This is a genomic window from Achromobacter sp. MUI-25009338, assembly GCF_057359325.1.
In genome coordinates this window covers 3650236-4554942 of sequence record NZ_CM170627.1, presented here as the reverse complement: position 1 = coordinate 4554942, position 904707 = coordinate 3650236, and the positions used below count along the sequence as shown (strand labels likewise).

822 protein-coding genes, 13 tRNA genes, 3 rRNA genes, 1 other RNA gene, 8 pseudogenes and 4 other annotated features (2 of these 851 cut by a window edge) are annotated in these 904707 nt (G+C 67.2%); of the genes and pseudogenes, 544 read left to right on the top strand and 303 right to left on the bottom strand.

Going from position 1 to position 904707, the window contains the following annotated elements:
* A protein-coding gene (gene fdxA, locus AC1IQ6_RS21535) for a ferredoxin FdxA (protein ID WP_102774394.1) crosses the window boundary here: on the bottom strand, window positions 1-114 show its beginning. 210 nt of this gene lie to the left of the window's left edge; only the first 114 of its 324 coding nucleotides appear in the window; the start codon lies at window positions 112-114; its stop codon lies off the left edge, out of view.
* 156 nt (window positions 115-270) lie between these two features.
* Here fdxA and pncB point away from each other — a divergent pair, with 156 nt between their 5' ends.
* Entirely contained in the window at window positions 271-1446 is a 1176-nt protein-coding gene (gene pncB, locus AC1IQ6_RS21530; protein WP_102774395.1) for a nicotinate phosphoribosyltransferase, read from the top strand.
* A gap of 34 nt (window positions 1447-1480) precedes the next feature.
* Window positions 1481-1831 carry a RidA family protein gene (locus tag AC1IQ6_RS21525; protein WP_102774396.1) on the top strand — a complete coding sequence of 117 codons (351 nt, stop codon included), beginning with the start codon at window positions 1481-1483 and terminating at the stop codon, window positions 1829-1831.
* A gap of 227 nt (window positions 1832-2058) precedes the next feature.
* On the opposite strand, the gene AC1IQ6_RS21520 is transcribed toward AC1IQ6_RS21525, so the two are convergent.
* Window positions 2059-2562 carry an NAD(P)H-dependent oxidoreductase gene (locus tag AC1IQ6_RS21520; protein WP_111826576.1) on the bottom strand — a complete coding sequence of 168 codons (504 nt, stop codon included), beginning with the start codon at window positions 2560-2562 and terminating at the stop codon, window positions 2059-2061.
* On the bottom strand, window positions 2559-3392 hold the full coding sequence (locus tag AC1IQ6_RS21515) for a M90 family metallopeptidase (RefSeq protein WP_111826696.1): 834 nt from the start codon (window positions 3390-3392) through the stop codon (window positions 2559-2561). The genes AC1IQ6_RS21520 and AC1IQ6_RS21515 overlap by 4 nt, the downstream gene beginning before the upstream one ends.
* Before the next feature lie 103 nt (window positions 3393-3495).
* On the opposite strand from AC1IQ6_RS21515, the gene AC1IQ6_RS21510 reads away from it, so the two are divergent.
* The gene (locus AC1IQ6_RS21510; RefSeq protein ID WP_102774555.1) at window positions 3496-5757 is read left to right on the top strand and encodes a RelA/SpoT family protein; all 2262 of its coding nucleotides are present in this window, start codon (window positions 3496-3498) and stop codon (window positions 5755-5757) included.
* A 40-nt stretch (window positions 5758-5797) separates the two neighbouring features.
* On the opposite strand, the gene AC1IQ6_RS21505 is transcribed toward AC1IQ6_RS21510, so the two are convergent.
* Entirely contained in the window at window positions 5798-7111 is a 1314-nt protein-coding gene (locus tag AC1IQ6_RS21505; protein WP_111826577.1) for an MFS transporter, read from the bottom strand.
* Window positions 7112-7249: 138 nt separating this feature from the next.
* Between AC1IQ6_RS21505 and argE the strand changes: the two genes are divergently transcribed.
* From argE to AC1IQ6_RS21470, 7 genes are all read left to right on the top strand, one after another.
* Window positions 7250-8401: an acetylornithine deacetylase gene (argE, locus tag AC1IQ6_RS21500; protein WP_102774399.1), complete on the top strand. Its 1152-nt coding sequence runs from the start codon at window positions 7250-7252 to the stop codon at window positions 8399-8401.
* Between the two features lie 129 nt (window positions 8402-8530).
* Window positions 8531-9730, top strand: coding sequence for a tryptophan synthase subunit beta (gene trpB / locus AC1IQ6_RS21495; protein ID WP_102774400.1), 1200 nt, complete (start codon window positions 8531-8533; stop codon window positions 9728-9730).
* Between the two features lie 11 nt (window positions 9731-9741).
* Window positions 9742-10605 (top strand): tryptophan synthase subunit alpha, encoded by an 864-nt coding sequence (gene trpA, locus AC1IQ6_RS21490; RefSeq protein WP_111826578.1) that lies wholly within the window; start codon window positions 9742-9744, stop codon window positions 10603-10605.
* Window positions 10606-10641: 36 nt separating this feature from the next.
* Entirely contained in the window at window positions 10642-11517 is an 876-nt protein-coding gene (gene accD, locus AC1IQ6_RS21485) for an acetyl-CoA carboxylase, carboxyltransferase subunit beta (protein WP_102774402.1), read from the top strand.
* Window positions 11518-11731: 214 nt separating this feature from the next.
* Window positions 11732-12280: an acyloxyacyl hydrolase gene (locus tag AC1IQ6_RS21480; RefSeq protein WP_102774403.1), complete on the top strand. Its 549-nt coding sequence runs from the start codon at window positions 11732-11734 to the stop codon at window positions 12278-12280.
* Window positions 12281-12464: 184 nt separating this feature from the next.
* Window positions 12465-13472 carry a Bug family tripartite tricarboxylate transporter substrate binding protein gene (locus AC1IQ6_RS21475; RefSeq protein ID WP_485865273.1) on the top strand — a complete coding sequence of 336 codons (1008 nt, stop codon included), beginning with the start codon at window positions 12465-12467 and terminating at the stop codon, window positions 13470-13472.
* A gap of 34 nt (window positions 13473-13506) precedes the next feature.
* Window positions 13507-15054 (top strand): UxaA family hydrolase, encoded by a 1548-nt coding sequence (locus tag AC1IQ6_RS21470; RefSeq protein ID WP_485865272.1) that lies wholly within the window; start codon window positions 13507-13509, stop codon window positions 15052-15054.
* Between the two features lie 40 nt (window positions 15055-15094).
* Here the strand turns inward: AC1IQ6_RS21470 and AC1IQ6_RS21465 are convergent, their stop codons facing one another.
* Complete coding sequence (locus tag AC1IQ6_RS21465) at window positions 15095-16030, bottom strand: dihydrodipicolinate synthase family protein (protein WP_485865271.1); 936 nt, start codon at window positions 16028-16030, stop codon at window positions 15095-15097.
* 171 nt (window positions 16031-16201) lie between these two features.
* On the opposite strand from AC1IQ6_RS21465, the gene AC1IQ6_RS21460 reads away from it, so the two are divergent.
* Complete coding sequence (locus AC1IQ6_RS21460) at window positions 16202-17098, top strand: LysR family transcriptional regulator (RefSeq protein ID WP_102774407.1); 897 nt, start codon at window positions 16202-16204, stop codon at window positions 17096-17098.
* Between the two features lie 68 nt (window positions 17099-17166).
* Here the strand turns inward: AC1IQ6_RS21460 and AC1IQ6_RS21455 are convergent, their stop codons facing one another.
* Entirely contained in the window at window positions 17167-20205 is a 3039-nt protein-coding gene (locus AC1IQ6_RS21455; protein WP_485865270.1) for an Rne/Rng family ribonuclease, read from the bottom strand.
* Between the two features lie 511 nt (window positions 20206-20716).
* On the opposite strand from AC1IQ6_RS21455, the gene AC1IQ6_RS21450 reads away from it, so the two are divergent.
* From AC1IQ6_RS21450 to msrQ, 4 genes are all read left to right on the top strand, one after another.
* The gene (locus AC1IQ6_RS21450; RefSeq protein ID WP_102774409.1) at window positions 20717-21694 is read left to right on the top strand and encodes an RluA family pseudouridine synthase; all 978 of its coding nucleotides are present in this window, start codon (window positions 20717-20719) and stop codon (window positions 21692-21694) included.
* Between the two features lies 1 nt (window position 21695).
* Window positions 21696-22358, top strand: coding sequence for an HAD family hydrolase (locus tag AC1IQ6_RS21445; protein WP_102774410.1), 663 nt, complete (start codon window positions 21696-21698; stop codon window positions 22356-22358).
* A gap of 131 nt (window positions 22359-22489) precedes the next feature.
* Entirely contained in the window at window positions 22490-23452 is a 963-nt protein-coding gene (gene msrP, locus AC1IQ6_RS21440) for a protein-methionine-sulfoxide reductase catalytic subunit MsrP (RefSeq protein WP_485866594.1), read from the top strand.
* Between the two features lie 7 nt (window positions 23453-23459).
* Entirely contained in the window at window positions 23460-24098 is a 639-nt protein-coding gene (gene msrQ, locus AC1IQ6_RS21435) for a protein-methionine-sulfoxide reductase heme-binding subunit MsrQ (RefSeq protein WP_102774412.1), read from the top strand.
* A 192-nt stretch (window positions 24099-24290) separates the two neighbouring features.
* On the opposite strand, the gene AC1IQ6_RS21430 is transcribed toward msrQ, so the two are convergent.
* The 3 genes from AC1IQ6_RS21430 to AC1IQ6_RS21420 are packed head-to-tail and all read right to left on the bottom strand — an operon-like array spanning window position 24291 to window position 26398.
* A complete protein-coding gene (locus tag AC1IQ6_RS21430) occupies window positions 24291-25076 on the bottom strand; it encodes an N-acetylmuramoyl-L-alanine amidase (RefSeq protein ID WP_485865269.1) in 786 nt (261 codons plus the stop codon).
* Window positions 25077-25079: 3 nt separating this feature from the next.
* Window positions 25080-25790 carry an SAM-dependent methyltransferase gene (locus AC1IQ6_RS21425; RefSeq protein WP_102774414.1) on the bottom strand — a complete coding sequence of 237 codons (711 nt, stop codon included), beginning with the start codon at window positions 25788-25790 and terminating at the stop codon, window positions 25080-25082.
* Window positions 25787-26398 carry a Maf family nucleotide pyrophosphatase gene (locus tag AC1IQ6_RS21420; RefSeq protein WP_485865268.1) on the bottom strand — a complete coding sequence of 204 codons (612 nt, stop codon included), beginning with the start codon at window positions 26396-26398 and terminating at the stop codon, window positions 25787-25789. The genes AC1IQ6_RS21425 and AC1IQ6_RS21420 overlap by 4 nt, the downstream gene beginning before the upstream one ends.
* 72 nt (window positions 26399-26470) lie before the next feature.
* Here AC1IQ6_RS21420 and AC1IQ6_RS21415 point away from each other — a divergent pair, with 72 nt between their 5' ends.
* From AC1IQ6_RS21415 to AC1IQ6_RS21325, 19 genes and pseudogenes are all read left to right on the top strand, one after another.
* On the top strand, window positions 26471-27091 hold the full coding sequence (locus AC1IQ6_RS21415; protein ID WP_485865267.1) for a YceD family protein: 621 nt from the start codon (window positions 26471-26473) through the stop codon (window positions 27089-27091).
* Between the two features lie 52 nt (window positions 27092-27143).
* Window positions 27144-27326 (top strand): 50S ribosomal protein L32, encoded by a 183-nt coding sequence (gene rpmF / locus AC1IQ6_RS21410; RefSeq protein ID WP_043543314.1) that lies wholly within the window; start codon window positions 27144-27146, stop codon window positions 27324-27326.
* A gap of 59 nt (window positions 27327-27385) precedes the next feature.
* On the top strand, window positions 27386-28453 hold the full coding sequence (plsX, locus tag AC1IQ6_RS21405; RefSeq protein WP_102774417.1) for a phosphate acyltransferase PlsX: 1068 nt from the start codon (window positions 27386-27388) through the stop codon (window positions 28451-28453).
* Entirely contained in the window at window positions 28453-29439 is a 987-nt protein-coding gene (locus AC1IQ6_RS21400) for a beta-ketoacyl-ACP synthase III (RefSeq protein ID WP_111826591.1), read from the top strand. The genes plsX and AC1IQ6_RS21400 overlap by 1 nt, the downstream gene beginning before the upstream one ends.
* 95 nt (window positions 29440-29534) lie before the next feature.
* Complete coding sequence (gene fabD / locus AC1IQ6_RS21395; RefSeq protein WP_111826592.1) at window positions 29535-30473, top strand: ACP S-malonyltransferase; 939 nt, start codon at window positions 29535-29537, stop codon at window positions 30471-30473.
* 2 nt (window positions 30474-30475) lie between these two features.
* Window positions 30476-31228 carry a 3-oxoacyl-ACP reductase FabG gene (gene fabG, locus AC1IQ6_RS21390; protein WP_102774556.1) on the top strand — a complete coding sequence of 251 codons (753 nt, stop codon included), beginning with the start codon at window positions 30476-30478 and terminating at the stop codon, window positions 31226-31228.
* A 188-nt stretch (window positions 31229-31416) separates the two neighbouring features.
* Window positions 31417-31656 (top strand): acyl carrier protein, encoded by a 240-nt coding sequence (gene acpP / locus AC1IQ6_RS21385; RefSeq protein WP_003813816.1) that lies wholly within the window; start codon window positions 31417-31419, stop codon window positions 31654-31656.
* Window positions 31657-31848: 192 nt separating this feature from the next.
* A complete protein-coding gene (fabF, locus tag AC1IQ6_RS21380; RefSeq protein ID WP_102774420.1) occupies window positions 31849-33078 on the top strand; it encodes a beta-ketoacyl-ACP synthase II in 1230 nt (409 codons plus the stop codon).
* A gap of 37 nt (window positions 33079-33115) precedes the next feature.
* Window positions 33116-33574, top strand: a complete 459-nt coding sequence (locus tag AC1IQ6_RS21375; RefSeq protein ID WP_102774557.1) for a hypothetical protein — start codon at window positions 33116-33118, stop codon at window positions 33572-33574.
* Window positions 33571-34170 carry an RNA polymerase sigma factor RpoE gene (gene rpoE / locus AC1IQ6_RS21370; RefSeq protein ID WP_043543305.1) on the top strand — a complete coding sequence of 200 codons (600 nt, stop codon included), beginning with the start codon at window positions 33571-33573 and terminating at the stop codon, window positions 34168-34170. The genes AC1IQ6_RS21375 and rpoE overlap by 4 nt, the downstream gene beginning before the upstream one ends.
* 12 nt (window positions 34171-34182) lie before the next feature.
* Window positions 34183-34695, top strand: coding sequence for a sigma-E factor negative regulatory protein (locus AC1IQ6_RS21365; protein WP_102774421.1), 513 nt, complete (start codon window positions 34183-34185; stop codon window positions 34693-34695).
* Window positions 34695-35742: pseudogene (locus tag AC1IQ6_RS21360) on the top strand (MucB/RseB C-terminal domain-containing protein). The gene AC1IQ6_RS21365 and the pseudogene AC1IQ6_RS21360 overlap by 1 nt, the downstream one beginning before the upstream one ends.
* Window positions 35743-35776: 34 nt before the next feature.
* Complete coding sequence (locus tag AC1IQ6_RS21355; RefSeq protein WP_485865266.1) at window positions 35777-37249, top strand: DegQ family serine endoprotease; 1473 nt, start codon at window positions 35777-35779, stop codon at window positions 37247-37249.
* Window positions 37250-37481: 232 nt separating this feature from the next.
* Window positions 37482-39275, top strand: coding sequence for a translation elongation factor 4 (gene lepA / locus AC1IQ6_RS21350; protein WP_102774424.1), 1794 nt, complete (start codon window positions 37482-37484; stop codon window positions 39273-39275).
* 23 nt (window positions 39276-39298) lie between these two features.
* The gene (gene lepB / locus AC1IQ6_RS21345; RefSeq protein ID WP_102774425.1) at window positions 39299-40183 is read left to right on the top strand and encodes a signal peptidase I; all 885 of its coding nucleotides are present in this window, start codon (window positions 39299-39301) and stop codon (window positions 40181-40183) included.
* A 2-nt stretch (window positions 40184-40185) separates the two neighbouring features.
* Entirely contained in the window at window positions 40186-40947 is a 762-nt protein-coding gene (gene rnc, locus AC1IQ6_RS21340; protein ID WP_111826596.1) for a ribonuclease III, read from the top strand.
* Entirely contained in the window at window positions 40944-41834 is an 891-nt protein-coding gene (gene era, locus AC1IQ6_RS21335) for a GTPase Era (protein ID WP_102774427.1), read from the top strand. Before rnc ends, era begins: the two co-directional genes overlap by 4 nt.
* Window positions 41827-42414, top strand: coding sequence for a DNA repair protein RecO (gene recO / locus AC1IQ6_RS21330; RefSeq protein WP_102774428.1), 588 nt, complete (start codon window positions 41827-41829; stop codon window positions 42412-42414). Before era ends, recO begins: the two co-directional genes overlap by 8 nt.
* A gap of 5 nt (window positions 42415-42419) precedes the next feature.
* Complete coding sequence (locus AC1IQ6_RS21325) at window positions 42420-43328, top strand: LysR substrate-binding domain-containing protein (RefSeq protein WP_111826598.1); 909 nt, start codon at window positions 42420-42422, stop codon at window positions 43326-43328.
* 152 nt (window positions 43329-43480) lie between these two features.
* Here the strand turns inward: AC1IQ6_RS21325 and AC1IQ6_RS21320 are convergent, their stop codons facing one another.
* From AC1IQ6_RS21320 to AC1IQ6_RS21280, 9 genes are all read right to left on the bottom strand, one after another.
* Complete coding sequence (locus AC1IQ6_RS21320; RefSeq protein WP_209164983.1) at window positions 43481-44578, bottom strand: pyridoxal-phosphate dependent enzyme; 1098 nt, start codon at window positions 44576-44578, stop codon at window positions 43481-43483.
* Between the two features lie 6 nt (window positions 44579-44584).
* Window positions 44585-45565: a M14 family metallopeptidase gene (locus AC1IQ6_RS21315; RefSeq protein WP_479730339.1), complete on the bottom strand. Its 981-nt coding sequence runs from the start codon at window positions 45563-45565 to the stop codon at window positions 44585-44587.
* A gap of 19 nt (window positions 45566-45584) precedes the next feature.
* Complete coding sequence (locus AC1IQ6_RS21310) at window positions 45585-46553, bottom strand: Bug family tripartite tricarboxylate transporter substrate binding protein (protein WP_102774432.1); 969 nt, start codon at window positions 46551-46553, stop codon at window positions 45585-45587.
* A gap of 90 nt (window positions 46554-46643) precedes the next feature.
* Complete coding sequence (locus AC1IQ6_RS21305) at window positions 46644-47915, bottom strand: NTP/NDP exchange transporter (protein WP_485865265.1); 1272 nt, start codon at window positions 47913-47915, stop codon at window positions 46644-46646.
* A 4-nt stretch (window positions 47916-47919) separates the two neighbouring features.
* Entirely contained in the window at window positions 47920-48837 is a 918-nt protein-coding gene (locus AC1IQ6_RS21300) for an aldo/keto reductase (RefSeq protein WP_209164981.1), read from the bottom strand.
* A 73-nt stretch (window positions 48838-48910) separates the two neighbouring features.
* On the bottom strand, window positions 48911-49621 hold the full coding sequence (locus AC1IQ6_RS21295) for a Bax inhibitor-1/YccA family protein (protein ID WP_111826603.1): 711 nt from the start codon (window positions 49619-49621) through the stop codon (window positions 48911-48913).
* A gap of 127 nt (window positions 49622-49748) precedes the next feature.
* Window positions 49749-50051: a hypothetical protein gene (locus tag AC1IQ6_RS21290; RefSeq protein WP_111826604.1), complete on the bottom strand. Its 303-nt coding sequence runs from the start codon at window positions 50049-50051 to the stop codon at window positions 49749-49751.
* A gap of 53 nt (window positions 50052-50104) precedes the next feature.
* Window positions 50105-50569 carry a DNA polymerase III subunit chi gene (locus AC1IQ6_RS21285; protein WP_102774436.1) on the bottom strand — a complete coding sequence of 155 codons (465 nt, stop codon included), beginning with the start codon at window positions 50567-50569 and terminating at the stop codon, window positions 50105-50107.
* A 22-nt stretch (window positions 50570-50591) separates the two neighbouring features.
* A complete protein-coding gene (locus tag AC1IQ6_RS21280) occupies window positions 50592-52100 on the bottom strand; it encodes a leucyl aminopeptidase (RefSeq protein ID WP_209164979.1) in 1509 nt (502 codons plus the stop codon).
* Between the two features lie 57 nt (window positions 52101-52157).
* On the opposite strand from AC1IQ6_RS21280, the gene lptF reads away from it, so the two are divergent.
* Complete coding sequence (lptF, locus tag AC1IQ6_RS21275; RefSeq protein ID WP_485865264.1) at window positions 52158-53261, top strand: LPS export ABC transporter permease LptF; 1104 nt, start codon at window positions 52158-52160, stop codon at window positions 53259-53261.
* A 9-nt stretch (window positions 53262-53270) separates the two neighbouring features.
* On the opposite strand, the gene AC1IQ6_RS21270 is transcribed toward lptF, so the two are convergent.
* Window positions 53271-54191, bottom strand: coding sequence for a LysR family transcriptional regulator (locus AC1IQ6_RS21270; protein ID WP_102774559.1), 921 nt, complete (start codon window positions 54189-54191; stop codon window positions 53271-53273).
* A gap of 201 nt (window positions 54192-54392) precedes the next feature.
* On the opposite strand from AC1IQ6_RS21270, the gene AC1IQ6_RS21265 reads away from it, so the two are divergent.
* From AC1IQ6_RS21265 to AC1IQ6_RS21250, 4 genes are all read left to right on the top strand, one after another.
* Window positions 54393-55610: an ABC transporter substrate-binding protein gene (locus tag AC1IQ6_RS21265; protein ID WP_102774439.1), complete on the top strand. Its 1218-nt coding sequence runs from the start codon at window positions 54393-54395 to the stop codon at window positions 55608-55610.
* Window positions 55611-55699: 89 nt separating this feature from the next.
* The gene (locus tag AC1IQ6_RS21260; protein WP_102774440.1) at window positions 55700-57193 is read left to right on the top strand and encodes a CoA-acylating methylmalonate-semialdehyde dehydrogenase; all 1494 of its coding nucleotides are present in this window, start codon (window positions 55700-55702) and stop codon (window positions 57191-57193) included.
* A gap of 94 nt (window positions 57194-57287) precedes the next feature.
* Window positions 57288-58232 carry a CysB family HTH-type transcriptional regulator gene (locus AC1IQ6_RS21255; RefSeq protein ID WP_102774441.1) on the top strand — a complete coding sequence of 315 codons (945 nt, stop codon included), beginning with the start codon at window positions 57288-57290 and terminating at the stop codon, window positions 58230-58232.
* A gap of 191 nt (window positions 58233-58423) precedes the next feature.
* On the top strand, window positions 58424-58747 hold the full coding sequence (locus AC1IQ6_RS21250; protein WP_102774560.1) for a DUF2325 domain-containing protein: 324 nt from the start codon (window positions 58424-58426) through the stop codon (window positions 58745-58747).
* A gap of 130 nt (window positions 58748-58877) precedes the next feature.
* Here the strand turns inward: AC1IQ6_RS21250 and AC1IQ6_RS21245 are convergent, their stop codons facing one another.
* Entirely contained in the window at window positions 58878-59546 is a 669-nt protein-coding gene (locus AC1IQ6_RS21245; protein ID WP_168202247.1) for a C40 family peptidase, read from the bottom strand.
* A gap of 300 nt (window positions 59547-59846) precedes the next feature.
* On the opposite strand from AC1IQ6_RS21245, the gene AC1IQ6_RS21240 reads away from it, so the two are divergent.
* The 6 genes from AC1IQ6_RS21240 to ltaE all read left to right on the top strand — a co-directional run bounded on the left by AC1IQ6_RS21240 (window position 59847) and on the right by ltaE (window position 67821).
* Complete coding sequence (locus AC1IQ6_RS21240) at window positions 59847-61736, top strand: propionate--CoA ligase (protein WP_102774443.1); 1890 nt, start codon at window positions 59847-59849, stop codon at window positions 61734-61736.
* The gene (locus tag AC1IQ6_RS21235; RefSeq protein WP_102774444.1) at window positions 61733-62140 is read left to right on the top strand and encodes a GlcG/HbpS family heme-binding protein; all 408 of its coding nucleotides are present in this window, start codon (window positions 61733-61735) and stop codon (window positions 62138-62140) included. Before AC1IQ6_RS21240 ends, AC1IQ6_RS21235 begins: the two co-directional genes overlap by 4 nt.
* Window positions 62141-62207: 67 nt before the next feature.
* On the top strand, window positions 62208-63536 hold the full coding sequence (locus AC1IQ6_RS21230) for an MFS transporter (protein ID WP_440130654.1): 1329 nt from the start codon (window positions 62208-62210) through the stop codon (window positions 63534-63536).
* 253 nt (window positions 63537-63789) lie between these two features.
* A complete protein-coding gene (gene acs, locus AC1IQ6_RS21225; RefSeq protein WP_168202248.1) occupies window positions 63790-65769 on the top strand; it encodes an acetate--CoA ligase in 1980 nt (659 codons plus the stop codon).
* A 119-nt stretch (window positions 65770-65888) separates the two neighbouring features.
* Complete coding sequence (locus tag AC1IQ6_RS21220; protein ID WP_102774447.1) at window positions 65889-66776, top strand: DMT family transporter; 888 nt, start codon at window positions 65889-65891, stop codon at window positions 66774-66776.
* Window positions 66777-66810: 34 nt separating this feature from the next.
* Window positions 66811-67821 carry a low-specificity L-threonine aldolase gene (gene ltaE, locus AC1IQ6_RS21215; RefSeq protein WP_111826609.1) on the top strand — a complete coding sequence of 337 codons (1011 nt, stop codon included), beginning with the start codon at window positions 66811-66813 and terminating at the stop codon, window positions 67819-67821.
* A gap of 16 nt (window positions 67822-67837) precedes the next feature.
* Here ltaE and AC1IQ6_RS21210 read toward each other — a convergent pair whose 3' ends face one another.
* The 3 genes from AC1IQ6_RS21210 to AC1IQ6_RS21200 all read right to left on the bottom strand — a co-directional run bounded on the left by AC1IQ6_RS21210 (window position 67838) and on the right by AC1IQ6_RS21200 (window position 70800).
* On the bottom strand, window positions 67838-68182 hold the full coding sequence (locus AC1IQ6_RS21210) for an antibiotic biosynthesis monooxygenase family protein (protein WP_102774449.1): 345 nt from the start codon (window positions 68180-68182) through the stop codon (window positions 67838-67840).
* 77 nt (window positions 68183-68259) lie between these two features.
* Window positions 68260-69111, bottom strand: coding sequence for an NAD-dependent epimerase/dehydratase family protein (locus tag AC1IQ6_RS21205; protein WP_102774450.1), 852 nt, complete (start codon window positions 69109-69111; stop codon window positions 68260-68262).
* A 42-nt stretch (window positions 69112-69153) separates the two neighbouring features.
* On the bottom strand, window positions 69154-70800 hold the full coding sequence (locus AC1IQ6_RS21200) for an electron transfer flavoprotein-ubiquinone oxidoreductase (protein ID WP_168202249.1): 1647 nt from the start codon (window positions 70798-70800) through the stop codon (window positions 69154-69156).
* A 112-nt stretch (window positions 70801-70912) separates the two neighbouring features.
* Between AC1IQ6_RS21200 and AC1IQ6_RS21195 the strand changes: the two genes are divergently transcribed.
* The 3 genes from AC1IQ6_RS21195 (at window position 70913) to AC1IQ6_RS21185 (ending at window position 72875) form a co-directional block, all read left to right on the top strand.
* Window positions 70913-71362, top strand: coding sequence for an acyl-CoA thioesterase (locus AC1IQ6_RS21195; RefSeq protein WP_181391011.1), 450 nt, complete (start codon window positions 70913-70915; stop codon window positions 71360-71362).
* Between the two features lie 152 nt (window positions 71363-71514).
* Entirely contained in the window at window positions 71515-72213 is a 699-nt protein-coding gene (locus AC1IQ6_RS21190; RefSeq protein WP_102774452.1) for a CoA transferase subunit A, read from the top strand.
* An 11-nt stretch (window positions 72214-72224) separates the two neighbouring features.
* Window positions 72225-72875: a CoA transferase subunit B gene (locus AC1IQ6_RS21185; protein WP_111826613.1), complete on the top strand. Its 651-nt coding sequence runs from the start codon at window positions 72225-72227 to the stop codon at window positions 72873-72875.
* Between the two features lie 93 nt (window positions 72876-72968).
* Here AC1IQ6_RS21185 and AC1IQ6_RS21180 read toward each other — a convergent pair whose 3' ends face one another.
* Window positions 72969-73430 carry a GNAT family N-acetyltransferase gene (locus AC1IQ6_RS21180; protein ID WP_485865263.1) on the bottom strand — a complete coding sequence of 154 codons (462 nt, stop codon included), beginning with the start codon at window positions 73428-73430 and terminating at the stop codon, window positions 72969-72971.
* A 182-nt stretch (window positions 73431-73612) separates the two neighbouring features.
* Here AC1IQ6_RS21180 and AC1IQ6_RS21175 point away from each other — a divergent pair, with 182 nt between their 5' ends.
* The 13 genes from AC1IQ6_RS21175 (at window position 73613) to ftsB (ending at window position 88889) form a co-directional block, all read left to right on the top strand.
* Complete coding sequence (locus tag AC1IQ6_RS21175) at window positions 73613-74488, top strand: MurR/RpiR family transcriptional regulator (RefSeq protein WP_102774455.1); 876 nt, start codon at window positions 73613-73615, stop codon at window positions 74486-74488.
* Complete coding sequence (locus AC1IQ6_RS21170; RefSeq protein WP_102774456.1) at window positions 74485-75465, top strand: isoaspartyl peptidase/L-asparaginase family protein; 981 nt, start codon at window positions 74485-74487, stop codon at window positions 75463-75465. Before AC1IQ6_RS21175 ends, AC1IQ6_RS21170 begins: the two co-directional genes overlap by 4 nt.
* A gap of 44 nt (window positions 75466-75509) precedes the next feature.
* On the top strand, window positions 75510-77393 hold the full coding sequence (locus AC1IQ6_RS21165; RefSeq protein ID WP_111826615.1) for a dipeptide ABC transporter ATP-binding protein: 1884 nt from the start codon (window positions 75510-75512) through the stop codon (window positions 77391-77393).
* Window positions 77394-77457: 64 nt separating this feature from the next.
* Window positions 77458-79011, top strand: coding sequence for a glutathione ABC transporter substrate-binding protein GsiB (gene gsiB / locus AC1IQ6_RS21160; protein WP_102774458.1), 1554 nt, complete (start codon window positions 77458-77460; stop codon window positions 79009-79011).
* Window positions 79012-79102: 91 nt separating this feature from the next.
* Complete coding sequence (gene gsiC / locus AC1IQ6_RS21155; protein WP_102774459.1) at window positions 79103-80023, top strand: glutathione ABC transporter permease GsiC; 921 nt, start codon at window positions 79103-79105, stop codon at window positions 80021-80023.
* A 7-nt stretch (window positions 80024-80030) separates the two neighbouring features.
* Complete coding sequence (gene gsiD, locus AC1IQ6_RS21150) at window positions 80031-80930, top strand: glutathione ABC transporter permease GsiD (RefSeq protein ID WP_102774460.1); 900 nt, start codon at window positions 80031-80033, stop codon at window positions 80928-80930.
* Window positions 80931-81033: 103 nt separating this feature from the next.
* Entirely contained in the window at window positions 81034-82128 is a 1095-nt protein-coding gene (locus tag AC1IQ6_RS21145) for a DmpA family aminopeptidase (RefSeq protein WP_485865262.1), read from the top strand.
* 22 nt (window positions 82129-82150) lie between these two features.
* The gene (locus tag AC1IQ6_RS21140) at window positions 82151-82984 is read left to right on the top strand and encodes a M55 family metallopeptidase (protein WP_102774462.1); all 834 of its coding nucleotides are present in this window, start codon (window positions 82151-82153) and stop codon (window positions 82982-82984) included.
* 23 nt (window positions 82985-83007) lie between these two features.
* The gene (locus AC1IQ6_RS21135) at window positions 83008-84798 is read left to right on the top strand and encodes an aminopeptidase P family protein (protein ID WP_485865261.1); all 1791 of its coding nucleotides are present in this window, start codon (window positions 83008-83010) and stop codon (window positions 84796-84798) included.
* A gap of 181 nt (window positions 84799-84979) precedes the next feature.
* Entirely contained in the window at window positions 84980-86632 is a 1653-nt protein-coding gene (gene pyrG, locus AC1IQ6_RS21130; protein ID WP_102774464.1) for a CTP synthase, read from the top strand.
* 203 nt (window positions 86633-86835) lie between these two features.
* Window positions 86836-87120: a DUF1330 domain-containing protein gene (locus tag AC1IQ6_RS21125; protein WP_102774466.1), complete on the top strand. Its 285-nt coding sequence runs from the start codon at window positions 86836-86838 to the stop codon at window positions 87118-87120.
* Between the two features lie 4 nt (window positions 87121-87124).
* Complete coding sequence (gene eno, locus AC1IQ6_RS21120) at window positions 87125-88411, top strand: phosphopyruvate hydratase (RefSeq protein WP_102774467.1); 1287 nt, start codon at window positions 87125-87127, stop codon at window positions 88409-88411.
* 61 nt (window positions 88412-88472) lie between these two features.
* Entirely contained in the window at window positions 88473-88889 is a 417-nt protein-coding gene (gene ftsB / locus AC1IQ6_RS21115) for a cell division protein FtsB (RefSeq protein WP_111826618.1), read from the top strand.
* Window positions 88890-88935: 46 nt separating this feature from the next.
* Here ftsB and AC1IQ6_RS21110 read toward each other — a convergent pair whose 3' ends face one another.
* The 15 genes from AC1IQ6_RS21110 to AC1IQ6_RS21040 all read right to left on the bottom strand — a co-directional run bounded on the left by AC1IQ6_RS21110 (window position 88936) and on the right by AC1IQ6_RS21040 (window position 105051).
* Window positions 88936-89622: a TadE/TadG family type IV pilus assembly protein gene (locus AC1IQ6_RS21110; RefSeq protein ID WP_485865260.1), complete on the bottom strand. Its 687-nt coding sequence runs from the start codon at window positions 89620-89622 to the stop codon at window positions 88936-88938.
* Window positions 89623-89681: 59 nt separating this feature from the next.
* Window positions 89682-90611 (bottom strand): Hsp33 family molecular chaperone HslO, encoded by a 930-nt coding sequence (hslO, locus tag AC1IQ6_RS21105; protein WP_209164972.1) that lies wholly within the window; start codon window positions 90609-90611, stop codon window positions 89682-89684.
* 73 nt (window positions 90612-90684) lie between these two features.
* The gene (locus AC1IQ6_RS21100) at window positions 90685-91206 is read right to left on the bottom strand and encodes a gamma carbonic anhydrase family protein (protein ID WP_111826620.1); all 522 of its coding nucleotides are present in this window, start codon (window positions 91204-91206) and stop codon (window positions 90685-90687) included.
* 22 nt (window positions 91207-91228) lie between these two features.
* Window positions 91229-92923: an acetate--CoA ligase gene (locus AC1IQ6_RS21095; protein ID WP_111826621.1), complete on the bottom strand. Its 1695-nt coding sequence runs from the start codon at window positions 92921-92923 to the stop codon at window positions 91229-91231.
* A gap of 126 nt (window positions 92924-93049) precedes the next feature.
* On the bottom strand, window positions 93050-93892 hold the full coding sequence (locus AC1IQ6_RS21090; RefSeq protein ID WP_102774473.1) for a UDP-2,3-diacylglucosamine diphosphatase: 843 nt from the start codon (window positions 93890-93892) through the stop codon (window positions 93050-93052).
* Between the two features lie 90 nt (window positions 93893-93982).
* Window positions 93983-94498 carry an RDD family protein gene (locus AC1IQ6_RS21085; protein WP_209164971.1) on the bottom strand — a complete coding sequence of 172 codons (516 nt, stop codon included), beginning with the start codon at window positions 94496-94498 and terminating at the stop codon, window positions 93983-93985.
* Window positions 94499-94572: 74 nt separating this feature from the next.
* Window positions 94573-95832, bottom strand: coding sequence for a saccharopine dehydrogenase family protein (locus AC1IQ6_RS21080; RefSeq protein WP_102774475.1), 1260 nt, complete (start codon window positions 95830-95832; stop codon window positions 94573-94575).
* Between the two features lie 38 nt (window positions 95833-95870).
* Window positions 95871-96968 carry a carboxynorspermidine decarboxylase gene (locus AC1IQ6_RS21075; RefSeq protein ID WP_111826624.1) on the bottom strand — a complete coding sequence of 366 codons (1098 nt, stop codon included), beginning with the start codon at window positions 96966-96968 and terminating at the stop codon, window positions 95871-95873.
* A gap of 676 nt (window positions 96969-97644) precedes the next feature.
* The gene (locus AC1IQ6_RS21070; protein ID WP_168202251.1) at window positions 97645-97833 is read right to left on the bottom strand and encodes a hypothetical protein; all 189 of its coding nucleotides are present in this window, start codon (window positions 97831-97833) and stop codon (window positions 97645-97647) included.
* A 199-nt stretch (window positions 97834-98032) separates the two neighbouring features.
* Complete coding sequence (locus tag AC1IQ6_RS21065) at window positions 98033-99604, bottom strand: THUMP domain-containing protein (protein WP_111826625.1); 1572 nt, start codon at window positions 99602-99604, stop codon at window positions 98033-98035.
* A 32-nt stretch (window positions 99605-99636) separates the two neighbouring features.
* Window positions 99637-100059, bottom strand: coding sequence for a CopD family protein (locus AC1IQ6_RS21060; protein WP_102774563.1), 423 nt, complete (start codon window positions 100057-100059; stop codon window positions 99637-99639).
* Between the two features lie 100 nt (window positions 100060-100159).
* On the bottom strand, window positions 100160-101611 hold the full coding sequence (locus AC1IQ6_RS21055) for a bifunctional 2-methylcitrate dehydratase/aconitate hydratase (protein WP_111826626.1): 1452 nt from the start codon (window positions 101609-101611) through the stop codon (window positions 100160-100162).
* Between the two features lie 82 nt (window positions 101612-101693).
* Window positions 101694-102887: a bifunctional 2-methylcitrate synthase/citrate synthase gene (gene prpC, locus AC1IQ6_RS21050; protein ID WP_102774483.1), complete on the bottom strand. Its 1194-nt coding sequence runs from the start codon at window positions 102885-102887 to the stop codon at window positions 101694-101696.
* Between the two features lie 84 nt (window positions 102888-102971).
* On the bottom strand, window positions 102972-103862 hold the full coding sequence (prpB, locus tag AC1IQ6_RS21045; protein WP_102774484.1) for a methylisocitrate lyase: 891 nt from the start codon (window positions 103860-103862) through the stop codon (window positions 102972-102974).
* 199 nt (window positions 103863-104061) lie between these two features.
* Window positions 104062-105051, bottom strand: a complete 990-nt coding sequence (locus tag AC1IQ6_RS21040) for a malate dehydrogenase (RefSeq protein WP_049072248.1) — start codon at window positions 105049-105051, stop codon at window positions 104062-104064.
* A gap of 368 nt (window positions 105052-105419) precedes the next feature.
* Here AC1IQ6_RS21040 and AC1IQ6_RS21035 point away from each other — a divergent pair, with 368 nt between their 5' ends.
* The 8 genes from AC1IQ6_RS21035 (at window position 105420) to AC1IQ6_RS21000 (ending at window position 112563) form a co-directional block, all read left to right on the top strand.
* Window positions 105420-106199 carry a GntR family transcriptional regulator gene (locus AC1IQ6_RS21035; protein ID WP_102774485.1) on the top strand — a complete coding sequence of 260 codons (780 nt, stop codon included), beginning with the start codon at window positions 105420-105422 and terminating at the stop codon, window positions 106197-106199.
* Window positions 106200-106343: 144 nt separating this feature from the next.
* On the top strand, window positions 106344-106757 hold the full coding sequence (gene sdhC, locus AC1IQ6_RS21030) for a succinate dehydrogenase, cytochrome b556 subunit (RefSeq protein WP_102774486.1): 414 nt from the start codon (window positions 106344-106346) through the stop codon (window positions 106755-106757).
* Complete coding sequence (gene sdhD / locus AC1IQ6_RS21025; RefSeq protein ID WP_102774487.1) at window positions 106757-107140, top strand: succinate dehydrogenase, hydrophobic membrane anchor protein; 384 nt, start codon at window positions 106757-106759, stop codon at window positions 107138-107140. The genes sdhC and sdhD overlap by 1 nt, the downstream gene beginning before the upstream one ends.
* Before the next feature lie 3 nt (window positions 107141-107143).
* Window positions 107144-108922, top strand: a complete 1779-nt coding sequence (sdhA, locus tag AC1IQ6_RS21020; protein WP_111826627.1) for a succinate dehydrogenase flavoprotein subunit — start codon at window positions 107144-107146, stop codon at window positions 108920-108922.
* 18 nt (window positions 108923-108940) lie between these two features.
* Window positions 108941-109657, top strand: coding sequence for a succinate dehydrogenase iron-sulfur subunit (locus tag AC1IQ6_RS21015; protein ID WP_102774489.1), 717 nt, complete (start codon window positions 108941-108943; stop codon window positions 109655-109657).
* Window positions 109658-109759: 102 nt separating this feature from the next.
* On the top strand, window positions 109760-110020 hold the full coding sequence (locus tag AC1IQ6_RS21010) for a succinate dehydrogenase assembly factor 2 (RefSeq protein WP_102774564.1): 261 nt from the start codon (window positions 109760-109762) through the stop codon (window positions 110018-110020).
* 20 nt (window positions 110021-110040) lie between these two features.
* Window positions 110041-111351: a citrate synthase gene (locus AC1IQ6_RS21005; protein WP_102774490.1), complete on the top strand. Its 1311-nt coding sequence runs from the start codon at window positions 110041-110043 to the stop codon at window positions 111349-111351.
* Window positions 111352-111453: 102 nt separating this feature from the next.
* A complete protein-coding gene (locus AC1IQ6_RS21000; protein ID WP_485865259.1) occupies window positions 111454-112563 on the top strand; it encodes a hypothetical protein in 1110 nt (369 codons plus the stop codon).
* Window positions 112564-112578: 15 nt separating this feature from the next.
* On the opposite strand, the gene AC1IQ6_RS20995 is transcribed toward AC1IQ6_RS21000, so the two are convergent.
* The 3 genes from AC1IQ6_RS20995 to mdeB all read right to left on the bottom strand — a co-directional run bounded on the left by AC1IQ6_RS20995 (window position 112579) and on the right by mdeB (window position 118341).
* The gene (locus AC1IQ6_RS20995) at window positions 112579-113031 is read right to left on the bottom strand and encodes a DUF2214 family protein (RefSeq protein WP_102774492.1); all 453 of its coding nucleotides are present in this window, start codon (window positions 113029-113031) and stop codon (window positions 112579-112581) included.
* Window positions 113032-113170: 139 nt separating this feature from the next.
* Window positions 113171-115468, bottom strand: a complete 2298-nt coding sequence (locus AC1IQ6_RS20990; protein ID WP_102774493.1) for an NADP-dependent malic enzyme — start codon at window positions 115466-115468, stop codon at window positions 113171-113173.
* A 185-nt stretch (window positions 115469-115653) separates the two neighbouring features.
* Entirely contained in the window at window positions 115654-118341 is a 2688-nt protein-coding gene (gene mdeB / locus AC1IQ6_RS20985; RefSeq protein WP_485866593.1) for an alpha-ketoglutarate dehydrogenase, read from the bottom strand.
* Window positions 118342-118555: 214 nt separating this feature from the next.
* On the opposite strand from mdeB, the gene AC1IQ6_RS20980 reads away from it, so the two are divergent.
* Complete coding sequence (locus tag AC1IQ6_RS20980) at window positions 118556-120604, top strand: OPT family oligopeptide transporter (RefSeq protein ID WP_479730326.1); 2049 nt, start codon at window positions 118556-118558, stop codon at window positions 120602-120604.
* A gap of 149 nt (window positions 120605-120753) precedes the next feature.
* Here the strand turns inward: AC1IQ6_RS20980 and AC1IQ6_RS20975 are convergent, their stop codons facing one another.
* The 4 genes from AC1IQ6_RS20975 to AC1IQ6_RS20960 form a co-directional block, all read right to left on the bottom strand.
* A complete protein-coding gene (locus tag AC1IQ6_RS20975) occupies window positions 120754-121983 on the bottom strand; it encodes a M20 family metallopeptidase (protein WP_485866592.1) in 1230 nt (409 codons plus the stop codon).
* 5 nt (window positions 121984-121988) lie between these two features.
* Window positions 121989-123671 carry a hydantoinase/carbamoylase family amidase gene (locus tag AC1IQ6_RS20970; protein ID WP_485865258.1) on the bottom strand — a complete coding sequence of 561 codons (1683 nt, stop codon included), beginning with the start codon at window positions 123669-123671 and terminating at the stop codon, window positions 121989-121991.
* 11 nt (window positions 123672-123682) lie between these two features.
* Entirely contained in the window at window positions 123683-124624 is a 942-nt protein-coding gene (puuE, locus tag AC1IQ6_RS20965) for an allantoinase PuuE (RefSeq protein ID WP_111826699.1), read from the bottom strand.
* A gap of 256 nt (window positions 124625-124880) precedes the next feature.
* Window positions 124881-125897 (bottom strand): 1-aminocyclopropane-1-carboxylate deaminase, encoded by a 1017-nt coding sequence (locus AC1IQ6_RS20960; RefSeq protein WP_102774497.1) that lies wholly within the window; start codon window positions 125895-125897, stop codon window positions 124881-124883.
* A gap of 192 nt (window positions 125898-126089) precedes the next feature.
* On the opposite strand from AC1IQ6_RS20960, the gene AC1IQ6_RS20955 reads away from it, so the two are divergent.
* The 9 genes from AC1IQ6_RS20955 (at window position 126090) to AC1IQ6_RS20915 (ending at window position 137577) form a co-directional block, all read left to right on the top strand.
* Window positions 126090-126560 carry an Lrp/AsnC family transcriptional regulator gene (locus AC1IQ6_RS20955; protein WP_111826631.1) on the top strand — a complete coding sequence of 157 codons (471 nt, stop codon included), beginning with the start codon at window positions 126090-126092 and terminating at the stop codon, window positions 126558-126560.
* Between the two features lie 328 nt (window positions 126561-126888).
* The gene (locus AC1IQ6_RS20950) at window positions 126889-129756 is read left to right on the top strand and encodes a 2-oxoglutarate dehydrogenase E1 component (RefSeq protein ID WP_102774499.1); all 2868 of its coding nucleotides are present in this window, start codon (window positions 126889-126891) and stop codon (window positions 129754-129756) included.
* Between the two features lie 92 nt (window positions 129757-129848).
* Entirely contained in the window at window positions 129849-131075 is a 1227-nt protein-coding gene (gene odhB, locus AC1IQ6_RS20945) for a 2-oxoglutarate dehydrogenase complex dihydrolipoyllysine-residue succinyltransferase (protein ID WP_111826633.1), read from the top strand.
* A 102-nt stretch (window positions 131076-131177) separates the two neighbouring features.
* Window positions 131178-132605, top strand: coding sequence for a dihydrolipoyl dehydrogenase (gene lpdA, locus AC1IQ6_RS20940; RefSeq protein ID WP_102774501.1), 1428 nt, complete (start codon window positions 131178-131180; stop codon window positions 132603-132605).
* 80 nt (window positions 132606-132685) lie between these two features.
* Entirely contained in the window at window positions 132686-133777 is a 1092-nt protein-coding gene (gene zapE, locus AC1IQ6_RS20935; RefSeq protein ID WP_102774503.1) for a cell division protein ZapE, read from the top strand.
* Window positions 133778-133939: 162 nt separating this feature from the next.
* Window positions 133940-134221, top strand: coding sequence for a DUF3649 domain-containing protein (locus AC1IQ6_RS20930; RefSeq protein ID WP_102774504.1), 282 nt, complete (start codon window positions 133940-133942; stop codon window positions 134219-134221).
* Window positions 134218-135846 (top strand): PepSY-associated TM helix domain-containing protein, encoded by a 1629-nt coding sequence (locus AC1IQ6_RS20925; RefSeq protein ID WP_102774505.1) that lies wholly within the window; start codon window positions 134218-134220, stop codon window positions 135844-135846. Before AC1IQ6_RS20930 ends, AC1IQ6_RS20925 begins: the two co-directional genes overlap by 4 nt.
* A complete protein-coding gene (locus AC1IQ6_RS20920; protein WP_102774506.1) occupies window positions 135843-136166 on the top strand; it encodes a DUF3325 domain-containing protein in 324 nt (107 codons plus the stop codon). Before AC1IQ6_RS20925 ends, AC1IQ6_RS20920 begins: the two co-directional genes overlap by 4 nt.
* Before the next feature lie 67 nt (window positions 136167-136233).
* Window positions 136234-137577 carry a tryptophan--tRNA ligase gene (locus AC1IQ6_RS20915; protein WP_102774507.1) on the top strand — a complete coding sequence of 448 codons (1344 nt, stop codon included), beginning with the start codon at window positions 136234-136236 and terminating at the stop codon, window positions 137575-137577.
* 79 nt (window positions 137578-137656) lie between these two features.
* On the opposite strand, the gene tex is transcribed toward AC1IQ6_RS20915, so the two are convergent.
* The gene (gene tex / locus AC1IQ6_RS20910) at window positions 137657-140029 is read right to left on the bottom strand and encodes an RNA-binding transcriptional accessory protein Tex (protein ID WP_102774508.1); all 2373 of its coding nucleotides are present in this window, start codon (window positions 140027-140029) and stop codon (window positions 137657-137659) included.
* 203 nt (window positions 140030-140232) lie between these two features.
* On the opposite strand from tex, the gene yoaA reads away from it, so the two are divergent.
* A complete protein-coding gene (yoaA, locus tag AC1IQ6_RS20905) occupies window positions 140233-142329 on the top strand; it encodes a DNA repair helicase YoaA (protein WP_102774509.1) in 2097 nt (698 codons plus the stop codon).
* Between the two features lie 33 nt (window positions 142330-142362).
* Here yoaA and AC1IQ6_RS20900 read toward each other — a convergent pair whose 3' ends face one another.
* Complete coding sequence (locus tag AC1IQ6_RS20900; protein ID WP_102774510.1) at window positions 142363-143151, bottom strand: outer membrane protein assembly factor BamD; 789 nt, start codon at window positions 143149-143151, stop codon at window positions 142363-142365.
* Window positions 143152-143258: 107 nt separating this feature from the next.
* Here AC1IQ6_RS20900 and AC1IQ6_RS20895 point away from each other — a divergent pair, with 107 nt between their 5' ends.
* The 12 genes from AC1IQ6_RS20895 to AC1IQ6_RS20840 all read left to right on the top strand — a co-directional run bounded on the left by AC1IQ6_RS20895 (window position 143259) and on the right by AC1IQ6_RS20840 (window position 153362).
* Entirely contained in the window at window positions 143259-144269 is a 1011-nt protein-coding gene (locus AC1IQ6_RS20895) for an RluA family pseudouridine synthase (RefSeq protein WP_485865257.1), read from the top strand.
* Window positions 144257-145024 carry a peptidoglycan editing factor PgeF gene (gene pgeF / locus AC1IQ6_RS20890; protein WP_485865256.1) on the top strand — a complete coding sequence of 256 codons (768 nt, stop codon included), beginning with the start codon at window positions 144257-144259 and terminating at the stop codon, window positions 145022-145024. Before AC1IQ6_RS20895 ends, pgeF begins: the two co-directional genes overlap by 13 nt.
* A gap of 123 nt (window positions 145025-145147) precedes the next feature.
* On the top strand, window positions 145148-146785 hold the full coding sequence (gene phaC / locus AC1IQ6_RS20885) for a class I poly(R)-hydroxyalkanoic acid synthase (RefSeq protein WP_485865255.1): 1638 nt from the start codon (window positions 145148-145150) through the stop codon (window positions 146783-146785).
* 73 nt (window positions 146786-146858) lie between these two features.
* A complete protein-coding gene (phbB, locus tag AC1IQ6_RS20880; protein ID WP_102774514.1) occupies window positions 146859-147596 on the top strand; it encodes an acetoacetyl-CoA reductase in 738 nt (245 codons plus the stop codon).
* A gap of 116 nt (window positions 147597-147712) precedes the next feature.
* Window positions 147713-148279 (top strand): polyhydroxyalkanoate synthesis repressor PhaR, encoded by a 567-nt coding sequence (gene phaR, locus AC1IQ6_RS20875; RefSeq protein WP_042792481.1) that lies wholly within the window; start codon window positions 147713-147715, stop codon window positions 148277-148279.
* A 225-nt stretch (window positions 148280-148504) separates the two neighbouring features.
* A complete protein-coding gene (locus AC1IQ6_RS20870) occupies window positions 148505-149041 on the top strand; it encodes an iron transporter (protein ID WP_102774515.1) in 537 nt (178 codons plus the stop codon).
* Complete coding sequence (locus AC1IQ6_RS20865) at window positions 149038-149397, top strand: cupredoxin domain-containing protein (protein ID WP_440130656.1); 360 nt, start codon at window positions 149038-149040, stop codon at window positions 149395-149397. The genes AC1IQ6_RS20870 and AC1IQ6_RS20865 overlap by 4 nt, the downstream gene beginning before the upstream one ends.
* A gap of 14 nt (window positions 149398-149411) precedes the next feature.
* Window positions 149412-150263 (top strand): FTR1 family iron permease, encoded by an 852-nt coding sequence (locus AC1IQ6_RS20860; RefSeq protein ID WP_485865254.1) that lies wholly within the window; start codon window positions 149412-149414, stop codon window positions 150261-150263.
* Between the two features lie 39 nt (window positions 150264-150302).
* Window positions 150303-151700: a 4Fe-4S binding protein gene (locus AC1IQ6_RS20855; protein ID WP_102774517.1), complete on the top strand. Its 1398-nt coding sequence runs from the start codon at window positions 150303-150305 to the stop codon at window positions 151698-151700.
* A 58-nt stretch (window positions 151701-151758) separates the two neighbouring features.
* On the top strand, window positions 151759-152631 hold the full coding sequence (locus AC1IQ6_RS20850; RefSeq protein WP_479730319.1) for a PhzF family phenazine biosynthesis protein: 873 nt from the start codon (window positions 151759-151761) through the stop codon (window positions 152629-152631).
* A 66-nt stretch (window positions 152632-152697) separates the two neighbouring features.
* A complete protein-coding gene (locus tag AC1IQ6_RS20845; protein ID WP_102774519.1) occupies window positions 152698-152988 on the top strand; it encodes a nucleotidyltransferase family protein in 291 nt (96 codons plus the stop codon).
* Window positions 152985-153362 (top strand): HepT-like ribonuclease domain-containing protein, encoded by a 378-nt coding sequence (locus AC1IQ6_RS20840; protein ID WP_485865253.1) that lies wholly within the window; start codon window positions 152985-152987, stop codon window positions 153360-153362. The genes AC1IQ6_RS20845 and AC1IQ6_RS20840 overlap by 4 nt, the downstream gene beginning before the upstream one ends.
* 127 nt (window positions 153363-153489) lie before the next feature.
* Here the strand turns inward: AC1IQ6_RS20840 and AC1IQ6_RS20835 are convergent, their stop codons facing one another.
* From AC1IQ6_RS20835 to cphA (AC1IQ6_RS20815), 5 genes are all read right to left on the bottom strand, one after another.
* On the bottom strand, window positions 153490-153828 hold the full coding sequence (locus AC1IQ6_RS20835; RefSeq protein ID WP_102774521.1) for a BON domain-containing protein: 339 nt from the start codon (window positions 153826-153828) through the stop codon (window positions 153490-153492).
* A gap of 73 nt (window positions 153829-153901) precedes the next feature.
* Entirely contained in the window at window positions 153902-154066 is a 165-nt protein-coding gene (locus AC1IQ6_RS20830; RefSeq protein WP_006389411.1) for a DUF1328 domain-containing protein, read from the bottom strand.
* A 27-nt stretch (window positions 154067-154093) separates the two neighbouring features.
* A complete protein-coding gene (locus tag AC1IQ6_RS20825; RefSeq protein ID WP_042792487.1) occupies window positions 154094-154294 on the bottom strand; it encodes a CsbD family protein in 201 nt (66 codons plus the stop codon).
* A 565-nt stretch (window positions 154295-154859) separates the two neighbouring features.
* The gene (gene cphA, locus AC1IQ6_RS20820; RefSeq protein WP_209164954.1) at window positions 154860-157430 is read right to left on the bottom strand and encodes a cyanophycin synthetase; all 2571 of its coding nucleotides are present in this window, start codon (window positions 157428-157430) and stop codon (window positions 154860-154862) included.
* A 62-nt stretch (window positions 157431-157492) separates the two neighbouring features.
* Window positions 157493-160108, bottom strand: coding sequence for a cyanophycin synthetase (gene cphA / locus AC1IQ6_RS20815; RefSeq protein WP_111826640.1), 2616 nt, complete (start codon window positions 160106-160108; stop codon window positions 157493-157495).
* A 260-nt stretch (window positions 160109-160368) separates the two neighbouring features.
* Here cphA (AC1IQ6_RS20815) and AC1IQ6_RS20810 point away from each other — a divergent pair, with 260 nt between their 5' ends.
* Window positions 160369-162654, top strand: a complete 2286-nt coding sequence (locus tag AC1IQ6_RS20810) for a cyanophycin metabolism-associated ABC transporter (protein WP_102774524.1) — start codon at window positions 160369-160371, stop codon at window positions 162652-162654.
* Between the two features lie 20 nt (window positions 162655-162674).
* On the top strand, window positions 162675-163145 hold the full coding sequence (locus AC1IQ6_RS20805; protein WP_485866591.1) for a cyanophycin metabolism-associated DUF1854 family protein: 471 nt from the start codon (window positions 162675-162677) through the stop codon (window positions 163143-163145).
* A 352-nt stretch (window positions 163146-163497) separates the two neighbouring features.
* Here the strand turns inward: AC1IQ6_RS20805 and AC1IQ6_RS20800 are convergent, their stop codons facing one another.
* Complete coding sequence (locus tag AC1IQ6_RS20800) at window positions 163498-164628, bottom strand: GNAT family N-acetyltransferase (protein ID WP_485865252.1); 1131 nt, start codon at window positions 164626-164628, stop codon at window positions 163498-163500.
* 87 nt (window positions 164629-164715) lie between these two features.
* On the opposite strand from AC1IQ6_RS20800, the gene AC1IQ6_RS20795 reads away from it, so the two are divergent.
* The 4 genes from AC1IQ6_RS20795 to AC1IQ6_RS20780 all read left to right on the top strand — a co-directional run bounded on the left by AC1IQ6_RS20795 (window position 164716) and on the right by AC1IQ6_RS20780 (window position 168277).
* Window positions 164716-165537 carry a ferritin-like domain-containing protein gene (locus AC1IQ6_RS20795; protein ID WP_485865251.1) on the top strand — a complete coding sequence of 274 codons (822 nt, stop codon included), beginning with the start codon at window positions 164716-164718 and terminating at the stop codon, window positions 165535-165537.
* Between the two features lie 4 nt (window positions 165538-165541).
* Window positions 165542-166759, top strand: a complete 1218-nt coding sequence (locus AC1IQ6_RS20790) for a lytic murein transglycosylase (protein WP_485865250.1) — start codon at window positions 165542-165544, stop codon at window positions 166757-166759.
* Window positions 166760-166871: 112 nt separating this feature from the next.
* Window positions 166872-167288 (top strand): YidB family protein, encoded by a 417-nt coding sequence (locus tag AC1IQ6_RS20785; RefSeq protein ID WP_111826646.1) that lies wholly within the window; start codon window positions 166872-166874, stop codon window positions 167286-167288.
* 50 nt (window positions 167289-167338) lie between these two features.
* Entirely contained in the window at window positions 167339-168277 is a 939-nt protein-coding gene (locus AC1IQ6_RS20780; RefSeq protein WP_485865249.1) for a DUF4434 domain-containing protein, read from the top strand.
* Window positions 168278-168289: 12 nt separating this feature from the next.
* On the opposite strand, the gene AC1IQ6_RS20775 is transcribed toward AC1IQ6_RS20780, so the two are convergent.
* The 5 genes from AC1IQ6_RS20775 to AC1IQ6_RS20755 all read right to left on the bottom strand — a co-directional run bounded on the left by AC1IQ6_RS20775 (window position 168290) and on the right by AC1IQ6_RS20755 (window position 177462).
* Window positions 168290-170581 (bottom strand): NfrA family protein, encoded by a 2292-nt coding sequence (locus AC1IQ6_RS20775; RefSeq protein ID WP_485865248.1) that lies wholly within the window; start codon window positions 170579-170581, stop codon window positions 168290-168292.
* Window positions 170578-172263 (bottom strand): glycosyl transferase family protein, encoded by a 1686-nt coding sequence (locus AC1IQ6_RS20770; RefSeq protein ID WP_485865247.1) that lies wholly within the window; start codon window positions 172261-172263, stop codon window positions 170578-170580. Before AC1IQ6_RS20770 ends, AC1IQ6_RS20775 begins: the two co-directional genes overlap by 4 nt.
* A gap of 15 nt (window positions 172264-172278) precedes the next feature.
* A complete protein-coding gene (locus tag AC1IQ6_RS20765) occupies window positions 172279-174480 on the bottom strand; it encodes a cellulose biosynthesis cyclic di-GMP-binding regulatory protein BcsB (protein ID WP_485865246.1) in 2202 nt (733 codons plus the stop codon).
* A gap of 38 nt (window positions 174481-174518) precedes the next feature.
* On the bottom strand, window positions 174519-175670 hold the full coding sequence (gene wecB / locus AC1IQ6_RS20760; RefSeq protein WP_111826651.1) for a non-hydrolyzing UDP-N-acetylglucosamine 2-epimerase: 1152 nt from the start codon (window positions 175668-175670) through the stop codon (window positions 174519-174521).
* Between the two features lie 253 nt (window positions 175671-175923).
* Window positions 175924-177462 (bottom strand): GGDEF domain-containing protein, encoded by a 1539-nt coding sequence (locus tag AC1IQ6_RS20755; protein WP_485865245.1) that lies wholly within the window; start codon window positions 177460-177462, stop codon window positions 175924-175926.
* 209 nt (window positions 177463-177671) lie between these two features.
* Between AC1IQ6_RS20755 and AC1IQ6_RS20750 the strand changes: the two genes are divergently transcribed.
* From AC1IQ6_RS20750 to AC1IQ6_RS20725, 6 genes are all read left to right on the top strand, one after another.
* Window positions 177672-179699, top strand: coding sequence for an alkyl/aryl-sulfatase (locus AC1IQ6_RS20750; protein ID WP_485866590.1), 2028 nt, complete (start codon window positions 177672-177674; stop codon window positions 179697-179699).
* A gap of 134 nt (window positions 179700-179833) precedes the next feature.
* Entirely contained in the window at window positions 179834-180235 is a 402-nt protein-coding gene (locus AC1IQ6_RS20745; RefSeq protein ID WP_111826654.1) for a DUF2946 family protein, read from the top strand.
* A gap of 157 nt (window positions 180236-180392) precedes the next feature.
* Window positions 180393-182453 (top strand): TonB-dependent copper receptor, encoded by a 2061-nt coding sequence (locus AC1IQ6_RS20740; RefSeq protein ID WP_485865244.1) that lies wholly within the window; start codon window positions 180393-180395, stop codon window positions 182451-182453.
* A 119-nt stretch (window positions 182454-182572) separates the two neighbouring features.
* Entirely contained in the window at window positions 182573-183742 is a 1170-nt protein-coding gene (locus AC1IQ6_RS20735) for an MFS transporter (RefSeq protein ID WP_111826656.1), read from the top strand.
* A 98-nt stretch (window positions 183743-183840) separates the two neighbouring features.
* Window positions 183841-184353 carry an anti-virulence regulator CigR family protein gene (locus tag AC1IQ6_RS20730; RefSeq protein WP_146748016.1) on the top strand — a complete coding sequence of 171 codons (513 nt, stop codon included), beginning with the start codon at window positions 183841-183843 and terminating at the stop codon, window positions 184351-184353.
* A gap of 370 nt (window positions 184354-184723) precedes the next feature.
* A complete protein-coding gene (locus AC1IQ6_RS20725; protein ID WP_111826657.1) occupies window positions 184724-185014 on the top strand; it encodes a DUF4148 domain-containing protein in 291 nt (96 codons plus the stop codon).
* A gap of 2 nt (window positions 185015-185016) precedes the next feature.
* Here the strand turns inward: AC1IQ6_RS20725 and AC1IQ6_RS20720 are convergent, their stop codons facing one another.
* The 7 genes from AC1IQ6_RS20720 to AC1IQ6_RS20690 form a co-directional block, all read right to left on the bottom strand.
* Window positions 185017-185829 (bottom strand): ChbG/HpnK family deacetylase, encoded by an 813-nt coding sequence (locus tag AC1IQ6_RS20720; RefSeq protein WP_485865243.1) that lies wholly within the window; start codon window positions 185827-185829, stop codon window positions 185017-185019.
* Between the two features lie 16 nt (window positions 185830-185845).
* Window positions 185846-187324: an ArnT family glycosyltransferase gene (locus AC1IQ6_RS20715; protein WP_485865242.1), complete on the bottom strand. Its 1479-nt coding sequence runs from the start codon at window positions 187322-187324 to the stop codon at window positions 185846-185848.
* Window positions 187308-188348, bottom strand: a complete 1041-nt coding sequence (locus tag AC1IQ6_RS20710; RefSeq protein ID WP_485865241.1) for a glycosyltransferase family 2 protein — start codon at window positions 188346-188348, stop codon at window positions 187308-187310. The genes AC1IQ6_RS20715 and AC1IQ6_RS20710 overlap by 17 nt, the downstream gene beginning before the upstream one ends.
* A gap of 66 nt (window positions 188349-188414) precedes the next feature.
* The gene (locus tag AC1IQ6_RS20705) at window positions 188415-188768 is read right to left on the bottom strand and encodes a DUF190 domain-containing protein (RefSeq protein ID WP_485865240.1); all 354 of its coding nucleotides are present in this window, start codon (window positions 188766-188768) and stop codon (window positions 188415-188417) included.
* A complete protein-coding gene (locus AC1IQ6_RS20700) occupies window positions 188765-192010 on the bottom strand; it encodes an efflux RND transporter permease subunit (protein WP_485865239.1) in 3246 nt (1081 codons plus the stop codon). Before AC1IQ6_RS20700 ends, AC1IQ6_RS20705 begins: the two co-directional genes overlap by 4 nt.
* Before the next feature lie 3 nt (window positions 192011-192013).
* Window positions 192014-193183 (bottom strand): efflux RND transporter periplasmic adaptor subunit, encoded by a 1170-nt coding sequence (locus AC1IQ6_RS20695; protein ID WP_485865238.1) that lies wholly within the window; start codon window positions 193181-193183, stop codon window positions 192014-192016.
* A 38-nt stretch (window positions 193184-193221) separates the two neighbouring features.
* On the bottom strand, window positions 193222-194418 hold the full coding sequence (locus AC1IQ6_RS20690; RefSeq protein ID WP_246842518.1) for a TolC family protein: 1197 nt from the start codon (window positions 194416-194418) through the stop codon (window positions 193222-193224).
* Window positions 194419-194634: 216 nt separating this feature from the next.
* On the opposite strand from AC1IQ6_RS20690, the gene AC1IQ6_RS20685 reads away from it, so the two are divergent.
* Window positions 194635-195966 carry a heavy metal sensor histidine kinase gene (locus AC1IQ6_RS20685; protein WP_485865237.1) on the top strand — a complete coding sequence of 444 codons (1332 nt, stop codon included), beginning with the start codon at window positions 194635-194637 and terminating at the stop codon, window positions 195964-195966.
* 188 nt (window positions 195967-196154) lie between these two features.
* Window positions 196155-196841 (top strand): heavy metal response regulator transcription factor, encoded by a 687-nt coding sequence (locus AC1IQ6_RS20680; RefSeq protein WP_111826665.1) that lies wholly within the window; start codon window positions 196155-196157, stop codon window positions 196839-196841.
* A 35-nt stretch (window positions 196842-196876) separates the two neighbouring features.
* Here AC1IQ6_RS20680 and AC1IQ6_RS20675 read toward each other — a convergent pair whose 3' ends face one another.
* Complete coding sequence (locus AC1IQ6_RS20675; RefSeq protein ID WP_485865236.1) at window positions 196877-198040, bottom strand: porin; 1164 nt, start codon at window positions 198038-198040, stop codon at window positions 196877-196879.
* A gap of 484 nt (window positions 198041-198524) precedes the next feature.
* On the opposite strand from AC1IQ6_RS20675, the gene AC1IQ6_RS20670 reads away from it, so the two are divergent.
* A complete protein-coding gene (locus AC1IQ6_RS20670; protein WP_111826667.1) occupies window positions 198525-198827 on the top strand; it encodes a DUF4148 domain-containing protein in 303 nt (100 codons plus the stop codon).
* A gap of 76 nt (window positions 198828-198903) precedes the next feature.
* On the opposite strand, the gene AC1IQ6_RS20665 is transcribed toward AC1IQ6_RS20670, so the two are convergent.
* From AC1IQ6_RS20665 to ompA, 7 genes are all read right to left on the bottom strand, one after another.
* Window positions 198904-199218, bottom strand: a complete 315-nt coding sequence (locus tag AC1IQ6_RS20665; RefSeq protein WP_485865235.1) for a type II toxin-antitoxin system RelE family toxin — start codon at window positions 199216-199218, stop codon at window positions 198904-198906.
* Window positions 199219-199470, bottom strand: coding sequence for a type II toxin-antitoxin system prevent-host-death family antitoxin (locus tag AC1IQ6_RS20660; RefSeq protein ID WP_209164935.1), 252 nt, complete (start codon window positions 199468-199470; stop codon window positions 199219-199221).
* Between the two features lie 250 nt (window positions 199471-199720).
* Window positions 199721-200109, bottom strand: a transfer-messenger RNA (tmRNA) gene (gene ssrA, locus AC1IQ6_RS20655).
* Window positions 200110-200189: 80 nt separating this feature from the next.
* The gene (locus AC1IQ6_RS20650) at window positions 200190-201368 is read right to left on the bottom strand and encodes an MFS transporter (RefSeq protein ID WP_485865234.1); all 1179 of its coding nucleotides are present in this window, start codon (window positions 201366-201368) and stop codon (window positions 200190-200192) included.
* A 244-nt stretch (window positions 201369-201612) separates the two neighbouring features.
* The gene (locus AC1IQ6_RS20645) at window positions 201613-202287 is read right to left on the bottom strand and encodes an HAD-IA family hydrolase (RefSeq protein ID WP_102774895.1); all 675 of its coding nucleotides are present in this window, start codon (window positions 202285-202287) and stop codon (window positions 201613-201615) included.
* Entirely contained in the window at window positions 202284-203012 is a 729-nt protein-coding gene (gene ubiG / locus AC1IQ6_RS20640; protein WP_102774894.1) for a bifunctional 2-polyprenyl-6-hydroxyphenol methylase/3-demethylubiquinol 3-O-methyltransferase UbiG, read from the bottom strand. The genes AC1IQ6_RS20645 and ubiG overlap by 4 nt, the downstream gene beginning before the upstream one ends.
* A gap of 150 nt (window positions 203013-203162) precedes the next feature.
* Entirely contained in the window at window positions 203163-203756 is a 594-nt protein-coding gene (gene ompA / locus AC1IQ6_RS20635) for an outer membrane protein OmpA (protein WP_102774893.1), read from the bottom strand.
* 414 nt (window positions 203757-204170) lie between these two features.
* Here ompA and gyrA point away from each other — a divergent pair, with 414 nt between their 5' ends.
* From gyrA to cysM, 15 genes are all read left to right on the top strand, one after another.
* Window positions 204171-206840, top strand: a complete 2670-nt coding sequence (gene gyrA, locus AC1IQ6_RS20630; protein WP_102774892.1) for a DNA gyrase subunit A — start codon at window positions 204171-204173, stop codon at window positions 206838-206840.
* The gene (gene serC / locus AC1IQ6_RS20625; protein ID WP_168202252.1) at window positions 206840-207970 is read left to right on the top strand and encodes a 3-phosphoserine/phosphohydroxythreonine transaminase; all 1131 of its coding nucleotides are present in this window, start codon (window positions 206840-206842) and stop codon (window positions 207968-207970) included. The genes gyrA and serC overlap by 1 nt, the downstream gene beginning before the upstream one ends.
* On the top strand, window positions 207963-209048 hold the full coding sequence (gene pheA / locus AC1IQ6_RS20620) for a prephenate dehydratase (RefSeq protein ID WP_102774890.1): 1086 nt from the start codon (window positions 207963-207965) through the stop codon (window positions 209046-209048). The genes serC and pheA overlap by 8 nt, the downstream gene beginning before the upstream one ends.
* Window positions 209049-209059: 11 nt before the next feature.
* Complete coding sequence (hisC, locus tag AC1IQ6_RS20615; RefSeq protein WP_111826702.1) at window positions 209060-210181, top strand: histidinol-phosphate transaminase; 1122 nt, start codon at window positions 209060-209062, stop codon at window positions 210179-210181.
* Window positions 210178-211080 (top strand): prephenate dehydrogenase, encoded by a 903-nt coding sequence (locus tag AC1IQ6_RS20610; protein WP_111826672.1) that lies wholly within the window; start codon window positions 210178-210180, stop codon window positions 211078-211080. The genes hisC (AC1IQ6_RS20615) and AC1IQ6_RS20610 overlap by 4 nt, the downstream gene beginning before the upstream one ends.
* 5 nt (window positions 211081-211085) lie before the next feature.
* Window positions 211086-212408, top strand: coding sequence for a 3-phosphoshikimate 1-carboxyvinyltransferase (gene aroA, locus AC1IQ6_RS20605; RefSeq protein WP_102774888.1), 1323 nt, complete (start codon window positions 211086-211088; stop codon window positions 212406-212408).
* 13 nt (window positions 212409-212421) lie between these two features.
* On the top strand, window positions 212422-213117 hold the full coding sequence (gene cmk, locus AC1IQ6_RS20600; RefSeq protein WP_102774887.1) for a (d)CMP kinase: 696 nt from the start codon (window positions 212422-212424) through the stop codon (window positions 213115-213117).
* Window positions 213118-213270: 153 nt separating this feature from the next.
* Window positions 213271-214983, top strand: a complete 1713-nt coding sequence (gene rpsA / locus AC1IQ6_RS20595; protein WP_168202253.1) for a 30S ribosomal protein S1 — start codon at window positions 213271-213273, stop codon at window positions 214981-214983.
* Between the two features lie 3 nt (window positions 214984-214986).
* The gene (locus AC1IQ6_RS20590; protein ID WP_013392394.1) at window positions 214987-215346 is read left to right on the top strand and encodes an integration host factor subunit beta; all 360 of its coding nucleotides are present in this window, start codon (window positions 214987-214989) and stop codon (window positions 215344-215346) included.
* 156 nt (window positions 215347-215502) lie between these two features.
* Complete coding sequence (locus tag AC1IQ6_RS20585; RefSeq protein WP_102774885.1) at window positions 215503-215817, top strand: LapA family protein; 315 nt, start codon at window positions 215503-215505, stop codon at window positions 215815-215817.
* 51 nt (window positions 215818-215868) lie between these two features.
* On the top strand, window positions 215869-217083 hold the full coding sequence (lapB, locus tag AC1IQ6_RS20580; protein WP_479730298.1) for a lipopolysaccharide assembly protein LapB: 1215 nt from the start codon (window positions 215869-215871) through the stop codon (window positions 217081-217083).
* Window positions 217080-218021, top strand: coding sequence for a D-glycero-beta-D-manno-heptose-7-phosphate kinase (gene rfaE1, locus AC1IQ6_RS20575; protein WP_102774883.1), 942 nt, complete (start codon window positions 217080-217082; stop codon window positions 218019-218021). Before lapB ends, rfaE1 begins: the two co-directional genes overlap by 4 nt.
* Window positions 218018-219010: an ADP-glyceromanno-heptose 6-epimerase gene (rfaD, locus tag AC1IQ6_RS20570; protein WP_102774882.1), complete on the top strand. Its 993-nt coding sequence runs from the start codon at window positions 218018-218020 to the stop codon at window positions 219008-219010. Before rfaE1 ends, rfaD begins: the two co-directional genes overlap by 4 nt.
* Before the next feature lie 156 nt (window positions 219011-219166).
* Entirely contained in the window at window positions 219167-219613 is a 447-nt protein-coding gene (locus tag AC1IQ6_RS20565; protein ID WP_102774881.1) for a ComEA family DNA-binding protein, read from the top strand.
* An 81-nt stretch (window positions 219614-219694) separates the two neighbouring features.
* Window positions 219695-220603: a cysteine synthase CysM gene (cysM, locus tag AC1IQ6_RS20560; protein ID WP_102774880.1), complete on the top strand. Its 909-nt coding sequence runs from the start codon at window positions 219695-219697 to the stop codon at window positions 220601-220603.
* Between the two features lie 12 nt (window positions 220604-220615).
* Here cysM and AC1IQ6_RS20555 read toward each other — a convergent pair whose 3' ends face one another.
* Both AC1IQ6_RS20555 and AC1IQ6_RS20550 read right to left on the bottom strand, forming a co-directional pair.
* The gene (locus AC1IQ6_RS20555; protein ID WP_209166651.1) at window positions 220616-221596 is read right to left on the bottom strand and encodes a Bug family tripartite tricarboxylate transporter substrate binding protein; all 981 of its coding nucleotides are present in this window, start codon (window positions 221594-221596) and stop codon (window positions 220616-220618) included.
* A complete protein-coding gene (locus tag AC1IQ6_RS20550; RefSeq protein WP_209166652.1) occupies window positions 221593-222369 on the bottom strand; it encodes an IclR family transcriptional regulator in 777 nt (258 codons plus the stop codon). The genes AC1IQ6_RS20555 and AC1IQ6_RS20550 overlap by 4 nt, the downstream gene beginning before the upstream one ends.
* A 64-nt stretch (window positions 222370-222433) precedes the next feature.
* Here AC1IQ6_RS20550 and AC1IQ6_RS20545 point away from each other — a divergent pair, with 64 nt between their 5' ends.
* Window positions 222434-223483, top strand: a complete 1050-nt coding sequence (locus tag AC1IQ6_RS20545) for a cyclase family protein (protein ID WP_209166653.1) — start codon at window positions 222434-222436, stop codon at window positions 223481-223483.
* A gap of 32 nt (window positions 223484-223515) precedes the next feature.
* Here AC1IQ6_RS20545 and mltB read toward each other — a convergent pair whose 3' ends face one another.
* A complete protein-coding gene (gene mltB, locus AC1IQ6_RS20540) occupies window positions 223516-224670 on the bottom strand; it encodes a lytic murein transglycosylase B (protein ID WP_102774879.1) in 1155 nt (384 codons plus the stop codon).
* Window positions 224671-224680: 10 nt separating this feature from the next.
* Here mltB and AC1IQ6_RS20535 point away from each other — a divergent pair, with 10 nt between their 5' ends.
* The 6 genes from AC1IQ6_RS20535 to aspT (AC1IQ6_RS20510) all read left to right on the top strand — a co-directional run bounded on the left by AC1IQ6_RS20535 (window position 224681) and on the right by aspT (AC1IQ6_RS20510) (window position 232966).
* Window positions 224681-225604, top strand: coding sequence for a histone deacetylase family protein (locus tag AC1IQ6_RS20535; protein ID WP_181391036.1), 924 nt, complete (start codon window positions 224681-224683; stop codon window positions 225602-225604).
* A 77-nt stretch (window positions 225605-225681) separates the two neighbouring features.
* Entirely contained in the window at window positions 225682-226431 is a 750-nt protein-coding gene (locus AC1IQ6_RS20530) for an electron transfer flavoprotein subunit beta/FixA family protein (RefSeq protein WP_102774878.1), read from the top strand.
* 2 nt (window positions 226432-226433) lie between these two features.
* A complete protein-coding gene (locus AC1IQ6_RS20525; RefSeq protein ID WP_102774877.1) occupies window positions 226434-227363 on the top strand; it encodes an electron transfer flavoprotein subunit alpha/FixB family protein in 930 nt (309 codons plus the stop codon).
* Between the two features lie 240 nt (window positions 227364-227603).
* Window positions 227604-229295 carry an aspartate-alanine antiporter gene (gene aspT / locus AC1IQ6_RS20520; protein ID WP_485865233.1) on the top strand — a complete coding sequence of 564 codons (1692 nt, stop codon included), beginning with the start codon at window positions 227604-227606 and terminating at the stop codon, window positions 229293-229295.
* A 110-nt stretch (window positions 229296-229405) separates the two neighbouring features.
* Window positions 229406-231232 carry a bifunctional aspartate transaminase/aspartate 4-decarboxylase gene (locus AC1IQ6_RS20515; RefSeq protein ID WP_485865232.1) on the top strand — a complete coding sequence of 609 codons (1827 nt, stop codon included), beginning with the start codon at window positions 229406-229408 and terminating at the stop codon, window positions 231230-231232.
* A gap of 33 nt (window positions 231233-231265) precedes the next feature.
* On the top strand, window positions 231266-232966 hold the full coding sequence (aspT, locus tag AC1IQ6_RS20510) for an aspartate-alanine antiporter (RefSeq protein WP_485865231.1): 1701 nt from the start codon (window positions 231266-231268) through the stop codon (window positions 232964-232966).
* A gap of 3 nt (window positions 232967-232969) precedes the next feature.
* On the opposite strand, the gene AC1IQ6_RS20505 is transcribed toward aspT (AC1IQ6_RS20510), so the two are convergent.
* Window positions 232970-233893 carry a LysR substrate-binding domain-containing protein gene (locus AC1IQ6_RS20505; protein ID WP_111827288.1) on the bottom strand — a complete coding sequence of 308 codons (924 nt, stop codon included), beginning with the start codon at window positions 233891-233893 and terminating at the stop codon, window positions 232970-232972.
* A gap of 98 nt (window positions 233894-233991) precedes the next feature.
* On the opposite strand from AC1IQ6_RS20505, the gene AC1IQ6_RS20500 reads away from it, so the two are divergent.
* The 18 genes from AC1IQ6_RS20500 (at window position 233992) to AC1IQ6_RS20415 (ending at window position 260586) form a co-directional block, all read left to right on the top strand.
* Entirely contained in the window at window positions 233992-235194 is a 1203-nt protein-coding gene (locus AC1IQ6_RS20500) for a CaiB/BaiF CoA transferase family protein (RefSeq protein WP_111827289.1), read from the top strand.
* A complete protein-coding gene (locus tag AC1IQ6_RS20495; protein ID WP_102774871.1) occupies window positions 235191-235958 on the top strand; it encodes an enoyl-CoA hydratase/isomerase family protein in 768 nt (255 codons plus the stop codon). Before AC1IQ6_RS20500 ends, AC1IQ6_RS20495 begins: the two co-directional genes overlap by 4 nt.
* A gap of 65 nt (window positions 235959-236023) precedes the next feature.
* Window positions 236024-237001, top strand: a complete 978-nt coding sequence (locus AC1IQ6_RS20490) for a tripartite tricarboxylate transporter substrate-binding protein (protein WP_102774870.1) — start codon at window positions 236024-236026, stop codon at window positions 236999-237001.
* A gap of 10 nt (window positions 237002-237011) precedes the next feature.
* Complete coding sequence (locus tag AC1IQ6_RS20485; protein WP_485865230.1) at window positions 237012-238838, top strand: acyl-CoA dehydrogenase; 1827 nt, start codon at window positions 237012-237014, stop codon at window positions 238836-238838.
* A gap of 129 nt (window positions 238839-238967) precedes the next feature.
* Window positions 238968-239609: a peroxiredoxin gene (locus AC1IQ6_RS20480; RefSeq protein WP_102774868.1), complete on the top strand. Its 642-nt coding sequence runs from the start codon at window positions 238968-238970 to the stop codon at window positions 239607-239609.
* A 178-nt stretch (window positions 239610-239787) separates the two neighbouring features.
* Entirely contained in the window at window positions 239788-241515 is a 1728-nt protein-coding gene (locus tag AC1IQ6_RS20475; RefSeq protein WP_485865229.1) for a ShlB/FhaC/HecB family hemolysin secretion/activation protein, read from the top strand.
* Window positions 241516-241573: 58 nt separating this feature from the next.
* Complete coding sequence (locus AC1IQ6_RS20470) at window positions 241574-249793, top strand: two-partner secretion domain-containing protein (protein WP_485865228.1); 8220 nt, start codon at window positions 241574-241576, stop codon at window positions 249791-249793.
* 590 nt (window positions 249794-250383) lie between these two features.
* Window positions 250384-250647, top strand: a complete 264-nt coding sequence (locus AC1IQ6_RS20465) for a DUF6990 domain-containing protein (RefSeq protein WP_210405823.1) — start codon at window positions 250384-250386, stop codon at window positions 250645-250647.
* A gap of 299 nt (window positions 250648-250946) precedes the next feature.
* A complete protein-coding gene (locus AC1IQ6_RS20460; protein WP_209166664.1) occupies window positions 250947-251453 on the top strand; it encodes a contact-dependent growth inhibition system immunity protein in 507 nt (168 codons plus the stop codon).
* Window positions 251454-251601: 148 nt separating this feature from the next.
* Window positions 251602-252630, top strand: a complete 1029-nt coding sequence (locus AC1IQ6_RS20455; protein WP_485865226.1) for a sulfate ABC transporter substrate-binding protein — start codon at window positions 251602-251604, stop codon at window positions 252628-252630.
* 22 nt (window positions 252631-252652) lie between these two features.
* Window positions 252653-253543: a sulfate ABC transporter permease subunit CysT gene (cysT, locus tag AC1IQ6_RS20450; RefSeq protein ID WP_102774956.1), complete on the top strand. Its 891-nt coding sequence runs from the start codon at window positions 252653-252655 to the stop codon at window positions 253541-253543.
* Complete coding sequence (gene cysW, locus AC1IQ6_RS20445) at window positions 253540-254439, top strand: sulfate ABC transporter permease subunit CysW (RefSeq protein WP_102774862.1); 900 nt, start codon at window positions 253540-253542, stop codon at window positions 254437-254439. Before cysT ends, cysW begins: the two co-directional genes overlap by 4 nt.
* 26 nt (window positions 254440-254465) lie before the next feature.
* Window positions 254466-255530 (top strand): sulfate/molybdate ABC transporter ATP-binding protein, encoded by a 1065-nt coding sequence (locus AC1IQ6_RS20440; RefSeq protein ID WP_102774861.1) that lies wholly within the window; start codon window positions 254466-254468, stop codon window positions 255528-255530.
* Window positions 255527-256267 (top strand): phosphoadenylyl-sulfate reductase, encoded by a 741-nt coding sequence (locus AC1IQ6_RS20435; RefSeq protein WP_102774860.1) that lies wholly within the window; start codon window positions 255527-255529, stop codon window positions 256265-256267. Before AC1IQ6_RS20440 ends, AC1IQ6_RS20435 begins: the two co-directional genes overlap by 4 nt.
* Window positions 256268-256307: 40 nt before the next feature.
* Window positions 256308-257216 (top strand): sulfate adenylyltransferase subunit CysD, encoded by a 909-nt coding sequence (gene cysD, locus AC1IQ6_RS20430; protein ID WP_102774859.1) that lies wholly within the window; start codon window positions 256308-256310, stop codon window positions 257214-257216.
* 15 nt (window positions 257217-257231) lie between these two features.
* Entirely contained in the window at window positions 257232-258530 is a 1299-nt protein-coding gene (locus AC1IQ6_RS20425) for a sulfate adenylyltransferase subunit 1 (RefSeq protein ID WP_485865225.1), read from the top strand.
* Between the two features lie 214 nt (window positions 258531-258744).
* Window positions 258745-260076: a PA0069 family radical SAM protein gene (locus tag AC1IQ6_RS20420; RefSeq protein ID WP_246842579.1), complete on the top strand. Its 1332-nt coding sequence runs from the start codon at window positions 258745-258747 to the stop codon at window positions 260074-260076.
* A gap of 72 nt (window positions 260077-260148) precedes the next feature.
* Entirely contained in the window at window positions 260149-260586 is a 438-nt protein-coding gene (locus AC1IQ6_RS20415) for a hypothetical protein (protein ID WP_485865224.1), read from the top strand.
* Window positions 260587-260599: 13 nt separating this feature from the next.
* Here AC1IQ6_RS20415 and AC1IQ6_RS20410 read toward each other — a convergent pair whose 3' ends face one another.
* Window positions 260600-261472, bottom strand: a complete 873-nt coding sequence (locus AC1IQ6_RS20410) for a DMT family transporter (protein ID WP_102774855.1) — start codon at window positions 261470-261472, stop codon at window positions 260600-260602.
* Window positions 261473-261759: 287 nt separating this feature from the next.
* On the opposite strand from AC1IQ6_RS20410, the gene rplS reads away from it, so the two are divergent.
* The gene (rplS, locus tag AC1IQ6_RS20405; protein WP_043543023.1) at window positions 261760-262140 is read left to right on the top strand and encodes a 50S ribosomal protein L19; all 381 of its coding nucleotides are present in this window, start codon (window positions 261760-261762) and stop codon (window positions 262138-262140) included.
* Between the two features lie 123 nt (window positions 262141-262263).
* On the top strand, window positions 262264-262995 hold the full coding sequence (locus AC1IQ6_RS20400; protein ID WP_102774854.1) for a CoA pyrophosphatase: 732 nt from the start codon (window positions 262264-262266) through the stop codon (window positions 262993-262995).
* 24 nt (window positions 262996-263019) lie between these two features.
* Here AC1IQ6_RS20400 and rsgA read toward each other — a convergent pair whose 3' ends face one another.
* Both rsgA and AC1IQ6_RS20390 read right to left on the bottom strand, forming a co-directional pair.
* Window positions 263020-263967 carry a ribosome small subunit-dependent GTPase A gene (gene rsgA / locus AC1IQ6_RS20395; protein ID WP_102774853.1) on the bottom strand — a complete coding sequence of 316 codons (948 nt, stop codon included), beginning with the start codon at window positions 263965-263967 and terminating at the stop codon, window positions 263020-263022.
* The gene (locus AC1IQ6_RS20390) at window positions 263964-265214 is read right to left on the bottom strand and encodes a M48 family metallopeptidase (protein WP_485865223.1); all 1251 of its coding nucleotides are present in this window, start codon (window positions 265212-265214) and stop codon (window positions 263964-263966) included. The genes rsgA and AC1IQ6_RS20390 overlap by 4 nt, the downstream gene beginning before the upstream one ends.
* A 130-nt stretch (window positions 265215-265344) precedes the next feature.
* Between AC1IQ6_RS20390 and orn the strand changes: the two genes are divergently transcribed.
* Both orn and AC1IQ6_RS20380 read left to right on the top strand, forming a co-directional pair.
* Window positions 265345-265890, top strand: a complete 546-nt coding sequence (gene orn, locus AC1IQ6_RS20385; RefSeq protein ID WP_049072382.1) for an oligoribonuclease — start codon at window positions 265345-265347, stop codon at window positions 265888-265890.
* A 13-nt stretch (window positions 265891-265903) separates the two neighbouring features.
* The gene (locus tag AC1IQ6_RS20380; RefSeq protein WP_102774851.1) at window positions 265904-266878 is read left to right on the top strand and encodes a sigma-54 interaction domain-containing protein; all 975 of its coding nucleotides are present in this window, start codon (window positions 265904-265906) and stop codon (window positions 266876-266878) included.
* Between the two features lie 18 nt (window positions 266879-266896).
* Here the strand turns inward: AC1IQ6_RS20380 and AC1IQ6_RS20375 are convergent, their stop codons facing one another.
* From AC1IQ6_RS20375 to AC1IQ6_RS20365, 3 genes are all read right to left on the bottom strand, one after another.
* The gene (locus AC1IQ6_RS20375) at window positions 266897-267847 is read right to left on the bottom strand and encodes a tripartite tricarboxylate transporter substrate-binding protein (protein WP_102774850.1); all 951 of its coding nucleotides are present in this window, start codon (window positions 267845-267847) and stop codon (window positions 266897-266899) included.
* 71 nt (window positions 267848-267918) lie between these two features.
* Window positions 267919-268245 carry a DUF4387 domain-containing protein gene (locus tag AC1IQ6_RS20370; protein ID WP_102774849.1) on the bottom strand — a complete coding sequence of 109 codons (327 nt, stop codon included), beginning with the start codon at window positions 268243-268245 and terminating at the stop codon, window positions 267919-267921.
* Between the two features lie 12 nt (window positions 268246-268257).
* Window positions 268258-269619, bottom strand: a complete 1362-nt coding sequence (locus tag AC1IQ6_RS20365; RefSeq protein WP_102774848.1) for an acyclic terpene utilization AtuA family protein — start codon at window positions 269617-269619, stop codon at window positions 268258-268260.
* A gap of 187 nt (window positions 269620-269806) precedes the next feature.
* Here AC1IQ6_RS20365 and AC1IQ6_RS20360 point away from each other — a divergent pair, with 187 nt between their 5' ends.
* On the top strand, window positions 269807-270436 hold the full coding sequence (locus AC1IQ6_RS20360; RefSeq protein WP_111827304.1) for an NAD(P)H-hydrate epimerase: 630 nt from the start codon (window positions 269807-269809) through the stop codon (window positions 270434-270436).
* Between the two features lie 10 nt (window positions 270437-270446).
* Here the strand turns inward: AC1IQ6_RS20360 and paaX are convergent, their stop codons facing one another.
* The gene (gene paaX / locus AC1IQ6_RS20355; RefSeq protein WP_102774846.1) at window positions 270447-271376 is read right to left on the bottom strand and encodes a phenylacetic acid degradation operon negative regulatory protein PaaX; all 930 of its coding nucleotides are present in this window, start codon (window positions 271374-271376) and stop codon (window positions 270447-270449) included.
* A gap of 173 nt (window positions 271377-271549) precedes the next feature.
* Here paaX and paaA point away from each other — a divergent pair, with 173 nt between their 5' ends.
* From paaA to paaK, 9 genes are all read left to right on the top strand, one after another.
* The gene (gene paaA / locus AC1IQ6_RS20350; RefSeq protein WP_102774845.1) at window positions 271550-272539 is read left to right on the top strand and encodes a 1,2-phenylacetyl-CoA epoxidase subunit PaaA; all 990 of its coding nucleotides are present in this window, start codon (window positions 271550-271552) and stop codon (window positions 272537-272539) included.
* Between the two features lie 81 nt (window positions 272540-272620).
* On the top strand, window positions 272621-272905 hold the full coding sequence (paaB, locus tag AC1IQ6_RS20345) for a 1,2-phenylacetyl-CoA epoxidase subunit PaaB (RefSeq protein WP_006388300.1): 285 nt from the start codon (window positions 272621-272623) through the stop codon (window positions 272903-272905).
* Window positions 272906-272920: 15 nt separating this feature from the next.
* The gene (gene paaC / locus AC1IQ6_RS20340) at window positions 272921-273685 is read left to right on the top strand and encodes a 1,2-phenylacetyl-CoA epoxidase subunit PaaC (RefSeq protein ID WP_485865222.1); all 765 of its coding nucleotides are present in this window, start codon (window positions 272921-272923) and stop codon (window positions 273683-273685) included.
* Window positions 273682-274188, top strand: coding sequence for a 1,2-phenylacetyl-CoA epoxidase subunit PaaD (gene paaD, locus AC1IQ6_RS20335; protein ID WP_102774955.1), 507 nt, complete (start codon window positions 273682-273684; stop codon window positions 274186-274188). The genes paaC and paaD overlap by 4 nt, the downstream gene beginning before the upstream one ends.
* Window positions 274189-274201: 13 nt before the next feature.
* Complete coding sequence (gene paaE, locus AC1IQ6_RS20330; RefSeq protein ID WP_102774843.1) at window positions 274202-275290, top strand: 1,2-phenylacetyl-CoA epoxidase subunit PaaE; 1089 nt, start codon at window positions 274202-274204, stop codon at window positions 275288-275290.
* Window positions 275291-275336: 46 nt separating this feature from the next.
* The gene (paaN, locus tag AC1IQ6_RS20325) at window positions 275337-277001 is read left to right on the top strand and encodes a phenylacetic acid degradation protein PaaN (RefSeq protein ID WP_485865221.1); all 1665 of its coding nucleotides are present in this window, start codon (window positions 275337-275339) and stop codon (window positions 276999-277001) included.
* A 112-nt stretch (window positions 277002-277113) separates the two neighbouring features.
* Entirely contained in the window at window positions 277114-277902 is a 789-nt protein-coding gene (gene paaG, locus AC1IQ6_RS20320; RefSeq protein ID WP_102774954.1) for a 2-(1,2-epoxy-1,2-dihydrophenyl)acetyl-CoA isomerase PaaG, read from the top strand.
* On the top strand, window positions 277902-278372 hold the full coding sequence (paaI, locus tag AC1IQ6_RS20315) for a hydroxyphenylacetyl-CoA thioesterase PaaI (protein ID WP_102774841.1): 471 nt from the start codon (window positions 277902-277904) through the stop codon (window positions 278370-278372). Before paaG ends, paaI begins: the two co-directional genes overlap by 1 nt.
* A 110-nt stretch (window positions 278373-278482) precedes the next feature.
* Window positions 278483-279796: a phenylacetate--CoA ligase PaaK gene (paaK, locus tag AC1IQ6_RS20310; protein ID WP_102774840.1), complete on the top strand. Its 1314-nt coding sequence runs from the start codon at window positions 278483-278485 to the stop codon at window positions 279794-279796.
* Window positions 279797-279975: 179 nt separating this feature from the next.
* Here paaK and AC1IQ6_RS20305 read toward each other — a convergent pair whose 3' ends face one another.
* The 6 genes from AC1IQ6_RS20305 to radC form a co-directional block, all read right to left on the bottom strand.
* The gene (locus AC1IQ6_RS20305) at window positions 279976-281376 is read right to left on the bottom strand and encodes an MATE family efflux transporter (RefSeq protein ID WP_102774839.1); all 1401 of its coding nucleotides are present in this window, start codon (window positions 281374-281376) and stop codon (window positions 279976-279978) included.
* Window positions 281373-283103, bottom strand: coding sequence for an ArnT family glycosyltransferase (locus AC1IQ6_RS20300; RefSeq protein ID WP_102774838.1), 1731 nt, complete (start codon window positions 283101-283103; stop codon window positions 281373-281375). Before AC1IQ6_RS20300 ends, AC1IQ6_RS20305 begins: the two co-directional genes overlap by 4 nt.
* Before the next feature lie 125 nt (window positions 283104-283228).
* The gene (locus tag AC1IQ6_RS20295; RefSeq protein WP_006388310.1) at window positions 283229-283495 is read right to left on the bottom strand and encodes a type B 50S ribosomal protein L31; all 267 of its coding nucleotides are present in this window, start codon (window positions 283493-283495) and stop codon (window positions 283229-283231) included.
* Between the two features lie 176 nt (window positions 283496-283671).
* Complete coding sequence (gene kynA / locus AC1IQ6_RS20290; RefSeq protein ID WP_102774837.1) at window positions 283672-284520, bottom strand: tryptophan 2,3-dioxygenase; 849 nt, start codon at window positions 284518-284520, stop codon at window positions 283672-283674.
* 80 nt (window positions 284521-284600) lie between these two features.
* Window positions 284601-285227, bottom strand: coding sequence for an arylformamidase (gene kynB / locus AC1IQ6_RS20285; protein ID WP_102774836.1), 627 nt, complete (start codon window positions 285225-285227; stop codon window positions 284601-284603).
* Window positions 285228-285310: 83 nt separating this feature from the next.
* Entirely contained in the window at window positions 285311-285988 is a 678-nt protein-coding gene (gene radC, locus AC1IQ6_RS20280; RefSeq protein WP_111827307.1) for a RadC family protein, read from the bottom strand.
* 50 nt (window positions 285989-286038) lie between these two features.
* On the opposite strand from radC, the gene AC1IQ6_RS20275 reads away from it, so the two are divergent.
* The 3 genes from AC1IQ6_RS20275 to maiA are packed head-to-tail and all read left to right on the top strand — an operon-like array spanning window position 286039 to window position 288165.
* Window positions 286039-286515 carry an FKBP-type peptidyl-prolyl cis-trans isomerase gene (locus tag AC1IQ6_RS20275; protein ID WP_102774834.1) on the top strand — a complete coding sequence of 159 codons (477 nt, stop codon included), beginning with the start codon at window positions 286039-286041 and terminating at the stop codon, window positions 286513-286515.
* Complete coding sequence (gene ispH / locus AC1IQ6_RS20270; protein ID WP_209165592.1) at window positions 286515-287492, top strand: 4-hydroxy-3-methylbut-2-enyl diphosphate reductase; 978 nt, start codon at window positions 286515-286517, stop codon at window positions 287490-287492. Before AC1IQ6_RS20275 ends, ispH begins: the two co-directional genes overlap by 1 nt.
* Window positions 287493-287520: 28 nt before the next feature.
* Window positions 287521-288165 carry a maleylacetoacetate isomerase gene (maiA, locus tag AC1IQ6_RS20265; protein ID WP_485865220.1) on the top strand — a complete coding sequence of 215 codons (645 nt, stop codon included), beginning with the start codon at window positions 287521-287523 and terminating at the stop codon, window positions 288163-288165.
* 22 nt (window positions 288166-288187) lie between these two features.
* Here the strand turns inward: maiA and AC1IQ6_RS20260 are convergent, their stop codons facing one another.
* The 3 genes from AC1IQ6_RS20260 to AC1IQ6_RS20250 form a co-directional block, all read right to left on the bottom strand.
* On the bottom strand, window positions 288188-289630 hold the full coding sequence (locus AC1IQ6_RS20260) for a DegQ family serine endoprotease (protein WP_111827310.1): 1443 nt from the start codon (window positions 289628-289630) through the stop codon (window positions 288188-288190).
* An 88-nt stretch (window positions 289631-289718) separates the two neighbouring features.
* Entirely contained in the window at window positions 289719-291047 is a 1329-nt protein-coding gene (locus AC1IQ6_RS20255; RefSeq protein WP_111827311.1) for an ATP-binding protein, read from the bottom strand.
* Entirely contained in the window at window positions 291044-291703 is a 660-nt protein-coding gene (locus AC1IQ6_RS20250) for a response regulator (protein ID WP_111827312.1), read from the bottom strand. The genes AC1IQ6_RS20255 and AC1IQ6_RS20250 overlap by 4 nt, the downstream gene beginning before the upstream one ends.
* 280 nt (window positions 291704-291983) lie before the next feature.
* Here AC1IQ6_RS20250 and AC1IQ6_RS20245 point away from each other — a divergent pair, with 280 nt between their 5' ends.
* Complete coding sequence (locus tag AC1IQ6_RS20245; protein WP_102774829.1) at window positions 291984-292955, top strand: Bug family tripartite tricarboxylate transporter substrate binding protein; 972 nt, start codon at window positions 291984-291986, stop codon at window positions 292953-292955.
* The gene (locus tag AC1IQ6_RS20240; RefSeq protein ID WP_485865219.1) at window positions 292952-294151 is read left to right on the top strand and encodes an MFS transporter; all 1200 of its coding nucleotides are present in this window, start codon (window positions 292952-292954) and stop codon (window positions 294149-294151) included. The genes AC1IQ6_RS20245 and AC1IQ6_RS20240 overlap by 4 nt, the downstream gene beginning before the upstream one ends.
* Here AC1IQ6_RS20240 and AC1IQ6_RS20235 read toward each other — a convergent pair.
* The 3 genes from AC1IQ6_RS20235 to AC1IQ6_RS20225 form a co-directional block, all read right to left on the bottom strand.
* The gene (locus AC1IQ6_RS20235) at window positions 294148-294933 is read right to left on the bottom strand and encodes a GntR family transcriptional regulator (RefSeq protein ID WP_102774952.1); all 786 of its coding nucleotides are present in this window, start codon (window positions 294931-294933) and stop codon (window positions 294148-294150) included. The genes AC1IQ6_RS20240 and AC1IQ6_RS20235 overlap by 4 nt on opposite strands.
* 66 nt (window positions 294934-294999) lie before the next feature.
* Window positions 295000-295995: an HpcH/HpaI aldolase/citrate lyase family protein gene (locus AC1IQ6_RS20230; protein WP_485865218.1), complete on the bottom strand. Its 996-nt coding sequence runs from the start codon at window positions 295993-295995 to the stop codon at window positions 295000-295002.
* Window positions 295996-296035: 40 nt separating this feature from the next.
* A complete protein-coding gene (locus tag AC1IQ6_RS20225) occupies window positions 296036-297103 on the bottom strand; it encodes a MaoC family dehydratase (protein ID WP_485865217.1) in 1068 nt (355 codons plus the stop codon).
* A 181-nt stretch (window positions 297104-297284) separates the two neighbouring features.
* Between AC1IQ6_RS20225 and AC1IQ6_RS20220 the strand changes: the two genes are divergently transcribed.
* From AC1IQ6_RS20220 to AC1IQ6_RS20205, 4 genes are all read left to right on the top strand, one after another.
* Complete coding sequence (locus AC1IQ6_RS20220; protein ID WP_102774825.1) at window positions 297285-298451, top strand: acyl-CoA dehydrogenase family protein; 1167 nt, start codon at window positions 297285-297287, stop codon at window positions 298449-298451.
* An 89-nt stretch (window positions 298452-298540) separates the two neighbouring features.
* Window positions 298541-299707: a CaiB/BaiF CoA transferase family protein gene (locus tag AC1IQ6_RS20215; RefSeq protein WP_485866589.1), complete on the top strand. Its 1167-nt coding sequence runs from the start codon at window positions 298541-298543 to the stop codon at window positions 299705-299707.
* Window positions 299708-299754: 47 nt separating this feature from the next.
* Complete coding sequence (locus tag AC1IQ6_RS20210; protein ID WP_102774878.1) at window positions 299755-300504, top strand: electron transfer flavoprotein subunit beta/FixA family protein; 750 nt, start codon at window positions 299755-299757, stop codon at window positions 300502-300504.
* A 2-nt stretch (window positions 300505-300506) separates the two neighbouring features.
* Window positions 300507-301442 (top strand): electron transfer flavoprotein subunit alpha/FixB family protein, encoded by a 936-nt coding sequence (locus AC1IQ6_RS20205; RefSeq protein ID WP_485865216.1) that lies wholly within the window; start codon window positions 300507-300509, stop codon window positions 301440-301442.
* A gap of 82 nt (window positions 301443-301524) precedes the next feature.
* Here AC1IQ6_RS20205 and AC1IQ6_RS20200 read toward each other — a convergent pair.
* A tRNA-Thr gene (locus AC1IQ6_RS20200) sits at window positions 301525-301600 on the bottom strand.
* 162 nt (window positions 301601-301762) lie between these two features.
* On the opposite strand from AC1IQ6_RS20200, the gene AC1IQ6_RS20195 reads away from it, so the two are divergent.
* The 3 genes from AC1IQ6_RS20195 to AC1IQ6_RS20185 all read left to right on the top strand — a co-directional run bounded on the left by AC1IQ6_RS20195 (window position 301763) and on the right by AC1IQ6_RS20185 (window position 303895).
* Window positions 301763-301838: transfer RNA gene (locus tag AC1IQ6_RS20195), tRNA-Asn, on the top strand.
* 28 nt (window positions 301839-301866) lie between these two features.
* Window positions 301867-302913, top strand: a complete 1047-nt coding sequence (locus tag AC1IQ6_RS20190; protein ID WP_485865215.1) for a CobW family GTP-binding protein — start codon at window positions 301867-301869, stop codon at window positions 302911-302913.
* Window positions 302914-302989: 76 nt separating this feature from the next.
* On the top strand, window positions 302990-303895 hold the full coding sequence (locus AC1IQ6_RS20185) for a LysR family transcriptional regulator (RefSeq protein ID WP_102774823.1): 906 nt from the start codon (window positions 302990-302992) through the stop codon (window positions 303893-303895).
* A gap of 555 nt (window positions 303896-304450) precedes the next feature.
* Here AC1IQ6_RS20185 and AC1IQ6_RS20180 read toward each other — a convergent pair.
* A tRNA-Met gene (locus tag AC1IQ6_RS20180) sits at window positions 304451-304527 on the bottom strand.
* A gap of 64 nt (window positions 304528-304591) precedes the next feature.
* Here AC1IQ6_RS20180 and scpB point away from each other — a divergent pair.
* From scpB to typA, 8 genes are all read left to right on the top strand, one after another.
* A complete protein-coding gene (gene scpB, locus AC1IQ6_RS20175) occupies window positions 304592-305722 on the top strand; it encodes an SMC-Scp complex subunit ScpB (RefSeq protein WP_485865214.1) in 1131 nt (376 codons plus the stop codon).
* 35 nt (window positions 305723-305757) lie between these two features.
* Window positions 305758-307530, top strand: coding sequence for a 23S rRNA pseudouridine(2605) synthase RluB (rluB, locus tag AC1IQ6_RS20170; RefSeq protein ID WP_485865213.1), 1773 nt, complete (start codon window positions 305758-305760; stop codon window positions 307528-307530).
* A 407-nt stretch (window positions 307531-307937) separates the two neighbouring features.
* Window positions 307938-308441: a ribosome maturation factor RimP gene (gene rimP, locus AC1IQ6_RS20165; protein ID WP_102774820.1), complete on the top strand. Its 504-nt coding sequence runs from the start codon at window positions 307938-307940 to the stop codon at window positions 308439-308441.
* Window positions 308438-309916, top strand: a complete 1479-nt coding sequence (nusA, locus tag AC1IQ6_RS20160) for a transcription termination factor NusA (RefSeq protein WP_111826991.1) — start codon at window positions 308438-308440, stop codon at window positions 309914-309916. The genes rimP and nusA overlap by 4 nt, the downstream gene beginning before the upstream one ends.
* Window positions 309917-310012: 96 nt before the next feature.
* The gene (gene infB, locus AC1IQ6_RS20155) at window positions 310013-313051 is read left to right on the top strand and encodes a translation initiation factor IF-2 (protein ID WP_111826992.1); all 3039 of its coding nucleotides are present in this window, start codon (window positions 310013-310015) and stop codon (window positions 313049-313051) included.
* A 24-nt stretch (window positions 313052-313075) separates the two neighbouring features.
* On the top strand, window positions 313076-313477 hold the full coding sequence (gene rbfA, locus AC1IQ6_RS20150) for a 30S ribosome-binding factor RbfA (protein WP_102774817.1): 402 nt from the start codon (window positions 313076-313078) through the stop codon (window positions 313475-313477).
* A gap of 37 nt (window positions 313478-313514) precedes the next feature.
* Window positions 313515-314264 carry a tRNA pseudouridine(55) synthase TruB gene (gene truB / locus AC1IQ6_RS20145; RefSeq protein WP_102774816.1) on the top strand — a complete coding sequence of 250 codons (750 nt, stop codon included), beginning with the start codon at window positions 313515-313517 and terminating at the stop codon, window positions 314262-314264.
* A complete protein-coding gene (gene typA, locus AC1IQ6_RS20140) occupies window positions 314261-316084 on the top strand; it encodes a translational GTPase TypA (RefSeq protein ID WP_102774815.1) in 1824 nt (607 codons plus the stop codon). Before truB ends, typA begins: the two co-directional genes overlap by 4 nt.
* A gap of 69 nt (window positions 316085-316153) precedes the next feature.
* On the opposite strand, the gene cynR is transcribed toward typA, so the two are convergent.
* Window positions 316154-317071 (bottom strand): transcriptional regulator CynR, encoded by a 918-nt coding sequence (cynR, locus tag AC1IQ6_RS20135; protein WP_485865212.1) that lies wholly within the window; start codon window positions 317069-317071, stop codon window positions 316154-316156.
* Window positions 317072-317224: 153 nt separating this feature from the next.
* A complete protein-coding gene (locus AC1IQ6_RS20130) occupies window positions 317225-318166 on the bottom strand; it encodes a LysR substrate-binding domain-containing protein (RefSeq protein ID WP_209165586.1) in 942 nt (313 codons plus the stop codon).
* 119 nt (window positions 318167-318285) lie between these two features.
* Here AC1IQ6_RS20130 and AC1IQ6_RS20125 point away from each other — a divergent pair, with 119 nt between their 5' ends.
* Together AC1IQ6_RS20125 and AC1IQ6_RS20120 are read left to right on the top strand one after the other, a co-directional pair.
* Complete coding sequence (locus AC1IQ6_RS20125; RefSeq protein ID WP_485865211.1) at window positions 318286-319269, top strand: Bug family tripartite tricarboxylate transporter substrate binding protein; 984 nt, start codon at window positions 318286-318288, stop codon at window positions 319267-319269.
* A 39-nt stretch (window positions 319270-319308) separates the two neighbouring features.
* Window positions 319309-320733, top strand: a complete 1425-nt coding sequence (locus tag AC1IQ6_RS20120; RefSeq protein ID WP_485865210.1) for a M20 family metallopeptidase — start codon at window positions 319309-319311, stop codon at window positions 320731-320733.
* Window positions 320734-320766: 33 nt separating this feature from the next.
* Here AC1IQ6_RS20120 and AC1IQ6_RS20115 read toward each other — a convergent pair whose 3' ends face one another.
* Complete coding sequence (locus tag AC1IQ6_RS20115; RefSeq protein ID WP_479730264.1) at window positions 320767-321459, bottom strand: LOG family protein; 693 nt, start codon at window positions 321457-321459, stop codon at window positions 320767-320769.
* Here AC1IQ6_RS20115 and polA point away from each other — a divergent pair.
* The 3 genes from polA (at window position 321458) to AC1IQ6_RS20100 (ending at window position 325953) form a co-directional block, all read left to right on the top strand.
* Window positions 321458-324175, top strand: a complete 2718-nt coding sequence (gene polA, locus AC1IQ6_RS20110) for a DNA polymerase I (RefSeq protein WP_111826998.1) — start codon at window positions 321458-321460, stop codon at window positions 324173-324175. The two genes, AC1IQ6_RS20115 and polA, sit on opposite strands and share 2 nt — an antisense overlap.
* 97 nt (window positions 324176-324272) lie before the next feature.
* Entirely contained in the window at window positions 324273-325112 is an 840-nt protein-coding gene (locus tag AC1IQ6_RS20105; RefSeq protein ID WP_102774806.1) for a ZIP family metal transporter, read from the top strand.
* A gap of 49 nt (window positions 325113-325161) precedes the next feature.
* Window positions 325162-325953, top strand: a complete 792-nt coding sequence (locus AC1IQ6_RS20100) for a dienelactone hydrolase family protein (protein WP_485865209.1) — start codon at window positions 325162-325164, stop codon at window positions 325951-325953.
* A 154-nt stretch (window positions 325954-326107) separates the two neighbouring features.
* Here AC1IQ6_RS20100 and AC1IQ6_RS20095 read toward each other — a convergent pair whose 3' ends face one another.
* A complete protein-coding gene (locus AC1IQ6_RS20095) occupies window positions 326108-327769 on the bottom strand; it encodes a Na/Pi cotransporter family protein (protein WP_485865208.1) in 1662 nt (553 codons plus the stop codon).
* Between the two features lie 178 nt (window positions 327770-327947).
* On the opposite strand from AC1IQ6_RS20095, the gene AC1IQ6_RS20090 reads away from it, so the two are divergent.
* Window positions 327948-329339 carry an L-serine ammonia-lyase gene (locus tag AC1IQ6_RS20090; protein ID WP_102774803.1) on the top strand — a complete coding sequence of 464 codons (1392 nt, stop codon included), beginning with the start codon at window positions 327948-327950 and terminating at the stop codon, window positions 329337-329339.
* Between the two features lie 65 nt (window positions 329340-329404).
* Here the strand turns inward: AC1IQ6_RS20090 and htpX are convergent, their stop codons facing one another.
* On the bottom strand, window positions 329405-330286 hold the full coding sequence (gene htpX / locus AC1IQ6_RS20085) for a protease HtpX (protein WP_111827000.1): 882 nt from the start codon (window positions 330284-330286) through the stop codon (window positions 329405-329407).
* A gap of 151 nt (window positions 330287-330437) precedes the next feature.
* On the opposite strand from htpX, the gene AC1IQ6_RS20080 reads away from it, so the two are divergent.
* Window positions 330438-331292 (top strand): DMT family transporter, encoded by an 855-nt coding sequence (locus AC1IQ6_RS20080; RefSeq protein ID WP_102774801.1) that lies wholly within the window; start codon window positions 330438-330440, stop codon window positions 331290-331292.
* Between the two features lie 40 nt (window positions 331293-331332).
* Window positions 331333-332184, top strand: a complete 852-nt coding sequence (locus AC1IQ6_RS20075; RefSeq protein WP_102774800.1) for a sulfurtransferase — start codon at window positions 331333-331335, stop codon at window positions 332182-332184.
* 37 nt (window positions 332185-332221) lie between these two features.
* Here AC1IQ6_RS20075 and AC1IQ6_RS20070 read toward each other — a convergent pair whose 3' ends face one another.
* Together AC1IQ6_RS20070 and AC1IQ6_RS20065 are read right to left on the bottom strand one after the other, a co-directional pair.
* On the bottom strand, window positions 332222-332791 hold the full coding sequence (locus tag AC1IQ6_RS20070; RefSeq protein ID WP_102774799.1) for a phosphonate degradation HD-domain oxygenase: 570 nt from the start codon (window positions 332789-332791) through the stop codon (window positions 332222-332224).
* A 54-nt stretch (window positions 332792-332845) separates the two neighbouring features.
* Window positions 332846-333709, bottom strand: a complete 864-nt coding sequence (locus tag AC1IQ6_RS20065; protein ID WP_102774798.1) for a LysR family transcriptional regulator — start codon at window positions 333707-333709, stop codon at window positions 332846-332848.
* Window positions 333710-333882: 173 nt separating this feature from the next.
* On the opposite strand from AC1IQ6_RS20065, the gene AC1IQ6_RS20060 reads away from it, so the two are divergent.
* From AC1IQ6_RS20060 to AC1IQ6_RS20040, 5 genes are all read left to right on the top strand, one after another.
* Window positions 333883-334956 (top strand): putative 2-aminoethylphosphonate ABC transporter ATP-binding protein, encoded by a 1074-nt coding sequence (locus AC1IQ6_RS20060; protein WP_102774797.1) that lies wholly within the window; start codon window positions 333883-333885, stop codon window positions 334954-334956.
* 7 nt (window positions 334957-334963) lie between these two features.
* Window positions 334964-336715 (top strand): putative 2-aminoethylphosphonate ABC transporter permease subunit, encoded by a 1752-nt coding sequence (locus tag AC1IQ6_RS20055; RefSeq protein ID WP_485865207.1) that lies wholly within the window; start codon window positions 334964-334966, stop codon window positions 336713-336715.
* 25 nt (window positions 336716-336740) lie between these two features.
* The gene (gene phnX / locus AC1IQ6_RS20050) at window positions 336741-337562 is read left to right on the top strand and encodes a phosphonoacetaldehyde hydrolase (RefSeq protein WP_479730261.1); all 822 of its coding nucleotides are present in this window, start codon (window positions 336741-336743) and stop codon (window positions 337560-337562) included.
* A gap of 94 nt (window positions 337563-337656) precedes the next feature.
* Window positions 337657-338679 (top strand): putative 2-aminoethylphosphonate ABC transporter substrate-binding protein, encoded by a 1023-nt coding sequence (locus AC1IQ6_RS20045; protein ID WP_111827006.1) that lies wholly within the window; start codon window positions 337657-337659, stop codon window positions 338677-338679.
* A gap of 57 nt (window positions 338680-338736) precedes the next feature.
* Window positions 338737-339867 carry a TIGR03364 family FAD-dependent oxidoreductase gene (locus AC1IQ6_RS20040; protein WP_111827007.1) on the top strand — a complete coding sequence of 377 codons (1131 nt, stop codon included), beginning with the start codon at window positions 338737-338739 and terminating at the stop codon, window positions 339865-339867.
* Window positions 339868-339943: 76 nt separating this feature from the next.
* Here the strand turns inward: AC1IQ6_RS20040 and AC1IQ6_RS20035 are convergent, their stop codons facing one another.
* From AC1IQ6_RS20035 to AC1IQ6_RS20015, 5 genes and pseudogenes are all read right to left on the bottom strand, one after another.
* Window positions 339944-341092 carry an aromatic ring-hydroxylating oxygenase subunit alpha gene (locus AC1IQ6_RS20035; protein WP_102774792.1) on the bottom strand — a complete coding sequence of 383 codons (1149 nt, stop codon included), beginning with the start codon at window positions 341090-341092 and terminating at the stop codon, window positions 339944-339946.
* A 299-nt stretch (window positions 341093-341391) separates the two neighbouring features.
* Window positions 341392-342402, bottom strand: a complete 1011-nt coding sequence (locus AC1IQ6_RS20030) for an acyltransferase (RefSeq protein WP_102774791.1) — start codon at window positions 342400-342402, stop codon at window positions 341392-341394.
* A 113-nt stretch (window positions 342403-342515) separates the two neighbouring features.
* Window positions 342516-342947: pseudogene (locus tag AC1IQ6_RS20025) on the bottom strand (Bug family tripartite tricarboxylate transporter substrate binding protein); the annotation flags it as partial.
* Between the two features lie 32 nt (window positions 342948-342979).
* Window positions 342980-344214, bottom strand: a protein-coding gene (locus tag AC1IQ6_RS20020) for an IS3 family transposase (RefSeq protein WP_485864893.1) whose coding sequence is annotated in 2 segments (ribosomal slippage) — window positions 342980-343935 and window positions 343935-344214 — 1236 coding nt in all. Because the reading frame shifts where the segments join, the coding sequence is not laid out codon by codon here.
* Window positions 343820-343936: a sequence feature (AL1L pseudoknot), on the bottom strand. It overlaps the preceding gene by 117 nt.
* A 36-nt stretch (window positions 344215-344250) precedes the next feature.
* Window positions 344251-344805 (bottom strand): annotated as a pseudogene (locus AC1IQ6_RS20015) (Bug family tripartite tricarboxylate transporter substrate binding protein); the annotation flags it as partial.
* A 140-nt stretch (window positions 344806-344945) separates the two neighbouring features.
* Between AC1IQ6_RS20015 and AC1IQ6_RS20010 the strand changes: the two are divergent.
* The 12 genes from AC1IQ6_RS20010 (at window position 344946) to AC1IQ6_RS19955 (ending at window position 355002) form a co-directional block, all read left to right on the top strand.
* Entirely contained in the window at window positions 344946-345800 is an 855-nt protein-coding gene (locus AC1IQ6_RS20010; protein WP_102774789.1) for an IclR family transcriptional regulator, read from the top strand.
* 77 nt (window positions 345801-345877) lie between these two features.
* A complete protein-coding gene (locus AC1IQ6_RS20005) occupies window positions 345878-346144 on the top strand; it encodes an exodeoxyribonuclease VII small subunit (RefSeq protein ID WP_102774788.1) in 267 nt (88 codons plus the stop codon).
* Window positions 346145-346150: 6 nt separating this feature from the next.
* Window positions 346151-347062, top strand: a complete 912-nt coding sequence (locus AC1IQ6_RS20000; protein WP_111827008.1) for a polyprenyl synthetase family protein — start codon at window positions 346151-346153, stop codon at window positions 347060-347062.
* Between the two features lie 53 nt (window positions 347063-347115).
* Window positions 347116-348978: a 1-deoxy-D-xylulose-5-phosphate synthase gene (dxs, locus tag AC1IQ6_RS19995; RefSeq protein WP_111827009.1), complete on the top strand. Its 1863-nt coding sequence runs from the start codon at window positions 347116-347118 to the stop codon at window positions 348976-348978.
* 189 nt (window positions 348979-349167) lie between these two features.
* Window positions 349168-349965, top strand: a complete 798-nt coding sequence (folE2, locus tag AC1IQ6_RS19990; RefSeq protein ID WP_102774786.1) for a GTP cyclohydrolase FolE2 — start codon at window positions 349168-349170, stop codon at window positions 349963-349965.
* Between the two features lie 7 nt (window positions 349966-349972).
* A complete protein-coding gene (locus AC1IQ6_RS19985) occupies window positions 349973-350887 on the top strand; it encodes a DUF817 domain-containing protein (RefSeq protein ID WP_102774785.1) in 915 nt (304 codons plus the stop codon).
* A 225-nt stretch (window positions 350888-351112) separates the two neighbouring features.
* Window positions 351113-351487 carry a 30S ribosomal protein S6 gene (gene rpsF / locus AC1IQ6_RS19980; RefSeq protein WP_102774784.1) on the top strand — a complete coding sequence of 125 codons (375 nt, stop codon included), beginning with the start codon at window positions 351113-351115 and terminating at the stop codon, window positions 351485-351487.
* 51 nt (window positions 351488-351538) lie between these two features.
* Window positions 351539-351862, top strand: a complete 324-nt coding sequence (gene priB, locus AC1IQ6_RS19975; RefSeq protein WP_102774783.1) for a primosomal replication protein N — start codon at window positions 351539-351541, stop codon at window positions 351860-351862.
* A gap of 97 nt (window positions 351863-351959) precedes the next feature.
* Window positions 351960-352232, top strand: coding sequence for a 30S ribosomal protein S18 (rpsR, locus tag AC1IQ6_RS19970; RefSeq protein WP_006218308.1), 273 nt, complete (start codon window positions 351960-351962; stop codon window positions 352230-352232).
* A gap of 14 nt (window positions 352233-352246) precedes the next feature.
* Window positions 352247-352702, top strand: coding sequence for a 50S ribosomal protein L9 (gene rplI, locus AC1IQ6_RS19965; protein WP_102774782.1), 456 nt, complete (start codon window positions 352247-352249; stop codon window positions 352700-352702).
* An 81-nt stretch (window positions 352703-352783) separates the two neighbouring features.
* Window positions 352784-353623: a protein kinase family protein gene (locus AC1IQ6_RS19960; protein WP_209166801.1), complete on the top strand. Its 840-nt coding sequence runs from the start codon at window positions 352784-352786 to the stop codon at window positions 353621-353623.
* The gene (locus AC1IQ6_RS19955) at window positions 353620-355002 is read left to right on the top strand and encodes a replicative DNA helicase (RefSeq protein ID WP_006388372.1); all 1383 of its coding nucleotides are present in this window, start codon (window positions 353620-353622) and stop codon (window positions 355000-355002) included. The genes AC1IQ6_RS19960 and AC1IQ6_RS19955 overlap by 4 nt, the downstream gene beginning before the upstream one ends.
* 58 nt (window positions 355003-355060) lie before the next feature.
* Here AC1IQ6_RS19955 and AC1IQ6_RS19950 read toward each other — a convergent pair whose 3' ends face one another.
* The 5 genes from AC1IQ6_RS19950 to AC1IQ6_RS19930 all read right to left on the bottom strand — a co-directional run bounded on the left by AC1IQ6_RS19950 (window position 355061) and on the right by AC1IQ6_RS19930 (window position 358619).
* A complete protein-coding gene (locus AC1IQ6_RS19950; protein ID WP_485865206.1) occupies window positions 355061-356038 on the bottom strand; it encodes a bile acid:sodium symporter family protein in 978 nt (325 codons plus the stop codon).
* A gap of 111 nt (window positions 356039-356149) precedes the next feature.
* Window positions 356150-357130 (bottom strand): 4-hydroxythreonine-4-phosphate dehydrogenase PdxA, encoded by a 981-nt coding sequence (gene pdxA, locus AC1IQ6_RS19945; RefSeq protein ID WP_102774779.1) that lies wholly within the window; start codon window positions 357128-357130, stop codon window positions 356150-356152.
* A 61-nt stretch (window positions 357131-357191) separates the two neighbouring features.
* Window positions 357192-357500 carry a hypothetical protein gene (locus tag AC1IQ6_RS19940; RefSeq protein ID WP_485865205.1) on the bottom strand — a complete coding sequence of 103 codons (309 nt, stop codon included), beginning with the start codon at window positions 357498-357500 and terminating at the stop codon, window positions 357192-357194.
* Window positions 357501-357554: 54 nt separating this feature from the next.
* Window positions 357555-358013, bottom strand: coding sequence for an Lrp/AsnC family transcriptional regulator (locus AC1IQ6_RS19935; RefSeq protein ID WP_102774777.1), 459 nt, complete (start codon window positions 358011-358013; stop codon window positions 357555-357557).
* Window positions 358014-358016: 3 nt separating this feature from the next.
* Window positions 358017-358619: a hypothetical protein gene (locus AC1IQ6_RS19930; RefSeq protein ID WP_102774776.1), complete on the bottom strand. Its 603-nt coding sequence runs from the start codon at window positions 358617-358619 to the stop codon at window positions 358017-358019.
* Window positions 358620-358776: 157 nt separating this feature from the next.
* On the opposite strand from AC1IQ6_RS19930, the gene AC1IQ6_RS19925 reads away from it, so the two are divergent.
* Both AC1IQ6_RS19925 and AC1IQ6_RS19920 read left to right on the top strand, forming a co-directional pair.
* Window positions 358777-359022: a hypothetical protein gene (locus AC1IQ6_RS19925; RefSeq protein WP_102774775.1), complete on the top strand. Its 246-nt coding sequence runs from the start codon at window positions 358777-358779 to the stop codon at window positions 359020-359022.
* Between the two features lie 177 nt (window positions 359023-359199).
* Entirely contained in the window at window positions 359200-359472 is a 273-nt protein-coding gene (locus AC1IQ6_RS19920; protein WP_246842550.1) for a hypothetical protein, read from the top strand.
* Window positions 359473-359485: 13 nt separating this feature from the next.
* Here the strand turns inward: AC1IQ6_RS19920 and AC1IQ6_RS19915 are convergent, their stop codons facing one another.
* Together AC1IQ6_RS19915 and AC1IQ6_RS19910 are read right to left on the bottom strand one after the other, a co-directional pair.
* Window positions 359486-360052: a DedA family protein gene (locus tag AC1IQ6_RS19915; RefSeq protein WP_485865204.1), complete on the bottom strand. Its 567-nt coding sequence runs from the start codon at window positions 360050-360052 to the stop codon at window positions 359486-359488.
* Complete coding sequence (locus AC1IQ6_RS19910; RefSeq protein ID WP_102774773.1) at window positions 360049-361491, bottom strand: aminotransferase-like domain-containing protein; 1443 nt, start codon at window positions 361489-361491, stop codon at window positions 360049-360051. The genes AC1IQ6_RS19915 and AC1IQ6_RS19910 overlap by 4 nt, the downstream gene beginning before the upstream one ends.
* A gap of 169 nt (window positions 361492-361660) precedes the next feature.
* Between AC1IQ6_RS19910 and AC1IQ6_RS19905 the strand changes: the two genes are divergently transcribed.
* Together AC1IQ6_RS19905 and AC1IQ6_RS19900 are read left to right on the top strand one after the other, a co-directional pair.
* The gene (locus AC1IQ6_RS19905) at window positions 361661-362041 is read left to right on the top strand and encodes a hypothetical protein (RefSeq protein ID WP_102774772.1); all 381 of its coding nucleotides are present in this window, start codon (window positions 361661-361663) and stop codon (window positions 362039-362041) included.
* A 20-nt stretch (window positions 362042-362061) separates the two neighbouring features.
* Window positions 362062-362138, top strand: a tRNA-Met gene (locus AC1IQ6_RS19900).
* Window positions 362139-362196: 58 nt separating this feature from the next.
* Here AC1IQ6_RS19900 and araH read toward each other — a convergent pair.
* Genes araH through AC1IQ6_RS19885 form a run of 3 tightly spaced genes read right to left on the bottom strand, consistent with a single transcriptional unit; the run spans window position 362197 to window position 365701 of the window.
* Window positions 362197-363135: an L-arabinose ABC transporter permease AraH gene (araH, locus tag AC1IQ6_RS19895; RefSeq protein WP_485865203.1), complete on the bottom strand. Its 939-nt coding sequence runs from the start codon at window positions 363133-363135 to the stop codon at window positions 362197-362199.
* Window positions 363132-364658, bottom strand: a complete 1527-nt coding sequence (gene araG / locus AC1IQ6_RS19890; protein ID WP_485865202.1) for an L-arabinose ABC transporter ATP-binding protein AraG — start codon at window positions 364656-364658, stop codon at window positions 363132-363134. Before araG ends, araH begins: the two co-directional genes overlap by 4 nt.
* Window positions 364659-364708: 50 nt before the next feature.
* Window positions 364709-365701: an arabinose ABC transporter substrate-binding protein gene (locus AC1IQ6_RS19885; RefSeq protein ID WP_479730251.1), complete on the bottom strand. Its 993-nt coding sequence runs from the start codon at window positions 365699-365701 to the stop codon at window positions 364709-364711.
* Window positions 365702-365874: 173 nt separating this feature from the next.
* Here AC1IQ6_RS19885 and AC1IQ6_RS19880 point away from each other — a divergent pair, with 173 nt between their 5' ends.
* The 3 genes from AC1IQ6_RS19880 (at window position 365875) to AC1IQ6_RS19870 (ending at window position 368781) form a co-directional block, all read left to right on the top strand.
* Window positions 365875-366747, top strand: coding sequence for an SMP-30/gluconolactonase/LRE family protein (locus AC1IQ6_RS19880; protein WP_111827017.1), 873 nt, complete (start codon window positions 365875-365877; stop codon window positions 366745-366747).
* A 136-nt stretch (window positions 366748-366883) separates the two neighbouring features.
* Window positions 366884-367228: a hypothetical protein gene (locus AC1IQ6_RS19875; protein ID WP_102774767.1), complete on the top strand. Its 345-nt coding sequence runs from the start codon at window positions 366884-366886 to the stop codon at window positions 367226-367228.
* A gap of 260 nt (window positions 367229-367488) precedes the next feature.
* Window positions 367489-368781, top strand: coding sequence for a TIGR03862 family flavoprotein (locus AC1IQ6_RS19870; RefSeq protein ID WP_485865201.1), 1293 nt, complete (start codon window positions 367489-367491; stop codon window positions 368779-368781).
* A 3-nt stretch (window positions 368782-368784) separates the two neighbouring features.
* Here the strand turns inward: AC1IQ6_RS19870 and AC1IQ6_RS19865 are convergent, their stop codons facing one another.
* Window positions 368785-369189 (bottom strand): hypothetical protein, encoded by a 405-nt coding sequence (locus AC1IQ6_RS19865; protein ID WP_102774765.1) that lies wholly within the window; start codon window positions 369187-369189, stop codon window positions 368785-368787.
* A gap of 64 nt (window positions 369190-369253) precedes the next feature.
* Window positions 369254-369610 carry a hypothetical protein gene (locus AC1IQ6_RS19860; protein ID WP_102774764.1) on the bottom strand — a complete coding sequence of 119 codons (357 nt, stop codon included), beginning with the start codon at window positions 369608-369610 and terminating at the stop codon, window positions 369254-369256.
* Window positions 369611-369753: 143 nt separating this feature from the next.
* Between AC1IQ6_RS19860 and AC1IQ6_RS19855 the strand changes: the two genes are divergently transcribed.
* The 5 genes from AC1IQ6_RS19855 (at window position 369754) to AC1IQ6_RS19835 (ending at window position 373852) form a co-directional block, all read left to right on the top strand.
* Window positions 369754-369885, top strand: coding sequence for an entericidin A/B family lipoprotein (locus AC1IQ6_RS19855; protein ID WP_485865200.1), 132 nt, complete (start codon window positions 369754-369756; stop codon window positions 369883-369885).
* Between the two features lie 155 nt (window positions 369886-370040).
* Window positions 370041-370463 (top strand): BPTD_2524 family lipoprotein, encoded by a 423-nt coding sequence (locus AC1IQ6_RS19850; RefSeq protein WP_102774763.1) that lies wholly within the window; start codon window positions 370041-370043, stop codon window positions 370461-370463.
* A 6-nt stretch (window positions 370464-370469) separates the two neighbouring features.
* Window positions 370470-370883 carry a hypothetical protein gene (locus tag AC1IQ6_RS19845; protein ID WP_102774762.1) on the top strand — a complete coding sequence of 138 codons (414 nt, stop codon included), beginning with the start codon at window positions 370470-370472 and terminating at the stop codon, window positions 370881-370883.
* 107 nt (window positions 370884-370990) lie between these two features.
* Entirely contained in the window at window positions 370991-372283 is a 1293-nt protein-coding gene (locus AC1IQ6_RS19840; RefSeq protein WP_111827019.1) for an aspartate carbamoyltransferase, read from the top strand.
* Between the two features lie 144 nt (window positions 372284-372427).
* Window positions 372428-373852: a diguanylate cyclase gene (locus AC1IQ6_RS19835; RefSeq protein WP_102774760.1), complete on the top strand. Its 1425-nt coding sequence runs from the start codon at window positions 372428-372430 to the stop codon at window positions 373850-373852.
* An 82-nt stretch (window positions 373853-373934) separates the two neighbouring features.
* Here the strand turns inward: AC1IQ6_RS19835 and AC1IQ6_RS19830 are convergent, their stop codons facing one another.
* On the bottom strand, window positions 373935-374834 hold the full coding sequence (locus tag AC1IQ6_RS19830) for a recombination-associated protein RdgC (protein ID WP_102774759.1): 900 nt from the start codon (window positions 374832-374834) through the stop codon (window positions 373935-373937).
* Between the two features lie 150 nt (window positions 374835-374984).
* Here AC1IQ6_RS19830 and AC1IQ6_RS19825 point away from each other — a divergent pair, with 150 nt between their 5' ends.
* Window positions 374985-375194, top strand: coding sequence for a hypothetical protein (locus AC1IQ6_RS19825; RefSeq protein ID WP_102774758.1), 210 nt, complete (start codon window positions 374985-374987; stop codon window positions 375192-375194).
* Window positions 375195-375574: 380 nt separating this feature from the next.
* Here the strand turns inward: AC1IQ6_RS19825 and AC1IQ6_RS19820 are convergent, their stop codons facing one another.
* The 3 genes from AC1IQ6_RS19820 to AC1IQ6_RS19810 form a co-directional block, all read right to left on the bottom strand.
* Window positions 375575-377236 carry an MFS transporter gene (locus AC1IQ6_RS19820; protein WP_168202309.1) on the bottom strand — a complete coding sequence of 554 codons (1662 nt, stop codon included), beginning with the start codon at window positions 377234-377236 and terminating at the stop codon, window positions 375575-375577.
* A gap of 196 nt (window positions 377237-377432) precedes the next feature.
* Window positions 377433-378809, bottom strand: a complete 1377-nt coding sequence (locus AC1IQ6_RS19815; protein WP_111827080.1) for a sensor histidine kinase — start codon at window positions 378807-378809, stop codon at window positions 377433-377435.
* Between the two features lie 115 nt (window positions 378810-378924).
* Entirely contained in the window at window positions 378925-379614 is a 690-nt protein-coding gene (locus AC1IQ6_RS19810) for a response regulator transcription factor (RefSeq protein WP_006393745.1), read from the bottom strand.
* Window positions 379615-379870: 256 nt separating this feature from the next.
* Between AC1IQ6_RS19810 and recA the strand changes: the two genes are divergently transcribed.
* Window positions 379871-380932, top strand: coding sequence for a recombinase RecA (recA, locus tag AC1IQ6_RS19805; protein WP_102774756.1), 1062 nt, complete (start codon window positions 379871-379873; stop codon window positions 380930-380932).
* 99 nt (window positions 380933-381031) lie between these two features.
* Window positions 381032-381631, top strand: a complete 600-nt coding sequence (gene recX, locus AC1IQ6_RS19800; protein WP_479730246.1) for a recombination regulator RecX — start codon at window positions 381032-381034, stop codon at window positions 381629-381631.
* A 9-nt stretch (window positions 381632-381640) separates the two neighbouring features.
* Here recX and AC1IQ6_RS19795 read toward each other — a convergent pair whose 3' ends face one another.
* Window positions 381641-382558 carry a LysR family transcriptional regulator gene (locus tag AC1IQ6_RS19795; RefSeq protein WP_111827021.1) on the bottom strand — a complete coding sequence of 306 codons (918 nt, stop codon included), beginning with the start codon at window positions 382556-382558 and terminating at the stop codon, window positions 381641-381643.
* Window positions 382559-382698: 140 nt separating this feature from the next.
* Here AC1IQ6_RS19795 and metE point away from each other — a divergent pair, with 140 nt between their 5' ends.
* The 14 genes from metE (at window position 382699) to AC1IQ6_RS19725 (ending at window position 395933) form a co-directional block, all read left to right on the top strand.
* Complete coding sequence (gene metE, locus AC1IQ6_RS19790; protein ID WP_485865199.1) at window positions 382699-384996, top strand: 5-methyltetrahydropteroyltriglutamate--homocysteine S-methyltransferase; 2298 nt, start codon at window positions 382699-382701, stop codon at window positions 384994-384996.
* 161 nt (window positions 384997-385157) lie between these two features.
* On the top strand, window positions 385158-385760 hold the full coding sequence (locus AC1IQ6_RS19785) for a DUF2889 domain-containing protein (RefSeq protein ID WP_102774752.1): 603 nt from the start codon (window positions 385158-385160) through the stop codon (window positions 385758-385760).
* Between the two features lie 10 nt (window positions 385761-385770).
* Entirely contained in the window at window positions 385771-386931 is a 1161-nt protein-coding gene (gene sucC, locus AC1IQ6_RS19780) for an ADP-forming succinate--CoA ligase subunit beta (RefSeq protein WP_102774751.1), read from the top strand.
* A 100-nt stretch (window positions 386932-387031) separates the two neighbouring features.
* Window positions 387032-387913, top strand: coding sequence for a succinate--CoA ligase subunit alpha (gene sucD / locus AC1IQ6_RS19775; RefSeq protein ID WP_111827023.1), 882 nt, complete (start codon window positions 387032-387034; stop codon window positions 387911-387913).
* 249 nt (window positions 387914-388162) lie between these two features.
* On the top strand, window positions 388163-388861 hold the full coding sequence (locus tag AC1IQ6_RS19770; protein WP_102774749.1) for a TerC family protein: 699 nt from the start codon (window positions 388163-388165) through the stop codon (window positions 388859-388861).
* A 111-nt stretch (window positions 388862-388972) separates the two neighbouring features.
* Window positions 388973-389692 (top strand): TerC family protein, encoded by a 720-nt coding sequence (locus tag AC1IQ6_RS19765; RefSeq protein ID WP_102774748.1) that lies wholly within the window; start codon window positions 388973-388975, stop codon window positions 389690-389692.
* Entirely contained in the window at window positions 389679-389801 is a 123-nt protein-coding gene (locus AC1IQ6_RS19760; protein WP_258231509.1) for a hypothetical protein, read from the top strand. Before AC1IQ6_RS19765 ends, AC1IQ6_RS19760 begins: the two co-directional genes overlap by 14 nt.
* A 9-nt stretch (window positions 389802-389810) precedes the next feature.
* Complete coding sequence (hemC, locus tag AC1IQ6_RS19755) at window positions 389811-390758, top strand: hydroxymethylbilane synthase (RefSeq protein ID WP_485865198.1); 948 nt, start codon at window positions 389811-389813, stop codon at window positions 390756-390758.
* Between the two features lie 5 nt (window positions 390759-390763).
* A complete protein-coding gene (locus tag AC1IQ6_RS19750) occupies window positions 390764-391564 on the top strand; it encodes a uroporphyrinogen-III synthase (protein WP_485865197.1) in 801 nt (266 codons plus the stop codon).
* 37 nt (window positions 391565-391601) lie between these two features.
* A complete protein-coding gene (locus AC1IQ6_RS19745; RefSeq protein WP_102774947.1) occupies window positions 391602-392792 on the top strand; it encodes a uroporphyrinogen-III C-methyltransferase in 1191 nt (396 codons plus the stop codon).
* An 8-nt stretch (window positions 392793-392800) separates the two neighbouring features.
* On the top strand, window positions 392801-394423 hold the full coding sequence (locus AC1IQ6_RS19740) for a heme biosynthesis HemY N-terminal domain-containing protein (RefSeq protein ID WP_102774746.1): 1623 nt from the start codon (window positions 392801-392803) through the stop codon (window positions 394421-394423).
* Between the two features lie 32 nt (window positions 394424-394455).
* Window positions 394456-394986, top strand: a complete 531-nt coding sequence (ppa, locus tag AC1IQ6_RS19735) for an inorganic diphosphatase (RefSeq protein WP_102774745.1) — start codon at window positions 394456-394458, stop codon at window positions 394984-394986.
* Between the two features lie 78 nt (window positions 394987-395064).
* Window positions 395065-395760: a fumarylacetoacetate hydrolase family protein gene (locus AC1IQ6_RS19730; protein ID WP_102774744.1), complete on the top strand. Its 696-nt coding sequence runs from the start codon at window positions 395065-395067 to the stop codon at window positions 395758-395760.
* Between the two features lie 41 nt (window positions 395761-395801).
* On the top strand, window positions 395802-395933 hold the full coding sequence (locus AC1IQ6_RS19725; protein WP_006388428.1) for an entericidin A/B family lipoprotein: 132 nt from the start codon (window positions 395802-395804) through the stop codon (window positions 395931-395933).
* Window positions 395934-396013: 80 nt separating this feature from the next.
* Here the strand turns inward: AC1IQ6_RS19725 and AC1IQ6_RS19720 are convergent, their stop codons facing one another.
* From AC1IQ6_RS19720 to AC1IQ6_RS19710, 3 genes are read right to left on the bottom strand one after another with little or no spacing between them, the layout of a single operon-like run.
* Window positions 396014-397711: a PhoH family protein gene (locus AC1IQ6_RS19720; RefSeq protein WP_111827025.1), complete on the bottom strand. Its 1698-nt coding sequence runs from the start codon at window positions 397709-397711 to the stop codon at window positions 396014-396016.
* A 60-nt stretch (window positions 397712-397771) separates the two neighbouring features.
* On the bottom strand, window positions 397772-398236 hold the full coding sequence (locus tag AC1IQ6_RS19715; protein ID WP_102774742.1) for a peroxiredoxin: 465 nt from the start codon (window positions 398234-398236) through the stop codon (window positions 397772-397774).
* A complete protein-coding gene (locus tag AC1IQ6_RS19710) occupies window positions 398236-398700 on the bottom strand; it encodes an Mth938-like domain-containing protein (RefSeq protein WP_102774741.1) in 465 nt (154 codons plus the stop codon). Before AC1IQ6_RS19710 ends, AC1IQ6_RS19715 begins: the two co-directional genes overlap by 1 nt.
* A gap of 283 nt (window positions 398701-398983) precedes the next feature.
* On the opposite strand from AC1IQ6_RS19710, the gene alaC reads away from it, so the two are divergent.
* From alaC to AC1IQ6_RS19690, 4 genes are all read left to right on the top strand, one after another.
* Window positions 398984-400168: an alanine transaminase gene (gene alaC / locus AC1IQ6_RS19705; RefSeq protein ID WP_102774946.1), complete on the top strand. Its 1185-nt coding sequence runs from the start codon at window positions 398984-398986 to the stop codon at window positions 400166-400168.
* Window positions 400169-400329: 161 nt separating this feature from the next.
* On the top strand, window positions 400330-401634 hold the full coding sequence (locus AC1IQ6_RS19700; RefSeq protein WP_102774740.1) for a homoserine dehydrogenase: 1305 nt from the start codon (window positions 400330-400332) through the stop codon (window positions 401632-401634).
* A complete protein-coding gene (thrC, locus tag AC1IQ6_RS19695) occupies window positions 401631-403040 on the top strand; it encodes a threonine synthase (protein ID WP_102774739.1) in 1410 nt (469 codons plus the stop codon). The genes AC1IQ6_RS19700 and thrC overlap by 4 nt, the downstream gene beginning before the upstream one ends.
* Window positions 403041-403254: 214 nt before the next feature.
* A complete protein-coding gene (locus AC1IQ6_RS19690; protein ID WP_102774738.1) occupies window positions 403255-403476 on the top strand; it encodes a YgdI/YgdR family lipoprotein in 222 nt (73 codons plus the stop codon).
* Window positions 403477-403550: 74 nt separating this feature from the next.
* Here AC1IQ6_RS19690 and AC1IQ6_RS19685 read toward each other — a convergent pair whose 3' ends face one another.
* Window positions 403551-404570 (bottom strand): class 1 fructose-bisphosphatase, encoded by a 1020-nt coding sequence (locus tag AC1IQ6_RS19685; RefSeq protein WP_102774737.1) that lies wholly within the window; start codon window positions 404568-404570, stop codon window positions 403551-403553.
* Between the two features lie 10 nt (window positions 404571-404580).
* Window positions 404581-407286: an aminopeptidase N gene (gene pepN / locus AC1IQ6_RS19680; protein ID WP_485865196.1), complete on the bottom strand. Its 2706-nt coding sequence runs from the start codon at window positions 407284-407286 to the stop codon at window positions 404581-404583.
* 147 nt (window positions 407287-407433) lie between these two features.
* On the opposite strand from pepN, the gene AC1IQ6_RS19675 reads away from it, so the two are divergent.
* Complete coding sequence (locus AC1IQ6_RS19675; protein ID WP_111827027.1) at window positions 407434-408075, top strand: DUF4136 domain-containing protein; 642 nt, start codon at window positions 407434-407436, stop codon at window positions 408073-408075.
* Between the two features lie 75 nt (window positions 408076-408150).
* On the opposite strand, the gene AC1IQ6_RS19670 is transcribed toward AC1IQ6_RS19675, so the two are convergent.
* The gene (locus AC1IQ6_RS19670) at window positions 408151-408531 is read right to left on the bottom strand and encodes an H-NS histone family protein (protein ID WP_102774734.1); all 381 of its coding nucleotides are present in this window, start codon (window positions 408529-408531) and stop codon (window positions 408151-408153) included.
* Window positions 408532-409103: 572 nt separating this feature from the next.
* Here AC1IQ6_RS19670 and tldD point away from each other — a divergent pair.
* The 7 genes from tldD (at window position 409104) to glcF (ending at window position 417438) form a co-directional block, all read left to right on the top strand.
* Window positions 409104-410564, top strand: a complete 1461-nt coding sequence (gene tldD, locus AC1IQ6_RS19665; RefSeq protein ID WP_102774733.1) for a metalloprotease TldD — start codon at window positions 409104-409106, stop codon at window positions 410562-410564.
* A gap of 37 nt (window positions 410565-410601) precedes the next feature.
* Window positions 410602-410907, top strand: coding sequence for a hypothetical protein (locus AC1IQ6_RS19660; protein ID WP_485866605.1), 306 nt, complete (start codon window positions 410602-410604; stop codon window positions 410905-410907).
* On the top strand, window positions 410859-411932 hold the full coding sequence (gene aroG / locus AC1IQ6_RS19655; protein ID WP_102774732.1) for a 3-deoxy-7-phosphoheptulonate synthase AroG: 1074 nt from the start codon (window positions 410859-410861) through the stop codon (window positions 411930-411932). Before AC1IQ6_RS19660 ends, aroG begins: the two co-directional genes overlap by 49 nt.
* A gap of 103 nt (window positions 411933-412035) precedes the next feature.
* Complete coding sequence (locus AC1IQ6_RS19650; RefSeq protein WP_485865195.1) at window positions 412036-413451, top strand: FAD-binding oxidoreductase; 1416 nt, start codon at window positions 412036-412038, stop codon at window positions 413449-413451.
* Window positions 413452-413571: 120 nt separating this feature from the next.
* Window positions 413572-415071, top strand: a complete 1500-nt coding sequence (locus AC1IQ6_RS19645; RefSeq protein ID WP_102774730.1) for an FAD-linked oxidase C-terminal domain-containing protein — start codon at window positions 413572-413574, stop codon at window positions 415069-415071.
* Between the two features lie 12 nt (window positions 415072-415083).
* Window positions 415084-416190 (top strand): glycolate oxidase subunit GlcE, encoded by a 1107-nt coding sequence (gene glcE, locus AC1IQ6_RS19640; RefSeq protein ID WP_111827028.1) that lies wholly within the window; start codon window positions 415084-415086, stop codon window positions 416188-416190.
* A 6-nt stretch (window positions 416191-416196) separates the two neighbouring features.
* Window positions 416197-417438: a glycolate oxidase subunit GlcF gene (gene glcF / locus AC1IQ6_RS19635; RefSeq protein WP_102774728.1), complete on the top strand. Its 1242-nt coding sequence runs from the start codon at window positions 416197-416199 to the stop codon at window positions 417436-417438.
* A 25-nt stretch (window positions 417439-417463) separates the two neighbouring features.
* On the opposite strand, the gene AC1IQ6_RS19630 is transcribed toward glcF, so the two are convergent.
* The 5 genes from AC1IQ6_RS19630 to AC1IQ6_RS19610 all read right to left on the bottom strand — a co-directional run bounded on the left by AC1IQ6_RS19630 (window position 417464) and on the right by AC1IQ6_RS19610 (window position 422466).
* Window positions 417464-418903 carry an NAD(P)(+) transhydrogenase (Re/Si-specific) subunit beta gene (locus AC1IQ6_RS19630; protein ID WP_102774727.1) on the bottom strand — a complete coding sequence of 480 codons (1440 nt, stop codon included), beginning with the start codon at window positions 418901-418903 and terminating at the stop codon, window positions 417464-417466.
* The gene (locus AC1IQ6_RS19625; RefSeq protein WP_062684020.1) at window positions 418900-419217 is read right to left on the bottom strand and encodes an NAD(P) transhydrogenase subunit alpha part 2; all 318 of its coding nucleotides are present in this window, start codon (window positions 419215-419217) and stop codon (window positions 418900-418902) included. The genes AC1IQ6_RS19630 and AC1IQ6_RS19625 overlap by 4 nt, the downstream gene beginning before the upstream one ends.
* Window positions 419218-419219: 2 nt before the next feature.
* On the bottom strand, window positions 419220-420338 hold the full coding sequence (locus AC1IQ6_RS19620; protein WP_209166441.1) for a Re/Si-specific NAD(P)(+) transhydrogenase subunit alpha: 1119 nt from the start codon (window positions 420336-420338) through the stop codon (window positions 419220-419222).
* 193 nt (window positions 420339-420531) lie between these two features.
* On the bottom strand, window positions 420532-421407 hold the full coding sequence (locus AC1IQ6_RS19615; RefSeq protein ID WP_102774724.1) for an N-formylglutamate amidohydrolase: 876 nt from the start codon (window positions 421405-421407) through the stop codon (window positions 420532-420534).
* Window positions 421408-421476: 69 nt separating this feature from the next.
* Window positions 421477-422466 (bottom strand): Bug family tripartite tricarboxylate transporter substrate binding protein, encoded by a 990-nt coding sequence (locus tag AC1IQ6_RS19610; protein ID WP_102774723.1) that lies wholly within the window; start codon window positions 422464-422466, stop codon window positions 421477-421479.
* Between the two features lie 154 nt (window positions 422467-422620).
* Here AC1IQ6_RS19610 and gcvA point away from each other — a divergent pair, with 154 nt between their 5' ends.
* From gcvA to AC1IQ6_RS19595, 3 genes are all read left to right on the top strand, one after another.
* Window positions 422621-423547 (top strand): transcriptional regulator GcvA, encoded by a 927-nt coding sequence (gcvA, locus tag AC1IQ6_RS19605; protein ID WP_102774722.1) that lies wholly within the window; start codon window positions 422621-422623, stop codon window positions 423545-423547.
* Window positions 423548-423554: 7 nt separating this feature from the next.
* Window positions 423555-424673, top strand: coding sequence for a tRNA 2-thiouridine(34) synthase MnmA (gene mnmA, locus AC1IQ6_RS19600; RefSeq protein ID WP_102774721.1), 1119 nt, complete (start codon window positions 423555-423557; stop codon window positions 424671-424673).
* 87 nt (window positions 424674-424760) lie between these two features.
* Window positions 424761-425579 carry a sulfite exporter TauE/SafE family protein gene (locus AC1IQ6_RS19595; RefSeq protein ID WP_102774720.1) on the top strand — a complete coding sequence of 273 codons (819 nt, stop codon included), beginning with the start codon at window positions 424761-424763 and terminating at the stop codon, window positions 425577-425579.
* 144 nt (window positions 425580-425723) lie between these two features.
* On the opposite strand, the gene AC1IQ6_RS19590 is transcribed toward AC1IQ6_RS19595, so the two are convergent.
* On the bottom strand, window positions 425724-426332 hold the full coding sequence (locus AC1IQ6_RS19590) for a glutathione S-transferase (protein WP_102774719.1): 609 nt from the start codon (window positions 426330-426332) through the stop codon (window positions 425724-425726).
* Window positions 426333-426495: 163 nt separating this feature from the next.
* On the opposite strand from AC1IQ6_RS19590, the gene purB reads away from it, so the two are divergent.
* The gene (purB, locus tag AC1IQ6_RS19585) at window positions 426496-427872 is read left to right on the top strand and encodes an adenylosuccinate lyase (RefSeq protein ID WP_102774718.1); all 1377 of its coding nucleotides are present in this window, start codon (window positions 426496-426498) and stop codon (window positions 427870-427872) included.
* Window positions 427873-427929: 57 nt separating this feature from the next.
* Complete coding sequence (locus tag AC1IQ6_RS19580; RefSeq protein WP_111827031.1) at window positions 427930-428388, top strand: c-type cytochrome; 459 nt, start codon at window positions 427930-427932, stop codon at window positions 428386-428388.
* Window positions 428389-428467: 79 nt separating this feature from the next.
* On the opposite strand, the gene AC1IQ6_RS19575 is transcribed toward AC1IQ6_RS19580, so the two are convergent.
* The 3 genes from AC1IQ6_RS19575 to AC1IQ6_RS19565 form a co-directional block, all read right to left on the bottom strand.
* Complete coding sequence (locus AC1IQ6_RS19575; protein ID WP_485865194.1) at window positions 428468-429160, bottom strand: cytochrome b/b6 domain-containing protein; 693 nt, start codon at window positions 429158-429160, stop codon at window positions 428468-428470.
* 83 nt (window positions 429161-429243) lie between these two features.
* A complete protein-coding gene (locus AC1IQ6_RS19570; protein WP_102774715.1) occupies window positions 429244-429525 on the bottom strand; it encodes a hypothetical protein in 282 nt (93 codons plus the stop codon).
* Between the two features lie 511 nt (window positions 429526-430036).
* Entirely contained in the window at window positions 430037-430384 is a 348-nt protein-coding gene (locus tag AC1IQ6_RS19565; RefSeq protein ID WP_111827032.1) for a hypothetical protein, read from the bottom strand.
* 84 nt (window positions 430385-430468) lie between these two features.
* Between AC1IQ6_RS19565 and AC1IQ6_RS19560 the strand changes: the two genes are divergently transcribed.
* The 6 genes from AC1IQ6_RS19560 (at window position 430469) to yddG (ending at window position 436002) form a co-directional block, all read left to right on the top strand.
* Window positions 430469-430978: a GNAT family N-acetyltransferase gene (locus AC1IQ6_RS19560; protein WP_485865193.1), complete on the top strand. Its 510-nt coding sequence runs from the start codon at window positions 430469-430471 to the stop codon at window positions 430976-430978.
* A 155-nt stretch (window positions 430979-431133) separates the two neighbouring features.
* Window positions 431134-431847, top strand: a complete 714-nt coding sequence (locus tag AC1IQ6_RS19555) for a DUF3053 family protein (RefSeq protein WP_485865192.1) — start codon at window positions 431134-431136, stop codon at window positions 431845-431847.
* 56 nt (window positions 431848-431903) lie between these two features.
* Window positions 431904-432995, top strand: a complete 1092-nt coding sequence (locus AC1IQ6_RS19550) for an AI-2E family transporter (RefSeq protein WP_111827034.1) — start codon at window positions 431904-431906, stop codon at window positions 432993-432995.
* Between the two features lie 85 nt (window positions 432996-433080).
* On the top strand, window positions 433081-433302 hold the full coding sequence (locus AC1IQ6_RS19545) for a hypothetical protein (RefSeq protein ID WP_102774711.1): 222 nt from the start codon (window positions 433081-433083) through the stop codon (window positions 433300-433302).
* Window positions 433303-433443: 141 nt separating this feature from the next.
* Entirely contained in the window at window positions 433444-435006 is a 1563-nt protein-coding gene (locus tag AC1IQ6_RS19540) for a diguanylate cyclase (RefSeq protein ID WP_485866588.1), read from the top strand.
* A gap of 87 nt (window positions 435007-435093) precedes the next feature.
* Entirely contained in the window at window positions 435094-436002 is a 909-nt protein-coding gene (yddG, locus tag AC1IQ6_RS19535) for an aromatic amino acid DMT transporter YddG (protein WP_485865191.1), read from the top strand.
* Window positions 436003-436041: 39 nt separating this feature from the next.
* On the opposite strand, the gene AC1IQ6_RS19530 is transcribed toward yddG, so the two are convergent.
* Entirely contained in the window at window positions 436042-436227 is a 186-nt protein-coding gene (locus AC1IQ6_RS19530; protein ID WP_102774709.1) for a hypothetical protein, read from the bottom strand.
* 258 nt (window positions 436228-436485) lie between these two features.
* Here AC1IQ6_RS19530 and AC1IQ6_RS19525 point away from each other — a divergent pair, with 258 nt between their 5' ends.
* The 10 genes from AC1IQ6_RS19525 (at window position 436486) to AC1IQ6_RS19480 (ending at window position 443612) form a co-directional block, all read left to right on the top strand.
* Window positions 436486-436734 (top strand): hypothetical protein, encoded by a 249-nt coding sequence (locus tag AC1IQ6_RS19525; RefSeq protein ID WP_479730236.1) that lies wholly within the window; start codon window positions 436486-436488, stop codon window positions 436732-436734.
* Between the two features lie 134 nt (window positions 436735-436868).
* Window positions 436869-437039 carry a hypothetical protein gene (locus AC1IQ6_RS19520; protein WP_485865190.1) on the top strand — a complete coding sequence of 57 codons (171 nt, stop codon included), beginning with the start codon at window positions 436869-436871 and terminating at the stop codon, window positions 437037-437039.
* Between the two features lie 161 nt (window positions 437040-437200).
* Window positions 437201-438115, top strand: coding sequence for a hypothetical protein (locus AC1IQ6_RS19515; RefSeq protein ID WP_479730234.1), 915 nt, complete (start codon window positions 437201-437203; stop codon window positions 438113-438115).
* A 141-nt stretch (window positions 438116-438256) separates the two neighbouring features.
* Window positions 438257-439819 carry a diguanylate cyclase domain-containing protein gene (locus tag AC1IQ6_RS19510; RefSeq protein WP_485865189.1) on the top strand — a complete coding sequence of 521 codons (1563 nt, stop codon included), beginning with the start codon at window positions 438257-438259 and terminating at the stop codon, window positions 439817-439819.
* A 539-nt stretch (window positions 439820-440358) separates the two neighbouring features.
* Entirely contained in the window at window positions 440359-441723 is a 1365-nt protein-coding gene (locus tag AC1IQ6_RS19505; protein WP_241117031.1) for a tyrosine-type recombinase/integrase, read from the top strand.
* Between the two features lie 27 nt (window positions 441724-441750).
* On the top strand, window positions 441751-442056 hold the full coding sequence (locus AC1IQ6_RS19500) for a BrnT family toxin (protein ID WP_241117032.1): 306 nt from the start codon (window positions 441751-441753) through the stop codon (window positions 442054-442056).
* Complete coding sequence (locus AC1IQ6_RS19495) at window positions 442037-442345, top strand: BrnA antitoxin family protein (RefSeq protein WP_241117033.1); 309 nt, start codon at window positions 442037-442039, stop codon at window positions 442343-442345. Before AC1IQ6_RS19500 ends, AC1IQ6_RS19495 begins: the two co-directional genes overlap by 20 nt.
* 68 nt (window positions 442346-442413) lie before the next feature.
* Window positions 442414-442695 carry a hypothetical protein gene (locus AC1IQ6_RS19490; protein ID WP_241117034.1) on the top strand — a complete coding sequence of 94 codons (282 nt, stop codon included), beginning with the start codon at window positions 442414-442416 and terminating at the stop codon, window positions 442693-442695.
* Between the two features lie 6 nt (window positions 442696-442701).
* Window positions 442702-443343: a hypothetical protein gene (locus AC1IQ6_RS19485; protein ID WP_241117035.1), complete on the top strand. Its 642-nt coding sequence runs from the start codon at window positions 442702-442704 to the stop codon at window positions 443341-443343.
* A gap of 44 nt (window positions 443344-443387) precedes the next feature.
* A complete protein-coding gene (locus AC1IQ6_RS19480) occupies window positions 443388-443612 on the top strand; it encodes a DUF2188 domain-containing protein (RefSeq protein WP_241117036.1) in 225 nt (74 codons plus the stop codon).
* 71 nt (window positions 443613-443683) lie between these two features.
* Here AC1IQ6_RS19480 and AC1IQ6_RS19475 read toward each other — a convergent pair whose 3' ends face one another.
* Window positions 443684-444454, bottom strand: a complete 771-nt coding sequence (locus tag AC1IQ6_RS19475) for an ATP-binding protein (protein ID WP_485865188.1) — start codon at window positions 444452-444454, stop codon at window positions 443684-443686.
* Window positions 444455-444496: 42 nt separating this feature from the next.
* Between AC1IQ6_RS19475 and AC1IQ6_RS19470 the strand changes: the two genes are divergently transcribed.
* Window positions 444497-445731, top strand: a protein-coding gene (locus tag AC1IQ6_RS19470; protein WP_485864893.1) for an IS3 family transposase whose coding sequence is annotated in 2 segments (ribosomal slippage) — window positions 444497-444776 and window positions 444776-445731 — 1236 coding nt in all. Because the reading frame shifts where the segments join, the coding sequence is not laid out codon by codon here.
* Window positions 444775-444891, top strand: a sequence feature (AL1L pseudoknot). Its footprint overlaps the gene before it by 117 nt.
* Here AC1IQ6_RS19470 and AC1IQ6_RS19465 read toward each other — a convergent pair.
* A complete protein-coding gene (locus AC1IQ6_RS19465) occupies window positions 445728-446027 on the bottom strand; it encodes a hypothetical protein (protein ID WP_485865187.1) in 300 nt (99 codons plus the stop codon). The genes AC1IQ6_RS19470 and AC1IQ6_RS19465 overlap by 4 nt on opposite strands.
* 99 nt (window positions 446028-446126) lie before the next feature.
* Between AC1IQ6_RS19465 and AC1IQ6_RS19460 the strand changes: the two are divergent.
* Window positions 446127-447076: pseudogene (locus AC1IQ6_RS19460) on the top strand (IS3 family transposase); the annotation flags it as partial.
* Window positions 447077-447109: 33 nt separating this feature from the next.
* Here the strand turns inward: AC1IQ6_RS19460 and AC1IQ6_RS19455 are convergent.
* A protein-coding gene (locus AC1IQ6_RS19455; protein ID WP_485864893.1) for an IS3 family transposase occupies window positions 447110-448344 on the bottom strand; the annotation gives its coding sequence in 2 pieces (ribosomal slippage) (window positions 447110-448065 and window positions 448065-448344; 1236 coding nt in all).
* Window positions 447950-448066 (bottom strand) — a sequence feature (AL1L pseudoknot). It overlaps the preceding gene by 117 nt.
* Window positions 448345-448394: 50 nt before the next feature.
* Here AC1IQ6_RS19455 and AC1IQ6_RS19450 point away from each other — a divergent pair.
* A pseudogene (locus tag AC1IQ6_RS19450) lies at window positions 448395-448610 on the top strand (IS3 family transposase); the annotation flags it as partial.
* On the opposite strand, the gene AC1IQ6_RS19445 reads toward AC1IQ6_RS19450, so the two are convergent.
* Window positions 448607-448834, bottom strand: coding sequence for a hypothetical protein (locus AC1IQ6_RS19445; RefSeq protein ID WP_485865186.1), 228 nt, complete (start codon window positions 448832-448834; stop codon window positions 448607-448609). The pseudogene AC1IQ6_RS19450 and the gene AC1IQ6_RS19445 sit on opposite strands and share 4 nt — an antisense overlap.
* On the bottom strand, window positions 448831-450060 hold the full coding sequence (locus AC1IQ6_RS19440) for an SIR2 family protein (RefSeq protein ID WP_241117038.1): 1230 nt from the start codon (window positions 450058-450060) through the stop codon (window positions 448831-448833). The genes AC1IQ6_RS19445 and AC1IQ6_RS19440 overlap by 4 nt, the downstream gene beginning before the upstream one ends.
* A gap of 529 nt (window positions 450061-450589) precedes the next feature.
* Here AC1IQ6_RS19440 and AC1IQ6_RS19435 point away from each other — a divergent pair.
* Both AC1IQ6_RS19435 and AC1IQ6_RS19430 read left to right on the top strand, forming a co-directional pair.
* Entirely contained in the window at window positions 450590-451417 is an 828-nt protein-coding gene (locus AC1IQ6_RS19435; RefSeq protein WP_241117039.1) for a DUF932 domain-containing protein, read from the top strand.
* Between the two features lie 84 nt (window positions 451418-451501).
* The gene (locus AC1IQ6_RS19430) at window positions 451502-453571 is read left to right on the top strand and encodes a ParB/RepB/Spo0J family partition protein (RefSeq protein WP_241118525.1); all 2070 of its coding nucleotides are present in this window, start codon (window positions 451502-451504) and stop codon (window positions 453569-453571) included.
* 302 nt (window positions 453572-453873) lie between these two features.
* Here the strand turns inward: AC1IQ6_RS19430 and AC1IQ6_RS19425 are convergent, their stop codons facing one another.
* Window positions 453874-454281 (bottom strand): hypothetical protein, encoded by a 408-nt coding sequence (locus AC1IQ6_RS19425; protein WP_241117097.1) that lies wholly within the window; start codon window positions 454279-454281, stop codon window positions 453874-453876.
* Window positions 454282-454979: 698 nt separating this feature from the next.
* On the opposite strand from AC1IQ6_RS19425, the gene AC1IQ6_RS19420 reads away from it, so the two are divergent.
* A complete protein-coding gene (locus AC1IQ6_RS19420) occupies window positions 454980-455294 on the top strand; it encodes a DUF736 domain-containing protein (RefSeq protein WP_241117096.1) in 315 nt (104 codons plus the stop codon).
* A 128-nt stretch (window positions 455295-455422) separates the two neighbouring features.
* On the opposite strand, the gene AC1IQ6_RS19415 is transcribed toward AC1IQ6_RS19420, so the two are convergent.
* The 3 genes from AC1IQ6_RS19415 to AC1IQ6_RS19405 all read right to left on the bottom strand — a co-directional run bounded on the left by AC1IQ6_RS19415 (window position 455423) and on the right by AC1IQ6_RS19405 (window position 457543).
* Entirely contained in the window at window positions 455423-456304 is an 882-nt protein-coding gene (locus AC1IQ6_RS19415; protein ID WP_241117095.1) for a TIR domain-containing protein, read from the bottom strand.
* 42 nt (window positions 456305-456346) lie between these two features.
* Window positions 456347-457171 (bottom strand): PD-(D/E)XK nuclease domain-containing protein, encoded by an 825-nt coding sequence (locus AC1IQ6_RS19410; protein ID WP_241117094.1) that lies wholly within the window; start codon window positions 457169-457171, stop codon window positions 456347-456349.
* Window positions 457172-457252: 81 nt separating this feature from the next.
* Window positions 457253-457543: a helix-turn-helix domain-containing protein gene (locus tag AC1IQ6_RS19405; protein ID WP_241117093.1), complete on the bottom strand. Its 291-nt coding sequence runs from the start codon at window positions 457541-457543 to the stop codon at window positions 457253-457255.
* Between the two features lie 396 nt (window positions 457544-457939).
* On the opposite strand from AC1IQ6_RS19405, the gene AC1IQ6_RS19400 reads away from it, so the two are divergent.
* From AC1IQ6_RS19400 to AC1IQ6_RS19250, 31 genes are all read left to right on the top strand, one after another.
* Window positions 457940-458290, top strand: coding sequence for a DUF2958 domain-containing protein (locus AC1IQ6_RS19400; protein WP_241117092.1), 351 nt, complete (start codon window positions 457940-457942; stop codon window positions 458288-458290).
* 160 nt (window positions 458291-458450) lie between these two features.
* Window positions 458451-458798 carry a DUF2958 domain-containing protein gene (locus tag AC1IQ6_RS19395; RefSeq protein WP_241117091.1) on the top strand — a complete coding sequence of 116 codons (348 nt, stop codon included), beginning with the start codon at window positions 458451-458453 and terminating at the stop codon, window positions 458796-458798.
* A gap of 127 nt (window positions 458799-458925) precedes the next feature.
* The gene (locus tag AC1IQ6_RS19390) at window positions 458926-459729 is read left to right on the top strand and encodes a DUF2285 domain-containing protein (protein WP_241117090.1); all 804 of its coding nucleotides are present in this window, start codon (window positions 458926-458928) and stop codon (window positions 459727-459729) included.
* 138 nt (window positions 459730-459867) lie between these two features.
* On the top strand, window positions 459868-460152 hold the full coding sequence (locus AC1IQ6_RS19385; RefSeq protein WP_241117089.1) for a helix-turn-helix domain-containing protein: 285 nt from the start codon (window positions 459868-459870) through the stop codon (window positions 460150-460152).
* A 26-nt stretch (window positions 460153-460178) separates the two neighbouring features.
* Window positions 460179-461024 carry a replication initiator protein A gene (locus tag AC1IQ6_RS19380; RefSeq protein ID WP_241117088.1) on the top strand — a complete coding sequence of 282 codons (846 nt, stop codon included), beginning with the start codon at window positions 460179-460181 and terminating at the stop codon, window positions 461022-461024.
* Between the two features lie 324 nt (window positions 461025-461348).
* Window positions 461349-462002 (top strand): ParA family partition ATPase, encoded by a 654-nt coding sequence (parA, locus tag AC1IQ6_RS19375; RefSeq protein ID WP_241117087.1) that lies wholly within the window; start codon window positions 461349-461351, stop codon window positions 462000-462002.
* Window positions 461999-462307: a ribbon-helix-helix domain-containing protein gene (locus AC1IQ6_RS19370; protein ID WP_241118030.1), complete on the top strand. Its 309-nt coding sequence runs from the start codon at window positions 461999-462001 to the stop codon at window positions 462305-462307. Before parA ends, AC1IQ6_RS19370 begins: the two co-directional genes overlap by 4 nt.
* Entirely contained in the window at window positions 462304-462798 is a 495-nt protein-coding gene (locus AC1IQ6_RS19365) for a DUF2840 domain-containing protein (RefSeq protein ID WP_241117674.1), read from the top strand. The genes AC1IQ6_RS19370 and AC1IQ6_RS19365 overlap by 4 nt, the downstream gene beginning before the upstream one ends.
* Window positions 462791-463387: a S26 family signal peptidase gene (locus AC1IQ6_RS19360; protein ID WP_241118029.1), complete on the top strand. Its 597-nt coding sequence runs from the start codon at window positions 462791-462793 to the stop codon at window positions 463385-463387. Before AC1IQ6_RS19365 ends, AC1IQ6_RS19360 begins: the two co-directional genes overlap by 8 nt.
* 456 nt (window positions 463388-463843) lie before the next feature.
* Window positions 463844-465772, top strand: coding sequence for a DUF3363 domain-containing protein (locus AC1IQ6_RS19355; RefSeq protein WP_241118028.1), 1929 nt, complete (start codon window positions 463844-463846; stop codon window positions 465770-465772).
* Window positions 465773-466038: 266 nt separating this feature from the next.
* Window positions 466039-466695, top strand: a complete 657-nt coding sequence (locus AC1IQ6_RS19350) for a TonB family protein (protein WP_241116582.1) — start codon at window positions 466039-466041, stop codon at window positions 466693-466695.
* On the top strand, window positions 466692-467198 hold the full coding sequence (locus AC1IQ6_RS19345; protein ID WP_485865185.1) for an RNA polymerase sigma factor: 507 nt from the start codon (window positions 466692-466694) through the stop codon (window positions 467196-467198). Before AC1IQ6_RS19350 ends, AC1IQ6_RS19345 begins: the two co-directional genes overlap by 4 nt.
* A 79-nt stretch (window positions 467199-467277) precedes the next feature.
* Window positions 467278-468273: a FecR family protein gene (locus AC1IQ6_RS19340; RefSeq protein ID WP_241116584.1), complete on the top strand. Its 996-nt coding sequence runs from the start codon at window positions 467278-467280 to the stop codon at window positions 468271-468273.
* A 201-nt stretch (window positions 468274-468474) separates the two neighbouring features.
* Window positions 468475-481077, top strand: a complete 12603-nt coding sequence (locus AC1IQ6_RS19335; protein WP_485865184.1) for a filamentous hemagglutinin family protein — start codon at window positions 468475-468477, stop codon at window positions 481075-481077.
* A gap of 101 nt (window positions 481078-481178) precedes the next feature.
* Window positions 481179-481805 carry an RNA polymerase sigma factor gene (locus AC1IQ6_RS19330; protein WP_241116586.1) on the top strand — a complete coding sequence of 209 codons (627 nt, stop codon included), beginning with the start codon at window positions 481179-481181 and terminating at the stop codon, window positions 481803-481805.
* Window positions 481806-481818: 13 nt separating this feature from the next.
* A complete protein-coding gene (locus tag AC1IQ6_RS19325; protein WP_241116587.1) occupies window positions 481819-482703 on the top strand; it encodes a LysR family transcriptional regulator in 885 nt (294 codons plus the stop codon).
* 348 nt (window positions 482704-483051) lie between these two features.
* Entirely contained in the window at window positions 483052-485052 is a 2001-nt protein-coding gene (locus AC1IQ6_RS19320) for a conjugal transfer protein TraG (protein WP_241116588.1), read from the top strand.
* A complete protein-coding gene (locus AC1IQ6_RS19315; RefSeq protein WP_241116589.1) occupies window positions 485049-485543 on the top strand; it encodes a CopG family transcriptional regulator in 495 nt (164 codons plus the stop codon). Before AC1IQ6_RS19320 ends, AC1IQ6_RS19315 begins: the two co-directional genes overlap by 4 nt.
* Window positions 485536-486522, top strand: a complete 987-nt coding sequence (gene trbB / locus AC1IQ6_RS19310; protein ID WP_241116590.1) for a P-type conjugative transfer ATPase TrbB — start codon at window positions 485536-485538, stop codon at window positions 486520-486522. Before AC1IQ6_RS19315 ends, trbB begins: the two co-directional genes overlap by 8 nt.
* A gap of 89 nt (window positions 486523-486611) precedes the next feature.
* Entirely contained in the window at window positions 486612-486911 is a 300-nt protein-coding gene (locus tag AC1IQ6_RS19305) for a TrbC/VirB2 family type IV secretion system protein (protein ID WP_082402843.1), read from the top strand.
* A complete protein-coding gene (locus AC1IQ6_RS19300) occupies window positions 486908-487180 on the top strand; it encodes a VirB3 family type IV secretion system protein (protein WP_209156678.1) in 273 nt (90 codons plus the stop codon). The genes AC1IQ6_RS19305 and AC1IQ6_RS19300 overlap by 4 nt, the downstream gene beginning before the upstream one ends.
* Window positions 487181-487187: 7 nt before the next feature.
* Window positions 487188-489638, top strand: coding sequence for a conjugal transfer protein TrbE (gene trbE, locus AC1IQ6_RS19295; RefSeq protein WP_241116591.1), 2451 nt, complete (start codon window positions 487188-487190; stop codon window positions 489636-489638).
* Window positions 489635-490363: a P-type conjugative transfer protein TrbJ gene (gene trbJ / locus AC1IQ6_RS19290; protein ID WP_241116592.1), complete on the top strand. Its 729-nt coding sequence runs from the start codon at window positions 489635-489637 to the stop codon at window positions 490361-490363. Before trbE ends, trbJ begins: the two co-directional genes overlap by 4 nt.
* A gap of 12 nt (window positions 490364-490375) precedes the next feature.
* On the top strand, window positions 490376-490594 hold the full coding sequence (locus AC1IQ6_RS19285; protein ID WP_241116593.1) for a hypothetical protein: 219 nt from the start codon (window positions 490376-490378) through the stop codon (window positions 490592-490594).
* Between the two features lie 14 nt (window positions 490595-490608).
* Window positions 490609-491868, top strand: coding sequence for a P-type conjugative transfer protein TrbL (gene trbL / locus AC1IQ6_RS19280; protein WP_241118404.1), 1260 nt, complete (start codon window positions 490609-490611; stop codon window positions 491866-491868).
* A gap of 23 nt (window positions 491869-491891) precedes the next feature.
* Window positions 491892-492605 (top strand): conjugal transfer protein TrbF, encoded by a 714-nt coding sequence (gene trbF, locus AC1IQ6_RS19275; RefSeq protein ID WP_054440513.1) that lies wholly within the window; start codon window positions 491892-491894, stop codon window positions 492603-492605.
* On the top strand, window positions 492602-493810 hold the full coding sequence (gene trbG / locus AC1IQ6_RS19270) for a P-type conjugative transfer protein TrbG (protein ID WP_485865183.1): 1209 nt from the start codon (window positions 492602-492604) through the stop codon (window positions 493808-493810). Before trbF ends, trbG begins: the two co-directional genes overlap by 4 nt.
* 62 nt (window positions 493811-493872) lie before the next feature.
* A complete protein-coding gene (locus AC1IQ6_RS19265) occupies window positions 493873-495117 on the top strand; it encodes a TraB/TrbI/VirB10 family type IV secretion system protein (RefSeq protein ID WP_481586342.1) in 1245 nt (414 codons plus the stop codon).
* 4 nt (window positions 495118-495121) lie between these two features.
* Window positions 495122-495328 carry a DUF2274 domain-containing protein gene (locus AC1IQ6_RS19260; RefSeq protein ID WP_241116880.1) on the top strand — a complete coding sequence of 69 codons (207 nt, stop codon included), beginning with the start codon at window positions 495122-495124 and terminating at the stop codon, window positions 495326-495328.
* 98 nt (window positions 495329-495426) lie between these two features.
* Complete coding sequence (locus AC1IQ6_RS19255; protein ID WP_131728733.1) at window positions 495427-495720, top strand: hypothetical protein; 294 nt, start codon at window positions 495427-495429, stop codon at window positions 495718-495720.
* Between the two features lie 105 nt (window positions 495721-495825).
* Window positions 495826-496200 (top strand): helix-turn-helix transcriptional regulator, encoded by a 375-nt coding sequence (locus tag AC1IQ6_RS19250; protein WP_338404896.1) that lies wholly within the window; start codon window positions 495826-495828, stop codon window positions 496198-496200.
* 6 nt (window positions 496201-496206) lie between these two features.
* On the opposite strand, the gene AC1IQ6_RS19245 is transcribed toward AC1IQ6_RS19250, so the two are convergent.
* The 3 genes from AC1IQ6_RS19245 to egtD form a co-directional block, all read right to left on the bottom strand.
* Window positions 496207-496283: transfer RNA gene (locus AC1IQ6_RS19245), tRNA-Met, on the bottom strand.
* 90 nt (window positions 496284-496373) lie between these two features.
* Complete coding sequence (egtB, locus tag AC1IQ6_RS19240; protein ID WP_111827040.1) at window positions 496374-497690, bottom strand: ergothioneine biosynthesis protein EgtB; 1317 nt, start codon at window positions 497688-497690, stop codon at window positions 496374-496376.
* 37 nt (window positions 497691-497727) lie between these two features.
* Complete coding sequence (egtD, locus tag AC1IQ6_RS19235) at window positions 497728-498705, bottom strand: L-histidine N(alpha)-methyltransferase (protein WP_485865182.1); 978 nt, start codon at window positions 498703-498705, stop codon at window positions 497728-497730.
* 286 nt (window positions 498706-498991) lie between these two features.
* Between egtD and AC1IQ6_RS19230 the strand changes: the two genes are divergently transcribed.
* Window positions 498992-499324: an ElaB/YgaM/YqjD family protein gene (locus tag AC1IQ6_RS19230; protein WP_102774701.1), complete on the top strand. Its 333-nt coding sequence runs from the start codon at window positions 498992-498994 to the stop codon at window positions 499322-499324.
* 15 nt (window positions 499325-499339) lie between these two features.
* Window positions 499340-500749, top strand: a complete 1410-nt coding sequence (gene cls / locus AC1IQ6_RS19225) for a cardiolipin synthase (protein WP_485865181.1) — start codon at window positions 499340-499342, stop codon at window positions 500747-500749.
* 19 nt (window positions 500750-500768) lie between these two features.
* Here cls and AC1IQ6_RS19220 read toward each other — a convergent pair whose 3' ends face one another.
* The 5 genes from AC1IQ6_RS19220 to AC1IQ6_RS19200 form a co-directional block, all read right to left on the bottom strand.
* Window positions 500769-502439, bottom strand: a complete 1671-nt coding sequence (locus AC1IQ6_RS19220; RefSeq protein WP_102774699.1) for an FMN-binding glutamate synthase family protein — start codon at window positions 502437-502439, stop codon at window positions 500769-500771.
* Window positions 502440-502519: 80 nt separating this feature from the next.
* The gene (locus AC1IQ6_RS19215) at window positions 502520-503746 is read right to left on the bottom strand and encodes a YeeE/YedE family protein (RefSeq protein ID WP_102774698.1); all 1227 of its coding nucleotides are present in this window, start codon (window positions 503744-503746) and stop codon (window positions 502520-502522) included.
* 145 nt (window positions 503747-503891) lie between these two features.
* Window positions 503892-505172, bottom strand: coding sequence for an arsenic transporter (locus AC1IQ6_RS19210; RefSeq protein WP_102774697.1), 1281 nt, complete (start codon window positions 505170-505172; stop codon window positions 503892-503894).
* A gap of 14 nt (window positions 505173-505186) precedes the next feature.
* A complete protein-coding gene (locus AC1IQ6_RS19205; RefSeq protein ID WP_485865180.1) occupies window positions 505187-506131 on the bottom strand; it encodes an AEC family transporter in 945 nt (314 codons plus the stop codon).
* 27 nt (window positions 506132-506158) lie between these two features.
* Window positions 506159-507052 carry a DMT family transporter gene (locus AC1IQ6_RS19200; RefSeq protein WP_102774942.1) on the bottom strand — a complete coding sequence of 298 codons (894 nt, stop codon included), beginning with the start codon at window positions 507050-507052 and terminating at the stop codon, window positions 506159-506161.
* Between the two features lie 108 nt (window positions 507053-507160).
* On the opposite strand from AC1IQ6_RS19200, the gene AC1IQ6_RS19195 reads away from it, so the two are divergent.
* Window positions 507161-507610 carry a GNAT family N-acetyltransferase gene (locus AC1IQ6_RS19195; protein ID WP_440130658.1) on the top strand — a complete coding sequence of 150 codons (450 nt, stop codon included), beginning with the start codon at window positions 507161-507163 and terminating at the stop codon, window positions 507608-507610.
* Between the two features lie 133 nt (window positions 507611-507743).
* Here the strand turns inward: AC1IQ6_RS19195 and AC1IQ6_RS19190 are convergent.
* Window positions 507744-507828: transfer RNA gene (locus AC1IQ6_RS19190), tRNA-Leu, on the bottom strand.
* Window positions 507829-507999: 171 nt separating this feature from the next.
* On the opposite strand from AC1IQ6_RS19190, the gene AC1IQ6_RS19185 reads away from it, so the two are divergent.
* Window positions 508000-508611, top strand: a complete 612-nt coding sequence (locus AC1IQ6_RS19185) for a tRNA-uridine aminocarboxypropyltransferase (protein WP_485865179.1) — start codon at window positions 508000-508002, stop codon at window positions 508609-508611.
* Between the two features lie 116 nt (window positions 508612-508727).
* Here AC1IQ6_RS19185 and AC1IQ6_RS19180 read toward each other — a convergent pair.
* A tRNA-Leu gene (locus AC1IQ6_RS19180) sits at window positions 508728-508812 on the bottom strand.
* 228 nt (window positions 508813-509040) lie between these two features.
* Here AC1IQ6_RS19180 and rnr point away from each other — a divergent pair.
* The 12 genes from rnr to AC1IQ6_RS19120 all read left to right on the top strand — a co-directional run bounded on the left by rnr (window position 509041) and on the right by AC1IQ6_RS19120 (window position 521646).
* Window positions 509041-511506, top strand: coding sequence for a ribonuclease R (rnr, locus tag AC1IQ6_RS19175; RefSeq protein WP_485865178.1), 2466 nt, complete (start codon window positions 509041-509043; stop codon window positions 511504-511506).
* 132 nt (window positions 511507-511638) lie between these two features.
* On the top strand, window positions 511639-512376 hold the full coding sequence (gene rlmB, locus AC1IQ6_RS19170; protein WP_102774693.1) for a 23S rRNA (guanosine(2251)-2'-O)-methyltransferase RlmB: 738 nt from the start codon (window positions 511639-511641) through the stop codon (window positions 512374-512376).
* Window positions 512377-512426: 50 nt separating this feature from the next.
* A complete protein-coding gene (locus AC1IQ6_RS19165) occupies window positions 512427-513671 on the top strand; it encodes a cystathionine gamma-synthase family protein (protein ID WP_111827044.1) in 1245 nt (414 codons plus the stop codon).
* 58 nt (window positions 513672-513729) lie between these two features.
* On the top strand, window positions 513730-514410 hold the full coding sequence (locus AC1IQ6_RS19160; protein WP_102774691.1) for a Fe2+-dependent dioxygenase: 681 nt from the start codon (window positions 513730-513732) through the stop codon (window positions 514408-514410).
* A gap of 352 nt (window positions 514411-514762) precedes the next feature.
* Window positions 514763-515035 carry an HU family DNA-binding protein gene (locus AC1IQ6_RS19155; RefSeq protein ID WP_003812968.1) on the top strand — a complete coding sequence of 91 codons (273 nt, stop codon included), beginning with the start codon at window positions 514763-514765 and terminating at the stop codon, window positions 515033-515035.
* A gap of 155 nt (window positions 515036-515190) precedes the next feature.
* Window positions 515191-515266 (top strand) — tRNA-Val (locus AC1IQ6_RS19150).
* A 294-nt stretch (window positions 515267-515560) separates the two neighbouring features.
* Entirely contained in the window at window positions 515561-516376 is an 816-nt protein-coding gene (locus AC1IQ6_RS19145; RefSeq protein WP_485865177.1) for an energy transducer TonB, read from the top strand.
* A gap of 1 nt (window position 516377) precedes the next feature.
* Window positions 516378-517337 carry a MotA/TolQ/ExbB proton channel family protein gene (locus AC1IQ6_RS19140; RefSeq protein WP_102774626.1) on the top strand — a complete coding sequence of 320 codons (960 nt, stop codon included), beginning with the start codon at window positions 516378-516380 and terminating at the stop codon, window positions 517335-517337.
* Complete coding sequence (locus tag AC1IQ6_RS19135; RefSeq protein ID WP_102774625.1) at window positions 517337-517807, top strand: ExbD/TolR family protein; 471 nt, start codon at window positions 517337-517339, stop codon at window positions 517805-517807. The genes AC1IQ6_RS19140 and AC1IQ6_RS19135 overlap by 1 nt, the downstream gene beginning before the upstream one ends.
* A 65-nt stretch (window positions 517808-517872) precedes the next feature.
* Entirely contained in the window at window positions 517873-518544 is a 672-nt protein-coding gene (locus AC1IQ6_RS19130) for a response regulator transcription factor (RefSeq protein ID WP_102774624.1), read from the top strand.
* A 61-nt stretch (window positions 518545-518605) separates the two neighbouring features.
* Entirely contained in the window at window positions 518606-519721 is a 1116-nt protein-coding gene (locus AC1IQ6_RS19125; RefSeq protein WP_111827046.1) for a sensor histidine kinase, read from the top strand.
* Window positions 519718-521646, top strand: a complete 1929-nt coding sequence (locus AC1IQ6_RS19120) for a potassium transporter Kup (protein WP_209166463.1) — start codon at window positions 519718-519720, stop codon at window positions 521644-521646. Before AC1IQ6_RS19125 ends, AC1IQ6_RS19120 begins: the two co-directional genes overlap by 4 nt.
* 94 nt (window positions 521647-521740) lie before the next feature.
* Here AC1IQ6_RS19120 and argG read toward each other — a convergent pair whose 3' ends face one another.
* Both argG and AC1IQ6_RS19110 read right to left on the bottom strand, forming a co-directional pair.
* Entirely contained in the window at window positions 521741-523078 is a 1338-nt protein-coding gene (gene argG / locus AC1IQ6_RS19115; protein ID WP_102774621.1) for an argininosuccinate synthase, read from the bottom strand.
* An 89-nt stretch (window positions 523079-523167) separates the two neighbouring features.
* Window positions 523168-524091, bottom strand: a complete 924-nt coding sequence (locus AC1IQ6_RS19110; RefSeq protein ID WP_485865176.1) for a LysR family transcriptional regulator — start codon at window positions 524089-524091, stop codon at window positions 523168-523170.
* A 96-nt stretch (window positions 524092-524187) separates the two neighbouring features.
* On the opposite strand from AC1IQ6_RS19110, the gene AC1IQ6_RS19105 reads away from it, so the two are divergent.
* Genes AC1IQ6_RS19105 through AC1IQ6_RS19090 form a run of 4 tightly spaced genes read left to right on the top strand, consistent with a single transcriptional unit; the run spans window position 524188 to window position 527159 of the window.
* Entirely contained in the window at window positions 524188-525069 is an 882-nt protein-coding gene (locus tag AC1IQ6_RS19105) for an amidohydrolase family protein (RefSeq protein ID WP_102774619.1), read from the top strand.
* A gap of 24 nt (window positions 525070-525093) precedes the next feature.
* Window positions 525094-526047, top strand: a complete 954-nt coding sequence (locus tag AC1IQ6_RS19100; protein WP_485865175.1) for a Bug family tripartite tricarboxylate transporter substrate binding protein — start codon at window positions 525094-525096, stop codon at window positions 526045-526047.
* A gap of 4 nt (window positions 526048-526051) precedes the next feature.
* On the top strand, window positions 526052-526582 hold the full coding sequence (locus AC1IQ6_RS19095; RefSeq protein ID WP_485865174.1) for a carboxymuconolactone decarboxylase family protein: 531 nt from the start codon (window positions 526052-526054) through the stop codon (window positions 526580-526582).
* 13 nt (window positions 526583-526595) lie between these two features.
* Entirely contained in the window at window positions 526596-527159 is a 564-nt protein-coding gene (locus AC1IQ6_RS19090) for a hypothetical protein (protein ID WP_485865173.1), read from the top strand.
* An 84-nt stretch (window positions 527160-527243) separates the two neighbouring features.
* On the opposite strand, the gene argF is transcribed toward AC1IQ6_RS19090, so the two are convergent.
* Complete coding sequence (gene argF / locus AC1IQ6_RS19085) at window positions 527244-528185, bottom strand: ornithine carbamoyltransferase (protein WP_102774936.1); 942 nt, start codon at window positions 528183-528185, stop codon at window positions 527244-527246.
* Window positions 528186-528239: 54 nt separating this feature from the next.
* Window positions 528240-529421: an acetylornithine transaminase gene (locus AC1IQ6_RS19080; protein ID WP_485865172.1), complete on the bottom strand. Its 1182-nt coding sequence runs from the start codon at window positions 529419-529421 to the stop codon at window positions 528240-528242.
* A gap of 229 nt (window positions 529422-529650) precedes the next feature.
* On the opposite strand from AC1IQ6_RS19080, the gene AC1IQ6_RS19075 reads away from it, so the two are divergent.
* On the top strand, window positions 529651-529941 hold the full coding sequence (locus AC1IQ6_RS19075; protein WP_102774614.1) for a DUF3579 domain-containing protein: 291 nt from the start codon (window positions 529651-529653) through the stop codon (window positions 529939-529941).
* 57 nt (window positions 529942-529998) lie between these two features.
* Here the strand turns inward: AC1IQ6_RS19075 and AC1IQ6_RS19070 are convergent, their stop codons facing one another.
* Window positions 529999-530637 (bottom strand): GntR family transcriptional regulator, encoded by a 639-nt coding sequence (locus AC1IQ6_RS19070; RefSeq protein WP_479730216.1) that lies wholly within the window; start codon window positions 530635-530637, stop codon window positions 529999-530001.
* Between the two features lie 217 nt (window positions 530638-530854).
* Between AC1IQ6_RS19070 and AC1IQ6_RS19065 the strand changes: the two genes are divergently transcribed.
* Window positions 530855-531565, top strand: coding sequence for an aspartate/glutamate racemase family protein (locus tag AC1IQ6_RS19065; protein WP_485865171.1), 711 nt, complete (start codon window positions 530855-530857; stop codon window positions 531563-531565).
* 4 nt (window positions 531566-531569) lie between these two features.
* Window positions 531570-532763 carry an amidohydrolase family protein gene (locus AC1IQ6_RS19060; RefSeq protein ID WP_111827053.1) on the top strand — a complete coding sequence of 398 codons (1194 nt, stop codon included), beginning with the start codon at window positions 531570-531572 and terminating at the stop codon, window positions 532761-532763.
* A 446-nt stretch (window positions 532764-533209) separates the two neighbouring features.
* Here the strand turns inward: AC1IQ6_RS19060 and AC1IQ6_RS19055 are convergent, their stop codons facing one another.
* The 3 genes from AC1IQ6_RS19055 to AC1IQ6_RS19045 all read right to left on the bottom strand — a co-directional run bounded on the left by AC1IQ6_RS19055 (window position 533210) and on the right by AC1IQ6_RS19045 (window position 536111).
* Entirely contained in the window at window positions 533210-534487 is a 1278-nt protein-coding gene (locus AC1IQ6_RS19055) for a TRAP transporter large permease (RefSeq protein WP_102774610.1), read from the bottom strand.
* A 32-nt stretch (window positions 534488-534519) separates the two neighbouring features.
* Complete coding sequence (locus AC1IQ6_RS19050; RefSeq protein WP_102774609.1) at window positions 534520-535020, bottom strand: TRAP transporter small permease; 501 nt, start codon at window positions 535018-535020, stop codon at window positions 534520-534522.
* A gap of 116 nt (window positions 535021-535136) precedes the next feature.
* Window positions 535137-536111 (bottom strand): TRAP transporter substrate-binding protein, encoded by a 975-nt coding sequence (locus tag AC1IQ6_RS19045; RefSeq protein WP_111827054.1) that lies wholly within the window; start codon window positions 536109-536111, stop codon window positions 535137-535139.
* Between the two features lie 113 nt (window positions 536112-536224).
* Between AC1IQ6_RS19045 and AC1IQ6_RS19040 the strand changes: the two genes are divergently transcribed.
* The 9 genes from AC1IQ6_RS19040 to AC1IQ6_RS19000 all read left to right on the top strand — a co-directional run bounded on the left by AC1IQ6_RS19040 (window position 536225) and on the right by AC1IQ6_RS19000 (window position 545042).
* The gene (locus AC1IQ6_RS19040) at window positions 536225-538756 is read left to right on the top strand and encodes an ABC transporter permease (protein WP_485865170.1); all 2532 of its coding nucleotides are present in this window, start codon (window positions 536225-536227) and stop codon (window positions 538754-538756) included.
* Entirely contained in the window at window positions 538756-539181 is a 426-nt protein-coding gene (locus AC1IQ6_RS19035; protein WP_168202307.1) for a group II truncated hemoglobin, read from the top strand. Before AC1IQ6_RS19040 ends, AC1IQ6_RS19035 begins: the two co-directional genes overlap by 1 nt.
* The gene (locus tag AC1IQ6_RS19030) at window positions 539171-539896 is read left to right on the top strand and encodes a 3-deoxy-D-manno-octulosonic acid kinase (protein ID WP_479730212.1); all 726 of its coding nucleotides are present in this window, start codon (window positions 539171-539173) and stop codon (window positions 539894-539896) included. Before AC1IQ6_RS19035 ends, AC1IQ6_RS19030 begins: the two co-directional genes overlap by 11 nt.
* A 111-nt stretch (window positions 539897-540007) precedes the next feature.
* Window positions 540008-541111: a polyamine ABC transporter substrate-binding protein gene (locus tag AC1IQ6_RS19025; protein ID WP_111827057.1), complete on the top strand. Its 1104-nt coding sequence runs from the start codon at window positions 540008-540010 to the stop codon at window positions 541109-541111.
* Window positions 541112-541117: 6 nt separating this feature from the next.
* Window positions 541118-542245 carry an ABC transporter ATP-binding protein gene (locus tag AC1IQ6_RS19020; RefSeq protein WP_102774604.1) on the top strand — a complete coding sequence of 376 codons (1128 nt, stop codon included), beginning with the start codon at window positions 541118-541120 and terminating at the stop codon, window positions 542243-542245.
* Window positions 542242-543162 (top strand): ABC transporter permease subunit, encoded by a 921-nt coding sequence (locus AC1IQ6_RS19015; protein WP_102774603.1) that lies wholly within the window; start codon window positions 542242-542244, stop codon window positions 543160-543162. The genes AC1IQ6_RS19020 and AC1IQ6_RS19015 overlap by 4 nt, the downstream gene beginning before the upstream one ends.
* Window positions 543159-543968 carry an ABC transporter permease subunit gene (locus AC1IQ6_RS19010; protein ID WP_485865169.1) on the top strand — a complete coding sequence of 270 codons (810 nt, stop codon included), beginning with the start codon at window positions 543159-543161 and terminating at the stop codon, window positions 543966-543968. The genes AC1IQ6_RS19015 and AC1IQ6_RS19010 overlap by 4 nt, the downstream gene beginning before the upstream one ends.
* On the top strand, window positions 543965-544321 hold the full coding sequence (locus tag AC1IQ6_RS19005) for an arsenate reductase (RefSeq protein ID WP_102774601.1): 357 nt from the start codon (window positions 543965-543967) through the stop codon (window positions 544319-544321). The genes AC1IQ6_RS19010 and AC1IQ6_RS19005 overlap by 4 nt, the downstream gene beginning before the upstream one ends.
* 31 nt (window positions 544322-544352) lie before the next feature.
* The gene (locus AC1IQ6_RS19000; protein ID WP_181391039.1) at window positions 544353-545042 is read left to right on the top strand and encodes a DNA-3-methyladenine glycosylase; all 690 of its coding nucleotides are present in this window, start codon (window positions 544353-544355) and stop codon (window positions 545040-545042) included.
* A 192-nt stretch (window positions 545043-545234) separates the two neighbouring features.
* Here the strand turns inward: AC1IQ6_RS19000 and AC1IQ6_RS18995 are convergent, their stop codons facing one another.
* Window positions 545235-545894, bottom strand: coding sequence for a PhoP regulatory network YrbL family protein (locus tag AC1IQ6_RS18995; protein ID WP_102774599.1), 660 nt, complete (start codon window positions 545892-545894; stop codon window positions 545235-545237).
* Between the two features lie 142 nt (window positions 545895-546036).
* On the opposite strand from AC1IQ6_RS18995, the gene AC1IQ6_RS18990 reads away from it, so the two are divergent.
* From AC1IQ6_RS18990 to phoU, 5 genes are all read left to right on the top strand, one after another.
* Window positions 546037-547389, top strand: a complete 1353-nt coding sequence (locus AC1IQ6_RS18990) for a DNA recombination protein RmuC (RefSeq protein WP_102774598.1) — start codon at window positions 546037-546039, stop codon at window positions 547387-547389.
* 102 nt (window positions 547390-547491) lie between these two features.
* Window positions 547492-549021: an amidase gene (locus AC1IQ6_RS18985; protein WP_102774597.1), complete on the top strand. Its 1530-nt coding sequence runs from the start codon at window positions 547492-547494 to the stop codon at window positions 549019-549021.
* 48 nt (window positions 549022-549069) lie between these two features.
* A complete protein-coding gene (locus tag AC1IQ6_RS18980) occupies window positions 549070-550731 on the top strand; it encodes an isovaleryl-CoA dehydrogenase (protein WP_102774596.1) in 1662 nt (553 codons plus the stop codon).
* Window positions 550732-550769: 38 nt separating this feature from the next.
* A complete protein-coding gene (gene rpiA, locus AC1IQ6_RS18975) occupies window positions 550770-551450 on the top strand; it encodes a ribose-5-phosphate isomerase RpiA (protein WP_102774595.1) in 681 nt (226 codons plus the stop codon).
* A gap of 175 nt (window positions 551451-551625) precedes the next feature.
* On the top strand, window positions 551626-552357 hold the full coding sequence (gene phoU, locus AC1IQ6_RS18970; protein ID WP_111827063.1) for a phosphate signaling complex protein PhoU: 732 nt from the start codon (window positions 551626-551628) through the stop codon (window positions 552355-552357).
* 6 nt (window positions 552358-552363) lie between these two features.
* Here the strand turns inward: phoU and AC1IQ6_RS18965 are convergent, their stop codons facing one another.
* From AC1IQ6_RS18965 to argA, 3 genes are all read right to left on the bottom strand, one after another.
* Window positions 552364-554307: a phosphocholine-specific phospholipase C gene (locus AC1IQ6_RS18965; protein WP_485865168.1), complete on the bottom strand. Its 1944-nt coding sequence runs from the start codon at window positions 554305-554307 to the stop codon at window positions 552364-552366.
* Between the two features lie 130 nt (window positions 554308-554437).
* On the bottom strand, window positions 554438-554710 hold the full coding sequence (locus AC1IQ6_RS18960) for an oxidative damage protection protein (protein WP_102774592.1): 273 nt from the start codon (window positions 554708-554710) through the stop codon (window positions 554438-554440).
* A gap of 100 nt (window positions 554711-554810) precedes the next feature.
* Window positions 554811-556169, bottom strand: a complete 1359-nt coding sequence (gene argA / locus AC1IQ6_RS18955) for an amino-acid N-acetyltransferase (protein WP_102774591.1) — start codon at window positions 556167-556169, stop codon at window positions 554811-554813.
* Window positions 556170-556366: 197 nt separating this feature from the next.
* Between argA and hrpA the strand changes: the two genes are divergently transcribed.
* Complete coding sequence (hrpA, locus tag AC1IQ6_RS18950) at window positions 556367-560263, top strand: ATP-dependent RNA helicase HrpA (RefSeq protein WP_485865167.1); 3897 nt, start codon at window positions 556367-556369, stop codon at window positions 560261-560263.
* Between the two features lie 45 nt (window positions 560264-560308).
* Here hrpA and lpxO read toward each other — a convergent pair whose 3' ends face one another.
* Complete coding sequence (gene lpxO / locus AC1IQ6_RS18945; RefSeq protein WP_111827066.1) at window positions 560309-561208, bottom strand: lipid A hydroxylase LpxO; 900 nt, start codon at window positions 561206-561208, stop codon at window positions 560309-560311.
* 119 nt (window positions 561209-561327) lie between these two features.
* Between lpxO and dnaE the strand changes: the two genes are divergently transcribed.
* From dnaE to AC1IQ6_RS18910, 7 genes are all read left to right on the top strand, one after another.
* Entirely contained in the window at window positions 561328-564819 is a 3492-nt protein-coding gene (gene dnaE, locus AC1IQ6_RS18940; protein ID WP_102774588.1) for a DNA polymerase III subunit alpha, read from the top strand.
* Window positions 564816-565916, top strand: a complete 1101-nt coding sequence (locus tag AC1IQ6_RS18935) for a glycosyltransferase family 4 protein (RefSeq protein ID WP_102774934.1) — start codon at window positions 564816-564818, stop codon at window positions 565914-565916. Before dnaE ends, AC1IQ6_RS18935 begins: the two co-directional genes overlap by 4 nt.
* Window positions 565913-566761, top strand: coding sequence for a polysaccharide deacetylase family protein (locus AC1IQ6_RS18930; RefSeq protein ID WP_209166497.1), 849 nt, complete (start codon window positions 565913-565915; stop codon window positions 566759-566761). Before AC1IQ6_RS18935 ends, AC1IQ6_RS18930 begins: the two co-directional genes overlap by 4 nt.
* Window positions 566758-567510 carry a glycosyltransferase family 2 protein gene (locus tag AC1IQ6_RS18925; protein WP_485865166.1) on the top strand — a complete coding sequence of 251 codons (753 nt, stop codon included), beginning with the start codon at window positions 566758-566760 and terminating at the stop codon, window positions 567508-567510. Before AC1IQ6_RS18930 ends, AC1IQ6_RS18925 begins: the two co-directional genes overlap by 4 nt.
* Complete coding sequence (locus tag AC1IQ6_RS18920) at window positions 567507-568616, top strand: glycosyltransferase (RefSeq protein ID WP_485865165.1); 1110 nt, start codon at window positions 567507-567509, stop codon at window positions 568614-568616. The genes AC1IQ6_RS18925 and AC1IQ6_RS18920 overlap by 4 nt, the downstream gene beginning before the upstream one ends.
* 66 nt (window positions 568617-568682) lie before the next feature.
* Window positions 568683-569408, top strand: a complete 726-nt coding sequence (locus tag AC1IQ6_RS18915; RefSeq protein WP_102774584.1) for a polysaccharide deacetylase family protein — start codon at window positions 568683-568685, stop codon at window positions 569406-569408.
* Window positions 569383-570531 (top strand): glycosyltransferase family 4 protein, encoded by a 1149-nt coding sequence (locus AC1IQ6_RS18910; RefSeq protein ID WP_485865164.1) that lies wholly within the window; start codon window positions 569383-569385, stop codon window positions 570529-570531. Before AC1IQ6_RS18915 ends, AC1IQ6_RS18910 begins: the two co-directional genes overlap by 26 nt.
* A gap of 14 nt (window positions 570532-570545) precedes the next feature.
* Here the strand turns inward: AC1IQ6_RS18910 and AC1IQ6_RS18905 are convergent, their stop codons facing one another.
* From AC1IQ6_RS18905 to AC1IQ6_RS18895, 3 genes are all read right to left on the bottom strand, one after another.
* Window positions 570546-570968: a hypothetical protein gene (locus tag AC1IQ6_RS18905; protein ID WP_485865163.1), complete on the bottom strand. Its 423-nt coding sequence runs from the start codon at window positions 570966-570968 to the stop codon at window positions 570546-570548.
* Window positions 570969-571074: 106 nt separating this feature from the next.
* Window positions 571075-572592: a tripartite tricarboxylate transporter permease gene (locus tag AC1IQ6_RS18900; protein WP_102774582.1), complete on the bottom strand. Its 1518-nt coding sequence runs from the start codon at window positions 572590-572592 to the stop codon at window positions 571075-571077.
* A 3-nt stretch (window positions 572593-572595) separates the two neighbouring features.
* On the bottom strand, window positions 572596-573081 hold the full coding sequence (locus tag AC1IQ6_RS18895; protein ID WP_246842553.1) for a tripartite tricarboxylate transporter TctB family protein: 486 nt from the start codon (window positions 573079-573081) through the stop codon (window positions 572596-572598).
* Between the two features lie 344 nt (window positions 573082-573425).
* Here AC1IQ6_RS18895 and AC1IQ6_RS18890 point away from each other — a divergent pair, with 344 nt between their 5' ends.
* Window positions 573426-574817 carry an ATP-binding protein gene (locus tag AC1IQ6_RS18890; RefSeq protein ID WP_485865162.1) on the top strand — a complete coding sequence of 464 codons (1392 nt, stop codon included), beginning with the start codon at window positions 573426-573428 and terminating at the stop codon, window positions 574815-574817.
* On the top strand, window positions 574810-576132 hold the full coding sequence (locus tag AC1IQ6_RS18885) for a sigma-54-dependent transcriptional regulator (RefSeq protein WP_485865161.1): 1323 nt from the start codon (window positions 574810-574812) through the stop codon (window positions 576130-576132). The genes AC1IQ6_RS18890 and AC1IQ6_RS18885 overlap by 8 nt, the downstream gene beginning before the upstream one ends.
* Before the next feature lie 58 nt (window positions 576133-576190).
* On the opposite strand, the gene AC1IQ6_RS18880 is transcribed toward AC1IQ6_RS18885, so the two are convergent.
* From AC1IQ6_RS18880 to AC1IQ6_RS18870, 3 genes are read right to left on the bottom strand one after another with little or no spacing between them, the layout of a single operon-like run.
* The gene (locus AC1IQ6_RS18880) at window positions 576191-576472 is read right to left on the bottom strand and encodes a YkgJ family cysteine cluster protein (protein ID WP_485865160.1); all 282 of its coding nucleotides are present in this window, start codon (window positions 576470-576472) and stop codon (window positions 576191-576193) included.
* The gene (locus AC1IQ6_RS18875; protein ID WP_102774577.1) at window positions 576463-577227 is read right to left on the bottom strand and encodes a YdcF family protein; all 765 of its coding nucleotides are present in this window, start codon (window positions 577225-577227) and stop codon (window positions 576463-576465) included. The genes AC1IQ6_RS18880 and AC1IQ6_RS18875 overlap by 10 nt, the downstream gene beginning before the upstream one ends.
* Window positions 577228-577242: 15 nt before the next feature.
* Window positions 577243-578211 (bottom strand): glycosyltransferase family 9 protein, encoded by a 969-nt coding sequence (locus AC1IQ6_RS18870; RefSeq protein WP_102774576.1) that lies wholly within the window; start codon window positions 578209-578211, stop codon window positions 577243-577245.
* A 105-nt stretch (window positions 578212-578316) separates the two neighbouring features.
* On the opposite strand from AC1IQ6_RS18870, the gene msbA reads away from it, so the two are divergent.
* From msbA to AC1IQ6_RS18850, 4 genes are all read left to right on the top strand, one after another.
* Window positions 578317-580092 carry a lipid A export permease/ATP-binding protein MsbA gene (msbA, locus tag AC1IQ6_RS18865; protein WP_102774575.1) on the top strand — a complete coding sequence of 592 codons (1776 nt, stop codon included), beginning with the start codon at window positions 578317-578319 and terminating at the stop codon, window positions 580090-580092.
* A gap of 94 nt (window positions 580093-580186) precedes the next feature.
* Window positions 580187-581992 carry a monovalent cation:proton antiporter-2 (CPA2) family protein gene (locus AC1IQ6_RS18860; RefSeq protein WP_102774574.1) on the top strand — a complete coding sequence of 602 codons (1806 nt, stop codon included), beginning with the start codon at window positions 580187-580189 and terminating at the stop codon, window positions 581990-581992.
* Window positions 581993-582113: 121 nt separating this feature from the next.
* Window positions 582114-582344, top strand: a complete 231-nt coding sequence (locus AC1IQ6_RS18855; protein WP_102774573.1) for a hypothetical protein — start codon at window positions 582114-582116, stop codon at window positions 582342-582344.
* A gap of 136 nt (window positions 582345-582480) precedes the next feature.
* Window positions 582481-583959 carry a GGDEF domain-containing protein gene (locus tag AC1IQ6_RS18850; protein ID WP_485865159.1) on the top strand — a complete coding sequence of 493 codons (1479 nt, stop codon included), beginning with the start codon at window positions 582481-582483 and terminating at the stop codon, window positions 583957-583959.
* Here AC1IQ6_RS18850 and AC1IQ6_RS18845 read toward each other — a convergent pair.
* Window positions 583956-584657, bottom strand: coding sequence for a DUF3053 domain-containing protein (locus AC1IQ6_RS18845; RefSeq protein ID WP_102774571.1), 702 nt, complete (start codon window positions 584655-584657; stop codon window positions 583956-583958). The two genes, AC1IQ6_RS18850 and AC1IQ6_RS18845, sit on opposite strands and share 4 nt — an antisense overlap.
* 180 nt (window positions 584658-584837) lie before the next feature.
* Window positions 584838-586301, bottom strand: coding sequence for a ribonuclease G (rng, locus tag AC1IQ6_RS18840; RefSeq protein WP_485866587.1), 1464 nt, complete (start codon window positions 586299-586301; stop codon window positions 584838-584840).
* A gap of 744 nt (window positions 586302-587045) precedes the next feature.
* Here rng and AC1IQ6_RS18835 point away from each other — a divergent pair.
* The 5 genes from AC1IQ6_RS18835 (at window position 587046) to rrf (ending at window position 592368) form a co-directional block, all read left to right on the top strand.
* Window positions 587046-588576 (top strand): 16S ribosomal RNA (locus AC1IQ6_RS18835).
* 133 nt (window positions 588577-588709) lie between these two features.
* Window positions 588710-588786, top strand: a tRNA-Ile gene (locus tag AC1IQ6_RS18830).
* A gap of 22 nt (window positions 588787-588808) precedes the next feature.
* Window positions 588809-588884: transfer RNA gene (locus AC1IQ6_RS18825), tRNA-Ala, on the top strand.
* Window positions 588885-589178: 294 nt separating this feature from the next.
* Window positions 589179-592061: ribosomal RNA gene (locus AC1IQ6_RS18820) — 23S ribosomal RNA — on the top strand.
* 194 nt (window positions 592062-592255) lie between these two features.
* A 5S ribosomal RNA gene (rrf, locus tag AC1IQ6_RS18815) occupies window positions 592256-592368 on the top strand.
* The 16S, 23S and 5S rRNA genes sit together here with 2 tRNA genes alongside, the layout of an rRNA operon.
* A gap of 120 nt (window positions 592369-592488) precedes the next feature.
* Here rrf and AC1IQ6_RS18810 read toward each other — a convergent pair.
* Window positions 592489-593853 carry a sigma-54-dependent transcriptional regulator gene (locus tag AC1IQ6_RS18810; RefSeq protein WP_485865158.1) on the bottom strand — a complete coding sequence of 455 codons (1365 nt, stop codon included), beginning with the start codon at window positions 593851-593853 and terminating at the stop codon, window positions 592489-592491.
* Window positions 593837-595771 carry a sensor histidine kinase gene (locus tag AC1IQ6_RS18805; RefSeq protein ID WP_485865157.1) on the bottom strand — a complete coding sequence of 645 codons (1935 nt, stop codon included), beginning with the start codon at window positions 595769-595771 and terminating at the stop codon, window positions 593837-593839. Before AC1IQ6_RS18805 ends, AC1IQ6_RS18810 begins: the two co-directional genes overlap by 17 nt.
* 292 nt (window positions 595772-596063) lie before the next feature.
* On the opposite strand from AC1IQ6_RS18805, the gene AC1IQ6_RS18800 reads away from it, so the two are divergent.
* On the top strand, window positions 596064-597422 hold the full coding sequence (locus tag AC1IQ6_RS18800) for a dicarboxylate/amino acid:cation symporter (RefSeq protein WP_485865156.1): 1359 nt from the start codon (window positions 596064-596066) through the stop codon (window positions 597420-597422).
* 30 nt (window positions 597423-597452) lie between these two features.
* On the opposite strand, the gene AC1IQ6_RS18795 is transcribed toward AC1IQ6_RS18800, so the two are convergent.
* The gene (locus AC1IQ6_RS18795) at window positions 597453-598202 is read right to left on the bottom strand and encodes a TetR/AcrR family transcriptional regulator (protein WP_485865155.1); all 750 of its coding nucleotides are present in this window, start codon (window positions 598200-598202) and stop codon (window positions 597453-597455) included.
* 177 nt (window positions 598203-598379) lie between these two features.
* Between AC1IQ6_RS18795 and AC1IQ6_RS18790 the strand changes: the two genes are divergently transcribed.
* From AC1IQ6_RS18790 to AC1IQ6_RS18780, 3 genes are read left to right on the top strand one after another with little or no spacing between them, the layout of a single operon-like run.
* Window positions 598380-599408, top strand: a complete 1029-nt coding sequence (locus tag AC1IQ6_RS18790; RefSeq protein ID WP_168202328.1) for a zinc-binding dehydrogenase — start codon at window positions 598380-598382, stop codon at window positions 599406-599408.
* A 30-nt stretch (window positions 599409-599438) separates the two neighbouring features.
* A complete protein-coding gene (locus AC1IQ6_RS18785; RefSeq protein WP_485865154.1) occupies window positions 599439-601370 on the top strand; it encodes an alkyl/aryl-sulfatase in 1932 nt (643 codons plus the stop codon).
* Window positions 601371-601401: 31 nt separating this feature from the next.
* A complete protein-coding gene (locus tag AC1IQ6_RS18780) occupies window positions 601402-602397 on the top strand; it encodes a Bug family tripartite tricarboxylate transporter substrate binding protein (RefSeq protein ID WP_111827213.1) in 996 nt (331 codons plus the stop codon).
* Window positions 602398-602429: 32 nt separating this feature from the next.
* On the opposite strand, the gene AC1IQ6_RS18775 is transcribed toward AC1IQ6_RS18780, so the two are convergent.
* The 7 genes from AC1IQ6_RS18775 to AC1IQ6_RS18745 form a co-directional block, all read right to left on the bottom strand.
* Window positions 602430-603047 (bottom strand): Maf family protein, encoded by a 618-nt coding sequence (locus tag AC1IQ6_RS18775; protein ID WP_111827214.1) that lies wholly within the window; start codon window positions 603045-603047, stop codon window positions 602430-602432.
* A gap of 22 nt (window positions 603048-603069) precedes the next feature.
* A complete protein-coding gene (rlmH, locus tag AC1IQ6_RS18770; protein ID WP_102771789.1) occupies window positions 603070-603540 on the bottom strand; it encodes a 23S rRNA (pseudouridine(1915)-N(3))-methyltransferase RlmH in 471 nt (156 codons plus the stop codon).
* A gap of 7 nt (window positions 603541-603547) precedes the next feature.
* Complete coding sequence (gene rsfS, locus AC1IQ6_RS18765; protein WP_102771788.1) at window positions 603548-603952, bottom strand: ribosome silencing factor; 405 nt, start codon at window positions 603950-603952, stop codon at window positions 603548-603550.
* A gap of 74 nt (window positions 603953-604026) precedes the next feature.
* Window positions 604027-604614: a nicotinate (nicotinamide) nucleotide adenylyltransferase gene (gene nadD / locus AC1IQ6_RS18760; protein ID WP_102771787.1), complete on the bottom strand. Its 588-nt coding sequence runs from the start codon at window positions 604612-604614 to the stop codon at window positions 604027-604029.
* On the bottom strand, window positions 604611-605522 hold the full coding sequence (gene hemF / locus AC1IQ6_RS18755; protein ID WP_485865153.1) for an oxygen-dependent coproporphyrinogen oxidase: 912 nt from the start codon (window positions 605520-605522) through the stop codon (window positions 604611-604613). Before hemF ends, nadD begins: the two co-directional genes overlap by 4 nt.
* A 13-nt stretch (window positions 605523-605535) precedes the next feature.
* A complete protein-coding gene (purD, locus tag AC1IQ6_RS18750; protein WP_168202329.1) occupies window positions 605536-606843 on the bottom strand; it encodes a phosphoribosylamine--glycine ligase in 1308 nt (435 codons plus the stop codon).
* Between the two features lie 89 nt (window positions 606844-606932).
* Complete coding sequence (locus tag AC1IQ6_RS18745) at window positions 606933-607664, bottom strand: YebC/PmpR family DNA-binding transcriptional regulator (protein WP_102771784.1); 732 nt, start codon at window positions 607662-607664, stop codon at window positions 606933-606935.
* A gap of 172 nt (window positions 607665-607836) precedes the next feature.
* Between AC1IQ6_RS18745 and AC1IQ6_RS18740 the strand changes: the two genes are divergently transcribed.
* From AC1IQ6_RS18740 to AC1IQ6_RS18730, 3 genes are all read left to right on the top strand, one after another.
* The gene (locus AC1IQ6_RS18740) at window positions 607837-609360 is read left to right on the top strand and encodes a helicase HerA-like C-terminal domain-containing protein (protein ID WP_485865152.1); all 1524 of its coding nucleotides are present in this window, start codon (window positions 607837-607839) and stop codon (window positions 609358-609360) included.
* A 192-nt stretch (window positions 609361-609552) separates the two neighbouring features.
* Window positions 609553-610620, top strand: a complete 1068-nt coding sequence (locus AC1IQ6_RS18735) for a tartrate dehydrogenase (RefSeq protein WP_102771782.1) — start codon at window positions 609553-609555, stop codon at window positions 610618-610620.
* A 33-nt stretch (window positions 610621-610653) separates the two neighbouring features.
* Window positions 610654-611613 carry a hypothetical protein gene (locus tag AC1IQ6_RS18730; RefSeq protein ID WP_111827217.1) on the top strand — a complete coding sequence of 320 codons (960 nt, stop codon included), beginning with the start codon at window positions 610654-610656 and terminating at the stop codon, window positions 611611-611613.
* A 113-nt stretch (window positions 611614-611726) separates the two neighbouring features.
* On the opposite strand, the gene AC1IQ6_RS18725 is transcribed toward AC1IQ6_RS18730, so the two are convergent.
* The 5 genes from AC1IQ6_RS18725 to AC1IQ6_RS18705 form a co-directional block, all read right to left on the bottom strand.
* Complete coding sequence (locus AC1IQ6_RS18725) at window positions 611727-613340, bottom strand: DHA2 family efflux MFS transporter permease subunit (RefSeq protein ID WP_111827218.1); 1614 nt, start codon at window positions 613338-613340, stop codon at window positions 611727-611729.
* Window positions 613337-614530 (bottom strand): HlyD/EmrA/EmrK family protein, encoded by a 1194-nt coding sequence (locus AC1IQ6_RS18720; RefSeq protein WP_111827219.1) that lies wholly within the window; start codon window positions 614528-614530, stop codon window positions 613337-613339. Before AC1IQ6_RS18720 ends, AC1IQ6_RS18725 begins: the two co-directional genes overlap by 4 nt.
* A 22-nt stretch (window positions 614531-614552) precedes the next feature.
* Window positions 614553-615977 (bottom strand): efflux transporter outer membrane subunit, encoded by a 1425-nt coding sequence (locus AC1IQ6_RS18715; protein WP_485865151.1) that lies wholly within the window; start codon window positions 615975-615977, stop codon window positions 614553-614555.
* A 106-nt stretch (window positions 615978-616083) separates the two neighbouring features.
* Window positions 616084-616572 (bottom strand): MarR family winged helix-turn-helix transcriptional regulator, encoded by a 489-nt coding sequence (locus tag AC1IQ6_RS18710; RefSeq protein ID WP_479730197.1) that lies wholly within the window; start codon window positions 616570-616572, stop codon window positions 616084-616086.
* A 31-nt stretch (window positions 616573-616603) separates the two neighbouring features.
* On the bottom strand, window positions 616604-617500 hold the full coding sequence (locus AC1IQ6_RS18705; RefSeq protein WP_485865150.1) for a DMT family transporter: 897 nt from the start codon (window positions 617498-617500) through the stop codon (window positions 616604-616606).
* A gap of 97 nt (window positions 617501-617597) precedes the next feature.
* On the opposite strand from AC1IQ6_RS18705, the gene AC1IQ6_RS18700 reads away from it, so the two are divergent.
* The 10 genes from AC1IQ6_RS18700 (at window position 617598) to AC1IQ6_RS18655 (ending at window position 626776) form a co-directional block, all read left to right on the top strand.
* The gene (locus AC1IQ6_RS18700) at window positions 617598-618563 is read left to right on the top strand and encodes a DMT family transporter (RefSeq protein ID WP_102771774.1); all 966 of its coding nucleotides are present in this window, start codon (window positions 617598-617600) and stop codon (window positions 618561-618563) included.
* A gap of 51 nt (window positions 618564-618614) precedes the next feature.
* Entirely contained in the window at window positions 618615-619604 is a 990-nt protein-coding gene (locus AC1IQ6_RS18695; RefSeq protein ID WP_102771773.1) for a quinone oxidoreductase family protein, read from the top strand.
* 187 nt (window positions 619605-619791) lie between these two features.
* Entirely contained in the window at window positions 619792-621297 is a 1506-nt protein-coding gene (gene styD, locus AC1IQ6_RS18690; protein WP_111827220.1) for a phenylacetaldehyde dehydrogenase StyD, read from the top strand.
* A gap of 67 nt (window positions 621298-621364) precedes the next feature.
* Window positions 621365-622246 (top strand): transporter, encoded by an 882-nt coding sequence (locus AC1IQ6_RS18685; protein ID WP_485865149.1) that lies wholly within the window; start codon window positions 621365-621367, stop codon window positions 622244-622246.
* A gap of 70 nt (window positions 622247-622316) precedes the next feature.
* Window positions 622317-623507 (top strand): amine dehydrogenase large subunit, encoded by a 1191-nt coding sequence (locus tag AC1IQ6_RS18680; RefSeq protein ID WP_485865148.1) that lies wholly within the window; start codon window positions 622317-622319, stop codon window positions 623505-623507.
* On the top strand, window positions 623504-624061 hold the full coding sequence (locus AC1IQ6_RS18675) for a MauE/DoxX family redox-associated membrane protein (RefSeq protein ID WP_102771769.1): 558 nt from the start codon (window positions 623504-623506) through the stop codon (window positions 624059-624061). The genes AC1IQ6_RS18680 and AC1IQ6_RS18675 overlap by 4 nt, the downstream gene beginning before the upstream one ends.
* Before the next feature lie 11 nt (window positions 624062-624072).
* Window positions 624073-624711 carry a methylamine dehydrogenase accessory protein MauD gene (gene mauD / locus AC1IQ6_RS18670; protein WP_102771768.1) on the top strand — a complete coding sequence of 213 codons (639 nt, stop codon included), beginning with the start codon at window positions 624073-624075 and terminating at the stop codon, window positions 624709-624711.
* Window positions 624695-625216 carry a methylamine dehydrogenase light chain gene (locus AC1IQ6_RS18665; protein ID WP_111827223.1) on the top strand — a complete coding sequence of 174 codons (522 nt, stop codon included), beginning with the start codon at window positions 624695-624697 and terminating at the stop codon, window positions 625214-625216. The genes mauD and AC1IQ6_RS18665 overlap by 17 nt, the downstream gene beginning before the upstream one ends.
* Window positions 625213-625740 (top strand): c-type cytochrome, encoded by a 528-nt coding sequence (locus tag AC1IQ6_RS18660; RefSeq protein WP_485865147.1) that lies wholly within the window; start codon window positions 625213-625215, stop codon window positions 625738-625740. The genes AC1IQ6_RS18665 and AC1IQ6_RS18660 overlap by 4 nt, the downstream gene beginning before the upstream one ends.
* Window positions 625741-625822: 82 nt before the next feature.
* Window positions 625823-626776, top strand: a complete 954-nt coding sequence (locus AC1IQ6_RS18655; protein ID WP_102771765.1) for an AraC-like ligand-binding domain-containing protein — start codon at window positions 625823-625825, stop codon at window positions 626774-626776.
* 12 nt (window positions 626777-626788) lie between these two features.
* Here AC1IQ6_RS18655 and AC1IQ6_RS18650 read toward each other — a convergent pair whose 3' ends face one another.
* Window positions 626789-627463, bottom strand: coding sequence for an epoxyqueuosine reductase QueH (locus tag AC1IQ6_RS18650; protein WP_102771764.1), 675 nt, complete (start codon window positions 627461-627463; stop codon window positions 626789-626791).
* A 72-nt stretch (window positions 627464-627535) separates the two neighbouring features.
* On the bottom strand, window positions 627536-630316 hold the full coding sequence (gene glnE / locus AC1IQ6_RS18645; RefSeq protein ID WP_485865146.1) for a bifunctional [glutamate--ammonia ligase]-adenylyl-L-tyrosine phosphorylase/[glutamate--ammonia-ligase] adenylyltransferase: 2781 nt from the start codon (window positions 630314-630316) through the stop codon (window positions 627536-627538).
* 174 nt (window positions 630317-630490) lie between these two features.
* On the opposite strand from glnE, the gene AC1IQ6_RS18640 reads away from it, so the two are divergent.
* The gene (locus tag AC1IQ6_RS18640) at window positions 630491-634147 is read left to right on the top strand and encodes a YhdP family protein (protein ID WP_485866586.1); all 3657 of its coding nucleotides are present in this window, start codon (window positions 630491-630493) and stop codon (window positions 634145-634147) included.
* Window positions 634148-634326: 179 nt separating this feature from the next.
* Here AC1IQ6_RS18640 and rho read toward each other — a convergent pair whose 3' ends face one another.
* The gene (rho, locus tag AC1IQ6_RS18635; RefSeq protein ID WP_043541410.1) at window positions 634327-635586 is read right to left on the bottom strand and encodes a transcription termination factor Rho; all 1260 of its coding nucleotides are present in this window, start codon (window positions 635584-635586) and stop codon (window positions 634327-634329) included.
* Window positions 635587-635703: 117 nt separating this feature from the next.
* Window positions 635704-636030, bottom strand: coding sequence for a thioredoxin TrxA (gene trxA / locus AC1IQ6_RS18630; protein WP_129240598.1), 327 nt, complete (start codon window positions 636028-636030; stop codon window positions 635704-635706).
* A gap of 355 nt (window positions 636031-636385) precedes the next feature.
* Here trxA and parE point away from each other — a divergent pair, with 355 nt between their 5' ends.
* The 3 genes from parE to parC are packed head-to-tail and all read left to right on the top strand — an operon-like array spanning window position 636386 to window position 641306.
* Window positions 636386-638347: a DNA topoisomerase IV subunit B gene (parE, locus tag AC1IQ6_RS18625; protein WP_168202330.1), complete on the top strand. Its 1962-nt coding sequence runs from the start codon at window positions 636386-636388 to the stop codon at window positions 638345-638347.
* Window positions 638348-638370: 23 nt separating this feature from the next.
* Window positions 638371-638946 (top strand): YcxB family protein, encoded by a 576-nt coding sequence (locus AC1IQ6_RS18620; RefSeq protein ID WP_440130616.1) that lies wholly within the window; start codon window positions 638371-638373, stop codon window positions 638944-638946.
* A 35-nt stretch (window positions 638947-638981) separates the two neighbouring features.
* On the top strand, window positions 638982-641306 hold the full coding sequence (parC, locus tag AC1IQ6_RS18615) for a DNA topoisomerase IV subunit A (RefSeq protein WP_111827225.1): 2325 nt from the start codon (window positions 638982-638984) through the stop codon (window positions 641304-641306).
* A 190-nt stretch (window positions 641307-641496) separates the two neighbouring features.
* On the opposite strand, the gene AC1IQ6_RS18610 is transcribed toward parC, so the two are convergent.
* From AC1IQ6_RS18610 to AC1IQ6_RS18595, 4 genes are all read right to left on the bottom strand, one after another.
* Window positions 641497-644112, bottom strand: coding sequence for a TRAP transporter permease (locus AC1IQ6_RS18610; RefSeq protein ID WP_485865145.1), 2616 nt, complete (start codon window positions 644110-644112; stop codon window positions 641497-641499).
* A gap of 131 nt (window positions 644113-644243) precedes the next feature.
* Window positions 644244-645248, bottom strand: coding sequence for a TAXI family TRAP transporter solute-binding subunit (locus AC1IQ6_RS18605; protein WP_111827226.1), 1005 nt, complete (start codon window positions 645246-645248; stop codon window positions 644244-644246).
* Window positions 645249-645376: 128 nt separating this feature from the next.
* On the bottom strand, window positions 645377-646714 hold the full coding sequence (locus AC1IQ6_RS18600) for an aspartate aminotransferase family protein (RefSeq protein ID WP_485865144.1): 1338 nt from the start codon (window positions 646712-646714) through the stop codon (window positions 645377-645379).
* A gap of 46 nt (window positions 646715-646760) precedes the next feature.
* Window positions 646761-647693: a MurR/RpiR family transcriptional regulator gene (locus tag AC1IQ6_RS18595; RefSeq protein ID WP_111827227.1), complete on the bottom strand. Its 933-nt coding sequence runs from the start codon at window positions 647691-647693 to the stop codon at window positions 646761-646763.
* Window positions 647694-647953: 260 nt separating this feature from the next.
* Here AC1IQ6_RS18595 and AC1IQ6_RS18590 point away from each other — a divergent pair, with 260 nt between their 5' ends.
* The 6 genes from AC1IQ6_RS18590 (at window position 647954) to AC1IQ6_RS18565 (ending at window position 652807) form a co-directional block, all read left to right on the top strand.
* Window positions 647954-648502 carry a MarR family winged helix-turn-helix transcriptional regulator gene (locus tag AC1IQ6_RS18590; protein WP_102771757.1) on the top strand — a complete coding sequence of 183 codons (549 nt, stop codon included), beginning with the start codon at window positions 647954-647956 and terminating at the stop codon, window positions 648500-648502.
* Window positions 648499-649059 (top strand): diaminobutyrate acetyltransferase, encoded by a 561-nt coding sequence (ectA, locus tag AC1IQ6_RS18585; RefSeq protein ID WP_102771756.1) that lies wholly within the window; start codon window positions 648499-648501, stop codon window positions 649057-649059. Before AC1IQ6_RS18590 ends, ectA begins: the two co-directional genes overlap by 4 nt.
* Before the next feature lie 122 nt (window positions 649060-649181).
* Window positions 649182-650489 (top strand): diaminobutyrate--2-oxoglutarate transaminase, encoded by a 1308-nt coding sequence (gene ectB, locus AC1IQ6_RS18580; protein WP_102771755.1) that lies wholly within the window; start codon window positions 649182-649184, stop codon window positions 650487-650489.
* Window positions 650486-650893, top strand: coding sequence for an ectoine synthase (locus AC1IQ6_RS18575; RefSeq protein WP_102771754.1), 408 nt, complete (start codon window positions 650486-650488; stop codon window positions 650891-650893). Before ectB ends, AC1IQ6_RS18575 begins: the two co-directional genes overlap by 4 nt.
* A gap of 15 nt (window positions 650894-650908) precedes the next feature.
* Window positions 650909-651835, top strand: coding sequence for an ectoine hydroxylase (gene thpD, locus AC1IQ6_RS18570; protein ID WP_102771753.1), 927 nt, complete (start codon window positions 650909-650911; stop codon window positions 651833-651835).
* A 102-nt stretch (window positions 651836-651937) separates the two neighbouring features.
* Window positions 651938-652807 carry an MOSC domain-containing protein gene (locus AC1IQ6_RS18565; RefSeq protein WP_209164766.1) on the top strand — a complete coding sequence of 290 codons (870 nt, stop codon included), beginning with the start codon at window positions 651938-651940 and terminating at the stop codon, window positions 652805-652807.
* 16 nt (window positions 652808-652823) lie between these two features.
* On the opposite strand, the gene sugE is transcribed toward AC1IQ6_RS18565, so the two are convergent.
* Window positions 652824-653141 (bottom strand): quaternary ammonium compound efflux SMR transporter SugE, encoded by a 318-nt coding sequence (sugE, locus tag AC1IQ6_RS18560; RefSeq protein WP_102771751.1) that lies wholly within the window; start codon window positions 653139-653141, stop codon window positions 652824-652826.
* A 188-nt stretch (window positions 653142-653329) separates the two neighbouring features.
* Between sugE and panD the strand changes: the two genes are divergently transcribed.
* The 15 genes from panD (at window position 653330) to AC1IQ6_RS18485 (ending at window position 669379) form a co-directional block, all read left to right on the top strand.
* A complete protein-coding gene (gene panD, locus AC1IQ6_RS18555) occupies window positions 653330-653698 on the top strand; it encodes an aspartate 1-decarboxylase (protein WP_043541431.1) in 369 nt (122 codons plus the stop codon).
* 64 nt (window positions 653699-653762) lie between these two features.
* Complete coding sequence (locus tag AC1IQ6_RS18550; protein WP_102771750.1) at window positions 653763-654809, top strand: CDP-6-deoxy-delta-3,4-glucoseen reductase; 1047 nt, start codon at window positions 653763-653765, stop codon at window positions 654807-654809.
* Window positions 654810-654990: 181 nt separating this feature from the next.
* Window positions 654991-656247, top strand: a complete 1257-nt coding sequence (locus tag AC1IQ6_RS18545; RefSeq protein WP_102771749.1) for a D-amino acid dehydrogenase — start codon at window positions 654991-654993, stop codon at window positions 656245-656247.
* Window positions 656248-656251: 4 nt separating this feature from the next.
* Window positions 656252-657592 carry an extracellular solute-binding protein gene (locus AC1IQ6_RS18540; protein WP_111827230.1) on the top strand — a complete coding sequence of 447 codons (1341 nt, stop codon included), beginning with the start codon at window positions 656252-656254 and terminating at the stop codon, window positions 657590-657592.
* Window positions 657593-657787: 195 nt separating this feature from the next.
* Window positions 657788-658588, top strand: coding sequence for a TrbG/VirB9 family P-type conjugative transfer protein (locus tag AC1IQ6_RS18535; protein WP_111827231.1), 801 nt, complete (start codon window positions 657788-657790; stop codon window positions 658586-658588).
* Entirely contained in the window at window positions 658585-660162 is a 1578-nt protein-coding gene (locus tag AC1IQ6_RS18530; RefSeq protein ID WP_485865143.1) for a hypothetical protein, read from the top strand. The genes AC1IQ6_RS18535 and AC1IQ6_RS18530 overlap by 4 nt, the downstream gene beginning before the upstream one ends.
* Window positions 660163-660164: 2 nt before the next feature.
* Window positions 660165-661454, top strand: coding sequence for a hypothetical protein (locus AC1IQ6_RS18525; protein ID WP_485865142.1), 1290 nt, complete (start codon window positions 660165-660167; stop codon window positions 661452-661454).
* Window positions 661441-661944 carry a hypothetical protein gene (locus AC1IQ6_RS18520; RefSeq protein ID WP_485865141.1) on the top strand — a complete coding sequence of 168 codons (504 nt, stop codon included), beginning with the start codon at window positions 661441-661443 and terminating at the stop codon, window positions 661942-661944. Before AC1IQ6_RS18525 ends, AC1IQ6_RS18520 begins: the two co-directional genes overlap by 14 nt.
* Window positions 661941-663602 carry an ATPase, T2SS/T4P/T4SS family gene (locus tag AC1IQ6_RS18515; protein WP_485865140.1) on the top strand — a complete coding sequence of 554 codons (1662 nt, stop codon included), beginning with the start codon at window positions 661941-661943 and terminating at the stop codon, window positions 663600-663602. Before AC1IQ6_RS18520 ends, AC1IQ6_RS18515 begins: the two co-directional genes overlap by 4 nt.
* Window positions 663599-664720, top strand: coding sequence for a type II secretion system F family protein (locus AC1IQ6_RS18510; RefSeq protein ID WP_209164772.1), 1122 nt, complete (start codon window positions 663599-663601; stop codon window positions 664718-664720). Before AC1IQ6_RS18515 ends, AC1IQ6_RS18510 begins: the two co-directional genes overlap by 4 nt.
* Before the next feature lie 35 nt (window positions 664721-664755).
* Window positions 664756-665373, top strand: a complete 618-nt coding sequence (locus AC1IQ6_RS18505) for a type 4 pilus major pilin (RefSeq protein WP_102771742.1) — start codon at window positions 664756-664758, stop codon at window positions 665371-665373.
* Complete coding sequence (locus tag AC1IQ6_RS18500) at window positions 665370-665798, top strand: hypothetical protein (RefSeq protein ID WP_485865139.1); 429 nt, start codon at window positions 665370-665372, stop codon at window positions 665796-665798. Before AC1IQ6_RS18505 ends, AC1IQ6_RS18500 begins: the two co-directional genes overlap by 4 nt.
* A 39-nt stretch (window positions 665799-665837) precedes the next feature.
* Complete coding sequence (locus tag AC1IQ6_RS18495; RefSeq protein ID WP_485865138.1) at window positions 665838-666416, top strand: hypothetical protein; 579 nt, start codon at window positions 665838-665840, stop codon at window positions 666414-666416.
* 81 nt (window positions 666417-666497) lie between these two features.
* Window positions 666498-669122 carry an alanine--tRNA ligase gene (gene alaS / locus AC1IQ6_RS18490; protein ID WP_111827237.1) on the top strand — a complete coding sequence of 875 codons (2625 nt, stop codon included), beginning with the start codon at window positions 666498-666500 and terminating at the stop codon, window positions 669120-669122.
* A complete protein-coding gene (locus AC1IQ6_RS18485) occupies window positions 669122-669379 on the top strand; it encodes a sulfurtransferase TusA family protein (protein WP_102771739.1) in 258 nt (85 codons plus the stop codon). The genes alaS and AC1IQ6_RS18485 overlap by 1 nt, the downstream gene beginning before the upstream one ends.
* Window positions 669380-669445: 66 nt before the next feature.
* Here the strand turns inward: AC1IQ6_RS18485 and AC1IQ6_RS18480 are convergent, their stop codons facing one another.
* Window positions 669446-670027, bottom strand: coding sequence for a hypothetical protein (locus AC1IQ6_RS18480; protein WP_485865137.1), 582 nt, complete (start codon window positions 670025-670027; stop codon window positions 669446-669448).
* Window positions 670028-670453: 426 nt separating this feature from the next.
* On the opposite strand from AC1IQ6_RS18480, the gene rpsP reads away from it, so the two are divergent.
* From rpsP to trmD, 3 genes are all read left to right on the top strand, one after another.
* Window positions 670454-670714 carry a 30S ribosomal protein S16 gene (gene rpsP, locus AC1IQ6_RS18475; protein ID WP_043541446.1) on the top strand — a complete coding sequence of 87 codons (261 nt, stop codon included), beginning with the start codon at window positions 670454-670456 and terminating at the stop codon, window positions 670712-670714.
* 77 nt (window positions 670715-670791) lie between these two features.
* Window positions 670792-671409 carry a ribosome maturation factor RimM gene (gene rimM, locus AC1IQ6_RS18470; protein ID WP_111827238.1) on the top strand — a complete coding sequence of 206 codons (618 nt, stop codon included), beginning with the start codon at window positions 670792-670794 and terminating at the stop codon, window positions 671407-671409.
* Entirely contained in the window at window positions 671409-672212 is an 804-nt protein-coding gene (trmD, locus tag AC1IQ6_RS18465) for a tRNA (guanosine(37)-N1)-methyltransferase TrmD (protein ID WP_102771736.1), read from the top strand. Before rimM ends, trmD begins: the two co-directional genes overlap by 1 nt.
* A gap of 66 nt (window positions 672213-672278) precedes the next feature.
* Here the strand turns inward: trmD and AC1IQ6_RS18460 are convergent, their stop codons facing one another.
* The gene (locus AC1IQ6_RS18460) at window positions 672279-675185 is read right to left on the bottom strand and encodes a valine--tRNA ligase (RefSeq protein WP_111827240.1); all 2907 of its coding nucleotides are present in this window, start codon (window positions 675183-675185) and stop codon (window positions 672279-672281) included.
* A gap of 321 nt (window positions 675186-675506) precedes the next feature.
* On the opposite strand from AC1IQ6_RS18460, the gene ndk reads away from it, so the two are divergent.
* From ndk to AC1IQ6_RS18360, 20 genes are all read left to right on the top strand, one after another.
* Entirely contained in the window at window positions 675507-675932 is a 426-nt protein-coding gene (gene ndk, locus AC1IQ6_RS18455; RefSeq protein ID WP_102771734.1) for a nucleoside-diphosphate kinase, read from the top strand.
* A 41-nt stretch (window positions 675933-675973) separates the two neighbouring features.
* On the top strand, window positions 675974-677128 hold the full coding sequence (gene rlmN / locus AC1IQ6_RS18450) for a dual-specificity RNA methyltransferase RlmN (RefSeq protein ID WP_102771733.1): 1155 nt from the start codon (window positions 675974-675976) through the stop codon (window positions 677126-677128).
* Window positions 677125-677619, top strand: coding sequence for a helix-turn-helix domain-containing protein (locus AC1IQ6_RS18445; RefSeq protein WP_102771732.1), 495 nt, complete (start codon window positions 677125-677127; stop codon window positions 677617-677619). The genes rlmN and AC1IQ6_RS18445 overlap by 4 nt, the downstream gene beginning before the upstream one ends.
* Before the next feature lie 13 nt (window positions 677620-677632).
* Window positions 677633-678919, top strand: a complete 1287-nt coding sequence (ispG, locus tag AC1IQ6_RS18440; protein ID WP_102771731.1) for a flavodoxin-dependent (E)-4-hydroxy-3-methylbut-2-enyl-diphosphate synthase — start codon at window positions 677633-677635, stop codon at window positions 678917-678919.
* Window positions 678920-678973: 54 nt separating this feature from the next.
* Window positions 678974-680260: a histidine--tRNA ligase gene (gene hisS / locus AC1IQ6_RS18435; protein WP_102771882.1), complete on the top strand. Its 1287-nt coding sequence runs from the start codon at window positions 678974-678976 to the stop codon at window positions 680258-680260.
* 3 nt (window positions 680261-680263) lie between these two features.
* Window positions 680264-680902, top strand: coding sequence for a YfgM family protein (locus AC1IQ6_RS18430; protein WP_102771730.1), 639 nt, complete (start codon window positions 680264-680266; stop codon window positions 680900-680902).
* Between the two features lie 5 nt (window positions 680903-680907).
* Window positions 680908-682065: an outer membrane protein assembly factor BamB gene (gene bamB / locus AC1IQ6_RS18425; RefSeq protein WP_111827242.1), complete on the top strand. Its 1158-nt coding sequence runs from the start codon at window positions 680908-680910 to the stop codon at window positions 682063-682065.
* A 22-nt stretch (window positions 682066-682087) separates the two neighbouring features.
* Window positions 682088-683440, top strand: a complete 1353-nt coding sequence (gene der, locus AC1IQ6_RS18420; RefSeq protein ID WP_102771728.1) for a ribosome biogenesis GTPase Der — start codon at window positions 682088-682090, stop codon at window positions 683438-683440.
* A 3-nt stretch (window positions 683441-683443) separates the two neighbouring features.
* Window positions 683444-684517 carry a histidinol-phosphate transaminase gene (hisC, locus tag AC1IQ6_RS18415; RefSeq protein WP_111827243.1) on the top strand — a complete coding sequence of 358 codons (1074 nt, stop codon included), beginning with the start codon at window positions 683444-683446 and terminating at the stop codon, window positions 684515-684517.
* A 164-nt stretch (window positions 684518-684681) separates the two neighbouring features.
* The gene (gene hfq, locus AC1IQ6_RS18410) at window positions 684682-684918 is read left to right on the top strand and encodes an RNA chaperone Hfq (protein ID WP_006218585.1); all 237 of its coding nucleotides are present in this window, start codon (window positions 684682-684684) and stop codon (window positions 684916-684918) included.
* 84 nt (window positions 684919-685002) lie between these two features.
* A complete protein-coding gene (hflX, locus tag AC1IQ6_RS18405; RefSeq protein ID WP_102771726.1) occupies window positions 685003-686109 on the top strand; it encodes a GTPase HflX in 1107 nt (368 codons plus the stop codon).
* Entirely contained in the window at window positions 686075-687376 is a 1302-nt protein-coding gene (gene hflK / locus AC1IQ6_RS18400) for an FtsH protease activity modulator HflK (protein WP_111827244.1), read from the top strand. Before hflX ends, hflK begins: the two co-directional genes overlap by 35 nt.
* Before the next feature lie 18 nt (window positions 687377-687394).
* The gene (hflC, locus tag AC1IQ6_RS18395; RefSeq protein WP_102771724.1) at window positions 687395-688297 is read left to right on the top strand and encodes a protease modulator HflC; all 903 of its coding nucleotides are present in this window, start codon (window positions 687395-687397) and stop codon (window positions 688295-688297) included.
* Window positions 688298-688557: 260 nt separating this feature from the next.
* Complete coding sequence (locus AC1IQ6_RS18390; protein ID WP_102771721.1) at window positions 688558-689715, top strand: ATP phosphoribosyltransferase regulatory subunit; 1158 nt, start codon at window positions 688558-688560, stop codon at window positions 689713-689715.
* Between the two features lie 76 nt (window positions 689716-689791).
* Window positions 689792-691087, top strand: coding sequence for an adenylosuccinate synthase (locus tag AC1IQ6_RS18385; RefSeq protein ID WP_168202332.1), 1296 nt, complete (start codon window positions 689792-689794; stop codon window positions 691085-691087).
* 94 nt (window positions 691088-691181) lie between these two features.
* A complete protein-coding gene (locus AC1IQ6_RS18380) occupies window positions 691182-691724 on the top strand; it encodes a phosphoribosyltransferase (protein WP_111827245.1) in 543 nt (180 codons plus the stop codon).
* A 284-nt stretch (window positions 691725-692008) separates the two neighbouring features.
* Window positions 692009-692221: a 30S ribosomal protein S21 gene (gene rpsU / locus AC1IQ6_RS18375; RefSeq protein WP_006218592.1), complete on the top strand. Its 213-nt coding sequence runs from the start codon at window positions 692009-692011 to the stop codon at window positions 692219-692221.
* Between the two features lie 20 nt (window positions 692222-692241).
* Entirely contained in the window at window positions 692242-694299 is a 2058-nt protein-coding gene (gene dnaG / locus AC1IQ6_RS18370; protein ID WP_209164778.1) for a DNA primase, read from the top strand.
* A gap of 613 nt (window positions 694300-694912) precedes the next feature.
* The gene (gene rpoD, locus AC1IQ6_RS18365) at window positions 694913-697180 is read left to right on the top strand and encodes an RNA polymerase sigma factor RpoD (RefSeq protein WP_102771717.1); all 2268 of its coding nucleotides are present in this window, start codon (window positions 694913-694915) and stop codon (window positions 697178-697180) included.
* A 10-nt stretch (window positions 697181-697190) separates the two neighbouring features.
* Window positions 697191-697269 (top strand) — tRNA-Ile (locus AC1IQ6_RS18360).
* A 548-nt stretch (window positions 697270-697817) separates the two neighbouring features.
* On the opposite strand, the gene AC1IQ6_RS18355 is transcribed toward AC1IQ6_RS18360, so the two are convergent.
* The gene (locus AC1IQ6_RS18355; RefSeq protein WP_485865136.1) at window positions 697818-698033 is read right to left on the bottom strand and encodes a helix-turn-helix domain-containing protein; all 216 of its coding nucleotides are present in this window, start codon (window positions 698031-698033) and stop codon (window positions 697818-697820) included.
* Between the two features lie 162 nt (window positions 698034-698195).
* Here AC1IQ6_RS18355 and AC1IQ6_RS18350 point away from each other — a divergent pair, with 162 nt between their 5' ends.
* The gene (locus tag AC1IQ6_RS18350) at window positions 698196-698450 is read left to right on the top strand and encodes a hypothetical protein (RefSeq protein WP_485865135.1); all 255 of its coding nucleotides are present in this window, start codon (window positions 698196-698198) and stop codon (window positions 698448-698450) included.
* Complete coding sequence (locus AC1IQ6_RS18345; RefSeq protein ID WP_485865134.1) at window positions 698435-698944, top strand: hypothetical protein; 510 nt, start codon at window positions 698435-698437, stop codon at window positions 698942-698944. The genes AC1IQ6_RS18350 and AC1IQ6_RS18345 overlap by 16 nt, the downstream gene beginning before the upstream one ends.
* Here AC1IQ6_RS18345 and AC1IQ6_RS18340 read toward each other — a convergent pair.
* From AC1IQ6_RS18340 to AC1IQ6_RS18275, 14 genes and pseudogenes are all read right to left on the bottom strand, one after another.
* Window positions 698941-699645, bottom strand: a complete 705-nt coding sequence (locus AC1IQ6_RS18340) for a hypothetical protein (protein WP_485865133.1) — start codon at window positions 699643-699645, stop codon at window positions 698941-698943. The genes AC1IQ6_RS18345 and AC1IQ6_RS18340 overlap by 4 nt on opposite strands.
* The gene (locus AC1IQ6_RS18335) at window positions 699642-699998 is read right to left on the bottom strand and encodes a hypothetical protein (protein WP_485865132.1); all 357 of its coding nucleotides are present in this window, start codon (window positions 699996-699998) and stop codon (window positions 699642-699644) included. Before AC1IQ6_RS18335 ends, AC1IQ6_RS18340 begins: the two co-directional genes overlap by 4 nt.
* A complete protein-coding gene (locus AC1IQ6_RS18330) occupies window positions 699988-700590 on the bottom strand; it encodes a hypothetical protein (protein ID WP_485865131.1) in 603 nt (200 codons plus the stop codon). Before AC1IQ6_RS18330 ends, AC1IQ6_RS18335 begins: the two co-directional genes overlap by 11 nt.
* A gap of 688 nt (window positions 700591-701278) precedes the next feature.
* Window positions 701279-704059 carry a hypothetical protein gene (locus tag AC1IQ6_RS18325; protein ID WP_485865130.1) on the bottom strand — a complete coding sequence of 927 codons (2781 nt, stop codon included), beginning with the start codon at window positions 704057-704059 and terminating at the stop codon, window positions 701279-701281.
* A 178-nt stretch (window positions 704060-704237) separates the two neighbouring features.
* A complete protein-coding gene (locus tag AC1IQ6_RS18320; RefSeq protein ID WP_485865129.1) occupies window positions 704238-704606 on the bottom strand; it encodes a hypothetical protein in 369 nt (122 codons plus the stop codon).
* On the bottom strand, window positions 704603-705157 hold the full coding sequence (locus tag AC1IQ6_RS18315; RefSeq protein ID WP_485865128.1) for a hypothetical protein: 555 nt from the start codon (window positions 705155-705157) through the stop codon (window positions 704603-704605). The genes AC1IQ6_RS18320 and AC1IQ6_RS18315 overlap by 4 nt, the downstream gene beginning before the upstream one ends.
* Window position 705158: 1 nt before the next feature.
* The gene (locus AC1IQ6_RS18310; protein ID WP_485865127.1) at window positions 705159-705515 is read right to left on the bottom strand and encodes a hypothetical protein; all 357 of its coding nucleotides are present in this window, start codon (window positions 705513-705515) and stop codon (window positions 705159-705161) included.
* Complete coding sequence (locus AC1IQ6_RS18305; protein WP_485865126.1) at window positions 705512-705739, bottom strand: helix-turn-helix transcriptional regulator; 228 nt, start codon at window positions 705737-705739, stop codon at window positions 705512-705514. Before AC1IQ6_RS18305 ends, AC1IQ6_RS18310 begins: the two co-directional genes overlap by 4 nt.
* 168 nt (window positions 705740-705907) lie before the next feature.
* Complete coding sequence (locus tag AC1IQ6_RS18300) at window positions 705908-707197, bottom strand: tyrosine-type recombinase/integrase (RefSeq protein ID WP_485865125.1); 1290 nt, start codon at window positions 707195-707197, stop codon at window positions 705908-705910.
* A gap of 203 nt (window positions 707198-707400) precedes the next feature.
* Window positions 707401-707775 (bottom strand): annotated as a pseudogene (locus AC1IQ6_RS18295) (tyrosine-type recombinase/integrase); the annotation flags it as partial.
* Window positions 707774-708157: a hypothetical protein gene (locus tag AC1IQ6_RS18290; protein ID WP_485865124.1), complete on the bottom strand. Its 384-nt coding sequence runs from the start codon at window positions 708155-708157 to the stop codon at window positions 707774-707776. The pseudogene AC1IQ6_RS18295 and the gene AC1IQ6_RS18290, both read right to left, overlap by 2 nt.
* 188 nt (window positions 708158-708345) lie before the next feature.
* Window positions 708346-708681, bottom strand: a complete 336-nt coding sequence (locus AC1IQ6_RS18285) for a helix-turn-helix domain-containing protein (protein WP_485866585.1) — start codon at window positions 708679-708681, stop codon at window positions 708346-708348.
* A gap of 438 nt (window positions 708682-709119) precedes the next feature.
* Complete coding sequence (locus AC1IQ6_RS18280) at window positions 709120-709446, bottom strand: helix-turn-helix domain-containing protein (protein WP_485865123.1); 327 nt, start codon at window positions 709444-709446, stop codon at window positions 709120-709122.
* Window positions 709430-709684 carry a type II toxin-antitoxin system RelE family toxin gene (locus AC1IQ6_RS18275; RefSeq protein ID WP_102771715.1) on the bottom strand — a complete coding sequence of 85 codons (255 nt, stop codon included), beginning with the start codon at window positions 709682-709684 and terminating at the stop codon, window positions 709430-709432. Before AC1IQ6_RS18275 ends, AC1IQ6_RS18280 begins: the two co-directional genes overlap by 17 nt.
* 447 nt (window positions 709685-710131) lie before the next feature.
* Here AC1IQ6_RS18275 and AC1IQ6_RS18270 point away from each other — a divergent pair, with 447 nt between their 5' ends.
* On the top strand, window positions 710132-712453 hold the full coding sequence (locus AC1IQ6_RS18270; protein WP_485865122.1) for a molybdopterin-dependent oxidoreductase: 2322 nt from the start codon (window positions 710132-710134) through the stop codon (window positions 712451-712453).
* Window positions 712454-712512: 59 nt separating this feature from the next.
* On the opposite strand, the gene AC1IQ6_RS18265 is transcribed toward AC1IQ6_RS18270, so the two are convergent.
* The 4 genes from AC1IQ6_RS18265 to AC1IQ6_RS18250 all read right to left on the bottom strand — a co-directional run bounded on the left by AC1IQ6_RS18265 (window position 712513) and on the right by AC1IQ6_RS18250 (window position 716496).
* Window positions 712513-713496, bottom strand: a complete 984-nt coding sequence (locus AC1IQ6_RS18265; protein WP_485865121.1) for a Bug family tripartite tricarboxylate transporter substrate binding protein — start codon at window positions 713494-713496, stop codon at window positions 712513-712515.
* 89 nt (window positions 713497-713585) lie between these two features.
* A complete protein-coding gene (locus AC1IQ6_RS18260) occupies window positions 713586-714365 on the bottom strand; it encodes an SDR family oxidoreductase (RefSeq protein WP_485865120.1) in 780 nt (259 codons plus the stop codon).
* A gap of 25 nt (window positions 714366-714390) precedes the next feature.
* A complete protein-coding gene (locus AC1IQ6_RS18255; protein WP_479730177.1) occupies window positions 714391-715326 on the bottom strand; it encodes a 4-hydroxy-tetrahydrodipicolinate synthase family protein in 936 nt (311 codons plus the stop codon).
* Window positions 715327-715536: 210 nt separating this feature from the next.
* A complete protein-coding gene (locus AC1IQ6_RS18250) occupies window positions 715537-716496 on the bottom strand; it encodes a LysR family transcriptional regulator (RefSeq protein WP_485865119.1) in 960 nt (319 codons plus the stop codon).
* A 132-nt stretch (window positions 716497-716628) separates the two neighbouring features.
* On the opposite strand from AC1IQ6_RS18250, the gene AC1IQ6_RS18245 reads away from it, so the two are divergent.
* Window positions 716629-717087 (top strand): Lrp/AsnC family transcriptional regulator, encoded by a 459-nt coding sequence (locus AC1IQ6_RS18245; RefSeq protein ID WP_102771709.1) that lies wholly within the window; start codon window positions 716629-716631, stop codon window positions 717085-717087.
* A gap of 12 nt (window positions 717088-717099) precedes the next feature.
* Here AC1IQ6_RS18245 and AC1IQ6_RS18240 read toward each other — a convergent pair whose 3' ends face one another.
* Entirely contained in the window at window positions 717100-719787 is a 2688-nt protein-coding gene (locus tag AC1IQ6_RS18240; protein WP_485865118.1) for a winged helix-turn-helix domain-containing protein, read from the bottom strand.
* Window positions 719788-720072: 285 nt separating this feature from the next.
* On the opposite strand from AC1IQ6_RS18240, the gene AC1IQ6_RS18235 reads away from it, so the two are divergent.
* Entirely contained in the window at window positions 720073-721182 is a 1110-nt protein-coding gene (locus AC1IQ6_RS18235; protein ID WP_102771707.1) for a 2,5-dihydroxypyridine 5,6-dioxygenase NicX family protein, read from the top strand.
* A 62-nt stretch (window positions 721183-721244) separates the two neighbouring features.
* Here AC1IQ6_RS18235 and AC1IQ6_RS18230 read toward each other — a convergent pair whose 3' ends face one another.
* Window positions 721245-722711, bottom strand: a complete 1467-nt coding sequence (locus tag AC1IQ6_RS18230; protein WP_479730175.1) for an aldehyde dehydrogenase family protein — start codon at window positions 722709-722711, stop codon at window positions 721245-721247.
* Window positions 722712-722930: 219 nt separating this feature from the next.
* Here AC1IQ6_RS18230 and AC1IQ6_RS18225 point away from each other — a divergent pair, with 219 nt between their 5' ends.
* Complete coding sequence (locus AC1IQ6_RS18225; protein WP_485865117.1) at window positions 722931-724553, top strand: carboxylesterase/lipase family protein; 1623 nt, start codon at window positions 722931-722933, stop codon at window positions 724551-724553.
* 11 nt (window positions 724554-724564) lie between these two features.
* The gene (locus AC1IQ6_RS18220; protein WP_102771705.1) at window positions 724565-725299 is read left to right on the top strand and encodes an alpha/beta fold hydrolase; all 735 of its coding nucleotides are present in this window, start codon (window positions 724565-724567) and stop codon (window positions 725297-725299) included.
* Between the two features lie 9 nt (window positions 725300-725308).
* Here AC1IQ6_RS18220 and AC1IQ6_RS18215 read toward each other — a convergent pair whose 3' ends face one another.
* Window positions 725309-725995: an alpha/beta hydrolase gene (locus AC1IQ6_RS18215; RefSeq protein WP_102771704.1), complete on the bottom strand. Its 687-nt coding sequence runs from the start codon at window positions 725993-725995 to the stop codon at window positions 725309-725311.
* 110 nt (window positions 725996-726105) lie between these two features.
* The gene (locus AC1IQ6_RS18210; protein ID WP_168202334.1) at window positions 726106-726972 is read right to left on the bottom strand and encodes a helix-turn-helix domain-containing protein; all 867 of its coding nucleotides are present in this window, start codon (window positions 726970-726972) and stop codon (window positions 726106-726108) included.
* Between the two features lie 225 nt (window positions 726973-727197).
* On the opposite strand from AC1IQ6_RS18210, the gene AC1IQ6_RS18205 reads away from it, so the two are divergent.
* From AC1IQ6_RS18205 to AC1IQ6_RS18150, 12 genes and pseudogenes are all read left to right on the top strand, one after another.
* Entirely contained in the window at window positions 727198-727473 is a 276-nt protein-coding gene (locus AC1IQ6_RS18205; RefSeq protein ID WP_146748022.1) for a hypothetical protein, read from the top strand.
* Window positions 727474-727864: 391 nt separating this feature from the next.
* Entirely contained in the window at window positions 727865-728101 is a 237-nt protein-coding gene (locus AC1IQ6_RS18200; RefSeq protein WP_111827259.1) for a hypothetical protein, read from the top strand.
* Window positions 728102-728449: 348 nt separating this feature from the next.
* Window positions 728450-728716 (top strand): hypothetical protein, encoded by a 267-nt coding sequence (locus tag AC1IQ6_RS18195; RefSeq protein ID WP_111827260.1) that lies wholly within the window; start codon window positions 728450-728452, stop codon window positions 728714-728716.
* Window positions 728713-730116, top strand: a complete 1404-nt coding sequence (locus AC1IQ6_RS18190) for a hypothetical protein (protein ID WP_485865116.1) — start codon at window positions 728713-728715, stop codon at window positions 730114-730116. Before AC1IQ6_RS18195 ends, AC1IQ6_RS18190 begins: the two co-directional genes overlap by 4 nt.
* Window positions 730113-730715: a pilus assembly protein gene (locus AC1IQ6_RS18185; protein ID WP_485865115.1), complete on the top strand. Its 603-nt coding sequence runs from the start codon at window positions 730113-730115 to the stop codon at window positions 730713-730715. Before AC1IQ6_RS18190 ends, AC1IQ6_RS18185 begins: the two co-directional genes overlap by 4 nt.
* Window positions 730712-731389, top strand: a complete 678-nt coding sequence (locus AC1IQ6_RS18180) for a hypothetical protein (RefSeq protein WP_485865114.1) — start codon at window positions 730712-730714, stop codon at window positions 731387-731389. Before AC1IQ6_RS18185 ends, AC1IQ6_RS18180 begins: the two co-directional genes overlap by 4 nt.
* Window positions 731386-732249 carry a Flp pilus assembly protein CpaB gene (cpaB, locus tag AC1IQ6_RS18175; RefSeq protein ID WP_485865113.1) on the top strand — a complete coding sequence of 288 codons (864 nt, stop codon included), beginning with the start codon at window positions 731386-731388 and terminating at the stop codon, window positions 732247-732249. The genes AC1IQ6_RS18180 and cpaB overlap by 4 nt, the downstream gene beginning before the upstream one ends.
* A 5-nt stretch (window positions 732250-732254) precedes the next feature.
* Entirely contained in the window at window positions 732255-733589 is a 1335-nt protein-coding gene (locus AC1IQ6_RS18170) for a type II and III secretion system protein family protein (RefSeq protein ID WP_485866584.1), read from the top strand.
* A gap of 4 nt (window positions 733590-733593) precedes the next feature.
* Complete coding sequence (locus tag AC1IQ6_RS18165) at window positions 733594-735243, top strand: TadA family conjugal transfer-associated ATPase (RefSeq protein WP_111827265.1); 1650 nt, start codon at window positions 733594-733596, stop codon at window positions 735241-735243.
* Window positions 735240-736082 carry a type II secretion system F family protein gene (locus tag AC1IQ6_RS18160; protein ID WP_485865112.1) on the top strand — a complete coding sequence of 281 codons (843 nt, stop codon included), beginning with the start codon at window positions 735240-735242 and terminating at the stop codon, window positions 736080-736082. Before AC1IQ6_RS18165 ends, AC1IQ6_RS18160 begins: the two co-directional genes overlap by 4 nt.
* A gap of 12 nt (window positions 736083-736094) precedes the next feature.
* Window positions 736095-736967, top strand: a complete 873-nt coding sequence (locus AC1IQ6_RS18155; protein WP_102771694.1) for a type II secretion system F family protein — start codon at window positions 736095-736097, stop codon at window positions 736965-736967.
* Window positions 736964-737194, top strand: a pseudogene (locus AC1IQ6_RS18150) (DUF192 domain-containing protein); the annotation flags it as partial. The gene AC1IQ6_RS18155 and the pseudogene AC1IQ6_RS18150, both read left to right, overlap by 4 nt.
* Before the next feature lie 9 nt (window positions 737195-737203).
* Here the strand turns inward: AC1IQ6_RS18150 and AC1IQ6_RS18145 are convergent.
* Window positions 737204-738007, bottom strand: a complete 804-nt coding sequence (locus AC1IQ6_RS18145; RefSeq protein ID WP_246842574.1) for a BPSS1780 family membrane protein — start codon at window positions 738005-738007, stop codon at window positions 737204-737206.
* Window positions 738008-738070: 63 nt separating this feature from the next.
* Window positions 738071-739039 carry a homoserine kinase gene (locus AC1IQ6_RS18140; protein WP_111827270.1) on the bottom strand — a complete coding sequence of 323 codons (969 nt, stop codon included), beginning with the start codon at window positions 739037-739039 and terminating at the stop codon, window positions 738071-738073.
* A gap of 214 nt (window positions 739040-739253) precedes the next feature.
* Here AC1IQ6_RS18140 and dusA point away from each other — a divergent pair, with 214 nt between their 5' ends.
* The gene (gene dusA / locus AC1IQ6_RS18135; protein WP_485866583.1) at window positions 739254-740234 is read left to right on the top strand and encodes a tRNA dihydrouridine(20/20a) synthase DusA; all 981 of its coding nucleotides are present in this window, start codon (window positions 739254-739256) and stop codon (window positions 740232-740234) included.
* A 25-nt stretch (window positions 740235-740259) separates the two neighbouring features.
* Here dusA and AC1IQ6_RS18130 read toward each other — a convergent pair whose 3' ends face one another.
* Together AC1IQ6_RS18130 and AC1IQ6_RS18125 are read right to left on the bottom strand one after the other, a co-directional pair.
* Window positions 740260-740721, bottom strand: a complete 462-nt coding sequence (locus AC1IQ6_RS18130; protein ID WP_102771690.1) for a CBS domain-containing protein — start codon at window positions 740719-740721, stop codon at window positions 740260-740262.
* Window positions 740722-740759: 38 nt separating this feature from the next.
* Entirely contained in the window at window positions 740760-742073 is a 1314-nt protein-coding gene (locus AC1IQ6_RS18125) for a YihY family inner membrane protein (RefSeq protein ID WP_485865111.1), read from the bottom strand.
* Between the two features lie 17 nt (window positions 742074-742090).
* Between AC1IQ6_RS18125 and AC1IQ6_RS18120 the strand changes: the two genes are divergently transcribed.
* The 3 genes from AC1IQ6_RS18120 (at window position 742091) to AC1IQ6_RS18110 (ending at window position 744863) form a co-directional block, all read left to right on the top strand.
* A complete protein-coding gene (locus tag AC1IQ6_RS18120) occupies window positions 742091-742462 on the top strand; it encodes a DUF2069 domain-containing protein (protein WP_102771688.1) in 372 nt (123 codons plus the stop codon).
* A complete protein-coding gene (locus tag AC1IQ6_RS18115) occupies window positions 742459-743946 on the top strand; it encodes a protein adenylyltransferase SelO (protein WP_485865110.1) in 1488 nt (495 codons plus the stop codon). The genes AC1IQ6_RS18120 and AC1IQ6_RS18115 overlap by 4 nt, the downstream gene beginning before the upstream one ends.
* A 197-nt stretch (window positions 743947-744143) precedes the next feature.
* Complete coding sequence (locus tag AC1IQ6_RS18110) at window positions 744144-744863, top strand: response regulator transcription factor (protein WP_479730108.1); 720 nt, start codon at window positions 744144-744146, stop codon at window positions 744861-744863.
* Here the strand turns inward: AC1IQ6_RS18110 and AC1IQ6_RS18105 are convergent.
* Together AC1IQ6_RS18105 and AC1IQ6_RS18100 are read right to left on the bottom strand one after the other, a co-directional pair.
* Complete coding sequence (locus AC1IQ6_RS18105) at window positions 744845-746368, bottom strand: sensor histidine kinase (RefSeq protein ID WP_485865109.1); 1524 nt, start codon at window positions 746366-746368, stop codon at window positions 744845-744847. The two genes, AC1IQ6_RS18110 and AC1IQ6_RS18105, sit on opposite strands and share 19 nt — an antisense overlap.
* The gene (locus AC1IQ6_RS18100) at window positions 746365-748293 is read right to left on the bottom strand and encodes an EAL domain-containing protein (protein ID WP_485865108.1); all 1929 of its coding nucleotides are present in this window, start codon (window positions 748291-748293) and stop codon (window positions 746365-746367) included. The genes AC1IQ6_RS18105 and AC1IQ6_RS18100 overlap by 4 nt, the downstream gene beginning before the upstream one ends.
* A 459-nt stretch (window positions 748294-748752) precedes the next feature.
* Between AC1IQ6_RS18100 and AC1IQ6_RS18095 the strand changes: the two genes are divergently transcribed.
* From AC1IQ6_RS18095 to AC1IQ6_RS18085, 3 genes are read left to right on the top strand one after another with little or no spacing between them, the layout of a single operon-like run.
* Entirely contained in the window at window positions 748753-750129 is a 1377-nt protein-coding gene (locus tag AC1IQ6_RS18095; protein WP_111827275.1) for a putative bifunctional diguanylate cyclase/phosphodiesterase, read from the top strand.
* A 36-nt stretch (window positions 750130-750165) separates the two neighbouring features.
* On the top strand, window positions 750166-751233 hold the full coding sequence (gene aroC / locus AC1IQ6_RS18090; RefSeq protein ID WP_102771683.1) for a chorismate synthase: 1068 nt from the start codon (window positions 750166-750168) through the stop codon (window positions 751231-751233).
* 48 nt (window positions 751234-751281) lie between these two features.
* Complete coding sequence (locus tag AC1IQ6_RS18085; protein ID WP_485865107.1) at window positions 751282-752133, top strand: M48 family metallopeptidase; 852 nt, start codon at window positions 751282-751284, stop codon at window positions 752131-752133.
* A 24-nt stretch (window positions 752134-752157) separates the two neighbouring features.
* On the opposite strand, the gene AC1IQ6_RS18080 is transcribed toward AC1IQ6_RS18085, so the two are convergent.
* From AC1IQ6_RS18080 to AC1IQ6_RS18040, 9 genes are all read right to left on the bottom strand, one after another.
* Entirely contained in the window at window positions 752158-754122 is a 1965-nt protein-coding gene (locus tag AC1IQ6_RS18080; protein WP_485865106.1) for a bifunctional diguanylate cyclase/phosphodiesterase, read from the bottom strand.
* 18 nt (window positions 754123-754140) lie between these two features.
* Window positions 754141-754824, bottom strand: a complete 684-nt coding sequence (locus AC1IQ6_RS18075) for a transglutaminase-like cysteine peptidase (protein WP_181390886.1) — start codon at window positions 754822-754824, stop codon at window positions 754141-754143.
* Window positions 754825-754923: 99 nt separating this feature from the next.
* Window positions 754924-766305, bottom strand: a complete 11382-nt coding sequence (locus tag AC1IQ6_RS18070) for a retention module-containing protein (RefSeq protein WP_485865105.1) — start codon at window positions 766303-766305, stop codon at window positions 754924-754926.
* 244 nt (window positions 766306-766549) lie between these two features.
* The gene (locus AC1IQ6_RS18065) at window positions 766550-780967 is read right to left on the bottom strand and encodes a retention module-containing protein (protein ID WP_485865104.1); all 14418 of its coding nucleotides are present in this window, start codon (window positions 780965-780967) and stop codon (window positions 766550-766552) included.
* 84 nt (window positions 780968-781051) lie between these two features.
* Entirely contained in the window at window positions 781052-781708 is a 657-nt protein-coding gene (locus tag AC1IQ6_RS18060; protein ID WP_102771675.1) for a response regulator transcription factor, read from the bottom strand.
* A 19-nt stretch (window positions 781709-781727) separates the two neighbouring features.
* A complete protein-coding gene (locus tag AC1IQ6_RS18055) occupies window positions 781728-783149 on the bottom strand; it encodes an HlyD family type I secretion periplasmic adaptor subunit (RefSeq protein ID WP_102771674.1) in 1422 nt (473 codons plus the stop codon).
* A 7-nt stretch (window positions 783150-783156) separates the two neighbouring features.
* The gene (locus AC1IQ6_RS18050) at window positions 783157-785322 is read right to left on the bottom strand and encodes a type I secretion system permease/ATPase (protein WP_479730100.1); all 2166 of its coding nucleotides are present in this window, start codon (window positions 785320-785322) and stop codon (window positions 783157-783159) included.
* Complete coding sequence (locus AC1IQ6_RS18045) at window positions 785306-785518, bottom strand: hypothetical protein (protein WP_043542665.1); 213 nt, start codon at window positions 785516-785518, stop codon at window positions 785306-785308. Before AC1IQ6_RS18045 ends, AC1IQ6_RS18050 begins: the two co-directional genes overlap by 17 nt.
* A gap of 25 nt (window positions 785519-785543) precedes the next feature.
* Window positions 785544-787037, bottom strand: a complete 1494-nt coding sequence (locus AC1IQ6_RS18040) for a TolC family outer membrane protein (protein ID WP_111825508.1) — start codon at window positions 787035-787037, stop codon at window positions 785544-785546.
* 524 nt (window positions 787038-787561) lie between these two features.
* Between AC1IQ6_RS18040 and leuC the strand changes: the two genes are divergently transcribed.
* The 9 genes from leuC to AC1IQ6_RS17995 all read left to right on the top strand — a co-directional run bounded on the left by leuC (window position 787562) and on the right by AC1IQ6_RS17995 (window position 797218).
* A complete protein-coding gene (leuC, locus tag AC1IQ6_RS18035; RefSeq protein WP_102771672.1) occupies window positions 787562-788965 on the top strand; it encodes a 3-isopropylmalate dehydratase large subunit in 1404 nt (467 codons plus the stop codon).
* 24 nt (window positions 788966-788989) lie between these two features.
* Window positions 788990-789640, top strand: a complete 651-nt coding sequence (leuD, locus tag AC1IQ6_RS18030) for a 3-isopropylmalate dehydratase small subunit (RefSeq protein WP_102771671.1) — start codon at window positions 788990-788992, stop codon at window positions 789638-789640.
* 35 nt (window positions 789641-789675) lie between these two features.
* Window positions 789676-790752 carry a 3-isopropylmalate dehydrogenase gene (gene leuB, locus AC1IQ6_RS18025; RefSeq protein WP_111825506.1) on the top strand — a complete coding sequence of 359 codons (1077 nt, stop codon included), beginning with the start codon at window positions 789676-789678 and terminating at the stop codon, window positions 790750-790752.
* A 218-nt stretch (window positions 790753-790970) separates the two neighbouring features.
* Window positions 790971-792101 (top strand): aspartate-semialdehyde dehydrogenase, encoded by a 1131-nt coding sequence (gene asd / locus AC1IQ6_RS18020; RefSeq protein ID WP_102771669.1) that lies wholly within the window; start codon window positions 790971-790973, stop codon window positions 792099-792101.
* Window positions 792102-792360: 259 nt separating this feature from the next.
* The gene (locus tag AC1IQ6_RS18015) at window positions 792361-794295 is read left to right on the top strand and encodes a type IV pilus assembly protein FimV (protein WP_485865103.1); all 1935 of its coding nucleotides are present in this window, start codon (window positions 792361-792363) and stop codon (window positions 794293-794295) included.
* A gap of 3 nt (window positions 794296-794298) precedes the next feature.
* Entirely contained in the window at window positions 794299-795108 is an 810-nt protein-coding gene (gene truA / locus AC1IQ6_RS18010; RefSeq protein WP_479730098.1) for a tRNA pseudouridine(38-40) synthase TruA, read from the top strand.
* Between the two features lie 53 nt (window positions 795109-795161).
* Window positions 795162-796259: a TRAP transporter substrate-binding protein gene (locus AC1IQ6_RS18005; protein WP_111825503.1), complete on the top strand. Its 1098-nt coding sequence runs from the start codon at window positions 795162-795164 to the stop codon at window positions 796257-796259.
* A gap of 71 nt (window positions 796260-796330) precedes the next feature.
* Window positions 796331-797017, top strand: a complete 687-nt coding sequence (locus AC1IQ6_RS18000; protein ID WP_111825502.1) for a phosphoribosylanthranilate isomerase — start codon at window positions 796331-796333, stop codon at window positions 797015-797017.
* A gap of 124 nt (window positions 797018-797141) precedes the next feature.
* Window positions 797142-797218, top strand: a tRNA-Val gene (locus AC1IQ6_RS17995).
* A gap of 139 nt (window positions 797219-797357) precedes the next feature.
* On the opposite strand, the gene AC1IQ6_RS17990 is transcribed toward AC1IQ6_RS17995, so the two are convergent.
* The 20 genes and pseudogenes from AC1IQ6_RS17990 to AC1IQ6_RS17895 all read right to left on the bottom strand — a co-directional run bounded on the left by AC1IQ6_RS17990 (window position 797358) and on the right by AC1IQ6_RS17895 (window position 809922).
* A complete protein-coding gene (locus tag AC1IQ6_RS17990; protein ID WP_485865102.1) occupies window positions 797358-798614 on the bottom strand; it encodes a tyrosine-type recombinase/integrase in 1257 nt (418 codons plus the stop codon).
* Window positions 798615-798618: 4 nt separating this feature from the next.
* Window positions 798619-798903, bottom strand: coding sequence for a hypothetical protein (locus tag AC1IQ6_RS17985; protein WP_485865101.1), 285 nt, complete (start codon window positions 798901-798903; stop codon window positions 798619-798621).
* 4 nt (window positions 798904-798907) lie between these two features.
* Window positions 798908-799756 carry a hypothetical protein gene (locus AC1IQ6_RS17980; RefSeq protein ID WP_485865100.1) on the bottom strand — a complete coding sequence of 283 codons (849 nt, stop codon included), beginning with the start codon at window positions 799754-799756 and terminating at the stop codon, window positions 798908-798910.
* Window positions 799749-800537, bottom strand: a complete 789-nt coding sequence (locus tag AC1IQ6_RS17975; RefSeq protein ID WP_485865099.1) for a hypothetical protein — start codon at window positions 800535-800537, stop codon at window positions 799749-799751. The genes AC1IQ6_RS17980 and AC1IQ6_RS17975 overlap by 8 nt, the downstream gene beginning before the upstream one ends.
* Entirely contained in the window at window positions 800534-800899 is a 366-nt protein-coding gene (locus tag AC1IQ6_RS17970; protein WP_485865098.1) for a hypothetical protein, read from the bottom strand. The genes AC1IQ6_RS17975 and AC1IQ6_RS17970 overlap by 4 nt, the downstream gene beginning before the upstream one ends.
* Window positions 800896-802677, bottom strand: a complete 1782-nt coding sequence (locus AC1IQ6_RS17965) for an AAA family ATPase (protein WP_485865097.1) — start codon at window positions 802675-802677, stop codon at window positions 800896-800898. The genes AC1IQ6_RS17970 and AC1IQ6_RS17965 overlap by 4 nt, the downstream gene beginning before the upstream one ends.
* A gap of 9 nt (window positions 802678-802686) precedes the next feature.
* The gene (locus AC1IQ6_RS17960) at window positions 802687-802842 is read right to left on the bottom strand and encodes a DNA translocase FtsK (RefSeq protein ID WP_485866582.1); all 156 of its coding nucleotides are present in this window, start codon (window positions 802840-802842) and stop codon (window positions 802687-802689) included.
* 84 nt (window positions 802843-802926) lie between these two features.
* Window positions 802927-803823 (bottom strand): annotated as a pseudogene (locus tag AC1IQ6_RS17955) (recombination-associated protein RdgC); the annotation flags it as partial.
* 9 nt (window positions 803824-803832) lie between these two features.
* Window positions 803833-805002, bottom strand: a complete 1170-nt coding sequence (locus tag AC1IQ6_RS17950) for a hypothetical protein (RefSeq protein WP_485865096.1) — start codon at window positions 805000-805002, stop codon at window positions 803833-803835.
* Window positions 805003-805056: 54 nt separating this feature from the next.
* Complete coding sequence (locus tag AC1IQ6_RS17945; protein ID WP_485866581.1) at window positions 805057-805857, bottom strand: RecB family exonuclease; 801 nt, start codon at window positions 805855-805857, stop codon at window positions 805057-805059.
* 16 nt (window positions 805858-805873) lie between these two features.
* Entirely contained in the window at window positions 805874-806029 is a 156-nt protein-coding gene (locus AC1IQ6_RS17940; RefSeq protein WP_485865095.1) for a hypothetical protein, read from the bottom strand.
* Window positions 806026-806325, bottom strand: coding sequence for a hypothetical protein (locus tag AC1IQ6_RS17935; protein ID WP_485865094.1), 300 nt, complete (start codon window positions 806323-806325; stop codon window positions 806026-806028). The genes AC1IQ6_RS17940 and AC1IQ6_RS17935 overlap by 4 nt, the downstream gene beginning before the upstream one ends.
* A complete protein-coding gene (locus tag AC1IQ6_RS17930) occupies window positions 806322-806606 on the bottom strand; it encodes a DUF3846 domain-containing protein (protein ID WP_485865093.1) in 285 nt (94 codons plus the stop codon). Before AC1IQ6_RS17930 ends, AC1IQ6_RS17935 begins: the two co-directional genes overlap by 4 nt.
* Window positions 806603-806959 (bottom strand): hypothetical protein, encoded by a 357-nt coding sequence (locus AC1IQ6_RS17925; RefSeq protein ID WP_485865092.1) that lies wholly within the window; start codon window positions 806957-806959, stop codon window positions 806603-806605. The genes AC1IQ6_RS17930 and AC1IQ6_RS17925 overlap by 4 nt, the downstream gene beginning before the upstream one ends.
* Entirely contained in the window at window positions 806956-807168 is a 213-nt protein-coding gene (locus AC1IQ6_RS17920) for a hypothetical protein (protein ID WP_485865091.1), read from the bottom strand. Before AC1IQ6_RS17920 ends, AC1IQ6_RS17925 begins: the two co-directional genes overlap by 4 nt.
* A 186-nt stretch (window positions 807169-807354) precedes the next feature.
* Complete coding sequence (locus AC1IQ6_RS17915) at window positions 807355-807732, bottom strand: hypothetical protein (RefSeq protein ID WP_485865090.1); 378 nt, start codon at window positions 807730-807732, stop codon at window positions 807355-807357.
* A gap of 168 nt (window positions 807733-807900) precedes the next feature.
* A complete protein-coding gene (locus AC1IQ6_RS17910; protein ID WP_485865089.1) occupies window positions 807901-808281 on the bottom strand; it encodes a hypothetical protein in 381 nt (126 codons plus the stop codon).
* Window positions 808282-808385: 104 nt separating this feature from the next.
* The gene (locus AC1IQ6_RS17905) at window positions 808386-808832 is read right to left on the bottom strand and encodes a helix-turn-helix domain-containing protein (RefSeq protein WP_485865088.1); all 447 of its coding nucleotides are present in this window, start codon (window positions 808830-808832) and stop codon (window positions 808386-808388) included.
* Window positions 808833-809191: 359 nt separating this feature from the next.
* Entirely contained in the window at window positions 809192-809677 is a 486-nt protein-coding gene (locus tag AC1IQ6_RS17900; RefSeq protein WP_485865087.1) for a hypothetical protein, read from the bottom strand.
* 89 nt (window positions 809678-809766) lie between these two features.
* Entirely contained in the window at window positions 809767-809922 is a 156-nt protein-coding gene (locus AC1IQ6_RS17895; RefSeq protein ID WP_485865086.1) for a hypothetical protein, read from the bottom strand.
* A gap of 99 nt (window positions 809923-810021) precedes the next feature.
* Between AC1IQ6_RS17895 and AC1IQ6_RS17890 the strand changes: the two genes are divergently transcribed.
* Window positions 810022-810621, top strand: coding sequence for a toxin YdaT family protein (locus tag AC1IQ6_RS17890; RefSeq protein ID WP_485865085.1), 600 nt, complete (start codon window positions 810022-810024; stop codon window positions 810619-810621).
* Between the two features lie 5 nt (window positions 810622-810626).
* Here AC1IQ6_RS17890 and AC1IQ6_RS17885 read toward each other — a convergent pair whose 3' ends face one another.
* Entirely contained in the window at window positions 810627-811277 is a 651-nt protein-coding gene (locus AC1IQ6_RS17885) for a hypothetical protein (RefSeq protein ID WP_485865084.1), read from the bottom strand.
* Window positions 811278-811339: 62 nt separating this feature from the next.
* On the opposite strand from AC1IQ6_RS17885, the gene AC1IQ6_RS17880 reads away from it, so the two are divergent.
* Genes AC1IQ6_RS17880 through AC1IQ6_RS17860 form a run of 5 tightly spaced genes read left to right on the top strand, consistent with a single transcriptional unit; the run spans window position 811340 to window position 814661 of the window.
* Entirely contained in the window at window positions 811340-812164 is an 825-nt protein-coding gene (locus tag AC1IQ6_RS17880; protein WP_485865083.1) for a DNA adenine methylase, read from the top strand.
* Entirely contained in the window at window positions 812161-813327 is a 1167-nt protein-coding gene (locus AC1IQ6_RS17875) for a DUF1376 domain-containing protein (RefSeq protein ID WP_485865082.1), read from the top strand. Before AC1IQ6_RS17880 ends, AC1IQ6_RS17875 begins: the two co-directional genes overlap by 4 nt.
* Window positions 813324-813548 (top strand): hypothetical protein, encoded by a 225-nt coding sequence (locus tag AC1IQ6_RS17870; protein WP_485865081.1) that lies wholly within the window; start codon window positions 813324-813326, stop codon window positions 813546-813548. The genes AC1IQ6_RS17875 and AC1IQ6_RS17870 overlap by 4 nt, the downstream gene beginning before the upstream one ends.
* Window positions 813545-814042, top strand: coding sequence for a RusA family crossover junction endodeoxyribonuclease (locus AC1IQ6_RS17865; RefSeq protein ID WP_485865080.1), 498 nt, complete (start codon window positions 813545-813547; stop codon window positions 814040-814042). Before AC1IQ6_RS17870 ends, AC1IQ6_RS17865 begins: the two co-directional genes overlap by 4 nt.
* Window positions 814032-814661: a hypothetical protein gene (locus AC1IQ6_RS17860; protein WP_485865079.1), complete on the top strand. Its 630-nt coding sequence runs from the start codon at window positions 814032-814034 to the stop codon at window positions 814659-814661. Before AC1IQ6_RS17865 ends, AC1IQ6_RS17860 begins: the two co-directional genes overlap by 11 nt.
* Window positions 814662-814692: 31 nt before the next feature.
* Here the strand turns inward: AC1IQ6_RS17860 and AC1IQ6_RS17855 are convergent, their stop codons facing one another.
* On the bottom strand, window positions 814693-814938 hold the full coding sequence (locus AC1IQ6_RS17855) for a hypothetical protein (RefSeq protein ID WP_485865078.1): 246 nt from the start codon (window positions 814936-814938) through the stop codon (window positions 814693-814695).
* A 162-nt stretch (window positions 814939-815100) separates the two neighbouring features.
* Here AC1IQ6_RS17855 and AC1IQ6_RS17850 point away from each other — a divergent pair, with 162 nt between their 5' ends.
* Window positions 815101-815892, top strand: coding sequence for a DNA adenine methylase (locus AC1IQ6_RS17850; RefSeq protein ID WP_485865077.1), 792 nt, complete (start codon window positions 815101-815103; stop codon window positions 815890-815892).
* A 63-nt stretch (window positions 815893-815955) separates the two neighbouring features.
* On the opposite strand, the gene AC1IQ6_RS17845 is transcribed toward AC1IQ6_RS17850, so the two are convergent.
* Entirely contained in the window at window positions 815956-816717 is a 762-nt protein-coding gene (locus tag AC1IQ6_RS17845) for a hypothetical protein (protein ID WP_485865076.1), read from the bottom strand.
* 66 nt (window positions 816718-816783) lie between these two features.
* Here AC1IQ6_RS17845 and AC1IQ6_RS17840 point away from each other — a divergent pair, with 66 nt between their 5' ends.
* The 30 genes from AC1IQ6_RS17840 to AC1IQ6_RS17695 all read left to right on the top strand — a co-directional run bounded on the left by AC1IQ6_RS17840 (window position 816784) and on the right by AC1IQ6_RS17695 (window position 840424).
* Window positions 816784-817257, top strand: a complete 474-nt coding sequence (locus AC1IQ6_RS17840) for a DUF2280 domain-containing protein (RefSeq protein ID WP_485865075.1) — start codon at window positions 816784-816786, stop codon at window positions 817255-817257.
* On the top strand, window positions 817208-818791 hold the full coding sequence (gene terL / locus AC1IQ6_RS17835; RefSeq protein ID WP_485865074.1) for a phage terminase large subunit: 1584 nt from the start codon (window positions 817208-817210) through the stop codon (window positions 818789-818791). The genes AC1IQ6_RS17840 and terL overlap by 50 nt, the downstream gene beginning before the upstream one ends.
* Window positions 818788-820071 (top strand): phage portal protein, encoded by a 1284-nt coding sequence (locus AC1IQ6_RS17830; RefSeq protein WP_485865073.1) that lies wholly within the window; start codon window positions 818788-818790, stop codon window positions 820069-820071. The genes terL and AC1IQ6_RS17830 overlap by 4 nt, the downstream gene beginning before the upstream one ends.
* Window positions 820072-820117: 46 nt before the next feature.
* Complete coding sequence (locus tag AC1IQ6_RS17825; protein ID WP_485865072.1) at window positions 820118-820852, top strand: phage head morphogenesis protein; 735 nt, start codon at window positions 820118-820120, stop codon at window positions 820850-820852.
* Window positions 820853-820862: 10 nt separating this feature from the next.
* Window positions 820863-821945 (top strand): DUF2213 domain-containing protein, encoded by a 1083-nt coding sequence (locus AC1IQ6_RS17820; protein WP_485865071.1) that lies wholly within the window; start codon window positions 820863-820865, stop codon window positions 821943-821945.
* On the top strand, window positions 821945-822400 hold the full coding sequence (locus AC1IQ6_RS17815) for a structural cement protein Gp24 (protein ID WP_485865070.1): 456 nt from the start codon (window positions 821945-821947) through the stop codon (window positions 822398-822400). Before AC1IQ6_RS17820 ends, AC1IQ6_RS17815 begins: the two co-directional genes overlap by 1 nt.
* A 61-nt stretch (window positions 822401-822461) precedes the next feature.
* Window positions 822462-823421 (top strand): DUF2184 domain-containing protein, encoded by a 960-nt coding sequence (locus AC1IQ6_RS17810; RefSeq protein ID WP_485865069.1) that lies wholly within the window; start codon window positions 822462-822464, stop codon window positions 823419-823421.
* On the top strand, window positions 823421-823801 hold the full coding sequence (locus tag AC1IQ6_RS17805; RefSeq protein WP_485865068.1) for a hypothetical protein: 381 nt from the start codon (window positions 823421-823423) through the stop codon (window positions 823799-823801). The genes AC1IQ6_RS17810 and AC1IQ6_RS17805 overlap by 1 nt, the downstream gene beginning before the upstream one ends.
* A 2-nt stretch (window positions 823802-823803) precedes the next feature.
* Window positions 823804-824178 carry a DUF4054 domain-containing protein gene (locus AC1IQ6_RS17800; protein ID WP_485865067.1) on the top strand — a complete coding sequence of 125 codons (375 nt, stop codon included), beginning with the start codon at window positions 823804-823806 and terminating at the stop codon, window positions 824176-824178.
* Complete coding sequence (locus AC1IQ6_RS17795) at window positions 824168-824620, top strand: hypothetical protein (RefSeq protein WP_485865066.1); 453 nt, start codon at window positions 824168-824170, stop codon at window positions 824618-824620. Before AC1IQ6_RS17800 ends, AC1IQ6_RS17795 begins: the two co-directional genes overlap by 11 nt.
* A 3-nt stretch (window positions 824621-824623) precedes the next feature.
* The gene (locus tag AC1IQ6_RS17790; protein WP_485865065.1) at window positions 824624-824992 is read left to right on the top strand and encodes a hypothetical protein; all 369 of its coding nucleotides are present in this window, start codon (window positions 824624-824626) and stop codon (window positions 824990-824992) included.
* Between the two features lie 173 nt (window positions 824993-825165).
* Entirely contained in the window at window positions 825166-825690 is a 525-nt protein-coding gene (locus AC1IQ6_RS17785; RefSeq protein WP_485865064.1) for a phage neck terminator protein, read from the top strand.
* Between the two features lie 63 nt (window positions 825691-825753).
* Window positions 825754-827112, top strand: a complete 1359-nt coding sequence (locus AC1IQ6_RS17780) for a DUF3383 family protein (RefSeq protein WP_485865063.1) — start codon at window positions 825754-825756, stop codon at window positions 827110-827112.
* Between the two features lie 15 nt (window positions 827113-827127).
* A complete protein-coding gene (locus AC1IQ6_RS17775; protein WP_485865062.1) occupies window positions 827128-827550 on the top strand; it encodes a phage structural protein in 423 nt (140 codons plus the stop codon).
* The gene (locus AC1IQ6_RS17770) at window positions 827550-828035 is read left to right on the top strand and encodes a phage tail assembly chaperone (protein WP_485865061.1); all 486 of its coding nucleotides are present in this window, start codon (window positions 827550-827552) and stop codon (window positions 828033-828035) included. The genes AC1IQ6_RS17775 and AC1IQ6_RS17770 overlap by 1 nt, the downstream gene beginning before the upstream one ends.
* 625 nt (window positions 828036-828660) lie before the next feature.
* Complete coding sequence (locus AC1IQ6_RS17765; RefSeq protein ID WP_485865060.1) at window positions 828661-830889, top strand: tape measure protein; 2229 nt, start codon at window positions 828661-828663, stop codon at window positions 830887-830889.
* Window positions 830890-830898: 9 nt separating this feature from the next.
* Window positions 830899-831528, top strand: a complete 630-nt coding sequence (locus AC1IQ6_RS17760) for a phage baseplate protein (RefSeq protein ID WP_485865059.1) — start codon at window positions 830899-830901, stop codon at window positions 831526-831528.
* Entirely contained in the window at window positions 831525-831857 is a 333-nt protein-coding gene (locus tag AC1IQ6_RS17755; RefSeq protein ID WP_485865058.1) for a phage baseplate plug family protein, read from the top strand. The genes AC1IQ6_RS17760 and AC1IQ6_RS17755 overlap by 4 nt, the downstream gene beginning before the upstream one ends.
* Window positions 831844-832767: a phage protein gene (locus AC1IQ6_RS17750; protein WP_485865057.1), complete on the top strand. Its 924-nt coding sequence runs from the start codon at window positions 831844-831846 to the stop codon at window positions 832765-832767. The genes AC1IQ6_RS17755 and AC1IQ6_RS17750 overlap by 14 nt, the downstream gene beginning before the upstream one ends.
* A complete protein-coding gene (locus tag AC1IQ6_RS17745; RefSeq protein ID WP_485865056.1) occupies window positions 832764-833462 on the top strand; it encodes a Gp138 family membrane-puncturing spike protein in 699 nt (232 codons plus the stop codon). The genes AC1IQ6_RS17750 and AC1IQ6_RS17745 overlap by 4 nt, the downstream gene beginning before the upstream one ends.
* Window positions 833462-833827 (top strand): contractile injection system sheath initiator, encoded by a 366-nt coding sequence (locus AC1IQ6_RS17740; protein WP_485865055.1) that lies wholly within the window; start codon window positions 833462-833464, stop codon window positions 833825-833827. The genes AC1IQ6_RS17745 and AC1IQ6_RS17740 overlap by 1 nt, the downstream gene beginning before the upstream one ends.
* Window positions 833828-833853: 26 nt before the next feature.
* Window positions 833854-835305 carry a hypothetical protein gene (locus AC1IQ6_RS17735; protein WP_485865054.1) on the top strand — a complete coding sequence of 484 codons (1452 nt, stop codon included), beginning with the start codon at window positions 833854-833856 and terminating at the stop codon, window positions 835303-835305.
* Complete coding sequence (locus tag AC1IQ6_RS17730) at window positions 835305-835970, top strand: baseplate wedge 1 family protein (RefSeq protein ID WP_485865053.1); 666 nt, start codon at window positions 835305-835307, stop codon at window positions 835968-835970. The genes AC1IQ6_RS17735 and AC1IQ6_RS17730 overlap by 1 nt, the downstream gene beginning before the upstream one ends.
* Window positions 835970-838342: a gp53-like domain-containing protein gene (locus tag AC1IQ6_RS17725; protein WP_485865052.1), complete on the top strand. Its 2373-nt coding sequence runs from the start codon at window positions 835970-835972 to the stop codon at window positions 838340-838342. Before AC1IQ6_RS17730 ends, AC1IQ6_RS17725 begins: the two co-directional genes overlap by 1 nt.
* 3 nt (window positions 838343-838345) lie before the next feature.
* Entirely contained in the window at window positions 838346-838825 is a 480-nt protein-coding gene (locus tag AC1IQ6_RS17720) for a hypothetical protein (RefSeq protein WP_485865051.1), read from the top strand.
* A gap of 66 nt (window positions 838826-838891) precedes the next feature.
* On the top strand, window positions 838892-839200 hold the full coding sequence (locus tag AC1IQ6_RS17715) for a hypothetical protein (protein ID WP_485865050.1): 309 nt from the start codon (window positions 838892-838894) through the stop codon (window positions 839198-839200).
* A gap of 1 nt (window position 839201) precedes the next feature.
* A complete protein-coding gene (locus AC1IQ6_RS17710) occupies window positions 839202-839480 on the top strand; it encodes a hypothetical protein (RefSeq protein WP_485865049.1) in 279 nt (92 codons plus the stop codon).
* Window positions 839477-839887 carry a M15 family metallopeptidase gene (locus AC1IQ6_RS17705; protein WP_485865048.1) on the top strand — a complete coding sequence of 137 codons (411 nt, stop codon included), beginning with the start codon at window positions 839477-839479 and terminating at the stop codon, window positions 839885-839887. Before AC1IQ6_RS17710 ends, AC1IQ6_RS17705 begins: the two co-directional genes overlap by 4 nt.
* Window positions 839884-840270 (top strand): hypothetical protein, encoded by a 387-nt coding sequence (locus AC1IQ6_RS17700; protein WP_485865047.1) that lies wholly within the window; start codon window positions 839884-839886, stop codon window positions 840268-840270. Before AC1IQ6_RS17705 ends, AC1IQ6_RS17700 begins: the two co-directional genes overlap by 4 nt.
* Window positions 840254-840424, top strand: a complete 171-nt coding sequence (locus tag AC1IQ6_RS17695) for a hypothetical protein (RefSeq protein WP_485865046.1) — start codon at window positions 840254-840256, stop codon at window positions 840422-840424. Before AC1IQ6_RS17700 ends, AC1IQ6_RS17695 begins: the two co-directional genes overlap by 17 nt.
* Before the next feature lie 422 nt (window positions 840425-840846).
* On the opposite strand, the gene AC1IQ6_RS17690 is transcribed toward AC1IQ6_RS17695, so the two are convergent.
* The 3 genes from AC1IQ6_RS17690 to AC1IQ6_RS17680 all read right to left on the bottom strand — a co-directional run bounded on the left by AC1IQ6_RS17690 (window position 840847) and on the right by AC1IQ6_RS17680 (window position 842456).
* Window positions 840847-841068 carry a CrpP-related protein gene (locus AC1IQ6_RS17690; RefSeq protein WP_485865045.1) on the bottom strand — a complete coding sequence of 74 codons (222 nt, stop codon included), beginning with the start codon at window positions 841066-841068 and terminating at the stop codon, window positions 840847-840849.
* A 441-nt stretch (window positions 841069-841509) separates the two neighbouring features.
* A complete protein-coding gene (locus AC1IQ6_RS17685; protein ID WP_485865044.1) occupies window positions 841510-841947 on the bottom strand; it encodes a hypothetical protein in 438 nt (145 codons plus the stop codon).
* Between the two features lie 95 nt (window positions 841948-842042).
* Complete coding sequence (locus AC1IQ6_RS17680) at window positions 842043-842456, bottom strand: hypothetical protein (RefSeq protein ID WP_485865043.1); 414 nt, start codon at window positions 842454-842456, stop codon at window positions 842043-842045.
* A 42-nt stretch (window positions 842457-842498) separates the two neighbouring features.
* On the opposite strand from AC1IQ6_RS17680, the gene AC1IQ6_RS17675 reads away from it, so the two are divergent.
* Window positions 842499-843733 (top strand): IS3 family transposase gene (locus AC1IQ6_RS17675; protein ID WP_485864893.1). Its coding sequence is split into 2 segments (ribosomal slippage): window positions 842499-842778 and window positions 842778-843733, totalling 1236 coding nucleotides; the frame shifts between segments, so codons are not numbered across the junction.
* Window positions 842777-842893: a sequence feature (AL1L pseudoknot), on the top strand. It overlaps the preceding gene by 117 nt.
* 30 nt (window positions 843734-843763) lie before the next feature.
* On the opposite strand, the gene AC1IQ6_RS17670 is transcribed toward AC1IQ6_RS17675, so the two are convergent.
* Together AC1IQ6_RS17670 and AC1IQ6_RS17665 are read right to left on the bottom strand one after the other, a co-directional pair.
* Window positions 843764-844387, bottom strand: coding sequence for a hypothetical protein (locus AC1IQ6_RS17670; protein WP_485865042.1), 624 nt, complete (start codon window positions 844385-844387; stop codon window positions 843764-843766).
* A 64-nt stretch (window positions 844388-844451) separates the two neighbouring features.
* Entirely contained in the window at window positions 844452-844766 is a 315-nt protein-coding gene (locus AC1IQ6_RS17665; protein WP_485865041.1) for a hypothetical protein, read from the bottom strand.
* A 92-nt stretch (window positions 844767-844858) separates the two neighbouring features.
* Between AC1IQ6_RS17665 and AC1IQ6_RS17660 the strand changes: the two genes are divergently transcribed.
* Complete coding sequence (locus AC1IQ6_RS17660) at window positions 844859-845053, top strand: hypothetical protein (protein WP_485865040.1); 195 nt, start codon at window positions 844859-844861, stop codon at window positions 845051-845053.
* Here AC1IQ6_RS17660 and AC1IQ6_RS17655 read toward each other — a convergent pair.
* Window positions 845050-845721, bottom strand: coding sequence for an SOS response-associated peptidase (locus tag AC1IQ6_RS17655; protein WP_485865039.1), 672 nt, complete (start codon window positions 845719-845721; stop codon window positions 845050-845052). The genes AC1IQ6_RS17660 and AC1IQ6_RS17655 overlap by 4 nt on opposite strands.
* A 689-nt stretch (window positions 845722-846410) precedes the next feature.
* On the opposite strand from AC1IQ6_RS17655, the gene AC1IQ6_RS17650 reads away from it, so the two are divergent.
* A complete protein-coding gene (locus AC1IQ6_RS17650; RefSeq protein WP_102771664.1) occupies window positions 846411-846605 on the top strand; it encodes a hypothetical protein in 195 nt (64 codons plus the stop codon).
* 39 nt (window positions 846606-846644) lie between these two features.
* On the opposite strand, the gene AC1IQ6_RS17645 is transcribed toward AC1IQ6_RS17650, so the two are convergent.
* Window positions 846645-847082 (bottom strand): hypothetical protein, encoded by a 438-nt coding sequence (locus AC1IQ6_RS17645; RefSeq protein ID WP_102771663.1) that lies wholly within the window; start codon window positions 847080-847082, stop codon window positions 846645-846647.
* Between the two features lie 319 nt (window positions 847083-847401).
* Between AC1IQ6_RS17645 and AC1IQ6_RS17640 the strand changes: the two genes are divergently transcribed.
* Window positions 847402-848952: a GGDEF domain-containing protein gene (locus tag AC1IQ6_RS17640; RefSeq protein WP_485866580.1), complete on the top strand. Its 1551-nt coding sequence runs from the start codon at window positions 847402-847404 to the stop codon at window positions 848950-848952.
* Window positions 848953-848970: 18 nt separating this feature from the next.
* Here the strand turns inward: AC1IQ6_RS17640 and AC1IQ6_RS17635 are convergent, their stop codons facing one another.
* From AC1IQ6_RS17635 to AC1IQ6_RS17625, 3 genes are all read right to left on the bottom strand, one after another.
* On the bottom strand, window positions 848971-849192 hold the full coding sequence (locus AC1IQ6_RS17635; RefSeq protein WP_102771662.1) for a CrpP-related protein: 222 nt from the start codon (window positions 849190-849192) through the stop codon (window positions 848971-848973).
* A gap of 163 nt (window positions 849193-849355) precedes the next feature.
* Window positions 849356-849583, bottom strand: a complete 228-nt coding sequence (locus AC1IQ6_RS17630) for a hypothetical protein (RefSeq protein ID WP_102771661.1) — start codon at window positions 849581-849583, stop codon at window positions 849356-849358.
* Window positions 849584-849663: 80 nt separating this feature from the next.
* On the bottom strand, window positions 849664-850017 hold the full coding sequence (locus AC1IQ6_RS17625; RefSeq protein ID WP_102771660.1) for a hypothetical protein: 354 nt from the start codon (window positions 850015-850017) through the stop codon (window positions 849664-849666).
* A 277-nt stretch (window positions 850018-850294) separates the two neighbouring features.
* On the opposite strand from AC1IQ6_RS17625, the gene AC1IQ6_RS17620 reads away from it, so the two are divergent.
* On the top strand, window positions 850295-850528 hold the full coding sequence (locus AC1IQ6_RS17620) for a hypothetical protein (RefSeq protein WP_485865038.1): 234 nt from the start codon (window positions 850295-850297) through the stop codon (window positions 850526-850528).
* A gap of 37 nt (window positions 850529-850565) precedes the next feature.
* A complete protein-coding gene (locus tag AC1IQ6_RS17615; RefSeq protein ID WP_102771658.1) occupies window positions 850566-850799 on the top strand; it encodes a hypothetical protein in 234 nt (77 codons plus the stop codon).
* A gap of 41 nt (window positions 850800-850840) precedes the next feature.
* Here the strand turns inward: AC1IQ6_RS17615 and AC1IQ6_RS17610 are convergent, their stop codons facing one another.
* Entirely contained in the window at window positions 850841-851062 is a 222-nt protein-coding gene (locus tag AC1IQ6_RS17610; protein ID WP_102771657.1) for a hypothetical protein, read from the bottom strand.
* 55 nt (window positions 851063-851117) lie between these two features.
* Complete coding sequence (locus AC1IQ6_RS17605) at window positions 851118-851360, bottom strand: CrpP-related protein (RefSeq protein WP_102771656.1); 243 nt, start codon at window positions 851358-851360, stop codon at window positions 851118-851120.
* Window positions 851361-851577: 217 nt separating this feature from the next.
* On the opposite strand from AC1IQ6_RS17605, the gene AC1IQ6_RS17600 reads away from it, so the two are divergent.
* Window positions 851578-851973 (top strand): YbaN family protein, encoded by a 396-nt coding sequence (locus tag AC1IQ6_RS17600; RefSeq protein WP_479730095.1) that lies wholly within the window; start codon window positions 851578-851580, stop codon window positions 851971-851973.
* Window positions 851974-851982: 9 nt separating this feature from the next.
* On the opposite strand, the gene AC1IQ6_RS17595 is transcribed toward AC1IQ6_RS17600, so the two are convergent.
* From AC1IQ6_RS17595 to AC1IQ6_RS17580, 4 genes are read right to left on the bottom strand one after another with little or no spacing between them, the layout of a single operon-like run.
* Complete coding sequence (locus AC1IQ6_RS17595; RefSeq protein WP_102771871.1) at window positions 851983-853764, bottom strand: IlvD/Edd family dehydratase; 1782 nt, start codon at window positions 853762-853764, stop codon at window positions 851983-851985.
* 60 nt (window positions 853765-853824) lie between these two features.
* Window positions 853825-854838, bottom strand: a complete 1014-nt coding sequence (locus AC1IQ6_RS17590; protein WP_111825497.1) for a TRAP transporter substrate-binding protein — start codon at window positions 854836-854838, stop codon at window positions 853825-853827.
* Between the two features lie 21 nt (window positions 854839-854859).
* Window positions 854860-856140 carry a TRAP transporter large permease gene (locus AC1IQ6_RS17585; RefSeq protein ID WP_102771653.1) on the bottom strand — a complete coding sequence of 427 codons (1281 nt, stop codon included), beginning with the start codon at window positions 856138-856140 and terminating at the stop codon, window positions 854860-854862.
* Entirely contained in the window at window positions 856137-856679 is a 543-nt protein-coding gene (locus tag AC1IQ6_RS17580) for a TRAP transporter small permease (RefSeq protein WP_485865037.1), read from the bottom strand. The genes AC1IQ6_RS17585 and AC1IQ6_RS17580 overlap by 4 nt, the downstream gene beginning before the upstream one ends.
* A 131-nt stretch (window positions 856680-856810) precedes the next feature.
* On the opposite strand from AC1IQ6_RS17580, the gene gntR reads away from it, so the two are divergent.
* Window positions 856811-857836: an HTH-type transcriptional regulator GntR gene (gene gntR, locus AC1IQ6_RS17575; RefSeq protein ID WP_111825495.1), complete on the top strand. Its 1026-nt coding sequence runs from the start codon at window positions 856811-856813 to the stop codon at window positions 857834-857836.
* Between the two features lie 10 nt (window positions 857837-857846).
* Here gntR and AC1IQ6_RS17570 read toward each other — a convergent pair whose 3' ends face one another.
* Window positions 857847-858110 carry a hypothetical protein gene (locus AC1IQ6_RS17570; protein ID WP_102771650.1) on the bottom strand — a complete coding sequence of 88 codons (264 nt, stop codon included), beginning with the start codon at window positions 858108-858110 and terminating at the stop codon, window positions 857847-857849.
* Between the two features lie 99 nt (window positions 858111-858209).
* Here AC1IQ6_RS17570 and hemN point away from each other — a divergent pair, with 99 nt between their 5' ends.
* Entirely contained in the window at window positions 858210-859640 is a 1431-nt protein-coding gene (gene hemN, locus AC1IQ6_RS17565) for an oxygen-independent coproporphyrinogen III oxidase (RefSeq protein ID WP_209164811.1), read from the top strand.
* Window positions 859641-859670: 30 nt separating this feature from the next.
* On the opposite strand, the gene AC1IQ6_RS17560 is transcribed toward hemN, so the two are convergent.
* Window positions 859671-860414: a response regulator gene (locus tag AC1IQ6_RS17560; protein ID WP_102771648.1), complete on the bottom strand. Its 744-nt coding sequence runs from the start codon at window positions 860412-860414 to the stop codon at window positions 859671-859673.
* A 603-nt stretch (window positions 860415-861017) separates the two neighbouring features.
* On the opposite strand from AC1IQ6_RS17560, the gene thrS reads away from it, so the two are divergent.
* From thrS to ptsP, 6 genes are all read left to right on the top strand, one after another.
* Complete coding sequence (gene thrS, locus AC1IQ6_RS17555) at window positions 861018-862970, top strand: threonine--tRNA ligase (protein ID WP_111825493.1); 1953 nt, start codon at window positions 861018-861020, stop codon at window positions 862968-862970.
* A gap of 20 nt (window positions 862971-862990) precedes the next feature.
* Window positions 862991-863539, top strand: coding sequence for a translation initiation factor IF-3 (gene infC, locus AC1IQ6_RS17550; RefSeq protein WP_102771646.1), 549 nt, complete (start codon window positions 862991-862993; stop codon window positions 863537-863539).
* A gap of 168 nt (window positions 863540-863707) precedes the next feature.
* Window positions 863708-864676, top strand: coding sequence for a glutathione synthase (gshB, locus tag AC1IQ6_RS17545; protein WP_102771645.1), 969 nt, complete (start codon window positions 863708-863710; stop codon window positions 864674-864676).
* A gap of 14 nt (window positions 864677-864690) precedes the next feature.
* Window positions 864691-865092 (top strand): PTS sugar transporter subunit IIA, encoded by a 402-nt coding sequence (locus AC1IQ6_RS17540; protein WP_102771644.1) that lies wholly within the window; start codon window positions 864691-864693, stop codon window positions 865090-865092.
* A gap of 108 nt (window positions 865093-865200) precedes the next feature.
* Window positions 865201-865470: an HPr family phosphocarrier protein gene (locus AC1IQ6_RS17535; protein WP_102771643.1), complete on the top strand. Its 270-nt coding sequence runs from the start codon at window positions 865201-865203 to the stop codon at window positions 865468-865470.
* 58 nt (window positions 865471-865528) lie between these two features.
* Window positions 865529-867283: a phosphoenolpyruvate--protein phosphotransferase gene (ptsP, locus tag AC1IQ6_RS17530; RefSeq protein ID WP_111825492.1), complete on the top strand. Its 1755-nt coding sequence runs from the start codon at window positions 865529-865531 to the stop codon at window positions 867281-867283.
* A gap of 171 nt (window positions 867284-867454) precedes the next feature.
* Here ptsP and amt read toward each other — a convergent pair whose 3' ends face one another.
* Together amt and AC1IQ6_RS17520 are read right to left on the bottom strand one after the other, a co-directional pair.
* Window positions 867455-868693 (bottom strand): ammonium transporter, encoded by a 1239-nt coding sequence (amt, locus tag AC1IQ6_RS17525; protein ID WP_102771641.1) that lies wholly within the window; start codon window positions 868691-868693, stop codon window positions 867455-867457.
* Window positions 868694-868729: 36 nt separating this feature from the next.
* Complete coding sequence (locus AC1IQ6_RS17520) at window positions 868730-869068, bottom strand: P-II family nitrogen regulator (protein ID WP_102771640.1); 339 nt, start codon at window positions 869066-869068, stop codon at window positions 868730-868732.
* Window positions 869069-869725: 657 nt separating this feature from the next.
* Here AC1IQ6_RS17520 and AC1IQ6_RS17515 point away from each other — a divergent pair.
* The 9 genes from AC1IQ6_RS17515 (at window position 869726) to AC1IQ6_RS17475 (ending at window position 877154) form a co-directional block, all read left to right on the top strand.
* The gene (locus AC1IQ6_RS17515; RefSeq protein WP_102771639.1) at window positions 869726-869977 is read left to right on the top strand and encodes an accessory factor UbiK family protein; all 252 of its coding nucleotides are present in this window, start codon (window positions 869726-869728) and stop codon (window positions 869975-869977) included.
* A 141-nt stretch (window positions 869978-870118) separates the two neighbouring features.
* A complete protein-coding gene (locus tag AC1IQ6_RS17510) occupies window positions 870119-871642 on the top strand; it encodes a YifB family Mg chelatase-like AAA ATPase (protein WP_485865036.1) in 1524 nt (507 codons plus the stop codon).
* Window positions 871643-871965: 323 nt separating this feature from the next.
* The gene (gene rpmI / locus AC1IQ6_RS17505; RefSeq protein WP_102771638.1) at window positions 871966-872163 is read left to right on the top strand and encodes a 50S ribosomal protein L35; all 198 of its coding nucleotides are present in this window, start codon (window positions 871966-871968) and stop codon (window positions 872161-872163) included.
* Window positions 872164-872182: 19 nt separating this feature from the next.
* A complete protein-coding gene (rplT, locus tag AC1IQ6_RS17500; RefSeq protein ID WP_006218741.1) occupies window positions 872183-872542 on the top strand; it encodes a 50S ribosomal protein L20 in 360 nt (119 codons plus the stop codon).
* Between the two features lie 77 nt (window positions 872543-872619).
* The gene (gene pheS / locus AC1IQ6_RS17495) at window positions 872620-873642 is read left to right on the top strand and encodes a phenylalanine--tRNA ligase subunit alpha (protein WP_102771637.1); all 1023 of its coding nucleotides are present in this window, start codon (window positions 872620-872622) and stop codon (window positions 873640-873642) included.
* A 13-nt stretch (window positions 873643-873655) separates the two neighbouring features.
* Window positions 873656-876070, top strand: a complete 2415-nt coding sequence (gene pheT, locus AC1IQ6_RS17490; protein WP_485865035.1) for a phenylalanine--tRNA ligase subunit beta — start codon at window positions 873656-873658, stop codon at window positions 876068-876070.
* Window positions 876071-876073: 3 nt separating this feature from the next.
* On the top strand, window positions 876074-876415 hold the full coding sequence (locus AC1IQ6_RS17485) for an integration host factor subunit alpha (RefSeq protein ID WP_102771635.1): 342 nt from the start codon (window positions 876074-876076) through the stop codon (window positions 876413-876415).
* Window positions 876416-876472: 57 nt separating this feature from the next.
* Window positions 876473-876901 carry a MerR family transcriptional regulator gene (locus tag AC1IQ6_RS17480; protein WP_111825490.1) on the top strand — a complete coding sequence of 143 codons (429 nt, stop codon included), beginning with the start codon at window positions 876473-876475 and terminating at the stop codon, window positions 876899-876901.
* 176 nt (window positions 876902-877077) lie between these two features.
* A tRNA-Pro gene (locus AC1IQ6_RS17475) sits at window positions 877078-877154 on the top strand.
* Between the two features lie 149 nt (window positions 877155-877303).
* Here AC1IQ6_RS17475 and AC1IQ6_RS17470 read toward each other — a convergent pair.
* Window positions 877304-878488 carry an MFS transporter gene (locus AC1IQ6_RS17470; protein ID WP_485865034.1) on the bottom strand — a complete coding sequence of 395 codons (1185 nt, stop codon included), beginning with the start codon at window positions 878486-878488 and terminating at the stop codon, window positions 877304-877306.
* A gap of 254 nt (window positions 878489-878742) precedes the next feature.
* On the opposite strand from AC1IQ6_RS17470, the gene AC1IQ6_RS17465 reads away from it, so the two are divergent.
* Complete coding sequence (locus AC1IQ6_RS17465; RefSeq protein ID WP_485865033.1) at window positions 878743-880020, top strand: rhomboid family intramembrane serine protease; 1278 nt, start codon at window positions 878743-878745, stop codon at window positions 880018-880020.
* A 4-nt stretch (window positions 880021-880024) separates the two neighbouring features.
* Here AC1IQ6_RS17465 and AC1IQ6_RS17460 read toward each other — a convergent pair whose 3' ends face one another.
* Entirely contained in the window at window positions 880025-880666 is a 642-nt protein-coding gene (locus AC1IQ6_RS17460) for a hypothetical protein (protein WP_485865032.1), read from the bottom strand.
* 327 nt (window positions 880667-880993) lie between these two features.
* On the opposite strand from AC1IQ6_RS17460, the gene AC1IQ6_RS17455 reads away from it, so the two are divergent.
* The 8 genes from AC1IQ6_RS17455 to AC1IQ6_RS17420 all read left to right on the top strand — a co-directional run bounded on the left by AC1IQ6_RS17455 (window position 880994) and on the right by AC1IQ6_RS17420 (window position 887481).
* Window positions 880994-881668, top strand: coding sequence for a FadR/GntR family transcriptional regulator (locus tag AC1IQ6_RS17455; protein ID WP_485865031.1), 675 nt, complete (start codon window positions 880994-880996; stop codon window positions 881666-881668).
* A 37-nt stretch (window positions 881669-881705) separates the two neighbouring features.
* Window positions 881706-883067, top strand: a complete 1362-nt coding sequence (locus AC1IQ6_RS17450; RefSeq protein WP_111825485.1) for an aromatic ring-hydroxylating oxygenase subunit alpha — start codon at window positions 881706-881708, stop codon at window positions 883065-883067.
* On the top strand, window positions 883064-883633 hold the full coding sequence (locus tag AC1IQ6_RS17445) for a 3-phenylpropionate/cinnamic acid dioxygenase subunit beta (RefSeq protein ID WP_485865030.1): 570 nt from the start codon (window positions 883064-883066) through the stop codon (window positions 883631-883633). Before AC1IQ6_RS17450 ends, AC1IQ6_RS17445 begins: the two co-directional genes overlap by 4 nt.
* Before the next feature lie 103 nt (window positions 883634-883736).
* Window positions 883737-884729, top strand: coding sequence for a Bug family tripartite tricarboxylate transporter substrate binding protein (locus tag AC1IQ6_RS17440; protein WP_485865029.1), 993 nt, complete (start codon window positions 883737-883739; stop codon window positions 884727-884729).
* A gap of 5 nt (window positions 884730-884734) precedes the next feature.
* Entirely contained in the window at window positions 884735-885919 is a 1185-nt protein-coding gene (locus AC1IQ6_RS17435) for an NAD(P)/FAD-dependent oxidoreductase (protein WP_485865028.1), read from the top strand.
* 12 nt (window positions 885920-885931) lie between these two features.
* Window positions 885932-886258, top strand: coding sequence for a 2Fe-2S iron-sulfur cluster-binding protein (locus AC1IQ6_RS17430; protein WP_102771626.1), 327 nt, complete (start codon window positions 885932-885934; stop codon window positions 886256-886258).
* 19 nt (window positions 886259-886277) lie between these two features.
* The gene (locus tag AC1IQ6_RS17425; RefSeq protein ID WP_102771625.1) at window positions 886278-886487 is read left to right on the top strand and encodes a hypothetical protein; all 210 of its coding nucleotides are present in this window, start codon (window positions 886278-886280) and stop codon (window positions 886485-886487) included.
* 16 nt (window positions 886488-886503) lie between these two features.
* Window positions 886504-887481 (top strand): 2-hydroxyacid dehydrogenase, encoded by a 978-nt coding sequence (locus tag AC1IQ6_RS17420; protein ID WP_102771624.1) that lies wholly within the window; start codon window positions 886504-886506, stop codon window positions 887479-887481.
* A gap of 51 nt (window positions 887482-887532) precedes the next feature.
* Here the strand turns inward: AC1IQ6_RS17420 and AC1IQ6_RS17415 are convergent, their stop codons facing one another.
* Window positions 887533-888525, bottom strand: a complete 993-nt coding sequence (locus AC1IQ6_RS17415; protein WP_246842404.1) for a Bug family tripartite tricarboxylate transporter substrate binding protein — start codon at window positions 888523-888525, stop codon at window positions 887533-887535.
* Window positions 888526-888962: 437 nt separating this feature from the next.
* Between AC1IQ6_RS17415 and AC1IQ6_RS17410 the strand changes: the two genes are divergently transcribed.
* On the top strand, window positions 888963-889397 hold the full coding sequence (locus AC1IQ6_RS17410) for a GNAT family acetyltransferase (RefSeq protein WP_102771622.1): 435 nt from the start codon (window positions 888963-888965) through the stop codon (window positions 889395-889397).
* Between the two features lie 25 nt (window positions 889398-889422).
* On the opposite strand, the gene AC1IQ6_RS17405 is transcribed toward AC1IQ6_RS17410, so the two are convergent.
* Window positions 889423-890376 carry a M14 family metallopeptidase gene (locus AC1IQ6_RS17405; protein WP_485865027.1) on the bottom strand — a complete coding sequence of 318 codons (954 nt, stop codon included), beginning with the start codon at window positions 890374-890376 and terminating at the stop codon, window positions 889423-889425.
* A gap of 271 nt (window positions 890377-890647) precedes the next feature.
* Here AC1IQ6_RS17405 and AC1IQ6_RS17400 point away from each other — a divergent pair, with 271 nt between their 5' ends.
* Window positions 890648-890863 (top strand): hypothetical protein, encoded by a 216-nt coding sequence (locus AC1IQ6_RS17400; protein ID WP_246842403.1) that lies wholly within the window; start codon window positions 890648-890650, stop codon window positions 890861-890863.
* Between the two features lie 124 nt (window positions 890864-890987).
* A complete protein-coding gene (locus tag AC1IQ6_RS17395) occupies window positions 890988-891578 on the top strand; it encodes a BPSL1445 family SYLF domain-containing lipoprotein (RefSeq protein ID WP_102771619.1) in 591 nt (196 codons plus the stop codon).
* 64 nt (window positions 891579-891642) lie between these two features.
* Here the strand turns inward: AC1IQ6_RS17395 and AC1IQ6_RS17390 are convergent, their stop codons facing one another.
* Both AC1IQ6_RS17390 and AC1IQ6_RS17385 read right to left on the bottom strand, forming a co-directional pair.
* On the bottom strand, window positions 891643-891876 hold the full coding sequence (locus AC1IQ6_RS17390) for a hypothetical protein (RefSeq protein WP_102771618.1): 234 nt from the start codon (window positions 891874-891876) through the stop codon (window positions 891643-891645).
* A 120-nt stretch (window positions 891877-891996) separates the two neighbouring features.
* Window positions 891997-892467, bottom strand: coding sequence for an Lrp/AsnC family transcriptional regulator (locus AC1IQ6_RS17385; RefSeq protein ID WP_102771617.1), 471 nt, complete (start codon window positions 892465-892467; stop codon window positions 891997-891999).
* Between the two features lie 195 nt (window positions 892468-892662).
* Between AC1IQ6_RS17385 and AC1IQ6_RS17380 the strand changes: the two genes are divergently transcribed.
* The 5 genes from AC1IQ6_RS17380 to AC1IQ6_RS17360 all read left to right on the top strand — a co-directional run bounded on the left by AC1IQ6_RS17380 (window position 892663) and on the right by AC1IQ6_RS17360 (window position 895973).
* A complete protein-coding gene (locus tag AC1IQ6_RS17380; RefSeq protein ID WP_485865026.1) occupies window positions 892663-893409 on the top strand; it encodes a sulfite exporter TauE/SafE family protein in 747 nt (248 codons plus the stop codon).
* A gap of 200 nt (window positions 893410-893609) precedes the next feature.
* The gene (locus tag AC1IQ6_RS17375; RefSeq protein ID WP_102771615.1) at window positions 893610-893834 is read left to right on the top strand and encodes a hypothetical protein; all 225 of its coding nucleotides are present in this window, start codon (window positions 893610-893612) and stop codon (window positions 893832-893834) included.
* 353 nt (window positions 893835-894187) lie between these two features.
* Complete coding sequence (locus AC1IQ6_RS17370; RefSeq protein ID WP_102771614.1) at window positions 894188-894400, top strand: hypothetical protein; 213 nt, start codon at window positions 894188-894190, stop codon at window positions 894398-894400.
* Between the two features lie 148 nt (window positions 894401-894548).
* Entirely contained in the window at window positions 894549-895655 is a 1107-nt protein-coding gene (locus tag AC1IQ6_RS17365; protein WP_479730076.1) for an AGE family epimerase/isomerase, read from the top strand.
* Between the two features lie 102 nt (window positions 895656-895757).
* Window positions 895758-895973 carry a hypothetical protein gene (locus tag AC1IQ6_RS17360; protein WP_102771612.1) on the top strand — a complete coding sequence of 72 codons (216 nt, stop codon included), beginning with the start codon at window positions 895758-895760 and terminating at the stop codon, window positions 895971-895973.
* Window positions 895974-896081: 108 nt separating this feature from the next.
* Here AC1IQ6_RS17360 and AC1IQ6_RS17355 read toward each other — a convergent pair whose 3' ends face one another.
* Window positions 896082-897017, bottom strand: coding sequence for a LysR substrate-binding domain-containing protein (locus tag AC1IQ6_RS17355; RefSeq protein ID WP_111825479.1), 936 nt, complete (start codon window positions 897015-897017; stop codon window positions 896082-896084).
* A 112-nt stretch (window positions 897018-897129) separates the two neighbouring features.
* Between AC1IQ6_RS17355 and AC1IQ6_RS17350 the strand changes: the two genes are divergently transcribed.
* Genes AC1IQ6_RS17350 through AC1IQ6_RS17340 form a run of 3 tightly spaced genes read left to right on the top strand, consistent with a single transcriptional unit; the run spans window position 897130 to window position 899324 of the window.
* The gene (locus AC1IQ6_RS17350) at window positions 897130-898122 is read left to right on the top strand and encodes a Bug family tripartite tricarboxylate transporter substrate binding protein (RefSeq protein ID WP_111825478.1); all 993 of its coding nucleotides are present in this window, start codon (window positions 897130-897132) and stop codon (window positions 898120-898122) included.
* 2 nt (window positions 898123-898124) lie between these two features.
* Window positions 898125-898994, top strand: coding sequence for an N-formylglutamate amidohydrolase (locus AC1IQ6_RS17345; protein ID WP_111825477.1), 870 nt, complete (start codon window positions 898125-898127; stop codon window positions 898992-898994).
* Between the two features lie 60 nt (window positions 898995-899054).
* Window positions 899055-899324 (top strand): hypothetical protein, encoded by a 270-nt coding sequence (locus AC1IQ6_RS17340; RefSeq protein ID WP_485865025.1) that lies wholly within the window; start codon window positions 899055-899057, stop codon window positions 899322-899324.
* An 11-nt stretch (window positions 899325-899335) separates the two neighbouring features.
* Here AC1IQ6_RS17340 and AC1IQ6_RS17335 read toward each other — a convergent pair whose 3' ends face one another.
* Entirely contained in the window at window positions 899336-900178 is an 843-nt protein-coding gene (locus tag AC1IQ6_RS17335) for a LysR family transcriptional regulator (RefSeq protein WP_102771868.1), read from the bottom strand.
* Window positions 900179-900281: 103 nt separating this feature from the next.
* On the opposite strand from AC1IQ6_RS17335, the gene AC1IQ6_RS17330 reads away from it, so the two are divergent.
* Window positions 900282-901292 carry a bile acid:sodium symporter family protein gene (locus AC1IQ6_RS17330; RefSeq protein WP_485865024.1) on the top strand — a complete coding sequence of 337 codons (1011 nt, stop codon included), beginning with the start codon at window positions 900282-900284 and terminating at the stop codon, window positions 901290-901292.
* On the opposite strand, the gene AC1IQ6_RS17325 is transcribed toward AC1IQ6_RS17330, so the two are convergent.
* Both AC1IQ6_RS17325 and AC1IQ6_RS17320 read right to left on the bottom strand, forming a co-directional pair.
* Complete coding sequence (locus AC1IQ6_RS17325) at window positions 901241-901630, bottom strand: Rieske (2Fe-2S) protein (RefSeq protein ID WP_102771606.1); 390 nt, start codon at window positions 901628-901630, stop codon at window positions 901241-901243. The genes AC1IQ6_RS17330 and AC1IQ6_RS17325 overlap by 52 nt on opposite strands.
* A 52-nt stretch (window positions 901631-901682) precedes the next feature.
* On the bottom strand, window positions 901683-903476 hold the full coding sequence (locus AC1IQ6_RS17320) for an ABCB family ABC transporter ATP-binding protein/permease (RefSeq protein ID WP_485865023.1): 1794 nt from the start codon (window positions 903474-903476) through the stop codon (window positions 901683-901685).
* A 149-nt stretch (window positions 903477-903625) separates the two neighbouring features.
* Between AC1IQ6_RS17320 and AC1IQ6_RS17315 the strand changes: the two genes are divergently transcribed.
* The gene (locus AC1IQ6_RS17315; protein WP_485865022.1) at window positions 903626-904465 is read left to right on the top strand and encodes an aldo/keto reductase; all 840 of its coding nucleotides are present in this window, start codon (window positions 903626-903628) and stop codon (window positions 904463-904465) included.
* Window positions 904466-904469: 4 nt separating this feature from the next.
* On the opposite strand, the gene AC1IQ6_RS17310 is transcribed toward AC1IQ6_RS17315, so the two are convergent.
* Complete coding sequence (locus tag AC1IQ6_RS17310; protein WP_102771604.1) at window positions 904470-904652, bottom strand: hypothetical protein; 183 nt, start codon at window positions 904650-904652, stop codon at window positions 904470-904472.
* Window positions 904649-904707: the end of a PepSY-associated TM helix domain-containing protein gene (locus AC1IQ6_RS17305; RefSeq protein WP_111825472.1), read on the bottom strand. The gene runs 1117 nt beyond the window's last position; 59 of the gene's 1176 nt are visible here — the last part of the coding sequence; its start codon lies off the right edge, out of view; it ends in the stop codon at window positions 904649-904651. Before AC1IQ6_RS17305 ends, AC1IQ6_RS17310 begins: the two co-directional genes overlap by 4 nt.

The window sequence follows — 904707 nt, the reverse complement described above, 5'->3', positions numbered from 1 at the left end:
GTCGGGATCGATCACCAGGAAGTTCGGACCCTCGCGAAAACAGTCCACCGGGCAGACGTCTACGCAGTCGGTGTACTTGCACTTGATACAGTTTTCGGTGACAACGTGGGTCATTAAGGAACTCCGGGATTCGGCGGCTTTGTGTCTTGTTGCGTCGATTTTACCCAATGCCGTGCCGGTGTGCCGGTAATACCCGTATTGACATCGTGGCCCATGGGCCCTTGCCCCGCGCGCTCTATGCTATGGTGTCGCGAAACGAAACGCGCAATCATGATAATCACCTCGCTGCTCGACACCGACCTGTATAAATTCAGCATGATGCAGGTGGTTCTGCACCACTTTCCGGCTGCCCAGGTCGAGTACCGTTACAAATGCCGCACGCCAGGGGTCGACCTGCGTCCCTATCTGGACGAAATCCGCGAGGAAGTGCACCAGCTGTGCCAGCTCCGGTTCACCGAAGACGAACTTAAATATCTCGGCGGCTTGCGCTTTATCAAAAGCGACTTCGTTGATTTCCTCGGCCTGTTCCACATGCCCGAGCGCTGCATCTTCATCGGCGAGGGCGAGGCGCCCGGCGAAATCAGCATCGAGGTCAAGGGCCCGTGGCTGCACACCATCCTGTTCGAGATCCCGGTGCTGGCCATCGTCAACGAGGTCTATTTCCGCAACACGCGCAAGAATCCCAACTGGGAAGAGGGCCGCAAGCGCCTGCAGTCCAAGATGCACCTGGTGCTGGACGATCCCGCGCTGGCGGACTTCCGCGTGGCCGAATACGGCACGCGCCGCCGCTTCTCCAAGGTCTGGCACGAGGAAATCGTGTCCACCATGAAGGCGCAGATGGGGCAGCATTTCGCCGGCACCAGCAACGTGCTGCTGGCCAAGCAGCACGAGGTCCTGCCGCTGGGCACCATGGGCCATGAATACCTGCAGGCCTGCCAGGCGCTGGGCCCGCGGCTGCGCGATTCGCAGGTGTTCGCGCTGGAGGTCTGGGCCAAGGAATACCGCGGCGACCTGGGCATCGCGCTGTCCGACGTCTACGGCATGGATGCCTTCCTGCGCGATTTCGACATGTATTTCTGCAAGCTGTTCGACGGCGCGCGCCACGACTCGGGCGACCCCTTCGTCTGGGGCGAGCGCCTGCTCGAACACTACCGCAAGAACCGCGTGGACCCGCGCGCCAAGACGCTGGTGTTCTCGGATTCGCTGACCTTCCCGCGCGCCATCGAGCTGGCCCGCCAGTTCTCGGGCCGCTGCAAGGTGTCCTTCGGAATCGGCACCAACCTGACCAACGACCTGGGCCACGAGCCCCTGCAGATCGTCATGAAGATGGTCCGCTGCAACGGCCAGCCCGTGGCCAAGGTGTCCGACGCGCCGGAAAAGACCATGTGCGACGATCCGGCCTACCTGGCTTATCTGCGGCAGGTGTTCCAGTTGCCTCCCGCCTAGTTTTTTGACCCAACCACTTCCTAGGGGAATATTCATGAGCAGCATCAAGCGCTTCAACGTCGACAAGCGCCTGTCGGACATGGCCGTGTACAACGGCGTCGCGTACCTGGCCGGCCAGGTGCCCGACGATGCGACGCTGGACATCACCGGCCAGACCGCCCAGGTGCTGGCCACCATCGACCGCCTGCTGGCCGAGGCCGGCACCGACAAGACCAAGATCCTGATGGCCCAGATCTACGTGGCCAACATGAAGGAATTCGACGGCATGAACAAGGCCTGGGACGCCTGGGTCGCCGCGGGCAATTCGCCCCCCCGCGCCACGGTCGAAGCCCGCCTGGCCAACCCCGACTACAAGGTCGAGATCGTCGTCACGGCGGCGCTGTAGGCGCCGTAGGATGGGTGCAGCGCGCGGATGCCCGAGCCAAGCGCTCCGCCATCAAGCGCGCGAAACCCATCAGGCGGCGCAAGCCGCCGTTTTTCTTGGCACGAAAAAATGCCGGCTTGCGCCGGCTGATGGGTTACGCGCGTTCGGCGGTTGAGTTTTTGCGCACGCATCCGCGCGCTACACCCATCCTACGTCCAACACCCCCAACACCCCCAACACCCCCCCACTCATAACAACAGCGTCCCCGCCAGCAATCCCCCCAGTTCCTCGCATTTCGCCAGTTCCGCCGGCGCCACCGTCTTGGGCGCGAGGATCTGCTGCGCCGTCTGCGCGCCCATGTTGACGATGAGCGGCGGCGCCACGGGGTTGAGCCGCCAGCCGGTGCAGATGCGTTCGGCCTGGCGGGCGGCGCCCGAGCCGTCGCTGCCGGCGCTGATCGCGCAGGCATAGGGCAGCCCCTGTATCCGGTCCAGCACCGCGTAGTAGTTGCGGTCGAAGAACTCCTTCATTTCGCCGCTCAGGCCCGCCAGGTTCTCGGGGGCGCAGAACAGATAGCCGTCGCTGGCCAGCAGCTCGTCGGCCTGCACGTCGGCCGCCCGCCGCAGCGCGACGCGCAGATCGTTCTGCTGCGCCATTTCGGCGGCGGCGGACCGCGCGCCGCGGGCGGCCGCCTCGGCCATCTGCCGGGCCGCGCCGGTGCGCGAATGCCACACGATCAGCAGCTGTTTCATGCGTAGCGTTCCAGTGGGTCCTGCCTATAGTAGGCCTTCAGCAGCGCATACCATTGCGGCAGCGCCTGCTGCATGGGGTAGGGGTCGACGAAGAAATGCTCGGAGCTGACGGCGAAGAATTCGGCCTCGTCGGTGGCGGCATACGGGTCCATCGGCAAGCGGGCGTACCAGGCGTCGGCTTCCTCGCTTTCGGGATCGACGTGCGGCGGGATGGCGGCTTCCACCGCGTCCAGGGCGGCGATGAAGCGGTCCAGGCTGTCGTCCAGCACGCGGCGCCAGGCGCGCGGCTGCAGTTCGGGGTGGGCCGCCAGCGACGGCATGCCGTCGGCGAAACCCGAGCGCAGGTCCAGCTTGTGGGCGAATTCGTGGATGACCACGTTGAAGCCGCCATCCGAGAGCTGCGTGTCTTCCCAGGACAGGACCAGCGGCCCGCCTTCCCAGGCCTCGCCGGCCGCGTCCTCGATGTATTCGTGCACCACGCCGTCCTCGTCCTGGCGCGAGCGGGGAATGCGAAAGCCCGCCGGATACACGATGATCTCGTCCCAGCCCTCGTACAGTTCCGGCGCCAGGTTCAGGATGGGCAGGCTGGCCTGGGCCGCGATCGACAGGCGCATGAAGTCGGACACCTCCAGCCCCTGCGCGCCGTTGATGTTCTTGCTGGCCAGCAGCCACGCCGAGCGCGCCAGCAGCTGGGCCGATTCGTCGGCGTTCAATACCGCCAGGAACGGGTGGGCGTCGAGCACCTCGCGCCATAGATCCGGCGCGATGCGGGCCTGCATTTCGGCGACCGCGGAGGGGCGGGCGCCGCGTCCCTTCAGCCAGCGCAACATGAGTTCGGGTTCCTTCCATATGCCGCGCGCGGCGGCGTTTTCCAGTGTCTGCAAACCCTAGTGTAGAGTGTCGGAATATCAACCTCTATCACCCATGTCCGTCATGTCCGCCCCGCCCGTATCCGACGCGCCTACGCCTTTCGACGCCGCCTGGCGCAAGGAGGCGGGAGCCGGCCTGGACGCCGACGGCCTGGCCCTGCTCGACCGGGCCGTGGCCTGGGCCGAACCGCGCTTCGAAGGCCAGCACGCGCTGACCGGCGAGCCCCTGGCCGGCCACGGCGCCGGCGTGGTGCGGGTGCTGGCGGCGCTGCAGACCGACGCCGCGACCCGCGCGGCGGCCTTGCTGGCCGCCTTGCCCACGGACCTGATGGCGCCCGCGCCGTCCCTGCGCAACGATCCGATCGCGGCCGCCTTCGGCGCCGAGGTCGCGCGGCTGGTGCAGGGCGCCTGGGCCTTGCTGCGGCTGGGCGTGGTGGCCCGCCAGGCCAGCGACGCGGCGGCCGAGAGCGGCTCGCAGAAAGAGATGCAGCGCAAGATGCTGCTGGCCATGGCGGCCGACCTGCGCATCGTGTTGATGCGGCTGGCCTCCAGGCTGCGTTCGCTGCGCTGGCACGCGGAAAGCAAAACGCCGTGCTCGACCGCGTTCGCGCGTGAAACCCTCGACCTGTACGCGCCGCTGGCCAACCGCCTGGGCATCTGGCAGATCAAGTGGGAAATGGAAGACCTGGCGTTCCGCTTCCTGGAGCCGGAGAAGTACAAGCAGATCGCCCGCCTGCTCGAAGAAAAGCGGGTCGAGCGCGAGGCCTTCATCGCCGGCGCCATCGAGCGCCTGCAGGCGGCGCTGGCCAAGAGCGGCGTGCAGGCCGAGGTCAGCGGCCGGCCCAAGCACATCTACAGCATCTGGAACAAGATGCGCATCAAGCGCCTGGACTTTTCCCAGATGTACGACCTGCGCGCGCTGCGCATCATCGTCGACGACGTGCGCGCCTGTTATACGGCGCTGGGCATGGTGCACGAGATGTGGACGCCGATCTCCGAGGAGTTCGACGACTACATTTCGCGGCCCAAGCCCAACGGCTACCGCTCGCTGCACACGGTGGTGGCCGATGACGACGGCCGCCCGTTCGAGGTGCAGATCCGCACCCGCGAGATGCACCAGTTCGCCGAATACGGCATGGCCGCGCACTGGCGCTACAAAGAAGCCGGCGCCAAGGGCGGCCAGGTGGCGGCCTCCAGCGAATACGACCGCCAGCTGGCGTGGATGCGCCAACTGCTGGCCTGGAACGCCGACGTCGAGGGCGGCGAGCCGGCCGCGCCGGCGGCCAAGCCCGCCTCGGGCAAGGGCCGCCACGCGGCGGCGGCGCCCGCGCATACCGACGAGCGCATCTACGTGTTGACGCCGCAGGCCCGCGTGATCGAACTGCCCGCCGGGGCCACGCCGGTGGATTTCGCCTATCACCTGCACACCGACCTGGGCCATCGCTGCCGCGGCGCGCGGGTGGACGGGCAGATGGTGCCGCTGCAGACGCGGCTGTCCACCGGCCAGACCGTGGAAATCATTTCCGCCAAGTCCGGCGGCCCGTCGCGCGACTGGCTCAATCCCCAGCTGGGGTTCCTGGCCAGCCCGCGCGCCCGCGCCAAGGTGCGGATGTGGTTCAACGCCATCGAGCTGCAGCAGCGCATCACCCAGGGCCAGGCGCTGGTCGAAAAGGAACTGCAGCGGCTGGGCAAGACCGCCGTCAACCTCGAACAGTTGGCGCAGAACCTGGGCTTCGCCCGCGCCGACGACCTGTACGTGGCGGCTGCCAAGGAAGAGTTCAGCCTGCGCCAGATCGACACGCTGTTCCAGCAGCCTGCGCCCGCGGCCGAGCCGCAGCCCGCCGCATTGCGCCACGCCAGCGCGGGCAGCGCCGAGAAAAGCGGCAAGAGCGGGGTGCTGGTGGTGGGCGTGGGATCGCTGCTGACCCAGCTTGCGCGCTGCTGCCGCCCGGCGCCGCCGGACGCCATCGCCGGCTTCGTCACGCGCGGGCGCGGCGTGTCCATCCACCGCTGCGACTGCCACAGCTACCAGGCCCTGGCCGCGCGCGAGCCCGAGCGCGTCATCGAAGTGGCGTGGGGCGAGACCTCCGACACCTTCTATCCGGTGGACATCAGCGTGCGCGCGCACGACCGTTCCGGCCTGCTGCGCGACCTGTCCGAAGTCTTCGCCCGCCTGCGCCTGAACGTGGTGGGCGTGAACACGCAGAGCCGGCAGTCGCTGGCCCATATGGTGTTCACGGTGGAGGTGCGCGGCGGGGAATCGCTGTCGCGCGCGCTGGACGCGCTGGCCGAAGTGCCCGGGGTGTCCTCGGCCGTGCGCCGCTAGCGGCCCGCGGCGCGCGACGCCGCGGGCTGGCGGGGCCGCTTCAGTGGTCGAGCGCGTCGTGGGCGCGTTCGCGCATGTAGAACGCGGCGACCAGGCCCAGGGCCACGCCGAACATGACGTAGTAGGCCGGCGCCATCGGCGAGCCGGTGGTCTTGATCAGCCAGGTCACGATGAACTGGGCGAAGCCGCCGAAGATCATCACGGCCACGTTATAGGCCAGCGACAGGCCCACCGAACGCACGCGCGCCGGGAACAGCTCGGCCATGACCGTGCTGAACACGCCGAAGAAGGCCGACACGAACAGGCAGACCACCACCTGCACGGTCAGCAGGCGCGCGATCGAGGGCGCGTCCGACAGCCAGTGGTACAGCGGATACAGCACCAGCAGGTAGCCGATCAGCGAGCCGAGCACGATGGGACGGCGGCCGACGCGGTCGGACCAGGCGCCCATGAACGGCGTGAGCAGCACCATCAGCGCCGCGCCCGCCATCTGCACCAGGAAGGTCTGGTTCAGCGGCAGTTTCAGGATCTGGGTGGAGTAGGTCACCAGGTAGGTGAAGGTGATGTAGATGGAAACCGTGGCGGTCACCACCAGGCCCACGCCGATCAGGGTTTCGCGGGTATGCGTCTTCAGCATCTGGCCCAGGGTCAGGCGCTGCACGTCGCCGCGCGCGGCGGCCTGGCGCTCTTCTTCCTTGATCTGCTTGAAGGCGTCGGTTTCGTCGACGTTGCGGCGGATATAGATGGCGATCGGCACGATGACCAGGCCGAAGGCGAAGGGCAGGCGCCAGGCCCAGTCGGCGATCTGCTCGGGCGTGAAGAACTCGGTGATGAGCGTGCCGCAGGCCGCGCCGATCAGCAGCGCCAGCATCTGGCCGGCCATCTGCCACGAGCCGTAGAAGCCGCGGCGGCCGTTGGGCGCCATTTCGATCAGCAGCGCCGTAGACGTGCCGAACTCGCCGCCCGCCGAGAAGCCCTGCAGCAGGCGCGCGATCAGGATGAAGATCGGCGCCAGGATGCCGGCGGCATGGTAGGTGGGGGCGACGGTGATCAGCGCGATGGACACGGCCATCAGCGAGGTGACCAGCACCATGGCCGCCTTGCGGCCCTTTTTGTCGCCGTACAGGCCCAGGATGATGCCGCCCACCGGACGCATGAAGAAACCGACGCCGAAAATGGCCGTGGTCATCAGGATGGCGTTGAGCTCGCTGCCGGGCACGCTCGGGTCGGTGGGGAAAAAGAGCTTCGATATGATCGGCGTCATGAAGGCGAACACCAGGAAGTCATACCATTCCAGGGCGTTGCCGATTACCGCCGCCACGATGTTGCGCGTGGGAACTGCCTTGTGCTGCACGATGTCTCCTCAGGGGGATGTTTGCTGATTCCGGGCGACATTCTAGTGCCCTGTCCGGCCGGCGCCTCCGGACGGGGGGCCGAGACGCGCGCGCCGGCTGGCTTTACACTTCTCTTTTTCCCCCACGAGAGTAGTGACATGAACGCGCGCACCTGGCTGGAAACGCTGGTCGGTTTCGACACCACCAGCCGCAATTCCAATCTTGCCCTGATCGAAACCGTCCGCGATTGGCTCAAGGGCCAGGGCGTCGACGCGTGGCTGGCGCACAATCCGGAGCGCACCAAGGCCAACCTGTTCGCCACCCTGCCGGCGCAGGACGGCGGCCAGCAGGGCGGCATCGTGCTGTCGGGCCACACCGACGTGGTGCCGGTCGACGGCCAGGACTGGAGCACCGATCCGTTCAAGCTGGTGGAAAAGGACGGCCTGCTGTATGGCCGCGGCGCCTGCGACATGAAGGGCTTCATCGCCGGCTCGCTGGCGCTGGTGCCGGAATTCCTGGCCATGCCGCGCAAGAAGCCGATCCACCTGGCCTTTTCCTATGACGAGGAAGTCGGCTGCGCGGGCGCGCCCTACATGCTGGCCGACCTGCACGACCGCGGCATCCGGCCGGAAGGCTGCGTGGTGGGCGAGCCCACCGGCATGCAGGTGGTGGTGGCGCACAAGGGCATCAACCTGTTTCGCTGCAAGGTGCACGGCAAGGCGGCGCACTCGTCGCTGACCCCGCGCGGCTGTAACGCCATCGAATACGCCGCCCGCCTGATCTGCCGCATCCGCGACCTGGCCGACAGCTTCAAGGCCCAGGGTCCGTACGACCAGTTCTACGACGTGCCGTTCTCCACCATGACCACCAACCAGATCCAGGGCGGCATCGCGGTCAACACCATTCCCGAATCCTGCGAGTTCAGCTATGAATTCCGCAACCTGCCGGGCATGCAGCCGGACGCCATCCAGGCCGAGGTCGAGAAGTACGTGCGCGAGGAACTGCTGCCGCGCATGAAGGCCGAGTTCGAGGGCGCCAGCATCGAGATCGAGACCGGCGCGGCCGCCCCGGCGCTGGAAGCCTCGGAAGAGGCCGCCATCACCCAGCTGGTGCGCGCCCTGACCGAAGACCGCGCCACGCGCAAGGTGGCCTACGGCACCGAGGCCGGCCTGTTCCAGGGCATCGGCATCCCGACGGTGGTCTGCGGCCCCGGCCACATCGAACAGGCCCACAAGCCCGACGAATACGTGGCGCTGGACCAGCTCGCGTCCTGCGAAACCTTCCTGCGCCGCCTCGGGCAGTCGCTCTGACGCCGCCGCGGCGGTTTCCAGGCCCGGGCGCGGCCGCGCCCGGGCGGCTGCCGCGTCAGGTAAAATGCCGGGTTGCAAACTGGATTTGCGGCCGGTAATGGCCTGCCGCGATGCCGGGGGAGATGCTAGTTGAAACCTTACGACTTTCCGGATGCCCAGGGCCATTTCGGCCCCTACGGCGGCGTTTTCGTGGCGGAAACGCTGATGCACGCGCTCGACGAGCTGCGCGCGGCCTACGACCGTTATCGTGTCGACCCCGCCTTCCTGGAAGAGTTCAATTATGAACTCAAGCATTTCGTCGGCCGGCCCAGCCCGGTCTACCATGCCCGCCGCTGGTCCGAACAGCTGGGCGGCGCCCAGATCTGGTTCAAGCGCGAAGACCTGAACCACACCGGCGCCCACAAGGTGAACAACTGCATCGGCCAGGCCCTGCTGGCCAAGCGCATGGGCAAGCCGCGCGTCATCGCCGAGACCGGCGCCGGCCAGCACGGCGTGGCCACCGCCACGGTGGCGGCCCGCTACGGCATGGAATGCGTGGTCTACATGGGCAGCGAAGACGTGCGCCGCCAGGCCTCCAACGTCTACCGCATGAAGCTGCTGGGCGCCACGGTGGTGCCGGTCACGTCGGGCTCGCGCACCCTCAAGGACGCGCTCAACGAAGCCATGCGCGACTGGGTCACCAACATCGAGAACACGTTCTACATCATCGGCACGGTGGCCGGGCCCGACCCGTACCCCCGCATGGTGCGCGATTTCCAGACCGTGATCGGCAACGAATGCCTGACCCAGATGCCCGAAGCCATCGGCCGCCAGCCCGACTACGTCGTGGCGGCGGTGGGCGGCGGCTCCAACGCCATGGGCATCTTCCATCCCTACATCCCGTACGAAAACGTGCGCCTGATCGGCGTCGAGGCGGCCGGCGAGGGCATGGACACCGGGCGCCACGCCGCCTCGCTGGCGGCCGGCCACGTGGGCGTGCTGCACGGCAACCGCACCTACGTCATGCAGGACGCAGACGGCCAGGTGCAGGAAACCCATTCCGTCTCGGCCGGCCTGGACTATCCCGGCGTCGGCCCCGAGCATGCCTGGCTGAAGGACTCCGGCCGCGCCGAATACGTGGGCATCACCGACGACGAGGCCCTCAAGGCTTTCCACGACTGCTGCCGGATCGAAGGCATCATGCCGGCGCTGGAGTCCTCGCACGCCATCGCCCAGGCGGTGAAAATGGCGCCCACGCTGGGCCGTGACGCCGTCATCCTGGTCAATTTGTCGGGCCGTGGCGACAAAGACATGCATACCGTCGCCGAGAAGGCCGGTATCGAGCTGTAAGGGTTCCGACCATGGCAACTCGCAACGACCGCATCGCCGCCGCCTTCGCGCGCACCGCCGAATCCGGCCGCGCCGCGGCGCTGATCCCGTACATCGCCGCGGGCGATCCCTCGCCGGCGGCCACGGTGCCCCTGATGCACGCGCTGGTCGAGGCCGGCGCCGACGTCATCGAGCTGGGCGTGCCGTTCTCGGACCCCATGGCCGACGGCCCCGTCATCCAGCGCGCCGCCGACCGTGCCATCGCGCAGGGCGTGGGCCTGGCCCGCGTGCTGGAAATGGTGGCCGAGTTCCGCCAGCGCGACGCCGACACCCCGGTGGTGCTGATGGGCTACGCCAACCCGATCGAACGCATGGGCCAGGACCGCTTCGCGCAGGACGCCGCCCGCGCCGGCGTGGACGGCGTGCTGGTGGTGGACTATCCGCCCGAGGAAGTGGTGGAGTTCGCCGCCACGCTGGGGCAGCAGGGCATCGCGCCGATCTTCCTGCTGGCGCCCACCTCCACCGAGGAACGCATCAAGGCCGTGGCCCAGGTGGCCCGCGGCTACGTCTATTACGTGTCGCTCAAGGGCGTGACCGGCGCCGGCTCGCTCAACACCGATGACGTGGCCGAGCGCGTGGCCCTGATCCGCCGCCACGTGCGCGACATCCCGGTCGGCGTGGGCTTCGGCATCCGCGACGCCGAGAGCGCCCAGCGCGTGGCGCGCGCCGCCGACGCGGTGGTCATCGGCAGCAAACTGATAGAAACCATGGAGCAGGCGGCGGCGGATGCCCCGGCTGCGCAAAAGAACGATGCCGCCGTCGCCGCCGCCAGCGGCTGGCTGCGCACGATCCGGCAGGCGCTGGATCAAGTGAAACGAGCAAACGCGTCGGCCTGACAGCGCGGGCGCGACCTCATACGGGATGAAAAATCAATGAGCTGGATCGAAAAACTCCTGCCTCCTCGCATCAATAAAACCAGCGACAGCGGCGCCCGCCGCGTTCCCGAAGGCCTATGGGTGAAATGCCCGTCGTGCGAGTCGGTGCTGTACAGCGAAGACCTGGCGGCCAACCTGCACGTCTGCCCCAAGTGCGACCATCACATGCGCATCGGGGCCCGCGCCCGCATCGATTCGCTGCTCGACGTGGAAGGCCGGGTCGAGATCGGCCAGACCACGCGTTCGGTCGACTCGCTGAAGTTCAAGGACACGCGCAAGTATCCCGAGCGCCTCCAGGAAGCGGTCAAGCAGACCGGCGAAAGCGACGCGCTGGTGGTCATGAGCGGCTCGATCCGCGGCGTGCCGGCGACGCTGGCCTGCTTCGAATTCGAATTCATGGGAGGCTCGATGGGCTCGGTGGTGGGCGAGCGCTTCGCGCGCGGCGCCCAGGCCGCCCTGGACAACAAGACCTCCTTCATCTGCGTGGCCGCCTCGGGCGGCGCGCGCATGCAGGAAAGCCTGCTGTCGCTGATGCAAATGGCCAAGACCAACGCCATGCTGACCCGCCTGTCGGCGGCCGGGCTGCCCTTCATCAGCGTGCTGACCGACCCCACCATGGGCGGCGTGTCGGCCAGTTTCGCCTTCATGGGCGACGTGGTCATCGCCGAACCCAAGGCGCTGATCGGCTTTGCCGGCCCGCGCGTGATCGAGCAGACCGTGCGCGAAAAACTGCCGGAAGGCTTCCAGCGCGCCGAATTCCTGCTGCAGAAGGGCGCCATCGACATGGTCGTGGACCGCCGCCAGCTGCGCGAGGAAATCGCGCGCCTGCTGGCGCTGCTGACCAACCAGCCGGCCGACGTGGTCACCGCCTGAAGCGCGCGAGCGCTCAAGCCAGATGCCGCCGGCGCCCCAGGGCGCCGGCGGCTTTTTGCATTCAGGACGGGCACGCCGCTTGCTGAGCGGCTAGCCGTTTTTGCGGAACAGTGTTTTCCATTCGCGATGTTGCCGCCGAGCGACAAAAATTACACGGTTTGGTCTGGTTTTTGCTATGTTGCAACCTAGAGTTGAAATAGACGGAGTTATTCCAATGCAGTCCACCAAGAACAAGATGCTTGCAGGCCTGGCCGGACTGGCCCTGGCGGCCACCGCGACCTTCGCGAATGCTCAATCGTCCGAAGGCACCCAGGGCGGAGTGAGCATGCATTACGGCATTGGAGACCATTACCAGCGCCTGACCCTCAACTACGAAACGCCTTCGGTCTGGACCCACCAGTTCGGCGGCAACTGGGGCCGCCTGGACCTGACGCCGGAATTCGGCGCCTCGTACTGGTGGGCCGACGGCTCGCGCTCGCCGGGCCACGTGTGGCAGTTCAACGCCATCCCGATGTTCCGCTGGTGGACCGGCGAACGCTTCTACATCGAAGCCGGCATCGGCGCCACGCTGTTTTCCAGCACCCGCTTCGCCGACGAGAACATCAGCACGGCCTTCCAGTTCGGCGACCACGTCGGCCTGGGCTTCCTGCTGACGCCGAACAACCGCATCGGCCTGCGCTATTCGCACTTCTCGAACGCCAGCATCAAGCGCCCGAACCCGGGCCTGGACGTGGTGCAGCTGACCTACACCTACCAGTTCTGAGCGGTAAGCGCTTCTCGAAAAATCCACCCGGCCGGGTGGATTTTTTTTTGCCTGCGCGCGGCGCTGAAACCATAAAAATATTGTGCTTTGAAGGCGCATCCAGATGCTTGTACCGATGGGGTGCGATGGCCACAATGGCCTGGCATCGCCCGCCTCGACGCGGGCGGCCAACGGAGACAAAACCATGAAAAAACCCTGTACGACCGCGCGCCGGATGGCGCGCGGGCTCGGCGTCGTCGGCCTGGCCGCGGCGCTGCTGGGCGCCTCGGGCGCCGCGCTGGCCGAGGCGTTTCCCAGCAAGCCCTTGCGGATGGTGGTGGGCTTCGCGCCCGGCGGCGGCGCCGACATCGTGGCGCGCCTGATCGGCGCCAAAATGGCCGAGAACCTCGGGCAGCAGGTGGTGGTGGAGAACCGCGCCGGCGCCACCGGCACCATCGCCGCCGACAACGTGGCGCGTTCGCCGGCCGACGGCTATTCGCTGTTCCTGGGTTCGCAGTCCACCATGGTGGTCGCGCCCTCGCTGTTTCCGACGCTGCCGTTCAAGCCCGAGAAAGACTTCGCGCCGGTGTCGCAGGTGGTGACCATGCCCCTGATCCTGGTGGTCAATCCGGCCCTGGTCGACGTCGGCACGGCGCAGGAACTGGCCGACTACATCCGCAAGCGCGGCGACGCGGCGGTCAGCTACGCCTCGTCCGGCCAGGGCGGCCCGCAGCACATCGCCGGCGAGCTGTACGCGCACATGGTGGGCGCCAAGGTGACCCACGTGCCGTACAAGGGCGAATCGGCGGCCATCGCCGACGTGCTGGGCGGGCACGTGCCGTACATGTTCGCCAACCTGCCCGTGGCGCTGCCCCATATCGCCTCGGGCAAGCTGCGCCCGCTGGCCATCACCAGCCTGAAACGCGATCCCAAGGCCCCCGGCATCCCGACGCTGGCCGAGTCCGGCTTCAAGGACTTCGAGGTCTCGACCTGGTACGGCGTGTTCGCGCCGGCCGCCACGCCGCGGCCCGTGGTCGACAGGCTGTCGCAATCCATCCGCGCCGCGCTGGACCAGGGCGACACGCAGGCCCGGCTGAGCGAACAGGGCTTCACCGTGGTGGGCAGCGACGCCGAGGCCTTCAGCCGCTTCGTGGGCGGGGAACTGCCGCGCTGGTCCGTGGTGATCCGCGACATCGGCATCAAGCCGGAATAGCCGCCTGCAACCTTCCTCCATCCGAGACGACGACATGATAGAAATGAATGAAAAGCGCGCCGCGGGGCCGGTGATACGGCTGCACTCCGGCGACAACATCGTGGTGGCGCGCGTGCCCATCGCCATTGGCATGGCCGTGCCCTCCGAGGGCATCGTCAGCCGCAGCCAGATTCCGGCCGGGCACAAGATCGCGGCGCGCGACCTGCGCGCCGGCGAGCCCATTCTCAAGTACAACGTCTGCATCGGCTTCGCCGCGGCCGACATCTCGGCCGGCACCTACGTGCATGCCCACAACATGGCGTTCCAGGAGTTCGACCGCGACTACGCGCACGCGCGCGACTACGTGCCCACACCGGTGCTGCCGGAGTCCGAACAGGCGACCTTCCAGGGCATCGTGCGCGCCAACGGCCAGGTGGCCACGCGCAACTTCATCGGGGTGATGGCGACGGTCAACTGCTCGGCCACGGTGGTGCATCGCATCGCCGAGGCCTTCACGCCCGAGCTGATGGCGGCCTATCCGAACGTGGACGGCGTGGTGGCGCTGAGCCACGGCATGGGCTGCGGCATGGAGATGTCGGGCGAGCCCATGGACCTGCTCAGGCGCACGATGGGCGGCTATGCCTGCCACGCCAACTTCGCGGCCGTGCTGATCGTGGGCCTGGGCTGCGAGCGCAACCAGCTCGACGCGCTGCTCAAGGACCAGGGGCTGGAGGCGGGCGCGCGCCTGAAGACCTTCATCATGCAGGAGACCGGCGGCACCCGCAAAACCATCGAGGCCGGCGTGGCCGCGGTGCGGGCCATGCTGCCCGAGGCCAACGCGGTCGAGCGCCGGCCGGTGCCGGCGCGCCACCTGAAGGTGGGCCTGCAGTGCGGCGGATCGGACGGGTTTTCGTCGATCACCGCCAACCCGGCGCTGGGCGCGGCCATGGACATCCTGGTGCGCCACGGCGGCACCGCCATCCTGTCCGAAACGCCGGAGATCTATGGCGTGGAGCACACGCTGACCTCGCGCGCGCGCAGCCGCGAAGTCGGCGAGAAACTGGTGCAGCGCATCCGCTGGTGGAAGGAGGAATACTCGCCGGGGCGCGACGTGCAGATCAACGGCAAGGTCAGCCCCGGCAACCAGATGGGCGGGCTGGCCAACATCTTCGAGAAATCGCTGGGCTCCTCGATGAAGGGCGGCACCACCGGCCTGATGGAGGTGTACCGCTACGCCGAGCCGGTGCGCGAGCCGGGCATGGTGTTCATGGACACGCCGGGATTCGATCCGGTCTCGGCCACCGGCCAGATCGCGGGCGGGGCCAACATGATCTGCTTCACCACCGGCCGCGGTTCGATGTTCGGCGCCAAGCCCGTGCCGTCCATCAAGCTGGCCACCAACACGCCGATGTATGAACGGCTAACCGAAGACATGGACGTCAATTGCGGCGAAATCCTGGACGGCGCGGCCAGCATGCAAGAGATGGGCCAGCGCATCTTCGAGGAGATCCTGCGGGTGGCCTCGGGCGCGCGCAGCAAGAGCGAGCTGCTGGGGCTGGGCGACCACGAGTTCGTGCCCTGGAACATCGGCGTGGTCAGCTGAACGGGCGGGCGATCCGGCGGGAATCGCCCGCGGCCGGCGTTCAGGCGTCGGCCAGCGCGGCGGCGCCCGGCATGTCGAAGCCGTTTTCGTCCAGGGCGGCGCGCAGCGCCGCGGCCTGGCCGGCGTTCAGCTCCACCAGGGGCGGGCGCACCGTGGCCCAGGCGCCGTCGCCGGATTTCCAGGCGATGGCGGCCTTCATGGCGGGAATCATGGGGAATTGCTGGAACACGTTGCGGGTGGCGTTCAGCCCGGCCTGGCGCGCGTCGGCGTCGGCCTCCTGCCAGCGCTGCTGCAGCGCCACGATGGGGCCGGGATTGACGTTGCCGGTGGCCGTGATGCAGCCCACGCCGCCGGCGCGCAGGGTCTGCAGCAGAAAGGCCTCGCTGCCCGCATAGACCTGGAAGCCGCGCGGCGCGAAGCGCTCGATCATGGCCGCGGTGTTGTTCCAGTCGCCGCCGCTGTCCTTCACGCCGGCGACGATGCCCGGATAACGCGCCAGCAGGCGGTCGATCAGGTCCAGGCTCAGCGGCACCTGGCTCACGGGCGGGATGTGGTACAGGTACATGCGCAGCCTGTCGTCGCCCACGCCCTCGATCAGCTCGGCGTAATAGCGGAACAGGCCCTCGTCGCTCACGCCCTTGTAGTAGAAGGGCGGCAGCACCAGCACGCCCATGCTGCCGCTGCGCACCGCGTGCCGGGTCAGCTCGACCGCGTCGGGCAGGGCGCAGGCGCCGGTGCCGGGCATCAGGGCCTGCGGCTCCACGCCGGCATCCAGCAGCGTGTCCAGCAGCTCGTGTTTTTCCGCCAGCGACAGCGAGTTCGCCTCCGAATTGGTGCCGAAAATCGCCAGCCCGACCGATTGCTCGCGCAACCAGCGGCAGTGCTTCACATAGCGGCCCAGGGCCGGCCGGTAGCGTTCGTCGAACGGCGTCAGGACCGGAGAGAAAACGCCGGGAATGCGGGCTTGGGTCGTCATGGTCTGTACTCGTAGTCGGGGTTCGGGAATGGCGCGCCGCGGCGGCGCGCCAGCAACACCTGATTCTGGCACCGATCCGGCCCATGAACATCTGCTGTTTAATTGCTTCAATCCATAAAATTGTTATGGTTTGCCGTAACGCAAACCGGCGGCCGGAAAAAGGGGGAGACCGTGGATACGCGATATGTGCAGAGCTTTGTGACGGTGGTCGAAAGCGGCTCGCTGGCCGAGGCGGCGCGGCGCCTGGACTTGACCCCGGCCGCCATCGCCGCGCGCGTGCGCACGCTGGAGGAGGAGCTGGGCGCGACGCTGATCAAGCGCGTGGGCCGCAGCGTCAAGGCGACCGAGGCGGGCCTGAAGGCGCTGGAGCGGGCCCGCGCCGTGCTGCGCGAGGTGCGCGACCTGCGCGCCAGCGCCGGCGACGACGCGCCGCTGGGCGAATTGCGCCTGGGCGTGTCGGCCTCGGCCCTGACCGGCACCATGCCCATCGTGCTGGCGCGCCTGTACCGGCGCATGCCGAAACTGGCCGTGTTCATGGAGCCGGGCACCTCCAAGCACCTGTACCACCGGGTGGTCAACGGCGACCTGGACGCCGCCTTCATCGTCAAGCCGCAGTTCAACCTGTCCAAGGGCTACGCGTGGCGGCTGGTCACCGAGGAGCCGCTGGTGGTGCTGGCGCCGCCGGACACCGCCAGCGACGACGCCCACGAACTGATGCGGACCCAGCCCTTCATCCGCTACGACCGCAATGTCTGGGGCGGCCGGCTGGCCGACCAGTACCTGCGCCAGCACGGCATCGCCCCGCGCGAGCGCCTGGAGGTCGACGGCCTGATGGGCATCGCCTGCATGGTCTCGGAAGGGCTGGGCGTGTCGCTGGTGCCCGACTGGGCGCCGGACTGGCTCGACAGCCGGCGCGTCAAGCGCGTGCCGCTGCCCGGACGCGCGCCGCTGCGCCGCATGGGCATTCTGTGGGCGCGCCACATGCCGCACTCGGCCCTGGCCGAAGCCTTCGTGGAAGAGGCCGCGCTGGCCCTGAACCTGCCTGACAGCGCGCCAGGGGAAGACTGAGCGGCACGCCAAATGAAAACGCCCCGGAAACTTGAATCTCCGGGGCGTTTGGCTGGGAGCCGGACGGCTTAGTGGCGCGTCTCGACCTGGACCAGCGGTTCGTTGGACACGGGCGCGACCGGCTTGCGCTCGCGGCCCAGGCGGACCGGCTTGTGCGCGGCCGCGATGCGCAGCTGCGTCTGGGCGTGGCGGTCCGGGTCGGTCTCGATCCATTGCAGGCCGGCGGCGTTGACCACTTCATGCAGGGCCTGGGCCTTGGCCGACGGCGCCGAGGCCGGCACCACGATGGGCTGCTGCGCGCCGGCTGCCGCCGCCGGGGCGGCTTCGGCCGGGGCCGGGGCTGCCGCGACCACCGGTTCGACGGCGGCGGCTTCCTCGGGCGCGGCGGGCGCCGCGGGCGCGGACACCACGCTGGCGGGCTGCACCGTCACCGGTTGCGTGGCCTGGACCGGTTCCTCGGCTTGCGGGGCGGTTTCGGCGGGCGCGGGGGCGGCGACTTCGGCGGCGACTTCCGTGGTCGCTTCGGCGGTCACTTCCGTGGTCGCTTCAGCGGTCACCTCGGTGCTTACCTCGGCAGCGGCTTCGGCGACCGGGGCTTGCGCCTGGACCTGCGCCGGAGCCGGCTGGGCGGCCGGTTCGGACTCGACGGCGGATTCGACGGCGGCGGCTTGCGGCTGTTCGCCGGCTTCCTCGTCGGCGCCTTCCTCGAGCTGCTCGTCGCCGGCGCTCACGCCAGCTTCTTCCTGGCTGCGGCGGCCGCGACGGCTGCGGCGGCGGCGGCGCTTGCGCTCCGGATCGGCCGCGCCTTCGGCGCCTTCGGCGGCCGGCGCCGCGTCAGCGGCCTGCTCGGCCGTGGCGTCGGCGGCGGCTTCCTCGGCGGCCTGGACGGCCTGGGCCGCGGGCTGGCGGGTGTCGGGCAGGGCGGTGGCGACCGTCTGGGCCAGCGCGGCGACCATGCTTTCCTGTTCGCTCATCGGGGCGTCGGACTGGCCTTCCTCGCGGCGGTTGCGGCCGCGGCCGCGACGGCGGTTGCGGCCGGCGCCGGCGTCTTCACCGGCGGCCTGGTCGGCCTGCTCGGGGCGGCTGGAGGCCAGGGCCGCCTGCGTGGCCTGGGTGTCGCGCTCGGCGCGGGCTTCGTTGCGCTGGTGGCGCTCGCCGCGTTCCTGGCGCTCGCCCTCGGCGCGACGGCCGCCGCGCACGTGGTGACGGCCGCCTTCGCCGCCCTCGGCGCCTTCGCCGCGCGCTTCATTGCGGCGGTTGCGGTTGCGGTCCGAACCGTGGCGCTCGCCGCGGCGTTCCTGGCCGTCATGGGCCGAGCGGCCCTTGCCGCGGCCGGAGGCGGCGCGCTTGGCGCTGTCTTCCTGGACGGCGGGGGCGGGCTTGGCGGTTTCGGCGTTGCCGGTCAGCCAGCCGACCAGGCGCTTGAACAGGCCGCCCAGGCCGCCGCCGGCGGGAGCGGGCGCGGCAGCGGCGGGCGCCGGAGCCGGGGTCGAAACGGGAGCGGGCTGCGAGGGCGTGATGCCCTTGACCAGCGCTTCCGGACGCGACTTGACTTCGTGCTCGCGCGGCTGCCAGGGGGCGTCCGTGGCCGGGGCCTCCACCAGCTCGAAGCTGGTCTTGAGCTCTTCCAGGCGCGGATCGTCGTGGCGCAGGCGCTCGATGTGGTGGTGCGGGGTCTCCAGGTGCTTGTTGGGGATCAGCAACAGGTTGACCTTGAGGCGGGCTTCCATCTTGGTGATGTCGGCGCGCTTTTCGTTCAGCAGGTAGGTGGCCACGTCCACCGGCACTTGCGCGTGCACGGCGGCGGTGTTTTCCTTCATGGCCTCTTCCTGCAGCAGGCGCAGCACGTGCAGGGCGCTGGATTCCGCGTCGCGGATCACGCCGGTGCCGTTGCAGCGCGGGCAGGTGATGTGCGAGCCTTCGTTCAGGGCCGGGCGCAGGCGCTGGCGCGACAGTTCCATCAGGCCGAAGCGCGAAATCTTGCCCATCTGGACGCGGGCGCGGTCGAAATGGAGCGCGTCGCGCAGGCGCTGTTCGACGGCGCGCTGGTTCTTGCTGTCCTCCATGTCGATGAAGTCGATGACGATCAGGCCGCCCAGGTCGCGCAGGCGCAGCTGGCGGGCCACTTCGTCGGCCGCTTCCGAGTTGGTGCGCAGCGCGGTTTCCTCGATGTCGGCGCCGCGGGTGGAGCGGGCCGAGTTGACGTCCACCGACACCAGCGCCTCGGTGTGGTCGATGACGATGGCGCCGCCCGAGGGCAGCTGCACCGTGCGCGAGTACGCCGTCTCGATCTGGTGTTCGATCTGGAAGCGGGAGAACAGCGGGATGTCGTCGCGGTAGCGTTTGACGCGCTGGACGTTGTCAGGCATCACCACGCTCATGAAGGCGGTGGCCTGGTCGGCGATCTCGTCGGTATCGATGAGGATTTCGCCGATTTCGGGGGAGAAGTAGTCGCGGATGGCCCGGATGACCAGGCTGGACTCGAGGTAGATCAGGATGGGCGCGGAGTTGTCGCGCGCGGCGCCGTCGATGGCGGTCCAGAGCTGCAACAGGTAGGACAAGTCCCACTGGAGTTCTTCGACGCTGCGGCCGATGCCGGCGGTGCGGGCGATGATGCTCATGCCCTGGGGCAGTTCGAGCTGCTCCATGGTGTCGCGCAGTTCCTGGCGGTCCTCGCCCTCGACGCGGCGCGAAACGCCGCCGCCGCGGGGGTTGTTGGGCATCAGGACCAGGTAGCGGCCGGCCAGCGAGATGAACGTGGTCAGGGCCGCGCCCTTGTTGCCGCGCTCTTCCTTCTCGACCTGGACGATCAGTTCCTGGCCTTCGCGCAGGGCGTCCTGGATGCGGGCGCTGCGCACGTCCACGCCTTCCTTGAAGTAGCTGCGGGCCACTTCCTTGAAGGGCAGGAAACCGTGACGGTCTTCACCGTAGTTGACGAAGCAGGCTTCGAGGCCGGGTTCGATCCGGGTAATGACACCTTTGTAGATATTGCCTTTGCGTTGTTCGCGGCCGGCAGTCTCGATGTCGAGGTCGATGAGTTTCTGCCCATCGACGATAGCGACGCGTAATTCTTCCTGGTGCGTCGCATTGAACAGCATGCGCTTCATGAGAGGGGTTCTCCGTTGTCATGACGCGCCGATATCGGCGCGTGACCTCGGGTCACTCGGGCTGCGGACTGAAGCGGGCAAGAAAGAATGCGGACCGTACCTGGGCGGCGCCCAGGCGTATCCGCCGCGGGTCAGGCGGGCACGTCGTGCCGTGGGGCACGGGGTTCTGTCAGCAGGAGGGTCAGCTTCACTGAATGTGGTTTGACGGAAAGATTGCTGTGAACGGCAGTTGCGGCAGGAGTGGTTGCCGGCACGCAACTGGTGCTTTAAATATGCGACGATTCTTGCAGTGCTTCAGAGCCGCTTGCGGCATGCAACGGACCTGCTGGGACAGCGGGCAAAATGAATGCCACACCACTGTTCCGCAGGGCGCGGTTGCGCCGGCGACCAAGAGACCCAGAGGCTGAAATGAGCAGGCAGTACAATGGCGGCCCACGCGCTCGACGGAGTTGCGCACTTTGCATCTCTACGTCAGGCGGCTAGTTCAGCCCCTTCAGGCTGTCCCGATTATATGTCGCTTTCCGCAATGCGCAAAGAAACTTCCTCCCCCGTCTCCCCCTCTAAAGCCGCTCCCGCCGTCCGCATGGTCGAGGTGGGCGCCGAGCATGCCGGCCAGCGCCTGGACAACTACCTGGTGCGGCTGTGCAAGGGCGTGCCCAAGACGCATATCTATAAAGCCATCCGGGGCGGCGAGGTGCGGGTAAACAAGGGACGTATCTCGGCCGATTACCGCGTGGCCGAAGGCGACATGGTCCGCATCCCGCCGCTGCGCCTGCCCGACCCGGGCGCGCCGCGCCCGGTGCCCGGCGCCGAGTTCCCGGTGGTGTTCGAGGACGACTCCCTGCTGGTGGTGGACAAGCCCGCCGGCGTGGCGGTCCACGGCGGCAGCGGTGTGTCCTTCGGCGTGATCGAGCAGCTGCGCGCCGCGCGGCCCGACGCCAAGTTCCTGGAACTGGTGCACCGGCTGGACCGCGAGACCTCCGGGCTGCTCATGGTAGCCAAGAAGCGCAGCGCGCTGCTGGCGCTGCATGCCATGCTGCGCGAAGGAAAAGGGGACAAGCACTACCTGGCCCTGGTCGAGGGCGATTGGGTCAACGACCGCCAGCACATCAAGCTGGGCCTTTCCAAGTGGACCACGCAGTCGGGCGAACGCCGCGTCAAGGTGGACCCGGACGGCCAGTCGGCCCACACCATCGTCACCCTCAAGCGCCGTTTCGGCGATTACAGCCTGGTCGACGCAGAATTGCGCACCGGGCGCACCCACCAGATCCGGGTGCACCTGGCGGCCAGCGGCTTTCCCATCGTGGGCGACGACAAATACGGCCACGACGAAGTGCGGGCGCACTTCGCGCGCCTGGGCTTCGGCCGGATGTTCCTGCACGCCCACCAGCTGACCCTGAACCACCCCGTCACGGGCGAGCCGCTGACGCTGACGGCCGAGCTGCCCCCGGCCTGCCTGAAAATACTGAAACAACTGGAGTCTGCCTGATATGTCGTATTCGCTGGTCGTGTTTGACTGGGATGGCACCCTGATGGATTCCACGCACAGCATCGTGGCCGCCATCCAGGGCGCCTGCCGCGACCTGGAACTGGCGGTGCCGTCGGCTTCCGACGCCAGCTGGGTGATCGGCCTGTCCCTGGAAAGCGCGCTGCGGCGGGCGGTGCCCGAACTGACCCAGGCCATGCTGCCGCGCTTCCTGGAGCGCTACCGCACCCATTACCTGCTGCGCGACCCGGAACTGCGCCTGTTCGACGGCGTGCGCGAACTGCTGACCGAACTGGCCGGGCACAACGTGCGCCTGGCGGTGGCCACCGGCAAGAGCCGCGTCGGCCTGACCCGCGCCCTGGCCGCCACCGGCCTGGGCCCGCTGTTCGACGCCACCCGCACCGCCGACGAAACCTTCAGCAAGCCGCACCCGGCGATGCTGCACGAATTGATGCAGGAGTTGGACGTGGCGCCCGAGCGCGTGGTGATGATCGGCGACACCTCGCACGACCTGCAGATGGCGGCCAACGCCGGCGTGCATGGGCTGGGCGTCACTTATGGCGCGCACACCCTGAAGGAGCTTGAGGGTTGCGGCCCCCAGGCGGTGCTCGACAGCGTGCCCGGCGTGCGCGAGTGGCTGCTGGCCCGTACGGCGGCCGCGCAGTAACGCAGCAATACCGGACGCGGAACGTCCGGGCGGCGCGCGGGTCTATAACCAAATACCGCCAGCGCCGCGGAATATCATGGGGTCCTGTGCCGTCCATGGGTTATGCGAGGCGCCGCCATACGGAGACCATGATGCTGATACGCAAGCCCGACGATATTCTTTCCTCCGAGATCACCCCCGAGGCCGTGTGGCGCTCGCGCCGCGAGCTGATGCTGCGGGCCGGGCTGGTGGCCGCCGCGGCAGGGCTGCCGGGCTGGGCGGCGCGCAGCGCGTTCGCGCAGGATGCCGGCGCGTTGCCGGGCAAGCCCAACCCGGCCTTCAGCGTGATGGACAAGCAGACCCCCTTGTCCGACATCACGTCGTACAACAACTTCTACGAATTCGGCCTGGACAAGAGCGATCCCGCCGCCAACGCCGGCAAACTCCAGACGCGCCCCTGGACCGTCAGCGTCGAGGGCGAGGTTGGCAAGCCGCGCACCTTCTCCATCGAGGAACTGCTCAAGCTGGCGCCCATGGAAGAGCGGGTCTACCGGCTGCGCTGCGTCGAGGGCTGGTCCATGGTCATCCCGTGGATGGGCTATTCGCTGGCCGAGCTGCTCAAGCAGGTCGAGCCCACCGGCAACGCCAAGTACGTGGAGTTCGTGACCGTGGTCCAGCGCGAGAACATGCGCGGCGTGCGCAGCGGGGTGCTGGACTGGCCCTATGTCGAGGGGCTGCGCATCGACGAGGCGATGAATCCGCTGTCCATGCTGGTCTTCGGCGTCTACGGCAAGCTGCTGCCGGGCCAGAACGGCGCGCCGGTCAGGCTGGCGGTGCCGTGGAAATACGGCTTCAAGTCGGCCAAGTCCCTGGTCAAGATCCGCCTGGTCGAAAAACCGCCCGTCTCCTCGTGGATGAAGGCCGCGCCGCAGGAATACGGCTTCTACGCCAACGTGAATCCCAACGTCCCGCACCCGCGCTGGAGCCAGGCGACCGAGCGCCGCATCGGCGAGGACGGCCTGTTCTCGCCCAAGCGCAAGACCCTGATGTTCAACGGCTACGGCGAGCAGGTCGCCTCGCTCTACCAGGGCATGGACCTGAAGGCCAATTACTGAGGCGCGCATGGAAGCAGGCATTTCGCAGGCGCCGCCGCGCAGGACGCAGCTTTCCGCCAAGACCGTCGGGCGCTTCAAGCCCGTGCTATTCCTGCTGGGGCTGGCGCCGTTCCTGCGCTGGTTCTGGCTGGGCGCCAACGACGGCCTGACCGCCAATCCGGTCGAATTCCTGACCCGCTCTTCCGGCACCTGGACGCTGGTGTGCCTGCTGGTCACGCTGGCCATCACGCCGCTGCGCCGGCTGACCGGCCAGCCGGCCCTGGTGCGGCTGCGGCGCATGTGCGGGCTGTTCGCGTTCTTCTATGGCGCCATGCATTTCATGGCCTGGGTCTGGTGGGACCGCGGCTTCGACCCCGCGGCCATGCTGCGCGACATCGGCGAACGGCCCTTCATCACGGTGGGATTCGCGGCCTTCGTGCTGATGACCGCGCTGGCGGCCACGTCCACCCAGTGGGCCATGCGCCGGCTGGGCAAGCGCTGGCAAAGCCTGCATCGCGCCGTCTATGCCATCGGGCTGCTGGCCATCCTGCACTACTGGTGGCACAAGGCGGGCAAGAACGACTTCGAAGCGCCGCTGATCTATGCGGCCGTGCTGGCGCTGCTGCTGGGATGGCGGGTGGTGGAGCGGTGGCGGCGGAATGCCTGACGGGTTTCGCGCGTTCGATGCTCGTGTTCTTGCCTGGAGAATCTCGCGCTGCACCCATCCTACGACGGTCGGAAACCGTACGGCGAGGAATCGTACGGCAATCCGGAATCGTAGGATGGGTGCAGCGCGAGACCCCCTGAACAAAAACGCAGATATCGAACGCGCGAAACCCATCGGGCGGCGAAGGCCGCCTCACAACATCGCCAGCATGATGGCCGCCGTCTCGGCGTCCGGCTGCCCGTCGTACAGCGCCGGCCGGTAATGCATCTGGAACGCCGCCAGCGTGTTGATGGTGGCCTTGTCCAGCACGCCGTCCTGCGGGCAGGCGTAGCCCAGGCGCTGCAGCTGCTGCTGGAACCACGCCACGTCGGGAACGCCCTGCGCCTGCAGCCGGGCCAGGTGCGCGGCCGCGCCGGCCTCGTCGTACCAGCGCCCGATGCCGGCCTCGGCCAGCGTCTTCCATGGAAAGAGCGGTCCCGGATCGACCTTGCGCTGCGGCGCGATGTCGCTATGGCCCACCACGTTCTCGGGCGCGATGCCGTGGCGCTGGATGACGTCGCGCAGCAGCACGGTCAGCGCGCGCAGCTGGCGTTCGCCGTAGGGGTGCCATAGCGGCTTGCCGTCGGGACCGTCGGTCCAGCCGGGATTCACGATCTCGATGCCGATCGAGGTGCTGTTCATGGCGATGTTGCCGTACCAGGCGCTGGCGCCGGCGTGCCAGGCCGCCCGGTTTTCATCGACCAGGCGGTAGGTGCGGCCGGACTCGGTCACGAGGTAGTGGGCGCTGACCTTGCCGCGCGACAGCAGCTGCAGCGAGCGGGCGTCGTCGACCGAGGTGTAGTGCAGCACCACGGCGCGCACCCGGCTGGCCTGGCCGACCGCCGTGACGGAGGTGTCCAGTTCCAGGCCGGCGGGGCCGCGCGCGGCGCATCCGGCCAGGGCCGCGGCGGCCAGCAGCGCAAGAGCGGGGCGCAGCATGGCTCAGCGGGCCAGGTAGAGGAACAGGGTGGGCAGCTTGTCCAGCTGCGGCGCCGGCTGCTGTTTCCAGTCGGCCACGCTGCGGGTCTGGATCCATTCGTCGGCGGTGGTGACCGAGCGGGCCACGCACAGCCGGGTATCGCCCTTCAGGCTGGCCAGCAGCGTGGCGAACATGGCGGCGTTGCGGTAGGGCGTCTCGATCAGCAGCTGGGTCTGGTTGTGCCGGGCCGAATGCTGCTCCCAGGCGCGCAGCTGCCTGGCGCGCTCGGCGGGGTCGACCGGCGCGTAGCCGTGGAACGCGAAGCGCTGGCCGTCCAGTCCGCTGGCCATCAGGGCCAGCAGGATGGAGGACGGACCGACCCAGGGCCTGACGGTCAGGCCCTGCCGGTGGGCGGCCTCCACCACCTTGGCGCCCGGGTCCGCCACGGCGGGGCAGCCGGCCTCGGAGACCAGGCCGATCTCGGCGCCGCCGGCGATGGGCGCCAGCCAGGCCTTGATCTGCGCGGCGTCCACCCGGTCGTTCAGCGTGTGGACGGTGATTTCCTGCAGCGGCCGGACCGTGCCGATCAGCTTGAGGAAGGCGCGCGCGGTCTTGGCGTTCTCGGCGATGTAGGTGTCGAGCCGCCCGGCCAGGGCGCGCACTTCGGCGGGCAGCCAGCGCTCGGGCGGGGCCTCGCCCAGGCCCACGGGAATCAGGTGCAGCGCGCCGCTCATGCGGGCGCTCCGGGCACTCCGGGCGCGTCCAGCGGATTTAGCCCGAAGCGCATCAGCATGCTAGTCAGCGCGATCAGCGGCAGGCCGATGATGGCGGTGGGGTCGTCGCTCTGGATGCTTTCCATCAGTGCGATACCCAGGCTTTCCGCCTTGGCGCTGCCTGCGGTATCGTAGGGCTCTTCGGCGCGCAGATAGGCCACGATCGCCACGTCGCTCAGCTGGCGGAAGCGGCAGCGCGTGACGACGTCGGCCTTTTCCACCCGGCGGCCGTCGGTGACGGCCAGCGCGCTGTGGAATTCCACCTCCCGGCCCGACAGCGCCTGCAATTGCGCCATCGCGCGCGGGAGGTCGCCCGGCTTGCCGATGGGCTGCCCGTCCACGGTGGCCACCTGGTCGGAACCGATGACGATGCAGCCGGGGTGCTTCGCCGCCACCGCCATGGCCTTGGCCACGGACAGGCGCAGGGCCAGCGCTTCGGGCGTTTCGCCGGCGTGTGGCGTTTCGTCCACATCGGGCGAAATGGCGGTGAACGGCATGCACAGGCGGGACAACAATTCTTTGCGGTAGCGCGAGCTGGAGGCGAGGATGAGGTCAGGCTTCAAGGGCATACGATATTTGACGCTGATACGTAAGTCACAGTATTATCTAACGTTTTGCGGCATTTTTGCAGGAACACCGAAGTGACTGATACTGGCGTGAATGCAAAAAGCATCGACGCGTTTGCTTTTGCCCGTCTGGGCAAGGAAGCGCAAGGCAGCGTGCCGCTGGCGAGGCTTACGCGATTGGTCGACGGGCTGCCCGAGCAGCCCGCGGGCGAGGCGGGCCTGGCGCACTGGTCCGTGCGCGGAGAAGTGAGCAAGTCCGGCCTTCTTGCCGGGCAGCCGCTCTTGCATCTTCATGTGCGGGCGAATCCGCTGGTCGTGTGCCAGCGGTGCAACGCGCCGTTCGCCTACCCGGTCGACAGCGAAGTCGTGCTGCAGCTGGTCAAGTCCGAAGACGAACTCGATGACGGTTCTGGCTCTGGAGAACACTCCGGAGGCTACGCCGGCGAGGACGAGGACGACGAGGACGAAGAAGGAAAAGGTTTTGTGTCCAACCTGCCTGAAAGGGTGGTGGGTTCACATCATTTCGATCTGCTGGCCCAGATCGAAGATGAGCTCATTCTGAGCGTTCCGTATGTGCCCAAGCATGATGTATGCCCGGGCGCGCAGGCCAATGCCGGCGAGGCTGCTCCCGAGGAGCCCGCCGTCAAGCGTCCGTCGCCGTTTGCGGTGCTGGAACAACTGAAGCACAAAGATTGAGATCAACATCGGGCCGCATCGCGTACAATGCGCCCCGTTTCTAGGAGTCATCATGGCCGTTCAACAAAACAAGAAGTCCCCGTCCAAGCGCGGTATGCACCGCTCGCACGATTTTCTGGTGAACCCGCCGACCGCGATCGAGCCCACCACGGGCGAAGCGCATCTGCGTCACCACATCAGCCCCAACGGCTTCTACCGCGGCCGCAAGGTCCTGAAGACCAAGGCCGACGAATAAGGCCCCCGGGCCGAACTCGTACTCGGACCATTTCGGCTGAGCGCTGATACCTGGCACCCGTGATACGCATCGCCATAGACTGTATGGGCGGAGACTTCGGTCTGCCCGTCACGATTCCGGCTGCGATCGAGTTCGCCCGGCAATTTCCGGATACCCGGCTGTTGCTGGTCGGGCTTCCCGACGCTATCGAAGCGGCGCTCTCCGAGCACCGCGGCGTGGCGCGCGATCGTCTTGAGATCGTGGCGGCTTCCGAAGTCGTCACCATGGACGACCCGGTCGAGGTCGCCCTGCGCCGCAAAAAAGACTCCTCCATGCGCCTGGCCGCCCAGTCCGTCAAGGACGGGCGCGCCGACGCCTGCGTCTCCGCAGGCAATACCGGCGCGTGGATGGCCATTTCACGCTACGTGCTCAAAACGCTGGACGGCATAGACCGCCCGGCCATCGCCACGTCCATTCCGAACCAGACGGGCCGCGCCACCACGGTGCTGGACCTGGGTGCGAACGTGGACTGTACGGCCGAGCACCTTCTGCAATTCGCCATCATGGGCGCCGCGCTGTCGCAGGCGGTCGACCATCGCGAGCGGCCTTCGGTGGGCCTGCTCAACATCGGCGAAGAAGTCATCAAGGGCAACGAAGTCGTCAAGGAAGCCGCCGAACTGCTGCGCGGCAGCCCGCTGAACTTCTACGGCAACGTGGAAGGCAACGACATCTTCAAGGGCACGGTCGACGTGGTCGTCTGCGACGGCTTCGTCGGCAACGTCGTGCTCAAGTCCGTCGAAGGCCTGGCCAAGATGCTCTCCAGCGTCATACGCGAAGAGTTCAAACGCAACCTGATCACGCTGCTGGCCGGCGCGGTGGCCAAGCCGGTGCTCAACCGCCTGCGCACCCGCGTCGACAACCGGCGCTACAACGGCGCCGCGCTGCTGGGCCTGCGCGGCGTGGTCATCAAGAGCCACGGCTCCGCCGACGTCTACGCCTACGGATTCGCCTTGCAGCGAGCCCGCGAAGCCGTAGTGAGTAAACTGCTGGAGCGCACCGCCGAGACGGTCGCTCAGATTACCAAGCGCGTTCAATCCGGCGATGCCGCTACGGCGCCGCCGCAAGACGTGGCTGGGGACACCGCTTGATGGATACCGCAATGAAATATTCCGTGATCGCGGGCACCGGCAGCTTCCTGCCGGAACGCGTGGTTTCGAATGACGAGCTGGCTGCGGAACTGGCGACGCGCAACATCGCCACCTCCGACGAATGGATCGTCGAGCGCACTGGCATCCGGCAGCGCCATCTGGCCGAGCGCGGCGTCACCACCAGCCAGCTGGCGACCGAGGCCTCGCGCCGCGCGCTGGCCGACGCGGGCGTGGACGCCTCCGACATCGACCTCATCATCCTGGCCACTTCGACGCCCGACTTCGTGTTCCCGAGCACCGCCTGCATCGTGCAGGCCAACCTCGGCTCCAAAGGCTCGGCGGCGTTCGACGTGCAGGCCGTGTGCAGCGGCTTCGTCTACGCGCTGACCACCGCCGACAGCTTCATCCGCGCCGGCCGCGCGCGCTGCGCGCTGGTCATCGGCGCCGAAGTGTTCTCGCGCATCCTGGACTGGAACGACCGCAGCACCTGCGTGCTTTTCGGCGACGGCGCCGGCGCCGTGGTGCTGAAGGCTTCCGACAAGCCCGGCATCATGGCCGCGCAGCTGCATGCCGACGGCAGCCAGAGCAAGATCCTGAACGCGGCGGGCAACGTGGCCTATGGCGACGTGACCGGCGATCCGTTCCTGCGCATGGACGGCCAGGCCGTGTTCAAGCAGGCCGTCACCGTGCTGGACCGCTCCGCGCGCGACACCTGCGCCGAAGCCGGCGTGGACGTCGCCGACGTGGACTGGATGATCCCGCACCAGGCCAACGTGCGCATCCTGAATTTCCTGGCGCGCAAGCTGTCCGTGCCGGTCGAGAAGGTCGTCATCACCGTCGACAGCCACGCCAACACTTCCGCAGCCAGCGTGCCGCTGGCCCTGGACGCCGCGCGCCGCGACGGCCGCGTCAAGCCGGGCCAGCTGGTCCTGATGCAGGGCGTGGGCGGCGGGTTCACCTGGGGCTCGGTACTGGCCCGCATGTAGGGGCGGGCCGGGCGGCAGGCGGCGCGCGCCGCGGCCGCCGGGCAGGCGCACCCGACATTCCTCACAGACACTGAATCTCATCCTAACGGTCAACCATGAAAATCGCTTTTGTCTTTCCTGGTCAGGGTTCTCAAGCTGTCGGCATGCTGGACGCCTGGTCGGGCGTTTCCGCGGTCGCCGATACGGTGGCGCGCGCGTCGCAGGCCCTGGGCCAGGACCTGGGCGCGCTGATCGCGCAAGGCCCGGCCGAGCAGCTCAACCTCACCACCAACACCCAGCCCGCGATGCTGACCGCCGGCGCCGCGCTGTACGCGGCCTGGTGCGCCGCGGGCGGCCGCAAGCCGGACGTGGTCGCCGGCCATAGCCTGGGCGAGTACGCCGCGCTGACCGCGGCCGGTTCGCTCGCGCTCGAAGACGCCGTCCGCCTGGTGCGCGTGCGCGCCGACGCCATGCAGGCCGCCGTGCCGGTCGGCACCGGCGCCATGGCCGCCATCCTGGGCCTGGACGACGACGCCGTGCGCGCCGCCTGCGCCGCCGCCGCGCAGGGCGAAGTGGTCGAGGCCGTGAACTTCAACGCGCCCGCCCAGGTCGTGATCGCCGGCCACAAGGCCGCCGTCGAACGCGCCTGCGAACAGGCCAAGGCCGCGGGCGCCAAGCGCGCGCTGCTGCTGCCGGTGTCCGCGCCGTTCCACTCCAGCCTGCTCAAGCCCGCCGCCGAGGTGCTGGCCGGCGCGCTGGCCGGCGTGACGGTGTCGGCCCCGCAGATCCAGGTCATCAACAACGTCGACGTGGCTTCCCCGGCCGATCCTGGGGCTATCCGCGATGCGCTGGTGCGCCAGGCATGGCATCCTGTGCGCTGGGTCGAAACCCTGCGCGCGATGAAGGCGCAAGGCGTCACGCACGTGATCGAATGCGGCCCCGGCAAGGTGCTCGCCGGCCTGACCAAGCGCATCGATCCCGAACTCACGGGCATGGCCATCACCGATCCGGCTTCCCTCGAAGCCGCGCTGGCCGCCGTCAACGGAAACCAATGAACATGGACAACCCCTCGATCGAACTGCAAGGCAAGATCGCGCTGGTGACCGGCGCCACGCGCGGCATCGGCCGCGCCATCGCGCTGGAACTGGCCGCGCGCGGCGCCACCGTCGTCGGCACCGCCACCTCCGAATCGGGCGCGGCCGCCATCACCGAAGCGCTGGCCCCCTCGGGCGGACGCGGCGTGGTGCTGGACGTGACCGACGCGGCGGCCTGCGACGCGCTCATCGACGCGCTGGGCAAGGAAGGCGGCGGCCCGCACATCCTCGTCAATAACGCCGGCATCACGCGTGATACGCTGGCGATGCGCATGAAGGACGAAGACTGGTCGGCCGTCATCGACACCAACCTGGCGTCGGTGTTCCGCCTGTCGCGCGCGGTGCTGCGCAGCATGATGAAGGCCCGCTGGGGACGCATCATCAACGTGACCTCGGTGGTCGGCTCCAGCGGCAACCCCGGCCAGGCCAACTACGCGGCCGCCAAGGCCGGCGTGGCCGGCATGTCGCGCGCCCTGGCGCGCGAACTGGGCAGCCGCAACATCACGGTCAACTGCGTGGCCCCCGGCTTCATCGATACCGACATGACGCGCGCCCTTGGCGAAAATCAGACCGCGGCTTTGCTGCAGCAGATTCCGCTGGGCCGCCTGGGAGCGCCCGAGGACATCGCGCACGCGGTGGCATTTTTGTCCGGGCCGCAGGCGGGTTACATTACCGGCACCACCCTGCACGTCAACGGCGGGATGTACATGCAATAAATCACGAACCGCGCGCAGGCCGCTCCGCACGGGGCGATGCGCGGTTCAACCGGAAACGCCGCACACGGGTTTCCTGCGCCATTCCCGGCGACAGATCAAGTGCGCGGTGTTATTTTTGTCACGGCCAGGCGTCGCAAAACTCCGCGCTTGGCTATAATTCGCGGGATTTTTCCCAATTGGAGATCTGCATGGAAAGCATCGAACAGCGCGTCAAGAAGATCGTCGCTGAACAACTTGGCGTCAACGAAGCCGAGATCAAGAACGAATCCTCCTTCCTTGACGACCTCGGTGCCGATTCGCTCGACATGGTCGAACTGGTCATGGCGCTCGAAGACGAATTCGAGACCGAGATCCCCGACGAAGAGGCCGAAAAGATCACGACCGTGCAACAAGCGATTGACTACATCAATTCGCACGGCAAGCAGTAAGCTGGGCTTACTCCCTTCCGGCGGTCCGAGGACGGACTTCGGGGCCAGCCGGAAAATCGGGGCGGTTTCAGGAGTTGCCTTTGCGGTGCGCATGCGGGAAGGGCGTGAAAACGCCTGACCCGCTTTTGTGTGTACCGCAAGCGCAGCGCATCCCGAAAACCGCCTTTCTTTTGTCTGTTTGAGGAGTCATCCGTGAAGCGACGTGTCGTCATCACCGGCCTGGGTATCGTTTCCCCCGTGGGGAACGACGTGACCACGGCTTGGGACAATATCGTCAACGGACGTTCTGGCATCAGCCGCATCACCCGTTTCGATCCCTCGGCCATCACCACCCATATCGCCGGCGAAGTCAAAGACTTCGACATCAGCGCCTATATCTCGGCCAAGGAAGCCCGCCAGATGGATACCTTCATCCATTACGGCCTGGCTGCCGGGATGCAGGCCTGGCGCGACAGCGGCCTGGAAGTCACCGAAGCCAACGCCGAACGCATCGGCGTGATCGTCGGCTCGGGTATCGGCGGCCTGCCGCGCATCGAAGAAACCCAGGTCGAATACCTGTCCAAGGGCCCGCGCCGCATTTCGCCGTTCTTCGTGCCGGGTTCGCTGATCAACCTGATCTCCGGCCACCTGTCTATCGCCTACGGCATGAAGGGCCCGAGCTACGCCGTCGTGTCGGCCTGCACCACCGGCCTGCACTGCATCGGCGATGCCGCCCGCCTGATCGAGTACGGCGATGCCGACGTCATGCTGGCCGGCGGCGCCGAGTCGACCGTGTCGCCGCTGGGCATTGGCGGTTTCGCCGCCATGCGCGCCCTGTCGACCCGCAACGACGATCCTCAGACGGCTTCGCGTCCCTGGGATCGCGACCGCGACGGATTCGTGCTGGGCGAGGGCGCCGGCGTGCTGGTGCTGGAAGAATACGAACACGCCAAGAAGCGCGGCGCGCGCATCTACGGCGAATTCGTGGGCTACGGCATGAGCTCCGACGCGCACCACATCACGGCGCCGGACAAGGACGGCCCGCGCCGCGGCATCGTCAACGCGCTGCGCAACGGCGGCGTCAACCTCGAAGACGTCCAGTACGTCAACGCGCACGGCACCTCCACGCCGCTGGGCGACAAGAACGAGACCGACGCGCTGAAGCTGGCCTTCGGCGACCACGCCAAGAAGCTGGTGGTCAACTCGACCAAGTCCATGACCGGGCACCTGCTCGGCGCGGCCGGCGGCATCGAGGCGGTGTTCACCACGCTGGCCGTCTACAACCAGGTCTCGCCCCCGACGATCAACATCTTCAATCAGGATCCGGAATGCGATCTGGATTACTGCGCCAACGAAGCGCGGCAGATGAAGATCGACGTGGGCCTGTCCAACTCGTTCGGCTTCGGCGGCACCAACGGCTCGATGGCCGTTCGCCGGGTCTGATTTGGCAGGCCCGGTCGGGGAGCGCTGGTCGTTTCGCGTGCCCGTCGTGCGTCCGGGCAGCGTCCAGGCGGTTTACGGCCTGGCGCTGGCCCTGGCCGCGGGCAGCGCGCTGACGGCCGCCTCCTGGCATGGCCCGGCCGCGCTCGCGGGGGCGGCGCTTGCGCTGCTGCTCGGGCTCGGCGGGCTGTTACACTCGGCACGGAGCGGCCCGTCCCCGGTATCCGCGTTACGTACGGCGGCCGGGGCAGGGCATTGGCAGCTGCGGCTGCCGCAGGGCTGGCGCGACGCAAGTCTGCTGGACCGGCGGCGCGGCCCGCGCTGGCTCACGCTCACCTTGCAGCCTTTGCCCACCGGGAGTACCGCCTTTACCCCTAGCACCATCACCCTCACCGTCTGGCAGCGGACGCTGCGACCCGAGTCCTGGCGGCGCCTGTGCCTGCTGACGGGCACGGCGCGGCGCACGCCGCCGGCGGCCGGCCCCCAGGAGGCGTCATGAGCGAGCGCGAAGTCGACGCCGAGCTTGTCGCGCGCGTCCAGCGGGGCGACAAGAAAGCCTTCGACCTGCTGGTGCTCAAGTACCAGCGCAAGATCCTCCGCCTGCTGGCCCGGATGATCCGCGACCCCGCGGAAATCGAAGACGTGGCCCAGGAAGCCTTCATCAAGGCCTACCGCGCCCTGCCCCAGTTCCGGGGGGAGAGCGCCTTCTACACCTGGCTGTATCGCATCGCGATCAACACCGCGCGCAACTGGCTGGCCTCCCAGGGCCGGCGTCCGAGCGCGCCCAATGCGATAGAAACGGAAGACGGTGAAACTTTTAACGAAACCGACAACCTAACCGATATAAGCACGCCGGAATCCATGGTCGCCAGCCGCGAAATCGCCGAAACGGTGAACGCGGCCATCGAGGAATTGCCTGAAGAGTTGCGCACCGCAATCGTCCTGCGTGAAATCGAAGGTATGAGTTACGAAGACATCGCCCAGAGCATGGACTGCCCGATCGGTACGGTGCGCTCCCGCATTTTTCGTGCGCGTGAAGCCATCGCCACCAAGTTGCGCCCATTGCTAGGCACCGATGACGAGCGTCGCTGGTAAGGAGTGGCAGTCATGCAAACAGCAGCCAAATCCGTCGAGATATCCGAGTCCTCCTGGGAGGAGTCGCTCTCCGCCTGGATGGACGGAGAGGAATCCGACGATATTTTTCCCGGCTTGTTGTCCCGCGAGGGACGCCAGACCTGGGACACCTATCACTTGATCGGTGATTCCCTGCGCAACGCCGACCTGGCGCTGACCCCCAGTTCGGCCTTCCAGGCCCGGCTGGCGCGCGCCCTGGACGCGGAATTGCCCATTGTCGCGGCGCCTCGGCGCCGCTCGCCTTTGCGCGTGGGCCTGTCCGGCCTGGCGGTGGTGGCGGCCGTGGCGACCGTCGCCTGGGTGGCCCAGCCCTACCTGACCGGCGAATCCGGCGGGGAAGTGCGGGTGCTGGCCGACGCCAGCGCGCCGTCGTCGGCCTCGGCCGCGGACGATTCCGGCCTGCGCGACTACCTCGAGGCGCATCGCCAGATGGCCGGCCCCAGCGCCGTGCGGCAGGTGTCGTTCGAGATGGGAGCGGGGCGCTGATGGCGTTGGTGATTCCATCGCGCTGGCCGGTGCTGGGTCTGGGACGAACCGCTACCTTGCAGGCCCATCGCGCCGCCTGGCTTGCCGTAACGCTGTTCACCGTTTTCCTGGCGGCGCAGGAGCCGGCCCGCGCCGCCCGCCGAGGACGTGGTGCAGCTGCTCACCAGCATCCAGCAGGCGGCCCGCAAGCAGGACTACGCCGGCGTGTTCATGTATCAGCAGGGCGAGACCATGCAGTCCTCGCGCCTGGTGCACGTCCTGGACGGCACCGGCGAGCGCGAGCGCCTCGAGATCCTCGACGGCCAGCCGCGCGAATACCTGCGCCACAACGACGACGTGCAGTGCCTGATCCCCGAGCGCAAGACGGTGCTGCTGGAGCGCCGCCGCGGCGACCGCTTCCCCGGCCTGCTGCTGGGCGAGGCCGCCGGCCTGTCCGAGAACTACACGATCCGCACCGAGCCCAAGCTCTATCGCGTCGCCGGCCGCGAGTGCCGCCTGATCACCATAGAGCCGCTGGACAAGCTGCGCTACGGCTACCGGCTGTGCGCCGACGTCGAGACCAATCTGCTGCTCAAGGCCCAGACCCTGAACGCCGCGCGCGGCGTGGTCGAACAGGTGGCCTTTACCTCGCTGCGCCTGGGCGCCGAGGTCGATCCCCAGCTGCTGACTTCCCGCTGGAGCACGCGCGACTGGAAGGTGATGGAAGCCGCCATGAAGCCGGTGGACCTGGCCGCCCAGGGCTGGCGCATTCCGGCCCCCAAGGGCTTCAAGACCGTCATGCAGGTGACCCGGGCCATGGGCCGCGGCGCCACGGTCAGCCAGATGGTATTGTCTGACGGGTTGGCGGCCATTTCCGTGTTCATCGAGCCCTACGACAGCCAGCGCGGACACCGTCCGCCCCATGGCGCGGCGCAGCGCGGTTCGATTACCGTATATGGCACGCGCATCGCCGATTTCTGGCTGACGGCCGTGGGCGAGGTGCCCGTGGCCACGCTGGAACAGCTGGCCGAGTCCACAGAATACGTGCCCGCCGCCGGGTCCCGCTGATCCGGGGCGGCAAGCAGCAATTTCGGAGAAGTCTATGAATGCAATGACAGTGTCGAACGGGTATTTCCGACGCTTTCTGGCGGCCGCCGCGCTGGGCGTGGTGATGTCCGTCGGCCAGGCGCCGGCGGCGCTGGCCCAGGCGCCGACGGTCGCTTTGCCTGATTTCACCAGCATCGTCGAAAAGGCCGACCCCGCGGTCGTGAACATCCGCACCACGGCCACCGTGCCGGTGCGCGGCATGGGACCGGGCGGCGGCAACGACCCCTACGAGCTGTTCCGCTGGTTCTTCGGCCCCGAATTCCAGCCGCCGGGCGCGCCGCCGTCGCCGCGCCAGCGTCCCCAGCCCCAGCCCGAAGAGCGCACCGTGCCGCGCGGCGTGGGCTCGGGCTTCTTCATTTCCGAAGACGGCTACATCCTGACCAACAACCACGTGGTCGTGGACGCCACCGACATCTACGTCACCCTGACCGACGGCCGCGAATTCAAGGCCAAGGTCATCGGCACCGACGAGCGCACCGACGTGGCCCTGATCAAGATCGAGGCCAAGGACATGACGCCGCTGGTCATCGGCGATCCCAAGAAGCTCAAGAAGGGCCAGTGGGTGCTGGCGATCGGCTCGCCGTTCGGCCTGGATTCCACCGTGACCTCGGGCATCGTCAGCGCCATCGGCCGCGACACCGGCGAATACCTGCCCTTCATCCAGACGGACGTGGCGGTCAACCCCGGCAACTCGGGCGGCCCGCTGATCAACCTGGAAGGCGAGGTGGTGGGCATCAATTCCCAGATCATTTCGCGCAGCGGCGGCTTCATGGGCATTTCGCTGGCCATCCCCATCGACGAGGCCATGCGCGTCGTCGACCAGCTGCGCACCACCGGCAAGGTCACGCGCGGACGCGTCGGCGTGCAGATCGGCGAAGTCGGCAAGGACGTGGCCGAGGCCATCGGCCTGCCCAAGGCCGAAGGCGCGCTGGTCAGCAGCGTCGAGCCCGAAGGCCCGGCCGAGCAGGCCGGCGTGCAGCCGGGCGACGTGATCCTGAAGTTCAACAACGAACCCATCAAGCGCTGGTCCGACCTGCCGCGCATCGTCGGCGAAACCAAGCCGGGCACCCGCGCCGACATGCAGGTGTGGCGCAAGGGCAAGACCGTGACGCTGACCGTCAAGGTGGGCGAGATCCCGACCGAGAAGAGCCCGGCCGCCGGCAAGCAGGGCGCGGCGCCCGTGCCCGAGGCCACCAACGCGCTGGGCCTGGGCGTGGCCGACGTGCCGGCCGACGTGCAGAAGAAGCTGCGCATCAAGGGCGGCGTCCAGGTCAAGATCGCCGAGGGCGCGGCCGCCAAGGCCGGCCTGCAGGAAGGCGACATCGTGCTGGCCCTGAACGACACCGACGTCACCAGCGCCAAGCAGTTCGGCGAACTGGTCTCCAAGCTCGACAAGGGCAGGGCGGCCGGCCTGCTGGTGCGCCGCGGCGACCAGACCCAATGGGTGGCGGTTCCCGCCAGCAAGTGATGCTTTACGGCGACGCCCCTGAAAAGGGGCGTTTTTTGCCGTCGCGGGCCTGGCGGCAAAAAAATGGTTCAAGACCGGCTAAAATGGCTGGTTGCCGCAAGAGGGGGCGCATGGCGCCCCCTCGTTTTGCCCGGGCTATGCCCACAGGCACCCCTCTCGTCAGCCGTGCGTACTCCGGCGGCGGTGTCTTCCGGCCTTGTGCCGAGTGTTCCGTCCCCTTATAACTTCAAGCATGCAGCATATCCGCAACTTCTCCATCATTGCCCACATCGATCATGGCAAATCGACCCTGGCCGATCGCCTGATCCAGCGCTGCGGCGGATTGGCGGACCGCGAAATGTCGGCGCAGGTGCTCGACTCGATGGAAATCGAGCGCGAGCGCGGCATCACCATCAAGGCGCAGACGGCCGCCCTGCACTACAAGGCGCAGGACGGCAAGGTCTACAACCTGAACCTGATCGATACCCCGGGGCACGTGGACTTCTCCTACGAAGTCAGCCGCTCGCTGTCGGCCTGCGAAGGCGCGCTGCTGGTGGTCGACGCCTCGCAGGGCGTCGAGGCCCAGACCGTGGCCAACTGCTACACCGCCATCGAGCTGGGCGTGGAAGTCGTGCCGGTGCTCAACAAGATGGACCTGCCCCAGGCCGATCCCGAAGGCGCGCGCCAGGAAGTCGAGGACGTGATCGGCATCGACGCCTCGCAGGCCGTGCTGGCCAGCGCCAAGACCGGCATGGGCATCGACGAAATCCTCGAGGCCATCGTCGCCCGCGTGCCGGCGCCCCAGGGCGATCCCGACGCGCCGCTGCAGGCGCTCATCATCGACTCGTGGTTCGACAACTACGTGGGCGTGGTGATGCTGGTGCGCATCATCAACGGCGTGCTCAAGCCCAAGGACAAGATCCTGCTGATGGCCTCCGGCGCCACCCACCTTTGCGAGCAGACCGGCGTGTTCACGCCCAAGTCGCAGCAGCGCCCGCACCTGTCGGCCGGCGAAGTGGGTTTCGTCATCGCCGGCATCAAGCAGCTTGCCGACGCCAAGGTGGGCGACACCATCACGCTGGCCGGCAAGCCGGCCGCCGCGCCGCTGCCGGGCTTCAAGGAAGTCAAGCCGCAGGTGTTCGCCGGCCTGTACCCGGTGGAAAGCTCCGAGTACGACCAGCTGCGCGACTCGCTGGAAAAGCTCAAGCTCAACGACGCGGCGCTCATGTTCGAGCCGGAAGTCTCGCAGGCGCTGGGCTTCGGTTTCCGCTGCGGCTTCCTGGGCCTCCTGCACATGGAAATCGTGCAGGAGCGCCTGGAGCGCGAGTTCGACATGGACATCATCACCACGGCGCCGTCCGTGGTGTACGAGGTCGAGCAGCGCGACGGCTCCATCATCACGGTCGAAAGCCCGTCGCGCATGCCGGAGATCGGCAAGATCGCCGACATCCGCGAGCCCATCGTCAAGGTCACGCTGTTCATGCCGCAGGACTACGTCGGTCCGGTCATGACGCTGTGCAATAACAAGCGCGGCGTGCAGATCAACATGAGCTACCACGGCCGCCAGGTGCACCTGGTCTACGAGATCCCGCTGGCCGAGATCGTGCTGGACTTCTTCGACAAGCTGAAGTCGGTCTCGCGCGGCTACGCCTCGATGGACTACGAGTTCCAGGAATACCGCTCGGCCGACGTGGTGCGCGTGGACCTGCTGATCAACAACGACCGCGTCGACGCGCTGGCCATGATCGTCCACCGCAGCAACGCGCGCCACCGCGGCCGCGACGTGGTGACCCGGATGCGCGGGCTGATCCCGCGCCAGATGTTCGACATCGTGATCCAGGCCGCCATCGGCGCCGAAATCATCGCGCGCGAAAACGTGAAGGCCCTGCGCAAGAACGTGCTGGCCAAGTGCTACGGCGGCGACATTTCGCGCAAGAAGAAACTGCTGGAAAAGCAGAAGGCCGGCAAGAAGCGCATGAAGCAGGTGGGTAGCGTGGAAATCCCGCAGGAGGCGTTCCTCGCCATCCTGCAGGTGGAAGACAAATAGAACCAAAAGAAGGCGGTTAGCTGATGAGTTGGAACTTTGCCCTGATCCTGTTTGTATTGCTGGTGGTGACCGGCATTATCTGGGTGCTCGATCTGGCGGTGCTGCGGCGGGGCCGGGAACGCCGGGCCCAGGCGGCGATGGCGCAATACGACGCGGCCCTGGTCGGAGACGCCCAGGAAGCCGAGCGCCTGCGCCGCGAGGCCGGCGACGCGGCGCGCCGCGTGCCGTGGTGGGTGGAGTACGCGGTCAGCTTCTTCCCCGTGATTCTGTTCGTGTTCCTGCTGCGCTCGTTCGTGGTCGAGCCGTTTCGCATCCCGTCGGGCTCCATGCTGCCCACGCTGCAATCGGGCGACCTGATCCTGGTGAACAAGTTCAGCTATGGCCTGCGCCTGCCGGTCATCGACAAGAAGGTGATCGAGGTGGGCGAGCCCAAGCGCGGCGACGTGTTCGTGTTCCGCTATCCCGTGGACCCGGACGTCGATTACATCAAGCGCGTGGTCGGCCTGCCGGGCGACGAGATCGCCTACCTGGACAAAAAACTGTATATCAACGGCGAACTGGTGCCGCACGTGCGCGACGGGGATTATTTCGAACCCGACCGTGTCTCGTATATTGCGCAATATAAAGAGAAGTTGGGCGAAGTTGAGCACCAGATCCTGCTGGATGAAGGCAAACCGCAGGAATACGGGCCGATGTGGCAATTTCCCAACCGTCAGAACTGCCAATACAGCCGCAATGGGGTACGCTGCAAAGTACCCGAAGGCCAATTTTTCGCTATGGGCGATAATCGGGACAACAGCGCGGACAGCCGATACTGGGGCTTCGTACCCGAATCCAATATCGTCGGACGCGCGTTCTTCATCTGGATGAATTTCAGCGACCTCAGCCGCATCGGCCGGTTCAACTGATTATGTCGCTAGCCACGCTAGAAAACCGCCTGGAGCACCACTTCGGTGATCCGGCATTGCTCGAACAGGCGCTGACGCATCGCAGTCACGGTTCGCGCCATAACGAGCGCCTGGAATTCCTCGGGGATTCCGTGCTGAACTTCGTCGTCGCCGCGATGCTGTTCGAGCGCTATTCCAAGATCGACGAGGGCGACCTCTCGCGCCTGCGGGCCAACCTGGTCAAGCAGGCCTCGCTGGCCGACATCGCCCAGCGGCTGGAGCTGTCGCAATACCTGCGCCTGGGCGAGGGCGAACTCAAGAGCGGCGGTTTCCGCCGCCCCTCGATCCTGGCCGACACGGTCGAGGCGCTGTTCGGCGCCGTGTTCCTGGACGCCGGCTTCGACGCCGCGCGCCGCGTGATCGTGCGCCAGTACCAGCCGGTGCTGGCCTCGGTCGATCCCAAGACCCTGGGCAAGGACGCCAAGACGCTGCTGCAGGAATTCCTGCAGGGCCGCAAGCTGGCGCTGCCGCAGTACACGGTGGTGGCCACGCACGGCGCGGCCCACAGCCAGCAGTTCGAGGTCGAATGCGCCATCCCGGCGCTGGAGATCAAGGTCATGGCCGCGGGCGCCAGCCGCCGCGCGGCCGAGCAGTCGGCGGCCAAAGTGGCGCTGGAGGCCGCGTTGGCCGTCAGCCCGGCTTCCAAGGCTGCCCGCAAGTCGGGCAAGGCGCGCAAGACCGCGCAATTGTCGCTGCCGGTGGCAGTGGCTCAAGAGACTAAATGAGCGATACCCCTTTCCGTACCGGCTTCGTTGCCATCGTCGGCCGTCCCAACGTCGGCAAATCCACGCTGACCAACGCCCTGATCGGCTCGAAGATTTCGATCGTCTCGCGCAAGGCGCAGACCACGCGCCACCGCATCCACGGGGTGCTGACGCGCGAGCACGAACAGTTCGTGTTCGTCGACACGCCGGGCTTCCAGACGCGCCACGGCGGCGCCATGAACCGCATGATGAACCGCGTGGTCACGCAGGCGCTGGCCGACGTGGACGTGGTGGTGCACGTGGTCGAGGCGGGCAAGTGGTCCGAGGGCGACGCCAAGCTGCTGCCGCTCTTGCCCGCGCCGGAGCGCACCATCCTGGCCATCTCCAAGATCGACGCGCTCAAGAACCGCGACGATCTGTTCGCCTTCGTCTCCAAGATCATGGCGCTGCATCCGTTCGGCGCGGTCGTGCCGGTCAGCGCCACCAGGAACCAGCAGCTCGACCAGCTGCTGCAGGAAATCGCCGCGCGCCTGCCCGAAGGCGAGCCGATGTTCGAAGAGGACACGCTGACCGACCGGCCCATGCGCTTCATCGCCGCCGAGCTGGTGCGCGAGAAGATCTTCCGCCTGGTGGGCGACGAACTGCCCTACGGCTGTACGGTCGTGATCGAGCAATGGGAAGAGAACGACAAGGGCGCGCGCATCGCCGCCTGTGTGGTGGTCGAGCGCGACAGCCACAAGCCCATCCTGCTGGGCGCGGGCGGCATGCACATGAAGCGCATCGCTACGGAGGCGCGGCAGGACATCGCCAAGCTGCTGGACAAGCCGGTGCACCTGGAGGTCTACATCAAGGTGCGCAAGGGCTGGTCCGACCGCGAGGGTGCGCTGCGCGACCTGGGCTATGAGTAGAAGGGCGCCTCGCGTCCAGGACCGACCCGGCTATATGCTGCACGCCACCGCGTGGCGTGAGACGTCCCTCATCGTTCAGACTTTCTCGCGCGACCACGGCTGTGTGGCCATGGTCGCCAAGGGCGCCAAGCGCCCGTATTCCGTGCTGCGGCCCGTGCTGTCCGCGTTCCAGCCGCTGCTGCTGTCCTGGACCGGCAACGGCGAGGTCAAGACGCTCACGCGCGCCGAGATCGCCGGCATCCGGCCGCTGACCGGCACCGCGCTGATGTCGGCCTGGTACATGAACGAGCTGCTGCTGCGGCTGCTGCCGCGCGAAGACGCCCACCCCCTGCTGTTCGACGCCTACGATTTCGCCCTGCAGCAGCTTTCGGGCGGCACGCGCGCGGCCGGCGCGCTGCGCCGCTTCGAATGGACGCTGCTGCGCGAGACCGGCTATGGCGTTGACGAGGCGCCGCCCGATTTCGACGATCCGGCGATCGAGCCGGCCCTGCGCCGCGACCTGCGCGAACGCCTGGCCGAAATCCTCGCCGGCCGGCCTTTGTCCACGCGCCGCGTGCTGCTGGACCTGCAGCGCATCTGAGCGCCATGACCTTCACGCTCAAACAGGTCGAGACCTTCCGCACCGTCTACGAGACGGAAAGCGTGACCGCCGCCGCCCGGCGGCTGGACGTGTCGCCGGCCACCGTCAGCGCGACCCTGGCCGCGCTGGAAGCCAGCATCGAGCTGCGCCTGTTCGAGCGCGTGCGCCAGCGCATGCAGCGCACCCCCGAGGCGACGCTGCTGTACGAGGAAATCCGGCGCCTGAACGTCGGCCTGGAGAGCCTGGGCCGCAAGATCCGCGCGATCCGCGGCGCCGCGCAGCCGCGGCTGCGCGTGGGCTGCATCCACGCCTACAGCGGCGCCATCATCAGCGACACCATCGCGCGCTTTCGCGCCCGCTATCCGGACACCGCGCTGTACCTGCAGATCCGGGATTCCAACACCTTGCGCGACATGGTGGTGTCGGGCGAGCTGGACCTGGCCGCCGTGGCCGACGAGTCCGAACTGGAAGGCCTGCGCGGCCACCGGCTCGCCAGCCTGCGGGCCGTGGCGGTCTTTCCGCGCAACCATCCGCTGGCGCGGCTGGAGTGCGTGGAGTTCTCGCACCTGGCCGGCGCCGACGTGATCGCGCTCAACGCCGAGGACGGTTCGCGCAAGCGCCTGGACGCCTTGCTGGCGCAGGCCGGGCAGCATCTGAAGGTGGCGATCGAAACGCCGTATTCCAGCACCGTGTGCCAGCTGGCGCTGGCCGGCCACGGCGTGGGCATCGCCAATCCGGCGACCGCGCTCGGCATGGAAGCGGCCGGCCTGGGGCACCGGCCGCTGGCCGCGTCCGTGCATTTCGAATGCCACATGATCCTGCACGGCAGCCGCCCCTTGTCGGAGGCGGGAAAGTTCTGGGCGACCTGTTTGCGCGCGGCCTTGGCGCCGCTGGTGGAGCGGTATGGGGTTTAGGTTTCGGGCGGGGTGATGGGTTTCGCGCGTTTGGCCCCTGGTTGCTTGGGTCGGGGGGCTCGCGCTGCACCCATCCTACATTCCAAACGTAGGATGGGTGCAGCGCGAAGAACCCCTGAGCAAGAACACGAACATCAAACGCGCGAAACCCATCACCCCCGCCGCCCATCCGAAGTCAACACCAGCACGACCGACGATTCCGCGTCCAGCAGCCCCGACCGCCGCAGCCGCGACACCGCCGCCAGCGCCGCGGCCGACGACAGTTCGGTGGCCAGCCCGGTGCGCTCCAGGCGCTGCTGCGCCTGCGCCGCGGCGGCGTCGGACACTTCCACGGGCGAGCCGCCCGAGCGCGCCAGCGCTTCCAGCGACTGCAGCGTGCTGGTGCTGCCGGCGATCGAGTACTGGTCCGTCACGCCCTCCCAGTTGCCGCGCGCATCGCCCGTGGCGCGCGCCCGCGACAGCCGGGCATAGGGCTCGACCGCGTGCATGCGGGGCAGGCGGTCGATGCGGCCGCTTTCCCGCAGATGCTGCCAGCCCAGGTAAATGCCCCACAGCAGGTCGCCGCGCGCGGTGGGCACCACGATATCGGTGGGCACGCCGCAGGCTTCGAAGATCTCCAGCGCGATGGGCTTGTAGCCTTCCACGCCATAGGCATGGGTGCCCACCGGCGGATTCAGATAGTTGGTGCCGGCGAACGCGCCGTGGTCGCGGCACAGGTCCGCGACATAGGGCCAGCGGCTCAGGCTGTCGTCGAAGGCGCGCAGGCGCGCGCCGAAGCGCTGCATGGCGTCGCGCTGCAGCGGCGGGCAGTCGCGCGTGATGGCGATGTCGGCCTCCAGGCGCGCCGCGGCGCAATAGGCGGCCAGCGATACGCCGGCGTTGCCGCTGGAGGCCGCCGCCACGCGGGTGGCGCCGGCCAGGCGCGCGCGCGAGACCAGCTGGGCCGCCATGCGGTCCTTGTGGCTGCCGGTGGGATTGGCGCTTTCGCACTTGAGCCACATCCGGCCGACGCCCTCGGCCTGCGCCAGCGCCGGCGCGGCCAGGCAGGGCGTGGCGCCTTCGCCCAGCGTCACCGGGTCCAGCACCGGCAGCGGCATGGCCGCATCCCCGCCGGGCTCGTAGCGGCATTCCAGCGAGGCGGGGTGGCCGGCCTCCAGGCAGCCGGGGCAGCCTTCGGGATAGTCGGCGACGGGCCACAGGCGTTCGCAGCGGATGCAACGCAGGCCGGACAATCTGGGGTTCATCTGCATGGTTCTTCAGTACCTCGAAGGAAGCGTATCCAGGGGAAGGGCGGGCGCGATCTGGAACAGGCAGTCGCCCTCGCCGCTGCGGGCGATGGCGCGCAGGCACACCACGGTGCCGCTTTGCGGGCTGACCAGCGCGCGCGGCGCAAGCTCGGGGCGGGCGGGTTCTATCAGCTGGCCGATGCGCTGGCGCGCCGTGACCGCCTGCCCCAGCTCCACGCCGGGGACGAACACGCCCGCTTCGCGCGCGCGCAGCGTGGCGGCCGGCGCGTCCAGGTCGTAGAGCCGGACCTCAGGGTTGCGCGGCAGCGGGCGGCCGGGCAGCAGGCCCAGCTCGGTCAGGCAGCCCAGCAGCCCGTCGCGGCAGCGTTCGACCAGGGCGGCGCTGGTTTCGCGGCCGCCGCCGATCTCCGCGCTCAGGCGCAGCACGCCGTGGCGGCTGGCGGCGGCCGGCATGGACCCGGCTTCGACGCCGCGGAAGAACACGCATTGCGGCAGCCCGAAGGCGCGCGCCAGGTCCGCCAGGCGCGGATCGTAGGCGTCCTCGCCGTACCGGGTGATCACCGACGAAGGCAGGTAGCGCAGCGAGGCGCCGCCACTGTGCACGTCCACCAGCGCCTGGATGCGCGGCAGCAGCCGGGCCTCCAGCGCGGCGGCCACGCTTTCGGTGTAGCCGCGCGCCGGCGCGCCCAGGAAAGCACGGTTCAGGTTGCCGCCGTCGGAAGGCGAGAGCCGGGTGCCGGCCAGCGAGGCCTCGACATTGGCCGCCGGCAGCAGGTAGACCGTGCCGCGCTGGAGCATGCCGGGCAGGCTGTGCCACAGGTCCAGGATGGCCGCCTGGCCTTCCCATTCGTCGCCGTGCACGCCGGCCATCAGCGCGACGGCCGGCCCGGGGCCGGCGTCGATCCTGAGCACCGGCACCGTGACCCGGCGGTAGGCCGATTCGTTGGTGGCGGCGGCGCAGGAAAAATCCTCGCGGCTTACCGTGGCCATGCGCGCGCTCCTGCCTGGCTCAATCCAGCGTGGTGCCGGCGGCCTTGATGATGCCTTCCCATTTGGGCAGCTCCTTGCGAATCTGGGTCTGTACGTCCTGCGGCGTGCCGCCCAGCGGTTCCTGGGAGCGGCTGCGCAATTCCTTGCTGACATTGTCCGAGCGCAGCGCCTGGTTCATGGCCTCGTTGAGCCGGGCGATGACGGCGGGCGGCGTGCCGGCCGGCGCGACCAGCGCGCTCCAGGCCGACTGCTCGTAGTCGGGGTAGCCCTGCTCGGCCACGGTGGGCACGTCGGGGTTGGAGGCGGCGCGTCCGCGCGTGGTGACGGCCAGCGCGCGCAGGCGGCCGTCCTTCAGGTTGCCGATCAGCGGCGGCAGGTTTTCCATCATCGAATCCACGTGGCCGCCCAGCAGGTCGGACAGCTGCGCGGCCGTGGCCTTGTACGGAATCTGGCGCACCTCGGCGCCGGTCTGGGCGATGAACAGCTTGACGCCGACCTCGCTGGTGGTGCCGGGGTCGGCCGAGGTCATGGTCAGGCGCTGCGGCTGGGCGCGGCTGGCTTCGATGAAACCCTTCAGGTCGCGATAGGGCGAGGCCGCGTTCACCACGATGACGTTGGGCGTTTCGGCCACCAGGCCGATGGGCGCGATGTCGCGGTCCAGGTCGTACAGCTGCTGCTTGAACAGGTAGCGGTGCAGCACCAGCGTGCCCACGTGGGCGTAGCCGATGGTGTAGCCGTCGGGCGCGGCGCGCACCACGGCCTGGGTGCCGATGCGCCCGCCCGCGCCGACGCGGTTCTCCACCACCACCGGCTGGCCCAGCTGGCGGCTCATTTCCTGCCCGATGAGGCGGGCGGTGATGTCGGCGTTGCCGCCGGCGGCGGCCGGCACGATCAGCGTGATCGCGCGTTCCGGGTAGTCGGCCAGCGCGGCAGGCGCGGCCAGGCAAAGCGACAGGGCGGCAAGACAGGCGATGGCGTTGCGGTTCATGGCGGTTCCCGAGGCATTGAAAGCGCTGCCATTGTGCGGCGGCGGCCCCCGGAATCCGTTTGGGCCAATGATATGCATGTTCAGTAAAACCTAATTGCCGTCGGCGCGCCGCCCCAGCGCGTAACCCACGGCCGCCGCGCCCAGCGCGAAGGCGGCGCCCAGCAGCGCGACCAGGGCCGCGCCGTGGCCCAGCATGTCCACGCCCGCCTTGACCCAGCCGCTGGCCGCGTCGCCGGCGCGGTAGACCACCGTGTCGATCACGTTCTTGGTCTTGTACTTGTCCTCGGGCGGGACCGTGGTGAACAGCATTTCGCGCCCGGGCCGGATGAGCGCGTATTCGCCCACGCGGCGCGCGATCATGACCGCCGCCAGCACGCCGAAGACCGGATACGCCGCCAGGACCAGGAACCCGGCCGCCATCGCCAGCGGCACCGCGGCCAGCAGGAAGCGCAGCCCCAGCCGCGCGGCCACGCGCCCGGTGACGAACACCTGCGACAGCAGCGAAAGCGACTGGACCGCGAAATCCAGCATGCTGAAGACCCGGATGCGCTGCGCCGTGTCGGGAAAGGCGTCGGCCACCAGCCGCGCCTGCTCCATGTAGAGAAAGGTGTTGAGCGTGGCCAGCAGGATCACCAGCAGCGAGATTCCCATCAGGTAGCGCGAGCGGAACACGCCCGACAGGCCGGCCAGGATCGAGCCTTCGATGGGACGCCGCATGTCGTCATTGGCCGTCTCCTGGCGGTCGGCGGCGCGCCAGCGCAGCAGCCGGGCCTTGAGCGGCAGCGTCGCCGCCAGCAGCAGCGCCGACAGCAGCAACAGGCCGGCCGGGCCCAGCGCGCCGGCCAGCAGCCCGCCCAGCAGCGGGCCGCACAGCCCGCCCGCGCTGGCGCCGGCGGCGATCAGGGCGAACAGGCGCTTGGCCGATTCCATGCGGAACACGTCGGCCATCAGGCTCCAGGCGATGGAGACCACGAACAGGTTGAACACAGACAGCCACACGTAGAACACGCGCGCGGCCCAGGCGCTGCCGGGCAGCAGGTGCAGCACCGCGCCGAAGCCCGCCATGGCCAGGGCGAACACGGCGTAGACCCAGCTCACCAATGTGGCGCGCGGCACCCGCGCCGACAGCCAGCCGAACAGCGGCGCCACCGCCAGCATGGCCACGAAGGTGGCGGTGAACAGCCATTGCAGCTGGTCCACGCCGGCCTGTATGCCCATGGTTTCGCGGATCGGGCGCAGCATGAAATAGCCGCAGAACAGGAAGAAGAAAAAGGCAAAGCCGCAGGCCGCCGGGCCCAGTTCGTCCTCGCGTATGCCCAGCGCCAGCGCCGCTCGGCCCCGCAGGGTGGCTGGGGGCGCCATGCCGTCAGGCCAGCAGGGCGGCGATGCGTTCGCGCAGCGCGGCGTCGGGCTGCTGGCCGAACCCCGCGCGGGCGTTGTCCGCCATGTTGGCCGGCTTGGAGGTGGCGGGGATCACCGCCGTCACGGCGGGATGGCCGATGATGAATTTCAGGAACAGCTGCGCCCAGGAGGTGCAGCCCAGCTCCGCGGCCAGCGGCGGCAGCGCCATGCCGCGCACCTGGCGAAACAGCGCCCCGTCCTGGAACGGCCGGTTCACCAGCACCGCCACGCCCCGCGCCTGGCAGGCCGGCAGCAGGCGCTTTTCGGCGTTGCGCGCGCCCACCGACAGGTTGACCTGCACGAAGTCGGGCCGCTCGCGCTCGACCAGCGCGGTCAGTTCGTCATGCGCATGGTCGGCGTAATGCGTGATGCCGAAATAGCGGATCACGCCCTGGCGTTTGAGGTCGCGCAGCAGCGCCAGCTGGTTGGCGGTGTCTATCAGGTTGTGCACCTGGACCAGGTCCAGCTTGTCGCTGCCCAGCGCCTTTTGCGACTGGCGCAGCTGGCGCATGGCCGACTCGTGCCCCTGCGTGCTGATCTTGGTGGCCAGGAAGGCCTGCGACCACAGGCCGCCGTTGCGGGCCAGCAGCGCGCCGGTCACGGCTTCGGCGTGGCCGTAGCTCGGGGCCGTGTCGATCAGCGAGCCGCCCGCCTGCAGCAGCGTGTCCAGCACCTGGGCCAGCGGCGCCAGGGCGGCGGCGTCGCCGGGCGGAACGTTGAAGGTGTCGGCCGTGCCCAGCCCTATCACCGGCAGCGCCTCGCCGGTGGCGGGGATGGCGCGCGTCAGCATGGGCGCCTGCCGGCTGAGCGCGCGGGCGGTCCAGGACGGGCCGAGCAGGGCGGCGCCGGCGGCGGTCTGGATGAAGCGGCGGCGGTTCGGCATGGCGCGGGTTTCCCGAATGAAAAAAGGGCCTACATGGAAATGTAGGCCCTTTGGACTGGCAGGCGGACGGCGATTACTCGCGGTTACCGCCGAAGATGCCCAGCAGCATCAGCAGGTTGGAGAAGACGTTGTACACGTCCAGGTAGATCGCCAGCGTGGCGGACACGTAGTTGGTTTCGCCGCCGTTGACCACGCGCTGCAGGTCCACCAGCATGAAGGCCGAGAAGATCACGATGGCCAGGACCGAGATGGTCAGCATCAGCGCCGGCAGCTGCAGGAAGATGTTGGCCAGGGCCGCCACCAGGATCACCACCGCGCCGATGAACAGGAACTTCTGCAGCCCCGAGAGATCGCGCTTGATGGTGGTGGCCAGCGTGGCCATGGTGCCGAACACGACGGCCGTGCCGCCGAAGGCCGTCATGACCAGCTGGGCGCCGTTGCCCATGCCCAGCACGAAGCCGAGCAGGCGCGACAGCATGATGCCCATGAAGAAGGTGAAGGCCAGCAGCAGGGCGACGCCCAGCGAGTTGTTCTTGTTTTTCTCGATGGCGAACATCATCCCGAACGCGCCCACCAGGAACACGATCGCGGACAGGCCGGGGCTGGCGCCCATGACGGTGTTGATGCCGGTGTACAGGCCCACGGCGGCGCCCAGCACGGTGGGGATGAGCGACAGCGCCAGGAGCCAATAGGTGTTGCGCAGGACCTTGTTGCGCGCGACCTCGCCCGGCGCGCCGGCCAGCGCGCCGGAACGGTTAAAAGGGGACGGACGATATTCGTTCATGGAGAACTCCTGTGTGCGGCGAAATGACGATTGCCTGGAATTAGATGCGAAGGATACCTTACAGTTCCCTGAAGAATCCAGTTTCGTCAGGAATTAGACCAGACGCCGGGCGAAGGTTCCAGGCGGATCAACCCGGGCGCACGTCGCGCAGCACGCGGGCCACGATGACGGGCAGCTCGGCGTCCATGCGGGCCTGGATCTGTTCGACGGCGTCGGCCAGCGCCTGCTGCATGAGCTGTTCCACCTCGGCCTGCAGGCGGGCGCTGAGCACCGCCGGGTCGGGCAGGGGGACGGATCTGGCCGGCGCGGGCTGCGCCACTTCGGTCAGCACCGGAAACGCCTCGTCGGCGTCGTCCGCGCCCGGGGGTAGCGCGGGTTCGGCCCGCTGGGTCAGGGTGGGGATGCCGGGGTCGTAGCGGCGAGAGGGCATGTTGGCTCCCGAAAATCGATGGGGCGGCGGCGCGCGGAGCGCCGGCTGCCGGTTCAGCCGCCGGCGGACTGGCGGCTGAGGTCGTGGCTGTGCGGCGTATGGCCGGCGCCCTGGTAGGCGCGCCAGCGCTGGCGCGCGGCCTGCTTGTCCTCGGGGTCGTCGGAGACGATTTCGAGCAGCCTTTCGAAGGCCTCGAAGCCGGGCGGGCAGTCGTTGTCCAGGTTCAGCAGCCAGGCGGGGGGCGGCTGTTCGCCTTGGCCCGCGGCCGCCGCGGCCTGCTGCGGATCGCCCGCCGTCAGCACCACCGGGGTGTCGGCCGCCAGCGGGTCGTTGGCCAGCACGTGCGGCACGAAAGACGTGTCGTCGAACGCCCACAGCATGCGGTCGAACGCGGCCAGGCGGCTGCCGTCTTTACAGTACACCACCAGCCGCTGGCCTGCCAGGTAGCGCTTGCGCACGACCTGGCAGGCCATGCGCAGGCGGTCCGGCGCGCCGAAGGCGAAATCGATGCGCGTCATGCCGGATACCGTCGCAGGCGCTTCAAGCCTGGTCCAGCAGGTACTGCATCAGCAGCGGCACGGGGCGGCCGGTGGCGCCCTTGTCCTTGCCGCCGCGCCAGGCGGTGCCGGCGATGTCCAGGTGCGCCCACGGATAGGCCGTGGCGAAGCGCGACAGGAAGCAGGCCGCCGTGACCGCGCCGGCCGGGGGGCCGCCAATGTTGGCCAGGTCGGCGAAGTTGGACTTCAGCTGTTCCTGGTAGGCCTCGTCCATGGGCATGCGCCAGGCCGTGTCCAGCGAGGCGCGGCCGGCGGCGGCCAGCGCCTCGGCCAGCGCGTCGTCCTTCGAGAACAGGCCGCTGTTGACGTTGCCCAGGGCGACCACGCAGGCGCCGGTGAGGGTGGCGATGTCGATGACGGCCGAGGGCTTGAAGCGCTCGGCGTAGGTCAGCGCGTCGCACAGCACCAGGCGGCCTTCGGCGTCGGTGTTGAGGATTTCGATGGTCAGGCCGGACATGCTGGTGACCACGTCGCCCGGCTTGTTGGCCTTGCCGCTGGGCAGGTTTTCGCAGGCCGGGATCAGGCCGACCACGTCCAGCGGCAGCTCCAGCTCGGCCAGGGCGCGGAACGAGCCCAGTACGCTGGCGGCGCCGCACATGTCGTACTTCATTTCGTCCATGGTGGCGGCGGGCTTGAGCGAGATGCCGCCGGCGTCGAAGGTGATGCCCTTGCCGACCAGCACGATGGGGCCGGGGGCGTTCTTCGCGGTCTTCTTGGCGGTCTTGCTGCCGGCGTGGCGCAGCACGATGAAGCGCAGCGCCTCGTCGGAGCCGCGCGCCACCGACAGGAACGAGCCCATGCCCAGCGCCTCGACCTGCTTCTTGTCCAGCACTTCGACCTTGAGCGACTTGAATTCGCGCGCCAGGCGCTTGGCGGTTTCGCCCAGGTAGGTGGGGGTGCAGATATTGCCGGGCAGGTTGCCCAGCGTGCGCGTCAGTTCCATGCCGTTGGCGATGGCGGCGCCTTCGCGCAGGCCTTTCTGGGCCTGGGCGGCGTCGGCGCGCTCGACGACCTGCACGATCTTCTTGAGCTTGGGACGGGCGTCGCGGTCGGGCTTGCCGAAGCTCGCGTCGTAATGATAGGTGGCGTTGCCGGCGGCGATGGCGGCGCTGCGCGCGCGGGCCGCGACGGCCACGTCGGCGATGGGGTTGGCGACCAGCGTGGACACGCCTTCGGCGAGCTGGGCGGCCACGCAGGCCGCGGCGAAGGCCTGCTCGGCCGAGGCGTGGGCGCGGGCCGAGTATTCCTCCTGCTTGCCCAGGCCCACCAGCACCACGCGCTGCGCGGTCACGCCGGGCAGGTTGCGCAGCGTCAGGGTCGAGCCGGCGCGGCCGCGGAACTCGGCCTTGACCACCGCGCGCACGGCGCCGTTGGAGGCGCGGTCGATGAGGTCGGCGGCCGGGCTCAGCACGCCTTCCGCATAGACGCCGACGGCCAGGGCGGCGGTTTTCACCTGGTGCAGGGAAGCAGTGGTCTGTGTGCTAAATTCCATGAGGGTTTCCCGTGTACGTCTGTGTATGATGCGGTCGATTATCCCGCATATTCTCCCATGTCTCTATTCAAACGATCGGTCGTCAGCGAGATCACCAGTCACGCTGTCGTTGTCTTCTCCACTCTGCTCGTCGTGTGGCTCAGCGTGTTGCTCGTGCGCCTGCTCGGCGAAGCCGCGGGAGGCAACATCGGGGCCGACGTGGTGCTGGTGCTGGCCGCGCTGTCGACCATCACGGCCCTGCCGACTGTGCTCGCGGTCTCCGTCTTCATCGCGGTCCTGACCACGGTCACGCGCAAGTACCGCGAATCCGAAATGGTGGTGTGGTTCGCCAGCGGCCTGTCGCTGGCCGACTGGCTCAAGCCCGTGCTGCGCGTGGCCATTCCGGTGGCGCTGGCGGTGGCCGGGCTGACGCTGGTGGCCGCGCCGTGGGCCTATCGCCAGATCGGCGAATACCACGAACGCTTCGAGCAGCGCTCCGACCTGGCCAAGGTCACGGCCGGCCAGTTCGCCGAATCCTCCGGCGGCAGCCGCGTGTTCTTCGCCGAAGATCCGCTCGACGCCAGCGACGAGCTCGGCACCGTGTTCGCGCGCGAAACCGGTCCCGAATGGCTGAGCGTCCTGACCGCCAGCAGCGCGCACAGCGAAACGCAGCCCAACGGCGACCGCTTCCTGGTGCTGGGCGAAGGCCACCGCTACGATCTCAAGCCGGGCACGCCGGAACTGCGCCTGGTGCACTTCGAGAAATACGGGCTGCGCCTGGAAAGCAAGGCGGGCGCCGATCCGGTGGCCGAGGCCCGCGCCGCCGCCGAGCGCTCGTCCAAGGCGCGCACCACCATGCAGCTCATGGAAGACAACACCGACAGCAGCTGGTCGCAGGTCATGTGGCGCATCTCGCTGCCGCTGGCGGCGCTGAACCTGGCGCTGCTGGCGATTCCGCTCGGGGCGGTCAACCCGCGCCTGGGCCGCTCGGGCGACCTGCTCATCGCGGGCCTGGTGGGCCTGCTCTATATGAACCTGATCAACCTGTCGCGCGCCTGGATCTCGGGCGGCAAGCTCAGCTTCGGCGTGGGCGTGTGGGCCATCCACGGCGTGGTGGCCCTGTTGACGGTGTTCCTGCTGATGCGCCGCCTGCGCGTGAAGGCGCCGCGCAACAACGCCTGAGCCCGGCCGTCACGGCAGGTATTTCATGGTGCCGCGGCGGCCGGCCAGCAGGTCGGCGTTCTTCAATATCGACCTGCGGATGAACTCCCACAAGACCGTCACGCGCTTGAGCTTGCGCAGGTCTTCGTGGCAGTACATCCAGAACGAGCGGGTGATGGCCACCTCGTCCTCCAGCACCGGCTTGAGCCGCGGGTCCTGCGCGGCGATGAAGCAGGGCAGGATCGCCAGCGACTGGCCCTGCAGCGTGGCGTGGTATTGCGCCACCACGCTGGTGCTGCGCAGCACCACCTTGCTGGCCGGCAGCAGGTCTTCCAGATAACGCAGGCGTTCGCTGAACAGCAGCTCGTCCACATAGCCGATGAAGGAATGGCCGGCCAGGTCCGCGCGCGACGTGATCGGCGGGTGCCGGGCCAGGTAGCCCGGCGTGCCATACAGGCGCAGCGTGTAGTCGCACAGCTTGCTGCATACGTAAGGGCCGCGCTGCGGGCGTTCGATGGTGATGGCCAGGTCGGCCTCGCGCTTGGACAGGCTGACGAAGCGCGGCACCGGCAGGATGTCCAGCGTGATGTGCGGATAGCGCCGCTGGAAGTCGGCGGCCAGCGGCGTCAGCACATAGCTGCCGAAGCCCTCGGTGGCGCCGATGCGCAGATGCCCGGACAGCGCCTGGCCGATGCCCGACAGGTTCTCGCGCGCGGAGTGCACCGCGCTTTCCATCTGTTCGGCGTGGACGAAGAGGCGCTGGCCGTCGTCGGTCAGCATGAAGCCGGCGCTGCGCGATTTCTCGAACAGCAGCGTGTCCAGCTCCGCCTCCAGCGCGCGGATGCGCCGCGACACCGTGGTGTGTTCGACCCCGAGCTTGCGCGCGGCCGCGCTGACCCGCTGCGTGCGGGCCACTTCCAGGAAATACCGCAGACTGTCCCAATCAAGCACGATCCGGCGCTCCGCGCCCGCGCCGCCATGGCGGCGGCGGGCATCCATCCTATTGTTCATTCATGCACAAGGAATGTGCATTTCTGGCCTTGCTTGTTGATTTTCACACATCTACACTGGGTTGGCAGGTCCAGGGGGAAACCCCGGGGCCGCAGGCCGCAAAGACGGCGCAACAACGCATAAAACTCAGGAGACAAATCCATGAAATTGCACGCACGCGGGCTGGCCGCAGGGCTGTGTCTGGGCGCCGCCCTGGTCGCCCAGGCCCATGCGGCGGATAAGCCGCCGGTGAAGATCGGGATTCTGACCGATATGTCGGGCACCTACGCCGCCATGGGGGGCGCGGGATCGGTGGCTGCGGCCCAGTTGGCGATCGACGATTGCCTGGCCGCGGAGTGCAAGGGCATGAAGATCGAGCTGGTGTCCGCGGACAACCAGAACAAGGCGGACGTGGGCGCGGCCAAGGCGCGCGAATGGTTCGACCGCGACGGCGTCACCGCCATCGCCGACCTGACCAACTCCGCCGTGGCGCTGGCGGTGCAGGGCATCGCGCGCGAAAAGAACAAGGTCGTGATGTTCTCCGGCCCGGCCACCACGGCCCTGACCAACAAGGAATGCTCGCCGGTCGGCTTCCACTGGATGTTCGACACCTATTCGCAATCGGCCGGCGGCGCCAAGGCCACGGTGCGCGCGGGCGGCAAGTCCTGGTTCTTCATCACCGTGGACTACGCCTTCGGCCACTCGCTGGAAGCCGACACCGCCAAGGCCGTGCAGGCCCTGGGCGGCACGGTCGCCGGCAGCGTGCGGCATCCGCTGAACGCGCCCGACTTCGCTTCCTACCTGCTGCAGGCGCAAAGCTCCAAGGCGCAGGTGGTGGCGCTGGCCAACGGCGGCCAGGACACCGTCAACGCCGTCAAGCAGGCGCGCGAATTCGGCATCGTGGCGGGCGGCCAGCGCCTGGTGTCGCTGCTGATCTTCCTGTCCGACCTGCGGGCGCTGGGCCTGGAGAACGCCCAGGGGCTGTCGTACGTCGACGGCTTCTACTGGGACTACGACGACAACACCCGCCAATGGTCCGGACGCTTCGAAAAGGCCTTCCGCGGCCTCAAGCCCACCATGACCCAGGCCGGCGTGTATTCCAGCGTGCTGCACTACCTGCGCGCGGTGGCGGCTACCGGCAGCACCGACGGCAAGGTGGTGGCCGACAAGATGCGCGAGCTGCCCATCAAGGACCCGATCATGCGCAATGCCTCGATCCGTCCCGATGGCCGCGTGATCCACGATATGTACCTGTACGAAGTGAAGAAGCCCGCGGAATCCAAGGGCGGCTGGGACTATTCCAAGCTGGTGGCCACCATCCCGGCCGCCGAGGCCTTCCAGCCCCTGTCCGATTCCACGTGCCCGCTGGTGAAGAAATAAGGCAATGCGGGCGCCGCCCCTGCGGCGTCCGCTGAATCCATGAACGCGGAGTCCGCTCCGCATCGACTAGGCAGTGTGAGGAGCATCAAATGAGTGAAGTCCCGCGCGTTCCGCTATTGATCGGCGGCAAGCTAGTGCAGTCCAAAACCACCGAATGGCGAGACGTGATCAATCCCGCTACCCAGGAGGTCGTCGCCAAGGTTCCCTTCGCCACCCGCGAGGAACTGGACCTGGCCGTCTCCAACGCCAAGGAGGCCTTCAAGACCTGGCGCAACAGCGGGCAGGGCTTGCGCATGCGCGTCATGCTGAAGTTCCAGGAGCTGCTGCGCGCCAACACCGGCAAGCTGGCCGAGATGATCACCCGCGAGCACGGCAAGACCCTGCCGGACGCCGAGGGCGAAGTCGGCCGCGGCCTGGAAGTGGTCGAACATGCTTGTTCCATCGCCAACCTGCAATTGGGCGAATACGCCGAGAACGCCGCCACCGGCATCGACGTCTACACCCTGATCCAGCCGCTGGGCGTGTGCGCGGGCATCACCGCGTTCAACTTCCCGGTGATGCTGCCGTGCTTCATGTTCCCGATCGCCGTGGCTTGCGGCAACACCTTCGTGCTCAAGCCCTCCGAGCAGGACCCGACGTCCTCGCTGTTCCTGGCCCAGCTGGCGCTGGAAGCCGGCCTGCCGCCGGGCGTGCTCAACGTCGTGCATGGCGGCCCCGACATCGCCAACGGCCTGTGCGAGCATCCCGACATCAAGGCGGTCTCGTTCATCGGCTCGACCCGCGTGGGCACCGAGATCTACAACCGCGCCTCGGCCGCCGGCAAGCGCTGCCAGTCCATGATGGGCGCCAAGAACCACTGCGTGGTGCTGCCCGACGCCGATCCCGAAGTCGCGCTGAACCAGCTGCTGGGCGCCGCCTTCGGCGCGGCCGGCCAGCGCTGCATGGCCTCGTCCGTGGCCGTGCTGGTCGGAGAAGCGCGCAACTGGCTGCCCGACTTCGTCGAGCGCGCCAAGAAGCTCAAGGTCAACGCCGGCACCGACCGCGCCGCCGACCTCGGCCCGCTGGTCTCGCCCAACGCCAAGAAGCGCGTCGAAAGCCTGATCCAGAAGGGCGTGGACGAAGGCGCCAAGCTGCTGCTCGACGGCCGCGAACTGAAGGTGGCCGGCTTCGAGCAGGGCAACTTCGTGGGCCCGACCATCTTCGAAGGCGTCACCGAGAACATGACCATCTACACCGAAGAAATCTTCGGCCCGGTCCTGTGCGTGGTGGGCGTTGAAACCCTCGAAGAAGCGGTGGAGTTCATCAACCGCAACCCCAATGGCAACGGCGTGGCGCTGTTCACCCAGGACGGCGGCGCGGCCCGCTACTTCCAGAACAACATCGACGTTGGCCAGGTCGGCATCAACGTGCCGATCCCGGTGCCGGTGGCCTGGTTCAGCTTCACCGGCTCGCGCGCCTCCAAGCTGGGCGACCTGGGTCCCAATGGCAAGCAGGCGGTGCAGTTCTGGACGCAGACCAAGACCGTCACCGCGCGCTGGTCGGCCCATGCCAAGAGCGTGAACACCACGATCACGATGCGCTGAAAGCGGGACGCCTTGCGCCTAAGCATATACAAATAAGTCATATAGCAAGGCGTCCTTATTACTTATAATTGGCCCGTCTAACAGGGGCCAATTCATGAACCTGCAGCAATTTCGTTTCGTGCGGGAAACCATCCGGCGCGACTTCAACCTCACCGAAGCCGCCCGGATGCTCTATACCTCGCAGCCGGGGGTATCCAAGGCGATCATCGAGTTCGAGGACGAACTCGGCATCAAGATCTTCGAACGCCACGGAAAACGCATCAAGGGGCTGACCAAGCCCGGCCTGGCGGTGTCGCAGGTCATCGACCGCATCATGCGGGAAGTGGACAACCTCAAGAAGGTCAGCGACGAGTTCGCGCGCCGCGACGAGGGCGGCCTGGTCATCGCCTGCACCCACACCCAGGCGCGCTACCTGCTGCCCAGGGTCATTCCGGCGTTTCGCAAGCAATTCCCCAAGGTCCACCTGTCGCTGGCCGAAGGCAGCCCCGCCCAGCTGGCGGAAATGGTGCTGCACGAGCAGGCCGACCTGGCGCTGGCCACCGAATCGCTGGCCCTGACGCCCGGCCTGGCCACGCTGCCGGTCTACGCCTGGGAGCACACGGTGGTTGTGCGCCCGGACCATCCCCTGGCCGAACTGACCTCCAGCGCCGCCAAGCGGCTGACGCTGGCGCAGCTGGCCGAATATCCCATCGTCACCTATGACCGCGCCTTCACCGGCCGTACCACCATAGACGAGATCTTCGCCAACCAGGGCATACACCCGGACATCGTCCTGGAAGCCATCGACGCCGACGTGATCAAGACGTACGTCGACGTAGGATTGGGCATAGGCATCATCGCCGGCGTGGCCTACGACCCGCGGCGCGATTCCAACCTGGTCGGGCTGGCCGTGGGCCACCTGTTCGGCACGCATACCACCCGTGTGGGCGTCAAAGCGGGCGTGTTCCTGCGGGACTACGTCTACACGTTCCTGGAAATGCTGGCGCCGTCCTTGACCCGCGCGGTGGTGACCGAAGCCGTGCAGGGAAGCCCCAAGTAGGCTTGGCATGCCTTCGCGGGCCACCCGCACGGCGCCTTCGGGCGCCATTTTTTTTGTCGATCCGGGGATCTCGCTATCCCCGTTCAGGGGCTCATAAAAATAATTAAATAAGAACCGATCTCATTTGGGTTGACTAAAAAATGGGAATCATTATCATTACTACCAGTCTCAACGACCCAGCGAGGTTCATCATGACCGCAGGACTCAGTGCAGTGATAGTGGGCGCCGACCGCCTCGGCAACATTCCCGACCTACTCAAGGGGCACAACATTTCGATCACGCACCACATCAGCGGGCGCGATCCTTCGCACCAGAAAAAAACCTTGCAGCTGCCCTCGGGCACCCAGCTCGTCATCCTGCTGACCGACTTCCTCGGCCACAACGTCATGAAGACCTTCCGCAACGCGGCGCAACGCGGCGGCATCCGGGTCGTCGCTTGTCGCCGCTCGGTATGCAGCATGCAGCAGGCGCTGCAGCAATGCGGCCTGTGCGCGCACGCAGGCACGGTGCACTAGGCAGGTCCTGCCGCCGGGGCAAGCTGGGTAGACCCGCTGCCGGCAGGCCGCAAGATCAAGGCAAAACGCCGCCGGACTTCGCAGTCCGGCGGCGTTTTGCTTATGCGTTATCCGGGGGGGGGCGGGCGGATCAGTTGGCCGCGCGGGCCGAGGCGATCAGGCTGTTGTCCAGGCGGCGGGCGCCGTTATAGCGCTTGGCCCAGTAGGTCATGGTCATGTTCTCGACGCGGACCACGCCGCCGGAACTGGGCGAGTGCACGAAGCGGTCGTCGCCAAGATAGATGCCGACGTGCGAATAGCGGCGGCCCAGCGTGTTGAAGAAGACCAGGTCGCCGGCCTTCAGTTCGCTCTTGTCGATGACGGTGCCCTGGCGCGCCATTTCGGCGGCGTTGCGCGGCAGTTTCAGGCCCAGCGAGCGTTCGGCCGTGTAGGTGACCAGGCCGCTGCAATCGAAACCGGTGTCGGGAGAACTGCCGCCGAAGCGGTAGCGGATGCCGAGGTAGTTCAGCGCTTCGCTGACCATGGCGTTGTCGCTGTCGACGCCGGTGTGGGGCTTCTGGCGCTCGCGCTTGAATTTCTGCGCCACCAGCATGCCGATGGGGTCGTAGCTGGCGGTCAGCGCGCCGGATTCGTAGGGATCGATTTCCGACGTATAGGCGGTAGACTTTTGACTTGTGCCGGCACAGCCGGCCAGAACCACGCACGCCGCCAGCGCCAGCAATTGCAGACTGCGAGGCAGACCGCGGCTTGCTTGGCCCGGGGATGAATTCAGTCGCGCGCGTGTGGAGTGTCGATGCATTCGCCTGGGGAAGATCCGCTGATGACGGCAGAAAACACGGCGATCACCGTGAATCTGGCCAAGATGTCAGCAAAATCAACATTTTTGTACAACTTTGCGGGGATTCTACCAAACTTTCAAGTCCGGTTTGTGACGTTTGTGTCACTTTAAGGACTTTAATGTCCATGCAGCGTGGACGTCGGGCAGAATGTTTTGACTTGCGGCAAGCCTCGTGCAAGGTTCGCCTACCAAAATGTGGCTGAAAGATTCCAGAAAAAAGCAATCAGCCCAAAGGCGGAAGAAAGATAACAGGAGACATAAATGCAAAAAACCCGGGATTTCCATTACCGCTCGGTACATGACCGCGACGCGTTCTGGCGCGAACAGGCCGACCGCGTGCATTGGGAGACGCCGTTCGAGTCCGTGCTGGACTTTTCGCGCCCGCCGTTCGCCAAGTGGTTCACGGGCGGACGCACCAATCTCTGCTACAACGCGGTCGACCGCTGGCTGCCGACCCAGGCCGATAAGCCGGCCCTGATCTGGGTCTCCACGGAAGTGGACCGCGAGCGCGTCTATACCCGCCAGGAGGTCTATGACGAGGTCAACGCGGCCGCCGCCATGCTCAAGGAACTGGGCGTGGGGCGGGGCGACCGGGTGCTGCTTTACATGCCGATGGTGCCGGAAGCCGTGTTCACCATGCTGGCCTGTGCCCGTATCGGCGCGGTGCATTCGGTGGTGTTCGGCGGTTTCGCCTCGGTCAACCTGGCGCAGCGCATCGACGATGCGGCGCCCAAGGTGGTGGTCTGCACCGACGGCGGTTCGCGCGCCGGCAAAGTGGTGCCGTACAAGCCGCTGCTGGACCGCGCGCTGGCCCTGGCCAAGTCGCCGCCGGCCTCGGTCGTGGTGTTCGACCGCGGCCTGGCGCCGTTCGAGCCGGTGGCCGGGCGCGACCTGGACTACGCCACGCTGCGCCAGCGCCACCAGGGCGCGCGGGTGCCGGTCGAATGGCTGGAGTCGTCCGAGCCCAGCTATATCCTCTACACCTCCGGCACGACCGGCAGGCCCAAGGGCGTGCAGCGCGACACCGGCGGCTACGCCGTGGCGCTGGCCTCGTCCATGGAATACCTGTTCAACGGCAAGGCCGGCGACACCTTCTTCTGCACCAGCGACATCGGCTGGGTGGTGGGCCATTCCTATATCGTCTACGGCCCGCTGATCGGCGGGCAGGCCACGGTGCTGTACGAAGGCACGCCGGTGCGTCCGGACGGCGCGATCCTGTGGAAGCTGGTCGAGCAGTTCGGCGTCAACACGCTGTTCTCGGCCCCGACCGCGGTGCGCGTGCTCAAGCGCCAGGACCCCGAACTGCTCAAGCGCCACGACCTGTCCTCGCTGCGCGCGGTCTACCTGGCGGGCGAACCGCTGGACGAGCCCACGGCGCAATGGATCTCCAGCGGCCTGGGCAAGCCCATCATCGACAATTACTGGCAGACGGAGTCGGGCTGGCCCATCCTGTCGGCGCAGCCGGGCGTGGAAAAGGTGCCCACCCGCTATGGCAGCCCGTCGTTCCCGGTGTACGGTTTCGACGCGCGCATCGTCAGCGAATCCACCGGCGAGGACCTCGGGCCCGACCAGAAGGGCGTGGTGGCCATCGTGCCGCCGCTGCCGCCCGGCGCCATGTCCACCATCTGGGGCGACGACGAACGCTTCGTGCAGACCTACTTCACGTCCATCCCGGGTCGCCAGGTGTATTCGACCTTCGACTGGGGCCTGGTCGACGCCGACGGCTACTGGTTCATCCTGGGCCGCACCGACGACGTGATCAACGTGGCCGGCCACCGGCTGGGTACGCGCGAGATCGAGGAATCGGTCAACAGCCACAGCGCCATCGCCGAATGCGCGGTGGTGGGCGTGGCCGACTCGCTCAAGGGGCAGGTGGCGATGGCCTTCGCCGTGCTCAAGAATCCCGCCGGCGCCGAGACGCCGGAGGCGGCAAAGCAGCTGGAAGGCGATATCATGCGGCTGGTGGAAGATCAGCTGGGAGCGGTGGCCCGACCCGCCAGGATCAGGTTCGTGGGCGCGTTGCCCAAGACCCGCTCCGGCAAGGTCCTGCGCCGCGCGATCGTCGCGGTATGCGAAGGACGCGATCCCGGAGATCTGACCACCATAGAAGATCCAACCGCCCTGGAACAGATAAAGGAGTCGCTGCAATGAATACCAAGCCCGTGCTGAGCGCCGAAGACGTCAAGAAGATCCTGGCCGCGGCCGAAGCACACGCCCTGCAGAACAAGTGGGCCGTCACGATCTCCGTGGTCGATGACGGCGGCCACCTGCTGGGCATGCTGCGCCTGGACGGCGCGGCTCCGATCTCGGCGCACATCGCTCCGGCCAAGGCCAAGACCGCGGCGCTCGGCCGCCGCGAGTCGCGCGTCTACGAAGAGATGATCAACAACGGCCGCTACTCGTTCCTGTCGGCCCCTTCGCTCGACGGCCTGCTCGAAGGCGGCGTGCCGGTCGTGGCCGATGGCCACGTGGTCGGCGCGGTCGGCGTGTCCGGCGTGAAATCGAGCGAGGACGTGCTGATCGCTCAGGCAGGCATCGCCGCGCTGGGCCTATGAGCCGCCGGGCCGCCCCAATGGCGAATACCGGAGTGCGCAGCACGAAGGCTGCCCTATGAGCGATGGCATGCCGCCGCAGGCGCCGTCCGGCGCTTGCGCGAAAAACGCCGGGGCAGGCGACGACAGTCCCCTGAACCCCGGCGTGGCCAGGCGCGAAGTCTGGGCCTGGGCCATGTACGACTTCGCCAATTCCGGCTACACCACCGTGATCCTCACGGCGGTGTTCAGCACTTATTTCGTCGGCGTGGTGGGCGGGCGCGCCCCGTGGGCCACGCTGGCATGGACCGCGGCGCTGTCGCTGTCCTATCTGCTCATCATGCTGACCATGCCCAGCCTGGGCGCCCGCGCCGACGCGCGCGCCGGCAAGCGCCGCCTGCTCTACGCGAGCACGGTGGGCTGCGTCGCGGCCACGCTGATGCTGACCCAGGCGGGTCCGGGCGATGTCTGGCTGGCGCTGGCCGCCATCGTCGTCTCCAACTACTGCTATTGCGTGGGCGAGTCGGTGGTCGCGGCCTTCCTGCCCGAACTCGCCAGGCCCTCGGCGCTAGGGCGGGTCTCGGGCTGGGGCTGGAGCTTCGGCTATTTCGGCGGCATGCTGACGCTGGGCCTGTCGCTGCTGGTCGTGACGCAGGCCGAGGCGCGCGGCGCGGGCGCCGAGCAATTCGTGCCCTGGGTCGTCGTCGTCACCTGTACGGTGTTCGCGCTGGCGGCGCTGCCGTCTTTTTTCATGCTGCGCGAGCGCGCCCGGCCGCAGCCCGGCCAGACCCAGGCGCTGCACATGCTCAAGCGCCTGGCCTACGCCTGGCGCGAGACCGGACAGCACTTTCCCGAGTTCCGCCGGCTGCTGATGTGCATCGCCTGCTACCAGGCCGGCATCTCGGTGGTGATCACGCTGGCGGCCGTCTACGCCTCGGAAGTCATGGGCTTCACCACGCCCCAGATCATGCTGCTGGTGTTCACCGTGAACATCGGCGCGGCGGCGGGCGCGTTCTCGTTCGGCTACGTGCAGGACCGCATCGGCCACAAGCCGGCGCTGGCCATCACGCTGGCCGGCTGGATCGCGATGGTGCTGGTGGCCTACGCCGCCGTGACCGCGCCGGTGTTCTGGGTGGCCGCCACGCTGGCCGGGCTGTGCATGGGCACGACCCAGAGCGCGGGCCGGGCCATGACGGGCGCGCTCGCGCCCGCGGGCCGGCTGGCAGAGTTCTATTCGCTGTGGACCTTCGCGGTGCAGCTCGCCGCCGTGATCGGTCCGCTGACCTATGGCCTGGTGACCTGGGCCACGCACGGCAACCATCGCCTGGCGATCCTGGTGACCGGCCTGTTCTTCGTCGGCGGCCTCATCCTGCTGGCGCGCGTGGACGTGCGCAGCGGCCTGGCGCGGCGGGGCGCCTGACTCGCGAAAGCGCCGCCGCGGCTGCTATCCTTATGGTCTGCCCAGCGGCGCCGCCGCCATGCGGCGCCGATGCGCCAATGGCTTGTGCGGGCCGCCAGGCCTATGCCCTGCGATCCCGGCGCTCCAGGCGCCTGCGCACGCGGACTCCGGCCCGCATTTTGCGTAAGGTGCCCGTAAGAGCGTGGCGATACGGTTGCAGGTAGGTCTGAAAAAGCGGCACAAACAACAGAATCACCGATTGGAGACAAAAATCATGTCGAACGCTATTGAGTCCGTACTGGTGGAAACCCGCGTATTCCCGCCGCCCGAGCGCGCGGCGCAGGGCGCCGCGATTCCCAGCATGGACGCCTACAACGCGCTGTGCGCCCAGGTCGAGAACGATTTCGACGGCTTCTGGGCCGGCCAGGCGCGCGACAACCTGCAATGGACCAAGCCCTTCACGCAGGTCCTCGACGAATCCGACGCGCCGTTCTACCGCTGGTTCGGCGACGGCGAACTCAACGTTTCGGCCAACTGCCTGGACGTGCACCTCACCAACGGCAACGCCGACAAGACCGCCATCATCTTCGAATCCGACGACGGCAAGGTCGACAAGATCACGTACCGCGAACTGCTGGCGCGCGTGTGCCGCTTCGCCAACGGCATCGCCGCGCTGGGCTACAAGAAGGGCGACCGCGCCATCATCTACATGCCGATGTCGATCGAAGCCGTGGTCGCCATGCAGGCCTGCGCGCGCCTGGGCGTGACGCACTCGGTGGTGTTCGGCGGCTTCTCGGCCAAGAGCCTGCAGGAGCGCATCGTGGACGTGGGCGCCACGCTGGTCATCACGGCCGACGAGCAGGTGCGCGGCGGCAAGACCATCCCGCTCAAGCCGGCGGTCGAGGAAGCCTTCGCCATGGGCGGCTGCGAAGCCGTCTCCAAGGTCATCGTGTACCGCCGCACCGGCGGCAAGGTGCAGTGGAACGAAGGCCGCGACCTCTGGATGCATGACGTGGAGGCCGGCCAGGCCGACACCTGCGAACCGGTGCCGGTCAACGCCGAGCACCCGCTGTTCATCCTCTACACCTCCGGCTCCACCGGCAAGCCCAAGGGCGTGCAGCACTCGTCGGCGGGCTACCTGCTGTGGGCGCTGCTGACCGTGAAGTGGACCTTCGACGCGCGCAAGGACGACGTCTACTGGTGCACGGCCGACGTGGGCTGGGTCACCGGCCACACCTACATCACCTACGGCCCGCTGGCCGCCGGCCTGACGCAGGTGGTGTTCGAGGGCGTGCCCACCTACCCGAACGCCGGCCGCTTCTGGGACATGATCGCGCGCCACAAGGTCAACACCTTCTACACCGCGCCCACGGCGATCCGCTCGCTGATCAAGGCGGCCGAGGCCACGCCCGAAGCGCATCCCGGCAACTACGATCTCGACAGCCTGCGCATCATCGGCACGGTGGGCGAGCCCATCAACCCCGAAGCCTGGATGTGGTATCACAAGAACGTGGGCCGCGAGCGTTGCCCCATCGTGGACACCTGGTGGCAGACCGAGACCGGCGGGCACATGATCACCCCGCTGCCCGGCGCCACGCCGACCAAGCCGGGTTCCTGCACCTTGCCTCTGCCTGGCATCGCGGCGGCCATCGTCGACGAGACCGGCGCCGACGTCGAGCAGGGCAACGGCGGCTTCCTGGTGGTCAAGCGTCCGTGGCCGGCCATGATCCGCAACATCTGGGGCGACCCGGAGCGCTTCAAGAAAAGCTATTTCCCGTCCGAGCTTCGCGGCTACTACCTGGCCGGCGACGGCGCGCAGCGCGACGCTGACGGCTATTTCTGGATCATGGGCCGCATCGACGACGTGCTGAACGTCTCCGGCCACCGCCTGGGCACGATGGAAGTCGAATCGGCCCTGGTGGCCCACGAAATGGTGGCCGAGGCCGCGGTGGTGGGCCGTCCGGACGATACGACGGGCGAGGCCGTGGTGGCCTTCGTGGTGCTCAAGCGCGCCCGCCCCGAAGGCGACGAGGCGCAGGCCATCGCCAAGACGCTGCGCGACTGGGTGGCCAGGGAAATCGGCCCCATCGCCAAGCCCAAGGACATCCGCTTCGGCGACAACCTGCCCAAGACGCGTTCGGGCAAGATCATGCGCCGCCTGCTGCGCGTGGTCGCCAAGGGCGAGGAAGTCACGCAGGACGTCTCCACGCTGGAGAACCCCGCCATCCTGGAACAGCTGTCCAAGCCGCTGTGAGCGGGCCCGGCCGGCGCCGTCCGGCCGCGCGCTGCGCGACAGGCGCATAATGTGAGGCGCCCGTGCTCTTTCCGGCACGGGCGCCTTCTTTTTTTCTCGAACAACACGGAGTCGAAGACGTGAGCCGCAGCAGTTTCGATCGCGCAGGGCTGGCCCTGATGCTCAGCACCATCCTGGTCTGGGCGGGTAGCTGGATCGCGATGAAGCTGATCGTGCCCTACATCGGCCCGTTCGATTTCGTCGCGCTGCGCTACGTATCGGGCAGCCTGGTGCTGTTCGCGCTGGCCATCGCGACCCGCCGGCCGCTGGCCATGCCGCCGTGGAAGCTGACGCTGCTGATCGGCCTGACCCAGACCGCGGGCTTCCAGGGCTTCGTGCAGACCGCGCTGGTGACGGGCGGGGTCGGCAAGGTCTCGCTCATGGCCTACACCATGCCGTTCTGGGTGATCCTGTTCGCATGGTGGCTGCTGCGCGAACGGCCCACCGCCACGCACGCGCTGGGCATCGGCCTGGCCGCCGTCGGCCTGGTGTGCTTCGTCGAGCCCTGGAACGGCCTGGGCGACATCCGGCCGGTGCTGCTGGGGCTGGGCAGCGGCCTGAGCTGGGGCGTGGGCACCGTGCTGTCCAAGCGCATGTTCGAGCGTCACGCGCCGGACGTGATGACGTTCACCGCGTGGCAGATGCTGTTCGGCGGCCTGGTGATGGTGCCGGTGGCCTGGCTCATGCCGCAGATGCCGGCGCAATGGGGCTGGCAGCTCTGGGCCGGCATGGTCTATATCGTGCTGATCGCCACCGCCGCGGGCTGGCTGCTGTGGCTGCAGGTCGTGCGCCGGGTGCCGGCCTCCATCGCCGGCCTGTCCAGCCTGGGCGTGCCGGTGGTGGCCATGCTGCTGGCCTGGCTGCTGCTGTCCGAGCGGCCCACTGCCGTGGAACTGGGCGGCATGGCGCTGATCCTGGCCGGCATCTGGGTGGTGAGCCGCGCCGCGCCGGCCCAGCGCGCCGACTGACCGGACTCCCCATCCCATTTATCGAGGACTAATCATGATCGATCTGCGCAGCGACACCGTCACCCGACCCTCGGCGGCCATGCTGCAGGCCATGGTCGCCGCGCCGCTGGGCGATGACGTGATGGGCGACGATCCCACCGTGATCCGGCTGCAGGAAGCGGTGGCCGCGCGCGCCGGCAAGGAGGCGGGCCTGTTCTTCCCGTCCGGCACGCAGAGCAACCTGGGCGCGCTGATGGCGCATTGCGGGCGCGGCGACGAATACCTGGTGGGCCAGCTGGCCCATACCTACAAGTACGAAGGGGGCGGGGCGGCCGTGCTGGGCAGCATCCAGCCGCAGCCGATCGAGCACGCCGAAGACGGCACGCTGCCGCTGGAAAAACTGGCGGCGGCGCTCAAGCCGGCCGACGACGCGCACTTCGCGCGCACCCGTTTGCTGGCGCTGGAGAACACCTTCCACGGCAAGCTGATCCCGGCCGCCTACGTGCAGGCCGCCACCGACTGGGCGCGCCGCCACGGCCTGGCCACGCATCTGGACGGCGCGCGCGTGTTCAACGCGTCCGTGGCCAGCGGCCTGCCGTTGGCGCAGCTGTGCCAACCCTTCGATACGGTGTCGATCTGTTTTTCCAAGGGCCTGGGCGCGCCGGTGGGCTCGGTCCTGGCGGGCAGCGCCGAACTGATCGCGCGCGCCCACCGCTGGCGCAAGATGCTGGGCGGCGGCCTGCGCCAGGCCGGCGTACTGGCCGCGGCCTGCCTGTACGCGCTGGAACACAACGTCGAGCGCCTGGCCGAAGACCATTCCAATGCGCGCCTGTTGGCCGAGGGCTTGCGCGGCATCGCCGGCGTCAGGGTGCTGAGCCAGGACACCAACATGGTGTTCGCCGAATTCGAGCCCGCGCGCTGCGAGGCGCTGACCGCCGCGCTAGGCGCCGAGGGCATTCTGATGCGCGCCGTCTATGGCGGCCCGACGCGCCTGGTCACGCACCTGGACGTGTCCGCCGACGACGTGCGCCGGGTGGTCCAGGCCGTGGCGCGGCACCTGGCCTGAGGCCGCGGGCGCAGCCTCAGCCGTGCCGTTCGCGGCTGTCGGCCGGGGCCTGTTCGCGCTCGTGCATGCCGTAGTCGCGCAGCACCTGTGCGACCCGCAGCCGGTAGCCGGCGAACACGCCGCCGCGCCCGGCTTCCTGCGCGCGGCGGTGCGATTCCAGCGAGCGCCAGCGCCGCACGGCGTCTTCATCGCGCCAGAACGATAGCGACAGCAGCTTGCCCGGCTGACTCAGGCTCTGGAAGCGTTCGACGGAAATAAAGCCGTCGACGGCCCGCAGTTCCTCGACCAGTCCCGCGGCGATGGCCAGATAGGGCTCGGGGTTGCCGTCGGCCGGCTCGACTTCGAATATCACGGCGATCATGGGGTGTGGTCCTTGGCAGTGTCGGGATGGCGCCAGTATCCGGCGCGTGCGCGGCCCACGCTTCGGCGCGCGGCGAACTATGCCTGCGGCGGCCGGGCCTCGGCCAGCAGCGCGGCGTAGCCCAGGCGCGAGTCGGGCCACTGCAGCGTGAAGCCGCTGGCGCGCAGACGGGCGTTGCTGAGTTTCTTGCTGCCGACGTTGGCCGGGGCGGGCGCGGTGCGCGGCGCGGGCGCGCCGGCCAGCCTGGCCAGCTCGGCGTACAGCGTATGCAGGGGCAGCGGCGTGTCGTCGCAGCCGATGTACACCGGCGCGGCCTCGGGCAGCAGCGCCAGATGCGCCACGGCCGCGGCGGCGTCGTCGATATGGATGCGGTTGGCCCAGTGTTCGGGCTGGCGCGGCGCGCCGGCCGCGCCGCTGCGCAGGCGTTCGATCAGCTGCAGCCGGCCCGGGCCGTACAGGCCCGCCAGCCGCAGCGCCGTGGCGGGCAGGCCGCGCGCCGCCAGCGCGGCCTCGGCCTGCAGCAATATGCGGCCATTCTCGCCCAGGGGAGCAGGGGGCGTGTCTTCGGTGACCCAGTCGCCGTCGTGCTCGCCATAGACGGCGCTGGAGGACACGAACACGATCCGCGCCAGCCGCGAGGCGTCCAGCGCGTCCAGCACCCGCGCCAGGCCGTCGATGAATACGCCGCGATAGGCCGCGGCGTCGCGCGCGCCGGGCGCAGGCAGGTGGATCAGGCGCGTGACGCCTTGCGGCAGCGCGCCGATTCCGCCGGGCGCGGCGATGTCGCCGCGCAGCCAGCGGATGCCCGAAGGGCCGTCGGCCGGCGGATGGCGGCGCAGGGCATGGACCTCGTCGCCGCGCGCCAGGAAGCGCCGGGCGACCCGCAGGCCCAGGTCGCCGCAGCCGATGAGCAGCACGCGTTCGGTCATGGGATTCGCGCCATTGCGCGCCGCCCCGCGGGGCGGCGCCGCTTACATGCCGCTGTAGACCGGACCTTCGCCGCCTTGCGGCGCCACCCAGACGATGTTCTGGGTCGGGTCCTTGATGTCGCAGGTCTTGCAGTGCACACAGTTCTGCGCGTTGATCTGCAAGCGGTCCTCGCCGTGGTCGTCCTTGACGAACTCATAGACGCCCGCGGGACAGTAGCGCGCTTCGGGCCCGCCGTACTTGGCCAGGTTGATCCGCACCGGAACGGTGGGGTCCTTCAGCGTCAGGTGGATGGGCTCGTTCTCTTCGTGGTTGGTGTTCGAGATGAACACCGAACTGAGCTTGTCGAAGGTGAGCTTGCCGTCCGGCTTGGGATAGTCGATGCGCGCGCATTGCGAGGCCGGCTGCAGGCAGGCGTGATCGGGCTTGTTGTGGCGCAGGGTCCAGGGCATCTTGCCCTTGAACACCAGCTGCTCGATGCCGGTCATCAGCGTGGCGATCGTGCGGCCCTTCTTGAACCACTGCTTGAAGTTGCGCGCCTTGTTCAGCTCGGCGTGCAGCCACGAGGCTTCGAAGGCCTGCGGATAGGCGGACAGCTCGTCCTGGCGGCGATCCGCGACCAGGGCGTCGAAGGCCGCTTCGGCGGCCAGCTTGCCGGACTTGATGGCGGCGTGGCTGCCCTTGATGCGCGAGGCGTTGAGGAAGCCCGCTTCGCAGCCGACCAGCACGCCGCCCGGGAAGGTCAGCTTGGGCAGCGCCAGCAGGCCGCCGGCCGTGATGGCGCGCGCGCCGTAGGCGATGCGCTTGCCGCCTTCGAAGGTGCCGCGGATGGCCGGGTGCGTCTTGTAGCGCTGGAATTCGTCGAACGGCGACAGCCACGGGTTGGCGTAGTCCAGGCCCACGATCATGCCGACGGCCACCAGGTTGTTGTCCAGGTGGTAGAGGAACGAGCCGCCGTAGGTGTCGGAATCCAGCGGCCAGCCGGCCGTGTGGATGACCAGGCCCGGCTTGGACTGGGCCGGATCGACTTCCCACATTTCCTTGATGCCGATGCCGTAGGACTGCGGGTTGCGGCCTTCGTCGAGCTTGTAGCGTTCGATCAGCTGGCGGCCGAGCTGGCCGCGCGCGCCTTCGGCGAACACTGTGTAGCGGGCATGCAGCTCCATGCCGGGCTGGTAGTGGTCGGTGTGGCTGCCGTCGCGCGCCACGCCCATGTCGCCCGTGGCCACGCCGCGCACCGCGCCCTTGTCGTCATACAGGACTTCCACCGCGGCGAAGCCGGGGAAGATGTCCACGCCCAGCGCCTCGGCCTGTTCGCCCAGCCATTTCACCACGTCGCCGAGGCGCACGATGTAATTGCCTTCGTTGTGGAAACAGGGCGGCAGCAGCCAGTTGGGGGTCGCGCGCGCGCCGTTCTCCGACAGGAACAGGAACTTGTCCTGCGTGACGGGCACGTTCAGCGGCGCGCCTTTTTCTTTCCAGTCGGGGATCAGCTCGGTCAGCGCCAGCGGGTCCATGACGGCGCCGGACAGGATGTGCGCGCCGAGTTCAGCGCCTTTTTCAAGTACGCAGACGCCGATCTCCTGGTTCTTTTCAGCGGCCAACTGCTTCAGACGGATAGCAGTGGCCAGGCCGGCGGGTCCACCGCCGACCACGACCACGTCATATTCCATCGACTCGCGTTCAGACATTTGCAAAGCTCCCCGTATGTATTCCATATTTGGCTGGAAGTATTATCGGCGATTGTATTGCAGGCGGAGCCATGCCTGCCTTCGTATTTCATTCAGCCATCAGGAGTTATTGGTGAACCCGGACAATCTGTCTGCACGGATTCTTGCGGTGGGCGATACCCACCAGACGGAATTGCCTTTGCGTTGGGGCGATTCCGACGCTTTGAACCATCTCAACAACACGCTGTATTTTCGGCTCATGGAAGAGGCGCGGATGCAGATCCTCTATGGCGCCGGCTTCAAGCTGCCCTCAGAGACGGGCCTGATCCTGGCTCACGCATCCTGCGATTTCCTGCGTTCCTTCACCTATCCCGCGGACGTGCTCGTCAAGCACACGGTCACGCGCATCGGCCGTTCCAGCGCCGAATTCGAGCTGACCCTGGAGAAGGCCGGCGACCCGAGCGGCCCCTATGCGCGCGGGCGCAACGTGCTAGTCTGGATGGACTACGTGGCCAACGTGTCCGCCCCGTGGCCGCAGCAGGTGCTGGCGCAACTGGGCGCCATGTTCACGCCGGCCGCCTGAGGGACGCGCCGCGACTGCGGCAAAATGGCGATGGCGCCGGCCGGTCATGCCGGTAAAATCGAACGCAAAGCACAATAGCAACAGGAAAAACAGGGTCCGTTGCGGCGCGGGACGGGCTCTCTACGGTTTTACCTTAACTAGGAGTTGGAGCGATGGACAAGGTTTATGCAAGCGCGCAGGAGGCGCTGGCAGGCATCGTCAAGGACGGCCAGATGATTGCCGTCGGCGGTTTCGGCCTTTGCGGCATTCCGGAGGCGCTGATCGCCGCGTTGCGCGATTCGGGCGTCAAGGATCTCACCTGCGTGAGCAATAACGCGGGCGTCGACGGCTTCGGCCTCGGCCAGCTGCTCAACACGCGGCAGGTGCGCAAGATGATCGCCTCGTACGTGGGCGAGAACAAGGAATTCGAACGCCAGTACCTGTCGGGCGAGCTCGAACTCGAATTCACGCCGCAGGGCACGCTGGCCGAGAAGCTGCGCGCCGGCGGCGCCGGCATCCCGGCCTTCTTCACCCGCACCGGCGTGGGCACCATCGTCGCCGACGGCAAGGAAATCCGCGAATTCGACGGCCATCAGTACGTGATGGAGCGTTCGCTGGTGCCGGACGTGTCGCTGGTCAAGGCCTACATCGCCGACCGTAGCGGCAACCTGGTGTTCCGCAAGACCGCGCGCAACTTCAACCCCAACGTCGCCATGGCCGGCAAGCTGACCGTGGTCGAGGTCGAGAAAATCGTTGACACCGGCAGCCTGGACCCCGACCAGATCCATCTGCCCGGCATCTATGTGCAACGGATCGTGCTCAACGCCACGCCCGAAAAGCGCATCGAACAACGCACCACTCGCCCGGCCTAAGGAGAACAGACATGGCATGGTCCCGCGATGAAATGGCGGCTCGCGCCGCGCGCGAACTGCAAGACGGTTTTTACGTGAACCTGGGCATCGGCTTGCCGACCCTGGTGGCCAACCACGTGCCCAAGGGCGTGGAAGTGTGGCTGCAATCCGAGAACGGCCTGCTGGGCATCGGCCCGTTCCCCACCGACGACGAGGTCGACGCCGACCTCATCAACGCCGGCAAGCAGACGGTGACGACGCTGCCGGGCTCTTCGATCTTCTCCTCGGCCGATTCGTTCGCGATGATCCGCGGCGGCAAAATCAACCTGGCCATCCTCGGCGCCATGCAGGTCTCCGAAAAGGGCGACCTGGCGAACTGGATGATCCCGGGCAAGATGGTCAAGGGCATGGGCGGCGCCATGGACCTGGTGGCCGGCGTGGGCCGCGTCGTGGTCCTGATGGAGCACGTGGCCAAGAAGAAGGACGGCACCGAGGACATCAAGCTGCTGCCCGAATGCACGCTGCCCCTGACGGGCGTGGGCGTGGTCGACCTGATCATCACCGACCTGGGCGTGATGGAAGTCACCGAAAACGGCCTGAAGCTGCTGGAACTGGCTCCGGGCGTGACGGCCGACGAAATCCAGTCCAAGACCCAGGCCAAGCTCGACGTGTCCGGCGTGTGATGCCGGGCCGTTGACCGGCCGAGTCTTTCGACGCCCCGCGAGGGGCGTTTTTGTTTTTTGCGGAAAGGACGGGCGGCTGGAGCCGTCCTTCGATCAAGCCCCGCCCGCTTCCAACAACATCCCCACATGCGGGATGCCATCCTCCATATATTCCTCGGTGACCGCCACGAACCCGTGTCCGCCGTAGTACCCGCGCAGCCGCGCCTGCGCGCCCAGGTACACCGGCTGGCCGGGCCACAGGCGTTCGACCTCGGCCTTGGCGCGGCGCATCAGTTCGTGGCCCAGGCCGGCGCCGCGCGCGGCCGGCGCGGTGATCACGCGGCCGATGACGGCGCGGCCGTCGTTCAGGGCCGGTTCCAGCAGGCGGCAATAGGCCAGCAGCGCGCCGTCCTGCCAGGCCATCAGGTGTTCGGTCGCGCCGTTCAGGTCCTTGCCGTCCATGTCGAGGAAGACGCAGTTCTGTTCCACCACGAAGATTTCGGAGCGCAGGCGCAGGATGGCGTAGAGCTCGGCGGTGGTCAGGGCGGCGTGCGGTTTGCAGGTCCAGACGGGCATGGGGGCGTGCGGCAGGAGAGGGAGGGGCGGATAGGGTACCGCATGCCGGCGCCGCTTTTCAGGCCGCTCCGTTACATTTTTACGCGGGTATACCCCTAGTATGAAAATCTATTTTCTTATCTAAAATTTGCATGTAAACAGATTTACATAGATCTCCGCTACACATTCCCCCCGCTTTCCCGATGACCAAGGCCGCACTCACGATCGCTGATCGGATCGCCCGGGCCCAGCCCGCGTTGAGCCGCACCCAGCACAAGATGGCCGACTACGTGCTGGCGCACCAGTTCCGGGTCGCCACCATGACCATCGACGAATTCGCCGCGGCGGTCGGGGTGTCCGTGGCCACGGCGAACCGTTTCGCGCGCGCCCTGGACCTGCCGGGCTATCCGCAATTCCGCGCCGAACTGGCGCGCGGCTTCGAGGCCGCGCTGGAGCCGGTCGAAAAGCTGCGCACCGAGCTGGCCCATTCGGCCAGCGCCGTGCAGATCTTCGCCGCCACGCTGGAAGAGGACGTGCGCAACGCGCAGCGCAACCTGCAGTCGCTGGACGCGGCCGCCTGCGAGCAGGCGGTGCAGGCCATCCTGGCGGCCGAACGCGTGTTCATCATCGGTTTCGGCGCCAGCGGTTTCCTGGCGGGGCTGCTGCAGCGCGGCCTGTGCATGCACCTGCATTCGGTCGAATCGCTGGCCGGACCCGGCGGCGTTTCGCACGCGGCGCGCCAGATGTCGCGCATGACTTCCCAGGACCTGGTGATCGCCATCGGCTTTCCGCGCTACCTGGCCGACACCGTGACCCTGGCCGGCGCGGCCCGCCAGGCCGGCGTGCCGGTGCTGGTGCTGACCGACAAGCCCACGTCGCCGCTGGCGCCCACGGCCTCCGTGGTGTTGTACGCGTATTCCGCGCGCCAGCTCAGTCCCAATTCCGAAACCGCCGCGCTCGGGCTGATCGAAGCCCTGTCGGCGGCGGTGGCCTATCGGGCCAAGAATTCCGTCGCGGCCGCCGCTGGGGTGACCCAGTCCGTCATGCCGTGGCTCATCCATGGAGTAGGTAAACGATGATTCAACCCGTGATCGCGATCCACGGCGGCGCCGGCGCGATGTCCCGCGCGGCCATGTCGCCGGAGAAAGAACAGGAATACCTCGACGCGCTGGAATCCATCCTGGCCGCCGGCCAGGCGGTGCTGGCCCAGGGCGGCAGCGCGCTGGACGCCGTGACCGAAGCGGTCCGCCTGCTGGAAGACTGCCCGCTGTTCAACGCCGGCCACGGCGCCGTGTTCACCAGCGCCGGCACCCATGAGCTGGACGCCGCCATCATGGACGGCGCCACGCTGCGCTCGGGCGCCATCGCCGGCGTGCACCGCGTGCGCAACCCGGTGTTCGCCGCGCGCAAGGTCATGGAAAACAGCAAGCACGTGTTCTTCGTGGGCGAGGGCGCCGAAGCCTACGCCAAGGAAGAGGGCCTGGAGCTGGTCGATCCGTCGTACTTCTCCACCGAAGCCCGCCGCGAGCAGCTGCTGCGCGTGCAGCGCGAGACGCCGGAAGCGGCGGTGCTGGACCACGACGGCCAGGCCCTGGTCGCGCGCGGCCAGCCCGCGCCGGCCGACCCGCTGGACGCCGACAAGAAATTCGGCACGGTGGGCGCGGTGGCGGTGGACGCCCAGGGCAACCTGGCGGCGGCCACGTCCACCGGCGGCATCACCAACAAGCAGGTCGGCCGCGTCGGCGACGCGCCGCTGATCGGCGCCGGCACCTACGCCAGCAACAAGACCTGCGCGGTGTCCACCACGGGCACCGGCGAGATGTTTATCCGCATGGTCGCCGCCTATGACGTGGCGGCGCAGATGGAGTACTGCGGCGCCACGCTGGAAGCGGCGGCGGACCGCGTCGTGCATGAAAAGCTGCCCACCATCGGCGGCAAGGGCGGCCTGGTGGCCGTGGACGCGCAGGGCAACGTGGCCCTGCCGTTCAACACGGAAGGCATGTACCGGGGCTACGCCCGGGTCGGCGAAAAGCCGGTCACCGCGATCTATCGATAAGCGGCGGCAGGTTCATTTTTTCAGTATTTGGGGAATCAAAAAAGATGGTTGATCGCGCAAACAGCCTGGCGCTGCCGGATAACCGCGTGGTCCAGGTCGACGACCTGACGGTGCGCTTCGTGGGTTCCGAGCGCACGGTCGAAGCCGTGCGCAATCTGTCGTTCCATGTGGACCGGGGCGAAACCCTGGCCATCGTGGGCGAATCGGGTTCGGGCAAGTCGGTGACGTCGCTGGCGCTCATGCGGCTGGTCGAGCACGGCGGCGGACGCATCGCCCAGGGCAGCATGGCGCTGCGCCGGCGCAACGGCTCCGTGATCGACCTGGCCGGCTCCAGCCAGCGCGTCATGCGCAATGTGCGCGGCGCGGACATGGCCATGATTTTCCAGGAGCCGATGACCTCGCTGAACCCGGTGTTCACGGCCGGCGACCAGATCGCCGAATCGATCCGCCAGCACCAGGGCAAGGACGCGGCCTCGGCCCGCGCCGAAGCCCTGCGCATGCTGGAGCAGGTGCGCATCCCGGAAGCCAGGTCGGTGCTGGACCGCTACCCGCACCAGCTCTCGGGCGGCATGCGCCAGCGCGTCATGATCGCGATGGCGCTGGCCTGCAAGCCGGCGCTGCTGATCGCCGACGAACCCACCACCGCGCTGGACGTCACCATCCAGGCGCAGATCCTGCAGCTGATCCGCCAGCTCCAGGAAGAAATGCACATGGGCGTGGTGTTCATCACCCACGACATGGGCGTGGTCGCCGAAGTGGCCGACCGCGTGCTGGTCATGTACCGCGGCGACAAGGTCGAGGAAGGCCCGTCCGACCGGGTGTTCGCCGCGCCCCAGCACCGCTATACCAAGGCGCTGCTGTCGGCCGTGCCGAAGCTGGGCGCCATGCAGGGCACCGACCTGCCGGCGCGTTTCCCGCTGCTGCAGGTCGACGGCCAGGCCCAGCCCGAGGAAGCGCCCGCCGTCAGCGCGCCGCAGGCCGGCGAGGCCAAGCGCGAGCCCATCCTGAGCGTGCGCGACCTGGTCACCCGCTTCGACCTGCGCGGCGGCATCCTGAGCCGCGTGCAGCGCCGCGTGCACGCCGTGGAGCGCGTCAGCTTCGACCTGTACCCCGGCGAAACCCTGTCGCTGGTGGGCGAGTCGGGCTGCGGCAAGTCCACCACCGGCCGCTCGCTGCTGCGCCTGGTCGACAGCCAGGGCGGCGAGATCCGCTTCGGCGGGCGCGACATCGTGCGCCTGAAGAACAACGAGCTGCAGTCCCTGCGCCGCGACATCCAGTTCGTGTTCCAGGACCCGTTCGCCTCGCTCGACCCGCGCGTGACCGTGGGCTTCTCCATCATGGAGCCGCTGCTGGTGCATGGCGTGGCAAAGGGCCGCGACGCCGAACGCCGCGTGGCCGAGCTGCTGGAGCGCGTCGGCCTGCCGGCCGAGATGGCGCAGCGCTATCCGCACGAATTCTCCGGCGGCCAGCGCCAGCGCATCTGCATCGCGCGCGCCCTGGCCCTGAACCCCAAGGTGGTGATCGCCGACGAATCCGTGTCGGCGCTGGACGTCTCGATCCAGGCGCAGATCGTGAACCTGCTGATCGACCTGCAGCGCGACATGGGCATTTCGTTCCTGTTCATCTCGCACGACATGGCCGTGGTCGAACGCGTCAGCCACCGCGTGGCGGTGATGTACCTGGGCCAGATCGTCGAGATCGGCCCGCGCCGCGCCATTTTCGAGAACCCGCAGCACCCGTACACCAAGAAGCTGATGTCGGCCGTGCCGATCGCCGATCCGGCGCGCCGCCACCTCAAGCGCGCGTTGCTGTCCGATGAAATCCCAAGCCCGATCCGCAAACTGGGCGACGAGCCGGTGGTGCAGCCGCTGGTGCAGGTCGGAACGGATCACTTCGTCGCCCGCCATGCGGTCGGCGGAGCGTATTGAGTCTTTGCCGTACTTGTTTTTCTTCCACCAAACCCCCTAATTCCTCACGGAACCAGGAGTTGCAATGATGAAAGTTCTGCGCCCCACCAAGCTGATGGCCGCCGCCGCCGTGGCCTTCGGCATGCTCAGCGCGCCGCTGGCGCACGCCTCGAAGGACGTGACGTTCGCCGTCCAGATTGCGCTGGAAACGCTCGATCCGTACAACACCAACAGCACGCTGAACCAGGCTGCCGGCAAGGCCTATTACGAGGGCCTGTTCGAGTTCGACAAGGACCTGAAGATCCAGAAAGTGCTGGCCACCGACTACTCGGTCAGCGAAGACGGCCTGGTCTACACCTTCAAGCTGCGTCCCGGCGTGAAGTTCCATGACGGCACCGATTTCAACGCCGAAGCCGTCAAGGTCAACTTCGACCGTCCGTCCAACCCGGACAACCGCCTGTCGCGCTACATCCAGTTCAGCGTCATCGAAAAGACCGAAGTGGTCGATCCGATGACCGTCAAGATCACGCTGAAGAAGCCGTTCTCGGCCTTCATCAACGCGCTGGCCCATCCGGCCGCCATGATGATCTCGCCGGCCGCCCTGGCCAAGTACGGCAAGGAAATCGGCTTCCACCCGGTGGGCACCGGCCCGTTCGAATTCGTCGAATGGAAACCGGCCGAATACCTGAAGGTCAAGAAGTTTGACGGCTACTGGAAGAAGGGCTATCCCAAGATCGACACCCTGACGTTCCGCACCGTCACCGACAACAACACCCGCGCCGCCGTGGTGCAGACGGGCGAGGCGCAGTTCGCCTTCCCGGTGCCCTACGAGCAGGCCGCCGTGCTGAAGAAGAACGACAAGCTGGACGTGGTCGACAACAAGAACTCGATCATGGCCCGCTACATCGCCATGAACACGCAGCAAAAGCCGTTCGACAACGTCAAGGTGCGTGAAGCCATCAACTACGCCATCAACAAGGAAGCCCTGGCCAAGGTCGCTTTCTCGGGCTACGCCAGCGTGGTCGACGGCGTGGTGCCGGCCGGCGTGGACTTCGCCCACAAGACGGGTCCGTGGCCGTACGACATCAAGAAGGCCAAGGCCCTGCTGGCCGAAGCCGGCTACCCCAACGGCTTCGAAAGCACGCTGTGGTCCGCCTATAACGACGGCACCTCGGTGAAGGTCGTGCAGTTCCTGCAGCAGCAGCTGGCCCAGGTCGGTATCAAGGTCTCGGTCGAGGTGCTGGAATCCGGCCAGCGCGTGCAGCGCGTGCAGCAGGTGCAGAAGCCCGAAGACGCCAAGGTCCGCATGTACTACGCCGGCTGGTCGTCCTCGACCGGCGAGGCCGACTGGGGCCTGCGTCCGCTGCTGACCACCGCCGCGTTCCCGCCGGTGCTCAACAACGTGTCGTACTACTCGAACAAGTCGGTCGACGAAGGCATCCAGCAGGCCCTGGCCACGACGGATCGCGCCAAGAAGGCGGAAATCTACAAGAACGTCCAGGAAACCATCTGGAAGGACGCTCCGTGGGCCTTCCTGGTGACCGCCAGCAACCTGTACGTCAAGTCCAAGAACCTGTCGGGCGTGTACGTGGAGCCGGACACCTCGTTCTGGTTCGGCGACATCGACCTGAAGCAGTAACCCTAGCAGCAACCCCCGGGGCCGCCAGGCCCCACAGTAAGGCCGCATACGGCGGGGACGCGGTGTCCCCGCCGATGTCGCAGGAATTTCAATGCTGACCTACATCGTCAAACGTCTTTTGGGCATGATCCCCACGCTGCTACTGGTGGCCGTGGTCGTGTTCCTGTTCGTGCACATGCTTCCGGGCGATCCGGCTCGACTGGCCGCCGGCCAGGACGCCGACCAGGCGACCGTCGAACTCGTGCGCCAGGAGCTCGGGCTGGACCTGCCCCTGCCGCAGCAGTTCGTGCGCTACTTCAGCCACATGCTGCAAGGCGACCTCGGCACCTCGCTGCGCACCAAGCGCCCGGTGTCGACGGAAATCGCGGACCGCTTCATGCCCACACTGTGGCTCACCATCGCCAGCATGGTCTGGTCGGTGGCGTTCGGCATGGTCATCGGGATCGTGTCCGCCGTGTGGCGCAACCGCTGGCCCGACCGCCTCGGCATGACGCTGGCGGTGTCGGGCATCTCGTTCCCCGCGTTCGCGCTGGGCATGATGCTGATGGAGATCTTCTCGGTCAAGCTCGGCTGGCTGCCGACCGTGGGCGCCTCCACCTGGCAACACTACATACTGCCGTCCATCACGCTGGGCGCCGCCGTCGCCGCGGTGATGGCCCGCTTCACCCGCGCCTCCTTCGTGGAAGTCATCCAGGAAGACTTCGTGCGCACCGCCCGCGCCAAGGGCCTGACCGAGAAGCGCGTGGTCATCAAGCATGCGCTGCGCAACGCGCTGATCCCGGTGGTCACCATGATGGGCCTGCAGTTCGGCTTCCTGCTGGGCGGCTCCATCGTGGTCGAGACCGTGTTCAACTGGCCCGGCCTCGGCCGCCTGCTGGTGGACGCCGTGACCCAGCGCGACTATCCGGTGATCCAGGGCCTGGTGCTGCTGTTTTCGCTGGAATTCATCCTGATCAACCTGATTGTCGACGTGCTCTACGGCGTCATCAATCCCAGCATCCGTTACAAGTGAGGCGGCCATGAGCAATACCACCCCCGCCGCGACCCTCGCCGCCGCGCCCAAGAACGACGTGCGCACCCCCGCCACCGAGTTCTGGCGCAAGTTCAAGAAGCAGAAGCTCGCCGTCGGCGCCGGCATCTTCGTCCTGCTGCTGGTCGCCGTCGCGGTCTTCGCGCCGTGGATCGTGCCGTTCGACGCGGAAAACTACTTCGACTACGACGCGCTCAACGCCGGGCCCTCGGCCGCGCACTGGATGGGCGTGGACTCGCTGGGCCGCGACATCTTCAGCCGCATCATCATGGGCGCGCGCATCTCGCTGGCCGCTGGCTTCCTGTCGGTCGCCATGGGCGCCGTCGTCGGCACCTTCATGGGCCTGATGGCCGGCTACTACCAGGGCTGGTGGGAGCGCATCACCATGCGCATCTCCGACGTGCTGCTGGCGTTCCCCGGCATGCTGCTGGCCATCGGCGTGGTCGCCATCCTGGGCTCCAGCATGGTCAACGTGATCGTCGCCGTGGCGGTGTTCAGCGTGCCGGCCTTCGCCCGCCTGGTGCGCGGCAACACGCTGTCGATCAAGCAGATGACCTACGTCGAAGCCGTCAAGAGCGTGGGCGCGTCCGACTGGACCATCATCATGCGCCACATCCTGCCCGGCACGATCTCGCCGATCGTGGTGTACGGCACGATGCGCATCGGCACCTCGATCATCACCGCCGCCAGCCTGTCCTTCCTGGGCATGGGCGCGCAGCCGCCCACGCCCGAGTGGGGCGCGATGCTCAACGAGGCCCGCGCCGACATGGTGATCGCGCCGCACGTGGCGATCTTCCCGGCCCTGGCGATCTTCCTGACCGTGCTGGCGTTCAACCTGCTGGGCGACGGCCTGCGCGACGCGCTCGATCCCAAGATCGACCGCAAGTAATCCTTCGCCGCCGTTCTTCGTCGCGCAACGCGCGCGCTGGCGCGCGCCGGCGGCGAAGACCGGCGGTGTTTTGCATTCTGGAGCGTGGCGACACGCAGCAAGCATGGAAAAACAAGTGCTGGAAATTCCCCGCATCGGGCGCCTGCCCGCGGGTCCGCTGGATTCGATCTGCGACGTGGGCGACGTGACCGTCGGCCACTGCACGCTGTCGGAAGGCGCGCTGCAGACCGGCGTGACCGTGGTGCGTGCGCACGGCGGCGATCCCTATCTGGACAAGACGCCCGCGGCCGCGACCGTGCTGAACGGTTTCGGCAAGAGCACGGGCCTGGTCCAGGTGCAGGAACTGGGCGTGCTGGAAACCCCGATCGGCCTGACCAACACCTTCGGCGTGGGCACCGTGGCCAATGCCCAGATCCGCGCCGCCGTGGCCGCCAACCCCGAGATCGGGCGCGGCATGGCCACCGTCAATCCGCTGGTCTTCGAGTGCAACGACGGCTACCTGAACGACATCCAGGCGCTGGCGGTGCAGGAAGCGCACTACGCGCAGGCGCTGGCCGCGGCCGGCAAGCGCTTCGAGCAGGGCGCCGTGGGCGCCGGCCGGGGCATGTCCTGTTTTTCCTTCAAGGGCGGCATCGGTTCGGCGTCGCGAGTGGCCGCCATCGAAGGAGAGCGGGCCTATACGGTGGGCGCGCTGGTGCTGGCGAACTTCGGCCGGCTGCCCAACCTGACCGTGGCCGGCCGGCCGTTCGGCCGCCGGCTGGTCCAGCAAGTCGCCGGCGGGCAGGCGGGCGTGGCGGAGAACGCCGCCATCGCGCCGGAGAAAGGCTCCATCATCCTGCTGCTGGCCACCGACGCGCCGCTGGATTCGCGCCAGTTGCGCCGCCTGTCGCTGCGCGCGGGCGCGGGCCTGGCGCGCACCGGCTCGGTGTTCGGCCACGGCAGCGGCGACATCGCGCTGGCGTTTTCCACCGCCTACACCGTGCCGCAGCGGCCCGACCGGCCCATGCCCGCGCTCGCCATGCTGCACGAGGCGCGCATCGATCCGCTGTTCGAGGCGGCCGCCGAGGCCTGCGAGCAGGCCATCATCGCCGCGCTGTGGCGCGCCGAGGCCGTGACCGGCCGCGACGGCCATCGGCGCGCGGCCATCCGCGAGGCCGCGCCGCACTGGCGCCAGTGGCTGGCCGACACGGAATTCTGAACCTCCACCCAAGGCACTCCCCATGAAGATCCTCATCTCCACCGATATCGAAGGCGTCGCCGGCGTCTTCCATTCCGAGCAGGTCCGCGCCGGCAACGGCGAATACGAGCGCGCCCGCGCCTGGATGACCGCCGAGGCCAACGCGGCCGTGCTGGGGGCGATCGCCGGAGGCGCGGAAGAAATCCTGGTCAACGATTCGCATGGCGGGTTCCGCAACCTGTTGCCCGACGGCCTGGACGAGCGCGCCCGCCTGGTGCTGGGCAAGCCGCGCTACCTGGGCATGATGGGCGGGCTGGAAGAGGGCTGCGACGCCGTCGTCATGATCGGCTACCACTCGCGCTCGCAGGGCCGCGGCATCCTGGCCCACACCATCAACAGCTTCGCCTTCGCGCGCGTGTTCATCAACGGCATGGAGCTGGGCGAGGCCGGCCTGTACGGCGCGCTGGCCGGGGAGATGGGCGTGCCGGTGATCCTGGGTTCGGGCGACGACGTGTTCATCGAGGAAACCCGCGATCTCTTCCCCGGCGCCGAATGGGTGCAGACCAAGACGGCGCATGGCCAGGGCAGCGGCGTGACCCTGTCGCCGGCCGCCTCGCGCCGCGCGATCGCCGCGGCCGCCGAGACCGCGGTGCGCAAACTGAAGGCGGGCGGCGCCGGCAAGGCCGTTCCTTTCCGCATTCCCGCCCCTATAGAATGCCGGTTGCAGACGCAAAGCGCCGCCCTGGCCGACCTGTTCTGCATGTGGCCCAGCCTGGAGCGGGTCGATGGCGCGACCCTGCGGTTCACTACCGACAGCATGCAGTCCGCCATCCGCACGCTCAACAGCCTGGCGGCCATGTCCTTCATGTTGCGCTAGGGCCCACAGCCTTCGAGGATTCCATGCCAAGCACCGACGCCCGTATCGCCCAATTGCGGCAGGCCATGAGCCGCCGCGGCCTGTCCGCCTATATCGTCCCGTCTTCGGACCCGCATCTGTCCGAGTATCTTCCGGAGCGCTGGCAGGGGCGGCGCTGGTTGTCCGGTTTCACGGGGTCCGTCGGCACGCTGGTGGTCACCGCCGATTTCGCCGGCCTGTGGGTCGACAGCCGCTACTGGGTGCAGGCCGAGGCGCAGCTGGCCGGGACCTGCGTGCAGCTGATGAAGATCGCGCTGGCGTCCACGCCCGGCCACGTCGACTGGCTGGCCGCCAACACCGGCCCGGGCGACGTGATCGGGGTGGACGGCCAGGTACTGGGGCTGGGCGCGTTCCGCGCGCTGTCGGCGGCCGCGGCGTCTTGCGGCGCCGCGCTGGAGATCCGGCTGGACCTGCTCGACGAGATCTGGCCCGGCCGCGCCGGCCTGCCGACCGCGCCGATCTACGACCACGTGGCGCCCGAGGCCTGCGTCACGCGCGCCGACAAGCTCGCGCAGGTGCGCGAAGCCATGCGCGCACACGGCGCGGACGTGCATTTCCTGTGCACGCTGGATGACATCGCCTGGCTCTTCAACCTGCGCGGCGCGGACGTGGACTACAACCCGGTGTTCGTCGGCCATGCGCTGGTCGGCCTGGACCACGCCACGCTGTTCGTGGCCGAGGGCAAGATCGACGCCGCCCTGCGCGCGCTGCTGGCGCGCGACGGCGTGGAGGTGGCCGACTACGCCCAGGCGGCCGATGCGCTGGCCTCGCTGGAACTGGACCAGAAACTCCTGATCGATCCGGCGCGCGTGACCTGCGGCGTGTTCCATGCGATGGACCCGGCCGTGCCGCGGGTCGAGGCCATCAATCCGTCGACGCTGCTGAAATCGCGCAAGACCGACGCCGAACTGGCCCAGGTGCGCCAGGCCATGGCGCAGGACGGCGCGGCGCTGTGCGAATTCTTCGCCTGGTTCGAAGGCGCGCAGGGCGGGCAGACCATCACCGAACTGACCATAGACGAGCAGATCACCGCGGCCCGCGCGCGCCGGCCCGGCTACGTCTGCCCGAGCTTCGCCACCATCGCCGGATTCAACGCCAACGGCGCGATGCCGCATTACCGCGCCACGCCCGAGTCGCACGCCGTGATCGAAGGCGACGGGCTCTTGCTGATCGATTCGGGCGGCCAGTACCTGGGCGGCACCACCGACATCACCCGCGTGGTCGCGGTGGGCGAGCCCAGCGCCGACCAGAAGGTCGATTTCACGCTGGTGCTCAAGGGCATGATCGCGCTGTCGCGCGCTTCGTTTCCGCGCGGCACGCCGTCGCCCATGCTCGACGCCATCGCGCGCGCGCCGATCTGGGAAGGCGGAGCCGAGTACGGCCACGGCACGGGACATGGCGTGGGCTATTTCCTGAACGTGCACGAAGGGCCGCAGGTCATTTCGTACCGCGCCGCGCCGGGTCCGCACACGGCGATGGAGCCGGGCATGATCACCTCCAACGAACCCGGCATCTACCGCCCGGGGCGCTGGGGCGTGCGCATCGAGAACCTGGTGGCCAACCGCGCCTGGCTGACTTCCGAGCTGGGCGAGTTCCTGTGCTTCGAGACGTTGACGCTGTGCCCGATCGACACGCGCTGCATCGAGCCCTCGCTGATGCGCCCCGACGAGATCGCCTGGCTCAACGACTATCACCGCACGGTGTACGACCGCCTGTCGCCGCTGGTCCAGGGCGAGGCGCTGGCCTGGCTGGAACGCCGCACGGCGGCGATCTGAACGGCCGCGGCCCGGCGGCGCGCCGGGTCGCGATAAAACAGGGACGCAGCACACGCGCGACAGCGCGGGAGTGCTGCCAAATGTTACGCCTGTTCGCTAAGGGAAAACCCAAACAAGTTCCGCCTCCCGGCTATAATCCAAATTTCCCGCACGCGCCCGTTCGTCCCGGGTGCTCATTACGATGACCAAATACGTATTTGTCACCGGCGGTGTGGTGTCTTCCCTGGGCAAGGGCATCGCCGCCGCGTCGCTTGCCGCCATCCTCGAGTCGCGTGGCCTGCAAGTCACCATGCTGAAGCTCGATCCGTACATCAACGTCGACCCGGGCACCATGAGCCCGTTCCAGCATGGCGAGGTTTTCGTCACCGAAGACGGCGCCGAGACCGACCTGGACCTGGGCCACTACGAGCGCTTCATTTCCGCTCGCATGCACAAGGTGAACAACTTCACCACCGGCCAGATCTATGAATCCGTGCTGCGCAAAGAGCGCCGCGGCGACTATCTGGGCAAGACCGTGCAGGTCATTCCCCACATCACCAACGAAATCCAGGACTTCATCGCCCGTGGCGCCGAAGCCGCCTGGAACGGCAACACCGACGTCGCCATCGTCGAGATCGGCGGCACCGTGGGCGACATCGAGTCCCTGCCGTTCCTGGAAGCCGCGCGCCAGATGAGCCTGCGCATGGGCCGCAACAACGCGGCCTTCGTGCACCTGACGCTGGTGCCGTTCATCGCCTCGGCCGGCGAACTCAAGACCAAGCCCACCCAGCATTCGGTGCAGAAGCTGCGCGAAATCGGCATCTACCCGAACGCGCTGCTGTGCCGCGCCGACCGCCGCATCCCGGACGACGAGCGCGCCAAGATCTCGATGTTCTCCAACGTGCCGCTGGACGCGGTGGTGTCGGTGTGGGACGCCGATTCGATCTACAAGATTCCGGCCATGCTGCACAAGCAGGGCGTGGACAACATCGTCTGCGAAGCGCTGGGCCTGACCCCGCCGCCGGCCGACCTGTCCATGTGGGACAACCTGGTCGAAGCGCTGGAAAACCCCCAGCACGAGCTCACCATCGGCATGGTCGGCAAGTACGTCGACCTGACCGAATCGTACAAGTCGCTGACCGAGGCCCTGGTCCACGCCGGCATCCACACGCGCTCGAAGATCAACATCGAGTACATCGATTCCGAAGACATCGAGACCCGCGGCACCGACCAGCTCAAGCACCTGGACGCCATCCTGGTGCCGGGCGGCTTCGGCAAGCGCGGCACCGAGGGCAAGATCGCCGCCATCCGCTACGCCCGTGAAAACGGCGTTCCCTACCTGGGCATCTGCCTGGGCATGCAGCTGGCCGTCATCGAGTTCGCCCGCCACGTCGCCGGCCTGGGCGGCGCCAACAGCACCGAGTTCGATCCGTCCGCCCCGCATCCGGTGGTGGCCCTGATCACCGAATGGATGGACCGCGAAGGCAAGGTCGAAAAGCGCGACCACTCATCCGACCTGGGCGGCACCATGCGCAAGGGCGCGCAGCGCGTGCCGATCAAGCCGGGCACCCGCGCGCAGGCCATCTACGGCGACGAAGTCAACGAGCGCCACCGCCACCGCTACGAAGTCAACAACGTCTACGTGCCCCGCCTCGAAGAGGCCGGCATGGTGATCAGCGCGCGCACGCCCACCGAGAACCTGCCCGAAATGATGGAACTGCCCAACCACCCGTGGTTCGTGGGCGTGCAGTTCCACCCGGAGTTCACGTCCACGCCGCGCGACGGCCACCCCTTGTTCTCCAGCTATATCCGCGCCGCCATCGAGCAGAAGGCTCGCCGCGGCCAGGAAGCGTAATGCGCGGCTGCGGTCTCGAGTTCCGCGTGCGGATCTCCGGGACCGCGGCCCCGCGTAGCGGCGCCGCCCTGTACGGCGGCGCTGCTTTCGGATACAACCAATTAGCATCGGATATGCGTCGCCAGGCCGCCTTGCGCGACACTGGCGGCGTCGCCGCATCCGGCGTCACACCGAAACCAACGCAACTGTCCTGAAGGAACCCCATGAGTGCTTACCTCATCGCCGACGTCACAGTGACCAAGCCCGCGCAATACGAGGACTACAAGCGTCTGTCCACGCTCGCCATGCGCGCGTACGATGCAAAGGTTCTGGTGCGCGGCGGCGAGTCCAAGCACCTCGAGGGCCGTAAGCCTGGCCGCACCGTCGTCATGGAGTTTCCCTCCCTGGCCGCGGCCCAGGCCTTCTACGACTCCTGGCAGTACCGCCGCGCCCGCAATGCCCGCGAAGGCGCGGCCGTCATGAATATGTTTATCGTTCAGGGAATGTAAAGTCATGAGTGCAATCGTCGACATCATCGGCCGCGAGATTCTGGATTCGCGCGGCAACCCCACCGTGGAATGCGATGTGCTGCTGGAATCCGGCGCCATGGGCCGCGCGGCCGTGCCGTCGGGCGCCTCCACCGGCGCGCGCGAAGCCATCGAACTGCGCGACGGCGACAAGAGCCGCTACCTGGGCAAGGGCGTGCTGCGCGCCGTCGAGAATCTGAATACGGAAATCTCGGAAGCCCTGATGGGCCTGGACGCCCAGGAACAGACCTTCGTCGATCGCACCCTGATCGAGCTGGACGGCACCGAATCCAAGGAACGCCTGGGCGCCAACGCCATCCTGGCCGCTTCCATGGCCGTGGCCCGCGCGGCGGCCGACGAATCCGGCCTGTCGCTGTACCGCTATTTCGGCGGCAGCGGCCCCATGAGCATGCCCGTGCCGATGATGAACGTCATCAACGGCGGCGCGCACGCCAACAACACCCTCGACCTGCAGGAACTGATGATCCTGCCGGTGGGCGCCGGCAGCTTCCGTGAAGCCCTGCGCTGGGGCGCCGAAGTCTTCCACATGCTCAAGAAGCTGATCCACGGCCAGGGCATGTCCACGGCGGTGGGCGACGAGGGCGGTTTCGCGCCCAACGTGGCCAGCCACGAAGCCGCGATCCAGCTGATCCTGAAGGCCATCACCGAAGCCGGCTACGAGCCGGGTTCGCAGATCGCCCTGGGCCTGGACTGCGCCAGCTCCGAGTTCTACCGCGACGGCAAGTACACGCTGGCCGGCGAAGGCGGCATTTCGCTGTCCTCGCAGGAATTCGCCAACCTGCTGGCGACCTGGTGCGACAAATACCCGATCATCTCGATCGAAGACGGCATGGCCGAAAACGACTGGGAAGGCTGGAAGCTGCTGACCGACCAGCTCGGCAAGAAGGTGCAGCTGGTGGGCGACGACCTGTTCGTCACCAACACCAAGATCCTGCGCGAAGGCATCCAGAAGGGCGTGGCCAACTCGATCCTCATCAAGATCAACCAGATCGGCACGCTGACCGAAACCTTCGCCGCCATCGAAATGGCCAAACGCGCCGGCTACACCGCCGTCGTGTCGCACCGTTCGGGCGAAACCGAGGATTCCACCATCGCCGACATCGCCGTGGCCACCAACGCCATGCAGATCAAGACCGGCTCGCTGTCGCGTTCGGACCGCATGGCCAAGTACAACCAGCTGCTGCGCATCGAGGAAGAACTGGCCGAAGTGGCGTCGTATCCCGGCCTGGAAGCCTTCTACAACCTGCGTTGATGAAAAACGCGGCCCGCAACCCGGGCCGCGCAAACGCCGCGACTGCTGAGGGTTCTCGCGTATGCGCCTGTTGTTCCTGGTGCTGTTCGTGCTGCTAGGCCTGATCCAATACCCGCTGTGGCTGGGCAAGGGAGGCTGGTTCAAGGTCTGGGATCTGCAACGCCAGGTGGCGGAGCAGCGCGAGACCAACGAAGGCCTGCGCGCGCGCAATGCCGCGCTCGAAGCCGAAGTGCGCGACCTGGAGGGCGGCTCCGGCGCCATCGAGGAGCGCGCCCGCGGCGAGCTGGGCATGATGCGCGAGGGCGAGGTCTTTGTGCACATCCTGCCCCAGAACACCCAGCCGCCGGCAGGCGGCGCCTCGCTGGCGGCCGAACCGGCCGCGGCGCCGGCCAAGCCTGCCAAACCCGCCGCCGGCACGCCCGCGCGCGCCAGCGCCCAGGCGCCCAAGCCCGCCAATCCGGCGCCGGCGCGCCACTGAGGGGCCGCCGCAGGCGCGGCGCTCCATTCCCCATTCGCGTTTCCGTTCAGCCGCAGCGCAGCCTGCGGCATTCGCCGTACACGATGCCGGCGGGCGGTGGCGCGCCGCGCGCCCAGTCCGCCGGGTGCGAGTGCATTTCCGTTTCCAGTTCGACCCGGATGGGCAGCAGGCCTGCGCGCAGCGCATTGCCGGCATAGCCGGCGCGGCCGCGGCTCAGCAGCGCCAGCAGGCCGCGCACGGGCGGCAGCAGCGGCCGGTGCAGATAGGTCAGGCGCAGTCGCAGCGTATTGGCCTGGAAGATGCTCTGGCCGCCCGGGCGCGGCGGGCGGCGCGCGTGCTGCAGGTCCTGGTAGTCGTTGTCGATGGCGCGCAGCCCGGGGCCGGCGCGCAGGCCGGGCCGGGCATGTTCGCGAAACGATTGCGCGTCGGGCAGCAGCACTTCGATGCGCCACGGATGCGCGCCGGCGATGGCCGCGAGGTCGGCCCGGCCCGGGCGCGGCGGCAGGGCCTGCAGGAAGGCCGCGCGCATGCGCGCCGGATCGCCGTGCGCGGTGGCGCCGGCGCGCGCGGCTTCCATCAGCGCCAGGTGGGCCAGCTGGCGCGCGCCCTGCCAGTGGGCGGCCTCGATGGCCAGCAGGCCCAGCAGCAGCACGATGGCCGCCGCGACGGCGAACTCGACGGCGGCGGCGCCGCGCTGCGGGCGGCGGGGCGGGACAATGAAAAAGGCGGTCATGGCAGCGCAGTCTGGCGCCGGCATGACCGCCTGTCGATGCGGACTATCCGAGGGGTGGCTCAGTGCACGGTGGGGGGCGTGTCGCCCGCGGCCGGCTGGTTGGGCGAGAACAGGGCGGCGCAATCGACCGCGTCGAACTTGTAAGGCTTGCCGCAGAAATCGCAGGACACGTCCACCTCGCCGCGTTCGGCCAGGATGTCCTGGATCTCGGCCTCGCCCAGCGAGCGCAGCATGTTGGCCACGCGTTCCCGGGTGCAGGGGCAGTGCCAGCGCACCTCCAGCGGGTCGAAGCCCACCAGGGTCTCTTCCCAGAACAGGCGATGCACCAGGGTATCGATTTCGGTGGCCAGCAGTTCGTCGCGCTTGAGGGTGCCGGCCAGGGCGCAGATGCGGTCCCAGGTTTCGGCGGCGTCCTGGTCGGTCAGGACCGGCGCGTCCGTGCCGCCGTTGTGCGGCAGGCGCTGGATGAGCATGCCCGCGGCGTGTTCGGCGTCGGCCGCCAGCCACAGCCGGGTGTCCAGCTGTTCGGAGGCTTTCATGTAGTGCTGCAGCGCTTCGGCCACGGTCTCGCCTTCCAGCGGCACGACGCCCTGGTAGGCCTGCTGGCCGGGCAGCTTGCGCTGCGGGTCCAGCACCACGATGAAACGGCCGTTGCCGCCGGGATTCAGCAGGCTTTGCATATCGCCTTCGGCGGGGACCTCGTGGCCTTCGCGTATCTTGACGGTGGCGCGCAGGCTCAGGTCGTGGCGGCATTCCACCACCAGCAGGGCGATGGGGCCGTCGCCCTGGATCTGCAGCACCAGGGAGCCGTCGAACTTGATGTTGGCGGCCAGCAGCGTGGACGCGGCCACCAGCTCGCCGAGCAGGTTGGTGATGGCGGGCGGGTAGTCGTGGTTGGCCTGCACGGCCTTCCAGGTCGCTTCCAGGCGCACGGCCTGGATGCGGCCGCTACGGTCTTCGGTAAGGTATTTTTTAAGCTGATCGGTCATGGGGGAATGTTAGCCGATCGGACCGGCCAAATTCCCCTGTTGCCGGCAGGGGCAGGGGCGCCGCGGGCGGGCCTCAGCCGATCCGCTTCAAGGCCGTCTTGTAGTGTTGGCCCCGCGCCACGTAGTGGGCGGTGTTCTTGTGCAGATTGGCGATTTCCTCGTCGGAGAGCTCGCGCACGATCTTGCCGATCCCGATGACCAGGGAGTTGTCGGGGATGACGCGGTCCTCGGGAATGATGGCGCCGGCGCCGATCAGGCAGTTGCGGCCGATGACCGCGTTGTTCAGCACGATGGCCTGCATGCCGACCAGCGCGCCTTCGTGGATGGTGCAGCCGTGCAGCATGGCCTGGTGGCCCACGGTGACGTTGGGGCCGATGGTCATGGGGCAGCCGGCGTCCACGTGCAGCACGCTGCCTTCCTGGATATTGGTGCCCTGGCGGATCAGAATGGCGTCGTTGTCGCCGCGGATCGAGACGTTCGACCAGATGCTGACGCCGGCCTCCAGGGTCACATTGCCGATGATGTCGGCGCTGTCGGCCACGTAGGCGGCCGCGTCGATGCGCGGAATCAGGTCGTCGAGCTGGTAGATGGGCATGCCTGGGGTCTCCTGTGCGGCCTCAGGCCTTGGAGGCCGGCGGCGCGTCTGTCGTGGCTGCGGCCAGGCGCGCGAGGTCTTCTTCGCGCTGGCGCAGGATGCGACGTTGGATTTTACCGGTGGTGGTCATGGGCAGCTCGTCGACGAACTCGATCTCCTTCGGATATTCGTAGGGGGCCAGGCGCTCGCGCACGTGTTCCTGCAGGCTTTCGACGAGTTCGCCGCGCTCGCGCTGGGCGAATTCCGGGGTCAGGACCACATAGGCCTTCACCAGCGCGCCGCGCTCGGGGTCGGGCTTGGGCACCACCGCCGCGTTGGCCACGGCCGGATGCCCGACCAGGCAGCTTTCGATTTCCCCGGGACCGATGCGGTAGCCGGCGGACTTGAAGACGTCGTCGGCGCGGCCGGCATACCAGAGGTAGCCGTCGGCATCCACGGTGGCCAGGTCGCCGGTCAGGCACCAGTCGCCCTTGAACTTGGCCTGGGTGGCGGCTTCGTTGCGCCAGTAGCCCAGGAACATCACCGGGTCGGGGTAGCCGTGGATGTCGAGCCGGTTGACGGCGATCTCGCCGGTGCCGCCGGGGGCCACCGGCTTGCCTTCGTCGTCCAGCACGGCGACGTTGTGGCCGGGATAGGGGCGGCCCATGCTGCCGGGCTTGGCGGGCCAGCGCTTGTGGCTGTTGCCCACCACGTAGTTCATTTCGGTCTGGCCGAACATCTCGTTGGGCGTCACGCCCAGCGCCGAGCGGCACCATTCGAACACGCTTTCGCCCACGCTTTCGCCGGCGCTCATGACCGAGCGCAGCGCCAGCTGGTAGCGGTTGCGCGGCTCGGGCACGGCCTTCATCATCATCTTGAGGGCGGTGGGGAAGAGGAAGGTGTTGGTGACCTGGTAGCGCTCCATCAGCTCGAACGCGCGCTCGACGGAAAAGCGCCCGCGCGTGCCGACGATGGCGTGGCCGAAGTAGAGCGTGGGCAGCAGCGCGTCCATCATGCCGCCGGTCCAGGCCCAGTCTGCGGGTGACCAGAAGACGTCGCCGGGCTTGGGGAACCAGTCCTGCGAGGCCACGAAGCCCGGCAGGTTGCCGATCAGCACGCTGTGCGGCAATAGCGCGCCCTTGGGCGCGCCGGTGGTGCCGGAGGTATAGAGCAGGATGGCCGGGTCGGAGGAGCGGGTCGGGACGGCCTTGAATTCGCTGGGCTGGCGGGCCAGCAGGCTGCGCCAGGGCAGCACGCGTTCGTCGGCGAAGCCGATGCCGATGATCTGCTGCAGCGCGGGACAGTCGTCGCTGATGGACAGCAGGTTGGCGCTGGAGGCGTAGTCCACGATCGCGACGCGGGCCTCGGCGTCGCGCAGGCGGCTCTCCAGGGCTTCCGGGCCGAACAGGGCGGATAAGGGCAGGACCACGGCGCCGACGCTGTAGATGGCCATGTGCGCCACCACGGTCTCGGGACGTTGCCCCAAAACCACACCGACCCGGTCGCCGCGGCCCACGCCCATCTTGATCAGGCCGTTGGCCAGCTGGTTGGCGGCTTCCGCCAGGCGCGCATAGGTCCAGACCTCGCGGTTGCCGGATTCGTCTTCGTAGTAGATGGCGATGCGCCGCGCATCCGGACTGCTGGATGCCCAGCGGTGGCAGCACGCTTCCGCGATGTTGAACTGGGTGGGTACCAGCCAGCGGAATGTTTGGTAGAGCGCCTGATATTGGTCGTTCATGGCCCTATGTTGTGAGCATGTTGCAGCGTGAACGGGTCAGATCGCCCGTCGCCCCAGGTGCAAGCATGACCTAGAGGGCCGTGAACTGCAACATCCCCGTTGCGTAACGGGGACGCATAAGGGTTATCACGGGTGTTTGCTTTGGCGGCGCAGCGCCGAAGGCAGGGCGGGCAGGGTCAGCGAGCGCTGGCGGGGGCCGGGCTGGGTGCGCCGTTCGGCCTGCATGGCGGCCCAGTCCAGCAGCTGGAGCTGGCCTTCGTGGGTTTCGCCCAGGGCCGACAGGCTTTCGACCCAGTCTCCATCGTTGCAATAGAGTATGCCGTTCACGTCGCGCAGCTCGGCCTTGTGGATGTGGCCGCAGACCACGCCGTCCAGGCCGCGGCGGCGGGCCTCGCCCGCCAGCGCTTCCTCGAAGTCGGTGATGAACGACACGGCGTTCTTGACCTTGTGCTTGAGGTATTGGGACAGTGACCAGTAATGCAGCCCCAGCCGGTGGCGCAGCCGGTTGAAGTGATGGTTGACCCACAGCGCCAGCTGGTAGAGGCCGTCGCCCAGGTGGGCCAGCCAGCGGCTGTGCTGGACCACCCCGTCGAACTGGTCGCCATGCAGCACCAGCAGCTGCAGGCCCTTGGCGGTGACGTGCACGTCCTCGTCGAGGATTTCGATGTCGCCGAAGGCGTAGCCGGCGAATTCGCGCGCGAACTCGTCATGGTTGCCGGGAATGAACACCACCCGGGTGCCGTTGCGCGCCTTGCGCAGGATGCGCTGGATCACGTCGTTGTGGGCGCGCGGCCAGTGCCAGTGCTTGCGCAGCTGCCAGCCGTCGACGATGTCGCCCACCAGGTACAGCGTGTCGGAATCGTTGTGGTCCAGGAAGTCCAGCAGGAACTCCGCCTTGCACCCGGCGGTGCCCAAGTGAATATCGGAGATCCAGAGGGTGCGCCAGTGTGCAGGCTGGATGTCGTTCACGGTCGCGTCCCCAAGGGCTGTGGTTGTTCATGGCAATGAAACCACCCCGCGATGACGGGACCGTGAAACCTTTATGACGCTGTTGTGACGCTAGCGCGCCTTTTTGTGCGGCGGCGCGTTGCGCAGCCGCGTGCCCAGGATGCGGTCATGCAGGAACTGGCCGTCGGGATCGAACCACGACCAGATGAAGATGGTGAAGGGCGCGGCCACGATGAACATGTCCATCGACGGCCAGCCGGTGGCCTGGGCGGCCGCCCAGACCAGGCCGGCGCCGGCCAGCACCAGCGGCCAGGCCAGGACGTAGCGCAGGATCAGGCGGGGGGTGGACGGAATGCTGCCGTCCTGCTCGACCAGGCGGATGTTCCAGGTCTTCATGGGCAGCGTCTGGCCGCGGCGGCGCCAGCACAGCACGAAATAGGCGCCGATCGCGACGAACAGCCAGGCCTGGCGGGCGCTGCGCAGGTCCAGCGCGTTCCGGCTCTGGGTCAGCGTGTCCATCAGGTAGCCGGCCAGGAACACCACGCCGAACAGCAGCACGGCTTCGTACATCATGCAGGCGAATCGGCGCAGCCGATTGGGGGTCTGGTCGAGATGGGCGTCGGTCATGGACGCGTATTATGCCCGGAATGCCGGCGCCGGCATTCCGGCCTGTGCGTGGATCCTTTTAGTGTGAACAGGCCCTAGGCGTCGACCGAATCTTCCAGCGTCGACAGCGGCAGGTCGCGGCCGTCCTCGCGCACCCGGGTCTCCAGGCCCATGGCGGCCAGCAGCGACAGGAAGGGGCGGGGCGGCAACTGCTCGATGTTGGCCATGCGGCGCACGTCCCAGGTGCCGTCGGCGATCAGCAGGGCGGCCGCCGCCGCGGGCACGCCCGCCGTATAGGAGATGGCCTGGCTGCCGATCTCGCGATAGCTTTCCTCGTGGTCGCAGACGTTGTAGATGAAGATCTCGTGCGCCTTGCCGTCCTTTTCGCCGCGCACCAGATTGCCGATGCAGGTCTTGCCGGTATAGGTGGGCGCGAGCGAGGCCGGGTCGGGCAGCACGGCCTTGAGCACCTTCAAGGGCACCACTTCCAGGCCCTCGGCCGTGCGCACCGGCTTCTCGGACAGCATGCCCAGGTTCTTCAGCACGGTGAACACGTTGATGTAGTGCTCGCCGAAGCCCATCCAGAAGCGGATGTCGGGCACGTCCAGATGCTGCGAGAGCGAATGCAGCTCGTCGTGGCCGGTCAGGTAGGCGGTCTGGCGGCCCACCACCGGCAGGTCCCATTCCTTGCGGTACTGGAACATCTGGGCGGAGGTCCACTGGCCGCCCTGCCAGGACCAGACCGTGCCGGTGAATTCGCGGAAGTTCACCTCGGGATCGAAGTTGGTGGCGAAGTAGCGGCCGTGCCTGCCCGCGTTGATGTCCACGATGTCGATCGACTCGACGCGGTCGAAGTAGTCGTCGCAGGCCAGGCGCGCATAGGCGTTGACCACGCCGGGGTCGAAGCCCGCGCCCAGGATGGCGGTGACGCCGGCGGCCTGGCAGGCCTCGCGCCGCTTCCATTCGTGGTTGGCGTACCAGGGGGGCGCTTCGCAGACCTGGTCGGGCTGTTCGTGGATGGCCGTGTCGAGGTAGGCGGCGCCGGTGCGCAGGCAGGCCTCCAGCACCGACATGTTGAGAAAGGCCGAGCCCACGTTGATGACGATGCGGGCGGCGGTCTTCCTGATCAGCGCTTCGGTGGCGCCGATGTCCATCGCGTCCAGGCGGTGCGCGCGCAGCAGGCCGGGCTGGCGCAGGCTGCCCTTGGCGTGCACGGACTCCAGGATGGCCTGGCATTTTTCCAGGGTGCGCGAGGCGATGTGGATTTCGCCCAGGCGGTCGTTGTGCTGGGCGCACTTGTGCGCGACCACGTGCGCCACGCCGCCAGCGCCGATGATGAGGATATTGGGCTTCATCTGGACAACTCCTTGTTGTGGATGGCCTGGCCGGACGCTCAGGACAGACTGTCGACGTAATCGCGGTAGCCGAACTGGCGCACCACGCGTTCGGTGCCATCCAGGTCGCGCACGACGATGGCGGGCATGGTCAGGCCGTTGAACCAGTTTTTCTTGACCATGGTGTAGCCGGCGGCGTCGCGGATCGACAGCCGCTGTCCCACGGCCAGCGGCTGCGGGAAATCGAATTCGCCAAAGATGTCGCCGGCCAGGCAGGACTTGCCGTAGACCAGGCAGCGGTGCGGCCCGGCATCGGGCTCCACGCGCGCCTGCAGGCGGTAGATCAGCAGGTCCAGCATGTGGGCCTCGATGGAGGCGTCCACCACGGCCAGCTGCTTGCCGTTGTACGAAGTGTCCAGCACCGTCACTTCCAGGCTGGCGCTGTCGGTGATGGCGGCCTCGCCGGGCTCCAGGTAGACCTGCACCCCGTACTTCTCGGAGAAGGCGCGCAGGCGCGCGCAGAAATCGTCCAGCGCATAGCCTTCGCCGGTGAAATGGATGCCGCCGCCCAGGCTCACCCATTGCACCCGCGCCAGCAGCTCGCCGTAGCGCGCCTCGACCTCGCCCAGCAAGGCGTCGAAGCGCGCGAAATCGCGGTTCTCGCAGTTGTTGTGGATCATGAAGCCGCTGACGCGGTCCAGCACGGCCGCGATGCGCGCCGGATCGCTTTCGCCCAGGCGGCTGAACGGGCGCGCCGGGTCGGCCAGGTCGAAGCCCGAACTGCTCACGCCCGGGTTCAGGCGCAGGCCCACCGGCAGCCCGGCCGCGCGCGCGCCGTAGCGTTCCAGCTGGCCCAGGCTGTTGAAAATGATCTTGTCGGCGTACGAGACCACTTCGTCGATTTCATGGTCGGCGTAGGCCACGCTGTAGGCATGGGTCTCGCCGCCGAACTTCTCGCGGCCCAGCCGCACTTCGTACAGCGACGAGGACGTGGTGCCGTCCATGTATTCGCGCATCAGGTCGAATACCGACCAGGTGGCGAAGCATTTGAGGGCGAGCAGCACCTTGGCGCCGGAATGCCGGCGCACGTGGTCGATGCGCCGCATGTTCTCCATGAGGCGCGAGCTGTCGATGAGGTAGTAGGGCGTCTGGATCACGATGTCCCTTGTACGTAAGCGCAGGCCCGGCGGGGCGCGCGCAATGACGGAACCTGTCCGGCTTGCGGCCGGGCGGGCGCGGGGCGGGCAGCAAAAGCGGCCCTCGGTATCCGGGCTAGATGCTCGGGAAGTGCTCGGGATGAGGCCGGCCACGGCCGACGGCCAGGCGAGCGCGGGAATATTCCCGGCTATCTGGGGTTTCCGGGGTTTCCGGGTTTTCCGGGGTTTCCGTTAGGGAGGTGTTCAGACGGACTGAGACGATCCCCAATTGGAACAGGGCGTCTGGCGACATGGCGTCCTCTCCAACCAGCAGATGTGGTTCCGGCGCAAGGCCGGGCGTAACCGATTATTCTAATTCAGTACGCGCGCAAGCACAAAAGCGGCGCGGCGCGATTGGCCGCATTTCGGACCAGATGACCGCATCATGGCCGCAATTCGCGCCATGCGATCGATGCGCAGACGATCTGGACGGCGCCGCCCGCCAGCGAGTACACGCTGCCGGGCGCGACTGGCTGCGCCGCGGTCCCGCCTCGCGCGTCGCGACGGTCACGCCGCGCCGCTACGCGGCCTAGTCTGCGCCGCGGCGAAAAAAAACCCGCCGGTAAGGGCGGGTCTTAAAAGGGGCTGTGCAGCCCCCAAGGGGAAAATCGTCGGGGCCTTGCGGCCCGGGCCATGCTCAGGCGGCGGAGTGCGCGTCTTTGGCGCTCGTCTTGCCGGCCAGGGCACGGACGCCGTGGGCCAGCTTACGCAGGCCGGCGGCCAGCGCCCGCATCGGGTGCGGACGGAATTGTTCTTCAATAGCCTGGAGCATCAGTTGGCGCTCGAGTTCGTCGGTCAGGCGGATGGTGTTGTTCGGGTTGATCACGTTAGCCTCCACGGGCTTGCACAGTTGTTTCGCTACTAGGGATAACCCGAATTATAGGGGTTAACCCTGAACTTGTGCAAGAGGCTGGTGCATATCGGCAACACCACCGTCCGATGATGCACCAAAACGGCACGGCGCAGCACCATAAGCAAAGATAGATGCACTATGTTGCTGCGCGTTGACAGGCAGGCGAGGGGATTCAGGCGTCCCGATAGCCGGCCGCGACCAGTTCGAAGCCGAACAGTCGGCAGTCCAGCGAGCCGTTGTGCAGCGGCACCCGACGCTTGGGCTTGAGGCGCATCTGGTTGGGCAGGGTCAGGTCGCTGGTGATGGCGTGCAGCTGCCAGCCGGCGAAGTTGCGCTTCAGGCAGGCCGCCCAGTCGCGCCACAGGTCCGGGTCCTGTTCCGTCCCCATGCGTTCGCCGTAGGGCGGGTTAGTGACGATCCAGCCGTGGTCGGCGGGCGCCGTGATGTGGCGGGCGTCGCCGACTTCGAAGCGGATCGAGTCCGCCGTCAGCCAGGCGCGCTCGGCGTTGTTACGGGCAAACTCGATGGCTTGCGGGTCCAGGTCGTAGCCGACCAGCGGCGCTTCCAGTTGCGGCAGGATGCGCGAGCGGGCGTCTTCCTTGAGGTCGCGCCAGCGGTAGGGATCGTGGCCGCGCAGGCGCTCGAAGCCGAAGGGACGCGAGATGCCCGGCGGCACGCCCAGGGCGATCCAGGCGCCCTCGATGAGAATGGTGCCGGAGCCGCAGAACGGGTCGAGCAGCGGCGCGGCCGGGTCCCAGCCCGCCAGCGCCAGCATGCCGGCGGCCAGGTTCTCGCGCAGCGGCGCCTCGCCCTTGTCCAGGCGCCAGCCGCGCTTGAACAGGGATTCGCCGGACGTGTCCAGGTACAACGTGGCGGTGTGGCCGGTCAGGAACAGGTGCACGCGCGCGTCCGGGCGCACCGTGTCGATGCTGGGACGTTCGCCTTCGCGTTCGCGCAGGCGGTCGCAGATGCCGTCCTTGGCGCGCAGGTTGCAGTATTGCAGGCTTTGCACCGGGCTCTTGATGGCCGAGGTGTCCACGCGCAGCGTCTGCTCGGCGCCGAACCAGCGTTCCCAGGGCGTATCGCGCGCCAGGTCCAGGATGTCGTCCTCGTGCGAGATCTCGGCGTGCGCGACCTGCACCAGGATGCGGGTCGCCAGGCGCGAATACAGGTTGGCGCGCTGCACGCCCGACCAGTCTGCGCTGAACGAGCAGCCGGCCCGGCCGATGCGGGCGTCGTCGAAGCCCAGCGCCTGCATTTCCGCCGTCAGCGCTTCTTCCAGCCCCTGGGGGCAGGGCGCGAAGACCGGGAACACCTCGGCCTGGCGCGGTTCGCGCGGGCGGCGGGGGCGGACTTCGACGGCGGGTTCGTGGCGCTGCGGCGCGTCGTCGGGCTCGGATTGCTCCAGGTAGCCGGGCGGCGGGGCGTCGTCCTCGAACGGGTCGTAAAAGCGCCCGGCCGGCGTGGCCGGGGCGATGTACTGGTCGTCGCGTTCGCGCGGGGCGCGGCGCGGACCGCCGGCGCGCTTGCGTGCCGGGCCGCCGGCCTCGTCCTGCTTGGACCGTGGCGCGGGCGCCGGATTCTTCTGCCGCTCGGCGGCTTCGCGGGCGCGTTCGTTCTGCGCCACCAGCCGGGCGCGGGCGCCGCTGCGGGTGCGCTTGCGGCTGTCTTCGGCGTGCGCGTCGCGCGCGGTTTTCTTGATGGTCAGCGTCTTGCGCGGACGGTCCTGGTCATCTGAGGACATACGAATCCTGGCGAATGCAGAGGTAGGGGGAATCAGAAGGGTTTGACGACGACCAGCGCCACCACCACCAAGAGCAGCAAGACGGGAACTTCGTTGAACCAGCGATAGAACTTGTGCGTACGGGTGTTTTCGCCCCGTTCGAATTTGCGCAGCATCGAGCCACAGGCGTGATGGTAGCCGATCACGAGCAGGACGAAAAAGAGCTTGGCGTGCATCCAGCCGTTGCCGGGCCCCATGCCGATGCCGTAGCCGATGTACAGCCACAGGCCGAGCAGCACGGCGACCACGGCGAGGATGCTGGTGAAGCGGTACAGGCGGCGCGCCATGCCCAGCAGCGTGGCCTGGACGGTGGGGTCCGATTGTTGCGCCAGGTTCACGTAGATGCGCGGCAGGTAGAACAAGCCGGCGAACCAGGAGGCGATGAAGACTATGTGAAAGGTCTTGACCCAAAGCATGGCCATGGCGCGATCCGTCCGAGGAAAGCCGCATTGTAAGCTGCGCGGCCACGGCAGGCCCGCGTTCGCGCGGGCCCGCGGCCAGCCTTCGGATCAAGGTTCAGATCACATACAGATCCACGTACTCGTGCACCGGCATGGCCTCCAGCGCGCCCTGGTCCAGCGAGGCCTGCAGGATGCGCGCCTGCTGGCGCGGCGGGAACATGCGCGCCAGGTTGGTGCGGAATTTTTCCTCCAGCAGCGGGATGCCTTCGGCGCGGCGGCGCTTGTGGCCGATGGGATATTCGCAGACCACTTCGTCCAGGCGGGCGCCGTCATTGAATTCCACCGTCAGCGCGTTGGCGATGGAGCGCTTGTCGGGATCGTGGTAGTCGCGGGTGTAGGCCGGGTCCTCGACGCAGACGATGCGGTCGCGCAGCGCGTCGATGCGCGGATCGCGGGCCACCGAGTCCTCGTAGTCGGCCGCGGTCAGGCGCCCGAACAGGATGGGCACGGCCACCATGTACTGGATGCAGTGGTCGCGGTCGGCCGGATTGGCGAGCGGGCCTTTCTTGTCGATGATGCGGATGCACGCCTCGTGCGTGCGGATCGTGATCTTCGCGATGTCCTCGGGACGCTTGCCCGCCGCGGCGAGCCGGCGATGGATGTCCATGGCGCATTCGACGGCGGTCTGCGCATGGAATTCGGCCGGGAACGAGATCTTGAACAGCACGTTTTCCATGACGTAGCTGCCGTAGGGGCGCTGGAAGCGCAGCGGCTGGCCCTTGAACAGCACGTCGTAGAAGCCCCAGGTGGGAGCCGTCAGCACCGAGGGATAGCCCATTTCGCCGGTGCGGGCGATCAGGGCCAGGCGCACCGCGCGGCTGGTGGCGTCGCCGGCGGCCCAGCTCTTGCGGCTGCCGGTGTTGGGCGCGTGCCGGTAGGTGCGCAGGCTTTGTCCGTCGACCCAGGCCAGCGAGACGGCGTTGATCACTTCGTCGCGGCTCAGGCCCAGCATCTGCGCCACCACGGCGGTGGAAGCGACCTTCACCAGCACCACGTGGTCCAGGCCGACCTTGTTGAAGGAATTCTCCAGCGCGATGCAGCCCTGGATTTCATGCGCCTTGATCATGCCGGTCAGCACGTCGCGCATGGACAGCGGCGGCTTGCCGGCGGCCACGGCGGTGCGCGAGAGCCAGTCGGCGGTGGCCAGGATGCCGCCCAGGTTGTCGGACGGGTGGCCCCATTCGGCGGCCAGCCAGGTGTCGTTGAAGTCCAGCCAGCGGATCATCGCGCCGATGTTGAACGCGGCCTGGACCGGGTCGAGCTGGAACTGGGTGCCGGGGACCTTGGCGCCGTGGGGAACGGCGGTGCCGGGCACGATCGGGCCCAGCAGCTTTCTGCACGCCGGATATTCCAGCGCTTCCAGGCCGCAGCCCAGGGTGTCGATGAGGCAGTTGCGGGCGGTCTCGTAGGCCAGGCCGCTGTTGATTTCGTAGTTCAGTACGTAGTCGGCGATGTCGACCAGGACCTGGTCGGGATCGGGACGCACGTTGGATATCGGGGCAGACATGTCGGAACCTCTCCTGAGTGAGTACAGGAGGCCCGGGGCCCGCGCGGCGCTGCCGGTTTCATGCGCGGGCCCATGGGTCGCCTTACTTGCGCTTTTCGATCGGCACGAACTTCTGATCTTCCGGACCCACGTAGTTGGCGGTGGGGCGGATGATCTTGTTGTCGATGCGCTGTTCGATGATGTGGGCCGACCAGCCCGCGGTGCGCGCGATGACGAACAGCGGGGTGAACATGGCGGTGGGCACGCCCATCATGTGGTAGCTGACGGCCGAGAACCAGTCCAGGTTGGGGAACATCTTCTTGATGTCCCACATCACGGTTTCCAGGCGCTCGGCGATGTCGAACATCTTGGTGCTGCCGGCCTTCTTGGACAGCTTCTTGGCCACGTCCTTGATGACCTTGTTGCGCGGGTCGGACACGGTGTAGACCGGGTGGCCGAAGCCGATCACGACTTCCTTGGCTTCGACGCGGCGGCGGATGTCGGCCTCGGCCTCGTCCGGGGTCTCGTAGCGCTTCTGCACTTCGAAGGCGACTTCGTTGGCGCCGCCGTGCTTGGGACCGCGCAGCGCGCCGATGGCGCCGGTGATGGCCGAGTACATGTCCGAGCCGGTGCCGGCGATGACGCGCGAGGTGAACGTGGACGCGTTGAACTCATGCTCGGCGTACAGGTTCAGCGAGATGTGCATGGCCTTGACCCAGTCCTCGCTGGGCTTCTCGCCGTGCAGCAGGTGCAGGAAGTGGCCGCCGATGCTGTCGTCGTCGGTCTGCACGTCGATGATGCGGCCGTTGTGGCTGTAGTGGTACCAGTACAGCAGCGCCGAGCCCAGGTTGGCCATCAGGCGGTCGGCGATGTCGCGCGCGCCGGGGATGTTGTGGTCGTCCTTCTCGGGCAGCACGCAGCCCAGCACCGACACGGCGGTGCGCATCACGTCCATGGGGTGGCTGGCGGCGGGCAGGGCTTCCAGCGCGGCTTGCAGCTGGGCGGGCAGGCCGCGCAGGCTGCGCAGCTTTTCCTTGTAGGCCTTCAGTTCGGCCTTGTTGGGCAGCTTGCCGTGCACGAGCAGGTGGGCGACTTCCTCGAACTCGCTGGCGTCGGCCAGGTCCAGGATGTCATAGCCACGGTAGTGCAGGTCGTTGCCGCTTCGGCCGACCGTACACAGCGCGGTGTTGCCGGCGACCACGCCGGACAGCGCCACCGACTTCTTGGGTTTGAAGCCGGCCTTTTCTTCCGGCTTGGCGTCGGTCTTCGCTTCCTGCTTCTTGGGAGCCATGCTCATGTCTCTACTCCTTTCCTTTCGCGGGGGTCGATGCAATGGGTGGGTTTGCATGGCGCCGGGCCGTGGCCGCGGCGCCGGTTATCGTCAGGCCTTGCCCTTCTGGAACAGCGCGTCCAGTTTCGATTCGAATTCGTGGTAGCCGATGCGGTCGTACAGTTCCTCGCGCGTCTGCATCAGGTCGACCACGTTCTTCTGGTGGCCGTCGCGGCGGATGGCGGTGTAGACGGCTTCGGCGGCCTTGTTCATGGCGCGGAAGGCCGACAGCGGGTAGAGCACCATGCCCACGCCCACGCTCTTGAGCTCTTCAACCGAGAACAGCGGGGTCTTGCCGAATTCGGTGATGTTGGCCAGCACCGGCACCTTGACGGCCTTGACGAAGCGGTCGTAGGTGGGCAGGTCGTAGGCGGCCTCGGCGAAGATGGCGTCGGCGCCGGCTTCCACGCAGGCCAGCGCGCGCTCGATCGCGGCGTCCACGCCGTGCGAGGCGATCGCGTCGGTGCGGGCGATGAGGTAGAAGTCGCTGTCGGTGCGGGCGTCGGCCGCGGCCTTGACGCGGTCGGCCATTTCCTCGGTCGAGACGATTTCCTTGCCCGGACGGTGGCCGCAGCGCTTGGCGCCGACCTGGTCCTCGATGTGGCAGGCGGCGGCGCCGAACTTGATCAGGCTCTTGACGGTGCGGGCGATGTTGAACGCCGACGGGCCGAAGCCGGTGTCGATGTCCACCAGCAGCGGCACGTCGCAGACGTCGGTGATGCGGCGCACGTCGGTCAGGACGTCGTCCATCGTGTTGATGCCCAGGTCGGGCAGGCCCAGCGAGCCGGCCGCCACGCCGCCGCCCGACAGGTAGATGGCGCGGTAGCCGGCGCGCTTGGCCAGCAGCGCGTGGTTGGCGTTGATGGCGCCGATGATCTGCAGCGGGCTTTCTTCGGCGAGCGCGCGGCGGAAGAGGGCGCCGGCGGATTCGGGTTTGGACATGGGTGGTCTCCGTATGGGTATGTATATGAGGCCCGGATGTTCTTGGAAGCCCCGGATGGCACGATGGGGAAGCGGGCTGCGGGCCCGGAACATAAAGCTGTCCCCTTCGCGCGGGCAAAGGGACAGGTTTATGCCGCGCATGCGCGGGCAGCTAGGAATTGGGCCCGAAAACGGGCCCAATCCTTTCATCCTGCGCTGCTTACTTCAGCAGGTCCTTGACGCCGTCGCGCTCTTCGAGGAGCTCTTTCAGCGTGAAGTCCAGGCGCTCGCGCGAGAAGGCGTCGATTTCCAGGCCTTCGACGCGCTTGTATTCGCCGTTTTCGGTCGTGACCGGCACGCCGTAGATGATGCCTTCGGGGATGCCGTAGGAGCCGTCCGACGGGATGCCCATCGTGACCCACTTGCCGTTGCTGCCCAGGACCCAGTCACGGACGTGGTCGATGGCGGCGTTGGCGGCCGAGGCGGCCGAGGACAGGCCGCGGGCTTCGATGATGGCGGCGCCGCGCTTGCCCACGGTGGGGATGAACGTGTCGCGGTTCCAGGCGTCGTCGTTGATCAGCTTGGCCAGCGATTCGCCGCCGACGGTGGCGAAGCGGTAGTCGGGGTACATGGTGGGCGAGTGGTTGCCCCACACGACCAGCTTCTCGATGTCGGCCACGGCCTTGCCGGACTTGGCGGCCAGTTGCGACAGAGCGCGGTTGTGGTCCAGGCGCAGCATGGCGGTGAAGTTCTTGGCGGGCAGGTCCGGCGCCGACTTCATGGCGATGTAGGCGTTGGTGTTGGCGGGGTTGCCCACGACCAGCACCTTGACATTGCGGCTGGCCACGTCGTTCAGGGCCTTGCCCTGCGCCGTGAAGATCTGGGCGTTGACCGACAGCAGGTCCTTGCGCTCCATGCCGGGGCCGCGCGGGCGGGCGCCGACCAGCAGGGCCACGTCGGCGTCCTTGAAGGCGGTGCGCGGGTCGCTGTGGGCGGTGACTTCCTGCAGCAGCGGGAAGGCGCAGTCATCCAGTTCCATGATGACGCCCTTCAGGGCCTTTTGCGCCTTCTCGTCGGGGATTTCCAGCAGTTGCAGGATGACGGGTTGATCTTTACCCAGCATTTCGCCCGAGGCGATGCGGAATAGCAGTGCGTAACCGATTTGGCCGGCGGCGCCGGTGACGGCGACACGCAAGGCAGGCTTGGACATGGACGTTCTCCGTAATGGTTTGGCGAGAAAAAAATCTCACCAATCAGTGTAATCGCTGGGCCGTTGAAACCGGCGCGCGCGCAGCGCGCGACCTGGCGCCCGGATAGCGCTGAATCCTAGATTGATTTTACGTATGCGTCAATTGCTCTTCTATCTTATATAAGACATAAGACGTTGGACAGCGCCAGCCGCGATATGCCACAATAGAGCGTTTATTCGAATGCGCCGCAGCCTCGACGGGCCACGCGCCTGTATCGAGCCGGCACGCTGCACCGACAGCGCGCGGCGGCAGCGCATTGCGGATGGGTTCGCGTCCCTTGCGCCGCCTTCCCATTCTCCGGATAAACATGACACAACCAAAAAGATCCATGGCAGAGTCCCGGCCCGAAACCTCCCTACGCAATCGCGCCGCCCGTCCGGCGGGCGAGGGGGCCGCTTTCAGTCCGCTGTACCGCCAGATCAAGGACCTGCTGGTCCAGAGCCTCGAACGCGGCGAATGGAAGCCGGGCGAGCTCATCCCCAGCGAGATCGACCTCGCCGCCCGTTTCCAGGTGAGCCAGGGCACGGTGCGCAAGGCGGTCGACGAACTGGCCGCCGAGCACATGCTGCTGCGCCGCCAGGGCAAGGGCACCTTCGTCGCCACCCACCACGAAGCGCGCGTGCGCTACCGCTTCCTGCGCCTGGCCCCCGACGACGAGACCGAGGCCGGCCGCGCCGAAAGCCGCATCCTCGAATGCCGCCGCCTGCGGGCGCCGGCCGAGATCGCGCGCGCCCTGGACCTGCGCGCCGGCGAAACCGTCGTGATGATCCGCCGCCTGTTGTCCCTGGGGCATGCGCCCACCGTGGTCGACGACATCTGGCTGCCGGGTTCCATTTTCCGCGGACTGACCCTGGAACTGCTGACCGCCAACAAGGCGCCGCTCTATGGTCTGTTCGAATCCGAATTCGGCGTGAGCATGGTGCGCGCGGACGAGAAGCTGCGCGCGGTCGTCGCGCCGGCCGAGGTCTGTGCGCTGCTTAATGTCCCCGCCGGGACGCCGTTGTTGCAGGTGGATCGGGTGTCCTACACCTACGGTGACCGCCCCATGGAAATACGTCGGGGCTTGTACTTGACCGATCGATACCATTACCGCAATAGTTTGAATTGATGAGCTTTTTGACTACGATTTGATACCAACCCTGTCTCTGGGCGAAAATACCGTGATTTCCCGCCAGGGTCCCCGCAAGGGGCTCGAAATGGGCACGGCGTTCTTGCCGTAACGATTCCCTAGTTCCGAAACACCGAGGCCGTCATGTCCGACACCGCTGCCAAGCCACGTCCGCAGTTTCGCAATATTGGCATTGCGCAACTCGCCAGCTATCGCCTGCCCCTGGCCGGCAAACTGTCCATCCTGCACCGCGTCAGCGGCGCGCTGCTGTTCCTCTGTCTTCCCTTGGTCATCCTGCCGCTGTTCGCGGCCAGCGTGGCCGCGCCGCAGACGTTCGCCGCCGTGGCCGTGTACGCCGGCAACCCGATAGTCAAGCTCGTGTTCCTGGTCCTCGTCTGGGGTTATCTGCACCACTTCTGCGCCGGTATCCGCTACCTGCTGCTGGACCTGCATCTCGGCATCGACAAGCTGTCGGCCAAGAAGAGCGCCGGCGTGGTTTTCGGGGTGAGCCTCGCGCTGACCCTCGTGTTCGCCCTCAAACTGTTCGGAGTGCTGTAATGGCCGACGTCAAAAACTACGGACCCAAGCGTCTGGTCGTGGGCGCCCATTACGGCGTCATGGATTTCATCATTCAGCGCGTCACCGCGGTCATCATGGCCGTGTACACGCTGGTGCTGCTCATCGGCATCCTGATGATGCCGGCCTTCACGTACGAACACTGGACCGCGCTGTTCAATTTCTACGTGGGCGTTCTTCCGGTCGGCCAGATCCTGGCCACCCTGGCATTCGTTGCGCTGGCCTGGCACGCCTGGATTGGCGTGCGCGACATCTGGATGGACTACGTCAAGTCGGCGGGCCTGCGCCTGCTGCTGCAAGTGCTGACGATCCTCTGGCTGGTCGGTTCGGTCGTTTACTTTGCGCAAATCCTCTGGAGCATTTAAGCCGTGGTCTCTGTCCTGAAATCCCTGCCGCGCCGCCAGTTTGATGTGGTGGTCGTCGGTGCCGGTGGAGCCGGCATGCGTTGTTCGCTGCAACTGTCCCAAGCGGGCCTGTCCGTTGCGGTGCTGTCCAAAGTGTTCCCCACGCGTTCGCACACGGTTGCCGCCCAGGGCGGCGTGAGCGCCTCGCTGGGCAACATGAGCGAAGACAACTGGTACTGGCACATGTACGACACCGTCAAGGGGTCGGACTGGCTGGGCGACCAGGATGCCATCGAATTCATGTGCCGCGAAGCCCCGAACGCCGTGTACGAGCTCGAGCACTTCGGCATGCCCTTCGACCGCAACCCCGACGGCACGATCTACCAGCGCCCGTTCGGCGGCCACACCGCCAACTTCGGCGAGAAGCCGGTCCAGCGCGCCTGTGCCGCGGCCGACCGCACCGGCCACGCGCTGCTGCACACCCTCTACCAGCGCAACGTCGCCGCGCGCACCCAGTTCTTCGTCGAATGGATGGCGCTGGACCTGCTGCGCAACGAGGCCGGCGACGTCGTGGGCGTGACCGCCCTCGAAATGGAAACGGGCGAAATCTACATCCTGGAAGCCAAGACCACGGTGCTGGCCACCGGCGGCGCCGGCCGCATCTGGGCCGCTTCCACCAACGCCTTCATCAATACCGGTGACGGCCTGGGCATGGCCGCCCGCGCGGGCATCCCGCTGCAGGACATGGAATTCTGGCAATTCCACCCGACCGGCGTGGCCGGCGCCGGCGTGCTGATCACCGAAGGCGTGCGCGGCGAAGGCGGCATCCTGCTGAACAAGGATGGCGAGCGCTTCATGGAGCGCTATGCGCCCACGCTGAAGGACCTGGCCCCGCGCGACTTCGTCTCGCGCTCGATGGACCAGGAAATCAAGGAAGGCCGCGGCTGCGGTCCGGACGGCAGCTACGTGGTCCTGAAGCTCGACCACCTGGGCGCCGACGTGATCAACAAGCGCCTGCCCTCGATCCGCGAAATCGCCATCAAGTTCGGCAACGTCGACCCGATCAAGGAACCGATCCCCGTCGTCCCGACCATCCACTACCAGATGGGCGGCATCCCGGCCAACTACCACGGCCAGGTGCTGACGCGCGAAAACGGCGAGAACAAGATCGTCAACGGCCTGTACGCCATCGGCGAATGCGCCGCGGTGTCGGTGCACGGCGCCAACCGCCTGGGCACCAACTCGCTGCTCGACCTGATCGTGTTCGGCCGCGCCACCGGCAACCACATCGTGAATTCGCACCCCGAGCGCCAGCACTCGCACCAGCCGGTGCCGCAGCAGGCCGTCGAGTTCTCGCTGGACCGCATCAACCGCCTCGAATCGCGCACCTCGGGCGAGAAGCCCCAGGACATCGGCAACGCCATCCGCTTCTCGATGCAGCGCCACTGCGGCGTGTTCCGCACGCTGGACCTGCTCAACGAAGGCGTCGAGCAGATCGAAGACCTGGCCAAGCAGGCCCAGGACATCTACTTCAAGGACAAGTCCAAGGTGTTCAACACCGCGCGCGTCGAAGCGCTGGAAATCGCCAACATGACCGAAGTGGCCCGCGCCACGATCAAGTCGGCGGCCAACCGCACCGAAAGCCGCGGCGCCCACGCGCTGGATGACCACCCGAACCGCGACGACGAGAACTGGCTCAAACACACGCTGTGGTACTCCGAAGGCAGCCGCCTGGAGTACAAGCCCGTGCAGATGAAGCCGCTGACGGTCGAGTCCTTCCCGCCCAAGGCACGTACCTTCTAAGTCCGGATAGAGCCTATTATGAGCACCAAGAGAATCGTCAAGTTCGAAATCTACCGCTACGATCCGGACAAGGACGAGCGCCCTTACATGCAGAAGCTGGAAGTCGAACTCCAGCCCACCGACAAGATGCTGCTCGATGCGCTGGTGCGCATCAAGAACGACGTGGATGACAGCCTGGCCCTGCGCCGCTCGTGCCGTGAAGGCGTGTGCGGTTCGGACGCCATGAACATCAACGGCAAGAACGGCCTGGCCTGCATCACCAACCTGCGCGAACTGAAGGAACCCATCGTCCTGCGTCCGCTGCCGGGCCTGCCCGTGATCCGCGACCTGATCGTGGACATGACGCACTTCTTCAACCAGTACCACTCGATCCGCCCGTACCTCATCAACGACACGCCGCCGCCCGAAAAAGAGCGCCTGCAGTCGCCCGAGGCCCGCGAAGAGCTCGACGGCCTGTACGAGTGCATCCTGTGCGCGTGCTGTTCCACTTCCTGCCCGTCGTTCTGGTGGAATCCGGACAAGTTCGTCGGCCCGGCCGGCCTGCTGCAAGCCTACCGCTTCATCGCCGACAGCCGCGACGAAGCCACCGGCTCGCGCCTGGACAACCTGGACGATCCGTACCGCCTGTTCCGCTGCCACACCATCATGAACTGTGTCGACGTCTGCCCCAAGGGCCTGAACCCGACCAAGGCGATCGGCAAGATCAAGGAACTGCTGGTCCGTCGCACGGTCTAGTGTTTACGGTCTGTATGTAATGCCGGGCCATGTCCCCTGTAAAACGGGGACGGCCAGCCTGCCTGGCGGGCCCGGCGCAGGACTTTTTATTAAGGTGTAATGATGAGCAGGCTTACTGAACTACAGCGGGCGCGTCTGCGTTGGCGGGCACGCCGTGGTCTGCTCGAAAACGACTTGATCATCACCCGGTATCTCGATGCCCACGAGGCCGAGCTGACCGATGATGACGTAGCCGCATTGACGCAGTTGTTCGAGCTGGGAGACAACGATCTGCTCGACCTGCTGCTGGCCCGCAAAGAGCTGGAAGGCGAGCTGGACACGCCCAGGCTGCGGAGCATTATTGGCCAGATGCGCGCGCTCTGATTAATTGAGAGGAAAAAAGCATGAACCTGTCTGACAAAAAAGCCACGCTATCCTTTTCGGATGGCAGCGCCCCCATCGAGTTCCCTGTGTACAAGGGCACGGTCGGTCCGGATGTGATCGACATCCGCAAGCTTTACGGCCAGACGGGCATGTTCACGTTTGACCCGGGCTTCATGTCCACCGCCGCCTGCGAATCGGGCATCACGTACATCGACGGCGACAAGGGCGAACTGCTGTACCGCGGCTACCCCATCGAACAGCTGGCCGTGAACTGCGACTTCATGGACATCTGCTACCTGATCCTGAACGGCGAACTGCCCAACAAGGACCAGAAGGCCGATTTCGACTCGCAGGTGACCCATCACACGATGGTCAACGAGCAGCTGCATTTCTTCCTGCGCGGCTTCCGCCGCGACGCGCATCCGATGGCCGTCCTGACGGGCCTGGTCGGCGCGCTGTCGGCGTTCTACCACGACTCCACCGACATCACGAACCCGCAGCACCGCCACATCTCGGCCATCCGCCTGATCGCCAAGATGCCGACGCTGGTCGCGATGGCCTACAAGTACTCGCAAGGCCAGCCCTTCATCTACCCGCAGAACGACCTGTCCTACACGGGCAACTTCCTGCGCATGATGTTCGCCACCCCGTGCGAAGAGTACAAGGTCAATGAAGTGGTCGAGCGCGCGCTGGACCGCATCTTCATCCTGCACGCCGACCACGAACAGAACGCCTCCACCTCGACCGTGCGCCTGTGCGGTTCGTCGGGGACCAACCCCTTCGCCGCCATCTCGGCCGGCGTGGCCTGCCTGTGGGGTCCGGCCCACGGCGGCGCCAACGAAGCCTGCCTGCAGATGCTGGAAGACCTGCAAGCCAACGGCGGCATCGCCAAGGTCGGCGAGTTCATGGAGAAGGTCAAGGACAAGAACTCGGGCGTGCGCCTGATGGGCTTTGGCCACCGCGTCTACAAGAACTACGACCCGCGCGCCAAGCTGATGCAGGAAACCTGCAAGGAAGTGCTCTCGGCCCTGGGCCTGGAAAACGACCCGCTGTTCAAGCTGGCCATGGAACTGGAACGCATCGCCCTGGAAGATCCGTACTTCGTGCAGCGCAAGCTGTACCCGAACGTCGACTTCTACTCGGGCATCGTGCAGCGCGCCATCGGCATCCCGACCTCGCTGTTCACGGCCATCTTCGCGCTGGCCCGCACGGTGGGCTGGATCGCCCAGTGGAACGAAATGCTGTCCGATCCCGACTACAAGATCGGCCGTCCGCGCCAGCTGTTCACCGGTTCGGTCACGCGCGACGTGCCCCCGATGGACAAGCGTTGATACGCTTTCCGGCTTGAACGATAAACCGCCTTCGGGCGGTTTTTTGTTGCCGGGCCGGCCCGCGCGGCGGGCAGGCGCCCGTAGGCGAATATCATCCTGCCCATGATTCCGATCGCACTGCCTTCCGCCGGCTTCTATATCTTTGTTTCCCTCGGTTTTCTTGCCGGCCTCGTGCTGCTCGGCTGGGCGCTGGTCCTGGTCGCCAGCGCGGGCGCGCGCCGCACGGTGCGCAGGTACTGGAAGACCTCTACCCTGATATTCGCGGTGCTGGCCGTACCTTTCGCTTTCTATGCCTGGGTCCAGATGGCGATCTGGCAGGTGGAGAAGGAAAGCGCGCGCGCCCAGGCCGCGCGCAAGGTGACCTTGCAGCAGGAGACCACGGTGGGCGGCGTCGCCATGCCGGCCGGCACGCGCCTGGAGCTGCAGGACGAAGCGCAGCTGGAAACCTATCTCGAAGCGCAGTTCCCGCGGCCGGTGGCCATGTATGGCGTTCAGGCCACGAGCGCGCGCCGCTACCTGGATTCCGACTACGACCGCGAGACCTACGCCTTGCTGGGCCGCCATCCGCGCAACGTCATCCTGCGCGGCGAGGGCAGCCAGACGGTGCTGGGCTGGCGATGCGACGCCACCCAGGATATCGAGTTCGACGTGGCGCCCGACGGCGCCATGAAGGCGCTGGATAAGTGCGTGCTGGGTCCGGGCAACCGGGCCGGGGACCTGGCGCTTGCGCCGGGTTCGGTGGTCTATGGCTCGGACGGTTCGGTCTACACCGATGGCTCGCGCGATCCCGACCGCTGGCGCATCGAGGTCAAGAATCCGGTGGCGCTGCGCATTTACGGACTGCCCCTGAGCGAGCCCACGCTATACCTGGACGAAGCGCGGCGCCTGCTGCGGGTCGACGACGCGGAACTGGCCTGCGCGGCGCGCCTGGGCGGGATGAGCTATGCCGCCGGCACCCGGGTCAAGACGACGCGGCGCGGCCGCGGCGACCGGCGCGAGCCGTTTCCGGGCGTGCTGGTGTTGAGCCCCTGGAACGGCCAGGCCGCGCAGCGCGATGGCGCGGCCGACGTACCCGAGGGCATGTCGGTGATGCAGACGCTGGCCGGCGAGGTCGTGGAGGTGGTGAAGAACGACGCGGTGGGCGTTTTCCATTTCGCCACCATCACCGTGGGCGACCAGGAGCCGCAGCAGAGCAGGGCGTCCTGCCCCTGAGCGGCGGCGCGCGTCCTACGCGCCGATGCCGCGCGCCATCAGCACGGCGAACAGCGGCAGGAAGATGAACAGGTGCGATTCGATCATGACCCAGCGGCGGGCGCGCTTGATGTCGGCCGCCGCCGGCAGGAATTCCGGCTGCTGGCGCGACTGCCTGGCCCAGCGCAGGAAGGTCATGGTGGGCGGGATCGAACACAGCGCGATGATGACGAACAGCGTGATCTTGGCGTGGAACCAGGGATTGGCCATGTAAAAGGCGGCGCCCTTGATGCCCAGCGTCAGGCGCAGCACGCCGGTGATGAGCACGACCACGGCGCTGGCCAGATAGAGGCGGTCGTAGATGACCAGGCGCTTGAGGCCATTGACGGTGAGCTCGGGACGCAGCAGCACCGCTTCGGCCGTCAGGACCACCACGAGCAGGAAAATCGCCAGGTAGTGAAACCAGGCATACAGGGCATCGGCCAGCATGTTGACTCCATAAGCAAGGGCAACACCGGTTTTACCATCAGCACAGGCAGGCGGGCCAGCGCGATGGCCTGGCCGCCTGCAAAGAAAAAGGGCGCCGCCGCGAACGGCGGGCGCCCCTTGCCTTAGCGGCCGTCGGGAATCAACGGCGCTTCTTGGCGGCCTCGGCGGCTTCCTGCTGCGCGTCCACCACGGCCAGCGCCGTCATGTTGACGATGCGGCGCACGGTGGCGCTGGTGGTCAGGATGTGCACCGGGCGCGCCGCGCCCAGCAGGATCGGACCCATGGCGATGCCGTTGCTGCCGGTCATCTTCAGCATGTTGTACGTGATGTTGCCGGTGTCCAGGTTGGGCATGACCAGCAGGTTGGCGCGGCCCTTCAACGTGCTGTCCGGGTAGGCCAGCATGCGGATCTTCTCCGACAGGGCGGCGTCGGCGTGCATTTCGCCGTCGACTTCCAGGTCGGGGGCGCGGTCGCGCACCAGCTGGTTGGCCTGCGCCATCTTGCGCGAGGAGTCGGTCGCGCGGCTGCCGAAGTTGGAGTGCGACAGCAGCGCGATCTTGGGCACCACGCCGAAGCGCACCATCTCGTCGGCGGCCTGGATCGTGATGTTCGCCACTTCTTCGGCCGTCGGGTTTTCGTTGACGTGCGTGTCGGTGACGAACAGCGTCTGGTCGGGCAGCATCAGCACGTTCAGGGCGGCGTAGGTCTGGCCTTCCTTCCGGCCGATGATCTCGTCCACGTACTTGAGCTGGTTGTCGTACTTGCTGGCCACGCCGCACAGCAGCGCGTCGGCGTCGCCGCGGCGCAGCAGCATCGCGCCGATCAGCGTGTTGTGCTTGCGGATCATCGCCTTGGCGATGGCCGGGGTCACGCCTTCGCGGCCCTTGAGCTGGTAGTACGCGTTCCAGGTTTCGTTGAAGCGGCTGTCGTCTTCGGGATCGACGATCTCGAAGTCCTTGCCGGCGAGCAGGCGCAGGCCGAACTTCTTGATGCGCATCTCGATGACGGAGGGGCGGCCGACCAGGATCGGGAAGGCCAGCTTCTCGTCGCTGACGGTCTGCACCGCGCGCAGCACGCGCTCGTCTTCGCCGTCGGCGTAGATGACGCGCTTGGGCGCCTTCTTGGCCTGGGCGAACAGCGGACGCATCAGCTGGCCGGAGTGGTAGACGAAGCCCATCAGCTTCTGGCGGTAGGCCTCGATGTCCTCGATGGGACGGGCGGCCACGCCCGAGTCGGCGGCGGCCTGGGCCACGGCCGGCGCGATCTGGACGATCAGGCGCGGGTCGAAGGGCTTGGGAATGATGTAGTCGGGGCCGAACGACAGCTCCTGGCCGGCGTAGGCGCGGGCCACTTCGTCGTTCTGCTCGGCCTGGGCCAGTTCGGCGATGGCCTTGACGCAGGCCAGCTTCATTTCTTCCGTGATGCGCGAGGCGCCGGCGTCCATGGCGCCGCGGAAGATGAAGGGGAAGCACAGCACGTTGTTGACCTGGTTCGGGTAGTCCGAACGGCCGGTGGCGATGATGCAGTCGGGGCGCGCGGCCTTGGCGACTTCCGGACGGATTTCCGGTTCCGGGTTGGCCAGCGCCAGGATCAGCGGGCTGGCGGCCATGGTCTTGACCATGTCGGCGGTCAGCACGCCGGCGGTCGAGCAGCCCAGGAACACGTCGGCGCCGTTGACCACGTCGGCCAGCGTGCGCGCGTCGGTCTTCTGCGCGTAGCGCTTCTTGTTGGCCTCCATGTTCTCGTCGCGGCCTTCCCAGATCACGCCGCGGGAGTCCACCACGTAGATGTTCTCGCGCTTGACGCCCAGGTTGACCAGCAGGTCCAGGCAGGCGATGGCGGCGGCGCCGGCGCCCGAGCAGGCGAGCTTGACCGAGCCGAGATCCTTGCCCACGACCTTCAGGCCGTTGAGGATGGCGGCCGACGAGATGATGGCGGTGCCGTGCTGGTCGTCGTGGAAGACGGGGATCTTCATGCGCTCGCGCAGCTTCTTCTCGATGTAGAAGCACTCGGGCGCCTTGATGTCCTCGAGGTTGACGCCGCCCAGCGTGGGTTCGAGCGCCGCGATGATGTCGACCAGCTTGTCGGGGTCGTTTTCGGCCAGTTCGATGTCGAACACGTCGATGCCGGCGAACTTCTTGAACAGGCAGCCCTTGCCTTCCATGACCGGCTTGGCGGCCAGCGGGCCGATATTGCCCAGGCCCAGCACGGCCGTGCCGTTGGTGATCACGCCCACCAGGTTGCCGCGCGAGGTGTACTTGGACGCGGCGTCGTCGCCCTGGTCGAAGATGGCCATGCACGCGGCCGCCACGCCGGGGGAATAGGCCAGGGACAGGTCGTCCTGGTTGGCCAGCGTCTTGGTCGGGGTGACCGAGATTTTGCCGGGGGTGGGGTAGGCGTGGTAGTCCAGCGCCAGTTTGGTGAGAGTTTCGTCCATGGGTACAAGCCTTAGAGGCGTAAAACGGAAGAGAAAACGGACTGCAAAAAGCGGGCTCGCGGCCCGCCGTATTGGTTTGGCAATGCTTGGGAACACCCGTATTTCAACAGAAAGCGGGGCGACTTGGTTGTTGCGGTGCAGCGAACGTTGACGGCGAGGCGCCTCGTCCGCCCGTCTTGCGGCCGTTACAGCTCCCAGGGCGGGGTCTGGCGGCCCGCCGCGTTCAGCCGGGCGCGCACGGCCTGGGCGTCGTCCTGCCGGCCCAGGCTGTCGAGGGCGTAGAGCACGATCCAGTCGGCGCTGACTTCGAAGAAATCGCGCAGCTGGGCGCGGGTGTCGCTGCGGCCGAAGCCGTCGGTGCCCAGCGTGCGATAGGGCGCGGGCACCCAGGCGCGGATCTGTTCGGGCACGGCGCGCACGTAGTCGGTGGCAGCGACGACCGGCGCGTCGCTGCCACCCAGGCAGGCTTGCACCCAGTCGGCGGCCGCGCCGGATTCCAGGCCCAGCACGCGGGCGCGCTCGGCCTGGCGGCCGGCGCGGGCCAGTTCGGAAAAGCTGGTCACGCTCCAGACTTCGGCGTCCACGCCGTGGTCGGCCAGCAGCCGCTCGGCGGCCATTTCGGCCTCGCGCAGCATGGGGCCGGCGCCCAGCAGGCGCACCTGGGCCTGGCCGCGGGCCGGACGCAGGCGGTACATGCCGCGCAGAATGCCCTCGCGCGCCTGCGGGTCCGAGGGCATGTCGGGCTGCGCCAGGTTCTCGTTGGTGACGGTCAGGTAGTAGAACTCGTCGTGCTGCTCGTCGAGCATGCGGCGCATGCCGTGCTCGACGATCACGGCGACCTCGTAGGCATAGGCCGGATCGTAGGCGCGGCAGTTGGGCACCGCCGCCGCCATGATGTGGCTGGAGCCGTCCTGGTGCTGCAGGCCTTCGCCGCCCAGCGTGGTGCGCCCCGACGTGGCGCCGACCAGGAAGCCGCGCGTGCGCTGGTCGGCGGCCGCCCAGATCAGGTCGCCGATGCGCTGGAAGCCGAACATCGAGTAGTAGATATAGAACGGCAGCATCGGCAGGCCGTTGACCGAGTAGCTGGTGCCGGCGGCGGTCCAGGAGGAAATCGCGCCGGCCTCGGTAATGCCTTCTTCCAGGATCTGGCCGTCGCGGGCCTCGCGGTAGTACAGCACCGAGCCGATGTCCTCGGGCTCGTACAGCTGGCCCTGCGCCGAATAGATGCCGATCTGCCGGAACAGGTTGGCCATGCCGAAGGTGCGGGCCTCGTCGGCGACGATGGGCACGATGCGCGGGCCCACGGTGGCGTCCTTGAGCAGCGCGGTCAGCATGCGCACGATGGCCATGGTGGAAGACATTTCCTTGCCGTCGGCGGCCAGCGCGAAGCGCGCCCATTGCTCGGCGGCCGGCGGCGCGAGGCGCGGCGCCTGCGTGCCGCGCCGCGGCAGGTGCCCGCCCAGCGCCTCGCGGCGCGCCTGCAGGTGGCGCAGTTCGGCGCTGTCCTCGGCGGGGCGGTAGAACTTCAGCGCCAGGCAGTCGGCGTCGGAGATCGGCAGCGCGAAGCGGTCGCGGAAGGCCAGCAGGGCCTCGTCGTCCAGCTTCTTCTGCTGGTGGGTGGTCATCTTGCCCTGGCCGGCCGCGCCCATGCCGAAGCCCTTCTTGGTCTGCGCCAGGATGACGGTGGGCTGGCCGCGGTGGTTCGCCGCGCGGTGATAGGCGGCGTAGATCTTCACCATGTCGTGGCCGCCGCGGTGCAGGCGGTCGATGGCTTCGTCGGTCCAGTCGGCCACCAGCGCGGCCAGCTCGGGATTCTGGTTGAAGAAATGGGCGCGGTTGAAGGCGCCGTCGTTGGCGGCGAAGGTCTGGAACTGACCGTCCACGGTATTGGAGAACGCGCGCGCCAGCGCGCCGCCGGTGTCGCGGCGCAGCAGCGCGTCCCAGTCGCTGCCCCAGACCAGCTTGATGACGTTCCAGCCGGCGCCGGCGTACAGCGTTTCCAGCTCGTCGATGATGCGGCCGTTGCCGCGCACCGGGCCGTCGAGGCGCTGCAGGTTGCAATTGACCACGAACACCAGGTTGTCGAGCTTTTCGCGCGCGGCCAGCGTCAGCGCGGCGATGGATTCGGGCTCGTCCATTTCGCCGTCGCCGAAAATGCCCCAGACCTTGCGGTCGCCGCCGGGCATCAGCGAGCGGTGTTCGAGATAGCGCATGAAGCGCGCCTGGTAGATCGCGTTGATCGGGCCGATCCCCATCGAGCCGGTGGGAAACTGCCAGAAATCGGGCATCAGCCACGGGTGCGGGTAGGAAGACAGGCCGCGCAGGCCGCGTCCGGTGGCGGTGATTTCCTGGCGGAAATGCGCCAGGTCGTCCTCGCTCAGAAAACCTTCCAGGTAGGCGCGGGCGTACACGCCGGGCGCCGAGTGCGGCTGCATGTAGACCAGGTCGCCCGGTCCCTGCGGCGTGCGCGCGCGGAAGAAATGATTGAAGCCCACCTCGAACAGGTCGGCGGCCGAGGCGTAGCTGGCGATGTGCCCGCCCAGCTCGCCGTGCGCCTGGTTGGCGCGCACCACCATCGCCAGCGCGTTCCAGCGGTTGATGCGGGCGATGCGCTCTTCGACGGCCAGATTGCCCGGAAACGCCGGTTCCTGGTCGGCGGGGATGGTGTTCAGGTAGGCCGTGCGCGTCTGGCGCCGGGCGCGCAGGCCCAGCGTGGCGGCATGGCCCAGCAGATTGTCCAGCACGTAGGCCGCGCGCACGGGGCCTTCGGCCTGCGCCAGCGACTGCAGGGCGTCGCGCCATTCGGCGGTTTCGTCGGGGTCGATATCGTGGTCCGGGTCCTGCCCCGAACGCAGGGAACTGGCGTCGCGCATGGTGGTGTTGTCTCCTGGTTTAATGTTCATGCTAGACCCCAACCCCTGGCATGGGTGATTGAAATTCCGACGCAATTCCCGCGGTTTCAGCATAATCTTTTGCAGGGTGGGCTGCCTGCAGCAGCTTATGCCGCCGATTCGCCCGATCGCCACCTTCCCGGACCGATGCCTGCGAGGCGCTAGAATTCGCGGCTAGAAATTAAGGAAGATTTCCATGACCCAACCCAACAGCGTCCCCGCAGAGGTCACGCTGCCGGAGCTGACGTTCCGCGGCATCCTGCTGGGCGCCCTGATCACCATCATTTTTACCGCCTCCAACGTGTTTCTGGGGCTGAAGGTGGGCCTGACGTTCTCGTCGGCCATCCCGGCGGCGGTGATTTCGATGTCCGTGCTGCGCCTGTTCAAGGACGCCAATATCCTCGAGAACAACATGGTGCAGACCCAGGCCTCGGCGGCCGGCACCCTGTCCTCGATCATCTTCATCCTGCCGGCGCTCGTCATGATGGGCCACTGGCAGGGCTTTCCGTTCTGGCAGACGCTGGGCATCTGCGCCGCCGGCGGGATGCTGGGCGTCATGTTCACGATTCCGCTGCGCCACGTGATGGTGGTGCAGAGCGACCTGCCGTACCCCGAAGGCGTGGCGGCGGCCGAGATCCTGCGCGTGGGCAGCGCCGAGCGCAGCCAGGACGAGGCGGCCGACGCCGGGCAGGCGCCGGCCAGGACCGCCACCGGCATGGGCGACATCGTGGCCGGCGGCCTGGCCGCCGCCGCCGTCAGCTTCGCGGCCAGCGGCCTGCGGGTGCTGGGCGACAGCGTCAGCGGCTGGTTCTCGCTGGGCGGGGCGGTGTTCCGCCTGCCCATGGGCTTTTCGCTGGCGCTGCTGGGCGCCGGCTACCTCATCGGCATCGTCGCCGGCCTGGCCATGCTGACCGGGCTGGTCATTTCGTGGGGCATCGCGGTGCCGATCCTGAGCGCGATGGGCGACATGCCCGCCGGCCAGACGATCGCGCAATACGCCAACGGCCTGTGGGCCACGCAGGTGCGCTTCATCGGCGCCGGCGTGATCGGCGTGGGCGCCATCTGGACGCTGGCCACGCTGTTCATGCCGATGGCGCGCGGCGTGAAAGCCTCGTTCGCGGCCCTGACCAAGGCCGGCGCGGCCCGCGCCGGCCGCGCCCCGCGCACCGAGCGCGACCTGTCGGCGGGCTGGATCTCGGTGGTGACGCTGGCGCTGGTGGTGGTGCTGGTCGTGACCTTCCAGGTGTTCCTGTCGGGCGCGCCGCTGTCGGCCGGCGCGATCTGGAAGCTGGTGGCCTACGCCGTGCTGTTCGCCTTCGTGTTCGGCTTCCTGGTGGCGGCCGCCTGCGGCTACATGGCCGGCCTGGTGGGGTCGTCGACCAGCCCGATCTCGGGCGTGGGCATCGTGGCCATCGTGCTGGTGTCGCTGCTGATGCTGACCTTGGGCGGCGAGCTGCTGGGCGCCGAGAACGGCGTGCAGATGGCGATCGCGCTGTCGATCTTCAGCACCTCGGCGGTGGTGGCCGTGGCCTCGATCTCCAACGACAACCTGCAGGACCTGAAGACCGGCTGGCTGGTGGGCGCGACCCCGTGGCGCCAGCAGGTGGCCCTGCTGATCGGCTGCGTGGCCGGCGCGGCGGTGATTTCGCCGGTGCTGGAGCTGCTGTACAACGCCTACGGTTTCGCCGATTCCATGCCGCGCGAAGGCATGGACCCGGCGCAGGCCCTGTCGGCGCCCCAGGCCACGCTGATGCTGGCCATCGCCCGCGGCATCTTCACGCACCAGCTCAATTGGACCATGATCGTCATCGGCATGCTGGTCGGCCTGGGCCTGATCCTGGTGGACCAGGTGCTCAAGCGCACCTGCCGCGTGGCCCGCATGCCGGTGCTGGCGGTCGGCATCGGCATCTACCTGCCGCCGACCGTGGCCGCGCCCATCGTGGCCGGCGCGGTCCTCGCCTGGCTGCTCGAGCGCGCGCTGCGCCGCCGCGCCGCCGCGGCCGGCCAGCCCTACGAGCAGTTCGCCGACGCGGCCAACCGCCGTGGCGTGCTGATCGCCTCCGGCCTGATCGTGGGCGAAAGCCTGGTCGGCGTGCTGATGGCCGCCGTCATCGGCGCGGCCGGCACCGAGGCCCCGCTGGCGATTGCCGGCGCGGGTTTCGAGCACATCGCGTCCTACCTGGGACTGGCGGTGTTCGTGCTAGTGGCGGTGTTGTTCTGGCGCAGGGTGTTGAGGTTGGCGTAGGCGCCGACCGATGGGTTCCGCGCGGTCGGCGGTGGCGTTTTTGCCGAGGGTTTGCCGCGCTGCACCCATCCTACGGCATGGTGTCGTAGGATGGGTGCAGCGCGAGATGCCTTAAAACAAGAAAACGAATATCAAGCGCGCGGAACCTATCACTCTCCCAGCAAATCGCACAGCGTGCGCGCGATCACCTTGGTGGCGCGCCGCAGATCCTCCAGCGCGACGCGCTCGTCGTTGCGCTTGGCGTGCGATTCCAGCACGGTTCTCGGCCCCGCGCCGTAGATCACGCCGGGGACGCCGGCTTCGGCATACAGGCGCACGTCGGTGTAGAGCGGCGTGCCCATGGCCGGTATCGGTTCGCCGAACAGTTCCTGCCCGTGTTTCTGGATGGCCTGCACCAGCGGCTGATTGCCGGGCAGGGGGCGCATGGCGTTGGCCAGCAGCAGGCGCCGGATCTCCACCGTGATGCCGGGCTGGGCGGCGGCGGCCTCGGCGATGATGCGGCGGATGTCGGCCTCGACTTCGGCGGCGTTTTCCTCGGGGATCATGCGCCGGTCCAGCTTGAACACCACCTTGCCGGGCACCACGTTGGTGTTGGTGCCGCCTTCGATGCGGCCGATGTTCAGGTAGGGGTGGGTGATGCCGGGCACCTGCGAGCGGATCTCGCGGTAGCGCGCATTCTGCGCGTACAGCGCGCCCAGTATCGCGACGGCGGCCTGCAGCGCGTCCACGCCGGTGCCGGGAACGGCGGCGTGGGCCATCTTGCCGTGCACGGTCACTTCCATCTGCAAACAGCCGTTGTGCGCGGTCACGACCTCGTAGCTGAAGCCCGCCGCGATCAGCAGGTCGGGCCGGGTCAGCCCCTGCGACAGCAGCCAGCCGGGCCCCAGCAGGCCGCCGAATTCCTCGTCGTAGGTGAAGTGCAGTTCGACCGCGCCGCGGCCGGGACGGGCCACGGCCTCGAGCGCGCGCAGCGCGAAGGTGTAGCTGGCGAAGTCGCTCTTGCTGACGGCGGCGGCGCGGCCGTAGAGGCAGCCGTCCTCGATTTCGCCGCCGTAGGGATCGTGGCGCCAGCCCTCGCCGGGCGGCACCACGTCGCCGTGGGCGTTGAGCGCGATGCGCGGCCCGCCGGCGCCGTATTCGCGCCGCACGATCAGGTTGGTGATGGATTGCAGCCCGTAGTCGCGGACCTGAGCGGCCGGCACCGGATGGGCCTCGGCCTGCAGGCCGAAGCCTTGCAGCAGCTCGGCGGTGCGCTCGGCGTGCGGGGCGTTGTTGCCGGGCGGCGTGTCGGTGGGCACGCGCACCAGCTCCTGCAGGAAGCGGACCTCTTCGTCGAAGTGGGCGTCGATCCAGGCGTCGAGTCGGGCGTAGTCGGTCATGGCGGTCATGGTGTTTCGTGGGCGAGGTTGTCGAGCAGGTTGAGCATGGCCTGCGCGGCGAGCTGGATGTCGTCGCTGGTGGTGGATTCGCGCGGGTTGTGGCTGATGCCGGCATTCTGGCCGCGCACGAACAGCATGGCCTGCGGCATGATTTCGTGCAGCTTCATGGCGTCGTGGCCGGCGCCGCTGGGCATGCGGTGCACCGGCAGCCCGAGCGCGTCCACGGCCCGTTCCCAGCGCTGCTGCCAGGCGGGATCGCTGGGGGCGGCGGCGGCGCGCATGGTTTCCTCCAGCGCGTAGCGCAGGCCGCGGCGGCGGCACACGGCTTCCAGCTCGGCCAGCACGTCGCGGGCCAGCGCATCGCGCTGCGCGTCGCTGGGCGCGCGCAGGTCGAGGCTGAAGCGGCACTCGCCGGGCACCACGTTGATCGAGCCGCCGGGCACTTCCAGCATGCCTACTGTGCCGACCGAATCGCCGTCGAGCGCGGCGCGCCGCTCCACGTACAGCACCATCTCGGCGGCCGCGGCGGCGGCGTCGCGGCGCCGGTCCATCGGCGTGGTGCCGGCGTGGCAGGCCAGGCCCGAAACCTGGACCTGGTAGCGCAGGCAGCCGTTGATGGACGTGACCACGGCCAGCGGCAGCCCCATCTCGTAGAGCACGGGACCCTGTTCGATATGGATTTCGACGAAGCCCAGGTAGCGCGCCGGATCGCGGCGCAGCGCCGGGATGTCCTCGGGGCGCAGGCCGGCGCGCGCCATGGCCTCGCGCATGCTGACGCCGTCGGCGTCCTGCTGCGCCAGCCATTCCTCGCGAAAACCGCCGATCAGCGCGCCCGAGCCCAGGAAGGTGGCGCGGTAGCGCTGGCCTTCCTCTTCGGCGAAACCGATCACTTCCAGGTGATAGGGCAGGCGCCGGCCGGCGCGGCTCAGTTCGCGCACGCAGGCCATGGGCACGAAGATGCCCAGGCGGCCGTCGTACTTGCCGGCGTTGCGCACCGTGTCGTAGTGGCTGCCGGTCATCAGCGTGGGCGCGTCGGCGCGGTCGGCCAGGTAGCGGCCCACCACGTTGCCGACGGCGTCGATGCCGACCTCGTCGAAGCCGCAGTCGCGCATCCATTGCGACAGCAGCCCGGCGCAGGCGCGGTGCGCGTCGGTCAGGTAGGTGACGGTCAGCTGGCCTTTTTCCGCATAGCCCGGATCGCTGTGCGCGGCGAGCCGTTCGCCCCAGTCCCAGATGTCGTTGCCGATGGCCGGCGCCTCGGCGAAGCGGTCCTGCAGGCGGATCTCGGCGACGCGGTGCAACTGGTGCAGCGCCTCCTGCAGCTCGACCTCGGGCGGGTTGCCCTCGCGGCGCGCGAATTCGTCGGCGATTTCCTGGCGCGTCAGATCCGTGCCGCGCGGGCCCTGCGGGGCCAGCACGAAGGGAAAGCCGAAGCGCTCGCGGTAGGCGGCGCCGGGTTCGGGCAGGTGCGCAGGCTCGGGATGGGCGCGCACCAGCGCCAGGCGCGTTTCGGCGTCGGCCTCGTCGACCGCCTGTCGCATGCGCTGGCGCAGCTCGGCCAGCGAGCGGAACGGACGCGAGCGCAGCGCGCTTTCGGCGATCCAGGGGGCTTGTTCGTAGAGGCCCTCGAGCATCGCGGCGGCGGCCGCGGGCGGGGCTGAATTGAGTTGGGCTAGGGTGTGGGCCATGGCCGTCCTGTTCAGGGCTGAGGGGTGTAGGGATGCGCCGCTCTCCAGTGGCGCGCGATGTCGATCCGGCGGCAGACCCAGACGCGGTCGTGGCGGGCGATGTGGTCCAGGAAGCGCTGCAGCGCGACGATGCGTCCGGGGCGGCCCAGCAGCCGGCAGTGCATGCCTATGCTCATCATCCTGGGCGTCTCGTCGCCTTCGGCGTAGAGCGCGTCGAAACTGTCTTTCAGGTATTGCAGGAACGGGTCGGCGTGCGAAAAGCCCTGCGGCAGCGCGAAGCGCATGTCGTTGCAGTCCAGCGTATAGGGCACGATGAGCTGCGGCGCGCTGCCGCCGTCGGTCTTGCGCACCAGCATCCAGAAGGGCAGGTCGTCGCCGTAGTAGTCGCTGTCGTACTCGAAGCCGCCGTAGTCGGCCACCAGCCTGCGGGTGCGCGGGCTGTCGCGGCCGGTGTACCAGCCCAGCGGGCGCGTGCCGGTCAGCTGCGTGATGGCCTGCATGCCCAGGCGCATGTGTTCGCGCTCGGTGGCTTCGTCCACGTCCTGGTAATGGATCCAGCGCCAGCCGTGGCAGGCGATCTCATGGCCCAGCTCGACGCAGGCGCTGGCCACCTCGGGGTGGCGCTGCAAGGCCATGCCGACGCCGAACACGGTCAGCGGCAACTGCCGCTTTTCGAATTCGCGCAGGATGCGCCACACCCCGACCCGCGAGCCGTACTCGTAGATGCTTTCCATGCTGAGGTGGCGCTCGGGATAGCTCGCGGGATTGAACATCTCGGACAGGAACTGTTCCGAACCGGCGTCGCCGTGCAGCACGCTGTTCTCGCCGCCTTCCTCGTAATTCAGCACGAACTGCACGGCGATGCGAGCCTGTCCCGGCCAGCCGGCATGCGGCGGGTTGCGGCCGTAGCCGATCAGGTCGCGTGGGTAGGGGCGGGTGGCGTCGTAAGTCATGGCGGGCGAAGAGTGGGAATGCGAACCGGCGATGACCGGCACCATAGCCGGAAATCGCAGTTTTGTATACAAATTATGTACATCATCTGGACGGTCAAGCCGGCGCCGGATACAGAACGCCCCGCTCGGGGACACTCCCGGCGGGGCGCGGGCCCATGGCCATCATGGGCGCGGAAGGGGCGGGCTGGCAAGTCCGGGCGGGCCCGGCGTTCAGCGCAGGTCGCCGCAAGGCCAGCCCAGCGGGCCGTAGGCGCTCTTATCCGTTGCGGTACAGAAAGCTGTAGGCGTTGATCGCCGGCACCCCTCCCAGGTGCGCATACAGTACGCGGGAGCCGGCGGGGATGTCGCCGCGGCGCACCAGGTCCATCATGCCCTGCATCGATTTGCCCTCGTACACCGGGTCGGTCATCATGCCTTCGAGCCGGGCGCACAGGCGGATGGCCTCGTTGGTCTCGGCCGAGGGCAAGCCGTAGGCGGGGTAGGCGTAGCGCGTGTCCAGCACCACGTCGCGGTCTTCGATGGCCCGGCCCAGCCCCACCATGTCGGCGGTGCGCCGCGCGATGCGCAGGATCTGCGCGCGGGTCTGGTCCGGCGTGGCCGAGGCGTCGATGCCGATGACGCGGTCCGCGCGCCCGTCGGCGGCGAAGCCCACGACCATGCCGGCCTGCGTGCTGCCGGTGACGGCGCAGACCACGATGTAGTCGAACTTGAAGCCCAGCTCGGCCTCCTGGCGCCGCACTTCCTCGGCAAAGCCCACATAACCCAGGCCGCCCAGTTCGTGATCGGAGGCGCCGGCCGGAATGGCGTAGGGCTTGCCGCCGCGCCGCCGCACCTCTTCCAGCGCTTCCTCCCAGCTCGGGCGCAGGCCGATGTCGAAGCCCTGGTCCACCAGGCGCACGTCGGCGCCCATCAGGCGGCTCATCATGATGTTGCCGACGCGGTCATACACCGCATCCGAATAATCCACCCAGTTCTCCTGCACCAGCACGCAGCCCAGTCCCAGCTTGGCCGCGACCGCGGCGACCATGCGGGTGTGGTTGGACTGGATGCCGCCTATCGTGACCAGCGTGTCGCAGCCCTGTTCCAGGGCCTGCGGAATGAGGTACTCCAGCTTGCGCAGCTTGTTGCCGCCGAAGGCCAGGCCGCTGTTGCAGTCCTCGCGCTTGGCGTAGATCTCGACCTTGCCGCCCAGGTGCGCGGACAGGCGGTCGAGCTTTTCGATCGGGGTATCGCCGAAGGTCAGGCGATGACGGGGAAAGCGTTGCAGATCCATGCGGGCTCCTGTGGGGTCTGGACGTGTCGGCCGGGATGGCTCGCACGGAAAAATCATAGGAATCGCACGAATATTTGGTCAATTGCGTATTTTTTTGATTTATCGTTTTTTAAAACAGGTAATTATCCAGATATGGATTTATTATTTGGCAGATAAAAATAATGGCGAAATTTAATTTTTAGGGACGTATTAATGGCAGCCATTTCCGGCCTGGACCGCATCGACCGCCAGATCCTGCGCGTGCTGCAGGAGGACGCCCAGATCACCAACCTGGAACTGAGCGCGCGCGTGCACCTCAGCCCGGCCGCCTGTCTGCGCCGGGTCGAAAAGCTCAAGGCCGAGGGCATCATCCGCAAGACCGTCGCGCTGCTCGAACCGGCCGAGGTCGACATGGCCACGCTGGTCATCGTGGGGGTGGTGCTGGACCGCTCCACGCCCGAATCCTTCACCGACTTCGAAGCCGCCGCGCGCGGCATCAGCGGCTGCCTGGAATGCCACCTGGTGGCCGGCGAGTTCGACTACTTCCTGATGCTGCGCATCCGCGACCTGGAACGGTTCAATAAACTGCACGCGGGCGAGATCATCAAACTGCCCGGCGTGCGCCAGATCCGCACGTTTTTCGTGCTCAAAGAGATCCTGTCCACCACCGAGTTGCCGGTCTGATCGCGGCGAACACGCAACACTCGCCTTGCGTCCGATCAAAAATGACGCGCCGCCGCATTTTGGAATGACGGTTTTTGAGGGCGCGTAGACGGCTCGATAGAAGGGGTTCGCCGGACATTCCAATACCGCATGCAGCCATTCCCCATGCGCTTTTGCGGCACGCAATCGCAGGCAGACGCCCGTAAACTCAAAGGGTTATACTTTCGGGCATACGGCTTTCAAGGCTTGTACGCGCCTTCTGCCCCTGCTATCCGCTAACCGGGAAGCCCGTGTCGCGGAAGGTTTTCCTGCATCGTGTCGAGTGAAGCACTCGTAAAGGTGAAGCGATATGTCTTCGGAATTGGAATCTCTATCCACGTCTTATCTATTCGGGGGTAATGCCCCGTATGTCGAGGAGCTTTACGAAGCCTACCTCGATAACCCCGGTTCGGTGCCCGACAACTGGCGCGAATATTTCGACCAGCTGCAGCACGCTCCCGCCACCGACGGCCAGGAGTCCACCCGCGATCAGGCCCACGCGCCCATCGTCGAATCGTTCGCTCAACGCGCCCGCGCCAACGCCTTCGTGCAGCGCTCGGCCGAGCCCGACCTCAGCGTCGCCAGCAAGCAGGTTTCCGTTCAGTCGCTGATCGCCGCCTACCGCTCCCTGGGTTCGCGCTGGGCCGACCTGGACCCGCTCAAGCGCCAGGAACGTCCGCCCATCCCCGAGCTCGATCCCGCCTTCTACGGCCTGACCGAAGCCGACCTCGACCAGACCTACTCGGCCACCAACACCTACTTCACGACCGCCAGCACCATGACGCTGCGCGACATCCTGAAGGCGCTGCGCGACACCTACTGCCGCAGCATCGGTGCCGAATTCACGCACATCTCCGACCCCGCCGCCAAGCGCTGGATCCAGGAACGCCTGGAAGCCACGCTGGGCGCGCCCACCTACACGGCCGAAGAAAAGCGCCACATCCTGCAGCAGCTGACCGAGTCCGAAGGCCTCGAGCGCTTCCTGCACACCAAGTACGTCGGCCAGAAGCGCTTCTCGCTGGAAGGCGGCGAAAGCTTCATCGCCTCGATGGACGAAGTGGTGAACCACGCCGGTGAAAACGGCGTCCAGGAAATCGTGGTCGGCATGGCCCACCGCGGCCGCCTGAACCTGCTCGTGAACATCATGGGCAAGATGCCCGGCGACCTGTTCGCCGAATTCGAGGGCAAGCACGCCGAAGGCCTGACCGACGGCGACGTGAAGTACCACAACGGTTTCTCGAGCGACCTGTCCACCCGCGGCGGCCCGGTCCACCTGTCGCTGGCCTTCAACCCCTCCCACCTGGAAATCGTCAACCCGGTGGTCGAGGGCAGCGCCCGCGCCCGCCAGGAACGCCGCGGCGACGCCGAAGGCAAGCAAGTGCTGCCGGTGCTGGTGCACGGCGACGCGGCATTCGCCGGCCAGGGCGTGGTCATGGAAACGCTGAACCTGGCGCAGACCCGCGGCTACGGCACGGGCGGCACGCTGCACATCGTCATCAACAACCAGATCGGCTTCACCACCTCCGACCCGCGCGACTCGCGTTCGACGCTGTATTGCACGGACGTGGTCAAGATGATCGAAGCCCCGGTCTTCCACGTCAACGGCGACGATCCCGAAGCCGTGGTGTTCGTCACCAAGCTGGCGCTGGACTACCGCCTGCAGTTCCGCCACGACGTGGTCGTGGACATCGTCTGCTTCCGCAAGCTGGGCCACAACGAGCAGGACACCCCCTCGCTGACGCAGCCCCTGATGTACAAGCGCATCGGCCATCACCCCGGCACGCGCAAGCTGTACGCCGACAAGCTGACCACGCAGGGCGTGCTGGCCGAAGGCGAAGCCGACCAGCTGGTCAAGGACTACCGCCAGCTGATGGAAGACGGCCAGCGCACCATCGAGCCGGTGCTGACCGACTACAAGAGCAAGTACGCCATCGACTGGTCGCCGTTCCTGGGCGCCAAGTGGACCGACCAGGCCGACACCGCCGTGCCGCTGGCCGAGCTCAAGCGTATCGGCGAACGCATCACCACGGTGCCGGAAGGCTTCACCGTGCACCCGCTGGTCGCCAAGCTGCTGAACGACCGCCGCACCATGGCCAAGGGCGAAATGAACCTGGACTGGGGCATGGGCGAGCACCTGGCCTTCGCCACGCTGGTGGCTTCGGGCTACGCCATCCGCATCACCGGCCAGGACTCGGGCCGCGGCACGTTCACGCACCGCCACGCCGTGCTGCACGACCAGAACCGCGAACGCTGGAACGACGGCACCTACATTCCGCTGCAGAACGTCTCGGAAGGCCAGGCTCCGTTCACCGTGATCGACTCGGTGCTGTCAGAAGAGGCGGTGCTGGGCTTTGAATACGGCTACTCCAGCGCCGAGCCCAACACGCTGACCATCTGGGAAGGCCAGTTCGGCGACTTCGTCAACGGCGCCCAGGTCGTGATCGACCAGTTCATCAGCTCCGGCGAAGCCAAGTGGGGCCGCCAGTCGGGCCTGACCCTGATGCTGCCGCACGGCTACGAAGGCCAGGGTCCCGAGCACTCGTCGGGCCGCATCGAGCGCTTCCTGCAGCTTTGCGCCGACAACAACATGCAGGTGATCCAGCCGACCTCCGCGTCGCAGATCTTCCACGTGCTGCGTCGTCAGATGATCCGCCCGTTCCGCAAGCCGCTGGTGCTGTTCACGCCCAAGTCGCTGCTGCGCAACAAGGACGCCGGCTCGCCCCTGACCGAACTGGCCGGCGGCAGCTTCCGCCCGGTCATCGGCGAGGTCGACGAGGCCATCGACGCCGCCAAGGTCAAGCGCGTGCTGGCCTGCTCGGGCAAGGTCTACTACGACCTGGTCAACGCCCGCCGCGAGCGTGGCGCCGACAACGTCGCCATCATCCGCGTCGAGCAGCTGTACCCGTTCGCGCACAAGTCCTTCGAGGCCGAACTGCGCAAGTACCCGAAGGCCACCGAAGTCATCTGGGTCCAGGACGAGCCCCAGAATCAGGGCCCGTGGTTCTACATCCAACATCACGTGTACGAGAATATGGCCGAAGGCCAGAAGCTGGGTTACGCGGGCCGCGCCGCGTCGGCATCGCCGGCCGTGGGCTACCTGGCCAAGCACCAGGAGCAGCAGAAGGCGCTGATCGAAGCGGCTTTCGCTCCCAAGTTCAAGGTCATGTTGACGAAGTAACCATCGCTAGCTGCGCGCGTGGCGCGCGGCAGGTTTGCTGAAAGCCTGCCGCGCCTCGCGGTCAGAACTCAAACCTCTACGGAATAAACAAAATGGCTATCACCGACGTCGTCGTCCCCCAACTTTCCGAATCCGTCTCCGAAGCGACGCTGCTGACCTGGAAGAAGCAGCCGGGCGCTGCCGTCGAAGCGGACGAAATCCTGATCGAAGTCGAAACCGACAAGGTCGTCCTGGAAGTGCCGGCTCCCGCCTCGGGCGTGCTGGCTGAAATCGTCAAGGGCGACGGCAGCACCGTCACCTCCGGCGAAGTGCTGGCCCGCATCGACACCGCCGGCAAGGCCGCCGCCGCCGCGACCGCCCCGGCCGAAGCGCCCAAGGCCGCCGAGCAGGCCGCTGCCGCCGCCGCGCCGGCCGCCGCCGCCCCGGCCTCGACCTCGGCCGCCGGCGTGGCTTCGCCCGCCGCCTCCAAGATCCTCGCCGAGAAGGGCGTGGACGCCGCCAGCGTCGCCGGCACCGGCCGCGACGGCCGCGTGACCAAGGGCGACGCCCTGGCCGCCAGCGCGCCCGCCAAGGCCGCGCCCGCCGCCGCCCCGGCCCCGACCACGCTGTCGCTGGACGGCCGTCCGGAACAGCGCGTGCCCATGAGCCGCCTGCGCGCCCGCATCGCCGAGCGCCTGCTGCAGTCGCAGCAGGAAAACGCCATCCTGACCACCTTCAACGAAGTGAACATGCAGGCCGTCATCGACCTGCGCGCCAAGTACAAGGACAAGTTCGAGAAAGAGCACGGCATCAAGCTGGGCTTCATGTCGTTCTTCGTCAAGGCCGCCGTCGCCGCGCTGAAGAAGTTCCCGCTGATCAACGCCTCGATCGACGGCAAGGACATCATCTACCACGGCTACTTCGACATCGGCATCGCCGTGGGCAGCCCGCGCGGCCTGGTCGTGCCGATCCTGCGCAACGCCGACCAGCTGTCGATCGCCGACATCGAAAAGGCCATCGCCGACTTCGGCCGCCGCGCCGCCGACGGCAAGCTGGGCATCGAAGAGATGACCGGCGGCACGTTCTCGATCTCCAACGGCGGCGTGTTCGGCTCGATGCTGTCCACCCCCATCATCAACCCGCCGCAATCGGCCATCCTGGGCGTGCACGCCACCAAGGAACGCCCGGTGGTGGAAAACGGCCAGATCGTCATCCGCCCGATGAACTACCTGGCGCTGTCCTACGACCACCGCATCATCGACGGCCGCGAAGCCGTGCTGGGCCTGGTCGCCATGAAGGACGCCCTGGAAGATCCGCAGCGTCTGTTGCTGGACCTGTAATCTCGACGCCCCGGCCCGGCGCCCGCGCGGCGCCCGGGCCCGGCTTGCAGCCGGCCCGCAGGGCGGGGCGTGTTTCACTCCCTTCCTCACCGCGAGAACACTATGTCCCAACAATTTGACGTCGTCGTGATCGGCGCCGGCCCCGGCGGCTACATCGCCGCCATCCGCGCGGCCCAACTCGGCATGTCGGTGGCCTGCATCGACGCCTGGCAGAACGGCCAGGGCGGCCCGGCTCCCGGCGGCACCTGCACCAACGTCGGCTGCATCCCCTCCAAGGCGCTGCTGCAGTCGTCCGAGCACTTCGAACAGGCCAACCACCACTTCGCCGAACACGGCATCGAGCTCAAGGGCGTCAGCCTCAAGCTCGACACGCTGATCGGCCGCAAGAACACGGTGGTCAAGCAGAACAACGACGGCATCCTGTACCTGTTCAAGAAGAACAAGGTCACCTTCTTCCACGGCAAGGGCGCCTTCGCCGGCCAGGTCGACGGCGGCTGGTCGATCAAGGTCACCGGCACCACCGAGGCCGACCTGGTCGCCAAGCACGTCGTGGTCGCCACCGGCTCCTCGGCGCGCGAGCTGCCGGGCCTGCCGTTCGACGAAAAGGTCGTGCTGTCCAACGACGGCGCGCTGGCCATCGGCGCCGTGCCCAAGACGCTGGGCGTGATCGGCGCCGGCGTGATCGGCCTCGAAATGGGCAGCGTGTGGCGCCGCCTGGGCTCCGAAGTCACCATCCTGGAAGCGATGCCGGAATTCCTGGCCGCCGCCGACCAGCAAGTGGCCAAGGAAGCCCTCAAGGCCTTCACCAAGCAGGGCCTGAACATCCAGATGGGCGTCAAGATCGGCGAGATCAAGGCCACCGCCAAGTCGGTGACCGTGCCCTACGTCGACGCCAAGGGCGCCGAGCAGAAGCTGGTGGTCGACAAGCTGATCGTCTCGATCGGCCGCGTGCCGTACACCGGTGGCCTGAACGCCGAAGCCGTGGGCCTGAAGCTCGACGAGCGCGGCTTCGTCGCCGTCGACGGCGACTGCAAGACCAACCTGCCCAACGTCTGGGCGGTGGGCGACGTGGTGCGCGGCCCGATGCTGGCGCACAAGGCCGAAGAAGAAGGCGTGGCGGTTGCCGAGCGCATCGCCGGCCAGCACGGCCACGTCAACTTCGACACCGTGCCGTGGGTGATCTACACCTCGCCGGAAATCGCCTGGGTCGGCAAGACCGAGCAGCAGCTCAAGAAGGAAGGCCGCGAGTACAAGGCCGGCAGCTTCCCGTTCCTGGCCAACGGCCGCGCCCGCGCGCTGGGCGACACCACCGGCTTCGCCAAGGTGATCGCCGACGCCAAGACCGATGAGGTCCTGGGCGTGCACATCGTCGGCCCGATGGCCTCGGAACTGATCTCGGAAGCCGTGACCATCATGGAATTCCGCGGCGCCGCCGAAGACATCGCGCGCATCTGCCACGCGCACCCGACGCTGTCGGAAGCCGTCAAGGAAGCCGCCCTGGCGGTGGACAAGCGCGCGCTGAACTTCTGATCGGCGCGCAGCCGATGCAAGACGAGGGCGGGTTCTCGGATCCGCCCTTTTTTCATGTTGCTTCTTAACCGCTTTCCCACATGAACGTCAGCGAATACTACGAACACGCCCTGGCCGAGCGCGGCTACAAGCCCGACGCCGCCCAGAAGAAGGCGATCGACCGGCTGCAGCGCTATTACGACGACTGGGTCAGGTTCAAGTCGATGCGCTCGAACGCGCTGAAGAAACTGCTGAACCGGCCGGACGTGCCGCGCGGCGTCTACCTGTGGGGCGGAGTGGGGCGGGGCAAGAGCTTCCTGATGGACGCCTTCTACGCCACCGTTCCGGTGGTGCGCAAGACCCGCCTGCACTTCCACGAATTCATGCGCGGCGTGCACCGCGAGCTGGAAGAAGTCAAAGGCATGCAGGACCCGCTCGACGAAGTGGCCCGCCGCCTGGCCAAGCGCTACCGCCTCATCTGCTTCGACGAGTTCCACGTCTCCGACGTGGCCGACGCGATGATCCTGTACCGCCTGCTGCTCAAGCTGTTCGAGTACGGCACCTCGTTCGTGATGACGTCCAACTACGAACCGTCCACGCTGTACCCCGACGGCCTGCATCGCGACCGCATACTGCCCGCCATCGCGCTGATCGAATCGCGCATGGACGTGCTGAACGTGGACGCCGGCATCGACTACCGCCGCCGTTCGCTGGAGCAGGTGCAGTGCTACCACACGCCGCTGGACGAACACGCCCGGCAGGCGCTGCAAAAGGCCTTCGACACGCTGGCCGACACGCCGCCGCAGGAACCGGTGCTGCACATCGAGCACCGCGAGATCCGCGCGCTGGCGCTGGCCGGCACCGTGGTGTGGTTCGACTTCGCCACGCTCTGCGGCGGCCCGCGCTCGCAGAACGACTACCTCGAACTGGCCAACCGCTTCCACGCGGTGATCCTGTCCGGCGTGCCCAAGATGGGGCCGCGCCAGGCCTCCGAGGCGCGCCGCTTCACCTGGCTGATCGACGTGTTCTATGACCACCGGGTCAAGCTCATTATGTCCGCCGAATGCGAGCCCGAGGAGATCTACACCGAAGGCGCGCTGGCCAACGAATTCCATCGCACGGTCTCGCGCATCCTCGAAATGCAGTCGCGCGAATATCTGGAATCGGAGCGCCGGTTGACGGTGTCGCTCTAGGGGAGGGCGGGGGGCGCCGCCTGACGGGTTTCCCAACGCCACATCGTAGTGAGAATGGTTATAATTCACGGCTCTGATTGAGCAAACCCGGCCTGGCCGGTCGTGAATCAAACCCATCTTGGCGTCCATACCCCAGTGAAAGCTCCCGCTGCCGGCGCAGGCATGATGCGCTACCGATTTGCCGTATTGTCCCGGGCCGCGGCCGCCATCCTGGGCGGTTATCTGCTGGCCTCGGCCGCGGCGGCCTGCCTGGCCGTGTGGCTGCCGCTGCAGCGCGCCGACGCCGTGGTCACGGCCCAGATGCTGTCTTTCGTGTTCTACACCTGCGGCGTGATCTGGGTTTTCGCCACGCGCAATGCGTGGCGCGCCTGGGCGGGCCTGCTGGCGCCGGCCGCGCTGCTCGGCGCGCTATTCCTGGCCGGGCGCGCGATGGGGGCGGCATGAAGGCGGCCAAGGCGCCGGGCCAGGAGGGCCTGCGCCAGGCCATGTCGTGGCTGCACACCTGGTCGGGGCTGATCTTCGGCTGGGCGCTGTTCGCGATGTTCCTGACCGGCACCCTGGCGTTCTTCCGCCCCGAGATCACGCGCTGGATGCAGCCCGAGATCGACGCGCAGCCGGTGCCGGCGGTCCAGGCGGTGGCCCTGGGGCAGCGCTACCTCGAGCAGCACGCGCCCGACGCCACGCGCTGGTTCATCACGCCGCCGTCGCGGCGCGAGCCGACGGTCCAGCTGCTGTACCAGCAGCCCAAGCCCAAGCCGGGCACGCGCGGTTTCGTGCGCGTCAAGCTTGACCCGGCCACCGGGCAGGCGGTGAGCGCGCGCGAGACGCGCGGCGGGGATTTCTTCTACCGCTTTCATTTCGAACTCGAAATGGCGTTTCCGTGGGGGCGCTGGCTGGCCAGCATCGCCGGCATGTTCATGCTGGTGGCCATCATCAGCGGCATCATCACCCACAAGAAGATCTTCGCCGATTTCTTCACCTTCCGGCCGCGCAAGGGCGGCCAGCGCGCCTGGATGGACGGGCACAACGCGCTGTCGGTGCTGGGGCTGCCGTTTCACCTGATGATCACCTTCAGCGGCCTGGTGCTGTTCATGACCATGCTGATGCCGGCCGGCATCCAGGCCGTCTACGAAAACCCGCGCCAGTACACCGACGAAGTCTTCAAGTCGTTCAAGATCACGCCGGCGCGCAATGCGCCCGCGCCGCTGGCCGAACTGGCGCCGCTGGTCGAGCAGGCCCAGCGCCATTGGCAGGGCCGGGTCGGCCGCGTGATCGTCAATCACCCCGGCGACGCCGGCGCGACCATCACGCTGGTGCGCGACGCCGCCGACGGCGTGTCGTTCGGCCGGCTGGCGCCCTATGTGCGGCTCGACGGCGTGAGCGGCCAGCGGCTCGAAGGCGAGGACGACCTCAGCGCCGCGGTGCGCACCGCGGGCGTGGTGACCGGCCTGCACCTGGGCCTTTTCGCCGAGCCTCTGCTGCGCTGGCTTTACTTCCTGGTCAGCCTGGCCGGCACCGGCATGGTCGGTTCGGGCCTGGTGCTGTGGATCGCCAAGCGCCGCCAGAAGGCGCGTCCCGGCGCGCGCGAGGCGTTTTCGCTGCGGCTGGTGGACGCGCTCAACGCCGGCACCGTCGCCGGCCTGTTCCTGGCGGTCGCGGCCTTCTTCTGGGCCAACCGCCTGCTGCCCGCCGACCTGCCCGGCCGCCAGCTCTGGGAAGTGCGCGCCTTCTTCGCCGGCTGGGGCCTGTCGCTGGCCTATGCCTTCCTGCTGCCGCGGCGCAAGTGGCGCGACCTGCTGGCCGCCGCCGCCACCGCGCTGGCGCTGGTGCCGGTGCTCAACGCGCTGACGACCTCGCGCCACCTGGGCGCGTCGCTGCCCGCCGGCGACTGGGTCATGGCGGGGTTCGACCTGACCTGCCTGGCCGCAGCCCTGCTGCTGGCCTGGATGGCCCGCAGAGCGGCCCGCGCCGGCGCGGCGCAGTCCGCCAGGCGCGCTCCGGCGCCGGCCGCTCCGACCCAACAGGCGCCGGCCCTCGGCGCCTACGAAGCAAGAGGTGATACGCCATGACGCTAGCCGCCTTCTGCCTGGCCTACGCCGGATTCTCCGCCTTGTGCCTGGGCATGGACCGCCACTACGAAGACCTCTTCAACCGCGCGCTGACGCGGCGCCATCGCGTGCCGCTGCGGCTGTTCGGCTGGGCCGCGCTGGCCCTGTCGCTGTGCGCGTCTGCGGCGGTCTGGGGCTGGAGCTACGGTACGGTCGAATGGATAGGCATACTCAGCATCGCCGGCCTGCTGCTGATCTGGTTCCTCACCTTCCGTCCGCGCGCCGCGCTGACCGCCGGCGGCCTGTGCGCGCTGGCCGCGCCGGTGCTGGCCGTACTGTAGCGGCGGCGGGCGCGGCGCCCGTCCGGCACGTTACACTGGGCGTTTTCCCCCAACGCCTTTTCGCCTCATGAATACCCGCGTCCTCACCGGCATCACCACCTCTGGAACTCCCCACCTCGGCAATTACGCGGGCGCGATCCGTCCCGCCGTCCAGGCCAGCACCCAGCCCGGCGTGGACGCATTCTTCTTCATGGCGGACTACCACGCGCTGATCAAGTGCGACGATCCCGTCCGCGTGGCGCGTTCGCGCCTGGAGATCGCCGCCACCTGGCTGGCGGTGGGGCTGGACCACGAGCGCGTGACCTTCTACCGCCAGTCCGACATCCCCGAGATTCCCGAGCTGACCTGGATGCTCAACTGCGTCACGGCCAAGGGCCTGATGAACCGGGCGCACGCCTACAAGGCCGCGGTGGACCAGAACGAGGCCAAGGGCGTGGAGCCGGATGACGGCGTCACGATGGGGCTGTTCTCGTATCCGGTGCTGATGGCCGCGGACATCGTCATGTTCAACGCCAACAAGGTGCCGGTGGGCCGCGACCAGATCCAGCACCTGGAGATGGCGCGCGACATCGCGCAGCGCTTCAACCATCTGTACGGCCGCGATTACTTCACGCTGCCGGAAGTGGTGATCGAGGAAGAAGTGGCGACGCTGCCGGGCCTGGACGGCCGCAAGATGTCCAAGAGCTACAACAACACGATTCCGCTGTTCGAGGGCGGCGCCAGCGCGCTGCGCGCCTCGGTGATGCGCATCGTGACCGATTCGCGCCAGCCCGGCGAGCCCAAGGACGCCGAGAACTCGCACCTCTACACCATCTACCGCGCCTTCGCCACGCCGCAGCAGTCCGCCGCCTTCCGCAAGCAGCTCGAAGAAGGAATGGGCTGGGGCGACGCCAAGCAGGCGCTCTACGACCATCTGGAGAACCTGCTCGCGCCCATGCGCGAGAAGTACTTCGATCTGATGGCCAACCCCGGCCGCATCGAAGACATCCTGCAGGCCGGCGCCGCCAAGGCGCGCAAGCTGTCCACGCCGTTCATGCAGGAACTGCGCCAGGCCGTGGGCCTGCGCAACCTGCAGGTGGCCAGCGCCGCGCAGGGCGCGCCGGCCAAGAAGGAAAAGGGCAAGGGCGCGCGCTTCGTCAGCTTCCGCGACGAGGATGGCGGCTTCCGCTTCCGCCTGCTGGCCGCCGACGGCGAGGAACTGCTGCTGTCGCAGCGCTTCGCCGATCCGAAGGAAGCCGGCGCCTTGATGCGCCGCCTGCAATCGGAGCCGGCCGACGCGGTGCTGCAGGCCGACGGGCAGGGCTATGCCGCCGTGATCGACGGCGTGGCCGTGGCGGCCGCGCCGGCCGGCGCGCAGGCCGAAGCGCTCGAGCGCGCACGCGCGGCGCTGGCTTCGATGGCCCAGGAATAGGCGATGGCCGGCAGGTCCGGCCCACGAATAAAAAATCGGCGCGATTGCGCCGATTTTTTTTGCAGGCCGGGAACGGGACTCAGCGCTTGAGCTTGGCGAAGGCGTCGGCCATGGCGCTGTTCATCATGCCGCCGCCGGCGCCGCCACGACCGCCATCGCCTTGCGGACGGCGGCCGGCGCCGGCGCCCTTGGGCGCATCGCCGCTGCGGCGGGCAGGGGCCGCGGTGTCGTTCAGGCGCATCGTCAGCGCGACCCGCTTGCGCGCCACGTCCACTTCCAGCACCTTAACGCTGACCGTCTGGCCCACGCGCACCACGTCGCGCGGGTCCTTCACGAACTTCTCGGCCAGGGCCGAGATGTGGACCAGGCCGTCCTGATGCACGCCGATGTCGACGAAGGCGCCGAAGTTGGCGACGTTGGTCACCACGCCTTCCAGGATCATGCCCGGATACAGGTCGTTCAGGGTTTCCACGCCTTCCTTGAACTGCGCGGTCTTGAACTCGGGACGCGGGTCGCGGCCGGGCTTTTCCAGTTCGGCGAAGATGTCGCGCACCGTCGGCAGGCCGAAGCGCTCGTCGGTGAAGTCCGAAGGCGACACGCCCTTGAGCGCGTCGCGCTGGCCGATGATCTGTTTGACCTCTGCCTTGATCTTGGCGACGATGCGCTCGACCACCGGATAGGCTTCCGGGTGCACCGACGAGGCGTCCAGCGGGTTCTCGCCGTTCGGGATGCGCAGGAAGCCGGCGGCCTGCTCGAATGCCTTGTCGCCGAAGCGCGGCACCTTGCGCAGCACTTCGCGGGTGGGGAAGGCGCCGTTCTCGTTGCGCCAGGCCACGATGTTCTTGGCCAGCAGCGAGTTCAGCCCGGACACGCGCGCCAGCAGCGCGGCCGACGCGGTGTTCACGTCCACGCCCACGGCGTTCACGCAGTCCTCGACCACGGCGTCCAGCGAGCGCGCCAGCTCGCGCTGGTTGACGTCGTGCTGGTACTGGCCCACGCCGATGGCCTTGGGATCGATCTTGACCAGCTCGGCCAGCGGGTCCTGCAGGCGGCGCGCGATCGACACGGCGCCGCGCAGCGTCACGTCGAGGTCGGGGAATTCCTGCGCCGCGGTTTCCGAGGCGGAATAGACCGACGCGCCGGCCTCGGAGACCACCACGCGGGTGACCTTGAGGTCGGGGAAGCGTTCCATCATGTCGCCGACCAGCTTTTCGCTCTCGCGCGAGGCGGTGCCGTTGCCGATGGCGATCAGGTCGACCTTGTGGCGCGCGACCAGCGCGGCCAGCGTGTTGATGGTGCCGTCGCGGTCGCGGCGCGGCTCGAACGGGTAGACGGTGGTGGTGTCCACGACCTTGCCGGTGACGTCGATGACCGCGACCTTGCAGCCGGTGCGGATGCCGGGGTCCAGGCCCAGCACGGCCTTGGGGCCGGCCGGCGCGGCCAGCAGCAGGTCCTTGAGGTTGGCGGCGAACACGCGGATGGCCTCGGCTTCGGCGCTTTCGCGCAGGCGGCCGATCAGCTCGCTTTCGAACGCCGTCAGCAGCTTGACGCGCCAGGTCCAGCGGCAGACTTCGCCCAGCCAGCGCGCGCGCGGCGAGGCGTCCAGCGCGAACAGGCCGTTGCCCAGCTTGAGAAAGCCGGCGATGCGGGCCACGCAGGGATGCGGCAGCTGCGCTTCGAGTTCGGCTTCCAGGCCCAGGCGCAGTTCCAGCACGCCTTGCTGGCGGCCGCGCAGCAGCGCCAGGATGCGGTGCGAGGGCAGGGTGCGCAGCGGTTCGCTGAAGTCGAACCAGTCGCGGAAATTGGCGCCCTCGGCTTCCTTGCCTTCGACCATCTTGGAATAGAGCAGGCCGGTGGACCACAGGTGTTCGCGCAGGTCGGCCAGCAGGTCTGCGTTTTCCGCGTAGCGCTCGGCCAGGATGTCGCGCGCGCCGTCGAGCGCGGCCTTGGCGTCGTTGATCGAGGCCTCGGGGTTCAGGTATTGGGCGGCCAGCGCGGCGGGATCGCAGGCCGGATCGGCCAGGATGGCGTCGGCCAGCGGTTCCAGGCCGGCTTCGCGCGCGATCTGGGCGCGGGTGCGGCGCTTGGGCTTGTACGGCGCGTACAGGTCTTCCAGGCGCTGCTTGGTGTCGGCGGCGCTGATTTCCTGCTGCAGTTCGGGCGTGAGCTTGCCCTGCTGCGAAATCGATTCGAGGATCGCGCCGCGGCGCTCTTCGAGTTCGCGCAGATATCCCAGGCGGACTTCCAGGTTGCGCAGCACGGTATCGTCCAGGCCGCCGGTGGCTTCCTTGCGGTAGCGGGCGATGAAGGGCACGGTGGCGCCGTCGTCCAGCAATTCCACCGCCGCGGCGATCTGGGAGGCGCGCGCGCCGAGTTCGGTGGCGAGTTGCGCGACGATGCGGGCGTTGTCGACGCCGGCGGCGACGTTCGTGATAGTGGAAGTTTCAGACATCTCTATACGACGACAAAAAGGGAAAACAAGGGGCGGATTGTGCCATAAGCCGCTGTTACAAAACGTGCCAGAGCGGACCGATATGTCCCTCTTGCGGCGCGCCGAAGTCCGGAAGCGGATGCGGCAGCAGGTATCATTTGGTCCTTTCCCACATAAAGTTGTCTGGCGCCCGAACCGCAACCGGCACCGGCGAGACTGTTCTGATGCTGGACCTGGATATTTCCGAATTCTTCGACGAGGACGGCCCTCTGGCCACGGCCTTGCCCGGCTACAAGCCGCGCCCCGCGCAAGTGGAGCTGTCCCAGGCCATCGGCCAGGCCATCCAGGACCGCGCCACGCTGGTGGCCGAGGCCGGCACCGGCATCGGCAAGACCTGGGCCTACCTTGTACCCGCCTTCATCCAGGGCGGCAAGGTGCTGATCTCCACCGGCACCCGCACCCTGCAGGACCAGCTTTTCTCGCGCGACCTGCCGCGCGTGCGCGCCGCGCTGGCCGCGCCGGTGACGGCCGCGCTGCTCAAGGGCCGCGGCAACTACGTCTGCCATTACCACCTCGACCGCCTGCAGGGCGACGAGCGCGCGCTCAAGTCGCGCAGCGAAATCCAGCAGCTGCGCCAGATCCAGGTGTTCGCCGGCATCTCCAAGACCGGCGATCGCAGCGACCTGGCGCAGGTGCCCGAAGACGCCGACATCTGGCAGCGCGTCACCTCCACGCGCGAGAACTGCCTGGGCCAGGAATGCCCGCGCATCCGCGACTGCTTCGTGGTCAAGGCCCGCCGCCAGGCGCAGGAAGCCGACGTCGTGGTCGTCAACCACGCGCTGTTCATGGCCGACCTGGTGCTGCGCGAAGAGGGCGTGACCGACCTGCTGCCCGAAGCCGACACCGTCATCTTCGACGAAGCGCATCAGTTGCCCGACACCGCCACGCGTTTTCTGGGCAGCAGCGTGTCCACCCACCAGCTGATGGACTTCGGCCGCGCCATGGAGGCCGCGGGCCTGGCCTACGCGCGCGAAGCGGCCAAATGGAGCGACGTCAGCCGCCACCTGGAGACGGCCGCGCGCGAGCTGCGCCTGGTCTGCGCGCCGCTGGACCGCATGCCCGGGCGCAAGGCCACCTTCGAGGCCATTCCCAATGCCGACGAGTTCGACGCCGCGCTGCACGTGCTGCGCGAGGCCGTCGACGGCGCGGCGCAGGCCCTGGCCGCGGTGTCCGAAAAACATCCCGACCTGATGGCCGCGGCCCGCAGCGGCGCCGAGATTTCCGCGCGCCTCAAGCGCTGGGCCACGCCCGGCCGCACGGGCGCGGAGCCGGCCGACGAAGGCTGGGGCCGCGACGACCAGGCGCCCGAACCGGTGGCGCAATCCGTGGCCGGAGACGGCCTGCCCACGCCGGCCGCCATCCTGGCCGGGGCCGCGGCCGCCGCGCAGCAATGGACCGGCCCGGCCGTGCGCTGGGTCGAGCACGGGCAGCACCATGTGCGCCTGCATTCCGCGCCCTTGTCGGTGGCGCAGGCCTTCTCCAAGTACCGCAAGCCCGGCCAGGCCTGGATCATGACGTCGGCCACCTTGTCGGTGAACGGCGAGTTCACGCACTTCACCAGCCAGCTGGGCCTGGACCAGGCGCGCACCGGCAAATGGGAATCGCCGTTCAACTATCCCGAGCAGGCCTTGCTGTTCGTGCCCCGCGGCATGCCCGAGCCGCAGTCCCCGCAGTTCCTGGACCGTTTCGTGCAGACGCTGATGCCGCTTCTGGAGGCCAGCCCGGGCGGCACGCTGGTGCTGTGCACGACGCTGCGCGCGGTGGACAAGGTCGCGAACCTGCTGGCCGATGAATTCGACGACGCCGGCCACGACTGGCCCCTGCTCAAGCAGGGCGACGGCACGCGCCGCGACCTGCTGGACCGCTTCTGCCGGCTCCAGCATCCGGTGCTGGTGGGCAGCGCCAGCTTCTGGGAAGGCATCGACCTGCCCGGCGATGTGCTGACCCTGGTGGCGATCGACAAGCTGCCGTTCGCCCCGCCCGACGATCCGGTGATCGAGGCGCGGCTGCGCGCCTGCCGCGCGCAGGGCGGCAATCCGTTCTCGGAATACCAGTTGCCCGAGGCCGCGATCTCGCTCAAGCAGGGCGCGGGCCGGCTGATCCGTACCGAATCGGATTGGGGGGTGTTGATGGTGGGCGACGGCCGTCTGGTCGAAAAACCCTACGGCAAGCGTCTGTGGCGCGGGTTGCCGCCGTTTGCGCGGACCCGGGAATTGGAAGAGGTGCTGGCGTTTTATCGGCGCAAGGCCGAGGGCGGGTAGCGCGCGGCCCATCGGCCGCGCGCAGAAATCAGATCAATCGAACGGATTCCACCAGCTCCGGTCCGCCTTCAGGCCCTTGGTGCGGAACTCGCTGTTGGGGAAGTTCTTTTCGTAGACGCGCTGCGAGTCGTTCTTCAGTTCGGTCATGCCGAGCTTGTCGTAGGACTCGACCATCAGGTAGAGCGCTTCCTCGGTGGCCGGCACGCCTTCGAAGTCGGTGATGACGGTCTGTGCGCGGTTGGCCGCGGCCACGTAGGCGCCGCGCTCGTAGTAGTAGCGCGCGACGTGCACTTCGTTCATGGCGATGGTGTTGACCAGCCAGGCCACGCGCTTTTCCGCGTCCACCGTGTACTTGCTGTCCGGATAGCGCTTGATCAGTTCGTTGAAGGCGTCATAGGACGCGCGCAGGCCCTTGGGGTCGCGCTCGGACGGGTCCTGGCCGGTGATGTTGCTCATGAAGGCGCTGGCCGGCGTGAAGTTGATCAGGCCTTTCAGGTACAGCGCGTAGTCGGTGCCCGGATGGTTGGGATAGAGCTGCTGGAAGCGGTCGATGGCGGCCAGGGCCTGTTCGTTTTCGCCGTCCTTCCAGTTGACGTAGGCCAGCTCCAGCAGGGCCTGCTGGGCATAGACGCCGAAGGGGTAGCGGCTTTCGATGGCGGTCAGGCGTTCGCGGGCTTCTTTCCAGCCGCCCGAGGACATTTCGGCCTTGGCGTCGGCGTAGAGCTGCTCGGCGCTCCAGTTTGCGGTCTTGTCGTACTTGCTGTTGGACGAGCCGCAACCGGCGATCGCGATGACGGCAACCAGCGCGATGACCACGCGCAAGATCGGCCCGCTGCGGGAGGCGGGGTTCGAGGGAGCTGCGGAGTGGTGAATCACGAGAATCCTATCCTTGGTGTTAGCATGGCAGGCTGATTATATGATTTGTCTCCATGTCTGATACAGCCGCCGGCGCCGATCTCGTTTCCGACGATGACTTCCTGGGTATTCCGGACGGAAATCCGGAGCAGAATTCCAGGGGAGAACCGCAACTTGTAACCGTGCCTGACGGCACGCGGGCCGACCGGCTCGACAAGGTGCTGGCGGGGCTGATGCCCGATCATTCCCGCAGCCGGCTGCAGGGCTGGATCGAAGCCGGCAACGTCCACGTCAACGGCGCGCCCGGCAAGGTCCGGCAGACGGTCGGCCCGGGCGACGAGATCGCCGTGTGGCCGCAGCCCGCGCCCGAGGCGCTGGCCTTCTCGCCCGAACCGGTGGAATTCGGCGTGGTCGCCGAAAGCCCGGACTGGATCGTGGTGAACAAGCCCGCGGGGCTGGTCACGCATCCCGGCGCGGGCAACTGGAGCGGCACCCTGCTCAACGGCCTGCTGCACCGCTATCCCGAACTGGCACAGGTGGCGCGCGCCGGCATCGTGCACCGGCTGGACAAGGACACCTCCGGCCTGATGGTCGTGGCCCGCAACGAAACCGCGCAAACCCATCTGGTGCGCCAGCTGCAGGCGCGCAGCATGGGCCGCGAATACGTGGCGCTGGCGCATGGCTGGCTGGCCGCGGCCGGCAAGGTCGATCGCCCGATCGGGCGCGATGCGCGCGTGCCGGTGCGCATGAGCGTGGAGCGGCCGGTGGCGCCCAAGCCCGCCGTGACCCATTATGCGCCGGCGCGCCGCGGGCAGGTCGAGCCCGGCGGGCGCGTCACCGAAGTGGTGTGCCGCCTGGAAACCGGCCGCACCCACCAGATCCGGGTGCACCTGGCCAGCCTGGGGCACCCGCTGCTGGCCGATACCATTTACGGCGGCAAGCTCATCGCGGGCGCGCAGCGGCAGATGCTGCATGCGCGCGCGCTGCATTTCGAAGATCCGGGCGGCCGCGGCGAAGTCGAATTCACCGCCGCGGCGCCCGCCGACATGACCCAGGTACAGGAAAGCATCGCATGGAACGCGTAGTGGCAGGCCTGCCGGTGGTGACCGGCCCGCAGTGGGCGGGCGTGAACTATTTCTGCACGACGCGCGCCGGCGGCGCCGGCGTTGCGCCGCACGACACGCTGAACCTGGGCCGGCGCGCCGGCGACGATCCCGACACCGTCGCGGAGAACCGGCGCCGGGTGCGCGCGGCCGTGCCGGACGAACCGCTGTGGCTGCGCCAGGTCCACGGCAGCGAGGTGGTGGATGCGGATCGCGCCGACCTGACCGAGGAGCCGGCGGTCGACGCCAGCGTCACCGCGCGTCCCGGCCGGGTGCTGGCCGTCATGGTGGCCGACTGCCTGCCCGTGGTGATCGCCGACGCGCAGGGCACGGTGCTGGGCGCGGCGCATGCCGGCTGGCGCGGCCTGTCGGGCGGCGTGCTCGAAAACACGCTGGCGGCCATGCGCGCCAAGGCGCCGCAGGCCGCCGGCTGGCGCGCCTGGGTGGGGCCGGGCATCGGCCCGCAGGCGTTCGAAGTGGGCCAGGACGTGCTGGACGCCTTCGTCGCGCAGGCCGAGGACGCGCGGCGCTACTTCATGCCGCGGCCCGAGCGGCCGGGAAAATGGCTGGCTGACCTCGCCGGTCTGGCCGATTTCCGCCTGCGCCGCGCCGGTGTAGAAGAAGTGCACCTGAGCGGCCTGTGCACCGTGGCTCAAGCGGACCGGTTCTTTTCCTACCGGCGCGATGGAGAAACCGGCAGAATGGCCTTGTTGGCCTGGCTCCAGCGGAATTCTTGATCTTTCGCAAGAAGACCGTTTGGGTTTGCGGTCTGCGCGGCAGCTCTCCTTGTATACCCGCATTGACAGGCCCTGACCCGGAATGCAACATCAATCGCGTAGTTTCGATAACAAGGTGTCGAAGTGAATGCCAATCTCTCCGCCGCAGGGCCCATTCCGGTGAGCGTGGCACCGGAAGCACTGGCCGACATACAGGCCGAATTCTCTCGCGAATGGCAACGCCTTTGCGATGATGCACGCCGCGGCGCGCTCGCCCCGCCGCCGGACCGCCGTTTCGCGGGCCAGGCCTGGGCCGCCAATCACTCGCACCTGCTGCTGGCGCACACCTATCTGTTGTCGGCTCGCGCCATGTCGCGCATGGTCGACGCCGCGCAGGTCAGCGAACCCTTGCGCGAGCGGCTGCGCTTTTCCATCATGCAGTGGGTCGACGCGCTGTCGCCGTCGAACTTCCTGGCGCTGAATCCGGACGCGCAGCAATCCATCGTCGAAAGCGCCGGCCGCGCGTTGAACGAAGGCCTGGCCAATCTGCTGGGCGACGTCAAGAAAGGCCGCATCACGCAGACCGACGAGACCAAGTTCGAGATCGGCCGCAACGTGGCGGTGACGCCCGGCGAGGTCGTGTACGAGAATCCGCTCTTCCAGCTGATCCAGTACGCGCCGTCCACCGCCACCGTGCACGAGCGCCCGCTGGTCATCGTGCCGCCCAACATCAACAAGTTCTATATCCTCGACCTGCAGCCCGAGAACTCCTTCGTGCGGCATGCCGTGGACCAGGGTTTCACCGTCTTCCTGATCTCGTGGCGCAATCCGGTCGCCAGCGACACCGACGGCGTGGACCGCGCCACCTGGTCCGACTACCTGGACAACGCGGTGCTGCAGGCGCTGCGGGTGGCCAGCGACATCACCGGCCAGCCGCAGGTCAACGCACTGGGTTTCTGCGTGGGCGGCACGATGCTGGCCTCGGCGCTGGCGCTGGCCGAAGCGCGCGGCGAACATCCGGTGGCCTCGCTGACGCTGCTGACGTCGCTGCTGGACTTCCACAACACGGGCGTGCTGAACGTGTTCGTCGACGAGGCCCACGCGCTTTTGCGCGACCATCAGCTGGGCAAGGGCGGGCTGATGCCGGGGCGCGAGCTGGCCACCACCTTCTCGTTCCTGCGGCCCAACGAACTGGTCTGGAACTACGTGGTCGGCAACTATCTGAAGGGCCAGACGCCGCCGGCCTTCGACCTGCTGTTCTGGAACGGCGACAGCACCAATCTGCCCGGTCCCTTCTTCTCCTGGTACTTCCGCAACACCTACCTCGAAAACAATCTGAAGGTGCCCGGCGGCGCGCAGGCCGCGGGCCTGCCGCTGGACCTGACGCGCCTGCAGATGCCGGCATACATCTTCGGCTCGCGCGAGGACCACATCGTGCCCTGGGTCTCGGCCTATGCGTCCACCCAGGTGCTGCGCGGTCCGCAGCGTTTCGTGCTGGGGGCTTCCGGGCATATCGCCGGCGTGGTCAATCCGCCGGCCAAGAAACGCCGCAGCTACTGGGTGGCGGACGAACTCGAACAACCGGGCCATTACCTGCCCGGCGATCCCAACGCCTGGCTGGCGCAGGCGGTGGAGCAGCCCGGCAGCTGGTGGCCGGACTGGACCCATTGGCTGGCCGGCCATTCCGGCAAGCAGGTCAAGGCGCGAACCAAGTTGGGCAACGCCAGGCACCGGCCGATCGAACCGGCGCCTGGCAGGTATGTGAAGGTCCGGGCAGCCTGAAACCGCGGATTGCGGTAGGCCCGGGGCAGTAAATCAATCAACGAGGCGTCCGTCGCACACAGGAGGAAATCCAATGAGCGGAAAACTGGCTTACGTTACAGGCGGGATGGGCGGGATCGGCACCTCAATTTGCCAGCGCCTGGCCAAAGATGGCTTTCGCGTGGTGGCAGGCTGCGGCCCCAGCCGCAATTACCAGCAGTGGCTGGACGAACAGGCCGCGCAGGGCTATACGTTCTACGCGTCCGTGGGCAATGTGTCCGACTGGGACTCCACGGTGGAGGCCTTCGAGCGGGTCAAGCGCGACCTCGGTCCGGTCGACGTGCTGGTCAACAACGCCGGCATCACGCGCGACGGCTTGTTCCGCAAGATGAGCGCCGACGACTGGCGCGCCGTCATCGACACCAACCTCAACAGTCTTTTCAACGTGACCAAGCAGGTGATCGACGACATGGTCGAGCGCCAGTGGGGCCGTATCGTCAACATCAGCTCGGTCAACGGCCAGAAGGGGCAGTTCGGCCAGACCAACTATTCCACGGCCAAGGCCGGCATCCACGGCTTCACCATGGCGCTGGCGCAGGAAGTGGCCAGCAAGGGCGTCACGGTGAACACCGTGTCGCCCGGCTACATCGGCACCGACATGGTCCGCGCCATCCGTCCCGACGTGCTGGAAAAGATCGTCGCCACCATTCCGGTGCGCCGCCTCGGCACCCCGGAGGAAATCGCGTCGATCACGTCGTGGCTGGCCTCGGATGAGTCGGGCTTCTCGACCGGAGCGGACTTCTCGCTCAACGGCGGCCTGCATATGGGCTGACGCACACGGGCCGCCGGCAGGCGGCCCCTGGCGCCGGACGGTCTCGGGGAGAGGGCCGTCCGGCATTACACTAACCTTATTCTAAGTCTTAGAGATCGCCCGATCCGGGGACAACCATGACGCAAGCACAAACCGGCGCCAGCCTGCGCCTGATTAAAAAGTACCCCAACCGTCGCCTGTACGACACCCGGACCAGCACCTACATCACGCTCGCCGATGTCAAGCAACTGGTCCTGGCCAACGAGGAGTTCCAGGTCGTCGACGCCAAGAGCAGCGAAGACCTGACCCGCTCCATCCTGCTGCAGATCATTCTCGAAGAGGAAAGCGGCGGCATGCCCATGTTTTCCTCGAACATGCTGTCGCAGATCATCCGTTTCTACGGCCACGCCATGCAGGGCATCATGGGTTCGTACCTGGAGAAGAACATCCAGGCCTTCATGGAAATCCAGCAGCGCATGGCCGAGCAGTCCAAGGGCCTGTACGGCAGCCAGTTCGGACCCGAGGCCTGGGCCCAGTTCATGAACGTGCAGACGCCCATGCTGCAGAACATGATGAACAACTACATCGACCAGAGCAAAAACCTGTTCGTGCAAATGCAGGACCAGATGCAGGACCAGACGCGCGCAATGTTCTCGACCTTCCCGTTCACGCCGGGCGGTACGCAGGGCCCGGGCCGCAAGTAGCCGCGCCGTCGCGCCACACCTTGAATGTGCACGCCCCTGCGGGGGCGTTTTGTTTTGCCGGCCGCCGCGCCGGGCCGCGAAGCGCGCTTGATCAAACGCAACGATCTCGGAATTTTCCCAGGCGCAGGTTCAGGGATATGTCAGTTGTTTTGGTTACATTAATGAAAACGGTTCTTGTTTATGTTTTTGAGCCGCCACTTCATTCGTGTCTCGAGGATTATGCACATGTTCAAGAAAGCCTTGGCCCTGGCCATCGTCGCGCTGAGTGCTTCCGCCGCGCATGCGGCCGAATACCCCATCGGCAAGCCGGTGGAGAAGGGCGGCATGGAAATCGGCGCCGTGTACCTGCAGCCGATCGAAATGGACCCGCCCGGAATGATGCGTCCGGCGAAGGATTCGGACGTCCACCTCGAGGCCGACATCCACGCCACCGCCGGCAACAAGACCGGTTTTCCCGAGGGCGAGTGGGTGCCTTACCTGGTCGTGAAGTACGAGATCCAGAAGGTCGGCAGCGACAAGATCCAGAAGGGCACCTTCATGCCCATGGTCGCCAACGACGGTCCGCACTATGGCGAAAACATCAAGCTGGAAGGTCCGGGCAAGTACAAGCTGAAGTACTCGATCCTGCCGCCGACGGCAGACAAGATGAGCCACTTCGGCCGCCACATCGACAAGGAAACCGGCGTGGGTCCGTGGTTCGAGCCGTTCGACCTGGAATATGAATTCGTCTTTGCCGGCACCGGCAAGAAGGGCGGCTACTGATCGTGAAACGCCTGCTCCGCGTCGCCGCCGCATTGCTGATCGGCCTGGCCGGCCTGGCCGGCACGGCGCCCGCGCGGGCGGCCGACCTGCCCACCTTCACCCTGAAGTTCAAGCCCGACGGCACGTTCGAGCCCGCCACGCTGGAAGTGCCGGCGGGCCGTTTCAAGATCGAACTCATCAACGAAAGCAACGAGCCGGTGGAATTCGAAAGCATTCCGCTGCGCAAGGAAAAAGTCCTGGGCCCGGGGGTGAAATCCTTCGTGGTGATCACCATTTCGCGCCCGGGCGAATATCCGTTCTTTGACGACTTTCACCAGAGCGTGAAAGGCACCCTGGTCGTCAAACCCAAGGAATAACGCGGTACCTATACATGGAACAGGTTCTATTCATCGTCTGGCGTGAAAGCGTCGAAGCCATGCTGGTGGTGGGCATTCTGTACACCTGGCTGCGCTCCACGCCGGAAGGCAAGCGCGGGCTGAACTACCTGTGGGGCGGCGTGGCCGGCGGCCTGGCCCTGGCCGTGGCGCTGGCGCTGGTGCTGCTGGGCGTGTCGTCCTGGCTCAGCGACGAAGGCCAGGAATGGTTCCAGGCCATCATGTCGCTGGCCGCCTGCGCGCTGGTGGTGCAGATGGTGGTGTGGATGAAGAAGCACGGCCGCACGCTCAAGGGCGAACTCGAAGGCGGCGCGCGGGCGTCCATCGCCAACGACAACTGGTGGGGTCTGTTCGTGCTGGTGGCCATCGCCGTGGCCCGCGAAGGCAGCGAAACCGTGGTGTTCCTGTACGGCACCGTGTCGGCCGGCAGCGACGGCAGCAGCATGCTGATGCTGGCGCTGGCCGGCATCGCCGGCTTCGCGATGGCGCTGCTGACCTTCTGGCTGCTGCAGCTGGGCGGCAAGCTCATCACGTGGCGCCGCTTTTTCCGCGTGACCGAAATCCTGCTGCTGCTGCTGGCCGGCTCGCTGCTGGTCGGCGGCCTGGACCACCTGATTTCCCTGGACGTGCTGCCCACGCTGGTCGATCCGGTCTGGGACAGCTCCTGGCTGCTGGACGACAGCACCGGCCTGGGCAAGGTGCTGGCCGACTTCGCCGGCTACCGCGCCTATCCCGCCCTGATCTCGGTGCTGTTGTGGGCGGCGTACTGGCTCGCCGTCTGGGCGCTGCTGCGCTGGGCCGATGCAAAGCCCGGCCGGGCGGCGTCCGCGGCCCGCAGCGCGTCCTGACCCGGAGCCGCACCGGACCGAACACTCGAAGGCTAGACCATGGCTGCTGCACTCGGGAGGGCGACCTCCCGTATCGCCGATTTCCTCCGCGACCATGCCCCGCTGCTGCGCAAACTGCAGTGGGGCATCGTCGCGATATACGCATTCCTGCTGATCGTGCCCGTGCTGCTGCCGCTGCCGGACAACGCGTCATCGGTGTTCAACAACCTGACCATCGTCGCGCAGTTCGCGTTCTGGGGCGTGTGGTGGCCGTTCGTGCTCATCTCCATGCCGATCCTCGGCCGCGCCTGGTGCGGTTGGCTGTGCCCCGAGGGCATGCTGACCGAATGGGCCAGCGAACGCGGCAAGGGGCTGGCGATTCCCAAATGGATACGCTGGGGCGGCTGGCCGTTCGTGGCGTTCGCGCTGACCACCATCTACGGCCAGCTCGTCAGCGTGTACCAGTATCCGCTGGCGGTGCTGGCGGTGCTGGGCGGTTCCACGGCGGCCGCCATGGTGGTCGGCTGGCGCTATGGCCGCAGCAAGCGGGTCTGGTGCAAATACCTGTGCCCGGTCAACGGCGTGTTCAACCTGCTGGCCAAGCTGGCGCCGTGGCACTTCAAGGTCGATGAAGAAAAATGGCGCCATCCCGTCATCCGCATCGAACCCATCAACTGCGCGCCGCTGGTGCCGCTGCGCCACATGAAGGGCGCGGGCGATTGCCATGTCTGTGGACGCTGCAGCGGCTACCGCGGCGCGATCCAGCTGACCCCGCGTTCGCCCGAAGAGGAAATCGTCCGCGTCGCCTCGGGCGATCCCTGGCAGACGGCGCTGCTGTGCTTCGGCATGATGGGCATCGCCATGGGCGCCTTCCTCTGGACCGCCAGCCCCTGGTACGTGACCGCCAAGCAATGGGCGGCCACGTGGCTGGTCGAGCACGACATCATGTGGCCGCTGCTGGACAACGCGCCCTGGTTCATCCTGACCCATTACCCCGAAGTCAACGACAGCTTTTCGTGGCTGGACGGCGCGGGCATCTTGCTGTTCGTCTTCGGCGCCGCGATCAGCGTCGGCGGCGCGGCCTTCCTGTCGCTGTGGATCGCCGACCGCCTGGCCCCGGCCGCGCCCGAGCCGGGCGAAACCGCGGGGCGCTGGGGCCGTCCGGGCCTGCACAAGCTGGCCCAGGCCCTGATCCCGTCGGCCGGCATCGGCGTGTTCCTGGGCCTGTCGGCCACCACCATCAACCTGCTCAAGCACGAAGGCGTGGAGGCCGCGTGGGCCGCGCCGGTGCGCTTCACGCTGTTGAGCCTGGCGGTGCTGTGGACGCTGCGCCTGTATGCGCGCCTGCTCAAGCCGCGCGCGGCCAGCGCCTGGCGCAAGGGCCTGGCCTGGCTGACGCTGGCGGCCGGGCTGGCGCCGTTCTGCATCGCCTGGGTGCTGTTCTTCGCGATCTGGTAGCCGGTCCCGGGGGGCTGCGATAAAGTGGAGGGCCGCTTCCACGACATCGCCTGCTCCCATGGCTTCATACGCTTTCCGCCTGCTCAATGTTTTTGCCGCCACCACGTTCGGCGGCAACCAGTTGTGCGTCTTCGAAGACGCGCGCGGCATGGACGACGCCACCATGCTCAATCTGGCGGCGCAATTCAACCTGTCCGAAACCACGTTCATCCTGCCGTCGCAGCGCGCCGACGCGCGCGTGCGCATCTTCACGCCGGGCTACGAAATGAAATTCGCCGGCCATCCCACCATCGGCACTTCGCAAGTGGTGCGCGACCTGTTCAAGACCGGCGATGCGCTGACACTGGAATTCACGGCCGGCGTCGTGCCGGTGACCGCGCAAGGCGACGCCTGGACCTTCACCGCGCCTTGCCCCGACGGCGTGCGCACCGCGCCGCCGACGCTGGGCCGGGCAGAGATCGCCGGCCTGGCCGGGCTGGACGAGTCGGACCTGCTGGACGACCCGATCTGGGTGGACACCGGCGCGGACCAGCTGCTGGCGCCGCTGGCCAGCGTGGACGCGGTGCGCCGCGCCGCGCCCGACGCCTCGCGGCTCGAGCGCTGGCAGGCCAACAGCCTGGATCGCAAGATCCTGTACGTGTTCGCCTTCGACGGAGACCGCAGGCAGGACGGCCGGCAGGTCGTGGTGGCCCGCTACTTCTACGCCAAGCCCGGCGGCGGCGTGAACGAGGACGCCGGCACCGGCTCGGCCTGCGCCAACCTGGGCGGCTGGCTGCGCCATCGCGGCCATGCCTTGCCCGCCAGCATCCTGGTGGAGCAGGGCGACCAGATGGGCCGCCCATGCCGGCTGCTGCTGGACGTCCAGGCCGACGGCCGCATCCAGGTGGGCGGGCGCGCGCTGGAGATCGGGCGGGGTGTCGTGGATATCTGATCGCGCTGTTGTCTTCCAGCGCCGGTTGCACTACCGTGAAACCAGACCATGTAGGGAGACCGCCCGATGAAACCGTCTGAAGCCCTGGACTCGAACCGCATCGTGATCCGGCGTGTGGTCGAATCCCATCGAGCCCGCAATGCCAGGGTTTTCGGTTCCGTGCTGTACGGCCTGGATACCGAAGGCAGTGATTTGGACATACTCGTCGACCCGACAGCGGAAACGACGCTGATGGACGTGGCCGCCATTCAAGTGGAATTGCAACGTCTGCTCGGCGTGTCGGTCGACGTGCTGACTCCCAAGGCTTTGCCCGATGCGTTTCGCAACCGGATTCTCTCCGAAGCCGTGCCGGTATGACGCAAGCGCAGCGCATCCCCGACTACCTCGCGCATATTCTGGAGGAGATCGCTCGCATCCATCGTTATACGTCCGACATGGATGAAGCCTCGTTCCTGGCCAATGAGCTGGTGCAGGACGCTGCCATTCGCAATATTGAGATCATCGGCGAAGCGTCGAACAAGATCCAGCGCACGGCGCCGGCATTTGCAGCGCGGCATGACGGCGTTCCTTGGCTCGTCATGTACACGATGCGAAATCGTGTCTCGCACGCTTATCACAATGTGGATTTGGAAATCGTCTGGAAGACGATTCAGAGCGACTTACCCGCCTTGCGCAAGCAGATCCATGGCGTGCAGGCCGATATCGCTCGCAACCCAGGCATGGAGTCCTGACGAAGCATTCACTGATCCGGGGCCCAAAGGCTTTGGGGCCGCGCATGGAACCGCAATAAAAAACGGCGCCCGCATATCGATGCAGGCGCCGTTTGCCGCTTCGGGCGCAGCCCGAAGCCATCTTGCCTTAACGCTTGTTCTTGGCAGGGTCGACCTTGACGTTGTTCATCACCTGCTTGACGCCTTCGACTCCGCGCGTGACGGTGGCGGCGTGATCGGCTTCGGCGGCGGTGCCGACGGTGCCGGTCAGGGTGACGACGCCGTTATTCGTTTCCACGGCGATGTCGAGCGCGCTCAGCTGCTTGTCGGCCACGAAGGCTGCCTTGACCTTGGTGGTCACGGTGGCGTCGGACGCATATTCACCCACGGACTGTTTCGGCTTGCCGTCGTCGGCGGCAAAGGCGATGGAAGTGAAGGCGGCGCCCGTGCCCAGTGCGGCGGCGGCGATCAGCTTGCGTAGTTCCATAGTCGTGCTCCTTGTTGATATGGTTGGGCGCGTTCGAGGCGCAACAGTGGTCGGAATGCCTTGGGTACGGGTTCTATTTCTTGCGGAATGCGCCGCCCAGGATGGACAGCAGCGCCAGTACCAGGAAGACGAAGAACAGGATCTTGGCGATGCCCGCGGCGCCGGCGGCGATGCCGCCGAAACCCAGGACAGCCGCGATGATGGCGATGACGAAGAAAACGACGGCGTAGTGCAACATGTCAGCTTCTCCTGGTGGGGTGAGGGATCAGGGATTGCGGTCGAAGAAGTCGCGGACTTCCTTCTCGGCTTCTTCCCGGGTCTTGCCGTAGCGCTCCTGGATCAGGCCCGCCAGGCGTTCGGCGTTGCCTTCGGTGCGGGTCAGCTCGTCATCGGTGAGTTCGCCCCAGGCCGCTTTCGCCTTGCCCGTCAGTTGTTTCCATTTGCCCGCGATGATGTCGTTATTCATGGTGACCTCTCCGTTTGCATGCGGCGGCGGGGTTTGCGGCCTACAAACCTTGCCCCCGCGGTTGAGTGGGACACTGATCAGTCGGCCTGTCTGGCGGATGCCGCCGGCGCAGGCCATGTGTTCAACGTACGGGGGGCCGGCAAGCGCTGTCAAACGCGGCTGTGGGCAAATGTAACAGCGCCGCGAGGGCGGCTTCGCGGAATTTCCGGCGGCAGGGGTTGCAGGCGCACTAGGGGCGCACGTTACATTCTGGCAACGTCTTGTCCGCTTTTGTGGGGAGGCTGGTAACGGGATCTACGGGCGGAGCCGGGCGCCGCGGCAGGGTATAGTCGTGGCGGAACCCGCGCGGGCGGAATGAAAGAGGAGCAGGGATGACGCAACGACTTTGCAGTGCGATCTTGTTGGCGCTGGCCGCGATGGCGGCGACGGGATGCGCGCAGGTGACGGACCGCTACCAGGCCAATGCGCCGGCGGCGGCCGCCGCCGGCTGAGCCGGGCCGCAAGCGGCCATGCATGAAAAAGGGGCGCCCGCGGGCGCCCCGTTGCATTGCGCCGACGCGCCGCTTCAGGCTTGCGCGATGCGGCCGGCGATATGCGCCAGCGCCTCTTCCACCTGGTCCACCAGGATCAGGCACAGGTCGCCCGGCGTCAGGCGCGCGAGCGCGGTGTCGATAGCCAGGAACTCGCCGTAGATCTCATCGACGCGCTTGCTGCGCGTGGCGTTGGCCAGGCCCTGCTGCAGCAGCGCCAGCACCTCGCCGTCGGCGCGGCCGCGCTGGCACTGGTCCTGATAGAGCACCACCTCGTCGAAGGCCTCGCCCAGGATCTCGGTCTGCATGCGGATGTCTTCGTCGCGCCGGTCGCCGGCGCCGCTGATGACGACCGAGCGGCGCTTGGCCGGCATGGCGTCCACCGCGCGCACCAGCGCCAGGATGGCGTCGGGGTTGTGGCCGTAGTCCGCGATCACCGTGGCGCCGCGGTAGTCGAACACGTTGAAGCGTCCGGGCGCGGTCTGGGCGTCGTTGACGAAGCTGGCCAGGCCGCGGCGGATCACGTCCTCGCTCAGGCCCAGCGCCCAGGCCGCGGCGACCGAGGCCATGGCGTTCTCGACCTGGAAGCTGATCGTGCCGTTGCGCGTGAGCGGAATCGCCGCCAGCGGATAGCGCGTCTCCGCCGCGCCCTGCGCGGCCACGATCGCGTCGCCGTCGCGGTACACGGCGCGCAGGCCCTGCGCGCGGTGCGTGGCCATCACCGGATGGTTGCGGTCCTCGGCGAAGTAGGTGATGGAGCCCGGGCAACTCGCGGCCATTTCGGCCACGATGGGGTCGGCCGCGTTCAGCACGGCGGTGCCGTCGGGATGCACGTGCTGCACGATCACGCGCTTGACCACGGCCAGGTCCTCGACGGTGCTGATGTAGCCCAGGCCCAGGTGGTCGCCCATGCCGATGTTGGTGACCACGGCGACGTTGCAGCGGTCGAAGGCCAGGCCTTCGCGCAGGATGCCGCCGCGCGCGGTCTCGAACACGGCCGCGTCCACGTCGGGATGCATCAGCACGCTGCGGGCGCTGCGCGGGCCGCTGCAGTCGCCGGTGTCGATGCGCAGATTGTCCACGTAGACGCCGTCGGAATTGGTCATGCCGACCCGGTTGCCGGCCACGCCCAGGATGTGCGCGGTCAGGCGCACCGTGGTGGTCTTGCCGTTGGTGCCGGCCACCGCCACCACCGGGATGCGGCCGTCGTCGCCGTCGGCGTACATGTTCGCGATGATGGCCTCGCCCACCGCGCGGCCCTTGCCGAACGAGGGGTTCAGGTGCATGCGCAGGCCGGGCGCGGCGTTGACTTCGACCACGCCGCCGTGCTGGTCCTCGAGCGGATACAGCACGCTTTCGGCCACCACGTCCACGCCGCAGATGTCCAGCCCGATCATGCGGGCCGCGGACACCGCGCGCGCCGCCATCTCGGGATGCACTTCGTCGGTCACGTCCGTGGCCGTGCCGCCGGTGCTCAGGTTGGCGTTGTTGCGCAGCAGGATCAGGGTGCCGGCCGGCGGCACGGAATCGGCCTCGAAGCCCTGCTTCTTCAGCGTGGCCAGGGCGATGTCGTCGAAGCGGATCTTGGTCAGCGAGGTCGCGTGGCCGTCGCCGCGCAGCGGGTCGGCGTTGACCTGGTCGACCAGCTGGCGAATGGTGTGCTGGCCGTCGCCGGTGACCTGCGGCGGGTCGCGGCGCGAGGCCGCCACCAGCGAGCCGCCCACCACCAGCAGGCGGAAGTCATGGCCCGGGATGTAGCGTTCGACGATGACCTCGGCGCTGATCTCCTCGGCCGCCTCGAACGCCTGGATCACGCGCTCGCGGGTCTCGATATTGACCGCCACGCCGCGTCCCTGGCTGCCGTCGCGCGGCTTGACCACGACCGGGCCGCCCAGCTCCTGCGCCGCGGCCCAGGCGTCTTCGGCGGTGGTGACCGAGCGTCCCATCGGCACCGGCACGCCGGCGGCGTCCAGCAGCATCTTGGTCAGGTCCTTGTCCTGCGCGATGGATTCGGAGATGGCGCTGGTCCTGTCGGTTTCCGCGGCCTGGATGCGGCGCTGTTTGCTGCCCCAGCCGAACTGCACCATGCTGCCCTGCGTCAGGCGGCGGTAGGGAATATTGCGCGCGACCGCGGCGTTGACGATGGAGCCGGTGCTGGGGCCCAGGCGCACGTCTTCGTCCAGCTCGCGCAGGCGCCCGAGGGCGTCGGCCAGGTCGAACGGCGCGTCGTCCAGCGCGGCGCGCACCAGCGTCTGCGCCAGCTCCATGGCCAGCCGGCCGACTTCCTCCTCGCTGTATTCCACCACCACCTGGAACACGCCGGGCTCGATGGTGGAGGCGACGCGGCCGAACGTGACTGGGCAGCCGGCGTGGGCCTGCAGCGTCAGCGCGACGATCTGCAGCACGTGGGCGATGGACACCGCGCCCTGGTGGCCTTCGGGGCGCAGCACCCCGGTCTGCGGCAGCCGCGCGCGCAGGCGCGCTTCGAACTCGGGCAGGTTGTCGATGGAGCACTCGGCGTCGGCGCAGGAGACGATGGCCTCGATCGCCGTGTTCTTGCTCCACAGATTGGGACCGCGCAAGGCTCGGATACGGGAAACTTCCATGGCAGGTATTCCTGTCTAGCTCGCGCGCGCCCGCGCGATGCGCAGGGCGCGCGCGGATATTGTCAGTATTGCTGAATCCAGCGGCGGACCAGGTCGATGGTGGGGCCGGAGAACGCCTCGTCCGATTGCAGCAGGATGAAGTCGCCCGCGACGATGCCCTTGAGCAGGCTGTCGATCGCCTTGCCGTGGTCGGGCTCGTCCAGCACTTCCTGCACCCGCGAACCCTGCGCCAGGCCCTGGCGCAGCAGCGCGCGCGCCTGGCCCGGCGGGCGCTTGCTCCGCACCGTGAGGTCGTCGTAGAGCACCACGCGGTCGAAGGCGTCGCCCAGCAGCCTGCCTTGTTCGACCAGGTCCTGGTCGCGCCGGTCGGCGCCGGCCGAATAGGCGGCGGCGCGGCGCGCCGACGGGAACTGGTCGATGGCGGCGATCAGCGGGCGCAGGGCCGAGGCGTTGTGCACGTCGTCGACCACCACGGTGCTGCCGTTGCGTTCGAACAGCGTGAACTGCCAGGGCGCGTCGGCCTGGTCGATGTCGAAGGTCTCGATGCCGGCGCGGATCAGTTCGACCGGAATGTCCAGCGCCCAGGCCGCGCCGACCGCGGCCAGCACGTTCTCGACCTGGAAGGCCACGCGCCCGCCGTGGGTCAGCGGAATGGCGGCCACGGCGGCCAGCTTTTCCTCGCGCGCGCCTTGCGCCAGCACGATGGCGCCGTCGCGCACGAACACGGCGCGGCCATCCTGGGCCAGGTGCGCGGCGATGGCGGGCAGGGCGGGGTCGATGCCGAAGAAGATCACCGCGCCGTCGCACAGCTCGGCCATCTCCACCACTTGCGGATCGCGCGCGTTGAGCACCGCCGCGCCGCCGGGCAGCACCACGTCGACCTGGGTGCGGAACACATTGAACATGCGCTCCGTGTCGTTGATGTCGAAGTCGCCCAGGTGGTCGGCGTCGTCGATATTGGTGACCACGCCGACCTGGCAGCGGTCGTAGGAAAGGCCCTGGCCCAGGATCACGCCGCTGTCGTTCTCGATGACGGCGGCGTCCAGGTTGCGGTTCATCAGCAGGCGCGTGCCGGAATCGAAATCGGCGCGGTCGCCTTTCTGCACCAGGCGGCGGTCGAGGTACAGGCCCTCGCTGCAGGCCAGGCCGGTGCGCTTGCCCGACAGGTGCAGCAGTCGCGCCACCAGGCGCGCCACCACGGTCTTGCCGTTGGTGCCGGTCACGCCCACGATGGGGATGCGGCCGCTGTCGCCCTCGGGGAACAGGTGGTCGACGATGGCGCGGCCCACCGGGCGCGGCGCGCCGTCGGCCGGCTTCAGGTGCATCAGCAGGCCGGGGCCGGCATTGACCTCGACGATGGCGCCGCGCTGCTCGTCCAGCGGGCGCGAGATGTCTTCGGCCACCAGGTCCACGCCGGCGATGTCCAGGCCGACGATGCGCGCGGCCAGGGTCACGGTGGCGGCGACGCTGGGATGCACGCGGTCGGTCACGTCGAAGGCGACGTTGCCGCTGCGCTGCACCAGCACGCGCTGGCCTTCGGCCGGCACGCCGTCCTCGGACAGGCCCTGGCGCGCGATCTCCAGGCGCGCCGCCGAATCCAGGCGCACCGGATTCAGCGGGTGGTTTTCGGTGCGGCCGCGGCGCGGGTCGGTATTGATCTGGCTGTCGATCAGCTCGGCGATGGTGGACTTGCCGTCGCCCGTCACCCAGGCCGGCTCGCCGGCGGCGGCGGCCACCATGCGGTCGCCGACCACCAGCAGGCGGTGCTCGTTGCCCAGCACGAAGCGTTCGACGATCACGCCGCTGCCTTCGTCCACCGCCACGCGGTAGGCCGATTCCACTTCCTCGCGCGTGACCAGGTTGGTGAATACGCCGCGGCCGTGGTTGCCGTCATAGGGTTTCACGACCACCGGCAGGCCGATGTCCTCGGCCGCCGCCCAGGCGTCTTCCGCGCTGTCGACCAGGCGGCCTTCGGGCACCGGCACGCCGCAGGTGGACAGCAGCTCCTTGGTCAGGTCCTTGTCGCGCGAGATGCCTTCGGCGATGGCGCCGGTGCGGTCGGTCTCGGCCGTCCAGATGCGGCGCTGCGCCGAGCCGTAGCCGAACTGCACCAGGTTGCCCTCGAACAGGCGGATGTACGGGATGTCGCGGTCGTCGGCCGCGTCCACGATACAGGCGGTGCTGGGACCCAGGCAGTGCTGGTCGATCAGGCCGCGCAGCTTGGAGACGGCGGCGGGCACGTCGTAGGGGCGGTCTTCGATGGCGGCCATGACCAGGTCGCGCGCCTCTTGCAGCGCGGCGCGGGTGACCTGTTCCTGCCAGGCGCGCACGACCACCTTGTAGACGCCGCGGGTGGAGGTTTCGCGGGCCTTGCCGAAGCCGCCGCGCAGCCCCGCGAGGTTCTGCAGCTCCAGCGTCACGTGCTCCAGGATGTGGCCCGGCCAGGTGCCTTCGCGCACGCGGGACAGGAACCCGCCCCGCACGCCCGGGCTGCAGCGGTGCTCGATCAGCGTGGGCAGCCATGCGGTCAGGCGTTCGTAGAAGCCGGGAATCGTGTTGGAGGGATAGTCCTCCAACTCTCCGATATCCACCCATGCTTCCAGAACCGGGCGATACGTCCAAATGTTCGGGCCGCGCAAAGCCACGACATCGAGAAATTCAATGTCTTTCTTTTTCATGTTTTAATTTGCTGAAGAAGCAGGTTGGCACGCGCGGACGCCCCTATGCTAGACCGCGAATTTATTGGGGTTGCGCCTTTAGAATAATGCCAACGAGTCGGGGGATCCCAGATATTCCTAATTAGAAAAATCGGCTGATACTATACGACGCCTTCAGGGCGTTAACTCGTTGTGTTGTAAGGAAGGGACACGTTTCCCGCCCCTCCCGGTGGCGAACCGGTGGCCTCGTAGGGCAGAGTCCTGGCCCGGTATGCGCTTCAATGAAAAAAACACACCTGTTTTCCGGCTTGGCCGCTGCCGTTCCTGCCCGCTGGCAGGATGAAATCCGCGCCGAACTGGCCGATGGCGAGAGCCTGCTCGCCTGGGTCGAGACCGATCTGGACGCCCGTCTGCAATTCCGGCCCGGCCTGGTCGCCGCCACCGACCGACGCCTGCTGGCCCGTCGCGCCGACGACGCCGGCTGGGAATCCTGGGCCTATGGCCCCGGGCTGAAGCTGGGCCTGAGCGACCACGCCGGCGCCGCGCTGCTGGAGCTGCACGACGACGCCGCCCGCCTGGGCGCGTGGCGCTTCACCCTGGCCCGCAACCCGGCCGCGCTGCGCCTGCTGGCGCAGTTCGAGGCCCAGCAGGCCATCCGCCTGTCCGGCCGCCCCGCCGAGGAGCCGGCCGAACGCACCTGTACGATCTGCAACAACGCCATTCCCGCGGGGGCGCAGGAGTGCCCCACGTGCAAGCAGGAACAGGCGGCGCCGTCCTCCACCTGGGCGCTGCTGCGCCTGTGGCGTTTCGCGCGGCCCTACCGCGGCCCGCTGCTGGCCGGTTTCCTGCTGACGCTGATGGGCACGGCGGCCACCCTGGTGCCGCCGTACCTGACCATGCCGCTGATGGACGACGTGCTGATCCCGTTCCAGAACGGCGCGCCCATCGACTACGCCAAGGTCCGCCTGTACCTGGGCGGCCTGCTGGCGTCGGCCTTCCTGGCCTGGGGGCTGGGCTGGGCCCGCACCTACATCCTGGCCTGGGTCAGCGAGCGCATCGGCGCCGACCTGCGCACCACCACCTACGAACACCTGCAGCAGCTTTCGCTGGAATACTTCGGCGGCAAGCGCACCGGCGACCTGATCTCGCGCATCGGCAGCGAGACCGACCGGATCTGCGTGTTCCTGTCGCTGCACCTGCTGGACTTCGCCACCGACATTCTGATGATCGTCATGACGGCGGTGATCCTGGTGTCGATCAATCCCTGGCTGGCGCTGGTCACGCTGGTGCCGCTGCCCTTCATCATCTGGATGATCCACGCGGTGCGCGACCGGCTGCGCCACGGCTTCGAGAAGGTCGACCGCATCTGGTCGGAAATCACCAACGTGCTGGCCGACACCATACCCGGCATCCGCGTGGTCAAGGCCTTCGCCCAGGAAAAGCGCGAGGTCGCGCGTTTCCGCGAGGCCAACAACCGCAACCTGGAAGTCAACGACCGGGTCAACACCACCTGGTCGCTGTTCTCGCCCACGGTCACGCTGCTGACCGAAGTCGGCCTGCTGGTGGTGTGGATCTTCGGCATCTGGCAGGTGTCGCAAAAGCAGATCACCGTCGGCGTGCTGGCCGCGTTCCTCGCGTACATCGGCCGCTTCTACACGCGCCTGGATTCGATGAGCCGCATCGTGTCGGTCACGCAGAAGGCGGCCGCCGGCGCCAAGCGCATCTTCGACATCCTGGACCACGTCTCCAGCGTTCCGGAGCCGCAGAATCCGGCCCGGCTGCCGCACATCGACGGCCGCATCGAACTGCGCGACGTGGGCTTTCGCTACGGCAACCGCCAGGTCATCCGCGGCCTGAACCTGAACATCGAGCCGGGCGAGATGATAGGCCTGGTCGGCCACAGCGGTTCGGGCAAGAGCACGCTGATCAACCTGATCTGCCGCTTCTACGACGTGTCGGAAGGCGCGGTGCTGGTCGACGGCGCCGACATCCGTTCGGTGCGCGTGGCCGACTACCGGCGCAACATCGGCCTGGTGCTGCAGGAGCCTTTCCTGTTCTTCGGCACCATCGCCGAGAACATCGCCTACGGCAAGCCCGAGGCCACGCGCGACGAGATCGTGGCCGCGGCGCGGGCCGCGCACGCGCACGAGTTCATCCTGCGGCTGCCGCACGGCTACGACTCGCTGGTGGGCGAGCGCGGCCAGGCGCTGTCGGGCGGCGAGCGCCAGCGCATCTCGATCGCGCGCGCGCTGCTGATCGACCCGCGCATCCTGATCCTGGACGAGGCCACCTCGTCGGTCGACACCACCACCGAAAAGGAAATCCAGAAGGCGCTCGACAACCTGGTGCGCGGACGCACCACGATCGCCATCGCCCACCGCCTGAGCACGCTGCGCAAGGCCGACCGGCTGGTGGTGCTGGACCGCGGCCAGATCGTGGAGCAGGGGCCGCACGAGGAACTCATGGCGCGCGAGGGCGCCTACTACCGGCTCTATCAGGCGCAGGCGCGCCAGGCCGAGGCCGACGCCCAGGCGTCGGGCAGTGAAGACATGGCCGCCGTGGCCTGACGCCAACCGGGATGACCGCCATGACCCTGCCGCCGTTTCAATTGCGCCGCAACGCCTTCGGGCGCCTGGAGTTCCAGTCCGCCGAGGGCGACGTCCACGAGGGCGTCATCCCGGTGCGCGCCTTCCCGATCAGCGAGGCCGGCCGCGGCCTGTCGCTGGTGACCGGCGAAGGCCGCGAACTGCTCTGGATCGAACAGCTGTCCGATCTGCCCGCCTCCGCGCGCGCGCTGGTCGAAGAAGAGTTGCAGCGCCGGGAATTCATGCCCGAGATCCGCAAGCTGGCCAGCGTGTCCAGCTTCGCCACGCCCAGCGTCTGGAAGGTCGAAACCGACCGCGGGCCGACCTCGTTCACGCTGCGCGGCGAAGAGGACATCCGGCGCCTGAGCCCGCAGACCCTGCTGATCGCCGACAGCCACGGCATCTTCTATCTGGTGCGCGACATCCAGTCGCTGGACAAGCACAGCCGCAAGCTGCTGGACCGGTTTCTGTAGGATGGGTGCAGCGCGAGAATTCTTGAGCAAGAACTCCAACATCCAACGCGCGAAACCCATCAGGCGGCGCAGCCGCCGCCTTTCGCGGCAGACGCAAATACCGGCTGCCACCGGCCGATGGGTTACGCGCGTTCGATGATCGGGTTCTTGCCCAGGAACTGCCGCGCTGCACCCATCCTACGTGCCTTGGCCTGCACGCCTGCGTCCGCGCCGACGTGGGCGTGTAGGATGGGTGCAGCGCGAGAGCCCTTAAGCAAGAACACCGATCGCGAGCGCGCGAAACCCATCAGGCGGCGCAGCCGCCGGCTTCCGCGGCAAGATCCAAGCGCCGGCTCCCGCCACGCCATCCACCTCAACCCACCCGCTTGAACGGCGTGTGCGTTTCCAGTTCTCCAAGATAATCCGCCACCGCAACCGTCTCTTCGTCCAGAAAGCCCCGTATCGCGTCGGCGAAGCCGGGGTGGGCGACCCAGTGGGCCGACCAGGTGGGGGTGGGCAGCAGGCCGCGCGCCATCTTGTGCTCGCCCTGCGCGCCGCCCTCGAAGCGGGCGATGCCGTTCGCGATGCAATAGGCGATCGACTGCATGTAACAGGTCTCGAAATGTAGCCCCGGCACGTGCTCGGTCGCGCCCCAGTAGCGGCCGTAGAGCGCGTCGCCGCCGGCCAGGTTGAGCGCGGCCGCCACCGGTACGCCGTCGCGCTGGGCCAGGATCAGCACGAAGGCCTCGGGCTGTTCGCGATGCGCGCGTTCGAAGAATTCGCGGCTCAGGTAGGGCGGGTTGCCGTGGCTGAAGTAGGTGCGGCAGTAGCACTCGTAGAAAAAGCCGAGTTCGGCCGCGCCGATCTGCTCGCCGCGCAGCCAGCGGTAGTCCAGGCCGGCGGCGGCGACCTTCTTGCGGTCCTGCCGGATTTTCTTGCGCTTGTCGTGGCTCATCGCGGCCAGGAAGGCCTCGAAGTCCGCATAGCCCGGGTTGGTCCAGTGGAACTGCACGCTTTCGCGCACCATGAAGCCGGCCGCGCGCAGCGCGCGCAGGTCGGCGTCGTCCGGAAACAGCAGGTGCAGCGAGGACACGCCGATTTCTTCGGCGAAGGCGACCAGCCCGCGCACCAGCGTGTCGCGGTCCTCGTCGGTGCGCGCCAGCAGCCGCGGGCCGGTCACCGGCGTGAACGGAATGGCCGACAGCAGCTTGGGGTAGTAGCGCATGCCGTGGCGCTGGAAGGCGTCGGCCCAGGCGTAGTCGAACACGTACTCGCCGCGGGAATGCGATTTGAGGTAGAGCGGCGCGGCCGCGGCCAGCGCGTCGTCCCGCCACAGCGCCAGGTAGTGGGGCGCCCAGCCGGTTTGGGGCGCGGCGCAGCCGGTCTCGTGCAGCGCGTGCAGGAAGGCGTGGCGCAGGAAGGGCTGGTCGCCCGCCAGGGCATCCCACTGTCCGGCGTCGATGCGGGCCAGGTCGGTTTCTATGGTCAGGCGCAGGGAATCCATAGGCGGATGATAAAGTCTCCGTGCTTGCACGGCGTTGAAGCCGTGGCGTTTTTTGGCGAGGCGCCGTTTTCCGGCGCGGGATGGAGTATGGATATCAAGACGGCGCCGCCGGCTGGCGGCAATGGGCGCGATTGCCTGCGCGGACAGGCCCTGGCGGCGCTGGCCGCCACGGCGTGGCAGGACAAGCTGGCCGCGGTGCGCGCCATTTCGGACGCCGCAACGCTGGACTGCGACGCGGTGTTCACGCCCGACGCCGCGCTGCCGGGCCGCCCGGCGCGGCCGCCGCTGGTGGCGCCGTCCGAAGTCCGGCAGCGTTCCATGGCCACGCAGGAAGGGCGCGCGGCGCTGCTGCACGCCCTGGCCCATATCGAGTTCAACGCGATCAACCTGGCGCTGGACATCATGTGGCGCTTCGAAGGCATGCCCGAGGCCTTCTATCGCGACTGGCTGCGCGTGGCGCGCGAAGAGGCGTATCACTTCGACCTGCTCAGGCAGCGCCTGGAGGCCCTGGGCCACGCCTACGGCGATTTCCCCGCCCACAACGGCCTGTGGGAAATGGCGGAGCGCACGCGCGACGATCTGCTGGCGCGCCTGGCGCTGGTGCCGCGCACGCTGGAGGCGCGCGGCCTGGACGCCTCGCCGCAGATCCGCGACAAGCTGGCCGGGGCCGGCGACCGCGAAAGCGCGGCCATCGTCGACATCATCCTGGCCGACGAGATCGGCCACGTCGCCATCGGCAACGCCTGGTACAAGCGCCTGTGCGAACAATCTGGCCAGGACCCCGTCGCCTGTTACGCGGAACTGGCCAGGCGCCACGGCGCGCCGCGCCTGCGCGGGCCGTTCAACCTGGAGGCGCGCCGCGCCGCCGGCTTCGACGACGCCGAGCTCGCGGCGCTGCAGGAGGGCTGAACCCATGCGCAAGCGTATCCCTGCCCACGCCTTGCTGGCCTGCGCCGCGCTGGCGCTGCCGGCTTTCGCGGCCCAGGCCGCCGAGCCCTTCGCGGCCTGCCTGGCGCAGCTGCGCGGGCCGGCCCTCAAGGCCGGCGTGTCGGGCGCGACCTTCGACACCCATACCGCGGGCCTGGCGCCCGACATGGCGGTGATCGGCCTGCTCGACGCGCAGCCCGAATTCAAGACGCCCATCTGGGACTACATGGCCGGACTGGTCGACGACGAACGCGTGGCCGACGGCCAGGCGGCGATGGCGCGCTGGCAGGCCGAGCTGCAGCGGGCCGCCTCGCGCTATGGCGTGGACCCGGCCACCGTGGCCGCCGTCTGGGGCGTGGAAAGCAATTACGGCCGCACGCTGGGCGGACGGCCGCTGCTGGTCTCGCTGTCGACGCTGTCCTGCTTCGGCCGCCGCCAGGCCTATTTCCGCGGCGAGTTCTATGCCACCCTGAAAATCATCCAGGACGAGGGCATGGCGCCGGAACGCCTGACGGGGTCCTGGGCCGGCGCCTTCGGCCAGACCCAGTTCATGCCGTCCACCTACCTGCGGCTGGCGGTGGATTTCGACGGCGACGGCCGCCGCGACCTGGTCGACAGCGTGCCGGACGCGCTGGCCTCGACCGCCAATTTCCTCAAGCGCGCGGGCTGGAACCCGGCCCTGGACTGGGGCTACGAGGTCCGGCTGCCCGCCGGCCTGGACGCCGGCGTGTCCGGCCGCAAGAACAAGCGCCCGATGTCCTATTGGGCGCAGCGCGGCGTGGCGCGCGCGGACGGCCGGCCCTTGCCGGCGGGCGACGCGCCGGCCGGCCTGCTGCTGCCGGCGGGACGCAACGGTCCGGCCTTTCTGGTCACGCGCAATTTCGACGCCCTGTATTCCTACAACGCCGCCGAAAGCTACGCGCTCGCCATCGCCCATTTGTCGGACCGGCTGCGCGGCGGCGGGCCGCTGGTCCAGGCCTGGCCGACCGACGACCCGGGCCTGTCGCGGGCCCAGCGCCGCGAACTGCAGCGCCTGCTGATCGCGCGGGGCCATGACGTGGGCGAGCCCGACGGCATGATAGGCGCGCGCACCCGGGCCGCCTTGCAGGCGGCGCAGCGCGAGCTGGGCCTGCCCGCGGACGGGCGCGCCGGCCTGAAGTCGCTGCAGGCGCTGCGGGCGGCCCAGCCCAAGGCGGCCGACTGAAACGGCCGGCAACGACAAGCTTTGCAAAGATCTGCAACCGCGAGCGCCGGATGACGCCCGCCGCGCCGGACTCGGGCCTATACTGGTTTTCCGATTTTTCTGGAGCACGATGATGAGCCTATTGGATACCTTGGCCTCGATGGCCGGCGGCAATCAGCAAGGGGGCTCGGCGTCGCTGTTGCCCGCGCTGATCGAGCAGTTGAACAACTACCCGGGCGGACTGGCGGGACTGATCGCCGCCTTCCAGAAGGGCGGCCTGAGCGAGATCGTTTCCTCCTGGGTAAGCACCGGCCAGAACCTGCCGGTCAGCGCCGACCAGCTGGGCTCGGTGCTGGACCCCGGCGTGGTCAATGAGCTGGCCGCCAAGACCGGCCAGGACACGAATTCGGTGCTGGGCTCGCTGGCCTCGCTGCTGCCGCAGCTGGTGGACCAGGCCACGCCCGACGGCGCGGTGCCGGCCAGCCCGCAGTTCAACCCGGCCGACCTGCTGGCCTCGCTGTCGGGCATGTTCGGCAACCGCGCGGGCTGATTCCCATCGCCCGGCAGTCCCAGCCTGCATCTTCCGGCCGGCGGCGCCTGTTGTGCGGCCTGGGCCTGGCGGCGGCCGCCGCCGGCCTGCCCGCATGCGCGCCCGCCTGGTCGCCGCAAAGCACGTTCTGGCAGTTGTGGCCCAGCCACCTGGACCTGGCGCCGCAGGCATGGCGCGAACGCATCGCCGCCATGCACGGGCTGGGTTTCCGCGAGATCGTCATCCAATGGGTGGGCGCCAGCGGCGGACCCCGGCCGTGGCAGCTGCCGGCCGCCACGCTGGGGTTGATCTTCGACGAGGCCGAGCGCCTGGGCATGGGCCTGCAGCTGGGCCTGCCCTACGACGAGCGCTGGTGGCGGCAGCTGGGCGATCCCGACGACGCGGCGCTGGCCGCATTCCTGCAGGCGGCGGGCGCGGCCGCGCTGGACTATGCCGGCTCCTCGCCCTGGCCGCGGCGCGCGGCGTTTCGCGGCTGGTACATCCCTTACGAAATCGAGCAGCACAGCTGGGCCGCGCCGCAGCGCCGCCAGCGCCTGCGCGAATGGCTGGCCGGCCTGTGCGCGCCGCTGGCGCAGCAGGCCGGCGCGGCCCTGCCGATCTCCACCTATCACAGCAAGCTGCCCGGGCCGTTGAGCCTGGCCGACCTGTGGAGCGAGCTGCTGGACGCGGCGCCGCTGCATCCCATGCTGCAGGACGGGGTGGGCGTGGCGGGCATGGCCGCCTACGATGCGCTGGAGCCGCTGCACCGCATGCTGCTGGCGCGGCGCGCGCCGTTCGACCTGATCGTGGAACTGTTCGAGGAACTGCCCTCGGAACGGCAGGACGGCACCACCTTCCGCGCGCGCTCGGCCGAGGCCGCGCGCGTCCGCAGGCAGCTGCGCATCGCGCGCGGCTATCGCGCGCAGCGCGTGGTCGCCTTCGCCGCCGATCCCTGGCTCATCGGACCCACGCCCGAGGCCGAGCGCCTCAGGCGGCAATGGCCGCCGTAGCGCCGCGGCGCGTCAATACGACAGCGTCATGTTCATGAACCAGCCCTTGGCGCGGTCGCTCGCGCCGCCGCCGATGCTGGCCCGGTACTGCACGCCCAGGTCCAGGTAGGAGCGGGGCGCGTTGTAGTGGTCTTCGCGGAACCAGTAGCGCACGTTGAAGCCCGGGCCCACGCCCAGCGACCAGGAACTGTCGTGATTGGACAGGACCACGGACTGGCTGCCATAGAGCGGCATGTCGTCCAGTTTGGCTACGTCTTTCTGCCACAGCCAGTCCGCGCCCACCACCGCGTAGGGGAACAGCACCAGCTTGTCGCTGATGGCGGTCGCGCGGAAGCTGCGGCCCACGCGCAGCTCGCCGGACAGGAAAGCCTGCTCGCGCTTGAGGCGGCCGGAGGCGCTGCCCAGTTCCTGCTGGCGGTTGCCGCGCGAGTCCACCGAATAGGCGGTATAGCGCGCGCTGTTGTCGTCCCAGGCATAGCCGGCCTGCGCGTAGCCCTCGATGGTGAGCCAGCTGGGCGTGTCCACGCGCAGTTCGCGGCCCTGGTAATAGCCATAGGTGACGTAGGTCATCCATCCGCCGGCGTTGCCGTTGAGCTTGTAGCGCGCCACCGCGCTCTGGTCGTCCAGGCCGGGGTATTGCTGGTGGAAGGCCTTTTGCGCATTGCACTGGACCGAGCTGGATTCGGGATAGGCATAGCCCTGGCGCGTGGCCGAACCCAGGTAGAAGCGGCGTTCGATGCCGAAGGTCACGCCGGTGTCGGCCAGCAGGTAGCGCAGGCCCAGCGCGCCGATAGTGCTGGGGATGCCCGAGGCCGTGCGGTTGTCGCGGAAGCGCTCTTCGTCGTCGCGTTCGTCCGGCGTGCGTTCGCCGGTGCAGGGGTCGACGTTCTGGCGCGATTCGTAGGTGCTGCCGCTGTCGTGCAGCGTGTTGGAGCTGCGCGCATAGGCTTCCAGCATGCCCCAGCGGTTGTTCAGTTCGGGCGGGCGCCAGAAGATCTCGGCGGTGCTGAACACCACGTCGCCGGGCGTGTTGATGGCGGCCCCGCCCAGGCTGGAGCTGGCCGGCCGCGCGCCGCGGTACGAGGCTGAGAACGACGCGCCCCATTCGCGCGACAGGTTGGCGATGGCGCTGCGCGTGTTGTAGCGCTCCAGCGGGTTCAGCCCCAGCAGGCCGGCGTCGTCCTGGTCTATCGCCTGCTTGAGGGTATCGGTGGCGGCGCGGTTGTCTCCCATCGCCGATTGCGCATAGGCCTGGTCCAGGATGAGGCGGGGCGGGGCCTTGCCGGTGGCGCGCGCGGCGGCGAAATCGTCCGCCGCGCCGGCCGGCTGGCCCAGGCGCTGGCGCACGTAGCCGCGTTGCGCCAGCAGTTCGGCCGAATCCGGCTGGCGGGCGATCTCGTCGTCCAGCAGGGCGCGCGCCTCGGCGGCCTGGGCCGGATTGCCCGCGGCCAGCGTGGTCGTCAGCAGACGGGCGTAATCCGGATTGCCGGGCGCCTGCGCCACGGCCTCGCGGGCCTGCGCGATGGCCTGCTGGTATTCGCCACGGTCGTAGGCGGCATAGGCGCCGGCGGCGGCCTCGCTGCCCGGGGCGGGAGCCGGCGGCATCCGGCTGGCGGCGATCTGCCGCTGCAAGTCCTGCTTGCGCGCGCGCAGCGCGGCCTTGTTGGGCGCGCCCAGCGCCAGCGCGCTGTCGACGGCGCGGCCGGCGGCTTCGAACTGCTGCTGCGCGCCCAGCGATTCCACCCACAGCAACGCCCATTCTCCCTGCGACGGCACGGCGCGGAAGGCGCGCTCGGCGCCGGCGGCGGCCGCAGCGTAATCGTGGCGCGCATAGTCCGCGTAGGCGCGCGCAGCCACGGGATAGGCGCGCTGGTAGGCGGTCCTGGGGGCGGGGCGGGCGGCGGTCCTGGGCGCCGGTTGCGCGGGCTGCTGCGCGGATTGCGGCGCGGGCGTGCGCACGGCGGCGGCCGGCGCGGCCCGCAGGCCGGCCAGGGCCTGGCGCAGTTCGGGCGTGCCCAGGCCGTCGGCGATCGCGCGGTCGGCGGCGCGCGCCGCCTCCTGGCGCTTGCCCTGTTTCTCCAGCGCGTAGACCAGGAGCAGCCGCAGCCGCGCCACGTCGGGCCGCAGCCGGATGGCGTTCTCCGCCATGACCTGGGCGGTTTCGTAGTGGCCGGCGTCGTACTGTTTGTAGGCCTGGTCGGCGAGCTGGTAGGCGTCGCCGTCGAGCGGCCGTTCGGCGGCGCCGGCCGCCGCCGCGCACGTCAGCAGGGCGGCGATCGCCAGCGAGCGGGAAAGAATAGTCATGGCGAAGACGGCTTGTGGGAGGGCGGGTCGGCCGGGGCGCCTTGCTGGAACGAGAGCGCTTCGTGCAAGGTATGCGGGTCCAGCGAGCCCTGTTCCATCAGGATCTCGCCGAGCGGGCGTTTCTCGCGCGACTGGATCTCCAGCGCGCGTTCCAGCGCGGCGTGGTCGATGGCCTGCCACGACAGCAGCAGGTCGCCCAGGCGCTGGCGCTGCTGGCTCAGCTGGTCGGTGGACGGGAAGTCGTGCATGGTCTTGTCCCACGCCAGGCGCTTGCCGGTGATCAGATGGCCGATGAACAGCCGCCACGCGCGCGCCGCCGCCATGGCGTTGATGAAGTTGCCCACGATCATCCGCGGCATGGAAAGCAGGGCGTGCTCCCAGCCGTACATGCGGTTGACGAAATAGGCACGCTGCACGACCCGCAGCAGCAGTGCGACGGCGTTGACCCACATCAGCGTGACCAGCCAGCCGTCCGGCCGGAAGTACGAGGGGTAATACACCGTCCACCAGCCGTAGCGGTCGGCCAGGTAGAACAGGAAGAAGTTGGCCAGCAGCAGGTAGGCCAGGATCGCGATGAACGAGGTGACCAGCCCCTTGCGGTCGCGAAACAGCAGGTACTTGGTGGCCAGCGTGCCGGTCCAGCCCACCTGCTGCCAGCCCTGCAGCCCGATGCCCAGCGTCCAGCGCGCCTTCTGCCGGTAGGCGGTGCGGAAGGTGTTGGGGAAATACTCGCGCACGCCCAGCGGCATCGAGATGGCCGAGACTTTCTCGGGCCCCAGGCCGAACCACGAGCGCCGGCGGGCGACGTACTCCACTTCGAACTTGCCGAAAATCTGGCGCATGCCGCGCTGCGCCAGGCGCGCGCCGATGTCGTAGTCCTCGGTCAGCGTGTCGGTGTTGAAGGGCTGGTTCTGGGTTTCCGCCGCCAGTTCGGTCAGGGCCCGGCGCGAAAAGCAGGTGCCCACGCCGGTCGAGGGCACCATCTTCGATAGGCTTTCGCGCACCACCAGGTCCTTGGTGTGCCATTCCGCGAATTCGTCCATGTAGGTGCCGGCGACCAGCTCGTACCAGTGCCGTTCCAGCGAGGTGACCGGCAGCTGGATGAAGTCGATGCGCGGCAGCAGGTAGTTGTAGTACTTCAGTTCCAGCGGGTGCAGCACGTCCTCGCTGTCGTGCAGGATCACGCCGGCGAAGGGCACAGGCTGGCGGCCGTCCTGCGCGAAGATCGCCTGCACGATCCAGTTCAGGCAGTCGGCCTTGCAGGTCGGGCCGTCGTGCGGCACTTCCACCCGTATCAGCTGGCGGTAGCGGCGCCGCATGCGCTCGACTTCCTTGATGGTGCGCTCGTCGTTCTGGTAAGTGCCGGCGAAGATCATGTAGTTCTTGTATTCCAGCGTGGAAACCATGGTCTCCAGCATGGACGCGATCACGTCGTACTCCAGCCATGCCGGCACCATGATGGCCAGCGGCTGCTCGGGCTTGGCGCGCAGCTGTTCGGCGGTCAGCGGCGCGTAGCGGCGCTTGACCGTCAGCGCGCGGCGCGCCTGCCGCAGCCAGTACCAGGCGTCGATGAACAGGTCGTCCAGGCTCGACAGCAGGATGATCACGCCGACCGCCGCGGTCACGATTTCCAGGCCGCGGTAGTAGTCGGCGATGAGGTAGGGCCAGTAAAGCGAGGACATGGCGCCGCCTCCGGATTACTTGGGGCCCTTGTTCCTGCGATTGATCCGCATCGCGGCGATCAGGATCAGCAGCAGCACCAGCAGCCCGACGCTCAGCGCCGGCACGCCCCACGACAGATAGCGGCGCCATTCGAAGAACGCGCTGTCGCCCGCGCCCGGCGCCTGGCCTGCGCCGGGATTGGCGCTGTCGATCCAGGCCAGCGGGCCGGCTGCGCCGATGATGGCGATGTCGCCGCGGTTGAGCACGAAAGGCGTATCCAGGCCCGGCTCCTGGCCCAGCGCGTGCCACAGCACGCCGTCCTGGCCGCCCGCGCTCACGACCTCGGCGGTGCTGAGCTTGTCCAGGCCCGAGATGTCCAGCCAGGTCGCGCGCTTGCCGGCGACCGTGAGCTGCTTGCGGTCGGCGACCTTGACCTGCGGCTGGGCGCCGTCCAGCGCCACTTCCATCGCCACGAAGGGACGCCCCGGCCTGGCGGCCTGGCCGGCCGGCGCGACCGACAGCGCCGCGCGCGAGGCCGACAGCCCGCTGGCCGCGGCGATGCCGATCACGCGCTTGAGGCTCGCGGGGGCGTCGGCCAGATAGGCGTCGGGCACGATCAGTTCGGGATGGCCCGCCAGCAGCGGCAGCAGGCCGATGAAGCTGCCGTCGGGCCGGGCGCGGCCGGGCTTCACATGGCTGGTGGGCAGCACGTTGACGGGATAGCCCTGCGGCGTCTCGTTGCAGTCCACCGAGACAGGCTGGCGCTGGAACGTCACGCGCACGGTGTTGGCCACGCCCAGCGCATAGCCGGGCACGCGCGCCGTCAGGCGTTCGGGCTTGCCGTCGGCGTCCATCTGCCTGGCGCCCAGCAGGATGCCGTTCCAGAACACCGAGGCCACCGGCCGGGTGGACGAAGCGCCGGGCGCGGCGGCCAGGTCCAGCACCAGTTCTTCGGGCATGCCGCCGTCGGCCGACACGGCGGCCAGCGGAAAGCTGAGGTTCCAGTCTCCGCGCGCCACCACGTCGAAGCTGGCCGACGAGCCGCCCAGCGTGCTCAGACGCAGGCCGCCGTGGTCCAGCGCCTGCGGCGGCGTGGCCGCCTGCACCTGGACCTGGCGGGTCACCAGGATGCGGCGCCAGGCGTTGTCGAACGCGCCCGCGCCTTGTGCGCCGGCATCGGCGGCCACCGCGATGGCGGGCTGGCGTCCCAGCGGCAGCACGCGGATCTCGCGGGATTGCAGCGCCTGGTCGGCCAGCGGCATGCGCCGCGCGCGCCACGTCTTGTAGGCCTGGGCCGCGTCGGCGTCCGAGTCGAACTGCGCCTGCAAGGCGTCGAGCGCCTCTTTGTAGCGGGCGCGCAAGGCGGCGTCGGCGATCACCACGTCGCCGCTGACCGCGGGCGCGCCCATCACCAGCAGCGCGCCGATTTCGGCGGGGTTGGCGAGCTTGTGCTTGTCGCCGCCGGCCAGCGCGGCGAAGGCCGCGACCTGCCCCAGCCCGGCCGGGACCTGCAGGCCGCGCGTGTCGACCTCGTCTCCCACTGACGGGAAGCCGCGGACCGCCACGCGCTTGCCGCTGCGTTCCATCGCCACGCCCAGGCGCCAGGCGCTGTCGAACGCCTGCTGCTCCAGCCGCGCGCCCGACACCATCAGCACCGGCCGGGCGGGCAGCATGCCCCAGGCTTCGTCCAGGCTGTCGATGGCCGAAGCGTCGTAGCGGTAGCTCAGCCGCGTGCGCGGCGAGATCGTCAGGGCGTTGGCGGTGGCGCGGTTGCTCTCGCACTGGCGCAGGCCGATGTCCGATTGCCAGTCCACGCTCAACCGCAGAAAGCCGGTCTCGCGGCTGCGGCGCTCCACCTTCAGGCTGCGCGCGGCCGAGCCTTCCCCGTCGGCGATGCGCTGCGCGGTCTGCGGCACGCCGTCCACCCACAACACCATGCTGGCGCGGCCCGGCTCGCCCTTGGCGTAGCGCGCGTCGAATTCGAGCGCGGCGTCGGCGATGGGCGCGCTGCGCGGCACCGGCAGATAGAACTCCTGGCGCGCGTCGCTGTTGCTGAGCACCACCGGCTCGCGTATGCCCAGATCCTCCAGGCTGACCTCCCGCGCGACCCAGTCGTCGGCCTGGCGCCGCAAGGCGTCGCCGGCGGGACTGGCCAGGGCGCCCAGGGGAAGCAGCAGCCCGGCGGCCATCAGGGCGCGGCGGAGAAGGCGGGCGGAGGAGTGCGGGGCGTGAGACATGAGGGCTCCGGGCAGGGGAGGTATCGCGGGAACAGGGACTAGCCGGCGGCCGGGCCGTAGGGATCGAATTCGGCGACGGCGCGGCCGCACAGCGCATCGACGATGCGCCGGCTCGCGCGGCCGTCGCCATAGGGATTGATGCGGCGCGAGTAGGCCGCGTGCAGCTCGGGATCGTCGAGCAGCCGGCTCACTTCGGCGAGGATGCGCTGCGTGTCGGTGCCGACCAGCGCCACCGTGCCCGCGCGCACCGCTTCCGGACGTTCGGTGACCTCGCGCATCACCAGCACCGGCTTGCCCAGGTAGGGCGCCTCTTCCTGCACGCCGCCGGAATCGGTCAGGATCAGATAGGCGCGCTGCATGAACCACACGAAATCCAGGTAGTCCAGCGGTTCGATCAGATGCACGTTCCCCAGGCCGCCGAGTTCTTTCATGACCACGTTGCGCACCTGCGGATTCAGGTGCACCGGATAGACGATCTGCAGGTCGTCGCGCCGCGCCAATCCCGCCAGCGCCGCGCAGATGTTGCGAAAGCCCTCGCCAAAGCTCTCGCGCCGATGGCCGGTGACCAGCAGCAGGCGGCGCGACGGGTCGAGCCAGGCGTAGCGCGCGGCCAGCTCGCGCGCCAGCGGCCCGGGCGCGGCCAGCTTGGCGCAGGTCGCGGCCAGCGCGTCGATGACGGTATTGCCGGTCACGGTGATCCGCCCCGCCAGGTTTTCGCGCAGCAGATTGCCGCGCGATTCGGCGGTGGGGGCGAACAGCCAGTCGCCGACCGCGTCGACCACGCGCCGGTTCATTTCCTCGGGGAAGGGCAGCGCCAGGTTGCCGGTGCGCAGGCCCGCTTCGACGTGGCCGATGCGCGCGCGCCGGTGGAAGGCGGCCAGCGCGCAGGCCGAGGCCGTGCTGGTGTCGCCATGGACCAGCACGCAGTCCGGCCGTTCGGCCTCGAGCACGCCGTCGACGCGGCTGATCAGGCGCGCATACAGTCCGTTGAGCGTCTGGTTCGGCACCATGATGTCCAGGTCGTGCTGCGCATGCAGCTCGAACAGCGCCAGCACCTGGTCCAGCATCTCGCGGTGCTGGCCGGTCACGCAGACGACGCTGTCGATCCGGGGTTCGCTTTGCAGCGCCGCGACCAGCGGCGCCATCTTGATCGCCTCGGGGCGCGTGCCGAATATGGACAGGACTTTCATCGCGGGCGGCCCCCCATCCGGTGGCATTTACTCGCGAGAATTATCGATTGAAAGCATTGGTAATACGTGACGGAATATTTCCTTTCGATAAACACGCAAGGAAATATGTCGTCACATTCGCGACGCCGCCGGGCGGCGAACGGGGGATGGCACGAGGGAACAGGGCGATCCCCGCACGGGAAAGCGCGTCCGCCGGGGCACTACCGCCTGTTACGTTGTCGTCCGTCCGCAACAGCCGCGAGGCGCGGCCGGCTCACGATGCGCGCCACAGCGTGACGCGATTACGCCCGTCCTGCTTGGATGCATACAGCGCCTGGTCGGCGCGTTCGATCACGGCCTGCGGCGCGGCGCCGTCGCGGGGCCACAGGGCCACGCCGATCGACACGGTCACCGCGCCCACGCCTTCGGGCATGGGCCGGGCGGCGACCGCGGCGCGCAGGCGTTCGGCGACTTCCGCGGCCTGTTCGGGCCGGTCGGTGGGCAGCAGGGCGATGAACTCTTCGCCGCCGGTGCGAAACGGCCGGTCAGGGCCGCGCAGTCCCTCGCGCATCGCCTGCGCCAGCGCGATCAGCACCTGGTCGCCGACCGCGTGGCCATGGGTGTCGTTGATGCGCTTGAAGTGATCCAGGTCCAGCGCGATGACGGCGAACGGCTCCTGCTTGTCCTCGTAGTCCGCCAGCGCCTCGTCCAGCGCGCGGCGGTTCATCAGGCCGGTCATCGGATCGGTCAGGGTTTCGCGGTTGAGGCGACCCACCTCGCGCCGGTGCTGGGCCAGCGTGGTCTTGACGGCTTCGCGCAGCGTGTCGGCTTCGGCGTACCAGGCCGGCAGCCGGTCCAGGTCGCGGCCCGCGTCCTGGCCGCGCACCAGCGCGCGGCTCAGGCGCGACAGCGGCGACGCCACCGCGTAGGCCAGCGCGCACACCAGCGCCAGCGTCAGCACGAAGGCCGGCACCGCGAAGCGCAACGATTCCGCCAGCAGGGCGCGCAGCGGCGAAAGCACGTGGTCCAGCGTGCGCTGCGTGACGATGGCCCAGCGTCCTTGCGCCAGCGGCGCGTAGCCGGTCAGCACCGTCTCGCCGGCCGCGTCCTGCAGCGGCGCGGCGCCGGCCTCGCGTATGGGCGCCAGCCGGGCCAGCACCAGCGCGCTGCGGGCGCTTTGACGGCGATACAGCACGTCGCCCGCCTGGTTGACCAGGAACACCGAGGTGCCGTCGGCCGGCACCTGGCCGCTGATCACGCGGTCCATGCCGCTGCCTGCGTCGAGCGCCACCGCCATGGCCACATAGCCGGCCGCGCCGCCGCCGCGCATCACCGGCTCCGCCACGACCAGCGCCGCGCCGGCCGGACGCAGCCATATCCATTGGCCCGCGCGCAATTCGTCCACGCCCAGCTCGGCCAGGCGCCGCACGCCGCCGGCGGTGCCGTCGATGACGCGGCCTTCGGCGTCGGCCAGCCAGACCGCGTGCACGGCGTCGGCCTGGCTGGCCAGGCGCTGCAGTTCGGCGCGCGCGGCGGGCGCATCGTTTTCCAGAAGCGCTAGCTGGCGCGCGCCCGCGCGCAGCTGCAGATGCACGGCGTCGACATAGACGTCGATGACCTGCGCGAGCTTTTCGGCATAGACGCGGTTGGACGCCAGCGAGTTCGCCAGCACCTGCGCCTTCTGCACCTGGTACCCGGAATACAGCGCGTTGCCGAAGCCCACGCACACGCCCAGGACCGCCAGCAAGGTGAGCACGGCCAGCAGGCCGATCTTGCGCTTGCCGCCGGATGCCGCGCCACGCCGTTCGATCATCGTCGCTCCCGCACAGAATGTGCTTCGTGGAAAGAAAGGGGCGCGGCCATCGCGCGGCGCCGTTGCATTTGTAGCATTGGCCGTTGTATTACGCGAAATCTTGTGTACGATTTATGCAAACAACGCACACATTTGCACGACCTCATTGCCTGACTGATCCCGCGTTACCGCGCGGCCATCCATTCCACACGTCTGGAGCGCATGTCATGATGAAGTTAGACCGCGGTGCAGCTGTTTTTCCCGATCTCCAAACACGTTCCCGCGCGCCCAAGAGGCGGCTGGCGCAGGCGGCGTTGACCGCGCTGGCGTTTTCGCTGGCCGGCGGCGCGTGGTCGGCCGAGCAGGCCAAGCCCGCGGAGGCCGCGACCAGGGACGCCAACGCGGCCCTGCTCAAGGAACTGCCGTTCGACGACAAGACCTCGTTCGATCTGGCGCACAAGGGTTTCATCGCGCCGCTGCCGGCCACCGTCATCAAGGGCGAGCAGGGCAACCTGATATGGGACCCGGCCAAGTACGACTTCATCAAGGAAGGCGCGCCGGCGCCGGACACCGTCAATCCCAGCCTGTGGCGCCAGTCCCAGTTGCTGAACATCTCGGGCCTGTTCCAGGTCACCGACGGCATCTACCAGGTGCGCAACTACGACCTGTCGAACATGACGATCGTCGAGGGCAAGGAAGGCCTGACGATCATGGACCCGCTCATTTCGGCGGAAACCGCCAAGGCCGCCCTGGACCTCTATTACCAGCACCGTCCCAGGAAGCCCGTGGTGGCGGTGATCTACACCCATAGCCACGTCGACCACTATGGCGGCGTGCGCGGCGTGGTGGACGAGGCCGACGTCAAGGCCGGCAAGGTCAAGATCTATGCGCCGCTGGGCTTTCTGGAACACGCCGTCGCCGAGAACGTGATGGCCGGCAACGCCATGAGCCGCCGCGCTTCCTATATGTACGGCAACCTGTTGGCGCCCAGCGCCACCGGACAGGTCGGCGCGGGCCTGGGCACGACCACCTCGGCCGGGACCGTCACGCTGATTCCGCCTACGGACATCATCGAAAAGACCGGCGAGACGCGCACCATCGACGGCCTGACTTACGAATTCCTCTATGCGCCCGGCAGCGAAGCGCCGGCCGAGATGCTCTACTACATCAAGGAAAAGAAGGCGCTGAATACGGCCGAGGATTCCACCCATACGCTGCACAACACGTATTCGCTGCGCGGCGCCAAGATCCGCGATCCGCTGGCCTGGTCCAAGTACCTGAACCAGGCGCTCGCGCTGTGGGGCGACGACGTCGAAGTCATGTACGCCATGCACCACTGGCCGGTGTGGGGCAAGAAGGAAGTCCAGGAACAGCTCGGCATGCAGCGCGATATGTACCGCTACATCAACGACGAGACCTTGCGCCTGGCCAACATGGGCTACAACAAGGAAGAAATCGCCGAGAAGGTCAAGCTGCCCGAGTCCATCGCCACCAAGTTCTCGAACCGCGGCTACTACGGCTCCGTGAACCATGACGTGCGCGCCACCTACGTGCTGTATCTCGGCTGGTTCAACGGCAATCCCGCCACGCTGCACACCCTGCCCATCGAAGAGTCTTCCAAGCGCTACGTCGACATGATGGGCGGCGTGCCGGCCATCCTGAAGAAGGCGCGCGAGTACTACAAGCGCGGCGACTACCGCTGGGTGGCCGAAGTCGTGAACTACGCGGTCTTCGCCGATCCGAACAACCAGGAGGCCAGGAACCTGCAGGCCGACGCGCTCGAACAGATGGGCTACCAGGCCGAGAGCGGGCCGTGGCGCAACTTCTACCTGACCGGCGCCAAGGAACTGCGCGAAGGCGTGCAGAAGCTGCCGACGCCGGACACCGCCAGCGCGGACACGGTGCGCGCGATGACGCTGGACATGCTGTTCGACTATTTCGCGGTGCGCCTGAACCGTGACAAGGCGGCGGGCAAGCACGTGGTGCTGAACCTGGACTTCACCGACACCAGGCAGAAGTACACGCTGGAGATGGTCAACAGCGTGCTCAACCATACCGAGGGCAAGCAGGCCAAGGAGCCCACGGCCAGCATGACGCTCAGCCGCGACACGCTCAACCGCATGATGCTCAAGGAAACCACGCTCAAGGACGCCATCGCCAAGGGCGACGTGCAGGTCAGCGGCGACCAGCAGAAGATCACCGACATGTTCGCCGCGCTCGACAACTTCGAGTTCTGGTTCAACATCGTCACGCCGTGACGCGCTGAAGCGCCCGGCGCCGCCGCATCCGCGCGGCGGCGCCGGTTCTTGTTCCAGATCATATCGGCCCGGATTTCCCCGGGGCGTCTGCTACGCCCCTGCGTGATACCATCTGCGCTCATCGGGAAATACGAATGCATACAGCTATCAACGCCAACAGACGGTGGGTCGCGCTTGCGGCAGCGCTGCTGTTCGTGTTCCAGGCGTTGATCGCATCTTCCTCGATGGCCTCGCCGGGCCCCGCGCCAGGCAAGACCGCCACCACCATCGTCTGCACGGCCAGCGGGCCGCGCGTCGTCTCCCTCGATATCTCCGGCGCCACCCAGGACGCCAGCCAGCACAGCGGCTCCCTGCCGCATTGCTGCGTCGCCGGCTGCGCCATGCTGTCCGGCGCCACGCTGCCCGAGCTTTTCGTGCTGGCATGGCTGCTGCCCGAGGCCGCGCCCGTCCTGCCGCGCCCGAGCGTCGCGGTCCATTTCTCCAGCGCGCTGGCGCGGCTGCCGCAGAAATCGCGCGCCCCGCCGCCGTCCGCCTGACCGTCTTCCTGCGCCTTCGATGCGTTGCGTGCGCGGCCGCCGGCCGCGCGCGCAGGCACGCACGCGCGCCGACCTGATTCCCGACACTGCGCAGCGGCGCCGCTTTGGCGAGGCCGTCGCACGCGGGTGTCCGACAAGAATTCCGATAGAGCCCGACATGTACAAGAAAGACGAACTCCTGCGCACGGCCGGCCTGGCCGCCGCGCTGGCCGCCCTGTTCCCGGCAGGCGCGCAGGCCGCCGACGCCAACGCCGCTCCCACCATGGACACGGTGGTCATCACCGGCGTGGCGCCCAGCGCGCCGCTGACCTTCACCACCGATCCGAAAATCCCGCGCCAGCCGCTGCCGGCCAGCGACGGCACCGACTATCTCAAGACCATTCCCGGCTTCTCGGCCATACGCAACGGCGGGACCAACGGCGATCCGGTGCTGCGCGGCATGTTCGGCTCGCGCCTGAACCTGCTGACCAACGGCGCCTCCATGCCCGGCGCCTGCCCCGCCCGCATGGACGCGCCCAGCTCCTATATCTCTCCGGAGAACTTCGACCAGCTCACCGTCATCAAGGGACCGCAGACGGTGCTGTGGGGGCCGGGCGCGTCGGCCGGCACCATCAAGTTCGACCGCGACACGCCGCGCTTCACCGGCGCCGGCGTGCGATTCGACGGCAGCCTGCTGGGCGGGTCGTTCGGCCGCAACGACCAGGCGGCCGACCTGACCGTGGGCAACGAAAAGGTCTACACCCGCTTCACGGCCAACCATTCCCACTCGCAGGACTACAAGGACGGCGACGGCAATACGGTGCCGTCGCGCTGGGACAAATGGAACGCCGACGTCACGCTGGGCTTCACGCCCGACGCCGACACGCTGTATGAACTGACCGCCGGCACCGGCGACGGCGAGGCGCGCTATGCCGGGCGCGGCATGGACGGCGCGCAGTTCAAGCGCGAGACCTTCGGCCTGCGCTTCGAGAAGCGCAACATTGGGACCGTGCTGGATCGGGTCGAGGCGCAGCTCTACTACAACTACGCCGACCACGTGATGGATAACTACACGCTGCGCTCGCCCGACCCGATGAGTTCGATGCCCATGCGCATGGCTTCCGACGTGGACCGCGCCACCTGGGGCGGGCGCTTCGCCGGCACCTGGAACCTGTCCGCCGACGTGGAGCTGGTGACCGGCATGGATTTCCAGCAGAGCCGCCATCGCTACCGCAACGGCATGGGCGCGATGTCGTACCGCAGCCAGTCGTGGATCAAGGACGCGGACTTCTCCAATACCGGGCTGTTCGGCGAACTGACCTGGCGCGCCGCGCCCGGCAGCCGCGTCATCGGCGGCGCGCGCGTGGACTGGGCCTCGGCCAAGGACTTCCGCCAGACCACGGGTTCGATGATGCCCATGCCCAATCCCACCGCGGACGAGCGCCGCCGCGACACGCTGCCCAGCGGTTTCCTGCGCTACGAGCATGACCTCGAAGCCGTGCCCGCCACCCTCTACGTAGGCCTGGGACACGTGGAGCGCTTCCCCGACTACTGGGAGCTGTTCTCGCCCAACCGCGGGCCGGCCGGTTCCGTCAACGCCTTCGACGGCGTGCGGCCCGAGAAGACGACGCAGCTGGACTTCGGCGCGCAATACCGTACCGATGACCTGGACGCCTGGGTGTCGGGCTATGCGGGCTATGTCGACGACTTCATCCTGTTCAACTACACCTCGGGCGGCATGATGGGGCCGTCGTCCCAGGCCACCAACGTGAACGCCAGGATCGCCGGCGGCGAGCTGGGCGCGTCCTACCGGGTCGCGCCCAGCTGGAAACTCGGCGCCACGCTGGCCTATGCCTGGGGGCAGAACCGCAGCGACGGCAGGCCGCTGCCGCAGATGCCGCCGCTGGAAGCCCGGCTCAGCGCCGCCTATGACGACGGCACCTGGTCGGCCGGCGCGCTGTGGCGCATCGTGGCGGCGCAGAAGCGCTACGCCTTGAACGAAGGCAACGTGGTTGGCAAGGACTTCGGCCCCAGCGCGGGTTTCGGCGTGCTGTCCATCAATGGCGGCTACGCGGTCAACAAGCAGGTGCAGTTGTCGGTGGGCGTGGACAATCTGTTCGACAAGACCTATAGCGAGCACCTGAACCTGGCCGGCAACGCCGGTTTCGGCTATGCCGCCAACACGGCGGTCAACGAGCCGGGCCGCACGTTCTGGGCGCGCCTGAGCTTCAAGTACTGAGGCCCGCGGGCCCGTGTCGTCGCCGCGCCAGCTGGAAAAGTTGCTACGATACGGGCTCATTGCCGCAACGGACGGCGCAGCGCGTTCAGACCGTCAAAACGTCGTGGGGAGTATCCGCCTTGCCCGCCGTTCCTGCCCGCATCCTGCCGACCATCGTCCTGTCGCAATTCGCCGCCACCTCGCTGTGGTTCGCCGGCAATGCGGTAATGCCCGACCTCAGCCGCAGCGCTGGCCTGCCGGAATCGGCGGTCGGCGACGTCACCATCGCCGTGCAGCTCGGTTTCATCGCCGGTACCCTGGTCTTCGCCTGGCTGGCGCTTGCCGACCGCTATTCGCCGCGCAGGCTGTTCTTTCTGTCCACGCTTGCCGGCGCGGCGGCCAACGCCGCGACGCTGGCCGCCGGCGGCGAATTGCTGCCGCTGCTGGCGGCGCGCTTCGCCACCGGCTTTTTCCTGGCGGGCATGTATCCGGTGGGCATGAAGATCGCTTCGGGCTGGTACGACCGCGACCTCGGGCTGGCGCTGGGCTGGCTGGTCGGCGCGCTGGTGCTGGGCACGGCGCTGCCCCACCTGATCCGCGGCCTGGGCGGCGACCTGCCGTGGCAGGGCGTCATCCTGTCGGTGTCGGCGATCGCCGTGGCCGGCGGCCTGGCGATCCTGCTGCTGGTGCCCGACGGTCCGCATCTGCGCGCCGGCGCGAAATTCGACCCGGCCGCCTTCGTCGAGATCTTCCGATCGCCGGACTTCCGCGCCTCGGCCTTCGGCTATTTCGGCCACATGTGGGAGCTGTACGCGTTCTACGCCTTTCTGCCGGTGCTGCTGGCCGCGCGCCTGGGCGGCGACGGCGCGGCGGTATCGGTATGGAGCTTTGCGGCCATCGGCGCGGGCTTCCTCGGCTGTACGCTGGGCGGCTATCTGTCGCGCCGGATCGGCAGCGCGCGCGTCGCGTTCATGCAGCTGGGGGCGTCCGGCCTGTGCTGCCTGGTCTCGCCGCTGGCCTTCGCGGCGCCGCTGCCGGTGTTCCTCGGATTCCTGTTGTTCTGGGGCGTGGTCATCGTCGGCGATTCGCCGCAGTTCTCGACGCTGAATGCGCGTTTCGCCCCGCCGGCGCTGGTCGGGTCGGCGCTGACCATCGCCAACTGCATCGGCTTTTCGATCACCATCGCCGCCATCGCACTGCTGGCCCGCCTGATAGATGCCGTCGGCCCGCAGTATGTCTTCCTGATCCTGGCGCCCGGGCCGGCGCTGGGACTGGCGGCGTTGAAACGGCTGGCCGTCCGGCCGGCGTGAAGCGCATTCTGCTTACATATTTATCGGTTTTGCCTCTACGCCAAAAGATTGGACCCGCTCTAGAATCGGTGCAGTCTTTCGGCTGAGAGGAGCCATCCATGAAACGTCGTCCCGCACTCAAGCATGTTGCCGCCGCCATTCTGTGCTGCGCCTTCGCGGCCGGCCAGGTCCTGGCCGCGCCGCCCGACGGCAAGGGCAAGCCGGACAACGCCGGGCAAGGGCAGGGCAAAGGCAATAGCGGCAAGGGCAATAACGGCAAGGGCAATAGCGGCAAGGACAATAACGGCCACGGCAATTCGTCGGGAGGCGGAAACAAGGGCGGCGGCGACGTCACGCTGCGCCACGCCGGCATCACGATCACCACCGCCCGCGGGTACGCACAGGAATACGGGCTGTCCGGCTACAGTTCGCTGCCGCCGGGCGTGCGCAAGAATCTGGCTCGCGGCAAACCGCTGCCTCCGGGAATCGCCAAGAAAATGGTGCCCGGACCGATGCTGGCGCGCCTGCCGGTTTATCCCGGCTATGAATGGCGGGTGGCCGGTTCCGACCTGATTCTGGTGGCCGTGGCCACCGCCATCGTGGCCGACGTGCTGTTCGACGTTTTCGACTGAATTCGACATTCCGGATACTAAAAAGTAATCAAGCTGTCCGGATTCTGTCGGGAGGACATCCGTAGAATCTGCAATGACGGTTCCGGAATGCCGATGCGGCTGTTGTCGAGTTCAACCGCGTCGGCATTTGCGGGAATCGTTCAGGGCGTGACCTCCATCCTCCGCGAAGGGATGAGGCATTCCGGCCGCGCATACCATGCAGGATCATGGTATGCGCGGTTTTTTTACGGCCGCGCGCGGCGCCAAGCCGGTTTATCGGAAACCTGCGCAGCGATGACCAAAAAGTAATTTCCCGGTCGACATTTAGCCAGAACCCGATATTTAGAATTTGTTTTACCCCTTGGTTGAACGCCCACTGATGGAGTAAAGCATGAAGACGACTACCAAATATCTGGCCGCCGCACTGGCTTTGATCGCCGCGCAGTCCGTATATGCCGGCGCCGCCAATTCCGACAAAACCTTTGCGCAGAAAGGCGAACTTACCCGCGCCGAGGTGCTGGCCGATCTGGCGATATGGAAGCGCGCGGGCATGGATAAATTCTGGCGCGGAAACAATACGCCGGATATTTACAGCCGCGAATATCGCACCGCTCAGGCCGAGTATCTGCGCATGCGCAGCGGCCCCGAATACCAGCAGGAACTGCAGCGGCGCACGCAGTAACTTCAATACCGGCCCAGCCGCGCGCAACGTAGGCCGTTGCGCCGCAGCCATTCGGCCATTTCCGGCCGCCTCCATACCTCGAATTCCGCCTGGCGCTGGGCCGCCCGCGCATCCTGCGCGCCCGGCCCGGCCGGGTGGCAGACCAGCAGGTCGCCGTCGCAGGCATTGTCCAGCCAGCGCTGCAGCAGTCCCGCATAGCGGCGCGCGCCGCCGCGCATGTCATAAATGCCGTGCATGCGACGGTTGATCGGCCAGTTTTCCCGGCGCGCGGCGCGTTCGACGCCGCGGGCGCCAAGCGCGCCGATCAGCCGGGCCCTGGCGCAATCCGCCATCGGGATGCCGTGTTGCGATCCAGCTGCGGTGTGGCGCAGCCAGGGCCTGGGGCCGTTCCCATAGTGCCGGCGCAGCGCGCCCAGCAGCGCCGGCAGCACGGCCGGCAGTTGGTGGACCTGCCGGTAGCCGCCGATATGGTCCGGCGCGCGGCCCAGCACCCGCTCGAAAGTTTCCAGCTGCGCCCGCAGCTGCCGCTCGATCCAGGCGGAATCCAGGCGGCCCGCGCAGGCCCGCGCCAGCAGTTTTTCCGGCGCCAGCACCTCGGGCTGGGCGGTCGATCCGAAGCGCTCCGTGAGATTGAAGTGCAGCCCGACGTCCAGGCCGGCGTCGCGCAGCGCCGGCCCGTGGGCGGCGAAGGAGGGGCCATGCGCCAGGCAGCTGACCGCGCTGAGCCGGTTCAGCCCCGCCAGTTCCAATATGCCGGCATCGACGCCGGCGTTCAGGCCGAAGTCGTCGCCGCAGAATACGATGCGCCGCTGCATGGTGGCACGGTCCGCTTCAATCGGCGCCGGACGCCGGCTGCCGGGCGGCGGCGCCCGTCAACTCGTACAGCGTGAAACGGCGGCTGGAATAGCGCGCCTGCGCGCTTATGCCGGGCTGCTGCAGCAACGGCCAGGACTTGCCGCGCGGCACGGCCACCAGCATGCGGCGCGCAGGCCCGGGCGCGGCGATTGCCGCGCCCTGCCAGGAAAGAAGCCGCGTGGCGCCGCGCGAATAGAAGCGGGCGGAGAACGGCTCCGAGCCGACGAAGTAAAGCGTCTCGCCCGGCGCGAGAATCCGGCCGGCCGCCGCGATCAGGCCTTTTTCGGACTTGAACCGCTGCTCGTCGTAGATACCCAGCACGCCCAGCGTGACGGCCGCCGCCGGAATCAGCAGCAGGGCCGCCGTCAGCGCATGGCCGGCCAGCCGCGCGCGCCCCGCGGGCTGGACGCGCGCCAGCCAGAGGCCCAGGCCCAGCGCCGCGGCGGGCAGGCTGGGCAGCACATAGGTCCACAGGATATTGCCCGAAAGCGTGAACAGCCCGGGCGCGGCCAGCGCCCACAGGATCAGCAGCTTGACCGCCGGTTCGCGCAGGCGGTTCGTTGCGGCCTGGCGCGCGCGGCGGCTGAAGGCCAACGCGGCGATGGCGGCCACGCACAGCAGGCTCCAGGGCGCGCCGGCCGCCAGCCAGTCCAGCCAGATCGCGCCCCACGGGCGGGCATGCGCCGAACCGTAGCGGTCGCCCGCCCAGCCCGAATCCACGAAGCGCATGAAGTGTTCGCCCACCAGGAAGTAGTTCAGGAAACCCGGCGTCTTCAGTTCGGCCGCGACGTACCAGGGCAGGCTCAGGGCCAGCATCAAGCCCAGCCCGCCCAGCCAGGGCAGGGCGGCCAGCCTGGCGCGCGCCTCGCGCGACCAGAGCGCCCAGGCGGCGCACACGCCGCCGACCAGCGCCAGCGCGAGCGGGCCCTTGGCCAGCAGCCCGATGGCCAGCCCCACGAAGAAGCCATAGCGCCAGAATGCGTTCAGGCGCGGCGGCGGCACCAGCAGCGCCAGCATCGGCAGCGCCACGCCCAGCGCCAGGAACGGATCGGTCAGCACGGCGCCGGCGCTGAGTAGCGGCAGCAGCATCGTCGCCAGCACCAGGGTGGACCAGCGCGCCGTCTGGCGGCCGAAGCCGGCGAGGGCGGCGGCGTAGACCAGGCCGGCCACCAGCGCCATGACCGCGAACGTGGGCAGCCGCAGCGCGAACTCGCTCAGGCCGAACAGCTCGATGCTCAGGGCCTGGGCCCAGAAGGCCAGCGGCGGCTTGCCCCAGAACGGCACGCCCGGCTCGAACCATGGCGTGATCCAGTCGTCCGAAGCCGCCATCAGGCGCGCGATCTCCGCGTAGCGCGGCTCCGAGGTGTCGGCCAGCGGAATCGCGGCCATCGCGAACAGGCGGGCCACGATGACGAGACCCAGGACGATCAGGAAGCGCTTATTGCCGATGGGCATCGAGGATCTCCACGTTGGCGCGCATGCTGCCGGACGCCGCGGCGGGTTCGACCACCTCGCGCACCAGATAGACGGGGCGCTGCTTGGATTCCATGTACGTCTTGCCCAGGTACTCGCCCAGCAGGCCGATGGTCAGCAGCTGGATGCCGCTGAGCACGGTGATCATGGCCATCAGCGAGGGATAGCCCGGCACCGTGTCGCCGTACAGCAGCGTCTTCAGGACGATGGCCACGCCGAAGCCGCCGCCCAGCAGCGCGATCACCGCGCCGATGGCCGTGGCCCAGCGCAGCGGCGTGGTCGAGAAAGAGGTAATGCCCTCCATCGCCAGGCCGAACAGGGAAAAGTAATTCCACTTGGTGGCGCCGGCCGCGCGCGGGGCGCGGTCGTAGTCGATCACCGTGGTGGGCATGCCGACCCATGCGTACAGGCCCTTCATGTAGCGGCAGCGCTCCGGCAGGCTCAGCAGGGCGTCGACGGCGCGCCGGCTCATCAGGCGGAAGTCGCCGGTGTCGGCGGGAATCGTGGAACGGCTCAGGCGGCTCAACAACCGGTAAAAGGCATAGGCCGAGAGCCGTTTGAGCAGGCCTTCTCCCTGCCGCGAGCGGCGCCGCATGGACACCACGTCGGCGCCCGCGCGCCAGGCTTCCATCATTGCCGGGATGAGCTCGGGCGGGTCCTGCAGATCGGCGTCGAGCACGATCACCGCGGCGCCGCGCGCATGCGCCAGGCCGGCCGACATGGCGGCCTCCTTGCCGAAGTTGCGGCTCAGGCGCACGATGCGCAGCGTCGGATCGTGGCGCGCCGCCGCCGTCAGCAGGGCGACGCTGGCGTCGGTGCTGCCGTCGTCCACGAAAACGAGTTCATACGGATACCCCTGGTCCTGCAGCAGGGGCCGCAGGCGTTCCAGGCACAACGGCAGCACTTCCTGCTCATTGAGAAACGGAATCACGACGGACAGGCAGATCGCGTCGGAGGCGGTGGCGGATCGCGCCGGCGCCGGCGCTTCGGAAAACAATGCGTGCATGGGAGCAATCGATAATGCGATGCACCACTCTAATCGGCCGCCCGCGACAACATACGGTCCGCAAAATTACATTTCTGTCTGGTTCGAGACGCGCGCGCCCCAGGCCTTTCCGCCCAGCACTTCCACCGCCTCGAGCGTCATGAGGCCGATGTCCGTGACCTGCTCCAGCGAGGCGGCGAAGGCGCGCAGCTTCGCCTCGGTGTCGACGATCTCCACCACCACCGCGCGGTCGTTTTCCAGCACGTGTCTGCGGTGGATCTGCGCGGCATGGCCGAAGCCCAGCAGGGCTTCCAGCACGGTCACGCCGCCCAGCTTGGCGTCGCGCGCGGCCGAGGCGATGTATTCGAACACCCGCCGGTCGCCCACGTAGGCGGATTCGTCGGTGTAGATGCGCAGCAGTTTCATGTCGGATGCGTTCACAGCGCTTCTCCCGGTTGCGGCCGGGCCGTGCCGGCGGGCCCGCCTTCCTCTTCCTTCTTCGATCCCAGCACCACCCTGGCGATGGCCGGCAGCACCAGCAGCGTCAGGATCGTCGCGGCGATCAGGCCGCCGATCACCGTCGTCGCCAGCGGCTTCTGCACTTCCGCCCCGGTGCCCATCGCCAGCGCCATAGGCACGAAGCCGATGGCCGGCACGAAGCCCGTCATGATCACCGCGCGCATTTTCTCCTTCATGCTTTCGCGGATGGCGTCGGCCAGCGGCAGCCCGGCTTCGGTGTGGGTGCGCACGGCCGACATGACGACCAGGCCGTTGAGCACCGCCACGCCGGCCAGGCAGATGAAGCCCACCGCCGCGGAGACCGAGAAATTGATGCCCGTCAGCGCCAGGGTGTAGACCCCGCCGGCCAGGCCCAGCGGCACGGCCAGGAACACGGCCAGCGCGCGGCCCAGCCCGCCCAGGGCCATGTAGAGCAGTCCGAAGATGGCCAGGAAACATATCGGCACCACGATGGACAGCCGCTGCGAGGCCGCCTGCAGGCTTTCGAACTGGCCGCCCCATTCCAGGTAATAGCCGGCGGGCAGCTGCAGCTGCGCGATCTTGGACTGCGCTTCCTGCACGAAAGAACCGGCGTCGCGGCCCGCCAGGTTCACCTGCACCACCACGCGCCGCTTGCCGTTCTCGCGGCGAATCTCGTTCAGGCCCTCGGTCAGGCGGATCTGCGCGACCCGGGCCAGCGGCACCTGGCGGCGCAACTGGCCTTCGGTTTCGGGCAGCAGGATGGGCAGCGACTGGATGTCGTCCAGGTTCTTGCGGGTCGCCTCGGGCACGCGGACCGTGATGTTGAAGCGCCGGTCCCCTTCGTACAGCAGGCCGGACGGACGTCCGCCCAGGGCAGCGGCGATGGTGTCCGAGACCTCCTGGATGGTCAGGCCGTAGCGCGCGATCTCCGCGCGGTCGAGCTTGATGTCCAGCGTCGGCGCGCCGCCCACCTGGTCGGCCTTGACGCTGCCCGCGCCGGGAATGTCCTGCAGCACGCGCACCATGTCATTGGCGGTCTGCTGCATCTTGTCCAGATCGTCGCCGTAGAGCTTGATCGCGATGTCGCCGCGGACCCCCGCGATCAGCTCGTTGAAGCGCAGTTCGATGGGCTGGCTGACTTCGTACAGATTGCCCAGCTGGCCGCTGGCGGCCTTCTCGATGCGCTCGATCACCTGCGCCTTGGTGGTGACGCCGTCGGGCCAGGCTTCCTTGGGCTTGAGGATCACGAACGCGTCGGAGACGTTGGGCGGCATCGGGTCGGTCGCGACTTCGGCCGTGCCGGTCTTGGAGAACATCAGTTCCACCTCCGGCAGCTGCTTGATCGCCGTCTCCACCTTGCGCTGCATGGCGAGCGACTGCTCCAGGCTTACCGACGGCACGCGGGTCGAGGCCAGGGCCAGGTTCTTCTCGTCGAGCTTGGGGATGAACTCTGAACCCAGCAGGCCGAAGGCGGGTATGGCCGCCAGGAAGAACGCCAGCCCGGCGAAGATGAACGGCCAGGGGCGCGCGATGGCCCGGTCCAGCAGCGGCAGATAGCGCGCCTTGGATTTGGCGATGAGCCAGACTTCCTTTTCCGCCACGCGGCCGCGGATCAGGATCGCGACCAGCGCGGGAACCAGCGTGATCGACAGGATGAACGCCGCGATCAGCGCCAGCATGATGGTGATCGCCATCGGGGAGAACGTCTTGCCCTCGACCCCGGTGAACATGAGCAGCGGCGCGAAGGTCAGCAGGATGATGAGCTGCCCGAACACCGTCGGTTTGATCATCTCCTGGGCCGCGCGCATGGTCTCTTCCAGGCGCTCGCGCAGGTACAGCAGCCTGCCTTCCTGCTCCTGCCTGTGCGCCAGCCTGGCCAGGCTGTTCTCGATGATGATGACCGCACCGTCGACGATCAGGCCGAAGTCCAGCGCGCCCAGGCTCATCAGGTTGCCGGGCACCCTGAACGCGTTCATGCCCATCGCCATCATCAGGAACGAGAACGGGATCACCAGCACCGCGATCAGCGCGGCCCGCCAGTTGCCCAGCAGCAGGAACAGCGAGGCCGCGACCAGGATCGCGCCTTCGGTCAGATTGCGCTCCACGGTGGCGACGGTGGCCGACACCAGCTTGGCGCGGTCCAGCACGATTTTCACCTCGACGCCGGGCGGCAGGCTCTTGGCGATCTGGTCGAGCTTGGCCGAGACGTCCTCGGCCACCACGCGGCTGTTCTCGCCGATCAGCATGAGCACCGTGCCGATGACCGCTTCTTCGCCGTTCATGCTGCCGGCGCCGGTGCGCAGGTCGCCGCCGATCTTCACGTCGGCGATCTGCCCGACCGTGATCGGCACGCCGCCGCGCGTGGCGGCCACGGCGCTGCGGATCTGGTCCACCGAACGCACGCGCGCATCGACGCGCACCAGATAGGCTTCGCCGCCGCGGTTGTAGTAGTTGGCGCCCACCGCCAGGTTGGCCCGTTCCAGCGCCTCGCCCAGCTCGCTGTACGAGATGCCGTAGCTGGCGAGCCGGGTCGGATCGGGCTCGACCACGAAGGTCTTGGCGTAGCCGCCGATGGAGTCCACGCTGGCCACGCCGGGCACCGCCTTGAGCTGCGGGCCGACGATCCAGTCCTGCACGGTGCGCAGATACCCGGCCTGGCCGACCTCGTCGGTCAGCAGATCGCCCTCGGGCGTCAGATATGCGCCGCCGGGCTGCCATCCGGGCTTGCCCGCCACCGCCTCGGCGCCGGCGCCGTCGGGATTGCTGTAGCCGACGGTGTACATGATGACTTCGCCCAGGCCCGTCGTGACGGGCCCGATCTGCGGCTGCACGCCATCGGGCAGGCTTTCCTGCGCCTTGATCAGGCGTTCGCCGACCTGCTGGCGGGCGAAGTACAGATCGGTTTTCTCGCTGAAGATCGCGGTCACCTGGCTGAAGCCGTTGCGCGAGATCGAGCGGGTCGATTCCAGGCCCGGTATGCCGGCCAGCGAAATCTCGACCGGATAAGTCACCAGCTTTTCGATCTCCACCGGCGACAGGCGCGGGTCCACGGTGTTGATCTGAACCTGGTTGTTGGTGATGTCCGGCACCGCGTCGATGGGCAGCTTGATCAGCTGCCAGACGCCGAGCGCGCCGATGGCGATGAAGATGAACAGGACCGCCCAGCGCGCGCGTACCGATAGGGCCATGAGGCGTGCAATCATGCTTTATTCCTCCTCGCCCGCGCCCTTGGCGAGTTCGGCCTTGAGCAGGAACGCCTGGCCGGTGGCGATGGTCTCGCCGGCGGACAGCCCCTTGGCGACTTCGATGCGGCCGGCGCTGCGCGGCCCGATCGTGACGAAGCGGGCCTTGAAGCCTTCGGCGGTGCGGATGAACACCGCGTCCTTGCCTTCCAGCGTCTGCACCGCCTCCTCGGGAATGACGATGCCGGCGGAAGCCGCCTTCTTTTCTGGAAAGATGCGCACGCGCACCGCCAGTCCGGGCTGCAGCGAGCCGGCCGCGACGTCGATGACGGCGGTCGCCTGGCGGGTGGCGCTGTTGAGCGATGGCGTGACCGAGCGGACCTGCGCCTCCAGCGTGGCGTTGCCGGGCAGTTCGACGACGGCGCGGTCGCCGGCGGCGATGCGTGCGGCGTCGCCGGGCAGGATGGCGGCCTCGACCTGGATTTTCCGGGGGTCGGCGATCCGGAACAGTTCGGCGTCGGGCTGTACGTAGGCGCCCAGGCTCGCGCTTTGCGCGGTGATGCGGCCGTCGATCGGGCTGGCCACGGCCACGCCCTGGCCGTCCTTGGTGACGTTGGCCACTTCGGCTTCGACCTGCGCGCGGCGCGCATCGGCGGCGGCGGCGCGCGCTTCGGCCTGTGCCTGCTCCAGGTCGACCCGCGCCGAGACCTGCTGCTTGTAGAGATACTGCTCGCGCGCCAGATTCTTGCGCGCCAGTTCGGCGCGCGCGTTGGCGGCGGTGCGCGCGGCGGCCAGCTGGGCGGCATCGCGGCTGGCGACCACCGCCAGCGCCTCGCCGGCCTGCACCGGATCGCCCAGCCGCTTGAGCACCTGCGTCACCGCGCCCGCGGCGCGGGCGGTGACGACGGCCTCGCCGCCGGGCTGCGGCGCGACGATGGCCTGCGCATTGATCTCCGATTGCAGGCCGCCGGCGCGCAGCACTTCCGTGGTGATGCCGGCCTCGCGTATCGCTTCCTCGCTCATCGCCAGGCTGTCGGCGGGGGCCGGTTCGGCGGCCGCCGCCGCAGCAGCCGGCGCGCTGCCGGCGACGGCTGCGGCGGGCGCCGTATAGCGGGCGAGGGCGAAGCCGCCGGCGCCGGCCAGCAGCACGGCGCCGATCACGCTGCGGATCAGGCGCTTGTCATATGGATTCATTTCCGGTCTCCGAAACAGTTGTGCAGCGGGCGCCATGCTCAGCGGCCGATGATGCGGTCGATCTCCGCGCGGGCGAGAAAGGCCTCGCCCAGCACGTTCAAGTAGGAGATGTTTCCCTGCGTCAGGGTGCGCTGCGCGTCCAGCACTTCCAGGTAGTTCATCTTTCCCGCGGCGAAACCGGTCCGGGCGGCCTCGTACGCTTTCTGCGCGCCGGGCAGCACGGCGTCCCGGTACTCCCTGGCGGACGCCGCGGCCAGGTCGTAGCGCGAGGCCGCCTGCAGCAGCGCCGTGCCCAGGCGCGCCTGGGTGTCGCGGTAGAGATCCTGGGCCTTGTAGGACCGCATCGAGGCGGCGTAGACGTTGCCCTGGTTGCGGTCGAACAGCGGCAGCGGAATGGAGACGCCGAACTGCCCGCGGTTGCGCCCCATCTGGTTGTCGCGCGCCACGCCCACGCCCACGGTCACGTTGGGAAAGCGCTTGGTCTTTTCCACTTCCAGCTCGGCCCGGCTGAGTTCGACCGACGCGCGGCCGGCCTCCATGCGCGGAGACTGGCCCAGCGAGGCCTGCAGCTCGTCGAGCGACGGCCGGGGCGGCAGGCTGTCCAGGCTGGCCGAGACGCGCTCGAAGTCGGGCGCGCTGTCGCCCCAGTTCAGGGCAAGCGCGCGGCGCGCGTTCTCCCAGTCGTTGCGCGCCTTCTTTTCCGCCAGGCGCGCATTGCTCAGCTCGACCTGCGCGCGGGTTTTTTCCAGCGGCGCGCCCTTGCCGGATTCGACCCGCGCGGCGGCGATGCGCAGCGCGTTCTCGGCGATCTGCCGGGTTTCGTCGGCCACGCGCATATTCTCCTGGGCCACGGCCACCTCAAAAAATGCCGTCGCCACCGCGGCGCGCAGATCGGATTGCGCGGCCTGCACGTCCAGCCTGGACATGTCGCGGGCGAGGCTGGCGGCCTTCACCCGCGCGCCGCGCTTGCCGCCGGTTTCTATCGGAATGTTCAGCATCGTCGTGGTGGTGCGCGTCGCGCGCTTCTGGTCGTCCACGTTGATGTCGATGCTGGGGTTGGGTATGAGCCCGGCCTGCGTCACCAGCCCGTCGGCGGCGCGCGATTCATTGCGCGCGGCGGCCAGCATGGGATTGCGTTCCAGGGCCCGGTCCATCGCCTGTTGCAGCGTGATGGCGCCGCCCTGATCCGCCGCCGCGGCCGCGGCTGAAAGCGCGCAAAAAACGGCGCCCGTCATGAATTTCCTGATACGTGGGGAAAGCATAGTTACGTTCCGCTGGAACTGCAGACCGCTGGTACTGTATCGAAGCGTTCCCGTCAGAATGTCGACGTCAGCATGACAAATTTGTCGGACGTTCGTGGCCCTGGCGGACGCTGACCGATTTGTAATCTGGCGGAACGGCGCCTGACGCGATTGCGTCTGTAAGATGTCGGCAATCGATGAGGACTGTTCATGATTCATCCCCGCCGATCGTTGCGGCGTTGGCTTTCGCGCTGGCTGGTGTTGCAGACTTTCGCCGCGCTGGGGCTGGTGTGCGCGGTGGTCTATATCTCCGTCGACCTCAACCTGATGTCGCGCCAGAGAATCCACCTCGAAGAAAGAAAAGAGGTGATCGTCCACCTGGTCCAGGAATTCGATTCCTACGGCGACCTGTCCAGCCTGAAGCACAAGCTGGAGGATTTCTTCTATGGCAAATCCGAACTCAGCCTGCGGCTGAACGTCAATGGCGAACTCGTCACTTACGGCCCGGACGTGTCGTTGCTGGACGCCGGGGATCTCAAGCTGACCCGCTTCACGCTGGCCATGCCCGGCCGGCCCGACATGCGCATGGAGGCGCAACTGCTGCTGGACGCGTCATCCGACCGCCATCTGCTATCGATGCTGGCATGGACGCTGTTCGCCTGCGCGCTGGGCGGCGCCCTGATCGTGTCGGTGATCGCCGACGTGCTGGTGCGCCGCGCCCTGGACCCGCTGCGCGACGTGGGCCGCCAGGCCGAACAGCTGTCGCCCGACCGCATAGGCGAACGGCTGGACGAGAGCGGCCTGGCCGAGGAGCTGCAGCCGCTGGTGCGGCAGTTCAACCAGGTGCTGCAGCGCCTGGAACGCGCCTACGTGCAGATGGAAGGCTTCAACGCGGACGTGGCGCACGAGCTGCGCACGCCGCTGGCGACGCTGGTGGGCCAGACCGAACTCGCGCTGTCGGCGCCGCGCTCCAGCGAAACGCTGCGCGAGATGCTGGGCTCCAACCTCGAAGAACTGCAGCGCATGTCCGGCATCATCAACGACATGCTGTTCCTGGCGCAGGCCGACGGCGGTGCGACGGCGCGCTCGCGTCAGCCGGCGGACCTGCGCGAACTGGTGCGGGAAGTGCTGGCCTACCACGAGGCCGAAGCGCTCGACGCCGGCGTGAGTTTCGCCATCGTGGGCGACCGGAGCGCGGAGGTCGACCGGACCCTGTTCCAGCGCGCGGTCTCGAACCTGGTGTCGAACGCCGTGCGCTACGCCTATCCCGACACGCAGGTCGAAGTCCATATCCAGGACATCGGCGACAGCCAGGTCCGCATCGCGGTGAGGAACATCGGCGATCCGATAGACGCCGAGCATCTGCCGCGGCTGTTCCACCGTTTCTATCGCCTGGACTCGTCCAGGGCCAGCGATACCGTGCATCACGGGCTGGGCCTGGCGATCGTGGCGGCCATCGCCCGCATGCACGGCGGCCAGTCGTATGCGGCGAGCGACGCCGCCGGCACCACCATCGGCTTCAGCGTCGACCTCGGGCGCTAGCGGACGGCACAGTCCGAACCTTGCAGCGACATTACATTTTTCGCGGCGCAGCGTGTCATATTCGTAATGCATCTGTCTGCCTTTTGACGCTGGCGCGGGAATAAAGTTTTCAGTACCGACTATCGGCGTGGGCGCGCATCGCGCCGGCGCCGGCGTCGCGCCATTTCGGAACTATTCAGGCCGACCGGATGAAAATACTGATAATCGACGACGAGAAAAAACTAGCGGACATAGTAAGACGCAGCCTGATGGAGAACGGCTACCTCGCCGATATCGCGCTCGATGGCACCAGCGGCCTGCAGCTGGCGTATGAAGTGCAGTACGATCTGATCATCCTGGACATCAATCTTCCCGACATGGAGGGGTTTGAAGTCCTGCAGCGCATCCGCCAGAACGATGCCGTGATGGTCATGATGCTGACCGCGCGATCCAGCCTGGAGGACCGCGTGCGGGGGCTGGAGCAGGGCGCCGACGATTACCTGCCCAAGCCGTTCGCGCTGTCCGAACTGCAGGCCCGCGTGCTGGCCCTGCGCCGCCGCGGCGCCAGCGTGGAGAACGGGCGCGGCCCCAACGTGCTGCGCGTGGCCGACCTGGAGCTGGACCTGCTGCGGCGGCGCGTGATGCGCGCCAACGCGCGCATCGACCTGACGGCAAAGGAGTTCTGTCTGCTCACCATACTCATGCGGCGCCAGGGCGAAGTGGTGTCGCGGCTGGTGCTGGCCGAGCAGGTCTGGGACATGAATTTCAGCAGCAACACCAACGTCGTGGAGGTGGCGGTGCGGCGCCTGCGCTCCAAGATCGACGATCCCTTCGACACGCGGCTGCTGCATACGGTGCGCGGCATGGGCTACACGCTCGAACACCGCTCGGACTGAACGGGAGCGGCGCGAGGCCGCTCCCGGTTTGCTGCTTAGAACGAGTGGCGCATGCCCACCAGCGCTTCGGTGGCCTTGGCGTCGCTCAGGAACGCGAAGTTCTTGGTGTACGAACCCACGGCATACAGGCTGGTGCGCTTGGACAGGCTGTAGGTATAGCCCAGCGCGAACGTATTCGACGTGGAGTCGCCGCCGGTCAGGTCGCGGCCGTTCGGATCCACGCGCTGCCACGACGCGAACATGCCGCTGGAGGCGCCGGTGGGAACCGACACGGCGAGCAGGTACGAGTTGGTGTTGAAGTTGTTGAGGAAAGCGTTCGACGGGGTTCCGCGGAAGCCGTTGATGGCGGCCCCGGACGGCAGCCCCTTGCCGGCGAACCAGCCGTCGGTCGCGCGTTCATAGGCCGCGGCGATTTTCAGCGCCTCGAAGTCATAGGACGCGCCCACGGTGTACGCGCGCGGCGTGGCGCTGGTCTTGGCCGAACTCAGCTTGTTGGAGGGATTGAGCTGCTCGTACGAAACGAACGCCATCAGCGGGCCGTTGTTGTAGCTCAGGCCGCTGGTGATCGCGCGGGTATTGTCGGCGGTGGCGAATCCGGTCTGGGCCGCGGTCTGGTCGTTGGCGTTGAAGGCATAGCCGGCGGAGAAGCGGAAACCGCCGCCGAAGCTCGAGGACTCATACAGGGCCAGGTTGTCGTAGCGGACCCAGTACGAACTGCTGAAACCCAGCCCGCCGCCGGTATTCAGCTGGGTGAACCCGCCGCCGAAGTTCGAGCCGAACATGCCGGCCATCATGCGCGTGGCCACGTTGTACTGGCGGCCGAGGCGGAATTCGCCCCAGTCGGCGCTGCCCAGGCCGATCGTGGCGTTACGGCCGAACAGGCGGCCGCCCTGCGACGAACTGCCGTTGGTCGAATCGAAGCCCGACTCCAGCTGGAACGAGGCATACAGGCCGCCGCCCAGGTCTTCCTTACCGCGCAGGCCCCAGCGCGAACCGGCGGTCTGGCCGGTGGTGGCGCCGAAGCGGCTGGCCTTGAAGTCGCTGCTCACCCCGGTGACCGGGTTGGTGTACGAACCGTCCACCTTGGCGAAGCCGATACCGGTATCGATCTTGCCGTAAAGCGTGACCGACGTTTCCGCGTGCGCCGCCGCGGTCGAGAGCGTGGCCGCCGTAGCGGCCAACAGGATGGTCTTTTTCACGATTGCTCCTTGATAGATTTGGGCTGCTTGCTTGCGCCAGGCCGGCAGAAGGAGCGTCGGGAAAAAGAAGAGCTGTCATTCACGATGCAACTGCCCGATCCACCGGCCTTGGCTTTTGCCAGTGTGGGTAGCGGCATTCGTCAATCAGCCGACATGGGAATTACATATTTGTTCCGATATGGTTATCTTGGCCGCGGAGCATATCCGACGCCATCGTCTAAGTCCTTGTTTTTGCAGGGGGGGCAGGCGACCCGTCGGGAATGGGCGCGAGCGTCCGATATTCAAGCCGCTGTAAGAGCAGGGCAGTTTTACTGTCGCAAATCCACCACGAACAAATAATCCCGCGCGGCCCGATCATGACCAAAAAGTAATTTCCCCGTCGGGATTTTGGCAGAACCGGATAGGTAGACTTTTTCCTACGCGCTGTCGTCGGCCTGATATCGGGACCGATGACGGATGATGAAACTGCCTACAGGAATGCCCTATGAAAAACTCTCTGAATATGCTGCTGGCCATTATCGCGATCGCAGCCGCGCCGCAAGCCATGGCCCAGTCCGCGCCCCGCGCCGTGGTTCAGGATGCCGCCCGCTCCGCGCCCCAGCGCGAACTCTCCCGCGCCGAAGTCCAGGCCGACCTCGCCCTCTGGAAACGCGCCGGCGTGGCGGACTTCTGGAACCGCGAGCTGACGCCCGATATCTATAGCAGCGAATACCGGGCGGCTTATGCGGAGTACCTGCGACTGCGTTATGGGCCGGCATATCAGGAAGAATTGCAGCGGCTGCAGTAATGCATTCTGATTGAGTGAATGAAAAAGGGCGGACCGGTTATGCGGTCCGCCCTTTTTTAAATCTCAGGAGTGAATATTATTCGTCCAGCTTGCGAGCCGATTCCAGCGCTCCCGCCGCGGCCTCATAAATTCCACCGTCACGGCGGCCCACGACCAGGACGACTATGTCCGGCGGGATTGCATTATCCCTCACCAGATATACCAATCTATAGCCGACGCCGCGCAGCTTGATTTTGTAGCAATCAACCAAGGGCGGATGAAGTTGCGACCCAGGTAACCGGGGAGTGTCCAGCCGTTTCTTCAGAGCCGCTTTGAACAGGGTTTTGATGGAGCCATCCAACGCGTCCCATTCCCGCCTTGCCTCTGGAACAAAGAAAAGCCTGTATGCCACTTACAGCTCGTCAAGGCTGACTTCGACGGCCCGATCGACCGATTTCAGGCGCGAGCGAACCAGCGATTCGAGCTGGCGCTCATCGTACAGCTCAGCCATCTGCGCCATGAGCTCCGGTGAAACAGTGTAGAAGGCCGGACGATTGTGGTTGAGCACCGCCACCGGCTGCCCCTGGGCATCTTCGACCACCTTGCCAGGGTTCTGCTTGAACTCGGAGATACTGACGGTCAGCAAGCTATGGATGCGTTCCATACGTCACCTAAATAGGGCTAAATTTAGACCTATTTTGGCTGAAGAAGCGTTTAATGTCGAGCATGAGAGGGGCAGGCATGGGAGTGGCAGCGTGTATTGATCCTGCGGGCTGACGTGCCCCCGGAATGTCCGTACAGATACCAAAACGTCGGTTGCGCCATGTGGCGACAACTGAGACAGTTTTAGACAGAAAAGGGCGGATCGGTTAACCCGTCCGCCCCTGTCCTGTACTGTCTAATGCTTGCTAATTTGGTGGAGCCGGGGGGAATTGAACCCCCGTCCGCAAGCCCTCCGCAACCAGTTCTACATGCGTAGTCGATCTATTTGGTTTTAACCCTGGACTTAGCCAACCGACAGGCCGGACCAGAGCGATTCACGTAATTTAAATTTGAACCGTGTGACCCCAGTTCAAACCGATTCCTTGTGAATGTCGCTGCTGCGGTTCGAGGGTTGCCCCCCTAGGAAGTTGCCTTCCTCCGCCTGACCCAAGGACAGATCAGTGCAGCGGCTCACCGCTTAAGCGGCGAGAGCGAAACGCTCGTCGTTGGCGTTTGTAGTGTTCCAGTGGATTAACGAGCGAACTGGTGCTCGGCATGCCCTGAGTTGTTTCGCGACCCACGTCGAATCCGGATCGGCCCCAAGTAAGACCTATTGTACTGGGAAATCCCATAGCCTGCACGGTTTCCCGTGCAGGCGTGGCCCGGGGGAGACAGCGCCGGTCAGGCCGGGTTCGGGCAGGCGGCCTTGGCCGCCGGGCGGGCGCGGGAGGCGGCCATCAGCAGCAAAGCCAGACCGACCGAAAGGCCGACGATGGCGGCGGCGGCCCAGCCCAGGGCGCCCAGGCCGTACTGGTCGATGACGTGGCCGCCGACCACGGCGCCCAGGCCGATGCCGATGTTGGCGCCCGAGATATTCAGGGACGCGGCAAACGCCGGCGCTTCGGGGGCGGATTTCATCAGCCGCACGTGGCAGACGATGAAGAGCGCCGCCTGCGCGATGCCCCAGACGCCCAGCGCCACGGCCAGCAGGCCGTGCGAGGCCATGACCGGCGCCAGCGCGGCCAGGCCGGCGGCCATCAGGCTGGAGAAGAGGGCGGTAGCGCCCAGCGGGCTGCGGTCCACCAGGCGGCCGCCCAGGGTGTTGCCGACCAGGCCGACCGCGCCGAACGCCATCATGGTCCAGCCCACGATCTGGCCGTTGAAGCCGGCCAGCCGCTCCAGCATGTCGGCCAGGTAGGTGTAGGCGGTGAACATGCCGGTGAAGACCAGCAGCGAAAGCAGCACGTGGCCGACCACGATGGGGCGGCGCAGGATGCGCAGCTGCGTAATGAGCCGGACGCCGTCGCCGTGGACCCGGATGCTGGGAAAGGCGAAAAGCAGCAGCACGGCCTTGGCGAAGGCGACGGCCGACAGCACGGCGAAGGCGGCGCGCCAGCCGAAGGCGTCGGAGATGAGCACGCCGATGGGAATGCCGAACACCGTGGCGGCCACGATGCCGAAGGTCACCGTGGAAATGGCGCGTCCGGCGCGGGCCGGGCCGACCAGCTCGACCGCCGTGGCGCTGGCCAGGGACCAGAACACGGGCAGGGCCAGCGCCGGGACGAAGCGGGCGACGGCCATGACCCAGATGTTGGGGGCGACCGCCGCCAGCGCGTTGGACAGGCCGAAAAGCAGCAGCACGCCGATGAACAGCCGCTTGCGCTCGATGTTCGCCATGAGCGCGGTCAGCAGCGGCCCGGTCGCGGCCACGGTGAAGGCGAACAGCGAGACCAGCAGGCCGGCCTGGGACACGGTGACGTCCAGGTCGCGGGCCAGTCCCGGCAGCAGTCCGACGATCAGGAATTCCGTCGTCAGGATGGTGAAGCCGGCGGCGGAAAGCAGCAGGATGGGCAATAGCATGGGCGTTCTCGGGCGCGACGCACCGCGGCGCGCGGACAGGCGATGGTGAAGGGAGGGCGGCGCCGCGGCGGAGATTGCGGCGAAGGCTTCGGGTAGACCCTGATGCCGTGCATGGGTCACACTTTAAGTGACCGGGCTATCAGGATAAAGATGGCGATCGCGGAAAGATTATTCCGTCTATCAGACTAATTCGCCTGGCCGGCGCCGGGACCGGGACGGGAGCGGCCCGTCCCTTCGGGCGGCCCTAGCGCAGGTCGCTGGGCAGCAGGGGCTCGATGGCCGGCCACAGCTCCGCGGGGGAGTGGGCGCAGGTCTCGGCTTCCCAGGTCGTGATGTTGTCGTCTTCGCCGACGTAGCCGTAGGCCGCGGCGACGGCGGGCATGCCGGCGGCGTGCGCGGCCTGGATGTCGCGCAGGTCGTCGCCGACGTAGACGCAGCGGTCCACGGCAAAGCCGGCCTCGCGCGCGGCGTGCTGCAGCGGCAGGGGATGGGGCTTGGCGTGCGCCGTGGTGTCGCCGCAGACCAGCACGGCGCTGTCGCGCGTCAGGTCCAGGTGTTCGACGATGGGCAGGGTCAGGTAGGTGACCTTGTTGGTGACGATGCCCCAGGACAGGCCGCGGCGGCGGATATCGGCCAGCAGCTCGCCGATGCCGGGGAACAGCTTGCTGTGGACGGTGGAGCCGGCCGCGTAGTCTTCCAGGAACTGCAGGCGGGTGGGCTCGTAGTCGGGATCTCCGGGCTTGAGGCCCAGCGCCACGCGCAGCAGGCCGCGCGCGCCCTGCGAGGCCACCGGACGCAGCAGTTCGTAGGCCATCGGTTCCAGGCCCTTGCGGGTGCGTTGGCGGTTGGCCGCGGCGGCGAGGTCGGGGGCGGTGTCGGCCAGCGTGCCGTCGAAGTCGAACAGGATCAGGGCGCTCATTTGCGGGTAGCCATCAGGTAGTTGACCGAAGTATCGGATGACAGGGAGTAGATCTGGGTGATCGGGTTGTATTCCATGCCGCGCATGCCGACCGGCTCCAGGCCGGCGCCGCGCGCCGCCGCCGACAGCTCGCTGGGCTTGATGAACTGCTCGTAGCTATGGGTGCCGCGCGGCAGCAGGCGCAGCACGTATTCCGCGCCCACGATGGCGAACAGAAAGGATTTGGGGTTGCGGTTCAGGGTGGAGAAGAACACCCAGCCGCCCGGTTTGACCAGGGTCGAGCACGCGCGCACGATGGAGGCCGGGTCCGGCACGTGTTCCAGCATTTCCATGCAGGTGACCACGTCGTAGTGGCCGGGCCGTTCGGCCGCCAGCTCTTCGACCGGGACCTTGCGGTATTCCACTTGCACACCGGATTCCAGGCCGTGCAGGCGCGCCACCTTCAGGGACTTGTCGGCCAGGTCGATGCCGGTGACCGCCGCGCCGCTTTTGGCCATGGATTCGGACAGGATGCCGCCGCCGCAGCCCACGTCCAGCACGGTCTTGCCGGCCAGGCTGCCCGCGCACTCCTGGATCCATTCGAGCCGCAGCGGATTGATGGCGTGCAGCGGCTTGAACTCGCTTTCGGGGTCCCACCAGCGGCTGGCCAGGGCGCCGAACTTGTCCAGTTCGGCCTGGTCGGCGTTGACGGCGGGGCGGGCGGTGTCGTGGGTTTGCGTGGTCATGGGCAGTCCAGCGTAAGGCGACGCTATATATAGAGGGGCTCCTGCGCGCCTGGCGAGGAGGGGCGCCGCACCGCTGCACCAAAAGGGTGCGCAGGCGACGAAAAAAAGGCCTCGCTATGCGAGGCCCCTTTATTGTAGCTAGTCCGGCAATTACTTGCGGCTACCCACGATTTCGATCTCAACGCGACGGTTCTGGGCGCGGCCTTCCTTCGTCTTGTTGGAAGCGATCGGGTTCAGCTCGCCCTTGCCTTCCGTGTAGATACGGTTGGGGTCGATACCCTTGCTGACCAGGTAGCTCTTGACCGAAGCGGCACGACGCTCGGACAGCTTCTGGTTGTAGGCTTCGGTGCCGATCGAGTCGGTGTGGCCCACAGCGATGATGGTTTCGAGGTCGATGCCGTTGGCTTGCTGGGCGACTTGGTCCAGCAGCTGGCGGCCTTCGGGCTTCAGGGTCGACTTGTCGAAGTCGAAGAACGTGTCGGCGTTGAACACGACCTTGGCCGCCATCGGGGCGGGCTTCGGCTTCTGTTGCGCAACCGGAACGCCGTCGCAGCCGGGGATGCCGGTGGCCGGGGTCCAGAACGCATCGCGCCAGCACAGTTCGTTCGTGCCGTTCTTCCAAACGTCACCGAACGGATTGCGCCAGTTGTCCACCGTGTCGGGATAGGTCTGGGCCGAGGCTACACCCGAGGCCGTGACGGCGGCGAAGGCGAGCGCCAGAGCGAATTTGGAGGGTTTGTTCATGTTTCTCCTCGTTGAGCTTGAAGCTGGATAAGTGACTCGCAGCGAACCCCCGCCGCATATCAGGAAAACGGGGCCAGTATAGCAACGCCAAGAGCTGGTTCAAAGGAATAGCTACTGGGTTTCCTGCGTGCTGGAAACAATCTTAAGGCATTTGGGGGGCTTTGGCTTCCCTGGACAGGCGCATTGACGCTGGATATGACGTTTTCGGCGCTCCATCGGTTTTCCATGTTGGTTTTTGACAACAGGCCCGCAGGGCGCGGGCGGACGCGCCGGCGGCCGGGTCTGGATGTCGTCCGGCCGGGCCCGCCGGCGAGCGTCCCGGGGCGCTCCTTCTGACCGCTCGGTGAATCGAATGATAGAATTTCCTGTTTACCCGGCCCGGGTTCCTCCTTACACGATTCTGTCGTTATATATATGGATTCCTTTGCCAAGGAGACGCTTCCGGTATCGCTGGAAGAAGAGATGCGCCGCAGTTACCTCGATTACGCGATGAGCGTGATCGTGGGTCGGGCGCTACCGGATGTGCGGGACGGCCTCAAGCCCGTCCACCGGCGCGTGCTCTACGCGATGCACGAACTGAACAACGACTGGAACCGCGCCTACAAGAAGTCGGCGCGTATCGTCGGGGACGTCATCGGTAAGTACCACCCCCACGGCGACCAGTCCGTCTACGACACCATCGTCCGCATGGCGCAGGATTTCTCCATGCGCTACATGCTGGTGGACGGCCAGGGCAACTTCGGCTCGATCGACGGCGACAACGCCGCGGCGATGCGTTACACCGAAATCCGCCTGGCCAAGATCGCCCACGAGCTGCTGGCCGACATCGACCAGGAAACGGTGGACTTCGGCCCCAACTACGACGGCAGCGAACAGGAACCGCTGCTGCTGCCGTCGCGCCTGCCCAACCTGCTGGTCAACGGCAGCTCGGGCATCGCGGTGGGCATGGCCACCAACATTCCGCCCCACAATCTGCAGGAAGTGGTCGACGGCTGCCTGTACTGCCTGCGCAATCCGGCGTGTTCGGTCGACGAGCTCATGGAGCTCATCCCGGCGCCCGATTTCCCCACCGGCGGCGTCATCTACGGCATGTCGGGCGTGCGCGAAGGCTACCGCACCGGCCGCGGCCGCGTGGTCATGCGCGCCAAGACCCACTTCGAGGACATGGAGAAGGGCAACCGCCAGGCCATCGTGGTCGACGCGATTCCCTACCAGGTCAACAAGAAGACGCTGCAGGAGCGCATCGCCGAGCTGGTCAACGACAAGAAGATCGAAGGCATCTCCGACATCCGCGACGAGTCCGACAAGGACGGCATGCGCCTGGTCATCGAGCTCAAGCGCGGCGAGGTTCCCGAGGTCGTCCTGAACAACCTCTACAAGAACACGCAGCTGCAGGACACCTTCGGGATGAACCTGGTGGCGCTGGTCGACGGCCAGCCGCGCCTGCTCAACCTGAAGCAGATGATCGACTACTTCCTGCAGCACCGCCGGGAAGTGGTCACGCGCCGCACGGTGTTCCAGCTGCGCAAGGCCCGCGAACGCGGCCACGTGCTGGAAGGCCTGGCCGTGGCGCTGGCCAACATCGACGACTTCATCGCCATCATCAAGGCTGCGCCGACCCCGCCGGTCGCGCGCCAGGAACTGATGGCGCGTTCCTGGGATTCGTCGCTGGTGCGCGAGATGCTGTCGCGCGCCGACGGCGACACGCCGGGAGGCCGCGCGGCCTTCCGCCCGGACGACCTGGGCGCCGAATTCGGCCTGCAGGGCGACGGCCTGTACCGCCTGAGCGATACGCAGGCGCAGGAAATCCTGAACATGCGCCTGCAGCGCCTGACCGGGCTGGAGCAGGACAAGATCGTCGGCGAATACAAGGACATCATGTCCACCATCGCCGACCTGCTCGACATCCTGGCGCGCCCCGAGCGCATCACCACCATCATCGGCGAGGAACTGCAGGCCATCAAGGCCGAGTTCTCGACCGGCGCCAAGGACTCGCGCCGCTCGGAAATCGAGCTCAACGCAACCGAACTCGACACCGAAGACCTGATCACGCCGACCGACATGGTCGTGACCCTGTCGCACGGCGGCTACATCAAGAGCCAGCCGCTGTCCGAATACCGCTCGCAAAAACGCGGCGGACGCGGCAAGCAGGCCACGGCCATGAAGGAAAACGACTGGATCGACCAGCTCTTCATCGCCAACACGCACGACTTCCTGCTGTGCTTCTCCAACCGCGGCCGGGTGTACTGGCTGAAGGTCTGGGAAGTGCCGCAGGGCACGCGCAATTCGCGCGGCAAGCCCATCGTCAACATGTTCCCGCTGGCCGACGGCGAGAAGATCACGGTGGTGCTGCCGGTCAAGGAATTCAGCGAAGACCACTACGTGTTCATGGCGACCTCGCGCGGCACGGTCAAGAAGACGCCGCTGTCGGACTTCTCCAATCCGCGCAAGGCCGGCATCATCGCCGTGGACCTGGACGACGGCGACTACCTGATCGGCGCCGACCTGACCGACGGCAAGCACGACGTCATGCTGTTCTCCGACGCCGGCAAGGCCGTGCGCTTCGACGAGAACGACGTGCGCCCGATGGGCCGCAACGCCCGCGGCGTGCGCGGCATGATGCTGGAAGACACCCAGACCGTGATCGCGCTGCTGGTCGCGGGCGACGAAACCCAGAGCGTGCTGACCGCCACCGAGAACGGCTACGGCAAGCGCACCCCGATCACCGAGTACACGCGCCACGGCCGCGGCACCAAGGGCATGATCGCCATCCAGACCAGCTCGCGCAACGGCAAGGTGGTGGGTGCGGTGCTGGTCATGCCTTCGGACGAGATCATGCTGATCACGACCGGCGGCGTGCTGGTGCGCACGCGCGTCTCGGAAATCCGTGAAATGGGCCGCGCCACGCAGGGCGTCACCCTCATCAACGTCGACGACGGCAGCTCGCTGTCGGGCGTGCGCCGGGTCGTGGAAAGCGACGCGGACGATGACGGCGACCTCGACGAGGACGGCCAGGGCACGGATGGCGGCGACGGCAACGGCGCAGCCGACACGACGGATTCGACCGAACCTACGGAGCAATAATGGCCCGCCCCTGGAACTTCTCGGCAGGCCCCTCGGCCTTGCCCGAGGTGGTGCTGCAGCAAGCCGCTGCGGAAATGCTGGACTGGCACGGCAGCGGCATGTCCGTGATGGAAATGAGCCATCGCGGCAAGCACTTCGTGCAGATCTGCGATGAAGCCGAATCGGACCTGCGCGACCTGCTGCAACTGCCGGCGGACTACGCCGTCATGTTCATGCAGGGCGGGGGTTCCGGGGAAAACGCCATCGTGCCCATGAACCTCATGGGGCGCCGCGGCACGCCGGCGGCCGACTTCGTGGTCACGGGCCACTGGTCCAAGCGTTCCTACAAGGAAGCCGGCCGCTACGGCAGCACGCAGCTTGCGGCCAGCAGCGAGCAGGCCGTCGAGCTCGACGGCCGCGAGCAGGCCCCGCTGACCTGGGTGCCGCCGGTCGAGACCTGGCAGGTGCGCAAGGATTCCGCCTATCTGCACCTGTGCAGCAACGAGACCATCGGCGGCGTCGAATTCATGGACTGGCCGGACACCGCCGCGCTGGGCGCGCCCGACGTGCCGCTGGTGGTCGACGCCTCTTCGCATTTCCTGTCGCGTCCCATGGACGTGACGCGCTGCGGCCTGCTGTATGCGGGCGCGCAGAAGAACGCCGGTCCGGCGGGCGTGACCGTCGTCATCGCGCGCCGCGACCTGATCGGCCATGCCCTGCCGATCTGTCCGTCCGCGTTCGACTACGCCAACGTGGCCGCCGAGCACTCGCGCTACAACACGCCGCCCACTTTCGCGATCTACGTCGCGGGCCTGGTGTTCAAGTGGGTCAAGGCCAACGGCGGCGTGGCCGGCATGGAAGCCGCCAACAAGGCCAAGGCCGACCTGCTGTACGGCTACCTGGACAGCACCTCGTTCTACCGCAATCCTGTACACGCGCCGGTGCGTTCGCGCATGAACGTGCCGTTCGTGCTGCGCGACGAATCGCTCAACGAGGCCTTCCTGCAAGGCGCGGACGCCGCCGGCCTGACGCAGCTGAAGGGCCACAAGAGCGTGGGCGGGATGCGCGCCTCCATCTACAACGCCGTGCCCCTGGCCGCCGTGCAGGCGCTGGTCGAGTATCTGAAGGAATTCGAGCGCCGCTATGGATGATGAACTGCAAAGCAAGCTGCTCCCGCTGCGCCAACGCATCGACGCGCTGGACGCGCAGATCCTCGAATTGCTGACGCAGCGCGCGCGCGCCGCGCTCGAAGTGGGCGAGGCCAAGCACGCCGCGCACGCCGACGGCCCGGTGCTGCGCCCCGAGCGCGAGGCCGACGTCATCCGGCGCCTGCAGCAGACCAACCCCGGCCCGTTCCCGAACGCGGGCGTGGCGGCCGTGTGGACCGAGATCATCTCGGCCTGCCGCGGCCTGGAACGCGGCATGACGGTCGCCTTCCTGGGGCCGCAGGGCTCGTTTTCCGAACAGGCGGCGATGGAGCATTTCGGCCATGCCGTGCAGCAGCTGCCGTGCGCGTCCTTCGATGAAGTGTTCCGCGCCGTCGAGGCCGGCCAGGCCGACGTGGGCATGGTGCCGGTGGAGAACTCCACCGAAGGCGCCGTCAACCGCAGCCTGGACCTGCTGCTGAACACGCCGCTCAAGATCCTGGGCGAGCGTTCGCTGGTGATCCGCCATTGCCTGATGTCGCAGTCCGGCAGCATGGACGGCATCAAGACCATTTCCGCGCATCCGCAGGCGCTGGCCCAGTGCCAGGGCTGGCTGACGCGCCACTATCCCGGCGTGCCCCGCGTGGCCGCGTCCAGCAATTCCGAGGCCGCGCGCGCGGCCGCGTCCGACCCCTCCATCGCCGCGATCGCGGGCGAGGTGGCCGCGCCCGCCTGGAACCTGAAGATCGCCGCCGCCGGCATCCAGGACGACCCGCAGAACCGCACCCGGTTCCTGGCCATCGGCAATATCGAGCCGCTGGTCAGCGGCCGCGACAAGACCAGCCTGATCCTGGCCGTGCCCAACCGCGCCGGCGCGGTCTACGAAATGCTGGCCCCGCTGGCGGCCAACGGCGTGTCGATGACGCGTTTCGAATCGCGTCCGGCCCGCACCGGCCAGTGGGAATACTATTTCTACGTCGACGTGCTGGGCCACCGCAACGATCCGAACGTCGAACGCGCGCTTGCCGCCCTGCAGGCGCAGGTCGCCTACCTGAAAGTGCTGGGTTCCTACCCGGCGTCGTGAGCCTCCACAACATGACCACCGCATCCAAGCCCCTCGCCGCCCCGGCGCACGTCAGCGCCATCGCCCCCTACCAGGCGGGCAAGCCCATCGAAGAACTGGCCCGCGAGTTCGGGCTGGATCCGGCCGGCATCGTCAAGCTGGCGTCCAACGAAAATCCGCTGGGCATGCCCGGCTCGGCGCGCGAGGCCATGCTGGCCGCGGCCGAATCGCTGGCGCGCTACCCCGATCCCAACGGCTTCGACCTGAAGGCCGCGCTGGCCGAGCGCTACGGCGTGCCGATGAACTGGATCACGCTGGGCAACGGCTCCAACGACATCCTGGAAATCGCCGCGCTGGCGCTGCTGGAGCCGGGCGCTTCCGCCGTGTACGCGCAGCACTCGTTCGCGGTGTACCGCCTGGCCACGCAGGCGCGCGGCGCGCGCCACATCGTGGTGCCGGCCAGGGACTACGGCCACGACCTGGACGCGATGTTCGACGCCATCGCCGACGACACCCGCCTGGTGTTCATCGCCAACCCGAACAACCCCACCGGCACTTTCGTGCCGGGCGAGCAGGTCGCGGCCTTCCTCGAACGCGTGCACGCCGCCCACGGCGAGCGCGTCACGGTGGTGCTGGACGAGGCCTATAACGAATACCTCGATCCCGAGTTCCGTTTCGACAGCACCGAGCTGGTGCGCCGCTATCCCAACCTGATCGTCTCGCGCACCTTCTCCAAGGCCTACGGCCTGGCCGGCCTGCGCGTGGGCTTCGCGGTGGCGCAGCCGGCCCTGACCGACCTGCTCAACCGCGTGCGCCAGCCGTTCAACGTCAACACGCTGGCGCAGGCCGCCGCCGTGGCCGCGCTGGGCGACGCCGCCTATCTGCAGCAGGCCTACTCCCTGAACAAGGCCGGCAAGGCGCAGCTGTGCGCCGCGTTCGAGGCCCTGAAGCTGCGCTACGTGCCCAGCTACGGCAACTTCGTGCTGGTGCACGTGGGCGATGCGCCGCGCATCAACCTCGAACTGCTCAAGCGCGGCGTGATCGTGCGCCCGGTGGCCGGAGACGGCCTGCCCGAGTGGCTGCGCGTGTCCATCGGCCTGCCCGAAGAGAACCAGCGTTTCATCGACGCGCTGGGCGCCATCCTGTCAGCATGAACGACGCTGCACTGTCTTCCGATCAGGGGGCCGCTGGCCCCCTGATTCCTGTATTGGCCGTCGTCGGCGTGGGCCTGATCGGCGGTTCGTTCGCCGCGGCGCTGCGCAGCGCCGGGCAGGTCGGCGTGGTGCTAGGGGCGGGACGCAATCCGCAGTCGCTGGCGCGCGCGCGCGAACTGGGCCTGATCGACGAGGCCGTGTCGCTCGAAGAGGCGGCCGCGCGCGCCGACCTGATCCTGCTGGCCACGCCGGTGGGCGGCCTGGCCGACGCCTTGTCGCGCATGCGCGCGCACCTGCGCGCCGGCGCCGTGCTCACCGACGCCGGCAGCACCAAGGCCGAGGTGGCCGCCGCGGCGCGCGCCGCGCTGGGCGAGCGGGCTGCGCAGTTCGTGCCCGGCCATCCGATCGCCGGCGCCGAACGCACCGGACCGGAAGCCGCGCAGGCCGACCTCTATCGCGATCGCACCGTCATCCTGACGCCGCTGCCCGGGAATTCCGCGGCCAGCGTCGATCTGGTGCGCCGCGCCTGGCTGGCCTGCGGCTCGCAAGTGATCGACATGGACGCCGACGCGCACGACCGGCTGCTGGCCTCGGTCAGCCATCTGCCGCACCTGCTGTCGGCGGTCTACATGAACCAGGTGGCCACGGCCGCCGACGCCGCCACCCGCCTGGATCTGGCGGGCAGCGGCTTTCGCGATTTCACGCGCATCGCGGCGGGTTCGCCGGAGATGTGGCGCGATATTTTCCTGTCCAACCGCGACGCGATGCTGGCCGAGCTGGCCGAGGTCCGCGCGGTGCTGGACCGGGCCGAGCACGCCATCGCCGCGGGCGACGGCGCGGCCTTGTCGACGCTGCTGGAGACGGCAGCGCGGGCGCGCCGCAACTGGCGCAAGGAGTAGCTGACATGGGCGCTTTGCCTTATCTGGATCTGCCCCGGGTGCGCCAGGCGCGGGGCGAAGTGGCCCTGCCGGGCTCCAAGAGCATTTCCAACCGCGTGCTACTGCTGGCCGCGATCGCCGAAGGCGGCACGGCCATTACCGGGCTGCTGGATTCGGACGACACCCGCGTGATGCTGGCCGCCCTGCGCCAGCTGGGCGTGCAGGTCTCGGACCTGGACGCCGGCCGCGTCACGGTGCAGGGCGTGCCGCGCTTTCCGGTCGAAAGCGCCGACCTTTTCATGGGCAACGCCGGCACCGCCATCCGTCCGCTGACCGCGGCGTTGGCGCTGATGGGCGGCGACTACCGGCTCTCGGGCGTGCCGCGCATGCACGAGCGTCCCATCGGCGACCTGGTCGACGCCTTGAACGCGCTGGGCGCGCGCATCGATTACCTGGGCCAGCCGGGCTATCCGCCGCTGCGCATCGGCCGCGGCGAAATCGCCGGCGACGCGGTGGCGCGGGTGCAGGGGTCGGTCTCCAGCCAGTTCCTGACGGCGCTGCTGATGGCCGCGCCGCTGCAGGCGCGCGCCAGCGGCAAGCCGGTGGCGATCGAGGTCATCGGCGAGCTGATCTCCAAGCCCTATATCGAAATCACGCTGAACCTGATGGCGCGCTTCGGCGTGCAGGTGCGGCGCGAGGGCTGGAGCCGCTTCGTCATCGAGGCCGGCGCGTCCTACCGCAGCCCCGGGCAGATCGCGGTCGAGGGCGACGCGTCCACGGCGTCCTACTTCATGGCGCTGGGCGCGATCGGCGGCGGTCCGCTGCGCGTGACCGGCGTGGGCGCCGACAGCATCCAGGGCGACGTCGCGTTCGCCGACACCCTGGCCGGAATGGGCGCCCAGGTCAGCTACGGCCCCGGCTGGATCGAAGTGTCCGGCGCGCGCGTGGCCCAGGGCGAGCGCCTGAAGGCCTTCGACACCGATTTCAACCTGATCCCCGACGCCGCCATGACCGCGGCCGCGCTGGCGCTGTACGCCGACGGCCCGTGCCGGCTGCGCAACATCGGCAGCTGGCGCGTCAAGGAAACCGACCGCATTCACGCCATGCAGACCGAGCTGGCCAAGCTGGGCGCGCAGGTGGAATCGGGGCCGGATTGGCTGCGGGTCACGCCGCCGGCCGCCGATGGCTGGCGCGACGCGCACATCGGCACCTGGGACGACCACCGCATGGCGATGTGCTTCTCGCTGGCGGCGTTCGGCCCCGCGGCCGTACGTATTCTCGACCCCGGCTGCGTCAGCAAGACCTTCCCGGGTTACTTTGATGTCTACGCGGGCCTGGTTGCGGCCTAGCGACAATTACTCCATGACTTCGACTTCCTCCGAACTCTCCACCGCCGTTCCCGTCATCACGATCGACGGCCCCACCGCGTCCGGCAAGGGCACCGTGGCCCACCGGGTCGCCAAGGCCCTGGGCTGGGAAGTGCTGGACAGCGGCGCGCTGTATCGCCTGACCGCCCTGGCCGCGATCGAGCGCGGCCTGTCGGCCGACGACGAGCCCGCCGTGGCGCGCGCGGCCGAGACGCTGGACGTGCGTTTCGACGGCCCCCATATCTACCTGGAGGGCAGGGAGGTCGGCCACGACATCCGCCGCGAGGAAGTCGGCAATTTCGCCTCGCGCGTGGCGGCGTTCCCCGGCGTGCGCCAGGCGCTGCTCGAGCGCCAGCGCGCCTTTCGCCGGGCGCCCGGCCTGGTGGCCGACGGGCGCGACATGGGCACGGTGGTGTTTCCCGACGCGCCGCTGAAAGTGTTCCTGGTCGCCGACGTGGTCGCGCGGGCGCAGAGGCGCTGTAAGCAGTTGATCGAAAAGGGAATTTCTGCTAATCTAGACGACCTTTTGCGGGATATGCGCGAGCGCGACGCACGGGATACCGGGCGGGCGGCCGCGCCATTGGCTCCCGCAGCGGATGCACACGTACTGGATTCGTCGAATCTGACGATTGCGGAAACGGTGCAGGCAATACTGGATTTCTGGGGCGCCACGGCGTCCGGATCCGAATAGATTTGTTTTTTAGGCCCTGCTCAAGCCAGGCGACACCCCCACGGGCCACCCCGCAAGGGTAAGCCAGCAGGCAGGTATTTTGACTCCACTGTGGCGGGCAATCCGCTGCGGTGTGTTTTTAACGGCCATTGCGGCCCAATGGATTTCAACCCCATGTCTTCCGTTTCCACTACCGCCACCGGCGGCGAAAGCTTCGCCGACCTTTTCGCACAAAGCCTCAAGAGCCAGGACATGAAGTCCGGCGAGGTCATCAGCGCCGAAGTCGTGCGCGTCGACCACAACTTCGTCGTCGTCAACGCCGGCCTGAAGTCCGAAGCGCTGATCCCCCTGGAAGAGTTCCTGAACGACCAGGGCGAACTCGAAGTGCAGCCCGGCGATTTCGTCTCGGTGGCCATCGATTCCCTGGAAAACGGCTACGGCGACACCATCCTGTCGCGTGACCGCGCCAAGCGCCTGTCGGCCTGGCTGCAACTGGAAAAGGCCCTGGAGAACGGCGAACTGGTCACCGGCACCATCACCGGCAAGGTGAAGGGCGGCCTGACCGTCATGACCAACGGCATCCGCGCATTCCTGCCGGGTTCGCTGGTGGATCTGCGCCCGGTCAAGGACACCACCCCGTACGAAGGCAAGACCCTCGAATTCAAGGTCATCAAGCTCGACCGCAAGCGCAACAACGTCGTGCTGTCGCGTCGCCAGGTGCTGGAAGCCAGCATGGGCGAAGAGCGCCAGAAGCTGCTCGAAACCCTGCACGAAGGTGCCGTGGTCAAGGGCGTGGTCAAGAACATCACCGACTACGGCGCGTTCGTGGACCTGGGCGGCATCGACGGCCTGCTGCACATCACCGACATGGCCTGGCGCCGTGTGCGTCACCCGTCCGAAGTCCTGCAAGTGGGTCAGGAAGTCGAAGCCAAGGTCCTCAAGTTCGACCAGGAAAAGAGCCGCGTCTCGCTGGGCGTCAAGCAGCTGGGCGAAGATCCGTGGGTCGGCCTCGCTCGCCGCTACCCGCAAGGCACCCGCCTGTTCGGCAAGGTCACCAACCTGACCGACTACGGCGCGTTCGTTGAAGTCGAAGCCGGCATCGAAGGCCTGGTGCACGTCTCCGAAATGGACTGGACCAACAAGAACGTCGATCCGCGCAAGGTCGTGACCCTGGGCGAAGAAGTCGAAGTCATGGTCCTGGAAATCGACGAAGACCGTCGCCGCATTTCGCTGGGCATGAAGCAGTGCCGCCAGAACCCGTGGGAAGAGTTCGCCACCAACTTCAAGCGTGGTGACAAGGTCCGCGGCGCCATCAAGTCGATCACCGACTTCGGCGTGTTCGTCGGCCTGCCCGGCGGCATCGACGGCCTGGTCCACCTGTCCGACCTGTCGTGGACGGAAGCTGGCGAAGAAGCCGTGCGCAACTTCAAGAAGGGCGACGAGATCGAAGCCGTGGTCCTGGGCATCGACACCGACAAGGAACGCATCTCGCTGGGCATCAAGCAGCTGGAAGGCGACCCGTTCAACAACTTCGTCGCCACTTTCGACAAGGGCGCCGTGGTTCCGGGCACCATCAAGTCGGTCGAAGCCAAGGGCGCCGTCGTGACGCTGTCCGTGGACGTCGAAGGCTACCTGCGCGCTTCCGAGATCTCCTCGGGCCGCGTCGAAGATGCCACCACTGTCCTGAGCGTCGGCGAAAACATCGAAGCCATGATCGTCAACATCGACCGCAAGACGCGTTCGATCCAGCTGTCGATCAAGGCCCGCGACAACGCCGAGACCGCCGAAACGATCCAGCGTATGTCCGATGCCAGCGCCTCGTCCGGCACCACCAACCTCGGCGCGCTGCTGAAGGCCAAGCTGGACCAACAGCGCAACGACGGTTAATTCGTGACCAAGTCGGAGCTGATCGCCGCCTTGGCGGCCCGCTATCCTCAGCTGGCCGCCCGCGACACCGATTACGCGGTCAAGACCGTGCTCGATGCGATGACCCAGGCCCTGGCCTCGGGCCAGCGCATCGAGATCCGCGGTTTTGGCAGCTTCTCGCTGTCGCAGCGGTCTCCCCGAATCGGGCGCAACCCGAAATCCGGCGAACAGGTGCTGGTGCCTGGCAAACAGGTGCCGCACTTCAAGGCGGGCAAGGAATTGCGCGAGCGGGTGGACTTGGCCGGCGGCAACGATGAGGACGCTCAATCCTCCGGATCGAGTGAACCGATGCCGTCGATGGTGAGTCTGCACGCCATGCATTGACGGCACGGCTGAAAGGCTGCCTTCGGGCGGATCGGACCGCGAACCAGGCCCCTTGAGCAATCAAGGGGCTTTGTTTTTGCGGGTCGGGTTTTTTCTCGCGGCGGGCGGGAGACGTCGCTTACAATTGAAAGTCTCGATTTCTAAGGAGCATGCGCCATGCGCTACCTCGTCTGGGCCCTGCGATTGCTCGTGTTCGTTGCGGTATTGATGTTCGCCTTGAAAAACACCGATCCGGTCGCCGTGAAGTTCTACGCCGACTACGTGGTGCAGGACGTCCCGCTCATCGTCGTGATGCTGGTGGTTTTCGTGCTGGGCGCCTTGTTCGGCCTGCTGCTGACCGTGCCCGCCGCCGTGCGCCGCCGCCGCGAGGCCATGCGCCTGCGCCGCGAGCTCGACCGCGTCCAGGCCGCCGTCAACGGCACCACGCCGGCCGTGCCGCCCGAAGCCGTCGCGCCGATGTCGCCGCTGTAATGCCGTTGCCCATCTCGTTTTCCGTACCGACCTGCCGCAAGGGCCTGAACAGTGGATTTTGAACCTTGGTGGTTGATTTTCGTGCCGGTGCTGTTCGCGCTGGGCTGGCTGGCCGCGCGCTTCGACATCCGGCAAATGCTGCGGGAAACCCGCAGCCTGCCCGACTCCTATTTCCGCGGCTTGAACTTCCTGCTCAATGAAGAGCCGGACCGCGCCATCGACGCCTTCGTCGAAGTCGCCAAGCTCGACCCCGAAACCACCGAGCTGCACTTCGCGCTGGGCAGCCTGTTCCGCCGCCGCGGCGAGATGGAACGCGCCATCCGCGTGCACCAGAGCCTGCTCAACCGCTCCGACCTGCCGGCCGCCGAGCGCGAACACGCCCAGCACGAACTGGCGCAGGATTTCCTCAAGGCCGGCATGCTGGATCGCGCCGAAAGCGGCTTCGAGCTGCTCAAGGACACCCGCTACGCCTTGCCGGCGCTGCGCTCGCTGATCCGCATCTACGAATCCGAGCACGACTGGCCGCGCGCCATCGAGGCCGTCAAGACGCTGCAAGGCCTGGTCGACGAGCCGGTGCCGCAGATCGTGCACTACTACTGCGAGCAGGCGCAGTCCGCGCTGGCGGCCAAGCCGGCCGACATCGACGCCGCCCACAAGGCGCTGGACGCGGCCGACCATGCGCTGTCGGGCATAGACGCCGCCTCCAGCCGCGGCGCCATGGTGCGCACCGCGATGCTGCGCGCGCGCCTGGCCCTGACCGAACAGGACCCCAAGCGCGAGCGCCTGTACCTGGAATCGGTCATGAACGACGCCCCCGAATACGCGGGCCTGGTCGCCGAGCAGGTGCTGGCCAACTACCGCGCCGCCCACCAGGAACAGGCCGGGCTGGACGTGCTGCTCAAGCAGTACGCGCGCCATGCCTCGCTGGACCTGTTCAACGTGCTGTTCCGCGAGCTGCGCGTGCAGCAGGGAGCTACGCCGGCCTGGACGTTCGCGCGCGGCGCGCTGCGCAGCCATCCGTCCCTGCTGGGCCTGGACCGCCTGCTCGAGGCCGAACTGGCCAATGGCGAGGGCGACGCCGACCACGGCCCGGTGCCGGGCGCCGACCTGACGCTGCTGCGCAGCCTGATCCACAAGCATACGCAGCGGCTCGACCGCTACGCATGCCGCAGTTGCGGTTTTCAGGCGCGTCGTTTTTACTGGCAATGTCCCGGCTGCAACGCCTGGGAGACCTACGCGCCGCGCCGCCTGGAAGAACTCGAATGAAATCTTTTCCCGCCGAAGCCATCTCGCACAGCCGCGTGCTCGTGGTGGGCGACGTGATGCTGGACCGGTACTGGTTCGGCGAGGTCGAACGCATCTCGCCGGAAGCGCCGGTGCCGGTGGTGCGCGTGGCGCGCCGCGAAGACCGCCTGGGCGGCGCCGCCAACGTCGCGCGCAACGTCGCGGCGCTGGGCGGCCACGTGACCCTGGTGGGCGTGCTGGGCGCCGACGAAGCCGGCGACAGCGTGCGCCGCCTGTCGACCGAGGCCGGCATCCAGGCCGACCTGATCGCCGACCCGTCGCTGCACACCACCTTGAAGATGCGCGTGCTGGGCCGTCAGCAGCAGCTGCTGCGGGTGGACTTCGAACAGCACCCCGAACAGGCCGCGCTCGACAGCGTGGACGCCGCGCTGGCCCGGCACCTGGCCAACCACGACATCATCGTGCTGTCCGACTACGCCAAGGGCGTGCTCACCCGGGTCGAGTCGCTCATCGCGCTGGCGCGGGCCGCGGGCATCCCGGTGCTGGTGGACCCCAAGGGCGACGACTACAGCCGCTATCGCGGCGCCACCCTGGTTACGCCCAACCGCTCGGAAATGCAGCAGGCCGTGGGCCGCTGGAATTCCGAGGCCGAACTCACCGATCGCGCGCAGCGGCTGCGCGCCGATCTGGACCTGGAAGCCCTGCTCGTGACGCGCTCCGAGCAGGGCATGACTTTGTTTACCGATGCGGGACGCGACCACATCGACGCGCAGGCGCACGAGGTGTTCGACGTGTCCGGCGCGGGCGACACCGTGCTGGCCACGCTGGCCGTGTCGCGCGCCATCGGCCTGCCGTGGGCCGATGCCATGGGCTGGGCCAACCGCGCCGGCGGCATCGCCGTGGGCAAGCTGGGCACGTCCGTCGTCACCGCCGCCGAACTGGCTGGAGAATCCTCATGATCGTCGTTACCGGAGCCGCGGGCTTCATAGGCAGCAACCTGGTGCGCGGGCTCAACCGCCGGGGCATCGAAGACATCATCGCCGTCGACGACCTCACCGAAGGCGACAAGTTCGTCAACCTGGTCGACTGCAAGATCGCCGACTACCTGGACAAGGACGACTTCCGCCGCCGCGTGGCCGACGGCAGCATCGGCGAGGTCCGCGCGGTCCTGCACCAGGGCGCCTGCTCGGACACCACCGAGCGCAACGGCCGCTACATGCTGGACAACAACTACCGCGTCACGCTGGAACTGTTCGAGTTCTGCCAGGCGCGCCGCATTCCCTTCCTGTACGCCTCGTCGGCCGCGGTCTATGGCGGCTCTTCGGTCTACGTGGAAGACCCCGCCAACGAAGGCCCGCTGAACGTCTACGGCTATTCCAAGCTGCTGTTCGACCAAGTCCTGCGCCGGCGCATGGACAGCCTGACGGCCCAGGTGGTGGGCCTGCGCTACTTCAACGTCTACGGCCCGCACGAGCAGCACAAGGGCCGCATGGCCTCGGTGGCCTTCCACAACATGAACCAGTTCCTGGAACACGGCCACGTGCGCCTGTTCGCGGGCTGGGACGGCTACCCCGACGGCGGCCAGAGCCGCGACTTCATTTCCGTCGAGGACGTGGTGGCGGTGAACCTGCACTTCCTGGACCATCCGGAGCAGTCGGGCATCTTCAACTGCGGCACCGGCCGGGCGCAACCGTTCAACGACGTGGCCGCCGGCGTGGTCAACGCGCTGCGCGCCGAACGCGGCGAGGCCGAACTGCCGCTGGCGCAGCTGGTCGAGCAGGGCCTGATCCGCTACATCCCGTTCCCCGACGACCTCAAGGGCCGCTACCAGAGCTACACCCAGGCCGACGTCTCGCGCCTGCGCGCGGCCGGTTTCCAGGCGCCCATGCGCGACGTGCGCACCGGCGTGTCGGAGTACGTGCGGTACTGGCGCAACCTGACGCGCTAGCGCCCGGGCGCGGGGCATCGCCCCACGCAGACCACATCCACCCGCGGGTTTCCGGGGTGGACGTTTTCATTCACGGCGAACTCCTGGCGACGGGCCGCGCGGCATGATCGCTGCGTGGCTCGACAACCGTCGCGCCCGGTCCTTCAGGAGACTCGCATGAACCCGTTCCTACATTCCGTCACGGCGCGGCCGTCGCCGTCCACGCAATGGCGCAGCGCCGCCCGGCCCGGGCGCCAGCGCCAGGCCGGCGGCCAGCCGTGCGCCGCGCAGCCGCGCCCGTTGCGGCAGGCGCTGGGCGCGCTGCTGCTGACCGCGGGGCTGGGCCTGGCGGCCTCGCCGGCGCAGGCGGTGGACGTGAACCAGGCCAGCGTGCAGCAGCTCGAAGGCGTGCGCGGCATCGGCCCGCGCACCGCCGAAATCATCGTCCAGGAACGCGAGCGCGGCGGCAAGTTCGAATCGCTCGACGACCTGGCCGAACGCGTGCGCGGCATCGGCGCGAAAAAGGCGCAGGCCCTGGAGGCCGCGGGCCTGCAGGTGGGCAAGGCGGCCGCGGCGCCGAAGCCCGCCGCCGCAAGGCCGGCGCCGGCCCGCGCCAAACCCTGACGCCGGCGTCCGCGCCGGTGGCCCTGGCGGCAGCGCGGATTTAGCCGCCGCGCGCCGCCGGGCGGAGTTATTATCAGCCGCATGACTACTACCTATCCCACTATCGAGCAAACCGTCGGCAACACGCCGCTGGTGCGCCTGCAGCGCATCCCCGGAGCCGCGGGCGCCGCGCGGGGCAACGTCATCCTGGCCAAGCTGGAAGGCAACAACCCCGCCGGTTCCGTCAAGGACCGTCCCGCGCTGTCTATGATCAAGCACGCGGAAGAGCGCGGCGACATCAAGCCGGGCGACACCCTTATCGAAGCCACCAGCGGCAATACCGGCATCGCGCTGGCCATGGCGGCCGCCATGCGCGGCTACCGCATGATCCTCATCATGCCGGACAACCTGTCGTTGGAGCGCCGCGCGGCGATGACCGCCTATGGCGCAGAGCTGATCCTGACGCCGGCCGACAAGGGCGGCATGGAATACGCCCGCGACCTGGCCACCGAAATGCAGGCCGACGGCCGCGGCCTGGTCCTGGACCAGTTCGCCAATCCGGACAACCCCCGCGCCCACATCGAAACCACCGGCCCCGAAATCTGGAACCAGACCGAAGGCCGGGTCACGCATTTCGTCAGCGCCATGGGCACCACCGGCACCATCATGGGCGTGTCCACCTACCTCAAGTCGCGCAATCCCGCCGTGCAGGTCGTGGGCGCCCAGCCGGCCGAAGGCTCGTCCATTCCCGGCATCCGCAAATGGCCCGAGGCCTATCTGCCGAAGATCTTCGATCGCAGCCGGGTGGACGCCTACGAATCCATCGCGCAAACGGAAGCCGAGGTCATGGCCCGCCGCCTGGCCGCCGAAGAAGGCATCTTCGGCGGCATCTCGTCGGCCGGCGCCCTGGTCGCCGCGCTGCGCGTGGCCGAGCGCGTCAACGACGCCACCATCGTGTTCATCGTCTGCGACCGCGGCGACCGCTACCTGTCCACCGGCGTTTTCAACTGATCTTTCCCGGGCTTATTCGGGCTGGATGCCGGCGTCCTGCATCACCTTGATCCAACGCTTGCTTTCGGCGAGGTTGAAGGCTTCGGCTTCCTGATAGCTCATGGCGCTGGGCAGCGTGCCCTGCGACTTCAAGGCTTCGATCACCTTGGGCGACTGCGAGGCTTCGATCATGACCTGATTGAGCTTGGCGATGATCGGTTCCGGCGTGTCCTTCGGCGCCCACATGCCGTACCAGGTGACGATGTCGAAGCCGGGCAGCACGGTTTCCGCGATGGTCGGCACCTCGGGCAATTCGGCCAGGCGCGTCTTGGTCGTGACGGCGATCGGGCGCACCTTGCCGCTCTGGATGAGCGGCAGGGCCGGCGCCAGCGGCGCGTACATCAGATCCACATGGCCGCCCGCGACGTCGGTCAGCGCCGGGCTGCTGCCGCGATAGCCGACGTGGGTGATCTTGGCCTTGGTGGAAGTATTGATCAGTTCGCCCGCCAGGTGGGGCAGGGTGGCGACGCCGGGCGAGGCGAAGCTCAGCGAGCCGGGCTGGGCCTGGGCCTGCTTGATCAGATCGCCGAAGGTCTTGAATCTGGAATCGGGCGGAACCACGGCCACCATCGGCACCGTGCCCAGCACGCCCACCATCCGGAAGTCCTGGATCGGGTCAAAGGACAGGTTCTTGAACTGGGCCGGGTAGATGCCCTGGACGGACGGGTTCATCAGCAGGGTGTAGCCGTCGGCGGGGGCCTTGGCCACCTGGGCCGTGCCGATGGTGCCGCTGGCCCCGGCGCGGGTTTCGATCACCAGCGGTTGCCCCAGGATTTCACCCATCTGGACTGCGATCAAACGGCCGACGACGTCGGTGGGGCCGCCCGCCGCCCACGGCATGATCACGCGTATCGGCTTGTCCGGATAAGCAGCCTGCGCATAGGCGTTTGCAACCGGCAGGGACGCCATGACGGCCGCCGAGCATGCCGCGGCCAGGAAAGTGCGTTTGTTCATCTACTGTCTTCTCCTACAAAAGTGAGATTGGCCGAGGGCAGGGCCGCGCGCAGCAGCGTCTTTACCTCGGTCAGCCGTTGACCCGTGATGGCTTCGTTCTTTTGCATCCTGCCCAGCGGGCCGGCCACCACGATTGCAAACGGTTGTTCGTATGCCCGGAATCCGAGCGAAATGGACATGACGTCCTCGACGTTTTCGCCGACGGAGCGCTGCCAGCCGCGGGCGATGCCGGCTTCCAGGTCGCGGTCGAAGGCCTCCCGGCTGGTCAGCGTGCTGTCGGTATAGGCGGCAAAACCGCTATAGGTCTTGAACCATTTCTGCCGCTCGTCGGCGGACAGCACCGATAGCAGGGCCTTGCCGGAACTGGTGGCGTGCACCGCCTTGAAACCGCCGGGTTGATGGGAAAAGCGGATCGTCTGCTTGGATTCGGCGACGATCAGGTAAACGACCTTGTCGTCGGCGAGCTTGGCCAGCAGCGCCGTCTCTCCCGTGATGTCGCGCACCTGGGCCAGCACCGGCTCGATCACCGCGTTCAACGGGTCGCTCTGGCAGATCAGGGTCGCCACGTGGATGAGCTTCTGCGTCGGGTAATAGCCATGCTTTTTGCCGATTTCATACAGATAGCCGCGCGCCACCATGGTCTTCAGCAGACCGTGGCAACTCGAGAGCGGAATCCCCATCTGCGTAGCGATCTCGCTGTACAGCAAGGGCTTCTGCGCTTCGGCGAACAGATTCAAGACATCCAGCACACGGCCAGCAGTTTTCACATCCATGATGGTATTATCCTATACGTGATAAATTTATGTCAAATTGCTAATTGCCAAGGAGGTGCGACGCATGAGGTGGAAGAACCGTCCCGAAGGATCAAACTGGGGAGATTTCGGGCCTGACGACCAGCGAGGCTGCCTGAATTACATCACTCGCGAGAACGTGCTGAGCGGCATGCGCGAAGTCCGCGAGGGCCTGAGCTTCTGCCTGTCGCTGCCGCTGGATTACCCGGGCGGCAATGGCGTGAACGTGCGCCGCCATCCGCCCAAGCTGCGTCCGACCGAAAGAGATGGCGACCAGTATCTGAACTTCCCGCTGGGGCGCCTGCGCCCGGGCTGCGTCGACGTGCTCAGCGACGATATCGTCGAGATGAGCCTGCAGTATTCGACGCAATGGGATTCGCTGGCGCACGTGGGCGCGCTGTTCGACGCCAATGGCGACGGACTGCCCGAGCGCGTCTACTACAACGGCTACCGGCCCAATGAACACGTGGTGGGGCCGGTGGACTACGACGTCGATAACGGTTTCGCCAAAATCGATCTGGGTCAGGGAACGGCCTCCAACGCCAAGAAACTGGACATCACCCAGCTTGCCGAATCATGCGTGCAGAGCCGCGGCGTGATGGTGGACCTGGCGCGCCACTACGGCCGCGAGCAGAAATCCGTGGGCTATGACGAGCTGATGCGGATACTGGACGCCGACCGGATCGAAATCGAGCGCGGCGACATCGTGCTGTTCCACACGGAATTCGGCGACGCCCTGCTGGAAAAGCGCCGCGAGCCCGATCCGCATACGCTGCATGAAATATGCGCGGGCCTGGACGGCAGCGACGAGAAGCTGTTGCAGTGGATCACCGACTCGAAGGTGGCGGCCATGGCGTCGGACAACCATGCGCTGGAAATCTATCCCACCAAAAAACCCAACGCCTGCTGCGCGGCGCTGCCGCTGCATCACCATTGCATTTTCAAGCTCGGCATGCCCATAGGCGAGATGTGGTATCTGGGCGAGCTGGCGCGCTGGCTCGCCGCCAACGGCCGCAATCGTTTCCTGCTGACGGCGCCGCCGCTGAACCTGCCGGGCGCCGTGGGTTCGCCCGTCACGCCGGTCGCGACGGTCTAGGAGAGGGGCCGCGCGATCGCGGCCCCCGCTCATCATCGCCCCACGCGCGCCTCGATCTCGTCGGCCAGGTCGGCCACCGAGGTGGCGTAGAAATAGCTGCGGTTGTACTTGGTCAGCGCAAAGAAGTTGGGCGTGCCCACGCGGTACTGCGCGGTGCCGCGGGCTTCTTCCACCAGGTCGACCACGCCCAGCGGCTGGCTGGTCCAGCCGTCGGCGGAGGCGCCGGGGCGCAGGCGCGCGCCGGCGGCGGTCAGCGAGTTCCAGCTTTGCTTGGGTTCGAGGCCGCCGTCGACCAGCGGCGCGGGATCGACCGGCAGGATCACGGGCGCGAACACCGGCAGGCCGCGCTGCCAGCCGTGCTGGGACAGGAAGCTGCCCACCGACATGATCGCGTCGCGGGTGTTGTTGCTCAGGTCGATATGGCCGTTGTCGTCGCCGTCCACGGCGTAATGCATCACGCTGGTGGGCATGAACTGCGGCATGCCGATGGCGCCCGCGTACGAGCCGCGGGTTTCCAGATCGAGCTTGTCCTGCATGGCCAGCGTGAGGAAGTCGGCCAGCTGCCCGCGGAACATGGTGGCGCGTTCGGGCTTGGCCGGATCGGGATAATCGAAAGCCAGCGTGGTCAGGGCGTCCAGCACGCGGAAATTGCCCATATTGCGCCCGTACAGCGTTTCCACGCCGATGATGGATGCGATGATGGGCGCAGGTACGCCGAAGCGCTGCGCGGCCTGGTTGAGCAGGTCGCGGTTTTCGTTATAGAAGTCCACGCCCCAGCCGATGCGCTTGGGTTCCACGAAGCGCGAGCGGTACGTCAGCCAGCTGCGCCAGATTTTCTTGCCCGGGGGCGACGGCGCAATCAGGCGCGCCACCGTGGCGTTATAGCGCGAGCCCTCCAGCGCGGCGACCATGGGCGCCAGCGGCAGCTGGCGCTCGGCGGCCAGGCTTTCCACGAATGAACGGACTTCCGGGCGCAGCGCGCCGTTGGCGCCGAGGGCGGCGGGGCCGTCGTCGGCCAGTCCGGAGCCTGGAGTCGGCGCACTGGGTCCGATGCGGATGGGAGCGGGAGAGGACGAGGCCGCGGCGGATGGCGAGGCCGGGGCGGTAGCGGTGGGGGCGGTGGTGGTACAGCCCGCCAGCAAGGCGCAAAGGGTTCCGAGTTGCAGTATTCGCCGACAGATGAACATAATCTTCCTTATGGAGACCATGTATCTTACCCACCCGGCATGCCGCTTGCATGAAATGGGCAGTTGGCATCCCGAAAGCCCGCAGAGGCTGGACGCCATTTCCGACCAGCTGCTTGCGAGCGGATTGATGCCTTACCTGGACGACCGCCAGGCCCCGCAGGCGTCGCGTCACGACGTGCTGCGCGTGCATACCGTCCAGTACCTGAACAGTCTGCGCGAAAACACGCCCGAACAAGGGTATTTCCCGATAGATCCCGACACGCTGATGAATCCGCACACCTACGAGGCCGCGCTTTACGCCGCGGGCGCGGGGGTGGCGGCGGTGGATGCGGTGATGGGCGGCGAAGCCCGCACGGCGTTCTGCGCGGTCAGGCCGCCCGGCCACCATGCCTGCCGTTCGCAGGCCATGGGATTCTGCTTTCTCAACAACGTCGCCATTGCGGCGCAGCATGCGCTGGAATTCCACGGCCTGGCGCGCGTGGCCATCGTCGATTTCGACGTCCACCACGGCAACGGCACCGAAGAAGTCTTTGCCGGCGACGAGCGCGTCCTGATGTGCAGTTTCTTCCAGCATCCGTTCTTTCCGAACAGCGGCGCGGAACACCCGGCCGCGAACATGCTGAACGTGCCCGTGCCCGCGTACACGGCGGGCGCCGCCGTGCGGGCCATCGTCAGCGACTCCTGGCTGCCCAGGCTGGAGGCGCACCGGCCCGAACTGATCCTGGTATCGGCCGGCTTCGATGCGCACCGCGAGGACGACATGGGCCAGATGGGCCTGGTCGAAGCCGACTACGCGTGGATCACCGACAGGCTGGTCGAAGTGGCCGAGCGCCACTGCCAGGGGCGGATCGTCAGCACGCTGGAAGGCGGTTACAACTTGTCAGCTTTGGGGCGCAGCGTCGTCGCGCACATACGAGCCCTGGCTAAGCTGTAGAATCAGGAAAAAATTGTGCACTGCAATCCCGGCGCAAGCCGGGGCAACTATTTCATTTTCATTTTGGAGACAGCGGGATGAAGGTATTGGTACCTGTCAAGCGCGTGGTTGACTACAACGTCAAGGTGCGCGTCAAGTCTGATCAAACCGGCGTGGACATCGCCAACGTGAAGATGTCCATGAATCCGTTCGATGAGATCGCCGTCGAGGAAGCGACGCGCCTGAAGGAAAAGGGCGCGGCGGCCGAGGTGGTGGCGGTGTCTTGCGGCGTTGCGCAATGCCAGGAGACGCTGCGCACGGCCATGGCCATCGGCGCCGACCGCGGCGTGCTGGTGCAGACCGACGCGGAGCTGCAGCCGCTGGCGGTGGCCAAGCTGCTGCGCGCGCTGGTCGACAAGGAGCAGCCGCAGCTGGTGATCCTGGGCAAGCAGGCCATCGACGACGACGCCAACCAGACTGGCCAGATGCTGGCCGCGCTGCTGGACTGGCCGCAGGCCACGTTCGCCAGCAAGGTGGAGCTGGCCGACGGCAAGGCGACGGTGACGCGCGAAGTTGACGGCGGGCTGGAGACGGTGACGCTGAAGCTGCCGGCCATCATCACGACGGACCTGCGCCTGAACGAGCCGCGCTACGTGACGCTGCCCAACATCATGAAGGCCAAGAAGAAGCAGCTGGACACGGTCACGCCTGAAGAGCTGGGCGTGGACCCGGCGCCGCGGTTGAAGACGCTGAAGGTCAGCGAGCCGCCCGCGCGCAAGGCCGGCATCAAGGTGGCCGACGTTGCGGCCCTGGTGGACAAACTCAAGAACGAAGCGAAGGTGGTTTGAACATGACGACGCTGGTTATTGCAGAACACGATAACGCCCAGCTGAAGGGCGCAACCCTGAACACCATCGCCGCGGCCGCCAAGATCGGCGGCGACGTGCATGTGCTGGTGGCCGGCGCCAACGCGCGCGCCGTGGCCGAGCAGGCCGCCGCCGCCGCCGGCGTGTCCAAGGTGCTGCTGGCCGACGCCGCGCAGCTGGCCGACGGGCTGGCCGAGAACCTGGCCGCGCAGGTGCTGGCGGTGGCCTCGGGCTACAGCCACATCCTGTTCCCGGCGACGGCCTCGGGCAAGAACGTGGCTCCGCGCGTGGCGGCCAAGCTGGACGTGGCGCAGATCTCCGACATCATCGGCGTGGAATCGGCCGATACGTTCCAGCGCCCGATCTACGCGGGCAACGCGATCGCCACGGTGCAGTCGGGCGACGCGGTCAAGGTGATCACGGTGCGCACGACCGGCTTTGACGCCGTCGCCGCGCAAGGCGGTTCGGCCGCGATCGAAGAGGTGGCGGCGGTGGCCGATTCGGGCCTGTCGAGCTTCGTGGGCCGCGAAGTGGCCAAGAGCGACCGTCCGGAACTGGCTGGCGCGCGCGTGGTGGTGTCGGGCGGCCGCGGCCTGGGCAGCGCCGAGAACTTCAAGATCCTGGACCCGCTGGCCGACAAGCTGGGCGCGGCGCTGGGCGCGTCGCGCGCGGCGGTCGACGCCGGCTATGCGCCCAACGACTGGCAGGTCGGCCAGACCGGCAAGATCGTGGCCCCGCAGCTGTACGTGGCGGTGGGCATCTCGGGCGCCATCCAGCACCTGGCCGGCATGAAGGACTCCAAGGTCATCGTGGCCATCAACAAGGACCCGGAAGCGCCGATTTTCGGCGTGGCCGATTACGGCCTGGTCGGCGACCTGTTCCAGGTCGTGCCCGAACTGACCAGCGCGCTGTAATGGTTTAGATCCGGGTTTGAAACCGGTGCGCATCCGGTTTGAATCCGGTTTAATCCCGCGTTATCCAAAACCCGCCGGCGTGCGCGCCGGCGGGTTTTCTGTTTTTGGAGACACCGGTTCACCGCTATTTAATCGGAACGCTATAAATCTTTTGCTTTATTGCAAGATTCTGATAATGTTTCCGGCGCGCAGCAAGATTCGCGCAAGTGCTTGGCCTGTACAGAACGAAGGAGATTCGGGATGGAATGGTTTTTTGACACTTTGCGGAAATATCCGGAGCTCGCGATATTCCTGACCTTGGGCCTGGGTTACTGGATAGGCGCCAAGAAGATATTCGGGTTTAATCTCGGCGCGGTCACCGGAACGCTGCTGGTGGGCGTGCTGGTCGGGCAGCTCGATATCACTATCGCTCCCATCGTCAAGCAGGTTTTCTTCCTGCTTTTTCTTTTCGGGCTGGGCTATGGCGTCGGCCCGCAATTCTTCCGCGGCATGAAAAGCGATGGCCTGCCCCAGGTCATATTCGCGGTCGTCATTTGCGTCGTCTGCCTGCTGGTCACCTGGGGCACCGCGGTGGCTTTCGGTTTTGACGCCGGCACCGGCGCGGGCCTGCTGTCGGGCGCGCAGACGATCTCGGCGGTCATGGGCGTGGCCACCGACACCATCAACGGCCTGAACGTGGACGCCGCGACCAAGAAGCAATGGATCGACAGCATCCCCGTGGCCTACGCGGTCTGCTACATCTTCGGCACCGTGGGCAGCGCCTGGATACTGGCCTCGCTGGGCCCCAAGCTGATGCGCGTGGACATCGTGAAAGAATGCAAGGAGTACGAGGCCAAGATGTCCGGCGGCGCCGATTCCATGGAGCTGTCGGGCTACCGCAAGTTCACGGCGCGCGCCTACAGGCTGGAGCGCGAGGATTGCGTGGGCAAGACGGTGGGCGAGCTGGAGTCGCGCTTCGTCGATGCGCGCGTGTTCGTCGAGCGCATCCGCCGCGGCGACCAGATCCTGGATTGCGATTCCAAGACCGTGCTGCAGGCCGGCGACGTGCTCGGCGTGACCGGCAGGCATGATGCGCTGGTGCAGCAGGCGCCGGGCATCATCGGCGGCGAGGTCGAGGACCGGGACGTGATCAACCTGCCCGCCGAGATCGTCGAGGTGGTGCTGACCAACAAGAACCTGGCCGGCAAGACGGTGCAGGAAATCGCCGAGCACGACGCCGTGCGCGAACTGGGACGCGGCGTGTTCCTGCGCAAGGTGGTGCGCGGCGGCCACGAGATGCCGGTCAACTGGGGCCTGAAGCTGGACCGCGGCGACCGGCTGTTCCTGCTGGGCGCCAAGCGCGACGTCGAACGCGTGGTCGGCAAGGTCGGCTACGTGGATCGCGCCACCGACCAGACCGACATGGTGTTCGTGGGCTTCGGCATTCTGCTGGGCGGCCTGTTCGGCTCGCTGGTGCTGACCGTCAAGGGGATACCCATCACGCTGTCGACCTCGGGCGGCTCGCTGATCGCCGGCCTGGTCTTCGGCTACCTGCGCTCGGTGCATCCGACCTTCGGCCGGGTGCCGGAACCGGTGCACTGGTTCCTTACCTCCGTGGGGTTGACGACCTTCGTGGCGGTGGTCGGCATCTCGTCCGGACCGGGCTTCGTCCTGGGCTTCCAGCAACTGGGCGCCAAACTCTTCGTCGCCGGCGTGATCGCCACCAGCGTGCCCATGATCCTGGGCGTGCTCATCGCCCGCCACATCTTCAAGTTCCACCCGGCCATCGCGCTGGGCGTCTGCGCCGGCGCCCGGACCACGACGGCTGCCATCGGGCAGATCACCGAAACGGCCAAGAGCCAGGTGCCCGCCCTCGGCTATACGGTGCCCTACGCGATCGGCAACACGCTGCTGATCATCTGGGGGATCGTCATCGTCATGCTCATGACCTAGCGGCTCGTCCGCGGGCCGCCAGGCCCGCGGACCGCTGTCCAAGGCTGGCGGGCGCAACGGCCCGCCACGCAGCCAACGCCCGTCACCACGCAAACCAGGAGTACTGAACCATGGCTTCCACCGCGCCTCTCACCGTCAGTCTGGCCTCGGCACTGAAAACCACCCGCTCGCACCAGCGCGACCTCGAACAGCTTTCGCCGTTCGAACTGAAGGACTACCTGATCACGCTGGCCAAGGACAGCCAGCAGCTGTCGGCGGCGACCATGCTGAACGCCGGCCGCGGCAATCCGAACTGGATCGCCACCGAGCCGCGCGACGCCTTCTTCCTGCTGGGCCGGTTCGCGATGAAAGAGGCGCGCCGGGTGCGCGACGAAGGCATCCTGGCGGGCATGCCGGACAAGCAGGGCTGCGCCGGCCGGCTGCGCAAGTTCCTGTCCAAGCACAAGGGCGAGGACGGCCGCGACTTCCTGGCGGGCGTGCTGGAATACGGCGTGAAGGTCAAGGGCTTCGATGCGGACGAATGGGTCCACGAGCTCACCGACAGCATCATCGGCGACCACTACCCGGTGCCGCCGCGCGCGCTGGTGCACATCGAGCAGATCGTGCACGACTACCTGATCAAGGAAATGTGCGACGGCCGCCCGCCCAAGGGCAAGTTCGACCTGTTCCCGGTCGAGGGCGGCACGGCGGCGATGTGCTACATCTTCGATTCGCTGCTGCAGAACGGGCTGCTCAAGCAGGGCGACACCATCGCGCTGTTCCTGCCCACGTTCACGCCCTATATCGAAATCGCGCACCTGGAGCGCTTCCAGTTCAAGATCGTGCCCATCAACGCCAGCAGCATGCGGGCCGACGGCACGCATGACTGGCATTACCCGCCCGAGGAAATCGCCAAGCTGGAGAACCCCAAGATCAAGCTGGCGGTCACGGTCAATCCCAGCAACCCGCCGTCGGTGGCCTTCAGCCCGGTCGAAATGAAGCAGATCGTGCGCCTGATCCGCAAGAACCCCGACCTGGTGCTGGTCACCGACGACGTGTACGGCACCTTCGTGCCGAACTTCCGCTCGCTGATGGCCGAGGTGCCGCACAACACGATCTGCGTGTATTCGTTTTCCAAGAACTTCGGCTGCACCGGCTGGCGCCTGGGCGTGATCGCGACCCACGAAACCAACATCATGGACCGCCGCATCGCCGAACTGCCGGCGTCGTGGAAAAAGCGCCTGCACAAGCGCTACAGCGCCATGACGATGGAGCCGGAGAAGCTCAAGTTCATCGACCGCATGGTCGCCGACAGCCGCAACGTGGCGCTGAACCACACGGCCGGCCTGTCCCTGCCGCAGCAGGTCCAGATGGGCTTTTTCGCGTTGTCCCACCTGCTCGACCTGAAGGACGCCTACAAGCACTTGACGATGGAAATCGTGCGCAAGCGGCGCGACGCGCTGTGGCAGGGCCTGGGCATTCCCATGCCGCCGGAAGATCCGACGCGCGCCTGGTATTACGTGGAACTGGACTTCATGGTCTGGGCCAAGGTGATGTACGGCGACGGCTTCTGCAAGTACATGGTCAACAATTACGAGCCGGTGGACTTCCTGTTCCGCCTGGCCGAGAAAACCGGCGTGGTGCTGATGGACGGCGGCGGCTTCGGCGGCCCGCCCTGGTCGATCCGGATCTCCCTGGCCAACCTCGACGACGGCGACTACGCCAAGATCGGCAAGCACATGGTGGCGGCCGCGACCGAATACGTCGACGCGTGGAAGGCCTCCGAGCTGGTGCGTTCGGGTCCGACCGCGGGCAAGGGCCAGAAGGTCAAGGCCGCGGCCGGCAAGAAGGCGGCCGGCAAGAAGGCCGGCGCGGCCGGGGCGCGCAAGGCGGTCAAGCAGGCGGTGCAGCGCGCGGATACGGCGGCCAAGTCGGCCAGGAAGGGCGCCGGCAAGTAGGCGGCCACGGCAACCCCAGGGTGATATGAACATATGACTTGCAGCGTCGGGTTTTTCAATAGCGTCCCCATCGCAGTGCTGTTCGTGACGGTGGGTTTGGGATACCTGGTCGGCAAGCTCCGGATCGGCCCGATCCAGCTGGGCGGGGTGTGCGGAACGCTCATCGTCGCCCTGCTGATCGGGCAGACCGGCTGCCAGATCCGCGGCGACCTGAAGGAAGTCGCGTTCGCGCTGTTCATCTTCGCCATGGGGTACTCGGGCGGTCCGCAGTTCTTCGCCAACCTGAACCGCTCCAGCCTGCGCTTCATCGCGCTGCCGCTCATCGAGGCCGTGCTGGTGCTGACCATCGTGCTGGCGGCGGTGCCGCTGTTCGGCCTGGACGCCGGCACGGCGGCCGGGCTGGCGGCCGGCGCGGCCACCGAATCGGCCGTGGTCGGCACGGCCGCCGAGGCGCTCAAGCACCTGGGCCTGGCCGACGCGGAGGTCCAGCGCATGGAAGCCAACATCGCCACCGCCTACACGCTGACCTATCTGGTGGGCCTCATCAGCATTGTGTTCTTCACCAGCCAGGTCGCGCCGGCGCTGCTGCGCATCAATCTGCGCGAAGCGTCCAAGGCGATGGAGGAAAAGCTGGGCGTGGCCGCCGGCGACGGCGAGGACGCCAATATGCCCACGCTGCCGCGGCTGGTGGGCCGCGCGCACGTGGTCAAGGACGCCGGCGGCATGAGCGTGGCCGAGGTGGAGGCCAGGCTGGGCGGGCGCACCGCCGTCAGCCGCATCCTGCGCGACGGGGCGGCGGTGGACGCCTCGCCCGAGGACGTGCTGGCGGTGGGAGACATCGTGGTGGTGCTGGGCATGCGGCGCTTCGTGCTGGGCGCCGGCGGCGTGATCGGCCCCGAGATCCAGCTGCCCGAGGCGCATGCCGACGACCTGCAGCTCAGCGAACTGGCGGTCATCGTCAACAAGAAGGCGGTGAACGGACATACCGTGGGCGAGCTGGCCCGGCGGCCGCGCGCGCAGCGGGCGCGCGGCGTGTTCCTGCAGTCCATCGTGCGCTCCGGCCATTCCCTGCCGATCACGCCGTCCACCGTGGTGCAGTATGGCGACCTGATCACGCTGGTGGGCGCCGAACCCGAACTGTCGGCGGCCGGCGCGGCGCTGGGCAACGAACTGCGCCGCAGCGGCGTGACCGATCTGGTGTTCCTGGCTTTCGGCATACTCGCGGGCCTGCTGATCGGCAGCCTCAGCGCAAACCTGTGGGGCATTCCGGTATCGCTGGGCAGCGGCGGCGGGGCGCTGGTCAGCGGTCTGGTCTGCGGCTGGATCAACGCCAAGCGGCCGGCGCTGGGCCACATGCCGGACCACGCGGTGCAATTGCTCAAGGACCTGGGGCTGGCGATCTTCGTGGCCTGCGTCGGCCTGTCGGCCGGGCCGGAGGCGGTGAAGCTGATCCGCGAGCACGGCGCGGTGCTGCCCGTGATCGGCCTCCTGGTGTCGCTGGGACCGGCATGCCTGTCGCTGTGGGTGGGCCACAAGATCCTGAAGATCGAAGGGCCGCTGCTGGTGGGGGCCATCGCCGGTCAGCACGTCAGCACGCCGGCCATCAGCGCCATCCTGAATTCCAGCGGCAGCGCGGTGCCGCTCCTGGGCTACACCGTGACTTACGCCATCGCCAACGTGCTGCTGCCGGTGCTGGGGCCCATCATCGTGTCGCTGGCCCACCACCTGGGCTAGCCGCTACCGCAGCAAGGTGCAGCCCTGCCACGCCTGATCCTCGATCAGGCGTTTTATTTCGTCCTGGCACAGCTCGATGACCCGGTTGACCGCGGGCGAGGGCGGCAGGCTTGCGCTGGCGCACAGCACCAGTTCGCGCGACAGCGCCCGGTCGAGCGCGTGCGCGACGATGGAGCCTTCCGCGATCTCGGGCTGCGCGGCCGAGCTGGGCAGGATGGTGGCCGCCATCGCCTCGCGCACGGCGGGGATCAGGATGGCCGAGGTGCTGGCCTCGGCGAACAGGTTGCAGGTCAGGCCGGCGGTCAGGAAGGCGTGGTCCAGCCGCGCGCGCAGCGTGTTGGGCAGGCTGGGCAGCACCAGCGGCAGCGCGGCGAAGTCCTCGATGGCCAGGGTGCGGCGCGGCAGCGCCACGCTGGCGTGCGCCAGCAGGAACAGGCGTTCGCGCAATAGCGGCGTGCGCAGGAGGCCCTGCATGGGCTGCTGGTCCGGCGACAGCGAAAAGTCGATGCGTCCTTGCAGCACCAGCTTGGTCAGGTCGGCGCTGGGCACGTCGACGATCTCCAGCACCACCGAGGGCAGCTCCGCCTTGACCCGGCGCATCAGCGGCAGGGCCAGCATGCGCGCCGTGCTGGAGGCCAGCCCGATCGAGACCGTGCCGGTGATCTGGTCGGCGGTCCGCGACAGCAGGCTGCGCGTGCTGTCGACCTGGCGCAGGATGATCTGCGCGTGGCGGTACAGCAGCAGGCCTTCGGCCGTGGGCTGCACGCCCTTGGCGCCGCGCACCAGCAGCGCCACGCCCAGGTTCTCTTCGAGCAGCGACATCTGCTGGCTTAGCGCGGGCTGCGCCACGTGCAGGCTTTCGGCGGCCCGCGTCATGTTCTGCAGTTCCACCACGCGGACGAAATACTTCAGCTGACGCAGATTCATGGAATAAGAAAAACTTATGGATGGATCGGAAAATAGTATTTTCTATGCCTCTGCGGCGCTGCCTAGAATGGGCCTCACATCAGAGGAGGACGACCGACATGAGTCTGCCATTGGCCGGGCTGAAGGTGCTGGATCTGACCCGGGCGCTTTCCGGGCCTTTCTGCACAATGATTCTTGGAGACCTGGGCGCCGAGGTCATCAAGGTGGAACCCATGCCGGCGGGCGAGATGGCGCGCCAGTGGGGGCCTTTCGATGATGACATAAGTGTTTATTATCTTAGCGCCAACCGCAGCAAGCAAGGGATAGGCGTGGACTTCCGCAAGCCCGAGGGGCTGGCGCTGCTGCGCAAGCTGGCCCTGGCCTCCGACATCGTGGTCGAAAACTTCAAGGTTGGCACCATGGACGCGATGGGCCTGGGCTATGACGCGCTGGCCGAGGAGCATCCCGGCCTGATCATGGCGTCGATCTCCGGCTTCGGCAGCAAGGGCCCGGCGCGCGACTGGGCCGGTTTCGACCAGGTGGCGCAGGGCTATTCCGGCTTCATGAGCCTGACCGGCACGCCCGAGTCCGGCCCGATGCGGGTCGGCGTCGCCATCGGCGACCTGACCGCGGGCATGTGGCTGGTCATCGGCATCCTGTCGGCCGTGGCGCAGCGCGCCGCCACCGGGCGCGGACAGCACGTCCAAACCTCGCTGCTGGCGGGGCTGATGGCGCTGCTCAGCGTGCAGGGCCAGCGTTATCTCAGCAAGGAGGAGGTGCCGCAGCCCTGCGGCAACGTGCATCCCGTCATCGCGCCCTACGGCACTTTCGAGACCGCCGACGGTCCGCTCAACCTGGCGCCGGCCACCCAGGCCATGTGGGTCAAGCTCTGCGCCATCCTGGACCTGTCCCATCTGACGTCCGACCCGCGCTTTCTCACCAACGCCGAACGCATGCAGCACCGCTACGAGCTGAAGCTGGAACTGGAGGCCGGGCTCAAGCGCAAGACGCGCATGGAATGGACCGCGCTGATGATAGACGCCGGCATTCCGGCCGGCCCGATCAATACCCTGGAGGACGTGTTCGCGGACCCGCAGGTGCAGGCTTGCGGATTGGTGCGCACGCTGGCGCATCCGGTGCTGGGCGAACTGCGGCAGGTAGGCCTGCCGCTGGAGCTGGGCGGCGCGCAGGCCGCCGCCGACCGCGCGCCGCCCGTGTTCGGCCAGCACACGCGCGACGTGTTCGCGCGCTATGGCATGGACGGCGCCGAAATCGACAGGCTGCTGGCCGATGGCGTGGCCTACCAGGCGGAGGCGGCATGAACGCGCCCGGCGAGACGCCCAGCCTGTCGGTGGACGGGCACGTCGCCACGCTGCGCCTGCGCCGGCCCGGCCACGCCAACCGGCTGTCCCCGCGCGACCTGGAGGTGCTGAGAGACCATCTGGCGACCGTGAACGCCGACGACGCCGTCCGCGTGCTGCGCATCCAGTCCGACGGCAAGTACTTCTGCAGCGGCTACGACATTGCTTCCCTGGCCTCGGACAGCGCGCCCAGCTCGCTGTACTTCGGGCAGACCATGGACCTGATCGAAGCGGCCCGGCCCGTCACCATCGCCGCGGTGCAGGGCGGGGCGTATGGCGGCGGCACCGACCTGTGCCTGGCCTGCGATTTCCGCATCGGCACGCCGCAGGCCGACATGTTCATGCCGGCCACGCGGCTGGGCCTGCATTTCTATCCCGGCGGCATGTCGCGCTACGTCACGCGCCTGGGCCTGGACCAGGCCAAGCGCCTGTTCCTGACCGCCGAGCGCATCCAGGCCGACGAAATGCTGCGCATCGGCTTTCTGACCGAGCTGGTCGACGAGGACCGCCTGCAGCAGCGCCTGGACGCGCTGAGCGCGCAGATCGCCGAGATGGCGCCGATACCGCTGTTCGGCGTCAAAGCCCAGCTCAACCGGATCGCGCGCGGCGAGATCGACGTGGCCGCCATCGAGGAGGCGGTGCTGCAGTCCGAGCGCTCGCGCGACCTGGCCGAAGGCGCGCTGGCCTGGCGCGAAAAGCGCAAGCCGCGCTTCACCGGCCGCTGAAGCGGCCGGCGCATCAACAGAGGGCCGCAAGACAAGCGGCTCCGACATCCACAAAGGAGACTTCGATGAAACCCGCCATCACCGCCTGCGGCGCCTTGCTTGCCGCCGTTGTTTCGTTGTCCGCCATGCCGCAGGCCGCGCAGGCCGCCGCGCCGTATCCGTCCAAGCCGCTGACCCTGGTGATCGGATTCCCGCCCGGCGGCGGGGCCGACCAGGTGGGGCGCGTCTACGCGAACGCGCTGGCCCGCCAGCTCAAGCAGCCCGTCGTCATCGAAAACCGTCCGGGCGCCGGCTCGACCATCGGCGCCAGCCTGGCCGCGCGCGCCGCCGCCGACGGCTATACCCTGTACCTGGGCAATTCCAGCGTCATGGGCAGCGACAGCGCGCTGTACAAAGTGGATTACACGCCCGACGACTTCGTGCCCGTGGCGCAGCTCACCACCGGCCCCATGGTGCTGATCGCCAACGCCAAGCTGGGCTTCAAGAGCGTGCAGGACCTGATCGACCGCGCCAAAAGCAAGCCGGGAACCATCAACGTGGCCTCGTCCGGCAACGGCGTCATCACCCATCTGGCCGCGGTCGAATTCATGTCGCTGACGGGCGTGAAGCTGATGCACATTCCGTTCAAGGGCGGCGCGGCCGCGGCGCAGTCGGTGGCCGCGGGCGACACCGACGTCTCCTTCGCCACGGCGCCCTCGGCCAAGGCCGTGATCGACAGCGGCAAGGTGGTGGCGCTGGCGGTGACGTCGGGCCAGCCCTCGCGCCTGCTGCCCTATCCGCCGATCGCCGCGACCGTGCCCGGTTACGAGCTGTCCAACTGGTGGGGCGTGTTCGCGCCCAAGGGCACGCCGCCGCAAGTCCTGGAAACGCTGTTCAAGGCCAGCAACGAAGTGCTGGCGCTGGCCGAGGTGCAGCAGGGCATGGCGGCCGGCTACGAGGAAGTCACGCCGTCGGCCTCGCTGGAAGCCTTCGGCGCCTTCGCCCGCAAGGAGGGAAGCAAGGGTTTAAGATTGGCCAAACAAAGCTTGGACAGCGCCAATTGATGGAGACACCATGCCCTACGCAACCCCATTGCAGGACTTCCGTTTCGCCCTGCGCGAACTGGCCGGACTTGAAGAGGTCCTGAAACTGCCCGGCTTCGAAGAGGTCACGCCCGATCTGGTCGACGCCATCCTCGAAGAGAACGGCCGTTTCGTGGAACAGGCGATCGCGCCGCTGAACGTGCCGGGCGACACCCGCCCGCCGGTCTGGCAGGACGGCCACGTCGCCGCCACGCCGGGCTATGCGCAGGGCTTCAAGGATTACGCGGCCGGCGGCTGGCAGGGTCTGCAGCATCCGGCGGCCTGGGGCGGGCAGGGGCTGCCCAAGCTGGTGGCGGCGGCGCCGGGCGAGAACATCCAGGCGGCCAGCCTGGCGTTCTCGCTGTGCCCGATGCTGACCGACGGCGTCATCGAAGCCCTGCTGACCGTGGGTTCGGAGGCGCAGCGCCAGCAGTACGTGCCCAACCTGATCGGCGGCAAGTGGACCGGCACCATGAACCTGACCGAGCCGCAGGCCGGCTCGGACCTGGCCCAGGTCGCCACCCGTGCGGTGCCGCAGCAGGACGGCAGCTACCGGCTCAGTGGCCAGAAGATCTTCATCACCTACGGCGAGCACGATCTGGCCGAGAACATCATCCACCTGGTGCTGGCGCGCATGCCGGACGCGCCGGCCGGGGTGAAGGGCATTTCGCTCTTCATCGTGCCCAAGTTCCTGGTCGAGTCCGACGGCTCGCCCGGCAAGCGCAACGACGTGTGGTGCGCCTCGCTGGAGCACAAGCTCGGCATCCACGGCAGCCCCACCGCCGTGCTGCTGTACGGCTCGGGCAAGGGCGACGTGGGCGAGGGCGCGATCGGCTACCTGGTCGGCGAGCCCAACCGCGGCCTGGAATACATGTTCATCATGATGAATGCCGCCCGCTATTCGGTGGGGCAGCAGGGCATCGGCGTGTCCGAGCGCGCCTACCAGCACGCCCTGGCCTATGCGCGCGAGCGCGTGCAGGGCCGCGCCGTCGAAGGCTCGCCCGGTCCGGTCGCCATCGTGCGCCATCCCGACGTGCAGCGCATGCTGATGACCATGAAGGCGCTGACCGAGGCGGCCCGCGCCATCTCTTACGTGGCCGCCGCGGCGCACGACAAGGGCACGCATCATCCCGACCCGGAGCAGCGCGCGCGCAACCGCGCCTTCTACGAATACCTGGTTCCCATCGTCAAGGGCTTCTCCACCGAGAACGCGGTCGAGATCGCGTCGCTGGGCATCCAGGTGCATGGCGGCATGGGCTACATCGAAGAGACCGGGGCCGCGCAGTTCTACCGGGACGCGCGCATCCTGCCGATCTACGAGGGCACGACCGCGATCCAGGCCAACGACCTGGTCGGACGCAAGACGCAGCGCGACGGCGGCGCCGCCGCGCATGCCGCCATCGCGGCGATGCGCGAGACGTTGCGCGCGCTCAGCGCCGAGGCCGCGTCGGCCGCGGCGCAGGACCGCGCCGGCCTGGGCCTGCTGCGCGATAACTTCGACGCCGCGATCCAGGCGTACGAGGCCGGCGTCGCCTTCATCCTGGAGCAGTCCGCGGCCAATGTGCGGGCGGCCTATTCCAGCAGCGTGCCCTACCTGATGCTGGCCGGCGTCACGCACGGCGGATGGCAGATGGCGCGCGCCGTGCTGGCCTGCCGCCGGCATCTGGCCGGCGGCTCCACCGACCCGTTCCATGCCTCGAAAATCGCCACCGGCCTGTTCTACGGCGCGCATATCCTGCCGCGCGCGCTGGCATTGTCGGCGGCGGTGCGCGCCGGGGTCGTGGCCGACGCCTGTGGCGCCAGCCTGAATATTGCATAAGGTTATATGTCTTGCGTATTTCCCCGACTGCGGGTTTGATGGAAGAATCGTCTTCCGGGAGACGATCAGCCTGCGCCGCCCGTTTCGGCGGGCGGCCAGCCCCCACTGAATCCGCATACAGGAGATATCATGAGTCAACTACGCCTGGGCGATACCGCCCCCGATTTCGAACAGGAATCCTCGGTCGGCCCGATCCGCTTCCATGAGTATCTGGGCAACAGCTGGGGCGTCCTGTTTTCGCATCCGGCCGACTTCACGCCGGTCTGCACCACCGAGCTGGGCTACACCGCCAAGCTGGCCGATGAATTCGCCAAGCGCAACGTCAAAGTGCTGGCCCTGTCGGTGGACGACACCGACTCGCACACGCGCTGGATCGAAGACATCAACGATACCCAGTCCACCACGGTCAACTTCCCGATCCTGTCGGACAAGGACCGCAAGGTATCCGAGCTCTACGACATGATCCACCCGAACGCCAACGCCACCCTGACCGTGCGTTCGGTGTTCATCATCGACCCCAACAAGAAGGTGCGCCTGATCATCACGTATCCGGCCAGCACCGGCCGCAACTTCAATGAGATCCTGCGTGTCATCGATTCGCTGCAGCTGACCGACAGCCACAGCGTGGCCACGCCGGTGAACTGGGAAAACGGCGACGACGTGATCATCGTGCCGTCGCTGCAGGACGAGGCCGTGATCAAGCAGAAATTCCCCAAGGGCTACAAGGCCGTGCGTCCCTACCTGCGCATCACGCCCCAGCCGGACAAGTAATTCCGGGTTTCATGCCCGGCGCGAACCGCCGCCTTCTCCTTGTGGAAGGCGGCGGTTTTTTCTATGCACGCCGCATGCGCGCAGACATATAGGACGCAATAAAGACGACGGTGCCAGCAAAACGAACTAGCGTTTCTTCGCAGAGATTCATCGAAGCGCTTTTCAATCAAGGGCATCCGTGCGCACCAATAATCCGAAGCGGACGCGCGTCCGGCACGAGGGTTGGCGCAAGGCGCTGTCGGCGGCACTGACGGCGCTGTGCGTTTCCTCCGCGGCCGCGCAGCAGGCCCCGGCCGAGGCCGGCATCGACGCCACCGGCATCCAGCGCCGCCAGCAACAGGAGCTGGATGTCCAGCGCGCCCGCGCGCAGCAGCGTCCCGACGTGCTCTCGGCGCCCGGAGAAGGGCGCGCGCAGCCGCTGGTATTGCCGCGCGAGACTCCCTGCTTCCTGTTGCGCCAGGTCGCCTGGGACGGCCCCGAGCCGCCGTCGCAACTGCGCCGGCTGGCCGCCGCCGTCATCGGCGCCTGCGTGGGCGGGCAGGGCCTGAAGGCGCTGCAAGAGCACCTGCATGCGCGCCTCGTCGAACAAGGCCTGGTCACGGCCCGGGTGCTGCTGCCCGAACAATCGCTGGCTGGCGGCACGCTGACCCTGCGCTACCTGCGCGGGCGCATCGCCGCGGTCCGCAGCGAGGGCGCCGTGGGCTGGTGGCGCACCGCCATGCCCACCGGACCCGGCGGGCCGTTCAACCAGCGCGACCTGGACCAGGCGCTGGAGAACATCCGGCGCCTGCAGGGCCAGGCCGACGCCGTCATCGACGTGGCGCCCGGCGCCGAGCCGGGCGATTCCGACGTCCTCATCAAACCGGGCAGCGGCAAGCGCTGGCACGCCTACCTGGGCGGCGACAACGCCGGCATGGAATCCACCGGCAAGAACCAGATCAACGCCGGCCTGACGCTGGATTCGCCGCTGTTCCTGTACGACCGCCTGTCCGTCTCATGGAACGGCAACGCAGGCCTGCGCCGCGACGACGCGCTGACGCGCGCGGCCTCCATCGACTACAGCGTGCCTTTCGGCTACTGGGCCTTCTCCATCGCGGCCAGCCGCTCGCGCTATCGCCAGACCGTGGCGGGTTTCGACGCACCCATCGTCTACGGCGGCAGCACCCAACGGCTGGACTTCGGCGTGTCGGTGGTGGCCTATCGCAGCAGCCGCTACAAGGGCACCGCGGCGCTGAAGCTGCTGCGCAAACGGGTCGGCAGCCGCGTCAACGACGTCGACATCGCGGTGCAACGCCGCGACGTCGCGGGCTACGAGTTCAGCTACGGACACCGCCAGTACCTGGGCCGCGCCGTGCTTGACGTGGGCGCCGGCGTGCGCGGCACGCTGCCCCGATTTTCCAGGCAGCCCGGCCAGGTCTACGGCGATCCCGCCTGGAACGGCCGCAGCGCCGTTCTCAGCGCCAGCGCCGGCCTGTATCTGCCCTTCGACGCGGCGGGCCGGCAGTGGGTCTACCAGCTCAACTGGCAGATCCAGCATGCCAGGACGGCGCTGGTCCCCGCCGACTATTTCACTATCGGCAACCGCTATGCCGTGCGCGGCTTCGACGGCGAGTCGATGCTGGCCGCCGAAGATGGCTGGAGCCTGCGCAATGACCTTTCGCTGCAGCCCGGCGGCGCCTGGCCGCAGCTGTACGCCGGCCTGGACGCCGGCCGCGTGGGCGGCCCGTCCGCCGCGTCCCTGTCCGGCCGCACCCTGGTAGGCGCCGTCGCCGGCCTGCGCGGACGCTTCGCCATGCCTTACCTGAAAGCCAGCTACGACCTGTCGGCGGGCTGGCCGCTGAAGAAGCCCGCAAACCTCAAGACGCGCCGCACCGTGCTGGCGGCCTCGCTGATGCTGGAGTTCTAGCACAGGGCGAGGCCGCGCCGGCCGTGGGGTTGCATCGATCATCGGGAGTCGCCGCAACATGTCCAAGCTCCGTCGCGCCATCGTCTGGCTGATCCTCTACACGCAGGTCTGGACGCCTGTGCTGGCGCAGGCCCTGCCCATCGCCGTGGACCGCGGCGCGCCGGGTCCGCGCCCCGTGATCGGCGTCAGCCGGGGCGTACCGGTGGTGCAGATCGCGCCGCCGTCCGCAGGCGGCGTATCGGACAACCGCTACACGCAGTTCAACGTCGGCGCCTCCGGCGCCGTGCTGAACAACAGCGGCGGCGCCAGCAGCACGCAATTGGCCGGGCAGATCGGCGGCAACCCCATGCTGGGCAACCGCCACGCGGCCACCATCCTGAACCAGGTCACCGCGCCCAATCCCTCGCAACTGCTGGGCACGCTGGAAGTCGCCGGCCGGCGCGCCAATGTCATCGTCGCCAACCCGGCCGGCATCACCTGCAAGGGCTGCGGCTTTCTGAACGCCGGGCGCGCCACGCTGGCCACTGGCAGGCCGACGGTCGGCCCGGACGGCGGCATCGGCCTGGACGTGGCGTCCGGCACGCTGCGCGTCGAAGGCGAGGGCCTGCTCGGGTCCAACCTGGAACAGCTCGACCTGATGGCGCGGTCGCTGGAGGTCCGCGCGGGCATCTGGGCCGGGCAGCTGAACGTCACGGCGGGCGCGGCGCGCGTGGACTACGGCACGGGCGCGGTCACGGCGCGTCCGGGCGAGGGTCCCGCGCCGGCCCTGGCGGTGGACACGGCGGCGCTGGGCGGCATGTACGCCAACAGCATCCGGCTGATCGGCACCGAGGCCGGCGTGGGCGTGAACGTGGGCGGCAATCTGGTGGCGCTCACGGGCCCGCTGGAACTGAACGCGGCCGGCGACGTAACGATCGCATCCGGCGGCACGCTGCAGTCCGCGCGCGAGCTGCGCGTGACGGCCGCGGGCGACCTGTCGGTCGAAGGCCGCGCGCAGGCCAAGGCGTCGGCGACGCTGCGTGCGGGCGGCAAGGCCTCGGTATTGGGCGAGGCCTGGAGCGATGCGGACCTGGACATCCAGGTCGCGGGCGACCTCCGTCTGGACGGCAGCGCGCTGGCCGACGGCGGCGCCTTGCGCCTGGCCAGCGGCGGCGACCTGTGGCTGGCCGAAGGCAGCCGGGTCTGGGGGCGCGGCGTCCAGGCCACCGCCGGCCGCGGCCTGAGCGCCGACGGCAGCATCGGCGCGGCCGGCAGGCTCGACCTGTCCGCGGGAGGCGACGCGCGCATCGGCGCGGCGGGCGCGCTCGACGCGATGGACACGGCCCGCCTGCGCGCCGATGGCGACGTGACCGTCGCCGGTCAGCTGCGCGCCAATGGTGGCGCCGACGTCAATGCGGGCGGCGCGCTGCGCGTGCAGGGCCTGATCGGCTCGGCGCAGGGAACGCTGAACCTCGCGGCCGGCCAGGACCTGAAGCTGGGCGAACGCAGCCACGTCTGGGCCGATGGCGCGCTCGTCGCGCGCGCCGGCAATGACATCGAAACAGGCGGCACGCTGGCCGCGGGCGCCGCGATGACGCTGGCGGCCGGCCGCGACCTGCGGCTGGGCGGCACCGTCGCCGCGCTCGGCAAGCGCGGCCCCGGCAAGCTGGCCGCCTCCAGCGGGCGGGATCTGCGCGTCAGGCAGGACGCGCAGGTGCAGGCCGCGGACACGATGGATCTTGCCGCCGGCCGCGACCTGGCCGTTGCCGGCACGGTGACCTCGATCAAGGCGCTGATGCTGGCCGCGGCGCGCAATGCGCGCGTGGACGGTACGGCGGCCAGCGATGCGGCCTTGATGCTGACGGCCCGCGGCATCACGGTCGGCGGCCAAGGGCGCATGCTGGCGGGCGAATCGCTAGGGCTGGATGCGGGCAAGGCGCTCGTCAACAACGGCCTGCTCGCTTCCAACGGCCGCGCTGTCCTGAACGCCGGCGCCACGCTGACCAATACCGGCACGGCGATGGCCGGCGGCGATCTCGACGCCCGTGCAGGGCAGGCACTGGACAACGCCGGCCGCCTGGTCGCCGGCGTGGACGCCAAGGGCAAGCTGAGCCGGCCGGGCAGCGTGACGCTATCGGCGCAGACCATCGCGCATGCCGGCGTCACGCTGGCCGGCAAGGACGTGAAGGTGGCTGCCAAGGCGCTGAAGCTGGCGGGCGAACTCAGCGCCACCGGCGACGCCAGCGTTGAAGTGGACGACGAACTGGACAACGCCGGCGGCCTGATCGAGGCCGGCGGCAAGCTGGCCGTGTCGGCGGCCAAGCTGATCAATCGCGCCGCACCGCCTGCCACCGACGCGCCGGCGCGCGGCCTGCAAGGCAAGGCGGTCGAGATACAGGCCGACGAGGTCGACAACCGGGGCGGCCTCATCCACGCCGCCCAGGACCTGAAGCTGCGGGTCCGCAAGCTCGACAACCGGGCCGACGGCGAACTGCTGGCCGGGCGCAACAACAGCCTCGACGTTTCCGGCGCGCTGACCAACGACGGCCTGATCGACGGCGCCGCAACGGACATCACGGCGCCAGAGCTCATCAACCGCGGCCGCATCTACGGCGACGCCGTGTCGATCGGCGCGAAGAGCCTGCTCAACGACGCCACGGCCGTCATCGCCTCGCGCACCGACCTGGACCTGGGCGTCACCGAGCTGACCAATCGCGAGCACGCGCTGATCTACGCGGCCAGGGACCTGCGCATCGGCGGCGCGCGCGACGCCAAGGGCCGCGCCACGGGCCAGGCGCAATCGCTGCTGAACGCCTCGGCCACCATCGAGGCGGCGCGCGACGCCGATATCTCGGCCGTGCAGCTGCGCAACCGCAACGACCGCTACGCCAGCGAGACGGTGACCGTGTCGTCTACGCCCAAGGTGTATTACTCGCCGGCCGGCACGACCGACATGTACGACGCGCAGGACCACTGGCTGTGCGACGACGTCACACCCATGTGCGGCAGAGACCCGGTCTGGCTCAACGACGATCCCGGACGCCAGTTCCTGCTGCCGTCCGAGCGGTATCCCGCCGACCGCTACGGCCCGCCCTTTTTCCACGAGGAGGGGATGAAGGACAAGTCACGTCGGAACGTGCCGATCTGGCTGTCCCAAATCACGGGCGACGAAGGTTGCCCCGATGAAGACGAGGCGAGTTGCTGGCCGCGCCCCAAACAGTACCGTTATGCCAGGGACGACCGCATCTGGGGCATATTCGGGGTGACGCCGCCCGACCCGCTGCCCAAATGGTACGAACCCGGGTACGAGGCCGCCTACATCGAATACAAGACCCGGCACCTGGAGCTGGACAAGCACATCTGGGCCTTCAACCGCGACTACGCCCGGCGGCTGGTTCCTCACTTCACCTACTACCGGGTCACCGAGACCGTCACCGAAACGCGCACCACCTCGTCCGATCCGGCCCGGATACTGGCCGGCGGCGCGATGCGGCTGAACGGCGAGGTCATCAACGATAAAAGCCGGATCGCCGCCGACGGCGATCTGGCGGTGGAAGGACCGGCGGTCCGCAACATCGGCGCCAGCGGCCAGCGAGTCATCACCCGCGAGGGCACCGCCACCTATACCCAGGCGCGCCGGAGCCACCGCCGGGAAACCACGGTCCCCTATGTCGCCACCCTGGCCAGCGATTCCGCGGAGGTGCCGGTGGGCACGGTCGGCGGCCACGCCCAGGTCGATCTGCGCGGCCGTGCGCCCGCGCCGGTCGAGGTGGTCGGCGTGGGCCTGCCCGGCGGCAGCGAGGTGCGCAGCGTCTCGGGCTCGGCCGGCATCCCCGACAGCCAGCTGTTCACCGTGGACGGCCGCCCCGACGCGCCTTACCTCGTGGCCACCGACAAGCGATTCGCGGGCCGGGACCCGGCCGTGTCCAGCGACTATCTGCTGGAGCTGCTGCGCGGGGCCGGCGCAGCGGGGCCGGACGCGCGCTTCCTCACGCCCTCGGGCCAGCCGCGGCGCCTGGGCGACGGCCTGCATGAACAGCAGGCCGTGTCCGACCAGATCCTGGCCACCACCGGCCAGCGCTTCCTGGAGAACTACGGCAGCCAGGACGCGCAGTACAAGGCCCTGCTTGCCGCCGGCGCCCGGTTCGGGCGCGAACACGGACTCAAGCTCGGCGTCGCGCTGACCGAGGCGCAGCAGCGCCAGTTGACGACCGACCTGGTCTGGCTGGTCGAACAGACCGTGACACTGCCCGACGGCACCACCCGCACGGTGCTGGCGCCAAAGGTCTACCTGCTGGTGCGCGAGGGCGACCTCAAGGGCGACGGCACGCTCATGGCGGGCCGTACGGTCCGTATCGCCGCGGACGGCGAGGTCGCCAACAGCGGCACGCTCGCCGCGCGCGAGGCCACCGTCATCGGCGCCGGCCGCATCGTCAACCAGGCCGGCGGCACGATACAGGGCCGCCGCGTCGACCTCGACGCGCGCACGGACCTGAGCAACGTGGCCGCGCGCATCCTGGCCGGCACGGCGACGCTTCGCGCCGGGCGCGACCTCGCCCTGACTTCGACGGCAGAATCCGAGCAGCACGGCAACATCTGGGGCACGCATGTCAGCGGCGTGGCGCGGGTGGACGCCGACCGCCTGGCCATGCAGGCCGGGCGCGACCTGAGCCTGACCGCCGCGCAGGTGCGCGTGCAGGACGACGCGCGCCTGGAGGCCGGGCGCGACATCCGGTTCGACACGCTCACCGAGCGCCACGGCGAACGCATCGTCGCCGACAGGCGCAACCGCCACGACCTCGACACCCGCAAGGAGGTCGGCACGACACTGGCTGCCGGCGGCAACCTGACGGCGGTCGCCGGTCGCGACATCGACGCCCGCGCCGCCGACGTCACCGCCGGCAAGCATCTGGGCGTGGGCGCGCAGCGCGACATCAACCTGCGCGCGGGCGAACAGGCGGGCTCCGCGCGCGACGAAAGCTACTACAAGACCAGCGGCTTCTTCTCGTCCAAGACCACGCACACCATCCAGTCGACCGACTGGACCCGCGCCCAGGGCACGACCTTCACGGGCGAAACCGCCTCGCTGCTGGCCGGCCGCGACCTGAAGCTCGCCGGCGCCAACGCCGGTGCGCAGCAGGACCTGCTCCTGTTCGGCGGGCGCGACGTCGACATCGCCGCGGCTCGCAACACCCAGGACGACTACGACTACAGGATGGTCAAGAAGTCCGGCTTCGGCGCGCTGGGCGGCCTGAGCATCGGCACGCGCAGGCAGACCGACGCCATCGACAGCAAGACGGCCTTGTCGGCCGCCAGCACCGTGGGCAGCGTCGAAGGCGACACCCGGATCGCCGCCGGCGACCGGCTCGACATCGTCGCCAGCAAGGTGCTGGCGCCCCAGGGCAGCGTCAGCCTGAGCGGCAAACAGGTAAATATCGGCGCCGCGCTGGACACGTCCCGCGAACGCGAGGTCCATGAGATCAAGCAGTCGGGCCTGTCCATCACGGCCAGCAACCCCGTGATCGGCGCGGTGCAGACCGGCCGGCGCATGACGGAGGCCGCCGGCAAGGTCGACAACCCGGTGATGCAGGGCCTGGCCGGCGCCACCACGGGCCTGGCCGCCGTCAATGCCTACGACGCCCTGCAACAGGCGCGCGGCGCGCCCGACGCCAGCGCGCTGCAGCAGGCCGGCGGCGTGAGCATCCAGCTAAGCCTGGGCACGAGCCAAAGCCGCAGCACCACCGACCGCACCACGACCCGCGCGGCCGGCTCGCGCATCGAGGCCGACCGGGACGTGCGCGTCATCGCGCAAGGCGCGGGCCGTGACGCCGACATCACGGTCACCGGCTCGACCCTGTCGGCCGGCGGCAACGCCATGCTCCAGGCCGAAGGCGACGTCCTGCTGCAGGCCGCGAGCAACACCGTCGAACAGAAGACCGACAGCCGCAGCAGCAGCGCCAGCATCGGCCTGGGGCTGGGCCTGGGCGCCGTCAACAGCGGCGTCACGCTGGAGCTGGGCGCTTCCGCGAGCCGGGGCCGCGCCAATGGACGCGACCAGCGCGCCACCCCCAGCCGCGTCACCGCCGGCGACACGCTGGCGCTGCAGTCCGGCGGCGACACCACGCTGCACGGCGCATCCGGCGCCGCGCAACGCATCGTCGTCTCGGCCGGCGACGAGCTGCTGCTGCAAAGCCCGCAGGACAGCAGCCAGTACCAGGCGCAGAACCGGAGCGCGGGCATCGGCGCCTCGATCTGCCTGACCGGAACCTGCGTCAGCAGCATCAGCGCCAACGCCGGCGCGGGCCGGATGCAAAGCGACTTCCAGGCCGTCTCCGAGCAGACGGGGCTGCGGGCCGGCGACGGCGGCTTCCAGATCGTGGTCAAGCGCGGCGCCACGCTGATCGGCAGCGTCATCGCCAGCGGCGACCAGGCCGTGGCCGACGCGCTGAACCAGCTGAACACCGGCACGCTGGTCGCGCAGGACCTGGAGAACCGAGCCGACTACAACGCCAGCCAGGTCGCGCTAGGAGGAGGCGTCGCCCTGGGCGACGGCAAGGCCGGCATCAATGCGCCGGTGGCGCTGGGCGCCCAAGGCAGCGCCAGCTCGACCACGCAAAGCGCGATCGGCGCCGGCCGCATCGTCATCCGCGACGCGGCCGCGCAGCAGGAGCTGACCGGCATGACGCCGTCGCAGACGATCGCGTCGCTGAACCGCGACACGGCCGGCGCGCACAACGCGCTGCAGCCGATCTTCGACAAGGAAAAGATCGAGGCGGGTTTCGAGATCGCCTCGGAAGCCAGCCGGCAGGTGGGGCAGTTGCTGGCGAATCGGGCGCAGGAGGCCGATGCGCTCAAGAAGGCGATCGATGTCGAAACGAATGCCGAACGCAAGAGGCAGTTGGAACTTCAGTACGACGCGGCCGCCAAGTGGGGGCCAGGAGGCGCCTATCGGCAAGGATTGACGGCCGTGACTATGGCGGCAGGGGGAAATGTCACCGGACCCGCAGGCGAGTTTGTGCAGGCGGCGGCGGTGAACTACCTGCAAGGTTTGGGCGCAGCCAAGATCAAGGAACTCTCCCCATTGCTGGGCGGCGAGGGTTCGCCCGGCCAGATCGCGTTGCACGCGCTCTTGGGGTGCGCCGGCACTGCGGCGAAAAGCAACGGGTGCGCGCAAGGCGTTGCAGGCGCATCGGCTGGCATCGTCCTCAACCAACTCATCGATCAGGCGTTCGGGAAACCTGCGGCGAAGCTGGACTCCGCTGAGCGCGAGGCGCGGATCAATGCAGTGACTAGCATTGTCGCCGGCTTGACGGCAACGCTGGACCCGAAAGCCGTAGCCTCGGTCAATGAGGCGGCGCGGTTGGAACTGGAAAACAACACGCTGAAAGACCCCGCCGCAGTGCACACGGAGCGGTTCAAAGAAAAGCTCGACCGGCTAGCGGGTTGTGTGAGTGAGGACAGTTGCCAGGACGCAATACGTTTCCTGAGCGCATCCATCGATGTCATCGACAACAAGAATGTCCCCGCCTGCAATGGCGACAAGACTTGCCTGCAAGACAGGGCGCTTGAACGCCGGCGGTATCTGGAAGCGTATCAAGAAGCGGCCACCCGGCTAAGCGACCGAACCATCGCAGGCATGCAGTACCTGGAGTCGCTGGAAGAGTCCAGGCAATACCGCCCGCATGAGTTGAAAGCAGCTCTTGAACGGCTGCAGCAGAATCAGTCGGATCCGAGCCGGGCTGTCGACCGGTATGTGATTGAAACCTTGGTCAAAGCGCCGGCCGTCTTTGCGGCGGTCAAGGGCGTAAGCCCGATAGACAGTGACGGAGGTGGTGCGGGAGGGATACCCAAAGGCAGTGCTCCCAAGGGGAAGCAGGGGCAAGAAGCGAGCGGCAAGGTGATCCCTCCTAAAATGGATCGCCCGTTCCGGCCGGTCAATCCTGATTTTCCTCCTAATGAAGCAGTTGTTAATGCAATGCAGCGGCCAGAAATAAGAAAGATGGCGGAAAACTGCCACAACGTAGATTGCTCTGAATTGGCGGGGGAGTTGCTGAAAAGATCTGGAGGAGTTGGAAAAATAATCGAAGTGAGACCCAAGATAAAATACGGATTGAATGTTCTTGAAAATGGATATATCGAGAGAAATCTCGGCTATCATCAGATTTATACTGACGGACGATATGTCTATGATCCTCGGCTGTCCCTCGAGCCTGTGCCTAAGGGTGATTGGGAAGCGTATATGAAGAAACTAAACCCGGGAGGGTTTATCATTTCCGACGAATTGCGGGGGTTGAAATGAAAATTCCAATTCCAAAAGATGAATGCCGTCAGCTTGTGGATTTTATAGAATCGCTGGGTCCAACTGAATGGCGAAAATCGACGGCGAGTGAGTATGTTATTCGGTCAGCCGTGGGGTGGGAGATTGGAAGTCAAATTGAATGCCCTCCGGAAATATTGTTTCGGTTCGAACAGGATAAGCCAGAAGTCATATCCCTGCTCCGGGGGGCTATTTTAAGTTATAGAGGAATGGTAAGTTGGGTTCTGCAGGACTTCGACCGTGGGTCCGGGAGGCGTTCGAACTGGGTAATAATGCCCCGTCGCCTTTTGGAGGTTGAGCAGAAGGCGCAGGATCTAGAGATTTCTCCAAGAAAGTACATGACGAGGTATGAACCAGAGTTTGGAGCTATTGCATATCGGGATATGGCTGGATTGACTGAACATGTGCTCAATTTTTTCGAGCACCTAGACTCCAAGAAACCAGAAAGTTGAACAGGCCGGAGAAGAAAACTTTATGGTCAATGAGAAATTTCGAGCATAGCCGCCGATAAATCAAATCAACGGGTGGTTGTTGCCGAAGGTTTTTGGCTTACGAGCATTTCTGCAGAGGACGTGCAGGGACTTTCCGACGGAGCCATATCCTGGGCTCAATCCCAGGACCTAGGCGCTGGATTGTCGGCCTATAGAAATTTGCCGACTGACGCTAAAGGTGAAATGCCCCTTCGTCATCTCGCTGCCTTGGCGATCGCCGGTGATGTCGAACGCCTGAACAGCTACAAGAACAGTTTTGAAAAGGGCGACAGACTCGGATTCGTGCCCTACATCACTGTAGACATGATCGATCGAGCGATCCTGATCGCTCAAAAAAAAACGTGAAATCATCGAAGAATAGCCAGGATTCAATCTGATTCCTGCGTGAGACTGTGGCAGTCAAGCGGATAAGCTAAAAAGGCAGTGCGAGACGGACGGCTTAGCGGATGCAAAGGCAGGTTGCCAACGCTCATGATCGGTCCGCACATCACTCAGAAATTCCCGCAAGCAAACGACGGTAATTCGATCCCAAGCAGAGAGCTCGTTCAGAAATTCGGTCTTATTCCCGACGATTCGCCGAGAGGGTAGGGCTATTCTGAAGGCATTCATATCGATGCCTAACCATTCTTGAATCAATTCTTGAAATGAACGGGACCATTCAAAAGCTGTGGGCGGAGGTCAAGGCGAATAGGGATTTCATTTTCGTGCAGACCCTATCGGGACATGTCATTGCGCTTCCCGATCCCAAGGGAAGGAGTTTCTTTCTGTCGCGCGTATCCCCCGATAATGAATTGGGAGCGAGCCTGCTGCAGGCCCTGGCTGCAAGCCGAATGATCGACCCGGAGGACGAGCCAGGGTTTTTCGATGTCAAAGGCCGTGCCACGGAAAAATACAACGAGTGGGTGGCCGCGACGATGGCAAGGTTTTCCTATAAAAGAAAGTCGGATCTCTTTGATCGGATGAAATTCTGCTTCGTGGACGTCGTGGAGGGCGTCCTGACCATATATCCCAGCCACCGCGACAGAAGGGGAGCGTGGACCAGCAAGGGGATAACGAAGGAACACCACGTCACGCTTGCCTATAACAGTTATCCCGATGCGGTCGGCGCAGCGCTTCGTCTGGCCCTGGAACGTTGCAAGGGAAAGGTGTAGCCGGCGTGGCGGGTGCGTCGCCGGCCAGTCCGTCTCGCCGGCCCATCCTATATGCCTCAAAGCGATGAGCAACCAAATAATGATTCGTTCCGTTCAGATCGGCTAGCCCGCAAACTTGCTTCCACGTTGCTAGACACAGGGAGCAGGGATGTCTTTCAGGAAAGCCGGTTGGCTGGCCGCCGTGGCCGCCGTTACGTTGTCGTTCGCCGCCATCGCGCCCGTCCAGGCGCAGCAGAAGCAGACGCTGCTCAATGTCTCGTATGACCCGACCCGCGAGCTGTATCGCGCCATCGATACCGCGTTCGCCGATCAGTACAAGGAACAGGCCGGCGTCGAGCTGACCATACGCCAGTCGCACGGCGGCTCGGGCCGCCAGGCGCGCTCGGTCATCGACGGGCTGGAGGCCGACGTGGTGACGCTGGCCCTGGCCTATGACATCGACGCCATCGCGGACCGCGGGCTGCTGCCCGCCGACTGGCAGGCGCGCCTGCCGCAGAACAGTTCCCCCTATACCTCGACCATCGTTTTCCTGGTGCGCAAGGGCAATCCCAAGCAGATCAAGGACTGGGACGACCTGGTCAAGGACGGGGTGCAGGTGATTACGCCCAATCCCAAGACCTCGGGCGGGGCGCGCTGGAATTATCTGGCGGCCTGGGCCTATGCGCTGGATAAGAACGGCGGCAGCGAGGAGCGCGCCCGGGCTTTCGTCGGCGATCTGCTGCGGCACGTGCCGGTGCTCGATACCGGCGCGCGCGGCGCCACCACCACCTTTGTGGAGCGCGGCGTGGGCGACGTGCTGCTGGCGTGGGAGAACGAGGCTTTTCTGGCGCTCGAGGAGCTGGGGCCGGACAAGTTCGACATCGTGGTGCCGTCCCTGTCGATCCTGGCCGAGCCGCCGGTCGCCGTGGTCGACAAGGTGGTGGACAGGAAGGGCACGCGCAAGGCGGCCCAGGCCTATCTGGAGTTCCTCTATACGCCGGCGGCCCAGGAAATCATCGCGAAGAATTACTACCGGCCCATCGATCCGGCCGTGGCGGCGAAATACGCGGACAAGTTTCCCAAGGTCAAGCTCGTGAACATCGACGACAAGATCTTCGGCGGCTGGCGCAAGGCGCAGAAGGACCACTTCAGCGACGGCGGCACGTTCGACCAGATTTACCTGCCGCAGAAGAAATAGGCGCATCGACCGGACCATGGCCATGACTTCTGCCGCCACTCATACGGCCAGCGCTGCGCCGGCCTTGTTCGCCGCGCGCCGGCGCAGCCCGGGCGTGCTGCCCGGCTTCGGCATCTCGATGGGCTATGCCGTGCTGTACCTCAGCGTGCTGGTGCTCATCCCGCTGGCGGCGCTGCCCATCCGCAGCGCGGCGCTGGGCTGGCAGGGGTTCTGGGACACGGTGGCCGCGCCGCGGGTGGTGGCCTCGTACCAGCTGACGTTCGGGGCTTCGCTGGTCGCGGCGCTGGTGAACCTGGTGTTCGGCACCATCGTGGCCTGGGTGCTGGTGCGCTACCGTTTTCCGGGCAAGAAGATCCTGGACGCGCTGGTGGACCTGCCGTTCGCGCTGCCCACGGCGGTGGCCGGTATCGCGCTGACCGCGCTGTATTCCGAGAAGGGCTGGCTGGGCGCGCCGCTGGCCGAATGGTTCGGCTGGAAAGTGGCGTTCACGCCGCTGGGCATCGTGGTGGCGCTGATTTTCATCGGCGTGCCGTTCGTGGTGCGCACGGTGCAGCCGGTGCTGGAGGACGTGGAGCGCGAGATCGAGGAAGCCGCCGCCAGCCTGGGCGCGAGCCGTTGGCAGACCATCCGCCGGGTGTTGTTTCCGATCCTGCTGCCCGCCCTGATGACGGGTTTCGCGCTGGCCTTCGCGCGCGCCATCGGGGAGTACGGATCGGTGGTGTTCATCGCCGGCAACATGCCCATGGTGTCGGAGATCACGCCGCTGCTCATCATCGCCAAGCTGGAGGAGTTCGACTACGCAGGCGCGGCCGCCATCGCGACCGTGATGCTGCTGCTGTCGTTCGCGCTGCTGCTGGTGATCAACCTGCTGCAAGGCTGGCAGTCGCGCCGCAATCTGGGGAGGCTGGCATGAGCGCATCGGACCGTCCCGCCCACCTGACCGAGCCGCGCTGGGCGCGCGGCCTGCTGCTGACCGTCGCGCTGGCGTTCCTGGCGCTGTTCCTGATCGTGCCCTTGGCGGCGGTGTTCGCCGAGGCCTTCAAGAAGGGCTGGGAGCTGTACCTGGCCGCCATCGTCGAGCCGGACGCGCTGGCCGCGATCCGCCTGACGCTGCTGGTGGCGGCGATCGCGCTGCCGCTGAACCTGGTGTTCGGGGTCGCGGCGGCGTGGGCGGTCACCAAGTTCCAGTTCCGGGGCAAGCAGTTCCTGATCACCCTGATCGATCTGCCGTTTTCGGTGTCGCCGGTGGTGGCCGGCCTGGTGTTCGTGCTGCTGTTCGGCTCGCAGGGCTGGTTCGGCGGCTGGCTGCAGGCGCATGACATCAAGATCGTCTACGCCGTGCCCGGCATCGTCCTGGCCTCGCTGTTCGTGACCTTTCCGTTCGTCGCGCGCGAGCTGATACCGCTGATGCAGGCGCAGGGCAGCGAGGAAGAACAGGCCGCGCTGACGCTGGGCGCCAGCGGCTGGCAGATCTTCTGGCGCGTGACGCTGCCGAACATCAAATGGGGCCTGCTGTATGGCGCCATCCTGTGCAACGCGCGCGCCATGGGCGAGTTCGGCGCGGTCTCGGTGGTGTCCGGGCAGATCCGGGGGCTGACCAACACCATGACCCTGCACGTCGAGATTCTGTACAACGAATACCAGTACGCGGCGGCGTTCGCGGTGGCCTCGCTGCTGGCCTTGCTGGCGCTGGTGACGCTGGTGGCCAAGAACCTGGTCGAGTGGCGCAATGCGCGCCTGCTGCAGCCCGCCGGCCAGCCGGCCGAGCATCCCGGCCAGACGGCCCCCATCCAGCCGGCCGCCGCCTGAGACTGGCGGCCCACACGGAGACCAGAATGAGTATCGAAGTCCGCAACCTGTCCAAGCGCTTCGGCGAATTCCGCGCCTTGAACGACGTATCGCTGCACATCGAGACGGGCGAGCTGGTGGCGCTGCTGGGGCCTTCGGGCTGCGGCAAGACGACGCTGCTGCGCATCATCGCGGGGCTGGAGTCGGCCGACGCCGGCAGCGTGCTGTTCGCGGGCGAGGACGCCACGGCGGTGGACGTGCGCCGCCGCCAAGTCGGTTTCGTGTTCCAGCACTACGCGCTCTTCAAGCACATGACGGTGTTCGAGAACGTGGCTTTCGGGCTGCGCGTCAAGCACCGGTCGCAGCGTCCGCCCGAGGACCAGATCCGGCGCAAGGTGCACGACCTGCTGGGCCTGGTGCAGCTGGACTGGCTGGCCGACCGCTATCCGGCGCAGCTGTCCGGCGGCCAGCGCCAGCGCATCGCGCTGGCCCGCGCGCTGGCCGTGGAGCCCAGGGTGCTGCTGCTGGACGAACCTTTCGGCGCGCTGGACGCCAAGGTGCGCAAGGAACTGCGGCGCTGGCTGCGGCGGCTGCACGACGAGCTGCACGTGGCCAGCGTGTTCGTGACCCATGACCAGGAAGAAGCGCTGGAGGTGTCCGACCGCGTGGTGCTGATGAACGCCGGCCGCATCGAACAGGTGGGCACGCCGCGCGAGGTCTGGGAAGCGCCGGCCACGCCGTTCGTGTATGGCTTTCTGGGAGACGTGAATTCGCTGCAGGGCGTGGCCACGCGCGGGGTCTGGAGCGGCGCTGGCCTGTCGCTGCCCGCGCCCGAACTGGCCCAGGCCGAGAGCCAGCGCGCCACCGCCTACGTGCGGCCGCACGAATTCGACATCGAACGCTACCGCGCCGGCGCCGAGGGCATCGCGGTGCGCCTGTCGCACGCCTATCTGGCCGGGCCCAGCGCCTACCTGGAACTGGCGCGCGAGGACTCGGCGGCGCTGATCGAGGCCGAGGTGCCCGAGTCGCGATACCGCGAGCTGGGCCTGCGCGACGGCGAAATCCTTCTGGCGCGTCCGCGGCGGGCGCGCATTTTTGCGGTGCCGGCATGACGACTGAATTTTTTCCCCAACTGGAAGACGGGCTGGCCGCGCGCTGGCGCGAACTGAACCTGACCCTGGCCGACATCCGGCGCCGCTACCCCGATGCGGCGCTGGCCTCGTCGCTGGCCGCCGAGGACATGGTGCTGACGCACGCGCTGTACGCCGCCGGCTCGGACCTGGAAGTCTTTACGCTGGACACGGGCCGGCTGCATGCCGAAACGCTGGGCGTGCTGGACGCGGTGCGCGAGCGCTACGGACGCGAGGTGACCGTGTACCGTCCCGACGCCGAGGCCGTGGCGCGGCACGTGGCCGAGCACGGCGCCTATGCGTTCTACGAGAGTGTGGAACTGCGCAAAGCCTGTTGCGGCATTCGCAAGGTCGAACCGCTCAAGCGCGCGCTGGCCGGACGCGGCGCCTGGATCACGGGGCAGCGGCGCGCGCAGTCCACCACCCGCGGCGAACTGCCGCTGGAAGAGCGCGACGAGACCTTCGGCCTCTACAAGTTCAACCCGCTGGCCGAGTGGAGCGAGGAGGAGGTCTGGTCCCTCATCCGCGCTTTCGGCATTCCCTATAACCCGCTGCACGACCAGGGCTACCCGTCCATCGGCTGCGAGCCCTGTACGCGCGCCGTGCGGCCGGGCGAGGACCTGCGCGCCGGACGCTGGTGGTGGGAGTCATCGGACTCCAAGGAATGCGGCCTGCATGCGGGCAACCGGGTCATCTCCGTCGTGGCGCGCGCCGAATGACGCCGCCCCTGAATTCGAAATCTGTTTTAGTGGAGTAGTCATGTCTGCCGTCATCCAACGCAGCCACCTGGATTGGCTGGAATCGGAAGCGATATTCATCCTGCGCGAGGTCGCCGCGGAAAGCGAAAAGCCGGTGCTGCTGTTTTCGGGCGGCAAGGATTCCGTGGTGCTGCTGCGCCTGGCGGAAAAGGCCTTCAGGCCCGGCCGCTTTCCGTTTCCCCTGATGCATATCGACACCGGGCACAACTTCGACGAGGTGATCGCTTTCCGCGACGCGCGCGCGGCCGAGCTGGGCGAGACCCTGATCGTGCGCAGCGTGGAGGACTCGATCGCGCGCGGCAGCGTGGTGCTGCGCCGCGAGACCGATTCGCGCAACGCGGCGCAGGCCGTGACGCTGCTGGAGGCGATCGAGGAATTCGGCTTCGACGCCTGCATCGGCGGGGCGCGGCGCGACGAGGAGAAGGCGCGCGCCAAGGAACGCATTTTTTCGTTCCGTGACGAATTCGGCCAATGGGACCCCAAGGCCCAGCGTCCCGAGCTGTGGAACCTGTTCAACACCCGCGTGCACCGCGGCGAGAACATGCGCGTGTTCCCGATCTCGAACTGGACCGAGCTGGACGTCTGGCAGTACATCCAGCGCGAACGGCTGGCGCTGCCTTCCATCTATTACAGCCACGAGCGCGAAGTGGTGCGCCGCAAGGGCCTCTTGGTGCCGGTCACGCGGCTGACGCCGCCGCAGGAAGGCGAGCAGGTCGAGCGCCTGCCGGTGCGCTTTCGCACCGTGGGCGATATCTCCTGCACCTGCCCGGTGGCTTCCGAGGCAGCCGATCCGCTGGCCATCATCGCCGAGACCGCGGTGACCGACATCACCGAGCGCGGCGCCACCCGCATGGACGACCAGACTTCCGAGGCCTCGATGGAGCGCCGCAAGAAGGAAGGCTATTTCTGATCGCAAAGGACGCACATGAACGCACTGAACGAATCCTTTCTTTTTGGCGCCGACGCGGGCGTGCTGCGCCTGATCACCGCCGGGTCGGTGGACGACGGCAAGTCCACCCTGATCGGCCGCCTGCTGTACGACAGCAAGGGCGTGTTCGCCGACCAGCTCGACGCGATCTCGCGCTCCAAGCACAAGCGCGTGGCGGGCGACGGCATCGACTTCTCGCTGCTGACCGACGGCCTGGAGGCCGAGCGCGAGCAGGGCATCACCATCGACGTGGCCTACCGCTATTTCTCCACGCCGACCCGCAAATTCATCATCGCCGACGCGCCGGGCCACGAGCAGTACACGCGCAACATGGTGACCGGGGCGTCGACGGCGGACGTGGCCGTGATCCTGATCGACGCCACCCGCGCGGCCGACGGCCAGCTGCTGCCGCAGACCAAGCGCCACAGCACCATCGCGCGCCTGCTGGGCATCCGTCACATCGTGGTGGCGGTCAACAAGATGGACCTGGTGGACTGGGATCGCGCCGTGTTCGAACGCATCCGCGATGCCTATGCGGCGCTGGCCGCCAAGCTGGGCATCGCGCATTTCGACGCGCTGCCGCTGTCGGCGCTCAACGGCGACAACGTGGTCACGCTGTCTGCCAACACGCCATGGTACGAAGGGCAGCCCCTGCTGGCGCTGCTGGAATCGCTGGACCTGGCGGCCGACGGGCGCGCCGCGCCGCTGCGCCTGCCGGTGCAATGGGTCGCGCGTCATGACGGCGACCGCAAGGAAGACTTCCGCGGCTACGCCGGCCGCGTGGCCAGCGGCGTGCTGCGCCCGGGCGACGAGATCGCGGTGCAGCCTTCGGGCGTGACCGCCAGGGTGCGCGAGCTGCGCGCCTTCGACCGCCTGCTTGACGAGGCGGTGGCCGGCGATTCGATCACGCTGGTGCTGGACCGTGACGTGGACGTGTCGCGCGGCGACGTCATCGTGCACGCCGCGGCGCCCGCCACGGTTGCGCGCGAGTTCGAGGCCGAGCTGTGCTGGCTCGACGCGCAGGCCTTGAACCCGGCGCGCAAGTATCTGCTGAAGTCGGGCACGCGGCTGACGTCGGCGAAGATCCGCGCGGTGCTGTCGCATCGCGATATCCATGAGCTGCAGGAAGTGGAGAACACCGAAGGCACGCTGCGCATGAACGATATCGGCAGGGTCAGCTTCACCACGCGCGACGCGCTGGCGGTCGATCGTTATGCCGACGTGCCGGCGACCGGGGCGTTCATCCTGATCGACGAAGCCACGCACCAGACCGCTGCGGCGGGCATGCTGCGTTAGGCGGCGGGAGCGGCCGCTCGGCGGCGGCCCCCCCGGCCCCATCCGCGCTGTTGTTTTTGTGCTAAACCTAGCATTGGCGCGGGTTTGCGGGCGATATCGCCTGATGAAATCGATTTGTCCTCCCGGCGCGGGCGTCTTGCGGTAAAGTGGGGTTGTCTTACGAAAAGGCTTTTGGTGCTTGTCAAAACCACTGTGTTTTTGTACAGTAGTTTTCATGGCACGCACCGATCATTCTTTTCCCGCCGGTTCTGGGTCCCCGGCTGCCGCCCCCGCCGCCTTGCGCGGTCGGGGTGCGGTTACTAATGTTCGGCATCGCTTTCAGCGCGATGACCGCGTGCAGGTCGACGACGGCTGGTCCGCCTCCGGATTACCGGCCGATTTCGTAGACGCTGTCCCCGATAATTATTCCGACGCAGCCTCCACGGAAGCGCCTTCCCGGGTCATCCCCATCCTGCCCGACACGCGCCATGCGCCGGCCGCGCCCAAGACCACGGTCACGGCGGAACAGGCCCGCAAGATGCTGTCGCGCAACGATTCGCCCGACATTCCCTTCGACGCCGCGATCAACCCCTACCGCGGCTGCGAGCACGGCTGCGTGTATTGCTACGCCCGGCCCACGCATTCCTACCTGGGCTATTCGCCCGGGCTGGATTTCGAAACCCGGCTGGTGGCCAAGGCCAATGCGGTCCAGGCCCTGCGCGCCGAACTCAGCCGCCCCGGTTACAAGCCGTCGCCCATCAATATCGGGTCGGCCACCGATCCGTACCAGCCCATCGAGCGCGAGTGGCGCCTGACGCGCGGCCTGCTCGAACTCATGCTGGAAACCCGGCATCCACTCACCATCGTCACCAAGAACGGCCTGGTCGCCCGCGACCTGGACCTGCTGGCGGCCCTGGCCGAACAAAAACTGGTGGTGGTCTACATGAGCATCACCACACTGGACGCCGCCATGGCCCGCACGCTGGAGCCCCGCGCCGCCGCGCCCTGGCGCCGCCTGGAGGCCGTGCGCAGCCTGACCGACGCCGGCGTGCCCGTGGGGGTGCTGGTGGCGCCGGTCATTCCGTTCATCAACGACGAATCCATGGAGCACATCCTCCAGGAGTCCAAGGCGGCCGGCGCCCATTACGCCAGCTACACCGTCCTGCGCCTGCCGTGGGAGGTCAAGACCCTGTTCGAGGACTGGCTCAACGTCCATTTTCCCGACCGCGCCCAGCGTGTGCTGCACCGCGTCGAAGACCTGCGCAACGGCCGCCGCAACGATCCCAATTTTGGTTCGCGCATGCGCGGAACCGGCGTCTGGGCCGACCTGCTGCGCCAGCGTTTCGCCGTGGCCACGCGCAAGCTGGGCCTGAACCGGCACCGGCTGGCCCTGGATTGCAGCCGCTTCCTGCGCCCGGCCGGCGCGCAGGCGGGCGCAGATTTCCCTCTATCCCCGGCTGGCGCGCAAGCGTCTTCAGGGGTCCCCGTTTCCCACGTATCGCCCCGTCGCGGTTCGCCCCGTCACGTATCGCCCGCGGCCGCAGGCCAGTTGTCATTGTTCGATTGACCGCGGGCTGTCGCCGCGGAGGGTTGCCCGGGCGCCTGCCCAGGCGCTGGATCGTCTTTTCAAGGAGTTCACATGAACACCGCCGATATTTCCGTCCTGCCGGACGAGCTTGCCGTCTCGCTGAATCCGCTGCGCCGTGGCGCGCAGCGCGCCCGCATGGTCTGCGCCCGGCTGGCGGGCCTGGCCTCGCCCTGGGACCCGTCCCTGTCGGAAGGCGGCGCGCGCCGGCGTGCGCGTCCCGGTTCCATGCCGGCTCGCTGGCCGTTCCCGCCGGCGCCGGCCGAAGCGGGCGTGCAGACGCCGCCGGCCGCGCCTGCCGCGGCCCCCACGCCCGTCGGCCGTCCCGCCGCAGCCCCGGCCGCGCGCGATCACAGCCTGGGCAACGCCACGGTCGAGCCCGTCACGGCGCGGGTCACCCGCAAGCAGATGGTGGTGGACGTGATCATGGTGCTGGCCTGGGGCGCCATCATTCCCGGGCTGATGTGGCTGGGCGCGGCCGCCGGCTTCTGACCGGCCCGGCGGCTCAGGTGGAACCCAGCAGCACCACGCCCACCAGTATGGACAAACAGCCGGCCAGGCGGCCCGGCCCGACTTTTTCGCGCAGCAGGAACATGCCCGCCAGGGTGCCCAGCATCATGGACATTTCCCGCGCAGGCGCCACCAGGCTCAGCGGCGCGCCGTTGCGCAAGGCGTACAGCACCAGAATGTAGCCCAGCGGCGACAGCAGGCCCACCGCCAGCGCCAGGTGCCAATGGCCGCGCATGGAATCCCAGGCCTGGGCCCGGCGGCTCAGCATATGGGGCGTCATCATGGCCGTGCGGGTCACGCAGGTGAACCAGTCGAACAGCACCGGGCTGATCAGCAGCACCTTTACGCCGTAGGCGTCCACCACGGTATAGGCCGCGATGAAAAGGCCGATCACCATGCCCCAGCGCACGCCGATCCAGGCCTGGGCCTGCTTGAAGATGGCCAGCCGGCCCTGGGTGGCGATCAGCAGCACGCCGATCACCACGCACAGCATGCCGGCGATGCCGGTGCCGGTGGCGGGTTCGCCCAGCAGCAGGAAGGCGCCGGTGGTCGACAGCAGCGGGCCGGTGCCCCGGGCGATCGGATACACCACCGACAGGTCCGCCACCTGATAGCCGCGCTGCAGGCACAGGCTGTAGCCCAGGTGCAACAGGCTCGAAGTCAGGATGGCGCCTACCACGGGCCAGGTCCAGGTCATGCCGTCGTGCATCAGCACCCAGGCCACCCACGGCGCGTACAGCACCGAAGCGCACAGCCCGTAGGCGAACACGAAGGGCGCGCCCACCATGGCCGCGCGCTTGGCGAGCAGATTCCACGTTGCGTGGGCCATCGCCGCCAGGACGACCAAAAGCAGGGACGAATACGACATGTGGGGAGCCGCGCCGTGTGACGTGTTTGTTACAGAGAGTGGAAGCGTACAGCAAAGCTGCGGCGCACGCATATTCTACCCAGCGTGTTTTGGGATTTTTGGTGTAGAATCATTGGTTTGCCAAATCTCATCCTCTGCTTGCGGCAAGAGTGGGGCGGGGCCACAGGCCCGGGCTCACAGGCACGCGGCTTCTTTCGAGCGTCTTTTTTGCATCGTCAGGAGCCCGCGCGCAAACAATATCGGACGGCAAATTCAGTCCGCAATGACACGATGATCTAGGAGTTCTCATGAACCTTATCGCTATCCTGGAACAGGAAGAAATCGCCCGCCTGACCGGCGGTGTGGCCAAGCCTGAATTTGCTCCCGGTGACACCGTCATCGTGAGCGTGAACGTCGTTGAAGGCACCCGCAAGCGCGTGCAGGCCTTCGAAGGCGTCGTCATCGCCAAGCGCAACCGCGGCCTGAACTCCGCGTTCACCGTGCGCAAGATTTCGTCGGGTGAAGCCGTGGAACGTACGTTCCAGCTGTACTCGCCGCAAATCGCCGGCATCGAAGTCAAGCGCCGCGGCGACGTGCGCCGCGCCAAGCTGTACTACCTGCGCAACCGCTCGGGCAAGTCGGCGCGTATCAAGGAAAAGCTGGTCAGCAAGCAAGCCTCGGCGGCTTGATCGCTTATCGGCACACGGCCCTACCAGTGTCGGACGCTCACGCCCTCCCGCGTTTTCGTCCGGCACGGGTTTCCGGGTTAAAAAGGCACCTGCGAGGGTGCCTTTTTCTTTTCAAAAAGCCGTATGTCTGATTCCTCGTCTTCTCCGCGGCCACGCCGGCCGTTGGCGCGTCCCGGCTTCGATCCGGCGACGCAACCGTGGGTGACGGCCAACGAGGCCCTGCCCGCCGTGCCCGCCAGTCTGCTGACGCCCGACCGCTTGCGCGGCACGCTCAGCCAGCCGTCGACCTGGACGCTGGAACTGTCGCGCGATACCGACCTGCGCTATCCGGGCCGCGAAGGCGTGCCGGTGCCGGCCGCGGTGCTGATTCCGCTGGTGGCCCGCGACAACGGCGTGTCCATCATGCTCACGCAGCGCGCCGCCCACCTGCACGACCATGCCGGCCAGATCAGTTTTCCGGGCGGGCGCATCGAACTCAGCGACGCCACGCCGCAGGCCGCCGCGCTGCGCGAGGCCGAAGAAGAAACCGGCCTGCCGGCCAGCCACGTGGAAGTGCTGGGCAGCATGCCGCCTTATCTGACGGCCACCGGTTTTTCCATCATTCCCGTGGTGTCGCTGGTGCGCCCGGGCTTCGATCTGGCGCCCGACGCCTTCGAGGTGGCCGAGGTGTTCGAAGTGCCGCTGCCATTCCTGATGGACCCGGCCAACCACCGCCTGTACCAGGCCCGGCTGGACGACGGCCGGGTGCGCCAGTACTACGGCATGCCCTATGGCAAGCATTTCATCTGGGGCGCCACCGCCGGCATGCTGCGCAACCTGTATCACCTGGTGCGCCACGGCTTCGAGCCGCGCTGACGGGACGCCGGGGCGCCGGCAAGGCTAATAGCGCTGCTGGCCCGCCAGGTTTTCTTCGAGGATGCGCTGGTACAGAGCGTAGCGCGAGGGATCGATGGCGCCGGCCTGCAAGGCGGCGACCACGCCGCAGCCCGGCTCGTGCCGGTGGGTGCAGTTGTAGAAGCGGCACTGCTCGATGGGGCCGGTGAATTCCGGGAACCCGCGGATGATGTCCTCGCGGCTCAGGTGCTGCAGGCCGAAGGCCTGGAATCCCGGCGAATCGATCAGGTCGCCACCCGGCGCGGGCAGGTGGTAGAGCCGCGTGCTGGTGGTGGTGTGCTTGCCCATGTCCAGCGCGGTGGAGTGTTCGCGGGTGGGCGCGGCCGCGTCCGGCACCAGCGCGTTCAGCAGCGTCGATTTGCCCATGCCGCTTTGCCCCAGCAGCAGGCTGGTGTGCCCGGCCAGGCGCGGCGCGAGCAGGGTGTGCACCTTGTCGGGTTCCAGCGCGCTCAGTTCGATGATGTCCACCCCCAGCGCCGCGATGGGCGCCAGGCGCGCGCGCGCCGCCGGCAGTTCGTCGGCCAGATCGGTCTTGTTCAGCACGATGATGGGGGCGATGCCGGCGCTCCAGGCCCCGGCCAGGGCGCGGCCGGTCAGGTCGTCCGAGAACGTGGGCTGCACCGCGACCACGATCAGCAGCTGGTCCACGTTGGAGGCGAACTGCTTGGAGCGCATCTCGTCGGACCGGTAGAGCAGATTGCGCCGCGGCAGGATGGCGTCGATCGCGCCTTCGTCCTTGCCCTGGGGCGTGATGCGCACGCGGTCGCCGACGGCGGCGCCGGCCTTCTTGCCGCGCGGAAAGCATTTGCGCAGCGTGCCGTCGGCCAGCTCGACCGTGTAGTGGCGGCCGTGGGCCGCGATGATGCGGCCTTCGTTCGGCCCGGGGGCCGGCTCTGCGTGGTTTACGCCCTTGGGGCGGCCCGGGCCGCTCATGCAGCGGCCGCCGTCAGGTGGCGGATGCGCACGGCGGCGGGGGGGTGGCTGTCGTAGAAGGCGGAATGCACGGGATCGGGCGTCAGGGTGGCGGCGTTGTCGTCGTAGAGTTTGACCAGCGCGGAGACCAGGCGTTCGGCCGAACTCTGTTCGGCCGCGTAGCGGTCCGCCTCGAATTCGTCGCGCCGCGAGTACCAGCTGGCCAGCGGGGTAAGCATGAAGGTGAACACGGGGATCACCAGGAAAAACAGCAGCAGCGCCATCGCGTCGTTGCGTCCGCCCAGCTGCGGCAGCACGCCCAGCCCGACGTAGAACCAGGGCTGCTGGGAGACCCAGCCCAGGATGGCGAAGAACACCAGCGCCGCGGCGAAACTGAACAGCACGCGCTTGATGATGTGGCGCTTGGCGAAATGGCCCAGCTCGTGGGCCAGCACGGCCTCGATTTCGTCGCCGTTCAGGCGCGCCAGCAGGGTGTCGAAGAACACGATGCGGCGCGAGCGCCCGAAGCCCGTGAAATAGGCGTTGCCATGGGCCGAGCGGCGCGAGCCGTCCATCACGAACAGCCCGTTGAGCGCGAAGCCGCAGCGCTGCGCCAGGCGCTGGATGCGCCCGGCCAGCTCCGGATCGGACAGCGGGGTGAATTTGTTGAAGAGCGGAGCGATGAACATCGGGTAGATGACCAGCAGCGCCAGGTTGAACGCCGTCCAGAGCGCCCAGGCCCAGATCCACCAGTACCCGCCCGCGCTGCCCATCAGCCACAGCACCGCGGCCGCCAGCGGCAGGCCCAGCACCGCGGCCACGGCCAGCCCCTTGATGGCGTCGGCCGCGAACAGCCGCGGCGTCATGCGATTGAAGCCGAAGCGGGCCTCCAGCCGGAACTGCCGCCACAGGGTGAAGGGCAGCCCCAGCAGGCCCAGCAGCAGGGCAACCGCAACCAACAACAGCATCTGCCTGACGAAGTCGTTGCTGGTAAGCTGGGCCATCGCCAGGTCGATGAACTGCAGCCCGCCCATCAGGGTCAGGCACACCAGCAGGATGGCGTCGTAAGTGCGTTCCAGCATGCCCAGCTTGACCCGCGCCACGGTGTAGTCGGCCGCGCGCTGGTGGCTGGCCAGCCCGATCCGGTGGGAAAACTCGGACGGCACCTGGTCGCGGTTGCGCGCGACGTGACGGATCTGCCGCGACGCCAGCCACAGGCGCACGGCGATATCGGTCAGCAGGAAGGCAACGAACAGCAGAGTGAACATGGATATTGCGGTGGACTCAGAAATGTATGTGAGAAAATCGCGTGTTTTTACCGGCGGGCCGTCCCGAGGTAAAAAACCGCCCCGTTTGCCGAAGGCGCTGCGCGGGGGCATTCTCTTATAGGCAAATTATATGGCTGTGAACGAAAACCGCCTGGTCTGGCTGGACATGGAAATGACCGGCCTGGACCCTGAAAAAGAACGCATCATCGAGGTGGCCGTGGTGGTGACCGAGGCCGACCTGACGGTCGTGGCCGAAGGCCCCGTGCTGGTGGTGCATCAGCCCGACAGCCTGCTCGACGCCATGGACAACTGGAACAAGTCCACCCACGGCAAGAGCGGCCTGATCGACAAGGTCCGCGCGTCCACCATTTCCGAGGCCCAGGCAGAGGATACGCTGTTGGCATTTCTTGCGCAGCACGTGCCGGCCGGCAAGTCGCCGCTGTGCGGCAACACCATCAGCCAGGACCGCCGCTTCATGTTCGCCTACATGCCGCGCCTGGAGCAGTTCTTCCACTACCGCAACCTGGACGTCAGCACCCTGAAGGAGCTGGCGCGCCGCTGGGCGCCGGCGGTCTACAAGGGCTTCGAGAAGAAAAGCCGCCACGAGGCGCTGGCGGACATCTACGAGTCGATCGACGAGCTCAAGTATTACCGCGAGCATTTCCTGAAAGTGTAAGGGGTACGTCCCCATGCCCGCCGCCCCGTCCGCCTGCGAGCCGCTCATCGGGGACCACCCATCGATGGCGGCCTTGCGCGACCTGGTCGGCCGGGTCGCGCGCAGCAAGGCCAGCATCGTCCTCATCTACGGGGAAACCGGCACCGGCAAGGGGCTGGTCGCGCGCAACTTGCACGCGCAATCGGCGCGCGCGGCCAAGGGCTATACCGAGATCAACTGCGCCGCCATCCCGGGCAATCTGCTCGAATCCGAGCTGTTCGGCCACGAACGCGGCGCCTTCACCGGCGCCGTGGCGCGCAAGGCCGGGCTGCTGGAAGCCGCCAACGGCGGCAGCGTGTTCCTGGACGAGATCCGCGAACTGGACCCGGTCATGCAGGCCAAGATCCTGACCTTGCTGGACAGCCGCCGCTTCAGGCGCATCGGCTCGGTGCAGGAGGTCTCGGTCGACGCCCGCTTCATCGCCGCAACCAACAAGATCCTGCTGGGCGAAGTGCAGGCCGGGCGGTTCCGCGACGATCTCTATTACCGGCTGCAGGTCGTATCCATCAACCTGCCGCCTTTGCGCGAGCGGGGCGACGACGTCATCGTGCTGGCGCAGCGCTTCCTGGAACGTTATAACGCCACCCACGGCAGCCGCTTCACCGCCATCGATCCGGAAGTGCGGCGCATCTTCAAGGCCTACGCCTGGCCGGGCAACGTGCGCGAACTGGGCAATCTGCTGGAGCGGATCTGCATCCTGGAGGATGGCGACACCGTGCTGGCGCGCCATCTGCCGCAGCGCATCCTGCGCGAAGCGGGCAAGCCCGCGCCCGCGGCGCCGTCCCCGGGAGGGGGCAGCTATGCCGAACAGACCGCGCAGTTCCAGCGCGGCCTGATCCGCGCGGCGCTGCAGGCCCAGGGCGGCAACCTGGGCCGCGCCGCCGATTCCCTGGGCCTGACGCGCCACGCCCTGCGCCACCAGATGCTCAAGCTGGGGCTGGACGGCTGACGCGGCCCCGGGCGCGCACTATTGCGCGCTGATGTTGTGCTTGCGCGCGATTCCCTGCCATAGCGCCAGGTCCTCGCGCACGCGCGCGCCGAACGCGGCGCTGTCCATGCGGGCCGGCACGGTGCCGTCCAGGTCCAGCAGAGCGCGCATCTCGGAAGAGGCGGAGATTTCATTGAGCGCGGCGTTGACCTTGTCTATATAAGGCTGCGGCGTGCCCGCCGGCGCGAACACGCCCACCCAGATCTGCACCGAGTAGCCGGGCAGCGACTGCGCCGCCGGCGACAGGCCGGGGAAGGCCGGCGAGGCCGCCTGCGCGGTGGTGGCCAGCAGCTTGACCTTCTTGCCCTGCACCACGGGCGCCAGCGTGCTGTAGTTGGACAGCATGACGTCGATCAGGCCGCCCGCCAGGTCGGAGGCGGCGTTGGCCGCGCCCTTGTAGGGCACGTGCGTCATCCGGGTGCCTGCGGCGTCGTCCAGCATGACCGTGGCCAGGTGGGCCAGCGAGCCGATGCCGGCGCTGCCGTAGTTCAGGGCGCCCGGCCTGGCGCGCGCGGCGTCCAGCAGCTCTTTGAGCGAGCCGTACGGCGTTTGCGCCGAGGCGGCGATGACCAGCGGGCCCTGGCCGATCATCGCCACCGGCGCGAACTGCTTGAGGGCGTCGTAGGGCAGGTGGGGCTGGGTGGCGGCGGTGGTGAGGAAGGTCGACGAGGTCAGCAGCAGCACCGAACCGTCCTTGGCCGAACGCGCGACGTACTCGGAACCGATCGCGCCGGCCGCGCCGCCGCGGTTTTCGACGATCACCGTATTGCCGAAGCGGGCGGCCAGCTGCGGCGCGATCACGCGGGCGATCGCGTCGTTGCTGGCCCCGGCGGTGAACGGCACCACGATCTTGATCTGCTTGGGCACTTCCGGCTGGGCGGCGGCCGCGCCGGCCAGCAGGGACGCCGCCAGGAACAACGTTGTTTGCATTAGCGCTTTCATGCTCGATTCTCCAGGAGGGCGGAGGGGATGGCGGGCGCCGGACCCGGCGCCCGCGGCGTTCAGTCCGGCATGGGGACGGCGACGTCCAGCAGCGGCGCATACTGCTGCGCGCCGAAGATGTCGCCGTCGCCCGCCGACCCGCTGGGAACCAGCCGGTAGATCGTGAACTTGATGGCCAGGCCGGGATCGTAATGCACGAAGTCGGAGATGCGGGCGTCGTCGATCCGGTACAGGGCCGCCACGCTGGCGCGCGTCAACGCGCCGGAGCGCTTGACCGCCTCGTAGGTCGCCGGCTCGCGGAAGATGATGTCGAAGGTGATCTTGTTCACGCCCGCGTTCTTGCTGCGGATGGTCTTGGCCAGGCTGCTGAGTTTCTGGGTGCTCATGGTCTTGCCGGCTCAGGCGCCGGCCTCGGTGAGGTGGATCGGGAAGAGTTCGCCGGCGTCCTGCACCGGCAGCGTGTGGTTCAGGGTCCAGCGGTAGGCGGCGCTGGTGCGCACCACCTCGTCCAGCGGGAAAGACACCGAGCCTGCCGTGCCCTTCACGTCGGGCAGGCGGGCGTAGAACATCTGGCGCAGGCCCGTGAGCGTCAGTTCCTCGGCCATCTCGGCCGTGGGCGCGACGCCCTGGACCATTACACAGAGTTCATGGCCGGGCTGGTCGCGCAGCGGCTCCAGCTCGCCCATGACGCCGTCGCGCCCGTAGACCTTGTAGTGCAGCTCGTAGCCCGTGTCGCCGAAACGCTCGCGCACCTTGTCGCGCGCCCAGGCGATGACGCGGTCCACGTTTTCGATGGTGTAGGGGTCGCGTATGCCGCAAAGCCCCATGTAGCGCTCGCCGACCTTGCCCGAGCCCTCCAGCTTCACGCGCACCTGGGCGGCGGGTTCGAAGCGCGAGCCAGTGATGCGGGTGGTTTTCTCGCTGAGCTGTTCGTAGCGGCATTCGGACATGTCGAGCCGCCCGCCGGCGAAGAATTCTTCGTAGGGGTTGGAGCGCTCGTACATGGCGTGGCCGGCCACCGAGGCGATGGTGCAGCGCTGGTCCGGATGCATGGCGGTGACGCGCACGTCTTCCTTCGAGATTTCGCCCATCACCGTTTCCTTGCCGCCATAGGGTTCGGCGCAGAACGAGGCGCACTCCAGCACCTTGCCCAGGTAATAGGCCTTGTCCGCGTCATAGCCTTTGTGCAGGGCCGGGGCGGCGAATACGGCGGCGTCGGAGCTGCGCCCGCCGATGATCACGTCCGCGCCCGCTTCCAGTAGCTTGATGTAGGGGTGCACGCCGGCCACCGCGACGATGCGGTCGCTGGCGTCCAGCTCGGCTTCGGTCAGGTCGGCGTAGCCGTCCAGGCCGGCCACCTGCTGGCCGTCGCGCAGCGCGCGGCGCACGCGTTCCTTGTCGACTTCCGAATAGAAATAGCCCAGCTTGAACGGCGCCAGCTTGTGCTGTGCGGCGATTTCCTTGATGAGGCTCACGTACAGGTCCACGCGGCTGTTCGCGCCGGTGTCGCCGGCCGATCCGATGATCATGGGCACGCCCAGCTTGCGCGCGGCCAGCAGCATCTGCTCCAGGTCGTGGCGCTGCCAGGCTTGCGGGCTGGTGGAGGTGTCGGAGCCCAGCGGCACGGGACCCACGTCGTCGCTGCCCGAATCGGCGGCGATGAAGTCCGGCCTGGCGGCGACGCCGAGCTGGAAGCTCTCGGTGCGCAGGGGGGCGAATCCTAAATGCCCGTTCGGGCAGATGATGCTCATGGAACGCATTGGTGTAGTCTCTTTCAGTTGGGTCGTCCGGTCCGGCTCGTCCCGGCGATGACTACAACGCAAAATGCATGCCAATCGGCCGACGCCCCGCGCCCCGCGTGTTTGCTGGGAGTCCGGGGCGGCATCTTCCAATTTGTTGGTGGAATTTCACGCAATGCGTGAAATTCACGCATAGGAGGCTATCGCCATGCCGACTTTCCTGCCCGTAGCCCGGATCCGTGACGCCGAACGCCGGGCGCTGGCCGAGGGCCGGCGGCTGATGCCGCTGGCGGGGGCGGCCGCGGCGCGTTTCGTCGCCGCGCGCGTGCCGCCGGGCACGGCGCTGCTGGCCCTGGCCGGTCCCGGCAACAACGGCGGCGACGCCCTGGAGGCGGCGACCTTGCTGCGGGCCATGGGCCACGACGTGCGCGTGCTGCTGCCGTCGGGCGCGCGCAACCTGCCTGCCGACGCCGCCCGCGCCCATGCCGGCTGGCTGGCGGCGGGCGGTCAGACCTGGTCCGCCCTCGAATCGGGCTTCACGCCGGGACTGGTCATCGACGGCCTGTTCGGCATCGGGCTGAACCGTCCGCTGGGCGCGGACTGGCAGGCGCTGGCGGACCAGGCCAATGCCTGGAGCGTGCCGGTGCTGGCGCTGGACGTGCCCAGCGGCATAGATGCCGATACCGGCGCGGCGCTGGGCCGGCCGGTGCGGGCGCGCTGGACCCTGTGTTTCATTGCGCGTGCGCGCGGGCTGGCGCAGGGCGCCGGCGCCGACGCCGCCGGCGAAATCCACCTGGACACGCTGGGCGTGACGCTGCCGCCTGCCGGCGGCGGCTGATCGGGCGGCCTCAGGCGGGGCGGCCGCCGAAGCGCGATTCGACCTCGCCGGTCAGCGGCGTATAGCGTTCGTTGTCGCGCCCGGCCAGGGCGTCCAGGTGCGCTTCCGAGGCGTCGAACACCTGCCAGTAGATGCGTCCGCAGATCTCGCGGGCGGCGTGGCCGGGCCAGTCGTCGGGCAGCATGGGGCCCGGCAGCTGGGGGTCGTGCAGCACGATCCGGCGCCAATTGTGCAGCAGCATGACGCGGATGATGAAGGCCTCGGCGGGCGAGGGCGGGGCGTCGAGCAGCTTTTCCAGCGGCCCGAAATTGCGGGTGAACTGCCGGTACTGTTCGGCCAGGTCTTCCAGGTTCCAGCAGAGCGAGGCCAGGCTGGCTATGGGCAGGCCGCCGGCGCCGGCCAGGTCGCGCGCCGACAGCACCAGCGCGCGGTCGGGGATGCCCAGCTTTTCCAGGATGTCGTGCGCCGCGCTCGCCTCGGTGTGCGGATGGGCGAAGAGGCCCGGCGCGATCATGCCGAACCCTTCCCAGACCAGTTCGCGGCGCAGTTCCGCGCGCTCGGCCAGGCCGTTGCCGGTGCGCGGCAGCGCCACCAGCGTCCATTCCCCGTTCCATTCCTGCGGCGCGCCTTCGTAGATGCGCTGGGAGGCGTGCGCGGTGTGGCGCAGGCCCTGTTCGGAAATCAGGTACAGGCTGCGCCGGCCGTGGCGTTCGGATTGCAGCCAGTTCTGCGCGACCAGCCGGAACACGCTGGTGCGCAGCAGGCGCTCGTTGATGCCCAGGGGCGCCAGCAGTTCGATCAGGTCGCCCAGCCAGATGGCGCCGCCGTGCGGGGCCAGGGCGTCTCCCAGCAGGCTGACGCAGAGCGATTTCGCGCGCGGCGGATCGTTCTTGATCAGACGGGAAAGAAAGCGCTCCAGGGACGACTGAGGGTTTGCCATTAGAGGGGGCCGCGGGCGGCCGATATCGGTATCCGCAATATGATACATAAATCCAATGTGATACAGATTTGAGTTTGACAATGGATTTTTTGTATTAAATAATCCGCCTATGACATGACGGCATTGCGCAACGTTTGCTTTGCGTTTTCGCAAACTGCCTCAAGGAGACAAACATGTACGCACAACTCGTCGAAACCGGCGTCAAGCAGGTCAAGACCGCGGACCAGCTCGAAGGCCAGGAACAAGCGTTCCAGCGCCGCATCGACGACGGCATCCGCATCGAGGCCAAGGACTGGATGCCCGAGGCCTACCGCAAGACCCTGGTGCGCCAGATTTCCCAGCACGCGCATTCCGAAATCGTGGGCATGCTGCCCGAAGGCAACTGGATCACCCGCGCGCCTTCGCTCAAGCGCAAGGCCATCCTGCTGGCCAAGGTCCAGGACGAAGCCGGCCACGGCCTCTATCTGTACAGCGCCGCCGAAACCCTGGGCGTGTCGCGCGACGACCTGGTCGACGACCTGCACGCCGGCCGCGCCAAGTACTCCAGCATCTTCAACTACCCCACGCTCAGCTGGGCCGACATCGGCATGATCGGCTGGCTGGTCGACGGCTCGGCCATCATCAACCAGATCCCGCTGTGCCGCTGTTCCTACGGCCCGTACGCGCGCGCCATGGTGCGCGTCTGCAAGGAGGAATCCTTCCACCAGCGCCAGGGCTACGACCTGCTGATGCAGATGTGCCTGCACGGCACGCCGGAACAGAAGGCGATGGTGCAGGATTCGCTCAACCGCTGGTGGTGGCCGGCGCTGATGATGTTCGGCCCTTCCGATGCCGACTCTCCCAACAGCGCCCAGTCCATGGCCTGGAAGATCAAGCTCTTCTCCAACGACGAGCTGCGCCAGAAGATGGTGGACCAGACCGTGCCGCAGGCCGAGTACCTGGGCCTGACCATCCCCGATCCCGAGCTGAAGTGGAACGCCGAGCGCGGCCACTACGACTTCGGCGAAATCGACTGGGCCGAGTTCTACGCGGTGCTCAAGGGCAACGGCCCGTGCAACCGCGAACGCCTGGCCGCGCGCGTCAAGGCGCACGAGGACGGCGCCTGGGTGCGCGAAGCCCTGGTTGCCTACGCCGACAAGCAGGCCGAGCGCAAGGCCGCCTAGGCCGTCTCGCGGCCGCGACTCTCTCACCATCATTGCAGACCGGTGCGCGCGGGGCGCGCCCGGCATTCGAGGATATCCATCATGAGCAAAGACTGGCCTTTGTGGGAAGTGTTCATCCGCAGCCAGCACGGCCTGGCGCACAAGCACGTCGGCAGCCTGCACGCGCCCGACGCCGAAATGGCGATCAACCACGCCCGCGACGTTTACACCCGCCGCAACGAAGGGCTGAGCATCTGGGTGGTGCGCGCCAGCGACATCTCGGCCAGCAGCCCGGGCGACAAGGACCCCTTGTTCGAACCGGCCAACAGCAAGGTCTACCGGCATCCCACGTTCTTCCCGATGCCCGAAGAAATCAAGCACATGTAAGGCGGCGGGGCAGACATGGACAAGACGCTGTTTGAATACCTGCTGCGGCTGGGCGATTCCTCGCTCATCCTGTCGCAGCGCCTGGGCGCCTGGACCGGCCACGGCCCGATCCTGGAAGAAGACCTGGCGCTGACCAATACCGCGCTGGACCTGCTGGGCCAGGCCCGCATGTGGCTGACGCTGGCCGGCGAGGTCGAAGGCGCCGGGCGCGACGAAGACGCGCTGGCCTACCTGCGCGACGCCCACCAGTTCCACAACGTGCTGCTGGTGGAGCGCCCCAACGGCAATTACGCCGACACCATGGCGCGCCAGTTCCTGTTCGACGTCTGGCACTACTTCCTGCTGCAGCGCCTGGAGCAGTCGAGCGACGAGCGCGTCGCCGGCATCGCGGCCAAGTCCATCAAGGAAGTGACCTACCACGTGCGCCGCTCGTCGGACATGGTGGTGCGCCTGGGCGACGGCACGGCGGAAAGCCATGCCAAGATGCAGGCGGCCATCGACGACGCCTGGCGTTTCACCGGCGAGCTGTTCACCGACGACGCCGTCGACCAGGACGTGGCGGCCCGCGGCATCGGCTGTGAGCTGGCCTCGCTGCGCCAGCCCTGGCTGGCGCACGTGCGCGAAGTGCTGGAAGAAGCCACCCTGACCGTGCCCGACGAAGCCGCCGCCGGCCATCCGGCGCGCCGCGGCGGACGCCAGGGCAAGCACACCGAGGAACTGGGCTACGTGCTGGCCGAAATGCAGTTCCTGCCGCGCGCCTATCCGGGAGCCAAGTGGTGAACGCGCTGGCGCCCGTTTCCGCCGACCAGGTCTACGCCTGGCTGCAGGAGGTCCCCGATCCGGAGATCCCCGTGCTGTCCGTGGTGGATCTGGGCGTGGTGCGCGAGGTGTCCTGGGACGGCGACGCCTGTGTCGTGGTCATCACGCCCACGTATTCCGGCTGTCCGGCCATGCGCGAGATCACCCAGGACATCGAACGGACGCTGGCGCGCCACGGCATCGCCGAGGTGCGGGTGCAGACCCGCCTGGCGCCGGCCTGGACCACCGACTGGATGAGCGAGAAGGGGCGCCAGGCGCTCAAGGGCTACGGCATCGCCGCGCCGGCCGAACGCGCCGTCGACATCTCCGGCATCAGCCGCCGCGCGGCCGGCCCGGCGATCGCCTGCCCGCGCTGCGGGTCGCGCGATACGCGCCTGGTGAGCAATTTCGGCTCCACGTCGTGCAAGGCGCTGTATCGCTGCGTCTCCTGCCGCGAGCCCTTCGATTATTTCAAGACTCACTAAGAGCGGTTTCGAAATGAGCCAGAATCAATTCCATTCCCTGAAGGTGGCGTCGGTGGCGCGCAACACGCGCGACGCGGTCGTCGTGACCTTCGACCTGCCCGAGGCGCTGGCGGACGAATTCGCCTTCCTGCCGGGCCAGTACCTGACCCTGCGCACGCAGCTCAACGGCGAGGAACAGCGCCGCTCCTATTCCATCTGTTCGGCCCCGCACGACAAGCTGCTGCGCGTGGCGATCAAAAAGGTGGACGAGGGCGTATTTTCCAGCTGGGCCAACCACGAACTGCAGCCCGGCCAGACCCTGGACGTGATGGCCCCGGCCGGCAACTTCACCGTCGACTTCGCGCCCGAAAACCGCCGCCACTATGTGGCCTTCGCCGTGGGCAGCGGCATCACGCCGGTGTTTTCGCTGGTCAAGACCGCGCTGTCGACCGAGCCCCACAGCAAGTTCACGCTGTTCTTCGGCAACCGCGCCTCGTCGGCGGTGCTGTTTCGCGAAGAGATCGAAGACCTGAAGAACCTCTATATGGAGCGCTTCTCGCTGGTCTACATCATGAGCCGCGAAACCCAGGACATCGAGCTCTTCAACGGCCGCCTGGACGGCGACAAGGTCGACCAGCTGATGTCGGCCTGGATGAGCCCCGAGGATATCGATTACGCTTTTGTGTGCGGTCCGCAGACCATGACCGAAAGCGTGGTCGAGCGGCTGCAGGCCCGCGGCATTCCGAAGTCGAACATCAAGTTCGAACTGTTCGGCGCGCCCAAGGGGCCGCGCGCGCTGCGCACCGGCCACGACGCCCGCCAGGCGCCGGGCAAGGGGCAGTGCGAGGTGACGGTGGTGCAGGACGGCCACAGCCGCATGTTCGTCATCGACAAGAACAAAGACAGCGTGCTGGATTCGGCGCTGGCGCAGGGCATCGAGCTGCCGTATTCGTGCAAGGGCGGGGTGTGTTCCACCTGCCGCTGCAAGGTGATCGAAGGCGAGGTCGACATGGACGCCAACTTCGCCCTGGAAGACTACGAAGTGGCGCGCGGCTTCATCCTGAGCTGCCAGAGCTTTCCGGTCAGCGACCGCCTGGTGATCGACTTCGACCAGGAAACCTGACCCGGCCCGCGCCAGGCAGAAAAACCTACTTATCTGGAGAGACGCAGTGTCCCAACAATTCTTCGAACGCCATCAGCCCCTGCTGGAACAGGCACTGGCCGCGGCCGCGCTGCGCGGCTACTGGAGCCCGTTTGCCGAGTCGCCCAGCCCCCGCAACTATGGCGAGACCGCCAACGACGAGGGCCGCGCCGCCTTCGAAGCGTTGCAGGGCAAGCCTTTCCCGCTGAACCTGCATGACGCCGACGGCGTCGTGGGCGGCGAAAAATCGCCTTACGGCTTCGACCTGGGCATCACCTATCCGCGCGTGCCCGCCGACAAGCTCATCGCCGCCTCCAAGCGCGCGCTCGAGGACTGGCGCCGCGCCGGCCCGCGCGCCTGGGTCGGCGTGTCGCTGGAAATCCTGGCCCGCCTGAACAAGCTCAGCTTCCAGATCGCCTACGCGGTCCAGCACACCACCGGCCAGGGCTTCATGATGGCCTTCCAGGCCGGCGGCCCGCACGCGCAGGACCGCGGCTTCGAAGCCGTGACCTACGCCTGGCAGGAAATGTCGCGCATCCCCGGCGTGGCCGTCTGGGAAAAGCCGCAGGGCAAGAACGAACCGATCCGCATGGAAAAGCAGTTCACCGTGGTGCCGCGCGGCGTCGCGCTGGTGATCGGCTGCTCCACCTTCCCGACCTGGAACGGCTACCCCGGCATGTTCGCCAGCCTGGCCACCGGCAACACCGTGATCGTCAAGCCGCACCCCGGCGCGATCCTGCCGCTGGCCATCACCGTCAAGGTGGCGCGCGAAGTGCTGCAGGAAGCGGGCTTCGATCCCGACGTGGTGCAACTGGCCGCGCATGAAGCCGGCGACGACACCGCGCAGAAGCTGGCGCTGGACCCGGCCGTCAAGATCGTGGACTTCACCGGCAGCACCGCCAACGGCGACTGGCTCGAGAACAACGCCCGCCAGGCGCTGGTCTACACCGAGAAGGCCGGCGTCAACCAGGTCATCATCGACTCCACCGACGACCTCAAGGGCGTGGCCCGCAACCTGGCGTTCTCGCTGGCCCTGTATTCGGGCCAGATGTGCACCGCGCCGCAGAACATCTACGTGCCGCGCGACGGCATCCAGACGCCGGAAGGCCGCGTCAGCTTCGACGACGTCGCGGCCGCCCTGGGCGCCGCGGTCGAGAAGCTGGGCGCCGATCCGGCCAAGGCCGTCGAGCTGACCGGCGCGATCCAGAACGAAGGCATCGTCGAGCGCATCGAAAAGGCGCGCGCGCTGGGCCTGCCCGTGGTGGCCGACAGCAAGGCGCTGACGCACCCGCAGTTCGAGAACGCCCGCGTGCGCACGCCGCTGCTGCTGCGCACGGAAGCCGGCAACGCCGCCATCAGTCAGGAATGGTTCGGCCCGATCGCCTTCGTGGTGGCCACCGATTCCACTGCCCACAGCATCCAGCTGGCGCGTGACAGCGTCATCCAGCACGGCGCGCTGTCGCTGTCGGCCTACACCATCAGCGACGCCGTCGCCGAGCAGGTGCAGGACGCGGCCGAGGTCTCGGGCGTGTCGCTGTCGCTGAACCTGACGGGCGCGGTGTTCGTGAACCAGACGGCCGCGTTCAGCGATTTCCATGGCACCGGCGCCAACCCGGCGGCCAATGCGGCGCTGTCCGATACGGCTTTCGTGTCCAACCGGTTCCGGGTCGTGCAGACGAGAAAACACATCTAATCTCCCCTCCCCCCCCGGAGCGCTACGCGCTTCCCCCCTGGGGGGCACCGCCTCGTTATTCGTTAGTGTTTCGTATTTGGATGCTATTGGCGTGCGCGCCATGGATACCGACATGAGCTACCAAGATATCCAGTTCGACCTGTCAGGCGGCATCGCGCGCCTGACGCTGAATCGTCCCGACAAACTCAACAGCTTCACCGCCAACATGCACGGCGAAGTGGCCGACGCGCTGGCGCGCGTGGAAGCGGAAGGCGCGCGCGTGCTGGTGCTGACCGGCGCCGGCCGCGGCTTTTGCGCCGGGCAGGACCTGAGCGAGCGCCGGCCCGCCGCCGACGGCACGCCGCCCGACCTGGGCGAGACCGTCGACAAGTACTACGCGCCGCTGGTGCGCCGCATCAATGCCCTGCCCATGCCGGTGGTGGTGGGCGTGAACGGCGTGGCGGCGGGGGCGGGCGCGAACCTGGCTTTCGCCGGCGACATCGTCATCGCCAAGGCCTCGGCCAGTTTCATCCAGTCGTTCTGCCGCCTGGGCCTGATCCCGGACACCGGCGGCACCTTCGTGCTGCCGCGCCTGGTCGGCCGCGCCCGCGCCATGGGGCTGGCCATGCTGGGCGACAAGCTCAGCGCGCAGCAGGCGCAGGACTGGGGCCTGATCTGGCAATGCGTGCCGGACGAGGAATTCGACGCCGCGCTGGAACGCCTGGCGCAGCACTTTTCCAAGGCCCCGACCAAGGGGCTGGCATACACCAAGCGGGCCATCCAGGCCAGCCTGGCCAACGATCTTTCGACCCAGCTGGACCTGGAGCGCGACCTGATGCGCGAACTCGGGCGCAGCGCCGATTACGCGGAGGGCGTGGACGCCTTCCTGAACAAGCGCGAACCGCAATTCAAGGGGCAATGATGAACGCACACGTACCCGCCGTCGAGGCGCCCACCGATCCGCAGGAGCTTGCGCAGGCCGTCGGCGCCGTGATGTACGCCGGCGACGCCGCCTCGCAGGGCCTGGACATGAAGGTCGAAGAAATGGCGCCGGGTTACGCGCGGCTGAGCATGCGAGTGCGCGCCGACATGCTCAACGGGCACAAGACCTGCCACGGCGGCTTCATCTTCGCCCTGGCCGACAGCGCCTTCGCGTTCTCCTGCAATTCGCGCAACGTCAGCACCGTGGCCTCGGGCTGCACCATCGACTACCTGGCCCCGGGTTTCGAAGGCGACCTGCTGACCGCGGTGGCGCAGGAGCGCTCGCTGGCAGGGCGCACCGGCGTCTATGACGTGACCGTCACCAACCAGGAGGGACGCAACGTGGCCTTGTTCCGCGGCCGCTCTTATCGAATCAAAGGCCAGATCGTCGGCGCTCCCGCGGACGCCTGAGGCCGTCATCCAACCAAAGACGAGGCCGCCGGCCCGGCCGCACGCGCGCTTGCGTATCCGCGCGCATGCGGCCGGGCCGGCGTAGTGAGAATTTCAGGAGAGAGATAACCATGTCCAACACCATGAGCAAGCCGGGACTGGACCCCATCGAACATGCCAGCGAGGACGAGCTGCGCGCCTTGCAGCTGCAGCGGCTGAAGTGGTCGCTCAAGCACGCCTACGAGAACGTGCCGCACTACAAGAAGGCCTTCGACGAGGCCGGCGTGCATCCGGACGACCTCAAGCAGCTGTCCGATATTTCCAAGTTCCCCTTCACCACCAAGAAGGAACTGCGCGAGAACTATCCCTTCGGCATGTTCGCCGTGCCGCGCGAGCGCGTCTCGCGCATCCACGCTTCCAGCGGCACCACCGGCAAGCCGACGGTGGTGGGCTACACCAAGGGCGACCTGGACAACTGGGCCAACCTGGTGGCGCGCTCGATCCGCGCCGCCGGCGGCAAGCCCGGCGACACCGTGCACGTGGCCTACGGCTATGGCCTGTTCACCGGCGGCCTGGGCGCGCACTATGGCGCCGAACGCCTGGGCTGCACCGTCATCCCGATGTCCGGCGGCCAGACCGAAAAGCAGGTGCAGCTGATCAATGATTTCCGTCCGGACATCATCATGGTCACGCCCTCGTACTTCTGCAATATCCTCGAAGAGCAGCGCCGCCAGGGCATCGACCCGCGCCAGAGCTCGCTGCGCATCGGCATCTTCGGCGCCGAGCCCTGGACCGGCCAGATGCGCGCCGACATCGAAACCGAGGCCGGCATCGACGCGGTGGACATCTACGGCCTGTCCGAAGTGATGGGCCCCGGCGTGGCGAGCGAATGCGTCGAGACCAAGGATGGCCCCGTGGTCTGGGAAGACCATTTCTACGCCGAGATCATCAATCCGGATACGGGCGAGCCCGTGGCCGACGGCGAGCCGGGCGAACTGGTGTTCACCTCGCTCACCAAGGAAGCGATGCCCATCATCCGCTACCGCACGCGCGATCTCACCCGCCTGCTGCCGCCGACGGCGCGCAGCATGCGCCGCATCGGCAAGATCACCGGCCGCAGCGACGACATGCTGATCGTGCGCGGCGTGAACATGTTCCCCACGCAGGTCGAGGAACTGGTGCTCAAGATCGCCCAGCTGGCGCCGCACTACCAGCTGGTGCTGTCGCGCACCGGCAACCTGGACGAGCTCGAGATCCTGACCGAACTGCGGGCCGAGTTCTCGACCCTGTCCGACGCCGAGCGCGCCAACCTGGGCAAGCAGCTGCAGCACGCCGTCAAGACCCACATCGGGGTCAGCGCGCGCATCCAGGTGTCGGACGCCGGCCACGTGGAACGCACCCTGACCGGCAAGGCCCGCCGCGTCATCGACAAACGCCCGAAGTAGGATGGGTGGAGCGCGAGAGTCTTTAAGCAAGAACACGAATACCCAGCGCGCGAAACCCATCAGGCGGCGCCAGCCGCCGCCTTTCGTGGCACGAGACAAACGCCGGCTGTCGCCGGCCGATGGGTTACGCGCGCTCGATGGTTGAGTTCTTGCCCAAGAACTCTCGCGCTGCACCCATCCTACCCCCGCACCTGCCGCACGATCCGCCGATACCAGAAGTGCAGCAGCGCCGCCGACAGCCCCAGGCCGGCCATGGCCATGAGCCACATGCTGCCGGCGCCCTGGGGCGAACCGGGCACCAGCACGGCGCGGATGCCGTCCAGGCCGCCGCGGCCCGGACCGAAACCGAACCACCAGCCGCCGGCCAGGCCCACGCCGGCCAGCGCGACCGTCTGCAGGATCAGCGGCACCACCGCCACCTTGTAGGCGCGCAGCAGGTACGAGTTGATGCATTGCATCGAGTCGAACAGGTGGAATAGCGGCAGCACGGCAAGCAGGGTGGTGGCGACGGCGGCCACGCCGGCATTGTCGGTGTAGGCCGCCAGGATCAGCGGACGACCGGCCAGCAGCACGGCGGCGGTCAGCAGCGCGCCCAGCAGGCCCAGCGCCAGGCCGGCCATGCCGGTGCGGTGCGCGTGCTCCAGATTGCCGGCGCCGATGGCCTGGGCCGTCAGCGCGGCGGTGGCCACGCCCAGCGCCATGGGCATCATGTAGCACAGCGCGGCCAGGTTCGACATGATCTGGTGGCCGCCGGTCACGAAAGTGCCTTCGCGCGCCACCAGCAGGGCCATGAAGGTGAAGGCCGAGACCTCGACCAGATACGACCCGCCCATCGGCAGGCCCAGGCGCAGCAGCTCCTTGAGCGTCTTCCAGTCGGGCCTGCCCACGCGCAGCTGGAAGCGCCGGTAATAGCGGTCGTGGGTGATGACCCACAGCCCCAGGCCCAGGCTGATCCAGGAAACCAGCGCCGTCGCCAGCCCGGCCCCGGCCGCGCCCATGGCCGGCAGCCCCAGGTTGCCGTAGATCAGCAGCCAGTTGAAAAAGGCCTTGAAGCCGATGGCGGTCAGGTTGATCGCCATGACCAGCTTGGGGCGCGAGACCGCCGTGCCCAGCGCGTAGATCGTGCGGAACACCAGCGCGGCGGGCAGGGCCAATACCAGCGCCCGGAGATAGGCGGCGATGCGCTCGCGCACCGCCGGATCGACGTCGCCCGACAGGGACAGCCACATGTCCGGGAACAGCATCAGCGCGGCGCCGGCCACGGACAGGCCCAGCGCCAGCCACACGCCCTGGCCCCAGCTGCGGCCGACTTCGGCGTTCTGGCCGGCGCCGAAATGCTGCGCCAGGATGGGGATGAGCGCATGCACGACGCCCATCAGCCCGACGAAGATGGTGATGTAGATGGACGCGGACAAGGCCATGGCCGCCAGGTCGCTGGCGCTGGAATGGCCCGTCATGGCCGTGTCCAGCACCCCGAAGGAGATGCCGGCCCATTGGCTGACCAGCACCGGCCAGGCCTGCCTGGCGATGCCGCGCAGGGTGGCGCCGAAAGTCATCGGCGCGGCGGTCGGCGGCGTCATCGGTTCGAACCGATGCGCAGCAGGCGGAACACCTCCTGGCGGTCCGCGCGCCGGCCGCCCTGCCACAGCACGTCGGCGCCCTCGCTATAGGCGGCGGTGTTGTCCCGCAGGCTCTGGTTGTTGGTCTGCTGCAGGATCACCGTGCACTTGGCGTCGAAAGTGAAGGTGAGGTTGTTGAAGATCAGGAACGAGGCGCGCTGGCCGCTGCCCAGGCTCAGCCCGCGCACGCATTCGCCGGGGCGCAGGTTCTGCTCCAGCGCCTGGGCCAGCTGGCCGGAGACGGTGCGGTAGCTGCGCGCGTAGTCCACCGCCGGCTGCCACAGCAGCACCAGCAGGATCCAGGTCACGGTCAGCCCGCCGGCCGACAGCACGGTGCCGCGCCACAGCGCCTGCGGCTTGACGCGCAGGCGCCACACCACCAGCGCGATCCAGGCCAGCGTGAACGCCACGCCCAGCGCGAAGGCGATCCAGGAGATGACCGGCTCGTAGCCGGTGGTCTGGCGGGCGATGTTGCGCGAGATCTGCGCGGGCCAGTGGAAGTGCAGGGCGACCCAGCCCAGCCAGACGGTGGCCGCGGTCAGCGAAAAGCACATCACGGCGAACCAGTCCAGCGTGTTGACCACGCCGCGGCGCAGCGTCGGCAGCGAAAACGCGCCCAGCACCGCGCAGGGGACGGCGAGCAGCACGTATTCGGAGTCGGTGGCCTCTTCCAGGCCGAACAGCACCAGCGTCGCGCAGGCCAGCAGCGTCAGCGGCAGCCAGATGTGCGGCGCGTAGATCCACGAACGCCAGCGCCAGATCGCCACCAGGGCCAGCGGCCAGGTCGGCCACAGATACCAGGGCAGGTCGCGCAGCGTGCGGCCGATGTCGTGCCAGGACGGCGGCGCGAAGGACGCCAGGTTCCAGGTCTTCCAGTTGCGGATCCAGTATTCGCTGCCCTGGCTGGCCGGAATCCACCAGGCCAGGATCAGCACGGCGGTCACCAGCGCCGCCCAGGGCAGCCAGCGCCGGCTTTGCCACAGCAGGCTGCGCGGGTAGAAGGCCAGCAGCGCGCCGATCATGATAGGGACCGCGCCCACCCAGCCGCGGGTCAGGAAGCTGGCGGCCAGCGCGAAGCCCAGCGTGGTGCAGCCCGTGAAAGGACGGTCCACGCTGCGCGCCAGCGAATAGAAGGCCAGCGCCTGCCAGGCCATGATGGCCGGCACCACGGTGGTTTCGTGGGTACGCTGCAGAATGCCCACCGTGGCCAGCAACAGCAGCAGGGCGGCGTCGGCCAGCATGCGGCCGTAGTCGCGCGGCTCGGGTTCGCCGCCGAAGGGCAGCGCCAGCGGCTGGGCTTCGGCGCGCCGGCCGAGCAGATAGGTGCCGTACCACACGCTGGTGGTGGTGATGGCGAACCACAGCAGGTTGGGCAGGCGGCCGGCCGTGATGTCGCCGATGAACGGGCCGAACAGCCAGATGCAGATCGCGCCCACCCAGGTGATCAGCGGACCTTCCTCGGCGTGGGCCAGCAGCCCCACCTGCGGCAGCAGCCAGGTCAGCCCGCCCTCGCGGATCGCCGTGATCATGGTCGCCAGTCCGACCGCATCGTCCGTTTTCCAGGGGTCGCGCATGAACAGGCCGGCCACGATATAGGCCAGCAGCAGCCCCAGCAGGATCAGGCGGGGCAATTTCGCGGTGGCCACGGACGTCAGCCGGGCCGGGGTGGAAAGGGAGATTGGGGACACGGGCGTTAATGTAACCGAGTGGTCGGGTTGCGCTAGCCCCCCAGCAGAAGAATAGGTCGCTAGGGAGGAAAAAAAAGCAGCCCGAAGGCTGCCTTTTTGCTGTGGCTCCTGCGGGAGCGACAGGATCAGGAAGCGGACTTGACCGTGCCGGCCGTACGGGCGAAGCGGGCGCGGAACTTTTCCACGCGGCCGGTTTCGACGATGCGGGTCTGGGCGCCCGTGTAGAACGGGTGCGATTCGGAGGTCACGTCGCACTTGAAGAGCGGGTACGTCTTGCCGTCGAGCTCGATGGTTTCGCGCGTTTGCACGGTCGAACGGGTGATGAACTTGCTGCCCGTTTGCAGGTCGGCGAAGACGACTTCGCGGTATTCGGGGTGAATGCCTTCTTTCATGGTGCTTTCCTAGGGCTCGTTCGAGCCTCTCTCGGTTGTTAGGGTCGCCAGCCGGGGGCCATAGAGGCATGTATCCTCTTCCTTACCCAGCAACGTATCCAAAAAGTAACCCTGAATTCTAGCATGGAGATTCCGGCCCGGCCAAGGGGCGAAGGCAAGGCGGGGCCGAATCGCCGTCAGAGATCGGTGCGCAGCTTCCAGATTTCCGGGAACAGCACCACTTCCAGCATGCGCCGCAGATAGGCCACGCCCGAGGTGCCGCCGGTTCCGCGCTTGAAGCCGATGACGCGCTCGACCGTGGTGACGTGGCGGAATCGCCACAGCCGGAAGGCGTCTTCCAGGTCGGTGAGCTTTTCGCCCAGCTGATACAGGTCCCAGTAGCGCTCGGGCTGGCGGTAGACCTCCAGCCAGGCCGCCTCGACCCCGGCCGAGGCCTGGTAGGGCTGGGTCCAGTCGCGTTCGAGATGGTCGGCCGGCACGTCCAGGCCCTGGCGCGCCAGCAGCCGTAGGGCTTCGTCGTACAGCGAGGGGGCCTCGTAGGCGCTCTGCACCTGGGCCAGCAGGTCGGCGCGGTGTTCGTGCGGCTTGAGCATGGCGGCGTTCTTGTTGCCCAGCAGGAATTCGATCTGCCGGTACTGGTAGCTCTGGAATCCGCTGGAGCGGGCCAGGTAGGGGCGCAGGGCGGAATATTCGGGCGGGGTCATGGTCGCCAGCACGTCCCAGGCGTGGACCAGCTGTTCCATGATCTTGCTGACCCGGGCCAGCATCTTGAAGGCCGGCGGCAGGCGGTCGGCCGCCACGTTGGCGATGGCGCCGCGCAGCTCGTGCAGCATCAGCTTCATCCACAGCTCGCTGGTCTGGTGCTGGATGATGAAGAGCATCTCATTGTGCTCGGGCGACAGCGGGTGCTGCGCGCCCAGCAGGGCGTCCAGGTGCAGGTAGTCGCCGTAGGTCATGTCGCGCGCGAAGTCCAGCTGCGCTTTTTCCTCGCGGACGATGTCTTCGGGGCGTTGGGTGTCGGTCATGGGGGCTTCCTGAATCGCGGCGGCGGGATGTCGTCCCGCCGCCCTGAAGTTCGGACCGGCCCGGGCCCTGGCGGCAGGGCCTACAGTTCGCGCAGGACCGCGCGGACCGGGCTGGCGTCAGCCTGGACCAGCGCCAACGGCAGCGCGATCAGCTCGTAATCGCCTTCCGGCACGGCATCGAGCACCAGGTTTTCCAATACCCGCATGTCGTGCCGCAAGATCGCGTGGTGGCTGTCCAGGGTCTTGCTGGAGGCGGGGTCGATGCTGGCTGTGTCCAGCCCGATCAGCATGACGCCGCGCTCGGCCAGCCATTCGATGGTCTGGGGCGCGTAGGCGGAGAAATCGTCGGTCCACCAGTCTTGCGCGGCATGCTTGGCGGTGCGCACCAGCACGCGCGGCGGCAGGTTCAGCGCGGCGTGGGCGATGTGCTCGACCGTGATCAGCGGCCCGCAGTCGATGGCGTGGATGACGCGGCACGGGCCCAGGAAGGGTTCCAGCGGGACGGCGCCGATGGCGGCGGCGTCATTCTGGTAATGCAGCGGCGCGTCGGCATGGGCGCCGATGTGCGGCGACAGCGTGATCTCGCTGACATTGACCGGACAGCCGGGCGCAAGCGACCACTTCCATTGCTGGCGGTAGGGCGTGTCGCCGGGAAAGACCGGCGAAGCGGCGGAGACGGGCGGGGAAATATCCCACAGGCGCTTCATGTCGGGCGTAGAGACTGGAATTACGTTAAGCCTAAAGCAATCGCGGGCGGTAGTCTAACGAATTCCGGCGCGCCGCGCAGCGCTCAGAGGCAGCCCCGTTCCGCCAGGGAAACCACCGTGTCGCCGGCCACGATCAGGTGGTCGACCAGCTTGATGTCGACCAGCGCCAGCGCCTGCTTCAGGTGGCGGGTGAAGCCCTGGTCGGCGGCGCTGGGCTCGGCCATGCCGGAAGGGTGGTTGTGGGCGACGATGAGGGCGGCCGCATGGTGGCGCAGGGCCTCGCGCACGACTTCGCGCGGGTAGACGGAAGCCTGCGACAGCGTGCCGCGCGCCAGCTCGCCGGTGGCGATCAGGCGCAGCTGGTTGTCCAGGTAGAGCGCGATGCAGTGCTCCACCCGGCGATGGCTCAGCGCCAGCTTGCAATATTGTTTCACTTGCAGGGGACGGTTCAGGCTGTCGGCCTGGGGCAGGCCTTCTTCGACGGCGCGGCGCGCCAGCTCCAGCAGGGCGGCCAGCATGCAGGCCTTGGCCGAGCCCAGGCCGGGGACCGCCATCAGCTCCTCGGGCGCGGCGCCCAGCAGACCCCGCAGGCCGCCGAATTGCTGCAACAGGCGGTTGCCCAGGGTCGTGACGTGCACCCCGGGCAGGCCCGTGCGCAGGGCGATGGCGAGCAGTTCCGCGTCCTGCAGCGCGCAGGCGCCGTGGCGCAGCAGGCGCTCGCGGGGGCGCTCGTGTTTGGGCATCTGGACGGACAATTTCATAAGAGGCTCTAAAATCAAGGTTGATTCAATTGCCTATACGGTGGCAGATCGTGAGTACCGCCTCTAATGAAGTGAACGTTTTGGTCCGTCCGGATTCCTACCTGACGCTGCACTACCGGATTACGCTGGCGTCCGGCCCGGGCAAGGATTCGGTGTTCGCCGATACCTTCGACGGCCGCCCCGGCACCCTGCAGATGGGCAGCGGCCAATGGGCGCCCGGCCTGGAGGCGGCGCTGGTCGGCCATGCCGAAGGCGAGCGCTTCAGCGTCACGGTCGCGCCGGCCGACGCCTACGGCGAACGCAACCCCGAACTGATCCAGCGCGTCACGCGCGCGATGCTGGCCGAGCACGCCGGCGCCGACGCCACGTTCGAGCCGGGCGACCTGGTCGAGTTCTCCGCGCCCAACGGCGCGCGCTACTCGGGCATCCTCAAGGAAATCAACGACGAAACCGCGCTGTTCGATTTCAACCACCCGCTCGCCGGCGTCAGCCTGCGGGTCGACGTGGCGCTGCTGGGGATACTCTGATGAGCCAGGCCGTCACCGCTCCCGGCGCCGAGGTCCTGCTGGCGCAGCCGCGCGGCTTCTGTGCCGGCGTGGACCGCGCCATCGACATCGTCGAACGCGCGCTCGAACTGCATGGCGCGCCCATTTACGTGCGCCACGAAATCGTCCACAACCGCTACGTGGTGGAAGACCTGCGCGCCAAGGGCGCGGTCTTCATCGACGAACTGGAGGACGCGCCCGCCGGCTCCATCGTGGTGTTTTCCGCCCACGGCGTGTCCAAGGCGGTTCGCGTGCAAGCGCAGGAACGAGGCCTGCAGGTCTTCGACGCCACCTGCCCGCTGGTCACCAAGGTCCACATCGAAGTGGCGCGCATGCGCGCGGCCGGCCGCGAGATCATCATGATCGGCCACAAGGGCCACCCGGAGGTCGAGGGCACGCTGGGCCAGGCCCAGGGCGGCATGTACCTGGTCGAGACCGTGGAAGACGTCGCCGGCCTGCAGGTGCAGGACCCCGAGAACCTGGCCTACGTCACCCAGACCACGCTGTCGGTCGACGACGCCGCGGCGGTGTCGCAGGCCCTGAAGGCGCGCTTTCCCAACATCGCCGAACCCAAGAAAAGCGATATCTGCTACGCCACCCAGAACCGCCAGGACGCGGTCAAGGTGATGGCGCCGGAATGCGACCTGGTGCTGGTGGTGGGCAGCCCCAACAGCTCCAACTCGAACCGTCTGCGCGAGGTGGCCGAACGCAAGGGCGTGGCCTCCTACCTGATCGACGGAGCGCAGTCCATCGACCCGGCCTGGCTGGCCGGGCGCACCCGGGTGGGCGTGACCGCCGGCGCCTCGGCGCCCGAGATCCTGGTGCAGCAAGTGATCGAGCGCGTCAAGGAACTGGGCGCGGTGTCGGTGCGCACCATGGCGGGGCTGGAAGAAAACGTGGCGTTCCCGCTGCCCAAGGGCCTGTCGCGCAAGTCGGCGCAGACGGAATCGCTGGAATAGGCCCGGACAAGAAAACCAAGGAGACTTCATGCAGTTGTACAGCTACTTTCGCAGTTCGGCCGCCTACCGCGTGCGCATCGCCCTGAATCTGAAGGGCCTGTCCTACGAGTACCTGCCGGTGCACATGCTCAAGGACGGCGGCCAGCAGCTGACGCCCGAATACCGCAAGGTGAATCCCACGGCGCTGGTGCCCACGCTGGTCGACGGCGACGCCGTCATCGGCCAGTCCCTGGCCATCATCGAATACCTCGACGAAACGCATCCCGAGCCGCCGCTGCTGCCGGCCGACGCGCTGGGCCGCGCGCGCGTGCGGGACCTGGCGTTGGGCATCGCCTGCGACACCCATCCGCTGAACAACCTGCGCGTGCTGAAGTACCTGAAGCACACGCTGGGCGTGGACGAGGACGCCAAGAACGCCTGGTACCGCCACTGGGTGCAGCAGGGCCTGGGCGCCCTGGAGGCGCAGCTGGCGGCGTCCAGCACCACCGGCCGCTTCTGCCACGGCGACACGCCGACCATCGCCGACCTGTGCCTGGTGCCCCAGGTCTTCAATGCGCAGCGCTTCGGCTGCGACCTGTCGGCCATGCCGAACGTGCTGCGCATCGACGCCGCCTGCCGCGAACTGCCGGCCTTCGACGCGGCCGCGCCGGGCAAGCAGCCCGACGCGGAGTAATCCGGCCGCGGGCACGCGCCCGTCAGCCGACCTGCACCGGCACGAAGATCTTGTCCTCGCCGCGCTGCACCAGCAGCGCGACCGTCTTGCCGGCCTTGGACAAGGCTTCCCGCACCTGCCCGACGCTGTGCACGGGCACGCCGTTCAAGGACAGCAGCACATCGCCGGGCTCGATGCCGGCGCGCGCGGCCGGCCCCACCGAACGCTCGATCAGCAGGCCCTCGGCGCCCGCCGCCTGCTGTTCCTGCGGGCTCAGCGGCCGCAGCGCCAGGCCGAGCTGGCCGCGCTGCACGTCCTGGTCGCCCGCCGACGCCTGGGTCTTGTCGGTCGGAACGCTGCCCAGCGTGGCGGTCAGCTGCTTGTGCGCGCCGTTGCGCCAGATGTCCAGCTTGATCTTCTCTCCCGGCGAGGCCAGCGTGATGGTCGAGGCCAGGTCGCCCGACGACAGGATGGTCTTGCCGTCGATCTCGCGCACCACGTCGCCGGGCTGCAGACCCGCCTTGGCCGCGGCGCTGCCTTTCTCCACGCTGGACACCAGCGCGCCCGAGGGCGTATCCAGCTTGAAGGAATCGGCCAGGTCCTGATTCACTTCCTGCACCGTCACGCCGAGCCTGGCGTGCTGCACCTTGCCGTGCTCCAGGATCTGATCCTTGATCTTGTAGGCCACGTCGATCGGGATCGAGAACGACAGGCCCTGGAAGCCGCCGGTGCGGCTGTAGATCTGGGAGTTGATGCCCACCACTTCGCCGCGGTCATTGAACAGCGGGCCGCCGGAGTTGCCCGGGTTGACGGCCACGTCGGTCTGGATGAACGGCACCGAGGTGTCGTCGGGCAGCGAGCGGCCCTTGGCGCTGACGATGCCCGCGGTGGCGGTGTTCTCCAGGCCGTAGGGCGAGCCGATGGCCAGCACCCATTCGCCGACCTGCAGCTGGTTGACGTCGCCCACCTTGACGGTAGGCAGGTTCCTGGCGTCGATCTTCAGCACCGCCACGTCGGTCTGCGGGTCCGAGCCCAGCACCTTGGCCTTGTATTCGCGCCGGTCGGTCAGCTTCACCGTGACTTCCTTGGCGTCCTGAACCACGTGCGCATTGGTCAGGATGATGCCGTCGGCGCTGACGATGAAACCGGAACCCTCGCCGCGCATGGGCACCTCGCGCGACGGCATCTGGCCGCGCGCGCCGGGGAACTGGCCGAAGAACTGGGCGAACGGGTCGCCATCGCCCAGGGACACCTTGCGGGTGCCGCTGACGCTGATGTTGACCACGGCCGGCCCGTAGTCGCGCGTGATCTGCGCGAAGTTGGGCGGGGTGGACGGATTGATCGCCTGCAAGGGGGCGGATACGGCCGGCGCGCCGGCCGCCATCGAAACGCCGCCGATGACGGCGGTGGCGCCGGCGCCGCCGATGGCGCCTGCGGCCAGCAGCGCCATCACCAGGCGCGAGGGCTTCATTTGGGAGGTCTTCATGTCGGCTCCTGCGTTCATGTTGAAGGACATGGCGCTATCTTCGGGCCCGACACTTAGGGGAATCTTAAATCCGGCCATCCGCGGCGCATCAGGCCGGGAACACCACCTTCACGCGCAGGCCCTGGCCGGACGGCGCGTCCTGCAGCGCGATCGTGGCGCCGTGGCGGGCGGCGATGGCGCGCGCGATGGCCAGTCCCAGGCCGCTGCCGGGTTCGGCGTTGCCTTCCACGCGGTAGAAGCGGTCGAACACGCGCTCGCGTTCGGCCGGCGCGATGCCCGGCCCCTCGTCGTCGATCAGCAGTATGGCCTGGCCGGGCGCCTGCTCCAGCCGCAGGCGCACGCGCTTGCCGGCCGGCGTGTACTTGACCGCGTTGTCCAGCAGGTTGCGCGCCAGCAGCGCCAGCGCATCCCGGTGGCCCTGCACCCAAAGTTGCGGCGCGCCGTCCAGCTCCACGTCGATCGACTTCGCATTGGCCAGCGGCAGGGTTTCGGACAAGGCCTGGCGCAGCACGTCGGCCAGGTCCACGGCCTCGGCCGGCGCCTGCTCGGCCGCGCCTTCGTGCCGCGCCATCGACAGCAGCTGTTCCACCAGGCGCGTGGCGCGGTCGATGCCGGCGGCCAGGCGCTGCTCGGCCAGCCGGCGGGCGTCCGCGTCGCCGGCACGCTGCAAGGCCTGCAGCTGCAGGCGCAGCGCCGCCAGCGGCGAGCGCAGCTCGTGCGCGGCGTCGCCCACGAACTGCTTCTGCTGCGCGAAGGCGCCGCGCATGCGTTCCAGCAGCAGGTTCAGCTCCTGCACCAGCGGCCGGATCTCGTCGGGCAGGCCCTGCACGCTGACCGCCGAGAGATCCTCCGGCTGGCGCGCCGCCACCTGGGCCCGCGCGCGCTTGACCGGCCGCAGCGACCAGCTCACCACGCACCATACGATCAGCATCAGCAGCGGCGCGGCCGCCGCGATAGGTGCCACCGTGCGCAGCGCCAGCGCCCGCGCCATGTCCCGGCGCACTTCCATGTCCTGCGCGACCTGGATGACCTGGAACGGCGTGGCCAGCGAATACACGCGATAGGTGCTGCCTTCCATGCGGGCGTCGGAAAAGCCCAGCACGATCTGGTCGGGCAGCGGACGGCGCGAGCGCGAATTGAAGACCCGCACGCCGTCGGGCGTCCAGATCTGGATGATGAGATCGTCGGCCATGGGCGACGCCGCGCCGCGCGCCTGGTGCGGGCCGGTGCTGAGCAGTCCGTCGCCGGTGCCCAGCGACAGGGCGGTGCGCTGCAACAGCGAATCGAAGATGTCGTCGGCCTGCGCCAGCGTGCTGCGATAGGCGATCGCGCCCTGCACCAGCGCGCCGATCACGATGGCGGCCAGCAGAAAAAACAGCAGACGGGCCCGCAGCGAATAGCTAAGCGGAATGCTCATGTTTTGGGGATGACATAGCCGACGCCTCGGACGTTCTGGATCAGGTTGGAGCCCAGTTTCTTGCGCAGGCCATGAATATAAACCTCAACCGCGTTGCTGCTGATGCTGTCCTTCCAGCTGTAGAGTTTTTCTTCGAGCTGGGCGCGCGAGAAGATCATGCCGGGACGTGCGATCAGCGGCTCGAGCACCGCCCATTCGCGCGCCGTCAGCGCCACCGGCGCGCCGTCGACCATGGCGGCATGGGATTGCGGATCGATGGTCACGCCTTCGTGCTCGAAAACCGGTTCGGCCCGGCCCGCGCTGCGCCGGATCAGCGCGCGCATGCGGGCCAGCAGTTCGTCCACGTCATAGGGCTTGACGATGTAGTCGTCGGCGCCGGCGTCCAGCCCGGCGATGCGGTCGCTGACCGCGTCGCGGGCGGTGGCGATCAGCACCGGCGTGCGGTCCTTGCGCGCGCGCAGCTCGCGCAGCAGCGCCAGCCCGTCGCGCTTGGGCAGGCCCAGGTCCAGCAGGATCAGGTCGTAGGTGTCGGTGTGCAGCGCCAGGTCGGCGGCATTGCCGTCCTTGACCCAGTCGACGGCATAGCGCTCGGCGCGCAGGAAGTCCAGCACGCTCTCGCCGATCATGAGGTCGTCTTCGACTAGCAGGATGCGCATGGCGGTGTCCGCGGTTATGGTCCGAAAAGTTGGACGCCGCGGGGAGGGCGGGAGTTCCCTTCGTGGCGTGGCTTGGTGGCGTTGTTCGGTTTAATGTTCGTACATAATGAGCCGCCTGATTCTTGTTGTCGCTCCGAAATATCAACAGCATTGGCCATGATTGCCGAATAATTTGGTTTTTCTGGCAGGTTTTCGCGTACTATGTACGTACCTAGTTTCAAATAAAGCTGGGATGCACGAAAAAACCAGGCGCCAGATGCGCCGATACGGAGGTGACAACATGGACTTTGCTGGACTGGCGTCGCGCCTGCTGCTGGCGGCATGCGCGCTGTGGGCGGGCGCGGCGGGCGCCCAATACCCGGAGAAGGCGGTGCGCATGCTGGTGGGGTTTCCCGCCGGACAGACCACCGACGTGATCGCGCGCATGCTGGCGCAGGAATTGACGAGCGACCTGGGGCAGACTTTTTTCGTCGAGAACAAACCCGGGGTGGGCGCGGGCCTGGCGGCCGAGGAAGTGGCGCGGTCGCGGCCCGACGGCTATACGCTGCTGGCCACTTCGAGCGGCCCGCTGGCGGTCAACGGCTGGATCTACAAGAACCTGCGCTACGACAGCCGGTCGGACTTCCAGCCGCTGGCGATGATAGGCATCTTTCCGCTGGTGCTGGTCGTCAACCCGGCCTCCCGCTTCAATAGCGTGGCCGACCTGGTCGAGTACGCCAGGCAGCATCCGGGGGCGGTCAACTATGCCTCTGGCGGCAATGGCGTGACCAATCACCTGGTGATGGAAATGTTCCAGCAGCGCGCCGGCGTGAAGCTCAACCATATTCCGTACAAGGGCGGCGTGGCGGCCATGACCGACGTGGTGGGCGGGCAGGTGGACGTGATGTTCGAAGTCGCCTCGATCGCCGAGCCGCTGGTGCGCAGCGGCAAGCTCAGGGCGCTGGCCGTGGCTAGCGAGCATCGCGTGGCGACGCTGGCGAACGTGCCGACCATCGCCGAGTCGGGGTACGCCGGATTCCGCGGCGACCCCTGGATAGGCGTGGTGGGCCCGAAGGATCTGCCGCAGCCCGTCGTCGACAAGCTGGCCGGGGAGATCGTACGCATCGCCCGCAAGCCGCAATGGACCAGGCGGATGGCGGAGCTGGGCGCGATTCCCCAGGTGATGGAGCCGGCGCAATTCGGCGCCTTCATCGGCGCCGAGGTCGAGCGCTGGGGCGAGGCGGTGAAAGCGGCCAACGCGAAAGCGGAATGAGGTCGTCCGGGCCGCGCCGCCGGCAGGCGGCGATACTGGTCTGCACGCTGGCGATCCAGGCCGTCGGCACGGCCGCCACGCTGGCGTTCGCCGTGCTGGCGCCGCTGATCCCCGGCGCGCGCACCGCCGAGGTGGGCCTGTTCCTGGCCCTGGTCTATGGCGGGGCGATGGTGGGCAGCGCGCTCAGCAGCGCCTTGATCGGACGGCTGGGCGCGGTGCGCGTGTCGCAGGCGGCGCTGCTGCTCCAGGGCGCGGGCCTGGCGCTGCTGACGGCCGACGCCGGACTCGCGCAGACCGGCGCCGCGCTGCTGTGCGGCCTGGGCTACGGCACCATCACGCCGGCCAGCTCCCATATTCTCGCGCGCACGACCGCGCCGCAGCGGATGTACACCGTGTTCTCGCTCAAGCAGACCGGCGTGCCGCTGGGCGGCATGCTGGGCGGGGCCATGCTGCCGGTGCTGGCGGCGTGGTCGTCGTGGCGCACGGCCCTGCTTCTGCTGGCCGGGCTGGCGCTGGCGGTCGCGCTGGCCAGCGGCTGGCTGCGCGCGCAGCTGGACGAGCCCGCGGCGCCGCGCACGGCCGGGATGGGGCAATGGCGGCAGCCCGTCGTCGAGGTATGGCGCAACGCGCAGCTGCGCGCCATGGCGGCCGTCTCCCTGCTGTTCTCGGCTTGCCAGCTTTCGGTCAGCGGCTACCTGATGGTGTTCCTGTTGCGCGAACTCCAGATGGGCGCGGCGCGCGCCGCGCTGATCTACGCCGTGTCCCAGGCGGCGGGCGTGCTGGGACGCATCGTATGGGGGCGGATCGCCGACCGCACGCGCGCTCCGCGCGGCGTGATGATGCTGATCGGCGTGCTGATGGCGCTTGCAGCCCTGGGGCTGGCCTTGCTGCCGGCGCATCCCGATCCGGTCGTGCTGGCAGTGCTGGCGGCTGTGCTGGGCGCGACCGCGATAGGCTGGAACGGCGTTTTTCTGGGCGAACTGGCGCGGCTGGCGCCCGCCGGCAAGGTGGCGTCGGTGACCGGCGGCGCGATGTTCTTTACCTATATCGGCGTGGTGCTCGGCCCGCCTGCGTTCGGCTATCTGGCCGAGCGCGCCAGCCTGGGCGCGGCCTATGGCGCGCTGGCCGCGCTGCCGCTGATCGCGCTGCTGCTGCTCGGCCTGCGCGGGCGCGGGCCGGCCGCCCGAGCCGGCTAGGAGGACAGGCCGGGTTTGAGGCCGCGCTTGAGCTGGAAGGCCACGGTCACCCGGTCGGCCGGATAGGTCGTGTCGGTGATTTCCAGGATTCTGCCGGTGGCGTCCTTGTAGTGCCGGATGAGCCGCAGGCCGGCGCTGCCCGCCTGCACGCCCAGGCGTTCGGCCAGCGGCGCATCGATCAGGGTTGCCGTGACCATCTGGCGGATTTCGTCGATGGCGACGGCATATTCGCGTTCGATCAGCGAGCTGATCAGGGTCTGCGGCTGGCGGCGGATGGTGTCGACCAGTCCGGCAAGCGAGGCGTCGATATAGATGTCGGCCTGCGCCACGGGCGTGCCGGCCTTCCTGGCGTCCTCGCGCGTGCCGCTCAGCAGGACCCACGCGCTGCCCACCGGCGCCTCCAGCCGCCGCGCCTTGTTCCGGTCCAGCGTGACGTGGCGCACGGCTTCGATGGCGCGCACCTCGGTGGCCGCGACGCGGACCAGGTCTTCGGGCGTGCCGAAGGACTGCACGAACGCGGTATCCGGATTGGCGCTTTCGACCAGTGTGCCCACCGCCTTCTTGCGCGAGATATAGCCCAGGTCTTCCAGCTTCTTCAGGGAGGCGCGCACCGTATGCCGGCTGACGCCGTACTGCTCGGCCAGTTCATGCTCGGTGGGCAGCAGGCTGCCCACCACGTGACGGCCTTCCTGGATGTCCCGCACCAGCGTGTTGGCCAGCTCCACGTATCGCGGTTGCGCGCCGGCGGATTCCTGCGGGGACTTCTTGCGGATGGCTGTCATGGACATGTCGGACGGGGGGGCATGGACTTGCGGCGTATTGTAAGGCGGCCCGTCCGGCCGCGCGGTTCAGTCGGCGAAGAATCGGCGCCGCGCCTCGTCCGGCAGCGGCATGCCGGTGATCTTCGCTTTTTGCAGGACTTCCCAGAAGTAGCGGTAGGTTGCGCGGTCGTGGAGTTCGCCGCGGTATTGGATGGGCCCCCAGTCCTTGTCCTGCGCGGCCAGCAGGATATTGGCGGCGTCCTCGACTTCGTCGAAATCGGGCTGCATGGCCTGCACGATGGGCTGGATCTGCACCGGATAGATGCTCCACATGCGCAGAAAGCCGAACTCCCGGCGCGCGCGGCCGGCGTCGTCGGCGATGACGGCGGGGTCCTTCAGATTGAGGCAGACGTTGTGGGACGGAACGACGCCATGGGCCAGCGCCGCGGCCGCCACCTCGGCCTTGGCCCGCACCAGCAGCGCGTGTTCGAACTGGCCCGGGCTGCGCATGGCGCTGGCCGCGATGGCGCCGTGGTGGCCGCTGACGAAATCCATGAGGCCGAAATCCAGCACCTCGACGCCGGGCAGGGCGGCGATCGCGAACGCGTCGCGCAGCGCGCCGTGGGTCTCCACCAGCACGTGCGCCGGTATCTGCCTGTCCAGTCCGGCCTTGTCCGCGGCCTCGCCGATATAGGCGATGACTTCGGCGGCCTGCTGCCAACTGGTGGCCTTGGGAATGGTGATGTACGCCAGGCGGCGGCCGGCCTGGCCCACGATGATGTCCACGTCCTGGCGCCAGGCCGGATGGGATGGATCGTGGATGCGCGCGCCGGCGCGGTCGTGGCGGTTGCGCGCCGAGTCGATCATGCGCGCCACCATTTCGGCGTGGCCGCGTTCCTGGCCCGCCGCCGCGCCGTCCTCGCAGTCGCAGGTGATGTCGAAGATGGGGCCGTAGTCGGCCTGCAGGTCCATGGCCTTGCCGATCAGCTTCTCGCTGCCGGCGAAATGTTCGCAGGCCGGCAGGATGGGGAAGGGCTTTTCGCCGCTGAAAAGCGCGTCGCGGGGATGGGAGGCGGTGGTCATGTGGGGGGCTCGTGGAGTGAAGTGAAGAAACGGGGCGGCGTCAGGCCTGGCGCCGCGGCATGGCGATGGTGTAGTCCAGGTCCAGCACGACCTGCGCGGGATGTGCTGCGCGGCCTGCGCCGGTATCGGGAAAGACGATGGACGTCGCGTCGGCGTTCTTGACTCCTATGGTGCGCAGGCGCAGCGCGCCGACTTGCGACGGTCCCAGGTCGATGCGTTGCAGCACTTGCGTGGCGCAGGCGATGGTGTCGCCGGCATGGGTGGGATTGACGTGGCTGCCGCCGTTGATGGCCAGGATCGAAAGGCTGTTCTCCAGGCCGTCGTAGGCCAGGGCGCGGCACAGCGAGATGACGTGCCCGCCATAGACCAGCCGCTGGCCGCCTTGCGCCGCCATGGCGCGGCCATCGAAATGCGCTCGGGCGGTGTTCTGGTACAGGCGTGTCGCGATGCTGTGGTCGCTGTCGTTGACGGTCATGGCGCCGGGGTGATCGATGCGCTGGCCCTCGGCGTAGTCTTCCCATAGCTCGTCGGCGCCCGTCACTTCGGTGATGCGCCGTACCGAGGGCTTGTATCCGTGGCGGGCCAGTTGCGCGGCCTCGATGGCCGGCAGCGTCGACGGCGCCAGGCTTTCGGCGCAGACCGCCTGCGGGTCGCGCTTATGCACCATGACCCAGCGCACCCATTGCAGGATCTCTTCCTGGCGCTGGTTGCGGGCGGTGGAGCGCACGTAGACGACGCCGGTCCTGCGGCTGGAGTTCTCTTTCAGGCCGATTACTTCGGACTCGACCGCAAGCGTGTCGCCGGGGTACATGGGCGCGATGAAGCGCAGCTCGGCATAGCCCAGGTTGGCGACCGCGTTCAGCGAAATGTCCGGCACCGTCTTGCCGAAGGCGGTGTTGAACACCAGCAGGTCCTCCAGAGGCCAGCCGTCGCAGCCCAGCAGCTCCGCATTGCTGCGGGCCGTGAACAACGCGCTGCGGCTGCCGGTCAGGCCGATGTAGAGGCTGCGGTCGGCGTCGGTGAGGGTGCGCGGCGTGGCATGCCGCAGCTTCATGCCCAGCCGGAAGTCCTCGAAATAGTTGCCCTTGCGGTCTCTGCTCAATCCCACTTTGGCTCTCCTGTGTGCCTTAATGTTCGTACATAGTGCATATCAAATTCGCCTATGTCAAATAGTCGGTCGAAAAAAAAATCGGCTGTTTTAAGCGTAAATTTTCCGATCTCCACTTGTGCTTTCGGAATTTTCAGTTCTATTATGTACGTACATTGAAAGTTCTAGATGCGAGGAAAGCATGCAGGGACAAAGCGAAGAGCGACGCATGATCCAGGAGGCGGCGCGGCAGTTCACGATGGAGCGCGTGCTGCCCGTGGCCAACCGGCTGGACCCCGACAAAGGCAAGATTCCCCGCGAACTGATCGAGGAAATGGCCGAGCTCGGTTTCTTCGGCATCCTGATCCCCGAGGAGTACGGCGGATTGGGGCTGGGCGCCTACGAGTACTGCCTGGTGGCCGAGCAGCTCTCGCGCGGATGGATGAGCGTGGGCAGTCTGATTGCGCGCGGCAACGGCCTGATCGGCGCGCTCAAGGGCCTGACGCCGCAGCAGAAGGCGCATTACCTGCCGCGCATGGCGCGCGGCGAATTCCTGGGCGCGTTCTCCCTTTCCGAACCCAATGCCGGATCGGACGTGGCCAATATTTCCTGCCGTGCCGTGCGCGATGGCGACGGCTGGCTCATCACCGGCAGCAAGTACTGGTGCACCTTCGCCGACGATGCGGACTTCATCCTCGTGATCTGCCGCAGCGACCCGGTCGTGGACCCGAAGGCACGTCACAAGGGGCTTTCCGCCTTCATGATCGAGAAGCCGCGCGGCGAGCTGCCGCCGGGCGTCAAGGGCAGCGTCATTCCCAAGATCGGCTATCACGGCTGGACCACCTGGGAGCTTGCGTTCGACGGCTGCCGCGTGCCGCATTCGTCCCTGGTCGGCGAAGAGGGCAAGGCTTTCTACCTGGCCTGCGCCGGCCTGGAGACGGCGCGCGCGCATACCGCGGCGCGCTCCATCGGCCTGGCGCAGGGCAGCCTGGAGGATTCCATCCAATATGCCAGGGAGCGCGCGCAGTTCGGCGCGCCGATCGCGAATTTCCAGGCCATCCGGTTCAAGATCGCGGACATGGCGACGCAGATCGAGGCCGCGCGAGCCTTGCTTTATTCCGTGTGCGAAAAGATCGACAGCGGCGTGCGCGCCGACACCGAGGCCTCGATGGTGAAGCTGCTGGCCAGCGAAATGAGCGAACGCGTGACCAGCGAGGGCCTGCAGATCCATGGCGGCGCCGGCTACACCACGCATTTCGCCGCCGAACGCTACTGGCGCGATGCGCGCCTGACGAAGATCTTCGAAGGCACGTCCGAGATCCAGATGCGCATCATCTCCGACGCGCTATTGGGAAAGGTGCCGACGTGAGCGATTCGATCCGGCAAGACAATGGCGGCACAGCGGCCGCGGACCGGGCGGGCTCGCTCGCCGGATTGCGGGTCATCGACCTCACCCAGATGCTGGCGGGCCCGTTCTGCACCCAGATCCTGGCCGATCATGGCGCGGACGTCATCAAGGTCGAGACGATGGCCGGCGACGGCACCCGGGTGACCGGGCCGTTCCTGTCCGAGGACCAGGCCAGGGACTACGGCGGCTATTTCCAGAGCATCAACCGCAACAAGCGCTCCATCGTCATCGATCTGAAGCGCGAGGAGGGGCGGGACGTCCTGCGCAGGCTGATCGACGGGGCGGATATCGTCATCGAGAATTTCCGCGCCGGCGTGATGGAGCGGCTGGGGCTTTCGTACGAGACGCTGCGGCAGACTAATCCCAGGCTCATCTATGGCGCCGTGCGCGGCTTCGGCGATCCGCGCAGCGGGGTCAGTCCGTACGCCGACTGGCCCGCCTACGATGTCGTGTCGCAGGCGATGGGCGGCATGATGGGCATCACCGGACCGGATGCGCAGACGCCCACCAAGGTGGGTCCGGGCGTGGGCGATACGGTGCCGGCGCTGATGCTGTGCGTGGGCGTGCTGGCGGCCGTGCATCACATGCACCGGACCGGACGCGGGCAATTTGTCGATGTGGCCATGACCGACGCCGTGCTGGCCTTGTGCGAGCGCATCGTCTACCAGTATTCGTATACCGGCCAGGCGCCGCAGGCGCAGGGCAACCGGCATCCCTTGCTGTGTCCGTTCGGGCTGTTCCGGGCGCGCGACGGCCACGTGTCCATCGCCTGCGCGACTGACGCGTTCTGGGAAGCGCTGGCGGGTTTAATCGGGCGTCCCGACATGGCGCGGGACCCGGCATTCGCCACCAATGCGGCGCGCGTGCAGCGCCAGCAGCAGGTCATCGACGCGGTGGAGGCGTTCACGTCGGTGCGCACCAAGGACGAGATCGCCGCGGTGCTGGGCGGCAGAGTGCCGTTCGGTCCGGTCTACACGGCCGCGGAGATTTTCCAGGATGAACACTATGCGCGACGGCAAATGCTGGTGGAGGTGGAGCAGCCCGGCGCTTGCGCCGCCGTGCAGATCGTGGGCGTTCCGATCAAGCTGAGCGAGTCGCCGGGCGCGGTGCGCCGGCGCGCGCCGCTGCTGGGCGAGCACACGGGCGAAGTCCTGCGCGCGGCGGGCTATGACGAAGACGGCGTGGCGCGCCTGCGCGCGGCAGGCGTGGTCCGCTGATGCGTGGGCATTGGCGGTGATGGGGTTATGTAATGGGAGGTGGTTCGATGAAAGTGCTGGTGCCTGTCAAGCGCGTGGTTGACTACAACGTCAAGGTGCGCGTCAAGTCTGATCAAACCGGCGTGGACATCGCCAACGTGAAGATGTCCATGAATCCGTTCGATGAGATCGCCGTCGAGGAAGCGACGCGCCTGAAGGAAAAGGGCGCGGCGGCCGAGGTGGTGGCGGTGTCTTGCGGCGTTGCGCAATGCCAGGAGACGCTGCGCACGGCCATGGCCATCGGCGCCGACCGCGGCGTGCTGGTGCAGACCGACGCGGAGCTGCAGCCGCTGGCGGTGGCCAAGCTGCTGCGCGCGCTGGTCGACAAGGAGCAGCCGCAGCTGGTGATCCTGGGCAAGCAGGCCATCGACGACGACGCCAACCAGACTGGCCAGATGCTGGCCGCGCTGCTGGACTGGCCGCAGGCCACGTTCGCCAGCAAGGTGGAGCTGGCCGACGGCAAGGCGACGGTGACGCGCGAAGTCGACGGCGGGCTGGAGACGGTGACGCTGAAGCTGCCGGCCATCATCACGACGGACCTGCGCCTGAACGAGCCGCGTTACGTGACGCTGCCCAACATCATGAAGGCCAAGAAGAAGCAGCTGGACACGGTCACGCCTGAAGAGCTGGGCGTGGACCCGGCGCCGCGGTTGAAGACGCTGAAGGTCAGCGAGCCGCCCGCGCGCAAAGCCGGCATCAAGGTGGCCGACGTTGCGGCCCTGGTGGACAAACTCAAGAACGAAGCGAAGGTGGTTTGAACATGACGACGCTGGTTATTGCAGAACACGATAACGCCCAGCTGAAGGGCGCAACCCTGAACACCATCGCCGCGGCCGCCAAGATCGGCGGCGACGTGCATGTGCTGGTGGCCGGCGCCAACGCGCGCGCCGTGGCCGAGCAGGCCGCTGCCGCCGCCGGCGTGTCCAAGGTGCTGCTGGCCGACGCCGCGCAGCTGGCCGACGGGCTGGCCGAGAACCTGGCCGCGCAGGTGCTGGCGGTGGCCTCGGGCTACAGCCACATCCTGTTCCCGGCGACGGCCTCGGGCAAGAACGTGGCTCCGCGCGTGGCGGCCAAGCTGGACGTGGCGCAGATCTCCGACATCATCGGCGTGGAATCGGCCGATACGTTCCAGCGCCCGATCTACGCGGGCAACGCGATCGCCACGGTGCAGTCGGGCGACGCGGTCAAGGTGATTACGGTGCGCACGACCGGCTTTGACGCCGTCGCCGCGCAAGGCGGTTCGGCCGCGATCGAAGAGGTGGCGGCGGTGGCCGATTCGGGCCTGTCGAGCTTCGTGGGCCGCGAAGTGGCCAAGAGCGACCGTCCGGAACTGGCCGGGGCGCGCGTGGTGGTGTCGGGCGGCCGCGGCCTGGGCAGCGCCGAGAACTTCAAGATCCTGGACCCGCTGGCCGACAAGCTGGGCGCGGCGCTGGGCGCGTCGCGCGCGGCGGTCGACGCCGGCTATGCGCCCAACGACTGGCAGGTCGGCCAGACCGGCAAGATCGTGGCCCCGCAGCTGTACGTGGCGGTGGGCATCTCGGGCGCCATCCAGCACCTGGCCGGCATGAAGGACTCCAAGGTCATCGTGGCCATCAACAAGGACCCGGAAGCGCCGATTTTCGGTGTGGCCGATTACGGCCTGGTCGGCGACCTGTTCCAGGTCGTGCCCGAGCTGGCCGGCGCGATCGCCGCATGACCGCCGAAGTCATATGCTGGCGCCGTATTGCGCCAAAATGAAAACGCCCGCCGGGTCGAGGACCTGGCGGGCGTTTGAATTCTGGTGCCGGCAATAGGAGTCGAACCTACGACCTTCGCATTACGAATGCGCTGCTCTACCAACTGAGCTATGCCGGCTAAACCACTTCCAGCGCCTGCCCCTTGAAAGGGCCGGATCTGGAAAGACCGAGATAATATCAGAGATTCTGGCCGGTGGGAAACCGGGCGGGCGAAAAAGGCAAAAAAAGCGCCGACTTGCACACGCCGGAATTTTCGGTCATAATCTCTCTTCTTAGCAGTTCCCCGATAGCTCAGTCGGTAGAGCGACGGACTGTTAATCCGCAGGTCGCTGGTTCGAGCCCAGCTCGGGGAGCCAAGGAATTCAGGGTCATTCACGCAAGTGAATGGCCCTTTTGGCTTTTGGTCCCCAGCCTGGTGGAGGCGGTGTGGAAAACAGCGACAGCCGCATCGGCGTTACGGTGATTTCGGGCTTTCTCGGCAGCGGCAAGACCACGCTGCTCAATCGCCTGCTGCGCGACCCGGCCTTTGCGGACGCGGTCGTCATCGTCAATGAATACGGTGAAGTGGGCGTGGACCATCATCTGGTGCGCCAGGCTCGCGACAATGTGGTCCTGGTCGAGGGCGGGTGCCTGTGCTGCGCGGTCAGCGGCGCGGTGGTCGACGCCTTGCGCGATCTGTTCATGATGGCGCTGGGCCGGCGCATCAAGCCGTTTCGCCGCGTGCTGATCGAAACCAGCGGTCTGGCCGATCCGGCGCCCATACTCTTCACGCTCAAACACGACAGGTTTCTCGCGGAACGCTATGCCTATCAGGGCGCCATCGTGCTGGTGGACGCACTGCACGGCGCGCAACAGCTGGCCGGGCAGCCGGAGGCCGCGCGCCAGCTCGCGCTGGCCGACGCCGTGGTGCTGAGCAAGGCGGATCTGGCGGACGCGGCGCAGCTGCGCCGTACCGAGCAGGCGGTGGCGGCGGTCAATCCGGGCGCGCAGCGCTGCGTGCAGCGGCCCGACGCGCCGCTGGCCGAGGTGCTGCGGCATGGGCCGCTGGCGCATGCCGGGCGCGACGGCGTCGCGCTGGCGAACTGGTTGAGGCCGTTCTCCGGGGCGGTCGCGGGCGGGCATGGCCAGATCGCCAGTGTCGCGCTGATCCTGTCGGCGCCGGTGACCCGCGCGGCTTTTCTTGCCGGGATCTCGCGGGTCCAGGAGCGCTATGGCGAGGGCATCCTGCGCCTGAAGGGGTTGGTCTGTTTCGACGGGGAGCCTGCGCCCAGCGAAGTGCACGGGGTGCATGGCGAGCTGTATCCGCTGCGCCGGCTGGATGGGTGGCCGGACCACGACCGCCGTTCGCGGCTGGTCTGTATCGCGCGCGGCCTGGATGGCGGCGAGTTGCGCGACGCCGTGGCGCAGGCCCTGGGCCAGCCGTCGGCCTGAACCTGGCCGGCGCGGGTTTTTGTGTCGGACGGAGTACGGTATAACCGTCAAGTCTGATGCAGAAACCGAGACAATCATGGATCGTCTGAAGGCCATGCAGGTGTTTGTGGAAGTCGCCGACCGGGGCAGCCTGTCGGCGGCGGCCGTGCATCTGGACATGTCGCGCGCGATGGTGTCGCGCTATCTGGCGGAAATGGAGCAATGGGTGGGCGTGCGCCTGCTGCATCGCACGACGCGCCGCCTCAGCCTCACGCCCGCGGGCGCCGAGACCTTGCCGCGCTGCCGGCAGATGCTGGATATGGTGGGCGACCTGCACCATGCGGTCGCGACTCCGGACGATACGCCGCGCGGCCTGTTGCGCGTGACCACCAGCATGTCTTTCGGGTCGCGCCACCTGGCCAGCGCGGTGACCGAATACGTCAAGCGGCATCCGGGCGCCTCGGTCGACCTGATGCTGGTCGACCGCGCCGTCAATCTGGTGGAGGAGCGCGTCGATCTGGCCGTGCGGATCACCAATGACCTGGACCCCAACCTGATCGCCCGCAAGCTCGCGGTGTGCCGTTCGGTGGTCTGCGCCTCGCCGCAATACCTGCAGCAGGAGGGCGTGCCGGCGCGCATCGAGGACCTGTCCCTGCGCAATTGCCTGACCCATTCGTATTTCGGCAAGAGCCTGTGGCGTTTCGAGCGCGACGGCGAGCCGGTGGACGTTCCGGTCAGCGGCAATATCAGCGCCAACGAGGTCTCGGTGCTGGCCCAGGCGGCGCTGGAAGGCGCGGGCATCGCCATGCTGCCGACCTACTATGCGTCCGAATATCTGGCCGATGGCCGCCTGCGCGCCATTCTGACCCATTGCAAACCGCAAGAGCTGGGCATTTACGGCATTTACGCGTCACGCCGCCAGATGCCCTTGATTCTGCGCTCGATGCTGGATTTTCTGGTCGAGCGGCTGGAATCCACGCCTTGGGACAAGCCGGCCGCTTGAGGGCAGGGGAGTTGACGGTATAATTTGGCGACGGCTTGAACGCCCTGGCGCCTGGTGCGGCGGGCAGTGCAAGCCGCCATATATGTGGTCTTGGAAAAATATCTAAGAATCGTAGCTCGGCTCGGGGAAGTGCCGCAGCGCCACGGAATGGATTTCCGGGCGCATAAAAAGGGGGGCATATCGGCCTTGCGGAAGCTGGCGGTCCAGCCGTCGCGCCGCGAAGTTCGATGCCTGGCGATTCAGGTCTTGATATCGATTGCCGCGGAAAATGGCGGCGCCGGGTGGCCGGCGTGCTTTGTGGTCGTGTTTCCGCAGCCCAGCCGGCGATTTATGCCGGCTTATCCAGAAATTGCTTAGTGTTTGCCGCGCAGAGCCGCGGCGGGCGTTCTGCCAGGCCCGACAGGCGCGATCGTTTGGTCTGCCCATGCGGTCGGTGGCGGACGCGGCGTAAATACAGGAATCCAGTGAAAACTACGCAAACCCATGCTGTCTGCAGCCGGCCATACCGAAAAACCAAAGAAAAAGGCCCGGCAAATGCGCCAGGCCTTGATCAATTGGTTGCGGGGGCAGGATTTGAACCTACGACCTTCGGGTTATGAGCCCGACGAGCTGCCAGACTGCTCCACCCCGCGTCTGAGAGATGAATCATAGCCTTATTTTTAACCTGGCGCAAGTTTCGAGCCTTTTTGAATTTGAATGTCGATGAACGATAGCGAGGCAATAGTCGTGCTGGAAACCGCGCTCTTGTGCGCGGCGCAGCCCATGCAACTGTCCGAAATGCGCAAGCTGTTCGGGGACGATGAGCAATTCGACAACAGCGCGTTGCGCGGGCTGCTGGAGACACTGCAGAACAACTGGGCCGACGGCGGCCTGGAGCTGGTGCAGCTGGCGAGCGGGTGGCGCTTCCAGAGCCGTCCCAGCATGCAGCGCTACCTGGAAAGGCTCAATCCCGAGAAGCCGCCCAAGTACTCCCGCGCCGTGATGGAAACGCTGGCCATCGTGGCCTGGCGCCAGCCGGTGACCCGGGGCGACATCGAGGACATACGCGGCGTGACCGTGTCTTCCCAGATCGTGAAGGCCCTGGAGGACCGCGGATGGATCGAGGTCATCGGCCATCGCGACGCGCCCGGACGCCCGGCGCTGTTCGGCACCACGCGGCAGTTTCTCGACGACCTCGGCCTGCGCGCGCTGGACGAACTGCCGGCGCTGGAATCGGCCCAGGCCGCAGCCGCGCTGGCCGGCCTGGACCTGGGCGAAGTGCAGCAGGTGATGGGCGAGGGCGGCCCGGAAGAGGGCGCCCAGGAAGAAAAACAAGAAGATTCCGAAGCCGCCGCCGACGCCGCCGCGGTTATCCCGGTTGCGGAATTGTCTGTTTCGGAACAGGATGTACCCATAGGGCCGGTCGATAGCGTAGAATTCCCGCTTTCGCGCACAGAAGAAAGCGCGGAACCCGCCGACGAATCCACCGTCCGGGAGCAAGCCGAAGGCTTGTCCGATACGCCAGCCATGCCCGGTTTTCCCGGGAGCGCGGCTGGCAGCGACATTTCCGATATGGCCGCCGACGCCCCTGAGGCCGGTGCTGCAAAGGAAAGCGTCGAGAACGCAAAACACGCGGAACCGACCGACCCGATTGACGAGACCGATCACGCGGCGCCAGCCGCTGCCGGGCATGAGCCCGCTTCCGGTCTTGCCGATCCTGTTCGGCCTGGCCCGGACGCCGCCTCGCCGGAATCGGACGAGGCAGATCTCCGGCGGCCCGAGGCCGACCAAGAGCCGGTGTCCCCAGATGATGACGAGCCTGCCCCCGGCAGGCCTACCCAAGTTTGAAATTCGGAGCTGTCCCAGTGACAACGAATACAACAATGCAGGATGACAATCCCCGTTCAGATGACGCCGTTACCGGCGGCCAGCCGGAAGCCGCCACGGCGCGCGAGCCGGCGGCCGAGGGCGAAGCCGGCGCGCGCGGCCGCGGCCGCAAGCTGAGGACGCCGTTCCGCCGCCGCCGCGGCGACGCGTCGGCCGAGCCGGCCGCCGCCGGCGAAGCCCAGCCCGCAGCGGCCGAGTCCGCCGCCCCGGTCGAGTCCGCGGACTCCCGCGGCGCCGAGCAGGAAGCCGAGCAGGCGCTGGCCTACCTGGAGACGGCCGACCGCATGGAGCAGCGTCTCGGCAAGTACCTCAACAGCGAAGCGGTCATGCCCAAGCTGCACAAGGTGCTGGCGGACGCGGGCATCGGCTCGCGCCGCGAAATGGAAGAACTCATCGTGGCCGGCCGCGTGTCGGTCAACGGCGAGCCGGCGCACATCGGCCAGCGCGTGGCCCCCAACGACCAGGTGCGCGTCAACGGCAAGCCCATCGTGCGCGCCAACACCAAGAAGCCGCCGCGCGTCATTCTCTACCACAAGCCCGCCGGCGAGATCGTCAGCCATGACGACCCGGGCGGGCGCGCCAGCGTTTTCGCGCGCCTGCCCAAGCTGCGCACCGGCAAGTGGCTGTCGGTCGGCCGCCTGGACCTGAACACCGAAGGCCTGCTGATCTTCACGACCTCCGGCGATATGGCCAACCGCATCATGCATCCGCGCTACGGCACGGAGCGCGAGTACGCGGTGCGCGTGCTGGGCGAGATGGACGAGGCGCAGCGCCAGTCCCTGGTCGACGGCATCGAACTCGACGATGGCCTGGCCGCGTTCGGTTCGCTGGACTACCTGGGCGGCGACGGCAGCAACCGCTGGTATCGCGTCACGCTGCAGGAAGGCCGCAACCGTGAAGTGCGCCGCATGTTCGAGGCGGTGGGCGTCACCGTCAGCCGCCTGATCCGCACGCGCTTCGGCGACATCGTGCTGCCGCGCACGCTGCGCCGCGGCCGCTGGGACGAGCTGGATTCCTCGCTGGTCACCGCGCTGATGGTCCAGCTGGGCCTGTTGCGCGAGGACGACGACGCGGGCGGCAACCGCCGCCGCTCCAAGCAGCCGCAATCGCACGACAGCGCCTTGCCGCCGGGATTCGGCACCATGGATCGCAACGGCATGAACGGCGCGCGCATCGGCCGCCGCGGCAAGCTGCAGGGCGGCGGCAAGGGCAGCGCCGGCCAGACGCTGGCTTGTCCGTCCGATCCGTTCGGCACCGGTCTGATGTTCGCCGGCGGCTACGCCAACGGCCATCCGCTGGGCGGCGACACGGGCAACCGCAAGGGCGGCAAGTCCGGCGGCGGGCGCGGCGCGGCCGCGGGCGGCAAGGGCGGCGGCAAGCCGGGTTCCAAGTCCGGCAAGCCGGGCGGCAACAAGGGCCGTGGCGTGCGCGCCGCGGCGGCCGGCGGCCAGCCGGGCAACGTCGCAGCCGGCAATGTGGCCGAGGCGCCGGCCGGCGCCGGCCGCAAGTCCGGCAAACCGGGCGGCGGCAAGCCGGCAGGCGCGCGCGGCGGCAATGCTGCGCGCGGCGGCAAGCCGGCGGCCGGCGGCCGGGGCGGCAACAAGACCGAGGGCGCGCGTTCCGGCGGCAACAAGGGCCCGGGCGCTGGCGGCAAGCCGCGCGCGGCGCGCAACGCCGCGCCGCGCGGCGACGACTGGCAACCCCGTGGCGCTTCGGCGCACGAATCCCGCCTGGGCATGATGGGCGGGCGCAGCCACCGGGGCCGTTGATGGCCGCGACCCGGCGCGCTGGCTACGCCGCCGGGTGAGATATGTCCCAGATAAACGTGGGTCTGGACGTAAGCCCGTGACGAATCAGGCGTTTTTTCAGTTTATCTGGTAAAATCAATGGTTTTCATGGCTTCGCGTCTTTGCTTTTGCCTGGATGTTTTGCCGGGACGCGTTCGGTGCTGTGTTGCAAACCCGGTGTTGTAAACACTATTGCAACCACGCTTGAACGGCGCCGGCAATAACGGCAGCATAGAAAGCGATTACGGGTCCGGGGCGCCCGGCGCCAAGCCAAATATTAGGTCGCAATATAGGGCACCGCCCGGCATTGCTCCTTACGTGCAGTAGGGTAGCGGCTGGGCGCTGTGCAATACGGTGGGCTGGGCGTGCAGCCCATTTTTTTTGAGTATATGGCTGATTTATTCGCATTGACCAAAGAGGCTCTGGCCGGCATGGACGTCGAACTCGTGGACGTCGAGCGTGCCGCCCTGGGCCTTTTGCGCGTCACGATCGACCGGGTCGGCGGTGTGCGCATCGAAGACTGCGAGCAGGTATCCCGCCAGCTGTCGCGGGTGTTTGAAGTCGAGAACATCGACTACAAGCGGCTGGAAGTCGGTTCGCCGGGCGTGGACCGCCCGCTGCGCAACGAGGCCGATTTCCGCCGGTTCGCAGGCGAGCGCATCGAAATCAAGCTGCGCGAGGCATTGGACGGACGCAAGGTCTTTTCCGGCACGTTGACCGTGCCCGAAGAAGACGCCGCGGCCTCGGATGCGGCTGCTGGAGTGCAAAAGACCGTGTTCGGTCTCGAATTTGAGGCAAAAAAGAACGAAGTCCAGGTGTTGAATTTCACGGTCGAAGATATCGAACGTGCAAAACTGGATCCCGTTCTGGATTTCAAGGGCAAAAAGCGATGAGTCGCGAAATTCTTCTGTTGGTCGATGCCTTGGCGCGTGAAAAGAACGTCACGCGCGACGTCGTGTTCGGCGCGCTCGAAAGCGCGCTGGCCTCGGCAATGAAAAAGCGCTTCAAAGATGATGCGGACATCCGTGTCGCCATCGATCGGGAAACCGGCGATCACGAAGGCTTCCGCCGCTGGCTGGTCGTGCCCGACGAGGCGGGCCTGCAGGAACCCGACAAGCAGGAAATGCTGTCGGACGCGCAGGAAATCGTCCCCGGCATCAAGGAAGGCGAATACATCGAAGAGCCGCTCGAACCCATCGAGTTCGGCCGCATCGGCGCGCAGGCCGCCAAGCAGGCCATCCTGCAGAAGATCCGCGACGCCGAGCGCGAACAGGTGCTGAACGACTTCCTGGAGCGCGGCGAGACCATCGTGTCCGGCACGATCAAGCGCATGGACAAGGGCGACGCCATCATCGAGACCGGCAAGATCGAGGCGCGCCTGCCGCGCTCCGAGATGATCCCGAAGGAAAACCTGCGCGTGGCAGACCGCGTCCGCGCCTTTGTGTTGCGCGTCGACCACGCCGCGCGCGGCCAGCAGGTGATCCTGTCGCGCACCTCGCCGGAGTTCATCCGCCAGCTGTTCGAGAATGAAGTGCCCGAGATCGAGCAGGGCCTGCTCGAGATCAAGGCCGCGGCCCGCGACGCCGGCGTGCGTGCGAAGATCGCCGTGGTGGCATACGATAAGCGTATCGATCCGATCGGTACGTGCGTGGGCATGCGCGGTTCGCGCGTGACCGCGGTGCGCAACGAGCTGGGCGGCGAGCAGGTCGACATCGTGCTGTGGTCGGAAGATCCGGCGCAGTTCGTCATCGGCGCGCTGGCGCCGGCCAACGTCGAATCCATCGTCGTGGACGAAGACAAGCACGCCATGGACGTCGTGGTGGACGAGGAAAACCTGCCCAAGGCCATCGGCGCCAAGGGCCAGAACGTCCGCCTGGCTTCCGAGCTGACCGGCTGGCAGATCAACATCATGACGCCGGAAGAAAGCCTGAATCGCCAGGAAGTCGAGCGTTCGGGCCTGCGCAGCACGTTCATGAGCAAGCTGGACGTCGACGAAGAGGTGGCCGACATCCTGATCGACGAAGGTTTCACCGGTATCGAGGAAATCGCCTACGTCCCGCTGCAGGAGCTGCTGGAGATCGAGGCGTTTGACGAAGACACCATCAATGAATTGCGTGCCCGCGCCCGCAATGCGCTGCTGACCGAGGCGATCGCCCAGGAAGAGCGCCTTGAGACCGCGCAGGATTTGCTTGAACTCGAAGGCATGACGCCCGAACTGGCCGCCAAGCTGGCCGAGCGTCAAGTGCATACGCGTGACGATCTGGCTGAACTGGCCACGGACGAACTGGCGGAGATTTCCGGCCTGTCCGAACAGGAATCCAGCGACCTCATCATGCGTGCCCGCGCCCATTGGTTCGACGAAGAATAACCAAAAGGACACGGGTCTGCGGCGGATGGACGCCATCCGTCCCCGCCGCAAGTTCACGTTGTTTGTAATAGCTGCATATAGGGAAGAGAGAGCCTAATGTCGAGTAACACCGTCGCCCAGTTCGCTACCGAGCTGAAAATGCCTGCCAATGTGCTGCTGGAACAGCTGCGCTCGGCCGGCGTTGACCTCAAATCGGTGGACGATGCCGTCACCGACAGCGACAAGGCGAAATTGCTCGAATCGCTGCGCCGCGCCCACGGCGCGACCGAAGGCAAGAAGATCACCCTGACGCGACGCCAGACGTCCGAGATCCGCCAGGCAGACGCCACCGGCCGGTCGCGCACGATCCAGGTCGAAGTGCGCAAGAAGCGCGTGTTCGTCAAGCGTGATCCCTCCGAAATCGCCCTGGAGCAGGCGGCTGCCGCACGCGCCGAAGAGGAAACCGCCGCCGAAGAGGCGCAGCAGGTGTCCGCGCCGGCGGCTCCCGAGGCGCCGGCCGTGGCCGCGCCCCGCGAGGCGGCTCCCGTGCAGGCCGAGGCCGAGGCCCCGGCCAAGAAGGCGGAAGAGCCCGCCGCCGTAGAAGCGCCCGCGCCGGAACAAGCGCCCGCGCCCGTTGAACCCGTCGCGGCCGAAGCGCCCGCCCCCGTCGAGGCGAAGCCCGCCGAAGTCCCGGCCCAGCCTGAGCCCGAACCGACGCCGGCGCCTGCTCCTGCCGAGCCCGTGGCCCAAGAGGCCAAGCCCGAAGTCAAGACTGAATCCACCGAGCCCAAGGCTGAAGAAGCCAAGCCGGAACCCGTTGTGCTAGCTAATAAGTCCGAACCATCTTCCTCCCAGGCCTCGATGCCTGCCGCCCAGGCCCAGCCTGCCGCGAAGTCCGAACCCGCCAAGGCCGCCGCGCCGCAGCCGGCCGCGTCCCAGCCCGCCGCCAAGGCCGGCAACCGCCGCGCCGCGCCGCCGCTGGCCGCTTCCGCTTCCTCGACGGCCCGCGACGAAGCCCGCCGCGCCGCCGAGGCCGAAGCCGCCGCCCTGCGCGAAATGCTGAACCGTCCGCGCAAGGTGCTGCGCGCCCCCGAGCCGGAGGCGCCCGCCGCCGCGCCGATTTCGGGCACGCTGCACAAGCCGGCCGGCAAGCCCGGCGCCGCGCCCGGCGCCAAGAAGGACGCCAAGCCCGCCGCGCCCGGCAACAAGAAGACCATCAAGACGGCCGAAGTCGCTTCGACCTGGTCCGAGGACGCCTCGCGCAAGAAGCCTGCCGACAAGGCGGCCGCGCCGGCCAGCCGCGACGGCTGGCGCGCCGGCGGCAAGGGCGGCAAGGGCGGCGGCCGTGGCGGCCGCAACCAGCAGAACGATCGCCGCAACGAGCCGGCGCCGCAGGAATTCATCGCGCGTGAAGTCCACGTGCCGGAAACCATCAGCGTGGCCGACCTGGCCCACAAGATGTCCGTCAAGGCTGCCGAGGTCATCAAGCAATTGATGAAGCTGGGCCAGATGGTCACCATCAACCAGGTGCTGGACCAGGAAACCGCCATGATCGTGGTCGAGGAACTGGGCCACGTCGCCATCGCCGCCAAGCTGGACGATCCGGAAGCGTTCCTGGACGAATCGGCCGCCGGCACCGAAGCGGAAATGCTGCCGCGCGCCCCGGTCGTGACCGTCATGGGCCACGTCGACCACGGCAAGACCTCGCTGCTGGACTACATCCGCCGCGCCAAGGTCGCCGCGGGCGAAGCCGGCGGCATTACGCAGCACATCGGCGCCTACCACGTCCAGACCGAGCGCGGCATGGTCACGTTCCTGGACACCCCGGGTCACGAGGCGTTCACCGCCATGCGTGCGCGCGGCGCCAAGGCCACCGACATCGTCATCCTGGTCTGCGCGGCCGACGACGGCGTGATGCCGCAGACCCGCGAAGCCATCCACCACGCGAAGGCCGCCGGCGTTCCGATGGTCGTGGCCATGACCAAGATCGACAAGCCCACCGCCAACCCCGACCGCGTCAAGCAGGAGCTGGTCGCCGAGGAAGTGGTGCCGGAAGAATACGGCGGCGACGTGCCGTTCGTGTCCGTGTCGGCCAAGACCGGGGAGGGCATCGACGACCTGCTCGAAAACGTGCTGCTGCAGGCCGAAGTGCTGGAGCTGAAGGCTCCGGTCGACGCGCCCGCCAAGGGCATCGTGATCGAAGCCCGCCTGGACAAGGGCCGCGGCCCGGTCGCCACCATCCTGGTGCAAAGCGGCACCCTGCATCGCGGCGACGTGGTGCTGGCCGGCGCGAGCTTCGGCCGCGTGCGCGCCATGCTGGACGAGAACGGCAAGCCCATCCAGGAAGCCGGCCCGTCCATCCCCGTCGAGATCCAGGGCCTGACCGAAGTGCCGGCCGCCGGCGACGAGCTGATGGTGCTGGCCGACGAGCGCAAGGCGCGCGAAATCGCGCTGTTCCGCCAGGGCAAGTTCCGCGACGTCAAGCTGGCACGCCAGCAGGCCGCCAAGCTGGAGTCCATGTTCGACAACCTGGGCGAAGGCACCCAGACCCTGGCGCTCATCGTCAAGACCGACGTGCAGGGTTCGCAGGAAGCGTTGGTGCAGTCGCTGGTCAAGCTGTCGACCGACGAAGTGCGCGTACAGGTCGTGCACGCGGCCGTGGGCGGCATCTCGGAAAGCGACATCAACCTGGCGATCGCCTCCAACGCCGTGGTCATCGGCTTCAACGTCCGCGCCGAAGCCAGCGCCAAGAAGCTGGCCGAGACCAACGGCATCGACGTGCGCTACTACAACATCATCTACGACGCCGTGGACGAGGTGAAGGCGGCCATGTCGGGCATGCTGGCGCCCGAGAAGAAAGAAGAGGTCATCGGCCTGGTCGAGATCCGCGAGGTCTACAGCATCTCGCGCATCGGCAACATCGCCGGCTGCATGGTGCTCGACGGCATCGTGCGTCGCGATTCGCAGGTCCGCCTGCTGCGCAACAACGTGGTCCACTGGACCGGCCAGCTCGATTCGCTGCGCCGCTTCAAGGACGACGTCAAGGAAGTCAAGTCGGGCTTCGACTGCGGCCTTACGCTGCGCGGCAACAACGACATCCAGGTGGGCGACCAGCTGGAAGTCTTTGAAATCAAGGAAATCGCGCGTACGCTGTAAAGCGCACGCCAGGCATTGCTTCCAATGAGCCGTCACAAGTCCAAAGCCATCCCCGGCCGCAATCTGCGGCTGGCCGACCAGATCCAGAAGGATCTGGCCGGGATCATCCAGCGCGAGATCGACACGACCCGCGCTGGCTTGATCACGCTGTCCGGCGTGGAGCTGTCGACCGACTACGCGCATGCCAAGGTGTATTTCACGGTCCTGGGCGCCGAGCCCGAGGCCGCGACCGCCTTGCTGAACGAGAAGGCCGGCTGGCTGCACTCCCAGCTTTACAAGCTGCTGCACATTCATACTGTCCCCACTTTGCGTTTCATCCACGACGAGCAGATTGCCCGTGGCATCGAAATGTCGATTCTGATCGACCGCGCAAACCGGCCCGGCCCGCACTCGGGCGTGCCCGACGAACCTGAAGACCAGTCCTGATCGGGCTGTCGTCACTGCTTTAAACCGGATTCCGACGATGGCTAAACGACGCGGGCTTGCGCTCGACGGTGTGCTGTTGCTCGACAAACCCGTGGGTTTGTCCAGCAACCACGCCCTGCAGCGGGCCAAACGTGCCATGGACGCGGCGAAAGCCGGCCATACCGGCACCCTCGACCCCTTCGCCACCGGCCTGCTGGTGTGCTGCATGGGGCGGGCAACAAAAATTTCCGGCGCCATGCTCGACGCCGACAAGGCATATCGCGCTACGCTGCAATTTGGGTCGGAAACCGACTCGGGCGACCTGACCGGCAACGTGGTGGCCACGGCCGAACCGGGCTACGCGGTGGACGAGGCGGCGCTGCGCGCAGCGCTGTCACGTTTCTCGGGCACGATCGAGCAGATTCCGCCCATGTATTCGGCGCTCAAGCGCGACGGCAAGCCGCTGTACGAGTACGCGCGCGCCGGCATCGAACTGGAGCGCCCGCCGCGCCAGGTCACGATTTACCGCATCGAGCTGCTGTCCCTGAACGGGACGCAGGCAGAAATCGATGTGGCTTGCAGTAAAGGCACATACATCCGGACGCTGGCCCAGGACATCGGGCGCGTGCTGGGCTGTTATGCCCACCTGACGGCGTTGCGGCGCACGCACGTCGGGCCGTTTTCGCTGGAACGCGCCGTCGCGCTGGAAGCCTTGCAGGCCATGCCAGATCCCAAGCAGGCATTGCTTGCACTGAACGAATTGCCGGCGGGCTTGCTGCCCGCCACCACCATAAAGGACTCGCTATGACTCGCGCCTTGCGCAACGTCGCCATCATCGCCCACGTCGACCACGGTAAAACCACGCTGGTCGACCAGCTGCTGCGCCAATCCGGCACCTTCCGCGAAAACCAGGCGCTGACCGAACGGGTCATGGACTCGAACGACCTGGAAAAGGAACGCGGCATCACCATTCTGGCCAAGAACTGTGCCGTCGAATACCAGGGCACGCACATCAACATCATCGACACCCCGGGACACGCGGACTTCGGCGGCGAAGTCGAGCGCGTGCTGTCCATGGTCGACGGCGTGCTGCTGCTGGTCGACGCGGTCGAAGGCCCGATGCCCCAGACCATCTTCGTGACCCGCAAGGCGCTGGCCCTGGGCCTGAAGCCCATCGTCGTGGTCAACAAGGTGGACCGCCCGGGCGCGCGCACCGACTACGTCATCAACGCCACTTTCGACCTGTTCGACAAGCTGGGCGCCACCGACGAGCAGCTCGACTTCCCGGTGGTGTACGCCTCCGGCCTGTCGGGCTACGCCGGCCTGGAGCCCGACGTGCGCGAAGGCGACATGCGCCCGCTGTTCGAAGCCATTCTCGAACACGTGCCGCAGCGCGACGACGACCCCAACGGCCCGCTGCAGATGCAGATCATCTCGCTGGACTACAACAGCTACGTCGGCAAGATCGGCGTGGGCCGCATCAACCGCGGCCGCATGCGTCCCGGCATGGAAGTGGCCTACAAGTTCGGCCCCGACGGCCAGGGCGGCCGCGGCCGCATCAACCAGGTGCTGAAGTTCCACGGCCTGGAGCGCATCGTGGTCGATGAAGCCGAAGCCGGCGACATCGTGCTGATCAACGGCATCGAAGACCTGGGCATCGGCTGCACCGTGACCGACCCGGTCACGCAGGAAGCGCTGCCCATGCTGCGCATCGACGAGCCCACGCTGACCATGAACTTCATGGTCAACACCTCGCCGCTGGCCGGCCGCGAAGGCAAGTTCGTCACCAGCCGCCAGCTGCGCGACCGCCTGGACCGCGAACTGAAGTCCAACGTGGCGCTGCGCGTGCGCGACACGGGCGACGACACCGTGTTCGAAGTGTCGGGCCGCGGCGAACTGCACCTGACCATCCTGCTGGAAACGATGCGCCGCGAAGGCTACGAGCTGGCCGTGTCGCGTCCGCGCGTGGTGTTCAAGGAAATCGACGGCGTGAAGTGCGAGCCGTTCGAATCGCTGACCATCGACGTCGAAGACGCCCACCAGGGCGGCGTGATGGAAGAGCTGGGCCGCCGCAAGGGCGACCTGCAGGACATGCAGCCGGACGGCCGTGGCCGCACCCGCCTGGAATACCTGATCCCGGCCCGCGGCCTGATCGGCTTCCAGAACGAGTTCCTGACGCTGACGCGCGGCACCGGCCTGATGAGCCACATCTTCCATGAATACGCGCCCGTCAAGGAAGGCTCCATCGGCGAGCGCCGCAACGGCGTGCTGATCAGCCAGGACAACGGCGACGCCGTGGCCTACGCCCTGTGGAAGCTGCAGGACCGCGGCCGCATGTTCGTCAGCCCCGGCGAAGCGCTGTACGAAGGCATGATCATCGGCATCCACAGCCGCGACAACGACCTGGTCGTGAACCCGATCAAGGGCAAGCAGCTGACCAACGTGCGCGCCTCGGGCACCGACGAAGCCGTGCGCCTGGTTCCGCCGATCCAGATGTCGCTGGAATACGCCGTGGAATTCATCGACGACGACGAGCTGGTGGAAATCACCCCCAAGTCGATCCGCCTGCGCAAGCGCCACCTGCTGGAAAACGAGCGCAAGCGCGCCGCCCGCGAAGCCGCGATGTAAAGCGCGGCGGGGGCTTGAAACCCTTGCATGCAGGACCAAGCCGCGCGCCTTCGGGCGCGCGTTTTTTTTTCAGCGGGGGCCGGGATCCAACGAGCGCGCCTTGACCGCGTCCAGCAGCCTGGCGGCGAATTCCTGGGCTGCGCGGCTGCGCGAGGCGTCCTTGCGCCACAGGATGGCGGCGCGCCGGACGGTGGCGGGGTCTGTCAGCGCGATGCTCGCCAGGCCGGACCCCGGCGCGCCGGCGGCCTGCCGGGCCGCGTGCTCGGCGGCGATGGTGGCCAGTTCGCCAGGCCGGCACAGGTGGATCAGCGCGTCCACCGATTCCATTTCGACCCGCACGGCCGGCCTCAGCCTGGCCGCGGCGCAGGCCGCGTCTATCATCCGGCGGGTGGCGAAGCTGCGCGGCAAGAGCGCCAGCGGCACGCCGGCCAGGTCGCGCACGCGCAGATGGCGCCGCGCGGCCAGCGGGTGCTGCTCGCCCACCACCACGTGCAGGCGTTCCTCGAACAGGGGCTGGGCCTCGATTTCCCCGCGCGCCGGCGGATGGAAGGAAATGCCGAAATCCAGCCTTCCGGCGATCAGCAGGTCTTCGATGGGGCCGGCGCGCAGGTCGCGCACGTGCACCTGGACCCGGGGAAAGGCCAGGCTGAATTCGGCCACCGCGTCGGGCACGAAATGGGTCAGGAAGGTAGGGATGACGCCCAGGGTCAGCGAGCCCGATTGCAGGCCGGCCATGTCCGCCAGCGCCATTTTCCCGGCCTCGACTTCCTGCAGCGCCCGGCTGGCGTGGCCGCGCAGCACGCGGCCGGCCTGCGACAGCCGCAGTCCGCGGCCGATGCGGTCGAACAGCGGCATGCCCAGCTCGTCCTCCAGCTGGCGCAGCCCGTGCGACAGCGTGGATTGCGTGACGTGCAGCGCATCCGCCGAACGGGTCAGATGTTCTGTCTCGGCCACGCTGAGAAAGTACCGGAGCTGGCGCATTTCCATGGGAACTCCTTTGCCGGCCGGGCGAAATCCGAAATGGCCGTCGATGGCAGTGTCGCCATTGTTCGATCCTGTCGAAGGCAAGGTACTAAACAAAGCATCGCGCGCGCATTGGAGCGCGTCCTAATCTTGCCCGGCGTCGTCCACGGCAGGACGTTATGACCGCGCCGGTCCGGCCGCCAGCAGCCAGTCCAGGAACTCCCGGCCCGGGCCATCGCCGCGGACGATGGCGCCGATGGGCTGGAACGAGCCCGCCGCCTCGATCCGCACCCGTTCGAAATGCCCGTGCTGCAGGTACCAGCTGGCCAGTGTCTGCGGCACCATCGCCAGGGCCTGCTGGGCCTGCATGATGGCGATCAGCAGCGGCATGGGCGGCGCGGCGCTGGCCAGCCGGCAGACCCGGGGCACCACGCCGGCGCGCTCGAAGAACGCGCGGAACACGGCGTGGATGGCCAGCTCGGGGCGCGGCTCGATCCAGCACTGGGCGGCCACCTGGGCCAGCGTGGGCGCGGCGCCGGCGGCGAGCAGGGGATGGCCGGCCGCGGCCACGATCAGGGCCGCGTCCTGCTGCAGCGGCACGAATTCCAGGCCGGCCGGCACCGCTTCCGGGCGCCGGCACAGCAGCATGTCCAGGCTGCCGCCGGCCGCCTGCGGCAGCAGCTGCTCGCGGCTGCCTTCCAGCACCTCCACCTGCAGGCCGGGATGCGCCTGCATGTAGGCGGGCAGGCGCTCGGCCAGCAGGCCGCCGCTGGCCGCCGGGATGGCGCCCAGGCGCAGGCTGCCGGTGGCGCCCTGGCGCAGCGCGGCGACCGAGTCGGTGGTGGCGCGCAGCGTGGTCAGCATGGCGCGGGCGCATTCGGCCATGAGCTGGCCGCTGCGGGTGGTGCGCATGCCGCGCGCATGGCGCTCGAACAGCCGCACTCCCAGCAGCGTTTCGATGTCGGCCAGCGCGTGGGTGGCGGCGGGCTGGCTCAGGCCGATCTGGCTGGCCGCCTGCTGGATGCTGCCGAGGTCGGCGATGTTGGCCAGCAGCTGCAGGTGGCGCAGCCGGCCCTTGGCCAGCAGGCGCGACAGCAGGGTGGCGGGCGCGACGTCCATGGGCATTCCAGGTATTCAAAATTCGAATATATCCAGGCATTAATGTATTTGAAATAAGGATATGCCCTGGCCACAATGCAGCGATTCCGTTCATCGCTTCCGTCAGGAGTGGCTGGTCCATGAAGTTCCGCTTGCTGCATGCCCTCGTCTGCGCCGCCGCCGTCGGCGCTTCCGCCTGCGCGGCCGCGCAAGGCGCATATCCGTCCCAGCCCGTGCGCCTGATCGTGCCGTTCGCGCCCGGCGGGTCCACCGACGTGCTGGCGCGCGCGGTGGCCGAGGGCATGCGCAAGGAGCTGGGCCAGAGCGTGGTAGTGGAAAACCGCGCGGGCGCCGGCGGGCTGCTCGGCACCGAGGCAGTGGCGCGGGCCGAGCCCGACGGCTATACGCTGGGCATGGCCACGGTCAGCACCATGGCCGTCAATCCCTTGCTGTACGGCACCAGGCGCGTGGACCCGGCGACCCAGTTGAAGCCGGTGGCGCAGGTGGCGACGGTGCCGGTCGTGTGGATGGTGAACCCGTCCTTCCCGGCCCGGGACTTTGCGCAGTTCCTGGCCGAGCTGCGCGCCAACCCGGGCAAGTATTCCTACGGTTCGCCGGGCGTGGGCTCGCTGGGGCACCTGAACCTGGCGGCCATGAACGCCAGCCTGAAAGTGGAGGTGCTGCACGTGCCGTACCGCGGCATGGGGCCGGCGCTGACCGCCGCGGTGGGCGGCGAGGTGCAGGTGCAGCAGGACCAGTACGCCTCGGCGCAATCGCTCATCAAGGCCGGCAAGCTGCGCGCCATCGCCGTGTCGGCGCCCGCGCGGCTGGCCGGCATGCCGGAGCTGCCGACCATGCAGGAGCTGGGCTATCCGCAGCTCAATGCGCTGGGCCAGACCTGGTTCGGACTGGTTGCGCCGGCCGGGACGCCGGACGCCGTGGTGCAGCAACTGAACCAGGCGGTGGCGCGGGCGCTGGCCGACCCGGGGCTGGTGCAGCGCCTGGCCACGCTGGGCGCGCAGCCCGACACCGGCAGCCCGCAGGCGTTCGCCGAGCGCATCGCGGGCACGCTGGCCGCCAACCGGAAAATCATCGAAACTGCCGGGATCAAGCTCGACGAGTGACGTGACCGGTTCACAGGCCATTCCGCCACTGGAGACACTATGGGTGCCATCGACAAACTCGTGCCGTTCATCGACGCGCGCAGCGAGCGCTACGCGGAGCTGAGCGACCGCATCTGGAGCCTGGCCGAACTGCGCTACGACGAGCACAAGTCGGCCGAACTGCATATCGCCATGCTGGAGCAGGCGGGGTTTCGCGTCACGCGCGACGCCGCCGGCATTCCGACCGCGTTCGTGGCCGAGGCCGGCAGCGGCGGCCCGGTGATCGGCATCCTGGGCGAGTACGACGCGCTGTCCGGCCTGAGCCAGGAAAGCGGCGCCTACGCCTGCCAGCCCTCGCCGGAAACGCCCAACGGCAACGGCCACGGCTGCGGCCACCATCTGCTGGGCACGGCCGCGCACTTCGCGGCGGTGGCGGTCAAAGAGTTCCTGGAAGCCAACGGGCTGCCCGGCACCATCCGCTTCTACGGCTGTCCCGCGGAAGAGGGCGGCTCGGGCAAGACCTTCATGGCGCGCGCCGGCCTGTTCGACGACCTGGACGCGGCGCTGACCTGGCATCCGGCCTCGCATACCGGCATCTTCCACCAGTCGTCTCTGGCCAACATCCAGGCCTATTTCCGCTTCCGCGGCATCGCGGCGCATGCGGCGAACTCGCCGCACCTGGGTCGCAGCGCGCTGGACGCGGTGGAACTGATGAACGTGGGCGTGAACTATCTGCGCGAGCACATGGTGCCGGACGCGCGCGTGCATTACGCCGTGACCAACAGCGGCGGCATTTCGCCCAACGTGGTGCAGGCCCGCGCCGAAGTGCTTTACCTGGTGCGCGCGCCCATCAACTCGCAGGCGGCGGAACTGTACGAGCGCGTGCAGAACGTGGCGCGCGGCGCCGCGCTGATGACGGGCTGCGAGCTGGAAATCGTATTCGACAAGGCCTGTTCGAACTACATCCCCAACAGCGTGCTCAACCGCATCATGTACGCCAATATGCAAGCCTTGCAGGGGCCGGCCTATACCGAGGGCGAACAGCAGGCCGCGCGCCGCATGTGGGACGCGATCTCCGAAGACGATATCGACAACGCCGGCAAGAACCTGGGCGCGGTGCTGCGCAATCCCACGCCGCTCTTTGCCGGCGTGGCGCCGTACGATCCGGACAAGACCGAACTCACCTACGGCTCGACCGACGTGGGCGACGTGAGCTGGGTCGCCCCGACCGCGCAATGCTGGGGCGCCTGCTATGCCTACGGCACGCCGTTCCATTCGTGGCAGATGGTGGCCCAGGGCAAGATGTCCATGGCGCACAAGGGCATGGTGCACGCCGCCAAGATCATCGCGGCGACCGCCGCCGATCTGTATGTCCAGCCCGAGGTGCTGGCGCGCGCCAGGGAGGAACTGCTGCAGGCGCGGCGCGGGCAGCCTTATGTCTGCCCGATCCCGGCCGACGTGCTGCCCTCGTTCATGCGAGGATAAGAACTCCCCACGCCGCGCCTGCCCGGTGTGGGATCAGGCGGGCAGGGACGGCGCGTATTGCGCGTCGGAATTGACCTTGGCGTGGAATTCCACCACCTTGCGCACGACCTTGACGGGATCGTCTTCGATGATGAAGAGATCCAGGTCGTGTGCGCCTATCATGCCATTGCCCAGCACCTGGTCGCCCAGCCATTCCACCAGGCCGGACCAGTATTCGCTGCCCACCAGGACGATGGGAGCGGGCGGCACTTTGCCCGTCTGGATGAGCGTCAGCGCTTCGAAGAGCTCGTCCAGCGTGCCGAAACCGCCGGGCATCGCCACGTAGGCGAAGCTGTGCATGAAAAACGTGGCCTTGCGCGAGAAAAAATACTCGAACGACAGGCTGATGGTCTGGTATTCGTTGTTGTGCGCTTCGTGCGGCAGGCTGATGTTCAGCCCGATGCTGGTGCCGCCGGCTTCGAATGCGCCCTTGTTGGCTGCCTCCATGATGCCGGGACCGCCGCCGGCGATGACTGCGAAACCTGCGTCGGCCAGAGCGGCCGCGATCGCGACGGTGGTCTCATAGTGAGGGGAATTGCGGCTGACCCGAGCACTGCCGAAGACGCTGACGGCGGGCCCGATGTGCGCGAGCTTGTCTGCCGCCGTCCGTATCTCTGACATAATCAGCGGAATTTGTTTGTTGGCGGGTGTTTCCGCAGCGATTGCCATATCTGCCTTTGTAACCATGAAAAAAACCTTATTACTGGTCGACGGTTCAAGTTACTTGTACCGCGCTTTCCACGCTATGCCTGATTTGCGCAATGCGCAAGGCGAACCTACGGGTGCGCTCTACGGCGTGGTGAATATGCTGCGCAAACTGGTATCTGATCATAAGGCAGAGTATGCCGCATGTATTTTCGACGCCCGGGGTAAGACGTTCCGGGATGACATCTACCCGGAATACAAGTCGCACCGCCCGCCCATGCCCGAAGACCTGGCCGCGCAGATCGAGCCCATCCACCGCGCCGTGCGCGCGCTGGGCTGGCCGGTGCTGGCCATCGAAGGGGTGGAAGCCGACGATGTGATCGGCACCCTGGCCAGGCGCGCCGCCGAACTCGACGTGCACACCATCGTGTCCACCGGCGACAAGGACCTGGCGCAACTGGTCAACAGCCATGTCACGCTGGTCAACACCATGAGCGGCGAAACCCTGGACGAGGCCGGCGTGCTGAACAAGTTCGGCGTGCCGCCGGACCGCATCGTCGATTACCTGATGCTGGTGGGCGATACCGTCGACAACGTCCCGGGCGTGACCAAGGTCGGCCCGAAGACGGCAGCCAAATGGATTACGGAATTCGGCTCCATCGAAAAGCTGATAGCAGGCGCCGAAGGCATCAAGGGCGTGGCGGGCAATAACCTGCGCGACGCGATTCCGCGCTTTCCGCTCACGCGCCAGCTGCTGACCGTGAAGTACGACTGCGACCTGGCCGGCCACGTCGACCACATCGACGACCTGACGCCGCGCCCGCGCGATATCGAGGCCCTGACCGAACTCTACGAACGCTACGGTTTCCGCACCTGGCTGCGCGAGCTGACCGGCGACGCCGAGCGCGTGCCCACGGGCGATGCGCGCATCGCCCACGACGCGCCGGCCGCGCCCACCGAGCTGGATTACCGCATCATTTCCGATTGGGCCGCCTTCGACGACTGGATGACGCTGATGGACGGCGCGCAGCTGGTCGCGCTGGACACCGAGACCACCTCGCTGGACGAAATGCAGGCCCGCCTGGTGGGCCTGTCGCTGTCGGTGGCGCCCGGCGTGGCCTGCTACATCCCGGTGGCGCACCGCGGCCCGGACGGCGCGGCCCAGCTGCCCAAGGACGAGGTGCTGGCGCGCCTGAAGCCGTGGCTGGAGGACGCATCGCGCGCCAAGCTGCTGCATCACGCCAAGTACGACACGCACGTGTTCGCCAACGAAGGCATCCGCCTGGGCGGCGTGGCCGAAGACACCATGCTGCAGGCCTATGTGCTGGAGTCGCACCGCGGCGTGGGCCTGAACGATCTGGCCCAGCGCTACCTGGGCCGCAGCGGCGTGTCCTACGAAGACCTGTGCGGCAAGGGCGCCAAGCAGATCGGATTTGACGAAGTGGCGGTCGACAAGGCCGGCCACTATGCCGCCGAGGACGCCGACTTCACCTTGCAGCTGCACCGGGTGCTGCGTCCGATGGTGGCCGCCGATGCCGGCCTGGAGCGCATCTACCGGCTGGAGATGCAGGTGTCGGCGGTGCTGACCACGATCGAGCGCAACGGCGTCAAGGTCGACGCCGCCGAGCTCGGCCGGCAAAGCCACAAGCTGGGCCAGGAAATGCTGCAGCTGGAGCAGAAGGCCTATGAACTGGCGGGCCAGCCGTTCAACCTGAATTCCCCCAAGCAGCTGGGCGAGATCCTGTTCGGCCGCATGGAGCTGCCGGTGGTGCGCAAGACCGCCAGCGGCGCGCCTTCGACCGACGAGGAAGTGCTGAGCAAGCTGGCGCAGGACTATCCGCTGCCGCAGGTGCTGCTGGAATACCGCGGCCTGTCCAAGCTGAAGTCCACCTACACCGACAAGCTGCCGCGCATGATCAATCCGGACACCGGACGGGTGCATACGCACTACTCGCAGGCCGCGGTGATCACCGGCCGGCTGGCCTCGTCCGATCCCAACCTGCAGAACATCCCGGTACGCACCGAGGCGGGCCGCCGTGTGCGCGAAGCCTTCGTGGCCGAGCAGGGCATGCTGCTGTCGGCCGACTATTCGCAGATCGAGCTGCGCATCATGGCCCACGTCTCGGACGACGCCAACCTGCAGCGCGCCTTCGCCGCGGGCGAGGACATCCACCGCGCCACGGCCTCGGAGGTGTTCGGCGTGCCGCTGGCCGAGGTGTCCTCGGAGCAGCGCCGCGCCGCCAAGGCCATCAACTTCGGCCTGATCTACGGCATGGGAGTGTTCGGCCTGGCGTCCAACCTGGGCATCACGCGCGACGCCGCGCAGGCCTACATCGACCGCTACTTCGCCCGCTATCCCGGCGTGGCCATGTACATGGACGACACCCGCCGCCGCGCGCGCGAGCAGGGCTATGTGGAAACCGTCTTCGGCCGCCGCCTGCAGCTGCCGGAGATCCGCGGCGGCTCCGGCCCGCGCCGCCAGGCCGCCGAACGCGCGGCCATCAACGCGCCCATGCAGGGCACGGCGGCCGACCTGATCAAGATGGCCATGGTGGCGGTGCAGGACTGGCTGGACGCCGAAAAGCTGCAGACGCGCATGATCATGCAGGTGCACGACGAACTCGTGCTGGAAGCGCCCGACGCCGAGCTGGAGCTGGTGCGCAGCACGCTGCCCGGCCTGATGTGCGACGTGGCCAGCCTGCGGGTGCCGCTGGTGGCCGAGGTCGGCGTCGGCAGGAACTGGGAACAGGCGCACTAGGACGGGGCTGGCCCCAATGGGCCAGCCCATTTCCCGTTTTGGGCTTGCAACGATATAATGTTGCGCCTTCCCGCCCACCTACTACACACTCCCCAACATGCTACTGCTCTGGGTTCTGCTCGCCACCATCACCGGCGGGCTCATCGCGGTACTCATCGCGAGCTGGCTGGCCTACAAGGTCTTCGCCAAATACCTGCACCACATGGTGAGCCTGTCGGTGGGGGTGCTGCTGTCGGTGGCGCTGCTGCACCTGCTGCCCGAAGCCTTCGAGGCCGGCGTGGCCGACGCCCATGTGCTGTTCGCGCTGATGCTGGCCTCGCTGATCGGATTTTTCGTGCTGGAGAAGATCGCGCTCCTGCGCCACAGCCATCATCACGAGGGCGACGGCCATCACCACCACAAGGGCCATGACCGCCACGAGGCCGGCCGCGGCGGCGTGCTGATCCTGATCGGCAGCTCGCTGCACAACCTGGCCGACGGCGTGCTGGTGGCGGCGGCCTTCCTGACCGATCCGCTGCTGGGCGTGCTGACCGCCGCGTCCATCATCATCCACGAAGTGCCGCACAAGCTTGGCGATTTCGTGGTGCTGCTCAACGCCGGGCTGGCGCGCCGGCGCGCGTTCGCGCTGATCCTGTTCACCAGCTTGTGTTCAGCCGTGGGCGGCATAATAGGGTTCTTCGTGCTGCAGCAGGCGCAGGGCTGGGTGCCGTATATTCTGGTGGTGGCGGCCAGCAGCTTCCTCTACATCTCGGTGGCGGATCTGATGCCGCAAATGCACGAAAGGGTATCCCTGGCCGACGCCGTCCCGCAGTTGCTGCTGGTCGGGGTGGGCGTGGCGCTGATCTACAGCGTGACCTCGCTGATGCACCACGGGCACGACCATGGCGCCGAGGCCGGCCATGGCGCGCCGCAGGTCGAACACGTCCACCGCCACTAGGCGGGCCGCCGGGAACCCAGGCTTCGTCGACCCTACACAGGAGGTTCCCATGAGTTTTTCCGCAGCAGCCGGCAACGTCGCTCCCACGGTGATCCATACCGACGCGCAGGGGCTGGCCCACGGCGATTTCAAGCTGCCGGTGGCCGACGGCTCGATCGACGCCTACTACGCCGCCCCCGAGGGCGCGCGCGACCTGCCCATCGTGCTGGTGGTGCAGGAAATCTTCGGCGTGCACGAACACATCAAGGACCTGTGCCGCCGCGTCGCCAAGGCCGGCTATCTGGCCGTGGCCGCCAACCTGTACGAACGCCAGGGCGACGCCTCCGCCTATACCGACATTCCCAAGCTCATTTCGGAACTGGTCAGCAAGGTGCCGGACGAACAGGTCTACGCCGACCTGGACGCCAGCGTGGCCTGGGCCGCGGCGCACGGCGGCGACGCCACGCGGGTCGCGGTCACCGGATTCTGCTGGGGCGGCCGCCTGACCTGGATGTACGCGGCGCACAACCCGGACGTCAAGGCCGCGGTGGCCTGGTACGGCAAGCTCAGCGTGGGCCACGGCCCGCTGATCAAGCGCGTGGCCTTCGACGTGGTGGACGAACTGCACGCGCCGGTGCTGGGCCTGTACGGCGGCAAGGACGCCAGCATCCCCCTGGCCGACGTCGAAACCATGAAGGGAAAGCTGGCCGCCTCCGGCAATGAAAACGCCCGGCGTTCCGAGTTCGTGGTGTACCCGCAGGCCGACCACGCTTTCATGGCGGACTACCGCGCCAGCTACCAGGCCGAGGCGGCCAAGGACGGCTGGGGGCGGATGCTGGATTGGTTCAAGCGGTATTTGTGAGGTTTTTGCGGATGATGGGTTTCGCGCGCTCGCGCTGCACCCATCCTACGGCATTCGTCGCGTCCCGTAGGATGGGTGCAGCGCGAGAGCCCTTAAGCAAGAACACCGATCGCGAGCGCGCGAAACCCATCAGGCGCCACCACCCGCCATCCGTTCAATTCCCCGCTTCCCGCAGCCGGCTCGGCAGCAACTCCCCGTGCCGCGCCAGCAGCGGGTAGGCGGCGGCGCCCACCAGGTGCGAATTGATGCCCTTCATGTCGCGCAGGATATCCAGGTAGAGCGCGCCGACTTCGGCCGCGTCGACCTCGCCGGCCTTGATCTTCTGCAGGTGCGTGTCCGCGGCGGCCGTCTCTATGGTGCGAAAGCGCGCCTTTTCCTCCGCCAGCGAACGCGCCTGGCGCAGGTCGTCGTTGACGAACAGGGCGGCGGCGGTGCGCTGGTTGGCGATCAGCTGGCCCAGCGTCTCGTCCAGGCTGGCGCGCTGTTCCGGCGAGAAGGTCCAGCCCTGCTTGCGCAGCTTGGCGATGTGGCCGAGCAGGCCGTGGTGGGCGATGTCGCCGGCATGGCCGACGTTGCTGATGAAGGCCAGGATGTCGTCCAGGCGCTGCAGGTCTTCGCGCGTCATGTTCTCCTGGTCCAGCGTGGCCAGGTAGGTGGTGATGGCGTTCTCCAGCTTGTCCAGCGCGCTGTCGAGCTGGCGCGCCTGCACCATGCGGTGGCGGTTGTCGCGCTTGAAGCCGGCGCGCGCATACAGCAGCAGCGTCTGCAGCATGTCGGCCATGCGCAGGCCTTCGCGCGCGGCGTTGCCCAGCGCCACGGCCGGCACGTCGTGGGCCCATTCGTCCAGGTACTGGGGACGCGACGGGTCGTTCGGGTCGGCGCGCTTGGGCAGCCAGCGGGTGAGCAGGGCGGCGTAGGGCGTCAGCAGCGGCAGGAACACCAAGGCGATGACGGCGTTGAACAGCGTGTGGAAGTTGGCCACGGCGCGGGCCGGGTCGTCGGCCAGCTCGCTCATCATCGGCTGCAGGTAAGGCAGCAGCATCAACCCGGCCAGCACGCCGATCACGCGGGTCAGCAGGTTGCCCAGCGGCAGGCGGCGCGCGGCGGGGTCGTCGCCGGTCACGCCCTCGATCATGGGATTGATGGCGGTGCCCAGGTTGGCGCCCAGCACCAGCGCGAACGCCACGTGCGGCGCCACCATGTGGTGGGTGGCCAGCGACATCACCAGCACCACCACGGCCACGCTGGAATGCGCCGCCCAGGTGAAGGCGGCCGACAGCAGCACGGCGGCCACCGGCTGGGTCGCCAGCGCGTCCAGGATCAGGCCCAGCATGGGCGCGGTCTGGAACGGCTGGAACAGCTGCACCAGCTGGTGCAACGACAGCAGCAGCAGTCCCAGGCCGATGAAGACGCGGCCCAGGTCGCGGGTGCGGCCCGGCGGGTAGCGGCGGAACATCCAGACCCCGGCCAGGATCAGGATGGGGGCGAGCGAGGTCAGGTCGAACGACAGCAGCTGGACGATGAGGGTGGTGCCGACGTTGGCGCCCAGCATGGCGGCCAGGGCCGGCGCCAGGCTCACGACCCCGCCGGCGGCGAAGCCGGTGATCATCAGGCCGGTGGCGGTGCTGCTCTGCAGCGCGGCGGTGATGCCCAGGCCGGCGGCGAAGGCCCGCAGCCGGGTTCCGAGAGCGCGGCCCAGCGCCGCGCCCAGGGCCGCGCCGAAGGCGCGTTGCACGCCGGTCTGGACCATGTGCACGCCCCACAGGAGGAGGGCGACGTAGCCCGCAAAATCAAGCAGCGTGATGAGTCCGGACATCCTGGGGTGTTTCCATTCTTTTTATGACAAGAAATAATTCTGTAATGATCGCATGCGCGGGCCAGGCTGGGGAGCCTGTCCCCACAATACAGCATACGCCTGTCGGGGCCTTTGCTGCGCGCCGCGGGGGCAACGCGTATCATTGCCTCACCATTCGTCAGATGCACTGGAGTTTTGCGTGGCGGTTTCCGTTTTCGATCTGTTCAAGATAGGCATAGGCCCGTCCAGTTCCCACACCGTGGGACCCATGCGGGCGGCCCTGCTGTTCGCCCAGGGGCTGGAGCGCGACGGCCTGATGCCGCGCGTGGCGTCCGTGCGCGCCGAACTGTACGGATCGCTGGGCGCCACCGGCAAGGGCCACGGCACCGACAAGGGCGTGCTGCTGGGCCTGATGGGCGAGGCCCCCGACACCGTGGATCCCGCGGCCATCGCCGGCATGATCGCCTCGGTGCGGGCCAGCCGCCAGCTGCCCCTGCTGGGGCGCTACCCGGTGGCCTTCGTGGAAAAGGAACACATGCTGTTCTACCGCCGCGAAGCCATGGCCGAACATCCCAACGGCATGAAATTCCACGCCTTCGACGCCGAGGGCGAGCGGCTGCGCGAAGCGCGCTACCTGTCGGTCGGCGGCGGTTTCGTCGTGACCGCGGGGGCCTCCAACAGCCAGGTCATCGCCGCGCATGACCAGCTGCCGTATCCTTTCCGCATGGGCCGCGAGCTGCTGTCCATGTGCCGCGACAGCGGCCTGTCGGTGGCCCAGCTCATGATGAAGAACGAGCTGACCTGGCGCGACGAGGCCGAGGTGCACGCCGGGCTGGACCGCATCTGGCAGGTCATGCAGGACTGCGTTTCGCGCGGCTGCGGCATCAACTACCCCGAGGCCGACGGCGAGCTGCCCGGCCCCTTGCGCGTGCGCCGCCGCGCGCCCGAGATGTACCGCAACCTGACGCAGCGCGCCGAGCGCACGCTATCCGACCCGCTGTCCGTGATGGACTGGGTCAACCTGTACGCCATGGCGGTCAACGAGGAAAACGCCGCCGGCGGCCGGGTGGTCACGGCGCCGACCAACGGCGCGGCAGGCATCATCCCGGCCGTGCTGCACTATTACGACCGTTTCGTGCCCGGCTCCAACCGCGACGGCGTGCGCGATTTCCTGCTGACGGCGGCGGCCGTGGGCCTGCTCTACAAGTACAACGCCTCGCTCTCGGGCGCCGAGGTCGGCTGCCAGGGCGAAGTCGGCGTGGCCTGCTCGATGGCCGCCGGCGGCCTGGCCGCGGCGCTGGGCGGCACGGTGGAGCAGGTCGAGAACGCCGCCGAGATCGGCATGGAGCACAACCTGGGCCTGACCTGCGACCCGGTCGGCGGCCTGGTGCAGATCCCCTGTATCGAGCGCAACGCGATGGCCTCGATCAAGGCCGTGAACGCGGCGCGCATGGCGCTGCGCGGCGACGGCCAGCACTACGTGTCGCTGGATTCGGTCATCAAGACCATGCGCGAGACCGGCGCCGACATGAAGACCAAGTACAAGGAAACGGCGCGCGGCGGCCTGGCGGTCAACATCGTCGAATGCTGAGCGCGCAATGAAAAAAGCCGCCAGGCCCCTGCGGGCCTGGCGGCTTTTTGCTGCCTTCGGCGGCGTCAGATCACGCGGGCGTTCTGCAGCGCGGCGATGCGGGCCGGAATCGGCGGGTGCGAGGCGAACATGGCCGCGATGCCACCGCGGCCGGTGATGCCCGAGGCCTCGAAGGACTTGGGCAGGTCGCCGGGCTCCAGCCCACCCAGGCGGGCCAGGGCGCGGATCATCGGCTCGCGCGCGCCCATCAGGTGGGCGGAGCCGGCGTCGGCGCGGTACTCGCGCTGGCGCGAGAACCAGGCCACGATGATCGAGGCCAGCACGCCGAAGATGATTTCACAGACCAGCACCGTGATGTAGTAGCCGGGCCCCACGCCGCGTTCGTTCTTGAACACCGCGCGGTCGATGAAGTAGCCGACGACCCGGGCCAGGAACACCACGAAGGTGTTGACCACGCCCTGGATCAGGGTCAGCGTGACCATGTCGCCGTTGGCGATGTGGGCCACTTCGTGGGCCAGCACGGCGGCGACTTCCTCTTCGCTCATGCTTTCCAGCAGGCCGGTCGAGACGGCCACCAGCGAATCGTTCTTGAACGCGCCGGTGGCGAAGGCGTTGGGCGCGCCTTCGTAGATGGCGACCTCGGGGCGGCCGATGCCGGCGCGGTCGGCCAGCTGGTGCACGGTGTCGACCAGCCAGGCCTCGCGCTGGTTGCGCGGCGAATTCGGGTCCAGCACCTGGGCGCCGGTGCTCCACTTGGCCATGGGCTTGCTGATCAGCAGCGAAATGATGGCGCCGGTGAAGCCGACCACCAGCGAGAAGATCAGCAGGGCGTTCAGGTTCAGGCCATTGGCGGTGATGTAGCGGTCTACGCCCAGGATGCGCAGCGTGGCCGACAGCACCAGCATGACGGCCAGGTTGGTGACGACGAATAGGATGATGCGTTTCATGTTTTTTTGTTTCCTCTGCGAGCGGGAATTGCCCGAATTCGACCCGGCGGCGGCCCGCCAGTTCCCCGAGCCGGCGGCGCCTCCGCGGTGACGAAGAGTATAGTATCGCTTTCCCTTAGTCCTACTCACCTTTCCCTTAGCGCAGATCCCCATGCAGGCTCTCTGGATGTTAGTGGCGTCCGCCATGTTCGCCGCCATGGGATCGTTCGTGAAGCTGGCCACCGAGCATGGCGCATCGCTGCCGCAGGTCGTGCTGTTTCGCGGGCTGCCCTCCGTAATCCTGCTGCTGATCTGGGCGCGCGCCGGACGCCAGTCCATCGTCCCGAGTAGCTGGAAGCTGCACCTGTGGCGCAACCTGTCGGGCGTCACCTCGATGTGGCTGGGTTTTTTCGCCATTTCCCACCTGCCGCTGGCCACCGCCACCAGCCTGAACTACACGGCCCCGCTGTTCATCGCCTGTTGGATGCTGGGCTGGGGCGGCGCGCAGCGCGACGCCGTGCGCATTATCGCGGTCGCGCTGGGCTTTCTGGGGGTGATCGCCGTGCTGCGCCCCAGCATCAATGAGGACCAGTGGCTGGCCGCCCTGCTGGGCATGGGGGCGGGCGCCATGTCGGCCATCGCCATGCTGCAGATCCGCCAGCTGGGCCGCATCGGCGAACCGGAATGGCGCACCGTGCTGTTCTTCTCGGTGGGGGTGTGTCTGTCGAGTATCGGCGGAATTGCGTATGAAGGCTGGGGCCAGGCCGACTGGAGCGGTTATCTTTCACTGGTCGGCGTGGGCGTGGCGGGCCTGTTCGGCCAATTGGCCATGACGCGCGCGTTCGGCGTGGGTTCGGCGCTGCTGACGGCGGCGCTGCAGTACAGCACCATTATTTTCGCGGCGCTCCTGGGCATGGGCCTGTGGGGCGACCGGCTCGACGCCCTGGCCTGGGCCGGCATGGGCCTGATCATATTCGCCGGCCTGCTGTCGGTGTGGCGCACCATGCGCGACCCCAAGGCGGCATGAGCCCGGCGGGCCGTCTCTATCTCTTACAGGAGCACAGCGCATGACGATGACACTGATTTCCGCCGCCGACCTGGCCAAGCGCCTCGATTCGCCCGACGTCCGCGTATTCGACGTGCGCCACGACCTGACCAACCATGCGGCCGGCCGCCAGGCCTACGAGGCCGGCCACATCCCCGGCGCCCGCTACCTGGACCACGAAACCGAACTGGCGGCGCCGCGCACCGGCGCCAACGGGCGCCATCCGCTGCCTTCGCGCGCGGACTTCGGCGCGCTGATGGCGGCCCACGGCGTCACGCCGCAGACCCTGGTGGTGGCCTACGACGCCAGCGGCGGCATGTATGCCGCCCACCTGTGGTGGATGCTGCGCTGGCTGGGCCACGACCAGGTGGCGGTATTGGACGGCGGCTGGCAGGCCTGGACCGCGGCCGGGCTGCCGACCACGACCGAGGCGGCCCCCGCCGTGCAGGCCGGCCAGCCGGTGGAACCGGGGCCGTCGCTGGCCGCCACGGTGGACGCCCGGACGGTGCTGGACAATATCTCCCGCCCCGCATTCACTGTGATCGACGCGCGCGCGGCCAACCGCTACCGCGGCGAGGTCGAGCCCATGGACCCGGTGGCCGGCCACATTCCGGGCGCCCTGAACCGCCCCAACGGCGAGAACCTGCAGGCCGACGGCCGCTTCAAGCCGGCCGCGCAGCTGCGCGAGGAATTCGCCGGCCTGCTGGCCGGCCGCGATCCCGCCGCCATCGTGCACCAGTGCGGCTCGGGCATCACCGCCTGCCACAACCTCCTGGCCATGGAGATCGCCGGCCTGTCGGGCTCGCGCCTGTATCCGGGGTCCTGGAGCGAGTGGTGCAGCGACCCGTCGCGTCCGGTGGCCAAGGGCGCTTAGGCGTGCCCGCCAGTCGGGCATGGCTTGCCAGCCAGCCCTACCACGCGGCCGTCAGCTTGACCCGTTCCGAGGCGGCCTCGGCGATTTCCAGGAAGTGATCCAGGGGCGGCGTCGCCAGCCCCGGCACCTTGGCCTGGTCGTCCCAGCGCCTCAGGCGGATCGCGTCCGGCGCGCCCCGCAGGCTGGCGAAATCCACCGCCTGGCCCGCATCGAAGCTACCGCCCTGTAGCGCCAGGCTGCGTCTGGAATCCTCCGACAGCGACGCTTCATAGTGCGGTTCCACATAGCAGAGGTAGCGCTTGGCCTCGACGTGCAGCCGGATCGGCTCCAGCACGGGCGGGCCGAACAGGCCGCGCAGAAAGGGCAGCACGAAGTACTGGTGCTTGTCGTCGATGCCGCGCAGGGTCGGCGTGCCGGGCCGGTCGGCGATGAGGTGGCCCAGGTCGTGCAGCAGGCAGGCCGTGATCAGGTGCGGGCCGGCGCCGTTGCGCTCGGCCAGCGCCGCGGTCTGCAGCGCGTGCCGCAGGTGGCTGACGGACTCGCCGTCATAGGAGCGGTGTCCGCGCTCCAGGAAGATCTGTTCGATGTCTTGCAGGGTCAAGGCCATGGTTGTCTCCGGATTGGCCGCAAGGGGGAGGGGGCGCAGCGGGGCTGCGGGCGGTCAGCCGGCGGCCGGCGCCATCTCCAGGAAGCGCGCGATGAGCTGCACCGGTTGGCGCTCGCGCAGGCAGTACAGGTATTCGTGCATCAGGATGTCGGCGCCCTGGATATTCAGCGCCGCCAGGTCCGGGTGCGACGGGATCTCGCGCGAGGGAATCAGGCTGACCCCCAGCCCGCACAGAATGGCCTGGCGGATCGATTCCCGGCTGCCGATCTCCAGCGTGCGCCGCACGGTCACGCCGGCCTGCTGCAGCGCGTCTTCGGTCAGCTGGCGCGTCATGGAGCCGGGCTCGCGCACCAGCAGCGCGTGGTCGGCCAGCTCGGCCAGGCGCACCTCGCTGCGGCGGGCCAGCGGGTGGTCGCGATGCGTGACCACCCGGATGGGGTCGGCGGCGATCATGCGCCGGTACAGGTGCTTGTCATCCATCAGCAAGGACGATGTGGCAATCTCGATGCGGTAATCGTGCAGCGCCTGCAGCATGCTTTGCGAATTGCCGATGGTGAGGGTCAGGTCGATGCCGGGATAGCGCTGGTTGTAGGTGCGCACCGTGTCCATGATGTAGTAGGGGCCGGTGGCGCCGATGCGCAGATTGCCTTCGCGCAGGTCGCTGGCGTCGCGCAGGCGGAAGTCGATCTCGGTTTCCTGCTGGACCAGTTTCTCGACCATGGGCATCAGGCTGTGGCCGGCGTCCGACAGCCGCATGCCGCGGCCCTGGCGGTGGAACAGTTCGACGCCGTAACGCGATTCCAGCTGGCGCAGTTGCCCCGTGACCGTGGGCTGGCTGACGCCCAATTGGGCGGCGGCCTTGGTGACGGTGCCGCAGCGGGCGACGGCATAGAAGGATTTGAGTTCGGCGACGAGCACGGGGCAGGGGGGGGCGGTAAATGGGGGCGGCATTGGGCGCGGCAGGGGCCCAATGCACGAGACCGCCAGTACACCAAAATAATTTGATGTTTTTATTACTGCATTTGCGCGAAGTGTCATAAACACTCAATACGCGCCTTCCATACTGCGAGCGTTCCCATACCGGAGGCCCCATGGCCGAACGCGACAACGCATTTCTCTCTGTCAGGCATCTCGTGAAGCGCTTCGGCAGCCACACCGCGCTGTCGGACGTCTCGCTGGACATCCGCGCCGGAGAGCTGGTGTGCCTGCTGGGCCCGTCGGGCTGCGGCAAGACCACCCTGCTGCGCGCCATCGCGGGCCTGGAGCGCCAGGACAGCGGCGCCATCGTGCTGTCCGGCCGCGACATCTCCCACGCCGAGCCGCAGGCGCGCGACTACGGCATCCTGTTCCAGTCCTACGCCCTGTTTCCCAACCTGACCGTGGCCCAGAACGTGGCCTACGGGCTGAGCGGCAAGCGCGCCCACCGCAACCACGTCGCCAACCGCGTCGAGGAAATGCTCACGCTGGTGGGCCTGGCGGGCGCGGCCGACAAATACCCCGGGCAGATCTCCGGCGGCCAGCAGCAGCGCGTGGCCCTGGCGCGCGCGCTGGCGCCTTCGCCGTCGCTGCTGCTGCTGGACGAACCCATGTCCGCGCTGGACGCCCGCGTGCGCGAACACCTGCGCATCGAACTGCGCGCGCTGCAAAAGCGCCTGTCCATCACCACGCTGATGGTGACGCACGACCAGGAAGAGGCCATGGTGATGGCCGACCGCATCGCCGTCATGAACGGCGGCGTCATCGAACAGTACGGCACCCCCACCGAGCTCTACCGCCAGCCCCGCTCGGCCTTCATCGCCGACTTCGTGGGCGAGGCGAACTGGCTGCCGTTCGAGCGCCTGGACGCCCACCGCGCCCGCGTCGGCCGCCAGGAACTGGCCGTGGACGAGGCGCTGGACGCCGCCAGCGGCCGGCTCTTCGTGCGTCCGGAGGCGGTGCGCGTGAGCACCGCCCGCCCGGAGCAGCCCAACGCCATGCTGGCCGACGTGCTCGACGGCGTGTTCCTGGGCCGCGGCTACCGCCTGGCCCTGCGCCTCGAAGGCGTGCCCGGCGCCACCGTGCATTCCGTCGTATCCCCCGAAATCGGAGACGCCCTGCTGGGCCCTCACGCCGCCAGCCGCTGCTGGGTGGAGCTGCCGCGCCATGCGATACGCGCCTACGCTTGATCCGGCGATGACCCGTTCCGCTTCCCCCGCGCCGGCGGTCTGCGCCGCGCCCGCGCCGTCCCTGGGCCGGCGTCCCTTGCCCGCCTGGGTCGGCGCCGCCGGCCTGGCCGGCGGGCAGGGCGCGCTGGCGCTGTGCCTGCTCTTGTTCCTGGCGCTGCCGCTGGCGGCGATCCTGGTCAAGTCCGTGACCGACGGCGACGGCGCCTGGGCCGGGCTGTCGGTGGTCGCCGGCATCATCGGCGGCGAAGGCTTCCTGGGCATGGTCGGGCGCAGCCTGGCGGTCGGCGCGGTGACCATGCTGCTGGTCGTGCCCTGCGCCTACGGATTCGCCTACGGCCTGACGCGCACGCGCCTGCCGGGCAAGGGGCTGCTGCGCACCGTCGCGCTGCTGCCGCTGCTGGCGCCGTCGCTGCTGCCCGGCATCGCGCTGGTGTACCTGCTGGGCAACCAGGGCCTGCTCAAGGACCTGTTCGGCGGCGCCACCATCTACGGCTTCTGGGGCATCGTGGCGGGCGAGGCGTTCTATACCTTCCCGCACGCCCTGATGATCCTGCTGACCGGCCTGACGCTGGCCGACGGCCGTCTCTACGACGCCGCCCGTGCCATGGGCGCCGGCCCCTGGCGCACCTTCCTCACCGTCACCCTGCCGGGCACCCGCTACGCCGTGTTCTCGGCGTGCTGCGTGGTGTTCACCCTGACCGTCACCGATTTCGGCGTGCCCAAGGTCGTGGGCGGCGACTACAACGTGCTGGCGATGGAGGCCTACAAGGCCGTGGTGGGGCAGCAGAACTTCCCCAAGGGGGCGGCCATCGGCATCCTGCTGCTCCTGCCCGCGGTCCTGACCTTCGCGCTGGACCGGCGGCTGCGCGCCCGCCAGGGCGCCCAGATGAGCGGCCGGGCCCAGCCCTACGCCGCCGGCCCCGACCGCCGCCGCGACGCCGCGTTCCTGGCGCTGGCCGGCGCGGTGGCCGCGTTCCTGCTGCTCATCATCGGCGTGGCGGTATGGGCCTCGTTCGTCAAGATGTGGCCGTACAACCTGTCGCTGTCGCTGCGTTCCTACGACTTCGACAACATGGACGGCGGCGGCTGGCTGGCCTGGCGCAACAGCCTGCAGCTGGCGTTCTGCACCGCCGTGGCCGGCACCGCCGTGGTCTTCACCGGCGCCTGGATGGTCGAAAAAGTGCCGGCCCGCGGCGCGCTGGCCCGTGGCCTGCGCGGCATGGTGGGCATGCTGGCGCTGGTGCCGATGGCGGTGCCGGGCCTGGTGCTGGGCCTGGGCTACATCTTCTTCTTCAACAGCCCGCTCAATCCGCTGAACGTGCTGTACGGCACCATGCCGCTGCTGGTGCTGTGCACGGTGGTGCACTTCTACACCAGCGCGCACCTGACGGCGGCCACGGCGCTCAATGCGCTGGACCCGGAGTTCGAAGCCGCTTCCGCGTCGCTGAAGGTGCCGCGCCTGACCACCTTCCTGCGCGTGACGCTGCCGATGTGCCTGCCGGCCGCCCTGGACGTGGCCCGCTACCTATTCGTTTCCGCCATGACGACGGTGTCCGCCGTGGTGTTCCTGTACAGCCCCTCCACGGTGCTGGCCGCGGTGGCCGTGCTGAACATGGACGACGCCGGCTTTATCGGCCCGGCCGCCGCCATGTGCACCGTGATCATGGCCAGCTCGGCCGTGGCGGCCCTGGCCCTGCATCTGGCGAGCCGCGCGCTGGTGGCGCGCAGCCAGGCCTGGCGCCGCCCGGCGGCCCATTGACCGATTGTTCTCAAGGATGACCCCCATGACAGTTTCCCCTTTGCCCGTCCGCCTGGAAGCGGTGATCTTCGACTGGGCCGGAACGTTGGTCGATTTCGGTTCCTTCGCGCCCACCAAGGTTTTCGTCGATGCGTTCTCCCAGTTCGGCATGGACGTGTCGCTGGAGCAGGCCCGCGGCCCCATGGGCATGGGCAAGTGGGACCACATCCGCACGCTCTGCAACGAGCCCGCCATCGCCAGCCAGTACCAGGAACGCTTCGGCCGCCTGCCCACCGACGACGACGTGACCGCCATCTACGAGCGCTTCCTGCCCATGCAGCTGGAGAAGGTCGCCCAGTATTCCGCGGCCATACCCGGCGCGGCCGAACTGCTGCGCGCGCTGCGCCAGCGCGGCCTGAAGATCGGTTCGTGCTCGGGCTACCCCGACAGCGTCATGCGCCGCGTGGTCGAGCGCGCCGCCGCCGAGGGCCTGGAACCCGATTGCATCGTGGCCAGCGACGACGTGCCGCGCGCCCGTCCGGCGCCCGCCATGGCGCTGAAGAACGTGGTCGAGCTGGGCCTGTCGGACGTGGCCGCCTGCATCAAGGTCGACGACACCGCGCCCGGCATCGAAGAGGGCCGCCGCGCCGGCATGTGGACCGTGGGCCTGCTGCTTTCCGGCAATGCCGCCGGCCTGACCCTGGAGCAGTACCTGAGCCTGGACGAGGCCGGGCGCCAGCAGGTGCGGGCCAGGGCCAGCGCCGAGCTTTCCCCGGCCGCGCCGCACTACCTGATCGACACCGTCGCCGACCTGCCCGGCGTGATCGCCGATATCGAATCCCGCTTGTCGGCAGGCAAGCGTCCCTGACCCTTCACCGCCCCGCGTTCGCTGCACACGGGACCGGCTTGCGCCGGCCCCGCGGGGTTTTGCAGCCTTTTTCCGCCTACCAACGGAGTACTCCATGAATCGCTACAAGCTGCTTGCACTGGCCGCCGCCCTGACGGGCGTGATGGGCGCCGCTTCCGCCGAGACCACCCTGACCGTCTACACGGCGCTGGAAGCCGACCAGATCAAGGCCTACCAGGCCGCCTTCGAAAAGGCCCATCCCGACATCAAGATCCAGTGGGTGCGCGATTCCACGGGCATCATCGCCGCCAAGCTGCTGGCCGAGAAAAGCAATCCCAAGGCCGACGTGATCTGGGGCCTGGCCGGTACGGCCCTGGGCCTGATGGACAAGGAAGGCATGCTGCTGCCGTACGCGCCCAAGGGCCTGGACCAGATCGCGCCCAACATGCGCGACGCCAAGGCCGAGCCCTCGTGGGTCGGCATGGACGGCTACGCCGCCGCCATCTGCTTCAACACCATCGAAGCCGAAAAGCAGAAGCTGCCCAAGCCCACCTCGTGGCAGGACCTGACCAAGCCGGTCTACGCCGGCAAGATCGTGATGCCCAACCCGGCCTCCTCGGGCACGGGCTTCCTGGACGTGAGCGCCTGGCTGCAGATCTTCGGTGAAGAAAAGGGCTGGGCCTATATGGACGCGCTGCACAAGAACATCGGTTCGTACACGCATTCCGGCTCCAAGCCTTGCAACCTGGCCGCCGCCGGCGAATTCCCGATCGGCGTGTCGTTCGACTACCGCGCCGCCAAGCTGAAGGCCGACGGCGCGCCGGTCGAGGCCGTGTTCCCGTCGGAAGGCCTGGGCTGGGAAGTCGAGGCCACCGCCATCGTCAAGGGCACCAAGCACCTCGAGGCCGCCCGCAAGCTGGCCGACTTCTCGGCCAGCCGCGAAGCCAACGAGCTGTACAAGGCCAACTTCGCGGTGCTGGCGATTCCCTCGGTGGCGACCGTCAACCCCAACCTGCCGTCCGACCTGACCAAGCGCATGATCAAGAACGACTTCGTGTGGGCCGCCACGAACCGCGAACGCATCATCGCGGAATGGACCAAGCGCTACGACGGCAAGTCCGAGCCGAAGAAGAAGTAAGCAGCGTTATCGGGGCCGCCGCAAGGGTGGCCCCCAATTCTTTCCAGTGGTCCAGAAATGAAGAACTTTGACGTAATCGTGGTGGGCGCGGGCATGCTGGGCATCGCCCACGCCTGGGCGGCCGCCAAGCGCGGCCTGTCGGTGGCCGTGATCGAGCGCAGCCGCCAGGCGCATGGCGCCACGGTCCGCAATTTCGGCCAGGTGATCGTGACCGGCCAGGCGCCGGGCACGATGCTGTCGCACGCCCAGCAGGCGCGCGAGCTGTGGCTGGACCTGGCGGGCAAGGCGGGCTTCCACGTGCGGGCCAACGGCGCGCTGGTGCTGGCGCGCAACGCCGACGAGGCGGACGTGCTGCAGGAATTCGCCGAAACCCGCATGCGCCAGGAAGGCTATCGCGCCGAACTGCTGTCGGGCCGCGAGGTCGCGCGCCTGTACGGCGGGCGGCTGGCGCATCACTGCGCCGCGCTGCAAGGCCATGACGACCTGCAGATCTATTCGCGCGAGGCGCTGCCGGCGATCACGCGCTACCTGGCCGAGTCGCTGGGCGTCACCTTCATCACCGGCACGCTGGCGCGCGCCGTCGAAGGCGGCCGGGTCTGCACGTCGGCCGGCGAATTCCAGGGCGGGCACGTGTTCGTCTGCCCCGGCCACGATTACCTGACCCTGCTGCCGGAGCTGTTCGCGCCGCTGAACCTGGAGGTCACGCGCCTGCAAATGCTGCGCGCCGCGTTCGAGGCCGATCCCATCGCGCTCGACCGGCCCCTGCTCACTGGCCTATCCTGCGTGCATTACGGCGCGTTCTCCGACCTGCCGTCGGCGCTGGCGCTGCGCGAAGTGATCCAGGCGCGCACGCCCATGCTGCTGGAAAACGGCATCCACCTGCTGATCAGCCCCACGCCCTACGGCGAACTGATCATCGGCGATTCGCACCGCTACGGCCAGGATGCCCCACCGTTCAACGACGAGGCCGTGGACGACGCGATGCTGGACCTGGCGTCGCAGGCCCTGGGCGCGCGGCTGCGGGTGCTGGAGCGCTGGCAGGGCGTGTACGGCGCGCACGGCCCGGCGCCGTTCTCGGTGATGGCCGTGGATGCGGCCACGACCGTCGCGGTGATGCACTCGGGCGTGGGCATGACGGTGGGGCTGGCCATCGGCGAGCGCGCCGTGGCCGGGACGCTCGGCCGCTGATCCGCGCAGCCCGGCCCACCGTCGAAAAAAAAAGCCTTGCGGGCAAGCAAGGCTTTTTTGTTTGCACGGCAGGGCCTCAGACCCGGTCCTGCATGATGCGGCGATACCATTCGTGGAAGTGCTGCATGCCGTCTTCCATGGGCGACTGGTAGGGGCCGGTTTCGTTGACGCCGCGCTGCATCAGGGCCTTGCGGCCGGCGTCCATGCGTTCGGCGATCTCGTCGTCCTCGATGGCCGTCTCCATGTAGGCGGCGCGCTGCGCCTCGACGAATTCGCGCTCGAAGGCGGCGATTTCCTCGGGGTAGTAGAACTCGACCACGTTCACGGTTTCCTGCGGGCTCTTGGGATACAGCGTGGAGAGCACCAGCACGTGCGGATACAGCTCGATCATGTGGGTCGGGAAATACGTGACCCAGACCGCGCCGAAATCGGGCGCGTCGCCTTCGCGGAACGCCAGCAGGCGGTCATGCCACTGCTTGTAGACCTCCGAGCCCGGCTGCGCCAGCGCGTTGTGCACGCCGACGCGCTGCAGGCTGTACCAGTCGTTGAACTCCCAGCTCAGGTCGTCGCAGGTGACGAAGCGGCCCAGGCCGGGGTGGAACGGACCGACGTGGTAGTCCTCGAGGTAGACCTCGATGAAGGTCTTCCAGTTGTAGTTGCACTGGTGCACCTCGACGTGGTCCAGCACGTAGTCGCCGAAGTCGAACTCGGGCCGCGCGAACAGCGGCGCCATGTCGGCGGCCGGGTCGCGCGGGCCTTCGAACAGCAGGCCGTGGCAGTCGCGCAGGCGGAACTTCTGCAGGTTCATGCAGGGCGTGGTGTCGAACTGGGGCGCGCCCAGCAACTCGCCTTTGTTGTTGTACGTCCAACGGTGCAGCGGGCACACGATGTTGCCGCCGGTCGCCTTCAGGTTGCCCTTGGTATTGCAGTTGCCGGCCACGTTGCCGGCTTCGCCGCCAAGCATCAATGCCTGCCGGTGGCGGCAGACATTTGAGATGAGTTCGACGCCTTGCTGGTTGCGGACCAGCAGGCGACCTCCGTTTTCCTGGACCAGCGTGCGCCAGTCCCCGACCTCGGGCACCAATTTCTGGTGGCCGACGTATTGCGAGGATTGCTTGAAAATGAGTTCTTGCTCGCGGGCAAAGAGGGCTTCGTCAAAATATGCGCTGACGGGTAGCTGGGTGCGAGCTGGCACTACATGTGCCATCCGACCGATGTCGGTCATGATTCCCTCCGCTCGGATAAAAAAGCCAGGACGGTTGAGCTGTCGCCGAGCAGCTTTGCCTGGTGGCTCGCCCGGCGTGCGCGGCAATCTCGTCCGGCCGGGCCTGATGGCCTGGCCAAATCCGCCGCCTGAATTCCGCTGGGCAAGTCCGCCAAGTGAAATCCGCTGGGTGAATTCCGTTCTGGCGCGAAGAAAAATCGGTGTCTGGCCGATCAAATAAGCCGTGAATTGTACCCCAAGGGCCAGACCCGCGCCCGCGATGATACGCAAGCACGGACGAAGTCCTGGCGCCGCAGAATTCAGACCAGTCTGCGGGTGGCTGGATGCCTCCTCAGCAGCCAGCTGCTGGCCGCCGACAATGCGAATACGGCGGCCGCCAGCAGCGGCACCGCCCACGCGTCGCTGCGCGCGCCCGTGATCGCGCCGGCCCGGCGCGCCACGTCCAGAAACAGCGGATGGATCAGGTAGACCCCGAAGGTCAGCGGGGCCAGCGAGGCCAGCCGCGGCAGGCGCGGCGACGACACGATGCACTGGAAGGCCGCCAGCGACATGAACGGGACGGTCAGGCTGAAATAGTCATAGAAATACGTGTCCAGCGTGCGGCTGTTGGACATGGCATACACGCCCAGCGCGGTCGCGGCCACGCTGGCCGCCAGCATCAGGCGCGGACGCGGCACCCGCATCTGGCCGTCGAAGATCAGGCGGCCGGCCACGAAATAGCCCAGATACGGCAGGAACCAGGTCAGGAAGAAGCCGGCGGGCGCGCCCAGCGCGCGGCGGTACAGGGAGTCCAGGATCGCCACGCCCAGGATGCCGACCACCCACAGCGCGCGCGCCCGCGGCGTGCTGCGCGCATACAGCAGGCGGATCAGGGGCGCGAACAGGTACAGCCCCACGATCATGTACAGGTACCACAGGTGGTAATAGGGCTCGCCTTGGGCGACCTTGCGCGGCCAGAACGAAAAATCGATGCGGCCGTCGTCCCACCAGTCCAGCCCGGTGCGCCAGGCCAGGTAGAACAGCGTCCAGAACAGCAGCGGCGCGCAGATCCGCGCCATGCGCCGGCTGTAGAACTGGCGCGCGTCCTGGGGCTTGTCGGGGTCCAGCAGCAGGGCGCCGCTGACCATGACGAAGACGGGCACGCACCAGCGCGCCGCCGAATCGTACAGGTTGGCGGCCAGCCACGCGCCGCCGCCATAGGCGGCGGGATTGCTGACGATCATGGCTGCGCTGTGCAGCAGGACGACGGCCAGGGCCGCCAGCCAGCGCGCAGCGTCCAGCCGTGCATATCTTTCTTCGAGGTACGGCATCGGGCATTCGCTATGGGGTTTGTTTCACCATAGCAGCCGGGCCGGCGGGGCCGGTGTATCCAGGCGTTAGGGCCTGGTAACAGGGGCTGACAACAAGGGTCCGCCCCGTGTATTTACTGCGGCGCCATGTTGGCCTGCTTGACCAGCTGCGCGACGATGGGCTGTTCGCTCGCGATCTGGCGGTCCAGTTCGGCCGGCGTGCCCGAGCGCGGGTCTATGCCCATTTCAAGCATGCGCTTTTTGATCGCCTCGTCCTGCAGCGTCTCGGCCAGGGCCTGGCGCAGCTTGTCCATGGCGGGGGCGGGCGTGCCCTTGGGCGCCACGAAGCTGAACCAGGCGGTCAGGTCGAAATCCGGATAGCCCTGTTCGGCCATGGTGGCCAGTTTGGGCTGGGTGGGCAGGCGCGTGGGGCTGGTGATGGCGAAGACCTTGACCTTGCCCGCGTCGGCCTGCGGCATGCCGGTGGCCACCATGTCGAAGAACAGGTCCACTTCGCCGCTGATGAGCGCCGGCAGGGCCTGGGTGGCGCCCTTGAAAGGCACGTTGAATCACACCGGGAATCGCGGAGGCTGTTTGATTAAAGTAAAACAGGTTCCGCAGCCGGTGCTGCAAGTTGTCGATAGTAACGCGCTTCGGCCTCGGCCGGCGGGATGTCGCCGATCGATCCTAGCAAGCGTTGGTGGTTGAACCAAGACACCCATTCCAACGTGGCGAGCTCCACAGCGGCCTTGGTTTTCCAGGGTGTCCTGCGGTGAATCACTTCCGTTTTGTAGAGACCATTGATCGTCTCGGCCAGCGCGTTGTCGTATGCACTTCCAGTGTTGCCGACAGACGGATTGATGCCGGCTTCACCCAGGCGCTCGGAATAGCGAATGGACACGTATTGCGACCCGCGATCCGAATGATGAATAAGGCCGTCTGCCTGACTGGGGCGACGGTCGTACACAGCTTGCTCAAGCGCATCCAAAACGAAGTCCGTCGTCATGCTGCTGGAGGCGCGCCAGCCGACAATCCGTTTGGCATAAGCGTCGATAATAAAGGCCACATACAGCCATCCTTGCCAAGTGGAAACGTAGGTGAAATCCGCTACCCAGAGCCGGTTCGGACGGTCCGCCTCGAATTGGCGTCGGACCAGATCTTGCGGGCAAGCCGCTGCGCTATCGGGCACCGTCGTGCGAACCCGCTTGCCACGACGCACCCCTTCAATGCCCAGGTCGCCCATCAGGCGTTCGACCGTACATCGTGCCACGCGAATGCTCTCGCGATTCATCTGCTTCCAGACCTTCCGAGCACCGTAGACGCGAAAGTTCTGCTCCCAGACCCTATAGATCTGAGGGCGCAGTTGTTCGTCCTTCTGGGCGCGCTGACTACGCAGCTGCGGCTGCCGACACCGGGCGGCGTAGCGCCTGTAGGCTGACGGGGCGACCTGCAACACCTTGCAGATCGGCTCGACCCCGTATCGATCCCGGTGTTGATCGAGATAGGCGTTTACTTCTTCAGTTCGCGGTCGAGCGCCGCCTGGGCGAAAAAAGCGCTCGCCGACTTCAGAATCTCGTTGGCTCGGCGCAATTCGCGGTTCTCCTTCTCTAACGCCTTGAGACGTTCGCGCTCTTCTGTCGTTACGCCGGGGCGGGTCCCGTTGTTGACTTCCGATCGCTTAATCCAATCCAGTAGGGTCGTCGGTGTGCAGCCGATCTTCGGTGCAATAGACTCGACAGCCGCCCACAGCGACCGGTACTCATCACGATGCTCCTGGACCAGGCGCACCGCGCGTTCACGTACCTCAGGGGAAAACTTGTTGTTCTTGCTCATGGCTCCATTCTCTCAAGAAATGAAGCCTCCTCAAAACCCGGTGTGATTCACGTGCAGGATGTCGATGCCGGCGCGCTTCTTGAACAGCTCGCCGGCCAGGTGCGACGAGGTGCCGGGCCCGAACGTGGCGAAGGTCAGTTTGCCCGGGTGCTGCTTGGCGTAGGCCACCACGTCCTGCGTGCTGGCGAAGGGCCGCTTCGGGCTGGACAGTAGCACCAGCGGCCCCACGCCCACCATGCCGATGCGGGCGAAGCTGTCGGGATCGTAGGGCAGGTCCTTGTACAGGTAGCGGTTGGTCACCAGCGTGGAGTTGGTGGCCATCAGGATGGTGTAGCCGTCGGGCGCCTCGCGCGCCACGAACGCCGCGCCGATGGAGGTGCCGGCGCCGGCCTTGTTCTCGACGATCATGGGCTGGCCCAGCGTCTTGGCCATGCGCTCGGCCAGCACCCGGGTCAGCACGTCGGTGGCGCCGCCGGCCGGGAAGGGCGAGATGACCTTGATGGGGCGGGACGGATAGGTGTCGGCCTGGGCGCTCAGTGCGGCGGCGCCGAGGACCAGGGTAGCCAGCAATTTGAAGCTCGTGCGCATCATGTGTTTCCCCTTGGTTCGCGTACGGGTGTGGATGGCCGGCCGCGGGCCCGCTTGTCATCCGGGCCGGCATGCTTTAAATTCCGAACTATGGAATTTTATTTTGTTATTCGAAATAAACTATAAAAACGAAGCGAATAGAAATGCAATCTTTTTCTGACGCCAGGCGCATCGCGCATCCCGCCGCCAAACCCGACGGCAAGGTCGAGCTCAGCCTGCCCGCGCGCCGCAAGCGCGCCGCCGGCGCAGGAGAGGGCGCCAATTCGCCGGACTTCATCACCGCCCTGGCGCGCGGGCTGGAGGTGCTGCGCTGCTTCCGCCACGGCGTGACCGCGCTGGGCAACCTAGACCTGGCGCGGCTGACCGGCCTGCCCAAGCCCACCATCAGCCGCATCACCTACACGCTGACCGAGCTGGGCTATCTGCGCTATCACCCCGACACGGGCAAGTACTCGCCCGGCTACGGCGTGCTGGCGCTGGGCTTCGGCCTGCTGGCCGGCCTGGAGGTGCGCGAACTGGCCAAGGCCTCCATGACGGAGCTGGCCCGCGCCACGGGCGCGGCCGTCGCCCTGGGTGCCTTCGACGGCGACGCCATGACCTACGTCGAGGCCATCCACGGCTCGTCCGCGCTCTATCTGCGCCTGCCGGTCGGCTACCGGGCCAGCCTGGACAGCGCCATGGGGCGGGCCTACCTGGCCAGCCTGCCGGCGCCGGCCTGCGACGAAGCGCTGGCGCGGCTGGGCGAGGCCGCGCCGCCGGCCGCCGCCATCGAGCGCGCCCGCGCGGAACTGCGCGAGTCGGGCTGCTGCTACGCCATCGGCGAGTGGCAGTCGGGCATCCACGCGGCCGCGGTGCCGTTCGCCTCGGTCACGGGCGAGGGCGTGTTCGTCATGAGCTGCGGCGGCCCGGCCGGCCTGCTGCCCGAGGCGCAGCTGCGCACGCAGGTGGCGCCCCTGCTGCGCGCCGCCGTCGCGGGGCTGGCCGGAACCCCCGCCTGAAATGCGTGCCGCGACAGGGTTTGGGTATCTCGTACAATTCACGGATTGATCCACCCCTAGCGTCCTCGGAGACCCGTTTGGCCCACTCCCCACAAGCCGACCCGCAGGTCGATGACTCCTCCTTGCCCCAGGATTTCGAAACGGCGCTGGCCGAACTCGAAGCGCTGGTCGCGGCCATGGAAGACGGGTCGTTGCCGCTCGAGCAATCGCTGGCCGCCTACAAGCGCGGCGTGGCGCTCACGCGGGTCTGCCAGGAGCGTCTGGCGCAGGCCGAGCAGCAGGTGAAGGTCCTGGAGGGCGACCTGCTGCGCCCGCTGGACCCGGCGGCGCTGGATGACGAATAAGAACCGATGAAGCAAATACAACTCCCCTTCCCGGAGTGGCTGCAGGGGCGCGTGCGGCACGTCGAAGACGTGCTGGACGATCTGCTGCCGCCCGCGGACGCGCTGCCGGCGCGCCTGCACGAAGCCATGCGCTACGCCGTCCTCGGCGGCGGCAAGCGGGTGCGGGCCGCGCTGGTCTATGCGGCGGGGCAGGCCTGCCCGGTCAGCGGCAGCGTCCTCGCCATCGAGGCTTCGCTGGACCGCGCCGCCGCGGCGGTCGAACTGATCCACGCCTATTCGCTGGTGCACGACGACCTGCCCTGCATGGACGACGACACGCTGCGCCGCGGCCGGCCCACCACCCACGTGCAGTTCGACGAGGCCACCGCCATGCTGGCCGGCGACGCGCTGCAGCCGCTGGCGTTCGACCTGCTGGCTTCCATGCCGATCGCGCCGGCGCTCATCGTGCAGGCGACCCAGTCGCTGGCGCGCGCCGCCGGCAGCCAGGGCATGGCGGGCGGCCAGGCCATCGACCTGTTCAGCGTCGGGCGCGCGCTGTCGCGCGACGAGCTCCAGACCATGCACAGCATGAAAACGGGCGCCATGCTCGCGTGCAGCGTGGCGCTGGGCGGCATCGTGGCGGGCGCCAGTTCGGCCACGCGCCAGGCGCTGGACGCCTATGCGCAGGCCGTGGGCCTGGCGTTCCAGGTGGTCGACGACATCCTCGACGTCACCGCCGACAGCGCCAGCCTGGGCAAGACGCCGGGCAAGGACGCGGCCGAGAACAAGCCCACCTACGTATCGCTGCTCGGGCTTGACGAGGCGCGGGCATTTGCTGAAGCATTGCGCGAGGACGCGCTGGCCGCGCTGGCGCCGCTGGGCGAGGGAGGCAAGCGCCTGGCCGAGCTGGCCGACTTCATCGTCCTTCGGGACCGCTGAGCCGAGACTAGCCCGGACGGCAGGCAGTCCGGGCCAACGAACCGAATAAAAGCATGACGACAGATTTACTGGACCGCATTCAATCCCCGGCAGACCTCAAGCGCCTGGATCGCCGCGAGCTGAAAAAGCTTGCCGACGAGCTGCGGGGCTTCGTGCTGGAATCGGTATCCAAAACGGGCGGACACCTGTCGTCCAACCTGGGCACCGTCGAGCTCACGCTGGCGCTGCATCAGGTGTTCGACACGCCCCATGACCGCATCGTCTGGGACGTGGGCCACCAGTCCTATCCCCACAAGATCCTGACCGGCCGCCGCGCCGGCATGGCCCGCCTGCGCCAGCAGGGCGGCATCTCGGGCTTTCCCAAGCGCAGCGAGTCCGAGTACGACGCCTTCGGCACCGCGCACTCGTCGACCTCCATCTCGGCCGCGCTGGGCATGGCGGTGGCCTCGCGCAACGCCGGCGTGCAGCGCCAGCACATCGCCGTCATCGGCGACGGCGCGATGTCGGCCGGCATGGCCTTCGAAGCCATGAACAACGCCGGCGTCACGCCCAACATCAACCTGCTGGTGATCCTGAACGACAACGACATGTCGATCTCGCCGCCGGTCGGGGCGCTGAACCGCTACCTGGCCCGCCTGATGTCGGGCCGCTTCTACGCGGCGGCCAAGAACGTCGGCCGCGCGGTGCTGCAGCACGTGCCGCCGGTTCTTGAGCTGGCGCGCCGCTTCGAGGAGCACGCCAAGGGCATGGTCACGCCGGCCACGCTGTTCGAGGAATTCGGCTTCAACTACGTCGGCCCCATCGACGGCCACGACCTGGACGCGCTGGTGCCGACCCTGCAGAACCTCAAGGCCCTGCAAGGCCTGCAGTTCCTGCACGTGGTGACGCGCAAGGGGCAGGGCTACAAGCTGGCCGAGGCCGACCCGGTGCTGTATCACGGCCCGGGCAAGTTCGACCCGGCCGTCGGCATCCAGCAGTCCAAGGCGCCCGGCAAGCGCACCTTCACCCAGGTGTTCGGCCAGTGGCTGTGCGACATGGCCGAGCAGGACACCCGCCTGGTCGCCATCACGCCGGCCATGCGCGAAGGCAGCGGGCTGGTGGAATTCGAAAAGCGCTTCCCGCAGCGCTATTTCGACGTCGGCATCGCCGAGCAGCACGCCGTGACCTTCGCCGCCGGCATCGCCTGTGAAGGCCAGAAGCCGGTGGTCGCGATCTACTCCACCTTCCTGCAGCGCGGCTACGACCAGTTCATCCACGACGTCGCCCTGCAGAACCTGGACGTCACCTTCGCGCTGGACCGCGCCGGCATCGTCGGCGCCGACGGCGCCACCCATGCCGGCAACTACGACATCGCGTTCCTGCGCTGCGTGCCGAACATGGTGGTGGCCACGCCTTCGGACGAAAACGAAACGCGCCTGCTGCTGTCGACCTGTTACCAGTATCCCGGCCCAGCATCGGTGCGCTATCCGCGCGGCGCGGGCTGCGGCGCCGAGCCCGCGCCCGGCCTGGACACCGTCGAGCTGGGCCGCGGCGTGGTGCGCCGCGAGGGCGCCCGCATCGCCATCCTGGGTTTCGGCACGCTGGTGCAGGCCGCGCTGGGCGCGGCCGAGAAACTGGACGCGACCGTCGCCGACATGCGCTTCGTCAAGCCCATCGACCGCGACCTGGTGCTGGACCTGGCGGCTCGCCACGATGCATTGGTCACGATCGAGGACGCCTCCGTCATGGGCGGGGCCGGCAGCGCGGTGCTGGAAACGCTGAGCGCCGCCGGGGTGCAGATTCCGGTGCTGCAGCTGGGCCTGCCCGACGAATTCATCGACCACGGCGAGCAGTCGGCGCTGCTGGCCGGCATCGGCCTGGACGCGGCCGGCATCGAACGCTCGATCCGCGCGCGCTACGCCGACCTGCTGGGCTGAGGCCCGGTCCGCGGACCGGGGCGGCATGCCCGGGTCCGCGGATGAAACACTCTGTTCCGGCCCCGTCAACCTACCCGGCAAAGGGTTTTCACTGGCGAATGCGGCCTTATGGGCGATAATGGCCCCCTTCATCTAGATTCCCAGGCTCCCAGCATATTGACGGCTGTACGCCTGGACAGGTAAGCCGAAATGAATTCTCCGATCGACCCCGCCATCGTGATGCCCGACGTCCAGAGCTCGGCGGACACCCGGCACATCCCGATCCAGCGCGTGGGTATCCGTGGCGTGCGCCACCCCATGCTGATCCAGGGCGGCGATGGCGCGCCCCAGGGCACCGTGGCCAACTGGACCCTGACCGTGGCGCTGCCCGCCGAAGAAAAGGGGACGCACATGTCCCGCTTCGTGGCGCTGCTGGAAAAATACCGCAGCACCCCCATGACGCCGGCCCTGTTCCGCGCCATGGCGGCCGACATGCTGCCGCTGCTGCACGCCGAGCGCGGCGACATCACGGCGGCCTTCCCGTACTTCATCAACAAGTCCGCCCCGATCTCCGGCGTGCAGAGCCTGCTGGACTACGAAGTCCAGTGGATCGCCCGCGCCCAGGGCGCGGAGGTCGAGTTCGAACTGGTCGTGCAGGTGCCCGTCACCAGCCTCTGTCCGTGCTCCAAGGCCATTTCCGAATACGGGGCGCACAACCAGCGCTCGCACGTCACCGTCTCGGCCATCCTGGACGGCGACCTGAGCATGGACAGCGTCATCCGCCTGATCGAAGAAGAGGGCTCGTGCGAACTGTGGGGCCTGCTCAAGCGGCCCGACGAGAAGTTCGTCACCGAACGCGCCTACGACAATCCCAAGTTCGTCGAGGACCTGGTGCGCGACGTGGCGGCCCGCCTGAACGCCCATCCCGGCATCGCGCGCTACCGCGTCGAGGCCGAGAACTTCGAATCGATCCACAACCACTCGGCCTACGCCGTCGTCGAAGGCTGAGCCTGCCGTGCGCCATCCGGCGGCCCACGACTGGCCGCTCATTGCGCGGCTGCAGGGCTGGGAATCGCGACTGGCCGGCAACCTGGCCGGCCGCGGCCGTTTCGGCGTCGCGCTCTACGAGTTCTTCCGCTTCGGCGTGAAACAGGCCTGGGCCTGCCTGTTCGGCGGCCTGATGTGCGCGCTGCTCCTGGCGACCTACTGGTGGTACCCCAAGGACGTCTGGCTGGCCCGCTACGACTTCCTGACCCTGGCCGCGCTGGGCATCCAGGCGGCGCTGCTCGCGCTGCGCCTGGAAACCTGGAGCGAGGCCCGCGTGATCCTGATGTTCCATGTGGTGGGCACGGCGATGGAACTGTTCAAGACCGCGGCCGGCTCCTGGATCTATCCCGAGGCCAGCGTGCTGCGCATCGGCGGCGTGCCGCTGTTCACGGGCTTCATGTACGCGGCCGTCGGCAGCTATCTGGCGCGGGTCTGGCGCCTGTTCGACTTCCGCTTCCGGGCGCATCCGCCGCTGCCGGCCACGCTGGCGCTGTCGACGCTGATCTACGTGAACTTCTTCGCCCACCATTTCATCGCCGACTTCAGGCTGCTGTTGTTCGCACTGACGGCGGTGCTGTTCGCCCGCTGCTGGGTGTACTTCCGGATCTGGCGCGACTACCGCCGCATGCCGCTGCTGCTGGGATTCACGCTGGTGGCGCTGTTCATCTGGCTCGCCGAGAACATCGGCACCTTCGCCCATGCCTGGCGCTACCCGAACCAGGCGGCCGGCTGGGAGTGGGTGTCCATCGCCAAGCTGGGCTCGTGGTTTCTGCTCATGATCATCAGCTACGTGATGGTCAGCGTGGTCAACCGGCCGCGGGAAATCGAGGCGGCCGACGCCGGTCCGGCCGCCGCCGCTGTCGGTGAAATGGCCCGTCCCTGATTGTTCACAGCAGGGCGGCTTGATTCCAGCCGCCCAATCGGCGATAATCGAGAGCTTTCTTGCTCGACCGCTGGGTTGGTTTTAAAAAACCCCCTGGCAGCGGGCTGCCCCTTGCGGGCCGGCATATCCCTTTTTTTGAAAGAAAAAAAGCCTTCGTGGTGGAAAGCGCGGAGGTGCGGAAGTGGGGGTTACCGGCCAGCGAGACATCCTCAAGGAGTTTTACTCATGCGTCACTACGAAGTAGTGTTTATCGTTCACCCCGACCAGAGCGAGCAAGTGCCCGCCATGGTCGAGCGTTACCAAACGCTGGTCACGGGTCAAGGCGGCACCGTCCACCGCCTGGAAGACTGGGGTCGCCGTCAACTGGCCTACCCGATCCAGAAGCTCGTCAAGGCTCACTATGTCTGCCTGAACATCGAGTGCGGCCAAGCCACGCTGGATGAGCTGGAACACTCGTTCCGCTACAACGACGCCGTGCTGCGCCACCTGGTCATCAAGACCAAGAAGGCCCAGACCGCTCCCTCGATCATGATGAAGTCGGTCGAGCGCGAAGAAGCCCGCAAGGCTTCGGCGGAAGCGGCCGCGGCTCAGGCCGAGTAAGCAGGGCTCACGCAGAGCTCGTTCCATCTGGTCCCCCCGGTGCCTGGCAGGATGAACAAGCTGGAACTCAGCGCCCGCGTTCTCGAATGCGAGCCTTTGCGCCACACTCCCGCCGGATTGCCAGCGCTGGAAATGCTGCTGGCGCACGAGTCCGAAGTCATCGAAGCCGGCCTTGCGCGCCGTGTGGAACTGACGATCGCGGCCGTGGCGTTGGGCGATCTGGCGCTGCTGTTGAAGGACACCGCCTTAGGGTCCGAATTGCTGGTGCAGGGGTTTCTGGCCCCCGTGCGCAAGGACTCGGTGAAACTCAAGCTGCATCTGCAGCAGGCGCGCAGGATAGCCGGCAGTGCAGGGCGCGACCCGCTGGTGGCCTGAAGGGAATGAGCAAGGGGCGCGATGAGCGCCTTCTGAAAACGGATAGGTTATGGGGATGCGGGCAAGGCCCGGCCCCTCAAACAAAGAGGCACATATCATGGCTTTCTTCGGAAAACGCAAGGAAAAACGCAAATTCACGCAGCAGAACCCGCTCTTCAAGCGCCGCAAGTTCTGCCGCTTCACCGCCGCCGGCGTGGAAGAGATCGACTACAAGGATCTGGACACCCTGCGCGACTTCGTGCAAGAAAACGGCAAGATCATCCCGGCTCGCCTGACCGGCACCAAGGCAATCTACCAGCGCCAGCTGGACACCGCCATCAAGCGCGCGCGCTTCCTGGCCCTGTTGCCTTACACCGATAACCACAACTAATCCGGGGCACTGAAATGCAAGTTATTCTGCTCGAAAAAGTCGTCAACCTGGGTAACCTCGGCGAAGTCGTGCGCGTGCGCGATGGCTACGCCCGTAACTTCCTGATCCCCCAGAAGAAGGCCCGTCGCGCAACCGACGCCGCCATGAAGGAATTCGAAGCCCGCCGCGCCGAGCTGGAAAAGGCCCAGGCTGAAAAGCTGGCCGCCGCTCAAGCCCTGGGCGAGCGCCTGTCCGGCTTCCAGCTGAAGGTCGTCCAGAAGGCCGGCGTCGACGGCCGCCTGTTCGGCTCGGTCACCAACGCCGACGTCGCCGACGGCCTGCGCAAGGCTGGCTTCGACGCCGTCGAAAAGGCCCAGGTCCGCATGCCCAACGGCCAGCTGAAGTCGGTCGGCGAGTTCCCGGCCCAGATCGCCCTGCACGCCGACGTGCTGGTCGACGTGACGGTTCTGGTCGAAGGCGAACTGTCCTAAGCCGGTACCGCAGTGACAAAAAGCCGGCCCGCGCGCCGGCTTTTTTTTTCCCGGCGCGAACCTTTCCTCAGAGGCCTTTTTTTGACCCAGCCACCCGTTCACCAGAACGCCCCTGCCGGCCTGCGAGCCTGGCTCGACAGCGTGGATGCATCGCGTGAACCGTCGGTGCGGGACGTGACCATAGACGGCGTGCGCTGCATCATCAAGCGCCGCCGTCCCAGCCTGGGCCGGGGCCTGGGCTACGTGGCGCGCTATGTCCGCGCCCTGTTCCTGGGTGTGGGCTGCAAGCTGTTCCTGGGGGAGTTTCCGCGCCCCGGCGTGCTGCTGCGCAACGGCCTGGCGCACGAGTCGCAGCGGCTTGCGCAGCTGCTGCAGGCCGGCTGCCGGGTGCCCGAAGTGTGGTGGCAGGAGCAGGATCTGCTCGTGCTGGAATACGTGGGCGAGGACCTGGCCGACCTGATCCGCAACGAGGATTCGACCGCGCGGCTGTGGCTGGCGCGCGCGGCGGCGGCCGACCTGGCCGCGTTCCATGTGCGCGGCATGTGGCACGGCGGCGCGCAGATCCGCAACGTGACGTTGCGCGACGGCGAGCTGTGGCGCATCGATTTCGAAGAAAACATAGGCTCGACCCTGTCGCGCCCGCTGGCCCAGGCCTATGATCTGTTCCAGATGCTGGCTTCGCTGGCGTCGCTGCGCAAGCTGCCGGACGACGACGCCCGCACGCTGGGTAAACTGGCGCTCCAGGTCTACTTCGAACACAATCCGGACCCCGAAGTCAGGGCCCGCCTGACGCGGCTGGCGCGGCTTCTGTGCAGCATCGCCGCGCCCCTGCGCGCCGTGCTGGCGCGCCTGCCCTCGCGCGATGTACAAGGGTTCTTCCGCGTCGCGGACATCCTGCAGCCGTTACTATTGAAGCCATGAACACACCCGCCGATTCCCAGCTCGAATACCTGCGCGTTCCTCCCCACTCCATCGAGGCGGAACAATCGGTCCTGGGCGGCCTGCTGCTGGACAACGCGGCCTGGGACCGCATCGCCGACGTGCTGGTCGAAGAAGACTTCTACCGCCACGATCACCGGCTGATCTGGCACCACATCGCCCGCCTGATCGGGCTGGCGCGCCCGGCCGACGTCATCACCGTGCACGAGTCGCTGGTCAGCGCCGGCAAGGCCGAGGACGCCGGCGGCCTGGCCTACCTGAACGCGCTGGCGCACAACACGCCGTCGGCCGCCAACATCCGCCGCTACGGCGAAATCGTGCGCGAGCGCGCCATGCTGCGCAAGCTGGTGTCGATCGCCGACGAAATCTCCTCGGCCGCCATGAACCCGCAGGGCAAGGAAGCGCGCCAGCTGCTGGACGAGGCCGAGTCCAAGGTATTCCAGATCGCCCAGGAAGGCGCGCGCGGCGCCGCCGGCTTCCAGGAGATCCAGCCGCTGCTGACCCAGGTGGTCGAGCGCATCGACGAGCTCTACCACCGCGAAAGCACGTCCGACGTGACCGGCGTGCCCACCGGCTTCACCGACCTGGACAAGATGACCTCGGGCATGCAGGGCGGCGACCTCATCATCGTGGCCGGCCGCCCGTCCATGGGCAAGACCTCGTTCTCCATGAACATCGGCGAGCACGTGGCCATCGAGGAAGGGCTGCCGGTGGCGGTGTTCTCCATGGAAATGGGCGCGGTGCAGCTGGCGATGCGTATGCTGGGTTCGGTCGGCCTGCTCGACCAGCACCGCATGCGTACCGGCAAGCTCATCGCCGAGGACTGGCCGCGCGTGACCCACGCGGTCCAGCTCATGCAGGACGCCCAGGTCTACATCGACGAGTCCCCCGCGCTCAGCCCCATGGAAGTGCGGGCGCGCGCGCGCCGCCTGGCGCGCCAGTGCGGCCAGCTCGGCCTCATCATCATCGACTACCTGCAGCTCATGTCGGGCAACGGCTCGGGCGAGAACCGGGCCACCGAAGTGTCGGAAATCAGCCGTTCGCTCAAGGGCCTGGCCAAGGAGCTCAACTGTCCGCTGATCGCGCTGTCGCAGTTGAACCGCAGCCTGGAACAGCGTCCCAACAAGCGTCCCGTGATGAGCGACCTGCGCGAATCCGGCGCCATCGAACAGGACGCGGACGTGATCCTGTTCATCTACCGCGACGAGGTCTACAACCCCGATTCGCCGGACAAGGGCACGGCCGAGATCATCATCGGCAAGCAGCGTAACGGCCCCATCGGCACGGTGCGCCTGACCTTCCAGGGATCGAGCACGCGCTTCTTGAACTTCTCCGGCGCGCAGCCGCGCGACATGTACTGATCCTCCGCACCAACAAAAAACGCGCCTCGGGCGCGTTTTTGTTGGGCTGCCGCGGCGTTCAGTCCTTGCCTTCGGGCCGCTTGCCGAAGCGCGCGGCCAGCACGCCGCAGACCATCAGCTGGATCTGGTGGAACAGCATCAGCGGCAGCACGATCGCGCCCACGGCGTGGCCGGCGAACAGCACCTGCGCCATCGGGATGCCGCTGGCCAGGCTTTTCTTGGAGCCGCAGAACAGCAGCGTGATGCGGTCCTCGACGTTGAAGCCCAGCACCTTGCCGGCCAGGGCCGACAGGCCCAGCGCCAGGGCCAGGATCACCGCGCAGCACACCAGCAGGCCGAGCAGGGCCGGAATCGGCGTGGCGCTCCACAGGCCTTCGTTGATGGCCTCGGAGAAGGCCGTATAGACCACCAGCAGGATCGAGCCCTGGTCGACGAACTTCAGCATGGCCTTGCGCTTGTGGACCCAGGCGCCGATCCAGCGGCGCGCGAACTGGCCCAGCACGAAGGGCAGCAGCAGCTGCAGCATGATCTTGCCGACGGCGTCGAACGAGATCGGCGCGCTGCCGGCGTTGGCCACCACCGCGCCCACCAGCAGCGGCGTCAGGAAGATGCCCAGCAGGCTGGAGGCCGAGGCGCTGCACACCGCGGCTGGCACGTTGCCGCGCGCCATCGAGGTGAAGGCGATGGCCGACTGCACCGTGGCCGGCAGGCAGCACAGGAACAGGATGCCGAGGTACAGCTCGGGCGTGACCAGCGGCTCCAGCACCGGCTTGAGCGCCAGGCCTAGCAGCGGAAACATCAGGAAGGTCGCCGAAAAGATGGTCAGGTGCAGCTTCCAGTGCGTCAGCCCCGCGATGACGGCCTCGCGCGACAGGCGCGCGCCGTGCAGGAAAAACAGCAGGCCCACCGCGATATTCGTGATCCAGCCGAACACCTCCACGCCCTGGCCGTGGGCGGGCGCGATGCTGGCGATGATGACGGTGCAGATCAGGTAGAGCGTGAAGCGGTCGGGAAACAGGCGTGCGAGGCGTGACATGAGGGGGATGGGAAGACGGACGAAAAGCGCCGCGGGGGCGCTGGAAACGGGGCGTATTGTAGTCCCGGGCCGTCCGGCTTTCCTGACAGCCAGGTGTCGGCCCGGCGCGCCTCAGGGCGTCATCGCCAGCGCCAGGTCGAATGCCGCCACCAGCGAGGCCTGGTCGGCCACGCCCTTGCCGGCGATGTCGAAGGCCGTGCCGTGGTCCACGCTGGTGCGCACGAAGGGCAGGCCCACCGTCACGTTGACGCCGTGGTCCAGCCCCAGGTATTTCACCGGGATCAGGCCCTGGTCGTGGTATTGCGCCACCACGATGTCGAACTCGCCGCGGCGCGCGCGCATGAATATCGTGTCGCCGGGCCAGGGGCCGCTGGCGTCTATGCCTTCGGCGCGCGCGGCGGCGATCGCCGGCTCGATGATGTCGACGTCCTCGCGGCCGAACTTGCCGCCTTCGCCGGCATGCGGGTTCAGGCCCGCGACCGCCACCCGCGGATGGGCGATGCCCATCTGCCGGCAGGCCCGGTCGGCCAGGCGCATGGCCCGCAGCTCCGCTTGCGGCGTGATGCGCGCGATCACGTCGGCCAGCGCCACGTGTATGGTCACCAGCAGCACGCGCAGCTCGTCGTTGGCCAGCATCATCGCGAAGTCGCGCGTGGCGGAACGGTCGGCCAGGATCTCCGTGTGGCCCGGATAGTCGATGCCGGCGGCGTGCATGGATTTCTTGTTCAGCGGCGCGGTGACGATGGCGCGGATGCGGCCGGCCTGCGCATCGTCGATGGCCGCGCAGACGTAGTCGTAGGCGCCGCGCCCGGCGGCCGCATGGACCTGGCCCAGCGGCAGGTCGGCGGGCAGGGCGGGGCTGCATGCGATGACGTCGATGTGTCCGGCCGCGGCGCTGGCCTGGCCGACCTCGGCGATTTCCTTGATCGTCAGCCTGGCGCCCAGCTGGGCCGCGGCGCGGCGCAACTGGGCCGCGTCGCCATACACCACGCAGGGCGCGCCCAGGCCCTGCGCGCAGGCCTTGACGACGATTTCGGGGCCGATGCCGGCGGCATCGCCCATGGTGATGCCCACGGGCAGGGAGGGGTTCACGGTGCTGGGAATGGGATTGCGTTGCGGATAATGCTACACCCGTTCGCGGGCGCGGCCGGGCTTACTGCTTGCCGTTTTTCGGCGGCTCGATGACGCCGCATTCGAAGGCGACCGTGGCGCGCTTGGAGCCCAGGCCGGTGGCGTGGTTGGAGGTGATCTCCGGCTTGAGCAGCTTGCGTCCCATGGATTCGCAATGCTGCTCGGCGCGCTGCAGCGCCTGGTTCTTCAGCTCCACCCAGGTCAGCAGCTGGCTGCCGGAGCTGTAGGTGACGCTGTAGGTGTCCTTGTCGACCTGCTTGACCTCGCTCATGCTGGAGCAGGCTGCCAGGACGGCGAGCAGGGCGGCGGCGGGGACTAGGCGTACGAGCATGGAAAATCCTGAAATCGGGGCAATCGTCGGAGCAATCGTCATTACACCATTATTTCAGGGCGCGGCGACGGCGCTGCGCCGGTCCAGCTTGCGGCTCAGGACGATGGACGTCTGCGTCTGCTTGACGCCGTCGATCAGGCCGATGCGGTCCAGCAGCTCGTCCAGCTGCTCATGGGTTTCGCAGCGCAAAAAGATCAGGTAGTCGTAGGGGCCGCTGACCGAGGAGACCTCCTCGACCTCGGGCATTTTCTCGAGTTCGCGGATCACGGCGGCAGGGGTCTTGGGCAGCACGCTGATGAAGCAGTAGGCGCGCACCGCGGCCTCTTCCAGCAGGCGTCCCAGGCGCACGCCGTAGCCGCTCACGATGTGCTCGCGCTCCAGCCTTGCGATGCGCGCCACCACGGTGGTGCGGGCCAGTCCCAGCTTGCGCGCCAGGATCGCCGCGGGTTCGCGCGCGTTGGCTTGCAGCAGGCTCAGCAGTTTGCGGTCGATGTCATCCAGTCTCTGGTTCATGGCCTAACCGTCCGACTCCGGCGGAATGCCGCCCTGATAGATGCGCCCGTCGAATTCGAAGCGCGTGATGGTCTTGCGCGCCGCGTCGAAAATGCGGTCGCGGCTGGCGGCGTCCAGGTCGTCGTGGTCGGCGAAGCTGAAACGGCAGAGGTCGATGTCGCTGTCATAGAAGGCGGAGTGCACGTGGCGGCTGACGCCGAGTTCGTGCGCGAAATGCGCGAACTCGCGCAGCTGCTCCATTTCGTGGAAGGCGCCGTTGCGGCTGACCAGCAGCATGCCGAACTTGCGTTCTTCGTCGGCCACCGGTTCGGGGGCCGGCTGCGCGGCGCCGGCGGGTTCGGCGTAGTCGAAGCCCGCGCCCAGCTCGGCCATGCAATCCAGCACGCGCTGCCAGGCCGCTTCGTCCAGGGCCAGGCGCGCGGCCACGAAGAACAGCCGCTGGCGGCCCAGCGCACGCGGCTCGGGCCCGCCGACATAGCTGGACCAGGGCGCGGCCGCATCCAGGCCGGCCAGTTCGGTCATGCGCGCGTCGCTGTATCCCAGCCTGTCCTGCAGGCGCTGCAGGGACTGGGCCGGCGGGGGAACGTAGTTCTGAATGGTCTTCATGAGCGCGCTCCGTTTTGCTCCAGGCGCCGCGCACGCGCGGCCTGCGCCGATTGGGACTACGCTTCATGCTAGCGTGCCGCGCCTGGCTTGCCTAGCGCCAGGGCGCGAGGGGCCATGCTAGGATTTGCGCCGACTTTTTTCGCCAGGAGGCTTACCCATGGATGTCCAGGAACAAATCGCCGTTATCGTCCACACCATCTCGCACCAGGGCGGCCGCATCGACGCGCTGAACGCGACCCTGATGTCGATGCTGCACCTGGCCAAGGCTTCGCCCGGCCTGCGCGAAGCCATCGAGGCGCAGCTGGAGCAGAACTATTCCAGCCTGCTGGCCCGTTCCGAGAACCCGCAATACGTGGCCGGCTTCGAGAGCGTGCGCGACATGGTCAACGCCGCCCTCAAGTAAGGGCCGCGCGCCGGCGCAGTTACCCACAACTTCTGTGGACAAGCCTTGGGATAGCGCGCGCATAGCTGCGCAAATTCCTTTGATTACAAGGGCTTGCCCGCAGCGGTCAAAAGCCGCTCCAGCCGCGTGGCGGCGCCGCAACGCGGCGATCGTCCAAGCCGGGTAATATGCGCCCCCATGCGGAATCAGTATTCATCGGAACGCCGGAGCGCGGCCATTGCGCAGCGCGTCTCGGAAGCGGCAAAACTGGCGGCGTTCGACCCCGGCAAACTCTCGCCCGAAGCGCGCGAGAGCTGGGAACGCATGGGGCATGGCTTCAAGGCCTGGCACGACTTCGACCAGCGCCATCCCATCCTGCGCCGCCTGGCGCGCCTGCCGCTGGTGGGCGCCTGGTATCGCAAGGCGCGCCGCCGCCACGTGCTGCGCGCCAGCGGCCAACTGGTGTTCTGAGCCACGCGCCGCGCTACTTGCGCCGCCGCCTGGCGTACAGGTGGTAGGCCAGCGCGATCAGCGCGCCGATGGCGAGGGCCACCGCCAGCTTGGTCTCGGCGCCGTGCAGCCGCCCCAGCATCGACTCGATGGTCTGCCCGAACGCATAGCCCAGCACGCTGAAGCACAGCGCCCAGATCGCGGCGCCCACCGCGTTGAGCACCAGGAACCGCAGCGCCGGCACCTGCGACACGCCCAGCGCCACCGGTCCCACCGTGCGCAGGCCATACAGAAAGCGCAGCGTCAGGATGAAGCCGTGGGGATAGCGCTCGACCAGGTCCAGCGCCTTGCCGAAGGCCGGCTGCGCGCGGACCCGCGCCACGTAGCGGTGCTCCCGGTAGCGCCGTCCCAGATAGAACAGCAGCTGGTCGGCGGCGAACGAGCCGGCGAACGCGCACAGCATCACGTCGGGCAGGCGCAGCAGGCGCTGGTGCGCCAGAAAGCCCGCCAGCACCACCACGCTCTCGCCTTCCAGAAAGGTGCCGGCCAGCACCGCCCACAGGCCGTAGTCGGCGATGAGCTGATGCAGCGTCGGGTTCATTTGCGCGGCCGCTCGGCCACGATGCGCGCCAGGGTCTGCAGCGCGCGCGTGATCTCGGGCGTGGTGCGCTGCCCGCAACTGATGCGCAGGAAATGCTCGTAGCGCGTGCTGTTGGAGAACATGGCGCCCGGCGCGACCCGTATGCCCTGGCGCAGCGCGCTCTCGAAAACCTCCATGCCGCTGCGCCCGTCCGGCATCTCGACCCACAGCAGCATGCCGCCGCGCGGCATGCTCAGGCGGGTGCCGGCCGGAAAGTGCGCGGCGATGGTCTCGGCGGTCTGGTCGCGCTGGGCCTTGAGATGCCGGCGCAGCCTGGACAGGTGGCGGTCGTAGGCGCGCGAGCCCATGAACTCGGCCGCGGCCATCTGCGCCAGCGGCTCGTTGGGGCGGCTCTGCGCGAACTTGAGCATGGCGATGCGGGCCTTCCAGCGCCCGCCGATCAGCCAGCCCAGGCGCATGCCCGGCGCCAGCGTCTTGTGCATGGACGAGCAATAGATGACGTTGCCGGTCGCGTCCCAGGACTTGGCCGCCGGCAGCGGCGTGTCGTCGTCGGTCAGCGCGCCGTAGGTGTCGTCCTCGATCAGCGGCACCTGCTGGCGCTCGCACAGCGCCACCAGCCGGGCTTTCTCGGCCTCGGGCATGACGCAGCCCAGCGGGTTCTGGAAATTCGGCACCACCACCACCGCGCGGATGTTGCCGTGCGTCTGGAAGGCCAGGTCCAGCGCCTCGATGGACAGGCCGTGCTGCGGGCTGGTGGGAATCTCCAGCGCCCGCATGCCCAGGCTCTCCAGCACCTGCAGCAGGCCGAAGTAGGCCGGCGATTCGACCGCGATGGTGTCGCCCGGCCTGGCCACGGCGCGCAGCGCCAGGTTCAGGGCCTCGATGCAGCCATGCGTGACGATGACGTCGTCGGGCGTCGCATTGATGCCATTGGCCAGCGCCCGCCGCGCCAGCACCGCGCGCAGCGCCGGATGTCCCTGCGGCGGGACCGGATCGACCAGCGCGCGCGGCGACTGGCGCAGCGCGCGCATCATGGCCTGCTTCAAGGCTTCCATGGGATAGGCCTCGGGCACCGCCGCGGCCAGCGCGAAATTGGCGCTGACCGGGTGGGCCTCGCACTTGGCCACGAAGTCCGAGACGCGGTCGTGGATGCCCACGTATTGCGCGGTTCCCAGCGTCTGGCGGATATCCGGCTCGTCCACCGGCGGCATGCTCGCGCGGCGCGGCTTCAGCACGAAATAGCCGGAACGCGGCCGGGCCTCGATCAGGCCGTCGTCCTCCAGCTGGCGGCAGGCCTGCAACGCGGTGGAAAGGCTGACGTGATGGGTGCGCACCAGCGTGCGCACCGAGGGCATGCGCTGCGCCGGGGCCAGTACGCCGGTCTGGATGGCGCGCCGGTAGTGGTCGGCCAGGCGTAGATAGAGCGGTTGCGGGTCCATGCGCCGATCATGCTCCCCGAGGTCGGATGGTAGGTAGGCACAGATTCGCCAAAAGTACACCATAACAGTGGCAAAATCGAGGATCTGCTTCGATACAGAAACCCGGGATGTGTGGCTGTTGCGCATAGCAGCGGGCGCGTAGCCTGTCGTGGTGTCACAGGAGATGCCCATGACCCCGAATTCCGTTGCGGATATCCAGGCCAGCCGCTGGTCGCTGGCCGCCGGCGCGAGCCGCCAGGTGGTGCTGCGCGCCTGCGCCACCGTGGTCTGCGTAAGCGGCAGCGTGCGCGTGGACGAGCCGGTCACCGGCCCGCAGGCCCCGGACGGCCTGCCTCTGGCCATGTCGGCCAGGCTCCACGCCGGCGAGGGCCACGGCCTGGCCTATGGCGGCGTGGCGCGCATCACCGCCATCGACGCGGCCGAAGTGATCTGCCTGGATCGCCCCGGCCTGGCGGCCCGGCTATGGCGGCTGGCGAGCGCGTTTTTGGGGTCGCGGATGGCGCAAAAGCAAAAAAATTCGCTGGGTGCGCTGCACAAGATTTCAAAATGATGTATGATTCACACATCAGACGCGGGGTGGAGCAGTCTGGCAGCTCGTCGGGCTCATAACCCGAAGGTCGTAGGTTCAAATCCTGCCCCCGCAACCAGTTTCAACAAGAAAGCCGCACTCGAAAGAGCTGCGGCTTTTTTGTTTTTGCGCCCGCTTCAGCGCCGCCCCAGCGCGCGCGAGCGCAGATTGTCCAGGAACACCGCCAGCAGCAATATCACGCCGCGCACGATGTACTGGTAGAAGGCCGGGATGTTCAGCAGGTTCATCGCGTTTTCGGCGATGCCCATGATCATCACCCCCACGATCACCCCGGTCATCGTCGCCCGGCCGCCGGCCAGCGAGACGCCGCCCAGCACGCAGGCCGAAATCACCGCCAGTTCCAGCCCCACCGCGGCGTTGGGTTGCCCCGAGGTGATGCGCGACGCCAGCAGGATGCCGGCGATGGCGCAGACCAGCCCCTGCAGCGCGAAGATGCAGATGCGGCTGCGATCGACCCTGACGCCGGCCAGCCGCGACGCTTCCGGGTTGCCGCCGATGGCGAGCACGTTCTTGCCGAACACGCTGCGATTCAGTACGAAGCCGAAGATCGCGAACAGCGCCGCCATCGCCCAGATCGGGGTCGGGATGGTCAGGAACCTGGACAGCGCGATGTTGAAGAAGGCCGGGTCGTTGATGCCCACCGCCCGGCCTTCCGAAGCGATCAGCGCCAGGCCGCGCACGATCTGCATGGTCGCCAGCGTCGTGATGAGCGCATTGATGTGGAACTTCGCGATCACCAGGCCGTTGAGCCAGCCGACAATGGCGCCGCAGGCCAGCGCGGCCGCCGCGCCCAGCAGGATGGAGCCGCTGCCGTTCGAGACCATTACCGCGACCATGCCGGTGAAGGCCACGATGGAGCCCACCGACAGGTCGAAGTCCCGAGCCGCCAGGCACAGCATCATGGTGCAGGCGACGATGCCCACCGTCACCACGGATTGCAACAACCCGAGCATGTTGCGCCCGGTCAGGAAGTTCGGCACGAAAATCGCCACCAGGACGAAAGCCAATACGAAGATGACCAGCAAGCCCTGTTCGCCCAACAGCAGTTTTTTCATCGGGGGAGTTCGCCACGAGTAGGAAGCGGCGGCCCGGCCCGGTCGGGCAGGGCCGCGGCAAGAATCCGGCGCTCGAGGAAATCGCCGCGCGTCAGCTCGGCGTCGATGCGGCCTTCGCACATCACCATCAGCCGGTCGCAGATGCCCATCACCTCGGGCAGTTCCGACGAGACGACGACGATCGCCATGCCATCCTCGGCCAGTTGGTAGAGCAGTTCGTAGATTTCGGATTTGGCGCCCACGTCTATGCCGCGCGTGGGTTCGTCGATGATGAGCACGCGGATGCCCTGTTCCGACAGCCAGCGCCCCAGGATGACCTTTTGCTGGTTGCCGCCCGACAGGTTGACGATGTCCTGGTGGCGCGAAGGCGTGCGCACGCGCAGCTTGCGGATATGGGTTTCGGCGGCCTCGGCCTCCCTGGCGCGGTCGAGCACGCCGAAGCGCGCGCTGTGCCGCCGCGACGAGATGTTGATGTTCTCGGCGATCGAACGGCCCTGAATGATGCCGTCATGCTTGCGGTCCTCGGTGCACAGCGCCAGGCCGGCGCGGATCATGCCGTGCGGCGTATCGGCCTCGACCGGCGTCCCGTCCAGCGCGATGCTGCCGCCGTGGCGCGCATCGGCGCCGTAGATCAGGCGCATGAGTTCGGAGCGGCCGGCGCCGATCAGGCCGAAGAAGCCGAGGATTTCGCCGGCGCGCACCTCGAAGCTGGCCGGCGCCTTGAGCCGCTCGCCCGACAGGCCCTGCACCCGCAGCCGGACGGCGCCCTGCGCGCGCGGCCGGTAGCCCCAGATGTCGCTGATCTCGCGTCCCACCATTTCGGCCACGATCCGCTCGCGCGTCAGCCCTTCCATGTCGGGATGGTGGGCGGCGAGCCGGCCGTCGCGCAGCACGGTCATGCTGCTGCACAGCCGGAAGATCTCGTCCATCCGGTGCGAGACATAGAGAATCGCCTTGCCCTGCGCGCGCAGGCTCTCGATCATCGCGAACAGCACCTCGCTTTCGCGCGAGGACAGCGAGGAAGTGGGTTCGTCCAGCGCGATCACGCGGGCGTCCAGCATGACCGCCTTGGCGATCTCGACCATCTGGCGCTCGCCGATGGACAGCTGCTTGATCCGGCGGCGCGGATCGATGTCGATGCCGGCGGATTCGAGCCGGGCCGCGACCGTGTCGATCATGCGCCGCCGCGAGATCACGCCAGCCCTTGCCGGAAACCGCCCCAGCGTGAGGTTCTCGGCCACGGTCAGTTCGGGAACCAGCTGCAGTTCCTGGTGGATGACGATCACGCCGTTGTCGAAGGCGTCGCCGGTCGAGGCGTATTGCTGCGCTTTCCCGTCGATGGCGATGCCGCCCGCGTCAGCCTGCAGATCGCCCGACAGGATCTTGATGAGCGTGGACTTGCCGGCCCCGTTCTCGCCCATCAGGCCGTGCACCGCGCCTTTTTCGACGCCGAAGCTCACGTCCGACAGCGCCGTGACGCCCGGATAGCTTTTGCTGACGCCGGTGAATTCGAGATAGGCCATGGCTGCTCCCGGATGCGGGCGATGCCGGCTCACCGCCCCGGCCGGCAGGATCATTCGATCCCCAGGTTCTTGCGGACCTGCTGGTAATCGTTGCGGGCCGCCAGCGTGCCCGAGGTCAGGATCAGCGGCTCGGGGGCGGCGCCGCTGGCGATCCATTCGTACATGTTCAGCGCCGTTTCGTAGCCGTGGCGCCGCGGCGAGATGATGACCGTGCCGGCGAAGCCGGTGGGCTTGGGCTTCTTGAATTCGTTGATCGCCGATTCCGCGCCGCCGATGCCCACGGCGATGACGTTTTCCGGCGGGATGCCCACGCTTTCGGTGGCGCGCACGGCGCCCAGCGCGGCCTCGTCGTTCAGGCCGAAGGCGACCCAGCGCTTGATGCCGGGATGGGCGTTGAGCACCGTGGTGGCGGCGTTGAGCGCCGCTTCGGTGTCGGTCTTGGCCTGCGGCGCGTCGAAGATGGACGCCTGGGGGAAGCCGCCGGCCTTCAGGATCGAGATGGCGCCCTCGACGCGGTCGGTGGCGGTGGGCAGCTGGTCGTAGGACACGCGGATGGCGCCGGCCTGGGCGATGTCCCAGCCGCGCCGCTTGATCTCGGCCATGATCGCGTGGCCGACGGTCTCGCCGATCCGGGTGGCCGAGATGCCCATGTGCGGCACCGATGCGAGCGGCGCGCCCGCGGCGTCGACCAGCCGGTCATCGACCGTCATCATCTTCATCTCGTTGGCCCGCGCCTTGGCGACCAGGCCCGGGCCCAGCTTCACGTCCGGGGTGCAGACGATGAAGCCCTGCACGCCCTGCGCGCCGAGGTTGTCGATCGCGGCCATGAGCTTCTCGCCGTCGGCGGCGCCGATCTTGACCAGTTCGAAGCCTTTTTCGGCGGCCGCCTGGTCGGCGAATTTCCATTCGTCCTGGAACCACGGTTCCTCGGGCTGCTTGACGATGAACCCGATCTTCACGTTGCCGGCCTGGGCCGCGCCGACTCCCGCCAGGGGAACGAGCGCCAGCGCGGCGACCAGCAGCGCCTGCTTCAGGAAACGCATGATTTTTCTCCTTCCGTGCTGGACTGCTCGCAGGCCGTCCTGTATGAAAACCGGGTGGATTCATCATATAAATCAAGGCAATAGACATGATGAACGGACTGCGATTCATTAGAGGCAGCAGGGCTTGCAGTGTCAAAGCAATCGGTCCGAAATAGGAGCAGGCAGGAGGCGCAATGACCGTACTGGACGACTACCGCCTGGAACTGGGCGAAGGGCCGGGCTACGACCCGGCCAGCGGACTGGCCTGGTGGTTCGACATCGTGGGCCGCAGGCTGTATACGCGCGCTGACGCCGGCCGGGGCTGCGGCGGGGCCACGCAGGTGGCCGGGCTGCCGCTGGCGGCCAGCGCCATGGCCATCACCGAGGACGGCGCCCGCCAGCTGCTGCTGGCCGAGAACGGGCTGTACCTGCGCGATCCGGTTTCCGGCGCGCTGGACCTGCATCTGCCGCTGGAGGCCGACAACCCCGCCACCCGCTCGAACGATGCGCGCGTGCACCCCTGCGGGGCCTTCTGGATCAGTACCATGGGCTGGCAGGCGGAACCCGGCGCCGGCAGCATCTACCACTACTACCGGGGGCGGGTGCAACGGCTGCGCGACGGGGTGACGATCCCCAACGCCATCTGCTTTGCGCCGGACGGGCGCATCGCCTATTTCGCCGACACCGCGCGCGGCGTCGTCTTCCGGGTCGCGACCGATCCCGCCACCGGCCTGCCGCAGGGCGCGCCGGAACCGTTTCTGAGCGGGCTGGACGGCGGCCCAGACGGCGCCGTGACCGACGCCGCCGGCGCCATCTGGATCGCTCTGTGGGGCGCCGGCCGGGTCGCCGGCTTCGCGCCCGACGGCCGGCCGGTGGGCAGCATCGAGCTGGGCGCGGCCCAGGTCAGCTGCCCCGCCTTCATCGGCGCCGACGCGCGCAGGATGCTGGTCACCAGCGCCCGCGCCGGGCTGGACGATGCGCAGCTGCGGGCCTCGCCCGAGGCGGGCGCGACCTTCTGCGTGGACCTCGGCTTCGCCGGCAGATTCGATCCCAGGGTGGCGCTGTAGGTCCGGCCCGCGGACTTGTCCGGCGTCAAGGTTTGCGCCGGCCCGGGCTTTCCCGGATGCGCCGGGGCCGCACACCGGGGCGGCCCTGCGCTACGATGGGTCACGCGTGCTAGGTTGCCGCATTCGAGGAGGGTCCATGGGAACCGCGAAATACGATCATCCCGGCTACGTCGCCGACACCGGCGCCGAAGGCAAGTACCACGTGGGAATCTGGTGCCCCCACGGCTATCCCGCCCATATCCACATCGGCCGTCCGGCCGAAAGCGGCGATCCCCAGGCGCTGCTGCGGCTGCGCATCCCGGACGGCGTGTTCCAGTCGCTGCCGGACGATCCCGAAACCCTGTGCCGGCGTGCGCTGGGCCAGGCGCTGGACGCCGGGCTGCTGCCGTCGGTCTCGGTGGACGGCGAGTACCAGGAGCTGCGCTTCCAGCTCGACGCCGAACCCTGGCCGGGACCGATGCTGGCGGCCGTCCGCAACTAGCTCTTGGCAGGGCAGGGCGGCGAAGTTGCCCACAATGATTGTGGACAAGCCTTGGGATAGCCCTTGTGCATGTCGGCTTTTCCCTGCCATTACAACGACTTGGCGCTTGCGCTCAATAAACGCCCTGAGGGGCGTTTATTGCGTCCGGGCAGGGCTGTGCGACAATCCTGGCCCGCGGCGCGCGCCGCATTCTCTTCCGGTTTCTCTCCCATGCACCGTGCCATGCCCGTCCGTTTCGCCGGCCTGAAGGCGCTTGCGCCATGAGCGCGCCGCACACGGACGATCCGGCGGCGCCGGCCGCCCGGCGCGTCGCCGTCATCGGCGGCGGTCCGGCGGGCCTGATGGCCGCCGAACGCTTGAGCGCGCACGCGGTGCAGGTGGACGTGTTCGACGCGATGCCCTCGGTCGGGCGCAAGTTCCTGATGGCCGGGCGCGGCGGCCTGAACCTGACCCATAGCGAGGCGGCCGGCCCGTTCCTGGCCCGCTACGGCGCGCGCGCGCAACAGGTGGCGCCGTGGCTGGCGGCGCTGGACGCCGACGGCCTGCGCGACTGGGCCCTCGGGCTCGGCATCCAGACTTTCGTGGGTTCGTCGGGCCGTGTTTTTCCAGAGGAAATGAAAGCGGCGCCGCTGCTGAGGGCCTGGCTCGCGCGGCTGCGCGCCAGCGGGGTGCGGCTGCACATGCGGCACCGCTGGCTGGGCTGGCCGCCCGGCGCGTCGCCGTCGGCCGGCGCGCTGCGCTTCGATACGCCCGCCGGCGAGCAGGCCTATGCCGCCGACGCCGTGGTGCTGGCGCTGGGCGGCGGCAGCTGGGCCAGGCTGGGATCGGACGGCGCGTGGATGGCGGGGCTGCAGGCCCACGGCGTGCAGACCGCGCCGCTGCGGCCGGCCAACTGCGGCTTCGATGTGGCGTGGTCGGATCACTTCCGCGAGCGCAACGCCGGCCAGCCCGTCAAATCCGTGGCCATGGCCTGCGAGACGGCGACCGGCCGCGGCCCGTTCCGGCAGGGCGAATTCGTCATTTCCGAGACCGGCATCGAAGGCAGCCTGGTCTACGCCTTGTCGGCGCCCCTGCGGGACCGTATCGAGGCCGGGGGCGAGGCCCGCGCCATCCTCGACCTGCTGCCCGACTGGCCGCAGGAAAAAGTGACGGCCGCGGTGACGCATCCGCGCGGCGCGCGGTCCATGTCCAGCCACCTGCAGAGCCGGCTCGGGCTCAAGGGCGTCAAGGCGGGCCTGCTGCGCGAATGCGCGGCGGCCGAGGACTTCCGCGATCCGGCCCGGCTCGCCCTGCGCATCAAGGCCTTGCCGCTGCGGCTGGCGCGCGCCCGTCCCATCGACGAGGCCATCAGCACCGCCGGCGGCGTGGCGTTCGAGGCGCTGACGCCCGCGCTGATGCTGCGGGCGGCGCCCGGCGTGTTCTGCGCGGGCGAGATGCTGGATTGGGAAGCGCCCACCGGCGGCTATCTGCTGACGGCGTGCATGGCCAGCGGCGCCGTCGCGGCGGACGGCGTCGTGGCGTATCTGGAGGAAACCCGGCCCGCGGCCGGCTGAGGATCAGGACCGGGAGGGCGAGGACGCCATGCCGGCCGGCGCGCGCGGCGCGAGGTCGCCGACCACGTGGCCCACCACGGGCGGGCCGCCCTCGGGCTGCGTGATGATGCCGATCACCCGGGTGACGGACTGGGTCTGAATGCGGCTGCCCTGGGCAGGGTCCTGCACCAGTTGCCAGATGGCGGCGTCGTCGCTCTCGGATTCGGCATCGTCGTGTTGCGGAACGCCCAGGCAGTTGCGAGCAAAACAGGACCAGTCTTCCGCGCTGCACGGCAGGCCATGCGCAGTGGCCAGGCGGGCCAGCGCCTGGGGGGCGTCGGCCTGGCTGGCGGCGTGCTGGGCGGCGGCGCCCAGCGTCACATCCAGCGACAGCAGCCGGAGAAACTCTACGACATTGTCCGTGTTCATTCTGCGTCTCCTGCCTGCTACGGCTGTTTTGATTCTGAGCCTGCCTGGACCGGCGTGCGGGCGTTCATCCCGCCTGTCCCAGCATGGATACCAATGATTGTTTCAGGCGTGCCGAAAAAATAGGTACCGTATGGGATACCCCGTTGCGGTCCACGCCTTCCTTGAGTTCGACAGTCTGTCCGAGAAAAATATCCGGCGCCGCGCCGATTTCGTTGTACCGGACCAGCAGTTCGTCCACGTCGCGCTGGGCGTCGTCCAGCGTGCCGCTGGAAGCGAGCTTGCCGGCGGCGTGAGCCTGCAGGATCCGGTGCAGATCGTCGATGAACAGCGCCAAAGCCGCCTGTCCACGGCATTCGGGCTGTTCCCAGCCCCAGCCTTGCGGGGAGGAACCGGGACGCTGCGATACATGTTTCTTGATCATTTGCGAATGCTAATCCATTGCCGGCAATTTCGCGACAGGCGCGGCGTTGCGCCCGCGCAAAGCGGCCCGTCCACAAGGTGATGCGCAAATTGGGGACTTTGCGGTATGCTGATTTCGCCTTCCAAGCCCGACAGGAGATGTTCATGAAAAACAAAGTCTTTCTCGTCATGCTGCTTTCGATCGCCGCGCTATCGGCGGGCTGCAACACGGTCGCGGGCGCTGGCAAGGACATCCAGCGCGGCGGCGAAAAGATCGAAGGCGCCGGTACCAAGTAGCGCCGCCAGCGTCAGCCGCGCTTTGGCCAGAGGCCGTGCGTGAAATGCCCAGCATTTCACGCGCGGTTTTTTTTTCGCCGCCGGGCGGGCCCTGGAAGCGGGAATGGCTGGGGCATAATCTTGCAATCCGAATCTATCTCTGAGCGGGAAGTGTCATGCGCAAGTCTGTGTGGGTGGGAGTGGCGGTCGCGGCCTTGTTGGCCGGCTGCGCAAGCAGGGGGGTCTACGAGTCCGATGCCGTATTGAAGGAGACCTTCGTCGTCAATACCAACTACGAGGCGGCGTTTCGCCGCGCCGGCGAATACGTGCGCGTCTGCCACGTCCAGGTGCAGCACGCCTACAACGTCGCCTATGCCTGGCGCAGCGTGAAGGGCGAAAAGGGCGCGCCGGACGAGGTGCAGCTCTATAAGGTGACGGAGCCGGCCAAGGTGCTGGAGCTGATCACCGCCGAGACCGACACGCCTTCCACCTCCAAGGTGACCGTCACCGTGCTGGGCGAGGACCGCTGGGACCAGGCGGAGCTTGCCGCCGCCAAGGCCTCGATCCAGAGCGCGACGCCCGTCTGCCGCCAACGCTGAGCGACCATGGACGCCCGTTCCCAGCAGATCCGCGCAAGCGCCATGTCGTTCTCCCTGCTGGCGGGGGCGTTCCGCTTCCTGGGCTGGCTCAACGGCGGGGCGGCGCTGGTGGTGACGGCCTTTCTGCTGGGCATCGTGGGCGGCGAGGTCGCCGCGCCCGACCTGCAGCTGCCGCTGGAACTGCTGCTCGGCGGCCTGCTGGCCAGTTGCCTGGGCCTGTTGTTCGCCTACCTCGCGCAGGTCAGCCTGTTGCGCCAAGGCTACACCGGACATCTGACGCGGGCTCATCTGCCCGCGCAGCTTCTGGCCATGTTCTGCTACCTGCTCAGCGCGCTGGCCTTCTGCGCCGCGTGCTGGGTGGCGGCCGCGCAGGCGGTGGTGGACCCTCCGCAGATGACGGCGGCGCTGAGCCCGCGCTGAGCCGACTGCCTCGGGGTTTACCCGTGTGCGCAAAAGTGTTGGACTTGAGTTTGTGTTGAGAATAATATGCGCGTTGCGTATATAAATCCTCTGTCTCGGGGCCCGTCATGACCATTTCCCAGCAAGCCTTCCTGCGTGACGCCATGCGGCGCCTGAACCTCACGCGCGACGTTTTCGCCACCCGCATCGGCGTCAAGCGCCGCGCCCTGGATACCTGGCTGCTGCCAGAGGGCTCGCAGGAATTCCGCGCCATGCCGGAAGTGGTGCAGCGCTTCGTCACGGAAATCGTGCAGAACGGCGTTTTGCTGGAAAAATATACGCAAAGCGTACAAGAAGGGCCTCTGCGTGACCGTATCGCGGTGGAAGGCAAGCACCAGCTGCTGTCGGTGGACCAGTTCACCCGCGAATCGGTCGAAGACCTGTTCCGCGTGGCCGACATGATGCAGCCCATCGCGCGTCGCCAGAAAGTCTCGCGCGTGCTCGAGGGCGCCGTGCTGGGCAACCTGTTCTTCGAGGCCAGCACGCGCACCCGCGTCAGCTTCGGTTCGGCGTTCTGCCGCCTGGGCGGTTCGGTGTGCGACACCACCGGCTTCACCTTCTCGTCCATGGCCAAGGGCGAATCCATTTACGACACCAGCCGCGTCATGAGCGGCTACGTCGACGCGATGGTCATCCGCCATCCGGAGCAGGGCTCGGTCGCCGAGTTCGCGCGCGCCACCAACATTCCGGTGGTCAACGGCGGCGACGGCCCGGGCGAACACCCCAGCCAGGCCCTGCTCGACCTGTACACGATCCTCACCGAGTTCTCGCGCCTGGGCAAGCTGCTCGACGGCGCCCACATCGCGATGGTCGGCGACCTGAAGTACGGCCGCACCGTGCATTCGCTGATCAAGCTGATGGCGCTGTACAAGAACGTGAAGTTCTCGCTGGTCTCGCCCAAGGGCCTGGAAATGCCGGCCTACATCATCGAGCAGGCCAGCCGCAACGGCAACATGATCGAGCAGAAGAGCTCGCTGGCCGAAGGCCTGGCCGGCGCCGACGTGATCTACGCGACGCGCGTGCAGAAAGAGCGCTTCGCCAACGAAGAGAACGAAGGCTACACGCCCGACTTCCAGATCAACCGCGCCATCATCGACGCCTATTGCAGCCCCGAGACCATCGTCATGCACCCGCTGCCGCGCGACAGCCGCCCGGGCGCCAACGACCTGAGCGTGGACCTTAACCACGATCCGCGCCTGGCGATCTTCCGCCAGACCGACAACGGCATTCCCATCCGCATGGCGATCTTCGCGGTGCTGCTGGGCGTGGAAGGCCTGGTGCAGCACTCGATGCGCGACGTGACGTGGCGCCATCCCTCGCACGTCGGGCCGGACGATTCGGCTTTCCACGGCCTGGATTGATCCCCGACCGGTGAAATAGTCCTGCGGCACGGTCGGGCAGTCGGCCGGGCCGCCGCGATTTGAAGCATAATCCGCGCTGGTTTTTGTCTGCCGCGTGTCGCATTCTGCTCCCGGGGCACGCCTTAGCCCTCGGGGGGATTATTCATGTCTATCAGCAGCTTCGGCATTCCGTCTTCTCCGGATCGATCCGAGGCCATGCCTGCCCAGGCCTGCTACCTCAGCGCGTCGCACGAAGCGGCCTGGGTGGCGGTCTACCAGTCGGTCGACGCCTATACCCGTGGCCAGGTCGCCGCGGTGGTGGGCGACAGCCTGCCGCAACTGGTCGATACCTTCTATTCCGTGCTGCTGGCCGACGCCGAAGCCGGCCCGCGCCTGTCCCATGACATCGTGGCCACGCGCCTGCACAGCGGCATGACGCACTGGCTCAAGGGCCTGCTGTGCGTGCGCGGGCAGGGCGACATCGGCGCCCTGATGGCCACGCAGAAGAAGGTGGGCGAGGTGCACGCCCGCGTCCACATTCCCATGCACCTGGTGATGGTGGGCGCGCGCATCCTCAAGAACGAGATCGCGCAGCGCCTGCGCGCCAGCGACCTGGACGGCCTGGCGGCCTCCGTGGCCACGCAATACGTATGCAATCTGTTCGACCTGGCGGTCGAGCAGATGAGCCGCGCGTTCATGCGCGACGTCAGCCGCGGCGCGCGCAACGACGAAGCCTACCGGCTGTTCGCGCTGGGGCAGAACATTTCCACCGAACGCGAACGCCAGCGCGCCGCGCTGCTGGAATGGAGCCAGGCCGTGCTGATCGGCCTGCACTATCGCGCGCCGGGCCAGGCGCTGCCGCGCCTGGCCGCTTCCGAATTCGGGCTGTGGCTGCAGCACAAGGGCGCGGCGATGTTCGAAAGCGCGCCGGCCCTGCAGCAGATCACCGAGGCCGTCGCGCAACTGGATCGCGACGTGCTGCCGCGGCTGATGGACGGCGCGGCCGCGTCGATGACGGACCACGTGCGTGAACTGCAGGAACTGGTGGCGCGCATCAAGCACCTGCTCAACGGCCTGTTCGACATGGTGGCCGAGATCGAGAGCGGCAGCGACCCGCTGACCAACGTGCTCAACCGGCGTTTCCTGCCTTCGGTGGTCAGCCGCGAAATCTCGATCGCGCAGCGCCAGCGCACCGAGTTCTCGGTGCTGCTTTTGGATATCGACCATTTCAAGGCCATCAACGACCAGCACGGCCACGCCGGGGGCGACCAGGTGCTGCGCCAGTTCGCCCAGGTGCTGCACCAGTCGTGCCGCTCCAGCGACTTCGTGTTCCGCTATGGCGGCGAGGAATTCCTCATCGTGCTGGTGGACGCGGGGCGCGAAGCCGCGCTGGCCACGGCGCAGAAACTGGGCGCGGAGGTCCGCCGCCAGGAATTCAGCGTGGCCGAGGCCGGCCCGCTGCGGATCACGGCCAGCATCGGCGTGGCCACGTTCGATGGCCACCCCGATTACGCGTATCTGATCGATCGCGCCGACAAGGCGCTGTACCGGGCCAAGCAGGCCGGGCGGGACCGCAGCGAGGCTGCGTAGGACGGGTGTAGCGCGAGAATTCTTGAGCTAGATCTCAAACGTCAAGCGCGCGGAACCCATCAGGCAGCGCCAACCGCGGCCTTCAGACCTTCTTTTCGCCGCCCAGCGCGTCGACCAGCTCGGCCATCATCTTGGCCAGTTCGCCCGTCATCAGCATCATGTCGGAATCGAACTTCTCGTCGTCGTTGGCGGCCATGCCTTCGTTGCCTTCCTTCAGCACGTCCAGCGGCGCGACGCGCTTGATGTCCAGGCCTTCGGTCAGCACGAAGGAGATGCGGTCGGCCCAGGTCATGGCCAGGCGGGTGCACTGCTTGCCGGACTGGATGTGGCGGCGCACGTCGTCGGCGTCGATGGAGTGCTTGACGTAGCGGATGGCCGCGCCGCTTTCGCCCGAGGAGCGCAGTTCGGTGTCCTGGTCGATGGAGAAATTGACGGGGGCTTCGTCTTCGGCCAGCCAGCCGGTCATGGCCGAGGCGGGCGACTGGGCCACGTACAGGTTCTCCAGCGGGAACGGATCGACGGTCTTGGCGAGCAGGCCGATGACTTCGTCGGCCTTGGCCGAGGCCGCGGCGTCGATCACCAGCCAATGGTTCTGCGTGTCGATCCACACGCGGGTGTCGCGGTATACGCTGAAGGCGCGCGGCAGAAGCTCGTCGGTGACGCGCTCCTTGATTTCCTTCATCTGCTTGCGGCCCGGCTTGTAGCCTTGCTGCTCTTCGATTTCCTGGGCGCGGGCCTTGGCGACCTGGTTGACCACGGTGCCGGGCAGCAGCTTCTTTTCGGCGCGCAGGCTGAGCAGGATCTGGCCGTTGACCACGTGGGCCAGGCCGCCGTTTTCACGCGGAGGCACCCAGCCCAGGCTTTGCATTTCCAGGTTGTTGCCGCTCTGGTAGGCGTGCCGCGCCAGCGTTTCTTCAAGCGGCTCGCCGATCAGCGTCCACGGCGAGGAGAGGCGATAAATCTTGAGATTCTTGAACCACATGAGCGTCGGCCAAAAGGGGTGATTCTATACGACGCGCAGGCTTTGCCGAAGCGCTGCAATACGGAAGCGCGATGCGACACCTTCTGTCACTGACAGCCGCCGGCCTATGCGCTAATGTCCGCGGCAGCAACGTCGCACTGGAGATAACAAATGAAGATCGTTGGCGTCATCCTGATCGCCCTGGGCATCGCCGCCCTGGCTTACAAGGGCTTCAATTACAAATCCGAAGAGACCGTGCTGCAGATCGGATCGGTCAAGGCCACGGCCGAGACCGAGAAGTCGGTGCCGATCCCCGCCTGGGCCGGCATCGCCGCCATCGTGGCGGGCGTGGTGGCGCTCGGCGTGGGCATGCGCCGCTGATTCCAGCAGGCGCGGGCGGCCGGCATGCCGGCCTCGAAATGGCGGCCCCTTGCGGGCCGCCATTGTCGCTTGCGTACGCCCGGAACAAAAAAAGCGGCCCGGCTCAATAAAGGCCGGGCCGGTACGGGAGCACACGATGCCGCGTCATAAAAGGCTCGCGGGGAACGCGGCATCGGTGTCAGAACACTGGCCCTGCAATCGCCCGACAGGGGGATCAATCGTCGGTCGATCTTGCGCAAGACCGTAATCTGAGCGCCCAGTCTAATGGCGCGGGTCTGACATGGTCCTGAATCTGCGGCCAAAAAAAAAGCTCCCTGTTAAGGAGGAGCTTCTAAAGGCCGGGCGGGCGCAGCAGTCCCGTCCGGCGGGGGATGGAAGGTTCAGGCGTTGATGTCGTTATCCTTGGTTTCGCGGATGAACAGGGTGCCGATGACCAGCGTCATGACGGCGATGATGATCGGGTACCACAGGCCGTCATAGATATTGCCGGTCGCCGCGACCACCGCGAAGGCCACCGGGGGCAGGAAGCCGCCGAACCAGCCGTTGCCGATGTGGTAGGGCAGGCTCATCGAGGTGTAGCGGATGCGGGTCGGGAACATCTCCACCAGCATCGCGGCGATCGGGCCGTACACCATGGTCACGTAGATCACCAGGATGGTCAGCAGCACCACGACCATGACCTTGTTGGTCTGGGCCGGATCGGCCTTGGCCGGATAGCCGTGGTCGCGGATCGCGGTGGTCAGCGCCTTGTCGAGTTCGGCGACCTTGGCCTTGAATTCGGCCGGCGGCAGGGACTTGCCGTCGAACGAAGCGAACTCGTCATTGCCGATCTTGACCTTGGCGACCGAGCCGGCCGGCGCGGACTGGTTCTCGTAGTTCACGGAGTTGCGGGCCATGAACGACTTGACCACGTCGCACGAGCTGGTGAAGGACGAAGTGCCCACCGGGTTGAACTGGAACGAGCACGTGGCCGGATCGGCGATCACGGTGACCGGGGCCGAGGCCTGGGCCTTTTCCAGCGCGGGGTTGGCGAAGTGGGTCAGGCCCTGGAAGATCGGGAAGTAGGTGACGGCGGCGATCAGGCAGCCGGCCATGATGATGGGCTTGCGGCCGATCCTGTCCGACAGCGCGCCGAAGATCACGAAGAACGGCGTGGCGATCAGCAGCGCGATCGCGATCATGATGTTGGCCGTGTTGGCGTCGATCTTCAGGGTCTGCGTCAGGAAGAACAGGGCGTAGAACTGGCCGGTGTACCAGACCACGGCCTGGCCGGCGGTCAGGCCCAGCAGCGCCAGGATCACGACCTTCAGGTTCTTCCATTGGCCGAACGATTCGGCGATCGGCGCCTTGGAACCCTTGCCTTCTTCCTTCATGCGCTTGAAGGTCGGCGATTCGTTGAGCTGCAGGCGGATCCACACCGAGATGCCCAGCAGGATCACCGAGATCAGGAACGGAATGCGCCAGCCCCAGGCCTTGAAATCGTCTTCGCCCATGAACGTGCGGATGCCCAGGATGACCAGCAGCGACAGGAACAGGCCCAGCGTCGCGGTGGTCTGGATCCACGAGGTGTAGAAACCGCGGCGGCCGTGCGGCGCGTGTTCGGCGACATAGGTCGCCGCGCCGCCGTACTCGCCGCCCAGCGCCAGGCCCTGCAGCAGGCGCAGGCCGATCAGGATGGCCGGGGCGGCGATGCCGATGCTGGCGTAGCTGGGCAGCACGCCGACCAGGAAGGTCGACAGGCCCATGATCACGATGGTGACCAGAAAGGTGTATTTACGTCCGACCAGGTCGCCCAGGCGGCCGAACACCAGCGCGCCGAAAGGCCGCACGGCGAAACCCGCCGCGAAGGCCAGCAGCGCGAAGATGAAGCCCGCGGTGGGGTTCACGCCGGAGAAGAAGTGCTGCGCGATGATGGCCGCCAGCGAGCCGTACAGGTAGAAGTCGTACCACTCGAAAACCGTGCCCAGCGACGACGCAAAGATGACGCGGCGCTCATCCTTGGTCATTGGGCGCGGACCCGCGGAAGGGCCGCGGCCTGCCATGGTTGTTGTGCTCATGATGTCTCCTCGTTTTGTTGCCGGCGGTGGTCCGCCGTGCATTGCCCTCCGCCGGCGGCACCGACATCGAGAGCTATGTGCAACATTGGGGGGCAAGGCTGACGGGGTTCTGACGGAACCCTTACTTGGATCTTAAAATTGAAACAAAATGATTCTGCCGCGGGGGGCGCTAGGGATACTCCTAGCTGTCCAGCGGCTCCGGCGAGTCGTCATAGGACGGGAAAATCACGCGCACGCGCATGCCGGGCAGGGAAGAATGCGCCGTCGGATGGTCATGGATCTCGACGCTGGCCTGGTGCTTCTGCGCGATCTCGCGCACGATGGCCAGGCCCAGGCCGCTGCCGTCGGACAGGGTGCCCAGCACGCGGTAGAAGCGGTCGAACACGCGCTCGCGTTCCTCGGGCGGGATGCCGGGGCCGGAGTCCTCCACCTCCAGCACGGCATGGCCGCGCAGCGACCGCACCCGCACCGTGATGTGGCCGCCGCGCGGCGTGTAGCGCAGCGCGTTGTCCACCAGGTTGTTGAGCAGCTCGGCCAGCAGCAGGGGATTGCCGTTGATTTCGACCGGCGCGTCGGCGCCTTCGAAACCCAGGTCGGTGCTGAGCGACAGCGCCTGCGGCACCCAGTGCATGGCCTGCTCGTAGGCGATGGCGTTGAGGTCGGTGCGCGCCATGCCGATGGCGCTGGGATTCTCGGCGCGGGCCAGCAGCAGCAACTGGTTCACCAGGCGGGTGGCGCGTTCCGAACCGGTCACCAGCTGGCGCAGGCTGGACTGCATTTCTTCCGGGCTGGCGTCGCGCAGGGCCAGTTCCGCCTGCGTGCGCAGGCCGGCCAGCGGCGTCTTCAACTGGTGCGCGGCGTCGGCGACGAAGCGGCGCTGCGCCTGCACGTTGGACGAGAGCCGGTCCAGCAGGTCGTTCATGGCCGCCACCAGGGGCGCGATCTCGGACGGCGCGGCGCGCTCGTCGATGGGGGAAAGATCGTCCGGCCGGCGCGCGCGCAGCCGCTGCTGCAGCGCGTTCAGCGGGGCCACGCCGCGCGACAGCCCGAACCACACCAGCAGCACCGCCACCGGCAGCACCACGAACTGCGGAATGATCACGCCCTTGATGATGTCGTTGGCCAGCTGGGTGCGCTTTTCGACGGTCTCGGCGGCGATCAGCAGCGCCGGCTGCGTATTCGGCAGATGCAGGTCCACCCAGGTGAACGCCAGCCGGATGCCGAAGCCGCGCAGGGTGGCGTCCTCGTATTGCACCTGGCCGGGCTGGGGCTGGCCCACGCTGGACGGCAGGGGCAGGGCGCGGTCGCCGCCCAGGTATTCGCCGCGGCTGCCCAGGGCCAGCCAGAACACGCTTTCGGTCTCGTCGGCGTGCAGCACTTCGCGCGCGGCGTCCGACATGCGCAGCACGGCGCGCCCGTCCTGCGCATGGACCTGCCGGGTCAGCACGTAGAGATTGTTGGCCAGCGCGCGGTCGTAGGGCACGTTGGCGATGTTCTGCGCCACCACGTAGGTGATCGCCACGCTCATCGGCCACAGCAGGAAGAGCGGCGCCAGCATCCAGTCCAGGATCTCGCCCAGCAGCGAGCGCTGGGGCGGCGCGAAGCTCGGGCCCTTGGACCCGGCCTGCATGACATCCAGTGCTTCCTGATTGAGCGCTTCCGGATGCGCGGGATCAGCTTGCGAGGTAGGCCGCACCCTGGTCCCGCTCAAGACAATAGCCCAGCCCGCGCACGGTCACGATCTTCACGCCGCTGGGCTCGAGCTTCTTGCGCAGGCGGTGCACATAGACCTCGATGGCGTTGGTGCTGACTTCTTCGCCCCATTCGCAGAGATGGTCGACGAGCTGGGTCTTGCTGACCATGCGGCCGCTGCGGGTCAGCAGGATTTCGAGCAGGCTGACTTCGCGCGCCGACAGGTCCAGCGTCTGGTCGTCCACCATGGCCACGCGGCCGGTCTGGTCGAACACCAGCCGGCCGTGCTTGAGCAGCGTGGCGCCGCCGCCGGCGCCGCGGCGGGTCAGCGCGCGCACGCGGGCCTCGAGCTCGGACAGCGCGAAGGGCTTGGCCATGTAGTCGTCGGCGCCCAGGTCCAGGCCCTTGACGCGCTGCTCGATGCTGTCGGCGGCGGTCAGGATGAGCACGGGCAGGGCGGAGTTGCGGGCGCGCAGCCGGCGCAGCACTTCCAGCCCGGCCAGCTGCGGCAGGCCGAGATCCAGGATGAGCAGGTCGAAAGCCTGGGCCGCCAGCGCCGAATCGGCCGCCAGCCCGTCGCGCACGGCATCCACGGCGTAGCCGTTGTGGCGCAGCGAGCGGGACAGGCCGTCGGCCAGGATGCTGTCGTCTTCGGCGATCAGGATACGCATGGGCTACAGTAGAAGAAACACGGTCCGGCGCTGCGGGGACGAAACGCCGGGCTCGCCTGGGATTCTGGCATATGGCTTGCGGCTTGCCACTCAGGGTATACGTGCAAAACAGTGGCACACTGTTTTTTTGTACAGTACAATCCGATGCCATAATCTAGCTCCGCGGCAAAACCCGCAATCCCGCCGAACCAGCATCACCCCGCTACAACATACGTTACAGACCACGTCACAGACGGGACTACAGACAGGACTTTACATGGACGACAAAACCACCAAGGCCGCCGCTTCGGAAAAGGCCAAGGCGCTTGCCGCCGCGCTTTCGCAGATCGAAAAGCAGTTCGGCAAGGGCTCGATCATGCGCTACGGCGACAACGAGGTATCGCACGACATCCAGGTGGTTTCCACGGGGTCGCTCGGGCTGGACATCGCGCTGGGCGTCGGCGGCCTGCCGCGCGGGCGCGTGGTCGAGATCTACGGTCCGGAATCCTCCGGCAAGACCACGCTGACGCTGCAGGTCGTGGCTGAAATGCAGAAGCTCGGCGGCACCTGCGCCTTCGTCGACGCCGAGCACGCGCTCGACGTGCAGTACGCCGCCAAGCTGGGCGTGAACCTGTCCGACCTGCTGATCTCGCAGCCGGACACCGGCGAACAGGCGCTGGAAATCACCGACGCGCTGGTGCGCTCGGGTTCGGTCGACCTCATCGTCGTCGACTCGGTGGCGGCCCTGGTGCCCAAGGCCGAAATCGAAGGCGAAATGGGCGATTCGCTGCCCGGCCTGCAGGCGCGCCTGATGAGCCAGGCGCTGCGCAAGCTGACCGCCACCATCAAGAAGACCAACTGCATGGTCATCTTCATCAACCAGATCCGCATGAAGATCGGCGTGATGTTCGGCAACCCCGAAACCACCACCGGCGGCAACGCGCTCAAGTTCTACTCCTCGGTGCGCCTGGACATCCGCCGCATCGGCTCGATCAAGAAGGGCGACGAAGTCGTCGGCAACGAAACCCGCGTCAAGGTCGTCAAGAACAAGGTCGCGCCGCCGTTCAAGCAGGCCGAGTTCGACATCATGTACGGCGCGGGCATCTCGCGCGAGGGCGAAATCATCGACCTGGGCGTGGCCGCCAACGTGGTGGACAAGTCCGGCGCCTGGTACAGCTACAACGGCAACCGCATCGGCCAGGGCAAGGACAACGTCCGCGAATACCTGAAAGAGCACAAGGAACTGGCCATCGAGATCGAGAACCGCGTGCGCGAGAACCAGGGCATCGTGAGCCGCGCGGCCGAATTCGTGCCCACGGCCGAAGACACGGCCGAGTAAGCCGTCGGTCGGCGGGTCCTGCCCGCCGCCGATCCGGCCCACAGACTCGCGGCAGGCGCCAGCACGGGCCTGCCGTCATTCATGGCAAGCAGGAAACGCATGAGCTGGAAACCGCCGCCCACCTCAGCCGACCGCCTACGCGCCAGGCTCGATGACGAATTCGAAACCGTCGCCAGGCCCGAGGGCCTGCGCCGGACTTCGGACGCCCGGCGGGAGCAGGCGCAGGATGCCGAAGACGACGCCAAGCCGGCCGCCCGCAAGGGGCCGTCGCTGAAGATGCGCGCCGTGGGCTATCTGTCGCGGCGCGAGCACGCGCGCGGCGAACTGGCCCGCAAGCTGGCCGCCCATGCCGAGGACCCGGCCGAGGTCGAGGCCGTGCTCGACTCCCTCGAAAAAGAAGGCTGGCTGTCCAACGAACGCTTTGCGCAGGGCCTGGTCCACCGGCGCGCGGCGCGCCAGGGCACGGCGCGCATCGTCCAGGAACTGCGCCAGCATGGGGTGGACGACAACCAGGTCGCCGAACTGCGCGACCAGCTGCGCGCCACCGAATACGAGCGCGCCCTGGAAGTCTGGAAAAAGCGTTTCCAGGCCCGGCCGCAAGACCGCGCGGCCTACGCCAAGCAGGCGCGTTTCCTGGCCAGCCGCGGCTTCGCGCACGACGTGATCCGCCGCATCCTCGGCGAAGGCGACGAGGACTGAGCCGGCCGGCTATTTCGCCGACTTGATCCCGGACAGCGTCCTGAAGCACACGTCGCGCGTGATGGTCAGGAATTCATCGATGTACGACGCGTCCGTGTCCTCGCTGCGCACCGTGGCGTAGAGCGTGCGCCATACGCCTTGCGGCCCCAGCCGGCACAGGCGCAGCCACCCCTGGTTCATGTATTCCGTCAGCGCCCAGTTGGGCAGGGCGGCCACGCCGCGGTTGCTGGCCACCAGTTGCGCGATGATGGGCGTCAGCTCCGCCTTGCGCACGGCCGCGGGCTCCACGTCGGCCGGGTCGAGAAAGGCCGTGAAGACGTCCAGGCGTTGCCGGTCCACCGGATAGGTGATGAGGGTCTGGTCGGCCAGCTGCTCGGGCAGCACGAACTTGCTGCCCGACAACGGATTGGAGTCCGAGACCGCCAGCACCAGCTCGTACTTGAACAGCGGCAGGTATTGCACGGCTTCCAGCGGCTGCGGGTCCGAGGTGATGACCAGGTCGAGGTCGCCGCGCACCAGCGCGGGCAGCGGCGCGAACGAAAACGCGGCCGACAGATCCAGCGCCACGTCCGGCCACTGCACGCGGAACGCGTCCAGCGCCGGCATCAGCCACTGAAAGCAGGAATGGCAGTCGATGGCCAGGTGCAGCCGCCCGCTGCGGCCGGCCGCCAGCCGCTGCAGCTCGCGCTCGGTGGCGCGGATGCGGGGCAGCACCTCGTCGGCCAGCGCCAGCACCCGCAGCCCGGCCGTGGTCAGCCGGGCCGGCCGGGTGCGGCGGTTCAACAGCGGCGTGCCCAGCCGGGTTTCGAGGTCGCGCAACTGGTGCGACAGGGCCGATTGGGTCAGGTGCAGGCGTTCGGCGGCCTCTTGCAGGCTGCCGCCTTCGCGGATGGCCGTCAGCGTTTCCAGGTGGCGGATTTCGAGCATGGGAATACGGGCAAATGGAATAAGCGCATATTCTATGAGATTTCCTCATGTTATGAATGTAGAGATTGATTTTGACTCATATTGGTTTGGCCTCAGAATAACCGTCACTTGAACAAAATTTGTTATCCGACGGTATTGCCATGACTATCATTCATAATCTGGGGTTCCCCCGCATCGGCGCCCAGCGCGAACTCAAACGCGCCGTCGAGGCCTATTGGGCGGGCAAGCAAAGCGCCGCCGAACTCGAGCAGACCGGCCGCGAGCTGCGCGCCCGCCACTGGCAGCTGCAGGCCGACAGCGGCCTGGCCTTCCTGCCCGTGGGCGATTTCGCCTGGTACGACCAGATCCTGGAATGGACCGCGCTGCTGGGCGCCGTGCCCGCGCGCTTCGGCCAGAAGGACGGTGAACCGGTTTCGCTGGACACGCTGTTCCGCATGGGCCGCGGACGCGCGCCGTCGGGCAAGCCCGCCGCCGCATGCGAAATGACCAAGTGGTTCGACACCAACTACCACTACATCGTGCCGGAACTGGTCCCCGGCCAGACCTTCCGCATCGCCCGCGAATCGCTGTTCGAGCAGATCCGGGAAGCCCAGGCGCTGGGCCATGCCGTCAAGCCGGTGATCCCGGGCCCGCTGACCTGGCTGTACCTGGGCAAGGGCGACGCCTACGCCGAAGGCGCGGCCGACGAGCGCAAGCTGCAGCTGCTGGCCGCGCTGCTGCCCGTCTACCAGGAGGTGCTGGCGCGCTTCGCCCGGCTGGGCGTGCAATGGGTGCAGATCGACGAGCCCATCCTGGCGCTGGACTTGCCGCCAGCCTGGCGCGACGCTTTCGGCGCGGCCTACGCGGCGCTGTCGGCCAGCCCGGTCAAGCTGCTCGCCGCCACCTATTTCGACGGCCTGAAAGACAATCTCGCCACCGCGCTGGGCCTGCCCGTGGCCGGCCTGCACGTGGACCTGGTGCGCGCGCCCGAACAGCTGGTGCAAGTGGCCGCCGGCCTGCGCGGCGACCAGGTGCTGTCGGCCGGCGTCATCAACGGCCGCAACATCTGGCGCACCGACCTGGACGCCGCCATCGCCGCGCTGGCGCCGGTCAGGCGGCAGCTGGGCGAACGGCTGTGGCTGGCGCCGTCGTGCTCGCTGCTGCACGTGCCGGTGGATCTGGCGCACGAAACCGAACTGGACGCCGAACTCAAGAGCTGGCTGTCCTTCGCCGCCCAGAAACTGGACGAGCTGAGCCTGCTGGGCCGTGCGTTGGACGGCGGCGAAGCCGCGGCCGTGCAGGAAGCCCTGGCCAGCCAGCGCGCCGCGCTGGCCGCGCGGCGCTCCTCGGCCCGCATCCACAACCCGGCGGTCGCCCGGCGCATGGCCGCCGCCGCCGAGGTGTCGCGCGAGCGCGCGCCGTTCGCCGGCCGCATCGCCCGCCAGCAGGAACAACTGGGCCTGCCGGCCTATCCGACCACGACCATCGGCTCGTTCCCGCAGACCGCCGAAATCCGCGCCCTGCGGCGCGACTGGAAGGCCGGCGCGCTGACCGACTCGGCCTACGAAAACGCCATCCGCAAGGAGATCGAGGAAGTCATCCGCTTCCAGGAAAAAGTGGGCCTGGACGTGCTGGTGCACGGCGAGCCCGAGCGCAACGACATGGTGGAATACTTCGGCGAACTGCTGGCCGGCTTCGCGTTCACCAGGAACGGCTGGGTCCAAAGCTACGGCTCGCGCTGCGTCAAGCCGCCCATCATCTTCGGCGACGTGGCCCGCCCGGCGCCCATGACCGTGGGCTGGTCGTCGTACGCGCAGTCGCTGACCGACAAGCCGGTCAAGGGCATGCTGACCGGCCCGGTCACCATCCTGCAATGGTCCTTCGTGCGCGACGACCAGCCGCGCGAGCAGACCTGCCGCCAGCTGGCGCTGGCGCTGCGCGACGAAGTGGTCGACCTGGAGGCCGCCGGCATCAGCGTGATCCAGATCGACGAGCCCGCCATCCGTGAAGGCCTGCCGCTGCGCCGCGCCGACTGGCAGGCCTACCTGGACTGGGCGGTGGACTGCTTCCGCCTGTCCACCGCCGGCGTGCGCGACGAAACCCAGATCCACACCCACATGTGCTATTCGGAGTTCAACGACATCATCGAATCCATCGCCGCGATGGACGCCGACGTCATCACCATCGAGACCTCGCGCTCCAACATGGAACTGCTCAAGGCCTTCGAGGACTTCCGCTATCCGAACGACATCGGCCCGGGCGTGTACGACATCCATTCGCCCAACGTGCCCGAGGTGGACTGGATGGTCGGCCTGATGGAGAAGGCCGCGGCGCGCCTGCCCAAGGAACGCCTGTGGGTCAATCCGGACTGCGGCCTGAAGACGCGCGCCTGGCCCGAAACCGAGGCCGCGCTCATCGGCATGGTGCAGGCCGCGCGCGCGCTGCGCCAGGCGGCCTGACCGCACCAGCGTCCCCTATTTTCGGGAGCGTCGGACCGCCCGGCGGGGGCAACCCTGCCGGGCGGCTGGTTTCTGGGGGAGTCATAGCCGCCTGCGCTATACTTTCAAGGTTTTGTTGCCGCGCACCATGCGCAGGCCATTTTTGCCTCGCAGGCCCCAGCATGCCCTTGCCACCGCCGGATTACCCTCGCCAGCCCCTGCACACGCGTTCCATACGCGTGCAGTCGTACGCGCGCGACGACGGTCTGTGGGATCTGGAAGCCGAACTGATCGACGTCAAGGCGTACGATTTCCCCAAGCGCGACGGCGAGATGTTCAAGGCCGGGCAGCCCATCCACCACATGCACCTGCGCATCACCATCGACGCGAATTTCGAGATCGTGGCCGCGCAGGCCGTCTATGACGCCGCGCCTTACGGCGCGCATTGCATGGCCATCGAACCGGCTTACACTGATTTGGTCGGCATGAACCTGCTCAAGGGGTTTCGCCGACAGGTCAAGGAGCGGTTCGGGCACGTGGAGGGCTGTACTCACATGACCGAGCTGTCGCAGGTGCTTCCCACCGCGGCGGTCCAGACCATGGCCAACCGCCGGCGGCAGGAAAACAACCCGAACCGGCGTCCATTCCAACTGGACGGCTGCCATGCGCTCAGCACCGGCGGCCCGGTCGTGGCTGAGCACTATCCCAAGTGGTACACCGGGGGTAGCGCTGAGGCATCGGCCGATTCGGCTACCGATTCACCCTCTCTTACTCATACGTCCTGACAGGTAACACATGAAAATCCACGAGTATCAAGGCAAGGAACTGCTGAAGCAATTTGGCGTCCCGGTGCCGCGCGGGATCCCCGCTCTTTCCGTCGACGAGGCCGTGGCTGCCGCTGAAAAGCTGGGTGGACCGGTGTGGGTCGTCAAGGCGCAAATTCACGCGGGCGGCCGCGGCAAGGGCGGCGGCGTGAAGCTGGCCCGCTCGATCGAGGACGTGCGCAAGCTGGCCTCCGAAATCCTGGGCATGCAGCTGGTCACGCACCAGACCGGTCCGGAAGGCCAGAAGGTCCGCCGCCTGTACATCGAAGAAGGCGCGGACATCCAGAAGGAATACTACGTGTCGCTGGTCACCGACCGCGCCACCCAGAAGGTCGCCTTCATCGCCTCCAGCGAAGGCGGCATGGACATCGAGGAAGTGGCCCACTCCACCCCCGAGAAGATCATCACCGAATACATCGATCCGCTGACCGGCCTGTCGGCCGAACAGGCCACCAAGATCGCCAACGCGATCGGCCTGCCCGCCGACTCCACCGCCCAGGCCGTGGACGTGTTCCAGAAGCTGTACCAGTGCTACATGGACACCGACGCCTCGCTGGTCGAGATCAACCCCCTGAACCGCGACAGCAAGGGCAACATCATCGCCCTGGACGCCAAGTTCAACTTCGACTCCAACGCCCTGTTCCGCCACCCGGAAATCGTCGCCTACCGCGACCTGGACGAAGAAGATCCCGCTGAAATCGAAGCCAGCAAGTTCGACCTGGCCTACATCCAGCTCGACGGCAACATCGGCTGCCTGGTCAACGGCGCCGGCCTGGCCATGGCCACCATGGACACCATCAAGCTGTTCGGCGGCGAGCCGGCCAACTTCCTGGACGTGGGCGGCGGCGCCACCGCCGAGAAGGTCACCGAAGCCTTCAAGATCATGCTCAAGAACAAGGGCGTGAAGGCCATCCTGGTCAACATCTTCGGCGGCATCATGCGCTGCGACGTCATCGCCGAAGGCGTGATCGCCGCATGTAAGGCTGTCAACCTGAACGTTCCGCTGGTCGTCCGCATGAAGGGAACCAACGAAGAACTCGGCAAGAAGATGCTGGCCGACTCCGGTCTGCCGATCATCAGCGCCGACACGATGGCTGAAGCCGCCACCCGCGTCGTAGCCGCCGTCAAGTAAATATGCCCCCACGCCGCGCCCTTCGGCTTGCTGCCCCCCAAGGGGGCGTCCTGCACCTTGGGGCGGCCCGGCGGTACAAAGAAAATCCAAGGATTCACAAATGTCGATTCTGATCAACAAGGACACCAAGGTCATCACCCAGGGCATCACGGGCAAGACGGGCCAGTTCCACACCCGCATGTGCCGTGAGTACGCCAACGGCAAAGCCGCCTTCGTGGCCGGCGTGAACCCCAAGAAGGCCGGCGAGGACTTCGAAGGCGTGCCCATCTTCGCTTCGGTCAAGGAAGCCAAGGCTGACACCGGCGCGACCGTCTCCGTCATCTACGTGCCGCCGGCTGGCGCCGCCGCCGCCATCTGGGAAGCCGTCGAAGCCGAGCTGGACCTGGTCATCTGCATCACCGAAGGCATTCCCGTCCGCGACATGCTGGACGTCAAGAACCGCATGAAGGCCAAGGGCAGCAAGACCCTGCTGCTGGGCCCGAACTGCCCCGGCCTGATCACCCCCGACGAAATCAAGATCGGCATCATGCCGGGCCACATCCACCGCAAGGGCCGCATCGGCATCGTCAGCCGCTCGGGCACCCTGACGTACGAAGCCGTGGCGCAAGTCACCGAGCTGGGCCTGGGTCAATCCAGCGCCGTCGGCATCGGCGGCGACCCGATCAACGGCCTGAAGCACGTCGACGTGCTGAAGATGTTCAATGACGATCCCGACACCGACGCCGTCATCATGATCGGCGAAATCGGCGGTCCGGACGAAGTCAACGCCGCGCAGTGGGCCAAGGACAACATGAAGAAGCCGGTGGTCGGCTTCATCGCCGGCGTCACCGCCCCTCCCGGAAAGCGCATGGGCCACGCCGGCGCGCTGATCTCCGGCGGCGCCGACACCGCCGACGCCAAGCTGGAAGTCATGGAAGCTTGCGGCATCCGCACCACGCGCAACCCCTCCGAAATGGGCAAGCTGCTCAAGTCGGTGCTGTAAGCTTTTCGGCTGCGCACAAAAAAGCGCCCCTCGGGGCGCTTTTTTTTCGTGGTCTTAGGGAAATCCCGTGTCCACGTCACGGCCGGGCAACCATACGGAAAGCTGAACGAAACTATAATGAAAGAAAATCCAGCGCGTACCAAGCAAGAATGCCGTCGAGCTCGCAACCAGGCGGTCAGTACGTTTCAACTTTAAATTCACCCATTCATTTGGTTCGTCCTAGGGGGATCACACCTAGGAAAGAGAGGCATGGAACTCAGTTCAGCGGCATTCTGGATCGCATTGCTCCAGATCATTTGGGTCAACATACTGCTATCCGGCGACAACGCCGTGGTCATTGCGCTGGCGGCGCGCTCGCTACCGCCGACCCAACAAAAGAAAGCGATCGTGATCGGCTCGGCCGCTGCGATCATCATGCGTATCGTGCTGACGCTGGTCGCGGCCAAGCTGCTGCTGCTGCCCTGGCTCAAGCTCATCGGCGCGCTGCTCCTGGTCTATATCGGCGTCACGCTGCTGCTGCCGGAAGGTGAGGAAGACGGCGCGGGCAAGAATCACGGCAATCTGCTGACCGCCATCCGCACCATCATGATCGCCGACCTGGTCATGAGCCTGGACAACGTGGTGGCCGTGGCCGCCGCCGCGATGGGCGATACGACCTTGCTGGTCGTGGGCCTGGCCATTAGTATTCCGCTGGTCATTTTCGGCAGCACGCTGCTGCTCAAGGTCATCGAGCGCTTCCCGGTTATCGTCTGGGTGGGCGCGGCGCTGTTGGGCTTCATCGCCGGCGAACTGCTGGTGGGCGACCCGGCGCTGCAGGAACCGGTGGCGCGCATCGACGCGGCGCTGGGCATGACGCAGCACAACTTCGCGCTGATGACCGGCGCGCTGGGCGCGCTGCTGGTATTGGCGATCGGCAAAGTTTTGCTGATGCGCCAGAAAGCTGACTGAAAGCTGAATTATAATAGTTTGTTGTACTGAATAACCCCGCCGCGCCTGGCGCGGCGGGCTGGCCGGCTCGGGACCGGCCATTCTTTTCATAATGCTCTCCGGGGGTTCATAGTGCTTGAGTTTTTCCAGACGCTGAGTTGGGCAGCGGTATTCCAGATCATCCTCATCGATATCCTGCTCGGCGGCGACAATGCGGTCGTGATCGCGCTTGCCTGCCGCAACCTCGCGCCCAAGCAGCGCATGCAAGGCATTCTGTGGGGCACCGCCGGCGCCATCCTGTTGCGCGTCGTGCTGATCGCCTTTGCCCTGACGCTCCTGTCGATTCCGTTCCTGAAGGTCGTCGGCGGCATCCTGCTGCTGTGGATCGGCATCAAGCTCCTGATCCCCGAAGAGGACGCGCACGGCAACGTGAAGGGCGGCACCTCCATCGCCGCCGCCATCAAGACCATCATCATCGCTGACTTCGTGATGAGCCTGGACAACGTGATCGCCATCGCCGGCGCGGCCCAGAATGCCCACGCCGACCACCAGATCGGCCTGGTCGCCTTCGGCCTGATCGTCAGCGTGCCCATCATCATCTGGGGCAGCACCCTGGTGCTCAAGCTGATCGACCGCTATCCGCTGGTCGTCACCTTCGGCGCCGCGCTGCTGGGCTGGATCGCGGGCGGCATGCTGGTCACCGACGTTGTTGTCGAGCGTCAATTCGGCGTTCAGCCGGCTGCGGTTAAAATCGGCGCAGAAATCATTGGCGCCTTGCTCGTTGTTGTCATTGGACGGTGGCTGGCAAGCCGCAAAAACGCCTCCAAGGAATCAGCACATGAGTCTGCGTAGATCCACCGATCCCCAGCAATCCGAATCGGGCCTGAGCCTGCTTCAAGGCCTGTTCGTGCTGGCCATACTCGGTGTCATTGCGACGGTCGTCGTCTCCAACTTCGTTTGATGACGCCTCGTGTCTCTACCGCAACGCCTGGTCATCGCGACCCGCGCCAGCCGGCTTGCCCTGTGGCAGGCCGAGCATGTGCGCGACCGGCTGCGCACGCTGTACCCGGCGTGCGCGGTTGAACTTCTCACCCTGACGACCCGAGGCGACCAGATCCTCGACCGCACCCTGTCCAAGGTGGGCGGCAAGGGTCTGTTCGTCAAGGAGCTCGAAAACGCGCTGCTCGACGGGCGCGCCGATCTCGCCGTCCACTCCCTGAAGGACGTGCCGGTGGATCTGCAGGCCCCGTTCGAGCTCTGCGCCGTCCTCGATCGCGCCGATCCGCGCGACGCCTTCGTCTCCAACCGCTACGCCTCGCTGGCCGACCTGCCGGCGGGCGCGGTGGTGGGCACCTCCAGCCTGCGGCGCGAATCGCAGATCCGCGCGCGCCATCCGGCGCTGACGGTCAAGCCGCTGCGCGGCAACCTCGACACGCGCCTGGGCAAGCTCGATCGCGGCGAGTACGACGCCATCGTGCTGGCCGCCGCCGGGCTGGAGCGCCTGGGCCTGGCCTCGCGCATCCGCGGCCTGCTCGAACCGGCCGACAGCCTGCCGGCGGCCGGGCAGGGCGCGCTGGGCATCGAAATCCGCGACGACCGCGACGACATGCGCGCCTGGCTGGCCCCGCTGGCCAGCGCCGACACCACCGCCTGCGTGGTGGCCGAGCGCGCCGTATCGCGCAAGCTGGGCGGCTCCTGTCAGGTGCCGCTGGCGGCCTACGCCGAGATCGAGGCGGGCACCCTGTCGCTGCGCGCGCTGGTGGCCTCGCCCGACGGCACGCGCATGGTTCGCGCCGTGCGCAGCGGCCCGGTGGCCGATGCGCAGTCCATCGGCGAGGCGGCGGCGCAGGAATTGCTCGACGCGGGCGCGCAGGACATTCTGCGCGAACTGCTGCAAGACGAAGCCCGGCCGGACTGATGGCCATGACGAGCGCCCCGCGCATCGCCGTGCTGACGCGGCCCGCGGGCCGCAACGAGACGCTCGCCGAGCGCCTGCGCGCCGCGGGCTGGACACCCTGCATCCTGCCCGCGCTGGAAATCGAGGCGCTGCCGGCCGAGCCCGGCGCGCTGCCGCGCCCGTCGGACTACGACATGGTCGTGTTCGTCAGCGGCAACGCCGCCAGGCTGTACCTGGAGCAGTGGTTCGAAGCCGACGGCGCGTCGGCCTGGCCGGCCGGCGTGATCGCCGCCACGGTCGGTCCGGCCAGCGCCCGGGCGCTCCGCGAGTCGCCCGCTTTTGGCGCGAATACAACAGTTTTGCATCCATCCGAAAACGCGCCCAGCCATGATTCCGAGGCCCTCTGGGAAGTCCTGCAAGGGCTGCCCGCGCTGCCTCGGCGCGTGCTGCTCGTGCGTGGCACGCAGGGCAGGGACTGGCTGGCCGACAGGCTGCAGGCGCACGGCGCGGCCGTGACGCGCTTTGCGACCTACCTGCGCCGCCCGGCCCGCTGGGACGCCGATCGGCTCTCCCAGCTGCGGCAATGGGCCGCGCAGGGCCTGCGGGCCACCTGGCTGATCACCAGCGGGGAGGGCGCCGACGCGGTGCGCGCGCGCCTGGACGAGGCCGGCCTGGCGCCCTGGTGGGCGCGTTGCGGTTTCGTGCTGACGCATCCCTCGCTGGCGCGGCGCGTGCCGCCGGCCGCGCAAGACGCCGCGGACCGGTCAATGGTAAAAATCTGCTTGCCCAACGACGAGTCGATATTCCAGGCCTTTGTTGCTGCTTGATTCGTTGCTTCGGACCGACACCGAATACAATCGCGTCATGACAGACAAGACTCCCGCTACCGATCCGGTCGTTCCGACGGCCGCCCCGGGCGCAAGCGCGCCCGCATCGGCCCCGGCCGATCCCGTCAAGGCCCGTCCGGCCAAACGCGGCAGTGGCTCCCTGGTCACTGCCCTGGTCATCGTCATCCTGCTGGCTGCCGGCCTGGGCTATGCCCTGTGGAAGCAGCGCACGCAGTTCGTCTCCGCCGGGCGCGAGGTCGCATCGCGGCTCGACACCCTGGCCGCCGACGCGGCCCAGGCCCGCAAGGACACCCGCGAGGCCCTGGCCCTGGCGCAGGCCCAGGCCGGCCGCGTGGCCGAGCTCGAAGCCACCGTGCGCGAAACGCAAAGCCAGTACAACGCGCTGCAGCTGGCCTGGCAGAACTTCAACGACAGCGCCAGCGACGAACTGCTGGCCAACGACATCGAGCGCCTGCTGACCATCGCCAACCAGCAGCTGCGCCTGGCCGGCAACGTCTCCAACGCCATCGTCGCGCTCGAGACCGCGCAGTCGCGCCTGGCGCGCGCCGACCGTCCGCGCTTCTCCACGCTGCAGCAATCCATCAACGGCGACCTGGACCGGCTGCGCGCCGTGTCCACCGTGGATATTCCCGCCCAGTCGGCCCGCATCGAGCGCCTGGTGGCGCTGATCGGCAAGGCGCCGCTGCTGGTGCCCGACGCCGCCGCCCCGGGCGTCGCGCCCGCCGGCGAGGCCCGCCCGGCCGTGGCGGCGCCCTCGGTAGACCCGCAGGCCGGCCTGCCGGCCGACGCGCCCTGGTGGCAGCGCTGGCGCGCCGAGATGGCCTCCTGGCCCGGCCGCGCCGGTTCCGCGCTGGCGCATGAACTCGGCGGCCTGATCACGATCCAGCGCGTCGACGAGCCCGCGGCCCTGCTGCTGTCGCCCGAACAGGCCGACCTCGTACGCGGCTCGCTGCGCCAGCGCCTGCTGACGGCCCAGCTCGCCATGCTGATGCGCCAGCCCTCGGTCTGGAAGAGCGAACTCGACAACGTCGGCACCACGCTGGCCAAGTACTTCGACTCCCGTTCGCCCGACACCGTCGCCGCCCAGGCGCTGGCCCGCGAACTGGCCCAGACCGACATCGCCGTGCGCCTGCCCGACGTGGCCGACAGCCAGGCCGCCGTGGCCGCGCTGCGCGCGGCCGGCTTCAAGACCGGCGAGCAGGACTGAGGCGGCCTATGCGTACCTGGTTCTGGACCCTGCTGCTGGCCGTAGTCGCCGTCGCCCTGGCGGTGGTGCTGCGTTCGCATTCCGGCAACGTGCTGTTGCTGATCTGGCCGTGGCGCATCGAGATGTCGCTGACGCTGGCCGTGCTGCTGATCGTGGCGGCCTTCATCGTGCTGTACGTGGGCCTGCGCCTGCTGGCCTGGCTGCTGGCCATCCCCGACCGCGTGCGGGCCTGGCGCGGCAAGCGCGCGCAGGCGCGCGACCACGAATTGCTGGAGCGCGGCTGGATCGGCCTGCTCGAAGGCCGCTACACCACCGCCGAAAAAGACCTCACCAAGCTGCTGGACCAGACCAAGGTCCGCACCCGCCGCGTGCTCGCCGCCCTGTCGGCCGCCCGCGCCGCGCATGGCCTGGGCGAGTTCGACCGCCGCGACCGCCTGCTGGCGACCGCGCAGGAACAGGCCGGCGCCGAGCCGGGCCTGATCGAGGCCACCGCCACGGTCTCGGCCGACATGCTGCTCGACCAGGGCCGCGCCGAGCGCGCGCTGGCCGTGCTCGAACCGCTGGCCGACGGCGGCGCGCGCCACCTGCACACGATGCGCCTGCTGCTGCGCGCCCACGCCGCGCTGCATCACGACGAAGAGGTCTTCTCGCTGGCCCGCGGCCTGGTGCGCCGCAACGCCATGGCCCGCCCCGAGGCCGACCACCTGATCGACGCCTCCGGCTCGGCGCGCCTGCGCGCCGCCGCGGGCACCGAGAGCTGGCGCGCCATCTGGAAGGACCTGAAGGCCGAAGAGCGCCTGCTGCCCGAAATCGCGCTGGCCGGCGCGGCGGGCTTCGAGGCCGCCGGCGAGGCCAACGAGGCGGCCCGCGTGCTCGAAGCCGCCATCGCCGTGAAGTTCAATCCCGCCCTGGTGGCGGCCTACGCCCGCTGCGAGGCCGAACAGGTCTCGCGCCGCCTGGCGCGCGCCGAAACCTGGCTGCAGCAGCGTCCCACCGATCCCGACCTGCTCACGGCGCTGGGCATGCTGTGCCTGAACGGCCAGCTGTGGGGCCAGGCCGAACGCTATCTGCTGCGCGCCATCAGCCGCCGCAGCGACGCGCAGACCCACGCGCTGCTGGGCAGCCTGTACGACCGCCTCGACCGTCCGGCCGACGCCGTGCGCCACTGGCGCCTGGCGACCGCCGCCAGCATGGCGCTGCCGGTGCTGGCCTCGGACGCCGCGCTGCCGGCCGCGGACACCGGCTCGGACCCGTACCGCGTGGACGCCGAAGGCGGCTATGCGGTGGGCCTGTCCGATGCCGACGGCGACGCCGACGTCGGCGGCGACTATCCCGCGCTGCCGCCGGCGGTGGCGGCCTCCGCCTCCGACTACGTGCTGGACCCCGACGCCCGCGTCAACAAGGAACAGCGCGAGCGCGCGCTCGCGCCGGAAGATGCGCCGCTGGCAGGCGGCAACACCTCCGACATCGACGAGTACTTCGACAGCGCCCCGATCCCGGCGGCCGCTTTCGACGAGCCCGTGCCCACCTACGCGCCGGCCACGCCCGCCGCGCCCAAACCCAAGCCCGCGCCGGCCCCCGCCGGCGTGCCGGCGACCAAGCCGCCGTTCAAGGACGACGGCTCGGTTTGAATATTCCTTCAGACACACAACAAGGTTGAACCATGAGCCTCGATCGCGTCTCCCCCGGCAAGAAGCTGCCGGAAGACTTCAACGTCATCATCGAAATCCCCATGAACGCCGACCCGGTCAAGTACGAGGTCGACAAGGACTCGGGCGCGATTTTCGTTGACCGCTTCATGCTGACCGCCATGCACTACCCGTGCAACTATGGCTACATCCCGCAGACCCTGTCCGAAGACGGCGACCCCGCCGACGTGCTGGTGCTGACGCCGTTCCCGATCCAGATCGGCGCCGTCGTGCGCTGCCGCGCCATCGGCGTGCTGGAAATGGACGACGAGTCGGGCGGCGACGCCAAGCTGCTGGCCGTGCCGATCGAAAAGCTGTACCCCCCGTACCGCAACATCAAGACCTACGAAGACCTGCCGGCCGAGGACATCGCCCGCATCCAGCACTTCTTCGAGCACTACAAAGACCTGGAGAAGGGCAAGTGGGTCAAGGTCAAGGGCTGGAAGGGCCTGGACGCCGCGCACGAGGAAATCGTCCGCAGCGCCGAGCGCTACGCCAAGGGCTGACCGGTTTCCGGGCCGCCGCCGCGGCGGCCCGCGCCTGCGCCGGTTTCCGGCCACGTATTCATCATAGGTTGATTGGACATGGACTACGTATTGCCCCCCCAGCCGCCTGTCGCGGTTCCCGTTGCCGGCAGCGCCGCGTTGTTTCCGGTGCGCCGCGTCTATTGCGTCGGCCGCAACTACGCCGAACACGCCAAGGAAATGGGCTTCACCGGCCGTGAAGATCCGTTCTTCTTCTGCAAGCCCGCCGACGCGGTGCTGAGCGTGGCCGACGGCGAAACCGCCAAGATGCCGTACCCGCCCAAGACCTCCAACCTGCACTACGAGATGGAACTCGTCGTGGTGCTGGGCAAGGGCGGGCGCGACATTCCGGTCGAGCAGGCCAACGAATGCGTGTGGGGCTACGCGCTGGGCCTGGACATGACCCGCCGCGACCTGCAGGGCGAAATGAAGAAGCAGGGGCGTCCCTGGGAAGTGGGCAAGGCGTTCGACCTGTCCGCGCCGCTGGGCCCCATCCATCCGCGCAGCGTCGTGGGCACCCTGGACAAGGGCGCCATCTGGCTGGACGTCAACGGCCAGCGCAAGCAGTCCAGCGACATCTCGCAGATGCTGTGGAACATCCCTGAAAGCATCTCGTACCTGTCCGGCCTGTTCGAACTGCAGCCCGGCGACCTGATCTTCACCGGCACGCCCGAGGGCGTGGGCGCCGTGCTGCAAGGCGACGTCATCACCGGCGGCGTCGAAGGTCTGGGCGAACTGCGCGTCGAAATCGTCTAAATTACGGTCCGAAACCGTTTCACCACCATAGGAGCGCCAGCATGCGCAGCAAGATCGTGCTGACTGCCTTTGTCGTGTTCGGCTTTGTCCTCGCCGGTTGCAACACCGTCGCGGGCATGGGCAAGGACATGTCCAGGGCCGGCAACGCCATCACCAACGCCGCCGACAAGTAATCGGCGGAAGCAGGAAAAAAGCGCCTGGCTTATCGCAAGCCAGGCGCTTTTTTTGTCGGCGGGAGAGGGATTGCGCCGTTTTACAGCACATCCCCCGCATAATCGGCCAGGCGCGAACGCTCGCCGCGTTGCAGGGTGACGTGGCCGGAGTGGGGCCAGCCCTTGAAGCGGTCGACCACGAAGGTCAGGCCCGAGCTGCCCTCGGTCAGGTAGGGCGTGTCGATCTGGGCGATGTTGCCCAGGCAGATCACCTTGGTGCCCGGACCCGCGCGCGTGACCAGCGTCTTCATCTGCTTGGGCGTGAGGTTCTGCGCCTCGTCGATGATGAGGTACTTGTTCAGGAAGGTGCGCCCGCGCATGAAGTTCAGCGACTTGACCTTGATGCGCGAGCGGATCAGGTCCATGGTGGCCGCGCGGCCCCAGTCGCCGTTGCCTTCGCCGTCGCCCATGTTGAGCACGTCGAGGTTGTCTTCCAGCGCGCCCATCCAGGGCAGCATCTTTTCTTCCTCGGTGCCGGGCAGGAAACCGATGTCTTCACCGACCGGCACCGTGACGCGGGTCATGATGATTTCGGTGTAGCGCTTGGTCTCCAGCACCTGCGTGATGCCGGCCGCCAGCGCAAGCAGGGTCTTGCCGGTGCCCGCCTGGCCCAGCAGCGACACGAAGTCGCATTCGGGATTCATCAGCAGGTTCATGGCGAAGTTCTGTTCGCGGTTGCGCGCGGTAATGCCCCAGACGTTGTTCTTGCCATGGGTGTAGTCGCGCAGCGTGGCCAGCACCGCCATCTTGCCGCTGACCTCGCGCACCTGCGCGTACAGCGGCATCTGGCCTTCGAAGTAGACGAACTGGTTGACCACGAACTGCGAACACAGCGGCCCGTGGATGCGGTAGAAGGTGGTGCCGCCCTGCTGCCACGATTCCACGTCCTTGCCGTGCTTGTTCCAGAAGTCCTCGGGCAGCTGCATGACGCCCGAATACATCAGGTCCGAGTCTTCCAGGACGTGGTCGTTGAAGTAGTCCTCGGCGTCCATGCCCAGCGCGCGCGCCTTCAGGCGCATGTTGATGTCCTTGGACACCAGCACGACTTCGCGCTGCGGGTACTTTTCCTGCAGCGCGCGGACCACGCCCAGGATCTGGTTGTCGGCCTTGCCCATGGGCAGGTCCGAGGGCAGGGTGCTGTGGATCGCGGTGGTCTGGAACATCAGGCGCCCGGTGGCGTCCTTGTTGCCCAGCTTGGCCAGCTCCAGGCCCTCGTCGAGCTGGGTGGCGTCCTGCACCAGCGCGTCCAGCGAACGGCTGACCTGGCGCGCGTTGCGCGCCACTTCCGACATGCCTTTCTTCTGGTGGTCCAGCTCTTCGAGCGTCATCATCGGCAGGAAGATGTCGTGCTCTTCGAAGCGGAACAGCGAGCTGGGATCGTGCAGCAGCACGTTCGTGTCCAGCACGAACAGCTTGCGCGGCTCGTTCTGGGCGCGCGGCTTGGCGCGCTTGGCGGGCGTGGCCGCGGGCTTGGCCTGGCGCTGCGCGCGCACGGCAGGCGCCGCCGGAGGAGGCGTCTGGCGAGCGGGCGCGGGAGCCTGCGCCTTGCGGGCGGGGGCAGCCATGCCTTCGAGTTGCGGTTGGACGGCCAGGGCCTCGTCGTCGGTGTCTTCGAGGGCTGGCTGGGCGTTGGACCGCGCAGCGGCGGTCTTGGTGCTGCGGGCCTGCGCCCGGGCGGGCTCGCCCGAGGGGAAGGTCAGGATGGCTGCGGGGCGGGTGGGCAACTTCGGAAGCGGCATATGTGTCACTCTCCTGTGTGGGCCGGCAATAGCGCCTGACGGATCTATCTGTGCTTGCGGCTAGCCGATGCTCTTGGCGGCCTGCAGGACTTCCTTGGCGTGGCCCGGGACCTTCACCCCGCGCCACTCCTGCACCAGCACGCCATAGGCATCGATCAAGAAGGTGCTGCGCTCGATGCCGCGCACCTGCTTGCCATACATGTTCTTCTGCTTGATGACGCCGTACAGGTTGCAGACGGTTTCGTCGGCGTCGGAGATGAGCGGGAAAGGAAGTTCGTATTTGTTCTTGAAGTTCTCGTGCGACTTCAGCGAATCGCGCGAGATGCCGATGACCACGGCGCTGGCCGACAGGAACTCGGCGTGCAGGTCGCGGAAGTCCTGGCTTTCGGTGGTGCAGCCGGGCGTATTGTCCTTGGGATAGAAATACAGGATCACGGCGCGGCCCTGGCATTGTTCGAGGCTGATGGGACCGATGGTGCTTTCAGCGGTGAACAGCGGGGCGGGCTTGCCTATGGTCGGCGTCATTACTGGGATTCTCCGTTGGGAGGGATGAGGGCCACGACGACGCGCCGGCCCTCCGCCATCAGGATGTTGTAGGTGCGCGAGGCGGCGTGGGTGTCCATGGTCTCGACCCCGATGCCCATCGCCAGCAGCGGGCGCAGCACGTCGGGGCGCAGGAACTGCTGCCGGGCGCCGGTGCCCACCAGCAGCACTTCGGGCGCGTTGGCGGGGCGTCCGGGCGCGGACTGGGCTTCGGGCTCGTCCAGGAACGCCATGGGGTCGCGCACGGGCTGGGACAGGCCAGCCGCCTGGAACAAGAGGGTGGAGGTGATGTCGGCCGGGGACTCGACGGGCCATTGGGACACTTCGCCCTCGGGGCCGAACGCGACCGACGAGGAAAAACGTACCTGGTTGACCTCGATATAGCCATCACCGTAGGCGGTGACGGTGTTCAGAGCGGCCGTCGCAGGATCGGTATGCAGCTTCAATAAAAACTCCAGCTTTATGTGCCTGATAATAGCGCATGCGCATTCAACCATGTTGTAGAAAGCGCACGGCCCCCGCCGCGCTTGCGCGCCTTCCGCCGGCAAGGGTTTCGCCTCGGGCCGGCCCCGTTTTTTTCCAATTTGCCGCCTACGCTTCCTTGCGCTAGATTACAGGGTTTTGCTGCGCTGCAAATTCCATGGGCGGCGCGGCATTCTGGCCCTTTTCCCCCACGCGCGACCGCGCCCTGGTTTTTTTGCCCTTTTTCCGCCCCTAAGGATTCCCATCATGAGGAAGTTCTCCCGCATCGAGCGTCTGCCCCCGTACGTTTTCAACATTACCGGCGAGCTCAAGATGGCGGCGCGTAGGCGCGGCGAAGACATCATCGACATGTCGATGGGCAACCCGGACGGCGCGACCCCCAAGCACATCGTCGACAAGATGGTCGAGGCCACCACGCGCCCGACCACGCACGGCTATTCGGTGTCCAAGGGCATCCCGCGCCTGCGCAAGGCCATCTGTGACTGGTACCAGCGCCGCTACGCGGTCGAGTTCGATCCGGATTCCGAGGCCATCGTCACCATCGGCTCCAAGGAAGGCCTGGCCCACCTGATGCTGGCCACGCTGGACCGCGGCGACACCGTGCTGGTGCCCAATCCCAGCTACCCGATCCACATCTACGGCGCGGTCATCGCCGGCGCCAACATCCGTTCCGTGCGCATGACGCCGGGCGTGGACTTCTTCGAGGAACTGGAACGCGCCGTGCGCGAATCGATCCCGAAGCCCAAGATGATGGTGCTGGGCTTTCCCAGCAACCCGACCGCGCAATGCGTGGACCTGTCGTTCTTCGAACGCGTGGTCGCGCTGGCCAAGGAGCACGACATCCTGGTCGTGCACGACCTGGCCTACGCCGACATCACCTTCGACGGCTACGTGGCGCCGTCCATCATGCAAGTGCCCGGCGCGCGCGACGTCGCCGTCGAGTTCTTCACGATGAGCAAGAGCTACAACATGGCCGGCTGGCGCATCGGCTACATGGTCGGCAACCGCGAGCTGGTCAATGCGCTGGCGCGCATCAAGAGTTATCACGACTACGGCACGTTCACGCCGATCCAGGTGGCTTCCATCGCCGCGCTGGACGGTCCGCAGGATTGCGTGAACGAGATCGTGGCGCAGTACCAGAGCCGCCGCGACGTGCTCGCGCGCGGCTTGCATGAAGCAGGTTGGAATGTGGAGATTCCGAAGGCGTCCATGTACATCTGGGCGCAAATCCCCGAACCCTACAGGGCGATGGGCTCTTTGGAATTCGCCAAGCGCGTCCTGTCGGACGCGAAAGTGGCCGTGTCCCCCGGGATCGGCTTCGGCGAGTACGGCGACGAATACGTGCGCTTCGCCCTGATCGAAAACGAGCAGCGCACCCGCCAGGCGGTGCGCGGCATCAAGGATATGTTCCGCAAGGACGGAGGGCTGTAGGCCCACCACCGAAGCGCCTGCGGCGCTTCCCCCTCTAGGGGGCATGCCTGCGGACCGGCGGAGCCGGATCCGCGGCATCCCGATCTCGGAGGGCACCCGTTCCGCATTATGGAGAACTGAAGATGAATTCCCCTCAACGTCCGCCTGCTGAGGGCGCGGCGATGAATCCGATGAAAGTCGGCCTGCTGGGCCTGGGCGTGGTGGGTGGCGGCACGTGGTCCGTGCTGTCGCGCAACGCTGAAGAAATCGCGCGCCGCGCGGGCCGGCGGATCGAAGTGACGCGCGCCGCCGTGCGCGACGTGGCCAAGGCGCGCACGCGCGTGGGCGACGCGCTGCTGGTCGATACCGACGTGCACGCGCTGGTGCGCGATCCGGAAATCGACATCGTGGTCGAACTCATCGGCGGCGACACGCTGGCGCGCGAGCTGGTGCTCGAAGCCATCGCCAACGGCAAGCACGTGGTGACGGCCAACAAGGCGTTGCTGGCCAAGCATGGCAACGAGATCTTCGCCGCGGCGCACGAGCGCGGCGTGATGGTGACGTTCGAAGCCGCCGTGGCCGGCGGCATTCCCATCATCAAGGCGATCCGCGAGGGCCTGACCGCCAACCGCATCCAGTGGGTGGCCGGCATCATCAACGGCACCACCAATTTCATCCTGTCGGAAATGCGCTCGCGCGGCCTGCCGTTCGCCGACGTGCTGGCCGAGGCGCAGCGCCTGGGCTACGCCGAGGCCGATCCCACTTTCGACGTGGAAGGCGTGGACGCCGCGCACAAGCTGACGCTGCTGGCCTCGCTGGCCTTCGGCGTGCCGGTGCAGTTCGACCGCGCCTACATCGAAGGCATCTCGCAGCTGGCCGCCGAGGACATCGAGCATGCCGAGCGCCTGGGCTACCGCATCAAGCTGCTGGGCGTGACCAAGCGCCGCCCCGACGGCATCGAGCTGCGCGTGCATCCGGCGCTGGTGCCGTCCGAGCGCCTGCTGGCCAACGTCGAGGGCGCCATGAACGCCGTGCTGGTCAAGGGCGACGCCGTCGGCCCCACGCTGTACTACGGCCAGGGCGCGGGCGAAGAGCCCACCGCCTCGGCGGTCGTGGCCGACCTGGTCGACGTGACCCGCCTGCACACCGCCGACCCCGGCAACCGCGTGCCGCACCTGGCGTTCCAGCCGGACGCCATGTCGGACACGCCGATCCTGCCCATCGAGCAGGTCAGCACTTCGTACTACCTGCGCCTGCGCGTGGACGACCAGCCCGGCGTGCTGGCCGACATCGCGCGCATCCTGGCCGACCGCTCCATTTCGATCGGGTCGATGATCCAGCAGCCCTCGCACATCGGCGGCGCGGATATCATTTTCCTGACGCACGAAGCGGTCGAAGGCAATGTCAACCAGGCGATCGAACGCATCGAGGCGCTGCCGTTCGTGCGCTCCAAAGTTACGCGCCTGCGCGTGGAACACCTCGTATGAAATACATCTCCACCCGCGGCGGCATGAAGCCGCTGGAATTCTCCGACATCCTGCTCGAAGGCCTGGCGCCCGACGGCGGCCTGGCGGTGCCCGAGCAGTTGCCCCAGGTTTCGGCCGAGACGCTGGAATCCTGGCGCGGCCTGTCGTACGCGGACCTGGCGTATGAAGTGCTGTCGCGCTTCGCCACCGACATTCCCGCCGACGATCTGCGCCGCCTGACCCGCGCCGCGTACACGCAGGAGATCTTCAACAGCGAAGACATCGTCCCGCTGCGCCCGCTCGACGGTGGCCTGTCGCTGCTGGGCCTGTCCGAAGGGCCGACGCTGGCCTTCAAGGACATGGCCATGCAGTTCCTGGGCCAGGTGTTCGAATACGTGCTGGACAAGCGCGGCACCACGCTGAACATCGTGGGCGCCACGTCGGGCGACACCGGCTCGGCGGCCGAGTACGCGCTGCGCGGCAAGCGCGGCGTGGCGGTGTTCATGCTGTCGCCGCACGGCCGCATGAGCGCCTTCCAGCGCGCGCAGATGTATTCGCTGCAGGACGAGAACATCCACAACATCGCGGTGCGCGGCGTGTTCGACGAGGCCCAGGACATCGTCAAGTCGCTGGCCGGCGACCTGGCGTTCAAGACCAAGTACCGCCTGGGCGCGGTCAATTCCATCAACTGGGCGCGCATCGCGGCCCAGGTGGTGTACTACTTCCACGGCTGGCTGCGCGCTTCTGATAAGCCTGGCCAGCAGGTCTCGTTCGCCGTGCCCTCGGGCAACTTCGGCAACATCCTGTCGGGCCACATCGCGCGCGGCATGGGCCTGCCGATCCGCCGCCTGGTGCTGGCCACCAACGAGAACAACGTGCTGGAGGAGTTCTTCCGCACCGGCGTGTACCGCCCGCGGCCCGCGGAACAGACCTACGCCACGTCCAGCCCCTCGATGGACATCTCGCGCGCCTCGAATTTCGAGCGCTTCGTGTTCGACTTGGTCGGCCGCGACGCCGGCCGCGTCCAGGCCTTGTGGCAGGCGCTGGCGCGCGACGGCTCGTTCGACCTCTCCGACCTGCTGCCGCAGTTCGAGTCGCGCTATGGCTTCGTGTCGGGCGCCAGCACCCACGAGGACCGGCTGGCCACGATCCGCTCGGTCTACGACGCCACCGGCGTGCTGGTCGATCCGCACACGGCCGACGGCGTCAAGGTCGCGCGCGACTTCGTCGAGCCGGGCGTGCCCATGCTCGTGCTGGAAACCGCGCTGCCGGCGAAGTTCTCGGAAACCATCGAAGCGGCGCTGGGCCGCCCGGCCACGCCGCCGGGCAATCTGGCCGACCTGGAATCGCTGCCGCAGCGCGTGGCCGTCATGGACTGCGACCCGGCCGAGGTGCGCCGCTATATCGAGGCCCACGCCAAGGTGTAAAGGCCGCTTGCCGCTTGTGTGAGTGTGCAACCCCTCGCTGGCCCGGCCGGCGAGGGGTTTTTCGTTTGCGCGGCGGCGATCGCCCAGGGCGCAGCGGGAAATGAAATCGGGGCCGGGTGGATTACTTTCTCATGCATTTGGACCACAACCCGTCACGTATGCGGCCGGGGCGTCAGATACAGTAAATCCACATTCATACTCGGAGAACACGCCCATGAATCTGAAGACCATGACGCTGGCCCTGGCTGTGAGCGGATTTGGAGTATTGGCCGGATGCTCGTCTCCCTCGGTCATTCAGCAGCGGGACGGCAGCTCGACCGTGACCCCCGACGAGCCCAGCTACGACAAAGATACCGGCATGTACGAATACGACAAGGACGGCAAGAAGGTCCAGATCAACAAGGATGACGTGAAGTCGATCGAACAGGTGAAGTGACCTTCCGCCGTCCGCGGTAAAGACAAAGCCCCGGCCTGGTGACAGGCCGGGGCTTTGTCATGGGGGGGCGGGAATCAGCCCGCCGCGTCCTCGGCGTGGTAGCGGCCCACGCGCTCGACTTCGTTCTTCGAACCCAGGATCACGCTGACGCGCTGGTGCAGCTTTTCGGGCTGGATGTCCATGATGCGCTGCACGCCGTTGATCGCCGCGCCGCCGGCCTGTTCGACCAGGAAGCTCATCGGGTTGGCTTCGTACATCAGGCGCAGCTTGCCGGCCTTGCCCGGCTCGCGCGCGTCCCAGGGGTACATGAAGATGCCGCCGCGGGTCAGGATGCGATGCACGTCGGCCACCATCGAGGCGATCCAGCGCATGTTGTAGTCCTTGCCCAGCGGGCCGGTGGAACCGGCCAGACAGTCGTCGATGTAGCGCTTGACCGGGGGAGCCCAGTGGCGCATGTTGGACATGTTGATGGCGAATTCCTTGGTGTCCTCGGGCACGCGGATGTCCTCGTGGGTCAGCACCCACGAGCCCATTTCGCGGTCCAGCGTAAAGCCCACCACGCCGTTGCCGATGGTCAGCACCAGCATGGTCTGGGGGCCGTACACCGCGTAGCCCGCCACGACCTGCTTGTTGCCGGGCTGCAGGAAATCCTGCTCGCACACCGGCGCGCCGGAGACGTTGTGGGGGGCGTGCAGCACCGAGAAGATGGTGCCGATGGAAACGTTGACGTCGATGTTCGACGAGCCGTCCAGCGGATCGAACAGCAGCAGGTATTCGCCCTTGGGATAGCGGTTCGGGATCAGATGGATGGTTTCCATTTCCTCCGAGGCCATGGCCGCGAGGTGGCCGCCCCATTCATTGGCTTCGAGCAGGATTTCGTTGGACAGCACGTCCAGCTTCTTCTGCACTTCGCCCTGGACGTTCTCGCTTTCCAGGCTGCCGAGCACGCCGCCGAGCGCGCCCTTGCTGACGGCATGGCTGATGGCCTTGCAGGCGCGCGCCACGACTTCGATGAGCAGCCGCACTTCCGGCGCCAGGGCTTGGGCGGAGCGTTGCTGCTCCACCAGGTATTGGGTCAGTGTTTTACGTTTCAAAAGAATCTCCCTATGCGGCGAATTCTAACGCCTTCGATACGATTTCCTGCACGTTGCGCGACAGGCCCTCATGCGCCCGCACGCGCTGCAGCGCGGCCTGCATGGGCGCGCGCAGGGCGGGCACGAAGCGCGACCAGTTGTCCAGCGCGCGGGCCAGCCGGGCGGCGATCTCCGGGTTGAGCGCGTCCAGCGCCAGCACCTGCTCGGCCCAGAACGCGTAGCCCGAACCGTCCGGATGGTGCATGCCGCGGGCGTTGTTCAGGCAGAACTGGAAAATCAGCGCGCGGGCGCGGTTCGGGTTGCGCAGCGTGAACGCGGGATGCTGCATCAGCTCGCGCGCCGTCTGCACGGTAGTCGAACGCGCGCTGGCCTGCAGCGCGAACCATTTGTCCACCACCAGCGGGTTGTCGCGCCATTTGTCGTAGAAGGCGGCCAGCGCCTGCTGCGGAAACTCGCCCTGGCCGAAATTGATCAGGGCCGACAGCGCCGCCATGCTGTCGGTCATGTTGCCGGCCTGGCCATAGAGCTGTTCGGCCAGGCGCTGGGCATCGGTCTCGCCGGCGGCCATGAGGTGGCTGAGCGCCAGATTCTTCAGCGCGCGCCGCCCGGCCGGGACCGGGGCCGGGCTGTACTCGCCCGGCGTCTGGTTGGCCTCGAAGGCCTGCCGGAATTCGGCGGCCAGCTGGCGGCCCAGTTCGGCGCGCAGGAAGTCGCGGGCCACGGCCAGGGCCGGCGGGTCTACCTGGCGCATGCGTTCGGCCAGCGTCTTTTCCGAGGGCAGCGCCAGGGCGCGGGCGCGGTAGGCGGCGTCGAGCGCCGGATCGGTCAGCAGCGCGCGCCAGGTGTCGATGAAGGCCGGGTCGGCCTGCAGCGTGCGGCCGGCCTGGCGGGCCTCGGCCAGGGCCAGGATCTGGCGCGTGGCGAACTCCTGGCCCGCTTCCCAGCGCGCGAACGGATTGCCGTCATGCGCCGACAGCAGGGCCAGCTCTTCGTTGGTCCAGCCGTATTCCACGATCACCGGGGCCGAGAAGTCGCGCAGCAGCGACGGCACCGGACGTTCGGCGATGTCCTCGAAGACCCATTGCTGGCTTTGCTCGGTCAGTTCCAGCAGGGCGGTTTCGGTGGTGTTGCCTTCGTGGCGCAGCGGCAGGGCGCGGCCCTGGCGGTCCAGCAGGCCGATGGCGAACGGAATGTGGAAGGGCGCCTTGACGTAGTCGGCGCCGGCTTTCTTCTCGACGCCTACCGGCGGGCAGGCCTGGGTCAGCGTCACGGTGCAGCGGCGCGCGGCGGCGTCGTGGTCGAGCTTGACCGTCACGCGCGGCGTGCCGGCCTGGCGATACCAGCGGCGGAATACGGACAGGTCGCGCCCCGGGTGCTGGCGCACGTACACGGACTCCATCGCGGCGACGAAGTCGTCGCAGGTCACGGCCTGGCCGTCGTGGCGGCGGAAGTATTCGTCCATGCCGGCGCGAAAGCCCGCCTCGCCCAGCAGCGTGTGCTGCATGCGGATGACCTCGGCGCCTTTCTCGTACACGGTGGCGGTGTAGAAATTGCCGATCTCCTGGTAGCTTTCCGGGCGGATCGGGTGGGCCATGGGCCCGGCGTCTTCCGGGAACTGCGCGGCGCGCAGCGCCACCACGTCGTCGATGCGCTTGACGGCGCGGGCGCTGGCGGCGGCCGCGGCCTCCATGCCGTCGGCCATCATGTCGGCGCTGAATTCCTGGTCGCGGAAGACGGTCAGGCCTTCTTTCAGGCTCAGCTGGAACCAGTCGCGGCAGGTCACGCGGTTGCCGGTCCAGTTGTGGAAGTATTCATGGCCGATGACGGATTCGATGCCTTCGTAATTGGCGTCGGTGGCGGTGTCGGCGTCGGCCAGCACGTAGGCGGCGTTGAAAATGTTCAAGCCCTTGTTTTCCATCGCGCCCATATTGAAATCATGGACGGCCACGACCATGAAGCGGTCCAGGTCCAGCTCCAGGCCGAAACGGTTTTCGTCCCAGCGCAGCGCGCGCACCAGCGAGTCCAGCGCCCATTCGGTCTTGGTCTCGGAGCCGGGATCGCTGTAGACCTGCAGCAGCACGTCGCGGCCGCTGGCGGTCTTGACCGTGGTTTCGCGATGCGTGAGCTTGCCGGCCACCAGGGCGAACAGATAGCAGGGCTTGGGGAACGGGTCTTCCCATTCGACTTCGTTGCGCCCGTCGGGCAGCTGGCGCGAGGCGACCAGGTTGCCGTTGGACAGCAGCACCGGATAATCGGGCAGGGCGCGCAGGGTGACGCGGTAGCGCGACATCACGTCGGGCCGGTCGGCGAACCAGGTGATGCGGCGGAATCCCTCGGCCTCGCACTGCGTGAAGAAATTGCCGCCGGACACGTACAGGCCCATCAGCGTGGAATTGGCCGAAGGCTTGCAGCGGCTGACGATTTCCACCGTGGCGCTGGCAGGCAGCCCCAGCAGTTCGAGGCGGCGCTCGGAAAGGCGGTAGCGTTCGGCCGGCAACGCCGCGCCATCCACCGCTACCGAGACGAGTTCCAGCTCTTCGCCGTCGAGGACCAGCGCCGCGTCGGCGCCGGCGTCGGGCTTGCGGCGCACCTGCATGGCGCAGCGCACTTCGGTCGCGTCGGGCGCGAGGTCGAAGGCGAGCGCGACTTCGGGAATATCGTAGGGGTAGGGCTGGTAATCCTTGCGATAAACGGTTACGGGCGTGTCGGTGCGCATGGGATTTCAGTCCTGTTATGAACGAGGGCCCTATTGTAGTGGCTGGACCCGCCGGGCCGCCTGAACCTTATGGATTACCGTAAACTTTTCAGGTGCGGACCGGTCAAACCGCAGTAAATGGCGCCGCCGTGCGGAAGGAGTAGCAGAATGTCCAAGTCATCCATGTTCAATGCGGGCCGCTGGGCCGGCGTGCTCGCCGTGGCGGGGGCGCTTGCGTTGACGGGCTGCGCCGCTCCCACGGTATCGGCGCGGGTGACGTCATTTCAACAATGGCCCGCGGGCGTGGAAGGGCAGACCTACCGCTTCGTGCCGGCCGATGCCTCGCAAAACAATAATCTCGAATATCAGTCGTACCAGGACATGGTGCGCGCCGGCATCGGCGCAACCGGCCTGGTCGAGGCGCAGCACGGCGCCAAGAGCCGTTTCGATGTCTCGTTCCGTTACGGAACCACGCAGACCCAGGTAATGGTGCGGCGTGCGTATGACCCGTATTTCTACGGCGGCTACGGCTATGGCGGCTACGGCGGTTTCTACGGCCCCGGCCCCTGGGGCCCGGGCTTCTGGGGTCCCGACTGGGTGGACGTGCCGATGGTGGTCCAGCGCAATTCGCTCACGCTGCAGATCTACGATACCCAGCGCGGCGGCGCCGAGGTATACCGTTCGACCGCATACATATTGAGCGAGCGCGACGATTTCACGCGCACCATGCCGTATCTGGTGCGTGCAATATTTGATAATTTCCCTGGAAATAATGGCGCCGAGCGCGAGATCAAATTTCCCACGCAATGAGTCGCGCTCCGAGCATAAATAAAATCGGCGCACCATAATGGTGCGCCGATTTTATTTCTTACTGCCGGATAGGTTTTATTCTTTGATAAGAAAACTATCGCGGGTGGCGCCGGCGGCTTCTTCGGCGGCCAGCCAGCGCGGCGCCTTGCCGCGGCCGCTCCAGGTTTCGCCGGTTTGCGGATGGCGGTACTTGGGCGCGACGGCGCGCTTGGCGGCGGTGGCGGGGCGCGCAGCGGCGCCAGCCTTGCGGCGGCCGCCGGCGGCGCGGCCGGGCTTGGCGGCGCCATAGGCTGCAATGATCTCCTCGGGCGTGATGTCGTACTCGCGCATCGAGGTGATGATCGAGTTGATCACGGGCTTGCGACGTTTGGTTTGGAGGATTTCAGCCTTCTTCTGGAGCTTGTTGATCTCTTTTTCGATCTTTGCTTGCAGTGCTGCGTAGGTTTCTCGGGCCATGGTTTATTCCTGATTATGGAACTGCTTTTAATCGCCGGCGAAGTTATGTGTAATTGTTGTGCCTCGCATAATACATAAATTGCGTCCTGATTTCCTTGTTTTAGGACTAATTACTTTGTATCAAAAGGGTCGGGCGATCTTTAAACTTATCCATATCGCCGCGGCGGACGCCGGCGGGAATGAATATTCGCAGATATGGGACAACTTGAAACATATGGAGTTCCACTACGTGGACACTGAATGACGCCACATATTTGCACAAGTAGTCAGATGACTTGTCATGATAGTTACCGTTTAATCGCCGGCGAGGGTGAATCCGCTGGGGCGCGCGCCGGGCATAATGGCGTCGCGCACGGCGATTTCATTTTCATGTCAAGTTGTACGATGAGCTGGCGTAATCCATCCAAACCCACAAATTTGCTTAACTTGATAGTTAATGTCCCGCCCCCATATGGGATGGGCGGATAATCCTTGCGGCGGCCGCGACGCCGGGGCCGAGTCGGCGGTACGATACGGTCTTGAGCGCCATTGCAGGCGCGCGTCTCCACGCCGCCGTCCCTGAACAGAGTCCCATGAAAATCATCGATCCCGCCATTGCTTCCCTCGCCACCGCCAAATCGCTGCTGCTCGACCCCTGGGGGCTGACCGAGGCCGATATGGCGCGTGCGCTGGGTGAAATCTTCACCCACAAGGTCGACTACGCCGACCTGTATTTCCAATACACGCGCAGCGAAGGCTGGAGCCTGGAAGAGGGCATCGTCAAGACCGGCAGTTTCTCGATCAGCCAGGGCGTCGGCGTGCGCGCCGTGAGCGGCGAGAAAACCGCTTTCGCCTATTCCGATTCGCTCTCGCCCGAAGCGCTGCTGTCGTCGGCGCAGGCCGTGCGCGGCATCGCGCGGCGCGGCGCGGGCAAGGTGAAAGTGGCGGCCCAGGTCGAAGCCGAAACCGGCCGCAGCCTGTATTCCGACATCGACCCCGTGGCCTCGCTCAGCGCGCCCGAGAAAGTCGCCCTGCTCGAACGCGTCGAGCGCATGGCGCGTGCGCGCGACCCGCACGTGATCCAGGTCATGGCCGGCCTGGGCGCCGAATACGACGTGGTGCTGGTGGCCGGCAGCGACGGCCGCCTGGCCGCCGACGTGCGCCCGCTGGTGCGCCTGTCCCTGACCGTGATCGCCGAGCGCAACGGCCGCCGCGAAATGGGCCATGCCGGCGGCGGCGGGCGCCTGGGCCTGGCTTATTTCACCGACGACATGCTGCAGGGCTACGTCGAGCGCGCCGTGCACGAAGCCCTGGTCAACCTCGAGGCGCGACCGGCGCCGGCCGGCGAAATGACCGTGGTGCTGGGTTCGGGCTGGCCCGGCATCCTGCTGCACGAGGCGGTCGGCCACGGCCTGGAAGGCGACTTCAACCGCAAGGGCTCCAGCGTGTTCTCGGGCCGCATCGGCGAGCGCGTGGCTTCCAAGGGCGTGACGGTGGTCGACGACGGCACGATCCCGGACCGCCGTGGCTCGCTCAACATCGACGACGAGGGCAACGCCACCCAGCGCAACGTGCTGATCGAAGACGGCATTCTGCGCGGCTACATGCAGGACACGCTCAACGCGCGCCTCATGAAAACCGCCGCCACCGGCAACGGCCGCCGCGAATCCTTCGCCCACCTGCCGATGCCGCGCATGACCAACACCTACATGCTGGCCGGCGACAAGCCGGCCGAGGAAATCATCTCCTCGGTCAAGCGCGGCCTGTACGCGGTCAATTTCGGCGGCGGCCAGGTCGACATCACCAACGGCAAGTTCGTGTTCTCGGCCTCCGAGGCCTACATGATCGAAAACGGCAAGGTGACCTACCCGGTCAAGGGCGCCACCCTCATCGGCAACGGCCCGGACGCCATGAACCGCGTCACCATGATCGGCAACGACCTGCAGCTGGACTCCGGCGTGGGCACCTGCGGCAAGGACGGCCAGAGCGTGCCGGTCGGCGTCGGCATGCCGACGGTGCGCATGGAGGGTTTGACCGTAGGCGGCACCGCTTGACGGTGCGGACGGGTGCAAGCATCCGGCGAAAACCCGCGTGACGCACGAAAAAATCTGTGCTAGAGTCATTCCCCATGAAATTCGCGTCCCCCGCTTTTTACTTTTACTTTTATGGTTTTCTGAAGCCGCTGGCGGAGGAAGGGACGCGCTCAATCTGAAGTTTGGAAAGAATCCCCCCAAAAAAGCCGCCAGCGAACTGGCGGCTTTTTTTGCGCCGCCGGTTGAGGAACCCCCGGAGGAGTCTCCGGGAGCCTCGGGAACCTTCCCCGCGGCGGGCAACCCAGGAGCAGTACCGTGTCACACAATACCGATGACCTTCGCATTCGAGAAATCAAAGAGCTGAACCCGCCCGCGCACGTCATGCGTGAGTTCGCCTGCACCAAGGAGGCGTCGGACACCGTGTTCGCCGCCCGCCAGGCGATGCACCGCATCCTGCACGGCATGGACGACCGCATGATCGTCGTGATCGGTCCCTGCTCGATTCACGATACGCGCGCGGCCATCGAGTATGCGAAACGCCTGAAACCGGTCCGCGACCGCCTGAGCGCCGACCTGGAAATCGTGATGCGGGTGTATTTCGAGAAGCCGCGCACGACGGTGGGCTGGAAGGGCCTGATCAACGATCCCGACCTGGACGGCAGCTTCGACATCAACAAGGGCGTGCGCGTGGCGCGCGAACTGCTGCTGGACATCAACAGCCTGGGGCTGCCGGCGGGCTGCGAGTTCCTGGACATGATTACGCCGCAGTACATCGCGGATCTGGTCTCCTGGGGGGCGATCGGGGCGCGCACGACGGAAAGCCAGGTGCACCGCGAACTGGCTTCCGGACTGTCGTGTCCGGTGGGATTCAAGAACGGCACGGACGGCAATGTGAAGATCGCGGTCGACGCCATCAAGGCCGCGTCGCAGCCGCATCACTTCCTGTCGGTGACCAAGGGCGGGCATTCGGCCATCGTGTCGACCGCCGGCAACGAGGACTGCCACGTCATCCTGCGCGGCGGCAAGACGCCGAACTACGACGCGCAAAGCGTGGACGCGGCCTGCGCGGACATGGCCAAGGCCGGCCTGGCGCAGCGCGTGATGGTCGACGCCAGCCACGCCAACAGCAGCAAGAAGCCCGAGAACCAGCCGCTCGTCATCGAAGACGTGGCGCGCCAGATGGAAGCGGGCGATGCGCGCCTGGTGGGCGTGATGGTGGAAAGCCATCTGCTGGGCGGACGCCAGGACATGGTGCCGGGCACGCCGCTGGTCTACGGCCAGAGCATCACCGACGGCTGCATCGACTGGGACGCCTCGGTCGCGGTGCTCGAACGCCTGGCCCATGCCGTGCGTGAACGCCGCCGCGTCGCGCTGACCTCGGGCAAGTAAATACGCAACCCGCGCCGCGCGCCGCCCGCCAGCGGCGGTGTGCAGCGCAGCACGCGCGGCGGCGTAGAATATTCGGATTATCGAACCCGAATCCACGCTGACCATGAACGCTTCCCTGCCCGCTGAAACATTGCGCCGTCCGGTGCCGCCCGCCTGTCTGGACGCCCTGCGCGCGCGCTTCGGCGATCGCTTCTCCGAGTCCGCCGCGGTGCGCGAGCACCACGGCCGCGACGAATCCCCTTATGCGGCCATGCCGCCGGATGCGGTGGTGTTCGCGCACACCACCGAGGAAGTGGCCGAGGTCGCCAGGCTGTGCAACGAGCACCGCGTGCCGCTGATTCCGTATGGCGCCGGCTCCTCGCTGGAAGGCCACATCCTGGCGATCCAGGGCGGCGTCTGCCTCGACCTGTCGCAGATGAACAAGGTGCTGGCGGTCAACGCCGAAGACCTGACCGCCACGGTGCAGGCCGGCGTGCTGCGCAAGCAGCTCAACGAAGAGATCCGCGACACCGGCCTGTTCTTCCCGATCGACCCCGGCGCCGACGCCAGCCTGGGCGGCATGGCCGCCACGCGCGCCTCCGGCACCAACGCCGTGCGCTACGGCACCATGCGCGAGAACGTCATGTCGCTGACCGTGGTGACGGCCGACGGGCGCATCGTGCGCACGGCCGGGCGCGCCCGCAAGTCCTCGGCCGGCTACGACCTGACGCGCATCTTCGTCGGCAGCGAAGGCACGCTGGGCATCATCACCGAAGTCACGGTGCGCCTGTATCCGCAGCCCGAGGCGGTGTCCGCCGCGGTCTGCAACTTCCCCACGCTGGACGCCGCCGTGCAGAGCGTGATCGAGATCATCCAGATGGGCGTGCCGGTCGCCCGCGTCGAATTCATGGACGCGGCCAGCGTGCGCGCCGTCAACCTGCACAGCAAGCTGAGCCTGCGCGAAACCCCGCTGCTGGTGTTCGAGTTCCACGGCAGTCCGGCCGGCGTGCAGGAGCAGGCCGAGACCGTGCAGGCCATCACCGCCGAGCACGGCGGCATGGACTTCGAATGGGCCGAGCGTCCCGAAGACCGCAGCCGCCTCTGGACCGCGCGCCACAACGCCTATTTCGCCGGCCTGCAGCTGCGTCCCGGCTGCCGCGCCAGCACCACCGACGTCTGCGTGCCGATTTCGCGCCTGGCCGATTGCGTGCGCGACACCGTCGAGGAACTGGACCGCGCCAGCTTCCCGTACACCATCGTGGGCCACGTCGGCGACGGCAACTTCCACGTGCTGATGCTGCTGGACGCCGACAGCGCCGAAGAATGGCAGGAGTCCGAGGCCATCAACCACAACCTGGTGCGCCGCGCGATCGCCGCCGACGGCACCTGCACCGGCGAGCATGGCGTGGGCCTGCACAAGATGCAGTTCATGGCCGAGGAGCATGGCGAAGACGCGCTGGCGCTGATGCGCAGCCTCAAGCATGCGTTCGACCCGAACAACATCCTGAACCCGGGCAAAATCGTTTCCTGGCAGGGCTGAGGAAACGCAGTTCCGGCGGTCGCGCCTTTACGGCTGGTTACTTCTGAGCCCGCGGAAGACCGCCGGATGCGGGTAAATCCCGGCCTGCTTATGGCCGGCGCTCGCGCTATTGTTGCGCTCATGAATTCATTGGTCGAAACCGGCCTGGCACAAGTGCAGGCGCCTTACTCTTTGCAGCAGCTCATCGAGGCCCTGTCGGCGGCGTTGCCCGCGCACTGCGTGTTGTTCCGCGAAGAGGACACCCGCCCTTACGAGTGCGACGGCCTATCCCTTTATCGCGCGCTGCCGGCGGTCGTGGCCCTGCCCGAAACCGAGGAGCAGGTGCAGGCGGTCATGCGCATCTGCAAGCGCCTGAACGCGCCGCTGGTGGCGCGCGGCGCCGGCACCGGCCTGTCCGGCGGCGCCATGCCGCACAGCCGCGGCGTGCTGCTGGGGCTGTCCAAGTTCAACCGCATCAAGCACATCGACCTGGCCAGCGCGACCGCCGTGGTCCAGCCCGGCGTGCGCAACCTCGCCATCTCGGAAGCGGCTGCGCCGTATGGGCTGTACTACGCGCCCGATCCGTCCAGCCAGATCGCCTGCTCCATCGGCGGCAACGTGGCCGAGAACTCGGGCGGCGTGCACTGCCTGAAGTACGGCCTGACCGTGCACAACGTGCTGCGCGTGCGCGTGGTGACCATAGACGGCGACATCGTGGAGCTGGGCTCGGAGGCGCCGGACGCGCCCGGCCTGGATCTGCTGTCGGTCTTCATCGGCTCCGAAGGCATGCTGGGCGTGGTCACCGAGGTCACCGTCAAGCTGATTCCCAAGCCGGCCTGCGCGCAGGTCGTGATGGCCAGTTTTTCCAGCGTCGAGGCGGCCGGCAACGCGGTCACCCAGGTCATTGCCGCGGGCATGATACCCGCCGGCCTGGAGATGATGGACCGGCGCGCCACGCACATGGTCGAGCCCTTCGTGCGCGCCGGCTACGACCTGGACGCGCAGGCCATCCTGCTGTGCGAGTCCGACGGTACGCCCGAAGAGGTGGCGCACGAGATCGAGCGCATGGAAACGGTGTTCCGCCTTGCCGGCTCCACGCGCTGCCAGGTGTCGACGTCCGAGGCCGAACGCCTCAAGTTCTGGGCCGGGCGCAAGAACGCGTTTCCGGCCGCCGGGCGCGTGTCGCCCGACTATTACTGCATGGACGGCACGATACCGCGCCGCCATCTGGCGCGCGTGCTGGGCGCCATCGAACAGATGGAAGACGAGTTCGGGCTGCGCTGCGCCAACGTATTTCACGCGGGAGACGGCAATCTGCATCCGTTGATCCTGTTCGATTCGAACAAGCCGGACGAAGTGGAGCGCGCCGAGAAATTCGGCGCCGCCATACTGGAGCTGTGCGTGCAGGTAGGAGGAACCGTGACCGGAGAGCACGGGGTGGGAATGGAGAAGATAAATCAAATGTGCGTGCAATTCTCTCGCGAAGAACTCGACGCCTTCCTGGCGGTGAAGCGGGCTTTCGATCCGCCTTGCCTGCTCAATCCCGAAAAAGTCATCCCCACGCTGGCCCGCTGCGCCGAATACGGCAAGATGCACGTCCATGCGGGCGAATTGCGCTTCCCCGATCTCGCCCGTTTCTAGGACGCATCCCCTATGGATTTCGTCCTGTCGGAATTGTGCGACCAGGTCATGACGGCCCGCGCCGGCCACAAGCCTTTGTTCGTGATGGGCGGCGGCAGCAAGGCGTTCTATGGCAACTACCGTCCGGTGACGCCGCAGGACGGGCATTGCCTGCTGGATATGACGCCTTATCGCGGCATCGTCAGCTATCACCCCTCTGAATTGGTCGTGACCGTGCGCGCGGGCACGCCGCTTGCGGAACTGGAAGCCGCGCTGGCCGAGCACGGGCAGATGCTGGCGTTCGAGCCGCCGCATTATTCGCCGTCGGCCACGGTGGGCGGCTGCGTGGCGGCGGGCCTGTCGGGGCCGCGCCGCATGAGCGCCGGCGCGCTGAAGGATTTCGTGCTGGGCACGCAGCTGCTGGATTCGGAAGGGCGCATCCTGTCGTTCGGCGGCGAGGTCATGAAGAACGTGGCGGGCTACGACGTGTCGCGCCTGCTGGCCGGCTCGCACGGCATCTTCGGCGCGATACTGGAAGTGTCGCTGAAGGTCGCGCCGCGGCCGATGGAAGAACTCACGCTGGTGCTGCCGGCCACGCAGGCGCAGGCGCTGTCCAGTTTCGCGCTGTGGCGCGGCAAGCCCCTGCCGATCTCGGCCACCAGCTGGAGCGGCGACGACGACCAGGCCGAAGGCGCGATGCGCGTGCGCCTGTCCGGCGCGCCGCCGGCGATCGCCAGCGCGCGCCAGCAGATCGGCGGCGAGCCGATGGCGCCCGACGCGGCGGCGGGCTGGTGGCAGTCGCTGCGCGAGCAGACGCATCCGTTTTTCGCGCCGGGCCAGCCGTTGTGGCGCCTGGCGCTGCCGCCCACGGCCGCCGCGCTCGGGTTGGGGCCGACCCTGATCGAGTGGGGCGGGGGCCAGCGCTGGCTGTCCGGCGCGCACGACGCGGCCATGTTGCGCGAAACCGCGGCCCGGCTGGGCGGCCATGCGACGCTGTTTCGCGCCGGTCACGCCAAGCCGCCGGCCGACGGCGTCTTCCATCCGCTGGCGCCGGGAATCGCGGCGATCACGCGCCGGCTCAAACAAGAGCTCGATCCGGCCGGCTTGTTCAACCCCGGCCGCCTGGTCCTGGAGCTATAAGGCATCATGCAAACCAAGCTGGCATCCTGGGCCCGCGACACCGATCTGGGCAACGAGGCCGACGCCATCCTGCGGCGTTGCGTCCATTGCGGCTTCTGCACGGCGACCTGCCCGACCTATCAGGTGCTGGGCGACGAGCTCGACAGCCCGCGCGGCCGCATCTACCTGATCAAGCAGGTGCTCGAAGGCGCCGAGCCCACGCAGTCCACGCAGCAGCATCTGGACCGCTGCCTGACCTGCCGCAATTGCGAAACCACCTGCCCCTCGGGCGTGGAGTACGGGCACCTGGTGGACATCGGCCGCAAGATCGTCGAGGAACGCGTGCCGCGCTCCTGGGGCGACAGGACCAAGCGCACCGTGCTGCGCAAGGCCATGATGTCGCCCTTGTTCGGCCCCGCGATGCGGCTGGGACAGGCCGTGCGCGGGCTGCTGCCCGAATCGATCCGGCGCAAGGTGCCGGAGCGCCGTGCCGCGGGCGCGCTGCCGCAGGTGGCCGGGCACGCGCGCCAGGTGCTGATGCTGGCCGGCTGTGTGCAGCCCGCCATGATGCCGACCATAGACGCGGCCACCATCCGGGTGCTGGACGCCGTGGGCATCGGCGCGCGCATCGCGCCGGGCGCCGGCTGTTGCGGCGCGGCCAGTTTCCACCTGGACGCGCAGGAAGCCGCGCTGGCGCAGATGCGCGCCAACATCGACGCCTGGTGGCCGCTGGTGCAGGACGGCAAGGCCGAGGCCATCGTCATGAACGCCTCGGGCTGCGGCGCGATGGTGAAGGAATACGCCCATCATCTGCGGCACGATCCGGCCTATGCGCAAAAGGCCGCCGACATCGTGGCGCTGGTCAAGGACGTGGCCGAGATCGTGGCGCCGCACGCCGCGCAGCTGCGCGCGCGCCTGCCGGCGGGCACGCGCGCGGCGTTCCATCCGCCATGCACGCTGCAGCACTGGCAGGGCCTGCGGCCGCTGTCCGAGCAATTGCTTGCCGATCTGGGTTTCGAATTGCTGCCGTTCGCCGACAAGCACCTGTGCTGCGGCTCGGCGGGGGCCTACTCGGTGCTCAATCCGGAGATCGCGCTGGCGCTGCGCGACCGCAAGCTGGGCGCGATTGCGGCCGGCGGCCCGGACGTGATCCTGTCGGCCAACATCGGCTGCATCGGCCACCTGCAAAGCGGCACCGACACGCCGGTGCGGCACTGGGTCGAGGTGGTGGACGAACAGCTGCGCCGCCAGGCGGGCGCGCCGGCCTGAGACCGGCGGCGCCCGCGCAGGCGGTTTACTCCACCGCCTTGACCATGTCTTCCAGCACCTTCTTCGCGTCGCCGAAGACCATCATGGTGCGGTCCATGTAGAACAGCTCGTTGTCCAGGCCGGCGTAGCCGGAGGCCATCGAGCGCTTGTTCACGATCACGGTGCGCGCCTTGTAGGCTTCCAGGATGGGCATGCCGGCGATGGGCGACTTGGGATCGTTCTTGGCCGCCGGGTTGACCACGTCGTTGGCGCCCAGCACCAGCACCACGTCGGTCTGGCCGAACTCGCTGTTGATGTCTTCCATTTCGAAGACCTGGTCGTACGGCACCTCGGCCTCGGCCAGCAGCACGTTCATGTGGCCCGGCATGCGTCCGGCCACCGGGTGGATGGCGTACTTCACGGTCACGCCGCGCTCGGTGAGCTTTTCCGCCAGTTCCTTCAGCGCGTGCTGCGCGCGCGCCACCGCCAGGCCGTAGCCGGGCACGATGGTCACGCTCTCGGCGTTGGTCATCAGGAAGGCGGCGTCGTCCGGGCTGCCCGACTTGACGCTGCGCTGCTGGGCCTCGCCGGCCGCCGCGCCGCCGCCGGCCTGGCCGCCGAAGCCGCCCAGGATCACGTTGAAGAACGAGCGGTTCATCGCCTTGCACATGATGTAGGACAGGATGGCGCCCGACGAGCCCACCAGCGAGCCGGCGATGATCAGCATCGGATTGTTCAGCGAGAAGCCGATGCCGGCCGCGGCCCAGCCCGAGTAGCTGTTCAGCATGGACACCACCACCGGCATGTCGGCGCCGCCGATCGGGATGATGATGAGCACGCCCAGCACGAAGGCGATGGCGGTCATGATGACGAAGGGCGTCCATTCCTGCGTCAGCATGAACCAGATGCCGCAGGCCAGCATCAGCAGCGCCAGCGCCAGGTTCAGCAGGTGCTGGCCGGCGAACACCACCGGCGCGCCCTGGAACAGCCGGAACTTGTACTTGCCCGACAGCTTGCCGAAGGCGATGACCGAGCCCGAGAAGGTGATCGCGCCCACGAAGGTGCCGATGAAGAGCTCGAAGCGGTTGCCGGTGGGAATGGGCATGCCGGCCGGCGCGATGCCGAAGGCATGCGGCTCGGCCACCACGGCCACGGCGATGGCCACCGCGGCCAGGCCGATCATGCTGTGCATGAAGGCGACCAGCTCGGGCATCTTGGTCATTTCGACGCGCTTGGCCATCAGGGTGCCGATGGAGCCGCCGACCAGCAGGCCCAGCACCACCCATCCCAGCCCGATGGTGGCGCCGCCGTCGCGCGCTAGGCCGATGATGAGCGCGGCCGTGGTGAGCACGGCGATGGCCATGCCGGCCATGCCGAACACGTTGCCCAGGCGCGAGGTGGTGGGATGCGACAGGCCCTTGAGCGCTTGGATGAAGCAGACGGAAGCCACCAGGTACAGCAGCGTGACCAGGTTCAGCGAGATCATTGCGCGCCCTCCTTGCCCGGCTTCTTGTCCTTCTTCTTGAACATCTCCAGCATGCGCCGGGTGACGAGGAAGCCGCCGAACACGTTGACCGCGGCCAGCGCCACGGCGAACACGCCCATGCCGCGCGCCAGCCCGCCTTCGGTCAGCGCCGCGGCCAGCATGGCGCCGACGATGATGATGGCGGAAATGGCGTTGGTCACGGCCATCAGCGGCGTGTGCAGGGCAGGGGTGACGTTCCAGACCACGTGGTAGCCGACATAGACGGCGAGCACGAAGATGATGAGGTTCATCAGGGTGGGGTTGATCGCTTCCATGTTCAGGTCCTCCGCGTCACGTTGCCGCCTTCGCACACCAGGCAGGCCGCCACGATCTCGTCGTCGCGCCGGATCGCCAGCGCGCCTTCGGCATCGGTGATGAGTTTCAGGAAATCCAGGATGTTGCGGGCGTACAGCGCCGACGCGTCGGTCGCCACCAGGCCGGGCAGGTTGGTCAGCCCGATGAGGGTCACGCCATGCTTTTCCACGATCTGCCCTTTTTCGGACAGCGGGCAGTTGCCGCCGCGCTCGACGGCCAGGTCCACCAGCACCGAGCCGGGCTTCATGGCCGCGATGGTTTCGGCCGAGACCAGCGTGGGCGCGGGGCGGCCGGGAATCAGCGCGGTCGTGATGACGATGTCCGCCTGCTTGCAGCGCTCGGCCACCAGCACGGCCTGGCGCGCCATCCATGCCGGCGGCATGGGGCGGGCGTAGCCGCCCGTGCCCTGCGCGATCTCGCGTTCCTCGTCGGTCTCGAAGGGCACGTCGATGAACTTGGCGCCCAGGGACTCCACCTGTTCGCGCGCCGCGGGCCGCACGTCCGAGGCCTCGACCACGGCGCCCAGCCGCTTGGCGGTGGCGATGGCCTGCAGGCCGGCCACGCCGGTGCCCAGCACCACGACGCGGGCGGCCTTGAGCGTGCCCGCGGCGGTCATCATCATGGGAATCAGGCGGCCGTAGTGGTGCGCGGCCAGCAGCACGGCCTTGTAGCCGGCGAGGTTGGCCTGCGAGGACAGCACGTCCAGGCTTTGCGCGCGCGTGATGCGCGGCGCGGCTTCCAGGGCGAATCCGACCAGTCCGGCCGCCGCCATCCGCTGCAGGCCTTCGGCGTCGAAGGGGTCGAGCATGCCGACCACGACCGTGCCCGCTTTCATGTGCGCCAGTTCGGCGGCGTCCGGCGCGCGAACCTTCATGACGAGTCCGGCGCCCAGCGCATCCTGGGCGGTGCCCAGCGTGGCGCCGGCGGCTTCATAGGCGTCATCCGGATAGCGGGCGGCGCTGCCGGCCCCGCGCTCCACGACGACGGTGTGCTTGCCGCCTACGTACTTCTTGACGGTCTCTGGTGTTGCTGCGACACGGGTTTCCCCGTCTCGGGTTTCTTTTGGTATCCCGATGTGCATCTACGCCTCTCCTCAGAAGGTTCGCCGTAGTTATACACGGAATGGGGGTACGTACGCGCCCCTCCGTAAAGGAGGGGGCGGCCGCGCGGCCGAAAAAAAGCCCCATGGCGAACCATGGGGCAGGGGTTTTGCAACCCGGTTTGCGGCCGGACGGGTCGCCCCGCCGGCCGCCACTGCGCGCAAACGTCCGGCGTCAAGCCGTTTGCGCGCGAGTCCATGCGATCAGCGCGGCGGTGAGGTCGCGCAGGTCGGCTTTGAGGCGGGCATAGTTCTCGGACGGGCGCAGAGTGACCTCGTCCATGTAGAGCTTGCGGTTGATTTCGATCTGCAGGCTGTGGCGTCCTTCGTCGGGACGGCCGAAGGCGCGCACCAACTCCACGCCCTTGTAGGGATCGTTCACGCTGACGTCGTAGCCGCGTTCGCGCAGCCAGGCCGCGACGAATTCGCGGAAGGCCGGGTCGCTGGTGCTGCCGTCGCGGTCGCCCAGCACGAAGTCCGGGTGCACCAGGCCGGGGCGGTCGGTGGCGAAGGCGCCGGCCACGCTGGGCATGGAGTGGCAGTTGATGTGCCAGACCTTGCCGAACCTGCGGTGGGCGTCGTCCAGCACGCGGGCCAGGGCCTCGTGGTAGGGCTTCCAGCAGGCGTCGATGCGGTGGCGGACTTCGGCGACCGTCAGCTTGCGGTCGTACAGCGGCGTGCCGTCGTCGAGCATGCGCCAGATCAGGCCCTTGCCCAGCTTGACCTTGGGCGAGGCGTTCAGCGCGTCGGGCCAGGGCTGGTCCAGCAGCAGTTCGTCGATCTCGTCGGGCGCGCGGTTGGCGTCGATGTAGGCGCGCGGGAAAGCGGCCGCGATCATGGGCACGCCCATGTCGATGGCGTCGCCCCACAGGTCGTCAACCCAGGTGTCCTCGGCGGTGCGCAGTGCGCCATAGTCCACCGCGGCGGCGAAATCGGGAGGGTAGGCGGTGCCGCTGTGCGGGGAGTCCAGCACGAGCGGGGCCGAGGAGTCCGAGTCCGGATATTGCTGCGGAAGGTCGAGCCGGTAAGACAGGGGTTGGGTGATTCGCATATGGGGGGGGTGCGTTCGTCTATCGGAGGCCTGCGCGCCCCGCGGCGGGGGCGGCAGGCCGAAGATCGATCAGTCGATCTTCACGTTGGCTTCTTTGGCGATGCGCTTGTTCTTGGCGATTTCCGCCGCGATCTGCGCACTGAATTCAGCCGGGGTGTTGGCCGCGGGCGCGGCGCCCAGCGCTTCCAGGCGCGACTTGACGTCGGCTTCGGCGCTGACCTTCTGGACCGCGGCGTTGAGCTTGGCCAGGACCGGCGCCGGCAGCTTGGCCGGGGCCACCAGGCCGAACCAGGAGGCGTCGTTCACGGCGGGCAGACCGGCTTCGGCGAAGGTCGGCACGTCGGGCAGGGCGGCGACGCGCTTGGGCGCGGCCACGGCCATGGCGACCAGGCGGCCCGACTGCACGTGCGGCAGCGACGAGGGCAGGTTGTCATACATGACGTCGACCTGGCCGGCCAGCGCGTCGTTCAGCGCCGGACCCACGCCGCGGTACGGCACGTGCATCAGGTTGGTGCCCGAGGACATCTTGAACAGCTCGCCCATCATGTGCGAGACCGAGCCGTTGCCGGCCGACGCGTAGGTCAGCTTGCCCGGTTCGCTCTTGGCCAGCTTGATCAGGTCGGCGATGTTCTTGGCCGCAACCTTGGGGTTGACGGTCATGATGTTCGGCACGGCGGCCAGGTTCGAGATGGGCGTGAAGTCCTTCTCGCCGTCGAACGGCAGGTTCGGGTAGATGGCCGGGTTGATGCCGTGCGTGCTGACGGTGGCGATGCCCAGGACGTAGCCGTCGGGCGCGCTGCTGGCGACGAAGGCGCTGCCGATCGAACCGCCGGCGCCGCCGCGGTTTTCGACCACCACGGTCTGGCCCAGTTCCTTGCTCAGCTTGTCGGCGAACAGGCGGCCGACGATGTCGGTCGTGCCTCCGGGCGGGAACGGAACGATCAGGCGGATGGGCTTGGACGGATACGCGTCTTCTGCGTGCGCGATACCCGAGGCGAGCGGCGTGGCCAGGGTCGCGGCGGCGACGCACAGGCCCAGGACAACTTTACGGCGTTGCATGGATTCCCCTATTGAATGGAAAGCGGATGCGCAAAGGCAGACGCAAACGCAACGATTCTTTCCCGCCAGCCCCGTTTGCGCAAACGAAAGTTTCTCCGTAAGCTATGACTTTTTTTCATACCTCATTTTGGCGGCAGCCGGGGAAGCGAAAGCAATGCGGCGTTTCTGTCCCTCTTTGACCGACCTCCAGGCGTTCGAGGTGGCCGCGCGGCACAGCAGCTTCACGCGCGCGGCCCAGGAGCTGTGCGTCACGCAGGGCGCGGTCAGTAAGCAGGTCAAGCACCTGGAGGAATTCGTCGGGGTCGAACTATTCCTGCGGATCAGGCAAGGCCTGGTCCTGACCGAGGCTGGGCGCAGCTATCTGGCCAAGGTCCAGGCCGGCCTGGGCCAGATCGAGGCGGCCACCGTCGAACTGATCGCCCACCAGGGGCAGGGCGGCACGCTCAACCTGACCTGTATGCCGACCTTCGGCGCGCGCTGGCTGATCCCGCGCCTGACCGCCTTCATGCGCCTGCGGCCGGACATCCACGTGGAATTCCTGCCGCACCGCCAGGGCTACGATTTTTCCACGCCCGAGCTGGACGCCGCCGTGCGCTTCGGCGAAGGCCTGTGGCCGGGCAGTGGGGCCGACTACATCGTCGGCCGCGAAATCCTGCCGGTGTGCAGCCCGCGCCTGATCCCGGGCGGCTGTAGCTCGCCGGCGGACCTGCTGGCGTACCCGCTTCTGCATCACACCTCGGCGCTGGACGGCTGGCGCGACTGGTTCGAGCAGGCCGGCTGCGACACCCGCCGCAGCCTGGAGGGGGCGCGCTTCGACCAGTACGCGCTGTTGTCGCAGGCCGCGGCGGCCGGCTTCGGCGTGGCCCTGATCCCGCGCTGCCTGATCGAGGACGAACTGCGCGACGGCAAGCTGGCCGTGGCCATCCAGCTGCCCATCCGGGCGCGCATGGGCTACTACCTGTGCTATCCGGAACAGAAGGCCAACCTGCCCACGCTGCAGGCCTTCCGCACCTGGCTGATGGAGGTCTCGCGCGCCGCCGAGCCGCAGCCCGAGGACGCGGCCCAGTCCGATCTAAAATAGCGTCATCATGAGTCAAACACACACCAAGAAGGGCCGCGTCGTCGTCGGTATGTCCGGCGGAGTCGACTCTTCGGTCACCGCCTGGCTGCTCAAGCAGCAGGGCTACGAGGTCGTCGGCCTGTTCATGAAGAACTGGGAAGACGATGACGATTCCGAATACTGCTCCACGCGCCAGGACCTGCTGGACGCAGCCAGCGTCGCCGACCGGGTCGGCGTGGAATTCGAATTCGTCAATTTCGCCGCCGAATACAAGGACCGCGTGTTCGCGGAGTTCCTGCGCGAATACTCCGCGGGCCGCACGCCTAATCCCGACGTGCTGTGCAACGCCGAGATCAAGTTCAAGGCGTTTCTCGACCACGCCATGGCGCTGGGCGCCGAGCGCATCGCCACCGGCCATTACGCGCGCGTGCGCGAAGTGCCGGCGCAGGGCGGCGGCACCGAATTCCAGCTGCTCAAGGCGCTGGACGGCTCCAAGGACCAGAGCTACTTCCTGCACCGCCTGAACCAGGCGCAGCTGTCGCGCACCCTGTTTCCGCTGGGCGAGATCCACAAGACCGAGGTGCGCCGCATCGCCCACGAGATCGGGCTGCACAACGCCGCCAAAAAGGATTCCACCGGCATCTGCTTCATCGGCGAGCGGCCGTTCCGGGAGTTCCTGAACCGCTACCTGCCCACCGAACCCGGCCCCATCAAGACGCCGGAAGGGCAGACGGTGGGCCGCCACGAGGGCCTGTCGTTCTATACGCTGGGCCAGCGCAAGGGCCTGGGCGTGGGCGGCGTGAAAGGCCGCCAGCGCGAGGACGGCACCGCCGAGGCCTGGTACGTGGCGCGCAAGGACCTGGAGCGCAACGTGCTCTACGTGGTGCAGGGGCACGACCATCCCTGGCTGCTCTCGCAAGGGCTGCGGGCGCAGGACGCCAGCTGGATCGCCGGCCGTGCGCCGCAAGCGGGCGCCTACGGCGCCAAGACGCGCTACCGCCAGGCCGACGCGGCCTGCCGGCTGGACGCCGCGGCGCAGGATACTTTCGCGCTCGATTTCACCGAGCCGCAATGGGCGGTGACGCCCGGGCAGTCCGCCGTGCTTTACGATGGCGAGGTTTGCCTGGGCGGCGGCATCATCGTGTAGGCGTCGCGCCGGAACGCCAGTTTCGAGGGCCCCTGGGGCTGAAGCTCCAGGGGCCTTGTTCATGACCAAGAAAAAGAGGAGACCGTTGTGGATGTAACGATGTTGATTTGCCTGCTGGCGCTCGGTGCGGTGGTGGGCTTTGCCGCGGGCCTGCTGGGCATCGGCGGCGGCATGCTGCTGGTGCCGTTCCTGACCATGCTGTTCACCTGGAAGGGCATGCCCGCCGACCTGGTGGTGCACGCGGCGATCGCCACGTCCATGACCTCCATCCTGTTCACGTCGATATCCAGCGTGCGCGCCCACCAGCAGCGCAAAACGATCAAATGGAACATCGTCTGGGCCATGGCGCCCGGCATCATCATCGGCGGCCTGCTGTCGGGCGGCGCCGTGTTCGCCGCGCTCAGCACCCTGTGGCTGTCGCTGTTCTTCGCGCTGTTCGTCGGCTACTCCGGCTGGAGCATGCTGCGCAATAAAAAGCCCAAGCCCAGCCGCCAGATGCCGGGCGTGGTCGGCACCAGCGCGGCCGGGGCCGGCATCGGCTTTCTGTCAGGCCTGGTGGGCGCGGGCGGCGGCTTCCTGTCGGTGCCGTTCATGGTCTGGTGCAACGTGGCCCTGCACAACGCCGTCTCGACCTCGGCCGCGCTCGGCTTCCCGATAGCGCTGGCCAACAGCGTGGGCTACGTCGTGTCCGGCCTGAATGAAGGCGCCTCGCGCCCCGGCATGCTGGGCTACATCTACTGGCCCGCGCTGCTGGCCCTGGTCTGCACCAGCGTGCTCACGGCCCCCCTGGGCGCGCGCATGGCGCACCGCCTGCCCGTCCAGACCCTGAAGCGCGTATTCGCCGCCCTGCTGTTCGCCCTGGCCGCCTACATGCTCTTCAAGGCCTGGCAGACCTTCAGCGCCTAGCGCCGGAACGGAAGAAGAAGCACGGCGCGCGCCCCTCTCACGTGGCAGCCACGAAGCATGAAGAGCGGGGCGGCGCGGATCCGGCTCCGCCGGTCCGCAGCCGCGCCCCCCTGGGGGGGAGGCGCGGTAGCGCCTCGGGGGGGATCAGACCACCGGTACGGTGTCGATGAAGGATTGGCGCTGCGACAGCTTCTCGTACAGCCGGGCCAGGTTGGGCTGGCTCGTGCGCCAGTCGAGATCGGCGAAGCGCAGGTCCAGGTAGCCCAGCGCACAGCCGACGGCGATGTCGGCCAGGCTGTAATTGATGCCCATGCAGTGGGCGTTGTCGCCCAGGCTCTTGTTCATCGCGTCCAGGCTGGCGTGGATCTTGGAGTACTGGCGCTGGATCCACTCGGGGCTGCGCTGGGCCTCGGGACGCTGGTTTTCCTTGACGATGGTCACGCAGGCGTCGAGCAGGCCGTCGGCGATGGCTTCCCAGCACTTCACGGCGGCGCGGTCGCGTCCCGGCTGCGGGATCAGGCGGGCGACGGGAGACAGGGTGTCCAGGTATTCGACGATGACGCGCGAATCGAACAGGGCGCCGCCGTCTTCCATGACCAGGCAGGGAACCTTGCCCAGCGGATTGTACGTTTGGATCTGCGTGTCGGCGGACCAGACGTTTTCGAGTTCAAGCCGGTAGTCCAGCTTTTTCTCGGCCATGACGATACGCACTTTGCGCACGTAAGGACTGGTAAGCGAGCCGATCAGTTTCATGGAGTCACAAGCGGAGTCGGAAAGCGGCCGAAGTATAGCAGGCCGCATGACGGGGTTGCCGTCCGCGGGGCGGAATCTTCGCCAGTTTGCCACAATGTTGCAGGCTACCGGATGATAAAATCGGCCGATTCGCTCATTCCCTGTTTTTTTCCTCCCTCAGACCATGCAAATCGCCGACCAGCTCAGCCAACTCAACGCCCTTTCGCCACTGGATGGCCGCTACGCTACGCGGGGCGATGCGCTGCGCGGCCTGCTGTCGGAGGCGGGCTTCATGGCGCACCGCGTCGAAGTCGAGGTGGCCTGGCTGATCGCGCTGTCCGACGCCGGCCTGCCGGAACTGCCGGCCTTCTCGGAATCGGCGCGTGCGCGCCTGCAGCAACTGGTGCGCGATTTCTCCGAATCGGACGCCGCCCGGATCAAGGACATCGAACGCGTCACCAACCATGACGTCAAGGCGGTCGAATACTGGCTGAAGGAAAAAGTGGCCGACGACGCCGAACTGGCCCGCGCCGCCGAGTTCATCCATTTCGCCTGCACTTCCGAAGACATCAACAACACCTCGCATGCGCTGATGCTGACCCGCGCGCGCAACGAGGTGGTGGTGCCGCGCCTGCGCGAGCTGGCCGCCAAGCTGAACGAGATGGCCATCGCCCATGCCGACCAGCCCATGCTGTCGCGCACGCATGGCCAGCCCGCCAGCCCGACCACGCTGGGCAAGGAGTTCGCCAACGTGGCCGCGCGCCTGAACCGCGCCATCGCCGCCATCGAGGCGGTCGAGCCGCTGGCCAAGCTCAACGGCGCCACCGGCAACTACAACGCCCACCTGTCGGCCTACCCCGAGATCGACTGGCCCGCGTTCAGCCAGCGCGTGCTGGCCGGCCTGGGCCTGACCCAGAACCGCCACACCATCCAGATCGAACCGCACGACTGGATGGCGGCGCTGTTCGACGCCGTCACGCGCGCCAACATCATCGTGCTGGACTTGGACCGCGACATCTGGGGCTACGTGGCGCTGGGCTACTTCAAGCAGCGCCTGAAGGAAGGCGAGGTCGGCTCGTCCACCATGCCGCACAAGGTCAACCCGATCGACTTCGAGAACTCCGAAGGCAACCTGGGCCTGGCCAACGCCGTGCTGCGCCATCTCGCCGACAAGCTGCCGGTCTCGCGCTGGCAGCGCGACCTGACCGACTCCACCGTGCTGCGCAACCTGGGCGTGGGCCTGGGCTACTGCCTGGTGGCGTGGGACGCCTGCATGCGCGGCCTGGGCAAGCTCGAGGTCAATGCCGCCGCCATCGACGCCGACATCGACGCGTGCTGGGAAGTGCTGGCCGAGCCGGTGCAGACCGTGATGCGCCGCTATGGCCTGCCGCAGCCCTACGAGCAGCTCAAGGCCTTGACGCGGGGCAAGGGCATCACCGAGGAAGGTCTGCGAGAATTCATCCAGGGCCTGGAACTGCCTGCCGAACCCAAGGCCCGCCTGCTGGCGATGACGCCGCGCTCCTACATCGGGCTGGCCGCGGCCTTGGCCCGGGCGGTCTAATCGTCTTGCCGCGCGCCGGGGCGCGCGGCCTCTTGTTCGACCTCACCGGAGATAGCAATGAAGAAGTTGTCCACGCTCGTCGCAATGGCCTGTATCACGGTTGGGCCGTTGTTGGCGACGAACGCCTCCGCCCAGTTCGCCAAGCCCGAGGACGCGGTCAAGTACCGCCAGTCGGCCCTGACGCTGATGGCTTCGCACTTCGGCCGCATGGCGCCGGTGGTCAAGGGCCAGGCGCCCTATGACGCGGCCCAGATCAAGGCCAACGTCGAAGTGCTGAAGACGCTGTCGGCGCTGCCCTGGGCGGCGTTCGGTCCGGGCACCGAAGGCGGCGACGCGCTGCCGAAAATCTGGAGCGATGCCGCCGGCTTCAAGCAGAAGCAGCAGGCGTTCCAGGACAACATCGTCAAGCTGTCGGCGGCCGCCGACGCCGGCGACCTGGACAAGCTGCGCGCGGCGTTCGGCGACGTGGGCGCCAGCTGCAAGGCCTGCCACGATTCGTACCGCAAGAAGAAATAAGCCTTTGGCCGTCCTCGGACGGTCCGACGAAAAAAGCCTGGCAATGCCAGGCTTTTTCGTTTTTTCGTTCGTGCGCGGATCAGGAAAAAGACATGTCCGCGGCCACCTCCAGCGAGCGTATCCACAGCACCAGGCCGGTCACGCAGGCGCCCAGCACCAGGGCGCGCAGCCAGACGGCGAAGCCGTCCTGCGCGGGCGGCGTGCCGGCGGGCACGTCCTTGGCGTCGACCTTGCCCGTGATGATGGCGCGCACCAGGCGCTTGCGGCGCACCACCGCGTACCAGGCCACGGCCAGCAGGTGCAGCGCCACCAGGGCGATGATGACCCACTCGTTGAGCTTGTGCCAGGACGTCATGGCGCCGGAGAGGCCTTCGCTGACGTGGCCGAACAGCGGCCCCTGCGTCATGATGTCGTCGGTGGCGAACAGGCCGCTGACGGCCTGGAAACCGATGACCAGCAGCAGCGCCATGACCGACAGCGCGCCCAGCGGATTGTGGCCGGCCGGCGCGGCGGCGCCCTTGAGGTAGCGGGCCACGGCCGCGGGGCCGCGCAGGAACTGCGAAAACCGGGCGTAGCGCGGGCCGAAGAAGCCCCACAGCAGGCGGAACAGGATCAGGCCCAGGGTGGTACAGCCGAAGCGGACGTGCCAGTCCATGTACAGCCCGCCCAGCTTGACGCTGACGAAGGCGCCGACGATACAGACGACGAGCGCCCAGTGGAACAGGCGGGTAGGGAGGTCCCAGATGTGGATCGCTTGGCGGTTGTTCTGCATGTCGGGATTGCAAAGACCTGATTGCCGGAAACTTTATCACGCGCCATCCGCCCGGCCGGGCGGGCAGGGCGAGGCGCGCGGGTTCAGCGGGCGGCGCGGCGCACCGGCTCGATGCGATGCACGTGCTCGTGGCGGAAGCGGATGCGCTGGCCCGGGGCCTTTTGCGCCGCCGCGCCGCAGGGCACGACTTCGGTCGTGTAGGTGGTCATGCCGTCGATCGGCGCGTTGAAAATGACTTCCGCGCGGATGGCGGGGCCGTCGACCGGTTGCAGGTAAACGATGTCGCCGATGTGGATCGGCATGTTGTCCAGCTTGGTGTGGGCGGGACGACGGATCAGGTCCGTGGTGGTGAAGTGAGTGTTCATGGTGTCTGTTCTCTTCTTGGTTTCTAGTTATGGGAAAAGCCGGCAGCTTCATGGCCCGTAGGCCAGTCATGACACTACCGCACAATTGCTGCAGGTTTCTTGCGCATTCTCATACGCGCGCCGGTTTGCGGCGTGCGTGCGCAAGCGTGTTCCGGCGCCAGGGCGCGCCTGGTTGCAGGAATGCTGCTGGATGTGCAGGTGCCCAAGGGGGCGAGCTACTGCCAGTCTTGCTCAGGCCGCACGCCGTTTGTTTTCAAATGAAGTGGCGTGGATGGCGAGAGCGCCGCCGCGTTGCCGGTTGTCTATGCTGGGGCCTATTTCAGGCTCCATACCGATGCCATGTTGGGTAAGCATCGCCCGACGTGGCGCAGTCGTGTTCGTCGGGAGTATTTCAGGCCGCCGGTATTTCAAGCCGCCAAGACTATGTAGTGTTTATACTTCGCGTGTCTGGCGGCCAACAAAGAATACTAATCGAAGTTGGCCGATTTTGCAAGCTTTTTGTGCAAGCGCTTCAATGCGCCGAGGAATGGGCCTGGCGCTGCGCCTCGATGATCAGCCCTTCCAGCCGCGGCGACATGCGCAGCGCCACCTGTGCGCCGACCTGGCCGTCCGGCCCGGTCGCGGTTTCCAGCGCCAGCCCGATGCTTTCGTTGTCGAAGGCCTCGGGAGCCGCCTTGATTTCCACGTAGCGCGCGAGCAGTGCGTCGACCGCCTTCTGCGCATCGGCCAGGGCCTCTTCGGACAGCTGCCCGTGGCCCAGGTATTGGTTGACCACGCGCGCGAGGTCGTCCATGAAAAACAGCAGCGCGGCCGCGCCGCGGCAGTCGGGATGGGCGAAGCCCCAGGCGTTTTGAGTCATATGGCAAGTCTGCGTTACGGACAGCCCGTCCGGGCCGAAAACGCCATTTTAGAGGAGCCCGGCTTGCGGCATACTGCGAGGCCTATGATCAGACTCGCACGACCTTCCGACCTGGCCGGCCTGGCCGCCATAGAACATTCCGCCGGCCAGCGCTTTTTGGGCACCGCCATGGCCTGGGCCGCCGACGACGATCCGGTGCCGCTGGCCGAGCTGGAGCAGGCCTGCGCCGCCGGCCTGCTGTGGATCGCCGAAGGGCAGGACGGCCAGCCCGCCGGATTCGCGCTGACGCGGCCCATGGACCGCGATCTCTACCTGGCCGAAATGGCCGTGGCGCTGCCCAGCCAGGGCCGCGGGCTGGGCAGGGCGCTGCTGCAGGCGGTGCGCGCCCATGCGCGCGCCGCCGGCTATCGCTCGGTGCTGCTGACCACCGACCGCGAGCTGTCCTGGAACGCGCCTTTCTATCGCCGCAACGGTTTTTCCGAGCTGGCGCCCGGGCAATTGCCCGCGCCGCTCGCGGCGCGCCTGCGGCTGGAAGCGCAGGCCGGCTTCGATCCGGCGCGGCGCTGCGCGATGGCCTGCCCGGCGGCGGCATGATGCTTGCGGGCCGCCCTGTGTCAACACGCTTCGATGGCAACAAAATCCGCCTGCCGGCGGCGCCGGCCCGGCGCTTCGGGATAATCTGGCGGGGAGCGGCGGTCCTGTGGCCGGGCCGCTCCGCCACCGCACAACCGCATGCAAGGAGGATGCGCATGGCATGGCTGCGAGCTTGCCTGCTGGGACTGGCGACGGCATCGCTGCTGCCGCTCGCGGCCTGCGTCAACAAAGAGCCGCAGGAACGCGCGGCGTTCATCCAACTGCTGCAATCCCGCATCGACAGCGCCGCGCTGCTGCCGCTGCCCGTGCTCAGCGAACCGGAGCAGGAGGCGGTGGGCGACTACGCCGACGCCTATGAGGTGATGGGCGAATTCCAGCAGGCCATGGCCCGCGCCGCCGCGCCCATGCGCGACGTGCTGGCGCTGGAAACCCTGCGCTCGGTGGGCGAGATCGTCGAGCGCAGGCCGCGCTTCGAGGCCGCGCGCAAGACGCTGGCCGAGCAGGCCGCCAAGCTGGGGCAGGCGCGGGCCGAGGCCGACAAGGCGCGCACGGCCCTGGCGCTGCCGCCCGATCTCGCGCCCATCTACGACGGCGTCTACGACGAAGCGGTCAGCGCCCCGGCCGCCGAGCTGATCGAGGCGGCGTCGAAGATGGACGCGGTCGCGCGCGACGCGCTGGGCGTGGCCGACTTCGTGGCCGCGCACGAGGACGAATTCCAGTTCGTGGACGGCCAGACCCTGGTCACGGCGCCGACCCTGCAGCAGGAGCTGAACCTGCGCCTGCAGGGACTGAACGCGCAGTCCGAGGGCCTGGAGCGGGCCCGCGCCACCCTGGCGCAGGCGGCGGGCCTGGCGCGCGGAGAGCGCTGAAACAGGCGCTTTGTACAATGCGGGTCTCGCGGCGCTTGCCGTGCCTGGGACGGAACATGAGTCAATCTTCCAGCGTGCACTACCGAACCTTTCTGCTCCTGCTGGTAGCGGTTTCCATCGCGTTCGGGTGGTTGTTGTGGCCTTTCTACGGGGCCGTTTTCTGGGGCACCATCCTCGCCATCATTTTTGCTCCCCTGCAGCGCCGCCTGGTGCCGCGCATCGGAGGCCGGCGCAACCTCGCCGCGCTGATCACGCTGTTGCTGGTGCTGCTGCTGGTGATCCTGCCGCTGGTCGTCATCAGCGGATCGCTGGTGCGCGAAGGCGCGAATCTCTATCAAAGCATCAAGTCCGGGCAGATCAATTTCGGCGCCTACTTCCAGCAGGCCATGGCGGCGCTGCCGCCGTCGGTGCACGATTTGCTGGCCCGCTTCGACCTGGCCGACATTCCGAGCCTGCAGGAAAAACTGAGCGCCGGCGCGATGCAGGCCAGCCAGTTCCTGGCCACGCAGGCGCTGAGCATCGGACAGGACACGTTCCAGTTCGTGATCAGCTTCGGCATCATGCTGTACCTGCTGTTCTTCCTGCTGCGCGACGGCCCGCAGCTCTCGGCGCGGCTCAAGCGCGCCATGCCGCTGAGCGACGTGCACAAGCAGCACCTGTTCCGCAAGTTCACCACCGTCGTGCGCGCCACCGTCAAGGGCAATGTCGCGGTCGCCGCGGTTCAGGGGGCGCTGGGCGGCATCATCTTCTCGATCCTGTCGATCCAGGGCGCGCTGCTCTGGGGCGTCATCATGGGATTTCTGTCGCTGCTGCCAGCGGTGGGCGCCGGCCTGATCTGGGCGCCGGTGGCGCTGTACTTCCTGCTGACCGGCGCCACGCTCAAGGGCGTCGCGCTGATCCTGTTCGGCGTGCTGGTCATCGGCATGGTGGACAACGTGCTGCGTCCCATTCTGGTGGGCAAGGACACCAAGATGCCGGACTACGTGGTGCTGATCTCCACGCTGGGCGGCATGGCCTTGTTCGGCTTGAACGGCTTCGTGATCGGCCCGCTGATCGCGGCCCTGTTCATGGCCAGCTGGGACCTGTTCGCGCCCTTGCCCGAGAGCGCGCCCGGCATCGCCGACCAACGCCCGCCCGCCAGGAAATAGGCGCGCGGTGTATGGTGTAGTGGCGCCCGGCCTTTAGGGGGCCGGGCATTTCGTGTGGACTTCGCCTATCAGGAGCGTGTTGCATATGGAATGGAAACTGCATCGGTCCGGCTGGATCGAAGAGCGCAACTTCGATATTGAATTCGCCGAGGTGCCGGAGGGCTTTCGCACCCGCGTGCGCGTCTTCGGCTTTCCCACGCTGGAAGACACCAAGCACGTGTTTCCCAACGAGGCGCTGGCGGAAAAGGGCGCCTTGACCCTGCTCAAGAGCCAGTTCGCCGGCACACCCGACCTGGAAGAGCCGTAGCGCCGGGCGGTTGCCTCCCGTGGTCCGGCGAGCGCTTTCGGGGTAAATTGGGGACACGAAAGTTTTAGCCACACTATCGCCGCGTATTTTGTTGCGAATTGTGTGGCAGCTGGCGGACCCCGCGGGAGGCGCATGAGTGCAATGGTGTCGGTGCAATCGCAGCAGCGCAAGCCGCGCCGCTACTCCATGCGGACCGGCTTGCTGGCGCTGGTCGTGGCCTGTATTTCGCCGGCGCTGATCGTGGCGTCGATCGCCGTCTACGAAAGCTACGTCATCCAGAAAGAACGGATTTTCCGCGACACCATATTCCTGGCGCGCAATCTCACCGCCATTCTCGACCGTGAATTGACCGGCGTCGAAGCCGGGCTGCGCATGCTGGCGTCGTCCCCCGACGCGGTGGCGGGCAATCTGCAGGGCCTCTACGAGCGCGCCCGCGAAGCGGTGGGCTTCCATATCGCCGAACACTACGTGCTGTCGGACCGCGACGGCCGCCAGCTCATCAACACCCTGGTGCCTTACGGCGAAGCGCTGCCCACGTCCAGTACCTCCCCGGAACTGGCGCGCGTGTTCCAGACCGGCGCGCCGGTGCTCACGGGACTGTTCACCGGCGGCGTCAGCCGCGCTCCGTCCATCGCGCTGGGCGCGCCGGTGATGCGCGGCGGGCAGGTGGTCTACACCCTGAGCGCGGGCATTCCACCCGAGCGCATCGGCCAGGTGCTGAGCCGGCGCGCCTTGCCGGACGGCTGGATCGCGGTGGTGCTGGACGGCTCGGGCACCATCGTCGCGCGCACGCGCGACTCGGCCAGGCTCGTCGGCCAGAAGGCCGTGCCCACGCTGACCCGCGCCGCCCTGCAGGAAAGCGAGGGCTCGCTGGAAACGGTCACGAGAGAGGGCGTGCCCGTCTATACGGCCTTCAGCCGCTCGTCGCTGTCGGGCTGGACCGTCGCCGCCGGCGCGCCCATGTCCCTGGTCACGACCGACCTGTACCGTTCCATCGCCTGGATCGCCCTGGGCACCCTGGCCGCCTTCGGCCTGGGCCTGTGGCTGGCGTTGCGGCTGGCCAACCGGCTGACCTCTTCGGTGCAGGGCCTGGTCGCGCCGGCGCTGGCGCTGGGCACCGGCCGCGCGGTGGAGCTGCCGGGCACGCGCGTCAAGGAAGTGGCGGAGGTGGGCGGCGCCATGCTGCAGGCCTCGCGCATGCTGGCGCACGCGCAGCGCCTGGCGCACTACGATCCGCTGACCGGCCTGTGCAACCGGGTTCTGTTCAGCGAACTGGTGCAGCGCGAACTGGCGGTGGCGCAGCGCAGCGGCGACTCCTTCGCCATCCTGGCGATCGACCTGGACGGCTTCAAGGCCGTCAACGACATGCACGGCCACGCCGCCGGCGACGAGGTCCTGCGGGACGTGGCCGAGCGCATGGTCGAGGCGGTGCGGGTCTCGGACGTGGCGGCCCGCCTTGGCGGCGACGAATTCGCGGTGCTGCTGCTGGGGGTCACCGGGGACAACGCGCGGCTGGTCGCCGAAGCGCTGGTCGAGCGCCTGTCGCAGCCTTACCCGGACATCCAGCCGACCGTGTCGGCCAGCGTGGGCGTGGCCATGTTCCCGCAGTCCGGCGCGGAGCTGCAGCAGCTCATGGAGCGCGCCGACGTGGCGCTCTACAAGGCCAAGGGGCTGGGCAAGCGGCGGGTGGTGCTGGATGGCTGACGCCACCCGGGCGTTGCCCGCCCGGCGTTTTCGCTACACTGCGCGGTTCGACGCCGCGCGCGACGCGGCGCACCATCGGAAGCGGAAATGCAATTCACCATCGGCAGGAACATGGCCACGACTTCGGGTTTGCTGGCGGTGCTGCTGTGGGGCACGGTCGTCGGCCTGATCCGCAGCGTCAGCGAAAACTTCGGCCCCGTCGGCGGGGCGGCGCTGATCTATACGGCGGGCTCCATTTTCCTGGTGCTTTTGCTGGGCTTTCCCAGGCTGCGCGCGTTCCCCCGTTCCTATCTCATCGTCGGCAGCCTGCTCTTCGTCGCCTACGAGATCTGCCTTTCGCTCTCGCTGGGCTACGCCGCCGACCGCGCGCAGGCGATCGAACTGGGCATCGTCAACTACCTGTGGCCCTGCTTCACGGTGGTGCTGGCCATGCTCATCAACGGCCAGCGCGCCAGCGCCTGGGTGGCGCCCGGCATCCTGCTGTCGCTGGGCGGCATCGTCTGGGTCGTCGGCGGCTCGGGCGGGCTGTCCTGGGAACGCACCGTGGCCAACGTCTCCAGCAATCCCCTGAGCTACGGGCTGGCGTTCAGCGGCGCCGTCATCTGGGCCTTGTATTGCAACGTGACGCGCCGCTACGCCGGCGGCAAGAACGGCGTCGCGCTGTTTTTCATGCTGACCGCGGCGGCCCTGTGGACCAAATACCTGCTGGGCGCGGAGCCCGCGCTGGCGTTCACGTGGCCCGCCACGCTGGAGCTTGGCGTGACCGGCGGGGCCATGGCGGCCGGCTACGCGCTGTGGAACGTGGGCATACTCAAGGGCAACCTGACCTTGCTCGCCACCGCCTCGTATTTCACGCCGGTGTTCTCCACCTTTTTCGCCGCCGTGTGGCTGTCGACGCGCCTGGGCGCGCCGTTCTGGCAAGGGGTGGCCATGGTCACCGCCGGGTCGCTGATCTGCTGGGCGGCGACGCGCAACAGGCCGGCCCGGGGCGTGTAGCCCCAGGCCGGGCCGTCATGTCGAAGAAGAATCGCTCGGTCAGAGCACGGATTGCGCGACCGCGTATCCCAGCGGGATCAGCAGCAGCGAAGCGAACAGGGAACTGACGATCGCCGCCGATATTTTCAGCAAGGGCTCGGGCCCTGCGGTTTGAATCGTTTGAATCACCAACGCGACGATACCCATAACCATCAAACAGCTGATAACCACTGCTACGTGAGTCATGTTGTCTCCGTCCTCGCCTGATTAAAGGGATTCGGCGCCGCTGAGCGGTCTAGATGTTTGTATTGATTGTGCGCCTGTATTCGGGCGGCGGGCCCTAGGGTTTTCCTGACGGCGCGCGCGGTTTGTGGCGTATTAGCCGCGCACCCTGCAGCATGAAATCCATGTGCGCATGCAGCATTCGGGACGGCGTTCAAAGCGGCGATGCGCCGCCGGTTTGCGCTACGATGGCGGCATCGAATCCCATCAAGAGGCCGCCATATGCCGCAGAAATTGCGTCCGGGCACGCGCGCCACATTGCAGGTCAGGCAGCTGATGCCGGGCGAATTCGCCTGGATCATCACCTTGTTCGACCCGGAAAGCGGCAATGTGCGCAGCACCAATTATTCCGAAAAGCGCTACGGCAGCCAGGACGAGGCGTCGGCCGCGGGCAAGGCCGCGGTGGTGGAATTCCTGGGCAGCGATCCGCAAAGCCCCGAGCCGGGCAAGGACGGCCGCTCCAGGTCCTGAACCGGCCCGCCTCATTCTTCTTCTTTTCCAAGCCCTCGCCAGAGGGCTTTTTGCTGCCCGCGCGGGCACGCGGATTGCTGGAGGGCGCGTGCGCATCCTGCGCCGATCGAGGAGATTCCGCCATGTCCCAGTCCATGCATAGAGAACCCGGCCAGCCCGACGATCTGCCGCCGGACGATCCCACGATACCCGGCAGCCTGCCGCCCGATGGCTCCGTGCCGCCGCCCGACCACCCCGGCGAGGAAGTCCCGCCGGACCCGCGCCGGCCCGACCCCAGCGACCCGCGCACGATAGACCTGGCCTGAGCGCCGCATCCCGCGCTATGCGCAATCCAAGCAAGGAGGCTTACTCATGCGATCGATCCTGTTGTGGCTGCTGGGCGTGCCCATCCCCATCATCATCCTGCTCGCGCTTTTCTGGCATTGACCTACGCCGCAGCCTACCCGCAATGAACGAGGAATAGTCCATGGAAAACGCATCGATGTTGAACCAACCCTATACCGGCGGCGCGCTGCCACGGGAATCCGCGGCCTCCGCGGTCTCGTGGGCGGCCGTGTTCGCCGGCGCGGTCATCGCGGCCGCGCTGTCGCTGGCCCTGTTCGCCGGCGGCGCCGGCCTGGGCTTTCTCTCGGTCTCCCCATGGGGAGACGAGGGCCTCTCGGCGCCCGCGGCCGGCATCGGCGTCATCGCCTGGATGCTGTTCACGCAGATCGTCGCCTACGGCATCGCCGGCTATGTCACCGGCCGCCTGCGCACCAAATGGGCCGACGTGCACACCGATGAGATCTACTTCCGCGACACCGCGCACGGCTTTCTGGTGTGGGCGCTGAGCGCCGTCGTCAGCGCCGCGCTGGTGGGAGCCTCCATCGTCTCGCTGGCCACGGGCGTGGCCAAGACCGGCGCCTCGATGGCGGGCGCCGGCGCCACGGTCGCCGCGTCGGCGGCGGGCGGCGCCGCGGCATCGGGCGCGGGCTCGGGCGGCATGGCGCAGACCGGCGATTACCTGGCCGACCTGCTGCTGCGCGCCGAACGGCCCGACGCCACAGGCGACCGCGCCAGCGCGCGCGCCGAAGTCGGGCGCATCGTGGCCGTCAGCCTGGCGCGCGGCGACATGACGCCGGCGGACCGCGACTACGTAGCGAAAGTGGTGGCGGCGCAGGCCGGCATCGAGCCGGACGCGGCGCAGCGCCGCGTCGAACAGGCGATCCAGGATGCCCGCAAAACGGCCGACGAAGCCAAGCAGAAGGCCAAGGAGGCCGCGGACGCCGCGCGCAAGGCGGCCGCCGCATTGGCGCTGTGGGGCTTCGCCTCGATGCTGATCGGCGCCTTCGTGGCAAGCCTGGCGGCGACCTGGGGCGGACGGCGCCGGGACCTGCCTTAGTCTGGTTTTTCTCGCCGCTCAAACAGCGTATGCCGCGGGCTGGGCAGGCCCGTGGCCGCCAATTTCGGCCCGATGTGTATTTCGCCGCGAGATGGTAGAAATCGGATTCGTATCCGCAAGCGCAGGCGAAGGGGGGATTGGTTGAGAAAGCCGAGAATCACGCTGCTACTGCTTATCGTCGCGCTGGGGGTGCTGACGGCGATGATCGCGTTCGTCAACGCCCTGGCCGCGGCCCAGATCGTCCAGAAGGAGCAATTGATCGCCCGGTCCCTCGAGGCCAACCGGGCGTATGCCGCCAAGCTCGCCGCCACCGTGGACCTGTACATCGGGTCCGTGCAGCGGCAGCTGGAGGTCAGCGCCAGCCGTCTGCCGGCGCTGCTGTCCTCGCCCCAAGCCCTGGCCGCCGAGGCCGCCAGGGTCGCCCGGCAGTCCGACGGCGTGGTCGCGGCTTTCGTCGCCGACCGCGACAACAGAGTCATCGCATTCGAATCGCTGGCGCCCGAACTCACCCAGAAGCCGGCGATGCTGAGCCGTGTCGAAATCGACCAGCGCGAAGTCGCCGGCCATGTCTCGGCCGTCTATTTGTCCGCCGACGGCTTTCCGATAGTCCTATTTTCACAACCGATCCGCGACGCCGAGGGCAGCTATCTGGGCCTGCTCGGCGCGGTGATCTTCCTGCAGCAGGACAACGAACTCGACCGCCTGGTCAGCGTCCATTTCCACCACGACGGCTCCAACGTCTATGTCGTCGATTCCGGCGGCAAGGTCCTGGTGCACCAGGACAAATCCCTGATCGGAACGAACGAAAGCGGCAACGTGGTGGTCGATGCGCTCGGGCGGGGCGAGGCCGGCGCGGTGGCCGTCACTGGCACGCGCGGCAAGCGTTACTTCGCCGGCTACGCGCCCATGCGCAGCGGCAAGTGGGGCGTGGTGGTGCAGACCCCGGAAGCGGTTACGCTGGAGCCGCAGCGCGACCTGCTGCGCCGCGCGCTGCTGTATTCCGTGCCGGCCGCGGCGCTGACGCTGCTGCTGATCTACGTGCTGGCCCGCGGCATCGCGCACCCGCTGTCCCAATTGGCCCAGGCCATGCGGCGCGACGACGACGGCAGGGACGAGAAGCCCTTGCGCGGCCTGCGGCCGTGGTACTACGAGGCGCAGCAGCTGCGCGAAGCCGTATGCGTGACGCTGGCGCAGCACCGGCGCCGGATCACCCAGCTCAACACCGAAACGCACACCGATCCCATGACCCGCCTCATGAACCGGCGCGGCATGGAAGGCGCGATCGAACGGCTGATGGCCTCGCATCAGCCGTTCTCGGTGCTGGCCCTGGACATCGACCGCTTCAAGCGCGTCAACGACACCTACGGCCATGCCGCCGGCGACAAGGTGCTGATGGCGCTGGCCGACCTGCTGCGCGCCGTCATCCGCGCGGGCGACCTGCCGTGCCGCATCGGCGGCGAGGAATTCCTGGTGCTGATGCCGGCAGGCAACCCCCGCGTCGCGCAACTGGTGGCCGCACGCATCCGCGCAGCCGTCGCCAACACCCATATGCCGGACGGCGTGGGCTGCATCACCATCTCCATCGGCGTCGCCCGCTGGCCCGACGACAACGAAGACGTCTGCGAAGTCCTGAAATTCGCCGACCAGGCGCTGTACGCGGCCAAGAAAGCGGGGGGCGACAGGGTGGTGGTGTATCCGTTCTAGGCAGGGAGCGATATGTCCCGCTTGCGGCGCAGGCAGGTGGGCTCAGGCCGCGATTTTCGGTAAGTTGCTTCTGGAAAGCGTTTGCCGGTCAGGCAATCCCGATAGGGATCCCGCCATGATGAAGCTGGTTCGCGAAGGCAGGTACGACTGACTATGCCGGCCGAGGTATGGCTCTGCTTGGAGAATCGAAGGGCTTCTGGATAAACACAGGGGCCCTTGTTCCATTCCTGGTGCAAGAGGCGCAAAACAAAAGGCCCGCAATCGCTTGCGGGCCTTGAAATTCTTGGTGGCGCATCCCTGATTCGAACAGGGGACCTGCGGATTATGATTTCTAAAAAACCGGGGTTTAGCGATACTTCATGAGATGGTGAGAGACTAAAAAATTTTATTGAAATCAATTAGTTATTGACCTGTTTTGTTTTTTGAGGTCTCATTGAGTGGCACTCTATCTTCGGATTTTTCGGACACAGTTCGGACGCGAAAGACCTTGACCGAGCCCCCGGCATCGTTGGCGTCCGGCCCCGACCGGAACGTTAGCCATGCCACTTCTGACCTACCGCGCCATCGAGTCTCACAAGCCCAAGGCAACCCCGTACAAGATCACAATTGATCGCGGCATACAGTTACGCATCGCCCCGGACGGCCTGCGTACCGTCCTTGTCCGCTACACGGTCAAAGGCACTAAGGGAGAGCAGCAGTACACCCTGCCCCAGGAGTACGGGGATGCGCCGGGCCAGATCAAGCTGGCCGACGCCTGCGCCGAAGGTCAGCGCATCCGCGCCTTGGCGCGTTCAGGGATTGACTGGCCGGCCGAAGAAGCTGCCCGGCTGCAGGCCGAAGCTGAAGCCAACCAACGGGCCTCCGTCGATGCGCTGACTCTTGAGGAAGGTGTCAAAGAGTACGTCGAGAGAAAGCGCCGGACCAAGGACGGCCTGCCGCTCAAGGCGCGCACCAAGTCGGAGTACCTGGACATGGTGACGCCTGGCAAGGTTGGCAAGAACGGCAGAAAATTCGCCGATGGTGAACTGATGCCCCTGGCGCACACGGTCATGGCAAAAATTACAGCCAAAGCTATATGGGCCACCTACAACGATCTGTCGAAACGCTCGAAGCGCCGGGCGGACTACGCCATGCAGGTTCTGCGCGCGGTGCTACGCTGGCATGGCGTTCAGATTCCCAATAGCCCGCTAAGCCAGACTACCGCTGGGCGCGATCGCATTGCCATTGCCCCGCCGCGTGGTGACCCTACACCGATTCCAGCCGAAAAACTCGGCGCCTGGTGGCGAGCGGCCTGCGCCTGCCCGCGCCGTGTCGCGGCGAATTACTACCGCTTCCAACTGCTCACGGGCTGCCGGGGCGTTGAGATCCACGGCGAGAAGAAGTACGACTATGAGCCCATCAAAGTCGGCGACGTGAACCTTGAAGCGGGCAGCATCCTGCTGATCGACACCAAGAACCGCAGCAACCACCGGCTGTTGCTGTCGCGCCAGGCCCTGGCGATCGTCAAGGAAGCCTGCGAAGGCCGCGAACCCGATAAGCCGCTGTTCCCCATCGTCGATGCCCGTAAGACGTTGGCGTGGATTAACAAACAGGCGGGCACGGCCGTCCAGGGGCATGATCTGCGCGCCACCTTCACGACTATCGCCGAAGAACTGGTCTCGGGCGGGGTGCTCAAGCGGATGGTCAACCACGCCGCCAACAACGACGTGACGTTGGGCCACTACGTCGGTAAGGGCGAGGCGCAATTGCGGGCCGGCTGGCAGACCGTGGCCGACTTCGTCGAAAGCGCGGCCGCACAGACGGACCGTCCTTCGGCGCCGGTCGATGCGCCCTTGCCGGATGAGTCCGAGGATGCGCCAACCAAAGTGCTTGAACCCCATGAACTGGAAGGAGCTATTGCGTGAAATACGATTTTGTAGTAACTTTTTTGTATGTTGGCGCGGTTTGAATGGGACGCCGCAAAGGCGGCGACGAATCTGCGTAAACATGGTGTGAGCTTCGAGGTCGCAGTACGGGCGTTTGCCGACCCATTCGCGTTGACCGGGCCGGAGCGTGTCGAGCATGGCGAGCAGCGCTGGCAGACGCTCGGTATGGTGGATGGATATCTCCTGCTTCTGGTGGCTCATACCGTTCTTGAACTGAAGGCGGACAACCAAGTCATCGAGGTTATCCGCATCATCTCGGCTAGGCCGGCCGACAGGAAAGAAAGGCGACGTTATGAGCAAGAAATCCGTTAAGCATGAGGTGGATTTGGCGAAGCTGCCTCCCCTGAGCGACAAGCAAAAAGCCGAACTGGCCGCGCTGGCGGCACGTACCGATGGAGATGTCGATTACAGCGATATCCCTCCGCTGACAGAAGAGTTCTGGAAGAACGCCGAGCGTGGCAAGTTCTATAAACCGACCAAGACTTCGACCACCGTACGAATCGACTCGGATGTCCTGGCTTGGCTGCGATCGCAGGGCAAGGGCTATCAATCCCGCATCAATGCGATTCTGCGACGGGAAATGCTGTCTTCGATAAAGTAGTAGCGTCTCTTTGGATGATGGAAGTTTTATAATGGCGAAGTCCTCAGCCATGTGCTATGGAGATTGTCATGTCCACGAAAGCCCCCAAGGGCACCAAACCTATCGCGGCAAAAGGCACGGGCAAGCGCGCTGGTGTTAAAGCCGGCACGCTGATTTCCGTCGCAGGTGGGGCAATGAAAGTTGGTTCTGCTCCTGCCAAGTCAAAAAACGTACCTTCAAAAGGCAATTGGAGCCCGCTGTCAGATATTGTTCGTCAGATCAAGCAGAATCCTTCGCTCGGCGAGAAGATTGCCAAAGACGCTGGCATTACCACCAAGGCGGGTCGGCTTACCAAAACCTACGCTGGCTAACCTCGCATGACGGCCGAGAATAGACACTCACGCTCCTTGGTGCTGGGTTTTCACGGGTGTGATGAAGCGCTCGGACGTCGGTTGATTTCGGGTGACATCCCGCACCTCACCCCAAGCAAAAATCCCTACGATTGGATTGGCGACGGCATCTATTTTTTTGAGAATGACCCGGAGCGTGCCTTGCACTTCGCAACGACGGCGGCTGAGCATCCTGAGCGTCAGTTGACAAGAGGACGTATCGAATCCCCCTTCGTGATTGGCGCTGTTATCGATTTGCGCAACTGTCTGGACTTGTCTCATCAGCAAGGAATTCGAGAAGCCAGTGAAGCGCTTGAGGGGTTGCGCGTCTCTCGTCAAGGTAGAGAGCTGCCCAAAAACAAGAAAGCCAATGACGACGATGACGATTACATCGTGCGCAACCTTGACCGGGCCATTATCAATTATCTGCACTCATTACGCCGCCTGGCCAAACTTGTGCCTTACGACACCGTGCGCAGTCCGTTTGCTCAAGGACAACCGCTTGCGGACACGTCATTTTTTCGACAATATTCTCATGTCCAGATTGCAGTGCGAAATGCAGATTGCATCCTCGGTTATTTTCTGCCCCAAACCCCTATGAAGTCGCCATTTCAAGGACTTGAGAGTTAGGGGCGTGGGTAGGTGATATTGTTAACGACCATAGGGACTAAAAAATGGACAATTATCACGTCACCAAGGATGGCGACAAGTGGAAACTCACCAAACAAGGGAACGAACGTGCTTCAAAAGTCGCCGAGACCAAGCAGGAGATCTTGAAGGCGACCAGGGACTACATGCAAGATAAGGTCGGGTCCGTCAAGATTCATAAGGCAGGCGGAGGGATTCAAGAAGAACGAACCTACCCACGCGCTGCCGACCCAAAGAAGACACGAGGCTGATACTTCGATATGGAGTTGCTTTCGGGATATGGGCGGTCTTGCTAAACTCCTGCAATTTAAGTTTAATCCGCTCACAGGTCTTCCGGTAGCGCCCAGAGCTTCTCAAGATCCACGTCGTCACTGCTGGGCCGGTGCTCCTTCAGGAGTGGATCAATCCTTAGGATCATGGGTAGGTCGAATGCCGTCCCTGTGACCACGCAGCAGCCTTTGGCTAGGGTCGGAATGAGATTTTTGGAGCTGGAGTCCAAGGTGCTGATGGTGTTGTCCAGCAACATCAGGTCGCGCTCGTTCACCAGCCGGTGAATGAAAAAGTTATGGATCTGGGAAACGATGGTGGGCGAAATGTCAGCCGGCCGCTGACTGGAGAGCGTCAGGTAAACGCCGTACTTGCGCCCTTCCTTGATGATCTCTTCGAAGAGTTCCAGCCGATAGTCCTTCCAGATTTCATGCTCACGGGTAGACTGCTCTGACAGGATGTTATGAGCCTCATCAATGATAAGGTGGAGGGTTCTGCTTGGGGGACTCTTTAGATTCTCCAAGTCCTTGTGGTTCGTGTAGAAGTTCTTGGCGATTAGCAGCGGCAAGATTTTCTTGATCTCGTTCTTGCACTTCTTCAAAGAGATGACATGCAATAGATGTTGTCCCGGCTGCTCATCTATGATTTCAAGGACATTGCGAAGAGCAGTAATGGATGATTTGGCTCTGGCAAGCACTGGTTGGATGTGTTCGTATTGAGCATAGCCTAGTACCACGTCTGAACACAATTGCAGGTAGCACCTTAAAATCAGCTCGGTAAACTGATCAAGATCATCCACATCCACGTGATTGTCTAGCTGAATCACACCGGGTTTTGAGGAGGCTTCATTTCTTGAGAGAATGGAGCCATGAGCAAGAACAACAAGTTTTCCCCTGAGGTACGTGAACGCGCGGTGCGCCTGGTCCAGGAGCATCGTGATGAGTACCGGTCGCTGTGGGCGGCTGTCGAGTCTATTGCACCGAAGATCGGCTGCACACCGACGACCCTACTGGATTGGATTAAGCGATCGGAAGTCAACAACGGGACCCGCCCCGGCGTAACGACAGAAGAGCGCGAACGTCTCAAGGCGTTAGAGAAGGAGAACCGCGAATTGCGCCGAGCCAACGAGATTCTGAAGTCGGCGAGCGCTTTTTTCGCCCAGGCGGCGCTCGACCGCGAACTGAAGAAGTAAACGCCTATCTCGATCAACACCGGGATCGATACGGGGTCGAGCCGATCTGCAAGGTGTTGCAGGTCGCCCCGTCAGCCTACAGGCGCTACGCCGCCCGGTGTCGGCAGCCGCAGCTGCGTAGTCAGCGCGCCCAGAAGGACGAACAACTGCGCCCTCAGATCTATAGGGTCTGGGAGCAGAACTTTCGCGTCTACGGTGCTCGGAAGGTCTGGAAGCAGATGAATCGCGAGAGCATTCGCGTGGCACGATGTACGGTCGAACGCCTGATGGGCGACCTGGGCATTGAAGGGGTGCGTCGTGGCAAGCGGGTTCGCACGACGGTGCCCGATAGCGCAGCGGCTTGCCCGCAAGATCTGGTCCGACGCCAATTCGAGGCGGACCGTCCGAACCGGCTCTGGGTAGCGGATTTCACCTACGTTTCCACTTGGCAAGGATGGCTGTATGTGGCCTTTATTATCGACGCTTATGCCAAACGGATTGTCGGCTGGCGCGCCTCCAGCAGCATGACGACGGACTTCGTTTTGGATGCGCTTGAGCAAGCTGTGTACGACCGTCGCCCCAGTCAGGCAGACGGCCTTATTCATCATTCGGATCGCGGGTCGCAATACGTGTCCATTCGCTATTCCGAGCGCCTGGGTGAAGCCGGCATCAATCCGTCTGTCGGCAACACTGGAAGTGCATACGACAACGCGCTGGCCGAGACGATCAATGGTCTCTACAAAACGGAAGTGATTCACCGCAGGACACCCTGGAAAACCAAGGCCGCTGTGGAGCTCGCCACGTTGGAATGGGTGTCTTGGTTCAACCACCAACGCTTGCTAGGATCGATCGGCGACATCCCGCCGGCCGAGGCCGAAGCGCGTTACTATCGACAACTTGCAGCACCGGCTGCGGAACCTGTTTTACTTTAATCAAACAGCCTCCGCGATTCCCGGTGTGATTCAAGCAGTGGCTTCATGAAAGTTTCAAAGCTGCCGCTATCAGAATCATAGTAGTGGCCTTCGGAAGCTCGGAAATACTTGTTCCTTCCGTTATAAGTAATACCTCTAAGATGCTCCTGCAATTCCTCGCAACCTATGATTCTAGCGATCTCTCGGGCAAGTTCTAGGGCATCAGGTTTGGGCTCGCTTGCGCTGAAGGCTTTCTCAAAGGTCTTTTCGATGTAACGCTCAAGTGGCACATCCTTGAACCTGTCTTTTCCAGTCACCACTCTCCTCAAAAATGGCTGCTGTGTATTGGTGGTTGAATCGCCCCGGGTTTCCTAGACACCCAGTTGCCTCACAATTGAGGCGATATGGAGGTGTGTATGGAAGGCAAGGCATCGCGGCAGCGATTCTCAGAAGAGTTCAAGGTGCAGGCTGTAAAGCAAGTCACCGAGCGGGGGCACAAGGTCAGCGACGTAGCGACACGATTGGGCGTGAGCACGCACAGCCTGTATGCGTGGCTCAAGCGGTATTCGGGTAGCCCTGAACAGCGTGCACAGCAAGATGGCCAGAGCGCAGAGGTCCGTCGGCTTAAGGCTGAGCTTAAGCGGGTGAGCGAGGAGCGCGACATCCTAAAAAAGGCCGCCGCGTACTTTGCCAAGCAGTCCGGGTGAAGTACGCGTTTATCAAGGCCCATGAAGAGCAACACGCTGTGCGTCGCCTGTGCGCAGTTTTGGGGGTGCATCCCAGCGGCTATTACGCCTGGAAGGTGCAGCCTGTGAGTGCGCGTGGGGTACAGGATAAGCGCGTCAGCGCGCTCATAGAGCAATGCTGGGAAGACAGTGGCCGGATCTACGGCTACCGTAAGATCAGCAGTGACCTGAACGATATGGGAGAGCTGTGTGGCAAGCACCGCGTGGCCCGTTTGATGCGTCAGGCTGGCTTGCGATCGCACACCGGATACGGTCGTCGTCCAGGAGGCCGAGGCACGCGTCCCAGCGTTGTTGCCCCGAATCATCTACAACGCCAATTCCGGGTCGATGCCCCCAACCAGGTCTGGGTGACGGACATCACCTACATCCGAACACACGAAGGCTGGCTCTATCTTGCCGCCGTATTGGATCTGTTCTCGCGGCAGATCGTGGGTTGGTCAATGGGCGACCGGATGACCCGAGAACTCGCCATCAACGCATTGCTGGCTGCGGTCTGGCGTCGCAAACCAGAGGCGGAAGTGCTCGTGCACTCAGATCAAGGAAGCCAGTTCAGTAGTCATGACTGGCAAGACTTCCTGAAGGCCCATCGGTTACGCCCCAGCATGAGCAGGCGAGGAAACTGAATCACACCGGGAATCGCGGAGGCTGTTTGATTAAAGTAAAACAGGTTCCGCAGCCGGTGCTGCAAGTTGTCGATAGTAACGCGCTTCGGCCTCGGCCGGCGGGATGTCGCCGATCGATCCTAGCAAGCGTTGGTGGTTGAACCAAGACACCCATTCCAACGTGGCGAGCTCCACAGCGGCCTTGGTTTTCCAGGGTGTCCTGCGGTGAATCACTTCCGTTTTGTAGAGACCATTGATCGTCTCGGCCAGCGCGTTGTCGTATGCACTTCCAGTGTTGCCGACAGACGGATTGATGCCGGCTTCACCCAGGCGCTCGGAATAGCGAATGGACACGTATTGCGACCCGCGATCCGAATGATGAATAAGGCCGTCTGCCTGACTGGGGCGACGGTCGTACACAGCTTGCTCAAGCGCATCCAAAACGAAGTCCGTCGTCATGCTGCTGGAGGCGCGCCAGCCGACAATCCGTTTGGCATAAGCGTCGATAATAAAGGCCACATACAGCCATCCTTGCCAAGTGGAAACGTAGGTGAAATCCGCTACCCAGAGCCGGTTCGGACGGTCCGCCTCGAATTGGCGTCGGACCAGATCTTGCGGGCAAGCCGCTGCGCTATCGGGCACCGTCGTGCGAACCCGCTTGCCACGACGCACCCCTTCAATGCCCAGGTCGCCCATCAGGCGTTCGACCGTACATCGTGCCACGCGAATGCTCTCGCGATTCATCTGCTTCCAGACCTTCCGAGCACCGTAGACGCGAAAGTTCTGCTCCCAGACCCTATAGATCTGAGGGCGCAGTTGTTCGTCCTTCTGGGCGCGCTGACTACGCAGCTGCGGCTGCCGACACCGGGCGGCGTAGCGCCTGTAGGCTGACGGGGCGACCTGCAACACCTTGCAGATCGGCTCGACCCCGTATCGATCCCGGTGTTGATCGAGATAGGCGTTTACTTCTTCAGTTCGCGGTCGAGCGCCGCCTGGGCGAAAAAAGCGCTCGCCGACTTCAGAATCTCGTTGGCTCGGCGCAATTCGCGGTTCTCCTTCTCTAACGCCTTGAGACGTTCGCGCTCTTCTGTCGTTACGCCGGGGCGGGTCCCGTTGTTGACTTCCGATCGCTTAATCCAATCCAGTAGGGTCGTCGGTGTGCAGCCGATCTTCGGTGCAATAGACTCGACAGCCGCCCACAGCGACCGGTACTCATCACGATGCTCCTGGACCAGGCGCACCGCGCGTTCACGTACCTCAGGGGAAAACTTGTTGTTCTTGCTCATGGCTCCATTCTCTCAAGAAATGAAGCCTCCTCAAAACCCGGTGTGATTCAAACTGCCATGACAACGCCGTTGCCGAGAGCTTCTTCCAGTTGCTCAAACGTGAAAGGATCCGGCGCAAGATCTATTCCACCCGCGATCAGGCTCGCGCCGATGTGTTTGACTATATCGAGTTGTTCTATAACCCACGACGGCGCCACAGCTATATCGGTCAGGTTTCTCCGGTAGAGTTCGAACGACGCTACTTTTTGATGAACGGGACTGTCTAAGAAACCCGGGGCGATTCATCCAGCTTTCTTTCGTCCAGAAACTCGCCTTCAACAAGGCAGACAATGTCTATGAAGCCTCGCTGGATGGAGACATGCTCTCTGAGTGAAACACCCCTGTACTTCACACCTCCATAGAAGATGGTTTCTTGGCTGGAGTCTTCAAAAATGCGAAGGGAGATGCGCACCCCGCTGACTGCGATGACTTCGCCTACGATGATGCTCATAGGGCCTCCTCGTCTTCAGCCGGTGGCACGTATTCTTCCGCTTTGAGAGAGAACACATATCTGTTGAAGTTCGTGAAATTCATCTTCACGCCATCAGGCGGCCCAATGACCTTGACGTTCTTCCAAAGTTTGAACTCTTCCCGCATGCTGGTCGCGCTGCCATCGCTGTAGCAACAAATGAAGGTTTGAAGTTGCGGGTTGGAAAGTGAGCGTTGGACAAGCCTCAGGATGTGCTCATCGGCAAATGAAAAGCCGAATGTGATGAGTATGGAGTTTGGCTTCTCAAGCTCGTAGCTTAATAGCCTGAGCATCTGATAGTAGTGCTCTTCAAAGACGGTCTCGTGAAACTTCCACTTGGTAGGATTCACGATGGGAAGCTTATTGTAATCGTCCCAGAAAGTGCCCATCTGTTTTTTGCTGAAGGCCAACGTGGGGATATCTTCGGTCTTGTTGTCCTTGCTGCTAAGGAAAGCTGAATAGCTTTCTAGCTTGCCGATGGTATGTTTGGTCAAAATATTCTTGAAGTCATTGCGGTACTTGACTTCAATCTTTTCACCGTTCTTGGTCCAGTAGACAGAGCCGTGAAGGTGGATGATGTTGATCTGTGGAATGCCGTAATTGCTGCGTTCAAATATCCCCGTTTGACATTGGAATGTGTTGAAGTTTTTGGGGTGCAAATGCTTCCTGTGAAAGCCTGAGGTGCCATCATTTACCACAAAATCATGTGAACCCTTCATCAGGATACTGTCGGCCGTGTGAGCCAAGCATCCATCATAGTTGGTGGTAAAGATGTTGATCTTGCGATTGAGATCTTTCCTTCGGTCTAGTAGACCCAAAAGCGTCGTCAAGAAAATTTCATAATTCTCAAGATTTGCTTTTCCCTCATCTGACACGACTACATTGGCATTGAATGTCTGTACAGGGAATATGCACGTGTTGTAGTAGTGCATGAACAAGGCTGTCCGCTTCTCAGGAAGATTTTCAAACTTAGTGGCAAGTGTCTCAATCGTTTCCCCGTTCCCCTTGGCGTCCTTAATGGCGAGTGCAAGCGTCGGAAACAAGTCTGCTGAAGCTCCTGAGCCGATCAATATGTTGATGTTTTTGTTGTATGTATCCAGTGGCTCAATCGGTTCAAACATTCTTGATCCTCTCATTAACTTCGCAAAAGAAGGCGTCCAGCCTGGTAATTGGCCGCTCCATCCCAGATTTTCATAACGACGGCTCATGGCTATAAGCGGCCAATCTATACAAAAAGATAATAAGCGAAATATTTGTTTGCGTCTCCGCTTCGCGGACCGCGCTGCTCCACGTTCGCTATCCGCTCATCCCTGACGGGACTGGCTGTCGCCAGCCTTGCGCATCCCTGACGCCTACGGCCCGGCTTCCAGATCCGGGCCTGCGCGCTTCGCTTGCCGTGCGGTCCAGCACACAAGGGCCGGCCTGCCATGTCCAGCCGTCTTTCCTGACCTCATCACCTTGTCCGCGACTGTAGCCCGTGGCCGCGGGCCGTCAAGGCGCGCCAGGCCGTGTCCTCGCTGCGCTGCGGGCCGCACCAACCTGGCGCTTGTTTCCTTGACGGCTCCGCGTCCGTGGGCTCCTGACCGTCGCGGGCGACGAACTCAGGAAAGACGGTGGCAACAGGGCCGACCGGGTTCCTCGTGCCAACCGCACAGAACAGCCACAACGGCTGGGCTCCGAATCTTGGAATCCGGTGTGCGGTGAACAGCAAACCCTTTCTTTGTCAGGAGAAATGCCATGCAACTCGCATCCCGTTTCGCGCACCATGCCCCGACCCTGCGCAGCGACTACCCCCTGTCCGATGACCAGATTCACCGCGTGGCCCCGTCCATCTTCGCGGACGCGCCGCATGAGAGCCGTTCGCAGCGGTACAGCTACATCCCCACCGCCGCCGTGCTGGCGGAACTGCGCAAGGAAGGGTTTCAGCCCTTCATGGTGGCGCAAACCCGCGTACGCCACGAAGACCGGCGCGACTACACCAAGCACATGATTCGCCTGCGCCATGCCAGCCAGATCAACGGCGCGGAAGCCAACGAAATCATCCTGTTGAACTCGCACGATGGCACCAGCAGCTATCAGATGCTGGCCGGCATGTTCCGTTTCGTGTGCAGCAATGGCCTGGTATGCGGCGACACCGTGGCCGATGTGCGCGTACCGCATAAAGGCGATGTGGCCGGGCAAGTGATCGAAGGCGCATACGAAGTCCTGCGCGGCTTTGAGCGCGTAAAGGAAAACCGCGATGCCATGCGCGCCGTCACGCTCGACGAAGGCGAAGCCGAAGTATTCGCCCGCGCCGCGCTGGCCTTGAAGTACGACGACCCCAACAAGCCCGCGCCCATCACCGAATCGCAAATCCTGATGCCGCGCCGCTTCGATGACCGCCGCCCCGACCTGTGGAGCGTGTTCAACCGCACCCAGGAAAACCTGACCAAAGGCAATTTGCCGGGACGCAGCGCCAACGGACGCCGCCAGCGCACCCGCCCCGTGCAGGGCATTGATGCCGATGTGCGCCTGAATCGCGCCCTGTGGCTGCTGGCCGATGGCATGCGCCAGTTGAAAGCCTGAACCCTTGCTGCCCCGGCAAGGGCAGGCAGCGGCCCTTGCCGGTTCTTCCTGTGCTGCATCCCCGAACCCATAGGAGTCATCACCATGAACGCCATTACCCAACCCGAAGCCCGCGCCGTCCACGCCCCGACGCTGGAAGCCGCCGACCCGACCAAGAACCTGATTCTGGTTCCCCTGTCGCGGCTGGTGTCGCGCCCAACTGGCCGCAACGTGCGCAAGACCCCGCGCCTGTCCATCCCCGAACTGGCCGCAAGCATTCAGCGTGTCGGCCTGCTGCAAAACCTCATCGTTACCGCGATTGATGACGGCGAGCATTACGAAGTTGTCGCCGGTGGCCGTCGCCTCGCCGCCCTCAAGCTGCTGGCGAAAAAGCGCCGCATCAGCAAGGAATGGGAAGTGCCTTGCCTGCTCGTGGCCGATGGCACCGCCCGCACGGCCAGCCTCACCGAGAACGTGCAGCGCGAAGCCATGCACCCGGCAGACCAGTTCGAGGCATTCGCCGCGCTGGTGGCCGAAGGCCGACCCATCGAGGACATTGCAGCGGATTTTTCCGTCACGCCGCTGGTGGTGCAGCGCCGCCTGAAGCTGGCGAACGTGTCGCCGCGCCTGATGGCCGACTATCGTGCCGATGCCGTCACGCTCGATCAGTTGATGGCCCTTGCCATCACCGACGACCACGCCGCACAGGAACACGCTTTCTATGATGCACCGACATGGCAGCGGCACCCGTCCCACTTGCGCGAACGCCTCACCGAGCGCGAGATTGACGCCTACCGGCATCCGCTGGTGCGCTTCGTCGGCCTGGACACCTACGAAGCCGCAGGCGGCGGCATCCGCCGCGACCTGTTCGCGGAAGGTGACGCGGGCGTGTATCTGACCGATGCCGCGCTGCTGGAACGACTGGCGCAAGACAAGCTGGCAGGCATCGCCGCCGAGGTGAAGGCCGAAGGCTGGGCATGGGTGGATGCCACGCCCGCCGTGACGCATGCCGACCTGCACGCTTTTCAACGCGCCCCGCAGCAACGCCGTGAACCCACCAAGCGCGAAGCCGCCCGCATCGAGAAGCTGCAAGCCAAGCTGCACCAACTGGCCGAAGCCGTGGATGCCGCGCTGGATGCCGACGACGAGGAAAAGGCCGACGCCTTGCAAGAGGAAGGCGAAGCCCTGGGCGAACAATTGCAGGCCATCGAGGACGGTTTGCAGGAGTACAGCCCGAACGTGAAGGCCGCAGCCGGTGCCATCGTCACCATCGAGCGCAGCGGCGAAGCCGTGATTCATCGCGGCCTGATGCGCGAAGCCGAAGCCCGCGCGCTGCGCACGCTGGAGCGCTTGCGGCAGGGTTTCGGCAGCGAAGGCGACGCCGCGAATGACGACGAAGGCGAGGAAGCCGCCGGCGCACGCAAGACCGCCGCCATGTCCGACCGGCTGGCGCAGCGCTTGAGCGCCCACCGCACGGCGGCGCTGCAAATCGAAGTGGCCCGCCATCCGCAAGTTGCGCTGGCTGCCGTGGTGCATGGCATGGTGCAGACGGTCTTGCAGGAAAGCCACTACGGGCATGACCTGCCGCTCTGCGTGAGCCTGAAGGTGCAAGACCGCCTTCACAGCCTGGCCCCGGACATACCCGAGTCGCCCGCCGCCGTCGCGCTGCGCGAACTGCAACAGGCATGGGCTGGCAAGCTGCCCGAGGACAGCGCCGACCTGTTCGCCGCGCTGCTGGCGATGGAGCAAGGCGAACTGGTCAAGCTGCTGGCCGTGTGCGTTGCGCCCGCCCTGGACATGGTGACGCCCCGCGCCACGCCTGAGCAACCCGGCGCGGAACTGGCGCAGGCCGTCGGGCTGGACATGGCCGCATGGTGGCAGCCGACCGCCGAAAGCTACTTCAAGCACGTGTCCAAGGCCGTGATCTTGGATGCCGTTGGCCAGTACGCGCCGGCGCACGTCAACCGGCTGGCGAAACTGAAGAAGGCCGACATTGCCAGCGAAGCCGAAAGGCTGGCCAGCGGCACCGGCTGGATGCCCGCCATCTTCCGTGCCGAAGACCTGCGGCAGCAGGCCGAGCAGATCGCGCAGGACACGGCGACCGAGACTAACGCCCAAGCGCCGGAGGATGCCGACGCCGTGGCCGATGAACCGGCTCCGCCGCTGGCTGCCTGACCTTGCACCGATAGGCGTCCCGGTTTCGGCCGGGACGCCGGGCGCAGCGGATACAAAATCAGCACCGCGCCCAGGCCATGCCCGGCCTGGGCGCGGTGACGGAAAAAATCCGGGCGCGGCAGTGGCCGCGCCCGGTGTCCAAACCCAAGCGAGATGGCCCCGGCGAGCAGGTCTCGCCTGGGTCATTGCCAAGCGCCCGCTGTTTCCGGCCTTGCTGGGCCGTCAACGGCGGGCGGTCTTTTAAACCCCGACGGCGGGCCTGCCCATCGAGGCCCAACCCCGCAGCGTGGCCGCCTGGGCCGCTAGCTGCGCGGCGGCTCGGGCGCTGCGGCAAACCGCTTGCCCACCGCACCCATCACACACCAGATGATGATGGCCTGCACCGCGCAGGCCATCATCATGACACCCCACAGCGGCGCGCCTGCCCAGGCCGGTACGCCGGCCGCGTGGGCCGAGAGGGCCCACAGCGCATACAACACACCGGCGATACCGCCCATGCCCAGAAAGGCCGCGCGCCGCTCCGATGGCGTGAAGTACCGGTCGTTCCTGCGGCCGAACCATAGACACGCGGCCGACACCGAGACCATGAGTACGGCGATGCCGATGCCGGAGTTGCTGGCAACGCCCAGCGCGGCCAGCGCCGCCGACGCCAGGAACAGCCCGGCTGCGTGGATCAGGCCGAAGCGTACAAGACAGCCCAATACGGACATGGCGCGGATTTCCCTCGAAGTCAGATCGTTATTTATTCGGGCCGCTGGACGAACGCGGCGCTGTGCAGGATGTTGGCACGCGGATGCGCGCGCAGGCAACCGCTACGCAGACCCCGCAATACGGACGATCGGCACGCCCGGCCAGCCAGGCACGTGGGCGAACACTACGCTGGACTGCGCCCACGCAGGTTGGCGAAAGCCACCGCATCTTCGACGCTGGCACCGACGGCGTGCCGCGGGCGACACGTCGAGACCGAAGGGCCGAGGCGGGCGCACCTGCCACGCCGCACCAGCACATTGACCGCGCTGACGCGCCAGGGCCTTGCCGCAGATATCGGAGGGAGCGAGACCTTGCCATGCGACAGCGAACCGTACCGCAGCCTCCCGTCACGGCGATGAACGCGCACGCCAAGGCGCTCCTTGGCACCGGTGGCGTCCGTCCCATTGCGGCCTTGTTTTGTGAATCCTGGCTCCGGCACGGCGGCCCGGGGCCGCCTCGGGCTGGTGCGGCGCAACCGTCCGGCACAACGATTTTCCCCTGCGCGTGCCGCGCATTCCTCGCGGCGACAAAATCGCCGTGCCTGCCGGTCGTCCACGCTGTTCCCGCCCCTTGCGGGGTGCGCCGCGCCCGGCCTGCGCCTGATCGGAATCACCAAGGACGCGATGGGCGCGGACTTGAAACCTCAAGGAGCTTTCTCATGGCTAACATCGGCACCTTCACCGCTCAAGACAACGGCTACAACGGCACGGTTCGCACCCTGACGATCAACGCCAAGGTCAAGATCGTTCCCGCCGACAAGGGCGACAACGGCAAGTCCCCGGACTTCCGCATCCTGGCGGGCAACGTGGAAATCGGCGCGGCGTGGAAAAAGATCGCCAACAACACCGACCGGCCCTATCTCTCGATCACGCTCGATGACCCGAGCTTCCCGGCCACCATCTACGCCAGGCTGATCGAGAACGAGGCGGGCGACTTTGACCTGATCTGGTCGCGTCCGACCAAGGCGAACTGAGTTCGCCCGCACGCCCGGCTGGCCGGGCGTGCCACCATCATCGGTCAGCTGTGGCGCATCGCGCACTAACCGCGTACCAACCGAGCAGTTCTTGTATCGCTGGCGTAAAAAGGATTAGCGTGCGCGGGCTAGGCTGCCGACGGCGGCAGGTTGTTCAAGCGGACACGTTCTACGATCATGCGTGCGATTTCGGTAGGTGTGTATTCGTCAAGGTCCACGTAGCCGTCGATAGGGAACGACCCACTGATATCGGCCCGGTCAAACCGCATGAACATGATGGCATGATCATTCTTGTTCTTAATGATCGTTCTGATTGCGCGCCACTCAAGGCCGCACCATTCCTTTTGCTCATACTCCGCACAGAGAAACACCACGACGAGATCGGAATTGTTGAGGTATATCTTCTGTAAAAGCGTATCGAGATTGGGGCGGGCGAGCTGCGCTGTGAAATCCTTGTCATAGAACACTGCATCGCGTCCCAATCGCTTTTTCAGTTCTGCGGCAACGTCTGCAACGTAAGGCCGCTTCTCCCCAGGGAAGGACAGAGCAACCTGAAATCGCATCTCTTCAACACGGCCGGCCGGACGACCCTCCCCCACGTAGCTGGCATCCACCAGGCCGGCTTGGGCAAGAATCTCGAACAGATTTTCATCTTTTACCGCCCAATGGGTGCGCGTCATCTCGCCGCCCTGAATATCAAGCCTGATGCGAACAGGTCGCAATTGGGAGAAGGTGAACGGCGGAATATTTTCATCCAGATCGTATTCGATGAGTATGCTGCGGCCGCGCTCTCGAATCCTTCTCAGATATCCGACACGGACCACTTCTTCATCGCCTTCGTAGGTAAAGAGGGTAGGAAGCGACTTCAGTTTTTCTATCGCGGCCGCATCTAACTTGCCAAACTCGGCCTTCAGGCTGTCGGTCGTGTATTCAAGGAACCGGGTCCTATCATATTCGTAGGCGGGAAGTTCCCAGGCATCTTCGGCGATGGTAACCAGTAGGTTGTACATGCGGACTCGCTGATTGGAGGAAAGGTAAACGGGGCTCGACCGTCACGTCGCCTTGGGAAGAATGGAGACGCGCACCTCAATACCGTGGCGATCATTGTTCAGATCGGCTTCGATGCCTGCCGGGTTGGCAATGCGCCCATCGGGATCATAGACGAAGCAATATAGACGCTTGCATTGAGGATGCTTCTGATAGTGCGCAATGTCGATGATAAGCTGATCGCCCACGGCCTTGGCGCTAAGGCCGGGCCGGGTTTTCTTGACCTCTACCATCGTATCGATTTGTGGAAGTAGGAAATCCGTTCGAGACGCCGAGCCTGCATAGCTCGGCACCCATTCTTCTGGTCGTACATCGTCAAAATGCAGGCGCAAGAGCGCGTGCATCAGATCTTGGACATCATATTCATCGTGGATATCCAAGGTCGGCCGATCTTCACGTCGCCGTCGAAGTTGCTGCGCGACGGCATGGAACCGCAGCATGATGCGGTCCAACTCATCGAGCAGCCGCTTTAGGTCCGTATCCATCGAAACCGGGCCGGCAGCATTGTCGAACAAGCCCTTGTTCCGAAGGATGCGTGTGATGACGGCTTGCACCACAGCCCGGATTTCCTCAACGCAGGCATACGAGGCCGAACCGAACATATTGCTGACGCCTTCGTTGTACGACGAGGCAATCAAGTCCATATGCTGCACCGACCCTGGAATGTGGTCGCGCAGCAGATCCAGCAGCTCCGTGACGATGGTCCTCAGACGGTAGTTGTCCTGAGCGTCGATGTGCCATCCGTTACGCGTGCGTGAAAACCGTCCCAGTACATCGGACAGTTCAGTGTTGTAGGCTTCGAGGGCTTCAAGAATTGCGTCGGGGGACATAAGGGACAGGCCTTGGCATGAGAAATGTCGGGAGCACACAGTTTTCTGGCGATCAGACTCGTTCAGCCGCGGTGTTGGCTTTCAACGGTCCGTATTGTCAGCCAGGATGATTTCCAGCTCCCGCTGTACCTGCGCTTGCACCTGTTTGATCTGATGACGGTTTTCCGCATAGGCCAGCGTGAGCAGTGTTAGCGGATGAATGCCCATGACCCCGCACAGTTCGTCCATCTTCTTAAGCGTCGGGCTTTTCAGCCCGCGCTCCAGCGAACTCAGATAAGTACGACTCGATACGTCGCTGAACGCTTCCTGGCTCAACCCTCGCGCCTTGCGCGTCATCCTCAATGCCTGAGCCAATCCATCTTTTGCCGTCATCCTGTGGAGTCCCCAAAAGATAGAATGACAGCCCATTGCGCTCTATAGAGCTACAATCTATAGTGTTCGTTTCTTGGGGTGGGGAAATATCCTTGCGCTGACCGCTGAGGGCGGGTGTTCCCGGTCAAGCCAGCCTCCCGAGCTACGCCGGCTCCACGCTTGCGCGGACCGGGCGGCGGCATGGAGATCGGCGTAATTCCGCATGCGTGGGTATCCGCTGAACCGTCAAACCGATTTCACGATTCTGCGTCATCGTGTGTTTATGGGCTTACGTCGCGGCGGATTTACGTATTTCTGGGCAAGCGGCAATCCGGGGCTACGCCGTTGCGCGCTTCCGTCATCGAACGGTGGCCCGCCTATGGACAATCCGTCCGACATCCCGATAAGGAGCCGACCATGACGCTTCCCGCCTTCCTGACCGACGAACTGCACATGCGCCTGTTGGCCAATGGCCGCATTGCCCAAACTGCGACTTTTGACGCCTATCCCGTCGTCAAGCTGTTCGCGCCCGATGGCAGGGCAATATGGCTGTTGAATGCGCTCGACCCGGATAACCCGGACATGGCCTATGGGCTGTGCGATCTGGGAACGGGCGATCCCAAGCCGGGCAAGGTGAGCCTGGCCGAGTTGCAGGCGCTGCGCGGCGCCCAGGGACTGCCCGTCGCACGCGACCCGGATTTCCGGGCAGAAGGCCCCTTGAGCGAGTACGTCCGGCTGGCGCGCGAAGAGGGCCGCATCGTCGCCTGATAAGCCGCGATGAACCGCAAGCGATGCCGTTCCGTGCCGGATGCAAGGCCTTGCCGGCATACCCTGGCCCACCCCAAGGCTTGCGGGGCTGCGCTCACTCATGCGATCCTTGGCGCGTATCCGCCCGGCCTGCCTTCACCCTCACGTCCCGGAGGTTGCCATGCCGCTACTCACCGCCACGCAGCAGGCGCAGTTGCTCGCGCAGGGCGCGCAGCGCGCCCGCGACCCGGATTTCGACCCTCTGCCCGTGGTCAAGCTCTATACGCCAGATGCGCGCGCGGTGTGGCTGCTGGCTGCCGCCTATCCCGATGACCCGCGCCGGGTCTACGGCCTGTGCGACGCCGGCACGGGCTTTCCGCAGCTCATGGACGTCCGTTTGGACGATCTGCAAACCCTGCGCGGGCCGAACGATTACCCTCTCGCCGTGGACCCGCATTTCGCGGCGCATGGCCCGCTGTCGGCCTATGCCGCCCGGGCGATTGCCCAAGGCGCCTACACCGAGGATTGATGGCCGCAGGCCCCAGCGCCTGGCCCTGACCCACACGCGCCCCGCGGCCGCCTGAGTTTGGCCGCAGCGGCATTGTTCCCCGGCTTTCGCCGGGGTCGGGGGTGCGTTGTGTTCAGGGGAGACGCCCATGCGGACATCTGCCGAGAACGCCGCGCCCTGGCAGGCGACGGCGGCCTACCTCTATCTGCTGCGGCTCGATGTGGCGAGCCTGGCCTGGGAGTACCTGCGCCGCTACCCGGCCTACCTGACGGCCTGGCTGCGCGACGGCCGCCACGGCGGCGCGTCGGCCGCGCGCGCCTGGGGCCTCATCCAGCTCGAAGATCCCGGCCTGGATGCGCGCAAGGCGCATCCGCTCTGGGACGACAGCCTGCCGGCGCTGCTGCATGTCGAAGCGGCCGAGGCAGCGGCCGGTGGTGCCACGGGCGCCGGCCTGCTGTTGTGGCGCCTGCCCGGCCAGAAAGACCTTGTCGCGCTGCCCAACGGCGCCGCCTTGCAGGTGCGCGACGGTGCCCGCCTGCTGCGCATGCGCCTGGGGCGGGGAGTACTCGACGGCCATGCGGCACGCTGCGCAGTGCCGCTCGATGCGCGCCTGCATGCGCAGGCCGCCTTGCTTGGCGCGCACGCGGCTCACCTTGCGCCCCGGCGCCGCGCCCAAACCCGGCCAGCGGGCGAGCACGCCGCCGCGCAACGTGTTTCCCTGGCGGCGCGGCATCATCTGCACGCCCTGCAGGCGCTCGATGGCCAGTTCGCCGGCGCCTCGCACCGCCAGATCGCCGAAGTGCTGTACGGCCGCGAGCGGGTACGCGCCGCCTGGCACACCGACAGCGCGTTGCGGGCGCAACTGCGCCACAGCCTGGCGCGCGGCTACGCCTTGATGCGCGGCGGCTACCGGGCGCTGGCCGGGCTGCGCCCGCCCCAGCCCGGCCCATAGCCCGCGCGTTCGCGCCCAAGGGGGGAGAAAAACCCACCCCCCCTGAACATTCTCCCTTCCGTACACGCGGCCTCCTGCCGAGACTGTCTCCAGCCCGCGGCGCTTCGTCCGCTGGCGCACCGCTTTGCAGGAGGCATCATGGCTGCGTCCCACGTTTCCCTGTCCAGTCCTTGCGCGCCCGTGTACGCCGCGCGCGCGGCCACCCCGGCGCCACGCTACCTGACCAACGCCGAGGCGGCCGATTACCTGCGGCTGTCGCCGCGCACCCTGGAAAAGCTGCGCGTACAAGGCGGCGGCCCCAGGTTTCGCAAGTTCGGCCGGCGCGTGCTCTACGCCGTGACCGACTTGGAGGCCTGGGCCGATGGCCGCAGCTACGGCATGACCTCCGACCCCGAATACCTGGACCGCCGCGCGGGCCGCTGACGGCCTGGCGCGCAGGAGTCCCCAGCATGGCCGCCCGGCGCCTCTCTGGCGAGCGCGAACAGCTCACGCTGTTTCGTGCGCTGCCAGGCGACATGCGCCCGCGCGATGCGCGCGACCTGATGAGCTATCCGTTTTTCTCGCTTTCCAAGCAGCGGCGCATCGCGCCCATCGACTTCGCGGCCGGCGCGGTGCGCATTCGCGTGGAAGGCGTGCCGGAACACGGCATTGCCACGATCTGGGATGCCGACGTGCTGGTGTGGGCCGCCAGCCAGCTTGTCGCCGCGCGCGACCGGGGCGTGCCGACCTCGCGGCTGATCTGCGCCACGCCCCATGAAATCCTCACCTATACCGGACGCGGCACCTCGCTGCGCGCCTATCAGCGCCTGCGCGCGGCGCTGGACCGGCTGCAATCGACCACGGTGGCCACCACCTTGCACCAGGGCGACAACCGCAGGATGCACCGTTTCTCGTGGATCAACGAATGGAAGGAATCCGTCCACCCAGGCGGGCGCGCCGCCGGCCTGGAGCTGATTCTGCCGGACTGGTTCTATTCAGGCGTTCTGTCCGACGCCCTGGTGCTGGGCATCGACCCGGCTTACTTCCGGCTCACGGGCGGCATCGAACGCTGGCTGTACCGGCTGGTGCGCCGGCATGGCGGCACCCAGCGCATGGGCTGGATCTTCGAGCTGCGTCACCTGTACGCCAAGTCCGGCAGCCAAGCGCGCTATGCCGACTTTGCGCTGGACGTGCGCCGGCTGGCGCAGCGCCAGACGCTGCCAGGCTACCGCCTGCGGGTCGCCCGCGCGGGCGGCGCCGAGCGGCTGTTCTTTCATCCCCACCCCGAGCGTCCTTCCTCGACGCCGGCCCCGTGACACCCAGTGGAGGCCTCGGCCATGTGGATAACTTGTGGACAAAGCTGTGGATTTCCTGTGGATGGCTTCGTGCTATCAGGCGCACGGCATTCGTGCTATCAGGCGCAGAATCTTCGTGCCTTTAGGCGCAGCGACGCCTGGAAACCCGCGCCAGCATTGGCTTTGCGGGGCGCTTCTAACTTACTAACTATAAGACTAACTAAGATTGATGATGGGAGGCCGCTGGCTTCGGCCCAGGGTAGCGGCCCGCGCGAGGCCGTTAACAGCGGTCGGCAACCCAGCCCGTGGCCTGCCATCACGCCCGTTCCTGGCGCCGGGCTTGCCTTGCCGCGAACCGGCCAGGTCATCGCGCTGGTCAACCAGAAAGGCGGTGCGGGCAAGACCACGCTTGCCACGCACCTGGCCGGCGAGCTGGCATTTGCCGGCCATCGCGTGGTGCTGATCGACGCCGATGCGCAAGGGTCGTCCTCGGACTGGGCCGAACGGCGCGCGCAGAGTGGCCAGAAACGCCTGTACGGCGTCTACGGCCTGGCCCGTGAGTCCTTGCATGTCGAGATGCCGCAGATCGCGCAAAGCGCCGATTACGTCATCATCGACGGGCCGCCCAGGGCGGCGGCCATCACGCGCTCGGCGCTGCTGGCCTGCGACCTGGCGCTGATTCCGGTGCAGCCGTCCGCGTATGACATCTGGGCCAGCAGCGACATGGTCCGCCTGATCGACGAAGCGCGCCTGTACAAGCCGCAATTGCGGGCCGCGTTCGTGGTCAATCGCCGCGTGGTCGGCACGGTGATCGGCCGCGAGGCGCGCGCGGCGCTGGCCGAGCAGCGCTTGCCGGTGCTGGCGGCCGACATCTCGCAGCGCATCGCCTTTGCCGACAGCGTGGCGGCGGGCGTGCTGGTGCGCGAGTGCGATGCGCGCTGCCCGGCCGCCCGCGAGATCGCGCGGCTGGCCGGGCAGGTGCGGGAGTGCCTGGCATGACGAACGAAACGCGCCACCCCACTGGCAACCACCCCGGCAACCACCACGGCAACAGCGACGGCAGCGGCGCACGAGGCGGCGCGCCGGGACGCGTGCCGATCGGCTCGCGCCCGGCGCCCACGGCGGCCACCGCCTGGGTGCGCCAGGGCAGCAACGCGCCGTCGATCTATACCGCGCGTCTGACGGTGGACGTCACGCCGGCGCTGCGCGGGCGCATCAAGATTGCCGCGTACCGACGGGGCGTGACCGCCGCGGCCATGCTGCGCGAGCTGCTGGAGCGCGAATACCCGGAGCGCGCGCCATGACGCCGGTAACGCCAAGCGTGCCTCTCATGCGCGTGACGCTCGCCGCCTACGGCCGGCGCCTGCGCGTGCGGCTGCGCTTTGGCGCGCCGCTGCTCATCGTGCGGCGCGACGACTGGCGACGCGTGGCGCTGTTCGCGCCGGGCGCGGTCTGCTGCCGCTTGAGCTGGGTCGCCAACGCCTACGGCACGGTGGCCTGGACGGTCATCGTGATGCAGGCGGCCATGCCGTTCGACGCCGCGCAGCGCATCGCGGGCGTCGCTCCTGGTGCGTGCCTGCTGCTGTGCGCCGACGGCAAGCCGCGCGTCAAGACCGTGCTGGCGCTCATTGACGCCATCGAGGCGGCCGGCATCGCGCCCGTGGTGGTTTCGCCCGATTACTGGCGCACGGTCGCCAACCGGCTCGCGGCGCGGCTGCCGCCGCCAGCCTACACGCCCGAGCGGCACGCGGCCTGGCTGGCGCGCCGCGCCTTGCAGGAGCTGCGCCATGCGTAAGACCATCCCGCTTGCCGTGCCGTCCCATCGGTCACGCCATTGCACCTGGCGCGCACGCGCCGCGGTGCTGGCCGCCATGTCCCTCGGAGTGGCGGCCATCTTTGCCCCCGGTTTGCTGCGTGCGGTGGCGCTGGACGGCCGCGGCGGCGTCCACGCGCCGCGCCTGGTCTACAACGCCAGCGCCAGCATGCCGCGCGGCTTCTATGCCGTCGCCGCGCAGCCGGCGCGCATCGGCGACGCCATCCTGACGCGCCTGCCCGCCGACGCCGCACGGCTGGCCGCCGAGCGCGGCTATCTGCCGGCCGGCGTGCCGCTCATCAAGCCCATCGCCGCCGCGGGCGGCGACCATGTTTGTGTCCGCCACGGCACGGTGCGCGTCAACGGCCGCGTCGTCGCGCTGACGCTGACCCACGACAGCCAGGGCCGCCCGCTCGCGGCCTGGCCTGGCTGCCGGCGGCTCGCGGCGCACGAATGGTTCCTGCTCGGCACCGAACACGCGGCGTCGTTCGACAGCCGCTACTTCGGTCCCGTCCCGCGCACGGCCGCCTACGGCGTAGCCGTGCCTGTCTGGACCTGGGGTGTGCGATGAACGTCACGTTCCTTTGCTTGGGGCTTGTTCTGGGCGTTGCGCATCCTGTGCATCCGTCGATGCGCGGCGGCTGCGCGATGCAATGCAGCGCCAATGCGGTGTCCGCGGCCCGCCGCCTGCGCCGTCCCGTGCAGGTGTCTTGCCCGCGTCCCGGCTCGCCGTCCGCGCCGCGCCCGCCCGGCCTTCGGCCATCGCGTTGGCGCAGCGCGTCCGGCATCGGCCGGGCCGGCAGTTGGTTCCCGCCGCCAGGTCGGCGGGAAGATGCGCCGGGAAAAAGCGAGGGCAAGATAAAAGGGCCAGCACGGGGGTGGCCGCAAAGCCTGGTCTGCACGGGTGGGGGGACGGCACGGCGCACCGAGGTGCGCGTGCCGGTGTGTGGCGCTTTGGCGCATCGGCGCGGCTTGGCATGCGTGCCATTTACGTCCGTGTGCGCCAATCTTACCGGGAGCGCGACGCGTGAATCAGCCTGACGACGACCGTTTCCGGCCCCGCCCAGGACCGCCCCGGCAGCGCGGCGGCGACGGCCAACGCTTCGTGTCCCTGGTGCGGCGCGAAGTGTCCAAAGCCGGCCAGTCGGGCCGCGGGCGCGGCCGAGGCCAATTCGGCCGGGGCCGGGTCGCCGCCCGCCTGCGCGCCGCCCCATCGCCGCGCAGCCGCCGCGTCGTCATCAAGTCGCGCTTTGTCAAGATGCAGGCCGGCTCTGATGCCGTGGGCGCGCATCTGCGCTACATCGAGCGCGATGGCGTCACCCGCGACGGCCAGCCCGGCCGTGCCTATGGCGCCGATACCGACGAGGCCGATACGCGCGCCTTTGCGGCACGTTGCGAAGGCGACCGCCACCAGTTCCGCTTCATCGTCTCCAGCGAGGATGCCGCCGAGCTGGGCGATCTGCGCGCCTTCACCCGCACGCTGATGCGGCGCATGGAAGTCGATCTGCAAACGCGCCTGGACTGGGTGGCCGTGGACCATCACGACACCGACAACCCGCATACCCATATCGTGCTGCGCGGGCGAGCCGACAACGGCCAGGATCTGGTGATTGCGCCCGACTACATGGCTCACGGCATGCGCGAGCGCGCCGCCGAGATCGCCACCGAATGGCTCGGCCCGCGCACCGAGCGCGAGATTGCCGACAGCTTGCAGCGGGAAGTCCAGCTGGCCCGCTTCACCACGCTGGACCGCAGCCTACTGCGCCAGGCCGGCGACGGCCTGGAGGTCATGGGCCTGCGCGGCGACGCGGCCTATCAGCGGATGCTGGGCGCGCGCCTGCAAGTCCTGGCAGAGATGGGCCTGGCCCGCCAGATCGAGCCCGGCCACTGGCGGCTTGACGGCCAGATGGAGGCAACCTTGCGCCGCCTTGGCGAGCGCGGCGACATCTTGCGCGCGATGCACCGGGCGATGCGCGGCGAGCCGCGCGAGTTCGCCATTGAGACGGGCCGGGAGATCACACAGCCCATCGTCGGCCGCATTGCCGGCAAGGGCCTGGCCAACGAACTGTATGACCAGGGCTATCTGGTCATCGACGGCGTGGACGGCCGGGCGCACTACCTGGCGCTGCCGCCCGGCACGGCGCTGCCCGACTACCCCGTGGGCGGCATCGTGGAAGTCCGGCCGCTGCCCGAAAGCCAGGCCGATCAGAACATCGCGCGCCTGGCCCAAGACGGTATCTACCGCACGGCCGACCACTTGGCCGAGCTGGAGAAATCCAAGGCCAAGGACCGCGACAGCAGCCCCGAAGCCATCGTGCGCTCGCACGAACTGCGGCTCGAAGGCCTGCGGCGCGCCGGCATCGTCGAGCGGCTGGACGATGGCGTCTGGAAGGTGCCGGCCGACCTGCTGGCACGCGGACGCGCGCACGACCTGACGCTGCGCCACGGCATCGAGGCGATCATGCGCTTGGACCTACCGCTGGCGCGGCAGACTCACGCGACCGGGGCGACCTGGCTGGACCGCCAGTTGATCGACGGCGGCAAAGATATCGTGCCCAACGGCTTTGGGGCCGAGGTTCGCGACGCCATGCAGGCGCGTCTCTCGCACTTGGAGCTCGATGGGCTCGCGCAGCGCCGAGACGGGCACGTCGTGCTGGCCCGTGGCCTGTTGCGCACCTTACGGGCACGGGAACTGGCCGCAGCCGCCCAGACCCTTGCCGCCGAGACCGGCCTGGAATATCGCCCGCTGGGCGAGAATGGCCAGGCCAGTGGCGTTTACCGGCGCTCGGTGATGCTCGCAAGCGGCCGCTTCGCGATGCTGGACGATGGCCTGGGCTTCACCCTGGTGCCCTGGCGCCCAGTGGTCGAGCAGCGCTTGGGCCAATCGGTGTCGGCGACCGTCCAGGCTGGACGCGTCACCTGGGAATTCGGGCGCGCGCGGGGCTTGGGACGCTAAAGGGCAGGATGCGGCGCCAAGCGCATGCAGTTGTCATCCATCTGTCATTTACATGTCATTTGGTCTCGGTACGATGCAGGCTACCCTTTTTTGGCTTGTCACGTGCTGCATTCCGTTCCCCCTTTCTGCCGACCATCCGCTGGACGCGCCGTCTCGGAGCGCAAGGGGATGCGCTTGCCATGTGGCGCTGGACAGATGGGACCGGGATGCGATTCGTGGTGCCTCGCCTAGCCGGCACCCCTGCCGGCCGCACGGCCGGATGGCTGGTGATCCTGGCGCTGTGGGCGGCGATGGCGGCTGCGGCTGCCGCCAGCCTGCCCTCGGATGGCGCACTCGACTTCGATATTCCTGCCCAGCCGCTAAGCGAAGCGCTTAACCGCTATGGTGAGACTGCCCGCATTTCGGCGCTGTATCCCAGCGACTTGCCTGCAGGATTGCGCTCGTCGCCGGTACACGGCCGCTATTCCCCCGAAGAAGCCCTGCGTCGCCTGCTGCGCGGTACGGGCCTGGCGCTGACCAAGGCGGTTACGCCACATGGCGACGTGTTTCGCCTGACGCGGCCGGCCTCGGCGACCGCGCCGGGCACCGGACCAGCACGCGCCAACCCGGCTGCGGCCGGATATCTGCTCCGGTTGCAGACCGCCGTGATGCAAGCCCTGTGCGGCGATAGCCGCACCCAACCCGGCGGCTACGGCGCGATGCTAGAAGTGGCCGTGGATGAGACCGGCCGCGTCGCCCTCGCAACAGTCATAAGTCCTTCGGGCGATGCTCGCCGGGACGCGGCGCTGCTGGCGGGCTTGCGTCAGGTTCGTACCAGTGCACCGCCTCCGGCGTCCGCACATGTGCCGTACCTGTTTTCGTTGCAGCCAACGCCGCCCGGTGCCGAGCCCCCGTGTCGGTCCACGGCAGGAGGCGCGCGATGACGCACCCGCGGCCGACCGTGCTGGACTACCTCACGCAACGCTACGCTAGCCTGAAAACCCTGCTGACCCGCCGGCTGGGCAATCCTGATCTGGCCAGCGACGCGCTGCACGACACCTATCTGCGTCTGCAAGGCATGGACGAACTGCCCGAGCGGGAGCGGCCAGGGGCTTTTCTGGTACGGGTGGCGACCAACATCGCGCTGGACATGCAGCGCAAGGACAATCATACCGTCGCCGGCGAGGCGGTCGAACTGGTGCTGAACCAGATGGCCGCCCCTGGCCCAGGCCCGGAGCAAGCGGCGCTCGCGCGCATCGATCTGGAGAGTCTGACCGAGTTGGTCGATCGCATGCCCGAGCGGCGCCGCGTCATCATGGTCATGGTGCATTGGGAGGGCATCCCGCGCAACGAGGTCGCCAAGCGCCTGGGGATATCGCGGCGCACGCTGGAGACCGAATTGCAGCGTGCGCACGAGCGGCTGACCGAGTATTTCCGTGACCCCTGAAAAATAATCTGCATAGCAAGAGCCCCTCATACGTGTATAAAAATATGGCACCCCAACGCGTCGCGTATGGCGCTTCCTCATGACGAAGGTTTCTCACGCTCAAGACAAGGACGTGGCGCCAGCCGAAACGCTGGAGCGCCAAGCCATGGCTTGGCTGCGCCGGCTGACCTCCAACGAGGCGACAGCCGCTGAACTGCGCGAATTCGAGCAGTGGGTAGGCGCGCACCCTGCGCACCGGGCCGCGTACCGCAAAGCCAAGGCCATCTGGGATGCCCTGAAACCTTCCACCGGCCAAGTGGCGCAGGCGCATCCGGGGCTGGTTGCCCGCTACGAACGCGCGCAGCGCAGTCGGCTGCGCACGCGTCGCGCCATGCTGGGCCTGGGTGCGGTGACAGCAGCCAGTGCGGGCTTGGCCGTCGTGTATCCGCCTCTGGGGTTGTGGCCATCGCCCGCCGAATGGGGCGCCGACTATCGGACCGAAGCGGGCGAGCAGCGTACGCTGGCCCTGGCCCAAGGCCTGGATGTCACGCTGAACACGCGCACCAGTGTGCGCCAAGAAACGATGGACGGGCGGCTCGTCGGCCTGGACCTGCTGGCGGGCGAGACTGCGATCGACGTGGCGGGTAACCATCGTTTCTCGGTGCGCGCGGGCGTGGGACGTAGCATGATCGATTCCGGCCGGCTTGAAGTGCGGTACCTGGACGGCATGGTGTGCGTCACCTGCTTGGCCGGTGCCGTCAAGGTCGAGCACCCCACCGCCTCCCAGCAACTGGCCGCGGGCGAACAAACCCGCTACGACGACCGGGCCATCGGCGGCATTGCGCAAGTCGATCCGAAGGTGGTGTCTGCTTGGCGCCGGGGCTTGCTGATTTTTAACCAGACGCGGCTGGCCGATGCCATTGCCGAGATCAATCGCTACCGGCCTGGCCGTGTGGTGCTGGCCAATGACGCGATGCGCGATCAGCGTGTCAGCGGCAACTTCTACACCTCGGCGCCCGACCAGGCTATCGCGCAACTCCAATATATGTTCCGCCTGCGTGCCCGGCCCTTGGGCAACGTGCTGATCTTGATCTGATCGGTGACACGGTTGCGCACCGTGTCGGCGGAAACAGATTTGTCAAAAAAAAAGCTGCATAGCTTTGCCTGCTCAAACGTGTATCTATATCTGAAGGCTATCGAGCGCGGCTGAAAGCTGCTTGTGCTCACAAGTCTGAGGGCCAGGTGTGGCCGTTCACGGACGGTCTCGGGGATATGCGTGACAATGGGAAGGATAGTGATGAGCAAGCAGGGGCGGGGATCGCAAGCAAAGCAGCGTAACAAGACCAATGCCAGGCGCCTTGCCCTCGCGCCGGTGGCGCAAGCCGTCGCCCTGGTGCTCGCCGCTGGCGGCGTGGCGGATCAGGCACACGCGCAAAAGGCATTCGGCGGCGCCTGGTTCGCGGCCAAGGGCGCGGCCCAGCAAGCTGCGATGCAGGCCAGGCAGTCTGGCGCTGCGGCGGCGCTGGCCAATCGCAATAGTCCGTCTGCCCAATCCAACGCGGCCCGGCAGAAACTGCAAACCTCGATCGGCAACCTGAACCGAACCGCCCAGGCCATCGCCGCGCAGCAGGCGGCCCAACGCGCCGCGCGCGCATCGGCCAACGGGGCGTCGGTGCCCGACGGCCTGGCCGAAGGCGGCCTGAAGGTCGATACCAACTCGCTCACCGCCGGCTGGCTCAATGCCAAGGCGCCGACGCAATCCACCGCCAACGGCCGTACCCAGGTCAAGATCGAGCAGACCGCCGACAAGGCCATCCTAAACTGGGAGACCTTCAACGTCGGCAGGAACACCACCGTGCAGTTCCAGCAGGACCGCAACTGGGCGGTGCTCAACCGTGTCAACGATCCCAAGGCGCGGCCTAGCCAGATTCAGGGCCAGATCAAGGCCGGCGGCACGGTCATGATCGTCAACCGCAACGGCGTGGTGTTCGACGGCAGCAGCCAGGTCAACGTGCGCAACCTGGTGGCCGCGGCGGCCACAATCACCGATGAGCAGTTCCGCAACCGCGGCCTGTATGTCGATACCAACGGTTCGCAGCCGACCTTCACAGATGCGCTGGGCAAGGTTGAAGTGCGCGCCGGCGCGCAGATCGCCACGGATGCACCAGCCTCGTCCACCGCCGGCGGTGGCTACGTGCTGCTACTCGGCAACGAAGTGCACAACGCGGGCGAGATCACGACACCCAAGGGACAAGCCGCATTGACGGCGGGCGACAGTTTCTATATCCGCAAGGGCATGGGCACAGATGGGAATCTGAATTCGACCACGGCCGGCAATGAAATTTCCACCGCGCGGGCCAAAGGCAGCACCACGGGTACGGTCATCAACACCGGGATCATCACCGCCGCCACGGGCGACATCACGATGACGGGCCACGACGTCACGCAAGCTGGCGTAGCCGTTGTCACGACGTCGACCAGCCAGCGCGGCACCATCCACCTGTCCACGCGCGCCAGCGACGCCACGGGCACGGTCACGCTGACCGAGGACAGCACCACAGCCGCGTTGCTGGATACAGCGGATACCACGGCCCTCGACAGCCAGCGCGATGCGGCCCTGGAGCGGCTGGATGGCACGATCCCGACCAACAACGTTACGGGCGTCTTTGACAACCTGAGCACGGTTGCCGACCGGCGTGACTTGTCGCGCATCGAGATCGTCAGCGGCAATACCGTGGACTTCCAGGGCGATTCAATGACGCTGGCGAGCGGAGGCGAGATTGCCGTGTCGGCCGTTCGCCGTACGCTGGTCGATGCGGGCGCGACGTTGGATGTCTCCGGCGCGGTCGGCGTGCAGGTGGCAATGGCGGCCAACAACCTCCAGATCAATATCCAGGGTAACGAACAGCGCGATGCGCCGGTCAACCGCGACAGCGGTAACCTGAACAGTCTGGACGTATGGGTTGACCGGCGCAGCCTGGTCTTCGTGCCGGATGGCACCAACGGCTATGAAGGGGACCGCTGGTACACGGCCGGGGGCTTGCTGGAAGTCAGCGGCTACCTTGCCACCAGCCCGCACAGCACGGGCGAATGGATGGCGCAGGGCGGCACGATTACCGTCACGGGCAACGATCTGGTGACGCGGGGCGGCTCCAGCATCAACCTGTCGGGCGGTACGCTGGACGTGGCCACCGGCTACATCAATCAGAGCTGGCTCAAGGGCGCGGACGGGCGACTATACGAAGTGTCCAGTGCGCCGGCCGATATCCTGTACACAGGCTTCTATCGCGGCTACGAGCGGACTAGCGAACGCTGGGGCGTGACGGAATACTTCCACAGCCCGCTGATCGGCCCGTCGCGGCGTCTGGAAAACGGTTATACGGTGGGGCGCGACGCCGGCAGGCTAGTCGTCGCCACCAGCAATGCCGTACTGGAAGGGGGTATCGCCAGCGACGTGTACCAAGGCCCGCGCCAGATCCAGGCCGCGCAGGCGGGGCTGGAGGGGTATTACCAGTCGCAGCGGGCGGTGGCGCGGCCTGGGCAACTGATCGTAGGAAGGTACAACCCGATCTATGACGCAGATGCCGGGCTATTACAATTTGGACTGACGCCCGTGCTTGATAGTGTAAAGCTGGCAGAGGTGGAAGAGCGCATTGCGGATGGCTTGCAGTTGAACGATGTGGTGACGCAGGTCCGCCAGGGAAAGCTGGTGCTGGATGCCGGCACGCTGAACGACAGCGGGCTGGGTGCGGTGCGTATCGCCGCCAAGGAAAGCGTTTCCGTTGAGCGCGCATTGACGGTGGCGCCAGGCGGCGAGATCTTGATGTACGCGCCGATAGTGGACGTGACAGCGGACCTCACGGCGCGCAGCGGCACGATCCGATTGGGAAATGTATTGGCACAACCGTACGTGGCGGTGTCGGCAGACGGCATAACGTATGGGCTCAGAGATGAGATCGTGCCCGTGCCCACTGGCGCCCGGGGCGGCGTGCTGGTGGGAGAAGGTGCCGTACTGGACGCTAGGGGCCTGATGACGGACCTGCGTGGCGGTGTCGGCGGCGACGGCAACTCAGCCCATGTTGATGGCGGCATGGTGGCCATTCGTTCAAGCGAGGGCGCGGTGCTCGCAGCGGGATCGCTGATCGATGTTTCATCGGGCGTGACCCTGCGAGCCGATGGCAGCATAGCCGGAGGAACGGGGGGGGATTTGATGCTGGCGGTTGAAACCGGGTCGACGGCTGCAGACGCTCGGTTGCAACTGGAGGGAGCGTTGGCCGGATACGGCGTCGTTGACGCCGGTACGTTGACCATCCAGGCGCCACGCGTGAGCATCGGCGCGCAATCACGGGACAATGCCCTGGTGTTGTCAGAGGATTTCTTCGAGAAGGGTTTCGCCAACTACCGGGTGATCGGGGAACAGGGGCTGGCAGTCGCTGAAGGTGCCGAGGTGAAGGTACAACGCCCGCTGTACCGTTTCCATGAAGATGTCCTCCGTACGGCCAGCGGAATTCCCCGGCAGCTCGTGCTGGAGCCCTGGCTGGCGTCGTTGTACGAGGAACGGCCGCTTAGCGGCGAATTGATGAAGCGTCCCGGTGCGAGCCTGTTTCTGCAGGCCGGCACACGCCAGACCGGCGCCGGACAAGAAACCAGCATCGTGCTCGACATCGGCCGCGGGAGCCTGCTGGAGGTCGACCCCGGGCAGCGCATCGAGTTGCGCAGCGTCGGCCAGTTGAACGTAGACGGACGGTTGAATGCCTGGGGCGGTTCGATCGAACTGGGCAGCGTGGTGTTGCCCGATCCGGTGCGCGACCAGGTCGAGAGCATCGGCCACCAGCGCGCCATCCGCGTTGGCGAGCAGGGCGTACTCGATGTCGCGGCGCGCGCCGTGACTGCGCTGGACTTCCGGGGACGACGCTACGGTCTCGTGGCCGATGGCGGCAGCATTGTCATCGGGGGCTCGGTCGAGCATGCCATCGGCAAGGCCGACGCCGCCGAACTGTTCGTCGACCTGCGGCCGGGAAGCCTCCTGGATGCTTCCGGTGCCCAGGCGCAATTGGATGTGCCTGGCGTCGGGCAAACCCTGGTCAATAGCGCCGGCGGCAGTATTTCCCTCGCTTCGGCCAACGGACTCTACCTGGACGGCGACCTGCGCGCCTTCGCAGGAGGCGAGGGTGCAGCTGCTGGCAGCCTGACGGTGGCGCTGACCACGCCCAATTATCTGGCCAACCTTGCGACCGATCAGGTGCTGCGGCCACGTGAACTGATCGTGGGCCAGCAGCGCGAGGTCGTCGAGGGCGGCCAGGATTCTTATGTCTATGGCCATGGCCGCCTGGCGGCCAGCCAAGTGAAGGGCGGCGGCTTCGGTGACCTCACCCTTTTCAGCGACGGCCTGCTGAGTTTCGCCGGCGACCTGGACTTGAACCTTGGACAGCGTCTGCGCCTTTACAGCGGCGCGTTGGGGTTGAGCGAAGATGCCGCTGGCAACAGCCGGATCAGATTGTCTGCGCCTTCCTTGCTTCTGGCGGGAGCGTTCCCCAATGACGACATTACGGAGAACAACGAAACACGGCCGCTGCCGACCAGCTTGTTCCAGGTTTCCAGGCAGCCCAGCGAGGCGCTCTTCGAAGCCAGCGGGCGGGTACTGGATATCCGCGACAGCCTGGTCTTCGGTTCGCGTGGTAGTTTCCGCGACGCCAGTGGCGGGACGCAGGCATTCGACCGGCGCGGCTTCGACCGGGTCGAACTGTCCAGCACGGGCGACATGCGCTTGCTGGCGGGGAACGCGACGCCCGTCGAGCGCATCAACACCCAGGTGCTCAGCGGCGGCGATCTGCACATCCGCGCGGCGCAGCTCTATCCGGGCACCGGGGCGGGTGCGCGGATTCTCGCCGGCTACGGCTACCAGCCCGATGGCGCCGCTGCGGCGTTCGACCCGGCGCGCAGCCTACGTATCGAGCGCAGCGACGCGACCACGCCGGAGCAGCCCCTGGCGGTCTTCGGGCGCCTGTCGCTGGGGGCGGCGAGCGTCATTCAGGGCGGTGTCGTGCGCGCCCCGTTGGGCTATCTGGAAATCGGCCAGAACGCCGACAAGGTCGAGTTGTTGGCGGGCAGCCTGACCTCGGTTAGCGGCGCCGGCCTGACCTTGCCCTACGGCGGCACGGTAGACGGTCAGGTCTGGCGCTATGCCGGAAAGGAAATCGCCCTGACCGGCGTCGGCGGTAGCTTCAACGACAGGGGGATAATGGAAACCGGGGTTGACCTCGGTGGCCGCTCCGTGCGGGTGGCGTCCGGAGCGACGCTGGATCTTTCCGGTGGCGGCGAACTGCTCGGCGCCGGTTTCGTTTCCGGCCGCGGTGGATCCACCGATGCGCGCTACAACCCTCTGGTGCGTTTCGACGAGGATGGCCGCTTCCACCTGCCGGGACTGGCCGACAATCCGATCTACGCCATCGTGCCCGGCGTCCAGCGCATCGCGCCGGTGGCCGCCGAAGGCGGTGCCGTCGACCCGCTGGTCGGCCAGCAGATCAGCATCGGCGGCGGCGTGCCCGGCCTGCCGGCCGGGACCTACACCCTGCTGCCGTCGACCTACGCCCTGCTGCCCGGCGCGTACCGGGTCGAACTCAACGGCCAGGCTGGGCTGGGCCGGGCGGTACCCACCCAGCTCATGCGCAGCGGCTCCTGGTCGCTGGCCGGGCAGTTGTCCCTCGCCGGCACCGGGGTGCACGATGAACTGTTCCGCCAGGTGCTGCTGACCCCAGCGGATGTGCTGCGACGCCATTCGCAGTACAACGAAACGAGCTACAGCGACTTTGCCAAGGCCGATGCTGCCCGCCGCGGCATCCCACGGCCGATGCTGCCTGTGGATGCGCGCAGCCTGCGTCTCGACTTAAGCGCCGGTGGTGGCGCCGATGCACTGGTGTTCGATGGCAATGGGCTGTTCCAGGCCGCCAGTGGCGGCTATGGCGGTAGCCTGGTGGTATTGGGCAACGACCAGCGGATCGAGATCGTCGGTGCCGGCGCGCAGGCCAGCGAGGGTTTCCAGGGCGTGACGCTGCGGGCCGAAGATCTCAACGCCTTCGGTGCGGCGCGCATGGTGATCGGCTCGACGCCAGCGGTTCTCTACGGGCAAGGCGGCAACTACGTCACCTTCGACATCACCGATAGCGCGCAAAGCATCGTCCTGCGCAATGGCGCCCAACTGGCCGCACCCGAGGTGTTCCTCCTGGCGAACAGGCCGGGAGAGGCGATCAGCCTCGAGCAAGGGGCCGCCATCGTTACCCTGGGGCGGGGGGCTGCAGCCTACGATGCACGGGATGGCTTCCTGTATGCGCCGGGAGGGCGTTCCATGCTCGCCCTGTCGAACGGCATGCTGAACGTCTTGCCGCCGGAAGCCGGAACGCCGGATCGTGGTCCCGGCGATATCCTGCTCGGCGTTCCCGCTGCCGATGGCGTGGCTGGCGAAACCAGGCTGTATTCCGAAGGCAGTCTGGTCGCGGCCACCGACAAGCGCTTCGTGCTCGACGACAGTGTGCGCTACGGCACCCGCAACCTGACCCTGGCGGCGGGCGGCTTCAATGTCGGCGAGCAGGCACTGCTGACCGAGCTGGCCGAGCGTGGTGTGCTGCCGACGGGGCTGGCGCTCGACCAGCAAGTGCTCGACCGCCTGCTGCAGGGCGATACCTCGGCGGGTGCGCCGGCTCTGGAGACGCTGGTGCTGAACGCCCGCGACGCGCTCAACTTCTACGGCGACGTCAGCCTCGACTCCTACGATCCGGGCACCGGTCGCTCCCGCTTGTCGCGCCTGGTGCTGGGCACCCCGGCGATCTATGGCTACGGCGACAGCGACAGTGTCGCCTCGATCCGCACCTCCAACCTGATCTGGAACGGTGCGCAGACGCCGGCCGCCGGGGTCATCGCCGGCGGCGCCGGCAGTGGCCAGGGCACGCTGGACATCCGCAGCGAACGCCTCGAGTTCGGTTACGGTCCCTTCAGCCAGCCCGGCTCCATCGACAGCTACCAGCGTCTGGCGCTGGGCTTCGCCACGGTCAACCTGGCAGCCAGCGAGCGGATCACCGCCAACCATAAGGGCAGCCTCGCGGTCTACCAGAGCCAGGGCGAGTACCGGCCTGGCAGCGGCTATGCATACAGCGGCGGCGATCTCAACCTGATCACCCCCTTGCTCACCGGCGAGGCCGGCTCGCGCAACAGCCTGCTGGCGGGCGGTGCGTTGCGGGTCAGCGCGGGGGGCGGCGGCGCGGCATCCACCCCGGTCGAGTTGGCCAATGGCGCACTGGGCGCCGAACTGGCTCTGGAGGGTGCCAGCCTGCTGCTGGACACCCGCGTCGGCCTGGCCAGCGGCAAGTTGAGCCTGGCCGCGCAGGAGGATCTGGAACTGGGCGCCGACGCCCAACTCGACCTGGCCGGGCGCGCGTTGCGTTTCGACGACGTGATCCGCTACAGCTGGGGCGGCGAAGTCAACCTGCTGAGCCGCGGCGGCAATATCCGCCAGGCCGCCGCTTCCCGCATCGACTTGTCGGCGAGCAACAACCATGCCGGCAGCCTGAAGGCAGTGGCGCTGGACAGCGGGGCCGGCGTGGTCGATCTGCAGGGGCAGATCCTGGCGGCGAGCAGCGGCGAATACGACGCCGGCGGTTCCCTGGTGCCGTACGCGTCGGGCAGCGTCGAGATCCGTGCCCAGGGGCTGGGCGAGGACGGTACGCTTGACAGCCGGTTCGCCGCTCTCAACCAGCGCCTGAATGCCGGCCAGGTGTACGGCGCCCGCAGTTTCCAGATCAAGCAGGGCGACCTGAACATCGGCAGTGACGTCAAGGCCTCGATGATCGAGGTGTCCCTGGATGGCGGCCATCTGAGCGTGAACGGCGTCCTCAACGCCAGCGGCGAGCAGGTCGGCAGTATCCGCCTGGCCGCCAAGCAGGGCCTGAGTATCGGTAGCGGGGCGCTGCTCGATGCCCATGGGCGGCGGCTGCGGGTGGACAGCTACGGCAAGATCATCGATTCGCCGAACCGTGCACTGATCGAACTGCACGCCGGAGACGGGCTGCTCAGCCTCGCTGCCGGCGCCCGTATCGATCTGCGTCACGGCACCGAGGCGGCGTCGGGAAGCGCATACGGACAGAACGACGGCATCGCCCGCGGCACCCTCGACCTGTACGCGCCGCGGCTGGGTGGAGCGACGGCGGGCGATATCGCCATCGATGCCAGCGGGCCGCTGCACATAATCGGTGCCCGCGCCATCAACGTCAATGCGGTACAGCGCTACGACGACGCGCCGGTCGCCGCGCAGCCGGCGGCCAACGGCCGGCCGTACCAGGAGATCACCCAGGCCTACCTGGATGGCAAGCACCAGCAGAGCGAACTGTTCATGCAGGCGGCGTTGGCCAATAGCGCGTTGCTCGACAGCAAGCTGGCCGGCTTGAACAATGCGGCTTACGCGCAAGCTTTCCACCTGCGTCCAGGGGTGGAGATCGTCAGCGCCACGGCCGATGGCGATCTGGTGTTGCAGGGCGACCTGGACCTGTCGGACCATCGCTACGCCAGCCTCAACCCGCATACGGCGAAAACCTCGGTCTACGGCTCCGGCGAGGCCGGTTCGCTGGCGATCCGCGCCGGCGGCGACCTGAACATCTACGGCAGTGTCACCGACGGATTCGCCCCGCCGCCGGAAACCGACGACGATCAGGGCTGGTTGCTGCTAGCCGGCCAGGATCGCCTGGGCGGCGATCGGGTGGTGCCGACGGCTGGGGTGCGTCTGGACGACGACAGCTTCTTCCCGGCCGGCAAGACGCTCAATTTCGAACTGCCTATCAAGGCCATGACCCTGGCCGCCGGTACCCGGCTGCCGGTCGAGGCGGTGCTCAGCCAGCCGTTGCAACTGCCGGCGGGGACAGTGCTCGAGGGGGCATTGCTGGATGCCGCCGGCAACCTGCTCCGGCCGGCCGGCAGCCAGCTCGGCGAGGCGCTGGACCTGCCCGCCGGCACTCGCCTCGGCGCCGGCAGCCGTCTGCCGCTGGCGACGCCCGTGACGGGGATGACCTGGCCGGGCGGCGTGCCGCTGCCTGGCCGGGCGATGCTGGCCAACGGCGAAGTCGACGGCGTGCGCCTGGCTGGCGGGCTGGCCTTGCGCGCCGGGGCCTTCCTACCGGCCGGCAGCGACATCCGCCTGCCCGATGGCGCCGCCTCGGTGGACGTACGCCCGGCCGGCGCGGTGTCGCGCAACTGGGCCATCGCGCCGATGCTGGCGGCCGGTTCGCAGTCCTGGAGCCTGCGCCTGGTGGCTGGCGCCGACCTGCAGGCGGCCGATCCGCGGCTGACCGATCCGCGCTCCAGCGGACAGATGCGCCTCGCCGATACGCACTACGGCATGCGGCGCATACCTGCGGCCGGTGGTGGGCTGGTATGGACCCAGGAAGGGGTGGATGAATGGGGCGATCCCAGCATCAAGCCTGGTGACCCACTGGACCCGGAGGCTTTGGGCTACCCGACCATCTGCGACGATTTCCCGACCTGGTGCGCAGCGAGCTCGGGCGGCATGGTGTGGACCGAGGAAGGGGTGAATGAATGGGGCGATCCCAGCATCAAGCCCGGTGACCCACTGGACCCGGAGGCTTTGGGCTATCCGACCATCTGCGACGATTTCCCGACCTGGTGCGCTGCGTCCAGTGACGACTACGCGCTGGAAGCCGAACCCTACGCTTCGCGCTTCAGCGTGCTGCGCACCGGCACCGGCGATCTCGATCTGTTCGCCGCCGGCAACCTGCGCATGGACTCTCCGTTCGGGGTCTACACCGCCGGTACCGCGAGCATCGTCGACGCCAGGTACAACCTGCCACGCGCAAGGGATGGCGGCAGCGTTCTGCGCGATCCGGCGCTGGGCGGCTACGAGCAATGGGTGGACGGCGGCGAACAGAGTCTCTACAGCGCCTGGTATCCCACCCAGGGTGGCAATCTGACGCTGGCGGTCGGTGGCGATCTGAGCGGCGACATACTGGGGCGGCTGTCTGGCGCCGTGCCCAACACCGGCTACGATTCGGCCACTGTCGGCAACTGGCTCTGGCGCCAGGGCAGCGCCTCGACCGCCGGTACGGCCGATGCCACCGCCTGGTGGGTCAATTTCGGTACCTATGCGCGGCGGCCGGGCAGCGAAGGGGCTGCTGCCGCCACGCAGCAGGTGGGCTTCACCGGCATCGGCACCCTGGGCGGTGGCGACCTGAGCGTGAAGGTCGCGGGCGATGCGGGCGTCATCGAGGCGGGCACGTCCAGCATTCGCAGCCAGGGGCTGGTGCTGGCGGTGGGAGGCAGCGGCCGGGTAGGCGCCGATGGCCAGTTGACCTTGAGCGGCGGCGGCGATATGGACGTACGTATCGGCGGCGCTCTCAACCCGTTGACGCCCTTCGATCAGAACAGTTCGCTGTACGGCGCGATGGTCAACCTGCGCGGCAATACCCAGGTCCGGGCGACGAGCCTGGGTGGTATCGATCTGATCTATGGTCGTCTGGATGGCCTTCAGGTCCCGGGCGAACGGCGCGCCTACGATCCCTTCGTCTCGACTCTCGGCCTGGCCAACGGCGGGCCGACGCTGGTGCCGGGCGACGCCACCTTCAGCCTGAACAGCCTGGGTGACCTGGTGCTGCAGGGGGTGGTCGATCCTGGCCGGACGCCGTTGATGAACGGCACCCCCTATACCAGCGCCAGCGGGGTCGAGGGTTACGGCGTGAGCGGCTTCTCGTTGTGGACCGAACGCACGGCGATCGACCTGACGTCGGCGGGAGGCAACCTGACCCCGGTTTCCTTGGGCAGGACGGAGCAGATGACCGATTCCGCATTGGTCTATCCCGCGAAACTGTCCGCCGTGGCGTTGGCGGGCAGCCTCTACTATGGCAATGCGACACGCCAGAGCCATACTCGCAGCAACATGACCGCACTGACCCTGGCGCCGTCGAGCCAGGGCCGTCTCGATCTGCTGGCTGGCGATTCCATCTATGCCGGCGGCTACAGCATCAGCCGTTCCGGCGCCAGCGCCGGCAGCCTGGCCACGCCGTTGAATCCGAGCTATCAGGGCTATACCGGTATCACGCGGCAGGTAGACAATCTGTCCAGCGATGGCAGCCGCGCCAGCCCCGAACTGTTCCCGTTGTTCGCCTTCGGCGCCAACAGCGTTTCCGGCGGATGGGCAGCGGGTCCCGAACCGTCGCGCTTCTATGCCCTCACGGGGGATCTGGTCGGCGTCGACAGTGGGCGGCTGCTGCACTACACCGCGACGAGCGATATGCGTTTCGGCCAAATGCGCTATGAAGGCTACGGCGCGGTGCGCATGATCGCCGGCCGTGACATCGTCAGCAGCGGCACCGGGTTGGGCGTCGAGCGGGCGTTCACGGACAATGCGACGGGGAGCTACGCCAGTAGCGGCAACCTGTTCGTCAACATCTCGGCTACCGACGTGTCGCTGGTACAGGCGGGGCGCGACATCCTCTACGGCAACTTCAACGTCGCCGGGCCGGGCAGCCTGGAAATCAGCGCCGGACGCAATCTGCTGATGGACGACGAGGTGGCGGTCACCAGCCTGGGGGCGGTCGCCCCGGGCGACGCTCGCTCCGGCGCCAGCGTAGTCCTGCAGGCAGGCGCCAACCAGGCGGACTTCTCCGGCTTCCTCCAGCGCTACCTGGATACCGACAGCCTGGCGCTGGCGGGAACGCCCCTGGCCGAGCAGCCCGGCAAGGTGGTGCGAACCTATGAAAGCGAACTGGTCGAATGGCTGGCTGGGCGTTACGGCTTCAGCGGCGACGGCCGGCAGGCGCGGGAATTCCTTGCCGATTTGCCGCCCGAGCAGCAGCGGATCTTTGCCCGCGAGGTGTACTTCGCCGAGCTCAAGGCCGGTGGCCGCGAATATAACGAGGTTGGCGGGGTGCGCCAGGGCAGCTACCTGCGCGGGCGCAACGCTATCGCTGCGCTGTTCCCCGAGCACGATGCGGCGGGTAATCCAATCCGCTACAGCGGCGACATCATCATGTATGGCGGCGCCGGCGTGCATACCCACTTCGGCGGCGATATCCAATTGCTTACTCCGGGTGGCCAACAGGTGTTCGGCATCGAGGGCAAGGCGCCGCCCTCCACGGCTGGTGTCATCACCCAGGGACAAGGCAACATTCAACTCTATGCATTGGGTAGCATCCTGCTGGGCCAGAGCCGCATCATGACGACCTTCGGCGGCGACATCCTGGCCTGGTCGGCAACCGGCGACATCAACGCGGGCCGAGGCAGCAAGACCACGGTGGTCTACACCCCGCCGCGCCGTGTCTACGACGCCTGGGGCAATGTGACGATCTCGCCGGACGTGCCCAGCACCGGCGCGGGCATCGCCACGCTCAATCCCATCCCCGAGGTGGCGCCGGGCGACGTCGACCTGATCGCGCCGCTGGGCACGATCGATGCGGGCGAGGCGGGTATCCGGTCCTCGGGCTCCGTAAACGTGGCGGCCTTGCAGGTGGTCAATGCGGCCAACATCCAGGCCGGGGGCGATACCGTGGGGGTGCCGGTGATGGCAGCAGTGAACGTGGGAGCGCTGACCAGCGCCAGCGCGGCGGCGTCCTCAGCGGCGACAGCGGCTCAGGACACAGTGGCGCGTGCCCGGGCGGAAGCACGCCAGAACCTGCCGTCGATCATCACGGTGCGGGTCATCGGCTTCGGCAACGAAGCCTTGCAGGAAGACGGCAGCTTCAAGCCCGATCCCAACTCGCCCGTCTCCCCCGGTATGCGGCAAAGCAGCTTGCCTGGCACTTCGCCAAGTGTGCTGCAAGTTGTCGGTGAACAGCGGCAGCTCTACCCGGAGGCAGCGCGCTACGTGCCAGAGAACCAGCGGCGCGACTTGCAGCAGGCCGAGTAGCCACCCTTCCTATCAGTTCACCCTGCCCGCTCCCGTCAAGGAGCAGGCAGGGACGGTTTACGCCGAGCGATCGGCGGCGCCAGCACAGACGAGGTATCCACATGGATATGAGCGTTCCGTTCTATGTCGAGTTTGCCGTCGAGGCAGGCTACGCCGTCGGCGCGGCTGACGACGACAACGCCGTGGCCATGCTGCGCTGTCATCTGGAACAACACTACGACACCTTGCAACGTCGGCTGGCCAAGCGCGTGGGCTGTGCCGACCTGGCCAGCGAGTGCCTGCACGATGCCTGGCTGCGGCTGGGCGAGCGAGTGTTGCCCAGGGTCATCCGAGACCCCGGCGCCTTCGTGTACCGGGTGGCCTGCAACGCGGCGCTGGATCGGCTGCGCGGCGAGCGCCGCACGGTCTCGCTCGCCGACATGGGCGATGTCGCCGACCTGGGCGATGAGCTGGACCTGCCTGACCCGCAGCCAGGCCCAGATCGAATCATCGACGGGCGGTGGAGGCTGGCCTTATTGGAGCAGGCGCTGGACACCCTGCCGTTTCGTCATCGCTGCGTGCTGTTCGACCTGTACGCGGCTGGCGAATCGCGGGCTCAGGTGGCACGGACCTATGGGCTGTCCCTTGGCACGCTCGATACGTTGGTGCGCCAGGCGCGGGAACGCTACATCGACGTGATGGCCGCACCTAAGCCGCGGACGCACCGGCATCGCGCGCTGGCCGCCTGAATGGGAGGCCGGCATGGACATTCGCCACTTACGCTACTTCCTGGCGCTGGCCGAGGAACTGCACTTTGGCCGGGCGGCCGAACGCGCGCACATCGAGCAGTCGCCGCTGTCGCGCACGATCTCGCAACTGGAGGATGAACTGGGCGTGCCGCTTTTTATCCGCTCGCGTCAGGGCACGACGCTGACGCCCGCAGGCGAAGCCCTGCGGGAACCCGCGCGCGAGATACTGACCGCCATCGAGCAGGCCCGCCGCAAGGTGGCGGCGGTGGGTGGCTTGCCGGCCGTGCTGCGCATCGGCCTGTCCGACGGACTGGTGCAGCCGCGCCTGTCGGTGCTGTTTCGTCGCTGGCAAGAGCAATCGGCGGTGCGGCTGGATATCCGCGAGCTGCCATCAGGTGGACAGGAAGCCGCGCTGCGCACCGAGCAATTGGACATCGGCCTGTCCTTTGGTGTGCCGCCATCGGAACACCTGTTGGCCGAGCCGGTATGGCGTGATCCGCTGGTCGCCGCCGTGCCGCGCGATCATGCCCTGGCGCAGGCGCCCGCTCTCGCGCTCGATGCGATCGCCTCCCATCCGCTGGTCCTGTGCCATCCGCGCTACAAGCCGGGCTGGTACGCGCAGGTCGACGCGCTGCTGCAAGCCGCGGGCATCGCGCCGGCCTCGGTCGATCTGGTGGAGTCGCTGGCCGGCATGATCGTCAAGGTGGGCGCGGGTTGCGGGCTGGGCTTTATCGATGCGGCTCATGCCCAGACCCTGTCGCGGCCGGATGTGGTGATGGTGCCGCTGGCGGATGCGGCAGCGCAGGTCACGACCTACGCGCTGCGCAAGGCTGGCCGTCAGGATGACCTGATCGAGACGATGGAGCAGTTCCTGGCGCTCGCGCGCCGCATCGCCTGAATGCGTTTGTGCCAAATTCGGCATGATCGCCTTGCCGATTTTGATTTGACCTGCCTGCTGTGCCTGCCGATGCTGATGACAAAACTATGACGCGGCACGCGGGACTGCACTGCATCACGCTCCCGTAAGACAGGCTACGGCCGGCAGATGCCGGCCTGACGTTAGCCGTTGCGCCGCGCCTTCGGAGACACCTAGGCCCGGCCGCTGGCGTACTACGCCCGAGTGCGCCCAGCCTGGTTTGCAGGATGCGCCTTCGCTTGCAGACTGGCGGCACGTTCTCGCGTGCCGCGCTTGACACCCTGATGTGCCGAGAAGGCGCCGCCGGAACGAACTCTGGAAGGAGAGCGTATGCAGGCGCCAATGTCCACGGGCGTGTCGTTCAGTCAGATCGCGATGGTGCTGGGCACCGCACTCGCATGCCTGTGGGCCGCCACGCAATGGACGGCGGCGGCCTTGGGCTATCAGCCCGCGCTCGGCACGCCGTGGTTCGTGGTGGCCGGCGTGCCGTGCTATCCGCCGTGGGCGCTCTTTGTCTGGTGGTATGCGTTTGACGCCTACGCGCCCGAGGTATTCGCGCGCGGCGGCATGATCGCCGCCAGCGCCGGTGTGCTGCCCCTTGGCGTGGCGATCGCGCTGTCCGTGGCGCGCGCGCGCCAAGCGCGGCGGGTCACGACCTTCGGGTCGGCGCGCTGGGCCCAAGCCGAGGACATCGACCGCGCGGGCCTGCTGCGCCCGGCCGGCGTGTTTCTCGGCCAGATGCCGGGCAAGGCCCCCGCCTATCTGCGCCATGATGGCCCCGAACACGTCATGGCAATCGCCCCGACCCGTTCGGGCAAGGGCGTGGGGCTGGTCGTACCCACGCTGCTGTCCTGGCCGGGCTCGTGCGTGGTGCATGACATCAAGGGCGAAAACTGGCAGCTCACCGCTGGCTGGCGCTCGCGCTTCTCGCATTGCCTGCTGTTCAATCCGACCGACCCGCGCTCGGCCGCCAATAACCCGCTGCTGGAAGTGCGCCGGGGCACGCATGAAGTGCGCGATGCCCAGAACATCGCCGACATCCTGGTGGACCCGGACGGGGCCTTGGAGCGGCGCAACCATTGGGAAAAGACTTCGCACGCGCTGCTGGTGGGCGCCATCCTGCACGTGCTGTACGCCGAAGCGGACAAGACCTTGCGCGGCGTGGCGGCCTTTCTGTCGGACCCGGCGCGCACGTTCGACGCCACGCTGCGCGCGATGATGACGATGCGCCATCTGGACGATGGGCCGCACCCGGTGGTGGCATCGGCCGCGCGCGAGGTACTGAACAAGTCCGAGAACGAGCGCTCCGGGGTCTTGAGCACCGCCATGTCGTTCCTGGGCCTGTACCGCGATCCGACCGTGGCGGCGGTGACGCAGCGCTGCGACTGGCGCATTGCCGACCTGATCGATGCCGAACACCCGGTGTCGCTCTACCTGGTGGTGCCGCCCTCGGACATCAATCGCACCAAGCCCTTGATTCGCCTGTTGCTTAACCAGATCGGCCGGCGGCTGACCGAATCCCTGGATGGCGCGGACGGCATCGCGCGCCGGCACAAGCTGCTCTTGATGCTCGACGAATTCGCCGCGCTGGGCCGCCTGGATTTTTTCGAGTCCGCCCTGGCCTTCATCGCCGGCTATGGCCTGCGCGCCTACCTGATCGCTCAATCGCTGAATCAGATCGAAAAAGCCTACGGGCCGAGCAACTCGATACTGGACAACTGCCATGTGCGCGTCGTGTTCTCGTCCAACGACGAGCGCACCGCCAAACGTATCTCGGATGCCCTGGGCACGGCCACGGAACAGCGCGCGCAGCGCAACTACGCCGGCCATCGTCTCTCCCCGTGGCTGGGCCACTTGATGGTCTCGCGCCAGGAGACCGCGCGGCCGCTGCGCACGCCCGGCGAGATCATGCAGATGCCGGCCGACGACGAGATCGTGATGGTCTCGGGCCTGCCGCCCATTCAGGCCAAGAAGCTGCGCTACTACGAGGATGGCAACTTCCGGCGGCGCGTGCTGCCCCCGCCGCTGCTGCACCCAGGGCGGTATGCCGACCGGCCTGCCGCGCGGCCCGACGACTGGACCGGACTGGCCCTGCCGGCTGCCGCCCCAGCGCCGGCCGGTGCGACGCCCGCGGGATGGGCCGAAGAAGGCGGGCTGGAGATCCGGCCGGAACTGGCGATGGACGACGTGGCGGTGGCGCACGATGCGCAGGCCGATCTGGTCATGCCCGACGAGGACGACGACCTGGCGCTGCCGATCGAACCCGACCGGCGCCTGCAGCGCGCCGCGCGCCTGGCGGCGCTGGACCCTGACGACGGGATACCGCTATGAGCCGCGCGCGACTGAACCTCTTCATCGAACCCGATCATGCCCGCCGCCTGGACGACCTGGCCGCGTATCGCGGCGTCTCCAAGTCCTCCATCGTGGCGGCGGCCCTGGCGGCCTTCCTGTCGCCCGATGCCGCCGACCAGCGCGAGGCGGCGCTGGCGCGGCGCCTGGACCGGCTGTCGCGGCAACTGGACAAGCTCGACCGCGACCAGCACATCCTGATCGAGACGGTGGCGCTCTACCTGCGGGTGTTTCTGACGGTTTCGCCGCCCGTGCCCGACGGCCAGCAGGACGCCCTGCGCGCCCAGGGCAAGCTGCGCTACGGCCAGTTCGTCGATCAACTGGCGCGCCACCTGCAGCGCGGCCGCAGCCTGGTGCGCGAGGTGCATGAGGAAATCTATCCCGACCCGTATGGGCTGCCGCCCGAAGGCCTGGGCCGGGCCGCAGCCGGCGCGGCGCCGCCGGGTACCGAGCAGGAGGCCGCCGATGACTGAGTCCGATCCCACCCGCGACGCCGCGCACACGCGCAGCGTGCAGATGCTGCGCACGGCGCTGGGGCCGGCGATCACCGAGGCGCTGGACGACCCGGGCGTGGCTGAAGTGATGCTCAATCCCGATGGCCGCCTGTGGCTGGACCGGCTCGACGGCGGCCGCGCGCCCACCGGCGTGTCGGTGTCGGCGGCCGATGCCGAGCGCATCATCCGGCTGGTCGCCGCCTGCGTGCGCGCCGAGGTCCACCGCGAACGTCCCTTGCTCTCGGCCCGGCTGCCGCTGCGCGGCGAACGCTTCGAAGGCGTGCTGCCGCCCGTCACGTATGCACCGGCCTTCAGCATTCGCAAGCATGCGGTGGGTATCTTCACGCTGGACGACTACGTGCGCGACGGCATCCTGGCGCCGGCCCACGCCGCCTTTCTGCGCGCGGCCGTGCGCGAACGCATGAACGTGGTCGTGGCCGGCGGCACCAGTTCGGGCAAGACGACGTTTGCCAATGCGCTGCTCGATCTCATTGCCGACAGCGGCGACCGCATCCTGATTCTGGAGGACACGCCCGAGTTGCAATGCCGCAATGAGGACCGCGTGCTGCTTTGCACGCTGCCCGGCGTCGCCTCGATGGCCGATCTCGTGCGCTCGACGCTGCGCCAGCGGCCCGACCGCATCATCGTAGGCGAAGTACGGGGCGCCGAAGCCCTGGACCTGCTCAAGGCCTGGGGCACGGGCCACCCAGGCGGCATTGCCACGCTGCACGCCAACTCCGCCGTGGGCGCCTTGCTGCGCCTGGAACAACTCACGCTCGAAGCGGCCAGCGTGCCGCCGCGCGCGCTGATCGCCGAAGCCGTCAACGTCATCGTGTTCCTGTCCGGCCGCGGCCAAAGCCGCCGGGTCAAGGAGATCGTCGGCGTGACGGGACTGGACGGCGAGACCTATCGGCTGACGCCTATTTCCACTTCCCCTGCCACCGGAGGCACACCATGACCACGCTCTCGGTTTCTCACGCCCCTGTGCGGCATCCCTTGCCGCATCCGCTGCCGCCGCCGACCTTTCAGGAACAGGCCCTGGCCTTCATGAACCGGCACGGCTGGCTGGTGCTGCTGGCCATCATGATGCTGATGCGCGCCGATGCGGCCGGCTCCAGCATGCCCTGGGAAGCGCCGCTGCAGGCCGTGCTCGATTCGGTGCAAGGGCCGGTCGCCCGGATTGTCGCGGTCATCATCATCGTCGTCACGGGCCTGACGCTGGCCTTTGGCGATACGAGCGGGGGCTTTCGGCGGCTGATTCAGATCGTGTTCGGGTTGTCGATTGCGTTTGCCGCCTCGTCGTTTTTCCTTAGCTTCTTTGCGTTCTCGGGCGGAGCGCTGGTATGAGTGCGGGCATCTCCCTGCCGCAGGGGTTCGAGGTGCCGCTGCATCGGGCGCTGACCGAGCCGATCCTGCTGGGCGGCGCGCCGCGCACCGTGGCCATTGCCAACGGCACGCTGGCGGCCGCCATCGGCCTGGGCCTGCAACTGTGGCTGCCCGGCGTGGCCTGCTGGTTCGTCGGCCACATGCTGGCCGTCTGGGGCGCGAAAGCCGATGTGCAGTTCATGCCGGTCTTTGCGCGCCATGTGAAGCACCCGGCGCTCTTGGACGTGTGAGGCGGCGATGCTGAACCTGGCCGAATACCGCAAGCGGCCGGCGCAACTGGCCGACTGGCTGCCGTGGGCCGCGCTGGTGGGAGACGGCATCGTCTTGAACAAGGACGGTGCGTTTCAGCGCACGCTGCGGTTTCGCGGGCCGGACCTGGACAGCGCCACCGAATCGGAACTGGTGGCCGTCACCGCGCGGCTGAACAATGCGCTCAAACGCTTCGGCTCGGGCTGGGCGCTCTTTGTGGAGGCCGAACGGTGCGAAGCGGGCGCCTACCCCGCGTCCGCCTTTCCCGAGGGCTTGTCCTGGCTCATCGACGAGGAGCGCCGCGCCGCCTTCGAGGAAGCCGGTTCCCACTTCGAGAGCGTCTATTACCTGACGCTGTTGTGGCTGCCGCCCGAGGACAGCCGTGCGCGGGCGGGACGGCTGTTGTACGAGAACGCCGCGCGCCAGGGTGTGGATTGGCGGGAACGCCTGGCCGGCTTTCATGCCGAGACGCTGCGGTTTTCCGGCCTGCTCGAAGGGGTGATGCCCGAGGTGCGCTGGCTCGACAGCGCCCAGACGCTGACCTACCTGCACGGCACGATCTCCACGCGCCGTCATCCGGTGCGGGTGCCCGACGTGCCGTGCCATCTGGATGCGCTGCTGGCCGACAGTGCCCTGGCCGGGGGCGTGGCGCCCAGGCTGGGCGGCGAACACCTGCGGGTGTTGTCGGTGCGCGGCTTTCCGACCACGACCTGGCCCGCGATGCTCGACGAGCTGAACCGGCTGGGTTTTGCGTACCGCTGGGTGACGCGCTATGTCTGTCTGGACAAGCGCGAAGCGGAAAGCGAACTGGTGCGGCTGCGCCGCCAGTGGTTCGCCAAGCGGAAAAGCGTGCTGGTGCTGTTGCGCGAAACCCTCTCGCAACAAGAAAGCCCGCTGGTCGATAGCGATGCCGACAACAAATCCGCCGACGCGGATGCGGCGCTGCAGGAGCTGGGCGCGGACGACGTGGCCTACGGGTATCTCACCGCCACGGTGGTGGTGCGCGATAGGGAGGCGGCGCTGGCCGACGAGAAGCTGCGCCTGGCCGCCCGCGCCATCGAGGCGCGCGGCTTTGTGGCCGTGCCCGAGACCTTGAATGCCGTCGAAGCATGGCTGTCCTCGCTGCCCGGCCACGTCTACGCCAACGTGCGCCAGTGGCTGGTGTCCACGCTGAATCTGGCGCACCTGATGCCGGCCTCGGCGGTCTGGGCCGGGCAGGAGCGCAACGCCCACCTGGACGGCCCGCCGCTCATCGTCACGCGCACCGATGGCGCCACACCCTTCAGGCTGGTCACGCATATTGGCGACGTCGGCCATACGCTGGTGGTTGGCCCGACCGGCGCCGGCAAGTCGGTGCTGCTGGCCATGCTGGCGCTGCAATTTCGGCGCTATGCCGGCAGCCGGGTCTTTGTGTTCGAGATGGGGCGTTCGCTGCGCGCAACGCTGCTGGGCCTGGGCGGCGAGTATCACGACCTGGGCCTGGAGGACGAGGCGGCCTTCCAGCCGCTGGCGCGCGTGGACGAGGTGGCCTACCGGAGCTGGGCCACGGAATGGATCGAAGGCCGGCTGGCGATGGAGGGCGTGGCGGTCGGCCCGGACGAAAAGGCGGCGGTCTGGTCGGCGCTGGGCAGCCTGGCCAGCGCCCCTATCGCGCAGCGCACGATGACGGGCCTGTCGGCGCTCTTGCAATCAAACCGGCTGCGCCAGGCGCTCGCGCCCTATGTGCTGGGCGGCGCGCACGGCCGGCTGCTCGATGCCGACCATGACCGGCTCGGCAGCGCCGACGTGCAGGGCTTCGAGATGGAAGACCTGATGCCGGCTAAGGCTGCGGCCAATGCCGTCATCCGCTATCTCTTTGCGCGGCTGGAAGAACGCTTCGACGGCGCGCCGACCTTGCTGGTGCTCGATGAGGCCTGGCTGTTTCTGGATGACCCGGTCTTTGCGGCCCGGCTGCGCGAATGGCTCAAGACCTTGCGCAAGAAACAGGTGTCGGTCGTGTTCGCCACACAGTCGCTGGCCGACATCCGCGATTCCAGCATCGCACCGGCCATCATCGAAAGCTGCGCGAGCCGCATCTTCCTGGCCAACCCGCAAGCGATGGAGCCGCAGATACGCGGCATCTACGAGGGATTTGGGCTCAACGCGCGGCAGATTCAGCTTGTCGCGCATGCGCAACCCAAGCGCGACTACTACTACCAGTCCCGCCTGGGCAATCGCGTGTTCGACCTGGGCCTGGGGCCGGCCGCGCTGGCCTTTGCCGGGGCGTCCACGCCCGAGGACCAACGCGCCATCGACGCGGTGCTGGGCGAGCACGGGCGCGCGGGCTTCGCGGCCGGCTGGCTGCGCCACCGCGCGCTGGACTGGGCCGCCGAGCTGATCGGCGCCTTTCACGCGCCGGCCGCCACGGGCGGCGCATCCACCAAGGAGGCTTCACCATGAAAACGTCCCTGTCTCTCATCCTGGCCGCCGCGCTGGCCGCGACCGCCGCGCCTGCGCACGCCTGGCGCACGGTGTTCGACCCGTCGAACTACACGCAGAATGTGATGACGGCCGCGCGCACGCTGGAGCAGATCAACAACCAGATCCAGCAATTGCAGAACGAAGCGCAGATGCTGATCAATCAGGGTCGCAACCTGGCGAGCCTGAACTTCGACAGCGTCAACCGGCTGCGCTCGGCGCTGGCCACCACGACGCGCCTGGTCGATGAGGCGCGCGGCCTGGCCTTCGACGTCTCGCGCCTGGACGCGGATTTTGCGCGGCTCTATCCCGAGCAGTTCGGTGCGGCGATGAGCCGCGACGACATGCTGCGCGATGCCCGCGAGCGCTGGACGCAATCGCTCGAATCGCTGCGCACGACCGTGCGCGTGCAGGCCCAGGCCGTGCAGAACCTGCGCGTCGACGAAGGCGTGCTGGCCGACATCGTGGCGCACAGCCAGTCGGCGGTCGGCGCCTTGCAGGCGCAGCAGGCGACGAACCAGTTGCTGGCCCTGCACGCCAAGCAGGCGATCCAGCAACAGCAGTTGCAGATCGCCCAAGACCGCGCCGTGGCGCTGGACCAGGCCCAGGCCGTGGCCGAAGAAGCCCAGGCGCGCGAGGTGCGCCGACGCTTTGCCGGCAGCGGCACGAGCCGCTATACGCCGCAGTCCGTCAACTTCTACCGCTAAGCCGAGGCTGCCATGCCCAAACCCTTATTTGCGCTGCTGGTGCTGGGGTCGCTGGCCGCCTGCGGCGATGCGGGCGAGGACGCGGGACGGCGCGAGCCGTCCACGGCCGCGCCCGCCGATGCGCCAGGTTCGGACGCTGCGCAAATGCAGCGCGACGCCGACGAGAACCGCCGCCGCTTTCTTGGCGACGGCAAGGGCCAATACACGCCGCGGCCGGTGCGTGGCTTCTGACCGGAAGGCAAGCCATGAACGATCTGGCCGTCATCGACCGCTTCACGGATGTGTTCTCCCGCTACATCGACAGCGGCTTTGGCCTGCTGGGCGGCGAGATCGCGTTTCTGACCGCCACGCTTGTCGTCATCGACATGACGCTGGCGGGCCTGTGGTGGGCGATGGGTAGCGGCCAGAACGAGGTCATCGCCCGCCTCATCAAGAAAGTCCTGTACGTGGGCGCGTTCGCCTACCTCCTCGGCAACTTCAACATGCTGGCCGGCATCCTGTTTCGCTCGTTCTCCGGCCTGGGGCTGCTCGCCTCGGGCTCGACCGTGAGCGCCGCCGAGTTCCTGCAGCCGGGGCGGCTTGCGCAGGTCGGCGTCGATACCGCCGCGCCGCTCTTGGCCCGGGTGGGCGAGCTGGCCGGGTTTCCCCGTGTGTTTGCCAACCTTGAGACGATCGTCGTGCTGCTGCTTGCCTGGGCGGTGGTCGTCCTGAGTTTCTTCGTGGTGTCCATCCAGCTATTCGTGACCTTGATCGAGTTCAAGCTGATGACGCTGGCCGGGTTCGTGCTGGTGCCGTTTGCGCTCTGGGGCAAGACCGCCTTCATGGCCGAGAAGGTGCTGGGCGGCGTCATTTCCTCGGGCATCAAGGTGTTGGTGCTGGCTGTCATCGTGGGCATCAGCACGCTGGTGTTCAACGATTTTCGTACCGGCATCAGCGCCGAGCCGACGCTGGACGAGGCGGCGGCCGTGATGCTGGCGTCGCTGGCGATGCTCGGCCTGGGCATTTTCGGCCCGGGTATTGCGACGGGGTTGGTGTCCGGTGCGCCGCAACTGGGCGCGGGCGCGGTGGCGGGCACCGCGCTGGGCGCGGCGGGCGTGGCCGCTGCCGGGGTGGCCGTGGCGGGCGGCGCGGCGCGCCTGGCGGGCGGTGGCACGCGGGCGGCCGTTTCGATGGCCGCCGGCGCGCGCAAAGCCTATGTCGAAGGCGCGAGTTTTTCCGGCGAGACCGGCTGGAAAGCGGCCGCCGCGGGCATGAAGGACGTGGCCCGCGCCGGCGCCTCGGCCGTGGGCAACCGCGTCAAGGCGCAATTCCAGAGCAGCGGGACAGGGCCTGCCGCATCGTCCGGTGCCTCGGCCGGGGCGCCGTCCGAGCCGCCCACATGGGCCAAGCGCGCGCAGGCCCGCCAGCGCGCCGCGCAAGGGGCCACCCTGGCCGCGCACGCCGTGCGCTCTGGCGACGGCGGCGGCAGCGGCCCCAGCCCCAGCCTGCGCGACCCTTCTGACTGACTGCAAAGAACGGAGACTCCCCCATGCGCTTTCGGCGACCTTCGGTGAAGTACGCGGCCACCCCCGAGCCTGTGACGCCGTATCAACGCGCGGCGCAGGCCTGGGACGATCGGCTGGGCAGCGCCCGCGTGCAGGCGCGCAATTGGCGACTGATGGCCTTTGGATGCCTGTTGCTGGCAGTGGGCGCCACGGCTGCCTATGTCTGGCGTTCCACGCAGGCGCTGGTCACGCCCTATGTCGTGGAAGTCGCCCGCAGCGGCGAGGTGCGCGCCATCGGCGAGGCCGCCACGCCCTACCGCCCCGATGATGCACAGATCGCCTTTCACCTGGCGCGCTTCATCGAAAACGTGCGGGCCGTTTCGGTCGATCCCATCGTCGTGAGAAAGCAATGGCTCGATGCCTACGCCTATACGACCGACCGGGGCGCGGCGTTCCTGAACGAGTACGCACGCCAGCACGATCCCTTCGCGCAGGTCGGCAAGCGCTCCGTGACGGTGGAGGTGCCCAGCATCGTACGCGCCAGCGATCGTTCCTTCCAGATCCAGTGGGAGGAAAAGGCCTATGTCAATGGTGCGGCTGCCGGCACCGAGCGGTGGACCGCCATTCTGACGATCGTGCTGCAACCTCCAAACACGGCCGCCAAGCTGCGCGCCAACCCCTTGGGCATCTACGTGGACGGCATCAGCTGGAGCCGCCAGTTGTCCGCCAATCCTGCTTCTGGAGACGCTACGCCATGACGAACCCCACTTCGATCGATCGTGCGCCCCAGGCGCTGTGCGACGTGCCGCCGTGCCCAGGTGCGGCGGGCCATCATGCGCGCGCCCCTTGGCGCCGGCGCGGACGCGCTGCCCCCTCCCGCCGGGGCTCGGGCCGGCTTGCCCGCCAAGCGGCTGCCGGCGGACCGCACACTTGGCCTTTTACCCGTTCGCGGCGCGGCGCGCGGCTACCCTGGCCGTGCGGCGTGCTGGCGCTTGCGGGCCTGGCCGTGGCGCTGGCCGGGTGCGCGACGCGCGGCACGCCGCCGCCCGAGATCAGTCTGGATGACCCGCCCGTGGCAGTGAGCCAGCCCGTCGTGGTGCCCGAGCCGCCCAAGCCGGTCGAGATCGTGCCGATGCCGCAGCCCTTGCCGCTGCCGGGGCAATTGAAGTCCATCGAGGACAAACCCGCCTCCGAGCCGGCCGCGCCGGAAGCGCGGGTCAATCGCGCCAACCACGAAGCGCGCATGGCGCCCACGCGCGACGGCTTCATCAATGCCATTCAGGTCTGGCCGTACACGGAAGGCGCCTTGTACCAGATCTATGCCAGTCCGGGGCGCGTGACGCTGGTGCAGTTGCAGGCCGGCGAAAAGCTGATCGACGTGTCCGCTGGCGACACGGTGCGCTGGATTGTGGGGGACTCCACCAGCGGCAGCGGCGCCTCCTTGCGCCCCAATCTGCAAATCAAGCCGGTGCGCTCGGGCCTGAAAACCAATCTTGTCGTGACGACCGACCGGCGCATCTACCTGCTGGAGCTGGCGTCCACTGAATCGGCCTGGATGGCCTCCGTCTCGTGGGACTATCCGCAAGACCGGCTTGCCGAGCTGAAACAGCGCAACGAAGCCGCCGCCCAAGCCACGCCGCTGGCGACGGGTGTTGCCGTGGACCAATTGCGCTTCCGGTACGCCATCACGGGCGACACGCCGCCCTGGCGCCCGCTGCGGGCCTTTGATGATGGCCAGAAGGTCTACATCCAGTTCCCGGCCGGCATCGCCCAGGGCGAATTGCCGCCGCTGTTCCTGGTCGGGCCGGATGGCGACCTGCAACTGGTGAACTACCAGTATCGGCCGCCGTATTACGTGGTGGACCGCCTCTTCGGGGCGGTGGAGCTGCGCCTGGGGGGCGACGATGCCAAGATCGTGCGCATTGAGCGCAACGACGTGGCCAGCGCGCGAGGTGGGTCATGAGCGAACCGGACAGTCAGACTGGCGTATCGCCGCCAGCGGATGCCGCGTCCCGTCCGCCGCCCATCGCCCCGGCGGACTTGCCACCGGACGTTTCTGCCAAGCGGCTGCCCGAATCGGTCGAGCTGCGCGCCGCGCCGCAGCCTGTTACCCGGCTTAATCGCCGCACGCTGGCCGTCGGTATCGGCGCGGTGTCGTTCGCCGTGCTGGGCGTCACGCTATGGTCGTTGCAACCGCGCTCGCGCCAGGCCGACACGGGGCCGGAGCTGTACAACGTTGATCGGATATCCCGCGCCGAAGGGCTGGAGACCCTGCCGAAAGACTACAGCCAGTTGCCGCCGCCAGCGCAGCCGGCGCCACCCGAGCTGGGCCGGCCGCTGCCGGGCGACCTGGGCGGGCCGATCCTGCGTGCCGAGCGCGAAGCGGGCGTGTATGCGCCCGCGAACGTGGACCCGGCTGATGCCGGGCGCCAGGCGCGCCTGAAGGAAGCGCAGGACGCGGCCCGCGCGCCGCTGTTCTACAAATCCGGCAACCGCGGCGGTAGCGCGGCGGGCGGCGCGCCGTCTATGGCCGACGCCGGACCCGCCGGCTTGCCCCTGGCCGAAGGCAGTCCGCCCGTCGATGCCGTGCAGACGCAGAACATGCAGGACAACAAGACAGCCTTCGCAAGCCAGGGCCGTACCGCCACGCAAAGCGCCCATCGCATGGATGCGCCACGCGGCCCCGACACGATCATGGCCGGCACCGTCATTTCGGCCGCGCTGGTCACGGGTATCAAATCGGATATGCCGGGCGACATCATTGCAACCGTGACCGAGCCCGTTTACGACAGCGCTACCCGAAGCAACATCCTGATTCCCCAGGGCGCGCGCCTGATGGGCCGCCACAACAGCCAGGTGGCCTACGGACAAAGCCGGGCGCAAGCCGTCTGGGACCGCATCGTCATGCCTGATACCTCATCCATCGTGCTCGACAACCTGGCCGCCGCCGACCCCGCCGGCTACGCGGGCCTGGAAGATGACGTGGACTGGCATTGGGACCGGATACTGGCGGGTGCTGCGCTCACGACCTTGCTGGGCGTGGGCGCCGAACTGGCCGCGCCGCAGAACCAGGGCGGCGGCGACGGCCGCGTGGTCATTGCCGCGCGCGATGGCATGCAGGACACCGTGAACCAGGTAGGCCAGGAGATCACGCGGCGCAACCTGAACATCCAGCCCACGATCACCATCCGGCCCGGCATGCCGGTGCGCATCGTCGTGAACCGCGACATCACGCTGCGGCCGTACCGGCCGCTGTTCATCAACAGGTGAAGCAATGGCAACGAAACTGCGCTTAGGCCCGCTACCGCGCCAAGATGTCACGAAATTGACGATCAGCCTGTCGATGGAACTGAAGGCCGATCTCGACCGGTATGCGGCCATGCATAGTCAGCTTTACGGCGAGCAGGTCGATGCGGCCGCGTTGGTGCCGCATATGCTGGCGTGGTTCCTTCGCAATGACAGGGGCTTCCGGCGATCGTAGCGCTGCCAGAGGTGAACAAGGGGCGAGCCGGACAAATTGCGTGATGGCCCAATTAACTGTATAAATATACAGTATTTCATTTGTTTGTCTGTACGCTCATGTCCCACGCCTATACCGTCACCTTGCACCATCCCAATCTGTCGCCCGTGCAGCGTCAAGTGGTGGAGGCGCAGTACCGCCAGGCGCTAGAGCAGACACTGGGCGGAGCCGACGCCGTGCTGCGGGCATGGCGAGCTTGGCAGGAAGCCGAGCACAAGCTAGGCAGCCTGTCGGAAGACACGTGGAAGGTCGCCCGGCAGTGGCTGATCGCTGCGGAGCAGGCGCGCCGAACAGCACTCTTGGAACCTGATGCCTCGGAAGTCTACTTCGAGGTGCAGAGCCTTCAATACTGACTGGCTAATGGTCTGCGAATCACCAGTGATGCGCTGGACTACGCTCTTGCTGGTTTGGATTTGAGATGGTCTGACGCATCCTGATGCCATGTCCGCTTATAGGAGATGGCCATGCCCAACGAGCACGATGTTGCCAAGCCTGCGCCTGCTTTTTATCGCCTGGCAGACGTAGTACGCATCACGGCACTTAGCCGCGCCACGATCTATCGACGCATCGCAGAGGGCCGTTTCCCTCGGCCTGTCCATTTGGGCGGCCGCGCATGTGGCTGGACCCCGGCCGCCTTGCAGGCATGGATTGATAATCCCCAGGAGTACCGGGCAGGATCGCCGGCAGCGGCTGTGGCCGCACCGTTGCAGCGTCGCCACAACACCGACCGTCTCAAACTATCTCGCTTTTCGCGCCGGAAATTTCGGACACAGTTCGGACACGAAGGTGCCAGAAGTAGAAAAGGACTTAGCGATCGCTCGCTAAGTCCTTGATATCTTTGGTGGCGCATCCCTGATTCGAACAGGGGACCTGCGGATTATGATTCCGTCGCTCTAACCGGCTGAGCTAATGCGCCACGTCTTCGTTAATTACTAGTAGCGATCAACGAAGAACGAAATTCTAGCACAGAATTTTTTCCATGCGCAAGCAGTCAGCCATCATTTTTTCAGGCGTCTCGCGCCAGGCGGATGCCGGAGAACTGCCAGCGGGCGTCGGGCGGGAAGAAGTTGCGGTAGCTCGGGCGGATGTGGTCCCTGGGGGTGGCGCAGGAGCCGCCGCGCAGCACGTACTGGCTGCACATGAATTTGCCGTTGTATTCGCCGACGGCGCCGGCGTCGGGGCGGAAGCCGGGGTAGGCGTCGTAGGCGCTACAGGTCCACTCCCAGGCGTCGCCGAAGAGCTGCACCGGCCCGCCCGAACCGTTGCGGGCGGGGGCGGGGCGCGGGTCGAGGTGGCCGTTTTCCAGCATGTTGGCGCGGCCCGACAGGGCGCCCTCGGGCAACTGGCGGGCGGCGTGTTCCCATTCGGCTTCGCGCGGCAGGCGCACGCGGGCCCAACGGGCGTAGGCGTCGGCCTCGAAGTAGCTGACGTGCGTGACCGGGGCCTGCAGTTCCAGCTCCTGCATGCCGCGTAGCGTGAACAGGCGCCAGCCGTCGCGCTGCCGTTCCCAGTAGAGCGGCGCCTGCCAGCCTTGCGCGCAGACCTGGTCCCAGCCCAGGGACAGCCACAGCTCGGGCCGCTTGTAGCCGCCGTCCTGGATGAAAGCCAGGTATTCGTGCTGGGTCACGAGGCGGTCGGCGAGGTGGAAGGGGGCCAGCAGCACGTCGTGCGCCGGGCCCTCGTTGTCGAAGCCGAAGCCGCGTCCGTCGTGGCCGATACGCGTGATGCCGCCGGCGTAGCGGGTCCAGCCGGCGGGCGTGGCCGGGGGCAGGGCGGTTGCGCCGGGCGCCACGTAGGCCGGGCGCAGCGGATTGGCCGAGAGCATGTGCTTCAGGTCGGTGAGGATCAGTTCCTGGTGCTGCTGCTCATGGTTCAGGCCCAGTTCCAGCAGGGCGTCGAACTCCGCGTCGTTGCCGCCCAGGCGCGAGATCAGTTCGTGCATGGCGCCGTCCACGTGCTGGCGGTATTGCTGCACTTCGCCCAGCGAGGGGCGCGACAGCAGGCCGCGCTGCGGGCGCGGATGCTTGGCGCCGATGGCGTTGTAGTAGGAATTGAAGAGCATGCGGTACTGCGGGTGGAATACCGCGTAGGACGGGTGAAAGCGGCCCAGCAGAAAGGTCTCGAAGAACCAGGTGGTGTGCGCGAGGTGCCATTTGACGGGGCTGCAGTCCGGCATGGACTGGACCTGGCAATCCTCCGGGCTGAGCGGCGCGGCGAGGGCCGCCGTCGTCAGGCGCACCGCGTCGTAGCGGTCGTGCTGGCCGGCCTGGCCGGCCGCGTACGGTCCGGTGGCGGGGTGGGTCAGCAGGCACGCAGGTTCCATGGCGATCCTCCAGTGGCGTTTAGTGTCTTGCCCGGCATCAGGCGCGGGCGCTGAAAACCGAAAACCAGCCGCGGGAATCCGACCAGTGCGCGACGTCGCGATAGCCGGCGCTGCCGAGCAGGGCGGCAAAGGACTGCGGGGTGAATTTGTAGGAGTTCTCGGTGTGGATGCGTTCGCCGGCGCCGAATTCGCGCTGGCCGCCGGGCCAGGCGACCCGCACGGCGCGCAGCGCCTCCAGGTGCATCTCGATGCGCGAGCGCGCGCTGTCGAAGCGCGCCACATGGCGCCAGTCGGCCACGTCGAAATCGGCGTCCAGCAGGCGGTTCACGTGCCGCAGCAGGTTCAGGTTGAAGGCCGCGGTCAGGTGCAGCGCGTCGTCGTAGGCGGGCTCGAGCACCTGCGCCGGCTTGACGCGGTCCACGCCGACCAGCAGGCCGCCGCCTTCGCACTGGCCGCGGATACGCCGCAGCATGGTGAGCGCGTCTTCGGGGCTGAGGTTGCCGATGCTGGAGCCGGGATAGAAGAACAGCCGCTGGGCAGCGGGGATGTCGGCGGGCAGCGCCAGCGCGTGGGTGTAGTCCTGCCCCAGCGCGGTGATCTGCAGTTCGGGATACGAGAGCCGCAGCCGCCGCACCGCCGATTGCAGGTAGTCGGCGGAGATGTCGATGGGCACGTAATGGCGCGGGCGCAGGCTGGCGAACAGGCGCTCCGCCTTGACGCAGTCGCCCGCGCCCAGGTCTATCATGGCTTGCACCGGGCCGACATGGCGGGCAATGGCTGCGCCGTGGCGCTGGAAGATCTCCGCTTCGCAGCGCGTGGGGTAGTACTCCGGCAGCTGGGTGATGGCGGTGAACAGCGCCGAGCCGAGCGCGTCGTACAGGAACTTGGGATCGACGTGGGCCGGCTGGTCCAGCAGCCCGTCGCGCAATTCGACCTGCTCCGGACTGGGCTGCTGCGGGTGCCGGTCGATGAATTCGGTGGCGGCGGGGGCGAACAGGGTGGAGGGAGAAACCATGCGTTCAGTTCCTTTTTGAGAGCTTGAAGCGCATTGCAAAGGTCTATTGTCGTGGGGATGGGGGCCGGGGTGTCAAGCTTAAGCCGATGAATGCAATGGACTTTTACTAAATCGGAGCCGGGCCGTGAGCCGGCCTGCGGCGGCTGAAATATCGAATTACGGCTGGTTGCCAAAGCTCGGGCGCCGCGCCCCGGCGGGCGTCACAATAGGCACCATGGCCTGACGCAGCCCGCCGCGGTGGGCGCAGGCAGGCCCGACTCCCTTCAAATAATCACAAGGAGCGACCATGAACCGAAAGCACCAACGCGCCGAAATGGCTTTGCACCGCGAACGGGTGAGCGACAGCTTCCATGAACTGCTGGCGGGCACCGAAGACCTGCTGCGTTCGACGGCTTCGTATACGGGCTCCGAGATCGAGGCGGCGCGGGCGCGCCTGCGCCGCCAGCTGGCCGACGCGCGCGAATCCGCCGGCCAGTGGGAGGGCGCGGCGCGCGAACGCGCGCGGCAGGCCTCCGTCTATGCCGACGAGTACGTGCACGAGCACGCCTGGAAATCGGTGGGCGTGGCCGCGCTGGTCGGCGCCTTGCTGGGCTGCCTGCTGGCGAGCGGCCGGCGCTAGTCCCGTTTCTCCATCATGAGGCCGTCTGCGGCCTGCGCCCGGCCGTGGGCGCGCGCCCTGGCGCTGGCCTGCGCCATGCTGCTGGCCGGCTGCGCCAGCGTGCCGGATTCCGCCGAGCGCGAGGCGCGCGCCGCGCAGGCCAGCCAGTCGGCCGACGCGGCGCTCGACAGCTATCGCCGCAGCCAGGGCATCAGCGCCGACCCGCGCACGCCCAAGGACGATTTCCTGGCGCGCCACCTCGCCGTCGAACAGGCGGTCAGCGGCGCGCCGCTGGTGCCGGGCAATCGTGTCCGGCTGCTGGCCGACGGGCCCAGTACCTATCGGGCCATGCTGCAATCCATCGGCCAGGCGCGCCGCTACGTGCACATGGAGACCTACATCTTCGATGACGACACCGAGGGCTCGCGCTTCGCCGATGCGCTGATCGCGGCGCGCGCGCGCGGCGCCGAGGTGTCGCTGATGGTCGATGCGATCGGAACGATCAAGACGCCCGACGCGCTGTTCGACCGCCTGCGCGACGCGGGCGTGCAGGTGGCGGTCTTCAATCCGGTCAATCCGGCGCTGGCGCGCGCCGGCTGGTCGCCGAACCAGCGCAATCACCGCAAGGTGCTGGTGGTCGACGGCAAGGTGGGCTATCTGGGCGGGCTGAACGTCAGCAGCGTGTACGAGTCCTCGCCGGGGTCGAGTTCGGGATCGGGCAAGTCCGACGCCGACGCGGCCGGCGACGCGCGGACCGCGCCCTGGCGCGACACGCATCTGCGCATCGAGGGGCCGGCGGTGGCCGAGCTGGAGGCCGTCATCCGGACCGGCTGGGAGTCGCAGACCAAGGAACCGCTGAAAGGCGGCGACGCCTACGTCGCGCCGGCCGCGGGCGACACCAGCGTGCGGATACTGGCCAACCAGCCGGACCGCAGCGATGGCTACACGGTGTACCTGACGCTGATGTCGGCGTTCGAAAGCGCGCAGAAATACATACACATCACGATGGCGTACTTCGTGCCGGACCCGGCCTTCATCGACGTGCTGACGGCGGCCGCGCGGCGCGGGGTCGACGTGGTGCTGGTGCTGCCGGGCTTCAGCGATTCGTCGCTGGTGTTCCATGCCGGGCGCTCGCATTACGCCGACCTGCTGGAGGCCGGCGTCAAGCTCTATGAACGGCGCGACGCCTTGCTGCACGCCAAGACCGCGGTGGTCGACGGGGTCTGGTCCACCGTGGGGTCCAGCAATATGGACTGGCGCAGTTTCGCGCTGAACTACGAAATCAACGCGGTGGTGCTGGGGCCTGACTTCGCCGGCGAAATGGAGGCGCTGTTCCAGCGCGACGTCGTCGATTCGGTGCGCATCACGCCCGAGGCCTGGCAGGCCCGGGGCGTGAAAGACCGTTCCATGGAGTTTTTCTCGCGCATGTTCGAGCGCTGGCTCTAGCGGCTCAGGCGCGGCCGGCTCAGGCGCGGCCGGGGGCCGGCGCCGCCTGCATCGCGCGCGCCAGTTCCAGGGCCGTGGGGATGTCGTGGGTCGGCTGGAACGAATGGGCCTGCGCCATGGCCCAGCCGGCGCGAAACACCTGGTGGCGGAATTCGCCGCGCAGCAGCTCGCCCGGGGTCAGCTCGGGAAACAGCGCCGACAGCAGCCGGATCTCGCTGGACGAAATGCGCCGCGCGATGTGGTGGGGGCGCAGCTGGCCCGGATGCGTCAGGCCGGCCGCGGCCAGCAGCTCCGCCAGCGCATGCAGCGTGTTGCGATGGAAGTTGGCCACGCGCTGCGCCTTGTCGGGCACCACCAGCGCGCGCTGGCGCAGCGGGTCCTGGGTGGTGACGCCGGTGGGGCATTTGCCGGTATGGCAGGCCTGGGCCTGGATGCAGCCGACGGCGAACATGAAGCCGCGCGCGGCGTTGCACCAGTCGGCGCCCATCGCCATGACGCGCGCCATGTCGAAGGCGGTGATGATCTTGCCCGAGGCGCCCAGCTTGATGCGGTCGCGCAGGTTCACGCCGATCAGGGTGTTGTGCACCAGGCGCAGCGCTTCGCGCAGCGGCGTGCCGACGTGGTCCACGAATTCGACGGGCGCCGCGCCGGTGCCGCCTTCGGCGCCGTCGACCACGATGAAGTCGGGCGTGATGCCGGTCTCCAGCATGGCCTTGACGATGGCGAACCATTCCCAGGGATGGCCCACGCAGAACTTGAAGCCCACCGGCTTGCCGCCGGACAGCTCGCGCAGGCGCGCCACGAATTTCATCAGGCCGATGGGCGAGTCGAAGGCCGAGTGGGTGGCCGGCGAATTGCAGTCCTGCCACGGCGCCACGCCGCGGGCCTCGGCGATCTCGGGCGTGACCTTGCCCGCCGGCAGGATGCCGCCGTGGCCGGGCTTGGCGCCCTGCGACAGCTTGATCTCGATCATCTTGACCTGCGGCGTACAGGCGTTCTTGACGAAGGCTTCTTCCGAGAACGCGCCCTGCGCGTCGCGGCAGCCGAAGTAGCCCGAGCCGATGTTCCACACCAGGCTGCCGCCGGGCTGGCGGTGGTAGCGGCTGATGCCGCCTTCGCCGGTGTCGTGCGCGAAGTCGCCCTGGCGCGCGCCTTCGTTCAGCGCCAGCACGGCGTTGGCCGACAGCGCGCCGAAGCTCATGGCCGAGATGTTGAACACCGACATGGAATAGGGCTGCTTGCATTCCGGGCCGCCCACGGTGACGCGGAAGTCGGTGTCGTCGATGCGCGAGGGCGACATGGAATGGTTGATCCATTCGTACTGGTCGCCGTAGACGTCCTGCTGGGTGCCGAAGGGACGCTTGTCGATCTCGCGCTTGGCGCGCTGGTAGACGATGGAGCGCTGCGCCCGCGAGAAGGGCGCGGCCTGGGTGTCGTCTTCGAGGAAGTACTGGCGGATTTCCGGCCGGATGAATTCGAACAGGAAGCGCAGATTGCCCAGCACCGGATAGTTGCGCCGGATGGCGTGGCGGGTCTGGATCAGGTCATAGACGCCGAGCGCGCCCAGCAGCGCCAGCGGCACGGCGATCCACAGCCACCAGGCCGAGCTCGCGTAGGCCAGCGCGGCGGTGACCGCCGCGCCCGCCAGGGTCAACAGAAAAGCCGTGTAGCGGCCGAAAATCCAGCTCATGTCCATCTCCGTATTTCGGGATGGAGCAACCATACACCAGCCTCGGCGCCCCTAGCGGGCGAAAACCGGAATACTGTTTCTCAGCAGCTGGATGCCGACGGCGTCTTTTCCACGGCCAGGCCGAAGGCCGGGCGCAGCCGCACGCCCAGGGCGCTGCCGGCGAAGGCGGCGGGCAGCCACAGCCAGGCGTGCAGGCTGCCCGACAGGATGCCGCTGAAGTAGGCGCCGATGTTGCAGCCGAAGGCCAGGCGCGCGCCGTAGCCCAGCAGCAGGCCGCCGATCACCGCGCCGGCCAGCGAACGGGCCGGCACCTTCCAGACGGGCGCGAACTTGCCGGCGGCGCTGGCCGCGGCCAGCGCGCCCAGCATCAGGCCGATGTCCATGACCGTGGTGACGTCCTGGCGCAGCGGCGCGCCCAGCGATGGCTGCTTGGCCCAGTAGGCCCAGGTCGCCACGTCGCCGCCGGCGGCGTCCAGGGCCTTGGCGCCCCACAGCGCGAAGGCCGAGGTGATGCCCCAGGGGCGGCCGGCCAGCGCCAGCGTGGCGAAGTTCAGCGCCACCAGGGCCACGCCGCCCCAGATCAGCGGCCACGGCCCCTGCAGCAGCGAGCCCGGACGGGCGGTGCGCGCGGCGAAGGAAATGACGTGGCCGTGGCGGCGCTTTTCCAGCGCCGTGACGGCCCAGGCGATCAGCGCGAATACGGCCAGGTTGGCCAGGAGCGCCGGGGCCAGCCCCCAGGTCTTGATCAGCGAGGTGGGCGCCAGCGCGGGCAGATTGGACCACCAGCCGAAGTGGGCGGTCGCGATGACCGAACCGACGATGAAGAACAGCAGCGTGACCAGCATGCGGGTATTGCCGCCGCCGACGGCGAACAGCGTGCCCGAGGCGCAGCCGCCGCCCAGCTGCATGCCGATGCCGAACAGGAAAGCGCCCAGCACCACCGACACGCCCGGCGGCGAGACGAAGCCGCTGACCGGCTGGCCGAACAGCGAACCCGCGGCCAGGAACGGGAAGAACAGCAGCACGCCCGCGGCCAGCATCAGCATCTGCGCGCGCAGCCCGGCGCCGCGGCGGTCCGAGACGAAGACGCGCCAGGCCTGGGTGAAACCGAAGGAGGCGTGGTACAGGGTCACGCCCAGCAGGGCGCCGACGATCCACAGCGCGCCCTGGCGCCAGCTCACGGTCTGGTTCAGGTACAGGGCGCCGGCCAGCACCAGCAGCAGGGCGATCCACAGCGGCTTGCGGTTGATGCGGATCGGCGGCAGGGCCGCTGGGGGCAGGGGTAGGGTCGAGGCGTTGCTGCTCATGGGCGAGTCCCGGGATAAACGTAGAAATGCAAACGGGCGCGTGGACGCACCCGTGGGATGGTTGAAAGTCTAAGGGGGCGCATTAATATCTCAAACCATCAATTAATGCGTTCCAAATAACTAAAAATAATAAAACGGGCGGGGCCTATTGCAGCCGCCAGACCAGCGCGGCCAGCGTCAGCAGCAGCACCGGCACGGTCAGCACGATGCCGACGCGGAAGTAATAGCCCCAGGTGATGCGCAGGCCCTTGCGCGCCAGCACGTGCAGCCATAGCAGCGTCGCCAGGCTGCCGATGGGCGTGATCTTGGGGCCCAGGTCGCTGCCGATGATGTTGGCGTAGATCATGGCGTCGCGCACCGGGCCGGTGGCGCTGGTGTCGGCGATCGACAGCGCGCCCACCAGCACCGTGGGCAGGTTGTTCATGATGGACGACAGAAAGGCCGTGATGAGGCCGGTGCCCAGCGCCGCGCCCCACAGGCCATGCTGGGCGCAGCGCTCCAGCACCTGAGCCAGGTAGTCGGTCAGGCCGGCGTTGCGCAGCCCGTAGACCACCAGGTACATGCCCAGCGAAAAGACCACGATGTGCCAGGGCGCTTCGCGCATGATGCGCCGCGTGCCCACGATATGCTGGCGGCCCGCGATCAGCAGCAGTCCCAGCGCGCCCGCGGCGGCGATGGCGCTGACCGGGATGCCCATGGGCTCCAGCACGAAAAAGCCCGTCAGCAGCAGTCCCAGCACCACCCAGCCGGCGCGGAACGTGGTCAGGTCGCGGATGGCGCTGGCCGGCGCCGGCAGCTGGGCCACGTCGTAGCGCGGCGGAATGCTTTTGCGGAAGTACAGCAGCAGCACGGCCAGGGTCGAGGCCACCGCCATCAGGTTGACCGGCAGCATCACCGAGGCGTACTGGCCGAAGCCGATGCCGAAGAAATCGGCCGACACGATATTGACCAGGTTGGACACGATCAGCGCGATGCTGCCGGTGTCGGCGATGAAGCCCGCGGCCATCACGAAGGCCAGCGAGGCGCCGGGGCCGAAGCCCAGCGCCAGCAGCATTTCCATGACGATGGGGGTGAGGATCAGGGCCGCGCCGTCGTTGGCGAACAGCGCCGAGACGGCCGCGCCGAGCAGCACGATGAGCACGAACAGCAGCCGGCCGCGGCCGCCGCCCCAGCGCGCCACGTGCAGCGCCGACCATTCGAAGAAGCCGGCCTCGTCCAGGATCAGGCTGGTGACGATGATGGCGATGAAGGTCGCGGTGGCGTTCCAGACGATGCGCCAGACTTCGCCGATGTCGGCGAACTGGACCACGCCGGTGGCCAGCGCCAGCGCCGCGCCCAGCAATGCGCTCCAGCCGATGGACAGGCCCCGGGGCTGCCAGATGACGAGCGTGATGGTGAGGATGAAGATCGCGGCGGCGGCAAGCATCGAAGGGGCGGACGTCACAGTAAGGGATGGGTGCTGATCCAGGCGACCAGCAGGCTGACGGTCAGCACCGAGGCGACGGTGCTGACCAGGATGGCGCGCGAGGTCACGCGCGCGTCGCGGCCGTACATGGCGGCCAGCATGAAAGGGCCGGTGCCGATGGGCAGGGCGCTCATCAGCACGGCGGTCCAGGCCCACATGGGCGGCATGGTGAACACGTAGAAAGCCAGCAGCGCGGTCACGGCGGGCTGCAGCAGCAGCTTGCCGCAGACCAGGCGCAGCACGCCGGGGCCGGAACTGGCGGTCTCGGTCTGCGCCAGGAACAGGCCTATCGTGACCAGCGCGCAGGGGCTGGCCGAGGCGCCCAGCAGCGCGACGTAGCGGTCCAGGCCTTCGGGCAGCGGCTGGCCGGTATAGGCCCAGGCCAGGCCCAGCATCGGCGCGGCCAGCAGCGGGTTGCGCATCAGCGCGCGCCCGACCTTCAGCAGCGTGGCGCCTATGCCGGGAGCCTGCTGGCGGTCGAACTCGATCAGCGCGATGGCGAAGCCGAACAGCGCGCTGGCGGTGAGCAGCGTGGTGAAGGTGGCGGGCGCCAGGCTCTCGGCGCCGAACAGCGCCAGGCATAGCGGTATGCCCATGTAGCCGGCGTTGGCGTAGGAGGCGGCCAGGCCCTGGATGCTGCGGTCGGTCAGCGCGGGCTGGCTGCGGCGCGCGCCCAGGAACGAAGCGAGGAAGGTGACGGCGATGCCGCCGGCGAAGGCGGCGGCGAAATCCCAGTGCGCGGCCTGGGCCAGGTCCACCTGCGTCATGGCGCGAAACAGCAGCGCCGGCAGCGACAGGTAGACGACGTAGCGGTTCAGCGCGTCGGTGGCGGCCGGACCCAGGATGCGCCAGCGGGCGGCCAGCCAGCCGGTCAGGATCAGGGCGAAAACCGGCAGGGCGGCGGTAATGACGGCGTTCATGAGCAGGCTAGCGGGAGGGCGCTCATTCTAGCGCGGACCCGCCTTGCGGGCGCGCGTCACCAGCAGGATGCCCAGCGCGGCCAGGGCCATGCCGGGCCAGGCCAGCGCCGGGATGGCTTCGTCCAGCACCGCCAGCGCGATGAGCGCGGTGCACGGCGGGACCAGGAAGAACAGCGCCGACACGCGCGAGGCCTCGCCATGCCGGATCATGGTCAGCAGCAGGGTGATGGCCACCAGCGAATTGCACAGCACCAGATAGACCAGCGAGGCCCACAGCGCGCCGGTCCACTCGATGCGCATCGGCTCCAGCCAGAAGGCCAGCGGCGCGGTCACGGCCAGGCCGACCGCGTACTGCACCATATTCGAGACGGCCGGATGGGTTTCGGCGCCGTAGCGTTTTTCATACAGCGTGCCGCCGGTGATGGACAGCAGGGCGCCGATGGCGAACAGCAGGCCCAGCGGCGAGAGCACGTCGACCGAGGCCTTGGCCACGATCACCAGCGCTGCGCCCGACACGCCCAGGCCCAGGCCGGCCCAGCGCCGCGCGTCGACGCGCTCGTGGGCGATGGCCGGGGCCAGCAGGCCGATCAGGATGGGCTGCAGCGAAGCGATCAGCGCCAGCCCGCCGGCCGACATGCCTTGCTTGAGCGACAGGTAGGTGAAGCAGAAATAGCCTGCCTGCAGCAGCAGGCCGACCATCGCCAGATGGCCCCAGGCCGCCGCCGCGCGCGGCAGCGGCGGGCGCGCGAACAGCAGGAAGGGGGCCAGGATCAGCACCACGCAGGCGTAGCGCAGCGCCAGGAACGTCATGGGATCGGCGTAGGCCAGCCCGACCTTGAGCACGACGAAGCCGCTGGACCACAGGAGCAGGAAAAGCGCGGGCGCGGCTTTCAGCCAGGCGGGGGGAGCGGCAGGCGGCATGTCGGGGCGCGGAGGCGGGAGCAAGCTGCGATCGTACCCCTTTTGGGGAATCTTCATCCCTGAGAGAATCGGCGTAGGATTCTTTTATTCATAGGCAGCACGCGAGGGATGGACATGTCGACCAATAAAAAAGCTACGGTGCGCATTGCGCTGGGAACCTGGGACCGCTTGCGCGAGGACGCTTATTCTGTGCGCCACGAGGTTTTCGTGGTCGAACAGAAAGTGCCGCCCGAAGTCGAAATGGACGACGACGACGCGGTCTCGGTGCATGCCGTGGCCTACGGGCCGGACGGCACGCCGATGGGCACCGGGCGGCTGTTGCCCGACGGCCACATCGGCCGCATGGCGGTCCACAAGCGGGCCCGCGGCATGGGCGTGGGCGGCCAGTTGCTCGACGCCCTGATCGAACAGGGCCACGGCGACGGCCACCGCATGCTGGTGCTGCACGCGCAGACGCATGCCGCCGGCTTCTACGAAGCGCACGGGTTCCGCATCGAAGGCGAGGAGTTCGTCGAGGCCGGCATTCCGCACGTCGTCATGACGCGCACGTTGAAGTAGGGCGGCCCGGCGGCTCCGTCGGAGCCGCCGAATATCGAAGGGGCAAAGAAGAAGACAAGCAAATAAAAACCCCGGACGCTTACGCGTTCGGGGTTTTTTGGCGCATCACGCAGGTACCTCGTGATGTAATAATTGGTGCCCAGGAGAGGACTCGAACCTCCACACCTTGCGGCACATGGACCTGAACCATGCGCGTCTACCAATTCCGCCACCTGGGCGCTGTCGCTTCACATTTCACTTCGCTCTCGCGTTGTTTCGTGTTCAGCAGCAGAGAAAAGAATTATGCATGTTTTTTTAGAAGTGTGCAAGTCGTGCCGGCTTTTTTTCACTTTTTCGTGGAATTTTTTTGGCGCGTTGGGCGGCTGCAACTTTAGATATAGTGTCGCCCCATGCCACGCCCACTTTGCACGCGCTGCCTGCGCCCCTTGTCGCACTGCCTGTGCGCGCTGATTCCCTCGCTTGAATGCCGCACGCGCCTGGTGGTGCTGCAGCATCCGAGCGAGGCGCGCCATGCATTGAACACGGCGCGGCTGGCCGTGCTCGGCTTGGCCGGCGCACGCCGCGTGGTGGGCGAATATTTCTCGGAACAGGACTGGACGCAGCCCGGCTACGCGCCGCGCCTGCTGTTTCCGGGCGAGAGCGCCGAGGTGCTGACGCCGGGCTACGGCCGCGAGCTGGGCATGCCCGTACAGTTGATCGTGCCCGACGGCACCTGGGGCCATGCGCGCAAGCTGCTGCACATCAATCCGCGGCTGGCGGCGCTGCCGCGCGTGATGCTGCCCGCCGGGCTGTCGACGCGCTATCGCGTGCGCCATGCCGACATGCCGGGCGCGCTGTCCACCATCGAGGCCGTGACCCATGCCTTGAACGCCATCGAGGCGCCGCGCAATTTCGACGCCTTGCTGCGGCCGTTCGAAGCCTTGATCGACGGGCAGATCGCCGGCATGGGCGCCGACCTCTACGCGAAGCATCACCTGAACCGCAAAGTGCCTTGGCGCTGAGGGCGGGATGGCGGGGCAGGCCGGGCACAAAGCAAAAGCCCCGAAAACCTTGCGATTTTCGGGGCTTTTCAGCTCTTGCTGTCGAGACCTCGATCGAGGTTCCGACTGGAATTCCGTGGTGCCCAGGAGAGGACTCGAACCTCCACACCTTGCGGCACATGGACCTGAACCATGCGCGTCTACCAATTCCGCCACCTGGGCACTGAGAGATACTGTCAGATTGTTGTGCTACGCTGCGGCCTGTTGCGCATCTGGTACAAGAGTTAGTTAACTATTAATCAACTAAATCCGCATTCAGAAGTGCAGCAGGTCGTAGTTGGTTTTACAATCGGGCTTTGGATTATTCATCCCGCCCTCTGACCTTTCTGCTTCAGTGTTCAGCCTTGGGCGAACCACAGAAGCTGCGCATTATATACGGAAAATTTAGCTTTGGCAAAACGATCGAATAACGAATCGAATAACAACAGATCAACACCCTTGCCCGAAGCGCCGCCGGACTTCGATCCCGATGTTCCGTCTCGTGAAGCCATCCTGAAAGCGTTGCGCGCCGCGGGCTCGCCGCTGTCTCCGGTGGAGCTGGCCGAGCGCATGGGCATCGAGCGCGCCGCGACCATGGTGGGGTTTGAACGCCGCCTGGGCGCCATGGAGCGCGACGGCCAGCTGATGCCCAATCGCAAGGGCGTGCTGCTGCTGGCCACCAAACTGGATTTCATCGCCGGCAAGGTGCTGGGCCATCGCGACGGCTTCGGCTTCCTGCTGCGCGACGACGGCGGGCCGGACCTGTTCCTGTCGCCGCGCGAAATGCTCAAGGTGCTGCACGGCGACCGCGTGCTGGTCAAGCCCACGGGCGAATACCGCGGCAAGCCGGAAGGCACCATCGTCGAAGTCATCGAGCGCCGCACCAACAAGCTGGTCGGACGCTTCCTGCACGAGCACGGGCTGTCCATCGTGGTCCCCGAGGACCAGCGCATCAAGCACGACATCCTGATCCCGCCCAGCGACACCAACGGCGCCCAGCACGGGCAGGTGGTCGCGGTCGAGATCATGGCGCAGCCCACCCGCCACACGCAGCCGCTGGGCCGCGTGGCCGAGGTGCTGGGCGAGATCGACGATCCGGGCATGGAAATCGAGATCGCGGTGCGCAAGTTCGACGTGCCCGTCGAATTCTCGGAGGCCGCCCGCAAGCAGGCCGCGCGCCTGCCGGACGTGGTCCGCAAGGCCGACCTCAAGGACCGCGTGGATCTGCGCGACGTGCCGCTCATCACCATCGACGGCGAGGACGCGCGCGACTTCGACGACGCGGTCTATTGCGAACCGGTGGAACTGGGCTCGGGCCAGCGCAAGCGTCCGGGCTGGCGCCTGCTGGTGGCCATCGCCGACGTGAGCCATTACGTGCGCCCGGGCGACGCGCTCGACGAAGACGCGCTCGACCGCGGCACCAGCGTGTATTTCCCGCGCCGGGTCATCCCGATGCTGCCGGAGTCGCTGTCCAATGGCCTGTGTTCGCTGAACCCGGAGGTCGACCGCCTGGTGCTGGTCTGCGACATGGTCATTCCGGCCAGCGGCGCCAAGGTCGGCACGGTCACCGCCTACCAGTTCTACAACGCCGTCATGCATTCGCATGCGCGCACCACCTATACCAATATATGGGCGGCCCTGCAGCAGCCCGGCGGCCCGGCCGCGCACGCCATGCGCAGCGTCATGCCGCAGGTCCAGCACCTGTACGAGCTGTTCCAGCTGCTGTCGCAAGGGCGCAAGAAGCGCGGCGCGATCGACTTCGACACCGTCGAGACCAAGATTGTCTGCAATGAACTGGGCCGCATCGAGCAGATCGTGCCCTCGGTGCGCAACGACGCGCACAAGCTGATCGAAGAGTGCATGCTGGCCGCCAACACCTGCGCGGCCGACTTCATGACCCGCAGCAAGCATCCGGGCCTGTACCGCATCCACGAAGGGCCCACGCCGGAGCGCCTGCAGTCGCTGCGCGAATTCCTGCGCACCATGGGCCTGACGCTGGGCGGCGGCGAAACGCCCACCGCCAAGGACTACGGCGACTTCCTGGATCTGGTGCGCGGCCGCCCCGACTACCAGCTGTTGCAGACCATGTGCCTGCGCTCCATGCAGCAGGCCGTCTACAGCCCGGACAACATGGGCCACTTCGGCCTGGCCTATCCGGGCTACAGCCACTTCACCTCGCCGATCCGCCGCTATCCCGACCTGCTCACGCACCGGGTGATCAAGGCCCTGCTGGCCGGGCAGCGCTACGTGCCCAGCCTGGACGACCAGCCGGTCGTCATCGGCCGCACCCAGCGCGAGCACGAACACGCCATCTGGGAAAAGCTGGGGCTGGTGCTGTCGGCCAGCGAGCGCCGCGCCGACGAGGCCTCGCGCGACGTCGAGGCCTGGCTCAAGTGCTGGTTCGTCAAGGAACGCGTGGGCGAGGATTTCAGCGGCACGGTCACCGGCGTGGCCAGCTTCGGCATCTTCGTCACGCTGGACACCTTGCACGTCGAAGGCCTGGTTCACGTCTCGGAGCTGGGCGGCGAGTATTTCCAGTTCAACGACGCGCTGCATGAGCTGCGCGGCGAACGCACCGGCATGCGCTACCGCCTGACCGACAAGGTCCAGGTGCAGGTTTCGCGCGTGGACCTCGAAGCCCGCCGCATCGAGTTCCGGCTGGTGCAGGGCACCAGCTTCGACGCGCTGCGTAAGGCGGCCGCGCGCGGGCCGGACGAGCCGTCGCGCCGCGTGAAGAAGGCGGCCGCGCCCAAGCCGGCCGCGCTGAAGGGCCAGACCGCCAAGGAACGTCGCGCCGAGGCCAAGAAGGCCGGCAAGCCGTCCAAGGCGTCCAAACGCGCCGCGCCCGCCAAGAAGGCGACGCACAAGCGCCATTGACGCCGGTTGCCGGGCCGGTGCGCGCCGGCCATGGCGCGCGCCATAAGGGGTAACATTGCGTCTATGGCCGGTTCTTCCGGCGGCCCGCCCCGCTCTGGGGCGGGTGTCCGTTTATCTAAAGGTATTGCATTTATGGCGTCGACCCAAGTTCTGGCCGGGTTTCACGCGGTGGTCGCGCGGCTGCGCCACGCGCCCGATTCGATCAGGGAAATCTATGTAGAGGCGTCGCGCCGCGACAAGCGCATGCAGGCTTTCATCGAGCAGGCCGAGAAAGCGGGCCGCCGCCTGCATCCGGTGCCGATGGAGCGCCTGGACGGCCTGGCCCGCGGCACGCGGCACCAGGGCGTGGTGGCGCTGGCCGACGAGCGCCAGCTGGCGGTGGACGTGGACGAAGTGCTGGACGTGATCGAAGGCCCGCCGCTGCTGCTGATCCTGGACGGCGTGACCGACCCGCACAACCTGGGCGCCTGCCTGCGCACCGCCGATGCGGCGGGCGTGCACGCGGTGATCGCGCCGCGCGACCGCGCCGTGGGCCTGAACGCCACGGTGCAGCGCGTGGCCTGCGGCGCGGCCGACACCGTGCCTTACCTGATGGTCACCAACCTGGCGCGCACCATGCGCAGCCTGAAGGACCGTGGCGTCTGGCTGGTCGGCACTGACGACCAGGCCGCCGACAGCATGCACCAGGTCGACGCCCGCCAGCCGATGGCCTGGGTCATGGGCGCCGAAGGCGAGGGCATGCGCCGCCTGACCCGCGAAACCTGCGACCAGCTGGTCAACATCCCGATGCTGGGTTCGGTCGAAAGCCTGAACGTCAGCGTCGCCAGCGCCGTCTGCCTGTACGAAACCGTGCGCCAGCGCCGGTCCTGATCCGCCCGCCGCTTACGCAGTCGATCCCTTTTCTATCGCGTCACGCCATCATGCACGAGAACGGCTTTACCACCACGATCCTCCATTCCGACCGCAAGCAGTCCGCCGAGCACGGCGCCGTGCACAAGCCGATGCACCCGTCCTCGGAGTTCGCCTACGACGACGCGCGCGAACTCGCCGCGGTGTTCCAGGGCAAGGCCGGCTTCACCTACGCGCGCCAGGGCACGCCCACCACCACCGCGCTGGAAGCCAAGGTCAGCCAGATGGAAGCGGGCAAGGGCACGGTCAGCTTCGCCACCGGCATGGCCGCGCTGGCCGCCATCTTCACCACGCTGCTGCGCCGTGGCGATCATCTGGTGTCCAGCCAGTTCGTGTTCGGCAACACCAACAGCCTGTTCGGCACGCTGCAGGAACTCGGCGTCGAAATCACGTTCGTGGACGCGACCGACTCCTCGCAAGTGCGCGCCGCCATCCGGCCCGAGACGCGCATGGTCTTCACCGAGACCATCGCCAATCCGGGCACGCAGGTCGCCGACCTGGCCGTGATCGGCGAGATCTGCCGCGAGCATGGCCTGGTCTACGTGGTCGACAACACGCTGAGTTCGCCGTGGATGTTCCGCCCGTCCAGTGTGGGCGCGTCGCTGGTGATGAACTCGCTGTCCAAGTACATCGGCGGCCACGGCAACGCGCTGGGCGGCGCGGTGACCGACACCGGCCTGTATGACTGGTCGAACTACGCGAACATCTACGAGGCCTACCGCAAGGGGCCGGCCACCGGCTGGGGCCTGACCCAGATCAAGAAGAAGGGCCTGCGCGACATGGGCGGCACGCTGGCCGCCGAACCGGCGCACCGCATCGCCGTGGGCGCCGAGACCCTGGCCCTGCGCATGGCCAAGCACTGCTCCAACGCGCTGGCGCTGGCGCGCTTCCTGGAAGAGCATCCCGGCGTGGCCAAGGTGCATTACCCCGGCCTGGCCAGCCACCCGCAGCACGCGCGCGCGGCCGCGCTGTTCGGTTCGCGTTTCGGCGGCCTGCTGGGCGTGGAGCTGGCCGACGGCGTGGACTGCTTCGACTTCCTGAATCGCCTGCGCGTGGTGCTGATGGCGACCCACCTGGGCGACACGCGCAGCCTGGCGCTGCCGGCCGCGCACACCATCTATTACGAGATGGGCGCCGAGCGCCGCAAGCAGATGGGCATCGCCGACAGCCTGATCCGCGTGTCGGTGGGCATCGAGGACGAGGCCGATCTGCTGTTTGATTTCGATCAGGCGCTCAACGCCTGCCTGAAGGGATAATGCGGCGAGCGCGCGCCGTTGCGGCCGCGCGCCCGAGTACGCAAACGGGGCAAGGCCCATGCTTATACAGATAGCAGAAATTTTCACGCCCGAAGAAGCCGCCGAGATCCGGCGGCGCCTGGACGCGGCCGACTGGGTCGACGGCAAGGTGACGGCGGGCTACCAGTCCGCCGAAGTCAAACACAACCGCCAGCTGCCCGAGCAGCATCCGCTGGCGCAGGAACTGGGCAGCCTGATCCTGCAGCGCCTGGCGGCCAACAACCTGTTCATGTCGGCGGCGCTGCCGCGCAAGATCTTTCCGCCGCTCTTCAACCGCTACGAGGGCGGCGAGGCTTTTGGCTATCACGTGGACAACGCCGTGCGCGGCATCGCCGGCACCGCCGAGCGCGTGCGCACGGACCTGTCGGCCACGCTGTTCTTCTCCGAGCCCGATTCCTACGATGGCGGCGAACTCGTCATCGACGACACCTACGGCCCGCGCGCGGTCAAGCTGCCCGCCGGGCACATGGTGCTGTATCCCGGCACCAGCCTGCACAAGGTCAACCCGGTCACGCGCGGCGCGCGCGTGTCCTCGTTCTTCTGGATGCAGAGCCTGGTGCGCGAAGACAGCCAGCGCGCCTTGCTGCTGGACATGGACGTGGCCATCCAGCGCCTGAACCAGGACGCGGCGGGGCATCCTTCCATCGTGCAGCTGACCGGCATTTACCACAACCTGCTGCGTCGTTGGGCAGACGTTTGAAGCCCGGGCAAGCGCTCGCGGCGCAGTGTCGCGCAAACGCAAATTTGCGTGTTTCTGTTTATTGCGAAAACGGCTAAAAGCTAGTATTGGCGCGGGTTGTGGTGAGGTTTTCGCTTGACAGCCGCCCTACGCCAAGGCCTAATACACGTCTGCGTCGCTGACGGTTCGAAGGCCATTGCCATTGAATCCTAAGCGGCGCAGCACTTTAAAAGTTGTGCTTTGCAGCGCAAGAAAAAGTTTATCCACTGTCTGTTCGTCGTTTGTCGGGTCTTGCGTCTTTCGTGGCGTCCAATCATGACGGCCAGGGACTGCACCTCCGGCAGACTCCACACCTTGTGAGGGGTACACCTGCATGAACAAAACCGAACTCATCGATCATATCGCCAGCAAGGCCGACATCTCCAAGGCTGCTGCCGGCCGTTCGCTCGACGCCCTGATCGGTGCCGTCAAGACCACCCTGAAGAAGGGCGGTACGGTTACGTTGGTTGGCTTTGGCACGTTCGCCGTGTCGGCGCGCGCCGCCCGCACCGGCCGTAACCCGCGCACGGGCGAAACCATCAAGATCAAGAAGGCCAAGGTGCCGAAGTTCCGTCCGGGCAAGGCCCTGAAGGACGCCGTCAACTAATGGACGGCCGGCGGTCGCAAGGCCTGGCGCCATGCGATTTGCCGACATGTGCGCGGTCCGGTATACTCCGGCCCGCGTAATGCTTTTGAGTGCCCCGGTTGGCAGTTGCTTGTACGGATTTTTCGCGAATTTCGTCTTGAGGCTGCATCAGAAAAGGGTGCTTAGCTCAGTTGGTAGAGCGGCGCCCTTACAAGGCGTAGGTCACAGGTTCGACCCCTGTAGCACCCACCACCGAAAGCAAACCGCGTCGCTGCAAATCCCGCAAATCCGGATTGCAGTAACCATAGAAAACCCGCACACATCGCCGTGGCGGGTTTTTTGTTTTTGCGGTGGTTGTTTTGTGCGGATTGTTTGCGCGCAATCATTGCGCGGCGCAGGTCCAGACGAAATAGGACGTGCGAATCATTCGCATTTAAGATATTATTATGGGCTTGTACCGGCCTGCCGGCGCCGCTTAAGTGTGCGTGTCGTTTCTGGCGGGCCGGAGAAGTCAATGCCATCTGGCTCATGCACCCCGGCTGATTCATGCCTAGTCTTCAACGCGGTTGGAATTCATCTTCCCGGCCTTCATACGGTATACGCACGGGCGCCGGCCTGGCTGTTCTTGCGCTTCATGCAGCGGTCGTCGGCGCCATCTTCCTGATGCCCGAGGACGCTCCCAAACTGGAGGAGTCTGAGGCGATCATGGTGAGCGTGGTGGAAGCGCCCGTTCCGCAGATGGCCAAGGCCGAGCCGGCGCCCGAGGTGCCGCAACCGGTGGTCGAAACGCCCTCCGAACCGGAGCCCGAGGTCGAACCCGAACCCGAGCCTGAACCCGAGCTCAAGCCCGAGCCGGAACCCGAACCGGAGCCCGAGCCGGTGGTCGAAAAGCCGGTCGTCCCGGCGCCCAAACCCAAGCCCAAACCCAAACCGAAGCCCAAGCCCAAGCAAGAGGTCAAGCCCGAGGTCAAGCAGCAGCCCAAGCCGGAAACCCCGCCGCAGCAGACGCCGCCCAGCGGCCTGCCGGAAGGCACCCAGGCGCCGCAGGGGCCGCAGCAAGGGCCTCCGCCGGATCAGCCGGTGCTGGTTTCCAGCATCGAGTTCCGGGGCTCGCGCCAGATCCCCAACTACCCCATGATGTCGCGCCGCATGCGCGAAGAGGGGCGGGCGGTGGTGCTGGTGGAGATCAATACCCAGGGCCTGGTCGAGCGCGTCAGCCTCGACAAGTCTTCGGGCCATCCGCGCCTGGACGAGTCGGCGCTGGCAGCCGCCCGCAAGGAGCGTTTCAAGCCTTATACCCGCAATGGCGTGGCCTATCCCGCCAAAGCCAAGATTCCGTACGATTTCGTCATGAGGAACTGAGATGTCCAACGCACTGCATAGCGCCACGCTGGTGGCTCAGGCGACCACCAGCCCGGCTGCAGCGCCGGCTGCCGCCGCGCCCGCCGCCGCCGCGGCTCCCCAGGCCGCTCCGGCCGTCGGCGAAGCGGTCCAGCAGGCCGCCGGCGCGCTCCAGCAGTCGGCCGACGCGCTGCACGGCGCCGCGGCCGCGCTGCCCACCCCGCCGGCGCCGATCGCCACGCCCGATATGGGCTTTCTGCACTTCGTCGCGCAAAGCGACTTCGTCGGCAAGAGCCTGTTCATCATCCTGATCCTGATGTCGCTGGTGACCTGGTACCTGATCCTGGTCAAGGCCGCCAGCAACGTCGCCATGCGCAAGCGCGCGGCCGATTTCCTGAACAAGTTCTGGAACGCCAGCTCGCTGGAGCAGGTCGAAAACGAAATCGTCACGCACGGCGCGCGCGATCCGTTCTCGCACCTGGCCAGCCACGCCATGCATGCGCAGGCGCATCACAACAAGTTCGGCGCGACCAAGCTGGAAGAATCCGGCAGCAACTCCGACTTCGTCACCCGCACCATGCGCAAGGTGATCGACGAGGAAACCGCCAAGCTGGAAAACGGCCTGACCGTGCTGGCCTCGGTGGGCTCGACGGCGCCTTTCGTCGGCCTGTTCGGCACCGTCTGGGGCGTGTACCACGCGCTGGTCGGCATCGGCCTGTCCGACGGCGTGACCATCAACCGCATCGCCGGTCCGGTGGGCGAGGCGCTCATCATGACCGGCCTGGGCCTGGCCGTTGCGATTCCCGCGGTGCTGGCGTACAACACCTTCGTGCGCAACAACCGCGTGTTCCTGTCGCGCCTGGATGCCTTTGCGCATGACCTGTTCGCGTTCCTCACCACCGGCCAGCAAGTCGAGCTGTCCGACGGCAAGGTGCGCGCCCTGCGCCGCCAGAGCGGCGGCGCCCAACGCGGGAGCGAATAATGGCCTTTGGCAGCTTCGAGGGCAAAGGGTCCGGAAGCCACACGGTTTCCGAGATCAACATGGTGCCCCTGATCGACGTCATGCTGGTGCTGCTGGTGATCTTCATCATCACCGCGCCGCTGCTGGCGCACTCGATCAAGATCAACATGCCCCAGGTGGCCGCCGAGCAGATCGAAGAGGAGCCCAAGACCGTGGACCTGGCCATCGACGCCGGCGGCGCGCTGTTCTGGGATGAAAAGCCGGTCAACATCGACGACCTGCCCAACCGCTTCAAGGCGATCGCCGGCACCAAGCCGCAACCCGAGATCCGCATCCGCGCCGACCAGAACACGCGCTACGAAGTCCTGGCCAAGGTCATGGCTTCGGCGCGCCGTTCGGGCATGTCGCGCATCGGGTTCGTCACCACCCCGCCGTCGGGCGGCGCGGCGCCGGCCGCGGCCGAGGGCGCTCCGGCGCCGTCCGCGCCCTGAACGCATTCCGGCCCGGGGGCGCAGCCGGCGCCCCCTTCGCGCCGGGATCGCGCTAGAATCGCGGCATGCGAGTTCTGGTAATCGAAGACGACACCACCCTGGGCCACGCGCTCCAGGAATTTCTGGCCGACCAGGGGTATGCGGTCGACTGGCTGACCGATGGCGACCGTGTCCTGGGCGCCCTGGCGGGCCAGCCGTATGACCTCCTATTGCTCGACCTCAATCTCCCGGGCATGAGCGGGCTGGACGTGCTGCGCCAGCTGCGCCAGGACGGCAACCAGGTTCCCGTGCTGATCCTCACCGCCCGCGACGGCCTCGACGACCGCGTCGCCGGCCTGGACGCCGGCGCTGACGATTACGTTACCAAGCCTTTCGAACTGCCCGAGCTGGCCGCGCGCGTGCGCGCCTTCGGCCGGCGCCGCGCCGGGCAGGCGCAGCCGCTGATCGAGGTCGGTCCGCTGGTGTTCGACACCGTCGGGCGCGAAGTCCGCGCCAACGGCCAGCGCCTGTCGCTGTCGGTGCGCGAACTCTCGGTGCTGGAAATGCTCATGGCCCGCGTCGGCCGCGTCGTGACCAAGCGCCAGATCGTGAATTCGCTTTCCGCCTGGGACGCCGATTTCAGCGAGAACGCCGTCGAAGTCTATGTGTACCGCCTGCGCAAGCGCCTCGAAGGCACCGGCGCCAGCATCCAGACGGTGCGCGGCTTTGGCTACATGCTGGATGTCGAAACGGTCTGAAGGCCCCGCGGCCCGGCATGCCTGCCGAGCGCATTCCGCCGCCTGAGCAAAGGCACCGCGCATGACGCAGGAACGTCCTCCCAACGCCGCCCCGCCCCCACGCCCCTTGCTTCCCTCGCGTTCGCTGGCGCGGCATCTGGTCATCCGGCTGATGCCGCCGATCCTGCTGCTGGTGCTGCTGGACCTGGCGGCGACCTGGGTCATCACCCACAAGATCGACATGTCGCTATGGATGCTGGAAGATTTCTTCTGGCTGATGGTGGTGGGGCAGATCGCGCTGATCGCCCTGTTCACCTGGGTGGTGGTGCAGGGCGTGCGTTCGGGGCTGCGCTCGGTGAACCACCTGTCCGAAGAAATCCGGCAGCGCTCCATCGACGATATGCAGCCGCTGGAAGTGGGCGGCGTGCCGGTGGAGATCGAACCGCTGGTCACCCATACCAACGACCTGCTGCTGCGCCTGGACGCCTCGCTGGCGGCGCAGCGGCGCTTCATCGGCCATGCCGCGCACCAGCTTCGCACCCCCTTGTCCGGCCTGCGGCTGGAATCCGAACTGATGCTGGCGCGGCCGCTGCCCGACGACGTGCGCGCCCGCGCCGAGCGCATCAAGGCCGTCAGCGACCGCATGATCCGGCTGGGCCAGCAGCTGCTGGTGCTGGCCCGCGCCGACCCCAATGCCCGCCCGCAGGACAGCTTCGTGCGCATCGACCTGTGCGAATGGGTGCGGGCGCACGGCGCCGAATGGTTTCCGCGGGTGCGCGAGGCGCACTATGAACTGGACCTGGTGGCGCCCGACGCGCCCATCTGGATCGACGCCGATCCTTTGCTGCTGGCCGAACTGCTGGGCAACCTGATCGACAACGCCCTGCGCTACGGCAACGCCACCGGCCGCATCACGCTGATCGTCGGCGCCAACCCGCCGTCGCTGACCGTCGAGGACGACGGTCCGGGCATACCGCCCGAGGAGCGCGACCGCGTGTTCGAGGCCTTCTACCGCTCGCCGACCGCCACGGCCGGCGGCTCCGGCCTGGGTCTGGCCATCGTGCGCGAGATCGCGCACGCGCACGGCGCCTGGTGGAAGCTCACCAGCCGCCCCGATTTTTCCGGCACGCGGCTGTCCGTCGTGTTTCCCGGCCCCCGCAAAGGGGCCCAACTCACTCGTCAAGAACCTACATCATGAGCCAGGATTCCGTCGGCGCAACCGCTCCCAATGGCGCACATCCCGGCGGCGCGCATGCGCCATCGTCGCGGGCCGCGCTGATCCTCGGCGCGCTGGGCGTGGTGTACGGCGACATCGGCACCAGCCCGCTGTACACGCTGCGCGCCTGTCTCACGGGGTTGAGCGTGCATACCGACCTGGAGCCGGCGCACCTGCTGGGCGTGCTGTCCATCCTGTTCTGGATGCTGATGGTGGTGGTGTCGTTCAAGTACGTGACGCTGGTGCTGCGCGCCGACAACCGCGGCGAGGGCGGCACGCTGGCGCTGCTGGAGCTGGCGGTGCGGGCGCGCGAGGGCAAGCTGCGCTGGGTGCTGATCGTGCTGGGGATCTTCGGCGCCGCGCTGTTCTACGGCGACAGCATGATCACGCCCGCCATCTCGGTGCTGTCGGCGCTGGAGGGCATCGGCATCGTGTCGCACCAGCTCGACGACTGGGTCGTGCCGCTGGCGCTGGTGGTGCTGGTGGCGCTGTTCGTGATCCAGTCGCACGGCACCGGCGCGATGGGCAAGCTGTTCGGGCCGGTGATGCTGCTGTGGTTCGGCACGCTGGCCGCGCTGGGCGGCTGGCAGGTGTGGCAGACGCCCGAGGTGCTGGCCGCGCTCAACCCCATGTGGGGCCTGCGCTTCATCGTCGAATTCCCCTGGATCAGCTTCGTGCTGCTGGGCGCGGTGGTGCTGGCGCTGACCGGCGCCGAGGCGCTGTACGCCGACATGGGCCATTTCGGCCGCCCGGCGATCCGCCGCGCCTGGTTCAGCATGGTGCTGCCCGCGCTGACGCTGTGCTATTTCGGCCAGGGGGCGCTGCTGCTGCGCGATCCCACGGCGATTCGCAACCCGTTCTTCATGATGGCGCCGGACTGGGGCCTGGCGCCGCTGGTGGCGCTGGCGACGGTCGCCACCATCGTCGCCTCGCAGGCGGTGATCTCCGGCGCCTATTCCGTGACCCGCCAGGCGGTGCAGCTCGGCTTCTGGCCGCGCATGCAGATCCTGCACACCTCGGCGGTCGAGAAAGGCCAGATCTACCTGCCGCAGGTCAACGCGTTGCTGCTGTGCGCGGTGCTGGTGCTGGTGCTGCTGTTCCAGAACTCTGACAACCTGGCCGCGGCCTACGGCTTTGCGGTGACCGGCACCATGCTGACCACGTCGGTGCTGGCCTTCGCGGTGCTGCCGCGCGGCAGCACGGGGCTCAAGCGCATGCTGTGGTTCACGGTGCTGGGCCTGCTGCTGCTGTTCGACGTGCTGCTGTTCTCGGCCAACGTGTTCAAGATCCACGAGGGCGGCTGGCTGCCGCTGGTGGTGGCCATCGTGGTGTTCACGCTGATGATGACCTGGCGCCGCGGCCGCCGGCTGCTGGCGGATATGCAGCAGCGCGACCGCCAGCCGCTCAAGGAGTTCATGGCCCAGCTCGAGGAATACCCGCCGTCGCGCGTGCCCGGCACCGCGATTTTCATGACCATGAATTCCGGCAACGTGCCGCCGGCGCTCTTGCACAACCTCAAGCACAACAAGGTGCTGCACGACCACGTGCTGTTCCTGACCATCCTGGTGGCCGACGTGCCCTACGTGTCGCAGGAAGAGCGCCTGAGCGTGCAGAAGATCAGCGCCTCCAGCTGGCAGGCCACCATCACCTACGGCTTCAAGGAAGATCCCGACGTGCCGGAAGGGCTGCGGCTGGTGGCCGAAGCCTATCCGGAGATCGACCTGGAGCCGATGCGCACCTCGTTCTTCCTGTCTCGCCAGACCGTGGTGGCGGCCAAGAAGCCGGCCCTGTGGCGCTGGCGCCGCGCGGTGTTCTCCTTCATGGCGCGCAATTCCACGCGCAGCACCAAGTTCTTCAAGATCCCCGCCAACCGCGTGGTGGAGATGGGGATGCAGGTGGAGTTGTAGACCGGGATGCGCGCGGAACCCGCCCGCCGCCGCCGGACCAAAAAAAACCCTCCGAAAAGTTCGGAGGGTTTTTTGTTTTGCCGGCAGGCGCCGATTACTTCTTCTTGGCGTCCTTCAGCTGGGGCAAGGAGGTGCCCGACGAGGCCAGCAGGCCGGTCTTCACGTAGGTGAACAGCTTCTCGCGCGTGTCGACGATGTCGAGGTTGCGCATGGTGAGCTGGCCGATGCGGTCGGCCGGGGTGAAGGGGGCGTTTTCCACCTTCTCCATGGACAGGCGCTCGGGCGCGTAGGTCAGGTTGGGCGATTCCGTGTTCAGCAGCGAGTAGTCGTTGCCGCGGCGCAGTTCGATGGTGACTTCGCCGGTGATGGCGCGCGCCACCCAGCGCTGGGCGGTTTCGCGCAGCATGATGGCTTGCGGGTCGAACCAGCGGCCCTGGTACAGCAGGCGGCCCAGCTTGCGGCCGCTTTCGCGGTACTGTTCGATGGTGTCTTCGTTGTGGATGCCGGTGACCAGGCGCTCGTAGGCGATGAAGAGCAGGGCCAGGCCCGGGGCCTCGTAGATGCCGCGGCTCTTGGCCTCGATGATGCGGTTTTCGATCTGGTCGCTCATGCCCAGGCCGTGGCGCCCGCCGATGCGGTTGGCTTCGAGCATCAGCTCGACCGGGTCGGCGTACTCCACGCCATTGAGGGCGACGGGCTGGCCTTCCTCGAAGCGCACCGTGACTTCCTCGGCCTTGACGGCCACGTCGTCGCGCCAGAAGGCCACGCCCATGATGGGCTTGACGATGCGGATGCCGGAGTTCAGATGCTCCAGGTCCTTGGCTTCGTGGGTCGCGCCCAGCAGGTTGGAGTCGGTGGAATAGGCTTTCTCGGCCGACATCTTGTAGTCGAAACCGGCCTGGCGCATGTACTCCGACATTTCCGAACGGCCGCCGAGCTCGTCGATGAAGCGCTGGTCGAGCCAGGGCTTGTAGATCTTGAGGTCGGGGTTGGTCAGCAGGCCGTAGCGGTAGAAGCGCTCGATGTCGTTGCCCTTGAAGGTGCTGCCGTCGCCCCAGATGTTGACGTCGTCTTCCTTCATGGCGGCCACCAGCATGGTGCCGGTGACGGCGCGGCCGATGGGCGTGGTGTTGAAGTAGGTGATGCCGGCCGTCGAGATGTGGAACGCGCCCGATTGCAGGGCGGCGATGCCTTCGGCCACCAGCTGCGCGCGGCAGTCGATCAGGCGGGCCTTTTCGGCGCCGTAGGCCATGGCCTTGCGCGGGATTTCATCGTAGTCGGACTCATCGGGCTGGCCCAGGTTCGCCGTGTAGGCGTAGGGAACGACGCCGTTGTTGCGCATCCACAGGAGCGCTGCGCTGGTGTCGAGGCCGCCGGAAAAGGCGATGCCGACCTTCTGGCCGGTCGGAAGGTTCGGGAGGATAGTAGTCATTGTTCGAGATGAGACGCCAACAGGACTTGGACAGGCTTGGGCCGCAGCCGGCCGCCAGACAGAAGAATCTGGCGGCTAGTTTAACTCTTTTAACTCTTTTGGCCTGGCGCGCGCGGCGCGAACAGCGCCGCCACCCCGAGCTGGCGGATCAGCTGCGCGGTGGCGGCGGCCAGGCGCGTGGCCGGCCGGTGGCGGGCGCTGGCCAGCACCAGGTCGTTGGTGATCGTGGGACTGTGGATGTCGCACAGCGACAGCGCGTGCTCGGCGGCCGGGCCGCTTGCGGCCGAACGCGGCAGGATGGCGTAGGCGTCGCCCTGGGCGGCCAGCTCGACGATGGTCTGCACGGCGTCGACCTCGACGGCGATCGTCAGGCGCACGCCCTGGGCGCGGCACACGCTCTCGACCAGCGTGCGGATGGCGTTGGGCAGGCTGGGCACCACCAGCGGATAGTCGCCCAGCTGCGCCACGGCCACGCGCGCCGGCAGGGGCGGGCGGTGGCCGGCCGCGGCCACCAGCACCAGGTCTTCGCGAAACAGCGATTCGTAGCCCAGCTGGGGCGAGGCGGCCGGATCGTAGAGCAGGGCCAGGTCGACCCGCCCGGCCAGCAGCCATTCGCGCACCTGGGCGCTCAGGCCTTCGGCCACGGCGATGGAGGCGTCGGGAAAATCGCGGCGGAAGGCCTGCACCAGCGGCGGCGTCAGCACCCGCGCGATGCGCGGCGGCAGGCCCACCACCACCTTGCCGGTGGGCGTTTCGCGCAGGCCTTGCAGGTCTTCCTTGGCGCGTTCGGCCAGGGTCAGCAGGGCGCGGGCGTGTTCCAGGAAGCGCAGCCCGGCCTCGGTGGGCTCGGCGCCGCGGCCGTTGCGATACAGCAGATGCTGGCCCAGCTCCAGTTCCAGCAGGCGGACCTGGCGGCTGAGCGTGGGCTGCGCCACGTCCAGCATTTCGGCGGCGCGCGAGAAGCTGCGCCTTTCGGCCACGCGCAGGAAGTACTCGATCTGCTTGAGATCCATGGATATGCCAAAAATCTATATCTGAAATCAAAGATATAGCATTGTTTGGCGGCCGGCAATTCACCACCATGAGGCTTTCCCACACAGGAAGCCGCCGTGCCCGATTGCCGTCCTCCGCTCGCCTCGCCGTCCCGCCCAAGCCATGCGCTGCCGCCGGGGGCCTGCGACGCGCATTGCCACGTGTTCGGGCCGGCCGCGGTGTTTCCGTATGCCGAGGGCCGTTCCTATACGCCGCCGGACGCGCCTTACGAGGCGATGGCGGCGCTGCATGCGCGCCTGGGCGTGGAGCGGGCGGTGCTGGTGCAGGCCAATTGCCACGGCGCGGACCACGGCGCGCTGCTGGACGCGCTGGCCCGCAGCGGCGGACGCTATCGCGGCGTCGCGCTGCTGGGCGCGCACGCCACCGGCGAGGAGGTGGCACGCCTGCACGCGGCGGGCGTGCGCGCCGCCCGCTTCAACTTCGTGCCGCACCTGGGCGGCGCGCCCGACCCTGCCGTCTTCGACCATGTCGTGAAGCTGATCGCGCCGTTGGGCTGGCATCTCTGCCTGCATCTGGACGGGGCCATGCTGCCCGGCCTGCTGCCGCGCCTGACCGCGCTGCCGCTGCCCTTCGTGATCGACCACATGGGCCGGCTGAAGGCGGCCGACGGACTGGCGTCGCCGGCGATGCGGGCCATGCTGGCGCTGGCCGAGGTGCCGCAGGCCTGGGTCAAGGTGTCGGGCATAGACCGCATCGCCTCGGGCCGGCGGCCGTACGCCGAGGGCCTGCCCTTCGTGCGCGCGCTGGCCGAGGCCTTGCCCGATCGCTGCCTGTGGGGCACCGACTGGCCGCATCCCAACGTGGCCGGCGACATGCCCGACGACGGCGAGCTGGTGGACCTGCTGTTCCAGGCCTGCCCCGACGCGGCCTTGCGCCGGCGCATCCTGGTGGACAACCCGGCGCGGCTGTACGGATTCGAGCCGCCGCGCGAACGATAAGAAAATTCGACTCAAGGAGACATCATGTTCAAGAAAATACTGTGCGCGGGCCTGCTGGGCCTGGCGGCGCTGAGCGCGGCCCGGGCCGAGGGGCCGGTGCGCCTGGTCGTCGCGTTTCCGCCGGGCGGGCCGGTCGATCTGGTGGGCCGGGTGCTGGCCGAGCAGCTGGGCAAGGAGCTGGGCCAGCCGGTCATCGTGGAAAACCGCGCCGGCGCCAACGGCAATATCGCGGCGGCCTATGTGGCCAAGGCGCCGGCCGACGGCTCGGTGCTGTTCCTGACCAGCGTGGGCGCGGTCGCCATCAGCCCGGCGCTCTACAAGGACCTGCCGTACGACCCGGCGCGCGATTTCGCGCCGGTGTCCAAGGTGGTCAACAACGCCACCGTGTTCGTGGTGAACCCGTCCAATCCGGCGACCGACGCGGCCGATTTCGTCAAGCGGTCGCAGGCCGCGACGCAGGCCGTGGCGATCGGCTCCTCGGGCATCGGCAGCATTCCGCACCTGACGCTGGAGATGTTCGCCGACGCCAGCCGCGCAAACGTCCTGCACGTGCCGTACAAAGGCGCCGCGCCGGTCATCAACGACGTGATGGGCAACCAGGTGGCGGGCTTCTTCGGCGACGTGCCCGGCCTGATCGGGCATATCCAGGGCGGCAAGCTCAAGGCGCTGGGAATTGCGGCGCCGACGCGCCATCCGCTGTTGCCGCAGGTCAGGACGCTGGCCGAGCAGGGCATCGCCGGGGTGGAGTCCAACAACTGGTATGGCCTGGTCGCGCCGGCCGCCACGCCGCCGGCCGTCATCGAGCGGCTGAACCAGGCCGTGCGCGCCGCGCTGGCGACGGAGAGCGTGCGCGCCCGGCTGGAGAAGTTCGGCGCCCAGCCCGCGCCCGGCACCCCGCAGGAACTGGCCGCGCTGATCGCGTCCGACCGCGAGAAATGGACCGCGCTGATCCAGCGCAAGAACATCCGTCCGGAGTGAAGCCATGAGCGCAAGCCGAGTCGCGCCCGTGGCGCCGGGCGCCCGTCCCGAACTGGCCGCGCTGGAGGCGCGCATCGCCGCCGCGCGCGGCCGCATTTCGCCGCTGTACCAGGTGCTGCTGAACAGCCCCGCCGTGGTCGAGGGCTGGGAGGCCATGCTGACGGCCATCCGCCAGAAGACCGCGCTGCCGCCGCGGCTGCGTGAGCTGATCATCCTGCGCGTGGCGACCCTGAACGGCGCGCCCTACGAGTTCGAGGCGCACGTGCCGCACGCGCTGGCCGCGGGCATGCCCCAGGCCCTGATCGACGCATTGCGCGACGGGCCCGCGCCGGCCGGACTGCGCGGCCTGGAGCCGGGCGAGGCCGAGGTGCTGGCGCTGACCGACGCCATGACCCGCGATATCGAAGTGCCGGACGCCGTGTTCGCGCCGCTGCGCGCGCGCTGCGACGATACGCAGCTGGTCGAGCTGACGGCGACCGTCGCCGCCTACAACATGGTGTCGCGCTTTCTGGTGGCGCTACACGTCGGACATTGAAAAGGAGAGCAAGGTGCAGGAACAGGTGATTCTAGTCTCGCTGGGCGCGCGCAGCGACGAGCCGCGCGCGCGCGAATTCGTGCGCACGCTGACGCGGGGCCTGGCAGGCGTGCACGCCCGCGGCTATGCCGCCGTGGAAGAGGACGAGACCTACATCTATCTGCGCGGGCCGGCCGCCGTGCTGACCGAGGTCCGCGCCCGGCTGGCCGAACATTTCCCGGCGTTGCGCGTCCGCGTGCTGAATCGGACGCTGGAATTGGCCGGGGCGTCGGCGGGGCAGGACGCCCCGTGGCACTACATCGTCGAGACCGACGTGCGGCCCGAGGCCGAAGCGGACCTGAACGCCTGGTACGACCAGGAGCATCTGCCGGGCCTGGCGGCGGTGCCGGGCACCGTGCGCGCGGTGCGCTACGAATGCCGCGACCAGCCCCCGCGCTATCTGGCCTGCTACGACCTGCACACGCGCGAGACCTTCGGCAGCCCGCCGTGGCTGGCCGTGCGCGCCAGCGACTGGAGCAGCCGCGTGCGGCCGTCGTTCGTCAACACGCGCCGCACGATGTTCCGCAGGATTTTGTAGGATGGGTGCAGCGCGGCAGTTCCTGGGCAAGAACTCAAGTTCCCAGCGCGCGTAACCCATCGGCCGGCGCGAGCCGGCGCCCGATTACTCCACCTGCCCCAGCAGCAGGAACTCCATCAGCGCCTTCTGCACGTGCATGCGGTTTTCCGCTTCGTCCCAGACCACGCTTTGCGGGCCGTCGATGACTTCGCCGGTGACTTCCTCGCCGCGGTGGGCGGGCAGGCAGTGCATGAACACGGCCTGGGGATCGGCCACCGCCATCATGTCGGTGTCCACGCACCAGTCGGCGAAGGCGGCGCGGCGCTCTTCGTTTTCGGCTTCATAGCCCATGCTGGTCCACACGTCGGTGGTGACGAGGTGGGCGCCCTTGCAGGCTTCCATGGGGTCCTTGAACTGGCGCAGCACCGTGGCCGGCGGCGTGCCGATGCGGGCGGCTTCGAGCTCGTAGCCGGCCGGCGTGGACACGTGCAGCGTGAAGCCCAGCATTTCGGCGGCCTGCAGCCAGGTGTAGGCCATGTTGTTGGCGTCGCCCACCCAGGCCACGGTCTTGCCGGCGATCGAGCCGCGGTGCTCGATGTAGGTGAAGATGTCGGCCAGGATCTGGCAGGGATGGAATTCGTTGGTCAGGCCGTTGATCACGGGCACGCGCGAGTGCGAGGCGAAGCGCTCGATGCGGGTCTGCTCGAACGTGCGGATCATGACGATGTCGACCATGCGCGAAATCACGCGCGCGGTGTCCTCGATGGGCTCGGAGCGGCCCAGCTGCGAGTCGTTGGAGGTCAGGTTGATGACCGAGCCGCCCATCTGGTACATGCCGGCCTCGAAGGACACGCGGGTGCGCGTGCTGGCCTTTTCGAACACCATGGCCAGCGTGCGGTCGTGCAGCGGCATGTGGGGTTCGTAGCGCTTGAACTTGTCCTTGATCAGCCGCGCGCGTTCCAGCACGTAGGCGATTTCGGCGGACGAGAAGTCCTTGAACTGCAGGAAGTGCCGCAGGGGGCCGTTTTGGGTCGTGGGAGGAGTCATGGTGATGTCGCAGGTCATTGGGCCCGGCCGGGCAAGGCCCGGGCGGGGCGTTGATTATGATTGTTCGGCCAGGAAATCCCGGATGAGGGGAACCAGGATGGCGACGATGCGGTCGGCCTCGTCCTGGTTGAGGATCAGCGGCGGCAGCATGCGGATGACGCGGTCGCGCGTGACGTTGATGAGCAGCCCGGCCTGCATGGCGCGCATGGCCAGCACGCCACAGGGGCGGGCCAGTTCGATGCCCAGCATCAGGCCGCGGCCGCGGATTTCGGTGACGCCGGGCGTGCCGGCAAGCTCGCGGCCCAGGGCGTCTTTCAGGTGGGCGCCCACGGCGTGGGCGTTTTCCAGCAGATTTTCGGATTCCAGGGCGTCCAGCACCGCCAGCCCGGCCGCGCACACCAGCGGGCCGCCGCCGAAAGTCGTGCCGTGGGTGCCCGGGGTGAGCACGCCGGCGGCGGGCCCGGCGGCCAGCATGGCGCCGATCGGCACCCCGCCGGCCAGGCCCTTGGCCAGGGTCATCACGTCGGGCCGGATGTCGGCCCACTGGTGGGCGAACCACTTGCCGGTGCGGCCGATGCCGGACTGGACTTCGTCGATCATCAGCAGCCAGCCGCGCTCCGTGCACAGGCGGCGCAATGCCTGCAGGTAGGCGATGTCGGACGGGCGGATGCCGCCTTCGCCCTGCAGCACTTCCAGCAGCACCGCCACCGTGCGCGGTTCGGCGTCGCCGGCGGCGCGCACCGCGTCGAGCTGGTTGTACGGCACCTGGATGAAGCCTTCGGGCAGGGGGCCGAAACCCTTGCGCGCCTTGTCGCTGCCGGTGGCCGCCAGTGTGCCCAGCGTGCGCCCGTGCCAGGACGAGTCCATGGTGATGATGTGGGCATGCGAGTTGCCGCGCTGGTAGGCGTAGTAGCGGGCCAGCTTGATCGCGGCCTCGTTGGCCTCGGAGCCGCTGTTGTTGAAGGCCACTTCCTGCATGCCGGACAGTTCGGCCAGGCGGGCCGCCAGCGCGGTCTGCTGCGGGATTTCGTAGATATTCGAGATATGGATGAGGCGGGCGGCCTGCCCGGCGATCGCGGCCACCAGCGCGGGGTGGGCATGGCCCAGGCAGGACACGCCGATCCCGGCCAGCGCATCCAGGTACTTGCGGCCCTCGGCGTCCCACAGCCAGACGCCCTGGCCGTGCGTGAACGATACCGGCAGCCGGGCATAGATGTTGGCCAGAGGCGAGGTCATTGCGGATCCTCCTGGGTAAGGCGGGGCGATTCGAGGGGCAGGTGGGCGCAAGTCGGGGTCGACTCGCGACCGGGCTTGCGGCCGGCCTTCCAAAACCCGCCTTTCTCCTGGGAAATCGGCGTTTTAAGGAGGGCAAAGGATCAATCATATACAATTCGCGGCGCAGGGCGCATGTTTGATCACGCCGAAGATCCGGCTTTCGTGAAGGGCGCGCTGTAGTGAAGAACTCATGGCAACTCGCGTCAGACAATTCGTAATTCATGGCGTTACCGAAAGCGGTAGCCGCTTCCGCCCCAGCGACTGGGCGGAACGGCTCGCCGGCGTAATGGCACAATTCCGCCCCGCCGGCTGTGCCGGTAACCACCTCACTTATTCGCCCTATGTGCTGCCGGTCGTGATCGACGGCGTGCGCGGGATCGTGGTCGACCAGCGGCTGCGCGACCTGGAGCCGCTGGCGTACAAGTTCGTGGTGGATTTCGCCCACGACAACAAGCTCAAGACCGAAGAACGCGAAATCTAGGTTTCCACACCAAAAAAGCGCCCCAGACCGGGCGCTTTTTCATTGGGCCGCCCGCGTTCAGGCGCCGTAGCGGTCGAGGATCTTGCGGATATCGCGCTCTTCCGGGGCCGCGCTCAGCAGCGCGCGGGCGGTGACGGCTTCCAGGTGGTGCTCCAGCAGGCGCAGCACCCGCCGTTCGTCGCGCGCGCGCAGGCCGGCCACGATTTCGCGGTGCTCGCTCACCGCGCATTCGCTCGAATGCGGCCGGCCGTAGAGGGCCAGGATCAGCGAGCAGCGCGACACGGTCTCGTTGACGTAGCGCGCAAATACGGCATTGCCCGACAGCTCGGCCATCAGGATGTGGAATTCGCCCGAGAGGCGGATCGATTCGTTGACGCTGCGCCCGCGGGCTGCTTCTTCCAGCGCCAGGTGGCGCTCCAGCCGCGCCAGGCCGGCCTCGTCGATGTGTTGCAGCAGCCGGCGGGCGACGTCGCGCTCCAGGCAGCGGCGCGCCTCGAAGATGTCGTGCGCCTCTTCCAGGCTGGGGCGCGCCACCGCGGCCCCGCGGTTGGGGCGCAGGTCCACCAGCCCTTCGCTGAACAGGCGCGTCAGCACGCCGCGCACGATGGTCCGGCTGACGCCGTAACGTTCGCCGATGATGTCCTCGGGCAGCTTGTCGCCCGGCAGCAGCGCCTGCTCGATAATGGCCCGGCGCAAATTTTTGTATACGATTTCGTTGCGATTGGCGGGGGCGTCTGCCGGCGCGGGGGAGGTCATGGTGGGGTCGGCTCCTGGGCCGGCAACGCGGGCCGGCCCGGAAAGAATACTACAACGGCGGATCAGGGTTAGCGATAGCTGGCTGCGGCAGTGCCAGGCTATACATCGCCGTCCAAAAATCGTATACATTTATTTATACAAAAATTCAGGCCCGATCATGTCCGCAGCCCCCGATACCGCCACCCCGCCAGCCGCCGCGCCCCGCCGGCTGCTGGTGGTCAACGGCAACACCACCGCCGACCTCACCGCCAGCCTGGCCGGCCAGGCCCGCGCCTTCCTGGGCGAGGCCGCCCAGGTCCACGCCGTCACGGTCGGATTCGGCCCCGCCTACATCGCCAGCCGGGCCGAGGCGGCCATCTCCGCCCACGCCGTGCTCGAAACCGTGGAACGCCAGTTCGCCCAGGCCGCGCAGCCGTTCCATGCCTGCGTGCTCGCCTGTTTCGGCGAACCCGGCATCGGCGCGGTGCGCGAGCGCGTGGACGTGCCCGTGGTGGGCATGGCCGAGGCCTCCATCATGAGCGCCATGCAGCGCGGCGACCGCTACGCCATCGTGACGGTGGGCCAGCGCTGGCCCGCCATGCTGCGCGAACAGATCCGCCAGCTGGGCGTGGAGGCGCGCTGCGCGGGCATCCTGGCCCTGCCGGGCCATGCCCTGGATTACGCGTCGCGCACGCCGCAGTCGGCGCAGCGGGTCAGCCAGGCGCTGGACGCCGCGGTGGAGCAGGGCGCCGACGTGGTCATCGTGGCCGGCGCCGCGCTGGCCGGCTACCTGCCCGGCCTGCCGCGCCAGCCGCAAATCCCCATCATCGACTCCTACCGCGCCGCGCTGGCGCAGGCGCTGGCCCTGGCGTCCCTGGAACGGAAGTAGAACCATGCAGAACGCCACCCTGTTTACCCGCGTCCGCCCCGCCGGCGGCGAGATGACTTCCGTGCTGGTGCGCGACGGCCGCATCCACGCCCTGGGCGGCCCCGCCCCGCAGGGCGTGCCCGTCGTCGATGGCGGCGGCGCGCTGCTGCTGCCCGGCCTGATCGACGCCCACGCGCACCTGGACAAGACCCTGTACGGCATGCCCTGGTACCGCAACGAGGTGGGGCCGCGCCTGATCGACCGCATCGAAAACGAACGCGCCGCAAGGCGCGAACTGGGCCTGGACCCTTGCCGCCAGGCCGCCCGCCAGATCGTGATGTCGATCGCCGACGGCACCAGCCATATCCGCTCGCACGTGGACGTGGACACCGACCTCGGGCTGGCCGCCATCGAAGGCGTGATGCGCGCCCGCGAGCAGTACCGCGACGCCATCGACGTGGAAATCGTCGCCTTCCCGCAAAGCGGCCTGCTGATCCGCCCCGGCACGCTGGAGCTCATGGACGAGGCGCTGCGCATGGGCGCCGAGGTGGTGGGCGGGCTGGACCCCGCAGGCATGGACCGCGACCCCAAAGGCCATCTGGATGCGCTCTTCGGCCTGGCCGAAAGGCACGGCAAACCCATAGACATCCACCTGCACGAAGCCGCCGAACTCGGCGCCTTCACCATGCAGCTGACCATAGACCGCGTGCTGGCGCTGGGCATGCAAGGCAAGGTCACGCTGTCGCACGCCTTCTGCCTGGGCATGCCCGACACCCAGGCCGTGCAGGCCCTGGCCAACGGCCTGCTGGAAGCCGGCATCCGCATCGTCACCACCGGCTCGGCCTCGCGCCCCGTCCCCAGCGTCGCCCGCCTGCACGCCGCCGGCGTCACGGTAGGCACCGGCAACGACGGCATGCGCGACACCTGGGGCCCCTACGGCAAGCCCGACATGCTGGAACGCGCCATGCTCCTGGGCCTGCGCAACAACTTCCGCCGCGACGACGAACTCGAACTGGCCCTGCACACCGCCACCTACGGCAACGCCCGCGTGATGGGGCTGAAAGACTACGGCCTGGCCCCGGGCTGCCACGCCGATTTCGTGCTGGTGGACGCCGAAACCGTACCCGAAGCCATCGTCGCCCGCCCACAACGCAAACTGGTCGTAAAGCGCGGCCAAATCGTCGCCCGAGACGGCCAGGCGCTAGCCAAGGCGCCGTAGCACCCGACCATCAGTTCAACCCCATCACCACCCCCCAAAAACACGCCGAGCCCCCGCAAGCGCGAAGCGTACACACGCCCCACGCCACGACCACGTATGCTGCCCGTGGCCGCCCGGGCGGCCACGGGCAGCGGGCACACAGAGATTCGTGGCCAGCCACAAACCCAGCAGCGCCTCAATCCAAGACACAGGTAGCGCCTCGGGGCGGGCGCCTGGGTTGCGAGCAACCTCGATGCGCCCGACGGAATCCGAAGGGAGCCGAAGGCGGACGAGGATGAGGAAGGGGAAGTCCGGGGCGAAGGCCCCGGACCGCAATCGTGGGCGCGAGCAGCCCAGGCGCCCGTCCCGAGGCGCGGCCTATAAACAAAAAGGCCGGCCCACATAAAAGGCCGGCCTACAAAGCACACGTTAGTGATTAAATAAACTACATAAGTGATTAATGCCTGTCACTTGGCGTACACCAGATCCCGTAAGCCCAGCGACAGCCCCGGCCAGTAAGTAATCACGAGCAGGCAGACCACCACCACCCCCACGAACGGAATCAACGGCTTGATCAACCGTTCGAGAGGCAGCTTGGCCACCGCGCACGCCGCAAACAGATTCACCCCGAACGGCGGGGTAATCATCCCCAGCGCCAGGTTCACCACCATGATCACCCCGAAGTGCACCGGCTCCACCCCGAACTTCAGCGCCACCGGCAGCAAGAGCGGCGCCAGCACCACGATGGACGCCGAGGTCTCGATGAACATGCCGATCAGGAACAGCGCCGCATTCATGCCCATCAGGAACGTGAACTTGGTGTCGAAGATCTGCGCCAGCCACACGCCCAGCGCGTCCGGGATCCCGGCGCGATTCAGCAGGAAGCTGAAGACGCCCGCATTGGCGATCACGAACATGATCACCGCCGTCGACACCACCGACTTGTGCAGCGTCTGCGACAACTGCCTGAAAGTCAGCCGGCGGTAGATGAACTTGCCCACCACCACCGCGTACATCACCGCCACCACCGACGCCTCCGTCGGCGTGAAGATCCCGCCGTAGATGCCGCCCAGGATGATGACCGGCATCAGCAGCGCCAGCCACGCGTTCTTGAACGCCGGCCACAGCGGCAGGCGGCCTTCGCCGTCGCGCTTGCCCAGGCCGTTGCGCTTGGCGTAGAGCCACACGTAGAGCATCAGCGCCGCGCCGATCAGCACGCCCGGCATCACGCCCGCGATGAACAGCTCGCCGGTCGAGGTGTCGGTGGACACCGCGAACAGAATCATCGGAATCGACGGCGGAATGATCACGCCCAGCTCGGCCGCGCTGGCCTGCAGCGACGCGGCGAAGGGCGCGGGATAGCCGTGCCGGATCATGGCCGGAATCAGGATCGCGCCGACGGCGAAGGTGGTGGCCACGCTGGAGCCGGCCACGGCGGCGAAGATCATGCAGGTCAGCACGCAGGTGCAGGCCAGCCCGCCCTGGATGCCGCCCACCACGCTCTTGGCGAACTCCACCATGCGTTCGGAAATGCCGCCGGCTTCCATCAGGTTGCCGGCCAGGATGAAGAAGGGGATCGCGACGAGCGGGTACTTGTCCAGCGCGGCGAACAATTGCTGGGCCACCACCAGCCAGGGCAGGTTGGCGGCGCCGACTCCCGCCAGGCTGGCCAGGCCGATCGACACGGCGACCGGCACGGACAGCCCGAAGAAAATCAGCATCGAGACAATCATGAGTTGGGACATAACGATATCTGCGCTTGTGTTCTATGGAGGGCTCAGCCTTGGGCGTCGTTGCGCACCGGCACGTCGTCTTCCTCGCCGGCGCACCAGCGGGCGAGCACGGCGATGGCGGCGAGCGTCGCGCCCACCGGAATGGCCAGGTAGATCCAGGAGATCGAAATGTCCAGGCTGGGTACGGTCTGGAAGCGCACGCGGTAGGTCATGTTGCCGCCGATCCAGGCCAGAAAGCCCAGGAAGCCGGCGCAGATCAGGCCGATGACCGCTTCGAGCGCGCGGCGGCGGGCGCCGCCCAGCATGTTGCGCAGCAGTTCCACGCTGATCATGGCGCCGTGGCGGAAGGCCAGCGCCACGCCCAGCAGCACGGTCCAGATCAGAAGGGCGCGGGTCAGCACCTCGCTCCAGTCGGCGGGCGATTGCAGCACGAAGCGGGCGATCACTTGATAGAAGGCGGCGGCCGCGGCGGCCACCAGCAGAAGTTGGGCGAAGACCGAGACCAGCTTGAACAGGCCGCGGTCGAGAGCGCGAAGCAAACGCATGATGTATCCCGTTGGCGAGGTACGCGAAGGGTGGGGGACGAAAAACGGCGGGACCGCGATCCCGCCGCCTGGGACGAAACGCCCCGGGTAGGGGCGGGTCCCGATCTTCCTACTGATTACTTGGTGTCGCGGATCGCTTCGATCAGCTTCTTGTCGAACTTCTTGTAGTACTCGGGGTAGGCCGGCTCGACGGCGGCGGCGAAGGCGGCGCGGTCGACCTCGCTGACCTGCATGCCTTCCTTCTTCAGCTGCTCCACGCCGGTCTTCTCGATGTTGTCGACGTAGGCGCGCATGGCCTGGGCCGATTCCTTGCCGGCGCGGTCGAAATTGGCCTTGTCGGCGGCCGACAGGCCTTCATAGACGTTGGCCGACATCAGCACCAGGGCCGGGCCGTACACGTGGCCGGTCAGCGACAGGTACTTCTGCATCTGCGACAGCTTGGCCGAGGTGATCACCGACAGCGGGTTCTCCTGGCCGTCGATGGTGCCCTGCTGCAGGGCGGTGGCCACTTCGGGCCAGGCCATGGGCGTGGGCAGGATGCCGATCTGGCGGAAGGCCGTGATGTGGATCGGGTTCTCGGTGGTGCGGATCTTCAGGCCCTTGGCGTCGGCCGGGGTCTTGACCGGGCGCACGTTGTTGGTCAGGTGGCGAAAGCCCTGCTCGCCCCAGGCCAGGGCGATGATGCCGCGGCCGGGGAACTTTGCCAGCATGTCCTGGCCTATCTTGCTGTCGAGCACTTTACGGGCGTGGTCCAGGTCGCGCAGCAGGAAGGGAATGTCGAAGACCCCGGTTTCGGGCACGAAATTCAGGGTGGCCCCCGTCGAAACGATGGCCAGGTCGATCGTGCCGATCTGCAGGCCTTCGATGACTTCGCGTTCGCCGCCCAGCGCGCTGTTGGCGAACTGCTGCACCTTGAACTTGCCGTTGGTGGACGCCTCGATGGACTTGGCCATGGCGTCGGCGCCGGCGCCGTAGTGCGACGACGTGGACAGCGCATAGGCCATCTTCAGGGTGGTCTGGGCCACGGAGGGCAGGGAGGTGGCGGCCGCGCAGGCGGCCAGAATCGTGGCGGCAAGCCAGGATTTACGCATAATCTTCTCCAGGGGTGAGACTTTGATCTTTGTATTTTGGGGGCGGCACAGCTCCCGCCCCGGGATGATATCGGGATTCGGCCCCGATCTTGGCCGTTGGTTAACATTGCGGAATGATGGATTTCCCTGATATGTCGCGGGCCGGGCGCCCGGGTTTCTGGTCCACCCTGCGCCTGGGCGCCCGCATGATGATGCGCGACGCCCGGGCCGGCGAGCTGCGCCTGCTGGTGCTGGCGCTGGTCGTGGCGGTGGCCGCGGTGACCAGCGTGGGCTTCCTGGCAGACCGGGTCGGCCGCGCGCTGGAGCGCGATGCGGGGCAGATGCTGGGCGCCGACCTGGTGCTGGACGCCGACGAGCCGGTGCCGCCCGCCTTCCTGGAGGAGGCCCGCGGGCGCGGCCTGGCGGTCTCCAGCACCTGGCAGTTCCCGTCCATGGTGGGCGCCGGCGACGGCGCGCAGCTGGCCGCGCTCAAGGCGGTCGAGCCGGGCTATCCGCTGCGCGGGGCGCTGCGGGTGGCCGATGCGCCGTTCGCGCCCGACGCGACCACGCGCGAGATCCCGCCCGAAGGCGCGGTGTGGGTCGACGCGCAGCTGCTGGCCCTGCTGGACCTGAAAGTGGGCGACAGCCTGAACGTGGGCGACGCCCGGCTGCGCGTGGACCGCGTGATCACCTATGAACCCGACCGCGGCATGCAGTTCGTGAACGTGGCGCCGCGGGTGCTGCTGCGGGCCAGCGACCTGCCGGCCACCGGCCTGATCGCGCCGGGCAGCCGCATCGGCTATGCCTTGCTGGTCGCCGGCCAGCCCGACGCCGTGGCCGGCTATTCGGCCTGGCTCAAGCAGAACCTCAAGCGCGGCCAGAAGCTGGCCACGCTGGAATCCGGCCGTCCGGAAGTGCGCCGCACGCTGGACCGGGCGCAGCGCTTCCTGTCGCTGGTGGCGCTCCTGGCGGTGCTGATCTCGGCGGTGGCCGTGGCGCTGGCGGCCGGGCGCTATATGGCGCGCCATCGCGACGGCGTGGCGGTGATGCGCTGCCTGGGCGCGCAGCAGTCGCAGGTCGCGCGCATGCTGACGCTGGAGTTCACCCTGGTGGGCCTGTTCTCGTCGGCGGCGGGCTGTCTGCTGGGCTTCGCGGTGCACCAGGTGCTGGTCGTGCTGCTGGGATCGCTGATCGACACGGCCTTGCCGGCGCCCTCGGCGATTCCGGCGCTGCAGGGGCTGTTGACCGGCCTGCTGCTGTTGCTGGGCTTCGCCTTGCCCGCGCTGGCCCAGTTGCGCCACGTGCCGCCGGCCCGCGTGCTGCGGCGCGACGCCGACGCGCTCAGCGCGCGCAGCGCCCTGGGCTACGTGCTCGGCGCCGCCGGCTTCGCGCTGCTGATCTGGTGGTTCGCCGGCGACGCCAAGCTGGGCGCGGTGGTGGCCGGGGGCTTTCTGGGCGCGTTCGCGGTGTTCGCGCTGGTGGCCTGGCTCTGCATCCTGGGCCTGGCGCGGGTGCGCCGGCTGGCCGCCGGCCTGCCGGCGCTGCGTTTCGCGCTGGCCGGAGTGGTGCGGCGGCGCGCCGCCACCATCACCCAGGTGTGCGCGCTGGCGGTGGGCCTGATGGCGCTCCTGCTCCTGACCATGACGCGCACCGACCTGATCCTGGGCTGGCAGCGGACCCTGCCGCCCGACGCGCCCAACCGCTTCCTGATCAACGTGCAGCCCGACCAGCGCCAGGCCGTGACGGACGCGCTCACGCGCGCGGGGCTGGGCCGCATCGCGCTGGCGCCCATGGTGCGCGGCCGGCTCATCGCCATCAACGGCAAGCCGGTCGGTCCGGACGACTACGAGGAACCGCGCGCCAAGCGGCTGGTGGACCGCGAGTTCAATCTTTCCTATGGCGAGACGCTGCCCGCGTCCAACCGGATCGAGGCCGGCCGCTGGCTGGCGCCCGGCTCGGCCGAGGTCTCGCTCGAATCCGGGCTGGCCAGGACGCTGGGCATCGCGCTGGGCGACAAGATGACCTTCGACGTGGCCGGCCAGCAGGTCGAAGTGGACGTCTCCAGCATCCGCCGGGTGGACTGGGATACGATGCGGGTGAATTTCTTCGCCATCCTGACCCCCGCCGCGCTGGCCGACATGCCCCAAAGCTGGATCACTTCTTTCTACCTGCCGCCCGAAAAGGCCTCGGTGCTGCCCGAGCTGGTGAAGGAATTCCCCAACCTGACGGTGTTCGACGTGGGCGCCATCCTGCAGCAATTGCAGTCCGTGCTGAACGAAGTGGGCCGCGCGGTGCAGCTGCTGTTCCTGTTCACGCTGGCCGCGGGCGTGCTGGTGCTGTCGGCGGCGCTGACCGCCACGCGCGACGAGCGCATGCGCGAGGCCGCGGTGCTGCGCGCGCTGGGCGCCACCCGCAGCCAGCTGGCGCGCTCGCAGCGCATCGAATTGTGGGCCGTGGGCGGCCTGGCCGGCCTGCTGGCCGCCGCCGGCGCCACGGCCATCGCTTGGGCTTTGTCAACCCAGGTATTCGATTTCACGATTACGCTTAGCCTCTGGCCGTGGCTGGCGGGCATCGTCGCGGGCATGCTCGGCGCCTGGGCGGGCGGCGCGCTTGCCCTGCGCGGCGTCCTGCGCACGCCGCCCCTGGTCACCCTCCGAGAAACCTGATGACGTCTTCCGTCCAATCCATTACCGAACCCGTGGAAAACTCTTCCCACAGCATTTTCGACCTGCTAGGCGGCGAGGCCGGCGTGCGCGCCCTCGTCGATCGTTTCTATGACCTGATGGACATGGAACCCGACCTGAAGGAACTGCGCGCCGCTCACGGCCCCAGCCTGGACAGCGCGCGCGACAAACTGTTCTGGTTTCTTTGCGGCTACTTCGGCGGCCCGGACCACTACATCGAGCGCTTCGGCCATCCGCGGCTGCGCGCCCGCCACCTGCCGTTCTCGATCGGCGAGGCCGAGCGCGATCAGTGGGTGACCTGCATCGGCCGCGCCATGCAGGACCGCGACATCGAGCCCGCCCTGGTGGACCGGCTGCTGCAGTCGTTCTACGGCGTGGCCGACTGGATGCGCAACCGTGAAGGCTGAGGCCGCCGCCCGCCGCCAGTCCTGGCCCGGCCCGCTGGCCGGCGCCATGCTGTCCGACGCCGCGCGCCTGCCGGACGCCGGTCCGGAGCTGTTCAACCCCGGCCATTACGGCGAACAGGCCCGCCCGGTCGACGCCGGCGGACGCCAGGCGGCCTGGTTCGTCCAGGGCCCGGGCTGGCAGGGCGTGCTGCGGCGCTACCGCCGCGGCGGCATGATCGCCCGCATCAGCCGCGACGCCTATCTGTGGAACGGCGAGGACCGCACCCGCAGTTTCCGCGAATTCCGCCTGCTGGCCGCCATGCGCGCCCAGGGCCTGGCGGTGCCGGCGCCGCTGGCCGCCGCGTATTGGCGGCAGGGCCCGATCTACCGCGCCGCCATCGTGGTCGAGCGCATACCCGGCGTGCGGCCGCTGGCCCAGGCGCTGGCCGAACCCCTGTGGCAGCCGGCGGCCGAGGCCATCGTGCGCATGCACCGGGCCGGCGTCTGGCACGCCGATCTCAACGCCTTCAACATCCTGGTGGGCAGCGACGGCCAGGTCTGGCTGATCGATTTCGATCGCGGCACGCAGGGCACGCTGTCGGAGCGGCAGCGCCAGGGCAACCTGGAGCGCCTGCGCCGCTCGCTGCGCAAAGTCGCGGGCGAGGACGGCGAACGCTTCTGGCTGCGCCTGCGCGACAGCTACTGGACCGCTTGGGGCGTGGGCATCCAGCCCTGAGGCCGCCGGGCCGATCACCCGGCAAAGTTGGGCAGGCGATCGCTAAAAAGCTTTATCATTTCGCCTTTTAGGACTCCTGTCACATACACGGCATAACGCAAGGGGCTGGTAATGAAACTACGGGCGGGCATGCGCTGGGCGCTGGGAACGATGTTGGCTGCCGCGGCGACATCGGCGGCGGTCGCGCAGAACAAGGTCGTCAACGTCTACAACTGGGCCGAATACACGGCGCCGGACACGATTCCGGGTTTCGAGAAGGAAACCGGCATCAAGGTCCGCTATGACGTCTACGACAGCAACGACACCCTGCAGGCCAAGCTGCTGGCCGGCAAATCGGGCTATGACGTCGTTGTCCCGTCCACGCACTACGCCTCGCGCCAGATCGAGGCCGGCCTGTTCCAGAAGCTGGACAAGTCCAAGATCCCCAACTGGAAGAACCTCGACCCCGAGGTCATGGCGCTGGTCGCCTCGGTCGATCCGGGCAACGAGTACGCCATTCCGTGGGGCTACGGCACCAACGGCCTGGGCTACAACGTCACCAAGGTCAAGCAGATCATGGGCGACGGCGTCGACCTGGCCAGCTGGGACATGATCTTCAAGCCCGAGAACGCCGCCAAGCTGAAGGAATGCGGCATCTCCATGCTGGACGAGGCCGCCCAGGTGTTCCCCGCCGTGCTCAAGTACCTGGGCAAGGACCCCAACAGCACCAGCGCCGACGACTACAAGGCCGCACTGGACGTGCTGATGAAGATCCGCCCGTACATCCGCCAGTTCAGCTCCTCGGGCTACATCGACGAGCTCGCCGTGGGCGACCTGTGCATGGTCTACGGCTTTTCCGGCGACGTGATGATCGCCCGCAAGCGCGCCCAGGACGCCAAGAAGCCCTACGAAGTGAACTACTTCATTCCCAAGGGCGGCGCGCCGGCGTGGTTCGACCTGATGGTCATCCCCAAGGACGCCCCGCATCCCGAGGAAGCCCACGCGTTCATCAACTACATCGAAACGCCCAAGGTCCACGCCGCCATCACCAACACCATGTTCTACCCGAACGCCAACAAAGAGGCGCGGCAGTACGTGGTCAAGGACGTGGCCGAGAACCCCATGATCTACCCGCCGGCCGAGGTCTCCAAGACCCTCTACGTGATCAAGGCGCTGCCCTTGAACATCCAGCGCCTGCAAAACCGGATGTGGTCCGAGCTGAAGTCGGGAAGATAAGTCATCATGAGCGAAAGCCGTTACTCGGCGCAGCACTCGACCGATCCGGACGAGTTCGTCCGGATCTCCGATGTCGTAAAGATTTTCGGCGACGTGGTCGCCGTCCGTTCCGTCAACCTGTCGGTCAAGCGCAACGAGATCTTCGCCCTGCTGGGCAGCTCGGGCAGCGGCAAGTCCACGCTGCTGCGCATGCTGGCGGGCTTCGAAGAAGCCACCTCGGGCCAGATCCTGCTCGACGGCGAGGACATCACCCACGTGCCGCCGTACCGCCGGCCCGTGAACATGATGTTCCAGTCCTACGCGCTGTTCCCGCACATGACGGTCGAGGCCAACGTGGCCTTCGGCCTGAAGCAGGAAGGCGTGGACCGCGCCGAGATCCATGACCGCGTGTTCGAGGCCCTGGACCTGGTGCAGATGGCCGGCTATTCGCGCCGCAAGCCCAGCCAGCTTTCGGGCGGCCAGCAGCAGCGCGTGGCCCTGGCGCGCAGCCTGGTCAAGCGTCCCAAGCTGCTGCTGCTCGACGAGCCCATGTCGGCGCTGGACAAGCAGATCCGCCAGAAGACCCAGATCGAGCTGGTCAAGATCCTGGAGCAGGTCGGCGTGACCTGCATCATGGTCACGCACGACCAGGAAGAGGCCATGACCATGGCCCACCGCCTGGCCGTCATGACCGAAGGCCAGATCGTCCAGTGCGGCTCGCCCCAGGACGTCTACGCGTTTCCGAACTCGCGCTTCGTGGCCAGCTTCATCGGCTCGACCAATATGTTCACCGGCACCATCGTGGTCGACGAACCCGACCACGTCGCCATCGAGTGCGGCGAGCTGACCCGTCCGCTCTTCGTCAACCACGGCGTGAGCGAACCGCTGGGCATGGAGGTCCACGTCTCCATCCGTCCTGAGCGCCTGGTGGTCTCGCGCGAGCAGCCCGAAGGCGAATACAACTGGGCCCACGGCATGGTCAGCCACATGGCCTGGATGGGCAGTTACGCGCTCTATCAAATCCGCCTCGATTCGGGCAAGACGGTCGAGGCCAGCGTACCCAGCCAGCTGCTCGCCCAGATGGACGCGCCCGGCATCGACGAAGAGATCTTCGTCAGCTGGGACGCCGACAGCGCGACGGTGCTGGCGTCATGATGCGCTTCTCGCCCCGCGACTGGCTGCCCTCGGGCCGCGCGCTGGCGGTGGTGCCGCCGTACGCCTGGCTGGTGCTGTTCCTGCTGGTGCCGTTCCTGCTGGTCTTCAAGATCAGCTTCGCCGAGCTGAAGTTCGGCATTCCGCCCTATACCTCGCTGGCGGAATTCAAGGACGAGGCGGTACAGTTCAGCCTGCACCTGCGCGGCTACATCCTGCTGTTCACCGACAGCCTGTACTTCGCCACCTACCTGAACTCGGTCAAGATCGCCGCCGTCACCACGCTCATCTGCGTGCTGATCGGCTATCCCATCGCGTACTACATCGCGCGCTCCTCGCCGTCGGTGCGCAACCTGCTGCTGCTGGGCGTGATCCTGCCGTTCTGGACCTCGCTGCTGCTGCGCGTCTACGCCTGGGTGGGCATCCTGCGCAACGACGGCCTGCTCAACAACCTGCTGCAGGGCCTGGGCATCATCTCCAGCCCGCTCGAAATCTACCGCACCGACGTCGCGGTCTATATCGGCATGGTCTACGCCTATCTGCCGTTCTTCATCCTGCCGCTGTACGCCACGCTGGTGAAGATGGACCTGCGCCTGCTGGAAGCGGCCTACGACCTGGGCGCCAGGCCCTGGCAGGCGTTCTGGCAGATCACCGTGCCGCTGTCGCGCCAGGGCGTGATCGCCGGCGCCATGCTGGTGTTCATCCCGTCCGTCGGCGAATACGTGATCCCGGAAATGCTGGGCGGGGCCAACACGCTGATGATGGGCCGGGTCATGTGGAACGAGTTCTTCAACAACGCCGACTGGCCCATGGCCTCGGCCGTGACCTGCGTGATGGTGCTGCTGCTGCTCGTGCCGCTGGTGGTCTTCCAGTACAACCAGGTCAGGCAGCAGGAGCAGGCCGCCGGAGGCCGCAAATGAACGGACCCAACAAGACTTTGCGCGGCATCGTGCTGGGGCTGGGGTACTTCTTCCTGTACGTGCCCATCATCAGCCTGATGGTGTTCTCGTTCAACGAGTCGCCCACCGTCACGTCCTGGACCGGGCTGTCGTTCCGCTGGTATGAGTCGCTCTTTAACGACGACGCGCTCTTGCGCGCGGCCTGGCTGTCGTTTCGCATCGCCGCCCTGACCGCCACCGCCGCCGTCATCATCGGCACCTGGGCCGGCTACGTGCTCGGGCGCATGGGGCGTTTCCGCGGTTTCGCGCTGTACGTGGGCATGCTGAGCGCGCCGCTCGTCATCCCCGAGGTGGTGCTAGGCATTTCGCTCTTGCTGATGTTCGTGGAGCTGCGCGGCACGCTGGGCTGGCCGGCCGAGAACGGCATGTTCACGATCTGGGTGGGCCACGTGACCCTGTGCATGGCCTTCGTGGCGGTCATCATCCAGACCCGCATCCGCGACCTGGACCGTTCGCTCGAAGAAGCCGCGCTGGACCTGGGCGCCACGCCCATCACCGTGTTCTTCCGGATCACGCTGCCGCTGATCGCGCCGGCGCTGGCCTCGGCCTGGCTGCTGTCCTTCACCCTGTCGCTGGACGACGTGGTGCTGGCTTCGTTCCTGTCCGGCCCCAGCTCCAGCACGCTGCCCATGGAAGTCTTTTCGCGGGTGCGCCTGGGTCTCAAGCCCGAGATCAACGCGCTGGCCACCCTGTTCATCCTGGCGGTGGGCACCTGCGTGATCCTGGCCAACCGCATGCAATGGCGCAAGGAGTCCGAACCCAAATGAAGCAAACCACCCTGTATGGCCTGACCAAGTGCAGCACCTGCGTCAAGGCGCGCGACTGGCTGACCGAACATGGCGTAGAACACGAATTCGTGGACTACCGCGACCATCCCGTGCCCGCCGCCACCCTCAAGGCCTGGGCCGGCAAGGTCGGCGGATGGGAAAAGCTGGTCAACCGCGCTTCCATGACCTGGCGCAACCTGCCCGAAGCGCGCAAGACGGCGCACACCGACGCGCAATGGAGCGAACTGATCGCGGACTTCCCGGCGCTGGTGCGCCGGCCGGTCACGGTCACGCCGGACGGCGAGGTCAGCGTTGGCTTCAGCGAAAAGCGCTACGGCGAACGCTTCGCCTGAGGCGGCCGGCTCAGGCGCGGGCGCGCGCAAGCTGCCCGACGCGTTCTTCGACCGCGACGCGGCGCAGCTGGCGCGCGAGCTGCTGGGCAAGGTGATCCGGCATCGCGTCGGCGACCTGTGGCTGGCGGCGCGCATCATCGAGACCGAGGCCTACTACCTGGAAGAGAAGGGCAGCCACGCCTCGCTCGGCTACACCCACAAGCGCCGCGCGCTCTTCATGGACGGCGGCACGGTCTACATGTATTACGCCCGCGGCGGGGATTCGCTGAACTTCAGCGCGGGCGGTCCCGGCAACGCCGTGCTGATCAAGTCCGGCTATCCCTATACCGACGCGCTGTCCGGTCCGCGTTCGCTGGCCCGCATGCAGGAACTGAACCCGGACGCGCAGGGCCGGCCGCGGCCGCCGGGACGCCTGTGCGCCGGCCAGACGCTGCTGTGCCGGGCGCTGGGGCTGAAGGTGCCGGACTGGGACGCGCGCCGCTTCGACGCTCGCGGCCTTTACGTGGAAGACGTCGGCGAGGCGCCGGCGGCGCTGATCTGCACCACGCGGCTGGGCATACCGCAAGGCCGCGACGAACACCTGAGCTACCGTTTCGTGGACCCGGCTTATGCCGCCTTCTGCACCCGCAATCCGCTGCGGCGCGGCCAGCGCGCCGGCCACGACTATGTGTGGGTGGACCGCCAGGGCGTCGTGCTGGAGCGGGCGCCTGACGCGGTTTGATGGGGGAATGCGGGCTTTCGCCAGCCGATGGGTTCCGCGCGTTTGACGGTTTCGTTCTTGCGGATGGCATCTCGCGCTGCACCCATCCTACGGCATGTCGCGGGTGGTCGTAGGATGGGTGCAGCGCGGCAAGCCCCGCCAAAAAAATCGGATGCTCAACGCGCGGAACCCATCGGGCGTCCCAATCCGCCCCTAACCCAGGCGCGCCTGCAGGCGCGCGCGCATGGACGTGGACTTGCGCTCGATGCGGCGGCGGTTCAGGCGCTTGCTCCAGGCGTATACCGGGATCAGCGGCAGCCCGCCGAAGCCGTCGATCAGGTACAGGCCGGGCTTGCCGTCGGCGTTCAGGCCGCAGGCGATGTTGCTGGCGGAAATGTCGTGCAGCACCACGTGGGCGTCGGCCAGGTCTTCGAAGAACTCGTCGAGCTGCGCGTTCAGCGCCGCGTCCAGCTTGCCCTGGTAGGCCAGGTCGGCGACGGTGGGGGCGATGTTGCCCTCGGCGTCGCAGATCTTCTCGACCAGCAGGCCCAGGCCGAGCGTGGTCTGGGCCACGCCCAGGATGCGGGCCATGGGCACCTGCCACACGCCCGAAGGCCGGGTGGTGGTGGTGACGTATTCGGAGATCTCGTTCAGGTAGACGCGGTAGGCGCTTTCGCGCTGATACTGCTTGTACCAGCGCTTGAACGGGCGCGTCTCCAGGTACACGGCGCGGGCGCGCATGTCCATGACCTTGACGAGCAGGGACGGCATGTGCGGATGCTGGAAGATATGCCGGTCGTGACCGGTGGCGAGCGGCGTTGCGGCGTCCAGATCCAGCGGGCCGAAAACCGACTGGAACGAAGCCGCGGACATACAGGAGAAAGGATCGGCGGGATTCAAGGCTGAGACCTGTTTGGTTGGTCCTGAGTGTAATCCCGTTGGCGGCCAAAAGCAGTCGGGCAACTCCGGATCGGGCGGCGCCGGCCCTACAATCCTGGCTTTGGAGACGCATGCTTTGAACGATATTCTGCTTTGGGTCGCCGCCGGCGGCGCGGTGCTGGCTTTTCTGGCGGCCTTGCTGGCCTGGCTGCGGCCGCCCGCCCGGGACGCGCGCCTGGACGCGCTGCTCGACGGGCTGGAACGGACCGAGCGCGCGCTGCGCGCCGAAATCGCGGAAGGCCAGCGCGGGCTGCGCAGCGAATTCGCCGAAGGCCAGCGCGCGCTGCGCGCCGAAGCCGCCCAGTCGCAGGACGAACTGCGCGCGGGCCTGGCGCGCGACGCCCAGGCCGCCCGCGCCGAGTCGGCGCAATCGCTGGCGCGCTTCGCCACGGGCTTCTCGGAACAGCTGCAAGGCCTCATCCAGATCAACGAGCGCCGCCTGATGGAAGTGCGCGCCACCGTCGACCAGCGCCTGCAGGCGTTGCAAACCGACAACAGCGCCAAGCTCGAGGAAATGCGCCGCACCGTGGACGAGAAGCTGCACGCCACGCTGGAGCAGCGCCTGGGCGAATCCTTCAAGCTGGTGTCGGACCGGCTCGAAGCGGTGCACAAGGGATTGGGCGAAATGCAGGCCCTGGCCGCCGGCGTGGGCGACCTCAAGCGCGTGCTGACCAACGTCAAGTCGCGCGGCACCTGGGGCGAAGTGCAGCTCGCCCGGCTGATCGAAGACAACATGACGCCGGACCAGTACGCCAGCAACATCAAGCCCGTGCCGGGCAGCGACGCGGTGGTGGAATTCGCCATCCGCCTGCCGGGCCGGGGCGAGGGCGCGGGCCCGGTCTGGCTGCCCATCGACGCCAAATTCCCCAAGGAAGAATACGAGCGCCTCATGGACGCGCAGGACGCCGCCGACGCCGAAGGCGTGAAGACCGCCGGCGCCGCGCTGGGCCGCGCGGTCGAGCTGCAGGCGCGCGCCATCGCCGCCAAATACGTGGCGCCGCCGCACACCACCGACTTCGCCATCATGTTCCTGCCCACGGAAAGCCTGTATGCCGAAGTGCTGCGCCGTCCGGGCCTGCTCGACCGGCTGCACGATCTGCGGGTCAACGTGGCCGGCCCCAGCAATCTGGCGGCGCTGCTCAACAGCCTGCAAATGGGGTTCCGCACGCTGGCGATCGAACAGCGTTCGTCCGAAGTCTGGCAGGTGCTGCGCGCGGTCAAGACCGAATTCGGCAAGTTCGGCGACGCGCTGGCCAGCGTGAAGAAAACGCTGGACACCGCCAGCAACAAGATCGGCCAGACCGAGGTGCGCACGCGCGCCATGCTGCGCAACCTGAAAGACGTGGAGGCGCTGCCCGAGGCCGACGCGCGGCTGCTGCTGGGCGAAGCCGGCGACGAGCCGGAGCCGGACGAACCCGGGCCGCGCTGAGCCCTCGGTCCGGGGCTGGCGGGCATGCCCTTGTTGCCCGCTGCTTGTGCCGATATCCTGGGGGCTACGGCAATTCGCCGTCGATACCAGGAGCATCGCAGCATGAGCACCGCCGAACGCCATGATTCCTCCCCCCTCGACGCGACGGCGCTGGGCGCCGACATCGCGCTGGGGGTCACGACCGCGCAAGCCGCCATGCAGCAGGCGCTGGACCGGGTGGCGGCCCGCAACCCCGCGATCAACGCGGCCTGCGGCGTGCAGGCCGAGACCGGCCTGCACCTGGCGAAACTGCTGGACGACGAACTGGCCGCGATGCCCGCCGGCCAGCGGCAGGCGCAATTGCAGCGGCGTCCGTTCCTGGGCGTGCCCACCTTGCTCAAGGATCTCGGCACCGCCGCGCTGGGCCTGCCCAGCGCCATGGGCTCGGTGCTGTACGGCCAGGTCGAATGGAACGTCGACGCCGAACTCGTCAAGCGCTACCGCCGCGCCGGCCTGATCCCCTTCGGCCGCAGCACCAGCGCGGAACTGGGCCTGAGCCCCACCACCGAATCGCCCGTCTACGGCCCGGCCACGCAGAATCCCTGGAAGGCCGGCCACAGCGCCGGCGGCTCCAGCGGCGGCGCGGGCGCGGCGCTGGCCAGCGGCATGGTGCGCATCGCGCACGGCAGCGACGGCGGCGGCTCGATCCGCATCCCGTCCTCGTGCTGCGGCGTACTGGGCCTGAAGCCCTCGCGCGGGCTGATGCCGCTGGGTCCGCTCAAGGGCGAGGGCTGGGGCGGCCTGGCCACCGAACACATGATGACGCTGTCGGTGCGCGACTGCGCCGCCGCGCTGGACATCAGCGCCGGCGCCGACGTGGGCGCGCCGTACGCCGCGCCGGCCCAGCCGCCCGAGTCCTACCGCACCGTCGTGGCGCGGGTGGCGGCCGATCCGTACGCGGCCGCGCGCCGCCGCATCGCGTTCGTCACCACCACCTACGAAGGCGAGGCCATCCATCCCGAAGTCGCGGCCGTGGTGGACGAGGCCGCCCGTTTCTTCGCCGGGCTGGGCCATGAGCTGGCGCCGGCCGCGCCGCCGGTCGGCTCCGAAGAGGTGCTCTCGCCCATGCTGCCCCTGATCGCCAGCGCCGCGGCCAACGCCATCGACGCTTTCGTCGGCGCGCGCGGCAAGCGGCTGGCCGCCGACGAGCTGCAGCCCACCACGCTAGGCGCGCGCGAATACGCGCGCGCCATCTCCGGCGCGCAATACGTGGCCTGCGTGGACACCTGCCACGAGATCACCCGCCGGGTCGGGCGCTTCCTGGCGCGCGAAGGCGCGCAGGGCTACGACCTGTTCCTCAGCCCGGTGCTGGCGCAGCCGCCGGCGCCCATCGGCCGCTATGCCATGGACAACGCCGACTATCTGGCCTACCGTCTGGGCAAGAAGGGCGTGATCGGCTATTCGCCGTTTGCGCCGCTGGCCAACCTGACCGGCATGCCCGCCATCTCCATTCCCTACGGCATGTCGTCCGACGGCCTGCCCATCGGCATCCAGCTGATGGGGCCGTTGGGCAGCGAGGCCCTGCTGCTGGAGCTGGCCGCGCAGGTCGAGGCGCTGCGGCCCTGGGCCCTGGTGGCGCCCATGGCCCGCTGAGGCCGGCGCGCCGCGCGGACCCGCGGCAAGACACACGGAGGCTCGCCCATGCCATCGTTCGAGACGCACATCGTGTTCAATCAGGTCCCGCCCCTGGAGGACTATTCGCTGTACGAGACCGACCCGGCGCTGCGCGCAGCGGTAAGCCGCGAGGGCGCGCAGGCCTGGGCCGGCGAGCTGGCCGAGCACGGCGCCTGGCTGGGCCGCGCGCAGACGCTGGAAGCCGGCGCCCAGGCCAACCGCCATAAGCCGCAGCTGCACAGCTACGACCGCAGCGGCCACCGCATCGACCACATCGAATTCCATCCGTCATGGAACCTGCTGATGAGCGGCATCATGGCGCGCGGCCTGCACAGCCGGGCCTGGCAGCATCCCGAGCCGGGCGCGCAGGTGGCGCGCGCGGCGGCCTACCTGATGCAGGGCCAGGTCGAGGCCGGCACGCTGTGCCCCACCACCATGACCTTCGCCGCGGTGCCGCTGCTGCAGCGCGAGCCGGCCGGCGCCGTGGACTTCGGCGGCCTGTGGCTCAACGCCCTGTACGCGCGCGAATTCGACGGCGCCGACGCGCCGCTGGCGGCCAAGCGCAGCGCCCTGATCGGCATGGGCCTGACCGAGAAGCAGGGCGGCTCCGACCTGCGCGCCGTGACCACGCGCGCCGCGCCGCTGGGCGCGCCGGGCCGCGGCAGCCCCTACCGGCTGGTGGGGCACAAATGGTTTTTCTCGGTGCCGCAGGCCGATGCGCATCTGGTGCTTGCGCAGACCGACGAAGGGCTGGGCTGCTTTTTCGTGCCGCGCTGGATACCCGACGGCCCGCGCAACGCCGTGCGCGTGCGGCGCCTGAAGGACAAGCTGGGCAATTGCAGCAGCGCCAGCGCCGAGGTCGAGTTCGAAGACGCCTGGGGCGTGCTGCTGGGCGAACCGGGCCGCGGCCTGGTCGCGCTGCTCGAAATGGCCGCCACCACGCGGCTGGACTGCGTGCTGGGCAGCAGCGCGCTGCTGCGGCAGGCGCTGGTGCAGGGCGTCCATCATGCGCGCCACCGCCACGCTTTCGGCAAGCCCCTGCTCGAACAGCCGCTGATGCGCAATGTGCTGGCCGACCTGGCGCTGGAAAGCGAGGCCGCCACGGCGCTGGCCTTGCGGCTGGCGCGCGCCGTGGATGAACGCGCCGACGCCGGGGCCCGCGCCCTGGTCCGCGTGGGCACGCCCGCCGCCAAGCTCTGGGTCTGCAAGCGCGCCGTCGCCGCGGTGGCCGAATGCATGGAAGTCTGGGGCGGCAACGGCTACGTCGAAGACGGCCCCATGCCCAGGCTCTACCGCGAAACGCCGGTCAATTCCATCTGGGAGGGCTCGGCCAACGTGATGGCGCTGGACGTGTTGCGCGCCCTGCAGCGCGAGGAAGAGGCGCTGCCGGCGCTGGAGCGCGAACTGGCCGCGGCGCGGGGGCAGAACCGGGACTTCGACGAAGCCCTGGCGCGCTGGCGCGCGCTCTTGGCCGATCCGGCCCAGGCGCCGTTCCAGGCGCGGCGCATCGCCGCCGGCCTGGCGCGCCTGTGGCAGGCCGCCTTGCTGATCCAGCACGCCCCGGACGCCGTCGCCCAGGCCTTCGCCGCCAGCCGCTTGCGTCCCGATGGCGGCATCTTCGGCGAACTCGACGCGGGGACGGATACCCGGGCGATCCTGGCGCGCGCCTGGCCCGCCGCCGCGTGCTAAATTTCCCGGCTCGACAACCCTTTGCGCATTTTTTCGCCATGCTCACCCAGCAAGAACTCAAGCAGCAAGCCGCCGACGCGGCCCTGGAACTCGTTGAACAAGTCGCCGGCCCGGACGTCGTCATCGGCGTGGGCACCGGCTCCACCGCCGACCTGTTCATCGACGGCCTGGCCCGCTTCAAGGACCGCATCGGCGGCACGGTGGCCAGCTCGGAGCGCAGCGCCGCCCGGCTCGCCGGCCACGGCCTGAAAGTGCTGGATCTGAACGACGTCGCCGGCATGCCGATCTACGTGGACGGCGCCGACGAGATCGACGCCAACCTGCACATGATCAAGGGCGGCGGCGGGGCCCTGACGCGCGAGAAAATCGTGGCTTCGGTGGCCGACCGCTACATCTGTATCGCCGACGAATCCAAGCTGGTGCAGACCATGGGCAAGTTCCCGCTGCCCGTCGAAGTCATCCCCATGGCCCGCGAATCCGTGGCCCGCGCCCTGGCGGCCCTGGGCGGCCAGCCCAGGCTGCGCGAAGGCTTCGTCACCGACAACGGCAACATCATCCTCGACGTCGCCGGCCTGTCCATCACCGACGCCCCGGGCCTCGAAGCCCGCCTGAACAACCTGCCCGGCGTGGTCACCTGCGGCCTGTTCGCGCTGGCCGGCGCCGACGTGGCGCTGCTGGCCACCCAGACCGGCATCCGCCGCCTGGACCGCAAGGCCTGAGCCGCCGCCCGTCCGGGCGCCGCAAACCCCGAACCGCCACGCCTTGCGGGCGGTCCGGGGGCGATTCATAATCCTGTCACACTTGGGTCATAACCTTGCCGGCTGTGCAAGCCCAGCTCATAACACCTTTCAATGTCGGGGCAGTGCAATGAGATCAACCACGCAGGGAGCCCGGATGTCGGAGCACACTAACAAGCAGTTCGACGCGGATCTGGAAAGCGTCCGTTCGCAGTTCTTGCAAATGGGCGGCTTGGTGGAAGCCATGATCCAGGAGGCCATCGACGCGCTGGCCAGCGGCGACCTGTCGCTCGTCGAAAAAGTCCGCGAGCGTGAAAAGGAAGTCAATCGCCACGAAGTGGAGATCGACGAAAGCATCAGCCGCATCCTCGCCCGCCACCAGCCCACCGCCATCGACCTGCGCATGCTGATGGCCGTGTCCAAGATGCTGACCGACATGGAACGCTCCGGCGACGAAGCCGAGAAAGTCGCCACCGTCGCCCGCCGCATCCACGAGGGCGAGCTGCGCCACATCCCCGTCATCGAACTGCGCCACATGGCCGCCGCCGTGCGCACCATGCTGCACCAGGCCCTGGACGCCTTCGCCCGCCTCGACCCCATCCAGGCCGCCGCCGTCGTGCGCAGCGACAAGGAAGTGGACAAGGAATGGAAGGGCGCGCTGCGCCACCTGATCACCTACATGATCGAAGACCCGCGCACCATCTCGCGCGCCATCGACATGATCTTCGTCGCCCGCGCGCTGGAGCGCATCGGCGATCACGCCAAGAACATGTCCGAACGCGTCATCTACATGGTCAAGGGCGCCGACGTACGCCACACCGGCGTCAAGAACACCGAACGCCTGGCCCGCGGCGACGAAGACACGCCCGAAGACCAAAAGCCCGAGTAGGCCGGGTCACCCAAGCGCCAACACCGTTGCAGCCGAAAGCCGGGGATCGGCCACCCCGGCTCGGCGCCCATCCACTCGCCCGGCCATCCGCCGTCCGAACCCCGGCAGCGCCGGCGCAGCAATCTCCACGTCATACCAGCCCGATACGTGGGGGCAATCAAGCGCCACCTCGCCCGCGCCAGGCAAGCGAACCGCGGTTTTCCATCCATCGCCCATCCGCGAAGCGAGCTCCACCTCCATCGCCGCTTCCCCGCGATTCGCCAGCCGGACCCGTATGCCGCCGGCATCCCCGCGAACCGGCCGAGCCTCCAGAAGCGCCGAATTCCCGCGGAACCGCCGATGAAACCCATCCGGCCCCAGCACCCACAAATCGTAGGCTCCGTCCGCATCCACCGCCCAGCCATCCTCCAGGCGCGCTCCCGCGCCCAGCGTGTACCGCCGCGGCGCCCGGTCCAGCGCCAGCCGGTCATACACATGCAGCACGGCGGCCGCCGTCCCCACATTGCGCAAGGTCAGCCGGTAATGCCTGCCGTCGCCGGCCATCGTCCCCTCGACCTCCAGCGCATACGGCAGCGGGCATGAACGGCGTCCGCCGCCGGCCGCAACCGGTCCGCGGTCGCCGGCGAAATCGAAAGCCGCCGTCAGGTCCCCCGTCACCGCCCGTCGCCAGGCGCTGATGTTGGGCTCGGCCACCCCGAACCTGGCCTCCAGGAAACGGATCACCGAAGTATGGTCGTACACCTGCGAATCGACCCAGCCGCCGCGGCTCCACGGTGAAATCGCCAGCATCGGCACCCGCGGACCCAGGCCGAACCCGCGTCCGTGCAATCCTGGTGGGTCGTCCGGCGTGCCCGCGCTGGGGCCGACCCGCGCGTCGTGGTACTCCCCGTCCAGCTCCACCGTGGACAGGCCGCCCGACGAACCGTCGAGGGGGCGCGCCGGCGGCGCCGGCGGCGGCATGTGGTCGAAGAAGCAATCGTTTTCGTCGTACGTGACGAAGAACACGCAGCCGCTCCAGACCTCGGGGTTGCGGGTCAGGATGTCCAGCACGCGCTCCGTATACGCGCCGCCCCGGCGCGGCGACGACACTTCCGGGTGCTCGGAATCGGCCGTGGGCGCGATGATCCACGACACCTGCGGCAGCGTGCCCCGGGCCACGTCGCGGGCCAGGTCGTCGAGCGTGCGGGTCGTCAGCCCGCGTTCGCGCAGCGGCGCCTCGGCCGCGCCGCTCTCGTGTTCGCGGCGGTACTGTCTGAAGCCCGCCAGCGGGTTGTCGTGATAGTTGTCCGCCATGTCCTGGTAAATGCGCCAGTCCACCCCCGCGGCCTGCAGGCGCTCGGGGTAGGTGGTCCAGGCATAGCCTTCGCCGGCCGGCCCCAGCCGGTCGAAGGTGTTGACCAGCGCCGGGCCGCCGGCCAGCCCGGCCGGGTCGTTGGTGCCGGTCCACAGGAACAGCCGGTTCGGATTGGTGCCGGCGTGTATCGAGCAGTGATAGGCGTCGCACAGCGTGAAGGCCTCGGCCAGCGCGGTCTGGAAGGGCACGTCGGCGGCCTCGTAGGCGCCCATGCCCAGCCGGCTCTTGGCCGGCAGCCACTGGTCCATGCGGCCGTCGTTCCAGGCGCGCTGGGCGTCGTCCCAGGTATGCGGCGTGATGTAGCCCACCGGCGTGTCGGCCGCGTACTGCGCGCGCAGCGCATAGGGCCGCACGCGCGCCGCGCCGTCGGCCTGGGTCAGCACGTCGCCCGCGGCCGTGGGCGCGGGCAGCGGATCGGCAAAGCCGCGCACCCCGGGCAGGGCGCCGAAATAATGGTCGAACGAGCGGTTCTCCTGCATCAGGATCACCACGTGGCGCACGTCCCGCAGCGTGCCGCTGCGGCGGTCGGGGGCGATTTCCAGGGCGCGTGCGATCGAGGCAAACGTGGCGGCGGTGGCGGACAAGGTGTTTTCCATGGGAGCGGCGGACGATAAGGCTATCTTAAGCTGCGGCGCGGCCGAAGCCGAAAGCGCGAAGCCCCTCGCGCTGCGAGGGGCTTCGGGGGCGGCGCCTGCCTGGCGGGCGCCGCGGGCCGGTGGGCCGGATTCAGGCCGAAGGCGGAACGTAGCCCTGGGCTTCGACGTTGCCGTCTTCGAACAGGAAGCGCTCCATCTGCTGCTGCAGGTATTTGCGCGCCCGGGCGTCGGCCAGGTTCAGGCGGTTTTCATTGACCAGGCGCGTCTGGATGGCTTTCCATTCTTCCCAGGCTTCCTTGGAGATGCTTTGCCAGATGCGGGTGCCGAGTTCGCCGGGGTAGGGCGGGAAATCCAGCCCTTCGGCTTCACGCTTCAATTTCACACAGTTGATGATACGAGCCATGATTACGCTGCCGGAAAAATAAATAAGGCCTCATTTTAGCGGGCTTGGCGGTCCCTGACCGCCAAGCCCCTTCGGGCTCTGCGGTCAGGGACCGCGCCGCCTACAGTTTCTTGATGAAGACCAGGCTGTTGCGCGAACGGTTGTAGTTGTTCTGCTTTTCGCGCGGCAGGTCGGCGATGCCGCCCTGCACGAAGCCGCGCTTCATGAACCAGTGCGAGGTCCGGGTGGTCAGCACGAAGAGCCGCTTGGCGCCCGCGGCGCGCGCCCGCGATTCCATGTGGCGCAGCAGGATCTCGCCTTCGCCGGAGCCCTGCCATTCCGGGTGCACGATCAGGCAGGCCATTTCCGCCATCTGTTCCTCGGGGAAATTGTGCAGGGTGGCGCAGCCGTAGATCACGGCGTCGTGCTCCAGCACCGTGAAGTTCTCCACGTCGCGCTCGACCACGCTGCGCGGGCGCGGCACCAGCGTGCCGTCGGCCTCCAGCGGCTCGATCAGGCTGAGAATGGCGCCCACGTCGTCGATGGTGGCCGGGCGCAGATCGTCCAGCGTGTCCTCGACCACCATGGTGCCCACGCCGTCGTGGGTGAAGATCTCCAGCAGCACGCTGCCGTCCAGCGTGAAGGGCAGCAGGTGCGCGCGGGCCACGCCGCGCTTGACCGCCAGGGAGGCGCATTGCAGGAAGGCGTGGGTTTCCTCGTCCAGCGTGCCTGCGGCCAGCAGCGCGTCGGCGTCCACGCGCGCCAGTTCGGTGTCCAGCGTGCCGTCGTCGTTCATCACGCCCGGCGAGCCGGACAGGAAGATGAGCTTCTCGGCGCGCAGCGCCACCGCCACGCTGGTGGCCAGGTCTTCCATCGCCAGGTTGAAGGCGTCGCCCGTGGGCGAGAAGCCCAGCGGCGACAGCAGCACCACGGACGAGGCTTTCTCGATGGCGAACTTGAGCGCGTCGATGTCGATCTTGCGGACCTGGCCGGTGTGCTTGTAGTCGACGCCGTCGATCACGCCGGCCGGGCGCGCGGTGACGAAATTGCCGGAGATCACGCGGATGTGCGAATGCGACATGGGCGTGTTCGGCAGCCCCTGGCTGAAGGCGGCCTCGATGTCCAGGCGGATTTCGCCGGCGGCTTCCTTGGCGCATTCCAGCGCGGCGGCGTCGGTGGGCGACATGCCGCGGTCGAACTGCTGGGTGAACCCCTTCAGGCGCAGCTGCTCATTGACCTGCGGACGCGAGCCGTGCACCAGCACCAGGCGGATGCCCAGCGAGGACAGCAGCGACAGGTCCTGCACCAGCGCGTTGAGCGCGCCGGCCTGCACCAGCTCGCCGCCGAACGCCACCACGAACGTCTTGCCTCGGAACGCATGCACGTGCGGCGCCACGTCGCGGAACCATCGGACGAACTGGGCGGGCGCGAATTCTGGGGCTTCGAGGGCGGAAACGGTGTCTGGTTCCAGGTCGGGCATGATGGTGGGAGGGATTCCTGAGAGTCGTCGAGAACGCGGCCTCATGCCGCGTCATGGCGCCGTCGCGCGGACGGCGTGGCGAAATTATATGACCGCCGGGGCCTGTCCCGCAGGCCCCATCCGCGACGCGCCGCGGCCGGCCGGGGGCAGGCGGGCGCGCGAAAATTTATAATGGCGGGCTAACCGGACTATCGTACATGCCTGAATCCTCCAGCCCGCGGGCGCCCAGGGCCGCCGTGGCAAACGCGCCCCGGGCGCCGCGTCCCAAGCGGCCCATCCCCGCGGTGACCTATCCCGAAGACCTGCCCGTCAGCGCGCGGCGCCAGGAGATCGCGCGCGCCATCGCCGGCCACCAGGTGGTGATCGTCAGCGGCGAGACCGGCTCGGGCAAGACCACGCAGCTGCCCAAGATCTGCCTGGAACTCGGCCGCGGCCGCCAGAAGATGATCGGCCATACCCAGCCGCGCCGCCTGGCGGCGACCTCGGTGGCCAAGCGCATCGCCGAGGAGCTGAATACGCCCATGGGCGAGGTGGTGGGCTACCAGGTGCGCTTCAACGACCGCACCGGCCCGAACGCTTCCATCAAGCTGATGACCGACGGCATCCTGCTGGCGGAGTCGCAGCGCGACCCGCTCTTGCGCCGCTACGACACCATCATCATCGACGAGGCGCACGAACGCAGCCTGAACATCGATTTCCTGCTGGGCTACCTCAAGCAGCTGCTGCCGCGCCGCCCGGACCTGAAGCTCATCATCACCTCGGCCACCATCGACGCCGAGCGCTTCGCCCGCCACTTCGCGGCGTCCGAAGACCGGCCGGCGCCGGTCATCGAAGTCTCCGGCCGCCTGTATCCGGTCGAGGTCCGCTACCGTCCCGTGCGTGAAGAGCCGGCCGAAGGCGAGGCGCCGGCCGCCGGCAAGCCCGGGCGCGAGCGCATGTCGGGCGACGAGGAGCGCGACCTGATCGACGCCATCGTGGACGCCGTGGACGAATGCGCGCGCCACGGCCCGGGCGACGTGCTGGTGTTCCTGCCCGGCGAGCGCGAAATCCGCGAATCGGCCGAGGCGTTGCGCAAGCGCCATCCGGCCGGCACCGAGGTGCTGCCGCTGTACGCCCGGCTGTCGCAGGCCGAGCAGGAGCAGATCTTCCATCCGCGCACCAATGCGCGGCGCATCGTGCTGGCCACCAACGTGGCGGAAACCTCGCTGACCGTACCCGGCATCCGCTTCGTGGTCGACAGCGGGCTGGCGCGCGTCAAGCGCTATTCGTGGCGCAACAAGGTCGAGCAGCTGCGCATCGAGCCGGTCAGCCGCGCCTCGGCCAACCAGCGCGCCGGCCGTTGCGGCCGGGTGGGGCCGGGCGTCTGCATCCGCCTCTACGACGAGCAGGACTTCAATAACCGCGCCGCGTTCACCGATCCGGAAGTGCTGCGCTCGTCGCTGGCCTCGGTCATCCTGCGGATGAAGTCGCTGAAGCTGGACGATATCGAGCAGTTCCCGTTCGTGGAGGCGCCACCGGGGCGCGCGGTGGCCGACGGCTACCACCTGCTGCAGGAGCTGGGCGCCATCGAACTGGCCGCCGCCGCGAACGAGGACGCCGACGGCGCGCGCACCGGCGCGGCCTTCGCCCTGACCCGCACCGGCCACGAACTGGCCAAGCTGCCCGTGGACCCGCGCATCGGCCGCATGATCCTGGCCGCGCGCGAACACCAGTGCCTGGCGGAAATGCTGATCATCGCCTCGGCCCTGTCGGTGCAGGACCCGCGCGACCGTCCCATGCAGGAGCGCGAGGCGGCCGAGGCCGCGCACGCCAAGTTCGCCGACGACAAGTCGGAGTTCATCTCCTTCCTGAAGCTGTGGCGCTGGTACGGCGAACAGGTGCAGCACAAGGCCTCGCAGCGCAAGCTGGTGGCCCTGCTGCGCCAGAATTTCCTGTCGCCCATCCGGCTGCGCGAATGGCACGACGTGCACACCCAGCTTGCCGCCCTGGTGGGCGAGCAGGGCTGGCGCGTCAACCAGACCGAAGCCACGTACGAACAACTGCACCTGGCGCTGCTGTCGGGCCTGCTGGGCAATATCGGCTTCAAGAGCGACGAGGGCGGCCACTACCAGGGCGCGCGCGAGATCCGCTTCCACATCCATCCGGGCTCGCGGCTGGTGAAGAAGGCGGGGCGCTGGATCGTCGCCGCCGAACTGGTGGAGACCACCCGGCTGTATGCCCGCTGCGTGGCGCGCATCGATCCGGCCTGGCTGGAGAAGGTCGCCGCGCACCTGATCCGCCGGAACTGGTCGGACCCGCGCTGGGAGAAAAAGGCCGGCCAGGTCGTGGCCAACGAACGCGCCACGCTGTACGGGCTGGTGGTCTATTCGGGCCGGCGCATCCATTACGGCCGCGTCAATCCGGCGCACGCGCGCGAACTGTTCATCCGCCAGGCCCTGGTGCCGGGCGAGATCGACACGCGCCTGCCTTTCGTGGCGCACAACCGCAAGCTGATCGCCGGCATCGAGAAGCTGGAGCACCAGACCCGCCGTCCCGACATCCTGGTCGACGACGAGCTGATCTACGCCTTCTACGACCGCCAGCTGCCCGAAGGCATTTCGCAGACCGCCACGCTGGAGAAGTGGGTGGCGGGCCTGGACAAGGAAACGGCCGCCAAGCTGCTGCTGACGCGCGACGAGCTGATGCGGCACGAAGCGGCCGGCGTCACCACCGAGGTGTTTCCCAAGAAGGTGGAATGGCAGGGCGTGTCCATGGCCCTGGACTACCACTTCGAGCCCGGCTCGCCGCGCGACGGGGTGACGCTGTCGGTGCCGCTGTTCGCGCTCAACCAGATCGACCCGGCGCGCTGCGAATGGCTGGTGCCCGGCATGCTCAAGGAAAAGGTGCATCTGCTGCTGAAGTCGCTGCCGCAGAAGCTGCGCCGCCATTGCGTGCCGCTGCCGGATTACGCCGCCGGGTTCTACGAGCGCTGGTTCGAGCGCCTGGGCGATCCGCAGCAGGGGCTGGTGGAGGCCATCATCGCCGACATGTGGGACCAGGTGCAGGTCCGCCCGGCGGTGGGGGATTTCAAGCTGGAAACCCTGCCGGCGCACCTGTTCATGAACTTCCGCGTGGTCGACGAGCACGGCCGCATGCTGGCCGCCGGCCGCAACCTGGCGCAGCTGCGCGCCGAGTTCGGCAAGCAGGCGCAGGCCACCTTCCAGCAGCTGGCGGCCAGCGACACCCAGGTCGCGCAGGCGCTGGCGCACGAGAACCTGACTTCCTGGTCCTTCGGCCCGCTGCCGGAGATCATGGAGATCAAGCGGCGCGGCCAGTCGGTCATCGGCTATCCGGCGCTGGTCGACCGCGGCGCGCACTGCGACCTGGACGTGTTCGACGATCCGGACGAGGCCCGCAAGCACCATCGCGCCGGCCTGCTCAGGCTGTTCCGGCTGGGCCTGCGCGAACAGGTCAAGTTCCTGGAAAAGAACCTGACCGACCTGACCCGCATCAGCATGCTCTACATGACGCTGGGCACGCAGGAAGAGCTGCGCGACCAGATCATCGACTGCGCGCTGGGGCAGGCCTGCCTGGCCGAACCCTGGCCGGTCGACGCGCAGCAGTTCGAGGCGCGCCGCGCCGAGGGCAAGGGCCGGCTCGGCCTGCTGGCCCAGGAAGTGGCGCGGCTGGCGGGGGCGGTGCTGACCGAGTACGCCGCGGTGCTGCGCAAGCTGCCCCAGGCCAAGCCGCACACCGCCGCCTACGCCGACCTGCAGGCGCAGCTGGGCGCGCTGATGCCGAAATGGTTCATCCGCGACACGCCCTATGCGCAGCTGGCGCACTTCCCGCGCTACCTGAAGGCGGTGCAGGCGCGTATCGACAAGCTGCGCGCCGACCCGGCGCGCGACGCCAGGCTGGTGGGCGAGATGGCGCCGCTGCTGACGCAATACCAGCGCGCGCGGGCGGCGCTCAAGGGCGCGCCCGATCCGCGCCTGGACGAGTTCCGCTGGCTGCTGGAGGAGTTGAGGGTGGCGCTGTACGCGCAGGAGCTGCGCACGCCGATGCCGGTTTCGGTGAAACGGCTGATGAAGAGCTGGGAATCGTTGCAGCGCTAGCGCCGGCCGCGGGCGCCGGGGAGTTCCGGCGCCCGCGGGCGATTACTACAGCGCCAGGAAGCCCACGATGACCAGGGCGATCAAGCCGAACTTGGTGGCCTTGTAGACCGTGCGGTTCCAGGCCTTGAAGGCCTTGCGCTTCTGGTCGATGACCCAGTGCGCGTGCGTCAGCTTGTTGATTGCGCCGGTCTGGTCGCCGCCGTCGTTGGGCGAGCTGGCCGCCGACATCACGACCCGGCCGAACCAGCGGTTGAAGGCTTCGGCCCAGCGCCACTTCAGCGGACGCTCCACGTCGCAGAACAGGATGATGCGGTTCTGTTCGCTGCGGTTGTAAGCCTCGTGCACATAGGTTTCGTCGAACACCACGCTTTCGCCGTCGCGCCAGCTGTAGGGCTCGCCGTCGACGATGATGTGGCAGCGGTCGTCGTTGGGCGTGACCAGGCCCAGGTGGTAGCGCAGCGAGCCGGCGAACGGGTCGCGGTGGCGGTTGAGCTGGCCGCCGGGCGGCAGTTCCGCGAACATGGCGGCCTTGACCTTGGGCAGGGTCTTCAGGATGGCGACCGTCTTGGGGCAGAGCTCCTCGGCCGAGGGGTGGCGCGCGTCATACCACTTCAGGTAGAAGCGCTTCCAGCCGTATTTGAAGAAGGAATTGAAGCCGATGTCGTTGTGCGCGTCGGCGGCCTTGATGCGGCGCAGCTCGGCCATCTGCATAGCTTCCTCGCGGATGGTCTCCCAGTTGTCGTCCAGCACCTTGAGCTCGGCGATCTCGCTGGTGGTCAGGTAGGGGGTGGGCGGCACGCGCGAGGCCAGCACCATGAAGGCGTTGACCGGGGCCAGCAGGACGGAGTGATCGAGCATCTGCCGGCCCAGCGGCAGCCTGACGCGGCCGCGGAAGTGCGCAAACAGGATGGCGGCCAGCCATATCCCGGGAATTAGCCATTTCATACGTGAATCTCGTGCAGCAATCGGTGGAGCGGGGACAGGGGCTATTGTTACACAGGCGGCCGCCGACGCCCCGTTTCGCGGCGCCCGGCGCAGGGGCTTTGACCGGTACAATTCCGCCTATGTCCGAAGCCGTAACAAACCCGTCCCCATTTGTTCATCTGCGCGTTCACTCCGAGTTCTCGGTCGTGGACGGCATCGTGCGCATCCCCGACCTCATCAAGCGCGTGGCCAAGCTGGGCCAGCCCGCCGTCGCCCTGACCGATCTGTCGAACCTGTTCGGCCTGATCAAGTTCTACAAGGGCGCGCGCGGCGCGGGCGTCAAGCCCATCGCGGGCTGCGACGTGTGGCTGTCCAACGACGACGATCCCGCCAAGCCTTTCCGCCTGCTGCTGCTGGTGCGCAACCACAAGGGTTATCTCAACCTCTGCGAACTGCTCACCAAGGCCTTCCTGACCAACCAGGGCAAGGGCCGCGCGGAAATCCGGCGCGAATGGCTGCAGGGCCAGGAAGGGCTGATCGCCCTGTCGGGCGGGCGCGCGGGCGACGTGGGCCAGGCGCTGGAGGCCGGCAACGCGGTCTCGGCGCTGGCGCTGGCGCGCCAGTGGGCGCACCTGTTCCCGGGCAGCTATTACATCGAACTGCAGCGCGCCGGCATGGACGGCGACGAGGCCTATACCCAGGCCGCAATGCGGCTTGCCTCCGAGGCCGGCCTGCCGGTGGTGGCCACGCATCCGGTGCAGTTCCTGGATGCATCCGAATTCCAGGCGCACGAGGCCCGGGTCTGTATCGCCGAAGGCGAGATCCTGGCCAATCCGCGCCGCGTGCGCCGCTTCAGCAAAGAGCAGTACCTGCTCAGCTCCGAGGAAATGGCGCGGCGCTTCGCCGACGTGCCCTCGGCGCTGGCCAACACGGTGGAAATCGCCAAGCGCTGCAACCTCAGCCTGGTGCTGGGCAAGCCGCGCCTGCCCAATTTCCCCACGCCCGAAGGCGTGTCGCTGGACGACTACCTGGTGCAGTTGTCGGAAGAGGGCCTGGAAAAGCGCCTGCGCTTCCTGTTCCCCGACGACGCCGAACGCGAGTCCAAGCGCGAGCAGTACTACGAACGCCTGCGCTGGGAGTGCAAGACCATCATCCAGATGGGCTTTCCCGGCTACTTCCTGATCGTGCAGGACTTCATCAACTGGGGCAAGAACAACGGCGTGCCGGTGGGGCCGGGGCGGGGCTCGGGCGCCGGCTCGCTGGTGGCCTACGCGCTGGGCATCACCGACCTGGACCCGATCCGCTATGACCTGCTGTTCGAGCGCTTCCTGAATCCCGAGCGGGTCTCCATGCCCGACTTCGATATCGACTTCTGCCAGGACAACCGCGAACGGGTCATCGACTACGTCAAGGAAAAATACGGCCGCGCCGCCGTCAGCCAGATCGCCACGTTCGGCACGCTGGGCGCCAAGGCCGTGGTGCGCGACGCGGGCCGCGTGCTGGACATGCCCTATATGTTCTGCGACGGCCTGTCCAAGCTGATCCCGTTCAACCCGATGGACCCCTGGTCGCTCGAACGCACCCTGAAGGAAGAGCCCGCCTTCAAGGACCGCTACGACCAGGAAGAGGAAGTGCGCGCGCTGGTCGACCTGGCCCAGCCGCTCGAAGGCCTGACCCGCAACATCGGCATGCACGCCGGCGGTGTGCTGATCGCGCCCGGCAAGCTCACCGACTTCTGCCCGCTGTACTGCCAGCCGGGCCAGGAGAACAGCGCCGTCTCGCAGTTCGACAAGGACGACGTCGAGGCCGCCGGCCTGGTGAAGTTCGACTTCCTGGGCCTGCGCAACCTGACCATCCTGGACTGGGCCGTGCGCTACGTGCGCCAGTTCAACGAGGACAAGCGCGACTTCGACGTGATGGCGCTGGCGCTGGACGATCCGGCGGCCTACAAGATCCTGTGCGACGCCAACACCACCGCCGTGTTCCAGCTGGAATCGCGCGGCATGAAGGAGCTGCTCAAGAAGCTGCGGCCCAACACCTTCGAAGACATCATCGCCATGCTGGCCCTGTACCGTCCGGGGCCGCTCGAATCCGGCATGGTGGACGACTTCGTCAACCGCAAGCACGGCCGCGCGGCCGTGGACTATTTCCACCCGGACCTGGAAGCGACCCTCAAGAGCACCTACGGGGTCATCGTCTACCAGGAACAGGTGATGCTGATCTCGCAGATCATCGGCGGCTATTCGCTGGGCGGCGCCGACCTGCTGCGCCGCGCCATGGGCAAGAAAAAGCCCGAGGAAATGGCCAAGCACCGCGAACTGTTCGAGAAAGGCGCCAAGGAAAAAGGCCACGATCCGGACCTGGCGGTCAAGCTGTTCGACCTGATGGAGAAGTTCGCGGGCTACGGCTTCAACAAGTCGCACTCGGCCGCGTACGCGCTGATTTCCTACCAGACGGCCTGGCTCAAGGCCTACCATCCCACCGAGTTCCTGGCCGCCACCATGTCCTCCGACATGGACGACACCGACAAGGTCCAGACCTTCTGCCGCGACGCCCAGGAAAACGGCGTCGAAGTGCTGCCGCCGGACGTCAACTTCTCGGGCTACCGCTTCGAGCCGGTGGCCGACAAGCACACCAAGAACGGCAAGCCGCCGCGCACCATGCGCTACGGCCTGGGGGCGGTCAAGGGCACCGGGCAGGGCGCGGTCGAGGACATCCTGCGCGCGCGCAAGGAAGGCGGCCCGTTCCAGAACCTGTTCGACTTCTGCCGCCGCGTCAGCAAGCACGCGGTCAACCGGCGCACCATCGAAGCGCTGATCAAGGCCGGCGCGTTCGACACCATCGAGCCCAACCGCGCGGCCATGCTGGCCTCGGTGCCCACCGCCATGGAGGCGGCCGAGCAGGCCGCGCGCAGCGCCAACCAGGCCTCGCTCTTCGGCGACGACAGCAGCGACGTGGTGGCCGGCGAACTGGCCAAGGTCGCGCCCTGGGACCTGCACAAGAAGCTCACCGAGGAAAAGACCGCGCTGGGCTACTACTACAGCGGCCACCTGTTCGATCACTGGCGCGACGAAGTGCGCCGCATCGTGCCGATGCAGCTGGCCCGCGTCGAGCCGCAGCGCGACCTGCAATGGATGTGCGGCGTGCTGGCCAGCGTGCGCGTCATGATGACGCGGCGCGGCAAGATGGTGTTCGCCGTGCTCGACGACGGCACCGCGCAGGTCGAGATCTCGGTCTTCAACGAACTCTACGAAAAGCACCGCAACCGCCTGCGCGAAGACCAGCTCGTCATCGTGCAGGGCAAGGTCAGCAACGACGATTACTCCGGCGGCATGCGCATCGTTGCCGAGCAGCTCTACGACCTGCAGCTGGCCCGCGAGGCCCGCGCCAAGTCGTTGCGCGTCAAGCTCAACGGCAGCGCCGACGCCGCGCGCCTGCGCCAGATGCTGAACCCGTTCCGCGCCGAGCCCGAGAACGGCATTCCCGGCGTGCCGGTGGACATCGTCTACTCCAAGAACAATTTCCTGTGCACGGTCCGGCTGGGCGAAGAATGGCGCGTCCGCATGGCCGACACCTTGCTGGCGAACCTCAACGAATGGACCAAGCCCGACGGGGTGGAGGTGACCTACTGATGCCCCTGCGTATTGTTCACTCGGAGGCCGCCACCAGCTTCGGCGGCCAGGAAGGGCGGATCTTCAAGGAAATGACCGCCATGCGCGCGCGCGGCCACCACATGGAGGCCATCTGCCAGCCCCAGGCGCTGCTGGCCGAACGCCTGTCGGAAGCGGGCTTCGCCGTGCACACGCTGGAAATGGACGGCGTGGCCAACTACATCAAGGGCGTGGCCACCATCCGCGGCATCCTGCGCGAGGGCCGGTTCGACGTGCTCAACACGCACAGCCGGCGCGACACGGTGATCGCCGCGGCCGCGGCCCGGCTGGCCGGCACCCCGCTCATCGTGCGCACCCGCCACTTGTCCAACAAGGTCGGCTCGCTGTGGTCCTATACCCGCCTGCCGCACCGCGTCACCACGGTCAGCGACCACGTGCGCCAGCACCTCATCGAGCGCGGCGTGCCCGCCGAGAAAGTGGCCACGGTCTATTCGCCCATCGTGCTGCCGCCGCCGGTCGAGCGTTCCACGCTGCGCGAGGAGCTGGGCCTGGCCGATGACGACATCGTGGTCGGCTGTGTGGCCGTGATGCGCGCCACCAAGGGCCACAAGGACCTGATCGACGCGATCGCGCCGCTGATGGCCAGCCGCCCCAAGCTGCACCTGGTGTTCGTCGGCGGCGGCTCGCCCGTGTTCGAGCAGACCCAGGCCTATGTGGTGGAACTGGGGCTGCAGGACCGCATCCACCTGATGGGCATGCGGCGCGACGTGCCCAACCTGCTGGCCGGCTTCGACCTGTTCGCGCTGGCCACCCAGCAGGAAGCGTCCGGCACGGTGTACGTCGAGGCGCAGGCCAGCGGCCTGCCCGTCATCGGCACCGACGTCGGCGGCGTGTCCGAGATGTTCCGCGACGGCGAGACCGGCATTCTGGTGCCGCCCAAGGACCCCGAGGCCCTGAGCGCCGCGCTGGTGCGCCTGATCGACGACGCCGGCCTGCGCCGCCGCATGGGCGAGGCCGGACGCAGAATGGTCTGGGACGAGGGCGTGTTCTCGCCCGCGCGCCTGGCCGAAACCACCGAGGCCGTCTACACCCGATGGCTGGCGGAGCGCGCCGGATGAACGCGCCCAACGTTCCGGTGCTGATGTACCACCACGTCACGCCGGCCGGCGGCATGATCGCGGCGACGCCCGACGTATTCGAGGCGCAGATCGCGCGCCTGGCGCGCGCCGGCTACCAGTCGCTGTCGGCCGCGCAGTTCGCGGCCTACCTGGCCGGCGGCGAGGCGCCCGAGCGGTCGGTGCTCATCACCTTCGACGACGGCTACCTGAACAACTGGGTGCATGCGCATCCGGTGCTGGCGCGCCACGGCATGCGCGCGCTGCTCTTCACCATCACGGGCTGGATCGGCGACGGCCCGGTGCGCCCGCACGCCGGGCAGGGCGGCCCCTTGCCCGCCACCCCGGATCACGACGCCTGCAAGCAGCTGGTGGCGGCGGGGCGGGCCGACGAAGCCATGCTGCGCTGGAGCGAGATCGAGGCCATGCAGGCCGCCGGCACCTTCGAATTCCATTCGCATACCCACACCCACACCCGCTGGGACAAGGTCTGCGGCGCGGACATCGAGGCCAAGCGCGCGCGCATCGCCCAGGAACTGCAGGACTCGCGCGACACGCTGATGCGCCGGCTGGGCTCGGTCAGCGACCACCTCTGCTGGCCGCAAGGCTATTTCGACGACGACTACGTGGCCGCGGCCCGCCAGGCCGGATTCCGCCACCTGTACACTACCGACCCTTTCGGCCAGAACGCGCCCGGCGCAGACCCCGAGCACATCTACCGTTTCGCGGTGCGCAACCAGGGCGGAAGCTGGCTGAACCGGCGCATCTGGCTGTCGCGCGACCCTTTCTGGGGGCCGCGCTTCCATGCCTGGAAGGCCTGGAAAAAGCGTCTTAGGAATCGCCGATGAAGCTATCCGTCATCATCATCACCAAGAACGAAGCGGCCAATATCGCCGCCTGCCTCAAGTCCGTGGCCTTCGCCGACGAGTTCATCGTGGTCGACTCGGGCAGCACCGACGGCACCGTGGAACTGGCGCAGGCGCTGGGCGCGCGCGTGGAAATCACGTCGGACTGGCCGGGTTTTGGGCCCCAGAAGAACCGCGCGCTGGACCTGGCGACGGGGGATTGGATACTGTCCATCGACGCCGACGAACGCGTGACGCCGGAGCTGGGCCGGGAAATCCAGGAAGCGCTGCGCGCCCCGCGGGCCGACGCCTACGAGATCGCGCGCCTGTCGAATTTCTGCGGCCGCGACATCCGCCACAGCGGCTGGTGGCCCGACTACGTGCTGCGGCTGTTCAAGCGCGGCACGGCGCGCTTCACGGACGCCGCCGTCCACGAGCGGGTGGTGCCGGCTCAGGGCCAGCCCCTGCGGATGCGCGGCTATTTCCAGCACTATCCGTACGACAACCTGGAGGCCCTCATCACCAAGGTCAACCGCTACTCGTCGGACGCCGCCGCCATGATGTACGCCAAGGGCAAGCGCACGTCGGTCTTCGGCGCGCTGGGGCACGGCTTCTGGACCTTCGTGCGGATCTACCTGATCCGGCGCGGGTTTCTCGACGGCAAGCACGGCCTGGTGCTGGCCGTCACCGCGGCCGCGGGCAGCTTCTTCCGCTATTCGAAGCTGATGTTCCTGGCCGAAAAGCAAAAGTGAAGATCCTCTACACCAACTTCCACGGCCGCAACGGCGGCGGCCACGTGACCTACATCATCAACCTGGCCCGCGCGCTGGCGGGCAGCCACCAGATCACGGTCGCCACGCCCGAGGGCAGCCGGCTCTACCGCCAGGCCCGCGCCATCGCCGGCGTGACGGCGGTGCCGATGCAATATACGTCCCGTCCGGCCGCGCTCTTCGGCGAGCGCGCGCAGCTGCGGCGCCTGATCCGCGAAGGCGGTTTCGACCTCATCCACTGCAACGGCTCGGCCGACCACAAGCAGGTCATGTTCGCCACGCTGGCCCTGCCGCGGCGCCCGCGCATCGTCTTCACCAAGCACAACGACCACCCGGTGACCAGCCTGGGCAACTGGCTGCGCGCTCGCCTGGCCACCGACCACAGCATCGCGGTCAGCGACTACGTGCACGGCCTGATGTCGCGCTCGCCCTACCGCAGGCATCCCATCACCACGATCCGCCACGGCATCGACACCGACTATTTCGCCCCGCCCGAGCCGGCCGGCCTGGACGAACTGCGCGACCGCATCTTCGGGCCGGGCTGGCAGGGCAAGCTGCTGCTGGGCAGTTCCGGCGGCACCGATTACGACAAGGGCTGGCTGGACCTGGTGGCCGCGGCCGCGGCGCTGCCGCCGGCCGACCGCGCGCGGGTGCTGCTGATGGTGGCCGGCGATCCGCCCTCCGAGGCCAAGCTCGCGCGGGTGCGGGAGCTGGGCATGATCGACCAGGTCCGCTTTCCGGGCCTGCTCGACGACGTGCGGCCGGCGCTGGCGGCCTGCGACGCCGGCTTCGTGCTGTCCTACCGCGAGGCGCTGTCCTTCGCCTGCCGCGAAATCATGGGCCTGGGTCTGCCGGCCCTGATCAGCGACGTCGGCGGCCTGCCCGAGAACGTCACCGACGGCGAGGACGGCTGGATCGTGCCGGTGCGCGACGTCCCGGCCATGACCGCGCGCCTGCGCTTCATGCTGGACAACCCGCAAGCCGTGCGCGCCATGGGCGCCCGGGCGCGCGAGACTGCCGTGCGCGATTTCAACCTGGCGCGTTTCGCCGACGCAACACTGGATGTTTACCGGCGCGCCTTGGGGTAAAACAGGACCAGGCAGCCGGCGCTGCCCCGTCCTCTTTCCCGTGGTGTCCCCGTATAATTCCGGGCTATGTCTATCCCCATACTCATGTACCACCAGATCGGCGAGCCCAACCCCAAGGGCACGCCGTATCGCGGGCTGACGGTACACCCCGCCAGCTTCGCCCGCCAGATGCGCTGGATGCGCCGGCTGGGCTATCGCGGCCTGTCGATGCGGGACGTCATGCCCTACGTGCGCGGCGAGCGCCAGGGCAAGGTATTCGGCATCACCTTCGACGACGGCTACCGCAACGTGCATCACAACGCGATGCCGGTGCTGAGCGAGCTGGGCTTTACCGCCACCAACTATTTCGTGGCGCACCAGTTCGACGGCGGCAACGTATGGGACCTGCAAAAAGGCATTCCGTTTTCGGCCCTCATGACCGTCAACGAAATGCGGGAATGGGCGCAGGCCGGCAACGAGGTCGGCTCGCACACGCTGGACCACGTGCATCTGCCCGAAATGTCGCCCGACGAGGCGCGGCGCCAGATCGTCCAGTCCAAGGAAGAACTGGAACAGGCGCTGGGCGCGCCGGTCACCGCCTTCTGCTATCCCTACGGCGATCACGGCCCGGAACACCGGGCCATGGTGCGCGAGGCCGGCTACGACAACGCCACGCTCACGCAGCGCGGCCTGGCGGCGGCCAGCGACGATCCCTACGGCCTGCCGCGGGTGACGGTGGCGCGGTCCACCAACATCGTTCGATTCCTGCAGAAGTGTCTGACCCGGTATGAAGACACCCGCCGGCGCCGCTGAGCGGCGGCTACGCATCGCGCTGCTGGTCGACCGCTTCGGCAATCGCTTCGGAGGCGCGGAAGCCTATGGCGTGGAGCTGATGCGGGTGCTCGGCCAGCGCCACGACGTCTCCGTGGTGGCGCGCGACTTCGATAGCGACCTGCCGTTTTCCTTCCTGCCGGTGCGCTTTCCGGTCTGGCTGCCCAGCTGGATGCGGGTGCTGTATTTCGCCTGGCGCGCCGACCGGCTGACCCGCGGGCGCTACGACATCGTGCATTCGCACATGAACGGCTGGGCGGGCGAGATCCAGGTCATGCACGTCACGCCCGTGCGCTACAACCGCCTGACCCGCGCCCGGCCGCTGCAGCGCGTGGCCGCCTGGCTCAGCCCGCGCCTGGCCACCTATCTGCTGCTGGAAAAACTGCGCGTGCGCAGGGCGCCGGCGCGCCGCGTGGTCGCGGTGTCCGGCCTCATCATGGAGCAGCTGCACCGCAGCTACGGTCCGCAGCTGCCGGTGGACATCATCGCGCCGGGCGTCAAGCTGCCCACGGCCGAGCAAAAGCAGGGGCGCGACGACACCCGCGCCAGCCTGGGCTGGGACGCCGACACCATCGGCTGCCTGCTGGTGGCGCGCAATCCGCTGCGCAAGGGGCTGCCGGCGCTGCTCGACGCGCTGCGCCAGCTGCCGCCGCGCTACCGGCTGCTGGTGGTGGGCGCCGACCAGCCCACCCGCGACCGCGTGCGCGCCGCCGGCGCCATCGCAGGCCGCGTCACGCTCATCGATCCCACGCCCGACGTGGCGCGCTATTTCAGCGCGGCCGACATCTACGCCCATCCCACGCTGAACGACAGCTACGGCATGGCGCCGCTGGAAGCCATGTCGCACGGCCTGCCCGTGGTGGTCAGTTCGCCGGCGTACTGCGGCTTCGCGCAGTACCTGTCGGCCGGCAAGGACGCGCTCATCCTGCAGGACCCGCGCGACGGCGCGCAACTGGCGCAGGCGCTGGAGCGCCTGGGTTCCGAACCCGAGCTGCGCGCGGCGCTGGCCGAGCGCGGCCTGGCGATCGCCTGCGAGCAGAGCTGGGAAGCGGTGGCGGCGCGCTACGAGGCGCTGTATCGGAAAGTGCTGGTCGAGCGCGGGTGAACGGGCCGGCCCGGCTACACCCGGGCCACTTCGATCCACAGCCGCGTCATGACGACGTGGCGCACCAGGTCGTACAGATGCGCGGGCGCGGCGGCCGGGACCAGCACGCGGCGGATCAGGGCGCTCAGGTCCACGCGTATGCAGGGCGGCCTGGCGGCGGCGGAACGATGCCGGGCGATCGCGCGCAGGCGGATGCGGCCGCGCGCCGGGCTGTCGATATGGATTTCCGCGGCCTCAGGGCTCAGCACCGCATCGCGCAGGGCCTCCAGCGTGCTGCAGACATAGATGCCGGAGGTGTCGCCGGCGTCGTGCTGCGGACCGTTGCGCCATTCCAGCGTGCCGAGCAGCGCGGCGCCCGCGGCGGGCTCGGGCGGCTCGAACCGCAGATGGCTGAATTCGAGCAGCTCCATGAACTCGATGAATGGCAATCTGCGCATCAGGACCTGTTCGCGCGGCCTTGCGATGGCGGAAATCCCCACGACTTTCTCCCGAGAACAAGGCGCGCAAGCGCCGGGCAGGCCCTTGCGCGCCGGCCTGCCGAGGCTAGCGGGCCTGCGCCGCCTCCAGCGCGCGCACCCGCTTCTTGTCGCGCACGGCCGAAAAGATCAGCCAGACCGCGAGCGCGCCGATGGCATAGATGAAGCCCGCGCTGATGGGGCGGTCCACGAAAATGGCCATGTCCCCGCGCGACAGCAGCAGCGCCCGGCGGAAATTCTCCTCGACCATCGGCCCGAGCACGAAGCCCAGCAGCAGGGGGGCAGGGGAGAAGCGCAGCTTGAGGAACAGATAGCCGACCAGGCCCAGGGCAAGCACCATGCCCACGTCGAAGAGCGCGTTGTTGGTGCTGTACACCCCGACGCACACGAAGAACAGCGCCGACGGAAACAGGTACTTGTACGGCACCTTCAACAGGCGCGCCCACATGCCGATCAGCGGCAGGTTCATGACCACCAGCAGCACGTTGCCGATCCAGAAGCTGGCGATCAGGCCCCAGAACAGGTCGGCGTGCTCGGTCACCATCTGCGGGCCGGGCTGTATGCCGTGGATGATCAGCGCGCCCAGCATCAGCGCCATGACGGAGTCGCCCGGAATCCCCAGGCTCATGGTGGGAATGAAGCTGGTCTGCGCGGCCGAGTTGTTCGCCGCTTCCGGTCCCGCGATCCCTTCGATGGCGCCGTTGCCGAAGCGCTGCGGCGTCTTGGACACGCGCTTCTCGATGGCGTAGGACATGAACGAGGCGATGGTCGCGCCGGTGCCGGGAAGTATGCCCAGCACGGCGCCGATGGCGCTGCCGCGCACCACCGGCATGGCCGATTGCCGGATGTCGCCCGGTTCGGGCCGCACCGACATCTTGACCTGGGTGCCCACGGTGGTCGCCTTGCCGATGCGGTTGACGTTGGCGAAGAAGTCCGCCAGGCCGAACAGCCCCATCGCCAGCGCCACCAGCTGTATGCCGTCGCTGAGTTCGATCACGTTGAAAGCGTAGCGGATGGTGCCGGTGTTGACGTCGGTGCCCACCACGCCCAGCAGCAGGCCCAGGAACACCATGGCCACGCCCTTGACCGCGGACCCCTTGGCCAGCGTCGCGCCGGCGAACAGGCCCAGCATCATCATCGAGAAATACTCGGCCGGCCCGAACTTGAAAGCCACTTCGACCAGCAGCGGCGAGAACAGGATCATGACCATGATGCCGGCGCTGGCGCCGACGAAGGAAGCCATGACCAGCATGAACAGGGCCGATCCCGATTTGCCCTTGCGCGCCAGCGGGTTGCCGTCCAGACAGGTGACGGCGTGCGAAGGCGTGCCCGGCAGGTTCAGCAGTATGCAGGTGATGCCGCCGCCGTACTGCGCGCCGTAATAGATGCCGGCCAGCATCATGAGCGCCGCGACCGGCGTCATGGCGTAAGTGAGCGGCAGCAGGATGGAAATGGCGGCGAGCACGCCCATGCCCGGCAGCACGCCGATCATGTTGCCCATGAACACGCCGAACAGGGACCACAGCAGGTTGTTCCACTGAAAGGCGACGGAAAACCCTTGCAATACGTTGTCGAATAGATCCATGGCTCAACCCCAGCGCAGCATCGGGAACTGCAGCTGCAGCCCCCAGGAAAACACGATGGCGCCGAAGACCGTCATCGCCGTGGCCAGTATGGCGGCCGATTTGACCGAGTTCGACGTGTCTCCCATCGCCGAGACGAACACCAGCGCGAACGTGGCCGGCAGAAAGCCCAGGTAGCTGCCCAGCACGATGAACAGCGCGATGCCGGCGGCGATGCATGCCATGCCGCGGATACGGTCGCGCCGCGCAGGCTGCGGCAGATGGTCGTTGACCAGGTCTTCCTGGAGCTCGTCGGGATCGGGCGCGAGCGGAATCAGCAAGCCCAGCGCGACCAGGAAACATCCCACCAGGAATGGAAAGTATCCCGGCCCCATGCGGGCCAGTTCGCCGATGCTGTATGAAGTGGCTTCGAGTATGGTCAGCGCGCCGCAGAGCGCGATGAACGCGCCTCCCCACAGATCGCGCTTTCTGGAAAATATGGTGCTGCCCACGGCGTGCTCCCCTTTTTTGTTGACGACATGCTCCGGCGTGCAGCCGCGCATGCCCGAGTAGTCGGCACTTTAGGAAGACCGGCTTCCAATTCGCTTTCAGCAAACAGACGGAAAAATCCGGGATAACCATGAATGGGAAAGCGGGGCGCGACGCCGTGTTGCCGCCCGTGAACATCGTGAACATCGCGATGTTCACGAAAGTGAACAAGCGCGGGCCGCGCAAGGGCCGGCGCCGCTGCTGGCACGGGATTTGCCGGGCGCCGTCCCGCTTGCCAAAACTTGCATGTCCAAGGGCCATTGCGGGCGCGGCATAATCCCTGTTTCGTCGTTCGCCGCCGCCCGCCATGCTTCGCCTGCCGCTCACCACCAGAATTCCGCTCGCGGTCTCGCTGCTTTTTCTCGTGATCTCGGCCGCGCTCATCTCGCTGGCCCTGCACGGCCTGTCGCGCCAGTTCGACCGCCAGATCGACAATCTCGGCCAGGTGTATCTGGACGGACTCTCGGCGGCGGTCCTGCCGGCGGTGCTGGCCAATGACGCGGACCAGATGGTGGAGGTGCTCCACCGCGCGCTGGACACGCACCTGGGCGTGGTCGACAGGACGCTCGCCGTCGTGGCCCCCGGCCAGCGCGTGCTTGCCCACGTCGCCCGCTATCCGGAAGTCGAGCCGGTGCCGCTGGCCTCGATCGCGCAGCCCGCGGGCGCCTTGCTCGGCGCCGGCGCCAATGGCGTGTGGACCTGGCGGCTGCTCGACGCCGAACGGCCGCAGCTCGGCAGCCTCGTCGCCAACCTGGACGTCGGCGACTTCCAGCGGCAGCGCGCCGAGCTGGCCCTGGAGCTGGTGCTGGTCGGCCTGGTCGTCAGCCTGCTCGGCGCGCTGGTCTGCTACGGCATGGCGCGGCGCCTGCAGCGGCCCATCACCTCGCTGACCCAGGCGCTGCGCGCCGCGCGCGCGGACCGGCCGCAGACCATGGCCTTGCGCACCACGGACCCGGAGCTGGCCGAACTCATCGCGGCCTACAACTGGATGGCGCAGAGCGCGCGCGAGCGCGAAGCGCTGGCGCAAAGGCAGGCGCGCCTGGAACGCGAAGCCGTGCTTGGCCGCATGTCGGCGGCGCTGGCGCACGAAGTGCGCAATCCGCTGGGCGGCCTGCGCACCGCGGTCCAGACGCTCAGGCAGTTCGGCGAACGCCGCGAGGTGCGCGACGAGTCGCTGGATTTCATCGAGCGCGGCGTGCAGGCCCTGCAGGCCGTGGTCGACGCGAGCCTGCGCACCTTCCGCCCCGGCGAAGCGCTGCTGCGCGCCGAGGACATCGCCGACATACGCCTGCTGGTCAGCGCGCAGGCGGACAATCGCGGCGTCGGCGTCGCGCTGCATTGCGACGGGATGGACGCGGCGGCGACCTTGCCGCTGCCCGCCGCGACCGTGCGCCAGCTGCTGCTCAACCTGGTGCTGAACGCCATCGCGGCCTCGCCCGCGGGTGCGCAGGTGCGGGTCTGCGCGCGGGCGCGCGGCCAGGCGCTCGCGCTGCACGTTTGCGACGGCGGCGCCGGCCTGCCCGCCTGCGCCATGCAGGCCTTGCGGGGCGGCCAGGCCGGCGGCGACGGCATCGGCCTTCGGGTGTCCGCCGATCTCATCAAAACCATGCAGGCGCGCCTGCGCGTGACGCGGCATCGCGCCGGCACGCGCATTTCGGTGCGCCTTCCCTTTCTACCGCCGGAGGCCCGTGGTGAATGACATCCAGGTTCTGCTGATCGAGGACGACATGGTGCTGGGCGGCGCCTTGCTGCAGCGCCTGCGGCTCGAAGGCATCGCCGCCCAGTGGGTGCAGAGCTGCGCGCAGGCCGTGGAGATTTTCCGCCGCACGCGCATCCGGCCGGCGTTCGTGCTGGCCGACATCCGCCTGCCGGACGGCTCGGGCGAGGACCTGTACCGCCGCCTGATTCCGTACCTGGCGCAGACCACCGTGGTGTTCGCGACCGCCTATGGCGATATCGCCCAGGCCGTGCGCCTGGTCGCGGCCGGCGCCAACGATTACCTGACCAAGCCGTACGACGCCGACACGCTGATCGCGCGCATCCGCGCGGTGCTGGCCGCGCAGCCCGACAGCGCCGGCGCGCAGGTATTGGAGAACCCGTTCGCCCTGGACCATTCGACCGCGGCGCTGGCGCAGGAACTCGAACGCCTGGCCCCGAGCGCGCTGCCGATACTGTTCGAAGGCGAAACCGGCGCCGGCAAGGACCGCGCGGCCCGCTATTGCCACTGGCGCTCCGCGCAGGCCGCGGGGCCGTTCGTCGCCGTCAATTGCGCCGCCCTGGCCTCCGACCTGGTCGAAAGCGAGCTGTTCGGCCATGCCAGAGGCGCGTTCAGCGGCGCCAGCGCGGCCCGCGAGGGCCTGTTTTCGCAGGCCTCGGGCGGCACGCTGTATCTGGACGAGATCGCCGAACTCAGCCCCAAGGCGCAGGCCGTCCTGCTGCGGGTGCTGGAAAACGGGGAATACCGGCCGCTGGGCGAATCCGGCAGCCGCCGGGCCGACTGCCGCATCCTGGCCAGCACCTGCAGCGATCTCGACGCGGCGCTGGCGCAGGGCGCCATGCGCGCCGACCTGTTCTACCGGCTGGCCGTCGCCCGAGTCGCGCTGCCGCCGCTGAGAAACCGTCCGGGCGCGCTCGCCGCGCTGGCCCAGGCCATCCTGGGCGAACAGAACGCCGCCGACGTCCGGCTCGCCGACGACGCGCTCGCCGCCCTGGCCGCCCACGACTGGCCCGGCAACATCCGCGAAATGCGCAACCGTATCGCCCGCGCCATCGTCATGGCCGACCGCCGCACGCTGTCGGCCAGCGACCTGTTTCCCGAAAGAAAACTCAATGACGAGAGCCCGGTGCTGGCCGTCACCCGCCTGGACGCCGAACAGCGCGCCATCCAGCAGGCCATCTCCGAGTCGGGCGGGCATATGGGCCTGGCGGCGAAACGGCTGGGAATATCCAGAACCACGCTCTGGAAGAAACTCCGCACGCGAGCGTCCCGGGACGCGGAAACGGAGGAACCGTAGGCTGGGTGCAGCGCGAGATTTCCTGAACAAGAACCCACTGTTCAGCGCGCGAAACCCATCACCCCCCCGGCCGGGTCGCCCGCTCCAACTCCCCCAGCCAACGGATCGCATGCCCCCGATCGGCGCCGCACATCTCCGCCTGGGGCTGCAGGCCGCCGCAGAAATCCGGGCGCGACGGCAGGCCGAAGATGGCGCAGCGCATGTCCGGCAGCAGCTGGACGCAGGGCACGCCGGCCGGCTTGCCCTGGGGCATGCCGGGAATCGGGCGGGTGATGGACGGCGCGATGCAGCAGGCGCCGCAGCCGGGCCGGCAGTCCAGCGGGGCCGCGCTCAGACCCATCCGCGCAGCCAGTAGACGAACAGGCCCGCGTATTCCTTGATGATGGAGCGGCTGGCGTCGAACGTGCGCTGGTCGGGCAGCCACAGCGGCAGCGAGCCGTCGGCCGGCGCCACGATCTGCGGCGGGGTGGGGGCGGCGATGGCCTGCACGCCCTGCTTGGAGAAGGCCGCCATGGCGCGCGGCATGTGCAGCGCCGAGGTCACCAGCAGGATCTTGCCGATGCCGCGGGCCTTGAGCTTGTCTTCGGTGAGCGCGGCGTTCTCGTAGGTGGTGCGGCTGGAGTTCTCCAGGATCAGCGCCGATTCCGGCACGCCCTGCTGGCGGATGTTGTGGGCCATGCCGCGGGCTTCGCTCACGTCGCCCTCGAGCGCGCCGCCGGACAGCAGCACCTTGGGCGCGCGGCCGGCCAGATAGAGTTCGGCGGCCGTGTCGATGCGCACGATGGCCGTGCTTTTGTCGTAGGGCAGGAACCAGTTGGCGCGGCCGTTGGCGGTGTTGCCGCCCAGCACCACGATGGCGTCGGCGGTGGGGGATTGCTCGGGCGGCAGGTGGGGGTAGCGGGATTCCAGCGCGCCGCCCAGCCATAGCGAGGTCGCCGGCAGCGACCAGGCCAGCGCCCACAGCAGGCCGGCCGCGATCAGCGCGCCGCCGGTCTTGCGCAGCCGGAACAGGCCCAGCACCAGGCCCACGGCGACCAGGGCCATGCACAGGTTGGCGGGGATGATCAGATTCGCGAGATAACTCGAAAGAGGCATTTACAGTCCTGATTACTACGTCTCGTGCAGCAGGCTTGTGGCTTGCTGCACGGCTTGCTCGACCGACGGCCAGGCGTTGTCCGTGCCGAGGCAGACCGCCCGCGGCGACCACGGGCCGGTGCGTCCCGGCCGGGTCACGCCGAACAGGGTCAGCTCCCGCGCGGCGGCGGCCGCGGCGACGTGGGACACGCCCGAATCGTTGCAAATCACCAACGCCGCGCTGGCCGTCAGCGCCGCGAAGGCGCCCAGGGAAAGCGGCGGCAGCAATTGCGCCGTCGGGGCATTGCGCCGGGCCTCCTCGGTTTCGGCCGGAGGGGGGCACATTACCACGGTATGGCCCTCGGCCTGGAGGGCGCGGGTAAGTGTATCGAATCCCGGCCAGACCTTGATCCTGCCCTTGTGCAGGCCGGTGGCGGTGGGCGCGATCAGGACGAAGCGGCGGCCGGCCAGCCCGGCGGCTTCCAGGGCCTGGGCGGCGGCCTCGCGGTGCGCGGCGGTCAGGGGCAGGTCCAGGGTCGGGCCGGGATCGGCCGGGCCGGCGGGCAGGCCCCAGCGCTTCAGGGCCTCGCGGGTCAGGTAATGCCAGGACTGGACCGCGTGCAGGGAGTCGTCGGGCTTGGTCACCGGCCAGCGCAGCAGGAAGCTGCGGCCGTCGTCGCGGTAGCCCGCCGAGGGCAGGCCGGCCAGCCGGAACACCAGGGCGCTGGACAGCGAATCCGGCAGCAGCAGGCCGCGGGCATGCCGGCCCTGGGCGCCCAGGGCGCGCCGGTGGGCGCTGACGGCGGCGCGGTCGGGGCCGACCTTGCCCCGCATCGGGATGAAATCCTGCTTGGCCACCCCGTCGAGCAGGTCGCGCGCCCACGGGCGGGCGCAGATCACCAGGGGCAGCCCGCTGGCGTGCAGGGCGCGCAGGCTGGGCAGGCTCATGCAGACATCGCCCACCCAATTGGGCAGCCGGACGTACAAACAACTGATATCGGACATGGAGGGGCGCAGGGCGCGTTAGGGCTAAGCGGGGCGCAACCGGCGGCGCGTGTGCGCGCAGCCGGTACAATTCTCGCCACAATTGTATAAAAGCGAGTGATCCCTTTGAATTCTGCCGCACGCCATGCGCCCGCGGGCTCCCAGCCTGTCAAAGCCGAACTCTGGAGGCGGATCTACAGCCGCGTGGGCTCTTACTGGAAGGGCTTGCTGCTGGCCATCCTGCTGATGGCGGGCGCGGCCGCCACCCAGCCCGTCCTGGCCGTCATCATGAAGCCCTTGCTCGACGGCGGCTTTTCGGGGGCCAAGCCCTACTACGTCTGGGCGCTGCCGCTGGCGGTGATCGGCCTGATCCTGCTGCGCGGCATCTGCAACTTCTTCAGCGACTACCTGCTGGCGTGGGTCGCCAACAACGTGCTGCTGGGCATGCGGCGCGACATGTTCGAGCGCCTGCTGGGCCTGCCGGACGCCGATTTCAAGCAGGGCGACACCGGCCGCCTGCTCAACCGCTTCACCATCGACGCCGGCAACGTCACCGGCTACGCCACCGACGTCATCACGGTGCTGGTGCGCGAGACCCTGGTGGTGGTCGCGCTGATCTGCGTGCTGCTGTACATGTCCTGGGTGCTGACGCTCATCATCCTGATCATGCTGCCCGTCTCGGTGCTGATCTCGCGCTTCTTCATCCAGCGCCTGCGCCGCATCAACCGCGAAACCGTCAACATGAACGCCGAGCTGACCCGCGTGGTCGGCGAGGGCATCGACGGCCAGCGCGTCATCAAGCTGTTCGACGGCTACGAGGTCGAGCGCGGACGCTTCGACTTCGTCAACCGCCGCCTGCGCCGCTTCGCCATGCGCACCGCCACGGCCGACGCCGCGCTGACGCCGCTGACCCAGGTCTGCATTTCGATCTCGGTCGGCGCGGTCATCGCGGTGGCGCTGAGCCAGGCCAACAGCGGCGCGCTCACCGTGGGCAGCTTCGCGTCGTTCATGGCCGCGCTGGCCCAGATCTTCGACCCCATCAAGCGCCTGACCAACGTGGCCGCGCGCATGCAGAAGATGCTGGTGTCGGCCGAAAGCGTGTTCACCCTGATCGACCAGACGCCCGAAGGCGATACCGGCACCCGCACCCTGGCCGAGCCGGTGCGCGGCAAGGTCGAGTTCCGCGCCGTGTCGCACCGCTTTCCGGACGCCGACCGCGACACCGTCAACGACGTGTCGTTCGTGGTCGAACCCGGCCAGACCGTGGCCCTGGTGGGGCGCTCGGGCAGCGGCAAGACCACGCTGGTCAACATGCTGCCGCGCTTCGTGCTGGCCGACAGCGGCCAGATCCTGGTCGACGACGTGCCCATCGGCGAGCTGACGCTGCGCAGCCTGCGTTCGCACCTGTCGCTGGTCAGCCAGGACGTGGTGCTGTTCGACGACTCCATCGCCGCCAACGTCGGCTACGGCGCGTTGGGCAACTCCAGCGAACAGAAGGTGCGCGACGCCCTGGCGGCCGCCAACCTGCTGGAGTTCGTCGAGGGCCTGCCGCAGGGCCTGAACACGCCGGTGGGCGAGAACGCCGCGCGCCTGTCGGGCGGCCAGCGCCAGCGCCTGGCGATCGCCCGGGCGCTGATCAAGAACGCGCCCATCCTGATCCTGGACGAGGCCACCTCCGCCCTCGACAACGAATCCGAGCGCCAGGTCCAGGCTTCGCTGGAGCGCCTCATGAAGGGCCGCACCACGCTGGTCATCGCCCACCGCCTGTCGACGGTGCAGAACGCCGACCGCATCATCGTGCTGGACGCCGGCAAGATCGTGGAGCAGGGCGCGCATGCCGAGCTGCTGGCGGCCAACGGCCTGTACGCCTCGCTCTACAAGATGCAGTTCCGGGAAGACTGAAGCGGCAGGGGGCGTTCGCTTCCTGTCGCATTTCCGGATTGCCAATCCGCGGGATAGCCGGAAAATTGCCGCTAGGTACACCCAGGAGCGCTCCATGTCCCTGCCTTCCGACGGCAATCAGCTCGTCAACGTCGTCGTCCTGTTGGGGGCTGCCGTGGTGGCGGTTCCCTTGTTCAAACGGCTGGGCCTGGGCTCCGTCCTGGGCTACCTGGCCGCCGGCCTGGTGATCGGCCCGTTCGGGCTGGGCTTTTTCTCCGATCCCAAATCCATCCTCCACGTCGCCGAACTCGGCGTGGTCATGTTCCTCTTCATCATCGGGCTGGAAATGCAGCCCTCGCGCCTGTGGAAGCTGCGCGGCGAAATCTTCGGCCTGGGCGTGGCGCAGGTGCTGGCCTGCGGCGCGCTGCTGACCGGCGTCGGCCTGCTGGCCGGGCTGTCCGGGCCGGCCGCCTTCATGGCGGCGATGGGCTTCGTGCTGTCGTCCACCGCCATCGTCATGCAGATCCTGGGCGAGCGCGGCGAGACCGCCAGCGCGCAGGGCCAGCGCATCGTGTCCATCCTGCTGCTCGAAGACCTGGCCATCGTGCCGCTGCTGGCCCTGGCCAGCCTGCTGGCGCCGGCCGGCGGCGCCGAGCAGGGCGACCCGTGGCTGCAGGCGGCCATCGCCATGGGCTGCATCCTGGCGCTGCTGGCGGCGGGCCGCTGGCTGCTCAATCCGCTGTTCCGCCTGCTGGCGGCCGCGCACGCGCGCGAAGTCATGACCGCGGCCGCGCTCCTGGTGGTGCTGGGGGCGGCGCTGCTCATGGAACTGGGCGGGCTGTCCATGGCCATGGGCGCCTTCCTGGCCGGGGTGCTGCTCTCGGAATCCACCTTCCGCCACCAGCTCGAGGCCGAGATCGAGCCGTTCCGCGGCATTCTGCTGGGGCTGTTCTTCCTGGGCGTGGGCATGTCGCTGGACCTGGCCGCCGTGGCGCGCGAATGGCCCCTGATCCTGGCGGCGGTGGCGGTCTTCATGCTGGTGAAGTCGCTGGGCGTGTACGCGGTGGCGCGGGCCCTGCGCGCCAGCCACGCCGAGGCGGTCACCCGCAGCGCCCTGCTGGCCCAGGGCGGCGAATTCGCCTTCGTGCTGTACGGGGCGGCGGCCGCGGCCGGCATCTTCGACGCGCATACCGGTGCCGTGCTGACGGCGGTCGTCATCATCTCCATGGCCTTGACGCCCTTGTGCGTGCTGGCGCTGCGCTGGCTGCTGCCCAAGCCGGCGCCGTCCATGGAAGGCGTGGACGTGGCCAAGGACCTGGACGGCTGCGTGCTGATCGTGGGTTTCGGGCGCTTCGGCCAGATCGTGACCCAGGCCATGCTGGCGCGCGGCCTCAAGGTGTCCATCCTGGACACCGACACCGACGCCATCCGGGCGGCCGCCAAATGGGGCGTCAAGGTGTACTACGGCGACGGCACCCGGGTCGACATGCTGCGCACCGCGGGCGCGGAGAACGCCCAGGTCATCCTGATCTGCATCGACAACCCGGTCTCGATCAGCCACATGGTCAAGCTGGTCAAGGCGGAATTCCCGCTGGTGAAGGTGGTGGTGCGCGCCTACGACCGTATCCATTCGCTGGCGCTGGCCAAGGAGGGGGTGGATTACCAGGTGCGCGAGACCCTGGAATCGGCGCTGGTCTTCGGCGAGGCCGCGCTGCGGGCGGTCGGGGTGCCGCCCGACGAGGCCGCCGAGGTGGTCCAGGACGTGCGCAGGCGCGACACCGACCGCTTCGAGCTGGAAGTGGCCGGCGGCCTGTTCGCCGGCCGCTCGCTGCTGTACGGCAACATGAGCGCGCCGGCCGACGGCCGCAACGACAAACCCGACCGCGAAACCGGCGCCGCCCCGTCCACGCCCACGGCATGAATCACTATTTCCTTTTATATGCGTTACGTTACGCATCATTTCATGCGCAAGCGCGGGCGAGTGCGGTAGATTAATCCGCACAGACGCTTCGATCATGAAGCGCGTTTGCCAGGGGAATGCCATGCTGCAATCGGATCGGATTTCCACGACGCCGCACGCCGTCGGCGTAGAACTGGCGCGCCGCCAGGCGCTGGCCTTGCATTGCGGGTTTTCCGCCGGATCGATGCGCCGTCTGCTGTCGCAGACCGGCGGCGCCGGGCCCGCGTGGTCGATCGGCGCGCACCGCGAGACCGACAGGGCGCGGGGCGCCAAGGCATTTCCGTTCCGCATCGGCGCGCCGGCGGCGTCCTGACGATTGCATGTGCTGCGTCCCTTTTTTACGGCCGGGATCTTGCGTCCCGGGCCGGGTGTCGGCATCATCGGCGGCGTGAGTCGCCCGTGCGCATGAGCTGCGACATCCCGACCTCCCTTGCGTAGGAGCGCCGTATTTGAAGTCACGCAGGTTTCTACATCGCGCGCTGTACGCCCTGGCGGTGCTGCTCGCGGCCGGAATCTGCGCCGCGTCCGTGGCGCTGCTCTGGATCGACCGGCGCGACACCTGGGAGGCCGCGCGCGTGTCGGCGCGCAACATCACCGGCGTGCTGTCGGCCGACATCAGCCGCACGGTGCAGTTCTACGACCTGTCGCTGCAAGGCGTGATGGAGCGCCTGGCCGAACCCGGCCTGGAGAACCTTGCGCGGGCCACGCGCCAACGCTTCCTGTTCGACCGCTCGTCCACGGCCGAGTACCTGGGCGCCATCGTGGTGACCGACAAGGACGGCAATATCCGCTACCACTCCGGTTCCCTCGAGCCGCCGACGCTGAACTTCGCGGACCGGGACTTCTTCCAGGTGCATCGCGACGCCGGCGACGTCGGTCTCTATGTCAGCAAGCCCTATCACAGCCGCCTGCGCGAAGGCGACGAAAGCATCACCATCAGCCGGCGCCTGTCCAATCCGGACGGCAGCTTCGCCGGCATCGTGGGCGGTTCGCTGCGCCTGGCCTATTTCCGCGACCGGCTGGCGGCGCTGTCGATCGGCGAGGGCGACGAGATCACCATCTTCCGCAACGACGGCGTGGTGCTGCTGCGCAATCCCTATTCCCTGTCCGACCTGGGCAGCAATATCGGCATGTCGCCGGATTTCCAGCAGTTCCTGGTCCGCCGCGAAGGCTCGTTCGTGGGCGTGCTGTCGCCGGACGGCATCAATCGCCTCTATATCTTCGACGCCATCGAGGACACGCCGCTGATCCTCGACGTGGCCATGGACGTGGACGAAGTATTCGAGCCCTGGACGCGCCGCGCCGTGCTGGTGGTGGCGGTCACCGCCGCGCTGTTCCTGTCGGTGATGGCGTTGATCGCGCTGTTTCGCCGCGAGATGCGCCTGCGGCAGGCGGTCGAGGCGCAGCTGGCGGCGCAGGCGCAGACGGACGGATTGACCGGCATGCCCAACCGCCGCGCCTTCGACGAGGCCCTGGCGCGCGAATGGCGCGACGCGCGCCGCGAGCAGACGCCGCTGTCGCTGCTGTTCCTGGATGCGGACCACTTCAAGCGCTACAACGACCGCTATGGCCATCCGGAAGGCGATGAACTGCTGAAGGTGATGGCGCTGGCGCTCAAGCAGAAAGCGCGGCGGCCGCGCGATCTGGCGGCGCGTTACGGCGGCGAGGAATTCGTGGTGCTGCTGCCCGACACCGGCCGCGAGCGCGCCGCGGCCGTCGCCGAAAGCATCCGGCAGACCATCGCCGGGCTGCGCGTGCCGCACGAGGCGAGCGAGGCCGGCATCGTCACGGTCAGCGTGGGAGTGGCCACCGCCATCCCGCGGGCGGACGAATCGGCGGCCGGCCTGGCGGCGGCGGCCGACGCCGCCCTCTACCAGGCCAAGCACGCGGGCCGCAATCGCGTGGCGGTGGCGGGCGAAGCCGCTTAGCGGCCGATCATCACGGCCTGCATGCGCGTCTGCGCCTGCTGCACGTTCTTGGCCTGCGCGTTCAGGTCCTGCAGCAGCTTGTTCAGCTCGGCCTGCACGGCGGGGTCCTGCACCTTGACCACCGGGCCGGACATATCGATCTGCTTGGCGTGCGCGGCCACGTAGTCGGCGATCTTCAGGCTGGCGTCGAAGGTCGCGTTCAGCTGCGGCAGCGTGTCGCGGAAGGTGTCGGCCGGCAGGCTCACGGTCTTCTCATAGGCCTTGTCGTAGACGGCCTTCAGGTCCTCGGGCTGCTTGAGCTTCGCATGCGCGGCGTCGGCCTTGGCCTGTTCCGCCTGCAGCGCCGTGCCCATGTCGTTGAGCGAGGCCTGCACCGACTTCAGGTCGTCGCGGCGCGCCACGATATCGTTGAGCGAGCGCACCGAGCCCTTCTGCATGATGCCCGACAGCGGCTTGACCGAGGCGTCCATGCCGGCGTTGAAGTCGGTGATGACGGCGTAGTGGGCGGCGTAATCGCCAAAGGACTTCTTCTCCTCGTCCGTCAGCTGCGGCACGCGCACGCCGGGCTTGTCCACGATGCGAGTCTGCAGGAACTGCGTGAACGCGGCACGCTGTTCAGGCTCCTTGTCGCCGCAGGCGGCCAACACCAGCGGCAGCGCGGCGGCCAGCACCAGGAACGGACGGAATAGGGACTTCATCGAATAGACCTCCGAAAGCAAAAGAAAGGGCGCGAGGCGGGTTCTGCCCCGCAAAGCGCCCGCAGCTTATCGGCTGGAGGTCCTCGTCGCCATTGGTTTCAAACTTCATTTCAAAAGAAGCCTTAAGAAACATAATTCATACACAATGACGTGAATTCCTGCGGCTAACCTGTTAACGGTCTAGACCAAAATGATGTCGTACTGCTCCTGCGTGTAGCGGCTTTCCACTTCCAGCGACACGCGCTTGCCCACGAAATCGCCCAGCATCGCCAGGTGCTGGCTTTCTTCTTCCAGAAACAGGTCTATCACGTCCTGCGAGGCCAGGATGCGGAATTCCTTGGGGTTGAACTGCCGCGCCTCGCGCAGGATTTCGCGCAGGATCTCATAGCACACGGTGCGCGGCGTGCGCACGTTGCCGCGCGCCTCGCACATGGGGCAGGGCTCGCACAGCTGGTGCGCCAGCGAATCGCGGGTGCGCTTGCGGGTCATCTCCACCAGGCCCAATTGCGTGAAGCCATTGACCGTCATGCGCGTGCGGTCGCGCGACAGCGCCTTCTTCAGTTCGGCCAGTACGGTGTCGCGATGGTCCTGGTCTTCCATATCGATGAAGTCCAGGATCACGATGCCGCCCAGGTTGCGCAGGCGCAACTGCCGCGCAATCGCCTGCGCGGCTTCCAGGTTGGTCTTGAAGATGGTGTCGTCGAAATTGCGCCCGCCCACGAAGCCGCCGGTATTGACGTCCACGGTGGTCAGCGCCTCGGTCTGGTCGATGATGAGATAGCCGCCCGATTTCAGGTCGACCCGGCGCGACAGCGCGCGGGCGATCTCCTCGTCCACGTTGGCCGTGTCGAACAGCGGCCGCTCGCCGCTGTAGTGCTGGATGCGGCCGACCACCGAAGGCGTGTAGATGCGCGCCCATTCGAGCATGGCGGCGCTGGTGGTGCGGGAATCGACCAGGATGGAACCGGTCGCCGGCCCCACCATATCGCGCAGCACCCGCTGCGCCAGCGTGAGGTCCTGGTGCAGCAGGGCGGGGGCGGGTTGGCTGCGGGCGGCGGCCTGCACGCTGGTCCACAGCTTGCGCATGTACTCCAGGTCCGCCGTCAGTTCGTCGTCGTTGGCGCCTTCGGCCTGGGTGCGCACGATGAATCCGCCTTTCTCGTCGGCGGGCATCAGGGCCTGCAGCCGTTCGCGCAGCTGGATGCGTTCGGATTCGTCATCGATCTTCTGGGAAATGCCGATGTGCGGGTCATGGGGCAGATACACCAGCATCCGGCCCGCCATGCTGATCTGGGTCGACAGGCGCGCGCCCTTGGTGCCCAAGGGGTCCTTGACCACCTGCACCATGATGGTCTGTCCCTCGAACAGCAGCTTCTCGATGGGCGTGGGCGTCAGGCCCTGGCTGCGTTCGCCGCGGTTTTCGCGCAGGTCGGCGATATGGATGAAGGCGGCGCGCTCCAGCCCGATATCGACGAACGCGCTCTGCATGCCCGGCAGCACCCGGACCACCCGCCCCAGATAGATATTGCCCACGTGGCCGCGCTGGATGCTGCGTTCCACATGGAGTTCCTGCACCGACCCTTGTTCCACCAGCGCAACGCGGGTCTCGAAAGGCGTGACATTGATCAGAATATCTTCGCTCATGGCGATGGCGGGGGGCATGGGGGAATCGTCTCCAATTTTGGATGCAGCGTACATGGCGAATAGTAAACGTACCTATTTCCCAGGCAAGCTCGAAATGGAACCTGGTTCCGCATGCCTATATATAGGGGGGTGAACGCAATCCCTGCGTCGGGCGAGGGCTTGCCACACGGGTTCAAAAGTTGTGCTATAGTCTCGCTCCTTCGCAGTTCGGGCAGTTTTTCGAACGGCGGGGCCAGGCAAGCATCATTGCATGGATCGCGCAAATCAGGCAGAAGTCAGTTGCGCAATTCGAAAATAATGTGCTATAGTCTTGGGCTTGGCAGTTACCGAAACGCTAGGGTTTACCCTGATATTTCGATAGCTGCCAAAGAGGAAAGGGGCTGAAGAGGCCGCGGCAGGAAAGCAAAGCGATAAGCGACGCTGACTTGACAAGCGATAAAAACTTCTTCATAATCTCGTTTCTCTGCTGACACAGCGACCGGCGCGAAAGCGAAGTTGCTGAGAGGCAGGCAGTAAAGAATTTAGCAGTACCGCTCTTTAACAATTGAACAACCGATAAGTGTGGGCGCTTGATGCGAGTGCAGTGGTTGGGCTTAGGCCTGGCTACAAGCACAAGAAATCAAGTGCTCACTGAAGTGAAGTACCTTAGATGTCAAGTCTAAGCACATACCTCACTTCCTTTGAGCAGCGACGTATGACTCGGTTCTCCGGAACCAAGGAAATACGAAACAAAACACAGAGATTGAACTGAAGAGTTTGATCCTGGCTCAGATTGAACGCTAGCGGGATGCCTTACACATGCAAGTCGAACGGCAGCACGGACTTCGGTCTGGTGGCGAGTGGCGAACGGGTGAGTAATGTATCGGAACGTGCCCAGTAGCGGGGGATAACTACGCGAAAGCGTAGCTAATACCGCATACGCCCTACGGGGGAAAGCAGGGGATCTTCGGACCTTGCACTATTGGAGCGGCCGATATCGGATTAGCTAGTTGGTGGGGTAACGGCCTACCAAGGCGACGATCCGTAGCTGGTTTGAGAGGACGACCAGCCACACTGGGACTGAGACACGGCCCAGACTCCTACGGGAGGCAGCAGTGGGGAATTTTGGACAATGGGGGAAACCCTGATCCAGCCATCCCGCGTGTGCGATGAAGGCCTTCGGGTTGTAAAGCACTTTTGGCAGGAAAGAAACGTCGCGGGCTAATACCTCGCGAAACTGACGGTACCTGCAGAATAAGCACCGGCTAACTACGTGCCAGCAGCCGCGGTAATACGTAGGGTGCAAGCGTTAATCGGAATTACTGGGCGTAAAGCGTGCGCAGGCGGTTCGGAAAGAAAGATGTGAAATCCCAGAGCTTAACTTTGGAACTGCATTTTTAACTACCGGGCTAGAGTGTGTCAGAGGGAGGTGGAATTCCGCGTGTAGCAGTGAAATGCGTAGATATGCGGAGGAACACCGATGGCGAAGGCAGCCTCCTGGGATAACACTGACGCTCATGCACGAAAGCGTGGGGAGCAAACAGGATTAGATACCCTGGTAGTCCACGCCCTAAACGATGTCAACTAGCTGTTGGGGTCTTCGGACCTTGGTAGCGCAGCTAACGCGTGAAGTTGACCGCCTGGGGAGTACGGTCGCAAGATTAAAACTCAAAGGAATTGACGGGGACCCGCACAAGCGGTGGATGATGTGGATTAATTCGATGCAACGCGAAAAACCTTACCTACCCTTGACATGTCTGGAATGCCGAAGAGATTTGGCAGTGCTCGCAAGAGAACCGGAACACAGGTGCTGCATGGCTGTCGTCAGCTCGTGTCGTGAGATGTTGGGTTAAGTCCCGCAACGAGCGCAACCCTTGTCATTAGTTGCTACGAAAGGGCACTCTAATGAGACTGCCGGTGACAAACCGGAGGAAGGTGGGGATGACGTCAAGTCCTCATGGCCCTTATGGGTAGGGCTTCACACGTCATACAATGGTCGGGACAGAGGGTCGCCAACCCGCGAGGGGGAGCTAATCCCAGAAACCCGATCGTAGTCCGGATCGCAGTCTGCAACTCGACTGCGTGAAGTCGGAATCGCTAGTAATCGCGGATCAGCATGTCGCGGTGAATACGTTCCCGGGTCTTGTACACACCGCCCGTCACACCATGGGAGTGGGTTTTACCAGAAGTAGTTAGCCTAACCGCAAGGAGGGCGATTACCACGGTAGGATTCATGACTGGGGTGAAGTCGTAACAAGGTAGCCGTATCGGAAGGTGCGGCTGGATCACCTCCTTTCAGAGCTTAGTGCTCGTGTTAAGCGTCCACTCTTATCGGTTGTTTGATATATAGCTGGGATCGGTTGTAGGCTTGGGTCGAGGGAATCTTCCCTGGGTCTTCAGCCACCTGACTGCTGATCCGAAAAGGTTTTGGGTCTGTAGCTCAGTCGGTTAGAGCACCGTCTTGATAAGGCGGGGGTCGTTGGTTCGAATCCAACCAGACCCACCAAGTATTCTGCCAGGCAGGATATGGGGGTGTAGCTCAGCTGGGAGAGCGCCTGCTTTGCAAGCAGGATGTCATCGGTTCGATCCCGTTCACCTCCACCACCGGTTCTTAGGATCCTGGGTGCAGCGTAGAGGCCAACTCATAGTGTCGTGCTCCACGATGTTATGAGTTGGGTTTTACCCAACAGCTATATTCGTTCTTTAACAATCTGGAAGAAGCACAACGAAATGTGCTCATCGAGTAATCGGCGTTTGCTGATGAAGATGGGTACGGGTTGTGATTGCATTAATTTTGTTCCAAGTTCTCAAGACTGGGGTGAATAACCTCAGACTGCTTTGAAACTTATGAACGGCACAAACGCGAATACTCAGGTCCTATAGCCTACAGCGTTATAGGATCAAGCGACTAAGTGCATATGGTGGATGCCTTGGCGATCACAGGCGATGAAGGACGTAGTAGCCTGCGAAAAGCTGCGGGGAGCTGGCAAACAAGCTTTGATCCGCAGATGTCCGAATGGGGAAACCCACTGCGCAAGCAGTATCCCTGGCTGAATACATAGGCCAGTGGAGGCGAACCGGGTGAACTGAAACATCTCAGTAGCTCGAGGAAAAGAAATCAACCGAGATTCCGAAAGTAGTGGCGAGCGAAATCGGAAAAGCCTTTACGTTTTAGCATTCAGGATAGTCGAACGGGATGGAAAGCCCGGCCGTAGCAGGTGATAGCCCTGTAGACGAAATTCTGAGTGTGGAACTAAGCGTAAGAAAAGTAGGGCGGGACACGTGAAATCCTGTTTGAAGATGGGGGGACCATCCTCCAAGGCTAAATACTCGTGATCGACCGATAGTGAACCAGTACCGTGAGGGAAAGGCGAAAAGAACCCCGGAAGGGGAGTGAAATAGATCCTGAAACCGTATGCATACAAACAGTAGGAGCCTCCTTGTGGGGTGACTGCGTACCTTTTGTATAATGGGTCAGCGACTTACATTCAGTGGCGAGGTTAACCGAATAGGGAAGCCGTAGCGAAAGCGAGTCCGAACAGGGCGATTCAGTCGCTGGGTGTAGACCCGAAACCAGATGATCTATCCATGGCCAGGTTGAAGGCACGGTAACACGTGCTGGAGGACCGAACCCACTAATGTTGAAAAATTAGGGGATGAGCTGTGGATAGGGGTGAAAGGCTAAACAAATCTGGAAATAGCTGGTTCTCTCCGAAAACTATTTAGGTAGTGCCTCAAGTATTACTGCGGGGGGTAGAGCACTGTTATAGCTAGGGGGTCATGGCGACTTACCAAACTATGGCAAACTCCGAATACCCGCAAGTACAGCTTGGGAGACAGAGCACCGGGTGCTAACGTCCGGACTCAAGAGGGAAACAACCCAGACCGCCAGCTAAGGTCCCAAATTATCGCTAAGTGGGAAACGAAGTGGGAAGGCATAGACAGTCAGGAGGTTGGCTTAGAAGCAGCCATCCTTTAAAGAAAGCGTAATAGCTCACTGATCGAGTCGTCCTGCGCGGAAGATGTAACGGGGCTAAGCGATAAACCGAAGCTGCGGGTGTGCACTTTTAGTGCACGCGGTAGGAGAGCGTTCTGTAAGCCTGCGAAGGTGGCTTGTAAAGGCTGCTGGAGGTATCAGAAGTGCGAATGCTGACATGAGTAGCGATAAAGAGGGTGAAAAGCCCTCTCGCCGTAAGTCCAAGGTTTCCTGCGCAACGTTCATCGGCGCAGGGTGAGTCGGCCCCTAAGGCGAGGCAGAGATGCGTAGCTGATGGGAAGCTGGTTAATATTCCAGCACCGTCGTACAGTGCGATGGGGGGACGGATTGCGGAAGATCATCAGGGTGTTGGATGTCCCTGTTGACGTATCGAAGATGGCGCTTAGGCAAATCCGGGCGCGTAAATCAAGGGTACGGCACGAGCGAGCATTGCTTGCGAAGTGATTGGAAGTGGTTCCAAGAAAAGCCTCTAAGCTTCAGCTGTACGAGACCGTACCGCAAACCGACACAGGTGGACGGGATGAATATTCCAAGGCGCTTGAGAGAACTCAGGAGAAGGAACTCGGCAAATTGATACCGTAACTTCGGGAGAAGGTATACCCCGGTAGTGTGAAGCGCCTGCGCGCTTAGCATGATGGGGTCGCAGAGAATCGGTGGCTGCGACTGTTTATTAAAAACACAGCACTCTGCAAAGACGAAAGTCGACGTATAGGGTGTGACGCCTGCCCGGTGCCGGAAGGTTAAGTGATGGGGTGCAAGCTCTTGATCGAAGCCCCGGTAAACGGCGGCCGTAACTATAACGGTCCTAAGGTAGCGAAATTCCTTGTCGGGTAAGTTCCGACCTGCACGAATGGCGTAACGATGGCCACACTGTCTCCTCCTGAGACTCAGCGAAGTTGAAGTGTTTGTGATGATGCAATCTACCCGCGGCTAGACGGAAAGACCCCATGAACCTTTACTGTAGCTTTGCATTGATCTGTGAACCGGCCTGTGTAGGATAGGTGGGAGGCTTTGAAGCGTAGTCGCCAGATTACGTGGAGCCATCCTTGAAATACCACCCTGGTTTGTTTGCGGTTCTAACCTTGGTCCGTTATCCGGATCGGGGACAGTGCATGGTGGGCAGTTTGACTGGGGCGGTCTCCTCCCAAAGTGTAACGGAGGAGTTCGAAGGTACGCTAGGTACGGTCGGAAATCGTGCTGATAGTGCAATGGCATAAGCGTGCTTGACTGTGAGACTGACAAGTCGAACAGGTGCGAAAGCAGGACATAGTGATCCGGTGGTTCTGAATGGAAGGGCCATCGCTCAACGGATAAAAGGTACTCTGGGGATAACAGGCTGATACCGCCCAAGAGTTCATATCGACGGCGGTGTTTGGCACCTCGATGTCGGCTCATCTCATCCTGGGGCTGTAGCCGGTCCCAAGGGTATGGCTGTTCGCCATTTAAAGAGGTACGTGAGCTGGGTTTAAAACGTCGTGAGACAGTTTGGTCCCTATCTGCCGTGGGCGTTGGATACTTGACGGAGCCTGCTCCTAGTACGAGAGGACCGGAGTGGACGTACCTCTGGTGTACCGGTTGTCATGCCAATGGCATTGCCGGGTAGCTAAGTACGGAAGAGATAACCGCTGAAGGCATCTAAGCGGGAAACTCGTCTGAAGATTAGGTATCCCGGGGACTTGATCCCCCTGAAGGGTCGTTCGAGACCAGGACGTTGATAGGTCGGGTGTGGAAGCGCAGTAATGCGTTAAGCTAACCGATACTAATTGCCCGTGAGGCTTGATCCTATAACACTGATGGTTATGACCTGGTTATAGCGTTCCAAGTGTCGTTCAATACAAAATCTGGCTGCACCGTCGGCAGCCAGCCAACATCGCATCCCATCGTGCGCGATCATCGAGCTCGACTCTGATCGCCACGCGTTGTGTTTCTTCCCAGATTGGAGCTGTTGCGCCTAGCCGCAGCCGCTCAACCAGTTACGCCTGACGACCATAGCGAGTTGGTCCCACTCCTTCCCATCCCGAACAGGACAGTGAAACGACTTTGCGCCGATGATAGTGGACGGACGTCTGTGAAAGTAGGTCATCGTCAGGCTTTTATTCCTCAAAACCCCACAGGTAAATCCTGTGGGGTTTTGTTTTTGTGCCTGTACAAAACGAAAACCCTCGCCGATATTGCGGCGAGGGTTTTTTGTTTTGGGGCGTCGCCGCGGATTTACCGTGGCATGTACTGCTGGCGTTCGATGCCGTGGCGCTGCAGCTTGTCGTAGAAGGTCTTGCGCGGAATGCCCAGCGCTTCCAGCGTCGCCTTGATGTCGCCCTGGTGCGTGGCCAGGGCTTCGCGGATGAGCTGGGCCTCGAAGCGTTCCATCCGTTCCGGCAGACTGAGCGCGCCTGCGGCGGCGGCCGGCGCCGCCGTGGGCGGGGCGTTCAGCACGCCCAGCACCACGCGTTCGGCGAAATGCGCCAGTTCGCGCACGTTGCCGGGCCAGTCGTGCGTGAGCACGTGCTGCTTGATGGACGCGGGCATTTCGGGGATGTCGCGGTGGAAGCGGCGCGAGGCATGCCCGAGATAGTGGGCGAACAGCAGCGGGATGTCCTCGCGGCGCTCGCGCAGCGGCGGAATCCGTATCGTGACCACGTTGAGGCGGTAGAACAGGTCCTCGCGGAACTTGTCGCGGATCGCGGGGCTGCCCAGGTCTTCCTTGGTGGCCGCGACCACGCGCAGGTCCAGGCTGCGCACTTCGTTGCTGCCCAGGGGCGTGATCTGGCGGGATTCGAGCACGCGCAGCAGCTTGACCTGGATGGCCAGCGGCATGCTTTCGATTTCATCCAGGAACAGCGTGCCGCCGCTGGCGTGTTCGATGCGTCCGATGCGTTTTTTCTGGGCGCCGGTGAACGCGCCGGCCTCGTGGCCGAACAATTCGCTTTCGATCACGCTTTCGGGCAGCGCGCCGCAGTTGATCGCCACCAGCGGGCGGTCGCGGCGGCGGCTCAGGCGGTGCAGCGCGGTGGCCACCACTTCCTTGCCGGTGCCGGTTTCGCCTTCGACCAGCACATCCACGTCGGCGTCCGCGATATGGCGCAGCGTCTGCTTGATGCGCTGCATGGCCGGCGCGGTGCCGATGAAGGGCACCTCGTCGGCCTCCACGGCGAAGGCGGCTTCGCGCAGGCGGCGGTTCTCCAGCACCAGGCGGCGTTTTTCGGCGGCGTGCGCGATCGCGGTGACCAGCCGTTCGGCCGCATAGGGCTTGGCCAGGAAGTCATAGGCGCCGTCGTGCATGCATTGCACGGCGGTGGCGATGTCGCCGTGCCCGGTGATCAGGATGACCGGAATGTCGGGATCGATGTCGCGCACCCGGCGAAACAGCTGCAGGCCGTCGATGTCGGGCATGCGGATGTCGGTCACCACCACGCCGTCGAATTCACGGGTCAGCGCGGCCAGCGCGGGACGCGCGCCGGCGTGGGCGTCCACGGACATGCCGTGCAGCCTGAGTGTCTGGGCATTGGCGCGGCGCAGCTCGTCGTCGTCGTCGATGAAGAGGACGTGCGGGGACGCGGATTCAGGGACTGGTTTCATGGGCAGGATTCGCGGCAAGGTCCTGGCCGGACGCCTTGCGCAGGCTCAGGACGAAGAGGGCGCCACCGTCGGCCGGGTCCGCGACGTCCAGCTGGCCGCCGAATTCGGCGACCAGATCGCGGCAGATGACCAGGCCCAGGCCCAGCCCTTCCGGCTTGGTGGTGTGGAAAGGCGTGAAGAGGCGGGCGCGCGCCTGCGCCGACAGGCCGGGGCCGTTGTCGCCGACCTCGACCTGCACGCATTCGCCGAGGTCCCGCAACGTCACGACGATGCGGCCGTCGGCCTGCCCGTCCAGCGCCTCCAGGGCGTTCTGCAGCAGATTGACCAGGACCTGTTCGAGCCGGATGCGGTTGGCTTGCACCTGGTAGTTCTGGCCTTCGGGCGGGCGCTGCAGGGCCACCGACTGGCGCCGCGCGCGCGGGCCGACCAGCAGCAGCGCGCCTTCGAGGCAATCCTTGAGGCTGGTGGGCCCGACCGCGGTGCCGGCCTTGCGCGAGAAGGCGCGCAGCTCGCCGGTGATGTGGCCGATGCGCTCGGTCAGGGAGGCGATGGTGTGCAGGTTCTCGCGCGCCGAGCCCTCGTCATGCCGGCGCAGGAATTCGGCGGCGTTGTCGGCGTAGGCGCGTATCGCGGCCACGGGCTGGTTGATCTCGTGCGCGACGCCGGCGGCGACCTGGCCCAGCAGCGCCAGCTTGCTGGCCTGGACCAGTTCTTCCTGCATGGTGTGCAGACGGGCGTCGGTGCGCTGGCGCTGGTCCATTTCTTCGATGAGCTGCTCGTTCACTTCCAGCAGCTGCGCGGTGCGCTCGTCGACCAGGGCGGCGAGCTGTTCATGGATGACGGCCTGCTGCTGCGCGCGCTCGCGCTGGCGATGGCGGCGCAGCAGGACGATGCCGACGATGGCGGCCAGCGCGCTTTGCGCGAGCAGCGCGCCCAGCTGCGCGTTGGCAGTGGCCTGGTTGATGGAAGACTGCACCGGCGAGAGCAGGTGCAGGGTCCAGCCCGGCGATTCCGCGATGGGCAGCGTCGTATGCAATAGCGGCGCGCCGGCCGGGATCTGGGGCAGCGCGGCGTCGGTGCGCACCAGTTGGCCGTTGCTGGCGGCCAGCAGCGCGGGCCGCAAGGGCAGCGGCTGGAAGCGGGCGTCGCCGAACTGCAGGCTGGTGCGCAGCCTCTGCGCCAGATCGGACGCCAGCGGCGCCAGCACCTTGAAGCGCCAGTCGGAGACGCTGCCCAGCAATACCACGCCGTGTTCGTCGGTGACGAAGATCGGCGCGTTGGACTGGCGCCAGTCGGCCTCCAGTTCGCGGAAATCCACTTTCAGCACGACCACGCCCAGCAGCCTGCCGCCGACGCCGTCCACGCGCCGCGCCAGGTACAGGCCGGCCTCATGGCTGATGGTGCCCAGCGCGAAATGCTCGGCCGAGCCCTGCGCCACCGAACCCTGGAAATAAGGCCGGAACTGGTAGTCCACGCCGACGAAGGTGGCGGGCTCGCGCCAGTTGCTGGCGGCGATCGCCAGCCCTTTGCGGTCCAGCACGTAGATGGCCGAGGCGCCCACGCCGCGGCTGAGCGAGTCGAGCTTTTCGTCCAGCGGCACGACCTGGCCCGGCGCGGGGTTTTCGAGCGCGGCGCGCACGTCCACGTCGCGGGTCAGCACGAAGGGCAGGGCGCGGAATTTGTCGAGATTGTTGCGCAGCAGGGCCGCGTTGACCTGGGCCGCGCCGCGCGCCTGCGCCGCGGCGTTCGTCAGGGCCTCGTCGCGGGCCCAGAGCGTGGCGGCGTGCAGCACGCCGAACACCAGCGCGACGGCCAGCACGATGCCGCCGGCGCGCCAGAGCCAGGCGAACTTGCGCCGCCTGGCGCCCGGTCGGGGCGGCAGCGCCGGGGCGGCGGGGGTGGAGGCGGGGCGGGACATGATGTGTGCGGGTTTTCGCACATTCTATATCTTTTTTGTGTGGAATCTCGCCAGAATGCCAGGTTCCGCTTTCCGGAAAGTAGAAAAAATTCCTTTTCGATCAATGGCTTGTGTATGGGCGGACGCACGCCGTCGGGCTGGCATGGCGATTGCATAAGTCGGGGCAAGCCGCGCTCCGACGCGCGGTGACATGGGCCCGGAAGCAGTGCGCCGGGCCACAAAACAGATAACGCCCCGTCGCCCGCCGCGCAACGCCGTCCGGAGCAAGGGGCTTTGGTGGGGACAAATCCCAATGATCGACGTGGATCAAGTCGCGCCCGCGCGCAAGCTCAAGTTCTATCAAATCCTTTATGTGCAGGTGATCTTCGCCATCGTGGTCGGGGTGCTGCTGGGCGCATTCAAGCCCGAGCTCGGCCAGCAGATGCAGCCGCTGGGCGACGCCTTCATCAAGCTGGTCAAGATGATCATCGCTCCCGTGATCTTCCTGACCGTGGCCACCGGCATCGCCGCCATGAGCGACCTCAAGAAGGTCGGCCGGGTCGCCGGCAAGGCCATGCTGTACTTCCTGTGCTTTTCCACGCTGGCGCTGATCGTGGGCATGATCGTCAGCCACGTGGTGCAGCCCGGCGCGGGCATGCACATCGACCCGAGCACGCTGGACCAGAAGGCGGTGTCGGGCTATGTGGCCAAGGCGCATGATTCCACCGTCACCGGCTTTCTGATGAACGTGATCCCCACGACCATCTTCAGCCCGTTCGTGGGCGGCGACATCCTGCAGGTGCTGTTCGTGGCGGTGCTGTTCGGCATTTCGCTGGCCATGGTCGGCGAGCGCGGCAAGCCGATACTGTCGTTCATGACCGCATTGGCCCAGCCGGTGTTCCGGCTGGTGGCCATCCTGATGAAGGCCGCTCCCATCGGCGCGTTCGGCGCCATGGCGTTCACCATCGGCAAGTACGGCATCAAGTCCATCGTCAACCTGGCGATGCTGGTGGGCACGTTCTACGCGACCTCGGTGCTGTTCGTGGTCGTGGTGCTGGGACTGGTGGCGCGTTACAACGGCTTTTCGATCCTGAAGCTGGTGCGCTACATCCGCGAGGAACTGCTGCTGGTGCTGGGCACCAGCTCGTCGGAAGCGGCGCTGCCCACCCTGATGCAGAAGATGGAACGCGCCGGCTGCTCGAAGTCGGTGGTCGGCCTGGTGGTGCCCACCGGCTACTCGTTCAACCTGGACGGAACCAACATCTACATGACGATGGCCGCGCTGTTCATCGCGCAGGCCTGCGATATCCCGCTGTCGCTGGGCGACCAGATCCTGCTGCTGCTGGTGGCGATGCTGAGCTCCAAGGGCGCCGCGGGCGTGACCGGCGCGGGCTTCATCACGCTGGCCGCGACCCTGTCGGTGGTGCCCACGGTGCCGGTCGCCGGCATGGCGCTGATCCTGGGCGTGGACCGCTTCATGTCCGAATGCCGCGCGCTGACCAACCTGGTCGGCAACGCGACCGCCACCGTCGTGGTCGCGCGCTGGGAGGGCGAACTGGACAAGGAGCGGCTGGACGCCGCGCTGGCCGGCGATCCGCAGCCGCTGCCCGCCGTGGCTCGGACGGCCGCCGAGCCGCAGCCCATGCTCGGCGAGCCGATCAGCCAGGCCTGAGCCGGCTTACCCTTGCCGCCCCGACCCGGGTTACGTCCCGGACTCTTCAGGGGCGGCTTCCACCGCAGCCGCGGAGCGTTGCAGCACCTGCTCCGAAACCGGGGCCGCCAGCGCGCCGGTCAGCATGTCGATCAGGTTCTCGATGGCCCGTTGGATGTCGAATGCCCGCTCCGACTTGCTGCGCCGGGCGCTAATCCGCTCATAGTCGGCCAACGCGAACAGCATGAAGCTGATGCTGGCGAGCCAGCGTTGCTGCATCACCGAGGCAGGGATCTGGGGCAGCGCGCTTTCGACGAGTTCATAGAGACGCCGGAAGCCGCGGTCCGTGTCGCCCGGGCTGGGCCGCAGATTGATATCCGGATGGATCTGGCTCGCGGCCAGAAAACGGTTGTAGGTATTGCGCTTTTTGGTCTGCAGCTTTGCCGCCAGCGGCCATACCAGCGCCTCGACCAGGGCACGCAGTTCCGTGTGCCTGCGGGTCGCGAACAGCCGGTCGATGTGGTCGTTGCGCAGCACGTTCACCTCTCGCATTCCCGCATCCAGTATCGCTTGCAGCAGAGCCTCCTTGGTGCCGAAGTGGTACTGGAGCGCCGAGTTGTTGCGGTGACCGGCCTCGCGCGAGATCTCGCGCATGGATACGGCGTCTATGCCGCGCTCGGCGAACAGGCGTTGTGCAGTCTCGAGCAGCGCATCGACGTTCTCCGTGCCCGCTTGCGCGCTGCCGCGGGGAGAGCGCTTCGGCTTGAGGGAGGCGGATGGGGAGGAGGGAGGCATCAGCATGCGTCGATAGTCGAGGTTCGTCTATTGTAGGGTCAATCAAAATTAAGTCAGTTGATTGACAAATATAAGTCGACTGTCTTAATGTGGCCACTGTTGCGCCGCTGCCGCGGCAGCTATGACGGAGGCTACATGCTCAGCTATGACGTAACGGAACATGGAAAATCCTTGCAGGCCCGCTTGCGCGAAACTCCGGAGCCCAAGGGTTCCGAGGTGGTCATGCGCATCACGCATTGCGGCGTCTGCCACTCCGACGTGCATCTCTGGCACGGTTTTTTTGACCTGGGCGCAGGCAGGAAGGCATACCTGAAGGACCGGGGCCTGGCGCCACCGCTCACGCTCGGGCATGAGCCGCTGGGCGTGGTGGAGGCGGTCGGGCCGGACGTGAAGGACGTCAGGGCGGGCGACAAGCGGGTGGTCTATCCCTGGATCGGCTGCGGGACCTGCTGGGCCTGCGACGAGGGCCTGTCCACGCTGTGCGCGGCGCCCCGCAATATCGGCATTGCGCTGCCGGGCGCCTTTGCGACGCATTTGCTGGTGCCGGATTCCCGCTACCTGGTCGACGCGTCCGGCATCGACGACGCATTCGCCGCCACCCTGGCCTGCTCGGGCACGACCTGTTATTCGGCGATAGCGAAGATCTCCCCGCAGCTGCGGGCGGCCGACTGGGTGGCGGTGCTCGGCTGCGGCGGCCTGGGCCTGTTGGCCATCGCCATGCTCAAGGGCATGGGATACGACAAGATCGTCGCCTGCGATGTGGAGGACGGCAAGCTCGAGGCGGCCAGGGCGCAGGGCGCGGCCCGCGTGGTGCGCAGCGACCGACCGGACGCCCAGCAGGCGCTCGCCGAAGCCACCGCAGGGCGTCTGGCCGCGGCCATCGACTTCGTGGGCATGCCGTCGACGTTCGATCTGCCGTACGCCGTGCTGCGCAAGGGCGGGACTTATGTCCTGGTCGGCCTGCACGGCGGTGAGCTGGCGCTGCCCTTGCCGCCCATCGCGCAGCGCTCCATCGCAATCATCGGCTCGTTCGTCGGGACGCTGGCGGACCTGCATGGCGTGGTCGAGCTGGCCCGCAGCGGCAAGCTGCAGGCGCCGCCCATCGCCATGAAGCCGCCCGGCGAGCTCGGCGACATTCTGCGGGCGCTGGATGAGCGCCGCGCAATGGGCAGGACCGTGCTCGATTTCTCCAGCGTCCAAGCACGCATCTGATTCCTTCAACTCCTCTCGCGATCTCATCCCATGACCAGCGACATGATTCCCGCGGCGGCGGCCGCTCAGCGCAAGAACGCCCACGCGCACACGATAGCCTTGCAGCAAGGCCTGGCCTCGGCGCTGGAATTTTCCGACACCAGCGATTTCGACGACGCCAACCGGGGCTTCATCGGCACCATCGAGGATGCCGTCATCCGCGATGCAGACGGCAACGTCGTCTGGAGCCAGAAGGAATACGATTTTCTCGAAGACAGGTATGCGCCGTTCACCGTCAATCCCAGCCTGTGGCGGATGGCGCAGCTCAACCGCATCCACGGACTGTTCAAGGTATGCGATCGCATCTATCAGGTCCGGGGCTTCGATCTGGCGAACATCACTTTCATCGAAGGAGACACCGGCCTGATCGTCATCGATCCGCTGACCTTCGAGGAGGCCGCAAGCGCGGCGCTGCAGTTGTATGAAAAACACCTGGGCCCGCGCAAGATCGTGGCGGTCATATACAGCCACAGCCATCGGGACCATTACGGCGGCGTCAAGGGCGTGGTCAGCGAAGAGGACGTGGCGGCCGGCCGCACGCAGATCATTGCTCCGCAAGGCTTCATGGAGGAAGTCATGTCGGAGTCGCTGCTGGCGGGCATTCCTTCGCGCCGGCGCGCCGAGTTCCAGTTCGGCACGTATCTGGAGCCGGGGCCGCAATCGCACGTCGACAGTGGCCTGGGCAAAGGCCTGGGCAAGGGCACGTCCGGGCTGATCGCGCCGACCTGCCTGATCGGGAAGACCGGCGAGCGCATGGTCATCGACGGCGTGGAGATGGTGTTTCAGATGACGCCCGGCACCGAGGCGCCGGCTGAAATGAATTTTTATTTTCCGGCCATGCGCGCGCTGAACATGGCGGAAAACGCCTGCCACACGATGCACAATCTTTGTCCAATCCGCGGCGCCAAGGTGCGCGACGCACTGGCCTGGGCCAGCTATCTGGACGAAAGCGTCGATCTGTATGCAGGCCAGGCCGACGTCTGCCTGGCGCAGCACCATTGGCCGGTGTGGGGCACGGACAGGGTGCTGGCCTTCCTGACCGAGCAGCGCGATCTCTATCGCTACCTGCACGACCAGACGCTGCGGCTGATGAGCCACGGGCTGACCCCCCGGGAAATCTCCGAGCAGTTGATGGTGCCCAATGAGTTGTCCCGGCGCTGGCATACGCGCGGCTACTACGGCGCCATGGTGCATAACGTGCAGGCGATCTACACGTTCTACATGGGGCCGTACGAAGGCAATCCGGCGCATCTGAATCCTTTGCCGCCGAGCGACGCCGCCGGCAAGTACATGGACTACATCGGCGGGATCGACAAGGCGGTCGCCCAGGCGCGAGTCGACTTCGAGCGCGGCGAATTCCGCTGGGTGGCGCAGATCATGAACCAGGCGGTTTTCGCCGATCCGTCCAACCAGAGCGCCCGGCAGCTGTGCGCGGACGCGTTCGAGCAGCTGGGATACCAGGCCGAATCGGCCACGTGGCGTAACTCGTACCTGCTGGGCGCGCGCGAGCTGCGCGAAGGGATGCGGCCCCGCGCCAAGGATGGCAACGCAATCAGCATCGGCGTGGTGGCCCGGCTGCCGATGCCGCTGTTCTTCGATTTCATCGCCATCCGCGTGGTCGGCGACAGGGTCAAGGGCAAGGCGCTGCGCTTCGATTGGCGCATGACCGACGAAGGCAGCTGCCACAAGCTGACGCTCAGCCATGGCGCGCTGAGCCATCGCCCGGGGTCGTTCGGCGATGCCGCCGACGCGGTGTTCAGCACTACTCGGGCGGGCCTGCTCAAGGTCCTGCTGCCGCAGGGCGGATTACGCGCGGCGCTGGAGAGCGGCGAGGCGCAGATCAGCGGCCAGGCGCAGCCGGTGATCGAGCTGCTCGAAGGACTGGACACGTTCAATCCGCTCTTCAACATCGTCGAACCCTGAGCCGAAAACCGGCCCCAGCAAGGAGACCAGCATGTCGAGACGCAGTTTTCTGATGAAAATGGGCGCGGGAGTTGCAGCCGCGCGGGTGGCCGGTTTCGGCGCGGCGATGAGCGGCGCCGGCAGTGTCCGCGCGCAGTCGAGGAAGCCCATCACCTTGATGGTGGGTTTTCCACCTGGCGGTGGCCCCGACCTCGTCGCCCGCGCGGTCGCCGAGCCGGCCCGCCGCGATCTCGGGCAGGCGATGGTGATCGAGAATCGGACCGGCGCGGGCGGGCGCATCGCGCTGGATTGGCTGCGCAACGCGCAGGCCGACGGATCGAACTTCGCGCTCACGCCGGCCTCGATGCTCACCGCCTACCCGCACGTCTACAAGCGGCTGCCGTACAGCCTTGCGGAGTTCGCTCCGGTCTGCAAACTGTGCATCTACCACTTGTCGGTCGTGGCGCCCGCCGATGCGCCGTATTCCACGCTGCAGGAGTTCGTGGCCTGGGCCAGGTCGACCAAGGAGGCGACGTTCGGCGTGCCCGGGTTGGGCAACGCCACCGAGTTCGTGGGCCGGTTGCTGGCACAGGCCGAGAATCTGTCGCTCGAACCCATCAGCTATCGCGGCGGGCCGCAGTTGACCCAGGCGGTGGTCGCGGGCGAAGTCAGTCTGGCGGTGAATCTGTCCAGCAACTTCATCGAGCTGGTGAAAGCGGGGCGCCTCAAAGTCCTGGCGGTCACGTCGGCGGTCCGCTCCCCGTTTTCCCCGGACGTGCCCACGCTGGCGGAGCTGGGCTACCCGGATATCGTGTTCGAGGAATTTATCGGCATCGTCGCCCGCCAGGGGACGCCCGAGCCGGACATCGCCCGGCTGCAAGACGCCATGCGGTCGGCGCTTCAGGACGCGACCGTGCGCGACACGCTGGCCAGGTCGGAATACCTGCCTGACTTCAAGCCGGCGCAGCTGCTGGGCGCCGAGTTGACCGCCTCGACCGAGCGCTGGCGGACGCTGGTCCGGAAAATCGGCTTCAAGCCCATCGAGTGAGCGCTGGTCGCCCGTCATCGCGGGCGAACGTCTCAGGGCGTGCGGATGCCGGCGGCGCGCAGCAGGTTGGCGGTTTCGAACACCGGCAGGCCCATCACGCCGGTGTAGCTGCCCGAGATATGCGAGATGAACGTGCCGGCCAGGCCCTGGATGCCGTAGGCGCCGGCCTTGCCGTAGGGTTCGCCGCTGTCGCAGTAGCGGCCGATTTCGTCGTCCGTCAGGTCGCGCATGCGGACTTCGGTGATGGAAACCGCCTCCAGCAGTTGCTCGCCGGTCCAGACCGCGACGGCGGTGCGCACTTCGTGGGCGGCGCCCGACAGCGCGCGCAGGATGCGCTGGGCGTCGGCGCGGTCCGCGGGCTTGCCCAGGACCTGGCCGTCCAGGATCACGGTGGTGTCGGCGGCCAGCAACGGCAGGCGCGGCAGACGGTTTTCATGCATCCAGTCGCGTCCGCGCAGCGCCTTGTCGCGCGCGGTGCGCTGGACGTAGTCGGCGGCGCTTTCGCCGGGATGCTGGGGTTCGTCCTCGCCCGGCGGAGCCGGCACCCGCAGCACTTCGTGGGGCAGGCCGATCTGCGTCAGCAGTTCGCGCCGCCTGGGGCTGGCCGAGGCGAGGTAGAGGCGGGCGGTCGAGGTGGTTGTGTCGGTCATTGCTACGGCGAGGCCGGGCCGTTCAGGCGCGATGATAGGGATGGTTGGTCATGATGGCCCAGGCCCGGTAGAGCTGCTCGGCCAGCACCACGCGCACCATGGGGTGCGGCAGCGTCAGCGAAGACAGCCGCAACTGGCCGCTGCAGGCGGCTTTCAGTTCGGGGTCCAGGCCGTCCGGGCCGCCGACCAGGAAGGCCACGTCCTGGCCGCCGGCGCGCCATTGCTCCAGCTTTTGGGACAGGGCCATGGTGGTGAGGTCGCGGCCGCGTTCGTCCAGCGCCAGGCGCAGGACGCCGGCGGGCAGGGCGGCGTCGATCCGCTTGGCCTCGGCCGCCATCATCTGGGCCGGCGTCTTGCCGCTGTTGCGGGGTTCGGGCTTGATCTCGCGCAGTTCCAGCGCGCAATCGGCGGGCAGGCGCTTGGCGTAGTCGTCCCAGGCGGTCTGCACCCAGTCCGGCATGCGCGTGCCCACGGCCACGACGATGAGCTTCACGGCGCGCTCAGTAGTCGGTGCCGTCGTAGGCGCTGTCGCCGGCGATGGGCGCGGGACGGGTGGATTCCGGCAGCAGCTTGACGCGCACCGGCTTGCCGCCCCAGATTTCTTCCAGGTTGTAGTACTGGCGGATGGCCGGCTGCATGATGTGCACGACCACGTCGCCCAGGTCGACCACGACCCATTCGCCGGTGTCTTCGCCTTCGATGGTGATGCCGGACAGGCCGAGCGCGCGGCCGCGGTCGGATACGCTGGAGGCCAGCGCGCGGGTCTGGCGGTTGGAGGTGGCGCTTGCAATCACGACGCGATCGAACAGGCTGGTCAGATGCGTGGTGTTGAAAACCTTGATGTCTTGCGCCTTGACGTCTTCGAGGGCGTCGATGACGGCGCGTTGGAGTTTTTGTATATCCATAACTGTAAATATAACCCGCGCAGGGTCAGCGAGAGGCTGGCTTTGGGACGTTTGGAACGCCCGGCGGGTGGGGTTTATCGGTAGAGATGGTGCGCCGCAATATACGCGGCGACGGGCGGCGCGAGCAGGCCTTCGGTGGATGCGCCGCGCGCCAGGCGCTGGCGGATGTCGGAGGCCGATACCGGCATGGGCGCGAACGGCAGTTCCTGCAATTCGCGGCCCAGGGCGCCGAGGTGCCGGGCCAGTTCCGGCGGTGCGGCCAGCGGCGTGCCGGGACGGGTGGCCACGGCCAGGTCCACCAAGCTGGCGATGTCCTGCCAGTTGCGCCAGGTGCAGAAATTGGCGAGTTGGTCGGCGCCCAACAGCCAGACGTAGCGCGCCCCGCCAGGCAGGGCGCGCAGGGTGTCGAGGGTGTAGGTGGCGCCGCCCCGTTCGATTTCGATCGGGTTGACGGCCAGCCCGGCATGGCCGGCGATCGCCAGTTCCAGCATGTCCAGGCGCTGGCGGCCGGTGGCGTGCAGCGCGGCGCGCTGCCAGGGGTTGGCCGCCGGGATGAGCTGCACTTCCGCCAGGCCCAGCGCCTGCAGCGCGGTCTGGGCGAGCGCGATGTGCGCGACGTGGACGGGGTCGAAACTGCCGCCCAGGAGACCGATGCGCTTCAAACCCAGTCCCGCGGCTTGAGGTAGGCGGCCAGTTCGGCCTCGGGCGTGCCGGCCTGCGGCTGCCAGTCGTAGCGCCACTGCGCCAGCGGCGGCATGGACAGCAGGATGGATTCGGTGCGTCCGCCCGATTGCAGGCCGAACAGCGTGCCGCGGTCGAACACCAGGTTGAATTCCACGTAGCGGCCGCGGCGGTAGGCCTGGAAGTCGCGTTCGCGCTCGCCGTAGGCCAGGGCGCGGCGGCGTTCCACGATGGGCATGTAGGCCGGCAGGAAGGCGTCGCCGACCGAGCGGGTCAGGGCGAAGGAGGCGTCGAAGCCCGGGGCGTTCAGGTCGTCGAAGAAGATGCCGCCGATTCCGCGGGTTTCGTTGCGGTGCTTGAGGAAGAAGTATTCGTCGCACCAGCGCTTGTAGCGTGGGTAGTAGTCGGCGCCGTGGCCGGCCAGCGCGTCGCGGCATACGGCGTGGAAGTGGCGCGCGTCTTCCTCGAACGGATAGTACGGGGTCAGGTCCAGGCCGCCGCCGAACCAGAAAACGTCGGCTTCGTCGTGGCCGGGGCGCGCGGCCGCCGTGAACATGCGCACGTTCATGTGCGTGGTGGGCACGTGCGGATTGCGCGGGTGCAGCACCATGGACACGCCCATCGCCTCCCAGGAGCGGCCGGCGAGTTCCGGCCGGTGCGCGCTGGCCGAGGGCGGCAGCTTGGAACCCTGGACATGGCTGAACAGCACGCCGGCCCGTTCGAACAGCTGGCCGCCTTCGAGCAGGCGCGACAGGCCGCCGCCGCCTTCGGGACGCTGCCATTCATCGGCGCGGAAGGCGGCGCCTTCCGCTTCTTCCAGGGCGCCGACGATGCGGGCCTGCAAGCCGGTGAGGTAGTCCCGCACGGCGGAGACGGGCAAGGCGTTCATCGGCGGGCTCCGGTCAGGCGTTGGACTTGGACTTCTGCTGCGAGGGCTTGAGCGCGCGCCAGCCGATGTCGCTGCGGTACTGGCGGCCGTCGAAGTGCACGCCGTCTATGGTTTCGTAGACGCGGTCGCGGGCCATCTTGACCGAGTCGCCCAGGGCCGTGACGCACAGCACGCGGCCGCCGGTGGTCTTGATCTCGCCGTCCTCGATCCGGGTGGCGGCGTGGAACACCATGCAGTCCTCGGCGTCGGCCGGCAGGCCGCGGATGGCGTCGCCGGTGCGCGGCGTGCCCGGGTAGTTGTGCGCGGCCAGCACGGCGCCCAGCGCGGTGCGGCGGTCCCAGACGATGTCGGCCTGGTCCAGCGTGCCCTCGACGGCATGTTCCAGGGCGTCGAGCAGGTCGCTCTTGACCCGCATCATGATGGGCTGGGTTTCCGGGTCGCCCATGCGGCAGTTGAATTCCAGCGTCTTGATGGCGCGGTCGGGGTCGTCGCCGGGGGCGATCATCAGGCCGGCGTACAGGAAGCCGGTGTACGGAATGCCGTCGCGCGCCATGCCCTGCACGGTCGGCAGGATGATTTCGCGCATGATGCGGTGGTGCAGTTCGGGGGTGACGATGGGCGCGGGCGAATAGGCGCCCATGCCGCCGGTGTTGGGACCCTGGTCGCCGTCGAGCAGGCGCTTGTGGTCCTGGCTGGTGGCCAGGGCTAGCACGTTGCGGCCGTCGCACATGACGATGAAGCTGGCTTCCTCGCCCACCAGGCATTCCTCGATGACCACGCGCGCGCCGGCCTCGCCCATGGAGCCGTCGCCCAGCATGGCGTCGATGGCGGCGTGCGCCTCTTCGAGCGTGGCGGCGACCACCACGCCCTTGCCCGCGGCCAGGCCGTCGGCCTTGATCACGATGGGGGCGCCTTCCTGGTCGATGTAGGCATGCGCCTGGGCCGGGTCGGTGAAGGTCTGGTAGCGGGCGGTGGGGATGTTGTGCCGCACCATGAAGGCCTTGGCGTAATCCTTGGAGCTCTCCAGCTGGGCGGCGGCCTTGGTCGGGCCGAAGATTTTCAGGCCGCGGGCGCGGAACACGTCCACGACGCCGGCGGCCAGCGGCGCTTCGGGGCCGACCACGGTGAGGGCCACGCCTTCGCGCTGCACGAAATCGGCCAGTTCCTCGGCATTGGTGAGCGGGATGTTCTCCATCTGCTCGGCCCGTTGCGTGCCGCCGTTGCCCGGGGCGACGTACACCTTGTGTACGCGCGGGGAGCGGGCCAGCCGCCAGGCGAGGGCATGTTCGCGGCCGCCCGAGCCAATAACCAGGAGTTTCATGTTGGGGTGAGTCTGAAGATAGCCATTCGGGGCCGGGATGGCCCGGCCCCGATTAACACCCCCGCGACGCAGCGCAGGGGAGGGAGGATTTACTGCGCTTCGTCGAAAACGACGGTGGTATAGACTTCCTGCACGTCGTCCAGGCCTTCCAGGGCGTCGAGCAGTTTCTGCATCTTGACGGCGTCTTCGCCGGCCAGTTCGGTTTCGTTCAGGGCCTTCATGACGATGCCGTCGACTTCGGCCTTCAGGCCGGCCTCGTCGAAGGCGCGGCGCACGGCGGCGTAGTCGGCCGGCGCGCAGACCACTTCGATCACGCCTTCCTCGTCGGTGGTCACGTCTTCGGCGCCGGCCTCGAGGGCGGCTTCCATGACCTTGTCTTCAGAGGTACCGGGCGCGAACACGAACTGGCCGCAATGCTTGAACATGAAGGCCACCGAGCCTTCCTGGCCCAGGTTGCCGCCGTTCTTGGCGAAGGCGTGGCGCACTTCGGCGACGGTGCGGGTGCGGTTGTCGGTCATGCAGTCGACGATCACCGCCGCGCCGCCGATGCCGTAGCCTTCGTAGCGCACTTCCTCGTAGGCGTCGCCGTCGGCGCCGCCCGCCCCGCGCTGGATGGCGCGCTGGATGTTGTCCTTGGGCATGTTGGCGTCGGTGGCCTTGTCCCAGGCCATGCGCAGACGCGGATTGCTGTCGGGGTCGGGGCCGCCGGCGCGCGCCGCCACGGTGATTTCACGAATGATCTTGGTCCAGAGCTTGCCGCGCTTGGCGTCTTGGCGCCCTTTGCGGTGCTGAATATTGGCCCATTTGCTGTGTCCGGCCATGGCTTCCCAGGATAAATTGTCTGCAAAAATGGCATTTTACCGTGACGGCGGGCCGCGCGCCCGGGGGCCGGCCGCAAGCCCGCCCGCCTGTACCCTTATTGCCACGCGCACAAGCCGCGCGCGAGGCTCTACACTTGGGCATCCCTCAGTTTCCTGGTCCGGAGAGCCGTCCATGCCCAACCCCATCGTCATCGCCAAGAACGCCCAGGCCGAGCTGGCGCTGCTGCCCGCCCTGGCCAACCGGCACGGCTGCATCACCGGCGCCACGGGCACCGGCAAGACGGTGACGCTGCAGGTGCTGGCCGAGTCCTTTTCCCGCATCGGCACGCCGGTGTTCATGGCCGACGTCAAGGGCGACCTGACCGGTATTTCGCAGGCCGGCACGGCCAGCCCCAAGCTCATGGAACGCCTCAAGAACCTGGGCCTGGACGAGCCGGCCTGGGGCGCCAGCCCGGTGACGCTCTGGGACGTGTTCGGCGAGCAGGGGCTGCCGGTGCGCGCCACCGTGTCCGACATGGGGCCGCTGCTGCTGTCGCGCATCCTGGAGCTGAACGACACCCAGGAAGGCGTGCTGACGCTGGTGTTCAAGGTGGCCGACGACGAAGGGCAACTGCTGCTGGACCTGAAAGACCTGCGCGCCATGCTCCAGGACGTGGCCGACCGCGCGGCGCAGCTCAAGACGCGCTACGGCAACGTGTCCTCGGCCAGCATCGGCGCCATCCAGCGCGGTCTCTTGGCCCTGGAGTCCCAGGGGGCGGAGCGCTTCTTCGGCGAGCCGATGCTGGACGTGGCCGACCTGATGCGCACCGACGCCCAGGGCCGCGGCATGGTCAACGTGCTGGCCGCCGACAAGCTGATGCAGGCGCCGCGCCTGTACGCGATTTTCCTGCTGTGGCTGCTGGCCGACCTGTACGAAAAGCTGCCCGAGGTGGGCGACATGGACCAGCCCAAGCTGGTGTTCTTCTTCGACGAGGCGCACCTGCTGTTCAACGACGCCCCGGCCGCGCTGCTGAACAAGATCGAGCAGGTGGTGCGGCTGGTCCGCTCCAAGGGCGTGGGCGTCTATTTCGTGACGCAGAACCCGCTGGACATTCCCGATACGGTGCTGGGCCAGCTCGGCAACCGCGTGCAGCATGCGCTGCGCGCCTTCACGCCGCGCGACCAGAAGGCGGTGAAGACGGCGGCGCAGACCATGCGGCCCAATCCCGGCCTGGACATCGAGGCGGCCATCACCGAACTGGGCGTGGGCGAGGCCCTGGTGTCGCTGCTGGACGCCAAGGGCCGCCCCATGCCCACCGAGCGCGCCTATATCGTGCCGCCGGCGAGCCGCATCGGCCCGGCCACCGACGCCGAGCGCCAGGCGCTGCGCCAGGGCAGCACGCTGGCCGCCAAGTACGAAAAAGCCATCGACCGCGAATCGGCCTACGAGGTGCTGGCCAGACGCGCGGCCAAGCCGGCCGAGGCGGCGCCGGGCGCGCAGCCCGAGGCCGGGCAGGGCGCCGGCCAGGCGCCGGCCGATGCCGGCGGCGGGCTGATGGACAGCCTGAACGACGTGCTGTTCGGCTCGACCGGGCCGCGCGGCGGCAAGCGCGACGGCATCGTCCAGAGCGTGGCCAAGAGCACCATGCGCTCGATCGCGCGCGAGCTGACCCGCGGCATACTCGGGTCCCTGCTGGGCTCCAAGGGCCGGCGCTGAGGCGGATCGGGTAGCGGCTCGAAACGGGTTTTTTGTAAAAGGGCGGGCTGTCGCAGCGGCTGCGGTAAGCGAGGGTGTTGCGCCGTGCCCGTTTGTGTCTATCATTTCGGGCGGGGCATTCCCCAGGGTCTGCGCAAGGCTTTCCGTAGCCTTTTCCACAGGCGGACCCGGTAAAAAACAGAGGAAGACGCGGTGTCAAAGAAACACAAGATTGCAGTAATCCCCGGAGACGGAATCGGCAAGGAAGTCGTGCCCGAAGGCCTGAAAGTGCTGGACGCGGTGGCCACGCGCTTCGGCATCGATTTCCAGTGGGACCATTTCGACTGGAGCTGCGACTATTACGCCAAGCACGGCGCCATGATGCCGGACGACTGGCAAGCCCGTATCGGCCAGCACGAAGCCATTTTCTTCGGCGCCATCGGCTGGCCCGCCACCGTGCCCGACCACGAGGCGCTGTGGGGTTCGCTGTTCAAGTTCCGCCGCGAATTCGACCAGTACATCAACCTGCGCCCGGTGCGCCTGATGCCCGGCGTGCCGTCGCCGCTCAAGGACCGCAAGCCCGGCGAGATCGATTTCTACATCGTGCGCGAGAACACCGAGGGTGAGTACTCCAACAGCGGCGGCCGCCTGTTCGCCGGCACCGAGCGCGAAGTCGTCATCCAGGAAAGCGTGTTCACCCGCGTGGGCGCCGACCGCGTCCTGAAGTTCGCGTTCGAGCTGGCGCAAAAGCGCGGCAAGCACCTGACCGCGGCCACCAAGTCCAACGGCATTTCGATTTCCATGCCGTGGTGGGACGAGCGCGTGGCCGACGTGGCGCAGAGCTATCCCGACGTGCGCTGGGACAAATACCACATCGACATCCTGTGCGCGCACTTCGTGCAGCACCCCGACTGGTTCGACGTGGTGGTGGCCTCCAACCTGTTCGGCGACATCCTGTCCGACCTGGGGCCGGCCTGCACCGGGACCATCGGTATCGCGCCGTCGGCCAACCTGAATCCCGACCGCAAGTTCCCGTCCCTGTTCGAGCCGGTGCACGGTTCGGCGCCGGACATTTATGGCAAGGGCATCGCCAATCCGATCGGCCAGATCTGGAGCGGGGCGCTGATGCTCGATTTCCTGGGTTACCCCGAGGCTTCGGCCGCCGTCGTCAAGGCGATCGAAACGGTATTGGCCGAAGGCCCGCGCACGCGGGACATGCAGGGCAATGCCTCGACCGCCGAGGTCGGCAGCGCGATCGCGTCGCTGATCGCGGCCGGCTGAGGGCGGCCCGCGCTCAGGGCTTTAGGCTAGTAGATGGAAGATTCGGCTTTTTCCTCCCCCGCCGTCCATGTGGGCGGCGGGCGGGCTGACCGGTTCGTGCGCAAGCTTTTCCGCTTGCTGCGCTCGCGCACGCAGCGGCACAACCAGCACTTGTGGCCCTTCGTCCGGATCTGGCGCGACCGCGCCGGCGCGATTTGCGGGTTCCGCGCCTTCGGGCGCTCGCTGCCGGTCACGCCGCTGCGGCAGGGATACGACCCCGCCGACGTCACCATGCATCTGATCCTGAGCGGCCCCTCGGTCGCCCAGATCCCCTACGACCGCCTCGACATCCGCGCCGCCATGGGCGTCAACGGCGCCATCGCGCTGGCGCGCAAGTTCGACCTGCCGTTCAAGTACTACTGCATCATCGACCAGAATTTCGTCAGGGACCGCATCGACCTGGTGCGTGAAATCGTCTCGCGCGACCTGACGCTTTACGTCCTGCCCGAGGTGCTGCGCTACATCATGCAGGGCATCCCGCAGGAATCCATCCGCTGCCGCGTCTGCATCATCGAGTTGATTTCCGAGCGCGCCTACCAGCGCAGCGCCGCGCCGTCCGTCCTCAAGCGCATGGCCGCGGTCACGCCCGACGTGCAGCTGCTGGACGCCAAGCAGGGGCTGGGCTACAGCTTCGACGCGGCGCTCGGCGTCTTCGACGCCGACACCGTGGCCTATGCGGCCCTGCAGGTGCTGATCTCGGGCGGCGCCCGCCAGATCTATGTGCACGGGCTGGACCTGACGCTGCAGAACGGGCTGCGTTTCTACGACGAGGGGCAGACGCCCCAGGCCAGCCGGCTGGCGCGCAATTTCGCCCAGCTGATCGAGCCGTCCTTCCGCTTCGCGTCCGCGCAATGGCGCGCCCGGGGCGTCTCGGTGTTCAACCTGTCGCCCATCAGCGCGCTGTCGGCCGACATCATCGAACGCCTAGACTGGCAGACCTTGCTAAAGGAATAACCCTCGCCGGCAAACACCGCCGCCCGATCGGGGGCACAGCGGATCCGGCTCCGCCGGTCCGCCAGTGCCGCCCCCTGGGGGGCCCGCGTCAGCGGGTAGGGGGGGGGACCCAATCAATGTGCTCCGGCTGCCGCCTCGGCTGCGCCGCCGCCGCCGCCCTGGGCCGAGCGCGGGCGCGCGAACCATACCAGTCCGGTCAACGCCAGGAAGATGATCGCCGACGCGTAGAACACGTCCAGCGCCGACATGGTGAAGGCCTGGCCGTTGATCATGCCGTCTATCATGCTGAGCGCCTGCTGGTGCGACACGCCCAGGCTGTTCTGCAGCGTGTTCAGCGTATGGTCGAAGGCCGGCTCGCCGGGGCGGGCGGCTTCGGTCAGCTGGGCGTGGTGCATGGTGGCGCGGTTTTCCCACAGCGTGGTGGAGATCGAGGTGCCGAACGCGCCGGCGGTCAGGCGCAGGAAGTTCGACAGGCCCGAGGCCGCGGGAATGCGCCATGGCTCGATGCTGGTGAGCGTGATCGCGGTCAGCGGCACGAAGAAGGCCGCCATCGCCGCGCCCTGGATGATGGTCGGCGTCATCAGGGTGCGCACGTCGGTCTGCGTATTGAAGCCCGAGCGCATGAAGCACACCAGCGCGAAGATCAGGAAGGCCACCGTCACGATCTGGCGCGGGTCGCGCGTGGCCAGCATCCGGCCGACGATGGGCGTGAGCAGGATGGCCAGCAGGCCCACCGGCGCGGTCACCAGGCCGGCGTAGGTGGCCGTATAGCCCATATTGCTTTGCAGCCATAGCGGCAGCAGCACCACGTTGCCGAAGAACACGCCGTAGGCCACCGCCAGCGTCAGCGCGCCGACCGTGAAGTTGCGGATCTTGAAGAGCCGCAGGTCCACCACGGGGTGGGCGTCGGTCAGTTCCCAGATCAGGAAGAAAACGAAGGCCACGAAGGCGATCGCGGCCAGCGCGATGATGGTGGAGCTGGCGAACCAGTCCAGTTCCTTGCCCTTGTCCAGCATGATCTGCAGCGCGCCCACCCAGACCACCAGCAGCGCCAGGCCGACCTTGTCGATCGGCAGCTTGCGGGTCTGCGATTCGCGGTTGCCGTAGATGCGCCAGCTGATCCAGGCGGCCAGCAGGCCCACCGGCACGTTGATGTAGAAGATCCACGGCCAGGTGTAGTTGTCGGAGATCCAGCCGCCCAGCAGCGGCCCGGCCACGGGCGCGACCAGCGTGGTCATGGACCAGACCGCCAGCGCCATGCCCGACTTGGACTTGGGGAAGCTGGCCAGCATCAGCGCCTGCGACAGCGGGATCATGGGGCCGGCGACCGCGCCCTGCAGCACGCGGAACGCGATCAGCGCCTCCAGCGACGGCGAGAAGCCGCAAAGCCACGAGGCCAGCACGAACAGCAGCGTCGAGATCAGGAACAGGCGCACCTGGCCGAAGCGCTGCGTCAGCCAGCCGGTCAGCGGCACCGTGATGGCGTTGGCGACGGCAAACGAGGTGATGACCCAGGTGCCCTGGCTGGTGCTGACGCCCAGGTCGCCCGAGATGGTGGGGATGGACACGTTCGCGATCGAGGTGTCCAGCACGTTCATGAACACCGCGGTCGACAGCGCGATCGAACCGATGATGCGGGTCGCGCCTTCGAGCGGCGGATGGGCGCCCGGCGGCCGGGCGGGCTGGGGGGCGGCTGCCGCGCCCGCGGGCTGGGCGGTGGCGTTCATGATGCGAGGTTGGCCTTGATGATTCTGGCGATCATGGCGTCGACTTCGTCATGGGCCGGCTCGAAGGCGCGGGTCGACCAGACCGGCTCCTTGCGTTCGGCCTGCGTCAGCGGCTCGCCTTCCTGCTTGCCCACGTCGACTTCCACGTCCATCGACAGGCCCACGCGCAGCGGGTGCTTTTTCAGGTCTTCCGGGTCCAGCGCGATGCGCACGGGCACGCGCTGCACCACCTTGATCCAGTTGCCGGTGGCGTTCTGGGCCGGCAGCAGCGCGAAGGCGCTGCCGGTGCCGGCGTCCAGGCCGGCGACGGTGCCGTGATAGGTCACCGAGCTGCCGTACAGGTCGGCCACCAGCTTGGCCGGCTGTCCGATGCGCATCTTGCGCAGCTGGCCTTCCTTGAAATTCGCTTCCACCCAGACCTGGTCCAGCGGCACCACCGTCATCAGCGCCGAGCCGGGGGCGACCCGCTGGCCGACCTGCACGCTGCGCCGGGCAACGATGCCGGCCACCGGGGCGGGCAGCACGGTGCGCGACTGCGCCAGCCAGGCGTTGCGCAGGCCGGCCTCGGCCTGGCGCACGTCGGGATGCTCGGCCACCGTGGTGCCCTGGGTCAGGGCCTGGTTGGTCTCCAGCTTGGCGCGCGAGGCCGCCAGCGCGGCGCGCGCCTGGGCCAGGCCGGACTGGGCCGACTTCAGCGCGACTTCGGCGTGCAGGATTTCCTCGCCGCTGACGCCGCCGGACTTGGCCAGCAGCTGGCGGCGCTTGACGTCGCTCTGGGCGCGGTTGAGTTCAGCCTCGGCGCGCAGGATGTCGGCGCGGCGCAGATCCACGTCGGCGGCCAGCGCGTCGTTCTGGACATAGATGGTGCGCACCTGGCGCACGGTCTGCGCGAGCTTGGCCTGGGCCTGTTGCAGGGCCACGTCGGTGTCGGCGGGGTCCAGCCGCACCAGCGGCTGGCCGGCGGCGACGGTTTCCGTGTCGTCGGCCTCGATGGCCACGACCGTGCCAGGCACCTGGGGCGTGATCTGCACCAGGTTGCCGTGCACGTAGGCGTCGTCGGTGCTTTCGAAGTGGGCGCCGAACAGCACCCACCAGATGCCGTAGGCGATCGCGACGAGTATGAAGGCCCCGGTGGCCAGCAGCAGCAGGCGTTTACGGGCGGGATTGGCGGCGGGAGTGGCAGCGGTCATGACGTCTGAATCCGGGGAGCGTTCAATGAGTGGAAGACGTGGCGGGTTCGGACCCGGCGGCGGGGACGTAGCCTCCGCCCAGGGCATTGGCCAGGTTGGCGTCGAGCTGGTAGGCGCGGATGCGCAGATCGGTTTCCAGGCGCGCCTGGGTCAGCACGCCGGTCTGCGCGATGAGCACGGAGATGTAGTTGCCCATGCCGGCCTTGTAGCGCTTGACGGCCAGGTCGTAGGCCGCGTCGATGGCTTCGCGGGCCTGGCGCTGCTCGGCCTTTTCGCGGTCCAGCAGGCGCAGGGCGTCGAGCGCGTCGGCCACCTGGCGCACCGCGTCCAGCACGGTCTGGTTGTAGTCCGAGACGGCCAGGTCGGCGTCGGCGCGGCGGCCGGCCAGATTGGCGTTGAGTTCGCCGCCGTGGAAGATCGGCAGCGTGACCGCCGGGCCGAACCCGGCCATGCGGGCGTCGGCGCCCAGCAGGTTGCCGGTGCCCATGGCCTGGAAGCCGGCGAAGGCCACCAGGTTCACGTTGGGATAGAACTCGGCCTTGGCGCTGTCGATGGCGTGGCGGGCGGCTTCGGCGCGCCACTTGGCGGCGGCGACGTCGGGACGATGGCCCAGCAGGTCCAGCGGCACGCTGGCCGGTACGCCGCCGGCCGGCGCGGTCAGCGCGACCGGCGTCAGGGACTGTCCGCGCTGCGGTCCGGCGCCAGCCAGCGCCGCGACCTGGTTGCGCAGTTGGGCCAGCGTGGTTTCGGTCTGGGTCAGCTCGACCTTGCCGGCGGCCAGCGAGGATTCCGCCTGTTTGACCTCCACCTGCGTGTCCAGCCCGGCGCCGTAGCGGCCCTGGGTCAGTTCCAGCACTTCGGCGCGCTGCGCCAGCACGCGCTGGAGCACGTCGCGCTGGGCGAAGGCGTTCTGCAGGTTCAGGTAGGCCCGCACCGTGGCGCTGGCCAGCAGGTTGCGCGCCGCCTGGGCGTCGGCCGCGGCGGCCTGCTGTTCCGAGACCGCCGCCTTCAGGCGCGAGCGGTTCTTGCCCCAGAAGTCCAGCTCGTAGCTGAAGTCCAGCGCCAGCCGGTTGTCGCTGACCACCGAGCCGCCCATCGGCGCCGGGTAGATGTAGTCCTTGGACAGGTGCTCGCGCGTCAGGGCGTAGTTGGCGTCCACGCGCGGCAGCAGCGGCGCGCGCGCCGAACTGACGGCGGCGTTGGCCCGCGCCAGGCGCGCCTGGGCCGCGCTCATCGAAGGGTTGTTTGCCAGCGCCTCGTCCAGCAGGGCGTCGAGCTGCGGATCGCCGTAGCGCTGCCACCAGCGGTCGGTGGGCCAGTCGGCGTCCTGGGCGGTGAGCCCCAGCTTGGCCGCGTCCAGCGCCGCCACGGGTTCGGGCCCGGGCTCGATCAGCGCGCAGCCGCCGAGGGCCAGCACCAATACAGCAGTAGAGAAAAGGCGTTTCATCCTGACGGTAAGCTGAAAATGATTGATTGATCTGTATTTGCCTAGGCAGGCATTATGCCAAAAAAGGCCCCTGCGATGCAGGGGGGGCGTGCCTGCCCCGGCGGTCTCAGGCCGAGCCGTTGGCCAGCATGCGGCGCAGGTAATGCATGAGCTGGGAGACTTCGTCGGCCGAAAATCCGCGCAGGTGATGGTTGAGCGAGCGGGCGATGTTGGCCGGGATCTCGCGCGCCTTGGCCTCTCCCAGTTCGGTGAGTTCGATCTTGACCACGCGGCGGTCTTCCTGGCTGCGCGTGCGCCGCAGCAGGCCCTTGGCCTCGAGGCGGTCCAGCGCGCGGGTCATGGCGCCGGTGTCCATGCCGTTGAGCCGGGCCAGCTCAGCCGGCGTGTCGGCGCGGCCCAGGTACACCAGCGCGATGGGGCGCCATTGCATGGCGGTGAGATCCAGCGGCGCCATTTCCTGGTCCAGCATGCGGTTCAGGGAATGGTGGACCTGCTTGATCAGGAAGCCGGCGTTTTCCTCCATCATGCAGCGGGTATCGCTGCGGTAGTGGACGGGGGTATCGGGCGTGGAAGAAGGAGGCGGCGCGGCATTCATGCGCCGAATTTTACTGCCTAGTCAGTTATTGTCAAGGTTGTGCCTTCATGGCAGCCTCTGCCTGCGCGCCTGCCGGGGCCTGCTTGCGCAGGCCCGACCAGACGATGGCCGCCACGATCAGCGCGGCCCCGGCCATCATGCGCGGCGTGGGCTGCTGGCTGAACAGCGCCCAGGCGAAGGCGATGGCGTAGACCGGCTCCAGCGCGATGACCAGCCCGGCGCTGCGGGCGTTGAGCCGCGTCAGGCTGGAGACGAACAGGTAGTGCGACAGCCCGGTGCAGAAGACGCCCAGCAGCGCCAGCCAGAACAGGTCCAGGGCCGGCAGCGCGGGCAGCTGGCCGGCGGCGAACGGCAGCAGCACCAGCGCCACGACCAGGTTCTGCCAGCAGGCCACCTGCATCGGGTCCATGCCCGAGGCCGAGCGGCGGTTGCTCAGCGCCAGCAGCGCGAAGCTCAGGCCCGACAGCAGGCCCCAGGCCAGGCCGATGGTGCCCTGGTCGGCCAGGTCGAACGAGGGCGTGACCAGCACCAGGCCGGCGGTCACCAGGCCCAGCAGCAGCCATTCGGCCAGCCGGATGCGTTCGCGAAACAGCAGGCCTTCGAACAGCGTGATGAAGGCCGGAAAACTGGCGAAGCCCAGCGTCGCGATGGCGATGCCGCCGACCTTGACCGAAATGAAGAACGTGACCCAGTGCACCGCCAGCAGCACGCCCGCCACCACCAGCACGAACAGCTGCGCCGGGGTCAGCGCGCCCAGCAGGGGTTTGCGCCGCATGCGGGCGAAACCGCCCAGCGCGAGCACCGCGAACACGGCGCGTCCCAGCGTGATGACGGCGGCGCTGGCCTGGATCAGTTCGCCGAAGACGCCGGTCAGGCCGAAGAGCACGGCGGCGATGTGGATGTAGGTCAGGGCGCGGTGTCTGGTCATGCGAGGCAGGTTGGAATGCATGGAAGCGGGGCGCCGGCACGAGAAAAGTATGGCGCCGAACGTGCATTTATTTTTGCACTGAACATAAAATCATCGCATGAATCGCCTTGCCGAGTTTTCGCCGTTTTCCCGTCCCTCCAGCCGCGCGGCCGGATTCATCATGGCAACCCTGGGCGCGGTGCTGTTTTCGGCCAAGGCCATCGTCGTCAAATTCACCTATCGCTACGGCATCGACGCGGTCACGCTCATCGCGTTTCGCATGCTGTTCGCCATGCCGTTCTTCGCGGCCGTGGCCTGGGCCCAGTCGCGCCGCGCCGCGCGCGGCGAGATCGTGCGCCTGACGCCCAAAGAGCGCCTGCAGGTCTGCGTGCTGGGGCTGCTGGGTTATTACCTGTCGAGCTTCCTGGACTTCCTGGGGCTGCGCTACGTCACGGCCAGCCTGGAGCGGTTGATCCTGTTTCTCTCGCCCTCGCTGGTGGTGCTGCTGTCGGCCTTCTGGTTCAAGCGCCCGATCGAGCGCCGCCAGTGGATGGCCATGGTGCTGTCCTACGCCGGCGTGGTGCTGGTGTTCGCGCACGACCTGTCCTTCGGCGGAAGCGAGGTCTTCCTGGGGTCTTTATTCGTTTTCGGGTCGGCCGCAAGCTATTCTGTGTACCTGATCTGTTCGGGGGAACTGGTCAAGCGGATCGGCGCGACGCGGCTGGTGGCCTATGCCATGACGGTCTCGTGCGTGGCCTGCATCGTTCAGTTCTTCGCCGTGCATCCGCCGTCCATGCTGATCCAGCCGGCGGGGGTCTACGGCTATTCCGTGATCCACGCCACGCTCAACACCGTGGTGCCGGTGTTCATGCTGATGTGGGCGGTGGCGCTGATCGGCGCGCCCACCGCCTCGCTGCTGGGCATGGTGGGGCCGGTGTCGGTGCTGTTCCTGGCCTCATGGTTCCTGCACGAGCCGATCACGGTGTGGCAGATGGCAGGCACGGTCCTGGTGCTGGCCGGCGTGTTCGCCTTGATGGGGCGCGCGGCGCCCGCCAAGCGGGGCGAGGCGCGGCCAGAGCGTTGAATCCGGTTTTTGTCGCTTAGTTCGCATTATTTCCATTGAAAGGAGGCCCGCATGGCCAGCAATCTCGTCAAGGCAATTCGTATCGAGCAGCACGGTGGTCCCGAAGTCCTGAAGCTGGCCGAGGTGGAGGTTCCGCCGCCCGCCGCCAACGAAGTCACCATCCGGCAGCACGCCGCCGGCCTGAACTTCATCGATATCTATTACCGCACGGGCTTGTATCCGCACCCGCTGCCCCACGGGCTGGGCTTCGAGGGCGCGGGCGAGGTGACCGCGGTGGGCGCCGACGTCAAGCACCTGAAGAAGGGCGACCGCGTCGCCTATGGCCAAAGCCCCATCGGCGCCTACGCCGAGGCGCGCAACGTGCCCGCCGCCCAGGTCGTCAAGGTGCCCAAGGGCATCGGTTTCGACGAGGCCGCCGCGCTGATGCTCAAGGGCCTGACCGTGCAGTACCTGTTCCGCCAGACCTACCGCCTGCAGGGCGGCGAAACCATTCTGTTCCACGCCGCCGCCGGCGGGGTGGGCCTGATCGCCTGCCAATGGGCCCGCGCGCTGGGCGTGAAGCTGATCGGCACGGTCTCCAGCCCCGAGAAGGCCGAACTGGCCCGCGCCAACGGCGCCTGGGAAACCATCGACTACTCGCGCGAAAACGTGGTCGAGCGCGTGCTGGAACTGACCGGCGGCAAGAAGGTGCCGGTGGTCTATGACGGCGTGGGCAAGGACACCTGGGAAACCTCGCTGGACTGCATCGAGCCGCGCGGCCTGATGGTCAGCTTCGGCAACGCCTCCGGCCCGGTGTCGGGCGTCAACCTGGCGACGCTGAACCAGAAGGGCAGCCTGTACGTGACCCGGCCCTCGCTGGGCATCCACGTCAACACGCTGGCCAAGCTGCAGGCCGCTTCCGAAGAACTGTTCGACCTGGTCCTGAAGAAGAAGATCAAGGTCCGCATCGACCAGCGCTACACGCTGGAACAGGCGGGTGAAGCGCAGACGGCGCTGGCCGGGCGCAAGACCACGGGCGCGACGGTGCTGATGCTGGATTGAGGCGGGGATGACGGCGCGCGGCCCCGGGCAGGGGCCGCGCGGGACCGGCAGGGGCGCGACTCCGCGTTCCTGCCGGTTTTTTTTCGCGCCGGCCGTGCGCAGAATGACAAATCGCCATGCACGGCCCGACAAGCCAGCCGCAGACACCGTTGCTATTCTGGCTCCGACCTGTTCGCTGGAGTTCCGAATGCCTGCTGCAAGCGTTTCCTCTGCCGTTCCCGCCGATCGCCCGGAACTGGGCGCCATCAGAGAGTCCATGCTGATCGACGGCGAGCCCGTGCGCGAAGGGCAGGGCCAGCCCATCGCCGTGCACGATCCCGCCACTGGCCAGGTGATCGCGCACCAGCCGGACGCCGGTCCCGCCCAGATCGACCAGGCGGTGCAGGCCGCCAGGCGCGCATTCGACGCCGGGCCCTGGCGCGATATGCTGCCCGCCGGCCGCGAACGCCTGCTGCTGAAGCTGGCGGACCTCGTCGAGCAGCATGGCGACGAGCTGGCCCGCCTGGAAACGCTCAACAATGGCAAGTTGCTGGGCGTGGCGCAGGCGCTGGAAGTCGGGTCCGGCGCGCAGTGGCTGCGCTACATGGCGGGCTGGGCCACCAAGATCACCGGCGATACGCTGTCGCTGTCCATTCCGTTTCCGCCGGGCGTCCGGTACAGCGCCCAGACCTTGCCGCAGCCCGTGGGCGTGGTCGGCGCGATCATTCCCTGGAATTTCCCGCTGCTGATGGCGATCTGGAAGATCGCGCCGGCGTTGGCGGCCGGCTGCACCGTGGTGCTCAAGCCCGCCGAGGAAACCCCGCTGACCGCGCTGCGTCTGGCCGAACTGGTGCTGGAAGCGGGTTTCCCGCCCGGCGTGGTCAATGTCGTGACGGGCCGCGGTGAAACGGCGGGCGCGGCGCTGGTCGCCCATCCCGGCGTCGACAAGATCGCGTTCACCGGCTCCACCGAGGTGGGCAAGCTGATCGGCCGCGCCGCGATGGACGACATGAAGCGGGTGTCGCTGGAGCTGGGCGGCAAGTCCCCGGTGATCGTGCTGGACGATTGCGACGTCGACCGCGCCGTGCAGGGCGCCGCCGCCGCCATTTTCTTCAACCAGGGCCAGGTGTGCACGGCCGGCTCGCGGCTCTACGTGCAGAAGGGCTTGTACGCCAAGGTCGTGCAGGGGCTGGCCGACCTGGCCGCCGGTATGAAGCTGGGCTCGGGCTTCGATCCGGCCACGCAGATCGGTCCGCTGGTTTCGGCGCGCCACCAGCGGCGCGTCATGGACTACATCGGTCTCGGGCGCGCCGAAGGCGGCCAGGTGCTGGCGGGGGGCGCGGCCGGCGAGGGCCAAGGCTATTTCGTGCAGCCCACCGTCTTTGCCGGCCTGCGATCCGACGCAAGAATCGCGCGCGAAGAGATTTTCGGGCCCGTGGTCGTGGCGCAGCCCTTCGACAGCCTGGACGACGCCGTGCGGCTGGCCAACGACAGCGCCTTCGGCCTGGGCGCGAGCCTGTGGAGCAATGACCTCGGCCGCGTCCAAAGCCTGATCCCGCGCATCGACGCCGGCACCATCTGGGTGAACACCCACAACATGCTGGACCCGAACATGCCTTTCGGCGGGTTCAAGCAATCCGGCATTGGCCGCGAGCACGGCCGCGCCGTGCTGGATCTGTACCTGGAGAAGAAGTCGGTCTGCATGGCGTACTAACAACGGCGGCGCGGCCCAAACCGGGAGATACCGGTGGCCGCGCCGTCACGGAACCAAGGGGAAATACATGGCAGGCAGCAGGCTTTGCCGGACCCGCGCGCGCGCCGCGCTGCTGTTGGCCTGCGCGGGGGCGTCGCAGGCGGCATGGGCTGGAGATCCCAGCGCGCGCGATTGGATACCCGCGCCGGTGGGCACCAATCTCGTCGCAGGCTATCTGGCGGGGCTGCGCTCGTCCGGGCTGTACGCCGAAGGCAAGCGGGTGGGAGGCGCCTCGGTGGACGTTAACGCGCTGGTGTATCGCCAGATGCATTACCGGGAGTTTTACGGCAAGACGGTGCAGCTCGAATTCATCGTGCCGATGTACCGCACGTCGATGGAGCTGCCGGGCGCGCCGGGCGACCACCAGACAGGCATAGGCGACCTGACGCTGGGGTCGGCGATCTGGTTCTACAACAATGAGCAGACCAGAACCTGGTTCGCCTGGGAGCCGTTCATCGTTGCGCCGGTGGGCCGCTACGACGGCTCGCGGCCCGATGTCTCGCCCGGGAAGAACCGCTGGTCGACCATCCAGGATTTTTCCTTCGTGAAGGGGGTAGGCGAATCCACCTACCTCGAAGCCATCGCGGAAGTGGAGATCTATGGCCGCAACACCGACTGGTATGGGCAGACGCTGAAGAAAGATCCTTCGTTCCGCTTTTTCGCCCTGGCGTCGACTAACCTGACGCCCGACACCTATACCGGGGTGCGCTATCGCTACGAAACCGGCGGGCGGGAGACCTCCTCGGGCGAAACCGTGGCCACCAGCGCCCGCAACCACCAGTTGGCCGTCGAGCTCACGCACCAGATCAACGACGCCAACCAGATTCAGATGCAGTACATCCACGACCTGAAGGTCGAGAACGGGCCGCGCATGCGCGGTGTGCAGCTGCGCTATGTCTACGCGTTTTAAGGCCTGTGCGTGGCTGCTTTCAGCGTCGGCAGGCCCAGGGAGATCCGATCATGAGACGAGGAGAATATCGATGAATGCGCTACGCGCCAGATCATGCGCATCGCGGGCGGGACAGTGGGCGCTGTGCGCCGCCCTGGCCGCCGCGGCCGGGCTCGCCCGGGCGGACCTGCCGGTGGAGGAGCTCAAGGGCGGCGCCCGCCTGCCGCCTGCCACGCCTCACCGGCTGTATGTGATGGATGCCGTCTTCAATCACCTGGTGGACAGCCGGATCAACATCTACGACGGCGACACCCGCAAATTCCTGGGGCTGGTGCCCACCTCGTTCAACGGTCACATGACCGTGTCCGCGGACGGCAAGGACATCTACGTGATGACGACCTACTACGAACGGCTCAACCGCGGCAAGCGGACCGACCTGATCGAAGCCTGGGACGCCGAGACGCTGACGCCCAGGTTCGAGGTGCCCATCCCGCAGAAGCGCGCGCAGGCGCTGAACTACCGCAACTACCTGCGCCAGAGCACCGACGGCGGGCTGCTGTTCGTGCAGAACGCCACGCCGGCGTCCTCGGTCACGGTGGTGGATTTGAAGACGCGCCAGTTCACCGACGAAATCACGGCCGCCGCGGGATGCTGGAGCATCATCGTCCTGCCGTCCCGCCCGCGCAGCTTCGCCAGCATCTGCGGCGACGGCGCGCTGCTGACCGTCGACCTGGACGCGGCCGGCAAGCCGGCGGGCCAGCAGCGCAGCCAGCCGATGTTCGATCCGGAAAAGGACCCGGTCTTCACGCATACCGAGAACCTCGGCAACACGTTCTATTTCGTCTCCTACAACGGCAACGTGTACAGCGCGGATTTCAGCGGCCAGGACGCCGTCTTCGGCAAACCGTGGTCCCTGCTGGACGCGTCGGGCAAGGACCAGGGCTGGCGACCCGGCGGCTACAACCTGCTGGCCGTGAACCAGGCAAGCAAGCGGCTCTACGTCGGCATGCATCCGAACGGCGCCGAAGGCTCGCACAAGACGCCCGCCTCCGAGATCTGGGTCTACGACCTGTCCACGCACAAGCGGGTGGCGCGGGTGCCGGGCAGGAATGCACTGTCCATGTCGGTATCGCAGGACGAGGCGCCGCGCCTCTACACGCTGGACGGCGGCAACGTGAACGTCTACGACGCAGCGCCGTCCGCGCCCGTTCTCAAGGGAACGATCGAGGGCGCGGGCGAGACTGCGCTGCAGGTCGAGCCGCAACCCTGGAGGGCGCCATGAACGATCCCGTACTGCTCTATGCCGCGAGCGCGGCGCTGGCCTGCGTGCTGCTTCTGGGCGCGCTGGAAAAACTGCGGGACATGGCGCGCTTCTCCGCGGCGGTGTCGGCCTACCGAATCCTGCCCGAAAGCTGGAGCGGTGCGTTCGCATGGGCCTATGCGCTGGCCGAGGCCGTGGCCGGCGTCCTGTTGCTGGCGCCGCCGCGCCAGGCGGCGGGGGCGCAACTGGCGCTGCTGGTGCTGGCGACGGCCACCGCGGCGCTGGCGTTCAACTTGCTGCGCGGCCATCGCGACATCGATTGCGGCTGCGGCGGTCCGGCCAGCGGCACGGGACGGGGCGGGCAGGGCGGCGCGGGGCTGTCCTGGTGGCTGGTCCTGCGCAACGCGGTCCTGGCGTCGTGGACGGCGCCCGCGCTCCACGCCGCGGCGGGTGGCTCTCGCGGCCTGCAATGGGTGGACGCCGCCGCCGTCTTCGGCCTCGCGATCTCCGCGGTGGCCCTTTACTACACCGCCAATCACCTCTTGGCCTCGCATCTCAAGCTGCGGAACCTTTGAAGGAGTTTCACATGGATGCCTTGATCATTTCCAATTTCCTGCTGTGGGGCGTGGTGCTTTGCCTGGTGCTGGTCATCCTGGCCCTGTCGCGGCAGATCGGCGTGCTGTACGAACGCGTGGCGCCGATGGGCGCGCTCACGATGGACAAGGGCCCCGGCGTCGGCGAACCGGCGCCGCGCTTCGAACTTGCCGACCTGCTGGGCCGGCGCATCGTCGTGGGCGAACGCGGGCAGCACAGCCAACTGCTGTTCTTTCTGTCGCCGACCTGCCCGGTGTGCAAGAAGCTGCTGCCGATCCTGAAATCGGTGGCCGCCACCGAAAGCGCCTGGCTGCGCATCGTGCTGGCCAGCGACGGCGAAATGCCCGAGCATCTGGCGTTCTACAAGCAGGCGGGACTGGAGCGTTTTCCGTACCTGCTGTCGACCGAACTGGGCATGAAGTTCCAGATCAGTAAGCTGCCCTACGCCGTGCTGATCGACGAAACCGGAACGCTGCGAGCGAAGGGCCTGATCAATTCCCGCGAACAGCTCGAAAGCCTGTTCACGGCCAAGGAACTGGGCGTGGCGTCGGTGCAGGAGTTCCTGGCCGCCGGCGCGCTGGAAGAAACCCGGATTTCCCGCAAGGAGAGCGGCAATGCACTGGCTGGATAAACTCGGAGAGCGCGCCACGCGCTCGGTCGCGCACGCCACGTCCCGGCGCAGCGTGCTCAACCGCATCGGCAAGGCGCTGGTGGGAACGGCTTTCCTGATGCCGGTGCTGCCCGTGGCGCGCTCGGCGCCGGCGGACCCCAAGAAGCCGCAGATGGACGACACCGCCTGCGACTACTGGCGCTATTGCGCGGTGGACGGCTTTCTGTGTTCCTGCTGCGGCGGCAGCATGACCTCGTGCCCGCCGGGCACTTCGCCTTCAGCCGTGTCGTGGGTGGGAACCTGCCACAATCCGCTGGACGGCAAGGACTACCTCATCAGCTACAACGACTGCTGCGGCAAGGCGGCTTGCGGGAAGTGCATGTGCGCTTCCGCCGAGCGCGAGCGCCCCGGCTACCAGATGTTCCTGCACAACGACGTGAACTGGTGCATGTCCAACGAATCGTCCATCTTCCACTGCACCACCTCCGTGATCGTGGGACTGGCCAAGACGAAGCCGAAGCCATGAGCCGGGGGCTGGAGCGGCGGGGGGCGGGATGGCGGCGGCATTGCGTCGCCGCCGTCCTGTTGTGCGCGGCGCGGGCCGTGGTCGCGCAAGGCGTCGCTCCCGACGGTTCCGCGGCGGCGCAGTTGCGCCAGGACGCGCGGGCCGATTACGTCCTGCAGTGCGCGGGCTGCCATCGCGTGGACGGCCGCGGCAGCAGCCGCCACGGCATTCCCGATTTCCGGGGTTCCGTCGGCGCTTTCGTGCACTTGCCGGCGGGCCGCGAATACCTGATCCGGGTGCCGGGCGCCGCGCAATCCCAGTTGAGCGACGCCGAACTCGCGGCGGTGCTGAACTGGCTGCTGGAAAGTTTCAGCGCCGCGCAACTGCCCGCGGATTTCCGTCCCTACACCGAACAGGAAGTGGCGGCGGCGCGGCGGCGCCGCTACGAGGACGTGGTGCCGGTGCGCCACGGGCTGGCGCAGGCCTTGTCGAAGCAGGGTTTCGACCTGGCCGAATATTCCTACGGGAGCGACAGAAAACCCTAGCGGGGCGGCTGTCTTAGGGGTTGTTACCGATGTTCCCGTCCCGCCGCCCGATGCTAGAAAGAGGCAGCATTCCGGAGTCGCCATGTCCCAATCCCTTTTGCGCAGCGCGCCCAGGCACTTCCTGGATTGCGCCAGCTGGCAGGAAAGTGTCAGCGATACCTTTGTTCCCCTGGAAGTATCCGCCGTGTTCCCAGCGCGTTTCCGCAACAGCGTGGCGGTGGACTCACTGGGCTGGATGCAGGTCAGCGAGCTGCGCAGCAGCGCGCAGCGCGTGCGCCGCAGCAAGCTGCTGGCCGACCAGTCGGTCGCGGCCGGCTACAAAGTGACGCTGCAATTGTCCGGCCGCAGCGAAATCCACCAAGCCCGGCGCAGCGCCTTGCTGACCCCGGGCGAATGGGGCATCTACGACACCACCCGCCCATACGAGATCGAGGTGGACGACGGCGCGCATTTCCTGGTGATGCAAGTGCCCGGCAAGCATGTCGAGGCCTGGGAGCCTTTCATGCGCAATGCCGTGGCGCGCCGCTTCAGCGCCCGCCAGGGCTGCGGCCGGATGGCCATGGACCTGCTGCGGGTGGCGTTGAACGAGCACGCCAACCTGTCGGAGAGCGCGTCGCGCGACGCCGCCAATGCGATCTTGCAGATGATGGGCCTGAACATCAGCGAACAGGCCGGCGCGCTGGCCGAGCAGGACCAGGTCGAACTGCGCCAGGCGCAACTGCGCCGCGTGCAGCAGCACATACTCGAAAACCTGCATGATCCGGCCTTGTCTCCGGCCAGCGCGGCGGCGGCCTTCCGGGTGTCGCGGCGGTATCTGTACAAGCTCTTCGCGCAAGCGTCCACCACGCCCGCCGATTTCATCCTCAGCGCGCGGCTGGAGCGCTGCCGCGACACGCTTTGCGACGCAGCGCAGTCCGCCCGGCCGATCGGGGACATCGCCTATCGCTATGGGTTTTCGGACGCCGCGCGCTTCAGCCACGCGTTTCGCAAACGCTACGGCGTGTCGCCGTCGGAATACCGGCGCCAGGAACGCTAGCGCCGCGGCCGCTCAGAGCGACTCTTCGTTGATCAGCTCTTCCTTGCCGTAGAACTTCACGCCGATGTGGATGCGGTCGCGGCCTTGCGAGCGGCGGTGGCGGTTGGTGTCGCGCAGCGAATAGACGCAGCCGCAGTATTCCTGCTGGTAGAAGTTCTCGCGCTTGCTGATTTCGATCATGCGCGACGAGCCGCCGCCCTTGCGCCAGTTGTAGGTCCAGTAGATCAGGTCGTCGTAGCGGGCCGCGGCGCGTTCGCCGCAGCCGTTGATCTGGTTCATGTCCTTCCAGCGCGAGATGCCCAGCGAGCTGGTGATGGTGTCGAAACCGTGCTCGTGCGCGTACAGCGCGGTGCGCTCGAAGCGCATGTCGAAACAGACCGTGCAGCGTTCGCCGCGCTCGGGCGCGTCTTCCAGGCCCTTGACCCGTTCGAACCAGTTGTCCATGTCGTAGTCGGCGTCGATGAATTCGATGCCGTGCTGTTCGGCGAAGCGGATGTTCTCCTGCTTGCGGATTTCGTACTCTTTGACCGGATGGATGTTCGGGTTGTAGAAGTAGATCGCGTAATCGATGCCCGAGGCGGTCATGGCCTCCATGACTTCGCCGGAGCAGGGCGCGCAGCACGAGTGCAGCAGCACCTTGCGGCGGCCGGCGGGCAGATCGAGTTTGGGGCGCACGAGGTCGGACATGGCTGGCAAACGGAAAAATGCGGAAAAGTCCTTATTTTACGACGAGTTGCCGCCAGCCGCGCCCGCACGGGTTCATCCGAGCACGGCCGCCCACAGTTCGCGCACGGCGGCGCGTTCTTCCTGCAGCTGCTCGGGCGGCACGCGGGCCTTTTCCACGCCCTGCAGCCGCAGCTGATGCTGGACGCGGCGCAGGGTGCGATAGGCGTCGCCGGCGCGGGCGGCCAGCGCCGGCTCGATCAGGCCGGCCTCGCCGGCCAGGCGCAGCAGCGCGATATTGCCCAGGTTGCGCACCAGCTGCGGATGCGTGCCTGAGTGGCACAGCACCAGGTACTGGGTGACGAATTCCACGTCGACCATGCCGCCGCGGTCATGCTTGAGGTCGAACAGCGGGCCGGTGTTGGGATGGCCGGCGTTGATCTTCTCGCGCATCGCCAGCACTTCGTCGCGTAGCGCCGCGGCGTCGCGCGGCATCACCAGGATGTCCTCGCGGATGCGTTCGAAGCGCTCGCCGATGCCGGTGTCGCCGGCGGCATGCCGCGCGCGGGTCAGCGCCTGGTGCTCCCAGGCCCAGGCGTGCTTGTGCTGGTACTGCTCGAAGGCCTCGACCGATACGGCCAGCAGGCCGGCGTCGCCGTCCGGGCGCAGGCGCAGGTCGACCTCGTACAGCCGGCCCGAGGACGTCATGGTCGAGAGCCAGGAGGTCATGCGCCGGCCCAGCTTGGCGTAGACCTCGGCGGCGTCCTCGCGCGTGTCGTCGAACAGGAACACCAGGTCCAGGTCGGAGGCGTAGCCCAGCTCCTTGCCGCCCAGCTTGCCGTAGGCGATGACGGCGAAGCGCGGTTCGGCCCCCGGCACCCGGTTCACCAGCGGCCAGGCGCGGCGGATGGTTTCATTGAGCAGCACGTCGGCCAGCGCGGACAGCTGGTCGGCCAGCTTTTCCACGGTGAGCTCGCCCTCCAGGTCCTGCGCCAGCAGCTGGAAGCTGGCCTGGCGCTGCACGTCGCGCATGAGGTTCATCTGGCGTTCGATATCGGGCTCGCCGTCGGGCAGGCGGCAGGCGTCCAGGTCCGCGCCGAGCTGGCGCGCGATCTGGGCGAAGTCCAGCGGCTCGAACAGCGTGCGCCAGTCGATCAGGCTGTCGAGCAGCAGCGGATGCTGGGTCAGGTACTGGGCGGCCCAGGGGCTGGCGGCGACCATGCGGGCCACGCGGGCCAGGGTGTCGGGATACTCGGCCAGCAGGGCCAGGTAGGCGCTGCGCTGCGCGATTTTTTCGATCAGGTCGAACAGGCGCACCGTGGCCTCCAGCGGCGCAGGCGTCTGCAGCGCGGCGCGCAGCGCCGAGGGCAGCAGGATGTCCATGCGCTTGCGGCTGCTCTCGGGCAGGCTGCGGATGCGGTGGCTGTTGAGCAGGGTCTCGGTGCGGCGCAGCAGGTCCTGCGCGGAATCGCCGAAGGCCTGGCGGATCTGTTCGCCCAGCTCGCAATTGCCGTCCGGCGTTTCCAGGCAGCCGGCGGGTTCGGCGGCGCCGGGCGCGGGCGCCGGCTCCTCGGTCTCGCCCATGCCCATGATGCGGAACACATTGCGGAAGGTCTGCGAGACGAACTCGCGGTGCGCCGCCAGCGTGGTTTCGAAGTCCTGCGGGCTCATGCCCAGGGCGGCGGCCAGCTCGGCGCGCTGGGCGGGATCGCCGGGCAGCAGGTGGGTCTGCGCGTCTTCGCGGTATTGCAGGGCGTGCTCGGTGCGCCGCAGATAGCGGTAGGCCTGCTCCAGGCGCCGGACGTCGTCCTCGGGCATCAGGCCGGCCGCGCGTTCGGCCTCTAGCGCTTCGAGCAGGCCGCGCTTTTGCAGCGCCGGCATGCGGCCGCCGCGGATCAGCTGGGCCACCTGCACCACGAATTCGATCTCGCGGATGCCGCCGTCGCCCAGCTTGATGTTGTTGGCGCTGTCGATGCCGCTGCGCGCGTGGGCGCGGCGCTGCCAGTCCTGGCGGATGCGCTCGCGCAGCGCGCGCAGGGCGGCGAGGGCGTCGAAATCGAAATACTTGCGGTACACGAAGGGCACGCGCAGGCTTTCGAGCTGGCGCGCCTGCGCGGCGCTGTCACTGCCATCGAAGGCCTGGGCCGGAATCAGCCGCGCCTTGAGCCAGGCATAGCGCTCCCATTCGCGGCCCTGGCCGATCAGGTAGTGCTCCAGCGCGTCCAGGCTCCAGGCCAGCGGGCCGGAGTCGCCGTCGGGACGCAGCCGCAGGTCGGTGCGGAACACCTGCCCGTTGGCGTCGACCTCGGACAGCACCGGCATCATGCGCCGCGTCAGGCGGCCGTAGAACTCGTGGTGGCTGATGCGGCGCGGCCCGTCGGTTTCGCCTTCTTCGCCATACAGCATGATGAGGTCGATGTCGGAGGACACGTTCAGTTCGCAGCCGCCGAGCTTGCCCATGCCCATGATCAGCATTTCCTGCGGCTTGCCGGTGGCCGGGTCGCGCGGCACGCCATGCACGGCCGCGAGTTCGGCCGCCACGCTGCGGTAGGCGGCGGCCACCGCCAGGTCGGCCAGGGCGGTCATGGCGCCCACCACCTCTTCGAGCGGCGCCTGCCCGGCCAGGTCGCGCACGATCAGCACGTTGAAGACGCGTTCGCGCAGCTTGCGCAGCACCATGCGGCAGGATTCCACCGGCAGCGTGTCCGGCGCGTCCGGGCCGGCCAGCTCGGTTTGCCATGCTTTGATGCGGGCGGGCGTGAGCGGCTGCTGCACGGCCTCGGCAAGCCAGGCGGCCAGGTCGGGATGGGCATCGAGGCGGCGGCGCAGGTGGCCGGACCAGGCGAGGGCGGGGTCGAGCAAAACGGGCGTGGACATGGCGAAATTGGCGGCGAAATGGGCGCGTTTCAGGTATAAGTGGGGACGATACCGCAAGACCATTATCCTGCCCACCGATCCGTGTCAGCTTCGAAAAATTCCCCCACGCCGGACCCGCAATCGGGGCCTGCCGCCGGCCGCGCGTCCTGGTGGGGCGGCGCGGCGGCCAAGAAACTGCTGTGCGCCCTGTTCTGGGTGACGCTGGCCGTCTATGGCGTCGCCGCGCTGGGCGCGCTGGGCGTGCGCTACTGGGTGCTTCCCAGGATAGACCAATGGCGTCCGCAGATCGAGGCCTACGCCAGCCGGGCGCTGGGCTCGCGCGTGGAGATCGGCGCCATCGAAGCGGACTGGCAGGGGCTCAATCCGCGGCTGGACCTGAAGGCCGTGCAGGTCTACGACGACGAGCCGGACCCCGTGCTGGCCCTGCCGTCCGTCTCCGCCGTGCTGGGCTGGCGCAGCATTCTGGCCTTGTCGCCCAAGCTGGTGAGCCTGCAGGTCGAGCGGCCCGAAATCACGCTGCGCCGCGACGCCGACAATCATCTATGGGTGGCCGGCCAGGACATCGACCTCAACACCAGCGACCACCGTTCGGACCTGGATCATCCCGCGTTGCGCTGGCTGGCCGCGCAGCGCGAACTGCGCGTGCGCGGGGCCACGGTGCGCTGGATCGACGGGCTGCGCCAGGCGCCCGAACTGACGCTCGAAGGCGTGGACTTCCTGGCGCGCAACGGCAGCCTGTCGCACCGCTTCGTGCTGCGGGCCGCGGCCGGCGACGCGCTGGCGCGCAAGATCGAACTGCGCGGCGAGTTCAACCGCAGCCTGCTGGCGCTGGGCGGCGCCAATGCCGGCGGCTGGAGCGGGCAGCTCTATGCCCAGGTGGACGACGCCGAGCCGCTGGCCTGGGCGCCCTGGATCGAACCGCCGGAGATCGCGGGGCGCATCAGCGCGCGCGCCTGGCTGCAGCTGGAAAAAGGCAAGTTCACCGCGCTGACCGCGGACGCCGCGGTGCGCGGCCTGCGCTGGTCGGCCGCGGCCGACGGCCCCGGGTTCGCGGCGCACTACGCGCAGGCGCGCGTGCAGGGCCTGCCGGGCGACTTCGTACAGATCGAGGGCGTGCCGCTGGCGCGCAGCCCGGGCGCGGCCGCCGTGTCGGTCGACGGCCGCGCCGAGCAGCTGGCCGTGACCCTGCCCGGCGTGTTCGCCGAGCCCACGCTGAAGGCGCGCGACGTCGCGCTCCAGGCCAGCACCAAGGGGCCGGACGCCGAGCACTGGTTCGTCGACATCGCGCAGCTGCGGCTGGCCAATGACGACATCGACGCGCGTTTCCAGGGACAGTGGCAGCCCGAGGGCAAGACGGCGGCCGGCAGCGTGGACCTGCGCGGCACGATGGTGCGCGGCTCCATGCCGGCCATCCACCGCTACCTGCCGCTGGAGGTCAACGCGGACGCGCGCGAATGGCTGGCCACCGGCCTGCCGGCCGGCGAGATGCAGTCGGCCTCCATCACGCTCAAGGGCGACCTGGACGATTTTCCCTACGGCAGCCCCGGGGCCCAGGGCGAATTCGTCATCGCCGGCGCCTACACCGGCGCCAAGGTCGACTACGCGCCGGCGCGCGGCCACCGCAAGGGATGGCCGGTGCTGGAGAACCTGGCGGGCAACTTCCGCATCGACAAGGTCAGCCTGACGCTGGACAGCGCCGGCGGTGCGCTGGCCCACGTGGGGCCAGGCCAGACCGTGGCGCTGGGCGCGGTCTCCGCCACCATTCCCAACATGGAGGAGAACTCCGAACTGCTGCTGGACGGCGAGACCTCCGGCTCGGTGCCGGCCTATCTGGCGCTGGCGGCGAATTCGCCGCTGGGCGAACTGCTGGACGGCGCGCTGGAAGAGGCGCGCGGCAGCGGCGACTGGCGCGTGGGCCTCAAGCTCAAGGTGCCGCTGCTCAATACCGACGACACGCAGGTGCAGGGGCGCATCCAGTTCGCCGACAACAGCTTCACCTTCATGCCGGAAATGCCGCTGCTCAGCCAGATGCGCGGCGAGCTGGCGTTCTCGGAAAAAGGCGTGGAGACCAAGGAAGTGCGGGCCCAGTTCCTGGGCGGTCCGGCGCGGATTTCCGGCCGCCTGGCCAAGGGGTCGGACGCGCTGCGGTTCGAAGGCACGCTGGCCGGCTCGGCGCTGACCCAGCTGAGCAACACGCCGTCCATGTCGCGCTTTTCGGGCAAGGCGGCCTACAAGGGCAAGGTGGGCTATCAGCGCGGCGGGGCGGTGGATATTTCCGTGGAGTCCGACCTGGTCGGCATGGCGATCGACATGCCCGCGCCGGTGGGCAAGCCTGCCCAGAGCGCGCAGACGCTGAAGGTAGAGTGGTCGCCCGCGCAGGACCGCGGCGCCTCGAACCGGCGCTGGCTGACGGCCAGCCTGGGCGACGGCGTCAACGCGCTATTCGAGCGCGCGCCGTCCGAGGGCGAGCGTTCCTATTTCACGCGCGGCGCGCTGGGCATCGGCCGCCCGGCCAGCCTGCCGGAGCGGGGGCTGAGCCTGAACGCGACGCTGCCGGAACTGGACATGGACGCCTGGGAAGACGTGGCCGACGGGTTCAGCCCGGCCGCCGGCAAGAGCGCAGGCAAGAGCCGCGCCGCCTCGCGCCCGATGCTGCCGCAGCCCGAGCGCATCAGCCTGGCCGCCGGCAAGCTGCGCACCGGCGGTTTTACCCTCAACGACCTGACGCTGTATGCGACCCGCCCCGGCCCGGCGCAGTGGCGCGTGGACCTGCAATCGCGCCAGGCCGCCGGCACGCTGGAGTGGCGCGAGGCCTCCGGCGCCATCGCCGGGCAGATCACGGCGCGCCTGAAGCACCTAGCGCTGGGCGGCGAAGGCGATGACAACGACGCCGACGAGGCCCTGTCCTCGGGCAGCGACCTGTCGGACATCCCGGCGATCGACCTGCAGGCGCAGGAATTCCGGCTGTACGGCAAGAATCTGGGCGCGCTGCAGGTCCAGGGCGCCAATCTGGAGCGCGGCCGCCAATGGCGGCTGGACAAGCTCTCCATCACCAATCCGGCGGCCTCGCTGAACGCCACCGGCAACTGGCGGCTGCAGGGCGCGGATCGCGGGCTGACGGTGGACGCTTCGGTGAAGTACGAGGACGTGGGCAAGTTCCTCGACAGCATCGGCTTCGAGAAAGTGGTGTCGGGCGGGCAGGGCACCATGAAGGGCCAGGCCACCTGGCGCGACCTGCCCTGGACCCACAAGATCGAAAACCTGACCGGCGAGGTCGACGTCAGCCTGGACAAGGGCCGCTTCATGCACGTCAATTCGCGCACCGCGCGGCTGCTGGAGCTGTTGTCGCTGCAATCGCTGCAGCGGCTGGCGCGGCTGGACGTGAACCCGACCAACCTGCTGCGCGACGGCTTTCCCTTCGACACCATCCGCGGCCGGGTCAAGGTGGCCGAGGGCGTGGCGTCCACCGAAGGCTACAAGATCAACGGGCCGGTCGCCGCCATCGTGCTGGCCGGCGGCGTCAACATCATCCGCGAACGCTGGGACCTGAAGGCGGTGGTGATCCCCAACCTGGACGCCAGCGGCGCGGCCATGGTGACGGCGCTGGCGGTCAACCCGCTGATCGGCCTGGGGGCCTTCGTCACGCAATGGCTGCTCAAGCAGCCGCTGGCGCGCGCCATGACCATGGAATACGCCGTCACCGGCGACTGGGACGACCCCAAGATCGAGCCGATCGAAACGTCCGCCAAGCCGCTGGCGGACAAGCCGGCCAAGCCCGGCAAGCAGCCCGAGACGCCGGGCCTGCTGGAGGAATTCCTGGGCGGCAACTAGGCCGCCGCAATGGAAAGGGGCCCCCAAAGAAACGGGGGCCCCAAAAGAAACGGGGGCCCCAAAAGAAACGGGGCCCCAAAAGAAACGGGTGTCTCAAGACCCGGGCCGCACGGATCCGGCTCCGCCGGTCCGTAGCGGCGCCCCCCTGGGGGGGAAGCGCGCAGCGCTTCGGGGGGAGATTATTTCTTTTTCATCATGTCGAAGAATTCGGCGTTCGTCTTCGTGGCGCGCATCTTGTCCAGGATGAATTCCATGGACTGGACTTCGTCCATGTCGTGGATGAACTTGCGCAGCACCCAGACCTTCTGCAGCAGGTCCGGCGCGATCAGCAGTTCTTCGCGGCGGGTGCCCGACTTGTTCAGGTTGATCGAGGGGTAGACGCGCTTTTCGGCCAGGCGGCGTTCGAGGTGGACTTCGGAGTTGCCGGTGCCCTTGAACTCTTCATAGATGACTTCGTCCATGCGGCTGCCGGTTTCGATCAGCGCCGTGCCCAGGATGGTCAGCGAACCGCCTTCCTCGAGGTTGCGGGCCGCGCCGAAGAAGCGCTTGGGACGTTGCAGCGCGTTGGCGTCCACGCCGCCGGTCAGCACCTTGCCGGAGGCCGGCACCACGGTGTTGTAGGCGCGCGCCAGGCGGGTGATGGAGTCCAGCAGGATCACCACGTCCTTCTTCATTTCGACCAGGCGCTTGGCCTTTTCGATGACCATTTCGGCGACCTGCACGTGGCGCGTGGCCGGTTCGTCGAAGGTCGAGGCCACCACTTCGCCGCGCACGGTGCGCTGCATTTCGGTCACTTCCTCGGGGCGTTCGTCGACCAGCAGGACGATCATGACCGCGTCGGGGTAGTTGGTGGTGATGGCGTGCGCGATGTGCTGCATCATCACCGTCTTGCCGGACTTGGGGCTGGCGACGATCAGGCCGCGCTGGCCCATGCCGATGGGCGCGAAGACGTCGAGAATCCGGCCGGTGAGGTTTTCTTCGCTCTTGATGTCGCGTTCGAGGCGGATGACGCGGTTCGGGTGCAGCGGCGTCAGGTTCTCGAACATGATGCGATGCTTGATCGCCTCGGGCGCCACGCCGTTGACCTTGTCCACCTTCACCAGCGCGAAATAGCGCTCGCCGTCCTTGGGCGTGCGCACTTCGCCTTCGATCGAGTCGCCGGTGTGCAGGTTGAAGCGGCGGATCTGCGAAGGCGAGATGTAGATGTCGTCGGTGCTGGCCAGGTACGAGGTCTCGGGCGAGCGCAGGAAGCCGAAGCCGTCGGGCAGGACTTCCAGCACGCCGTCGCCGAAGATCTGCTCGCCCTGCTTGGCGCGCCGTTTCATGATGGCGAACATCAGTTCCTGCTTGCGCAGGCGGTTGGCGTTCTCGATTTCCAGGCCGGCGGCCATTTCCAGCAGCTGCGAGACATGCAGCGCCTTCAGTTCGTTGAGGTGCATCGCGGTGAGTGGTGGGGGAAAAGTAAAGAAGGGTTCTGGCGGCGCGCCACGGACGGGCTCGCGCGGTATTGAATGAGCGCCGCCACCGGGGCGGCGCCTTCGTTCACAGCACGCAGTTTACAACGCGCCGTCCAGGAATGCGGTGAGTTGCGACTTGGACAGCGCGCCGACCTTGGTGGCGGCGGCCTGGCCGTCCTTAAAGAGCATGAGGGTGGGAATGCCACGGATGCCGTACTTGGCGGCGGTGCCCTGGTTTTCGTCCACGTTCAGCTTGGCGACCGTCAGGCGGCCGGCGTATTCGGTGGCGACTTCTTCCAGGATGGGGGCGATCATCTTGCAGGGGCCGCACCAGGCAGCCCAGTAATCCACCAGCACAGGCTGGCCGGACTTCAACACATCGGCATCGAAGCTTGCGTCACTGACGTTCTTGATTTGGTCGCTCATGATGGTGATTCTCGGGTTCGGCAGCAAAGGGCGCGTAAAACAGGGTCCGGAAGGAAAAAGGGTCCGAAGAGATGCGCCTTGCGGTTGTTCTTGTTTGTGGCAATGGACTAAAGCATACCACTGTCAATAACAACAGGCATACCACTGGAGATAACAACAGGGTTTGCCGGATTTGTGTAGGATGTTGCGGCGCAGTTGTCGCGATCCGGGCCGAGGGCCCCGATGCGCCGGTTGCCACTGTCATCATCCTACCGAATTCGGAGGTGGTCAGGTCGTGCGCATCCTACCGGGAGCCGCGCAGAACCTGGGCTTATCCGTAAAATGTCGGTTTTTTTCCACAGATGTTGGGGATAACTTGGCCACTCCACGTTACACCGAGGCGTCCATTCGCGTCCTGAAGGGGCTGGAGCCCGTGCGCCAGCGCCCGGGCATGTACACCCGAACCGAAAACCCGCTGCACGTCGTGCAGGAGGTCATTGATAACGCCGCAGACGAGGCATTGGCCGGCTACGGCAAGCAGATCCAGGTCACGCTGCACGCGGACGGCAGCGTTTCCGTCGAGGACGACGGGCGCGGCATTCCCGTCGGCCTGCATCCCGAAGAGAACGCGCCCGTGGTCGAGCTGGTGTTCACGCGCCTGCACGCCGGCGGCAAGTTCGACAAGGCCGGCGGCGGCGCCTACGCCTTCTCCGGCGGCCTGCACGGCGTGGGCGTGTCGGTCACCAACGCCCTGGCCACGCGGCTGGAGGTGGTGGTGTGGCGCGACGGCGCCGTCAACCGCCTGGTCTTCAAGGGCGGCGACGTGGCCGAGCCCCTGGCGCCCTACGACCAGGGCGGGCGCAAGAAGTCCGGCACCCGCGTGCGCGTCTGGCCGGACCCCAAGTATTTCGACAGCCCCAATATCCCGCCGGGCGAGCTGACGCACCTGCTGCGCAGCAAGGCCGTGCTGCTGCCCGGGGTCAAGGTCACGCTGGTCAACGAAAAGACCGGCGACACCAAGACCTGGCAGTACCAGGACGGCCTGCGCGGCTACCTGTCCGAGGCGCTGGCCGGGGCCGAGCTGATGGTGCCGTTCTTCGAAGGCCAGCAGTACGCCGGCGCCGACCACGAGAACTTCGCCGAAGGCGAGGGCGCCCAGTGGGTGGTGGCCTGGACCGAAGACGGCAACGCCGTGCGCGAGTCCTATGTCAACCTGATTCCCACGCCGGCCGGCGGCACCCACGAATCCGGCCTGCGCGAAGGCCTGTTCGGCGCGGTCAAGGGCTTTGCCGAACTGCACAGCCTGCTGCCCAAGGGCGTGAAGCTGCTGCCCGAGGACGTGTTCGCGCGCGCCAGCTTCGTGCTGTCGGCCAAGGTGCTGGACCCGCAGTTCCAGGGCCAGATCAAGGAGCGCCTGAACAGCCGCGACGCGGTGCGCCTGGTGGGCGGTTTTTCCAAGAGTGCGCTGGACCTGTGGCTGCACAGCAATGTCGAATACGGCAAGAAGCTGGCCGAGCTGGCCATCCGCCAGGCCCAGGCGCGCCAGCGCTCGGCGCAGAAGGTGGAAAAGCGCAAGAGTTCGGGCGTGGCCGTGCTGCCGGGCAAGCTGACCGATTGCGAATCCAGCGACGCCTCGCGCACCGAAGTGTTCCTGGTCGAGGGCGACTCGGCCGGCGGCTCGGCCAAGATGGGCCGCGACAAGGAGTTCCAGGCCATCCTGCCGCTGCGCGGCAAGGTGCTGAATTCCTGGGAAGTGGACCGCGACCGCCTGTTCGCCAACAACGAGATCCATGACATCTCGGTGGCCATCGGCGTGGACCCGCACGGTCCGGGCGACACGCCCGACCTGTCCGGCCTGCGCTACGGCCGCATCTGCATCCTGTCGGACGCGGACGTCGACGGCTCGCACATCCAGGTGCTGCTGTTGACGCTGTTCTACCGGCACTTCCCCAAGCTGGTCGAGGCCGGCCACGTCTTCGTGGCCAAGCCGCCGCTGTTCCGCCTGGACGTGCCGGCCCAGGGCAAGCGTCCGGCGCGCAAGATCTACTGCCTGGACGAAGGCGAACTCGAGGCCGCGCAGGACAAGCTGCGCAAGGAAGGCGTGCGCGAAGGCGCCTGGGCCGTGAGCCGCTTCAAGGGCCTTGGCGAAATGAATCCCGAGCAGCTGTGGGAAACCACCATGAACCCGGACACGCGCCGGCTGCTGCCGGTGGGCTACGGCGACCAGACCCCCGAAGACACCACCCGCATGTTCGACATGCTGATGGGCAAGGGCGAGTCCTCGCAGCGCCGCGCCTGGATCGAGGAAAAGGGCAACCTGGCGGAGCTGGACATCTGATGGCCGCATCCGGAGCTGCCCGCATGGACGTCGACCTGACGGCCGACGACTACGCCGACTTCGCCGTCTACGTGTACAAGCGGCCCGAGCTGCGCCGCCGCCGCTACCGCTCGCACCTGCGCTTCGCGATCCTGATGATCGTGGCGCTGCTGGCCTATCTGGTCTGGCAGACCTGGGACGGCAAGGGGCCCGACTGGGCCCGCATCCTACCCGTGTATTTCGAGGGGCTGGCGGTGGGGCTGGGCATTCTCGCGGTGCTGGCGCTGGCCTATGAATACGTGCTGCCGGCGCTGGTGCGCAAGAACACCCGGCGCATGCTGGCGCGGCAGCCCGACGAGCTGTTCCTGGGCCGCCACCGGCTGGAGTTCGGCCCCGACGGCGTCTCGGATTCCACCGCCGCCGCCTCCGGGCGCATGGCGTGGTCCGATGTGCGGCGGGTCGAGGAAACCCCGGACCATCTCTATGTCATTCTCGGCACCTTGCAAGGCGTGATCATCCCCAAGCGCGGACAGGACGCCGCCACGCTGGAGGCGGTGCGCGCGCAGCTGCGCGCGCACGTGGCCGACACGCAACTGATGCCGTCCGCGCCGGCGCGCTGACGCCGTTTCGATGAATTTGTCTACCTGAAACCATCATGACCGACAGCAATCAACCCGGCCTGTTCGACGCCACCCCGCCCGACGGCGAGGGCGACGCCGCCATCACCCTGGCGCGCTACGCGGAACAAGCCTATCTAGACTATGCCGTATCCGTGGTGCGCGGCCGCGCCCTGCCGGACGTGGGCGACGGCCAGAAACCCGTGCAGCGCCGCATCCTGTACGCCATGCAGGCGATGGGGCTGGGCGCCGGCGCCAAGCCGGTGAAGTCCGCGCGCGTCGTCGGCGACGTGCTGGGCAAATACCACCCGCACGGCGACCAGGCCGCCTACGACGCCATGGTGCGCATGGCGCAGGACTTCTCGCTGCGCTATCCGCTGATCGACGGCCAGGGCAACTTCGGCTCGCGCGACGGAGACAACGCCGCCGCCATGCGCTACACCGAAGCGCGCCTGACGCCCATCGCCAAGCTGCTGCTCGACGAGCTGGACGAGGGCACCGTGGATTTCGTGCCCAACTACGACGGCAGCCAGCAGGAGCCGCAGATGCTGCCGGCGCGCCTGCCGGTGATGCTGCTCAACGGCGCCTCGGGCATCGCGGTCGGCATGGCCACCGAGATCCCGCCGCACAACCTGCGCGAAGTGGCGCAGGCCTGCGTGGCGCTCATCAAGCATCCGCAACTGCCCGACGCCGAGCTGCACGCGCTGGTGCCCGGGCCGGACTTCGCCGGCGGCGGCCAGATCATCACCCCGCCCGAGGACATCGCCCAGATCTACGCGTCCGGCCGCGGCTCGCTGAAGGTGCGCGCCCGCTGGCAGTTCGAGGAAATGGCGCGCGGCCAGTGGCAGCTGGTGGTCCACGAGCTGCCGCCCGGCACCTCGTGCCAGAAGGTGCTCGAAGAGATCGAGGAAATCACCAATCCCAAGGTCAAGACCGGCAAGAAGAGCCTGACGCCCGAGCAGACGCAGGCCAAGGCGGTCATGCTGAACCTGCTGGACGCGGTGCGCGACGAGTCGGGCAAGGACGCCGCCGTGCGCCTGGTTTTCGAACCCAAGACTTCGCGCGTGGACCGCGACGAATTCGTCAACACGCTGCTGGCGCAGACCAGCATGGAAAGCAGCGCCTCGGTCAACCTGGTGTGCATCGGCACCGACGGCCGGCCGCGCCAGAAGGGCCTGCGCGACATCCTGGTCGAATGGCTGGCGTTCCGCACCAATACCGTGGTGCGCCGCACGCGCTTCCGCCTGGACAAGGTGATCGACCGCATCCACGTGCTGGAAGGCCGCATGGTCGTCTACCTGAACGTGGACGAAGTGATCCAGACGATCCGCGAATCCGACGAGCCGCGCGCCGCGCTGATGGAGCGCTTCAATCTGTCGGAGCGGCAGGCCGAGGACATCCTCGAAATGCGCCTGCGCCAGCTGGCCCGCCTGGAAGGCTTCAAGATCGAGCAGGAACTGGCCGACAAGCGCGAGGAACAGCTGCGCCTGCAGGAGCTGCTGGACAATCCCGCCGCGCTCAAGCGCCTGCTGGTCAAGGAAATCGAGGCCGACGCCAAGCAGTACGGCGACGATCGCCGCACGCTGATCGAGACCGCCGAGCGCGCCGTGCTGGAGACCAAGGTGCTGGACGAGCCGGTCACCGTGATCGTGTCGCAGAAGGGCTGGCTGCGCGCCCGCCAGGGCCACGGCCACGACGCCGCGCAATTCGGCTTCAAGCAGGGCGACGATCTCTACGGCGCCTTCGAATGCCGCACCACCGACACGCTGATCGCGATGGGCGACAACGGGCGCGTCTATTCGGTGCCCGTCTCGGCGCTGCCCTCGGCGCGCGGCGATGGCCAGCCGGTGACCACCATGATCGACCTGGGGCCGGGCACGCGCATCGTGCACACCATCGCGGCGTCTCCCGACAGCCGCTGGCTGCTGGCCACGCGCGGCGGCTACGGCTTCGCGGCCAAGCTGTCCGACATGGTCAGCCGCCAGCGCGCCGGCAAGCAGTTCATCACGCTGGAAGAGGGCGACGCGCTGCTGCGCCCGGTGCCGCTGTTCAAGGGCGCCACCCAGCTTGCGCTGCTGTCGCACAAGGGCAAGTTCCTGGTCTTCGGCCTGGACGAGGTCAAGACCCTGTCGGGCGGCGGACGCGGCACCATCCTGATGGGCCTGGACGCCTCCGACAAGCTGGACCAGACCGTGCCCATCGGCGCGGGCGGCCTGCGCGCCGCCGGCATCTACCGCAACAAGCACACCGAGGACATCCTGGCCGGCGAGGCGCTGGCGGTCTACGTCGGCAAGCGCGCCCGCAAGGGACGCGCGCTGGACGTGCGGCCCAAGCAGCCGGTGCTGTCGCCGGTGCTGGGCTGATTTTGAGTGGGGGGCGTTCGGCGCCCGATGGGTTCCGCGCGCTTGGTATTCGAGTTTTTTCCAAGAGCTCTCGCGCTGCACCCATCCTACGATGGTGAAACCGTAGGATGGGTGCAGCGCGGGAAACACTGCGCAAGAAAGAAAATCTCAAGCGCGCGGAACCCATCGGGCGCCGAACGCCGCCATCCCGTCAAACCGCCGTGGCGCGCAACCTTCCCACGGCGGCGCCGCCGTCGCGCCGGCCCTGGCGCGCCCACATGCCCGCCAGCAGCAACAGCGCCGGCACGTAAACCCAGAAGTCGGACCAGCGCTGCGGGTTGGGCGCCTTCACTTCCAGCACGTCCCAGCCTTGCTCCCAGCCGGCGCGTTCGGCGCGGCTGCCGAAGCGCAGGCCGCCGATCTGCGTCTGGCCGCCCAGGCTCATCAGCGTCACCCCGGCCTCGGCCAGGCGCTTGCGGCCCGCGTCCTGCGCGCCCGCGTCTTCCAGCGCGGGCAGGGCGACCGCCACGGTCTTGGTCAGCTCGACGCCCTCCAGGTTGATGCCGCGCAGCACCACGGTCAGGCGGCCGTTGTCCGGCAGCGCCGCGGCGATGGCCTGCATTTCGGCGGCCGGACGGCTTTCGTGGCGCGCGGCGAAATGGTCCATGAACCAATCCGGCCGGAACAGCATGAAGGTCACCAGCAGCAGCAGGCAGACCTCCAGCCGGGTACAGCGCGTGCGGAACCACCCCATGGTGGCCGCGGCGAAGGTCAGCGAGGCCAGGGTGGCGCCGGCCACCACCAGCGCCAGTTCCCAGCCGTAGCTGACGTCGATCAGCAGCAGCATGGGGTTGAACACGAACATGAACGGCAGGATGGCCGTGCGGGCCGCGTAGGTGACGCCCTGTATGCCCGTCTTGATCGGGTCTTCGCCGGAGATCGCGGCGGCCGCGAAAGTGGCCAGGCCCACCGGCGGCGTGATGTCGGCCATGATGCCGTAATAGAACACGAACATGTGCACGGCGATCAGCGGAATCACCAGCCCGTTCTGCGCGCCCAGCTCCACCACCACGGGGGCCATCAGCGTGGCCATCAGGATGTAGTTGGCGGTCGTGGGCATGCCCAGGCCCAGAATCAGGCACACCACCGCCGTGAAGATCAGCATCAGCAGCACGTTGCCCATCGACACCAGTTCGACGAAGGCGGTCATGCGCAGGCCCAGGCCGGTCAGCGTGATCGCGCCCACGATCAGCCCCGCGGTGCCGCAGGCGATGGCGATGCCTATCATGTTGCGCGCGCCTTCCTCCAGGCCGCCTATGGCCTCGCGCCAGCCCAGGCGCCAGGCCGGTCCGGTCGGCTGCTTGCGGAACCAGGCGATCAGCGGACGCTGCGTGACCATCTGGAACAGCATCCCCACGGCCGCCCAGAACGCGGACAGGCCGGCCGAGAGTTCCTCCACGCTCAGGCACCACACCAGGATGCCGATTGGGATCAGGAAATACAGCCCGGCGCGCACCGTGGGCCAGGGCTGGGGGCGCACCGGATGGTTGATGTCTATGTCCTGCGGCAGGTCGGGGTGGCGCGCCGCGATGCGCAGCAGCCACAGGTACAGCGCCGCCAGGATGGCCAGCAGCACCCAGGTGGCGGCCGCGCCGGCCACCGCCTGGATGCCGGTGCCGATCCAGTAGACCGCGCCCATCACCACCAGCGTGCCGCTGATGCCCATGCCCCAGCCGGCCAGCTTCTGCAGCGGCGTGCGGGTCGGGCCCGAGGCCATCATGGGCTGGATGCCCAGCTTCAGCGCTTCCAGGTGCACGATGTAGAACAGCGCGATGTACGAGATCGAGGCCGGCAGGATCGCGTGGCGGATAATGTCGGTATAGGGGATGCCCACGTATTCGATCATCAGGAAGGCGGCCGCGCCCATCACCGGCGGCATGATCTGGCCGTTGACCGAAGAGGCGGTCTCGATCGCGCCGGCGCGCACGCCGCCGTAGCCGGCTTTTTTCATCAGCGGAATGGTGAAGATGCCGCCGGTCACCACGTTGGCCACCGAGGACGCCGACACCAGTCCGTTGACCGCGGACGACACCACGGCCACCTTGGCCGGGCCGCCGCGCAGATGGCCCAGCAGCGCGAACGACACCTGCATCATGTAGTTGCCGGCGCCGCACTTGTCCAGCAGCGAGCCCAGCAGCACGAAGATGAAGATGTACGACACCGACACGCCCAGCGCCACGCCGTACACGCCTTCGGTGGTGAGCCACATGTGCGACATCAGGCGTTCCAGCGAGGCGCCGCGGTGCGCCAGCACGTCGGGCAGCCAGGGGCCGGCCAGCGCGTAGGCCACGAACACCAGGCCCAGCACCGTCATGGGCAGGCCCAGCGCGCGCCGCGTCACTTCCAGCAGCAGCGCCAGGCCGATGGCGGCCGTGGCCACGTCCATGGTGGTGGGCTGGCCGGGGCGGCCGGCGAGCTCGTTATAGAAGATGTACAGATAGGCGCCGCAGAAGCCGGCCATCAGCGCCAGCGCCCAGTCGTACCAGGGCATGCGGTCGCGCGCCGAGCGTTTGCTGGCGGGATAGGCGAGGTAGCCCAGGAACATGGCCACGCCCAGATGCAGGGCGCGCGCCTCGGTGTCGTTGAAAATGCCCCAGTTCAGCGCGAACGGCAGCGGCGAGGCATACCAGAGCTGGAAGACGGACCAGATCAGCGCGCCGGCAGCCAGCGTGGCGCCCGCGATGCCGCCGGCATTGCGGCCTCCGCGGTCGGCGTCGGCGACCAGTTGATCCAGGTCCGGGGCCGGCGTGTGCGGCTCTTTTGTCATGAAATTCCCCTACGTTTCAGGACGCGCGCCGGCAAGCAGCGCGCGCGTGGCCCCTGCGCCCGTCGGGGCGCGAGGGCGCCAGCCGGCGGGCCGCGCATGGCGGCTCCGGCTGGCCGGTCGGTCCCGCGGCCTTAGAGCAGGCCCTTTTCCTTGAAGTACTTCTCGGCGCCCGGATGCAGCGGCGCCGACAGCCCATTCTTCACCATGTCGGCGGCCTTCAGGTTGGCGAAGGCCGGGTGCAGCTTCTTGAAGTCGTCGAAGTTGTCGAACACGGCCTTGACCACGGTGTACACGGTGGCCTCGGGCACGTCGGCCGAGGTGACGAACGTGGCCGTGACGCCGTAGGTCTTGGTCTCTTCGGGGTTGTTGGGATAGAGCCCGGCCGGAATCGTGGCGTGGGCGTAGTAGGGATACTTTTCGACCAGCTTGTCCACCGCGGGGCCGGTCAGCGAAACCAGCTTGGCGCCGCAGCTGGTGGTGGGGTCCTGGATATTGGCCGAGGGGTGGCCGACGCCATAGAAAAAGCCGTCGATCTTGCCGTCGCACAGCGCCGAGCCGTGTTCGTCGGGGCGCAGTTCGGAGGCCAGCGAGAAGTCCTTCAGCGTCCAGCCCATGGTGGCCAGCAGCTCTTCCATCGAGGCCCGCGTGCCCGACCCGGGATTGCCGACGTTGAAGCGCTTGCCCTTCAGGTCCTCGAAGCGCTTGATGTTGGCTTCTTTGCGCGTGACCACGGTGAACGGCTCGGGATGGATGGAGAACACCGAGCGCAGCTTGGTGTAGGGACCGGCCTGCTTGAATTGGCCCTCGCCTTTGTAGGCGTTGAAGCCGACGTCGGACTGCACCACGCCCAGGTCCAGCTCGCCGGCCTTGATGGTGTTGGCGTTGAAGACCGAGCCGCCGGTCGATTCGACCGAACAGCGGATGCCGTGGGTGGCGCGGTCCTTGTTGACCAGGCGGCAGATGGCGCCGCCGGCGGCGTAATAGACGCCGGTGACGCCGCCGGTGCCGATGCTGACGAACTTCTGCTGGGCGGCGGCGGGCGCCGGCGCCGCCGACAGCAAAGCCGTGGCCAGGCCCGACGCGGCGAGCGTCCAGGCGGTGCGTTGGCCCAAGGTGTGTTTGACGGACGTGGTCATGCAAACTCCTTTTGGGGTTTTTCCCCGTGAGATTGCCGGTCTTTGCCGGCGGTCGGCGTTGCCCGTGAGCCGCGCAACGCCCTGTGCTTATCTACACGTGCCCCTTGCGGGGGCGGACGCAGGCGCGTTCAGCGCGCCTGCGCGATACCGGCGTCGATGGCGCCGGCCAGGCGTTCGGTCAGCTGGTCGAGTTCGTCGTCCGTGATGATGAAGGGCGGGGCCAGCAGCACGTGGTCGCCGTGGCGGCCGTCGATGGTGCCGCCCATCGGGTAGACCATCAGCCCGCGCGCCATGGCTTCGCGCTTGATGCGCGCATGCAGCGACAGCGCCGGATCGAAGGTCTGCTTGCTGGCGCGGTCCTGCACCAGTTCGACGCCCATGAAAAGGCCGCGGCCCCGGATGTCGCCGACGTGCGGGTGCGCGCCCAGCGCCTGTTCGAGGCGGGCGCGCAGGCCGGCGCCCTGCGCCTGCACGCGCGCCAGCAGGCCGTCGCGCCGGATGGTTTCCTGCACCGCCAGCGAGGCGGCGCAGGCCACCGCGTGGCCCAGATAGGTGTGGCCGTGCTGGAAAAAGCCGCTGCCCTGCTGCATGGCGTCGACGATGCGCTGCTGCGCCATGACCGCGCCGATGGGCTGGTAGCCGCCGCCCAGGCCCTTGGCGATGGTGATCAGGTCGGGCGTCACGCCTTCCTGCTCCACCGCGTACAGCGTGCCGGTGCGGCCCATGCCGCACATCACCTCGTCGGCGATCAGCAGCACGCCGTGGCGGTCGCATACCTCGCGCACGCGGCGGAAGTAGCCGGGCACGGCCGTCACCGCGCCGGCGGTGGCGCCGACCACGGGCTCGGCCACGAACGCCATCACGCTGCCCGGGCCCAGCCGCTCGAAAGCCTGTTCCAGCTCGGCGGCCAGGCGTTCGCCGTACTGTTCGGCGCTTTCGCCTTCGCGCTGGTCGCGGTAGGCGTAGCAGGGCGAGACGTGCTCCACCTCGATCAGCAGCGGCGCGAATTGCGCGCGGCGCCAGGCGTTGCCGCCCACGGCCAGCGCGCCCAGCGTGTTGCCGTGGTAGCTCTGGCGTCGCGCCACGATGTGGCGGCGCTCGGGCTGGCCGATTTCCACGAAATACTGGCGCGCCATCTTCAGCGCGGCCTCGACCGCCTCCGAGCCGCCCGACACGAAATAGGCGTGCGAGATGCCGGCCGGCGCGTCGGCCACCAGCCGGTCGGCCAGGCGCTCGGCCACTTCGGTGGTGAAGAAGCTGGTGTGCGCATAGGCCAGCGCGTCGATCTGCGCGTGCATGGCGGCCTGGATGTCGGGGTGGTTGTGGCCCAGGCAGGAAACGGCGGCGCCGCCCGATCCGTCGAGATAGGCGTGGCCGGCGCTGTCATAGACCCAGACGCCCTGGCCGCGTACGGCGACCGGTGGCGTCTGGCGCAGGGAACGATGCAGGACATGGGTTTGGTTCATGGGGCGATTCCGCAATACAGGGGTTGAAGGCGCATCCAGCGGGAGGTCAGGCCGGACGGCGGGGCTGGCCGCCGTTCCAGTAGATGTTGTCGTTGAGCAGGCGTTGTTCCACTTCGGTCAGGCGGCTCAGCACCGCGTCGCCGCCGCGCGCGGTCAGGCGCGCGATCAGGTGCTCGGCCAGGCCCAGCAGGCCGGAGGTGGTGTGGAAGAAAGAACCGGGGCCCTGGCGCGCGGGGCGGGCCTGCACGCCGGCGCGGTCGGGCGGGGCGAAGCGCAGCGTATGGCGCGCCTCCACGGCCAGCGGCGACAGCGGGTCGTCGGTCAGCGCGATCAGCGCCACGCCGCGCTGCGCCGTCTGGCGCGCCAGCTGCACGGTGGCGGTGGGATAGGGCGCCTGGGAAATCACGATCAGCGCGTCGCCGGGGCCGAGATTGTCGGCCTGTTCGGCGGGCGCGCCGCCCAGCCCGTCGATCAGCACGCTGTTGCGGCGCACGAGCTGATACGCATAACGCATCTGGAAGGCGATGCCGAAGGCCGAGCGCGTGCCCAGGAAGCCGACCTGGCCGGCTTCCAGCAGCGTCTGCACCGCGGCGTCGAAGGCGGCCGGCGGATTCAGCGCGCACACCGAGCCCACGGCCTGGATCTGGTATTCGGTCAGTACGTCGTGCCCGCCCGGCGCGGGCTCGCCGGCGGCGGCCTGCAAGGCGGCGGCGCGCTCGCGCAGCCCGGGCTGGTTGGCCGCGGCCAGCGCCCGCTGGAAGGGCTGGCGGAACACCTCATAGCTGTCGAACCCCAGCGCGCGCGCCAGCCGCAGCATGGTGGCGGGGGCCACGCCCAGGGCCTGGGCCTGGCGCCGCATCGACCACATGCCCACTTCGGCCGGATGCGCCGCGACCCAGCGCGCCGCCCGTTGCAGCTCGGGCGGGAGGTGCTCCAGTTTTTCCTGGAGGGTGGAGAGCAGGTCCGAGGGCAGCGACATGACAGGTAACGAATCGGAAAAAACACATGATAAATCTCTGTTCAATAAAAAAACATATGTTTCTCTAGGGGTTTCCGCCTAGCCCGCCGAGGGACAGCCGGGCTTGCCCCGCCCGGTGCGCAAGTCCCGCAATCCTGCTGCGATCCGCCGCAAATTCGTATTCATTTAATTACATCGTGCCGGGGTATTTTTGTTTGACTCGAATAGATCGTGCGCATATCATTCGTATAGAAATGAATTTTCACCCAGCCCCTCTTTCCATGACTGACGCAGCGAAATCCGATCCCTCACAGCAGTACGACCTGCGCATTTTGCGGGCCTTGCGCCGCATCACGCGTTCGATTGCGCTGCATTCGCGCCAGCTTTCCGCCGTCAGTCACATCACTGCGCCGCAGCTCATGTGTCTGCGCACCGTGATCGGCAACGGCCCCATGACGGCCACCGCCATCAGTCGCGAGATGCACGTCAGCCCCAGCACGGTGGTGGGCATTCTCGACCGCCTGGAAGACAAGGGCCTGATCCGCCGCGAACGCGGCCGCGAAGATCGCCGCATCGTGTTCGTCACGGCCACCCAGGCCGGCCGCGAACTGGCGCAGGGCGCGCCTTCGCCGCTGCAGAAACACCTGGCCGACGCGCTCAACGCGTTGCCGGAACTGGAACAGGCCACCATCACGCTGTCCCTGGAGCGCATCGTGGCGCTCATGGAGCAGGATGGCCAGGCCGCCGTCGACACGCATGGCGATGTGTCGTCGCCCATCCTTGAAGTGCCTACGGGCGGGGCACCCCCAGAATCGGGAATCGTCGCATGAAGAAAAACGAACTGGATCACACTACCCTCTCAAGTGCCGTGGCGCCGGCGGTCAGCGAGCAGACTCACACCATGCGTCTGCCCGACCGCAAAGACGGCGCCGCCATCCACCGCCTCATTGCCGAGTGCCCGCCACTCGATCTGAATTCCCTCTATGCGTATCTGCTCCTGGCCGAGCATTTCCGCGACACCTGCGTCCTGGCCGAAAGCTCCGGCGGACGTATCGACGGTTTTATCTCCGCTTACGTGATCCCGACCCGGCCCGACGTCCTGTTCGTCTGGCAGGTCGCGGTGCACACCCGCGCACGCGGCCATCGGTTGGGCCGCGCCATGCTACGCGAGCTCTTGCGGCGCAAGGGTCTCGAGCATGTCCGCTATCTCGAAACCACGGTGGGGCCTGACAACCAGGCATCGCGTCGCAGTTTCGCCGGCCTGGCCGGCGAACTCGGCGCCCACGTCTCCGAACAGCCGTTCTTCGACCGGCAACTGTTCGGCGGCGCGGACCACGACGACGAGATGTTGTTGAGGATAGGTCCGTTCGCCTTGCCGGCGCCCTAGCGGGCGGCGCAAGCCCAGCGGGCTTATCGACTACCGGGATGGTTGGCCGATCCGGGCGCGAATACGCCCCCGGAGGGCGCTGGCCGTCTGTCAACTTATGAGATGAAGGGAGGATTAATCATATGGACTTGAAAATCTTTGACCGGATGGAGTCGGAGGTGCGGGGCTACATCCGGTCGTTCCCCGTGATCTTCAATCAGGCCAGGGGTTCGACGCTGATCGATGAGGAAGGCACCGAGTACATCGACTTCTTCAGTGGCGCCGGCACCCTGAACTACGGCCACAACAATCCTGTTCTCAAGGAAAAGCTGCTGGAGTATGTGCAGTCGGACGGCGTCGTCCACGGCCTGGACATGGCCACCAGCGCGAAGAAGCGTTTCCTGGAGACGGTGGATCGCGTGCTGCTCAAGCCGCGCAACTGGCGCTACACCTTGCAGTTCACCGGTCCCACCGGCACCAACGCGGTCGAGGCCGCGCTGAAGATCGCGCGCCAGGTCAAGGGCCGCTCCAACGTCATCTCGTTCACGCACGGCTTTCACGGCGTGAGCGGCGGCTCGCTGGCGGTCACCGCCAACATGAAGTTCCGCGAAGCCTCCGGCTACGCGCTGGGCAACACCTCGTTCATGCCCTACGACGGATACTTCGGTCCGGACGTGGACACCATGGCCTACCTGGAGCGCATGCTCGAGGACCCCAGCAGCGGCATGGACAAGCCGGCCGCCGTCATCGTGGAAACGGTGCAGGGCGAAGGCGGCGTCAACGTCGCCACGCTGCGCTGGCTGAAGGAACTGGAAAAGCTGTGCCAGCGCCACGACATGCTGCTCATCGTGGACGACATCCAGGTCGGCTGCGGCCGTACCGGCACGTTCTTCAGCTTCGAGGCCGCCGGCATCCGCCCCGACATCATCACCCTGTCGAAGTCGCTGTCCGGCTTCGGCCTGCCGATGTCGCTGGTGCTGATGAAGCCCGAGCTGGACGTCTGGAAACCGGGCGCCCACAGCGGCACCTTCCGCGGCAACAACCTGGCCTTCGTCACCGCGACGCAGGCGCTGGAGACCTACTGGACCAACAGCGCCTTCGCCGCCGAGATCCAGCGCAAGGAACGCCAGGTCCGCGACTGGCTGGAGAACCTGGTGCACAGCTATCCCAACGCCGGCCTGTCGGTGCGCGGCCGCGGCCTGATCCAGGGGCTGGTGTGCAACGCCACGCCCGCGCTGGCCAACCGCATCGCGCAGAACGCCTTCAAGAAGGGCGTCGTGATCGAGACCTCGGGGGCGCAGGACGAAGTGCTCAAGCTGCTGCCCGCGCTCACGATCGAGGAAGAGCTGCTCGGCAAGGGCCTGGAAGTCATCGAGGCCAGCGTCGCCGAAGCGCTCGCCGAAGAAGGGCAGTCCGCCCGCATTCTGAAATTTGGAGGAAAACGTCAATGATCGTACGCAATGTCAAAGATGTGATCGGCACCGCCGACGAAGTCCGCACCGACACCTGGGTCAGCCGCCGCGTGCTGCTGAAGAAGGACGGGATGGGGTTTTCCTTCCATGAAACCACCATCTTCCCGGGCGGGCGCACCCATATCCACTACAAGAACCATCTTGAAGCGGTGTGGTGCATCGAGGGTGACGGCTCCATCGAAACCATTGCCGACGGCAAGAAGTACGACCTGGGCCCCGGCGTGGTCTACGCCCTGAACGAACACGACGAGCACTGGCTGTGCGGCGGCAAGGAGCCGCTGCGCGTCATCTGTGTCTTCAATCCGCCGCTGACCGGCCAGGAAGTGCATGACAAGGAAGGCGTCTACGCACTGCCCGAGGCCGAGGCCCAGGCCGCGGCCTGATACAAGGAGGTTTGCATGATCTCACCTGCACAGGATCCGTACGCCTCGCGTACGGATCGAAGTTCCGCCATCATCGCCCGCCAGGACCCGGTGGTCTACGAGAACGGCCAGTACGCCAACGCCCTCGACGCCGAGCAGATCGGCGCTTACGAGCGCGACGGCTTCCTGCTGCTGGAAAACCTGTTCTCCGACGACGAGGTCCGGGCGCTGTCGTCCGAGGTCGAGCGCATGACGCGCGATCCCTCGATCATCCGCCGCGAAGAGTCCATCACCGAGCCGGGCAGCAACGCGGTGCGCTCCATCTTCATGGTGCACGTGCTCAACCCCGTGCTGGCGCGCCTGATGCGCGATCCGCGGCTGGTCAACGTGGCGCGCCAGATCCTCGGCTCCGAGGTCTACATCCACCAGTCCCGCGCCAACATGAAGCCGGGCTTCAAGGGCAAGGAGTTCTACTGGCACTCCGACTTTGAAACCTGGCACGTCGAAGACGGCATGCCGGCCATGCGCGCGCTGAGCTGCTCGGTGCTGCTGACCGACAACAACGAGTGCAACGGCCCGCTGATGCTGGTGCCGGGCTCGCACCGCCAGTTCATCTCGTGCGTGGGCGAGACGCCCAACGAGCACTACAAGCAGTCGCTGAAGAAACAGGAATACGGCGTGCCGGACCCGGTCAGCCTGCAGCTGCTGGTGGAGCAGGGCGGCATCCGCACCATGACGGCCAAGGCCGGCTCGGTGGTGTTCTTCGACTGCAACACGATGCACGGCTCGAACAGCAACATCTCGCCGTGGCCGCGCGCCAACGTGTTCACCGTCTACAACAGCATGGAGAACACCTTGAATCCGCCCAAGTACGGGCTCACGCCGCGTCCCGAGCACATCGCGACGCGCAAGGCGTTCAAGGCGGTCACCCCGCTGGACACCCTGAAACTGGTCGGCGGCTGAGCCGCCGCCACGCAATAGCCCGGGCCCGTCCCGGGCTATTGTTTTTGGCGCGCCGCTTTTTGCTATTCTGGCGCATTCCGCCACCCAGGAATCCGGTACGCCATGTCCGCCCGCATCCTCAGCCTGCACATCTACCCGCTCAAATCCTGCGCGGGCATCGATCTGAACGAATCCCCCATCGACCGCGCCGGCCTGGCGTGGGACCGCCGCTGGATGCTGATCGGCGCGGACGGCTTCATGACCCAGCGCCAGTGGCCGGCCATGGCCCTGATCCGCCCGGCGCTCACGGCCGGCGCGCTGCGCCTGTCCGCGCCCGGCATGCCGGACCTGGACGTGCCGCTGGACGGTTCCGGCCTGGCGTCCGAGGTGGAACAGGTCGGCGTCTGGAAGGACACGATCGCGGCCCGCCGCGAAAGCGAGGAGGCCGCGCGCTGGTTCTCCGAATTCCTCGATACGCCTTGCCGCCTGTACAAGGTCGACACGGCCGCCAGCCGGCCGGCCAAGCTGGATTGGGTGGGGCGCTGGCTCGAGGCCCATCCCGAACTGGCCGACAGCTTCGCAGGCGATCACTATTTCGGCTTTGCCGACGGCTTTCCGCTGCTGGTGGCCAACCAGGCCTCGCTGGACGACCTCAACGCCCGCCTGCAGGCCAAGGGCGCGGCCGCGGTGCCGATGGACCGCTTCCGGCCGAATATCGTCGTGCAGGGGGAATGGGAGGCCTACGAGGAAGACCATACCGCCATGATCGAGACGGCCGGCGTGAAGATGGCGTTCGTCAAGCCCTGCACGCGCTGCTCCATTCCCGACATCGACCAGCGCACCGCCCAGCGCAACGAAGAGCCGGGCCGCACGCTGTCGGCCTACCGCAATCTGGAGCTGGGCGTGGTGTTCGGCCAGAACGCCATCGTCGACGCGCCCGCGGGGGCGCGCCTGAAAGTGGGCGACGGCGTGGAGATCGAACTGGATTTCTGAGCCGCCGCGCCGGGCCTCAGGCCGAGGACAGCTTCAGCCCCACCAGGCCGAGCACGATGAAGATCACGCTGGCGATGCGCATCCAGCTGGTGGATTCGCCGAACAGCACGATGCCGGCCACGAAGGCGCCTATCGTGCCGATGCCCACCCAGACCGCGTAGGCGGTGCCCAGCGGCAGCGTCTTCATGGCCACGGCCAGCAGCCAGAAGCTGATGATCATGCCGCCTACGGTAAGCAGCGACGGCCACAGACGGGTGAACCCGTGGGTGTACTTCAGGCCCACGGCCCAGACGATTTCAAAAAGGCCTGCAAGCACCAGGATGATCCAGGTCATGTACGACTCCGATTGCAGGGGCCGTCCCCGGAAGAAGGGCGCGCCGGCCCTGTGCGGCCGCACGCGGCAGCGGGCCGTCCCGCTGCGGCAAAAATTATAGAATACCGGCTTGCAGCGGCAAAACCGGATGCCGGGCATCACTCTTGCAACACCTCGCGTTCCGGGCGCGAAACCAGGATATTTCCATCATGCAACGCATCATGCTGCGGGCAAAGCTGCACCGCGTCACCGTCACTGAAGCCGACCTTCACTACGAAGGCTCGTGCGGCATCGACGAAGACCTGCTGGACGCTGCCGGCATGCGCGAGTTCGAACGCATCGAACTCTATAACGTCACCAACGGCGAACGCTTCGACACCTACATCATCAAGGCGGCCCGCGGCAGCGGCGCCATCTCGCTGAACGGCGCGGCCGCGCGCCGCGCCCAGGTCGGCGACCTGCTGATCATCTGCACCTACGGCCCGATGTCCGAGGCCGATTCGGCCGTGCACAAGCCCCAGGTCGTGCTGGTGGACGACGCCAACCGCGTCAAGGAAATCCGCAAGTTCCCGGCCTGACGCCGGGCCGCCCGCGGCGCCCGCCCCGAGGGGCGGCGCCGCGCCAACCCTGAACCGTTTCATCATGAGCTTCCAGGTCATCATCCAACCCAGCCAGCATCAATTTCCGGTCGAGCCCGGCCAGACCGTGCTCGACGCCGCCCTGGCCGCCGGCATCGTCCTGCCCTACAGCTGCCGCAACGGCGCCTGCTCCACCTGCAAGGGCCGCGTGGTTTCCGGGGAGTTCGATGCCGGTCAGTATCCGGCGCAGATCCTCTCGCCCGAGGAACTGGCCAACGGCTACACGCTGTTCTGCCAGGCCCGGCCCGCCTCCGACATGGTGGTCGAGTCCACCGAGGTCCGGCTGGCCAGCGACATCCAGATCCGCAAGCTGCCCTCGCGCGTGCAGGCGCTGGAGCGCGTGGCGCCGGACGTCACGGTGATCAGGCTGCAGCTGCCGGCCTCGGAACAGTTCCGCTATTACGCCGGGCAGTACATCGAGGTCATCCTCAAGGACGGCCGCCGCCGCAGCTATTCCATGGCCGGCGCGCCGCACACCGGCAGCCCGCTGGAGCTGCACATCCGCCACATGCCCGGCGGCGTCTTCACCGACCACGTGTTCGGCGCGGGCGAAACCCAGATGAAAGAGCGCGAGATCCTGCGCCTGGAGGGGCCGTTCGGCTCCTTCTTCCTGCGCGAAGACAGCGACAAACCGGTCGTGCTGCTGGCCAGCGGCACCGGGTTCGCCCCGGTCAAGGCCATCGTCGAGCACATGATCCACGAGAACATCCGCCGCCCGGTGGCGCTGTACTGGGGCGGACGCCGTCCGCGCGACCTGTACATGCACGAGCTGGCGCAATCGTGGGCGGCGCAGCTGCCCGACTTCCGCTACGTGCCGGTGGTCTCCAACGCGCTGCAGGAAGACGAGTGGGGCGGGCGCACCGGCTTTGTCCACGAAGCCGTCATGCACGACATCCCCGACCTGTCGGGCCACCAGGTGTACGCCTGCGGCACGCCGCTGATGGTGGACGCGGCCCGGCGCGAGTTCAGCGCCCAGAACGGACTGCCGCCGGAGGAGTTCTACGCCGACGCCTTCACGTCCGAAGCCGACCTGGCGAAAGCCGCTTCCTGAGTAACAGGGCATTAATGGAAAGGGGCGGAACGCACAGGCCTGGAATGGTTTGTGACTTCCGCCCCTTTTTATTCCGTAGGCGAGGGCAAAACAGCAAGGTAAACTGCCGTGGCAGCAGCTTGCCAGGGATTGCGGACATCGGGTCCGCGGGCCGAGCTGGCACGCAAGGAGCAATGCGGGCATGAAAGTAGCGGTATTGGGTGGCGGCATCATCGGAATCTCCAGCGCCTGGTGGCTGAACCAGGCCGGCCATGATGTCGTGGTCATCGACCGCTGCACCGGGCCCGCCCAGGAAACCAGCCTGGCCAACGGCGCGCAGATCTCGGTCTCGTACGCCGAACCCTGGGCCAATCCGCAGGCGCCGCTCAAGCTGCTCAAATGGATGTTCCAGGACAACGCGCCGCTGCTGTTCCGCCCGCAGCTCGACTGGCGGCAATGGATGTGGGGCCTGGCGTTCCTGCGCGAATGCCTGCCCGGGCGCCTGGCGCCCAACATCCGCGCCATGGTCCGCATGGCCGAATATAGCCGCGCCACGCTGCGCGCCATGCGCGCCGAACTCGGCATCCAGTACGACCATCTCGAACGCGGCATCCTGAATTTCTACCGCGACCAGCACGAATTCGAAAGCTCCCAGCGCGCCGCCGGCCTGATGCGCGACTTCGGCGTGGAGCGCCGCGTCATCTCGGCCGACGAGGTCATCGCCATCGAGCCGGCCCTGGCGCCGCACCGCCAGACCATCGTCGGCGGCGACTACACGCCCGAGGACGAAAGCGGCGACGTGCACCTGTTCACCGTGGCCCTGGCCGAACGCTGCGCGCGCGCCGGCGTCGAGTTCCGCTACAGCACCCGCGCGACGCGCCTGCTGACCACCGGCGGCACCGCCCAGGGCGTCGAGATCATCGGCCCCGACGGCCGCTACGGCACCCTGGCGGCCGACGCCTACGTCGTGGCCATGGGCAGCTTCAGCCCGTCTTTGCTGCGCCCGCTGGGCATCCCCTGCAACGTCTACCCGGCCAAGGGCTATTCGGCCACCTTCCCGGTGATCAAGCCCGAAGCCGCGCCCATGGTCAGCCTGACCGACAGCAGCCACAAAGTCGTTTTCTCGCGCCTGGGCGACCGCCTGCGCATGGCGGGCACCGCCGAACTGTCGGGCTATTCGCGCGGCCTGAACACCGGCCGCTGCGAAGCCATGACGCGGCTGGCGCGCGAACTGTTTCCCGACGCGCTCGATTTCGAGCGCGTCAGCTACTGGTCGGGCCTGCGCCCGTCCACTCCCTCGAACGTGCCCATCATAGGCCGCAGCCGTATCCCCAACCTGTATATCAATACGGGGCACGGTACGCTCGGCTGGACGATGGGCGTTGGCTCGGGCCGGGCTCTGGCCGACCTGCTCAGCGGGCGGCGGCCGGAACCGGAATTCCCTTTTCTTGGTCTGTGAACCTATGAAGAATCTGCAACTGGCGGGCATTGCCCGCGCGATGTTCGCCAACCGGCGCGCATGGGTGTTCGGCGCCGCCATGGCGATGGCCGGAGCGGCAAACGCCGCGGCGGTGGAAATACAGGTCTGGCACACCCTGACCGACGCAAACAAGGCCGAGTTCGAAAAACTCGCCAAGCAATACAACAAAGAGCAGGATGAGGTCCGCGTCACGCTGCGCGGCTTCGCCTCGCCCGCCGCGCTGCAGCAGGAAGCCGTGGCCGCGGTAAAGGCCAAGAAGGGCCCGAACCTGCTGCAGCTGACCGACAACCACTCGCCCGAAGTCGTGGCCGAGCACAAGGCCGTGCTGCCGCTGTACGAACTGCTGGCCAAGTATCCGATCAAGGACCTCAACTGGTTCGTGCCGGCCACCAGCAGCTTCACCCGCGACAGCAAGGGCCGCCTGCTGGCCTTCCCCTGGATGGCCGAAGTGCCGGTGATGTTCTACAACACCGCCGCCTACAAGAAGGCCGGGCTGGACCCCAACAAGCCGGCCCGCACCTGGACCACGCTGCAGGGCGAACTGCTCAAGCTGCGCGACGTGGCCAATTTCGACTGTCCCTATGCCACCAGCGAACAGGTCACGGTCCACCTGGAGAACCTGGCCCCGGTCAACAACCAGCCGTTCACCAGCAACAACAACGGCCTGGGCGCCGTTAGCAAGAAGGCCGCCGCGCCGGCCATGCAGTTCGACACGCTCTACATGCGCCACATCTCGCTGATGGTGAGCTGGAAGCGTTCGCTGCTGTTCGTGGCGCACTCCGGCGACAATGCCAGCGACAAGCTGTTCGCCAAGGGCGAATGCGCGGTGCTGACCTCCAACAGCGGCGCCTTCGGCCAGTTCGTCAACACCAAGTCGCTGTCCTTCGGCGTGGCGCCGCTGCCTTACTACGACCAGGTCACCAAGGACGGCGGCAAGCCGTTCGTGAGCGGCTCGGCGCTGTGGGCGCTCGACGGCCATCCCAAGGCCGAGGAAAAAGCCACCGCCCAGTTCCTGGCCTGGCTGTCCAAGCCCGTGATCGCGGCGCAGTGGCACCAGCGCACCGGCTATCTGCCGCTGACCGAAGCCGCCTTCCGCGCATCCGACGTCTCGTTCTACGAGCGCATCCCCGGCGTGCAGGCGCTGATCGCCTCCATGAGCAGCCAGCCCACGACCAACAGCCGCGGTTTCCGCATGGCCAACTACGAACGCATCGAGCCGGTTTTCAACACCCAGCTCAATGAAGCCTTCGAAGGCAAGGTGCCGCCGGTCGCGGCCCTGAACAACGCCGCCAACCAGGCGCGCAGCATCGCCGCGCAACGCTGACCGCGTTTGCGCGCAGCCAGCCCGGCCAGTCGTACTGGCCGGGTTTTTTTATGCGCCCGCGCGCCGCTTGATCCTTCCGGGACCGGCGCGACCATTCCATCCCTGCGTACATGCCAGTCTGGCGGCGCATGGACCGCTCATCCACCATGCCGTCATGCGCACGCTTCCGATGCGCGCTAACGCTGGCGGACTGGCATGGTTCGATTCTTCCGACTCTTTCTCATCGCGGCGGGCCTGTCCTGCCTGGCGGCCTGCACAAGGCCCGCGCGGGACGCGGCTGTCTCGTCCTGGTTGGCGGCGCGGCCGGCCGAACAAGGCTTTCGCTTTGATTGGCAATTGTCCGGCGACCCGGCGGTGGCGCCCATGCAGGTGTTCGACGACGGCCGCGAAACCTGGCTGCACTTCGCGCCCGGCCAGCCGCTGCCGGCGATCTTCGGCGTCGGTCCCGACGGCGAACGCGCGCTGCCATATTCCCGGCGCGACCCCTATGTAGTGCTGAACGGCGCCTGGACCAGCCTGTCGTTCCGTGGCGGGCGGCTGGCGGCGCGGGCGCAGCGCGCCCAGGCCATGCCCGCGCCGCTCGCGCAGCCCGTCGAAACCGCGCCCGTGAGCGCCGCGCCTGAAGCTGCGCTCGCCAGCGCACAACCCATGGACAAGGCCGGGGCCGGGGCCAAGCCGCAACAGCCGCAGGAGCCGGCCGCACGCTACCGCGCCGGCCCGCCCGACGCCACGCTGCGCGCCGTGCTGGCGCGCTGGGCCGGCAGCGCCGGATGGACCTTCCAGCCGCAGCACTGGGCGGTGGACGTGGACATTCCGCTGTCGGCCACGGCCGAATTCTCGGGCGACTTCAAATCCGCCGTGCGCCAGCTGCTGGGCGCCACCGAACTCGCCGAGAAACCGCTGCAGCCCTGCTTCTACGGCAACAAGGTGCTGCGCGTCGTGCCGCTGGCGCAGTCTTGCACGCGCACGGCGGCGCCGGGCGGGGCCGCGGCATGAGGCGCGCCTGGCCAACGGTTCTGCTGCTGGCGGCGCTGGGCGGCTGCGCGATATCGCAGCGCGCCCTGGACCAGGGGCAGGCGGCCGGCGCGCGCCAGGCCGGCGTCGCCGCCCGCCAGCAGGCATTCGCCCACGGCCTGTCGGACCCGGCGGCGCGCCTGGCCGCGCAGGAGGTCGCCGCGCCGTGGCTGGCCGGCAAGCCCCAGCCCCTGGCGCGCGAAGTATCGCTGCCGCCGGCCCTGCGCGAAAACGTGCGCACCACGCTGATGCTGGCCGACGACGCCGACCTGCCCGCCGTGGCGCAACGCCTGACCGCCGCGACCGGCATCGCGGTGCGGGTGCAGCCCGACGCCTTGCTGCCGCTCGCGCTGTTCCTGCCGCGCCTGGCCGTCAACGGCGCGCTGGCGGTGGCCGCGCCCGCCCGCCTCGAAGTGCGCGCGGGCGGGCAGGCGCTGGCCGACCTGCTCGATGCGCTGGCCGCGCGCTATTCCGTGCACTGGCGCTACGCGCGCAACGCGCTGGAGTTCTATCGCACCGAGAGCCGCGTCTTCGACGTGCGCGCGCTGTCGCTGGCCAGCAAGGTCGACATCCGCCTGGGACGCGCCGGCCGCGCCGAAGGCGCGGGCTTCGCCAGCGCATCCAACACCACGCTGTCGGCCGGCGAGCACGACGCGCTGGCCATCCTGCGCGCCAACATCCTGCCGCTGCTGACCCGCTCGGGCGTGGTGGCCGAGGCCGTGGAGGGCGCAACCACCATCGTCGTCACCGACACGCCCGAAGCGCTGGAGCGCGTCGCCCGCTACCTGGAGCGCGAGAACAAGGCCTTGACGCGCCGGGTCCGCCTGCTGTTCGAGGAAATCACCGTCACCGCCAACGATACGGCGGCCGGCGGCATCGACTGGAATGCCGTCTATGCCGCGGCCGGCGCCAGCTTGCGCCTGGCGCTGCCGGGCGGCGGCGACGGCGCGCTGACGGCAAGCTCGGGCAGGGGGCCGTTCCAGGGATCGCAGGCCATCGTCTCCGCGCTCAGCGCCGTCGGCGCCGTCGTGCGGCACACCAAGGTCCCGGTGCTGACCCTGAATCGCCGGCCCGTCACCCATGCGGTCAGGACCACTTTCTCCTACATAGACCGGGTGCAGAGCACCGCGGTTTCCGGCCCCGCGTCGGGCGGCGGCGCCAGCACGCTGCCGGCCGTCTCCATCAGCCAGAAGGAAGAAACGGTAGGCTCGTTCCTGACGCTGCTGCCCGACATCCAGGAGGACGGCCAGATCCTGCTGTCGCTGGCCTACGACAACGCGGTCGCGCAGCCCCTGAAGACCGTCAGCTTCGGCGAGCGCGGCAACCAGGTCCAGGTGCAGCAGATCACCGTGGACGGCAACGGCACCGTGCAGCAGATCGAACTGCGCCCTGGCCAGCCCATCATCGTGTCCGGCTTCGACCGCAGCCAGGACGAACACGAGCGCCGCCGGCTCGCGCCCGGCGCGCCGCTGCTGGCCGGCGGCCAGGACAGCGCCGCGTCGGCGCGCACCACCACGCTGGTGCTGGTGACGGCCCAGGTCGAAGAGGGCTACTAGGCATGGACGGCAACACGCCCACGCTGCTGCTTGTCTGCCCCGGGTCCGGGCGGATGCTGGCGTTCGGCCTGCGCTGGTTCGCGCTGATCGGCTCCAACACGCCGGCGCTGGCGCGCTCACGCGGACGGCGGCTGAGGGCCAGCCACTACGTCGTGGGCGGCGCGCCCGCCGCCATGGCCGGGTACGGCCGCTTGAAGCCGCCGCGGCAAGGCGGCTGGCGCGCCAGCCGCGCGCCGGTGCACGCCGCCGCGCAGCTTTTCGCCTTGCTGTATCCCGACGGCGGGCACTGCGTGGTGCCGCTGCCCAACGGCGCCCATTGGCTGGTGGCGGCCCAGCGCGGCACCGTGCTGTCGCAGACCGACCGGGTGTACGCGTCGCGGGACGAGGCCTTGAGCGAGCAGCAACAACTGCTGGCGCAGCGTCCCGCTTTGCCTGCGCGCCAGGCCGACGCCGTCTGGGCGGCCCTGCAGCAGGCGGCGGACCCCGCTTCCCGGCTGAACGCGCTGCCCAGCCGCTGGGCCGAACTGCCGCTGGCGCTGCGGCTGTTCCTGGCCTGCGCCGGGCTGGCGGGCGCGGCGCCGCCGCTGTGGAACGCCTTGCAGGCGCAAGGGTCCGCGCTGTTCGCCGCCGCGGACGACGCGGCCGAAGACGCAGCGGCTCTGCAAGATCCCGTCCTCGCGCTGCTGCAGACCACGGCGGCCCATCGTCCTTCCGAACTCGCCCGCCTGCTGGCCAGTGTGGGCAGGCTGCCCATCCAGGTCCGGGGCTGGGCGCTGACGCGCGCGCAGTGCCTGGCGCAGCCGCAGCGCTGGGCATGTTCGGCGTCCTACGTCCGCATCCATGCCTACGCTACCAACCAGGCGCTGCATGCGTCGCGGCCGGCCGGCTGGGATCTGTCGTTCCAGCCCATGGAGGCGGCCACGCTGTCCTGGCGGCTGGCGTCCAGGCCGGTATGGCTGGCCGACTTGCCGCTGCCCACCGGCGAGCAGGTCGATACCCAACTGGTCACGGCCTTGCAGCGCCTGCTGCCGGCATTTTCGGCCGTCGTCCTGGCCGCGCCTGCGGCGCTGCCGCTGTCCGCGCCGGCCGCCGCCGCGCCGCCAGGGCGGGCCGTCCGCCATCGGACGCTGGTCTTGCGCGGGCCGTTGCGTTCGCTGGCGCTGCTGCCCGACACGATTTCGACGGCGCGCTGGTCGCGCCTGGCGCTGGAAATCCAGCCGCAGCCGCGTCCCGCGCTGGCCGCCAGCACGCTCGTCGCCGAATTGCACGGAGAACTCTATGAACAGGATTAGGGCGGACCGCAAGCCCGCGCCGCGGCTGCTTTACGGCGTCACGGCGGCAACCGCGCTGGCAATCTCGCTGGCGCCATGCGCGCGCGCCGAGCCGCCGCCGGCCGCCGAACCGCAGGCCTGGCCGGAAGCGGAAACCGTGCGCATGTTGCTGCGCGCGGAGACCGCGGCCGCGCTGGCGGATTGCAGCGTGCCGGGCCGCTGCCCGGCGGGCGCGGACCAGGCGCCGGCGGCCCCTACGGCCGCGCCCGCCGTCCGGGCCGACGACGATATCCGGGTGCTGGCCATCTACGGCACCGCGCGCCGCCTGCGCGTGGATCTCGACGTCAACGGCGCGGTGCTGCGCTACCAGGCCGGCCGCGGCGCGCCCGTCGCGGGCGCCGCCGTGGCCGGCGCCTATCGCCTGCTGGCCATCGAGGACGCCTGCGTGCGGCTGCGCCGCGACGGCCTCGAACGCACCGCCTGCCTGGACCTGGGCCGGAGCCTGCCATGAAGCCCGTTCCCTTGTTCCCCGCGGGGCCGGCGGATCGCGCGCCGGCGCTGCAGACGCCGGAAGACATCGCCCGCATGACGCCGGCGTTCGTGCGCGCGCTGGGGCGCGAATTCGACCTGGCCGCGCTGTCCGGCCGCTTGTGCCCGGTGCTGCTGGCCAACGGCGAGGTCGCCGTGTTCGCGGTGAAAGACTACCTGCTGGGCGACCAGATCGACGAAATCGAACGCATGGTCCGGGCGCGGGGATACCGGCAGGCGCAGGTGCCGCGCTATCGGCTGCCGGCCCCGCTGCTCCTGATGGTGGCCCGCGGGCAGCTTACGGTGCCCGGCCTGGCCCGGGACGGGGTGCAGCAGCAGGCGCGCGTCTCGGCGCTGGCGGCGCTGTTCCTGGACATCGTGCGCTGGGGCGTGGCGCAGGGGGCGAGCGACGTGCACATCAACGTCGACCGGCGCCGCGAGGCCTGCGAGATCCGCTACACCATAGGCGGCGAGTACGTCGCCGCCGGGCGCTATGCCGGCCTGTCGAACGCGACCCTGCTGGAGGTGCTGGCCGTGGCGTGGATGGATGTCAGGGGCGGCAACGGCGCGGTGTTCGACCCCGCGCTGGAACAGCAGGGCCGCATCGCGCTGGACGTGGACGGCACGCCCATCATGCTGCGCTGGGCCTCGCTGGCCACCGACGCCGGGCCGTCGGTCTGCCTGCGCATCCTGCGTCCGGACGCGACCGCCGCCGGCGACCTGCAGGCGCTGGGCTACCTGCCGGACCAGGTGCGGACCCTGGAGCGCGCCCGCGAACGCGAGGGCGGCGCCATCGTGCTGGCCGGCGTGGTCGGCTCCGGCAAGTCCACCACGATCGCCGCGCTGATGCGCGGCATCGCGCCGGCCCGCAAGGTCATCACGCTCGAAGATCCGGTGGAATACCTCATCGGCAACGCGCTGCAGAACACGCTGGGCGGGGCGCTGGACCAGTCCGCGTGGCCGGCGTTCGAGGCCAAGCTCAAGACCGTCAAGCGCTGCGCGATGAACGATCTGCTCATCGGCGAAATCCGCGACCTCGACACCGGCCGGGCCTTCATGGACCTGGCCGGCTCCGGCGCCAGCCTGTACACCACGACCCATGCGGGCAGCGCCGCCATGATTCCCGAACGCCTGGCCTCGGCGGCGATCGGCGTGTCGCGCGATTTCCTGGCCACGCCCGGCATCCTCAAGCTGCTGGTCTACCAGACCCTGCTGCCGCGCCTGTGCGACCGCTGCGCGTTGCCGGCCGACAGCCTGTGGACGGCAGGCGATGCGGCCGGCGCCGACAGCCGGGCCTGGATGGCGCGGATCGCCGCTGCGTTCCAGCTCGACCCCGGCGCGCTGCGCGTGCGCAACGCCGCCGGCTGCGCCGATTGCCGGCGTGCCGATCTGCCCGAACTGAACGGCATCGCGGGCCGCTGCGTCGCCGCCGAAATGATCGAACCGGAGCGCATGGAGGGATTCCTCGAATGCGTGCGCACGCGCGACAACCTCGGCCTGAAACAGGCCACGCGGGGCGCGCAGGCGCTGCACAGCGCCCTGTACCGGGTCAACCTGGGGGAAATCGATCCGCGCGCGCTGCCGCGCCGCTTCGACCTGGACGCGGCCATGCGGCAGGCGGATGCCGGGGAGGGCGCATGAACGCCCAGGCCTGGGGCTGGCCGGCTGTCCGCGCGTGGCTGCTGCGCCTGGACGCCGCGCGCTTTCGCCCCCGCCGCGCAGACTACTACGAGTACCTGGCCGACCTGGTCGAGGGCACGCAGGGCCGCAAGAGCCTGCGCGACATCTTCGAAGACGACGCGCGCCGGCATGGCCAGGATTCGGTGCGCGGCCGCTTGTCGGCGTATTGGGCGAGCGCCTATCAGGAGGCCGGCGGCGACCTGGGTGCGGCCTGGTCGGACACGCTGCCGGCCAGCGAATGCCTGCTGCTCGCCTGCGTGCAGGACGAGGGCGGCGATCTGCCGGCCGCATTGCGCGACCTGGCGAGCGCCCTGCGGCTGGCCGCGGACGCGTGGCTGGCGCTGGCGTCCACCGCCGCGGCCGGCGTGGCGGCGGCCGGCGTGGCTTTCGCCATGCTGTGCGCGATTCCGTTTTTCAGCGTGCCGCAGCTGCAGCACGTGTTCCAGACCGTGCCGGCCGAGGACTACCCCGGTCTGACCCGCGCCCTGTTCGCATTCGCCCAAGGCCTGCGGACCTGGCTGGCGCTGTGGCTGGTGCTGGTGTTCGGGCTGGCGGCGCTGAGCCTGTGGTCGCTGCCGAACCTGACCGGGCCGCTGCGGGCGCGGCTGGACCGCTGGCTGATCTGGCGGCTCTACCGCGATTTCCAGGCCATCCGCTTTCTGTCGCTGCTGGCCGTGCTGATCCGGCAGCACGGCGCCGCCGACACGCGCCTGCGGCGCGCCCTGGCCGTCCAGACGCGCGACGCGCCGCCCTGGCTGCACGCGCATCTGCTGGACATGCTGGGCCGGATAGACGCCGGCCTGGCCGGCGCGGAGATATTCGGCACCGGCCTGCTGGAGGCGGACGCCTGGTGGTATCTGGCCGACATGATCGACGCCCTGGGCATGGAGGCGGGGCTGGCGCGCGCGCGCCGGCGCGTGGAGCAGCGCCTGCTCGCGCGCGTGCGCCGCCAGGCGCAGGCGCTGCGCTGGATGCTGCTGATCTCGTCGGTGGCGGCCGTGCTGGGCATCACGCTATGGCACTACGGCGCGATCGACGAACTGCGGCAGGCGCTGACCAATTTCTATGCCGGCCGCTAGGGGCGCCGGCGCTTCATCCCATCCAGGAGACCAGCATGCGGCTTTTCCGTGAATTCCCTTCCAGCCCGGTGCGGCAGCGCGGCTTTTCGCTGATGGAGGTGTCCATCGCCACCGCCATCGTGCTGCTGATCGCCATCGTCGGCATTCCGGCCATCGGCGCCTACGTCATCGAGAACAAGGTGCCCAAGGTGGGCCAGGAACTGCAGCGCTTCATCGCCAGCGTGAAGATCAACGGGCTGGGAAGCGGCGTGGCGCCGTATGCGGGCCTGGACACCGGCGCCATGGCCAACGCGTTGCGCGATTCCAGCGTCCTGTCGGTGGAGGGTTCGGGCAGCGGGGCGCGCATCGTGCATGGCCTGGGCGGCAGCGGCCAGGGCGCGAACGGCGTGGTCCGGGTGGCGGCGGTCGCGGCCGGCAGTCCGCAGCCGGGGTCGGCGTTTTCCATCACGCTGACCAACGTCAGCCACGCGGCATGCCCGGCGCTGGCTTCGGTGCTGCAGCGCATGTCCGAAATCATCTCTATCGGCGGCAAGGGCGGCATGCGGGTGGTCAAGGACTCGCTGGCCACGCCCGCCATCCCCTACCGGGCGGCGCAGGCCCAGGCGCAGTGCAGCCCGGGCGACGTCAACACCTTCGTGTTCACCGCCAGATGACGCGGAGCGCGCATTCCGGCGGCAGGCAGCGCGGATTCTCGCTGCCGGGCCTGGCGCTGGCGCTGGCCCTGGGCGCGATGGCGGCGATCTGGGCCTCCAACCGGCAGGTCCAGCGGATCGAGGACGCGGCGGCGCGCGCCACCGGGGTCTGGCTCACCCAGGTCAGGCTGGCGCTGGCGCAGGCGCTGTCGCGCCACTTCGACGCCCTGGTCCAGGGCAAGCCGCCGCGCAGCCCGCAGGGCGCGCCGCTGTTCGCCAGGCCCCTGGCTCCCACGCTGGGCGAACTGCAGGCGGCCGGATTCCTGCCCGCCGGTTTTCCGGCGCGCTCGGCCCTGGGATTCGGCGTGCGCCTGCGCATCGTGCGCAGCCCGGGCTGCCCGAAAGCGCCATGCCGACCGGATCGGGCGCTTGCGTGCCTTTCTTGAACAAAGGCCGTGCGCTGTAGACCAGCCCGTCCAGCCGGCATGGCGGCCGTCATCGAGGCCGCGGGCGGCTATGGCGGCGCGGTATGGCCCGACACCCCGGGACGGCTGCGCGGGGCGGCCTTCAATTTCGCCAATCCGCCGGCTCCCGGCGCGCCGGCCCACGCGCCCGGCACCCTGGCGCTGTGGGCGGGGGAGGGGCCGCAGGCCGCCCAGCCCGACCTGGACCGCTACGTGCGCATCGGCGACACCCGCGACCCCATGCTGCAAGGGCATCTGAGCGTGGCCAATTCGGCCGTGGTCAACGGCTACCTGACCCTGCGGTCGCGGGCCGAAGAAGGGCAGTATTGCGACGTCGCCGTCGGCACCATGGCCAATTCGGGGCGGGGCGATCTGCTGACCTGCCAATCCAATGTCTGGCGGCCGGCCAGCGGCGGCTTCGGCGGGGCCTACAGCACGAACTACCCGCTGGGCTGCCGCCATTACACGGGCGTGTCCACGGCCAATCCGCGCACCGGCGCCTGCTCCTGCCCGGCGGGCTACCATGGGGTCATCGTGTCCGCGGGCGGCAAATGGACCGAAACGGAGGGCTGGACCACCGGCTACGTCTGCGTGCGCTGACGCCGTGGCCGTCGCCTGGCGCTCATCCTGGCCGCCAACCCTCTATAATCAAAAATTCGCCTAAATCCTGCTTCATCCACGATGAAATCCTCCGAGATTCGCCAGCAGTTCCTGCAATTCTTCAAGTCCAAGGGACACACCATCGTCCCTTCGTCGTCGCTCGTCCCTGGCAACGACCCGACTTTGCTCTTCACCAACTCGGGCATGGTCCAGTTCAAGGACGTCTTCACGGGCAAGGAATCGCGGTCCTATACGCGCGCCACCTCGTCGCAGCGCAGCGTGCGCGCCGGCGGCAAGCACAATGACCTGGAGAACGTGGGCTACACCGCCCGCCACCATACGTTCTTCGAAATGCTGGGCAATTTCAGCTTTGGCGACTACTTCAAGCGCGACGCCATTCAGTACGCCTGGGAACTGCTGACCCAGGTCTACAAGCTGCCGGCCGAGAAGCTCTGGGTCACCGTGTACCAGGAAGACGACGAGGCCTATGACATCTGGGCCAAGGAAGTCGGCGTGCCGGCCGAGCGCATCATCCGCATCGGTGACAACAAGGGCGCGCGCTACGCGTCGGACAACTTCTGGCAGATGGCCGACACCGGCCCCTGCGGCCCGTGCTCGGAAATCTTCTACGACCACGGCCCCGAGATCTGGGGCGGCCCCCCGGGATCGCCCGAGGAAGACGGCGACCGCTACATCGAGATCTGGAACCTGGTGTTCATGCAGTTCGAGCGCGACGCCGCCGGCAACATGCCGCGCCTGCCGCGCCCCTGTGTCGATACCGGCATGGGCCTGGAGCGCATCGCCGCCGTGCTGCAAGGCGTGCATTCCAACTACGAAATCGACCTGTTCCAGCATCTGATCGCCGCCGCCGCGCGCGAAACCGGCGTCAAGAACCTGGAAGACAACTCGCTGAAGGTCATCGCCGACCATATCCGCGCCTGCTCGTTCCTGATCGTCGACGGCGTGATTCCCAGCAACGAAGGCCGCGGCTACGTGCTGCGCCGCATCGTCCGGCGCGCGCTGCGCCACGGCTACAAGCTGGGCCAGACCAAGCCGTTCTTCCACCGCCTGGTGCCGGACCTGGTCGCCGAGATGGGCGAGGCCTATCCCGAACTGGCCGCCACCGCCGAGCGCGTGGCGCAGGTGCTCAAGCAGGAAGAAGAGCGTTTCGGCGAGACCCTGGAACACGGCATGCGCATCCTGGACGCCGCCCTGGCCAACGTGCCCAAGGGCGGCCAGCTGGACGGCACCACGCTGTTCACCCTGTACGACACCTACGGCTTCCCGGTGGACCTGACCGCCGACATCTGCCGCGAGCGCGAAGTCGACGTGGACATGGCCGGCTTCGAAGTCGCCATGGAGCGCCAGCGCGACCAGGCGCGCGCCGCCGGCAAGTTCAAGATGGCCGAAGGCCTGAGCTACGAAGGCGCCGATACGCGCTTCGAAGGCTATGAAAAGCTCGAACTCGACAACGTCAAGGTTACGGCCCTGTACGTCGACGGCACCCAGGTGCAGCAGGTCCAGGCCGGCCAGAACGCGGTCGTGGTGCTGGACGCGACGCCGTTCTACGCCGAGTCCGGCGGCCAGGTGGGCGACACAGGCCTGCTGGAGGCCGACGGCGTGCGTTTCGCCGTCGCCGACACCCTGAAGATCCAGTCCGGCGTGTTCGGCCATCACGGCACGCTGGAGTCGGGCAGCCTGTCGGTAGGCGACACGCTGCTGGCGCGCGTGGACGCGGTGCGCCGCGCCCGCACGGTGCGCAACCACTCCGCCACCCACCTGATGCACAAGGCCCTGCGCCAGGTGCTGGGCGCCCACGTGCAGCAGCGCGGCTCGCTGGTCGACCCGGACAAGACCCGTTTCGACTTCGCCCAGGACGCGCCGCTGACGGCCGAGCAGATCGCCCGCGTCGAAGCCATCGTCAACGCCGAAATCCTCGCCAACCAGCCCACGGTGGCGCAGGTCATGGGCTATGACGAGGCCGTCAAGGGCGGCGCCATGGCGCTGTTCGGCGAAAAATACGGCGACACCGTCCGCGTGCTCGACATCGGCTTCTCGCGCGAACTGTGCGGCGGCACCCATGTCAGCCGCACCGGCGACATCGGCCTGTTCAAGATCATTTCCGAAGGCGGCGTGGCCGCGGGCGTGCGCCGCGTCGAGGCCATCACCGGCGACAACGCGCTGGCCTGGGTCCAGAACCAGAACGCGCTGCTGACGCAGATCTCCGGCATGCTGCGCGCCACCCCGGCCGACCTGCCGGCGCGCATCGCGCAGGTGCAGGACCAGGTCAAGGCGCTGGAAAAGGATCTGGAGCAATCGCGCAGCAAGCTCGCCGCCAGCGCGGGCAACGACCTGGCCTCCAGCGCCGCGGTCGAGGTCAAGGGCGTCAAGGTCCTGGCGGCCAGCATCGCCGACGTGGACCCCAAGGCCCTGCGCGGCATGGTCGACAACCTGAAGGATCGCCTCAAGCCGGCCGTGGTGCTGCTGGCCACGGGCGCGGCCGACGGCAAGATCAGCGTGGTGGGCGGCGTCACCGCCGACCTGACCGGCCGCGTCAAGGCCGGAGACCTGGTCGGCTTCGTGGCGGCGCAGGTGGGCGGCAAGGGCGGCGGCCGCCCCGACATGGCCATGGGCGGCGGCTCCGACATCAACGCCTTGCCCGCGGCCATCGCCAGCGTGCAGAAGTGGGTCGAAGAGCGTCTGTAATGAGCGAGCCCGATACCGGCGCGCAAACGCCATCCTTCGAGCACGAGGTCGACGCCAGCGGCCTGAACTGCCCCTTGCCCATCCTGCGCGCCAAGAAGGCCCTGGCGCAGATGGCCAGCGGCGAGGTGCTGCGCGTCATCACCACGGACCGCAACGCGATCCGTGACTTCCAGGCCTTCGCCCGCCAGACCGGCAATACGCTGGTCGCGCAGCAGGAGGTCGACGGCCGCGGCGTGCATTTCCTGCGCCGCCGCTGAACCGGCCGCCCAAAAAAAACCGGGCCCGCCTTCGCAGCGGGCCCGGTTTTTTTTAATGCGCCGACGCTACCTGCGCACGGCGGCGGCGACCGCCTGGGTGATCGTGAAGTCCACCAGATCGCCTTCCTTGAGCTGCTGCAGCCGCTGCTGCAGGGCGGGGTCGCGCACCTGGATCGTGCGCATGCCGCCTTGCGGGCCTTTCAGCGTCACCAGGTTGGCGCTCTTGTTGATGTGCCAGATCTCGGCCGTGATGGTGGTCTGGCGGCCGGCAGCGCCGGCGGGCATGGCGCCCTTGGCGCTGCGGTTGGACGCCGTTTCCGTCACGACTTCGGGCGCACCCGAGCCCGCCGGGCGCACCGCCACCGCCACCGATTCGTAGTAGTCGAGCGTCAGCGTGTCGCCGGGCTTGATCTGCTTGAAGTTGCGGATGTTGGGGCCGGCCTGGATGTTCACCGTATTGCCGTTCTCGCCTTGCAGCGTGATGGTCCGGGTGGCGGGATCGACGGCCGTGACCTTGCCCGTGGCGGTGGTCAGGGCGGCGCCGATCATCTGGGCCGAGGCCGCAAGCGGCATGGCCAGCGCACCGGCCAGCAGGCCAGTCAGGGCCAGGCGCGCGAGGGGAGTGAACACGGATTTCTGGTTCTTCATGATGTTGCACCCTTCGAATGGAGGAAGTTGGGGGAAACGCAGGGACGAGCAAAGGCGAGGGGGCGGGAAGCCCGCCCTCAGGAGAACGGCTGGTCTGGCATGCGGGAATGGCGCCGAATGGCGGCTGGGAGGGGCAAAGCGCGGGATCTTGCGTACGAACACATAAAACCGATCTCCACCGGGTTTTTTGCAAACGCACTGACGTTGAAACGCACTAAGATGGGCGCTGGCCACAGACACAAGCGCGGCCGGGCGGCTACACTTGGGACGGCGGCAGGTTCCGGCCCGTTTTTGTAGAATACATGGATGTGGTGTTTTAGGATACAAATCCCGCCGCTATGCAAGATTCCCGCACTTCCATTTGCCACCTGGCTCGGTTAAGTGCTAGAATTTCCCGTTTTTCACAACTAATTCAAGGGATTACCTATGGTGGTGATTCGCCTGGCCCGCGGTGGGTCCAAGAAGCGTCCGTTTTACAACCTGGTGGCCACCGATTCGCGTAACCGTCGCGATGGCCGTTTCATCGAGCGCGTGGGTTTTTACAACCCCGTGGCCAGCGAAGGCACGGAAAACCTGCGCATCGCGCTGGATCGCGTGCAGCACTGGACCAGCAACGGCGCCCAACTGTCGCCCGCTGTCGAGCGTCTGGTCAAAGACTACTCGGCCAAGGTTTCCGCCGCGGCTTGATTGCCCGCGTCGCCAAACCTTTGCCCGGCGCTCCATTAGCGCTACTGCCATCCAACTACCATTCATAACTGCGATACATGTCTGATGCCGCTAACTCCAACGCGGCGCCGACGGATTTGATCGAGCTGGGCCGCATCAGTGCAGCCTACGGTGTGAAAGGCTGGGTTAAGGTGCAGCCGCATTCGGCCAACGCCGAAGTGCTGCGCTCGGCATCTCAATGGTGGTTGACTCGCCCTGTGCCTGAATTGGCGCGGGGCGCTGTCGCGTCTGCGCCCGTCGCATACAAGGTCGTGCAAGCCCGTTCGCAGGGAGCCACCGTGGTGGCCCAGCTGGCTGGCGTCACCGACCGCGACCAGGCCGAAGCCCTGCGCGGCTGCGCCGTGCGGGCGCCGCGGGGCGCTTTTCCCGCGCCCGAGGAAGACGAATACTACTGGGTCGACCTGATCGGCTGCGCGCTGTATTCCAGCGCCGGCGGCGAGCCCGCATTGCTGGGCACGGTCGACGAGGTGCTGGACAACGGCGCCCATGCCGTCCTGAAGGTCCTGCGCCAGACGGCCGGGGCCGGCGGGCCCGAACCCGTGCTGGACGCCAAGGGGCGTCCCGCCGAAATGCTCGTTCCGTTCGTGCGCGCGCACATCCAGGCGGTCGATCTGGCGGCACGCCGCATCGACAGCGACTGGCCCGCGGATTTCTGATGCGATTCGACGTCGTTACGCTCTTTCCCGAGATGTTCGGGGTGGTGCGCGACCTGGGCGTCACCGGCCGGGCGCATGCCCAGGGCCGGTGGTCTCTGCACGCCTGGAATCCGCGCGACTTCACGCAGGACGTGCACCGCACCGTGGACGACCGCCCCTATGGCGGCGGCCCGGGCATGGTGATGATGGCCGGCCCGCTGGAGGCCGCCGTCAACGCCGCCCAGCAGGCGCGCGCCGAACAGGGCCTGGGCCCCGCGCCGGTGGCCCTGCTGGCCCCGGTCGGCCGGCGCTACGACCAGGCCGGCGCCGAGGCGCTGGCCGCGGGCGACGGCATCATCCTCATCTGCGGCCGCTACGAGGGCGTCGACCAGCGCTTCATCGACCGCTGCGTCACGCAGGAAATCTCGCTCGGCGACTTCGTGCTGTCCGGCGGCGAAATCGCCGCGCTGGCGGTGATAGACGCCGCCGTGCGGCTGCTGCCCGGCGTGCTTAACGACGGCGATTCGGCGCTGCAGGACTCCTTCAACGACACGCTGTCCGGCCTGCTGGACAGTCCGCATTACACGCGTCCCGAGGTGTACGAAGGGACATCGGTGCCCGCCGAACTGCTCAGCGGCCACCATGCCAATATCGCCCGCTGGCGGCGCGAGCGCTCGCTCGCCCTGACCGCGGCGCGCCGGCCCGAACTGATCGAATCCGCCCGCGCCAAGGGTTGGCTCGACAAGAACGACGAACGTTACCTGGCCCAGCTGGCCGGTACCTGGGACCCCTCGACGGAAAAGCCCAGGCGCCGGCGCAAGTAGGCCCGGTTCCAGGAGTCCAAAAAAATGCCGGCTTTCGCCGGCAATTTTTTTATCGCGGAATTACTGTCAGTCGCCCAGCTTGGCGCGCTGTTCGCGCACCTTCTGCAGGGTTTCGCCGAACTGCGCCAGGCGCGACTTTTCCTGTTCGACCACGGCCGCCGGGGCGCGTTCGACGAAGCTGGCGTTCGACAGCTTGCCGTTGGCCTTGGCCATTTCGCCTTCCAGGCGCGCGATCTCCTTGTCCAGGCGCACGCGCTCGGCGGCCACGTCGATCTCGACGTGCAGCATCAGGCGGCTGGTGCCCACGACCTGCACCGGCGCGCCGGCGTCGGGCAGGGCGTCCAGGACCTCGACTTCGCTCAGCTTGGCCAGCGCCGCCAGGTAGGGGGCGTTGCGCTTGAGCGTCGGGGCGTCGCCCTGGGCGCACAGCGGCACCTTCTGGGCCGGCGACAGGTTCATCTCGCCGCGCAGCGCGCGCACCGCCTCGACCTGGGCCTTCAGCTCGGCCACGTCGGCCTCGGCCGCGGTATCGACGGCGTCGGGATTGGCCTGCGGGTAGGGCTGCACGCTGACGCTGGCGGCTTCGCCGGGCTTACGCTTGCCGGCCGCCACCGACACCTTCTGCCACAGCTCTTCGGTGATGAAGGGAATGATGGGGTGGGCCAGGCGCAGCACGCCTTCCAGCACGCGGATCAGGGTGCGGCGCGTGCCCAGCTGCTGGGCCGGGGTGCCGGTCTGGATCTGCACCTTGGCCAGTTCCAGGTACCAGTCGCAGTATTCGTCCCACACGTAGCGGTAGAGCGCGTTGGCGACGTTGTCGAAGCGGTAGTCGGCGAAGCCGCGCGCCACGTCGGCTTCCAGCGTCTGCAGCTGGCTGACGATCCAGCGGTCCACGAAGGACAGTTCGCCGGCGTCGGCGCCCGTCAGGTCGTGGCCTTCGGTGTTCATGAGCACGAAGCGCGTGGCGTTCCAGAGCTTGTTGCAGAAGTTGCGGTAGCCCTCGCAGCGCTTCAGGTCGAAGTTGATGTTGCGGCCCAGCGTGGCGTAGGCGGCCATGGTGAAGCGCAGCGCGTCGGTGCCGAAGGCGGGGATGCCGTCCGGGTACTGGCGGCGCGTGGCTTTCTCGATGGCGCCGGCCTGCTTGGGATTCATCAGCCCGAAGGTGCGCTTGGCCACCAGGCCGTCGAGGTCGATGCCGTCGATCAGGTCGACCGGGTCCAGGGTGTTGCCCTTGGACTTGCTCATCTTCTGGCCGTCGGCGTCGCGGATCAGGCCGTGAACGTAGACGTGCTTGAACGGGATCTGGCCGGTCAGGTGCGTGGTCAGCATGACCATGCGCGCGACCCAGAAGAAGATGATGTCGAAGCCCGTGACCAGCACGCTGGAGGGCAGGTAGCGCTGCAGGTCCGGGGTGTTTTCCGGCCAGCCCAGGGTGGTGAAGGGCACCAGGCCGGACGAGAACCAGGTGTCGAGCACGTCCGGGTCGCGCGTGAGCTCGCCGGTCACGCCGGCGGCGCGGGCCTGCGCGGTGGCTTCGGCCTCGTCGTGCGCCACGAACACCTGGCCGTCTTCCGAGTACCAGGCCGGGATCTGGTGGCCCCACCAGAGCTGGCGCGAGATGCACCAGTCCTGGATGTTGTTGAGCCACTGGTTGTAGATGGTGGTCCAGTTGTCCGGGTAGAACTGGATGCGGCCGTCGGCCACGACTTCCAGCGCGACCTCGGTAATGCTCTTGCCGGGGTTCAGCGTGCCTTCGGGCGCCGGCTTGCTCATGGCCACGAACCACTGGTCGGTCAGCATGGGCTCCAGCACCACGCCGGTGCGGTCGCCCTTGGGCTGCATCATCTTGTGCGGCTCGACCTTGACCAGATAGTTTTCGGCCTCCAGCTGCGCCACCACGGCCTTGCGCGCCTCGTAGCGCTCCAGGCCCTGGAACTGCTTGGGTCCGTTTTCGTTGATGTGGGCGTCCAGCGTGAAGATCACGATCAGCGGCAGGTTGTGCCGCATCGCGCAGGCGTAGTCGTTGAAGTCGTGCGCGCCGGTGATCTTGACGCAGCCCGTGCCGAATTCAGGGTCGACGAAGTCGTCGGCGATGATGGGGATGTTGCGGTCGCACAGCGGCAGTTCGACTTCCTTGCCGACCAGGTGCTTGTAGCGCGGGTCGTCGGGGTGCACGCACAGCGCGCCGTCGGCCAGCATGGTTTCCGGGCGCGTGGTGGCGATGGTCAGGCCGCGCAGCGTGACGCTCTGGCCGTCCTTGTCGACGATGGTCTGCGGGCCGTCGACGAAGGGGTAGAGGATGTGCCACATGTGGCCGTCGGTCTCTTCGGACTGGACTTCCAGGTCGGACACGGCGGTCAGCAGCTTGGGGTCCCAGTTGACCAGGCGCTTGCCGCGGTAGATCAGTCCCTGTTTGTGCAGGCGCACGAAGGTCTCGACCACGCCGCGCGACATGCGCTCGTCCATGGTGAAGTACTCGCGCGGCCAGTCGGCCGAGGCGCCCAGGCGGCGGACCTGCCCGGTGATGGCGTTGCCGGACTGTTCCTTCCATTCCCAGACCTTTTCCACGAATTTCTCGCGACCCAGGTCGTGGCGCGAAACCTTTTGGGCGTCGAGCTGTCTTTCAACCACGATCTGCGTGGCGATGCCGGCGTGGTCGGTGCCGGGGATGAAAACGGTGTCGTTGCCCAGCATGCGGTGGTAGCGGATCAGGCCATCCATGATGGTCTGGTTGAACGCATGGCCCATGTGCAGCGTGCCCGTCACGTTCGGCGGCGGGAACTGGATGACGTAGGGCTGGCTTTCCGTCCCGGTTTTTACGTGCTGGCCCGCCTGGAAATAGCCGCGGCGTTCCCACTCGGCGTACCAGCGGGATTCCAGTTCGGCGGGTTCGAAGCTCTTGGCGAGTTCCTGGGTTTGTTCCGGGACGGCGTTCGCGGGCGTCGCGGCGTTCGGGGGAGCAGCTTGAGTCATTACAGGGTTCCGGCAGACAGGGTCGCCCGGCCTGAGGGGCGGGCAGCAAACCGCTCATTTTAAGATGTAATGCGGTCTTATCAGCGTGTTAGAATACCGGGTTACTGTAAACCTTTTAGAAGTCCCTGAATTCATTGAGGATTCCTTCGGAAACGCGCGATTGAAAACCGCCTATCCGGAGCCCCCGATGCCAATCCGGGGCCGGTCCGACAGGTCGGCAGTGTCGAATCCCTGCCTGTGCGCCAGCAGCGCGATGTGCTTCGCAGCGCCGCGCAGGCAATTGATTAGAAACCAGTCAGAAATCAGCATTCGGAGTTCTTTATGTCCATTCAACGCACTCTCTCGATCATCAAGCCCGACGCCGTCGCCAAGAACGTCATCGGCCAGATCGTCAGCCGCTTCGAGCAAGCCGGCCTGAAGGTCATCGCCGCCCGCCTGGCCCAGCTGTCGCGCGCCGACGCCGAGCGTTTCTACGCCGTGCACAAAGAGCGCCCCTTCTTCAAGGACCTGGTCGACTTCATGGTCTCGGGCCCGGTCTTCGTGCAAGTGCTCGAAGGCGAAGACGCCATCCAGAAGAACCGCGACCTGATGGGCGCCACGGACCCCAAGAAGGCTGCTCCCGGCACCATCCGCGCCGACTTCGCCGACAGCATCGACGCCAACGCCGTGCACGGCTCGGACGCGCCGGAAACGGCCGCTGTCGAAGTCGCCTTCTTCTTCCCCGAAATGAACATCCACAGCCGTTGATTTCGGCTGCGCCGTTCTAGCTTTTGAGTTTTACCCAGGTCATGGAATCCGCCGAACGAATCAATCTGCTGGGGCTGGACGGCTCCGCCCTGTCCGAACTCGTCGGGCAGTGGGGCGGCAAGCCGTTTCGCGCCCGCCAGCTGCAGCGCTGGATGCACCAGCGCGGCGCCGATTCGTTCGACGCCATGACCGACCTGGCCCGCGAGTTCCGGGGCCAGCTCGCCACGCACTGCCGCATCGAGGCCTTGCCCGTCAATACCGAGCAGCGCTCGTCCGACGGCACCCGCAAGTGGCTGTTCGACGTGGGGCAGGGCAACGCCATCGAAACCGTCTTCATCCCCGAGGACGACCGCGGCACGCTGTGCATTTCCAGCCAGGCCGGATGCGTGGTGAATTGCCGTTTCTGCTCGACCGGCCACCAGGGCTTCAACCGCAACCTCAAGACCAGCGAGATCATCGGCCAGCTGTGGTGGGCCAAGCGCGTGCTGGAAGCCGACATCGGCACCGCCCGCCTGGAAAGCGCCCGCGCCACCGAAGACACGCGCGTCATCAGCAACGTGGTCATGATGGGCATGGGCGAACCCCTGCTCAACTACGATCAGGTCGTGCCGGCCCTGCGCCTGATGCTCGACGACAACGCCTACGGGCTGTCGCGCCGCCGCGTCACGGTCTCGACCTCCGGCGTGGTCCCCATGATGGACCGGCTGTCGCAGGACTGCCCCGTGGCCCTGGCGGTATCGCTGCACGCGCCCAACGACGCGCTGCGCGACGAACTGGTGCCGCTGAACAAGAAGTACCCCCTGAAGGAGCTGCTGGCCGCTTGCGAACGCTACCTGGCGTACGCCCCGCGCGACTTCATCACGTTTGAATACTGCATGCTGGACGGCATCAACGATACCGACCAGCACGCCAGGGAACTGATCCAGATTGCGCGCCAGCTGCGCTGCAAGCTCAATCTGATTCCCTTCAATCCTTTCCCCGAGTCCGGCCTGAAGCGCTCGAACTCGGCGCGCGTGAAGGTGTTCGCCCAGCGCCTGATGGACGCAGGCATCATCACCACCGTGCGCAAGACCCGCGGCGACGACATCGACGCGGCTTGCGGCCAGCTGGCCGGAGAAGTGCGCGACCGCACCCGGATCACCGAGCGCAACGCCGCACAGCGCCAGACCATACCAATAAAACAGGTGCATGCATGACGCAGGATATCGCTTCTGCAGTTCCAGCGACGGCCGCCGACGCCGCCGGCGGCGTGGGCTCGGCTTTGCGCGCGTTGCGCCAGTCCAAGGGCTGGTCGCTCGATGAAGTGTCCAGCCGCATCAAGTTTTCCCCCAAGCAGATCGAGGCCCTCGAAAACGAAGAGTGGGCGATGCTGCCCACCGGCGTTTCGCTGCGCGGCCTGGTGCGCAACTACGCGCGCCTGCTGGGCGCGGATTCGCAGGCCATCGTCGATTCGCTGGACCCCAAGGCCCGCGTCACCGGCCCGGTGAAGCTCAGCCCCGGCTCCCTGCATACGGCGCACGCCATCCCGCAGTCCGGCGGCGACGACGACCGTTCGTCCTCGACCTCATGGGGCTGGCTGTTCGCCATCGTGCTGGTGCTGGCCGCCGGCGTGGCGTACGCGTTCTGGCAAGGCTGGCTGCCGCAGGACTGGCTGCCGGCCGGCTGGTTGCCCAAACCGATCAAGTAACCCGGTTCCATCGATGCAAGATTCTTCTCTGCCTTGCCAGGATGCGCCGCCTCCCTCCGTGGGGGCCGCAGCGCGCCGCGCCACGCGTTCGGTGGCGGTGAAGTGGGGCGATCGCGTCGTCAGGGTGGGCGGCGACGCCCCGGTCGTGGTGCAGTCCATGACCAACACCGACACGGCCGACGCCATCGCCACGGCGATCCAGATCAAGGAGCTGGCCCAGGCCGGCTCCGAGCTCGTGCGGATCACGGTGAACACGCCCGAGGCCGCGCGCGAAGTCGCCGCCATCCGCGAGCAGCTCGACCGCATGGGCGTGGACGTGCCGCTGGTGGGCGACTTCCACTACAACGGCCACAAGCTGCTGACGCAGTTTCCCGAATGCGCGCAGGCCCTGTCCAAGTACCGGATCAACCCGGGCAACATGGGCGGGGGCAAGCGCCGCGACGACAACTTCGCGCAGATGATCGAAGTGGCCTGCCGCCACGACAAGCCGGTGCGCATCGGCGTGAACTGGGGCAGCCTCGACCACGAACTGATGGCGCGCAAGATGGACGAAAACAGCCGCCGCGCGCAGCCCTGGGAAGCCCAGGCGGTGATGCGCGACGCGCTGGTGGTCTCGGCCATCAGCAACGCGCAGCGCGCCGAAGAGCTCGGCCTGCGCCGCGACGCCATCGTCCTGTCCTGCAAGGTCAGCCACGTGCAGGACCTGATCGCCGTCTACCGCGACCTGTCGGCCCGCTGCGACTATCCGCTGCACCTGGGCCTGACCGAGGCCGGCATGGGCAGCAAGGGCATCGTGGCCTCGACCGCCGCGCTGGCCGTGCTGCTGCAGCAGGGCATCGGCGACACCATCCGCATTTCGCTCACGCCGGAACCCGGCGGCGACCGCAGCCGCGAAGCCATCGTGGCCCAGGAAATCCTGCAGACCATGGGCCTGCGCGCCTTCACGCCCATGGTCGTGGCGTGCCCCGGCTGCGGGCGCACCAGCAGCACCTTCTTCCAGGAACTGGCCGACAGCATCCAGGGCTATCTGCGCCGCCAGATGCCGGTCTGGCGCGCCCGGTACCCCGGCGTCGAAAGCATGAACGTCGCGGTGATGGGCTGTGTGGTCAACGGGCCGGGTGAAAGCCGCCATGCCGACATCGGCATCAGCCTGCCGGGCACCGGCGAAGTGCCGGCCGCGCCGGTGTTCGTCGACGGCGAACGCACGGTCACGCTCAAGGGCGACCATATTGCCGAAGAGTTCCAGGCCATCGTTGAAGACTACGTCGCGCGCCGCTACGGCGCGTCCGCCTCTCACTAAAGTAAGGGTGTAGCCGCCGGCGCGCTTTCGGGCGCGCGTTGCGGCATGATGAAGATGACTCAAGCTTTCCAGAAAGTCGCCGCCATACGCGGCATGAACGACCTGCTGCCGGGGGCGAGCGCCCGCTGGGAGCAATTCGAGGAAATCGTGCGCGGCTGGCTGCGCAGCTACGGCTACCGCAACGTGCGTACGCCCGTGCTTGAGCATACGCGCCTGTTCGCGCGCGGCATCGGCGAAGTGACCGACATCGTCGAAAAAGAGATGTACACCTTCAACGATGCGCTCAACGGCGAATCGCTGACCATGCGCCCCGAAATGACGGCCGGCATCGTGCGCGCCTCGATCGAGCACAACCTGCTCTACGACCGTCCGCAGCGCGTCTACAGCATCGGCCCCGTGTTCCGCCACGAGCGCCCGCAGCGCGGCCGCTACCGCCAGTTCCACCAGATCGACGTCGAGGCGCTGGGCTACGCCGGCCCGGACGTGGACGCCGAACTCATCGTCATGCTGGCCCGCCTGTGGAAGCTGCTCGGCCTGACCGACGTGCGCCTGGAGCTGAACTCGCTGGGCCAGCCGGCCGAGCGCGCCGCCCACCGCGCCGCGCTGATCGAGCACCTGGAAAAGCACCGCGACATCCTCGACGAAGACGGCCAGCGCCGCATGTACAGCAACCCGCTGCGCGTGCTGGACACCAAGAACCCCGCCATGCAGGCAATGGCCGACAGCGCGCCGCGCCTGTTCGACTTCCTGGGCGAGGAATCGCGCGCCCACTTCGACGGCGTGTGCCGCCTGCTGGCCGACGCCGGCATCGAATACCGCCTCAATCCGCGCCTGGTGCGCGGCCTGGACTACTACAACCTCACCGTGTTCGAGTGGGTCACCGACAGGCTGGGCGCGCAGGGCACGGTCTGCGGCGGCGGCCGCTACGACGGCCTGATCGAACTGCTGGGCGGCAAGCCCGCGCCGGCCGTGGGCTTCGCCATCGGCATGGAGCGCCTGCTGGACCTGTGGGAGCAGAGCGTGCAGATGCCCGCGCCGGCCGAATGCGAGGTCTACATCGTGCACCAGGGCGAAGACGCCCAGCGCCTGGCCGCCCGCGTCGGCGAAGACCTGCGCGACGCCGGCCTGTCGGTCGTGGTGCACGCCGGTCCCGGCAACTTTAAGTCCCAATTCAAACGCGCCGACGCCAGCGGCGCCCGGGTTGCGGTTATTCTTGGCGCCGACGAAGTGGCCGCCCAGGCCGCCAGCGTCAAGTTCCTGCGCGCCGAAGAGCAGGGCGAGAACGCGCAGCAGCGGGTCCCGTTGGCGCAACTGGCCGACGTATTGAACATCAAGGGTTAATGCATGGCATACGATCTGGAAGAACAGGAAAAACTCGACGCGATCAAGGCCTGGTGGGCCCGCTACGGCACGCTGGTCGTCTCGCTGGCCGTGGCGGTGGCGCTGGCCTGGGGCGGCTGGTGGGGCTGGAAGGCCTACCAGGCGCACCGCGCCAACCAGGCCATGGGCTACTTCGAAGCGCTCGAAGACGCGGCCCGGCTGGGCGGCGCCGACTCGGCGGTGCGCATCAAGACGGCCGCCGCGACCCTGCGCGAAGACTATCCGGCCACCGGCTACGCCGCGCGCGGCGCGCTGGTGGCGGCCCAGGCCCTGCAGGCCCTGAAGGACGACGCCGGCGCGCGCCAGCAGCTCGAATGGCTGGCCGCCCAGGGCAAGAACCCGTCCATGCAGGCCGTGGCGCGCCTGCGCCTGGCCGGCATGATGCTGGACCAGAAACAGTACGATGGCGCGCTGGCGCAGCTCAATAATCCGCCGCCGGCCTTCGCCGCCTTGTACGCCGACCGCCGCGGCGATATTCTCGCTGCGCAGGGCAAGCGCGACGAGGCCCGCGCGGCGTGGCAGAGCGCCATCGACGGGCTGGGCGCGGGCAATCCCCTGACCCAGGTCGTGCAACTCAAACTCGATGCCCTGAGCGGAGCGTGACTGTAATGCGTAAATTTGCACCCGGCCGCAAGTGGCGCGGCGCCGTTTTGCTGGCAAGCCTGCTCGCCCTGGGCGGCTGCGGCATGTTTTCCCATGACGACGGCCGCTACGATCCCGCGCCCCTGACCGAATACAAGGCCGGCATGTCCGTGCGCCAGGTCTGGTCCGCCTCGATCGGCAGCGGCTCCGGCCTGGGCTTCGCGCCCACGGTGCTGGGCGACGCCATCTACGCCGCCACGCCGGACGGCTCGGTCGGCAAGTTCGATCTGCAAAGCGGCCGGGTCATCTGGAAGGCCAGCGTCGACGGCAAGCTGTCGGCCGGCGCCGGCAGCGACGGCACCACCACCGCGGTGGCCTCGCCCGACGGCGACGTGATCGCCTTCGACGACACCGGCAAGGTCAAATGGAAGGTCCGCGCCACCAGCGACGTCAGCATCCCGCCGGTGGTGGGTTACGGCATCGTCGTGGTGCGCAGCGGCGACTACCGCATCCAGGCCTTCGACGCCAACAGCGGCGAGCGCGTCTGGAACGTGCAGCGTCCCGGCCCGGCGCTGGCCCTGCGCAGCGTGTCGCAGATGGTCCTGGCCGAAGGCCTGGTCATCACCGGCCTGCCCGGCGGCAAGCTGATGGCCATCGCCTCCAACAGCGGCAACGTGCAATGGGAAGGCACCGTCGCCACGCCGCGCGGCGCCAGCGACCTCGAACGCCTGACCGACGTGGTCGGCGCGCCGCGCATCGCCGGCAACCTGCTTTGCGGCGTGGCCTACCAGGGCCGCGTCGTCTGCTTCGACGTGACCGCCGGCGGCCGTCCCATGTGGGCCAAGGACTTCTCCAGCGTCAGCGGCCTCACGCTGGACGACCGCTTCGCCTACGTGCCGGACCAGAACAGCGTGGTCAACGCCTTCGCGCTGGACAACGGCGGCAACGTCTGGAAGCAGGCCGCCCTGAAGAACCGCCAGCTCACCGCCCCGGCCCTGCTGGGCGGCGCGCTCGCCGTCGGCGACCTGGACGGCTACGTGCATTTCCTGTCGCGCAGCGACGGCAGCCTGATGGCCCGCCTGTCCGTGGGCGGCGGCGCGATCGTATCGCCGCCGCAAACCACCTCCCAAGGCGTGCTGGTCCAGACGGGCAATGGCAACCTCGTCCTGATCGGCGCCAACTAATCCTATAGAAAAGCCTTACACCGTGTCCTTCAAGCCTGTCGTCGCCCTGGTCGGCCGCCCCAATGTGGGCAAGTCGACCCTCTTCAACCGCCTGACGCGATCGCGCGCCGCGCTGGTGGCCGATTATTCCGGCCTCACCCGCGATCGCCACTATGGCGAGGGCAGGGTGGGCGATACCCCCTTCATCGTCATCGATACGGGCGGCTTCGAACCCGTCGCCAAGGACGGCATTCTGCTCGAGATGGCCCGCCAGACGCGCCAGGCCATCGCCGAAGCCGACGTGGTGGTGTTCCTGGTCGACGCCCGCGCCGGCATCAACGCCCATGACCACGAGATCGCGCAGCTGCTGCGCAAATCCGGCCAGCAGCGCGTGCTGCTGGCGGTCAACAAGGCCGAAGGCATGGGCGCCGGCGCCGCCGTCTCCGAATTCCACGAGCTCGGGCTGGGCCAGCCCTATCCGATCTCGGCGGCGCACGGCGACGGCATCGTCGACCTGATCGAGCTGGCCCTGGCCGACCTGGCCGGCCCGCCCGCCGAGGAACCCGCGCAGGAAGAGGGCGAGCACGACCACCGCATCAAGCTGGCCATCGTGGGCCGCCCCAACGTGGGCAAGTCCACGCTCATCAACACCCTGATGGGCGAAGAGCGCGTGATCGCGTTCGACATGCCCGGCACCACCCGCGACGCCATCGAGATCGACTTCGAGCGCGACGGCCGCCGCTACACGCTGATCGACACCGCGGGCCTGCGCAAGCGCGGCAAGGTGTTCGAGGCGGTCGAGAAGTTCTCCGTCATCAAGACGCTGCAGGCCATCGAGGCCAGCAACGTCGTGCTGCTGATGCTCGACGCCCAGACCGAGATCTCCGAGCAGGACGCGCACATCGCCGGCTTCGTGCTGGAGACCGGGCGCGCCGTGGTGGTGGCGATCAACAAATGGGACGGCCTGGACGGCGAGGCCAAGGAGCGCATCGAGCGCGAATTCCAGCGCAAGCTGCGCTTCCTGTCGTTCGCGCGCATGCACACCATTTCGGCGCTGCGCGGGCAGGGCGTCAAGCCGCTGCTGAAGTCCATCAACGCGGCCCACGCCGCGGCCTTCGCCAAGCTGTCCACGCCCAAGCTCACGCGCGAACTGCAGGCCGCCGTCGAGCAGCAGCCGCCGCCCCGCAAGGGCATTTTCCGTCCCAAGATGCGCTATGCGCACCAGGGCGGGCAGAACCCGCCGCTGGTCGTCATCCACGGCAACGCGCTGGACGCCGTGCCGGATTCCTACCGTCGCTACCTCGAAGCGCGTTTCCGCAACGCGTTCGACCTGGCGGGCACGCCGCTGCGCATCGAATTCAAGTCCTCGCACAACCCCTACACGCAGGAAAGCTGATCCATGAGCCGTTTCTGGAGTCCCGTGGTCGGGACGCTCAGTCCGTATGTCCCGGGCGAGCAGCCCAAGCTTCAGAACCTGGTCAAGCTCAATACCAACGAGCACCCCTACGGCCCGTCGCCCAAGGTGCTCGATGCGATCCGCGCGGCCTGCGACGATGCGCTCAAGCTGTATCCGGACCCCTCGTCGGACCGGCTGCGCCAGGCCATCGCCGCGACCGTCGGCGTGCAGCCCGGCCAGGTGTTCGTGGGCAACGGTTCCGACGAAGTGCTGGCGCACGTTTTCCTGGCGCTGCTCAAGCATGACCGTCCGCTGCGCTTTCCCGACATCACCTACAGCTTCTATCCAGTCTACTGCGGCCTGTATGGCATCCAGTACGAAACGGTGCCGCTGACCGCCGACTTCCGCATCGACGTCGAGGACTACCTGCCGGCGCGCAGCGGCCCGGCGGGCGCCATCATCTTCCCCAACCCCAACGCGCCCACCGGCCGCGCGCTGACGGCCGCCGAGGTCGAGCGCATCGTGGCCGGCAATCCCGACGCCGTGGTGGTGGTGGACGAGGCCTATGTGGATTTCGGCGGCGAATCCGTCATTGCGCTGACCTCGCGCTACGACAACCTGCTGGTGGTGCAGACCCTGTCCAAGTCGCGTTCGCTGGCCGGCCTGCGGGTCGGCTTCGCGGTGGGCGGCGCCGCGCTCATCGAAGGATTGGAGCGGGTAAAAAACAGTTTCAACTCCTATCCGATCGACCGCCTGGCCTCGGCCGGCGCGGTGGCGGCGCTGGAGGATACGGAGTACTTTGAACGCACCCGGCAGGCCGTGATCGAATCGCGGTCGCGCATGACCGCCGGCCTGCAGGCGCTGGGCTTCGAGGTGCTGCCGTCGTCGGCGAATTTCGTGTTCGCCCGGCACCCGTCGCGGGACGCCGCCGGCCTGGCCGCCGCGCTGCGCGAACGCAGCATCATCGTGCGCCATTTCCGCCAGCCGCGCATCGACCAGTTCCTGCGCATCAGCGTGGGCACCGAGGCCGAATGCGGGCTGCTGCTGGGCGCGTTGGCCGAGATTCTGCGGGGTTGAAGAGGCGGCGCCCAGGGCCTTCCAGCCGGAAAACTCTGGTGTCACTTTTTGCATGCCGGCCAAGTAGCACGGGCCGGGAAAACCCTGTAGAGTATGCGTTTCGGCGTACCCCACCAGTACAGAAGTACGCCATCATTCAATAACAAACAAATGGAGCCTGGCCAATGAGCAATAAAGGGCAAACTCTGCAAGATCCGTTCCTGAACACGCTGCGCAAGGACCATGTGCCCGTGTCGATCTACCTGGTGAACGGCATCAAGCTTCAAGGGCAAATCGAATCCTTCGACCAGTACGTTGTGCTGCTGCGCAATACGGTCACGCAAATGGTCTACAAGCACGCCATCTCCACGGTCGTCCCCGCGCGCGCCGTCAACTTTCAGGTGGAAGTCCCTGCTGAGTAATCTCGCTCCAGCTGTACCTTTTTTTGCCCGCCGGACGGTCGACGTCGGCGGGCATTTTCGCTTTGGCTCCAATAGGTTGCATGTATGCGCGCTTTGATCATCAGCGTGGATCTGGGAGATCCGGACTTCACCGCCCATGCCGAGGAATTCGCCATGCTGGCCAAGGGCGCCGGCGCGGAAATCGTCGGCACCCTGACCGCGCGTCGCGACCGGCCCGACGCCAAGTACTTCATCGGTTCGGGCAAGGCCGATGAGGGCGTCGCCATGGCCAAGGCGTTGCTGGCCGATATCGTCCTGTTCGACCAGCCCCTGTCGCCGGCCCAGCAGCGCAACCTGGAGCGCGCCTTCAACCTGCGGGTGGTGGACCGCGTCGCGCTGATCCTGGACATCTTCGCGCTGCGCGCCAAGAGCCACGAAGGCAAGCTGCAGGTCGAACTGGCCCAGCTCCAGCATCTGGCCACGCGCCTGACCCGCATGTGGTCCCACCTGGAGCGCCAGCGCGGCGGCATCGGCATGCGCGGCCCGGGCGAATCGCAGCTCGAAATGGACCGGCGCATGATCGGCGCCAAGGTCAAGGTGCTGCGCGAGCGGCTGGACAAGGTCGAGCGCCAGCGCGTGACCCAGCGCCGCGCGCGCGCCCGCGGCGGCGCGCTGTCGGTGTCGCTGGTCGGCTATACCAACGCCGGCAAGTCCACGCTCTTCAATGCGCTGACCCGCGCCGACAGCTACGCGGCCGACCAGCTCTTCGCCACGCTGGACACCACCACGCGCCGGATCTGGATAGAAGGGGCGGGCTCGGTCGTGGTGTCGGACACGGTCGGCTTCATCCGCGACCTGCCGCACGGCCTGATCGCGGCCTTCCGCGCCACCCTGGAGGAAACCGTGCATGCCGACCTGCTGCTGCACGTGGTCGACGCCGCCAGTCCGCAGCGCGACGAGCAGATCTTCGAGGTCAACAAGGTCCTGGCGGAAATCGGCGCCGCGGCCATTCCCACCATTCTCGTATACAACAAGATCGACCGGGCAGGACTGGAACCCAGGGTGGAGCGCGATGCACATGGTACGATTGCGCGAGTATTTGTAAGCGCCACCGAGCGCGCCGGTCTGGACGCGTTGCGCGGGGCAATTGCGGAGATCGGACAGATTGTGGGAAACAATGCCGCGAATTATCAAACTCTTCAATCTGAATGACCCCGGCTGGGGTCGTGGGAACAACAACGGCTCCGAGCCGCCGCCCAAGCGGCCGCAAGGCAATGGAGACGGCCCTCCCGATCTCGACGAGGTCTGGCGCGATTTCAATAATCGCATCGGATCGCTGTTCGGGCGCAAGGGCGGCGGCGGCAACAACCGTCCGGGCAACCGGGGCGGCATGACGCCGCCTTCGCCGCGCGGCGCGCGCATCGGCCTGGGCGTGGTCGCCCTGGTGGCGGCCGGCATCTGGCTGGCCAGCGGCTTCTACATCGTGCAGGAAGGCCAGGTCGCGGTCGTGACCCAGTTCGGCAAATACAAGAGCACGTCGCAAGCCGGCTTCCAGTGGCGCCTGCCGTATCCCATCCAGAGCCACGAGATGGTCAACGTCTCGCAGCTGCGCACCTTCGAAGTCGGTTTCCGCGGCGGCGCGCGCAACAAGGTCCTGCCCGAAGCGCTGATGCTCACGACGGACGAGAACATCGTCGACATGCAGTTCGTCGTCCAGTACCGCCTGCGCGCCGACGGCGCGCCCGACTACCTCTTCATGACCCGCGACCCCGACGAATCGGTGCGCCAGGCCTCGGAAACGGCCATGCGCGAAGTCGTGGGCAAGCAGACCATGGACTTCGTGCTGTACGAGGGCCGCACCACGGTCGCTTCGCAGGTGCAGGCGCTGATGCAGCAGATCCTCGACCGCTACCAGACCGGCGTGCAGGTCAGCACCGTCGCCATCCAGAACGTGCAGCCGCCCGAGCAGGTGCAGGCCGCGTTCGACGACGCCGTCAAGGCGGGCCAGGACCGCGAGCGCCAGATCAACGAAGGCCAGGCCTACGCCAACCAGGTCGTGCCGCTGGCCAGCGGCCAGGCCTCGCGCATGCTGGAGCAGGCCGAGGGCTACAAGGCCAAGGTCGTCGGCGACGCCCAGGGTAATACCTCGCGCTTCACCAGCATCCTCGGCGAATACGAAAAGGCCCCGGCGGTCATGCGCCAGCGCATGTACCTCGACAGCATGCAGGAGATCTTCACCCGCGCCAGCAAGGTCATGGTCGACACCAAGAGCAACAACAACATGCTGTACCTGCCCTTGGACAAGATCATGCATCTGGCGGCCCAGGACGCCAGCAAGTCCGCCGCCGGCAGCGCCGGTTCGTCGGGCTTGTCCAGCCAGCCGGCCCAGCCGCCGCTGCGCGGCAGCGCCGTGCCGCAGGCCCCGTCTTCCGGCAGCAGCACCAGCAACGCGCTGCCCCGCGACCGTACGTCGCGCTAACCCGGAGGAGTCCTGATCATGCAACGTCTCATGCCTGTCCTGGTCGGCCTGCTCATCGTGCTGGCCGCCCTTTCTTCCTGCGTCTTCGTCGTGCGCGAGCGCGACTACGCCCTGGTGTTCTCGCTGGGTGAAGTGCGCAAGACCATCAACGAACCCGGCCTGTACTTCAAGGCCCCGCCGCCGTTCCAGAATGTCGTGACCCTCGACAAGCGCATTCTGACCATCGAAACCAACGAAGCCGAACGCATCCAGACTTCCGAAAAGAAGAACCTGCTGATCGATTCCTACGTCAAGTGGCGCATCCTCGATCCCCGCCAGTACTACGTCTCGACGGGCGGCAACGAACGCGTGGCCCAGGAGCGCCTGCAGGCGCTGATCCGCGACGCGCTCAACGCCTCGGTCAACGTGCGCACGGTGCGCGACGTGGTCTCGACCGAGCGCGACAAGATCATGGCCGAGATCCTGACCAACGTGGCCAAGCGCGCCGAACCGCTGGGCGTGCAGATCGTCGACGTGCGCCTGCGCCGCATCGAGTTCGCGCCCGAGATCTCGGAATCGGTGTATCGCCGCATGGAGGCCGAGCGTACCCGCGTGGCCAACGAGCTGCGTTCCATCGGCGCCGCCGAAGGCGAGAAGATCCGCGCCGAAGCCGACCGCCAGCGCGAAGTGATCGTGGCCCAGGCCTACGCCAAGGCCCAGGGCATCATGGGCGAGGGCGATGCCGCCGCGGCGTCGATCTACGCGCAGGCCTACGGCAAGAACCCGCAGTTCTACACGTACTACAAGAGCCTGGAAGCCTACCGCGCTTCGTTCTCGAAGCCGGGCGACGTGCTGGTGGTCGACCCCAGCTCCAGCTTCTTCCAGTTCATGAAGGACCCGTCGGGCGCCGCCCTGGCTCCGGTCACCGTGCCGGCCAAGTGATGCGAAACCGCTAGCGCCATCGCCAAAGCCCCTTGGATTCCCAAGGGGCTTTTCGTTTGCGGGGCTGCCGGCATAATGGGGACAGCCTTACGCGGCCGATCCGCGCCCGGGAAGTTCCGGCTGGCGCTGGCCGCCGAACCATGTACAATACCGCGTAAGCTAGAAAACATTCCGCAGCGGCTGAGCGGGCTTACGCCCCTCAGCCGCTTTTCGTTTGGGCGACGCCCACGCATCACTTGGCGTTATTCAGGTAAACATTCATGGGTAACTGGCTGCTGCCCGAGAGCCTCGCCGATGTCCTTCCGGCCGAGGCCCGGCGCATCGAGGAACTGCGCCGCGAACTTCTCGATCTGTACCGCACGTACGGTTTCGAGCTGGTCGCGCCGCCCCTGGTCGAATACATCGATTCATTGCTGTCGGGCACCGGCAGCGATCTGGACCTGCGCACCTGCAAGCTGGTCGATCAGCTGTCCGGCCGCACCCTGGGCGTGCGCGCCGACATGACCCCGCAGGTCACGCGCATCGACGCGCACTTGCTCAACCGCGCCGGCGTCACCCGCCTGTGCTACTGCGGCAACGTGCTGCATGCCCGTCCGGCCGACCTGCTGGCCAGCCGCGAGCTGCTGCAGATCGGCGCCGAAATCTACGGCCATGCCGGTTTCGAGGCGGACCTCGAAATCATCCAGCTGGTGCTGGAAACCGTCGCGATCGCCGGCGTGCGCAATCCCCGGCTGGACCTCTGCCATCCCGGCGTGCTGCGCGCCATCCTCGAATCAGACCCGGCCCTGGCCGCGCTGTCGCAGGAAGTCATCCTGCTGATGCGCGAAAAAGACGTGCCCGGCCTGGTCGAGCTGTCGGCGCGCGCGCCGGGCCTGCGCCACGAGACGCTGCAGGCCCTGAAGCTGCTGCCCAATCTGTATGGCGGCCCCGAAGTGCTGAAGCAGGCCCGTCGCGAACTGCCCTTGCTGCCCGGCGTGGCCGCCGCGCTGGATGCGCTGCAGGTCGTGGTGGACGCCATGCCCGACGTCGCGTTCGGCGTCGACCTGGCCGACGTGGGCGGCTATGGCTACCATTCCGGCGTGAAGTTCGCGCTCTATGCCGAAGGCTGGCGCGACGCGCTGGTCAGCGGCGGCCGCTACGACGACGTGAGCCGCGCCTTCGGCCGCGCGCGTCCGGCCACGGGCTTCAGCCTCGATTTACGCAAGCTGGCGGCGGGTTTGGCGCCGGCGGAACGGGCGCGTGCGGTACGCGCGCCCTGGGGGCAAGCCCCCGCCCTGACCGAGGCGGTGCGCCGCCTGCGCCGGTCGGGGGAAATCGTCGTTCAGGTATTGCCCGGTCACGAGCAGGATCAGGACGAATTCGTTTGCGATCGCGAGCTGGCGCTGCAGGATGGCGCCTGGACGGTCAGAACGCTGTGACTAACTCCCTCCCGGCAACGGGAGGGCCGCGGGGAGATTTCCGGATTTCCCGAGAAACTCGATATTGATTCGTAACATGAGCAAGAACGTAGTCGTAATCGGCACCCAGTGGGGTGACGAGGGCAAGGGCAAAATCGTCGACTGGCTGGCGGAATCCGTCCAGGGCGTGGTCCGCTTCCAAGGCGGTCACAATGCCGGCCATACGCTGTGGATCAACGGCAAGAAGACGATTCTGCGCCTGATCCCGTCGGGCATCATGCACCCCGGCGTCACCTGCTTCATCGGCAACGGCGTCGTGCTGTCGCCCGAAGCCCTGCTCAAGGAAATCGAAGAGCTTGAAGCCGCCGGCCTGGACGTCCGTTCGCGCCTGCAGATTTCCGAAATCTGCCCGCTGATCCTGCCGTACCACGTCGCCATCGACAAGGCGCGCGAAGCGCGCAAGGGCGAGGGCAAGATCGGCACGACCGGCCGCGGCATCGGCCCCGCCTACGAAGACAAGGTCGCCCGCCGCGCCATCCGCGTGCAGGACCTGTTCAACCCCGAGCTGTTCGACGAGAAGCTCGCCGAAGTGCTGGATTACCACAACTTCGTGCTGACCAAGTACCTGGGCGCCGAGGCGGTTTCCGCCAACGAAGTGCGCGACCAGGCCATGGCGCTGGCGCCGGCCATCGCCCCGATGGTCAAGGACGTCTCCAGCAACCTGTACGCCATGCAGCAGGCCGGCCAGCGCCTGCTGTTCGAAGGCGCGCAGGGCGCGCTGCTGGACGTCGACCACGGCACCTATCCGTTCGTCACCAGCAGCAACTGCATCGCGGGCGCGGCCTCGGCCGGCGCCGGCGTCGGCCCGCAGCAGCTCGACTACGTCCTGGGCATCACCAAGGCCTACACGACGCGCGTCGGTTCGGGCCCGTTCCCCACGGAACTGGTCGACGAGATCGGCACGCGCCTGGCCACCATCGGCAAGGAATTCGGTTCGGTCACGGGCCGTCCGCGCCGCTGCGGCTGGTTCGACGGCGCCGCGCTCAAGCGCTCGGTACGCCTGAACGGCATTTCCGGCCTGTGCATCACCAAGCTGGACGTGCTCGACGGTCTCGAGACCATCCAGCTGGGCGTCGGCTACCGCGTCAACGGCGAATTCCGCGACGTGCTGCCCTATGGCGCGCACGCGGTCGCCCAGGCCCAGCCCGTGCTGGAAGAGCTGCCCGGCTGGAGCGAATCCACCGTCGGCATCACCGAGTACGACAAGCTGCCCCAGGCGGCCCGCCGCTACCTGGAGCGCGTGGCCGAAGTCTGCGGCGTGCCCATCGACCTGGTGTCCACCGGTCCCGACCGCAACGAAACCATTGTGCTGCGTCATCCGCTCAAGGGCTGACAGCGCGTTATTTCGGGTTATTATTCGCAAGGCCGCCGCCGGTCTCACACCGGCGGCGGCCTTTTCGTATTTATTAAGCAGGAGATGCTTGCCTATGAACACGCCGACCAATGATGACAGCCATCTGTGGGTGACGTGGGACCACTACAACCGGCTGATCGAACGCCTGTCCTTGCAGGTGCATCAATCGGGTTGGGAGTTCGACAAGATTCTTTGCCTGGCGCGCGGCGGAGTGCGCGTCGGCGATGTTATGTCCCGTATTTTCGACGTACCGCTGGGCATCCTGGCCACCAGCAGCTACCGCGAAGCCGCCGGCACCAAGCAGGGCGACATGGATATCGCCCAGTTCATCACCATCACGCGCGGCACCCTGTCCGGGCGAGTGTTGCTGGTGGACGACATGGTCGATACCGGCAAGACCTTCACCAAGGTCTACGATCACCTCAAGGCCCAGTTCCCCGACATCACCGAATTGCGCAGCGCCGTGCTGTGGTGGAAGGGGCATTCCCTGGCCACGCCCGACTACTACGTCGACAAGCTCCCGACCAATCCCTGGATCCACCAGCCCTTCGAAGATTACGACAGCCTGCGTCCGCACCAGCTCGAAGCCTGGATCCGCAAGGGTTCGCAAAGTTGAGCGCACAGCCATGCCGGGTGGGGCGTCAGGCTTCGGATCGCCGCTGCCTGTAGTCAAACCAGGCATGACCATGCTAGAATCGCTGGTTATCGCTAAACCGAACTTGGCTTGTTACTCTTTGGGTAGTCTTTGGGTAACGGAAACAGCCAGCGGAAACAGCCAGCAGAAATACTCCTGGTAGCAGGATTCACTGCGAATTTACTGCGGATATGCTGCGGGTTTGCTGGTAAGCAAGCCAGGTTTGTCATCAACTTTTGTTACCCTACAAGCAGGCCAATTACTTTATGCCTATCGTTCGACTGAAGGAAAACGAACCGTTTGAAGCCGCTCTGCGTCGCTTCAAGCGCACCATCGAAAAGACCGGTTTGCTCACCGAGCTGCGTTCGCGCGAGTTCTATGAGAAGCCCACGGCCGAGCGCAAGCGCAAGCACGCCGCCGCCGTGAAGCGCCACTACAAGCGCATCCGTAGCCAACAACTGCCCCCGCGCCTGTATTGATTTTTTGATTCCCGAATCTATTGATTCCAGAGTCATTCATCCAGGATTTGCTCGCCCGAGTCGACGTCGTCGACATAGTCGGGCGATACGTGCAGTTGAGAAAGGGTGGGGCCAACTTGCTTGGCCTGTGCCCCTTTCATAACGAAAAAAGCCCGTCGTTCACCGTCAGCCCCACCAAGCAGTTCTATCACTGCTTCGGTTGCGGCGCGCACGGCAGCGCCATCACCTTCCTGATGGAGCACACGGGCGCCAGTTTCCCCGAGGCCGTGCGCACGCTCGCCGGCTCGGTGGGAATGACGGTTCCCGAAGAAAACCGCAGCCCCCGCCAGCAGCAGGAATCCGCGCGCCGCAAGGCCGAGGAATCCCGCCACACGCAGGTGCTCGACGCCGCCCAGGCGCATTACCTCAAGCAGTTGCGGGCCTCGCCCGCGGCGATCCGCTACCTGAAGCAGCGCGGCCTGACCGGCGAAATCGCGGCGCATTTCGGCCTGGGCTGGTCCGGCACGGACCGCCACGGTCTGTCGCATGTGTTTCCCAGCTACGAAGATCCGGTTCTGGTGGAATCGGGCCTGGTCATCGAGTCCGAGGACGGCCGCCGCTACGACCGGTTCCGGGAACGCATCATGTTCCCGATCCGCAACGCGCGCGGCAGCCTGATCGGCTTCGGCGGCCGCATCATCGGCAAGGGCGAGCCCAAGTACCTGAACTCGCCGGAAACCCCGCTGTTCTCGAAGGGCCTGGAGCTCTACGGGCTGTGGGAGGCGCGCCAGGCCATCCGCCAGGAAGGGCAGGTGATCGTGGTCGAGGGCTACATGGACGTCGTCGGCCTGGCGCAGCAGGGCATCGCCAACGCCGTGGCCACGCTGGGCACGGCCACCACGCCGGACCACGTCAAGAAGCTGCTGCGCGCCAGCGACAAGGTGATCTTCAGTTTCGACGGCGACGGCGCCGGGCGGCGCGCCGCCTGGCGTGCGCTGCAGGCCTGCCTGCCGGTGCTGCGCGACGACATCGCGATCCGTTTCCTGTTCCTGCCGTCCGAGCACGACCCCGATTCGTACGTGCGCGAACTGGGCGCCGAAGCCTTCCGCGCCTGCCTGGGAGACGCGGTCGCGCTGTCGCGCTTCCTGCTCGACGAACTCGCCTCGCGCCACAACATGGACGAGGCCGAAGGGCGGGCAAGCTGCCTGCACGAAGCCAAGCCTCTGCTGGCCGCCATCCCGGAATGCGCGCTGCGCGTGCAGATCGAGCGCGAGATGGCCAAGCTGGTGCAGCTCACGCCGGAGGAAATGGCGCAAGTGCTGGCGCAGCAGCCGGCCAAGCCTTTCGCGCCCGGCCCCCGGGCGGCCGAAGGTGCGCAGCCGGCCGGCCAGGGGCAGGGCCAGGACGGCGGGCCGCCGGACCCGGGCTACGACTTCGGCGGCCACGATTTCCACGACATTCCTGCCGAAGAGTCCGATTATGCGGACTACGGCCATTTTCCGTCTCCGGACGGAGAATCCGCCGCCGGCGGCGCGCCGGGCGGCCGGCAGCAGTGGCAGGGCAAGCGCGACTGGAAAGGCAAGGGCGATTGGAAAGGCAAGAGCGACTGGAAGGGCGGCAAGGGCTGGAAGGGCCGGCGCGACGATGACGTCGGCGGCTTCGAGGGACGCCGCACCATGCCTTCGCTGGCCAAGCGCCTGCTGAGCCTGCTGCTGGCCCACCCCGAACTGGTGGACTCCATGGGCGACCAGCAGCTTGAAGTCATCGACCACGGCCCCCATCTAGGTCTTGTAAGAGACCTGATCATGCTGGCGCAATCCAGCGGCGCCCGCCACGTCGGCGCGCTGCTGGAGGCCGCGGAGCCCGATTCGGACCTGGCCACGGTGCTCAAGGGCCTGCGGGCGGACATCCTTTCCCAGGAAGACTTGCCGGACCCGCAGACCGAATGGGACGACGCGCTGCGCCGCATCGAGTTCGACTCCGCCCGGGCCGAAATGGCCAAGCTGGCGGCCGCCGGTCTGGGGACGGAAGAGGCGCGCAAGCGCTATCTGGAACTTTCCAGCCGCATGACCGTACTGAAGGGTGCCGGCCTACGCTAAATGCGCTAAAATCAAGGGTTTTCCGCCGCCGGGAACGCAGCCGAGGGCTGATGGCGGAAAAGAGGTTGTGACACAGGGAACGTGACACAGGGAACGTGACACAGGAAATGTGACCCAGAGAATGTTTCATGATTCGGCAGACGGAATCTATTGCGCTTGCCGGAATCTAATCAGTGTAGGGGTTTGACGCAGGGCCGGCATGAAAAGACGGGCACGTGCGTCAAATTCGTTACATAGTTAATTAATATAGCGGTGGATCAGGCAGTTCAGCGGCGGTGAGTTCCGCGTAGCGTTAGTGGTTTGGGTGCTGTGTCTACTCAGCTGCTTGGGGCAAGGGCCCGATAAGCAAGCAACGCCTATTTATAGGCAGACAGTCCCCCCGGCGCCCGGAACCCGCCGATGAATGAGGCCAGGCACGCCAGAGCGCCCCGACGGTATTGCACCGCACGGCGCAAGGCGGGCTCGCAAGAGCTGGCGCTGCGAACAACGCAGCCGCAGGGTTCTCGGCCGATTCACCAGATTTACCCGTAGTGCCGCCGCGCTGGACAGCCGTCCAGGACGGCTAATGCGGTGCAACATGCCCAATCGGGTTGCGACGACCACGGAAGCGACTATGACCAAAACCACCGGCAAATCCTCCTCTGCAATGAATGCGGCCGACACCGAGGCCAAGACGGCCAAGCGTACGGTAAGCATGGCGGCGGAAAAAGCGCCCGCCAAGACGGCGGTGAAGGTCGCCAAACCCGCTGCCAAGACGGCCGCCAAGAAGGCGGCCAAGACTGCTGCCGGCGCCGACAAGCCCGAGAAGGTGACCAAGGCCCGCGCCAAGAAGGCCGAAGACAAGCTGGCCGACCTGGTGAGCAGCGCGCGTCCGGCGCCCAGCGGCCGCCGCCCGGGCCGCCCGGCCAAGAACGCCAACAACGATTCCGACGGTTTCGACGATCCGATGGACGGCGAAGGCGAAGTCCTGCCCGACCTGAAGCCGCCCAAGCGCGGCGGCAAGCGCGGCAAGGCCGATCCCAAGGACCTGATCGCCCGCGGCCCCGTCAGCCCCGAAGAGTACGAAGCCCGCCGCAACCGCCTCAAGCAGCTCATCAAGCTGGGCAAGGACCGCGGCTACCTGACCTACGGCGAAATCAACGACCACCTGCCCGACGACCTGGTCGACGCCGAGGCGATCGACGGCATCATCAGCACCTTCAGCGACATGGGCATCGCGGTCTACGACCAGGCCCCCGACGCCGAAACCCTGCTGATGAGCGAGAACGCGCCGGTCGCGTCCAACGACGATGACGTCGAAGACGAAGCCGAAGCCGCGCTGACCACGGTGGACTCCGATTTCGGCCGCACCACGGACCCGGTCCGCATGTACATGCGTGAAATGGGCTCGGTGGAACTGCTGACCCGCGAAGGCGAAATCGAAATCGCCAAGCGCATCGAAGACGGCCTGAAGCACATGGTCATGGCCATCTCGGCCTGCCCGACCACGATCAACGAGATCCTGGCCCACATCCTGCGCGTGCGCGAAGGCCAGGCCCAGATCGACGAAGTGGTCGACGGCCTGGTCGATCCGGAAGACGGCGAGGAATACGCCGGCGCCGGCGTCACCGCCGACGAAGACGAAAGCGACGACGGTCCGGCCGGCGGCATGTCCAGCAAGCAGCTGGAAGACCTGCGCGTCAAGGCGCTGGCCAAGTTCGACGAGGTCGCCAGGCAGTTCGAGAAAATGCGCCAGTCCTACGAAAAGGACGGCTACAAGTCCGACGTCTACGTGCGCGCCCAGGAGTCCATCCAGAACGAACTGATGGGCATCCGCTTCACCGCCAAGATGGTCGAGAAGCTCGCCGACACGCTGCGCCAGCAAGTCGAGGAAGTGCGCCAGCTCGAGCGCGCGGTCCTGCACACGTGTGTGGACCGTGCCGGCATGCCGCGCACGCACTTCATCAAGGTCTTCCCCGGCAACGAAACCAACCTGCAGTGGGTCGTCGACGAAGTGGCCGCCGGCCATCCGTACGCCGAAACGCTGGAGCGCCAGATTCCGGCCGTGCAGGAACTGCAGCAGAAGCTCATCGACCTGCAGACGCGCGTCGTGCTGCCGCTGAAGGACCTGAAGGACGTCAACAAGCGCATGGCCACCGGCGAAGCCAAGGCCCGCAAGGCCAAGCGCGAAATGACCGAGGCCAACCTGCGCCTGGTGATCTCCATCGCCAAGAAGTACACGAACCGCGGCCTGCAGTTCCTGGACCTGATCCAGGAAGGCAACATCGGCCTGATGAAGGCCGTGGACAAGTTCGAGTACCGCCGCGGCTACAAGTTCTCGACCTACGCGACCTGGTGGATCCGCCAGGCCATCACGCGCTCCATCGCCGACCAGGCGCGCACCATCCGCATCCCGGTCCACATGATCGAAACGATCAACAAGATGAACCGGATCAGCCGCCAGATCCTGCAGGAAACCGGCGCCGAGCCGGATCCCGCGACCCTGGCGCAGAAGATGGACATGCCCGAGGACAAGATCCGCAAGATCCTGAAGATCGCCAAGGAGCCGATCTCCATGGAAACGCCCATCGGCGACGACGACGACTCGCACCTGGGCGATTTCATCGAAGACACCTCCACGCTGGCGCCTTCGGATGCGGCTTTGCACGGTTCGATGCGCGATGTGGTCAAGGAAGTGCTAGACTCTCTCACCCCGCGTGAAGCCAAGGTCCTGCGCATGCGTTTCGGCATCGAAATGAGCACCGACCAGACCCTGGAAGAAGTGGGCAAGCAATTCGACGTCACGCGCGAACGCATCCGCCAAATAGAGGCGAAGGCGCTGCGCAAACTGCGTCACCCCAGCCGGGCCGACAAGCTGAAGAGCTTCCTGGAAGGGCAGTAATAAGTTATCTGGGCCTCTAGCTCATGCCTGGTTAGAGCAGCGGACTCATAATCCGTTGGTGCCGAGTTCGACTCTCGGGGGGCCTACCAATGAAATCAAGGGGTTACGCCAGTTGGGCGTAGCCCCTTGTTGTTTGTGGTGCGTACATGGTGCGCACAGTTGCACGAATCCGACATCTGTACATTTTGCTTTCGCCCCCGCGCTGGTCTGCCCCGCGCTGGTCTGCCCCGCGCTGGTCGGCCTGCGCTGGTCGGCCTGTGCTGGTCGGCCTGTGCTGGGAGGCATGTTGTTTGTTGATCGCGCCAGCGACAGCAGCGCGACGCAAGGACAGCGGCGCACCGCGCGCGGCAGCGCACACGACGGCGGACACAGCGCGGGGGCGCGCCAGCCACGCGCGAGCGAGCGCGGCGCCAGCAGAGCGTGTATACCCCCCGGTACTGGTACGCAGAGGCCATTACCGTTAAAGATAAAGGGCCTCGTCTTTTTAAATTTTTTCCTGGCCAGAGCGCACACCCGCGCGCCAGAGGGGTACCCTTGTTGCACAGCGGGTCCCGCCGGAGGGGTACCCTTCTGCCACAGCGCTGGGGGTCTACCCTTCCACCACCGCGCCAAGGGGGTACCCTTGCTACAGCAGCCCCTATAGGCCCTCGAACAGAACCGCCACCGGTACCTTGAGCGCGTGGGCCAGCACGTCAATGGCATCTAGGGAAACGTTGGCGCCACCCGTTTCTATCCGGCTCATGTAGGTGCGCGCATAGCCACAACGATCCGCGAACGCTTCCTGCGTAAAGCCGCTGGCTTGCCGGAGTTTCCGAATCCTTGTTCCAAATCGCTGTCTGAGTGTCTCTTGCATTCTCAGACTATCAATTAATGTTAACTATTTGGAACACACACTAATCGTGACATACACTCATTGCTACATTTCTGGACGGAGAATGATGTGGCTAGATGCTCATTGATCGGCGTATTGTTGCTTGCGACTTCTGTGTCTGTGGATGCCCAGGGAATCGACTTCATGGCTATCCAACGAGGGCGGCAGCAAGCACAGCAAGAGAACTATGTCGACCAGTTGCGCCAATACGATCCTGGCGCAGCTATGCGCGAAGAGCAGATGTGGCAGCAGCAAGAGTATCAACGCCAGATGCTGGAACAACAGCGATTGCAGAACGAGCTATTGCAACAGCAGTTGCGGCAACAGCAGTACGGTTCCACCACGACTACGAATTGCTACCGCGATGGGTGGGGCGGGATTCGATGCACGACGCAGTGACCGCCCCCGCGCGGAACTTCAAGCGGCTGGTCCTCGCGTTCGATTCGGGGATGGTCGAATTCCCCTACAGCTACCGGCTGGACATCGACGCCCACGCCCGCGCGCAATGGCGCGCCGGGGGCGCGGTCGACACTGCGTCAAAGGTGTGGCGCCTGCCGGCGATTGATGAAGTCGGCAGGATCGCAGCGCGCGTGGTGGGGCAGCCTTCCGACAGCGCCACCGTCCTGGACGCGCCCTGTGTGCAGCTGACCGTCCGCTTTACCGATGGCACGACCTTCAGCGGCCGCCACTACCGCGGCGTGTCGGAGACCCCACCCGCGTGGGTGGACCTCGCCAGCATGATCGAAGAGGCCGCGGGGGTTGATGAACTCGTGCGCCCCATGTGGAAGCGGCTGGCCGATCAGGCGCGACACCTGAGCGACGCAGACCGCGCGCGGCTCATCACCCGGCTGCGCGAGCAGCCCGACCTGCCTGCGTTCTTGAAGTGCGCCTAGCCGAACATCGCGCGTGCTTCTGCCGCCAAGTCCATCGCGTCCAGGTCCAGCGCCTCGCGCTCGTCGCGCGGCTCGAAGGTCTGCCAGGCGTCGGCCAGATGGCGGGATAACGTTTCGAGCGAGTAGCCGGCCCGCGCGTAGACTGCCGCCGTCTGGCTCATGAGGCCGCGGCCCACCGCGACCGCTTGAAGCCGGCGTTGATAGTTGGTGTCGGTGCGCGCCTGGTATTCGGCGAACGCGATCTGACGGCCCAGCACACGCGCGGATGCGATGGCCTGCCCTCGCGCCATCATCAGGTCTTGTACGCGCTTCTCGGTGGCGCTGGTGGCGTAGCGCGGCGCGTCGCAGCGGACGCGGCGCATCTGCTCGGCGAACCCGGCCGCGACGGTAGAGGACAGCCGCCCGCCGTAACGCCGGCCCATCGTCTCGACGGCTTCTATTGGTTCAGGCCTTCCGTGCTCGGCCAGGAATTCAACCTCGCGCGGGTTGTAGGTGTCCTGCGCGTGGCGGCGCACGTCCTCTGCGATCTTGAGCGAGCGGCTTGATAGGTCGCGCTGCTGCTTGTAGTTCTTAAGCGCCTGGGCGGCGTTGTCGATTGCGATCAGTGTGGCCGCAGCCTTGCGCAGCGCGGCCGCCTCTTTGACCGCATCCCGCAATTCTACTTGGGCTGCGAGGTAGCCGTCATCATTCAGGCAGGTCATCTAAGTCTCTCCAGCAGTTGCGCGTTGTCCATCTTGTGCGGCAGCACATACCCCCGCGCGTCGCGGTGCAGCGCCAGCATCGTTTCGAGTTCGTCCGCGTCCAGGTGCGACCAAGGCCGAGGGCGGCGGCCGGTGAGCAGGGCGTGCATCAGCCCCGCCGCCTGCGCGCCGTCGATCATGCGCGCGGGGCGTTCAATCGGTTTGGCCAGCGGCGGGCACAGGTGCCGCAGCGCCGATTGAATCAACTCATCGTAGTTAACCGCCCCGCGCGCGGCATAGCCCAGCGCTGCGACGGCGAGGTCGGCGCGGCGGGTCCGCGATAGGACCATCTTGAACACCAGCTCAGGACGCACGCGCAGCGGCCTCCACAGCCGCGGGAAGGAACCGGTAGTACCCAAGGGACCGCCCGTGCTTGCGGACGCGGTAGGCGCGGTTTGCGCGGTCCCAGCTCACGCCCGCGGGGAGGTTGAGCCGGGGCCAGTGGTGCGTCAACGTCTCGCCGCTCCACGCGCCGTGAGCCTTGACGCGGATGCGCTTGAACCACCGCCCGGACAGAATGCGGTACGCGATTTGGATAGGTGAGCGGGGCTGGCCATCCAACACGATGCGACGCGACGCGGGCATGGCTTGCAGCTCGGCCAGTGTGTAGTCGTCAGCACGGGCGGCAGCAGGAGGGGCCGGGGGCAATGCCGCGCGCAGGATGGCGCGCACGTCTTCCGATGACGCGCCCCCGCGGCGCAGACTAAGCGCAAGCATCGTCCAGGCCGGCGAGAGGCGAAGCAAGGCACACTCGAAGCGGATCGCGGTGAGCCGGTGGCCGGGCACGTCGGCGAAGGTGTGGCGTGTGCCGGTCGCGGCATGGTATCGGCGGGTGAGGGTCTGCCCATCGGCAGTGGCGGACGGCTCGGCGTCAAGGTGCAGCAGCAGGAATTCGTCAGGCGTCATCTGATTTCTACCCGGATAGAACTGATGGCTTATTGTAAACCCTATAGTTACTACGTGGTTTTCAAAATCTCCGCAAAATCTCCAGACACGGAGATTTTGACACCGGCCGGAAACCCGCATGAATACTGGCTCTACGTCTTCTCTCTCTTCAAAATCTCCAAATCTCCGCTACTAAGGATGTCTCTGTAGCAAAAATGATAGGCAACACAGGACCACACCCACCGCGTGGCCTTGCTACCCCTCTTTTCCATTTCCTCTGCAAACGTGAGCTAGGTAGCGGAGATTTGGAGATTTTGGTTTTTTTGGCCCATGCATCCAGCATTCATGCGGGTTAGCGGGTTATTCCAAAATCTCCACAAGGATTCATGCGGGTTTCCAGAGATTGCCACCCTGCAAGCCTTTGTTTCTGCGGATGTGGAAAGTGGGTGCGAAATCTCCACAATGTTTATGCGGTTCTCCAGGCACCGATCCTCGGAGAGCCAACATTCATGCGGCTCCCCGGCGCGTGGGTCGGCCGAGATTTTCGCCCGATTTTCACAAACTCAATCGGCACACCAAGATTAAACAGGTGTTGAGGTGACAACGTCAGGTGTCCGGATGAAAAATGGGGAGCCAGGCTCCCCAAAATTAAACAACTCTGTTGGCGAACTTTGCCGATATCTCGGCGTGACGCACCAGATTAAACAGGTCAGAAATCTGTGTTGCGCTTTACCCGGACCTTCGCATGGCCGGTGGCGGGGACGGCGTACCCCACCGCCCGCAGCGCGCGGACCATCGAGTCGCGGTCAGCCATGAACGCCCGGTGGTTCGGTTTGAGTTCGGGCAGCCCGTTTGCCGCGCGCCACTCCCGCGTAAGCTCGACGGCCGACACGTCCTCGTCGCCCTCGGTGGCATCGACATCAAACGTGATCGTCAGCCACTCGCGCTGCGTTGTGCTGGCGCCCTTGTAGACCAGCTTGCGCGCCAGTTCGCCCGTCCAGCCATACACGGGCAGCGCGGGGGCGAACGCGCCAGTCTTCCAGCACTCGGCATGCAGCACCGCGACGAACATGCCGAGCGCCGCGCCGACCTCGGCTTTCAGCTTGGCTGGCAATTCCGGGTCTTCGTTGCCTGCGCTGCTGGTGCTGGCCAGGATCGGATAGATGCGGTTGCACAGCGCGCGGATTTGCTCGTCGTCGCCGTAGGGCGTCAGCCCGTTTGACGCAAGCACCAGCGTCAGCCGGCTATGCACCTGTGCGAACTTCTCGTTTTTATCGGCTGCGCCAAGGACCGTGCCCGTCAGGGCGCATGCCTTCGCGGCGTCGATCTTTGTCACCTCATCGGCAAACAGGATGTGCGCGTGCAGCGCGCCTGCCAGCACAGTATCGTTCCCCGCGCCTGTGCGGTCTGAGGCCATGTAGCCGCTACCAGCTGGGCGCAACAGGCGGCCACCAAGCAGGTGCCCGATAGCTTCCAGCATCTTTGTCTTGCCCGAGCGCGAGGCCCCCGTGAAAGTCACGATCTTGTCTGTGCCGGCGCTTGGCAGAGCCGCCAATGCCAGAGCAGCCGCAGCCGCGTAAATCTGCTCCTGCTCGAAGTTCTCGTAGTGGCTCATCTGGTCGGCACCAGACACCATGGTTTCCAGCACATGCGCCCAGGTCGGCGCGACCATGCGCAGGTCTTCGATGAGTGTGCCCACGGTCGGAGCACGCGCGGGCAAAACGACGGCGTGGTCGGTCACAACGGTTGCGAAGTCATCCTTTGTGGTGCGCCTGAGTGTGATGTCTTTGCCGGTGATATCGAGCATCACAGCACCGCCGTCTTCACCCTTCATGGCCAGTTTCCACAACGAGCCGCTGGCGTCGGCCGGCAGCCGCTTCACGCTGGATTCAACCACGCTCAGGAACATAGAGCGCAGGCCGGTGAAGGTCCGGTAGTTGGCGTACTGCGCAATCGGGTTGGCGCGGGGGCGGCCCTTGGCGTCCAGTTCCACGCGCGTGGAATAGAAGTCGTATGCCGCATCAATGAAGCGGTGCAAGCGGTCGTCCAGAATGCCGCCTGTATCATCTGCCTCCCACAGCCCGCGGGCCTCTGACCACCAGTACAAGCGCCCCGTGCCGCCTTGCTTGGCCTTGTGCCCAGCGATGCGCAGGTCATTGGCGAGCGCTTTTGCGGCGGCCCTTGCCAGCGATTTGTCCGACACTGCACCGATCTTTTCGAGGATGGCCCCGAGCGAGCAAGCAGGCGCACCTTCAACGATTGGGAAGTCGTCGGCCGAAGCAACGTCCATCTGCGCCAACTGCCGCAACATACCGATGCCGACAGGGCTGGCGACCGTTGCTTGCTCGCGCTCGATGAGGTCGTCGAAGCGATAGCGGCGGATGGTCTCGTCGGCCACGCCCGCCAGCTTGCCCCACAGGTGCGCGCGGCTCACGCCCTCATAGCGCGCCGCCATGATCGCAGCCTTGATTGTCTCGCGTGCTGCCCCGCTGTCTTGGGTCCCCAGGATGTCGGCGAAGTCCAGCCGGCCCAGGCACTCGATGGCGGCCACCGCGCGCGGGTGCGTGTCGCCGCCGTCGTCGGCTGCCGGGTTGAACTCGCGCGCGGTCACGGTCTGGCCTTCGTACTCCACCGCTGCCGGCGTGCCGCCCCACGTCTCGATGTGCGCGCCTTGCGCTGGCAGGAAGCACAGCTGACCGCCTGCCTGCTGCGACTGGTCGAAGAACACCCGCGCCCCCGGTGCGTCGCTCTTGTCGCTGCCGTACTCGATGCGCACGCCGGGCATGAGCGCGCCCAGGCGCGTGAGCAGCGCGCGGGCTGCGGCCTTGGCATTCAGCTTGTCCACGGGGGCGGCCATCCACACCAGGACCTTGCGGCGTGGTGCGGCGTCGGTGCTCGACAGGCTGGCCCAGGCCAGGCCTGGCCCGAGGCGTTTGCACGCGGCGATCAGCGCGTCCGGCGATACGCCGTTCATAGCGTCGGCGTCGAGCAAAATGTACGGCACATCAACGGCGTTCGCGCCCCCGCGTGTCTTGCCCTGATAGGACGGGCCGAAGGCGGGCATGGCCTTCTTGGCTGCGTCGTATCCTTCATCGCCAGGGCGTGCCGTGAACGGCTTCGCTACGCGGCGCATCCAGGCCGCCAGCTCTTCAGGCCCTGCGAAAGCGCCGGCGTTTGCCGGGCGGTTATCGCGCGCGCTTGCTGCGATTGAGATTGCGGCAGGCGGCAGGCTGGCCGAGGGATCGACGTAGCCATCGACGACGATGTACTCGCCCTCGCACGGCGCCAGCGTGTGAGGCTTGCCGGCCAAGGTGAAGCACGGCTGCGCGGTGCCGGGCGTGGCTGATACGCCGATCAGCGAGAGGCCGTTCGTCTCGTCGCCCGGCGCGGGGTATTCCAAGGTGAGGCGCGCGGCTTCGATGAGCGCGTCAAAGTCCGCGTAAGGATGGCGGCCGCTGAGGTTGAATGGGGTGTAGAATGTGTTGACCATTTGCTGTTCCCGACCCCCATGCGCCACTGGTAGGCCTTGGGGGTCACTTCATTTAAGCCGTGGGTTTCTGCTTCGCCCACCAGAGCAATTGGCTTGATCGCTCGGCGTGGTCGTGGCGCGGCAGGTTGAAAGGGACCGATACTAAAACAAGGTGAGAACCGGTGCAGGTACATTCAGCTCACGGCAGCACTTCAATCTGCAAGCGATGCACCCGCGTGCGTTCGATGTCGATGCGCTGCTGTTCGTAGGGCTGGCACCGCTGCGGGTCAGCGAGCGCGGCGAACGCGTCACATTGCGGACCTGTAGGCTGGGCGGCCACCGCGTGGGGGCGCTGCCATACGATCTGCACAGGCCGCCCCGTCCACACGGGCCAGCTACTGCCTTGCCGCTGGGCAACCTCTATGCATGCGACCTGCGACACGCCAGCGGCGTAGGCGGTCTGCGCAACCGCGCGCGCTGCGCGCAGGCAGGCCGCCTCATCAGCGGCCGGCGCTGTCTGCAAGGCACCGGCCAGCGTCATCACGCCGAGTATGTACGTTGTGCTCATGACGGCCTCCCGCGCCTGATGCCGCCGCGCGTGATCGTGCGGGGCGTGTGGATGTCTGCGTCGATGGTGCGCTCCAGGGCGTAGATGGCGGCGCTGTGCCCGCGCAGCGCATGGCGCACCTGCTGCACTGCGTCTGCTGGCTTGTCGCACCAGCCGCACGCAGCCTCACTGCCGGCGGCCAGCACGGCAGAAGCCATGCAAGCCACGTCTTCATACTGCGCATCATTGCCAACGGTCACGGCCCAAAAGTCGTCATCGCTCGCGCGCGGCAGAATGTGAACCGTCACGCGTTCGACGCGCGCCACCAGAAGCATTGCCGCCACCACCCGCGCCGCGTAGCCAATGGCCAGATAGCGATGAGGGAAGGCGCGCGTTGATTCGCAGGCGTAGGCATCTTGAAGCATCTTCGATGTCTTCTCGACCTCGCCATTCATGCGAGCGGTTTCTGCCGCTGATTGCAGGCCGGCGGCTGCACGGCGCGCGTCTTCGATTGCGTTCATCGTGGCGGCCGAGCCATCCGTGCCGCGGTCGCGTCGTTTGCGGAGCGCCATATCAACTGCCCTCCCGGTTCCAGCCTTCTGATACCTGGATGATTTCCAGGCCGTCGAACTGCACGTAGCTCATGCACCAAACGCTATGCGTGCGGGCGCTCACATCAACGCGCAGGTCTTCGAGGCAGCTTTGCGCGTCGGGCATGCCGATGCTTGCCAGGCGGTTTTCGTTTTCGTCCAGCGCCACCTGACGCACCACGGCGCGCGGCACGGGCCGGCCGTCGCAGGTGGCGAACCCGCGCCCGGCCTGGTACTGCGCCTGCGCTGCAACCACGCAATCGCGCATCGAGAAGTGCTCGGACTCTACGACGTGGCCGCCGATGGTCATGGCGGCGGCAAGGATGACGGCGGCGCTCATGCGAAGGCCTCCGTGCTGGTGGGGGTCTCGTCAAGCTGCTGCGCTTGCGCATCGGCCCAGGCGCGCAGCTCGCCGGCGCACCAGACTGTCACACGCGTGGACAGGCAACGCTTGCGGGGGAATGTCGCGTCTTCGCGCGCCCAGCGCCAGATGGTCGGCACCGAAACGCCGAGCAGCCGCGCCGCTTCCGGCGCGCGTACAAATTGCTTTTGGGTGGTATCCATTCGCGGATGCTCCAAGGAGACATCCCCGGCCTGTGGGTCACAGGCAATTCCTTGGACGCTTGCGCCGACTTCGGGTCTGCTGGATTGCAGGGGGCGAATCGTGGCGGGCGTGCCGGCCGGTGGCCGGCTCCAGGTATTGCGCCTGGTCCTTTAGTTGACGCAATCCTATCACGTCCTTGCGCGCAATGTCAGTACAGATGCTGGCTGGCTGTTGCAAAGGTGCAGCAGCGTTTCGAGCGCGGCGCGCTTTTCATCCAGGTAGCTGTGCCGGTCGTAGTGGCGCTGCTGCACGCCGGACAGGCCATGGCTTTGCAGCTGCGCGCGCGTGGACTCGGGCACGCCAGCAGCCGCAAGGCGCGTCTCCACCGTGCGTCGCAGGTCGCCCAGCGTGAATGCTTCGCTCGCCTCACCAGCGGCCAGCATCGCCGCAACGATGGGCTTCAGTAGATCGTCGATCGCCTTGTATGACGCCCCCAGGCGGCCGGCCGACACCGAGAACACGAAGCCGCCACCAGGGCACATGGCGTCAATGGCCGCGAGCGCTTCGGCCAGCAGCGGCACCGCGTGAACGCGCGCGGTCTCGCGTCGGCCCTTCGGATCGCGCAGCACCATCATCATGCTGGTGCGGTCGAGGTCTGTCGTGGTGACTCGGGCCAGTTGCTCTACGCGCTGGCCACCGCTCAAAAGGTGCAGCAGCAATTGCGGCACATCCTGGATGCGGTGCCAGTACGCGCGCAGTTCGGCCAGCGACAGCGCACGCTCGCCCGGCTTGCCCTGGCCGCCACGCAGCGCGGCAATGTTGGCCGCTGGGTTGTCGCTCAGACCCAGCGCGGCGAGAGCCGGCAGACCATCTGCGCGCTGACGCGCAGCGATGGCGGCGGTGTATGCCGCGCGCAGGTGTGATCGGACCTTGGCCGCTTCGCGCACATGCCCACCATCAACCACGCGGCGCACGATCATGAGGCAATCGTCCAGCGTCACCGCCCGCGCGGGCTTGGCAGCCAGGCCAGGATGCGGCGCCAGGATGTGCCGCGCAATGCAAGTCTCTACCTCGCGCACCCTGATGCGCCCGCGCGCCTTCAAGTCCTCGACGTAGGCCGCCAGCAGCGCAGCGAGGGTGGCTTGCCCTTCGGCCTGGACCTGCGCGTCGCGCTGCGCATCATCGGCGTCGAGCATCCCGCGCAGATCGTTCACCCGTGCGAGGTCGGGATACCGGGGGCGCAGCGCCTCAATGCGGGCGCACAGGTCGGCGTGCCGCTCCCGGGCCTCGGCCAGCGTCAGGGTCGCAGACGCCGCAATCGCAATGCGGTGCGTGCGGCGTTGGCTGCTGTACGTCAGGTACCAGGACAGGCCGCCGCTCGCCAGCCGGCGCACGGCCAGGCCTGACTGCCCCCGCGGGCTGGGGTCGGTGGCGGACTCGCCGGGCTTGAGGCCTTTGATTTTTCTGTCGGTCAACATGCGGTGCGTACTCCGTGCGTACTCATACGTGAGATTGCATGATACGACGCGATGTTATTAGACACAATAAACATGCGGCTTACAGAGGGGGCGGGAAGGTGAGCGCGCTCAAGTTGAATTACCTGATATCAACATGGAACGGCCTCATAATCCGTTGGTGCCGAGTTCGACTCTCGGGGGGCCTACCAAGAAATCCTGTTGATTCAGGTACCTGCAGCCGCCAGTAATGGCGGCTGTTTTTTCCAGTGTCTGCTGTGACCAAAACGCGACCGTTTCGGCGTGCGCGGCGAGGTGCGTCGATGCCAGGAGGCGTACTTCCGGACCATCTCGACACGCTCCCAACCGCTCAGTTCTTTCAGGACCATCAGCGGAGTACCTGCCTGGACGTGCCACGACGCCCGGGTATGGCGAAGGTCGTGAAAATGGAAGTCCTCGACGCCGATGGCGCGGCATGCCCGTTCGAACATGCGTGCGTCGATCTGGCTGATCCTGGCGACATCCCGGCCTGCGCGAGCCGCACGTGTGAAGATCAAACTATCGTGAATTCCGCGCCGGCGTTCCAAGACGGCCAAGGCGTCAGCATTGAGCGGAACCGCACGTGCGCGCTTGGACTTGGCCCGTCCGGTGGCTACGCGCCGTGTCGACCTGCGTCCAGGTCAGGGACAGTATCTCGTCTGCACGCATGCCAGTGGCCACGGCAAATAGAGCCACCTCCGTAAGCCAGTCCATGGCGATCGCCTGGATGAGGGCGGTTATCACCGGTCGAGGTTCCCAGCACACGCGCACGTCGGGTTCTTCGATTTGCGTGATTTTCGGCAGCTTGGCTATCCAGTTCCATTCAACGCATAGGGACAGGATGCGACGGATAGTCGCCAGATATCGATTCTTCGTCGCAGGCTTGATCGCCAGCGTGGCGGGGTGCTTATACGCGCGATAGGTCGGGAGCGCATCAGCGATCACGCCCGCGGTTAGTCCTCCCAGCGGAGAGCCAGGAGCCGGCGAGCGTTCCAGTCGTTCGCCTCAAACCCTTCGGGTGCGTAGTTCAAGACTAGCGCATAGCCGTCAGGAAGGGGCAGGCCCAGCCAAGGGTAATAATCGTCGTCCGTGCCGTCGTCAACGTCTACGGCCGGGTGCGCCAAGGCACAATGTCAGCGGCCCCCCTTTGCGCCAACACGCGACGAGCGTCGCATGAGGACTGCTTCGGGTCGGGGGAGGCTTTCAAGAGCATAAGGGTCCGTACCATATAGCGCCATGTACAGGAATGGCTCAGTGAAGTAGAGATGTTTTTCTGCCAGTTTCTTTGGGGCTACGCGAATCGCTTCCGCCCACCGATGGAGTTCCCCGGGAGGGAGGGCAGACGCGCCGCGCTCTATCTGACTTATCGTCGTCGGATAGGCGTAATCGAGCAGTATCGCTAAGTCCAACTGCGTCAATCCAGCGGCTTCGCGGGATTCCTTCAGCCATGCGCCGAAGCGCTTGCGCATGATCTTCGCGGTGTTAGAGACGGGTACGGACATAGTGGAACCTTATGTGAGTTAGTCGGGCGCACGTAGGCAACCTGTGTAATAGCATAACAAAAAATAATCAACTCACGCTATAAAGAAGCGGACTACGAGCGCAAAACCTTGCTCCCTGCGGGTGCGACTAGCAGGCCCCAGGTTCATGCGCCCGCAGCGGCGTCGTATTGGGTACCTGAGGGGAAGAGGTGGATGGCGAGACCGGAATCCCGAGCTTCACCTGTGGGCTATCGCCAGCGGAATTGCGCCTTCAGAGCACTCAGTTGAGCCTCGGGTAGTCCGCGGATCCGGACCTCGCCATGCATATAGGCTTCTGGTGCCCAAGTATTGGCGGCTGTTTCTTTTTCGGCGGCCGGTACCGCCTGAAGTGTGTCCTGCACATGTCGGTGGAACCGCACCGATGCCTCAGAAGTCCAGCTGTGCGGCCTCGATGCATAGTGCCGCTGCAATCCGTTCGCGGCTGCTCTTGCGCAGCCGGTTGCTGTTCTCCTGCTGGGCATAGGCGGACTGGCTGATGCCCAACCGCCCGGCCATGTCGTCCTGGGTCAGGCCCAGGTGTTCGCGCCAGGCGCGCACCGGCGTGGCGCCCTCCACGGTACGGCTGATCACTTCGTGGGGAATCAGATCCTTTTCCGAGTTGCGAGAGGCCACGTACTCTGCGTACGGAATGACAACGTAGGCGGGCTGTCCGTCAGGGCCGTTGATGATCTGGATGTTAGTAGGTACGTTCATCGCGTTTTCTCACTTCCTGGATTTCGACGATCCTGATTGCCCCGTCCCAATTGAACATCACGCGGTAGTTTCCAACGCGCAGGCGGTAGCCGTACAGATGAGTCGTCAAGGCCCTGACGTTCCGGCACGCCGGCATTGCCTTCAGCGTCTCCACGCCATCTCGAATCGTTGCTTGTTGTTGACGACCCAGCTTGCGTAATTGCCTGGCCGCTTTCAGGGTCCAGTGAATCGAATTCATCGATAAACCATTATAAGAAAAAAATAAGTTTTCTATGGAAATAGAAGTTTTTGGAGGTCGAAAATCCTGCTGCCTGGGATGCGGCCTGTGTCGGACGACACCGGCGTCCCAGTGCCGCCGCAATCTTGGCTAATGGCAGGTGCGTCCACAATTGGGGCTACACGCAACTGCGGGACCCGACATATCGGGCAGCGCGGCTGCCGTCCACGGCGGTTTCAGCGCCGATCACACTCGGCGGCAGCCTGATGCGCCTACCGGTTTGCAATGTAAATTTCGTTCCCGAGTACGGTCTGCCACAGAGAAATTTATTTCTATGTTCCGCCGGCCCGCCTGGCGAATGGGAAAAAAATTCACCGCCCGCCTTGATAGCATGGATGAATAACCGATATCCCACGCGGCCCGGTTTTCGCGGCTGCGCGGACCTCGGGGCTACAACCTGGTCGAATCATGACTGAACAGATCCGCCGCTATCCCTCGCTCTCCCACTGGGGCGCCTATACCGCGGTCGTCGAAGGCGGCCGCCTGATCGCGTGCGAGCCCTTCGAGCGCGACAGCGCGCCTTCGGGCATTCTGCGGTCCATGCCCGCCATGGTGCATTCGCCACTGCGCGTGGATCGTCCGGCGGTGCGCAAGGGCTGGTTGCGCGACCGGCACCTGTCCGACGGCGGCGAACGCGGGCGCGACGGCTATGTCGAGGTCAGCTGGGACGAGGCGCTGGCGCTGGTGCATTCGGAACTCCAGCGAGTGCGCGCCGAGCACGGCAGCGAGGCGATTTTCGGCGGCTCGTACGGCTGGTCTTCGGCCGGCCGGCTGCATCACGCGCGCACCCAGACGCACCGGTTCCTGAACGCCGGCGGCGGCTGCACCAACCAGGCCGGAAACTACAGCTGGGGCACGGCGCAGTTTCTGCTGCCGCACGTGATAGGTAGCTACACGCCGGTGACCGGCCGCGTGACGGACTGGAACAGCGTGGCCGGGCACACGCGCCTGCTGATCGCCTTCGGCGGCATGCCGCTGCGCAATACCCAGATCACCTCGGGCGGGGCGGGGGACCATCCGGCGGGCGGGCAGATCGCGCGGGCCAGGGCGGCGGGCGTGGAGTTCGTGGTCATCAGCCCGACCCGCGGCGACGTGCCGCCCGGTTCGCAGGCGCGCTGGATTCCGATACGACCCAACACGGATACGGCCTTGATGCTGGCGATGATGCAGGCGCTGATCGCCGACGGCATCCAGGACGAGGCTTTCCTGCAGACCCATTGCGTGGGGTATGCGGCCTTGCGCGATTACCTCATGGGCGAGGCCGACGGCAGGCCCAAGACGCCGGAGTGGGCGCAGGCGATCTGCGACGTGCCTGCCGCCACGATCCGCGAACTGGCGCGCCAGGCGCGCCAGACGCGCTCGCTGCTGACCTGCGCATGGTCGCTGCAGCGCGCCCATCATGGCGAGCAGCCGTATTGGGCGTGCGTGGCGCTGGCCGCCGCGCTGGGGCATGTGGGGCTGCCGGGCGGCGGCTTCGCCTTCGGCCATGCCTCCATGAACGGGGTGGGCAATCCGCGCATGGAGCTGGCCGGGCCGGCGATGGGTTCGGGGCGCAATCCCACCGGCTCGGCGATACCGGTGGCGCGCTTCACCGACATGCTGCTGCAGCCGGGCCAGGCCTACGAATTCAACGGGCGCGAGAGCGTCTATCCGGATATCAGGATGGTGTACTGGGCGGGCGGCAATCCGTTCCATCACCAGCAGGACCTCAATCGCCTCGAACGGGCATGGCGCCGGCCGCAGACCATCGTGGCGCACGAGATCTGGTGGACGCCGATGGCGCGCCGTTCGGACATCGTGCTGCCGGCCACGACCACGCTGGAGAGAAACGATATCGGCGGCTCGACGCGCGACCGCTACGTGTTCGCCATGCACCAGGCGCTGGCGCCGGTGGGATCGAGCCGCAACGATTTCGATATCTACAGGGAACTGGCCGCGCTGGGCGGATATGAGCAGGCCTTCACCGAAGGCCGCGACGAGATGGCGTGGGTGCGGCACATCTATGAATCCATGGCGCAGAAATGGCGCGACCGCGGCCACGCCGCGCCCGGGTTCGAGGCGTTCTGGCGCCGGAGTTATGCGGAGATTCCCGAGCCTGCCCGGCCCTTCGTGCTGTTCGAGGAATTCCGGCGCGATCCCCAGGCCAATCCGCTGCGCACGCCGTCCGGCCGCATCGAACTGTATTCGGAGAAGATCGCCGGCTTCGGCTATGCGGATTGCCCGCCGCATCCCGCGTGGCTGGCGCCGGCGGAATGGCTGGGCGCTTCCGCGGCCGCCCGCTGGCCGCTGCATCTGCTGACGCCGCAGCCGGCGGGCAAGCTGCATTCGCAGATGGACGGGGGCCGCGCATCGGTGGAGCTCAAGATCCAGGGCCGCGAAGCCCTGCGCATCTCGCCGGCGGACGCCGCCAGCCGGGGCATAGGCCAGCATGACCTGGTCAAGGTCTACAACGAGCGCGGCGCATGTCTGGCGGTCGCGCTCATCGATGCCGATCTCAAGCCCGGCGTGGTGGCCCTGCCCACGGGCGCGTGGTTCGATCCTGCCGGCGAGGAGCTGGAGCTGCACGGCAATCCCAACGTGCTGACGATGGACGCGGGCACGTCGCGGCTGACGCAGGGCAGCAGCGCCCAGTCCGCGCTGGTGGAAGTGGCGCGCTGGCATGAGGCCGCGCCGGCGGTTCGCGCGCTGGCGCTGCCGGCCATCGACAGGCTGGATGGCGGCCGCGCCTGAATGGCCGAAACAACAAGGGCAGCGTTCGCACGCTGCCCTTCGGCCCGCTTGAGCGCGCTTTATTCCGCGGTGATGTGCGCCTGTTCGATGATGGTGCTGTAGCGCGCCGTTTCCGCCTGGATGTACTGCGCGAAGTCCGCGCCGTTGCGGTATGCGCTTTCGAATCCGAGGCCGCTGAGCTGTTCTTTCATGCTGGCCGAGGTCATGACCTTCTGCGTGGCGGCGTCCAGCTTCTTCTGGATCGCGTCCGGCAGTTTGGCCGGCGCCCACAGGCCGTACCAGGAATAGAACTCGAAATTCTTCAGGCCCGCTTCCTGCATGGTCGGCACGTCCGGCAGCAGCGGGCTGCGCTTGGCGCCGGTGACCGCCAGGGCGCGTATCTTGTCGGTCTTGACCATGGGCAGCGAAGACAGCATGGGGTCGATGAGCCCGTGCACCTGGCCGCCGATCAGGTCGGTCAGGGCCGGGCCGCCGCCGCGGTACAGCACGATGGGGATGTCCAGGCTGGACAGGCCGGCCTCATACGCGAACTGCGCGATGGCGAGGTGGCCGGCGGAGCCGAAGCCGGTGGTCGCGAAGCTGTATTTGCCGGGATCGGCCTTCAGGACCTTGACGAATTCCTGCACGGTCCTGGCCGGCACGTTGTTGTTCACGCTGAATATCAAGGCGCCCTGGGCCAGTCCGCTGATGGGGGTGAAATCCTTCACCGCGTCGAAGGTCATCTTCTTCTTGTAGAGCAGCGGATTGATGTTGTGGATCGAGGCGTTCAGGTACAGCGTGTAGCCGTCCGGGGTCGAGCGCGCGACCACGCCCGCGCCCACCATGCCGGACGCGCCGGCGCGGTTGTCGATGATGACCGACTGCTTCAGTTCCTCGCCGAGCTTGACGGCGAACATGCGGGCCAGGCTGTCGACGGAGCCGCCGGGCGGGTGCGGCACCACGATGGTGACCGGCCGGTTGGGATAGGCGGCGTCGGCGTTCGCCTGGGCCTGTGCCGAGCCCAGCAGCGCCAGGCCGCTGACGGCCATCGCAATGCCTTTCATGCAGCTTCGGCGTGTACGGAAAGAGGGTTTACGCATAGCGGTCTCGCTGAAATTGATAAGCACGGAACCCCGGGGCGGGCCTGCGGCGGTCAGTAGGTGCCCGGATAGGCGCCGCCGTCTATGAGAATGTTCTGGCCGCAGACGTAGCCGGACTGGGCGGCGCAGATATACGCGCACAGCGCGCCCATTTCTTCCGGTTCGCCGTAGCGTCCGGCCGGGTTGTTCGATCCGCGTTCGGCCCAGAGCTGGTCGAAGGTCTTGCCGCCCGGCTCCAGCATGCCTTCGATGTGATGCCGCTGGGCGTCGGTGGCGAATACGCCGGGCAGCAGATTGTTGATGGTGACGTTGTAGCGCACCGTCTGCCGCGCCAGGCCCGCGACGAAGCCCACCAGGCAGGAGCGCGCGCCGTTGGACAGGCCCAGCTCCAGCTGCGGCGTCTTGACGCTGCGCGAGACGATGTTGACGATGCGGCCGTAGCGCCGTTGCATCATCCCGTCCACCACGCGCCGGATCATGTCGATCGGACCGAGCGCCATGGAATCCAGGGCCTTGCGCCAGTCGTCCTGGGTCCACAGGCGGAAGTCGCCGGGCGGCGCGCCGTCCGCGTTGTTCACCAGGATGTCGGGCGCGGGGCAGGCCGAGAGCGCCGCCTCCCGTCCGGCATCCGTGGTGATGTCGGCGACCGCGAATCGGACCGGGGTTCCGGTGGCCTGCGCGATCTCGCGCGCCGCCTGGGCCAGCGTGCTTTCCGTGCGCGCGGCGATGGTCACGTCGACGCCTTCGCTGGCCAACTGCTGGGCGCAGGCGCGGCCCATTCCCTTGCTGCCGCCGAAGACTAGTGCGTGGCGGCCTCGAATCCCCAAATCCATTGCTCTGGCTCCTGGTGTCGCCCGGTCAGGCGGCCTTCAGTTCCGGCGAGTTCCAGCCGTACTTTTCGTGCAGTCCCAGCTCCTTGATGACGCGCAGGCCCTTGAGCAGCGGCTCGCCTTCCAGGCCGCGCAGCGGCTTGCGCAGTTCGCCGGCCGGCAGGCCGACGGCCTTCATCAGCGACTTGATGGCCACGGGATTGATCGCCGAGTACGAGTAGTGCAGCAGTTGCAGGTTGTCCAGATAGGCCTCGCGGAAGCTGGTGCTGACTTCGGGCTTGGTCCAGGGGCGCGAAATCCTGGCCAGCTCGGCCGGCGCGATGTTGCCGGTCATGTTGGCCGTGCCGTGGCCGCCCAGGCTCATGGTCGGCACGACCAGGCCCAGGTTGGGCGAGTCGCAGCACATCACCGACACGTCGGGCGCGCCGCGCAGCACCTGCGCCACCTGGCCCACGCGGGTCGTGGATTCCTTGTGCACGACGTAGTTGGGGTGCTTGAAGATGCGCAGCAGCTGGTCCCAGTGCAGGTCGCTTTTGACGCGCGGCGGGTTGTTGTAGATGCCCAGCGGCAGGTCGGTGGCGTCGGCCACTTCGAGGAAGTAGCTTTCGATGTCCGCTTCCGATGCGCAGATGTAGGCGGGCGCGGCCAGGATGGCGCCGTCGGCCCCGTTGGCCCGGGCGAAGCGCAGATAGTCCTTGGTCGCCTCGGTGTTGTTGCCGGTGCAGCCGTAGAAGAGCTTCATCTTGCCGGTCTTCATCTTGGCGGTCTCGACGATGATCTCCTGGCGCTCCTGCGGCGACAGCATGGAGACTTCGCCGGTCGAGCCCATGATGAGCACGGCGCTGGTGCCGTTGTCTTCCTGGAACTTCAGCAGTTCGCGAAAGGCCGGGTAGTCGGGGCTGCCGTCCTTGTTGAACGGGGTAATCAGGGCGACGAACGACCCTTCGATCTTCATTTTGCTCATTTCCATATCCTCGGGTGACGGTGTGGCGGTGATGGATCAAGCCGGGCAGGCGGCCTGTGTGTGGGAGGGGGCGACCGCCGGGGATGTAATGAAGTCTATGGGGACGGCTGGTGAAAACTTTTCGATTATTTGCCGCTTCCGGGGGCAAAAAGAGAAAAAAAATCACCGCAGGCGTGTCCAGCTGACGTGGGCCGCGCCGCGGGCCCGGGGTCAGGCCGCCGCGCGGCGCGCGGCGCGCCTGGGCCGGGGTGTCTTGACGGCGCTCCAGCGGTTCGCGCGTTCTTCGACGGTGGTGGGGAATATTTCCTGGCACAGCTTGTGCAGCGTGCGGACGAAGGGGTTCGACTTCAGGAACATGGCTTCGCCGAAGTAGATCGGAATCCGCGGCGCGTTGGGCAGCGCCACGCAGTTCAGGTGGCTGTCCGACTCGTCTATGCACCAGGTGGGCAGCAGCGCGAAGCCCAGCCCTTCCTCGACGCAGCGTTTCACGCTCATGCTGGTGGAGGTCGATACCGAGATCCTGGGCGGCTCGTTGTCCACCGACAGGTAGTCGAGCGCGATGTTGCGCAAGAGCTGCCCGGGCTCGTAGGTCACCAGCGGCCGGTCCCGCGCCCAATGAGGCACCGCGCTCTCGTCGGCCGGAGCAGGCCAGTCCGACGGAAACACGAGCGCGGGCCGATAGTCGCAGATCACGCGCTGCGGGATCACGGTGTCGCCGAAATAGCGCTCGCTCAGGCAGACGTCCAGCGAGCCGTTGCGGATCAACTCCGGCAGCGACACGTCTTTTTCATAGCCGACGATCTCGACGGCGGGGTACTTCTTGCGGAATTTCGCCAGCACCGGCGGCAACAGGTGGAAGAAGATCGCTTGCGGCATGCCGATGCGCACGACCGGGCGCTGCTTGTCGATCAGGCTGCCCAGGCGGGTCAGCATCACGTCGAATTCCGGGGCCAGCAGGCGATAGAGGCTGGTGCCGCGCGCGGTGAGCTTGATGGACTTGGCGCCGCGCCGGGCCACCACCAGCTTCTCGCCCACGCGCTGTTCCAGGCGGCGGATGTGATTGGCCACCGATTGGTAGGTGATGTTGAGCCTGCGCGCCGCCGCCGAGTAGGTGCCTTCCTGCGCCACGAAGAAAAAGGTCTGCGTCAGCGTGATGTCCACCTCTTTCATGGCGCCTCCGGCCGGCCGGACCCGACGGGTCAAATACAAATTTGCTTGTAGGTTAGAGTCAATGAATTGTATCGCTGCGATCCGGACCGGTCTATAAGATGGACCTTCAAGAGCAGGAAGCAGGTCAAGGCAATGGACAAGAAGGATCGATGCATACTCGCGCTGCTGCAGGCGGATGCGCGCCTGTCGAACAATGAAATCGCCGAGCGGGTGCATCTCTCGCCGACCGCGTGCTGGAAACGCATCCAGCAGCTGCAGCGCTCGGGCCTGATCCGGCGCCAGGTCTGCCTGCTGGACAACCACAAGGTCGGGCTGGGCGTGACGGTGTTCGTGTCGATCAAGACGAACCGTCACGACCTCAACTGGCTGGAAAAATTCGCGCTCGGCGTCAAGGACATGCCCGAGGTGATGGAGTTCTACCGCATGACCGGCGAGACCGACTATCTGCTGAAGGTGGTGGTGCCCGATATCGCCGGGTTCGACCTGGTCTACAAGAAGCTGATCCAGGTGGCGGAGCTGTTCGATGTCAGTTCCAGCTTTGCGATGGAAGAACTCAAATACACCACGGCCTTGCCGCTGGATTATCTCTGAACGCGGCGGCGCTCAGCCGACCAGCCCCAGCGCGCGGGCGGCGTCGATGGCCTGGCGGCGGCCGCGCACGCCCAGCTTGTCGAATATGCGCTGCATGTACCACTTCACCGTGCCTTCGGTGATGCCCAGGCGCAGCCCGACGAAGCGGCCGGTAATGCCCTGGCTCACCAGCGCCAGGATCTCCAGTTCCCGGTTGTTCAGCGGACTGCTGCGCGCCGGGTCCAGCCTTTGCGGAATGTCGATCTCCGCAGGGTCGGCATGGCCGCCCATTTGGCTCAGCAAGACCCGTGTGTAGATCTTGTCCTCGACCGCCAAGGGGCCGTCGGTTTCGTAAAGCCTGAGCAGCAGGGTGCGGGCCGGCGCGCCCTCGTCTATCCAGGTGCGCACGAAGCCGAACCTGGCGCTGAGCCTGACGGCCGGCGCCAGCAGGCGCATCGCCGCGCCGGTATCGCGCGCCAGCCATTTGCCGCGCGCCGCCAGTACCGCGAACAGCACCGCCTGGCGGTGGCATTTGCGCGCCATGCAGTGCTCCATCCAGCGCTGCATGGCCGTGGCCGCGCTGCGGGACTGCCCCGAGGCCAGCGCGATACGGCCCCACGTCATCGCCATGTTGGCCTCGCGCAGCGTCGCGCCTTCGGCCGGCAGGCGCGGCGCATCCGGCCGCAGGCCCAGGCGCGCGCCGATGTCGCGCGCCTGGTCGATGCCGCCGGCGGCCAGCAGCTGGCGCACGCGCTCGACCTCGAAGGCCTGCGCGATGTGCGGCAGCGCATAGCTGGCGGCGAAGTCCATGCCCTGCTCCAGGATAGCCAGGGCCTGCTCGGCCGAGCCGCTGGCGGCGGCGAGCCGGCTGCGCGTCATGAAATAGGCGACGATGTACTCGATCAGGCCGCCGGGCTGGCCGGCCTCGGGCGTGGCGTCGATCAGCTGCCGCGCCCGGTCGAGCGCGTTGCGTTCGTAAAGCACGTGGGCCGTCAGGACGGCGGGCATGGCCAGCACGCCGGCGGGCGCGCCGACCAGGCTGCCGGCCTGCGCCGCGGCCTGCGTATAGGCCTGCAGCGCCTCGTCGATCTCGCCGCGGCTTTCGTGGGTGAGGCCGAGTATGCAGTTGTGCCAGACCATCGCGTTGTGCAGTCCGCTGCCCTGGTACAGGTCCAGCGCCTTTCCCGAAGCGGCCGCCAGCCCGGGGTTGTCCATCTGCAGCGCGCGCACGAACATCCGCACGCTGTAGGCCGTGCCGCTGATGAAAGGCTCGGCGCAGGGATAGCGCGCAAGCCACTGCTCGCATAGCCGGGCGGCGTCCACGCTGTCGCCGCAATGGAAAGCCAGCACCATGCGCCGGTGCAGCAGCAGTTCGCCGAAATCGGAGCCGGGGTCGGCGCGGGCCGTCATGTGGGCCTGCGCCAGTTCGAGCAGATGGTGGGCCTGCGCGAAATTCCAGCGCATCGTTTCCATCCAGGCCCGTTCCAGCGCCAGGCGGGGAAACGCGCTCAGCGCGGCCGGCGGCAACGCGCGCGCGGCCGTCTGGAATGCGCTGTGGTTGCCCACATAGGCCAGCGTATTGCTGGTGGCTTCCAGGGTCTGCGCGATGAACGGCATGTCTTCCGTGGCGCGGGCCAGCGCCAGCGCTTCCTCGGCGCAGCCGTGCTCGCGGAACCACAGGCTGGCGCTGCGGCGCAGCGTCGCGCACTCGTCCGGATATTCCACTTCCAGCCGCTGTTGCAGGAATTCCTGGAAGAGCGGGTGGTAGCGGAACCAGCGGTCTTCGCCTTCCAGGCGCGCCAGGAACAGGCCGGCCTGGACCAGCACGTCCAGCATCCGGGCGCTGCGCGCGTGTCCCAGCAGCGCGTCGCAGTTGCGCGCGCACAGCCGGTCCAGGATCGACGTCTTGAGCAGGAATTCGCGCACCTCATCGGGCTGCTCGTCGAGCACGTGATGCAGCAGGTAGCCGCCGATCTCCGGATTGCCGCCGCGGTGGCGTTGCGCCGCGGCGCGGTAATCGCCGGTCTGCGCCAGCGCCGTGCGCGCCAGTTGCAGGCCCATGGCCCAGCCTTCCGTGGCCCGCAGCAGCGCGGCCGCTTGCGCAGGTTCCAGCCGGCATGGTGCGCAGTCGCGGAAATAGGCATCGGCCTCGCCGGCGTCGAAGGCCAGCTCGGCCGCACCGATGACGGCCAGGCGGTTCTCGGCGCGCAGGCGCCACAGGGGCAGGCGCCGCGCATCGCGCGCCGACAGCACGAAACGCATGGTGGGCGGGGCATAGCGGACCAGCGCCTCCAGGAAATCGGGCAGGGCGCAGGCGGCATGGTGCACGTCGTCCAGAAACAGCGTCAGCGGCGCATCGATGGCGGCCAGCTCGGCGAGCGCGGTGTCCAGGTAAATGCCCGCGTCGGCGCCGGCCAGCCCGAAGAATCGCCGCCCCGCGCCGGGACAGGCCTGGCGCGCAGCCGCCATCAGGTAGCGCAGGAAGTCCACCGGCGCGGCGTCGTGCCGGTCGCAGCTGACCCATCCGATCCGTTCTCCCTGCGCCGCCAGTTGCGCGTATGCCTGGCTCATCAGCGTGGTCTTGCCGTAGCCGGCGGGGGCGCAGATGAGCACGGCGCGCGGGCCGGCGCCGGTCAGCGCGCGGACCAGCCGCGGGCGCGCCAGCCAGGGGCCGGCCTGGGCGGCCGGCGCGAGCTTGGTCGGGATCAGCGTGGGTTGCATGGTGGGCGTCGAAGGGGGCGGATGTAACGGTGCCGGGCTCTCGTACCTTATCCGATACGCCGCGGCGCCTGAACCCCGGCTGGCTTGGGGATAACCCGTTGCCGGCCCGGCACTGATCGAATCGGATAGGCGCGGGCGAGGCCGGCCTATCTGATCCGGGGGGTGTGCCGGCGCGCGCGGGTGCGTAGTCTCGAATCGCCCGGCACGCCGCCTGCGGGCCGGGCCGTGCGGGGCAGCCGGCCGGGAAACGTCCGGCCCGTCATTCATACAAACCGTGAGGCAGACATGAGAAATGGAGCAGTACGCGCGCAAGAGCTGAACAACGCCCGTATCCCGTCGCTGTTCAAAAAGCAGCTGGAGAAATGCAAGGTCAAGGCCGGTGAAACCGTGGTGGTGCTGAGCGACCTCACCGTGCGCGACGACTACATCAATGCGGCCATCGTCGCGTCCGAGGAACTCGGCGCGGACGCTTACGAGATCCGCCTGGGCGCGGTGCCTAGCTGGGTGCGCATGGGGGTGGACATCATCAGCCGATGCAAGGGCGCCATGGACGCCCTGTGCAAGGCCGACGTGATCGTGCTGTTCCACATCCCCATCTGGGCCGAATGGATGCAACGGGTGGTCAAGGCCGGCGGACGCATCCTGCTGATCCACGATTCGCCGGACGACCTGGAGGAACTGATGGCGCCGGAAGGCCTGAAGGAGGCCGTGCAGTATTCCGACAACATCCTCAAGAAGGCGCGAGAAGGCCACATGACCCGCAAGGACGGAACCGATCTGCGCTGGAAGGGCGGCCAGTACGGCACCATGGCCTTGTGGGGCGCGGCGGACGACAAAGGCCACTGGGACCTGTGGGGCGGCGGCTTCGTGCAGATGTTCCCCAACGACGGCAGCGCCAACGGCCGGGTGATCCTGCAGCCGGGCGACATCATCATCCTGCCGTATTGCCGCTACGTGTCCGATGCGGTCGATATGCAGATCAAGGACGGCATCATCACGTCCATCGATGGGGGGCTGGACGCCAAGCTGATCAAGGATTGGCTGGAAGACAACCAGACCTCGCCGGACGACACCGATCCGTTCGCCGTCTCGCACCTGGGCTGGGGCCTCAATCCGCAGGCGCGCTGGTACTGGAGCGGTCTGTATGGCGACGTGCCCGAGCGCAATCGGGCCAACGCGCGCGTGATCGCGGGCAACTTCCTGTTCTCGACCGGGCCGAACACCCTGGGCGGAGGCACGCGTGAAACCATGGGCCACTGCGATATCCCGATGCGGGACTGCACCCTCACCATCGACGGCAAGCTGATTCTCGATGAGGGCCGTCTCGTCGACCCCAAGATGATCGTCCCGCGCGAAATCCGCAGTCAGGAGCCGGCGCCGTCGCTGCGCAGGTAAGCGGGCACCGCAGGCCAGCGGCGAGCCATTGGCCTGCTTTCGCGCAACATCGTCGGCGCGTATCACAGATACCAGGGAGCCGGCACCTCCGTCGACAGGGCGACCGTTTTCAGGTGGCTGTACATGTGCAGCGTTTCGCGGCAGACCTCGCGGCCGATGCCGCTGTCCTTGTTGCCGCCGAACGGCGCGCCGCTCATCAGGTTGGCGTACTGGTTGATCCAGACCGAGCCCACGTCGAGCGCCTTCGCGGTGCGCAGGGCGTGCTTCAGGTTGCTGGTGTAGATGCCGGCGGCCAGGCCGTAGCGCACGTCGTTGGCCTCGTGGATCATGCGGTCGAAGTCGTTCCAGCGGATCACCGACAGGACCGGCCCGAAGATCTCTTCCTGCGCGATGCGCATGTCGTTGGTCGCCTCGAACAGCGTGGGCGCGATGAAATAGCCATGCCCGTGCTCCGGCACCTCCACCCGCCGCCCGCCGGCCAGCAGCCGGGCGCCCTCGCGGCGGCCGACGTCGATGTAGTCCAGCACGCGCTGGCCCTGCTTGGCCGAAACCAGGCAACCGAGCTGGGTGTCGGCGGCCACGGGCGATCCGACCCGCAGCTGCGAGAATCCCGCGGCCAGCTTGTCGACGAAGGTCGCGTAGATGTCGTCGTGCACGAACAGGCGGGTGCCGGCCAGGCACGACTGTCCGTTGCAGAACGTCGCCGCGAAAGCGGCATTGTCGACCACGGCGTCCAGGTCCTCGATGTCCGGAAACACGATGTTCGGGCTCTTGCCGCCCAGTTCCAGCGACACCGGCACCAGGCGCTGCGCGCCCGCCGTGGCGACCACGCGGCCGATTTCGCTGCTGCCGGTGAAGGCGATCTTGGCGATATGCGGATGCGCGGTCAGCGCCGCGCCGGCTTCCTCGCCGAAACCCGGCACCACGTTAACCACGCCGGGCGGGAAGATATCGGCCAGCTTCTGCGCCAGCACCAGCGTGGACAGCGACGCGTTCTCGTCGGGCTTGAGCACCACCGTGTTGCCGGCGGCCAGGGCGGGCGCCAGCTTGAAGGCCGTCATAATGGCCGGCACGTTCCACGGAATGATCTGGCCGCACACTCCGATGGGCTCGCGCATGGCGATGAAATGCCCGTTCGGCGTGGGGCCGCCGAAGTCTTCCATCGTGACCACGGCCGCCGCGAAATAGCGGTACTGGCTGATGGCGAACTGGTGATCCATGCGCGTCTCGGCGAGACGGCGGCCGATGTCGCGCGCGTCGATTTCGGCCAGCCTGTCGATGTCGGCGGCGATGGCGTCGGCCAGCCGCAGCAGGCATTGCGCGCGTTCGGCCGCGGGCGTGGCGCGCCAGCCGGGCAGGGCCTCGCGCGCCGCGCGCGCCGCGGCGTCGATCTCGTCGGCGCCGCAGCGCGCGATCTTCGCCAGATGCGCGCCGGTGGCGGGATCGATCGCGTCGAACCAGGCGTCCGAGCGCGCCTGGAAGCTGCCGCCGATCAACGGCAGGTAGCGCTCGTCGAGCTGCATAGTCATGTGAATCTCCGTACTGGATGAAGGGAGGAAATCGCCCGGCCGCGCCGCGACCGATTGCGGCGGCCAACTTGACATCCCGCCCCGGGCGCGTCACCCCGCCGATTCGATAGGCCGCGTGCCGCCTATCCATCGAGGCAGGTGCCTTGCGCCATGCCGGACGCTACTGTCGACGGCTACAGGGCCGCCGGCGTCCGGCGCCCGCCAGGGCAGGGGAGAGCCATGAACACACATGCCGACGGCGCGCGGACCCGCGTGCAGGACACGCCCTCGGGCAGGCTGGCCGGGCGTCGCGCCGGCGGCGTCGACCGTTTCCTGAACATTCCTTATGCCGAGCCGCCCACCGGCGCCGGCCGCTTCCGCTCGCCGCGGCCCGAGCGGCCCTGGGCCGGCGTGCGCGAGGCGGGGCTGGCCGGCGCGGCGCCGCCGCAGACCGTCGCGGGCATCGTCAACTGGATCTATCCGGCGCCCGAGCGCACCGACGAGGATTGCCTGGGCATCAACGTCTGGACGCCCGAAGGGGCTGGCGCCAATGGCGGCGGGCGCAGGCGTCCGGTCCTGCTGTGGCTGTACGGCGGCGCTTTCGTCACGGGCAGCAACGGGCTGCCGCTGGCCGACGGCGCGCGGCTGGCGGCCGAGGGCGATATCGTCGTGGTCGCGCCCAACTACCGGCTCGGCATGCTGGGCTTCGCCGCCCATCCCGCCCTGCGCGATCCGCTGACGGGCGCGCAGGCGAACTGGGGGCTGCAGGACCAGGCCCGCGCGCTCGAATGGGTGCATGCCAACATCGAGGCGTTCGGCGGCGATCCCGACCGCATCACGGTCATGGGCCAGTCGGCGGGCGCCGTCAGCGCCTGCCTGCTGGCGCAGCATCCGGACACGGCCCCGCGCTTCGCCCGGCTCGTGCTGGCCAGCGTGCCGCATATCGCGCCGCCCGACGTGGCCACGGCCGAGGATCTTGCCGTGTACGTGGAAGACCTGGCCGCGCATTTCGGCACGACCGTGCCGGGGCTGCGGCATCTGTCCGCGCGCGACCTGACGCAGGGCGAGGCGGCCTTTTTCGCGGGCTACGAGGTGCGCACGCGCACCGGCCACGGACGCCGCTGGCCCGCGCTGGACGGCAGCGTCGTGGCCGCCTGGCCCGGCGCCCGCGCGCTGGCCGACAAGCCCATGCTCATCGGCAATACGCGTACCGAAAGCAGCTTTACGCTGGACCTGTACGACCCGCTGCAGGACGGCCAGCTGACGCCGCCGCTTCCGGACGGCAAGGCCGCGCTGCATGCCGCCGTGGACCGGCTGCTGCGCCAGCGGTTCGCGGGCGGCGCGCCGCGCATCGACGCGGCGCAGTTGCTGGCCGCCTTCGACCCGCAGGGCCGCGCGGCGCGTTCGCCCGGCGAGGTGCTGATCGCGCTCCAGAGCGACGCCGCGTACCGCTATCCGACCTGGCGCATCGCGCAGGCGGCCGCCGCCGCGGGCAACGGCTCGGTCTACTACTACGAGTTCGCCCAGCCCCTGGCCGCGCCGGCCCGGGGTACGCCGCACAATGCCGACGTGCCGTTCTGGTTCGGCACGCACGGCCATCCGTTCTACCGGCCGAAGCTGGGCGCGGGGGCGCAGGTGGAACGCCTGTCGCTGGCGATGCGGACCATGCTCATCAACTTCGTGCGCGCGGGCGAGCCGTCCGGCGCGGGCCTGCCCGCCTGGCCGGCGCTGCCGCCGGCGCCCGGCCTGGCCGCGCCGCGCATCATGCGCTTCGGCGCGAACGCGGACGGCGAATGCGCCAGCGTCGGCGAGATGCCGGATGTCGAACGCTTCGAGGCGCTGGCGCCGCTGCAGACCTTCTGACTGGAGTCACCATGAACGACAGCTACACCTTCGTGCTGATTCACGGCGCCTGGCACGACGGCGGCCTGTGGGCGCCGGTGGCCGAGCATCTGCGGCTGGCCGGGCACCGCGTGCACACGCCTACCGTCGCCGGACACGGCGCCCATGCCGACAGGCAGGTATCGCACGCCGACGGCGTGCGCTCCATTGTGGACTACCTCCGCCAGCACGAGCTGCGCGACATCGTGCTGGTGGGGCACAGCTTCGGCGGAAGCATCGTCTCTCGCGTCGCCGAAGAAGTGCCGCAGCGCCTGCGCCGGCTGGTCTACTGGAACGCCTTCGTGCTGCGCGACGGCGAGAGCATCGCCGACGTCTCGCCGCCGGCCTACAACCGCATGATGGATGAAATCGCCGCGCGCAGCCCGGACAACACCGTGACGCTGCCGTTCCACGTCTGGCGCGACAGTTTCATCGGCGACGCCGGCCTGGCCGTGGCCCGGCATACCTACGGCCTGCTCAGTCCGGAGCCGTACCGCATGCTGACCGACAAGGTGCCGTTGAAGACCTTCGAGCAGCTGGAGGTGCCCAGGACTTACTTGAACGCGCAGGCCGACGTGGCCATGCCGCCCGGCCGGTACGCCTGGTTTCCGCGTTTCGCCGAGCGGCTTTTCCCGTGCCGGGTGGTGCACATGCCCGGCAGCCACCAGGTCATGTTCTCCGATCCGGCAGGCCTGGCCCGCAAGCTGTGGGAAGCGGGGCGCGACTGAAGCGGCGGGCTATGCCGACGCCGCCCTGTCGATCAGCGCGGCCACGTCCTCGGCTTTCGATGCCAGCGAGGCGTGGCTGGCTTCCAGCGTCACCACTTCGCGGGCGTCCAGCCGGCCGGACATCCAGACCTGGTTCTCGGGCGCGATCATGCGGTCCTGGCTGGACACCTGGTACCAGGACGGCTTGTGCTTCCATGCCGGGTCGGAGACGTTATTGCCGAAGGTCGAGGCCAGCGGCGCCTTCTGGGTCACCGCCATCACCAGCGCCTCGTCGGCGGACAGGTCCTGGCAGAAGCTTTCATGGAATTTGTCGGCGCGCAGCCACAGATAGCCGTCGCTGTCGGGCGCCAGGTTGGGCGCGGCCGCCGGCAGATGCCGCTGCGTGATGCCGCCGGGACTTTCGCCGGCGTCCGGCGCGAAGGCGGCGATATAGACCAGCCCGGCCACGTTCGGCTGGTTGCCCGCCTCGGTGATGACGGCGCCGCCGTAAGAATGGCCCACCAGCAGCACGGGGCCTGTCTGCTGCGCAATCATCTTGCGCGTGCGCTCGGCGTCGTCGGCCAGCGAGGTGAGCGGCATTTCGACGGCGTGCAGATCGCGGTAGCCCTTGCGCGAAAGCGCGAGTATGACCTTGCTCCAGTGGGCCGCGCCGCCCCAGAAACCGTGGACAAGAATGATGGCGGGTTTGTCGTTCATGTTGCTCCTCCGGGATTCCGATAAGCGGTCTGAGGACAAACTGAACACAGGCGGTTCAGTATCGGGCCAATTCTCCGGTTGCGGCAAGAAAAATGATCGCCGCCGGGGCGCTATCCCGCGCGCAGCCGCTTTCTCGCCTGGGACGGCGTCAAGCCCCACGCCTTGCGGATCGACGCCGACATGTGGCTGTGGTTGGCGAACCCGGCCAGCCGCGCCACTTCGCCCAGGGAGGAGCGGGTGGACTGCATCAGGTTCCTGGCCGCCATCAATCTCATCTGCAGGACATACTGGTGCGGAGGCAGCCCCGTGGTCTGCCTGAATGCCCGGGCGAAATGACTGGGCGAAAGATGGACGAGTTCCGCCATCGATTCCAGGGTCAGGCGTTGCGCGAGATTCGCCTGGATGTAGTCATTGATCATTTTCCATTTTCTCTGCGGCAATCCTCCGGTCGGCCGGCCGGCGCCATCGTGGGCGCGGGACGTGTAGCGGCGCAGCATATGCACCAGATACAGCGTGCAAAGCGCGTCCAGGCACTCTCCATGGCCGAGATCGGTGCTTTGCGCCTCGCGCAGCATGCTGCGCGAAATCTGATTGGCATACTCGTCCACATGTCCGATGCCCGGCGCCGCGAATTCCACGGCGTCATCGAGTTCTTCTTTCCAGGCAAGCGATCGCAGGTGCTCGTCCGGCACGGCGATGAACACGCACTCTTTGTATGCGCCCCACTGAGAGGAATAGTCCGAGCCTTGCGGGATTATCTCCAGGCATCCGGCGCGGGTGAAGCCGAATTCCGCTCGATCGGAATTCAATGCCAGCGCCCGCTGCGGCACCGGTGTCAGGAAATTCATGAAATAGTGGGAACTCGCGGTCGAGCGGTGTTCATTCGGATGAATCGAGGCGTGCACCAATGCGCCCCTGCCCAGCAAGTACGAAGGGCCCCAGGCCTGCGGAAATTCTTCCAGTATGTTTTTGTTCATGTGCAATATCTGAACGACGATAGCGACAGGCGTGAAACTACCGACTTCCGCCCAGTGGCGGACCATGAGCTTAATATGATCCGCAGGCGCGCTCAATCATCCAGCGTGCAAATTAACTCCATGAAACGCGATGCCTCCGAACCGCGATTCATGGCAGTTGGAGGTATCGAAATACAGCATGGGTAAAGCCCCGTCCGCAATGGCTCGGTATTGCGGAACGGGGTAATGCGGCGCGTAGCGTTACTTCTTCGCGGTGCTGGCCGCTTGCGCCTGCTTGGCGTGGTGCTCGGCCTTCTGCTGGTGATGCTGCACCTGCTGATGGTGGTGCGCAGCCTGTTGATGATGATGCGCAGCCTGCTGGCTGTGATGGGCAGCCTGCTGCTGGTGGTGGCTTGCCAATTCATTGTGCGTGGCGGCCGGTTCCTGCGCAAACGCGCTACCGGCGGAGAAAGCTGCGATTACCGCAACGCTTGCAAAAAACTTGCGAACCATTTCAGATGACTCCTATTGACAGAGCAGAATGCTCGATTTTCATACCCTTGAACCGGGCGAATCAATAATACGGTAGGGTCTCGCGGCAATTTGCCCCGCCGTAAGGAGCGCATCGCAATTTCGATCGTTTTCTGCTAACTCGCCAATAAGTGTCAATACTGAAAAATAGCGGGCAATTATTATTTTATGAGTTCATCCGCCAAGCATTCTTCTTTTCCGGCGCACTGTCGAAATCATGCTGTTTGACGGATTCTTGAGCGGCCAGCATTGCGGACACATAGTTGTGTGACAATCGGCCCAGGTTCCAAGGGATACCCTGGATTCCCGACAAGCGCATGCGCAACGGCGCTGTCGCGGGTGAACCGTTCTTATTTTTCAACGGAAAAAGGGAGAAATCAGAATGATGGCGTTGGCTTCGCGCATTAAATTGCTGCCGGGTTTTCTCGTCGCAGGCTCACTGCTTGCCGGATGCACTGCGCTCGATGAGATGGAAGCCGAAAACTACAGGCGCAAATGCGATTCCCTCGGAATCTCCAGATCCAGCCCGGCGTACGACAACTGCATACTCCAGCAGCAGAAACTCGAAGAAGAAGGCATCCAGCACTCCATGGACCGGCAGTCGCACAGCCACAAATAATCCATTCTGGAAGCAATGCAGCGGGGCGCCTGCCCGGGCGCCCCGTCTGTTTCCGGTCCCGGGGCCGGAAATGGAAGAGCGCCCCAGCTCATGGTGAGTCTGGAGCGCTCCTGCCCGGTTTCGCACGCGATGGGTGTCAGACAACCGGGCAATTCCAATCTACTGCCGCCCGGATGGTCGGGCAATAGGGAAAACCCTTGAATATTAAAGGGTTACAACATCGTCCGGCGGGCGCTGCCGAGCCGTCAAGCCGCCGGTGACGCTTTTGCCCGCCTCGGTATCCGCGAATTGTCGCCTCCGGTCCGCAAACCGACACTGAAGCCTACTTTCACGTGCCGGAGAACGGATATGTCGGGATATCGAAAGCGTCAATTGGGCCAGGGCATGACCGAATACATCGTGGTCGTGGCCCTGGTCGCCGTGGCGGCGATTGCGGTGTACCAGTATTTCGGCCAGGTCGTGCGCTCGCAGACGGCGGCCATGGCGCGCGAGCTCGCGGGCGAAAACGGCGGCACGGAATCGCGCGCGGCGCGGCAGGCGGCGAAGAAAGCGGCTGCGCAGACCAAGGCGCGTTCCTTGAAGTCCTTTACCGGCAACGCCGCGGACGCCAAATGACCCGGCCCGGCCGCGCGCGTTTGCCTGGCCAGCAAGGCCAGGCCCTGGTGTTGGGGCTGCTGGTGGCGGGGTTGGGCGCGGCTGCTCTCGTGGCCCTGTACAACCTCGGGCAGACCGTGGAGGCGCGGGCCCGGCTCACGCACGCCGCCGACGCCGCGGCATACAGCGGCGCGCTGCAACAGGCGCGCACCCTGAACGCGCTGGCCTACGCCAACCGCACGCAGATCGCCCATCAGGTGGCGATGGCGCATCTGGTCACGCTGGCGGCCTCGGCCCGGTATGCCCGCAAGATGCAGGCGCAGCGCCTGCGCGCCAATCCGCCGGCCGGCCTGATCGCCATGCTGTTCGGCCCCGACCTGGGGCTGGCCTATGGCGCGGCCCGGGCCGTGCCGGGGGCCGAAGAGCGGCTTGCCGACGCATTCGGCCGGCACGACCGCATCGTCCGGCAGGTGCTGGAGGCCGCGGCCGCCACGGCCGTGGCCGAGCTGCCCCGTTCCCGCGAGCGCATCATGCGCAAGGTGCTGTCCGCGAACTTTCCGCAGGCCGCCGCGGCGGATGCCGCGCCGACCCTGTCGCTGCGCCTGCTGTCCGACGGCTGGCCGGGTTATGTCGAACGCCGACTGGCCACGCGCCGGTCCGGCCTGCGGCCGGCGGTCGAACAGGCCGTGGCGCGCTACCGTTTCCTCGACAGCCGCAGCGCCACGCGCCGCAATCCGTGGGTGGTCAGTCCGCGCTGCCCCTTGCATCGGCACGAACTGCGGCGCCGCGGATTTACCTGGCTCAGCCCCGACGGACGCTGGGGCGCCCTCGACACCCAGTCCTACCACGCGCTGCGGTCGAACCGCTGGATCGGCTGCTATTACCGGGAATACGCAATGGGTTGGGCGACGGCGCAGGGCGACAAGAGCCGCGCGCCCGAGGGCCTGGAATACGTGGACGAACCGCCGCCGGATTTTTCCCAACAGGACTTCTGGCGCTGGGTCGAACTCTCCACGTCCTGGAATATCTTCGAGGGCGCGACCAATCCCTTGGCCAACTCATACGCCATGGCCGACGCCCAGCGCTGGGGCGCCACGGGGCTGCCGGCCTACCGCGAAGTCGCCGCCGCCCGCGGCCGCGCGCCGCTGCGTTTCGCGGTGTCGGTCAGGCTGGCGGGCTCCGCCCTGAAAACCACGGACGCGGGCAGCTCGGTCGCCGCGCCCGTGGGCCGGTTCGCCTACGCCGCCTTGGGCCGGGCCGGGGCGGTCTCCGTCACCTCGGCCGCCGAAACCTATTTCGTCCGCCCGCAGGCACGGGCCGACGGGCGCGGCGAACTCGCCACGCTATTCCGGCCGTACTGGCAGGCGCGGCTGTCCGCCGTCACCGCCCAGGAAGCGGCCGGCGCAAGGCAGGCGCCATGAAGCCGCGCCAGCACCGGCAACACGGCCAGGCCATGATCGAAGCGCTGCTGATGCTGCCGCTGCTGGCCGTCTTGGCATGGGCCGTCACGCGCATCGGCGGGCTGCAATACGCGGCGCAGGAAATGGCCCAGGCCAGCCGCCAGGCCGTCATGGCCGCCGCGCGGGGCCAACCCCTGGCAGGCGTGGATGGCGCCGCGGCGCGCGCGAATCTCTCCGGCGCGGCCGAGACCCTGGACGGCGTCGCTGCGCCGCGCCTTGCCGGTTTGCAACAGGCCTGGTTCGAGGCCGGCCTGCAATTGCTGAGCGTGCAGGCCCAGGCCGGGCCGCAAGCGCTGCCGGTCTCCCGCCGCACGCATGTGGCAAGCGGCGCCGGCTACGCCTGGGGCGACGCCGACGCGCAGCGCCGCATCGGGCAGGCGCCGCAATCGTGGCGGCGCGCGCAAGCGGCCTCGCTGGTCCAGGCCCGGCGGCTGTCCGGCCTCGTCGAGCGCATGGACGGTCCCTGGGGGCGGCCGCGGCTGTCGCTGGACTGGCTGTCCGGCTGGGCCGACGTGGTGCCGGCCGATCGGCTCGGCGCGCGCCGGAAGGGCAGGCCATGAACGCGGCGCCTTCGATCGTCCTGCGTCTGGCGCTGGCGGGCGCGCTGGCTTGCGCGGCGGGCATGTGGCCGCCGCCGGCCGCGGGCGCGGGCCCGGCGGCGCTGGAGGCGCTGCGCCTGCCGGCCGGGTCCCGCCGCGAACCGCTGGCCGATGCGATGTGGCTGCATGGCATGCCGGCGCGGGTGCAGGTGTTCGACGCGCCGCTGGGCGTTTCCGATCTGGTCCGTTTCCTGTCGGGACAACAGCCCGCCCTGGCCGATCTGCGCGTGCTGCCCGGGCAGGCGATCCTGTCCGGGCGCATCGGGCATGAGCAATGGATCGTCCAGATGGAAGGCCTGGGGCCGCGGCGGACCGTAGGCAGCATTTCGGCGGCGGACACGCGCGCCGTGGCCGGCCCGCCCAGCCCGCAATGGCTGCCGGCCGGCGGCAGGCTGCGGCTGGACATCGCGGTGCGCGACGGCGGCGTCCTGGTCACCGAGCGCATCTGGCAGTACGGCGAGCCGCCGGCGCGGCTGGCCCGGCGCGTGGCCCAGGGCCTGAAGCGCGCCGGCTGGCGTCCGCTGCCTGCCGCGGGCGCGCCGCAATGGTGGACCAAGGGGGCGGCGCGGCTGCGCATTTCGCTGGCGCCGCTGGCCGCCGGCAGCGGGCTGCTGACCAGCGGGTGGACGCCATGAAAAGCTGGCTCATCCAGGCGCGGCAGCGGCTGCGCCGCGGCGGCGTGTATGCGCTGGCGCTGGGCGCGGGGCTGGTATCGGCCTGGGCGGTGCGTGAACACGTGCAGCAACGCATCCAGGTGCTGGAGGCCGAAGCGCGCGTGCCCCTGGTCAGCCGGCTGGTCGCGGCCCATGACCTGCAGGCGGGCACGCGGCTCGACGAATCCCATCTGGCCGTGCGCGACATTCCGGAGCAATGGGCGTCAAGCGCCAGCATCGACCCGCTGGACCTCGACGGCATACTCGGCGCCACCTTGCAGTCCGACGTCGCCCGCGGCGAATCGCTGCTGCGCGCCTATCTCAGCTTCGATGCGCCGGCGCCCGCGCTGGCGTCGCGGCTGCGGGCCGGGCAACGCGCCCTGAGCGTGGCCGCCGCGGACCTGGGCGGGCTGGCGCAGATGCTGCGCGCCGGCGATGCGATCGACATCTACGTCAGCTTCACGCACCGGCAGCGCGAGCTGACCGTGCCCGTCCTGCAAGGCATGCGCGTGCTTGCCGTGGGCAGCCAGGGCGAGGACGACGGCGATGGCGGCAGCCCGGGCAACGTCACGCTGGCGGCCAGCCCCGAGGAAGCCATGCGGTTCGTGGCGGCGCGCCAGGCCGGCGCCCTGACGGCCCTGCTGCGCCATCGCGACGACGCGGCCCGGGTGGCCCGCAGCCCGCAAAGCGACCTGGCCGCCCTGATCGGACTCGACCCCGCGCCCAAGGCCGCGCCGGGCGTGGCCATCCTCTACGGCGACCGGCTCGACGCGCAGGCCGACGGGTTCCTGCGGGACGCGGCGGCCGGCATCGCAACGGACACGCGGGAGGAGCGGCCATGACGCGCATGCTCGCGGCGCTGGCCGCGCTGGCGATGTGCCTGGCCTGCGCGGCGGCGCGTGCGCAGGCCGAAGTGCTGGAGTTGCAGGTGGGGGAAACGCGGGTGCTGTCGCACCCCGGCGTGCGGCGGGTGGCCATCGGCAACGGCCAGGTGGTCGGGGCGGTCGCGGCCGAGGGACGCGAAGTGGTGGTGTTCGCGCGCGCCGAAGGCGTGTCGTCCATGCACGTCTGGACGGGCAGGGGGCAGCCCCGGGCCTACGAACTGCGGGTCGTCGCGGCGGGGGCGCCGCAGTTGCGGGCCGAGGTGCGCGAGCTGCTGGGGCGTATTCCCGGTGCGCGCAGTTCGGACGTGGGCGGGCGCATCGTGATCGAAGGCGACGACCTCTCCGACGACGACCGCGCGCGCATCGCCGCCCTGGCCGAGCGCTATCCCGCGGTGCTGGACTTCACCGGGCAGGTGGGCTGGGACCGCATGGTGCTGCTGGACGTGCAAGTGGTCGAGATCCCCACGTCCAGGCTGAGGGAAATGGGCGTGCGCTGGGCCGGCGTGAGCCAGGGCGGTCTCAACGCCGCCCTGGCGTGGGACGCGGGTTCGCTGGGGCGCATGAGCCGCCCGGGAGAGGCCGTGGTCGCCACCGCCGGCGCGGCCACGGCGGCCGCCGGGTATTTCGGCGTCAATGCGCTGCTGTCGGCCCGCCTGGCCGCCCTGGCGCAAAGCGGCGAGGCCGTCATGCTGGCGCAGCCCCAGCTGCTCGCGCGCAGCGGCGCCAGCGCGACCTTTCTGGCCGGCGGCGAAGTCCCTTACGCATCGACGGATGCGCGCGGCAATTCCACCACGCTGTTCAAGCCGTATGGCGTTTCGCTGCGGATCACGCCGCGCATCGATCGCAACGGCGTGATCCGGTCCCTCATCGAGGTGGAGGCCAGTTCGGTGGACGCCTCGCTCAGCGTGCCGGGCGGGCCCGCGCTGCGCACGCGCCGCGCCTCCACCGAATTCAACGTCCGTTCCGGTAGCACGCTGGTCATCGGCGGCTTTCTGTCGCGCGAACGCGCCAGCGAGGTCAGCGGCCTGCCCGGACTGCAGGACATTCCCATCCTCGGCGCGCTGTTCGCGTCGCGCCGCTACCAGCTGCGCGAAACAGAGCTGGCGATATTCGTCACGCCCAAAATCATTTCGCAGAACGAGCCGGCCATGGCCGACCGCGTGCGCCGCGGCCGCGATGCGCTCGATGCGGCGTTTCCCGAGCCGCCCCGGCTCGGAACCGCGGCGCCGGCCGCCGCCGCCGGCTGGGACCCCTATACGGGCGCCGGCTCCCAATGGGTGGGGCAGAAGAAGGAGTGACACCATGCTTGCCATAGAACTGACGTTCGAGGATGCGGCCGTGCGCAGGCTGCAGGCGGCCGCGCCGCTGCTGATCGGCCGGGGCGCGCATTGCGGCCTGCGCATCGCGAACTGGCGCGTGGGGCGCCAGCATGCGCGGCTGCTGCGCGAAGACGCGGCCATCGTGCTGGAGGACCTGGGCACGCTGGGCGGCACCATGGTCAATGGCGCGCGGATCGTGCGCCATGCGCCGGTGCTGCCCGGCGACGAGATCCTGATCGGCCCGTGCCGGTTGCGCGTGTCGCTGGCCTCGCCGCCGCAGGCCGCGCCGGCCGCCTGCGCGTCCGAGCCGCCGCGTCGCGCGCAGGCCGACCCCTTGCCCGGGCCGCCGCAGCACCTGCTGCACGAACGCCGGCGCCTGCATGCGGCGCTGCTGGAAGCGCTGGACCTGCGGCGGCGCGACGTGGCGGGCATGAGCGACGCCATGCTGCGCGCCGAGGCCGAGCGGCTGCTCACGCAGATCGTCGCGGATGACCTGGACCTCGCCGCCGGCACGGACCGCGCGGCGCTGTGCCGCGAGGTGCTGGACGAGGCCGTCGGCCTGGGGCCGCTGGAGCCCCTGCTGGCCGCCGGCGATATCACCGAGATCATGGTCAACCGCCACGACGAAATCTACGTGGAGCGCGGCGGCCGGCTGTCGCGCCATCCGGCCGCCTTCACCAGCGAGCAGTCGGTGCGCTGGGCCATCGAGCGGATCGTGACGCCGCTGGGGCGGCGCATCGACGAAAGCTCTCCCATGGTGGATGCGCGCCTGTCCGACGGCTCGCGGGTCCACGCCATCATTCCGCCCGTGGCGATGAAGGGCGCCAGCCTGACCATACGCAAGTTTCCGCGGCAGCGCCCGCGCATGCCCGACCTGATCGCGGCCGGGTCCCTGAGCGACGCGATGGCGCAGTTCCTGGGGCTGTGCGTGCGCACGCGCAAGAACCTGGTCGTCTCCGGCGGCACGGGTTCGGGCAAGACCACCTTGCTCAATATTCTGTCCAACGAGATTCCGCAAGGCGAGCGCATCGTCACCATCGAGGACGCCGCCGAGCTGTGCCTGAACCACGAGCATCTGGTCGCGCTGGAGGCGCGGCCCGCCAACCAGGAAGGGCGCGGGCGCATCGATATCCGCGAACTCGTGCGCAACGCGCTGCGCATGCGGCCGGACCGGATCGTCGTGGGCGAGTGCCGCGGGCCGGAGGCCTTCGACATGCTGACCGCAATGAATACGGGGCACGAGGGCTCGTTGACCACGCTGCACGCCAACTCGGCCCGCGACGCCCTGGGGCGGCTGGAATCCATGATCCTGATGGCCGGGCTCGACCTGCCGCTGTCGGCCGTGCGCGAACACATCGCGGCCAGCGTGGACGTCGTGGTGCAGCAGGCAAGGCTGGCCGACGGGCAGCGGGCGGTGATGTCCATCACCGAAGTGACCGGCATGGAAAGCGGGCGCATACAGTTGCAGGAATTGTTCCGCTACGACCGCCGCCACGGCTTCGCCGGCTGCGGCGCCATGCCCGGCTTTGCGCGCGAATGGAGTGAAAGCGCAGCCGGCTTCGATCCCGGCTGGTTCTCCGACGCGGCGGGGCGCGAGGCCGGCGCATCGGCCTATCCGCAGGTCCTGCCGTGATCTGGCTGGCCGCGGCGGGCGCAATGATCTGCGCCATCGTGCTGGCCTGGCGCGCGCAGGGCTGGTTCGCGCCCGCGCTGCGGCGCTACCGCGAGGTCTACACCCAGGAGGCCGGGCTGAAGCTGAGCGAAGTATTCCTGTTCATCGATCCGGCCCAGCTGTGGGCCGGGGCGATGGTGTGCGCGGCCCTGGCCGCCGCCCTGGTGCTGCCGCTGACGGGCAGCGCCGTCGCGGCCGCGCTGGCCGCGGCGCTGGCTTCGCGCATGCCGCGCGCGCTCATCGACGCGCTGCGGCGCAGGCGGGCGCGCCGCTTCGAGCAGCAATTGCCCATGGCCCTGCTGATGCTGGCCTCGGCGCTGCGGGCCGGGGTCGCGCTGGGCACGGGCCTGCGCCACGTCGTCGAGCAAAGCAGCGCGCCGCTGGCCCAGGAATTCGGACTGATGCTGCGCGAACAGCGCATGGGCGTGCCCTGGGACACGGCCCTGGAAAACCTGCTCGGCCGCATGCCCGCCGAAGCGACTTCGCTGGTGGTGGCGGCCATGCGCATCGCCGCGCAGACGGGGGGCAATCTGGCCGAGGCGCTGGAGAGCATCGCCCATACGCTGCGCGCCAGGCTGCAACTGCAGGCCAAGCTGGTGGCGCTGACCTCGCAGGGCCGGCTGCAGGCCTGGATCGTGGGCGCGCTGCCCATGCTGCTGGCCGTGCTCGACCGCCTGGAACCTGACGTCATGGGCTTGCTGTGGCGCACGCCGATGGGTTGGGCCGTGCTGGCCGTGGTGGCGGTGCTGGAGACCGCCGGCGTGCTGCTGATCCGGCGCATCATCCGCATCGATATCTGAAGGGAGGCCAGGGTGTGGCTATATCTCGGACTATTCACGGCGGGCAGTTGCGCGGCGTGGCTGGCGTGGGCCTTGCTGCAGCCGCTGCTGCGCCAGGGCCTTGCGGCGGTAGCGACGCTGCCCTGGTGGTGGCGGGCGGCCTGGCCGTGGATCTCGGCCACGGCGCCGCTGGCGGGGCGCCTGTGCACCTGGCGCTGGCGCCTGCGCCTGATGCGCGCCATCGACCGGGCCGCGCTGCCGGCCGGCGTAGGCTACGCCCACATGGCCGCGCTGTGCTGGAGCGCGGCGGTGGCCGCGGGAACGACGGTGTTGGCCGGCATGGCCGCCCTGACGCAGGCGGGGCCCTGGGCATGGGCCGCCTGGACGGCCGCGGCCGCGCTGGCGGCCGGCGCCGCGCCCTGGCTCTGGCTGCTCGACCTGGGCCGCAAGCGGCGTCGCAGCATCGAACGGGACCTGCCGTTCGTGTTCGACATGATGACCCTGTGCGTGGAGGCCGGATTGAGCGTGCAGGGGGCTTTGCAGCTGGCGGCGCGCAGCGGGCCGCCGGGCGCCTTGCGCGATGCGCTGGCCGACGCCCTGGCGGAGATGCGGGCCGGCGTGTCCCGCAGCGCCGCGATCAAGGCCCTGGCGCAGCGCTGCGACAGCCCGCTGGCGCGCAACTGGGCCGCGGCGGTGGCCCAGGCCGAGGCTTTGGGGATCAGTCTGGGGCCGGTGCTGCGGGCGCAGGCGGCGCAGTGCCGCAGCGACCGCCATCTGCGCGCCGAGCAACTGGCCATGCAGGCGCCGGTGAAAATGCTGCTGCCGCTGATCGCCTGCATTTTTCCGTGCACCTTCATCGTGCTGGCGTTTCCGATCGCGGTCCAGTTGCTGCAGGGCGTGCAATGAGCAGGCCCACGCCCTTGCCGCGGGGCCGCCTCAGGTTGCTGAAAGTCACGCGCTGGAGCGCCCGCCTGCGGGGGCTGTTGGGCCGCCGGCCGCCCGGGCCGCGCTGCGGCATCCTGCTGGCGCCCTGCGCGGGCGTGCATACCTTCGGCATGCGCTACGCGATCGACGTGGCGTTCGTGGCGCCGGATGGAAGGGTGCTGCGGGCACGCCGGGCGCTGGCGCCCTGGCGCGTGGCCTTATGCCTGGGCGCCGTTGCCGTCGTTGAGATGCGCGCCGGCGTTCTCGATGCCGAATACGGAGGTATAGGCGGGGTAGAAGCTGCAATACAGCACGCCGCCGGCGGCGATATTGAAGGGGATCTGCAGCGTGCCCGCAAACTGCGGCGATAGCCCGATGGCCACCAGCAGGCCGGCGCAGAGGTCGATGAACAGGAAGATCAGGACCCAGGTGGCGCCGTACACCAGGAACGGCAGTTTGTTGCGCCAGCAGGCGATGCCCGAGAAGAACAGCGCCTGGACCAGGCGCAGCCCGTGCCAGGCCACCAGCACCGGCGCGTGCCAGAAGAGCGCGGCGATCACGACGTAGACGATGGCGAACAACGACAGCGGCAGGGCCATCGCCGACAGGATGGGCTCCATGCTTTTCTCGACGGAGGCGATGCGCATGCCTTCGACCATCGCATCCGTGAAGGGCAGGAAAATCACCAGGCCGGCCACCATGCACAGCGCGGCATACAGCAATCCCATCAGGAACAGCTTCCTGAAGACCCCCGGTTGTTTCAGCGGCTTGCCCCACATCGAGGGCAGCATGACCCGGTCGGCCTCGACATGCTTGCATGCGGAAAGCGTCATCAGGGTGATGATGGGCATCAGCGCAACGACCAGAATGGGACCGATAGGCGGCGTTGCGGTGGCGAAAACGACCAGGAGACTGATGGCCATGGCCCAGGTGAACATGGCCAGGGGTTGCTTGCGGAACAGGCGGAAGCCGTCTCGAACCCATTGCCAGCCGGACGCCGCGGGGAGGAATGCTGCTTGCATGGCTCTCTAGAAGGGGAATCTCTCAAAAAGGGACGCTATACGTCATTATGGGGGCCATGACCGTTACGGCAATATGGGCAGCCCCGGCCGGTGGCGCGCCTGCAACACTCTTTCGAAGTGCCGCGGATCGTGCGGTTTGAGGGTCTGCGCCGGCCGCGGCAGGAAAAAGTCGTACAGCCGCGATATCCAGAAACGCAGCGCGGCGGCGCGCAACATCAGCGGCCAGGCCTCGCGTTCGGCGTCCGTGAACGGCCGCTCGGCGGCATAGGCGCCCAGCCAGGATGCTACCAATTCGGGGACGAACTCGCCCGTGTCGCGCTCGATGCACCAGTCGTTGACGCTGACCGCCACGTCGAACAGCCAGGTGTCGCAGCCGGCGAAATAGAAATCGATGATGCCGCCCATGAGCGGGTCTTCGAAGGTGCCGGCGAACAGCACGTTGTCGCGGAACAGGTCGCAGTGGGCCGGACCGCCGGGCAGCGACTGCCAGGCGGGCGTTGCGGCGGCGGCCTGCTGGGCGGCAAGCTCGGCCTGCAGCAGATCGGCCTGGGCGGGCTCCAGGAAGGGCAGGACCTTGGGCGCGGTTTCCAGCCACCACGACAGCCCGCGCAGGTTGGGCTGCTGCAGGGGGAAGTCGCGGCCGGCCAGATGGGCGCGCGCCAGCGTGGCGCCGGCCAGCGCGCAGTGCGCGACGCCGGGCGCCGGCTCGTAGCCACCGGGCAGGCGCGAAACAATCGCGCAGGGCTTGCCGTGCAGGGTGGTCAGGCGTGTGCCGTCGCGCAGGGTCTGCGGGCGCGGCACCGGGATGCCGCGCTCGGCCAGGTGGTACATCAGTTCGATATAGAACGGAAGCTGGGCCTGCGTCAGCACCTCGAACAGCGTCAGGACGTACTCGCCGCGGCTCGTGTACAGGAAGTAGTTGGTGTTCTCGATGCCCGCCGTGATCCCCCGCAGCGAAATGAACTCGCCCAGGTCGAAATGCGCCAGGAGGCTGCGCGCGTCGTCGTCGGATACGGGAGTGAATACGGCCATTGATATGCGGGAGTCAGGGGTTAACGGAAGGCCAGGACATGCCTGTGCGGCGGCGCAATTTTAGACCACCCGCCGCATCGGCCCGGCCGTGGGCGTCCGGGAGCCGCAAGCCGCTTGCCGGACACAATCCGGCCAAGCACCGTAAAATACCGCATCCCCTTGTTTTGCAGAGTGATTCTTGGACTCCCCCGACTGGCGGCTGTGCGTCGCCCCCATGATCGATGTGACCGACCGCCACTGCCGTTTTTTCCATCGGCTGCTGGCGCCGCGCGCGCGCCTGTACACGGAAATGATCACCACCGGCGCGCTGCTGTACGGCAATGTCGAACGCCACCTGGATTTCGACGAGGCCGAGCATCCCGTGGCCTTGCAACTGGGCGGCAGCGAGCCGGACGCCCTGGCCCAGTCGGCCCGGCTGGGCCGCAAATGGGGCTACGACGAAATCAACCTGAACTGCGGCTGCCCGTCGGAGCGCGTGCAGAAGGGCGCTTTCGGCGCCTGCCTGATGGCTGAGCCGGCGCTGGTGGCCGACTGCATGAAGGCCATGCAGGACGCGGTGGACATTCCCGTCACCGTCAAGCACAGGCTCGGGCTGGATTACGACGAATCCTATGAATTCGTTCGGGATTTCGTCGGCAAGATCTACGACACCGGGTGCCGGGTGTTCATCGCCCATGCCCGCAACGCGGTGCTCAAGGGCCTGTCGCCCAAGGACAACCGCGAGATCCCGCCGCTGCGCTACGACGTGGTGCGCCAGCTCAAGCGCGACTTTCCGGATTGCACTTTCGTGCTCAACGGCGGCCTGGCCGACGCCGAGCAATCGGTGCGCGCCGCCGGCGATTTCGATGGGGTCATGCTGGGCCGCGCCGCCTGGCATACGCCGCGCGTGCTGTCCGAGATTTCCCTGCAGCTGTGGCCGTTCCTGCGGCTGCCCAGCGATGCGCAGGTGGTCGACGCCATGACCGAATACGCCGCGCGCCAGGTCGCGCGCGGCGTGCCGCTGCGCGTGATGACGCGGCCCATGCTGGGCCTGGTGAACGGGCAATCGGGGGCGCGCCGGTGGCGGCGCATGCTGTCGGACCCGGCCTTGCTGGCGGAAAACCGGCCGGAACTCATATACGAGGCCTGGCGCAGCCAGCGGCATGCGCCGGATATGCGCGGCGCCGCGAGCGTCGCGGCGCCGGCGGGAGCCTGACCGGCGGCGGGCGCCGCCGGTGCAATCAGGACTTGGCCGGTTCGGCGCTTTCGGTGGGCCAGTCGCGGATGTAGGCCTTGAGCATGTTGTTTTCGAACTGCTGGGCCGCCACGATGGCCTGGGCCATGTCGTAGAAAGAAATCACGCCCATCAGGGTGGGACCGTCCATGACCGGGATGTAGCGCGCGTGCTTTTCCAGCATCAGGCGCTGCACTTCCTCGGCGCTGGTATTGGGCGAGACGCTGACCGGCGCGTCGTCCATGATGGAGCGGATGGTGGTTTCCCCGGCGTTGCCGCCATGCGCGTGCATGTGGCGGATGATCTCGCGGAACGTGAGCATGCCGGTCAGGGTGCCGAACTCCATGATGACGAGCGAGCCGATGTCCTGCTCGCTCATCGTTTGCACGGCCTGGGACACAGGCATGTCGGGCGACGCCGTATAGAGCGTATCGCCCTTGACGCGCAAAATCTCGCTGACCTTCAACATCGGTTCCTCCTGGGCGGACTACGCCCGAATACTGATTACTAATTCTTTTTCGCTTCCAGCTGCAATACCGGAGCGATTCCATTTTCAGTATTTTGCGCTTCTCCGCAGACTTCTTCCAGCGTGGGCGTATTTTGTTCGGAAAACACGGCGGCCGCGACCCGCAGTATTTCCGGGTCGTTGCGCACCCTGGACTGGTTGCGGTCGAGCAGAAAATGGTCCACCACAGGCGCCATCGAGGTCTGGCGGGCGTCGCAGGTCAGCACCCAGTTGTCCTCGGGCGTGCGCGTGGCCAGCCCCATGCCGCTCAGCGTTTCCAGCACTTCGTTGAGCTCGTCCTGGTGCAGCCGCAGCTGCGAGGCCAGCACGCTGGCCGGCAGGCCGCGCTGCTGCGCGCCGACCTGCGCCTTGCGCAGCGCGCGCAGCGCGTCCAGGGCGTCGACGAAGGTGGCGCCGGCATAGCGGTTGATCTTGCGGCGGCCCAGGCGGACCAGCGGCGCGCTGGAGGCCAGCGTGGCGCCCAGCAGCACGGCCAGCCAAGACAGGTAGATCCAGAGCAGGAAGATGGGCAGGGTGGCGAAGGCGCCGTAGATGACGGTGTAGGTCGGAAAGCGCGTCAGGTAGTAGGCGAAGGCCGATTTCATGATTTCCAGCGCGATCGCGGTCACGCAGCCGCCCAGCAGCGCGTCGCGCCACAGGACTTCGCGGTTCGGCACCACCACGAACAGCGCGGCGAATCCCAGCGCGGTCAGGACCAGCGGGATGAAGGAAATGGCCACGCTGACGATTTCCGGCACGTCGCGCACCAGCCCCAGCGACTCGCGCGCCACGAAGGAGGTGGCCCACAGGCTGGCGCCGGCCACCACCGGCCCCAGCGTGATGAGCGCCCAGTAGACCAGCGCGCGCTGGCGCAGCGGACGCTGGCGCGTGACGTGCCAGATGTCGTTGAGCGCCTTGTCGATGGTCATGATCAGCAGCAGCGACGTGATCAGCAGGAACACGCCGCCGATGGCGGTCAGGCGCGAGGCCTGGCGCGCGAACTGGTTCAGGTAGTCCATGATGTTGTCCGAAACGGACGGCGGCATCAGGCTGTTGGTCAGGAAGTCCTCGAGCGCGAGGCGGAAATCCTGGAACACGGGAAACGCGGTGAACAGCGACAGCACCACGGCCAGCATCGGCACGATGGCCAGCACGGTGGTGAAGGTGAGGCTGGAGGTGACCTGGAGCAGTTTTTCTTCGCCGGCGCGTTCAAAGGTGAAGCGGACGATGCGCCAGGCTCTCGCGCCCCATGAAGAGCGCGATGTCGGGGATCTGGAGGCCGCCGGCGCGGCGGCAGGCTCGGCGGGGCGATTCATCAGGCGATAATAGCAGCATGAACCCTGAACTCAACCCCCGCCTGCGCCTGCTCGCCTCGGTTTCGCTGTTTGCCCTGATAGTGCTTTGCGTGACCTGGGAGACCGTGGTGGCGCCGGTGCGGCCCGGAGGGTCCTGGATGCTGCTGAAGGCCTTGCCGCTGGCGTTTCCGCTGCGCGGCATCCTGCGCGGCAATCTCTATACCTACCAATGGGCGTCGATGCTGTCGCTGCTGTACCTGATGGAAGGGGTGGTGCGGGCCATGTCCGACCCGGCCGCGCTGTCGGTGGCGATGGCGTGGGGGGAGATCCTGCTCTCGACGGTTTTCTTCCTGAGCGCCATTTTCTACGTGCGGCCCGCCAAGCGGGCCGCCAGGAGGCAACGCGCATGAGCGCCCATACGCTGGCCGAGCTACGTACGGTCAATTCCTTCGCCGCCTTGCCGCCGGCTTTCTATACGCGTCTTGCGCCGCGCCCGCTGAACCAGCCGCGGCTGCTGCACGTCAATCCCGACGCCGCGCGCCTGATCGGCCTGGACCCGGCGGTGCTGGATACGCCCGAGTTCCTGAGCGTGTTTTCGGGGGCGCAGCCGCTGCCCGGCGGCGATACCCTGGCGGCCGTCTACAGCGGCCACCAGTTCGGCGTCTGGGCCGGCCAGCTGGGCGACGGGCGCGCCCACCTGCTGGGCGAGGTCGAAGGGCCGCAGGGCGCCTGGGAGCTGCAGCTCAAGGGCTCGGGCATGACGCCTTATTCGCGCATGGGCGACGGCCGCGCCGTATTGCGCTCGTCGGTGCGCGAATACCTGGCCAGCGAAGCCATGCACGGCCTGGGCGTGCCCACCACGCGCGCGCTGGCGCTGGTGGTTTCCGACGACCCGGTCATGCGCGAAACCGTCGAGACCGCCGCCATCGTGACGCGCATGTCGCCCAGCTTCGTGCGCTTCGGCTCGTTCGAGCACTGGTCCTCGCGGCGCCAGCCGGAACCGCTCAAGACCCTGGCGGACTACGTCATCGACCGCTATTACCCGCAGTGCCGCGAAATGCCGGGCGGCGCGCCGCGGGACGACGGCGTGGCCGTGCTGAACCTGCTGCGCGAGGTCACGCGGCGCACGGCGCGGCTGATGGCCGACTGGCAGGCGGTCGGGTTCTGCCACGGGGTGATGAACACCGACAATATGTCCATCCTGGGGCTTACGCTGGATTACGGCCCCTACGGTTTCATGGACGGCTTCCGGCTGGGGCATGTCTGTAACCACTCGGATACCGAAGGACGTTATTCCTGGAACCGGCAGCCGTCGGTGGCGCTATGGAACCTGTACCGCCTGGGCGGCAGCCTGCATGCGCTGGTGCCCGACGTCGACGGCCTGCGCGCGGCGCTGGACGAATTCGAGCCGGTGTTCACCCGCGCGTTCCACGAACGGATGGCCGCCAAGCTGGGCCTGGCCGCGTGGCAGGTGGAAGACGAGCCGCTGCTGGACGATCTGCTCAAGTTGATGGACGCCAACCAGGCCGACTTCACCCTGAGCTTCCGGCGCCTGGCCGATGCGCTCGCGGGCCAGCGCAGCGCATTCGAAGACCTGTTCATCGACCGCCCGGCCGCGGGCGCCTGGCTGGACCGTCTGCTGGCGCGCCATGCGCAGGACGCGCGCCCGGTGCCCGAGGTGGCGGCCGGCATGAACCGCGTCAATCCGCTGTACGTGCTGCGCAATCACCTGGCCGAGGAGGCGATCCGCGCCGCCAAGACGGGCGACGCCGGCGAAATCGATACGCTGCTCAAACTGTTGCGTAATCCCTACGAGGCGCAGCCCGGTTATGAGCGGTACGCGGGATTGCCGCCCGACTGGGCCGGCAGCATCGAAGTCAGCTGCTCGTCCTGAATATACCGAGCCGCCGTAAACTGATTTTGAAAGGACTTAGGCGAAAATACCTATTTGGAAATGGAATATCGCAGTTTTTTTCACTGCAATCATTCGTTTCCATTGTAAAAGTCGTAAGATTGTCGCCAACGGGACACTCCGGGGGCCAGCGTCCGCGGGGCATTTGTCGATACTCTTCAATATAAAGCACTCTAAATATGGCTGGCGCAGATGGTTTGCTGTGTATCGGTCTGCTTGAGGATGACGCCGATTTCCGGGAGGAACTGGCGTTAGGCTTGGGTGGCTATGGTTTTCGGGTGGCATTCGCCTGTGATAATGCGGCGGCGTTTTATCGCCGGTTGCAGGAGCAGCCGTGCGACATCGTCATACTCGATGCGCACCTGCCGGGCGAAGACGGTTTTTCCGTGGCGACCCGCCTGCGCGCCCTGAGCCCCGTCGGCATCGTCATGCTGACCGGCCGCAGTGCGCTGGAAGACCGGGTGCGCGGCCTGGAAGGCGGCGCCGATGTCTACATGACCAAGCCCGTGGACCTGCTGGAGCTCAGCTCGGTCATACGTAGCCTGGCCCGCCGGATGCGCCTGGCCAAGGCGCCGAATCCCACCGCCGCGGAAACCCGCGCCCCGGCCGACAGTTCATGGTCGCTGCAGGACGGCGGCTGGATACTGGTGGCGCCGGACGGCGCTTCCCTGCATCTCAGCGCGCAGGAGCGTACCTTCCTGATCGCGCTGATGGACGCGGCCGGCAGCGCGGTCAGCCGCCAGGTGCTGGCCGAACTGTTCCTGCCCGACAGCCCGGGCGGTTTCGAATTGCGCCGCATCGACGTGCTGGTCAGCCGCCTGCGCGCCAAGGCGCAAAGCGCCGGCCTCAAGCTGCCGGTGCTGTCCGTGCGCGGCCAGGGCTACGTGTTCGCCGCCTGAGCCGGCGGCGGGTTGGACGGCAGCGTCACGACGAAACGCGTGCCCACGCCCACCGTGCTTTGCATGGTCAGCGAGCCGCCCTGGTTCTGGCAGATGCGCCGGGCCAGGTACAGGCCTATCCCCAGGCCTTGCGTTTCCCGATGCGCGGCGCGCCGGAAATGCGCCTCGAAAATCCGCGCCTGTTCCTCTTCCCCGATGCCCGGGCCGCGGTCGGTGACCGCCACCCAGGCCATCGGCACGTCGCCCGCGCGGCTTAGGCCGGTCTCGATGCGCACCGGCTGGTTGGCCGGCGAATACTTGATGGCGTTGTGGATCAGGTTGCGCACCACGACGCAGGTCAGCGGCCGGTCGCAATAGACGGGCAGGGGGCTTTCGGCCTCCAGGATCAGCGCATGCGCGGTATCGGGCTGCATCGAGGCGACCACGTCGCGCGCCAGCGCCGCCAGGTCCGCCGACTCGCCTCGGGGCGTCCAGGCCTGCTCGCCGAGCCGGTCCTGGTTCAGCAGCTGGTCCATGAGTTCGGTCATCCGCGAGACCGAACGATGGATGCGCGCAAGGCGGCTGCCGGTGGCGTCGCCGCCGTCGGCGAGAATCATGTCCAGGGATTGGGCGGCCGCGCTGATGGTGGCCAGCGGCGCGCGCAGCTCATGCGAGATCAGCGCGTTCATCTGGCGTTGCGTATCGAGCGCGCCGGCCAGTTCCGCCAGCCGCAGTTCGCCCTGGGCGAGCTGGTCCGTGCCGGCGGCGGGCGCCGGGCCGGTGGCTGCGGGCGCGGGGGCGGGGGCGGATGCGGCGGCGGCCCGCTCGCCCATGGCGTACAGCAGCAGCGCGCCCGTCACCAGCAGCAGCCGCAGCAGTTCCCAGCCCAGATGCGCGCCGGCGGCGGTGCCGGGCCGCCCGGCGTCGCTGGCCAGCACCCAGGCCGAGACGGCATAGGCCAGCGCCATGGCCAGCATCGCCGCGTTCGCACTGGAGCCCCGCAGCGCGCGCCACAGGAACCAGGCAGCCAGCAGCACGCTGGTAATCGAGCAGGCGCCGGCTATCGTGGTGTGGACGGCGCTATTGCCGGGCCCGTAGGCAAGCACCAGCCTCAATGCGGCCAGGGTGGCCAGTGTGGTGCTGACCCAACGGCAGACCGTCGCCAGCCTGCCGGCGCCGGGCGTCTGCACCAGCGCCGGCACGGTAAGCGCGAGCAGGGCGGCGTAGGAGCCGGCTTGCAGCGCGCCGGGCGGCAGCAGCGCGGGCGTGGCGCGGTACACGCCCTCGACCAGCATGAACGCCAGGCCGGCGCCGTGCATGGCGTTGCGGGTGGAGGCCCAGGCCAGCGCGCAGGCCGCGGCGCAGGCGATCGCGACGCCGGCGGTCAGGCCCAGGCTGATGTCCGCATAGGCGGCGCTCGGCGCATGGGTTTGCGCGGCCGCGGGAAAGCACAGCGCATACAACAGCAGGCCCAGGATGGCCGGCAGGACGGGCCCGCGGATACGAAGAGGCGATACTGGCGTCAACTAGAAACCCATGGATGTTCGGCCGGGAGGTCGTGCGCTTGGGGCGAGTGTACGCGAGCGCCGCGGATCGCGTGGACGCCCAGCCCATCCAGGATGTTCTGGGTCGCGATGTCGGGCACGTCCTCCGCATAGACCTGCATGTGCAGCGTGATGGCCGTGGCGACCACGGTGGCGGCCAAGTGGCGGTTGCCGGGGCTGTGCTGCAGGCCGGCGATGAAGCTGCCGCTCAGCTTCACGTAGGACAGCGGAAACTCGTGCAGGCGTTCCATGGCGCCGAAGTGCTGCGGCAGCCGCGCCACGCCGATCCGGCCGCCGGCGTCCGTGGCGATGCGGCAGAGCTGGTGCAGGTCCGCTTCCTGTTCCACCAGCGCGGCCGCGTCGACTTCGAGGATGAGGCGCTGGGCCAGCGCCGGCCGGTCGTCCAGCATGCGTTGCAATCGGGATAGGAACGAGGGCTGGGCGAGCGAGGCCAGCGCCACGGGCACGGACAAGGCGCCCCGGCCGGCATACAGCCAGTCCAGCGCCAGCCGCACGGCCTGCACGTCGCAATCGGCCGATAGCCCGAGCCGGACCGCGGGCGGCATGAAGATGGAGGCCGGCACCGGGTCGGCGTCGGCGGTGTCGTGCAGGGTCAGGCTGGCCTCCTGGTGCAGCAGGGCGCCTGCCAGGTCGTGCAGCGGCTGCACCGTCAGCGAGAAGCGATGCTGCTCCAGCGCCGTGACCAGCGCGTCGTGCCAGCTGTATTCGCCGATGGGCGTGCTGTCGGGCGCGCGGTTGGCCGGCGTGACCTGATCGTCGTCGGCGCTCTCGGCGCACATCAGCGCGTGGTCCAGGCGGGCCAGGGTTTCGCTCATGTTGTCGTCCGGCCCGTAGGCGGCCAGCGCCATGGCCCAGCGGCACCAGCCGTGCTTGTCCATCGGCACGCGCAGCGAGCGCAGTTCGCGCCGCACGCGTTCGGCCAGCAGGCCGGCCTGCGGCGCCGACGAACGCGGCAGCAGCAGGGCGAAATCGGAGCCGCTCAGGCGGGCCAGCAGCGCGGTCTGCTGGCCGAACTCGGCCACCAGCTTGAGCAGCCGGTCCGACGAGGAGCGCAGCCACTGGTCGGCGAAGGCGCGCGACAGGTGGCGGTTGATCTGCGCCAGGTCCCGCTGGCGGAACATCAGCAGATGGCCGCCGGCCTCCGGCGCCTTGTCGGCCAGCGCCAGCCGGAACTGTTCGATGAAATAGCGGCGGTTGTGCAGGCGCGTGATGGGGTCCAGGTAGACCTCGCTCTGCAGCGATTCGATGCGGGCGTTCTGTTCCTGCACGGCGGCGGCCACCAGGCGCTGCGCGTCGGCCAGCGCCCGGTCCGTTTCGGCCGCGGCGGGCGCGCCGTCCGCCGGAGCAGCGGCCTGCGTCTGCATGCGCCGCGCCAGGTTCAGGGCGACCAGTATCCACAGCACGGCGGCGGCCACCACCAGGCCGAGGATGCGCACGCCGCTTTGCCAGAGGGTGTCGCGCGCCTGCCGCGAATCGGCCTGGACCGTGACCGTGCCCTGGGCGGCGCCGTCGGCCGTGACGAAGGCGCGCGACACGGCGGGCGCCTCTATGCCCAGCCAGGCGTTGCGCCAGTCGTATTCGCGGCCCGCGGCCTCGTCCGGCCTGGCGCGCCTTTCCAGCGTCGAGCCGTTCTTTTCATCGGTGATGCGTATCAGCGCGTATTGGCCCTGCGCATACAGCTCGTCGGCCAGTGCGGCGCGTTGGCCGGCGTCGCTGACGGAATGCGACAAGACCCAGGCCAGCATGGCCGCGCCTTTTTCACTGCGCTGCGCCAGCTGCGAGTCGAGATACCGATGCGCAGCCGCCACACCCAGCGCCTGGGCGCCGAGCAGGGCCAAACCGATCAGGATGGCGGCGATGAAAAGTACCCGGCGGAAAGTGGGCATGTGGTTGAAGTTTCTCTGGCTGCCCGGCTCCGGCCAGGACGCCTGGATAGGAAACGTGACACGCGTTGCTAGCACAATGACGCAGGTCTTTGTACAGTAATTCTGCATGTCACATACCGTACAGAATATTACTAAATATGCGCCACCACCGGGCAAGCTGTGCAATTATTTCGGTGCTGCGGCCAAACGCCGGCAACTATCGGGCTCTTGCGTATTAATTTTCCGGTGTTGGCTGTCGTAGTACCAGGGAGGATGCATGCCGCGGGCCGGGAGAAGCCGCTCGGGGCCATCTTTCCCGCGGCGCTAGATCAAAGTACTGTAGGAATACAAGGAAAAAGAGGTGCGTTGCCTCTGATATGTGGCGTTTTTTTGCGAAACCAATGCATAACTTAAAAAATGTTACAGCCCTTGGGTTCCTTGCCGAACCGCAACGCCAGGGGCATATGGATAGGGGGCTCCGTGCGTGAGAGTTACCTGCTCGCACTGTGCCTGGTGCTGGCAGCCGCCCTTGTGGCGATATGCCTGATCTTTGTACGCAGGGAGCGCGCGCTACGGCGCCGCCTGCGGTTCGATGAACTGACCGGCCTGCTCAGCCAGCAGGAATTGCAGCGGCGCGCGCGCGGCTGGTTCGACGGCGGCCGTTCGTGGCGCGGCGCCTTCTTCCTCGTCGGTTTCGAGCAGTATGCCGAGATCAGCGCCATGTTGCGCGCCGGAGAAGACCAGGCCCTGCTGGCGCAGGTGGCCGGCCGGCTCGGCCTGATCGCGCGCACGCTCGGGGGCGTGGCGGCGCGCACGGGGGCGGCCAGCTTCACGGTCTGCGTGCCCGACGTGGACGAGCAGGGGGCGGCGCAGGTGTCGGCCAAGCTGCTGGACGACCTGAGCGCGCCCCTGGAACTGGGCGGCCGTACCCTGGTGGTGGTATTCCGGGTCGGCGCCGCGCTTTATCCCGAACACGGACGCAGCGTCGAGGAACTGCAACGTTGCGTCCAGGTGGCGATGGTGCCGCTGAAGGCGCGCGGCGGCCCGGGCTGGAGCCTCTTCGATTTCCGCATGCTGGCCCACCAGCGCGACCAGCAGGGCCTGGAAAACGATCTGCGCCTGGCCCTGACCACGCCGGCCATGGAACAGTTCGAGCTGTATTACCAGCCGGTCTGGGACAGCAGCACGGGCGTGGTGCAGGGATGCGAGGCGTTGTTGCGCTGGCATCATCCCGTGCTGGGCAGCGTGTCGCCGGCCGTGACCATCGAACTGGCCGAGCGCAGCGGGCTGATCGTGCCGCTGGGGGCCTGGATTCTGGAACGCGCCTGCACCCAGGCGGCGCAATGGCCGGCGGCATGGCGCGTGCACGTGAACCTGTCGGTCAGGCAGATGAACGAAGGCGGCCTGGTGGACCTGGTCTCCAGGGCGCTGGCCGGCGCCCGGCTGGAGCCGCGCAAGCTGGTACTGGAGATCACGGAATCGCTGTTCATCCTGCACTACGAGCAGCACGTGAAGGTCTTGAACGCGCTGCGCGCCATGGGCGTGGGCATGGCGCTGGACGACTTCGGCTGCGGCTATTCCAGCCTGAACCACCTGCGCTCGCTGCCGATAGACTGGGTCAAGATCGACCGCAGCTTCATTTCCGCGCTGGAGTCGGACGCCGGCAGCCGCGAGGTCGTGTCCGCGCTGTTCGGCCTGTGCCAGGCGATGCACCTGCCGGTGGTGGCCGAAGGCGTCGAAACCGAGGGCCAGCGCGAGATCCTCAAGTCGCTGGGATGCCGGGTCATGCAGGGCTACCTGCTGGGACGGCCCGCGCCGGCCTCGGAAATCCAGGCTTTGGCCTCCGCGGTGTCATAATCGGGGTTGCTTGCAAACCGACTCCGCTGACTCCTTATGCCCGGCAACACCTTAGGTACTCTCTTTACCGTCACCAATTTCGGCGAATCCCACGGCCCCGCCATCGGCTGCGTCGTCGACGGCTGCCCGCCCGGATTGCCCCTGGAGGCCTCCGACATCCAGCTGGAACTGGACCGCCGCCGTCCCGGCACCTCGCGCCACGTCACGCAGCGCCAGGAAGCCGACCAGGTCGAGATTCTGTCGGGCGTGTACGAAGGGGTGACGACGGGCACGCCGATCGGCCTGCTGATCCGCAACACGGACGCGCGCAGCAAAGACTACTCGAACATCGCCGACACCTTCCGGCCCGGCCATGCCGACTACACCTACTGGCGCAAGTTCGGCGTGCGCGATCCGCGCGGCGGCGGACGCTCGTCGGCGCGCCTGACCGCGCCCACCGTGGCCGCGGGCGCCATCGCCAAGAAGTGGCTGGCGCAGCAGTACGGGGTGCAGGTGCGCGGCTACATGAGCCAGCTGGGCCCGATCTCCATTCCTTTCGTGTCCTGGGACGAAGTCCCCAACAATCCGTTCTATGCGCCCAATGCCGGGATCGTGCCCGAGCTCGAAGCCTACATGGACCAGCTGCGCCGCGACGGCGACTCCATCGGCGCGCGCATCGAGGTGGTGGCCGAGAACCTGCCGGCGGGCTGGGGCGAACCCATTTACGACCGACTGGACGCCGACATCGCGCACGTGATGATGGGCCTGAACGCGGTCAAGGGCGTCTCGATCGGCGCCGGCTTCGACAGCATCGCCCAGCGCGGCTCCGAACACGGCGACGAGATCACGCCCGATGGTTTCCTGAGCAACCACGCGGGCGGCGTGCTGGGCGGCATTTCCACCGGCCAGCCGGTGACCGTGTCGCTCGCAATCAAGCCGACCTCCAGCATCCGGGTCGAGCGCAAGTCGGTGAACCGCGCCAACGAACCGGTCCAGGTGCAGACCCTGGGCCGCCACGATCCTTGCGTCGGCATCCGCGCCACGCCCATCGCCGAGGCGATGCTGGCGCTGGTGCTGATCGACCACGCCCTGCGCCATCGCGCGCAATGCGGCGATCCGGTCTGATACGCTGGCGTTCCCCGCAATACGTACTTCGAATACCTGGAGGCCGACATGATCCGGAAACGTTTCCCGCTGCGCCAGGCGGGCGCGGCGCTTGCGCTGGCCGCCCTGGCCGCCCTGGCCGGCTGCACGGGCATGAACACCACCCAGTCCGGCGCCATCGGCGTCAACCGGACCCAGTACATGTCCAGCATGGTGCCTTCGCAGGCGCTGGACCAGGAAGCCAGCCAGCAATATGCCGACATCGTCAAGCAGGCCAAGGCCAAGGGCCAGCTGGACCGCGACGCCCAGCAGCTCGCGCGCGTGCGTGCGATTTCGCAACGGCTGATCGCGCAGACGCCGGTGTTCCGGCCGGACGCCGCAAGCTGGAACTGGGAAGTGCACGTGCTGTCCAGCGACGAAATCAACGCCTGGTGCATGCCGGGCGGCAAGATCGCCGTCTACACCGGCCTGATCTCCAAGATCAAGCCCACGGACGACGAGCTGGCGGCGGTGATGGGCCATGAAATCGCCCACGCGCTGCGCGAACATGCCCGCGAGCGGGTGTCGCAGCAGATGGCGACGAGCCTGGGATTATCGGTGCTGTCCATCGCGACGGGCTCCAGCGTGGCTTCCGACCTGGGCGGCCAGCTTACCAACGTGATGTTCACGCTGCCCAACAGCCGCACCCACGAAACCGAGGCCGACCGCATGGGCGTGGAACTGGCGGCCCGCGCCGGCTTCGACCCGCGGGCCGCCGTGACGCTGTGGCAGAAGATGGGCGCGGCCGACCAGGGCAGCGCCCCGCCCGAGATCCTGTCGACCCACCCGTCGGCAGCCTCGCGCATCGCCGACCTGCAGGCCGCGGCGCAGCAGGTGCTGCCGCTGTACGAACAGTCCAAGGGCAAGGCCGCCGCGCGCTGAGCGCGGCCGGCGCCGCGGGCCGCTTCAGGCCCGGCCCGCGGCGATCCTGACGCCGGGGCCGCGCATGATGCCTATGCCCAGCTCGGCCAGGATGCGCTGCGTTTCGGCGTCGGGTACATCCTCGGCATAGACCGCGATATTCAGCCTGCGCGCCGTTTCCAGTACCGACGCGGTCAGCTGCTGGCTGCCGGGGCTTTGCGACATGCCGCCGACGAAACCGCCGCCCAGCTTCACGTAGGACAAGGGCAGGGTGTGCAACTGCGCCACCGCGCCGAACTGCTGCGCCAGGCGGCGCACGCCGATATGCGCGCCGAACTCCGAGGTCACCCGCGCCAGCGTGGCGATCTGTTCGTGGCATTCCACCAGGCCGTGGGCGTCGATTTCCAGGTACAGCCGGCTCGCCAACGGCCGGTGCTCGGTCAGCATCAGGGCCAGCTGGCGGAAGAATTTCTGGCCGCGCAGCGAGGGCAGGGCGACCCGCACGGCCAGTTCGCCGGGATTGGCGGCCAGCCAGTCCAGGCCCAGGCTTACCGCTTCCAGGTCGCAATCCGCCACCAGGTCCAGCCGCACCGCCGGCGGGATGAACAGCGTCGCCGGGATCGGTTCCTGGTCGGCGGCGGTGCGCAGCATCAGCATGGCCTCCACGCGCACCGGGCTGCCGTCGGTGGCCTTCAGGGTTTCCGGGGCCAGCTCGAAACGATGTTCCTCCAGGGCGCACAGAATCGCGTCCTTCCAGGCGCGTTCGCCGGATTCGGAAGGCGTGTGCATGTCGGTCGCGCCCGCGATCACGACCTGGTCGTTGCCGGCGCTTTCGGCCCGCATCAGCCCGAAATCCAGCCGCGCCAGCACCGGCCCGGCCTGATGGCCGTGGCCGTAGTCGGTGATGGCCTGGGCCCAGCGGCACAGGTGGCCTTCGCCGACCGGGATGCGCGAGGCATGCAGGTCGGCGCGCACCTGTTCGGCGATCATCATCGCCTGCGGCGCCGCGCAGCCGGGCAGCAGCAGCGCGAAATCCGATCCGTTCAAGCGCGCCAGCAGCGGCGTGGCCACGTGCATGCGCCGCAGCGTGCCGCCGATGCGCTCGCAGGTCGTGCGCAGCCACTGGTCGATGAATTCGCGCGGCATGTGGCGGTTCAGGTCGGCCAGGTCGCGCTGGCGGAACACCAGGATATGGCCGCCATCGACGGCGCGTCCGGCCACGGCCTGCGGCATTTCCAGCGCGCGGCGGAATTCGTTGACGAAGTACTTGCGGTTGGGCAGGCCGGTGACCGGGTCCTGGTTCAGTTCGACCTGCAACGATTCGATGCGGGCGTTCTGTTCTTCGACGCTGGCATAGACACGCTCGCGCGTCTGGTTCAGGGCCTGCACCACGCCGGACAGCTCGGGCACGCGCGCCTGCACCTGGCCGGCCGGCGATTCCTGGCCGATGCGGCGCACGTGGTCGCTGATCTCGCGCAGCAGCCGATTCTTGATCCAGCCCACCAGCAGAAAGGCGAACACGGCCCACAGAATGCCCGCGCCCACCACCAGGGCGATCATCTTCAGGCTGCTGCGCCACAGGGCTTCCCAGGCGTAGGCGTCGTTGGCCACCAGCGTGACCTCGCCGATCTGGCGCCAGCCGTCGCTGACCGCATGCGTGGCCGGCTCCGCGTTCAACGGGGCCAGCGCCCGGAACCAGGCTGGCACCGAGGCCGCGGTGGCGGTCGACTGGCGTTCGATCAGGACCTTGCCTTCGGGATCGGACAGGCGCACCAGCGAAAAATGGCCGCCGTCATATAGCGCCGACACCAGCAGTTCCTGCACCACGGGATCGTTGTTGGCCGGCTGCGACAGCGACAAGGCCAGCGAGACGGCCGCATCGGTGCTCTGCACCTTCAACTGGCCGGAGAGGTATTCGCGGGCCGAGTTGACGCTTAGCGCCAGCGTGCCCAGCAGGATGACGCCGATTGCGAGAGTGACGCTGAGAAGTAGCTGTCTAAGTATGGACATGGTCTTATTTTCCGTACATCACGGGCGCAAACCTTCCCGTTGCATGCGTTGTAGTAGATCACGCCAGCGGCTGAGGCGGTCAACCGGGGCGGCGGGTTTGCCGTCGACATACACGCCGTCGGCATTGAAACTGAACACCGGCGTCAGATCGCGGCGTTGCGTGGCCGGCAGGATGGTCGAGACCAGGCTGTCCAGCACCAGCGGCACGGCGTTGGGGGTCTCGTAGTAGCCAAGCACCATGTGGGCGATCTGGCTGCTGCTCGCGGGTCCGCCGATGCGCGCCCGCACGTAGATGAAGCGCAGCTTGTTGGCCGGCACGCCCAGCTTGAGCAGCGTGAAGTACTTGCCGATGACGTAGTCTTCACAGTCGCCGGCTCCCTTGCCCAGCGATTCCAGCGGCGTGGCCCAGTAGTCGGTCTGACGCCAGATGACACTGTCTTCGCCCGAGAGCAGGCTGCGGTTCCAGAAATCGTTGGCCATCGCGAGCGCGTCGCGCGCCTGGGCCGGCGGCGGGCTGCGCAGCAAGGCCAGCCACGAATCCACCGCGCGCGCGCCCTTGGCGCCATAGCGGCTGGCCGACAGGCTTTGCAGCTTGCCTGCGTCGATCTCCAGGGCGGAACTGCCGCTCCAGGTGCAGGCCAGACACAACAAAGCCCATCGACACAATTTCAGCGCGGGGCGGAAACGGGGAGACGACGGCATGCAGCGGATTTTCACATGTTTCCGAACATTTCAGGTGAAATGGACGAAAAAATGTGCCGTTGGCGGCAGAGCCGCCGCGCGTCCCCGCGCCGCATGGATTCAGGCGTGATCGACGATCAGCTTGTCCTTGCGCAACAGGTCGTTGATGATGGCCTGGTTATTCAGGATCTGACCGTTGGCTCCGTGCGTGAGATCGACGTTCTCCAGCACGATCTTCTGGTCGGCGCCCTGGCTGGCGAGCTGGCCCCGGGTATTGATCTCGATGAGCGTGCCGCCGCCGGCGTCGGCTGGATTCTGCCTGAAGCTCAGGTACTGGGTCAGGGTTGCGTCGCTTTCCCCGACCAGCAGATCCTTCAGGTCCAGGACGTCGCCGCCCTCGGCGGGTTTCAGGATCGAGAAGTCCTTGACCGTATCCACGGCAGGCGCGGCGGTGCTGCCCTGGTCGCCCAGTTCCCACTTGAAGGTGTCGCAGCCCGGGCCGCCCACAAGCGTGTCGTCGCCGCGCCCGCCATGCAGCACGTCGTCGCCGACGCCGCCGTACAGGAAGTCGTCGCCAGAACCGCCGGCCAGCGTATCGTCGCCGGCCGAGCCGTAGCTCACGGCGTCCACGCGTATCGTGATGTCGCTGCTGCGTTGATAGGTGTAGGCGCTGCCGCCGTCGTCGTGGCCCTGGATCGTCATGCTCACTTCCAGGTCGAGCGCCCCGGAAAAGCCCTCGGCCGGTTTCAGCGTCAGCGTGGCCAGGTTCCAGCCCTTGACCTCCACCGAACCCTGGCCTTCCGTGGCAGTGAAACTGTGGCCCTGGCCATCGCTCAGCACGAACCCGGCCAGCAGGTTGCCGATCGCGATGCCGGCGATCCGCTCGCCGCCGGCCAGCGGCAGACGAACGGAATCGGTCTGGATCTGCGACAGCCTGATCGTGGAATTCACCGGGGCTTCGTTATAGCCGTAGACCTTGTAGTGGCCGGCGCCCTCGGTGCCGATCAGGCGGCCCACCGTGAAGCCGGAATCCTCGGCGGCCAATTGTTTCCTGGCGGCCTCGAAACTCGGGAAGAACTTCAGGGCCTTGCCCGGATTGCTGCTGTTTTCCACCCAGACATTGAACATGCCCGGGCCGTTCTGGTTATGCAGGAACATGTCCAGCGTATACAGGCCGCTCTCCGTCGGGGTAAAGGTGAAGGCCTTGACCGTGGCATGGTCGCTGCCCCAGCGCAGGTCCACCACCTGGCCGCCCATGTTGCGGTCGCCCAGCACCACGCGCAGGCTGTCGTCGCCCTGGGCATGCACGGTATAGGTGTCGCCGGCGCGCAGGTAGATCACTCCTTGCGCGTGCACGGCGGTGCCGCCCTGCACATTTCTCCAATCCGAGGCGCCGTCCGCGTTCGGGTCCTTGGCCATCAGATCCTGGACCAGATACTCGCTCGTTTCGGGATGATCTCCCACGAAATAAATGCTTCCATACTTGTGGCCGCGGCCGAAGCCTATCGGATTGCTGGAACGGTATCCATTGCCGTCCGGATCGACGGCCATCAGGCGCTTGATCATGGCTTCCAGCTCGTTGGACGGCGCGCCGTCGCCTTCTTCAGGGCTGCTGTTTTTCAGGCGGTCCAGGATCTCGTTGACCGTCTTGTCCGACTCGGAGAGATCGCGGTCTTTGACTGCCCACACCTTCAGGTTCAGGCCCTCGTTGCTCAACGCCGGCCGCGGCGCATACAGCGGCAGGTCGTCATCATGGACGACGACGCTAGCCGGTCTGGCGTCCGCGCCCACGCCGCCGCGCAGGGCCGGGCTTGCGCTGGCCTCGCCCAGCGACAGGATCAGGTCCTTGTTGCCCTCGACCACGCGATCGTCGGCCAGGGCGGCCGTCACAGTGGCGCTGGACCGGCCTGCTTCGATCGTGACGAAGCGGGGCAGACTGCCGGTATCGCCATCGTTTGCGGCCGCGCCGCTCCAGTTCAGGGCCACCGTGACGGAGTGCCCTTCAGGCACCTTGGCCGCGTTACCGTGCCTGTCGACCAGCGAAACCGTGTAGGAAACCGATCCGTCTGCCTCGCTCACATGGGCCTGGTCGGACTCGACCTTCACCTGCAGAGGGGGCGCGCCGTTATCGTAGCCGTTCAGCTCGATGGTGATATGGCCCTGCTGGCGATCGCCGTCGGCGTCGGTGACGGTGTAGGGGTAAGTCAGCTGCTTGCGTCCGACCTGAAATTCGTTATAGGCCTGGCGGCTCATCTCGAAAACGTAATGGCCGTTGGAGGCGACGATCAGCCGGCCGTATTCATTCAGGATGACCGTCGAGCCGTCGGAGCGCCTGACGCCTTTGTCCCATTGCACGGAGCCCGCGCCATCGCCGCCGTAATGCCAGCCCGGGGTGCCGGCATCGAACAGATTTCCTTCGACCGTGGGCAACGGGTCGGTCGAAGACACGGAGACGAACAACTCGAATGCGTTGCCCTTGTTTTCCTTTGTATTGAACGTAGTCACCGGATTGCCGTTCCTGTCCTTGAATCCCAGGATGTCCAGTACATAGGTCCGGTCGCCGACCTGGAACGTCTGTTGGCGGGTGGCGTTGGATATCCAGACGATATCGTCGACATATCCGCTGCCCCCGCCCGCGTTATTCAGGGTTTCCGCGTGATGCAGCTTGATGGTGTGGCGGATCACCTGCTCGGCCCCATCGATGGTCAGCCGCAAGGCAATATCCAGATCCACCGATGTAAGGTTGCCGGTTCCCTGGTTCACGACGACGGAGTTGCTGTGAGCAAAGGTTCCGATCCGGATGGGCGCGCCCAGCGGATCGATCGAACCGCGTAGCGCTTCGTTATCGAAGAAGGAGTAGCCGGACCGGTAGATGTTGGCCGGCGTACCCCAGGTAATGACGTCTATCCCCGGGTCCGAGTCATTTTGCACCTGGTCCTGGATCGTTCCGTTCGTCAGCCTCCAATTGCTGAATCCGGTTTCCAGGCCGCCGATGCCGACATGGCTGACCGGTACGTCCAGGGTGGTGGCACGAACGGGATTGCCGGCCGGCATGTCGTCTTCGATATTGACCGTGATCTTGCCGGTGCTGCTGGCGCCCTGGGTGTCGGTAACCTTGACGCCGACGTCAAACGACAGCACGTCCTCGGCGCCCGGATTCCGGTGGTCCACCGGGGCCTGCAGCGCCACCGCATACTTGCCCTGGTTGTCGACGGTGACGCTGATGACCGTCTTGCCGTCGGCCGCACCGGTCAAGGTCTGGCCGTCCTCGGCCAGCGTCCAGGCCACGGGCCTGCCGCCGGAGACCAGAACCCCGTCGGCCGGCGCGACCAGCGAGACGCCATAGCCGGCCGCGGCGCCTTGGCCGCTGATCGACAACTGGCCGGTCGCGGTGCGCGCATCGGTGGTATCCGGCGTGCCCTGGTCATCCGCAATGCCGCCGGCCAGGCCTTCCTCGGACACGGATGCGCTTGCATCCTGGACTGCGGGGGGCTGGTAGGCATCCACGATGACGGCGCGGCCGGTGTCTGCGATGCCTTGAGGCAGGTCGGTTCCGCTGCCGGTCTTGCCTCTCAGCTCGGCCTCCAGCACCAGAGTCTCGCGGCCCTCGGAGACGCGGTCGGCCACGGTCTCGACGCTGATCGTGATGCCGCCCTGGACGCCGGCCGGGATGGTGAGGCTGTAGCTGCCGCCGGTATGGGACTTCACGTCGGCGGCGGCGCCGGCGACGGTGGCGGAAATCCTGCCCAGGTCCTTGGCGTCGGCGTCGCCGGCCAGCTTGAAGCTCAGTACGGTATCGGCGTCAACCGCCTTGTCCAGCTTGATCTCGAAGACCGCGCTTTCGCCTTCCTTGATGTCACCCGCGTCGGATACCGTGAGCGTGGGCAGATCTGCGCCCGGGCCTCGGTCGTCGACGATCACGGCGCGACCAGTGCCGGCGATGCCGGCCGGCAGCGTGCCGCTGGAGGTTTCGCCGGTGAGCGTGGCCGTCAGCGTCATCGGTTCGCGTCCCTCGAAGACGGCGTCGTCCACGGTTGGAACCGCGACCACGATGCCGCTCATGGCGCCGGCGGGAAGCGTGAAGCGATAGGCGCCGTCGGCGTTGGCGGTCACCTTGACGGCGACGCCGCCGATGGTGACGACGGGCGTGCCGTGATCTGCCGTTTCGGTCCGGCCATCCAGTTTGAGCGTGATCGTGGTGTCCTTGTCCAGATCGCCCGTATTGCCCAGGCTGATATGGAAGACGGCATCGGCGCCTTCGTTGACTTCTCCGGGGTCGGATACCGTGATGGTAGGCAGGTCCAGCACCGGGGTGACGGTGATGTTGAGGGTCGATCGGACGATGCTGCCTCGGTTATCGGTGACCAGGACGGTGACCTGGTCGGAACCGTTGTAATCGGGAGCGGGAGTGTATGTGTACTCTCCGGTCTGAGAATCGAGGTCGAGCGTGCCGTGTTTTGGAGGCTTGTCGAACCAATAGGTCAGCGTGTCGCCTTCCACATCGGTAGCAACGATCTTGCCCTTCAAGGGTTGGTCTTCGGCAGTCGTGAGATCGTAATCGGATACGACAGGAGAATCGTTGACGGCCGTGATGGTGACGTTGACGGTAGACGGCGTCGTGCCGCCTTGCCCATCGTCGACGAAGACGGTGAACCGGTCGGTGCCGTTGTAGTCGAGAGCCGGAGTGTAGGTGTATTGGCCCGTCTGCGAATCGAGGTCGAGCGTGCCGTGCTCCGGCGGCTGGTTGACCGTATAGCTCAGCGTGTCGCCATCCACATCGGTTGCAATGACCTTTCCCTTGACCGGCGAATCTTCGAAAGTCCGGAGGTCGTGGCCTTTAACGACAGGAACGTCATTGACGGGGGCGATGGTGATGCTGAGGGTCGATCGGACGATGCTGCCTCGGTTATCGGTGACCAGGACGGTGACCTGGTCGGAACCGTTGTAATCGGGGGCGGGAGTGTAGGTGTACTCTCCGGTCTGAGAATCGAGGTCGAGCGTGCCGTGTTTTGGAGGCTTGTCGAACCAATAGCTCAGCTTGTCGCCGTCCACATCGGTTGCAACGATCCTGCCCTTGAAGGGTTGGTCCTCGGCAGTCGTGAGATCGTAATCGGACACGACAGGAGGATCATTGACGGCAGTGACGACGATATTGACGGTCGAGGATGTCTTTCCTCCGTGGTCGTCATCGACGATGACGGTGAACCTGTCAGAACCGTTGTAATCGAGGGCGGGAGTGTAGGTGTACTGGCCCGTCTCCGAATCGATATCGAGCTGGCCGTGCTTCGGAAATTCGATGACCGTATAGCGCAGCGTATCGCCGTCCGCATCGCTTGCAATGATCTTTCCGTTGGCGGGTAGATCTTCGTAAGTCCTGAGGTCATGGCTTTCAACGACAGGAACGTCATTGACGGGGGTGACGGAGATATCGATGGTCGACTTCGTTACGCTGCCTCGGCGATCGTAGACGAAGACGGTGACCTGATCGGAGCCGTTGTAGTCGCGAGCGGGAGTGTAGGTGTACTCGCCCGTCAGATAATCGAGTTTGAACTTGCCATGCTTCGGAGGTTCGTAGAACCGATAGTGCAGCGTGTCGCCGTCCACATCGGTCGCAACGATCTTGCCATTGATGGGCTGATCTTCGAGCGTCGTGAGATCCAGGCTTTCCACGATGGGGGCATGGTTGACGGCGGAGACGGTGACGTTGACGGTCAACGGCGTCTTGCCGCCGTGGTCGTCATCGACGAGAACAGTGAACTGGTCGGCGCCGCTGTAATCGGCATCCGGCGTGTAGATGTACTCGCCCGTCAGCCGATTCAGGTCGAGCTTGCCGTGATTCGGACGTTCGGAAGCCAAATAGCTCAGCGTATCGCCGTCCACATCGCGTGCAATGATTTTTCCCTTGGCCGGCAGACCTTCGTGAGTCCTGAGATCGTGGTTTTCAACAACAGGCGCGTCGTTGACGGGGGTGATGGTGATGTCGGCGGTAGACACCACCAGGCTGCCTCGGCGATCATCGACGAAGACAGTGAAGCGGTCGGAGCCGTTGTAATCAGGCGCGGGAGCGTAGGTGTACTCACCTGTCTGCGAATCGAGGTCGAGCTTGCCGTGCTTCGGAGCCTCCTTGACCGTATAGATCAGCGCGTCGCCATCCGCGTCGGTTGCAACAATTTTTCCTTTGAGGGGCTGATCTTCGAGCGTCGTGAGATCCAGGGTTTCAACGATGGGGGCATGGTTGACGGCGGAGACGGTGACGTTGACGGTCAACGGCGTCTTGCCGCCGTGGTCGTCATCGACGAGAACAGTGAACTGGTCGGCGCCGCTGTAATCGGCATCCGGCGTGTAGATGTACTCGCCCGTCAGCCGATTCAGGTCGAGCTTGCCGTGATTCGGACGTTCGGTAACCAAGTAGCTAAGCGTATCGCCGTCCACATCGCGTGCAATGATTTTCCCCTTGGCCGGCAGACCTTCGTGAGTCCTGAGATCGTGGCTTTCAACGACAGGCGCGTCGTTGACGGGGGTGATGGTGATGTCGGCGGTCGACACCGCCAGGCCGGCGTGGCCGTCGTTGACGAAGACGGTGAACCGGTCGGCGCCGTTGTAATTGGGCGCGGGAGCGTAGGTGTACTCGCCCGTCTGTGAATCGAGGTCGAGCTTGCCGTGCTTCGGAGGCTCTTTGATCGTATAGAGCAGTGTGTCGCCGTCCACGTCGGTTGCAACAATTCTGCCGTTGAGGGTCTGATCTTCGGCTGTCGTGAGCTCGTAATCGGGAACGACGGGACGATCGTTGATGGTGCCGATGATGATGTTGAAGGTCGACGGCGTCTTGCCGCCGTGGCCATCGTCGACGAGGATGGAGAATCGGTCGGTACCGTAGTAATTGAGGGCGGGCGTATAGGTGTACTCGCCCGTCAGCCGATTCAGGTCGAGCTTGCCGTGCTTAGGAGCGTCGGTAGTCAAGTAGCTCAGCGTATCGCCGTCCACATCGCTTGCAATGATTTTTCCCGTGATGGGCAGGTCTTCGAAAGTTGTGAGCTCGCGTTGTTTGACAACGGGAGCGTCATTGACGGGAGTGATGGTGATGTCGGCGGCCGATACCACCAGGCCGCCTCGGCGATCATCGACGAAGACAGTAAACCGGTCGGAGCCGTTGTAGTCGGGAGCGGGAGTGTAGGTGTACTCGCCCGTCCGCGAATCGAGGTCGAGCTTGCCGTGCTTCGGATCCTCCTTGACCGAATAGATCAGCGTGTCGCCGTCCACGTCGGTTGCAACAATTCTGCCCTTGATGGGTTGATCTTCGGCAGTCGTGAGATCGTAATCGGACACGACAGGACGATCATTGGTGGCGCCGATGATGACATTGACGGTCGACGGCGTTTTGCCGCCGTGGTCATCGTCGACGAAGATGGTGAATTGGTCGGTGCCGTAGTAGTCGAGAGCGGGCGTATAGGTGTACTCGCCCGTCAGCCGATCCAGGTCGAGCGTGCCGTGTTTAGGAGGGGCGTCGATCGTATAGCGCAGCGTATCGCCGTCCACGTCTGTCGCAACGATCTTGCGCATGACGGGCTGATCTTCGTGAGTCCTGATATCGAGTTGTTTGACAACGGGAGCGTCATTGACGGGAGTGATGGCGATGTTGACGGTCGATGGGGTCTTGCCGCCGTGGTCGTCATCGACGAGGACGGTGAATTGGTCAGAACCGTTGTAGTCGGGACTTGGGGTGTAGGTGTACTCGCCGGTGGCCAGGTCGAGGTCGAGTTTTCCGTTTTTTGGCGGCTCAGCGATCGTATAGCTCAGCGTATCGCCGTCCGCGTCGGTCGCGATGATCTTGCCCTTGACGGGCTGGTCTTCGTCGATCGTGATGTCGACGCCTTCGACGACCGGCGCGTCGTTGACGGCGGTGACGGTGACGTTGATGGTCGATGTTGTCTTGCCGCCGTGATCGTCATCGACGAGAACGGTGAACTGGTCCGGGCCGTTGTAGTCCGGTTTTGGGGTGTAGGTGTACTCGCCGGTGGTCAGATCGAGCTCGAGTTTTCCATTTTTTGGAGGCTCGGCGATCGTATAGCTCAGCGTATCGCCGTCCGCGTCGGTCGCGATGATCTTGCCTTTGATGGGCTGGTCTTCGTCGATCGTGATGTCGACGCCTTCGACTACCGGCGCGTCATTGACGGCGGTGATGGTGATATTGACGGTGGATGTCGTCTTGCCGCCGTGATCGTCATCGACGAGAACGGTGAACCGGTCAGGACCGTTGTAGTCCGGATTGGGGGTGTAGGTGTACTCGCCGGTGGTCAGATCGAGCTCGAGTTTTCCATTTTTTGGAGGCTCGGCGGTCGTATAGCTCAGCGTATCGCCGTCCGCGTCGGTCGCGATGATCTTGCCCTTGACGGGCTGGTCTTCGTCGATCGTGATGTCTACGCCTTCGACGACCGGCGCGTCATTGACGGTGTTGATGGTGATATTGACGGTGGATGAGGTCTTGCCGCCGTGATCGTCATCGACGAGAACGGTGAACTGGTCTGGGCCGTTGTAGTTTGGTTTTGGGGTGTAGGTGTACTCGCCGGTGGTCAGATCGAGCTCGAGTTTTCCGTTTTTTGGAGGTTCGCCGATCGTATAGCGCAACGTGTCGCCGTCCGCATCGGTCGCAACGATCTTGCCCTTGAAAGGCTGGTCTTCGGTAACCGTCAGCTCCGCGCCTTCGATGACCGGTGCGTCATTGACGGCGGTGATAGTGATATTGACGGTGGATGAGGTCTTGCCGCCGTTGCCGTCATCGACAAGGACGGTGAACTGGTCTGGGCCGTTGTAGTCCGGATTTGGGGTGTAGGTGTACTCGCCGGTGACCAGATCGAGTGTGAGATCTCCATTCTTTGGAGGCTCGCTGACCGTATAGCGCAACGTATCGCCTTCCGCGTCGGTCGCAACAACCTTACCCTTGAAGGGCTGGTCCTCGGTAACCGTCAGGTCCGCGCCCTCGATGACCGGTGCGTCATTGACGGCGGTGATGGCGATATTGACGGTGGAGGAGGTCTTGCCGCCGTTGCCGTCATCGACGAGAACGGTGAACTGGTCAGGGCCGTTGTAGTCCGGATTGGGGGTGTAGGTGTACTCGCCGGTGGCCAGATCGAGCTCGAGGCTTCCATTTTTTGGGGGTTCGGCGATCGTATAGCGCAACGTATCGCCATCCGCGTCGGTTGCAACAACCTTGCCCTTGATGGGCTGGTCTTCGTCGATCGTGATGTCAACGCCTTCGACGACCGGCGCGTCGTTGACGGCGGTGACGGTGACGTTGACGATCGATGTTGTTTTGCCGCCGTGATCGTCATCGACGAGGACGGTGAACCGGTCAGGGCCGTTGTAGTCCGGATTGGGGGTGTAGGTGTACTCGCCGGTGACCAGGTCGAGGTTGAGTTTTCCATTTTTCGGAGACTCGCCGATCGTATAGCGCAACGTGTCGCCGTCCGCATCGCTCGCGATGATTTTGCCTTTGATGGGCTCATCCTCGGCAATCGTGATATTGGCGCCTTCGACCACCGGCGCGTCATTGACGGCGGTGATGGTGATGTTGACGGTGGACGAGGTCTTGCCCCCGTGATCGTCATCGACAAGAACGGTGAACCGGTCCGGGCCGTTGTAGTCCGGATTGGGGGTGTAGGTGTATGCGCCGGTGGTCAGATCGAGCTCGAGGTTTCCATTTTTCGGCGGTTCGCCGATCGTGTAGCGCAACGTGTCGCCATCCACGTCGGTCGCAACGATCTTGCCCTTGATGGGCTCATCCTCGGCAATCGTGATATCGACGCCGTCGACCACCGGCGCGTCGTTGACGGCGGTGACGGTGACGTTGACGGTCGATGTCGTCTTGCCGCCGTGCTCGTCATCGACAAGGACGGTGAATTGATCGGGACCGTTGTAGTCCAGGGAAGGGGTGTAGACATATGTCCCGGTGAGCGGATCGAGATCAACGTTGCCGTGCTTCGGATCTTCGGCAACCGTATAGCGCAGCGTATCGCCATCCGGATCGGTCGCAACAATCCTGCCCTTGAAGGGCTGGTCTTCGGCAACCGTCAGGTCCGCGCCTTCGACGATCGGCACGTCATTGACGGCGGTGATGGCGATATTGACGGTGGATGAAGTCTTGCCGCCGTTGCCGTCATCGACGAGAACGGTGAACTGGTCAGGACCGTTGTAGTCCGGATTTGGGGTGTACGTGTATTCGCCGGTGACCCGATCGAGTGTGAGATCTCCATTCTTTGGAGGCTCGCTGACCGTATAGCTCAACGTATCGCCTTCTGCGTCGGTTGCGACGATCTTGCCCTTGAAGGGCTGGTCTTCGTCGACCGTGACGTCGACGCCTTCGATGACCGGCGGGTCATTGACGGCCGTGACTGTGATATTGACGGTGGAGGAAGCCTTGCCGCCCTTGCCGTCATCGACGAGAACCGTGAACTGGTCCGGGCCGTTGTAGTCCCGGTTCGGGACGTAGGTGTACGTGCCGGTAAGCAGGTCCACTTCGACCTTGCCGTGTTCCGGCGGCTGGCCGATGGTGTAGCTCAGCGTGTCCTGGTCGGCGTCGGTGGCGACGATTGTGCCGCTGAGGGGCTGGTCTTCTGCGATGGTGAGCGTGTAGTCGGAAACTTCCGGCAGGTCGTTGGCGCCGGTGACGGTTACAGTGAGCGAGGCGGTCGAGGTGGCCTGCGACGGGTCGGCGATCGTGTACGAGATCGAGCTGACGGCGGTCTGGCCGGCGCCCAGGGGCTTGAAGTCGCCGCGCGGGTCGAATTCGTAGGATCCATCGGGACGGATGGCGAAGGCGCCGCCGTGGGAGCCGGGGACGGTGAGGCCGTTGGCTCCCATCGGCAGGCCGTTGATGGAGGCAAGCGTCAGCGGGTCGCCGTCGGGATCGCTGTCGTTGGCGAGCAGGTTGCCGCGGATGCGTTCGTCCTGCGAGCCGCTGGCGCTGTCGTCGAGCGCGATCGGCGCCGAATTGGGCGGGCCGGTTTCATCGCCGGCTCCGGCGCCGGCGCCAGGCTGGCGGGGCAGCGCGTCATTGGCGCGGGCCGGATTGGGGTAGGCCAGGTCCAGCGGGGTGGTGGTTTCGAGGATGCGGGCCAGGCGCACGATGCTGGTGCCGCCGCCTTCGCCGCCGCCGGCCAGCACGGCCGCGGCGGGGTCGAGCTGATCGAACGGGTCGCGGCCTTCGCGCAGCGCCGCCAGCAGGCGCTCGGTTTCGCGTCCGACCGGGGGAACGATCGCCGCCTCGGAGATGTCGGCCAGGGGCGAGTCGATTTCCGGGGACATTGCGACGTCGCGGCTTTCGCCGATCACGATCGGCATGCCGTTGCCGGTCTGGAGGGTGACCGTGGCGCCGGCGGCCGTGACGATGTCGCTGCCGATGGGAACCTTGCTGCCCTGGCGCAGCTCCGTCAAGGAGCCATCGCTATTGCGTATCCAGGCGCGGCCGGTGATTTCGTTGACGACGGCGAGGAGGGGAGTAGCCATGATGGTTCCGTTCCAGGAGTGATCCACATGGCCAGATGTTAGGGGCGATGTTCTGGGGCCAGCCCCTGTTCGCAGACGATGTCAGGGGTGAATTCGTCCGGTTGTCCTGAATGAAACCTGGTAAAGAAGAACGCCCGGCGCCTGCCTGAGTACTCAGGCAGGAAGGCCGGGCGCCAACGGATGGTCCGCGCTTGTGGATCATCCGAGGGAAGCGGCCGCGGGCCGCTTCCCGGGTGGGTGCAGCTTAGTGGTCGTTGACGTTCAGCTTCCCCTTCTGGATCAGGTCGTTGATGATGGTCTGGTTGTCCAGGAGCTGGCCGTTGGTGCCATGCATCAGGTCGACGTTCTCGAGCACGATCTTCTGGTCGGGACCCTGGCCGATTTCGCCCTTGGTGTTGATCTCGATCACCGTGTTCTTGGCGTTGTCCGGGTCCTGCTTGAAGTTCAGGTACTGGCTCAGCGTCGACTGCTTTTCGCCGACCAGCAGATCCCTCAGGTCCAGGATGTCGCCGCCGTCGGCGGGCTTGAGGATCGAGAAGTCCTTGATCGTGTCGACAGCCGGCGCGCCGACCGTGCCCTGGTCGTTCAGCTCCCACTTGAACGTGTCGCTGCCTTCTCCGCCGATCAGGGTGTCGTTGCCCTTGCCGCCGTGCAGGACGTCGTTGCCGTCGCCGCCGTACAGCGTGTCGTGCCCGTCCCCGCCGCGCAGCACGTCATTGCCCGCGCCGCCGTAGAGGAAGTCGTCGCCGGTGCCGCCGGTCAGGGTGTCGGCGCCCGACGTGCCATAGGTCACGGCATCGACGCGGATCGTGAGGTCGCTGTCACGGTTGTAGGTGTAGGCGCTGCCATCCTGATCGTGGCCCTGGATCGTGATGTCGATATTCAGGTCCAGCGCGCCGGTAAAGCCGGCGGACGGCTTGAGCGTCAGCGTGTCGAGGTTCCAGCCCTTGACGTCCACCGAGCCGTTGGCGTCCGTGGCCGTGAAGCTGTGGCCCTGGCCGTCGCTCAGCACGAAGCCGGCCAGCAGGTTCTCGACCATGATGCCGACGACATGCTCGCCGCTGGCCAGCGGCAGGTTGGCCGGGTCGACCTGGATCTGCGACAGCTTGATCTCGGCGTTCACCGGGGCTTCGTTGTAGCCGTAGACCTTGTAGTGGCCATAGCCTTCGGTGCCGATCAGGCTGCCGACCTTGAAGCCGGAGTCCTTGGCGGCCAGCTGTTCCTTGGCGGCTTCGAAGCTCGGGAAGAAGGTCAGCGCCTTGCCCGGATCGCTGCTGTTCTCGATCCAGACGTTGAACATGCCCGGGCCGTTCTGGTTATGCAGGAACATATCCAGGGTGTACAGGCCGCTCTCCGTCGGGGTGAAGGTGAAGGTCTTGACCGTGGCATGGTCGCTGCCCCAGCGCAGGTCCACTACCTGGCCGCCCATGTTGCGGTCGCCCAGCACCACGCGCAGGCTGTCGTCGCCCTGGGCGTGCACGGTGTAGGTTTCGCCGGCCTTCAGGTAGATCACGCCGTTGGCGTGGATCGCCGTATTGCCGTTGACGTTGCCCCATTGCGAACGGGCGTCGCCTTGCGGGTCCTTGCCCATCAGGTCCTGGACCTTGTACTGCCCCTCGCCGCTGTAACGGCCAACGAAGCTGGCGTCCCCGTACTTGTGGCCGCGGCCTGGGCCGATGGGGTCCCTTGAGCGGAAGCCGTTGCCGTTCGAGTCGATTTCCATCAACTGCTTGATCAGGGCTTCGAGGTCGTTGGAGTAGGCGCCGTTGCCCTCGGTGCCGCCGCTCTTGTCGAGCTTGGTCAGCACGTCGTTCACTTCCTTGTCGGTCCCCCGCGCTCCGCTCTTGGTCGCCCACACCGTCAGGTTAAGGCCCTCGTTGGTCAGGGTCGGCTGCGGCGTCTTCACCGTCACGTCATCGTCGTGAATGGTCGTGGTCGCCGGGTTCTTGTCCGCCAGAATGCCGCGGTCGAAGGCGTTGCCTCCGGTCACGTTGCCCAGCGAGAGCGACAGGCCCTTGTTGCCCTCGACCGCATGGTCGTTGACCACGCCCACGGTCACGGTGGCGCTGGACTGGCCGCCGCCGATCGTGACGGAGCCGGGCAGGTTGCCGGTGTCCGTATTGCCGGTGGCGTCGCCTTCCCACTGCAGCGCGGCGGTGATGGACTTGCCGTCCGGCACCTTGACTTCGTTGCCGTCCTTGTCGACCAGCATGACGGTGTAGGAGACCGATCCGTCGGCCTCGCTGACGTGGGCCGAGTCGGCCACGACCTTCAGGAAGACGGCCGGCCCGTTGTCGTAGCCATTCAGGTTGATGGTGATATGGCCTTGCTGGCTGTCGCCGTCGGCGTCGGTGACGGTATAGGTGTAGGTCAGCGCCTTGTTGCCGATTTCGAAGTTGTCGTAGGCCGTACGGCTCATTTCGAACGTGTAGTGGCCGTTGGCGTCGATCGTCAGCTTGCCGTACTCGTTCTCGATGACCGTCGAGCCATCGGCCCGGGTGACGCCGCCGGTCCAGGCCACCGAGCCGGCGCCGTCGGCGCCGTACTGCCAGCCTGCGACGCCACCGCCTTCGGTGCTGAACAGGTCGCCTTCGACCTTGGGCAGCGGGTCGGTGGACGATACCGTGGCATACAGTTCGAAGGAGTTGGCCTGGCCTTCCTTGGTGTGGATTTCCGTGACCAGCTTGCCGTTGGCGTCCTTGAAGCCCGGGATGTTCAGCACATAGGTGCGGTCGCCGACCTGGAAGGTCTGCTGCAGCGAGGAGTCGGAGATCCGGACGATGTCGTCATCGCGGGAATCGCCATAGTTGTTCGGCGTTTCCGTATGTTCCAGCGTGATCGTGTGGTTGACGACGTGCTCGACGCCATCGATGGTGACGCGCAGCACCACGTTCAGTTCGACCGACTTCAGCGAATTTCCGGTCATCGGGAAGTTGTTGTGCGTGAACGTGCCGATCTTGAAGGTGGTGTCCAGCAGGTCGGTGGCGTTGCTGCGCAGTCCCTCGTTGTCCACGAAGGCATAGCCGGAGTACTTCGAGCCCCAGTTGGACGGCTTGCCCCAGGTGATTGCGTCGATTCCGGGATCGCTGTCGTTGTTGGTCTGGCTATTCAGCGAGCCGTTGTTTTCCAGCTTCCAGTTGCTGAAGCCGGATTGCAGGCCGCCGACGCCGATTTCGCTGACCGGCACGCCGACGCTGGACGTCGGGTTCGGGTTGTTGGCCGGCATATCGTCTTCGACGTTGACGGTGATCGTGGCGGTGCTGCTGGCGCCCAGCGCGTCGGTCACCTTCACGCCGATGCCGAACGACTGCACGTCCTCGACGCCCTTGTTCGGGTGGTCGACCGGCGCGTCCAGCTTGACGCTGTAGTTGCCCTGGTTGTCGACGGTGACGGTGATCACGGTCTTGCCGTCGACCGTGCCGGTCAGGGTCTGGTTGCCGTCGGCCAGCGTCCAGGTCACGGGCTTGCCGCCCGACACCAGGACGCCGTCGGCCGGAGCCTGCAGGCTGACCGACAGGCCCTGGTTGCCGTTGGCGTCGGAGATCTGCAGCACGCCCGAGTAGGACGTTTCGTTCGACTGGTCGACCGTGCCGTTGGAGTCCTTGATGCCGCCGGCCAGGCCTTCCTCGGAAACCGATACGTGGGCGTCGTGGATCTCGGGAGCGCTGTTCTCCGTGGCGTTGGAGGTCACGGTGAACTCGCCCGTCACCTTGTCGCCGTCGCCATCGGTGCCGGTCACGCCGACGGTGAAGTCCATCGGGCCGGCCGGGATGTTCTCCGTATAGGAACCGGTCGTGAGGAACGACATCTTGACGCCGCCGCCCGCGGTGAACTGGATCGCGTCGAAATGAGACAGCGAGGGGGTGCCGCTTTCCAGCATGTCCTTCGTGATGTGGAGGCTGCCAGTCGAGCCGTTCACGTTCAACGAGAAGGTCCTGGACTCGTTGCCGCTCCAGACCGTGACCTGGACCGTGCCCGATCCCTTGACTTCGGCCACGTTCAGGCTGAAGTCCGACAGCGCCTGCTTGAAGTCCATGCGGAAGCTCTCGCCCGCATCGAAGGAGGTGTTGCCGATGCCGAACGAGTTGCCGCTGCCGAACGAATTGGCGTTGAACGTCTTGCCGCCGCCGGCGGTCAGCGTGGCGTAGCCCAGGTCGTAGCTGGTCTGCGGGTTGTTGGTGATGCTGGAGGCCAGGTCGATCGATTCGGTCGTTCCCGGGCGGGCTTCGTGCTGGGTGACCGTATAGCCGCCGGCCGGATTCACCGTGACCGTGAAAATCTTGCTGCCGTCGGGCGAGAAGATGTCGACCGAGGATTGGCCCAGCGTGCTGGTGGTCCAGCCTTCGGGCAGCTTCCCGATGGAGGAGACGACCAGCGTGGCGCCGACGGAATCGGCGCCGGTATTGAACTCCAGCGTGCCTTGCACCGTGGAGCTGGTGTTGTCCATGGTGGTGTTGGTGATGGTGCCGAACTCGGGGCTGTCATCCTCGATATTGACCGTGATGCTGCCGCCGGAGGTGGTGTGGCCGTCGCTGACCACCACGCCGACACCCAGCTGCAGCACGTCCTCGACCGAATTCGTCGGATGATCCACCTGGCCGGACAGGGTGACCGTGTAGTCGCCCGTGTTCGTCACCGTCATGGTGATGACGGGCTTGCCCAGGTAGTCGGTGCCGACCAGGGTGTGGCCGTCGCCGGACAGGGACCAGACGACCGGCCGTCCTTGCGAGTACAGCGCCGTGTCGGCCGGCTTGACCAGCGTCACGGTATGGGCGTCGCCCGAGTCCACGTCGGCAATGATCAGCTTGCCGGAGTAGGTCGCGGCGTCCGTCGTATCGGCAACGCCCTTGTCGTCCTCCAGGCCGAGCGGCAGTCCCTCTTCGGAGATGCTGAGGATGGCGCTGGTGATCGTGGGCGCGTCGTTGGCGCCGTTGATGCTCAGGCTGAGCGTGGCGCTGGATTCATCGCCATCCGCGTCGGTGATGGTGTAGTCCAGCGTGAAGTCCAGCTTGGTGTTCGCGCCCAGCGCCTGGACGGCCGGCTTGCTGTTGTCCAGCGTGAACCGCCAGGTGCCGTCGTTGTTCAGGGTCAGCGTGCCGTACTGCTCGATCTCGGCGCGCTGCGCGTCGGAGACGTTCCAGGTCACGTCCTTGATGGCGTCGGCGCCCTTGGTGTCGTTGTCCACGACGTTGCCGCCCAGAGTGTTGACGGTGGCGTCTTCGGTGACGCTGCCGCCGTCGTCGTCGTTGGCCGTGGGTTCGGTGTCGATGATCTGGATGACGAGGTCGCCCGTGGTGGTCTTGCCCGCCACGTCGGTGACGGCGACCTGGAACTCGTCACGCACCTTGTCGTCCCCCGCGCTGTGATCGTCGGCGCCGCCCGTCTCCTGGTAGGAGTAGGTGATCTTGCCGGTGGCCGCATCGTAACCGGTGATGGTCAGGATGCCCTTGTCGGTGGTGATAACCACCGGCGTGTTGTTGGCGCCAGTAACGTCCTGGCCGCCGACGGTCACGCCACGGATGCCGGCCTCGGCCGAGACCGTGACGGAGCCGGTGACGATGTCGCCCGTGCCTTCGATCACGCTGTTGTGCGCACCGGTGACGGTGCCGTCGCTGTCCTCGGGGGTGATGACAGGCGGGCCGTCGGTCTGGCCGTTGATCGTGATGGTGATCACGGCCTCGGCGATGTCGCCATCGGCGTCGGTGATCGTGTAGCGGATGGTCTCGGTCAGCGTGTCGCCGTCGTTCAGGGCCTGGACAGCTTCCAGGCCGTTGTTCAACTGATACGACCAGGTGCCGTCGCCGTTGTCGATCAGCGTGCCGTACTTGGCATCTGCCGTGTTGATGACGGTGGTGCTGGCGTCCGCGCCCAACGTGTCGTTGGCCAGCACGTTGCCGGTGATCGGGGCGGTGGCGTCTTCCGTGACGGAAGCGACGTCGTCCTCGGCCTTGGGCTCGGTGTCGATGATCTGGACGACGAGGTCGCCCGTGGTGGTCTTGCCGGCCACGTCGGTGACTGCGACCTGGAACAGGTCGCGCACGGCGTTGTCACCGTCGCTGTGGTCGTCGGCTCCACCCGTCTCCTGGTAGGAGTAGGTGATCTTTCCGGTGGCCGCATCGTAGCCGGTGATGGTCAGGACACCCTTGTCGGTGGTGATGACCACCGGCGTGTTGTTGGCGCCGGTGACGTCCTGGCCGCCGACGGTCACGCCACGGATGCCGGCCTCGGCCGAGACCGTGACGGAACCGGTGACGATGTCGCCCGTGCCTTCGACCACGCTGTTGTGCGCACCGGTGACGGTGCCGTCGCTGTCCTCGGGGGTGATGACAGGCGGACCGTCGGTCTGGCCGTTGATCGTGATGGTGATCACGGCCTCGGCGATGTCGCCATCGGCGTCGGTGATGGTGTAGCGGATGGTCTCGGTCAGCGTGTCGCCATCGTTCAGGGCCTGGACAGCTTCCAGGCCGTTGTTCAGCTGATACGACCAGGTGCCGTCGCCGTTGTCGATCAGCGTGCCGTACTTGGCGTCGGCCGTGTTGATGACGGTGGTGCTGGCATCGGCGCCCAGCGTGTCGTTGGCCAGCACGTTGCCGGTGATCGGGGCGGTGGTGTCTTCCGTGACGGAAGCGACGTCGTCCTCGGCCGTGGGCTCGGTGTCGATGATCTGGATGACGAGGTCGCCCGTGGTGGTCTTGCCGGCCACGTCGGTGACTGCGACCTGGAACAGGTCGCGCACGGCGTTGTCGCCGTCGCTGTGGTCGTCCGCGCCACCCGTCTCCTGGTAGGAGTAGGTGATCTTGCCGGTGGCCGCATCGTAACCGGTGATGGTCAGGATGCCCTTGTCGGTGGTGATGACGACGGGGGTGTTGTTGGCGCCCGTGACGTCCTGGCCGCCGACGGTCACGCCACGGATGCCGGCTTCGGCCGACACAGTGACCGAACCGGTGACGATGTCGCCCGTGCCTTCGATCACGCTGTTGTGCGCACCGGTGACGGTGCCGTCGCTGTCTTCAGGCGTAATGACCGGCGGGCCATCGGTCTGGCCGTTGATGGTGATGGTGATCACCGCCTCGGCGATGTCGCCATCGGCGTCGGTGATGGTGTAGCGGATGGTCTCGGTCAGCGTGTCGCCATCGTTCAGGGCCTGGACAGCTTCCAGGCCGTTGTTCAGCTGATACGACCAGGTGCCGTCGCCGTTGTCGATCAGCGTGCCGTACTTGGCGTCGGCTGTGTTGATGACGGTGGTGCTGGCATCGGCGCCCAACGTGTCGTTGGCCAGCACGTTGCCGGTGATCGGGGCGGTGGCGTCTTCCGTGACGGAAGCAACGTCGTCCTCGGCCTTGGGCTCGGTGTCGATGATCTGGATGACGAGGTTGTTATCACGGCTGACGTTGGCCACGTCGGTGACCACGATTTGGAACTCATCACGCACGCTATCGTTGCCTGCACGGTGATCGTCCGCGCCGCCCGTTTCCTCGTAGGAGTACGTGATCTTGCCGGTGGCGGCATCGTAACCGGTGATGGTCAGGATGCCCTTGTCGGTGGTGATGACCACTGGCGTGGTGTTGGCGCCGGTGACGTCCTGGCCGCCGACGGTCACGCCACGGATGCCGGCCTCGGCCGAGACCGTCACCGAACCGGTGACGATGTCGCCCGTGCCTTCGATCACGCTGTTGTGTGCGCCGGTGACGGTGCCGTCGGTGTCTTCAGGCGTGATGACGGGCGGGCCGTCGGTCTGGCCGTTGATGGTGATGGTGATCACCGCCTCGGCGATGTCGCCATCGGCGTCGGTGATCGTGTAGCGGATGGTCTCGGTCAGCGTATCGCCGTCATTGAGCGCCTGCACAGCCTCCAGGCCGTTGTTCAGCTGATACGACCAGGTGCCGTCGCCGTTGTCGATCAGCGTGCCGTACTTGGCGTCAGCCGTGTTGATGACGGTGGTGCTGGCGTCCGCGCCCAGCGTGTCGTTGGCCAGCACGTTGCCGGTGATCGGGGCGGTGGCATCTTCCGTGACGGAAGCCGTGTCGTCCTCGGCCTTGGGCTCGGTGTCGATGATCTGGATGACGAGGTCGCCGGTGGTGGTCTTGCCTGCCACGTCGGTGACTGCGACCTGGAACAGGTCGCGCACGGCATTGTCGCCGTCGCTGTGGTCGTCCGCGCCACCCGTCTCCTGGTAGGAGTAGGTGATCTTGCCGGTGGCGGCGTCGTAACCGGTGATGGTCAGGATGCCCTTGTCGGTGGTGATGACGACGGGGGTGTTGTTGGCGCCCGTGACGTCCTGGCCACCGACGGTCACGCCGCGGATGCCGGCCTCGGCCGAGACGGTCACCGAACCGGTGACGATGTCGCCGCTGGCTTCGATCACGCTGTTGTGCGCACCGGTGACGGTGCCGTCGCTGTCCTCGGGGGTGATGACAGGCGGGCCGTCGGTCTGGCCGTTGATCGTGATGGTGATCACGGCCTCGGCGATGTCGCCATCGGCGTCGGTGATCGTGTAGCGGATCGTCTCGGTCAGCGTGTCGCCGTCGTTCAGGGCCTGGACGGCTTCCAGGCCGTTGTTCAGCTGATACGACCAGGTGCCGTCGCCGTTGTCGATCAGCGTGCCGTACTTGGCGTCGGCCGTATTGATGACGGTGGTGCTGGCATCGGCGCCCAACGTGTCGTTGGCCAGCACGTTGCCGGTGATCGGGGCAGTGGCGTCTTCCGTGACGGAAGCCGTGTCGTCCTCGGCCTTGGGCTCGGTGTCGATGATCTGGATGACGAGGTCGCCGGTGGTGGTCTTGCCTGCCACGTCGGTGACTGCGACCTGGAACAGGTCGCGCACGGCATTGTCGCCGTCGCTGTGGTCGTCGGCTCCACCCGTCTCCTGGTAGGAGTAGGTGATCTTGCCGGTGGCGGCGTCGTAACCGGTGATGGTCAGGATGCCCTTGTCGGTGGTGATGACGACGGGGGTGTTGTTGGCGCCCGTGACGTCCTGGCCGCCGACGGTCACGCCGCGGATGCCGGCCTCGGCCGAGACGGTCACCGAACCGGTGACGATGTCGCCGCTGGCTTCGATCACGCTGTTGTGCGCGCCGGTGACGGTGCCGTCGCTGTCCTCGGGGGTGATGACCGGCGGGCCGTCGGTCTGGCCGTTGATCGTGATGGTGATCACGGCCTCGGCGATGTCCCCATCGGCGTCGGTGATGGTGTAGCGGATGGTCTCGGTCAGCGTATCGCCATCGTTCAGGGCCTGGACAGCCTCCAGGCCGTTGTTCAACTGATACGACCAGGTGCCGTCGCCGTTGTCGATCAGCGTGCCGTACTTGGCATCTGCCGTGTTGATGACGGTGGTGCTGGCATCGGCGCCCAGCGTGTCGTTGGCCAGCACGTTGCCGGTGATCGGGGCGGTGGCGTCTTCCGTGACGGAAGCCGTGTCGTCCTCGGCCTTGGGCTCGGTGTCGATGATCTGGATGACGAGGTCGCCCGTGGTGGTCTTGCCGGCCACGTCGGTGACTGCGACCTGGAACAGGTCGCGCACGGCGTTGTCGCCGTCGCTGTGGTCGTCGGCTCCACCGGTCTCCTGGTAGGAGTAGGTGATCTTGCCGGTGGCCGCATCGTAACCGGTGATGGTCAGGATGCCCTTGTCGGTGGTGATGACCACCGGCGTGGTGTTGGCGCCGGTGACGTCCTGGCCGCCGACGGTGACGCCACGGATGCCGGCTTCGGCCGACACCGTGACGGAACCGGTGACGATGTCGCCCGTGCCTTCGATCACGCTGTTGTGCGCACCGGTGACGGTGCCGTCGCTGTCCTCGGGGGTGATGACAGGCGGGCCGTCGGTCTGGCCGTTGATCGTGATGGTGATCACCGCCTCGGCGATGTCGCCATCGGCGTCGGTGATCGTGTAGCGGATGGTCTCGGTCAGCGTATCGCCGTCATTGAGCGCCTGCACAGCCTCCAGGCCGTTGTTCAGCTGATACGACCAGGTGCCGTCGCCGTTGTCGATCAGCGTGCCGTACTTGGCGTCAGCCGTGTTGATGACGGTGGTGCTGGCGTCCGCGCCCAGCGTGTCGTTGGCCAGCACGTTGCCGGTGATCGGGGCGGTGGTGTCTTCCGTGACGGAAGCGACGTCGTCCTCGGCCGTAGGCTCGGTGTCGATGATCTGGATGACGAGATCGCCGGTGGTGGTCTTGCCTGCCACGTCGGTGACTGCGACCTGGAACAGGTCGCGCACGGCGTTGTCGCCGTCGCTGTGGTCGTCCGCGCCACCGGTCTCCTGGTAGGAGTAGGTGATCTTGCCGGTGGCCGCATCGTAACCGGTGATGGTCAGGATGCCCTTGTCGGTGGTGATGACCACCGGCGTGGTGTTGGCGCCGGTGACGTCCTGGCCGCCCACGGTGACGCCACGGATGCCGGCCTCGGCCGAGACCGTGACGGAGCCGGTGACGATGTCGCCCGTGCCTTCGATAACGCTGTTGTGTGCGCCGGTGACGGTGCCGTCGCTGTCCTCGGGCGTGATGACAGGCGGGCCGTCGGTCTGGCCGTTGATCGTGATGGTGATCACCGCCTCGGCGATGTCGCCATCGGCGTCGGTGATCGTGTAGCGGATCGTCTCGGTCAGCGTGTCGCCATCGTTCAGGGCCTGGACAGCTTCCAGGCCGTTGTTCAACTGATACGACCAGGTGCCGTCGCCGTTGTCGATCAGCGTGCCGTACTTGGCATCCGCCGTGTTGATGACGGTGGTGCTGGCATCGGCGCCCAGCGTGTCGTTGGCCAGCACGTTGCCGGTGATCGGGGCGGTGGTGTCTTCCGTGACGGAAGCGACGTCGTCCTCGGCCTTGGGCTCGGTGTCGATGATCTGGATGACGAGGTCGTTGCTGTTGCTGACGCCCGCAAGGTCGGTGACGACCACCGGGAAGCTGTCGCGCACGGCGTTGTCGCCGCCGCTGTGGTCGTCCGCGCCGCCCGTTTCCTGGTAGGAGTAGGTGATCTTGCCGGTGGCGGCATCGTAGCCGGTGATGGTCAGGATGCCCTTGTCGGTGGTGATGACCACCGGCGTGTTGTTGGCGCCGGTGACGTCCTGGCCGCCCACAGTGACGCCACGGATGCCGGCCTCGGCCGAGACCGTGACGGAGCCGGTGACGATGTCGCCGCTGGCTTCGATCACACTGTTGTGCGCGCCGGTGACCGTGCCGTCGGTGTCCTCGGGGGTGATGACGGGCGGGGCGTCGGTCTGGCCGGTGACCGTGACGGTCAGCGTGGCGGTGGTCGTGGCGCCGTCCGCGTCGACGACCGTGTAGGTGATCGAGGTGGTGGCGGTCTGCTGGTCGTTCAGGTACTGGAAGTCGCTGCCCGGGTTGAACGAGTACGAGCCGTCGGCGTTCAGCGTGAAGGTGCCGCCGTGCGAGCCGGCCACGGGCTGGCCGACGCTGGCGTCGTTGTTGTTGACCTGCGAGACCTTGATGGTGTCGCCGTCGGGATCGCTATCGTTGGCCAGCACGCCATTGCTGGCGTCGACGGTGAGCGAGGTTTCTTCGTCGGTCGTGTTCTGGTCGTCGACGGCCTTGGGCGCGGGGTTCTTGATGTCCCATTCGAAGGTCTGGCTGATCTTGGCGCCGGATGCGTCGGTCGCGGTGACGACGATCGTGTAGACGCCGTTGTTGCCGCCCTGCGAGGCCGAGGAGTCGATCTTGCCGGAGATGAGGCCGGTGACGGGGTCCAACGCCAGGCCCGGCGGCAGGCCGGTGGCGGTGTAAGTGAGGGTGTCGCCCTGGTCCACGTCCTGGAACTGCTTGGCGATGTCGACCGGGGTGATGACGTCGCTGTCGTTGTTGCTCAGGTCGCCCAGGATGACGTCCGGCGTGAGGATCGGGGCGTCGTTGCTGCCGGTGACCGTGACGGTCAGCGTGGCGGTGGTCGTGGCGCCGTCCGCGTCGACGACCGTGTAGGTGATCGAGGTGGTGGCGGTCTGCTGGTCGTTCAGGTACTGGAAGTCGCTGCCCGGGTTGAACGAGTACGAGCCGTCGGCGTTCAGCGTGAAGGTGCCGCCGTGCGAGCCGGCCACGGGCTGGCCGACGCTGGCGTCGTTGTTGTTGACCTGCGAGACCTTGATGGTGTCGCCGTCGGGATCGCTATCGTTGGCCAGCACGCCATTGCTGGCGTCGACGGTGAGCGAGGTTTCTTCGTCGGTCGTGTTCTGGTCGTCGACGGCCTTGGGCGCGGGGTTCTTGATGTCCCATTCGAAGGTCTGGCTGATCTTGGCGCCGGATGCGTCGGTCGCGGTGACGACGATCGTGTAGACGCCGTTGTTGCCGCCCTGCGAGGCCGAGGAGTCGATCTTGCCGGAGATGAGGCCGGTGACGGGGTCCAACGCCAGGCCCGGCGGCAGGCCGGTGGCGGTGTAAGTGAGGGTGTCGCCCTGGTCCACGTCCTGGAACTGCTTGGCGATGTCGACCGGGGTGATGACGTCGCTGTCGTTGTTGCTCAGGTCGCCCAGAATGACGTCCGGCGTGAGGATCGGGGCGTCGTTGCTGCCGGTGACCGTGATGACCAGCGTGGCCTTGTCCGTGGCGCCCTGGGCGTCGGTCACGGTGTAGGTGATGGAGGTGGTCGCCGTCTGGCCGTCGCCCAGGCGCTGGAAGTCCGCGCCCGGATTGAAGGTGTAGGTGCCGTCGGCGTTCAGCGTGAAGGTGCCGCCGTTGGAGCCGGCCACGGGCTGGCCCACGCCGGCTTCCTTGCCGTTGACCTGCGAGACCGAGAGCGCGTCGCCGTCCGGATCGCGGTCGTTGCCGAGCACGCCTTCGGTGCGGTGGTCGACGACCAGGACGGTGTCTTCCTGGGTGCGGCCGGCGTCATCGAGGGCGATCGGTTCGGGGTTGCCGATGGTCCAGACGAAGGTCTGCGAGACCGAGGCGCCCGATTTGTCGGTGGCGGTCACGGTGATCAGGTACTCGCCCTTGACGCCGGTGTTGGTGTGGTCGGAGGCCCAGTTGGCCAGCGTGCCGGAGAAGGTGCCGGTGGCGGTGTCGAAGGTGAGGCCGCCGGGCACGTGGTCGACGGAGTAGGTCAGCGCGTCGCCATTGTCGATATCGCTGAAATAGCCGGACAGGTCATAGCTGACCGTGTCGCCGTCCATGTTGTCGCGGTTGTCCAGCGCGATCGCCACGGGCGCATCGTTGGTGCCGGTGATCTCGACCGTCAGGGTGGCCGTGCTGGTGCCGCCTTCGCCGTCCGAAACCAGGTAGGTGATGGAGCTGCTGGTTTTCTCGCCGGCCGCCAGGTTCTGGAAGTCCGCGCCGGGGTTGAAGGTGTACGAGCCGTCGGCGTTCAGCGTGAACGTGCCGCCGCCCGAGCCGGTGACGACGCTGCCCACGCCGGCGGCGCTGCCGTTGACTTCGGTGACGGTCAGCGTGTCGCCGTCCGGGTCGTTGTCGTTGGACAGCACGCCGTTCGCGGCGTCGACGCTCAGGGTGGTGTCTTCGTCGGTCTGGCCGGCGTCATCCAGGGCGGTGGGCGCGGGGTTGGTCACGTCCCAGTCGAAGGACTGCGAGGTGGTGGCGCCGGAGGGGTCGGTGGCGGTCACGGTGACCGTGTAGACGCCGTTGTTGCCGCCCTGCGAGGCCGAGTGGTCGATGGTGCCGGTGATCACGCCCGTGTTGGGATCGATGCTCAGTCCGGGCGGCAGGCCGTTGGCGGTGTAGGTCAGCTTGTCGCTGGTGTCCGGGTCGGAGAAGTAGCCGGAGACGTCGTAGCTCACGCCGGTCTGGGCGTCGACGCCGCTGGTGCCGGAGATGGCGGTCGACACCGGGCCTTCGTTGCTGCCGGTGATCGTGATGACCACGTTGGCGGTGGAGGTGGCGCCGCTGGGGTCCGTGATGACGTACGAAATCGTGGTGGTGGTGGTTTCGCCTTCGGCCAGGTGGGTGTAGTTGCCGCCCGGGTTGAAGACGTAGCTGCCGTCGGGCTGGATGATGAAGGTGCCGCCGTTGCTGCCGTTGACGGTGATGCCGCCCGGGGTCATGGGACGGCCGCTGATCGAGACGATGGCCAGCGGGTCGCCGTCGGGATCGGAGTCGTTGAGCAGCAGGTTGCCGCGCACCAGGCTGTCCTGGCCGCCGCGGCCGGCGTCGTCGAGCGCGTTGGGCGCGTTATTGACGGTGGTGGGGGTGACGGTCGCTTCTTCGTCGTCGCCGCGCGAGCCCAGGCCCGACAGGCGGGGCAGCACGTCGTTGGCGCGGGCCGGATTGGGGTAGGCCAGGTCCAGCGGAGAGGTGGTTTCGAGGATGCGGGCCAGGCGCACGAAGCTGCTGCCGCCGTTATCGCCGCCGCCGGCCACCACGGCCGCGGTGGGATCGAGTTCGTCGAACGGGTCGCGGCCGTCGCGCAGGGCGGCCAGCAGGCGGTCGGAATCGGTGCCGCTGGGCGGGGCCACCGCGGCTTCCGAGGGATCGGCCAGCGGGCCGCCCATGTCGCCGTTCATCGCCACTTCGCGGCCTTCGCCGATCACGATCGGCATGCCGTCGCCCACCTGAAGCGAAACCGTGGCGCCCGAGGCCGTGACGACCTCGCTGCCGGCGGGCACTTTGCTGCCCTGATGCAGTTCGGTCAGGGAACCGTCGCTATTGCGTATCCAGGCGCGACCGGTGATTTCGTTGACGACTGCAGGGGTAGTGTTGGCCATGTTGGTTCCGTTTCAGGGAGTTATCCAAGATGACCAGATACTAGGTCGCGCCGGCGGCGCGGGATATTGTCCTCAAGGACAGTATCAGGAGGCGATTTTGGCGGCGCTGTCGGCGGGGGTGGAAATGCCGTGGACCAGCAGGGCGAGCTGCAGGCGGTCGGTGACGCCCAGCTTCTCGAAAACGGCCGACAGGTGGGCCTTGACCGTGCGTTCGGTAATGCCCAGGGTCTCGGCGATGGGCGCGTTGGCATGGCCGTTGGCGGCGTAGCGCGCCACCGTCATTTCGCGTTCGGTCAAGAGGCCACCGTCCCACGAGGGCGCGCCCTGGGTGCGTTCGGCCACCAGCTTGAGCAGCCGGGACACCAGGGACCTGCCCATCCAGATGCCGCCGGAGGCCACCACCTCCAGCGCCTGCGACAGGGCCGCCGCCGGCGCATAGCTGTGGCAATAGCCGTGGGCGCCCGCGCCCAGGGCTTGTGTGCCTTCTTCGTCGTTGGGGCTGGGGCTGGCCACGACGACGCGCATTTCCGCCAGGGCGGCGGTCCAGCTGGGGTCCTGCCAGGAGGGAAGCCGGGGCAGGCCGGTATCCAGCACCGCCAGCGTGCGGCCCTGCTCGCGCCAGCGCTGCAGGTCGGCAAGGCCGCGCCCGCGGGCGGCCATCCAGCGCGCCGGGTCCAGCGCGCGCCAGTGTTGCCACAACAGGTCGTCGTGCGTAATCAACAGGACAGGAACGGGTTTCATAAAGCCTTGCAGTCCTCCGTCAACGTTCGGTGAAGGCATTCGCCTTGGCGCGCAATATCGGCTTGAGCAGGTATTGCAGCACCGTGCGCTTGCCGGTCAGGATATGGACCTCCGCCACCATCCCGGGGATGATGGGCAACAGCTTCTCGCCCACGGTGCTGCGGTCCGTGCGGACGCGCACCACGTAGTAGGAATTGCCTTTCTCGTCGGTAACGGTGTCCGCGCCGATCTGCTCGACCTTGCCTTCCAGGCCGCCGTAGATGGCGAAGTCGTAGGCGGTGAACTTCACTTCGGCCTTCTGGTCGGCGTGCAGGAAGCCGATGTCGCGCGGCAGGATGCGCACTTCGAGCAGCAGGGTGTCGTCCTTGGGCACGATCTCGATGATGTCCTTGCCCGGCTGCACCACGCCGCCGACGGTGTTGTTGAACAGCGTCTTGACGGTGCCGCGCACCGGGGCGCGGACTTCGGCCAGCTTGACCCGGTCGACCAGCGCCAGCTTGCCTTCGCGCAGCGTCGACAGCTTGGTGTTGGTTTCGGACAGCTCGCTGCGGGCCTGGTTGCGGATATTGAGCTCGGCTTCCTGGATCTTGCTTTCGGCTTCCTTGATCGAGGCCTGGAAACGGTCGATCTGCGCTTCGGCGCCTTTCTGTTCGCCGCAATAGCGCGCCACGTCGCGCTGCAGGCGCAGCAGGTCGACCTCGGAGACGGCGCCGCTCTTGAGCAGCGGGCGGGTCACCTGCAGTTCGCGCGAGGTCAGGCCACAGCTGGCGGCGGCCTGGTCGCGCTTGGCGATGGTTTCGCGCAGGTCTTCCTGGCGCTGATTGAGCTGTTCGCGGGCGACGTTGACGGTGGCGTTCAGTTCGCTGGTGCGGGCCTGCCACGCATTGCGTTCCATTTCGACCAGCCCTGGCGCCTGCGCCAGTACCTCTTCGGGCGCGACGAAGGGCTCGCCCGTGGCCAGCGCCTTCAGGCGCGCCGACTTGGCCAGCAGCGACAGGTATTCGGCGTTGTTCTCGCCCAGCGACGAGGCGAAGCGGGTGGAGTCGATCCTGAGCAGGACTTCGCCGGCCTCGACCTCCTGACCGGGGCGCACCAGGATTTCCTCGACGATGCCGCCGTCCAGGCTCTGGATGATCTGCACCTGGCGCGACGGCACGACCTTGCCTTCGCCGCGGACGACCTCGTCGATGCTGCCCACGGCGGCCCAGAACAGCAGGCCGCCGGTGGCCAGCAGGCTGACCCACAGCAGGATGCGCGAGCCGCGCGCCTGGGATTCGTGGATGACCCATTCCGCATTGCCGACGTAGTCGGAGCGGTGCTGCGGCTTGTTCCGGTCGGCGCCGTCGAGCAGGCGGTCGAAAAAGAACATGAAGACGCCGCGCAGCTTGCGCCACAGGGTTCCAAACAGGCCGTGCCTGGTTTCGGCTGGGTTGTTCAGCATGCTTGCCTCAGCTTCCGCGTCCGACGCGTCCTTGACGCAGGGCTTCGACCACTTGCTCCTTGGGACCGTCGGCCACGATGTGGCCGTTGTCGATCACGATGAGCCGGTCGACCAGGTCCAGCAAGGCGGTGCGGTGCGTGACCAGCAGGATGGTCTTGGTTTCGCTGGCTTCTCCCAGGCGCTTGCGCAGCTGGGCTTCGCTCTGGTGGTCCATGTTGCTGCTGGGCTCGTCCAGCAGCAGGATGGGCGGATCGTTGATCAGGGCGCGGGCCACGGCCACCGACTGGCGCTGGCCGCCGGACAGGGACTCGCCGCGTTCGCCGATCAGCATGTCGAAGCCATTGGGATGGAGGTTGGCGAAATCCGTGACGCCGGCCAGGTTGGCGGCCGCGAGGATGCTGGCGTCGTCGGCGTAGGGCGCGCCCATGGCCAGGTTGTGCTTGAGGCTGCCGTAGAAAAGCAGCGGGTCCTGGGGCACGTGGCCGATGGCCCGGCGCACGTCGGCCGGATCGATCTGGCGCACGTCGATGCCGTCGAGCAGCACCGCGCCCTCGGTGGGCTCATACAGCGCCAGGGCCAGTTTTTCCAGCGTGGTCTTGCCCGAGCCGATGCGGCCGATGACGCCGACCTTTTCGCCCGGCTTGAGCTTGAACGAGACCTTCTTCAGCGCCGGCTGCGCCGCGCCCGGATAGGTGAAGCTGACGTCGCGGAATTCCAGCCCGCCGTGGAACACGGGGCGGTGCAGGAATTCGGCATTGGCGGGGCGTTCGACCGGCAGCTTCATGTAGTTGTCGATCGAACCCAGCGACGTGCGCGCGTTCTGGTACTGCATGAGCAGGCCGGCGACCTGCCCCAGCGGCGCCAGGCAGCGGCCCGCGATCATGGACGCGGCGATGATGCCGCCCATGGAGATGGCGGACTCCTGCGCCTGGTAGACGCCGATGATCACGACCGAGATCGACACCATCTGCTGCACGGCCTGCACGAAACCGACCGTGGACGAGGAGATCAGCTTGAGCTTGCCGCCGGTCTGGGCGATGAATTCGGTGGCGCGTTCCCAGTTGCGCTGGATCGCGCCCTGGGCGTTGAGCGTCTTGACGGCCTCCAGGCCGGTCAGCGCTTCGACCAGGGTGGCGTTGCGCTGCGAGGCGGCCTGGAACGACGACATGGTCAGCGCTTCCATGCGCGCCTGCGCCGCCAGCGACACCAGCAGGATCAGCACGATGGCGACCAGCGGCGGCAGCACCATCCAGGGCGAGATCCAGGCCAGCGCCAGCAGGAACAGCAGGATGAAGGGCAGGTCCACCAGGGTGGTGATGGTGGCCGAGGCGATGAAATCGCGGATGGACTCGAACGAGCGCAGGTTGGCGGCGAAGGAGCCGACCGACACCGGCCTGCCTTCCAGCCGCAGGTCCAGCACCCGTTCCATGATCTGGGCCGACAGGCGCACGTCGACCCGCTTGCTGGCGCTGTCGACCACGTGCGAGCGGGCGGTGCCCAGGATCATGTTGAAGATCACGACCAGCGTGATGCCGATGGCCAGCACCCAGAGGGTTTCGATGGCGTTGTTGGGCACGACGCGGTCATAGACGTTCATCGTGAACAACGGCATGGCCATCGCGAAGATGTTGATCAGCAGCGCCGCGACCAGCGCGTCGCGGTACAGGCGCCGGTTCTCCATGATGGCGGCCCAGAACCAATGGCGCTCGCGCACCTTGGCGACTTCGGGCGCGCGCGCGTCGAAGCGGAACTGCGGCCGCACGAAGCACACCAGGCCGGTGTATTGCGCCGCCAGTTCCGTGGCGCTCATTTCCATGGAGCTGCCGCCCAGCTCGGGATGGCTGACCACGTACTTGTCGCCGTCCGTCTTCAGCAGCAGACAGGCGCGCTCGCCATGCAGCAGCAGGATGGCGGGCAGCAGGTCCTGGGAAATGCTTTCGAGCGGGCGCTTGACCACGCGCGCCGACATCTGCGCGCGCGCGGCGGCGCGCGGCAGCAGGGCGGGGGTCAGCCGGTGTTCTTCCAGCGGCAGGCCCGAAGACAGCGCCTGGGCCGTGGCCGTCACCCCGTGCAGCCGGGTGATTTCCACCAGACAGTCCAGCAGGGGATCGTCATGCGCGGCGCGGGCGTCCGCGCGCCACTCCCGGGCGGCCAGTTCAGATAACTTGTCCATCTTCGTCATCCAGCAGGTCGAGGTGTTCCGAGAGTCGCGCGCGCTGCTGCTTGCGCTGGGTGAGTTTCTGTTGCGCCTGTATCGGCAGGTCCGTCATACGCAAGGTGCCATTGGCGATCAGCGCGTCGATCAGGTCTTCCAGGACGCGGACGAAGTCCGCGTCCAATTGCGAGAAGTCTTTGCCCTGTTTCGGCATGGGGTCTCCTTGCGCCAACGGGCGCTCAGGGTTTGGCGCTGGGCGAGCTCATGGGAATGAGCGTGGGCGGCAGCGCGCCTTCGTTGTATTTCACATGCACGGGAGCCAGGCGGGCGGTGTCGGGAACCGTCGAGTTGCACAGCTTGATCACTTCGTCGGACACCACCAGCTTGCCGTTTTCCTCGGGCATTTCGTTGCGTGCGGGCTGCAGCGCCAGGGCGGGCAGCAGCGCGTGCGACAGCGCCAGCCAGCGGTACTGAGCGAGCTGCAGATCATACAAGGCGTTGGTCAGCGCGCGGCGCGATTCGAAGAGTTCGTTCTCGGTGTCCAGCAGGTCCAGCAGCGAGCGCTGGCCGATCTGGAATTGCTGGCGATAGGCCTCGCGCACCTTGGTGGTGGCGACTTCGTGATCGCGCAGGAACGGCAGCTTCTGGTTCAGGCTGACGATGTTGTTCCAGGCCACGGCCAGGTCCTGCTGCACGTTGCGGCAGGTGTAGTCGCGGATGTCGCGCGCGGCGTAGGACTGCGCGGCGGTCTGGCGCACCCGGGCCGAATCGGCGCCGCCGCGGTACAGGTTGTAGCTCATGACGAGCTGGACGCTGGAGTTCTGGATGTCGCGGTTCTGGGGCGTCGGATCGTTCTGGTCGCGGCCGGTGGCGGCCACGAATTCGAACTTGGGCGAGAACGCGCCCTTGGACGAGGCGACGCCGGCTTCGGCGGCCTGCAGGCCGGCCTGCTTGGACAGGAAGCTGGGGTTGCGGCGCAGCGACTCGTTGAAGTCGGCGGGCTTGGCCGGCAGCTTGCCGCTGATGTCGGGCGGCGGCTGCATGGATTCCGGGGGCAGGGCGCCGGTCACGCGCTGGAAGCGCTGCTGCACGTCCAGCAGGTTGGCGGTCTCGGTCATCAGGTTGGTCTGCGCCAGCGCCAGGCGGCCGCCGGCCTGTTCCAGGTCGACGCGGCGGCCCACGCCCGATTCGGTGCGCTCGTTGATCTGCTTGAGCGTTTCCTCGTGCAGGGAATAGTTCTGGCGGGCCAGCAGTTCCATGTCGCGGTAACGCTGCAGGTCGACATAGGCCTGCACGGCGGAAAACGCCGTCGTGTCGCTGGTGGCCAGCAGGTCGTAGAACTTCGCCAGTTTGTCGAAGCCCGCCTGCTTGACGTCATTGCTGGTGCGGAAGCCGTCGAAAATCAATTGCCGCAACTCGACGCTGTAGCCCGGCCGGCTCCAGTTCTGCGAACCCACGCCCGGCACGTTGTTGCGGTACTCGCGACCCACGTAGCCTTGCGCGTTGACCTGCGGGAAAAACGCCGCGCGCGCGACGTTCTGGCCTTCCAGCGAGGCCTGGAAATCATGGTACTTGGCCTGGATTTCCGGGTTGCTGAGCAGGGTCTGCTCGACGATCTGGTTCATCGTGACCGCGGGCTGCGACGCAGCCGGAGCGGATGACTGTGCAAATGCCGCAGGACCGAATGCCAGGGCAAGGGCCGAAGCCGTGCTTTTGAGCAAAAACGAAGCCATAGTGATTATTCGCGAGTCGAGTTGAGGATTAGATGGCCGCCATATTGTGTGGAAATGTCAGTTTTGACGAGTCAATATTTGTTAATAGTTGACGAACTTTTCCAGGCGCTCCATTGAGCTTCTCCGCGTATCATCCATTAATTCAGGCTAACTTGCACGATCTTTGCTCAGTAAGGTCTTGATATGCGGGTTTAATTCAAATTTAAGTCGGTTTATTTCTCTTTATTTCGTAAAAGAAGCAACCGCGGCCACGAATAATTATATCGGTTTGATAATTTTGTATCTGTTTATCGGTCCGGTTTTACATGTGAGGTTATTTGCAACAACAATGGCCGCTGATATGAAACACACAGCAGAAGGCGTTGCGCGCCCAGCATGGTAGTGCTGGTACTGGTATATCAGGTGTGGTTGTACTAGGTTCCGGGCGTGGGCATAATTCCTCCATGCCGCAGCGGCCGGTGCGGGAGCGAATTGCTCACACCGTGCGAGGCCCGAGTCGGACTGTCTACCAGCAGAGCGCATCCATGGCCCAAACCCTTTACGACAAACTCTGGGACGCCCACGTCGTCCATCAGGAATCAGACGGCACCTGTCTGCTCTATATCGATCGCCACCTGGTGCACGAAGTCACCAGCCCGCAGGCGTTCGAGGGGCTGGCCCTGGCCGGCCGCAAGCCGTGGCGCACCGGCGCCAACCTGGCGGTGGCGGACCACAACGTGCCCACCCTGAACCGCGCCCAGGGCATCGACGACCCGATTTCGCGCCTGCAGGTGGATACGCTGGACGCCAACTGCGAAAAATACGGCATTACCGAATTCCGCATGAATGACCTGCGTCAAGGTATCGTGCACGTGATCGGCCCGGAGCAGGGCGCGACGCTGCCCGGCATGACGGTGGTCTGTGGCGACTCGCACACCAGCACGCACGGCGCGCTGGGTGCGCTGGCCTTCGGCATCGGCACGTCCGAGGTCGAGCACGTGCTGGCCACCCAGACGCTGCTCATGAAGAAAGCCAAGAGCATGCTCATCAAGGTCGAAGGCGAACTGCCCTTCGGCTGCACCGCCAAGGACGTGGTGCTGCACATCATCGGCCGGATCGGCACGGCCGGCGGCACCGGCTATGCCATCGAGTTCGCCGGCAGCACCATCCGCGGCCTGTCCGTGGAAGGCCGCATGACCATCTGCAACATGGCCATCGAGGCCGGCGCCCGGTCGGGCATGGTCGCGGTCGACGACAAGACCATCGAGTATTTCCGCGGCCGTCCCTTCGCGCCCACCGGCGTGCTGTGGGACCAGGCGGTCGCCTACTGGCGCACGCTGCATACGGACGAAGGCGCCAAGTTCGACTCCGTCGTCGAGGTCGACGCGCGCGACATCACGCCGCAGGTCACCTGGGGCACGTCGCCCGAAATGGTGCTGCCGGTGGATTCCCGCGTGCCGGACCCGGACCGCGAGAAGGACGAAGGACGCCGCAGCGGCATGGAGCGCGCGCTGCAGTACATGGGCCTCAAGCCCAACACGCCGCTCACCGACATCCGCATCGACCGCGTCTTCATCGGCTCGTGCACCAACTCCCGCATCGAAGACCTGCGCGCCGCCGCCGCCGTGGCCCGCGGCAAGCACGTGGCTTCCAATGTGCGCCAGGCCATGGTCGTGCCGGGCTCGGGCCTGGTCAAGCAGCAGGCCGAACGCGAAGGGCTGGACAAGATCTTCATCGAAGCCGGTTTCGAATGGCGCGAGCCGGGCTGCTCCATGTGCCTGGCCATGAACGCCGACCGCCTCGAACCGGGCGAACGCTGCGCCTCCACCTCGAACCGCAACTTCGAAGGCCGGCAGGGGCAGGGCGGGCGCACCCACCTGGTGAGCCCGGCCATGGCCGCCGCCGCCGCGGTGGCCGGCCATTTCGTCGACGTCCGCACCTTCCGTTAAGCGCCACGCACCGAGACCGACATCATGCAAGCATTTACCAATCACGAAGGCCTGGTGGCTCCGCTCGACCGCGAAAACGTCGACACGGACCTCATCATCCCCAAGCAGTTCCTCAAGTCCATCAAGCGCTCCGGCTTTGGCCCGAACCTGTTCGACGAACTGCGCTACCTGGACCACGGCGAACCGGGCATGGACAACAGCAAGCGTCCGCTGAATCCGGATTTCGTGCTGAACCAGCCGCGCTACCAGGGCGCGTCGGTGCTGCTGACGCGCAAGAACTTCGGCTGCGGCTCGAGCCGCGAGCATGCGCCCTGGGCGCTGACGCAATACGGCTTTCGCGCCATCATCGCGCCGTCGTATGCCGACATTTTCTTCAACAACAGCTTCAAGAACGGCCTGCTGCCCATCGTGCTGTCCGAGCTGGAAGTCGCGCGCCTGTTCGACGAAGTCAAGGCCTTCGCCGGCTACAAGCTGCGCATCGACCTGGAGCGCCAGGTCGTGGTGGCGGCCGACGGCCGTGAAATGGGCTTCGAGATCGAACCCTTCCGCAAGTACTGCCTGCTCAACGGCTTCGACGACATCGGCCTGACCCTGCGCCAGTCCGACAAGATCCGCGCTTTCGAGGCCGAGCGCCTGGCGCGCCATCCGTGGCTGGAAAGCCGCCCCATCGCCTGACGCACCGCTTATTCCGACCACAGGATAGTTTTCGTATGACTCACAATATCGCAGTCCTGCCGGGTGACGGCATCGGCCCGGAAATCGTCGAACAGGCCGTGCGCGTCCTGAAGGCGCTGGACATTCCCCTCGACATCAAGGAAGCGCCCGTGGGCGGCGCGGCGTTCGACGCGTTCGAGCATCCGCTGCCGCCGGCCACGCTCAAGCTGGCCCAGGAATCGCACGCCGTGCTGTTCGGCGCCGTCGGCGACTGGAAGTACGACAGCCTGCCGCGCGAATTCCGCCCGGAACAGGCCATTCTGGGCCTGCGCAAGGCGCTCGGCCTGTTCGCCAACCTGCGCCCGGCCATCCTGTATCCCGAGCTGGCCAGCGCGTCCTCGCTCAAGCCCGAGATCGTGTCCGGCCTGGACATCCTGATCATCCGCGAACTGACCGGCGACATCTACTTCGGCACGCCGCGCGGCGTGCGCGCCTCGCCCGACGGCACCTTCGCCGGCGAGCGCGAGGGCTACGACACCATGCGCTATGCCGAATCTGAAGTGCGCCGCATCGCGCGCATCGGCTTCGAATCGGCCCGCAAGCGCAACAAGAAGCTGTGCAGCGTGGACAAGGCCAACGTGCTGGAGACCTCGCAGTTCTGGCGCGACATCGTGATCGAGGTGGCCCGCGACTATCCCGACGTGGAGCTGTCGCACATGTACGTCGACAACGCCGCCATGCAGCTGGTGCGCAGCCCGCGCCAGTTCGACGTCATCGTCACCGGCAACCTGTTCGGCGACATCCTGTCGGACGAGGCGGCCATGCTGACCGGCTCGATCGGCATGCTGCCCTCGGCCTCGCTCAACGCCGGCGGCCAGGGCCTGTACGAACCCAGCCACGGCTCGGCCCCGGACATCGCCGGGCAGGGCGTGGCCAATCCGCTGGCCACCATTCTGTCGGCCGCCATGCTGCTGCGCTACTCGCTGAACCTGGCGCCCCAGGCCGACCGGATCGAGGCCGCGGTGCGCCGCGTGCTGGCCGACGGGCTGCGCACCGCCGACATCTTCGAGGCGGGCACGACCAAGGTCGGCACCGCCCAGATGGGCGACGCGGTGCTCAAAGCCCTGGGCTGAGCCGCCTGACGGGCTCGGCGAGAGGCCGTCCAGGTGGCGGCCTCTTGCATTTCGGGGCTTTCCGGCGTGGCCGGGACGCCGCGAAAACCGTCCCGGCCCATTGCGGCCCCAATTTTTTATAGCTGCGCCGCAACATCTCCCCGTGCATTCTGATAAATTGTTGAATTGCACGGCTTTTTTCCCGGACCCTGTCTTCACCTTTATATAGAGCGATTGAAATGAATCAAGCAGTAGGCCTTGTCGGCTGGCGCGGTATGGTCGGCTCGGTGCTCATGCAACGCATGCGCGACGAGAACGACTTCGCACTGATCGAGCCGGTTTTCTTTTCCACCAGCAACGCTGGCGGCGCTGCGCCCACTTGGGCCGACGGCGCGGGCCCGCTGCAGGACGCCTACGACATTGACGCTCTGAAAAAACTGCCGATCATCGTGACGGCGCAAGGCGGCGACTACACGTCCGAGATCTATCCCAAGCTGCGCGGCGCCGGCTGGAACGGCATCTGGATCGACGCGGCCAGCACGCTGCGCATGGCCGACGACGCCATCATCGTGCTGGACCCGGTCAACCGCCCGGTCATCGACGCGGCGCTCAAGCGCGGCGTGCGCAACTTCGTCGGCGGCAACTGCACGGTCAGCTGCATGCTGATGGGCCTGGCCGGCCTGTTCAACAACGACCTGGTCGAATGGATGACGACCATGACGTACCAGGCCGCCTCGGGCGGCGGCGCGCAGCACATGCGCGAGCTGCTGACCCAGTTCGGCGAAATCAACCAGGCGGTCAAGCCGCTGCTGGACGATCCCGCCTCGGCCATCCTCGAAATCGACCGCGGCGTGCTGGCCAAGCAGAAGGACCCGGCGCTGCCCCAGGAGCATTTCGGCGTGCCGCTGGGCGGCAACCTGATCCCCTGGATCGACAAGGACCTGGGCAACGGCATGTCCAAGGAAGAATGGAAGGGCGAGGTCGAGACCAACAAGATCCTCGGCCGCGGTGCCGCCTTCGGCACGCCCGCCACCCCGATCGACGGCCTGTGCGTGCGCATCGGCGCCATGCGCTGCCATAGCCAGGCGCTGACCATCAAGCTCAAGCGCGACCTGCCGATCGACGAGATCGAAGCGCTGATCGCGCAAGGCACGCAATGGGCCAAGGTGGTGCCGAACACCAAGGAAGCGACCGTCGCGGCGCTGACGCCGGTGGCCGTCACCGGCACGCTCGACATCCCCGTGGGCCGTCTGCGCAAGTTGTCGATGGGCTCGCAATATCTCGGCGCGTTCACGGTCGGCGACCAGCTGCTGTGGGGCGCCGCCGAGCCGCTGCGCCGCATGCTGCGCATCGCGCTGGCCGAGGCCTGAGGCCGGTCTGGCGGCGCGTCGCGCCGCCTGTACGCGCCGTCAGCGCGAACAAGGGCACCTGCGGGTGCCCTTGCCGTTTTACGCGGGGTCCGGCCGCATGCGCGGGACCGGCGCGCCAGCAAATCCCGGCGGGCCTTTCAGGTTTGTGAAATGCGCTCGATCCATTACACTTTTCCGATGAATTGATGCCGATTCCGGCCATGTTCGGCATGGATCGGCGCCAGCCCGTCATTCGACTACAAGAACGGAATTCCAGCTTATGACCCAGCGTTCGCGCCAAGTGAAGCATGCCCGCCGTTTGAAAGCCTTGCAGTGGGCGATCGCGTTGGCGATCGGTTCAAGCGTGTGCGGCTCGGCTGCGGCCATGCGCGTGGGGCATTCGCGGGTGGTTTCGGTGCCGGGCGCGCCGCTGCAGGCGATGGTGGGATTGCAGGACCTGACGCCCGATGAAGTGTCGTCGCTGAAGGTCTCGGTGGCCGACGAGGCGGCGTGGCAGCGCGCCGGCCTGAAGCCGCCGGTTCCGCTGGCCAGCATGGTGGTGCGCGTCGAAGACGGCATGGACCCCACGCGCAAGAATCTGCGCGTGCGCGCTTCGCAGCCACCGGCCAGCGGCGCGGTGGACCTGCTGCTGGACATCAGTTCCAGCTCCGGCCAGCGCCAGGTGCAGGTCAGCATCCTGGTGCCGCTGCGCGGCACCACCGCCGAGGTCACGCCGGCCGCGGTCGGCACGCCGTCGCGCGCGGCCGGCGGCCGTTCGGTCAACGTCAAGTCGGGCGACAACCTGTTCGGCATCGCCCAGCGCAACGCGGTGCCCAACGCCTCGGTCTACCAGATGCTGGTGGCCCTGTGGCGCGCCAATCCGCAAGCCTTCATCCAGAACAACATGAACCTGGTGCGCGCCGGCGAGAAGCTGACGATCCCGGACGCCGCCACCGTGCGCGCCGTGGACCCGGCCGAGGCGCGCCGCATTTTCAACGAACACGCGGAAGCCTTCGCCAAATACCGCTCGCGCATTGGCGCGGCCTCGGCCGCGAACCCCGCCGTGGTCCGCGGGCAGGGCGGCGCCTCCGGCAGCGTCGCAGCGCCGGCGGAAACCGGCGTCGCCACCGCCACGCCGCCGCAGGACCGCGTGCGCCTGTCCGCCGGACGCGCCGAGGACAGCGCGGCCGCCCAGGCCGAAGCGCAGGCCGATGCGCGGACCTCCCAGCAGCGCGCCATGGCCGACGTGCAGGGACGGGTGGACCAGCTGCAGAGCAACGTCGACGATTTGAACAAGGCGCTCGAACAGCAGCGCGCGGGCGCGGCGGGGGCAACAGGTACGCCGGGCGCCGCGGGCACGCCGGGGGCAGCGGGTACGCCGGGGGCAGCGGGCACGCCGGGGGCAGCGGGCACGCCGGGGGCTGCGGGCACGCCGGGGGCTGCAGGTACGCCGGGCGCTGCAGGCACGCCGGGTGCAACAGGCACGCCGGGTGCAACAGGTACGCCGGGTGCAACAGGTACACCGGGTGCTGCGGGTACGCCTGGCGAAGCGGGTACGCCCGGCGCAGCAGGTGCATCGGGCGCTGCAGGCGCACCGGGTGCTGCAGGCACGCCAGGAGCAACCGGCACGCCGGGCGCAGCAGGCACGCCGGGCGCAACTGGCACGCCGGGCGCAACTGGCACGCCGGGCACAGCAGGTACGCCGGGCACAGCAGGTACGCCGGGTGCTGTAGGTACGCCGGGCGCAGCAGGCACGCCGGGCACAGCGGGCACGCCGGGCGCAGCGGGCACGCCGGGCGCAACTGGCACGCCGGGTGCAGCAGGCACGCCGGGTGCAGCAGGCGCGCCGGGCGCAACAGGCGCGCCGGGTGCTGCAGGCACGCCGGGCCCCGCGGCCGCGCCCGGCGCCGTCCAGGCGGACAAGCCCGCCGGCACGCCGCCCATAAAGCAGGAGAACTCGTCGGGCATGCCTTCGTGGCTGGCCGACAATCTGCTCGTCATCGTCACCGCCGTGCTGGCGCTGATTGCCTTCGCCATTGCCTGGCTGCTGCGCCGGGCGGGCGCCCGGCGCGAGGACGACGACGAGGAGACCTACGCCTATAACGAGCCGGTGCTGGATACGGCAGCACTGAACCGCAAGCTCGACAGCATCAATCTCGACCTGGACGAACCGCCCACGGACGAACCGCGCCGTGTCGGCGGTCCACGGGTTTGATACATGTCTAGAGTTGCATTGGGGCTGGCGTACGACGGCTCCGCCTGGCAGGGTTGGCAGACGCAGCCGCATCGGCAGACGGTGCAGGATACGCTGGAGGCCGCGCTGGGACGTTTTTGCGGGATCGAGGAACCGGTGCCGACGATTTGCGCGGGCCGCACGGACACCGGCGTGCATGGCGCCATGCAGGTGGTCCACCTGGACACGGCGCTGGACCGTCGCATGGAATCCTGGGTCAGGGGCGTCAACGCGTTTCTGCCGCCCAGCATTTCGGTGCAGTGGGCGCAGCAGGTATCGGATGAATTCCACGCCCGGTTTTCGGCCAGCGCGCGGACCTACGTCTATCTGCTGTGGCGCGGCCGGGTGCGTCCGGCGCTGTGGGCAGGGCGCGCGGGCTGGTGCTTCCAGCCGCTGGACGTGGACGCGATGCGCGCGGCGGCGAGCGCCTTGCTGGGCGAGCACGATTTCTCCAGCTTCCGTTCTTCGCAATGCCAGGCCAGGCATCCGGTGCGCCACCTGCAGCGGCTCGACATCGAAGAGCGCGGGCCGTTCCTGGTGTTCACCTTGAAGGCGAACGCCTTCCTGCATCACATGGTGCGCAATATCATGGGAGCGTTGCTGCAGGTCGGGCAGGGCAGGGAGACGGTCGACTGGATGGCGCAGCTGCTGTCGTGGCGCGACCGCAAGCGCGGCGCGCCGACGTTCGCGCCGGACGGCCTGTACCTCTCGGCCATCGATTATCCCGAAGCGTTCGGGCTGCAGGAACTCGACGGCGGGTCGCAGTTGCTGTCGCCGTTTACTCAAACCTATTAGGAAAGCCGCCGGCGACGGCGACGCCTTTTCCTGCCCGATGGAGGCCTTTTGCCATGCGACGCCGCGCGTTTTTGAAGCAGACCGCCCTGGGAGCCGCCGCCGGCGGCGCGGCCGTGGCGGCTCCGGTTTTCGCGCAGGAAGCTCCGGCCGTCGCATGGAGGCTGGCCTCCAGCTTTCCCGATGAATCGCCGACGATGTCGGCGGGCGCCGAAGACGTGGCGCGCTATGTCTCCGAAGTGACGGACGGGCGTTTCACCATCGAGATCTATCCGGCCGGCGATCTGGTGCAGCCGGGCCAGATACTCGAGGCCGTGCAGTATCGCGTCGTCGATTGCGGCCATACGGCCTCGACCCGCTATTTCGACACGGACCCGGCGCTGAGCTTCGACGCCGGCGTGCCGTTCGGCCTGAACACGCGGCAGATGCACGCGTGGATGCTCCAGGGCGAGGGCCTGGCGCTGACGCGCGTGCTGTTCGACAAGTACAACATCCTGAACTTTCCCTGTGGCTACACCGGCGCCCAGATGGGCGGCTGGTTCCGCCCGGAAATCAAGACCGTGGACGACTTGCGCGGGCTGAAGGTCAAAGCCGGCGGATTCGCCCGCGCGGTGCTTGCCCGCATGGGCGCGATTCCCGTCGCGGTGCCGGTGGCGGAAACCTATGCCGCGCTGGAGCAGGGCGTGGTGGACGCGGTCGCCTGGATCGGCCCCTACGACGACGAGAGCCTGGCGCTCTATAAGGTCGCCAGGAACTACTATTTTCCCGGCTGGTGGGCCGGCACGCTGCAGTTGTCGCTGTACGTCAACCAGGACGCCTACGACGAGCTGCCCAAGCCGTACCAGTCCGCGCTGGCGCTGGCCTGCAGCATGGCCACGGGCAACATGATCGCCAAGTACGACGCCGGCAATCCACAGGCGCTGCGCCGCCTGGTCTCGCGCGGGGCCCAATTGAAGGCGTTTCCCAGGCCGCTGCTGCAGGCCGGCTACGAAGCGTCGCTCGCCGTCTATAAAGAAATCAGCGCCAAGAACCCCATGTTCAAGAAACTCTACGAAAGCATGACGGCGTTTCGCGACATGGAGGCGCCGTGGTTCCGCCTGGCCGAAGGCAGCTTCGACAACCTCATGACGACTCTGGCTCAGCCGGGCTCCTAGCGTGCCGGCCGCGCCCGGCGGATATACTGAATCAACCCGTCGCGCATGCGACGAAGCCACTGAAGAATTCCATGCGCACACGCATCAAGATCTGCGGATTGACCCGCGAAGAAGACATCGACGCCGCCGTCGCGGCCGGCGTCGACGCCATCGGCTTTGTCTTCTACCCCAAGAGCAAACGCTGCCTCACGCCCACGCGCGCCGCGCAGTTGCGGCGCATGGTGCCGGCCTTTGTCGATGTCGTGGCCCTGTTCGTCAATCCCGCGCAAAGCGAGGTCGAGGCCGTGCTCGACCAGGTCGGGCCGGAACTGCTGCAGTTCCACGGCGACGAAACGCCGCAGGATTGCGCCCACTACGGCCGCCGCTTCCTGCGCGCGTTCCGCGCCGGCGCGCCGGGCCTGGAAACCGCGGAAAACCTGGCGTCCACCTGCCGCGCCTACGGCGAGGCCGCGGGCTGGCTGTTCGACAGCTACAGCGCGGGCTACGGCGGCAGCGGCCACGGCTTCGACTACGCCTTGCTCGACGAAGTGAGGGCCGATCCGATCTCGCGCCCGCTGATCCTGTCGGGCGGATTGAACGCCGAAAACGTGGGCCAGGCGGTGCGCTCGCTGCGGCCTTGGGGCGTGGATGTGAGCAGCGGAGTCGAGGTCGAGCAAGGAATAAAAAGTTCTGATAGAATCTCGTTCTTCGTTGCCGCGGTGCAAGCCGCGGACGCGATACTGAAGAGTGAAGCAGTGCTGATGAATAAGCCGCACTGAGTAGTGTGAAGTTGTGCTGGGAATGTCGCCAAGCTGGTTTTCCCGGACGCAATGAAAAATGCAAAAAATCTTCCAAGACGATTTGCATAGTTCAAAAAAGCACTATATAATTCTTCTTCTTTGCAGGCGGTTAGCTCAGCTGGTTAGAGCGCCACGTTGACATCGTGGAGGTCGTTGGTTCGATTCCAATACCGCCTACCAAATTCCTGCAAAGTGCTGTGAAGCACGGCAAAGAGAAAGCCGCTAGATCATTGATTTAGCGGCTTTTTTCTTTTGTTCCTGTGAAGTGTTGCCAAGTGCCGCCAATAGATTTTAGGGGCACGTTTGGGGGCATAGAATATCAGGGTAAGGGTATAGGTTTTTTCGCCTTGGCCAGCTGCTCATCCAGGTAATCGGACCACCACTGCATCAGCTCGCGGCGTTCGTCTAGATACTGCGCGTGGTTGTAGGCCCGGCGCACCTTGTTCTTGTCCTTATGGGCGAGCTGAGCTTCGATTGCTTTTTCCCGGAAGCGTCCCGATTCATTCAAGATGGTGCTGGCCAGGCCGCGGAAGCCGTGGCCGGTCTGCTGTTCCCCGTAGCCGAGGATTTCCAAAGCCCGGTTGATCGTCTCCCCGCTCATGGGGACAGAATCGGGGCGGCGAATCCCGGGAAACATCAATTCGTGGCGACCGGAATACACCTGCAACTCATCAAGGAGCGCCAGAACCTGGCGCGACAGCGGCACCAGGTGGGGCGGTCCGCTCAGCTTCTGCAGGCGCGTACCCTTCATCCGCTCGGGCGGCACCGTCCACAGGGCGCCTGCGCGATCCCACTCCGTCCATACGGTCCAGCGGAGTTCGTTCGTCCGAACGAAGGTGCGCATCATTATCTTGATCGCAATGCGCGTTTCGGGCCGGCCGTGGTAGCCCTCCACGCGCTGTAGCAGCTCCGGAAGGTCGTCCTGCTGAACATGCGGGTGATGCTCGACCGGCGGCCTTGCTGCAAGGAATTGCTCCAGTCCGTAGGTGACGTCCGCGTGCACGCGCCCAGTGCCGACAGCGTATCGAAATACCATGCCGATGCTGCTCAGCACGCGGGCGGCCATTTCCAGGGCGCCACGGCGCTCGACCCGTCGGACTGCGTCGAGCACCATCTTTCCTGAGACCTCGGTGACGGGCAGCTTGCCGAAGTGGGGAAAGGCGTCCCTCCTGAGCGCAGATGTCATGCGGTCGAGGTAGGCCCGGCTCCAGTGCTCGGCGCGCGTGCCTAGCCATTCCTGCGCGATTGCTTCGAATGTGTCAGCGGCCGTCCTCGCGGCGGTGGCGCGCGCCAGCTCACGTTGCACGGCAGGGTCCAGGCCGGCGTCCAGGAGGGCCTGAGCCGCAGCGCGCTGCTCGCGCGCCTTGGCCAGGGGCATGTCGGGATATTCTCCGAACGTCACGGAAGTCTCTTTCTTCGTGCCCGGCCGTCGGTACTTCATGCGCCAGAACTTGGAGCCGGACTTCGCCGTTTCCAGATATAGGCCGCCACCGTCGAATAAGCGGTTTCCGCCGGTGGGCTTGTACTTAGCCTGACGGCATTTCGCATCGGTGAGGGGGACTACTTGGCGAGGCATACGGCTACTGCTCCTGGTTGTTGTCGGTTTGGGCTTCGGCGGCGTTGTATCCGTCCGGGTCCTGCAGCCAGGCCAGAATGTCCTTGCCGCGCCATGCAGTGAAATGCCGGCTGCCCGTCGCCGGCTTCGGCGCGGTGCCCTTGCTGATCTTGTAACGCCAGCCTTCGCGGGTGTAGGGGATGCGCGGCTCCAGGTCGCGCCAGCGATAGAGGCCGTCCGGGTAAATCGCCTGGGCCGGGGTACGGCCGCCGCGTGCGGCGGCTCGGGATTGCGTCGTTGTTTGACCCATTTCTCTATTCCTTGCTATCGTGCGGCGCGACGGTGCGCTGAAATTCCACCACCCACACCCAGGGGTTGGCCGCCCACGCCGCGGCGCCGTTGATCTGCTCCCACAGCGCGCGGAACATGGCGCGCGGCAGCGATTCGCCGGCCGGCACGGTCATGAGCACATCCGCTGCGGAGGGGTTCAGGCCGACGCCCTCGGCCAGCGCGTCAAAGTGGTTGATGGCCTGCAGCCGCTCCACTCGGACCCGGACAATGTCCAGTGCCAGCCGACAGGCCCAGCGTGGCATGTGAATACCGGGGCGCAGCTTGCCGGGTGCGGTGATCGTGGGCGGTGTGTCGAAACCGCGCCACGCACCGGTGCGGGTGCCGTCTGCCTCAAATTGGGTCGGTGCCCACGGCATGTTGTATCCGGCGTCCAGCGCCTTCTCGCCTACGTCGTTAGGTGATAGACGGTCAAGACTGGCGGCGAAGCGGAACGCCTCACGCACCCAAAGCCGGTCCCCGGGCTGGCCGTAGGGGCAGCGCACCGGCCGCTCATGGGGCATGTTTCGGTAGACCATGTAGGCCACGCCGTCGGCAACGCGCGCGCACAACCACCCGTCCGGATCGTTCTCAGGGCGGGAGAAGTACTCCAGTCCATTGGTCCGCCGCGTCTGCGTCTTGTCGCCGGCCAGCACGGCGCGCACCATGGCGCCGTTGAACAGGATGGGGCGCTCGCGCGGCACCGACGCACGGCGCGTTTGATCCATTAATGGTGCATTGTTCGCCATATTGCTGTTTTTTTGCATCATTCCTTGGGTCAGGGAGGTGCGGGCGGACACCCCGCTGGAGCCGGTGCCCGGCATGGATTTATTCATAAACGGCACCTCCGTCCGTGTGCGCATTGCCGGTTTCGGCCAGGCGGCAAACGCACTGCTGGCGCGGCATGGGGGCCGGCGCGGCACGCGGCGTTGCCGGTTTGTCTGCCGGTTGCGCGGACAGGGCGACGCGAAAAATTTCGCCGACTCGCGAGCCCAACAGGTCGAACGCCGCGCAGTACCACTCGTCCCAGCTTTCATCATCTTCAGGCGTCAGGGCAGCGCAGTAATGGATTGCCGCCAAAACGCGGCTGCGCAAGTCGTCCATATCCGAGGCATCGCGCGCCGCCTCGCTGGACTGGGGCGCGGCATGACGGAATAGCTCATGGACTGTGAGCCCGAGGCGGCGCGCTTCGTCAGCGCGGGCTTTGTGGGACGTGAGTTCCGAACCCAGATGCGGATTCGGGATTTCCCACGCAACCGCCTCCCCGGCTACAGGGGCGCTTGCCTGTGATACCGCCCGTCGGCATTCATCCATGCACTTGGCCCATCCTTCGGCGTAGCCATCCTCAAACAGTACCGGCGACTGCCCCTTAGAAGCGGGCATAGTCGGCCACTGGATCGAGTTGGCGACAGGGGCGTTTACCACCCGCGGCGCGGCGTCCACCGCGCCGTGGGCGAGTGTGCCGGCCTGGCGCAGATCGGCGTCCAGCCGATCGATGAGGTGAAGGGCCGTGCGCAGGTCCTGCCGACCGACGCGGCAGGTATTCGGGTTCTCGCCGGCAACGGGTGCGGCAAACGACGCCTCGCGCAGGCGCGCGATAGTGGTGTGAAAGCTCATGCTGCGAGTTCCCTCCAGGTGACAACGTTGCTTGCGGCATGGGTCAGGTGCGGCTGGGTGGCTGCGGCGCGCGCCGCGATAATGCGCATTGCCAGGTCGAAGCGCACCGGCGGGCGGACGACCGGCCGGTAGGGCGGCGGCGTGACGCCGGCGCGCCGGACATCCAGGAAACGCAGCAGGAACGGATACAGCGCCTCGGGCGACGACGCCGGCGCCGTCCAGCCCATGCGCTCCGCGATCATTTCGGCCATCTGGTGGATGGTTGTGGACCGCGTCAGCGGCGCGCCGAGCAGGCGCAGCTGCTCAATGGCCATCCGGCGCGCTGTCTGCATTTCGCTGGAGTGGTAGCGAATGGTGCTCATGCGGCCTCCTTGAGCTTCGTCGGCCCGGCATGCCCTTGATCGATCCAGCAAACGGTGAATGCTTCGGACGGCGCGGCCGGCGCCGCCTTCAGCGTGCCCAGCAGCAGGATGGTGTCGAAGTTGCGCTCGTCGGCCAGGGCGTCGACCAGGCCGAGCGCGTCGCCGCGGCCCGGCAGATCCAGGACGTCAAAGCGGTCCAGGATCAGGCAGCGCAGGCCCGATATCTCGGCCAGCGCGGCGCCCAGCAGCGCATCCACGCGCCAGCGCTCGGATTCCGACAGCAGGCGGTAGGGCCGGCCGCCCCAGGTGATGCCCATGTCGCCGCCGATGGCGGGCGCGCGCCAGCCCGCCAGGTCGGCCAGGTCGGCCAGCTTGGCATTGAACGGTTGCAGGGCTTCGGCCAGGATCTCGCCCGGGATGCCGTCGGGCGACAGCGCGTCGCCGATTGCCAGCCAGGCCATCACCTCGGCGTGGTAGCCTGCGGCGCTGGTGGTGCGCTCCGCGGCGCTGGTTGCGGCCTGCTTGGCGTTCAGCAGCGCCTGCACGCGGTCGTCGATCGCCTTGCGCTCGGCGCGCAGCGCGGTGACCTTGGCGCGGGCGGCTTCCACGTCCGCCGGTTGTATCGCCTCGGGCGCGACCTCGTCCTGCAGTTGGGCAGCTGCCGCTTCGGCCGCGGCGATATCTCGGCGGTCGTTCTCGACGCTGCGCGCCATCAGGTCGCGGGCCTCGATGGCCTTGGGCAGGGCGGCGGTGGCTTCGGTATCGCCGGCGGCGCCGATTTTGCCGTACTGGCGCTCATAGGTCGCCAGCACCGACTTTATGTCCAGGCCAATGCCGAACGCCACGTTCTTGGAGGCCTCGGATTTCCAGAGCTGGGAAAGGCAGAGCGCCAGATCGTGGACCAATCCCACGCGCGGCCCAGTACCGGCCTTGGCCTGCAACGCTTCGACGTGGGCGGCCGCCTTTTCATGCTCGTACAGGTCGAACTCCAGTTTCTGGCGCAGCGTAGGCAGCTTTGCGGCCAGGGCCTGGCGGGCTGCTTGCTGGTGCTGGCTGTTTGCGTAGGCGGTCGCCTTTTGCTCAAGGGCGCCCAGGGCCTTCGTATGCTGTTCCAGCTTGGCATCGACGCCGGCCAGCGTCGCGCGCTCGCCCACCAGGGCCGCTGCGTCGAACGGCGGGGTTTCGGCGGACCAGCCTTCGGCCTTCTGGCTTCCCCACTGTTCGCCGGTCGCGGCCTTCCATGCGCCCTTGGCCTGGGTGGCCTCCTGCTTGGCGTGCTCCGCGCCGGCGGCGAAGCCGCTGCGCAGGATCGGCTTGATCTGCGTCACCAGTGCGGCGTCGCAGCCGCGCGCCAGCAGGCGTCGTTCGATATCGTCGGGCTTGACCTTCACGCCCGTCAGGCTGAACAGCAGGGTGCGGCGGTCGTCCGGCTTGGCCGCGGCGAAGCGATCGGGCGCGAGGACGAAAGGCAGGGCGGGAGACTGCGGCACCAACGCCTCGCCAGATTGGGTGCCCTTGGGCAGGCTGATGCCCACGGTGCCGTCGCCCAGCTCCAGGGTTACGGCGCTGAGTTTCGTTCCTTCGGTAACCAGGGCACCGAACTCCTTCTTGAGGCCGACGCGCTCGGGCGCGCCCAGAAAGGCCAGGCGCACGGCCTCGGCGATGCTGGACTTGCCGGCGCCGTTCGGGCCGGCGAGGAACGCCACCGGCGTGCGCAGATCCAGGTCCACGGCGCGCGCGCCCTGGAAGTTCTCGATGATGATGCGGTTGATTCGCATGGTGACTCCTTACGCGCGCAGCTCGCGGCTGCCGTTGGACTGCATGGGCGGCACCAGGCCGGCCAGCTCCATGGATTCCAGGAGGTGGGCGGCGCGGTTGTAGCCAATGCGCAGATGGCGCTGGATGAGGGAAATGGACGGGCGGCCGTGCTGGCGCACCACCATGACGGCCTCGGTGTACAGCGGGTCGACTTCGCCGACGTCGTCGTGCTCGAGCGGCAGTTCGCCCGTGGCCTGCGGTGCATGGTCGGCCAGCTTCTCGCCGCCCAGTGCGTAGACGAGCTCGGCCAGCAGCTTGGCGATTTCGCCGGCCATCAGCAGGAACTCGGCGTCGAACAGCTCGGCGCCTGTGTCCTTGGGGTCCTGCTTCTCGCGGAGCACGTCCAATGGCCGAATCTTGTGGATGTCCAGGTCCTCGGTCAGCTCGAACGAGATGCGGTCGGCCCAGGTCATGGCCAGGCGGGTGCACTGCTTGCCGGCCTCGATGTGGCGGCGCACGTCGTCGGCGTCGATCGAGTGGTGGACGTAGCGGATGACCGCGCCGCTGCCACCCGAAGCGCGCAGTTCGGCGTCCTGGTCGATGCTGAAGTTGGCCGGCGCTTCGTCCTCGGCCAGCCAGCCGGTCATTGCTCTGGCCGGCGATTGGGCGACGTAGAGGTGCTCGACCGGGAACGGGTCGATGCTCTTGGCCAGCAGGCCGATCGCGGTGTCCGCTTTCGCCGGCGTGCTGGTGTCGACGATCAGCCAGCGCTCAACGGGGTCGATCCACAGGCGGATATCGTCGTACTGTGTCAGCGCCGTGGGCAGCTTCTCTTCGATGATGCGCTCTCGAATCTCTTTCATCTGCTTTTTGCCCGGCTTGTAGCCTTGCTGCTCTTCGATCTCGCGGGCCCGGGCCGCGGCGGCCTGGTTGATGGCCTTGCCGGGCAGCAGCTTGGATTCGCTGCGCACCGTCAGCATCAGCTTGCCGCCCACGGCGTGGGCGAGGGCGGCGCCCTCGCGCGGCGGCACCCAGCCGACGGACTGGAGCTGCAGCTGGCCCGCCGGCACGTAGGCATGCTCGGCGAGGGCGTCGTTCAGGGCGTCCAGATCCCAGAAGGCCTGAATGGACGTCAGCCGGTAAATCTTGGCGTTCTTGAACATGATGGCGTCCCCTTATTCCGGCGCGACCATGCGGCGGCGGGTGTTGGCGGCGGGGCGCTGCTGGGCTTGCACCTCCTGCTGGCCCTGCAGCTCCTGCTGGGCGGGCTGCTGCGGACGCGTCATGGTGAGGCGCCGTTCCTGGTACACCTGGTGCAGGCGGGCGCGCTCACCCAGATCGGCCACGCCGTCGATGGAATCGGCGGCCAGGTCCAGCACGTCGAGCGACTTCGCGTTCAGGATCTGGTGCTCGACCTTGGCCGGGTCCAGGCCGGCATCGGCGACCTGCTGATCGGCCTGCTGCGCCTGGGAAGCGGGGGTGGCAGCTGCCGCGCCCTGCGTCGGGTTGCGGGCCCCGGCTTGTGCCCTCGCGGGGGCGGTGTCGGTGGTCGCGGCAGGCTCGTGCGCCTCCAGGTCCGTCGCATCGGCCTGCGCCGACGCGGGCCGACGCTGGGCCGGCTGGGCGGCCTGGCGCAGCTCGTCCACGTTGACGCTGATGGTGCCGTCGGGCGCGGTGGTGGCCTCGATGATGTCCTGGGCTTCCTCGACCGTCTGCAGGCCCATCAGCAGTTCGGGCGCGTAGAGCTTGCCGAAGAAGCTGGCGGTGCGGTATCGCAGCATGACCTCGTCCATGGTCTGCCACTTGCTGCCGTTCTTCGTGTACCAGCCTTCGAGGACGGCCATCTCGATCGACACGGCCGGCGACTCGATCACCTCGCCGGTTTCCTTCTCGATCGCCCAGGCCACGCAGACCTTGTCGTTGATCTTGACCTTCTCGACCTTGGTGTGCCGCTGGTTGTTCTCCCAATAGGTCCACTTGTATTCGACCTCGCGTTCACCGCGGCTTTCGATGCGGAAACGCAGGGGCGAGAATCGGCCGCAGCCGTTGATCGCGGCAATGATCCACTGCGAGGACCAGGACGGCCGGCCCTCGACGATGTAGAGGTTCTGCATCACCATCAGCGGATCGGCGCCCATGCGCTGCGCCATGTTCAGCGCGACGACCGAATTAGCCAGCGCATTCGGGTTCTCGCGGCTTTCCTTGACGTTGCCGTAGCGGTCCACCTTCTCGATGGTCTGGCGATAGGCGACAGGCACCAGCGTGCTGCTGGAGAGCAGACGGGCCGCGCGCTGCATCAGCTCGAAGCCCTGCAGGCTGTCGAAGCCCGGTGCGACAACGGGCATTTGCGGTTCCGGCACCGCGCGAAGGCTTTGTACGGTAGTGGATTGGGACATGTTTCAGCCTTTGAATTTGCAGGTGGAGTGGCGCGGGCAGTACTTGCCCGAACAGAGGACAGATTTGGGGTTGGCGTAGAAGCTGCCGCTGTGCAGGAGCCGGGAAGCGTGCTGGAGCAGGCCGGGGCTGTCGTCGGTGCCGACGAGCGCGTCGCGCGCGCCAGTGATTTCGCCGGTGCCCACGCGCTGGGCAACGGCGGTTTTCCCTGTCTGCAGACCGACGATCTGCGCCGGCGCGGTTATCGGCTGGCCGATGGCGTGCTGGGCGAGGATCTCGTAGACGCCCATCTGAGGGCCGTGGCCGGCAGTGGCGACTGTGCCGTCCGCACCGACGGCGCGAGCGCCGCTCTTGAGGTCCGCAATGCCCAGCTCGCCGCTGGCGACGCGGCGGACGCGGTCCGTCGTGCCCGTCAGCGCGATGCCCAGGTCCGAAATCTCCATGCGCTCGCACGTGAGTTCGACGGCAACATAGTCTTGGTGGGGCGCAATCTCGGCGCAGTAGCGGGTATGCAGCGCCAGGGCGATGCGTTCGACGTCCTGCGGCCGCGCCTCGTCCCAATCCACCTCCTCGGTGGTGTCGTGCAGGGTCTTGACCAGCTCGCCGGCGGCGTCATCGGGGGTGATCGGGCTCCCGTCCAGCTTGGCCTGGTCGAATGCGGCCGTGCCGGCGTGGATTGCCGTGCCCAGGCGCGCGGCGCCCGAGGACGGCATACGCATGCCCAGCAGGTTCTTGGCTTCCCAGCGGGCCGGGCAATCGAACAGCTCGGCAAGGCTGGACGCGCGGATCGGAATAATGCGTTGCATCATGTTGGCTCCGGGGTCAGTTGTTGTGGGGCGCAGTGGCTTCGGCGTGCGCCGTGCGGGCGGCGGCTTCGTCGGCCTGCTGGACGAAGCCGTAGGCGAGGACCACGGCGACAAGGGCGAGCGCCGCGATGGCGTGGTCGCGGTCGAGTGTGGCGAGGAGGCGGCGGATCATTGGGCACCTCGGGCTTTACGGATGACGGCGGCGGCATTGGTGACTGCGGCCCAATCGTCGCCAAGCTGTTCGGCGGCGACCGCGTACAAAACGCTCAAAGCGTCAAGCATCTCCGGCGCGGCGGCGATCAGGCGGGCGTTGGCATCCCCTTGGCCGTCGTCGCCGACTTCGGCGTGAATAATCAGACACCGGTCGCCGCGGTCATCGGCCACGCTGGCGATCACGTAGTGGCCGGCGTCAACGCCGTGCTTTGCTTTCGTGCAGAGCCAGGGGCCGGGCGTGTGCTGGGCGCTCATGCGTGCCTCGCATAGTCGGAGTCCGGCACGATCACGACGTCGCCGCGGATCTGGTGGGGAATGCCGCGGGCGGCCTGGTACAGGCGCGTGGCCGCCGGGTTGACGGGCAGGTTTTTCAGGATGCCTTGGTCATCGACCAGCATCACGTGCACGCGGTCAGAGAGGCTGACGGTGTCCAGCGCATCGGCGCCGATCATGTGGCAGACGTCCTGGATGGCATGCGGGCCGTGCAGCTCGGTTTCGGCGCCGTCGGCGCGGATCAGCTTGCGGATGGGTTTCATGCGCGGGCCTCCTGCTCGGCGTCAAGCGCGGCCTGGGCGATCTGCGCCAGCTCGGCGTCGCGGTCCGGGTGGCCGGTGGCGCCGCCCGCGACCTGCGCGAGAGCGCTGCGCAAGCGGGCGTTGGCGAGGCGCAGGTGGTGGTTCTTCGCCTGCAGCGCGGCCTCGCTGACCATCTTGGGCAGCTCATGCTCGGCGGCGATATAAGGCCGGCCCTGCAGCGCGGCTTCGGCGCGGCTCGCGATCCAGCGCAGGCGGCGCGTTTGCGTCGAGCTGGCGCGCGCCGTGCGCATGATGTGGTCCAGGGCGTCCTGCAAGATTTCCGCAGTGGACGGCAGCGGGATGGGGGCGTTCATAACGGGCGGTTCTCCATGGTGGGCGCCGCGCCGGCGCGAATCTGCCGGCTGGGCATGCAGTCGAAGGTGACGCGGGTGGTGGGCGGGAATACGGCCAGTACGTCGAGGCATTCGGCCTGCGTGGCGAAGCGCTCAATCACCATCACGGGCGCGCGGTCGTGGCCGGCAGGCAGGAACGCCAGCAGGACCCAGAGGGTGGCGGCGGTCATACGGTCGGGCTCCAGGTGTCGGCACGCCGCAGGCGCGCCATGACGGCGTCGCCGGCGCGGGCCAGGACATAGGCAATGGGGAACAAGAGGAGGGCGGCAGTCATTTGCGCGGCCTCCGGCGCGCCGCGATCAAATCGCGGACTTCGAGCCAAGCGAGCAGCACGCCGATGATGAGGAAGCCGAGCATCAGATTGCCCCCTCACCGAGACCGGGGGAGCGCTCGAGTAGCTGGCGGGCGCGCTGCACGAGATCGTTCTCCAGCTCCTTGACGCCTTCGGCACCGGCGCGCTGGTCGAACGGCCATTTGCTGATGGCCTTGACGACTACGCCGGCGGCGGCCTTGGGGCTGATGTCGCACTGGAAGGTTTCGGCCCACCAGTCCAGGTCCTCGCCGAATGCCCTATCAGCGCGGCCCGCGAACAGATCGCAGAGCACGCTGAGGATGTCGGCGTCGTTCAGCTGCACGGACGGGACTGACCCTTCGCGGTGAAAGTAGCCGTGGTCGGCGGTGCGGGTCGGGTCGTCAGGCAGGGCGGCGACTGACGGGGCGATGTGGACTTGCATGGCGTCTCCCATGTTGGCTACCTGCTGGTGGTAGGTCGGCAGCGCCAGAACCGTCTAGCACTGTAATGCTAGATTCTAAGCATTAAATGGCTAGTGTCAAGCATTATGATGCTAGATTCACACAACAAAAAAGCCGCACTGGGCGGCTGTCATGGGGCAGGGCGGGAGCTACCGGTCGTCGATAGAAAAAAGGCTTTCACCTGATGATAGGAATTTGCATAGCGCCCGCTGTGGCAGGACATTTCCAAAACCATTCTTGGCCTCGAAGTCCAGGCGAACTAGCACGGCGCCGTCGTTCAAGGTTTGCGCCGCCGCACCGAACGTACTGAAATTCACGGAGGAGGGAAATTTTGCTGCCGCACGCGTCCTAGACTGGCAGGAAGCCATCGCATCGTTTTCGCTTATTACTGGTTTGGGAGGGGGGTTATCCGCTTCTTGTTTTCCAGGGATGCTGGCCAGAATACCGGCTAAGACTAGGATGCCAAGAAAGCCGACCAACTTCATGCGGCCTTGGCGGCGCAGGTCTGCGAGCGAAGTTGGCTTTTTCATGTCTCTCATACAAAATGACAATGCTGGATATAGATTGTAATTATCACAGCAAATTTTTTTTGCCCCAGCTGTTCACCCAGAGCACATTGCCGTCGGCGCGCCACCTAGGCGGCTCCGCGCTTGCTTTTAATGTCCGGCCCGTCCTGCGTGGCGGCATAGGCCGCGCCGTAGCCACGAGCATTGAGCATCAGGTAGGTGCGTTCGGGCTCGTTCAAGATACGAAAAATCGATAGCAGCTCTTGCTCATCGCTATCGAGGTCTGTAACTGGTGGTCGGGCGGCCCCTAGAGCTGATGAGGTGGGCGTGGCGGACAGTGCGGGCGGTTTGAGTGGCTCAAATCCCGGGACCAGCAGTTGCCAAGCTTCGAACTTGAAAAACCGGGCGATCTGCTCGACGGTTTCGACGTTCGGGTTGCCAGAGCCGTACTTGATGCGTCCGAGCGTGCCGTCGGCAACACCCATGAGTTTCGAGAGGTTCAGGCGAGAGATGTCCTGCCGCGTTTCCAGCAACTTCGTGACGCTCTGAGCGAGGATATCTTTCACGTCTGGCATTTGATTGCTAGTTTATCTAGGTGGCCTAGCCTTTTGGTGCTTGATGATCTAGCCACATAATGCTAGATTGGCGGCATTCATAACTCAACTTGCCGCCATGTCTCTGATCTCCGAAGTTCGCTCAAGCCTGCTGCTAAATAAGGGCCGCTGGCCGGTCATCAGCAAGCGCGCGGGCGTGTCCTATTCCTGGCTGACGAAGTTCGCACAGGGGCGTATCTCCAACCCGGGCGCACGCCAACTCGAATCTGTGGAGGCCGCCTTGCGCGAGCCCATGGCAGGCCACCCGACGAAACTGCCCGCCCCGGATGGCGGGACTACGGCCCTACAGGCCCAAGTTGGCGAGGGCGGCCATGCGCAAGTCAGGTAAGCGCATAACCACCTCGCGGCGTGTCCGCGAAGCGATATGTGGTCTGGCACTCGTGGCAGGTAAGCACAGCATTCGCGCCGCCCTTGCCTTGGAGTATCGATTTCACCGAGCGATTGTCCATACAAGTGGGACATATGTAATGCGACGGCTCGGAGCCACGGGCCGCTTCTTTAAGGCGCAGGGTGAAGGTTCCGGGGTAGTTCTGTACCAGCTCGTAACGCTCGCGCTCGCTAATGCGTTTTTCAAGTTGGCGAATTCGGTCTTCCAACTCGTGCACCCGAGTCTGCGCCGCGCGTTCGCGATCGGCTGCTGTCGAAGCCTTCTCGTTCATGGCAATGCAGTGGGCTCCAGCTATGGCGAGTTGTGCTTGAAGGTCGTAAGTGGCAGCCGCTATTTGCGCTTCGTCCTTGAGCTCGACCGCCGCCTTATAGGCGTTCGCGGCAAATGTGATCCCGCTCAGGAATCCCGGAATATCCATCACAGTTCCCCCAACGTAGAAAAGGGTGGCGTAGGAACCCCCGATTCTACGTTGCGCGGGAATTCCGGCGCGGAGAGGATATGACGCGCTCAATGCATTGTGCCGGCCGCCTCAGAGGCCGGCCCGCCCGCCGTACGCGTATCGACCTCGTAGCACAGTCGGCCGAACACCTCGCGCACCGTGGCCTCGTCGGCTTCGCCTACCACGCTGTCCGCGATCTCCTTCGCCAATTTCAGCAGTGCCATCGTGGCCTGCGCTGCATCGCCTTTTCCTCGCACATCCATTTCCGTTCCCCCCGTTTCTGCCGCTGTGGGGGAAATGTAACTGCCCGGAGTACCTGACGCATGCGACATGAATCGCACAAAACCCTGATTTCCATCCTGCGCGAGCACACGTCGGCCTGGCGCAAGTCGCAGGACTGGTCCCGCGAGACCATGGCCGACGTCATCGTCGCCGCGCACGAGCGCACCAATGGCGCCGCCGCGACCGGCATCCGCTTTGAACCGAACACGCAGGATACCTTCGGCCGCATGAAGGTGAATGCCGACCGCGTGTTCCGCTGGCTGGACGACGAGTCGAAGGACACGAACCTGCTACCGGCCAACTTCATTCCGTCGATCCTGGCCGCGATGCCGCACGACCGTCGGCGCCACTGCGTGGACGACATCCTGCGTCCGCTCGGCCTGGCCGTGCGCACGCTGGCACTCGAGGCCGGAGAAGGGCTGGCCCAGGGCCAAGTCACCAATCTCATGCGCGAGCAGACTGAAGCCGCGACCGCCGCGGTCGCGCTGCTGGGCGCCAATGCCACGCCGGAGCAGATGGTGAACGCGCACCGCGAGCTGTCGGAATCCATCGTCGCGGCCCGCGGTGTGCGCGCGGCGATTGAAGGGCAGATGGCGCAGGCCGGGATCGACGTGCCGGCCAAGGAGGCGGACCCGTCATGACGGATTTAGGGATCACCGTACAGCTCCTCGCCGGAGGGGGGGCGGGCGAATTTGGCTGCCAGCTGTTCGCAGGTTGCGGTAGCCACAATTATGAGATCCGCCGCTTCGGAAAGACGTCCCGCAAGGTCAAGCGAATAGCGCTGAGACATCGCTCTCGGCTCCGCAATGCGTTTGATTTCCTCCAGCGCCATATCCGCGATGGCAAGTCCCCGAGCAATTCGGTGCGCCGCTTGGCGTTCCAGTGGAACGAGGTGCATCAATTGTTCGAGGCTGACGTCAATGTCAACGCCGGCAAGCTCTTCCTGCATGCGCGGCAGCGCAGGATCATCGTCATCATAGAGGAACGCGACAGTGCTGGCGGAACGGAGATCTTGTCCAAAGCGGCTGAGCCTTGGTGCCAGATGTGCCGCATAAAGAGCAGCCATCGCGATCTGGTCACGTTTACGCCCACGCGATTCGCTGCTGGCGACCAACAGCGCGATTGCGGCGGCGAGGAAGGTTGCAACTGCCGCTGCCCAAGCGGCCGTCGTCGCGTGAGAGACAAATCCGCGGAATGCGGGAGAAAGTATCGTCGTAACCCCCAATACGATCGCGATAGCGCTGAACACCAGCACCCAGCCTCGCCAATCAAACCAGTCTCGAATGAGTTCCTTCATGTTGGATCTGTTCCTCGTTGTGGGATCGCGGCATCGTATTCGACGCGTAGGAGATTGTCAGCATGACGCCGACGCGCCCCTTGATCCGCTACCACGGCGGTAAATGGCGCCTGGCTCCGTGGATTATTCAGCACCTTCCGCCGCATCGCTGCTATGTCGAGCCTTTCGGCGGCGGCGCCAGCGTGCTGCTGCGTAAGCCTCGCGCTTACGCCGAGATCTACAACGACCTGGACGGCGAAATCGTGAACCTGTTCCGGGTGGCGCGCGACGATGGCGAGCGTCTGGCTCGCGCCTGCGAGCTGACGCCGTTCGCTCACATTGAGTTCGACGACGCGTACAACCCCGCCGAGAATCCGCTGGAACAGGCCAGGCGCACCGTTTTCCGCAGCTTCGCCGGCTTCGGGTCTGCTGCTGTCACAGGGCAAGTCAGCGGCTTCCGGGCGAACAGCAGCCGATCAAGCACGACGCCGGCGCATGACTGGATGAACTATCCGGACTGCCTGCGCCTGCTCATCCAGCGCCTGCGCGGCGTGGTGATCGAGAACCGCGACGCGATTGACTGCATGGCCCGCCACGACGCGGCCGACACCCTGCATTACGTGGACCCGCCCTATGTGCATTCGACCCGCTCATTCCGGACACGGTCTCATTCCTACCGTCATGAGTTGACCGACGAGCAGCACGAAGCGCTGGCCAGCGCGCTGCACCGGTTGAGCGGCATGGTGGTGGTGAGCGGGTATCGCTGTGACCTCTATGACCGGCTCTATGCGGGTTGGAAACGGATTGATGGCCGTGCCCATGCCGACGGCGCGCGTCCCCGCATCGAGTCGCTGTGGCTGTCGCCGAGGGTGCCCAGCAACGCTCTATTTTCACCGGAGGGCACATGACCGATCTGCAGTTGCCCGCGCCCTTGACCCCGCCGGATTGTGATCTGCGCGACTTCGCGTTCATGCCGCTGGACGTGCTGCGCCTGCGCGACAGCGACCTGGCGGTCAAGGCCGACGGCGAATCGTTCCGCTGCGCGGTCCTGCTGTGGTGCGCATCCTGGCACCAGGTGCCGGCCGCCAGCCTACCGGACGACGACGACGTCCTGGCGCAGCTGGCCGGGTTCGGCCGCGTCACGAAGGAATGGCTGCGCCACCGCGACGGCGCCCTGCGTGGCTGGGTGAAGTGCGCCGACGGCCGGCTGTATCACCCTGTAGTGGCGGAGAAGGCCGCCGAGGCCTGGCGCGCCAAGATGATCCAGCGCTGGAAAACCGAGTGCGCGCGCATCAAGAAGCACAACCAGCGGCACGGTACGGACGTCCATGTCCCTGACCTCGATGAGTGGCTGTCTCTCGGTTGTCCCCAGGGACAACCTATCGCTGTCCCTGGGACAAAAAAGCATGTCCCGAAGGACATTGGTAGCGGTCCCGAGGGACACCCCCCCAGTGTCCCTCGGGAAACTCACTCCAAGGGACAGGGAGAGGGACAGGGACAGTATTTAAAAGAAAAAGAAGCAGCGGCGGCGTCTTTCGCGCATGCGCCCGCGTGCGAGGGCGAAGCCCCGCCGCCGTCGCTTGAACCCGACAAGACCCCCGAGGAAAAAGCGCTGGCCGTTGCCGTCTGGCTGCGCCGCCGGGAAAAGGCCCGCGGCAAGCAGCCCAGGGGCACGCAGAGCAACGACCCGCGCATCGTCGCGTGGATCGCGGCTGGCGTGACCGGCGCCCAGCTGGCCGAAGCCTACGAGCTGGCCGTTGCTGACCGCGAGGCCACCGGCGACGCCGGCCCGATCACGGTGGGATTCCTGGACATCTTCGTCGGGAAGGTGCTGCGCCCGCCCCACGCGGAAAGCGCCGTGAACGGCAAGCGGCCGGTGGCCGCCAAGGCCACGGACCCGCTGGGCTGGGCCACAACCGCCTCGGGAATCACGGCCAAGGGCGCCGAGCTGGGAATCGTCCAGCAGGACGGCGAAATTTTCCCGGCGTTCAAGGCGCGCGTGCATGCCGCTGCCGGCCTGACCGAAGCTGACCGCGGCCGCCTGCTGGCCGACTACGGGGTGCGCGCATGACCGCTGCCGTCCAATGCGTCGCCTGCCAGCGCTTCACACTGCGCGACAACGCCAAGTTCGCCGAGCTGGCCCTGGGCCGATGCTCCGGCATGACCGACCGCCCGGGCTCCTTCGTCAGCCCGACCTATCCCCGGCAGTGCCCGGACCACCAACCTGCGCCGGCGGAAAAGACCGCAGCGCGTATCGAATGGCTGCGCCAGCTGCGCGGCGAGGGAGCATGAAGTTGGAACCCATCGTTTTCACAATCCCTGGCGTGCCCAAGGGCAAGGGCCGGGCCAAATCCAGCTCGCGCATCGGACGGGACCCGAAGACCGGCGCCCCGCGCGTGTTCACGCGCCACTACACGCCCGAAGCCACGGCCGCCTACGAAAGCCTGGTGAAGCTGGCGGCGGCAAAGGCCATGGCCGGGCGCGAGGCCTATACCGGGCCAATACGGCTGGAGCTGGCCATCGTGCTGCCGATTCCGCGGTCCTGGTCCGGAGTTCGCCAGCGCCGGGCCGCAGCTGGCGAGATTGCGCCCACCGTGAAGCCCGACGCCGACAACGTGGAGAAGGCCATCAAGGACGGCCTGAACGGCGTGGTGTACCGCGACGACGTCCAGGTCGTGGAGGACAGCAAATTCAAGGCCTACGGCCCAGTACCGGGCGTCAAGGTCGTGGTGACCTTTCTCGAAGGGATCGAACCCGCCCAAGGAGTGAAAAAGAATGCGCCGTGAACCCGGAACCTTTTCGTGCCCCGAGCACGCAATTGCCGTGGCCTACCTGATGCTGGCCTACCCGATCGAGCCGAAGAACCCCACGCAGATCATCTGCGAGGCCTTGCAGGAGCTGTTCGACGTGGGCTACGAGCGCAAAGCGTTGTCGGGCCTTACGCCGCACGACTGGCACGCGCAGGCCGTGTTCACGGTCAAGGTGCTTGAGCGCACGCTGGGCGACAACATCGGCTTCCACATCCTGCGGGCGCAGTACGGCACAGGCGAGGAGGGCGCTGCCAGCGCGCGGCGCGTGTCGGAGTGGTTGAACCCCGAGGCGGCGGCGGACAGCCGCGAGCGCGAGGTGACGGACATGCTGGCGGCGCACATCCTGCGCGGACGGCCGCGGCTGCGCGACCTGTGCGATCGCTTCGACCTGCCGTACTCGGCCCTGCAGCGTCCGGCCAGCGCTTACCGGGTGCTGGTGGAGGGTGCGCGGCGCGCGGCGCTGAAACGCCTGGATATTCGCATGCGCGATGCCGATATCGTGGTGGACCTGGAAGGGGACGTGAAGCCCACGGCACTTGACAACGTGAATCAAGATGAGCAGAATTCGCCCAGACTCGTAGCAAGTACGACCTGATGAAACGCCCCGGCCAAAAACCGGGGCGTTTTTATTTGCACTGCTTGAGTGCGATATCGACGATGGTGTCGACTCGTTTGCGGATCTGCTCTTTTACGCTCTCGGGTGTCTTTTCCCCCGAATGCAACTGGCTCAGCATGTCGTGAAGAGTTGCCCGTCCGTTCTCGACGACAGCACGGTCCCCCTTTGTCGTCAAGAACAAGAGCAGCCCAAGTACTGACGCGTCTGCGGTGGCGGTGGCAATGTAGGTATTGATATCCACACCTGAATTCGACATTTCATCTCCTCAGTAAATCACTTGCTACATGAAAGAAGACGGCGACGGCGGTGCAGCGGTAACTGCACGACCGACAGCCGACCCACGGGTTAAGGCCGTGAGCGACCCGAGGCCGTCCCACCTGTACAGGCGGGGGCAACGGTAACACATCCTCACGAACACATGGCATCCCCCATCATTCCCTGGCTGGGCGGCAAACGCCGCCTGGCAGACCGCATTTTTCCGTTTTTCCCCGCCCATGACTGCTACGTTGAGCCATTCGCCGGCGGCGCCGCGCTGTTTTTCCTGCGCCCGACGCCTGCCAAGGTCGAAGTGCTGAACGACGTGAACGGCGAGCTGGTGAACCTGTACCGCGTGGTGCAGCACCACCTCGAGGAGTTCGTCCGGCAGTTCAAATGGGCGCTAACCAGCCGCGACGTGTTCAAGTGGCTGCAGATCACCCGGCCGGAGACGCTGACCGATATCCAGCGCGCGGCGCGGTTCTTCTACCTCCAGCAGAACGCCTTCGGCGGGAAGGTGGACGGCCAGACCTTCGGCATCGCGACGACGGCGCCGCCGGGCCTGAACCTGCTGCGCCTCGAGGAGAACCTGTCAGCGGCGCACCTGCGCCTGGCCGGCGCCTACATCGAGAACCTGCCGTGGCAGAAGTGCCTGGAGATGTACGACCGGCCCCACACGCTGTTCTACATGGACCCGCCCTATTGGGAAACCGAGGGCTACGGCGTGGGTTTCGGCTTCGAACAGTACGAGGACATGGCGGCGCGCATCCGCCAGCTGCAGGGCCGCGCGATCATCAGCCTGAACGATCACCCCGACATCCGGCGAGCGTTCGATGGCTTCCATATCGAGGCCACAGAGCTGCGCTACACCGTTGGTGGCGGTCGGGGTGTCGAGCGCGGCGAAATCCTGATCTTCAGCTGGGACGTGGCCGCTGCGCCGGCGGGCCTGTTTTAAATCTCAATACTGGCGCTGGCATCGCGCACATCGAGTGTAAATGCGCGATACCTTTGCGTGCACCTAGATCGGTGGCTTGCGCAAAATGCTCAACTGGGCACTTCCAGGATCCCTGTCGGGATCTACCTGCACGCCCGTCGGTAGCCCAAGTGAGTTCAAGAGTCGCTGGAGCTTTGCAAAGGGCTGGTTGTCCTCATTGGCCTCTAAACTTTGCACAGTGAGAACGATTCCAAACTCGTTCACATCCGTTTGAACAATTTCGCGGGGGAATTTTCCTTCTGGCGTCGGGTAAATATTTACGCCCTCGGCGCGTAGTAGAGCTAGGAAATCCATCGCGAAGACTTGGGCTTCAGCATCGGCCACCGCACCGATTTGGAGCTTTAGTGCGGGCTCCCTCTTGAAGTGCTTTGATCGAAGAAAGGCCCCAATGGTATTTGTCTGTTCTTTGCTCAGTCGGCGCACCTCCTGCACACGCTGCAGCTTCTCGTTAAGACGAGCGGCTTCAGCTCGGGCTTCTTCCGCCTGCTTATTTAATAACGCGGTCTCCCTACTAAGTACGGCAGCGCGCTCATGGGCTGCTGCAGCGCGTTCATTCGCCTCTGACGCCTGGAGCTCATTCTTCGCGATTCTTTCATTTGCATATCGCGAAATGTTGTCGGCACTCAGGTACGCGCCGTAGGTGCCGGCGAGGGTCAAGAGCGCCGCGAAGATGAGCATGATCGTGGATGCTGTGCCCAATCTTTCCGCGGCCTCTTGAGTTAGTCGGAATAGCATAAATTCCTGCCCGATAAATGACGCAGTTGAAAAAAACAGATTGGCACCCATGGGTTCGAATGGGCCAAACTGAATTATTGATACTCATTTTGTAACACGGGTAGAGGCCCATGCACGATGGCGAAGCTTTCCGAAGCGCACAAGCGCTTCATCGTCCAGGCCCTGGCCTGCTGGGACACCCCCAGCCAGGTCGCGGAGGCCGTCAAGGACGAATACGGCCTGGACGTGCCCCGCACGCAGGTGGCGCAGTACGACCCCACGAAGGTGGCCGGCCAGGGCCTGGCCAAGAAGTGGCGCGAACTGTTTGAGGCCACGCGCCAGCGTTTCCGGGAGGAAGTGGCCGAGATCCCCATCGCTGACCAGGCCTTCCGCCTGCGCGCCTTGGGCAAGATCTACGAACGGCACATGAGCCGAGGAAACGTCGTCGGCGCTGCCGGCGTGCTGGAACAGGCCGCCAAGGAGGTGGGCGGCGCGTTCACGAACAGACGGGAGCACACGGGCGCCGGCGGCGGCCCGATAGAACAGAAAACGGTGGTGGTCGATGAAAAAGAAGTCGCCGCCGCCGTCGCCCAGCTTAGCCGCGACTATTGACCCCGCGGTCCTGCGCGCCACGGCGAAAGCCATATGCGAGCAGGATCACCTGTTCTTCAGCCGGTACTTTTTCAAGCACCGCCAGGCCATCAAGTTTCGGGTCAACTGGCACCATGAGCTGATCGCCGAGAGGGTGCAGGCCGTCATCGACGGCCGCATCAAGAACCTGGTCATCAACGTGCCCCCGGGCTCGTCCAAGACCGAGCTGGTGGCCATCAACCTGATGGCCCGCGGGCTGGCGCTGAACCCGCGGGCGCGCTTCCTGCACATCAGCTACTCGGACGACCTGGCGCTGCTGAATTCGCAGACGGCCCGCGAGCTGGTGCAGTCGGACGAATTCCAGGAACTCTGGCCCCTGGCGATCGCCGACGACGCGAAGTCGAAGAAGCGCTGGAACGTCCTGGTGGACGGCAAGAAGGCCGGCGGCGTGTATGCGGTCAGCCTGGGCGGCCAGATCACGGGCTTCCGAGCCGGCCACATGGCCGAGGGGTGGCAGGGCGCCATCATCATCGATGACCCCCTGAAGCCTGAGGACGCCTACAGCAAGACGAAGCGGTCGGCGGCCAACCGCAAGCTGCTGTCCACGGTCAAGAGCCGGAAGGCCAACCCGGACACGCCGATCATCGTCATCATGCAGCGCCTGGCGCAGGAGGACGTCACCGGCTTCATCCAGGCGGGCAACCTGCCCGGCGAATGGGAGCAGGTCATCATCCCGTCGCTGATCGACGACGCCTATGTGGCAGGCCTGCCGGTCGAGCTGCGCGCGAAGGTCGACAGTAGCGACCGGGACGGGCAGGGCAGGTTCAGCTACTGGCCGTACAAGGAGCCGCTGGCGGACCTGCTGGCCATGGAAGCCGGTACGGGCGCGGACCAGGACGGCTCGCGCGTCAGCCGCTTCGTGTTCGCGTCGCAGTACCAGCAGCGTCCGGCACCCCTGGGCGGCGATCTGATCCAGGGCGCGTGGTTCGGGCGCTACGTCGTGCCGCCGCGGATCGTCGCGCGCAAGGTGTTCGCGGACACCGCGCAGAAGACCGCCGAGCGCAACGACTACAGCGTTTTCGAATGCTGGGGCCTGGGCGAGGACGGCAAGATATACCTGCTGGACCTGCTGCGCGGGAAGTGGCAGGCACCGGAGCTCAAGCGCCGCGCCGTAGATTTCTGGGCCAAGAACAAGCCGTTCAACCCGAAGCTGTCGGCGCCGCTGCGCCAGCTCCTTATCGAGGACAAGTCCAGCGGCACCGGCTTGATCCAGGACATCGGCGCCGACGGCAGAATTCCCGTCAAGGGCGTGGAGCGCGACAAGGACAAGCTCACGCGGCTCATGGACGTGCAGAGCTACATCGAGGCCGGCTTGGTCTGCATCCCGGCTGAGGCCCCGTGGGTGTCCGACTTCGTGACCGAGTGCGAGGCCTTCACGGCCGACGACACGCACGCACATGACGACCAGGTCGATCCCATGGTCGACGCCATCAACGACATGCTCGCCACCGCGGGCAGCAACCTAGGGCGCTTCCAGGCGCTGGCAAGCACATGATGAACCAAGACGGCTACCTCAGCGCCGTGCTGGGCCAGGCCCTGCTCGACGCGTCGCCGGGCGGCCTCGGCGCGCTGGACGACCTGGCGATGTATGCCGAAGGCGGCCTGGCGGCGCGCGTGGTGGACATAATCCCGGACACGGCCGTGTCGCGCGGCGTGGAGATTACGGGCGATGACCGTGTACGAGGGGAGCTGGACCGCTTGAAGGCGCTGCCTGCGCTCGCCGATGCGTGGCGGTGGGCACGCCTGACCGGCGGCGGCGCCATCGTCGTCATCGCCAAGGACGGCCGATCGCTGCGGGACCCGATCAATCTGGAGGCCCTGGACCAGCTGCTCGAGCTGAAGGTATTCACGCTGGACGACGTATCGGCCACCGAGAGCCGCTATTCGGACCCGAACGAGGCCAACTACGGCATGCCCGAGCTGTACCGTGTGCGGACGCAGGCGGCGGGCGTGCCGTCGGCCGAGTTTTTCGTGCACGAAAGCCGGTTGATCGAGGTTCCGGGCGATCCGCTGCCGGCGAAGCTCAACCGCAAGGGTATTCCTTGGGCCGGCCGCCCGGCGGTGACCCGGGCCTTTCGCGCCATCCGGCGCTACAGCGAGGGCCTGCATTGGGCGCTGCGGCTGCTGGAGAAGAAGCAGCAGGCCGTCCACAAGATGAAGGGCCTGGCCGAGGCGATCGAGGCGGAACTGGAGGCCGCCATCCGAAAGCGGGTGGAAATGGTCGATTCCGTGCGCAACGCCCTAAACGGCGTCGCGGTGGACTCCGAGGACGACTACCAGATCCTCAGCTCCGACATGGGCGGGGTGAAGGACACGCTGGCCGAGTTCCAGATTTCCGTGGCTTCGGAGACCGGCATGCCGGTGACGCAGCTTTTCGGACGGTCGGCTTCTGGCTTGAACGCCACGGGCGACGGCGACCTCGAAGGCTTCTACAACACCGTCGCCATGGGCCGGGAAGTGAAGATCAACCCCGCCTTGGAGCGGCTGGTGTCGCTGATCCGCGCCCAGCGCGCTCTGGCGGCGGGCGACAAAGGGCAAGGCGAGACCTGGTCAATCAGCTGGCCTGCGCTCAAGCCGGCGACGGCGAAGGAAGCCGCCGAGGTTCGAAAGGCCAACGCCGAGGCGCAGGCCCGGGAAATGGAAGCGCTCAGCGCGGCCGTGGACAACGGCCTGAGCCAGGAGCAGGCGCTCGACTACATGAAGCAGGAAGGGCACTATGGCCTCGTCCCCGACACCCGCGGCCAGTCGGCGCAGGCGTACGCCGCCGCCACCTAAGCAATGGCGCTATCCGCTTGGCGACGAGCGGGACTACCTGCGCGCGTTGCGCACGTACGCGGAAGCGGCCATTCTGGCGGTCGAGCGTCACGTGCTGCCCGAGCTGCCGCGCGTGCTGCGCCAGGACGACCTGCGCAACACGCCCGAAGGCGACGAGGGCTGGTTCGAATCGCTGCGGCGGGCGTTCATGGACGCCCTGGGCGCGGCTACCGTGACCGACCGCGCGGCGCAGGGCCTGGTGGCGCTGGTCGCGCAGCGCGTGGAGAAATACAACAAGGAGCAGTACCACCGGCTGCTGCGGCGGGCGTACGGCGTGGACGTTTTCAAGGCAGAGCCAGCCCTGGCCAGAATCCTGCGGCCTTGGGAGGCCGAGAACATCGGCCTTATCAAGTCCATCCCGGAGCAGTACCTGGACACGCTGCACGGGCGCGTCGTGGCGGCGGTGCGCAAGGGCACGTCGCTGCGCGACATGACGGCGCAGATCCGGCAGACCTACGACCTGCCGCGCAAGCGCGCCGAACTGATCGCCCGAGACCAGATCGGGAAGCTGAACGGCGACCTGACCGAATACCGGCAGACAAACATCGGCGTCAAGAAATACCGGTGGCGCGGCGTCTTGGATGAGCGCGAGCGCGACGAGCACGTCGCCCGCGAGGGCCAGGAGTTCGAATGGGAGAACCCGCCGGCCGACGGCCACCCCGGCAAGCCGATCCGCTGCCGGTGCTGGGCTGAAGCGATCCTGCCGGCCCTCGATGATCTGGATGGCCTGATCGTCCACTGAAGGAAACACCATGGCAATGCGATATGACCGCGCGCCGCTGAAGGCCACCCGGACGGACGAGGGCTACCTTGTCGACACGCCGGTGCTGACCCGTACCGGCGTATTCGAATATCGGGACGGCGCCGGCAAGGTGCGGCGCGAGTTCCGGCCGCCGGAGGAAGTGTTCAACGCGGACTCGATGGCGAGCCTGCGCGGCAAGCCGATCACGGACGGACACCCGGGCAAGGTTACCGCCAAGAACGTGCGCCAGCACATCGTCGGTACTGCGCTGTCCGCCGGCCGCCAAGACGGCCAGAACATGGTCGGAGACATCCACATCTTCGATACCGGGCCCGTGGACGCCGGCAACAAGGAGTTGTCGCTCGGCTACGAGCTCGAGCTGGACGAAACGCCCGGCGTCTCGCCTGAGGGCGAACGCTACGACGCCGTCCAGCGGAACATCCGATACAACCACCTGGCGGTGGTGAAACGCGGCCGCGCCGGCAACGCGCGGCTGAACCTTGACGCGGCAGACGCCGTAACGAAAACCGAAGAGGAAAATGACATGACCATGGTCAAAATCCGCCTCGATTCCGGCCTGTCGTATGACGCGGCGCCGGAAGTGGCGAACGAGCTGGAGCGCCTGCGCGCCGAGGTGAAAGCCGCCAACACCAAGGCGGACACCGAAGCGGCGCGGGCCGACAGCGAAAAGGCACGTGCTGACCAGGCCCTGGCGGACATCGCCAAGGCGCGCCAGGACGCCCACAGCGCCGCGCTGGCGCGCGTGAAGCTGGAGGCCACGGCCACCCAGCATAAGGTGGACTTTAAGGCCGACACCGCCGACCGCGCGCTGCGCGAGGGCGTCATCAAGGCCATCCGCGGCGATTCCTTCGACCTGACCGGGAAGTCCGACGGCTATGTCGAGGCGGCCTTCGACCTGGCCGTCAGCGACGCCCAGGCGCGCCAGGACGCGGTGGCGGAGCAACGCCGGCAGATGGGCGGCCAGCAGCCGGCGGGCGCCGGTCAGCAACGCGCCGACGGCGCCGATCAGCCTGCTTCGGCGCGCTCGGCCCGCGACGCCTATCTCTCGAACCTGAAGAAAGGAGGCGAATAATGCCCCCCATCTATGACGACCGCATGGACGTTGCCTACGCCGGCATGAAGGCGGATCTGGGTTACGACGACGTCGAGACCTGCGCCGCCGCTGGCAGCATCCGGCCCGGCGTGATCGTGGGCGACACCACCGGCGACCGCATCGTCGCCGGCCCCGGCACCCGCATTCGCGGCCTCGCCCTGCATACCCACACCATCCCCCGCGACAGCGGTTATCGCGAGTTCGACGCGGTCAGCGTGCTGCGCGTGCGCCGCGCCTGGGCGCTGGTCACCGACGGCGGCGCCGTCACCAAAGACGGCCCGGTGAAGTGCGCCGCTGACGGCACTGTCTCCGATGGCGGCGCCACGGCGGTGCCGAACGCGGTGTTCCGTTCCGGCGCGATCGACGTCGCCAGCGGCAAGATCGCCCTGATCGAGCTGCACGCGCCGTTCGCGCAGGCCCCGGCCGCGCCCTGAGCGGCCAGCCCCAACCGACTAACCAAAGGCCCCGCAAGGGGCCTTTTTCATTGGGAAAACCATGAAAGTACACGAGCATTACGACGAGGCCGACCTGCCGGCCGTCAAAAAGATCGTCGTGGCGCTGGCCGGCATGCGCGAGGACGAAGGCCTCTACACCGCGCGACAGCTGGACTACGTCAAGACGCGCACCTACGACAAGAAGCTGCCGCCGATGATCGGCCTGCAGCTGGTGCCGATCTCCACCGAGGTGCCCGAGTGGGCGGAAACCTTCACGTACACCATGTTCGACGAGGTCGGCATGGCGAAGATCGTCGCCAACTATGCCGACGACCTGCCGCGCGCCGACGTCAAGGGCGAGGAAAAGGTCGCCCAGATCAAGAACATCGGCGACTCCTACGGCTACAGCGTCATGGAGCTGCGCGCCGCCGCGGCCAACCGCACCGACCTGCCGACGCGCAAGTCGATGGCTGCACGCAAGGCCGTCGAGATCAAGCTGAACCAGATGGCGCTGGTGGGGGATACCAAGTTCGGCCTGTATGGCCTGACGAACCACCCGAACGTGCCGCTGGTGGTGGGCCTGCATGGCGACTGGCTGAACCCGACCACGACCGCTGACCAGATCCTGGCCGACCTGGACATGATCTACGACGCGGTGCCGAACCAGTCGAAGGACATCCACACGCCGACCCGAATCGTCATGCCGACCGAGCACCGCAGCCGCATCTTTTCGCTGCGCGTGCCCGACACGAACGGCAAGACAGTGGGGCAATTCTTCCAGGACAAGCATCCGGGCCTGCAGCTCGTGGGCGCGTCCGAGTTCAAGGGCGCCGGCGCCGGCGGAAAGGACCTGATCCTGGCCTACGAGTACAGCGAGGAGAACCTCGCCATGGAGCTGCCCATGCCGTTCAACCAGCTGGCGGCGCAGGCCCGCGGCCTCGAGCTGGTGGTTCCCTGCCTGGCGCGCGCCGGCGGGGTGGTCGTCTACTACCCGCTCTCGATGGCGAAGGGGGAAATCTGATGCGCTATTTCGTCAACACCTCCAAGGCCGTCATCAACATCGGCGGCCACACCGTGATCGCACCGACGAAGGCCGCCGCGGTCGACGTCGAGGTCCGCGGCGTCAAGGACCTGATCGACCGCGGCCTGCTGGTCGAAACGGAGGCCCCGCCGGAGGCCAAGGCCTCCAAGAAGCGCGGCAGCGCTGACGACAACTCGGACGGCGCCAAGGAGCCGACGAAGGTCGCCGAGCTGAAAAAGTGGCTGGACGACCAGGGCGCGCAATACGACGCCTCGGCCAGCAAGGCGGAGCTGCAGGGCCTGTACGAGGCCCTGAAGGCCAGCCTCGCGGAACAGGTCAACGCCGGTGATCAGAACGGCGCTGGCGCCACGGAGCAGTAGCTATGGTGGCCACTGTCGACGATCTGGACTTCCTGGCGCCGGCGGTGGCCTCCATGTCGGTCCAGGACAAGGAGCGGGCGCTGGCCATGGCTGCCGACTACCGGCCGGCATGCCTTCCGGCGAAGAAGCAGGACGAGGCGCAGCTCTGGTATGCCGCCTGGTTGCTCTACGGCATCAAGCAGCAGCGTGCCGCGGAAGCGGAAGGCATCCTGGCGCGCCCGGGCGTGGTCAGCGAGAAGGAAGGCGACCTGCAGCGGACGTACGGCCGGGTTGAGGGCGCCGAAGATCCGGCGGGCTTCCGCGGTCAGTACGAGCGGCTGGCGCGGCTGTGCCGTGTTGGCGCGGCGACGGTAAGGAGCACACCCCGTGTCTGTTAAATCCATCGACAAGGGGCTGGGCGCGCATGTGCGCCTGGCCAAGGCGATCAACGGCCGAGGCGTCAAGGTCGGGATTCAGGCTGACGCCGGCAAGGACCCAGACACCGGCGCCGACCTGCTCGATATCGCTATCTACAACGAATTCGGCACGGAGCATATCCCTGCGCGGCCGTTCGTGCGCGATTTCGCGGAGAAGAACGGCGAGGCGCTGGGCAAGGCCATGGACCGAATGGCCGGCGCCGTCCAAGACGGACGCATGGGCGTGGACACGGCCCTGGACCAGCTGGGTACGTTCGCGGAAAAGCACCAGAAAGAGCACGTCCAGCAGTCCAAGAAATGGGCCACGCCGAACGCTCCGTCGACGGTGAAGAAGAAGGGCAGCGACGTGCCGCTGATCGACCAGGGCCTGATGGTGGGCGCGATTCGCTACGAGAAGGTGTAACCCATGAGCTTTCGACGACTGCAGGTGATACGAACGCGGCTGCCGGGTCGGTATGAGCGCGGCCGCTGGCAAGAGGGCGCGCCCGGTCCGGACAGGACGATTCAAGCGTCCGTACAGCCGGCCAAAGCCGGCGACTACGACCTGCTGCAGGCGCACCCGGAAGGCAGGCGCGTTCGCGCCGCGGTCCGGATCTACACCAGCGCTGACCTGGTCGTCGCCGGCCAGGACTGGACCGGCGGCGACCGCTTGGTCTGGGCCGAGGGCCCGCTGGCCGGCGAGTATCTGCTGGTGGGCGTTTCGGCCTGGCAATCCGGCGTGATCCCCCACTTCCGCTATCTGGCCGTGCTGCTGGCCGCCGATGAAATGCAGTAGCCCAAGGACCCGGCAGTCTGGACCGGGACCGGACGGGGCAAAGCGTCCGGGAGGACTCCCCAGGCCCGGCTGGGCATTCCAGACCACCGGATAGGGCTGCATCGAGTCGGCGCGCGCGCGAGCGTTGGGTGGCCGATAGTCCCATCGATGCACAATCCACTTACGGAATCGCGATGGCACCTGAAGACCGCATTTTCGAGCTGATCGAGGCCGCCGCCGGCGGCGCGGTCGTCATCTTCGCCGACGAGAACGGCAAGCGGCCATCCAGCCCATATATCGCCATGGCGCTGCGCTGGACGAAAGTCAGCGCTGCAGAAGTCGGTCGGCTGAACGACGATGGCGCGCAGCCGGTTCATCAGCACGATGACGCCACGGTCGAGCTGCAGAGCTTCGGCCCTGCCACCTACGACGCCCTGGACGAGCTGGCGCTGAGGCTCCGCCACCCGCTCTACGAAGAGCGCGCCGAGGCGCTGGGCCTGGCGGTGTATGAGATCGGCCGCCTGCAGAACATCCCGGTGATGCGCGACGCCGCCAGATTCGAGCGGCGCGGCGTGCTGGAGCTGGGAATCCGCTACATCCGGAGCCATTCCGAGGTGGTCGGCTTCATCGAAACCGTGACGGGCGCCGTCACCACCACCGGCGGGCTGACGCCTGCCATCGAAACTCCCTTTTCCGCGACTGTCGTGACTGCGCCGTAGCGGCCGCGACGCGCCTTCGCCATCTGGCCGCCTCCTGGGCGGCTTTTTTTATTGGAGCCGCACATGGCAAAAATCGAACGGATCGTCAATGTGGCGATCTCGCTGAACACCACGGCCATCAAGGAGCAGAATTTTTCTGACATCCTGGTGCTGGGCGCCCACGCGCTGGCCGTCAACCGCGTCCTGGTGGTCACGGAGCCGGGCGAGCTGATCGACCTGGGCATTGCGATCACGGACCCGCTGTATATCGCCGTCCGCGACGCGTTCAAGCAGATCCCGACCGTCCCCCGCGTGCTTGTGGGCCGCCGCCAGGTGGACACCTCCCGCGTCACCGTGACCCGGGCGACCACGTCGGACTACACGATTTCGCTGTCCTGGCGCGCCGCCGGTGGCGACGTGCAGACGGCGGACGCGACGGTCACCGCGCAAGCCGACGACACGCCGCAGACCATCGCGACCGCGCTGGTGGCAGCGATCACCGCCGGCGCGGCGCCGGTTACCGCTGTCGCGGTGGGCGCCGAAGTGTCCGTTACGGCGGATGAGGCCGGGCAGGCCGTTGCAATCGGCGTGAAGGGCAACCTCCAGCTTGCCGCGCCCGCCAGCACCGAGTCGCCCTCGGTGGCGCTGAACGAGTGCCTGCGCGAAAACGGCGACTGGTACGGCGTGGCGCTGGCCAGCCGCGCGGAGGCCGACGTGCTGGATGCCGCCGAATGGGTGGAGTCCAACGAACGCCTCTTCGGCGTGTCCAGCGACCAGGCCGGCATCATCGACGCCGCGGTGTCGACCGATATCGCGTCGAAGTGCCAGCAGAAGCAGTACTTCCGCACGCACGTCTGGTACCACGGCCAAGCCAAGGCCGAGGCGCTGGAAGCCGCCATTACGGCCAACCGCTTCACCTACTACCCCGGTGGCGAGACCTGGGCGAATGCCCGCCTGTCGGGTATCACCTACGACACCCTGGCCGAGGGGCAGGCGCTGGCTGCGCACGCGAAGAACGCCAACACGTTCGAACAGATGCGCAACTTTGCCATCACCCAGAACGGCAAGGTGGCCGCGGGCGAATGGATCGACGTCATCCGCGGTCGCGACTGGCTGGCCGAGCAGGTCAAGATCAACGTCGCCACGCAGATCATCAACGCCGACGGCAAGGTGCCGTTCACCGATGACGGTATCCAGATCATCGTGAATGGTGTGCGCCAGGCGTTGCTCCTCGGCCAGGCCCGCGGCCTGATCGCGCCCGACGAGATCGACGACACCGGCAAGAAAATCCCGGGCTTCGTCATAACGTACCCGCGCGCGGCGAGCATCTCGGCGAACGACAAGGCCAACCGCACCCTGCGCGATCTGAAGTTCAGCGCGCGCCTGGCGGGCGCCATCCACGTTTCCGAGATCAAGGGCAACCTGACCTATCAACAACTCTAATCGGGGCAAACCAGCATGAAAACCTATGCACCTGGCCAGATCAAGATCGTGATGGGCGCGTTCGTCCTGTCCGGTCTGGCCGAAGATACCTTCGTGACGGTGGCGGAGATCGGCGAAGGCATCAGTTCGGTGTCCGGCGCCGACGGCGAGGTCGCGCGCGCGATGTCCCGCGATTCGCGGCTGCGCATCACCGTGACGCTGCTCCAGACCAGCGACAGCAACGACAGGCTCACCGCCCTGCACCAGGCCGACAAGGCCACGGACGGCAACGGCGCGGTGCCGGTGTCGATCACCGATCTGCGCGGCCGGTCGCTGCACGCATCCGACTCGGCCTGGGTGGTGAAAACCCCCGACGCCGGCTATGCCCGCCAAGTGGGCAACCGCGAGTGGGTCATCGAGACCGGCCGCGCGATCAACGTTCTGGGGGGTAACACCTGATGAGCGCCATCAAAGAGGTGGTGATCGGCAGCACCACGTTCCGAATCTCCAAGTTCAACCCGTTCGACCAGCTGCAGCTGCTGGGCGACCTGCAGAAGGAAGTGCTGCCGGCCGCGGGCTCGATGCTGGCCGCCGTGTTCGGCGGCGAGGGCGAGGCGCAGGCCCGCGACGAGCAGGCCATGCTGCAAGCCTTTCGCGACCTGTCGGCGAAGATGGGCGGCGATGCCTTGCTGAAGTGGGCGGGCCGGCTTATCCACCCGGAGCTGGTTACGTTCGAGCTGGCCGGACGAGACCCGCAGAAGCTGACCGAAGTGCACCGCGGGATGGCCTTCGAGGATTTCTCGGAAATCCTGGAGCTGCTGTTCCACATCCTCCAGCACAACTTCGCCGGCCCTTTGGCGCGCTGGGCCGGCCGCTTTGGTTCGGCCCGCGAGAAGCTGGGCAGTCTGTCGGCCGGTTTGACCCAGCCTTCGAACGAGAGCTGATTATCTGGCGGCCCATCCTGGCTCGCCACGTCAGCCTGGACGCCGTCAAGCGCGGCGATGTTGATCTCCTGGACATCCTGAAGCTGAACGCGCTGATGGACGCCCAGGACGCCGCGCAGGCCCATGCGGAACGGCAAGCGAGGGGATAATGACAGTTGTACGAGAGCTGGTAACGCTACTGCGGTATCAGGTGGACGAGGCCGGGCTGAAGAAGTACCAGGTCGCCTACCAGCATGCGCAGTCGGCCATGGCCGCCACCAGCGCCAAGACGGTCAAGGCGATGCGCGAAGTGGCCGTGGGTGCGGGAATTCACCCCCGCGTGTGGGCGCCGCGACCCATACCTGTGCCGGCGGCGGCGGTTCCTGCGCCGGCGAGCGCGCCCAGGCCCGCGCAGATCCCTGCGCCGCGCTCCGCGCCCGCGCCGGTCCCGGTTGTGGCGCCCAGGCCGGCCCCGACGCCTGTTGTGCCGCCCGCGCCCGTACCGTCGCCGCCGCTGGCAATGCCACGCCCCGTGCCGAGGCCGGAGCCTGTACCCCAGGCGCCACCGTCCGTTTTCGCACCCCGGCCTGTGCCCGTTCAAGCCGTGCCGCCGGCGCCCGTCGTTCGACCGCCAGCAATCCCGGCTGTGCCGCGTACGCCGGCGCCGGCGGCCTCGGCCGTGGCGCGGGTGGGCCGCCCTGTGTCGATCCCTGTGGATGTCGCTGGCGCGCGTGGCAAGTTCGCCCAAGTCCGGAGCGCATATAACGGGCTGATGGCCCGGGTGCGTGGCGGAATGGCGGTGGTGCGCGACGCCGGCGCGGGCGCGGTGGAGGGCTTCCGGCTGGGCCTGCAAGATGTTCGTCAGGCCCAGGACAGGCTGACGCGGTCGCAGTGGAACGGGGTGCGCGTCATCAAGGAGCAAGCCAGCGCGTTCGCCGGGTTGCGCAGCATCGTCGGTGCCTTCCTGGGCATTTCCTTGGTGAAGCGGATATCGAACGATATCGACGCCTGGGGGCAGATGGAAGCACGGATGCGCCAGGCCACGGCCTCGGCGCAGGAATACAAGGAGGTGGATCAGGACCTGGCGCGCGTGTCGCGCCTGACCTACAAGTCGTATCAGTCCAGCGCCGAGCTGTTCGTGCGCACCCGGCGCACCATGGCCGATCTGGGCAAGTCGACCCAGGACACGGTCGACGTGACCGAGGCGCTGTCGCTCGGCATGGCGCTGTCCAGCACGAAGGCGCAGGACCAGGAGTCGGTGATTTCGTCGCTGACCAAGGCCATCATGCAGGGCAAGCTCGGCATGGACGAGTACTCCACGCTGATGCGCGCCGCGCCGAGGCTGCAAACGGCCCTGGCCGACGGCCTGAACATCACCACCACTGCGCTGCTGGAGCAGGTGAAGGCTGGCAAGGTCACCACGGATAGGCTCCTGCCCGCGCTGCAGGCGCAGCTGGCAAAGATGCGTGTCGAGGCGGAAAACATGCCTGTAACCATGGCCGACGCCATGACGGTATGGAACGATGCCTTCCAACGCTTCTTCGGCCAAACGCTGACCTTCGGTCGCGCCGCCGTGTTGAGCGTGACCAAAAGCATCGAGTTCCTCGCCGACAACATCGCGACGGTGGTGAAGCTGCTGGCCCTCACCGGCGGCGCGTGGGGCCTGGTGGCGCTGCGAAACTGGCTTCGGCTGGCCACGCTTCAATCCGGCGGCCTGATGCGTTCACTGGTCGCGGCCACGCGCGCGGCGATCGGGCTGGATTCGGCCATGGTGCTGCGCCGTGGGCCGGCCGGTGCAGCGCGCATGCTGGCAACGTGGAATCGCTCTCTGGTGCCGCTCCTGCGGATGGCCGCGGTGCTGACCACGATCTACCTGATCGGGGATGACATCCTCGGCTGGTTGCGCGGGGACATCTCGGTTCTCGGCGGCCTGATCGGGCGGGTTGAGGACTGGCAGGAGCAGATTGAAGCGGTCAGGACGGCGCTGGTCGCTGTCAAGGATCTGCTCGGTGGTGCCGGCCAGGAGTTGGGGCCGTGGATCAAGAAGTGGGGGACGATCGGCATTCTGGCCTATGGTCTCTGGAGGATTCTGGCCCCGGTCCGCGGGCTGATTATGTTCCTGGCACGGACGGCAGTGCCGTTGCTGTGGCGGGCGTTTGCCGCAACGCCGATCGGTCGGATAGTCACGCTGGTGGCGGCCGGGCTGTGGCTGATCTGGTCGCATTGGGACCAGATCGTCGGCTTCTTCACCAAGTCGTGGCAGCGCATCGCCGAAGCCGCCAAGGGCACGTTCATGGAGCCCGTCCTGGAGTACATCCGGGCAATTTGGGCGTTCTGGACTGGCCTGGTGGCCGGCGTCATCGCGGCGTTCACGGGAGACTGGGACGGCGCGGTCAAGCGCTGGCGCGACGCCTTCGACGGCCTGTGGCGGTTCTTCGCGGACATGGGCGGTCGGATGATCCGCAAGATCGAGGAGATCGGCCAGGCCATTCAGAAGTGGGTCACCGACAAGCTCGATGCGGCGAAGCGCGGCATTGAAGGACTGCTGCCGGAGTCGCTTCGCGACGAAAGCATGAAACAAACCATGGGCGGCTTCAACGCCTGGTTGCGGGAGAAGGCCCCCGTCCTGGAACCGTTGATGGGCAACGCTTATCCGTCGGCCGACCCAGCGGCCGTCCTGCGTGCTGGCGCTCCGGCGGGGCGCGGGCCGGTGTCGGTCGAGATCCACAATGAAACGACCGTCCACGCCCCTGGGGCAGACCCCAATACCGTCGCGGGCGCTGCTCGCAGGGGTACGGGCGCGGCGCAGCAGCGCAGCCTGGACCGGATGGAGCAGTTTTTCGGGTTTTCGACCGGCGTCGAAGCCGAGCGATAGGGAGGGGCGATGAGCTTCGTGTCCATGATTTTTGGTTGGGGGGGCGGCACCAGCATCGGCGCGCTGCCGCTGGACGTGCTGCTGAACGAGAAAACCTCGCTCAACAGCCGAGCAACGGAATATGCGGTCGAGGACGGGCCGCCCGTCACGGATCACGTTGTTCAAGAATCGGAACTGCTGGCCCTCGACGGCTGGGTAACTGCCGCTGAGGTGTCGCTGCTGGGTGGTGTCGCGACGCGCGCGGTGCGCGGGCTCGGTGGTGGTGGGTTTGGTGGCCTGGTCGCGGGCGGCGGCGGCCGCTCGAAGCTGATAAGCGCCAAGGAAGCCCTGCGCAAAATCCACGCGGACCGCATCCCGATCACCATCGTGACCGGGCTGGACGTGTACGTCGATTTCGTCATGGAAACCTGCGACATCGACCGATCGAGCGAAGGCGGCGAGCGCTTCGACATCTCCGCCACGTTCAAGCGTATCCGCAAGGTGACACTGCGCCAGGCCGACATCCCGCCGGAGAAAACGTCCGGTAGCGCCACCGGTAAGGCCGGCGGGACCAAGACCAACGCGGGAAAGACGAACGGCTCCGAAGTCGGCGAAAAGCGGAGAACGGAGCTCAACAAAACGGTGGATTGGGGCAAATGATCGAGATTCCCGTCTTGGACGCCAACGACAGCTTGACCGAGGTCGAGCTCGATGGCACCACCTACTTTCTGCGCCTTTCGTGGAACAGCGAGGCGCAGCTCTGGGCCCTGGCGATCGAGAACGCCTACAACGAGGTCATCGTCGCGGGCATAGCCGTGGTGCCGGATACACCGCTGCTGGCGGCATATCGGCACCTGGCCGTGCCGGTCGGCGAGATTGTGGCTCTGGCGCCGGATCGTCGGGCGACCATCAGCCGCGCCGCGCTGCCCGCTGGCGAAGTCGCGCTCATCTACGTTGACGGGCAGGAGGTCGCCAATGGCGCGCTTTGATCGGGTCTACCGCCTGGTGGTGGGCAAGAGCGGGCAGAAAGGGGTCGAGATCCTGCCGCCCCTGCGGATCACCTTCGATATCGCGAAGGACACCGAGGAGGAGCCCAACGACCACAAGATCCGCATCTACAACCTGGCGCCAGCCACTCGCAAGGCCCTGGAGGAGCCGGGCTTGCGCTGTGTCCTGTACGCGGGCTACGCGGAGGAGGACGGGCCGCTGCTGATGGCCGCCGGTAGCGTCGTGTTCGCGTACACGAAATTCGAGCAGCCCGACGTCGTCACAGAGCTCATCGTCAAGGACGGCCATACCGAGGTGCGCGACACGGCCGTGTCCATCGGCCTGGGGCCGGGCGCCCAGGCCAGCGTCATCATTCGCGACATTGCCCGGCAGATGGGCTTGCCGCTGGTGATGGCGGACGACCTCCCGGATCGCCGCTGGCAGCAGGGATTTTCATTCTATGGCGCGGCGCGCACGGCACTGCACAAGGTGACGCAGGGCACGGGCCTGGAATGGTCGATCCAGAACCAGCAGCTGCAGGTCGTCCAGCGCCGCGGCACGACGCGCCGCCAGGCAGTGGTGCTCGCGGCCGATACTGGGCTGCTGGGCTATCCGGAGCGCACACGCCAGGCGGCGCGGGAAAAGGCCAAGGTCCGCGACAAGGCGACCGGGGACGACGTCAACCTGGTCAGCGCGCGCCAGCAGCGCGACGGGTGGCGCGTGACGTCGCTGCTGCTGCCCACGATCAACCCGGGCGACCTGGTGAAGTTGGAAAGCCGCTCGGTAGAGGCGTTCCAGCGGGTTGAGGCGCTGCGCCATACCGGCGACAGCGAAGGCGGCGACTGGCAGACCGAGCTCGAGCTGGTCGACCGCAACGCGCCACCGAAGAAGTCGGCGAAGGAGGCACGATGAGAAACCCCATTTCGGCGATCAGGGCGTTGATCTCCGCCGAGCTGGCCGACGTCTACACGACGCTGCCCGGCGAGGTCGTCGCCTACGATGGCACGTTCGTCACGGCAAGGCCGGCCCTGGCCAAGCGGCTGACCAGCGGCGAAGTATTGCCGGCGCCGCAAATTGTGCGCGTGCCGGTCTGCTGGCCGGTGGGCGATGTGAACGGCGCGCAGGCGCTGATATCGGTGCCGCTGAAGCGCGGCGATCCCATCAAGCTGTCGTTCTCCGCCCGGGCGCTGGAGAACTGGCTGGCAGGCGACAACGGCCCTCCGGACGACCCCCGCCAGTTCGATCTGACGGACGCCTTTGCGTCGCCAGTGGTTCGGCCCGGCGCGCTGGCGGCCGACACCGAAAACGTCAGCATCCAGTACGGCCCGGGTCGGCTGAAGCTGTCGCCGTCCGGTGACCTGACCTTCGAAGTCAAAACCTGGACGGTCCAGGCCGAGCAAACGACGCTCAACTCGCCCGTGACGATCAACGGCCCGCTCACATACACGCAGGGTCTTTCCGGCGAGGGTGGAGACGGCGGCGCGTCGATGCGCGTGCGCGGCGGCGTGGCCTTCGAAGGTGGGAAGCTCACCCATGACGGCAAGAACGTGGGCAGTACCCATCGCCACCGCGACAGCATGGGCGGCGAAGTAGGAGACCCGTACTGATGGCTCTTGACCTAGCACTATCAAGCGACCATGACCTGGACGTAGGCCTGCTCGGCGAGCTGTCTTTCATCGACGGCGCCGACCGCGTGGCCCAGCAGGTCAAGGTCACGCTGCTGGCGTTCCTGGGCGAGTGGTTCCTGGATACGTCCTTCGGCGTGCCTTACTTCGAATCGATTCTCGTGAAATCGCCGGACCGGGCCACTATCGAGGCGATTCTGCGCGCGCGGATTCGCGCGGTGCCCGGCGTCCAGCGCGTGCGCCGACTCGACCTGCAGGTCGAGCGCGAGCTGCGCATCTTGCGCGTCGCCTTCGAAGCGGATACCGACGCAGGCAAAGCCGGCGGTGCGGTGGACCTGCGCGTCTAGCAACACCCCATTTTTCAGAGGTATTTATGGCCTACGGTGTAACGCCGGACGGGTTCGTGCGCCCGCGCCTGCCTGAGATCCGGCAGGAGATCGTTGAGGACCTGCGCGCCCGAATGCGGGCGGCGGGCTTCGAGGGCAGGGTAGAGACCCGCCCCGATAGCATTACCGGCCTGCTGATAGATACTTTCGCCGAGCGCGAGGCCGCATTGTGGGAGCAGACCGAGGGCGTCTACTACGCCATGTACCCGGGTTCGGCTACCGGCGTGTCGCTGGATCGGTCCGTTTCGTTCACTGGCGTGGCCCGATATCGCGACGAGCGATCGCGCGCCTATGTGGTGCTGTACGGCACGCCTGGGGCGACGGTGCCGGCCGGCGCGCAGATCCGGCACCGCGCAAGCCAGAATTTGTGGGCGCTCGACACGGAAACCCAGATCCTCGCGGGCGCCGCGGCTGACGTGACGCTTCGCCCCGAGGTCGCGCCCAACGCGACATATCGGGTGTCGATCGACGGCACGCCGTACACGCACACCACGGGCCCCACGGCGAATCTGCCGCAGGTACTGGCGGGTCTGGTCGCGGCGGCCTCAGCCAGCGGGCTGGAGGTGTCCAGCGACGGCAGCGCGCTGCGGATTCATACCGATGGGCGCGTCGCGGCCGCATTCTCCTGGACGGGAAATCTGTTGCTCGTACGGCTGGGTTCGCCGGCACGCTTCCAGACGCTGGAGGCGTCGACCGAGGGTGCCGCTGTAGGCGACCTCAACGGAATCGTCACCCAGGTGGAGGGATTGGACGCCGTCGATAACCTGCAGGCTGGCGTGGCCGGCAGGCTGGCGGAAAGCGAGGCCGAGCTCCGCGCGCGCTACCCCACGGGACTGTTCCGGCTCGGCGCGGCTACGCCGCCCAGCATCGCGCCGAACGTGCGCGATCGCGTGACCGGCGTGCGCACGGTCAAGGTGTTCATGAACAACTCGGACGACCCGGACGAGCTGGGGCGGCCGCCGCACAGCGTTCACGTGGTGGTCGATGGCGGGCTCGACGACGAAGTCGCAGAGGCGATCTTCCGGGTGGTGGCCGCCGGCATCGATACGTACGGGCAGCGCCTGGTGGTCGTCAAGGACGACGAGGGCGCCGATCAGGAAATCCGCTTCGACCGGCCCGAGCGCGTTTTCGTGTGGGCGCGCTGCGCGACGACGCTGCTGCCTCCGTCCGAGCAGGCTTTCCCTCCGGGCGGGTTTCAGGAAATCGCCGAGAACCTGGCCGCGGCCGGCGAGGCCTTCACCATCGGTGAGGACGTGATCCTGCAGCGCCTGTATGGCGCCATCTTTCGCACGCCCGGCCTGGCTTCGGTCGACCTGCGCCTGGCCGTCTCCACCGATCCGACCTTCGTGCCGCAGCCGGCCGATTACAAGGCGGCCAACGTGACGATCCAGGATTTTCAGGTCGCGGCGTTCGACCTGTCGCGCATCGAGGTGACGTAATGGACTTGAACCAAGACCACGGCGCGGTCGCGTGGGGGCATTGGCTCGGGCAGTTCCAGGGTAAGCCCAGGCTTGAGGCGCTGGTCAAGGCGTTGCTGAAGCCGGCAGAGGGCCTGCAGGGCGCGCTGCGCGGGCTGTACGAGGATCGATGGCTCGACACCGCCGTCGGCAAGCAGCTGGACGGGATCGGCGAGATTGTCGGGCTGCCGCGGGTTATCGACGAAGCGATCTATGTGCGCTTCTTCGGGTTTCAGGGCCAGCCGAACGTGGGCGGGTTTGGGGAGGCCCGGTTCCGGCGCGCCAACGAGCGGCCGGTGGCCGGCTCCACGACCCTGTTGGATGCCGAATACCGCAAGCTCTTGTACTGGAAGATCGCCCTGAATAACGGGCACGGCACCGCGCCCGAGATCGCCAGTTCCTTGAAGCCCATCTTCGACGTAGGCCGCGTGATCGTGAAGAACGCCGGCAACGCGAAGATCCGGATCTGGGTCAGCCGGATACCCGGACCTAACGATCCGCTCATGGCAAACCCATACAAGTGGGTGCCCCAGGCCGCCGGCGTAGGCGTGCAACTTATCACCGGCTCGACCGAGAAACCGTTCGGTTTCCGGGGGCAAGGTTTCTTCGGCTTTGGCGTCGGCGTGCTGGCGCGAGGTATCTATTGATGGCAGATCCCACTTTCTTCGAACTCTTCAAGATCACCTGGGCGCAGAACGGCCTGACCGAAGGCATCACGGACGTTCAGTACAAGACGGGCTGGGCCTATATCGGGTCGATTCCCCCGTCCGTCGAGCAGTTCAACAAGGTGCAGCAGGCGACCGACGAGCGCTTGGGCTGGCTGTACAACCAGCTTGACGCGCTGGCGGCGGTCACCGGCCGTCCGCTGGTGGCCACCAGCTCGGACGCGCTGAGCTATGCCTTCCAGAATCTCAACGCTTCGAACCTGAAGTCCGGCACCGTGCCGGTCGCGCGCCTGTCGGGCACGGCGACCAGTCTGACGGCGGGCGCCGCGCAGAAATTGGCGACGGCGCGCACCATCTCGCTGAGTGGAGACGCAACGGGTTCGGGCTCGTTCGACGGCTCGGCGAACCTCTCTTTTTCGCTGACGCTCGCGAACACCGCCGTGGGGGCGGGTAGCTTCGGCAACGCCAACACGATCCCGACCTTTACCGTCGACGCGAAGGGCCGGCTGACCGCCGCGGGTTCCGTGCCCGTCGGCAACGCGGCAACGGCCACGAAGCTGGCGACCGGCCGCACCTTCACGATCGCGGGCGGGGCAACGGCGGCCGCGGCGAATTTCGACGGCACGGGCAACGTCGTGCTGACCGTTACCGCGCTCGACGTGTCGAAGGCGACGGCGGGAACGCTCGGCGTTGTGCGCGGCGGCACCGGCCTGGCCACTGTGCCGGCGGGGTCCTTCCTCTGCGGCGCAGGTACCGGCCCCCTGGTGCCGCGCACGCCCGCGCAGGTTCTGGAGGATATCCAGGCTTTGCCGAAGGCGGGCGGAAACGTGTCTGGCCCGATCCTGCTGGGCGCCGGCGCGACGGTCGGAAGCCAGTATGGCGCAAACGATACGTCGGCTCAGGTCGCCCACGCCATTCTGCCCGACGGCGGCGGCTATTCGGTGAACCTGGCCTCGGTCGTGGGCGCGATCAAGATCAAGCTGCCGCCGGTGGCGGTGGGCAAGAACAGCATGATTCGCATGCGCGTGGAGGTGTTCGAGTATTTGGCCGACCAGGCGCCGATCACCGTGCTGATCCACGGCTACGCGCAGACTTCGAAGACATGGGCGCGCTGCGGCGCCACCATCGTCGGCGGAACCTCGGCCAGCGACCTCCCGGTCCGCTTCGGCTCGGACGCGGCGGGCGACCTGTGTGTCTGGCTGGGAGACGTGACCAAGAATTGGTCGTATCCGACGGTTAGTGTGGCCGAGGTCCTGGCCAAGTACAACACGCCGGGAGCCGCCATCGCGGATTGGGGCGTGGGCTGGAAGGTTGAACCTGTGACGGCCTTCGAAACCGTGTCCGTCACGTTGGCCGCTGACAACCTGGCATTCGCGCGGTCGGATATTGCTCGCGTGCAGGGCCTTCAGGAAGCGCTCGATCAGAAGGCGGTGGCGAGCCGGCAGATCATCGCAGGCAACGGCTTGACCGGAGGCGGTCAGCTGACGGCAAACAGGACCATCACGCTTGGAACACCTGCCTCTATCACAAAGGACTCGACGAACCTTGTTTCTACGACTTCGCATAGCCACGAGCTAGTCTTGTCTCCAGCCGACATCGGCGCGGCTTCGGCCACGACGAACATTGTGGCAGGCAATGGGCTGACCGGCGGCGGCACGCTTGGGGAAAATCGCACACTGACGCTGGGAACGCCGGGTTCGATTACGGCGAATTCGACAAACTCCGTATCGAGCACCAGCCACACGCACCAACTCACCCTTTCGCCAGCCGATATCGGCGCTCCGCCCACATCACGAAATCTTGTCGCGGGCAACGGACTGACCGGTGGTGGCAATCTGGCGGGGGACAGGACCTTCACGCTAGGTACACCGTCGACATTGAGCGGCGCGACAACGAACGCGGTTTCGTCCACCAGCCACACCCACGAATTGGCTATCGCGAGCGAATCATTGGCGGGAATCGTCAAACTTGCCTCCGAGGCACAGGCACAAGCGATGGTGGACAATTCGACATTCCTTTCGCCCCTGCGCCTAGTGAACGCATTTGCAAAAGGCATTGGATCGAGCGCTTCAATATCGTGGATCATTCTGCCTGGCATTGCACCAAGCCGCATGATGTTCATGTTCGGCACAAGCGTGACCAACGCATCAAGTGTCGCCCCTATCTCGTTTCCCATCTCGTTCGCGGCCCCGCCGATTGTATGCGGCGCATTGCACAGCGGATCGGGGCCGGCGAACATCACGCTTACAACGCTTCCGACGCTCAATTCCGCGCAGTTCACCGTGTGGGTGGCGGGCGGTGGTGGTGTGGGCGCCGGATCGAACGTCAACTGGATCGCAATTGGACGGGTTTAAACAATGGAAAACTATCTCTATTCGCCATCGATGAACGGCTTTTACCTGCGCAATGTACACGGCGAGTCCGTCCCAAACGACGTTATCGAACTGTCGCCAGCAGCGCACGCTGCATTATTCGAAGGCGTTGCTGCTGGAAAAATCATCGCTGCCGGCGCAGACGGCTTCCCAGTCTTGCAAGCCCCACCGGAAGCGACGATCGAACAGATCATTGAAGGCAAGATCGCGATAGTTCAGAGGCATCTTGATGCGGCGGCACGGGCGCTTAACTTCGATAGCATCGCCAACGCGATTACCTACGCAGACGAGCCGGCTGTTCCGCGTTTTCAAGCTCAAGGGCTGGCATTGCGCGCGTGGCGCAGTGTCGTCTGGGCTCGGAGCTTTGAAATTCTCGCGCAGGTTCAGGACGGTAAGCGAGAGGTTCCGAGCGACGACGAGCTACTTGCAGAACTACCGAAGTTCGAATTCCCGCGTACCGCTTGACTCGCATATTTTCCATTGCAATCGCCCGCCGCGCGCGGGCTTTTTTTCGTCTGAAGGGGACGCGATTTGAACTTCCAAGATTTCGATGCCCTCGCGGCAAAGTTCGCCGGGGTGCTGGGCGCGGCCGTGTCCATGCGCTATCTGCAAGGCTCCTGGCCGGCGCGCCTGAGCATGGCGGCCAGCGGCTCGCTGGTGGCCTATTACGCCTCGCCGTACTTATCGCTGCTGCTGGGCATTCCGGAGGGCCTGGTCGGCTTCCTGACGGGCATGTTCGGCATGGCCATCGTGTCGCGCGCCTGGGAGGCCGTCCAAGCGGCGCCCATTGGCGCGCTGTGGCAGGCAGTAATTGACCGCGTGCGCGGACGAGGAGCGTGACATGGACAGCACCATCTACCTGACGCTGTGGGCGGTCCTGGCGTTTATCTGCTGGTTGGTGGTGGCCGGCGGTGCGGCGTTGGCCGTATTCGCTCGGTCCATCAAGGACACAACCCTTGAGCGGATCGGGCTGTCTGCTGTCTGCCTCACCGCAACCGGCGCCGCCTGCCGCATTTTCGTCGCGGGCTGGGCCAGCGCCGGCGATGCAGCGCTGGCTGCGGCGGCCGCCCTTTACGTCGCCGCCGTGACGGTCAAGCACATCCGGAGCCCGAAGCAATGAGCCAATTTCAACTTTCGCAGCGCAGCTTGCTGCGCCTGGCAGGGGTGCACCCGCGCCTTGTCGCCGTCGTCAAGCTGGCGATCCAGCGCACGCCTGTGGACTTCACCGTGGTCGAGGGCCTGCGCACGGCCGAGCGCCAGCGCGAGCTGGTGGCCAAGGGGGCCAGCCAGACGCAGAACAGCCTGCACCTGCGGCAGCCCGACGGCTACGGGCGCGCCGTGGACCTCGCGCCGCTGGTGGGCGGGGCGATCCCGTGGGACCGCTGGCAGGCCTTCGCCGACCTGGCCGACGTGGTCAAGTCCTGCGCGGTCGAGCTGGGCGTGCCGGTGGAGTGGGGCGGGGACTGGCGCACGCTCAAGGACGGCCCGCACTTTCAGCTGCCGCGCGGCTGGAAGGCGCCGGCATGATGGCCGCCGGCGTGAGGCTGGCCAGCGCGCTGGCTGGATGGCGCGGCTACGCGGCATCAGCCGTGGTGGGCGCTGGCGTGGCGTGGTTCGTCCTGGGCGCCTTTCACGGTCGCGAGATGGCCGAGCTTCGCCTCGATCGTGCGCGCGACGATCTTGCCGGGGCGCGCCAAGCCATCGAACAAACCAATGCGGACCTGGCGACCATAGCGGCCAGCGCGCGCGCTGCGGCCGCCGCCGGGCCCCAAATCACCGCGTCGATCGGCGCGATCACCAAGGCGTTGAAAGATGCGACTCCTCTGCCTGCTGGCTGCCGCCCTGATGATGTCCGGGTGCGCAACCTCACCGACGCAGTACGTGCCGCGGGCGGTGCCGCCGCTCGATAGCGGGCTGGCGGCGCCATGCCCGGCGATCCCCGACCCGCCGCAGGCACCAGGCAGCTACGACGACTGGCAGGTCTGGCTGCAGGAGCAGGTGCTGGTGGCCTACGCCATCTGCGCGGCGCGCCACCGGGCCACTGTTGCGGCGTGGCCCAGGTAGGCTTACGGTTCGCGCACAGGTTTTTTATGGGCAACAGCGACGGCCACCGAGCCGTCGGGCATGCTGTATTTTCCGCCGGACAGCCATGTCACGGTCTCGCCCGTGGCTAGGGTGCAAACGTACGGTGTGCTCGAAGTAGCCTCCGGACTTCGTTTGATCACCAGTCGCCGCTGAACGCGGCAAGTCGATCGATCAGGCATCTTCACGATGACGTCAGATAGCCGGGTGCCATGCATGTCTCTACCTCCTCTGGTGGGCCACGTCGCCCGACGGCAATCATGGATAGACGGGGCGCTTCGTTATATCCAGAATTCTATGCGCGGAAGGTGAAACCAAGCGATCCGTAATATGGAGCAGTAGTTTGGTGGAATTCGGTGAGCTCGTTGGCCTGTAAGAGAAAGCGCCCCTGAGGGCGCTCTTAACTAGTCTGACAGCAGCTGTTGCTGCCTTCGTTTCAGTTCAGCAAGCCGGGCTCGTGTCTCCCGATGCCATCCGTCTTCCCAAGAGGCTACCTTGGCTTGCCATTTGCTGGGGGATTCCCCAGTGTGTCCCGGCATATTCGCCGCTTTCAAATAGGGGCAGCCTGAGAGCGCTACACCGTGCCGCGCAGCCTCTTCACCCGCCCTATGGATTACATCGTCCATTTTGCGCCTCCGAAAGTTGCCGTAGGACAAGGATGCTAGAGCTTGGCGGCGGAGTCTAGAGTCGTTACGACGCGAAATAGTTGGCGGCCTTGGGCAAAAAAAGCGCCCTTGGCGGGCGCTGAGGGCGTACGGCATGGCCGGCCGTACGCGGCCGTAGCGCACAGGAGGCGGCGACAATCGCTGCGTGGTGATGTCGCCCATTGCTCGACCGTGCATGCATCGGCAACGGAGCGCTGCGGCGGTGGCTGAGCAGCAATCGTCGTGCCACTGGTGGGCTACCGTTAGCGTGGCGCCATGCCCGGCGATCCCCGACCCACCCCAGATGCCGGCAAGCTATGACGATTGGCAGATTTGGATCCAGGACGAGGTGCTGGTGCGCTACGGGATATGTGCTGCCAGGCACCGTGCCACAGTAGAGGTTTGGCCGAAATAGTTGAGTGGTCAGGCTGATGACCCGCCTGTGCGCTTACGAGCGTCGGCGAGCCGCTTTACGAGCGCCTCATGGTCCTTGACGCGTTGCTCGCGTTGGCGCAGGGTGTCGGCAAAAGCTGATAGCTCGTCAATCCACTTCATGACCGTGAGCAAATACCCAATGCTCACTCCCAGAAGTAGGCCCGCCAAGCCCGGTATCCACAGTGCAGCGTCGTCGGAGATTTTCGTTTCTGCGTAGATGCCGAGCACCCAAAGCAGTGCACTCGACGTGGCGCAGGCAAGGAACACCCGCCAAAACCTGCTCCGAATCTCCCGACGCTTTTCGGTGAAGCGCGCCATCTCCTTAGTGGACAACGTGCCCGCGCCTGTCGTCGTAGCAAGCAGACGGAAGAAGGTGAAAAGCAAAGTAGACGCGATCGCGAACACGCCCGCCAGTGCCTTGTACAAGGCGGGCTCGCGGGCAAAGGACGTCACACTTGCAAGGGCCACAAAAGCCCCTGCGACAGTTAGTGCAACGAGAGCGCGTGCATACTTTTTCATGGTCAGGATGACACTACATTGTTCTCGAGTAGATTCGCCAGCCACCCAGCAAGTTCCGAATAGAAGGTATCGATCTGAGGAACTCCATCCAGGACTGCCAAGCTCAGCGGCTTGCTGATCTTGAGTTCGTTGCCGGAGATTGTTGAGCCGTCAAGAAGCTTCAATTCCACCGTCCCTTCGTCCTGATCGCGTAACGCCAGGGCAAGATCGTCGATCAGCTTCGTGGTGTCTGCGGGCTGTCGCCGTGCGCGGGTGGGGTACTTGATCTCTAGCCACACCTCCAGATCCCCGTCGAAAACTGCGTTTTCAAGCTCCAGTTTAGATAATTTGTCTTCGGGAAGAAAGGACTTCAGAAGGCCCAGCACACCTGTGTCTGGCTTGAACTTAGAGGCCTCCCGCCGGCTGACCTGAATCACACCGGGTTTTGAGGAGGCTTCATTTCTTGAGAGAATGGAGCCATGAGCAAGAACAACAAGTTTTCCCCTGAGGTACGTGAACGCGCGGTGCGCCTGGTCCAGGAGCATCGTGATGAGTACCGGTCGCTGTGGGCGGCTGTCGAGTCTATTGCACCGAAGATCGGCTGCACACCGACGACCCTACTGGATTGGATTAAGCGATCGGAAGTCAACAACGGGACCCGCCCCGGCGTAACGACAGAAGAGCGCGAACGTCTCAAGGCGTTAGAGAAGGAGAACCGCGAATTGCGCCGAGCCAACGAGATTCTGAAGTCGGCGAGCGCTTTTTTCGCCCAGGCGGCGCTCGACCGCGAACTGAAGAAGTAAACGCCTATCTCGATCAACACCGGGATCGATACGGGGTCGAGCCGATCTGCAAGGTGTTGCAGGTCGCCCCGTCAGCCTACAGGCGCTACGCCGCCCGGTGTCGGCAGCCGCAGCTGCGTAGTCAGCGCGCCCAGAAGGACGAACAACTGCGCCCTCAGATCTATAGGGTCTGGGAGCAGAACTTTCGCGTCTACGGTGCTCGGAAGGTCTGGAAGCAGATGAATCGCGAGAGCATTCGCGTGGCACGATGTACGGTCGAACGCCTGATGGGCGACCTGGGCATTGAAGGGGTGCGTCGTGGCAAGCGGGTTCGCACGACGGTGCCCGATAGCGCAGCGGCTTGCCCGCAAGATCTGGTCCGACGCCAATTCGAGGCGGACCGTCCGAACCGGCTCTGGGTAGCGGATTTCACCTACGTTTCCACTTGGCAAGGATGGCTGTATGTGGCCTTTATTATCGACGCTTATGCCAAACGGATTGTCGGCTGGCGCGCCTCCAGCAGCATGACGACGGACTTCGTTTTGGATGCGCTTGAGCAAGCTGTGTACGACCGTCGCCCCAGTCAGGCAGACGGCCTTATTCATCATTCGGATCGCGGGTCGCAATACGTGTCCATTCGCTATTCCGAGCGCCTGGGTGAAGCCGGCATCAATCCGTCTGTCGGCAACACTGGAAGTGCATACGACAACGCGCTGGCCGAGACGATCAATGGTCTCTACAAAACGGAAGTGATTCACCGCAGGACACCCTGGAAAACCAAGGCCGCTGTGGAGCTCGCCACGTTGGAATGGGTGTCTTGGTTCAACCACCAACGCTTGCTAGGATCGATCGGCGACATCCCGCCGGCCGAGGCCGAAGCGCGTTACTATCGACAACTTGCAGCACCGGCTGCGGAACCTGTTTTACTTTAATCAAACAGCCTCCGCGATTCCCGGTGTGATTCAGACCTTCTTTTCTAACGATAGGGGGTTCGCATCATCCCCAAATTCCTTTGCATCGACCGTATCCATGAACGGGCGCCCAATTGAAACAGCTTTGACATGTGCGCGCCGGATACGGTCAACCGTTGCTCGCTTGGGCTCATCAACGAGCGCTAAGCCTTGCTCCTTGGTGAGGAGACCCGTCTGGTCCCGCAAGAGCCAAGCCAGGTGGTGTTCGAATGCGGTAGCGCGGAGCGCCGCGGACTGGACGATGGCAACGTGATTCTCAAACACCGCAAAAATTAACGCGCCCGGGACAAATTGTTGCTGCTTGTCCCCCCTTTTTGGGGGTTCGATGGCCGCCATCATCAACGTCGTGGCCTCCGGGTCATCGTCCACCACGAGCTGATGACTTCCCCGTTCAAAGGTCACGATTGTGCCGCACTGGACACCATCCACTTCTCGAAAGCCTGTGATCAGCCGAAACTCGCTTGCCGCTGCATCGACCGCCTGGAGGCGATCTTTCACCTTCGCGCGCTCTGCCAGCGCGCTCGCGATCAACTGCTGCAGCGTTTGGGAACAATCGGGCTGGATCCGGGCCCTGCGATAGTAAGCCTTCTTCGTCGTGGTAGTTGCTTTGGTCACCGCTCAGCTGCCTCCGTCGTGGAAATCGTATTGTTTTCTGAGTGTATCAATATTGGGCGCAACGTCACGGAGATATCCATTGCATCCACCACCCCTGGTAGTAGCGGATGCCGGCGATTTCTTCAAAGCCCGTGACCATCATGCCCCGGTCCGAGCTGAACGTGAGGAGTTGCGGATCGAGAAGATCTGGGATGGGCGATTTCTCGACTGCACCGAATTTGAGCCGGCCTTCCATCGTCATGACGCTGACGTAGCGGTTAAGCCCCTTGTGGAGGATCGAGTACATACGCACGGTCCCCCCCACCGGCTGGTCCGGATCGTTGTCGCGCCGCCGCTCACCCAGGTGATGCGTGCGCAAGACGGTGCACTGGAGCTGCATGATTCAGGCAAATATACTGTACAAAAACACAGTATATTTCACGGGCAGACCAGCGCAACTTGGCCTCTTTTTCGGCCGATAGGGGACGGATCATGGCGGGCGAAGAGTGGGTGGAGCGGGACGACTTCTACTGGCAGGGGCCGCCCGGCTGGACGATCTGCCGCGTGTTCGTGGACGGCATGTGGCAGTACGAACTCTGGTTCAGCCGGGGAGACGCCGGCACGATCTACGGCATGCGCGGCTCGCTGGCCGCGGCGCAGGATCTGTACCAGCAGAAGCTACGTTAGGCGGTCTTGGGTTGCGGTTCCGCCACCAGGCGCTCGGCAGGGTAAGGCACCAGGAATTCGCGGGTGTCGGCGACCGGCGCGGTCAGCCAATCATCGTAGGCGCCCTCGGGCAGGATTACCACCATGCGCTTTTCCTTGCCGGCCTGGTGGTAGTGCTTGAACAGCGGGTCCTGATCGGCGTTGATGGTGAGCATCGTGTAGCTCTCCTGCCACTGCCCGGTGGCGTCTCGGTAACGGTCCCACAGGCCGGCGATGCCCAGCGGCGCGCCGTCGGCCCGGGTGAAGCGGGTAGCCACCGCCTGCCCGCTGCGCCAGTCCGGTTCGAAGATTGCCTCGGCCGGGATGATGCAGCGCCGCCCATGCTGCCAGGCCAGGCGGAAAGTCCAGAGCTTGTGGGCGGTCTCGCTTTTGGCGTTGAAGGTCGGGATCTTCTCGGCCTGCGCCAGCTTCTCGGGCGGGGTGCCGGGCGCGATCATGCCCCAGCGTCCAACCACCGCCTCGCGCTCCGGCACGGCCTCGTCGCCGGCGTCATGCTCCGGCGGCCGGCGGATGAATGGGCCGGCGTACCGGGGCCACATGTCCGACTTTGGCGGCAGCGGAATGCCGCGCGCCCGGAAGTACTTCTCCAGGAGCTGCTGCTTCTTCAAGGCGGTATAGTGGCTGCACATGGGGCCCCTCCGACCGAAACGGTTTCGGCCAGCATTGTCCCATTTTGGGGGCATAGGTAGGGGTATAATCAAACCGACCGCACCGTAGAGCAAGTATTCATGCGGCTCGTGGCGCTGGATACGGTTTCAATACCGCCTACCAAATTCCTGCAAAGTGGTGCCAAGCACCGCCTTAAAAGCCGCGTAAGTCTTAGACTTCGCGGCTTTTGGCTTTCTGTGCTGCCAAGTAGCGCCAAGCGATTTAAGGGTAGGAATGAGTAAGGCCAATCAGAATAAGGGTAGGCCCCCGTCGCCTCATTTTTCCCGCCTCGGCCGCGCACCGATCCAGATAATCTGACCACCACTGTATGAGCCGGCTGCGCCCGTCCAGATACTCAGCGTGGTTATTGCGCGCTGCTGCGCTCATGCTTCACGCTTGGCTTTTCACTGTCCAGCTGTTTGACGTCAGTTCGCAAACCGTGGCGTTTTGCATTGATGAGAGGAATGCAGTGAGCCTGACGGTTTCTTCTTGTCCGCAAGCTGGGCGAGTGAACATTGGGATGCCAACCCGTCCATCGCTTGGAAGTTGCGGGCATCAACCGCCGGGCTGAAGGTCCTGCGCCGCCCCAATATACTGTATAAAAATACAGTATATTGGGGCTATGGGGCTGCGCGAGCCAGCCCCTGGCATGTGCGGTAGGGGACGAGAAATGGCCGATGAGGAATGGACACAACGGGACGAGTATTGCTGGCAGGGACCGCCTGGTTGGACGATCTGCCGCGTGTTTGTCGAGGGCATGTGGCAATACGAACTGTGGTTCAGCCGCGGCGCCAGCGGCACGATCTACGGCATGCGCGCATCGCTGGGCGCCGCGCAGGATCTCTACAGGCAGAAGCTGCGCTAGGCCGTCACCGGCGGGATTCCGGCGCGCCCGAGCGCAAGTCTATCCAGCCAGCTTCATGGAAACGTCGGCGTGCGTACCACGATCCAGATCGATTCCCTTCCCGGCCGTACATTCGGGCAGGTCGAGCAGTTCGGCCGCGACTTCTCCGGCTTCGATTCGTCGCGTGATGTCATCCAGCAGTTCCGTGCGCGAAGCAAACCCTCGACCTCTCAGGCCTTTCACAAAAAGGCGGTAGGTCAAGTTGGGTTCGACGCCTTTCATCACGCCGAGGTCGAAAATCCTGCCTTGTTCGTTCCGAAGAAACAGGTGGCCGGGCCTGGCGTAGATTCTGTATACCCGCCACGGCGACAAGGTCGCGGCGTGCGCAACCGGCGGGCGCGCACGCTGGCCGTCCTGCTGCCGTGACGACGTCGCCGGCGGGATGAGCTTCCGGCAAGCCGTGATGGCGCGGGCGAAGGACCTGCTGAATAGCTTCATAAGGCGGCCTGAATGAATCGAAGCGCGGCGTAGCCGCGATACAGCGAATCAGCCGACCAGATTTGGGTTTGGGATTGAAGGCTGCCGGCCTTTATCGAGGTGGAGCATGCGATTCGCCACTAACGAACCCGGCAACAGTGCATCGTCGTGGCAGGCGCCACACCACCACAGTACGCTCAATACCGGCTGGCCCCTACGATTGAATTGAAACAAGCATGGCGCGCGCCCGACCCGCCTGCGGAGCGGCGATTGAAATAAACTGTGCACAACGGAAATATGCCGTATTTGATTTCAACCAGGGGGCGGTGTGAGCGACAAAATGCCGCGGCGGGGGCGATCCACGGCGCGTCGGGTGACGCTGGGACTGGTCGCGGGCTGGCTTGTGCTGGTCGCGGGTCTTGCGCAGTGGATGTCGCAGGGGATCGAAGCGACGCGGCTGGGCAGCCTGGCCGCCAGCGCGGAATATGAAACCCGGATTACCGCGCGCGTCATGGACCGCCTGTTCACCGAGATGATCAGCGTCGCGAACATGGTGTCCCGCCAGGCGCAGGTAATCGAGCTCGCCGCCCGATACCGCACCGATCCGCCCGGCGCGGCGGAGCTGACCCGGCAGGAGCGGGCGGCTTTGTTCACGCGCGATCCCCTGGTGCGCAAGGTGGGCGACCTCATGAATGCGCTGGCCGGCGATCTGCGGTATGCGCGCATTTATATGAACAATATGTCGGACGATACGGTGACGGCCAGCAACTGGGCGGAGCCGGACAGTATCGTCGGCATGGTTTATTCGGGTCGGGCCTATCTGGTGGACGCGTTGCGTGAGGGCAAGGGCAGTTATTTCGGCATTGCCCGGCTGAACAAGAGCCCCTCGTACTTCGTTTCCAGCCGCATCGAGGACGTGAACGAGCAGCCGTTGGGATCGGTGACGGTGAAATTCGATGCGCCGGACGTGGCGCTGTACCTGGCCGGGCGGCATACCACGCTGGTCGTGAATCGCCAGGGGCGGGTGACCACGGCTTCGTCCGCGTCGTTCATGCTGCGCAACGTGGCGGCGCTCATGCCTGCGGGCACGGTGCTGCCTTCCGACGGCGATGAAGATCCGGGTGAGCCCATGGACCTGCGCCCGATTGCTTCCCATGCGGACCAATGGCTGGTCGAAGGCCGGCCGTACCTGGTGCGGCGCCAGCCGCTGTCCAATGCCCAGTACCAGCTGATTACGCTGGCTTCGCTGGACGAGCTGACGTTCATGCGCCGGCAGCATCTGTGGGTGGCGGGGCTGGTGGCGGTGTTCGGCTCGGTGCTGATCCTGCTTTCCAGCCACGCGGTCGGGCAGATCGTGAGACGCCGCCAGGATGAACGGCACGCGGCCAATCATGACGCGCTTACCGGTTTGCCGAACCGGCGGGCCGTCATGGCCGAACTGGAGCGGTATTTTTCGCTGGCGAACCGGATGCAGCGCTGCGTGCTGGTGGCGTTCATCGATCTGGACGGTTTCAAGACGATCAACGATACCTACGGCCACGATATAGGCGACAAATTCCTGATCGAGGTGGGCCGGCGCCTGTCGGCCGGCCTGCGTGCCGGGGACATGCTGGGACGCTGGGGAGGCGACGAGTTTGTCGTGGTCGGGCTGGGCGCGCGGCCCGGGCCGGACGCGCCGGAGGGTGAGATCGTGGAGGCCATGCGCGCGCGGCTTGCGCCGTTGCTCAGCGGCGCCTACACGCTGGACGGCTGCCGCTTTCATTACGCGGGCGCGAGCTTCGGCATCGTGAGCGCGGACCCTGCCGCAAGCACGCTGCCGGCCGTGCTCAAGCAAGCCGATCTGCTGATGTACGCGGACAAGCAGGCGCGCCGTCAGACGCAGACGGCTTGATCCGCCAGGACGCCGCCCTCAGTCGGACAGTTGCTGCTGTTGCCGCCGCTTCAGGTCGGCAAGCCTGGCCTGGGTTTCGCGGCGCCAGCCGTCTTCCCAGGACGTCAGTTTCGCGCGCCACTTGCTGGGCGATTCGCCCGTGTGGCCCGGCATGTTTATCGCCTTCATGTACGGGCAGGCCGAGAGAGGTACGCCGTGCCTTGCAGCTTCCTGGCCAGCCTTGTGGATGAGCTCATCCATTTCGCGCCTCCGAGGGTAGAAGTTGCCTTAGGGACGACGATGACCGTCGTCTCTCCGGAAGTCCAGCACTGTTACTGCGCGAAATAGAGGAGCGGGTCTCAAAAAAAGCGCCCGTAGAGCTGGGCGCGTAAGGAGTGTGCGATGGCGGGCGGCGCATTCGACGTCAGCGGCCTCCCGGCTTGCCGACAGGCGGATTTTTGCCCGCCTGCTCCTGGGTTTTCTTGTTGCGGCCGTAGGCGTCCCGTCCTTCGGGCAGTTCCTTTCCACCGCCGGGATAGCCGGAGTTCGAGTCCGGGTCAGTGTTCTCTCGCCCCGTGGGAGGGCCGTCCGCGGTGGGTTGGGCCTTGCGCCGTTCGTTGTCGGATTCGGCATGGAAGGGAAGCTTGGGCATGTCGCGGGTTCCTGGTTCGCACGATCGCCGCAACGCTGCGGCGATCAGCTTGCAGCAAGCGGCGTGCCGCGGGGCCAGCGTCAGCGGCCGAACTCGTTGGTCTTGTGGCCGCCGCTGCCGGCCTGGCCTCCCGGTATTTTTCCGTCGGGCGCGGGGTTGGCCCGCGAGCCCTTGACGGTGCCCTGGCCGCGTATCTGCTGGGGCTCGCGCTCGGCCGGGCCGGCCGCGGGGGCAGGCGGTTTGGGCGGCGTGGGGCCCGCGGTGTCCGGGCCCTGGCCGTCGGGTCCGGCCTGCTTCGGGACCGGCGCCGATTGTTTGCCGGCCTCCTGGCGGGCGCCGGACTGGTTCTGCGGCTGGGCATGCAGCCGGGTCGTCGACGGATACAGCGCGGCCAGCGCCAGCGGTATGGCCAGGAATGCGCGAGCGGGTTTCATGGCGGTCTCTCCATAATGAATCCCGGCTGCGGAGCAAATGCCGTTCCGGCGGCTCCACGCGTTACCAGCTTGTATCAAGCGCTACCGAGGGTCCGGCAAGCGCGCCGATCTGCACATTTTTGTAGGAATAGGGTGGGCTCTGTAACGCGCCGTCTTATTTGGCGGGCGGGTTGAATCTATGCTGCGGGCGAGCAGTTCTCGCGAGGTAATCATGAAAAAAATAACGTTGCTCTGTGTTGGAGCGTTTATCGGGTGCGCCGCGGTCTCCATGCCGGCGATGGCCGACCACGATGACCATCGGGACTATTATTACGGCGGCCATCATGGCGGCAAGTACAAGCAGGAGTACTGGGACGGAAACTGCAAGGTCGAGCGCAAGTGGAAGCGCAACGGCGACTACAAGGAAGAGCGCAAGTGCAAGGCGCCGCGGCCCGTGGTCTATCCCGCCTATCCGCAGCCTGTGTACCCGCAGCCGGGCGTCGTCATTCAGGGCACCGCCGTGATTCGCTAGGCGGTAAGATGGCTGTTCCACGGCATGGAGGTGCACGATGGAAACAGGCAATCCACCCGCCTACCGGAGCACGCTGGTCGTGCAGCCCGGGCGCGGCGGCAAGTATGAATGGGAAATCGTGACGCGTTCCGCCCGCACGGGCGACGTCGTCCGTGTGGAGCGGGGCGAGGACCTGGCCTACGACAACTGGGACGCCGCCATCGAGGCCGGCAACAAGGCGGCGCTCGACTACCGGCCGGACGATCCGCCCGTGCTGCGGCTGCCCGACTGAAGCGGCGCGCCGGCCGCGCACGGCGGCCGGTCTCTTGCGGTTCAGCGCTTGCGCTGCGCCTCGTGCAGCAAGTGGCTCACGTGGCCGTAGCCCGGCCGGCGGCTGATTTCTTTCATGTACTGGCGCAGTTCATCTTCGGCCGACGGCATTTCGCCGCGGCCGGCGGGCGTCAGCAACCTGGCGTCCGGGTGCTGCAGCTTGCCCCTCCATTCGGCCGAGTTTTCATCGCGCGAAAAAGGGGAGTTCCGGTCGAGTTTTCCCATTGCCATCTCCTGGGCGATTGAAGAAAGCGGCTCGGGGCCGGGCGGCCCCGCAGGTTCACTGCGCGCGGCGAGCGACCGCGCGCGGCACGTATCGCTGGCCATCGCCTGGCGGTTGTTTCCATTTCTTGGTCTGTGCCATCCAACCGGCTTCCCAGGCTTCGACCTTGTCGCGCCATTGCGCGATGGATTCCCCCGTGTGGGCCGGCATGGCCTGGGCACGGTAGTAAGGGCAGTCCCACAAGGTCAATCCGTCGCGGGCGGCTTGCGCGCCCAGCTTTTGGATGTCGTCGCGTTGCATTGCAAAACCCTCCAAAAGTAAACGATTGGGGGGTTTAGTATGGAGGCAAAGCGCAATAGTTCGCAATAGTGTTGGGATACTATCCCGACTGGCCGTCATGCACCGCTACGGTATATTGCGGTGTTTCTTCAGATACGGACTCGCAACCCATGGGTCAGACCGCCCGGGCCAATTTACAGTCTTCCGTCCGGCGCCCGGCGGCCCGCCGCCGACTGCCATGATGAGAGTGCTGTGGCTATGCCTGGGCTGCCTGATGCTGGCGTTGGGCATCATCGGCGCGTTTCTGCCGGTGATGCCCACGACCATCTTCCTGATCCTGGCGGTGGGCTGCTTTTCCCGTTCGTCCCCCAGGCTGGAAAAATGGCTGCTGGACAGCCCCACCTACGGGCCCGCGCTGCGCGCCTGGCGCGACCAGGGCGCCGTGTCGGCCAAGGGCAAGACCTATGCCTGCCTGGGCATGGCGCTGGGGTACGTGCTTTTCTGGTGGGGCGCGGACCCGTCCTGGCAACTGGGGGCGGCGGTCGCGGTTTTCTTCCTGGCCAGCGCCGCCTATGTCCTTACCCGGCCGTCGCCGCGCCCGCCCGCCGCGGATGAAAAGCCGCCCGGCGCATAGGCGCCGGTCTCAGTGCGAATGCCTGGGGTCGCCGCGGGTTTCCACGACCTTCAGGTACAGCGTGGCCGGCTCCAGGCAGCCGCCGGTCGATAGTTGGCCCACCCATTGCCGGTACAGTTCCTGCCACGGCGTCTGCGACGCGGGCGCCTGGTAGCCGGGTTCCTGGCTGCGGCGCGCCATTTCGGTTTCGTCCACCAGCGCCGTGACCGTGCGCTGGTTCAGGTCGACGCGGATGCGGTCGCCGGTGCGCAGCAGCGCCAGGCCGCCGCCCACCGCGGCCTCGGGCGACATGTTCAGGATCGACGGGCTGGCGGAAGTGCCGCTCTGGCGGCCGTCGCCCATGCAGGGCAGGTCATCGATGCCGCGCCTGATCAGGGCCGCAGGCGGCGCCATGTTGACGACTTCGGCGCTGCCGGGGTAGCCCACGGTGCCGGCGCCGCGGATCACCAGTATGCAGCGCTCGTCGATGTTCAGCGCCGGGTCGTCGATGCGCGCGTGGTAGTCCTCGGGGCCTTCGAATACGATGGCGCGCGCCTCGAAGGCGTTTTCCGACCCCGGCTGCGACAGATAGGCGCGGCGGAAGTCGTCGCCCACCACCGACATCTTGATGATGGCGCTGTCGAAGAAGTTGCCCGACAGGACGATGAAGCCGGCGCGGTGCTTCAGCGGCCGGTCGCAGCTGCGGATCACGTCGGCGTCATGGGGTTTGGCCGCGGCGGCGATCTCGCCTATGGTCTTGCCCGACACCGTGGCGCAGCCGGTGTGCAGGCGGCCGGCGGCGGCCAGTTCGTGCAGCACGGCGGGAACGCCGCCGGCGCGGTGAAAGCCTTCGCCCAGGTGTTCGCCGGCGGGCACGCAGTTCACCAGCAGCGGCACGTCTTCGCCCAGCCGCTGCCAGTCGTCCAGGCTGAGATCGATGCCGGTGTGCCGGGCGATGGCGATGAGGTGGGGCGGGCAGTTGCTGGACGCGCCCAGCGCCGAGGCCACGACGATGGCGTTCTCGAAGGCCTCGCGCGTCAGGATGTGGGACGGGCGCAGGTCTTCGCGCACCATGTCGCAGATGCGCACGCCGGTGGCGTAGGCCATCTGGCCGCGTTCGCGGTAGGGCGCCGGGATGCTGGCGCAGGTGGGCAGCGACATGCCCAGGGCCTCGGCCAGCGAGTTCATCGACAGCGCCGTGCCCATGGTGTTGCAGTGGCCGATGGAGGGCGACGAGGCGGTGGCCAGGGTCATGAAGCCTTCGTAGTCGAGCTTGCCGGCGGCCATGAGCTTGCGGGCATGCCAGATGACCGTGCCGGAGCCCACGCGCTGGCCGTCGTGCCAGCCGTCGAGCATCGGGCCGCCCGACAGCACGATCGCGGGTATGTCTATGGTGGCCGCGGCCATGAGGCAGGCCGGCGTGCTCTTGTCGCAGCCGGTGGTCAGCACCACGCCGTCCAGCGGATAGCCGTGCAGGATCTCGACCAGCCCGAGATAGGCCAGGTTGCGGTCCAGCGCGGCCGTGGGACGGCGGCCCTGTTCGGCCAGCGGGTGCACGGGGAATTCCATCGGAATGCCGCCGGCGTCGCGGATGCCGGCGCGGATGCGCTCGGCCAGCGCCAGGTGGTGGCGGTTGCACGGCACCAGGTCGCTGCCGGTCTGGGCGATGCCGATGATGGGGCGGCCCGATTGCAGTTCCTGCCGGGTCAGGCCGTAGTTGAGATAGCGCTCGACGTAGATGGCGGTCATGTCGGCGTGGGTGGGGTCGTCAAACCATTTCTGGCTGCGCAGTTTGCGGGGATTGTGCGGCATGGACATCTCGCTCTATGGTTGCGTGGCCGCCCGGCGCGGTCCGGGCGGCCGGAAACCGGGTCAGTTGCGCGCCTTCCCGATTTCGTCGTTCAGCTGCTTGATCAGTTCGGGGCCGAGTTCCTGCGTGTACTTGTCGACCACCGGCTGCACCGTCTGGCGCATGCGTGCCACTTCCTGTTCAGACACAGTATTGATCTTCATGCCGGCCGATTCCAGGATGCCCATGGCTTTCTGGGAATCGGCGCGGCTGTCCTTGCGTTCGAAATCGCGCGACGAGGCGGCGGCCTGGCGGATCAGCCGCTGTTCGTCGGCCGACAGGCCGTCCCACCATTTCTTGGACGCCAGCACCACCCACGGTGTATAGACGTGACGGGTGATGGTCAGGTAGGGCTGCACCTCGTAGAACTTGCTGCTCTGGATGGTGGTGATGGGGTTTTCCTGGCCGTCCACGGTGCGCGTCTCCAGCGCCGTGAACAGTTCCGAGAACGGCATGGGCACGGCGTTAGCGCCCAGCGCGTTGAACACGCCGAGCGCGATCTGGTTCTGCATGACGCGCAGCTTGATGCCTTGCAGGTCTTCGGCGCGCACGATGGGGCGCTTGGAGTTTGTCAGGTTGCGAAAGCCGTTTTCCCAGTACACCAGCCCGACCAGGCCCTTGGCTTCCAGCTTTTTCAGCAGGTCCTGGCCGAGCGGGCCGTCGAGCACGGCGTCGGCTTCTTTTTCGCTGTTGAACAGGAACGGCAGGTCGAACATGCCGAACTCCTTGACCATGCCGGCCAGCGGCGCGGTCGAGCCCACCATCATTTCCTGGACGCCGCCGACCAGCGCGCCTTGCATCTGTTCGTCCGAACCCAGGCTGGCCGAGCCGAAGGTTTTCATCTTGAGCTTGCCGTCGCTGATTTTCTGCAGTTCCTGCGCCAGGTGGCGCGCGGCGCGGCCCTGGACGCTGTCTTCGTTCAGGCCGTAGCCGAAACGGATCAGGCGCGGTTTGACGTCGGCGGCCGAAGCGGCGGCGACGGTGCAGCACAGCGCCGCGGCCAGGACCAGGGTGCGGGTCTTGAAACGGGTGATCATGGTGCTCCTCCTTGGATTTTTCTAATGCATCCAGCGTGCAGGGACGGTGATCAGTTCAGGGAAGATCACCAGCAGGATCAACAGCAGCGTGTAGGCGACGACATAGCGCCACACGCCTTTGATGATGGTTTCCATATTGATGCGGGCGACGCCGCACACCACGTTGAGCACGGTGCCCACCGGCGGCGTGAGCAGGCCCACACAGCCCACCATGACGAACATCACGCCGAAGTAGACGGGGTCGATGCCGGCCTTGGTGACCACCGGCATCAGCACCGGCGCCAGGATCAGGATGGTGGGCGTGAGGTCCATCACCGTGCCCACCAGCGTCAGCAGGATGAGCAGCGCGAACATCAGCAGCTTGGGCCGGTCCAGCACCGGGTCCAGCAGCGCGATGAGGTCTTCGGGCATGTCGGCCAGCGTGATCATGTAGGAGGACACCATGGCGGCGGCCACCAGGAACATGACCACGGCGGTGGTGCTGGCGGCGTTGACGAACAGCGGCGCCAGATCGCGCAGGCCGATTTCGCGGTAGACGAACAGGCTGATCAGCAGCGCGTAGACCGCTGCGACGACGGCCGCCTCGGTCGGGGTGAAGATGCCGCCGCGCAGCCCGCCTATGATGATGACCGGCAGCATCAGGGCCCACAGCGATTCGCGCAGCGCGCGGGCGCGCTCGCCCCAGGAGGCGCGCGGCGCCGGCCCGGCGCCGCCATGCCGGCGCGCCACCCAGGCCCATACCGCCACCAGGGTCAGGCCCATCATCAGCCCGGGTGCGATGCCGGCGAAGAACAGTTTGGTGATGGAAACGTTGGTGGCGACGCCGAAGATGATGAAGGCGATCGACGGCGGAATGATGGGGGCGATGATGCCGCTGGCGGCGATCAGCCCCGAGGCCTGGCCCGCGTCGTAGCCTTTTTCGCGCAGCATGGGGATCAGCAGGGAACCCAGCGCCGCGGCGTCGGCGACGGCCGAGCCCGACAGGGCCGCCAGCAGCACGCTGGCGAAGATGGCGACATAACCCAGGCCTCCCCGTATGTGTCCCACCAGCAAGGTGGCCAGATTGACGATGCGGCGCGAAATGCCGCCGGCGTTCATCAGTTCTCCGGCCAGCATGAACAGGGGCACCGCCATGAGCGTGAAGCTGTTGGCGCCCGACAGCATGTTCTGTGCCAGGATCTGGGTGTCGAAGAAGTCCAGCTGGACCATCAAGGCGATCGCGCTGAGCAGCAGCGCGAAGGCGATGGACTGGCCCAGGGCGATCAGCCCCAGCAGCACGAACAGGAACAGGGCGAGGGTCATTCCTGGCCTCCCGCATGGCCGGGAGGCTGGGGCAGGGGGCCGCCGGCCAGCACCCGCGCCAGATCGGCCAGCGTCAGCAGGCCCATCGCGACCGCGGCATAGAGCGTGGCTGCGTTGAACGCCGCCAGCGGCATGCCGGTGACGGGCAGCGCCGTGTCCAGGCCGATGACGGTCTGGGTCCAGCTGCCATCGGCCATCAGCCAGAGCACCCACAGGATCAGCAGCTGGCTGAAAACGTGCGCGGCGCGGCGCGCGCCCGGGCCGAAGCGTTCGACCAGCATGGTGACGCCGATGTGCTGGTGGCTGCGCAGCGCGATCACCGAGCCCAGGAAAATCATCCAGACGAAGGCCAGGCGGGAGATCTCGTCCGATACGTTGATGCCGGAATTGAACAGGTAGCGCAGCGCCACATTGCCGAACAGCAACATCACCATTACGGCCAGACAGGCCGCCATCAGCCAGGTCTGCAACGCGAAGCACCAGTCGGCGGCGCGGGCCAGCGGCGAACCGCCAGGCCGCCCCGGTGGGAAGGCTCGCATGGTTTGTCTCCTCTGCGTCGTGCGGAATTTTTGGCTTATGCTGCCGAAAATGTTAGCGCTAACATTTTTGCTTTGGCAAGCCTTTGTTTTTTGGGTCAGACTACGCGCTCGCCAACTCATGCCGAGGACAAATGTCCGTCCGTAAACCCCGAAGCCCGCACGCCGGGCGCGTCACCATGCAGGATGTCGCGCGCCGCGTCGGCGTCAGCGCCATTACGGTGTCGCGCGCCTTGCGCACGCCGGACAAGGTGGCCGAGGCGCTGCGCCTGCGCATCGTGCAGGCGTGCGAGGAGCTGGGCTATGTTCCCAATCACGCCGCCAGCGCGCTGGCGTCGGCGCGCTCGCAGACCATCGTGGTGCTGATTCCGTCGCTGAGCAACGTGGTGTTCGTGGACATCCTGGCCGGCATCAAGGAAGTGCTGGACCGCCACGGCTACCACATGCTGATCGGCGTGACCGGCTATGGCCCGGACGAGGAGGAAGGCCTGCTGCGCAAATACCTGCAGCATTCGCCCGACGGACTGATCCTGACCGGCATCGACCACAGCCCCAGCGTATGGGAGCTGCTGCGCGCGCGCGGGCTGCCCACGGTGCACACCATCGAAACCCTGGACGGCGGCGAGCACATGAGCGTCGGCTTCTCGCAGTTCGATTCGGGCTACGCCGCCGGCCGCCACCTGGTCGAGCGCGGCTGCCGGCGCATCGGCATCGTGGGCGCGCAGCTGGACCCGCGTTCGCTGCGCCGCTGCGAGGGTTGCCGCCAGGCGCTGCGGGACGCGGGCCTGTACGACGCGGCGCTGGAGATCATGACGCCGGAAAAATCGTCCATCGGCCTGGGCGCGTCATTGCTGCAGGACCTGCACGCCGCCCATCCCGATTGCGACGCGGTCTTTTTCTGCAATGACGACCTGGCCCAGGGCGCGGTGTTCCAGTGCGGCCGTCTGGGCCTGGCGGTGCCGCAGCGCATGGCCATCGTGGGTTTTCACGACCTGGCCGGTTCGGCCTGGACCACGCCGCCGCTGTCGACCATCGCCACGCCCCGCTACCAGATCGGCGCGGCCGCGGCCGGGCTGCTGATGCGGCACCTGGCGGGCGAGGCCGTCGCCGAACGCCACGTGGACCTGGGGTTCACGCTGGTCCAGCGCGAAACCAGCTGAACGCCGCTGGCTACGCCTCGCCGCCCGGTTCGGGCGTCTGGGTGAAGGCCCGCACCAGGCGGGCGATGCCGTCGAGTTCGTCGTGCGCGCCAGCGACCCATTCGGGCGTTTCGAAGGGGCTGTCGGAAGGGGTGTCGTCCAGGCTGGCCTTCAGGTCGCCGAGCAGTTCCAGCGCCATGTCGGTGGCCTGGGGGCTGCTGCGTGTGGACAGGGCGATGGCGATCGCCAACGCCTGGCGCATGGCCAGAAGGCGGCCATCCAGTTCGGTGCCCATGGGATTTCCTTATCGTGAGACTTGAATGGCCTCATTTTAAGGGCCTGGTTTTGCGCCAGATCAAATGAGGCGGGCCGGCGCAGGCGAATAATCCGGAGTATGCAAGCCGCTCCCCGTCCTCAACCGTCCGAAGCCCAGGCGCCCGCGGTCGCCAAGCCCCTGTTTCCGCCCCAACTGCTGGCAAGGCTGGACAAGAACGGGCCGCGTTACACCTCTTATCCCACTGCCGACCGGTATCACGCCGGTTTCGGCGAACTGGACTACCGGCTGGCCCTGCGGCAGCGGCGGGCGACCAGCCCGGATGAACCGCTCTCGCTGTATGTGCACATCCCTTTCTGCGAGTCGGTCTGTTATTACTGTGCCTGTAATAAGGTGATCACGCGTCACCATGACCGCGCCGCCCGCTACCTGGACGCGCTGGCCGCCGAGATCGGCCTGCACGTGCGCGAACTGGGCGAGGGCGTGCCGGTCTCGCAGCTGCATTTCGGCGGCGGCACGCCGACCTTTCTCTCCGACGCCGAGCTGGACCGCCTGATGGCGGACCTGCGCCGCGCCTTCCGCTTCGAACCCGACGCGGAGCTTTCCATCGAGGTCGATCCGCGCACCGCCACGCCCGAGCGGCTGGCCTATCTGCGCCGGCTGGGCTTTAACCGCCTGAGCTTCGGCGTGCAGGATTTCGACGCGCGCGTGCAGGCGGCGGTGCATCGGGTGCAGTCCTTCGAGTCGGTGGAGGCGCTGGTGCGCAGCGCCCGCGAGCTGCGCTATGACTCGGTCAACGTGGACCTGATCTACGGCCTGCCGCTGCAGACCGCGGAATCGTTCGGCCGCACCATCGAGCAGGTCATCGCGCTGCGGCCCGACCGTATCGCGCTGTATGCCTATGCCCATCTGCCCACGCGCTTCAAGCCGCAGCGCCGCATCAACGAGATCGACCTGCCGCCCCGCGCCACGCGGGTGGGCCTGCTCAGCGCCGCCATCGACGGCTTCCTGAAGCAGGGTTATTCGTACATCGGCATGGACCATTTCGCCCTGGACTCCGATTCGCTGGCCGTGGCCAAGCGGCGCGGCGAGCTGCATCGCAACTTCCAGGGCTACAGCACGCAGCCCGACCGCGACCTGGTCGCGCTGGGCGTGTCGGCCATCGGCCGCATCGGCGATACCTACAGCCAGAACGCCAAGGATCTGGACACCTATTACGCGGCCATCGAGTCCGGACGCTTCGCGGTGGAAAGAGGGCTGGCGCTGAGCGAGGACGACCTGGTCCGGCGCGAGATCATCATGGACATCATGTGCCAGGGGCGCGTGGACTTCGCGCGCATCGAGGCGCGCCACCGCCTGCGCTTCGGCGACTACTTCAGCCGCGAACTGGAGCAGATGACCAGCCTGGCCGAACTGGGCCTGGTCGAACTGCAGCAAGGCGCGCTGCGCGTGACCGGCCTGGGCTGGTATTTCGTGCGCGCCGTGGCCATGGCCTTCGACGGCTACCTGCAATCGGCCGCCAGCGGGGCCAGCTACTCCCGCATCATCTAAGAGACCGATAGCGGGAGCCGCGGGGGCGCTTCATTCGATCGCGAACTTCTCGCGCAGGTACAGGGCCAGCGACAAGTCGTCGGACAGCTGCAGCTTGCGCATCGCGCAGCGTTTGTGCGTGCTGATGGTCTTCTTGCTGCGCACCAGCCGCGCCGCGATCTGTGTCACCGAAAAGCCCTGGCTGATGTGGCGCAGGATCTCCACTTCAGAGGTGGTCAGCGATTCGTGCGGGGCGGTGGGCTCTTGCGAGTGGACCCGGCCGTCGCGCACGGTCAGGAACTTGTGCTTGCCGCTGAGCACGCCTCGGATCATTTCGGGCAGCAGGCTCAAACCCCATTTCTTGGCCATGTAGCCGTTTGCCCCCGCCCGGAAGGCGGCGTACTGGGTTTCCTGGCGGTTGCCGGCCGAGAACGTGATGATCGCCATGTTGGGGTGATAGCGGCGCAGGCGCCGCAGATAGCTCACGCCGTCCCAGAGATCCTGCGGCAGGTAGAAATCCACCAGGGCCACGTCGCAAGGCGTGTGGGACAGCTTTTCCAGTAACGATCGGGCCGAGGTTTCCTGGTGCAAGACCCGGAAGCCGGACCGGCTTTCGAGATAGGCGCTCACGCCCACGGCGATGACCGGGTGGTCGTCCAGGACGGCCACGTTGACCACCGGGGGCAGGCGCGACAGCAGCAGGTGTTGGCGGGCTTCCGGCAGATTGCCGGTTTCGGGACGCGCGGGGCTGGAGGAATTGAGTGCCGCGGTGCGGGGCGCTGGAATAGGTTTCATCTTGTGCTTTCCGCTGTTTTGGTTGGGGCGGAATGCCGGAGGCCGGCTCCGCGCTGAGTTCGCTGTTGGTCCTAGATTGGTAGCAGCCAGATTACGTTTTCGGCCGGCTGTTCGCACTGGAAATGCGCTGATTTCGGACCGTTGTACTGTTTGACTTTTCCTGGCGGTAAATATGGCCTATGACGATTAAAGTTTGGTTACAGTACAAAAATAATGGATACACGACAAGCCGCCAGACGCAGATTTCGGCATCGAGTCGGCGGACGGCGGTACGGACAGGTCGGAGTCCTAGGGCTGGATGTCGCGCTTTCGCCACGGAAAAGGCGGCATTAGTGCTACAATCGGGTCAGATAAACGAATTTTGGTTACGCGCGTTTCAAGCGCGAGCCACACAGGCACCGCACCATGCTTTACCCGCTGGCACGAACTACGACCCGGAACTTTCGCCCTATGTCGCGTTAGTGTTTTCGTGCGTCGGGTTTCTCCGTGTCAGGTCAGCGGCAGAACTCAGCAAGACAATCCAAAGAACGCGGCTTCCAGGCCGCGTTTTTCGTTTCCGTTTTTTGATTTTTCAGTTTCCAGAACCTCCAGGAAAGACTCCCGATGGTACAGATCACATTGCCCGATGGTTCGCAGCGCCAATATCCGGGGCCGGTAACGGTCGCTGAAGTGGCGCAGTCGATCGGCACGGGCTTGGCCAAGGCCGCCCTGGGCGGGCGCGTCACGTTCGAAGGCGAGCAAGCCCGGCTGGTCGACACCAGCTTCCGCATCGAAGGCGACGCAAGCCTGGCGATCGTGACCGCCAAGGACGCCGACGGCCTGGATCTGATCCGCCATTCCACGGCCCACCTGCTGGCCTATGCCGTCAAGGAGCTGTTCCCGGACGCCCAGGTCACCATCGGCCCGGTGATCGACAACGGCTTCTACTACGATTTTTCGTACAAGCGTCCCTTCACGCCCGAAGACCTGGCCGCCATCGAAAAGAAAATGGCCGAACTGGCCAAGAAGGACGAAACCGTCACGCGCGAAGAGTGGTCGCGCGACGACGCCGTCGAATTCTTCAAGGGCATCGGCGAAAAGTACAAGGCCGAGATCATCGCCTCGATCCCCTCGAACGAGACGCTCAGCCTGTACCGCGAAGGCAACTTCATCGACCTGTGCCGCGGCCCCCACGTGCCGTCCACCGGCAAGCTGAAGGTCTTCAAGCTGATGAAGGTGGCCGGCGCCTACTGGCGCGGCGACAGCAAGAACGAGATGCTCCAGCGCATCTACGGCACCGCCTGGGCCACCAAGGAAGAACAGGACGCCTATCTGCACATGCTGGAAGAGGCCGAACGCCGCGACCACCGCAAGATCGGCCGCGAGCTCGACCTGTTCCATTTCCAGGACGAGGCCCCGGGCCTGATTTTCTGGCACCCCAAGGGCTGGACCCTGTGGCAGCAGGTGGAGCAGTACATGCGCTCCGTCTACCGCGACAATGGCTACCAGGAAGTGAAGGCGCCGCAGATCCTGGACATTTCGCTCTGGAAAAAGACCGGCCACTGGGACAACTACCGTGAAAACATGTTCACGACCGAGTCCGAGAACCGTGTCTACGGCCTCAAGCCCATGAACTGCCCGGGCCATGTGCAGATCTTCAACGCCGGCCTGCATTCCTATCGCGAACTGCCGCTGCGCTACGGCGAATTCGGCCAGTGCCACCGCAACGAGCCCTCGGGTTCGCTGCACGGCATGATGCGCGTGCGCGGCTTTACGCAGGACGACGGCCACATTTTCTGTACCGAAGAACAGCTCCAGGACGAATGCGCCGACTTCACGGCGCTGCTGCAGAAGGTCTACCGCGACTTCGGTTTCACCGAGGTGCTGTACAAGGTCGCCACGCGTCCGGAAAAGCGCATCGGTTCGGACGAGGTCTGGGACACGGCCGAGGCGGCCCTGATGGAAAGCCTGCGCCGCACCGGCTGCGAATTCGAGATTTCGCCGGGAGAGGGCGCTTTCTATGGTCCCAAGGTGGAATACACCCTGAAAGACGCCATCGGCCGCCACTGGCAGTGCGGCACGATCCAGGTCGATTTCTCCATGCCCGTGCGCCTGGGCGCCGAGTACGTGGACCAGAACGACCAGCGCCGTCCGCCGGTCATGCTGCACCGTGCGATCCTCGGTTCGCTGGAGCGTTTCATCGGCATGTTGATCGAAAACCACGCCGGCGCCATGCCGCCCTGGCTGGCTCCGGTGCAGGCCGTGGTGTGCTGCATTTCCGAGCCTTCGGCCGATTATGCGGCCCAAATCACGCAAAGCCTGAAAAAACAAGGCTTTAGAGTGGAGTCCGATTTGCGCGGTGAAAAAATCACTCGTAAAATTCGGGAACACAGCCTGCAAAAGGTTCCGTACATCCTGGTCGTCGGCGACAAGGAAAAACAAAACGGCACCGTCGCCGTCCGCGGGCTGGGTGGTCTGGACCTCGGCGCCATCGCCATCGACGAATTCGTCGCGCGACTGGCCGAGGACGTCTCCACCCGCCGCGACGTCAATCAACCCGATAGCAGCGCTGCTTAACATTTCTAGGAGCTTTCAACATCGCCACTGAAAAAGCCAATCGCATCAACGGTGAAATCCGCGTCCCCGAGGTGCGCCTGATAGGTCTGGACGGAGAACAGCTCGGCATCGTCAAGATCGCCGAAGCGTTCCGTCTTTCCGAGCAAAGCGACGTGGATCTGGTGGAAATCGCGCCGAACGCCGAGCCGCCGGTCTGCCGTTTGATGGACTACGGCAAGTTCAAGTACCAGGAGCAGAAGCGCCAGGCCGAAGCCCGTTCCAAGCAGAAGGTCATCCAGGTCAAGGAAGTCAAATTCCGTCCGGCCACCGACGAGGGCGACTACCAGGTCAAGCTGCGCAACCTGCGCCGCTTCCTCGAAGAAGGCGACAAGGCCAAGGTGACGCTGCGTTTCCGGGGCCGCGAAATGGCCCACCAGGAACTCGGCATGCGGGTACTCGAACGTGTGCGCGACGATCTGCTGGAACTTGCCCAGGTCGAAGCCATGCCCAAGCTCGAAGGCCGTCAGATGGTCATGGTGCTGGCGCCCAAGAAGAAGGCCGCGCCCTCGGGCAAGTCCGAATCGGCCTGAGCGCCGGGAGGCGCCCTTAGCCGGGATCGCCTTCAGCACGGTTGCCCGTAGAACCCGCCGTCCGCGCCGTGGACCGGCGGGTTCGCTTATTGGGCGGCTCTGCGCTACGATGTCAAAAAGAAAGCCGCCTTCCCGCGAGGGAAGGCGGCGTCCGTTCAGGGTGTCGCGATGCACGTATTGTTCGTTTTGGATCCCTTGCCGCTGCTCAAGGCGTACAAGGACAGCTCGGTTGCCATGATGCGCGCCCTGGTCGCGCGCGGCCACACGCTCAGCGTGGCCATGCAGGGCGACCTCTACATCGAGGAAGGCACGGTCAAGGCCGTGACCACCCCCATCGAACTGGTCGCGGACGCCGATCTGCACGGCCACGACTGGTGGCGCGAATCCGCGGCGCAGGACCTGCCGCTGGCGGATTTCGGCGCGGTCGTCATGCGCAAGGACCCGCCGTTCGACATGGAATACGTGTATTCCACCCACCTGCTCGAATATGCCGAGGCGCAGGGCGCCCGGGTGTTCAACGGCGGCGCCGCGATCCGCAACCATCCGGAAAAGCTGGCGATCACCGAGATCAGCGAGTTCACCGCGCCCACGCTGGTGACCCGCAACATGGCGCGCCTGAAAGCCTTCCACGACAAATACCAGGACGTCATCGTCAAGCCGCTGGACGGCATGGGCGGCACCGGCGTGTTCCGGCTCCAACCCAAGGACCCGAACCTCAACGCCATCCTGGAAACCCTCACCGAAGACGGCGCGCGCACCATCATGGCGCAGCGCTACATTCCCGAGATCGTCAACGGCGACAAGCGCATCCTGCTGATCGGCGGCGAGCCGGTGCCATATTCGCTGGCCCGCATTCCGCTGGCCGGCGAAACCCGCGGCAACCTGGCGGCTGGCGGGCGCGGCGTGGCGCAGGAGCTGTCGCCGCGCGACCGCGAAATCGCCGAGGCCGTGGCGCCCAGGTTGGCCGCGCGCGGCCTGTTGCTGGTCGGCCTGGACGTCATCGGCGATTACGTCACCGAGGTCAACGTCACCAGCCCCACCTGCTTTGTCGAAATCGCGGAACAGACCGGATTCGACGTCGCGGGCATGTTCGTCACGGCGCTGGAACGGGCTGTGGCGGGCAAGACCGCGGCCTGAGCCGGGGCGCCGCCATGGCCACGGGTATTGTCATCGTCGTGCACGCGCCCCTGGGCGCGGCGATGCGCGAATGCGCCAGCCACGTCATGGGGGACATCGACGGCATGCTGGCCATCCACGATATCCAGCCCGAGGACCGGCCGGACGATCTGGCGCCCGACGTGCTCAAGGACATCCTCGAACAGGAGCACGGGGGCGGGGTGCTGGTGCTGACGGACCTGATCGGCGCCACGCCCGCGAACATCGCCAAACGGGCCGTGGCCGACGCGCAGGCGCAGGGCATCCAGTGCTGCGTGCTGGCGGGGCTGAACACCCCGATGCTGCTGCGGGCGCTGACCTACCGCAACCTTCCCCTGGCCGAAACCCGCGAAAAAGCCCTGTCCGGCGGAGTGCAGGGCGTCTTGCGTGTAGACTGACGGGCGGTAATTTGCCCTATCATGTCGGCTGATATTTTCGGCTGACATCCGGTTCGACGTTTTGCTGCAATCCTCACCGCGGTTCCCGCCGCGGCCATAATTCTTCCTATGCCTAATACAGACATCGTCATCAGCAATAAACTTGGCCTGCACGCCCGCGCGGCCGCCAAGCTGACGCAACTGGCCAGCAAGTTCTCAAGCGAGATCTTCATCTCGCGCGGCGCGCAGCGCGTGAACGCCAAGAGCATCATGGGCGTCATGATGCTGGCTGCCGGGCTGGGCGTGACGGTGCGGCTGGAGGCTTCGGGCAGCGATGCCGAGCAAGCCCTTGCCGAAATTGAAACTCTGTTCGATAGCAAATTCGGTGAGCAGGAATAGAACTTCTTCTGAATCCGCCGGCCTGAGCGCGGCTCGGGCCGGCACGTCTGCGACCCTCATGGACACACACGACGGGGCTGGCTGTGCCAGCCCCGTCGTGTGTCTTTACGGCAAAGGCGTCGCCAAGGGATATGCCATCGGGCGCGCCGTCGTCATGGGCGCGGCGGCGCTCGAAGTCGCGCACTACCGCATCGCACCCGAGGACGTGGCCGCCGAAAGCCGGCGCCTGACCGACGCCCTGGCTTCGGCGCAGCAGGAACTGCTGCAACTGGCCGAGACCTTGCCGGCCGACGCGCCGCGCGAGCTGGGTGCCATGCTGAACGTGCACAGCCTGCTGCTGGGCGACCCGCTGCTGGCCGAGCAGACGCTGGCCCTCATCGCCGAGCGCCACTACAACGCCGAATGGGCGCTGACCACGCAGGGCCAGATCCTGGGGCAGCAGTTCGACGCCATGGAGGACGAGTACCTGCGCGAGCGCGGGGCCGACGTGCGCCAGGTCATCGAGCGCGTGCTGCACGTGCTGGCGGGCTCCTCGGCGATCCTGCCCGACATGTCCCACATGGGGGGCGACGACGCGCTGGTGGTCGTGGCCCACGACATCTCGCCGGCCGACATGCTGCGCCTGCGCGGCGGGCGTTTCGCGGCCTTCGTGACCGACCTGGGCGGGCCCACCTCGCATACCGCCATCGTGGCGCGCAGCATGGGCGTGCCCGCGGTGGTGGCGATGGGCAACGTGCGCGAGCTGGTCCGCGACGGCGACATGCTGATCATCGACGGCGCGGCCGGCACGGTGATCGTCAATCCCTCCGACCGCATCTTGCAGGAATACCGCCGCCGCCAGTCCGCCTATGCGGACGAGCGCGCCGAACTCAGCCTGCTGCGCGACGAACCGTCGATCACGCTGGACGGTATCGACATCGTGCTGCACGCCAATATCGAACTGCCGGACGAGGCCGCGCTGGCGCTGGCCTCCGGCGCGCACGGCATCGGCCTGTTCCGCAGCGAGTTCCTGTTCATGGGGCGGCCCGACCTGCCCGGCGAGGAAGAGCAGTACGAAGCGTATTCGTCCGTGGTGAAGGTGATGGCCGGGCGGCCGGTCACGATCCGGACGCTGGACATCGGCTCGGACAAGACGCTGGACGGCGAGGCCACCGTGGCCACCAACCCCGCGCTGGGGCAGCGCGCCATCCGCTATTGCCTGGCGCGCCCGGAAATGTTCGCGACCCAGCTGCGCGCCATCCTGCGCGCCTCGGCCCACGGACCGGTGCGCCTGCTGATACCCATGATCGCCCACATGCACGAGGTCGTGGCGACCCGCGCGGCCATCGAAGCGGCGCGCCGCGAACTCGACGCCCGCGGCCAGCCCTACGCGGCGCACATGGACGTGGGCGCCATGGTCGAGGTGCCCGCCATCGCCATCGCCATCGAGCCTTTCGCGCAGGCGCTGGACTTCCTGTCCATCGGCACCAACGACCTGATCCAGTACACGCTGGCGATCGACCGCGGCGATCACGACGTGGCAGGCCTGTACGACCCGCTGCATCCGGCCGTACTGCGCCTGGTCGCGCACACCATCAATGCCGGCGAACGCGCCGGCAAGCCGGTCGCGGTGTGCGGCGAAATGGCGGGCGATTCGCGCATGACCCGCCTGCTGCTGGGGCTGGGCCTGACCGAGTTCTCCATGCACCCGCAACAGCTGCTGGACGTCAAACGCGAAGTGCGCCGCGCCCACTCCAACGCCCTGCGCGTCAAGGTGGCCGCCGCCCTCAACCGCGCCCTCCCGGTCGACCTGGACGCCCTGGGCCCCGGCTGAACCGCGCCCAGCCGCCGCAGACAAAAAAGCCCGGAGCCACAAGCCCCGGGCTTTTTTTTCGACAGACTGAGACGCCGCCTCCCCGATCGGGGCCGCCTTGGATCCGGCTTTGCCGGTCCAAGCGCGGCGCCCCCTTGAGGGGGAGGCGCCTAAGGCGCCTCGGGGGTGGGCCTAAGAGTGATAAGCCGATTCGCCGTGGCTCGTCACGTCCAGGCCCTCGCGTTCCTGGTCTTCCGGCACGCGCATGCCGCACAGGGCATTGGCGATCTTGTAGGCGATCCAGGCCACCACGCCGGACCAGACCACGGTCAGCAGCACGCCTTCGAGCTGCACCCACAGCTGATGGCCGATCATGCCGGCCTCGGCCAGGCCGGGACCGCCCAGGACCTGGGCGTTGAACACGCCGGTCAGCAGGGCGCCGACGATGCCGCCCACGCCGTGCACGCCGAACACGTCCAGGGCGTCGTCGGCGCGCAGCAGGCGCTTCAGGCCGTTCACGCCCCACACGCAGACCGCGCCGGCGACCACACCGATGACCAGCGCGCCCACCGGGCCGACCAGGCCGGCTCCCGGGGTGATGCCGACCAGGCCGGCGACCGCGCCGGAGGCCGCGCCCAGCATCGAGGGCTTGCCCTTGACGGCCCATTCCGTGAACAGCCAGGCCAGCACGGCGCCCGCAGTGGCGATCATGGTGTTGAAGAAGGCCAGCGTGGCGTTCTCGTTGGCGGCCAGCGCGGAACCGGCGTTGAAGCCGAACCAGCCCACCCACAGCAGGGCCGCGCCCACGAAGGTCATGGGCAGGTTGTGCGGCTGCATGGCTTCGCGGCCGTAGCCCACGCGCTTGCCCACCACATAAGCGCCCACCAGGCCGGCCACGCCGGCGTTGATGTGCACCACGGTGCCGCCGGCGAAGTCCAGCGCGCCCTTGGCGTTGAGCAGGCCGGGCGCCGTCTCGGACGCGAACCACACCATGTGGGCGATGGGCACGTAGGCGAACGTGAACCAGATCACGGTGAACACCAGCACTGCCGAAAAGCGCGCGCGTTCGGCGAAGCTGCCGACGATAAGCGCGCAGGTGATGCCGGCGAACGTGGCCTGGAACGACGCGAACAGCAGCTCCGTCAGGGTGTTCGACATGGCGTAGGCGCCGTCCGCCGGATTGAAGATGCCGGCGAAAAAGGCGCGCGACAGCCCGCCGAAGAAGGCGTTGCCCTCGGTGAAGGCCAGCGAATAGCCATAGATGAACCACAGCACCAGGCCCAGCACGAACGTGCACAACACTTGCAGCAGCACCGACAGCACGTTCTTGCTGCGCACCAGGCCGCCATAGAACATCGCCAGACCGGGTACGGCCATCATCAATACGAGCAGGGTAGAGACGAGCAACCAGGAGATATCCGCTTTATCCATTTTCAGGCTCCATTGAGTCTTTATTTATTTGTTCGTTCAGAGCGCCGCTTCGCCGGCTTCGCCTGTTCTGATCCGGATCACCTGTTCCAACGGGGCGGTGAAGATCTTGCCGTCGCCGATCTTGCCGGTGCGGGCGGCCATTTCGATGGCCTCGATGACCTGGTCGACCAGGTGGTCGGGCACGGCGGCCTCGATGCGCAGCTTGGGCAGGAAGTCGACCGCGTATTCCGCGCCGCGGTAGAGCTCGGTGTGGCCTTTCTGGCGGCCGAATCCCTTGACCTCGGTAACGGTCAGCCCCTGGACCCCGATCCCGGACAGAGCCACCCGCACTTCGTCGAGCTTGAAGGGCTTGATGATGGCGATGATGAGTTTCATGGCATTTCCTCTCATGGTTGCACGTTGGCTCCGGGTATCAAGCAAAGTCCGTGCCATGTTTGCGCACGCGGGAGGCGCCCCGGCGCACGCCCGCAACCGTGCCTGGCCGCACCGAGCTGGTGCGCGCGAGCCGTGTCGCGGCCTCAAGTTGGTGCGCGGTCTGCACCGTTCGGAACATGCAACCAAACATGTTTCAAATCCGATATGTGTTGCAAATCAATGCAACGTATATTTCGATAAATATCTGCATATGCCCCTAATTTCACGGCCCGATTGAACCGCGCAACGGGCCGCTCAGCCTTGCGGCATGAGGCTTTCGCGTGGAATCACGAGCGCGCGACGAGCTGCCGCGATGAGGCGGAATCGAGGACTGTTGCGGTTTTTGCTGATACGAGGGTTTACACGCACGAGCTTGTTGCGCGCGTTCGGGTGAAGAAGAATCGAACACAGTTCCTGTCGTCATGAAGACGGCATGGGCCGCAGGCCGCGGCCCGACGGGTACCGATGTTGGTAGGGGGTTGCCGCCATGGCAGCCCGGTTTTCTCCTGTGCTTTGAAGGGCGGTCACCGCATGCGGCCCGCCCTTTTTTTTCGTCCCGGGAAAGCGCGGCGCGGCGACGCATTACACTTGAGTCATCAAGAACATCGTGAGGCCGTCATGAACAATCGCACCCAGTGGATGGAAGACATCCAGAAGAATCTCTCCGACCTGATCGCCCGCAGCCCGGCCGCGGACGTGGAGCGCAACGTGCGCGCGATGATGACGCAGGCGTTCTCCAAGCTGGACCTGGTGACGCGCGAGGAATTCGACGTGCAGGCCGATCTGCTGGCCCGCACCCGCGCCCGCGTGGACCAGCTGGCCGCGCAGGTGGAGCAGCTGGAAACCCGCCTGTCCGCGCTGGAAAAATAATTCCGCGCCAGCCGTATGCCGCGGCCGCCTTCGGGCGGCCTTTTTTATCGGCGCCCGGCGGGACCGATTTGTCGCGCCGGCGCCGACGGCGCGGCGGTCTTTGCCGATACTGGCGGTTTGCATCCCTTTCCGGAGGCCGCCTTGACGCTAGCGGTGCTTGCCAGCCGGGCCCTGTGCGGCCTGGATTCCCACGCGGTGCGCGTGGAGACCCACCTTGGCCCGGGCCTGCCCAGCTTCAATGTGGTGGGCCTGCCCGACACCGAGGTGCGCGAGAGCCGCGAACGGGTGCGCGCGGCCATCCTGAACAGCGGATTCGAGTTTCCGCCCGGACGCATCACCGTCAATCTTTCGCCGGCCGACATACCCAAGGAATCCGGCCGCTTCGATCTGCCCATCGCCCTGGGGCTGCTGCTGGCTTCGGGCCAGTTGGCCGCCGCCACGGGCGAGGCCGGGCCCGCGCCCGCGCCGGCGGCGCTGGCCGATCTGGTGCTGGCTGGCGAACTGTCCTTGACGGGGGCGCTGGTGCCGGTGGCCGCGCCGCTGGTCATCGCGCTTAGCGTGGCGCGCGAAGCGCCCGGCGCCAGCCTCATCCTGCCCGCGGGCAGCGCCGAAGAGGCGGCCTGGGTGCCCGGCCTGCGGGTGCTGTCGGCGCGCAGCCTGGCCGACGTGGCCGCGCATGCGGCCGGCGCGTGCCGGCTGCCCGACGCGATTGCCCGTCCCTGGCCCGACGCCGGGCCGGGTCCATGCCTGTCGGACGTGAGGGGCCAGCCGGGCGCGCGGCGGGCCCTGGAAGTGGCGGCGGCGGGCGGCCACAGCCTGCTGATGATCGGTCCGCCGGGCGCGGGCAAGAGCATGCTGGCCGCGCGCCTGCCCGGTCTGCTGCCGCCGCTGGCCCGCGCCGAGGCGCTGGAAGCGGCCGCCGTGGCGGCCCTGGCCGGCCTGCCGGACGCGCCGATGGGCCTGCCGCCGTTCCGGGCGCCGCATCACAGCGCCTCGGCGGCCGCGCTGGTGGGCGGCGGCAGCCGGCCGCGCCCGGGCGAAATCAGCCTGGCGCACCACGGGGTGCTGTTCCTGGACGAACTGCCGGAATTCAGCCGGCGCACGCTGGAGGCCCTGCGCGAGCCGCTGGAGGCGGGCAGGGTGGTCATCGCGCGGGCGCTGCATGCCGCGCAGTTTCCGGCGCGCTTCCAGCTGGTCGCCGCCATGAACCCGTGCCCCTGCGGCTGGCGCGGCCATTCGGCGCGGGCCTGCATCTGCACGCCGGACCAGGTGGCGCGCTACGTCGGCAAGATCTCCGGCCCCTTGCTGGACCGCATCGACCTGCACGTGGCCCTGCCGGCCTCCGACCCCGACTGGCTGTCGGGTCCGCCGGGCGAGCCGTCCGGCCCGGTGCGCGAGCGCGTGGTGCGCTGCCGCGAGCGCCAGCTGCAGCGCCAGGGCAAGCCCAACGCCGCGCTGGCGGGCGCCGAACTTGACGCGCATTGCCGGATGGACGCCGAGGCCGCGGCCCTGCTGGCGCAGGCCATGCGCCGGCTGGGCGGCTCGGCCCGCGCCCAGCACCGGGCGCTGCGGGTCGCCCGGACCATCGCCGACCTGGAAGGCGCGCCGCTGCTGGCCGCCGGCCACGTCGCCCAGGCCGTGCAGTACCGGCGCACCGGCGTATGATCGTGTCGGCCCGGTCCCGTCGGCCGCGCCCGCCCGCCGGCTCGACAAATTGCGGGAAATCACCATATAATCAAAGGCTTTCCCGGATCTGGGCTTTTGGATTTGTCCGTTTTCGGGGAAAGGGTTCAGGCGAGGCGCCTGGGCCTGGGTGGCGACACCCGAGTAGTACCCCAAGCAGTACCCCCCAGAAGTGGCAACAGGTACACCAAGTTTTGCCGTAGCGCAGCAGGGCTTGGCCGGTGGTTTAACCCCGGCCATACACGCGAGGCAAGCACCTGGCGTCATATAAATCAACAATGCGTGTTTTAGTTTAGGGAATCAACATGCCCAAGATGAAAACCAAGAAAAGCGCCTCCAAGCGCTTTAAGGTTCGCGGCAGCGGCTCCATCAAGCGTGGTCAGGCGTTCAAGCGTCACATCCTGACCAAGAAGACCACCAAGAACAAGCGCCAACTGCGCGGTTCGGCTGCGGTCCATGACTCCAACGTGGCCTCCGTCAAGGCCATGATGCCTTTCGCTTGATATATAACGGAGATCTACTATGCCTCGCGTCAAACGCGGCGTAACCGCCCGCGCCCGTCACAAGAAAGTCATTGCCGCCGCCAAGGGTTACCGTGGCCGCCGCGGTAATGTGTTCCGTATCGCCAAGCAAGCGGTCATGCGCGCTGGCCAATACGCCTACCGCGACCGCCGCAACAAGAAGCGCACGTTCCGCGCTCTGTGGATCACGCGTATCAACGCCGCCGTCCGCGAGCATGGCGTGAGCTACAGCGTGTTCATCGCCGGTCTGAAGAAGGCCTCGATCGAACTCGACCGCAAGGTCCTGGCCGATCTGGCCGTGCGCGACAAGGCCGGCTTCGCCGCCATCGTGCAGCAAGCCAAGGCTGCCTTGGCTGCCTGATCGCGCGCTTTAACTCATCGCGCATCGCTGCGAACGGGGCTGTAATGGCCCCGTTTGCGTTTTGAAGGCTGGATTTCATGACTCACACGGTTGACGACCTGGTCTCCCAGGCGCAAGAACGGTTCGCCGCGGCCACTGACGCCGCCGCGCTGGAAAACGCAAAGGCTCGGTTCCTGGGCAAGGAAGGCGCGCTGACGGTGCTGCTGAAAGCCCTGGGCAAGCTCGATCCCGAGCAGAAGCGCGAGATGGGCGCCAGGATCAATCAGGCCAAGCAAAAGGTCGAGGAACTCCTGAACGCGCGCCGCGCCGCGCTGGCGCAGGCCGAACTGGACGCCCGGCTGGCATCCGAAACCATTGACGTCACGCTGCCGGGACGCGGTCGCGCGCCGGGCGGCATCCATCCGGTCATCCGGACCTGGGAAAGAGTGGAAGAAATCTTCCGCTCCATCGGCTTCGACGTGGCCGACGGCCCCGAAGTCGAAAACGACTGGACCAATTTCACCGCGCTGAACAATCCGCTGGACCATCCGGCGCGGTCCATGCAGGACACGTTCTACGTCGACATGAACGACGCCGACGGCCTGCCGCTGCTGCTGCGCACGCACACCAGCCCCATGCAGGTGCGTTACGCCCGCATGAACAAGCCGCCCATCAAGGTTATCGCGCCGGGGCGCACCTATCGCGTCGACAGCGACGCCACGCACTCGCCCATGTTCCACCAGGTCGAAGGGCTCTGGATCGCCGAGGACATCTCGTTCGCCGACCTGAAGGGCGTGTACACCGATTTCCTGCGTTGCTTCTTCGAAAGCGACGATCTCGTCGTGCGTTTCCGCCCGTCGTTCTTCCCGTTCACGGAGCCGTCCGCCGAGATCGACATGATGTTCACCTCGGGTCCGAACCGCGGCCGCTGGCTGGAGATTTCCGGCTCGGGCCAGGTGCATCCGCAAGTGGTGCGCAACTTCGGCCTCGATCCCGAGCGCTACATCGGCTTCGCCTTCGGTTCCGGGCTCGAGCGCCTGACCATGTTGCGCTACGGCGTCAACGATCTGCGCCAGTTCTACGAAGGCGATTTGCGCTTCCTGCGCCAGTTCAACGAATAACCCACGGCTGATCATGCAATTTCCCGAATCCTGGCTGCGTACGCTGGTCAATCCCCCGATCGCAACCGACGAACTCGCGCACCGGCTCACGATGGCCGGCCTGGAAGTCGAAGACACCGTGCCCGCCGCGCCCGCGTTCTCGGGCGTGGTGGTGGCCCACATCGTCGAGATCGCCCCGCATCCCGACGCCGACAAGCTGCGCGTCTGCCAAGTGGACGACGGCTCCGGCGAGCGCCTGCAGATCGTCTGCGGCGCGCCCAACGCCGCGGCCGGCCTGAAGGTGCCGCTGGCCCGCGTGGGCGCGGAACTGCCCGGCGGCATGAAGATCGGCGTGGCCAAGATGCGCGGCGCGCAATCGTCGGGCATGCTGTGCTCGGCGCGCGAACTGGGCCTGTCGCAAGACCATGCCGGCCTGCTGGAACTGCCGGCCGACATGGTGGTCGGCCAGTCGATCCGCGAAGCGCTGGACCTGGACGACACGCTCTTCACCCTGAAGATGACGCCCAACCGCGCGGACTGCCTTTCCATCCTGGGCGTGGCGCGCGAAGTCGCCGCCCTGACGGGCGCGCCGCTGTCGGTGCCCACGGCCGCCGCCGTGCCCGTGACGCTGGACGAGCGCCTGCCGGTCAAGGTCGAGGCGCCCGATCTGTGCGGCCGTTTCGGCGGCCGCGTGATCCGCGGCGTCAACGCCCGCGCCGCGACCCCTGAGTGGATGAAGACGCGCCTGGAGCGCGCCGGCCAGCGTTCGCTGTCGGCCCTGGTCGACATCTCCAACTACGTCATGCTGGAACTGGGCCGCCCCTCGCACGTGTTCGATCTGGACAAGATCCAGGGCGACCTGTGCGTGCGTTGGGCCCGCGAAGGCGAGACCCTGGAACTGCTGAACGGCCAGACCGTGACCCTGGACCCCAAGGTCGGCGTGGTCGCGGCCGGCGACCAGGTCGAAAGCCTGGCCGGCATCATGGGCGGCGAAGCCACCTCGGTCACGCTGGATACGCAGAACATCTACCTGGAGGCCGCTTTCTGGTGGCCGCAGGCGCTGGCCGGACGCGCGCGCCGCTACAAGTTCAGCTCGGAGGCCAGCCACCGCGGCGAACGCGGCGTGGACTTCGCCACCATTCCCGAGCACATCGAATTCATCACGCGCCTGATCGTCGACATCTGCGGCGGCCAGGCAGGCCCGCTGGACGACCAGATCGTCAACCTGCCCAAGCGCCTGCCGGTGCGCATGCGCCTGGCGCGCTGCCACCGCGTGCTGGGCGTGCCGGTCACGCAGGCCGAGGTCGCCAAGATTTTCGCCAGCCTGGGCCTGGAGTACACGGTCGAGGGCGACGACTTCGTCGTGACGCCGCCGTCCTACCGCTTCGACCTGGAACTGGAAGAAGACCTGATCGAAGAGGTCGCCCGCATCTACGGCTTCGAGAACATTCCCGCCGTGCCGCCGATGGCGCGCGCCAAGATGTTCTCGCAGCCCGAGATCCGCCGCGGCAACCACGCGCTGCGCCGCCTGGCCGCCGCGCAGGACTACCAGGAAGTGGTGAACTACAGCTTCGTCGAAGCCGACTGGGAACGCGACTACGCCGGCAATGACAGCCCGGTGCGCCTGGTCAACCCCATCGCCAGCCATCTGTCGGTCATGCGCTCCAGTCTGATCGGCGGCCTGGTGGCCAACATCCGCCACAACGCCAACCGCAAGCAGTCGCGCGTGCGCGTGTTCGAACTGGGCCGCGTGTTCCTGCGCGACGCCTCGGTGCAGGACGGCCCGCTGGAAGTGGCTGGCGTGCGCCAGCCGCTGAAGCTGGCGGGCGCCGCCTGGGGGCCGGCGGTGGAAGAGCAGTGGGGCGCGGCCACGCGCCAGGTCGATTTCTTCGACGTGAAAATGGATGTGCAGGCGCTGTTCGGCGCGCGCGGCCAACGCCTGCGCTTCGAAGCTGCCGTCCATCCGGCGCTGCATCCGGGCCGCAGCGCCCGCATCGAACTCGACGGCCGCGAAGTCGGCTGGATCGGCGAACTGCACCCGCGCTGGGCGCAGCAGGCCGACCTGACGCACGCGCCCGTGGTCTTCGAACTCGACGTCGCCGCCCTGTCCGAAGGCGAGCTGCCGCAGGTCCGCGAACTGTCGCGCCAGCCCGTAGTCATGCGCGACCTGGCGCTGTGGGTCGACGCCCAGGTGTCGGTCCAGTCCATGCTGGACACCGTCGCGGCCGCCGTCAAGGCGGACCCGCAGCTCGCGGTGGTGCAGGACGTGCGCCTGTTCGACGTGTGGCGCGAGAAACCGCAGGGCGGCGAACCCGTCACCGAGAAAAGCCTTGCTTTCCGGTTCTGGCTACAGGACACTGAAGTCACGCTGGACGAAGCCCGGGTGGCCGACTGCCTGGCGCGCATCAAGGACGCCTTGGTGGCCGCGCACGGCGCGCGCCAGCGTTGAACCATGGGGAACAGTATGCTTGCCGAGCCACGCACCCTGACCAAGGCCGAGCTGGCCGAACTGCTTTTCGAGCGGGTCGGCCTGAACAAGCGCGAAGCCAAGGACATCGTCGATACTTTCTTCGAGGAAATCCGCGACGCCCTGGCGCGCGGAGACTCCGTGAAGCTCTCGGGCTTCGGTAATTTCCAGGTGCGCGACAAACCGCCGCGCCCGGGCCGCAATCCCAAGACGGGCGAGACCATTCCCATCGCCGCGCGGCGCGTGGTGACCTTCCATGCGAGCCAGAAACTCAAGAGCGTGGTGGAGCAGGCGACGCCTGCTGCATCCGACGACACCGCGGAGTGATACGCTTTGTCGGTAATTGTTATCGGCACTCGACGTATCGCGGCATAAAATCCTCTTATGACACGTACAGAATCCACCGTTACCTTACCGCCCATTCCCGCCAAGCGTTACTTCACCATCGGTGAAGTGAGCGACCTGTGTGGCGTCAAGCCCCATGTCCTGCGGTACTGGGAACAGGAATTCACGCAGCTCAAGCCGGTGAAACGGCGCGGCAACCGCCGCTACTACCAGCATCATGAAGTGCTGCTGATCCGCCGCATCCGTTCCCTGCTGTACGAGCAGGGCTTCACCATCAGCGGCGCGCGCAACCGCCTGGGCGATGCGCGTGACGTGCCGCACGACCAGGACGCCGCCGTGCGCCTGTCGGGCGCCGAGATGCAGGCCCTGCGCAACGAGCTGGGCAACGTCTCGACGATGCTGGCCGAAGCCCTGGGCACTTCGGCCGGCGCTGCCGCAAGCAACAACGGCGCCGCGTCGGCAGCCTGAATCCGGACATGATGACGGCGCATCGCGCCGCCATCCGCAGTACCTCGCGCCCCGTGCGCAGCCGTAAGCAGTAATGCAATCGGCGCACTCGGGGCGCAAATTTTTTTGAGTATTCAGCACTTTTTTTGCACGAATGCGTGCAAACATTTTTTAGGTCTGCTATACTCTTTTTCTTTCGGGGCGTAGCGCAGCCTGGTAGCGCACTTGCATGGGGTGCAAGGGGTCGCGAGTTCGAATCCCGCCGTCCCGACCAGTAGTTCCAAGGCCGTTAGTGAGATACTCACTAACGGCCTTTCTCATTGTGGGCCGGTCTGAGAGCAAACAGACGATTGAAGCAGCTTTGGGTCGCGCGTATTGACGCAAATGCGAGACGCAAATGCATGAGGCAAATGCGCTTGGCGATTATCGCTTTCCCGCCTTGAACGCATCCCACACCGTCAACCACACCCCCAGCACCACCCCGCCCATCAACACCCCAGCAGCCAGATACCCGTTGCCATTCGCAAGCAGCGCGGACGCCGGCGGTACGAAGACCAGTATGGAAACGTTGTTCAGCGTTTCCGCCGCCGCCAGCACCGCGCCTTTGTCGTGGTGCGCGCGATGGGCGAGCACGGTGGTCGATAGCGGGGCGCCGGCGCCCAGGGCAGCGCCCCAGGCGGCCAGGCAGACGAGGGCGGCGGACAGCGGCAGGGCAAGAAAATGGAAGGCGCCGATGGCGGTGGCCAGCAGTGCGGTGGTGCAGACCAGCGCGCGTTCTTCGCTTGCGGCCAGGCGCCGCAGCCAGCCGGCCGAGAGGTTGCCGATGCCCAGGCCGATGCCGAATGCCGCCGCGCTCAGGCCCACGCCGGCGACGTCGAGTCGATAGCGCTGGCGCAGGACCTCGCCCGACAGCAGGAAGGCGCCTACGGCGGTGCCGTTCCACAGGCCTTTGGCGAGCATGGGGCGCACGATGGGCCAGCGGCGCAGCCATTGCAGGCCTTGCGCTCTGGCTGCCGCAACGGGTGCGCGGGTTTTCGGGATGGCGACGCGTCCGATCGCGAACGCGGCCAGGCATCCGGCGGCGGCCAGGATGAAGGGGGCGCGCCAGCCCAGCCAGCTGGTGAGCAGGCCGGCGATCGCGGGGCCGCTTGCGATGCCCAGCGTCATGCCGAGCATGACGGCGCCCATGGCGGATGCGTGGCGGGCGCGCGGCATGGCGTCGGCGATCAGCGCGAAGGCATTGGGAATGATGACGGCCGAGGCCAGTCCGCCGAAGATGCGCAGCGCCACGGCGGCTTCGAAGCTGGGCGCGAAGGCGATGCCCAGGCCGTCGACGGAGAACGAGAGCAGGGCGATCAGCAACAGGCGGCGGCGGTCGACGCGGTCGGACAGGTGGCCGAGGATGGGGGCGGCGATGGCGTAGGCGAGCGCGTAGCTCGATATCAGCCACGTGGTCTGGGCGGTGTCGGTGCCAAAGGCGGCGCCGAGCGGGTTCAGCATGGCCGCAAGCATGAACTCGCTTGCGCCGACGAAGAACACCGAGAGGGAAAGCACGGACAGCAGCGCGCGCTGTCCGCCCTTGCGGGCAACAGTTTTGGAATCAGGCATGGTCGATCTCGCGGAAACGCGAAATGGATGAAGGAAAACGGAAGGGAGTTCGTCGCGTGGGGAAGGCCGCGAGGGCTTGCGACGTTGGGCGGCGCGCTGACAGCGCAGAGGCCGGGAGAGTCGGGCCGGCCGTTCGACCGGACCTGCGTGTGCATGATACGCGGTTTTGCGGGGCGGTTCCAGGCGCCGGCCGCGGACGCGGCGCGGCTTGGTTAAGATAGCGCTCGTCTCATCGATCCGTCCGGTCCGTACGCATGCCGCTAATCAAAAAACTGTTTGCCTGCAAGATCACGTTTCTGTTGATCCTCTCCAATCTCGCGGTCTACCTCGTGGCCGGATACCTGGATACACGGGCTTTCGAGAGCCTGAGCCAGGGGGCTTTCCTGATCGATTGGGGCGCGAACGTGCCGGCGCTGACCATGTCGGGCGAGTACTGGCGCCTGTTTACCAGCATGTTCCTGCATGTCGGTTTTCTGCATCTGGCGGTCAATATGCTGGCGCTGTGGTCGCTGGGGACCATACTGGAGGCGCGCATGCGTTCCCCGGTGTTCCTGGGGGTGTATCTGCTGTCGGGTTTGTGCGGCAGCCTGGTCACGGCGCTGTGGCACCGCGAGGATTTTTTCGTGAGCTGCGGCGCGTCGGGCGCGATCCTGGGGATTTTCGGGGCGGCGCTCGTCTATGGACTGCATGACCGGCGCATGGGGCGTGCGCACGTGCCGCCGGCCAATCTGCTGTTCAGTCTGGCGCTGACTTTCGGCGCGGGGTTTGTGTTCAACGTCGATAATGCGGCGCACGCGGGCGGACTGGTGGCCGGGGCGCTGCTGGCGGTCGTTGCGCTTTTCGGCGAACGGCTGCGGCCGGCGGCGCAGGCCGCCGTGCTGGCGGCCGCTGCCGTGATCGGCGCGGTGGCGTTGGCCGCGGTGGCGTACAGCCAGTACGATCGCGGCATGCAGGAACAGATCGCGGCCGCGCGCTTCCAGGACACACTGGGCAAGATGGGCCTGCTGGGCATCGGGCGGGCGGCGGGCAATGTACTGTTGCTTGACGATTGCATCGCCGAGGCGCTGTCGGCGGCCTCGCGCGACGGCGCGCCCGCGCCGGACCTGCGCGGTTGCGCGGACCCGGGCGACAGGGAGCAGGCCTTGTTGGCGAGGTTCATGCCGCAGTGGTATCGGACGTGCCAGGTCCAGGCCGCCGGGCTGCGCGGGCTGTACCCCGACGCCGGCGCGCAGGAGGCGTTGGCGACGGTGGACCGTTACTGCGGGCTTCAGACGCGGATCTATGCGTCGATCTTCCAGCAGGCGCCGGCCGATTTCGACGTTAAGGAAGCGATGCAGATCCGGCTGGTGTTGCGGGTGCTGCTGGACGAGGGCGCGGGGTTCCTGCTGGATCAGGGCTGGAACTTCGGGGCGGACCCGGAAAAGCTGCGCGCGCAGGCGAATGCGCTGCGCGACATACTGGAGGCGCCGGGCGAGCTGGCGACCGCCGTCGTCGATGAGTCCGGGTGCCCGTACTGGAGTTGCGCGCGCTAGCCTGCTAGAGCCACACGGTGGTCACGAGCACGGCGCAACCCGCGGTGGCGGTGGCCGCCATGATGATGCCGAGCCGGCTTCCAAGCTTACGGTCCTTGCGGCCGACGTTGGGGTTGGCGTCGTTGGCCGATCGCAGTTCTTCCCAGGTCGAGGCGCTGCCGGCCTGGCGGCTGCGCGACTCGGCCGTGGCGCGGGTGCGGCTGCGGGCCTTGCGCACCAGCCGCAGCGCCGGGTAGGCCAGGATGGCGCCCGCCAGGAACAGCGCCAGGGCGCCGACCGCGCCGGCGGTATAGGCGGGGTCGCCGGGCGCCGCCAGCAGGATGGCCGCGGCCAGCAGGCCGATGAAGTTCAGGCCGGCCAGCGCCTTGAGCGCCTGCACGCCCCAGACGCCGGTGGCTTCTTCCGAGAAGTCGCCGACGGATTGCCAATAGGCGGCGTCCTTGGACGCGGCCTGGAAAAAGAATTCGAGATCGCGCTGCAAGGCCTCGCCGTATCGGTCGGCGGGCGGGGTGTCGCGGTGCCATTGGATGGCGAAGTTGCGGCTGCGATCGGCATCCGCGTGGTGCCTGGCCGCCCAGGCGTGCGCCAGGCGGAGAGCGGCGTCGATCGTCAGTTCACCCAGGTGCGCGTCAACAGCGTCTTTCATCGTTGTCATCCCCATATATGGGACATTCTACCGGGCCTGAGGAGGACGGCAGGGGGCGTCGCATCAAGCCGCCGATGAAGTAATGAGCCTGTGCGCGGCGGCATCCGCGCTTTCCCTAGTATGCGGTGGAATTTTTATACGATTATCATATTTTCAACGCCGTCGCCCCGCGACCGGCGCACACAGCCGAGGCAACGCGGGCTGGCACTATGAACGTTTTCGGATGGAAACTTCTTTATGCCTACTTCAGCTTCTCGTTCACTGTTGAAAAGGGATTCGGTCGCGCCCGTCGCATCGGAACCCAATCTGACCGACCGCGTTACCGAAATGCTGCTGGAAGAGATTACCAGCGGCGACTACCAGATCGGCGAAGTGCTGCCGCCGGAGCAGATCATCGCCACCCGCATGGGCGTTTCCCGCACCGTGCTGCGTGAAGCGGTTTCGCGCCTGAAGGGCGACGGCATCGTGCAAAGCAAGCAGGGCCGCGGGCTGACCGTGATGCAGACGGCGCGGCCCTCGGTGCTGCGGATGCAGGCCGCCGATATCGGTGACGCCGAACAGGTGCTGCGCATCGTCGAATTGCGCCGCGGCTTCGAGATCGAGGCTGCGCAGCTTGCCGCGCAACGGCGCAGCGAGGAAGACCTGGCCGCCATGCGCCGGGCCCTGCACATGATGGCCGATGCGATCGCCACCGGCGACGTAGCGGCCGGCGTGGACGCCGATATGGAGTTTCACCGCTGCGTGGCGCGTGCGACCCGCAATGAACACTACCTGAATTTCTTCGATTTCCTGGCGGTGCTGCTCAAGAAGAACCTGCGCGTCTCGCGCTCGCGCTCGGCCAAGGTGGCCGGGCGTGGGGCGCAGGCGCAAAAGGAACACGAGGCCTTGTTCGCCGCCATCGAAAAAGGCGATGTGGAGCTGGCGCGGCGGCAGGCGCGCAGCCATGTCGACAACACGGAAGCGCGACTGCGCACGGCGGCGGCCACGGCGGAAAAGCCGTAGCCCTCCGCCAGCGGGCAATCTTCAAGGGGAAGTGGCGATGGGGCAGAAAACGATAGACGAACTGGTGCGCGCCGATGAAGGACTGATCAGCCGCTCCATCTTTGTCGACGACGAGATATTCCAGCGGGAACTGCGGCAGGTTTTCGCGCGGGCCTGGCTGTTCGTGGGCCACGAGAGCCTGGTGCCGAATCCGGACGATTATTTCGTCTCGCGGATGGGCACCGAATCGGTGATCCTGACGCGCGACCGGCAGGGCCAGATCCAGGTCATGCTCAACAGCTGTGCGCACCGCGGCATGAAGCTGTGCCGCTACGACCACGGCAATAACCGGACCTTCACCTGTCCGTATCACGGCTGGAGCTTTTCCACCGACGGCAAGCTGGTGGAGCGGCCCGGCGAACTGGTCGGCGTGCCGGGGCACGCCACGCACTACAAGGGCGAGCTGGACAAGAAGCAGTGGGGCCTGAAGACGGTGGCGCAGGTGGTCAACTACAAGGGCGCCGTATGGGCGACCTGGGACCCGGACGCGCCGCCGTTCCTGGACTACCTGGGCAATATGCGGCTGTACCTGGACGCGGCGCTGGATCATCGCGACGGCAGCCCGGGCGGCTCCGAGGTCATCGGCGGCGTGCAGAAATGGCGGGTCAAGTGCAACTGGAAATTCGCGCCCGAGAATTTCATCGGCGATCTCTACCACGATATCAGCCATCGCTCCGTGGACATCGTCGGCATCGGGCCTGGCGGCGGCAGGGGCCGGCGCGATCCCTCGGTGACGCGGTCGGCGATCTGTTTTCCGGAACTCGGGCACGGGCTGCTGGGCCGGCTGCCATTCTACGAGGAAGGGCCTTACGCGCCGCAATATGCGCGCTATCCGGAAGTGGAGGCCTATTACCGCGAAGTGCATGAACGCCGCGTGCGCACGCTGGGCTCGGCGATGCGCGTGCAGACCAGCGTGGGCACGATTTTTCCGAACATGTCGTTCCACGGCCGCCAGCCGCGCACCCTGGCGGTGTTCCATCCGATCAGTCCCACCGAAATGGAAATGTGGCGCATGTACCTGGTGGACAAGGATGCGCCCGAAGCGGTCAAGGAGGCCGCCCGCCATTACTTCCTGCGCTATTCCGGCCCCGGCGGCATGACCGAGTCGGACGATATGGAGAACTGGACCGGCGCCACCGAGGCCAGCATGGGCGCCATGTCGCGCGAACTCTATTTCAACTACCAGATGGGCGTGGGCCACGCCGAGCCCGTGCCGGAGATTCCCGGGTGCGCGGTCAACGGCGAGTACACCGAGGAAAACGCGCGCATCTATTACCGCCGCTGGGCGCAATTCATGAACGGCTGGTCCTGGGACCAGCTGATGGCGGGCGCCGCGCGCGCCAAGGAGCAGGCGGCATGAACGCGCTCACCGACAAGACGCCCGAGGCGGCGCTGGATTGCAGCATCGACGATATGCAGATCTGGTGGCAGGTGCAGCGCTTCATGCACCATGAGGCCGATCTGCTCGACCACCGCGAGTTCGACGCCTGGCTGGAGCTGCTGGACGAGGACATCGCTTACCGCATGCCGCTGACGCGCAATGTGCGCCGCGACGCCCTGGCGCAGGAGTATTCGGGCGCGCGCGACGCCGCCTGGTTCGACGAGGGCATCGATACGCTGCGCCAGCGGGTCGCCCAGATCAGGACCGGCATTCATTGGGCCGAGGAGCCGGCCTCGCGCGTCTCGCACCTGGTGACCAATATCCGCGTGCTGGGCGTGACGCAGGATGCGGAAGGCGGCGAGCGCGTGCGGGTGCGCTCGCGCTTTCTGATCTACCAGAACCGCCTGCAGGCGGAGGTCAGCCTGTTCGTCGGCAAGCGCGAAGACGTGCTGCGCCGGCGCGGCGGTCGCTGGAAGCTGCTCTCGCGCGAGATCCACCTGGACCAGAACGTTCTGTTATCCAAGGCGCTCACGATCTTTTTCTAGCTCCGCTTCGCGGTGCCGGCCCGACTGCCGGCGTTCGATGGTTTTCCTTCCGATCAGGGCCTGTCCGCTGAGGGCGCGGCACGCCCCTACCTGGAGTCGCAGCATGCATAGACGCACTGTATTGAAAGCCTTGGCCGCCGCGGCCGCGATGGGAGCGGCCGGCGCGCCGCGGGCGGGCGCGGCGGCCTTTCCTTCCAGGCCGATTCGCCTGGTCGTGCCGTACCCGCCGGGCGGCGTGACGGATGTGGCCGGACGGCTGGCCGGCGAGATCCTGAGCAGGAAGTTCGGGCAGCCGGTGGTGGTCGAGAACCGTCCCGGCGCCAACGGCATGATAGGCAGCCAGCAGGTGGCGTCGGCGGCGCCCGATGGCTATACGCTGCTGCTCAACGGATTGGGCGGCATGGTCCTGCCGATGGCCACGGTCACGGGGCTGCCGCTGGACACGGCGCGCGCGTTCACGCCGATCGGGCAGATGGCGGAGTTCGTCAATGTGCTGATCGTGCGCGCCGATTCGCCGATCCGCAGCGTCGCCGACCTGCTCGCGGCGGCCCGGGCGCGGGGCGAGGAAGCGCTCAAGTACGGGTCGAACGGCGTGGGAACGTCGGTGCACATGACCACGGCGTTCTTCGCACAGCGCGCGGGCATCGACCTGCTGCACGTGCCGTACAAGGGCAGCGGCGAGATGCTCATCGACGTGGTCAACGGCAACCTGGACTTCAGCTTCAGCAACCTGCCGCCCGTGATGGGCCTGATCCGCAAGGGCTCCATCCGGCCGATCGCGGTCACCAGCGGCTATCGCAGCAAGCAGTTGCCGGACGTGCCCACCATGGCCGAGCAGGGCATGGCGGATTTCGACGTGACTAGTTGGCTGGGCCTGTACGGCCCGGCCGGCATGCCGGCCGACGTGGTGCAGGCGCTGAGCGCCGCCTTGGAGCAGGGCATGGGCCAGGCCGCCTCGCGCGAGACGCTGAGCGCCGCCGGCTTCGAGCCCAAGCCTTCGTCGGCGGCCGCCTTCGCCGAGCTCAATCGCGCGGAGCTGGTCCGCTGGAAGCAGGTCGCGACGCGCGCCAATGTATCCCTGAAGTTCGGAGCCTGAGTCGTATGGAAGATCTTTCCCGCTTGCGCCACGTGCATACGGCCATCGTCGGCGCGGGACACGCCGGCGTCGAATGCGCCTGGGCGCTGCGCGCGGCCGGCATCGAGGGCGACCTGGCGCTGTTCGGCGCCGAAGGGCACGCGCCCTACGAGCGCCCGCCGCTGTCCAAGGCCCTCTTGACCGGCTCGACCAGTGAGGAGCGCATCGCCTTGCGCGCCGGCGAGGCCTACGAAAAGTCGCGCGTGACTTTCGTGGCGGGCGATCCGGTGGAGCGCCTGGACACCGCCGCCCGCGTCCTGCTCACGCGTTCCGGTCGCCGCGTGAGCTACGAGCATTGCGTGCTCGCGACCGGTGCGCGGGCCCGGGACATCGCAGGCGTGGCGGGCGCAGGCGTGCATGCGGTGCGCGGGCTGGACGATGCGCGCCGCCTGCGCGCAGCGTTGCGCCCGGGCAGCCGACTGCTGGTGCTGGGCGCGGGATACCTGGGCCTGGAAGCGGCGTGCTCGGCGCGCAAGCTGGGCGCCGAGGTGGCGGTGCTGGAGCAGGGCGGCCAGGTCATGGGCGGCAAGGTGTCCGAGCCGACCGCGGCGCGCATCGGCGCCATCCACCGCGACGCCGGCATTGCGATACGGCACGGCGTGGCGGTGCAGCGCTGGGAGCGCACGGCGGCGGGCTGGCGCGCACACCTGGTCGACGGGTCCGTGGAGGAAGCGGAGCTGGTGCTGGTGTCCGTCGGCGCGGTCGCGGAGACGGGGGTGGCCGAAGCGTCGGGGCTGGACTGCCTGGACGGCGTGGTGGTGGATGAATGCTGCCGGACCTCCGCGCCCGGCGTATATGCGATAGGGGATTGCGCCAGCGCTTTCCGCAGTGAATTGCAGCGCCATGCGCGCATAGAAAGCGTGCAGAACGCGCTGGCCCAGGCGCGCATCGCCGCCGCCGCCATCGCCGGCAAAAGCGCCCCCGCGCCGCGTCCGCCGACCTTCTGGTCCGAGCAGCACGGGCGCCGGCTGCAGATGGCGGGACTGGTGAACCCGGCGCAGCCCTGCCGCGACGTGCTTTTGCCCACGGCCAAGGGTTGGCTGGTGGAGCGTTATCAGGGAGGCCGGCTGGCGGCGATAGAAGCCGTGGACAGCCCGGTCGAGTTCATCAAGGGCGTGCCGCGCATCGGCACGCTGGAATCAGCCTCGTGAAAAGGTGGTCATATGTCTTCTGCAGTTTTTGAATTGCCGGATGGCGCCGAACTGGTGCTGGACGTTCCCGATGACTGGTCGCTGATGGAGGCCGCCAGGCGCGACGGCCTGGAAGGCATCGTCGCAGAGTGCGGCGGGGGCGCCATCTGCGGCACCTGCCACGTGCAGGTCGATCCGGCCTGGTTCGACCGGCTCGAACCGCCGGGCATGGCCGAGGAGGCGCTGCTGGAGGTGGTGCCCGAGCGCTGCGCGACCAGCCGGCTGTCCTGTCAGGTGATCATGAGGCCCGAGCTGGACGGCATCCGCCTGCGCGTGCCCGCGACGCAGCTCGCGCTGTAGCCCGCCGGGAGCCGCCGCCATGGCCGACAACAAATCCATCAACCTGGTCGATCTGCGGCCCGGCGTGCGCGTGCGCATGGCCGACGGCGCCGTCGCCGAAATCGTGGAGAACCCGCAGGACGGGTTCTGGCTGATCGTCCGCTACCTGAGTCATCCCGGGGATCCCTCCCTGGCCGACGCCGGAGAGCAGCAAGTGTTCGCCACCGACGTCGAATCGATCGAACCCTGAACCCTATGGAGCCGCAATGAGCCAAAAACCGAAAATCATCGTATCCGCGCCGGTGCCCGCCGATCTGCGCGAGCGCGTGGCCGCCGCCTGTGAAATCATCGACGTGCCCGTGGGGCAGAACCCCGCGCAAGCCGTGCCCGAGGCGCAGCGCGCCGAAGTCGCTGGCATGGTCTGCACGGTGCGCACCCGCGTGGACCAGGCGTTGCTCGACGCTTTTCCCGCGCTAGCCGTCAGTTCCAATTTCGCCGTGGGATTCGACAACGTCGATCTGGACGCGGCCAACCGCCGCCAGGTGCTCATCTGCAATACGCCCGGCGTGCTGGACGGCGCGGTCGCGGACGTGACCATCGGCCTGATGCTGTGCCTGGCCCGCAACCTGGTGGCCGGCGACGCGTTCGTGCGCAGCGGCGCCTGGACCAAGGGCGCGTTTCCACTGACCACGGACATACGCGGCAAGACGCTGGGCCTGCTCGGCATGGGCCGTATCGGCAAGGTGGTGGCGCGCACGGCGCAGGCTTTCGACATGAAGGTGATCTATCACAACCGGCGCGAGGATCCGTCGGTGCAAGGCCTGGCCGCCTACGTCGGGCGCGACGAGCTGTTCAAGTCCTCGGACGTGCTGAGCATCCACATCCCGTTGTCGGCCGAGACGCGCCATTCCGTGGGCAAGCGTGAATTCGAGCTGATGAAGCCTACGGCTTATGTCATCAATACGGCGCGCGGCCCGGTGCTGGACGAGGCGGCGCTGGTCCAGGCGCTGCGCAGCGGCACGATCGCCGGCGCCGGCCTGGACGTGATGGAGCAGGAGCCGCTGCCGCCGTCCAGCCCCTTGTGCGAGCTGCCCAACGTGGTGTTGCAGGCGCACGTGGGCAGCGCCACCCACGAGACGCGGCGCGCCATGATCGACCTGGCGGTGGCCAACCTGCTGGACGCGCTGGCCGGGCGCAAGCCGCAGGCCATGGTCAATCCGCAGGTGTGGGAAGCCCGCGGCTGAACTGCGCGGCGCGAAGCGGGACGCCCATCGGGCGTCCCGGCTTTCCAGGGGCTATTTGCCGCCGTAGGCGACCACGATGCCGGCCTTCTGGGCCACTTCGCTCCAGCGCTTGAACTCCGAGGCCGAGAAGGCCTGGAACTGCGCCGCGTCGCGCAGCTTGGGCTCGAACCCCGCGCCGATGATGCGCGACTGGAATTCAGGCGTGGCCAGGCCCGTGACGATGGCGTCCGACAGCTGCGCGATGATGGCCGGATCCACTTTGGCGGGCGCGTACATGCCCAGCCAACTGGTCACGTCGAAGTCCGTCATGCCTTGCTGCTGCATGGTGGGCACGTCGGGCAATTGCCGCGCGCGATAGGCGCTGGTGACGGCCAGGGCCTTCAGGCGCCTGCCTTCCACCATGGCCAGCGTGGGCGGAAGGTTCATGAAACAGATGTCGAGATCGCCGTTGGCCGTGCCCACCAGTGCATCGGCGGCGCCCTTGTAGGGCACATGGTCGAATTTCAATCCGGTGCGCATGGCGAAGAGTTCCGCCGTCATTTGCGACGAGCTGCCGACGCCGTTGCTGCCGTAGAGCGGCTTGCGCTTGCTGGCGCGCAGGTATTCGATGAGTTCCGGCACCGAGTTGGCAGGGTGGTCGGTGCGCACCACCAGCGCATTGACGAATTCCGCGACCTGGGCGATGGGCAACAGGGCGGTGGGAATGTCCAGCGGCAGCCCGCGCAATGTCGCCGGCGGCAGCACATTGTGTCCCAGGCCTCCCGTCGTCAGCGTGTAGCCGTCCGGCCTGGCCGCCGCGGCGGCCTGCATGCCGATCACGCCGCCTGCGCCGGCGCGGTTTTCGATGACCACGCTTTGCCCGTACCTGGCGTAGAGCAGGTCGCCGACCAGCCTTCCGGCCAGGTCGGTCGCGCTTCCGGGGGTGGAAGAGACAATGATCTTGATCGTTCGCGACGGGTAGGGCCCGTCTTGAGACCAGCTTCTGCCTGCCAGGGCCAGGCCGGCCGCGCTACCCATCAGTTTCAACGCACTGCGACGCTTCATGACGACTTCCCCTTGGGTTGGTTTTGCTAGACCACGTGCTGCTCCGGTTTCTGGTTGCGACTTTGTACGATAAACATATTTATGGAAAAGGTACGTGTAGCGTCCGGACGTGGAAATTGCGGCTAACCCTAGGATGCGGAAGCGACTGTTGCGGCTCCAATTTCGCTGAGCGGCCTGTTGGCGGCGGCCGTCTCCTTCGGTATGCTTGCGTTCATGCAAACACCCGATTTCGCGCCGCTGTCCGGCGCTTCCTGCCGACGAGTCACTCGACGCCTGCGTTGAGTGGCTGGTCGCATCCGGACGCTGAGTCTTCAGCGTCTTTCCCCGAAAGCCACGATATTCCTCGTGGCTTTTTCGTTCTTGTTCCGCTGTTTCCGCTATCGAGGCGTATCGCAAGGCTTTCGTTTCCCTCTTTTCCCTTATGGAAGGAACGAAGCATGAACTATCCAGACCTCGCCATCCGGCCTTACCACGCGCGCGACGAGGCCGCCGTCATCCAGCTGTGGCGCGACTGCGGGCTGACGCGTCCGTGGAACGATCCGCGCAAGGACATCGCCCGCAAGCTGACGGTGCAGCCGGAGCTGTTTCTGGTGGGCGAGGCCGATGGCGCGATCGTCGCGGCGCTGATGGGCGGCTATGACGGGCACCGCGCATGGATCAATTACCTGGCGGTGTCGCCGGCGCACCAGCGCCGCGGCCATGCGACGGCGCTGATGCGCGCGGTGGAGCGCAAGCTGCTGGAGATGGGCTGTCCGAAGATCAATCTGCTGATACGGTCGGGCAATCTGGCGGTGCAGGGTTTCTATGAAACCCTGGGGTTCCGTCAGGACGAGGTCATCAGCATGGGCAAGCGCCTGATCCCGGACCTTTGAGGTCCGCGACCCGGCGCGGGCCGGGTCATGCCGCCACGGTCAGGTACACGGCTTCGCGGCCGACGATGGGCATGCGCGTGGGCATGAAGATGGTGCAGGCGTCGCATGGCGAGCGGATTTCCTCGGCGCCGTTGACGGCGATCAGCTCGCCCTTGTCGAAGGTCTCGAAGCCGATGACCGGCCGCGTGAAGCGGAAGTCCGGCGACTTGACCATGTGGACTTCGAGCAGCCGATAGCGCCGCGGCGCCGGCGGCGGCGCCGCGTCGGCGGGCGCGTCGATCAGGCCCAGGTGGGCCAGGAAGCGCAGCGAGACCTCGGTGGCCAGCGTGGCGGCGGACTGGGCGAAGTGCTGGCCGCATTCCACCACCACCGAGCCGCCGCTGTCGGAGTCCAGCTCGCCGTGGCGGCCATAGCTCATGACGCCGGTGCCAGGGAATATGCCGGGCGGCATGACCAGATGGATTTCGGGCGCGCCGACGGCGCTGGCCAGCGCGGTGTTGCGCGGCATTTCGGTGTAGACCCAGAAGGGCTGGACCGGGGCGCGCGTGGAATGGATGTCGAGCACGTAGTCGGCGGCGTCCAGCACGGGCCGCAGTTCGCGCGCGCGGCGCAGTTCGGGGCTGTCCTCGGCGCCGTCGAGCATGTCGGCCGACCAGATGCGGTTGAGGTTGTGCACCAGCTGGCGGTTTTCGTAGGGCTGCTCGATATCGAAGGCTTCGTAGGCTTCGACGTGGGCGAAGCTGACCGTGAGCGTGCCGATCTTGGGCCGCACGCCGCTGTCGAGCAGGTGGGTGGCGGCCACCATGCCGCAGATTTCGTTGCCATGGGTGATGGCGTTGATCAGCGCGTGCGGGCCGGGGCGGCCCGATTCGAAACGGTGGACGTAAGGGATGCCGACATTACCGTCGCGGTAGGCGGAGAGATCGCGCGGCAGGACTTCCAGCGGCGCGGTGTCGGGTTCGAAAGCGGGATGGTTCATGGGGGCTCTTGTGGCTGCGGGTTTCGGCGTATTTTGCAGTACGCACTGCAGAAGTGAAATACAAGATGCACTGCACACTCGAACAGACGCGGTTTCGGCGGGTTTTCCGGCGCATGCAAGATGCGTTCGCACTAGGTCTTCTAGTGCTTCATAACCCCTTGAAAACATTGCTTTTCAAGCCGATTTATTTTTGGCATATTGCGCCCCGGTAAAGACACTTTCGGAGGATGGCATGGGCGCGTGGCCACAGCGTCATATCGATGGCTTTCAGGTGGAATGCCAGGTCGTCAGATTGGGCGACGGCGTGCTGGCGATCGAGGTGGCGGTGAGCCGGGCCGAAGGCGAGGATGCGCCGCGGCGCTGGTCGCTGCCGCGTTTCGTGACCTTCGCCGACGCCGGGCTCGCGCGGCGTCACGCCGAGCTGGTGCTGTCGGGCATCGTGTCGGTGGACGAGGCCACCGGCGAGCCGCGCTACGGAATTTTGTAGCGGCGCGTGTCGCCGGACGTTGGAGTCGGGCAGGTTTTGTTGCGTTTGGCACAATCATGTGCCTTGCGCTGGCCGATTTGCCCGGTACATTGATAGAACAGGTGACAACAACAAGGAGAGTTCCATGCTTGATACTTTTCCTGTCCTGCGCCGCGCCAGCGTGGCCGTGGCGATCGGCGCGGCCGGACTGCTGTTTGCCGGTTGCACGACCACCAGCCCCAAGTCCTCGGCCTCGGCGACCGAGCAGCGCCAGTCGCTCAATAGCGCGGCCGATGCGACGCTGGGCAAGCTTTATCAGGCGTCGCCCCAGTCCAAGGATCTGGTCGCGCGCGCCAAAGGCGTGCTGATCTTTCCCGACGTGTTGAGCGGCAGCTTCATCGTCGGCGCCGAACACGGCAAGGGCGTGCTGCGGGTCGGCGGCGCGCCGGCCGGCTACTACAGCACGACGGCGGGCTCCATCGGCTTCCAGGCGGGCGCGCAGTCCAAGGCCATGGTGCTGCTGTTCATGACCGACGAGGCGCTCAACAAATTCCGTAACAGCAGCGGCTGGACCGTGGGGGCCGACGCCACCGTGGCCGTCGTCAACATCGGCGCCAACGGACGCATCGACACCAATACGGCGCAGCAGCCCATCGTCGGTTTCGTGATGAACAATGGCGGGCTGATGGCGGGCGTGTCGCTGGCCGGCACCAAGATCTCGAAGCTGAATCTTTGAACGCAGCGCCGGCAATGCAGAACGCCGCGGAGGTTTTCCGCGGCGTTCTTTTTTGGGCGTCGGTTCAGCCGTTCAACGTATCTCCAGTGCCGCGCACGGCGTTTTCGCGCTGCATTTCGGCGGCTTCTATGCCGGGGTCCAGGCCGCGCCAGCGCTTGATCCGCCCGCGGTCCTGGGCGGGTTCCCAGCCCAGCAGGCCGTAGCGCGTGATTTCGGTTTCTCCGGTGTCGAATTCGACTTCGTAGTAGCCCTGACGATCGGGTAGCGTGCCGCCGGGGAACCAGTCGGTTTCAGGCATGGTCTGCTCCTTGCTAGACGATGGGAGGGTTGCGCGCGCCGGACGGCCCGCGCGGCGTTTTTTTTGGACCATTTTGGTCTGGGGCCGGCGATCCCGCAAGCATCGCGGGCGCCGTCTGTTTCAAGACAGCGGCACGGCGGTGGTGTAGAGCACCTGTTTGAGCGCGAAGCTGGAGCGGATGCTGGCCACGCCGGGAATGCGGGTGATGTGTTCGACGATGAGCCGTTCGAGCGCGTCGACGTCGGGCACCAGCGCGCGGATCAGGTAGTCGGCGTCGCCCGACATCAGGTAGCACTCCATGATTTCCGGCAGCACGGCGATTTCGCGTTCGAATACGTCCAGCGCGGCCTTGCGCTGCTTGTCCAGCGAGATCTGGATGAAGACGTTGACCTTCAAGCCCAGCTTGCGCGCGTTCAGCAGCGTGACGCGGCGGTCGATCAGGCCTTCGGCTTCGAGCCGCCGGACCCGGGCCAGGCAGGGCGAGGCCGACAGGTTGACGCGGGCCGCCAGCTCGACGTTGGTCAGGCGCGCGTCGCGCTGCAGTTCGTTCAGGATACGGATGTCAGTGGCATCCAGGTTGATTTCCAGCATAAGTGGCTCAGGTAAAGTCGATAAACGATTCGAATATGCTGAGTATGCCGCGTACTGGAGTGAATGTAGACGAATTGTCCTGGGGTTTTCCCTGGCACCGTTGCTTTATCCGCCCGTCCGGCCGAATCCCGGACGGAACGCTCTAGAATGGCGTGCGCCGGGAGGGCCCGGCTTGCATGCGGACGTACGCGGGATATGGATTCCTTATATGTGGTGGTCGCGGCCGGCGCCATGACCGCCGGTTTCGTGCAGGGGCTTTCCGGTTTCGGATTCGGCATGGTGGCCATGTCGTTCTGGGCGTGGACGGTGGACCCCAAGCTGGCCGCGGCGATGGCGGTGTTCGGCGCGCTGACCGGGCAGCTGCTGGCCGCCTTCACCGTCAGGCGCGGGTTCGCGCTGGGCCGGCTGCTGCCGTTCATCGCAGGCGGACTCGTCGGCATTCCGCTGGGCGTCGGGCTGCTGCCGCACCTGGACCCGCTGCTGTTCAAGGCGCTCATCGGCGGGCTGCTGGCGATCTGGTGTCCGATCATGCTGTTCGCCGCAAGGCTGCCGCGCATCGCCGTGGGCGGCAGGCTGGCCGACGCGGCGGTGGGCGCGGTGGGCGGCATCATGGGCGGCATCGGCGGCTTTACCGGCGTGATCCCGACGCTTTGGTGCACCTTGCGCGGTTTCGATCGCGACGTGCAGCGCGCGGTGATCCAGAACTTCAATCTGTCCATGCTGATCGTGACGATGGCGAGCTATGTGTTCACCGGCCTGGTCACGCGCGAGATGCTGCCGCTGTTCGCCGTGATCGTGCCGGCCATGCTGGTGCCCACGCTGTGGGGCACGCGGGTCTACGTGGGCATCAGCGACCTGGCGTTTCGCCGCGTCGTGCTGGGCCTGCTGACCGTCTCGGGCCTGGCCTTGCTGGCCTCGTCGCTGCCCGGACTGCTGGCCTAGTGTGCTGTCCCGTAGATACGTCCGCACGAAATTCCCCCCTTGACGCCAGGGCGTCGTTGCAAATCCTCGCGATACCTACGGGTATCGCTGCGGTTTGCGCCTAGCCCTGACGCCAAGAGGAGAAATTTCGTCATGCGGACGCATCTACGGGACAGCACACTGCGGCGTGCTATCGTTAGCGGTTCTATAGAGGTTCACGCATGGCATTGCATCGTTTCGAGAAAGGCGAACTGGGTCATTGGTTGCGCGTCGTCGCCGATAACGGCGAACCGGGCGCCGAGCAGACCGAGGTGCCGGAACACGTCGCGAAGGCGCTGGAAACGCTGCGTTGCATCCAGGCCGGCGCCGACGGCCAATGGCGCATCACCGACAAGGGCAGGCTGGCCCTGCGCATGGAAGAGCCGGGCGCCATTCATCTCAGATAGCCCGCGCAAACTCGCACCACACACATTGCGGCCGTGATCCGGCGCGTTCCGCAGGTTTTGCGGCGCGCCCGACGCGTTTTGTTGCGTCCTGATCGTTTGGTGACCTCCGTTGCCGCACATTTTGCGAACATTTGCGCAGTATTTCGCGGATTCGCGAGCATTGGCGACAGATGCGGGAATTTACCAAGCAAAAATGCTCGATTTGGTCGCTTTTTGGCGTATCGCTGGGGCCCCGGCGCCAGTAAGATGAACTTGCGTGACGTTTACGGGTCTATTCATTAGCGCGGGACTCGCTGCTCCCGCCAACGTCACGCGTGGTTCACGCGTTTAGGTAACCGACTGGGAGGTAGCACATGCAGCATCGTGACCAGGAAGTACTGATCGACGTTTCCACGGCGGCCATGGATACCGGCGGATATGGCGTTTTGCTGACGGTAACGGCCGAGGGCGGCACCGAAGTCGATGCCGCGTTTTCCCATCTGGGTAATTGCGCTTCGCTGGATGAAGCGCGTAACCGCGCGGAGATATTCGCGCAGAATTGGGTAGAGGAAAATATCTTCCGATAGGGCTTTACGCCCTGGACGGAGTTGATCGGTAGCACCGGTCTGTGCGTGCATGAGGCTGCGGAGATTGCTCAACGGTTTGCGGCGAAAATTTCGGTTATCGTTGCTGCTCCAAAAACTGGAGCCCCGACCGGGCAGGCGCCGTTCCAAGATGACTGCCGCACAGACCGATTCCAATCTCGCGGCGCACGTGCGCGCACTGCGCGAGCATTTCGATTCCATCATCCTGCCCATGTGGATGGGGCGGGGTTTCAATACCGCATTGGGCCTGCCGTACGAATCGCTGGATTCGGCTGGCGGCGCCGCGTTGCCGGCGACGCGTTATCGGGCCATGGCCTGCGCGCGCCAGCTTTATGTTTTCTCGGAGGCGCCGGGCGAGGCGGCCGGCCGGCACGCCGATATTCTGTTCGAGTCGCTGCGCCGCGTATTCCGCGACGAGGAGCATGGCGGCTGGCGTTATAGCGTGGACGCGCAGGCGCGCCCGCTCGACGCCACGCAGGATCTCTATACCCACGCGTTCATCGTGCTGGCTTGTGCGGCGTATTTCCGCCGCAGCCGCAACGGCGAGGCGCGCAAGCTCATGCTGGCCACGGCCGCGACCATCGAGGCGCGCTTCAAGACCGCCGATTCGCTCTATCACGCCGCGCTGAGCCCGGACCTGGGCCAGCCGCTGCGCGCGCCGGCGCAGAATCCCATGATGCATCTGACCGAGGCCTATCTGGCGGCCGCGCAGGTCGCGGAGCCGGCGCGGTTCGCCCAGCATCTGCGCAGCCTGGCGCAGGGCATCAGCCATCGCTTCGTGCACGCGCCGTCGCAGTGCATCTCGGAGGAGCGGCAGGGCACGGCCGGCAACCGGCTGGAGCCGGGGCACCAGTTCGAGTGGCTGTCGCTGGTGCATGGCTCGGCGGCGGTGTTCGAAGGCCTGGACCTGGCCGAATCGCTGCCGCGCGCGGTGCAATGGGCGCGCCGCCGCGGCGTGGACCAGGCGGGCGTGGTGGCGGCGCTGGACGAATCCGGCGCGGTCATCGACGACACGCGCCGGATCTGGGCGCAGACCGAATACCTGCGGGTGCTGGCGGTGCAGGGCGATCTGCCGGCGCTGGCCGCGGGCCTGGAGGTTTTCCGCAAGCGGTTTCTGCATGCCGGCGGCTGGTATGAATGCCTGAATGCGGACGGAGTTGTTACACGTTCGGACATGCCTTCGACGTCGCCCTATCACCTGGCGACCTGCCTGGCGGCGATGCCCGGCGTTGTTTAATTGTGGCGTTAACAATTTTTTGTGGCGATAGGGCCCGATTTAATAGAAAAGCATTGGTGAAATCCCTTACAATTTGGAAACACTGTTTGTGGGGAAGCATCAATGAGCGTTATGTGCTTGGCTTGCCAACGCATTAACCCGGGCCTTGCTGGCGTTGCGCCGCATGCTCAACTCGGACACCAGGGATTTACCAACCCGACGCAGAAAGGCCGCGAGGAAAGCCGCGAGGATCACTTCCGTTGCCTGAACTGCGGCGCCAAATGGCTGCGTGAAACCGATAAGTGGGGCGTGGACCTGGGATTCAAGCTCGCGCCTTGAGCGTTGCGCCGCGCGGTTGAGCCGGGCTCCGTAAGGAGCCCGTTTTGTTTTCTTTTGAAGCATTTTCCGGCCCTGCCGCGAAATGAAGTGTTTCGCGTGCCTGGGCCTTCAGGCGGCGTTGCCGGCGGCCAGCACGTCGGGGTCGCGGCCGGCGGTCTCCAGCAGCCATTGCCGGAAACAGGCCAGCGCGTAGTGGTCGCGGCGCTGGGCCGGCGCGCACAGATGGTAGCCGCGGGCGATGCGTATCGGCAATTCGGGGAAGGGCGCCGCCACCGTTCCGGCAAGCAGGTCGTCGCGCACCAGGCAGCGCTGCAGCACGGCGATGCCCATGTCGGCCATCACCGCCCGCACCAGGATGGACACCTGGTCGAAACCATTGGACAGCTTGACCGAGCCGCGCGGCACGCCGGCGGCGGCGAACCATTGCGCCCAGTTTTCGACGCCGTTGGTGTGATACAGCAGGGCTTCGCCGAGCAGGCCGGCGGGCGTGCTCCACAGCCCTTGCGCGCGGCGCGCGGCCAGCCGGGCGGGGTGGCAGATCACGACCATTTCGCGGCCGATGACGTAGTCGGCCTGCCAGCCGGGCCATTGCTCGGGCGTGCCGGAAAGAATGCTGGCGTCGGGCGTGGCGCCCGAAAAATCCTCGTTGCGCCGGTAGGCCGCGAAGCCGAGCTGGATTTCGGGGTGGCGCTGGTGGAAATCGGGCAGGCGCGGCACCAGCCAGGCGCTGGCCAGCGTGGGCACGGACGACAGGGTCAGGCGCAGGCGGCGGTCGTCGGCGCGCAGTTCGGCGCTGAGCGCCTCGATCGCCTGCAGGGGCGCATGCGCGCCGTCATAGAGCCGGCGGCCGGTTTCGGTGAGGGTCAGGCCGTGGGCGTTGCGGTGCATCAGGGGCTGGCCGAAATGCGCCTCCAGGCGGGCGATGGCGCGGCTGACCGCGCCCTGGGTGACGCACAAGGTTTCGGCCGCCTGCGTGAAGCTGCCCAGGCGCGCGGCCGTCATGAACGCATGCAGTTCGGACATGGAGGGCGACTGCAAGCGCATCTAGCATGACCATTGGTAATGAAAGAATGCAATATAGTCGTTTGAAAGGGGACCGTAAAGTTCGGACACTGGCGGCCTTGTCGATAGACCTTCCATTTTCGGAGCCATCCCCATGTCCCGCCGTTCTTTCGGCCGGTCCGCGCGCTTCGCGCTCGCCGGCTTGTTCGCCTCCCTGTCCTTCGCCGGCGCTGCGGCCCAGGCCGCCGACTATCCCTCCCGTCCGATCAAGCTGGTGGTGCCGTTCGCCGCCGGCGGCTCGACCGACATCGTGGCCCGCCTGATCGCCGAGTACGCCGGCCGCGACCTGAAGCAGACCATCGTGGTCGAGAACAAGGCCGGCGCCGGCGGTTCGCTGGGCATGGAGCAGGTGGCGCGCGCCACGCCGGACGGCTACACCCTCGGCATGGCCACGATGAGCACGCACGGCTCGAATCCAGCCGTGTTCCGCAAGATGAACTACGACCCGGTCAAGGACTTCGTGCCGGTGGCCAACGTGGTGGCCGTGCCCAGCATTTTCGCGATCAACCCCAATATCCCGGCCAAGAACATGGCCGAGTTCGTGAAGCTGGCCAAGGCCGAGCCGGAGCGCTACAGCTTCGCCTCGCCGGGCGTGGGTTCGCTGGGCCACGTGAACATCGAGAACTTCATGATGCTGGCGGGCATCAAGCTGCTGCACGTGCCGTACCGCGGCGCGGGCCCGGCCCTGAACGACGTGATGGGCGGTCAGGTCGACGCGATCACCGACAACCTGTCTTCGACCCTGCCGCAGGTGCAGGGCGGCAAGCTGCGCGCGCTGGCCGTGCTGGGCATGGAGCGCTCGCCGCTGCTGCCGGACGTGCCCACCTATATCGAGCTGGGCTACCCCGACATGGGCACGGGCGGCTGGTTCGGCCTGGTGGCGCCGGCCGGCACGCCGCAAGCCGTGGTGGACCGCCTGAACCAGGCCGTGCGCACGGCCCAGCAGGATCCGGAGTTCCGCAAGAAGGCCGAGGAAGTCGGTGGTACGCTGATGCCCACCACGCCGCAGGAATTCCAGGCGCAGATCGAACAGGCCCTGGCCCGCTACGCCAAAGTGGCCAAGACCGCCAACATCCAGGCTGACTGACCATGACACACGCCGACTTCGACGCAGTTTCCGTGCACGAGCCCACGGCGCCGGCCCTGCCGCTGGTTTGCGATTCGCCGCATAGCGGCGAGCGCTATCCGGCGGATTTCGGGGCGGCGGCCAGCCTGGCCCAACTGCGCCAGGGCGAGGACACGCACGTCGACGCGTTGTGGTCGGCGGCGCCCGCCCTGGGCGCGACGCTGATCGCCGCGAACTTCCCGCGCGTCTATATCGACCCCAACCGCACGCTGCGCGACCTGGACCCGGAGCTGCTGGCCGAGCCCTGGCCCGAGCCGCTGGAGCCGGGCGAAAAGACCCGCCTGGGCAAGGGCCTGATCTGGCGCCGGATGGACAAGGCCACGCCGATCTACGACCGCCGGCTGACGCTGGCCGAAGTGCGCCACCGCATCCAGGCGTATTACCAGCCTTACCATGCGGCCCTGTCCGACGCCATCCAGCGCACCGTCCAGCGCTTCGGCGCGGTGTGGCACCTCAATCTGCATTCCATGCCCAACGACGCCTACGAGCGCCTGGGCCGCAAGAGCGAACACCCGCTGGCCGACTTCGTGCTGGGCGACCGCGACGGCACGACCTGCGAGCCGGAATTCATCGCCCTGATCGAAACGGCGCTGCGCGACAAGGGCTACACGGTGGCGCGCAACGACCCCTACAAGGGCGTGCAGCTGATCGCGCAGATCGGCCAGCCGGAACTGAACCGCCACAGCCTGCAGGTGGAGATCCGCCGCCCGCTGTACATGGACGAGGCCACGCGCGAACGCAATGCGGGCTTCGCCAGACTGCAGGCCGACCTGTCGGACGTGCTGGCCCAGGTGGCGGCCTACGTGCGCACGCGCCAGGCCGCGGCGGCTTAAGTTTGGCGGCGGCGGGCCGTAGCCTGAACAGGGGCCGCGCCGCGGCCATACGGAGCCGCCATGGCTGAGAAGATCATCAACGGTTACTCGGTGGTCGCGTATGCGACCCAGCCCGAGGGCCGCACGCCGCCGCGCGCCTTTCTGGAAACGCGGCGGCTGGACCGCGCGCAGGACGGCGACGAGGACGCCGAGCCGCAGAACCTGGCGTTCGAAATCTACGCCAGCCGGCGTTTCCGCAGCACGGTGGAAGCCATGTCGGCCGCGCGCAACGCGCTGGACCGGGTGGCGCACGTGGACGCCGACGGTGTGCCCGACCACCTGCCCGGATAATCTGCGGCGCCTCAGGTCAGCGTGCTGCGCATCAGGATGTCGGTCAGGGCGCGCGTGGGCCGGTTGGGCGCGGGCGCCGAAATCACGATGAATTCCACTTGGGGCAGCGCAGGCAACTGCGCCGCCGCCGCGGGCGCGGCCAGTCCGGCGGTGGCCAGGTGCGAGGGCTGCACGGTAATGCCCAGGCCCGCCCGCGCGGCCGCCTGGCAGCCGGCGTAGCTGGTGCTGGTGCACACGATCTGCCAACTGCGCCCGGCGCGCGCCAGCGCGTCCAGCGCCAGCCCGCGCGTGACGCTGGGCTCGCGCAGCAGGATCAGCGGCAGCGGCTGGTCGGCCGCGAAGCGCAGGCCCTCGCGCGCCTGCCACAGCAGCGCTTCCTTGTGCAGGGTCTGGCCGCGGCGGTCGCCGCGGCGGCGCTTGCCGATCATGACGTCCAGCCCGTTGTCGTCCAGCAGCTTGTAGAGCTCGCTGGTGACGCCTATGGTCAGGTCCAGTTCGACCTCGGGGTGGGCCAGGCGGAAGGCGGCCAGCACGTCGGGCAGCGGGCCCATGGCCAGGTCGTCCGAGGTGCCCAGGCGCACGCGGCCGCGCAGGCGCGGCGCGTCGAACAGGCGTTCGGCGCGCTCGTGCGCGTCGAGGATGATCTCGGCATGCACCAGCAGGCTGCGGCCGTCGCTGGTGAGCGCGAGCGAGTGCGTGTCGCGCAGGAACAGGCGGCGCTTGAGCGCCAGCTCCAGCTGGCGGATGTGCTCGCTCACGGTGGGCTGGGCCAGGCCCAGCCGGCGCGCCGCTTCGGAGAAGCTGGGGGCGGCGGCCGCGGCGACGAAGGTGTTGAGCCAAAGGGGGTTGAGCATGGCGGTCATAGGAATTACCGATAGCAGCTACAGTACCTAGCGGGCTTCACGATGACAAGAGGCGCGCCTATAGTGGGCTCCGATCATCACGGAATTCCCTGCCATGCGCCGCTTTCTTCCCGATTCGTTCACGCTCATCCTGATCGCCACCGTGGCCCTGGCCAGCGTATTCCCGGCCACGGGCCGGGGCGCGTCCTTCATGCTGGTGGCCAGCAACGTGGCGATCGCGCTGCTGTTCTTCCTGCATGGCGCGCGCCTGTCGACGCAGGCCATCGTGGCGGGCGTGAAGGACCTGCGGTTGCACGCGCTGATCCTGGCCTGCACCTTCCTGCTGTTTCCGGCGCTGGGGCTGGCCTTGCGCGCGCTGTTTTCCGGCCTGCTGACGCCGTCGCTCTGGCTGGGCGTGCTGTTCGTGTGCACGCTGTCCTCGACCGTGCAGTCTTCGATCGCGCTGACTTCGATGGCGCGCGGCAATATCCCGGGCGCGATCTGCGCGGCCACGGCGTCGAACCTGCTGGGCACCGTGCTGACGCCGCTGCTGGTGGCGCTGCTGCTGCACCGCCAGGGCGGGGGCCACGGCCTGGCCGACGCCGGCCGCATCCTGCTGCAGCTGCTGGTGCCGTTCGCGGCCGGCAGCCTGCTGCGGCCCTGGATAGGCGCGTGGGCGCAGCGCAACAACAGCAAGCTGGCCAAGGTGGACCGCAGTTCGATCCTGCTGGCGGTCTACACCGCGTTCAGCGAGGCCGTGGCGCAGGGCATCTGGCATACGTTTCCGGCCATCGACATGGCGGCGATGGTGCTGGTCAACGCCGTGCTGCTCGGTTCGGTGCTGCTGATCACGACCTGGGGCGCGCGCAGGCTGGGCCTGTCCAAGGAGAACGAGATCACCCTGGTGTTCTGCGGTTCCAAGAAATCGCTGGCCTCGGGCATTCCGCTGGCCACGGTGCTGTTCGGCACGGCGCAGATGGGCGTGGTGGTGCTGCCGCTGATGATCTTCCACCAGATGCAGCTGATGGTCTGCGCGGTGCTGGCGCGCCGTTATGCCGAACGGCCGCAAGCGCCTCAGGCGGAGGCGTCGTCCAGCGGCCGGATCTTGCCGGCGGGACGCCAGTAGACGGCGCCGTCGCGTTCCTCGACCGACAGCGCGGTCAGGCGGCCGTTTTTACAGGGGCCGCCCACGCACAGGCCGGTGTCGGGCTGGTAGGTCGCGCCGTGGCGCGCGCACATCAGCAGGTCGCCGGCGCGGGTGAAGAAGCTGCCTTCCCAGTCCAGCTCCACGCCCACGTGGGCGCAGCGGTTCAGGTAGCCATGCACGCGGTCCTGGTAGCGCACGAAGAACGCGGTGGTGCGTCCGGCGCCGTCGGAGACGGGGACTTTCACGCCCAGGCCGCCGTTGACGAGGTCGGCGGCGGCGCAGACGCGGATGGCGGGGGCGGCGGTGGAGTCCTGCATGGCGGGGCCTGGCGATCAAAGGGTGCGATAGTCAGGCAAGCGGCCGGGCTTGTCAATCGGCGCGGCCTTCCTGCTGGCGGGCCCACATGCCGGCGTAGACGCCGCCCTGCGCCAGCAGCGCCGGATGGCGGCCGCGCTCGACGATGCGGCCGTCGGCCAGCACGATGATCTCGTCGGCGTCGGCCACGGTGGACAGGCGGTGGGCGATGATCAGGGTGCTGCGGCCCTGGCTGACTTCGCGCAGGTTTGCCTGGATCTCGCGTTCCGTGTGGGTGTCGAGCGCGCTGGTGGCCTCGTCGAACAGGAAGATGGCGGGGTTCTTCAGCAGGGTGCGGGCGATGGCCACGCGCTGCTTTTCGCCGCCCGACAGCTTCAGGCCGCGTTCGCCGACCAGGGTGCCGTAGCCGTCGGGCATGGCCATGATCAGGTCGTGGATGTGCGCCAGGCGCGCGGCCGCCTCGATCTCGGCGTCGCTGGCGCCCGGGCGGCCGTAGCCGATGTTGTAGCGGATGGTGTCGTTGAACAGCACGGTGTCCTGCGGCACCACGCCGATGGCCGCGCGCAGGCTGGCCTGGGTCACCTCGCGCACGTCTTGGCCGTCGACCAGGATCGCGCCGCCGTCGGCGTCGTAGAAGCGGAACAGCAGGCGCGCGATGGTGGATTTGCCCGCGCCCGAGGTGCCGACGACGGCCACCGTCTTGCCGGCGGGAATGGTGAAGCTCACGCCCTTGAGGATGGGCCTGCGCGTGTCGTAGCCGAAGCGCACGTCCCGCAGTTCGACTTCGCCGCCGGTCACGCGCAGCGGCCGGGCGCCGGGACGGTCGGCGATTTCGCGGTCCTGCCCCAGCAGCTCGAACATGCGTTCCATGTCCACGATCGCCTGCTTGATCTCGCGGTAGATGAAGCCGAAGAAGCTGAGCGGCGAATACAGCTGCAGCAGGTAGGTGTTGACCAGCACGAAATCGCCCAGCGTGTAGCGGCCGTCGGCGATGCCGCTGGCGGCCATCCACATCACCAGTGTCAGGCCGGCCGAGATGATGGCGGCCTGGCCGATGTTGAGGATGGACAGGCTGACCTGGCTGCGCACGGCGGCGCGTTCGTAGCGCGTGAGCGAGGCGTCGTAGCGGCGGGCTTCGTGCTCCTCGTTGCCGAAGTACTTGACCGTTTCGTAGTTCAGCAGGCTTTCGATGGCCTTGGTGTTGGCCTCCGAATCGGTTTCGTTCATCTGGCGGCGGAACTTGGTGCGCCACTCGGTCACGGCCAGCGTGTAGCCGATATACAGCAGGACGGTGGCGCCGGTGGCCAGCGCCAGCCAGGCGTCGAACATCTTCCACAGCACGATACAGACCAGCCCGATTTCGAAGAAGGTCGGCAGGATGTTGAAGAGCAGGAACGACAGCAGCGTCTGGATGCCTTTGGTGCCGCGCTCGATGGCGCGGTTCAGACCGCCGGTCTGGCGCGCCAGGTGAAAGCGCAGCGCCAATGCGTGCAGATGCCGGAAGATCCGCAGCCCCACCGCGTGGATGGCGTGCTGGCCGACGCGCGCGAATATGGCGTCGCGCAGTTCGGAGAACAGCAGCGACAGCACGCGCGCCGAGCCGTAGGCCAGGATCAGGCCCACCGGCACCGCCACCGTGCCCGGCGCGCCCTGGCCCAGCTGGTCGACCGCCTGCTTGTACAGCAGCGGCACGTAGACGGTGGCCGCCTTGGCGGCGAACAGGCACAGCAGGGCCGCCACCACGCGGGCCTTCAGGCCCGGCTGGCCGGGCGGCCACAGGTAGGGAAACAGCGTGCGCAATGTCTGCAGATTGCCGCGGCGCGCGGGCCGCGTGTCGGGAGCGGGCATGGAGGGAGCAGGGTGGTGAGCGGGGCCGGCCGCGCTTGCGGCGCGCCGGGACACCGGCATTATCGGGCACCCGCGGCCATCCCGCCCGGCAGGGGCTTGCCGGCCCTGGGGGTATCATCGAGAGTCGATTGCTAGTTACGGAGGGTTTTATGGCGAACGTACCCGTAGTGGAATTGAACGGCGGCGGCAGGATTCCGCAGCTGGGCCTGGGCGTCTGGCAGGTGCCGGACGGGCAGGCCGCCGACAGCGTCAAGACGGCGCTGGCGGCGGGCTACCGCCTGGTGGACACCGCGGCGATCTACGGTAATGAGACCGGCGTGGGCGCGGGCCTGCGCGCCGCGGGCGTGGCCCGCAAGGATCTGTTCATCACCACCAAACTCTGGAACGACCGGCATGGATACGACGACGCCCGCAAGGCCATGGACGAAAGCCTGCAGAAGCTGGGCCTGGCCTATGTGGACCTGTACCTGATCCATTGGCCGGTGGCCGGCAGCGACAAATACCTGGAAGCCTGGCGCGCCATGATCGAGATGCAGCGCGACGGACTGGCGCGCGCGATCGGCGTTTCCAATTTCACCCAGGCCAACCTGCAGCGGCTGATGGATGACTCCGGCGTCGCGCCCGCGGTGAACCAGATCGAACTGCATCCCGGCTTCGCCCAGCGCGCGCTGCGCGAGTTCCATGCCCGGCACGGCATCGCGACGCAGTCGTGGAGTCCGCTGTCCCAGGGCGGCGTGGCCAAGGAAAAGGCCATCGTGGACCTGGCGCGCAAATACGGCAAATCCCCCGCGCAGGTGACGCTGCGCTGGCATTTGCAGCACGGCCTGCTGGTGATCCCGAAGTCGGTCACGCCGGCGCGCATCCGGGAGAACATCGACGTGTTCGATTTCGAGCTGTCGGCGGCCGACATGGCCGCCATCGACGCGATCCCCGACGGCGAGCGCCTGGGGCCGGACCCGGAAACGTTCGCGTGGATGGGCGGGTCGTAGGCCGTTACGTCGCCGGAAACGCCCAATAGCGCACGATCACCGCCAGCAGGATGGACAGGGCGACCCAGGAAGCCCAGTGCCAGCCGCCGGTGCCCAGCAGCGCGGCGAGCAGGCCGAATACGCTGAGCAGGCCCAGGACGATGGGCGCGCCCCAGACGAACATGAAACCGCGGGTCGTCTTGGTCATGCGGGATTCCGTTGAGGTTGGGCGGCCGCCTGGTGCTTGCGCACGAGTTCGGCGA

Bases quoted from the DNA above. Each gene is read 5' to 3' on its own strand.
- AC1IQ6_RS18715 (WP_485865151.1), bottom strand. From the start codon at position 615,977: ATGAAACGCCTTTTCTCTACTGCTGTATTGGTGCTGGCCCTCGGCGGC.
- alaS (WP_111827237.1), top strand. From the start codon at position 666,498: ATGAAATCCTCCGAGATTCGCCAGCAGTTCCTGCAATTCTTCAAGTCC.
- AC1IQ6_RS19185 (WP_485865179.1), top strand. From the start codon at position 508,000: ATGCCACGCCCACTTTGCACGCGCTGCCTGCGCCCCTTGTCGCACTGC.
- AC1IQ6_RS20235 (WP_102774952.1), bottom strand. From the start codon at position 294,933: ATGACAGCCATCCGCAAGAAGTCCCCGCAGGAATCCGCCGGCGCGCAA.
- AC1IQ6_RS19860 (WP_102774764.1), bottom strand. From the start codon at position 369,610: ATGATCAAGAAACATGTATCGCAGCGTCCCGGTTCCTCCCCGCAAGGC.
- AC1IQ6_RS17385 (WP_102771617.1), bottom strand. From the start codon at position 892,467: ATGCTGGAAATCAACCTGGATGCCACTGACATCCGTATCCTGAACGAA.
- AC1IQ6_RS20515 (WP_485865232.1), top strand. From the start codon at position 229,406: ATGGCTTCCACCGCGCCTCTCACCGTCAGTCTGGCCTCGGCACTGAAA.
- mltB (WP_102774879.1), bottom strand. From the start codon at position 224,670: ATGTTCATCTGTCGGCGAATACTGCAACTCGGAACCCTTTGCGCCTTG.
- AC1IQ6_RS18535 (WP_111827231.1), top strand. From the start codon at position 657,788: ATGGTTCGATTCTTCCGACTCTTTCTCATCGCGGCGGGCCTGTCCTGC.
- phoU (WP_111827063.1), top strand. From the start codon at position 551,626: ATGTCGGAGCACACTAACAAGCAGTTCGACGCGGATCTGGAAAGCGTC.
- rpiA (WP_102774595.1), top strand. From the start codon at position 550,770: ATGCTCACCCAGCAAGAACTCAAGCAGCAAGCCGCCGACGCGGCCCTG.
- thrS (WP_111825493.1), top strand. From the start codon at position 861,018: ATGGTACAGATCACATTGCCCGATGGTTCGCAGCGCCAATATCCGGGG.
- AC1IQ6_RS18775 (WP_111827214.1), bottom strand. From the start codon at position 603,047: ATGACCGACACAACCACCTCGACCGCCCGCCTCTACCTCGCCTCGGCC.
- AC1IQ6_RS18685 (WP_485865149.1), top strand. From the start codon at position 621,365: ATGGCAGGCAGCAGGCTTTGCCGGACCCGCGCGCGCGCCGCGCTGCTG.
- AC1IQ6_RS20805 (WP_485866591.1), top strand. From the start codon at position 162,675: ATGACCCTGCCGCCGTTTCAATTGCGCCGCAACGCCTTCGGGCGCCTG.
- AC1IQ6_RS17625 (WP_102771660.1), bottom strand. From the start codon at position 850,017: ATGAAACCCGCTCGCGCATTCCTGGCCATACCGCTGGCGCTGGCCGCG.
- AC1IQ6_RS21255 (WP_102774441.1), top strand. From the start codon at position 57,288: ATGAACCTGCAGCAATTTCGTTTCGTGCGGGAAACCATCCGGCGCGAC.
- lpxO (WP_111827066.1), bottom strand. From the start codon at position 561,208: ATGAAATGGCTAATTCCCGGGATATGGCTGGCCGCCATCCTGTTTGCG.
- puuE (WP_111826699.1), bottom strand. From the start codon at position 124,624: ATGACTTACGACGCCACCCGCCCCTACCCACGCGACCTGATCGGCTAC.
- AC1IQ6_RS17865 (WP_485865080.1), top strand. From the start codon at position 813,545: ATGAAGTTGGAACCCATCGTTTTCACAATCCCTGGCGTGCCCAAGGGC.
- AC1IQ6_RS21180 (WP_485865263.1), bottom strand. From the start codon at position 73,430: ATGCCCGTCTGGACCTGCAAACCGCACGCCGCCCTGACCACCGCCGAG.
- truB (WP_102774816.1), top strand. From the start codon at position 313,515: ATGGCTAAACGACGCGGGCTTGCGCTCGACGGTGTGCTGTTGCTCGAC.
- AC1IQ6_RS17990 (WP_485865102.1), bottom strand. From the start codon at position 798,614: ATGCCTCGCCAAGTAGTCCCCCTCACCGATGCGAAATGCCGTCAGGCT.
- AC1IQ6_RS18315 (WP_485865128.1), bottom strand. From the start codon at position 705,157: ATGGCGCTCCGCAAACGACGCGACCGCGGCACGGATGGCTCGGCCGCC.
- AC1IQ6_RS21250 (WP_102774560.1), top strand. From the start codon at position 58,424: ATGACCGCAGGACTCAGTGCAGTGATAGTGGGCGCCGACCGCCTCGGC.
- AC1IQ6_RS18085 (WP_485865107.1), top strand. From the start codon at position 751,282: ATGATCCGGAAACGTTTCCCGCTGCGCCAGGCGGGCGCGGCGCTTGCG.
- rpsP (WP_043541446.1), top strand. From the start codon at position 670,454: ATGGTGGTGATTCGCCTGGCCCGCGGTGGGTCCAAGAAGCGTCCGTTT.
- gyrA (WP_102774892.1), top strand. From the start codon at position 204,171: ATGGATTCCTTTGCCAAGGAGACGCTTCCGGTATCGCTGGAAGAAGAG.
- AC1IQ6_RS19855 (WP_485865200.1), top strand. From the start codon at position 369,754: ATGAAAAACAAAGTCTTTCTCGTCATGCTGCTTTCGATCGCCGCGCTA.
- pyrG (WP_102774464.1), top strand. From the start codon at position 84,980: ATGACCAAATACGTATTTGTCACCGGCGGTGTGGTGTCTTCCCTGGGC.
- AC1IQ6_RS20725 (WP_111826657.1), top strand. From the start codon at position 184,724: ATGAAGACGACTACCAAATATCTGGCCGCCGCACTGGCTTTGATCGCC.
- AC1IQ6_RS19750 (WP_485865197.1), top strand. From the start codon at position 390,764: ATGACGAGCGCCCCGCGCATCGCCGTGCTGACGCGGCCCGCGGGCCGC.
- AC1IQ6_RS18855 (WP_102774573.1), top strand. From the start codon at position 582,114: ATGCTGCAATCGGATCGGATTTCCACGACGCCGCACGCCGTCGGCGTA.
- AC1IQ6_RS19045 (WP_111827054.1), bottom strand. From the start codon at position 536,111: ATGCGTAAATCCTGGCTTGCCGCCACGATTCTGGCCGCCTGCGCGGCC.
- AC1IQ6_RS19060 (WP_111827053.1), top strand. From the start codon at position 531,570: ATGCAGAACGCCACCCTGTTTACCCGCGTCCGCCCCGCCGGCGGCGAG.
- AC1IQ6_RS18520 (WP_485865141.1), top strand. From the start codon at position 661,441: ATGAACAGGATTAGGGCGGACCGCAAGCCCGCGCCGCGGCTGCTTTAC.
- AC1IQ6_RS19795 (WP_111827021.1), bottom strand. From the start codon at position 382,558: ATGCTCGAAATCCGCCACCTGGAAACGCTGACGGCCATCCGCGAAGGC.
- AC1IQ6_RS21055 (WP_111826626.1), bottom strand. From the start codon at position 101,611: ATGTCTGCCCCGATATCCAACGTGCGTCCCGATCCCGACCAGGTCCTG.
- AC1IQ6_RS19230 (WP_102774701.1), top strand. From the start codon at position 498,992: ATGAACCGAAAGCACCAACGCGCCGAAATGGCTTTGCACCGCGAACGG.
- AC1IQ6_RS19135 (WP_102774625.1), top strand. From the start codon at position 517,337: ATGGCCTTTGGCAGCTTCGAGGGCAAAGGGTCCGGAAGCCACACGGTT.
- AC1IQ6_RS18860 (WP_102774574.1), top strand. From the start codon at position 580,187: ATGTCCCTGCCTTCCGACGGCAATCAGCTCGTCAACGTCGTCGTCCTG.
- AC1IQ6_RS18205 (WP_146748022.1), top strand. From the start codon at position 727,198: ATGCGGCGCGTAGCGTTACTTCTTCGCGGTGCTGGCCGCTTGCGCCTG.
- AC1IQ6_RS18260 (WP_485865120.1), bottom strand. From the start codon at position 714,365: ATGGATTTGGGGATTCGAGGCCGCCACGCACTAGTCTTCGGCGGCAGC.
- AC1IQ6_RS19025 (WP_111827057.1), top strand. From the start codon at position 540,008: ATGAAACTACGGGCGGGCATGCGCTGGGCGCTGGGAACGATGTTGGCT.
- paaB (WP_006388300.1), top strand. From the start codon at position 272,621: ATGAGCAAAGACTGGCCTTTGTGGGAAGTGTTCATCCGCAGCCAGCAC.
- AC1IQ6_RS20915 (WP_102774507.1), top strand. From the start codon at position 136,234: ATGAATACCCGCGTCCTCACCGGCATCACCACCTCTGGAACTCCCCAC.
- aroC (WP_102771683.1), top strand. From the start codon at position 750,166: ATGCCCGGCAACACCTTAGGTACTCTCTTTACCGTCACCAATTTCGGC.
- AC1IQ6_RS17830 (WP_485865073.1), top strand. From the start codon at position 818,788: ATGATGAACCAAGACGGCTACCTCAGCGCCGTGCTGGGCCAGGCCCTG.
- AC1IQ6_RS18730 (WP_111827217.1), top strand. From the start codon at position 610,654: ATGGAAGATTCGGCTTTTTCCTCCCCCGCCGTCCATGTGGGCGGCGGG.
- AC1IQ6_RS19845 (WP_102774762.1), top strand. From the start codon at position 370,470: ATGGACGCCCGTTCCCAGCAGATCCGCGCAAGCGCCATGTCGTTCTCC.
- AC1IQ6_RS21040 (WP_049072248.1), bottom strand. From the start codon at position 105,051: ATGTCCAAGCCTGCCTTGCGTGTCGCCGTCACCGGCGCCGCCGGCCAA.
- AC1IQ6_RS17950 (WP_485865096.1), bottom strand. From the start codon at position 805,002: ATGCCCGTTGTCGCACCGGGCTTCGACAGCCTGCAGGGCTTCGAGCTG.
- AC1IQ6_RS17515 (WP_102771639.1), top strand. From the start codon at position 869,726: ATGAACAATCGCACCCAGTGGATGGAAGACATCCAGAAGAATCTCTCC.
- AC1IQ6_RS20490 (WP_102774870.1), top strand. From the start codon at position 236,024: ATGAAACCCGCCATCACCGCCTGCGGCGCCTTGCTTGCCGCCGTTGTT.
- AC1IQ6_RS20700 (WP_485865239.1), bottom strand. From the start codon at position 192,010: ATGATTGCACGCCTCATGGCCCTATCGGTACGCGCGCGCTGGGCGGTC.
- AC1IQ6_RS18725 (WP_111827218.1), bottom strand. From the start codon at position 613,340: ATGAACGCCACCGCCCAGCCCGCGGGCGCGGCAGCCGCCCCCCAGCCC.
- rplI (WP_102774782.1), top strand. From the start codon at position 352,247: ATGCAAGTTATTCTGCTCGAAAAAGTCGTCAACCTGGGTAACCTCGGC.
- AC1IQ6_RS17345 (WP_111825477.1), top strand. From the start codon at position 898,125: ATGACACACGCCGACTTCGACGCAGTTTCCGTGCACGAGCCCACGGCG.
- hemF (WP_485865153.1), bottom strand. From the start codon at position 605,522: ATGAACGCCTTGCCCGTCTCCGCCGTGCGGGACTACCTCACCGGCTTG.
- AC1IQ6_RS20650 (WP_485865234.1), bottom strand. From the start codon at position 201,368: ATGCTATTGCCCATCCTGCTGCTTTCCGCCGCCGGCTTCACCATCCTG.
- AC1IQ6_RS18125 (WP_485865111.1), bottom strand. From the start codon at position 742,073: ATGAATCGCCCCGCCGAGCCTGCCGCCGCGCCGGCGGCCTCCAGATCC.
- infB (WP_111826992.1), top strand. From the start codon at position 310,013: ATGTCGAGTAACACCGTCGCCCAGTTCGCTACCGAGCTGAAAATGCCT.
- hflX (WP_102771726.1), top strand. From the start codon at position 685,003: ATGCGCGCTTTGATCATCAGCGTGGATCTGGGAGATCCGGACTTCACC.
- AC1IQ6_RS21005 (WP_102774490.1), top strand. From the start codon at position 110,041: ATGAACCTGTCTGACAAAAAAGCCACGCTATCCTTTTCGGATGGCAGC.
- AC1IQ6_RS18720 (WP_111827219.1), bottom strand. From the start codon at position 614,530: ATGACCGCTGCCACTCCCGCCGCCAATCCCGCCCGTAAACGCCTGCTG.
- AC1IQ6_RS21420 (WP_485865268.1), bottom strand. From the start codon at position 26,398: ATGCCCTTGAAGCCTGACCTCATCCTCGCCTCCAGCTCGCGCTACCGC.
- AC1IQ6_RS21175 (WP_102774455.1), top strand. From the start codon at position 73,613: ATGACCAAGGCCGCACTCACGATCGCTGATCGGATCGCCCGGGCCCAG.
- AC1IQ6_RS17985 (WP_485865101.1), bottom strand. From the start codon at position 798,903: ATGGGTCAAACAACGACGCAATCCCGAGCCGCCGCACGCGGCGGCCGT.
- sucC (WP_102774751.1), top strand. From the start codon at position 385,771: ATGAAAATCCACGAGTATCAAGGCAAGGAACTGCTGAAGCAATTTGGC.
- AC1IQ6_RS21465 (WP_485865271.1), bottom strand. From the start codon at position 16,030: ATGACGACCCAAGCCCGCATTCCCGGCGTTTTCTCTCCGGTCCTGACG.
- AC1IQ6_RS17520 (WP_102771640.1), bottom strand. From the start codon at position 869,068: ATGAAACTCATCATCGCCATCATCAAGCCCTTCAAGCTCGACGAAGTG.
- eno (WP_102774467.1), top strand. From the start codon at position 87,125: ATGAGTGCAATCGTCGACATCATCGGCCGCGAGATTCTGGATTCGCGC.
- AC1IQ6_RS18785 (WP_485865154.1), top strand. From the start codon at position 599,439: ATGACCAGCGACATGATTCCCGCGGCGGCGGCCGCTCAGCGCAAGAAC.
- AC1IQ6_RS18355 (WP_485865136.1), bottom strand. From the start codon at position 698,033: ATGCAAGAGACACTCAGACAGCGATTTGGAACAAGGATTCGGAAACTC.
- AC1IQ6_RS19630 (WP_102774727.1), bottom strand. From the start codon at position 418,903: ATGATCTCGCTGAACCTGGTCACGCTGCTGTACCTGGTGGCTTCCGTC.
- AC1IQ6_RS20795 (WP_485865251.1), top strand. From the start codon at position 164,716: ATGGATATCAAGACGGCGCCGCCGGCTGGCGGCAATGGGCGCGATTGC.
- AC1IQ6_RS20010 (WP_102774789.1), top strand. From the start codon at position 344,946: ATGCAATCTTTTTCTGACGCCAGGCGCATCGCGCATCCCGCCGCCAAA.
- tex (WP_102774508.1), bottom strand. From the start codon at position 140,029: ATGTCTGAAACTTCCACTATCACGAACGTCGCCGCCGGCGTCGACAAC.
- rlmN (WP_102771733.1), top strand. From the start codon at position 675,974: ATGGAATCCGCCGAACGAATCAATCTGCTGGGGCTGGACGGCTCCGCC.
- ispH (WP_209165592.1), top strand. From the start codon at position 286,515: ATGAGCCAGGCCGTCACCGCTCCCGGCGCCGAGGTCCTGCTGGCGCAG.
- folE2 (WP_102774786.1), top strand. From the start codon at position 349,168: ATGAATTCTCCGATCGACCCCGCCATCGTGATGCCCGACGTCCAGAGC.
- AC1IQ6_RS20645 (WP_102774895.1), bottom strand. From the start codon at position 202,287: ATGAGCGCCCTGATCCTGTTCGACTTCGACGGCACGCTGGCCGACACC.
- dnaE (WP_102774588.1), top strand. From the start codon at position 561,328: ATGTCCGAAGCCGTAACAAACCCGTCCCCATTTGTTCATCTGCGCGTT.
- styD (WP_111827220.1), top strand. From the start codon at position 619,792: ATGCCTGCTGCAAGCGTTTCCTCTGCCGTTCCCGCCGATCGCCCGGAA.
- AC1IQ6_RS19525 (WP_479730236.1), top strand. From the start codon at position 436,486: ATGCCGCAGAAATTGCGTCCGGGCACGCGCGCCACATTGCAGGTCAGG.
- AC1IQ6_RS19500 (WP_241117032.1), top strand. From the start codon at position 441,751: ATGTTGGCGCGGTTTGAATGGGACGCCGCAAAGGCGGCGACGAATCTG.
- AC1IQ6_RS20765 (WP_485865246.1), bottom strand. From the start codon at position 174,480: ATGTCTCACGCCCCGCACTCCTCCGCCCGCCTTCTCCGCCGCGCCCTG.
- AC1IQ6_RS18705 (WP_485865150.1), bottom strand. From the start codon at position 617,500: ATGACCAGACACCGCGCCCTGACCTACATCCACATCGCCGCCGTGCTC.
- AC1IQ6_RS18660 (WP_485865147.1), top strand. From the start codon at position 625,213: ATGAGCCGGGGGCTGGAGCGGCGGGGGGCGGGATGGCGGCGGCATTGC.
- AC1IQ6_RS18530 (WP_485865143.1), top strand. From the start codon at position 658,585: ATGAGGCGCGCCTGGCCAACGGTTCTGCTGCTGGCGGCGCTGGGCGGC.
- gcvA (WP_102774722.1), top strand. From the start codon at position 422,621: ATGCGGCGTTTCTGTCCCTCTTTGACCGACCTCCAGGCGTTCGAGGTG.
- trbF (WP_054440513.1), top strand. From the start codon at position 491,892: ATGCGCTTTCGGCGACCTTCGGTGAAGTACGCGGCCACCCCCGAGCCT.
- ectB (WP_102771755.1), top strand. From the start codon at position 649,182: ATGGACTTGAAAATCTTTGACCGGATGGAGTCGGAGGTGCGGGGCTAC.
- rplS (WP_043543023.1), top strand. From the start codon at position 261,760: ATGAACCTTATCGCTATCCTGGAACAGGAAGAAATCGCCCGCCTGACC.
- AC1IQ6_RS19210 (WP_102774697.1), bottom strand. From the start codon at position 505,172: ATGCTTGCCGCCGCCGCGATCTTCATCCTCACCATCACGCTCGTCATC.
- purD (WP_168202329.1), bottom strand. From the start codon at position 606,843: ATGAAACTCCTGGTTATTGGCTCGGGCGGCCGCGAACATGCCCTCGCC.
- AC1IQ6_RS21185 (WP_111826613.1), top strand. From the start codon at position 72,225: ATGGCATGGTCCCGCGATGAAATGGCGGCTCGCGCCGCGCGCGAACTG.
- leuD (WP_102771671.1), top strand. From the start codon at position 788,990: ATGCAAGCATTTACCAATCACGAAGGCCTGGTGGCTCCGCTCGACCGC.
- trbB (WP_241116590.1), top strand. From the start codon at position 485,536: ATGACTGAGTCCGATCCCACCCGCGACGCCGCGCACACGCGCAGCGTG.
- AC1IQ6_RS18805 (WP_485865157.1), bottom strand. From the start codon at position 595,771: ATGTCCCGCCCCGCCTCCACCCCCGCCGCCCCGGCGCTGCCGCCCCGA.
- AC1IQ6_RS21300 (WP_209164981.1), bottom strand. From the start codon at position 48,837: ATGCCGAACCGCCGCCGCTTCATCCAGACCGCCGCCGGCGCCGCCCTG.
- AC1IQ6_RS20000 (WP_111827008.1), top strand. From the start codon at position 346,151: ATGAAGCAAATACAACTCCCCTTCCCGGAGTGGCTGCAGGGGCGCGTG.
- AC1IQ6_RS21445 (WP_102774410.1), top strand. From the start codon at position 21,696: ATGTCGTATTCGCTGGTCGTGTTTGACTGGGATGGCACCCTGATGGAT.
- AC1IQ6_RS21310 (WP_102774432.1), bottom strand. From the start codon at position 46,553: ATGAACCGCAACGCCATCGCCTGTCTTGCCGCCCTGTCGCTTTGCCTG.
- AC1IQ6_RS18130 (WP_102771690.1), bottom strand. From the start codon at position 740,721: ATGTTGAAGGTCAGCGAGATTTTGCGCGTCAAGGGCGATACGCTCTAT.
- AC1IQ6_RS19830 (WP_102774759.1), bottom strand. From the start codon at position 374,834: ATGTGGTTCAAGAATCTCAAGATTTATCGCCTCTCCTCGCCGTGGACG.
- AC1IQ6_RS17725 (WP_485865052.1), top strand. From the start codon at position 835,970: ATGGCAGATCCCACTTTCTTCGAACTCTTCAAGATCACCTGGGCGCAG.
- AC1IQ6_RS18040 (WP_111825508.1), bottom strand. From the start codon at position 787,037: ATGGCTTCGTTTTTGCTCAAAAGCACGGCTTCGGCCCTTGCCCTGGCA.
- AC1IQ6_RS20530 (WP_102774878.1), top strand. From the start codon at position 225,682: ATGAAGGTATTGGTACCTGTCAAGCGCGTGGTTGACTACAACGTCAAG.
- AC1IQ6_RS17940 (WP_485865095.1), bottom strand. From the start codon at position 806,029: ATGATCCGCCGCCTCCTCGCCACACTCGACCGCGACCACGCCATCGCG.
- araG (WP_485865202.1), bottom strand. From the start codon at position 364,658: ATGGCCTATCTCGAATTCACCGGCGTCAGCAAAAGCTATCCGGGCGTC.
- AC1IQ6_RS19325 (WP_241116587.1), top strand. From the start codon at position 481,819: ATGGACATTCGCCACTTACGCTACTTCCTGGCGCTGGCCGAGGAACTG.
- AC1IQ6_RS19215 (WP_102774698.1), bottom strand. From the start codon at position 503,746: ATGAGCAGCAACGCCTCGACCCTACCCCTGCCCCCAGCGGCCCTGCCG.
- trxA (WP_129240598.1), bottom strand. From the start codon at position 636,030: ATGAGCGACCAAATCAAGAACGTCAGTGACGCAAGCTTCGATGCCGAT.
- AC1IQ6_RS18265 (WP_485865121.1), bottom strand. From the start codon at position 713,496: ATGAAAGGCATTGCGATGGCCGTCAGCGGCCTGGCGCTGCTGGGCTCG.
- AC1IQ6_RS18345 (WP_485865134.1), top strand. From the start codon at position 698,435: ATGCACGACGCAGTGACCGCCCCCGCGCGGAACTTCAAGCGGCTGGTC.
- AC1IQ6_RS17585 (WP_102771653.1), bottom strand. From the start codon at position 856,140: ATGACCCTCGCCCTGTTCCTGTTCGTGCTGCTGGGGCTGATCGCCCTG.
- AC1IQ6_RS17390 (WP_102771618.1), bottom strand. From the start codon at position 891,876: ATGCCTGAAACCGACTGGTTCCCCGGCGGCACGCTACCCGATCGTCAG.
- hisS (WP_102771882.1), top strand. From the start codon at position 678,974: ATGACTCAAGCTTTCCAGAAAGTCGCCGCCATACGCGGCATGAACGAC.
- ompA (WP_102774893.1), bottom strand. From the start codon at position 203,756: ATGAACAAACCCTCCAAATTCGCTCTGGCGCTCGCCTTCGCCGCCGTC.
- AC1IQ6_RS19065 (WP_485865171.1), top strand. From the start codon at position 530,855: ATGTCCGCAGCCCCCGATACCGCCACCCCGCCAGCCGCCGCGCCCCGC.
- AC1IQ6_RS18325 (WP_485865130.1), bottom strand. From the start codon at position 704,059: ATGGTCAACACATTCTACACCCCATTCAACCTCAGCGGCCGCCATCCT.
- AC1IQ6_RS18485 (WP_102771739.1), top strand. From the start codon at position 669,122: ATGAGCGAGCCCGATACCGGCGCGCAAACGCCATCCTTCGAGCACGAG.
- glcF (WP_102774728.1), top strand. From the start codon at position 416,197: ATGCAAACCAAGCTGGCATCCTGGGCCCGCGACACCGATCTGGGCAAC.
- AC1IQ6_RS18275 (WP_102771715.1), bottom strand. From the start codon at position 709,684: ATGAATTCGATTCACTGGACCCTGAAAGCGGCCAGGCAATTACGCAAG.
- AC1IQ6_RS20670 (WP_111826667.1), top strand. From the start codon at position 198,525: ATGAAAAACTCTCTGAATATGCTGCTGGCCATTATCGCGATCGCAGCC.
- AC1IQ6_RS19335 (WP_485865184.1), top strand. From the start codon at position 468,475: ATGAGCAAGCAGGGGCGGGGATCGCAAGCAAAGCAGCGTAACAAGACC.
- AC1IQ6_RS18245 (WP_102771709.1), top strand. From the start codon at position 716,629: ATGGACAAGAAGGATCGATGCATACTCGCGCTGCTGCAGGCGGATGCG.
- AC1IQ6_RS21015 (WP_102774489.1), top strand. From the start codon at position 108,941: ATGAGCACCAAGAGAATCGTCAAGTTCGAAATCTACCGCTACGATCCG.
- AC1IQ6_RS21200 (WP_168202249.1), bottom strand. From the start codon at position 70,800: ATGTCTGAACGCGAGTCGATGGAATATGACGTGGTCGTGGTCGGCGGT.
- AC1IQ6_RS19140 (WP_102774626.1), top strand. From the start codon at position 516,378: ATGTCCAACGCACTGCATAGCGCCACGCTGGTGGCTCAGGCGACCACC.
- AC1IQ6_RS20455 (WP_485865226.1), top strand. From the start codon at position 251,602: ATGTCTTTCAGGAAAGCCGGTTGGCTGGCCGCCGTGGCCGCCGTTACG.
- AC1IQ6_RS20825 (WP_042792487.1), bottom strand. From the start codon at position 154,294: ATGAATAACGACATCATCGCGGGCAAATGGAAACAACTGACGGGCAAG.
- AC1IQ6_RS19650 (WP_485865195.1), top strand. From the start codon at position 412,036: ATGAACGCTTCCCTGCCCGCTGAAACATTGCGCCGTCCGGTGCCGCCC.
- AC1IQ6_RS20750 (WP_485866590.1), top strand. From the start codon at position 177,672: ATGAAGTTAGACCGCGGTGCAGCTGTTTTTCCCGATCTCCAAACACGT.
- dxs (WP_111827009.1), top strand. From the start codon at position 347,116: ATGACGACAGATTTACTGGACCGCATTCAATCCCCGGCAGACCTCAAG.
- lpdA (WP_102774501.1), top strand. From the start codon at position 131,178: ATGTCCCAACAATTTGACGTCGTCGTGATCGGCGCCGGCCCCGGCGGC.
- AC1IQ6_RS17730 (WP_485865053.1), top strand. From the start codon at position 835,305: ATGGACTTGAACCAAGACCACGGCGCGGTCGCGTGGGGGCATTGGCTC.
- AC1IQ6_RS18045 (WP_043542665.1), bottom strand. From the start codon at position 785,518: ATGCCGAAACAGGGCAAAGACTTCTCGCAATTGGACGCGGACTTCGTC.
- AC1IQ6_RS18215 (WP_102771704.1), bottom strand. From the start codon at position 725,995: ATGAACGACAAACCCGCCATCATTCTTGTCCACGGTTTCTGGGGCGGC.
- AC1IQ6_RS19480 (WP_241117036.1), top strand. From the start codon at position 443,388: ATGGACAATTATCACGTCACCAAGGATGGCGACAAGTGGAAACTCACC.
- AC1IQ6_RS19365 (WP_241117674.1), top strand. From the start codon at position 462,304: ATGACGCCGGTAACGCCAAGCGTGCCTCTCATGCGCGTGACGCTCGCC.
- AC1IQ6_RS20835 (WP_102774521.1), bottom strand. From the start codon at position 153,828: ATGGAACTACGCAAGCTGATCGCCGCCGCCGCACTGGGCACGGGCGCC.
- AC1IQ6_RS20755 (WP_485865245.1), bottom strand. From the start codon at position 177,462: ATGATCGAACGGCGTGGCGCGGCATCCGGCGGCAAGCGCAAGATCGGC.
- AC1IQ6_RS17755 (WP_485865058.1), top strand. From the start codon at position 831,525: ATGATCGAGATTCCCGTCTTGGACGCCAACGACAGCTTGACCGAGGTC.
- AC1IQ6_RS17360 (WP_102771612.1), top strand. From the start codon at position 895,758: ATGAGCGTTATGTGCTTGGCTTGCCAACGCATTAACCCGGGCCTTGCT.
- argA (WP_102774591.1), bottom strand. From the start codon at position 556,169: ATGCCCGACCTGGAACCAGACACCGTTTCCGCCCTCGAAGCCCCAGAA.
- AC1IQ6_RS17760 (WP_485865059.1), top strand. From the start codon at position 830,899: ATGAGCTTCGTGTCCATGATTTTTGGTTGGGGGGGCGGCACCAGCATC.
- AC1IQ6_RS17910 (WP_485865089.1), bottom strand. From the start codon at position 808,281: ATGAAAAAGCCAACTTCGCTCGCAGACCTGCGCCGCCAAGGCCGCATG.
- pgeF (WP_485865256.1), top strand. From the start codon at position 144,257: ATGGAACGCGTAGTGGCAGGCCTGCCGGTGGTGACCGGCCCGCAGTGG.
- AC1IQ6_RS17745 (WP_485865056.1), top strand. From the start codon at position 832,764: ATGAGAAACCCCATTTCGGCGATCAGGGCGTTGATCTCCGCCGAGCTG.
- wecB (WP_111826651.1), bottom strand. From the start codon at position 175,670: ATGAAAGTCCTGTCCATATTCGGCACGCGCCCCGAGGCGATCAAGATG.
- AC1IQ6_RS17395 (WP_102771619.1), top strand. From the start codon at position 890,988: ATGCTTGATACTTTTCCTGTCCTGCGCCGCGCCAGCGTGGCCGTGGCG.
- AC1IQ6_RS18000 (WP_111825502.1), top strand. From the start codon at position 796,331: ATGCGCACACGCATCAAGATCTGCGGATTGACCCGCGAAGAAGACATC.
- cysD (WP_102774859.1), top strand. From the start codon at position 256,308: ATGTCTGCCGTCATCCAACGCAGCCACCTGGATTGGCTGGAATCGGAA.
- htpX (WP_111827000.1), bottom strand. From the start codon at position 330,286: ATGAAACGCATCATCCTATTCGTCGTCACCAACCTGGCCGTCATGCTG.
- paaI (WP_102774841.1), top strand. From the start codon at position 277,902: ATGAACGCACACGTACCCGCCGTCGAGGCGCCCACCGATCCGCAGGAG.
- ispG (WP_102771731.1), top strand. From the start codon at position 677,633: ATGCAAGATTCTTCTCTGCCTTGCCAGGATGCGCCGCCTCCCTCCGTG.
- AC1IQ6_RS17465 (WP_485865033.1), top strand. From the start codon at position 878,743: ATGCCGCTAATCAAAAAACTGTTTGCCTGCAAGATCACGTTTCTGTTG.
- hisC (WP_111827243.1), top strand. From the start codon at position 683,444: ATGAGCCGTTTCTGGAGTCCCGTGGTCGGGACGCTCAGTCCGTATGTC.
- AC1IQ6_RS18115 (WP_485865110.1), top strand. From the start codon at position 742,459: ATGAGCGCCCATACGCTGGCCGAGCTACGTACGGTCAATTCCTTCGCC.
- AC1IQ6_RS18220 (WP_102771705.1), top strand. From the start codon at position 724,565: ATGAACGACAGCTACACCTTCGTGCTGATTCACGGCGCCTGGCACGAC.
- ftsB (WP_111826618.1), top strand. From the start codon at position 88,473: ATGCGCCTGTTGTTCCTGGTGCTGTTCGTGCTGCTAGGCCTGATCCAA.
- prpC (WP_102774483.1), bottom strand. From the start codon at position 102,887: ATGAGCATGGCTCCCAAGAAGCAGGAAGCGAAGACCGACGCCAAGCCG.
- AC1IQ6_RS19720 (WP_111827025.1), bottom strand. From the start codon at position 397,711: ATGCCGCTTCCGAAGTTGCCCACCCGCCCCGCAGCCATCCTGACCTTC.
- recX (WP_479730246.1), top strand. From the start codon at position 381,032: ATGAGCTGGAAACCGCCGCCCACCTCAGCCGACCGCCTACGCGCCAGG.
- rluB (WP_485865213.1), top strand. From the start codon at position 305,758: ATGCAGGATGACAATCCCCGTTCAGATGACGCCGTTACCGGCGGCCAG.
- AC1IQ6_RS17460 (WP_485865032.1), bottom strand. From the start codon at position 880,666: ATGAAAGACGCTGTTGACGCGCACCTGGGTGAACTGACGATCGACGCC.
- AC1IQ6_RS17635 (WP_102771662.1), bottom strand. From the start codon at position 849,192: ATGGATGAGCTCATCCACAAGGCTGGCCAGGAAGCTGCAAGGCACGGC.
- acs (WP_168202248.1), top strand. From the start codon at position 63,790: ATGTCGAACGCTATTGAGTCCGTACTGGTGGAAACCCGCGTATTCCCG.
- AC1IQ6_RS21010 (WP_102774564.1), top strand. From the start codon at position 109,760: ATGAGCAGGCTTACTGAACTACAGCGGGCGCGTCTGCGTTGGCGGGCA.
- AC1IQ6_RS19675 (WP_111827027.1), top strand. From the start codon at position 407,434: ATGTCCAAGTCATCCATGTTCAATGCGGGCCGCTGGGCCGGCGTGCTC.
- AC1IQ6_RS17930 (WP_485865093.1), bottom strand. From the start codon at position 806,606: ATGAAACCCATCCGCAAGCTGATCCGCGCCGACGGCGCCGAAACCGAG.
- AC1IQ6_RS17885 (WP_485865084.1), bottom strand. From the start codon at position 811,277: ATGAAGGAACTCATTCGAGACTGGTTTGATTGGCGAGGCTGGGTGCTG.
- AC1IQ6_RS19055 (WP_102774610.1), bottom strand. From the start codon at position 534,487: ATGTCCCAACTCATGATTGTCTCGATGCTGATTTTCTTCGGGCTGTCC.
- AC1IQ6_RS20745 (WP_111826654.1), top strand. From the start codon at position 179,834: ATGCATACAGCTATCAACGCCAACAGACGGTGGGTCGCGCTTGCGGCA.
- hflK (WP_111827244.1), top strand. From the start codon at position 686,075: ATGCCGCGAATTATCAAACTCTTCAATCTGAATGACCCCGGCTGGGGT.
- AC1IQ6_RS18550 (WP_102771750.1), top strand. From the start codon at position 653,763: ATGAGCTTCCAGGTCATCATCCAACCCAGCCAGCATCAATTTCCGGTC.
- AC1IQ6_RS19550 (WP_111827034.1), top strand. From the start codon at position 431,904: ATGAGTCAATCTTCCAGCGTGCACTACCGAACCTTTCTGCTCCTGCTG.
- AC1IQ6_RS17420 (WP_102771624.1), top strand. From the start codon at position 886,504: ATGAGCCAAAAACCGAAAATCATCGTATCCGCGCCGGTGCCCGCCGAT.
- rpsA (WP_168202253.1), top strand. From the start codon at position 213,271: ATGTCTTCCGTTTCCACTACCGCCACCGGCGGCGAAAGCTTCGCCGAC.
- AC1IQ6_RS19445 (WP_485865186.1), bottom strand. From the start codon at position 448,834: ATGAGCATCATCGTAGGCGAAGTCATCGCAGTCAGCGGGGTGCGCATC.
- AC1IQ6_RS20960 (WP_102774497.1), bottom strand. From the start codon at position 125,897: ATGGATCTGCAACGCTTTCCCCGTCATCGCCTGACCTTCGGCGATACC.
- AC1IQ6_RS19905 (WP_102774772.1), top strand. From the start codon at position 361,661: ATGACCCCGAATTCCGTTGCGGATATCCAGGCCAGCCGCTGGTCGCTG.
- AC1IQ6_RS19625 (WP_062684020.1), bottom strand. From the start codon at position 419,217: ATGGAAGCGATCAACCCCACCCTGATGAACCTCATCATCTTCGTGCTC.
- AC1IQ6_RS17800 (WP_485865067.1), top strand. From the start codon at position 823,804: ATGGTGGCCACTGTCGACGATCTGGACTTCCTGGCGCCGGCGGTGGCC.
- AC1IQ6_RS19690 (WP_102774738.1), top strand. From the start codon at position 403,255: ATGAATCTGAAGACCATGACGCTGGCCCTGGCTGTGAGCGGATTTGGA.
- AC1IQ6_RS18310 (WP_485865127.1), bottom strand. From the start codon at position 705,515: ATGAGCGCCGCCGTCATCCTTGCCGCCGCCATGACCATCGGCGGCCAC.
- hemN (WP_209164811.1), top strand. From the start codon at position 858,210: ATGCAAGCCGCTCCCCGTCCTCAACCGTCCGAAGCCCAGGCGCCCGCG.
- AC1IQ6_RS18350 (WP_485865135.1), top strand. From the start codon at position 698,196: ATGGCTATCCAACGAGGGCGGCAGCAAGCACAGCAAGAGAACTATGTC.
- AC1IQ6_RS18270 (WP_485865122.1), top strand. From the start codon at position 710,132: ATGACTGAACAGATCCGCCGCTATCCCTCGCTCTCCCACTGGGGCGCC.
- AC1IQ6_RS19540 (WP_485866588.1), top strand. From the start codon at position 433,444: ATGGTGTCGGTGCAATCGCAGCAGCGCAAGCCGCGCCGCTACTCCATG.
- AC1IQ6_RS17895 (WP_485865086.1), bottom strand. From the start codon at position 809,922: ATGGCACTGCTGAAATTGGCGAAGGAGATCGCGGACAGCGTGGTAGGC.
- AC1IQ6_RS20955 (WP_111826631.1), top strand. From the start codon at position 126,090: ATGGCAGCCATTTCCGGCCTGGACCGCATCGACCGCCAGATCCTGCGC.
- AC1IQ6_RS18005 (WP_111825503.1), top strand. From the start codon at position 795,162: ATGCGACGCCGCGCGTTTTTGAAGCAGACCGCCCTGGGAGCCGCCGCC.
- AC1IQ6_RS20685 (WP_485865237.1), top strand. From the start codon at position 194,635: ATGATTCATCCCCGCCGATCGTTGCGGCGTTGGCTTTCGCGCTGGCTG.
- AC1IQ6_RS21285 (WP_102774436.1), bottom strand. From the start codon at position 50,569: ATGACGCGCATCGATTTCGCCTTCGGCGCGCCGGACCGCCTGCGCATG.
- aroA (WP_102774888.1), top strand. From the start codon at position 211,086: ATGGGCGCTTTGCCTTATCTGGATCTGCCCCGGGTGCGCCAGGCGCGG.
- thrC (WP_102774739.1), top strand. From the start codon at position 401,631: ATGAAATACATCTCCACCCGCGGCGGCATGAAGCCGCTGGAATTCTCC.
- AC1IQ6_RS20425 (WP_485865225.1), top strand. From the start codon at position 257,232: ATGAACGCACTGAACGAATCCTTTCTTTTTGGCGCCGACGCGGGCGTG.
- AC1IQ6_RS17350 (WP_111825478.1), top strand. From the start codon at position 897,130: ATGTCCCGCCGTTCTTTCGGCCGGTCCGCGCGCTTCGCGCTCGCCGGC.
- AC1IQ6_RS18305 (WP_485865126.1), bottom strand. From the start codon at position 705,739: ATGGATACCACCCAAAAGCAATTTGTACGCGCGCCGGAAGCGGCGCGG.
- prpB (WP_102774484.1), bottom strand. From the start codon at position 103,862: ATGTCCAAACCCGAATCCGCCGGCGCCCTCTTCCGCCGCGCGCTCGCC.
- AC1IQ6_RS20970 (WP_485865258.1), bottom strand. From the start codon at position 123,671: ATGGCCCACACCCTAGCCCAACTCAATTCAGCCCCGCCCGCGGCCGCC.
- AC1IQ6_RS18985 (WP_102774597.1), top strand. From the start codon at position 547,492: ATGAGCACCGCCGAACGCCATGATTCCTCCCCCCTCGACGCGACGGCG.
- AC1IQ6_RS19410 (WP_241117094.1), bottom strand. From the start codon at position 457,171: ATGTCCCCCGACGCAATTCTTGAAGCCCTCGAAGCCTACAACACTGAA.
- priB (WP_102774783.1), top strand. From the start codon at position 351,539: ATGAACAAGCTGGAACTCAGCGCCCGCGTTCTCGAATGCGAGCCTTTG.
- AC1IQ6_RS17445 (WP_485865030.1), top strand. From the start codon at position 883,064: ATGAACGCGCTCACCGACAAGACGCCCGAGGCGGCGCTGGATTGCAGC.
- AC1IQ6_RS19120 (WP_209166463.1), top strand. From the start codon at position 519,718: ATGAGCCAGGATTCCGTCGGCGCAACCGCTCCCAATGGCGCACATCCC.
- AC1IQ6_RS18250 (WP_485865119.1), bottom strand. From the start codon at position 716,496: ATGAAAGAGGTGGACATCACGCTGACGCAGACCTTTTTCTTCGTGGCG.
- lepB (WP_102774425.1), top strand. From the start codon at position 39,299: ATGAGTTGGAACTTTGCCCTGATCCTGTTTGTATTGCTGGTGGTGACC.
- AC1IQ6_RS18050 (WP_479730100.1), bottom strand. From the start codon at position 785,322: ATGGACAAGTTATCTGAACTGGCCGCCCGGGAGTGGCGCGCGGACGCC.
- AC1IQ6_RS19950 (WP_485865206.1), bottom strand. From the start codon at position 356,038: ATGTCACGCCTCGCACGCCTGTTTCCCGACCGCTTCACGCTCTACCTG.
- leuC (WP_102771672.1), top strand. From the start codon at position 787,562: ATGGCCCAAACCCTTTACGACAAACTCTGGGACGCCCACGTCGTCCAT.
- AC1IQ6_RS19580 (WP_111827031.1), top strand. From the start codon at position 427,930: ATGAAGAAGTTGTCCACGCTCGTCGCAATGGCCTGTATCACGGTTGGG.
- AC1IQ6_RS19520 (WP_485865190.1), top strand. From the start codon at position 436,869: ATGCATAGAGAACCCGGCCAGCCCGACGATCTGCCGCCGGACGATCCC.
- AC1IQ6_RS21085 (WP_209164971.1), bottom strand. From the start codon at position 94,498: ATGACCGACGCCCATCTCGACCAGACCCCCAATCGGCTGCGCCGATTC.
- msrP (WP_485866594.1), top strand. From the start codon at position 22,490: ATGCTGATACGCAAGCCCGACGATATTCTTTCCTCCGAGATCACCCCC.
- AC1IQ6_RS21305 (WP_485865265.1), bottom strand. From the start codon at position 47,915: ATGGCGCCCCCAGCCACCCTGCGGGGCCGAGCGGCGCTGGCGCTGGGC.
- rpsR (WP_006218308.1), top strand. From the start codon at position 351,960: ATGGCTTTCTTCGGAAAACGCAAGGAAAAACGCAAATTCACGCAGCAG.
- gshB (WP_102771645.1), top strand. From the start codon at position 863,708: ATGCACGTATTGTTCGTTTTGGATCCCTTGCCGCTGCTCAAGGCGTAC.
- AC1IQ6_RS18540 (WP_111827230.1), top strand. From the start codon at position 656,252: ATGAAGAATCTGCAACTGGCGGGCATTGCCCGCGCGATGTTCGCCAAC.
- AC1IQ6_RS18900 (WP_102774582.1), bottom strand. From the start codon at position 572,592: ATGGATCTATTCGACAACGTATTGCAAGGGTTTTCCGTCGCCTTTCAG.
- AC1IQ6_RS17860 (WP_485865079.1), top strand. From the start codon at position 814,032: ATGCGCCGTGAACCCGGAACCTTTTCGTGCCCCGAGCACGCAATTGCC.
- rbfA (WP_102774817.1), top strand. From the start codon at position 313,076: ATGAGCCGTCACAAGTCCAAAGCCATCCCCGGCCGCAATCTGCGGCTG.
- aspT (WP_485865231.1), top strand. From the start codon at position 231,266: ATGACTTGCAGCGTCGGGTTTTTCAATAGCGTCCCCATCGCAGTGCTG.
- AC1IQ6_RS21290 (WP_111826604.1), bottom strand. From the start codon at position 50,051: ATGCCCTCTCGCCGCTACGACCCCGGCATCCCCACCCTGACCCAGCGG.
- rsfS (WP_102771788.1), bottom strand. From the start codon at position 603,952: ATGGATATACAAAAACTCCAACGCGCCGTCATCGACGCCCTCGAAGAC.
- AC1IQ6_RS21295 (WP_111826603.1), bottom strand. From the start codon at position 49,621: ATGAACGAATATCGTCCGTCCCCTTTTAACCGTTCCGGCGCGCTGGCC.
- AC1IQ6_RS20550 (WP_209166652.1), bottom strand. From the start codon at position 222,369: ATGGATGTGAAAACTGCTGGCCGTGTGCTGGATGTCTTGAATCTGTTC.
- cysM (WP_102774880.1), top strand. From the start codon at position 219,695: ATGACTACTACCTATCCCACTATCGAGCAAACCGTCGGCAACACGCCG.
- AC1IQ6_RS18545 (WP_102771749.1), top strand. From the start codon at position 654,991: ATGAAAGTAGCGGTATTGGGTGGCGGCATCATCGGAATCTCCAGCGCC.
- AC1IQ6_RS18445 (WP_102771732.1), top strand. From the start codon at position 677,125: ATGACGCAGGATATCGCTTCTGCAGTTCCAGCGACGGCCGCCGACGCC.
- AC1IQ6_RS21095 (WP_111826621.1), bottom strand. From the start codon at position 92,923: ATGAACGACCAATATCAGGCGCTCTACCAAACATTCCGCTGGCTGGTA.
- AC1IQ6_RS19435 (WP_241117039.1), top strand. From the start codon at position 450,590: ATGCAACTCGCATCCCGTTTCGCGCACCATGCCCCGACCCTGCGCAGC.
- pepN (WP_485865196.1), bottom strand. From the start codon at position 407,286: ATGCGCACCGACACGCCCGTAACCGTTTATCGCAAGGATTACCAGCCC.
- paaE (WP_102774843.1), top strand. From the start codon at position 274,202: ATGAGCCAGAATCAATTCCATTCCCTGAAGGTGGCGTCGGTGGCGCGC.
- AC1IQ6_RS21470 (WP_485865272.1), top strand. From the start codon at position 13,507: ATGATAGAAATGAATGAAAAGCGCGCCGCGGGGCCGGTGATACGGCTG.
- odhB (WP_111826633.1), top strand. From the start codon at position 129,849: ATGGCTATCACCGACGTCGTCGTCCCCCAACTTTCCGAATCCGTCTCC.
- gsiC (WP_102774459.1), top strand. From the start codon at position 79,103: ATGCTGACCTACATCGTCAAACGTCTTTTGGGCATGATCCCCACGCTG.
- AC1IQ6_RS20100 (WP_485865209.1), top strand. From the start codon at position 325,162: ATGAGTTTTTCCGCAGCAGCCGGCAACGTCGCTCCCACGGTGATCCAT.
- metE (WP_485865199.1), top strand. From the start codon at position 382,699: ATGACTATCATTCATAATCTGGGGTTCCCCCGCATCGGCGCCCAGCGC.
- AC1IQ6_RS19330 (WP_241116586.1), top strand. From the start codon at position 481,179: ATGGATATGAGCGTTCCGTTCTATGTCGAGTTTGCCGTCGAGGCAGGC.
- AC1IQ6_RS20030 (WP_102774791.1), bottom strand. From the start codon at position 342,402: ATGCCGTACCTCGAAGAAAGATATGCACGGCTGGACGCTGCGCGCTGG.
- AC1IQ6_RS21430 (WP_485865269.1), bottom strand. From the start codon at position 25,076: ATGCTGCGCCCCGCTCTTGCGCTGCTGGCCGCCGCGGCCCTGGCCGGA.
- AC1IQ6_RS19840 (WP_111827019.1), top strand. From the start codon at position 370,991: ATGACCATTTCCCAGCAAGCCTTCCTGCGTGACGCCATGCGGCGCCTG.
- rho (WP_043541410.1), bottom strand. From the start codon at position 635,586: ATGCACCTCAACGAACTGAAGGCGCTGCATGTCTCGCAGCTGCTGGAA.
- AC1IQ6_RS18610 (WP_485865145.1), bottom strand. From the start codon at position 644,112: ATGACAAAAGAGCCGCACACGCCGGCCCCGGACCTGGATCAACTGGTC.
- AC1IQ6_RS20720 (WP_485865243.1), bottom strand. From the start codon at position 185,829: ATGCAGCGGCGCATCGTATTCTGCGGCGACGACTTCGGCCTGAACGCC.
- AC1IQ6_RS21000 (WP_485865259.1), top strand. From the start codon at position 111,454: ATGATTCCGATCGCACTGCCTTCCGCCGGCTTCTATATCTTTGTTTCC.
- AC1IQ6_RS19205 (WP_485865180.1), bottom strand. From the start codon at position 506,131: ATGAACGCCGTCATTACCGCCGCCCTGCCGGTTTTCGCCCTGATCCTG.
- phaR (WP_042792481.1), top strand. From the start codon at position 147,713: ATGACGCAAGCACAAACCGGCGCCAGCCTGCGCCTGATTAAAAAGTAC.
- sdhD (WP_102774487.1), top strand. From the start codon at position 106,757: ATGGCCGACGTCAAAAACTACGGACCCAAGCGTCTGGTCGTGGGCGCC.
- AC1IQ6_RS20980 (WP_479730326.1), top strand. From the start codon at position 118,556: ATGACCCAACCCAACAGCGTCCCCGCAGAGGTCACGCTGCCGGAGCTG.
- AC1IQ6_RS19250 (WP_338404896.1), top strand. From the start codon at position 495,826: ATGGCCATGCCCAACGAGCACGATGTTGCCAAGCCTGCGCCTGCTTTT.
- AC1IQ6_RS18065 (WP_485865104.1), bottom strand. From the start codon at position 780,967: ATGGCCAACACTACCCCTGCAGTCGTCAACGAAATCACCGGTCGCGCC.
- AC1IQ6_RS17845 (WP_485865076.1), bottom strand. From the start codon at position 816,717: ATGGGTGCCAATCTGTTTTTTTCAACTGCGTCATTTATCGGGCAGGAA.
- AC1IQ6_RS19715 (WP_102774742.1), bottom strand. From the start codon at position 398,236: ATGACGCCGACCATAGGCAAGCCCGCCCCGCTGTTCACCGCTGAAAGC.
- AC1IQ6_RS19320 (WP_241116588.1), top strand. From the start codon at position 483,052: ATGCAGGCGCCAATGTCCACGGGCGTGTCGTTCAGTCAGATCGCGATG.
- AC1IQ6_RS20545 (WP_209166653.1), top strand. From the start codon at position 222,434: ATGAGGTGGAAGAACCGTCCCGAAGGATCAAACTGGGGAGATTTCGGG.
- gsiB (WP_102774458.1), top strand. From the start codon at position 77,458: ATGATGAAAGTTCTGCGCCCCACCAAGCTGATGGCCGCCGCCGCCGTG.
- AC1IQ6_RS21205 (WP_102774450.1), bottom strand. From the start codon at position 69,111: ATGACCGAACGCGTGCTGCTCATCGGCTGCGGCGACCTGGGCCTGCGG.
- pheA (WP_102774890.1), top strand. From the start codon at position 207,963: ATGGATGATGAACTGCAAAGCAAGCTGCTCCCGCTGCGCCAACGCATC.
- AC1IQ6_RS19100 (WP_485865175.1), top strand. From the start codon at position 525,094: ATGTTCAAGAAAATACTGTGCGCGGGCCTGCTGGGCCTGGCGGCGCTG.
- AC1IQ6_RS19340 (WP_241116584.1), top strand. From the start codon at position 467,278: ATGACGAAGGTTTCTCACGCTCAAGACAAGGACGTGGCGCCAGCCGAA.
- rfaD (WP_102774882.1), top strand. From the start codon at position 218,018: ATGATCGTCGTTACCGGAGCCGCGGGCTTCATAGGCAGCAACCTGGTG.
- AC1IQ6_RS18745 (WP_102771784.1), bottom strand. From the start codon at position 607,664: ATGGCCGGACACAGCAAATGGGCCAATATTCAGCACCGCAAAGGGCGC.
- paaA (WP_102774845.1), top strand. From the start codon at position 271,550: ATGTACGCACAACTCGTCGAAACCGGCGTCAAGCAGGTCAAGACCGCG.
- AC1IQ6_RS17655 (WP_485865039.1), bottom strand. From the start codon at position 845,721: ATGTGCAGCCACTATACCGCCTTGAAGAAGCAGCAGCTCCTGGAGAAG.
- AC1IQ6_RS21245 (WP_168202247.1), bottom strand. From the start codon at position 59,546: ATGCATCGACACTCCACACGCGCGCGACTGAATTCATCCCCGGGCCAA.
- AC1IQ6_RS19195 (WP_440130658.1), top strand. From the start codon at position 507,161: ATGGACATGTCGACCAATAAAAAAGCTACGGTGCGCATTGCGCTGGGA.
- AC1IQ6_RS17355 (WP_111825479.1), bottom strand. From the start codon at position 897,017: ATGCGCTTGCAGTCGCCCTCCATGTCCGAACTGCATGCGTTCATGACG.
- cphA (WP_209164954.1), bottom strand. From the start codon at position 157,430: ATGGAAGTTTCCCGTATCCGAGCCTTGCGCGGTCCCAATCTGTGGAGC.
- AC1IQ6_RS20095 (WP_485865208.1), bottom strand. From the start codon at position 327,769: ATGTCCGGACTCATCACGCTGCTTGATTTTGCGGGCTACGTCGCCCTC.
- AC1IQ6_RS17875 (WP_485865082.1), top strand. From the start codon at position 812,161: ATGACCGATCTGCAGTTGCCCGCGCCCTTGACCCCGCCGGATTGTGAT.
- AC1IQ6_RS17370 (WP_102771614.1), top strand. From the start codon at position 894,188: ATGCAGCATCGTGACCAGGAAGTACTGATCGACGTTTCCACGGCGGCC.
- AC1IQ6_RS18480 (WP_485865137.1), bottom strand. From the start codon at position 670,027: ATGAAGAACCAGAAATCCGTGTTCACTCCCCTCGCGCGCCTGGCCCTG.
- AC1IQ6_RS21125 (WP_102774466.1), top strand. From the start codon at position 86,836: ATGAGTGCTTACCTCATCGCCGACGTCACAGTGACCAAGCCCGCGCAA.
- AC1IQ6_RS19935 (WP_102774777.1), bottom strand. From the start codon at position 358,013: ATGAACCAGAGACTGGATGACATCGACCGCAAACTGCTGAGCCTGCTG.
- trpA (WP_111826578.1), top strand. From the start codon at position 9,742: ATGGCAACTCGCAACGACCGCATCGCCGCCGCCTTCGCGCGCACCGCC.
- AC1IQ6_RS17470 (WP_485865034.1), bottom strand. From the start codon at position 878,488: ATGCCTGATTCCAAAACTGTTGCCCGCAAGGGCGGACAGCGCGCGCTG.
- mauD (WP_102771768.1), top strand. From the start codon at position 624,073: ATGGATGCCTTGATCATTTCCAATTTCCTGCTGTGGGGCGTGGTGCTT.
- AC1IQ6_RS21140 (WP_102774462.1), top strand. From the start codon at position 82,151: ATGAAGATCCTCATCTCCACCGATATCGAAGGCGTCGCCGGCGTCTTC.
- AC1IQ6_RS18255 (WP_479730177.1), bottom strand. From the start codon at position 715,326: ATGAGCAAAATGAAGATCGAAGGGTCGTTCGTCGCCCTGATTACCCCG.
- AC1IQ6_RS20660 (WP_209164935.1), bottom strand. From the start codon at position 199,470: ATGGAACGCATCCATAGCTTGCTGACCGTCAGTATCTCCGAGTTCAAG.
- AC1IQ6_RS17410 (WP_102771622.1), top strand. From the start codon at position 888,963: ATGAACTATCCAGACCTCGCCATCCGGCCTTACCACGCGCGCGACGAG.
- acpP (WP_003813816.1), top strand. From the start codon at position 31,417: ATGGAAAGCATCGAACAGCGCGTCAAGAAGATCGTCGCTGAACAACTT.
- AC1IQ6_RS19020 (WP_102774604.1), top strand. From the start codon at position 541,118: ATGAGCGAAAGCCGTTACTCGGCGCAGCACTCGACCGATCCGGACGAG.
- AC1IQ6_RS20990 (WP_102774493.1), bottom strand. From the start codon at position 115,468: ATGGACGAAACTCTCACCAAACTGGCGCTGGACTACCACGCCTACCCC.
- AC1IQ6_RS17920 (WP_485865091.1), bottom strand. From the start codon at position 807,168: ATGACCGCCGCCACCCTCTGGGTCCTGCTGGCGTTCCTGCCTGCCGGC.
- truA (WP_479730098.1), top strand. From the start codon at position 794,299: ATGTCTAGAGTTGCATTGGGGCTGGCGTACGACGGCTCCGCCTGGCAG.
- AC1IQ6_RS17770 (WP_485865061.1), top strand. From the start codon at position 827,550: ATGAGCGCCATCAAAGAGGTGGTGATCGGCAGCACCACGTTCCGAATC.
- AC1IQ6_RS19095 (WP_485865174.1), top strand. From the start codon at position 526,052: ATGAGCGCAAGCCGAGTCGCGCCCGTGGCGCCGGGCGCCCGTCCCGAA.
- radC (WP_111827307.1), bottom strand. From the start codon at position 285,988: ATGAAATTGTCCGTCCAGATGCCCAAACACGAGCGCCCCCGCGAGCGC.
- AC1IQ6_RS18780 (WP_111827213.1), top strand. From the start codon at position 601,402: ATGTCGAGACGCAGTTTTCTGATGAAAATGGGCGCGGGAGTTGCAGCC.
- hisC (WP_111826702.1), top strand. From the start codon at position 209,060: ATGACCACCGCATCCAAGCCCCTCGCCGCCCCGGCGCACGTCAGCGCC.
- AC1IQ6_RS18995 (WP_102774599.1), bottom strand. From the start codon at position 545,894: ATGTCCGCGGCTTCGTTCCAGTCGGTTTTCGGCCCGCTGGATCTGGAC.
- araH (WP_485865203.1), bottom strand. From the start codon at position 363,135: ATGAAAAAACTGCTGTTGGGCGAACAGGGCTTGCTGGTCATCTTCGTA.
- AC1IQ6_RS20840 (WP_485865253.1), top strand. From the start codon at position 152,985: ATGACGCAAGCGCAGCGCATCCCCGACTACCTCGCGCATATTCTGGAG.
- gntR (WP_111825495.1), top strand. From the start codon at position 856,811: ATGTCCGTCCGTAAACCCCGAAGCCCGCACGCCGGGCGCGTCACCATG.
- phnX (WP_479730261.1), top strand. From the start codon at position 336,741: ATGACAGTTTCCCCTTTGCCCGTCCGCCTGGAAGCGGTGATCTTCGAC.
- AC1IQ6_RS18385 (WP_168202332.1), top strand. From the start codon at position 689,792: ATGAGCAAGAACGTAGTCGTAATCGGCACCCAGTGGGGTGACGAGGGC.
- pheT (WP_485865035.1), top strand. From the start codon at position 873,656: ATGCAATTTCCCGAATCCTGGCTGCGTACGCTGGTCAATCCCCCGATC.
- AC1IQ6_RS18960 (WP_102774592.1), bottom strand. From the start codon at position 554,710: ATGGCTCGTATCATCAACTGTGTGAAATTGAAGCGTGAAGCCGAAGGG.
- AC1IQ6_RS20525 (WP_102774877.1), top strand. From the start codon at position 226,434: ATGACGACGCTGGTTATTGCAGAACACGATAACGCCCAGCTGAAGGGC.
- AC1IQ6_RS17605 (WP_102771656.1), bottom strand. From the start codon at position 851,360: ATGCAACGCGACGACATCCAAAAGCTGGGCGCGCAAGCCGCCCGCGAC.
- phbB (WP_102774514.1), top strand. From the start codon at position 146,859: ATGAGCGGAAAACTGGCTTACGTTACAGGCGGGATGGGCGGGATCGGC.
- argG (WP_102774621.1), bottom strand. From the start codon at position 523,078: ATGACTACTATCCTCCCGAACCTTCCGACCGGCCAGAAGGTCGGCATC.
- AC1IQ6_RS21165 (WP_111826615.1), top strand. From the start codon at position 75,510: ATGGTTGATCGCGCAAACAGCCTGGCGCTGCCGGATAACCGCGTGGTC.
- AC1IQ6_RS21060 (WP_102774563.1), bottom strand. From the start codon at position 100,059: ATGCTTTGGGTCAAGACCTTTCACATAGTCTTCATCGCCTCCTGGTTC.
- AC1IQ6_RS17965 (WP_485865097.1), bottom strand. From the start codon at position 802,677: ATGCGAATCAACCGCATCATCATCGAGAACTTCCAGGGCGCGCGCGCC.
- AC1IQ6_RS17540 (WP_102771644.1), top strand. From the start codon at position 864,691: ATGGCCACGGGTATTGTCATCGTCGTGCACGCGCCCCTGGGCGCGGCG.
- AC1IQ6_RS19850 (WP_102774763.1), top strand. From the start codon at position 370,041: ATGCGCAAGTCTGTGTGGGTGGGAGTGGCGGTCGCGGCCTTGTTGGCC.
- AC1IQ6_RS21260 (WP_102774440.1), top strand. From the start codon at position 55,700: ATGAGTGAAGTCCCGCGCGTTCCGCTATTGATCGGCGGCAAGCTAGTG.
- AC1IQ6_RS20485 (WP_485865230.1), top strand. From the start codon at position 237,012: ATGCCCTACGCAACCCCATTGCAGGACTTCCGTTTCGCCCTGCGCGAA.
- AC1IQ6_RS18980 (WP_102774596.1), top strand. From the start codon at position 549,070: ATGCCATCGTTCGAGACGCACATCGTGTTCAATCAGGTCCCGCCCCTG.
- AC1IQ6_RS18495 (WP_485865138.1), top strand. From the start codon at position 665,838: ATGGCGGCCGTCATCGAGGCCGCGGGCGGCTATGGCGGCGCGGTATGG.
- AC1IQ6_RS20120 (WP_485865210.1), top strand. From the start codon at position 319,309: ATGGGTGCCATCGACAAACTCGTGCCGTTCATCGACGCGCGCAGCGAG.
- AC1IQ6_RS18080 (WP_485865106.1), bottom strand. From the start codon at position 754,122: ATGTCCATACTTAGACAGCTACTTCTCAGCGTCACTCTCGCAATCGGC.
- AC1IQ6_RS17620 (WP_485865038.1), top strand. From the start codon at position 850,295: ATGGCCGACCACGATGACCATCGGGACTATTATTACGGCGGCCATCAT.
- AC1IQ6_RS19305 (WP_082402843.1), top strand. From the start codon at position 486,612: ATGAACCGGCACGGCTGGCTGGTGCTGCTGGCCATCATGATGCTGATG.
- AC1IQ6_RS20075 (WP_102774800.1), top strand. From the start codon at position 331,333: ATGACGATGACACTGATTTCCGCCGCCGACCTGGCCAAGCGCCTCGAT.
- AC1IQ6_RS18075 (WP_181390886.1), bottom strand. From the start codon at position 754,824: ATGCCGTCGTCTCCCCGTTTCCGCCCCGCGCTGAAATTGTGTCGATGG.
- kynA (WP_102774837.1), bottom strand. From the start codon at position 284,520: ATGACCGACACCCAACGCCCCGAAGACATCGTCCGCGAGGAAAAAGCG.
- AC1IQ6_RS20400 (WP_102774854.1), top strand. From the start codon at position 262,264: ATGTCTGATTCCTCGTCTTCTCCGCGGCCACGCCGGCCGTTGGCGCGT.
- AC1IQ6_RS19425 (WP_241117097.1), bottom strand. From the start codon at position 454,281: ATGTCCGTATTGGGCTGTCTTGTACGCTTCGGCCTGATCCACGCAGCC.
- AC1IQ6_RS21320 (WP_209164983.1), bottom strand. From the start codon at position 44,578: ATGCAGATGAACCCCAGATTGTCCGGCCTGCGTTGCATCCGCTGCGAA.
- AC1IQ6_RS20770 (WP_485865247.1), bottom strand. From the start codon at position 172,263: ATGTCCTCGCTTTACTGGCCCTACCTCATCGCCGACTACTACCGCGGC.
- AC1IQ6_RS18285 (WP_485866585.1), bottom strand. From the start codon at position 708,681: ATGCGCAAGCGCTTCGGCGCATGGCTGAAGGAATCCCGCGAAGCCGCT.
- AC1IQ6_RS18280 (WP_485865123.1), bottom strand. From the start codon at position 709,446: ATGAACGTACCTACTAACATCCAGATCATCAACGGCCCTGACGGACAG.
- AC1IQ6_RS17880 (WP_485865083.1), top strand. From the start codon at position 811,340: ATGACGCCGACGCGCCCCTTGATCCGCTACCACGGCGGTAAATGGCGC.
- trbG (WP_485865183.1), top strand. From the start codon at position 492,602: ATGACGAACCCCACTTCGATCGATCGTGCGCCCCAGGCGCTGTGCGAC.
- ndk (WP_102771734.1), top strand. From the start codon at position 675,507: ATGTCCATTCAACGCACTCTCTCGATCATCAAGCCCGACGCCGTCGCC.
- era (WP_102774427.1), top strand. From the start codon at position 40,944: ATGAGCGATACCCCTTTCCGTACCGGCTTCGTTGCCATCGTCGGCCGT.
- AC1IQ6_RS20505 (WP_111827288.1), bottom strand. From the start codon at position 233,893: ATGAATCTGCGTCAGCTGAAGTATTTCGTCCGCGTGGTGGAACTGCAG.
- AC1IQ6_RS17435 (WP_485865028.1), top strand. From the start codon at position 884,735: ATGGAAGATCTTTCCCGCTTGCGCCACGTGCATACGGCCATCGTCGGC.
- AC1IQ6_RS17430 (WP_102771626.1), top strand. From the start codon at position 885,932: ATGTCTTCTGCAGTTTTTGAATTGCCGGATGGCGCCGAACTGGTGCTG.
- AC1IQ6_RS20495 (WP_102774871.1), top strand. From the start codon at position 235,191: ATGAACGCGCCCGGCGAGACGCCCAGCCTGTCGGTGGACGGGCACGTC.
- AC1IQ6_RS20855 (WP_102774517.1), top strand. From the start codon at position 150,303: ATGGCTGCTGCACTCGGGAGGGCGACCTCCCGTATCGCCGATTTCCTC.
- AC1IQ6_RS17580 (WP_485865037.1), bottom strand. From the start codon at position 856,679: ATGCGAGCCTTCCCACCGGGGCGGCCTGGCGGTTCGCCGCTGGCCCGC.
- AC1IQ6_RS19930 (WP_102774776.1), bottom strand. From the start codon at position 358,619: ATGAAGACCATTCAGAACTACGTTCCCCCGCCGGCCCAGTCCCTGCAG.
- AC1IQ6_RS21170 (WP_102774456.1), top strand. From the start codon at position 74,485: ATGATTCAACCCGTGATCGCGATCCACGGCGGCGCCGGCGCGATGTCC.
- AC1IQ6_RS20295 (WP_006388310.1), bottom strand. From the start codon at position 283,495: ATGAAAGAAGGCATTCACCCCGAATACCGCGAAGTCGTCTTCGCCGAC.
- AC1IQ6_RS17590 (WP_111825497.1), bottom strand. From the start codon at position 854,838: ATGATCACCCGTTTCAAGACCCGCACCCTGGTCCTGGCCGCGGCGCTG.
- AC1IQ6_RS20240 (WP_485865219.1), top strand. From the start codon at position 292,952: ATGAGGTCGTCCGGGCCGCGCCGCCGGCAGGCGGCGATACTGGTCTGC.
- AC1IQ6_RS19345 (WP_485865185.1), top strand. From the start codon at position 466,692: ATGACGCACCCGCGGCCGACCGTGCTGGACTACCTCACGCAACGCTAC.
- cysT (WP_102774956.1), top strand. From the start codon at position 252,653: ATGACTTCTGCCGCCACTCATACGGCCAGCGCTGCGCCGGCCTTGTTC.
- AC1IQ6_RS18460 (WP_111827240.1), bottom strand. From the start codon at position 675,185: ATGACTCAAGCTGCTCCCCCGAACGCCGCGACGCCCGCGAACGCCGTC.
- AC1IQ6_RS19420 (WP_241117096.1), top strand. From the start codon at position 454,980: ATGGCTAACATCGGCACCTTCACCGCTCAAGACAACGGCTACAACGGC.
- AC1IQ6_RS17480 (WP_111825490.1), top strand. From the start codon at position 876,473: ATGACACGTACAGAATCCACCGTTACCTTACCGCCCATTCCCGCCAAG.
- AC1IQ6_RS20535 (WP_181391036.1), top strand. From the start codon at position 224,681: ATGGAGACCATGTATCTTACCCACCCGGCATGCCGCTTGCATGAAATG.
- AC1IQ6_RS20260 (WP_111827310.1), bottom strand. From the start codon at position 289,630: ATGAAGACCTCCCAAATGAAGCCCTCGCGCCTGGTGATGGCGCTGCTG.
- AC1IQ6_RS21355 (WP_485865266.1), top strand. From the start codon at position 35,777: ATGAATGCAATGACAGTGTCGAACGGGTATTTCCGACGCTTTCTGGCG.
- AC1IQ6_RS18110 (WP_479730108.1), top strand. From the start codon at position 744,144: ATGGCTGGCGCAGATGGTTTGCTGTGTATCGGTCTGCTTGAGGATGAC.
- glcE (WP_111827028.1), top strand. From the start codon at position 415,084: ATGGATTTCGTCCTGTCGGAATTGTGCGACCAGGTCATGACGGCCCGC.
- AC1IQ6_RS19880 (WP_111827017.1), top strand. From the start codon at position 365,875: ATGACCGTACTGGACGACTACCGCCTGGAACTGGGCGAAGGGCCGGGC.
- AC1IQ6_RS21210 (WP_102774449.1), bottom strand. From the start codon at position 68,182: ATGATCGCCGTGATATTCGAAGTCGAGCCGGCCGACGGCAACCCCGAG.
- AC1IQ6_RS20790 (WP_485865250.1), top strand. From the start codon at position 165,542: ATGCGCAAGCGTATCCCTGCCCACGCCTTGCTGGCCTGCGCCGCGCTG.
- kynB (WP_102774836.1), bottom strand. From the start codon at position 285,227: ATGAAGCGCCTGTGGGATATTTCCCCGCCCGTCTCCGCCGCTTCGCCG.
- AC1IQ6_RS20800 (WP_485865252.1), bottom strand. From the start codon at position 164,628: ATGGATTCCCTGCGCCTGACCATAGAAACCGACCTGGCCCGCATCGAC.
- AC1IQ6_RS21450 (WP_102774409.1), top strand. From the start codon at position 20,717: ATGTCGCTTTCCGCAATGCGCAAAGAAACTTCCTCCCCCGTCTCCCCC.
- paaK (WP_102774840.1), top strand. From the start codon at position 278,483: ATGTCCAACACCATGAGCAAGCCGGGACTGGACCCCATCGAACATGCC.
- AC1IQ6_RS19610 (WP_102774723.1), bottom strand. From the start codon at position 422,466: ATGCAACGCCGTAAAGTTGTCCTGGGCCTGTGCGTCGCCGCCGCGACC.
- AC1IQ6_RS20995 (WP_102774492.1), bottom strand. From the start codon at position 113,031: ATGCTGGCCGATGCCCTGTATGCCTGGTTTCACTACCTGGCGATTTTC.
- AC1IQ6_RS18120 (WP_102771688.1), top strand. From the start codon at position 742,091: ATGAACCCTGAACTCAACCCCCGCCTGCGCCTGCTCGCCTCGGTTTCG.
- AC1IQ6_RS20125 (WP_485865211.1), top strand. From the start codon at position 318,286: ATGAAGTTCCGCTTGCTGCATGCCCTCGTCTGCGCCGCCGCCGTCGGC.
- AC1IQ6_RS19770 (WP_102774749.1), top strand. From the start codon at position 388,163: ATGGAACTCAGTTCAGCGGCATTCTGGATCGCATTGCTCCAGATCATT.
- AC1IQ6_RS19260 (WP_241116880.1), top strand. From the start codon at position 495,122: ATGGCAACGAAACTGCGCTTAGGCCCGCTACCGCGCCAAGATGTCACG.
- pncB (WP_102774395.1), top strand. From the start codon at position 271: ATGATAATCACCTCGCTGCTCGACACCGACCTGTATAAATTCAGCATG.
- AC1IQ6_RS17960 (WP_485866582.1), bottom strand. From the start codon at position 802,842: ATGGTGGTGCGCCAGCACGGCCGCCCGTCCATTTCCCTCATCCAGCGC.
- AC1IQ6_RS17945 (WP_485866581.1), bottom strand. From the start codon at position 805,857: ATGCAACGCATTATTCCGATCCGCGCGTCCAGCCTTGCCGAGCTGTTC.
- AC1IQ6_RS20105 (WP_102774806.1), top strand. From the start codon at position 324,273: ATGCTACTGCTCTGGGTTCTGCTCGCCACCATCACCGGCGGGCTCATC.
- AC1IQ6_RS18650 (WP_102771764.1), bottom strand. From the start codon at position 627,463: ATGTCCGACCTCGTGCGCCCCAAACTCGATCTGCCCGCCGGCCGCCGC.
- AC1IQ6_RS18200 (WP_111827259.1), top strand. From the start codon at position 727,865: ATGATGGCGTTGGCTTCGCGCATTAAATTGCTGCCGGGTTTTCTCGTC.
- AC1IQ6_RS17740 (WP_485865055.1), top strand. From the start codon at position 833,462: ATGGCTCTTGACCTAGCACTATCAAGCGACCATGACCTGGACGTAGGC.
- AC1IQ6_RS18605 (WP_111827226.1), bottom strand. From the start codon at position 645,248: ATGACCACGTCCGTCAAACACACCTTGGGCCAACGCACCGCCTGGACG.
- rng (WP_485866587.1), bottom strand. From the start codon at position 586,301: ATGAGCGAAGATATTCTGATCAATGTCACGCCTTTCGAGACCCGCGTT.
- alaC (WP_102774946.1), top strand. From the start codon at position 398,984: ATGAGGAAGTTCTCCCGCATCGAGCGTCTGCCCCCGTACGTTTTCAAC.
- AC1IQ6_RS20460 (WP_209166664.1), top strand. From the start codon at position 250,947: ATGAACGGGACCATTCAAAAGCTGTGGGCGGAGGTCAAGGCGAATAGG.
- glnE (WP_485865146.1), bottom strand. From the start codon at position 630,316: ATGTCCACGCCCGTTTTGCTCGACCCCGCCCTCGCCTGGTCCGGCCAC.
- AC1IQ6_RS19875 (WP_102774767.1), top strand. From the start codon at position 366,884: ATGGGAACCGCGAAATACGATCATCCCGGCTACGTCGCCGACACCGGC.
- AC1IQ6_RS17805 (WP_485865068.1), top strand. From the start codon at position 823,421: ATGCGCTATTTCGTCAACACCTCCAAGGCCGTCATCAACATCGGCGGC.
- AC1IQ6_RS21480 (WP_102774403.1), top strand. From the start codon at position 11,732: ATGCAGTCCACCAAGAACAAGATGCTTGCAGGCCTGGCCGGACTGGCC.
- AC1IQ6_RS18390 (WP_102771721.1), top strand. From the start codon at position 688,558: ATGGGTAACTGGCTGCTGCCCGAGAGCCTCGCCGATGTCCTTCCGGCC.
- AC1IQ6_RS20250 (WP_111827312.1), bottom strand. From the start codon at position 291,703: ATGCGCATCCTGCTAGTCGAAGACGACCTCATGATCGGCGAGAGCGTG.
- AC1IQ6_RS19925 (WP_102774775.1), top strand. From the start codon at position 358,777: ATGGATGTCCAGGAACAAATCGCCGTTATCGTCCACACCATCTCGCAC.
- AC1IQ6_RS20415 (WP_485865224.1), top strand. From the start codon at position 260,149: ATGAACACCGCCGATATTTCCGTCCTGCCGGACGAGCTTGCCGTCTCG.
- amt (WP_102771641.1), bottom strand. From the start codon at position 868,693: ATGGATAAAGCGGATATCTCCTGGTTGCTCGTCTCTACCCTGCTCGTA.
- AC1IQ6_RS20860 (WP_485865254.1), top strand. From the start codon at position 149,412: ATGGAACAGGTTCTATTCATCGTCTGGCGTGAAAGCGTCGAAGCCATG.
- rnc (WP_111826596.1), top strand. From the start codon at position 40,186: ATGTCGCTAGCCACGCTAGAAAACCGCCTGGAGCACCACTTCGGTGAT.
- polA (WP_111826998.1), top strand. From the start codon at position 321,458: ATGAAAAAAACCTTATTACTGGTCGACGGTTCAAGTTACTTGTACCGC.
- AC1IQ6_RS19870 (WP_485865201.1), top strand. From the start codon at position 367,489: ATGAGCGCGCCGCACACGGACGATCCGGCGGCGCCGGCCGCCCGGCGC.
- AC1IQ6_RS17325 (WP_102771606.1), bottom strand. From the start codon at position 901,630: ATGCAGGACTCCACCGCCGCCCCCGCCATCCGCGTCTGCGCCGCCGCC.
- AC1IQ6_RS19615 (WP_102774724.1), bottom strand. From the start codon at position 421,407: ATGCGAATCACCCAACCCCTGTCTTACCGGCTCGACCTTCCGCAGCAA.
- AC1IQ6_RS19130 (WP_102774624.1), top strand. From the start codon at position 517,873: ATGCGAGTTCTGGTAATCGAAGACGACACCACCCTGGGCCACGCGCTC.
- AC1IQ6_RS21100 (WP_111826620.1), bottom strand. From the start codon at position 91,206: ATGCCCATCTACCAGCTCGACGACCTGATTCCGCGCATCGACGCGGCC.
- AC1IQ6_RS17440 (WP_485865029.1), top strand. From the start codon at position 883,737: ATGCATAGACGCACTGTATTGAAAGCCTTGGCCGCCGCGGCCGCGATG.
- maiA (WP_485865220.1), top strand. From the start codon at position 287,521: ATGCAGTTGTACAGCTACTTTCGCAGTTCGGCCGCCTACCGCGTGCGC.
- AC1IQ6_RS20950 (WP_102774499.1), top strand. From the start codon at position 126,889: ATGTCTTCGGAATTGGAATCTCTATCCACGTCTTATCTATTCGGGGGT.
- AC1IQ6_RS20435 (WP_102774860.1), top strand. From the start codon at position 255,527: ATGACGACTGAATTTTTTCCCCAACTGGAAGACGGGCTGGCCGCGCGC.
- AC1IQ6_RS18195 (WP_111827260.1), top strand. From the start codon at position 728,450: ATGTCGGGATATCGAAAGCGTCAATTGGGCCAGGGCATGACCGAATAC.
- AC1IQ6_RS20215 (WP_485866589.1), top strand. From the start codon at position 298,541: ATGCTGGCGGGCCCGTTCTGCACCCAGATCCTGGCCGATCATGGCGCG.
- AC1IQ6_RS20370 (WP_102774849.1), bottom strand. From the start codon at position 268,245: ATGAGCACCCAGAAACTCAGCAGCCTGGCCAAGACCATCCGCAGCAAG.
- AC1IQ6_RS17785 (WP_485865064.1), top strand. From the start codon at position 825,166: ATGGCACCTGAAGACCGCATTTTCGAGCTGATCGAGGCCGCCGCCGGC.
- AC1IQ6_RS18915 (WP_102774584.1), top strand. From the start codon at position 568,683: ATGTCTATCCCCATACTCATGTACCACCAGATCGGCGAGCCCAACCCC.
- AC1IQ6_RS21475 (WP_485865273.1), top strand. From the start codon at position 12,465: ATGAAAAAACCCTGTACGACCGCGCGCCGGATGGCGCGCGGGCTCGGC.
- AC1IQ6_RS18925 (WP_485865166.1), top strand. From the start codon at position 566,758: ATGAAGCTATCCGTCATCATCATCACCAAGAACGAAGCGGCCAATATC.
- AC1IQ6_RS19430 (WP_241118525.1), top strand. From the start codon at position 451,502: ATGAACGCCATTACCCAACCCGAAGCCCGCGCCGTCCACGCCCCGACG.
- AC1IQ6_RS18680 (WP_485865148.1), top strand. From the start codon at position 622,317: ATGAATGCGCTACGCGCCAGATCATGCGCATCGCGGGCGGGACAGTGG.
- AC1IQ6_RS19400 (WP_241117092.1), top strand. From the start codon at position 457,940: ATGACGCTTCCCGCCTTCCTGACCGACGAACTGCACATGCGCCTGTTG.
- AC1IQ6_RS17665 (WP_485865041.1), bottom strand. From the start codon at position 844,766: ATGCAGCTCCAGTGCACCGTCTTGCGCACGCATCACCTGGGTGAGCGG.
- AC1IQ6_RS20390 (WP_485865223.1), bottom strand. From the start codon at position 265,214: ATGTTCACTCTGCTGTTCGTTGCCTTCCTGCTGACCGATATCGCCGTG.
- AC1IQ6_RS19015 (WP_102774603.1), top strand. From the start codon at position 542,242: ATGATGCGCTTCTCGCCCCGCGACTGGCTGCCCTCGGGCCGCGCGCTG.
- AC1IQ6_RS19645 (WP_102774730.1), top strand. From the start codon at position 413,572: ATGAATTCATTGGTCGAAACCGGCCTGGCACAAGTGCAGGCGCCTTAC.
- AC1IQ6_RS19035 (WP_168202307.1), top strand. From the start codon at position 538,756: ATGACGTCTTCCGTCCAATCCATTACCGAACCCGTGGAAAACTCTTCC.
- AC1IQ6_RS21065 (WP_111826625.1), bottom strand. From the start codon at position 99,604: ATGTCCTCAGATGACCAGGACCGTCCGCGCAAGACGCTGACCATCAAG.
- AC1IQ6_RS18230 (WP_479730175.1), bottom strand. From the start codon at position 722,711: ATGACTATGCAGCTCGACGAGCGCTACCTGCCGTTGATCGGCGGCAGC.
- AC1IQ6_RS20360 (WP_111827304.1), top strand. From the start codon at position 269,807: ATGCCGACTTTCCTGCCCGTAGCCCGGATCCGTGACGCCGAACGCCGG.
- AC1IQ6_RS21515 (WP_111826696.1), bottom strand. From the start codon at position 3,392: ATGTTGCGCTGGCTGAAGGGACGCGGCGCCCGCCCCTCCGCGGTCGCC.
- rpmF (WP_043543314.1), top strand. From the start codon at position 27,144: ATGGCCGTTCAACAAAACAAGAAGTCCCCGTCCAAGCGCGGTATGCAC.
- bamB (WP_111827242.1), top strand. From the start codon at position 680,908: ATGCGTAAATTTGCACCCGGCCGCAAGTGGCGCGGCGCCGTTTTGCTG.
- AC1IQ6_RS17630 (WP_102771661.1), bottom strand. From the start codon at position 849,583: ATGCCCAAGCTTCCCTTCCATGCCGAATCCGACAACGAACGGCGCAAG.
- lepA (WP_102774424.1), top strand. From the start codon at position 37,482: ATGCAGCATATCCGCAACTTCTCCATCATTGCCCACATCGATCATGGC.
- AC1IQ6_RS20895 (WP_485865257.1), top strand. From the start codon at position 143,259: ATGTCTGATACAGCCGCCGGCGCCGATCTCGTTTCCGACGATGACTTC.
- AC1IQ6_RS18665 (WP_111827223.1), top strand. From the start codon at position 624,695: ATGCACTGGCTGGATAAACTCGGAGAGCGCGCCACGCGCTCGGTCGCG.
- AC1IQ6_RS19200 (WP_102774942.1), bottom strand. From the start codon at position 507,052: ATGCCGCCTGCCGCTCCCCCCGCCTGGCTGAAAGCCGCGCCCGCGCTT.
- AC1IQ6_RS20710 (WP_485865241.1), bottom strand. From the start codon at position 188,348: ATGCACGCATTGTTTTCCGAAGCGCCGGCGCCGGCGCGATCCGCCACC.
- AC1IQ6_RS17380 (WP_485865026.1), top strand. From the start codon at position 892,663: ATGGATTCCTTATATGTGGTGGTCGCGGCCGGCGCCATGACCGCCGGT.
- AC1IQ6_RS17775 (WP_485865062.1), top strand. From the start codon at position 827,128: ATGAAAACCTATGCACCTGGCCAGATCAAGATCGTGATGGGCGCGTTC.
- AC1IQ6_RS19565 (WP_111827032.1), bottom strand. From the start codon at position 430,384: ATGACTCAAAACGCCTGGGGCTTCGCCCATCCCGACTGCCGCGGCGCG.
- AC1IQ6_RS18500 (WP_485865139.1), top strand. From the start codon at position 665,370: ATGACGCGGAGCGCGCATTCCGGCGGCAGGCAGCGCGGATTCTCGCTG.
- AC1IQ6_RS17320 (WP_485865023.1), bottom strand. From the start codon at position 903,476: ATGCCCGCTCCCGACACGCGGCCCGCGCGCCGCGGCAATCTGCAGACA.
- AC1IQ6_RS21110 (WP_485865260.1), bottom strand. From the start codon at position 89,622: ATGACCGCCTTTTTCATTGTCCCGCCCCGCCGCCCGCAGCGCGGCGCC.
- AC1IQ6_RS20060 (WP_102774797.1), top strand. From the start codon at position 333,883: ATGGCCGAACGCGACAACGCATTTCTCTCTGTCAGGCATCTCGTGAAG.
- AC1IQ6_RS19760 (WP_258231509.1), top strand. From the start codon at position 389,679: ATGAGTCTGCGTAGATCCACCGATCCCCAGCAATCCGAATCGGGCCTG.
- AC1IQ6_RS21455 (WP_485865270.1), bottom strand. From the start codon at position 20,205: ATGAAGCGCATGCTGTTCAATGCGACGCACCAGGAAGAATTACGCGTC.
- AC1IQ6_RS20185 (WP_102774823.1), top strand. From the start codon at position 302,990: ATGGATCGTCTGAAGGCCATGCAGGTGTTTGTGGAAGTCGCCGACCGG.
- fabD (WP_111826592.1), top strand. From the start codon at position 29,535: ATGAAAATCGCTTTTGTCTTTCCTGGTCAGGGTTCTCAAGCTGTCGGC.
- AC1IQ6_RS17315 (WP_485865022.1), top strand. From the start codon at position 903,626: ATGGCGAACGTACCCGTAGTGGAATTGAACGGCGGCGGCAGGATTCCG.
- egtD (WP_485865182.1), bottom strand. From the start codon at position 498,705: ATGGTTTCTCCCTCCACCCTGTTCGCCCCCGCCGCCACCGAATTCATC.
- AC1IQ6_RS21280 (WP_209164979.1), bottom strand. From the start codon at position 52,100: ATGGAATTTAGCACACAGACCACTGCTTCCCTGCACCAGGTGAAAACC.
- AC1IQ6_RS18965 (WP_485865168.1), bottom strand. From the start codon at position 554,307: ATGGAAAACACCTTGTCCGCCACCGCCGCCACGTTTGCCTCGATCGCA.
- AC1IQ6_RS20500 (WP_111827289.1), top strand. From the start codon at position 233,992: ATGAGTCTGCCATTGGCCGGGCTGAAGGTGCTGGATCTGACCCGGGCG.
- AC1IQ6_RS19160 (WP_102774691.1), top strand. From the start codon at position 513,730: ATGCTTATACAGATAGCAGAAATTTTCACGCCCGAAGAAGCCGCCGAG.
- AC1IQ6_RS18300 (WP_485865125.1), bottom strand. From the start codon at position 707,197: ATGTTGACCGACAGAAAAATCAAAGGCCTCAAGCCCGGCGAGTCCGCC.
- AC1IQ6_RS17935 (WP_485865094.1), bottom strand. From the start codon at position 806,325: ATGAGCGCCCAGCACACGCCCGGCCCCTGGCTCTGCACGAAAGCAAAG.
- mdeB (WP_485866593.1), bottom strand. From the start codon at position 118,341: ATGCGCGACGCCAGTTCCCTGCGTTCGGGGCAGGACCCGGACCACGAT.
- thpD (WP_102771753.1), top strand. From the start codon at position 650,909: ATGATCTCACCTGCACAGGATCCGTACGCCTCGCGTACGGATCGAAGT.
- AC1IQ6_RS18505 (WP_102771742.1), top strand. From the start codon at position 664,756: ATGCGGCTTTTCCGTGAATTCCCTTCCAGCCCGGTGCGGCAGCGCGGC.
- AC1IQ6_RS18145 (WP_246842574.1), bottom strand. From the start codon at position 738,007: ATGCAAGCAGCATTCCTCCCCGCGGCGTCCGGCTGGCAATGGGTTCGA.
- AC1IQ6_RS18810 (WP_485865158.1), bottom strand. From the start codon at position 593,853: ATGAAACCAGTCCCTGAATCCGCGTCCCCGCACGTCCTCTTCATCGAC.
- AC1IQ6_RS17815 (WP_485865070.1), top strand. From the start codon at position 821,945: ATGCCCCCCATCTATGACGACCGCATGGACGTTGCCTACGCCGGCATG.
- rimP (WP_102774820.1), top strand. From the start codon at position 307,938: ATGGCTGATTTATTCGCATTGACCAAAGAGGCTCTGGCCGGCATGGAC.
- AC1IQ6_RS18890 (WP_485865162.1), top strand. From the start codon at position 573,426: ATGCTTCGCCTGCCGCTCACCACCAGAATTCCGCTCGCGGTCTCGCTG.
- AC1IQ6_RS17570 (WP_102771650.1), bottom strand. From the start codon at position 858,110: ATGGGCACCGAACTGGATGGCCGCCTTCTGGCCATGCGCCAGGCGTTG.
- yoaA (WP_102774509.1), top strand. From the start codon at position 140,233: ATGCTGGACCTGGATATTTCCGAATTCTTCGACGAGGACGGCCCTCTG.
- AC1IQ6_RS19815 (WP_111827080.1), bottom strand. From the start codon at position 378,809: ATGCTGGCGCCGCTCTTCCTGCTGTGGCCGATGAGCGTGGCGATCACC.
- AC1IQ6_RS19545 (WP_102774711.1), top strand. From the start codon at position 433,081: ATGGAATGGAAACTGCATCGGTCCGGCTGGATCGAAGAGCGCAACTTC.
- AC1IQ6_RS19360 (WP_241118029.1), top strand. From the start codon at position 462,791: ATGCGTAAGACCATCCCGCTTGCCGTGCCGTCCCATCGGTCACGCCAT.
- AC1IQ6_RS20130 (WP_209165586.1), bottom strand. From the start codon at position 318,166: ATGGACGTCGCGCCCGCCACCCTGCTGTCGCGCCTGCTGGCCAAGGGC.
- AC1IQ6_RS19620 (WP_209166441.1), bottom strand. From the start codon at position 420,338: ATGCACATCGGGATACCAAAAGAAACCCGAGACGGGGAAACCCGTGTC.
- AC1IQ6_RS19555 (WP_485865192.1), top strand. From the start codon at position 431,134: ATGGCATGGCTGCGAGCTTGCCTGCTGGGACTGGCGACGGCATCGCTG.
- AC1IQ6_RS19370 (WP_241118030.1), top strand. From the start codon at position 461,999: ATGACGAACGAAACGCGCCACCCCACTGGCAACCACCCCGGCAACCAC.
- AC1IQ6_RS20220 (WP_102774825.1), top strand. From the start codon at position 297,285: ATGCAGGGACAAAGCGAAGAGCGACGCATGATCCAGGAGGCGGCGCGG.
- AC1IQ6_RS20775 (WP_485865248.1), bottom strand. From the start codon at position 170,581: ATGACTATTCTTTCCCGCTCGCTGGCGATCGCCGCCCTGCTGACGTGC.
- AC1IQ6_RS20305 (WP_102774839.1), bottom strand. From the start codon at position 281,376: ATGACGCCGCCGACCGCCGCGCCGATGACTTTCGGCGCCACCCTGCGC.
- AC1IQ6_RS20565 (WP_102774881.1), top strand. From the start codon at position 219,167: ATGAACCCGTTCCTACATTCCGTCACGGCGCGGCCGTCGCCGTCCACG.
- AC1IQ6_RS19075 (WP_102774614.1), top strand. From the start codon at position 529,651: ATGGCAACTCGCGTCAGACAATTCGTAATTCATGGCGTTACCGAAAGC.
- AC1IQ6_RS18055 (WP_102771674.1), bottom strand. From the start codon at position 783,149: ATGCTGAACAACCCAGCCGAAACCAGGCACGGCCTGTTTGGAACCCTG.
- recA (WP_102774756.1), top strand. From the start codon at position 379,871: ATGGACGACAAAACCACCAAGGCCGCCGCTTCGGAAAAGGCCAAGGCG.
- AC1IQ6_RS20610 (WP_111826672.1), top strand. From the start codon at position 210,178: ATGAACGACGCTGCACTGTCTTCCGATCAGGGGGCCGCTGGCCCCCTG.
- AC1IQ6_RS20080 (WP_102774801.1), top strand. From the start codon at position 330,438: ATGCAGGCTCTCTGGATGTTAGTGGCGTCCGCCATGTTCGCCGCCATG.
- AC1IQ6_RS19810 (WP_006393745.1), bottom strand. From the start codon at position 379,614: ATGCGTATCCTGATCGCCGAAGACGACAGCATCCTGGCCGACGGCCTG.
- rfaE1 (WP_102774883.1), top strand. From the start codon at position 217,080: ATGAAATCTTTTCCCGCCGAAGCCATCTCGCACAGCCGCGTGCTCGTG.
- AC1IQ6_RS20785 (WP_111826646.1), top strand. From the start codon at position 166,872: ATGAGCCTATTGGATACCTTGGCCTCGATGGCCGGCGGCAATCAGCAA.
- AC1IQ6_RS19080 (WP_485865172.1), bottom strand. From the start codon at position 529,421: ATGACCTCGCCTCTGGCCAACATCTATGCCCGGCTGCCGGTATCGTTC.
- AC1IQ6_RS17455 (WP_485865031.1), top strand. From the start codon at position 880,994: ATGCTGCTGGAAGAGATTACCAGCGGCGACTACCAGATCGGCGAAGTG.
- AC1IQ6_RS18870 (WP_102774576.1), bottom strand. From the start codon at position 578,211: ATGTCCGATATCAGTTGTTTGTACGTCCGGCTGCCCAATTGGGTGGGC.
- AC1IQ6_RS17735 (WP_485865054.1), top strand. From the start codon at position 833,854: ATGGCCTACGGTGTAACGCCGGACGGGTTCGTGCGCCCGCGCCTGCCT.
- purB (WP_102774718.1), top strand. From the start codon at position 426,496: ATGCAAATCGCCGACCAGCTCAGCCAACTCAACGCCCTTTCGCCACTG.
- AC1IQ6_RS21080 (WP_102774475.1), bottom strand. From the start codon at position 95,832: ATGAAGCCCAATATCCTCATCATCGGCGCTGGCGGCGTGGCGCACGTG.
- AC1IQ6_RS17645 (WP_102771663.1), bottom strand. From the start codon at position 847,082: ATGAAGCTATTCAGCAGGTCCTTCGCCCGCGCCATCACGGCTTGCCGG.
- AC1IQ6_RS19380 (WP_241117088.1), top strand. From the start codon at position 460,179: ATGGCCGCCCGGCGCCTCTCTGGCGAGCGCGAACAGCTCACGCTGTTT.
- serC (WP_168202252.1), top strand. From the start codon at position 206,840: ATGGCCCGCCCCTGGAACTTCTCGGCAGGCCCCTCGGCCTTGCCCGAG.
- sucD (WP_111827023.1), top strand. From the start codon at position 387,032: ATGTCGATTCTGATCAACAAGGACACCAAGGTCATCACCCAGGGCATC.
- AC1IQ6_RS19005 (WP_102774601.1), top strand. From the start codon at position 543,965: ATGAAGCAAACCACCCTGTATGGCCTGACCAAGTGCAGCACCTGCGTC.
- AC1IQ6_RS20410 (WP_102774855.1), bottom strand. From the start codon at position 261,472: ATGTCGTATTCGTCCCTGCTTTTGGTCGTCCTGGCGGCGATGGCCCAC.
- AC1IQ6_RS20190 (WP_485865215.1), top strand. From the start codon at position 301,867: ATGGCCCTTTTGGCTTTTGGTCCCCAGCCTGGTGGAGGCGGTGTGGAA.
- AC1IQ6_RS18180 (WP_485865114.1), top strand. From the start codon at position 730,712: ATGAACGCGGCGCCTTCGATCGTCCTGCGTCTGGCGCTGGCGGGCGCG.
- ectA (WP_102771756.1), top strand. From the start codon at position 648,499: ATGAAGAAAAACGAACTGGATCACACTACCCTCTCAAGTGCCGTGGCG.
- AC1IQ6_RS19125 (WP_111827046.1), top strand. From the start codon at position 518,606: ATGACGCAGGAACGTCCTCCCAACGCCGCCCCGCCCCCACGCCCCTTG.
- accD (WP_102774402.1), top strand. From the start codon at position 10,642: ATGAGCTGGATCGAAAAACTCCTGCCTCCTCGCATCAATAAAACCAGC.
- rpsU (WP_006218592.1), top strand. From the start codon at position 692,009: ATGCCTATCGTTCGACTGAAGGAAAACGAACCGTTTGAAGCCGCTCTG.
- AC1IQ6_RS17405 (WP_485865027.1), bottom strand. From the start codon at position 890,376: ATGAACCATCCCGCTTTCGAACCCGACACCGCGCCGCTGGAAGTCCTG.
- AC1IQ6_RS17705 (WP_485865048.1), top strand. From the start codon at position 839,477: ATGAGCCAATTTCAACTTTCGCAGCGCAGCTTGCTGCGCCTGGCAGGG.
- AC1IQ6_RS19405 (WP_241117093.1), bottom strand. From the start codon at position 457,543: ATGACGGCAAAAGATGGATTGGCTCAGGCATTGAGGATGACGCGCAAG.
- hflC (WP_102771724.1), top strand. From the start codon at position 687,395: ATGCAACGTCTCATGCCTGTCCTGGTCGGCCTGCTCATCGTGCTGGCC.
- AC1IQ6_RS18740 (WP_485865152.1), top strand. From the start codon at position 607,837: ATGCCCAACCCCATCGTCATCGCCAAGAACGCCCAGGCCGAGCTGGCG.
- paaX (WP_102774846.1), bottom strand. From the start codon at position 271,376: ATGGCAAACCCTCAGTCGTCCCTGGAGCGCTTTCTTTCCCGTCTGATC.
- lptF (WP_485865264.1), top strand. From the start codon at position 52,158: ATGTCTCTATTCAAACGATCGGTCGTCAGCGAGATCACCAGTCACGCT.
- AC1IQ6_RS20055 (WP_485865207.1), top strand. From the start codon at position 334,964: ATGACCCGTTCCGCTTCCCCCGCGCCGGCGGTCTGCGCCGCGCCCGCG.
- AC1IQ6_RS17310 (WP_102771604.1), bottom strand. From the start codon at position 904,652: ATGACCAAGACGACCCGCGGTTTCATGTTCGTCTGGGGCGCGCCCATC.
- egtB (WP_111827040.1), bottom strand. From the start codon at position 497,690: ATGGAACCTGCGTGCCTGCTGACCCACCCCGCCACCGGACCGTACGCG.
- AC1IQ6_RS19940 (WP_485865205.1), bottom strand. From the start codon at position 357,500: ATGCTCGTACGCCTAGTCCCCGCCGCCGCCCTGCTCGCCGTCCTGGCA.
- AC1IQ6_RS18655 (WP_102771765.1), top strand. From the start codon at position 625,823: ATGTCCCAATCCCTTTTGCGCAGCGCGCCCAGGCACTTCCTGGATTGC.
- AC1IQ6_RS21400 (WP_111826591.1), top strand. From the start codon at position 28,453: ATGGATACCGCAATGAAATATTCCGTGATCGCGGGCACCGGCAGCTTC.
- trbL (WP_241118404.1), top strand. From the start codon at position 490,609: ATGAACGATCTGGCCGTCATCGACCGCTTCACGGATGTGTTCTCCCGC.
- AC1IQ6_RS19865 (WP_102774765.1), bottom strand. From the start codon at position 369,189: ATGAACACGGACAATGTCGTAGAGTTTCTCCGGCTGCTGTCGCTGGAT.
- AC1IQ6_RS20380 (WP_102774851.1), top strand. From the start codon at position 265,904: ATGCCCGCCGCCCCGTCCGCCTGCGAGCCGCTCATCGGGGACCACCCA.
- AC1IQ6_RS20255 (WP_111827311.1), bottom strand. From the start codon at position 291,047: ATGAGCATTCCGCTTAGCTATTCGCTGCGGGCCCGTCTGCTGTTTTTT.
- tldD (WP_102774733.1), top strand. From the start codon at position 409,104: ATGAAAATCATCGATCCCGCCATTGCTTCCCTCGCCACCGCCAAATCG.
- zapE (WP_102774503.1), top strand. From the start codon at position 132,686: ATGAACGTCAGCGAATACTACGAACACGCCCTGGCCGAGCGCGGCTAC.
- AC1IQ6_RS21265 (WP_102774439.1), top strand. From the start codon at position 54,393: ATGAAATTGCACGCACGCGGGCTGGCCGCAGGGCTGTGTCTGGGCGCC.
- AC1IQ6_RS18930 (WP_209166497.1), top strand. From the start codon at position 565,913: ATGAACGCGCCCAACGTTCCGGTGCTGATGTACCACCACGTCACGCCG.
- AC1IQ6_RS21190 (WP_102774452.1), top strand. From the start codon at position 71,515: ATGGACAAGGTTTATGCAAGCGCGCAGGAGGCGCTGGCAGGCATCGTC.
- rsgA (WP_102774853.1), bottom strand. From the start codon at position 263,967: ATGAGCGGCCCGGGCCGCCCCAAGGGCGTAAACCACGCAGAGCCGGCC.
- yddG (WP_485865191.1), top strand. From the start codon at position 435,094: ATGCAATTCACCATCGGCAGGAACATGGCCACGACTTCGGGTTTGCTG.
- AC1IQ6_RS17855 (WP_485865078.1), bottom strand. From the start codon at position 814,938: ATGTCGAATTCAGGTGTGGATATCAATACCTACATTGCCACCGCCACC.
- AC1IQ6_RS18185 (WP_485865115.1), top strand. From the start codon at position 730,113: ATGAAGCCGCGCCAGCACCGGCAACACGGCCAGGCCATGATCGAAGCG.
- AC1IQ6_RS20925 (WP_102774505.1), top strand. From the start codon at position 134,218: ATGAAGGCGGCCAAGGCGCCGGGCCAGGAGGGCCTGCGCCAGGCCATG.
- rpmI (WP_102771638.1), top strand. From the start codon at position 871,966: ATGCCCAAGATGAAAACCAAGAAAAGCGCCTCCAAGCGCTTTAAGGTT.
- AC1IQ6_RS18880 (WP_485865160.1), bottom strand. From the start codon at position 576,472: ATGGGTCTGAGCGCGGCCCCGCTGGACTGCCGGCCCGGCTGCGGCGCC.
- panD (WP_043541431.1), top strand. From the start codon at position 653,330: ATGCAACGCATCATGCTGCGGGCAAAGCTGCACCGCGTCACCGTCACT.
- AC1IQ6_RS18675 (WP_102771769.1), top strand. From the start codon at position 623,504: ATGAACGATCCCGTACTGCTCTATGCCGCGAGCGCGGCGCTGGCCTGC.
- AC1IQ6_RS17820 (WP_485865071.1), top strand. From the start codon at position 820,863: ATGGCAATGCGATATGACCGCGCGCCGCTGAAGGCCACCCGGACGGAC.
- ppa (WP_102774745.1), top strand. From the start codon at position 394,456: ATGAGCCTCGATCGCGTCTCCCCCGGCAAGAAGCTGCCGGAAGACTTC.
- AC1IQ6_RS17425 (WP_102771625.1), top strand. From the start codon at position 886,278: ATGGCCGACAACAAATCCATCAACCTGGTCGATCTGCGGCCCGGCGTG.
- AC1IQ6_RS18620 (WP_440130616.1), top strand. From the start codon at position 638,371: ATGGACGTCGACCTGACGGCCGACGACTACGCCGACTTCGCCGTCTAC.
- mnmA (WP_102774721.1), top strand. From the start codon at position 423,555: ATGAGTCAAACACACACCAAGAAGGGCCGCGTCGTCGTCGGTATGTCC.
- AC1IQ6_RS18140 (WP_111827270.1), bottom strand. From the start codon at position 739,039: ATGGCCGTATTCACTCCCGTATCCGACGACGACGCGCGCAGCCTCCTG.
- AC1IQ6_RS21510 (WP_102774555.1), top strand. From the start codon at position 3,496: ATGTCCGCCCCGCCCGTATCCGACGCGCCTACGCCTTTCGACGCCGCC.
- AC1IQ6_RS20585 (WP_102774885.1), top strand. From the start codon at position 215,503: ATGCGCTACCTCGTCTGGGCCCTGCGATTGCTCGTGTTCGTTGCGGTA.
- AC1IQ6_RS18700 (WP_102771774.1), top strand. From the start codon at position 617,598: ATGAATCGCCTTGCCGAGTTTTCGCCGTTTTCCCGTCCCTCCAGCCGC.
- AC1IQ6_RS17840 (WP_485865075.1), top strand. From the start codon at position 816,784: ATGGCGAAGCTTTCCGAAGCGCACAAGCGCTTCATCGTCCAGGCCCTG.
- rpoD (WP_102771717.1), top strand. From the start codon at position 694,913: ATGACCAAAACCACCGGCAAATCCTCCTCTGCAATGAATGCGGCCGAC.
- ubiG (WP_102774894.1), bottom strand. From the start codon at position 203,012: ATGACCACGCAAACCCACGACACCGCCCGCCCCGCCGTCAACGCCGAC.
- AC1IQ6_RS20070 (WP_102774799.1), bottom strand. From the start codon at position 332,791: ATGGCCTTGACCCTGCAAGACATCGAACAGATCTTCCTGGAGCGCGGA.
- AC1IQ6_RS19285 (WP_241116593.1), top strand. From the start codon at position 490,376: ATGCCCAAACCCTTATTTGCGCTGCTGGTGCTGGGGTCGCTGGCCGCC.
- AC1IQ6_RS18015 (WP_485865103.1), top strand. From the start codon at position 792,361: ATGACCCAGCGTTCGCGCCAAGTGAAGCATGCCCGCCGTTTGAAAGCC.
- AC1IQ6_RS19490 (WP_241117034.1), top strand. From the start codon at position 442,414: ATGTCCACGAAAGCCCCCAAGGGCACCAAACCTATCGCGGCAAAAGGC.
- AC1IQ6_RS17970 (WP_485865098.1), bottom strand. From the start codon at position 800,899: ATGAGCACCATTCGCTACCACTCCAGCGAAATGCAGACAGCGCGCCGG.
- AC1IQ6_RS21520 (WP_111826576.1), bottom strand. From the start codon at position 2,562: ATGAAACAGCTGCTGATCGTGTGGCATTCGCGCACCGGCGCGGCCCGG.
- AC1IQ6_RS19745 (WP_102774947.1), top strand. From the start codon at position 391,602: ATGACAGACAAGACTCCCGCTACCGATCCGGTCGTTCCGACGGCCGCC.
- AC1IQ6_RS20730 (WP_146748016.1), top strand. From the start codon at position 183,841: ATGAAACGTCGTCCCGCACTCAAGCATGTTGCCGCCGCCATTCTGTGC.
- AC1IQ6_RS19145 (WP_485865177.1), top strand. From the start codon at position 515,561: ATGCCTAGTCTTCAACGCGGTTGGAATTCATCTTCCCGGCCTTCATAC.
- AC1IQ6_RS19955 (WP_006388372.1), top strand. From the start codon at position 353,620: ATGAACACACCCGCCGATTCCCAGCTCGAATACCTGCGCGTTCCTCCC.
- AC1IQ6_RS20480 (WP_102774868.1), top strand. From the start codon at position 238,968: ATGAGTCAACTACGCCTGGGCGATACCGCCCCCGATTTCGAACAGGAA.
- AC1IQ6_RS18600 (WP_485865144.1), bottom strand. From the start codon at position 646,714: ATGAACCAAACCCATGTCCTGCATCGTTCCCTGCGCCAGACGCCACCG.
- AC1IQ6_RS17810 (WP_485865069.1), top strand. From the start codon at position 822,462: ATGAAAGTACACGAGCATTACGACGAGGCCGACCTGCCGGCCGTCAAA.
- sdhC (WP_102774486.1), top strand. From the start codon at position 106,344: ATGTCCGACACCGCTGCCAAGCCACGTCCGCAGTTTCGCAATATTGGC.
- AC1IQ6_RS18590 (WP_102771757.1), top strand. From the start codon at position 647,954: ATGACTGACGCAGCGAAATCCGATCCCTCACAGCAGTACGACCTGCGC.
- AC1IQ6_RS17335 (WP_102771868.1), bottom strand. From the start codon at position 900,178: ATGCTCAACCCCCTTTGGCTCAACACCTTCGTCGCCGCGGCCGCCGCC.
- AC1IQ6_RS20830 (WP_006389411.1), bottom strand. From the start codon at position 154,066: ATGTTGCACTACGCCGTCGTTTTCTTCGTCATCGCCATCATCGCGGCT.
- AC1IQ6_RS20375 (WP_102774850.1), bottom strand. From the start codon at position 267,847: ATGCAAACAACGTTGTTCCTGGCGGCGTCCCTGCTGGCCGGCGCGGCC.
- leuB (WP_111825506.1), top strand. From the start codon at position 789,676: ATGACTCACAATATCGCAGTCCTGCCGGGTGACGGCATCGGCCCGGAA.
- AC1IQ6_RS19730 (WP_102774744.1), top strand. From the start codon at position 395,065: ATGGACTACGTATTGCCCCCCCAGCCGCCTGTCGCGGTTCCCGTTGCC.
- AC1IQ6_RS17980 (WP_485865100.1), bottom strand. From the start codon at position 799,756: ATGAATAAATCCATGCCGGGCACCGGCTCCAGCGGGGTGTCCGCCCGC.
- AC1IQ6_RS19155 (WP_003812968.1), top strand. From the start codon at position 514,763: ATGAACAAAACCGAACTCATCGATCATATCGCCAGCAAGGCCGACATC.
- AC1IQ6_RS20810 (WP_102774524.1), top strand. From the start codon at position 160,369: ATGAAAAAAACACACCTGTTTTCCGGCTTGGCCGCTGCCGTTCCTGCC.
- AC1IQ6_RS19530 (WP_102774709.1), bottom strand. From the start codon at position 436,227: ATGACTCACGTAGCAGTGGTTATCAGCTGTTTGATGGTTATGGGTATC.
- hfq (WP_006218585.1), top strand. From the start codon at position 684,682: ATGAGCAATAAAGGGCAAACTCTGCAAGATCCGTTCCTGAACACGCTG.
- AC1IQ6_RS18710 (WP_479730197.1), bottom strand. From the start codon at position 616,572: ATGAATGCCGCGCCGCCTCCTTCTTCCACGCCCGATACCCCCGTCCAC.
- AC1IQ6_RS17710 (WP_485865049.1), top strand. From the start codon at position 839,202: ATGGACAGCACCATCTACCTGACGCTGTGGGCGGTCCTGGCGTTTATC.
- AC1IQ6_RS19835 (WP_102774760.1), top strand. From the start codon at position 372,428: ATGTCTATCAGCAGCTTCGGCATTCCGTCTTCTCCGGATCGATCCGAG.
- AC1IQ6_RS17375 (WP_102771615.1), top strand. From the start codon at position 893,610: ATGGCATTGCATCGTTTCGAGAAAGGCGAACTGGGTCATTGGTTGCGC.
- AC1IQ6_RS18695 (WP_102771773.1), top strand. From the start codon at position 618,615: ATGGCCAGCAATCTCGTCAAGGCAATTCGTATCGAGCAGCACGGTGGT.
- AC1IQ6_RS18060 (WP_102771675.1), bottom strand. From the start codon at position 781,708: ATGAAACCCGTTCCTGTCCTGTTGATTACGCACGACGACCTGTTGTGG.
- rimM (WP_111827238.1), top strand. From the start codon at position 670,792: ATGTCTGATGCCGCTAACTCCAACGCGGCGCCGACGGATTTGATCGAG.
- AC1IQ6_RS20230 (WP_485865218.1), bottom strand. From the start codon at position 295,995: ATGACCACCGCCTCCCATCCCCGCGACGCGCTTTTCAGCGGCGAAAAG.
- AC1IQ6_RS18800 (WP_485865156.1), top strand. From the start codon at position 596,064: ATGATCGACGTGGATCAAGTCGCGCCCGCGCGCAAGCTCAAGTTCTAT.
- AC1IQ6_RS19010 (WP_485865169.1), top strand. From the start codon at position 543,159: ATGAACGGACCCAACAAGACTTTGCGCGGCATCGTGCTGGGGCTGGGG.
- AC1IQ6_RS18575 (WP_102771754.1), top strand. From the start codon at position 650,486: ATGATCGTACGCAATGTCAAAGATGTGATCGGCACCGCCGACGAAGTC.
- AC1IQ6_RS21135 (WP_485865261.1), top strand. From the start codon at position 83,008: ATGCCAAGCACCGACGCCCGTATCGCCCAATTGCGGCAGGCCATGAGC.
- AC1IQ6_RS17750 (WP_485865057.1), top strand. From the start codon at position 831,844: ATGGCGCGCTTTGATCGGGTCTACCGCCTGGTGGTGGGCAAGAGCGGG.
- AC1IQ6_RS20975 (WP_485866592.1), bottom strand. From the start codon at position 121,983: ATGACCGACTACGCCCGACTCGACGCCTGGATCGACGCCCACTTCGAC.
- ltaE (WP_111826609.1), top strand. From the start codon at position 66,811: ATGATCGATCTGCGCAGCGACACCGTCACCCGACCCTCGGCGGCCATG.
- AC1IQ6_RS18210 (WP_168202334.1), bottom strand. From the start codon at position 726,972: ATGAACAAAAACATACTGGAAGAATTTCCGCAGGCCTGGGGCCCTTCG.
- AC1IQ6_RS21365 (WP_102774421.1), top strand. From the start codon at position 34,183: ATGCAAACAGCAGCCAAATCCGTCGAGATATCCGAGTCCTCCTGGGAG.
- AC1IQ6_RS17890 (WP_485865085.1), top strand. From the start codon at position 810,022: ATGCGACATGAATCGCACAAAACCCTGATTTCCATCCTGCGCGAGCAC.
- AC1IQ6_RS18320 (WP_485865129.1), bottom strand. From the start codon at position 704,606: ATGAGCACAACGTACATACTCGGCGTGATGACGCTGGCCGGTGCCTTG.
- AC1IQ6_RS21035 (WP_102774485.1), top strand. From the start codon at position 105,420: ATGGCAGAGTCCCGGCCCGAAACCTCCCTACGCAATCGCGCCGCCCGT.
- orn (WP_049072382.1), top strand. From the start codon at position 265,345: ATGGCTGTGAACGAAAACCGCCTGGTCTGGCTGGACATGGAAATGACC.
- cphA (WP_111826640.1), bottom strand. From the start codon at position 160,108: ATGAAAAAGAAAGACATTGAATTTCTCGATGTCGTGGCTTTGCGCGGC.
- AC1IQ6_RS18240 (WP_485865118.1), bottom strand. From the start codon at position 719,787: ATGCAACCCACGCTGATCCCGACCAAGCTCGCGCCGGCCGCCCAGGCC.
- AC1IQ6_RS20045 (WP_111827006.1), top strand. From the start codon at position 337,657: ATGAATCGCTACAAGCTGCTTGCACTGGCCGCCGCCCTGACGGGCGTG.
- AC1IQ6_RS19165 (WP_111827044.1), top strand. From the start codon at position 512,427: ATGCACGAGAACGGCTTTACCACCACGATCCTCCATTCCGACCGCAAG.
- AC1IQ6_RS18380 (WP_111827245.1), top strand. From the start codon at position 691,182: ATGAACACGCCGACCAATGATGACAGCCATCTGTGGGTGACGTGGGAC.
- cynR (WP_485865212.1), bottom strand. From the start codon at position 317,071: ATGGAAATGCGCCAGCTCCGGTACTTTCTCAGCGTGGCCGAGACAGAA.
- AC1IQ6_RS17640 (WP_485866580.1), top strand. From the start codon at position 847,402: ATGCCGCGGCGGGGGCGATCCACGGCGCGTCGGGTGACGCTGGGACTG.
- AC1IQ6_RS17915 (WP_485865090.1), bottom strand. From the start codon at position 807,732: ATGCAAGTCCACATCGCCCCGTCAGTCGCCGCCCTGCCTGACGACCCG.
- aspT (WP_485865233.1), top strand. From the start codon at position 227,604: ATGGAATGGTTTTTTGACACTTTGCGGAAATATCCGGAGCTCGCGATA.
- AC1IQ6_RS18875 (WP_102774577.1), bottom strand. From the start codon at position 577,227: ATGCCTCTTTCGAGTTATCTCGCGAATCTGATCATCCCCGCCAACCTG.
- AC1IQ6_RS19255 (WP_131728733.1), top strand. From the start codon at position 495,427: ATGTCCCACGCCTATACCGTCACCTTGCACCATCCCAATCTGTCGCCC.
- trmD (WP_102771736.1), top strand. From the start codon at position 671,409: ATGCGATTCGACGTCGTTACGCTCTTTCCCGAGATGTTCGGGGTGGTG.
- cysW (WP_102774862.1), top strand. From the start codon at position 253,540: ATGAGCGCATCGGACCGTCCCGCCCACCTGACCGAGCCGCGCTGGGCG.
- AC1IQ6_RS19220 (WP_102774699.1), bottom strand. From the start codon at position 502,439: ATGAGCTGGATTTTCGGCCGCTACACGGCTTTTCTGTTGACCCTGGCG.
- AC1IQ6_RS19570 (WP_102774715.1), bottom strand. From the start codon at position 429,525: ATGAACACTCACTTCACCACCACGGACCTGATCCGTCGTCCCGCCCAC.
- AC1IQ6_RS17560 (WP_102771648.1), bottom strand. From the start codon at position 860,414: ATGAAACCTATTCCAGCGCCCCGCACCGCGGCACTCAATTCCTCCAGC.
- parC (WP_111827225.1), top strand. From the start codon at position 638,982: ATGACCGACAGCAATCAACCCGGCCTGTTCGACGCCACCCCGCCCGAC.
- nusA (WP_111826991.1), top strand. From the start codon at position 308,438: ATGAGTCGCGAAATTCTTCTGTTGGTCGATGCCTTGGCGCGTGAAAAG.
- AC1IQ6_RS19575 (WP_485865194.1), bottom strand. From the start codon at position 429,160: ATGCAGAACAACCGCCAAGCGATCCACATCTGGGACCTCCCTACCCGC.
- AC1IQ6_RS19910 (WP_102774773.1), bottom strand. From the start codon at position 361,491: ATGGACCCGCAACCGCTCTATCTACGCCTGGCCGACCACTACCGGCGC.
- AC1IQ6_RS17595 (WP_102771871.1), bottom strand. From the start codon at position 853,764: ATGCCGCACAATCCCCGCAAACTGCGCAGCCAGAAATGGTTTGACGAC.
- pheS (WP_102771637.1), top strand. From the start codon at position 872,620: ATGACTCACACGGTTGACGACCTGGTCTCCCAGGCGCAAGAACGGTTC.
- typA (WP_102774815.1), top strand. From the start codon at position 314,261: ATGACTCGCGCCTTGCGCAACGTCGCCATCATCGCCCACGTCGACCAC.
- terL (WP_485865074.1), top strand. From the start codon at position 817,208: ATGAAAAAGAAGTCGCCGCCGCCGTCGCCCAGCTTAGCCGCGACTATT.
- msrQ (WP_102774412.1), top strand. From the start codon at position 23,460: ATGGAAGCAGGCATTTCGCAGGCGCCGCCGCGCAGGACGCAGCTTTCC.
- dusA (WP_485866583.1), top strand. From the start codon at position 739,254: ATGATCGATGTGACCGACCGCCACTGCCGTTTTTTCCATCGGCTGCTG.
- AC1IQ6_RS20040 (WP_111827007.1), top strand. From the start codon at position 338,737: ATGAAGAACTTTGACGTAATCGTGGTGGGCGCGGGCATGCTGGGCATC.
- AC1IQ6_RS20420 (WP_246842579.1), top strand. From the start codon at position 258,745: ATGGCACGCACCGATCATTCTTTTCCCGCCGGTTCTGGGTCCCCGGCT.
- AC1IQ6_RS21525 (WP_102774396.1), top strand. From the start codon at position 1,481: ATGAGCAGCATCAAGCGCTTCAACGTCGACAAGCGCCTGTCGGACATG.
- AC1IQ6_RS18905 (WP_485865163.1), bottom strand. From the start codon at position 570,968: ATGCGCAGATTGCCATTCATCGAGTTCATGGAGCTGCTCGAATTCAGC.
- AC1IQ6_RS18070 (WP_485865105.1), bottom strand. From the start codon at position 766,305: ATGGCTACTCCCCTCCTCGCCGTCGTCAACGAAATCACCGGCCGCGCC.
- AC1IQ6_RS19390 (WP_241117090.1), top strand. From the start codon at position 458,926: ATGCGGACATCTGCCGAGAACGCCGCGCCCTGGCAGGCGACGGCGGCC.
- AC1IQ6_RS20845 (WP_102774519.1), top strand. From the start codon at position 152,698: ATGAAACCGTCTGAAGCCCTGGACTCGAACCGCATCGTGATCCGGCGT.
- AC1IQ6_RS17850 (WP_485865077.1), top strand. From the start codon at position 815,101: ATGGCATCCCCCATCATTCCCTGGCTGGGCGGCAAACGCCGCCTGGCA.
- AC1IQ6_RS17415 (WP_246842404.1), bottom strand. From the start codon at position 888,525: ATGAAGCGTCGCAGTGCGTTGAAACTGATGGGTAGCGCGGCCGGCCTG.
- argE (WP_102774399.1), top strand. From the start codon at position 7,250: ATGAACGCGCGCACCTGGCTGGAAACGCTGGTCGGTTTCGACACCACC.
- AC1IQ6_RS19395 (WP_241117091.1), top strand. From the start codon at position 458,451: ATGCCGCTACTCACCGCCACGCAGCAGGCGCAGTTGCTCGCGCAGGGC.
- cpaB (WP_485865113.1), top strand. From the start codon at position 731,386: ATGAAAAGCTGGCTCATCCAGGCGCGGCAGCGGCTGCGCCGCGGCGGC.
- AC1IQ6_RS17690 (WP_485865045.1), bottom strand. From the start codon at position 841,068: ATGGACGATGTAATCCATAGGGCGGGTGAAGAGGCTGCGCGGCACGGT.
- AC1IQ6_RS17720 (WP_485865051.1), top strand. From the start codon at position 838,346: ATGGAAAACTATCTCTATTCGCCATCGATGAACGGCTTTTACCTGCGC.
- AC1IQ6_RS21230 (WP_440130654.1), top strand. From the start codon at position 62,208: ATGCCGCCGCAGGCGCCGTCCGGCGCTTGCGCGAAAAACGCCGGGGCA.
- AC1IQ6_RS17975 (WP_485865099.1), bottom strand. From the start codon at position 800,537: ATGAGCTTTCACACCACTATCGCGCGCCTGCGCGAGGCGTCGTTTGCC.
- AC1IQ6_RS19440 (WP_241117038.1), bottom strand. From the start codon at position 450,060: ATGAGCCGTCGTTATGAAAATCTGGGATGGAGCGGCCAATTACCAGGC.
- AC1IQ6_RS18165 (WP_111827265.1), top strand. From the start codon at position 733,594: ATGCTTGCCATAGAACTGACGTTCGAGGATGCGGCCGTGCGCAGGCTG.
- AC1IQ6_RS17365 (WP_479730076.1), top strand. From the start codon at position 894,549: ATGACTGCCGCACAGACCGATTCCAATCTCGCGGCGCACGTGCGCGCA.
- AC1IQ6_RS17700 (WP_485865047.1), top strand. From the start codon at position 839,884: ATGATGGCCGCCGGCGTGAGGCTGGCCAGCGCGCTGGCTGGATGGCGC.
- trbJ (WP_241116592.1), top strand. From the start codon at position 489,635: ATGAAAACGTCCCTGTCTCTCATCCTGGCCGCCGCGCTGGCCGCGACC.
- AC1IQ6_RS20245 (WP_102774829.1), top strand. From the start codon at position 291,984: ATGGACTTTGCTGGACTGGCGTCGCGCCTGCTGCTGGCGGCATGCGCG.
- hrpA (WP_485865167.1), top strand. From the start codon at position 556,367: ATGCCTGAATCCTCCAGCCCGCGGGCGCCCAGGGCCGCCGTGGCAAAC.
- AC1IQ6_RS19825 (WP_102774758.1), top strand. From the start codon at position 374,985: ATGAAGATCGTTGGCGTCATCCTGATCGCCCTGGGCATCGCCGCCCTG.
- cmk (WP_102774887.1), top strand. From the start codon at position 212,422: ATGACTTCGACTTCCTCCGAACTCTCCACCGCCGTTCCCGTCATCACG.
- AC1IQ6_RS17340 (WP_485865025.1), top strand. From the start codon at position 899,055: ATGGCTGAGAAGATCATCAACGGTTACTCGGTGGTCGCGTATGCGACC.
- asd (WP_102771669.1), top strand. From the start codon at position 790,971: ATGAATCAAGCAGTAGGCCTTGTCGGCTGGCGCGGTATGGTCGGCTCG.
- AC1IQ6_RS19820 (WP_168202309.1), bottom strand. From the start codon at position 377,236: ATGGCAGGCCGCGGCCCTTCCGCGGGTCCGCGCCCAATGACCAAGGAT.
- AC1IQ6_RS17485 (WP_102771635.1), top strand. From the start codon at position 876,074: ATGGGGAACAGTATGCTTGCCGAGCCACGCACCCTGACCAAGGCCGAG.
- AC1IQ6_RS18330 (WP_485865131.1), bottom strand. From the start codon at position 700,590: ATGACGCCTGACGAATTCCTGCTGCTGCACCTTGACGCCGAGCCGTCC.
- AC1IQ6_RS18845 (WP_102774571.1), bottom strand. From the start codon at position 584,657: ATGAAGTCCCTATTCCGTCCGTTCCTGGTGCTGGCCGCCGCGCTGCCG.
- AC1IQ6_RS17610 (WP_102771657.1), bottom strand. From the start codon at position 851,062: ATGGGAAAACTCGACCGGAACTCCCCTTTTTCGCGCGATGAAAACTCG.
- AC1IQ6_RS19385 (WP_241117089.1), top strand. From the start codon at position 459,868: ATGGCTGCGTCCCACGTTTCCCTGTCCAGTCCTTGCGCGCCCGTGTAC.
- AC1IQ6_RS19050 (WP_102774609.1), bottom strand. From the start codon at position 535,020: ATGCGTTTGCTTCGCGCTCTCGACCGCGGCCTGTTCAAGCTGGTCTCG.
- AC1IQ6_RS17650 (WP_102771664.1), top strand. From the start codon at position 846,411: ATGGCCGATGAGGAATGGACACAACGGGACGAGTATTGCTGGCAGGGA.
- AC1IQ6_RS17330 (WP_485865024.1), top strand. From the start codon at position 900,282: ATGCGCCGCTTTCTTCCCGATTCGTTCACGCTCATCCTGATCGCCACC.
- recO (WP_102774428.1), top strand. From the start codon at position 41,827: ATGAGTAGAAGGGCGCCTCGCGTCCAGGACCGACCCGGCTATATGCTG.
- fabG (WP_102774556.1), top strand. From the start codon at position 30,476: ATGGACAACCCCTCGATCGAACTGCAAGGCAAGATCGCGCTGGTGACC.
- AC1IQ6_RS17870 (WP_485865081.1), top strand. From the start codon at position 813,324: ATGACCGCTGCCGTCCAATGCGTCGCCTGCCAGCGCTTCACACTGCGC.
- AC1IQ6_RS20695 (WP_485865238.1), bottom strand. From the start codon at position 193,183: ATGAATCCATATGACAAGCGCCTGATCCGCAGCGTGATCGGCGCCGTG.
- AC1IQ6_RS19560 (WP_485865193.1), top strand. From the start codon at position 430,469: ATGATCAGACTCGCACGACCTTCCGACCTGGCCGGCCTGGCCGCCATA.
- AC1IQ6_RS19505 (WP_241117031.1), top strand. From the start codon at position 440,359: ATGCCACTTCTGACCTACCGCGCCATCGAGTCTCACAAGCCCAAGGCA.
- AC1IQ6_RS20205 (WP_485865216.1), top strand. From the start codon at position 300,507: ATGACGACGCTGGTTATTGCAGAACACGATAACGCCCAGCTGAAGGGC.
- AC1IQ6_RS17780 (WP_485865063.1), top strand. From the start codon at position 825,754: ATGGCAAAAATCGAACGGATCGTCAATGTGGCGATCTCGCTGAACACC.
- AC1IQ6_RS20555 (WP_209166651.1), bottom strand. From the start codon at position 221,596: ATGAACAAACGCACTTTCCTGGCCGCGGCATGCTCGGCGGCCGTCATG.
- AC1IQ6_RS17450 (WP_111825485.1), top strand. From the start codon at position 881,706: ATGGGGCAGAAAACGATAGACGAACTGGTGCGCGCCGATGAAGGACTG.
- AC1IQ6_RS17790 (WP_485865065.1), top strand. From the start codon at position 824,624: ATGAGCTTTCGACGACTGCAGGTGATACGAACGCGGCTGCCGGGTCGG.
- AC1IQ6_RS20850 (WP_479730319.1), top strand. From the start codon at position 151,759: ATGGCTTCATACGCTTTCCGCCTGCTCAATGTTTTTGCCGCCACCACG.
- AC1IQ6_RS19315 (WP_241116589.1), top strand. From the start codon at position 485,049: ATGAGCCGCGCGCGACTGAACCTCTTCATCGAACCCGATCATGCCCGC.
- cls (WP_485865181.1), top strand. From the start codon at position 499,340: ATGAGGCCGTCTGCGGCCTGCGCCCGGCCGTGGGCGCGCGCCCTGGCG.
- AC1IQ6_RS21325 (WP_111826598.1), top strand. From the start codon at position 42,420: ATGACCTTCACGCTCAAACAGGTCGAGACCTTCCGCACCGTCTACGAG.
- AC1IQ6_RS20210 (WP_102774878.1), top strand. From the start codon at position 299,755: ATGAAAGTGCTGGTGCCTGTCAAGCGCGTGGTTGACTACAACGTCAAG.
- AC1IQ6_RS17600 (WP_479730095.1), top strand. From the start codon at position 851,578: ATGATGAGAGTGCTGTGGCTATGCCTGGGCTGCCTGATGCTGGCGTTG.
- AC1IQ6_RS19495 (WP_241117033.1), top strand. From the start codon at position 442,037: ATGAGCAAGAAATCCGTTAAGCATGAGGTGGATTTGGCGAAGCTGCCT.
- AC1IQ6_RS19300 (WP_209156678.1), top strand. From the start codon at position 486,908: ATGAGTGCGGGCATCTCCCTGCCGCAGGGGTTCGAGGTGCCGCTGCAT.
- AC1IQ6_RS17615 (WP_102771658.1), top strand. From the start codon at position 850,566: ATGGAAACAGGCAATCCACCCGCCTACCGGAGCACGCTGGTCGTGCAG.
- AC1IQ6_RS20690 (WP_246842518.1), bottom strand. From the start codon at position 194,418: ATGACGGGCGCCGTTTTTTGCGCGCTTTCAGCCGCGGCCGCGGCGGCG.
- AC1IQ6_RS20920 (WP_102774506.1), top strand. From the start codon at position 135,843: ATGACGCTAGCCGCCTTCTGCCTGGCCTACGCCGGATTCTCCGCCTTG.
- AC1IQ6_RS18595 (WP_111827227.1), bottom strand. From the start codon at position 647,693: ATGTCGCTGCCCTCGGACCTGCTCTCCACCCTCCAGGAAAAACTGGAG.
- AC1IQ6_RS17535 (WP_102771643.1), top strand. From the start codon at position 865,201: ATGCCTAATACAGACATCGTCATCAGCAATAAACTTGGCCTGCACGCC.
- AC1IQ6_RS19885 (WP_479730251.1), bottom strand. From the start codon at position 365,701: ATGCGTTTCCTGAAGCAGGCGCTGCTGGTCGCCGCGCTGGCGCTCGTT.
- AC1IQ6_RS18340 (WP_485865133.1), bottom strand. From the start codon at position 699,645: ATGACCTGCCTGAATGATGACGGCTACCTCGCAGCCCAAGTAGAATTG.
- AC1IQ6_RS19700 (WP_102774740.1), top strand. From the start codon at position 400,330: ATGAATCCGATGAAAGTCGGCCTGCTGGGCCTGGGCGTGGTGGGTGGC.
- AC1IQ6_RS19515 (WP_479730234.1), top strand. From the start codon at position 437,201: ATGGAAAACGCATCGATGTTGAACCAACCCTATACCGGCGGCGCGCTG.
- AC1IQ6_RS19485 (WP_241117035.1), top strand. From the start codon at position 442,702: ATGACGGCCGAGAATAGACACTCACGCTCCTTGGTGCTGGGTTTTCAC.
- AC1IQ6_RS20870 (WP_102774515.1), top strand. From the start codon at position 148,505: ATGTTCAAGAAAGCCTTGGCCCTGGCCATCGTCGCGCTGAGTGCTTCC.
- AC1IQ6_RS20470 (WP_485865228.1), top strand. From the start codon at position 241,574: ATGTCCAAGCTCCGTCGCGCCATCGTCTGGCTGATCCTCTACACGCAG.
- AC1IQ6_RS17900 (WP_485865087.1), bottom strand. From the start codon at position 809,677: ATGGATATTCCGGGATTCCTGAGCGGGATCACATTTGCCGCGAACGCC.
- AC1IQ6_RS18100 (WP_485865108.1), bottom strand. From the start codon at position 748,293: ATGCCCACTTTCCGCCGGGTACTTTTCATCGCCGCCATCCTGATCGGT.
- AC1IQ6_RS19915 (WP_485865204.1), bottom strand. From the start codon at position 360,052: ATGAACCCGACGCTGCATCAGCTCATCGCCGACTACGGCCTGTGGGCG.
- gsiD (WP_102774460.1), top strand. From the start codon at position 80,031: ATGAGCAATACCACCCCCGCCGCGACCCTCGCCGCCGCGCCCAAGAAC.
- AC1IQ6_RS20365 (WP_102774848.1), bottom strand. From the start codon at position 269,619: ATGCGTTCCATGAGCATCATCTGCCCGAACGGGCATTTAGGATTCGCC.
- sugE (WP_102771751.1), bottom strand. From the start codon at position 653,141: ATGACCTGGATCATCCTGGTGCTTGCAGGCCTTTTTGAAATCGTCTGG.
- AC1IQ6_RS19040 (WP_485865170.1), top strand. From the start codon at position 536,225: ATGATGGATTTCCCTGATATGTCGCGGGCCGGGCGCCCGGGTTTCTGG.
- AC1IQ6_RS19670 (WP_102774734.1), bottom strand. From the start codon at position 408,531: ATGGCCCGAGAAACCTACGCAGCACTGCAAGCAAAGATCGAAAAAGAG.
- AC1IQ6_RS19590 (WP_102774719.1), bottom strand. From the start codon at position 426,332: ATGAAACTGATCGGCTCGCTTACCAGTCCTTACGTGCGCAAAGTGCGT.
- hslO (WP_209164972.1), bottom strand. From the start codon at position 90,611: ATGACCGATCAGCTTAAAAAATACCTTACCGAAGACCGTAGCGGCCGC.
- ptsP (WP_111825492.1), top strand. From the start codon at position 865,529: ATGGACACACACGACGGGGCTGGCTGTGCCAGCCCCGTCGTGTGTCTT.
- AC1IQ6_RS20035 (WP_102774792.1), bottom strand. From the start codon at position 341,092: ATGACCGACATCGGTCGGATGGCACATGTAGTGCCAGCTCGCACCCAG.
- AC1IQ6_RS18235 (WP_102771707.1), top strand. From the start codon at position 720,073: ATGAGAAATGGAGCAGTACGCGCGCAAGAGCTGAACAACGCCCGTATC.
- rpsF (WP_102774784.1), top strand. From the start codon at position 351,113: ATGCGTCACTACGAAGTAGTGTTTATCGTTCACCCCGACCAGAGCGAG.
- AC1IQ6_RS20715 (WP_485865242.1), bottom strand. From the start codon at position 187,324: ATGCCCATCGGCAATAAGCGCTTCCTGATCGTCCTGGGTCTCGTCATC.
- paaG (WP_102774954.1), top strand. From the start codon at position 277,114: ATGAGCTACCAAGATATCCAGTTCGACCTGTCAGGCGGCATCGCGCGC.
- AC1IQ6_RS19110 (WP_485865176.1), bottom strand. From the start codon at position 524,091: ATGGATCTCAAGCAGATCGAGTACTTCCTGCGCGTGGCCGAAAGGCGC.
- AC1IQ6_RS18190 (WP_485865116.1), top strand. From the start codon at position 728,713: ATGACCCGGCCCGGCCGCGCGCGTTTGCCTGGCCAGCAAGGCCAGGCC.
- AC1IQ6_RS18170 (WP_485866584.1), top strand. From the start codon at position 732,255: ATGCTCGCGGCGCTGGCCGCGCTGGCGATGTGCCTGGCCTGCGCGGCG.
- AC1IQ6_RS17660 (WP_485865040.1), top strand. From the start codon at position 844,859: ATGGCGGGCGAAGAGTGGGTGGAGCGGGACGACTTCTACTGGCAGGGG.
- rplT (WP_006218741.1), top strand. From the start codon at position 872,183: ATGCCTCGCGTCAAACGCGGCGTAACCGCCCGCGCCCGTCACAAGAAA.
- AC1IQ6_RS18510 (WP_209164772.1), top strand. From the start codon at position 663,599: ATGAACGCCCAGGCCTGGGGCTGGCCGGCTGTCCGCGCGTGGCTGCTG.
- scpB (WP_485865214.1), top strand. From the start codon at position 304,592: ATGTCGATGAACGATAGCGAGGCAATAGTCGTGCTGGAAACCGCGCTC.
- argF (WP_102774936.1), bottom strand. From the start codon at position 528,185: ATGACTCCTCCCACGACCCAAAACGGCCCCCTGCGGCACTTCCTGCAG.
- AC1IQ6_RS21425 (WP_102774414.1), bottom strand. From the start codon at position 25,790: ATGAGCGGCGCGCTGCACCTGATTCCCGTGGGCCTGGGCGAGGCCCCG.
- AC1IQ6_RS18430 (WP_102771730.1), top strand. From the start codon at position 680,264: ATGGCATACGATCTGGAAGAACAGGAAAAACTCGACGCGATCAAGGCC.
- rpoE (WP_043543305.1), top strand. From the start codon at position 33,571: ATGAGCGAGCGCGAAGTCGACGCCGAGCTTGTCGCGCGCGTCCAGCGG.
- trbE (WP_241116591.1), top strand. From the start codon at position 487,188: ATGCTGAACCTGGCCGAATACCGCAAGCGGCCGGCGCAACTGGCCGAC.
- AC1IQ6_RS20740 (WP_485865244.1), top strand. From the start codon at position 180,393: ATGTACAAGAAAGACGAACTCCTGCGCACGGCCGGCCTGGCCGCCGCG.
- AC1IQ6_RS21240 (WP_102774443.1), top strand. From the start codon at position 59,847: ATGCAAAAAACCCGGGATTTCCATTACCGCTCGGTACATGACCGCGAC.
- AC1IQ6_RS18515 (WP_485865140.1), top strand. From the start codon at position 661,941: ATGAAGCCCGTTCCCTTGTTCCCCGCGGGGCCGGCGGATCGCGCGCCG.
- rlmB (WP_102774693.1), top strand. From the start codon at position 511,639: ATGGCGTCGACCCAAGTTCTGGCCGGGTTTCACGCGGTGGTCGCGCGG.
- AC1IQ6_RS19415 (WP_241117095.1), bottom strand. From the start codon at position 456,304: ATGTACAACCTACTGGTTACCATCGCCGAAGATGCCTGGGAACTTCCC.
- AC1IQ6_RS19740 (WP_102774746.1), top strand. From the start codon at position 392,801: ATGCGTACCTGGTTCTGGACCCTGCTGCTGGCCGTAGTCGCCGTCGCC.
- AC1IQ6_RS19785 (WP_102774752.1), top strand. From the start codon at position 385,158: ATGCCCTTGCCACCGCCGGATTACCCTCGCCAGCCCCTGCACACGCGT.
- AC1IQ6_RS21145 (WP_485865262.1), top strand. From the start codon at position 81,034: ATGGAAAAACAAGTGCTGGAAATTCCCCGCATCGGGCGCCTGCCCGCG.
- AC1IQ6_RS18910 (WP_485865164.1), top strand. From the start codon at position 569,383: ATGAAGACACCCGCCGGCGCCGCTGAGCGGCGGCTACGCATCGCGCTG.
- AC1IQ6_RS20115 (WP_479730264.1), bottom strand. From the start codon at position 321,459: ATGGTTACAAAGGCAGATATGGCAATCGCTGCGGAAACACCCGCCAAC.
- AC1IQ6_RS21315 (WP_479730339.1), bottom strand. From the start codon at position 45,565: ATGGCCACGGTAAGCCGCGAGGATTTTTCCTGCGCCGCCGCCACCAAC.
- AC1IQ6_RS19725 (WP_006388428.1), top strand. From the start codon at position 395,802: ATGCGCAGCAAGATCGTGCTGACTGCCTTTGTCGTGTTCGGCTTTGTC.
- AC1IQ6_RS18565 (WP_209164766.1), top strand. From the start codon at position 651,938: ATGTCCGCCCGCATCCTCAGCCTGCACATCTACCCGCTCAAATCCTGC.
- AC1IQ6_RS20680 (WP_111826665.1), top strand. From the start codon at position 196,155: ATGAAAATACTGATAATCGACGACGAGAAAAAACTAGCGGACATAGTA.
- AC1IQ6_RS21235 (WP_102774444.1), top strand. From the start codon at position 61,733: ATGAATACCAAGCCCGTGCTGAGCGCCGAAGACGTCAAGAAGATCCTG.
- AC1IQ6_RS18525 (WP_485865142.1), top strand. From the start codon at position 660,165: ATGGACGGCAACACGCCCACGCTGCTGCTTGTCTGCCCCGGGTCCGGG.
- AC1IQ6_RS18795 (WP_485865155.1), bottom strand. From the start codon at position 598,202: ATGCTGATGCCTCCCTCCTCCCCATCCGCCTCCCTCAAGCCGAAGCGC.
- AC1IQ6_RS17925 (WP_485865092.1), bottom strand. From the start codon at position 806,959: ATGAACGCCCCCATCCCGCTGCCGTCCACTGCGGAAATCTTGCAGGAC.
- AC1IQ6_RS19920 (WP_246842550.1), top strand. From the start codon at position 359,200: ATGCGGAATCAGTATTCATCGGAACGCCGGAGCGCGGCCATTGCGCAG.
- AC1IQ6_RS18225 (WP_485865117.1), top strand. From the start codon at position 722,931: ATGAACACACATGCCGACGGCGCGCGGACCCGCGTGCAGGACACGCCC.
- paaC (WP_485865222.1), top strand. From the start codon at position 272,921: ATGGACAAGACGCTGTTTGAATACCTGCTGCGGCTGGGCGATTCCTCG.
- AC1IQ6_RS17905 (WP_485865088.1), bottom strand. From the start codon at position 808,832: ATGCCAGACGTGAAAGATATCCTCGCTCAGAGCGTCACGAAGTTGCTG.
- AC1IQ6_RS20930 (WP_102774504.1), top strand. From the start codon at position 133,940: ATGATGCGCTACCGATTTGCCGTATTGTCCCGGGCCGCGGCCGCCATC.
- AC1IQ6_RS20440 (WP_102774861.1), top strand. From the start codon at position 254,466: ATGAGTATCGAAGTCCGCAACCTGTCCAAGCGCTTCGGCGAATTCCGC.